This window comes from Bradyrhizobium zhanjiangense, from assembly GCF_004114935.1.
GTDB lineage: Bacteria > Pseudomonadota > Alphaproteobacteria > Rhizobiales > Xanthobacteraceae > Bradyrhizobium > Bradyrhizobium zhanjiangense.
In genome coordinates, this window is the sequence record NZ_CP022221.1 from 5,702,584 (window position 1) to 6,611,548 (window position 908,965).

The 908,965-nt window shown below is 64.1% G+C and carries 852 protein-coding genes, 1 tRNA gene, 15 pseudogenes and 3 riboswitches (2 of these 871 running past the window's edge); of the genes and pseudogenes, 328 read left to right on the forward strand and 540 right to left on the reverse strand.

Going from position 1 to position 908,965, the window contains the following annotated elements; all coding sequences use genetic code 11:
- The 5 genes from radA to XH85_RS27400 all read left to right on the forward strand — a co-directional run.
- On the forward strand, positions 1 to 690 hold the end of the coding sequence (radA, locus tag XH85_RS27380; protein ID WP_128934298.1) for a DNA repair protein RadA. Its footprint begins 756 nt before the window's first position; 690 of the gene's 1,446 nt are visible here — the last part of the coding sequence; its start codon lies off the left edge, out of view; its stop codon occupies positions 688 to 690.
- 167 nt (positions 691 to 857) lie between these two features.
- Entirely contained in the window at positions 858 to 1,487 is a 630-nt protein-coding gene (locus XH85_RS27385) for a CvpA family protein (RefSeq protein WP_091895012.1), read from the forward strand.
- Positions 1,488 to 1,514: 27 nt separating this feature from the next.
- The gene (purF, locus tag XH85_RS27390; protein WP_091895062.1) at positions 1,515 to 3,038 is read left to right on the forward strand and encodes an amidophosphoribosyltransferase; all 1,524 of its coding nucleotides are present in this window, start codon (positions 1,515 to 1,517) and stop codon (positions 3,036 to 3,038) included.
- A 142-nt stretch (positions 3,039 to 3,180) separates the two neighbouring features.
- Positions 3,181 to 3,921 carry an SDR family NAD(P)-dependent oxidoreductase gene (locus XH85_RS27395; RefSeq protein ID WP_128934299.1) on the forward strand — a complete coding sequence of 247 codons (741 nt, stop codon included), beginning with the start codon at positions 3,181 to 3,183 and terminating at the stop codon, positions 3,919 to 3,921.
- Positions 3,922 to 4,208: 287 nt separating this feature from the next.
- Positions 4,209 to 5,435 (forward strand): ABC transporter substrate-binding protein, encoded by a 1,227-nt coding sequence (locus XH85_RS27400; protein ID WP_128934300.1) that lies wholly within the window; start codon positions 4,209 to 4,211, stop codon positions 5,433 to 5,435.
- Positions 5,436 to 5,464: 29 nt separating this feature from the next.
- On the opposite strand, the gene XH85_RS27405 is transcribed toward XH85_RS27400, so the two are convergent.
- The 8 genes from XH85_RS27405 to XH85_RS27440 all read right to left on the reverse strand — a co-directional run bounded on the left by XH85_RS27405 (position 5,465) and on the right by XH85_RS27440 (position 14,226).
- Positions 5,465 to 6,640 carry a TCR/Tet family MFS transporter gene (locus XH85_RS27405; protein WP_245473485.1) on the reverse strand — a complete coding sequence of 392 codons (1,176 nt, stop codon included), beginning with the start codon at positions 6,638 to 6,640 and terminating at the stop codon, positions 5,465 to 5,467.
- Positions 6,637 to 8,019 carry a ribosome biogenesis GTPase Der gene (der, locus tag XH85_RS27410; RefSeq protein WP_128934301.1) on the reverse strand — a complete coding sequence of 461 codons (1,383 nt, stop codon included), beginning with the start codon at positions 8,017 to 8,019 and terminating at the stop codon, positions 6,637 to 6,639. Before der ends, XH85_RS27405 begins: the two co-directional genes overlap by 4 nt.
- A gap of 50 nt (positions 8,020 to 8,069) precedes the next feature.
- Positions 8,070 to 8,618, reverse strand: coding sequence for a hypothetical protein (locus XH85_RS27415; RefSeq protein WP_128934302.1), 549 nt, complete (start codon positions 8,616 to 8,618; stop codon positions 8,070 to 8,072).
- Between the two features lie 31 nt (positions 8,619 to 8,649).
- A complete protein-coding gene (locus XH85_RS27420) occupies positions 8,650 to 9,303 on the reverse strand; it encodes a tetratricopeptide repeat protein (RefSeq protein WP_128934303.1) in 654 nt (217 codons plus the stop codon).
- A gap of 165 nt (positions 9,304 to 9,468) precedes the next feature.
- Complete coding sequence (locus tag XH85_RS27425; RefSeq protein ID WP_128934304.1) at positions 9,469 to 11,061, reverse strand: class I adenylate-forming enzyme family protein; 1,593 nt, start codon at positions 11,059 to 11,061, stop codon at positions 9,469 to 9,471.
- Positions 11,062 to 11,132: 71 nt separating this feature from the next.
- Positions 11,133 to 11,717, reverse strand: coding sequence for an NnrU family protein (locus XH85_RS27430; protein WP_128934305.1), 585 nt, complete (start codon positions 11,715 to 11,717; stop codon positions 11,133 to 11,135).
- Positions 11,718 to 11,786: 69 nt separating this feature from the next.
- Positions 11,787 to 12,365: a hypothetical protein gene (locus tag XH85_RS27435; RefSeq protein ID WP_128934306.1), complete on the reverse strand. Its 579-nt coding sequence runs from the start codon at positions 12,363 to 12,365 to the stop codon at positions 11,787 to 11,789.
- A 238-nt stretch (positions 12,366 to 12,603) separates the two neighbouring features.
- Positions 12,604 to 14,226 carry a peptide chain release factor 3 gene (locus XH85_RS27440; RefSeq protein WP_128934307.1) on the reverse strand — a complete coding sequence of 541 codons (1,623 nt, stop codon included), beginning with the start codon at positions 14,224 to 14,226 and terminating at the stop codon, positions 12,604 to 12,606.
- Positions 14,227 to 14,384: 158 nt separating this feature from the next.
- Here XH85_RS27440 and sugE point away from each other — a divergent pair, with 158 nt between their 5' ends.
- Complete coding sequence (gene sugE / locus XH85_RS27445; protein WP_128934308.1) at positions 14,385 to 14,699, forward strand: quaternary ammonium compound efflux SMR transporter SugE; 315 nt, start codon at positions 14,385 to 14,387, stop codon at positions 14,697 to 14,699.
- Here sugE and XH85_RS27450 read toward each other — a convergent pair.
- From XH85_RS27450 to XH85_RS27480, 7 genes are all read right to left on the reverse strand, one after another.
- Complete coding sequence (locus XH85_RS27450) at positions 14,692 to 15,696, reverse strand: inorganic phosphate transporter (protein ID WP_128934309.1); 1,005 nt, start codon at positions 15,694 to 15,696, stop codon at positions 14,692 to 14,694. The two genes, sugE and XH85_RS27450, sit on opposite strands and share 8 nt — an antisense overlap.
- Positions 15,697 to 15,768: 72 nt before the next feature.
- Positions 15,769 to 16,413, reverse strand: coding sequence for a DUF47 domain-containing protein (locus XH85_RS27455; protein ID WP_091894987.1), 645 nt, complete (start codon positions 16,411 to 16,413; stop codon positions 15,769 to 15,771).
- 156 nt (positions 16,414 to 16,569) lie between these two features.
- Positions 16,570 to 17,538, reverse strand: coding sequence for a branched-chain amino acid ABC transporter permease (locus tag XH85_RS27460; protein ID WP_128934310.1), 969 nt, complete (start codon positions 17,536 to 17,538; stop codon positions 16,570 to 16,572).
- A 1-nt stretch (position 17,539) separates the two neighbouring features.
- The gene (locus XH85_RS27465; RefSeq protein WP_025035788.1) at positions 17,540 to 18,403 is read right to left on the reverse strand and encodes a branched-chain amino acid ABC transporter permease; all 864 of its coding nucleotides are present in this window, start codon (positions 18,401 to 18,403) and stop codon (positions 17,540 to 17,542) included.
- A gap of 64 nt (positions 18,404 to 18,467) precedes the next feature.
- Positions 18,468 to 19,691 carry an ABC transporter substrate-binding protein gene (locus tag XH85_RS27470; RefSeq protein WP_091894983.1) on the reverse strand — a complete coding sequence of 408 codons (1,224 nt, stop codon included), beginning with the start codon at positions 19,689 to 19,691 and terminating at the stop codon, positions 18,468 to 18,470.
- Positions 19,692 to 19,741: 50 nt separating this feature from the next.
- Positions 19,742 to 20,488 carry an ABC transporter ATP-binding protein gene (locus tag XH85_RS27475; protein WP_091894981.1) on the reverse strand — a complete coding sequence of 249 codons (747 nt, stop codon included), beginning with the start codon at positions 20,486 to 20,488 and terminating at the stop codon, positions 19,742 to 19,744.
- Positions 20,481 to 21,236, reverse strand: coding sequence for an ABC transporter ATP-binding protein (locus tag XH85_RS27480; RefSeq protein WP_008551999.1), 756 nt, complete (start codon positions 21,234 to 21,236; stop codon positions 20,481 to 20,483). The genes XH85_RS27475 and XH85_RS27480 overlap by 8 nt, the downstream gene beginning before the upstream one ends.
- Positions 21,237 to 21,588: 352 nt before the next feature.
- Between XH85_RS27480 and XH85_RS27485 the strand changes: the two genes are divergently transcribed.
- Positions 21,589 to 22,236, forward strand: a complete 648-nt coding sequence (locus tag XH85_RS27485) for a hypothetical protein (RefSeq protein WP_128934311.1) — start codon at positions 21,589 to 21,591, stop codon at positions 22,234 to 22,236.
- On the opposite strand, the gene XH85_RS27490 is transcribed toward XH85_RS27485, so the two are convergent.
- Positions 22,233 to 22,607, reverse strand: coding sequence for an ArsC family reductase (locus XH85_RS27490; RefSeq protein WP_128934312.1), 375 nt, complete (start codon positions 22,605 to 22,607; stop codon positions 22,233 to 22,235). The two genes, XH85_RS27485 and XH85_RS27490, sit on opposite strands and share 4 nt — an antisense overlap.
- A 102-nt stretch (positions 22,608 to 22,709) precedes the next feature.
- On the opposite strand from XH85_RS27490, the gene XH85_RS27495 reads away from it, so the two are divergent.
- The 3 genes from XH85_RS27495 to XH85_RS27505 all read left to right on the forward strand — a co-directional run bounded on the left by XH85_RS27495 (position 22,710) and on the right by XH85_RS27505 (position 24,716).
- Positions 22,710 to 23,081, forward strand: a complete 372-nt coding sequence (locus XH85_RS27495; protein WP_128934313.1) for a tRNA-binding protein — start codon at positions 22,710 to 22,712, stop codon at positions 23,079 to 23,081.
- Positions 23,082 to 23,297: 216 nt separating this feature from the next.
- The gene (locus XH85_RS27500; protein WP_128934314.1) at positions 23,298 to 23,930 is read left to right on the forward strand and encodes a TetR/AcrR family transcriptional regulator; all 633 of its coding nucleotides are present in this window, start codon (positions 23,298 to 23,300) and stop codon (positions 23,928 to 23,930) included.
- 3 nt (positions 23,931 to 23,933) lie between these two features.
- A complete protein-coding gene (locus XH85_RS27505; protein ID WP_128934315.1) occupies positions 23,934 to 24,716 on the forward strand; it encodes a sulfite exporter TauE/SafE family protein in 783 nt (260 codons plus the stop codon).
- Positions 24,717 to 24,718: 2 nt separating this feature from the next.
- Here XH85_RS27505 and XH85_RS27510 read toward each other — a convergent pair whose 3' ends face one another.
- Together XH85_RS27510 and XH85_RS45410 are read right to left on the reverse strand one after the other, a co-directional pair.
- Complete coding sequence (locus XH85_RS27510; protein ID WP_128934316.1) at positions 24,719 to 25,423, reverse strand: glutathione S-transferase family protein; 705 nt, start codon at positions 25,421 to 25,423, stop codon at positions 24,719 to 24,721.
- Between the two features lie 89 nt (positions 25,424 to 25,512).
- The gene (locus XH85_RS45410) at positions 25,513 to 25,659 is read right to left on the reverse strand and encodes a hypothetical protein (protein WP_164939681.1); all 147 of its coding nucleotides are present in this window, start codon (positions 25,657 to 25,659) and stop codon (positions 25,513 to 25,515) included.
- A 163-nt stretch (positions 25,660 to 25,822) separates the two neighbouring features.
- Here XH85_RS45410 and XH85_RS27515 point away from each other — a divergent pair, with 163 nt between their 5' ends.
- Positions 25,823 to 26,053, forward strand: a complete 231-nt coding sequence (locus XH85_RS27515) for a hypothetical protein (RefSeq protein WP_128934317.1) — start codon at positions 25,823 to 25,825, stop codon at positions 26,051 to 26,053.
- Here XH85_RS27515 and XH85_RS27520 read toward each other — a convergent pair.
- The gene (locus tag XH85_RS27520) at positions 26,043 to 26,708 is read right to left on the reverse strand and encodes a DUF429 domain-containing protein (RefSeq protein WP_128934318.1); all 666 of its coding nucleotides are present in this window, start codon (positions 26,706 to 26,708) and stop codon (positions 26,043 to 26,045) included. The two genes, XH85_RS27515 and XH85_RS27520, sit on opposite strands and share 11 nt — an antisense overlap.
- A gap of 507 nt (positions 26,709 to 27,215) precedes the next feature.
- Here XH85_RS27520 and XH85_RS27525 point away from each other — a divergent pair.
- The gene (locus tag XH85_RS27525; protein ID WP_128934319.1) at positions 27,216 to 28,556 is read left to right on the forward strand and encodes an RtcB family protein; all 1,341 of its coding nucleotides are present in this window, start codon (positions 27,216 to 27,218) and stop codon (positions 28,554 to 28,556) included.
- Positions 28,557 to 28,643: 87 nt separating this feature from the next.
- On the opposite strand, the gene XH85_RS27530 is transcribed toward XH85_RS27525, so the two are convergent.
- The 6 genes and pseudogenes from XH85_RS27530 to XH85_RS27555 form a co-directional block, all read right to left on the reverse strand.
- Positions 28,644 to 29,165, reverse strand: coding sequence for an RNA polymerase sigma factor (locus XH85_RS27530; RefSeq protein ID WP_128934320.1), 522 nt, complete (start codon positions 29,163 to 29,165; stop codon positions 28,644 to 28,646).
- Entirely contained in the window at positions 29,162 to 29,371 is a 210-nt protein-coding gene (locus tag XH85_RS27535) for a YgaP family membrane protein (RefSeq protein WP_164940275.1), read from the reverse strand. Before XH85_RS27535 ends, XH85_RS27530 begins: the two co-directional genes overlap by 4 nt.
- 94 nt (positions 29,372 to 29,465) lie before the next feature.
- Positions 29,466 to 30,650, reverse strand: a complete 1,185-nt coding sequence (locus tag XH85_RS27540; RefSeq protein ID WP_128934322.1) for a serine hydrolase domain-containing protein — start codon at positions 30,648 to 30,650, stop codon at positions 29,466 to 29,468.
- Between the two features lie 71 nt (positions 30,651 to 30,721).
- Positions 30,722 to 31,412, reverse strand: a pseudogene (locus XH85_RS27545) (GNAT family N-acetyltransferase).
- Between the two features lie 4 nt (positions 31,413 to 31,416).
- On the reverse strand, positions 31,417 to 31,764 hold the full coding sequence (locus XH85_RS27550) for a Lin0512 family protein (RefSeq protein ID WP_128934323.1): 348 nt from the start codon (positions 31,762 to 31,764) through the stop codon (positions 31,417 to 31,419).
- 202 nt (positions 31,765 to 31,966) lie between these two features.
- A complete protein-coding gene (locus XH85_RS27555; RefSeq protein WP_128934324.1) occupies positions 31,967 to 33,631 on the reverse strand; it encodes an acetolactate synthase large subunit in 1,665 nt (554 codons plus the stop codon).
- 565 nt (positions 33,632 to 34,196) lie between these two features.
- On the opposite strand from XH85_RS27555, the gene XH85_RS27560 reads away from it, so the two are divergent.
- The 6 genes from XH85_RS27560 (at position 34,197) to XH85_RS27585 (ending at position 40,033) form a co-directional block, all read left to right on the forward strand.
- Positions 34,197 to 34,499 (forward strand): hypothetical protein, encoded by a 303-nt coding sequence (locus XH85_RS27560; protein WP_128934325.1) that lies wholly within the window; start codon positions 34,197 to 34,199, stop codon positions 34,497 to 34,499.
- A 127-nt stretch (positions 34,500 to 34,626) separates the two neighbouring features.
- Positions 34,627 to 36,369: a type I secretion system permease/ATPase gene (locus tag XH85_RS27565; protein WP_128934326.1), complete on the forward strand. Its 1,743-nt coding sequence runs from the start codon at positions 34,627 to 34,629 to the stop codon at positions 36,367 to 36,369.
- On the forward strand, positions 36,366 to 37,691 hold the full coding sequence (locus XH85_RS27570) for an HlyD family type I secretion periplasmic adaptor subunit (protein WP_128934327.1): 1,326 nt from the start codon (positions 36,366 to 36,368) through the stop codon (positions 37,689 to 37,691). The genes XH85_RS27565 and XH85_RS27570 overlap by 4 nt, the downstream gene beginning before the upstream one ends.
- Positions 37,692 to 37,706: 15 nt before the next feature.
- Positions 37,707 to 38,648, forward strand: coding sequence for a hypothetical protein (locus XH85_RS27575; RefSeq protein WP_128934328.1), 942 nt, complete (start codon positions 37,707 to 37,709; stop codon positions 38,646 to 38,648).
- 69 nt (positions 38,649 to 38,717) lie between these two features.
- Positions 38,718 to 39,590, forward strand: coding sequence for a bifunctional helix-turn-helix transcriptional regulator/GNAT family N-acetyltransferase (locus XH85_RS27580; protein ID WP_128934329.1), 873 nt, complete (start codon positions 38,718 to 38,720; stop codon positions 39,588 to 39,590).
- Between the two features lie 56 nt (positions 39,591 to 39,646).
- Complete coding sequence (locus XH85_RS27585; protein WP_128934330.1) at positions 39,647 to 40,033, forward strand: ester cyclase; 387 nt, start codon at positions 39,647 to 39,649, stop codon at positions 40,031 to 40,033.
- A 21-nt stretch (positions 40,034 to 40,054) separates the two neighbouring features.
- Here XH85_RS27585 and XH85_RS27590 read toward each other — a convergent pair whose 3' ends face one another.
- The 3 genes from XH85_RS27590 to XH85_RS27600 all read right to left on the reverse strand — a co-directional run bounded on the left by XH85_RS27590 (position 40,055) and on the right by XH85_RS27600 (position 42,277).
- A complete protein-coding gene (locus tag XH85_RS27590) occupies positions 40,055 to 41,272 on the reverse strand; it encodes an MFS transporter (protein ID WP_128934331.1) in 1,218 nt (405 codons plus the stop codon).
- Positions 41,273 to 41,561: 289 nt separating this feature from the next.
- Positions 41,562 to 41,993, reverse strand: a complete 432-nt coding sequence (locus XH85_RS27595; protein ID WP_164935168.1) for a PIN domain-containing protein — start codon at positions 41,991 to 41,993, stop codon at positions 41,562 to 41,564.
- A complete protein-coding gene (locus tag XH85_RS27600) occupies positions 41,990 to 42,277 on the reverse strand; it encodes a hypothetical protein (RefSeq protein ID WP_128934333.1) in 288 nt (95 codons plus the stop codon). The genes XH85_RS27595 and XH85_RS27600 overlap by 4 nt, the downstream gene beginning before the upstream one ends.
- A gap of 92 nt (positions 42,278 to 42,369) precedes the next feature.
- Here XH85_RS27600 and XH85_RS27605 point away from each other — a divergent pair.
- Positions 42,370 to 42,827: pseudogene (locus tag XH85_RS27605) on the forward strand (cupin domain-containing protein).
- Positions 42,828 to 42,903: 76 nt separating this feature from the next.
- On the opposite strand, the gene XH85_RS27610 reads toward XH85_RS27605, so the two are convergent.
- The 3 genes from XH85_RS27610 to XH85_RS27620 form a co-directional block, all read right to left on the reverse strand.
- Entirely contained in the window at positions 42,904 to 43,938 is a 1,035-nt protein-coding gene (locus XH85_RS27610) for a D-alanine--D-alanine ligase family protein (protein ID WP_164935167.1), read from the reverse strand.
- On the reverse strand, positions 43,935 to 44,963 hold the full coding sequence (locus XH85_RS27615; protein ID WP_128937438.1) for a putative zinc-binding metallopeptidase: 1,029 nt from the start codon (positions 44,961 to 44,963) through the stop codon (positions 43,935 to 43,937). The genes XH85_RS27610 and XH85_RS27615 overlap by 4 nt, the downstream gene beginning before the upstream one ends.
- Before the next feature lie 202 nt (positions 44,964 to 45,165).
- Positions 45,166 to 46,182, reverse strand: coding sequence for an alpha/beta hydrolase (locus XH85_RS27620; protein WP_128934335.1), 1,017 nt, complete (start codon positions 46,180 to 46,182; stop codon positions 45,166 to 45,168).
- Positions 46,183 to 46,315: 133 nt separating this feature from the next.
- On the opposite strand from XH85_RS27620, the pseudogene XH85_RS27625 reads away from it, so the two are divergent.
- Positions 46,316 to 46,438, forward strand: a pseudogene (locus XH85_RS27625) (cupin domain-containing protein); the annotation flags it as partial.
- Positions 46,439 to 46,454: 16 nt separating this feature from the next.
- Here the strand turns inward: XH85_RS27625 and XH85_RS27630 are convergent.
- Together XH85_RS27630 and XH85_RS27635 are read right to left on the reverse strand one after the other, a co-directional pair.
- Positions 46,455 to 47,033 carry a DUF308 domain-containing protein gene (locus tag XH85_RS27630; protein WP_164940277.1) on the reverse strand — a complete coding sequence of 193 codons (579 nt, stop codon included), beginning with the start codon at positions 47,031 to 47,033 and terminating at the stop codon, positions 46,455 to 46,457.
- A 92-nt stretch (positions 47,034 to 47,125) separates the two neighbouring features.
- Positions 47,126 to 47,710, reverse strand: a complete 585-nt coding sequence (locus tag XH85_RS27635) for a TetR/AcrR family transcriptional regulator (RefSeq protein WP_128934336.1) — start codon at positions 47,708 to 47,710, stop codon at positions 47,126 to 47,128.
- A gap of 75 nt (positions 47,711 to 47,785) precedes the next feature.
- On the opposite strand from XH85_RS27635, the gene XH85_RS27640 reads away from it, so the two are divergent.
- Positions 47,786 to 48,283 carry a peptide deformylase gene (locus XH85_RS27640; RefSeq protein WP_128934337.1) on the forward strand — a complete coding sequence of 166 codons (498 nt, stop codon included), beginning with the start codon at positions 47,786 to 47,788 and terminating at the stop codon, positions 48,281 to 48,283.
- Positions 48,284 to 48,321: 38 nt separating this feature from the next.
- Here XH85_RS27640 and XH85_RS27645 read toward each other — a convergent pair whose 3' ends face one another.
- From XH85_RS27645 to guaA, 6 genes are all read right to left on the reverse strand, one after another.
- The gene (locus tag XH85_RS27645; protein WP_091894923.1) at positions 48,322 to 48,684 is read right to left on the reverse strand and encodes an ArsR/SmtB family transcription factor; all 363 of its coding nucleotides are present in this window, start codon (positions 48,682 to 48,684) and stop codon (positions 48,322 to 48,324) included.
- Positions 48,684 to 49,346: an SRPBCC family protein gene (locus XH85_RS27650; protein ID WP_128934338.1), complete on the reverse strand. Its 663-nt coding sequence runs from the start codon at positions 49,344 to 49,346 to the stop codon at positions 48,684 to 48,686. Before XH85_RS27650 ends, XH85_RS27645 begins: the two co-directional genes overlap by 1 nt.
- A 127-nt stretch (positions 49,347 to 49,473) precedes the next feature.
- On the reverse strand, positions 49,474 to 50,355 hold the full coding sequence (locus XH85_RS27655) for an AraC family transcriptional regulator (RefSeq protein WP_128934339.1): 882 nt from the start codon (positions 50,353 to 50,355) through the stop codon (positions 49,474 to 49,476).
- A 194-nt stretch (positions 50,356 to 50,549) separates the two neighbouring features.
- Entirely contained in the window at positions 50,550 to 51,815 is a 1,266-nt protein-coding gene (locus XH85_RS27660; protein WP_128934340.1) for a serine hydrolase domain-containing protein, read from the reverse strand.
- 111 nt (positions 51,816 to 51,926) lie between these two features.
- Positions 51,927 to 52,820 carry an HNH endonuclease gene (locus XH85_RS27665; RefSeq protein ID WP_128934341.1) on the reverse strand — a complete coding sequence of 298 codons (894 nt, stop codon included), beginning with the start codon at positions 52,818 to 52,820 and terminating at the stop codon, positions 51,927 to 51,929.
- A 78-nt stretch (positions 52,821 to 52,898) separates the two neighbouring features.
- Positions 52,899 to 54,497: a glutamine-hydrolyzing GMP synthase gene (gene guaA, locus XH85_RS27670; protein ID WP_128937440.1), complete on the reverse strand. Its 1,599-nt coding sequence runs from the start codon at positions 54,495 to 54,497 to the stop codon at positions 52,899 to 52,901.
- Between the two features lie 163 nt (positions 54,498 to 54,660).
- On the opposite strand from guaA, the gene XH85_RS27675 reads away from it, so the two are divergent.
- From XH85_RS27675 to XH85_RS27685, 3 genes are all read left to right on the forward strand, one after another.
- The gene (locus XH85_RS27675; RefSeq protein ID WP_128934342.1) at positions 54,661 to 55,032 is read left to right on the forward strand and encodes a nuclear transport factor 2 family protein; all 372 of its coding nucleotides are present in this window, start codon (positions 54,661 to 54,663) and stop codon (positions 55,030 to 55,032) included.
- Between the two features lie 325 nt (positions 55,033 to 55,357).
- Complete coding sequence (locus XH85_RS27680) at positions 55,358 to 55,690, forward strand: DHCW motif cupin fold protein (RefSeq protein WP_091895774.1); 333 nt, start codon at positions 55,358 to 55,360, stop codon at positions 55,688 to 55,690.
- A gap of 262 nt (positions 55,691 to 55,952) precedes the next feature.
- Complete coding sequence (locus tag XH85_RS27685) at positions 55,953 to 56,162, forward strand: cold-shock protein (RefSeq protein ID WP_008141931.1); 210 nt, start codon at positions 55,953 to 55,955, stop codon at positions 56,160 to 56,162.
- A 230-nt stretch (positions 56,163 to 56,392) separates the two neighbouring features.
- Here XH85_RS27685 and XH85_RS27690 read toward each other — a convergent pair whose 3' ends face one another.
- Together XH85_RS27690 and XH85_RS27695 are read right to left on the reverse strand one after the other, a co-directional pair.
- Complete coding sequence (locus XH85_RS27690) at positions 56,393 to 57,694, reverse strand: RsmB/NOP family class I SAM-dependent RNA methyltransferase (RefSeq protein ID WP_128934343.1); 1,302 nt, start codon at positions 57,692 to 57,694, stop codon at positions 56,393 to 56,395.
- A 56-nt stretch (positions 57,695 to 57,750) separates the two neighbouring features.
- A complete protein-coding gene (locus XH85_RS27695) occupies positions 57,751 to 58,173 on the reverse strand; it encodes an MAPEG family protein (RefSeq protein WP_164940278.1) in 423 nt (140 codons plus the stop codon).
- Positions 58,174 to 58,327: 154 nt separating this feature from the next.
- Here XH85_RS27695 and XH85_RS45415 point away from each other — a divergent pair, with 154 nt between their 5' ends.
- Together XH85_RS45415 and XH85_RS27705 are read left to right on the forward strand one after the other, a co-directional pair.
- Positions 58,328 to 58,942: an acriflavin resistance protein gene (locus XH85_RS45415; RefSeq protein WP_164940279.1), complete on the forward strand. Its 615-nt coding sequence runs from the start codon at positions 58,328 to 58,330 to the stop codon at positions 58,940 to 58,942.
- Positions 58,943 to 59,011: 69 nt separating this feature from the next.
- The gene (locus tag XH85_RS27705; RefSeq protein WP_128934345.1) at positions 59,012 to 59,854 is read left to right on the forward strand and encodes a metallophosphoesterase family protein; all 843 of its coding nucleotides are present in this window, start codon (positions 59,012 to 59,014) and stop codon (positions 59,852 to 59,854) included.
- 15 nt (positions 59,855 to 59,869) lie between these two features.
- Here XH85_RS27705 and XH85_RS27710 read toward each other — a convergent pair whose 3' ends face one another.
- The 3 genes from XH85_RS27710 to guaB all read right to left on the reverse strand — a co-directional run bounded on the left by XH85_RS27710 (position 59,870) and on the right by guaB (position 63,086).
- Positions 59,870 to 60,166 (reverse strand): hypothetical protein, encoded by a 297-nt coding sequence (locus XH85_RS27710; RefSeq protein ID WP_128934346.1) that lies wholly within the window; start codon positions 60,164 to 60,166, stop codon positions 59,870 to 59,872.
- 149 nt (positions 60,167 to 60,315) lie between these two features.
- Positions 60,316 to 61,338 carry an NADP-dependent oxidoreductase gene (locus tag XH85_RS27715; RefSeq protein ID WP_128934347.1) on the reverse strand — a complete coding sequence of 341 codons (1,023 nt, stop codon included), beginning with the start codon at positions 61,336 to 61,338 and terminating at the stop codon, positions 60,316 to 60,318.
- A gap of 254 nt (positions 61,339 to 61,592) precedes the next feature.
- Positions 61,593 to 63,086 carry an IMP dehydrogenase gene (guaB, locus tag XH85_RS27720; RefSeq protein ID WP_128934348.1) on the reverse strand — a complete coding sequence of 498 codons (1,494 nt, stop codon included), beginning with the start codon at positions 63,084 to 63,086 and terminating at the stop codon, positions 61,593 to 61,595.
- Positions 63,087 to 63,562: 476 nt separating this feature from the next.
- Here guaB and XH85_RS27725 point away from each other — a divergent pair, with 476 nt between their 5' ends.
- The 3 genes from XH85_RS27725 (at position 63,563) to XH85_RS27735 (ending at position 67,755) form a co-directional block, all read left to right on the forward strand.
- Positions 63,563 to 65,053 (forward strand): MFS transporter, encoded by a 1,491-nt coding sequence (locus XH85_RS27725; protein WP_128934349.1) that lies wholly within the window; start codon positions 63,563 to 63,565, stop codon positions 65,051 to 65,053.
- Positions 65,054 to 65,310: 257 nt separating this feature from the next.
- Positions 65,311 to 65,718: a hypothetical protein gene (locus XH85_RS27730; protein ID WP_128934350.1), complete on the forward strand. Its 408-nt coding sequence runs from the start codon at positions 65,311 to 65,313 to the stop codon at positions 65,716 to 65,718.
- Positions 65,719 to 65,904: 186 nt separating this feature from the next.
- The gene (locus XH85_RS27735; RefSeq protein WP_245473802.1) at positions 65,905 to 67,755 is read left to right on the forward strand and encodes a peptidoglycan-binding protein; all 1,851 of its coding nucleotides are present in this window, start codon (positions 65,905 to 65,907) and stop codon (positions 67,753 to 67,755) included.
- A 167-nt stretch (positions 67,756 to 67,922) separates the two neighbouring features.
- Here the strand turns inward: XH85_RS27735 and XH85_RS27740 are convergent, their stop codons facing one another.
- Both XH85_RS27740 and XH85_RS27745 read right to left on the reverse strand, forming a co-directional pair.
- Positions 67,923 to 68,609, reverse strand: a complete 687-nt coding sequence (locus XH85_RS27740; RefSeq protein WP_091895795.1) for an RlmE family RNA methyltransferase — start codon at positions 68,607 to 68,609, stop codon at positions 67,923 to 67,925.
- A 1-nt stretch (position 68,610) separates the two neighbouring features.
- Complete coding sequence (locus tag XH85_RS27745; RefSeq protein ID WP_128934352.1) at positions 68,611 to 69,681, reverse strand: Ppx/GppA phosphatase family protein; 1,071 nt, start codon at positions 69,679 to 69,681, stop codon at positions 68,611 to 68,613.
- A gap of 208 nt (positions 69,682 to 69,889) precedes the next feature.
- Between XH85_RS27745 and XH85_RS27750 the strand changes: the two genes are divergently transcribed.
- Positions 69,890 to 72,262, forward strand: coding sequence for a xanthine dehydrogenase family protein molybdopterin-binding subunit (locus XH85_RS27750; protein WP_128934353.1), 2,373 nt, complete (start codon positions 69,890 to 69,892; stop codon positions 72,260 to 72,262).
- A 125-nt stretch (positions 72,263 to 72,387) separates the two neighbouring features.
- On the opposite strand, the gene XH85_RS27755 is transcribed toward XH85_RS27750, so the two are convergent.
- Positions 72,388 to 73,188, reverse strand: coding sequence for a hypothetical protein (locus XH85_RS27755; RefSeq protein WP_128934354.1), 801 nt, complete (start codon positions 73,186 to 73,188; stop codon positions 72,388 to 72,390).
- 105 nt (positions 73,189 to 73,293) lie between these two features.
- On the opposite strand from XH85_RS27755, the gene XH85_RS27760 reads away from it, so the two are divergent.
- The 3 genes from XH85_RS27760 to XH85_RS27770 are packed head-to-tail and all read left to right on the forward strand — an operon-like array spanning position 73,294 to position 76,682.
- Positions 73,294 to 73,785, forward strand: coding sequence for a YaiI/YqxD family protein (locus XH85_RS27760; RefSeq protein ID WP_128934355.1), 492 nt, complete (start codon positions 73,294 to 73,296; stop codon positions 73,783 to 73,785).
- Positions 73,786 to 73,787: 2 nt separating this feature from the next.
- Positions 73,788 to 75,599, forward strand: coding sequence for an ABC-F family ATP-binding cassette domain-containing protein (locus tag XH85_RS27765; protein ID WP_128934356.1), 1,812 nt, complete (start codon positions 73,788 to 73,790; stop codon positions 75,597 to 75,599).
- Between the two features lie 3 nt (positions 75,600 to 75,602).
- Entirely contained in the window at positions 75,603 to 76,682 is a 1,080-nt protein-coding gene (locus tag XH85_RS27770; protein ID WP_128934357.1) for a D-TA family PLP-dependent enzyme, read from the forward strand.
- 88 nt (positions 76,683 to 76,770) lie between these two features.
- Here XH85_RS27770 and XH85_RS27775 read toward each other — a convergent pair whose 3' ends face one another.
- From XH85_RS27775 to XH85_RS27825, 10 genes are all read right to left on the reverse strand, one after another.
- Positions 76,771 to 78,021, reverse strand: coding sequence for a BaiN/RdsA family NAD(P)/FAD-dependent oxidoreductase (locus XH85_RS27775; protein ID WP_128934358.1), 1,251 nt, complete (start codon positions 78,019 to 78,021; stop codon positions 76,771 to 76,773).
- Positions 78,022 to 78,161: 140 nt separating this feature from the next.
- Positions 78,162 to 78,476 carry a hypothetical protein gene (locus tag XH85_RS27785; protein ID WP_128931407.1) on the reverse strand — a complete coding sequence of 105 codons (315 nt, stop codon included), beginning with the start codon at positions 78,474 to 78,476 and terminating at the stop codon, positions 78,162 to 78,164.
- On the reverse strand, positions 78,473 to 79,579 hold the full coding sequence (locus XH85_RS27790) for an IS5 family transposase (protein ID WP_128937143.1): 1,107 nt from the start codon (positions 79,577 to 79,579) through the stop codon (positions 78,473 to 78,475). Before XH85_RS27790 ends, XH85_RS27785 begins: the two co-directional genes overlap by 4 nt.
- Positions 79,580 to 79,652: 73 nt before the next feature.
- Positions 79,653 to 80,570, reverse strand: coding sequence for an SDR family NAD(P)-dependent oxidoreductase (locus tag XH85_RS27795; RefSeq protein WP_128934359.1), 918 nt, complete (start codon positions 80,568 to 80,570; stop codon positions 79,653 to 79,655).
- Between the two features lie 230 nt (positions 80,571 to 80,800).
- Positions 80,801 to 81,280: a MaoC family dehydratase gene (locus tag XH85_RS27800; protein WP_128934360.1), complete on the reverse strand. Its 480-nt coding sequence runs from the start codon at positions 81,278 to 81,280 to the stop codon at positions 80,801 to 80,803.
- Positions 81,281 to 82,999, reverse strand: a complete 1,719-nt coding sequence (locus XH85_RS27805; protein ID WP_128934361.1) for an AMP-binding protein — start codon at positions 82,997 to 82,999, stop codon at positions 81,281 to 81,283.
- 132 nt (positions 83,000 to 83,131) lie between these two features.
- Entirely contained in the window at positions 83,132 to 84,019 is an 888-nt protein-coding gene (mmsB, locus tag XH85_RS27810) for a 3-hydroxyisobutyrate dehydrogenase (RefSeq protein ID WP_128934362.1), read from the reverse strand.
- 26 nt (positions 84,020 to 84,045) lie between these two features.
- On the reverse strand, positions 84,046 to 85,113 hold the full coding sequence (locus tag XH85_RS27815) for an enoyl-CoA hydratase/isomerase family protein (RefSeq protein WP_128934363.1): 1,068 nt from the start codon (positions 85,111 to 85,113) through the stop codon (positions 84,046 to 84,048).
- On the reverse strand, positions 85,110 to 86,255 hold the full coding sequence (locus XH85_RS27820) for an isobutyryl-CoA dehydrogenase (protein WP_128934364.1): 1,146 nt from the start codon (positions 86,253 to 86,255) through the stop codon (positions 85,110 to 85,112). The genes XH85_RS27815 and XH85_RS27820 overlap by 4 nt, the downstream gene beginning before the upstream one ends.
- Before the next feature lie 156 nt (positions 86,256 to 86,411).
- Positions 86,412 to 87,908 (reverse strand): CoA-acylating methylmalonate-semialdehyde dehydrogenase, encoded by a 1,497-nt coding sequence (locus XH85_RS27825; RefSeq protein ID WP_128934365.1) that lies wholly within the window; start codon positions 87,906 to 87,908, stop codon positions 86,412 to 86,414.
- Positions 87,909 to 88,009: 101 nt separating this feature from the next.
- On the opposite strand from XH85_RS27825, the gene XH85_RS27830 reads away from it, so the two are divergent.
- The gene (locus XH85_RS27830) at positions 88,010 to 88,918 is read left to right on the forward strand and encodes a LysR family transcriptional regulator (protein WP_128934366.1); all 909 of its coding nucleotides are present in this window, start codon (positions 88,010 to 88,012) and stop codon (positions 88,916 to 88,918) included.
- A 140-nt stretch (positions 88,919 to 89,058) separates the two neighbouring features.
- Here the strand turns inward: XH85_RS27830 and XH85_RS27835 are convergent, their stop codons facing one another.
- Complete coding sequence (locus XH85_RS27835) at positions 89,059 to 89,676, reverse strand: TetR/AcrR family transcriptional regulator (RefSeq protein WP_128934367.1); 618 nt, start codon at positions 89,674 to 89,676, stop codon at positions 89,059 to 89,061.
- A gap of 59 nt (positions 89,677 to 89,735) precedes the next feature.
- Positions 89,736 to 90,275, reverse strand: a complete 540-nt coding sequence (locus tag XH85_RS27840; RefSeq protein WP_164939962.1) for a PaaI family thioesterase — start codon at positions 90,273 to 90,275, stop codon at positions 89,736 to 89,738.
- A gap of 151 nt (positions 90,276 to 90,426) precedes the next feature.
- Between XH85_RS27840 and XH85_RS27845 the strand changes: the two genes are divergently transcribed.
- The 3 genes from XH85_RS27845 (at position 90,427) to XH85_RS27855 (ending at position 94,138) form a co-directional block, all read left to right on the forward strand.
- Positions 90,427 to 91,197 carry an enoyl-CoA hydratase gene (locus XH85_RS27845; RefSeq protein ID WP_128937441.1) on the forward strand — a complete coding sequence of 257 codons (771 nt, stop codon included), beginning with the start codon at positions 90,427 to 90,429 and terminating at the stop codon, positions 91,195 to 91,197.
- A gap of 336 nt (positions 91,198 to 91,533) precedes the next feature.
- The gene (locus XH85_RS27850) at positions 91,534 to 92,730 is read left to right on the forward strand and encodes an acetyl-CoA C-acyltransferase (RefSeq protein WP_128934369.1); all 1,197 of its coding nucleotides are present in this window, start codon (positions 91,534 to 91,536) and stop codon (positions 92,728 to 92,730) included.
- A 112-nt stretch (positions 92,731 to 92,842) separates the two neighbouring features.
- Positions 92,843 to 94,138: an MFS transporter gene (locus tag XH85_RS27855; protein WP_128934370.1), complete on the forward strand. Its 1,296-nt coding sequence runs from the start codon at positions 92,843 to 92,845 to the stop codon at positions 94,136 to 94,138.
- Here the strand turns inward: XH85_RS27855 and XH85_RS27860 are convergent.
- Both XH85_RS27860 and XH85_RS27865 read right to left on the reverse strand, forming a co-directional pair.
- Positions 94,135 to 95,490: a carbohydrate porin gene (locus XH85_RS27860; RefSeq protein WP_420837917.1), complete on the reverse strand. Its 1,356-nt coding sequence runs from the start codon at positions 95,488 to 95,490 to the stop codon at positions 94,135 to 94,137. The two genes, XH85_RS27855 and XH85_RS27860, sit on opposite strands and share 4 nt — an antisense overlap.
- Before the next feature lie 69 nt (positions 95,491 to 95,559).
- Entirely contained in the window at positions 95,560 to 96,576 is a 1,017-nt protein-coding gene (locus XH85_RS27865) for a transporter (RefSeq protein WP_128934372.1), read from the reverse strand.
- A gap of 123 nt (positions 96,577 to 96,699) precedes the next feature.
- Here XH85_RS27865 and XH85_RS47690 point away from each other — a divergent pair.
- Positions 96,700 to 96,888 (forward strand): annotated as a pseudogene (locus XH85_RS47690) (DUF3734 domain-containing protein); the annotation flags it as partial.
- A gap of 154 nt (positions 96,889 to 97,042) precedes the next feature.
- Here XH85_RS47690 and XH85_RS27875 read toward each other — a convergent pair.
- Together XH85_RS27875 and XH85_RS27880 are read right to left on the reverse strand one after the other, a co-directional pair.
- Complete coding sequence (locus XH85_RS27875) at positions 97,043 to 97,261, reverse strand: hypothetical protein (RefSeq protein ID WP_245473227.1); 219 nt, start codon at positions 97,259 to 97,261, stop codon at positions 97,043 to 97,045.
- Complete coding sequence (locus XH85_RS27880; protein ID WP_128934373.1) at positions 97,254 to 98,024, reverse strand: IclR family transcriptional regulator; 771 nt, start codon at positions 98,022 to 98,024, stop codon at positions 97,254 to 97,256. Before XH85_RS27880 ends, XH85_RS27875 begins: the two co-directional genes overlap by 8 nt.
- A gap of 237 nt (positions 98,025 to 98,261) precedes the next feature.
- Between XH85_RS27880 and XH85_RS27885 the strand changes: the two genes are divergently transcribed.
- The 6 genes from XH85_RS27885 (at position 98,262) to XH85_RS27910 (ending at position 104,289) form a co-directional block, all read left to right on the forward strand.
- Positions 98,262 to 99,422 carry an aminotransferase class V-fold PLP-dependent enzyme gene (locus XH85_RS27885; RefSeq protein WP_206734792.1) on the forward strand — a complete coding sequence of 387 codons (1,161 nt, stop codon included), beginning with the start codon at positions 98,262 to 98,264 and terminating at the stop codon, positions 99,420 to 99,422.
- 29 nt (positions 99,423 to 99,451) lie between these two features.
- On the forward strand, positions 99,452 to 100,363 hold the full coding sequence (locus XH85_RS27890) for an amino acid ABC transporter substrate-binding protein (RefSeq protein ID WP_128934375.1): 912 nt from the start codon (positions 99,452 to 99,454) through the stop codon (positions 100,361 to 100,363).
- 62 nt (positions 100,364 to 100,425) lie between these two features.
- Positions 100,426 to 101,220: an amino acid ABC transporter permease gene (locus XH85_RS27895; protein ID WP_128934376.1), complete on the forward strand. Its 795-nt coding sequence runs from the start codon at positions 100,426 to 100,428 to the stop codon at positions 101,218 to 101,220.
- A complete protein-coding gene (locus tag XH85_RS27900) occupies positions 101,217 to 101,909 on the forward strand; it encodes an amino acid ABC transporter permease (protein WP_128934377.1) in 693 nt (230 codons plus the stop codon). The genes XH85_RS27895 and XH85_RS27900 overlap by 4 nt, the downstream gene beginning before the upstream one ends.
- A gap of 22 nt (positions 101,910 to 101,931) precedes the next feature.
- Complete coding sequence (locus XH85_RS27905) at positions 101,932 to 102,699, forward strand: amino acid ABC transporter ATP-binding protein (RefSeq protein ID WP_128934378.1); 768 nt, start codon at positions 101,932 to 101,934, stop codon at positions 102,697 to 102,699.
- A 114-nt stretch (positions 102,700 to 102,813) separates the two neighbouring features.
- Positions 102,814 to 104,289: an FAD-binding oxidoreductase gene (locus XH85_RS27910; RefSeq protein ID WP_128934379.1), complete on the forward strand. Its 1,476-nt coding sequence runs from the start codon at positions 102,814 to 102,816 to the stop codon at positions 104,287 to 104,289.
- 7 nt (positions 104,290 to 104,296) lie between these two features.
- Here XH85_RS27910 and XH85_RS27915 read toward each other — a convergent pair whose 3' ends face one another.
- From XH85_RS27915 to XH85_RS27945, 7 genes and pseudogenes are all read right to left on the reverse strand, one after another.
- On the reverse strand, positions 104,297 to 104,950 hold the full coding sequence (locus XH85_RS27915; protein ID WP_128934380.1) for a TadE/TadG family type IV pilus assembly protein: 654 nt from the start codon (positions 104,948 to 104,950) through the stop codon (positions 104,297 to 104,299).
- Positions 104,950 to 105,507: a TadE/TadG family type IV pilus assembly protein gene (locus XH85_RS27920; RefSeq protein ID WP_128934381.1), complete on the reverse strand. Its 558-nt coding sequence runs from the start codon at positions 105,505 to 105,507 to the stop codon at positions 104,950 to 104,952. The genes XH85_RS27915 and XH85_RS27920 overlap by 1 nt, the downstream gene beginning before the upstream one ends.
- A gap of 12 nt (positions 105,508 to 105,519) precedes the next feature.
- Positions 105,520 to 106,929: a TadE/TadG family type IV pilus assembly protein gene (locus XH85_RS27925; protein WP_164939961.1), complete on the reverse strand. Its 1,410-nt coding sequence runs from the start codon at positions 106,927 to 106,929 to the stop codon at positions 105,520 to 105,522.
- A gap of 432 nt (positions 106,930 to 107,361) precedes the next feature.
- A pseudogene (locus tag XH85_RS27930) lies at positions 107,362 to 107,505 on the reverse strand (GMC oxidoreductase); the annotation flags it as partial.
- Positions 107,506 to 107,560: 55 nt separating this feature from the next.
- A complete protein-coding gene (locus tag XH85_RS27935) occupies positions 107,561 to 108,094 on the reverse strand; it encodes a hypothetical protein (protein ID WP_164939960.1) in 534 nt (177 codons plus the stop codon).
- Between the two features lie 452 nt (positions 108,095 to 108,546).
- Positions 108,547 to 110,106, reverse strand: coding sequence for an acyl-CoA carboxylase subunit beta (locus XH85_RS27940; protein ID WP_128934383.1), 1,560 nt, complete (start codon positions 110,104 to 110,106; stop codon positions 108,547 to 108,549).
- A complete protein-coding gene (locus tag XH85_RS27945; RefSeq protein WP_164939959.1) occupies positions 110,036 to 111,010 on the reverse strand; it encodes an IclR family transcriptional regulator in 975 nt (324 codons plus the stop codon). Before XH85_RS27945 ends, XH85_RS27940 begins: the two co-directional genes overlap by 71 nt.
- A 95-nt stretch (positions 111,011 to 111,105) precedes the next feature.
- Here XH85_RS27945 and XH85_RS27950 point away from each other — a divergent pair, with 95 nt between their 5' ends.
- From XH85_RS27950 to glsA, 4 genes are all read left to right on the forward strand, one after another.
- The gene (locus XH85_RS27950) at positions 111,106 to 111,327 is read left to right on the forward strand and encodes a biotin/lipoyl-containing protein (protein WP_128934384.1); all 222 of its coding nucleotides are present in this window, start codon (positions 111,106 to 111,108) and stop codon (positions 111,325 to 111,327) included.
- A 144-nt stretch (positions 111,328 to 111,471) separates the two neighbouring features.
- Positions 111,472 to 112,638 (forward strand): TAXI family TRAP transporter solute-binding subunit, encoded by a 1,167-nt coding sequence (locus tag XH85_RS27955; protein ID WP_128934385.1) that lies wholly within the window; start codon positions 111,472 to 111,474, stop codon positions 112,636 to 112,638.
- Between the two features lie 247 nt (positions 112,639 to 112,885).
- The gene (locus XH85_RS27965) at positions 112,886 to 114,961 is read left to right on the forward strand and encodes a TRAP transporter permease (protein WP_128937443.1); all 2,076 of its coding nucleotides are present in this window, start codon (positions 112,886 to 112,888) and stop codon (positions 114,959 to 114,961) included.
- 21 nt (positions 114,962 to 114,982) lie between these two features.
- A complete protein-coding gene (glsA, locus tag XH85_RS27970) occupies positions 114,983 to 116,830 on the forward strand; it encodes a glutaminase A (RefSeq protein WP_128934386.1) in 1,848 nt (615 codons plus the stop codon).
- Positions 116,831 to 116,897: 67 nt separating this feature from the next.
- On the opposite strand, the gene XH85_RS27975 is transcribed toward glsA, so the two are convergent.
- The 14 genes from XH85_RS27975 to XH85_RS28040 all read right to left on the reverse strand — a co-directional run bounded on the left by XH85_RS27975 (position 116,898) and on the right by XH85_RS28040 (position 130,001).
- Entirely contained in the window at positions 116,898 to 117,200 is a 303-nt protein-coding gene (locus XH85_RS27975; RefSeq protein ID WP_164934466.1) for a nucleoside triphosphate pyrophosphohydrolase family protein, read from the reverse strand.
- A 27-nt stretch (positions 117,201 to 117,227) separates the two neighbouring features.
- Entirely contained in the window at positions 117,228 to 117,755 is a 528-nt protein-coding gene (locus XH85_RS27980; protein WP_128934388.1) for a carboxymuconolactone decarboxylase family protein, read from the reverse strand.
- A 617-nt stretch (positions 117,756 to 118,372) separates the two neighbouring features.
- A complete protein-coding gene (locus tag XH85_RS27985) occupies positions 118,373 to 118,732 on the reverse strand; it encodes a Zn-ribbon domain-containing OB-fold protein (protein WP_128934389.1) in 360 nt (119 codons plus the stop codon).
- Positions 118,729 to 119,865, reverse strand: a complete 1,137-nt coding sequence (locus XH85_RS27990; protein WP_128934390.1) for a thiolase family protein — start codon at positions 119,863 to 119,865, stop codon at positions 118,729 to 118,731. Before XH85_RS27990 ends, XH85_RS27985 begins: the two co-directional genes overlap by 4 nt.
- A 155-nt stretch (positions 119,866 to 120,020) precedes the next feature.
- Positions 120,021 to 121,220: a CaiB/BaiF CoA transferase family protein gene (locus XH85_RS27995; RefSeq protein WP_128934391.1), complete on the reverse strand. Its 1,200-nt coding sequence runs from the start codon at positions 121,218 to 121,220 to the stop codon at positions 120,021 to 120,023.
- Between the two features lie 123 nt (positions 121,221 to 121,343).
- Positions 121,344 to 121,550 carry a hypothetical protein gene (locus XH85_RS28000; protein ID WP_091888505.1) on the reverse strand — a complete coding sequence of 69 codons (207 nt, stop codon included), beginning with the start codon at positions 121,548 to 121,550 and terminating at the stop codon, positions 121,344 to 121,346.
- Between the two features lie 127 nt (positions 121,551 to 121,677).
- Entirely contained in the window at positions 121,678 to 122,847 is a 1,170-nt protein-coding gene (locus XH85_RS28005; protein ID WP_128934392.1) for an acetyl-CoA acetyltransferase, read from the reverse strand.
- A gap of 59 nt (positions 122,848 to 122,906) precedes the next feature.
- A complete protein-coding gene (gene eda / locus XH85_RS28010; protein WP_164939958.1) occupies positions 122,907 to 123,557 on the reverse strand; it encodes a bifunctional 4-hydroxy-2-oxoglutarate aldolase/2-dehydro-3-deoxy-phosphogluconate aldolase in 651 nt (216 codons plus the stop codon).
- Between the two features lie 16 nt (positions 123,558 to 123,573).
- Positions 123,574 to 124,560 carry a sugar kinase gene (locus XH85_RS28015; protein ID WP_128937444.1) on the reverse strand — a complete coding sequence of 329 codons (987 nt, stop codon included), beginning with the start codon at positions 124,558 to 124,560 and terminating at the stop codon, positions 123,574 to 123,576.
- A gap of 23 nt (positions 124,561 to 124,583) precedes the next feature.
- Positions 124,584 to 125,570 carry a D-erythronate dehydrogenase gene (gene denD / locus XH85_RS28020; protein WP_128934394.1) on the reverse strand — a complete coding sequence of 329 codons (987 nt, stop codon included), beginning with the start codon at positions 125,568 to 125,570 and terminating at the stop codon, positions 124,584 to 124,586.
- Positions 125,571 to 125,634: 64 nt separating this feature from the next.
- Positions 125,635 to 126,561, reverse strand: coding sequence for a carbohydrate ABC transporter permease (locus XH85_RS28025; RefSeq protein WP_128934395.1), 927 nt, complete (start codon positions 126,559 to 126,561; stop codon positions 125,635 to 125,637).
- A complete protein-coding gene (locus tag XH85_RS28030) occupies positions 126,554 to 127,471 on the reverse strand; it encodes a carbohydrate ABC transporter permease (RefSeq protein WP_206732736.1) in 918 nt (305 codons plus the stop codon). The genes XH85_RS28025 and XH85_RS28030 overlap by 8 nt, the downstream gene beginning before the upstream one ends.
- Before the next feature lie 100 nt (positions 127,472 to 127,571).
- Entirely contained in the window at positions 127,572 to 128,891 is a 1,320-nt protein-coding gene (locus XH85_RS28035; protein WP_091888517.1) for an ABC transporter substrate-binding protein, read from the reverse strand.
- A gap of 42 nt (positions 128,892 to 128,933) precedes the next feature.
- A complete protein-coding gene (locus tag XH85_RS28040; RefSeq protein ID WP_128934397.1) occupies positions 128,934 to 130,001 on the reverse strand; it encodes an ABC transporter ATP-binding protein in 1,068 nt (355 codons plus the stop codon).
- Positions 130,002 to 130,202: 201 nt separating this feature from the next.
- On the opposite strand from XH85_RS28040, the gene gntR reads away from it, so the two are divergent.
- The 7 genes from gntR (at position 130,203) to XH85_RS28075 (ending at position 136,708) form a co-directional block, all read left to right on the forward strand.
- The gene (gene gntR / locus XH85_RS28045) at positions 130,203 to 131,303 is read left to right on the forward strand and encodes an HTH-type transcriptional regulator GntR (protein WP_128934398.1); all 1,101 of its coding nucleotides are present in this window, start codon (positions 130,203 to 130,205) and stop codon (positions 131,301 to 131,303) included.
- Between the two features lie 122 nt (positions 131,304 to 131,425).
- Positions 131,426 to 133,252, forward strand: a complete 1,827-nt coding sequence (locus tag XH85_RS28050; protein ID WP_091888523.1) for an IlvD/Edd family dehydratase — start codon at positions 131,426 to 131,428, stop codon at positions 133,250 to 133,252.
- A gap of 139 nt (positions 133,253 to 133,391) precedes the next feature.
- Positions 133,392 to 134,123, forward strand: coding sequence for an SDR family oxidoreductase (locus XH85_RS28055; protein ID WP_128934399.1), 732 nt, complete (start codon positions 133,392 to 133,394; stop codon positions 134,121 to 134,123).
- A gap of 123 nt (positions 134,124 to 134,246) precedes the next feature.
- Positions 134,247 to 134,993 (forward strand): SDR family NAD(P)-dependent oxidoreductase, encoded by a 747-nt coding sequence (locus tag XH85_RS28060; RefSeq protein WP_128934400.1) that lies wholly within the window; start codon positions 134,247 to 134,249, stop codon positions 134,991 to 134,993.
- Between the two features lie 7 nt (positions 134,994 to 135,000).
- Complete coding sequence (locus XH85_RS28065; RefSeq protein WP_128934401.1) at positions 135,001 to 135,390, forward strand: GFA family protein; 390 nt, start codon at positions 135,001 to 135,003, stop codon at positions 135,388 to 135,390.
- A 150-nt stretch (positions 135,391 to 135,540) separates the two neighbouring features.
- Complete coding sequence (locus XH85_RS28070; protein WP_128934402.1) at positions 135,541 to 136,221, forward strand: site-2 protease family protein; 681 nt, start codon at positions 135,541 to 135,543, stop codon at positions 136,219 to 136,221.
- Between the two features lie 64 nt (positions 136,222 to 136,285).
- The gene (locus tag XH85_RS28075) at positions 136,286 to 136,708 is read left to right on the forward strand and encodes a hypothetical protein (RefSeq protein WP_128937445.1); all 423 of its coding nucleotides are present in this window, start codon (positions 136,286 to 136,288) and stop codon (positions 136,706 to 136,708) included.
- Here XH85_RS28075 and XH85_RS28080 read toward each other — a convergent pair.
- From XH85_RS28080 to XH85_RS28105, 6 genes are all read right to left on the reverse strand, one after another.
- Positions 136,696 to 137,511 carry an energy transducer TonB gene (locus tag XH85_RS28080; RefSeq protein WP_128934403.1) on the reverse strand — a complete coding sequence of 272 codons (816 nt, stop codon included), beginning with the start codon at positions 137,509 to 137,511 and terminating at the stop codon, positions 136,696 to 136,698. The genes XH85_RS28075 and XH85_RS28080 overlap by 13 nt on opposite strands.
- A gap of 9 nt (positions 137,512 to 137,520) precedes the next feature.
- Complete coding sequence (gene exbD, locus XH85_RS28085; RefSeq protein ID WP_128934404.1) at positions 137,521 to 137,979, reverse strand: TonB system transport protein ExbD; 459 nt, start codon at positions 137,977 to 137,979, stop codon at positions 137,521 to 137,523.
- Between the two features lie 3 nt (positions 137,980 to 137,982).
- Positions 137,983 to 138,948, reverse strand: a complete 966-nt coding sequence (gene exbB / locus XH85_RS28090; RefSeq protein ID WP_128934405.1) for a tonB-system energizer ExbB — start codon at positions 138,946 to 138,948, stop codon at positions 137,983 to 137,985.
- Positions 138,945 to 139,634, reverse strand: coding sequence for a Fe2+-dependent dioxygenase (locus XH85_RS28095; protein WP_128934406.1), 690 nt, complete (start codon positions 139,632 to 139,634; stop codon positions 138,945 to 138,947). The genes exbB and XH85_RS28095 overlap by 4 nt, the downstream gene beginning before the upstream one ends.
- 19 nt (positions 139,635 to 139,653) lie before the next feature.
- A complete protein-coding gene (locus XH85_RS28100; RefSeq protein WP_128937446.1) occupies positions 139,654 to 142,191 on the reverse strand; it encodes a TonB-dependent receptor in 2,538 nt (845 codons plus the stop codon).
- Positions 142,192 to 142,418: 227 nt separating this feature from the next.
- Complete coding sequence (locus XH85_RS28105) at positions 142,419 to 142,658, reverse strand: hypothetical protein (protein ID WP_027571757.1); 240 nt, start codon at positions 142,656 to 142,658, stop codon at positions 142,419 to 142,421.
- A gap of 379 nt (positions 142,659 to 143,037) precedes the next feature.
- Between XH85_RS28105 and XH85_RS28110 the strand changes: the two genes are divergently transcribed.
- The 3 genes from XH85_RS28110 (at position 143,038) to XH85_RS28120 (ending at position 147,986) form a co-directional block, all read left to right on the forward strand.
- A complete protein-coding gene (locus XH85_RS28110; protein WP_128934407.1) occupies positions 143,038 to 144,210 on the forward strand; it encodes an efflux RND transporter periplasmic adaptor subunit in 1,173 nt (390 codons plus the stop codon).
- The gene (locus XH85_RS28115) at positions 144,207 to 147,353 is read left to right on the forward strand and encodes a multidrug efflux RND transporter permease subunit (RefSeq protein ID WP_128934408.1); all 3,147 of its coding nucleotides are present in this window, start codon (positions 144,207 to 144,209) and stop codon (positions 147,351 to 147,353) included. The genes XH85_RS28110 and XH85_RS28115 overlap by 4 nt, the downstream gene beginning before the upstream one ends.
- 63 nt (positions 147,354 to 147,416) lie before the next feature.
- Positions 147,417 to 147,986, forward strand: a complete 570-nt coding sequence (locus tag XH85_RS28120; RefSeq protein ID WP_164940852.1) for an invasion associated locus B family protein — start codon at positions 147,417 to 147,419, stop codon at positions 147,984 to 147,986.
- 9 nt (positions 147,987 to 147,995) lie between these two features.
- On the opposite strand, the gene XH85_RS28125 is transcribed toward XH85_RS28120, so the two are convergent.
- From XH85_RS28125 to XH85_RS28145, 3 genes are all read right to left on the reverse strand, one after another.
- The gene (locus tag XH85_RS28125) at positions 147,996 to 148,358 is read right to left on the reverse strand and encodes a DUF1428 domain-containing protein (RefSeq protein WP_164939832.1); all 363 of its coding nucleotides are present in this window, start codon (positions 148,356 to 148,358) and stop codon (positions 147,996 to 147,998) included.
- Positions 148,359 to 148,529: 171 nt separating this feature from the next.
- Positions 148,530 to 148,603 (reverse strand) — tRNA-Gln (locus XH85_RS28130).
- 1,118 nt (positions 148,604 to 149,721) lie between these two features.
- Positions 149,722 to 150,039, reverse strand: a complete 318-nt coding sequence (locus tag XH85_RS28145; RefSeq protein ID WP_128934411.1) for a hypothetical protein — start codon at positions 150,037 to 150,039, stop codon at positions 149,722 to 149,724.
- 470 nt (positions 150,040 to 150,509) lie between these two features.
- Here XH85_RS28145 and XH85_RS46885 point away from each other — a divergent pair.
- Positions 150,510 to 150,735: pseudogene (locus XH85_RS46885) on the forward strand (hypothetical protein).
- Positions 150,736 to 150,884: 149 nt separating this feature from the next.
- Here XH85_RS46885 and XH85_RS28155 read toward each other — a convergent pair.
- The 6 genes from XH85_RS28155 to XH85_RS28180 all read right to left on the reverse strand — a co-directional run bounded on the left by XH85_RS28155 (position 150,885) and on the right by XH85_RS28180 (position 157,666).
- Positions 150,885 to 151,856: a Bug family tripartite tricarboxylate transporter substrate binding protein gene (locus tag XH85_RS28155; protein ID WP_164939956.1), complete on the reverse strand. Its 972-nt coding sequence runs from the start codon at positions 151,854 to 151,856 to the stop codon at positions 150,885 to 150,887.
- A 135-nt stretch (positions 151,857 to 151,991) separates the two neighbouring features.
- Entirely contained in the window at positions 151,992 to 153,122 is a 1,131-nt protein-coding gene (locus XH85_RS28160) for an iron-containing alcohol dehydrogenase (protein WP_245473224.1), read from the reverse strand.
- 13 nt (positions 153,123 to 153,135) lie between these two features.
- A complete protein-coding gene (gene pdxA, locus XH85_RS28165; protein ID WP_128934413.1) occupies positions 153,136 to 154,173 on the reverse strand; it encodes a 4-hydroxythreonine-4-phosphate dehydrogenase PdxA in 1,038 nt (345 codons plus the stop codon).
- Positions 154,170 to 155,276, reverse strand: a complete 1,107-nt coding sequence (locus XH85_RS28170; RefSeq protein ID WP_128934414.1) for a four-carbon acid sugar kinase family protein — start codon at positions 155,274 to 155,276, stop codon at positions 154,170 to 154,172. Before XH85_RS28170 ends, pdxA begins: the two co-directional genes overlap by 4 nt.
- Positions 155,273 to 156,718, reverse strand: a complete 1,446-nt coding sequence (locus XH85_RS28175; protein WP_128934415.1) for an FAD-binding oxidoreductase — start codon at positions 156,716 to 156,718, stop codon at positions 155,273 to 155,275. Before XH85_RS28175 ends, XH85_RS28170 begins: the two co-directional genes overlap by 4 nt.
- A 27-nt stretch (positions 156,719 to 156,745) precedes the next feature.
- On the reverse strand, positions 156,746 to 157,666 hold the full coding sequence (locus XH85_RS28180) for a dihydrodipicolinate synthase family protein (RefSeq protein WP_164939955.1): 921 nt from the start codon (positions 157,664 to 157,666) through the stop codon (positions 156,746 to 156,748).
- Between the two features lie 102 nt (positions 157,667 to 157,768).
- Between XH85_RS28180 and XH85_RS28185 the strand changes: the two genes are divergently transcribed.
- Positions 157,769 to 158,620, forward strand: a complete 852-nt coding sequence (locus XH85_RS28185; protein ID WP_164939954.1) for an IclR family transcriptional regulator — start codon at positions 157,769 to 157,771, stop codon at positions 158,618 to 158,620.
- A 14-nt stretch (positions 158,621 to 158,634) separates the two neighbouring features.
- Here the strand turns inward: XH85_RS28185 and rnz are convergent, their stop codons facing one another.
- The 4 genes from rnz to XH85_RS28205 are packed head-to-tail and all read right to left on the reverse strand — an operon-like array spanning position 158,635 to position 163,196.
- On the reverse strand, positions 158,635 to 159,537 hold the full coding sequence (gene rnz / locus XH85_RS28190; RefSeq protein ID WP_128934416.1) for a ribonuclease Z: 903 nt from the start codon (positions 159,535 to 159,537) through the stop codon (positions 158,635 to 158,637).
- A 29-nt stretch (positions 159,538 to 159,566) separates the two neighbouring features.
- Entirely contained in the window at positions 159,567 to 160,550 is a 984-nt protein-coding gene (locus XH85_RS28195; RefSeq protein WP_128934417.1) for an antibiotic biosynthesis monooxygenase, read from the reverse strand.
- A 15-nt stretch (positions 160,551 to 160,565) separates the two neighbouring features.
- A complete protein-coding gene (gene guaD, locus XH85_RS28200; RefSeq protein ID WP_128934418.1) occupies positions 160,566 to 161,963 on the reverse strand; it encodes a guanine deaminase in 1,398 nt (465 codons plus the stop codon).
- A gap of 15 nt (positions 161,964 to 161,978) precedes the next feature.
- Positions 161,979 to 163,196 (reverse strand): multidrug effflux MFS transporter, encoded by a 1,218-nt coding sequence (locus tag XH85_RS28205; RefSeq protein WP_128934419.1) that lies wholly within the window; start codon positions 163,194 to 163,196, stop codon positions 161,979 to 161,981.
- A gap of 520 nt (positions 163,197 to 163,716) precedes the next feature.
- Here XH85_RS28205 and XH85_RS28210 point away from each other — a divergent pair.
- On the forward strand, positions 163,717 to 165,225 hold the full coding sequence (locus tag XH85_RS28210; protein ID WP_245473220.1) for an amidase: 1,509 nt from the start codon (positions 163,717 to 163,719) through the stop codon (positions 165,223 to 165,225).
- Positions 165,226 to 165,233: 8 nt separating this feature from the next.
- Here the strand turns inward: XH85_RS28210 and XH85_RS28215 are convergent, their stop codons facing one another.
- Positions 165,234 to 165,839 (reverse strand): TetR/AcrR family transcriptional regulator, encoded by a 606-nt coding sequence (locus XH85_RS28215; protein ID WP_128934421.1) that lies wholly within the window; start codon positions 165,837 to 165,839, stop codon positions 165,234 to 165,236.
- Positions 165,840 to 166,040: 201 nt separating this feature from the next.
- On the opposite strand from XH85_RS28215, the gene XH85_RS28220 reads away from it, so the two are divergent.
- Positions 166,041 to 167,282 (forward strand): efflux RND transporter periplasmic adaptor subunit, encoded by a 1,242-nt coding sequence (locus tag XH85_RS28220; RefSeq protein WP_128934422.1) that lies wholly within the window; start codon positions 166,041 to 166,043, stop codon positions 167,280 to 167,282.
- 177 nt (positions 167,283 to 167,459) lie between these two features.
- Complete coding sequence (locus XH85_RS28225; RefSeq protein WP_128934423.1) at positions 167,460 to 170,648, forward strand: efflux RND transporter permease subunit; 3,189 nt, start codon at positions 167,460 to 167,462, stop codon at positions 170,646 to 170,648.
- Between the two features lie 492 nt (positions 170,649 to 171,140).
- Here XH85_RS28225 and XH85_RS28230 read toward each other — a convergent pair whose 3' ends face one another.
- From XH85_RS28230 to XH85_RS28245, 4 genes are all read right to left on the reverse strand, one after another.
- Positions 171,141 to 171,563, reverse strand: coding sequence for a hypothetical protein (locus tag XH85_RS28230; protein ID WP_128934424.1), 423 nt, complete (start codon positions 171,561 to 171,563; stop codon positions 171,141 to 171,143).
- A 12-nt stretch (positions 171,564 to 171,575) separates the two neighbouring features.
- The gene (locus XH85_RS28235) at positions 171,576 to 171,797 is read right to left on the reverse strand and encodes a hypothetical protein (RefSeq protein WP_091888574.1); all 222 of its coding nucleotides are present in this window, start codon (positions 171,795 to 171,797) and stop codon (positions 171,576 to 171,578) included.
- Positions 171,798 to 171,907: 110 nt separating this feature from the next.
- Positions 171,908 to 172,726, reverse strand: coding sequence for a lytic murein transglycosylase (locus XH85_RS28240; RefSeq protein ID WP_128934425.1), 819 nt, complete (start codon positions 172,724 to 172,726; stop codon positions 171,908 to 171,910).
- Between the two features lie 38 nt (positions 172,727 to 172,764).
- Positions 172,765 to 174,618: a flavin-containing monooxygenase gene (locus tag XH85_RS28245; protein ID WP_128934426.1), complete on the reverse strand. Its 1,854-nt coding sequence runs from the start codon at positions 174,616 to 174,618 to the stop codon at positions 172,765 to 172,767.
- 176 nt (positions 174,619 to 174,794) lie between these two features.
- Here XH85_RS28245 and XH85_RS28250 point away from each other — a divergent pair, with 176 nt between their 5' ends.
- From XH85_RS28250 to XH85_RS28260, 3 genes are all read left to right on the forward strand, one after another.
- A complete protein-coding gene (locus XH85_RS28250; protein ID WP_128934427.1) occupies positions 174,795 to 176,420 on the forward strand; it encodes a long-chain fatty acid--CoA ligase in 1,626 nt (541 codons plus the stop codon).
- Positions 176,421 to 176,523: 103 nt separating this feature from the next.
- Complete coding sequence (locus XH85_RS28255; protein ID WP_128934428.1) at positions 176,524 to 177,642, forward strand: glycoside hydrolase family 172 protein; 1,119 nt, start codon at positions 176,524 to 176,526, stop codon at positions 177,640 to 177,642.
- A gap of 34 nt (positions 177,643 to 177,676) precedes the next feature.
- The gene (locus XH85_RS28260; RefSeq protein ID WP_128934429.1) at positions 177,677 to 178,888 is read left to right on the forward strand and encodes an acyl-CoA dehydrogenase family protein; all 1,212 of its coding nucleotides are present in this window, start codon (positions 177,677 to 177,679) and stop codon (positions 178,886 to 178,888) included.
- Positions 178,889 to 179,675: 787 nt separating this feature from the next.
- On the opposite strand, the gene XH85_RS28265 is transcribed toward XH85_RS28260, so the two are convergent.
- Positions 179,676 to 180,584: an amino acid ABC transporter substrate-binding protein gene (locus XH85_RS28265; RefSeq protein WP_128934430.1), complete on the reverse strand. Its 909-nt coding sequence runs from the start codon at positions 180,582 to 180,584 to the stop codon at positions 179,676 to 179,678.
- A 176-nt stretch (positions 180,585 to 180,760) separates the two neighbouring features.
- Positions 180,761 to 181,180 carry a nuclear transport factor 2 family protein gene (locus XH85_RS28270; RefSeq protein WP_128934431.1) on the reverse strand — a complete coding sequence of 140 codons (420 nt, stop codon included), beginning with the start codon at positions 181,178 to 181,180 and terminating at the stop codon, positions 180,761 to 180,763.
- Positions 181,181 to 181,327: 147 nt separating this feature from the next.
- On the opposite strand from XH85_RS28270, the gene XH85_RS28275 reads away from it, so the two are divergent.
- Together XH85_RS28275 and XH85_RS28280 are read left to right on the forward strand one after the other, a co-directional pair.
- Positions 181,328 to 182,569 (forward strand): amidohydrolase family protein, encoded by a 1,242-nt coding sequence (locus XH85_RS28275; RefSeq protein WP_128934432.1) that lies wholly within the window; start codon positions 181,328 to 181,330, stop codon positions 182,567 to 182,569.
- A gap of 229 nt (positions 182,570 to 182,798) precedes the next feature.
- Positions 182,799 to 183,119, forward strand: a complete 321-nt coding sequence (locus XH85_RS28280) for a hypothetical protein (protein ID WP_164939953.1) — start codon at positions 182,799 to 182,801, stop codon at positions 183,117 to 183,119.
- Here the strand turns inward: XH85_RS28280 and XH85_RS28285 are convergent, their stop codons facing one another.
- The 8 genes and pseudogenes from XH85_RS28285 to XH85_RS28320 form a co-directional block, all read right to left on the reverse strand.
- Entirely contained in the window at positions 183,120 to 184,040 is a 921-nt protein-coding gene (locus tag XH85_RS28285) for a DUF1932 domain-containing protein (RefSeq protein ID WP_128934434.1), read from the reverse strand.
- Positions 184,040 to 184,909 (reverse strand): substrate-binding domain-containing protein, encoded by an 870-nt coding sequence (locus XH85_RS28290; protein WP_128934435.1) that lies wholly within the window; start codon positions 184,907 to 184,909, stop codon positions 184,040 to 184,042. Before XH85_RS28290 ends, XH85_RS28285 begins: the two co-directional genes overlap by 1 nt.
- A 21-nt stretch (positions 184,910 to 184,930) precedes the next feature.
- A complete protein-coding gene (locus XH85_RS28295; protein WP_128934436.1) occupies positions 184,931 to 185,614 on the reverse strand; it encodes a 4-carboxy-4-hydroxy-2-oxoadipate aldolase/oxaloacetate decarboxylase in 684 nt (227 codons plus the stop codon).
- Complete coding sequence (locus XH85_RS28300; protein WP_027517331.1) at positions 185,611 to 186,324, reverse strand: PIG-L deacetylase family protein; 714 nt, start codon at positions 186,322 to 186,324, stop codon at positions 185,611 to 185,613. The genes XH85_RS28295 and XH85_RS28300 overlap by 4 nt, the downstream gene beginning before the upstream one ends.
- Before the next feature lie 65 nt (positions 186,325 to 186,389).
- Positions 186,390 to 187,691: a C4-dicarboxylate transporter DctA gene (gene dctA, locus XH85_RS28305; protein ID WP_128934437.1), complete on the reverse strand. Its 1,302-nt coding sequence runs from the start codon at positions 187,689 to 187,691 to the stop codon at positions 186,390 to 186,392.
- Positions 187,688 to 188,566, reverse strand: coding sequence for an amidohydrolase family protein (locus XH85_RS28310; RefSeq protein ID WP_128934438.1), 879 nt, complete (start codon positions 188,564 to 188,566; stop codon positions 187,688 to 187,690). The genes dctA and XH85_RS28310 overlap by 4 nt, the downstream gene beginning before the upstream one ends.
- A 4-nt stretch (positions 188,567 to 188,570) precedes the next feature.
- A pseudogene (locus XH85_RS48120) lies at positions 188,571 to 188,834 on the reverse strand (amidohydrolase family protein); the annotation flags it as partial.
- A gap of 281 nt (positions 188,835 to 189,115) precedes the next feature.
- A complete protein-coding gene (locus XH85_RS28320) occupies positions 189,116 to 189,826 on the reverse strand; it encodes a TetR/AcrR family transcriptional regulator (RefSeq protein WP_128934440.1) in 711 nt (236 codons plus the stop codon).
- Between the two features lie 116 nt (positions 189,827 to 189,942).
- Here XH85_RS28320 and XH85_RS28325 point away from each other — a divergent pair, with 116 nt between their 5' ends.
- Positions 189,943 to 190,173 carry a hypothetical protein gene (locus XH85_RS28325; RefSeq protein WP_276339291.1) on the forward strand — a complete coding sequence of 77 codons (231 nt, stop codon included), beginning with the start codon at positions 189,943 to 189,945 and terminating at the stop codon, positions 190,171 to 190,173.
- A complete protein-coding gene (locus XH85_RS28330) occupies positions 190,110 to 190,346 on the forward strand; it encodes a hypothetical protein (RefSeq protein ID WP_420809133.1) in 237 nt (78 codons plus the stop codon). Before XH85_RS28325 ends, XH85_RS28330 begins: the two co-directional genes overlap by 64 nt.
- Positions 190,347 to 190,358: 12 nt before the next feature.
- On the opposite strand, the gene XH85_RS28335 is transcribed toward XH85_RS28330, so the two are convergent.
- The gene (locus tag XH85_RS28335; protein WP_128934441.1) at positions 190,359 to 191,501 is read right to left on the reverse strand and encodes a mechanosensitive ion channel family protein; all 1,143 of its coding nucleotides are present in this window, start codon (positions 191,499 to 191,501) and stop codon (positions 190,359 to 190,361) included.
- Positions 191,502 to 191,629: 128 nt separating this feature from the next.
- On the opposite strand from XH85_RS28335, the gene XH85_RS28340 reads away from it, so the two are divergent.
- A complete protein-coding gene (locus XH85_RS28340) occupies positions 191,630 to 192,874 on the forward strand; it encodes a DUF763 domain-containing protein (RefSeq protein ID WP_128934442.1) in 1,245 nt (414 codons plus the stop codon).
- Positions 192,875 to 192,912: 38 nt separating this feature from the next.
- Here XH85_RS28340 and XH85_RS28345 read toward each other — a convergent pair whose 3' ends face one another.
- The 8 genes from XH85_RS28345 to XH85_RS28380 form a co-directional block, all read right to left on the reverse strand.
- A complete protein-coding gene (locus XH85_RS28345) occupies positions 192,913 to 193,155 on the reverse strand; it encodes a hypothetical protein (protein WP_128934443.1) in 243 nt (80 codons plus the stop codon).
- Positions 193,156 to 193,193: 38 nt separating this feature from the next.
- Positions 193,194 to 193,454, reverse strand: a complete 261-nt coding sequence (locus XH85_RS28350) for a hypothetical protein (RefSeq protein WP_128934444.1) — start codon at positions 193,452 to 193,454, stop codon at positions 193,194 to 193,196.
- A gap of 15 nt (positions 193,455 to 193,469) precedes the next feature.
- A complete protein-coding gene (locus tag XH85_RS28355; RefSeq protein ID WP_245471220.1) occupies positions 193,470 to 193,652 on the reverse strand; it encodes a hypothetical protein in 183 nt (60 codons plus the stop codon).
- A 48-nt stretch (positions 193,653 to 193,700) separates the two neighbouring features.
- Positions 193,701 to 193,901: a hypothetical protein gene (locus tag XH85_RS46890; protein ID WP_091888628.1), complete on the reverse strand. Its 201-nt coding sequence runs from the start codon at positions 193,899 to 193,901 to the stop codon at positions 193,701 to 193,703.
- A 14-nt stretch (positions 193,902 to 193,915) separates the two neighbouring features.
- A complete protein-coding gene (locus tag XH85_RS28365) occupies positions 193,916 to 194,101 on the reverse strand; it encodes a hypothetical protein (protein ID WP_128934446.1) in 186 nt (61 codons plus the stop codon).
- 144 nt (positions 194,102 to 194,245) lie between these two features.
- Positions 194,246 to 195,514: a cytochrome P450 gene (locus tag XH85_RS28370; protein WP_128934447.1), complete on the reverse strand. Its 1,269-nt coding sequence runs from the start codon at positions 195,512 to 195,514 to the stop codon at positions 194,246 to 194,248.
- 102 nt (positions 195,515 to 195,616) lie between these two features.
- A complete protein-coding gene (locus XH85_RS28375; RefSeq protein ID WP_128934448.1) occupies positions 195,617 to 195,943 on the reverse strand; it encodes a hypothetical protein in 327 nt (108 codons plus the stop codon).
- 191 nt (positions 195,944 to 196,134) lie between these two features.
- Positions 196,135 to 196,908 carry a ferredoxin--NADP reductase gene (locus XH85_RS28380; protein WP_128934449.1) on the reverse strand — a complete coding sequence of 258 codons (774 nt, stop codon included), beginning with the start codon at positions 196,906 to 196,908 and terminating at the stop codon, positions 196,135 to 196,137.
- A gap of 157 nt (positions 196,909 to 197,065) precedes the next feature.
- On the opposite strand from XH85_RS28380, the gene XH85_RS28385 reads away from it, so the two are divergent.
- Positions 197,066 to 198,262 (forward strand): amidohydrolase family protein, encoded by a 1,197-nt coding sequence (locus XH85_RS28385; protein ID WP_128934450.1) that lies wholly within the window; start codon positions 197,066 to 197,068, stop codon positions 198,260 to 198,262.
- Positions 198,263 to 198,537: 275 nt separating this feature from the next.
- Here the strand turns inward: XH85_RS28385 and XH85_RS28390 are convergent, their stop codons facing one another.
- From XH85_RS28390 to XH85_RS28425, 8 genes are all read right to left on the reverse strand, one after another.
- Positions 198,538 to 198,993, reverse strand: a complete 456-nt coding sequence (locus XH85_RS28390) for a MarR family winged helix-turn-helix transcriptional regulator (RefSeq protein WP_128934451.1) — start codon at positions 198,991 to 198,993, stop codon at positions 198,538 to 198,540.
- 25 nt (positions 198,994 to 199,018) lie between these two features.
- Positions 199,019 to 199,723, reverse strand: coding sequence for an ABC transporter ATP-binding protein (locus XH85_RS28395; protein ID WP_128934452.1), 705 nt, complete (start codon positions 199,721 to 199,723; stop codon positions 199,019 to 199,021).
- Positions 199,720 to 200,511 carry an ABC transporter ATP-binding protein gene (locus XH85_RS28400; RefSeq protein WP_128934453.1) on the reverse strand — a complete coding sequence of 264 codons (792 nt, stop codon included), beginning with the start codon at positions 200,509 to 200,511 and terminating at the stop codon, positions 199,720 to 199,722. Before XH85_RS28400 ends, XH85_RS28395 begins: the two co-directional genes overlap by 4 nt.
- Positions 200,508 to 202,397 (reverse strand): ABC transporter permease, encoded by a 1,890-nt coding sequence (locus tag XH85_RS28405; RefSeq protein WP_128934454.1) that lies wholly within the window; start codon positions 202,395 to 202,397, stop codon positions 200,508 to 200,510. The genes XH85_RS28400 and XH85_RS28405 overlap by 4 nt, the downstream gene beginning before the upstream one ends.
- A 156-nt stretch (positions 202,398 to 202,553) precedes the next feature.
- Entirely contained in the window at positions 202,554 to 203,756 is a 1,203-nt protein-coding gene (locus tag XH85_RS28410; protein WP_128934455.1) for an ABC transporter substrate-binding protein, read from the reverse strand.
- A gap of 77 nt (positions 203,757 to 203,833) precedes the next feature.
- A complete protein-coding gene (locus XH85_RS28415) occupies positions 203,834 to 204,418 on the reverse strand; it encodes an amino acid synthesis family protein (protein WP_084803796.1) in 585 nt (194 codons plus the stop codon).
- Between the two features lie 26 nt (positions 204,419 to 204,444).
- On the reverse strand, positions 204,445 to 205,341 hold the full coding sequence (locus XH85_RS28420) for a UPF0280 family protein (RefSeq protein WP_128934456.1): 897 nt from the start codon (positions 205,339 to 205,341) through the stop codon (positions 204,445 to 204,447).
- Entirely contained in the window at positions 205,338 to 206,795 is a 1,458-nt protein-coding gene (locus tag XH85_RS28425; protein ID WP_206734791.1) for a 6-hydroxynicotinate reductase, read from the reverse strand. Before XH85_RS28425 ends, XH85_RS28420 begins: the two co-directional genes overlap by 4 nt.
- A 244-nt stretch (positions 206,796 to 207,039) precedes the next feature.
- Between XH85_RS28425 and XH85_RS28430 the strand changes: the two genes are divergently transcribed.
- Both XH85_RS28430 and XH85_RS28435 read left to right on the forward strand, forming a co-directional pair.
- Positions 207,040 to 207,522 (forward strand): (2Fe-2S)-binding protein, encoded by a 483-nt coding sequence (locus XH85_RS28430; RefSeq protein ID WP_128934457.1) that lies wholly within the window; start codon positions 207,040 to 207,042, stop codon positions 207,520 to 207,522.
- The gene (locus XH85_RS28435) at positions 207,522 to 211,055 is read left to right on the forward strand and encodes a molybdopterin cofactor-binding domain-containing protein (protein WP_128934458.1); all 3,534 of its coding nucleotides are present in this window, start codon (positions 207,522 to 207,524) and stop codon (positions 211,053 to 211,055) included. Before XH85_RS28430 ends, XH85_RS28435 begins: the two co-directional genes overlap by 1 nt.
- Here the strand turns inward: XH85_RS28435 and XH85_RS28440 are convergent.
- Positions 211,052 to 212,020, reverse strand: a complete 969-nt coding sequence (locus XH85_RS28440) for a catechol 2,3-dioxygenase (RefSeq protein WP_128934459.1) — start codon at positions 212,018 to 212,020, stop codon at positions 211,052 to 211,054. The genes XH85_RS28435 and XH85_RS28440 overlap by 4 nt on opposite strands.
- 403 nt (positions 212,021 to 212,423) lie before the next feature.
- Here XH85_RS28440 and XH85_RS28445 point away from each other — a divergent pair, with 403 nt between their 5' ends.
- Positions 212,424 to 214,163, forward strand: coding sequence for an ATP-binding protein (locus XH85_RS28445; protein ID WP_164939471.1), 1,740 nt, complete (start codon positions 212,424 to 212,426; stop codon positions 214,161 to 214,163).
- Between the two features lie 328 nt (positions 214,164 to 214,491).
- Complete coding sequence (locus XH85_RS28450) at positions 214,492 to 215,001, forward strand: MgtC/SapB family protein (protein ID WP_128934460.1); 510 nt, start codon at positions 214,492 to 214,494, stop codon at positions 214,999 to 215,001.
- Positions 215,002 to 215,021: 20 nt separating this feature from the next.
- On the opposite strand, the gene XH85_RS45420 is transcribed toward XH85_RS28450, so the two are convergent.
- The 3 genes from XH85_RS45420 to XH85_RS28455 all read right to left on the reverse strand — a co-directional run bounded on the left by XH85_RS45420 (position 215,022) and on the right by XH85_RS28455 (position 216,354).
- A complete protein-coding gene (locus XH85_RS45420) occupies positions 215,022 to 215,189 on the reverse strand; it encodes a hypothetical protein (RefSeq protein ID WP_164934456.1) in 168 nt (55 codons plus the stop codon).
- 254 nt (positions 215,190 to 215,443) lie between these two features.
- On the reverse strand, positions 215,444 to 215,587 hold the full coding sequence (locus tag XH85_RS45425; RefSeq protein ID WP_164934455.1) for a hypothetical protein: 144 nt from the start codon (positions 215,585 to 215,587) through the stop codon (positions 215,444 to 215,446).
- Between the two features lie 143 nt (positions 215,588 to 215,730).
- On the reverse strand, positions 215,731 to 216,354 hold the full coding sequence (locus XH85_RS28455) for a ParB-like protein (RefSeq protein WP_128934461.1): 624 nt from the start codon (positions 216,352 to 216,354) through the stop codon (positions 215,731 to 215,733).
- Between the two features lie 312 nt (positions 216,355 to 216,666).
- Between XH85_RS28455 and XH85_RS28460 the strand changes: the two genes are divergently transcribed.
- From XH85_RS28460 to XH85_RS28485, 6 genes are all read left to right on the forward strand, one after another.
- Positions 216,667 to 217,005 (forward strand): hypothetical protein, encoded by a 339-nt coding sequence (locus XH85_RS28460; RefSeq protein ID WP_091888663.1) that lies wholly within the window; start codon positions 216,667 to 216,669, stop codon positions 217,003 to 217,005.
- Positions 217,006 to 217,226: 221 nt separating this feature from the next.
- Positions 217,227 to 217,514: an acyl carrier protein gene (locus XH85_RS28465; protein WP_007592476.1), complete on the forward strand. Its 288-nt coding sequence runs from the start codon at positions 217,227 to 217,229 to the stop codon at positions 217,512 to 217,514.
- A 10-nt stretch (positions 217,515 to 217,524) separates the two neighbouring features.
- A complete protein-coding gene (locus tag XH85_RS28470) occupies positions 217,525 to 217,995 on the forward strand; it encodes a 3-hydroxyacyl-ACP dehydratase FabZ family protein (protein WP_091888665.1) in 471 nt (156 codons plus the stop codon).
- A complete protein-coding gene (locus XH85_RS28475) occupies positions 217,992 to 219,197 on the forward strand; it encodes a beta-ketoacyl-ACP synthase (protein WP_128934462.1) in 1,206 nt (401 codons plus the stop codon). Before XH85_RS28470 ends, XH85_RS28475 begins: the two co-directional genes overlap by 4 nt.
- A gap of 17 nt (positions 219,198 to 219,214) precedes the next feature.
- Positions 219,215 to 220,492 carry a beta-ketoacyl-ACP synthase gene (locus tag XH85_RS28480; protein ID WP_128934463.1) on the forward strand — a complete coding sequence of 426 codons (1,278 nt, stop codon included), beginning with the start codon at positions 219,215 to 219,217 and terminating at the stop codon, positions 220,490 to 220,492.
- Between the two features lie 8 nt (positions 220,493 to 220,500).
- Positions 220,501 to 221,433, forward strand: coding sequence for a lipid A biosynthesis lauroyl acyltransferase (locus XH85_RS28485; protein ID WP_128934464.1), 933 nt, complete (start codon positions 220,501 to 220,503; stop codon positions 221,431 to 221,433).
- Positions 221,434 to 221,535: 102 nt separating this feature from the next.
- Here XH85_RS28485 and XH85_RS28490 read toward each other — a convergent pair whose 3' ends face one another.
- The 8 genes from XH85_RS28490 to XH85_RS28525 form a co-directional block, all read right to left on the reverse strand.
- The gene (locus tag XH85_RS28490; protein ID WP_128934465.1) at positions 221,536 to 222,648 is read right to left on the reverse strand and encodes a polyamine ABC transporter substrate-binding protein; all 1,113 of its coding nucleotides are present in this window, start codon (positions 222,646 to 222,648) and stop codon (positions 221,536 to 221,538) included.
- Positions 222,649 to 222,655: 7 nt separating this feature from the next.
- A complete protein-coding gene (locus XH85_RS28495; RefSeq protein ID WP_128934466.1) occupies positions 222,656 to 223,834 on the reverse strand; it encodes an aminotransferase in 1,179 nt (392 codons plus the stop codon).
- Between the two features lie 8 nt (positions 223,835 to 223,842).
- On the reverse strand, positions 223,843 to 224,169 hold the full coding sequence (locus XH85_RS28500; protein WP_026202463.1) for a rhodanese-like domain-containing protein: 327 nt from the start codon (positions 224,167 to 224,169) through the stop codon (positions 223,843 to 223,845).
- Positions 224,170 to 224,516: 347 nt separating this feature from the next.
- Entirely contained in the window at positions 224,517 to 226,445 is a 1,929-nt protein-coding gene (locus tag XH85_RS28505; RefSeq protein WP_128934468.1) for a potassium transporter Kup, read from the reverse strand.
- Between the two features lie 139 nt (positions 226,446 to 226,584).
- Entirely contained in the window at positions 226,585 to 228,483 is a 1,899-nt protein-coding gene (locus tag XH85_RS28510) for a potassium transporter Kup (RefSeq protein ID WP_164934454.1), read from the reverse strand.
- 172 nt (positions 228,484 to 228,655) lie between these two features.
- Entirely contained in the window at positions 228,656 to 229,486 is an 831-nt protein-coding gene (locus tag XH85_RS28515; RefSeq protein WP_091888688.1) for an OmpA/MotB family protein, read from the reverse strand.
- 23 nt (positions 229,487 to 229,509) lie between these two features.
- Positions 229,510 to 230,283 carry a motility protein A gene (locus XH85_RS28520; protein ID WP_018645542.1) on the reverse strand — a complete coding sequence of 258 codons (774 nt, stop codon included), beginning with the start codon at positions 230,281 to 230,283 and terminating at the stop codon, positions 229,510 to 229,512.
- Between the two features lie 201 nt (positions 230,284 to 230,484).
- Positions 230,485 to 231,309, reverse strand: a complete 825-nt coding sequence (locus tag XH85_RS28525) for an SDR family NAD(P)-dependent oxidoreductase (RefSeq protein ID WP_128934470.1) — start codon at positions 231,307 to 231,309, stop codon at positions 230,485 to 230,487.
- Positions 231,310 to 231,409: 100 nt separating this feature from the next.
- Between XH85_RS28525 and XH85_RS28530 the strand changes: the two genes are divergently transcribed.
- Positions 231,410 to 231,703 (forward strand): hypothetical protein, encoded by a 294-nt coding sequence (locus XH85_RS28530; protein WP_091888691.1) that lies wholly within the window; start codon positions 231,410 to 231,412, stop codon positions 231,701 to 231,703.
- Positions 231,704 to 231,720: 17 nt separating this feature from the next.
- On the opposite strand, the gene XH85_RS28535 is transcribed toward XH85_RS28530, so the two are convergent.
- The 4 genes and pseudogenes from XH85_RS28535 to XH85_RS28550 form a co-directional block, all read right to left on the reverse strand.
- Positions 231,721 to 232,440, reverse strand: a complete 720-nt coding sequence (locus XH85_RS28535; RefSeq protein ID WP_128934471.1) for an RraA family protein — start codon at positions 232,438 to 232,440, stop codon at positions 231,721 to 231,723.
- Between the two features lie 122 nt (positions 232,441 to 232,562).
- A complete protein-coding gene (locus tag XH85_RS28540; protein ID WP_091888693.1) occupies positions 232,563 to 233,444 on the reverse strand; it encodes a CDP-alcohol phosphatidyltransferase family protein in 882 nt (293 codons plus the stop codon).
- Between the two features lie 86 nt (positions 233,445 to 233,530).
- A pseudogene (locus XH85_RS28545) lies at positions 233,531 to 234,244 on the reverse strand (phosphatidylserine decarboxylase); the annotation flags it as partial.
- A gap of 72 nt (positions 234,245 to 234,316) precedes the next feature.
- Positions 234,317 to 236,275, reverse strand: a complete 1,959-nt coding sequence (locus XH85_RS28550) for an ABCB family ABC transporter ATP-binding protein/permease (RefSeq protein WP_128937452.1) — start codon at positions 236,273 to 236,275, stop codon at positions 234,317 to 234,319.
- Between the two features lie 201 nt (positions 236,276 to 236,476).
- Here XH85_RS28550 and XH85_RS28555 point away from each other — a divergent pair, with 201 nt between their 5' ends.
- A complete protein-coding gene (locus tag XH85_RS28555; protein ID WP_164934453.1) occupies positions 236,477 to 237,082 on the forward strand; it encodes an LOG family protein in 606 nt (201 codons plus the stop codon).
- A 3-nt stretch (positions 237,083 to 237,085) separates the two neighbouring features.
- On the opposite strand, the gene XH85_RS28560 is transcribed toward XH85_RS28555, so the two are convergent.
- The 4 genes from XH85_RS28560 to cysS form a co-directional block, all read right to left on the reverse strand.
- Complete coding sequence (locus XH85_RS28560) at positions 237,086 to 237,463, reverse strand: VOC family protein (RefSeq protein WP_128934473.1); 378 nt, start codon at positions 237,461 to 237,463, stop codon at positions 237,086 to 237,088.
- 125 nt (positions 237,464 to 237,588) lie between these two features.
- Positions 237,589 to 239,187 (reverse strand): citramalate synthase, encoded by a 1,599-nt coding sequence (cimA, locus tag XH85_RS28565; RefSeq protein ID WP_128934474.1) that lies wholly within the window; start codon positions 239,185 to 239,187, stop codon positions 237,589 to 237,591.
- Entirely contained in the window at positions 239,184 to 239,675 is a 492-nt protein-coding gene (locus XH85_RS28570) for a GNAT family N-acetyltransferase (RefSeq protein ID WP_128934475.1), read from the reverse strand. Before XH85_RS28570 ends, cimA begins: the two co-directional genes overlap by 4 nt.
- A 116-nt stretch (positions 239,676 to 239,791) precedes the next feature.
- The gene (gene cysS / locus XH85_RS28575) at positions 239,792 to 241,174 is read right to left on the reverse strand and encodes a cysteine--tRNA ligase (RefSeq protein ID WP_128934476.1); all 1,383 of its coding nucleotides are present in this window, start codon (positions 241,172 to 241,174) and stop codon (positions 239,792 to 239,794) included.
- Between the two features lie 290 nt (positions 241,175 to 241,464).
- Here cysS and XH85_RS28580 point away from each other — a divergent pair, with 290 nt between their 5' ends.
- Both XH85_RS28580 and XH85_RS28585 read left to right on the forward strand, forming a co-directional pair.
- On the forward strand, positions 241,465 to 241,770 hold the full coding sequence (locus tag XH85_RS28580; RefSeq protein WP_164939951.1) for a hypothetical protein: 306 nt from the start codon (positions 241,465 to 241,467) through the stop codon (positions 241,768 to 241,770).
- Positions 241,771 to 241,913: 143 nt separating this feature from the next.
- Entirely contained in the window at positions 241,914 to 243,101 is a 1,188-nt protein-coding gene (locus tag XH85_RS28585) for a DUF2865 domain-containing protein (RefSeq protein WP_128934478.1), read from the forward strand.
- Between the two features lie 180 nt (positions 243,102 to 243,281).
- On the opposite strand, the gene XH85_RS28590 is transcribed toward XH85_RS28585, so the two are convergent.
- Positions 243,282 to 244,184 (reverse strand): DUF2189 domain-containing protein, encoded by a 903-nt coding sequence (locus XH85_RS28590; RefSeq protein ID WP_128934479.1) that lies wholly within the window; start codon positions 244,182 to 244,184, stop codon positions 243,282 to 243,284.
- Between the two features lie 541 nt (positions 244,185 to 244,725).
- On the opposite strand from XH85_RS28590, the gene XH85_RS28595 reads away from it, so the two are divergent.
- The 5 genes from XH85_RS28595 to XH85_RS28615 all read left to right on the forward strand — a co-directional run bounded on the left by XH85_RS28595 (position 244,726) and on the right by XH85_RS28615 (position 249,255).
- Positions 244,726 to 245,559 (forward strand): cytochrome c oxidase subunit II, encoded by an 834-nt coding sequence (locus XH85_RS28595; protein ID WP_128934480.1) that lies wholly within the window; start codon positions 244,726 to 244,728, stop codon positions 245,557 to 245,559.
- Between the two features lie 77 nt (positions 245,560 to 245,636).
- On the forward strand, positions 245,637 to 247,415 hold the full coding sequence (locus XH85_RS28600) for a cbb3-type cytochrome c oxidase subunit I (protein ID WP_128934481.1): 1,779 nt from the start codon (positions 245,637 to 245,639) through the stop codon (positions 247,413 to 247,415).
- Positions 247,412 to 248,116 (forward strand): cytochrome c oxidase subunit 3, encoded by a 705-nt coding sequence (locus tag XH85_RS28605; protein ID WP_128934482.1) that lies wholly within the window; start codon positions 247,412 to 247,414, stop codon positions 248,114 to 248,116. The genes XH85_RS28600 and XH85_RS28605 overlap by 4 nt, the downstream gene beginning before the upstream one ends.
- Before the next feature lie 14 nt (positions 248,117 to 248,130).
- On the forward strand, positions 248,131 to 248,853 hold the full coding sequence (locus XH85_RS28610; RefSeq protein WP_128934483.1) for a heme-copper oxidase subunit III family protein: 723 nt from the start codon (positions 248,131 to 248,133) through the stop codon (positions 248,851 to 248,853).
- A 9-nt stretch (positions 248,854 to 248,862) separates the two neighbouring features.
- Complete coding sequence (locus tag XH85_RS28615; protein ID WP_164934451.1) at positions 248,863 to 249,255, forward strand: cytochrome C oxidase subunit IV family protein; 393 nt, start codon at positions 248,863 to 248,865, stop codon at positions 249,253 to 249,255.
- 162 nt (positions 249,256 to 249,417) lie between these two features.
- Here the strand turns inward: XH85_RS28615 and XH85_RS28625 are convergent, their stop codons facing one another.
- From XH85_RS28625 to XH85_RS28635, 3 genes are read right to left on the reverse strand one after another with little or no spacing between them, the layout of a single operon-like run.
- Complete coding sequence (locus XH85_RS28625) at positions 249,418 to 251,175, reverse strand: NAD+ synthase (protein WP_128934484.1); 1,758 nt, start codon at positions 251,173 to 251,175, stop codon at positions 249,418 to 249,420.
- A gap of 22 nt (positions 251,176 to 251,197) precedes the next feature.
- The gene (locus XH85_RS28630) at positions 251,198 to 251,551 is read right to left on the reverse strand and encodes a diacylglycerol kinase (RefSeq protein ID WP_128934485.1); all 354 of its coding nucleotides are present in this window, start codon (positions 251,549 to 251,551) and stop codon (positions 251,198 to 251,200) included.
- Between the two features lie 4 nt (positions 251,552 to 251,555).
- Positions 251,556 to 252,944 carry a class II 3-deoxy-7-phosphoheptulonate synthase gene (locus XH85_RS28635; protein ID WP_128934486.1) on the reverse strand — a complete coding sequence of 463 codons (1,389 nt, stop codon included), beginning with the start codon at positions 252,942 to 252,944 and terminating at the stop codon, positions 251,556 to 251,558.
- 194 nt (positions 252,945 to 253,138) lie between these two features.
- On the opposite strand from XH85_RS28635, the gene XH85_RS28640 reads away from it, so the two are divergent.
- Positions 253,139 to 254,035: an alpha/beta hydrolase family protein gene (locus XH85_RS28640; protein WP_128934487.1), complete on the forward strand. Its 897-nt coding sequence runs from the start codon at positions 253,139 to 253,141 to the stop codon at positions 254,033 to 254,035.
- Positions 254,036 to 254,037: 2 nt separating this feature from the next.
- On the opposite strand, the gene XH85_RS28645 is transcribed toward XH85_RS28640, so the two are convergent.
- The 11 genes from XH85_RS28645 to rpiA form a co-directional block, all read right to left on the reverse strand.
- Positions 254,038 to 254,301, reverse strand: coding sequence for a hypothetical protein (locus XH85_RS28645; protein WP_128934488.1), 264 nt, complete (start codon positions 254,299 to 254,301; stop codon positions 254,038 to 254,040).
- A gap of 196 nt (positions 254,302 to 254,497) precedes the next feature.
- On the reverse strand, positions 254,498 to 255,082 hold the full coding sequence (locus XH85_RS28650) for a TIGR00645 family protein (protein ID WP_091888732.1): 585 nt from the start codon (positions 255,080 to 255,082) through the stop codon (positions 254,498 to 254,500).
- 32 nt (positions 255,083 to 255,114) lie between these two features.
- Entirely contained in the window at positions 255,115 to 255,753 is a 639-nt protein-coding gene (locus tag XH85_RS28655) for a TerC family protein (protein WP_128934489.1), read from the reverse strand.
- Positions 255,750 to 256,112, reverse strand: a complete 363-nt coding sequence (locus XH85_RS28660; RefSeq protein ID WP_208758058.1) for a hypothetical protein — start codon at positions 256,110 to 256,112, stop codon at positions 255,750 to 255,752. The genes XH85_RS28655 and XH85_RS28660 overlap by 4 nt, the downstream gene beginning before the upstream one ends.
- A 2-nt stretch (positions 256,113 to 256,114) precedes the next feature.
- Entirely contained in the window at positions 256,115 to 256,576 is a 462-nt protein-coding gene (locus tag XH85_RS28665; protein ID WP_128934491.1) for a TerB family tellurite resistance protein, read from the reverse strand.
- A 406-nt stretch (positions 256,577 to 256,982) separates the two neighbouring features.
- Entirely contained in the window at positions 256,983 to 257,465 is a 483-nt protein-coding gene (locus XH85_RS28670; protein ID WP_128934492.1) for a hypothetical protein, read from the reverse strand.
- Positions 257,462 to 258,061, reverse strand: coding sequence for a hypothetical protein (locus XH85_RS28675; RefSeq protein WP_245474276.1), 600 nt, complete (start codon positions 258,059 to 258,061; stop codon positions 257,462 to 257,464). Before XH85_RS28675 ends, XH85_RS28670 begins: the two co-directional genes overlap by 4 nt.
- Before the next feature lie 427 nt (positions 258,062 to 258,488).
- Positions 258,489 to 258,797 (reverse strand): hypothetical protein, encoded by a 309-nt coding sequence (locus tag XH85_RS28685; protein WP_245473803.1) that lies wholly within the window; start codon positions 258,795 to 258,797, stop codon positions 258,489 to 258,491.
- Between the two features lie 103 nt (positions 258,798 to 258,900).
- A complete protein-coding gene (gene gor / locus XH85_RS28690; protein WP_128934494.1) occupies positions 258,901 to 260,289 on the reverse strand; it encodes a glutathione-disulfide reductase in 1,389 nt (462 codons plus the stop codon).
- A 46-nt stretch (positions 260,290 to 260,335) separates the two neighbouring features.
- The gene (locus XH85_RS28695) at positions 260,336 to 260,875 is read right to left on the reverse strand and encodes a DUF2059 domain-containing protein (protein ID WP_091888746.1); all 540 of its coding nucleotides are present in this window, start codon (positions 260,873 to 260,875) and stop codon (positions 260,336 to 260,338) included.
- Positions 260,876 to 260,886: 11 nt separating this feature from the next.
- A complete protein-coding gene (gene rpiA, locus XH85_RS28700; protein WP_128934495.1) occupies positions 260,887 to 261,591 on the reverse strand; it encodes a ribose-5-phosphate isomerase RpiA in 705 nt (234 codons plus the stop codon).
- Between the two features lie 166 nt (positions 261,592 to 261,757).
- On the opposite strand from rpiA, the gene XH85_RS28705 reads away from it, so the two are divergent.
- The 6 genes from XH85_RS28705 (at position 261,758) to XH85_RS28730 (ending at position 268,044) form a co-directional block, all read left to right on the forward strand.
- Complete coding sequence (locus XH85_RS28705) at positions 261,758 to 262,450, forward strand: HAD family hydrolase (RefSeq protein WP_128934496.1); 693 nt, start codon at positions 261,758 to 261,760, stop codon at positions 262,448 to 262,450.
- Positions 262,451 to 262,584: 134 nt separating this feature from the next.
- The gene (locus tag XH85_RS28710) at positions 262,585 to 263,052 is read left to right on the forward strand and encodes a hypothetical protein (RefSeq protein WP_128934497.1); all 468 of its coding nucleotides are present in this window, start codon (positions 262,585 to 262,587) and stop codon (positions 263,050 to 263,052) included.
- 98 nt (positions 263,053 to 263,150) lie between these two features.
- Positions 263,151 to 264,203, forward strand: coding sequence for a GTP 3',8-cyclase MoaA (moaA, locus tag XH85_RS28715; RefSeq protein ID WP_128934498.1), 1,053 nt, complete (start codon positions 263,151 to 263,153; stop codon positions 264,201 to 264,203).
- 168 nt (positions 264,204 to 264,371) lie between these two features.
- Positions 264,372 to 264,953, forward strand: a complete 582-nt coding sequence (locus XH85_RS28720; RefSeq protein WP_128934499.1) for a TRAP transporter small permease subunit — start codon at positions 264,372 to 264,374, stop codon at positions 264,951 to 264,953.
- A gap of 26 nt (positions 264,954 to 264,979) precedes the next feature.
- The gene (locus tag XH85_RS28725; RefSeq protein ID WP_128934500.1) at positions 264,980 to 266,635 is read left to right on the forward strand and encodes a TRAP transporter large permease; all 1,656 of its coding nucleotides are present in this window, start codon (positions 264,980 to 264,982) and stop codon (positions 266,633 to 266,635) included.
- A gap of 119 nt (positions 266,636 to 266,754) precedes the next feature.
- Positions 266,755 to 268,044 carry a M20/M25/M40 family metallo-hydrolase gene (locus tag XH85_RS28730; protein ID WP_164939949.1) on the forward strand — a complete coding sequence of 430 codons (1,290 nt, stop codon included), beginning with the start codon at positions 266,755 to 266,757 and terminating at the stop codon, positions 268,042 to 268,044.
- Between the two features lie 94 nt (positions 268,045 to 268,138).
- Here XH85_RS28730 and XH85_RS28735 read toward each other — a convergent pair whose 3' ends face one another.
- The 3 genes from XH85_RS28735 to XH85_RS28745 all read right to left on the reverse strand — a co-directional run bounded on the left by XH85_RS28735 (position 268,139) and on the right by XH85_RS28745 (position 270,957).
- Complete coding sequence (locus XH85_RS28735) at positions 268,139 to 269,527, reverse strand: ATP-binding protein (RefSeq protein WP_128934502.1); 1,389 nt, start codon at positions 269,525 to 269,527, stop codon at positions 268,139 to 268,141.
- Between the two features lies 1 nt (position 269,528).
- Positions 269,529 to 270,203, reverse strand: a complete 675-nt coding sequence (locus tag XH85_RS28740; RefSeq protein WP_128934503.1) for a response regulator transcription factor — start codon at positions 270,201 to 270,203, stop codon at positions 269,529 to 269,531.
- A gap of 190 nt (positions 270,204 to 270,393) precedes the next feature.
- Positions 270,394 to 270,957 (reverse strand): MarR family winged helix-turn-helix transcriptional regulator, encoded by a 564-nt coding sequence (locus XH85_RS28745; RefSeq protein ID WP_128934504.1) that lies wholly within the window; start codon positions 270,955 to 270,957, stop codon positions 270,394 to 270,396.
- A 449-nt stretch (positions 270,958 to 271,406) separates the two neighbouring features.
- Between XH85_RS28745 and XH85_RS28750 the strand changes: the two genes are divergently transcribed.
- Positions 271,407 to 272,405, forward strand: a complete 999-nt coding sequence (locus XH85_RS28750) for an alpha/beta hydrolase family protein (RefSeq protein WP_128934505.1) — start codon at positions 271,407 to 271,409, stop codon at positions 272,403 to 272,405.
- Between the two features lie 375 nt (positions 272,406 to 272,780).
- Here XH85_RS28750 and XH85_RS28755 read toward each other — a convergent pair whose 3' ends face one another.
- From XH85_RS28755 to XH85_RS28770, 4 genes are all read right to left on the reverse strand, one after another.
- Entirely contained in the window at positions 272,781 to 273,869 is a 1,089-nt protein-coding gene (locus XH85_RS28755) for a TRAP transporter substrate-binding protein (RefSeq protein WP_128934506.1), read from the reverse strand.
- A gap of 164 nt (positions 273,870 to 274,033) precedes the next feature.
- Complete coding sequence (locus XH85_RS28760; RefSeq protein ID WP_091888831.1) at positions 274,034 to 275,122, reverse strand: TRAP transporter substrate-binding protein; 1,089 nt, start codon at positions 275,120 to 275,122, stop codon at positions 274,034 to 274,036.
- Between the two features lie 205 nt (positions 275,123 to 275,327).
- Entirely contained in the window at positions 275,328 to 276,464 is a 1,137-nt protein-coding gene (locus tag XH85_RS28765) for an Mrp/NBP35 family ATP-binding protein (RefSeq protein WP_164939948.1), read from the reverse strand.
- A 52-nt stretch (positions 276,465 to 276,516) separates the two neighbouring features.
- Positions 276,517 to 276,954, reverse strand: a complete 438-nt coding sequence (locus tag XH85_RS28770) for a VOC family protein (RefSeq protein ID WP_128937455.1) — start codon at positions 276,952 to 276,954, stop codon at positions 276,517 to 276,519.
- A 197-nt stretch (positions 276,955 to 277,151) separates the two neighbouring features.
- Here XH85_RS28770 and XH85_RS28775 point away from each other — a divergent pair, with 197 nt between their 5' ends.
- From XH85_RS28775 to XH85_RS28795, 5 genes are all read left to right on the forward strand, one after another.
- A complete protein-coding gene (locus XH85_RS28775) occupies positions 277,152 to 278,024 on the forward strand; it encodes an NAD(P)-dependent oxidoreductase (RefSeq protein WP_128934508.1) in 873 nt (290 codons plus the stop codon).
- 110 nt (positions 278,025 to 278,134) lie between these two features.
- Positions 278,135 to 279,415: a sodium:proton antiporter NhaD gene (nhaD, locus tag XH85_RS28780; RefSeq protein WP_128934509.1), complete on the forward strand. Its 1,281-nt coding sequence runs from the start codon at positions 278,135 to 278,137 to the stop codon at positions 279,413 to 279,415.
- A 167-nt stretch (positions 279,416 to 279,582) separates the two neighbouring features.
- On the forward strand, positions 279,583 to 281,178 hold the full coding sequence (locus XH85_RS28785; protein WP_164939947.1) for a sensor histidine kinase: 1,596 nt from the start codon (positions 279,583 to 279,585) through the stop codon (positions 281,176 to 281,178).
- 44 nt (positions 281,179 to 281,222) lie between these two features.
- Entirely contained in the window at positions 281,223 to 281,426 is a 204-nt protein-coding gene (locus XH85_RS28790) for a DUF1289 domain-containing protein (RefSeq protein ID WP_128934511.1), read from the forward strand.
- Between the two features lie 28 nt (positions 281,427 to 281,454).
- Positions 281,455 to 282,009 carry a TIGR02281 family clan AA aspartic protease gene (locus XH85_RS28795; RefSeq protein ID WP_128934512.1) on the forward strand — a complete coding sequence of 185 codons (555 nt, stop codon included), beginning with the start codon at positions 281,455 to 281,457 and terminating at the stop codon, positions 282,007 to 282,009.
- Positions 282,010 to 282,014: 5 nt separating this feature from the next.
- Here the strand turns inward: XH85_RS28795 and dusA are convergent, their stop codons facing one another.
- The 15 genes from dusA to XH85_RS28875 form a co-directional block, all read right to left on the reverse strand.
- Positions 282,015 to 283,031 carry a tRNA dihydrouridine(20/20a) synthase DusA gene (gene dusA, locus XH85_RS28800; protein ID WP_128934513.1) on the reverse strand — a complete coding sequence of 339 codons (1,017 nt, stop codon included), beginning with the start codon at positions 283,029 to 283,031 and terminating at the stop codon, positions 282,015 to 282,017.
- A 517-nt stretch (positions 283,032 to 283,548) separates the two neighbouring features.
- Complete coding sequence (dhaK, locus tag XH85_RS28805; RefSeq protein WP_128934514.1) at positions 283,549 to 284,532, reverse strand: dihydroxyacetone kinase subunit DhaK; 984 nt, start codon at positions 284,530 to 284,532, stop codon at positions 283,549 to 283,551.
- A gap of 37 nt (positions 284,533 to 284,569) precedes the next feature.
- Positions 284,570 to 284,992 (reverse strand): hypothetical protein, encoded by a 423-nt coding sequence (locus tag XH85_RS28810; protein ID WP_128934515.1) that lies wholly within the window; start codon positions 284,990 to 284,992, stop codon positions 284,570 to 284,572.
- The gene (gene ptsP / locus XH85_RS28815) at positions 284,985 to 286,616 is read right to left on the reverse strand and encodes a phosphoenolpyruvate--protein phosphotransferase (protein ID WP_128934516.1); all 1,632 of its coding nucleotides are present in this window, start codon (positions 286,614 to 286,616) and stop codon (positions 284,985 to 284,987) included. Before ptsP ends, XH85_RS28810 begins: the two co-directional genes overlap by 8 nt.
- Positions 286,617 to 286,919 carry an HPr family phosphocarrier protein gene (locus tag XH85_RS28820; protein WP_164934445.1) on the reverse strand — a complete coding sequence of 101 codons (303 nt, stop codon included), beginning with the start codon at positions 286,917 to 286,919 and terminating at the stop codon, positions 286,617 to 286,619. It abuts the gene before it with no gap.
- A 31-nt stretch (positions 286,920 to 286,950) separates the two neighbouring features.
- Positions 286,951 to 287,343, reverse strand: coding sequence for a dihydroxyacetone kinase phosphoryl donor subunit DhaM (dhaM, locus tag XH85_RS28825; protein WP_128934518.1), 393 nt, complete (start codon positions 287,341 to 287,343; stop codon positions 286,951 to 286,953).
- A complete protein-coding gene (dhaL, locus tag XH85_RS28830; protein ID WP_128934519.1) occupies positions 287,340 to 287,963 on the reverse strand; it encodes a dihydroxyacetone kinase subunit DhaL in 624 nt (207 codons plus the stop codon). Before dhaL ends, dhaM begins: the two co-directional genes overlap by 4 nt.
- Positions 287,964 to 287,975: 12 nt before the next feature.
- A complete protein-coding gene (locus XH85_RS28835; RefSeq protein ID WP_128934520.1) occupies positions 287,976 to 289,001 on the reverse strand; it encodes an ABC transporter ATP-binding protein in 1,026 nt (341 codons plus the stop codon).
- The gene (locus XH85_RS28840) at positions 288,994 to 290,091 is read right to left on the reverse strand and encodes an ABC transporter ATP-binding protein (protein WP_128934521.1); all 1,098 of its coding nucleotides are present in this window, start codon (positions 290,089 to 290,091) and stop codon (positions 288,994 to 288,996) included. The genes XH85_RS28835 and XH85_RS28840 overlap by 8 nt, the downstream gene beginning before the upstream one ends.
- Positions 290,092 to 290,101: 10 nt before the next feature.
- Positions 290,102 to 290,230, reverse strand: coding sequence for a hypothetical protein (locus XH85_RS47695; RefSeq protein ID WP_338025561.1), 129 nt, complete (start codon positions 290,228 to 290,230; stop codon positions 290,102 to 290,104).
- A 68-nt stretch (positions 290,231 to 290,298) separates the two neighbouring features.
- Entirely contained in the window at positions 290,299 to 291,261 is a 963-nt protein-coding gene (locus tag XH85_RS28850) for a carbohydrate ABC transporter permease (protein WP_128934523.1), read from the reverse strand.
- Positions 291,258 to 292,193 (reverse strand): carbohydrate ABC transporter permease, encoded by a 936-nt coding sequence (locus XH85_RS28855; protein WP_164934481.1) that lies wholly within the window; start codon positions 292,191 to 292,193, stop codon positions 291,258 to 291,260. Before XH85_RS28855 ends, XH85_RS28850 begins: the two co-directional genes overlap by 4 nt.
- 109 nt (positions 292,194 to 292,302) lie before the next feature.
- Positions 292,303 to 293,661, reverse strand: a complete 1,359-nt coding sequence (locus XH85_RS28860; protein WP_128934525.1) for an ABC transporter substrate-binding protein — start codon at positions 293,659 to 293,661, stop codon at positions 292,303 to 292,305.
- 468 nt (positions 293,662 to 294,129) lie between these two features.
- Positions 294,130 to 295,440, reverse strand: coding sequence for an alpha-amylase family protein (locus XH85_RS28870; RefSeq protein WP_128934526.1), 1,311 nt, complete (start codon positions 295,438 to 295,440; stop codon positions 294,130 to 294,132).
- Positions 295,437 to 296,711: an MFS transporter gene (locus XH85_RS28875; RefSeq protein ID WP_128934527.1), complete on the reverse strand. Its 1,275-nt coding sequence runs from the start codon at positions 296,709 to 296,711 to the stop codon at positions 295,437 to 295,439. Before XH85_RS28875 ends, XH85_RS28870 begins: the two co-directional genes overlap by 4 nt.
- Positions 296,712 to 297,229: 518 nt before the next feature.
- Between XH85_RS28875 and XH85_RS28880 the strand changes: the two are divergent.
- Positions 297,230 to 297,448, forward strand: a pseudogene (locus XH85_RS28880) (nitrilotriacetate monooxygenase); the annotation flags it as partial.
- Here the strand turns inward: XH85_RS28880 and XH85_RS28885 are convergent.
- From XH85_RS28885 to dapA, 11 genes are all read right to left on the reverse strand, one after another.
- Positions 297,445 to 298,374, reverse strand: coding sequence for a dihydrodipicolinate synthase family protein (locus XH85_RS28885; RefSeq protein ID WP_128934528.1), 930 nt, complete (start codon positions 298,372 to 298,374; stop codon positions 297,445 to 297,447). The pseudogene XH85_RS28880 and the gene XH85_RS28885 overlap by 4 nt on opposite strands.
- A gap of 9 nt (positions 298,375 to 298,383) precedes the next feature.
- Entirely contained in the window at positions 298,384 to 299,178 is a 795-nt protein-coding gene (locus XH85_RS28890) for an amino acid ABC transporter ATP-binding protein (RefSeq protein ID WP_128934529.1), read from the reverse strand.
- Positions 299,175 to 299,906 (reverse strand): amino acid ABC transporter permease, encoded by a 732-nt coding sequence (locus XH85_RS28895; RefSeq protein WP_128934530.1) that lies wholly within the window; start codon positions 299,904 to 299,906, stop codon positions 299,175 to 299,177. Before XH85_RS28895 ends, XH85_RS28890 begins: the two co-directional genes overlap by 4 nt.
- Positions 299,907 to 299,925: 19 nt before the next feature.
- On the reverse strand, positions 299,926 to 300,762 hold the full coding sequence (locus XH85_RS28900; protein WP_128934531.1) for an ABC transporter substrate-binding protein: 837 nt from the start codon (positions 300,760 to 300,762) through the stop codon (positions 299,926 to 299,928).
- A 121-nt stretch (positions 300,763 to 300,883) separates the two neighbouring features.
- Positions 300,884 to 301,186, reverse strand: coding sequence for a DUF4286 family protein (locus XH85_RS28905; protein WP_245473214.1), 303 nt, complete (start codon positions 301,184 to 301,186; stop codon positions 300,884 to 300,886).
- Between the two features lie 11 nt (positions 301,187 to 301,197).
- Positions 301,198 to 302,151, reverse strand: a complete 954-nt coding sequence (locus tag XH85_RS28910) for a dihydrodipicolinate synthase family protein (RefSeq protein ID WP_128934533.1) — start codon at positions 302,149 to 302,151, stop codon at positions 301,198 to 301,200.
- Positions 302,148 to 302,579, reverse strand: coding sequence for a MaoC family dehydratase (locus XH85_RS28915; RefSeq protein WP_128934534.1), 432 nt, complete (start codon positions 302,577 to 302,579; stop codon positions 302,148 to 302,150). Before XH85_RS28915 ends, XH85_RS28910 begins: the two co-directional genes overlap by 4 nt.
- Before the next feature lie 3 nt (positions 302,580 to 302,582).
- Complete coding sequence (locus XH85_RS28920) at positions 302,583 to 302,990, reverse strand: MaoC/PaaZ C-terminal domain-containing protein (RefSeq protein ID WP_128934535.1); 408 nt, start codon at positions 302,988 to 302,990, stop codon at positions 302,583 to 302,585.
- 11 nt (positions 302,991 to 303,001) lie between these two features.
- Positions 303,002 to 304,165, reverse strand: a complete 1,164-nt coding sequence (locus XH85_RS28925; RefSeq protein ID WP_128934536.1) for an acyl-CoA dehydrogenase family protein — start codon at positions 304,163 to 304,165, stop codon at positions 303,002 to 303,004.
- Entirely contained in the window at positions 304,162 to 305,352 is a 1,191-nt protein-coding gene (locus tag XH85_RS28930) for a CaiB/BaiF CoA transferase family protein (RefSeq protein WP_128934537.1), read from the reverse strand. Before XH85_RS28930 ends, XH85_RS28925 begins: the two co-directional genes overlap by 4 nt.
- Positions 305,353 to 305,368: 16 nt before the next feature.
- Positions 305,369 to 306,277 (reverse strand): 4-hydroxy-tetrahydrodipicolinate synthase, encoded by a 909-nt coding sequence (gene dapA / locus XH85_RS28935; protein WP_164939965.1) that lies wholly within the window; start codon positions 306,275 to 306,277, stop codon positions 305,369 to 305,371.
- Positions 306,278 to 306,461: 184 nt separating this feature from the next.
- Here dapA and XH85_RS28940 point away from each other — a divergent pair, with 184 nt between their 5' ends.
- The 7 genes from XH85_RS28940 to XH85_RS28970 all read left to right on the forward strand — a co-directional run bounded on the left by XH85_RS28940 (position 306,462) and on the right by XH85_RS28970 (position 312,827).
- Positions 306,462 to 307,547: a LacI family DNA-binding transcriptional regulator gene (locus XH85_RS28940; protein WP_128934539.1), complete on the forward strand. Its 1,086-nt coding sequence runs from the start codon at positions 306,462 to 306,464 to the stop codon at positions 307,545 to 307,547.
- A 3-nt stretch (positions 307,548 to 307,550) separates the two neighbouring features.
- Entirely contained in the window at positions 307,551 to 307,919 is a 369-nt protein-coding gene (locus tag XH85_RS28945) for a tautomerase family protein (protein WP_128934540.1), read from the forward strand.
- Between the two features lie 12 nt (positions 307,920 to 307,931).
- Positions 307,932 to 309,074 carry an acyl-CoA dehydrogenase family protein gene (locus XH85_RS28950; RefSeq protein WP_128934541.1) on the forward strand — a complete coding sequence of 381 codons (1,143 nt, stop codon included), beginning with the start codon at positions 307,932 to 307,934 and terminating at the stop codon, positions 309,072 to 309,074.
- 4 nt (positions 309,075 to 309,078) lie between these two features.
- On the forward strand, positions 309,079 to 310,662 hold the full coding sequence (locus XH85_RS28955) for an acyl CoA:acetate/3-ketoacid CoA transferase (protein WP_128934542.1): 1,584 nt from the start codon (positions 309,079 to 309,081) through the stop codon (positions 310,660 to 310,662).
- 9 nt (positions 310,663 to 310,671) lie between these two features.
- Positions 310,672 to 311,154, forward strand: a complete 483-nt coding sequence (locus XH85_RS28960) for a MaoC family dehydratase (protein ID WP_128934543.1) — start codon at positions 310,672 to 310,674, stop codon at positions 311,152 to 311,154.
- 70 nt (positions 311,155 to 311,224) lie between these two features.
- Positions 311,225 to 312,061 (forward strand): ABC transporter substrate-binding protein, encoded by an 837-nt coding sequence (locus XH85_RS28965; protein WP_128934544.1) that lies wholly within the window; start codon positions 311,225 to 311,227, stop codon positions 312,059 to 312,061.
- 220 nt (positions 312,062 to 312,281) lie between these two features.
- Positions 312,282 to 312,827, forward strand: a complete 546-nt coding sequence (locus XH85_RS28970; RefSeq protein WP_128934545.1) for a hypothetical protein — start codon at positions 312,282 to 312,284, stop codon at positions 312,825 to 312,827.
- Positions 312,828 to 313,145: 318 nt separating this feature from the next.
- On the opposite strand, the gene XH85_RS28980 is transcribed toward XH85_RS28970, so the two are convergent.
- The 16 genes from XH85_RS28980 to XH85_RS29055 form a co-directional block, all read right to left on the reverse strand.
- Entirely contained in the window at positions 313,146 to 313,907 is a 762-nt protein-coding gene (locus XH85_RS28980) for an SDR family NAD(P)-dependent oxidoreductase (protein WP_128934546.1), read from the reverse strand.
- Positions 313,908 to 313,928: 21 nt separating this feature from the next.
- The gene (locus XH85_RS28985; RefSeq protein ID WP_128934547.1) at positions 313,929 to 315,668 is read right to left on the reverse strand and encodes a nitrilase-related carbon-nitrogen hydrolase; all 1,740 of its coding nucleotides are present in this window, start codon (positions 315,666 to 315,668) and stop codon (positions 313,929 to 313,931) included.
- A 12-nt stretch (positions 315,669 to 315,680) separates the two neighbouring features.
- Positions 315,681 to 316,670 carry an acetamidase/formamidase family protein gene (locus tag XH85_RS28990; protein ID WP_128934548.1) on the reverse strand — a complete coding sequence of 330 codons (990 nt, stop codon included), beginning with the start codon at positions 316,668 to 316,670 and terminating at the stop codon, positions 315,681 to 315,683.
- Between the two features lie 31 nt (positions 316,671 to 316,701).
- Positions 316,702 to 317,430: an ABC transporter ATP-binding protein gene (locus tag XH85_RS28995; protein ID WP_035729925.1), complete on the reverse strand. Its 729-nt coding sequence runs from the start codon at positions 317,428 to 317,430 to the stop codon at positions 316,702 to 316,704.
- On the reverse strand, positions 317,423 to 318,139 hold the full coding sequence (locus tag XH85_RS29000; RefSeq protein ID WP_128934549.1) for an ABC transporter ATP-binding protein: 717 nt from the start codon (positions 318,137 to 318,139) through the stop codon (positions 317,423 to 317,425). The genes XH85_RS28995 and XH85_RS29000 overlap by 8 nt, the downstream gene beginning before the upstream one ends.
- The gene (locus XH85_RS29005; protein ID WP_420837918.1) at positions 318,139 to 319,185 is read right to left on the reverse strand and encodes a branched-chain amino acid ABC transporter permease; all 1,047 of its coding nucleotides are present in this window, start codon (positions 319,183 to 319,185) and stop codon (positions 318,139 to 318,141) included. The genes XH85_RS29000 and XH85_RS29005 overlap by 1 nt, the downstream gene beginning before the upstream one ends.
- Before the next feature lie 33 nt (positions 319,186 to 319,218).
- Complete coding sequence (locus tag XH85_RS29010; protein WP_128934551.1) at positions 319,219 to 320,091, reverse strand: ABC transporter permease subunit; 873 nt, start codon at positions 320,089 to 320,091, stop codon at positions 319,219 to 319,221.
- A gap of 116 nt (positions 320,092 to 320,207) precedes the next feature.
- Entirely contained in the window at positions 320,208 to 321,455 is a 1,248-nt protein-coding gene (locus XH85_RS29015) for an urea ABC transporter substrate-binding protein (RefSeq protein WP_128934552.1), read from the reverse strand.
- 10 nt (positions 321,456 to 321,465) lie between these two features.
- Positions 321,466 to 322,131 (reverse strand): ANTAR domain-containing response regulator, encoded by a 666-nt coding sequence (locus XH85_RS29020; protein ID WP_128934553.1) that lies wholly within the window; start codon positions 322,129 to 322,131, stop codon positions 321,466 to 321,468.
- Positions 322,128 to 323,288, reverse strand: coding sequence for a transporter substrate-binding domain-containing protein (locus XH85_RS29025; protein ID WP_128934554.1), 1,161 nt, complete (start codon positions 323,286 to 323,288; stop codon positions 322,128 to 322,130). Before XH85_RS29025 ends, XH85_RS29020 begins: the two co-directional genes overlap by 4 nt.
- 407 nt (positions 323,289 to 323,695) lie before the next feature.
- Positions 323,696 to 324,226 (reverse strand): flavin reductase, encoded by a 531-nt coding sequence (locus tag XH85_RS29030; protein WP_164939946.1) that lies wholly within the window; start codon positions 324,224 to 324,226, stop codon positions 323,696 to 323,698.
- Between the two features lie 8 nt (positions 324,227 to 324,234).
- Entirely contained in the window at positions 324,235 to 325,488 is a 1,254-nt protein-coding gene (locus XH85_RS29035; RefSeq protein WP_128934556.1) for a Zn-dependent hydrolase, read from the reverse strand.
- A gap of 3 nt (positions 325,489 to 325,491) precedes the next feature.
- Complete coding sequence (locus tag XH85_RS29040) at positions 325,492 to 326,373, reverse strand: alpha/beta fold hydrolase (protein WP_164939945.1); 882 nt, start codon at positions 326,371 to 326,373, stop codon at positions 325,492 to 325,494.
- A gap of 11 nt (positions 326,374 to 326,384) precedes the next feature.
- Positions 326,385 to 327,530 carry a pyridoxal phosphate-dependent aminotransferase gene (locus XH85_RS29045; protein ID WP_128934557.1) on the reverse strand — a complete coding sequence of 382 codons (1,146 nt, stop codon included), beginning with the start codon at positions 327,528 to 327,530 and terminating at the stop codon, positions 326,385 to 326,387.
- 7 nt (positions 327,531 to 327,537) lie between these two features.
- Positions 327,538 to 328,317 (reverse strand): SDR family oxidoreductase, encoded by a 780-nt coding sequence (locus XH85_RS29050; RefSeq protein ID WP_128934558.1) that lies wholly within the window; start codon positions 328,315 to 328,317, stop codon positions 327,538 to 327,540.
- 66 nt (positions 328,318 to 328,383) lie between these two features.
- Positions 328,384 to 329,061, reverse strand: coding sequence for a GntR family transcriptional regulator (locus XH85_RS29055; RefSeq protein WP_245473212.1), 678 nt, complete (start codon positions 329,059 to 329,061; stop codon positions 328,384 to 328,386).
- A gap of 263 nt (positions 329,062 to 329,324) precedes the next feature.
- Between XH85_RS29055 and XH85_RS29060 the strand changes: the two genes are divergently transcribed.
- The 7 genes from XH85_RS29060 (at position 329,325) to XH85_RS29090 (ending at position 335,862) form a co-directional block, all read left to right on the forward strand.
- Complete coding sequence (locus tag XH85_RS29060; protein ID WP_128934560.1) at positions 329,325 to 330,188, forward strand: ABC transporter ATP-binding protein; 864 nt, start codon at positions 329,325 to 329,327, stop codon at positions 330,186 to 330,188.
- On the forward strand, positions 330,185 to 330,970 hold the full coding sequence (locus XH85_RS29065) for a class II aldolase/adducin family protein (RefSeq protein WP_128934561.1): 786 nt from the start codon (positions 330,185 to 330,187) through the stop codon (positions 330,968 to 330,970). The genes XH85_RS29060 and XH85_RS29065 overlap by 4 nt, the downstream gene beginning before the upstream one ends.
- A gap of 23 nt (positions 330,971 to 330,993) precedes the next feature.
- Positions 330,994 to 332,010 carry an ABC transporter substrate-binding protein gene (locus XH85_RS29070; RefSeq protein ID WP_128934562.1) on the forward strand — a complete coding sequence of 339 codons (1,017 nt, stop codon included), beginning with the start codon at positions 330,994 to 330,996 and terminating at the stop codon, positions 332,008 to 332,010.
- Positions 332,007 to 332,822 (forward strand): ABC transporter permease, encoded by an 816-nt coding sequence (locus XH85_RS29075; protein ID WP_128934563.1) that lies wholly within the window; start codon positions 332,007 to 332,009, stop codon positions 332,820 to 332,822. Before XH85_RS29070 ends, XH85_RS29075 begins: the two co-directional genes overlap by 4 nt.
- Complete coding sequence (locus tag XH85_RS29080) at positions 332,819 to 333,577, forward strand: ABC transporter permease (protein ID WP_128934564.1); 759 nt, start codon at positions 332,819 to 332,821, stop codon at positions 333,575 to 333,577. Before XH85_RS29075 ends, XH85_RS29080 begins: the two co-directional genes overlap by 4 nt.
- Before the next feature lie 4 nt (positions 333,578 to 333,581).
- Complete coding sequence (locus XH85_RS29085; RefSeq protein WP_128934565.1) at positions 333,582 to 334,886, forward strand: LLM class flavin-dependent oxidoreductase; 1,305 nt, start codon at positions 333,582 to 333,584, stop codon at positions 334,884 to 334,886.
- A 115-nt stretch (positions 334,887 to 335,001) separates the two neighbouring features.
- Positions 335,002 to 335,862 (forward strand): alpha/beta hydrolase, encoded by an 861-nt coding sequence (locus tag XH85_RS29090; RefSeq protein ID WP_128934566.1) that lies wholly within the window; start codon positions 335,002 to 335,004, stop codon positions 335,860 to 335,862.
- A gap of 107 nt (positions 335,863 to 335,969) precedes the next feature.
- On the opposite strand, the gene XH85_RS29095 is transcribed toward XH85_RS29090, so the two are convergent.
- The 10 genes from XH85_RS29095 to XH85_RS29140 all read right to left on the reverse strand — a co-directional run bounded on the left by XH85_RS29095 (position 335,970) and on the right by XH85_RS29140 (position 346,756).
- Positions 335,970 to 336,302: a Rieske (2Fe-2S) protein gene (locus XH85_RS29095; RefSeq protein ID WP_338025673.1), complete on the reverse strand. Its 333-nt coding sequence runs from the start codon at positions 336,300 to 336,302 to the stop codon at positions 335,970 to 335,972.
- Positions 336,295 to 336,999, reverse strand: coding sequence for an ABC transporter ATP-binding protein (locus XH85_RS29100; RefSeq protein ID WP_164939944.1), 705 nt, complete (start codon positions 336,997 to 336,999; stop codon positions 336,295 to 336,297). The genes XH85_RS29095 and XH85_RS29100 overlap by 8 nt, the downstream gene beginning before the upstream one ends.
- Positions 336,992 to 337,774: an ABC transporter ATP-binding protein gene (locus tag XH85_RS29105; protein WP_164939943.1), complete on the reverse strand. Its 783-nt coding sequence runs from the start codon at positions 337,772 to 337,774 to the stop codon at positions 336,992 to 336,994. The genes XH85_RS29100 and XH85_RS29105 overlap by 8 nt, the downstream gene beginning before the upstream one ends.
- The gene (locus tag XH85_RS29110; RefSeq protein WP_128934569.1) at positions 337,774 to 338,820 is read right to left on the reverse strand and encodes a branched-chain amino acid ABC transporter permease; all 1,047 of its coding nucleotides are present in this window, start codon (positions 338,818 to 338,820) and stop codon (positions 337,774 to 337,776) included. Before XH85_RS29110 ends, XH85_RS29105 begins: the two co-directional genes overlap by 1 nt.
- Complete coding sequence (locus tag XH85_RS29115; protein ID WP_164939462.1) at positions 338,817 to 339,689, reverse strand: branched-chain amino acid ABC transporter permease; 873 nt, start codon at positions 339,687 to 339,689, stop codon at positions 338,817 to 338,819. Before XH85_RS29115 ends, XH85_RS29110 begins: the two co-directional genes overlap by 4 nt.
- Positions 339,690 to 339,814: 125 nt before the next feature.
- Positions 339,815 to 340,969 (reverse strand): ABC transporter substrate-binding protein, encoded by a 1,155-nt coding sequence (locus XH85_RS29120; RefSeq protein WP_092218533.1) that lies wholly within the window; start codon positions 340,967 to 340,969, stop codon positions 339,815 to 339,817.
- Positions 340,970 to 341,046: 77 nt separating this feature from the next.
- Positions 341,047 to 342,246, reverse strand: a complete 1,200-nt coding sequence (locus XH85_RS29125; protein WP_128934571.1) for a xanthine dehydrogenase family Fe-S subunit — start codon at positions 342,244 to 342,246, stop codon at positions 341,047 to 341,049.
- On the reverse strand, positions 342,243 to 343,079 hold the full coding sequence (locus XH85_RS29130) for an FAD binding domain-containing protein (protein WP_128934572.1): 837 nt from the start codon (positions 343,077 to 343,079) through the stop codon (positions 342,243 to 342,245). Before XH85_RS29130 ends, XH85_RS29125 begins: the two co-directional genes overlap by 4 nt.
- Positions 343,076 to 345,469, reverse strand: a complete 2,394-nt coding sequence (locus XH85_RS29135) for a xanthine dehydrogenase family protein molybdopterin-binding subunit (RefSeq protein WP_128937459.1) — start codon at positions 345,467 to 345,469, stop codon at positions 343,076 to 343,078. The genes XH85_RS29130 and XH85_RS29135 overlap by 4 nt, the downstream gene beginning before the upstream one ends.
- 9 nt (positions 345,470 to 345,478) lie before the next feature.
- The gene (locus XH85_RS29140; RefSeq protein ID WP_128934573.1) at positions 345,479 to 346,756 is read right to left on the reverse strand and encodes an amidohydrolase/deacetylase family metallohydrolase; all 1,278 of its coding nucleotides are present in this window, start codon (positions 346,754 to 346,756) and stop codon (positions 345,479 to 345,481) included.
- A gap of 158 nt (positions 346,757 to 346,914) precedes the next feature.
- On the opposite strand from XH85_RS29140, the gene XH85_RS29145 reads away from it, so the two are divergent.
- From XH85_RS29145 to XH85_RS29155, 3 genes are all read left to right on the forward strand, one after another.
- Positions 346,915 to 347,409 carry a MarR family winged helix-turn-helix transcriptional regulator gene (locus XH85_RS29145; protein WP_245473210.1) on the forward strand — a complete coding sequence of 165 codons (495 nt, stop codon included), beginning with the start codon at positions 346,915 to 346,917 and terminating at the stop codon, positions 347,407 to 347,409.
- A gap of 288 nt (positions 347,410 to 347,697) precedes the next feature.
- Entirely contained in the window at positions 347,698 to 349,116 is a 1,419-nt protein-coding gene (locus XH85_RS29150) for a cytosine permease (protein ID WP_164940853.1), read from the forward strand.
- A 22-nt stretch (positions 349,117 to 349,138) separates the two neighbouring features.
- Positions 349,139 to 350,062 (forward strand): acetamidase/formamidase family protein, encoded by a 924-nt coding sequence (locus XH85_RS29155; RefSeq protein ID WP_128934574.1) that lies wholly within the window; start codon positions 349,139 to 349,141, stop codon positions 350,060 to 350,062.
- 43 nt (positions 350,063 to 350,105) lie between these two features.
- Here the strand turns inward: XH85_RS29155 and hydA (XH85_RS29160) are convergent, their stop codons facing one another.
- The 5 genes from hydA (XH85_RS29160) to XH85_RS29180 are packed head-to-tail and all read right to left on the reverse strand — an operon-like array spanning position 350,106 to position 354,883.
- On the reverse strand, positions 350,106 to 351,527 hold the full coding sequence (gene hydA / locus XH85_RS29160) for a dihydropyrimidinase (RefSeq protein WP_208758153.1): 1,422 nt from the start codon (positions 351,525 to 351,527) through the stop codon (positions 350,106 to 350,108).
- On the reverse strand, positions 351,527 to 352,258 hold the full coding sequence (locus XH85_RS29165; protein WP_128934576.1) for a maleate cis-trans isomerase family protein: 732 nt from the start codon (positions 352,256 to 352,258) through the stop codon (positions 351,527 to 351,529). Before XH85_RS29165 ends, hydA (XH85_RS29160) begins: the two co-directional genes overlap by 1 nt.
- Before the next feature lie 9 nt (positions 352,259 to 352,267).
- Entirely contained in the window at positions 352,268 to 353,044 is a 777-nt protein-coding gene (locus tag XH85_RS29170; RefSeq protein WP_128934577.1) for an ABC transporter ATP-binding protein, read from the reverse strand.
- Complete coding sequence (locus XH85_RS29175) at positions 353,044 to 353,895, reverse strand: ABC transporter permease (RefSeq protein ID WP_128934578.1); 852 nt, start codon at positions 353,893 to 353,895, stop codon at positions 353,044 to 353,046. Before XH85_RS29175 ends, XH85_RS29170 begins: the two co-directional genes overlap by 1 nt.
- Positions 353,879 to 354,883 carry an ABC transporter substrate-binding protein gene (locus XH85_RS29180; protein WP_128934579.1) on the reverse strand — a complete coding sequence of 335 codons (1,005 nt, stop codon included), beginning with the start codon at positions 354,881 to 354,883 and terminating at the stop codon, positions 353,879 to 353,881. The genes XH85_RS29175 and XH85_RS29180 overlap by 17 nt, the downstream gene beginning before the upstream one ends.
- Positions 354,884 to 355,065: 182 nt before the next feature.
- Here XH85_RS29180 and XH85_RS29185 point away from each other — a divergent pair, with 182 nt between their 5' ends.
- Together XH85_RS29185 and XH85_RS29190 are read left to right on the forward strand one after the other, a co-directional pair.
- Complete coding sequence (locus XH85_RS29185; protein WP_164939940.1) at positions 355,066 to 355,794, forward strand: GntR family transcriptional regulator; 729 nt, start codon at positions 355,066 to 355,068, stop codon at positions 355,792 to 355,794.
- 2 nt (positions 355,795 to 355,796) lie between these two features.
- Positions 355,797 to 356,546, forward strand: coding sequence for an aspartate/glutamate racemase family protein (locus tag XH85_RS29190; RefSeq protein WP_128934581.1), 750 nt, complete (start codon positions 355,797 to 355,799; stop codon positions 356,544 to 356,546).
- Here XH85_RS29190 and XH85_RS29195 read toward each other — a convergent pair whose 3' ends face one another.
- Complete coding sequence (locus tag XH85_RS29195; protein WP_245473804.1) at positions 356,547 to 357,713, reverse strand: amidase; 1,167 nt, start codon at positions 357,711 to 357,713, stop codon at positions 356,547 to 356,549.
- 294 nt (positions 357,714 to 358,007) lie between these two features.
- Here XH85_RS29195 and XH85_RS29200 point away from each other — a divergent pair, with 294 nt between their 5' ends.
- From XH85_RS29200 to XH85_RS29215, 4 genes are read left to right on the forward strand one after another with little or no spacing between them, the layout of a single operon-like run.
- Complete coding sequence (locus tag XH85_RS29200; protein ID WP_128934582.1) at positions 358,008 to 359,102, forward strand: ABC transporter ATP-binding protein; 1,095 nt, start codon at positions 358,008 to 358,010, stop codon at positions 359,100 to 359,102.
- A gap of 27 nt (positions 359,103 to 359,129) precedes the next feature.
- A complete protein-coding gene (locus XH85_RS29205; RefSeq protein WP_128934583.1) occupies positions 359,130 to 360,176 on the forward strand; it encodes an ABC transporter substrate-binding protein in 1,047 nt (348 codons plus the stop codon).
- 3 nt (positions 360,177 to 360,179) lie between these two features.
- Positions 360,180 to 361,043 (forward strand): ABC transporter permease, encoded by an 864-nt coding sequence (locus tag XH85_RS29210; RefSeq protein WP_128934584.1) that lies wholly within the window; start codon positions 360,180 to 360,182, stop codon positions 361,041 to 361,043.
- Entirely contained in the window at positions 361,043 to 361,858 is an 816-nt protein-coding gene (locus XH85_RS29215; protein ID WP_164934434.1) for an ABC transporter permease, read from the forward strand. The genes XH85_RS29210 and XH85_RS29215 overlap by 1 nt, the downstream gene beginning before the upstream one ends.
- Here XH85_RS29215 and XH85_RS29220 read toward each other — a convergent pair whose 3' ends face one another.
- Positions 361,859 to 362,194, reverse strand: a complete 336-nt coding sequence (locus XH85_RS29220; RefSeq protein WP_164934476.1) for a hydroxyisourate hydrolase — start codon at positions 362,192 to 362,194, stop codon at positions 361,859 to 361,861.
- 214 nt (positions 362,195 to 362,408) lie between these two features.
- Here XH85_RS29220 and XH85_RS29225 point away from each other — a divergent pair, with 214 nt between their 5' ends.
- On the forward strand, positions 362,409 to 363,776 hold the full coding sequence (locus tag XH85_RS29225; RefSeq protein WP_128934586.1) for an amidase: 1,368 nt from the start codon (positions 362,409 to 362,411) through the stop codon (positions 363,774 to 363,776).
- Between the two features lie 161 nt (positions 363,777 to 363,937).
- On the opposite strand, the pseudogene XH85_RS29230 reads toward XH85_RS29225, so the two are convergent.
- Positions 363,938 to 364,561 (reverse strand): annotated as a pseudogene (locus tag XH85_RS29230) (SDR family NAD(P)-dependent oxidoreductase); the annotation flags it as partial.
- A gap of 41 nt (positions 364,562 to 364,602) precedes the next feature.
- Between XH85_RS29230 and XH85_RS46895 the strand changes: the two are divergent.
- Together XH85_RS46895 and XH85_RS46900 are read left to right on the forward strand one after the other, a co-directional pair.
- Positions 364,603 to 364,920 (forward strand): FAD-binding oxidoreductase, encoded by a 318-nt coding sequence (locus tag XH85_RS46895; protein WP_245473196.1) that lies wholly within the window; start codon positions 364,603 to 364,605, stop codon positions 364,918 to 364,920.
- Positions 364,921 to 365,243: 323 nt separating this feature from the next.
- A complete protein-coding gene (locus XH85_RS46900) occupies positions 365,244 to 365,678 on the forward strand; it encodes an FAD-binding oxidoreductase (protein ID WP_245473194.1) in 435 nt (144 codons plus the stop codon).
- 199 nt (positions 365,679 to 365,877) lie between these two features.
- On the opposite strand, the gene XH85_RS29240 is transcribed toward XH85_RS46900, so the two are convergent.
- The 15 genes from XH85_RS29240 to XH85_RS29310 all read right to left on the reverse strand — a co-directional run bounded on the left by XH85_RS29240 (position 365,878) and on the right by XH85_RS29310 (position 383,189).
- Positions 365,878 to 367,200 carry an NAD(P)/FAD-dependent oxidoreductase gene (locus tag XH85_RS29240; RefSeq protein ID WP_128934587.1) on the reverse strand — a complete coding sequence of 441 codons (1,323 nt, stop codon included), beginning with the start codon at positions 367,198 to 367,200 and terminating at the stop codon, positions 365,878 to 365,880.
- 46 nt (positions 367,201 to 367,246) lie between these two features.
- Positions 367,247 to 367,504: a hypothetical protein gene (locus tag XH85_RS29245; protein ID WP_128934588.1), complete on the reverse strand. Its 258-nt coding sequence runs from the start codon at positions 367,502 to 367,504 to the stop codon at positions 367,247 to 367,249.
- Positions 367,501 to 368,964 (reverse strand): aldehyde dehydrogenase family protein, encoded by a 1,464-nt coding sequence (locus tag XH85_RS29250; protein WP_128934589.1) that lies wholly within the window; start codon positions 368,962 to 368,964, stop codon positions 367,501 to 367,503. Before XH85_RS29250 ends, XH85_RS29245 begins: the two co-directional genes overlap by 4 nt.
- 22 nt (positions 368,965 to 368,986) lie before the next feature.
- Complete coding sequence (locus tag XH85_RS29255) at positions 368,987 to 370,180, reverse strand: alanine racemase (protein WP_245473192.1); 1,194 nt, start codon at positions 370,178 to 370,180, stop codon at positions 368,987 to 368,989.
- Between the two features lie 11 nt (positions 370,181 to 370,191).
- On the reverse strand, positions 370,192 to 371,061 hold the full coding sequence (locus XH85_RS29260; RefSeq protein ID WP_128934590.1) for a GNAT family N-acetyltransferase: 870 nt from the start codon (positions 371,059 to 371,061) through the stop codon (positions 370,192 to 370,194).
- Positions 371,062 to 371,275: 214 nt separating this feature from the next.
- Positions 371,276 to 372,304 (reverse strand): L-threonine 3-dehydrogenase, encoded by a 1,029-nt coding sequence (tdh, locus tag XH85_RS29265; protein WP_128934591.1) that lies wholly within the window; start codon positions 372,302 to 372,304, stop codon positions 371,276 to 371,278.
- A 19-nt stretch (positions 372,305 to 372,323) separates the two neighbouring features.
- Positions 372,324 to 373,526 carry a glycine C-acetyltransferase gene (locus tag XH85_RS29270; protein WP_128934592.1) on the reverse strand — a complete coding sequence of 401 codons (1,203 nt, stop codon included), beginning with the start codon at positions 373,524 to 373,526 and terminating at the stop codon, positions 372,324 to 372,326.
- 34 nt (positions 373,527 to 373,560) lie between these two features.
- Entirely contained in the window at positions 373,561 to 374,511 is a 951-nt protein-coding gene (locus XH85_RS29275) for a homoserine kinase (RefSeq protein WP_128934593.1), read from the reverse strand.
- Between the two features lie 26 nt (positions 374,512 to 374,537).
- Positions 374,538 to 375,956 (reverse strand): threonine synthase, encoded by a 1,419-nt coding sequence (gene thrC, locus XH85_RS29280; RefSeq protein WP_128934594.1) that lies wholly within the window; start codon positions 375,954 to 375,956, stop codon positions 374,538 to 374,540.
- Positions 375,957 to 376,029: 73 nt separating this feature from the next.
- The gene (locus tag XH85_RS29285; RefSeq protein WP_128934595.1) at positions 376,030 to 377,340 is read right to left on the reverse strand and encodes an NAD(P)/FAD-dependent oxidoreductase; all 1,311 of its coding nucleotides are present in this window, start codon (positions 377,338 to 377,340) and stop codon (positions 376,030 to 376,032) included.
- Positions 377,341 to 377,393: 53 nt separating this feature from the next.
- Entirely contained in the window at positions 377,394 to 378,272 is an 879-nt protein-coding gene (locus XH85_RS29290) for an ABC transporter permease (RefSeq protein WP_128934596.1), read from the reverse strand.
- Positions 378,273 to 378,310: 38 nt separating this feature from the next.
- Positions 378,311 to 379,261 carry an ABC transporter permease gene (locus XH85_RS29295; protein WP_128934597.1) on the reverse strand — a complete coding sequence of 317 codons (951 nt, stop codon included), beginning with the start codon at positions 379,259 to 379,261 and terminating at the stop codon, positions 378,311 to 378,313.
- Between the two features lie 55 nt (positions 379,262 to 379,316).
- Entirely contained in the window at positions 379,317 to 380,984 is a 1,668-nt protein-coding gene (locus XH85_RS29300) for a peptide ABC transporter substrate-binding protein (RefSeq protein WP_128934598.1), read from the reverse strand.
- Positions 380,981 to 382,672 carry a dipeptide ABC transporter ATP-binding protein gene (locus tag XH85_RS29305; RefSeq protein ID WP_245473242.1) on the reverse strand — a complete coding sequence of 564 codons (1,692 nt, stop codon included), beginning with the start codon at positions 382,670 to 382,672 and terminating at the stop codon, positions 380,981 to 380,983. The genes XH85_RS29300 and XH85_RS29305 overlap by 4 nt, the downstream gene beginning before the upstream one ends.
- A 298-nt stretch (positions 382,673 to 382,970) precedes the next feature.
- The gene (locus tag XH85_RS29310; RefSeq protein WP_128934599.1) at positions 382,971 to 383,189 is read right to left on the reverse strand and encodes a hypothetical protein; all 219 of its coding nucleotides are present in this window, start codon (positions 383,187 to 383,189) and stop codon (positions 382,971 to 382,973) included.
- 129 nt (positions 383,190 to 383,318) lie between these two features.
- Here XH85_RS29310 and XH85_RS29315 point away from each other — a divergent pair, with 129 nt between their 5' ends.
- Positions 383,319 to 384,644, forward strand: a complete 1,326-nt coding sequence (locus XH85_RS29315) for an NAD(P)/FAD-dependent oxidoreductase (RefSeq protein ID WP_128934600.1) — start codon at positions 383,319 to 383,321, stop codon at positions 384,642 to 384,644.
- Between the two features lie 114 nt (positions 384,645 to 384,758).
- The gene (locus XH85_RS29320) at positions 384,759 to 385,235 is read left to right on the forward strand and encodes an Lrp/AsnC family transcriptional regulator (protein WP_128934601.1); all 477 of its coding nucleotides are present in this window, start codon (positions 384,759 to 384,761) and stop codon (positions 385,233 to 385,235) included.
- Between the two features lie 16 nt (positions 385,236 to 385,251).
- Here XH85_RS29320 and XH85_RS29325 read toward each other — a convergent pair whose 3' ends face one another.
- Positions 385,252 to 386,628 carry an aspartate aminotransferase family protein gene (locus tag XH85_RS29325; protein ID WP_128934602.1) on the reverse strand — a complete coding sequence of 459 codons (1,377 nt, stop codon included), beginning with the start codon at positions 386,626 to 386,628 and terminating at the stop codon, positions 385,252 to 385,254.
- A gap of 345 nt (positions 386,629 to 386,973) precedes the next feature.
- Between XH85_RS29325 and XH85_RS29330 the strand changes: the two genes are divergently transcribed.
- Positions 386,974 to 387,663, forward strand: a complete 690-nt coding sequence (locus tag XH85_RS29330) for a haloacid dehalogenase type II (RefSeq protein WP_128934603.1) — start codon at positions 386,974 to 386,976, stop codon at positions 387,661 to 387,663.
- Positions 387,664 to 387,797: 134 nt separating this feature from the next.
- Here the strand turns inward: XH85_RS29330 and XH85_RS29335 are convergent, their stop codons facing one another.
- From XH85_RS29335 to XH85_RS29345, 3 genes are all read right to left on the reverse strand, one after another.
- Positions 387,798 to 389,255 (reverse strand): NAD-dependent succinate-semialdehyde dehydrogenase, encoded by a 1,458-nt coding sequence (locus XH85_RS29335; RefSeq protein ID WP_164939939.1) that lies wholly within the window; start codon positions 389,253 to 389,255, stop codon positions 387,798 to 387,800.
- A gap of 209 nt (positions 389,256 to 389,464) precedes the next feature.
- The gene (locus XH85_RS29340; protein ID WP_128934604.1) at positions 389,465 to 389,821 is read right to left on the reverse strand and encodes a cupin domain-containing protein; all 357 of its coding nucleotides are present in this window, start codon (positions 389,819 to 389,821) and stop codon (positions 389,465 to 389,467) included.
- 13 nt (positions 389,822 to 389,834) lie between these two features.
- A complete protein-coding gene (locus tag XH85_RS29345; protein WP_128934605.1) occupies positions 389,835 to 390,758 on the reverse strand; it encodes a 2-hydroxyacid dehydrogenase in 924 nt (307 codons plus the stop codon).
- A gap of 339 nt (positions 390,759 to 391,097) precedes the next feature.
- On the opposite strand from XH85_RS29345, the gene XH85_RS29350 reads away from it, so the two are divergent.
- Entirely contained in the window at positions 391,098 to 391,976 is an 879-nt protein-coding gene (locus XH85_RS29350) for a GNAT family N-acetyltransferase (protein ID WP_128934606.1), read from the forward strand.
- 5 nt (positions 391,977 to 391,981) lie between these two features.
- Here XH85_RS29350 and XH85_RS29355 read toward each other — a convergent pair.
- Positions 391,982 to 392,304: pseudogene (locus XH85_RS29355) on the reverse strand (integrase); the annotation flags it as partial.
- Positions 392,305 to 392,860: 556 nt separating this feature from the next.
- Between XH85_RS29355 and XH85_RS29360 the strand changes: the two are divergent.
- A complete protein-coding gene (locus XH85_RS29360; RefSeq protein WP_245473190.1) occupies positions 392,861 to 393,673 on the forward strand; it encodes a hypothetical protein in 813 nt (270 codons plus the stop codon).
- Positions 393,674 to 393,806: 133 nt separating this feature from the next.
- Here XH85_RS29360 and XH85_RS29365 read toward each other — a convergent pair whose 3' ends face one another.
- The 15 genes from XH85_RS29365 to XH85_RS29435 form a co-directional block, all read right to left on the reverse strand.
- Positions 393,807 to 394,343: a tetratricopeptide repeat protein gene (locus XH85_RS29365; RefSeq protein ID WP_164939938.1), complete on the reverse strand. Its 537-nt coding sequence runs from the start codon at positions 394,341 to 394,343 to the stop codon at positions 393,807 to 393,809.
- An 82-nt stretch (positions 394,344 to 394,425) separates the two neighbouring features.
- Complete coding sequence (locus tag XH85_RS29370; protein ID WP_420809132.1) at positions 394,426 to 394,824, reverse strand: hypothetical protein; 399 nt, start codon at positions 394,822 to 394,824, stop codon at positions 394,426 to 394,428.
- Positions 394,825 to 394,844: 20 nt separating this feature from the next.
- Entirely contained in the window at positions 394,845 to 396,491 is a 1,647-nt protein-coding gene (locus XH85_RS29375) for a type II and III secretion system protein family protein (protein WP_128934608.1), read from the reverse strand.
- Positions 396,492 to 396,666: 175 nt separating this feature from the next.
- Positions 396,667 to 396,876: a hypothetical protein gene (locus XH85_RS29380; protein WP_128934609.1), complete on the reverse strand. Its 210-nt coding sequence runs from the start codon at positions 396,874 to 396,876 to the stop codon at positions 396,667 to 396,669.
- Positions 396,877 to 397,053: 177 nt separating this feature from the next.
- Positions 397,054 to 397,470, reverse strand: coding sequence for a TadE/TadG family type IV pilus assembly protein (locus XH85_RS29385; RefSeq protein ID WP_245473188.1), 417 nt, complete (start codon positions 397,468 to 397,470; stop codon positions 397,054 to 397,056).
- Positions 397,470 to 398,843 carry a pilus assembly protein TadG-related protein gene (locus tag XH85_RS29390; RefSeq protein WP_128934611.1) on the reverse strand — a complete coding sequence of 458 codons (1,374 nt, stop codon included), beginning with the start codon at positions 398,841 to 398,843 and terminating at the stop codon, positions 397,470 to 397,472. Before XH85_RS29390 ends, XH85_RS29385 begins: the two co-directional genes overlap by 1 nt.
- Positions 398,844 to 398,851: 8 nt before the next feature.
- The gene (locus tag XH85_RS29395) at positions 398,852 to 399,223 is read right to left on the reverse strand and encodes a hypothetical protein (RefSeq protein WP_245473805.1); all 372 of its coding nucleotides are present in this window, start codon (positions 399,221 to 399,223) and stop codon (positions 398,852 to 398,854) included.
- Positions 399,224 to 399,376: 153 nt separating this feature from the next.
- Complete coding sequence (locus tag XH85_RS29400) at positions 399,377 to 400,024, reverse strand: methyltransferase (RefSeq protein WP_128934612.1); 648 nt, start codon at positions 400,022 to 400,024, stop codon at positions 399,377 to 399,379.
- A 2-nt stretch (positions 400,025 to 400,026) separates the two neighbouring features.
- Complete coding sequence (locus XH85_RS29405; RefSeq protein WP_128934613.1) at positions 400,027 to 400,935, reverse strand: type II secretion system F family protein; 909 nt, start codon at positions 400,933 to 400,935, stop codon at positions 400,027 to 400,029.
- Entirely contained in the window at positions 400,932 to 401,864 is a 933-nt protein-coding gene (locus tag XH85_RS29410; RefSeq protein WP_128934614.1) for a type II secretion system F family protein, read from the reverse strand. The genes XH85_RS29405 and XH85_RS29410 overlap by 4 nt, the downstream gene beginning before the upstream one ends.
- Positions 401,861 to 403,237, reverse strand: coding sequence for a TadA family conjugal transfer-associated ATPase (locus tag XH85_RS29415; protein ID WP_128934615.1), 1,377 nt, complete (start codon positions 403,235 to 403,237; stop codon positions 401,861 to 401,863). Before XH85_RS29415 ends, XH85_RS29410 begins: the two co-directional genes overlap by 4 nt.
- The gene (locus XH85_RS29420) at positions 403,234 to 404,436 is read right to left on the reverse strand and encodes a CpaE/TadZ family protein (protein ID WP_128934616.1); all 1,203 of its coding nucleotides are present in this window, start codon (positions 404,434 to 404,436) and stop codon (positions 403,234 to 403,236) included. The genes XH85_RS29415 and XH85_RS29420 overlap by 4 nt, the downstream gene beginning before the upstream one ends.
- A complete protein-coding gene (gene cpaB, locus XH85_RS29425; protein WP_128934617.1) occupies positions 404,436 to 405,392 on the reverse strand; it encodes a Flp pilus assembly protein CpaB in 957 nt (318 codons plus the stop codon). Before cpaB ends, XH85_RS29420 begins: the two co-directional genes overlap by 1 nt.
- 1 nt (position 405,393) lies before the next feature.
- Positions 405,394 to 405,900 (reverse strand): A24 family peptidase, encoded by a 507-nt coding sequence (locus XH85_RS29430; RefSeq protein WP_128934618.1) that lies wholly within the window; start codon positions 405,898 to 405,900, stop codon positions 405,394 to 405,396.
- Between the two features lie 104 nt (positions 405,901 to 406,004).
- Positions 406,005 to 406,310, reverse strand: coding sequence for a hypothetical protein (locus tag XH85_RS29435; protein ID WP_338025563.1), 306 nt, complete (start codon positions 406,308 to 406,310; stop codon positions 406,005 to 406,007).
- 246 nt (positions 406,311 to 406,556) lie between these two features.
- Here XH85_RS29435 and XH85_RS48125 point away from each other — a divergent pair, with 246 nt between their 5' ends.
- The 5 genes from XH85_RS48125 (at position 406,557) to XH85_RS29455 (ending at position 412,584) form a co-directional block, all read left to right on the forward strand.
- A complete protein-coding gene (locus XH85_RS48125; RefSeq protein WP_370986603.1) occupies positions 406,557 to 406,760 on the forward strand; it encodes a hypothetical protein in 204 nt (67 codons plus the stop codon).
- A 361-nt stretch (positions 406,761 to 407,121) separates the two neighbouring features.
- The gene (locus XH85_RS29440; RefSeq protein ID WP_245473806.1) at positions 407,122 to 408,528 is read left to right on the forward strand and encodes a hypothetical protein; all 1,407 of its coding nucleotides are present in this window, start codon (positions 407,122 to 407,124) and stop codon (positions 408,526 to 408,528) included.
- 250 nt (positions 408,529 to 408,778) lie between these two features.
- Positions 408,779 to 409,237, forward strand: a complete 459-nt coding sequence (locus XH85_RS29445) for a hypothetical protein (RefSeq protein ID WP_091883555.1) — start codon at positions 408,779 to 408,781, stop codon at positions 409,235 to 409,237.
- Between the two features lie 141 nt (positions 409,238 to 409,378).
- On the forward strand, positions 409,379 to 411,115 hold the full coding sequence (locus XH85_RS29450; RefSeq protein ID WP_128937468.1) for a type I secretion system permease/ATPase: 1,737 nt from the start codon (positions 409,379 to 409,381) through the stop codon (positions 411,113 to 411,115).
- Positions 411,112 to 412,584 (forward strand): HlyD family type I secretion periplasmic adaptor subunit, encoded by a 1,473-nt coding sequence (locus tag XH85_RS29455; RefSeq protein WP_128934620.1) that lies wholly within the window; start codon positions 411,112 to 411,114, stop codon positions 412,582 to 412,584. The genes XH85_RS29450 and XH85_RS29455 overlap by 4 nt, the downstream gene beginning before the upstream one ends.
- Before the next feature lie 15 nt (positions 412,585 to 412,599).
- Here XH85_RS29455 and XH85_RS29460 read toward each other — a convergent pair whose 3' ends face one another.
- The 4 genes from XH85_RS29460 to XH85_RS29475 form a co-directional block, all read right to left on the reverse strand.
- Positions 412,600 to 413,382, reverse strand: a complete 783-nt coding sequence (locus XH85_RS29460; protein WP_128934621.1) for a LuxR family transcriptional regulator — start codon at positions 413,380 to 413,382, stop codon at positions 412,600 to 412,602.
- A gap of 209 nt (positions 413,383 to 413,591) precedes the next feature.
- Positions 413,592 to 414,176 (reverse strand): hypothetical protein, encoded by a 585-nt coding sequence (locus XH85_RS46905; RefSeq protein WP_245473184.1) that lies wholly within the window; start codon positions 414,174 to 414,176, stop codon positions 413,592 to 413,594.
- A 326-nt stretch (positions 414,177 to 414,502) separates the two neighbouring features.
- Positions 414,503 to 417,832, reverse strand: coding sequence for an adenylate/guanylate cyclase domain-containing protein (locus XH85_RS29470; protein WP_128934622.1), 3,330 nt, complete (start codon positions 417,830 to 417,832; stop codon positions 414,503 to 414,505).
- 46 nt (positions 417,833 to 417,878) lie between these two features.
- Positions 417,879 to 419,321, reverse strand: coding sequence for an FAD-binding oxidoreductase (locus XH85_RS29475; RefSeq protein WP_128934623.1), 1,443 nt, complete (start codon positions 419,319 to 419,321; stop codon positions 417,879 to 417,881).
- Positions 419,322 to 420,228: 907 nt separating this feature from the next.
- Between XH85_RS29475 and XH85_RS29485 the strand changes: the two genes are divergently transcribed.
- The 4 genes from XH85_RS29485 (at position 420,229) to XH85_RS29500 (ending at position 424,844) form a co-directional block, all read left to right on the forward strand.
- Positions 420,229 to 420,684, forward strand: coding sequence for an RbsD/FucU family protein (locus XH85_RS29485; RefSeq protein WP_091883679.1), 456 nt, complete (start codon positions 420,229 to 420,231; stop codon positions 420,682 to 420,684).
- 369 nt (positions 420,685 to 421,053) lie between these two features.
- Complete coding sequence (locus tag XH85_RS29490) at positions 421,054 to 422,679, forward strand: type 2 periplasmic-binding domain-containing protein (RefSeq protein WP_128937470.1); 1,626 nt, start codon at positions 421,054 to 421,056, stop codon at positions 422,677 to 422,679.
- Between the two features lie 115 nt (positions 422,680 to 422,794).
- The gene (locus XH85_RS29495; protein WP_245473182.1) at positions 422,795 to 423,895 is read left to right on the forward strand and encodes a carbohydrate ABC transporter permease; all 1,101 of its coding nucleotides are present in this window, start codon (positions 422,795 to 422,797) and stop codon (positions 423,893 to 423,895) included.
- A gap of 43 nt (positions 423,896 to 423,938) precedes the next feature.
- Positions 423,939 to 424,844 carry a carbohydrate ABC transporter permease gene (locus XH85_RS29500; protein ID WP_245473235.1) on the forward strand — a complete coding sequence of 302 codons (906 nt, stop codon included), beginning with the start codon at positions 423,939 to 423,941 and terminating at the stop codon, positions 424,842 to 424,844.
- Between the two features lie 146 nt (positions 424,845 to 424,990).
- On the opposite strand, the gene nikE is transcribed toward XH85_RS29500, so the two are convergent.
- The 8 genes from nikE to hydA (XH85_RS29540) form a co-directional block, all read right to left on the reverse strand.
- A complete protein-coding gene (nikE, locus tag XH85_RS29505; RefSeq protein ID WP_128934625.1) occupies positions 424,991 to 426,652 on the reverse strand; it encodes a nickel ABC transporter ATP-binding protein NikE in 1,662 nt (553 codons plus the stop codon).
- Positions 426,649 to 427,509 carry an ABC transporter permease gene (locus XH85_RS29510; protein WP_128934626.1) on the reverse strand — a complete coding sequence of 287 codons (861 nt, stop codon included), beginning with the start codon at positions 427,507 to 427,509 and terminating at the stop codon, positions 426,649 to 426,651. The genes nikE and XH85_RS29510 overlap by 4 nt, the downstream gene beginning before the upstream one ends.
- On the reverse strand, positions 427,506 to 428,537 hold the full coding sequence (locus tag XH85_RS29515) for an ABC transporter permease (protein WP_128934627.1): 1,032 nt from the start codon (positions 428,535 to 428,537) through the stop codon (positions 427,506 to 427,508). Before XH85_RS29515 ends, XH85_RS29510 begins: the two co-directional genes overlap by 4 nt.
- A gap of 28 nt (positions 428,538 to 428,565) precedes the next feature.
- The gene (locus XH85_RS29520) at positions 428,566 to 430,185 is read right to left on the reverse strand and encodes an ABC transporter substrate-binding protein (RefSeq protein ID WP_128934628.1); all 1,620 of its coding nucleotides are present in this window, start codon (positions 430,183 to 430,185) and stop codon (positions 428,566 to 428,568) included.
- Positions 430,186 to 430,313: 128 nt separating this feature from the next.
- Positions 430,314 to 431,750 carry an NAD(P)-binding domain-containing protein gene (locus XH85_RS29525; protein WP_128934629.1) on the reverse strand — a complete coding sequence of 479 codons (1,437 nt, stop codon included), beginning with the start codon at positions 431,748 to 431,750 and terminating at the stop codon, positions 430,314 to 430,316.
- Positions 431,747 to 432,508: an SDR family oxidoreductase gene (locus XH85_RS29530; RefSeq protein WP_128937472.1), complete on the reverse strand. Its 762-nt coding sequence runs from the start codon at positions 432,506 to 432,508 to the stop codon at positions 431,747 to 431,749. The genes XH85_RS29525 and XH85_RS29530 overlap by 4 nt, the downstream gene beginning before the upstream one ends.
- 1 nt (position 432,509) lies before the next feature.
- Complete coding sequence (locus tag XH85_RS29535) at positions 432,510 to 433,487, reverse strand: NAD-dependent epimerase/dehydratase family protein (protein WP_128934630.1); 978 nt, start codon at positions 433,485 to 433,487, stop codon at positions 432,510 to 432,512.
- Positions 433,488 to 433,499: 12 nt separating this feature from the next.
- Entirely contained in the window at positions 433,500 to 434,969 is a 1,470-nt protein-coding gene (hydA, locus tag XH85_RS29540; RefSeq protein WP_128934631.1) for a dihydropyrimidinase, read from the reverse strand.
- A gap of 153 nt (positions 434,970 to 435,122) precedes the next feature.
- Here hydA (XH85_RS29540) and XH85_RS29545 point away from each other — a divergent pair, with 153 nt between their 5' ends.
- Positions 435,123 to 435,785 (forward strand): aspartate/glutamate racemase family protein, encoded by a 663-nt coding sequence (locus tag XH85_RS29545; protein WP_128934632.1) that lies wholly within the window; start codon positions 435,123 to 435,125, stop codon positions 435,783 to 435,785.
- 16 nt (positions 435,786 to 435,801) lie between these two features.
- Here the strand turns inward: XH85_RS29545 and XH85_RS29550 are convergent, their stop codons facing one another.
- The 10 genes from XH85_RS29550 to XH85_RS29595 are packed head-to-tail and all read right to left on the reverse strand — an operon-like array spanning position 435,802 to position 445,502.
- Positions 435,802 to 436,446, reverse strand: coding sequence for a flavin reductase family protein (locus tag XH85_RS29550; protein WP_128934633.1), 645 nt, complete (start codon positions 436,444 to 436,446; stop codon positions 435,802 to 435,804).
- 16 nt (positions 436,447 to 436,462) lie between these two features.
- Positions 436,463 to 437,389 (reverse strand): N-carbamoyl-D-amino-acid hydrolase, encoded by a 927-nt coding sequence (locus tag XH85_RS29555; protein ID WP_128934634.1) that lies wholly within the window; start codon positions 437,387 to 437,389, stop codon positions 436,463 to 436,465.
- A gap of 36 nt (positions 437,390 to 437,425) precedes the next feature.
- Positions 437,426 to 438,799 (reverse strand): amidohydrolase family protein, encoded by a 1,374-nt coding sequence (locus tag XH85_RS29560; RefSeq protein WP_128934635.1) that lies wholly within the window; start codon positions 438,797 to 438,799, stop codon positions 437,426 to 437,428.
- Positions 438,796 to 440,379, reverse strand: coding sequence for an ABC transporter substrate-binding protein (locus tag XH85_RS29565; RefSeq protein ID WP_128937473.1), 1,584 nt, complete (start codon positions 440,377 to 440,379; stop codon positions 438,796 to 438,798). The genes XH85_RS29560 and XH85_RS29565 overlap by 4 nt, the downstream gene beginning before the upstream one ends.
- A gap of 20 nt (positions 440,380 to 440,399) precedes the next feature.
- Positions 440,400 to 441,290, reverse strand: a complete 891-nt coding sequence (locus XH85_RS29570; RefSeq protein ID WP_128934636.1) for a polysaccharide deacetylase family protein — start codon at positions 441,288 to 441,290, stop codon at positions 440,400 to 440,402.
- Positions 441,277 to 442,092 (reverse strand): ABC transporter substrate-binding protein, encoded by an 816-nt coding sequence (locus tag XH85_RS29575; protein ID WP_128934637.1) that lies wholly within the window; start codon positions 442,090 to 442,092, stop codon positions 441,277 to 441,279. Before XH85_RS29575 ends, XH85_RS29570 begins: the two co-directional genes overlap by 14 nt.
- 14 nt (positions 442,093 to 442,106) lie before the next feature.
- Positions 442,107 to 442,871: an amino acid ABC transporter ATP-binding protein gene (locus XH85_RS29580; protein WP_128934638.1), complete on the reverse strand. Its 765-nt coding sequence runs from the start codon at positions 442,869 to 442,871 to the stop codon at positions 442,107 to 442,109.
- On the reverse strand, positions 442,868 to 443,725 hold the full coding sequence (locus tag XH85_RS29585) for an amino acid ABC transporter permease (RefSeq protein ID WP_128934639.1): 858 nt from the start codon (positions 443,723 to 443,725) through the stop codon (positions 442,868 to 442,870). The genes XH85_RS29580 and XH85_RS29585 overlap by 4 nt, the downstream gene beginning before the upstream one ends.
- On the reverse strand, positions 443,722 to 444,543 hold the full coding sequence (locus XH85_RS29590) for an ABC transporter substrate-binding protein (RefSeq protein ID WP_128934640.1): 822 nt from the start codon (positions 444,541 to 444,543) through the stop codon (positions 443,722 to 443,724). The genes XH85_RS29585 and XH85_RS29590 overlap by 4 nt, the downstream gene beginning before the upstream one ends.
- 35 nt (positions 444,544 to 444,578) lie before the next feature.
- On the reverse strand, positions 444,579 to 445,502 hold the full coding sequence (locus tag XH85_RS29595; RefSeq protein WP_245473234.1) for an N-carbamoyl-D-amino-acid hydrolase: 924 nt from the start codon (positions 445,500 to 445,502) through the stop codon (positions 444,579 to 444,581).
- Positions 445,503 to 445,689: 187 nt separating this feature from the next.
- Here XH85_RS29595 and XH85_RS29600 point away from each other — a divergent pair, with 187 nt between their 5' ends.
- The 3 genes from XH85_RS29600 (at position 445,690) to XH85_RS29610 (ending at position 448,077) form a co-directional block, all read left to right on the forward strand.
- A complete protein-coding gene (locus XH85_RS29600) occupies positions 445,690 to 446,577 on the forward strand; it encodes a LysR family transcriptional regulator (RefSeq protein WP_128934642.1) in 888 nt (295 codons plus the stop codon).
- Between the two features lie 77 nt (positions 446,578 to 446,654).
- Positions 446,655 to 446,789, forward strand: a complete 135-nt coding sequence (locus XH85_RS47450) for a hypothetical protein (RefSeq protein WP_276484624.1) — start codon at positions 446,655 to 446,657, stop codon at positions 446,787 to 446,789.
- 391 nt (positions 446,790 to 447,180) lie between these two features.
- The gene (locus XH85_RS29610; RefSeq protein WP_128934643.1) at positions 447,181 to 448,077 is read left to right on the forward strand and encodes a LysR family transcriptional regulator; all 897 of its coding nucleotides are present in this window, start codon (positions 447,181 to 447,183) and stop codon (positions 448,075 to 448,077) included.
- 8 nt (positions 448,078 to 448,085) lie between these two features.
- On the opposite strand, the gene XH85_RS29615 is transcribed toward XH85_RS29610, so the two are convergent.
- From XH85_RS29615 to XH85_RS29630, 4 genes and pseudogenes are all read right to left on the reverse strand, one after another.
- Entirely contained in the window at positions 448,086 to 449,165 is a 1,080-nt protein-coding gene (locus XH85_RS29615) for an isocitrate/isopropylmalate dehydrogenase family protein (protein WP_128934644.1), read from the reverse strand.
- A 139-nt stretch (positions 449,166 to 449,304) separates the two neighbouring features.
- Entirely contained in the window at positions 449,305 to 450,786 is a 1,482-nt protein-coding gene (locus XH85_RS29620; RefSeq protein WP_128934645.1) for an aldehyde dehydrogenase family protein, read from the reverse strand.
- A 91-nt stretch (positions 450,787 to 450,877) separates the two neighbouring features.
- Positions 450,878 to 451,762: an NAD(P)-dependent oxidoreductase gene (locus XH85_RS29625; protein ID WP_128934646.1), complete on the reverse strand. Its 885-nt coding sequence runs from the start codon at positions 451,760 to 451,762 to the stop codon at positions 450,878 to 450,880.
- An 83-nt stretch (positions 451,763 to 451,845) separates the two neighbouring features.
- Positions 451,846 to 452,130: pseudogene (locus tag XH85_RS29630) on the reverse strand (sugar ABC transporter ATP-binding protein); the annotation flags it as partial.
- 402 nt (positions 452,131 to 452,532) lie between these two features.
- On the opposite strand from XH85_RS29630, the gene XH85_RS29635 reads away from it, so the two are divergent.
- Entirely contained in the window at positions 452,533 to 453,042 is a 510-nt protein-coding gene (locus XH85_RS29635; protein ID WP_128934647.1) for a hypothetical protein, read from the forward strand.
- 152 nt (positions 453,043 to 453,194) lie between these two features.
- Here the strand turns inward: XH85_RS29635 and XH85_RS29640 are convergent, their stop codons facing one another.
- Positions 453,195 to 453,707 carry an Lrp/AsnC family transcriptional regulator gene (locus XH85_RS29640; RefSeq protein ID WP_091883780.1) on the reverse strand — a complete coding sequence of 171 codons (513 nt, stop codon included), beginning with the start codon at positions 453,705 to 453,707 and terminating at the stop codon, positions 453,195 to 453,197.
- A 166-nt stretch (positions 453,708 to 453,873) separates the two neighbouring features.
- Here XH85_RS29640 and XH85_RS29645 point away from each other — a divergent pair, with 166 nt between their 5' ends.
- Genes XH85_RS29645 through XH85_RS29670 form a run of 6 tightly spaced genes read left to right on the forward strand, consistent with a single transcriptional unit; the run spans position 453,874 to position 460,404 of the window.
- Positions 453,874 to 454,134 (forward strand): hypothetical protein, encoded by a 261-nt coding sequence (locus XH85_RS29645; protein ID WP_128934648.1) that lies wholly within the window; start codon positions 453,874 to 453,876, stop codon positions 454,132 to 454,134.
- The gene (locus XH85_RS29650; RefSeq protein ID WP_128934649.1) at positions 454,131 to 455,363 is read left to right on the forward strand and encodes a 3-methyl-2-oxobutanoate dehydrogenase (2-methylpropanoyl-transferring) subunit alpha; all 1,233 of its coding nucleotides are present in this window, start codon (positions 454,131 to 454,133) and stop codon (positions 455,361 to 455,363) included. Before XH85_RS29645 ends, XH85_RS29650 begins: the two co-directional genes overlap by 4 nt.
- Positions 455,364 to 455,366: 3 nt before the next feature.
- Positions 455,367 to 456,380: an alpha-ketoacid dehydrogenase subunit beta gene (locus XH85_RS29655; RefSeq protein ID WP_128934650.1), complete on the forward strand. Its 1,014-nt coding sequence runs from the start codon at positions 455,367 to 455,369 to the stop codon at positions 456,378 to 456,380.
- Position 456,381: 1 nt separating this feature from the next.
- Complete coding sequence (locus XH85_RS29660) at positions 456,382 to 457,653, forward strand: dihydrolipoamide acetyltransferase family protein (protein WP_128934651.1); 1,272 nt, start codon at positions 456,382 to 456,384, stop codon at positions 457,651 to 457,653.
- A 4-nt stretch (positions 457,654 to 457,657) separates the two neighbouring features.
- Positions 457,658 to 459,055 (forward strand): dihydrolipoyl dehydrogenase, encoded by a 1,398-nt coding sequence (gene lpdA / locus XH85_RS29665; protein ID WP_128937474.1) that lies wholly within the window; start codon positions 457,658 to 457,660, stop codon positions 459,053 to 459,055.
- A 17-nt stretch (positions 459,056 to 459,072) separates the two neighbouring features.
- Positions 459,073 to 460,404 (forward strand): MFS transporter, encoded by a 1,332-nt coding sequence (locus XH85_RS29670; RefSeq protein ID WP_128934652.1) that lies wholly within the window; start codon positions 459,073 to 459,075, stop codon positions 460,402 to 460,404.
- Positions 460,405 to 460,437: 33 nt separating this feature from the next.
- Here the strand turns inward: XH85_RS29670 and XH85_RS29675 are convergent, their stop codons facing one another.
- Together XH85_RS29675 and XH85_RS29680 are read right to left on the reverse strand one after the other, a co-directional pair.
- Positions 460,438 to 462,072 (reverse strand): flavin-containing monooxygenase, encoded by a 1,635-nt coding sequence (locus XH85_RS29675; RefSeq protein ID WP_128934653.1) that lies wholly within the window; start codon positions 462,070 to 462,072, stop codon positions 460,438 to 460,440.
- A gap of 43 nt (positions 462,073 to 462,115) precedes the next feature.
- Positions 462,116 to 462,646, reverse strand: coding sequence for a nuclear transport factor 2 family protein (locus tag XH85_RS29680; protein WP_128934654.1), 531 nt, complete (start codon positions 462,644 to 462,646; stop codon positions 462,116 to 462,118).
- 158 nt (positions 462,647 to 462,804) lie between these two features.
- Between XH85_RS29680 and XH85_RS29685 the strand changes: the two genes are divergently transcribed.
- A complete protein-coding gene (locus tag XH85_RS29685) occupies positions 462,805 to 463,605 on the forward strand; it encodes an IclR family transcriptional regulator (protein WP_208758059.1) in 801 nt (266 codons plus the stop codon).
- Between the two features lie 20 nt (positions 463,606 to 463,625).
- Here XH85_RS29685 and XH85_RS29690 read toward each other — a convergent pair whose 3' ends face one another.
- The 9 genes from XH85_RS29690 to XH85_RS29730 all read right to left on the reverse strand — a co-directional run bounded on the left by XH85_RS29690 (position 463,626) and on the right by XH85_RS29730 (position 473,734).
- Positions 463,626 to 465,125 (reverse strand): tripartite tricarboxylate transporter permease, encoded by a 1,500-nt coding sequence (locus XH85_RS29690; protein WP_128934655.1) that lies wholly within the window; start codon positions 465,123 to 465,125, stop codon positions 463,626 to 463,628.
- Positions 465,126 to 465,137: 12 nt separating this feature from the next.
- On the reverse strand, positions 465,138 to 465,605 hold the full coding sequence (locus XH85_RS29695) for a tripartite tricarboxylate transporter TctB family protein (protein WP_128934656.1): 468 nt from the start codon (positions 465,603 to 465,605) through the stop codon (positions 465,138 to 465,140).
- Between the two features lie 17 nt (positions 465,606 to 465,622).
- Positions 465,623 to 466,408 (reverse strand): carboxymuconolactone decarboxylase family protein, encoded by a 786-nt coding sequence (locus XH85_RS29700; RefSeq protein ID WP_128934657.1) that lies wholly within the window; start codon positions 466,406 to 466,408, stop codon positions 465,623 to 465,625.
- 31 nt (positions 466,409 to 466,439) lie between these two features.
- Entirely contained in the window at positions 466,440 to 467,213 is a 774-nt protein-coding gene (locus XH85_RS29705) for an SDR family NAD(P)-dependent oxidoreductase (protein WP_128934658.1), read from the reverse strand.
- A gap of 15 nt (positions 467,214 to 467,228) precedes the next feature.
- The gene (locus tag XH85_RS29710; RefSeq protein ID WP_128934659.1) at positions 467,229 to 468,266 is read right to left on the reverse strand and encodes an acyl-CoA dehydrogenase family protein; all 1,038 of its coding nucleotides are present in this window, start codon (positions 468,264 to 468,266) and stop codon (positions 467,229 to 467,231) included.
- Positions 468,266 to 469,477: an acyl-CoA dehydrogenase gene (locus XH85_RS29715; protein WP_128934660.1), complete on the reverse strand. Its 1,212-nt coding sequence runs from the start codon at positions 469,475 to 469,477 to the stop codon at positions 468,266 to 468,268. The genes XH85_RS29710 and XH85_RS29715 overlap by 1 nt, the downstream gene beginning before the upstream one ends.
- A 70-nt stretch (positions 469,478 to 469,547) precedes the next feature.
- Positions 469,548 to 470,774 (reverse strand): ABC transporter substrate-binding protein, encoded by a 1,227-nt coding sequence (locus XH85_RS29720; RefSeq protein WP_128934661.1) that lies wholly within the window; start codon positions 470,772 to 470,774, stop codon positions 469,548 to 469,550.
- A gap of 54 nt (positions 470,775 to 470,828) precedes the next feature.
- A complete protein-coding gene (locus XH85_RS29725) occupies positions 470,829 to 472,961 on the reverse strand; it encodes an acetate--CoA ligase family protein (protein WP_128934662.1) in 2,133 nt (710 codons plus the stop codon).
- A gap of 2 nt (positions 472,962 to 472,963) precedes the next feature.
- Positions 472,964 to 473,734 (reverse strand): enoyl-CoA hydratase/isomerase family protein, encoded by a 771-nt coding sequence (locus tag XH85_RS29730; RefSeq protein ID WP_128934663.1) that lies wholly within the window; start codon positions 473,732 to 473,734, stop codon positions 472,964 to 472,966.
- A gap of 195 nt (positions 473,735 to 473,929) precedes the next feature.
- Here XH85_RS29730 and XH85_RS29735 point away from each other — a divergent pair, with 195 nt between their 5' ends.
- Positions 473,930 to 474,910, forward strand: a complete 981-nt coding sequence (locus XH85_RS29735) for a tripartite tricarboxylate transporter substrate binding protein (RefSeq protein WP_164939937.1) — start codon at positions 473,930 to 473,932, stop codon at positions 474,908 to 474,910.
- 12 nt (positions 474,911 to 474,922) lie between these two features.
- Here the strand turns inward: XH85_RS29735 and XH85_RS29740 are convergent, their stop codons facing one another.
- Complete coding sequence (locus tag XH85_RS29740; RefSeq protein ID WP_128934664.1) at positions 474,923 to 475,597, reverse strand: TetR/AcrR family transcriptional regulator; 675 nt, start codon at positions 475,595 to 475,597, stop codon at positions 474,923 to 474,925.
- Positions 475,598 to 475,723: 126 nt separating this feature from the next.
- Here XH85_RS29740 and XH85_RS29745 point away from each other — a divergent pair, with 126 nt between their 5' ends.
- Positions 475,724 to 476,611 (forward strand): SMP-30/gluconolactonase/LRE family protein, encoded by an 888-nt coding sequence (locus XH85_RS29745; RefSeq protein WP_128934665.1) that lies wholly within the window; start codon positions 475,724 to 475,726, stop codon positions 476,609 to 476,611.
- Between the two features lie 15 nt (positions 476,612 to 476,626).
- On the opposite strand, the gene XH85_RS29750 is transcribed toward XH85_RS29745, so the two are convergent.
- Positions 476,627 to 477,541 carry a LysR family transcriptional regulator gene (locus tag XH85_RS29750; protein WP_128934666.1) on the reverse strand — a complete coding sequence of 305 codons (915 nt, stop codon included), beginning with the start codon at positions 477,539 to 477,541 and terminating at the stop codon, positions 476,627 to 476,629.
- Positions 477,542 to 477,665: 124 nt separating this feature from the next.
- On the opposite strand from XH85_RS29750, the gene XH85_RS29755 reads away from it, so the two are divergent.
- Genes XH85_RS29755 through XH85_RS29765 form a run of 3 tightly spaced genes read left to right on the forward strand, consistent with a single transcriptional unit; the run spans position 477,666 to position 479,628 of the window.
- The gene (locus XH85_RS29755; protein WP_128934667.1) at positions 477,666 to 478,754 is read left to right on the forward strand and encodes an LLM class flavin-dependent oxidoreductase; all 1,089 of its coding nucleotides are present in this window, start codon (positions 477,666 to 477,668) and stop codon (positions 478,752 to 478,754) included.
- Positions 478,755 to 478,780: 26 nt separating this feature from the next.
- On the forward strand, positions 478,781 to 479,305 hold the full coding sequence (locus tag XH85_RS29760) for a flavin reductase family protein (protein WP_128934668.1): 525 nt from the start codon (positions 478,781 to 478,783) through the stop codon (positions 479,303 to 479,305).
- Positions 479,306 to 479,331: 26 nt separating this feature from the next.
- Positions 479,332 to 479,628, forward strand: a complete 297-nt coding sequence (locus tag XH85_RS29765; RefSeq protein ID WP_128934669.1) for a hypothetical protein — start codon at positions 479,332 to 479,334, stop codon at positions 479,626 to 479,628.
- A 103-nt stretch (positions 479,629 to 479,731) separates the two neighbouring features.
- Here XH85_RS29765 and XH85_RS29770 read toward each other — a convergent pair whose 3' ends face one another.
- The 18 genes from XH85_RS29770 to XH85_RS29855 all read right to left on the reverse strand — a co-directional run bounded on the left by XH85_RS29770 (position 479,732) and on the right by XH85_RS29855 (position 499,650).
- A complete protein-coding gene (locus XH85_RS29770) occupies positions 479,732 to 480,121 on the reverse strand; it encodes an NUDIX hydrolase (RefSeq protein ID WP_128934670.1) in 390 nt (129 codons plus the stop codon).
- Between the two features lie 56 nt (positions 480,122 to 480,177).
- Complete coding sequence (locus XH85_RS29775; RefSeq protein ID WP_128934671.1) at positions 480,178 to 481,197, reverse strand: zinc-dependent alcohol dehydrogenase; 1,020 nt, start codon at positions 481,195 to 481,197, stop codon at positions 480,178 to 480,180.
- Positions 481,198 to 481,349: 152 nt separating this feature from the next.
- The gene (locus XH85_RS29780) at positions 481,350 to 482,297 is read right to left on the reverse strand and encodes a sugar-binding transcriptional regulator (protein WP_206732729.1); all 948 of its coding nucleotides are present in this window, start codon (positions 482,295 to 482,297) and stop codon (positions 481,350 to 481,352) included.
- A gap of 99 nt (positions 482,298 to 482,396) precedes the next feature.
- A complete protein-coding gene (locus XH85_RS29785) occupies positions 482,397 to 483,926 on the reverse strand; it encodes an alkaline phosphatase D family protein (protein ID WP_128934672.1) in 1,530 nt (509 codons plus the stop codon).
- Positions 483,923 to 484,684 carry a glycerophosphodiester phosphodiesterase family protein gene (locus tag XH85_RS29790; protein ID WP_128934673.1) on the reverse strand — a complete coding sequence of 254 codons (762 nt, stop codon included), beginning with the start codon at positions 484,682 to 484,684 and terminating at the stop codon, positions 483,923 to 483,925. Before XH85_RS29790 ends, XH85_RS29785 begins: the two co-directional genes overlap by 4 nt.
- A 9-nt stretch (positions 484,685 to 484,693) precedes the next feature.
- Positions 484,694 to 485,614, reverse strand: a complete 921-nt coding sequence (locus XH85_RS29795; RefSeq protein WP_128934674.1) for an ABC transporter permease subunit — start codon at positions 485,612 to 485,614, stop codon at positions 484,694 to 484,696.
- Positions 485,615 to 485,618: 4 nt separating this feature from the next.
- Complete coding sequence (locus XH85_RS29800) at positions 485,619 to 486,563, reverse strand: ABC transporter permease subunit (RefSeq protein ID WP_245473180.1); 945 nt, start codon at positions 486,561 to 486,563, stop codon at positions 485,619 to 485,621.
- 92 nt (positions 486,564 to 486,655) lie between these two features.
- Entirely contained in the window at positions 486,656 to 487,987 is a 1,332-nt protein-coding gene (locus XH85_RS29805; protein ID WP_128934676.1) for an extracellular solute-binding protein, read from the reverse strand.
- A gap of 134 nt (positions 487,988 to 488,121) precedes the next feature.
- Complete coding sequence (locus XH85_RS29810) at positions 488,122 to 489,630, reverse strand: glycerol-3-phosphate dehydrogenase (RefSeq protein WP_128934677.1); 1,509 nt, start codon at positions 489,628 to 489,630, stop codon at positions 488,122 to 488,124.
- Positions 489,627 to 490,379 (reverse strand): class II aldolase/adducin family protein, encoded by a 753-nt coding sequence (locus XH85_RS29815; RefSeq protein ID WP_128934678.1) that lies wholly within the window; start codon positions 490,377 to 490,379, stop codon positions 489,627 to 489,629. The genes XH85_RS29810 and XH85_RS29815 overlap by 4 nt, the downstream gene beginning before the upstream one ends.
- A gap of 19 nt (positions 490,380 to 490,398) precedes the next feature.
- Positions 490,399 to 491,439, reverse strand: a complete 1,041-nt coding sequence (locus tag XH85_RS29820) for a 2-hydroxyacid dehydrogenase (RefSeq protein WP_128934679.1) — start codon at positions 491,437 to 491,439, stop codon at positions 490,399 to 490,401.
- The gene (locus XH85_RS29825) at positions 491,432 to 493,012 is read right to left on the reverse strand and encodes an FGGY-family carbohydrate kinase (protein WP_128934680.1); all 1,581 of its coding nucleotides are present in this window, start codon (positions 493,010 to 493,012) and stop codon (positions 491,432 to 491,434) included. Before XH85_RS29825 ends, XH85_RS29820 begins: the two co-directional genes overlap by 8 nt.
- A gap of 2 nt (positions 493,013 to 493,014) precedes the next feature.
- Positions 493,015 to 494,130, reverse strand: a complete 1,116-nt coding sequence (locus XH85_RS29830; protein WP_206734789.1) for an ABC transporter ATP-binding protein — start codon at positions 494,128 to 494,130, stop codon at positions 493,015 to 493,017.
- A 16-nt stretch (positions 494,131 to 494,146) separates the two neighbouring features.
- Positions 494,147 to 495,253, reverse strand: coding sequence for an ABC transporter ATP-binding protein (locus XH85_RS29835; RefSeq protein ID WP_128934682.1), 1,107 nt, complete (start codon positions 495,251 to 495,253; stop codon positions 494,147 to 494,149).
- Between the two features lie 4 nt (positions 495,254 to 495,257).
- Positions 495,258 to 496,115, reverse strand: coding sequence for a carbohydrate ABC transporter permease (locus tag XH85_RS29840; protein ID WP_091887484.1), 858 nt, complete (start codon positions 496,113 to 496,115; stop codon positions 495,258 to 495,260).
- A gap of 17 nt (positions 496,116 to 496,132) precedes the next feature.
- The gene (locus tag XH85_RS29845) at positions 496,133 to 497,059 is read right to left on the reverse strand and encodes a carbohydrate ABC transporter permease (protein ID WP_206734794.1); all 927 of its coding nucleotides are present in this window, start codon (positions 497,057 to 497,059) and stop codon (positions 496,133 to 496,135) included.
- 129 nt (positions 497,060 to 497,188) lie between these two features.
- Positions 497,189 to 498,628: an extracellular solute-binding protein gene (locus tag XH85_RS29850; RefSeq protein WP_128934684.1), complete on the reverse strand. Its 1,440-nt coding sequence runs from the start codon at positions 498,626 to 498,628 to the stop codon at positions 497,189 to 497,191.
- Positions 498,629 to 498,651: 23 nt separating this feature from the next.
- A complete protein-coding gene (locus tag XH85_RS29855) occupies positions 498,652 to 499,650 on the reverse strand; it encodes a sugar-binding transcriptional regulator (RefSeq protein ID WP_128934685.1) in 999 nt (332 codons plus the stop codon).
- Positions 499,651 to 499,817: 167 nt separating this feature from the next.
- On the opposite strand from XH85_RS29855, the gene XH85_RS29860 reads away from it, so the two are divergent.
- The 4 genes from XH85_RS29860 to XH85_RS29875 all read left to right on the forward strand — a co-directional run bounded on the left by XH85_RS29860 (position 499,818) and on the right by XH85_RS29875 (position 503,381).
- Complete coding sequence (locus XH85_RS29860; RefSeq protein WP_128934686.1) at positions 499,818 to 501,098, forward strand: FGGY-family carbohydrate kinase; 1,281 nt, start codon at positions 499,818 to 499,820, stop codon at positions 501,096 to 501,098.
- Complete coding sequence (locus XH85_RS29865) at positions 501,095 to 501,949, forward strand: TIGR01459 family HAD-type hydrolase (RefSeq protein ID WP_128934687.1); 855 nt, start codon at positions 501,095 to 501,097, stop codon at positions 501,947 to 501,949. Before XH85_RS29860 ends, XH85_RS29865 begins: the two co-directional genes overlap by 4 nt.
- Before the next feature lie 10 nt (positions 501,950 to 501,959).
- Positions 501,960 to 502,991: a class II aldolase/adducin family protein gene (locus tag XH85_RS29870; RefSeq protein WP_128934688.1), complete on the forward strand. Its 1,032-nt coding sequence runs from the start codon at positions 501,960 to 501,962 to the stop codon at positions 502,989 to 502,991.
- 189 nt (positions 502,992 to 503,180) lie between these two features.
- Positions 503,181 to 503,381 carry a hypothetical protein gene (locus XH85_RS29875; RefSeq protein ID WP_245473177.1) on the forward strand — a complete coding sequence of 67 codons (201 nt, stop codon included), beginning with the start codon at positions 503,181 to 503,183 and terminating at the stop codon, positions 503,379 to 503,381.
- Between the two features lie 29 nt (positions 503,382 to 503,410).
- On the opposite strand, the gene XH85_RS29880 is transcribed toward XH85_RS29875, so the two are convergent.
- The 10 genes from XH85_RS29880 to XH85_RS29930 form a co-directional block, all read right to left on the reverse strand.
- On the reverse strand, positions 503,411 to 504,418 hold the full coding sequence (locus XH85_RS29880; RefSeq protein WP_128934689.1) for a formate dehydrogenase subunit gamma: 1,008 nt from the start codon (positions 504,416 to 504,418) through the stop codon (positions 503,411 to 503,413).
- 31 nt (positions 504,419 to 504,449) lie between these two features.
- Entirely contained in the window at positions 504,450 to 505,046 is a 597-nt protein-coding gene (gene fdh3B / locus XH85_RS29885; RefSeq protein WP_091887497.1) for a formate dehydrogenase FDH3 subunit beta, read from the reverse strand.
- 11 nt (positions 505,047 to 505,057) lie between these two features.
- Complete coding sequence (locus XH85_RS45430; protein ID WP_164940855.1) at positions 505,058 to 508,000, reverse strand: formate dehydrogenase subunit alpha; 2,943 nt, start codon at positions 507,998 to 508,000, stop codon at positions 505,058 to 505,060.
- 2 nt (positions 508,001 to 508,002) lie between these two features.
- Positions 508,003 to 508,221 (reverse strand): twin-arginine translocation signal domain-containing protein, encoded by a 219-nt coding sequence (locus tag XH85_RS29900; RefSeq protein WP_091887502.1) that lies wholly within the window; start codon positions 508,219 to 508,221, stop codon positions 508,003 to 508,005.
- A gap of 29 nt (positions 508,222 to 508,250) precedes the next feature.
- Complete coding sequence (locus XH85_RS29905; RefSeq protein WP_128934691.1) at positions 508,251 to 509,030, reverse strand: molecular chaperone TorD family protein; 780 nt, start codon at positions 509,028 to 509,030, stop codon at positions 508,251 to 508,253.
- Positions 509,031 to 509,151: 121 nt separating this feature from the next.
- On the reverse strand, positions 509,152 to 509,775 hold the full coding sequence (locus tag XH85_RS29910) for a DUF3306 domain-containing protein (RefSeq protein WP_128934692.1): 624 nt from the start codon (positions 509,773 to 509,775) through the stop codon (positions 509,152 to 509,154).
- The gene (locus XH85_RS29915; RefSeq protein WP_128934693.1) at positions 509,772 to 510,287 is read right to left on the reverse strand and encodes a DUF3305 domain-containing protein; all 516 of its coding nucleotides are present in this window, start codon (positions 510,285 to 510,287) and stop codon (positions 509,772 to 509,774) included. The genes XH85_RS29910 and XH85_RS29915 overlap by 4 nt, the downstream gene beginning before the upstream one ends.
- Positions 510,284 to 511,291: a DUF6352 family protein gene (locus tag XH85_RS29920; protein WP_128934694.1), complete on the reverse strand. Its 1,008-nt coding sequence runs from the start codon at positions 511,289 to 511,291 to the stop codon at positions 510,284 to 510,286. Before XH85_RS29920 ends, XH85_RS29915 begins: the two co-directional genes overlap by 4 nt.
- Positions 511,288 to 511,827 carry a DUF6505 family protein gene (locus XH85_RS29925; RefSeq protein WP_128934695.1) on the reverse strand — a complete coding sequence of 180 codons (540 nt, stop codon included), beginning with the start codon at positions 511,825 to 511,827 and terminating at the stop codon, positions 511,288 to 511,290. Before XH85_RS29925 ends, XH85_RS29920 begins: the two co-directional genes overlap by 4 nt.
- Positions 511,824 to 512,546 carry a biotin/lipoate--protein ligase family protein gene (locus tag XH85_RS29930; RefSeq protein ID WP_245473808.1) on the reverse strand — a complete coding sequence of 241 codons (723 nt, stop codon included), beginning with the start codon at positions 512,544 to 512,546 and terminating at the stop codon, positions 511,824 to 511,826. The genes XH85_RS29925 and XH85_RS29930 overlap by 4 nt, the downstream gene beginning before the upstream one ends.
- Before the next feature lie 183 nt (positions 512,547 to 512,729).
- Between XH85_RS29930 and XH85_RS29935 the strand changes: the two genes are divergently transcribed.
- Positions 512,730 to 514,700, forward strand: a complete 1,971-nt coding sequence (locus tag XH85_RS29935) for a 4Fe-4S binding protein (protein ID WP_128934696.1) — start codon at positions 512,730 to 512,732, stop codon at positions 514,698 to 514,700.
- A gap of 36 nt (positions 514,701 to 514,736) precedes the next feature.
- Here the strand turns inward: XH85_RS29935 and XH85_RS29940 are convergent, their stop codons facing one another.
- On the reverse strand, positions 514,737 to 516,026 hold the full coding sequence (locus tag XH85_RS29940; RefSeq protein WP_164940856.1) for a c-type cytochrome: 1,290 nt from the start codon (positions 516,024 to 516,026) through the stop codon (positions 514,737 to 514,739).
- 485 nt (positions 516,027 to 516,511) lie between these two features.
- Here XH85_RS29940 and XH85_RS29945 point away from each other — a divergent pair, with 485 nt between their 5' ends.
- The 3 genes from XH85_RS29945 (at position 516,512) to XH85_RS29950 (ending at position 517,452) form a co-directional block, all read left to right on the forward strand.
- Positions 516,512 to 516,748 (forward strand): hypothetical protein, encoded by a 237-nt coding sequence (locus tag XH85_RS29945; RefSeq protein WP_245473173.1) that lies wholly within the window; start codon positions 516,512 to 516,514, stop codon positions 516,746 to 516,748.
- 90 nt (positions 516,749 to 516,838) lie between these two features.
- Positions 516,839 to 516,961 carry a hypothetical protein gene (locus XH85_RS47455; RefSeq protein WP_256477661.1) on the forward strand — a complete coding sequence of 41 codons (123 nt, stop codon included), beginning with the start codon at positions 516,839 to 516,841 and terminating at the stop codon, positions 516,959 to 516,961.
- Positions 516,962 to 517,245: 284 nt separating this feature from the next.
- Complete coding sequence (locus tag XH85_RS29950) at positions 517,246 to 517,452, forward strand: hypothetical protein (protein WP_128934697.1); 207 nt, start codon at positions 517,246 to 517,248, stop codon at positions 517,450 to 517,452.
- Between the two features lie 53 nt (positions 517,453 to 517,505).
- On the opposite strand, the gene XH85_RS46910 is transcribed toward XH85_RS29950, so the two are convergent.
- Positions 517,506 to 517,928, reverse strand: a complete 423-nt coding sequence (locus tag XH85_RS46910) for a hypothetical protein (protein WP_245473168.1) — start codon at positions 517,926 to 517,928, stop codon at positions 517,506 to 517,508.
- Between the two features lie 2 nt (positions 517,929 to 517,930).
- Complete coding sequence (locus XH85_RS46915) at positions 517,931 to 518,206, reverse strand: hypothetical protein (protein WP_338025566.1); 276 nt, start codon at positions 518,204 to 518,206, stop codon at positions 517,931 to 517,933.
- A gap of 72 nt (positions 518,207 to 518,278) precedes the next feature.
- On the opposite strand from XH85_RS46915, the gene XH85_RS46920 reads away from it, so the two are divergent.
- A complete protein-coding gene (locus XH85_RS46920) occupies positions 518,279 to 518,548 on the forward strand; it encodes a hypothetical protein (RefSeq protein ID WP_245473809.1) in 270 nt (89 codons plus the stop codon).
- 37 nt (positions 518,549 to 518,585) lie between these two features.
- On the opposite strand, the gene XH85_RS29960 is transcribed toward XH85_RS46920, so the two are convergent.
- The gene (locus XH85_RS29960; protein WP_128934698.1) at positions 518,586 to 519,764 is read right to left on the reverse strand and encodes an acyl-CoA dehydrogenase family protein; all 1,179 of its coding nucleotides are present in this window, start codon (positions 519,762 to 519,764) and stop codon (positions 518,586 to 518,588) included.
- 332 nt (positions 519,765 to 520,096) lie between these two features.
- On the opposite strand from XH85_RS29960, the gene XH85_RS29965 reads away from it, so the two are divergent.
- Positions 520,097 to 520,612, forward strand: coding sequence for a MarR family winged helix-turn-helix transcriptional regulator (locus XH85_RS29965; protein WP_128934699.1), 516 nt, complete (start codon positions 520,097 to 520,099; stop codon positions 520,610 to 520,612).
- Positions 520,613 to 520,615: 3 nt separating this feature from the next.
- Here the strand turns inward: XH85_RS29965 and XH85_RS29970 are convergent, their stop codons facing one another.
- The 7 genes from XH85_RS29970 to XH85_RS30000 are packed head-to-tail and all read right to left on the reverse strand — an operon-like array spanning position 520,616 to position 527,996.
- Entirely contained in the window at positions 520,616 to 522,241 is a 1,626-nt protein-coding gene (locus XH85_RS29970) for an ATP-dependent acyl-CoA ligase (RefSeq protein ID WP_128934700.1), read from the reverse strand.
- A 42-nt stretch (positions 522,242 to 522,283) separates the two neighbouring features.
- Positions 522,284 to 523,441 (reverse strand): ABC transporter substrate-binding protein, encoded by a 1,158-nt coding sequence (locus XH85_RS29975; protein ID WP_128934701.1) that lies wholly within the window; start codon positions 523,439 to 523,441, stop codon positions 522,284 to 522,286.
- A 56-nt stretch (positions 523,442 to 523,497) separates the two neighbouring features.
- Positions 523,498 to 524,280 carry a cyclase family protein gene (locus XH85_RS29980; protein WP_128934702.1) on the reverse strand — a complete coding sequence of 261 codons (783 nt, stop codon included), beginning with the start codon at positions 524,278 to 524,280 and terminating at the stop codon, positions 523,498 to 523,500.
- A 33-nt stretch (positions 524,281 to 524,313) separates the two neighbouring features.
- Positions 524,314 to 525,555 (reverse strand): SDR family NAD(P)-dependent oxidoreductase, encoded by a 1,242-nt coding sequence (locus XH85_RS29985; RefSeq protein WP_128934703.1) that lies wholly within the window; start codon positions 525,553 to 525,555, stop codon positions 524,314 to 524,316.
- On the reverse strand, positions 525,552 to 526,730 hold the full coding sequence (locus XH85_RS29990; protein WP_128934704.1) for a thiolase family protein: 1,179 nt from the start codon (positions 526,728 to 526,730) through the stop codon (positions 525,552 to 525,554). Before XH85_RS29990 ends, XH85_RS29985 begins: the two co-directional genes overlap by 4 nt.
- A gap of 25 nt (positions 526,731 to 526,755) precedes the next feature.
- Positions 526,756 to 527,184 (reverse strand): organic hydroperoxide resistance protein, encoded by a 429-nt coding sequence (locus XH85_RS29995; RefSeq protein ID WP_128934705.1) that lies wholly within the window; start codon positions 527,182 to 527,184, stop codon positions 526,756 to 526,758.
- A gap of 29 nt (positions 527,185 to 527,213) precedes the next feature.
- Positions 527,214 to 527,996: an aspartate/glutamate racemase family protein gene (locus XH85_RS30000; protein WP_164940857.1), complete on the reverse strand. Its 783-nt coding sequence runs from the start codon at positions 527,994 to 527,996 to the stop codon at positions 527,214 to 527,216.
- A 556-nt stretch (positions 527,997 to 528,552) separates the two neighbouring features.
- Between XH85_RS30000 and XH85_RS30005 the strand changes: the two are divergent.
- From XH85_RS30005 to XH85_RS30020, 4 genes and pseudogenes are all read left to right on the forward strand, one after another.
- Positions 528,553 to 529,699 (forward strand): annotated as a pseudogene (locus tag XH85_RS30005) (ABC transporter substrate-binding protein).
- Positions 529,700 to 529,744: 45 nt separating this feature from the next.
- Entirely contained in the window at positions 529,745 to 530,788 is a 1,044-nt protein-coding gene (locus XH85_RS30010; protein WP_128934707.1) for a branched-chain amino acid ABC transporter permease, read from the forward strand.
- Positions 530,785 to 532,554: a branched-chain amino acid ABC transporter ATP-binding protein/permease gene (locus tag XH85_RS30015; protein ID WP_128934708.1), complete on the forward strand. Its 1,770-nt coding sequence runs from the start codon at positions 530,785 to 530,787 to the stop codon at positions 532,552 to 532,554. The genes XH85_RS30010 and XH85_RS30015 overlap by 4 nt, the downstream gene beginning before the upstream one ends.
- On the forward strand, positions 532,551 to 533,264 hold the full coding sequence (locus tag XH85_RS30020) for an ABC transporter ATP-binding protein (protein ID WP_128934709.1): 714 nt from the start codon (positions 532,551 to 532,553) through the stop codon (positions 533,262 to 533,264). The genes XH85_RS30015 and XH85_RS30020 overlap by 4 nt, the downstream gene beginning before the upstream one ends.
- Positions 533,265 to 533,769: 505 nt before the next feature.
- Here XH85_RS30020 and XH85_RS30025 read toward each other — a convergent pair.
- The 3 genes from XH85_RS30025 to XH85_RS30035 all read right to left on the reverse strand — a co-directional run bounded on the left by XH85_RS30025 (position 533,770) and on the right by XH85_RS30035 (position 537,035).
- Positions 533,770 to 534,201 carry a YybH family protein gene (locus tag XH85_RS30025; RefSeq protein ID WP_128934710.1) on the reverse strand — a complete coding sequence of 144 codons (432 nt, stop codon included), beginning with the start codon at positions 534,199 to 534,201 and terminating at the stop codon, positions 533,770 to 533,772.
- Positions 534,202 to 534,701: 500 nt separating this feature from the next.
- A complete protein-coding gene (locus tag XH85_RS30030; RefSeq protein ID WP_128934711.1) occupies positions 534,702 to 536,141 on the reverse strand; it encodes an IS1182 family transposase in 1,440 nt (479 codons plus the stop codon).
- A gap of 192 nt (positions 536,142 to 536,333) precedes the next feature.
- Positions 536,334 to 537,035, reverse strand: a complete 702-nt coding sequence (locus tag XH85_RS30035; protein WP_128934712.1) for a Crp/Fnr family transcriptional regulator — start codon at positions 537,033 to 537,035, stop codon at positions 536,334 to 536,336.
- A gap of 205 nt (positions 537,036 to 537,240) precedes the next feature.
- On the opposite strand from XH85_RS30035, the gene XH85_RS30040 reads away from it, so the two are divergent.
- Positions 537,241 to 537,453 carry a hypothetical protein gene (locus XH85_RS30040; protein ID WP_128934713.1) on the forward strand — a complete coding sequence of 71 codons (213 nt, stop codon included), beginning with the start codon at positions 537,241 to 537,243 and terminating at the stop codon, positions 537,451 to 537,453.
- A gap of 354 nt (positions 537,454 to 537,807) precedes the next feature.
- Positions 537,808 to 537,987: a hypothetical protein gene (locus tag XH85_RS30050; protein WP_128934714.1), complete on the forward strand. Its 180-nt coding sequence runs from the start codon at positions 537,808 to 537,810 to the stop codon at positions 537,985 to 537,987.
- Between the two features lie 438 nt (positions 537,988 to 538,425).
- Here the strand turns inward: XH85_RS30050 and XH85_RS30055 are convergent, their stop codons facing one another.
- The 3 genes from XH85_RS30055 to XH85_RS30065 all read right to left on the reverse strand — a co-directional run bounded on the left by XH85_RS30055 (position 538,426) and on the right by XH85_RS30065 (position 540,990).
- A complete protein-coding gene (locus XH85_RS30055) occupies positions 538,426 to 538,734 on the reverse strand; it encodes a hypothetical protein (protein WP_128934715.1) in 309 nt (102 codons plus the stop codon).
- A 48-nt stretch (positions 538,735 to 538,782) separates the two neighbouring features.
- The gene (locus tag XH85_RS30060) at positions 538,783 to 539,013 is read right to left on the reverse strand and encodes a ParB/Srx family N-terminal domain-containing protein (RefSeq protein ID WP_128934716.1); all 231 of its coding nucleotides are present in this window, start codon (positions 539,011 to 539,013) and stop codon (positions 538,783 to 538,785) included.
- A gap of 243 nt (positions 539,014 to 539,256) precedes the next feature.
- Positions 539,257 to 540,990 (reverse strand): adenylate/guanylate cyclase domain-containing protein, encoded by a 1,734-nt coding sequence (locus XH85_RS30065; protein ID WP_164935250.1) that lies wholly within the window; start codon positions 540,988 to 540,990, stop codon positions 539,257 to 539,259.
- 584 nt (positions 540,991 to 541,574) lie between these two features.
- Between XH85_RS30065 and XH85_RS30070 the strand changes: the two genes are divergently transcribed.
- On the forward strand, positions 541,575 to 542,900 hold the full coding sequence (locus XH85_RS30070; protein ID WP_164940858.1) for an ABC transporter substrate-binding protein: 1,326 nt from the start codon (positions 541,575 to 541,577) through the stop codon (positions 542,898 to 542,900).
- 148 nt (positions 542,901 to 543,048) lie between these two features.
- On the opposite strand, the gene XH85_RS30075 is transcribed toward XH85_RS30070, so the two are convergent.
- Positions 543,049 to 543,456 (reverse strand): RidA family protein, encoded by a 408-nt coding sequence (locus tag XH85_RS30075; RefSeq protein WP_245473464.1) that lies wholly within the window; start codon positions 543,454 to 543,456, stop codon positions 543,049 to 543,051.
- A gap of 283 nt (positions 543,457 to 543,739) precedes the next feature.
- On the opposite strand from XH85_RS30075, the gene XH85_RS30080 reads away from it, so the two are divergent.
- Positions 543,740 to 543,913 (forward strand): hypothetical protein, encoded by a 174-nt coding sequence (locus XH85_RS30080; RefSeq protein ID WP_245473465.1) that lies wholly within the window; start codon positions 543,740 to 543,742, stop codon positions 543,911 to 543,913.
- 39 nt (positions 543,914 to 543,952) lie between these two features.
- Here the strand turns inward: XH85_RS30080 and XH85_RS30085 are convergent, their stop codons facing one another.
- From XH85_RS30085 to XH85_RS30135, 11 genes are all read right to left on the reverse strand, one after another.
- Positions 543,953 to 545,077, reverse strand: a complete 1,125-nt coding sequence (locus XH85_RS30085) for an amidinotransferase (protein ID WP_208758060.1) — start codon at positions 545,075 to 545,077, stop codon at positions 543,953 to 543,955.
- 277 nt (positions 545,078 to 545,354) lie between these two features.
- Positions 545,355 to 545,573 (reverse strand): hypothetical protein, encoded by a 219-nt coding sequence (locus XH85_RS30090; protein ID WP_128934719.1) that lies wholly within the window; start codon positions 545,571 to 545,573, stop codon positions 545,355 to 545,357.
- Between the two features lie 278 nt (positions 545,574 to 545,851).
- Positions 545,852 to 546,676: an SDR family NAD(P)-dependent oxidoreductase gene (locus tag XH85_RS30095; protein ID WP_245473466.1), complete on the reverse strand. Its 825-nt coding sequence runs from the start codon at positions 546,674 to 546,676 to the stop codon at positions 545,852 to 545,854.
- 596 nt (positions 546,677 to 547,272) lie between these two features.
- Positions 547,273 to 548,697: a TRAP transporter large permease gene (locus XH85_RS30100; RefSeq protein ID WP_128934721.1), complete on the reverse strand. Its 1,425-nt coding sequence runs from the start codon at positions 548,695 to 548,697 to the stop codon at positions 547,273 to 547,275.
- Positions 548,694 to 549,257, reverse strand: coding sequence for a TRAP transporter small permease subunit (locus XH85_RS30105; RefSeq protein WP_091887550.1), 564 nt, complete (start codon positions 549,255 to 549,257; stop codon positions 548,694 to 548,696). Before XH85_RS30105 ends, XH85_RS30100 begins: the two co-directional genes overlap by 4 nt.
- Before the next feature lie 112 nt (positions 549,258 to 549,369).
- Positions 549,370 to 550,476 (reverse strand): TRAP transporter substrate-binding protein, encoded by a 1,107-nt coding sequence (locus XH85_RS30110; RefSeq protein WP_128934722.1) that lies wholly within the window; start codon positions 550,474 to 550,476, stop codon positions 549,370 to 549,372.
- Between the two features lie 328 nt (positions 550,477 to 550,804).
- Complete coding sequence (locus XH85_RS30115) at positions 550,805 to 551,512, reverse strand: hypothetical protein (protein WP_128934723.1); 708 nt, start codon at positions 551,510 to 551,512, stop codon at positions 550,805 to 550,807.
- Complete coding sequence (locus XH85_RS30120) at positions 551,509 to 551,946, reverse strand: acyl-CoA thioesterase (RefSeq protein WP_128934724.1); 438 nt, start codon at positions 551,944 to 551,946, stop codon at positions 551,509 to 551,511. Before XH85_RS30120 ends, XH85_RS30115 begins: the two co-directional genes overlap by 4 nt.
- A complete protein-coding gene (locus tag XH85_RS30125; protein ID WP_128934725.1) occupies positions 551,946 to 552,854 on the reverse strand; it encodes a fumarylacetoacetate hydrolase family protein in 909 nt (302 codons plus the stop codon). Before XH85_RS30125 ends, XH85_RS30120 begins: the two co-directional genes overlap by 1 nt.
- Positions 552,855 to 552,905: 51 nt before the next feature.
- Entirely contained in the window at positions 552,906 to 554,009 is a 1,104-nt protein-coding gene (locus tag XH85_RS30130; RefSeq protein ID WP_128934726.1) for a cupin domain-containing protein, read from the reverse strand.
- Positions 554,010 to 554,034: 25 nt separating this feature from the next.
- A complete protein-coding gene (locus XH85_RS30135) occupies positions 554,035 to 554,238 on the reverse strand; it encodes a hypothetical protein (RefSeq protein ID WP_128934727.1) in 204 nt (67 codons plus the stop codon).
- 112 nt (positions 554,239 to 554,350) lie between these two features.
- Between XH85_RS30135 and XH85_RS30140 the strand changes: the two genes are divergently transcribed.
- The 4 genes from XH85_RS30140 to XH85_RS30155 all read left to right on the forward strand — a co-directional run bounded on the left by XH85_RS30140 (position 554,351) and on the right by XH85_RS30155 (position 559,189).
- Entirely contained in the window at positions 554,351 to 556,510 is a 2,160-nt protein-coding gene (locus XH85_RS30140) for a thiamine pyrophosphate-dependent enzyme (RefSeq protein ID WP_128934728.1), read from the forward strand.
- Positions 556,507 to 558,075: an indolepyruvate oxidoreductase subunit beta family protein gene (locus XH85_RS30145; protein WP_128934729.1), complete on the forward strand. Its 1,569-nt coding sequence runs from the start codon at positions 556,507 to 556,509 to the stop codon at positions 558,073 to 558,075. Before XH85_RS30140 ends, XH85_RS30145 begins: the two co-directional genes overlap by 4 nt.
- A gap of 140 nt (positions 558,076 to 558,215) precedes the next feature.
- Positions 558,216 to 558,707 (forward strand): MarR family winged helix-turn-helix transcriptional regulator, encoded by a 492-nt coding sequence (locus XH85_RS30150; RefSeq protein WP_128934730.1) that lies wholly within the window; start codon positions 558,216 to 558,218, stop codon positions 558,705 to 558,707.
- Entirely contained in the window at positions 558,707 to 559,189 is a 483-nt protein-coding gene (locus XH85_RS30155) for a MarR family winged helix-turn-helix transcriptional regulator (protein WP_128934731.1), read from the forward strand. The genes XH85_RS30150 and XH85_RS30155 overlap by 1 nt, the downstream gene beginning before the upstream one ends.
- Positions 559,190 to 559,193: 4 nt before the next feature.
- Here XH85_RS30155 and XH85_RS30160 read toward each other — a convergent pair whose 3' ends face one another.
- From XH85_RS30160 to XH85_RS30230, 14 genes are all read right to left on the reverse strand, one after another.
- On the reverse strand, positions 559,194 to 559,922 hold the full coding sequence (locus XH85_RS30160; protein WP_128934732.1) for an SDR family NAD(P)-dependent oxidoreductase: 729 nt from the start codon (positions 559,920 to 559,922) through the stop codon (positions 559,194 to 559,196).
- Positions 559,923 to 559,948: 26 nt separating this feature from the next.
- Positions 559,949 to 561,565 carry an ATP-dependent acyl-CoA ligase gene (locus XH85_RS30165; protein ID WP_164940220.1) on the reverse strand — a complete coding sequence of 539 codons (1,617 nt, stop codon included), beginning with the start codon at positions 561,563 to 561,565 and terminating at the stop codon, positions 559,949 to 559,951.
- Positions 561,566 to 561,572: 7 nt separating this feature from the next.
- Positions 561,573 to 562,049, reverse strand: a complete 477-nt coding sequence (locus XH85_RS30170) for an aromatic-ring-hydroxylating dioxygenase subunit beta (RefSeq protein WP_091887573.1) — start codon at positions 562,047 to 562,049, stop codon at positions 561,573 to 561,575.
- Positions 562,046 to 563,386 carry an aromatic ring-hydroxylating dioxygenase subunit alpha gene (locus XH85_RS30175; protein WP_128934733.1) on the reverse strand — a complete coding sequence of 447 codons (1,341 nt, stop codon included), beginning with the start codon at positions 563,384 to 563,386 and terminating at the stop codon, positions 562,046 to 562,048. The genes XH85_RS30170 and XH85_RS30175 overlap by 4 nt, the downstream gene beginning before the upstream one ends.
- An 18-nt stretch (positions 563,387 to 563,404) precedes the next feature.
- Positions 563,405 to 564,355: a PDR/VanB family oxidoreductase gene (locus tag XH85_RS30180; RefSeq protein WP_128934734.1), complete on the reverse strand. Its 951-nt coding sequence runs from the start codon at positions 564,353 to 564,355 to the stop codon at positions 563,405 to 563,407.
- 120 nt (positions 564,356 to 564,475) lie between these two features.
- On the reverse strand, positions 564,476 to 565,093 hold the full coding sequence (locus XH85_RS30185; RefSeq protein ID WP_128934735.1) for a flavin reductase family protein: 618 nt from the start codon (positions 565,091 to 565,093) through the stop codon (positions 564,476 to 564,478).
- 228 nt (positions 565,094 to 565,321) lie between these two features.
- A complete protein-coding gene (locus tag XH85_RS30195) occupies positions 565,322 to 566,446 on the reverse strand; it encodes a mandelate racemase/muconate lactonizing enzyme family protein (RefSeq protein ID WP_128934736.1) in 1,125 nt (374 codons plus the stop codon).
- A 44-nt stretch (positions 566,447 to 566,490) separates the two neighbouring features.
- The gene (locus tag XH85_RS30200) at positions 566,491 to 567,528 is read right to left on the reverse strand and encodes a tagatose 1,6-diphosphate aldolase (protein WP_128934737.1); all 1,038 of its coding nucleotides are present in this window, start codon (positions 567,526 to 567,528) and stop codon (positions 566,491 to 566,493) included.
- Entirely contained in the window at positions 567,525 to 568,484 is a 960-nt protein-coding gene (locus tag XH85_RS30205) for a sugar kinase (protein WP_128934738.1), read from the reverse strand. Before XH85_RS30205 ends, XH85_RS30200 begins: the two co-directional genes overlap by 4 nt.
- On the reverse strand, positions 568,481 to 569,554 hold the full coding sequence (locus XH85_RS30210; protein WP_128934739.1) for an ABC transporter ATP-binding protein: 1,074 nt from the start codon (positions 569,552 to 569,554) through the stop codon (positions 568,481 to 568,483). Before XH85_RS30210 ends, XH85_RS30205 begins: the two co-directional genes overlap by 4 nt.
- A 6-nt stretch (positions 569,555 to 569,560) precedes the next feature.
- Positions 569,561 to 570,565, reverse strand: coding sequence for a zinc-dependent alcohol dehydrogenase family protein (locus tag XH85_RS30215; protein WP_128934740.1), 1,005 nt, complete (start codon positions 570,563 to 570,565; stop codon positions 569,561 to 569,563).
- A 9-nt stretch (positions 570,566 to 570,574) separates the two neighbouring features.
- Positions 570,575 to 571,402 (reverse strand): carbohydrate ABC transporter permease, encoded by an 828-nt coding sequence (locus XH85_RS30220; protein WP_128934741.1) that lies wholly within the window; start codon positions 571,400 to 571,402, stop codon positions 570,575 to 570,577.
- Between the two features lie 4 nt (positions 571,403 to 571,406).
- The gene (locus tag XH85_RS30225) at positions 571,407 to 572,294 is read right to left on the reverse strand and encodes a carbohydrate ABC transporter permease (RefSeq protein WP_128934742.1); all 888 of its coding nucleotides are present in this window, start codon (positions 572,292 to 572,294) and stop codon (positions 571,407 to 571,409) included.
- A gap of 59 nt (positions 572,295 to 572,353) precedes the next feature.
- Positions 572,354 to 573,655 (reverse strand): ABC transporter substrate-binding protein, encoded by a 1,302-nt coding sequence (locus XH85_RS30230; protein ID WP_128934743.1) that lies wholly within the window; start codon positions 573,653 to 573,655, stop codon positions 572,354 to 572,356.
- Between the two features lie 192 nt (positions 573,656 to 573,847).
- On the opposite strand from XH85_RS30230, the gene XH85_RS30235 reads away from it, so the two are divergent.
- The 22 genes from XH85_RS30235 (at position 573,848) to XH85_RS30340 (ending at position 597,898) form a co-directional block, all read left to right on the forward strand.
- Positions 573,848 to 574,888, forward strand: a complete 1,041-nt coding sequence (locus tag XH85_RS30235; protein ID WP_164934570.1) for a LacI family DNA-binding transcriptional regulator — start codon at positions 573,848 to 573,850, stop codon at positions 574,886 to 574,888.
- Positions 574,889 to 574,898: 10 nt separating this feature from the next.
- A complete protein-coding gene (locus XH85_RS30240; protein WP_128934745.1) occupies positions 574,899 to 575,633 on the forward strand; it encodes an SDR family NAD(P)-dependent oxidoreductase in 735 nt (244 codons plus the stop codon).
- A 204-nt stretch (positions 575,634 to 575,837) separates the two neighbouring features.
- Positions 575,838 to 577,088 (forward strand): ABC transporter substrate-binding protein, encoded by a 1,251-nt coding sequence (locus XH85_RS30245; protein WP_128934746.1) that lies wholly within the window; start codon positions 575,838 to 575,840, stop codon positions 577,086 to 577,088.
- A 119-nt stretch (positions 577,089 to 577,207) separates the two neighbouring features.
- Positions 577,208 to 578,035, forward strand: a complete 828-nt coding sequence (locus XH85_RS30250) for a helix-turn-helix domain-containing protein (RefSeq protein ID WP_128934747.1) — start codon at positions 577,208 to 577,210, stop codon at positions 578,033 to 578,035.
- Between the two features lie 195 nt (positions 578,036 to 578,230).
- On the forward strand, positions 578,231 to 579,241 hold the full coding sequence (locus tag XH85_RS30255) for a branched-chain amino acid ABC transporter permease (protein WP_128934748.1): 1,011 nt from the start codon (positions 578,231 to 578,233) through the stop codon (positions 579,239 to 579,241).
- Position 579,242: 1 nt separating this feature from the next.
- Complete coding sequence (locus tag XH85_RS30260) at positions 579,243 to 580,325, forward strand: branched-chain amino acid ABC transporter permease (protein ID WP_128934749.1); 1,083 nt, start codon at positions 579,243 to 579,245, stop codon at positions 580,323 to 580,325.
- Positions 580,318 to 581,100: an ABC transporter ATP-binding protein gene (locus XH85_RS30265; protein WP_091887608.1), complete on the forward strand. Its 783-nt coding sequence runs from the start codon at positions 580,318 to 580,320 to the stop codon at positions 581,098 to 581,100. The genes XH85_RS30260 and XH85_RS30265 overlap by 8 nt, the downstream gene beginning before the upstream one ends.
- Positions 581,093 to 583,303 carry an ABC transporter permease gene (locus tag XH85_RS30270; RefSeq protein ID WP_128934750.1) on the forward strand — a complete coding sequence of 737 codons (2,211 nt, stop codon included), beginning with the start codon at positions 581,093 to 581,095 and terminating at the stop codon, positions 583,301 to 583,303. Before XH85_RS30265 ends, XH85_RS30270 begins: the two co-directional genes overlap by 8 nt.
- 3 nt (positions 583,304 to 583,306) lie before the next feature.
- A complete protein-coding gene (locus XH85_RS30275; RefSeq protein ID WP_128934751.1) occupies positions 583,307 to 584,140 on the forward strand; it encodes a phosphoenolpyruvate hydrolase family protein in 834 nt (277 codons plus the stop codon).
- Positions 584,141 to 584,165: 25 nt separating this feature from the next.
- Positions 584,166 to 587,069, forward strand: a complete 2,904-nt coding sequence (locus XH85_RS30280; RefSeq protein WP_128934752.1) for a flotillin family protein — start codon at positions 584,166 to 584,168, stop codon at positions 587,067 to 587,069.
- A gap of 10 nt (positions 587,070 to 587,079) precedes the next feature.
- The gene (locus tag XH85_RS30285) at positions 587,080 to 587,517 is read left to right on the forward strand and encodes an SRPBCC family protein (protein WP_018318067.1); all 438 of its coding nucleotides are present in this window, start codon (positions 587,080 to 587,082) and stop codon (positions 587,515 to 587,517) included.
- Positions 587,518 to 587,519: 2 nt separating this feature from the next.
- On the forward strand, positions 587,520 to 587,963 hold the full coding sequence (locus XH85_RS30290) for an SRPBCC family protein (protein WP_128934753.1): 444 nt from the start codon (positions 587,520 to 587,522) through the stop codon (positions 587,961 to 587,963).
- A 2-nt stretch (positions 587,964 to 587,965) separates the two neighbouring features.
- Complete coding sequence (locus XH85_RS30295; protein WP_128934754.1) at positions 587,966 to 588,784, forward strand: FAD binding domain-containing protein; 819 nt, start codon at positions 587,966 to 587,968, stop codon at positions 588,782 to 588,784.
- Positions 588,785 to 588,796: 12 nt separating this feature from the next.
- Positions 588,797 to 589,273: a (2Fe-2S)-binding protein gene (locus tag XH85_RS30300; protein WP_128934755.1), complete on the forward strand. Its 477-nt coding sequence runs from the start codon at positions 588,797 to 588,799 to the stop codon at positions 589,271 to 589,273.
- A 9-nt stretch (positions 589,274 to 589,282) separates the two neighbouring features.
- Positions 589,283 to 590,875 carry a xanthine dehydrogenase family protein molybdopterin-binding subunit gene (locus XH85_RS30305; protein WP_128934756.1) on the forward strand — a complete coding sequence of 531 codons (1,593 nt, stop codon included), beginning with the start codon at positions 589,283 to 589,285 and terminating at the stop codon, positions 590,873 to 590,875.
- Positions 590,875 to 591,897, forward strand: coding sequence for a xanthine dehydrogenase family protein molybdopterin-binding subunit (locus XH85_RS30310; RefSeq protein ID WP_128934757.1), 1,023 nt, complete (start codon positions 590,875 to 590,877; stop codon positions 591,895 to 591,897). The genes XH85_RS30305 and XH85_RS30310 overlap by 1 nt, the downstream gene beginning before the upstream one ends.
- A gap of 10 nt (positions 591,898 to 591,907) precedes the next feature.
- Complete coding sequence (locus XH85_RS30315) at positions 591,908 to 592,789, forward strand: AAA family ATPase (RefSeq protein ID WP_128934758.1); 882 nt, start codon at positions 591,908 to 591,910, stop codon at positions 592,787 to 592,789.
- A complete protein-coding gene (locus XH85_RS30320; protein ID WP_128934759.1) occupies positions 592,786 to 593,907 on the forward strand; it encodes a vWA domain-containing protein in 1,122 nt (373 codons plus the stop codon). Before XH85_RS30315 ends, XH85_RS30320 begins: the two co-directional genes overlap by 4 nt.
- Positions 593,904 to 594,788, forward strand: coding sequence for an amidohydrolase family protein (locus tag XH85_RS30325; protein ID WP_128934760.1), 885 nt, complete (start codon positions 593,904 to 593,906; stop codon positions 594,786 to 594,788). Before XH85_RS30320 ends, XH85_RS30325 begins: the two co-directional genes overlap by 4 nt.
- A gap of 31 nt (positions 594,789 to 594,819) precedes the next feature.
- Positions 594,820 to 595,668, forward strand: a complete 849-nt coding sequence (locus XH85_RS30330) for an MBL fold metallo-hydrolase (protein WP_128934761.1) — start codon at positions 594,820 to 594,822, stop codon at positions 595,666 to 595,668.
- 22 nt (positions 595,669 to 595,690) lie between these two features.
- The gene (locus XH85_RS30335; protein ID WP_128934762.1) at positions 595,691 to 597,265 is read left to right on the forward strand and encodes an isochorismatase family protein; all 1,575 of its coding nucleotides are present in this window, start codon (positions 595,691 to 595,693) and stop codon (positions 597,263 to 597,265) included.
- 6 nt (positions 597,266 to 597,271) lie between these two features.
- Positions 597,272 to 597,898: an FMN-dependent NADH-azoreductase gene (locus tag XH85_RS30340; protein ID WP_128934763.1), complete on the forward strand. Its 627-nt coding sequence runs from the start codon at positions 597,272 to 597,274 to the stop codon at positions 597,896 to 597,898.
- A gap of 24 nt (positions 597,899 to 597,922) precedes the next feature.
- On the opposite strand, the gene XH85_RS30345 is transcribed toward XH85_RS30340, so the two are convergent.
- The gene (locus XH85_RS30345) at positions 597,923 to 598,948 is read right to left on the reverse strand and encodes a glycoside hydrolase family 5 protein (protein WP_128934764.1); all 1,026 of its coding nucleotides are present in this window, start codon (positions 598,946 to 598,948) and stop codon (positions 597,923 to 597,925) included.
- Positions 598,945 to 600,255, reverse strand: a complete 1,311-nt coding sequence (locus XH85_RS30350) for an O-antigen ligase family protein (RefSeq protein ID WP_128934765.1) — start codon at positions 600,253 to 600,255, stop codon at positions 598,945 to 598,947. Before XH85_RS30350 ends, XH85_RS30345 begins: the two co-directional genes overlap by 4 nt.
- A 228-nt stretch (positions 600,256 to 600,483) precedes the next feature.
- On the opposite strand from XH85_RS30350, the gene XH85_RS30355 reads away from it, so the two are divergent.
- On the forward strand, positions 600,484 to 601,620 hold the full coding sequence (locus XH85_RS30355; protein ID WP_128934766.1) for a GNAT family N-acetyltransferase: 1,137 nt from the start codon (positions 600,484 to 600,486) through the stop codon (positions 601,618 to 601,620).
- Between the two features lie 29 nt (positions 601,621 to 601,649).
- Here XH85_RS30355 and XH85_RS30360 read toward each other — a convergent pair whose 3' ends face one another.
- Together XH85_RS30360 and XH85_RS30365 are read right to left on the reverse strand one after the other, a co-directional pair.
- On the reverse strand, positions 601,650 to 602,873 hold the full coding sequence (locus XH85_RS30360; RefSeq protein ID WP_128934767.1) for an FAD-dependent oxidoreductase: 1,224 nt from the start codon (positions 602,871 to 602,873) through the stop codon (positions 601,650 to 601,652).
- Positions 602,874 to 602,948: 75 nt separating this feature from the next.
- Positions 602,949 to 603,254 carry a hypothetical protein gene (locus tag XH85_RS30365; RefSeq protein WP_128934768.1) on the reverse strand — a complete coding sequence of 102 codons (306 nt, stop codon included), beginning with the start codon at positions 603,252 to 603,254 and terminating at the stop codon, positions 602,949 to 602,951.
- Positions 603,255 to 603,337: 83 nt separating this feature from the next.
- Between XH85_RS30365 and XH85_RS30370 the strand changes: the two genes are divergently transcribed.
- On the forward strand, positions 603,338 to 604,684 hold the full coding sequence (locus XH85_RS30370; RefSeq protein ID WP_128934769.1) for a lipopolysaccharide biosynthesis protein: 1,347 nt from the start codon (positions 603,338 to 603,340) through the stop codon (positions 604,682 to 604,684).
- Positions 604,685 to 604,737: 53 nt separating this feature from the next.
- On the opposite strand, the gene XH85_RS30375 is transcribed toward XH85_RS30370, so the two are convergent.
- The gene (locus XH85_RS30375) at positions 604,738 to 606,831 is read right to left on the reverse strand and encodes a GumC family protein (RefSeq protein WP_128934770.1); all 2,094 of its coding nucleotides are present in this window, start codon (positions 606,829 to 606,831) and stop codon (positions 604,738 to 604,740) included.
- 284 nt (positions 606,832 to 607,115) lie between these two features.
- Here XH85_RS30375 and XH85_RS30380 point away from each other — a divergent pair, with 284 nt between their 5' ends.
- Entirely contained in the window at positions 607,116 to 608,291 is a 1,176-nt protein-coding gene (locus XH85_RS30380) for a glycosyltransferase family 4 protein (protein ID WP_128934771.1), read from the forward strand.
- A gap of 29 nt (positions 608,292 to 608,320) precedes the next feature.
- Positions 608,321 to 609,856 carry a glucosamine inositolphosphorylceramide transferase family protein gene (locus XH85_RS30385; RefSeq protein ID WP_128934772.1) on the forward strand — a complete coding sequence of 512 codons (1,536 nt, stop codon included), beginning with the start codon at positions 608,321 to 608,323 and terminating at the stop codon, positions 609,854 to 609,856.
- On the opposite strand, the gene XH85_RS30390 is transcribed toward XH85_RS30385, so the two are convergent.
- The 6 genes from XH85_RS30390 to XH85_RS30415 all read right to left on the reverse strand — a co-directional run bounded on the left by XH85_RS30390 (position 609,853) and on the right by XH85_RS30415 (position 616,352).
- Positions 609,853 to 610,029 carry a thiamine pyrophosphate-dependent enzyme gene (locus XH85_RS30390; protein WP_245473467.1) on the reverse strand — a complete coding sequence of 59 codons (177 nt, stop codon included), beginning with the start codon at positions 610,027 to 610,029 and terminating at the stop codon, positions 609,853 to 609,855. The genes XH85_RS30385 and XH85_RS30390 overlap by 4 nt on opposite strands.
- A 199-nt stretch (positions 610,030 to 610,228) precedes the next feature.
- Positions 610,229 to 611,176, reverse strand: a complete 948-nt coding sequence (locus tag XH85_RS30395) for an ABC transporter substrate-binding protein (protein ID WP_128934773.1) — start codon at positions 611,174 to 611,176, stop codon at positions 610,229 to 610,231.
- Between the two features lie 101 nt (positions 611,177 to 611,277).
- On the reverse strand, positions 611,278 to 612,315 hold the full coding sequence (locus tag XH85_RS30400; protein ID WP_128934774.1) for an ABC transporter permease subunit: 1,038 nt from the start codon (positions 612,313 to 612,315) through the stop codon (positions 611,278 to 611,280).
- The gene (locus XH85_RS30405; RefSeq protein WP_128934775.1) at positions 612,308 to 613,831 is read right to left on the reverse strand and encodes a sugar ABC transporter ATP-binding protein; all 1,524 of its coding nucleotides are present in this window, start codon (positions 613,829 to 613,831) and stop codon (positions 612,308 to 612,310) included. Before XH85_RS30405 ends, XH85_RS30400 begins: the two co-directional genes overlap by 8 nt.
- Positions 613,832 to 613,970: 139 nt before the next feature.
- On the reverse strand, positions 613,971 to 615,416 hold the full coding sequence (gene xylB / locus XH85_RS30410; RefSeq protein WP_128934776.1) for a xylulokinase: 1,446 nt from the start codon (positions 615,414 to 615,416) through the stop codon (positions 613,971 to 613,973).
- A gap of 12 nt (positions 615,417 to 615,428) precedes the next feature.
- Complete coding sequence (locus XH85_RS30415; RefSeq protein WP_128934777.1) at positions 615,429 to 616,352, reverse strand: LysR family transcriptional regulator; 924 nt, start codon at positions 616,350 to 616,352, stop codon at positions 615,429 to 615,431.
- 107 nt (positions 616,353 to 616,459) lie between these two features.
- Here XH85_RS30415 and XH85_RS30420 point away from each other — a divergent pair, with 107 nt between their 5' ends.
- The 11 genes and pseudogenes from XH85_RS30420 (at position 616,460) to XH85_RS30470 (ending at position 627,334) form a co-directional block, all read left to right on the forward strand.
- Complete coding sequence (locus tag XH85_RS30420; RefSeq protein ID WP_091887674.1) at positions 616,460 to 616,783, forward strand: Dabb family protein; 324 nt, start codon at positions 616,460 to 616,462, stop codon at positions 616,781 to 616,783.
- Positions 616,780 to 617,859, forward strand: a complete 1,080-nt coding sequence (locus XH85_RS30425; protein ID WP_128934778.1) for a maleylacetate reductase — start codon at positions 616,780 to 616,782, stop codon at positions 617,857 to 617,859. The genes XH85_RS30420 and XH85_RS30425 overlap by 4 nt, the downstream gene beginning before the upstream one ends.
- 4 nt (positions 617,860 to 617,863) lie before the next feature.
- Positions 617,864 to 619,231 (forward strand): amidohydrolase family protein, encoded by a 1,368-nt coding sequence (locus XH85_RS30430; protein ID WP_128934779.1) that lies wholly within the window; start codon positions 617,864 to 617,866, stop codon positions 619,229 to 619,231.
- A 21-nt stretch (positions 619,232 to 619,252) separates the two neighbouring features.
- Positions 619,253 to 620,155: an NAD(P)-dependent oxidoreductase gene (locus tag XH85_RS30435; RefSeq protein WP_128934780.1), complete on the forward strand. Its 903-nt coding sequence runs from the start codon at positions 619,253 to 619,255 to the stop codon at positions 620,153 to 620,155.
- A gap of 15 nt (positions 620,156 to 620,170) precedes the next feature.
- Positions 620,171 to 621,055, forward strand: coding sequence for an intradiol ring-cleavage dioxygenase (locus XH85_RS30440; protein ID WP_128934781.1), 885 nt, complete (start codon positions 620,171 to 620,173; stop codon positions 621,053 to 621,055).
- A 61-nt stretch (positions 621,056 to 621,116) separates the two neighbouring features.
- Positions 621,117 to 622,513 (forward strand): annotated as a pseudogene (locus XH85_RS30445) (FAD-linked oxidase C-terminal domain-containing protein).
- The gene (locus XH85_RS30450; RefSeq protein ID WP_128934782.1) at positions 622,510 to 624,036 is read left to right on the forward strand and encodes a sugar ABC transporter ATP-binding protein; all 1,527 of its coding nucleotides are present in this window, start codon (positions 622,510 to 622,512) and stop codon (positions 624,034 to 624,036) included. Before XH85_RS30445 ends, XH85_RS30450 begins: the two are co-directional and overlap by 4 nt.
- The gene (locus tag XH85_RS30455; RefSeq protein WP_091887688.1) at positions 624,029 to 624,979 is read left to right on the forward strand and encodes an ABC transporter permease; all 951 of its coding nucleotides are present in this window, start codon (positions 624,029 to 624,031) and stop codon (positions 624,977 to 624,979) included. The genes XH85_RS30450 and XH85_RS30455 overlap by 8 nt, the downstream gene beginning before the upstream one ends.
- Complete coding sequence (locus tag XH85_RS30460) at positions 624,976 to 625,953, forward strand: ABC transporter permease (protein ID WP_128934783.1); 978 nt, start codon at positions 624,976 to 624,978, stop codon at positions 625,951 to 625,953. The genes XH85_RS30455 and XH85_RS30460 overlap by 4 nt, the downstream gene beginning before the upstream one ends.
- Positions 625,954 to 625,995: 42 nt before the next feature.
- Positions 625,996 to 626,970, forward strand: coding sequence for a sugar ABC transporter substrate-binding protein (locus XH85_RS30465; RefSeq protein WP_164940221.1), 975 nt, complete (start codon positions 625,996 to 625,998; stop codon positions 626,968 to 626,970).
- Positions 626,971 to 627,046: 76 nt separating this feature from the next.
- A complete protein-coding gene (locus XH85_RS30470; RefSeq protein ID WP_128934785.1) occupies positions 627,047 to 627,334 on the forward strand; it encodes a YciI family protein in 288 nt (95 codons plus the stop codon).
- Between the two features lie 308 nt (positions 627,335 to 627,642).
- Here XH85_RS30470 and XH85_RS30480 read toward each other — a convergent pair whose 3' ends face one another.
- From XH85_RS30480 to XH85_RS45435, 8 genes are all read right to left on the reverse strand, one after another.
- Positions 627,643 to 628,635 carry an ABC transporter ATP-binding protein gene (locus XH85_RS30480; RefSeq protein ID WP_128934787.1) on the reverse strand — a complete coding sequence of 331 codons (993 nt, stop codon included), beginning with the start codon at positions 628,633 to 628,635 and terminating at the stop codon, positions 627,643 to 627,645.
- On the reverse strand, positions 628,632 to 629,621 hold the full coding sequence (locus XH85_RS30485; protein WP_164934568.1) for an ABC transporter ATP-binding protein: 990 nt from the start codon (positions 629,619 to 629,621) through the stop codon (positions 628,632 to 628,634). The genes XH85_RS30480 and XH85_RS30485 overlap by 4 nt, the downstream gene beginning before the upstream one ends.
- Positions 629,622 to 629,640: 19 nt before the next feature.
- Positions 629,641 to 630,564, reverse strand: a complete 924-nt coding sequence (locus XH85_RS30490; protein WP_128934788.1) for an ABC transporter permease — start codon at positions 630,562 to 630,564, stop codon at positions 629,641 to 629,643.
- Positions 630,561 to 631,502: an ABC transporter permease gene (locus XH85_RS30495; RefSeq protein ID WP_128934789.1), complete on the reverse strand. Its 942-nt coding sequence runs from the start codon at positions 631,500 to 631,502 to the stop codon at positions 630,561 to 630,563. Before XH85_RS30495 ends, XH85_RS30490 begins: the two co-directional genes overlap by 4 nt.
- Positions 631,503 to 631,519: 17 nt before the next feature.
- Positions 631,520 to 633,124, reverse strand: a complete 1,605-nt coding sequence (locus tag XH85_RS30500) for an ABC transporter substrate-binding protein (protein ID WP_128934790.1) — start codon at positions 633,122 to 633,124, stop codon at positions 631,520 to 631,522.
- A gap of 392 nt (positions 633,125 to 633,516) precedes the next feature.
- Positions 633,517 to 634,950 carry an NAD-dependent succinate-semialdehyde dehydrogenase gene (locus tag XH85_RS30505; RefSeq protein ID WP_128934791.1) on the reverse strand — a complete coding sequence of 478 codons (1,434 nt, stop codon included), beginning with the start codon at positions 634,948 to 634,950 and terminating at the stop codon, positions 633,517 to 633,519.
- 168 nt (positions 634,951 to 635,118) lie between these two features.
- On the reverse strand, positions 635,119 to 636,549 hold the full coding sequence (locus XH85_RS30510) for a PepSY domain-containing protein (RefSeq protein ID WP_128934792.1): 1,431 nt from the start codon (positions 636,547 to 636,549) through the stop codon (positions 635,119 to 635,121).
- Positions 636,550 to 636,564: 15 nt separating this feature from the next.
- Positions 636,565 to 638,922, reverse strand: coding sequence for a TonB-dependent receptor (locus XH85_RS45435; protein ID WP_164940859.1), 2,358 nt, complete (start codon positions 638,920 to 638,922; stop codon positions 636,565 to 636,567).
- Positions 638,923 to 639,036: 114 nt separating this feature from the next.
- A riboswitch (cobalamin riboswitch) is annotated at positions 639,037 to 639,238 on the reverse strand.
- A 72-nt stretch (positions 639,239 to 639,310) separates the two neighbouring features.
- On the opposite strand from XH85_RS45435, the gene XH85_RS30525 reads away from it, so the two are divergent.
- Positions 639,311 to 639,883 carry a histidine phosphatase family protein gene (locus tag XH85_RS30525; protein WP_164940860.1) on the forward strand — a complete coding sequence of 191 codons (573 nt, stop codon included), beginning with the start codon at positions 639,311 to 639,313 and terminating at the stop codon, positions 639,881 to 639,883.
- Between the two features lie 6 nt (positions 639,884 to 639,889).
- Here the strand turns inward: XH85_RS30525 and cobT are convergent, their stop codons facing one another.
- The 8 genes from cobT to cbiE all read right to left on the reverse strand — a co-directional run bounded on the left by cobT (position 639,890) and on the right by cbiE (position 647,092).
- Entirely contained in the window at positions 639,890 to 640,942 is a 1,053-nt protein-coding gene (gene cobT, locus XH85_RS30530) for a nicotinate-nucleotide--dimethylbenzimidazole phosphoribosyltransferase (protein WP_128934795.1), read from the reverse strand.
- Between the two features lie 10 nt (positions 640,943 to 640,952).
- Positions 640,953 to 641,702 carry a precorrin-6A synthase (deacetylating) gene (gene cobF, locus XH85_RS30535; protein WP_128934796.1) on the reverse strand — a complete coding sequence of 250 codons (750 nt, stop codon included), beginning with the start codon at positions 641,700 to 641,702 and terminating at the stop codon, positions 640,953 to 640,955.
- A 46-nt stretch (positions 641,703 to 641,748) separates the two neighbouring features.
- The gene (locus tag XH85_RS30540) at positions 641,749 to 642,426 is read right to left on the reverse strand and encodes an energy-coupling factor ABC transporter permease (RefSeq protein WP_128934797.1); all 678 of its coding nucleotides are present in this window, start codon (positions 642,424 to 642,426) and stop codon (positions 641,749 to 641,751) included.
- Positions 642,427 to 642,463: 37 nt separating this feature from the next.
- Positions 642,464 to 642,683, reverse strand: a riboswitch (cobalamin riboswitch).
- A 45-nt stretch (positions 642,684 to 642,728) separates the two neighbouring features.
- On the reverse strand, positions 642,729 to 643,460 hold the full coding sequence (gene cobA / locus XH85_RS30545; protein ID WP_091887719.1) for a uroporphyrinogen-III C-methyltransferase: 732 nt from the start codon (positions 643,458 to 643,460) through the stop codon (positions 642,729 to 642,731).
- Positions 643,457 to 644,767 (reverse strand): cobyrinic acid a,c-diamide synthase CobB, encoded by a 1,311-nt coding sequence (locus XH85_RS30550; RefSeq protein ID WP_128934798.1) that lies wholly within the window; start codon positions 644,765 to 644,767, stop codon positions 643,457 to 643,459. Before XH85_RS30550 ends, cobA begins: the two co-directional genes overlap by 4 nt.
- On the reverse strand, positions 644,767 to 645,549 hold the full coding sequence (gene cobM, locus XH85_RS30555; RefSeq protein ID WP_128934799.1) for a precorrin-4 C(11)-methyltransferase: 783 nt from the start codon (positions 645,547 to 645,549) through the stop codon (positions 644,767 to 644,769). The genes XH85_RS30550 and cobM overlap by 1 nt, the downstream gene beginning before the upstream one ends.
- Complete coding sequence (locus tag XH85_RS30560) at positions 645,546 to 645,914, reverse strand: cobalamin biosynthesis protein (RefSeq protein ID WP_164940861.1); 369 nt, start codon at positions 645,912 to 645,914, stop codon at positions 645,546 to 645,548. The genes cobM and XH85_RS30560 overlap by 4 nt, the downstream gene beginning before the upstream one ends.
- The gene (gene cbiE, locus XH85_RS30565) at positions 645,911 to 647,092 is read right to left on the reverse strand and encodes a precorrin-6y C5,15-methyltransferase (decarboxylating) subunit CbiE (RefSeq protein ID WP_128934801.1); all 1,182 of its coding nucleotides are present in this window, start codon (positions 647,090 to 647,092) and stop codon (positions 645,911 to 645,913) included. Before cbiE ends, XH85_RS30560 begins: the two co-directional genes overlap by 4 nt.
- On the opposite strand from cbiE, the gene XH85_RS30570 reads away from it, so the two are divergent.
- Positions 647,091 to 647,837, forward strand: a complete 747-nt coding sequence (locus XH85_RS30570) for a cobalt-precorrin-6A reductase (protein WP_128934802.1) — start codon at positions 647,091 to 647,093, stop codon at positions 647,835 to 647,837. The genes cbiE and XH85_RS30570 overlap by 2 nt on opposite strands.
- On the opposite strand, the gene cobJ is transcribed toward XH85_RS30570, so the two are convergent.
- Genes cobJ through XH85_RS30605 form a run of 7 tightly spaced genes read right to left on the reverse strand, consistent with a single transcriptional unit; the run spans position 647,813 to position 655,735 of the window.
- Entirely contained in the window at positions 647,813 to 648,547 is a 735-nt protein-coding gene (gene cobJ / locus XH85_RS30575; RefSeq protein WP_128934803.1) for a precorrin-3B C(17)-methyltransferase, read from the reverse strand. The two genes, XH85_RS30570 and cobJ, sit on opposite strands and share 25 nt — an antisense overlap.
- Complete coding sequence (locus tag XH85_RS30580; protein WP_128934804.1) at positions 648,544 to 649,275, reverse strand: precorrin-2 C(20)-methyltransferase; 732 nt, start codon at positions 649,273 to 649,275, stop codon at positions 648,544 to 648,546. The genes cobJ and XH85_RS30580 overlap by 4 nt, the downstream gene beginning before the upstream one ends.
- 2 nt (positions 649,276 to 649,277) lie before the next feature.
- Complete coding sequence (locus XH85_RS30585; RefSeq protein ID WP_128934805.1) at positions 649,278 to 649,907, reverse strand: precorrin-8X methylmutase; 630 nt, start codon at positions 649,905 to 649,907, stop codon at positions 649,278 to 649,280.
- Positions 649,907 to 651,070 (reverse strand): precorrin-3B synthase, encoded by a 1,164-nt coding sequence (gene cobG / locus XH85_RS30590; protein WP_128934806.1) that lies wholly within the window; start codon positions 651,068 to 651,070, stop codon positions 649,907 to 649,909. Before cobG ends, XH85_RS30585 begins: the two co-directional genes overlap by 1 nt.
- Complete coding sequence (gene cobN, locus XH85_RS30595) at positions 651,067 to 654,315, reverse strand: cobaltochelatase subunit CobN (RefSeq protein WP_128934807.1); 3,249 nt, start codon at positions 654,313 to 654,315, stop codon at positions 651,067 to 651,069. The genes cobG and cobN overlap by 4 nt, the downstream gene beginning before the upstream one ends.
- A complete protein-coding gene (gene cobW / locus XH85_RS30600; RefSeq protein WP_128934808.1) occupies positions 654,315 to 655,364 on the reverse strand; it encodes a cobalamin biosynthesis protein CobW in 1,050 nt (349 codons plus the stop codon). Before cobW ends, cobN begins: the two co-directional genes overlap by 1 nt.
- Positions 655,361 to 655,735: a DUF1636 family protein gene (locus XH85_RS30605; protein ID WP_128934809.1), complete on the reverse strand. Its 375-nt coding sequence runs from the start codon at positions 655,733 to 655,735 to the stop codon at positions 655,361 to 655,363. Before XH85_RS30605 ends, cobW begins: the two co-directional genes overlap by 4 nt.
- A 94-nt stretch (positions 655,736 to 655,829) precedes the next feature.
- Positions 655,830 to 656,049, reverse strand: a riboswitch (cobalamin riboswitch).
- Positions 656,050 to 656,088: 39 nt separating this feature from the next.
- On the opposite strand from XH85_RS30605, the gene cobO reads away from it, so the two are divergent.
- Together cobO and XH85_RS30615 are read left to right on the forward strand one after the other, a co-directional pair.
- Complete coding sequence (gene cobO, locus XH85_RS30610; RefSeq protein WP_128934810.1) at positions 656,089 to 656,724, forward strand: cob(I)yrinic acid a,c-diamide adenosyltransferase; 636 nt, start codon at positions 656,089 to 656,091, stop codon at positions 656,722 to 656,724.
- Positions 656,725 to 656,736: 12 nt separating this feature from the next.
- Positions 656,737 to 658,185: a cobyric acid synthase gene (locus XH85_RS30615; RefSeq protein ID WP_128934811.1), complete on the forward strand. Its 1,449-nt coding sequence runs from the start codon at positions 656,737 to 656,739 to the stop codon at positions 658,183 to 658,185.
- On the opposite strand, the gene cobD is transcribed toward XH85_RS30615, so the two are convergent.
- Both cobD and cbiB read right to left on the reverse strand, forming a co-directional pair.
- The gene (gene cobD, locus XH85_RS30620; protein ID WP_164940225.1) at positions 658,174 to 659,139 is read right to left on the reverse strand and encodes a threonine-phosphate decarboxylase CobD; all 966 of its coding nucleotides are present in this window, start codon (positions 659,137 to 659,139) and stop codon (positions 658,174 to 658,176) included. The two genes, XH85_RS30615 and cobD, sit on opposite strands and share 12 nt — an antisense overlap.
- Before the next feature lie 11 nt (positions 659,140 to 659,150).
- The gene (gene cbiB / locus XH85_RS30625; protein ID WP_164940226.1) at positions 659,151 to 660,092 is read right to left on the reverse strand and encodes an adenosylcobinamide-phosphate synthase CbiB; all 942 of its coding nucleotides are present in this window, start codon (positions 660,090 to 660,092) and stop codon (positions 659,151 to 659,153) included.
- 122 nt (positions 660,093 to 660,214) lie between these two features.
- Between cbiB and cobU the strand changes: the two genes are divergently transcribed.
- From cobU to XH85_RS30655, 6 genes and pseudogenes are all read left to right on the forward strand, one after another.
- Positions 660,215 to 660,718 carry a bifunctional adenosylcobinamide kinase/adenosylcobinamide-phosphate guanylyltransferase gene (gene cobU, locus XH85_RS30630; RefSeq protein ID WP_128934813.1) on the forward strand — a complete coding sequence of 168 codons (504 nt, stop codon included), beginning with the start codon at positions 660,215 to 660,217 and terminating at the stop codon, positions 660,716 to 660,718.
- The gene (cobS, locus tag XH85_RS30635) at positions 660,715 to 661,497 is read left to right on the forward strand and encodes an adenosylcobinamide-GDP ribazoletransferase (RefSeq protein ID WP_128934814.1); all 783 of its coding nucleotides are present in this window, start codon (positions 660,715 to 660,717) and stop codon (positions 661,495 to 661,497) included. The genes cobU and cobS overlap by 4 nt, the downstream gene beginning before the upstream one ends.
- A 4-nt stretch (positions 661,498 to 661,501) precedes the next feature.
- Entirely contained in the window at positions 661,502 to 662,134 is a 633-nt protein-coding gene (bluB, locus tag XH85_RS30640; protein WP_128934815.1) for a 5,6-dimethylbenzimidazole synthase, read from the forward strand.
- 293 nt (positions 662,135 to 662,427) lie between these two features.
- A pseudogene (locus tag XH85_RS47705) lies at positions 662,428 to 663,125 on the forward strand (response regulator); the annotation flags it as partial.
- 265 nt (positions 663,126 to 663,390) lie between these two features.
- Positions 663,391 to 663,558, forward strand: a complete 168-nt coding sequence (locus XH85_RS45440) for a hypothetical protein (protein WP_164934562.1) — start codon at positions 663,391 to 663,393, stop codon at positions 663,556 to 663,558.
- Positions 663,559 to 663,734: 176 nt separating this feature from the next.
- On the forward strand, positions 663,735 to 664,694 hold the full coding sequence (locus XH85_RS30655; RefSeq protein WP_128934816.1) for a c-type cytochrome: 960 nt from the start codon (positions 663,735 to 663,737) through the stop codon (positions 664,692 to 664,694).
- Between the two features lie 146 nt (positions 664,695 to 664,840).
- On the opposite strand, the gene XH85_RS30660 is transcribed toward XH85_RS30655, so the two are convergent.
- Complete coding sequence (locus XH85_RS30660) at positions 664,841 to 665,317, reverse strand: hypothetical protein (RefSeq protein ID WP_128934817.1); 477 nt, start codon at positions 665,315 to 665,317, stop codon at positions 664,841 to 664,843.
- Between the two features lie 214 nt (positions 665,318 to 665,531).
- The gene (locus XH85_RS30665; protein WP_164934561.1) at positions 665,532 to 666,458 is read right to left on the reverse strand and encodes a LysR family transcriptional regulator; all 927 of its coding nucleotides are present in this window, start codon (positions 666,456 to 666,458) and stop codon (positions 665,532 to 665,534) included.
- Positions 666,459 to 666,587: 129 nt separating this feature from the next.
- Between XH85_RS30665 and XH85_RS30670 the strand changes: the two genes are divergently transcribed.
- A complete protein-coding gene (locus XH85_RS30670) occupies positions 666,588 to 667,526 on the forward strand; it encodes a ring-cleaving dioxygenase (RefSeq protein WP_128934818.1) in 939 nt (312 codons plus the stop codon).
- Positions 667,523 to 668,164 (forward strand): alpha/beta hydrolase, encoded by a 642-nt coding sequence (locus tag XH85_RS30675; RefSeq protein WP_128934819.1) that lies wholly within the window; start codon positions 667,523 to 667,525, stop codon positions 668,162 to 668,164. Before XH85_RS30670 ends, XH85_RS30675 begins: the two co-directional genes overlap by 4 nt.
- Before the next feature lie 41 nt (positions 668,165 to 668,205).
- On the opposite strand, the gene XH85_RS30680 is transcribed toward XH85_RS30675, so the two are convergent.
- Both XH85_RS30680 and XH85_RS30685 read right to left on the reverse strand, forming a co-directional pair.
- On the reverse strand, positions 668,206 to 669,180 hold the full coding sequence (locus XH85_RS30680) for a magnesium transporter CorA family protein (RefSeq protein ID WP_128934820.1): 975 nt from the start codon (positions 669,178 to 669,180) through the stop codon (positions 668,206 to 668,208).
- 352 nt (positions 669,181 to 669,532) lie between these two features.
- Positions 669,533 to 669,832 carry a hypothetical protein gene (locus XH85_RS30685; protein ID WP_128934821.1) on the reverse strand — a complete coding sequence of 100 codons (300 nt, stop codon included), beginning with the start codon at positions 669,830 to 669,832 and terminating at the stop codon, positions 669,533 to 669,535.
- 393 nt (positions 669,833 to 670,225) lie between these two features.
- On the opposite strand from XH85_RS30685, the gene XH85_RS30690 reads away from it, so the two are divergent.
- Positions 670,226 to 671,035, forward strand: coding sequence for a phytanoyl-CoA dioxygenase family protein (locus tag XH85_RS30690; RefSeq protein WP_128934822.1), 810 nt, complete (start codon positions 670,226 to 670,228; stop codon positions 671,033 to 671,035).
- Between the two features lie 413 nt (positions 671,036 to 671,448).
- Here XH85_RS30690 and XH85_RS30695 read toward each other — a convergent pair whose 3' ends face one another.
- The gene (locus tag XH85_RS30695; RefSeq protein WP_245473470.1) at positions 671,449 to 671,760 is read right to left on the reverse strand and encodes a hypothetical protein; all 312 of its coding nucleotides are present in this window, start codon (positions 671,758 to 671,760) and stop codon (positions 671,449 to 671,451) included.
- A 169-nt stretch (positions 671,761 to 671,929) separates the two neighbouring features.
- Between XH85_RS30695 and XH85_RS30700 the strand changes: the two genes are divergently transcribed.
- Complete coding sequence (locus XH85_RS30700) at positions 671,930 to 672,688, forward strand: alcohol dehydrogenase catalytic domain-containing protein (protein ID WP_245473811.1); 759 nt, start codon at positions 671,930 to 671,932, stop codon at positions 672,686 to 672,688.
- The gene (locus tag XH85_RS48130; protein ID WP_245474284.1) at positions 672,688 to 672,972 is read left to right on the forward strand and encodes a zinc-binding dehydrogenase; all 285 of its coding nucleotides are present in this window, start codon (positions 672,688 to 672,690) and stop codon (positions 672,970 to 672,972) included. Before XH85_RS30700 ends, XH85_RS48130 begins: the two co-directional genes overlap by 1 nt.
- 284 nt (positions 672,973 to 673,256) lie before the next feature.
- On the opposite strand, the gene XH85_RS30705 is transcribed toward XH85_RS48130, so the two are convergent.
- From XH85_RS30705 to XH85_RS30720, 4 genes are all read right to left on the reverse strand, one after another.
- Positions 673,257 to 673,997, reverse strand: a complete 741-nt coding sequence (locus XH85_RS30705; protein WP_164940227.1) for a dienelactone hydrolase family protein — start codon at positions 673,995 to 673,997, stop codon at positions 673,257 to 673,259.
- Positions 673,998 to 674,353: 356 nt separating this feature from the next.
- Complete coding sequence (locus XH85_RS30710; RefSeq protein ID WP_128934825.1) at positions 674,354 to 675,208, reverse strand: hypothetical protein; 855 nt, start codon at positions 675,206 to 675,208, stop codon at positions 674,354 to 674,356.
- Between the two features lie 3 nt (positions 675,209 to 675,211).
- Positions 675,212 to 676,999 carry a lysozyme inhibitor LprI family protein gene (locus XH85_RS30715; RefSeq protein WP_128934826.1) on the reverse strand — a complete coding sequence of 596 codons (1,788 nt, stop codon included), beginning with the start codon at positions 676,997 to 676,999 and terminating at the stop codon, positions 675,212 to 675,214.
- A 445-nt stretch (positions 677,000 to 677,444) separates the two neighbouring features.
- Entirely contained in the window at positions 677,445 to 677,696 is a 252-nt protein-coding gene (locus XH85_RS30720) for a hypothetical protein (protein ID WP_128934827.1), read from the reverse strand.
- 361 nt (positions 677,697 to 678,057) lie between these two features.
- Between XH85_RS30720 and XH85_RS30725 the strand changes: the two genes are divergently transcribed.
- The gene (locus XH85_RS30725) at positions 678,058 to 678,969 is read left to right on the forward strand and encodes an SDR family NAD(P)-dependent oxidoreductase (RefSeq protein ID WP_128934828.1); all 912 of its coding nucleotides are present in this window, start codon (positions 678,058 to 678,060) and stop codon (positions 678,967 to 678,969) included.
- 265 nt (positions 678,970 to 679,234) lie between these two features.
- Here the strand turns inward: XH85_RS30725 and XH85_RS30730 are convergent, their stop codons facing one another.
- The 7 genes from XH85_RS30730 to XH85_RS30760 form a co-directional block, all read right to left on the reverse strand.
- Positions 679,235 to 680,878 carry an amidase family protein gene (locus tag XH85_RS30730; protein ID WP_128934829.1) on the reverse strand — a complete coding sequence of 548 codons (1,644 nt, stop codon included), beginning with the start codon at positions 680,876 to 680,878 and terminating at the stop codon, positions 679,235 to 679,237.
- A 261-nt stretch (positions 680,879 to 681,139) separates the two neighbouring features.
- On the reverse strand, positions 681,140 to 682,636 hold the full coding sequence (locus XH85_RS30735; protein ID WP_128934830.1) for an ABC transporter substrate-binding protein: 1,497 nt from the start codon (positions 682,634 to 682,636) through the stop codon (positions 681,140 to 681,142).
- Between the two features lie 54 nt (positions 682,637 to 682,690).
- Complete coding sequence (locus tag XH85_RS30740; RefSeq protein ID WP_128934831.1) at positions 682,691 to 683,701, reverse strand: ABC transporter ATP-binding protein; 1,011 nt, start codon at positions 683,699 to 683,701, stop codon at positions 682,691 to 682,693.
- Positions 683,698 to 684,711 (reverse strand): ABC transporter ATP-binding protein, encoded by a 1,014-nt coding sequence (locus tag XH85_RS30745; RefSeq protein WP_164940862.1) that lies wholly within the window; start codon positions 684,709 to 684,711, stop codon positions 683,698 to 683,700. The genes XH85_RS30740 and XH85_RS30745 overlap by 4 nt, the downstream gene beginning before the upstream one ends.
- A gap of 2 nt (positions 684,712 to 684,713) precedes the next feature.
- Positions 684,714 to 685,601, reverse strand: coding sequence for an ABC transporter permease (locus tag XH85_RS30750; RefSeq protein ID WP_128934833.1), 888 nt, complete (start codon positions 685,599 to 685,601; stop codon positions 684,714 to 684,716).
- Entirely contained in the window at positions 685,598 to 686,548 is a 951-nt protein-coding gene (locus tag XH85_RS30755; RefSeq protein WP_128934834.1) for an ABC transporter permease, read from the reverse strand. Before XH85_RS30755 ends, XH85_RS30750 begins: the two co-directional genes overlap by 4 nt.
- 84 nt (positions 686,549 to 686,632) lie before the next feature.
- Positions 686,633 to 688,054, reverse strand: coding sequence for an amidase (locus XH85_RS30760; protein WP_164940602.1), 1,422 nt, complete (start codon positions 688,052 to 688,054; stop codon positions 686,633 to 686,635).
- 125 nt (positions 688,055 to 688,179) lie between these two features.
- On the opposite strand from XH85_RS30760, the gene XH85_RS30765 reads away from it, so the two are divergent.
- Complete coding sequence (locus XH85_RS30765; RefSeq protein ID WP_128934836.1) at positions 688,180 to 689,067, forward strand: LysR family transcriptional regulator; 888 nt, start codon at positions 688,180 to 688,182, stop codon at positions 689,065 to 689,067.
- A gap of 7 nt (positions 689,068 to 689,074) precedes the next feature.
- Here XH85_RS30765 and XH85_RS30770 read toward each other — a convergent pair whose 3' ends face one another.
- From XH85_RS30770 to XH85_RS30840, 15 genes are all read right to left on the reverse strand, one after another.
- A complete protein-coding gene (locus XH85_RS30770) occupies positions 689,075 to 690,010 on the reverse strand; it encodes a carbohydrate kinase family protein (protein ID WP_128934837.1) in 936 nt (311 codons plus the stop codon).
- 5 nt (positions 690,011 to 690,015) lie between these two features.
- Complete coding sequence (locus XH85_RS30775) at positions 690,016 to 691,659, reverse strand: FGGY-family carbohydrate kinase (protein WP_128934838.1); 1,644 nt, start codon at positions 691,657 to 691,659, stop codon at positions 690,016 to 690,018.
- A 37-nt stretch (positions 691,660 to 691,696) separates the two neighbouring features.
- Positions 691,697 to 692,470, reverse strand: a complete 774-nt coding sequence (locus XH85_RS30780) for an SDR family NAD(P)-dependent oxidoreductase (protein ID WP_128934839.1) — start codon at positions 692,468 to 692,470, stop codon at positions 691,697 to 691,699.
- A 31-nt stretch (positions 692,471 to 692,501) separates the two neighbouring features.
- Complete coding sequence (locus XH85_RS30785; RefSeq protein ID WP_128934840.1) at positions 692,502 to 693,509, reverse strand: ABC transporter ATP-binding protein; 1,008 nt, start codon at positions 693,507 to 693,509, stop codon at positions 692,502 to 692,504.
- Positions 693,510 to 693,524: 15 nt separating this feature from the next.
- Entirely contained in the window at positions 693,525 to 694,355 is an 831-nt protein-coding gene (locus XH85_RS30790; RefSeq protein WP_128934841.1) for a carbohydrate ABC transporter permease, read from the reverse strand.
- A 1-nt stretch (position 694,356) separates the two neighbouring features.
- Positions 694,357 to 695,229, reverse strand: a complete 873-nt coding sequence (locus XH85_RS30795) for a carbohydrate ABC transporter permease (RefSeq protein WP_128934842.1) — start codon at positions 695,227 to 695,229, stop codon at positions 694,357 to 694,359.
- Between the two features lie 88 nt (positions 695,230 to 695,317).
- Positions 695,318 to 696,631 (reverse strand): ABC transporter substrate-binding protein, encoded by a 1,314-nt coding sequence (locus XH85_RS30800; protein WP_091892386.1) that lies wholly within the window; start codon positions 696,629 to 696,631, stop codon positions 695,318 to 695,320.
- Between the two features lie 322 nt (positions 696,632 to 696,953).
- Positions 696,954 to 697,904 carry a sugar-binding transcriptional regulator gene (locus XH85_RS30805; RefSeq protein WP_128934843.1) on the reverse strand — a complete coding sequence of 317 codons (951 nt, stop codon included), beginning with the start codon at positions 697,902 to 697,904 and terminating at the stop codon, positions 696,954 to 696,956.
- A 7-nt stretch (positions 697,905 to 697,911) separates the two neighbouring features.
- Entirely contained in the window at positions 697,912 to 698,577 is a 666-nt protein-coding gene (locus tag XH85_RS30810; protein WP_128934844.1) for an HAD family hydrolase, read from the reverse strand.
- Between the two features lie 74 nt (positions 698,578 to 698,651).
- Positions 698,652 to 700,568 carry a nitric oxide reductase activation protein NorD gene (locus tag XH85_RS30815; RefSeq protein WP_128934845.1) on the reverse strand — a complete coding sequence of 639 codons (1,917 nt, stop codon included), beginning with the start codon at positions 700,566 to 700,568 and terminating at the stop codon, positions 698,652 to 698,654.
- A gap of 10 nt (positions 700,569 to 700,578) precedes the next feature.
- Complete coding sequence (locus tag XH85_RS30820) at positions 700,579 to 701,388, reverse strand: CbbQ/NirQ/NorQ/GpvN family protein (protein WP_128934846.1); 810 nt, start codon at positions 701,386 to 701,388, stop codon at positions 700,579 to 700,581.
- Between the two features lie 62 nt (positions 701,389 to 701,450).
- Positions 701,451 to 702,797, reverse strand: a complete 1,347-nt coding sequence (locus XH85_RS30825; RefSeq protein WP_128934847.1) for a cbb3-type cytochrome c oxidase subunit I — start codon at positions 702,795 to 702,797, stop codon at positions 701,451 to 701,453.
- A 41-nt stretch (positions 702,798 to 702,838) separates the two neighbouring features.
- Complete coding sequence (locus XH85_RS30830; RefSeq protein ID WP_128934848.1) at positions 702,839 to 703,291, reverse strand: c-type cytochrome; 453 nt, start codon at positions 703,289 to 703,291, stop codon at positions 702,839 to 702,841.
- Positions 703,292 to 703,406: 115 nt separating this feature from the next.
- Entirely contained in the window at positions 703,407 to 703,667 is a 261-nt protein-coding gene (locus tag XH85_RS30835; RefSeq protein ID WP_164934577.1) for a cytochrome C oxidase subunit IV family protein, read from the reverse strand.
- The gene (locus XH85_RS30840) at positions 703,667 to 704,245 is read right to left on the reverse strand and encodes a cytochrome c oxidase subunit 3 family protein (protein ID WP_128934850.1); all 579 of its coding nucleotides are present in this window, start codon (positions 704,243 to 704,245) and stop codon (positions 703,667 to 703,669) included. Before XH85_RS30840 ends, XH85_RS30835 begins: the two co-directional genes overlap by 1 nt.
- Positions 704,246 to 704,416: 171 nt before the next feature.
- Here XH85_RS30840 and XH85_RS45445 point away from each other — a divergent pair, with 171 nt between their 5' ends.
- Both XH85_RS45445 and XH85_RS30845 read left to right on the forward strand, forming a co-directional pair.
- Complete coding sequence (locus XH85_RS45445) at positions 704,417 to 704,572, forward strand: hypothetical protein (protein WP_164934557.1); 156 nt, start codon at positions 704,417 to 704,419, stop codon at positions 704,570 to 704,572.
- 145 nt (positions 704,573 to 704,717) lie between these two features.
- Positions 704,718 to 705,143 carry a cupin domain-containing protein gene (locus tag XH85_RS30845; RefSeq protein ID WP_091892363.1) on the forward strand — a complete coding sequence of 142 codons (426 nt, stop codon included), beginning with the start codon at positions 704,718 to 704,720 and terminating at the stop codon, positions 705,141 to 705,143.
- Positions 705,144 to 705,253: 110 nt separating this feature from the next.
- Here the strand turns inward: XH85_RS30845 and mmsB (XH85_RS30850) are convergent, their stop codons facing one another.
- The 16 genes from mmsB (XH85_RS30850) to XH85_RS30925 form a co-directional block, all read right to left on the reverse strand.
- The gene (gene mmsB, locus XH85_RS30850) at positions 705,254 to 706,444 is read right to left on the reverse strand and encodes a multiple monosaccharide ABC transporter permease (RefSeq protein ID WP_128934851.1); all 1,191 of its coding nucleotides are present in this window, start codon (positions 706,442 to 706,444) and stop codon (positions 705,254 to 705,256) included.
- The gene (gene mmsA / locus XH85_RS30855) at positions 706,441 to 708,018 is read right to left on the reverse strand and encodes a multiple monosaccharide ABC transporter ATP-binding protein (RefSeq protein ID WP_128934852.1); all 1,578 of its coding nucleotides are present in this window, start codon (positions 708,016 to 708,018) and stop codon (positions 706,441 to 706,443) included. The genes mmsB (XH85_RS30850) and mmsA overlap by 4 nt, the downstream gene beginning before the upstream one ends.
- Before the next feature lie 182 nt (positions 708,019 to 708,200).
- Entirely contained in the window at positions 708,201 to 709,271 is a 1,071-nt protein-coding gene (chvE, locus tag XH85_RS30860; RefSeq protein ID WP_128934853.1) for a multiple monosaccharide ABC transporter substrate-binding protein, read from the reverse strand.
- A gap of 70 nt (positions 709,272 to 709,341) precedes the next feature.
- A complete protein-coding gene (locus XH85_RS30865) occupies positions 709,342 to 710,220 on the reverse strand; it encodes an SMP-30/gluconolactonase/LRE family protein (RefSeq protein ID WP_164940565.1) in 879 nt (292 codons plus the stop codon).
- Positions 710,220 to 711,296, reverse strand: coding sequence for an aldose epimerase family protein (locus XH85_RS30870; RefSeq protein WP_128934855.1), 1,077 nt, complete (start codon positions 711,294 to 711,296; stop codon positions 710,220 to 710,222). The genes XH85_RS30865 and XH85_RS30870 overlap by 1 nt, the downstream gene beginning before the upstream one ends.
- Before the next feature lie 2 nt (positions 711,297 to 711,298).
- Positions 711,299 to 712,225, reverse strand: coding sequence for a Gfo/Idh/MocA family protein (locus XH85_RS30875; RefSeq protein ID WP_128934856.1), 927 nt, complete (start codon positions 712,223 to 712,225; stop codon positions 711,299 to 711,301).
- A complete protein-coding gene (locus XH85_RS30880; RefSeq protein ID WP_091892349.1) occupies positions 712,222 to 712,998 on the reverse strand; it encodes a FadR/GntR family transcriptional regulator in 777 nt (258 codons plus the stop codon). The genes XH85_RS30875 and XH85_RS30880 overlap by 4 nt, the downstream gene beginning before the upstream one ends.
- Positions 712,995 to 713,975 (reverse strand): galactofuranose ABC transporter, permease protein YjfF, encoded by a 981-nt coding sequence (gene yjfF, locus XH85_RS30885; RefSeq protein ID WP_091892347.1) that lies wholly within the window; start codon positions 713,973 to 713,975, stop codon positions 712,995 to 712,997. The genes XH85_RS30880 and yjfF overlap by 4 nt, the downstream gene beginning before the upstream one ends.
- On the reverse strand, positions 713,972 to 714,964 hold the full coding sequence (locus tag XH85_RS30890) for an ABC transporter permease (protein WP_128934857.1): 993 nt from the start codon (positions 714,962 to 714,964) through the stop codon (positions 713,972 to 713,974). The genes yjfF and XH85_RS30890 overlap by 4 nt, the downstream gene beginning before the upstream one ends.
- Positions 714,961 to 716,505, reverse strand: a complete 1,545-nt coding sequence (locus XH85_RS30895) for a sugar ABC transporter ATP-binding protein (RefSeq protein WP_164940561.1) — start codon at positions 716,503 to 716,505, stop codon at positions 714,961 to 714,963. The genes XH85_RS30890 and XH85_RS30895 overlap by 4 nt, the downstream gene beginning before the upstream one ends.
- 123 nt (positions 716,506 to 716,628) lie before the next feature.
- Positions 716,629 to 717,594: a galactofuranose ABC transporter, galactofuranose-binding protein YtfQ gene (ytfQ, locus tag XH85_RS30900; protein WP_128934859.1), complete on the reverse strand. Its 966-nt coding sequence runs from the start codon at positions 717,592 to 717,594 to the stop codon at positions 716,629 to 716,631.
- Positions 717,595 to 718,143: 549 nt separating this feature from the next.
- Complete coding sequence (locus tag XH85_RS30905) at positions 718,144 to 719,316, reverse strand: fumarylacetoacetate hydrolase family protein (RefSeq protein WP_128934860.1); 1,173 nt, start codon at positions 719,314 to 719,316, stop codon at positions 718,144 to 718,146.
- Between the two features lie 101 nt (positions 719,317 to 719,417).
- Positions 719,418 to 720,395: a HEAT repeat domain-containing protein gene (locus tag XH85_RS30910; protein WP_128934861.1), complete on the reverse strand. Its 978-nt coding sequence runs from the start codon at positions 720,393 to 720,395 to the stop codon at positions 719,418 to 719,420.
- A 2-nt stretch (positions 720,396 to 720,397) separates the two neighbouring features.
- Positions 720,398 to 720,631: a 4Fe-4S dicluster domain-containing protein gene (locus XH85_RS30915; RefSeq protein WP_007593252.1), complete on the reverse strand. Its 234-nt coding sequence runs from the start codon at positions 720,629 to 720,631 to the stop codon at positions 720,398 to 720,400.
- Between the two features lie 32 nt (positions 720,632 to 720,663).
- Positions 720,664 to 722,406 carry a fumarate reductase/succinate dehydrogenase flavoprotein subunit gene (locus tag XH85_RS30920; RefSeq protein WP_128934862.1) on the reverse strand — a complete coding sequence of 581 codons (1,743 nt, stop codon included), beginning with the start codon at positions 722,404 to 722,406 and terminating at the stop codon, positions 720,664 to 720,666.
- A 102-nt stretch (positions 722,407 to 722,508) separates the two neighbouring features.
- On the reverse strand, positions 722,509 to 723,282 hold the full coding sequence (locus tag XH85_RS30925; protein WP_128934863.1) for a ferredoxin--NADP reductase: 774 nt from the start codon (positions 723,280 to 723,282) through the stop codon (positions 722,509 to 722,511).
- Between the two features lie 215 nt (positions 723,283 to 723,497).
- Between XH85_RS30925 and XH85_RS30930 the strand changes: the two genes are divergently transcribed.
- The 5 genes from XH85_RS30930 to XH85_RS30950 all read left to right on the forward strand — a co-directional run bounded on the left by XH85_RS30930 (position 723,498) and on the right by XH85_RS30950 (position 728,197).
- Positions 723,498 to 723,794 (forward strand): gamma-butyrobetaine hydroxylase-like domain-containing protein, encoded by a 297-nt coding sequence (locus tag XH85_RS30930; RefSeq protein WP_164940566.1) that lies wholly within the window; start codon positions 723,498 to 723,500, stop codon positions 723,792 to 723,794.
- Positions 723,795 to 724,043: 249 nt separating this feature from the next.
- On the forward strand, positions 724,044 to 724,820 hold the full coding sequence (locus XH85_RS30935; protein WP_128934865.1) for a Crp/Fnr family transcriptional regulator: 777 nt from the start codon (positions 724,044 to 724,046) through the stop codon (positions 724,818 to 724,820).
- Positions 724,821 to 725,001: 181 nt separating this feature from the next.
- Positions 725,002 to 726,423, forward strand: a complete 1,422-nt coding sequence (locus tag XH85_RS30940; RefSeq protein ID WP_164940863.1) for an ABC transporter substrate-binding protein — start codon at positions 725,002 to 725,004, stop codon at positions 726,421 to 726,423.
- On the forward strand, positions 726,420 to 727,328 hold the full coding sequence (locus tag XH85_RS30945) for an ABC transporter permease (protein ID WP_128934867.1): 909 nt from the start codon (positions 726,420 to 726,422) through the stop codon (positions 727,326 to 727,328). The genes XH85_RS30940 and XH85_RS30945 overlap by 4 nt, the downstream gene beginning before the upstream one ends.
- On the forward strand, positions 727,325 to 728,197 hold the full coding sequence (locus XH85_RS30950; RefSeq protein ID WP_164934553.1) for an ABC transporter ATP-binding protein: 873 nt from the start codon (positions 727,325 to 727,327) through the stop codon (positions 728,195 to 728,197). Before XH85_RS30945 ends, XH85_RS30950 begins: the two co-directional genes overlap by 4 nt.
- 168 nt (positions 728,198 to 728,365) lie before the next feature.
- On the opposite strand, the gene XH85_RS30955 is transcribed toward XH85_RS30950, so the two are convergent.
- From XH85_RS30955 to XH85_RS30985, 7 genes are all read right to left on the reverse strand, one after another.
- The gene (locus tag XH85_RS30955; RefSeq protein WP_128934869.1) at positions 728,366 to 729,424 is read right to left on the reverse strand and encodes a YeiH family protein; all 1,059 of its coding nucleotides are present in this window, start codon (positions 729,422 to 729,424) and stop codon (positions 728,366 to 728,368) included.
- A gap of 111 nt (positions 729,425 to 729,535) precedes the next feature.
- Positions 729,536 to 729,754 (reverse strand): hypothetical protein, encoded by a 219-nt coding sequence (locus XH85_RS30960; protein WP_091892324.1) that lies wholly within the window; start codon positions 729,752 to 729,754, stop codon positions 729,536 to 729,538.
- 166 nt (positions 729,755 to 729,920) lie between these two features.
- On the reverse strand, positions 729,921 to 730,634 hold the full coding sequence (locus XH85_RS30965) for an ABC transporter ATP-binding protein (protein ID WP_128934871.1): 714 nt from the start codon (positions 730,632 to 730,634) through the stop codon (positions 729,921 to 729,923).
- Positions 730,631 to 731,386 (reverse strand): ABC transporter ATP-binding protein, encoded by a 756-nt coding sequence (locus tag XH85_RS30970; protein WP_128934872.1) that lies wholly within the window; start codon positions 731,384 to 731,386, stop codon positions 730,631 to 730,633. Before XH85_RS30970 ends, XH85_RS30965 begins: the two co-directional genes overlap by 4 nt.
- Positions 731,387 to 731,388: 2 nt before the next feature.
- Entirely contained in the window at positions 731,389 to 732,408 is a 1,020-nt protein-coding gene (locus XH85_RS30975; protein WP_128934873.1) for a branched-chain amino acid ABC transporter permease, read from the reverse strand.
- On the reverse strand, positions 732,405 to 733,307 hold the full coding sequence (locus XH85_RS30980; RefSeq protein ID WP_128934874.1) for a branched-chain amino acid ABC transporter permease: 903 nt from the start codon (positions 733,305 to 733,307) through the stop codon (positions 732,405 to 732,407). Before XH85_RS30980 ends, XH85_RS30975 begins: the two co-directional genes overlap by 4 nt.
- 86 nt (positions 733,308 to 733,393) lie before the next feature.
- On the reverse strand, positions 733,394 to 734,653 hold the full coding sequence (locus tag XH85_RS30985) for an ABC transporter substrate-binding protein (protein ID WP_128934875.1): 1,260 nt from the start codon (positions 734,651 to 734,653) through the stop codon (positions 733,394 to 733,396).
- A 171-nt stretch (positions 734,654 to 734,824) separates the two neighbouring features.
- Between XH85_RS30985 and XH85_RS30990 the strand changes: the two genes are divergently transcribed.
- Genes XH85_RS30990 through XH85_RS31000 form a run of 3 tightly spaced genes read left to right on the forward strand, consistent with a single transcriptional unit; the run spans position 734,825 to position 738,851 of the window.
- Complete coding sequence (locus tag XH85_RS30990) at positions 734,825 to 736,318, forward strand: AMP-binding protein (RefSeq protein WP_128934876.1); 1,494 nt, start codon at positions 734,825 to 734,827, stop codon at positions 736,316 to 736,318.
- Positions 736,315 to 736,956, forward strand: a complete 642-nt coding sequence (locus XH85_RS30995) for a TetR/AcrR family transcriptional regulator (protein ID WP_128934877.1) — start codon at positions 736,315 to 736,317, stop codon at positions 736,954 to 736,956. The genes XH85_RS30990 and XH85_RS30995 overlap by 4 nt, the downstream gene beginning before the upstream one ends.
- Positions 736,953 to 738,851 carry a flavin-containing monooxygenase gene (locus XH85_RS31000; RefSeq protein WP_128934878.1) on the forward strand — a complete coding sequence of 633 codons (1,899 nt, stop codon included), beginning with the start codon at positions 736,953 to 736,955 and terminating at the stop codon, positions 738,849 to 738,851. Before XH85_RS30995 ends, XH85_RS31000 begins: the two co-directional genes overlap by 4 nt.
- Positions 738,852 to 739,043: 192 nt before the next feature.
- Here XH85_RS31000 and ald read toward each other — a convergent pair whose 3' ends face one another.
- Positions 739,044 to 740,159, reverse strand: a complete 1,116-nt coding sequence (ald, locus tag XH85_RS31005; protein WP_091892307.1) for an alanine dehydrogenase — start codon at positions 740,157 to 740,159, stop codon at positions 739,044 to 739,046.
- 144 nt (positions 740,160 to 740,303) lie between these two features.
- Here ald and XH85_RS31010 point away from each other — a divergent pair, with 144 nt between their 5' ends.
- The 6 genes from XH85_RS31010 to XH85_RS31035 all read left to right on the forward strand — a co-directional run bounded on the left by XH85_RS31010 (position 740,304) and on the right by XH85_RS31035 (position 747,891).
- Positions 740,304 to 740,783, forward strand: coding sequence for an Lrp/AsnC family transcriptional regulator (locus tag XH85_RS31010; protein WP_164934551.1), 480 nt, complete (start codon positions 740,304 to 740,306; stop codon positions 740,781 to 740,783).
- Positions 740,784 to 740,925: 142 nt separating this feature from the next.
- Complete coding sequence (locus tag XH85_RS31015; RefSeq protein WP_128934880.1) at positions 740,926 to 741,417, forward strand: (2Fe-2S)-binding protein; 492 nt, start codon at positions 740,926 to 740,928, stop codon at positions 741,415 to 741,417.
- On the forward strand, positions 741,414 to 742,430 hold the full coding sequence (locus XH85_RS31020; RefSeq protein WP_128934881.1) for an FAD binding domain-containing protein: 1,017 nt from the start codon (positions 741,414 to 741,416) through the stop codon (positions 742,428 to 742,430). Before XH85_RS31015 ends, XH85_RS31020 begins: the two co-directional genes overlap by 4 nt.
- Positions 742,431 to 742,437: 7 nt before the next feature.
- Complete coding sequence (locus XH85_RS31025; RefSeq protein WP_128934882.1) at positions 742,438 to 744,642, forward strand: xanthine dehydrogenase family protein molybdopterin-binding subunit; 2,205 nt, start codon at positions 742,438 to 742,440, stop codon at positions 744,640 to 744,642.
- A 306-nt stretch (positions 744,643 to 744,948) separates the two neighbouring features.
- Positions 744,949 to 747,306 carry an Orn/Lys/Arg family decarboxylase gene (locus tag XH85_RS31030; protein ID WP_128934883.1) on the forward strand — a complete coding sequence of 786 codons (2,358 nt, stop codon included), beginning with the start codon at positions 744,949 to 744,951 and terminating at the stop codon, positions 747,304 to 747,306.
- A 6-nt stretch (positions 747,307 to 747,312) separates the two neighbouring features.
- Complete coding sequence (locus XH85_RS31035; protein ID WP_164934550.1) at positions 747,313 to 747,891, forward strand: GNAT family N-acetyltransferase; 579 nt, start codon at positions 747,313 to 747,315, stop codon at positions 747,889 to 747,891.
- Between the two features lie 4 nt (positions 747,892 to 747,895).
- Here XH85_RS31035 and XH85_RS45450 read toward each other — a convergent pair whose 3' ends face one another.
- On the reverse strand, positions 747,896 to 748,108 hold the full coding sequence (locus XH85_RS45450) for a hypothetical protein (RefSeq protein ID WP_164934549.1): 213 nt from the start codon (positions 748,106 to 748,108) through the stop codon (positions 747,896 to 747,898).
- A gap of 174 nt (positions 748,109 to 748,282) precedes the next feature.
- On the reverse strand, positions 748,283 to 749,332 hold the full coding sequence (locus XH85_RS31045; RefSeq protein ID WP_128934885.1) for a hydroxyacid dehydrogenase: 1,050 nt from the start codon (positions 749,330 to 749,332) through the stop codon (positions 748,283 to 748,285).
- Between the two features lie 242 nt (positions 749,333 to 749,574).
- On the opposite strand from XH85_RS31045, the gene XH85_RS31050 reads away from it, so the two are divergent.
- The 3 genes from XH85_RS31050 (at position 749,575) to XH85_RS31060 (ending at position 751,214) form a co-directional block, all read left to right on the forward strand.
- Positions 749,575 to 750,141 carry a thiamine pyrophosphate-binding protein gene (locus XH85_RS31050; RefSeq protein ID WP_128934886.1) on the forward strand — a complete coding sequence of 189 codons (567 nt, stop codon included), beginning with the start codon at positions 749,575 to 749,577 and terminating at the stop codon, positions 750,139 to 750,141.
- A gap of 10 nt (positions 750,142 to 750,151) precedes the next feature.
- A complete protein-coding gene (locus XH85_RS31055; protein WP_128934887.1) occupies positions 750,152 to 750,760 on the forward strand; it encodes a thiamine pyrophosphate-dependent enzyme in 609 nt (202 codons plus the stop codon).
- A gap of 76 nt (positions 750,761 to 750,836) precedes the next feature.
- Complete coding sequence (locus tag XH85_RS31060) at positions 750,837 to 751,214, forward strand: VanZ family protein (protein WP_128934888.1); 378 nt, start codon at positions 750,837 to 750,839, stop codon at positions 751,212 to 751,214.
- Positions 751,215 to 751,256: 42 nt separating this feature from the next.
- Here the strand turns inward: XH85_RS31060 and XH85_RS31065 are convergent, their stop codons facing one another.
- From XH85_RS31065 to XH85_RS31085, 5 genes are all read right to left on the reverse strand, one after another.
- Complete coding sequence (locus XH85_RS31065; RefSeq protein ID WP_128934889.1) at positions 751,257 to 751,640, reverse strand: DUF1236 domain-containing protein; 384 nt, start codon at positions 751,638 to 751,640, stop codon at positions 751,257 to 751,259.
- A 114-nt stretch (positions 751,641 to 751,754) separates the two neighbouring features.
- Entirely contained in the window at positions 751,755 to 752,657 is a 903-nt protein-coding gene (locus XH85_RS31070; RefSeq protein ID WP_276486197.1) for a 2-hydroxy-3-oxopropionate reductase, read from the reverse strand.
- A 183-nt stretch (positions 752,658 to 752,840) separates the two neighbouring features.
- Positions 752,841 to 753,626, reverse strand: coding sequence for a hydroxypyruvate isomerase (gene hyi, locus XH85_RS31075; protein WP_128934891.1), 786 nt, complete (start codon positions 753,624 to 753,626; stop codon positions 752,841 to 752,843).
- Between the two features lie 12 nt (positions 753,627 to 753,638).
- A complete protein-coding gene (gene gcl, locus XH85_RS31080) occupies positions 753,639 to 755,429 on the reverse strand; it encodes a glyoxylate carboligase (protein WP_128934892.1) in 1,791 nt (596 codons plus the stop codon).
- Positions 755,430 to 755,580: 151 nt separating this feature from the next.
- The gene (locus XH85_RS31085; protein ID WP_128934893.1) at positions 755,581 to 757,383 is read right to left on the reverse strand and encodes an adenine deaminase C-terminal domain-containing protein; all 1,803 of its coding nucleotides are present in this window, start codon (positions 757,381 to 757,383) and stop codon (positions 755,581 to 755,583) included.
- Positions 757,384 to 757,863: 480 nt separating this feature from the next.
- On the opposite strand from XH85_RS31085, the gene XH85_RS31090 reads away from it, so the two are divergent.
- Positions 757,864 to 758,607, forward strand: a complete 744-nt coding sequence (locus XH85_RS31090) for a Crp/Fnr family transcriptional regulator (RefSeq protein ID WP_128937488.1) — start codon at positions 757,864 to 757,866, stop codon at positions 758,605 to 758,607.
- Between the two features lie 690 nt (positions 758,608 to 759,297).
- Positions 759,298 to 760,806 carry an amidohydrolase family protein gene (locus XH85_RS31095; RefSeq protein WP_128934894.1) on the forward strand — a complete coding sequence of 503 codons (1,509 nt, stop codon included), beginning with the start codon at positions 759,298 to 759,300 and terminating at the stop codon, positions 760,804 to 760,806.
- Between the two features lie 148 nt (positions 760,807 to 760,954).
- Here the strand turns inward: XH85_RS31095 and XH85_RS31100 are convergent, their stop codons facing one another.
- The 5 genes from XH85_RS31100 to XH85_RS31120 all read right to left on the reverse strand — a co-directional run bounded on the left by XH85_RS31100 (position 760,955) and on the right by XH85_RS31120 (position 767,179).
- Positions 760,955 to 762,454: a tripartite tricarboxylate transporter permease gene (locus tag XH85_RS31100; RefSeq protein ID WP_128934895.1), complete on the reverse strand. Its 1,500-nt coding sequence runs from the start codon at positions 762,452 to 762,454 to the stop codon at positions 760,955 to 760,957.
- On the reverse strand, positions 762,454 to 762,939 hold the full coding sequence (locus XH85_RS31105) for a tripartite tricarboxylate transporter TctB family protein (protein WP_128934896.1): 486 nt from the start codon (positions 762,937 to 762,939) through the stop codon (positions 762,454 to 762,456). Before XH85_RS31105 ends, XH85_RS31100 begins: the two co-directional genes overlap by 1 nt.
- On the reverse strand, positions 762,936 to 763,904 hold the full coding sequence (locus XH85_RS31110; RefSeq protein ID WP_128934897.1) for a Bug family tripartite tricarboxylate transporter substrate binding protein: 969 nt from the start codon (positions 763,902 to 763,904) through the stop codon (positions 762,936 to 762,938). The genes XH85_RS31105 and XH85_RS31110 overlap by 4 nt, the downstream gene beginning before the upstream one ends.
- A 104-nt stretch (positions 763,905 to 764,008) precedes the next feature.
- Complete coding sequence (locus XH85_RS31115) at positions 764,009 to 764,851, reverse strand: IclR family transcriptional regulator (RefSeq protein ID WP_164939991.1); 843 nt, start codon at positions 764,849 to 764,851, stop codon at positions 764,009 to 764,011.
- Between the two features lie 198 nt (positions 764,852 to 765,049).
- On the reverse strand, positions 765,050 to 767,179 hold the full coding sequence (locus tag XH85_RS31120) for an acetate--CoA ligase family protein (protein WP_128934898.1): 2,130 nt from the start codon (positions 767,177 to 767,179) through the stop codon (positions 765,050 to 765,052).
- A 351-nt stretch (positions 767,180 to 767,530) separates the two neighbouring features.
- Between XH85_RS31120 and XH85_RS31125 the strand changes: the two genes are divergently transcribed.
- From XH85_RS31125 to XH85_RS31140, 4 genes are all read left to right on the forward strand, one after another.
- Positions 767,531 to 768,226: a GntR family transcriptional regulator gene (locus tag XH85_RS31125; protein WP_162250091.1), complete on the forward strand. Its 696-nt coding sequence runs from the start codon at positions 767,531 to 767,533 to the stop codon at positions 768,224 to 768,226.
- 62 nt (positions 768,227 to 768,288) lie between these two features.
- The gene (oxc, locus tag XH85_RS31130; RefSeq protein WP_128934899.1) at positions 768,289 to 770,022 is read left to right on the forward strand and encodes an oxalyl-CoA decarboxylase; all 1,734 of its coding nucleotides are present in this window, start codon (positions 768,289 to 768,291) and stop codon (positions 770,020 to 770,022) included.
- 149 nt (positions 770,023 to 770,171) lie between these two features.
- On the forward strand, positions 770,172 to 771,449 hold the full coding sequence (gene frc / locus XH85_RS31135) for a formyl-CoA transferase (protein ID WP_128934900.1): 1,278 nt from the start codon (positions 770,172 to 770,174) through the stop codon (positions 771,447 to 771,449).
- Between the two features lie 600 nt (positions 771,450 to 772,049).
- Complete coding sequence (locus tag XH85_RS31140; protein ID WP_128937490.1) at positions 772,050 to 772,232, forward strand: hypothetical protein; 183 nt, start codon at positions 772,050 to 772,052, stop codon at positions 772,230 to 772,232.
- Between the two features lie 520 nt (positions 772,233 to 772,752).
- Here XH85_RS31140 and XH85_RS31145 read toward each other — a convergent pair.
- Both XH85_RS31145 and XH85_RS31150 read right to left on the reverse strand, forming a co-directional pair.
- Positions 772,753 to 773,814 (reverse strand): alpha/beta hydrolase family protein, encoded by a 1,062-nt coding sequence (locus tag XH85_RS31145; RefSeq protein ID WP_420837919.1) that lies wholly within the window; start codon positions 773,812 to 773,814, stop codon positions 772,753 to 772,755.
- 92 nt (positions 773,815 to 773,906) lie between these two features.
- Positions 773,907 to 774,881 carry an alpha/beta hydrolase family protein gene (locus XH85_RS31150; RefSeq protein ID WP_128934901.1) on the reverse strand — a complete coding sequence of 325 codons (975 nt, stop codon included), beginning with the start codon at positions 774,879 to 774,881 and terminating at the stop codon, positions 773,907 to 773,909.
- A gap of 500 nt (positions 774,882 to 775,381) precedes the next feature.
- Here XH85_RS31150 and XH85_RS31155 point away from each other — a divergent pair, with 500 nt between their 5' ends.
- Positions 775,382 to 775,825 (forward strand): SRPBCC family protein, encoded by a 444-nt coding sequence (locus XH85_RS31155; protein WP_128934902.1) that lies wholly within the window; start codon positions 775,382 to 775,384, stop codon positions 775,823 to 775,825.
- A 333-nt stretch (positions 775,826 to 776,158) separates the two neighbouring features.
- Here the strand turns inward: XH85_RS31155 and XH85_RS31160 are convergent, their stop codons facing one another.
- The gene (locus XH85_RS31160) at positions 776,159 to 777,487 is read right to left on the reverse strand and encodes an Hsp70 family protein (protein ID WP_128934903.1); all 1,329 of its coding nucleotides are present in this window, start codon (positions 777,485 to 777,487) and stop codon (positions 776,159 to 776,161) included.
- A 359-nt stretch (positions 777,488 to 777,846) separates the two neighbouring features.
- On the opposite strand from XH85_RS31160, the gene XH85_RS45455 reads away from it, so the two are divergent.
- From XH85_RS45455 to XH85_RS31180, 4 genes are all read left to right on the forward strand, one after another.
- The gene (locus XH85_RS45455) at positions 777,847 to 777,984 is read left to right on the forward strand and encodes a hypothetical protein (protein WP_164934547.1); all 138 of its coding nucleotides are present in this window, start codon (positions 777,847 to 777,849) and stop codon (positions 777,982 to 777,984) included.
- 462 nt (positions 777,985 to 778,446) lie between these two features.
- On the forward strand, positions 778,447 to 779,454 hold the full coding sequence (locus XH85_RS31170) for a Bug family tripartite tricarboxylate transporter substrate binding protein (protein ID WP_128934904.1): 1,008 nt from the start codon (positions 778,447 to 778,449) through the stop codon (positions 779,452 to 779,454).
- An 83-nt stretch (positions 779,455 to 779,537) separates the two neighbouring features.
- Complete coding sequence (locus XH85_RS31175; RefSeq protein WP_128934905.1) at positions 779,538 to 780,035, forward strand: tripartite tricarboxylate transporter TctB family protein; 498 nt, start codon at positions 779,538 to 779,540, stop codon at positions 780,033 to 780,035.
- Positions 780,036 to 780,076: 41 nt separating this feature from the next.
- A complete protein-coding gene (locus XH85_RS31180; protein ID WP_128934906.1) occupies positions 780,077 to 781,633 on the forward strand; it encodes a tripartite tricarboxylate transporter permease in 1,557 nt (518 codons plus the stop codon).
- Positions 781,634 to 781,796: 163 nt separating this feature from the next.
- Here the strand turns inward: XH85_RS31180 and XH85_RS31185 are convergent, their stop codons facing one another.
- Positions 781,797 to 782,012, reverse strand: coding sequence for a hypothetical protein (locus XH85_RS31185; protein WP_128934907.1), 216 nt, complete (start codon positions 782,010 to 782,012; stop codon positions 781,797 to 781,799).
- Between XH85_RS31185 and oxlT (XH85_RS31190) the strand changes: the two genes are divergently transcribed.
- From oxlT (XH85_RS31190) to XH85_RS31240, 11 genes are all read left to right on the forward strand, one after another.
- A complete protein-coding gene (oxlT, locus tag XH85_RS31190) occupies positions 782,002 to 783,291 on the forward strand; it encodes an oxalate/formate MFS antiporter (protein WP_128934908.1) in 1,290 nt (429 codons plus the stop codon). The two genes, XH85_RS31185 and oxlT (XH85_RS31190), sit on opposite strands and share 11 nt — an antisense overlap.
- 261 nt (positions 783,292 to 783,552) lie before the next feature.
- Positions 783,553 to 784,875, forward strand: coding sequence for an oxalate/formate MFS antiporter (gene oxlT / locus XH85_RS31195; protein ID WP_128934909.1), 1,323 nt, complete (start codon positions 783,553 to 783,555; stop codon positions 784,873 to 784,875).
- 179 nt (positions 784,876 to 785,054) lie between these two features.
- Positions 785,055 to 785,480 (forward strand): CBS domain-containing protein, encoded by a 426-nt coding sequence (locus XH85_RS31200; protein WP_128934910.1) that lies wholly within the window; start codon positions 785,055 to 785,057, stop codon positions 785,478 to 785,480.
- A gap of 105 nt (positions 785,481 to 785,585) precedes the next feature.
- Positions 785,586 to 786,605 carry a 2-dehydropantoate 2-reductase gene (locus tag XH85_RS31205; protein WP_091892230.1) on the forward strand — a complete coding sequence of 340 codons (1,020 nt, stop codon included), beginning with the start codon at positions 785,586 to 785,588 and terminating at the stop codon, positions 786,603 to 786,605.
- Positions 786,606 to 786,616: 11 nt separating this feature from the next.
- On the forward strand, positions 786,617 to 787,390 hold the full coding sequence (locus XH85_RS31210; protein WP_164939987.1) for a fumarylacetoacetate hydrolase family protein: 774 nt from the start codon (positions 786,617 to 786,619) through the stop codon (positions 787,388 to 787,390).
- A 269-nt stretch (positions 787,391 to 787,659) separates the two neighbouring features.
- Positions 787,660 to 787,857, forward strand: a complete 198-nt coding sequence (locus XH85_RS31215) for a hypothetical protein (protein ID WP_018315845.1) — start codon at positions 787,660 to 787,662, stop codon at positions 787,855 to 787,857.
- 55 nt (positions 787,858 to 787,912) lie between these two features.
- Positions 787,913 to 788,563, forward strand: coding sequence for a hypothetical protein (locus tag XH85_RS31220; RefSeq protein ID WP_128934912.1), 651 nt, complete (start codon positions 787,913 to 787,915; stop codon positions 788,561 to 788,563).
- 438 nt (positions 788,564 to 789,001) lie between these two features.
- The gene (locus tag XH85_RS31225; RefSeq protein WP_128934913.1) at positions 789,002 to 789,997 is read left to right on the forward strand and encodes an NAD(P)H-dependent flavin oxidoreductase; all 996 of its coding nucleotides are present in this window, start codon (positions 789,002 to 789,004) and stop codon (positions 789,995 to 789,997) included.
- Positions 789,998 to 790,123: 126 nt separating this feature from the next.
- The gene (locus XH85_RS31230; RefSeq protein WP_128934914.1) at positions 790,124 to 791,092 is read left to right on the forward strand and encodes a zinc-binding dehydrogenase; all 969 of its coding nucleotides are present in this window, start codon (positions 790,124 to 790,126) and stop codon (positions 791,090 to 791,092) included.
- A gap of 240 nt (positions 791,093 to 791,332) precedes the next feature.
- On the forward strand, positions 791,333 to 792,706 hold the full coding sequence (locus XH85_RS31235) for a cation-efflux pump (protein ID WP_128934915.1): 1,374 nt from the start codon (positions 791,333 to 791,335) through the stop codon (positions 792,704 to 792,706).
- 223 nt (positions 792,707 to 792,929) lie between these two features.
- The gene (locus XH85_RS31240) at positions 792,930 to 795,257 is read left to right on the forward strand and encodes a PAS domain-containing sensor histidine kinase (protein WP_128934916.1); all 2,328 of its coding nucleotides are present in this window, start codon (positions 792,930 to 792,932) and stop codon (positions 795,255 to 795,257) included.
- 224 nt (positions 795,258 to 795,481) lie between these two features.
- Here the strand turns inward: XH85_RS31240 and XH85_RS31250 are convergent, their stop codons facing one another.
- Positions 795,482 to 796,375 carry a LysR family transcriptional regulator gene (locus tag XH85_RS31250; RefSeq protein ID WP_128934918.1) on the reverse strand — a complete coding sequence of 298 codons (894 nt, stop codon included), beginning with the start codon at positions 796,373 to 796,375 and terminating at the stop codon, positions 795,482 to 795,484.
- A gap of 224 nt (positions 796,376 to 796,599) precedes the next feature.
- Between XH85_RS31250 and XH85_RS31255 the strand changes: the two genes are divergently transcribed.
- From XH85_RS31255 to XH85_RS31275, 5 genes are read left to right on the forward strand one after another with little or no spacing between them, the layout of a single operon-like run.
- Positions 796,600 to 797,073 carry a formate dehydrogenase subunit gamma gene (locus XH85_RS31255; RefSeq protein ID WP_128934919.1) on the forward strand — a complete coding sequence of 158 codons (474 nt, stop codon included), beginning with the start codon at positions 796,600 to 796,602 and terminating at the stop codon, positions 797,071 to 797,073.
- A complete protein-coding gene (locus XH85_RS31260; RefSeq protein ID WP_128934920.1) occupies positions 797,070 to 798,626 on the forward strand; it encodes a formate dehydrogenase beta subunit in 1,557 nt (518 codons plus the stop codon). The genes XH85_RS31255 and XH85_RS31260 overlap by 4 nt, the downstream gene beginning before the upstream one ends.
- A gap of 10 nt (positions 798,627 to 798,636) precedes the next feature.
- Complete coding sequence (gene fdhF, locus XH85_RS31265) at positions 798,637 to 801,510, forward strand: formate dehydrogenase subunit alpha (protein ID WP_128934921.1); 2,874 nt, start codon at positions 798,637 to 798,639, stop codon at positions 801,508 to 801,510.
- A gap of 4 nt (positions 801,511 to 801,514) precedes the next feature.
- A complete protein-coding gene (gene fdhD / locus XH85_RS31270) occupies positions 801,515 to 802,342 on the forward strand; it encodes a formate dehydrogenase accessory sulfurtransferase FdhD (RefSeq protein ID WP_128937492.1) in 828 nt (275 codons plus the stop codon).
- A complete protein-coding gene (locus XH85_RS31275) occupies positions 802,332 to 802,565 on the forward strand; it encodes a formate dehydrogenase subunit delta (RefSeq protein WP_164934545.1) in 234 nt (77 codons plus the stop codon). The genes fdhD and XH85_RS31275 overlap by 11 nt, the downstream gene beginning before the upstream one ends.
- On the opposite strand, the gene XH85_RS31280 is transcribed toward XH85_RS31275, so the two are convergent.
- The 14 genes from XH85_RS31280 to XH85_RS45460 all read right to left on the reverse strand — a co-directional run bounded on the left by XH85_RS31280 (position 802,540) and on the right by XH85_RS45460 (position 819,892).
- Positions 802,540 to 805,512, reverse strand: coding sequence for a bifunctional [glutamine synthetase] adenylyltransferase/[glutamine synthetase]-adenylyl-L-tyrosine phosphorylase (locus XH85_RS31280; protein ID WP_128934923.1), 2,973 nt, complete (start codon positions 805,510 to 805,512; stop codon positions 802,540 to 802,542). The two genes, XH85_RS31275 and XH85_RS31280, sit on opposite strands and share 26 nt — an antisense overlap.
- On the reverse strand, positions 805,509 to 806,969 hold the full coding sequence (locus XH85_RS31285) for a sensor histidine kinase (RefSeq protein WP_128934924.1): 1,461 nt from the start codon (positions 806,967 to 806,969) through the stop codon (positions 805,509 to 805,511). Before XH85_RS31285 ends, XH85_RS31280 begins: the two co-directional genes overlap by 4 nt.
- A complete protein-coding gene (locus XH85_RS31290; protein WP_091891039.1) occupies positions 806,953 to 807,633 on the reverse strand; it encodes a response regulator transcription factor in 681 nt (226 codons plus the stop codon). The genes XH85_RS31285 and XH85_RS31290 overlap by 17 nt, the downstream gene beginning before the upstream one ends.
- A 284-nt stretch (positions 807,634 to 807,917) precedes the next feature.
- Positions 807,918 to 809,495 carry a Do family serine endopeptidase gene (locus tag XH85_RS31295; protein ID WP_128934925.1) on the reverse strand — a complete coding sequence of 526 codons (1,578 nt, stop codon included), beginning with the start codon at positions 809,493 to 809,495 and terminating at the stop codon, positions 807,918 to 807,920.
- A 221-nt stretch (positions 809,496 to 809,716) separates the two neighbouring features.
- On the reverse strand, positions 809,717 to 811,060 hold the full coding sequence (locus tag XH85_RS31300) for a methyl-accepting chemotaxis protein (protein ID WP_128934926.1): 1,344 nt from the start codon (positions 811,058 to 811,060) through the stop codon (positions 809,717 to 809,719).
- 115 nt (positions 811,061 to 811,175) lie between these two features.
- On the reverse strand, positions 811,176 to 811,658 hold the full coding sequence (locus XH85_RS31305; RefSeq protein WP_091890976.1) for a cytochrome c-type biogenesis protein: 483 nt from the start codon (positions 811,656 to 811,658) through the stop codon (positions 811,176 to 811,178).
- Positions 811,659 to 811,662: 4 nt separating this feature from the next.
- On the reverse strand, positions 811,663 to 813,645 hold the full coding sequence (locus XH85_RS31310) for a heme lyase CcmF/NrfE family subunit (RefSeq protein WP_128934927.1): 1,983 nt from the start codon (positions 813,643 to 813,645) through the stop codon (positions 811,663 to 811,665).
- Positions 813,642 to 814,151, reverse strand: coding sequence for a cytochrome c maturation protein CcmE (ccmE, locus tag XH85_RS31315; RefSeq protein WP_128934928.1), 510 nt, complete (start codon positions 814,149 to 814,151; stop codon positions 813,642 to 813,644). Before ccmE ends, XH85_RS31310 begins: the two co-directional genes overlap by 4 nt.
- A 37-nt stretch (positions 814,152 to 814,188) precedes the next feature.
- Positions 814,189 to 815,298, reverse strand: a complete 1,110-nt coding sequence (gene ccmI, locus XH85_RS31320) for a c-type cytochrome biogenesis protein CcmI (RefSeq protein ID WP_128934929.1) — start codon at positions 815,296 to 815,298, stop codon at positions 814,189 to 814,191.
- Positions 815,299 to 815,429: 131 nt separating this feature from the next.
- Positions 815,430 to 815,699 (reverse strand): hypothetical protein, encoded by a 270-nt coding sequence (locus tag XH85_RS31325; protein WP_091890965.1) that lies wholly within the window; start codon positions 815,697 to 815,699, stop codon positions 815,430 to 815,432.
- 99 nt (positions 815,700 to 815,798) lie between these two features.
- On the reverse strand, positions 815,799 to 817,199 hold the full coding sequence (locus XH85_RS31330) for a hypothetical protein (RefSeq protein WP_128934930.1): 1,401 nt from the start codon (positions 817,197 to 817,199) through the stop codon (positions 815,799 to 815,801).
- A gap of 162 nt (positions 817,200 to 817,361) precedes the next feature.
- Entirely contained in the window at positions 817,362 to 818,738 is a 1,377-nt protein-coding gene (locus XH85_RS31335; RefSeq protein ID WP_128934931.1) for a sensor histidine kinase, read from the reverse strand.
- A gap of 84 nt (positions 818,739 to 818,822) precedes the next feature.
- On the reverse strand, positions 818,823 to 819,494 hold the full coding sequence (locus XH85_RS31340) for a response regulator transcription factor (RefSeq protein WP_128934932.1): 672 nt from the start codon (positions 819,492 to 819,494) through the stop codon (positions 818,823 to 818,825).
- A 242-nt stretch (positions 819,495 to 819,736) separates the two neighbouring features.
- Complete coding sequence (locus XH85_RS45460; protein ID WP_164934544.1) at positions 819,737 to 819,892, reverse strand: hypothetical protein; 156 nt, start codon at positions 819,890 to 819,892, stop codon at positions 819,737 to 819,739.
- A gap of 232 nt (positions 819,893 to 820,124) precedes the next feature.
- Here XH85_RS45460 and ku point away from each other — a divergent pair, with 232 nt between their 5' ends.
- From ku to XH85_RS31365, 5 genes are all read left to right on the forward strand, one after another.
- Positions 820,125 to 821,108: a non-homologous end joining protein Ku gene (gene ku / locus XH85_RS31345; RefSeq protein WP_128934933.1), complete on the forward strand. Its 984-nt coding sequence runs from the start codon at positions 820,125 to 820,127 to the stop codon at positions 821,106 to 821,108.
- Between the two features lie 59 nt (positions 821,109 to 821,167).
- Positions 821,168 to 821,404: a hypothetical protein gene (locus XH85_RS31350; protein ID WP_128934934.1), complete on the forward strand. Its 237-nt coding sequence runs from the start codon at positions 821,168 to 821,170 to the stop codon at positions 821,402 to 821,404.
- A 107-nt stretch (positions 821,405 to 821,511) separates the two neighbouring features.
- A complete protein-coding gene (locus XH85_RS31355) occupies positions 821,512 to 821,781 on the forward strand; it encodes a hypothetical protein (RefSeq protein ID WP_128934935.1) in 270 nt (89 codons plus the stop codon).
- Between the two features lie 207 nt (positions 821,782 to 821,988).
- The gene (locus XH85_RS31360; protein ID WP_091890949.1) at positions 821,989 to 822,153 is read left to right on the forward strand and encodes a Flp family type IVb pilin; all 165 of its coding nucleotides are present in this window, start codon (positions 821,989 to 821,991) and stop codon (positions 822,151 to 822,153) included.
- Positions 822,154 to 822,487: 334 nt separating this feature from the next.
- Positions 822,488 to 822,907, forward strand: a complete 420-nt coding sequence (locus XH85_RS31365) for a hypothetical protein (protein ID WP_128934936.1) — start codon at positions 822,488 to 822,490, stop codon at positions 822,905 to 822,907.
- 84 nt (positions 822,908 to 822,991) lie between these two features.
- Here the strand turns inward: XH85_RS31365 and XH85_RS31370 are convergent, their stop codons facing one another.
- Together XH85_RS31370 and XH85_RS31375 are read right to left on the reverse strand one after the other, a co-directional pair.
- Positions 822,992 to 825,502 (reverse strand): cation-translocating P-type ATPase, encoded by a 2,511-nt coding sequence (locus tag XH85_RS31370; protein ID WP_128934937.1) that lies wholly within the window; start codon positions 825,500 to 825,502, stop codon positions 822,992 to 822,994.
- A gap of 234 nt (positions 825,503 to 825,736) precedes the next feature.
- A complete protein-coding gene (locus XH85_RS31375; RefSeq protein ID WP_245473270.1) occupies positions 825,737 to 825,934 on the reverse strand; it encodes a hypothetical protein in 198 nt (65 codons plus the stop codon).
- A gap of 423 nt (positions 825,935 to 826,357) precedes the next feature.
- Between XH85_RS31375 and XH85_RS31380 the strand changes: the two genes are divergently transcribed.
- Positions 826,358 to 828,013, forward strand: coding sequence for a thiamine pyrophosphate-requiring protein (locus XH85_RS31380; RefSeq protein WP_276486199.1), 1,656 nt, complete (start codon positions 826,358 to 826,360; stop codon positions 828,011 to 828,013).
- Between the two features lie 88 nt (positions 828,014 to 828,101).
- Positions 828,102 to 830,600 carry a GAF domain-containing sensor histidine kinase gene (locus XH85_RS31385; RefSeq protein ID WP_164940864.1) on the forward strand — a complete coding sequence of 833 codons (2,499 nt, stop codon included), beginning with the start codon at positions 828,102 to 828,104 and terminating at the stop codon, positions 830,598 to 830,600.
- A 3-nt stretch (positions 830,601 to 830,603) separates the two neighbouring features.
- On the opposite strand, the gene XH85_RS31390 is transcribed toward XH85_RS31385, so the two are convergent.
- Complete coding sequence (locus tag XH85_RS31390) at positions 830,604 to 832,181, reverse strand: MDR family MFS transporter (RefSeq protein ID WP_128934940.1); 1,578 nt, start codon at positions 832,179 to 832,181, stop codon at positions 830,604 to 830,606.
- A gap of 156 nt (positions 832,182 to 832,337) precedes the next feature.
- On the reverse strand, positions 832,338 to 832,853 hold the full coding sequence (locus XH85_RS31395) for a YcgN family cysteine cluster protein (RefSeq protein WP_128934941.1): 516 nt from the start codon (positions 832,851 to 832,853) through the stop codon (positions 832,338 to 832,340).
- 295 nt (positions 832,854 to 833,148) lie between these two features.
- Between XH85_RS31395 and XH85_RS31400 the strand changes: the two genes are divergently transcribed.
- The 4 genes from XH85_RS31400 (at position 833,149) to XH85_RS31420 (ending at position 837,494) form a co-directional block, all read left to right on the forward strand.
- On the forward strand, positions 833,149 to 835,428 hold the full coding sequence (locus XH85_RS31400) for a transglycosylase domain-containing protein (protein WP_128934942.1): 2,280 nt from the start codon (positions 833,149 to 833,151) through the stop codon (positions 835,426 to 835,428).
- A 9-nt stretch (positions 835,429 to 835,437) separates the two neighbouring features.
- Positions 835,438 to 836,016, forward strand: a complete 579-nt coding sequence (locus XH85_RS31405) for a DUF1214 domain-containing protein (RefSeq protein ID WP_128934943.1) — start codon at positions 835,438 to 835,440, stop codon at positions 836,014 to 836,016.
- Positions 836,013 to 836,597 carry a DUF1254 domain-containing protein gene (locus XH85_RS31410; protein WP_128934944.1) on the forward strand — a complete coding sequence of 195 codons (585 nt, stop codon included), beginning with the start codon at positions 836,013 to 836,015 and terminating at the stop codon, positions 836,595 to 836,597. Before XH85_RS31405 ends, XH85_RS31410 begins: the two co-directional genes overlap by 4 nt.
- Before the next feature lie 492 nt (positions 836,598 to 837,089).
- A complete protein-coding gene (locus XH85_RS31420; protein WP_128934945.1) occupies positions 837,090 to 837,494 on the forward strand; it encodes a GFA family protein in 405 nt (134 codons plus the stop codon).
- Positions 837,495 to 837,531: 37 nt separating this feature from the next.
- Here the strand turns inward: XH85_RS31420 and XH85_RS31425 are convergent, their stop codons facing one another.
- From XH85_RS31425 to XH85_RS31445, 5 genes are all read right to left on the reverse strand, one after another.
- Entirely contained in the window at positions 837,532 to 839,424 is a 1,893-nt protein-coding gene (locus tag XH85_RS31425) for a TRAP transporter large permease (protein ID WP_128934946.1), read from the reverse strand.
- A complete protein-coding gene (locus XH85_RS31430; RefSeq protein WP_128934947.1) occupies positions 839,421 to 840,446 on the reverse strand; it encodes a TRAP transporter substrate-binding protein in 1,026 nt (341 codons plus the stop codon). The genes XH85_RS31425 and XH85_RS31430 overlap by 4 nt, the downstream gene beginning before the upstream one ends.
- Before the next feature lie 165 nt (positions 840,447 to 840,611).
- Entirely contained in the window at positions 840,612 to 841,622 is a 1,011-nt protein-coding gene (locus XH85_RS31435) for a transketolase family protein (protein WP_164939985.1), read from the reverse strand.
- On the reverse strand, positions 841,619 to 842,464 hold the full coding sequence (locus tag XH85_RS31440) for a transketolase (RefSeq protein ID WP_128934949.1): 846 nt from the start codon (positions 842,462 to 842,464) through the stop codon (positions 841,619 to 841,621). Before XH85_RS31440 ends, XH85_RS31435 begins: the two co-directional genes overlap by 4 nt.
- A gap of 22 nt (positions 842,465 to 842,486) precedes the next feature.
- The gene (locus tag XH85_RS31445; protein ID WP_128934950.1) at positions 842,487 to 843,248 is read right to left on the reverse strand and encodes an SDR family NAD(P)-dependent oxidoreductase; all 762 of its coding nucleotides are present in this window, start codon (positions 843,246 to 843,248) and stop codon (positions 842,487 to 842,489) included.
- Positions 843,249 to 843,384: 136 nt separating this feature from the next.
- On the opposite strand from XH85_RS31445, the gene XH85_RS31450 reads away from it, so the two are divergent.
- The gene (locus tag XH85_RS31450) at positions 843,385 to 844,272 is read left to right on the forward strand and encodes a LysR substrate-binding domain-containing protein (RefSeq protein ID WP_128937493.1); all 888 of its coding nucleotides are present in this window, start codon (positions 843,385 to 843,387) and stop codon (positions 844,270 to 844,272) included.
- A gap of 70 nt (positions 844,273 to 844,342) precedes the next feature.
- On the opposite strand, the gene XH85_RS31455 is transcribed toward XH85_RS31450, so the two are convergent.
- The 4 genes from XH85_RS31455 to XH85_RS31470 form a co-directional block, all read right to left on the reverse strand.
- Complete coding sequence (locus tag XH85_RS31455) at positions 844,343 to 845,227, reverse strand: DUF1259 domain-containing protein (RefSeq protein WP_128934951.1); 885 nt, start codon at positions 845,225 to 845,227, stop codon at positions 844,343 to 844,345.
- A 47-nt stretch (positions 845,228 to 845,274) separates the two neighbouring features.
- The gene (locus XH85_RS31460; RefSeq protein WP_128934952.1) at positions 845,275 to 845,508 is read right to left on the reverse strand and encodes a hypothetical protein; all 234 of its coding nucleotides are present in this window, start codon (positions 845,506 to 845,508) and stop codon (positions 845,275 to 845,277) included.
- Between the two features lie 452 nt (positions 845,509 to 845,960).
- Positions 845,961 to 846,722, reverse strand: coding sequence for a hypothetical protein (locus XH85_RS31465; protein WP_091890896.1), 762 nt, complete (start codon positions 846,720 to 846,722; stop codon positions 845,961 to 845,963).
- Positions 846,723 to 846,737: 15 nt separating this feature from the next.
- Positions 846,738 to 846,926 (reverse strand): hypothetical protein, encoded by a 189-nt coding sequence (locus tag XH85_RS31470; protein WP_128937494.1) that lies wholly within the window; start codon positions 846,924 to 846,926, stop codon positions 846,738 to 846,740.
- A 254-nt stretch (positions 846,927 to 847,180) separates the two neighbouring features.
- Between XH85_RS31470 and XH85_RS31475 the strand changes: the two genes are divergently transcribed.
- Positions 847,181 to 848,158, forward strand: coding sequence for a DUF2336 domain-containing protein (locus XH85_RS31475; RefSeq protein WP_128934953.1), 978 nt, complete (start codon positions 847,181 to 847,183; stop codon positions 848,156 to 848,158).
- A gap of 111 nt (positions 848,159 to 848,269) precedes the next feature.
- Here XH85_RS31475 and XH85_RS31480 read toward each other — a convergent pair whose 3' ends face one another.
- From XH85_RS31480 to XH85_RS31490, 3 genes are read right to left on the reverse strand one after another with little or no spacing between them, the layout of a single operon-like run.
- The gene (locus tag XH85_RS31480; protein WP_128934954.1) at positions 848,270 to 848,614 is read right to left on the reverse strand and encodes a DUF1491 family protein; all 345 of its coding nucleotides are present in this window, start codon (positions 848,612 to 848,614) and stop codon (positions 848,270 to 848,272) included.
- Positions 848,615 to 848,666: 52 nt separating this feature from the next.
- Positions 848,667 to 849,368, reverse strand: a complete 702-nt coding sequence (locus XH85_RS31485) for a peptidoglycan-binding domain-containing protein (protein ID WP_128934955.1) — start codon at positions 849,366 to 849,368, stop codon at positions 848,667 to 848,669.
- Positions 849,361 to 851,238, reverse strand: coding sequence for a PAS domain-containing sensor histidine kinase (locus tag XH85_RS31490; RefSeq protein ID WP_164939984.1), 1,878 nt, complete (start codon positions 851,236 to 851,238; stop codon positions 849,361 to 849,363). Before XH85_RS31490 ends, XH85_RS31485 begins: the two co-directional genes overlap by 8 nt.
- A gap of 408 nt (positions 851,239 to 851,646) precedes the next feature.
- Here XH85_RS31490 and XH85_RS31495 point away from each other — a divergent pair, with 408 nt between their 5' ends.
- Both XH85_RS31495 and XH85_RS31500 read left to right on the forward strand, forming a co-directional pair.
- Positions 851,647 to 852,090 carry a DUF5330 domain-containing protein gene (locus tag XH85_RS31495; protein ID WP_128934957.1) on the forward strand — a complete coding sequence of 148 codons (444 nt, stop codon included), beginning with the start codon at positions 851,647 to 851,649 and terminating at the stop codon, positions 852,088 to 852,090.
- Between the two features lie 66 nt (positions 852,091 to 852,156).
- On the forward strand, positions 852,157 to 852,585 hold the full coding sequence (locus XH85_RS31500) for a SufE family protein (protein WP_128934958.1): 429 nt from the start codon (positions 852,157 to 852,159) through the stop codon (positions 852,583 to 852,585).
- Positions 852,586 to 852,733: 148 nt separating this feature from the next.
- On the opposite strand, the gene XH85_RS31505 is transcribed toward XH85_RS31500, so the two are convergent.
- Positions 852,734 to 853,150, reverse strand: coding sequence for a Ros/MucR family transcriptional regulator (locus XH85_RS31505; protein ID WP_091890880.1), 417 nt, complete (start codon positions 853,148 to 853,150; stop codon positions 852,734 to 852,736).
- A 148-nt stretch (positions 853,151 to 853,298) separates the two neighbouring features.
- Positions 853,299 to 854,186 (reverse strand): DUF308 domain-containing protein, encoded by an 888-nt coding sequence (locus tag XH85_RS31510; RefSeq protein ID WP_164939983.1) that lies wholly within the window; start codon positions 854,184 to 854,186, stop codon positions 853,299 to 853,301.
- Between the two features lie 311 nt (positions 854,187 to 854,497).
- On the opposite strand from XH85_RS31510, the gene XH85_RS31515 reads away from it, so the two are divergent.
- Together XH85_RS31515 and XH85_RS31520 are read left to right on the forward strand one after the other, a co-directional pair.
- Complete coding sequence (locus tag XH85_RS31515; RefSeq protein ID WP_128934960.1) at positions 854,498 to 856,147, forward strand: glycosyltransferase family 39 protein; 1,650 nt, start codon at positions 854,498 to 854,500, stop codon at positions 856,145 to 856,147.
- A 206-nt stretch (positions 856,148 to 856,353) separates the two neighbouring features.
- Positions 856,354 to 857,133: a class II aldolase/adducin family protein gene (locus tag XH85_RS31520; protein ID WP_128934961.1), complete on the forward strand. Its 780-nt coding sequence runs from the start codon at positions 856,354 to 856,356 to the stop codon at positions 857,131 to 857,133.
- A gap of 345 nt (positions 857,134 to 857,478) precedes the next feature.
- Here the strand turns inward: XH85_RS31520 and XH85_RS31530 are convergent, their stop codons facing one another.
- The 3 genes from XH85_RS31530 to XH85_RS31540 all read right to left on the reverse strand — a co-directional run bounded on the left by XH85_RS31530 (position 857,479) and on the right by XH85_RS31540 (position 862,004).
- Positions 857,479 to 858,873: a M20/M25/M40 family metallo-hydrolase gene (locus XH85_RS31530; protein ID WP_128934962.1), complete on the reverse strand. Its 1,395-nt coding sequence runs from the start codon at positions 858,871 to 858,873 to the stop codon at positions 857,479 to 857,481.
- 39 nt (positions 858,874 to 858,912) lie between these two features.
- Positions 858,913 to 860,241, reverse strand: a complete 1,329-nt coding sequence (locus XH85_RS31535) for a glycosyltransferase family 87 protein (protein WP_164940865.1) — start codon at positions 860,239 to 860,241, stop codon at positions 858,913 to 858,915.
- A 140-nt stretch (positions 860,242 to 860,381) separates the two neighbouring features.
- A complete protein-coding gene (locus tag XH85_RS31540) occupies positions 860,382 to 862,004 on the reverse strand; it encodes a helicase HerA-like domain-containing protein (protein WP_128934963.1) in 1,623 nt (540 codons plus the stop codon).
- 335 nt (positions 862,005 to 862,339) lie between these two features.
- Here XH85_RS31540 and XH85_RS31545 point away from each other — a divergent pair, with 335 nt between their 5' ends.
- The 9 genes from XH85_RS31545 to XH85_RS31585 all read left to right on the forward strand — a co-directional run bounded on the left by XH85_RS31545 (position 862,340) and on the right by XH85_RS31585 (position 870,650).
- The gene (locus tag XH85_RS31545; protein ID WP_091890866.1) at positions 862,340 to 862,705 is read left to right on the forward strand and encodes a hypothetical protein; all 366 of its coding nucleotides are present in this window, start codon (positions 862,340 to 862,342) and stop codon (positions 862,703 to 862,705) included.
- 26 nt (positions 862,706 to 862,731) lie between these two features.
- Positions 862,732 to 863,139, forward strand: a complete 408-nt coding sequence (locus XH85_RS31550) for a DUF4332 domain-containing protein (protein WP_128934964.1) — start codon at positions 862,732 to 862,734, stop codon at positions 863,137 to 863,139.
- A 265-nt stretch (positions 863,140 to 863,404) separates the two neighbouring features.
- Positions 863,405 to 864,265: a dihydropteroate synthase gene (gene folP, locus XH85_RS31555; RefSeq protein WP_128934965.1), complete on the forward strand. Its 861-nt coding sequence runs from the start codon at positions 863,405 to 863,407 to the stop codon at positions 864,263 to 864,265.
- Positions 864,262 to 864,630 (forward strand): dihydroneopterin aldolase, encoded by a 369-nt coding sequence (gene folB, locus XH85_RS31560; protein WP_008553485.1) that lies wholly within the window; start codon positions 864,262 to 864,264, stop codon positions 864,628 to 864,630. Before folP ends, folB begins: the two co-directional genes overlap by 4 nt.
- Position 864,631: 1 nt before the next feature.
- Positions 864,632 to 865,123 (forward strand): 2-amino-4-hydroxy-6-hydroxymethyldihydropteridine diphosphokinase, encoded by a 492-nt coding sequence (gene folK, locus XH85_RS31565; RefSeq protein WP_128934966.1) that lies wholly within the window; start codon positions 864,632 to 864,634, stop codon positions 865,121 to 865,123.
- Between the two features lie 81 nt (positions 865,124 to 865,204).
- Complete coding sequence (locus tag XH85_RS31570; RefSeq protein ID WP_128934967.1) at positions 865,205 to 867,076, forward strand: methylmalonyl-CoA mutase family protein; 1,872 nt, start codon at positions 865,205 to 865,207, stop codon at positions 867,074 to 867,076.
- Positions 867,073 to 867,537 (forward strand): GFA family protein, encoded by a 465-nt coding sequence (locus XH85_RS31575; RefSeq protein ID WP_091890856.1) that lies wholly within the window; start codon positions 867,073 to 867,075, stop codon positions 867,535 to 867,537. The genes XH85_RS31570 and XH85_RS31575 overlap by 4 nt, the downstream gene beginning before the upstream one ends.
- A 23-nt stretch (positions 867,538 to 867,560) precedes the next feature.
- Positions 867,561 to 869,717 (forward strand): methylmalonyl-CoA mutase, encoded by a 2,157-nt coding sequence (scpA, locus tag XH85_RS31580; protein ID WP_128937496.1) that lies wholly within the window; start codon positions 867,561 to 867,563, stop codon positions 869,715 to 869,717.
- A gap of 198 nt (positions 869,718 to 869,915) precedes the next feature.
- The gene (locus XH85_RS31585) at positions 869,916 to 870,650 is read left to right on the forward strand and encodes a DUF3298 and DUF4163 domain-containing protein (RefSeq protein ID WP_164939990.1); all 735 of its coding nucleotides are present in this window, start codon (positions 869,916 to 869,918) and stop codon (positions 870,648 to 870,650) included.
- On the opposite strand, the gene XH85_RS31590 is transcribed toward XH85_RS31585, so the two are convergent.
- Positions 870,581 to 871,150, reverse strand: coding sequence for an SRPBCC family protein (locus XH85_RS31590; protein ID WP_245473813.1), 570 nt, complete (start codon positions 871,148 to 871,150; stop codon positions 870,581 to 870,583). The genes XH85_RS31585 and XH85_RS31590 overlap by 70 nt on opposite strands.
- Positions 871,151 to 871,368: 218 nt before the next feature.
- Here XH85_RS31590 and XH85_RS31595 point away from each other — a divergent pair, with 218 nt between their 5' ends.
- From XH85_RS31595 to XH85_RS31625, 7 genes are all read left to right on the forward strand, one after another.
- On the forward strand, positions 871,369 to 872,361 hold the full coding sequence (locus XH85_RS31595; RefSeq protein WP_091890852.1) for a tripartite tricarboxylate transporter substrate binding protein: 993 nt from the start codon (positions 871,369 to 871,371) through the stop codon (positions 872,359 to 872,361).
- A gap of 191 nt (positions 872,362 to 872,552) precedes the next feature.
- Entirely contained in the window at positions 872,553 to 873,044 is a 492-nt protein-coding gene (locus XH85_RS31600; RefSeq protein WP_128934969.1) for a tripartite tricarboxylate transporter TctB family protein, read from the forward strand.
- 4 nt (positions 873,045 to 873,048) lie between these two features.
- Complete coding sequence (locus XH85_RS31605) at positions 873,049 to 874,560, forward strand: tripartite tricarboxylate transporter permease (protein ID WP_128934970.1); 1,512 nt, start codon at positions 873,049 to 873,051, stop codon at positions 874,558 to 874,560.
- Positions 874,561 to 874,828: 268 nt separating this feature from the next.
- The gene (locus XH85_RS47710; protein WP_338025573.1) at positions 874,829 to 874,960 is read left to right on the forward strand and encodes a HepT-like ribonuclease domain-containing protein; all 132 of its coding nucleotides are present in this window, start codon (positions 874,829 to 874,831) and stop codon (positions 874,958 to 874,960) included.
- 28 nt (positions 874,961 to 874,988) lie between these two features.
- Positions 874,989 to 875,975: a methylmalonyl Co-A mutase-associated GTPase MeaB gene (gene meaB / locus XH85_RS31615; protein ID WP_128934971.1), complete on the forward strand. Its 987-nt coding sequence runs from the start codon at positions 874,989 to 874,991 to the stop codon at positions 875,973 to 875,975.
- Entirely contained in the window at positions 875,972 to 876,628 is a 657-nt protein-coding gene (locus XH85_RS31620) for a pyroglutamyl-peptidase I (protein WP_128934972.1), read from the forward strand. The genes meaB and XH85_RS31620 overlap by 4 nt, the downstream gene beginning before the upstream one ends.
- A 202-nt stretch (positions 876,629 to 876,830) precedes the next feature.
- A complete protein-coding gene (locus XH85_RS31625) occupies positions 876,831 to 878,201 on the forward strand; it encodes a TIGR03808 family TAT-translocated repetitive protein (protein ID WP_128934973.1) in 1,371 nt (456 codons plus the stop codon).
- Positions 878,202 to 878,323: 122 nt separating this feature from the next.
- On the opposite strand, the gene XH85_RS31630 is transcribed toward XH85_RS31625, so the two are convergent.
- From XH85_RS31630 to XH85_RS31645, 4 genes are all read right to left on the reverse strand, one after another.
- Entirely contained in the window at positions 878,324 to 878,932 is a 609-nt protein-coding gene (locus XH85_RS31630; RefSeq protein ID WP_128934974.1) for a TIGR03809 family protein, read from the reverse strand.
- 483 nt (positions 878,933 to 879,415) lie between these two features.
- Positions 879,416 to 881,128 (reverse strand): S8 family serine peptidase, encoded by a 1,713-nt coding sequence (locus tag XH85_RS31635; protein WP_128934975.1) that lies wholly within the window; start codon positions 881,126 to 881,128, stop codon positions 879,416 to 879,418.
- A 16-nt stretch (positions 881,129 to 881,144) separates the two neighbouring features.
- Entirely contained in the window at positions 881,145 to 881,840 is a 696-nt protein-coding gene (locus XH85_RS31640; RefSeq protein ID WP_128934976.1) for a hypothetical protein, read from the reverse strand.
- Positions 881,837 to 882,406, reverse strand: a complete 570-nt coding sequence (locus XH85_RS31645; RefSeq protein WP_164934538.1) for a sigma-70 family RNA polymerase sigma factor — start codon at positions 882,404 to 882,406, stop codon at positions 881,837 to 881,839. The genes XH85_RS31640 and XH85_RS31645 overlap by 4 nt, the downstream gene beginning before the upstream one ends.
- A 434-nt stretch (positions 882,407 to 882,840) precedes the next feature.
- Between XH85_RS31645 and XH85_RS31650 the strand changes: the two genes are divergently transcribed.
- Both XH85_RS31650 and XH85_RS31655 read left to right on the forward strand, forming a co-directional pair.
- Positions 882,841 to 883,998: a GGDEF domain-containing protein gene (locus tag XH85_RS31650; RefSeq protein ID WP_128934977.1), complete on the forward strand. Its 1,158-nt coding sequence runs from the start codon at positions 882,841 to 882,843 to the stop codon at positions 883,996 to 883,998.
- Between the two features lie 61 nt (positions 883,999 to 884,059).
- Positions 884,060 to 885,163 carry a DUF2336 domain-containing protein gene (locus XH85_RS31655; RefSeq protein WP_128934978.1) on the forward strand — a complete coding sequence of 368 codons (1,104 nt, stop codon included), beginning with the start codon at positions 884,060 to 884,062 and terminating at the stop codon, positions 885,161 to 885,163.
- Positions 885,164 to 885,173: 10 nt separating this feature from the next.
- Here XH85_RS31655 and XH85_RS31660 read toward each other — a convergent pair whose 3' ends face one another.
- Together XH85_RS31660 and XH85_RS31665 are read right to left on the reverse strand one after the other, a co-directional pair.
- A complete protein-coding gene (locus tag XH85_RS31660; RefSeq protein ID WP_091890811.1) occupies positions 885,174 to 885,812 on the reverse strand; it encodes an NrsF family protein in 639 nt (212 codons plus the stop codon).
- Between the two features lie 2 nt (positions 885,813 to 885,814).
- Positions 885,815 to 886,360, reverse strand: coding sequence for a sigma-70 family RNA polymerase sigma factor (locus XH85_RS31665; RefSeq protein WP_128934979.1), 546 nt, complete (start codon positions 886,358 to 886,360; stop codon positions 885,815 to 885,817).
- 291 nt (positions 886,361 to 886,651) lie between these two features.
- Here XH85_RS31665 and XH85_RS31670 point away from each other — a divergent pair, with 291 nt between their 5' ends.
- The 5 genes from XH85_RS31670 (at position 886,652) to XH85_RS31690 (ending at position 891,432) form a co-directional block, all read left to right on the forward strand.
- Positions 886,652 to 887,320 carry a hypothetical protein gene (locus XH85_RS31670; protein WP_128934980.1) on the forward strand — a complete coding sequence of 223 codons (669 nt, stop codon included), beginning with the start codon at positions 886,652 to 886,654 and terminating at the stop codon, positions 887,318 to 887,320.
- Positions 887,321 to 887,428: 108 nt separating this feature from the next.
- Entirely contained in the window at positions 887,429 to 888,208 is a 780-nt protein-coding gene (locus XH85_RS31675) for an enoyl-CoA hydratase (RefSeq protein WP_128934981.1), read from the forward strand.
- Between the two features lie 196 nt (positions 888,209 to 888,404).
- Positions 888,405 to 889,835, forward strand: a complete 1,431-nt coding sequence (locus XH85_RS31680; RefSeq protein WP_128934982.1) for a TolC family outer membrane protein — start codon at positions 888,405 to 888,407, stop codon at positions 889,833 to 889,835.
- 25 nt (positions 889,836 to 889,860) lie between these two features.
- Positions 889,861 to 890,418, forward strand: coding sequence for a P-loop NTPase family protein (locus XH85_RS31685; protein WP_128934983.1), 558 nt, complete (start codon positions 889,861 to 889,863; stop codon positions 890,416 to 890,418).
- A gap of 102 nt (positions 890,419 to 890,520) precedes the next feature.
- The gene (locus XH85_RS31690; RefSeq protein ID WP_128934984.1) at positions 890,521 to 891,432 is read left to right on the forward strand and encodes an amidohydrolase family protein; all 912 of its coding nucleotides are present in this window, start codon (positions 890,521 to 890,523) and stop codon (positions 891,430 to 891,432) included.
- A gap of 3 nt (positions 891,433 to 891,435) precedes the next feature.
- Here XH85_RS31690 and XH85_RS31695 read toward each other — a convergent pair whose 3' ends face one another.
- From XH85_RS31695 to XH85_RS31705, 3 genes are all read right to left on the reverse strand, one after another.
- Complete coding sequence (locus tag XH85_RS31695; protein ID WP_128934985.1) at positions 891,436 to 894,552, reverse strand: efflux RND transporter permease subunit; 3,117 nt, start codon at positions 894,550 to 894,552, stop codon at positions 891,436 to 891,438.
- Between the two features lie 28 nt (positions 894,553 to 894,580).
- Complete coding sequence (locus tag XH85_RS31700; RefSeq protein ID WP_128934986.1) at positions 894,581 to 895,825, reverse strand: efflux RND transporter periplasmic adaptor subunit; 1,245 nt, start codon at positions 895,823 to 895,825, stop codon at positions 894,581 to 894,583.
- 145 nt (positions 895,826 to 895,970) lie between these two features.
- Positions 895,971 to 897,383, reverse strand: a complete 1,413-nt coding sequence (locus tag XH85_RS31705) for a CoA transferase (RefSeq protein WP_128934987.1) — start codon at positions 897,381 to 897,383, stop codon at positions 895,971 to 895,973.
- A gap of 57 nt (positions 897,384 to 897,440) precedes the next feature.
- Between XH85_RS31705 and XH85_RS31710 the strand changes: the two genes are divergently transcribed.
- Positions 897,441 to 897,728, forward strand: a complete 288-nt coding sequence (locus XH85_RS31710; RefSeq protein ID WP_091890782.1) for a hypothetical protein — start codon at positions 897,441 to 897,443, stop codon at positions 897,726 to 897,728.
- A 164-nt stretch (positions 897,729 to 897,892) separates the two neighbouring features.
- On the forward strand, positions 897,893 to 898,663 hold the full coding sequence (locus tag XH85_RS31715; protein ID WP_128934988.1) for an SDR family NAD(P)-dependent oxidoreductase: 771 nt from the start codon (positions 897,893 to 897,895) through the stop codon (positions 898,661 to 898,663).
- Positions 898,664 to 898,844: 181 nt separating this feature from the next.
- Here the strand turns inward: XH85_RS31715 and XH85_RS31720 are convergent, their stop codons facing one another.
- From XH85_RS31720 to XH85_RS31730, 3 genes are read right to left on the reverse strand one after another with little or no spacing between them, the layout of a single operon-like run.
- Positions 898,845 to 902,363, reverse strand: coding sequence for an error-prone DNA polymerase (locus XH85_RS31720; protein WP_128934989.1), 3,519 nt, complete (start codon positions 902,361 to 902,363; stop codon positions 898,845 to 898,847).
- Positions 902,360 to 903,952 (reverse strand): Y-family DNA polymerase, encoded by a 1,593-nt coding sequence (locus XH85_RS31725; protein ID WP_164939981.1) that lies wholly within the window; start codon positions 903,950 to 903,952, stop codon positions 902,360 to 902,362. The genes XH85_RS31720 and XH85_RS31725 overlap by 4 nt, the downstream gene beginning before the upstream one ends.
- The gene (locus XH85_RS31730) at positions 903,849 to 904,637 is read right to left on the reverse strand and encodes an ImuA family protein (protein ID WP_128934990.1); all 789 of its coding nucleotides are present in this window, start codon (positions 904,635 to 904,637) and stop codon (positions 903,849 to 903,851) included. The genes XH85_RS31725 and XH85_RS31730 overlap by 104 nt, the downstream gene beginning before the upstream one ends.
- 165 nt (positions 904,638 to 904,802) lie before the next feature.
- Between XH85_RS31730 and XH85_RS31735 the strand changes: the two genes are divergently transcribed.
- Positions 904,803 to 906,200 (forward strand): UdgX family uracil-DNA binding protein, encoded by a 1,398-nt coding sequence (locus XH85_RS31735; RefSeq protein WP_128934991.1) that lies wholly within the window; start codon positions 904,803 to 904,805, stop codon positions 906,198 to 906,200.
- A 98-nt stretch (positions 906,201 to 906,298) separates the two neighbouring features.
- Entirely contained in the window at positions 906,299 to 907,927 is a 1,629-nt protein-coding gene (locus tag XH85_RS31740; protein ID WP_128934992.1) for an inorganic phosphate transporter, read from the forward strand.
- Positions 907,928 to 908,103: 176 nt separating this feature from the next.
- On the opposite strand, the gene XH85_RS31745 is transcribed toward XH85_RS31740, so the two are convergent.
- On the reverse strand, positions 908,104 to 908,965 hold the 3' portion of the coding sequence (locus tag XH85_RS31745; RefSeq protein ID WP_128934993.1) for a M20 aminoacylase family protein. The gene runs 311 nt beyond the window's last position; only the last 862 of its 1,173 coding nucleotides appear in the window; its start codon lies off the right edge, out of view; the stop codon is at positions 908,104 to 908,106.

Consider the following 908,965-nt stretch of genomic DNA (forward strand, 5'->3'; position numbering starts at 1 on the left):
AAGAACCGGTTCGGGCCGACCGACGAGATCGGCGTGTTCGAGATGACGGGCCTCGGCCTGCGCGAGGTCACCAACCCCTCCGAGCTGTTCCTGTCCGAGCGCGATCTCGGCACGCCAGGCACCGCCGTCTTCGCGGGGATCGAGGGCACAAGGCCCGTCCTGGTCGAATTGCAGGCGCTGGTGGCCCCGACCTCGCTCGGCACCCCGCGCCGCGCCGTGGTCGGCTGGGACCCGAGCCGGCTGTCGATGGTGCTGGCGGTGCTGGAAGCCCATTGCGGGGTCAAGCTGTCCGGGCACGACGTCTATCTGAACGTCGCGGGTGGCCTGCGCATCAACGAGCCGGCGGCGGATCTCGCCGCGGCGGCGGCGCTGGTGTCATCCCTGGTTAATGCGCAGTTACCGACCGATGCCGTCTATTTCGGCGAGATCTCGCTCTCCGGCGTGGTCCGCCCGGTGGCGCAGACCCCGGCCCGGCTGAAGGAAGCGGCAAAACTCGGCTTCCAGCGCGCCGTGCTGCCCGAATCGGCCCGCGGCGAGACCGGAGGAGACGCCGGACTGTCGCTGAACGCGGTCAACAGCCTGACGACACTGGTCGCCGAAATCGCCGCCCGCGGCTCGCGCCGGGGCGAATCGAACGGCCCGGCAGAGAAAAATGCCACACCAGCAAGATTCCGCCGCGGAGATGGTTAGCCGGAGGTGACGTCGGAGGCCCCCGCCGCTATACAGCCGTCACAAAAGCAGCACGGGATTGCGTGGTTGCGGCCTTGCCGGGAACGCCGTCTGCCCCTCTTTTAGGGCAGCGGCCAAGCACCGATTCGCTGAGCACCTTTGAGAGTACGAGCGGACCAGACCAGCCGATGCCAGTTACACTCCTCGACCTGATCCTGCTCGGTGTGATGCTGATCTCGGGCCTGCTCGCGATGGTCCGCGGCTTCATGCGCGAAATCCTGTCGATCGCTGCCTGGGGTGCGGCCGCGATCGTGACGCTGTATTCCTTCTCGAAGCTGCTGCCGACCGCCAAGGCCTATTTCAACAACGACACGGTCGCGAGCGTGGTCGTGGTCGCCGGCGTGTTCGTGGGCACCCTGATCGTGGTCTCCGTGATCACCGTGCGGATCTCCGACATGATCTTGGATTCGCGCATCGGCGCGCTGGACCGCACCCTCGGCTTCCTGTTTGGCCTTGCTCGCGGGCTTTTGATCGTCGTAGTCGCCTTCCTGTTCTTCACCTGGCTGGTTCCGGACAAGCAGCGTCCGGACTGGGTCACCGGAGCCAAGTCCCGCGTGGTGCTCCAGGGAACCGGGGATTGGCTGATGGCCCTCTTGCCCGACGACCCCGAGAACACCATCTTGAAGAGATTCAAGAAAAACAAACCAGATGATGATCAAGCTGAATCCGAGCAGCAGCCTTCGGGCAGTGGCGACGGATACAGTAAACCCGCTCGTGACAGCCTGAAAAAGCTGATCGAGAAACCTGCAGCGCGTTGATTGGCCCTAGAGAAAGGCGCGGACGAGATGCGACACCCTGACCAGGACGCCCAGCTTGATCTCGATCCAACGGCCGGTTTGGGCCCGGCCGCTCTGGAGGTCCAGGACGACCTGGAGGGGGATACGCTCCGCGAGGAATGCGGCGTCTTCGGCATCTACGGCCACCCGGACGCCGCCGCCATCACCGCGCTCGGTCTCCACGCCCTTCAGCACCGCGGCCAGGAAGCCGCCGGCATCGTCTCCTACGACGGCAACCGCTTTCACTCAGAACGCCGCCTCGGCCTCGTCGGCGACACCTTCTCCCGTCACGAGGTGATCGACCGCCTGCCCGGCAACATGGCGGTCGGCCATGTCCGCTACTCCACCACCGGCGCCACCATCCTGCGCAACGTACAGCCATTGTTCGCCGAGCTGAATGCCGGTGGCCTCGCGGTCGCGCATAACGGCAACCTCACCAACGGCCTGACGCTGCGCCGCGAGCTGGTGAAGAGCGGTGCGATGATGCAGTCGACCACCGACACCGAGGTGATCCTGCATCTGGTCGCGCGCTCCAAGCGCAGCCGCTTCATCGAGCGCTATGTCGACGCGCTGCGCGAGATCGAAGGCGCCTATGCGCTGGTCTCGCTCACCAACAAGAAGCTGGTCGGCGCGCGCGATCCGCGCGGCATCCGTCCGCTCGTGCTCGGCGAGCTCGACGGCTGCCCGATCCTGACCTCTGAGACCTGCGCCCTCGACATCATCGGCGCGCGCTTCGTGCGCGACATCGAGCCGGGCGAAGTCATCGTGTTCGACGAGAACGGCCAGGACATCCACAAGCCGTTCCCGCCGATGGCGCCGCGCCCCTGCATCTTCGAATACATCTACTTCTCCCGTCCGGATTCCATCGTCCACGGCCGCTCGGTCTACGAGGTGCGCAAGAATTTCGGCGCACAGCTCGCGCGCGAGAGTCACGTGCCGGTCGACGTCGTGGTGCCGGTGCCGGATTCCGGCGTGCCCGCCGCGGTCGGCTACAGCCAGTTCTCCGGCGTGCCGTTCGAGCTCGGCATCATCCGCAACCACTATGTCGGCCGCACCTTCATCCAGCCGACGCAGGCGATCCGCGAATCCGGCGTGCGCATGAAGCACTCGGCCAATCGCGCCGCGATCGAAGGCAAGCGCATCATCCTGATCGACGACTCGCTGGTGCGCGGCACCACCTCGAAGAAGATCGTGCGCATGATGCGCGATGCGGGTGCAACCGAAGTGCACTTCCGCCTCGCCTCGCCCCCGATCCTCTATCCCGATTATTACGGCATCGACCTGCCCGACCGCGGTGGCCTGCTCGCCGCGACGCATTCGCTGGAGGAGATGCGCGAGATCATCGGCGCCGACTCGCTCGCGTTCCTGTCCATCGACGGCATGTACCGCGCCATGGGCGAGCCCGGCCGCGACCCCGCCAATCCGAAATTCTCGGATCACTGCTTCACCGGGGCCTATCCGACCCACCTCACCGACCAGACCCAGACCGAGCCGCAGCCGCGGCAATTGTCGCTGCTGGCGGAGGCGAGCTGATCCTGTCGTCCTGGCGAAAGCCAGGACCCATTACCACAGGCTTCAATGGCTCGAAGAAGGTCTGACACCGCCTTCGGAAGCCAAACAAACCCGGCGTATGGGTCCTGGCTTTCGCCAGGACGACGATGAATAGAACTTTGCCATGACAAAACCCCTCGCCAACCGCATCGCTCTCGTCACCGGCGCCTCGCGCGGCATCGGCTATGCCACGGCACGCGCGCTGGCCAAGGCCGGCGCGCATATCGTTGCGGTGGCGCGCACGCAGGGCGGGCTGGAAGAGCTCGATGACGAGATCCGGAAGGACGGCGGCAGCGCCACCTTGGTGCCGCTCAACCTCACCGATTCCGACGGCATCGCGCGGCTGGGCGCCGGCCTGCACGAGCGCTATGGCAAGCTCGACATCCTGGTCGGCAATGCCGGCGTGCTCGGGCCCTCCTCGCCGATCGGCCATATCGAGCTGAAGGCCTTCAACGACGTGATGGCCGTGAATGTCTCCGCGAATTTCCAGCTGATCCGCTGCATGGAGCCACTGCTGAAGCAGTCCGATGCCGGCCGCGCCGTGTTCATCACCTCGGGTGCCGCCAACAAGGCCACCGCCTATGTCAGCCCCTACGCGGCGTCCAAGGCCGCGCTGGAAACGCTGGCCCGCGCCTGGGCGCAGGAAACCGCGAACACGAAGCTGCGCGTCAACCTGTTCAACCCCGGCCCGATCCGCACCCGCATGCGCGCCACCCTGATGCCGGGCGAGGATCCGGCGGCGCTCGACACGCCTGAGCAGGTCGCCGAATTCATCGTGCCGATGTGCGCGCCTGACTGGACCGAGACCGGCAAGTTCTACGATTACAAGACGCGCAGCCTGATGAGCTTCCGCGCGCCGGCTTGATTGACGCGGACCGACAACGCAATCTTGACGTTCACGCAAAACGGCAAGTTCGTGACCCGGATCGGCAAGATCGAAAGCGCATCCAGAAATTCAAGCTGACATCGGACGCTCTCAAATAGCGTCTCAACGCATTTTCCCCAAAAGTTAACCGATGGATGACGCTACGACACAGCGTCATCCGGCTTTAGGCGCATTGCCGCCGGCCGTGGGACAGGCTAGAGCCATCAGCCGGAAACAAGGCTTCGCAAGAGAGCCGTCCGCATATTTGACAATGGAGGAAACCTTTCATGACCACGACATTCGCACGCCGCTCCGCGGCCCTTCTGGCCTGTGCCGCTTTCGGTTTTGCCACATCCGTCTACGCGCAGGACAAGACCGTCAAGATCGGCGTGCTCAACGACATGTCGAGCCTCTATGCCGACATCGGCGGCCCGAACTCGGTCGCCGCGGTGAAGATGGCGGTCGAGGATTCCGGCTTGAAGGCCAAGGGCTGGACCATCGAGGTCCTCTCCGGTGACCACCAGAACAAGCCCGACATCGGCGTCAACATCGCCCGGCAATGGATCGACGCCGACAAGGTCGACGCCATCGCAGATACTCCGAGCTCGGGCGTGGCGCTTGCGGTGAGCAACCTCGTCAAGGAAAAGAACTCGGTGCTGCTCAATTCGGGTGCTGCCACTGCAGATCTCACCGGCAAGGCCTGCACGCCCAACACCATCTCCTTCACCTACGACACCTACATGCTCGCCAACGGCACCGGCAAGGCGCTGACCAAGGCGGGCGGGGACAGCTGGTTCTTCCTGACCGCGGACTACGCCTTCGGCCATGCGCTGGAGCGCGACACCAGCGCCGTTGTCACGGCAACCGGCGGCAAGGTGCTCGGCGGCGTCAAGCACCCGCTCAACACGGCCGACTTCTCCTCGTTCCTGCTGCAGGCGCAGTCCTCGAAGGCCAAGATCATCGGCCTTGCCAACGCCGGCGGCGACACCACGAACGCGATCAAGCAGGCCGCCGAGTTCGGCATCGTCTCCGGCGGTCAGAAGCTCGCGGCGCTCCTGCTGTTCATCAACGACGTGCACTCGCTCGGCCTGAAGACCGCGCAGGGCTTGACCTTCACCGAGTCCTTCTACTGGGATCTCAACGACCAGACGCGCGAATGGTCGAAGCGCTTCCAGAAGGTCTCGCCGAAGGGATCGATGCCCTCGATGACGGTCGCCGGCCTCTATGCCGAGATCTTGCATTACCTGAAGGCGATGGACGCGCTTGGCGGCAATCCGCATGACGGCGCCAAGGTCGTCGCCAAGATGAAGGAGCTCCCGACCGACGACCCGCTGTTCGGCAAGGGCCCGCTGCGCGCCGATGGCCGCCGCCTCATCCCGGCCTATCTGTTCGAGGTGAAGAAGCCGGAAGAGTCGAAGGGACCGTGGGACTATTACAAGCTGGTCGCCACCATCGCACCGGAAGACGCGGCCAAGCCGCTCAAGGATAGCGATTGCCCGCTGGTGAAGAAGTAAGCGAGATCCCGTAGGGTGGGCAAAGGCGCCTAAGCGCCGGGCAGATGCAGCGGCGCGCTGGCGCCGATGAAATAGGAAAACGTCAGCGTGAACAGGAACGGGCCGACGAGCTGCGACACGCTCTGCACGCTTGCGGTCGCGCCCTGCAACTGGCCCTGCTGATCGGGTGCGACCAGCCGCGTCATCAGCGATTGCGAGGCGGCACCGGAGATGCCCCATAGCGACAAAATGGGAATGCCGAGCCAGGATAGCGGACCGGTCGGCGCAGCGCCCAAGACCACGAAGCCGATCGCGCCACAGCACAAGCCCAGCAGCAGCGCCTTCCGCTCGCCGAGCGCGCGCACGATCGGGCCGATGGCGAGCCCCTGCACCACCATGGCGCAGATGCCGACCATGGCGAGCGTCAGTCCCACGATCTTGGAATCCCAGCCGTAGCGATAGGTCGCATAGAGCACGAAGGTCGATGGCAGCACGACATGCGCGACCTGCGCGATGAAATTGACGACCGACAAGGCGGCCAGCACCGCATTGGACCGCAGCAGGCGCAGCGCGCCGATCGGATTGGCACTTCTCCAGCGGAACGGCGCGCGCTTGTCGGGCGAAAGCGATTCCGGCAGGACGAAGAGCCCATAGAGCGCATTGACCAAGCTTAGGGCGGCCGAGGCCCAGAACGGCAGGCGCGGATCGATGTCGCCGAGCAGGCCGCCCAGCGCCGGGCCCAGGATGAAGCCGGCACCGAAGGCCGCACCAATCCTGCCGAAGATTGCCGCACGCCGTTCCGGCGGCGTGACATCCGAGATATAGGCGAAGGCGGTCGAGATACTCGCCGAGGTAATGCCGGAGATCACGCGGCCGATGAACAGCCAGACCAGCGACGGCGCCAGCGCCATCAGCACATAGTCGGCCGCCAGCCCGAAATTCGACAGCAGCACTACCGGCCTGCGCCCGAACCGATCCGACAGCGCGCCGAGCAGCGGCGAGAACACGAACTGCATCAGCGCCCAGGCGGTGCCGAACAGGCCGAAGATGCGGGCCGCGTGCGCGGTGTCGTTATCGACAAAGCTCTCGATCAGCTTCGGCAGGATCGGCATGATCACGCCGAGCGCGAGCATGTCGAGCAGGATGGTGACGAAGATGAAGGCGACCGCGCCGCGCCGGACCGGCGCCGCGCCTTGCGCCATCGCCTCGCCGGCCCCGTCGCTCACGACGGCCGCTTGCGCTTGTGCGCGAAGGGATTGGCCTTCTCGCGCAAGGTGATGCGCACCGGCGTGCCCGGCAGATCGAAGGTCTCGCGCATGGAATTGGTGAGGTAGCGCAAGTAGGACTGCGGCACCGCATCGGCACGCGAGCAGAACAGCACGAAGCTCGGCGGGCGCGCCTTGTTCTGGGTGATGTAGTTCAGCTTCAGCCTGCGGCCAGACACTGCGGGCGGCGGATTGGCCTGGATCGCCTGCTCGAACCAGCGATTGAGCGCCGACGTCGGCACGCGCCGGTTCCAGATCGCATAGGCATCCTGGATCGCCTGCATCAAGCGGTCGATGCCCTCGCCCATCAGGCCCGATACGGCGACGATTGGCACGCCCTTGAGCTGCGGCAGCCAATGGTCGGCGTCGCGGCGCAGGCTCGAGATCGCGCCGCCGCCCTTGGTCTCCATCAGGTCCCATTTATTGACGGCGAGCACGACCGCCCGGCCCTCGCGCTCGATCAAATCGGCGATGCGCAGATCCTGCTCCTCGAAGCGGTTCTGCGTATCCATCATCAGCACGACGACTTCGGCAAAGCGCACCGCGCGCAGCGCGTCGGCGACCGAGAGCTTTTCCAGCTTCTCCTCGATGCGGGAGCGCCGGCGCAGACCTGCGGTGTCGAACACCCGGAAATCGCGGCCCTTCCAGTTGATCTCGACCGCGATGGAATCGCGCGTGGTGCCGGCTTCCGGGCTCGTCAGCAGGCGCTCCTCGCCGAGCAGATAGTTGATCAGCGTCGACTTGCCGGCATTGGGCCGGCCGACGATGGCGACCCGGATCGGGCGCGTCGCCGCCTCTTCCTCCGAGAGCGGCGCGTCGTCCTCGGCCTCGTCTTCGTCGACGGGCTCCGGCATCAGCTTAGCTAGTGCGTCATAGAGTTCGCCCATGCCCTCGCCATGCTCGGCCGAGATCTGGATGGGATCGCCGAGTCCGAGGGCGAAGGCCTCCATTGCACCGGCATCGCCATGCTTGCCTTCGCTCTTGTTGGCGACCAGCAGCACCGGCTTGTTGGCCTTGCGAGCGAAATCGGCGAAGGCGCGATCGGTGGGCGTGAGGCCGATGCGGGCATCGATGACGAAGAACAGCGCGTCGGCCTGCGCGATCGCGGTCTCGGTCTGCTCCTGCATGCGCGCGGTGAGCGAGCCCTTGGCGCCCTCGTCGAGGCCGGCGGTGTCGATGATGATGAACTGGAGGTCGCCGAGCTTGGCCTCACCCTCGCGGCGGTCGCGGGTGACGCCCGGCAGGTCATCGACGAGCGCGAGCTTCTGTCCGACCAGGCGGTTGAACAGCGTCGATTTGCCGACATTGGGCCGGCCGATGATGGCGATCGTGAAGGACATCGGTCATTCGTGCGCTGCCGGGGCTGCGCCTGTCAATGCAATGGAGAATATCAGCGCGAGAAGCTGCCGCTTGGCAGTGGCGCAGGGAAAGCGCCTTGCGATTGCTGCTGCGTGGTCTGGGTCGGTTGCGCCTGCTGGACAGGCTGATCCGGCGGTGGCGCGGTGGTGCGCTTGCGGACAATCTTGTGCTTGGGCGGCGGAGCGTCCGTGGGCGGTGCAGCCTCCGGCTGGGCCTCGCCATCGACCTCGCCGGTAGCGGGCGCGGCCGCCGTGGCGGCTGGCTGTCGGGACTTCGTCGCCTTGGTCCCCTTCGCAGGCTTGGCCGGCTCGGGCGGTGGCTCCGCAGGCAGAGCCGCGACGGCAGGTGCGTTCGGGTCCGGCTGCTGCTGCGCGCCCTTGTACATCTCCTTCGGCACGCCCTGCTCGAGGCCCGGCACGCCCTCGGGGAATACCGGCTTGCGGTCACCCGGCAGCTTCTTCTTGGTGTCGAGGAAGTCGAGCATGTCGCTCGGATCGAATCCGCCGCTGGAGCAGCCGCCCAACAGGCCCGTGAAGGCGATCAGGACGGTGGCTGCGATCAAACGTGGCGTGCGGCGCATCTTGTGTCTCGTTTGCGTCAGAGGGCCGTCGTCAGCTTTTGGCGACGGGCGGCAGCAGAGCCTGGAGCGCCTCGGCGCGCGAGCGCAGGCTGGGCGGTGTTTCGCCGTCTTCGGTAATCGCGTCGAGCCATTTGCGAGCCGCGGTCATGTCGTTGTTGCGCCATGCCGACAACGCCAGCATCTCGCGGGCGCTGTGGCGGAAGGTCGATTTCGGCGCGGCGGAGGCCTCCAGCCGCTGCTGCATGTCGGCGTAGCTGGCGCTGTCGAGCAGCAAGCCGGCGGCCCGGATCTTGGCCAGATCCTGCCACTCGCCACCGACGCTGCGATCGGCGGCAATGTCGTCATACATCTTCGCGGCGGCCTTGGGATCGCGGCTGGCGGCCTCGGCCGCAGCGCGCAGCCGGGCCAGGGTCCGATAGCCGGACGGAGCCTTGGCGGCGAGCTCGGTGAAGGCCTTCTCGGCGTCCGCGTGCTTGTCCTGCTCGGACAGCTCGACGGCCTTCTCGAACGCCGCGCCGGCCTCGGCGGCCTTCTTGGACTCGAGATATTGGTAGCCGCGCCAGCCGCCGACGGCGGCCACGATCAGCACCATCAGGGCGATCAAGTAAATCGAATACTTGTCCCACAGCTTCTTGAGCTGTTCGCGACGTACTTCCTCGTCGACTTCGTCAAATAATTCAGACACTTATGCTAATCCCATGCCCGTCCGGGTACGCGCGCCAAAGCGTCCGCGTCAGGAATCCCGTCCCCTCGTGGCGGCGAGGTACCCTAACGATATGGCGGTGGCAAGGCAAAGCCAGCCCGATCAAGGCGTTAACCACCCGGGACAGCCCGGAGCCGCCTGCCCGGCTCAGCTTCCGAGCAGCTCCCGCAACTGCCGTTTCAGCACCTTGCCATTGGCGTTCCGTGGCAATGGCTCGGCGGTGATCGCCATGGTTTCGGGGACCTTATAGTCGGACAGCCGCTCCGCGCACCAGGCCCGCAGGGCCTCGCTGGCGACCGGGCTGCGCGTCACCACCACGGCGTGGACGCGCTCGCCCAGGACCGGGCAGGCCTTGGCGATGATCGCGCTCTCGATCACGGCGGGATGGCCGGCCAGCACGGATTCGACCTCGGCCGAATAGATCTTCAGCCCGCCGCGATTGATCATGTCCTTCTGCCGGTCGAACACCCGGACAAACCCCTTCGCATCGACCGAGCCGAGGTCGCCGGAGTGCCAGAAGCCGCCAGTGAAGCTCTCGGCCGTTGCCTTCGGGTTATTCCAATAGCCCTTGATCACGGAGGCGCCCTGGATCCAGAGCTCGCCGATTTCGCCATGCGGCAGCTCGCGCCCATCCCCTCCCATCGCGACGATGCGCGCGCCCGGGCACGGCAGGCCGACGCTGTCGATATGGCTCTCCGTCAGCTCGCCCGGCATGATGGTCGAGGGCGATGTCGTCTCGGTCGCGCCATAGCAGTTCATCAGCTTCAGGCGGGGGATCTTCGCCTTGAGCTTCTCGATGGTCGCGACCGGCATCGGCGCGCCGCCAAAGCCGCCGATGCGCCAGCTCGACAGGTCATAGCCATCGAAATCCGGCTGCAGCAGGCAGAGATTGTACATCGCCGGCACCATCACGGTGTAGGTGACGCGCTCGCGCGCGGCGAGCTTGAGATAATCGGCGGCCTTGAACTCCGGCATGATGATCAGCGCGCCGGCGCAGCGGATCATGGTCGTGATGTTGGCGACGATTCCGGTGACATGGCCGAGCGGCACCGCGGCGATCGAGCGATCCGCCGCCGTCAATTGCAGGCAGGACACGAACACCATCGAGGAATGGACGATGTTGCAATGGGCCAGCATCGCGCCCTTCGGCTTGCCCGTCGTGCCCGAGGTGTAGAGGATCATCGCGGTGTCCTCCTCATTGACCTCGACCGGCGCAGGCGCCGACGCGTTGTCGGCGAGCGCGGAGAAGCGCGACCGGGCCGGATCGTCGTCGATGGCGATGCGATGGATCACATCGGGCACATCGCCCGGATCGGGCAGTCGTTCGGCGAGCGCCGCCTCATGGATCAGGATATTGGCGCCGCAATCCGTGAGCACATAGGCGATCTCCGGCTTCTGCTGGCGCGTGCTGAGCAGCACCGTGACCAGCCCCTCATGTGCGGCGGCGAACAGTAGCAGCGGAAACTCGATGCGATTGCCAAGCAGAATCGCGACGCGGTCGCCGCGTTGCAAACCAAGCTTGCGAAAGCCGGTCGCAATCCGCGCGGTCTGCTCGACGGCTTGTCGCCAGCTCAGGCGGACGTCGCCGCAAATCAGCGCCTCACCATCGCCATTGCGCGCGCAGGCTTTCGCGATCATGGCCCACAGGCTCGACGGCCGATCGCAAAATGCCGGCACCACTCGATCGCCAAAGCGCGCCTCGAACCGCATCGGCGGGATCTGAGATTGCGACCAGTCCATCTGCGTGCCTCGGCTTGTTGCTCTTGTTATCTTCCGCGCATGGACACCGGGTGTCGTCTTGTGCTGACCGGCTAGACGCCGATCACGGGAACACCGATCACGACAGGGTGGAACGCAAAGGCCAGCGCAAGATAAGCGACAACACCGACTGCGATCGCGATCAAATCGTTGGTGACGCCGCCGACCGGGATCGGCGGGCCGCCGGCATCGGTGCGATGCTTCAGCGTGATGCGATCATACACCGCCCAACCCAGGAACGAGCCGAACAGGATGATGGAGCCGAGGTCGCCATTGGCGAGCAAATGCGAGGCTGCCCACAGTTTGATGCCGGCCAGCATCGGATGCTTCAGTGTCGCATAGATGCGGCCGCGCAGGTACGAGGCGACCACCAGGATGACGGCGGGCAGCATCAAGGCGAGCGTGATGTGCTTCAGCGCCTTCGGCGGATACCAGACGTCGATCCAGCCGGAACTGCGGTAATGGGCAAAGCCCCAGATGATCAGCACGAGCCCCGCGAGCGAAACCAGCGAATAGAGGATCTTGTAGGTCCCCTCACCTAGTCGTGCGATCGCCTCTGCGCGTGCCTTTCGTTTCGTCGTGAAAATATGGGCGGCAAAAAACAGCACCAGCCCCAGGATCATGACCACAAGACCCACGACATCCTCCCCTAAAGCAGCCCCCGCCTCTGAGGTATCATCGATTGGCCGCTGCTCGCAACTTATGCCCTACTTACCGATCTGCCGATTGTCGACGTACCGGATCGCGATTGGCCGTCCGGCCAGCGCGCCGCCGAGTCCGCCAGTGAATTTCAGCGGCAGGCAGGCCTTCAGCGATGCATTGATGGCGTTCAGATAGGTCGTGCGGGTATCGGCCGGCACGCCCGCGGTCGCGTATGTGAGGCGAGGCGGACCGATCAGGCCACCCGCCTTGTTGAAGCTGAAGCGCACCGACATCTGCATGCCGGTGCGCGCGTTGTCCGAGGGGGGCGACCAGCAGCTGCGCAGCTCGGCAAAGAGATCGCCGATCGTATCGAGATCGTGATCGGGTTTCCGGTATTTGGCGCGGTCCGGCTCGGACGGCACGCTCTCGATCGTGAGCTGGAGGTTCTGGCCGTAGGGGTAATCGATTTCGGGAATGCAGGGGCCGGGCTCGAGCGGGCTGCAATAGGACGGCGTACAGGGCGGGCCGTCGAGCACGCTGCACGGCTCGTGCGAGAACGGAATGGGGTTGATCTGGCGGGGCCGCGCGTCGGCGGCGCCCACGGCCAAGAAGGTCAGCAACAGAACCAAGATTGCGCGCAGCATTGAGAAGCACCGCGATGAGCGACCGCAATCATGTTGGGAGATTTTGGAGCGGCTTCAAGCCTACCTTGTGTTCACATGCGCGCGTTCAAGCGCGGTGTCGTCGCCCGGCTTGACCGGGCGACCCAGTACTCCGAGACGATTGTGATTGAGCCGAGAGGCTGCGGCGTACTGGATGCCCCGGTCAAGCCGGGGCATGACAGTGGAGGGTGTGGCTGCGGCAGCCGGGCGCGCGGCCGCCCTACCCCTTCTTCTTAACGTCCTTGACGTTGGTGAACTCGATGCCCTCGGCGCGTTCCCTGGTGTAGCCGAGATAGAACTCGTTTCGCGCCAGATACACGGGATCGCCGTCGACATCGTCGGCGATGCTCGAGGTGTTGGCGGCGATGAAGGTGTCGAGCTTCTTGCGATCCTCCGAGGAGACCCAGCGCGCGAGCTGGAACTCGCTCACCTCGAACTCGACCGGTAGCGAATATTCCGCCTCGAGCCGGGCCTTCAGCACGTCGAGCTGGAGCGCGCCGACGACGCCGACCAGCGCGGGCGCACCGTCGCGCGGACGGAACACCTGCACCACGCCCTCCTCCGACATCTGCTGGAGCGCTTCTTTCAGCTTCTTCGCCTTCATCGCGTCGGTGAGACGAACGCGGCGGACGATTTCCGGCGCAAAGCTCGGCACGCCGACGAAGTTGAAATCCTCGCCCTCGGTCAGCGTGTCGCCGATGCGCAGCGTGCCGTGATTGGGAATGCCGACTACGTCGCCGGCAAAGGCCTCATCCGCGACCGAACGATCCTGAGCGAAGAAGAATTGCGGGCTCGACAGCGGCATGCTCTTGCCGGTGCGCACGAGCTTCGCCTTCATGCCGCGGCTGAGCTTGCCCGAGCAGAGCCGCGCAAACGCGATGCGGTCGCGATGGTTCGGATCCATGTTGGCCTGGATCTTGAACACGAAGGCGCTCATGCGCGGATCGGTGGCCTCGACCTTGCGCTGGTCGCTGTCCTGCGCGCGCGGCTCGGGCGCGAACTTGCCGAGGCCTTCCAGCAGGTCGCCGACGCCGAAATTGCGCAGCGCGCTGCCGAAATAGACCGGGGTCAGATGACCCTCGCGGAATGCTTCGAGCTCGAACGGTTTTGACGCTTCGGTGACGAGCTCGAGCTCGTCCTTCACCACTGATACGTCGAGATTCGCATTGAGCTTGGCGAGCTCGGCGATCTCGATCTGCTGCGCCGCGCCGGTCTTGGCGCCGCCGCCTTCGAGCAGACGCACGCCGCCATTGACGACGTCATAGGTGCCGAGGAAGTCGCGGCCGCGGCCGACCGGCCAGGTCATCGGCGTGGTGTCGAGCGCCAGCGTCTTCTCGATCTCGTCGAGCAGCTCGAAGACGTCGCGGCTCTCGCGGTCCATCTTGTTGATGAAGGTGATGATCGGGATATCCCGAAGACGACACACCTCGAACAGCTTCCGGGTCCGCGCCTCGATGCCCTTGGCGGCGTCGATCACCATCACGGCGGAATCGACCGCCGTCAGCGTGCGGTAGGTGTCTTCCGAAAAGTCCTCGTGGCCCGGCGTGTCCAGCAGGTTGAAGACGAGGCCTTCGAACTCGAAGGTCATCACCGAGGTCACGACCGAGATGCCGCGCTCGCGCTCGATCTTCATCCAGTCCGATCGTGTGTTGCGCCGCTCGCCCTTGGCCTTGACCTGGCCGGCGAGGTTAATGGCGCCGCCGAACAGCAGCAGCTTCTCGGTCAGCGTGGTCTTGCCGGCGTCGGGGTGGGAGATGATCGCAAAGGTCCGCCGCCGCGACACTTCAGCGGCAAGCGGGGAACGGGCCGGCGATTCGGCTGCGGTGGTGGCGATGTCGGACATGGCGGGAGCGTTTGGCAGGGAAAATGAGCCTGATCAAGCCTCATTTGGTGATTGCGGAGCCTTCCGGCCAGCCCCATATCGCCGTTTGGGAGGGACGACCCTCCCTTTCATAGGTCATTGCCTTGCGGGGACGACCCTGCCTTGCACGGAGGGTCGTCATGGCCTGGAGCATCTTGTTCGTCGCCGGTCTTCTCGAGATCACCTGGGCGATCGGCCTGAAATATACCGAGGGCTTCAGCAAGTTTGTTCCGTCCGTCGTCACGCTCGCGGCCATGGCCGGCAGCATCATCCTGCTCGGGGTTGCTCTCAAATCACTGCCCGTCGGAACCGCCTACGCAGTCTGGACCGGAATCGGCGCGATCGGCACCGCGACGCTGGGCATCATCCTGTTCGGTGAGCCCGCGACCGCTTTCCGGCTCGCCAGCATCGCCTTGATCATCGCCGGAATTATCGGATTGAAGCTCGTTACTTGACCATCTGGACCGCCCACCAGCTCAGCGCGGCCACGAGGGCCGCGGCCGGGATCGTGATCACCCAGGCATAGACGATCGAGCTCGCGACATTCCAGCGCACCGCCGAGACACGGCGGGCTGCGCCGACGCCGACGATGGCGCCGGTGATGGTGTGGGTGGTCGAGACGGGAACGCCGAGGAAGGTCGCCATGAACAGGGTCGCAGCGCCGCCGGTCTCGGCGCAAAAGCCCTGCATCGGAGTCAATTTGGTGATGCGCAGGCCCATGGTGCGGACGATGCGCCAGCCACCCATCAGCGTGCCCAGTGCCATCGCGGCCTGGCAGGACAGCACCACCCAGAACGGTACGGAGAATTCGCTGCCGAGATGGCCCTGCGAATAGAGCAGCACCGCGATGATACCCATGGTCTTCTGCGCATCATTGCCGCCATGGCCGAGCGAATAGAGCGAGGCGGAGGCGAATTGCAGGATACGGAAGGCGCGGTCGACCGCGAACGGTGTCGAGCGCACCGAGGCCCAGGACACGATCGCCACCAGCATCATCGCGAGCAGGAAGCCGACCAGCGGCGACAGCACGATCGCCAGCACCGTCTTGGACAACCCGCTCCACACCGCCGCCGAAATGCCCGCCTTGGCCATGCCGCCACCGACGAGGCCGCCGATCAGCGCATGCGACGACGAGGACGGGATGCCGAGCGCCCAGGTCACGATGTTCCAGACGATGGCCCCGACCAAGGCCGCGAAGATCACCTGGGCGTCGACGATCGAGGGATCGATGATGCCGGTGCCGATGGTCTGGGCGACGTGCAGCCCGAACACCATGAAGGCGACGAAATTGAAGAATGCGGCCCAGAACACCGCGAATTGGGGCCGCAGCACGCGGGTCGAGACGATGGTCGCGATCGAATTGGCGGCGTCATGCAGGCCGTTCAGGAAATCGAACAGCAGCGCGACGGCGATCAAGCCGACCAGGACGGGAAAACCCAACGCAGCATCCACGGCGCGGCCCCTGCCTTAAAGCTTACGCATGATTTGAGCGGAAAACCGCTGCACACTTTTCCGCATCATGCGCTACACTTGCTCGATGACGATGCTGTTGATCTCGTTGGCGACGTCATCAAAGCGGTCGGCAACCTTTTCGAGATGGTCGTAGATCTCGACACCGACGATGAAGTCCATCGCGTTGCCGTTGCGATGCTTGAGGAACAGCTCCTTCAGGCCGATGTCGTGGAGGTCGTCGACGCGGCCCTCCAGCTTGCCCAGCTCCTCCGTGATCGCGCTCAGCATGGCGACGTTCGGGCCGATCGACTGCATCAGCGGCAGCGCGCGTCCCACCAGATTGGCGCATTCGATCAGAAGCCCGCCGATCTCGCGCATCGGCGGCTCGAAGGCGCGGACCTCGAACAGCATGACGGCCTTCGCCGTCTGCTGCATCTGGTCGATGGCGTCGTCCATCGAGGTGATCAGGTTCTTGATGTCGCCGCGGTCGAACGGGGTGATGAAGGTGCGGCGCACTGCCGTCAGCACCTCGCGGGTGATGTTGTCGGCGTCGTTCTCGAACTGATTGACGCGCTGGCAATAGACCGGCGTCTCCTCGCCCCCGTTGAGCATGCCCTGGAGCGCGATCGAGCCCTGGATCACGGTCTGGGCATGACGGTCGAACAGGTCGAAGAACCGTTCTTCCTTGGGCAGGAAAGCACGAAACCATCGCATCATAGGGACAGGCTACCGGTTGGAAATGGCCCGGCCCGGAAGGGCCGTCATGAAACTGTCATAGACCATTTTCGATCCACGCGCGTGTCATCTCGCGCCCGCGGAGCCGGGTCATCCACCGCTTTCAGGCGACCGACAAACCTATTTAAAATCAGCCGCTTAGAGCGATCGCCGGAAGTAATGCGCGATTTCACCGATGACGCCGCGGCGGAAGGTGAGCACGCAGATCACGAAGATTCCACCCTGGATCACCGTCACCCACTGGCCGAAGCCCGCCAGATATTGCTGCATGGCGATGATCACGAAAGCGCCGATCACGGGACCGAAAATGGTTCCGAGACCGCCGACCAGCGTCATCAGCACGACTTCGCCCGACATCGACCAGTGCACGTCGGTGAGCGAGGCGTTCTGCGCCACGAACACTTTCAGCGCCCCGGCAAAGCCGGCCAGCGTGCCCGACAGGATGAAGGCCAGGAACTTGTATTGGTCGGTTCGGTAGCCGAGCGAGATCGCCCGCTGCTCGTTCTCGCGGATCGACTTCAACACCTCGCCGAACGGCGAGTTGATGATGCGGAAGATCAAGAGGAAGCCGGCGAGGAAGCCGACCAGCACGACGTAATAAAGCACCGTCGGCTTGGACAGATCGAACACGCCGAACATGTGCCCTTGCGGGATGCCCTGGATGCCGTCCTCGCCGTGGGTGAACGGCGCCTGGAGGTAGATGAAGTACAGGAGCTGCGACAGCGCCAGCGTGATCATCGAGAAATAGATGCCCTGGCGGCGGATCGAGATGTAGCCAGTCACGATCGACAGCACGAACGCCGCGGCGACGCCGACGAGGATGCCGAGCTCGGGCGGCAGCGCCCAGACCTTCAGCGCATGCGCACTGCAATAGCCCGCGGTTCCCAGGAACATGGCGTGGCCGAACGACAGCAGCCCGCCATAGCCGACCAGCAGATTGAAGGCGCAGGCGAGCAGCGCAAAGCACAGCGCCTGCATCACGAAGAACGGATAGACTCCCGTGAACGGCACCGCCGCCAACAGCAGGGCCATCACCACGAAGACGAGCATCTCGTCGCGCATGGCGCGAGGGGTTGTAGGCAGCGTGTCGTCCGTCAGGGTCGTCATGTCAGGCTGCCCTTCCCGTCAATCCCGTTGGCTTCACCAAGAGCACCAGCACCATCAGCACGAACACGACGGTGTTGGAGGCTTCGGGGTAGAAATACTTGGTCAGGCCCTCGATCACGCCGAGCGCAAAGCCGGTGATGATGGAGCCCATGATCGATCCCATGCCGCCGATCACGACCACCGCGAACACGACGATGATGAGGTCGGCACCCATCAGCGGCCGCACCTGGTTGATCGGCGCCGAAAGCACGCCGGCGAGCGCGGCAAGGCCGACACCGAGACCGTAAGTCAGCGTGATCATGCGCGGTACGTTGATGCCGAAGGCGCGCACCAGCGTCGGGTTTTCAGTGGCGGCGCGCAGGTAAGCGCCGAGCTGGGTCTTCTCGATCAGGAACCAGGTCGCAAGGCACACCGCCAGCGAGAACACGACGACCCAGCCGCGATAGACAGGTAAGAACATGAAGCCGAGATTCATGCCGCCCCTGAGCTGGTCCGGAATGGCATAAGGCAGACCGGAGGAGCCAAAGTAGTTCTGGAACACGCCCTGCACGATCAGCGCGATGCCGAAGGTCAGGAGCAGGCCGTAGAGATGATCGAGCCCGGTCAGCCATTGCAGCATGGTCCGCTCCAGGATCATGCCGAAGATGCCGACGATGATGGGCGCCAGCAGCAACGCCCACCAATAGTTGATGCCGCCGAGGTTCAACAGGAAATAGGCGACGAACGCGCCCATCATGTAGAGGGCGCCATGGGCGAAATTGATGATGTTGAGCATGCCGAAGATCACGGCAAGCCCGAGACTGAGCAGCGCGTAGAACGAGCCGTTGATCAGTCCCACCAGTAGCTGAGCGTATAGAGCCTGCATCGATCGATCTCGTACCCAGTCCCGTTTTGTTGACGACGGTGCCCGCCAGCGAACGCTGTCGGTACTACTTCTTCACCAGCGGACAGGCGCTTTCCGAGAGCGGCCTGAAGGCCTGGTCTGCCGCCGTCGTGCCGATCAGCTTGTAGTAGTCCCACGGCCCCTTGGATTCCTCGGGCTTCTTGACCTCGAACAGATAGGCGGGATGGAGCTTGCGGCCGTCCGCGCGGATCGTGCCCTTGCCGAACAGTGGATCGTCCGTCGGCATTTCCTTCATCTTGGCGACCACCTTGGCGCCATCGTGCGGATTGCCACCCAACGCTTCCAGCGTCTTGAAATAATGGATCAGGCCCGAATAGACGCCAGCCTGCACCATCGAAGGCATCGCCTTGTTCTTCATCTTTTCGGAGAAACGCTTGGAGAAGGCCCGGGTGCCGTCGTTCAAATCCCAATAGAAGGTTTCGGTGAAGTTCAGCCCCTGCGCCACTTTCAATCCGAGCGCATGGACGTCGGTGATGAACAGCAGAAGCCCGGCGAGCTTCTGGCCGCCTGCGACGATGCCGAATTCCGCCGCCTGCTTGATCGTGTTGGTGGTGTCGCCACCGGCGTTCGCCATGCCGATGATCTTGGCTTTCGACGCCTGCGCCTGCAGGAGGAACGAGGAGAAGTCAGCGGTGTTGAGCGGATGCTTCACGCTGCCAATCACCTTGCCGCCTGATTTGACCACGACTGCGGCGGTGTCGCGCTCGAGCGCGTGACCAAAGGCGTAGTCGGCGGTCAGAAAGTACCAGGTGTCGCCGCCGGCCTTCACCAGCGCCTGTCCCGTGCTGTTGGCCAGCATGTAGGTGTCGTAGACCCAGTGGATGGTGTTCGGCGAGCACTGCGCGTTGGTCAGATCGGACGTCGCCGCACCCGTGTCGATCAGAATCGAATTCTTTTCCCTGACGACATTGTTCACCGCCAGCGCCACGCCGGAGTTCAGCACGTCCATGAAGACGTCGACCTTCTCGACATCGATCCACTGCCGCGCGATCGCGGTGCCGATATCGGGCTTGTTCTGATGGTCGGCGGAGATGAGATCGACCTTCCAACCCTTGGCTGCAAGCCCGGAATCCTCGATCGCCATCTGCGCGGCCAGCGTCGAGCCGGGACCTCCAAGGTCGGCGTAGAGCCCGGAGTTGTCGGTGAGCACGCCGATCTTGATGGTCTTGTCCTGCGCCATCGCGCCGCTTGTCGCGGCAAGCGCCAGCGCGGTGCCGAGCAGAAATGAAGCGATCGACCGGGTGTTCATGCGGCTTCCCTCTCTAAATATTCTCGTTGGTTCTAACTTGTTTGGCAGTTCTAGACGCCGAGATAGGTGTGGAGCTTGTCCATGTTCGCGGCAAGCTCGGCGTTGGAAAAACCGTCAATGATCTTGCCGTGCTCGACCACGTAGTAGCGGTCGGCGACGGTGGATGCGAAGCGGAAGTTCTGCTCGACCAGGAGGATCGTGAAACCCTCCTTCTTGAGCCGTGCAATGGTGTGGCCGATCTGCTGGATGATGACGGGCGCAAGGCCCTCGGTCGGCTCGTCCAGCATCAGGAAGCTCGCGCCGGTGCGCAGGATGCGCGCGATCGCGAGCATCTGCTGCTCGCCGCCCGACAGCTTGGTGCCCTGGCTGTTGAGCCGCTCCTTCAGGTTCGGGAACAGGTCGAAGATCTGATCGAGCGGCAGCCCGCCTTCGCGGACGACCGGCGGCAGCATCAGATTCTCCCGCACGTCGAGGCTGGAGAATATCCCCCGCTCCTCGGGGCAGAACGCGATGCCCATGCGCGCGATCTTGTCGGAGGTCGCGCGGATGATGTCCTGGTTGTTGAATTTCACCGAGCCCGAGCGCTTGCCGATGATGCCCATGATCGACTTCAACGTGGTCGTCTTGCCGGCGCCGTTGCGCCCGAGCAGGGTGACGACCTCGCCCGCATTCACGTCGAAGTTGATCCCGTGGAGGATGTGGGACTCGCCGTACCAGGCTTCGAGGTTGCGGACTTGAAGGATGTTTCCGCCGGTCGCAGCCTTTGCGGGAGCCTGGGCGATCGCAGTGTCAGGCATGACCGGCTCCCAGATAGGCTTCCTTGACGCGTTCGTCCTTGGTGAGCTCGGAGTAATGGCCTTGCGCCAGCACCTGCCCGCGCGTCAGCACGGTGATGATGTCGGAGAGATTGGCCACGACGCTCAAATTATGCTCGACCATCAGAATGGTATATTTCGCGGAGATGCGCTTGATCAGCGCCGCTATCTTGTCGATGTCCTCGTGACCCATGCCGGCCATTGGCTCGTCCAGCAGCATCATCTCGGGGTCGAGCGCGAGCGTGGTTGCGATCTCCAGTGCGCGCTTGCGCCCGTAGGGCATCTCGACCGCGGGCGTATTGGCAAACTCGCTGAGGCCGACATCGTTCAACAGCTCGCGCGCGCGATCGTTGAAGCGGTTGAGCACGGACTTGGAACGCCAGAAGTCGAACGAAGAGCCGTGCTGGCGCTGAAGTGCGACGCGGACGTTCTCCAGCGCCGTGAGATGCGGAAACACGGCCGAAATCTGGAAGGAGCGAACCAGGCCCATACGGGCCACATCCGCCGGCGCCATCGCAGTGATGTCCTGCCCCTTGTACAGGATCTTTCCGGCAGACGGTTTTAGGAACTTGGTCAAAAGATTGAAGCACGTCGTCTTGCCGGCGCCGTTCGGCCCGATCAACGCATGAATGCTCCCACGGCGAACCTTGAGCGCAACGTCGCGGACGGCGAAGAAGCCCGCGAACTCCTTGGTCAAGCCTTCCGTTTCGAGAATGAACTCATCGGCCAAACAGATTTCCCCCTCCCCGCGCGACGCGCTGGCCGCGCGTGGCTGTCCTTGTTGACTTCGGCTTTCCGGAGGCCTTGCAGCCCATCCGGAACGCCGCCTCCGGGCGCGGAATATGCCGGAGGTGACGGGGGTTAGGCAAGGCGGAAAGCTGAGCAGATCAGGCCTCCGGCTGGGATACAAATGCTCCCTTAGTCGGAGATGTTTTGATGTCGTGCCTGCCCGGCCTCCCGGTTCGCGAAGCACCGGTCATCAAGCCGTCGTTAACGGTCTTTCGTCTCCCGCGCCAGCCTTCATAGAAAATTTTCCCGCGGCGAGGATCATGTGCGGGTTTTGACATGCCGGGAATATTGTTTTGGATTTCGCAAGCGCCGCGCCCTCCGTCGTCAAGTCGATCAGGCAGCGTGATCTCCTGAACACATGGCTGCGACTTTATGCGCGCCAGCAGGTCGCACCGGCGATCTGGGAGTACCAGCCTGCGCGACTCGAGGAAGAGCTGCCCGATCTCATCTATTACACGGTGGACAAGTCGACGCCGACGCCGCACCTGACCATCCAGAGCGAAGGCACGCGCATCTCGCGCGCTTATGGAAATACCGGCAAGGGCACCCTGCTGCACGACTATGTCGGACCGCGGCTCGCGCCCTTCGTGATGCCGATCTATCACGAATGCGTCGCGCGCGGGCTTCCGATCTATAGCGTTGCCGACATCGATGACATCTACGGTCGCATCGTCGCCTATGAACGGCTGCTGCTGCCGTTCCTGACCGAGGACAAGGTCAGCCACGTCATCGCGTCGGTGAAGACCTTCTGCGAGGACGGCGGCTTCGAGATCAAGAATCTGATGCGCGGAAATGACGCGCCGCCGCGTCCGAGGCTGCGCGCCGTAATTGACCGCGACCTCTTTCATCGCGCGCCCGGCCGCATCGCAGCGGCCGATGTGGTCGAGCTCGCCGACCAATCCAGCCCAAGCGTCACCGCCGAGATCATCGAGCTGAATTAGCGCGCCTTGGCTCCAACGTTCTTGGCCCCGACTTCCTTTGCATAGATCTCCGGCTTGAAGCCGACCAGCAGCTTGCCGCCGATTTCCAGCACCGGCCGCTTGATCATCGATGGTTGCGCTAGCATCAACGCCAGCGCCTTCTTCTCACCAAGGCCTTCCTTGTCGGAATCGGAGAGCTTCTTGAAGGTCGTGCCGGCGCGATTGAGCAACATCTCCCAGCCGACCTTGTCGCTCCACTGCTTGAGCTTGTCCTTCTCGACTCCCGCCGTCTTGTAGTCGTGAAACGCGTAAGGCACGCCATGGCTGTCGAGCCAAGTGCGCGCCTTTTTCATGGTGTCGCAGTTCTTGATACCGTAGATGATGTTGGGCAAGTCGTTCCTCGCGCATGCGTCGTATCGTGACCGCCGCGTTGTACGAAACTCCGGTTCGCGCGACAATATTCCGAACGACGCCATTCCCCGATCGGATACACCATGCACGTCACCCACGATCCCGCGGCCGCCGCCTCGCCGACCATCGACTTCAACAGCTTCCTCGCGGTCGATATCCGCGTCGGCACCATCGTCGATGCCAAGCCGTTCCCGGAGGCGCGCAAGCCAGCCTGGCGGCTATGGATCGACTTCGGTCCTGCGATCGGCGTCCGCAAGAGCTCGGCACAGATCACCGAAAATCATCCGCTCGAGTCGCTGGTCGGGCTGCAGATCGCGGCCGTCGTCAATTTCCCGCCGCGCCAGATCGGCCCGGTCGTATCCGAGGTGCTGACGCTCGGTTTCCCCGATGCTGCCGGCAAGGTCGTGCTGGTGCAGCCAAGCAAGCCCGTGCCGAACGGCGGACGGCTGTTCTAGCGGCACACGATCGAGAGCCGGGCCGCCGCCTCTATCGGCGTCCCGCAACGGCTCAATCCGTTTTTTTCACGGCATCGGGAGGTCCGGACTTGACCGAAATTCCTTTTGGCAATAAAAATGACTGATTAGTCATTTTTTATTTTTATCGGCTTAGGACAGGCTCTGCCCTACCGATGGCTAAAAGGATCGATCGGTCAGTTATTTGAGGACCATCAAATGCCCAAGATCAGCGACAAGCAACGCGAAGGCCGGCGCCAGCAGATCCTCGAAGCTGCCCTCGCCTGCTTCGCTGAAGACGGTTTTCACCAGACCGGCATGGCCGACATCGTCAAGCGATCCGGACTGAGCCATGGCGCGGTCTATCTCTACTTCCAGAGCAAGGACGATCTGATCGAAGCGCTCGCCGATGACCGGCACCGCCGCGAAGCCGTGCTCAACTCGGTCGCGCAAGGATCGGGCGATCCGATCGAAGGACTTCACGCGCTGGTCCGCGTCTATGCGCAATGGCTCACCGATCCCGCCGGCGAAGCGCGGCGTCGCGTCGGCATCCATGGCTGGGCCGAAGCCCTGCGTAACCGCCGCGTCCGTACCAGCGTCGTCGAGGGCATCGACATGCCTCGCGCGCTGATCGTCGCGCTCATCGAGCGTGGCCAGCATGCCGGCCTCATCAAGCGCGACGTCAGTGCGGACGCGATCGCGCGCGTGCTGATCGCGATCTTCCAGGGATTTGTGCTGCAAAAGTGCTGGGGCGAGGATGTTGACGTCGAGGCCTGCATGGCAGCCGTGGCCGGTGTGATCGAGGGCTTTCGCGCCACCAAGTCTGACATGAAGCGACGAACCAGGGCGTGAGCGATGTCCTGGATTCACGACCTCCTCGCTGGCGCCGGTGTCGGCCTCGTGGGCGGGCTGACATCGGGCTTCATGGGCGTGAGCCCGGGTGGCGGCCTCGTGATCTTCTCCGTCCTGCTGCTCGGCGCCGAGCAGCACGTCGCGCAGGGCACATCGCTGATCGCGCAGGTGCCTCCGACGGGCCTTGCGGGCGTGCGCCGCTACTGGCAGAGCGGCAAGCGCAGCCGGTTGCCATGGATCGGCTGGATCGGCCTCGGATTCCTGATCGGTGGCGCCGGCGGCGGTTACGCCGCGGCCGCGGTCTCCGACTCGGTCCTACAATGGACTTACGTCGTCTACCTCGTCGCGCTGATCGCTCTGCTGATCCTGCGCCGCGAGCGTAAGGACGGGAGCAATGAGGCCGGCGACCGCAATGATCTGCCCTGGCTACCCCTGCTCCTGATCGGCATGCTTGCCGGATTTTCGTCCGGCTTCATGGGCATCGGCGGTGGCCTCGCGATCACCGTCGGCCTCGCCGCGGGTCTTCGCCTCCCGCAACATCAGGCGCAACTCATCAGCCTCAGCTTCTCGGTCATCCCGACCACCGTCTCTCCGGCCTGGATCTACTGGAGCAAGGGCTTGATGGTCGGCTGGCCCGCCATCATCGGTATTTTGGCCGGACTTTGGATCGGCACCGATCTCGGCGCACGCGCGGCCAATGGCGTCAGCAAATCGATGCTGCGCCGGATGATGATCGGCTTCGTCGCATTGATGGCGCTCTACATGAGCTACAAGGCTCTGTTCTAGCCTCACGGCCGCTTCGGAATGTTCAGCCCCCGCTGCACCGCCGGACGCGCAAGGCCCCGTTCGAGCCAAGCACCGACCGACTTGAACTGGCTGAATGCGACGAGATCGCCGGCGCCGTAGAAGCCGATGAGATTGCGCACCCAGCCGAGCATGGAGATGTCGGCAATGGTGTAGTCGTCATCCATGAACCATTGCCGACCGGCGAGATGCGCCTCCATCACGCCGAGCAGGCGCTTGGACTCGTCCACGTAGCGTTCGAGCGGCCGCTTGTCCTCAAACTCCCTGCCGGCGAATTTGTGGAAGAAGCCGACCTGGCCGAACATCGGCCCGATGCCGCCCATCTGGAAATGCACCCACTGGATGGCCTGGTAGCGGCGTGCGGCGTCCTCCGGCAGAAGCTTGCCGGTCTTCTCGGCGAGGTATTGCAGGATCGCCCCGGATTCGAACAGCGGCAGCGGCCTGCCGCCGGGGCCGTTGGGATCGAGGATCGCCGGGATCTTGCCGTTCGGATTGAGCGAGAGGAATTCGGTCGTCTTCTGGTCGTCCTTGCCGAAATCGACGAGATGGACTTCGTAAGGCAATCCGATCTCCTCCAGCATGATCGAGACCTTGACGCCGTTCGGCGTCGGCAGCGAATAGAGCTGAAGCAGTTCGGGATGTTTCGCCGGCCAACGTTTGGTGATGGGAAAAGCAGATAGAGCTGACATCGCGACCTTTGATGCAAGGACTGAGGCGTGCTCAATCTAGGCAGGACGCCGTGCGGCGCAAGTCACTATTCGTCCCTGCGAGCCCTCGCTTATGGCGGCAGCGTTGCCATCGCCACGATCGGAGTCCTTGCGTCATGTTGCAGTCGGTACTCGATGAACCGTTGACCCGTGATCAACAGCAGAGCCGTAAAGGCAATCGCCAGCATCGCGGTCGCCAATTGGCAGACGTCGTACATGGTGTTTTGTCCCTCAACAGTCATTGGCCAACGACCGTTCAAGGACCATGTTCCTCGCCCACTTGAAAATATTGCCGCAGTTTCCCACTCTCCGAGACAAGGGTATCGCACTGTTCCAGCCGCCCGCGCAGGGACCATTGAGCCTTCCAAGCGTTATCGCCGGATGAGCATCGAGAAGCGCGCCCTGCTCGACCATGCTGAGCGGTGTCGCCGTGTCGCCGGCGAACTCGCGCATCACGCGGCCGCGCGGCGGTTGCAGTCAATGGCCGAGGAGTACGAGGAGAGAGCAGCAAGACTGGACGACGATGGCATTGATGTGAAGCAGAGCCATGCCCGTCGCTGCCACGCGGGAGACGGAAGCGATCGCGAGGGCCACGGAGGCCTCAATAGTTGATCTCCATTCTCAGCCCCCGCGTGTCGATCTCGTCGTCGCCGACACGTTGCGTGCTATCGCGCGCCGCGACCGCGCAGGCGCAGGCATCGATGAGATCATCGCGGCCGATACCGGTGCGGTAGCGAAGCGCCAGCCATTTCGGCAGGCGCGTGAATCCGCGCCGCTCCAGGAGCGCGATGCGCTGTTCGCGGCCTTGCGCCGATGTCTTCTTCGCAAGATGGACTTGTCCTGCCAGATTCCAGAAAATCAATTCCGGATGGGCTTCGCCGATGCTGGCTTGCCGCGCCTGCGTCATGGCATCGTCGACCTCCTTGAGCTTGTCCCTGATGTTCCAGAGCTGCGCGGATATGCCCCTGCCCTCGCCCTCGCGCGCCCAATAATGGCGATTGGCCGCAGCCATATCCGGAAACGTCCAGAGGTCGCGGCGCGCGCCGAGAAATACGGCAGGCCCGATCAATTCGCGTGCACGCAGATCGCAAGCGCGATAGCCGCTCGGATTCAAACCGATCGGCATGTCGATCATTGCGCGCGCATGCGGCATCACGAGCAGGCGCGTCAGGCCCGGTGAATAATCGAAGCCGTGATCGCCGCGCTCATCGATCCAGGCCGCGACCCAGCCGAAGCGAAATCCATCAAGGCCGAGATAGGTTGGCACGTCGTGCGTCCGTCATTTCCAATTTCTCACGCGCGCCGCTTGACGCCCGCAAGTTGCGGGCGTATGTCCCGCGCCCTCGCGATCACTTCCGTTCGCGAAAACAGTGAACCCAGTGATGAAGCACAGCTACGAAAGATTTGCGCGACTGTCGAATGGCCTGCGGCCAATCGATTGCGCATGCCCGGCTCATGGGAGCGATCTTGCCTGACCGCAAGATCGACAGTCCGCTTCTCACGGACCCTCCCGAGCCTGCCGCTCCGGAGGGTTTTTTGTTGCCCGCCGCGCGGCCCATTCAGACATCCCGGCAATGGCCGGAACCGGAGACCCCGGATCCCGGGGCTCGCGCAAACGATGCGCGTGCCAAACCGCCTGGACTCGCGTCAACGGCTTCTCTGAGGCGCCACGGTTGCGTGGATCGCTGCGTCGGAGACGGCGTTTAATTGATGCGCAACGACAACGACCCCGGACGCGGGACTGCGCCCCGGGGGCCAAGCAGGACTCAAGACCATGCGACGATCCGATCCCTACATGGAACGCGCCCGCGAGCTCTGCCTCGCCGCCGGCATCGATCCCGACTCGCGCGTCGGCGAAGGACGCGGCCAGCCGGCCTGGTGCTCGTACCGGGACGCCGCGCGCAAGGAGCATCTCGCCCGCGAAGCCAACACCGCCGCGAGCGAGATCGCGAACCTGCGTCCGCAGGACGCGCGCTTCCGGAATGCGCCGCTGAAGATCTTCGGCCCGCATGAGGAGGCGACCGTGGCGCAGATGCGCAACTGCATGGCGGTCGGCAATGTCGTATCCGGCGTGATCTGCGCCGACGGCCATCTCGGCTATGCCCAGCCGGTCGGCGGGGTCATCGCCTACGAGAAGCAGATCAGCATCTCCGGCGTCGGCTTCGACATCGGCTGCGGCAACATGGCCGCAAAGCTCGACACGCGCTTCGACGACATCGCCAACATCGTGCCCACGATCATCCGCGACGTCGCCAAGACGATCTCGTTCGGTGTCGGCCGCGCCAATGCCGAGCGGGCCGAGCACGAGCTGTTCGACGACGGCGATGCCTGGCGCGAGAGCGACATGGAGGCCTACCGTCAGAAAGCGATGAGCCAGCTCGGCACGGTCGGATCGGGCAACCACTATGTCGACCTCATGCGCGACGAGGAAGGCTTTGTCTGGATCGGCGTCCATTTCGGAAGCCGCGGCCTCGGACACACCTCCGCGACGCGCTACCTCAAGGCCGCCGGCGGCAAGGATGGCATGAACGTCCCGCCCGCCGTGATCGACGAGGAGTCCGAGCTCGGCCGCCGCTACATCGCGGCGATGCATCTCGCCGGGCGTTACGCCTATGCGGGTCGCGAGTGGGTCGTCGAGCGGGTCCGCCAGATCATCGGCGGCAGCGTGATCGAGAGCGTGCACAACCACCACAATTACGCCTGGCGTGAGACCCACGAGGGCAAGGATCTGTGGGTGGTGCGCAAGGGCGCGACGCCGGCGTTTCCCGGCCAGAAGGGATTCGTCGGCGGCTCGATGGGCGACGATGCCGTCATCCTCGAAGGCGTCGACAGTCCGGAGGCCAAGGCTTCGCTGTACTCGACCGTGCACGGCGCCGGCCGCCTGTTCGGACGACGGGAGGCGAAGCGGCGCTTCTCGCGCGCGGAAATGGACCGATGGCTGAGCGAGCGCGGCGTCACCCTCGTTGGTGCCGACCTCGACGAGAGCCCGATGGCCTATCGCCGCCTGCCGGACGTGCTGGCGCAGCACGCCGGCACCGTGCGGGTGCTGCACACGCTGCGGCCGTTCGCCGTCGCCATGGCCGGCGAAGGCGAGTTCGATCCGTGGAAGGACTGACGCAAACAGCGAGTGGGAGGTAGGCCCCCCACTCGCAGCATTTTTGTGTCTTGTCCGGTGACGCGCGAACAGGCTTTGCGCCGTGTCTCATCTCGTCAGATATTCGCGCATCAGGGCGCGGGCGCGATGCAGACGGGCCTTCACGGTCTGCCTGGAGGCCCCGAGCGCGACGGCGATCTCGTCGATGGTCATCTCCTTGACGTCGCGCATCAGGGCGACGTCGCGATAGTGCGGCGGCAGCGCCTCGAAGGCGGCGGCCACATCGAGCCGCAGATCGGCTTCCGGGCGAGCCAGCAGTGCCGCCTCCGCCTCGCCGTCGTCGATCGCCGGCGCAAGGCCTGCCTTGCGCGCGAGCCGCAGGCATTCGCGGCGGACCACACTGAACAGCCAGGCCGAAAACGCCAGCAGCGAGCGGATCGTCCCGACATGCCGGAACAGGATCCACATCGCTTCCTGCGTCGCATCCTCGGCATCCGCCGAGCTGCGGCAGGTCGCCCGCGCATAGCGGCGGATGTCGGGCTGTGCCGTCTCCAGCAGAGACGCGATCGCCTGGGGGTCTCCGAGCCGCGCGGCCTCGAACAAATTTGGCGAGATCGCAGCCGCGCTCACGATGCACCTCCCTTGCCGATGCCGGCCACCGCGCACATCGGGCAATAGCCGACGAGGCCGGTCACTGCTAAGCCCGCTCCGCCGAGCGCGACCAGCCACGCCGCGGTGCCGACTAGATAGACGAACGCTGCGACCGCGACTGCGACACCCAAGACGATCCGCACCGCCTGATGCGGGCCGCCGATGTTTTTCCTGTAGAATCCCATCACATCCTCCGACATGGCCGAGACTGATCGTCTCGACCATCAAGAGGGCGCGATCCCCAAAAAGGATTCGCAGTGTCGGGAGATTTTTTCGCGGTCAGCCTCCGGCCGCCTGATAAGCCAGGCGCTTGAACTCGAAGAAGAACGGATTCCAGAAGCCCATGTAGCGCTGGGTCATCAGCACGCCGGCGGTGTTGGCCTCAGGGCAGATCCACCAATGTGTGCCGGCAAGCCCGCCCCACTGGAATTCACCAATCGAATTCGGGGGATCGAAAGGCGTCGGCGCGAAGGTGACGGCACCGCCGAGGCCAAAGCCCTTGCCGGGGATCGGCCCGAGATTGGCGAAGCGTATGGTCTGGCCGGCGGGCAGTTGGTTCGTCATCATCTGCCGCAGCGTCTCCGGCTTCAGCAGCGCATCCGAACCGGGCAGCAGCGCGCGCACCAGCGCCAGCATGTCGGCCAGGGTCGAGACCAGACCGCCGCCGCCGGACAACCGCGGCAACGGCCGCCGATAGGCCTGAGGATAAGGCAGATGATCGGCCCGCGTGAGGCCAGGCTCCATCGGATCGAGCACATCAGCGCCGCTATAGAGTGCGACCAGCCTGCCCTGCTGCGCTTCCGGCACGTGGAAGCCGGTATCGATCATCCCGAGCGGATCGAAGATGCGGGCCTTGAGCAAGGCGTCGAGCGGCTGGCCGGAGACGACCTCGACGACATGGCCGAGCACGTCGGTCGCCACCGAATATTCCCAGCCGGTGCCGGGATGATAGGACAACGGCAGATCGGCAAGCCGGTCGATCATGTCGGCGAGCGGCGTCAGCGGGTTGAGCACGCGCGCCTCGTTGTAGCCTTTGAACAGCACCGTGCCGGGATCGAAGATGCCGTAGCTGAGCCCGGACGTGTGGGTCAGCAGCTGGCGGATCGTGATCGCGCTCCTCGCCGGCTCGACATCGCCAAGGCTCGCAGCGCCCGGCTTCAACACCATGCGATGGCCGAGCTGCGGCAGGAATTTCTCGACGGCATCATCGAGCCCGACGCGGCCTTCCTCGACCAGCAGCATGATGGCGCAGGTGATGAAGATCTTGGTGTTGGAGAAGGCGCGGAAGATGTGGTCGGGCCGCAGCGCAGTGCTGCCCTCGCGATCGGCAAAGCCGACGCATTGCTGGTCGACGACATCGCGGCCCCGCAGCACGGCCCAGGATGCACCCGGGATGATCTCCTGATCGACATAACGCTGCATTGCCGTCCGCGCGGCGGAAAAATCAGGTGTCCTGGCGTCCATGTGTTTCCCCAACTATCGTTGGGTCGGATATAGCGGGAATTCGCAGGAAATAAAGACCTCCCCCGCGAGCGCTATCCTTCCTTCATGAACGCAGTGACGTGCAGGCGACGCCGAATCCGCATGCCCTGCCGCTCGTACAGCGCAATCGCAGACGTATTCTTGGTAAACACGTGCAGGAACGGAAATTCGCCGCGCGCCTCGATCTGCCGCGCGACCGCCGCGAGCAGCGCCTGCGCATAGCCACGGCCGCGATATTCCGGATGCACGCAGACGGCCGTCATCTCGACGAATTTTCCCGGCTTCATCCGCTCGCCGGCCATCGCGATCAGTTCGCCGCCGCCACGGATGCCGAAGAACGTGCCGAGTTCGTGCGTGCGCAGCGCGAATGGACCGGGCTTGGTCAGCTCGGTCAGCGCCATCATGGCAGGCACGTCGGTGGTCCCCAGTGTGACGATCTCGGCATCGCGAAGCGGACTGTCGGCCGGCGATCCGATCATCTGCTCGCCGCTCTCGGCGAGCACGATTTTGAAGCCGGCGGGGACGTCGACGGGCTCCGGCGTGAACAGCGGCGACTTGCGATCCCGACATGAGATCGCCGAGCGCGGCAAAGCTTGCGTCGGACATGTCGACCATGTCGGCAAACGGCGTCATGTCCACGGGATAGCGCAGCGCGCGCGGGCCGCCCTCGGCCAGATGCTTTTGGCTCGTTGTCAGCGCGCTCCAGATCGGACGATCCAGCAGCGCCACATCGCTGTCGGACACCGACCTAGTCCTTTTCGAAGCTGACGATCACCGCCGCATTGGCGATGAGGATGGGGTCGTTGGCCACTTCCGTGGCCGAGGGAACCTCCAGCCCGCCCTTGACCGCGGTGACGGTCACCGTCCCGTAAGGCAGCTCCTTGGCGACCGCCTCCTTGTCGACGGCCTCCGGATTCGGCACGCCGATCGTGACGTCGACGAACATGTCGTTCGCGGTCTTCCCGATCATCCGGAAAAAGCCGAGGCTCGAATGCCTGATCGCGTCCGACACCGCCCGCTTCGCCGCCTTGGTGGCGTCCCTGCCGTGGACGTCGACGCCCATGCCCATCTCGGTGACACAACGAACGCGAGTCATTTCCTGATTCCTGTCATTGGTTTGGTGATTTGCGAGTGTCGGCGATTAAGGAGCGTGACACAAGTGCAGTTGATTTATTGGGACGAGCTGCGACCACGAACTCGTCATTGCGAGCGCAGCGAAGCAATCCAGACTGTCACCGTGGAAAGATTCTGGATCGCTTCACTGCGCTCGCAATGACGAGGGTGGTGAGAGCATCGACTCACGCCTTCGATTTCTCATGCGCCCGTAGCTCGTCGACCAGCACCCGCACGTTCTCCGAATAATCGATCGGGATCGAGACCAGGTGCACGCCGCCCTCCTGGAAGGCCGCCTCCAGCGTCGGGCCGAAGCTGTCGATGCTCGCGATGCGATGCCCCTTGGCGCCGTAGGCCTTCGCATAGACGACGAAGTCCGGATTTCCAAAGGTCATGCCGTAATCGGCAAAATGATCGACCGCCTGCTTCCAGCGGATCATGCCATAGGCGTTGTCCTCGAGCACCAGCACGACGAGATTGAGCTTGAGGCGGACGGCAGTCTCCATCTCCTGGCTATTCATCATGAAGCCGCCGTCGCCGGCGACCGCGAGCACGCGGCGGTCCGGATGGAGCATCGCGGCCATCATCGCCGACGGCAGGCCGGCACCCATCGTCGCCAGCGCGTTGTCGAGCAGCAGCGTGTTGGCGACACGGGTGCGGTAATTCCGCGCGAACCAGATCTTGTACATGCCGTTGTCGAGCGCGACGATGCCGTTCTCCGGGATCACTTGGCGGATGTCATGCACGATCCGCTGCGGCGTCGGCGGCCAGCGCGCCTCGGTGGCGCGATCGGCGATGTGACTGAGGATCTCTTCGCGCAACGGCAAGAGCGCCGCTGCCTGCGGCAGCTTGCCTTCGAGTCGGTCAGCGAGCAGCTCCAGGCTCGGGCCGACGTCGCCGACGACCTCGGCGTCGGGAAAATAGACCAGCTCGACGCTCGCCGGCGTGTAGCTCACGTGAATCACCTTCGGCCCCGCCGGCCCCATGATGAAAGGCGGCTTCTCGACGGGGTCGTGGCCGATCGCGACAATCAGGTCGGCGGCATCGATCGCGTCATGGACGTAGTCGCGTTCGGATAGCGCGGCGGTCCCCATATAGAGATTGGTGCCGCCGGGCACGGTGCCCTTGCCCATCTGCGTGGTGAAGAAGGGAATGCCGGTCCGCCGCACGAAGCTTGCGATGCCATGCGTCGACCGCGGCCGGCTGGTCGCAGCGCCCATCATCACCAATGGGCGCTTTGCAGCCAGGATCATCTCGGCGGCACGGTCGAGCGCGGCACGATGGGCAACCGGAATTTCGATCGGATGGACCGGAATGACCGGGGCGGCGGCCACTTCATCGCTGGCGATATCCTCGGGCAATTCGAGATGCACCGGCCCCGGCCGCTCTTCCATCGCGACGCGAAAGGCGTCGCGCACCACGGTCGGGATGCTGGAGGCGCTGACAATCTGCCGTGACAGCTTCGTCAGCGGCTTCATGGTCGCGACCACGTCGACGATCTGAAAACGCGCCTGCCGGCTGCTCATGATCGGCTTCTGGCCGGTGATCAGGATCATCGGCATCGCGCCGAGATGCGCATAGGCCGCGCCGGTGGACAGATTGAGTGCGCCAGGTCCAAGTGTCGACAGACATACGCCGGGCTTGCCGGTCAACCGCCCATGCGTGGCGGCCATGAAGGCGGCGGCCTGCTCGTGGCGGGTCAGGACCAGCTCGATCCTGGAGGTGCGGAGCGATTCGACGAGATCGAGATTCTCCTCGCCGGGTACACCGAAGATGCGGTCGACGCCCTCGTTCTCCAGCGCCGCGACAAACAGGTCCGATCCTTTGACTTTGTGGTCCTGTCCGCTCATGTTTGTCCCCGCTTGCTGTGCTGACTCCTGCGTGTCACAGGAAGGGCCTATGGTAGCGGCTCGCGGCGCGGACACAACTCACAAAGCGGCGCGCGACCACTTCAACATCGTCATTGCGAGCGCAGCGAAGCATTCCAGACTTTTTCGGCGGATACATTTCTGGATTGCTTCGCTGCGCTCGCAATGACGGAGGGTCGAGTGGCGGCATACCGCCCTCTCGTGGCCCGGACGCGCTGCAACGCGCTTGGCGTTGCAGCTCAGAGCCGGGACCCAGCAGGCCGCGCACTCGCTGATGCATGGCCCCCGGCTCTGCAGCGCATCACTTCGTGCTGCGCAGCGTCCGGGGCAGGAGACCGTTGCGGCGCGGAGTGCAGTCCGAGGTTTTCCGATTTCGCTTCGCTCATCCGCGCTGCGAATCTCGCTGCCCTTCCCGGGCCGAAGTTCCTCACCCAACAAATCAGCACCAAATGGCCGCATATGAGTCCGCAACCTTTGGCAGCGCGAAGGATTCATGGTCAGCGACTCTTCTGTCGCGATCTCAACTGCCAACCTCAAAGGAGTTCACATGGCTCTTCTCGGAAACCTGCTCGGCACGGTCGATAGCCTGCTTGGAACAGCAACGGGTGCGCTGTCAGGCGTCGCCGATGCAGGTGGAAGTGCAACGGCCGGCGCCAGCGGCTCGGTCGATCTGTCCCACACGCTCGATGTGGGAGCACTGATCGAGACCAACCCCAGCATCGACGTGTCCGCGCCGGGGCTTGCGGGAACCGGCGGCATCGACGCATCGATCTCCGCGCCGACCGCGGTCGGCCTTAGTGCGGACGTCGGCCATCTCGATGTCGGTGGCCTCCTCCACGGTCTGGTCTGAATAGCAATTCCCCAATGACCGATAGTGACGTGGGGCCTCGGCCCCACGTCACGCCATGCGTAGCCGCCAGCGCCCCCGGCGCAGACACAGACCCTGCAGACTCTTTTGACACCTTAAGGACATTCAGATGGCGGCAGCGCTCTTGACGGTCGCGGACGAGGCGGCGGAGCAGCCCTATCGTCGCGGCGATGACGTGCGCGAGGCGCTCAAGAAACTCTGGCCGCACTTTCTTTGGGCCGGACTGTTCTCGAGCGCGATCAACCTGCTCTACCTCTCTTCACCGCTCTATCTGATGCAGGTCTATAACCGCGTCCTGCTCAACGAGAACATCTCCACGCTCGTTCTGCTCACCCTCATCCTCGCCATCGCGCTCCTGACCATGGCAGGCCTCGACGCCGTGCGCGCCTGGATCCTGATCCGCTGCGGCATACGGCTCGACATGGAGCTGTCGACGCGCGTGTTCGAAGCGCTGGTGGTACGATCGGCCGAGCGCGGCGCCTCGCGTGGCGCCCAGCAGCTGCGCGATCTCGACCAGTTCCGCACCTTCGTGACGGGCTCCGGCATTTATTTCGCGTTCGACCTGCCTTGGATTCCGATCTATCTGCTGCTGCTGTTCTTCATCCATCCCCTGCTCGGCGTCGTCGCCACCATCGGCGCGCTGTTGCTGCTGGGGCTCGCAGGCGTGAACGAGGTCCTGACCCGCAATCCGATGAAGCAGGCCGAGGCATCCGGCAACCAGTCCTACGTCTTCACCGAGAACGTTCTGCGCCACGCCGACGTGATCCGCGCCATGGGCATGCAGCCGGCGGTCGAACGCAACTGGCAGAGCCAGCGCTCCGCGATGCTGGTGCAGCAGGCGGTCGCCAGCGACAAGAATGCGGTGATGACCTCGTCGATCCGGTTCTTCCGCCTGTTGCTGCAATCCCTCATGCTCGGTGCCGGCGCCTGGCTCGCCATCGACCATGCCATCACCCCCGCGACCATTTTTGCGGCCAGCATCGTCATGGGCCGTGCACTGGTCCCGGTCGAGCAGGCGGTCGGTACCTGGAAGCAGTTCATCGGCGCGCGCGATGCTTATACGCAGGTGCGCGACCTGCTCGCCACCATCGACCTCTCCACCCCGCAGACCATCGTGCCGAAGCAGCGCAACACGGTCGAGGTGCGCGAGCTCGTCTGCGAATTGCCGTCACGGCCCGAACCGGTGCTGAAAGGCCTGTCCTTCGAGCTCGCCGGCGGGAAGGCGCTCGGCATCGTCGGCCCGAGCGGCTCGGGAAAGAGCACGCTGGCGCGCCTCCTGGTCGGCGCGATGGCACCCGCTGCCGGGCGGCTGCGCTTCGGCGGGCTCGACTACAATCACTGGGATCCCGTCGAATTCGGCCGTCATGTCGGCTATTTGCCGCAGGATGTCGGCCTGTTCGCCGGCACCGTACGCGAGAACATCGCGCGCTTCGGCGATGCTTCGACCGACGAGATCATCGACGCTGCCGTTCGCGCCGGCATTCACGACATGGTGCTCGACCTGCCCCGGCAGTACGACACGCGGCTCGGCGTCGGCGGCGTCGGTCTCTCCGGCGGCCAGCGGCAGCGGCTCGGCCTCGCGCGCGCCCTGCTCGGCCGCCCGCCACTGCTGGTGCTGGACGAGCCCAACGCCAATCTCGATGGGCCCGGCGAAGAGGCGCTGAAGGCCGCGCTGCTCAGCGCCAAGGCCGACGGCGCAGCCGTCATCGTCATCACTCACCGCACCACGATCCTCGACATCGTCGACGTCATGATGGTGCTGCGAAGCGGCATGCTCGACATGCTCGGCCCGCCCGGCGAGGTCTATCAGGCCTTGCAGCAGCAGGCTGCCGCACGGGCGGCCGCATCATGAGCGCGCTCGGTGCAACCTATATCGCCGACCGCGAGCGTGCCTATTACGCGCGGCCGGGACGGCCGGCCCTGGTCGGCGCGATCGTGGTCGGCGCATTCGCTTCGGCCATGATGTTGTGGGGCACACTCGCCCCGATCTCGGGCGCGGCGATCGCCAGCGGCAATCTCCAGGTCGAGGGACGACGCCAGAGCGTGCAGCATCCCTATGGCGGCGTGATCCGCCAGCTTCTGGTCCGCGACGGCGCTCACGTCGAAAAGGGGCAGCTGCTGCTCGTGCTCGACGACAGTGATCCCCGCGCCAAGCTGGACGTGCTGGTCGCCGACCGCGACGCCTCGCGCGCGGCGCAAGCGCGGCTGATGGCCGAGCGCGACGGCCAGGCCGCGCCGGAGTTCGGCGTCGATCCGAAGGATGCAAGGCCCGCGCTGCGGCAAGCGATGGCGAACGAGATTGCGATGATGGGCGCGCGAAAGCACCAGTTCGAAGCGGAGACCGCCGTGCTCCGGCGCAAGATCGCCGAGCTGAACGCGCAGATCGACGGCACTCAGGCGCAGCTCACCGGCACCGAGAAGCAACGCGAATTGCTCTCTGACGAGATGACCGGTGCGCAGCACCTGTATGAACAGGGCTACACGCCGAAGACGCGAATCCTAGCCTTGCAGCGCGAGGACGCCAAGCTCCAGGCCGACATCGGCGCGCAGCGCGCCAGCATCGCCGGCATGCAGCAGCAGATCGCGCAGAACGAGGCCGAGATCGCCAAGGCCGAGCGTGCCCGGATGAGCGAGATCACTGATCAGCTCCGCTCGACCGAAAACAAGCTCGCCGAGCTCGCCCCGAAGATCGACGCCGCGACCGACGTCGTCACCCGTACGCAAATCCGCGCGCCTGCGACCGGATCCGTGGTCGGGCTCGACGTGTTCACCGAAGGCGGCGTGATCCAGCCCGGCGCAAAGCTCATGGACATCGTGCCATCGGACAATCCGCTGATCGCGGATGCGCAACTCAAGCTGTCCGACATCAACGATGTCACGGTCGGCCGCCGCGCGGAGATCCGGCTGACCGGCGTCAACTATGTCGAGCGGCCCCGCCTTTACGGCACCGTGCGAACGGTCTCGGCCGACCGCGTTACCAACGACAAGTCCGGCGGCCCCGGCTATTACGCCGTCGAGGTCTCGCTGGAGCCGGAGGACGTCAAGAAGTCGCGCATCGAATTGCAATCGGGCATGCCGGCCGAGGTGATCGTGCCGACGCGGCCGCGCACGCTGTTCGAATATCTGTTCGGGCCGCTGCGTGACGAGCTGACCCGCGCCTTCCGCGAACGCTGACGAGGAGCAAGGCCGATGGCTGCATCCGAGCAGAACAACCGCCGCGCCGAAAAGGCCGAGATTGCCCGCAACATCACGACGGAAGAGACGGTCGCATTCATGACCGCTCTGGTCGCCTTCCTGAAGGAGGCCGAGGCCGCCGGACATCATGGCAGCAGCGAAGCTCAACCGGTGGATCTGCCGTCAACCCCCGCGCACCTTGGCGATCCGACGCCGGCGGAGACGATGCCGGGCGATCACCAACCGATGTCCGGCGATCAGCATGCCGATGCGAGCGCACCTCCGGCGGACGCAACGTCAACAGCGCTTCATATGGATGTCGCGGATGTCGCCGTGTCGCATGCCGATGGGGGCGTCGAAGTCGCCGCCACCCGGGACATCCCGGTCAGCGCGACGGCTCCCGCTGACAGTCACGCCGCGGCTCCCATCGCTCCCGTCGCATCCGATCATTCTGGAGGAATCAGCACCAGCTCCACGCACGCCGATGTCGCGACCTCCGTCTCCATCGATCCGGCGTCCTCACTGCACGAACTCGGCAGCACGATCACGAACCTCGTCGACACCTCGCTGGCCGCGGTGTCGCACACGCTGGACAGTCTGAGCACGACAGTGACGCAGTTGACGTCGGCCGTAACCGGAACGATTGGCCAGCTCACCGACAGCGTCACCGACCTCGTCGGCGGCTTGCTGCATTCGGTCGGTGGCGACACACATGACGCGTCCGCCCCCGACCTGTTCAACGCGCTGGTCACGGATATCGTGAGCACGCCGCCGGCCTCGCACCATGACGGCGCCACGACGCACCATGCCGATATCAGCGGTCTCGACACCGCCGGCGCGGTGCCGATGGCGGCGCTGCCACCGCTGACGATGCATCTCGGCTTTCTCGGGCAGCCGAGCGACAGCCACGATATCCACGACGGCGCGTTCTCGGCGCTCGGCGTGCATCATTTCTAGGGCATTCCAAATCGACGCCGGGGGCAGTTCGCGTTGACAGCGGGACATATCTGACTAAAGTCAGACATTATGCTCGACCCTGTCTCCCGCGTCCGCCGCTTCAACCGCGCCGTCACCTCTGCCGTCGGTGCGCTCGACACCTCGTTCCTGGGGCGTGGCCGGCCGCTCGGCGCGGCGCGGGTGCTCAACGCGATCGGGCACGGACGCTCGGACGTGGCGGAGATCCGCGACTATCTCGGCCTCGATTCCGGGCTGATGAGCCGGCTGCTCCGCAGCCTCGAGGACGAAGGGCTGATCGAGACCAACGCGCGCGAGGACGATGCGCGCCGGCGGATGGCGAAGCTCACGCGCGCGGGCCGGCGCGAGTTCGCGGCCTATGAGGCGCTGTCGAACGCGCAGGCCGATGGCATTCTGGCGCAACACTCGCAAGCCGAGGCGCTGCTGGCGGCGATGGACCTGATCGCCTCCGCGCTGACGCGCGAGCGTGTCACTCTGGACGAGATGGACCCGCAAAGCGCGGAGGCCCGCCATTGCCTCGGCGAGTACTATGCCGAGCTCGGACGCCGCTTCAAGCAGGGCTTTGACGTCTCGCGCTCGCGCGATCCCGATGCCAAGGACATGCGCCGGCCGCGCGGCACGTTCATCGTTGCGATCTCGGACACGCTGCCGATCGGCTGCGTCGGATTGAAGGGCATCGATCACGGCTATGCCGAGATCAAGCGGCTGTGGGTGGCGCCCGCCGCGCGCGGGTTGCGGCTCGGCCGCCGCCTGATGGACGCGACCGAGGATGCTGCGCGCGAGCTCGGCATCACGCTGCTGCGGCTCGACACCAACAGCGCGCTGCCCGAGGCCGGCCAGCTCTACCGCAGCACCGGCTGGCGCGAGATTCCGCGCTTCAATGACGATCCCTACCCCGATCTGTTCTTCGAAAAGCAACTGTGACGCCGCGAGGCGAATTCGCCTCTGCTGCGTCGTGCTTGCAGCATGGGAGCTTCACGATGAACAGCGCCGATCTCGCCGAGACCTATCGCAGCTACATCGCCTGCCTGAACCGGCAGGACTGGCCGGCCCTCGGCCGGTTCGTGCATGACAATGTCGTTCACAACGGTCGGCCGCTCGGGCTGTCCGGCTATCGCGCGATGCTGGAGCAGGATTTCCGCGAGATTCCGGACCTACGCTTCAACATCGCGCTGTTGACCTCGGATCCGCCCACCATAGCCTGCCGGCTGACATTCGACTGCACGCCGGCCGGACAATTCCTGGGCCTCGACGTGAACGGCAAGCGCGTGTCCTTTTGCGAGCACGTCTTCTATGCGTTTCACGATGGAAAGATCCGGCAGGTCTGGTCGGTGATCGACAAGGCGGCGATCGAGGCGCAGCTCTGACGCTGCGCCTCGATCTCGAACTTACGCCGGCGCTGGTGCGGCCTCGCCTTGCGGCTTTGCGAATGGGCGGAACGTCATCGCCATCAGGAAGGCGCCGAGGCCCATCGCCCAGGAGGCGATATAGAGCCAGGCATAACTCGAGAACGCGTCGTAGATCAGGCCGCCTGCGAGCGGGCCGGTTGCCATGCCGAGGCTGCCGGCCATCGCGGAGCCGCCGATCACCGTGCCCATCATCTTGAGCGGGAAGTTCTCGCGAATGAGAACGGCATAGAGCGGCATGGTCCCGGCATAGATGAAGCCGAAGACGGCGCCGACCGCGTAGAACGTCGCGAGCTGATGCGCGAAGACGTAGGCCAGCGCGCCGAACGCCTGGAGCAGGAGGCCCGAGACCAGCACCCGCTTGGCGCCGAAGCGGTCGCCGAGCACGCCGAAGGCGATGCGGCCGCCCAGGCCGGCAAAACCCTCGATGCTGTAGATCGTCACCGCCGCGACCAGCGGAATGCCGCAGCTCACCGCATAGCTGACGGTGTGGATGATCGGGCCGGAATGAGTGGCGCAGCAGAAGAAGTTGGTGGCGAGCAGGATCAAGAATTGCGGCGAGCGCAGCGCCTCGCCCATTGACAACTCGCCCTGCGCGCCCTCGCCCTTTGGTGCAGCGGCAGCATGCGCGAGCGCCGGCGGACGGCGCACCAGGAACGAGACCGGGATCATGATGGCGCCGACCACCAGCGCGACGATCTGCATCGAGGTGCGCCAATCGTGGCCGGAGACGAGCCAGGCCGCAAACGGTGCCATCGTCATCGGCGCCATGCCCATGCCGGCCGAGACCAGCGACACAGCGAGGCTGCGTTGGGTCTCGAACCAGCCGGTCACGGTCGCCATCATCGGCGCGAAGATCGCCGCGCAGGCCGCCCCGACCAGGAGGCCGAACACGAACTGGAATACGATCAGCGAGGCCGCATGGCTCGCGGCGAACAGGCTCAGCGCCAGCACCGTCGATCCCGTCAGCACCACCGGCCGCGGCCCGAATCTATCCGTCAGCGTGCCCCAGACCATGCTGGTGAAGGCCATGGCCAGAAAGCCGATGGTCATCGCGCTGGAGATGCCGGTCACCGACCAGCCGGTGTCCTTCGTGATCGGCTGCAAGAACACCGGCAGCGAAAACATGCCGCCGATCGCGACGCAGCCAAGCAGGCCGCCGGCGGCGACGATCACCCAGCGGTAGGGGGATTGAGTCATTTTGGTCTCCCGTCAGATCTGTCTGGGTGGAAGACGAACGGGAACAGCGCCGGCCGACAGCGCAACGTCGTTTTTGCCGCACGCTTTTGTGACCTGCCAATAAAATGTGCGAAAACAACCCCATGCACAGTAGCCGATCCCTGCCGGATCAATGACTTACGGCGTTGCGACCGCGATTTGACGCGTCGGGCAAAACACCGGCACAATGGCATCATCCCGCTGAACTTGATCTCATTGCGATCGAACTTCGCCATCCTCGGTGCGCCACGTATCCTGCCCGGTTCGATGCTCAGATCTCGCTTAGCGCTCGCATGAAATTGGGCGTCGACCATGTTGCGACGCCGGTTCCGGCGAAGTCGCGGTCGGTGGTCCAGACATCGGCCTCGACGCTCCACGCCAACGCGAGCACATGGGCATCGCGCACCGATCCATTGCGGCTCGGCACGGCATCGCGAAGGGCCTCCTCGCACCGGGCGATGACCGGCTCCAACGATGCAACGGGAACGATCGTCAACAACTCCGATAGAACATCCAGCACATCGAGCAGTTCGGGGCGCTGCAAGCCGAGCGCGATGCGCCGACGCGCCTCCTGAACGACACGATCCGTCGTCACGAGGATCACCTTTCCGGCGGCGGCCAAAAGCGCGCCCGAACTTCGGCCGCGAACCGCGGCGACCAGAATGGCCGCATCGATGACGACAGTCGTCGACGGCCGTCTCACGCTTTCCGCTTGCGCGTCAGGGCCTTCACCGCCGCAACCGACCAGTCGACCGGATCGACCTCGCCGAAGCCGGCGAGCGCCGCATCGTCCGCAGCCGCGTCGCGGCCTTTGGCCAGTCGTTCCGCACGCGCCAGAACGGCCGCCAAGCGCTCCGGATCGGTCGCCTTGAGCGGGATCAGAAGCCCGACCGTCCGCTCACCCGATTTCACGGCCGTCGGGCCGGGCAACGCACCGATGGCTTCACCGGAAATCTTCTGTAGATCGCGGATGCTGATATGAGCCATGATGCTGACTTACATACGCCCATAAGTAACAGACGGCAAGATGCTTTGCGCCGGACGCGCCCGTCCCGGCAACCAACGATCGGAATCTCGGCATGCCAAAGATCGACCTCGCCACAGTGCCGGCTCGCAAGGGCTCCGGCTACCCCGCGCCCTTCAGCGCCCCATGCGCCGACCGCATCCGGCAGCGGCTCGGCAATGCCGGAGGCCTGTCAGATTTCGGCATCAACCTGATGCGCCTGCCGCCGGGCAATTGGTCGAGCCAGCGCACTGGCATTCGCACGAGGACGAGTTCGTCTACATCCTCGAAGGCGAAGTGACGCTGATCGCGGAGGACGGCGAAACCGCGTTGCGCGCGGGCGACTGCGCGGCTTTCCCAAAGACAAGCGGCAACGGCCATCACATGATCAACAGGTCGAACACGACGGCCGTCTATCTCGAAGTCGGCTCGCGCTCGCAAGATGACCTCATCACCTGCTCCGACATCGACATGATGAGCCCGGCATCCGACGGCCGGTTCCTGCACAAGGACGGCACGCCGTATCCGGACTAGGTGGACTCATGAGCCCGCGCAGCGGGCCATCCGGGTCGGGAGATGCAACGACATGCTGCCTGTCTCGCGTTGCCTCTCAGCCTACGGATACGCCCGCCTTTGCCCGGCTAATTCCGAGAGCCAGAATGCGATGCAGCAGGTCCGTGTAGTTAAGTCCGTCATGCCGAGCCGCTGTAGCGAACTCTTGGCTCTTTGCGATCTCGGGATTGGGGTTCGCCTCGATGAAATACGGCGTGCCATCGGCCGTGAGGCGAAAATCGATGCGCGCGTATCCATCGAGCCCAAGCGCCCGGTAGATGCGCTTTGCGGCTCGCTGAATGCGAGCGGTGACTTCGGGTGCGAGGTCCGTCGCCGGTCCGTCGACTATCCCGACACGCTCCTGATAATCGGTATCGTGCTTGGCTTTTTCGGTGGCGATCTGCCGTGACCTGCGCCCGCCCATGCTGCCGAACTTTAGCTCCCAAATGGGCAGAACTCGCAGCCGATTATTGCCGAGCACGCCGACATAAAGCTCGCGCCCCTCGATAAACTGCTCGGCGATGGCGGCGGTTTCGCTCCGGTCGTGGATGAACGCGACCCGCTCTGCGAGCTTCTCGTCCGTATCGACGATGGATGCCTGCGAGATGCCGAAGGATCCATCCAGGTTCAGGCTCTTGACGATCAGCGGCAGCGCGAGATGTGCAGGTCGCTTGACCCTGCGGCGCATCGGGAAGACGGCGAAGGCCGGAACCGCGATCCGGCGATGATGCACCAGCGTCTTAGACAGGTCCTTGCCGCGCGCCAGCATCAGACCACGCGGGTTGCAGCCCGTATACGGGACCTTCATCAGCTCGAGATAGCTCGCGATGTGCTGGTCATAGGCAACGTTATAGTGGAACTCTTCCAGCAGCGTGAAGGCCACGTGCGGCTTGAAGCTCTCGATCTCGTCGCGCACCGGCCTGATTTCCTCCTGCGCGCCGAGGGGGCGAACCTCATGGCCGGCCGCGCGCAAGGTGCTCACCACGTCATATTCTGTTTTCCATTCGTTGATCTGTTGCGCGGTGTATCCGTCGGTCGAGTCCGGTGGCATGAAGTCCGGATGCATGAGCACCAGAATGCGAAGCCGTCTCATAGTGCGATCCATTTGCGGCGCGATGGGCCGAATAGCGCGTGCATGGTCTTGGCGGTCACGAGGACGGTGAAGTCGAGGACGAGCTTCTGCTCCGGTCCGACGGCACGCAGATCGAGCTCGCGGCAGCGGGAGATCATGTCGTCAAGCACAGCATCAAGCGTGAGCTGGTTCTCGCCCGTCCACCGCGCGACCAATTGCCTGATTTGGGCGCGGTGTCGCCTGATCAAGACCGAAGCCGGTTTTCCACGTTTATGTCGTGGGTCGGCGGAAAAGAGCCTGGAGAGGTCGCGGTCGTAGGTCTTCGGCGGCGTGAAGGCGTAGAACGCCTGCTTCTTCTTGTAATGGTCTTCGAGTGTTTCGCTGAGCTGGCGCAGCGGGTCGACACGCTCTCGCGTGGTGATCAGCGGTCGCTTTCCCGCAATCTCGCCCATCAGCTCGTCGACATATTCGAGTTTCTTCAGCGCTGGCCAACCGGCATATCGCGTCCGCCAGTTCGAACGCGGCCGCAGCCACACTGCAAAAGTTTCGGCGAAGTCTTCGTCGGGGTGGCTCTGCGCGTACCAGAGGCGCAGATGTTGGACATAGCGCCGGCTGGCCGGATTGGGCCGGTAGTAGCGCGGGTAGTGTTTCGATGACGGGCCGAACAGCTGCTGCCAGCGCCGGCGGCGCTGCAATTGGTAGCCGTGCTGCATGGCATGGCCCGCCTCGTGACGGAGGATGGCCATGCACTCGCGCCAAGTTCCACCCTCGACATCGAACATCATCTTCTTCTCGAGCTTCATCAAGCGGGGATGGGCGAGATAAAATGGGATGGCAATGCCGGGAACACCCGCCGGACTAAACCATTCGCTCGAGATCCATGTATGTGGCCGCAGCCGGATGCCCCGCTCTTCGAGCTCTTCGTGGAGAGCGCTGACACAATCCTCGAGCCAAGTGCCTTCGACCGCAACCCCCAGGCTGCTGAGCCGTTGCTTGAGCAACTGATCATCCGACAGCCGTTCCCAACGATATTTCCGGCGTGGCATAGCGGATCTGGAAGTCCTAACAACCCGGTAGCTAGATGATGTCATAGGATGCTGCTGACAACAACTCGACCCTTCGCAACGTGCCGGCAACGTGCCGTTGTTCAGCGGCCCGCATCGGCTTGGGGTCATCGGCCGCCGTTAACGTCCAGGCGGGACGAGTTCCGGGTTGGGCTCGGAAGCCCAACGCTTGTGAGCACATGCCTTAGTTGGCGAGGCCCTGCTTTCCGATCCAATCGTTGACCAGCCTGGCGATGTCGTCGGAGTTGCGGTCCATCATCATCATGTGGGTATTGCCCTTGATCCCCATCTTGGGCAGCTCGAACGTATCGACCTTCCCGCCGGTCGCCGCGATCGCCTGTCCCCATCTCGTCGGATTGACCACGAGCTTCGACCACACCGAGACCTTGTCCAGGAAATCGCCCCACACGATGAGATGCGGCACGCCCTTGAGTTTTGCGGCATCGGCCTTGGCGGGATCAGGCGCGCCTGACGGTTCGACGGCGATCAGCGCCTTGACTTTGTCGGGCGCATTGAGCGCGGCAGTAAAGCCGAAATTGCCGCCCTGGCTGTGCACTACGATGATGCAGGGGCACACCTTCTGCACCAGCGAGTCATAGGCTTTTTGCGTGGCAGCGTCGTTCGTGGCCCAGCGCGGAATACCCTGCTTGGCGAACTGGTCGAACGCCTCGATCGGGAACTGCTCGCCCTCGAACGCCTCGCGCTTGCCGCCGACTTCGTAGCTCGGCCCGATCCGGAACAGCTCCCATGCCTCCTTCTTCGGCCGGAAGAACGGCTCGCTCTTGAAGATTTCAGGATAGCGCGCCCAGGAAGCGCGGCCGCGCTCGACCGCATCCGAGACGTAGACGTCATAACCGGCATTGAGGAAGAACTGCTGCCAGCCCGGCTTACCGTCGGGCTTGGTCTCCCAGGTCGCGCCGGAGAGGCCGCCGCCATGCCAGAGCAGCAGCGGCAGTTTCGACTTCGGCTGCGCGAGCTTGACGAACTGGACATACATCTGCTCGACCTCGAACTCGCCGTTCGGATCGACCTTGATCGGCGGCGCGCCGGGCGAGAACACGATCTCCTTCGAGGCAAGCCCGCTCAGCGTCTCGGTGCGCCCACCGATGTGGAAGCTGCCGACCTCCTTGACGAGATAGTCGGCCGCGGCCGGCGTTGCTGATGCGATGGCTGTTGCCAGGGCGATCAGGGTCCTGCGCATGAGGTGCTTCCTCCATTCTCGATGTTTCTTGTTGGCAGCATTGTTATGCGAAGCGCCGATGCAGGGCAAATTCGCCGTGCCAACAAAAACTCGAAAATCCCCATGCGCGGTAGCCGCTCCTGCGTTCTCAAGGATCTACCTCGAAGTCGGCTCGCGTTCGCAAGAAGACCTCATCACCTGCTCCGATATCGACATGATGAGCCCGGCATCCGACGGCCGCTTCCTGCACAAGGACGGCACGCCGTATCCGGCGTGACGTCAGCAGCGTAGCTTCACATGGCTGCGCTGCCGCGCCACGTGCTGACGGTGAGCCAGACCGCCGAGACCAGAAAATAGAGCGCGCCGACCGCAGCATAGCCCGCGACGTTCGCGATCGACGGCACTGCAGGCATCGAGGCCTGGAAGATGAAGAAGCCGCCCGCCAGAGCCGACTGGCCACCGCTGAGCACCATGGCCCACTGCGCGCCGAAACGCTTCCAGCGCCGCACCGCCGTGCCGAGCTGAAGCAATCCGGACAGGATCGCCCAGGCCCCGAAGATTCCGAGCACCCAATTCATGCTCACCTGCAAGGCCAGGATGACCGCGATGGTGGTGGCCAGGCTGACCAGCACGTTCAGGACCTGCGTGCGGTTTTGCGCCAACCCGCCGCTGCAGAGCGCGTCGAGATAATTGGCCGCGGCATCCCATGCCGGATAGACCACGAGCAACGCTGCTGCGCTCACCGCAGACGACGGCGCGATCGCAAAGGCCGCGATGACCCAGGCGACGGAAAACGCCACACGCAGGAAATAATAGTGCTTCAGCCATTGCACATGGTCGGCCGTATCCAAAACCATCTCGCGATCACTCATTGTCCGCTCCTTACCTACTAGTTGGTAGATTTGCTATGAAGCCGAATCGCCGCGCCGCCGCGATGCTTTTGCAGCCTGTATCGACCTCGTCGTCAGTGCCTGAGGGAAAGCCGGTCCAGCAGTGGCCGGGTAATGGTCCCAAATATCTTGGGGTCGCCATAGGCGCGCGCCGACAGCATCGCGCCGTGAACGGTCGCCATGAATCCTTCCGCCTCGACCCGCGCGGTGCTGGAGAACTGGAGCCGCCCCTGCCGTTTGCCGCGCTCCATCACCGATGTCAGCCACGAGGCCAGTGCGCGGAAATGAGCCCGGACCTCGACTGCCACGTCCTCGGGCAGGATCGGAAACTCGCTGGCAAGGAGCGCACACACGCAGAACGGAGCCGTCGCGTCCTTGATGCACGTTTCCCAGTACGCGATGTAGCTTTTGAGCTGCTCGGCGGGGTCTGGAATATTGCGTTCGAGTGCCGACAGTCCCGCCTGGGCCTCCTCGCGATAGCGCGACACGAGGGTGCGGACCAGATCGACCTTGCTGGCGAAATGGTGGTGGATGCTGGGCTTGCGGATGCCGACGATTTCGGCGACGTCGGCGTAGCTGAAACCGTTGTAGCCGCCTGCAATGATCAGCGTACGTGCGCAGGCCAGAATGTCGTCGGCAGTCGATGAAGTATTGCTCATGTCGATTGTCTACCTTCCAGTTGGTAGACAATCAAGATGGCGTGCTTCAATGATCCGTGAGTGGTAGGAGCCTGCATGACCATCCGCCCGATCATCCGCTATCCCGACCGCCGGCTCGCGAGCCCTGCCCGCCCCGTGACCGTCTTCGACGACGGCTTGCGCGAACTCGCGCAGGACCTGCTCGACACGATGCGCGCCGCGCCCGGCATCGGCATCACCGGGCCGCATATCGGCGTGCCCCTGCGGGTGGTGGTGCTCGAGCTCGACTCGAAAGACGGCCCGCAGACCTATGTCAATCCGGAGATCACATGGGCCTCGCCCGAGATGATCCTGCACCGGGAGGGCAGCGTCTCGATGCCTGGAGTCAACGACGAGGTGCAGCGCCACGCCCGCGTGCGGATCAGCTATCAGGATCTTGACGGCAACACGCAGACCGAGGAGTCGGATGGCCTGCGCGCCGTGTGCCACCAGCACGAGATCGACCAACTCGACGGGATGTTCTGGCTGCAACGGCTGTCGCGGCTGAAGCGGGAGCGGCTGGTGAAGCGGTTCGAGAAGATGTCGCGGGGGTGAGCGTGACGTGATGGCGGCTTCCGCCCATCGCCACGTCCTCAAGCCCTCTTCCCGCTCCGCTTGGTCATTGGCGCGTTGCGCCGCTCGCGTTTGCCGCGCGCGATCTCGGTTGCCAGCGCGTCCAGCTTCGGCTCCCAGAAATTCCTGAACTGGCCGATCCACGCATCCACCGCGCGAAGCCCGGCAACGTCGACCGAATAGAGGCGCCTTTGCGCCTCCGCCCTAACGCTTGCAAAGCCGCTCTCGCGCAGCACCTTGAGGTGCTGCGAGACCGCCGCCTGCGTGATTCCGAATTCGGCCCCGATCACGTCGACGACCTCGCCGGACGCCATTTCCTGAAGCGCCAGCAGTTCGAGAATGCGACGGCGCACGGGATCGGCGAGGACCTCGAAGACGTGCATCAGCTTCCCGTGCCGGGATGCGCGATGTCGGGCGGCATCTCGCCGCGATAGAACGCAATGGTGCGGTCCGAGCGCTCCTTTGCGGAGGCAGGATCGACCCCGCTTGCGACATGCGCTGCGCGCCAAAACTCGCCGCTTGTCGTCATGAAGTCCTTGCCCTCAGGCGAGCCCATCCACGCCTCGGCCGTCTCGTGATCGACCGATGCCCCGGTCGCAAGATAGCGCTCAAGTCCCGCAAGAGCGAGATCCCAACCGATGCCCACCGCACCTGGGCCGAACTGATTCCAATGATCCTCGATGATCGCAGTGTGCTCGAGCGTCAAACGCGCCTGACTTCGTTCTGCTGCCAGCTTGACATCGATCCAGCTTACCGCGCCTGCAAATTCCCACGTCGCGGCGAAATGTGTCGGCGGCGTGCACGCCGTGATGGTACCGCCCGCATTGCCCCTGAGTTGGTACCGTCCGCCGAGCTCGAGGTCTCCCTCGACCGGCAGGAACCAGCGCGGAATGCGCCCGCTGCTGGTCACGGCGTCCCAGAGATCGTCGACGCTCGTGTCGTAAAGCCGCGTGAGAGTCACCGCGCTCGCCGATTTTCCGTCTTTCTCGAAATTGCGCACTGAACGCGTGACAAGCCCCAAGACCCTGGCGACGTCGATCTCCATTGCGTTCCTCCTTATCGCTTTGCGCAAAGAGGAATATCAATCCGCACTAATATAAGTCAAGGCTTATATTGCACTCGTAGATTGCGGCCTGCCCCGCCGCGACAGGACAGGCCGCCACCAACAGATCCTATTTCAGCGGCAGGAATAGTTCCGCGACCGTCTCATGCTCCGGCACCTCCGGGAAGAAGCTCAGCCGCTGGCAATAGATCGGGAAGTCGCGCGCTTCCTCGCTGCTGGCCGGGAGCCAGTCGCGATAGAGATAGAGCGCGGCGGGCTCCAGATCGTCGGTGTAGCCGACGACGCGCAGCACGGCGCAGCGTCCACCAGGGATCTCGCCGGCTTTGATGTCGTCGCCATTGGCGTCGACCGGCCGGTCGGTGCCGACGCAAAGGTCGATGCTGTAATCGGAAGGCGAGGCAGGCCGGCGCTCGGAGCGCCAGATATTGAAGGTCGGATTCGTCTTGGGGTGCAGGCCCGCTGCCTTGCGCCAAGCGATGAAGCGCTGGATGGTGGCAGGAAGCATCGCCGGGTCGCCCCGGTGCTCCATGATCGCCACCTTGGTGGTGGGCACATCGCGGATCGTCACGTCGTCATTGGTAAAAGTCGTCTGCATGAGCTTGCTCCTGGCGTTGTCGAGAGGCCCGAAGGCCGCAAGCCACGGCTCCCAGTCGGGAGATTTCCGGAACGACGACGGCGATTGCCCGAACCGTTGCCGAAAGGCGCGGGCGAAGGCATCCGGTGCGTCGTAGCCGGCATCCGTCGCGATGTCAGTGATATCAAGGGCGTCCATGTAGGCGAGCTGATGCGAAGCACGCTTCATGCGGGCCAGCTGGACATAGCGATGCACGGATAGACCGAAGGTCGCCGTGAACTGCCGGTGGAAATGAAATTTCGAGAAGGCCGCAACACCGCTCAGGGTTTCCAGGTCCAGATCATCGTCGAGATGCCGGTCGATATGGTCCAGCACCCGTCGCATCCGGTCCTGATAGTTTTGCAGCGCCGCCTTCATCGTCCCTCCTCCATGGCGGCTCCAGTTAGCGGCAGACGGCCGTGGCGTGCTCGACCGATCTTGCGGTTTGGCAAAGATCCGTAGCCCGGATGGAGCGCAGCGCAATCCGGGATTCTTGCCACAGAGGCAGCTGCGCGATGCGGCTGGCCAGTCCCGGATTAATCCAGGCTACGAGGACCGGCGTCCCGACGTACCTACCCGCCCGCCATCAGCGCCTTCGCCAGCGCCATGTAGGCCGGCAGCGTCACGGGGTCGTTGGCGGCGTTGCCCGCCATCGGATGCGAGGCGTAGCGCGCGATCACCATCTCGGCCCTGGGATCGATATAGATGCCCTGGCCATAGACGCCGCGCGCCATGTAGGCGCCGTGAGCATTGTGCGTGACCCACCATTGGTTACGGTAGGAGGCGCCCGGCAGCGTGGTGTAGCCGGCCGGCTTGAATTTTTCGGGGTCGCCGCCGCGCGCGATGTCCTCGACCACGGACGACGGCACGATCTGGCGGCCGTTGAAGCGGCCGTGATTGCGCATGGTCTCGCCGAAGCGGGCGAGATCGCGCAACGTGGTGGAGAGACCGCCGCCGCCGCTTTCGGTGCCGATGCGGTCGACGTGATAATGGGCGTCCTCCTCCGCACCCATCGGCTGCCAGATCCGCTCGGACAAAAGATCGGACAGCGTCATGCCGCTGGCGCGCCTGATGATCCAGGCCAGCACGTCGGTGTTGACCGTCTTGTAGGCGAAGGCCTTGCCGTGCTCGCCCTGCTTCTTCTGCGCGATGAGAAAATCGAAGATAGTGGTCGCGCCTTCATAGCCGGGCGGGATCGGCGCCATGCCGTTGGCGCGCCGCAGCCCCCACACATCCGAATTCTTGTCGGTATAGACCTCGGTGTAGGCGAGCCCCGTGGTCATATCCATGACCTCGTGCACGCGCGCGTCCCCAAACGCGCTTGCCTTCAGCTCCGGCACGTAGTCGGTCACGGGTGCCTGCGGATCGACCTTGCCCTCGGCGACCAGCATGCCCGCGAGCACGCCGGTGAACGACTTCGTCACCGACATCGCGATATGCGGCTTGTGCGGCTTCAACGCGCCAAAGTAGCGCTCATAGATCAGCTTGCCCCGATGCAGCACCGCGATGCCGTCGGTGTAGGTCTCCTCCAGCATCTTTGCGAACGTCATGGGCCGGCCGTCCATCGTGATCGAGCCGACCGCGCCGATGTCATGGTCCTCGCGCGAAAACACCGACGCCGGCCCTGCCCCGCGCCAGACGTTCACGGTGGGCACGAGCTGGCGGATGTTGCTCCAGGCCCAGCGCAGTTCGGGGAAATTGCGGAACGAGCCATCCTGGAAGGTGATGGTGCGGTCTGGGGATGGCGGGAAGCCGTGCATCCAGCCGAGGGTTTTGGGGTCGGTGGAGGTGGGGTTGGCGGTGCCGGGTAAGTTGCTGCTAGCGGTGGCGAGGGACATCAAGGCGAGCTCCCGAAAAAGTAATCCCGATGTCCTATCACGCGAAGGAATGGTGGACATCTGCCGTTTGTGCTGAGGTGATCGTCGGCGCGCGCGTTCCTAGGAACTCGTCTATTGCTTGAAGCAATGTTCGCGGTGCCATTTCAGGAAATGTGGATGTGGACGATCTGATGTCCGCCGCGGCTCAAGCGCGCGGCCTGTCTTGTTGATAATGGATCTTACGCTTTCCAGATCATTTGTGTGGCGTGAGATCAATATCTCCAAATCGTCCGCCAAACTAATGAGACCACGATCAAACATCCAATGCGCGGTGCCAGAAAGAGCGATCCCGTTGCTAACAATGTCCGGCCCGTGTGCCTCGACTGGCCGTATGTGGGCGGCCGCAACCTCGGCACGCCCCATTCCATTAATGAGCTTTAGCCCAGTGATAGCGCAGCGCTCGTCATAGGCGCGAAGCACGATGCGGCGGAAGACTCGATCGCGCAAAATTCTCGACACGGTAAGGCTAACACGATCGCGCTGCTGCTCGAAGCGGAACGGTGCTTGCTCCTCGTTAAGATCGAGCGGTCGGACGTCATCATCGCGCCGCGGCAGGAGCGGTGCACTCTCCGCCAACCCCAACTCGCATATCCGATTGAAATCGTCGGGAGAGATTGAACGAACTGCCGACTGAGCACGTCCTGAAATCCGTCCCTGTTCATTTAGGACGCCACGCTCCACGGGACCAGTCGGCCCGTTGAAAGGGACCGGATTGGCAAAATCGAGATAACTTCCGGGTTCGATCAGGGCGAGATACATCCCCGAAACACTGGGGTCGGGAATAACTTGCTGAACTCGAGCAATCGCAAAGTAGCCGCGCGTCTCGGCCACCTTGCTCGGTTCATAATAGATTATCCAATCACCAATGCAGGCTTCAACGCGGCGGAGATACTGCCTGGGAAATTGATATTGTTCAGCGGGGCTGTCTTCGTAAATCGAGTCCAGTCGATGGATGAATACCCCCAATCCATGACTTATGCAGCGCCGCGCCTCCGGCAAGTCACGCCTCGATGGACCGATACTGGATATCGAACAGGCACCGCCCTACTCCCACTCAATCGTCCCAGGCGGCTTGCTCGTCACGTCATACACCACCCTGTTCACGCCCTTCACCTCGTTGATGATGCGCGTGGCGGTCTCGCCCAGGAACTTCATGTCGAACTGGTAGAAGTCCGCGGTCATGCCGTCGGTGGAGGTGACGGCGCGCAGGCCAACCACATAGTCATACGTGCGGCCGTCGCCCATGACGCCGACGGTCTTGACGGGGAGCAGCACGGCGAAGGCCTGCCAGATCTCGTCGTAGAGGCCTGCTTTCCGGATCTGGTCGATGTAGACGGCGTCGGCCTTGCGCAGGATGTCGAGCTTGTCCCTGGTGATCTCGCCGGGGCAGCGGATGGCGAGGCCCGGGCCCGGGAACGGGTGGCGGCCGACGAAAATTTCGGGAAGACCCAGTTCGCGCCCGAGCTTGCGCACCTCGTCCTTGAACAGCTCGCGCAGGGGCTCGACGAGCTTCATGTTCATGCGCTCGGGCAAGCCGCCGACATTGTGGTGCGACTTGATGGTGACTGAAGGTCCGCCGGTGAATGAGACGCTCTCGATCACGTCGGGGTAGAGCGTGCCTTGCGCCAGGAAGTCGGCGCCGCCGATCTTCTTGGCTTCCTGCTCGAACACCTCGATGAAGAGGCGGCCGATGGTCTTGCGCTTCACTTCCGGGTCGGTGACGCCTTCGAGCTCGCCGAGGAATTGCTTGGAGGCATCCACGTGCACGAGCGGGATGTTGTAGTGGTGGCGGAACAGGTCGACCACGGTCTTGGCTTCGTCGAGGCGCAGCAGGCCATGGTCGACGAAGACGCAGGTAAGTTGGTCGCCGATGGCCTCATGGATCAGCACGGCCGCGACCGCTGAATCGACGCCGCCGGAAAGGCCGCAGATCACCTTGCGACTGCCAACCTGCTGGCGGATCTTCTGGATCTCCTCCTCGCGGAAGGCGCGCATGGTCCAGTCGCCGGTGAGGCCGGCGATCTTGCGGACGAAGTTGCGGATCAGCTTGGCGCCGTCGGGCGTGTGCACCACTTCGGGGTGGAACATCAGGCCGTAATATTTGCGCGTCTCGTCCTGAATGATCGCGAAGGGCGCGTTCGGCGAGGTGCCGGCGACGGAGAAGCCCGGCGGCATCTTGGTGATGCGGTCGCCATGGCTCATCCAGACCTGGTTCTTGCCGCCCAGCGACCAGACGTCCTCGAACAGCTTGCTGGGCGCCTTCACCTCGACATCGGCGCGGCCGAACTCGCGGTGATGGCCGCCCTCGACCTCGCCGCCCAGCTGCGCCGCCATGGTCATCTGGCCGTAGCAGATGCCCATCACCGGCACGCCGGAATCGAAGATCGATTGCGGGGCGCGGGGCGAGCCGGCCTCATGCACCGATTCCGGGCCGCCGGAGAGGATCACCGCCTTCGGTTTCATCTCGTCGAAGGCAGCTTCGGCCTTGTTGAACGGGACGATCTCGCAATAGACGCCGTCCTCGCGCACGCGACGTGCGATGAGCTGGGTCACCTGGCTGCCGAAGTCGACGATGAGAATCTTGTCGTGCGCCGAGGCCACCGAGGGCGTCGACGCGGAGCGGTCGTTTTGTGCTGCTGTCATGGCCAGCAGATACGCGACCGCGCGCCGGCCCGCAACCGCGCGGGCGGGCGCCCCACATTCTTCTTTGGGCATGGACAAATTTGGGCATGGACAAATCGATATAGGTAAGCAATATTGACCTATTATGCCTCCTCTCGAACAAGGGCTGATCAGGGAGAACGCCATGTCACAGCATCACCAGCCATCATCGCTTGCCGCGCTCGGCCGCACCTGGATCGAGGCCTGGAACGCGCGCGACCTCGAACGCGTGCTCAGGCTCTATGACGAGGGGGCGGTGATGACCTCGGACCGCATCCCCGTGATGGGGTTCGATGTCAGCGGCACCGTGCGCGGCAAGGACGCGCTTCGCGCCTATTGGGGCAAGGCGCTGGGGCTGCTGCCGGAGCTGCATTTCTCGCTGATCGATATGTTCGTCAGCCCCGATAGTGTCGTGGTGTTCTACGCGAACGAGCGTGGGAAGAAGATCTGCGAATATCTGCGGGTGAATGCGGCGGGGCTGATCGTGCAGGGGTCGGCGAACCATTTGGTGCAGTGAGCGCCCCACCCACCGCCGTCATTCCCTGCCACCGGATCTCGCCTTCGGCGAGCCCGATGACAGGCTCCAGCGGGGAATCCGGTATGCCGCGGTTTCGGCACGGGCCTCTGGAATACTGGATCGCCCGCCTTCGCGGGCGATGACAGCGAGATTGAGGCGCGAGCGTACCACAAGCGTCATTGCGAGGAGCTCTTGCGACGAAGCAATCCAGACTGCTGCCGCGGATGCATTTCTGGATTGCTTCGCTGCGCTCGCAATGACGGAGACTGGGGCGACAGCGTGCGCTAACAGACCCCTCTCCGGCCCAGAGACAGGATCCGAAACCATGAAACTCCCGACCTCCCCCTTCACCGTCACCGACTGGAGCCAAGTTGAGCCCACCACGCATCCCGGCGAGACCGGCCAGGCGCTCTGGCGCACGCTCAATATTGGCGATCTCCGGGTGCGGATGGTGGAGTATTCGCCGGGCTATCTCGCCGATCATTGGTGCGATCGCGGTCACGTGCTCTACGTGCTGAAGGGCGAGCTCGACAGCGAGCTGCGCGACGGGCGCAAATTCAAGCTGACGGCCGGGATGAGCTACCAGGTCTCGGATTTCGGTGATGCCGCGCACCGGTCCTCGACGGCGGTGGGCGCGACGCTCTTCATCGTCGACTGAGACGCGCGAGTGCGGCGAACTTGCACCGCAAAATAGCAAACCCGCGCGGTATCCCGAAGCGCGGGTGGTGCCTTGAAGAAGCCCCAAATCCTCGCTATATTGTGATCATCGATACTTGGCCGAACGACTGGGCCGCTTCGCTTCGTTGCTGACGGGCGCGCACGCTTCAGATGAATTCTCCAAACATCGACTCATCAGGACTATGGGCGCAATGCTGCGTACCGGTCTGCGTGCGTATCCTCTCTAACTAAAGGAAATTCCCATGGCTATGGGCACCGTGAAGTGGTTCAACACCCAAAAGGGTTATGGTTTCATCCAGCCGGATGACGGCCAGAAGGACGTGTTCGTGCACATCAGCGCCGTCGAGCGCGCTGGCCTCTCCTCCCTCAACGAGGGCCAGAAGGTCTCGTTCGACATCGTCGCCGATCGTCGCAGCGGCAAGTCCTCGGCTGACAATCTCCGCGTCGGCTAATCGCCAGCGCACCAGCGCTTCTGACCACGGACGTACCGGCAGAAGCGCTACGAATACAGGCCCCGCGACCGGATTCGGTTCGCGGGGCTTTCGTTTTGGGGTGGAACACCAAAGCCCGTCATTCCGGGGCGCCCGGAGGGCGAACCCGGAATCCATCGCACGGTGATCTCTGCGGCTCCATGGATTCCGGGTTCTCGCTTCGCGAGCCCCGGAATGACGGCGGAGTGCGATCAGCCCGCCTTCCGCAGCACCGACACGAAGAAACCGTCCGTTCCGGTCCGCCGCGGTGTCATCAGCCAGCCTTCATCTGACTGCAGCGCGGCCTCGCCGAAAGCCTCCGCCTTGTCCCAGAGCACGCTTGCGGTCTGCCCCGGCGGCACCACCGCAAACTCGGGATGGCGGGCGACGAACGCCCTCACCTGCTCGCCGTTCTCCTCCGACAGCACCGAGCAGGTGATGTAGGCGATGCGGCCCCCCGGCTTCATCAGCGGAACCGCGCGCTCCAGCACCTCGGCCTGGTCGCGCAGGCGAATCTCCAGCGCGCCCGGCCGCATGCGCCATTTGGCGTCGGGGTTGCGGCGCCAGGTGCCGGTTCCCGTGCATGGCGCGTCGATCACGACCAAATCAGCCGACGCACGGATGTCGGCAAGCGGATCGGCCTCGCCCTTGGGCGTGCGGACATCGGCATTGTGGACGCCGGCGCGCGACAGCCGCTCGTGGATCGGGGCGAGCTGGCGCTTGTCGCGATCGGTGGCGATCAGCCGGCCCTTGCCCTGCATCAGGGCGGCGAGCGCCAGCGTCTTGCCGCCGGCGCCGGCGCAGAGGTCGATCACCTGCTCGCCGGGTTTTGCCGCGGTGAATTGGGCTGCAAGCTGCGATCCCTCATCCTGCACTTCAATTGCGCCCTTGATGAAATCCTCCTCGGCCTGGATGCCGGGGTTGCGCGCATCGGCCGAAAGCTCGATGCGCAAGCCCGTTGCGGACCAAGGCGTCGGTTTCGCATGAAGATGAGCAAGCGCACGCAGCACCTTGTCCCGATTGGATTTTAGCGTGTTGACGCGCAGGTCGAGCGGGGCCCGGCTCGCCATCGCCGCAGCCTCGGCGGCGCGGTCCTCGCCGAACACTTTTGCAAAGTGCGGATCGAGCCAGTCCGGATAGTCGCCGGCGACCGCAGCCGGCGCACCACTCAGCGACCGCGAGGCGAGCGCGGCCCGCTCGGCCTCCGTCAGCGGCGCGGGGGCAAACCGGCTGCCGTCGAACAGCGCGGCCATGGTGGCCGTATCCATGTTGCGCTCGAGGCGCAGCATGCCGATCAGCCGCGCCCGCGCGGTATCGGCATCCATCAGGAACGCGCTCGAGGCATAGCGGCGCAGCACGTCCCAGACGAGGCCGGCGATGGCCGCGCGGTCGCCGGAACCGGCGAAGCGGTGCGCGGTGCCCCACTCCTTCAGCGCCTTGGCCGCGGGCACGCGGTCTCTCTCGATGGTGTCGATCAGTTCAATGGCTGCGGACAGCCGGGCAGCGGGCGTCATTTCAAATCTTTCAGATGAGAGTCTTCTGTTTTGCGCATGATGCGCCAACGCAAGCGTCAGATCAGCAGGAGCAGCTTCAGCGCGAAGTAGACCCACATCGCCAGCAGCACCAGCGCACTGGCGAGCCAGACCGTCGAGCGCCGGCCGAGATCGTTCGAGGAGACGAACACGCCGGCATGGGCAAAGCGCGTCACCACGAACACCCAGGACATCAGCACGATGAAGAGATCGGCCCGGCGCAGCGGCAATGCCAGCGCGATCAGGACGTAGAACAGCACCGGCAGCTCGAACTGGTTGCGGTAGCAATTGGCGATTTGTGTGGCGCCCTTGGGCCAGTTCGGCTCGCCCAGGGCGATGTCGCGGATCTGGGTCTCGCCCGAGACCAGCGTCTTGCGGCGCGCCACCACCATTCCGATCAAGAGCGCGAAGGTGAGAGCGACTTGCACGAAGATCGGCAGCAGGACCATTTGAACGGACATCGGAACTTTCCCGGGAGGCGAATTGCCGCCGATCGTCATTAGCCGCGTCTCTTGGCGCTGACAATGAACGACTTGAACCGGCGTTCCCGCTCTCGCGACCAAACGTCGATAGTTAAAGCGATTTCGCCCCCGTGGCCTGAGGCGAGAGACCGCCATGAATATCCTGTCCAGCCTTTTCGCCCAATCGGCCGACGGGCGGCACGGCATTCTGATGTCGGCGCTGTCCGGCATTGCTGCCGCGCTTGCGGTGGCGTTGGCGATGACGGTCTATTTCCGCCTGAGCTACTTGACCTGGCGCGACGCCGTCAGGCACGGCCTTGCGGCGCTCGCCGCGATCGTCCTGTTCGCCTTTGCCGCCTACGACATGCGCCATGCCGCCCTCGCCCATCTCGGCCTCAACCCGTCCAAGCCGGCGGTCGAGTTCGAGATCCGCATGCCCAGGGAGATGCTGGCGGCGGTCACCGACAGCCAGATCGAGCTGCACACCGACCGCAACCAGACACTGGCGCTGGTCGACGGCGTGCGCGACCTCTCGGACGGGCGCGCGCTGCTGCGTGGCGCGGTGGCGCTCAACCACCGCACCGCCGACCGCGTGCTGGTGGTGAGCCTGCCCGGAAAGGGCACGTTCGAATTCCGCCTCCGCCTGCCCGCAGAGCCGCATCGCTCCGAGCAGTTCGGCCCCTGGCACCTCGCCGACCGCATCGCCTCGCCGCTGGCCGGCCCCGTCGCGCCGCAGGACGGCTACACGATCCGCTATCGCGTGCTTTAAACTTTGTTCGTTGCGATGCATGCCCGCGCCGTCATCGTTCCGACGCGCGACGGTGGGTATGATGATCGCATGTCCGAATTTCGCCTCACGCAGATTTCCGACACCCATCTCGGCCGGCGCTTTCCCGGCCTGATCGCCAACTTCCAGCGCGTCAGCGAGCACATCGACGCCAACCGGCCCGATCTCGTCGTCAATACCGGCGATGTCTCGTTCGACGGCCCGACCGGGCGCGACGATGTCGTATTCGCGAAATACCTGCACGACGCCCTGCCCGTCGCCTGCCGTTACCTGCCCGGCAATCACGACATCGGCGACAATCCGACCATGATCGGACCGGCGCCGAAGCCGCCGGTCAGCGAGGCACAACGCCGGCAATTTTGCGACATCATCGGCGAAGATCACTGGGCGTTCGAGGCCGCGGGCTGGCGCTTCATCGGCCTCAATTCCCTTGTCATGAATTCAGGGCTCGCCTTCGAGGCCGAGCAGTTCGACTGGCTGGCACGGGAGCTCGCGCGCACCACTGGGAAGCCGGTCGCGCTGTTCCTGCACAAGCCGGTGTTTCTCAACCTGCCCGACGATGCCGAGACAGCGGAGACCGCGATCCGCTACGTGCCGCAGCCGGCCCGGGCGCGATTGATCGAGATGTTTGCGCATGTCGATCTGCGCCTCATCGCCAGCGGCCATGTGCACCAGCGGCGCGACTTCACCTATCGCCACACCCGCCACGTCTGGGCGCCATCGACGGGCTTCGTCATCAACGATGCGCGGCAGGACCGGATTGCAATCAAGGAAGTCGGGCTGGTCGAATACCGTTTCCAGCCTGACAGCCTCGAGGTTCGTCACGTCAGGGCCGCGGGCCAGATCGATGTCGATATCGAGGAGATCCTCGCCCAGATGGGCAGCGAGCACTAGCGCGAACTTGGCGGTTCAGGCGATGCTCTTGAGGTCCTGCTGGATCGCGGCCAGCAGGGATTGCAGCGCCGCACTGTTCACCGGCTTGGTCTCGGCGATCGCGGGCTGGACCATGGTTGGCTGCGCAGCCTTGACCGGACGCTTCGGGAATGGCGGCGGTGGCGTCGGCATCGCGGGACGAACGACATCGCCCTCCTCGTCGACATGCACGAACTTGCCATGGATGACGTCGTCGTGCCGGCCCATGACGAACATCGCCACCCAATAGCCGGCCGCCAGCACAATGACGCAGAAAACACTGATCTCTAACATCGCAACATCCAAAATATGCGCGATGATTCAATGCCTTCGCCTTGAGGTCAATGAACCGGCGGTCACACCTGCGGGTTTTACGAACAGGTGTGGCCGATCAGTGACTCCTTGTTAACCATTTCCGCCCCCTCGGGGCCGGAAGCGGCGGTTCAGGCCTTATCCGGCCCCACCCGCACCAGCTGCTTGCCGAAATTGGCGCCCTTCAGGAGCCCCATGAAGGCGCCGGGCGCGCTCTCGAGGCCCTCGGTGACGAACTCCTTGTATTTCACCTTGCCCTCGCGGACCCAGGCCGACATGTCGCGCAGGAAGTCACCATGGCGGGAGGCGAAGTCGGAGACGATGAAGCCACGGAAAGTCAGCCGCTTGGTCAGGGTCGCGCGCATCATGCTGGCGGCCCATTTCGGCGGCTTGGCCTCGGTATCGTTGTAGTGCGCGATCAGGCCGCAAACCGGCACGCGCGCGAATGGATTGAGCAGCGGGAACACCGCCTCGAATACCGCGCCGCCGACGTTCTCGAAATAGACGTCGATGCCCTTCGGGCAGGCGTCCTTCAGCTTGGCCGCGAGATCGGGGTTGCGGTGATCGATGCAGGCATCGAAGCCGAGCTCCTTGACGACATAATCGCACTTGTCCTTGCCGCTGGCGATCCCGACTGCGCGTGCGCCCTTAATCTTGGCGATCTGGCCCACGGCCGAGCCGACCGCACCGGAGGCGCCGGCGACGACGACGGTCTCGCCCGCTTGCGGCTTGCCGATGTCGAGCAGGCCTGTGTACGCCGTCATGCCGGGCATGCCGAGCACACCGATCGAGGTCGAGATCGGCCCGAGCTTTGGATCGACCTTGATCAGGCCCTTGCCGCTGGAGATGGCGTGGGTCTGCCAGCCGGAGCGGATGCGCACGATGTCGCCTACCGCGAAATCAGGATTGTTGGAGGCCGCGACCTCGCTGACCGCCTCGCCTTCCATCACGCCGCCGATCGGCACCGGTGCGGCATAGGACGGCCCCTCGCTCATGCGCCCGCGCATATAGGGATCGAGCGACAGCCAGATCGTGCGCAGCAGGACCTCGCCCGGCCCGGGCGTCGGAACAGCGAATTCCTCCAGGCGAAAATCGGACGACTTGGGCTCGCCGACGGGACGCGCGGCGAGAACGATGCGTTTGCCTTGGGACATGGCTTCCTCCACTTTTCTGTCATTGCGAGCCAAGCGAAGCAATCCAGTTGCGTCAACACAAAAGCTCTGGATTGCGTCGTCGCAAGAGCTCCTCGCAATGACGAGCTTGTGGCACGCGCACGCCACAAACTCGCTGTCATCGCCCGGCTTGACCGGGCGGTCCAGTATCCAGAGACCGTAGAGATTGAATTGATGGGCCGCGGCGTACTGGATGGCCCGGTCAAGCCGGGGCATGACAGCGGTATGCGGAGCGACTAGCCCCCGCCCGGATAGTTCGGGCTCTCGCGCGTGATCGTCACGTCGTGGACGTGGCTTTCGCGCAGGCCCGCGCCGGTGATGCGGACGAATTGGGCCTTCTGGTGCAGATCCTTCATGTCGCGCGCGCCGACATAGCCCATCGCGGCGCGCAAGCCGCCGGCGAGCTGGTGCATGACGTTGCCGACCGGGCCCTTGTACGGCACCTGGCCCTCGATGCCTTCGGGCACGAGCTTGAGCGCGTCCTTGATGTCCTGCTGGAAGTAGCGATCGGCCGAGCCGCGCGCCATCGCGCCGACCGAGCCCATGCCGCGATAGGCCTTGTAGGAACGGCCCTGCCACAAAAACACTTCGCCCGGTGTCTCGTCGGTGCCGGCCAGCAGCGAGCCAACCATGGCGATGTCGGCGCCGGCGGCGAGCGCCTTGGCGAGATCGCCGGAGAACTTGATGCCGCCGTCGGCGATGACGGGAATGTCGGACTTCTTCGCAGCTTCCACCGCGTCCATGATCGCGGTGAGCTGCGGCACGCCGACGCCGGCGACGATGCGGGTGGTGCAGATCGAGCCCGGGCCGATGCCGACCTTGATGCAATCCGCACCCGCGTCGATCAGTGCCTGCGCGCCTTCGGTGGTGGCAACGTTGCCGGCAACGACTTGCACGGAATTGGAGAGACGCTTGATGCGATTCACGGCGTGCAGCACGTGGCGGGAATGGCCGTGCGCGGTATCGACGACGACGAGGTCGACACCGGCATCGATCAGCCGCTCGGTGCGCTCGAAGCCGGTGTCGCCGACCGTGGTGGCGGCAGCAACGCGCAGGCGGCCCTGCGCATCCTTACAGGCGAGCGGATGGGCGACCGCCTTCTCCATGTCCTTCACGGTGATGAGGCCGACGCAGCGATATTGCTCGTCGACCACGAGCAGCTTCTCGATGCGATGCTGGTGCAGCATCCGCCGCGCCTCGTCCTGGCTGACGTTCTCGCGCACCGTGACGAGATTTTCGTGCGTCATCAGCTCGGAGATTTTCTGCTGCCGGTTCGTCGCAAACCGCACGTCGCGGTTGGTAAGGATGCCGACCAGCTTGCCGGGCGTGGACTTGCCGGCGCCGGTGACGACGGGAATGCCGGAGATGCCGTGATCGCTCATCAGCTTGAGCGCGTCATCGAGCGTGGCCTCGGGGCTGATGGTGAGCGGGTTCACCACCATGCCCGACTCGTAGCGCTTGACCTGCCGCACCTGGGCGGCCTGCCCTTCGGGATCGAAATTGCGGTGGATGACGCCAAGGCCACCGGCCTGCGCCATGGCGATCGCCATGCGCGCCTCGGTGACGGTGTCCATGGCGGAGGCCATGATCGGGATGTTGAGCGGAATGGCGCGGGTGACGCGGGACCGGATGTCGACCTCGCCCGGCATGACCTCGGACAGGCCCGGCTTCAGCAGCACGTCGTCGAACGTGAAGGCTTCGCGAATGCCTTGAAGTTGCACCGTGGCCATCTGCCAACTCCTTCCTGCGGCCCTGCCGCAAATGCTAATGGATGAGCGCCGCCCTCGGCGTACCTTGCGGCAACGCCGGAGAATCGGAGCCCATCGGTGGGGTTGACGCGGGTCGATAGCACGGCTGCGTGACGAATCAAAGCAATTCGGACCGCCGGCCAGCCATGCACAGACTTTTTAGGCAAATTCGGCTGGGACAGCCCGGCGGCGCCCCCACCCATCGTCATTCCGGGGCGCGACGACGTCGCGAGCCCGGAATCCATTCCCCAGCGATCCCTGCGGCCCAATGGATTCTCAGGTGCGCAATTGCGCACCATAGCTCGCGCCAGGGGCGCGCCCCGGAATGACGAGGGAGAGGGGCACACCGTTGTTGCGCGGGACTTAGGTGCTATGCGTTGATCCGCAATGGTCCCCGGAAGGAGGCGGTGATAAGCCGCAAGTCCGCCCCTCCTTCCGATTTTCATTACCAATCCGTCATGGTCGACAAGCAACGCGTCATTCCGCTGATCGTGGCCACCGCGCTCTTCATGGAGAACATGGACTCGACGGTGATCGCGACCTCGCTGCCGGCGATCGCGGCCGACATCGGCACCAGCCCCCTGACGCTGAAGCTCGCGATCACCTCCTATCTGCTGTCGCTGGCGGTGTTCATCCCGGCGAGCGGCTGGACCGCCGACCGCTTCGGCGCGCGCATGGTGTTCGCGATCGCGGTCGGCGTGTTCATGGTCGGCTCGGTCGGCTGCGCGCTTTCGACCTCGGTCACCGACTTCGTGTTCGCGCGCATCCTGCAAGGGATGGGCGGGGCGATGATGACGCCGGTCGGACGTCTCGTGCTGCTGCGCTCGGTCGACAAGAGCGCGCTGGTCAATGCGATGGCCTGGGTGACGGTCCCTGCCCTGATCGGCCCCGTGATCGGGCCGCCGCTCGGCGGCTTCATTACGACGTACGCCTCCTGGCACTGGATCTTCCTGATCAACATCCCGATCGGGCTGCTCGGCATCTTCATGGCGCTGCGTTTCATCGATCCCATCAAGAGCGAGACGCAGGAGCCGTTCGATCTCTACGGCATGGTGCTGGCGGGCATCGGGCTTGCCGGCATCGCGTTTGGTCTCTCCGTCGCCGGGCTCAACCTGCTGCCCTGGAGCACGGTTGCGGCCCTGGTCGTGGGCGGCGCGATCTCGATGACACTGTATGTCCTGCACGCGCGGCGGACGGGATCGCCGGTGCTGGACTTTTCGCTTCTGAAGCTGCCGACGCTACGCGCGGCCATTTTCGGCGGGTTCATGTTCCGGCTCGGCATCGGCGCGCTGCCGTTCCTGCTGCCGCTGTTGATGCAGATCGGCTTCGGGCTGTCGCCGTTCCACTCGGGCCTGGTCACTTTTGCCTCCTCGCTCGGCGCCATGGGCATGAAGACGCTGGCGGCGCGCCTCATCCGCACCTTCGGCTTCCGCAATCTGATGACGGTAAACGCGGTCGTCAGCGCGTTCTTCCTCGGCGTCTGTGCCCTGTTCACGGTGACGACACCACTGCTCATCATCATGGTGATCCTGGTGGTGGGTGGCTTCTTCCGTTCGCTGGAGTTCACCGCGATCAACACGGTCGCCTATGCCGACGTCGAGACCGCGCAGATGAGCCGCGCCACCACGCTGGTCAGCGTCAACCAGCAGCTCGCGGTCTCAGCCGGCGTCGCCGTCGGCGCGGCGTGCGTCGAGACGACGATGTGGTTCAGCCATGTCAGCGAGCTCAACGCCACCGTATTCGCGCCCGCCTTTATCGTGGTCGCACTGACCTCGGCAGCATCGAGCTGGTTCTTCTGGCAGATGCCCGTTGACGCCGGCCACGAGATCTCCGGCCGCAAGGCGGTGGAGATCGCGAGCCGCAAGGGTGCGGGCAAAGGCGCAGCCAAAGCGGCGGTCAAGGTGGCGACGGAGGATACGCAGGACGTGCGGGATCAGCGGCTGGGGTAGCGGAAAGCAGGATGCCGGCTCTCCCCCGGACAAGAGTCCAAAACAGCCCCGCGCATCAACCGATCATTTACATCTTTCCGAAATTAGCTTTGACCTGAATCTCGTGGACCACGCGGCGCCCCATCAGCGGGCGCGCGTTCACCGAGATGAACGCTCGTTTATGTTCGTGACTCCTGTTCCTCGCCAGCGCGCGCTTGCAACTTTTGCCCTTCGGCAATGTTGGCACGATGTCGAAACACCAATGAAGGAGGACGTGCATGAAAAAGACCGCACTTGTCCTGGCAACCGTCGGCGCGCTCGGCGTGAGCGCGGTGGCGGCACCGACGCCGGCGGAGGCCCACTGGCGCGGTGGTTTTGGGCCGGCGCTGGCAGGCGGATTGCTCGCAGGTGCCCTGATCGGCGGCCTCGCCTCGTCCGCGTACGCCTACGGACCGGGCTACGGCTACTACGGGTATCCAGGCTATTATGACGACTACTACGCACCGGCGTACTACGGCGGTTACTATCCGTGGGGCGGCTACACCAGGACCTACTACAGCACCAGTTACGCCCCGGCCTACTACGGCTACCGCTATCACCGTGTCGTGCGGCCGGCCTTCGCCTATTACGGCGGACCGTTCCCGCGGCGGCACTTCTATCACCATCGCTGGCACCCTTACTGGTGAAGCGACGCGGCAAGAGAAGGGCTGGCGCGAGGCGCTGAGCCTGCAAAGTGGATTTTTGGTCGATGTCTTTATCGCTTCGATCGAGAGAGTCCCGCGCGCAGTAGCACCGAGACGGAACCGCGCGACTCTCCCGCCTGATAGGAACGATGGCATCTGCGCATCGTTCACAGGCATCGGAAAACTCGAATGAGGGCTCGTTTTGTCGCGAGCCCGAGCTTCGAAGGTTCCCCATCAACGGATGCTGCAAAGCAAATGGAGGAGGTTCAGGTGAACACGAGAAAGAACAGGTTCCTATTGACCACAGCAGTGCTGCTCGCCGGCGTCAGCCTGGCATCGGCTCAAGGCATGCGTGAAGGCGCCGGCGGCGGGATGAGCGGAGGCGCGGCCGCTGGCGCGGAATCCGGCCGATCGGGCGGCGGAATGTCGCAAGGTGCAGGTGGTGCCTCTCACGGCGAAGGAATGACCCAGGGCCGCGCAGGTGGTCGGGCCGAGGGCCCCGCTGCGGCGCCGTCGCGTTCTGAGCGTAGCGAGGGAATGCGTGCTAGTGGCAAGGCCGATAGGGGCGAACGTCAGGCCGTCGATCAGGGCCGCGGCGCCCGCGACAACGCGCGTCAGTCCCAATCTGAAGGCGAGAAGCGTGGCAAGGACCAAACCGTTGGTCAGAGCCGAGGCGGCCCCGACCAAGCGCGTCAGTCCAGGTCCGAGCGCGACAAGAGCGGAATGAAGGACCAAACCACCGGTCAGAGCCGCAGCGACCGCGACGCTACGCGTCAGTCGCAAGGCGCAGAACAGGGTAAGAGCGCGACCACAGGCGCCAACACCAAGGACAATGTCCAAGGCAAGAAGGCGCAGGGTCAGAGCACGACGACGACCGGCGCGAACACCAAGGACAATGCCCAGGGCAAGAACGTGCAGGGTCAGAGCACGACGACTGGCGCCAAGGGCAACGCCCAAGGCCAGAACGCGCAGGGTCAGAGCGCGCCAACGACTGGCGCGAACACCAACGCGCAAGCCCCAAGTGCCCAGCAGGGCACGACGACTGGCGCCAACACTCAAGGACAGGTCAACACCCAGGCGCAAGCCCAGGGTGGGACTACCCAGAGCTTGTCCGGCCGCGTGCAAGTGAGCGCGCAGCAACAGACAACGCTGCAGCAGTCGGTGTTGAGCTCACGCAATGTGGATCGCGTGCGGGTCAACTTCAATTCCATCAACTTCCGGATCAATACCGGCGTGGTGGTGCCGCGGAACATCTCCGTGGTCGCTATCTCGACATTCCCGGTACTGATCGACATCTATCCGGCCTATCGGGACGACAGCTTCTTCGTCGTGGATGACGAGATCATCGTCGTCGACCGAAGCCGCAGGATTGTCGACTCCATTCCCGCCGGCCCAAGGACGCACTTCGCCCGGCGCGGCAGCGTGAGCGGTGGCGGCGGCAACATCGCCGCGCTGGATCTCAGCCCCGACGAGATCCGCATTGTTCAACGGGTGCTGATTGAACGCGGCCTGATGTCTGGCCAAGCAGACGGCATCCTCGGGCCCGCTACGCGCGAAGCGCTGATCACCTTCCAGAGACGGGAAGGTTTCCAGACCACCGGCTCGATCGATACCCGGACGGTCGCTGCACTAGGCGTCTCCAACCAGATCCGCGCCACGCAGGGCCAATCGACGACCACTGGTCAGGGGGCGACTGGCCAGTCGACGCAGCAGAACACGACCGGGCAAAGCACCGGTCAGACCAACGCGCCGGCGCAGCAGAACCAGACCAATGCGCCGGCACAGCAGAACCAGACCACCGGCCAGGCTGGGCAGAACCAGCCATCCACGACCGGCCAGGCTCAGCAGAACCAACCGGCGACGTCGGGCCAGGCAGGCACACAACCGCCTGCCGGTCAGACCACCGGACAGGCGCCGGCCCAAAGCAACAGTCAGTCCACCAACCAGCCCAGCAACACGCCGTCTGGGCAAACCAACCAAAATAATGCCCCGCCGCCATCGACGTCGGGTCAGCCGGCTCAGAATCAACCCAACCGGTAAGATGCCCCCAAAGCCCCGCCTCCGGCGGGGCTCTTTTTTACGGCCTGCACGGCGCCCTGGGGCGATGCGGAGCATCGAACCCGGAATCCACTTTGCCGCAGGAATACGCGGAGAAATGGATTCCGGGCTCGCCTCTTCGAGGCGCCTCGGAATGACAGAGCTTGTGGTTATGCCTTCGCCTCGCCCCGAAATCCCGTCGCGAGCACGTAACGCTCCGAGGAATCCTGCCGGCTCGCGGCGGGCTTGACGTGGCGCACGGTGGCAAAATCGCGCTTGAGCTGGGCCAGCAACTCGGCATCGGCGCCGCTCTGGAACGTCTTGGCGAGGAACGTGCCGCCGGGCTTGAGCACGTCGCAGGCAAAGGCGGCCGCGGTCTCGACCAGGCCGACGATGCGGAGCTGGTCGGTCTTGCGGTGGCCGGTGGTGTTGGCGGCCATGTCGGACATTACGACGTCGGCGCCGCCGCCCAGCATCGCGGTGAGCTTCTCGGGGGCGTCATTGTCCATGAAATCGAGCTGCGCGAAATCGACGCCGGGAATCTCCGGCATCTCGAGCAGATCGATCGCGACGACCTTGCCCTTGCCTTCCGTGGAGCCGACGCGCTTGGCCGCGATCTGGCTCCAGCCGCCGGGCGCCGCGCCGAGATCGACCACGGCCATGCCGGGCTTCAGAAGACGAAACTTGTCATCCATCTCCAGGAGCTTGAACGCCGCGCGCGAGCGATAGCCCGCTGCCTTGGCCTTGGCGACATAGGGATCGTTGAGCTGCCGCTCCAGCCACAGCTTGGACGAGAGCTTGCGCTTGCCGCCGGTCTTGACCTGGACGTGCAAGCGGCCGGTGGTGTCTTTCGCCATCTCACCAGCTCCTGAGCGCGCCGTCCTCGCGCATCATCTCGACCAGCATGCCCTCGCGCAGGCCGCGATCGGCGACGCGCAGGCGCGGCAGCGGGAAGGCGTGCCTGATCGCATCGAGGATGGCGCAGCCGGCCAGCACGAGGTCGGCGCGCTCGACGCTGATGCAATTGTTGCCGGCGCGCTCCTCGTAGCTCATGCCGAGCAGCTTGTTGACGGTCGCTGTAATGTCGGCATCGTTCATCCAGATGCTGTCGATGCGGCGGCGATCATAGCGCGCGAGGTTGAGATGGATGCCGGCAAGCGTCGTCACCGTGCCGGAGGTGCCGAGCAGATGCATGTCGCTGAGATCGCGGCCGTGCTCTGCCGCGAACGGCGCGACGTGATTGGCGACCTCGCGCTCCATCGCGGCATAGATTTCCGGCGTGACGTCGCGGCCGCCGAACTGCTCGGCAAGCGTGACCACGCCGAACGGGATCGACATCCAGGCCCGGATCCGCGGCTCCGGATTTGTGGGATCGCGCTCGATCCGCACCAGCTCGGTCGAGCCGCCGCCGATGTCGAACAGGATCGCGCCGCGCCCCCTGGGATCGACCAGCGGCGAACAGCCGAGCACGGCGAGCGCCGCCTCGGTCTCGCGGTCGATCACCTCGAGCTCGATGCCGGTCTCGGCCGCGACGCGGCTGCGGAACCCTTCCGCATTCGAGGCCGCGCGGCAGGCTTCTGTCGCGATCAGCCGCAGCCGCCGCGCCTTGCGCAGATTGATCTTGTCACGGCAAATGCTGAGCGCCGCGATGGCGCGCTCGATCGCGGCATCGCTGATGCAGCCCGTCGCCGAGACGCCCTCGCCGAGCCGGATGATCCGCGAGAAGGAATCGACCACGCGAAAGCCGTCGTGGGTCGGACAGGCGATCAGGAGCCGGCAATTGTTGGTACCGAGGTCCAGCGCCGCGTAGACGCCGGTTCCCGACTGTGCGGGGACGACCGGTCCAGTGGCCAATGCCACCGCCGCCATCGCCCCCTCCAGCTCACCGTGCAGCCCGTGGCCATCGCGGAGCCGCGTGTGGTCATTCATACAAACTGTCTTTCCGCGGCCCGATAGGCCGATCTGGAATTGCTTTTTCGCCTGAAACATTAGCAGCGCGGCAGGTCTGCGCAACATCGCATCACATGGGACCATGTCCATTCGTGCGTTGTCGTGAACGGGGTCGTGGGTTATCTGAGGGGGTCCGGTCCCCCGCTGCCGCGAAAATGCGCAAATACCGGCTTTTCAGGTCATTCCCATGCAAGAACACACCAAATCGTCCACGCTCGAAAACGCTATTGCACTGCAAAAATATGGCGTCGGGCAGCCCGTCCGCCGCAAGGAGGACGACACGCTGGTGCGCGGCAATGGCCGCTACACCGACGATTTCAACCTGCCCGGCCAGGCCTATGCCGTGATCGTCCGTTCCACTCACGCCCACGGCATCATCCGCGGCATCGGCATTGACGCCGCCAAGGCGATGCCAGGCGTACTGGGGGTGTGGACCGGTAGGGATCTCGATGCCGCCGGCTACGGCCCCTTCACCTGCGGCCTGCCGCTGAAGAGCCGCGACGGCTCGCCCCTGCTCCAGACCAACCGCCAGCCGCTGGCGACCGACAAGGTCCGCTTCGTCGGTGATCCCGTCGCCTTCGTGGTGGCAGAGACGCTGGCGCAGGCGCGCGATGCGGCCGAAGCCGTCGAGGTCGACGTCGAGCCGTTGCCGGCAGTGACCGACCCTGAGGAAGCGGCCAAGCCCGGCGCGCCGCAGCTCTATGACCATATCCCTGATAACGTCGCGCTCGACTATCACTATGGCGACATGGAGAAGGTCAACGCAGCCTTTGCCAGCGCCGCCCATGTCACCAAGATCGACATCGAGAACACCCGCGTCGCCGTGGTGTCGATGGAGCCGCGCGTGGGCCTTGCCTCCTACGACAAGAAGACCGAGCGGTACACGCTTCAGGTGCCGACGCAGGGCGTCGCCGGCAACCGCGCCAACCTCGCCAAGAACCTCAAAGTGCCGAACGAGAAGGTGCGCATCCTCACCGCCAATGTCGGCGGCTCCTTCGGCATGAAGAACATCAACTATCCTGAATACATGTGCATCCTGTACGGGGCGAAGGCGCTGGGTCGGCCGGTGAAATGGCTGGACGAGCGCTCCACCAGCTTCCTCTCCGACAGCCACGGCCGTGCGCAGAAAATCCACGCCGAGCTCGCGCTCGACGCCGAGGGGCATTTCCTCGCGGCGAAGCTGTCCGGCTACGGCAATCTCGGCGCTTACATCACCGGCGTTGCGCCGGGGCCGCTCTCGCTCAACACCGGCAAGAATTTTTCCAGCGTCTATCGCACGCCGCTGATGGCGGTCGACATCAAGACGGTGCTGACCAACACCACGCTGATGGGGGCCTATCGCGGCGCCGGCCGCCCCGAGGCGAACTACTACATGGAGCGGCTGATCGACCGCGCCGCCGACGAGATGGGCATCAACCGGCTGACCTTGCGCAAGCGCAACTTCATCAAGCCGAACCAGATGCCGTTCCCGGCCTCCTCCGGCGTCACCTATGACAGCGGTGACTTCCAGGCCGTGTTCAACAAGGCGCTCGAGATCTCCGACCACGAGAATTTCGCCAAGCGCAAGAAGGAGAGCAAGAAGGCCGGCAAGTTGCGCGGCATCGCGGTCGGCTCCTATCTCGAGGTCACCGCGCCGCCGAGCCCGGAGCTCGGCAAGATCGTGTTCGATGCTGACGGCAGCGTGCAGCTGATCACCGGCACGCTCGATTACGGCCAGGGCCACGCCACCCCGTTCGCGCAGGTGCTGTGCGATCAGCTCGGCGTTCCCTTCGAGCGCGTCAAGCTCATCCAGGGCGACAGCGACATCGTCCACACCGGCAGCGGCACCGGCGGTTCGCGTTCGATCACCGCGAGCGGCATGGCGATCGTGGGCGCCGCCAAGCTCGTGATCGAGAAGGGCAAGCGCGCGGCCGCACATATGCTGGAAGCATCCGAAGCCGACATCGAGTTCGCCGACGGCAGCTTCACCATTGCCGGCACCGACCGCAGCATCGACATCATGGAGCTCGCCAGGAAGCTGCATGACGGCAAGGTGCCGGAGGGCGTGCCCGACAGCCTCGACGTCGACCACACCAGCGAGCCGGTGCCCTCGGCGTTCCCGAACGGCTGCCATGTCGCCGAGGTCGAGATCGATCCGGAAACCGGCGTGGTGCAGATCGTGCGCTACAGCGCGGTCAACGATTTCGGCACCGTGATCAATCCGATGCTGGTCGCGGGCCAACTCCATGGCGGCGTCGTCCAGGGCATCGGCCAGGCGCTGATGGAGCACATCCGCTACGACGACAGCGGCCAGCCGATCACGGGCTCGCTGATGGACTACGCCCTGCCGCGCGCCGAGGACGTGCCGAACATGACGGTCGGCGATCACCCAGTACCCGCGACGACCAATCCGCTCGGCAGCAAGGGCTGCGGCGAAGCCGGCTGCGCCGGCAGCCTGTCGACGGTGGTGAATGCGGTGCTCGATGCGCTCTCAGACTACGGCATCAAGCACATCGACATGCCGCTGACCCCGGAGCGGGTATGGCGCGCGATCCAGGAGGCGAAGGCCAAAGCGGCGTAAGGGCTGCTTTCTCTTCGTAGACGGGCGGTGATTCACGGAAGGGCCGCGGCGTATTGGATGCCCCGGTCAAGCCGTGGCATGACACCGTCCTTGAAGTGCCGGGCCTGGCTTTTCCTGCCTCTTCCCTACGCCGCCGCCTGCTCACGCGGCTGGTAGATCGCGGTGTGCTGGCAATGCGCCAGCGGTGTCATGCCGTTGGCAACGACGAGCGCGTCGAACTCGACGAAGCGGTGGCCCTTCTTCTCGTAGTTCGCGGTGACTTTTGCCCGCGCGGTGATCTCGTCACCGATGCGTGCGGCTGACACGAGCTGCATGCGGCTGCCGACGTGGATCCACGGGCCGAGGATGGTGTTGTCGACCAGCACACGGTTCATCACCCGCTGGATCAGGCCGGGATGGCCGAGGCCCTCGCGCGCAAAGATCGGATCGGTCTCCCTGATGTCGGCGAGATAGTCGGCCGCAACCTGTCCCGCCCAGCGGCGCGGCGTCGTGCCGAACCACTTGCCGGTCTCGAACGTCGCCGGGCTGACCGGCTTGCGCTCGGTCACCGCGGGGACCTCGATGTAATCGCTCAATGAAACTACAGGCGCGGCCGCCGGCAGCGAGGCCGTCCCCGTCGCGCACAGCTCGGTGCGGCTGAACACCTCGATCGTGAGCAAGCCGTTGTGCTCGGTCGCGTCGACATTGGCGCTCTCGCCGTCATAGACCGGCTTGATGAAACGCGCCTCGATCAGCCCGCGCGACAAGAAATCGCGACCCCAGCGCGCCAGCGGCACGTGCATCATGTAGGCGAACACGTCGACGCCCGGCACCAGCCCGCCCTCGAAGCCGAAACGGCGCGCCACCGTGTCGTCATGCATCTTGTTCTCGGACTGTTTTGCGGTGTTGTAGGCCTCGACGCGATAGGTTTCGAGCCGGTTCGGCATGGGTCGCCTTCCCTGTGTTCTCATTGTTTCAGAGCGATCGTAGGCCCCAGGGAACACCGGTCAATCCCCTCGCCTTTGCGGCCCGAATGGGGTACCACGCGGCCAATGACTGACACCCCCACCCGCATCTATGTCGACGCCGACGCCTGTCCGGTGAAGGACGAAATCTACCGCATCGCGTTCCGCCACGGCGTGCCCGTGAGCGTCGTCGCCGGCAACTTTATTCGAGTGCCCCACGATCCCCTGATCGAGCGCATTGCTGCCGGCGCCGGCATGGACGCGGCCGATGACTGGATCGCGGAGCGAGCCAGGCCTGGCGACGTCGTGGTGACATCAGACATTCCGCTGGCCAGCCGCTGCGTCAAGGTGGGCGCCGACGTGATCGCGCCGAACGGTAAGCCGTTCACCGAGGAATCGATCGGCATGACGCTGGCTGTGCGCAACCTGATGACGGATCTGCGTTCGGCCGGCGAAGTCACCGGCGGCCCGCGCTCGTTCGCGCCGCGCGACCGTTCCGCATTCCTCTCGGCCCTCGACCAGACGCTGCGCCGGATCCAGCGCCGCCGCACTGACGCGGCCGCAACGAGCCAGAGCTGACCATGGCGCCGCCGCTGATCCAACTGAAAGACATCAGGCTGACTTTTGGCGGTACGCCGCTGCTCAGCGGCGTCGAACTCAATGTCGCGCCGAGCGAGCGCGTCTGTCTGATCGGCCGCAACGGCTCGGGCAAATCGACGCTGCTGAAGATCGCAGCGGGCCTCATCGAGCCCGATGGCGGCACGCGCTTCGTGCAGCCTGGCGCCACAGTCCGTTATCTGCCGCAGGAGCCGGATTTCGGCGAACTCAAGACCACGCTCGCCTATGTCGAGGCGGGGCTTTCGCCCGGCGACGACCAGCACCAGGCGCGTTATCTCTTGGAGCAGCTTGGCCTCACCGGCGAGGAGAATCCGCATAATCTCTCCGGCGGCGAGGCCCGCCGCGCCGCGCTCGCCCGTGTGCTGGCGCCCTCGCCCGACATCCTGCTGCTGGACGAGCCGACCAACCATCTCGATCTCTCCACCATCGAGTGGCTGGAACAGGAGCTCGACAGCCGGCGCAGCGCGCTCGTGCTGATCAGCCACGACCGCCGCTTTCTCACCAATCTATCGCGCTCCACCGCCTGGCTCGACCGCGGCAAGATCAAGCAGATCGACCGCGGCTTTGCCTCGTTCGAGAGCTGGCGCGACGAGGTGCTGGCGGAGGAAGAGCGCGACCAGCACAAGCTCGACCGCAAGATCGTCGACGAGGAGCACTGGCTGCGCCACGGCGTCTCCGGCCGGCGCAAGCGCAACGTCAAGCGGCTCGCCAATCTGCATGCGCTGCGCGACCAACGCCGTAATTATCGCGGCACGGCCGGCAGCGCCAATCTCGCGGCTGCGGAAGCCGAGCAATCCGGCAAGCTGGTGATCGAGGCCAAGGGCATCACCAAGGCCTATGGCGAGCGCAAGATCGTCGAGAATTTTTCGACCCGCATCCAGCGTGGCGACCGGCTCGGCGTCATCGGGCCGAACGGCGCCGGCAAGACCACGCTGGTCAATCTGCTCACCGGCGGCACGACGCCCGACACCGGCACCGTGCGGCTCGGGGCCAATCTGGAAATGGCCACGCTCGACCAGCACCGCGAGAGCCTCGATCCCAAATCGACGCTGGCCGAAGCGCTCACCGGCGGTCGCGGCGACCAAATCATGGTCGGCGGCAAGCCGAAGCATGTCATCGGTTACATGAAGGACTTCCTGTTCGCGCAGGAGCAGCGCGGCACGCCGCTGGAGGTGCTCTCCGGCGGTGAGCGCGGCCGACTGATGCTGGCCCGCGCGCTGGCAAAGCCCTCGAACCTCCTGGTGCTGGACGAACCGACCAACGATCTCGACCTCGATACGCTCGACGTGCTCGAGGAGATGCTCGGCGATTACGAGGGCACGGTGATCCTGATCAGCCATGACCGCGACTTCCTCGACCGCGTCGTCACCTCCGTGATCGCGCCTGAGGGTAACGGCAAATGGATCGAATATGCCGGCGGTTACAGCGACATGCTGGCGCAGCGCGGCGCGGACCTGAAGCGCGACACGGCGAAGGCGCAAGCACCGGCAGAGAAGAAGGAGGAGCGCGCAGCTGCTCCCGCTCCTGCACCAAAGCGGCGCCTGAGCTTCAACGAGAAGCACGCCCTGGAGACGCTGCCGAAGAAGATGGAGACGTTGCAGGCCGATATCGCAAGGCTGCAACGCGTCCTCGACGATCCCAATCTCTATGCGAAAGATCGCAAAAAATTCGACGACACCTCCGCCGCCATAGCCAAGGCGCATGACGAATTGTCCGTCGCCGAAGAGCGCTGGCTTGAACTTGAAATGCTGCGTGAAGAGATAGAGCAGGCTTGACCCATGACCACTCCCCTCGCCGCAAAAATCGCCCGTGAATACGGCACCCCCTGCGCCGTCATCGACATGGACAGGGTCGAGCGCAACATCGCGCGCATCCAGAAGGCCTGCGATGAGGCCGGCGTCGCCAACCGTCCGCACATCAAGACGCACAAGAATCCGACGATTGCCAAGATGCAGGTCGCGGCCGGAGCCAAGGGGATCACCTGCCAGAAGCTCGGCGAAGCCGAGATCATGGCCAATGCCGGCATCGACGACATCCTGATCAGCTACAATCTGCTGGGCGAAGAGAAGATGGCGCGGCTCGGCGCGCTGCAGGCGAAGGCGAATATGACGGTCGCTGCCGACAATTCGACCGTCGTCGCCGGTCTGCCCAAGGCCGCCGCCGCATCAGGCCGCCCTCTTTCGGTCGTCGTCGAATGCGACACCGGCCGCAAGCGCGCCGGTGTCGAGACCCCGGCCGAGGCGATCGCCCTCGCCCGCGAGATCGCCGCTTCCAAGGGACTGCAATTCGCCGGCTTCATGATGTATCCGACCGAAACAGGCTGGGCGGACGCGCAGAAATTTTACGACGAGGCGCTGGCCGGCGTGCGCGCGCATGGGCTGGAAGCAAAAATCGTCTCGACCGGCGGCACGCCGAACCTGAAGAACCTCGGCAAGCTCAAGGGTGGCACCGAACACCGCTTCGGCACCTACATCTACAACGACCGCATGCAGGTCGCTGCCGGCGTCGCCAGCTGGGACGATTGCGCGCTGCACATCTATTCGACCGTGGTGAGCCGTGCCGCGCCCGAACGCGGCATCCTCGATGCCGGCTCGAAGACGCTGACGACGGACACCGGCGGGCTCGACGGCCACGGCCTGATCCTGGAGCATCCAGAGGCGAAGATCGCGCGCTTTGCCGAGGAGCACGGCTTCCTCGACCTCTCCCGCAGCAACACGCGGCCCAACGTCGGCGACGTCGTCCGCATCGTGCCGAACCATGTCTGCGTCGTCGTCAACATGATGGACGAGGTGGTGATGGTGCGCGGCGAGGAGATCATCGGCACGCTGCCGGTCGCGGCCCGGGGGAAGCTGCGGTAGGGGCGCTGCTCCCACAGCCGTCATTGCGAGGAGCTCTTGCGACGAAGCAATCCAGAATCTTTCCGCGGCGACAGTCTGGATTGCTTCGCTACGCTCGCAATGACGGTGGTGAGCTAGCGAGCCATTTCAGCACGCCCCTGCCCACGGCAGCGCCGGTCGCAAACGACGCCTGCAGCAGATAGCCGCCGGTCGGTGCTTCCCAGTCCAGCATCTCGCCGGCGGCAAACACGCCGGGCAGCTTGCGGATCATGTAATCCGCTTCGAGTTCGTCGAAAGAGATGCCGCCAGCACTGGAGATCGCACGCGCGATTGGCGCCACGCCGGTGAGCCTGATCGGCACGGCGTTGATGAGCTCCGCCAATTGTTGGGGCGGCATCGCCGACAGCGATTGGCCGGCGCCAATAGCGGCCTCCTGCAACAAGCCAACGGCGACGGGCGAGAGCTGCGCAGCCTTGCGCAGGAAGTTAGAGAACGACTGCTTGCCGCGCGCGGCAGACAGGCGCTTGACGAGTTCGGCCTCATCGACATCCGGGCGCAAGGCGACGTTGAGCACCACCTCGCCGTTCGCCGCGATCGCCTCGCGCAATTCGGCCGACAGCGCATAGATCGCCCCGCCTTCGATGCCGGCTCGCGTGATGATCGCCTCGCCACGCAGGCCATGCGGGCCGAAGCTTAACGCAATCCCCTTGAGCGGCTGCCCTTCGAAGCGGGACCGAAAGACGTCGGACCAGGCGACGGTAAAACCGCAATTTGCGGGCTGTAGCGGCGATATCGCGATGCCTTTGTCCGCCAGAATTGTCGTCCAGCCGCCATCGGAGCCAAGCCGCGGCCAGCTTGCGCCGCCGAGCGCCAGCACTGTCGCTTTGGCAGCGATGACAGCCGTTCCATGGCGCGTTTGAAACCGGAGCCGCCCCTCGTCATCCCAACCGGTCCAGCGATGACGAAAGGCGAACCGCAACCCGGCAGCATCGAGCCGTCGCAACCAGGCGCGCAGCAAGGGCGAGGCCTTGAACGCCTTCGGAAACACTCGGCCGCTGCTGCCGACGAAAGTCGGCTCGCCCAGCGCCTCACTCCAGGCGCGCAGCGCGCCGGGCGGAAACGCGTCGATGGCAGCCTTCAACTTCTGCGCCGCCGCTCGGTAGCGCGCCATGAACTGCGGCAGCGGCTCGCTGTGGGTGAGATTGAGTCCACCGCGACCTGCCATCAGAAACTTGCGGCCCGCGGACGGCATCGCGTCATACACGGTGACGCGGGCACCGCCTTGCGCCAGCACCTCCGCCGCCATCAGCCCGGCGGGGCCGGCGCCGATGACGGCGATGTGGGATTCGGTTGCAGTCATGACTGGAGTTTAGGCCAGATTCTCGCGTCAGGCTCGTCATTCCGGGGCGCGCGTAGCGCGAGCCCGGAATCCATTGGGCGGCAGAGTCAGTGGCGCGATGGATTCCGGGCTCGCCCTTCGGGCGCCCCGGAACGACAGCCTTAGCAGGCTGTTGAAGAAGTAGCCAATCGGCGGGCGATAAAAGGAATGTCGTCGCCGCCTTCGAGGCATATCTTACCTTCGAGCGAGCCATCGGCGAGCTCTTCTGCCCAACCACGGCCTTTTGCGGGCTCCATCTCGTCGTTGCCATCCCATGTGAACTCGACGGCATCGCCTTCGCAACGGCCGTATATTGCCCCGGTGAGACAATCCAGGGCGAACTCGCCACCATCGTTTGTGAACAGGATGTAAGAGCCCGACCCGGCCATGTCGTGATCGGGCGTTTCCACGACGCGCCATTTGCCCCGCACGCTCATAGCTGCACCGCCAGCAGCTTGGGCAGGCGGATCAGATTGTAGGCGGCAAGCGCCAACGTAAAGACGGCGTCCACACGCTCGCGCCCTCGCAGCTTTACCTTGGCCAGACCGGCGGAACTCTTGATCCATCCGAACACTTCCTCAATCCGCTTGCGGCAGCGTTGGCTGATCTCGTAGCCGGCATGGCGGGTGGAGCGGGCATCGACCGCCGTCTTGCGCGGGACGCCTGTCTTGCTGAGGTGTCCGTCGATTGCGATGTGCGGCGTCACCGATCGTTCTCTCAAGTCGTGCACGAACTGCGTAACGTCATAAGCCTTGTCCGCGCCGAGCGTGACCCGCCGGCCTCTGGGATGGCAATTATCAATCAACGCCAGCGCTGTCTCTCGTTCGGCCGTACCGGTGGCCTGGCTGACAATGCCGCCGACCGCCAAACCATGGCGATTTTCCATCAGAGCATGCCCCATGTAGCAGAGCTTGGCCGGCTGCCCATCGCCCTTCTTGTACAGCCGAGCCTCCGGATCGGTGGTGCTTTGGTGCGTCTTGTTTGAACGCTTCTCCTTGTGGAAGCTGCGCTCAGCGTTACGTCCCGGCCCCCCACTGTCGTTGTCGCCTCCATCCCTTCTGCGGAAGCTCTTGATCGAAGCCCACGCCTCAATCAGCGTGCCGTCCACCGAGAAGTGGTCGCTCGACAATAGCCGCTTCACTTTCGGCTGAGCCATTACCGCGGAGAGGAACTTAGCGGCGATCTCACCCTCTAGCAGCCGGTCGCGGTTCTTGGAAAAGGTCGAGTGGTCCCACACCGGATCGTCCACGCCAAGACCGACAAACCAGCGGAACAACAGGTCGAACTCCAGCCGCTCCATCAATTGTCGTTCCGAGCGGATGCCATAGAACGCCTGCAACAACATCGCCCGAAGCAGCCTCTCCGGTGCAATCGAGGGTCGGCCAAAGTCCGTGTAAAGCCCCGCAAATGCCTTCGATAGATCGTCCAGCGCAGCGTTCACAATCTCCCGGATCTTCCGTAAGGCGTGATCCGGGCGAACCCGCGCTTCAAGATCCACGTAACTGAAGAGCGATCCAGACCGCTCGTCCGATCCCCGCATCATGGCCTCCCGATTCAACTATCGAGAGAATCACGTCCACTGCCATCCCGCCAGAGACTTCTTCAACAGCCTGTTAGAGCTTGATCCCCGCCCGCACTGCTGCCTGCGCGACGTATTTCTGCGTCTGCTCGAACGCCCCCGTCAGCGCCTTGGCCTTCGACATGTCGCTGATCTCGGCAAAATGCGCGGCGACCGCATCCGGCGTCCATTCGGACTCCGGCAGGTTGATGCCCTCGCTCTCCAGGATCTTGATCACGGCGAAGGAGCCGGCGCCGGCGCCCATGATGGTGCGGGTGGGCGCGTCCTCGCTCAGCATGTACTCGACCGCGGGCGTGATCGCGTTGGGCTTCATCAGTTGCAGCGCCTGCGGCGGCAGCAGCTCTTCGGTCATGCGGGTCGCCGCCGTCGGCGAGATGATGTTGACGCGAATGTCGTTCTTGCGGCCTTCCTCGGCCAGCACGTTCATCAGGCCGACCATGCCTGATTTCGCCGCGCCGTAATTGGCCTGGCCGAAATTGCCGTAGAGGCCGGAGGACGACGTCGTCAGCACGATGCGGCCGTAATTGCGGTCGCGCATGCCGGCCCAGGCCGCCTTGCAGCAATAGAAGGTGCCGACGAGATGCACGTCGAGCACCTTCTGGAAATCGGCCGCTTCCATCTTGCCAAACGACTTGTCGCGCAAGATGCCGGCATTGGCGCACAAGAGATCGACGCTGCCCCACTCCTTGGTGGCGCGCTCGACCATGGCGGTGACCTGCTCGAAATTCGAGACGTCGGCGCCGTCGGCCATCGCGGTGCCGCCGGCTTTGCGGATCTCCTCGACCACGGCTTCGGCCGGCGACAGCGAGCCGCCGGTGCCGTCACGCGCGCCGCCGAAATCGTTGACCACGACCTTGGCGCCGCGGCTGGCCAATCCCAACGCATGCGCGCGACCCAGACCATTGCCCGCGCCGGTGACGATGGCGACGCGTCCGTCGAACCTGATTGCCATGAGTAAGGGTCTCTATTCTTCTTCCCTTCTCCCCTTGTGGGAGAAGGTGGCGCGAAGCGCCGGATGAGGGGTCTCTCTCTACAGATGCGCTCGCGGAGAGAGACCCCTCACCCGCCTCGCGTTCCGCGAGGCACCCTCTCCCACAAGGGGAGAGGGTGAAACCCCGCTCTGGGTTTCCTTTTTGAGCAGCGATGAGTTGCCGGGTCAAGCCCGGCCGGGATCGCCCGGGCTTACTCGAAATAGATCAACCCGAGCCATTCCGCGACCAGCGCGGGCTTATCCTCACCCTCGATCTCCACCGTGACGTTGGTGCGGGACTGCAATTCGTTCGGCTTGCGCAGCTTGGCTTCCGCCAGCACGAAGCGGCCGCGGACGCGCTTGCCGGAGCGGACCGGCGAAATGAAGCGCAGCTTGTCGAAGCCGTAGTTCACGCCCATCGTGGTGCCCGCGATCACCGGCATCACCTCATAGGACATGATCGACATCAGCGACATCGTGAGAAAACCGTGCGCGATGGTGGTGCCGAACGCGGTTTCCTTCCTCGCCCTTTCAGGGTCGACATGGATGAACTGGTGATCCTCGATCACGTCGGCATAGGTGTCGATGCGGGGCTGATCGATCAGGTGCCACGACGACACGCCGATCTCCTTGCCGACCATGGACTGATAGGCGTCGAGCGTAATCGGCGGCTTCTTCCAGACTTCGTTCACTTAGGTCTCACTCCGTGTTTTCGCCAGCTCCGGAAAATCCTCCTCGCGGAATTCCCGGCCGCGCAGCGGATCGGTGCGATCGTCGTCGCGCTCCAGCCTGCGTAGCTGCACGCGGCGGATTTTTCCAGAGATCGTCTTCGGCAGCTCGGTGACGACTTCGAGGCGGCGGATGCGCTTGAACGGGGCAAGGCGCGTATGCAAGTGCCTGAAGATCGACAGCGCGGTCTCGGGCGAGCGCTCCGCGCCCGACGTCAGCAGCACGAAGGCCTTGGGGATCGCGAGCCGGATCGGATCCGGGCTCGGCACCACGGCCGCCTCGGCGACGAGCTCGTGCTCCAGCAGCACGCTCTCCAGTTCGAACGGGCTGATGCGGTAATCGGAGGATTTGAACACGTCGTCGGAGCGGCCGACGAAGGTGAGATAGCCATCCTCGTCCGCGAACACGACGTCGCCGCTGCGGTAGAGCTCGCCTTCGGCACCGGACAGCTTGCCGTCGTCACTCTGATAACCCTGCATCAGTCCGGCGGGACGGTTCACGCCGAGCACCAGGGTCACCTCGCCTTCCTTCGCCGGATTGCCGTCGGCATCGCTGATCTGCACGCGATAGCCCGGCAACGGCCGCCCCATCGAGCCGATCTTGATTGGCTGGCCCGGCGAATTGCCCGCGAGTGCAGTCGTCTCGGTCTGGCCGTAGCCGTCGCGGATGGTCAGGCCCCAGGCGGCCTGCACCTGGTCGATCACCTCAGGATTGAGCGGCTCGCCGGCGCCGCAGACCTCGCGAAGCAACACCTTGAACGAGGCGAGATTCTCCTGGATGAACAGCCGCCACACCGTCGGCGGCGCGCATAGCGTGGTGACGCCACAGCGGCCGATGGTAGCGAGCAGGCCTTTTGCGTCGAAGCGCGGCTGGTTGACCACGAACACGGTGGCGCCCGCATTCCACGGCGCGAAAAAACAGCTCCAGGCGTGCTTGGCCCAACCGGGCGACGAGATGTTGAGATGGACGTCGCCGGGCTTCAGCCCGATCCAGTACATGGTCGAGAGATGGCCGACCGGATAGCTGCGCTGGCTGTGCCGCACCAGTTTTGGTTTCGCGGTCGTGCCCGAGGTGAAATAGAGCAGCATCGGGTCGTCGGCCTTGGTCGGACCGTCAGGCGCAAAACTCTCCGAAGCGGTCGCCGCCTCGTCATAGGCCAGCCAGCCATCGGACGTCGTGCCGACCACGATGCGGACGATACTCTCGGTACCGAGGCTGGCGAATTTCGCGACCTGGTCCTCGGCAGCCACCACCGCCTTCGCCTTGCCGCGATCGAGCCGATCGCGCAGTTCTTCTGCGGTGAGCAGCGTGGTCGCGGGAATCACGACGACGCCGAGCTTCATCGCCGCCAGCATCGTCTCCCATAACGGAACCACATTGCCGAGCAGCAGCAGGAGATGATCGCCGCGCTTCAAGCCCTGCGCGCGGAGGAAGTTGGCGACCTGGTTGGAGCGCTTCGAGAGAGTCGCGAAAGAGAGCTTGGTCTGCCGGTCCTGTGCGGCATCGACGATCCAGAGCGCAGGCCTATCCCTGCTCTCCGCATTCGTCGCGAGGTCGGCGTCGAACCAGTCGAGCGCCCAGTTGAAGGGAACCGGATCGGGCCAGCGGAAGCCCTTGACCGCAGCCTCGTAGTCCGTGCGGTGCTTGAGCAGAAACGCGCGCGCTTCCTGAAATGTCGTCATGATCCGGGCCCGTCGAATTGACCTTCGACTGTAGCCCGGATGGCGCGAAGCGCAATCCGGGGACGGTCGCGCCAATTGAAAGAGCTGTCCCGGATTGCGCTTCGCTCCATCCGGGCTACGAGCAAAGCCTCGCTATTTTCCAGCGAGGCTGCGAACGTGCTTGATAATTCCGGAAAAATCCACCCCGCCGTGCCCGGCTGCGTCGAAAGACTGATAGATCTCCTGCGCATGCTTGCCGAGCGGCGTCGCCGCGCCCGCAGCCTTCGCGGCGTCCTGCGCCAGCGTCAGGTCTTTCACCATCAGCGCCGAGGCAAAGCCCGGCTTGTAATCGTTGTTGGCCGGCGAGGTCGGCACCGGGCCCGGCACCGGACAATAGGTCGTCAGCGACCAGCACTGGCCCGACGAGGTCGAGGCGACGTCGAACAACGCCTGATGCGAGAGCCCGAGCTTCTCCGCCAATGCAAACGCCTCGCTCACCGCGATCATGGAGATGCCGAGGATCATGTTGTTGCAGATCTTTGCGGCCTGACCCGCGCCGGCGCCGCCGCAATGCACGATCTTCTTGCCCATCTTCTCCAGTACGGGCTTTGCCGCCGCGAACGCGCTCTCCTCGCCGCCGCACATGAAGGTGAGCGTCGCGCCCTTGGCGCCACCCGTACCGCCGGAGACCGGCGCGTCGACCGAGAGCACGCCGTGCTTGGCGGCCAACGCATGCGCCTGCCGCGCGCTCTCGACGTCGATGGTGGAGCTGTCGATGATCAGCGCCCCCTTGGCCATGGCAGGAACGACCTCGTTCCAGACGGACAGCACATGCTTGCCGGCCGGCAGCATGGTGACGACGACGTCCGCGCCCTTCACTGCGCCCGCCGCACTCTCTGCGATGCTGGCGCCGTCGGCCTTGGCTTGCGCGCGCGAAGCCTCGACGAGGTCGAAGGCGACGACCTTGTGGCCAGCCTTGACCAGATTGGCGGCCATCGGGCCGCCCATATTGCCGAGACCGATGAATGCGATCGTGGCCATTGTCGTTTCCTCCGCTTCAATCGTTGTTAATTGAACTTCAGCTCGTCGGCGCCGATTTCGGCGAAATATGGCGCCAGCATCTGCGGCGTCACATCCTCGATCCGCGGCGGCGACCACGACGGATTGCGATCCTTGTCGATCACGGCCGCGCGCACGCCCTCGCGGAAATCGTCGCTACGGAAGACCTCCAGCGCGGCGCGATATTCGCGCACCAGGCACTCTTCAAGGCTCGATGATTTGCGCGCGAGCCGCAGCAGGTTCAGCGTCACCACCATGCCGCGCGGCGATTTCTCGTTGAGCGTCTTCAGTGTCGTCAGAGCGAATTCGGAGCCGTCGCGCTTGAGCGCTGTGAAGATGTCTTCCATGCGGTCGAAGCCAAACAATGCGTCGATAGTCGGCTCCTTTGCGGCGACCGGGCCTGCGGTTTCACCGGTCGAAAAACCGTTGATGAGCTTGCTGACGTCGACGGCGGTCGCGCGCGAGTGCAGCTTCGTCAGGGCTTCGCGCAGCTCCGGCAACCTCCCGCCCGGCACGACCCAGTCGGCGAACTTCGCATGGATCGCATCCGGCCCGTTCATGGTCTGGCCGGTCAGCCCGAAATAGGTGCCGATCTCGCCCGGCGAATGCGACAACAAAAAGGTGCCGCCAACATCCGGGAAGAAGCCGAGCCCAACCTCGGGCATCGCCAGCTTGGTGCGATCGGTGACGACACGGTGGCTGGCATGGGCTGACAAACCGACGCCGCCACCCATCACGATGCCGTCCATGAACGCCACATACGGCTTCGGAAACGTCTTGATCCGGGCGTTGAGGATGTATTCCTCGCGCCACAGGATCTTGCCGAGGTCCCCATTGACTTTGGAGCTTTCCCAGAGCGTGCGAATGTCGCCGCCGGCGCACAGGCCACGCTCGCCGGCACCTTCCAGCAGGATCACGGTGATGCCCGGATCGGCCTCGAAGCGGTCGAGCGCCTTGTCGATGTCGCGAAACATCTCCAGCGTCACGGCGTTGAGCGCCTTCGGGCGGTTGAGGCGGATCACGCCAGCTGCGCCCTCGACGCGGGCGATCAGGTCGCCCTCTTCCACGCCGCTCATCTCGCGCCCTCGATCAATTTGCGCGCCACGATGAGCCGCATGATTTCATTGGTGCCTTCGAGGATCTGGTGCACGCGCAAATCGCGCACGATCTTCTCGATGCCGTATTCGCTGAGGTAGCCGTAGCCGCCGTGAAGCTGCAGCGCCTGGTTGGCGACCTCGAAGCCGACGTCGGTGCCAAACCGCTTTGCCATGGCACACAGCATGGTGGCATCGGGGTCCTTGCGGTCGAGCGCTGCCGCTGCACGCCACAAGAAGGTGCGCGCGGCCTCGAGCTCGATCGCCATGTCGGCGAGACGGAATTGCAGCGACTGGAATTCGTCGAGGCGCTTTCCAAACGCCTTGCGCTCCTTCATGTATGCGCGCGCCTTGTCGAGCGCTATTTGCGCGCCACCAAGCGAGCACGCGGTGATGTTGAGGCGGCCTCCGTCGAGACCGGCCATCGCGATCTTGAAGCCGGCGCCCTCTTCGCTGAGGCGGTTGGCGACCGGCACGCGGGCGTTCTCGAACATCACCGCCCGGGTCGGCTGCGCGTTCCAGCCCATCTTGCGCTCATTGGCACCGAACGAGACGCCCGGCGTCTTGCCGTCGATGACGAGGGTCGAGATGCCGCCGGGACCATTGCCACCGGTCCTGACCATCGCGACCAGGATGTCGGTGCCGCCGGCGCCCGAGATGAACTGCTTCTGGCCGTTGAGAACGTAATGATCGCCATCGCGCACCGCGCGGGTGCGCAGCGCTGCTGCATCGGAGCCGGCGCCCGGCTCCGTCAGGCAGTAGCTCGCGATCAGCTCCATGGTGCAGAGCTTTGGCAGCCATGTGTGGCGCTGGGTATCACTGCCGAAAGCATCGATCATCCAGGACGCCATGTTGTGGATGGAGATGAAGGCCGAAGTGGTCGGGCAGCCCGTCGCCAGTGCCTCGAAGATCAGCGCCGCATCGAACCGCGTCATGGCGGAGCCGCCGACGTCATCGCGGATGTAGATGCCGCCCATGCCGAGCGTGGCGGCCTCGCGCATCACGTCGACCGGGAAATGCTTCTCCTCGTCCCAACGTAACGCGTGCGGCGCGATCTTTTCCGCTGCAAACGCCAAAGCCATGTCGCGAATTGCGACCTGATCCTCGTTCAGAGCGAACTGCATGCTGCCGCCTAACCTTTCACTCCATCGTCATTGCGAGCGCAGCGGAGCAATCCAGCATCCCTCGGCAGAGACAGTCTGGATTGCTTCGTCGCACCAGCGCAAAATTGCTTCGCAATTTTGTCGCGGGCTCCTCGCAATGACGACTGGGCTACAGCCCTACTTCATCAGCGGGATCGAGAACTCCGCACCTTCCTTGACGCCGGACGGCCAGCGCGAGGTCACCGTCTTGGTCTTGGTGTAGAAGCGAACCGAATCCGGACCGTGCTGATTGAGATCGCCGAAGCCCGACTTCTTCCAGCCGCCGAAGGTGTAATAGGCGATCGGCACCGGGATCGGCACGTTGATGCCGACCATGCCGACGTTCACCTTGGCCGCGAAGTCGCGTGCGGCGTCGCCATCGCGGGTGAAGATCGCGACGCCGTTGCCGTAATCATGATCCGACGGCAGCGCCAGCGCTTCCTTGTAGTCGTGCGCACGCACGACCGATAGCACCGGGCCAAAGATCTCTTCCTTGTAGATCCGCATGTCCTTGGTGACGTTGTCGAATAGCGAACCGCCGAGATAGAAGCCGTTCTCGTAGCCCTGCATCTTGAAGCCGCGGCCGTCGACGGCGAGCGTGGCGCCTTCCTTGATGCCGATGTCGATGTAGCTCTTGACCTTCTCGACTGCTTCGCGCGTCACCAGCGGGCCGTAATCCGCGGAAGGATCGATCGAGGTGCCGATCTTGAGCGACTCGACACGCGGGATCAGCTTTTCCATCAGACGGTCGGCGGCGGTCTTGCCGACGGGAACGGCGACGGAAATAGCCATGCAGCGCTCGCCGGCGGAGCCGTAGCCGGCGCCGATCAGCGCATCGACCGTCTGATCCATGTCGGCGTCGGGCATCACGATCGCGTGGTTCTTGGCGCCGCCGAAGCACTGGCAGCGCTTGCCGGTCTGCGCTGCGCGCTCGTAGATGTACTGCGCAATCGGCGTGGAGCCGACGAAGCCGATCGCCTTGATATCGGGATCGTCGAGGATCGCGTCGACCGCTTCCTTGTCGCCGTTGACGACGTTGAGGATGCCGGCCGGCAGGCCCGCCTCCATCATCAGCTCGGCGAGCTTCATCGGCACGCCGGGATCGCGCTCCGACGGCTTGAGGATGAAGGCATTGCCGCAGGCGATCGCAGGTGCAAACTTCCACATCGGAATCATCGCCGGGAAATTGAACGGCGTGATGCCGGCGACGACACCGAGCGGCTGGCGCATGGAATAGATGTCGATGCCGGGGCCGGCGCCCTCGGTGTATTCGCCCTTCATCAGGTGCGGAATACCGCAAGCGAACTCGGCAACTTCGAGGCCGCGCTGGATGTCGCCCTTGGCGTCAGGAACGGTCTTGCCATGCTCGCGCGCCAGCAGCTCGGCGAGCTTGTCGTAGTCGCGTTGCACCAGCTCCAGAAACTTCATCATGACGCGGGCGCGGCGCTGCGGATTGGTCGCAGCCCATTCCGGCTGCGCGGCGCGCGCGTTCTCGACCGCGGCGCGAACCTCGGCCTTGGATGCCAGCGCGACCTTGGCCTGGACGTCACCGGTCATCGGCTCGAAAACGTCGGCGGTGCGGCCCGAGGTGCCCTTGACTTCCTTGCCACCGATGAAATGCCCGATTGAACGCATGGAATGATCTCCTTGAGGCTCAGCTGATCGCTTTGACAAATCCTATTGACCTGCATTTTATAGGATTCAAGTCTGAGATAATGCACCATAGATGTGCGGAAATGCTGGATCAAGGCGCTATCGACTGGGACGACTTTCGCTTCGTGCTGGCCATCGTGCGGGGCGGCTCGGTCTCGGCTGCGGCAAAACAGCTCGGGGTCGACCATGCTACGGTGATCCGCCGCGTCGACCGGCTGGAGAAGCACCTCTCGGCCAAGCTGTTTGACCGGCGCAAGACCGGCTATCTCCTCACCGAAGCCGGCCAGCGCGTCGCCGACAGCGCGGAAGCCATCGAATCGACCATCGTCGCCAACCAGGAGCAAGTCGGCGGCTCGGTGGCACGGCTGACCGGCACGGTGCGGATCGGCGCACCCGACGGTTTCGGCACCGCCTTCCTGGCACCGCGCCTCGCCCCATTTGCCGACCGCTACCCCGATCTCGACCTGCAACTTGTGGCCACCGCGCGGCTGTTCAGCCTCTCCAAGCGCGAGGCCGACATCGCCATCAGCCTGACCATGCCCAAGGAAGGCCGCATCGTCGGCCGCAAGCTGCTCGACTACCGCCTCGGGCTCTATGCTGCGCCCGGCTATCTCGACCGATTCCCAGAGATCGCTTCTCGGCAGGACCTGCCGCAGCACCGCTTCGTCGGTTACATCGAGGAATTGCTGTTCACGCCGGAGCTCGACTATCTGCCTCAGGTGTCGCCGAAGATTTCCGCACGTTTCCGCAGTGCCAATCTGATCGCGCAGCTCAATGCCACGCTCTCGGGGTTCGGCATCGCGGTGCTGCCGCACTTCATGGCGACCGACTATCCGCAGCTCGTTCCGGTGCTGCCGGAGGAGATCTCGATCACGCGCACGTTCTGGATGCTGATGCACGCCGACAGCAAAGACCTCGCGCGGATCAGGGCCGTGGCGGATTACATCAGCGAGATCGTCGAGCGCGAGCGGGCGTTGTTTGCGGGACGGTGAGTTGATGATTTCGTAAGGGTGGGCAAAGCGACGAGACGCGCAAATGCGCGGCTCGTGGCGTACCCACCCCTTCTGCTGCAATCGTGGAGAGATGGTGGGCACGGCGCAAGGGCGCCTTTGCCCACCCTACGGCACCTCGCCTAGTTCTGCTTCACCTTCTTGACCGCAACCTTCGGCTCGCGCTTCGCGCCGTCGAGCGCGCTGTCTCGACCCGCCTTCAGCACCTCGTCCGACAGCTCGCTTGACCCCGCGATGCGCGCCAGCAGCATGGTGCCGGCCATCGTGGCGAGCGTCGCGATCGCCTGTTTTCGTGCGGCCTTGCGCGGCATGTTCGGGATATAGTCGGTCATCATCTCGATCATCTCGTCGAGCTTGCCGGCGAAGGCCTTGCGCGTCTTCGCGCTCTCGCGGGCGATCTCGGCGCCGAGCGAGGGGATCGAGCAGCCATGACCGGGATTGTCGCGATGCAGCGCGGAGAGATAGCTCTCCGCAATCAGCGCCAACCGCTTTTCAGGAGCTGCCTCGCCGGTGAGCTTGCGCCAATGCTCCATCGAGCGATCCATGGCGTAGGCAAAGGCCTCGATCACCAGCGCCTCGCGGGAATCGAAATGCGCGTAGAAGCCGCCATGGGTCAGGCCCGCCTCCTTCATGAGGTCGGCGACGCCGATGCCGTGGGCGCCCTTTTCGCGCAGCCGCACGGAGGCCTTCTTCACGATGCGGTCGTGGGTTTCCTGCTTGTGTTCCCGGGAATAGCGCATGCGCATCTCATTGAATGTCGTAGATCATCTCATAACACGCAAATGCCGCGAACGGCGCATTAATTCGCAGTTAGATTGTTGCCGATCATAGAAAAGGTTGCAGTTGCATGCACCGCCAGCGCGCCCTTCCCGTCGCGAACGAAGCCTTCGGTATAGCTGGTCTGGCGCCCCAGCTTGATCACCTTGCCTTCGGCCGAGATCAGCCCCGAACGGACCGAGAGCGGACGCAGGAAGGTCAGCTTCAAATCGAGGGTCACGGAGCCCTGCCCGGCCTCCAACCGGGTCGAGATCGCGCACCCCATGGCCGTATCCAACAACCCCGCGGCGGTCGCGCCGTGCAGGAGGCCGATGGTATTTTCGAGGTCTTCACGCGGCTCTAGTTCCATGACGATCCGGCCCGGCTCGACCACGGCCATCGTGAAGCCGATCAGTTTTGCGAAGGGCGGCGGCGGCAGGCGGCCGTCGCGAATGCCCAGCATGGCGTCCATGCCCGACAGGCCCATCACCACTTTCGCAACCGGCGCAGGCGCCTGCCAATCCACCACGCGCTCGCGCCGCTGGTCGGGCGAAAACAGGTCAAGTTGATCGGCTTGGGTCATGACGGCCTCGTTATATGACATATATCATGCTATGCTACGGACTTCCCGCTGGCAACTCCGTTCCCCGCCCGCTTGACAAGCCGGGCGTTTCGGCCCGGAAGTGGCTTCGACCCGGCGCCTTGCGCCTGCCACGAACCGTTCGGGATGCATGATGGAAATGCTCAATCACCACTGCGGCGTGACGCGTGACGCGCGCGGCGTCGTTCACGTCGCGATCTGCAAGGCCGGCCCACTCAACATTCTCGGCTCGCCCGTGACCGATGCCATGCGCGAAGGCTTGCAGCGGCTTGCCACCGACCGCAACATCCGCGTCGTGGTGCTGCGCGGCCAGAGCGAGAAGAGCATGATCGGCGGCGCCGACATCAAGGAGATGGCCAAGCTCGACCAGAAGTCGGCCGAAGCCTTCATCAGCCGCCTGCGCGATCTCTGTGAGGCCGTACGCGCCTTCCCGGCTCCGGTGATCGCGCGCATGCCCGGCTGGTGCCTCGGCGGCGGGCTCGAGGTCGCCGCCGCCTGCGACTTCCGCATCGCCGCGCATGATGCGCATTTCGGCATGCCGGAGGTGCGCGTCGGCATCCCCTCGGTGATCCATGCCGCGCTGCTGCCGCGCCTGATTGGCTGGGCCCGCGCGCGCTGGCTGGTGATGACGGCGGAGAACATCGACGCAGCCACCGCGCTGGCCTGGGGCCTGGTCGATAAAGTCGCGCCGGAAGGCGGGCTGGATGCCGAGATCGAGCACGTCGTGAAGGCGTTGCTCGAATGCGGCCCCGAGGCGCTGAGGTCGCAGAAGGCGCTGCTGCGGCAATGGGAGGAGTTGCCGCTGACGGAGTCGGTGAATTTGAGCGTGAAGGTGTTCGGCGAGTCGTTCCTGACGGACGAGCCGACGCGGCTCATGCAGGCGTTCGTGAACAGGAAGCGGTGAGGCGTGGTTCTGTAGTGAAGAGGCTCCCTCCAAGCCAAAGGTGTCATGCCCCGGCTTGACCGGGGCATCCAGTACGCCGCGGCGCCAGTTGCAAGAGCGAGTTCGCCAACACGGGCCTCTGGAATACTGGATTGCCCGCTTTCGCGGGCAATGACAGCGGAGTGTGGGGCGGTCACCGCCTACAACCGCAACTCCGTCACAACCACATCCTGCCTCACAATCGAACGACCAAATCTCATCCGAACCACGACATTTTCTCATCCCTGGCGCGGGTTGCATTTTTTGCGCCGCATCATATGATGATCATAATCTTACTTTCAGCACAGGGAGTTTGTCATGGCCGAAGCCGCCGATCCCGTCGTCATCGTCTCCGCCGTTCGCACCCCGCTCGGCCGCTTCATGGGCGAATTGTCGCCCTTCCCCGCGCACAAGCTCGGATCGCACGTGATCGGCGCGGCGCTGGAGCGCGCAAAACTTGTGCCCGAGAAGGTCGACGAGGTCTTCATGGGCTGCGTGCTGCCGGCCGGTCAAGGCCAGGCACCGGCACGCCAGGCCGCGCGCTCGGCCGGCCTGCCCGATGCCACTGGCGCCACCACCGTGAACAAGGTCTGCGGCTCCGGCATGAAAGCGACCATGCTGGCGCACGACATCATCCGCGCCGGCTCGGCCGACATCGTCGTCTCCGGCGGCATGGAGAGCATGAGCAATGCGCCGTATCTTTTGGCCAAGGCGCGCGGCGGCTACCGCGCCGGCCATGACCGCATCATCGACCATATGATGATGGACGGGCTGGAGGACGCCTACGAGACCGGCCGCTCCATGGGTGATTTCGGCGAGGCCACCGCGGAAGCCTACCAGTTCACCCGCAAGGACCAGGACGCCTACGCGATGGAGACACTCAGCCGCGCGCGCAAGGCCGTCGAGGGTGGCGCGTTCAAGGCCGAGATCGCGCCGATCACGCTCACCGAGAAAGCGGGTCCCCGCATCATCGCCAATGACGAGCATCCGCTGAAGGTCGATCCCGCAAAAATCCCCGGCTTGAAGCCGGCATTCCGCGCCAACGGCACGATCACGCCGGCGGCCTCCTCCGCCAATGCCGACGGCGCTGCCGCGCTGGTGCTGACCAAGCGCTCGCTCGCCGATCGGAGCGGCCTGCCGGTTCTGGCCGAGATCAAGGGCCACGCCACCCACAGCCAGGAGCCGCAATGGTTCACCACGGCGCCGATCCCGGCGATCCGCAAGCTGCTCGACAAGGTCGGCTGGAGCGCAAGCGAGGTCGATCTGTTCGAGATCAATGAGGCCTTCGCCGTGGTGGCGATGGCGGCGCAGCGCGATCTCGGCATTCCCCGCGACAAGCTCAACATCAACGGCGGCGCTTGCGCGCTCGGCCATCCCATCGGCGCGACCGGCGCGCGGCTGATCGTGACGCTGCTACATGCGCTGGAGGCGCAGAACCTCAAGCGCGGCGTCGCGGCGCTCTGCATCGGCGGCGGCGAAGCCACGGCGATTGCCGTGGAGCGGCTGGCGCATTGACGCGAGAAAGTCCGAAAACGAGGGAACTCTGTCATTTGCGACAGACGCGTCCCGTGCCATCCTGCAAGCTGACGCAGGTCTCTTGCGACCTGCCCATCAACGTTGAGGCCCAATGATCTCGAACTGGCTCGCGGCAGCACTTTCCCGCCGCAACATCCACTACGGCTGGGTGATGGTCGGCGTGACCTTCCTCGCCGCGCTGATCAGCGCCGGCACGGTCGGTGCGCCCGGCGTGTTCATCGTTCCCCTGCAACAGGAGTTCGGCTGGAGCACGGCGGAGATTTCCTCCGCGCTATCGATCCGCTTCATCCTGTTCGGGCTGATGGCCCCGTTCGCGGCCGCTCTGCTCAACCGCTACGGCCTGCGCAACGTCACGCTGGCCGCACAGCTGATCGTCGTGTCGGCGCTCGTGCTCTCGCTCGGCATGACCGAGGTCTGGCAGCTCATCGCGCTGTGGGGCGTGGTCATCGGGATCGGCACCGGCATGACTGCCTTGGTGCTGGGCGCAACCATTGCCACGCGCTGGTTCGCCGCAAGACGCGGCCTCGTCGTCGGCATCATGACGGCGAGCGTCGCCACGGGCCAGCTCGTGTTCCTGCCGCTGCTCGCAAGCCTCACCGAGCGCTTCGGCTGGCGTCTCGCGCTCGGCTTCGTCTGCATCATGCTCGGCGTCTCGGCCCTGGCAGTCCTGCTCGCGATGCGCGACCGGCCGAGCGATGTCGGCCTGCGCCCGTTCGGCGATGAAGGCACCGCGCCCCTGCCCGCTCCGCCCGTGAGCCAGGGCTCGATCACCGGCGTTGCGCTCGGCACGCTGCGCGACGCCTCGAAGTCGACTGCGTTCTGGATCCTGTTTGCGACCTTCTTCGTCTGCGGTGCCTCGACCAATGGTCTCGTCCAGGTGCACCTGATCCCGATGTGCCTCGATTTCGGCATCCCACAAGTGCAGGCGGCGAGCCTGTTAGCTGCGATGGGCATCTTCGATTTCTTCGGCACGATCATGTCGGGCTGGCTGTCGGACCGCTACGACAACCGCTGGCTCTTGTTCTGGTACTACGGCCTGCGCGGGCTCTCGCTGATCTTCCTGCCCTTCAGCGATTTCTCGTTCTACGGCCTGTCGGTGTTCGCGATGTTCTATGGACTCGACTGGATCGCCACGGTACCGCCGACCGTGCGCCTCACAGCTCAAAAATTCGGACCCGAGCGCGCCAATCTGGTGTTCGGCTGGATCTTTGCCGGCCATCAGCTCGGTGCCGGTACTGCCGCCTTCGGTGCCGGTTTTTCGCGGACGGTCTATCAGAGCTATTTGCCCGCCTTCTTCATCGCCGGCGCGCTGTGCGTGTTCGCTTCGCTGATCGTGCTGGCTCTGTCGCGGCAACCCAAGCCGAAGCCGCAAGCGGCAATGGCCTAGTACCTGATCGTGGTGGTGACGCCGAACACCGCGGCGTCACCGATCCGCGAGATGCCGGTCGGATCGTTCGGGTTCGGGACGCCGCCAGAGGGGCGGAACACGTACTGAAAGTAAGGCGCGATCAGCCAGCCCGGCTTGACGTGCGCCTCGTAGATCATCTCGATCAGGGTCTCGTTGCTGCGCACCGGACTCTGGATGCCCGTGAAGGCCTGCGTGTCGAGATCGAGATTGCGTGCGGTGTTCGAAATCCGCATGTAGGCCATCGCCACGCCGAATCGGTCGAGGGGACGGCCAGGCGTGAAGCCGACGAAGCCGATGCCGCCGTCCATGTACAGGTCGATCAGATTGCGGTCCGGCGGGCTGTAGGCGATACGGCCGAACGCCGTGATGCCAGGGAGCGAGGCTGAGGTGCTGTTGTCCCTCACCTCGGGCGGACGATAAAGCACCTGCTCGATCACCGCGAAGATTCCGTAGTTGCCGCGAAGTTTTGCAGCAATGCCGCTGCCGCTGGGATCGGCGATCGAGACGCCCTCGGCGGTAAAACGCTGGCTGTCGAACGAGCCATAATGCTTCCAGGCGCCCGGTGTGAAATTGCCCGCGAGCGGACGGCCGCCGACATCGATGTCGTAGGTGAAGCGGACCTGCCCGATCACCCAGGGCGGATCGTTGACACGAAACGCAAGGCCATGGTGGTCGCGCAATTGCGGATCGGCATCGCCCGGCCCTGAGGGATCACCATTGAAGACCGCGGCGTAGGCCGTGATCTTGTCCGTCAGCGCCGCCTTGATACGAATGCCGGGCACCGCGATCGGTGGCGCCGGGCCGCCGGCCGGAAGATTGGATGCCTTGATCGCCGGCCAGCCGAAGGTGCCGTTGATGAAGAGGTCGTCGGTCTGGCTGTCGAAGAACTCGACGTCCGCGGCCTGCTGGCCGGCCCTGATGTTCAGGCGATCATTGAAGAAGCTTTGCTCGAAATACGCATTGTAGAGCCGCTGGTCCGGCAGCGCCTCGATCTCGCTGATGGTGGCGAGGTTCATTACGTAGTTGCGCGACAGCCCGCGGCCGTAGATCACCAAGGCATTGGCGTAGAAGCGGCCGCCAGTCCAGCCGACCAGCTTGTCGAGATCGGCATCGACCGACAGATCGAGGCGGCCGAAATGGATGGCACCGCGCTTCACGCCGCCGGAGACGTTGGCGATGTTGTCGGCGATATAGGTGGCGCCGAAATTCAGGCCCTTGTTGGCGAGGCCGTCATGCCATTCGTTGAACCATCTTGGAAACAGCCCCTCAGCCGCGCTCTCGTCCTTGGCGCCGGCGAGCGCATTCGTGCTTATCGCCGTGCAGGCCAGCATAATGGCGGCCGCGCCTCGCAACACAGAGCTATGGGCAGTCACGATCACGGCTGATTCCGGCTGGCAGAGTTACTTGAATATGCCCGTCCGCCGCATGAAGAGATAGGCCGCACCAACTGAAGAAGCCATCAAAACGGCCGCCCAGAGAAATCCACTCTCGACCTCGGTGAGCGGCAGGCCCTTGGTGTTCATGCCGAAGATGCCGGTGATCAGCGTCGGCGGCAGCAGCAGCGAGGTCACGATGGAGAGCGTGTGGAGGTGGCGGTTGCTCTCCTCCTCGTTCTTGAAGCGCAGCTCCTCTTCGAGCAGGCGGCTGCGCTCGCGCAGCTCGACGATGTCGTGATCGAGCCCGTCCAGCCGCTGCGCCAGCTTGCCGGCGTGGATGCGCAAGGCTGGCGAGAGGTGGTCGGTGTTCTTCTGGTCGAGGCGGTGGAACAGCACGCGAAGGCCCGTGAGCTGACGATGCAGCCGCACGCAGGTCCGGCGCAGCCGGCCGAGATTGCGGCGCATCTCCGGCTTGCTATCGTCGGCGAGGATCCGCTCCTCGATGTCGTCGATCTCCTGCCCGAGCTTGTCGGCCATCCTGTCAAGCGTGTCGGCGACCTCATCGACGATCTTTTCGAGGAGATGGGCGACGTTGTCGACCCGGTAGCCGCCTTCGAGCACGCGGCGCGTCGCGTCCGCCGAGCACAGCGCCTGATGGCGTCCGCTGACCAGGAGATGCTCGGTCATGGCGAAGCGCAGGAACGCGGTCTCTTCCGTCGCGCAGTCGATCTCGCGCACGAGGTCGGAGAACACGCCGTAGACGCAGTGATCGATGACGTGAAGCTGCTGGAACGTGTCGTTCGACAGCAGCAGCTCGCGCGCGAGCGGCGGCAATGGCGATACCGCAATCCACGGCCGCACGCGCGCATCCGTCAGGTTGAAATGCAGCCAGAGCCGGCCGTCATGGCTGAACTCGATCGGCTGGTCGATCGGCAGCGCCTCAGTGCTGCCGTCGCTGTGCAGACGGAAGGCCCACACGAGACCGGCAATGGCGGGCTCGGCATTCGTTATCGCGCTGACAAGCTTTGCCGGCTCAGCCATGGCCAATCCCAACCGTCAACAATGCCTCGTATTCGGAAGATGGCTGACGGCATCTTCCGGACCCCGCGCGGCTACTCAATTACGGCTGTGTTACAGTTTGATGATGCAGAGCGATGGCCGCCCTACTCCGCGGCCAGCCGCGAGGGAGACGCCAAGGACCACAAGTTCTCGGGCACCTCGATGCGCGAACACTGGACAAGCGGCTACGAGGACACAAAGCGCACGCTGAAGCGCCGCGACTGGATCAGGATGCCGGACGAAGGCATGGGGCTCGTGGTGCACGACGTGCACCGAGAGACGGAGAGCGCGTGAGGCACCTTCCGGAGCGATCAAACAAAAAGTGCGAAAACAACCCCATGCACAGTAGCCCACGGCAGCCGGATCAATGACTTAGCCCAGTGCGCCTGTAACGCCGTTTGACACGTCGGGCAAAACAGGGCTATTATGCGATTATTCCGAATTAAAGTCACTTCGCTTCCTTGTTCAATTCGATCGCGACCTCCGACATCCAGGAGCCCGGTGCTTCCATCAGAAAGGATTGATGATTGCTCCTGGTCTGGATCGTCACCAGCGCAGCCACCGTGTTTCCCTCAATTCGCGCCTCGATCAGGCCGTCCTTGTTCGTGCCATAGACCTTCGCCCTGTCGGTATTCGCTCTCGAACCAGTTGTCGGCGCATCAATCAACCTGCAGAATGGTCTCCGACAGCAGAGCGGCAGCCTTTTGAAGCGGCGGTATGAACCGGTCCAGTTCGACGAAGCTCACGCGCGCCACCGGCACAGAGACACCCAAGCAAGCTATCAATTCTCGATCCGGTGACAGAATGGGGACGGCACACCCCACAACTCCCTTCACATACTCTTCGTTGGTTTTGGCCCAGCCTCGTTGCCGCGTGTCCTCCAGGACCTTCATCAGCCCGTGGACGTCGACGATCGTCGTTTCCGTGAATTTGGTCAAAGGTAGTGCGCGGCACAACTTCGCCCGGGTCCGCTCGGGCAGTCTGCTCATGTAGATTTTTCCGGTCGACGTGCAGTGTAACGGCGCGGCCTCTCCCGGATTGAACTGAAGGCCTTGCGGCTCCGAAACGCGAACGCTGTCGACATAGGCAACGACATTGTCGCGTACGACGCCGATCTCGCATTGTTCGCCGATTTCTCCCGCAACCGCCCGAAGCACCGCATGCCGCCGCGCAGTGCGGAAGGCCGCTCCGATGACAGTGGCGGATAGTGTGACGAGCTGGTTTCCCACAACGTAACGCTTGGTCCCCAACGCCTTCTGTAGCAGTCCGCGGTCCTCGAGATTTCCGATCAACCTGTGTGCCGTTGGAAGAGGCAGCGAGAGAGCCTTTGCGATCTCTGCCGCTGAGACGGCTTTGCGTTGGTCGGCAACGTGCCGAACGATCGCGAAGGCACGATCCAATGGCCCGTCCTTCTCAATGCGCGTCGTCATTTTCCCTCCGGCCAAATCGGCAGCAAAATCAAGGTCTACGCCACTTATTATCACTTTTCGGAATAAAATATATTGAAAATCGACAAATTCCTTTGTCGAAATCCTGAAAGCTCATATTCTTGGCGTTGCCGGTGATTGACCAGAAATTGTGCAACGCAGTCTCACCCGTTCCGAAAATCCCGCTCCGCCGCTTGGCCGAGGGCCAAGTCCCGACGGCGCGCCCAACAGGAGATGCGTATGTCTCGTCACTACGACGTGGACGCTGTGAGGAAGGAATTCCCCGCTGTCGAACGGATGGTCTATCTGGACTCCGGGTTTCAAACGCCGCTTGCGCGCCCGGTAAAGGCCGCGATCGAGCTCTTCCTTCGCGAGGGCTTCGAGACGGCCGGCCCGAAAAGCGTCTGGCTCGACCGGGTGGAGCAGACCCGCGCCAAGGTCGCTCGCTTTCTCGGCGTGGCCGCGGATGAAATCGCCTTCACGAAAAATACGTCGGAAAGCATGAACATCGCGGCAAACGCACTGCCGCTCCGGGCCGGCGACAATGTCCTGATGATCCACGGCGATCATCCGAACAACGTCTACGCGTTCCTCCATCTGCAACGGAAGGGCGTCGAGGTCCGCTTCATCCCGATGACCGATATCGTCGATGCCGACAGCTTTGCTCCTTTCATCGACGAAAACACGCGCGCAATTTCGATGTCGCATGTCACCTTCCACGCCGGTCACCGCTTCGACATCGAGAGCGTCGGCGCGATGTGCGCCAGGAAGAAACTCTACTTCGTCGTGGACGTGATGCAGTCGATCGGCGTCGTGCCTGTCAACGCGAAGGCGATTGGCGCGAGCTTCGTCGGCTCCGGAAGCCACAAGGGACTGCTGGTTCCGCAAGGGCTCGGGCTTCTCTATTGGGACAAGGCGCTCAAAGAGCTGGAGCCGGCCTATCTGGCTGCCGCGAGCCTCGCCGAGATCCCTGATGATCTCATCGCGCGCCCGGACAAGATGGCGCCCTCGCCCACCGCTGGGCGGTTCGAGCTGGGCAACTTCAATCTGCCCGCGGTCCATGCACTGGGTGCTTCCCTCGACATGATCGAGCAGATCGGGGGGCAGAACATCCAGAACCACTGCTTTGATCTCGGCGATCACCTCATCGCGCGCCTGGACGAGCTGGACATCCGCCTCGTTGGCCCGCGCGAGCGAAAGCATCGCGCTCCGCACATCTACGTCATCGCCCTGCCCCCATCGGACTGGCTCGGCCATTTCGAGGAGAACGATGTGCGCGTATCGCCCGAACGAGATGGCATTCGCGTCTCGCTCGGCATGTTCAACACCGCCAACGACATCGATCGCCTGATCGATGTCATCCGTCGGCGAGGGCTCGGACGCCCTTCCGCCGCAGCTTGAATTCGACAAACGAGGGAAAGGCAAAGACCATGAAGAAGCTTGTTCAGGTGCTCGGACTTCTCCCAGGACTCCTGGTTTCAGGACTCCTGGCCGTCAGCCCAAGCCCCTCCGCAGCAGCCGACAGCCCGACGCTTGATAAGATCAAATCCAGCGGCGCAATCACGATCGGCTACCGTGAGGCTTCGATACCGTTCTCGTACCTCGGGCCCGATCAGAAGCCCATCGGCTTCTCGCTCGATCTCTGCGCGGCGATCGTCGATCGCATCAAGGAGGAGCTGAAGTTGCCCGACCTCAAGGTCAACTACACGCCGGTGAACTCCTCGAACCGGATTCCGCTGATCCAGAGCGGGACGGTCGACATCGAATGCGGCGGCACTGCGAACGACAAGAAGCGGCAGGAACAGGTCTCGTTTTCCGTCGCGACGTTCGTCAGCCAGCCGCGATGGCTCGTCAAGGCCGCCAGTGGCGTAAAGGCCGCCGGCGATCTGAAAGGCAAGACGATTGTCGTCACGCAAGGCTCCAACGCGGTAGGTTTCGCGCAGAGCGTCAACGCCAAGGAGCAACTCGGCCTCAACATCGTCCAGGCCAAGGACCACGCGGAATCCTTCCTGATGCTGAACACCGGCCGTGCGGCCGCCTTCATGGAAGACGATATCCTCCTCGCCGGGCTCAAGGCTGCGGCGCCGAATCCGGATGCGCTCTTGTTCCTCCCCGAGGGTTACGCAAAGATCTATTATGGACTGATGTTCGCGAAGGGTGATGCCGGCTTCAAGCGCCTCGTCGACGACGTTCTTTCTAAACAAATGGCGTCCGGCCAATTCGACAAGACCTACGCGAAATGGTTCACCAAGCCGATCCCGCCCAAGGGTGAGAACCTCGCATTCCCGCTCACGGACGAATTGATGGCGCGGATCGCGCATCCCAGCGATGCCGTTGACTGATTGACGGAGCTGACCGCCTCGCAAGGAAATCCTCGTTCGCACCTGCAACCTGAGGGCTCGCGATGTTCGGAGTGCTTTTTGAACAAACGGCGGACGGCCAGCGCTATATCGACTGGCTTGTGTCGGGTCTCGGTTGGACGCTGGCTCTGGCCTTCTTCGGCTGGTGGATCGCCTTCGGCATCGGTGTGGTCGTCGGCGTGGGCCGCACAGTCCAGAATCGCTTCTTTTCGATCCTGGCCCGGCTCTATGTCGAGATATTCAGAAACATCCCGGTCCTGGTGCAGATGTTCCTCTGGTACTTCGTCTTCCCGGAGGTCGTGCCCACCGCGCTGGGCGATGCCATCAAGCAGATTCCGCCGCCCTGGGCATCGTTCTTCCCGGCACTCCTTTGCCTTGGACTCTACACGGCTTCCCGAATAGCCGAGCAGGTCCGGGCGGGTATCGAAGCACTCCCGAAGGGACAGATCGAGGCGGCCAATGCTCTCGGCCTCAGTGGTTACCTCACCTATCGATATGTTGTCGTGCCGCAGGCCTTGCGCCTCATCGTGCCGAGCCTCACCAGCGAGGTGATGGGCATATACAAGAACACCTCGGTCGCACTCACGATCGGCTTGATGGAGCTCACCGCGCAGGCGCGCCAGATCAGCGAGGCCACGTTCCAGACGTTCTCGGCATTTGGCGCGGCGACGATCATCTACCTCTGTCTGGCGCTCGTTGCGTATCAGGCCATGACGTTCATCGACAAAGCAGTCCGCATTCCGGGGAGCGCTCCCGTCAAGCTCACTGCTGGCCAGGATCTGGCCGCCCAGATGCAGCAAAGCGGCGCTCTGCCCGGTGCCATGGAGGTCGTGAAATGAACACCCTCGATTTCTCGATTCTAGCGCAATCCTGGCCCTATCTCTGGTCGGGCCTGCTCTTCTCGCTTGCGCTCACGGCCGCCGCATTCGCCATCGGCATGGTTCTCGGGACCTGCCTTGCGCTCGTACAGCATTTCGAGATTCCGCTGTTCGCCCAGATCATCCGCGGCTACGTTGCGGTCATCCGGTCGATCCCGCTGATCCTCGTTCTGTTTTGGTTTTTCTTCCTGGTGCCAATCGTGCTTGGGCATCTCAGTGGCAACGGCCGCCCGATCCCGATCGGCGCCACCTATACGGCCTTTATCACCTTTGGCTTGTTTGAGGCGGCCTACTACTCCGAGATCATCCGTGTCGGGCTGCGGGCCGTGAACAAGGGCCAGTTCGAGGCCTGCCAGGCACTCGCGTTGTCCACTTATGATACCTACCGCCATGTCGTCCTCCCGCAGGTCCTGCGCGTGGCCAGTCCGATCATCCTGAGCCAGACCATCATCCTGTTTCAGGACACTTCTCTGGTTTATGTCCTTTCGCTGACGGATCTTCTGGGCGCAGCTTCCAAGCTTGCGCAGCTCAACGGCCGCCTCGTCGAAATGTACTTGGTCGTGGCGGTGGCCTACCTCGCCATCAGTTCTGCAGCTTCCCAGTGTGTCGCTGCCCTTCGCAAACGATACGCTCTCGCCACATCGCGATAACGCCTCGAATTTGGGAGACAACATGCCTCGAGAGAATTTGAGCGATGCCACGCAGCCCGGCGCAATTGTCGTCGTCGAGAATGTCGTGAAACGGTTCGGCACGTTCACTGCGCTGAACGACGTCAATCTCGAGGTCGGCAAGGGCGAGAAAATCGTTCTGTGCGGCCCTTCCGGCTCCGGCAAGTCGACGCTCATCCGGTGCATCAACCATATCGAGAAGCACGACGAAGGCCGGATCATCGTCGACGGCGTCGAGTTGAGCAACCGCATCGCCGACATCAACAGTGTGCGCTGTGAAGTCGGCATGGTGTTTCAGAGCTTCAACCTCTTCCCGCATCTCACGGTAGCCGAGAACTGCATGCTGGCTCCGATGAAGGTTCGCGGCCTGTCGCAAGCAGAAGCGCGCGATCGCGCACTCGGCTTGCTGCGGAAGGTCCGTATTCAGGATCAGGCGGACAAGTATCCCGCACAATTGTCGGGTGGTCAGCAGCAACGCGTCGCGATCGCGCGGGCGCTGTGTATGCAGCCCAAGATCATGCTGTTCGACGAACCGACATCCGCTCTCGACCCTGAGATGGTCAAGGAAGTGCTGGACACCATGGTGGAGCTGGCGCGAGATGGCATGACGATGGTCTGCGTGACGCACGAGATGGGATTCGCCCGCGAAGTCGCCGACCGGGTGGTCTTCATGGATCGTGGAAGCATCGTTGAGGAGGCAAATCCGGAAACGTTCTTTCGGGCTCCGCGCACGGACCGGGCGAAGGGCTTCCTGAACCAGATCATCCACTAGGGCCCTGCCCGGCTGACATGAAGGTACGTCGCTAGACTCCCCGGCACAAACGTGGACAATACCCCTCAGCACGTCACGTGCGCAGTGCACACCAAGATGCGCCAGAGGAAAGAAATGCCGGCTGCCTTCCCGTCGTCCCCACCCACTATCCCGACCGCTCCCTTGACCGCCGAGATGCGCGATGCGTTGCGCGCGATCGTGGGCGAGAAGGGATTTATCGAGGACGAGCACGGCAAGCAGCCGTTCGTGACGGACTGGCGCGGATTGCTGGTCGGCGGCGCTGGCGCGGTCGTTCGTCCCGGTAGCACCGGGGAAGTGTCCAAAGTGGTCCGGCTTTGCCATGAGCAAGGCGTCGCGATCGTGCCGCAGGGCGGCAACACCGGCCTGATGGGTGGGGCAACGCCCTGGCCTGCGCACAACGGCATCGTGTTGTCGCTCGGCCGCATGAACCGCATTCTGGAGGTCGATCCCGTCGGCTATTCGATGACGGTCGAGGCCGGCTGCGTGCTGCAGACGCTGCAGGAGACCGCGGCCAGTCACGACAGGTTCCTGCCCCTCAGTCTTGGCGCGCAGGGCTCGTGCACGATCGGCGGCAATCTGTCGACGAACGCCGGCGGCGTGCAGGTGCTGCGCTATGGCAATGCCCGCAATCTCGTTCTGGGGCTCGAAGTCGTGTTGGCCAATGGCGATGTCTGGGACGGACTGCGTGCGCTCAAGAAGGACAACACGGGCTACGACCTCAAGCATCTGTTCATGGGCGCCGAAGGCACGCTCGGCATCATCACCAAGGCCGTCCTCAAGCTATGGCCAGCGCCGAAGGACGTCTGCACCGCGTGGCTGGCGATCCGCGATCCGCGCGCAGCCCTGGAGATCCTATCCGAAGCGCACGCAGCGTCCGAGGATAATGTCGGCTCTTGCGAGCTGATGAGCCGCAGCGCCATCGACATGGTGCTGCATCACATTCCCGGCACCCAGGATCCGCTCAAGGCGGATACGCCATGGTACCTCCTGCTCGAATGGTCGTCCGCGCGCCCACGCCGGGACGGGACCGAGGGCATGTCCGAGAAGATGGAGCAGTTTCTGGCCGATCAGCTCGAGGCCGGCCACGTGCTCGATGCGGCGATCGCACACACGGTCAGTCAATCGCGCAATATGTGGCGCATCCGAGAGGGCGTCGCCGAGGCCTCCAGGGCCGAGGGACCGGGGCTCAGCTACGATGTCTCAGTGGCGATCTCCAGGATTCCGGAGTTCATCGACAAGGGGCTCAAGGCCGTGCTCGGCATTCTCCCGACCATTCGCCCCTATCCGCTGGGGCACATTGGCGACGGCAATCTGCATTTTTCGTTCATGGGGCCCAAGGGCATGGATCAGCAGACGCTGACCCAATACAAGGGCGCCATCACGCGGGCCGTGAACGATCTCATCACCTCCATGGGCGGCTCGATCTCGGCGGAACACGGCATCGGCATCGACAAGCTCGACGAGCTCAGTCACTACCGCTCGAAGACCGAGCTCGACATCATGCGCACGATCAAGCGCGCGCTCGATCCGCAAAACATCATGAATCCCGGCAAGGTGCTGCGGCTGTGACCGGTGATCAACAGGTCTTCTGCTGCAAATGCTGGACGCAGGTGCAGGTCGACGTCGCCGGATATTTCACGTCGTAATAGGGAAAGCTCGAGGTGGCCGGGCTGTTGGTCGAACAACGCGGGAACAGATAGTAGCTGTCGGACAGCTTCACGGTGCCGGCGATGGTGAAGCCGAGGTTGGGCGCATAGTCGTAGGACACCTCACTCAGAATGAGCGAGATGTTGGCGTTGCTGGTACCGCTCGGCGCGGTAAACGATGACAAGGTCATCTGCTGACCGACGGTTCGCGCTCCCGAGGAACTCGTCGACTTGCTCCACTGCACCGTCGCCTTCCCCGTGCTGTCGGTCGACACTTCCGAGACCGTGATCGTCATCAAGGAGGTCGAGCCGTTCTTGGTAGGATATGGGGCCATGATGGCGGTCGCCGCCGCGAGAATACCGTCCATCTGAGACGACGTCACCGCCGTGTTCTGCGTGATCATGTCGGCGACACTGTGCGCGGTCGCGCTGACCTTGACGTTCATGGCGAGGCCGTTGCCGAGCTCGACACCGCCGACATAGAGCACCAGCATGAATGGCGCCACCATGGCGAACTCCGTCGCTGCAACGGCGCGGACATCGGTCAACAGGTGCCGAGCGCGAGACGACAGGGCGGAAATCATCAGGAAGCTCCTGGCTCGTTCTGGAACGCGGCGGACGACATGATCAGCCGGTTGCCGTTGCTGAGGTTCGAGAGATTGAAACCGAGCGGCCCGAGCACGACCGGCCACACATACATGACGCGGAGAACGACGATGTCGCCGGCGTCGCCCGGATCGTACTGCCAGGTATTGGTGACGTTGCCCGAGCCGTCGAAGGTCAGGGTCGGCATCGCCGTGTTCGCGGACGTCCATGAAGTCGCCACCTGCATGTCGACCATCAGGCCGCTGCAATTGAACAGGATAACGATCTGATCGCAGACCTTTTGCTTGAAAACCGCCTGCGTCATCTTCGCGGACTGAACCTGCCCGGTCATGACGAGGCGCGCCGACTGGCGCACGACGGATTCGAGCATCTGCTGGGCGAAGAAGACCAGAAACGTCTGGAGGAGCGCGATGATGAGCGCGAGGAACGGCGCAGCGACCAGCGCGAATTCGACGGCCGTGGCGCCCCTCCTATCCCGCGCGAACGCGGCGCAGCGATTGCGGCGGCTCTTGGTTGTTGCGGCGGGGCCAATCATGGCGCTTCTTCTCTACTGCACGAGGCTGGCTGTGCTGGACGCGACTTTGAGGAAAAGGTTGGTCAGCGCCGCGGAAATGTCGCCGCCGGTCTGAACGCTCGCGTACAGACCGGGCGAGGCGCATGATTCCAGCCGTTGCGCGATCGTACCCGTGGACGAGGACGGATTATTGAATTGCGCGATGCGCGTGTTGTACCAGTTGTCGGTCGGCAGCTGCAGATACTCGGTGTAGAGAACCGCGATGCGAATGCCGCGGTTCTTGATCGTCGTGCATGTCGCGGTATTGAGCGGCTGCTGGCAGCGCACTTGCGTGGTGCCGACGGTTGGAAGCGGATAGGTGGCATTCGGATCGCAGCTTGCAGTCTTCGGGATCAGCTTGTCTTCAACCCCGTCGGTCACGAGGAACACCACCTCCTGCGGCGTATCGCCGGCTTGGTTGGTGCCGCTGCCAGGGGCGGGCATGACGCCGTTGACGCCTGTCAGCCCACCTGAGATGTCCGAGCCGTAGTCGGTGGAGCAATTGCCGTAAATGACGCAGTTCTGGTGATCCACCGTCATGAGCTGAATGTTGCCGATCATCGTGCCCGCGGTCGTGGGGGTCGTCAGCGTCTGGATCGTGTTGAAATTGTAGTCGAAGGTGTAGATGGCGGCCTTGTAGGTGGTGTTGTTGAGCGCCGCCATGCACTGCATGACGCCGCCCGAAACACCCGATTGCGGGCACGACCAGGGCCCCACGAGCAATTGCTTGACGGCATTGGTCACGAGATCGATTCGCAATGTGATGTTCTTATTGCGTGCGACGGTGAGATTATCCTTGTTGGTCGAACTCGGGTTTTGGTTATTGGGATGGACTTCGTGACAGGCGAACGCGCAGTTTCTCGCGTATGAAGGCTGACTGCTCGTAGCAGCGATCATGTTGTTGATGTCGGTCTGCGTCGCTGCGATCGCCATCGACGGCGAGTCGTCCAGCACCAGGTAGAAATTCATATTGGGCGCGCTCGACGCCTTCGCCGTCGCCGAACCGGCCACCTGCCAGGTCTGCTTGCCGAGGACGCCGGGGAAATTATTGATGGACTCCGCGGTGTAGGACACCGTGATGGTCCGCGCGAGACCGGAATCGGTGACAGTGACCGTTGGCGTCGGGACCGCCGACAGGCCGGGAAGATTCGCCTTCGCTGCGAAGACGGCTTCCGCGGTCGCCCTGACCACGGACGTGTCGGTCTGCGTCAGCATCGCCGGCCGCACGGCTGCGATCGCGGCGGCGTCGGCGGCTGCGTTCAATTGCTCGCGCTTGCGCAAGGCCAGCGTGTAATCCAGCGTCATGCCCAGGAGAAAGATGGTCGGGACCATCATGAGCGCGAAGATAATGGCGACGTTGGCCTTCCGATCTCTGGCGAAACGGAGCACTACCCGGCGGAGCATGACCTTCATCCTGATTGCCGCGTAGCGGCAAAAATACTTCCTGAAATCCCGTGATGGAGGAGACGCAGCATTCCTGCCGGCGACCCCCGCGCATCGCAGGCCGGAATATGGATTTGGCCTCTTAATCAACACTTACGTGCAATCCACAAACATGGACTGCGACAAATTGAGATGTCTCATATTGAGAAAGCATCATTAACGCCGGATAAACGCGATCATGGAGATTGCGGGCAGGAGCATCCGGACGGTCGGATGGCGGCCTCGAGGCCGGCGCCAGGCTGCACCAATTCCTGTCGATTGAAGCGGATCGCAAGCGGCCGCAGGCCAGGATGACGGCATCCGGGCCTGGCCCGGCGCAGCTGCCCTGAGGCACGAAGGCCCGCGGTTGCTACGGCAAGCCGGCCGCGGATAACCCGGAAGAACGCTTGCAGCTCACTGGATCGCAGCAGCGATCTTTTCCGCCGACATCAGCACCGGGAAGTTGGTGTTGGCGCAGGGCACCACCGGGAAGATCGAGGCGTCGACGACCCGCAGGCCCTGCACGCCCTTGACGCGGCCCTAGTTGTCGACCACCGCGAATTTCGGCAAAGTGTGACGGCTCTAGTTGATGCCGGGCAATCCCGCCATCTTCTCAGCCGCGCGGGTTGACGACCGTGTAGCCCCGCAGCGAGCGCGCATGCATCCGCGTTGTGTGACCGCCCGAATTGGCGTCGTACGCCATCCACATGTCGCCTCCGAGGTGTTGCTCCAGGACGAAGACATGCCCGCGCCGGGCCGCGACCATTCCCGGTGCCGGCGACGTACGCGGAAAGCGCAGCCAGTTCGCAGCGAGATTCAATTCCGGCACCACACGCCCGAACACGCGCAGAGCCGCGCCGCAGCCGCAGAAGGATGAGGGGCAACCAGCCGGCCGCCCTCCGATGATGCGCGTGCCGGAGACACTCGCCGCCGTGGCGCCGCCTGCGTCGGCCACTGTCAGTTGCGTCGAGCGATAGGCTTGTAGTGAGGATCTGGGCGTCCGCTCACGGCGGGTTTGGGAATACGAGAAGTCGCAGGGCATCGTGACGTTGCATTCAGGTGCTTGATGAATGCGATAGGGCCGGGCTTCGGAGGCAACGGAGCTAAAGGCAACGAAAAGGCACGCAGAAAGAACTGACTTGAACATTGCAGGGCTCCAAATTGTGAAATCCCTGCCCCGCAGCGAGCAACCAATAACAGTTTGGCTGAAATCGGCCTAAAGAGCGGCTGAAAGTGGTTGCATTTGCGGGCTGGCCTCCGCAACCGTTGTAAACCAGACGTAGCGGCCGGAACGATTAACTCGCAGAGAACGAATGGCGTATCGTCGAAACTGAGACTTGACCAATTGTGCATCAGCGACGGCTATGTCGCTGCAAACCGCGGTCAAGTGTCCCCAGCTAGCGCGCAGGCGCGTGGGGAATTTCCCATCGCTCGAGACGATCGATTGACGCTTGCCGTTCGTGCTGGCCCAGCCAAATCATGAGGAGGACCAGCGCGCCGGCGAGAGCGCCGATGCCGAAATACAAGCTCCTCATGCGCGACGAATGCGGCACGCCCGGAAAGGTTCCTCGCCCGACCGCTGCAATCACGGCTTGAGCGCTACGGCCTGATCGAAAAATTCTCCGGCGGCCCGGGCTTACGCAGCGGCTCGGCGAGGCGCGCGAACTCGCACAGCAATGATCGCGTCTTCCTGGGATCGATGATCTCCTCGACCCAGAACTTTTCGGCCGAGCGGAACGGCGAGCGCAGCTTGTTGAGGCGCGCTTCGATCTCCTTCAGCTTCGCGACCTTGTCCTCGGCCGCGTCGATATCGGCGCGGTAGGCGGCTTCGATGCCGCCTTCGAGCGGCAGCGAACCCCAATAGGCGGACGGCCAGGCGTAGCGGATCGAGAAGCGATCGGCGGGCTGATGCACGACGCCGGCGACGCCGAAGGCGTTGCGCAGAATCACCGTGCACCAGGGCACGGTGGTCTGATTCACCGCGGCCATGGCGCGGACGCCGTGGCGGATGGTGGCGGCCTTCTCGGCATCGAGGCCGATCATGAAGCCGGGGCAGTCCATGAGATAGACGATCGGCAGGTGGAAGGTCTCGGCGAAGTCGACCCAGCGCACCACCTTCTGGCAGGCATCTGCGGTCCAGGAGCCGCCATAATGAAAACTGTCGCTGGCGAGCAGCAGCACCGCCCTGCCCTCGAGCCGCGCGAGACCGACGATAACAGGCTTCCCGAAATTCTTGGCGACCTCGAAGAACGAGCCCTTGTCGACGACGGCGTCGATGATCGGGCGCACCTTATAGACCTGCTTGCGGTTGCGCGGCACCGCGCTCAGCAGCGCTTCCTCGGTGCGCTCTGGATTGTCGGTGCAGGGCAAGGTCGGCGGCAGCTCGTATACCGAGGACGGCAGATAAGACAGGAAGCGCCGCGCGCAGGCAAACGCCTCCTCCTCGGTCTCGACCGCGTGATCGATTGCCCCGGCGCGGGTCTGGATGTCGGCGCCGCCGAGCTCCTCCTTCGAGAGGTCCTGCCCCAGCGCCTTCACCACCGGCGGGCCCGCCACGAACATCGCGGACTTCCGGGTCATGATGGAATAGTGGCTGGCGGCAAGACGCGCGGCACCTAAACCCGCTACCGAACCGAGGCCGAGTGCGACCACCGGCACGCGCGACAGATTCTCCGTCGTGAAGCGATACCAGCGCGTGCCGCCGATGCCGCCCGGCAGATTGGCCGCGCCCTTGGTCTCGATGGTCTTGACCGAGCCGCCGCCGCCGGAGCCCTCAACGATGCGGATGATGGGCAGGCGGAAGTCGTGCGCCATCTCCTCCGCCATCAGCGGCTTGGCCGAGATCGACGCGTCCGCCGAGCCGCCGCGCACCGTGAAATCGTCGCCGACCACGACCACGGTACGACCGTCGATGCGTGCGCGGCCGAACACGCAGTTCGCCGGCGTCACTTTCTGCAGCTCGCCGCTGGAATCGTACTCACCGATGCCGGAGACGGCACCGATCTCGTGAAAGCTGCCCTTGTCGATCAGTCCGTCGATGCGCTCCCGAACAGTCAGTCGGCCCTGGTCATGCTGTCGCTTGACCTTGTCAACGCCGCCCATCTCCCGCGCGAAGGCTTCGCGCCGGGTGAGCTCGTCGAGTTCCGGCTTCCAGTTCATTCACTCCCTCCGAGTTGATCGGCTTGTTATTGTTGCGCACGGCCATTGCGACCGGCTTACGCGAGAGACGGTTGTTGAAGGCATCGCCCTCGGCGCCTTCCATCAGGCTGCCGAGCGAGCGGCCGAGCGTGAGCATCAACGGGGCGACTTCGTTATGCAGCCGCTGCTCGTCATACATTGCAGCCAGCAGGCCGATCGTGATGACGACGAAGGTCTGGTACTGCGGCGACCAGATCGGCACCGCGAGCCCGTTGATGTGCGGACTCCACAGGCCGCAGGCCACGACATAACCGCGCTCGCGCAGCGACTGCCGGTTGGCCTCGATGCGGGGCCTCAAGATTTTTGCAGCCTCGGGGGCCTCCCGCTCCATGTCCGCAATGAAGGCATCGCCGACCTCGGGCGCCAGTGCCGCGGTGTAGGCTGCGCCTGCCGCGGTCGAAGCCATCGAGATGCGGCTGCCGGTGCCCTCGTGCAGGCCGAGCGCACTCGCCGAGCGTGCGAACTGGAGGTAAACGAGATGGAAGCGATCGGGAACGACGAAGCCGACCGTGCCCGGAAGCTGCTCGGCGACTTCCTGAAGCCGCTGGCGGATCATGCTGCGCAGCTGCGCGCCCTTCATCATCGAGGCGCTCATCGCCACCGCACTCGGGCCGATGCGATATTTTTGATCGCGCGGCAGGTAGACGAGCTGGCCCATCCGCGTCAGCGTGTGCGTGAGCCGCGACACCGTCGAGCGCGGCAGGCCGCAGCGATTTGAAATCTCGAGATTGCCGAGCCGCGCCTCGTGGCCCTCGAAGCATCGCAATACGTCGAACGCGCGCGACACCACCTGGATGACATCACCCTCACCGGCATCGCCAGCGAGGACACCTTGCCTACTTAACCGCTCCGATCGTCGTCCCATGTTCCCTACCAGCTTGTTTCGCTCTGCGGAATTAAATTCCACTTGCAGACGACGCTACCTCAGGCATTTTGCGACGACAACAAAAAGGCGATGGCATGCCAGAAATTAAGATCGTCACGGAGGTCGCGGGGCGCATCTGCGCAACTCCCGTGCAGGTTGGAGGAACCGTCGCAGATGGCGATGACGTTGTGGTCGTCGAAGCCATGAAGATGGAGATACCCGTGCAGTCGCCCGCGAGCGGCACGATCACGTCGCTTCTGGTGAAACTCGACGACGTCGTTGCCGAGGGACAAGCGATCGCGATCGTCGCAAACTGACTGCATAATCCCTGGATTCCGCGACATTCTGTCAGCCTGGTTTCTGCATTCGCGCTCCGGCGTTGCCATCGCGGATGCCCGGTGACATGATCCGATTCAAGCAAGAAGGTCTTCGCGCTTAAGCGAAGATGATGGAGGGAAAACATGCTTCGTGGGCTGCTCATGCTCGCGCCTGCCTTGGTGGCAGGCATTTCTTTTGCGTCTACACGCTATGCGTTCGCCGAGGATATCAAGCTGCCGGCGACATTGACGTTCACCGCCTATGACACCGGCACCGCCGGCTTCAACATCGCGGTCGGCGTCGGCAAGATGATGAAGGACAAATATGGCACCGACGTGCGCGTCCTCCCCGCAGGCAACGATGTCGCCCGCCTCGCGCCGCTGCGCGCCAAGCGCGCGGCTTCCGCGGCGATGGGATCGGGCACTTACTTCGCGCAGGAAGGCGTGTTCGAGTTCGGATCGAAGGAATGGGGGCCGCAGCCGCTCCAGATCCTGCTCTCGACGGTCGACTGCAATTGCGGCTCGCTCGGCGTCGCCGCCGACACCGGTGTGAAGGAGCTGAAGGACCTCAGAGGCAAGCGCGTCGGCTTCGTCGTCGGCTCGCCCGCGCTGAACCAGAATTCGCTCGCGGTGCTCGCCTTCGCAGGGCTGACGCAGAAGGATGTCAAGGCCGTCGAGTTCGCAAGCTACGGCGCGATGTGGAAGGGCCTGATCAACAACGATGTCGATGCCGCGTTCGGCACCACCATCACTGGCCCCGCCAAGGAGGCCGAGACCTCGCCGCGCGGCCTGATCTGGCCGCCGCTCCCCGCCAAGGACAAGGAAGGCTGGGCACGGATGCAGAAGGTCGGCTCGTTCTTCTTCCCGCAGCTTGCGACCTGCGGCGCCGGCATCTCGCCGGAGAAACCGGTTGAGCTCGGTAACTACCCCTACCCGATCTTCGTCGCCTACGCCTCGCAGCCGGCCGATCAGGTCTATGCGATCACCAAAGCGATGATCGTCAACTACGACGCCTACAAGGACTCTGCACCCGGCGCCGGTGGTCTTGCCGCCGACCGGCAGACCAAGAACTGGGTGGTGCCGGTGCATCCCGGTGCGGTGAAGGCGCTGAAAGAGGCCGGACAATGGAGCGATGCGCAGGAGGCGCACAACAACAAGCTGATCAAGCGGCAAGAGGTGCTTGGCGCGGCGTGGGCGGCGTACGGCACGTCCAATCCGCCATCGGATGACAAGGCATTCCTCGACGGCTGGATGAAGGCCCGCGCGGCAGCGCTCGCCAAGGCCGACATGCCGAATGGATTTGAGGAATAGAACGCGATGCTGTTGGGTTTGATCGTTGCCGCGCGGGAAGTGCGCTCCCTCTCCCGCTTGCGGGAGAGGGTTGGGGAGAGGGTGTCTCCACGGCGGGATTCCCCCAGAGGAGAAAACCCTCACCCGGCGCTGGCGCGCCGACCTCTCCCGCAAGCGGGAGAGGTTGAGCGAGCCCGCGACGCGATCGATGCAAAACAACACCCATTCGCATTAGCCAGCGTTCAATAGCCCACGCGCGGGATCGATGATGCCTTCTGCTTCCACCTCCACCGGCCCGCAGGACGAGGCCAAGCGGATCGTGTTCGACGATCCGCACGGCGCCGCCGCCAACATGCAGGAGGCGGAGGTCACGCGCGTGCGCACGCTGCGCGGCGCCTGGCGCTGGACGCTGGTGGTTGCGACCGCGGCGACGATCCTGCTCTGCATCAACCAGCAATTCTCGCTGCGCTTCTTCATCGGCTACACCCAGCTCAACACGGAGTATTTCTATCTCCTGATCGCGTTGATGCTGCCGTTCACCTTCCTGATCTTCCCAGGGACTGAACGCGCCCCGCTCGATCGAATTCCCTGGTACGATCTCGTCTTGTTCGTTGCGACCTTCGCGGCGGCGCTGATGCTGATGTCGAACGTACGCAAGGCGGCGGAGGCCGGCTGGGAGTTCGGCGGCGCGCCCAACAGCGTGATCGCGGCGGGCCTCGTGATGTGGGTGATGCTGATGGAAGCGCTGCGCCGCACCGGCGGCTGGAGCCTGCTGCTGAGCGTCTTGCCTTTCACCGTCTATCCGCTGTTCGCCGAATCCAGCTGGCTCGGACCGTTCCGCGGCACCCAATCGACGCTCGAGCAAGCAACCGCCTACCACGTGCTCTCAGGCGAGAGCCTGCTCGGCATTCCGATCCAGGCTTTTGCCGACACCGTGATCGGCTTCCTGGTGTTCGGCACCGCACTGATGATGACCGGGGCCGGAAAATTCTTCATCAACCTCGCCTTCGCGCTGTGCGGCACCTTCCGCGGCGGCGCGGCGAAGGTCTGCATCTTTGCCAGCGGCCTGCTCGGCATGATGTCGGGCTCGATCATCTCCAACGTGCTCACCGCCGGTACCATGACCATTCCCATCATGAAGAAGAGCGGCTTTCGCGCATCCTATGCCGGTGCGATCGAGGCCTGCGCCTCGACCGGCGCGGTGTTGGCGCCGCCGGTGATGGGTGCGACTGCTTTCGTGATCGCGCAATTCCTCAATGTCAGTTACGCCGATGTCGCGCTCGCCGCGATCATTCCGGCGGCCCTCTATTACGTCGGCCTGTTCATGCAGGTCGATGCCTATGCCGCGCGCCACGGGCTGAAGGGGATTCCGCGCGCCGAGCTGCCCCGCATCATGGATACGATCAAGGACGGCTGGTACTACGTCTTTGTCATCGCGCTCCTGATCGTGATGCTGCTCTACTTCAAGCGCGAGAGCCACGCGCCGTTCTACGCCACAGCGCTGCTGCTGGTCCTCAACCAGTTCTTCTCCAAGGACACGCGCTGGACGTTTGCGACCATCGGCAAGTTCCTGGAGGTCAACGGCCGCACCTTCGTCGAGCTGGTCGGCATCCTCGCCGGCTGCGGCCTGCTGATCGGCGCATTCTCGATGACCGGCGTGGTGTCGAGCCTTGCCAACGATCTCCTGCATATTGCCGGCGACAACGCCTTCCTGCTGCTCGGCATGTGCGCCCTCACCAGCCTGATCCTCGGCCTCGGCCTGACGACGACGGCCTGCTACATCTTCCTCGCCATCCTGGTCGCGCCCGCGCTGGAGAAGCTCGGGCTCAATCGCATGGCCGTGCACATGTTCATCTTCTACTGGGGCATGCTGTCGTCGATCACCCCGCCGGTCGCCATCGCCTCGTTCGCCGCCGCCGGAATCGCAGGCTCGCCGGCGATGAAGACCGGGTGGGAATCGATGTGGGTCGGCAGCATCATCTATTTCATCCCATTCTTCTTCGTGCTCAATCCGGCGCTGGTGCTGCAGGGGCCGAGCCCATACCTCGCCGGACTCGGCCTGATGGGGCTTGCCGCGTTCGGCACGCTGTTCATCTGCGGCGGTATCCAGGGCTACCAGCCCTTCGTCGGCGACTTGCGCGGCGCTGGCGCGCTGGAATGGCCGATCCGTGTGCTGCTGGTGATCGGCGGCTTCGTGGTCGCGACGCCCGGCGGCGGCATCATGCCGCTGTCGCAGATGCAGGTGACGCTGCTTGGCCTTGCGATCCTCGCACCCACGGCTCTGCTCGCCCTTGTCCTAGTCCGCCGGCAGACCATCGTGCCGGACGGGTTGCGCGCGCCCTGATTGCGTTGCACAAGTGAGGCGATGAAGCCGCTATCGCCCGCCGCCTCCGCCTGGACCCGCTCGAAACCGCCCTTGCTGCGGTTTCTGGACAATTGCCTCAACGAATTCTCGGCCGAGACCTCAGGCAGCGTAGCCGACTACATCCCCGAGCTGGGCAAGGCCGACCCTGCCCATTTCGGCATCGGCCTCGCGACGCTGGACGGGCATGTCTACGAAGTCGGCGACAGCCGGGTGCCCTTCACCATCCAGTCGATGTCCAAGCCGTTCGTGTTCGCGCTGGCGCTGGACCTTTTGGGAGCCGGCAAAGTCGAAAGCGCGATTGGCGTCGAACCTTCCGGCGACCCCTTCAACTCGATCCGGCTCAATGCCGAAAACCATCCGTTCAACCCGATGGTCAATGCCGGCGCGATCGCCTGCACCGGGCTGATCTACGACAGCAAGGGCGCGGACGCTTTCGAGCAGATCCGTCTTGCGCTCAGCCGTTTCGCCGGACGCGATCTCGCCGTCGATGAGGCGGTCCATGCTTCGGAAAGCCAGACCGGCGACCGCAACCGGGCCATCGGCTATCTCCTCAAGACCAACGCCGTGATCTCGGACAACGTCGCGGCCGTGCTCGACGTCTATTTCCGCCAATGCGCCGTGCTGGTCACGGCGCGCGACATCGCTGTGATGGCGGCGACGCTCGCCAATCGCGGCATCAATCCGGTGACGGGCGAACAGGTGCTGACGCCCTACGCGATCTCGCGCACGCTCTCGGTGATGACATCGTCGGGTATGTACGATTATGCCGGCGAATGGATCTACCGGATCGGCATCCCCGCCAAGAGCGGCGTCGGCGGCGGCATCCTCGCCGCACTCCCTGCCCGGCTCGGGCTCGGCAGCTATTCGCCCAAGCTCGACAAGCACGGCAACAGCGTGCGCGGCATCAAGGTCTGCGAGGCGCTGTCCTCGCATTACGATCTGCACATGCTCAACCGCAGCGACGACGCGCGCAACGCCGTCATCGCCGACTACGACATCGGCAAGAGCCCGTCGCGGCGCGTGCGCCGGCCGCAGGAGCGCGAGATTCTGGCGGCGCACGAGCAGGAGGTGCGGGTCATCGAGCTGGTCGGCACGCTGTCGCTGTCGGCCGTCGACTACATCTCGCGCCGGCTCGCAGGCCGGCCGCGGCCGCAATTCGTGATCTTCGATCTGCACCGCGTCACCTCCACCACGCGTGCCGGTGCGCGACTGATCGCCGAAGCCTTCGAAGAGCTCGCCGCACTCAACGTCACGGTGGTGCTGTCGGGAGTCAGGCGCGCCTCCAAGGAATGGGACAGCTTGCGGGAATGGACGGCGGAGCTGAAGAACGTCCGCGACTTCTACCTGCTCGACACCGCGATCGAATGGGCCGAAGACCAGATCGTCTACCGCTATGGCGGCTCGATCGACTTCCACGAGACCACCGAGCTTGCCGAGCAGCCGCTGCTCGCGGGACTGAGCGAGGACGAGCTGACCAATCTCGCCGCAATCTGCACCGTCAGGAACTATCCGTCCGGCGCAAAGATCGTCACGACCGGCGACCTCGCCGATGCCGTGTTCTTCCTGCGTAGCGGCGCGGTCCACGTCACGCTGCCCGATGGCGTCAGGCTGGCAACACTCACTGCCGGCATGGCCTTTGGCGAGATGGCGCTGCTGGAGGCAACGCGCTCTGCCGACGTATTCGCCGACATGGCAGCGACCGTTTTCGAAGTACCTTTGAAGGATTTCGAGCGCTTCCGCGAGCAGCACCCGCGCGCCAGCGAGCGCATCATGCGCAATCTGGCCCAGCTATTGGCCGACCGTCTGATCGTGGCGAACGCCAAAGTGGATATTCTGACGTCGACGTGAGCGGTGGCCGAGCTCTTCACCTCTCCCGACGGGGAGAGGTGGCCGGGGCCTCCAGCTCACGCTTGCCTCAGCGGCTCGCGGCCTCGCTCAGCCGCCGGTTGATCCTGGCTGCGCTGGTCTTGAGCACTTCGGACGGCTGCTGGCCGGTGGCCGCGCATAGGCACGCCCAGTAGTAGACGACGTCGCCGAGCTCATTGACGAGACCCGCCTGATCCAGCCAGCCGTCGCGGAGCAGCTTCTTGATGTGATCGGCGACCTCGCCGGCTTCGCCGGCAAGTCCGAGACCGAGATAGGACAGCCGCTCGTTGGACGGATGCTCTTCGACTTTCGCAATGCTCGCGGCCCAGGCCGCATATTCATCGATCGTCATCGGCATTCCTCGCCGCTTCTAATCTGATCAGCCCACCACTTCCGTCACCGGCTGCAGGTCGATCTCGAACGTCTCCAAGAATTTCGAGGTCATGATGTAGAAGCCGACCGAGAGCTGGAGCTCGATCAGCGCGGCCGGCGTCAGCTTCGATGCGATCGCCTTGAAGGTCGCATCCGTCGGCTTGTTCAGTTTCACGATCTCGTCGGTGAAGGCCAGCGCGGCGCGCTGCACCTCGTTGAAGCAGCTCGCCGCATGCCAGTTTGCGAGCGCCTCGTTCTGCTCGTCGGTGACACCGACATTCTTGCCGATCCGCTTGTGCGCGACGATCTCGTAAGGCGCCTCGCACAGGATGCCGGTGCGCGTGATCGCAAGCTCGCGTACCACTGGATCGAGCTCGCCCTTGTGGCGGATGGCGCCGCCAAGGCGGCAGTACTGCTCGAAATAGCTCGGCGAGTGCGCCATCATGCGGAAAATATTGGCATTGCGGTTCTTGTCGAGGATTTCGCGGGTGCGATCGGAGGCCTTGGACGGATCGCTGTACTGAATGCGGGCCATGATTTTCCTGAAGTTTTCCCGGAAGTTTGTCTCTAAAGTTTTCTTGGGCTTTTGATGCTTGTTGTCGTTGCCGGTGAGAGTTCCCCGAAACTCTATTCTTGCGCCGACGCAGGAGCAACATCATCGAGTCAAATTGCCGCCGCATTGCTGATCGACCCTGACACAGTCGATATTCGCCGCGTGGGGACAAATTGCGGTGGGTACTCGTGAGTGGGGTGTTTCGAGTAAAACAATTGGCCGTCTTTGCGCTCACCACGCAACGATGAGTCACGCCCAAGTCTAGGGAGAACAAGGCATGAAGGAAGCCACCAAGGGGGCGGCCTCGGGAGCGCTCGCGCATATGCTGGCGGTGACGGCGATGCTCGTCATCGCCAGCATCTTGTTCTACGGGCGTTGAGTTAAGCGTTTCAGAGTTTTCGTCATTCCGGGGTGGCCCTCGCACAGGCCAGGCCCAGAATCCCGTTCCAGGCTCGGTCCTTTGGACCGCCCCCGAATGACGAAACCCACTGCTCGTCCATGTAGCCCGGATGAAGCGAAGCGCAATCCGGGAAATCCACCCGCGAGGTGAGAACCCCGGATTTCGCGGCGCTCCATCCGGGCTACAGCATCCAATCCCACTATCTCTCTTTGGTGAAGAACGGCACGAGCTTGCCGGCAAAGGGTTTGAAGCTCGCGGTGACCGAATCGCCGATGGCAAGCCCGTTCTCGCCATGCGCCATCATGCGAAAACCCTCGGCGCAATCGACCAGCAGGATGTTGTAGGGCACGTGGGCGCGCGTCTCGGGCGTCGCGGCGCGGCAGACCAGCGAGGTCGCATGCACCCTGCCCTTGCCGCTGGCGCGCGCTTCCTGCGGATCGGATACGCCGCAGGCGGCGCAGAAGGCGCGGTGGAAATACTGCACATGGCCGCATGCGGCGCGGGTCTGGTAGGTGATGGCCTGTTCGCCCTTGGTCCAGTCGGCCAGACGCTCGCTCATCGCACCTGCTCCAGGAACATGCTGACATGGGACGACAGCACGCCGCCGTCGCCGTGCAGGAGCGCGACAGAGGCATCGCGCACCTGCCGATTCGCCGCCCGTCCCGTCATCTGCAAATGCGCCTCGACCAGATGTGCCATGGCGCCGCCGACGCCGCAATGGCCATAGCTGAGCAGGCCGCCATGGGTGTTCAGCGGCATCGCGCCGTCACGGCTGAAATGGCCTGATCGTACGCGGGCTGCAGCCTCGCCGCGGCCGGCGAGGCCGAGATCCTCCAGCAGCATCGCGAGCGTGATCGTGAAACTGTCGTAGATGGCGGCATAGCGCACGTCGGAGATCGCAAGGCCCGTGGCCTCCTTGGCGCGCGCGAAAGAGATTTCGGCGCCGAGTTCGCTGAGGCCGGGTGCGGCCGTAACATGCTGATGGGTATGGGCCTGCGCGCAGCCACGAATGCGCACGCCCGCCTCTCCGGTCCGCTCGCGGCTGACGATGAACGCAGCTCCGCCGTCGGACACTGGGCAGCAATCCAGCAGCTTCAGCGGCATCGCCACCGGCTTGGAGGCCATGACGTCGGCGACCGTGATGGGATCGTGGAATTGCGCGCCGGGATGGGTGCGGGCGTGTGCGCGCATCAGCACCGCGAACTCCGCGAGGTCCTCCTCGGTCACGCCGTATTCGTGCATGTAGCGGGTGGCGACAAGGCCGTAATAGGCGGGAATGGTCGGGCCGAGCGGCACCTCGTAGTCGGGATGGCCGACCTGCGCCAGCGCCTGGATCGAAGCGTCGCGGCTCTGGCCCGTCAGCCGGTTCTCGCCGGCGACGACGAGGACGTGGCGCGCGACGCCTGCCTCGACGAGATGATGGGCGAGCATCGTCATCGCGAGGCCCGTGGCGCCGCCGACCTGGACGGCGTGGGCGTAAGCAGGGCGGATGCCAAAGTGCTCGGCGAAGACGGTCGCCAGCATGATGTGCGGCGAGACGGTGGAGTAGCCGCAGAGGATGCCGTCGATTTCAGTGCGTTTCAGCCCGGCATCGTCGAGCGCGGCTTGCGCGCCCTTGCTCATCAGGTCGAGCGAGGATGAGCCTTCGTGCTTGCCGTAAGGCGTGAGGCCGATGCCGGTGATGAAGCTCATGAGCATACCCCTCCGTCGTCATTCCGGGGCGCGCCTTCTTGAGGCGCGAGCCCGGAATCCATCGTGCAACATGTTCCGAGGATAAATGGATTCCGGGCTCGCGCTCCAAGTGGAGTGCCCCCCGGAATGACGGTTGAGAGAGGCATCATCACCCCCTACTCCGGCGCGGGTCGCGTCACGCCATCGCGGATCATGGTTGCGATCTCGTCGGCAGAATAGCCGATCTCGCGCAGGATCTCCGCGCCATGCTCGTTGAGCCGCGGCGCGAGCCGCACCGGCTCGGCGTCCGTCTCCGACCAGCTCGCGGTCACCTTCATGCTGCGGATCGGGCCTTCCGTCGGATGCTCCACGACCGGGAAGAAATTCGTCGCCTCCAGATGCGGATCGTGCAGGATCGAGGCGAGGTCGTGCATCGGCATGACCGGTACGTCGGCCTTGGTCAAAAGCTCGATCCACTCGGCGGTGGTGCGCGTCTCAAAAATGCGCGCGAGCTCGGCATAGACGACGTCGATATGGGCAGCGCGGCCGGCGAAGGTTGCGAATTTGGGGTCGGCGCGCAGATCGTCGCGTCCCGTCGCCTCAACGAAATTCTCCCACTGCTTGTCGTTGTAGACGATGACGCTGAGATGGCCGTCCGAGGTCTTGTAGGGCCTGCGGTCGCGCGAGAGGTGGCGGGCGTAGCCGCCCTTGTCGAGCGGCGGCTCATAGGTGAGCCCGCCCATGTGGTCACCCATGACGAAGCCGGCCATGGTCTCGAACATCGGGATGTCGACGCGCTGGCCGCGGCCCGTGCGGTCGCGATGCACGAGGCTGGCGCAGATCGCACCGACCGCAGTGAGGCCGACGATGCGGTCGACCAGCGCGTTCGGCACATAGCGCGGCACGCCGTCGCCGGTCTGCGCCATCAACGCCGGCAGCGCGGTCGCCCCTTGGATCAGATCGTCATAAGCGGGTTTTGCGGCATAGGGCCCGTCCTGCCCGAAGCCGAACACGCCGGCATAGACGAGACGTGGATTGATCGCGGAAACGACGTCGTAGCCGAGCTGAAGCCGCGCCATCGCCTGCGGACGGACGTTGTAGACGAGCACGTCTGCGTCCCTCAGCAACCGTAGCACGGCCTCGCGCCCCGCAGGCTTCTTCAGGTCGAGGCAGATCGAGCGCTTGCTGCGGTTGGTGTTGAGGAATACCGGGCCCATGCCGGCGTGCCGGGTCGGGCCGATCAGCCGGGTGACGTCGCCGTCGAGCGATTCCACCTTGATGACGTCGGCGCCGTAATCGCCGAGCATCTGGGTCGCATAAGGCCCCATCAGCACGGTGGTCATGTCGATGACCTTGATGCCCTTCAGCGGCCCCATCGTTCGCTCCCGATTGCGCAGGGCTCAAGCGCCCAGCGATTTCGGTCCAGCTAACGGCAGTGTCGCCGCTCGCGCAAGGGCGACCGGCGTATGGCGGCATGCATCGCGCGGCGATATCGCCCGCTATTTCTTCTGGCGGGATTCGCGGATCTTGATGAGACGGTCGAGCTCGTCGTTCTGCTGATTGATGCGGTCGGCGATCCGCGACTCGTTCTGCTCACCCGAGGCGGCAGCGGCCTGCTCGATGAGCTGGCGGATGTTATCCTCGAGGATCGCGATGCGATCGTTGAGGGCATCCATCGACAGTGAAGTTTCGTAGTCCTTGCTCATGATGCTTTTCCCGCAAACCAACCAGGAGCCGTAGGGTGGGCAAAGCGAAGCGTGCTCACCATGATCTAGCGCAAGAAAGAAGGTGGGCACAGCGCATGGCGCCTTTGCCCACCCTACAGGACCGAGCTTACTTCAACGGCTCCAGCACGGAAACGTAATTGGCGACCGCCGCACCGCCCATGTTGAAGATGCCGCCGAGTTTTGCGTTCCTGAGCTGCATGCCCTCGGGCGCCTGTCCGGCGAGCTGCATCGCGGTCATCACATGCATGGAGACGCCGGTGGCGCCGATCGGATGGCCCTTGGCCTTCAGGCCGCCGGACGGATTGACCGGCAGCTTGCCGTCCTTGAGCGTCCAGCCCTCCTTGATGGCGCGGGCACCCTGCCCCCTCGGCGTCAGGCCCATGGCTTCGTACTCGATCAGCTCGGCGACGGTGAAGCAGTCATGGGTCTCGACGAAGGAGAGATCGGAGAGCGTCACGCCCGCCTGCTCCAGCGCGCGCTGCCAGGCGACTGTGCAGCCCTCGAACTGAAGGATGTCGCGCTTGCTCATGGGCAGGAAGTCCTGGGCGTGGGCGGTGGCGCGGAAGCCGATCGACTTGCTCATGCCCTTGGCGGTCTCGGCGTCGGCCAGCACCAGCGCGGCGGCACCGTCGGAGACCAGCGAGCAATCGGTCCGCTTCAAGGGACCGGCGACATACGGGTTCTTCTCGCTCTCGGCCCGGCAGAAGTCGAAGCCAAAATCCTTGCGCATCTGGGCGAAGGGGTTGGCGACGCCGTTCTTGTGGTTCTTGGCCGCGATCAGCGCCAGCGCATCGGACTGGTCGCCGTATTTCTGGAAATAGGAGCTGGCGATCTTGCCGAACACGCCGGCGAAGCCGCCGACGGTGTCGCCGTCCTCGGGCAGATAAGACGCCTTGAGCAGGTTCTTGCCGATCTCCGGGCCCGGCGTCCGCGTCATCTGCTCGACGCCGACGACCAGCACGATCTTGGCCGCGCCTGCGGCAATCGCGCGCAGGCCCTGGTGCACGGCGGCCGAGCCGGTGGCGCAGGCGTTCTCAACCCGGGTCGCCGGCTTGAAGCGCAGCTTCGGGTCGGCCTGGAGCACCAGAGAGGCGGTAAAATCCTGCGGCGAGAAGCCGGCGTTGAAATGGCCGAGCACGATCTCGTCGACATCGCCGGCCGATATGCCGGCATCCGCCAGCGCCTCATTGGCCACGCGGGTGACGAGGCTTTCGACGGTTTCGGTGTCGAACTTGCCGAACGGCGTATGCGCCCATCCGACGATGCTGGCGGTCATGGTCATTTCTCCCTGGGGTCTCTTCCTGAGTTAAGTCTTAGCCCAGGGATGGCAAGACTTCACGTGGCTTTCAGGACTTTGAGGGTGCGCTGGCAGATGGCAGTTATGCCGGCCCAGTTCCCGGCCCTGATCTCGGCCGTCGGGCACAGCCAGGAACCGCCGACGGCGACCACATTGGGCTCGGCGAGCCAGGTCGCCGCATTGGCCTCGCCGACCCCGCCGGTCGGGCAGAACCGCACGTTCGGGAACGGGCCGCCGAGGGCGCGGAGGCCCTTGATGCCACCAGCCTGCTCGGCTGGGAAGAATTTGGCGACGTCGAACCCCTGCGCCAGCGCCATCATCAGCTCGGAGGCGGTGGCGATGCCCGGCGCGAACGGCAAGGCGCTGTCGGCAGCGGCCTTGAGGAGATCGGGGGTCAAGCCCGGGCTGATGCCGAACTTGACGCCGAGCTTCTCGACGCGGGTGAAGTCGGCCGGACTGAGAATCGTGCCGATGCCGACGACCGCCTCGGGCACTTCGGCCATCATCGCCCTCGCCGCCTCGATCGCTACGGGGGTGCGCAGGGTCACCTCCAGCGTTCGGACGCCGCCGGCGACCAGCGCACGTGCCAGCGGCACCGCATCCTGGATACGCTCGATGGTGAGGACGGGAATGACGGTCGCCGCCTTGAACAGCGCGACGAGATGATTCTGTTGGGCACTCGTGGTCATCGTTGTTGTCGCTTCTTCACTTGGTCGCCTGGCGTGAGGTCGCCGGCCGATGCCGCTTCTTCGGCGGCATGGCATAGCCCGGAATGATGGCGCCGGGATAGCAGATCACGAGGCTGGCGAGGCGATGCCCGGCCTGGGCGGCCTCCACCGGCTCGGAGCCGGCGAGCCGGGCGGCGATGTAAGCCGCGGCAAAGCTGTCGCCGGCGGCCGTGGTGTCCACCACCGGCTTGGTCATGGGCTCGGCGCGGACCTCGTGGGTAGCCCCCGGAAAGCGCAACAGGCTCACCGGCTCGGCGAGCCGGAACACCAGCTCCGGAGACGGGATGCGGGCCATCAGCTGCTCGTGGCTCTCGCCGGGATAGAGCGCAAGCAGGTCCTCGGTCGAGGTCAGCACGATGTCGGCGGCCGCGAAGGCTGTGGCAAACACCTCGCGCGCGACATCACGGTCCGGCCAGCCGCGCGCGCGAAAATTGGTGTCGAACACGAAACGGGTGCCGAGCAGGCGCGCGCGCTTGATCGCCGCGAACAGGCGCTCGCGCCCGGGCGCGTCGTAGATCGAGAGCGTGATCGCGGAGAGATAGACGATGTCGTAGCTCATCAGCGAATTGAGGAGCTCGTCGGTCTCCGGCAGGCTCATCAGCTGGCGCGCCGCCGCGCTGTCGCGCCAGTGGAAGAACTGGCGCTCGCCTTTTGCATCGAGCTGGATCATGTAGAGGCCGGGCAGCTTGCCCGGCAGCCGCACGACGCGCCTCGTGCCGACGCCCTCGGCATTCCAGGCCGCCATCATCTCATCACTCAGGGCGTCATCACCGAGTGCGGTGAGATAGTCGACCTTGACCTCGAGCCGCGCCAGGTACACCGCCGTGTTGAGTGTGTCGCCGCCGAATCCGCGCGAGTACAGGCCGCCGCCCTGCCCTTGCGCCGCGGACGATCCGGTGGAATGTCCGCCCTGGGCCTGCCGGAGCTCGACCATGCATTCGCCGATGCAAGCAACGCTCGCCATCATGTGACCCGCTCAGTGCGCGATCAGGCGACGAAATTGCCGCCGAGCTCGTCTTCGATGTGAATGCGGATGATGTCGTCGAAATTCTTCTCGGCGGTGGTGAAGCCGAGCTCGCGCGAACGCTTCGCATCGAAATTGCGCGGCCAGCCGCCGACGATGCCGACGATGAAGGGATCCGGCTCGCGCTTGATGCGTGCGGCGACCTTCTCGCCCGCAACGCGCTTCAAGGCCGCAATCTGCTCGCCGACCGTGGCCGACAGGCCCGGCATGGTGAGGTTGCGGCGCGGACCGACAGTGGCAAGGTCCATGGTGCCGGCGTGGAGCAGGAAGCCGACCGCGGAACGTGGCGTCGCGTGCCAGTGGCGGACGTCCTCGGACACCGGGAGGATCGCCTCCTTACCGGCCAGCGGCTCGCGCAGGATGTTGGAGAAGAAGCCCGATGCTGCCTTGTTCGGCAGGCCCGGGCGGATGCAGATGGTCGGCAGGCGGATGCCGATGCCGTCGAGGAAACCGCGGCGCGAATAATCGGCGAGCAGGAGTTCGCCGATCGCCTTCTGGGTGCCGTAGCTGAGCAGCGGGGTGTGGAAGAACTCGTCGCCGATCGCATCGGGGAACGGCGCGCCGAACACCGCGATCGAGGACGTGAACACCACGCGCGGCTTGTAGCCACCGCCGACGAGCCTGATCGCATCCAGCAGCATCCGCGTGCCGTCGAGATTGATGCGGTAGCCCTTGTCGAAATCGAGCTCGGCTTCGCCGGAGACGATCGCAGCGAGATGGAAGATCACGTCAGGGCGGCCGGCGATCAGCTTTTCGGCCGCGCCGGGCACGGCGAAATCGCCCGAAACGGTCTCGACAGGGAAGCCGGCCTTTTCCGGCTTCTTCGGCTCGACCACGTCATGCATGGTCAGCCTGGTGATGTCGCTCTTGCCGAGCCGACCGTCGCGCAACAGCCGTTCACAGAGTTTGCGGCCGACCATGCCGGCGGCGCCCAGAACCAGAATGTGCAAGAGCCTACTCCTTCATATTGGCCGGAGCGCGCCGCTCCTGACGCATTCTCGGCAAGCCCCGCGATCACTCCTTCACGGCGCCGGTCATCGCCGACACATAATGCTCCACGAAGAAGGCGTAAAGGATGACGAGCGGCAGCGAGCCGGCCAGCGCTCCCGCCATCAGCGAACCCCAACGGTAGATGTCACCATCCACAAACTCGTTGACGATCGCGACCGGCACCGTCTTGTTGCTCGTCGACTGCAGGAAGGTCAGGGCGTAGATGAACTCATTCCAGCACAGCGTGAAACAGAAGATGAAGGCGGAGATCAGACCGGGGATTGCGAGCGGCACGACGATCTTGATCAGGATCTGCCAGCGGCTCGCTCCGTCGATCAGTGCGCATTCCTCGAGCTCGAACGGGATGGTCTTGAAATAGCCCATCAACAGCCAGGTCGAGAACGGGATCAGGATCGTCGGATAGGTCAGAATCAGCGCCAGCGGCGAGTCGAAAAGACCGTACTGATACACGACGGTGGCGAGCGGAATGAACAGGATCGAAGGCGGCACGAGATAGGCGAGGAAGATCAGCCCCCCGACGAGATTGGCGCCCTTGTAGCGCAACCGCACGATAGCGTAGGCCGCGAACACCGATGCGACGATCGAGAGCACCGTGGCGCAGATCGCCACGTACATCGTGTTCCAGAGCCAGTGCGGATAATAGCTCTCGAACAGCAGCTTGTGGAAATGCTTGAAAGTCGGATTCCAGGTCCAGAACGGATTGTACTTGTCAAGGTCGAGCAGCTGCTCGTCGGGCTTCACCGAGGTCAGCGCCATCCAATAGAACGGGAACAGCAGGATGAAGACGATGATCGCCAGCGGCAGATAGAGCGTCACGATCCTGCGTGGCACCGACTGCAGATAGCTCATGCCCTCGCTGTGATCGGCCGTAGGCGCCGAGCCCGACAGCACGTTCTTGAGATCGATGGATCTGGTGGGCAGGTCAGTCATTGCTCTCTCCCTGCTGCCATTTCCGGCGCTGCAGGCCGAACCAGGAAACCATGATCGCAGCGAGCAGGAATGGAATCATGGCGCTGGAGATCGCGGCCCCCTCGCCCAGTTGCCCGGCGATGATCGCGCGCTGGTAGGACAGGGTTGCCATCAGGTGGGTGGCGTTAACCGGGCCGCCACGGGTCATTGCCCAGATCAGCTGGAAGTCGGTGAAGGTGAAGAGTACTGAGAAGGTCATCACAACAGCGATGATCGGCGTCAGCAGCGGATAGGTGATGTACCGGAAATTCTGCCAACGCGTGGCGCCGTCGAGCGTTGCTGCTTCATAGAGCGACGGCGAGACGGTCTGCAGGCCTGCGAGCAGCGTGATCGCCACGAACGGCACGCCGCGCCAGATATTGGCGAAGATCACGCAAATGCGCGCCCAGGTCGTGTCGCCGAGAAAGTTGATGTTCTGGCTGATCAGGCCGAGATGCCTCAGCGACCAGGAGATGATCGAGAATTGCGAGTCGAAGATCCACCAGAAGGCGAGTGCCGAGAGCACGGTCGGAACGATGAAGGGGACGAGCACCATCGCGCGCAGCATCGCCTTGAAAGGCATGTGCTCGTTGAGCAGCAGCGCGAGATAGAGCCCGATCGCGAATTTGAGAGCGCTGGCGACAAAGGTGTAGAGCAGCGTATTGAACACCGACAGCCAGAAGATGGAATCGTCCCAGAGCCACTCGTAGTTCTCGGTGGCGATGAAGTGCCCGACCCTGCCGATGCGCGTGTCCGTGAAGGACAGCCAGATGCCGAGCCCGAGCGGATAGGCCAGGAAGAAGATCAGGAACGCCATGGCCGGCACCATGAACCAGAAGCCGAGCCAGTTACGATTGTGTTTGAGCTGGGTCCAGGCGCTCGCCTCGCTCATCTGAGGCTTGGCCCGGGGAATTGCGACATCAGCCATGCCCGATATCCCTGATCGAAATGTTGACGAGCGGGCGGCCGGACGGCCGCCCGCCCCGTGACCGTCAGCGATAGATGCGCTTCAGCTGGCGCTCGGCTTCGGCCATCGCGCCCTTCGCATCCTTGGCGCCGGTGCAGTAGTTGGCGAACATGTCGACGACGATAAAATCGGCGATTGCAGTTGCCGCCTTTTCGCCGACCGTGCCGATACCGGATGCCGGCAGAGTGCGCTTGGAGGCCTGCGAGAACACGGCATTCTTGGGATCAGCCGTCCAGATCGGTGCCGACTCATAGGCATTCAAGGTCTGCGTCAGATAGCCTTGCGCGCCATCCAGCCACTTCTCGTAGTTCTCCTTCTCCAGCATGAAGGCGACGAAGGCCTTCGCCGCGTTCGGATATTTGGTGAAGTTGAAGGCGAGGATCGGCAGCGCAAGCTGCAGCTCGGTCGGCTTGCCGACCGGACCAACCGGCCAGAGCGCGTGATAGGTGTCCGCGGTAAGCTCCTTCTTGGACGGATCGGTCTTGGCGGCCACGTAGATCGAGATGCCGTTCGCCGTGCAATACAGCTCGCCGGCGAGGAACGCCTTGTTGTTGGAGGAATCGTTCCAGGACGCGGTACCCGGGATGAAGCTCTCGTACAGCGCCTTGCAATATTCCAGCGCCTTCGCCGTCTCCGGCGAATTGATGATGATCTTGTCGTTCTGATCGACCGTGTAGGCGCCGTGCCCCCACAGCACCCAGTGCAGCCACGAATTGCCGTCGCCCGAGGCATGCCCGAGAGCGAAGCCGGCCGGCGTGTTGTTCGCCTTCAGCGCCTTGCACATTTCGAGGAAGCCGGGGAAGTCCTTCGGAAACTCCTTGAAACCCGCCTTGTCGAGCGCCGACTTGCGGTAGGTCATGTAACCGCCGTTCGTCGCCACGGGGATGCCCAGCCAGTCGTTGCCGAGCTTGCACGTCTTGGCGGCCGCATCGGTCCAGCCGCCATATTTCTTGCCGAGATAATCGGCGACGTCATTCATCTTCAGCACTTTGGTCGGGAACAGCTGCGGCAGCGTGTGCAGGCCCCAGGCGAGATCGAGGCCGGAGCCGGTATTGGCCGCGACCGATGCCTTCGGCTGCACGTCCTCGAAGGATTCGCTGAACACGTTCATCTCCGTGCCGGTCGCGGCCTTGAACGCCGCAACCATCGCGTTGAACGCATCGTCCTCCGCCGGCACGAACCGCTTCCACCGCATCACAGTCAGCTTGGCGCCGGGCTCTGCCTTCCAGGGCGCGCTCTGCGCCCAGGCCTTCGCAAACTCGAACAGCGCCGGCCCGGTCAGCATGCCGGTTGCAGCCAGAGCCGTTCCGCCCTGAAGCAGAGTCCGGCGGGTAAAGTCTTGCATATCGTCCTCCCTGTGATGCTTTTTCTTGTCTTACGTCTTGCGCTAGGCGTTGAGGCGTTTGCCTGTCGCCTCGTCGAACAAATGCACCAGCGACGGGTCGGGCTTCAGCCGCACCTTGTCGCCGGGATTGAACTGGTGGCGCTCGCGGAACACCGCGACGACCTGCTCGCCGCCGACATTGGCGAACACCTGCGTCTCCGAGCCCGTCGGCTCGACCACGATGATCTCGGCCTCGGCGCCGTCATCGGCGATGGTGAAATGCTCAGGCCGCACGCCGTAGACGGCAGGACGGCCGTCGGACGCCGTCGGCGCATTCTTGAGCGGCAGCTTGACGCCGTTCGGTCCCTCGAAGGTGGCAACGCCGTTGGCGCGCACATGGCCCTTCAGGAAGTTCATGGCGGGCGAGCCGATGAAGCCGGCGACGAACTGGTTGTCGGGCTTGTCGTAGAGTTCGAGCGGCGTGCCCATCTGCTCGACGATGCCATCATGCATGACGACGATCTTGTCGGCCATGGTCATGGCTTCGATCTGGTCGTGGGTGACGTAGACAGTCGTCGTCTTCAACCGCTGATGCAGCTCCTTGATCTCGGTGCGCATGGCGACGCGCAGCTTGGCATCCAGGTTCGACAAGGGCTCGTCGAACAGGAAGACCTGCGGATCGCGCACGATGGCGCGGCCCATGGCGACGCGCTGGCGCTGGCCACCCGAGAGCTGGCGCGGATAGCGATCGAGCAGCGGCGACAGCGCCAGGATCTCGGCGGCGCGCTTGACGCGCTTGTTGATCTCGTCGGAGCTGGCGTTCCGCAGCTTCAGCGAGAAGCCCATGTTGTCGGCCACCGTCATGTGCGGATAGAGCGCGTAATTCTGGAACACCATCGCAATGTCCCGCTCCTTGGGCTGGACATTGTTGACGACGCGGTCGCCGATCGAGATCGTGCCGGAGGTAATGTTCTCGAGACCGGCAAGCATGCGCAGAAGCGTCGACTTGCCGCAGCCGGAGGGGCCAACCAGAACGACGAACTGGCCGTCCTCGATCGGAATCGTCACGCCGTGCAGGACTTCAAAGTTGCCGAACGATTTCCGCACATCGCGGATTTGCACAGACGACATCTAGCTCCCTCCTCGTAGTCCACGGCGCCTCTCGCGCCGCGACCGTCTTGTTTTTCAGACTTCACCGAACGAAGCCCGATCAATAGCGGGCGACATTGTCGGCAGTTTGTGCGGTTTTGGCAATTTGTCTTTGGTTAGTCGTTGCTGGTAGCGCTGTCAACGTTCCTTTGTTTGCGACCGTGACTGTGTTAAGAGCAACAAATGGGTCGAAAACGCACCAAGTCAGGCAAAATCCGGCTGGCGGAAGTCGCCGAGCTTGCCGGCGTCAGCCCGATCACGGCGTCCCGCTTCTTCCGCAATCCGGAAGCGCTGTCGGTTGCCAAGCGGACGCGGGTCGAGAGCGCCGCCAAGGAGCTTGGCTATGTGCCGAACCTTGCGGCCCGCGCACTGGCCTCGCAACGCACCGAGGTGATCGGTGTATTGATCCCATCCCTCACCAATAACGTGTTCTCGGACGTGCTGCGCGGCATCTATGACGCCTCCGAAGGCGGCCGTTACTCAATTCAACTGTCCAACACGCGCTACAGCATCCTGCAGGAGGAGAAGCTGCTGCGCCTCTTTCTGGCGCAGAAGCCGGCCGGGCTGATCGTCACCGGCATCGACCAGACCGCGGAATCGCGCGCGATGCTGGAGGCCGCCGACTGCCCGATCGTGCAGATCATGGAGATCGGCCCCCATCCGATCGACATGATGATCGGCTTTTCGCACTATGATGCAGCGCGCGCGGCGGTTGCCCACCTGTTCGCGCAAGGTCACCGCAAGATCGGCTTCGTCGGCGCGCGGATGGACCCGCGGGTACAGCGGCGGCTGGACGGATATGTCTCGGCCATGAAGGACGCCGCGCTGTTCGAGCCGCGCCTCGTGGTCACGACGGCGACGCCGACATCGGTGACGCTCGGCGGCGCCCTGTTCACCGACCTCCTCGCGCGGGATCCCGACCTCGATGCGGTGTTCTGCGCCAATGACGACCTCGCGCTCGGCGTGCTGTTCGAATGCCGGCGCCGGGAGATCGCGGTCCCCGAGCAGATCGCGATCGTCGGATTCAACGACCTCGAATTCATGGCCTCCGCCGTCCCCACTCTCACCAGCGTGCGCACCAACCGCTACGAGATGGGAAAAACCGCCGCGACCATGCTGATCGACGCGATCGACGGACGGCGGCCGGAGCAGCCGGTGCTCGATCTCGGCTTCAAGGTGATCGAGCGGCAAAGCTCGTCGTCGCGGCGTTCGGACAATAGGTCGGCCGCTTCCGGCGCCGGCGCCGCGAACAAAATGGTAGCGTTACCAAGTAGCCATGACTAGTATCGCATTTGTGAGGAAATGACCCGCCAGCGGGCCTGCCGACCATCGCTCGCGCCGCTGGGCATCGCACCAGCCGACACATTGAGACGGACGCCAGTGCGTTTGCATTGCAGGAGAGACCAATGACAAAAAAGCCAACCAATGGGCATGCTGCCGGCAACGGCGCTCGCCGCCACCTTCGCTCGCAGGACTGGTTCAATAATCCGCATAATCCGGGCATGACCGCGCTCTATATGGAGCGCTATCTGAATTACGGTCTCACCCGCGCCGAGCTTCAATCCGGCAAGCCGATCATCGGCATCGCGCAAACCGGCAACGACCTCTCCCCCTGCAACCGCCACCATATCGAGCTCGCGCACCGCGTCCGCGAAGGCATCCGCGAAGCCGGCGGCATCGCGATGGAATTTCCGACCCATCCGATCCAGGAGACCGGCAAGCGCCCGACTGCGGCGCTCGACCGCAACCTCGCCTATCTCGGCCTGGTCGAAATCCTCTACGGCTATCCGCTCGACGGCGTGGTGCTGACCACCGGCTGTGACAAGACCACGCCGGCCTGCATGATGGCCGCGGCGACCGTCAACCTGCCCGCGATCGTGCTGTCGGGCGGCCCGATGTTGAACGGCTGGCATGCCGGCGAGCGTACCGGCTCCGGCACCATCGTCTGGAAGTCGCGCGAGCGGCTGGCCGCCGGCGAGATCGACTATGAAGAGTTCATGGAGATCGTGGCCTCCTCGGCGCCCTCGGTCGGCCATTGCAACACCATGGGCACTGCCTCGACCATGAACGGGCTCGCCGAAGCGCTCGGCTTCTCGCTGCCGGGCTGCGCGGCGATCCCCGCCCCCTACCGCGAGCGCGGCCAGATCGCCTATGAGACCGGCAAGCGCATCGTCGAGATGGTCTGGGAGGATCTGAAACCCTCGGACATCCTGACCCGCAAGGCGTTCGAGAACTGTATCGTGATCAATTCGGCGATCGGCGGCTCGACCAACGCGCCGATCCACATCAATGCCCTCGCCCGCCACATCGGGGTCGAGCTGTCGATCGACGACTGGCAGAAATTCGGCCACGACGTGCCGCTGCTCGTCAACATGCAGCCGGCCGGCTTCTATCTCGGCGAGGAATTCCACCGCGCCGGCGGCGTTCCGGCCGTGGTGCGCGAGTTGATGAAGCACAAGCGCATCCATGAGGATGCAGTCACCGTCAACGGCCGTGGCATCGGCGAGAACTGCAAGAATGCGCCCGCGCCCGACAACGACGTGATCTGGGCCTATGACAAGCCGCTGGTGAAGGACGCCGGCTTCCTGGTGCTGAAGGGCAATCTGTTCGATTCCGCGATCATGAAGACCAGCGTGATCTCCAAGGAGTTTCGCGATCGCTATCTCAGCAACCCGAAGGACCTCAATGCCTTCGAGGGCCGCGCCGTCGTGTTCGAGGGCCCCGAGGATTATCACGAGCGGATCGACGATCCCTCGCTCGATATCGATGAGCGCTGCGTGCTGTTCATCCGCGGCACCGGGCCGATCGGCTACCCCGGCGGCGCCGAGGTCGTGAACATGCAGCCGCCCGCGGCATTGATCAAACGCGGCATCCTGTCCCTGCCCTGCATCGGCGACGGCCGCCAGTCCGGCACCTCGGGTTCGCCCTCGATCCTGAACGCCTCGCCGGAAGCCGCCGCCAATGGCGGTCTTGCGATCCTGAAGACCGGCGACAAGGTGCGCATCGACCTCAACAAGGGCAGCGCCAACATCCTGATCTCGGACGAGGAGCTGAAAAAGCGCCATGCCGAGCTCAAGGCCAATGGCGGCTTCAAGCATCCGCCGAACCAGACGCCGTGGCAGGAGATCTACCGCAACACGGTCGGCCAGCAGTCGACCGGCGCCTGCATGGAGCTCGCCACGCGCTACCAGAACGTCGCCGGCACGTTTGGTGTGGCGCGGGATAATCACTGAGTAGGCACTGTCATTCCGGGGCGCGACGTAGTCGCGAGCCCGGAATCCATCTGGCCATAGAACTCGTCGCATAATGGATTCCGGGCTCGCGCCAAGAGGCGCGCCCCGGAATGACGAACTCACAAGGGAGAACAAGAAAATGGCAGACCGCCTCAAGGGAAAGCGCGCCGTCGTCACGGCTGCGGCAGCAGGCATCGGGCGTGCATGCGCCGTCGCATTTGCGCGTGAGGGCGCAACCGTCATCGCAACCGACATCAACGAGAGCGGCATCGCGAGCCTGACGAAGGAAGGCATCGCCGAAGTCGCAAAACTCGACGTCCGCAACACGGCCGACGTCAACGCCTTTGCCAAGCGCGTCGGCAAGATCGACATCCTGCTCAACGCGGCGGGCTTCGTGCATCACGGCACCATCCTGGAGTGCTCGGAAGAGGATTTCGACTTCTCGTTCGACCTCAACGTCAAGTCCATGCACCGGACCATCAGGGCCTTCCTGCCTGAGATGCTGGCAGGCGGCGGCGGCAGCATCGTCAACATCTCGTCCTGCGCGGCGCTGCGGCCGCCGGCCAACCGTTACGTCTACAGCGCGTCGAAGGCGGCGGTGTCGCTGCTGACGCGCGCGGTCGCGCTCGACTTCATCACCAAGGGCATCCGCTGCAACTCGATCTGCCCCGGCACCGTCGAGACGCCCTCAATGCTCGACCGCGCCGCCGCGCAGGGGCCTCAGGGCAAGGAGATGTTCATCTCCCGCCAGAAGATGGGCCGGCTCGGCACCGCCGACGAGATCGCAGCGATGGCGGTCTATCTCGGCAGTGACGAAAGCGCCTTCACCACCGGCGTCGACCTCGTCGTCGACGGCGGCTACATGCTCTGATCACTCCTCATCCCGAGGAGGCGCGGCAGCGCCGTCTCGAGGGATGGGCCACGGGCTCTATGGTTCGAGACGCGCGCCGCGTGCGCGCTCCTCACCATGAGGGATAGAGAGAGGGATTTCTCGATGAACAAGATCGATCTCAACGGCCGCGTCGCCGTCGTCACCGGCGGCGCGCAGGGCTTTGGCCGCGCGATCACCGAGCGCTTCGTCAGCTCCGGCGCCAAGGTCGCGATCTGGGATTTCGATGCCGTGCTGGCCGAGAAGACGGCGAAGGAGATCGGCGACAGCGTGCGCGTCTTCAAGGTCGACGTCACCGACACCGCGGCGGTCGAGCAGGCCCGCGATGCCACGCTCGGCGCCTTCGGCAAGATCGACATCCTCGTCAACAATGCCGGCATCGCCGGCGTCAACAAGCCGGTCTGGGAGACCGATCTCGAGGAATGGCGCAAGGTGCTGCGCATCAACCTCGACGGTCCCTTCATCTGCTGCAAGGCGATCGTGCCCGCCATGCTCAAGCAGAAATACGGGCGCATCGTGAACATCGCCTCGATCGCCGGCAAGGAAGGCAATCCCAACGCCTCGCACTATTCGGCGTCCAAGGCCGGCCTGATCGCCCTGACCAAGTCGCTCGGCAAGGAGCTCGCCGCGCACGACATTCTCGTCAACGCGGTGACGCCGGCGGCGGCGAAGACCGCGATCTTCGATCAGATGACGCAGCAGCATATCGACTTCATGCTGTCGAAGATCCCGAAAGCGCGCTTCGTGCAGGTCGAAGAGCTGGCCGCGATGGTGAGCTGGCTCGCATCCGAAGACTGCGCGTTCTCGACCGGCGCCGTCTTCGACATCTCGGGCGGACGCGCGACCTATTGAGGACATCATGATCCGGGAAGGGGGATGCCTGTGCGGCGCGGTGCGATTCAAGGCGGAGGGCGAGCCGCTCAATGTCCGCATCTGCCATTGCCGCACCTGCCAGAAGGCGATGGGCTCGCCCTACTTCGCCCGCGCTCAGTTCGACCAGCGCGCATTGACGGTCGAGGGCGAGACCGCCCGCTACGCCTCCTCCGAGAATATCGACCGCGTGTTCTGCAAGCGCTGCGGCACGCGGCTATTCGCCTGGCGGCGCAACGGTACGCTCGCCGGCGTCGCGCTGGCCACCTTCGATGATCGCAACGCCTTCGCGCCGACCGAGCACATCTGGGTCTCGGAAAAGCTCGCCTGGGTGAAGCTCGACGACGGCTTGACGCAGTATCAGACCACGATTCCATAAATTGCGCGATGGCACGGCGGCGTGCTGCTGGCAGACCGTTTGCAGCGTGGCATTTCGGAACCGGTCCCCCTATGTTGAGCTGAAGCGTTGCTGCACCACCACTCTAGCTGGATGGCTGCAAGGCAGCAGGCAAACCGGGACGGACGAGCCGTGAACATTTCCATTTATGACCTCTCCGTGTGGGTGCTCCCCCTCGTGCTTGCCATCACCTTCCATGAGGCTGCGCACGCCTTCGTCGCGGACCGGCTCGGGGACAACACGGCCTCGCAGCTTGGTCGCGTCAGCTTCAATCCTATCAGCCACATCGACCCGTTCGGGACCCTGATTCTGCCGGCGATGCTGCTGTTCGCGCATTCGCCGTTCCTGTTCGGCTACGCCAAGCCGGTGCCGGTGAACTTCCGCAAGCTCAATAACCCCCGGCTCGACATGGTCTGGGTGGCGCTGGCCGGGCCCGTCACCAACATCCTGCTGGCGCTCGCCGCCGCCCTCGCCTTCCATGCCCTGCCCCTGGTGCCTGCGACCTCGGCGAAATGGGTTGCGGACAACCTCAAGAATGCCCTCGTGATCAACGCGATCCTGGCGGTGTTCAACATGATGCCGATCCCGCCGCTCGATGGCGGGCGGGTCGCGGTCGGGCTGTTGCCGCGGCCGCTCGCCGTGCCGCTGGCCCGGCTCGAGCCGGTCGGAATGCTGATCCTGATCGGCCTCCTGATCCTGCTACCGCTGGCAGGTTCGCAGTTCGGTCTAAATCTTGATGTTATTTCAGCAATACTGCGAACGTTGACCGGTTATGTGATTCAGGCTGTTCTGTTCCTGACCGGCAATGTGTAGTTGAACAGCGACATCCGAACGTAGGCCTGAAGGGCCAGAGGCCGACTTGGTCAAAGCTGCCGATATGCTGATCGCGCGACGCGCCGACACCCGCGCCCGCGCCGATTTTGCCACCTGGAAGATGATGGCCAAGCTCAACGGGGCGTCCGCGCTGCCTCCGGAGGCCCAGGAGTTCCTCGCGAGCTACCAGAACCTGCTGGTGCAGATGAGCGAGGGCGAGGCCACCGAGGCCACCATCGGCGCGATCTACAAGGCCTATTATGCCGAAATGGGCGGCGCGGGAACCCCGCCCGACGTCCGCACCCGTCCGCCTGAAACGGCGACGGACAATGTTACCGCCTTCCGCCGCCCCGCCCCCAAGCCGAAGAAGTCCGCCTCCTTCGGGGCGGCGGCATTCGCCGGAACCCAGAAGCGGCCGCTGCCGGTGGCGCTGATCTTCGCCTGCCTGGTCGTGGTCTATGTCGGGATCCGGCTCTACTGGCGCTGAGCCGTCTTCTTCTTTTTCTTCGCGTCCGGCGGCGTGAAGATGATGTCGACGGTGCGCTCGAACCGGTCGTCAGTCAGCCCGGCCGGCGGCTGCGGAATGGGATCGGACTTGCGGACAATCGAGACCGCGGCCGCATCGTAAGCCGCATCCCCCGACGACTCCACGACGTCGACCGACAGCACGTTTCCCTTGCGGTTGATCGCAAAGCTCACTTTGACCTTCTGGTTATTGGGCTCTTTGCCCTCCGGATTGACCTTGTGGGCCGTCAGATGCGCGCTGATCTTGCGGTTCCAGTCCGCCGTAATCTTCAGGATGTCTTTGCCAAGCCCAAGCACCGGCGCCAGGGCCTTCTCGGCCTCGCGCGCGTCTTCGTCGAGCGTCTGCCGCGCAGTCGCAACCGATTTCGGTGATGCCTCGGCGGCAGGAGTCTCGACTGCCGCGATCTTCGGATCCTCGTCCTGCGGCTTCTTCGAGATGTTCTCGGTGACAACCCGATCGGGATCGTCGACCTGCTGCGACTGATCCTTTGGCAGCTCGGTTTCCTTGGTCTCGGCCTTTTGCTCGGGAAGCGCCTGCTGCTCCTGCATTGCTTCGCTGTCAGGCCCCGGCGGAAGGTCTGTTTCGGGCGCCTTTGGCGAGGCCATCTCGACCGCGAACTCGGCGCCCGCCGCCCCCAGACCATCGTCGCCGTCATCGGCGCGCAGGTGAGCCAGCGCGAGCGCAGCACCACCCAGATGGAGCACGAGCGCTGCCACTGCCGCCAAGATCCAGAGCTTCCGGGATGGTCTGAGTTCGTCCGACATAGCGGGCCTTTAAGGCTGAGCGGCGCCTGCCGCGGGCGCCCCCGGAGCGCCTTCCAGCGCGACCAGCTTGACCCGCGTATAGCCGCCTGAGCGCAAGAGCTCCATGATCCCCATCAACTCGCCATACGGCACCGAGCGATCGGCGCGCAGGAAGACATACTTGTCCTTGCTCATGTCGGACAGGCCGTCGAGGGTCCCGATCAACTCGGCCCGGTGGACCGGGTTCTCTCCGATCGCCAGCGTCAGATCGGGCTTGATGCTGAGATAGGTCGGCTTGTCCGGCTTCTTCTGCGGCGTCGCGCTCGACGTCGGCAGATCGATCGGCAGGTCGACGGTCGAGAGCGGCGCTGCGACCATGAAGATGATCAGCAGCACCAGGATGACGTCGATGAACGGCGTGACGTTGATGTCATGCGTTTCCGAGAAATCGTCGTCTTCGCCGTCGTTGTCTGCGAGCGAAACGCCCATGGTTCACTCCGCTGCGCGCGAATGCACGCTGCCGTGGCTGCGATCGAGATCGCGCGAGAGCAGCCGCCCCGCGGCGCCAGAGGCGCGGCTGACGAGCTCGAGATAGCCTTTCGTCACGCGTGCGAAATGGTTGTAGATGATGACGGCGGGGATGGCGGCGACGAGACCGATTGCGGTGGCGAGCAGCGCCTCGGCGATGCCGGGCGCGACCACGGCGAGGTTCGTGGTCTGCGACTTCGAGATGCCGATGAAGCTGTTCATGATGCCCCAGACCGTGCCGAACAGGCCGACGAAGGGCGACGTGGAGCCGATGGTCGCGAGCACGCCCATGCCGATGCGGATGCGGCGCTGTTCCGCGCGCACGATCTCGGCAAAGCTCGAGGCCGCGCGCTCCTTGATGCCGGCATCGCTGGACAGGCCGGCCGACATCCGCGCCTCACGCAGCGCCGCCACGAGGAAGGACGGCAGGATCCCTTCCTTGGCTCCGAGCGCCATCTGGGCTTCCGCGAGCGAACGTGCCTCTGCGATCTTCTTCAGCGCCGAACGCAGCTTGGTGGAGGCGACCGACAGTTCGATCGACTTGGCGATGAAGACGGTCCAGGTCACCAGCGAGGCGAAGGCGAGCCCGATCATCACCGCCTTCACGATGACGTCCGCCGACATGAACATCACCCAGGGCGACAATTCCTTCATGGCCGGTGCGACAGCGGTCGCCACATCGGGCTTGGGGGTGGTCGGACCGGCGGCCGCGGGGGGCGCCGTCGGAGCAGCGGGCGCGGCTGCCGTCGGGGCCGAAGGCGCCAGGGCGCTAGGCGCGGTGGCCGCTGGCGCCGGACCGGCCGGGGCCGGTTGAGCCACCGATTGCGCCGGGGCCGGCGGGGTTTGTGTCTGGGCGGAAACAGGAGATGCGAGCCAGGCGGCCGCCAGCATGGCGGCGGCAAGGCTGGCTTGGAAGGTCATGCTCTTCATACTTCGGCCCAGTAGCGAATGAGGTTGTGATAGATACCCGTCAATTTGACCGTTTCGGGATCGTCACGCCCGAGCCGTTCCACCAGCGCCTGAATCGCGGTGTCGAGGTCAAAGATCATGCTTCGGGCTTGATCGTCCCGTATCATGCTCTGAAGCCAGAAGAAAGACGCAACCCGCGTTCCCCTCGTCACCGGCGTGACCAGATGGAGGCTGGTCGAGGGATAGAGCACGCAGTCGCCGGCTGGCAACTTGACTTCGTGCGAACCGTAGGCGTCCTCGATCACAAGTTCGCCACCATCGTACTCATCCGGCTCGGCGAGGAACAGCGTGACCGACAGATCTGTGCGGATGCGAAGGCCGGTCAGGCGGTCGCCGCGGATCGCATTGTCGACATGCAGGCCGAAATGGTGGCCGCTGCTCGCCGCATAGCGGTTGAAGAGCGGCGGGAAGATCTGGAGCGGGATCGCCGCCGCGATGAAGCGCGGGTTCGACGTCAGCGCCGAGATGATGCGGTTGCCGAGCTTGCGCGCGACCTCGCTGTCCGGCGGCAATTGCTCGTTGCGCTTGACCATCGCCGACTGCGCGCCGGCGGTGGAGCGGCCGTCCTCCCAGTCGCTGGCGTCCATGATGCGGCGGAAATCCGCCACATCATCCTTGCTGAGAACGTTTTCTATGCATGTCAGCATGAAACTCGTTGTTGCTCCATCAGTAGCGCGCGGAGAGCACCACATAGGCGGCACGGCCCGGTGCTTCCAGCACGAACGGTGCTGCGCTTTGGTACAGCGCGTCGTAGTAGCGCTTGTCGAAGATGTTGTTCACGAACAGCTTGAGCTTCCAGTGCTGATCGAGCTTCGCCTCCGCGAACGCGTCAAAGCGCCAGTAGCTCGGCAGCGACGTGCCCTGATTGGCCGCAAGCAAAGTGCCGCCATAGATCTTGGAGCGATACACAGCCTGCCCGCCCAGTTCCCAGGTGTCGTTGAGCTGATATTTCGATAGCAGGCTGAACGACTCGTGCGCGATATTGGCGAGCGGACGCCCGACATTGGTCGGATACAACGTCTTATTGGCTGACGGCGCCAGCGACTGCGTCACTTCCGATTGCATCAGCACGAGGCCGCCGAACACGCTCCATTTGTCAGTGATGTTGCCACCGATACCAAGGTCGATGCCACGGATGCGATAGGCGGCACCTGCAGTGATGCAGGATATATTGCCGGTCGTTCCGGTCGGATACACACAGCCCAAGGGGGCGGCAGCAGCCGCACTACTAACGTTCTGCGATTCGCGCGCGTTCTCCTTTGTCGTCTGAAACAGCGCCGCGGTCAGCAGCAGATGACGATCGAACAGCTCCCATTTGGTGCCGATTTCGATCGCCTTGTTTTTCTCAGGGCCAAATATCTGCGTGTTGCCGCCGGGCAGGGTCGGATTGAGGCCGCCGTACGCTGTGCTTGTACCGTCGAACTCGGCACCGACCGGATTCGCTGAAGTCGCGTACGCCACATAGACGCTGCCGTTCGGCAACGGCTTGAGCGTAAGGCCGAGATTGAAGTTGGGGATCAGGAATTCCGCCGACTGCTGACCGAACGCGCCGTTCGCGGCATAGCCGGTGGACTTGATGCTGTAATCGTCGTAGCGGAAACCGCCATTGAGGATCAGCAGGTCATGGTAGTTCGCGCTATCCATGACGTAACCGCTGACGGTGTCGATGCTGATCTTGGTGGGCAAGCCCGAGAGCGACGGGATTCCGAAGGGCAGATACGTGTTCTGAGGAAAGAATACGCTTGTGTTGGTCGGCGAGCCTGATGGGGTGGAGGGGATGCCGGTGGCCTCCGAGGTCAGCCCAAGATACCTGTCGATCGAAGACCGTTCACGATCGACCTCGACACCCGCCAGCGCGGTGTGCTTGAACCCGACCCAATCCTGGAACTTGTAGGTCGCCTCGGTCTGGTTGGCGAGCACGTCGGTGATCTGAAAACGGCTCTGCGGATTGGAGGTCAGCGTCGAAGCCGAGAGCGGATTCTTCAGCGACGGCGCTTCCGGCAGCGTCCCGATGTAATTCTGCGTCGAGCGCGAAGCGCGGAATTTGTTGCTGATCATCAGATCGGGCGTGATCTGCACTTCCGCATTGATCGTACCGATGTCCTGGCCCGTCCGGAAGAAGTCGCGATTGACGAACCCGTACCAGTTCCTTCGGCTCGCTCCAAAATCCGGGAACGGACCGCCAGCGGTGGACGCGGTGCTCGGTCGATAATACGGCACGCCGAAGTCCGGAAGACCGGTCAGTTCGGTGTGGATGTAGTTGCCGGTGACCTTGATCGTGTCGGTCGGCGTCCACGTCGTCGCGACGAAAGCACCGTTCCGGTTATCCGTGACGTAGTCGCGACCCGCGACATTGGCGTCCTGGAACAAGCCGCCGACGCGGACTGCGAGCGTTGGGTCGATCACCTGGTTGACGTCGAGCGTGACACGCTTGGTCTGGTCGGTGCCAAACGTGCTGTCCATGTTGTAGAAGCTGCCCCCGGTCGTCGCCTGCTTGGTCACGATGTTGATCGCGCCGCCGGCGACACCGCGGCCGGCGAAGGTCGAACCGGGACCGCGCAGAATCTCAACCTGTTCAGTGAAGAAGTTTTCACGCACGCTGACACCGGCGTCACGCACGCCGTCGATGAAGATGTCGTTGCGGGCGTCGAAGCCGCGGATGAAGAAGCGGTCGCCGAACGCGTTGCCGCCCTCTCCCGAGCCAAGCGTCACGCCGGCCGTGCTGAGGATCGCCTGCTTCAGCGACGTGGCGTTCTTGTCCTCGAGCACTTCCTTGCTGAGAACTGTGATCGACTTCGGCGTATCGACCAGCTTCTCCGGAAATTTGCCGCCGGCCTGCACGTGATCGACCTTGTAGGGCGCGGCCGGGTCGGCATAGGGATTGGCGTCGGCGGGACCGGAGGGCGTTGTCGGAGCCGTCTGTACCGCCTGCTGCCGCTGCGCTGCGCGGCGAAGCGCGTTGCGCGCGCGGACCTGATCAGGTGTCGGCTTCGATGCCGTCGGACGCGGACGCTCGACCGGAGCATCGACCGTCACCGGCGGCAGGTTCGACTGCTGCGCCTGCGCGCCGCTCGACACCGATGCCACCGCGATCAAGCTCGCGACCGCTGAAACCTTTTTGCCGGAAACGCCCGCGGACCTCTCATCCATCGGATCGAATGCTGCCACCGAACGCAACGACTTCGGTGCGACCACCTGCCCCATTACAACACGCCCCATCTTCATGTTCGCTCACTCACTTCGACGAGCGATTGGGCTGTTGGTATCGGCGGCAAAATAGTGGGTCAATGCGCGCAAGCCGCGAGAACGCTTGAATAAGTCCAGATCAAAACGATTCTAAACTGAAGCTTGAAACGATTCTAAAGATAGATTGGACTCGTTCTAAAACGTACGCGAAGAATGCCGCGAAATCGGCGGTGATGCTCACGGATTCAGTCGCTGCTCGGCGGCTTCATCAGCGAGAACAATTCGTCGACGGTCTTCTGCGCGACGGCGCGCACGCGATCGGTACTGTCCATACCGGCGATGTTGACGCCGTTGACGACGGCTTTGATCTCGTCGCGGAAGTCGGTGAGGAAGCGCAAGGGATCGCGCTGCTCGTTGGCGACGCGCGCGATCAGCCCCGTGATCAGAATCTGACACGCGATCAGCTTGCCGTTCAATTCGTCCATCCCTGCGCTCCCGTTGTGGCGGCGCCGATATGACCGATGCTGATTTTCCTGACAACCGAAACAGCCTGCGCGCGATTTAGAACCGTTCTCGTGACGCACCGGCGTGGTGGGTCGTCCGCGCGGCGCCCCTCATCGCCGCACACACGGACTGCGCGCATTGTACAGAGTTCGCGCGCGCATCATCCGGGCTCCGGAAAATGCAGCCTTGCACACCGCCGCGCCAGCCTGCTGCATGCGGTGCAAAGCTTTCCAATTGTTTAGGATTCTCGACCGATAGTGCTGTTTACACTGGAACTTGGCGTGTATTATACAAGCGCGCTGGAACCCTATGATTGCCCCATAATTCGTAGCTTGGGGGCACGAGCGCCGCCGAGCCGATATGAAAAAAACACGGCCGATCCTCTGGATTCTGATCATCGCGGCCGTGGCCTCCGCGGGTTACTATGGCTGGCAGAAATACGGCTCGCCCGGGGCCGGAAAAACCCAGACGACACAAAAAGCAGCGCCTCGCCAGCAGGCCGTTCCCGTCAGCGTTGCGCCGGTTCAGAAGACCGACTTCCCAGTGTATCTGACCGGTCTCGGCACGGTGCAGGGCTTCAACACCGTCCAAGTCCGCAGCCGAGTGGATGGTCAGATCGACAAGCTCGCCTTCCGCGAAGGCCAGATCGTCCAGCAGGGCGACCTTCTGGTCTCGATCGATCCCCGCCCCTATCAAGCCGCGCTCGATCAGGCCAAAGCCAAGAAGGCGCAGGACGAGGCGAACCTCGCCAACGCCAATCTCGAGCTGCAGCGCGCCATGAGGCTCGGCGAATTCGCGACCGCGCAGCGGGTCGATACCCAGCGTTCCACTGTCGCCCAGCTCACCGCCCAGATCGCGGCCGACGAAGCGGCAATCGCCAACGCCCAGACCCAACTCGACTACACGCAGATCAAGGCGCCGATCACGGGCGTCGCAGGGCTGCGCCAAGTCGACATCGGCAACATCGTCAACGCCTCGACGCAGACCGGCATCGTCACGATCTCGCAGGTCGAGCCGATCGCCGTGATCTTCACGGCACCGGAAGACCAGCTCCCCTACATCACCGAAGGCCAGCAGGCCGGCGCGCTCAAGGTGATCGCCTTCACCACCGACGGCAAGAAGACGCTGGCCAAAGGCAAGCTCGCGGTCATCAACAATCAGGTCGACACGACAAGCGGGACTATTCGGCTCAAGGCGGTGTTCGACAACAAGGACCACACGCTGTGGCCGGGCCAGTCGGTTTCAACGCGTCTTCTGGTGCGGACGCTGAAGGATGCAACCGTGGTTCCCGATGATGCGGTCCAGCATTCGACCAACGGCCTGTACGCTTATACCGTCAATCAGGACAACAAGGCCGAAGTGCACAAGATCAAGGTCAGCTATGGCATCGATGGACGTTCGGTCATCGATGAAGGCCTCACGCCCGGGCAGCAGGTCATCACCGGCGGTCAGTTCAAGGTGCAGCCTGGAAGCCTCGTCTCGACAGCGGTGGCGAGCTCGGATCCGGCCCAGAACAAGGTGCGACACGAATGATCGCGGGCGGGATTTCGGCACCCTTCATCCGTTATCCCATCGGCACCTCGCTGCTGATGGCCGGCATTCTCTTCGTCGGCCTCGTCGCCTACCCCCTGCTGCCGGTCGCACCGCTGCCGCAGGTTGACTTCCCGACCATCCAGATCACCGCCAACCTGCCGGGCGGCAGCCCCGAGACGATGGCCTCGTCGGTGGCGCAGCCGCTCGAGCGGCAATTCGCCCAGATCCCCGGCATCGCCCAGATGACATCGACGAGCTATCTGGGTACGGCGTCGATCACCATCCAGTTCGACCTCAATCGCAGCATCGACGGCGCAGCCAACGACGTTCAGGGTGCCATCAACGCCGCCAGCGGCCAGCTGCCGAAGAACCTGCCCTCGCCGCCGACCTACCGCAAGGTCAACCCGGCGGACGCCCCGATCCTGCTGCTGTCGGCGACCTCCGATACACTGCCGCTGACCAGCGTCAGCGACGCCGTCGACGCCCAGCTCGCCCAGCAGATCAGCCAGCTCTCCGGCGTCGCGCAGGTCTTCATCGGCGGCCAGCAGAAGCCGTCCATCCGCGTTCAGATCGACCCGGCGAAACTCGTCGCCAAGGGCCTGTCGATGGAGGACGTCCGCAGCCAGATCGCCATCACCACGGTCGACAGCCCCAAGGGCAATATCGACGGGCCCAAGCGCGCCTACACGATCTACGCCAACGACCAGCTCACCCACGCCAAGGACTGGAACGACGTCATCATCGCCTATCGCAATGGTGGCCCCTTGCGAATCCGCGATATCGGCCAGGCGGTCAGCGGCGCTGAAGACGCCAAGCAGGCGGCCTGGGCCAACGGCAAGCGCGGCGTGTTCCTGGTGATCTTCAAGCAGCCCGGTGCCAACGTCATCGAGACTGTCGACCGGATCAAGGCCACCCTGCCCCGGCTGGTGGCCGCCATTCCGCCCGCAATCAAGATCGAGCTGATCAGCGACCGCACCACGACAATCCGTGCCGCGGTCGAGGACGTCCAGTTCACGCTGCTGCTGACCATCGCGCTCGTGGTCATGGTCATCTTCATCTTCCTGCGCAGCTTCTGGGCGACGGTCATCCCCACGGTCACGGTGCCATTGGCGCTATTGGGCGCTTGCGCCTTGATGTGGGTGGCCGGCTATTCGCTCGACAATTTGTCGCTGATGGCGCTCACCATTGCGGTCGGCTTCGTGGTCGACGATGCCATCGTGATGCTCGAGAACATCACCCGCTACATCGAGGAAGGGGAATCCCCGCTCGCGGCTGCCTTCAAGGGCTCCAAGGAAATCGGTTTCACCATCGTCTCGATCAGCATCTCGCTGGTGGCGGTGCTGATCCCCCTGCTCTTGATGGGGGGCATCATCGGACGCCTGTTCCGCGAATTCGCCGTGGTGCTGGCGATGACGATCTTCGTCTCGATGTTCGTGTCGCTGACGCTGACGCCGATGATGGCCTCGCGCTTCCTGCGCGCGCATGGCGAAGTGACCCACGGCAAGTTCTACCAATGGAGCGAGCGCGCCTTCGACGGGATGCTGCGCGGCTACGAATATGTGCTCGACCACGCCCTGGCCTGGCGCCGCACCACGCTCGCGATCTTCTTCGCCACGCTCGGACTGTCGATCTACCTGTTCGTCCTGATCCCGAAGGGCTTCTTCCCGCAACAGGACGTCGGCCTGATCACGGCCACGTCCGAAGCCTCGCAGGACATTTCGTTCAAGGAAATGGTCAGACGCCAGGAGCAGCTCGGCAAGATCATCCTGGCCGATCCCGATGTTGCCAGCGTTGCCATGGCGATCGGCGGCAGCGGACGCGCCGGCAATAACGGCGCCCTATACATCACGCTCAAGCCTCGCGACATGCGCGAGGCCTCGGCTCAGCAGATCATCGCGCGCCTGCGTCCGCAGTTCGACAAGGTCGAGGGCGCTCGCCTCTACATGCAGGCGGCCCAGGACGTCCGGCTCGGCGGCCGGCCGACCCGTACGCAGTTCGAGTTCACCCTGCAGGACGCCGATCTCGCCGAGCTCAATGACTGGGCGCCAAAGATCCTCGCCAAAATGCAGACGCTGCCGGAGCTGCGCGACGTCGCGACCGACCAGCAGACGCAGGGCACCACGGTGCAGCTCAAGATCAACCGCGACACCGCCTCGCGCTACGGCATCCAGCCGCAGATGATCGATGACACGCTGTATGACGCTTTCGGCCAACGGCAGGTCACGCAGTATTTTACCCAGCTCAACACCTACAAGGTGATCCTCGAGATCCTGCCGGAGATGCAGGGCGATCTCGATAGCCTGAACAAGCTCTACCTGAAGTCGCCGCTGACCGGCGAACAGGTGCCGCTGTCGACCTTCGCGACCTGGACCACCGATCCGGTCCGCCCGCTCTCGATCAGCCATCAGGGTCAGTTCCCGGCGATCACGATCAGCTTCAACCTCGCGCAAGGCGTCGCGCTCGGCCAGGCCACTGAGGCCGTGCAGCGGGCGATGGTGGAGCTCGGCGCGCCACCGACGCTGAATTCGAGCTTCCAGGGCACCGCGCAGGCGTTCCAGCAATCGCTCGGCACCGTGCCGCTGTTGATCCTCGCTGCGCTCGTCGTGGTCTACCTGATCCTCGGCATCCTCTACGAGAGCTACATCCATCCGATCACGATCCTGTCGACCCTGCCGTCGGCCGGCGTCGGCGCGCTCGCGATCCTGATGGCGGCCGGCTTCGACTTCAGCCTGATCGCGCTGATCGGCATCATCCTCCTGATCGGCATCGTGAAGAAGAACGGCATCATGATGGTCGACTTCGCGATCGTCGCCGAGCGCGACGAACACAAGACACCGGCGGAATCGATCCGCCAGGCCGCGCTGCTGCGCTTCCGCCCGATCATGATGACGACGATGGCCGCGCTGCTGGGCGGCGTGCCGCTGATGCTCGGCCACGGCACCGGCGCAGAGATCCGCCAACCGCTCGGCTACGCCATGGTCGGCGGCCTGATCGTCAGCCAGGCGCTGACGCTGTTCACCACGCCAGTGGTTTATCTCTATCTCGACGAGCTCAACAACTGGTTCTCGGGTTGGGGCCGTTCGGGTGACGGCGAAGGGGACGAGGCGGCCGAGCGCCGCAGCGTCAAGCAAGCCGCCGAGTAAGCTTGCGCCGCACCTTCCGCGACGCTACAGCGAGACCTCGATTCAAGCTAACGCGGTTTCGCCATGCTCATGCAATCCAGACTTGTCGCCCTCGCCACCACTGTCCTGTTGTCGACCAGCGCCGCACACGCCCAGCAAGGCGCCAAGAAGAACGCCGCTTCTCCTGCCCCGGCCACGCAGCCCGCGCCTGCCCCGACGCAAGCACAGGCGGACGGCGCTCCGGGGCAGCCCGGCTGGATCGTGCGCTGCACCAGCGCGAGCCGCGAGGCGCCGCTCGAATGCGCGATGGAGCAGAACGCGGTGCTCACCAAGACCGGCCAGACCGTCATCCTGATCAACATCCGCATCGCGCCCGACACCCGCACGCCGATTGCGCTGCTGCAATTGCCGCTCGGCCTCAACCTTCCCGTCGGCGCCAAGCTCCAGGTCGACGAGGGCAAGGCGTTCGATCTCCAGATCCAGACCTGCGAGAACCGCGGCTGCTACGCCTCGACGCCGGTCGCGCCGGACCTGCTGGCCGCCTTGAGGTCGGGCAAGCAGTTGAAGGTCTCCTTCCAGAACATGGCCAAGGAGACGATCGCGATCCCGATGCCACTCAACGATTTCGCCGCGGCCTACGACAAGATCAAGTAACGGACACCGTCAGGTCGCGATGTCGCCTGCCCGAAGCAGCGTCGTGAAGCCGCCATAGATCATGCGCTTGCCATCGAACGGCATGCCGTCCATTTTCAGCCGCGGGTCCGCCATCACCTTCTTGTTGACGGCATCGCGGGTCTCCCGGTCGCGGTAGACGATCCAGGAGAAAACCACGATCTCGTCCTCCTTCGCCATGACCGCGCGCGGAAACGAGGTGAGCTCGCCATAGGGGACGTCGTCGCCGATGCATTCGACATAGTCGAGCGCGCCGTGCTCCAGCCAGAGTGCGCAGGCAGTCGTTGCCAGCGTCTTGTAGGCCTCGATCTTGTCCTTCGGCACGGCCAGCACGAAACCATCGACATAGGACATCACGGATTCTCCTTGGGTTGTGTAACTCAAGGACGATGGAGTGCGCGGAGATCCGACCTGGAAACGCGATTTTTCAGATGAGGCAAACGGTCGCGAGCGGCGGTGCCGCCAACGAACCGCCCCTGCCGCGCAGATGCCGAGAGGTTACGACTAGAGAAAGAGCGCCGGAACTGGCTGGGGAACCTGGATTCGAACCAAGACAAACAGAGTCAGAGTCTGTTGTGCTACCGTTACACCATTCCCCACCGAAGTGCTTGATATCGCTAAGCTTTCTTCGGAAGTTTTGCAAGGCCGGCTGAAAGTTTTGCAAATCAGCGGCTCGCAGGCCGGTCATATAGCTGCGCCAGCGTTGGCGGTCTAGTCCTTCTGTGAACATCGGGGCTGTAAGTAGGAGCGCCTTAGTTGGCGGCCTTGTCCTGTTTAATTCCGCTCACGGATGCGACGAAAAGGCCTCAGCTCCAGGCAATGGGATGAGCTGAGGCCTCCAGAAAAATGGCCCCAGCTCGCGGGGATATTGGGGGGCATTGGAGCTGGGGCCAATCGGGGTCACCCTTTGGGAAGGGCATCGGGAAAACTTGGCAATCGCACCGGTTTTGCGAAAGGACAGCACGCAAGACTGATCATTGAACTGGCTGCGGGGGGCGCTCGTTCCTAAAAATCGAGAGCGCCACCCCCTCATCGACCCTCTATGGTTATCTGCTCGAACGCGACGGCTTCAACCAGGAGGCAACCGTCCACTGTGTGGGTTCTACACGGCAAGGCGTATGCTTAAAGCACGCTGGTTAGAAAAGGTGGGGAGTCGATACGCGCTGACTCCGGAGGCTCTGCGGCAATTGCGCTGATCAGCTCATAAGATCGGCGCGAGCTTGGAGCGATCGCGATGCGCCGTCTCATCTTGAGAGGAACGTCGAGGTCATTGACTGCATTGAGTCAAGCGCGGCTCAAGCAGCCGCCTCCACCTTTAGGAGCGAACGGTGTCGAGATCACCGGTTTCGAGGGACGAGCTTGAGCGAATTGCGCTGCAGGAGATCCGGAGTTTTCCAGGCACAGAAAAGGTCGTCTCCATCGAAGTTGAATTCGGGCCAGATTACCGACCCGGTACCTCGGACTGGAAGCTGCATGTCATCGCACAGGAAGGCTGCGATCTTGCACGCGTTCAATACGCAGCAAAGACTACAAGCGACCGGCTCAAACGTCGCTATGAGATCCGTTTAAACTAATTTCTGATCAAGCCGATTATCACCGATTATCAAGAGGACGGCCCCGGAGCTGCTGCTTCTTGCCGATCAGCGTCGCAAGATTCGACATCTCACGATTCCCAATCCGGCATTGAAGGGCCGCTTCGAAAGCGGCCCTTCGTCGTTCACCAACTGCGGGTGCCGAAGCTGAAGCCGATGCTCGGGCCGCCGCCATAGTAGCCGTAGCCGCGATCGTAATATCCTGGACCGCCGTAATAGCCATAGCTGCGGCGGACCACATAGCCGTCGTCACCGCCGTAGTAGCGCTGGACGTAACGAGGGCCGCGGGTCCGGTAGCAGCGGCCGTACTCGTTGCAAACTAGGCGCACCTGCTGGATGTCCGAGACCTCGGTCGAACCGACGGCGGTCGGATTGAGCGGGGCGGCCGCCGCGGCGGATCCCAAAAGGGTGGCTGCGAGGAATCCCAGTCCGATAGCTTTCATAGTCGTTTCTCCTATTTGGCAAGTTCAGTCGATCTCTTCGATGATGCGACGCTCACGGGGGGCGCGATGTAGGTCCGCTCTCCCGATCGATCTACCGATACTCCCGCAACGTCGGCGCAGACCTCCTCGGGAAGGCCTCGATCTCCATGCCTTCGAGCACGCTTTCGCCCGTGCGGCTTTCGGTACGCACCGTGCAGCCTGTGGTCCACTGCTCCCGAGACAGGGCGCGCCTGGACATCGCCGTGGAGCGGCCCGAGTACGGCAATCTGCAGACCTCCAGAATGCAAGTAGCCTACAACACCCGACAGGATCGCGGGTTCCTTTATCGGGAAAGTTCGGCACCTCGCGCACACTCTGCCAAGAGAATTAATCCCCTCTCGCAGCAGTCCGCCTCAGCACGACCGGGAACATTCGGAACTTTTACTACTCTCCAGTTGCGTGACTATTCTTGATTGAATGGAGGAGCGCTTATGAAAAAACTGATCGTGTGCGGAGCCCTTGCCGCTTTCGCTCTTGGCAATCAGGCAGCTGGCTGCCGAATTTTACATTGCGCGTGATGCTACGACTAAGAAGTGCACAGTCGTAGATACTAAGCCGACGACGACCACCACGACAGTCGTTGGTGACGGCGTCTACAAAACCAAGACGGAAGCCGAGGCCGCCGTGAAGACCGTCAAGGTCTGCACCGAGCAGTAAGGATTTGATCGACTTGTGACGTCAACGGCCCGCTTGGCGGGCCGTTTTCTTCACGACTGAGTGGCGGAGAATGACGTCCATCGTCGAACTCCTCTTCCTGAGGACGACAAACCGGGAGCTTCCATCGGCAAGCAGCGAGCCTTTGGCGCTTAGTCCAGCTTGATGTTCGCCGCCTCGATCACCTTCTTCCAGCGCGCCGTCTCAGCGGTGATGTAGGCCGCGAACGGCTCGGAATCGACCGCGACCGCAGTGGCGCCGAGCTCGGCCAATTTCTGCACCGTGTCCGGCTGCTGCATGAAGGCGCGGATCTCGGCGGAGAGCTTTTCGACGATCGGTTTCGGCGTTCCGGCCGGGACGAAGAAGCCGTGCCAGGCCACGGCCTCGAAGCCCGGCAGGAATTCGGCGACGGCGGGAGCTTCGGGATCGAAGGCGGCCCGCTTCGGCGTCGCGGTCGCGAGCAGTGCGAGCTGGCCGGTCTTCACCTGCGGCAGCAACAGCGGCACGTTGTCGAAGGCGAGATCGATCTGGCCGCTCAACAGGTCCGTCAGCATCTGGCTGGAGCCCTTGTAGGGTACGTGCACCATCTTGGTGCCGGTCATCTGCTGAAACAGCTCGGCGGCCAGATGCTGCGAGGTGCCGACGCCGGCCGAGCCGAACGAGACCTTGTCCGGATTCGCCTTCAGATAAGCGATCAGCTCCGGCACGGTGCGTGCCTTGATCTTGTTGGGGTTCACGACAAGCACGTTTGGCACGACGCTGATCTGGGCAACCGGCGCAAGATCCTTGTCCGGCTGGTAGCTGAGCTTCGGACCAAAGAGCGACGGGTTGATCGCGAGCGCGGACGTGCTCGCAAGCCCGAGCGTGATGCCGTCAGGCGCCGACTTCGCCAGCCGCGTCACGCCGAGGATCGAGCCGGCGCCACCGACATTCTCGACCACGAACGGCTTACCGAACTTCGCTTGCAAATGGTTGGAGACCATGCGGGCGAAGATATCGGCGGTACCGCCGGCGGCGAACGGAACGATCACCGTCACCTGCTTGGATGGATAACCGTCCTGGGCCTTTGCCGGCGAGGTCGCCAGCAGCATGAGTGAGGCAAGAACAAGCCACATCGATCTCATCGAAGTTTCCTCTGTTTTCAGTGTTGTTGATTGGTGCCGCGAACGAGCGGCGGAGATGGCTAAAGCGCGATGCATCGCGCCTTAGCTTATTGTTTGAGCATGATCTTTTCGGAAAACCACTATCCGGATCATGCTTTAGAACGCGACCTCGTACATGTTCAGGATCGCATCCCGGCTAAGGTCGCGCGGATTGTTGTCGAGCAGGCGGCGAATGGCGTGCGCCTCGTCGGCCATGACGCCGAGGTCGTCCCTGGGCACGCCGAGAGCCGACAGCCGCATCTCGATACCGAGATCGGCGCAGAACTTGTAGGTTGCGTCGAACGCCAGCTTTGCATCGCCCTGCTTCGGCAATCCAAGTGCCTGGAGCACCGCGACGGTCTTCGCCTCCACGGCCGGCATGTTGAAGGCCAGCGTGTGCGGGAAGATCACCGCGCAGGCGAGCCCATGCGCCACATGGTGACGCGTGCCGAGCGGATACGCGACCGCATGGCCGGCGGTCGTATTCACCGGCCCGAGGCAATAGCCGCCATAGAGCGAGGCCAGCGCCAGGCCGGCACGCGCCTCGCGATCGCTACCATCGACCACCGCCCGCTTGAGATACTGCCCAACCAGCCGCGCGCCTTCGCGCGCATAGAGGTCGATCGTGGGATGCGCCTTGCGGCTGGTGTAGGCCTCGACGCAATGCGCCAGCGCATCGACGCCGGTCGCTGCGGTGACCTCTTTCGGCACCGTCATTGTCAGATCCGGATCGACGATGGCGATGTCAGCCAGCATGAAGCGGCTCTGCACCGCCTGCTTGTTCTGGCTCACGGGGTCGGTGACGAGCGCTCGGGTGCCGGCTTCGCTGCCGGTGCCCGAGGTGGTGGGAATCTGCATCAGCGCCACGCTGCGACCGGCCACCTTCTCCGGCCCAACGATGTCGGCGAAGGCCACGTCGTTCGTGCACATCACCGCCACCAGCTTGGCCAGATCCATCGCGCTGCCGCCGCCGAAGCCGACCACGAGATCGGGCTTGACGTCGCGCGCTATCGCGACCGCCTTCTCAAGATTAGGCAGGTCCGGCTCGGGCTTCACATCGCCGAACACCTTCACGGCACCCGGCAGCGCCAGCGTGTCGACGCGACGCGCGTTGAACGGGTCCGAAATCACCAGCGGCCGTTTGGCGCCGATCCGTTCGGCGAAGCGTGCCGCGGCGGCGATCGTACCGCAGCCAAACTCCAGGATAGAGGGGCGAAGAATTTCAATGGGCGTGAAGGCGTTGGTCATCGTGCGTTCGATCTCATGACTTGGATGTAGAAGCGCCGACGGCCAGCCGCTCGGCATAGTCGATGGCCTCGATCAAGCTGTGCTCGTTGGCGATGCCCTTGCCGGCGATGTCGAAGGCGGTGCCGTGATCGACGGAGGTGCGAATGATCGGCAGGCCCAGCGTGATGTTGACGCCGGAGAGCTCCTGCCAGCGGCCGGTGGCGGGATCGACCTGGAAGCCGAGCAACTTGACGGGGATGTGGCCCTGGTCGTGATACATCGCGACCGCGGCATCATACTGGCCGGCGCGCAGCTTCACGAAGATGGTGTCGCCCGGCACCGGACCGACGACGTCGAGACCGTCAGCGACTGCCTTGGCGATCGTCGGCGCCGACACGTCGATGTCCTGCCGGCCGAACAGGCCGCCCTCGCCCGCATGCGGATTGAGCGCGGCGATGGCGATCTTCGGCCTTTCGATGCCGAGCCGGCGCAGCGCGTCGTTGGTGAGGTCGATCACCATGCGCAGGCGCTCCGGCGTCAGGCGCTTCGGCACGTCCTCCAGCGCCACATGAGTCGAGACGTGGCTGACGCGCATGTTGCCATGGGCAAGCAGCATCACCGAGCCGCGCACGCCGGTGAGATGCGCGAGCATCTCGGTATGTCCAGGGAAATGATAGCCGGCCTTGTTGAGGGCTTCCTTGTTGAGCGGTGCCGTGACGATGGCCGCGGTGCGGCCCGCCTGCGTCAGGCGCACGCCCTGCTCGATCGCCTTGTAGGCAAAGCGGCCGCCATCCGCGCTGAGCACGCCGGGCTTGATCGGTTCGCCCTCGGCGTCGGCCTGGAGGAAACACAGATTTGGCCAATCGCCATCCTTGTCGCTCACCTCGGGGATGGCAATGTCAGCGCCGAGCGAGGCCTTTGCGCCATCAAGCGCCGCGCCGCTGCCGATGATCAGCAGGCGCAGATCGCCCTTCGCGATCCGGTCCTTCAGTCCGACGCAAGCCTTGACGATGATCTCCGGTCCGATCCCGGCGGGATCACCCATGGTGATGGCAAGATGACGAGAGGTCATGTCGGACTCCTCATGTTGAGCAAATGATTGTCCCGAAGCAGATCGCGCCAGAGCTCGCTGGGGCCGAATGCACCGGACTTCGAGATGACGTCCACTCCGGCCCACCGGCCGCCCTGCAAGATCGAGCGCGGCAACCCCGGCACGATACGTCCCGTCACCTGGAGCGCATGCGCGCCTAGTGTAACGCACGCCGCCTTCAGGGTCTCGCCGCCAGCAGCGATCAGCGTGCCCGGAGGTTGGAGCGCCGCGATCAGCGCCGCCATTTCGCGCGCGATCCGCTGCGCCGCCTCCGCGCGCGTCAGGCCGTCGGCGAGAGAGAATTTAACCAGCGCCACGGCGTCATCGGCCAGCTTGCGCCGCACAGGCGCCGCGCCCTCGCCTTCCGCAAGCGCGATGGTTGCCTCGCCGCACGCAGCCAGCTGAGACGCAGTCGCGGGTTGATCCGAGCCGAACAGCCCCAGCACCGGCAGCTTCAATTGGCTCGGCGCATCGGCGCGATGGCTGCGGGCGAGCGCGCCGGCGAGCCCACCGCTGCCGCACCATAGCACGGGTCCCGGCATGCGCCGTCCCATCTCGACGACCCGATCGAGGTCGATGTCGCTTTCGGCGTCGAAGACCTGAACGCCGGCCTGCGACAGCGTGTCGGCCCCGCCCTGCCGGGCCTCGATGCCTTCCTGCCGCAGCTGGGCAAGCAGATTGTCGCCGACGCGGTGCCACTCGCCTTGCACCGTGCGCGCAAATTGCTGGCCACCCACGGTGCGCCGCCCCTGATAGTCGAAGGCGGGCGCGACCACGCAGGACGCCCAATCGCCACCGCGCAGGCAGGCGCTGAGCTCGGCCGCCCACGCGCCGCGAAGGAGGCTATCGACTTTCTTGTAGGCGATCGTCGCCCCGCGGAGCAGCGGCGCCAGTCGTCCAACGATCTCGATGCTCTCGGCTTTGGAACGTTCGCGTGTGCCGCTGTCGATCGCCAGGCTTTGAGAGCCCTGCGCCGCAGACGCTTCCGGCCAGGTGACGTCGAACGGCCCGCAGAGGCCGACGAACTCCGCCGCGGCGTCGAGCGCACCGGTGAGGTCGTCGGCAAGCAGGCGGACGCTGATCATCGTCGCGCGCCTCCGACAGTAAAGATCTTGCCCGGGTTCATCAGGCCATTCGGATCGAGCAGTTGCTTGATGTCACGCATCAGCTCGATGTCGAGAGGATCGGTGACGCGCGCAAGCCGGCCGCGATTCGTAATGCCAATGCCGTGCTCGGCACTGATGGCTCCGCCTTGCGCTGCGGTCTCGTCATCGACGATCTCGTTAATCTCAGCCACCAGCGCGGCCGTTGCAGCGGGGTCCTGACAATGCGCGCGGTCGATCAGCGCGATCACGTGGAGATTGCCATCGCCGATATGGCCGTGCATCACGACGCGCGCATGCGGCACGGCAGCCTTGATCCGGGCCTCGACGTTGGCGACGAAGGCCGCCTGACGCTCCAACGGCACCACGCTGTCATGCGACACGACATAGCCGCTGCGCTTGTTGCCTTCGGACACGCTGTGCCTGACCGCCCAGATCGCCTTGGCCTGCGCCAGGCTCGACGCCAGGATCACGTCGTCAGTGAGCCCGGCCTCCATCGCCTCCGCGAGCACCGTGGCGAGCGGCTCGTTGAGGTCAACGCCTGCAAGCGTATCGGTCAACTCGACGATCAGATACCACGGCGTCGTCAGCTCGAATGGGATCGTGACATGCGGCACGGTCTCCGCAATCGCCTCGATCTGCGAGCGCGACATGATCTCGAGGCTGCCGAGCCGGTCGCCAACCACACCGCGCAGGCGCTGCATGACCTCGAGCGCCTGCTCGACGCCTTGCAGTTTCAGCAGCGCCAGCGCTGAGCTGCGCGGCGGCGCAAACAGTTTCAGGACCGCCGCCGTGACGATGCCGAGCGTGCCCTCTGCGCCGATGAAGAGCTGCTTGAGCGCGTAACCGGTGTTGTCCTTGCGCAGCGCGCGCAGGCCGTTGAAGACGCGCCCGTCGGGCAGCACGACCTCCAACCCGAGCACGAGGTCGCGTGTCGGTCCGTAGCGAAGCACGGCCGTGCCGCCGGCATTGGTGGAAATGTTGCCGCCGATCTGGCAGGAACCCTCGGCACCCAGGCTCAAGGGAAAATAGCGATCGACGCTACGGGCCGCATTCTGCACCTCGGCGAGAATGCAGCCGGCTTCCACCGTGATCGTGTTGGCGAGCGGGCTGACGTCGCGCACGGCCCGCATACGGTCGAGCCGGATCACGACATTGCCCGCACGATCGTCCGGCGTCGCGGCCCCGCACATGCCGGTATTGCCGCCCTGCGGCACGATCGCAAGCTGCCTCGCCGCGCAGTATTTGACGACGGCGGCGACCTCGGCGGTCGAGCCGGGCTTCACCACCGCGACCGCGCGACCGTGATAGCGGCCGCGCCAGTCCACCACATAGGGCTCCTGGTCGGCTCCGGAGGCGATGACGTGCTTGTCGCCGACGATGTCGGCGAGCCCGGACAGCGCATCCTGGAAAGAGTCGGACATCGGATCGCCTCGCCGCCGGCCTCGCGGCTAAATGGCGGCTGCGAATGCAGTGGCATCCGCAAGCAGCTCTTTCACTTGAGCCGTTGGCAAGGATTCCAGCGGCGGACGCAACCGCTGCCATCCGGCATGGCTGGTGCGTGCGGCCACCAGCGCCTTCAGCGAGGCCATCTGCGGGAAGCGCGAGACCAATTCGCGCGCCCTGACGATGCGCGCCTGCGCGGCCTTGAGCGCTGCGTCGTCGTCGCTGTCGCCAAAGTGCTTGTAGACATAGGCAAGGTCGCGCGCCACGAGATTGGACGTCGCGGTGATGCAGCCGGCGCCGCCCTTGCGCAGCAGCGGCAGCAACAAAGGATCGGCGCCGACCAGGACCGAAAAGCCGGGAAAACGTTCGACCATCGCGGTCATGTTGGCGAAGTCGCCGGAGGAATCCTTGATGCCGGTGAACGTCGCTGGATAAGCCGCGCGCAGCCGCTCGATCAGCGCATGCGAGATCGGCTGCGCCGACATCTGCGGGATGTGATAGAGCACAATCTTGAGCCTGGCATCGCCGATGCGCTGCACGACCTGGCTGTACGACGCGAAAATGCCGTCGTCGCTGACGCCCTTGTAGTAGAACGGCGGCAGCATCACCACGGTATCGACGCCGACCGAGAGCGCATGACGCGTCAGGGCGATGGTCTCGTTGAGGGCGGTGACACCAGTGCCCGGCAGAAGCCGCTGCGGCGCGATGCCGGCGGCGACCACTGCTTCGAGCAGCGCGGTGCGCTCAGTGGCCGAGAACGAGTTCGCCTCACCGGTCGTGCCGAGCAGCGCGATGCCGTCACAGCCTTCGTCGAGCAGATAGCGGCAATGCGCGACGAAGCGCGCATGATCGGGGGCGAGCTCGGCATCGAGCGGTGTCAGCGCGGCGGAGAACACGCCATGAGGGTGCAGCGATGATGTCGACAAATTTCCTCCGATTGTCAAATCGATGTTGTTCGGAATGCGAACATTTGTTATTGGATTGTCCCGTCGTAAAATCAGCTTGCCGCCACGTCAAGGGGACATGTCATGGCGAGACATTCGAGCTTGGCCAAGGTCGAAAAGAAGGCCACGAAGCGCGTATCGGACACTGACGCGAAAAATCCAAAGAATTACGTCGCTTCCGTCGGCAAGGCCTTTGCTGTGCTCAAGAGTTTCACCAGCGAGGCCTTCGAGCTGACCCTGAGTGAGATTGCCGCACGGGCCGACCTCGATCGCGGAACGGCGTTCCGGCTGATCCAGACCTTGATCGAACTCGGCTACCTCCAGGCCGTTCCGCACAGCCGCCGGTTCCGCCTCGGCGTTGCCTGTCTCGATCTCGGCTACACCGTGCTGTCGCACGGGTCGCTGCGACCGATCGTCGAGCCGCTGCTGCGCGACCTCGTGCCTGATGTCGGCGATGCGGCTTCGCTCGGCATCCTCGACGGCGGCGACGTGGTCTATCTCGCGCGGGTCGGCGCTGGCCTCGACCGCCACAAGATGGATCGCCGGCCGGGCACGCGGATCCCCGCCTATAGCGCCGCGCTCGGCCATGTCATGCTGGCGCATCTGGCGCGGGACGAGCAGATCGCGCGGCTGGAGTCGCGACCGCGCGTCAAACTGTCGGAGCGAACGCTCACCGATCTCGACGCCTTGCTCGCCCGGCTCGATCAGGTGAAGAAGAAAGGGCACGCCGTCTCCGACGGCGAGAACGCCTATGGCCTGCGCACGCTGGCAGCGCCGATCTTCGACGCCCAGGGTCTCGTGATTGCCGGATTGAGCGTCACCATCGATGCGGTGCGCATGGAGATGCCGGCCTTTCGCGACCAGGCGCTGCCGCGCCTGATGCAGGTGACGCGCCAGGTGCAGGACCTCGCCATCAAGTCCGGATTGACGAGCTGAACGGCCTCTCGAGGCTAGATGGCAATGCGATCGAAGTCGGCAGCGATCCGGGTGTTCGGAAAAATCCTGGCTGCCTCTGCAAGGACTTCATCGTCCTCATAGCGGCCCGACTGATGCGTGAGCACGAGCTGGCCGACGTTGGTCGCGGCCGCAAACGCAGCCGCATCGCGCGCAGTGAGGTGCCCATAGTTCCGCGCGGTCGATACGTCGCGATCGAGGAACGTTGCCTCGATCACCAGCAGATCGGCGCCAGAAACGTATTTGGAGAGGTCTTCGGTGGTCTCGGTGTCGCCGATCACGACGAGCTTCCTGCCGCCGCTCAGCGGCCCCAGGACGTCTTCCGGATCGATCGTTCGATCGGCGATCACGACTGGTCGTCCCGCGGCCAACTCTCCGCGTATCGGCCCGTCTGGAACGCCCAGTTCGGCGAGGCGCTCCGGCCGAACATGGCGGCGTGCGGGGCTCTTGAAGGAAAAACCAAAACTGTCGGTGTCACGATGGCGAACCGGAAAGCAGTCGATGATGAAGTCGCCGGCGTCCATGACCTGCCCTTCGGTCAGGGCTGAGAACTCCACCGCAATCGGCGCCCTGCCAGCACCCCACAGGCCCGCAAGCATCCGGATGACGAGATCGAGCGTGCCCTGTCCGCCATGAATGGTCATCACGTCGGAGGTCTGCCGCAAACCGAGTGTCGAGAAGAGGCCGGGAATACCGAGCACGTGATCGAGATGGGCATGCGTCAGCAGGATGCGGTCGAGCCGCCGAAAGCCGGCACCGCTGCGCAGCAACTGGCGCTGCGTGCCTTCGCCGCAATCGACCAGAATGCGCTTGCCCGCCGCCTCCACCAGGAGCGCCGGATGGTTGCGCTCCGCCGACGGAACGCTGGCCGAGGTTCCGAGAAACGTCAGGGCGAACATGGTCGTCACGTGTCCAGTTGTGGACGGTCTCACCGTCCCCAATGCCACGCGAGCAGCAGCGCGTACAGGCCCATCGACGCGGCATAGAGCGCGGCAAGGAGTGCATAGCCTGCGATCTGGCGCCCGACCGTCGCCTTCGGCGAGATCCACCAATCGAGCATCTTGAAGGCGGCGGGCACCAGCCACCAGCCGAGCAGCTGGGTGCTGACGAGATTGCCGACAAAGAGCGACAGCCAGACCGGCACGCCGTGGTTGTCGATCAAGGGCACGCTGATGAAGTAGCCCCAGAGGTAGACCACGGGATAGAGCACCAGAAGGACGATGAGGTTGCTCTTCCAGATCAGGCCAGGCCCTTGCTCCGGAGCCTGCGCCTTGCCGGCCGGGAACCAGAAATTGAAGCCGTAGCTCGCCCGCCTCACATTCATGCCGGCGTTGAAGCGCTCGCCTTCCCGCAGCAGCGACTGCCGCAACGGCGAGTCCAGCCATGCATTGAGGTTGGCATCACTGTCGAACGACAGGATGATGATCCATTCGTCGTGCAGGCCCGGAATCGGCCGCTCGATCTTGTGGCGCAAAAATCCCTTGAACTCGGCTTCTGCGGCCTGGATGCGCTGCTGCCATCTGAGGAAAGCATCTTCGAGTCCGTCCGGGACTTTGAAGGAGATCACGGCGGAGACCGCGCTGTCGCGCTGCACGCCGCTGTCGGGCAGGATATGGACATCCTCCGAACCGACGAAGAAGCGCTGCACCTCTGCGATGAGCCGCGCCCGCACATCGCTCTGAAGCCAGGCGCGGGCCGCGGCCGGGCTCGCGAAGCGCAGGATCGTCACCCAGTCGACATGGGCCGGCGGCTGGGGCGGCACCAGCTCCTGGCTGAGGAAGCCGGGCCAGGCCTTGAGCGCCTCGCCGACCTCGCCGTTCCACCGCGCGAACGCGGCAAAGCCATCGTCGGCGATGCGACGTTGGATGACGAGAGCGACCGGCTGGCCGGCCGTGTCAGAAGATGCACTCATTGGCAGCGGTCCGCCTCAGTCCTTCTTGTAGAGACGCTTGCCCATCACCCAGGTCTCGTCGACGCAGCGATCGTCGCCGACCATCATGATGGCGAACAGCATGCTCGCGGCCTCGTCCATCGTACGCGGCCCGGCGCCGTCGGCGATCAGCGACTGGTGCCACGCTTGCGCGACTTGCCCGCCGTTCGGATCGAGCGCGACGAAATCGGCCTCCTTGCCGGGCTCGAAATTGCCGAGCTTGTCGTCGATGTAGAGGCCTTCGGCACCGCCGAGCGTGATCGACCAGAAGCCGCGATACGGCGAGAGCTTGTTGCGCTCGGCTTCGGCGAGATCCTTGCACGCCGGATCAATGCTGCCGTCGAGCAACGTGTTGTTGCACATGCCCACCTTGTAGGCATCGTCGAGCACGGAGATCATCGAGAAGCGGTTGCCGCCGCCAACGTCGGTGCCGAACGACATCTTCACGCGATGCTCGGGATCGGTGGCGCGGCCGAGCCGGAACAGGCCGCTGCCGAGGAACAGGTTCGAGCACGGGCAGAACACCACCGCCGCGCCCTTCTTCGACATGCGGCGGAACTCGTTGTTGGAGAGATAGACGCCGTGGCCGCCGGAGAATTTCGGTCCGACCAGGTCGAACTTCTCGTAGACGCCGAGATAGTCCTGGCAGTCCAGGTGCTCGACGAGCACGCCACTGCATTCGGCCGGGTTCTCGGAGATGTGGGTGTTGACCCAGCAGTCCGGATGCTCGTGCTTGAGGCGCTGACACGCCCTCAGCAGGTCCGGCGAGGCGCCGAAGGCGAAGCGCGGCGTGATGGCGTAGAGGTTGCGGCCCTTGTTATGGTACCGCGCGATCAGCCGCTTGCTATCGCGGTAGAAATTCTCCGGGGTATCGATGAAATCGGCCGGCGCGTTGCGATCGATGCCGGTGAGGCCCGCGATGACGCGCATGTTGCGACGGGCCGCTTCCTCGAACAGTTCCTCGGTCGACACTGGCGACGAGCTCGTGAACGCCTGGCAGGTGGTGGTGCCGGACGCCAGCAGCGCGTCGAGGAAACGCTTCACGCCCTCGCGTGCGTAGTTGCGATCCCGGTATTTGAGCTCTTCCGGATAGACCCACTTCTGGAGCCACGGCAGCAGTTGCTCGCCATAGGCCCCTAACACGCGGGTCTGCGGCAGATGGATGTGGCCGTCGATGAAGCCCGGGACGATGATGCGGTCCTTGATATGGGTGATCTCGACGCCGGGATGCGCGGCGGCGATCTTGTCATAAGGGCCGAACGTCTTGATGATGCCATCGGTGACGACCATGAGGCCGTCCTGGTGAAAGCGCGCGGCGGCCTGCTCGTCGCCGACGTGCTTCCAGGGATCGTCGACGAAGTCGAAGAACGTGCCGCGAATACCGACGGTGGTCATGATTTGGTTCCTTCCTTAATTCTGTGTGGCGTGGCGCGCCGAGGGCAGCGAGATCGCAAGCAGCGTGCCCGCGATGGCGCAGAGGCCGAGGTAGAGCCCTCCGATCGGTGCCTGGGTCGCCTCGGGCAACACCGCCGCGATTGCCATGGCGCCGCTCACCGCGAGGTAGCAGAGCGAGCTGATGAGGCCGCCGATCAGGCCGTGGTCGCGCTCGAACAGGCCGAGCGCCATGCCGTACATCATCGGGCACAGCACGCCGCAGCCGCCGAGCACCAGCGCGCCGCCGATCGTGATCGACGCAAAATCGAGACCAAAAACCATGCCGGTTGCCGTTAGGAGCGCGGCGCCGGCGAGAAACAGCGCGAAGGCGCCGAAGCCCAGCATGCGGGCCGGCATGAAGCGCGCGAAATGCGCGCAGCCGAGCTCGCCGGCGAGATTCACCCCGCCAAGTCCCAGCGCGACGAGGCCATAGATGGCGGCGGAATAACCGAGGCCGGTCTGGTAGAAGAACGGCGCGACGACGCCGAACGCCAACTGCGCGCTTGCTGCGGCAGCAAACACCAGCACGAAGGCGAGAAAGCCCGGGCGAACGAGAGCCTCGCGCAGGATGCCGGCGGTGCGGCGCGGATCGAACGGCGCTCGCCGCTCCGCCGGCAATGTTTCCGGCAGCAGCAGCATGACGGTTGCGGCGACGATTGCCGCGGCGATGGCAATGACGACGAAGACTCCGCGCCACGACGTCAGCTCGACGATGAAGCCGCCGGCTGCAGGCGCCAGCACGGGCGCGAGACCCCAGGCAGCGCCGAGCAGACCGGAAATCGCCGTGAGCTCGCGGCCACGAAAGCAATCAGCTCCGACCGCATAGGCAACGACGAGACAGGTGCAGCCGCCGATGCCTTGGAGGAAACGCAGCGCAAGCAGCAGCGAGGCGCTGGTGGCCAGCGCGCAGGCAACGCTCATCGCGATGAGCACCGACAGCCCTGCGAGTAGAACGTTGCGGCGACCGAGCGTATCGGAGGCGATGCCGACCGGCACCAGCGCGAGAGACATGCCGAGCATGTAGGCGGTGACGGTATTCTGCATCGAGGCCGCGTCAGTTGCGAGGTCCATCACCATCTGCGGCAGGCCCGGCGTATAGGCGTCGAGCGGAATCTGACTGAACGGCACGACGCACAGCAGGATCGGCACGATCCCCCGCTTCGCGCGATCGGCGTCCGACGCAACTGCAGTCATGGCTTACGCCCCTCGATCGCCGCGGGCCTGTCTTTTCGTGCGCGCAATGAGATGCGACGATGCAGGTGCGGTCTTGACGCGTGGAGCGTGCCAGAACTGTGTGTAAAAACTCTTAGGCGTTCCCCTATCGGTACCGATTTTGATTGGCCGACGTTGCGATCTTTGCTGCCAGCCGGGCGCTCAAACAAAAAACGCGAAAACAACCCCATGCACAGTACAAATCATTGAAGAATTTCGCTCCACGCGGCGCGAGCCCTGCGCGGGGGAACGTTTGACACGTCGGGCAAAACAGGCGCAGAATTGCATGATTGCCGATTGTGAATTCGCAAGTCGAGCCGGCGCCGTTAACCGCTCAGAAGGCATCGCGGATCGCGACCGCCTCCGCCCCGACCGGCGGGCAGATCTGGTTCCCACAACGGCCGCCTTCTCATCCCGTTCCCGAAATTGCATGTTCGATCCCCCGGACCCGTTCGCGGCCGGAAGAGCCTCGACGCGACGATCAGAGACAATGGAGACCGTGATGCAACGAGCGCCGGCCGCAGATGCCGCTGACTTGGACTACGGCTCAATCAGCGCACTGCTGAGCGCCCTGCACGCGCGCAAGATCTCTGCGTCAGAGTTGCTCGCGCATACGATTGCGCGCATCGAGGCGTTGGACGGGCAGATCAATGCCGTCATCGTCCGCGATTTCGAGCGCGCGCGAGACGCCGCACGCGCCGCCGACGCCGCACTTGGCCGCGGCGAGCGGTGGCCGCTCCTCGGCATTCCCGTGACCATGAAAGAACCGTTCAACGTCGCAGGCCTGCCGACGACATGGGGCTTTCCGCATTTCAGGGATTTTCAGCCAGCGGAGGACGCCCTGGTCGTCTCGCGACTGAAGGCGGCGGGCGCCGTCATCATAGGCAAGACCAACATCCCGATCGGCTTACGGGATTTCCAGAGCTACAACGATATCCATGGGACGACGAACAATCCGTGGGACCTCGGCCGGTCGCCCGGCGGCTCCTCAGGCGGATCGGGCGCGGCACTGGCCGCAGGATTCGGTCCGCTCTCGATCGGCTCGGATATCGGCGGCTCGATCCGGGTGCCCGCGCATTTCTGTGGTGTATTCGGACATAAGCCGAGTCTCGGTCTGGTCCCGCTGCGCGGATACAGCCTGCCGCCGGCACCGCCCGTCCCTAGCCAGGGGGACCTGGCTGTCATTGGGCCGATGACGCGCACTGCCGCGGATCTGGCGTTGGCGCTCGACGTGATTGCCGGCCCCGACGAAATGCGCGACGGGATCGGCTATCGCCTTGCGCTGCCTGCTCCGCGACATGACCAACTCAGGGATTTCAGGATCCTCGTGATTGATAGCCATCCGCTGATGCCGACGGGCGAGGCCGTGCGTTCAGCCATTGGACGATTGGCCGAGCGGATCGAACGATCAGGCGCGCGAGTCGCGCGTTCAAGTGCGTCGCTGCCCGATCTCGCCCAGTCCGCGCGGCTCTACATGAAGCTGCTGAATGCAGCGCGAAGTCCACGCCTGACACCGGCCGCCCTTGCAGAGGCGCAAGGCCTTGCCGCCGCATTGGCGCCCGACGACCGCAGCTTGGCGACAGAGCGCGCGCGCGGCTGGGCCATGATCCACCGCGAGTGGCTGGCGGCGGACGCGGCGCGGCTTCAGCTGCAGCAACGGTGGCACGAGCTGTTCCGCGACTTCGACGCAGTGATCTACCCGGCCGCCGCCGTGCCGGCGTTTCCACATGATCAGTCCGAGCCGTTCGACGCGCGGCTACTGGACATCGATGGGAAGCTCTATCCTTACGCCGATGCGTGCTTCATCTGGGCAGACCCCGCTTCGACCTGCGGACTGCCGGCAACCGCTATGCCGATCGAGCGCACGCCTGCGGGCTTGCCGATCGGCGTCCAGATCATCGGGCCTTATCTCGAGGACCGCACGACGATTGCTCTCGCCGAACTGCTCGAACGCGAGTTCGGCGGCTTTGTGCCGCCACCGGCGCTGGCTTCAATGCAATTTGCGAAATAACAAGGCCGTTACGTTTTGTCAGCCGACTGCGCTTCGACCGCCTGCACCGCGACGTTCGCCACCTGCCGCAGCGCCTCGCGATCCGCGCCTGAGGACGCCATCACGCCCATGCCGACTGCGACGGCCGAGACATAGCGCGCGAGTGCGGCGGGATCGGCGCCTTCCCTGAGATCGCCTTCGGCCTTGGCGCGAACAAAGCGGTCGCGGAGCTGGTCCTCGTTCTGGGCACGGCGGGCGGCGAGTTCGAACGGGACGTTCTCGGAGCCGGTGCCGCAGGCAATCCCGCCCTGCACGAGCAGGCAGCCGGGCGGATTGGCCGGATCGGTCTGCTTGTCGGCGATGCCCATCAGCATCCGCTCGGCGACGGCGCGGGCAGTCGGTGCTGCCACCACTTCGTCCATCCAGACGCCGCGCAGCTTGGTGTAGCGGTCGAGCGCGGCCTTCAGCAGGCCTTCCTTGTTGCCGAAGCAGGCATAGAGACTGGGTGGGTTGATGCCCATGGCCTCTGTGAGCTGAGAAATGGTGGCGCCCTCATAGCCATGGCGCCAAAACACTTCCATCGCCTGGTCCAACGCCGTTTCGGCGTCGAATTCGCGGGGGCGTCCCATGCCCATCTGCCTCTCTCCTCCGAATTCGCGTTCTGCTGGAAGCTTAACGCCAAATCCTATCTATTTGTTCTAGCTTTATTTTCTCTGCTGTCTTCCAATTCTTGCGGTATGCAGCTACAATTTTCTTAGCGAACGGTACATAAGTATCTTGCGCTGCGATATCCAGCTCCACATCTGTAGTGAACACTACATATCTGGAGCGCGCAAATGCCCCCCTCCCAAAATACCGCCCGCACCGGCCGCTTTCGCCGCCTTCTCGGTGGCGTCGCCATCGTGGGCGCCCTCGCCGTAGCCGGATCGATCGCGACCGGTCACTATTTTCGTACAGCCCAGGCGACTGCAACGGCGGCCGCGGCCGAGCAAGCCGTCTCCGTCACCGTCGCGATGATCGAGCCACGGCAGACCGTGCTGTGGGACGATTTCTCCGGCCGGCTCGAGGCGATCAACCGCGTTGAGCTGCGCCCGCGCGTGGCAGGAGCGATCCTGTCGACCAATTTCACCGAAGGCGCGCTGGTGAAGGCCGGCGACGTGCTGTTCAAGATTGATCCCGCGCCCTACGCGGCCGAGGTCGACAAGGCCGCAGCCCAGCTCGAGGCCGCCAAAGCGCGCGTCGTCTTCACCCAGAGCGAGCTCGAGCGCGGCGCGCAGCTGGTCGGCAACGCCGTGGTGACGCGGCGCGATTTCGACCAGCGCGAGAATGCCAATCGTGAAGCGATCGCCAACGTAAAGGCAGCCGAGGCAACGCTCCAGACTGCAAAGCTCAATCTCGACTACACCGAGGTGCGCGCGCCCGTGGACGGCCGCGTCGGCAAGATCGAGGTCACGGTCGGCAATCTCGTTGCCGCCGGCACCGCATCCCCGGTGCTGACTTCGTTGGTCTCCGTCAATCCGATCTACGCCTCGTTCGATGCGGACGAAGAGGTCGTGCTGCGCGCGCTGAATTCCATTGCAGATGGCTCCGGTCAGCGCGGCAAGCTCGACCAGATCCCGGTGGAGATGGGGACCTCCGGAGGCCTCTCGGCCAAGGGCCACATCCAGCTAATCGACAATCAGGTCAACGGCCAGAGCGGCACTATCCGCGTTCGCGCGGTCTTCCGCAACGAGGACGGGCGTCTCATCCCCGGCCAGTTCGCCCGCGTGCGCATGGGGCAACCGAAGCAGCAGACGCTGGTGATGATCGACGAGCGCGCAATCGGCACCGACCAGGACAAGAAGTTCGTGATGGCGGTCGGTGACGACAGCCGCGCCGTCTACCGGCCGGTCACGCTCGGCGGTGCCGTCGATGGGCTGCGCATCGTCACCGCGGGCCTGAAGTCCGGCGACCGCATCGTGGTCAATGGCTTACAGCGCGTGCGTCCCGGCGCCCTCCTCAAGACGGAGGTAGCGGCGATGGGAGCGCGAGGGCAGCAGGCATCCAACCACAGCAATCAGGACGTGGTGCAACGCTAGTTACGTCGTTCCGGTTCGCGCGGCTTGTCGAGCCGAAGCTCAAAGAGCGAAGGCGGAGCCGCGCGCCCGGAATGACGAAGTCATAACGACCAAGACATCGCATCTCGATTCCGGGTTCATGGGCGACACCTGCGTCCCGGACAACGGGAGAGTTGTCTCTCGCGCAGGGGCAAAGCCATGAATCTCTCAAAATTCTTCATCGATCGTCCGATTTTCGCCGGCGTTCTCTCTATCCTGATCTTCCTTGCCGGCCTGATCTCGCTGTTCGCGATGCCGATCTCGGAATATCCCGATGTCGTGCCGCCGTCCGTCGTGGTGCGCGCGACCTATCCCGGCGCCAATCCCAAGGTGATCGCGGAGACGGTGGCGACGCCGATCGAGGAGCAGATCAACGGCGTCGAGAACATGCTCTACATGTCGAGCCAGGCAACCACCGACGGCGCGATGACGCTGACGGTGACGTTCCGCCTCGGCACCGACCCCGACAAGGCGACGCAGCTGGTGCAGAACCGCGTGCAGCAGGCCGAGCCGCGCCTGCCCGCCGTGGTGCGCCAGCTCGGCATCATCACCAAGAAATCGTCGCCCGACCTCACCATGGTCGTGCACCTCTTGTCGCCGAACGGCCGCTACGACATGACGTATCTGCGCAACTACGCGGTGCTCAACGTCAAGGACCGGCTGGCGCGGATCGAGGGCGTCGGCGACGTGCAGCTTTATGGTGCGGGCGACTATTCGATGCGGGTCTGGGTCGATCCGCAGAAGGCCGCCGAGCACGGCCTGACCGCGAGCGATATCGTCAAAGCGATCCAGGCACAGAACGTCGAGGCCGCCGCCGGCGTGGTCGGCTCCTCCCCGAACGTCAGGGGTATCGACCTGCAACTGTCCGTCAATGCCGAAGGGCGGCTCGCGAACGAGGAGCAGTTCGGCGACATCGTGGTCAAGACCGGCGCGCACGGTGAAGTGGTGCGCTTGCGCGACGTCGCGCGCATCGAGCTTGGCGCGTCCGAATACGGCCTGCGCTCGCTGCTCGACAACAAGCAGGCGGTGGCAATCCCGATCTTCCAGGCGCCGGGCTCCAACGCGCTGCAGATTTCCGACAACGTCCGCGCCACCATGGCCGAGATCAAGAAGAACATGCCGGAGGGCGTGTCCTACCAGATCGTCTACGATCCCACCCAGTTCGTGCGCTCCTCGATCGAGGCTGTGATCCATACGCTGCTGGAAGCCATCGCGCTGGTGGTGCTGGTCGTGATCCTGTTCCTCCAGACCTGGCGCGCCTCGATCATTCCGCTTTTGGCCGTGCCGGTGTCGATCGTCGGCACCTTCGCCGTGATGCACGTGTTCGGCTTCTCCATCAACGCGCTCAGCCTGTTCGGTCTCGTGCTCGCGATCGGCATCGTCGTCGACGACGCCATCGTCGTGGTCGAGAACGTCGAGCGCAACATCGAGGCCGGGCTGTCGCCGCGCGATGCCACTTATCAGGCGATGCGTGAGGTCTCGGGGCCGATCATCGCGATCGCGATGGTGCTGATCGCGGTGTTCGTGCCGCTCGCCTTCATCTCTGGCCTCACCGGGCAGTTCTACAAGCAGTTCGCGCTGACGATCGCGATCTCGACCGTGATCTCGGCCGTCAACTCCCTGACGCTGTCCCCGGCGCTGTCGGCGCTGCTGCTCAAGGGCCACAACGAGCCGAAGGACCGGCTGACGCTCATCATGGAAAAGAGCCTTGGCTGGTTCTTCCGCGGCTTCAACAAGGCCTTCACACGCTCCTCGGAGAACTACAGCGGCAGCGTCACCAGGGTGATCTCGGGCAAGGCCGCGGTGATGGGCCTCTACGCGGTGCTGGTCGGCCTCACCGCCCTCTTGTTCCAGCAAGTGCCGAGCGGCTTCGTGCCGGGCCAGGACAAGCAATATCTGGTCGGCTTTGCCCGCCTGCCCGATGGCGCGACGCTCGATCGCACCGAAGAGGTGATCCGCAAGATGAGCGACATCGCGCTGACCCAGCCCGGTGTCGAGAGCTCGGTCGCCTTCCCCGGCCTGTCGATCTCCGGCTTCACCAACTCGTCCAACGCCGGCATCGTGTTCTCGACACTCAAGCCGTTCGACGAGCGCAAGGATCCCTCGCTCAGCGGGCCCGCGATCGCGGCCGAGTTGAACAAGAAATATGGCGGGATCCAGGAAGCCTTCATCGCCATGTTCCCGCCGCCGCCGGTCAACGGCCTCGGCACCATCGGCGGCTTCAAGCTGCAGATCGAGGACCGTGCCGGTCTCGGCTATGAGGCGCTGAACGAAGCGACCAAGGCATTCATGGCGGCGATGCAGAAGGCACCGGAGATCGCCGGCGTGTTCTCGAGCTTCCAGGTCAACGTGCCCCAGCTGTTCGCCGATATCGACCGCACCAAGGCGCTCCAATTGGGCGTGCCCGTGACGGAGGTGTTCAACACGCTCCAGATTTACCTCGGCTCCTACTACGTCAACGACTTCAACAAGTTCGGCCGCACCTATTCCGTCCGCGTGCAGGCCGACGCACCGTTCCGCGCTCGCGCCGACGACATCAGGCAGCTGAAGGTGCGCTCGTCCTCGGGCGACATGGTGCCATTGTCGGCGCTGCTCAAGATCCGCCAGAGCGCGGGGCCGGAGCGCGCGATCCGCTACAACGGCTTCCTGTCCTCCGACATCAACGCGGCGGCTGCGCCCGGTTTTTCATCGGGCCAGGCGCAGGAAGCGGCGACGCGGATCGCAGCGGAAGTGCTGCCGCCGGGCTTTGCCTTCGAATGGACCGACCTGACCTACCAGGAGTTCATCGCCGGCAATTCCGGCATCTGGGTGTTCCCGCTGGCGATCCTGCTGGTGTTCCTGGTGCTGGCCGCCCTCTATGAGAGCCTGACCTTGCCGCTCTCGATCATCATGATCGTGCCGATGGGCCTCTTGGCAGCGATGTTCGGCGTCTGGATCTCCAAGGGCGATAACAATGTCTTCACCCAGATCGGCTTGATTGTGCTCGTCGGCCTCTCCGCCAAGAACGCGATTCTGATCGTCGAATTCGCGCGCGAGCTCGAATTCGCCGGGCGTACGCCGATCCGCGCCGCGATCGAGGCCAGCCGGCTACGGCTGCGTCCGATCCTGATGACATCGATGGCGTTCATCATGGGCGTGCTGCCGCTGGTGCTCTCGACCGGCGCGGGCTCGGAGATGCGGCGCGCCATGGGTGTTGCCGTGTTCTCCGGCATGATCGGCGTCACCGTGTTCGGCCTGTTCCTGACGCCAGTGTTCTATGTGCTGCTGCGGACCGTCACCGGCATGAAACCGCTGACGCATCACGGCAGCGACACCAGCGCGGCGCCGGTCCAGTCTGTGGGTCACTAGATCAGGGAAATCCCCGAGAGCAGCAACAACACGGTCTCGACGCGATGAAAGGCGATCGCGCCGAGCGCGGACCCGGCGACCCGCGCCATGATTTTTGCTTCGCAACAGGATGCCACGCCACGGCGCACAAAACAGGCCACGGGGTTCCCGGCGAAACCCCTTTCCCGATGCGACGAAACACGCCTGAAACAGATGGCCGGTTAAGTGGTTGTCAAAATAAATACAGGGACGGCCACCATGCAATTCTTCCTCGACATCATCCTGGATTACGCCTGCTGCCAGACTCTCGTCGCCCACCCGCTGCGGGAGGACGCGCTATGATCGAATTGATCTCTGCACTGCTCGCCCTTTGCAGCATCGGTGTCTTCGCGGCGCATGCGCTGGATGCCTACCGCACCACACACTTCTGACAGACATCATTGCCGAGTTCGCTCCACCTCTCCCGAAGGAGAGGTGGAGCCTCGTAGCCGGCACGAATCCATCCTCCCGGCGCTAGAATGGCCGCCGGTAAAAGTGCTCGGAATGCGTTGCAGCAGGAAACCGATTGGCGAGCGCAAGCGCGCCCCTTTCGTCGGTCTCGAGCGCAATCTTCTGCGCCAGCATCACGTCGCCGGGCACAAGGAAGCCTGACGGGACGAAGCACCATCCCATCGTCGCTCGGCCTTCATCGTCGACTTCGTGGACGTTGGCTGCGGTACCGTAGTGAATGCGATAAGTCTTGCCGGTGTCGCAGCCGACGACGTCGAAATACCGGTGCTGTTCGAATTGCGCGCGTTGAGCGGGCGCGAGCCATTCGGCGAGCAGCCGGCGGCCACGGGCATCCGGCGTGTTCTCGCCGAAGAAGCGCCGATAGAGCTCGCGCAGCGCGTGCAGACGCGCACGCGCCGGGCCGCGGAGCCAAACTGCCGCGATCATGATCAGCTCAGATCAACCGCCGACCAGGCGCGGATAGAACAGCGTTTCCTCCGCGGTCGGATCGAACGATCTGATACGGGTGACCTCGCCGGGTCCGGTTCGCAGCGCAGCGGTGAAGCCGGCTCCGGTCAGCTCCCGAAAGCGCCGTTCGGCTCGCGCCAGCGCTTCGGCATTGCCAGGATCAAACTCGTGGCGTGTATCGCCGGTCTGGTCCATCACAATCTGGGTTGCCATGTTGAGTCTCCTCATGCCCACCCCTGAACCTGATCAAAGCAAACGTCGTGCCGTCAGTTCCCGATGGCAACAACTTTCTCGCGCCGGCGCATCACGCCTTGCTGAACGACTTAGCGCGAGGCCGCTGCCCCACCTCCTTCGTCGATCTGCCGACCCATCAGCGCAATCGCCTTCTGATAGACCCCGGCCGCATTCCAAGCCTCGATAGCGGCGAAATTCGGCTCGCCCGGCTGGTAACCGGCTCCTGCGCGCCAACCATGGGCTTTGAGGAAATTCGCCGTCGAATTCAGCGCGTTGGCAGCCACATCGAGATTGCCGGTGCCATAGGCCAGGATGTTCTTGGGCATGAACTGGGTCTGGCCGACCTCGCCATGCATGGAGCCGCGGGTCGATCCCGACAGCGTGCCGCGGTCGATCAGCTTCAAGGCGGCATAGAGCTGGTCGGTGAAGAACTCGGGACGGCGGCAGTCATAGGCAAGGGTCGCGATCGACGACAGCATGTTCTGGTTGCCGCGCTGGCTGCCGAAACCGGTCTCCATGCCCCAGATCGCGATCAGCGGCCCCGGCGGGACCCCGTAGCGCTGCTGGATCGAGGCGAACAAGGCGGCCTGCGACTGCTTGAGCTGCCGTCCCTTGGCGACGATGGTGGTGGCGCCGCGCTTGGCAAGGAACTGGTCGAGTGTCAGCGAAAAGCTGCGCTGGCCGCGATCGGCTGCGATGGTTGCGCTGGCATAATTGGCCTGCATCAGGGCCGACAGCGCGGTGGGGCCGATGCCCTTGCCCTGCGCCTCCGCACCGAATTCGCGCTTCCAGGCCTCGAAGCCGGCGGGCGAGCTGCCGCATTGCGCGGCCTCGGCGGCGGGGGCCAGGCAACCAAGCAGCGCCATCGCGCCAAAAACCGCCCCCGCAACGGCCCTGCCCCTGATCATACCCAACGTCTCCCGTCCTGACCGATCCGGGCGCGATCTTACCCGCTCGAAAGCGCCGACTCCATGGCGCGATCATAGGACAATTCGAGGCCTTCCAGGTTGCCCTCCTTCCGCCACGTGTCGAGCAGCCGCAGGAACGCCACCGGCCCGCGCCAATATTGGCTGTTTCTTGCCGCGATCGGATCGAGCACGCCTTCATTGTTGTAATAGCCGGGCGTGCATTCGGCGAGATAGGTCTGGCGACCGAGCGCGGCCTTGACGACCTCGTCGACCCAGGCCCTCTCGGCCGTGAGCGTCGGCTCCAGGGTCCGCGCTTTGCGCTTGCGCGCTTCTGCGATGACATAGGCAATGTGCTGCGACTGCTCGTCGATGATGTGCGGGAAGTTGGCGCTCTGGCCGGCCTGCACCGTGACGATCAGGAAGCAGTTCGGGAAACCGCGGCTGTAGAAGCCGTGCAGCGTCTTGACGCCGTCGCGCCAGCGCTCGGACAGGCTGGTGCCGTCGCGGCCATAGACCTCAAAGCCCATGCGGCGGGCGTAATCGGTGCCGACCTCGAAGCCGCTGGCATAGATCAGGCAATCGAGCTCATAGGCCTTGCCGTCGACCACGACCGCATTCTCGGTGATGCGCTCGACGCCCTGCCCTTTGCTGTCGACGAGATGCACGTTGGGACGATTGAACGTGTCGAGATATTCGTCGTGGAAGCACGGCCGCTTGCAGAACGCCTTGTACCAGGGTTTGAGCGCCGCCGCGGCCGCCTCGTCCTTAACGATCGCATCGACGCGGGCGCGGATCTCCTCCATCTTGCGGTAGTCGGCCTGCTCGATCACCCTGAGCGCCTCTTCCAGCGAGGTCACCGGCTGCGGCTGGCGACGCGGCGCCAGCAGGATCTCGCCGAGCAGACCGGTCCAGCCGTCCTGCACCAGATCCCGTTCGAACGGCTCGCCCGAGATCACGGCGGTGAAATTGTCCATGCGCTCGCGCTGCCAGCCTGGCCTGAGGCTTTGCGCCCAGGCTTGGTCCGTCGGACGATCGTCGCGCACGCCGATCGCGGATGGTGTGCGCTGGAAGACGTAAAGCGCCTTTGCCGAACGGCCGAGATGCGGCACGCATTGCACGGCGGTGGCACCGGTGCCGATGATGCCGACGCGCTTGTCGGCAAGACCCGTGAGACCGCCTTCAGCAGTGCCGCCGGTGTAGTCATAGTCCCAACGGCTGGTGTGAAAGCTGTGGCCTTTGAACGTCTCGATGCCGGGAATGCCCGGCAGCTTCGGCCGGCTCAGCGGTCCGCCGGCGAGAATGACGAAGCGCGCGCGAATGCGATCGCCGCGATCGGTCTCGACCAGCCAGCGCGCCTCCTGCTCCTGCCACTCCATCCGCGAGATGATGGTCTGAAACAGCGCACGCGCGTAGAGATCGAAATGACGGCCGATGCGGCGGGAGTGCTCGTAGATCTCCGGAGCCCGCGCGTATTTGCGCACCGGCATGTAGCCGGTCTCTTCCAACAGCGGCAGGTAGATGTAGCTCTCGGTGTCGCAGGCAGCTCCAGGGTAACGATTCCAGTACCAAGTGCCACCGAAATCGGCGGCCTTTTCCACGATCCGGAAATCGTCGATGCCGGCGGCGCGCAGGCGCGCGCCGCACAAGAGGCCGCCGAAGCCGCCACCGACGATGAGCACTTCGGTCTCTTCACTGACAGCTGCGCGTGTGAAGCCGGGATCAGCCCAGGGATCGTCGAGATAGCGAGCGAAATCGCCTGATACCTCGACATACTGTGCCTTGCCTTCGCTGCGCAAACGGCGGTCGCGCTCGTCGCGATAGCGCGCACGAAGGGCGGAGATATCGACCGTAGATTCGCCGGCAGCACTGGTCTTGTGTTTTTCCGCTGACATTCGTCTCCTCCACGGCAGACACCGCTGCGCCGGCCGTTCGCATGAAGTTAGCCCTGAAAAAGTGCGCCATGCAATCACGCGGCTTCTTTTTTGCGTGAACGTCGCGGGACGTTCCGTTAACCTCGCGCGCAATCACAAGCGTACGCCATGCAACGACGTGGCGTCTGGAGGAGACCATGCAGGGATTGATGATGGACATGCCGCTCCTGATCAGCGGCCTGATCCAGTATGCCGCCGACTACCACGGCGAGGCCGAGATCGTCGCGCGCGAGATCGAGGGCGATATCCATCGCTACACCTATGCTGACGCCCATCCGCGCATCAAGCGCATGGCGCTCGCCTTGAAGCGGCTCGGCATGAGATCCGGCGATCGCGTCGGCACGCTGGCCTGGAATACCCACCGCCATTTCGAGATGTTCTATGCCGCGCCGGGCATGGGCTATGTGCTGCACACCGTCAACCCGCGGTTGTTTCCCGAGCAGCTCGTCTACATCATCAATCATGCCGAAGACCGCTTGCTGTTCATCGACCGGGCCACGCTGCCGATCGTCGAGGCGATCGCGCCGCAACTATCGACGATCGAGGCCTACGTCGTGATGTCCTCGCGCGAGCGAATGCCGGAGACGAAGCTGGCGAACGTCCATTGCTACGAGGAGCTTCTGGACAAGGAGAACGAGGCCGGTTTTGCCTGGCCTGAGTTCGACGAAAAGTCCGCCTCCACCATCTGCTACACGTCCGGCACGACGGGCAATCCCAAGGGCGTGATCTATTCGCACCGCGCCGCGATCTTGCAGACCATGACCTGCTGCAATTTCGACTTCCTGCCGGGCCATGTCGAAGGCGTGCGCGAGGTGATGATGCCGATGGCGCCGCTGTTTCACGGCAACGGCTGGAACATGCCGTTCACTGCGCCCTATACCGGCTCCAAGCTGGTGCTGCCCGGCCGCAACTATGAGTCGGATAAGCTCTATGAGTTGCTCGAAGGCGAGAAGGTGACGCTGTCGGCGGGCGTGCCGAGCTTCTGGCTGATCCTGCTCGACTGGCTCGGGCGCACCGGCAACAAGTTCTCGACGCTGCGCGCAACGCTGTCGTCGGGCTCGGCCCCGCCGCGCGCGATGGTCGAGAAGCTCAAGCGCGATTACAACATCGACTACATCCAGGCCTGGGGCATGACCGAGGCGCTCGGCTGCTCGATGCCGGGCCTGCGGCCGGGCTCCGAGCACCTCAGCGACAAGGAGAAGTTCGACCGGCGCCAGGTGTCCGGCCGCGCTTGTTTCGGCACGGCTTTGCGGATCGTCGATGATGCCGGCAATGAATTGCCGCGGGACGGCAAGACCGTCGGCCACCTGCGCGCTCGCGGTCCGTGGGTCGCCTCCGGCTACATGAAGCTGGAGGAAGGCCTCGACCGCGACGGCTGGCTGATCACCGGCGACATGGCGGTGATCGACAGCCAAGGCCACGTCACGCTGACCGATCGCTCCAAGGACGTGATCAAGTCCGGCGGCGAATGGATCTCCTCGATCCAGCTCGAGGACGTCGCCTTGTCTCATCCCGATGTGCTTCAGGCCGCCGTGGTCGCAATCTCGCACGACAAATGGCAGGAGCGCCCCCTGCTCCTCGTCGTCCGCAAGAAGGGCGCGACCGTCGACGGCAAGGCTCTGCTCGACCACATGCGCCCGAAGATTGCGAGCTGGTGGCTGCCGGACGCCGTCGAATTCCTGGACGAATTCCCGATGACCGGGACCGGCAAGGTGCTCAAATCCGCGCTGCGCGAGAAGTTCAGGGAATACCGCGTCGCTTGAACCGATGGTCGATCACGCCTGGGTTCATTCCGTGCGGTCTTCACCTTTTGGTCAATTCGCGGGCGATATAGCGGGGTGTCGCTAACCCCTCATCGAGGATCCCATGGCGTTTTCCGGATTGGGCCTGCATCTCGGCAATCTCTCGCTTCTGTCGCAGGCGCAGACGCGCTCGATCAGCCCCGAGAACTTTACCGGCGAGAAGGGCAAGGGCGGCATGTCCGTCGACGGCCCGGCTGCCCGTCAGGCCCGCGATCTCGGACAGGGTTGGAAGGTCTCGCCCTATGTCGTTATCGAGCCCGGCGCGACCTTCACGCTGGCCGACATCGAGGGCCAGGGCGCGATCCAGCAGATCTGGATGACGCTGGCGCGCGGGCGCCTGCGTCACTCGATCCTGCGGGTCTATTGGGATGATCAAACGCAGCCCAGCGTCGAATGCCCGGCCGGCGATTTCTTCGCCTGCGGTTGGGAAGAATATGCGCAGGTGTCCTCGCTCGCCGTCTGCGTCAATCCCGGCCGCGCCTTCAACTGCTACTGGGAGATGCCGTTCCGCAAGCACGCGCGCTTCACGCTGGAGAACCGCAGCGAGGAGCAGCTCACCGTCTACTACCAGATCAACTACACTCTGACCGACGTGCCCGAAGATTGCGCCTATTTCCATGCGCAATTCCGCCGCACCAATCCGCTGCCCTACAAGGAGGTCTACACCATTCTCGATGCCGTCAGCGGCGCCGGCCATTACGTCGGTACCTACATGGCCTGGGGCGTCAACAACAATGGCTGGTGGGGCGAAGGCGAGATCAAGTTCTACATCGACGGCGACGGCGCATTCCCGACCATCTGCGGTACCGGCACCGAGGACTATTTTTGCGGCGCCTACAATTTCGATCCCTATGTCGCCCATTCCGGCCAGGGCCCGGCGCAGCAATCGCGTTACCAGGAGTTCACCACGCCCTATGCCGGCCTGCCGCAGGTGATCCGCCCCGACGGCGTCTACAAATCGCAACAGCGCTTCGGCCTATATCGCTGGCACATTCCCGATCCCGTGCGCTTCCGCTCCAATCTGCGCGTGACCATCCAGGCGCTGGGCTGGCTGCCCGGCGTCAAGGAGGCAAAATACCTGCCGTTGCAGGACGACATCGCCTCGGTCGCGTTCTGGTACCAGACGCTGCCGACCGCGCCCTTCCCGAAGCTTCCGGGGCCCGATTATCTCGAAATCGGCTGATCCAGCCGACGTCCACCGATCAAGGAGACGAAAGATGCTCTACCCGATGTCGCCAAAAGTCGTCGAGCTCAAGCGCAAGCTCGAGAGCTTCATGGACCGTCACGTCTATCCGAACGAGGACCGCTTCTATCGCGAGGCCGAAGAGCTCGGACCGTGGAAGGTCTATCCCGTCGTTGAGGAGCTGAAGCCGCTGGCACGGGCCGAGGGGCTCTGGAATCTGTTCCTGCCGGAGTCGAACCGCGGTGCGGGTCTCACCAATCTCGAATATGCCCCGCTCTGCGAAGTGATGGGCCGCTCGCATCTGGCGCCCGAAGTATTCAACTGTTCGGCGCCCGACACCGGCAACATGGAGGTGCTGGAACGCTACGGCACCGAGAAGGACAAGGAGCGCTGGCTGAAGCCGCTACTCGCGGGCGAAATCCGCTCCTGCTTCGCCATGACCGAGCCGGCGGTCGCATCATCCGATGCGACCAACATCGAAAGCTCGATCGTGCGCGACGGCGACCATTACGTCATCAACGGACGCAAATGGTACACGACCAACGCGACCGACCCGCGCTGCAAGATCTGCATCTTCATGGGCAAGACCGATCCTGACAATCCGGACCGGCACAAGCAGCAATCCATGATCCTGGTGCCGATGGACACACCGGGCATCGAGGTGAAGCGTCCCCTCCCCGTGTTCGGCTTCTACGGCGTGCCCGACCGCGCCTCCGAGGTGGTCTTCACCAATGTGCGGGTTCCGAAGGAAAACATGCTGCTCGGCGAAGGCCGCGGCTTCGAGATCGCGCAGGGCCGTCTCGGCCCCGGCCGCATCCACCACTGCATGCGCTTGATTGGGCTGTCCGAACGCACGCTGGAAAAGATGTGCCGCCGCGTGCGCAGTCGCGTCGCCTTCGGCAAGCCGGTCTCGGAGCAGACCGTGACGCAGGAACGCATCGCGGAAGCCCGCATCATGATCGAGCAGGCCCGACTGCTGACACTGAACGCGGCTTACGCGATGGACACGGTCGGCAACAAGGTGGCGAAGGCCGAGATCGCGATGATCAAGGTCGCCGTGCCGAACATGGCCTGCCAGATCATCGACTGGGCCATTCAGGCCCATGGCGGCGGCGGCACCTCGAACGATTTCGGGCTGACGCAAGCCTACGCCACCGCACGGTTGCTGCGGCTCGCGGACGGGCCGGACGAGGTGCACAGGAACCAGATTGCGCGGTTCGAGCTGAAGAAATACTCGAATGCCTAAGGAGGCGTTGGCTCATGGTGCTGGAGAATACGCATTGAGGATCGCAGTCTAATCGACGCTTGGCGGCTCCTGGATCGATGCAGACGCACGCGGCTTCGAAATTCCGTCGAGTATCGCTCCGAAGATTATGATCGGCAGATAGAATGCAAGCATGATCGTATTCCTCCTGCTGTGACAACCTTGACCTACAGGTCAAGTTCCTCAAATTGAAATTCGCCCGCCTCGGAACATTGTCGTCGTTTGCAATAGCTAGCGACCCGAACCGCAGCGAGTATCAGGAACGCATCGCATCAATCGCATGAGCGATCAGAACGACTGCGCTCGCGGCAATGAGAAACGCAAACAACCAACTCACGTCCGCCTCCAATCCCGGAAGTGAACGCGCTCATCCATGCACAGTCAAAAGCCATCGGCCTGGAACCGCTATTCAGCGGCTCGCTGATGCTTCGCAGCAACAAGTGCATCCGCTGTCGGCCCTATCGGCAGAATGCCAAAAGGAGCAACGTGCCGACGACGCAGGTTGCTAGGACTAAAAACCAAACGCCCATACAGCTTCCCCGACTCACATATGCCAGTCAGGATTAGCCCTACGATTTGGCATTGAAACGCTTGTTGCCGGTTTTTCCCCAAGCCAAGCGTGATTCATCTGCTCGCTGCGTTAGTCCAATACCTCTATCGTCGCCGAACGTCGCGAATATCAGCGCTCGCTGGCGAGCGGCGCGCTGATCCTCAGCCCGGCGCACTGTCCTCACCTCTCCCTACGGGAGAGGTGAGAGCCGCCCTCGCCTCAGTTCACCACATAGACATCAGGATCGGCGCTCGAGCTCGGTTTCTTGAAGGCGTTGCGCAAGGCCGGCGACATCGGGACGTTGTAGTTGAGGCCGTTCGGCGGGGTCGGCGATTGCAGCCATTTCTTGTAGAGCACCTCGATCTCGGCGCTTGCATAGAGCTCCGCGGTCGCGCGATCGGCGAGTGCCTTGAACGGCGCATCCTCCCGCCGCAGCATGATCCCGTAAGGCTCCGGCTTCGAGAACGCTTCCTCGCTGATCATGTAGAGCTGCGGCTCCTTCGATCGCGCGATCGCGACCGCGAGCTGGACATCGTCGAGCGCATAGGCCTGGGCCCGGTCGGTCTCGAGCAACAGGAAGGCCTCGGCCTGATCCTTGGCCGGCATCACATTGATGCCGAGATTGCGTTCGGTGTTGACCTTGGCGAGCTGCGTCAGGTTGACCGAGCCGGCCACCGCCGTGACGGCCTTGCCCTTGAGATCGTCGATGGTGTTGATCTTGGCGGCCTTCTTCGCGGCGAATCGCGTCGCGCTGAGGAAGTGCGTGTTGGTGAAGGCGACCTGCTTCTGACGATCGGCATTGTTGGTGGTCGCCGAGCAATGCAGATCGAGCGTGCCGTTGACCATCAGCGGAATCCGGTTCGACGACGTCACCGCGAGCGTGTCGATGGCGATGTCGGGCATGCCGAGCTGCTTCTTCACGGCGTCGACGATCTTGAGACAGATATCCATGGCAAAGCCGACCGGCTTCTGGTTGCCGTCGAGATAGCTGAACGGGACCGAGGCCTCCTGATAGCCGAGCGTGATCTTCTTCGTCTCCTTGATCTTCTGGAGCGTGCCCGACAGGTCTTCGGCTGACGCTGCGCCCGCAAGACATGTCAGGGCCAGGATAATTGTGGGTAGACGCATCGGGTGCTCCTCAAGGCGCTTGCGCCTCCATGCCGGGCGCAATCACGAGCGTTGATAGCGCAGGCACACGCCAGCCGCCAGACGGGCTTGCGACTATCAGCTATCGCGGCTTTCGATACGATGCGCGGCAGTTCGTCTCCGCGTAAAGCGGGATTCGCCTCGGCCCCGAGAAGGGCTTACGCGTCGATGCCGCGCTGGACCAGGATGCGCTCGGCGCTGTCGTTCCAGACATCCATCTTCGTGATCTTGCCGTTCCGCACCACGAAGCGGTCGACGTAGCGGTTGCCTTCGAAGACAGTCCCGTCCTTCCATTCGCCATACAGCGTTCCGACGCTGTACACGATGGTCTCGCCATGACCCGGACAGACGTCGAAGCGGTCCATCTTCTTCTTGACCCAGCGGTAGCGTTTGGCGTTGAAGGCGGTAGGCCCCCGGGGATGGTCGAACTCGCGGCCACCCGTGAACGTGATGATCGTGCCCGGCGCGACATAGGCTGCCGCGGCATCGGGATCGGGAATCATCGATGCCGTGAGATAGGCCTTCACGATCTCGGCGTCCGACAACGATCCGGTCTGGGCTTCGGCGGCTACGGACATGGCGCGTTCTCCTTACTTTGGCGGATACTATCGCCCACCTCTCGGAATGCATGCATATATTTTGAACATCTGCCCTGCTGCTCTGGGGCCCTCCGAGGCCTGTGTCGCGATTGACTGCGGCATTCTCCCGCCGCAAAAGTCGCTGCCATGAGCACGCAGACTGCCTTCGACCTGATCCTTCGCCGCGCGTTGTTGCGATCATCCGCCGCACCCGTCGATATCGGCGTGAAGGATGGCCGCATCGCCGCGATCGAACCGCGGCTCGTCTGCGACGCGGTCGAGGTTGATCTCGGCGGCCACCTGGCTTTGCCCGGCTTCGTCGATACTCACATCCATCTGGACAAGGCCTGCCTGCTCGGCCGCTGCGGGCATGACCACGGCAGCGTTTCGGACGCCATCCGCGCCGTTGCCGGGATGAAGCGCGAATTCACGGTCGAGGACATCTATTCCCGCGGTGCCCGGGTGCTCGAACGTGCGATCGTGCACGGCACGACGCGCATGCGCACCCATGTCGAGATCGATCCGCGCATCGCCTTGCGCGGCTTCGCGGCAGTCAAAGCGCTGAAGCGCGATTATGCCTGGGCGATCGATCTGTCGCTCTGCGTCTTCCCGCAGGAGGGCCTGACCAACGACCCCGGAGCCGAGGAGTTGCTGATCCAGGCGCTGCGCGACGGCGGCGAGGTGATCGGCGGCTGTCCCTATACGGACACCGACCCGATCGCCCATCTCGAACGCATCTTCGATCTCGCGCAGGAATTCGATATCGACGTCGACCTCCATCTCGATTTCGATCTCGATCCCTCCTGGTGGCATCTCGATGAGGTCTGCCGCCAGACCGAGCGGCGCAACTATGGGGGGCGTGTAGCGATCGGTCACGCCACGAAGCTCTCGGCACTACCGCCCGAGCGAATGAAGGCTGCCACCGCGCAGCTGGCGACGTCAGGCGTTGCCGTCACCGTGCTGCCCGCGACCGATCTCTATCTGATGGGGCGCGAGGCCACCCACAACGCGCCGCGCGGACTGACGCTCGCCCACAAGCTCGCAGGCGACGGCGTGTTGTGCTCGGTCGCCACCAACAACGTGCTCAATCCCTTCACGCCGTTCGGTGACGCCTCGCTGCTGCGGATGGCGAACTTCTACGCCAATGTCGCGCACGCCTCGGTGAGCGATTTCGACACCTGCCTCGATCTCGTGACCGAGCTGCCGGCCCGGCTGATGAACCTTGACGATTACGGCATCAAGGTCGGGAACCCCGCCGATCTCGTCGTGCTCGATACGCGAGACAGCCGCTTCGCCATCGCTGAGCTGCCTGACGTCCTGATGGGTTTCAAGGCTGGCCGACAGACATTTGAGCGGCAGCGGCCGAATCTGTTCCGCCCCCGGAGCTGACATCGCGACGCCGCACGCACCATTCACCGGCAAGGCCGGCTCGCCGCTTCCAGCGGTAAGATTGTCGGGCTGCGGGCCCGGCTATTGACCGCTTCCGTTCAATCATACCGCCGATCCAGCGAGTCCGGTAGAATCCCGGACCGTAGCCCCACGCGTTGCAAGGCGCACCGCGCTGACCATAACTACGACTTTGCACTGATCATTTGCGTGCGATCGGGAAAGTATGGATATGTTCAGCGCATTCAGCAGCGTCGACTATCATTCCATCCAGGCCAGAACGCCCACCGATCGCGCGGTGAAGCGGCTCGACGGCATCGGCCTTGTTCTGTCGGATCTCGATATCTCGGGAATCCAGACACAGGACGACGTCACCCGTATGCTCTGGACGCTCGACGCTGCCAACAAATGCGTTCGCGCGGTGCTGGCCGAATTCCGCACGCAACCGGCCACGGAGCAGCTCGCCCGCAAAGCACGAAATCTCATCGACCTGATCGAACGCGCCCGCGACCAGGTCGTGAGCTTCCAGGCCGGCGATGCGGTCGTAGGCTGATTATTTTGGGCGATTGATCTTCGCGAGGATCCGGTCCGCCTCGGTGCGCCAATCGGCGCTGCGGGCGAATTCCCTGGTGCTCCTCGCGCCGAACAGCCCTTCATCGGCGAGATCGGCCACCCAGGCCTGCCGCTCGGCCGTGCCCTGCGCCGACCACGGAGTCAGCCCCGCCTCGCGTACGGTCTCGGCGACCTCCCGCACCTCCTCGGCACGACGGCGGCCGTGCTCGATTACGCGCTGGAAGAAATAAGCACCCTGCTTCTCCCAATTGATGCCGGGAAAGGTTTCCGCGAGCGACGCCAGCACGGCATCTTCCACGCCATAGGCGCGCGCCGTGGTGAAGCTCTCAATGACGATGGCCTCCAGGCCCTTGATCATGATGCTGCGGCACATCTTCACCGCCGAGGACACACCGAGCTTGTCGCTGGCAACCTTCGCCGCAAAGCCGATCGCATTCAGAAGCGGCGCGAGCTCTTTCGCGCCGGGACCGCCGAGCAGCAGCGGCACCTTGATGCGGTACGGCGGCACCGACGTCATCACCGCGCCCTCGACATAGCGGCCAGCAGCGCCATCGATCAGCGCAGCAGCGCGCTGCTTGGCGCCCGGTGAGGCCGAATTGAAGTCCAGGAACCAAGTGCCCTGGTTGACCGCGGCCGCGCAGGCTTTTGCTACCGGAACAGCCTGGCTTGCCGTGACTGCCGAGACGATGAAATCGGATTTCGCGGTCAGCTCGGCATGAGAGGCTGCAAGCACCACACCGAATTTCGCCGCATGCTGCTTCAGCGAAGCGCCCTGCTCGCCTCCGAGCTTGATGTCGTAGGCGGCGACCTTGATGTCCTGCTGGCGCAAATCCTCGGCCAAGATCCTGCCGACCTCGCCATAGCCGACCAGCCCGATCTGCCATCGCCTCGGATCCGCCATCAGTTCAATCCTCGTGTCGTTTCGTCGAAGAGCTCCTCGACCGCGTAGCGGCGCGGGATCAGCGCCTGCTGGAACGCGTAGTCGACGATCAGCTCCAACGGCTTCTTGTTCGCTTCGATGCCAAACGGAATCAGGTCCGGCGAAGCCGCGGGCCCCGCCAGCTCCTTGTTCCGCTTGAGCAGATCATAGACGCCTGCGACCACGTCGGGGCGTGATTTGGCGAGCTGCTCGGTCACGACCACGAGATGATTGACCGGCACGACGCCGCGCCGGGCGTACCACTTGGCGGCTTCCGCGGCCGGATCAGGGAATAGCGGCTTCAGCTTGGGATCGTTGGAGGTCTCGCCGAGGACGGCATCGAGCTCGCCGTCGAGCAGCATCTGCAGGATCTTCTTGTCCTTCGGGGCGCGCTCGGTGGTGTCGACATATTCGGCGACGTGCGGATCCTCGAACGTCACCCAGCGGATATTGTCGAGATTGACGCCGTAGTCGTTGGCGAGGATGCCCCTGATCCAGGCGCCGGTCGTGGTCGTGAAGGAGCGGATGCCGACGCGCTTGCCTTCGAGGTCGGACGGGCCGAGCGTTCCTCGCGCGGGATTGTAGAGCGCGTAGGCATGCTGGAAACGGCCGAGCATGGTGGCCGGCAATAGCATCAGCGGCTTGCCGTGCGCCTTCGCCATCAGATAGGTGACGATTGCCATCTCGCAGACGTCGAAGGCCTGTTCGCGCACCATCGGCTTGAATGCCGTGTTGGTCGGCGCGTATTCGACGAAGTCGAGGTCGAAAAGGTCAGAGCGGAGCTCGCCGCTCTTCACCGCCCGGACATGAGGGTGACTGCCGAGCACGGCCTTCAGCTTGAGACGTTCCATCCGCCCGCTCCCGCCGTTGCCTCAGACGTCCTCGGGACTGTCGACATAGACGAGGCCGGCTTTCGCCAGAGCCTCGCGCATGCTGTACATGTCGAGGCCGAGCTCGCCCGAGGCGAGACGCGTGCGCTTGCCGCCTTCATCGGCATTGCGTTTCTTCGCCTTCTCGGCGACTTCGGCCGCGTACCGCTTCGGCACGACGACGACGCCGTCGTCGTCGGCCACGATGATGTCACCGGGATCAACATTGACGCCGGCGCAGACCACGGGGACATTGACCGAGCCGAGCGTGGCCTTCACCGTGCCCTTGGCTGAGACCGCGCGCGACCACACCGGAAACTTCATCTCGTGCAGCGCTTTGACGTCGCGGCAACCGGCATCGATGATCAATCCCTGCACGCCGCGGGCCTGGAGCGAGGTCGCCAGCAGCTCGCCGAACATTCCGTCAGTGTTGTCGGTGGTGCAGCCGACGACGAGGATATCGCCCTTTTTGCACTGCTCGACCGCGACATGGATCATCCAATTGTCGCCGGGCTGCGCCAGCACGGTGACCGCGGGGCCGGCAATCGCCGCGCCCGGCCAGACCGGCCGCAAATACGGCTTCATCAGGCCAATGCGGCCATAGGCCTCGTGCACGGTCGAGACGCCGTACTCCGCCATTCCGGCGGGATCGGCACGCGTGATGTTGCGAACGACGACCGGCTTCATGCGAGTTCCTCCGCAACGGTCGGAAACAGACGTTGATAGGCCTCGCCATAGGTCATGGGCACGCCGGTGTTGCGGCTGCCCTGGATGCCGCGGTTGAGCGCGACGCGCTCGTAATAGCCCCAGAGATGCTTCTGCGCGGCCAGGATCTGGAACGCCTCGTACTTCTCCTTCCAGACCTCGTCGATCTTGAGGAGCAGGTCCGGCTTGTAATTGCACTGCTCCGGCTGGTGCGGCTCGAACAGGAACACCGGCGGCGCCGAATATTTGTACTGCGCACCGGGCTTGTGGCCCATCGCCTGCGCGACCACCCGGGTCTCCTGCGCGAAATGCGCGGCATTCGGATGGTCGAAATTGTAAGGGTCCTCCAGCGCATGCGTCAGCACGAAGCTCGGATTGAGCTCGCGGTAGATGTCGACCATGCGGTCGAAATGCGCCTCGGTGAGTTTCAACGGATAGTCGCCGCAATCGAAGAACTCGATCTCGGCACCTAACAGCTTTGCGGCCCGCTCCGCCTCGTCCTTGCGACCGGCCTTGACCGATTCCAGCGTCGCCCCCTTCTCCTTCCAGGCGAACTGGCTCTCGCCGCGCTCGCCGAAGGACATGCACACGATCTTCATGCGATAGCCTTTCTTAGCATGCAGCGCGATGGCGCCGCCGGCGCGCCAGACGAAATCGCCGGGATGGGCGGTGATCACGAGACCGGTTTTCATGGGACAAACTCCCCTTTCGTTCGTAAGCATCATAGGCCGTCTGCCTCAGGCAGGAAGCCGGTTCGTCACGCCACGGCGGCCGCTTGTTCCTCGCCGTCGAGCACACGCCGGAGGCGATCGCCGTCGAGCGCGCCTTCCCATTTGGCAATTGCGATCGTCGCAACCGCGTTCCCGATCAGATTGGTCGGCGTCAGCCCCTGCGACATCAGGCGATGAATCCCGAGCACCAGCGCAACGCTCGTCACCGGAATGGTGCCGGTGGCCGATAGCGTCGCCGCCAGCACGACGAAGGCCGCGCCCGCGATTCCCGCCGCGCCCTTGGAGGTCACGAGCAGGATCAGCAGCAGCTCGATCTGCTCGGCAAGGCCGAACGGCGTGTTGGTCGCCTGTGCCAGGAACACCGAGGCCGCGGCGAGGTAGAGACAGGTGCCGTCGAGATTGAAGGAATAGCCGGTCGGGATCACGAGCCCCACGACGCTCTTCTCGCAGCCGGCCTTTTCCAACTTGGTCAGCATCCGCGGCAACACCGTCTCCGACGACGTCGTGGCGATGCAGATCAGCAGCTCTTCCCAGATGTAGCGGATCAGCTTGAGCAGCGAGAAGCCGCAGAGATGCGCGACGGGGCCGAGCGCGACAATGATGAAGACTACGCAGGTGAGATAGAAGCCACCCAAGAGCTTGCCGAGCGAGGCCAGCGAGCCCACGCCGAACTTGCCGACCGTAAAGGCGATGGCGCCGAACGCGCCGATCGGCGCCGCCCACATCACGAACCCGACGACGGCGAACACCATCTTGGCAGCGATGTCGATCAAATGGACCAGCGGCGCGGCACGCTCGCCCAGCTGTACCAGCGCGAAACCGCACAGTACGGAGATGAACAGCACCTGGAGAATGTTACCCTCGGCAAAGGCGCCGACGAACGTCGCGGGCACGATGTTCATCAGGAACGGCACGAAGCCGATCGCGCCCGTCTGCTTGACGTAAGGCTCGATGGCGCTGGCATTGATGCCGGCGGGATCGATGTTCATGCCGACGCCGGGCTTGAGCAGGTTCACCGCGACGAGGCCGATAATCAGCGCGATCGTCGTCATGACCTCGAAATAGACGATCGCCTTCACCGCAACGCGCCCGACGCGCGCCATGTCGGCGATGTGCGCGATGCCATGCACGACGGTGCAGAAGATGATCGGCGCGATCAGCATCCGGATCGCCTTGATGAAGGCATCACCCAGCGGCTGCATCTTGGCGCCCGCCTCGGGGCTGGCGATCCCAAGCGCGATGCCGGCCGCCATGGCGATGAGCACCTGGATCCAGAGCTCCTTCCGCCAGGCGCGGCCGCGCGGCTTGTCGATCGCGAGCGCCGTCATTGGTCGAACCCGAACAGGCGCGCCGGATTGTCGACCAGTATCTTCTGCTGGAATTCCGGCTCCGGTGCGAACAGCGGGATCAGATCGACGAGGTCACCGTCATTCGGCATCACCTTGACATTGGGATGCGGCCAGTCCGTGCCCCAGATGACGCGGTCGGGCGCGGTCTCGACGATCTTACGCGCGAACGGCACCGCGTCAGTGAAGGGCGGACCGCCCGAGGACACCCGCTCCGAGCCGCAGATCTTGACCCAGCATTTCTCGTCGCGCTGCATCAGCTCGATCAAGATCCTGAACGGAAGCTGGTCGAGCCCATCGGAGGCCTTCACCCGTCCCATGTGGTCGATAGTGTAGCTCAGCGGCAGCTTTGCCAGCATGTCGGCATAGTCAGGCAGGTCGATCGCGTCGAAATGCAGATCGATATGCCAGCCGAGCGGCGCGACCATGGCGATGACACGATCGAACACGCCCTTATCAGGGACGCCGCCGAGATGGCGGACGAAATTGAAGCGGCAGCCGCGGAAGCCGCCGTCATGCAGATCGCGCAGGCCCCGCTCGGTGATGGTGTCGTCGATATTGGCCACGGCGCGGTAGGCGCCGTTGCTCTGCGCGATAGCATCAAGCGCCACCGTGTTGTCCGTGCCGTGCACGCTGGCATTCACGATGACGGCACGCTCCACCCCGAGCTTGGCATGCAACGCCTTGAAATCCTCGAGCGGCGCATCGGGCGGCGTGTAGGAGCGGTCCGGCGCGTACGGATATTTCGCGCCGGGACCGAAGATGTGGCAATGCGCGTCACACGAAAGCTTCGGCAGCTTGAATTTCGGCGTGCGCGTGTTCGGATCGGGCGGCGGAATGGTCGGCGTGTACATCATCGTCTCAGGTGACCTTGAACAAGCGCGTGGGATTGTCGACCAGCAGCTTCTGCTGGAGCTTTGCGTCGGCCGCGTAGAGCGGGATCAGGTCGACGATCTCGCCGTCATTCGGCATGACCTTGACATTGGGATGCGGCCAATCGGTGCCCCACAGCACGCGATCGGGCGCGTTGTCGATCAGCGTTTTGGCGAACGGCACAGCGTCGTGGAACGGCTTGCCGGCGCTGGAGGCGCGCTCCAGGCCGGTGATCTTGACCCAGCACTTCTCGGAGAACGGATAGCGGGACGCCGGGCCGAAAATGTGGGTATGGCTGTCACAGGATTTTGCCGGCAGCTTGAACGACGGCGTTTTCGGACTTGGGTCCGGCGGTTCAATGATCGGAATCGATCTCTGCTCGCTGCCTTGCGCGCGCGCTTCGCTCGCGAGCGCTGCGCCGGCCAATCCGGTCAAGAGATGCAAGCACTCCCGCCTGTTCATATCCTCAACACCCCATCACATGGTCCGTTTGCGAGCGGAAGCGCGAGGCGCCTCCGCTCGGGCGGCTTCTTTCAAGTCTTGCTGCTGACGACCGGCCGCCGCCGCGCCGGCGCGGCTTGATCCAGCGCGGGTGCCTGGAACGCGGCAACGGTGGCCTGCACCAGTTGCTCGATGGCAATGGCGGCATCGCTGCCATCGGCTTCGCCACGCGATAGGCGCGAGACGCGCTCGGGCGTCACCAATGAATAATAGAGTGCACCGAGCAGGAAGTGGCTGCGCCAGACGATGTCGGTGCGCGGGATATGCGGCAGGCTCTCGTGGATCGCGTCGATGAAGGCGTGGCTGGTGTCGTCAAAGGTCTGCGCGATGATCTTGCGCGCGACCTCGTTGCCTTCCGCCGACATCACGGCGCGCAACCGCGTGAAGCGCGCCCCGCCGCCGGCGAGATCGCTGCCCGAGGTGAAGGCCGGCACCACATAAGCGCGCACGATCGCCTCCAGCCGGTCCTGGAGATCGCGCACGCGCTTGGCGGCCGCGAGCAGCTCCGATCGGCGCAAATTCATCGGCCCGCAATGGCGCCGGTAGATCTCCAGCAGCAGGCCGTCCTTGGTCTTGAAATGATAGGTCACGCTGCCGGGATTGGCCCCAGCAGCCTGCGCGATGTCGCGTACGGAGACGGCATTGAAGCCGTTGGTGGCGAACAGATCCTCGGCCGCGGCGAGGATCGCCTCGCGCATGTTCGGCTTGCGGACCGTTTCCTTGCTGGTGGGCTTGCGTACCATGTGATTTGTACTATCGTACAAAAGATCAGGTCTCGTCAACAAAAACCACGGACGGCGTTCGGGAACGGATGGAGACCGCCGGCAGGCGCGCGAATGCCCTTAAGGAGTGCTGGTAAATGCTGCGTTTGAACAAGAAGATCGGCGGGTTGATGCTGGGCGCTGGTCTGCTGCTGGCGGGCGGCGCCGCGCAGGCCGCCGAAAGTTACCCGAACAAGCCGGTCCACATTCTGGTCCCCTACGCCGCCGGCGGCGCGGTCGACGTGCTCGCACGCACGGCGGAGAGTTGCGCGCCTATGCCGTCACGTCGTCCGACGTCACACCGCTGCCGCGCAACTGGCCGCGCCTGATCCATGAGGGAAACTGGTCGGCGCTGATCGCCTCGCCGCTCAACGTCGTGACGTCGATCGCACTGCTCACGCTGCTCTCGACCGGCCTCCTGATCTGGGCGCGGCGGAAATTGCGTAAGCGGCGACCGCGCTCCGAGCGGCAAACCGACGCGGCCGTGGTTGGTGCCGGCTGATCGCGTCGGGAGTCAATTGCGCGCGCTCGCCCTCACCTTCTCCGGTGGTGCCACGCGTTGGAGAAGATCGCCGTCATCGCCGCCCGACGGAATCAAGATCGCACGCTCGCGCGGCAGTGCCTCCGGCATCTCGTCGCGGATGAACGCCACAAGCTTTTCCCTGATCTCGCAGCGCAGGTCCCAGGATTGCGGCGCATTGCGCGCGCTGACCAGCGCGCGAAGCTCGATGGTGCGCGAATCCGCGTCGACCACCTGGAGATTGACCACGGCGCCATCCCAGAGCTTGGACTGCTTCACCGCCTCCTCCAGCCAGCGTCGGATGCGCGCTACATCGGCACGGTAATCGACGTGGAGCGCGATGACGCCGATCAGGGAAGCGGTGTCACGGGTCCAGTTCTGGAACGGCTTTTCGATGAAATAGGACAGCGGCACCACCATGCGGCGCCAGTCCCATAGCCGGATCACGACATAGGTCGCGGCGATGTCCTCGACCCATCCCCACTCGTTCTCGATGATCACGGCATCCTCGATGCGGATCGGCTGGGTGATGGCGATCTGCAAGCCCGCGATCAGATTGCTCAGCAGCGGCCGCGCGGCAAGTCCGACGATGATACCGGCGGCGCCGGCGGAGGCGAACAGGCTGACGCCATATTGCTTCACCGAATCGAACGTCATCAACGCGGTGGACACCGAGATGATGACGATGATGGTGTCGGTGACGCGCTTGAACACGCGGACCTGCGTGACGTGCTTGCGCGCGATGAAGTTCTCGGTGACGTCGCGAAAGTTCTGGAGATAGCGCGCCGCACTCATGTCGACGATCCGGATCGAGATCCAGCCGATCAGCGCGATGACGGTCACGACGAACACCCGCATCAACGGCGTTCGGATCATATCGTCGAGTGGCGCAAGCGGCAGCACCAGCGCGACGGCGGCCAGGCAAAGGGCGAGTTGGGCCGGACCGGCGGTCCGGTCGATGAACACGCTCAGAAGCGGCAGGCGAGTTCCGAAGGCGCGCTTGAGCAGCCAGGCCGCGAACCGATAGAGGGAAAGGGCAAGCAGGATCGCGCCGGCAACCAGGTTGAGGCCGACAAACCAAGACGGTATCCAGCCGAACATCTCGTCGATGTCGGCCATGAGGGCCTGCCAGCTCATTGTTGTCCCCATCACTGCATTCGCGTAGCCCGCTCAACGCCTGCCGGTCAGCTTGGCTCCCCCATCCAGTGCAACGCATCATTCCGCTGATGCAACCGTTGACGAATTGCGCTAGATTTGAGGCACTCATGACTCGACGTACCGGCAGCGCCGATCTTCCTCTCCACACCGGGCGGGTTCCGCCGTGGCTTGCAAGCCGCATGGCTTCCCTCGGCGCGATCGTCACTGAGGCGATCGTTCATCACTACGGCCGTGATGCGTTTCTTCAGCGGCTGTCACATCCGTTCTGGTTTCAATCATTTGGCGCCGTGATGGGGATGGACTGGCACTCCTCGGGCATCACGACCTCCGTGATCGGCGCGCTGAAGCGTGGACTCGGACCGCTCCAGGACGAGCTCGGCATCTATGTCTGTGGCGGCCGCGGCCAGCATTCGCGCAAGACGCCGGACGAGCTGTTGCAGCTCGGCGAGCGCGTCGGCTTCGACGGCGTCAAGCTGACGCGTGCCAGCCGCCTGGTGGCGAAAGTCGACAGCGCGGCGGTGCAAGACGGCTTCGACCTCTATCTCCATGGATTCTTCGTCACCGCCGATGGCAAATGGACGGTGGTGCAGCAGGGCATGAACGGCGACAAGCGGCAGGCCCGCCGCTATCACTGGCATTCCGAGGCGCTGAAGAGTTTTGTCGATACGCCGCACAGTGCGATCGACGGTCCGCAGCAAGGCGAGATCGTCAATCTCACCGACCATCGCGCCGATGTCTCGCGCACCGCGCAGCTCGAGCTGTTGAGCAGCCTCGGCCCGGATCGCATCGTCTCCGAGTTCGAACGGCTCACCGGCCTTGAGCCGGCGCAAGCCATGCTGCCGCACCTGATCATGCCCGCGCATCACGACGTCCGCCCGAAGGACGTGTTCGCACGCCGCCTGCACGGCACCCTCGCTGCCGCGGCCGAGCGCGGCCCGGTCGATTTCCCGGAGCTGTTGCTGACGCCCGGCGTCGGTGCGCGCACAGTGCGCTCACTTGCGATGGTCGCCGAGGTCGTGCACGGCGCGCCCTATCGTTTCAAAGATCCCGCGCGCTTTTCGCTCGCCCATGGCGGCAAGGACCGGCATCCCTACCCCGTTCCGATCAAAGTCTATGACGAGACCATCCGCGTGTTGAAGGGCGCGATCCAGAACGCCAAGCTCGGACGCGAAGAAGAGATGCAGGCAATCAAGCGCCTCGACGACCAGGCGCGGCGGCTGGAGCGGACTGCACGAGGACCCTCGGTCGAAGCCTACATCGCCGGCGAGCGCGCCGCTTCGCCCGATCTCGACGGCCGCTCGGTGTTCGGCTGGGAGCGCGATCTCGCGCCGACAAAAAAGCGGACCGGCTGAACACCGGTCCGCCAGTTGATCGGGAGGAACGCCCCCTATCAGGTCTCGTCAGTCCCTGGCTCCTCGTCGAGCCGGTTGGCTGCGTGATCCTGATACTGCTCGGTCTGGATGAATTTGCCATCCATGCCGCGAATGTCCGAATGCTGCGTCTTGTCGCGATTGGACAGCACCATGTTGTCGCCGATCTTGTCCTTGGGGATATCGGCCATGGCGCCAGTGCCATCGCCCTTGCCATGCATGCCCGATCTGAAGTGCGTCTTACTGCCGTGCCCAGCTGGCATCGGTTTCTCCTCTTGCAGTGATCGCCCCCTTTGAACGCTCAGTGTTTCTGTTGTGCCGGCATTGGCTTCGGCGGCTTGTGGCCGCTCTGGCCGGGATCGTTGTGCTTGTTGTGGTCGCTCTCCTGATTGAGGCCGCCGCGACTTACCGCGTATTCGCTATGCCTCGCGTCCGGACGCGCGTGATGGACAGCGCCCCCGGACTTGCGACCGATCGCCTGATCGAGCTCGCGCGCGTTCGGAACATCGGGCTTGCGCTCGAGGATGCGAACCTGCTGCTCATGGGTCTTCTTGCCTTGCATGCTCGTTCTCCGAAGCTACCGACCTCTTCGGTGCGCGCCGCCATGTGCGACGTCCTTGTCGATGCCGCCGCCGATGCCCACATCGTTCTCGCGATCGCCTTCGATCGTGTTCTCGCCGAGAGCATCTTCGAGATCGTCGGGTGACACGCCCGCCATGGTGGCCCCCTTCGATCCTCCGATCAGAGGATTGTCACGCATGTCCTTTTCGCTCGGCGTGTACAATTTGGGTTGCTTGCTGCTCATGAACTACCTGCCTCCGCCCTTTCCGGCTTCATCATGACTGTGATGAGAATCGCGCTCGCCGCCTCCGCCGGAGATCCGGCTATGGCTGCGCTGCAAATCGTCCGCCGGCGGCTTCTTCACCTCCAACGGGGCCTTCGCATTCTCATGCGAAGCACCCGGTCCGCCCTGACGAATGCTGTTCGGTGTCTTGGTGGATGTCGACATGAATGTCGCCCTCCTCAGCGATCTTGCTGATAGCCTTGATTGGTCGTGTTCTGCTTGATGTTGCCCTGCTGTCCCTGCTGGTCCGGATTTTCCACGCGCTGTTGACCGTGCGGGGTCTGATTGGGCGACTCTTGTTTGGTATCGCCGGTTCCCTTCGGGCTCTGATTTTCCGGCGGAACAGGTGGCATCTTGCTGGCCATGATCTTGTCTCCCGTTAAGACGTCGATCTGCGACTTGCGGCCAAGGAACTTCCGTCGTCTCCGACGTCCTAATGACAACAGGACCAACGGCACACCGTTCCTGACTGATAACGCTCGAGCAAGATTTTCCGAAGGGAGCCGATCTCAGCCCGCCGCGGTGAGGGAACGATCAATCATCGTTTCCGCGCGCGCCGCCGGTGTTCCGCGACCCTCGGTCGAGACGGGAAGCTTCGCAATCGCGCGCAAACCCGGCCGCCTGCGCCAGCGGATCTCGGCGGGATCGACGGCCAAGCCAAGCTTCGGCCATCGCACGAACAGCGCTTCCAACGCGCACGCCGCCTCGATGCGCGCGAGCTGGTGGCCAAGGCAGAAATGGATTCCTGTTCCGAACGAGAGGTGGCGGTTAGGCTTGCGTTCGAGATCGAGCTTCTCGGGACGATCGTGCACCGTGGGATCCATGTTCGCCGCGGCGAGCATCACCATGACGCGATCGCCCTTCTTCAGGCGCACGCCTTCGACCTCGACATCCCGCCGCACATAGCGCGGCTTGGAGAATTGCACTGGCGAGACGAAGCGCAGGAATTCCTCGACGGCAAGGCCGACGCGGCTCCAGTCCTCTTCGAGCCAATCGCGCAGTCCGGAGTTCCTGAGCAGTTCGTAAGCCGAACCGCTGATGAGATGCGTGGTGGTCTCCGAGCCGGCCGCGAGCAGCAGAAAAACCATCGAGACCATTTCGTCCGGCGTGATCTGGCCACCCTCGCGCTCGACCTGGACCAGCTCCGCGATCAGGTCTTCGCCGCCCTGTACACGCGCGATCTGCAACTGCCGTTCGAGGTAAGCGCGCATCTTGCGGAACGCGAACAGCAGGCGGAAGAAGCTGACGGCATTGGTCAGCGAGGACATCGCGTTGGCCCAGGCGATGAATTGCGGACGGTCCGCCGGAGGCAGGCCCAGGAGCTCGGAGATCACCGCGAGCGGCAGGATACGCGCGTAGCGCTGGACGAGATCGGCCGGACTTCCGTTCGCAAAGAGTTCGTCGGCGAGATCGTCGGCGATGGCGCGGATGCGCGGCTCCATCGCGACGATGGCGCGCCGACGAAAAGCCTCGTCCACGATGCTGCGCAGCCTGGTGTGATCCGGCTCGTCCATCGTCAGCATGTTGTTGGCGATGGTCCTAACGTATCTCGGCATCCACCAGCGCAGACCGGCGACGTCGCCATCCTCCTTGCGCAGCGTGAAGGTGGTGCCGTCCTTCAGGACCTGCGCGGTGGCGTCATGGGTCGTGGTGATCCAGACCTCGCCGATGAGAGGAAATCGCGTCGCGACTACGGGGCCGGACATGCGCAGCGTCGCGATCGCCTTGGGCGGATCGCGAAAAAAGGCCTCGCTGGTGAAATCGAGGCGCGCTGTCATGGGTTCACCGGAGTGATTGCTGGCGTCTCAACCAGATGGTGCGCGGCGCGGCCGGTGCAAGGGCGGAACGTGCACCTGCTTCGGCCGCAGACGTCGAAAGACCTATCCGCGTCCCGGAGGTCGCTGCCCGGTCTTGCGCTGCTGCTGGCTGGTGTAGGCGTCCCAATGGCTCCAGCTGCCATTGCTGAGGCTTTGCAGGTCGGTCGCGAGCGGTCGGCGCGTGCGCTTGTCGTGATCGGCGATCACGCGCTCGGACTGCGCGATCTTGCGCTTGAGTTCCGCGATGATCTTCTGGGTGTCGCCGTTCCGCTTCGAAGAGGCGATCTCGCCCATCGTGAAGCGCGCAGTCTCGAGCGCCTTCAACTCGGCGCGGTTCTTCTTCAACTGGACCCGGTGCCAGGCGATGTTGCTGTCGCTGTCCGCAACCATGTGGGAACTCCGCTGATTCGCTCCCATATAGTATCGTGCGCCGAATCGGCGCCGCAACGGGCGCCCGGCGGCGAAAATGCGACCTTATTGGGCAGGAATTACGGGCCTATAGCGCGAAGTGGATACCGGTTCGCGTAAAGAGAACGCGTCAAATCCAAGCCCCCCGTTCCGACTCATCGGAAGGGAATGGCTCAGCGTTCGGCAAAGGCCTTTTCGACCACGAACTGGGCCGGCTCGCCGTGATTGCCCTCGATGAAGCCGCGTTCGCCCAGCAGCACGCGCGTGTCTGCGACCAGGGCCGGACTGCCGCAGATCATGACGCGGTCGTGGGCGGCTTCCAGGGCCGGCAGGCCGATGTCGGTGAACAGCTTACCTGACGTGATGAGGTCGGTAATGCGGCCGCGATTGCGGAAGGGATCGCGCGTCACGGTCGGGTAGTAGATCAGTTGATTGCGGATGTACTCGCCGATCAGCTCGTCCTTGGGCAGCGTCTCGGTGATCATCTCGCCATAGGCGAGCTCCCTGACGCGCCGGCAGCCGTGTAGCAGCACCACCTTCTCGAAGCGCTCGTAGGTCTCGGGGTCCTTGATCACGCTCAGGAACGGCGCGAGCCCCGTGCCGGTGCCGATGAGGTAGAGGTTGCGGCCCTCTTCCAGATTGTCGATCACCAGCGTGCCGGTGGCCTTGCGGCTGACGATGATCTCGTCGCCTTCCTTCAGGTGCTGAAGCCGTGAGGTCAGCGGACCATCCGGCACCTTGATCGAGAAGAACTCCAGCGTGTCCTCGTAATTGGCGCTGGCGACGCTATAGGCCCGCAGCAGCGGCTTCTCGCCCACCTTGAGCCCGATCATGGTGAATTCGCCGTTACGGAAGCGGAAGGTCGGGCTGCGGGTGGTCTTGAAGGAGAATAGCGTGTCGGTCCAGTGGTGGACGCTCAAAACGCTTTCCTGATTGAAATTGCTCATCTCACCTTCCCTGTCACTTCCAATGCGGGTTTCGAGGCGGCAGCTATGCGTCGTTAGTACACGATCATTCGTATACTAATGAATAATCCTGCTTGATCCCGCGGTCAAGGCTGCCCAAGATCGAAAGCCTTGCAGTTAGGAACAAGGAGCCCCCTCCATGGCGCATGACGCCCCCCAGGCCAGCGGACCCTCGAAGCTCGTGATCCGGAATATCGGCCTGATCCTGTCCGGCGCCCTGGAAAAGCCGATCCTGGACGGCGACACCATCGTTGCCGAGAACGGCAAGATCACCGCGATCGGCCGCTTCAAGGACGTCGACACCGAAGGCGCGACCACCATCGTCGACGCCCACGGCACCACGGTCGCGCCGGGCCTGATCGACAGCCACGTGCATCCCGTTGCCGGCGACTGGACGCCGCGGCAGAACCAGATCAACTGGATCGACAGCTACCTCCACGGCGGCGTCACCACCATGATCTCCGCCGGCGAAGTGCACATGCCCGGCCGCCCCCGCGACGTCGTCGGTCTCAAGGCCATGGCCGTATACGCCCAGCGCGCGTTCTGGACCTTGCGCCCCGGCGGCGTGAAGGTTCACGCCGGCGCGCCGGTGATCGAATGCGAGATGGTCGAGGAGGATTTCAAGGAGATGGCCGCCAACGGCGTCAAGCTGCTCGGCGAGGTCGGGCTCGGTGGCGTCAAGGATGGTCCGACCGCGCGGAAGATGGTCGGCTGGGCGCGTAAATACGGCATCCAGAGTACGATCCATACCGGCGGCCCGTCGATCCCCGGCTCAGGCCTGATCGACAAGGACGTGGTGCTGGAGGCCGATACCGACGTGGTCGGCCACATCAATGGCGGCCACACGGCGCTTCCCGACGACCAGATCCGCTGCATCTGCGAGGGCTGCAAGCGCGGCCTCGAGCTCGTGCACAACGGCAACGAGCGCTCGGCCCTGTTCACGCTGCGCACCGCGCGCGAGATGGGCGATCTGCACCGCGTCATCCTCGGTACCGACGCGCCGGCCGGCTCCGGCGTGCAGCCGCTCGGCATCCTGCGCATGGTCTCGATGCTGTCCTCGCTCGGCGAGCTGCCGGCCGAGATCGCCTTCTGCCTTGCCACCGGCAACACCGCCCGGATGCGCGAGCTCGATTGCGGCCTGATCGAAGTCGGCCGCTCCGCCGACTTCGTCATCATGGACAAGGCGCAACACTCGCCCGGCAAGAGCATTTTGGAGAGCGTTCAGCTCGGCGATCTCCCCGGCATCGGGATGACCATCATCGACGGCATCGTCCGGACCCAGCGCAGCCGCAACACGCCGCCGGCGGGCAAGGTACCGGAGGTGGTGGCGAAGTAGGCTCGCGAAAACACCAAACCCGTCATCCTGAGGTGCGAGTGCACGGCGCGAAGGCGCCGTGTGTGAGCCTCGAAGGATGAACGGCCGAGCTGACGCAGCGGGGCCGTCGCCCTTCGAGGGCCGCTGAAGAAGCGGCCACCTCAGGGTGACGGTGAGGCACCTTGCTCGGTATCGTAGGGTGGGCAAAGCGAAGCGTGCCCACCATTGCGCCTGCAAATGCGATGAAGATGATGGGCACGGCGCGTTGCGCCTTTGCCCACCCTACGGCACCTTCCTCACCGGAGCTTATTGAGCAGCGCCATCAGCGTTTCGCGCTCCTTCGCGTCGAGCGGCGCCAGGGTCTCGCGGGTGATCGCCAGCGCGTTCGGCGCCAGCTTCTCCGCGAGCTGCTGACCGGCGCGGGTCAGGGTGACCAGCAAGCGCCGCCCGTCCTCGGGATCCTGGCTCGTTTCCGTCAGGCCGCGCGCCGTCAGGCGGTCGATCACGCCCTTGATGGTCGCAACGTCCATCGCCGTGAGACGTCCGAGCTGGTTCTGCGAGCACGGCCCGGTCTCGGCGAGCTTCGACAGCGCCGCCCATTGGGTCGGCGTCAAATTGGTGCCGATGTCGCGGGAGAAGATCGAGCTGTGGCGCTGCCAGACCTGGCGCAGGATGAAGCCGACCTGCTCGTCGAGCACGTAAGGCGGTTTTGCTGGTTTGGCGTTCTTCTTTGCCGCGACGCTTCTCGCCATCCGTTCGCTGCCCTTCCCTTTGCCCTCACAACGACAGATGCGCGTCACGGATATCCGGACGTGCGTCGAGCTCGGCCATGGTGCCGCCGAAGCAGATGCGGCCGCGCTCGATGATGTAGGCGCGATCGGAAATCAGCCGCGCGAAATGCAGATTCTGCTCGGAGACGACGATGCTGACGCCTTCCTTCTTCATGGTCAGGATGGCATCGACCATCTGTTCCACGATCTTCGGCGACAGGCCCTCCGAAGGCTCGTCCAACAGGACCAGCGACGGATTGCCCATCAGCGTGCGCGCGATGGTGAGCATCTGCTGCTCGCCGCCGCTCATGCGCCCGCCCGGACGGTTTTTCATCTCACCCAGGTTTGGAAATAGCGTGAACAGTTTTTCGCGCGTCCAGTGCGGAGCGTTCGGACGCTTGGGCTGGCGGCCGACCTCGAGATTTTCCTCAACGGTCAGGTCCGTGAAGATGCGCCGCTCCTCCGGCACATAGCCGAGGCCCTCGCGCACGATCTCATGCGTCGGACGCACCGAGACGTCCTTGCCCTCGAACATGATGCGGCCGGTTCGCTGCGCGACGAGGCCAACGATGGAGCGAAAGGTCGTCGACTTGCCGGCGCCGTTGCGCCCGAGCAGCGCGACGACCTCGCCCGCGCCGACCTCGAAGCCGATGTCGAACAGGATATGCGCCGGACCATAATGGCTGTTGAGCGCTTCGACCGTCAGCTTCATGTCGAGGCTCCCTCGCGATGGCGGGCATCGTAGACGAGGCCCTCGCCGAGATAGACCGCCTGCACCTGCGGATTGCCGCGCACCTCGGCCGGCGAACCCTCGGCGATCAGCGTGCCGCGGTTGAGCACGATGATGCGGTCGGCATGTTCGAACACGACGTCCATGTCGTGCTCGGTGAAGAGCACGCCGATCGATTTCTCCCGCGCGATCTGCGCGGTCAGCCGCATCAGGTCGACACGCTCGCGCGGTGCCATGCCCGCGGTCGGCTCGTCCATCAAGAGCAGCTTTGGCTGGTTGGCGAGCGCGACGGCAAGCTCGAGCCGCTTGAGGTCGCCATAGGCGAGCTCGCCGCAGGGCCGATCCGCGTAGCCGCTCATGCCGACCAGCTCGAGCAGACGGCCGGCCTCGCCGCGGTCGAACTTCGGCGCCGAACCGAACAGATTGAACAGCTGCTTCCCGTGCGAGATCAGCGCGACTTGCACGTTCTCGCGCACAGTCATGGTAGCGAAGGTCGCAGTGATCTGAAACGTGCGCCCGACGCCGAGGCGCCAGACATCGCGCGGCTTCCTGCCGGTGATCTCTTCGCCGAGCAGACGGACATGGCCGGAATCCGGCTTGTTCTGGCCGTTGAGCATGTCGAAGCAAGTGCTCTTGCCGGCGCCGTTCGGCCCGATCAACGCCAGGATCTCGCCGGCGCGCAGCGAGAACGAGACGCCGCGCACGGCATGGATGCCGCCATAGGATTTGGTCAGGCCTTCGACCGCGAGAAGTGGAGGTGCGACGCTCATTCGGCAGACTCGATCGGCTTGGCAAGCAAGGGGGATCCCGGGGGCGATGCTTTCTTACGGCGCTGCGCCAGCAGCTCCAGCATGCCGACGATGCCCTTGGGGAAGACGACGACGATCAGCATGATGAAGCCGCCGAGCACAAGCTTCGACAGATCGGTCTGGCTGACCAGCCAGATGTTCAGAGCCTTGTAGACGATGGCGCCGATCACCGCGCCCGATACAGTTTCGACGCCGCCGAGCAGCACCATGACCAGCGCATCGACCGACAGCGAGATGCCGAGATTGTCAGGGAAGACGCTGCCCTTGAGGTAGGCGAACAGCGCGCCGCCGATACCGGCAGTGGTGCCTGCGATCACGAAGGCGGTCCACTGGATGCGCTTCGCGTCGATACCGATCGCTTCGCTGCGCAGCGCCGAGTCACGCGTCGCCCTGAGCGCATAGCCGAACGGCGAGAACACCATGGCTCGAAGCGCGATGGTCACCAGCGCCGCGACGCCGAGCGCGAGCCAATAGAAATGCGATGGGCTCGCGGCCCAGCTCGACGGCCAAAGGCCCAGAATGCCGTTGTCACCGCCCGTCACGTTCACCCACTGGAATGCGATCGACCACACGATCTGCGCGAAGGCGAGCGTCAGCATGGCGAAATAGACGCCGGACAGCTGCACCGCGAAGAAGCCGAACACGGCCGCGCCCATGCAGCCGAGCAGCGGGCCGAGCAACAGACACACGATCATCGGGAGCCCCGCCATCTTGGCGAGGAAGGCGATGCCGTAGGCACCAAGCCCGAAATAGGCGGCATGGCCGAACGATGCGAGCCCGCCGACCGACATCAGGAAGTGCAGGCTGACGGCGAAGATGACGAAGATCGCGATCTCCGAGCCGACCGTCAGCGCGTAATTGCCGGCAAACAGCGGCAGCGTCGCTGCGATGACGAGCGCGGCCAGCGCAGCCAGCCGTTCATTCGACGTCAGCGGTCGCCAGGGATTGACAGTCAGACCCGGCGTCTTGCGCGCGGCCGCCTCGGGCTTGCCGAACAGGCCCCAGGGCCGCACGATCAGCACCACCGCCATCACCAGAAAGACCAGGATGATGGAGATCTTCGGGAAGATCAGGATGCCGAAGGCGTTGAGCTCGGACACCAGCACCGCAGCAACGAAGGCGCCGACGATGCTGCCGAGGCCGCCGATCACGACCACAACGAACACTTCCACGATGATCCGAAGATCCATGGCGTGATGCACGGCATCGCGCGGGATCTGGAGCGCCCCGCCGAGGGCTGCAAGGAAGACGCCGACCGCGAACACGCTCGTGAACAGCCACTTCTGGTTCACGCCGAGCGCGGCGACCATGTCGCGGTCCTGCGTCGCGGCGCGCACCAAGACGCCCCAGCGCGTGCGCTGGAACAGCAGCCAGAGAATGCCGAGCACGACCGGTCCGAGCACGATCAGGAACAGATCATAGCTCGGAATGTTCTGGCCGAAGAAATCGATCGCGCCCTTGAAGCCGGGCGCGCGGCGGCCGACGAGGTCGTCAGGCCCCCAAATTAGCACGACGAGATCTTCGACCATCAGGGTCAGGCCGAAGGTCGCGAGCAGCTGGAACAGTTCGGGCGCGTGATAGATGCGCCGCAGCAGCACCATCTCGACGATGATTCCAATCAGCGCCACTGCCAGCGCCGCCAGCACGATCCCGCCCCAGAAGCCGAACGCACCCGACAGCCGCTCGGTGAGCGTGAAGGCGATGTAGGCGCCGATCATGTAGAAGGCGCCATGCGCGAAATTCACGATCCGCGTCACGCCGAAGATGATCGACAGGCCCGAGGCCACCAGGAACAGCGACGCTGCGCTGGCGAGACCGGTCAGAAACTGTACCACATAAAAGGCCATCGGCGGTCCGGGTTAGATGAATTCGTAGGGTGGGTTAGTCCAGCGACTACGCGGAGCGGAGTTCGCCGGGCGTAACCCACCATTTCTTGTGGCACCGAAGGTGGTGGGTTACGCCTTCGGCTAACCCACCCTACGGCAGCGGAGAGTGAAGCCAGATCAATCCTTCGGACGCAGCTTCTCAATTTCGGCGTCGCCAGGCAGGTAGTCCGCGCCCTTCTTGTAGGATGTATCCACCATCACACCCTTGCCGTCCTTCAGCGCAGTCTTGCCGACATAGGCACCGAGCGTCGACTGATGGTCGATCTTGCGGAAGGTGATCTCGCCGAAGGGCGACGGCATCGACAGGCCTTCAGCCGCGGTGATCAGCTTCTCTGGATCGGTCGAGCCGGCCTTCGCCAGGATTGCCGCCGCCGATTTGATGGTCTGGTAGCCGACGATCGAGCCAAGGCGCGGATAGTCGTTGTACTTGGCCTGGTAGGCCTTCAGGAACGCGTCATGCTCGGGCGTCTTGATCGAGTACCAGGGATAGCCGGTGACGATCCAACCCTCGGGCGTCTCGTCCTTGAGCGGATCGAGATATTCGGGCTCGCCGGTCAGGAAGGAGACGACCTCACGCCCCTTGAACAGGCCGCGGGTGTTGCCTTCGCGCACGAGCTTAACGAGATCGGCGCCGAAGGTGACGTTGAGGATCGCTTCCGGATTGGCGGCGGCCACCGCCTGCACCACCGGGCCCGCGTCGATTTTGCCCTGCGGCGGCCATTGCTCGTCGACCCACTGGATATCCGGGCGCTTCTCCGACATCAGTTTCTTGAACACCGCGACCGCCGATTGACCGTATTCGTAGTTCGGCGCGATCGTCGCCCAGCGTTTCGCAGGCAGCTTGCTGGCTGCCTCCACCAGCATCGCCGCCTGCATGTAGTTGGAGGGACGCAGGCGGAAGGTGTATTTGTTGCCCTTCGACCAGGTGATCGCGTCGGTGAGCGGCTCGGCCGCGAGGAAGAACACCTTCTTCTGGTTGGCGAAGTCGCTGACGGCGAGGCCGATGTTCGACAGGAACGTGCCCGTGAGCATCGCGACACCCTCGCTCGAGACGAGCTCATTGGCCGCGGTCTGCGCATCGGCCGGCTTGCCGCCATCGTCCTTGGAGATGACGACGAGCTTCTTGCCGTTGATGCCACCGGCCGCGTTGATCTGTTCGACCGCGAGCTGCCATCCCTTGCGATAGGGCTCGGTGAAGGCCGGCAGTAGCGAATAGCTGTTGATCTCGCCGATCTTGATGTCCTGCGCCAGGGCCGAATGGGCCATGCCGCCGGCCAGAAGCGCGAAGGCCGCGCCGACAAAAACGTTTCTTGCTCGCATCCCAACCTCCAGTTTTGAACTTCTCTCGTTCGCACACGATTTGATCGGAGAACCCGTGCCCGGCTCTCCGGATCGCGCTACCTCAATCCGTCTTCGCCCTTGATCTCCGCAACCGTCAGCCCGCCGACGCGCGGCAGCGGACGGCCGCTGTCGGTGACGGCAACCGCGACCATGATCTCGTTGGCGCGCGGCGCATCGTTGATCTGTACCTCCATGCCGTCAAAATGGCTGCGTACGAAGGCTGCGTCCTTGTGCCCCAGAGGGATATCCAGCGTCGTGCCGGGACCGCTGCGTTTTTTCGACGACGGGATCAGCGCCGCGCCCTTGCTCAGCACTTTGCGCACGGGCGCACCCATCTTCGGATGCAGGATCGCGGCGGCATGCTCCAGCTCGCCGTTCTCGCCGACGGCCGCGGCCTTGCCATAGCTCTGCGCCTTCGCGCCATCGATGCCGAGCGCCGCCACCGCGCGCTTCGACAGCAACTCGCCCAGTTCCTCGCCGATCGCAATCAGCGGGGAAAGGTCTTCGACATATTTCCCCGCAAAGGGATTCTCGATCACGGCGATCGCCGCGGCGCGCCGGGTCGGCGGCGACACCTGACGCCCCATCTCCATCTGGGTCTCTTCGACGACGGTGACGATCTTGCGGATGATCGCGCTCATGATTGCTTCCTCAGGCTCTTCCCTGTTCAGGCATGAACCGCGTTCTCCAGCATAGGCCGGCGCGATCGTTGCCGTTCAATATCTTTCGGTCCGATGACAAGCATATCACCACAAAGCTGCAACACGGCACCCTCGATCAATCCGCGATCGAATAATTGCCGTGCACATTCCGCGCCAGATTCCAGCGCGGCCGCGATCTCATTGTGCGACAATTCACCGACCTCGCGGGTGACAAGGCGCCCCCCGAGATCACTGTCGGGCTGAAGCGCGTTGGCGGGCTTGCGGATGATGGCCGGGTGTCCCGGCAGATCCACCGCGTTGGCGATGATGGTGGCCGCCGCATCGGCCCGCGATGCCGTTGCAGCCAATACGGTCACCGCGTCGGCGATCCCGAGCGAAAAACTGCGACCGTGGCGTCCACTGGTCGCGATCCCGCGTACGGGGTCGGCTGAATCGACCCTCAGCGTCCGCATCACGCCGGAGCGATCGGGCCGATCCATCAAACCAACAGAGAAATGCTCGCCTTCGCCGAGATGAAGCGCGATATCGCCGCCATTGTTGACGTAGGCTTGATTGAGGGTTGCGGCTCCGAGCATTGCGCCAAGGATCTCCTCCGCCACGCTGCCGGCTACCGCGGCCATCGGCGTGATGAAGCAATCGGCGGCATAGGGCGCGACAGCGGCGTGCATGCGCCGCGCCACCACGCCCCTCAGCGAAGTCAGCCCCTCAGCGGCCGTCCGCAGCTCCGGCAATTCCGCGCAAAGCTCGTCGAGCAGACCGGTGAACCGCCGCGCTGCCGCCTCGTAGGCGGCATGCACCTCGTCCGCGCGGCCCCTCGCCTCCACGATCAAATCAATCGGTCCATCCTGCAAATGCAGCCGCCGGCCATCAGACAGCAATGCGATCTGCGGGCGCCGGGTCATGCCCGACGTCCCGGAATCGGGTTCTGCCAGGGCAGCTGGCGGACATCGTCACCGCCCTTCACCTCCGAGAGCGGCTTCACATAATCCATGTGCCCGCCGAGCGCGGCATAGTCCGACAGCTTCATCGTGAACTCGATCGGCGCGACCAGCGCCGGCGTCGGCACATAGCCGAACGCGCCCGCCGGCATCTGCGTCACGTCGACCATGTAGGTGATGCCGCCGCCGGGCCAGACATAGACCGGCGCGCCGCCGCTGGTGACGCGCGTCAGCGCGTCCTTCACCGAGCGCGTCAGCCGCACCGGATTGTCGGTGACGCCCGCGCGCAGCGAGCCGCCGGCGCCCGCCATGAACAGCACCGTGCACAGCGCCGGCTCGCAGTTCTCCTGGATGCGCTCGACCGAAAACTTCAGGTCATCGGGCATCTCGGTCTCGACCGGCTTCAAGGCCTCGTCGAGCACATAATAGGACGAATGCTCGCCGGTGGTGGAGACCATCAGCATGGTCAGACCGGGCTTGGCTTCCTTGGCATCAAATGGGCCGAGAATCGAGAGCGGATCCGAGATGTTGGTGCCGCCCCAGCCCGTGCCGGGATCGGCGACCTGGAAATAGCGGCCGGGCGTCGAACGCCGGCCCTTCATCTTGATGCCGGTATCGGCGATATCGAGCAGCTTGCCGGCCTGATGTTCCGAGAGCACGCCGGTGATGTGGTCGTCGACCACGACGACCTCATCGACCTTGCCATGCCACTGCTTGGCGAACATGCCGATCGTCGCCGAGCCGCAGCCGACCCGCATGCGCTCTTCCTTCACGCCGTTGACGACCGGCGGCTGGCCGGCCTGCACCACCACGCTCGCACCACCGTCGATGGTGAGCTCGACCGCCTTGCAATTAGCGAGATCCATCAACGTGTCGCAGGTGACGCGCCCCTCTTTCTTGGAGCCGCCGGTGAGATGATGCACGCCGCCGAGCGAGAGCATCTGCGAGCCGTATTCGCTGGTGGTGACGTGGCCCACCGCCTCGCCCTGCGCGCGAACGGTCGCGGTCTCGGGCCCAAGATAGCGGTCGGTGTCGATCTTCACCTTGATGCCGCAATAGGAGAAGATTCCCTCGGTGACGACAGTCACCATGTCGACGCCATCGACCTCCGCGGAGACGATGAAGGGCGCCGGCTTGTAGTCGGGATAGGTCGTGCCCGCTCCGATCGCGGTGACAAAGGTTGAAGGCTCGTGGACGATCTTGCCGTCCCAGTCCTCTGTGCGGCTGAACGGGACGAGCTTGCCGCCGTGCGAGACGGTGCGCTCCAGGATAACGTGCGGATCGACGCGGACGAGCTTGCCGTCGTGATTGGCGTAACGGTCGCAGGCGCCCGCCGCGCCCGGCTTGATGTAGCACATCACCGGACAGGCATCGCAGCGGATCTTGTCGACGGCAGCGCTCGTTGTTTCCATCACCATGTCAGAGCCAGCGGAGACCGCGGTTATCATTCGTATACGAACGATGTTGCGCGCGGTCCCGATAGCTGTCAAGCGGCGGTGCATCGCAAAAGATGCGCCTGCCGCATAAAAGCTCAAATGCCTATCCGCTCTGTCCACAAAGAAGGCAGTCGCGCTGCAGTGCGGCATGACGGCTTGCACGTTTGTGTACAAACGGTATCGTCGCGACTTACAAATCGCGCGCTGACAGGGCTTGGGAACGAGGATGACGCAGACACCGATCCGCCTCACCGTGAACGGCAGGATCCAAGAGGTCACTGCGGCGCGGGACACGCCTCTGCTCTATGTGCTGCGCAACGACCTCGCACTCAACGGGCCGAAATATGGCTGCGGTCTCGGTGAATGCGGCACCTGTACTGTCCTGATCGATGGGGCCGCGGCGCGATCCTGCGTGATCCCCGTAGGCGGCTGCGCCGGCCGCGACATCGTGACGCTCGAAGGCCTCGGTACGCGCGACAAGCCTGATGTCGTGCAACAGGCCTTCATCGACGAGCAGGCCGCGCAATGCGGCTACTGCCTCAACGGCATGATCATGACCACCAAGGCGCTGCTCGCGATCAATCCGCAGCCGACCGAACAGGAGGCGCTGGCGGCGCTGCGCTACAATCTCTGCCGCTGCGGCACGCATGTCGAAATCCTGCGCGCCGTGATGCGCGCCTCCGACCAGCTCACCGAGGCCGTTGATTGATGGCCTCCCCGCATCCGAACGGAGCTGAGCGGCCATCCGGTTCGCTCGTCGTCATCAGCACCGTGGACGAGGTCACGACCGAGACCTATGTCCGCATCACCGCGGACGGCGCGGTCACGGCCTATAACGGCCATGTCGATCTCGGCACCGGCATCCGCACTGCGCTGGGCCAGATCGTCGCCGAGGAGCTGGATGTGTCCTTTGCGCGCGTCGTCGTCGTGCTCGGCGATACCGCATTGGTGCCGAACCAGGGCGCGACGATCGCGAGCGAGACGATCCAAATCACGGCCGTGCCGTTGCGCAAGGCCGCAGCCCAGGCGCGGCACTTCTTGATCGCACGCGCGGCCGAGCGGCTCGAGCTGCCGGCGGCCGACCTTAGGATCGACGACGGTCTCGTCCGCGGGCCCGACAATCGCAGCGTCAGCTATGGCGAGCTGATCGGCAATGAGACGATCAGCCTCGAGCTTGCCGACGACGTCACGGTCAAGGCGGCCAGCGATTATGCCATCGTCGGCCAGTCGATGCCGCGGGTCGACGTGCCGGCCAAGGCCACGGGCGAGCTGACTTTCGTGCACGACGTCCGCTTGCCCGGCATGCTGCATGGCCGCGTGGTGCGTCCGCCCTATGCCGGCGTCGATGCCGGTCCGTTCGTCGGCACCAGCCTGATCGCCGTCGATGAGACTTCGGTGCGCGACATTCCCGGCCTGGTGGCCGTGGTGCGCATCGGCGATTTCGTCGGAATCGTCGCCGAGCGCGAGGAGAATGCGATCCGTGCGGCAGAGCGGCTCAAGGTGAGCTGGAAGCCGACGCCTGCGCTGACCGATCTCGCCGATGTCGAGACCGCGTTGCGCGCCAATCCATCGACGCCGCGCACGCTGATCGACAAGGGCGACGTCGATGCGGCGATATCAGGCGCGGCCAAGCCGATGCAGCGCACTTATGTCTGGCCGTATCAGATGCACGCCTCGATCGGGCCGTCCTGTGCAGTCGCCGACTTCCAGGACGGCAACATCAGGGTCTGGTCCGGGACGCAGAATCCGCACGTGCTGCGCAGCGATCTGGCGCTGCTGATCGAACGTCCCGAGAGCGAGATCGAGGTCGTCAGGCTGGAGGCCGCCGGCTGCTACGGCCGCAACTGCGCCGATGACGTCACCGCGGACGCCCTGCTGCTGTCGCGCGCAGTCGGCCGGCCCGTGCGCGCGCAATTGACGCGCGAGCAGGAGCACGCCTGGGAGCCCAAGGGCACCGCGCAGCTCATTGACGTCAATGGCGGCCTCGACGCCGACGGCGACGTCGCTGCCTACGATCTCGCCACGCGCTATCCCTCGAACGCCGCGCCGACGCTGGCGCTGCTGCTGACGGGGCGGATCTCGCCCGAGCCTGCCGTGCTCCAGATGGGCGATCGCACTGCGATCCCGCCTTACGACTACGACAACATGCGTGTCGTCGCCCACGACATGCCGCCGATCGTGCGCGCGTCCTGGTTCCGCGGCGTGTCGGCGCTACCGAACACCTTTGCGCATGAATCCTACATCGACGAGGCCGCGACCGAGGCTGGCGTCGACCCGATCGAGTATCGCCTGCGCTACCTGAAGGACCAGCGCGCCATCGATCTCGTCAATGCGGTCGCGGAGCGCGCAGGCTGGACACCACGACCGGTCCGCGAGGAGAAAGACGGCGAGGTCGTGCATGGGCGTGGCTTTGCCTATGCGCTCTATGTCCACAGCAAGTTCCCCGGCTATGGCGCGGCGTGGTCGGCCTGGATCGCCGACGTCGCGGTGAACAAGACCACAGGCGACGTCAGCGTCACGCGCGTGATCGCCGGACAGGATTCCGGCTTGATGATCAATCCGGACGGCGTGCGCCACCAGATCCACGGCAACGTCATCCAGTCCACCAGCCGCGCGCTGATGGAGGAGGTCTCGTTCGAGCGCGGCGCGGTGGCGGCGCGCGAATGGGGCGCCTATCCGATCATCCCCTTCCCCGACATGCCCAAGATCGACGTGCTGATGCTGCCGCGTCAGAACCAGCCGCCGCTCGGCGTCGGCGAGTCCGCCTCGGTGCCGAGCGCGGCGGCGATCGCCAACGCGATCTTCGATGCCACCGGCGTGCGCTTTCGCGAGCCGCCATTCACGCCGGAGCGCATTCTCAGGGGATTGCACGGCGATGCAGCGGCCACGCCGCAGGCCCTGCCCGCGCCCGCCACCCCGCCGCCGCCATCACGCATCTGGCAGAATCCGTTCGCCAAACGCGCCGGCATCTTCGCGACAATCGCGGCCGTCTGCACCGCCGCAATCGGCGTCGGCGCAGCGCTGCTCCCGGCGCGCGCGATCGCGCCCATCGCGAGGCCCGACGCGTCGGTCTATTCCGCAGCGACGATCGCGCGCGGCCAGCAGCTTGCAGCGCTCGGCAACTGCGCGGAGTGCCATACCGCGGTTCGAGGTGCGCTCAATGCCGGCGGCCGTGCGCTGGAAACGCCGTTCGGCACGATCTACTCGACCAACATCACGCCCGACGTCGAGACCGGCATCGGCGCCTGGTCCTACCCCGCCTTCGAGCGCGCGATGCGCGATGGGCTGCATCGCGACGGACGGCAGCTCTATCCCGCCTTCCCCTACACGCATTTTTCGAGGACCAGCGAAGCCGACCTGCAGGCGCTCTATGCCTACCTGGTGGCACAGCCTGCGGTGCGCGCGACACAGCCTGCGAACACGCTCGCCTTCCCTTTCAATCTTCGGCCGCTGCTCGCGGGATGGAACGCGCTGTTTCATGAGGCGGATGAATTCAAGCCCGATCCCGCGAAGTCGGAGCTTTGGAATCGCGGCGCCTATCTGGTCGAAAGCCTCGGCCATTGCAGCGCCTGCCATTCGCCGCGCAATGCGCTCGGTGCCGAGCAGCGCGGGGCCTATCTCGCCGGCGGCTTTGCCGAGGGCTGGGAAGCGCCGGCCCTGACCTCGCTCTCCCGCGCACCGATCCCGTGGAGCGAGGACGAGCTGTTCGCGTATTTGCGCACCGGCCATTCCCGCTATCACGGCGTCGCGGCCGGTCCGATGGCGCCGATCGTTCGGGACCTGAAGGCCCTGCCCGACCAGGACCTCCGCGCGATGGCGGTCTATCTCAATTCGTTCAATGACACCGCGAGCGACCGACAAACCCAAGACGCGCTCGCAACGAAACTCGAGAACGCGACGCAAGTCACCGTCGCCGCGTCCACCGGCGCGCGGCTCTATCAGGGCGCCTGCGCCGTCTGCCATGAGGTCGGCGGCCTGCCGCTGTTCGGCAGCAGGCCCTCGCTCGCTCTCAACAGCAATCTGCACAGCGCGACCGCGGACAATTTGGTGCAGGTCATCCTGCACGGCATCACCGAGCCCGTCTCCAGCGACCTCGGCTACATGCCCGCCTTCAAGGGCAGCATGAGCGACGCGCAGGTCGAGGAGCTCGTCACCTTCCTGCGCAAGCAGTTCGCGCCGGACAAGCCGGCGTGGTCCGGCGTGCGCGAGACGATCGCGCGCGCACGCGCATCCGCAAATTAGCCGTGCTTCTTGATCTCCACCGGCGGCGTACCATGCGTATGGAAGGACTCGATCGTCTTCAGGCCCCAGGCCTGACCCTTCTTGCGCTCCTCCTCGGTCCACACGATCGGCTTCCAGTCCGGCGCGAGGATGAGACGCGCGCCGGCATTGGCGACCTCGACGCGGTTGCCACCGGGCTCGTAGACATAGAGGAAGAAGGTCTGCTGGATCGCGTGCTTGTGCGGGCCGGTCTCGATATGCACGCCGTTCTCCAGGAAGATATCTGCCGCGCGAAGAATCTCCTCGCGGCTGTCGAGCGCGTAGGTGACGTGGTGGAAACGGCCTGGCGTGCCTGAATGATCGAGTGAATAGGCGAAGTCGTAGCTCTTGTTCGACATTGTCAGCCACATCGCGGCTTCACGACCGTCGTTGAGCACGATCTGCTCGGTGAGACGGCAGCCGAGATAATTCTCGAAGAACTCGCGGTTGGCCTTGATATCGACCGCGAGGCAGTTGAGATGGTCGAGCCGGCGGACGTTGACGCCGCGCGCCGGAAAACGCTGGGCCTGGTTCTTCAGTGCGGGCTTCAGCTCCGGCGGCGCCTGATACCATTCGGTCTCGTAATAGAGCTCGACGATGTGGCCATCAGGATCGCGGCAGCGGAAAGTCGGCCCCTGTCCCATGTCGCCGTCGATCCAGCCGATGTCGAAGCCGGAGCCTTTCAATGCAGCGACGCGGCGTTCCAGCGCCTGCTGGCTGCGCGCGCGTAGCGCCATGTGCTCCATGCCCGACGTCTTCGACGCCGTCAGCTTGAGCGAATAGCGCTCGTAATCGTCCCAGCCGCGCAAGTAGACCGACTCGCGCTTCTGCCCGCTGACGGTCATGCCCATGACATCGACGAAGAACTTCAGGCTTTCGTCAGGCTTGGGCGTCAAGAGCTCCATGTGGCCGAGATGGGCGAGATCGAGGATCGGTTCGGGCTGCATGGTTTCCTCCAAACGTGGCCGCCAAGCGTGGCTGCGATCCGCGGCGCGCGGGACGCAAATGGCGTGCAGCCTATTTGGACTAATGTACAAATGATTAGGTCTCGTCAACAAATCTGAGTCGAACCGGATGACCCGACGTGCAGGATGACAATTGTTCCCCGCGCGTCGCGCCTGATGCCCGAATGGTAAAATATTCCCTAAGACCGCCGCGCCACCCCAACGGACTTAGAAATTGCAGCATTTTTCCCGACGATTCCGCCCATAACTATGTATTGGCGACACGGCTCCCGACCGAATTACGGCGGATTTAACGAAGCGGCCGCGCCTGCGGCTTAACCGTTTGTGCAGCGACGGCCACGCATAGTCCGGATCAAATCCCTTGCTCTTGCCAGGTTCATTGATCGTGACATCCTTTGGACGCGTGATTTCGGTTCGCGGATCGCTCGCCCGGGTCGGGCTTCTGGCGGAAGGCCGGATGCCGATCTCGGAGGTTCGGGCGACCGTCGGCCGTTTCGTCAGTATACGCTGCGCCAGTTCGGTCATCGTCGCGATGATCACCGAGGTCTCCTGCGAAAACCTATCGAGCACCGACAATTACATCGCGATCGCCTCGGTCGACCTGCTCGGCGAGATCCTCAATGCCGCCGACAAGGCCAAATTCCAGCGCGGCGTGACCAACTATCCGACCATCGGCGATGCCGTTGACCTCATCACGAGCCAGGAGCTGCGCACGATCTACGCGCCGACCGGGTCGGACCAAATCAATGTCGGCTTCCTCCAGCAGGACCGCTCGGTCGTCGCCTATGTCGACGTCGAGGAAATGCTGTCCAAGCACTTCGCGGTGCTTGGATCGACCGGCGTCGGCAAATCGACCGGCGTCTCGCTCCTGCTCAACGAGATCCTGAAGGCGCGCCCGAACCTGCGCATCTTCCTGCTCGACGTGCACAACGAATATGGCCGCTGCTTCGGCGATCGCGCGCTGGTGCTCAACCCACGAAACCTGAAGCTGCCGTTCTGGCTGTTCAACTTCGAGGAAATCGTCGACGTGCTGTTCGGCGGTCGCGCCGGCGTGCCCGAGGAGCTCGACATCCTCGCCGAGGTGATCCCGCTCGCCAAGGGCGTCTACACCCAGTACCAGAACGCCGACCGCATCGGTCTCAAGCGCATCGATCCCAAGCAGATCGGCTACACCGTCGACACGCCGGTGCCCTATCGCCTGGTCGACCTGCTGTCGCTGATCGACGAGCGCATGGGCAAGCTCGAGAACCGCTCGTCGCGCATCATCTATCATAAGCTGATCTCGCGCATCGAGGCCGTCCGCAACGACCCGCGCTACGCCTTCATGTTCGACAACGCCAATGTCGGCGGCGACACCATGGCGGAGGTGATCAGCCATTTGTTCCGCCTGCCGGCCAACGGCAAGCCGATGACGGTGATGCAGCTCGCCGGCTTCCCGGCCGAGGTCATCGACTCCGTCGTCTCGGTGCTGTGCCGGATGGCCTTTGATTTCGGCCTGTGGAGCGACGGCGTCTCGCCGCTGCTGTTCGTCTGCGAGGAAGCGCACCGCTACGCCTCCGCCGACCGCAACATCGGCTTCGGCCCGACCCGCAAGGCGGTGTCGCGCATCGCCAAGGAGGGCCGCAAATACGGCGTCTATCTCGGCCTCATCACGCAGCGCCCCGCAGAGCTCGACGCCACCATCATCTCCCAGTGCAACACGCTGTTCACGATGCGTCTTGCCAACGACCGCGACCAGGCGCTGCTCCGCGCCGCCGTGTCGGACGCGGCCGCGAACCTTTTGTCCTTCGTGCCCTCGCTCGGCACCCGCGAGGTGCTGGCGTTCGGCGAAGGCGTCGCGCTGCCGACGCGACTGCGCTTCAAGGAGGTGCCGCCGCATCAATTGCCGCGCGGCGAAGCCACCATCTCGAGCGTGCCCTCGGTCACCTCCGGTCACGACATGCATTTCGTCAGCGCCGTGCTCGAACGCTGGCGCGGCGCCACCTCGCAGCGCGACGTGCCGAACGATCCGGTGTTCGCGGCACCGCCTGCCAAGACGATGTCCAGCCTCGAAGCCCCGATGCTGCAACCCTCGATGGGCCTCGACCCCGACCGCTTCTCGCTATTGAAGAAGCCGTTGCGGTAAGGGCGCGCTCGCGCTTCAAGCACACTGTCATGCCCCGCGACCCGGCTACGCCAAGGCTTCGCCGAGGTTGTGGTCTAGGGGCGCCGAAGCTTTAGCGTAGGCGGCAGGCGGGCATCCAGTACGGCGCAGCTTCTCGGTTCAATCACGCCGGCCTCTGGAATACTGGATCGCCCGAGGTCGGGCGATGACAGCCAGGATGTGGCACGTTGAGACGGCCGCCCGCATCGATTATGTTTGCCGGCCCAAGCCGCGCTGTCGTACCGGCTGGCGAATTTCACGGGCATGCGACCGAACGGGGGACGACTGCCGAAGAAGTGATCGACAGGCTATGACCGAACTCGACTGGCTCGAAATCCTGCTGCGTCTCGGCAGCGCCACGCTCGCCGGCGGCGCGATCGGCCTGAACCGCGACCTGCAAGGTAAGCCGATCGGACTGAAGACACTCGGCATCGTCGGGCTCTCCACCGCGGCCGTCGTGCTGCTCGCCGTCGAGTTCGCCGAGCCCGGCAGGATCAACGATGCGGCAAGTCGGGTGATCCAGGGCATCCTGACGGGGATCGGCTTCCTCGGTGCTGGCGTCATTGTCCACGAGAGCAAAGGTTTTCGCGTGAGCGGCCTGACCAGTGCGGCCTGCACGTTCCTCGCCGCCTGCCTCGGCATTATCTGCGGCGCCGGACAATGGAAGATCGTCGCAGCCGCTCTGGCGCTCGCCTTCGTTCTGCTGACGGTCGGCCGCCGCGTAGAGAGCTGGCTGCACCGGATCCTCGGTGGCAAGGACGAGTCGCACGAAGCGGCCTCAGAGCAGGGGCCTGAGCAGCGCCTAGGCGGGTCCGGCTAACCTCGCGCTCTCCGCGCAGCTCAGGTCTTGCGCCGCAGGCTCCAGAGACTCCCGGCGAGAAGGACGGCGGTCACGAGCAGGATGGCGACGAAGGTCTGGATGATGGTGAAGTTCAGCGCATCCCGCGCGACGAATAGCGCGGTGATGGCTCCGGCGACAACAAACAGAATGCGAAGGATCAGGCTCATCGCCGCGTCTCCGGGTCGGCATGATCCGGAGCCCACTAGCCTTGCGCATTGGACACAATGCGTGTTCGCCCCTCATGCATCGTAACCCTAGCGGCCTGCGCCAGACAGGATTTGCGACATATCAAGGACCTGCGCGCCATCAGGACGCAGGACCTGAGAACCCACGGATGCAGCTCGCCGCCGCTCTCCGGCGCGCAAGGCCCGAACTGATCGCGCGACCGATGCGTTGCGTGCGGCTGCCAAGCGCTATGCCGCTAGTGCTTGGCCATCAACTCGAGTGCCGGAGCAAAGCGCTCGGCGAACGTCAATGTCTTGGCGTGGTGAACTGCGGCAAACGAGGCCGAAACCCCTGCTGACGCGAGGGCGAGCAAGGCAACAGCGAAAAACAGACGGCGCATTCCTGCCTCCTGTGTGAGCCCGATTGCCCCAAAAGATGGGACGGCTCTGTTTCAGGAGCGCTTCATGCGGACGGAAAATGATTTCGCTCAAGAGGCTGTGATGAGGTCCGGATTGCGGTACCGCATGTGGTACAGATGCGCGCCTAATCATCGTCCGCCGGCCCGCACCAGCCGGGCAAATAGATCGCATCCCTGCTTCTAGCCGAGGACAGGGCCTTCTCGAGCGCCTTGTCGAAATCGGCATCGATCACCTTGCGCGAGAGTTTTCGGCGCAGATAGTCGGCCCACAGGAATTCGGAGAACGGCGTCGTATCCTTGGCGAAGCCGCCGATGCGGCGGAGCTCGCCGGCGAGGCTGCGGAACGGGTCATCCTTGAGGTCGGCCACCGATTTCGGCAGGTCACGGAACGGCCGCCTTTCGCCCTTGGCGTCGTAGGGATAGACCCAGCGCTTGTTGTCCATGACGCCCCAGAAGGCCTCGCGCTCGACCATTCTGAGGTCGCCAACGATGGTCACCAGCACGTCCTTGACGCCCTCGTCATGCAGCGCGCGGCCGAGATGATGATGGTCGATCACGTAATAGCGCAGGTCCGGACCGTAGACGACGGGGATCATGTGCTTGCCGAGCAGGTCGGCCTGCTTCTTGCTGTCGCGCTGGCGCCAGCGCTTGCGCTTCTCCTTGACCTCGCGCATGCCGACCGTCATCTGCGTCGGCCGAAGCGACAGGATCGGGACCGGATGCACTCTCGGCTCGCGCGTATTGGTCATAGTCGAACGGTCCCTTCATGGTTGCAAATGGGTGGAAACAGGTTCCATGGACTATGCCATGGTCCGTGGGGAGGCAAAATGCGTCGGGCTGCAGGCGGAGATCACAAGCCGATGTGGACGCGGGCATGAGCTCCGCGGCCGTTGTTGCAACGCAATCCGCGCATTCCTGACCGCGTCGCGGCCGGCTTTTTGACAGCGCCTATGCAGAATAGTGCGAACAGGAAATGCAGCTACGCGTTGAGAAGATTTTCTGCAACAGGTTCGTCCTGTGTGCTATCTAAAAATCGCTGCTTCGGAGTGATCCCCCGCCCCATGACAACCCAGCGGCCCATAAGCTCAGATGACGAGCACCGGGTGCTCCAGTTCAGGCCGCGCACCTCGCCTTCCCCGGTGGTTCGCCGGGGCAACGGCACCGTGCAGCAATTGCGCGCACCCGAGCCACTCGACCTGACCCGCTACGAGCAGCCCCGCACCGAACCGGACGATTTCCGCCACCGCATGCTCGCCAATATCGCGGCGCTCGCCTTCACCATCGCGCTGACCGCGATCGGGATCTGGCTCGCCGTGAGCATCGCCGACCTGCGCCGGACCCAGGATTGCGTGCTGATGGGCCGCCGCGACTGCGTCAAGATCACGACGCCGCATATCTAGGCCCGGCTCGCCGCCCGTCCCTCGGCGGACGGGCTGTGGCGGGCATCCCCAGCCCTGTCTGCTCGCCTGCCCGGCTCCATTGAACTCAAGGCGGCGCTCCGATATACGGGCTTTCGACCCGGCCAGAGGGGGGTTTGAGGGCGTCATCAGGGGCGCGATGCCCACCCACCGCGCCACTCTGGAAATCTGACAAATACCTGCAATATATCAAAGGCTTAGTGATGTCTTCCACATTCGATCAGGTCGCCACGATCATCGCTGAAACCTGCGACATCCCGCGCGACACGATCACGCCGGATAGTCATGCCATCGATGATCTCGGCATCGACAGCCTCGATTTCCTTGATATCGCCTTCGCGATCGACAAGCAGTTCGGCATCAAGCTGCCGTTGGAAAAGTGGACCCAGGAGGTCAACGACGGCAAGGCGACCACTGAGCAGTATTTCGTGCTGAAGAACCTGTGCGCGCGCATCGACGAGCTCGTCGCGGCCAAGGGCGCGAGCGCCTAAGCGCGCGGCCATGCAACTCGAATACTTTCACATGATCGATCGGATCGTCGACCTCAAGGTCGACGAGAAGACGATCGTTGTCGAAGCCCAAGTCCCGAAGGAGAGCACCGTCTTCGAGGGGCACTTCCCGGGCTATCCCTTGATGCCCGGCGTGCTCCTGATCGAATCGATGGCGCAAGCCTCCGGCTGGCTTCAGCTCGGCGTGTTCAAGTTCGAGCGCATGCCGATCCTGGCCGCCGTGAAGGAGGCCAAGGTCCGCGGTTCGGTCTACCCGGGCGATCTCATGAGCATCGAAGCGAGCCTTACCCATGAAGGCTCGGGCTATGCCATGACCGAAGCCAAGATCAGGGTCGGCGGCAAGCTACGCGCAAACTCGGCACTCACCTTCACGCTGATCCCCTTCCCCAATGCGGATATGCGCGGCTACATGGACGCGTTCGCCAAGCGCATCGGCTTTCCGCAACAGACTGTATCGCCATGACTGAGACTGCTTCGAAGCCCGCCCAGACGGAAGTCTGGATCACCGGCATTGGCCTTGCCACCTCGCTCGGCGAAGGGCTCGACGCCAACTGGGCCGCGCTCCAGGAGAAGCGCATCAATGTCGACGAGAAGGGATTTGCGCCCTACATCGTGCATCCCTTGATGCCGGTCTCTTTCGACAGCCAGATTCCGAAGAAGGGCGACCAGCGGCAGATGGAAGCCTGGCAGCGTATCGGCACCTATGCCGCGGGCCTTGCGCTCGACTCCGCCGGGATCAAGGGCAACAAGGACATCCTGTCGAAGATCGACATGGTGATCGCCGCAGGCGGCGGCGAACGCGACCTCAACGTCGACACCGGCGTGCTTACGGCCGAGGCCAAGGGCGCCAACGCGTCCGGCTTCCTCAACGAGCGGCTGATGAGCGATCTGCGCCCCACCCTGTTCCTGGCCCAGCTTTCCAACCTGCTCGCCGGCAACATCGCCATCGTTCATGGCCTCGGCGGCACCTCGCGCACCTTCATGGGTGAAGAGGTCGCCGGCGCCGATGCCGCCCGCATTGCGCTCGCGCGCATTGCCTCGGGCGAGAGCGACATCGCGCTCGTCGGCGGCTCGCACAATGGCGAGCGCAAGGACCTGCTGGTTCTCTACGAATTCGGCGACTTCAACCTGAAGGACAAGTTCGCGCCCGTCTGGGCACGCAAGGAGCATCCCGGCTTCGCGCTCGGTTCGGCCGGCGCCTTTCTGGTGCTGGAATCGCGGGCGCATGCAGAGGCGCGCGGCGCCAAGCCGTTCGCGAAGCTGTCGAGCGTCGTTGCCGACCTCGCCCGGCGCAAGCAGGGTGGCGACATGACTGCGACGCTGGAGAAGCTTTGGGAAAAGCTGCCCAAGCGCGCGGGCAAGGGCGCGATCATATCGGGCGCGACCGGCGCCGAGCCCGCGACCTCGGAAGAGCGCAGCTTCCTGAAGAGCCATACCGATCTCCCGGTGCGCTCGACCGGCACGATGTTCGGCCACACCATGGAAACGCAATTCCCGCTCGGCATTGCCCTCGCCGCACTGTCAATCTCGCGCGGCGCGCTGTTCCCGCCGAATGATTCGACGGGGACCGAGATTGAAATGCTTGGCGCACCCACCCAGATCGTGGTGGTAGGGGCCGGACACTGGCGCGGCGAAGGCATGGCGCTGGTCGAGGCGGTGAGCTAGCTGAAGCGGGGAACGACATGACTGCACCACGCGACAAATTCGGGCGTCCCGTCGTCGTCGTCACCGGCATGGGCATCATGACCTCGCTCGGCGCCGGCAAGGCCGACAATTGGGCGAAGCTGGTCGCCGGCGAATCCGGTATTCGCACCATCACGCGCTTTCCGATCGACGGCCTCAGGACCACGATGGCCGGTACGGTGGATTTCGTCAGCGTCGATCCGTTCTCCTCCACCGCGCTCTCGGAGCGGATGGCCGAGCTGGTGACGGAGGAAGCGCTTGAGCAGGCCGGCATCGGCGCCAAGGCGGATTTCCCTGGTCCCCTCTTCCTCGCGGTTGCACCGGTCGAGGTCGAATGGCCGCAACGTCGCGAACTCGGTCGCGCCGTCGGCCAGCTCGACATCACCTATGACGATCTGCTGCGCATTTCCGGCGGCGGCAAGTACAGCGCCTACCATCATCGCTTCATGTTCGGGTCTGTCGCCGCGCATCTCGCCGAGACGTTCGGCACCAAGGGCTCGCCGATCTCGCTGTCGACGGCCTGCGCCTCGGGCGCGACCTCGATCCAGCTCGGCGTCGAGGCGATCCGCCGCGGCGAGACAGACGCCGCGCTGTGCGTCGCGACCGACGGCACCGTGAACCCGGAAGCGCTGGTGCGCTTCTCGCTGCTTTCGGCGCTGTCGACCCAGAACGATCCGCCGCAGGCGGCCTCCCGCCCCTTTTCCAAGAACCGCGATGGTTTTGTGATGGCGGAAGGGGCCGGCGCCCTGGTGCTCGAAAGCTACGAGGCGGCGACTGCGCGCGGCGCAAAGATCCTCGGCGTGATCGCCGGCTGCGGCGAGCTCACCGATTCCTTCCATCGCACCCGCTCCTCGCCCGACGGCAAGCCGATCATCGGCTGCATGAACAAGACGCTGGCCGATGCCGGCATGACGCCGGACCAGATCGACCACATCAACGCGCACGGCACCTCGACGCCTGAAAACGACAAGATGGAGTTCAACACGACATCGGCCGTGTTCGGCGAGCTCGCGCAGAAGATTCCGGTCACCTCCAACAAGTCGATGGTCGGCCACACCATCTCGGCCGCCGGCGCGGTGGAGGCGATCTTCTCGCTGCTCACGCTCGAGCATCAGCGCATTCCGCCGACGATCAACTACGAGACCCCGGATCCCACGATCCTGTTCAACGTCGTCGGCAACAAGGCGCGCGATGCCCGCGTCACTGCGGTGATGTCGAACTCGTTCGGCTTCGGCGGCCAGAACGCCTCGCTGATCCTGACCCGCGAACCGGCCTGACCGGACGCATGGCGCTGCTGACTGCGAGGACGAAAGCCCGCGCGCGGGAGGCTGCCAAATCGATCGGCGGCAGCCTGATCGGCGCCGCCACCGTCGGCCTGCTGCGCACCACGCGCTATTTCGATCCGGTCAAGACTTCGGACTTTTTCGCACGCGTCGTGAAGCTGATCGGGCCGCGCCTGCGCGAGCATCGCATCGGCCGCGCCAACCTCACTGCGGCATTTCCGGAGAAATCGCCGGAGGAGATCGAACAGATCCTGATGGGCGTCTGGGACAATCTCGGCCGCGTCGGCGCCGAGTTCGCCCATATCGACCAGGTCTGGGACTACGATCGCGACCATCCGGAAAAGAGTCGGATCGAGATTCCCCAACGCAGCATCGAGCTGTTCGACCAGATCAGGGACGACGGCAAGCCGGCGCTGATCTTTGCAGCGCATCTGGCCAATTGGGAATTGCCGGCGCTTGCCGCCGTCGCGCACGAGCTGGATACCGCGATCCTCTACCGCCGGCCGAACATTGCGTCTGCCGACCGCATCATCCAGGAGATGCGCCAGGTCAACATGGGCACGCTGATCCCGGCCGGCCGCGACGCGCCCTTGCGCCTTGCGCAGGCGCTGAAGGACGGCAAGCACGTCGCGATGCTGATCGACCAATATCTGACCGCCGGCGTCGAGGTCACCTTCTTCGGCCGCAAGACCCGCGCCAACCCGATGCTGGCCCGCCTGCTGCGCCAGATCGAATGCCCGATCCACGGCGTCCGCATCATACGCCTGCCCGGTGGCCGCTTTCGCGGCGAGCTGACCGAGGAGATCAAGCCGGTCCGCGACACTGAGGGCAAGATCGACATCCAGGGTACGACGCAGGCGATCACGAGCGTGGTGGAGAGCTGGGTGCGCGAGCATCCCGAGCAGTGGCTCTGGCTGCACCGGCGGTGGCGGTAGTTGCACCGTCATTGCGAGGAGCGAAGCGACGAAGCAATCCAGAGTGCCCCAGCGGAGAAATTCTGGATTGCTTCGCTTCGCTCGCAATGACGGACGTGCCGCTCAGCGCCCAGTCTTCACCCTGGTCCAGAGCCTATTGATGATCCGCTGGGTCGCCGGCTCGCGCGCCGTGATGACGAACAGTTTTGAGAGCGTCGCCTCGTCCGGATAGATGTTCTTGTCGTTCAGGATCTTCGGATCGACCAGCTTCTGGCTGGCGAGGTTACCGTTAGAGTAGGACAAAAAGTCCGAGTTCTTGGCGGCGACGTCGGGCCGGTAGAGATAGTTGATCAGCGCGTAGGCCTCATTGACGTTCTTGGCATCGGCGGGGATCGCAAGATTGTCGAAAAACATCTGCGCGCCCTCCTTCGGGATCGTGTAGCCGATCTCGATGCCGCTCTTGGCTTCCGCAGCGCGGGCGCGAGCCTGCATGATGTCGCCGGACCAGCCGACCACGAAGCAGATCTCGCCGGTGGCGAGCGCGCTTAAGTATTCGGACGAGTGAAACTTGCGCACGGACGGGCGGACTTTTGCGACGATTTCGGCGGCCTTCTCGAGGTCGGCCTGCTTGGTCGAGTTCGGATCGAGCCCGAGATAGTTCAGCGCCGCCGGAAAGATGTCGTCGGCGGAGTCGAGCATGTGCACACCGCAGTCTTTGAATTTGGCGAGGTTCTCCGGCTTGAAGACGATGTCCCAGCTGTCGATCTTCGCGTCCGGTCCCAGGATCTGCTTCACCTTGGCGACGTTGTAGCCGATGCCCGTTGTGCCCCACATGTAGTTGGCGGCGTAGACATTGCCGGGATCGTAGGTCGCAAGATGCTTGGTCACCATCGGCCAGGCATTGGCGAGGTTCGGCAGCTTCGACTTGTCGAGCTTCTGGAAGATGTTGGCCTTGATCTGGCGCTGCAGGAAATAGGCGGTGGGCACCACGACGTCGTAGCCGGACTTGCCGGCCATCAGGCGTGTTTCCAGTGTCTCGTTGGCATCGAACGTGTCGTAGACCACCTTGATGCCTGTCTCGTTGGTGAAGGCCTCAAGGACATCCGGCGCCATGTAGTTGGACCAGTTGTAGAAGTTGACGACCCGCTCCTCGGCCTTGGCGGGAGCGGAGAGCAACGTCAGCGCTGCGGCGACTGCGAGACCGAGGCAAAGCCTGGAGCGGCCGACGTTCGTCATCTCAAATCTACCTCTTGCGGCCGCGCACCGCGTCCGACAACCGCTCCAGTGCGGTGTCGAGCGTCTTGTCCTTCTTGGCAAAACAGAAGCGGACCACGGATGTCACCGGGTCCTGCTCGTAGAAGGCCGACACCGGGATCGCCGCGACCTTGTAATCCCTGACGATCCGCCAGCAGAACTCGGTGTCGCTCTCGTTGAGTCCGAGCGGCGACAGGTCGACGGTGAGGAAGTAGGTGCCTTGCGACTTCAGCACGGGGAAGCCGAGGCTTTCGAGGCCCCTTGTCAGACGGTCTCTGCTCCGCGTCAGATCCTTGCGCATCGACAGGAAGTAATCGTCGGATTTGCCGAGGCCGTAGGCGACGGCGGCCTGCAGGTTCGGCGCGGTGGTGAAGGTCAGGAACTGGTGCACCTTGGCGGCGACGCGCAAGAGCGGCGGCGCGGCGCAGACGAAGCCGATCTTCCAGCCCGTCAGCGAGAAGATCTTGCCGGCCGAGCCGACCTTGATGGTGCGCTCGCGCATGCCGGGGATGGTGATCAGCGGGATGTGCTTGTGCTCGTCGAAAGTGACGTGCTCCCAGACCTCGTCGCAGATCGCGATGACGTCGAACTCCTGGCAGTAGCGCGCCAGCAGCTCGAGGTCCTCGCGCGGATACACCACCGCGGAGGGATTCAAGGGGTTGTTGAACAGCACCGCCTTGGTCTTTGAATTGAAGACGCTTTTCAGCATGTCCTCATTCAGCCGCCAGTGCGGCGGCTCGAGTCGCACCAGGCGCGGAATGCCGCCGGCCTGGCGGATGATCGGCAAATAGGAATCATAGACCGGCTGGAAGCAGACCACCTCGTCCCCGGGCTGGACCACCGCGAGGATCGCCGAGGTCAGCGCCTCGGTGCCGCCGGAGGTCACCATCACCTCGCTCATCGGATCGAGCTTGAGCCCGTGCCAATGCCCGTAATGGGTTGCGATCGCCTGGCGCAGCTCCGGCAGGCCCATCATCGAGGGGTACTGGTTGTAGCCGTTCAGCGAGGCGTCGGCCGCGGCGCGGCGGATGTCCTCGGGGCCGGGATCGTCGGGAAAGCCCTGGCCGAGATTGATGGCCGCATTGTCGCGCGCAGCCTGCGACATCGCCTCGAAGATGGTGACGGGAAGGTCGGCGAAGACCTTGTTCAGCGAAGAGCTCTTGGTCATCGGGTGGGTCAGCCACCGACCTTGCTGGGAAGACCGGCCGCCTTCCAGCCCAGCATGCCGCCGGCCAGATGCTTGTCGTAAGGCAGGCCCGCCGCCTGTGCGGCCAACGAGGCCGTCACCGAGCGCTTGCCCGAGCGGCAGGCGAACACGACGTCCTTGCCTTGGGGATCGGGGATCGCCTTGGGATCGAAGGTCGAGAGCGGAACCACGACGCCGTAGGGATAGGCCTCGGCCTCGACCTCGTTCGGCTCACGGACGTCGACAAGCAGATAGCGCCCTTCCGCGACACCCTTGGAGACCTCGTCCGGGGTCAGATCCTGTACCTGATTTGCCACATCATCCTCCAACGTCGCAGGCATATGCCGGGGCGCCCCCGGCCGGCGGGCAACCTCGCCTCTCGGGACGCGAAAATCAAGCGCTACAAAGGCTTGAGCCACGCGGCGCAAGTTAAAGCTAAATCGCAGCGACTTGAAGTGCGGGTTTCGGAATGAAGCCCGGAGGTCCCGTCTTGGTCCTACCTAAGCTGTGACCTCTATCATCAAACTCGGTGTCATTCCCCGCGAAAGCGGGGAATCCAGTACGCCGCGGCCTCGCGGTATCTTCGCACTGTCTCTGGAATACTGGATCGCCCGCCTTCGCGGGCGATGACAGCCGTGGAGGCGGACGGAGCGCGGGCTTGACGCTAGATCGTCACCTGGGTGCCGACCTCGACTACGCGGCCTGAGGGGATCTGGAAATAGTCGGTGGCATCGTTCGCCGAGCGGCTCAGCGAGATGAACAGCCGGTCCTGCCAGCGCGGCATGCCGGAATGCGCCGCGGGCTTCAGCGCCCTCCGCGACAGGAAGAACGAGGTCGACATGATGTCGAACTGCCAGCCGAGCTTGCGCGCGATCGCCAGCGCCTTCGGCACGTTGGGCGATTCCATGAAGCCGAACTTCAGCGTCACCTTGGAGAAGGTCGGTGAGATCTGCTCCAGCCTCACCCGCTCGGCCGGGTCGATCCGCGGGGTCTGGGCGGTCTCGATGGTGAGAATGACGTTCTTCTCGTGCAGCACCTTGTAGTGTTTCAGACTATGCATCAGCGCGGTCGGCGCGCTGAGCGGGTCCGAGGTCAGGAACACCGCGGTGCCGGGCACGCGCTGGGGCGGCCGCTTCTCCAGCATTGCCACAAGGTCGGCAAGCGGGAACTCGAGCTTGCGCGACTTATCGAACAGGAGCCGGCTGCCGCGCCGCCACGTATACATCAGGAGGATCATGAGCGCGCCGAGCGCCAGGGGCACCCAGCCGCCTTCGAAGACCTTGAGCAAGTTCGCGGCGAGGAAGGTCAGGTCAAGGAACAGGAACGGCACAATCAGGGCGGCGGCCGCAACCGGCGACCACCGCCAGACCTTCCAGATCACGACAAAGCCCATCATCGCGGTGACCACCATGGTGCCGGTGACGGAGATGCCGTAGGCCGACGCCAGCGCGCTCGAGGAGCGGAACAGGAGCACAAGCAGCACCACCGCGACCAGCAGCAACTGGTTGATGCGCGGGATGAAGATCTGGCCGGAATGGGCTTCCGACGTATGGCGAATTTCGAAGCGTGGCAGCAGCCCGAGCTGGATCGCCTGGCGCGTCAGCGAATAGGCGCCGGTGATCACCGCCTGGCTCGCGATCACGGTCGCCATGGTGGCCAGCACGACCATGCTGCCGCGGAAAAAGCCTTGCGGAAACAGCTGGAAGAACGGGCTGACGATCGCGCCGGGATCGCCGAGCACGAGAGCGCCCTGCCCCAGATAATTCAGCGCCAGCGATGGCAGCACGATCGACAGCCAGGCGGTCTGGATCGGCCGCTTGCCGAAATGACCAAGGTCGGCATAGAGCGCCTCGGCGCCGGTCACAGCCAGAAACACCGCACCCAGCGTGATGAAGCCGATGATGCCATGGTGCAGCATGAATGACACGGCGTAGAGGGGGTTCAACGCGAGCAGCACTTGCGGCTGCTGGATAATCGGATGGATCGCCGCCGCCGCGAGGACTGCGAACCAGACGCACATGATCGGCCCGAAGAAGGCCGCAACGCGCGCCGTGCCGCGTGACTGCACGGCGAACAGACAAACCAGGATCACGACGGTCAGCGGAACGATGTAAGGCTCGAACGTCAAGGTGACGTCCTTCATGCCTTCGATCGCCGACAGCACCGAGAGCGCCGGTGTGATCACGGCATCGCCGTAGAACAGGGCGCCGGAGATGATGCCGAGCAGGACGATGGTCGCCCCGCCCGTGCCGACCGCGCGCTGGGCCAGTGCCATCAGCGCGAGCGTGCCGCCCTCGCCATTGTTGTCGGCGCGGAGCAGGATCACGACGTATTTGAGCGTCACCACCACGATGAGCGCCCACAGGATCAGCGAGAGCACGCCGAGCACCGCCGCAGGCGTCGGCACCCCCTCCACGCCCGAGGCGGCCATCACCGCCTCGCGGAATGCGTAGAGCGGGCTGGTGCCGATATCGCCATAGACGACGCCGATGCTGCCAAGCGTCAGCGCACCGAAGCCGGCTGTGGTGTGGGCGTCGCCATGCCCGTTGGCCGCCGCCGTCTCCGGGGCGGGAACTGCTACGTCACTGGTCATGGGAGAGCCCGATGGCCTCAAAATGCTTCACTGCACAACGGCGGAAGAGCGCGCGGGCTTATAGTCCTGCGCTGCTGGCATAGCCTAGCCCGATTCTGGGCCCTTACCATGCAAATTAGCATAGGTCCGCCAATCGCGGTCAAATGGTGACTTGGGTGCCGACTTCAACCACCCGCCCGGTGGGAATCTGGAAATAGTCGGTAGCGTCATTGGCGGACCGGCTCAGCGCAATGAAGAGATGGTCCTGCCAGAGCGGCATGCCAGATTGCGCCGAGGCCTTCAGCGACCTCCGCGACACGAAGAACGACGTCGACATGATGTCGAACTGCCAACCCTGCTTGCGCGCAATCGCGAGCGCCTTGGGCACGTTCGGCTGCTCCATGAAGCCGAAGCGCAGGCGGACCTTCGAGAATTTGTCGCTGATCTTCTCCATGCGGAACCGCTCCGACAGGTCGACCCGCGGCGTGTGCGCGGTCTCGATGGTCAGGATCACGTTGTGCTCGTGCAGCACCTTGTTGTGCTTGAGATTGTGCAACAGCGCGGTCGGGACGAACGAGGGATCGCTGGTCAGGAACACCGCGGTGCCCTTGACGATGTGCGGCGGCCGCTTCTCCAGGCTCCGGATCAGATCGTCCAGCGGCACCTCGATCCGGCGCGTCTTCTGGATCAGGATTCCCGAGCCGCGCCGCCAGGTCCAGATCGTCCCCGCCATGAGCACGCCGAACAGCAGCGGCACCCAGGCGCCTTCGAGCAGCTTGAGCAGGTTGGCGCTGAAGAAGCTCATATCGACGACGACGAAGGGCACGATGACGGCAGCGGCGGTGGCGGCGCGCCAGTTCCACAATTTCCAGATCACGACGAAGCCCATGATGCCGTCGGCGACCATGGTGGTGGAGACCGCGATGCCATAGGCCGAAGCCAGATTGCTGGGGGTGTGGAACAGCAGCACCAGCAGCATCACGCCGATCAGCAGCAACCGGTTCACGCGCGGCAGATAGATCTGGCCAGCGTGAGTCTCGGAGGTGTAGCGAACCTCGAAGCGTGGCAGCAGGCCAAGCTGCACCGCCTGATAGACCAGCGAATAGGCGCCGGTAATCACCGCCTGGCTCGCGATCACTGTGGCGGCGGTCGCAAGCCCGACCAGCGGCAGCACCAGACCTTCAGGCACCATGCGATAGAAGGAATGCTCGATCGCGCTGGGATCGGACAGCACCAGCGCGCCCTGCCCGAAATAGTTGATCAAGAGCGCGGGCAGCACGAAGAACATCCAGGCCGATTGGATCGGCTTGCGGCCGAAATGGCCGAGATCGGCATAGAGCGCCTCGCCGCCGGTGACCGCCAGGAACACGGCACCGAGCGTCACAAGGCCGATCGTGCCGTGCGACAGCAGGAATTGCAGCGCGTAGTAGGGATTGATCGCCGCAAGCACCGAGGGATCGTCGGCGATGTGGACGGCGCCCATCACCGCAAGACAGGTGAACCAGACCACCATCACCGGCCCGAAGGCGGAGGCCACCAGCGCCGTACCTTTGCTCTGGACCGCGAACAGCAGCGCCAGGATGAGAACCGTGAGCGGCACGACATAGTGCTCGAACGCGGGGGTTGCGAGCTTGAGGCCTTCCACCGCCGACAGCACCGAAATCGCCGGCGTGATCATGGAATCGCCGATGAACATGGAGGCGCCGACCACGCCGAGCGCGAGCAGGAACCAGCTCCGCCGCCCCAGCGCGCGCTGGCCGAGCGCCATCAGCGAGAGCGTGCCGCCCTCCCCGTTGTTGTCGGCGCGCAGCAGCAGCAGGACATATTTGGCAGTGACGACAATCAGCAGCGCCCACAGGATCAGCGAGAGTACGCCGAGCACCATGACCCGTGACACCGGCTCGCCATGGGCCGCGCCCCTGACGGCCTCGTGGAATGCGTAGAGCGGCGAGGTGCCGATGTCGCCGAAGACGACGCCGATGCTCCCGAGCGTGAGGGACCAAAAGCCCGCGGTGACCGGCCCTTCCTGGGTCTCAGTCGATGTGATGCTCGCCGTCATGAGGGTGGAAAACGCTTCGTCCCTGAATTTGATCCGGCGCCTTTTGACGCTTCCGGCGCGCCTGTCAATCGGCACCCCACCTTAGCAGGCGCCGAGGCGGATGCTGTGACGACGCGGCCACGCCGTTACCTGCGCGACGACATGCCTCAGGTAAGATGGTAGCGCAAGAGGCTTACGGCTTCAGATTCGGCGGCAGCGGCGGATCTTCGCGCATCAAGGTGATGGTCACCCGCCGGTTGGCTGCGAGCGAGGGATCGTCCGGAAACAGCGGCTGGGTGTCCGCCTTGCCGGAAACAGCAAAGATGTGGGACGGCGGCAGGCCCTCGCGTTCGAGGATCTGGCGCACGGCATTGGCGCGGTCGGCCGACAGATCGAAGGCGCCGTAGTCGCTGCGGACCGGCACGAATCCGGCGGCGGTGTGGCCGGCGATGGAAACGCGCAGCGGCGTCGCCTTGAGCGGGACAGCGAGCTTCTCGACCAGGCGGCGGGTGCGGTCATACGGCACCTTGGAGCCGTCGGCGAACATCGAGCGGCCGTCTTGGTCGACGATCTCCAGATTGAGGCCCTGCTTGGTCTCCTCGAACATGATGTGCTTGGACATCTCGGTCAGTTCCGGCATGTCCTGCAACGCCTGGCGCAGCGAGGCCGCAGCGAGCGCGAAATTGCGGTCGACCTTGATCTTCGCCCCCGAGGTGCGGTCGCGGTCCTCCTGGTCGGGCGTCGGCGTGTTGGAGGCGTCCTCGGGCTGGATGTGGTCGACGTTCTTCAGCCGCGGGCGGGTTGGCAGACCGTCGGACTCGACGATGCCGGCATAGCGCGCTTCGCTCTGCACGCCGAAGGCGTCCCGCATCGATCCGGCGACGATCTTCAGCTTGTTGGCATCCTGGGTCGAGAAAGCGACGAGCATCACGAAGAAGCTCATCATCAGGCCCATCAAGTCGGCGAAGGTCACGAACCAGCCGTGACCGCCGCCGTGGGCATCGCCGCGTTTCTTCTTGGCCATGGCCTAAATCCGGATGCGCGCGATCAGGCCGGCACCGGCTCACCCTCGGCGTGACGATGCTTCTCCGGCAGATAGGCCAGCAGCATTTCACGCACCAAGGTCGGGCTCTTGGAGTCGCGGATCATCAGGATGCCGTCGATGATCAGGGTGCGATTGGTCTCTTCATCGAGCAGCTTGCCGTGAAGCTTGTCGGCGATCGGCAGACAGAACAGGTTCGCGACCAGCGCGCCGTAGAGGGTGGCGAGCAGCGCGGTCGCCATGAACGGGCCGAGCTTGGAGGGATCGGTCATGTTCGCGAACATCTGCACCATGCCGATCAGCGTGCCGATCATGCCGAAGGCCGGGGCGCAGTCGCCGATGGCACGGTAGATCTTGCTGCCCTCGTCGAGGTGCATCAGGAAGTTGTCGCGGTCGCGCTCGAGATTGTCGCGGATGAAATCGAGGTCGTAGCCATCGGCGACGTAGCGGATGCCCTTGGCGAGGAAGGGCTCGTCGGTCTCGACCTTTTCCAGACCCACCGGGCCTTGCTTGCGGGCAATCTCGGCGATGCGGGCGAGCTCGTCGACGAGGTCGTGGGCCGACAGGCGGCTCATGGTGAAAGCGAACTTGGCGCCGAGCGGAAGGCCGTGCAGGAGCGCCGAGAGCGGGAAGCGGATCATGGTGGCGGAAATCGAGCCGCCGAAGATGATGATCATGGCATGTTCGGAGATGAACATGTGGAGATCGCCACCCATGAAGATCATCGCGGTGATGACGATGATGCCGGCCGTGAGCCCAACGCCCGTCATGATATCCATGGGAGACTCCAACGCGTACGCAACAACGGCCGTCCTGGCCGCTGGCGCGGCCCAACCCCGAACCGCAGCGGAAACCCTAGAACGCCGCCCTTAAAGCCGCGTAAAGGTTAAGTCCGGACAGTGTGGTACGCCGTGCTGCAGGCGCTGCGATGGCCGGCCGGCGGCGGAATCTCAACATTTCGCTAACCATAACCGGCCGCGCTAGGGCGATAGCCCCGTCAGCTCCAGGCTGAGCGCGCGCAGGCGCTTGCGTGCGTCGGCATCGTAGGCCTGCGGATTTGCGCGTGCCTCGTTCATGCCGTTGAAGAACAATCCGCTTCTATCAGCGACGTCGTCGCCCTCGACGAGGTGCAGGATCGCCGTGCCACCTTGCTCCACCGTAGACATCGGCGTGATGCCGCCGGCGCGCACCATCGTGGTGTTCATGTAGGTCGCGGGATGCAGCGCGTTCACGGTGATGCCGGTGCCCTCCAATTCCCGCGCCAGATCGATCGTGAACATGATCTGCGCGAGCTTGCTCTGCGCATAGGCGCGCGAGCCACTGTAGCTCCTGGTGATCATGACGTCGTCGAAATCGATCGGGTGCTGTCCGAGCGAGGCGACGTTGATGATGCGCGACGGCGCCGCCGTCTTCAACAATGGCAGCACCAGAGGGACGAGCAGGAAACCAGCGAGATAGTTCACGGCAAATCGCAGCTCGTGACCGTCGGCACTCACCTGCCGCTGCGGCCCGTCATTCTGCGAGCCAATGCCGGCATTGCTGACCAGGACATCGAGGCGCTGGTGGTCACGCGTCACGGCCTCCGCAAGCGCACGCGTGCCCGACATTGATGACAGGTCCGCCTGGTAGAAAGTCGGCGCGATACCGCCGGCCTTCACGATCTCGTCGCTCAGTATCTTTGCACGCGCCGCGTCGCGGCCATGGATCAGGACGCTCGCACCTTCTTCGGCCAGCCGGCGCGCAACGTAGCGGCCGACGCCGTCGGTCGAGCCGGTGATCAGAACCGTCTTGCCCTTCATCCTCATTGCGCCTCCTCCGGCTGCGGCCCTGCGTCACATCCGTGACGCGCCATCATGCGGTATTCTCTGGCTGTGCGGCATGCTCCATCGCAGGAGCCGATTTGCCATGTTGACCTTGTTCAGTCTTCTCACCGCGCTGCCCGCGGTGCTAGCGCTCCACCTGCTCGAGCCGGAACTGGTTCTGCCGGCATTCAGCGTCCTGCTTTTTGTCGAGGCCGGCTTCGCCGTGATCGCGGCGCGCTTGATTCATCTTCCGGACAATGCGGACAACATCACCCTGTGGGATCTTGCCGGCGGCTTCACCCTGATCGGATGCGCCGCCGCGGTGTTCGGCGAGCCGGATCAGGCCGCCCTGCTTCTGACGGAACAAGGCGACCCACGGCCGGCATCGCCGCCGTAGGCCGCTTCGTCACGTGTCTAGTGAATCTCCGCCGAGCGCTTCAGCGCGGCCTTGAGCTTCTCCAGCGAGAAGTCGGGACTGCGCGCGATCTCCAGGATCGGCGTCTCGCGGCGGCCGCAGAGCTCGGCGGCCTCGGGCAGCTTTGCCGCGACGTCGAGCGGAATCACGATGGCGCCGTGCTGGTCGGCATGGATCAGATCGTCCGACTTCACGGTCATGCCGGCGACGCGCACCTCGCCGCCAAAGCTCTCGGCATGCACCCAGGCATGCGAGGGACCGATCGAGCCAGCGAGCGCCTGGAAACCCGGGGCCCATTGTGGGATGTCGCGGATCGAGCCGTCGGTGATGACGCCGAGACAGCCGAGCGCCTTGTGCACATTGCTCTGCACCTCGCCCCAGAACGCGCCATAGCCGACATCAGGACCGTCGATATCCTGGATCACCGAGATGCGCGGGCCGTGACCGGTGCCGACATATTCGTAATATTCGATGCGGCGCTTGGATTGTTCTTCCGCCGGCAGCGAGGATTTCAGCACCGAGCGGATCGCAACCGTGCGGGCATAGCCGACGATCGGCGGCAAATCGGGGAACGGACAGACCAGTTGCTTGGTGGTGTAGCCGATCAACCGCCGCTCCGGCGCCACGATCTCCATGGCATTGCAGATCGTCGGAGTATCGTAGCGGCCCAGCGCTTCGAGGACGGAAGCGGGCAGCGGCCCGGTCGCGGAATTGGTCACAGCGTTCTCTCCCAGATTGGCGGCCGCTGTTGGCGCGGTGCCGCCGGCACAGGGCGATATAGCCGAGATCAGGCTTCAACCCAACTCGGCGCGCCTCATGGCAGATATCCGCGTGTGACCGCTCAGTGCAGCCGTCCGGGCCGGTCGTCGTCGTGCGGCGGCTCCGACAAATTCGCCAGCGTCGGCGCCGAAGGCGGTGATGCGACCTCGCCTCCCGCTGGCGCGGTGGTTTCCATCGCACGCGCCTGATCGCGGTAGGATTTGTAGCCGAGCGGCAGGCAGAGCAGATAAAGCACCGTGCCGATCGACAGCACGTGCCAGGGATAGGCGATCAAGATCGCAATAAAGACGATCACGGCGACGAACGCCGGCAGCACCAATTCGGGCGGCACGCGCATGCGCTTGGTCTTGCCGGAGAACACCGGCAGGCGCGACACCATCAGGAACGCGATTAGAAGCGTATAGGCCGCCGTTACCGCCGCCGGCCAGCGCCCGAGATCGAGGAACGCGACATAGATCGGCAGCAGCACGGTGATCGCGCCGGCCGGCGCCGGCACGCCGGTGAAGAAATTGGCGGCGAAGGCCGGCTTGTTGGGATCGTCCATGGTGGCGTTGAAACGCGCCAAGCGCAGGCCGCCGGAGATCGCGAACACCATCGCAGCGATCCAGCCGGCATTGCCGAGCTCGTGCAGCTGCCAGAAATACAGCATCAGGCCGGGCGCCACGCCGAAATTGACGAAATCGGCGAGGCTGTCGAGCTCGGCGCCGAATTTGGACTGGCCCTTGATCATGCGCGCGATGCGGCCGTCGATGCCGTCGAGCGCGGCCGCGAACACGATGGCGTAGACGGCGAGCGACATCCGCCCCTCGATCGACAGCCGGATTGAGGTCAGCCCGGCGCAGATGGCCAGCAGCGTGATGACGTTGGGCACCAGCATCCGCACCGGAATCGGACGGAACCTCCGCCGGCGCGTGTCAGGATCTCTCAAATCGTAGGGCGTCATGGCTCGTCCTCACCTCAGGGCGAGATATAGCAAGCCGCGCTCCCCTCCGCCATTGCGGCGGAAGGGCCACATGCACCGACTATTGGTTAATTGGCGCGATAGCTGCGGCTCGGGTCATCCCCGGCAAGATCGGCCAAAATCGTCTCGCCGGCGATCGCGGTCTGCCCCTCCGATACCAGCGCCTTGGTGCCAACAGGCAAATAGACGTCGAGGCGCGAGCCGAAGCGGATCAGGCCGAAGCGCTCACCGGCACCGATCGCCTGCCCTTCCTTGACGAAGCAGACGATGCGCTTGGCCACGAGGCCGGCGATCTGGATCACGCCGATCCGCGCGGTCGGTGTCGTGATCACCAGTGAGTTGCGCTCATTGTCCTCGCTCGCCTTGTCCAGCTCGGCATTGATGAACAGGCCGGGCCGGTAGGCGATACGGTCCACCCTGCCCGCGATCGGACTGCGGTTTACGTGACAATTGAATACGCTCATGAACACCGAGATGCGCGGCAGCGGCCGGTCGCCGAGCCCGAGCTCGGCCGGCGGCAGCGCCATGGTGATCATCGAGATGCGACCATCCGCCGGTGACACCACGAGCCCCTCGCGCACGGGCGTGATGCGGACAGGATCGCGGAAGAACAGCGCGCACCAGACGGTCAGGATCGTGCCGATCCACCCCAGAGGGGACCACAGCCAGAACAGGATCAGGCTTGCCAGCGCAAAGCCGCCGATGAAGGGATAGCCCTCCTTGTGGATCGGCGGGATCTGACGCTGGATCGAATCGAGAATGGACATCGCTCTCTGCCGCTGAAGGGTTGACGGCGCACGGGGCCGTCCCGCGCGGTGGAGTTGTTTAGGCCAGAGTTGGGACCGGAGACAAGGTCACTCCGCCGCCGCAGGCGCCGTTAGGACGTCATCGACCGGCGGCGGCTGCCGGTTGGGCGCCTCGCTGGCGTCGGCCATCTTGGCCAGTTTCTCCCGTGCCTCCTCGGCCTCGCGCTGCCTGTTCCACATGCTGGCATAGAGGCCGGCCTGTGCGAGCAGTTTTGCGTGGGTGCCGCGCTCGGCGATGCGGCCCTGGTCCAGCACGATGATCTCGTCGGCGCCGACGATGGTCGAGAGCCGGTGCGCGATCACCAGCGAGGTGCGGTTCTTGGCGACGCGGTCGAGCGCACCCTGGATCTCGTGCTCGGTGTGGGTGTCGAGCGCCGACGTTGCTTCGTCGAGCACCAGGATCGGCGGTGCCTTCAAGACGGTGCGCGCGATCGCAACGCGCTGCTTCTCGCCGCCGGACAGCTTCAGGCCACGCTCGCCGACTTGGGTCTCGTAGCCCATCGGCGCCAGACGGATGAAATGGTCGATCTGCGCCAGCCGCGCCGCCTCCTCAACCTCGGCATCGCTGGCGTCCCAGCGGCCATAGCGGATGTTGTAGCGGATGGTGTCATTGAACAGCACAGTGTCCTGCGGCACCATGCCGATCGAGGCGCGCAGCGAACCCTGCGTAACCTCGCGAATGTCCTGGCCGTCGATCAGGATCTTACCGCCGGAGACATCGTAGAGACGGAACAGCAGACGCGAGATCGTCGACTTGCCCGCGCCCGACGGTCCCACGATCGCAACCGTCTTGCCGGCCGGCACCTCGAAGCTGATGCCCTTCAGGATCGGCCGCGTCGGCTCATAGGCAAAGCGCACGTCCTCGAAGCGCACCGTGCCGGCGGAGACGACCAGCGGCTGCGCATCGGTCGCGTCCTTGATCTCGGCCTCGCGGCCCAGCACACCAAACATTTTCTCGATGTCGATGATCGCCTGCTTGATCTCGCGGTAGACCATGCCCATGAAGTTCAGGGGCTGATAGAGCTGGATCATCATGGCGTTGACCAGCACGAAATCGCCGACCGTGTTGGTGCCGTTGCGCACGCCGATCGCGCACATCAGCATGGTCGCGGTCAGACCGAGCGTGAAGATCACGGCCTGGCCGGTGTTGAGCACTGCGAGCGAAGTATAGGTGCGGACGCTCGCCTCCTCGTACCGCTCCACCGACTTGTCGTAGCGTCGTGCCTCGCGCGCCTCGGCGCCGAAATACTTCACCGTCTCGTAATTGAGCAGCGAGTCGATCGCCTTGGTGTTCGCCTCGGTGTCGGAATCGTTCATCTTGCGGCGGATGCCGATGCGCCACTCGGTCGCGATGTAGGTGTAGTACATGTAGAACGTGACCGTGATCAGGGTCGCGACCACGTAGCGCCAATCGAACTGCCAGAGCAGCACGGCCATCAGCAGCGAGACCTCGACGATGGTCGGGATCAGCTGCAGGATCACCATGCGCACGATGACCTCGATGCCCTCGCGGCCGCGCTCGAGCACGCGCGTCAGGCCGCCGGTCTTGCGCTCGAGGTGGAAGCGCAGCGACAGCTCGTGCATGTGAATGAAGGTGATGGTCGCAAGCTTGCGCACCGCATGCATGGCGACACGCGCGAAGATGCCGTCGCGCCATTGCGTCAGCACCGCCATCAGGATGCGCATCGCGCCGTAGCTCGCGGTGAGCAGCAGCGGCGGGGCGATCACCCAGAGATGCCAGTTGTCCGCCTGCACCGGCGCGGTGTTGGCGCCGGTCAGCGCATCCGTCGCCCATTTGAAGCTGAACGGCACGGCGAGCGTGATCAGCTTGGCGGCGAGCAGCAACACCAGCGACCAGACCACCCGCATCTTCAGATCGAAGCGGTCGCCCGGCCAGATATAGGGCCACAGATGCGCCAACGTGCCCATCAGCGTGGCCCGCTCCAGTGGTCCCCCCGCAGGAGGATCAGGAACGTCGGCGCCGTCGAACGATTGAGGTTGGTCCATCAAGAAGCCTGAAAGCCCGCCGGATGCGGGCGTCGCTACCATTAACGATTTTCGCTCGTCATATAGAGCCTTCCCGATGCCCGCGCACCCCACCAGATGGCGAATCTTTGATTGTTTGTCGCCATTTACCGGTAGATTTCCGGGTGATCCGAATCACCGATTGGGCTTGACGCCTCTTCGTTGCAATGCATCATGGCACCAATGAGCACAATCAAAACCGTCTGTGTCTATTGCGGCTCCGGCCCAGGAACCAATCCCCGCTTCACCGAAGGCGCCAAGGCATTCGGCAAGGCACTCGCCGAAAACAACATCCGCCTGGTCTATGGCGGCGGCTCGCTCGGCCTGATGGGCGCGGTCGCAACCTCCGTGCTCGATCACGGCGGCACCGTCACCGGCATCATCCCGGACTTCCTGCGGCTGCGCGAAAACGCGCTGACGCGCGTGCAAGAGATGATCGTCACCCCCGACATGCACGAGCGCAAGCGGCTGATGTTCGAACGCTCGGACGCCTTCGTGGCGTTGCCGGGCGGCGTCGGCACGCTGGAGGAGCTGGTCGAGCAAATGACCTGGAAGCAGCTCGGCCGTCACGCCAAGCCGGTGCTGCTCGCCAACATCGACAATTTCTGGGAGCCGCTGTTCTCGCTCTTGTCGCACATGCGCCAGACCGAGTTCATCCGCGCCGGCCTTTCGATCGACATCCTCAAGGCCGATCGGGTCGAAGAGATTCTGCCGAAGCTGAAGACGGCAGCCGCCCAGGTCGCCGAGGCAGAAAAGCAGCTCGCACCGGAAGTGGCACGCAGGCTTTAACGGCTACTTGCTCGGAAACGTCACCGCCTCGATCCGGTTACCGTCGGGGTCGGTGACGAAGGCCGCATAATAGCGCACGCGATCGTGCGGGCGGATGCCCGGCGCGCCGTCGGAGGCACCACCGGCCGACAGCGCGGCGGCGTGAAACGCGTCGACCTCTCCAGTCGTCTTCGCCCGCAGGCAGATGTGCACGCCGCTCTCCGGCGCGACGCGCGGCATGCCCTCACGCAAGTTGATCCAGAACTCCGGATAGGCCTTGCCGAAGCCGATAGTCCGCGGCCGCATCACAAGGCGCGCCAGGCCGAGCGCGGCAAGCGCGGCTTCATAGAATTTCGCGGCGCGATCGAGATCGCTGACGCCGACGGAGATGTGGTCGATCATTGGTCGCGCTCCCTCTCTCCTCCTCGTCATTGCGAGCGTAGCGAAGCAATCCAGCGTGTGTCCGCGGAGGGATTCTGGATTGCTTCGCTTCGCTCGCAATGACGGCGCTGTTGCGCCGCCGTCGCTTACGCCGGCGCGCCCGACTTCACGAGCTTGTAGATCACCGAATCCATCAGCGCCTGGAACGAGGCGTCGATGATGTTCGGGGACACGCCGACCGTGGTCCAGCTGTCGCCGTTCTCGTCCTCGCTCTCGATCAAGACGCGCGTGACCGCGCCGGTGCCGCCATTGAGGATACGCACACGATAGTCGATCAGTTTCAGGCCCTCGATGTACTTCTGGTACTTGCCGAGGTCCTTTCGCAAGGCGACGTCGAGGGCGTTGACGGGACCGTTGCCTTCGGCGGCCGAAATCAGGCGCTCGCCGGCGACGTCGACCTTGACCACGGCCAAAGCGACGGTGACGCGCTCGCCGTGCGAATTGTAGCGTTGCTCGACATTGACGTCGAACTGCTCGACCTCGAAATAATGCGGCACCTTGCCGAGCGTCCGGCGCGCCAGAAGCTCGAACGAGGCGTTTGCGGATTCATAGGCGTAACCCGCCGCCTCGCGTGCCTTCAATTCCTCGACGAGGCGCGTCAGCTTCGGATCGCTCTTCTCGTAAGGAATGCCGGCGCGATCGAGCTCGGCGATGACATTGGAGCGTCCGGCCTGGTCGGAGACCAGCACCTTGCGGTGATTGCCGACCAATTCCGGCAGGACGTGCTCGTAGGTCTGCGGATCCTTCAGCACGGCGGAGGCATGAATGCCGGTCTTGGTGACGAAGGCGCTCTCGCCGATATAGGCCGCATGCCGGTTCGGCACACGGTTGAGCATGTCGTCGAGCGTGCGCGAGACTTTGACCAGCGTTGCCAGCTTCTCGGCCGTGACGCCGATCTCGAAGGCGTCGGCAAAATTCTTCTTCAGCTTCAGAGTCGGGATAAGCGAGCAGAGATTGGCGTTGCCGCAGCGCTCGCCAAGGCCGTTCAGCGTGCCCTGGATCTGCCGCGCACCAGCGCGCACCGCGGCGAGCGAATTGGCCACCGCCTGCTCGGTGTCGTTATGGGCGTGGATGCCGACATGATCGCCGGGAATGTGCCTCGTCACCTCGGTGACGATGGCCTCGACCTCATCAGGCATGGTGCCGCCATTGGTGTCGCACAGCACGACCCAGCGTGCCCCGGCCTCATAAGCGGCCTTGGCGCAGGCGAGCGCGAACGCCGCATCTTCCTTGTAGCCGTCGAAAAAGTGCTCGCAGTCGAGCATGACCTCGCGGCCGGCGGCTTTCGCCGCCGCAACGCTGTCGCGGATCGAGGCGAGGTTTTCCTCCTTCGTCGTCTCCAGCGCGACGCGCACCTGATAGGCCGATGACTTCGCCACGAAGCAGATCGCGTCGGCCTTTGCTTCCAGCAGCCCGGCGACGCCGGGATCGTTGGAAACCGAGCGCCCGGCCCGACGCGTCATGCCGAAGGCGGTGAAGCGCGCATGGGCGAGCTTGGGCTTGGTCGCAAAGAATTCGCTGTCGAGCGGATTGGCGCCGGGATAGCCGCCCTCGACATAGTCGATGCCGAGGTCATCGAGCATCGCCGCGATAACCTGCTTGTCGGCCAGCGTGAAATCGACACCGTTGGTCTGCGCACCGTCGCGCAGCGTGGTGTCGAAGAGATAGAGACGCTCCTTTCTCATTGCCCCGCTCCGAGCGTCTTCTTCATGGTGGTGTTGGCGAGCCACTCGTCGTTGATGGTGACGCTGTTGCGCTGCTGGGCGATGTAGCCGCGCTTGGCGAAGAAGCCCTGCGCGGTGTCGCTGGCGTCGACCGAGAGGCTCGTGGCACCTCGGCCGCCGGCAAGCTTTTCCAGCGCATCGACCAGCATGGTCGCAACGCCCTGCCCGCTCACTCCCGGATGCACATAGAGCATGCGGATGTGATCGTTGCCGCGCAACGAGGCGAAACCGATGGGCGAGCCTTCCAGCGTCGCGACCAGGGTCAGGTCGGCGGCGAGCCGCTTGCCGAACTCTTCGCTTTCCGCCGTCTCCATCCAGGCCTGCTGCTGCGCCTCGCTATAGTCGTCACCGGTCAGCTCCTCGATGCTGGCGGCGAAGATCGCGGCGAGCACCGGCGCATCATCAGGCAGGAACGGCCGCAAGCCGGGTTTTGGCAAAGTCTGTCCCATCGGTCTTCACCACATCCCATAGAGTTTCAGCACCAGCGCTACGGCGCCAGCGAGCAGCGCGATTTTCAGTACGATGTAATAGAGCCAGTGCCGCGGGAAAGGCGTGTCGGGCCGCTTCATCGCGCAATCTCCCAGGTGGTTCCTTCCTTGGAGTCCTTGATCGCAACGCCCATCGCGGTGAGCAGATCGCGGATGCGGTCGGATTCCTTAAAGTCCTTGCGCGCACGCGCAGCCGTCCGCTCCGCGATCAGGCGCTCGACTTCCTTCGCATCGATGCCGCTCGCCTGCTGCTTGCGGCCTTCCCATTGCGCAGCGCTCTCGGAGAGGAAACCGAGTAGCCGCAATGATCCTGCCAAGGCGTTCACGTCGGTACCGCGGAGGCCGTGCAGCGCCGCGATCGCCAGGGACGTGTTGAGGTCGTCGAGCAGCGGCTCGACCACGGATGCCGCCGGCCTGCCGGGCTCGACGTCGGCCGCGACGCGATACCAATCGTCGAGCGTCTTGGCGCTCTCCTCCAGCGACTTCATGGTCCAGTCGATCGGCGAGCGGTAATGCGTCTTCAGCATGTTCAGACGCAACACCTCGCCCGGCCAATCCTGCAGCAGCTCATGGATGGTGATGAAGTTGCTGAGGCTCTTCGACATCTTCTCACTCTCGACCTGGAGGAAGCCGTTGTGCATCCAGTAGTTCGCCATGCGCTGCTGGTGGAAAGCGCAGCAGGTCTGCGCGACCTCGTTCTCGTGATGCGGAAACACGAGATCGATGCCGCCGCCATGGATGTCGAAATGCTCGCCGAGGTGCTTCCAGGCCATCGCCGAGCACTCGATGTGCCAGCCCGGGCGTCCCTGCGCGGCGATGCCGGACGGCGACGGCCATGACGGCTCGCCGGGCTTGGACGGCTTCCACAGCACGAAGTCGGTATTGCCCTTCTTGTAGGGCGCGACATCGACACGCGCACCGGCGACCATCTCGTCCAGCGAGCGATTGGACAGCGCGCCGTAGCGCGGCAGGCCTGCATTGGCCGCGTTCATCGCCTGCGGCGAGAACAGCACATGGTCTTCGGCGACATAGGCAAAGCCGCCGGCGACGAGCTTCTCGATGATCTCGCGCATCTCGCCGATATGCTCGGTCGCGCGCGGCTCCACGCTCGGCCGCAGCGCGCCCAGCGCATCAACGTCGGCATGAAACTGCCGGCCCGTCTCCTCCGTGACCTTGCGAATGGCCTCGTTCAGCGGCAGGCCGGGAAAATCGCGCGCGGCGCGGTCGTTGATCTTGTCGTCGACGTCGGTGATGTTGCGGACATATTTGACATGCGCCTCGCCATGGAGATGGCGCAGCAGCCGAAACAGCACGTCGAACACGATCACCGGCCGTGCATTGCCGATATGGGCGAAGTCATAGACGGTCGGTCCGCAGACATACATACGGACATTCTTCGCATCGAGCGGTACAAAAGTCCGCTTTTCCCGGCTCAACGTGTCGTAAAGGCGCAATTCCATCTGGATACCCGTCGGCTGTTGGCCGGGCGTCCAGGGCTCTCAATGTTTTTTGAGAAAAGACGGCTCCAGCCAGCGAATCGCTAGCTCGTAATCTCGCGGCAAATGGCGCAAATGGCGAGGAGACCGTTCATGCGGCCACATATGGGCTATGAGGCGGCCCCGCGTCAAGAGAGCCGCGAAAACGCCGTTTTATCTCCGCAAAGCGCCCGGCTCGTCCTGATGGTTCATGATCCTTAACCATTTGAGCCCATTCTGGAACTGGCGGTTCCTTTTTGCCCCCCGGTGTTTTCATGCGATCCTTGCTCGCGCTCATTTTCGGCGCCTCCATCATTGCGGCATTCAGCGCTTGTGCCGAGACCCGCGTCTTCATCATCGCCAACCAGGCGGACGGCTACGGCGTCGACCAGTGCCTGGCCAAGGGCGACAAATGCGGCGCCTCCGTCGCGCGCACCTATTGCCAGTCACGGGATTTTGCCCAGGCCTCGGCCTATCGCCGGGTCGATCCCGACGAAATTACCGGCTCCGTCCCCAAATCCGGCGCAAACTGCTCCCATGGCCGTTGCGACGAATATGTCGCAATCACCTGCCAGCGCTGAATTCGCTCGGAGCTGGCGGACCTTAGGCCCAATCTTTGGCCCTTGAAACGACGTGACGATGCCGCAGGAAGCGGCTATTGGAGGGCGCGCTTCGGCCCTCCAAAGTCACTTGGAAAGTCACATTGGGCCGTGACCTCGCTAGAATGGCGGATATGCCTGAATTGTTGTCCCTGCCTCGTGCCCGCTTCCTCCTTGCCTGCACCCTGCTCCTGAGCACGGTCGTGCTCGCCACCGCCGCTTTCGCGCAGGCGGGCCCGCCGGGGCCGCCGCCTCAGCCCGGCCAGAACGGGCTCGGCCCCAATCCGATGTGCGTGCGATTGGAAGGCCAGCTCGCCGCGCTCGACCGCGGCGGCGGTGGCGACCCCGCGCGCGAAGAACAGATCCGCCGCTATCAGGATTCCCAGAGCCGCCAGCAGGCCGAGCTCGACCGCGTCACCATGCAGGCCAAGCGCATGGGCTGCGATTCCTCCGGCTTCTTCTCGCTGTTCAACGGCCAGTCGGCGCAATGCGGCCCGGTCAACACCCAGATCCAGCAGATGCGCGCCAATCTGGACCAGATCACCGGCAATCTCGAGCGGCTGCGCGGCGGCGGCCCCGGCGGCTTCAGCCCCGAGCGCGACAACCAGCGCCGCTCGGTGCTGGCGGCGCTGGCGCAGAACAACTGCGGCCCCCAATATGCCAACGCTGCGCAATCACAAGGCGGCGGCAACTTCCTCAGCAATTTGTTCGGCGGCAATAGCGCGGGCAATCCGCAAGCCGTGCCGCCCGCCGATCTCGGCCCGCAATCCGGCACCTTCCGCACCGTGTGCGTGCGCACCTGCGACGGCGCCTATTTCCCGATCTCGTTTGCGACCGTGCCGGCACGCTTCCCCGACGACGAGAAGACCTGCAAGGCGCTGTGCCCGGCCGCGGAAGCCGTGCTCTACGCCCATCGCAATCCCGGCGAAGACATGAACTCGGCGGTCTCGATCGGCGGCCAGCCCTACACGGCGCTGCCGACCGCATTCAAGTTCCGCAGCGAGTTCAACCCGTCCTGCTCCTGTAAGGCCGCAGGCCAGACCTGGGCGGATGCGTTGAAATCGGCGGACGACAAGGCGGCGGCCGAGCAGCAGGGCGACATCATCGTCACCGAAGAGAGCGCCAGGAAGATGCAGCAGCAGCGGCTCAACAAGGGCACGCCTGCGAATGCCAAGAAGGGCCCAGCTCCGGCGCCGACGACCGCCACAGCGCCGGCCGCGCCGCCGCCGGCGGATACCGCCGCCACTGCCAACTCCGAGAACAAGCCGATCCGCTCGGTCGGCCCGACCTTCCTGCCGCAGCAGCAGAAGTAGGCAGCCCTGCTTTTACTGTCATGCCCCGCGAAGGCGGGGCATCCAGTACTCCGTGACACCAGTCGTGCACACAAGCAGCGCCGCAGGGTACTGGATCATCCGCTTTCGCGGATGATGACAGCAATCCAGGGGCACAATCGCCCGTCTCACGCGCAACCGTTATCCCTCAAACGCGCGCTACTACTCGCCCTCGCGGCTCCACGGGAAGAGATTGGCCGGGAAGTCTGCTGCGTAGCGCTTTCCCTTCGGGGGCGGCGGCGGTGCGTCCGGTGGGTTCGGATTCGGCTCGACCACCCGCCGATAGAGGTGCCAGGTGGCATGACCGAGCACTGGCAGAACGACAGCGAGGCCGACGAATAGCGGCAGCGAGCCGATCACGAGTAGCGCCGCCACGATGAGGCCCCATCCGGCCATCGCAACCGGATTCGCCGCGACCGCTCGAAGCGACGTGCGGATCGCGTCGATCGCAGTCGCATGCCGGTCCAGCATCAACGGAAATGACACGACGCTGACGCACAGCGCCACAACCGCAAACAGGAAGCCGACACCGCAACCGACGATGATGAGCGACCAGCCTTCCGGTGTCGTCAGCACGCGCGTTGTGAAGTCGGGAATGCTGGCGGCCGCCGCGTGACCGAAGATTGCGACATAGATTGCGTTCGCGACACCGATCCAGGCCCCAAACAGGACCAACAGGAGCACGCCGAGTTCTACCATGGCGCCGAACGAGGGTGCGCGCAGCACCTTGATCGCATCCCATGCATCGACCTCCTCACCGCGCTCGCGCCGACGGCTGAGCTCGTAGAGACCGATCGCGGCAAAAGGTCCGACCAAGGCAAAGCCGGCGGCCAGCGGAAACAGTAGCGGCAGCACCGAATAGCCGAGCACCATCCTGAACAGGACGAGACCGAGAACGGGGTAAATCACGCACACGACGATCGCGTGACTCGGCATCGCCTGGAAATCCTCCCAACCCAGGCGCAGGGCCTCGGACAGGTCGGACAAGCTGATCTTGCGAATGGGATAGGAGGCCGCTTCGCCGAATACGTGCCGCCTGATGTCGTGGGAGTACAGAGTGGCCATGAACGGACCTCCCGTGCTGAAAATCGCGGTTTCGATAACACGCGCTTTCCAGCCACGCGTGTCCGCCGGATAAGCAGGAAACGCGATGGGTCGAGTACGGCAACCCAGGTTCATCGAACGAGCCTGGCCGGACGGAACCCGTCGCGACCTGCCCCGCAAGCTTAGCGCGCGCGGAGCACGGCTGCACTCACGGTTGGGTGAATTGTGCGACCTGATTTGTGCGTTGCATCACCCCGGACGCTGAGCGCACCTGATGCTTTTGTCGACTTGCCGGGCGACGGCAACGCCCACGCCGCGCGTTGACACGCCGATATGCTCTATTGACGCCGGATTAGGCTGGGACCATTTTAGACACAGACGCCCTTAGCTCCGATGAGATTGATGGTCGCGAGCGTTCCCTTGATTTCGCGACCAGTGGAATGGGCGAAGCAAGAGGCCGGCGATGGCACGAATGCCGACCAAGAAAGGCCAGCCATCGCGACAGACATGAGCTCCGCCCTGGATTCGTATCCGTAGCCTTCAGTGGCAAGGATGGATCAGGATGGCTGTCGCACTGATATTGCTTCTGGTCGCGATCGGCTCCGTGCTGTTTCACCTCTACAGCCCGTGGTGGTGGACGCCGATCGCCACGAACTGGGCCTATATCGACCACACCATCAACATCACGTTCTGGATCACGGGCTTTGTTTTCGTCGCGGTCATCGCCTTCATGGCCTACTGCGTCTTCCGCTTTCACCACAAAGAGGGAAGACGGGCCGACTACAATCCGGAAAACAAAAAGCTCGAATGGTGGCTGAGCGTCGGAACCGGCGTCGGAGTCGCGGCCATGCTGGCGCCTGGCCTCGTGGTCTGGCATCAGTTCGTGACGGTGCCAGCGGGTGCCACCGAGGTCGAGGTCATGGGGCAGCAATGGCAATGGAGCTTCCGCCTTCCGGGCAAGGATGGGCAATTGGGCACATCCGATGTCCGCAACATCGCCTCCGACAATCCGATGGGACTCAATCATGACGACCAACACGCGCAGGACGACGTCGTGATCGAGAACGGCGAGCTACACCTTCAAGTAGGAAAGCCGGTCAAGGTTCTCCTCCGCTCGGTTGATGTCCTGCACGATTTCTACGTGCCCGAATTCCGGGCCAAGATGGACATGGTTCCAGGCATGGTGACCTATTTCTGGATAACGCCGATCCGAACCGGAACGTTCGATGTTCTCTGTGCGGAGCTTTGTGGCGCTGCTCACTATCAGATGCGCGCCAAGGTCATCGTCGACGAAGAGCGTGAATATCACGCTTGGCTGGAGCAACAAAAAACGTTTGCAGAATTGTCGCCGGCAAAAGCCGTCGTGAAGGCGACCTACCAATCCGGCGGCAAGTAGCAAGCTGCCGCCGCGAAAATAGATCGGGAGCATGAGGCCAACGCCTCGCCCCGATGGAAACGACCGAGGAGGTTTCTATGGTCGATATTCCATATGAAGGGATCCCCGGCATTCCGCCTGCCGAAGTGCCTGATGTCGAGCTCTATCATCCGCGGAGCTGGTGGACGCGATATGTCTTCTCGCAGGACGCCAAGGTGATCGCCATTCAGTATTCGCTGACGGCCACGGCCATCGGGCTGGTGGCCCTGGTGCTGTCGTGGCTGATGCGGCTGCAACTGGGATTTCCCGGCACCTTCTCCTTCATCGATGCCAACCAGTACCTCCAGTTCATCACCATGCACGGCATGATCATGGTGATCTATCTGCTCACGGCGTTGTTCCTGGGCGGTTTCGGCAACTACCTGATCCCGCTGATGGTCGGCGCCCGGGACATGGTCTTCCCTTATGTGAACATGCTGAGCTACTGGGTCTACCTGCTCGCAGTCCTGGTGCTGGCCTCGACTTTCTTCGTGCCCGGCGGCCCCACCGGCGCCGGCTGGACGCTATACCCGCCGCAAGCGATCCTCTCCGGAACGCCCGGGCAGGATTGGGGCATCATTCTCATGATGTCGTCCCTGATCCTGTTCATCATCGGCTTCACCATGGGCGGACTGAACTATGTGGTCACGGTGCTCCAGGCGCGCACCCGCGGCATGACGTTGATGCGCTTGCCGCTGACGGTGTGGGGCATTTTCACGGCGACCGTGATGGCGCTCTTGGCATTCCCTGCCCTGTTCGTTGCCTCGGTCATGCTGCTGCTCGACCGTCTGCTCGGAACCAGCTTCTTCATGCCTTCGCTCGTCGAGATGGGCACGCTGTCGAAATATGGCGGCGGCAGCCCGCTGCTCTTCCAGCACCTGTTCTGGTTCTTCGGCCACCCCGAAGTCTATATCGTCGCCCTGCCCGCCTTCGGCATCGTCTCCGATCTGATCAGCACGCATGCGCGCAAGAACATCTTTGGTTACCGCATGATGGTCTGGGCGATCGTGGCCATCGGCGCGCTCAGCTTCATCGTATGGGCGCACCACATGTATGTGAGCGGCATGTTCCCGCAATTCGGGTACTTCTTTGCCACCACGACGCTCATCATCGCAATCCCCACCGCGATTAAGGTCTACAACTGGGTGCTGACCCTGTGGCGCGGCGACATCCATCTCACGGTGCCGATGCTGTTCGCCCTCGGCTTCATCATCACCTTCGTGAACGGCGGGCTCACCGGCCTTTTCCTCGGCAACGTCGTCGTGGACGTGCCCCTCTCGGACACCATGTTCGTGGTCGCGCATTTCCACATGGTGATGGGCGTGGCGCCGATCATGGTCGTGCTCGGCGCGATCTATCATTGGTACCCCAAGATCACGGGGCGGATGCTGAACCAGGCTCTCGGCAAGTTTCACTTCTGGGTCACCTTCCTCGGCGCCTACCTGATCTTCTTCCCCATGCACTACCTTGGACTGCTCGGGGTTCCGCGCCGGTATTTCGAACTCGGGGATGCGGCCTTCATCCCGTCCTCGGCCCATTCGCTGAACGCCTTCATCTCCGTGGTGGCCTTGACCGTCGGCTTCAGCCAGATGGTGTTCCTGTTCAATCTGGCCTGGAGCTTGTTCAAAGGTGAGGCCTCGGGCGGCAACCCGTGGCGGGCGACGACGCTGGAGTGGCAGACGCCGGAGACGCCTCCAGGGCACGGCAATTGGGGCAAGGAGCTCCCGGTCGTGTACCGCTGGGCCTATGACTACAGTGTGCCCGGAGCCGCGGAGGACTTCATACCGCAGAACCAGCCGCCGCACGCGACGCAGCGCGTTCAGGGAGCTGCTTCGTGAGCGCCATCATCCTGTTCCTGGCTGTGCTTGCGGTGATCGCCGGATGGTGGCTGTCGCAGCAGCGGCTGACGGCCAAGCCATGGCTGGAGGAAGGCCCGATCGGTGACTTCCCGGGCGGCGATGCTATGACCTGGCCGGCAGCGAAGGTCGGACTTGGCGTGTTTCTCGCCGTCGCGAGCGCATTATTCGTCCTCTTCATCAGCGCCTACTCGATGCGCATGAGCGTGGTGGACTGGCGACCGCTGCCGATACCGCGACTGCTGTGGGTCAACACCGGCGTCCTGGTCCTGAGCAGCGTCGCGCTGCAATGGTCGTATGTGGCGGCACGCCGAGACGATGCTGAAGGCGTCATGATCGGCCTGCTCGCTGGCGGAGCATCTGCCGTGATCTTCCTTGCCGGACAGCTCCTGGCCTGGCAACGGCTCGGGGCTGCCGGATATTTCGTGGCGTCCAATCCGGCGAATTCCTTCTTCTACCTGTTGACCGCAGTGCACGGGCTGCATCTGACGGGCGGTCTGGTGGCCTTGGGCCGAACCTCAGCCAAGATGTGGCGCGGCGCCGAGATCGCCGACATGCGCTTGAGCGTGGAGCTGTGCGCCATCTACTGGCACTTCCTGCTGCTGGTCTGGCTCGTCCTGCTCGGTCTTCTCACGGGCTGGACGGACGATTTCGTCAACATCTGCCGCCAATTGCTGAGCTAGGGAGGCGAGACCAGATGGCTGCGACCATGCTGACAAATCCGGGCCAATCGCCTGCGCGGCTTGAAGGCTGGCGCGGCATCGCCGCCGACTGGGCGTCCGATCAGCGCGCCTTCAAGAACGTGTCCTGGGGCAAGGCCATGATGTGGATCTTCCTCCTCAGCGACACCTTCATCTTCAGTTGCTTCCTGCTCTCCTACATGACGGCGCGGATGTCGACGACCGTGCCCTGGCCCAATCCCAGCGAGGTCTTCGCCCTCAACATCGCCGGCAAGCACATTCCGCTGATCCTGATCGCCATCATGACGTTTATCCTGATCAGCAGCAGCGGCACCATGGCGATGGCCGTCAATTTCGGCTACCGCCGCGATCGCGTCAGAACCGCGGCCTTGATGCTGGCCACGGCAGCCTTCGGCGCAACCTTCGTCGGAATGCAGGCCTTCGAATGGACCAAGCTGATCATGGAGGGCGTTCGTCCCTGGGGCAATCCATGGGGTGCCCCGCAGTTTGGTGCGAGCTTCTTCATGATCACCGGCTTCCACGGCACCCATGTGACGATCGGCGTGATCTTCCTGATCGCCATTGCGCGGAAGGTCTTTCGCGGCGACTTCGACGTCGAGAGGCGCGGCTTCTTCACGAGCCGCAAGGGGTACTACGAGATCGTCGAGATCATGGGCCTGTACTGGCACTTCGTCGATCTCGTGTGGGTGTTCATCTTTGCATTCTTCTATCTTTGGTGAGGTCGGCGCATGACAAACGCGGCGGTACACATGGAAGGACAGCTTCACGCTCCGGTGCATAGCGCAATCGCAACGGGAGCCGTTCATGCCAAGGGTCAACAGCACCCGATCAAGCTCTACCTCGTGGTCTGGGGCTGGTTGTTCGTCCTCAGCACGTGCTCCTACCTCGTCGATTATTTTGGCCTACATGGCTATCTCAGATGGTCGCTGATCCTGCTGTTCATGGTGTTGAAGGCCGGCTTGATCGTCGCGGTCTTCATGCACATGGCCTGGGAGCGACTGGCCTTGGCCTATGCCATCCTGCTGCCGCCGATTGCGGTATTGGTATTTGTGTCGATCATGGTGCTCGAATCCGAATACACCCACTTCCTTCGGGTGCTCTTCTTCGCAACCCCGTCGTAGCGGCAATCCGAGTTCTCACTGTCATGCCCCGCGAAGGCGGGGCATCAAGTACTCCGCGGGAGAAGTCGGTTTCTACAATGTCCGCCGCGGAGTACTGGATCATCCGCCTTCGCGGATGATGACAGATGGACTTGTAGCGAGACTGCCCGTCTCTCTCCAGTGCTACCCCTCGAACGCGTCAATCGAAGCGCGGCTCCCACGTGACACCAGCGCCTCATCCGCCGCCGGCAACGGATCGCCCTTGTCACGAAAACGGTTGGTGATGGGATAGCGGCGATCGCGGCCGAAATTCTTAGGTGTCACCTTCACGCCGGGTGCGGCCTGGCGGCGCTTGTATTCGGCGACATTGAGGAGATGGTCGATGCGGGTGACGGTGTCGCGGTCGAAGCCGGCCGCGATGATTTGATCAAGCGGCTCCTCGCGTTCGACCAGGCGTTCCAGGATGGCATCGAGCACGTCGTAAGGCGGCAGCGAGTCCTCATCACGTTGGTTCTCGCGCAACTCCGCGGTCGGCGGCCGCGTGATGATATCGGGCGGAATGATCTCGCCGGCGGGCCCGAGCGCGCCTTCCGGCTTCCAGGAATTGCGCAGTGCCGCCAGCCGAAACACCTGCGTCTTATAGATGTCCTTGATCGGATTGAAGCCGCCGTTCATGTCGCCATAGAGCGTGGCGTAGCCGACCGACATTTCGGACTTGTTGCCTGTCGTCGCCACCATCAAGCCGGTCTTGTTGGAGATCGCCATCAAGAGCGTGCCGCGGGTGCGGGCCTGGAGATTCTCCTCGGTGATGTCAGGCGGCAGGTTCTTGAAGATGCCGGACAGGATGGTCTCGAACCCGTTGACGGCTTCGGCGATCGGCAAAACCTCGTAGCGGATGCCGAGATGGCCGGCGAGTTCGCCGGCATCCGCAACCGAGTGTGCTGCGGTGTAGCGATAAGGCAGCATCACGCCATGCACCTGATCCGCGCCGAGCGCATCGACCGCGATCGCGGCGCACAGCGCGGAATCGATGCCGCCGGAGATACCGAGCAGCACGCCCGGAAAGCCGTTCTTGGCGACGTAATCGCGCAGGCCCAGCACGCAGGCGGCGTAATCGGCCTTGTCACCTTCGGGTTGCTCGGCGATCGGACCCGTGCAGCGCCAGTCGTCGCCGTTTCTGGTGAAGCGCAGCGTGACGATGCTCTCTTCGAACGCCGGCAACTGTGCCGCGAGTGAGAGGTCGCCGTTGAGCACGAAGGAGGCGCCGTCGAACACCAACTCGTCCTGGCCGCAGACCTGATTGAGATAGACCAGCGGCAGCCCGCTTTCGGTGACCCGCGCCACCGCGACCGACAGGCGAACGTCGTTCTTGTCGCGGGCGTAAGGCGAGCCGTTCGGCACCAGGATGATCTCGGCGCCGGTTTCGGCCAGCGTCTCGACCACGTTCTCATAGTCCTCGGACTCCTCCAGCCAGATGTCCTCGCAGATTGGCACGCCGATGCGCACGCCTCGCACCGTCACAGGGCCGGCGGCAGGGCCCTGCGAAAACAGCCGCTTCTCGTCGAACACGCCGTAATTCGGCAGATTGCACTTGAAGCGCAGCGCGGAGATACGGCCGCCCTCGAGCAGCGCACAGGCATTGTAAACCCTGCCCTCCTCGACCCAGGGCGTGCCGACCAGCATCGCCGGACCACCGTCCGCGGTCTCGCGCGCCAGCGTCTCGATCGCGGCGCGGCAGGCGGCCTGGAACGCGGGCTTCTGCACCAGGTCCTCCGGCGGATAGCCGGCGATGAACAGTTCCGGAAACAGCACGAGATCGGCGCCGTCGGCGGCGGCTCGCGCGCGCGCCGAGCGCGCTTTGGCGGCGTTGCCCTCGATATCGCCCACGCTCGGATTGAGCTGGGCGAGCGTGACCGCGAATGCGTTGAGACGTTCGGTCATGGGCGCCCTTATTCGATCCTCGTTAGACGAAACCCAATCGCTCGACGAGCGCAAAGATCCAGAACGCGCCGGCCATCAGCAGCGCAACGCCGACCGCGGCCGAGCCCATGTCCTTGACCCGGCCGATCTGCTTGTCGTGGTCCATGGTGAGGCGGTCGGCGAGTTTTTCGATCGCGGTGTTGAGCAGCTCGACCACCAGCACGAACGCGACCGCACAAACCAGCTCGACCGCGCGCATCGCGGTCGCGCCGATGAACCAGGCCAGCGGCAGCGACAGCAGGAGCGCAAAGATCTCCTCGCGGACGGCCTGCTCCGATCGAAACGCAAAGGCCAGACCGTTCCGGGAATTGATCGTGGCCTTCCAGATCCGCAGCAAGATCTTAGAGCCCCGCTGCGGCCGGCATCGGCTTGGCCTTGCCGGCACGTTCCTGCTTCAGCAGCTCGGCGATCAGGAAAGCCATATCGATGGATTGCTCGGCATTGAGGCGGGGATCGCAGACCGTGTGGTAGCGGTCGTTGAGATCCTCGTCGGTGATGGCGCGGGCGCCACCGAGGCATTCGGTGACGTCCTGGCCGGTCATCTCCAGATGCACGCCGCCGGCATGGGTGCCTTCAGCGCCGTGAATCGCGAAGAACGATTTCACCTCGGACAGGATGCGGTCGAAGGGGCGCGTCTTATAGCCTGATGTCGAGGTGATGGTGTTGCCGTGCATGGGATCGCACGACCAGACCACCACCCTGCCCTCGCGCTGCACGGCGCGGATCATGTTGGGCAGATGCTCGCCGACCTTGTCGGCGCCGAAGCGGCCGATCAGCGTCAGCCGGCCGGGCTCGTTGTCGGGGTTGAGCACGTCGATCAGCTTGAGCAATTCGTCGGACTTGAGCGAGGGGCCGCATTTGAGTCCGATCGGGTTCTTGATGCCGCGGAAATATTCGATGTGGCCGTGATCGAGCTGGCGGGTGCGGTCGCCGATCCAGATCATGTGGCCCGAGGTCGCGTACCAGTCGCCGGTGGTGGAATCGACGCGGGTCAGGGCCTGCTCGTAGCCGAGCAGCAGCGCCTCATGGCTGGTGTAGAAGTCAGTGGCGCGCAACTCGGGATGGGCCTCGAGGTCGAGGCCGCAGGCGCGCATGAAGTTCAGCGCGTCCGAGATGCGGTCGGCCAATTCCTTGTAGCGGCGGGACTGCGGGCTATCCTTCAGGAAGCCGAGCATCCATTGGTGCACGCTGCCGAGATTGGCGTAGCCGCCGGTGGCGAAGGCGCGGAGCAGGTTCAGCGTCGCGGCCGACTGGCGATAGGCCATCAGCTGGCGCTGCGGATCCGGCACGCGCGCTTCCTTGGTGAAGGCGATGTCGTTGACGATGTCGCCGCGATAGCTCGGCAGCTCGACGCCGTTCACATTCTCGGTCGGCGACGACCGTGGCTTTGCGAACTGGCCGGCGATGCGGCCGACTTTCACCACGGGGACGGCGCCGGCGTAAGTGAGCACCACCGCCATCTGGAGCAGCACGCGGAAGAAGTCGCGGATGTTGTTGGCGCCGTGCTCGGCAAAGCTCTCGGCACAGTCGCCACCCTGGAGCAGGAAGGCCTCGCCGGCCGCAACCCGCGCTAAGGCCTTCTTCAGGTTGCGCGCTTCGCCCGCGAACACCAGCGGCGGAAAGGTCGCAAGCTGCGCCTCGACGTCGGCCAAAGCCTTGGCGTCAGGATAATCGGGCACCTGTAGCACCGGCTTGCTGCGCCAGGACTCGGGCGTCCACCGCTCGGACATCGCAATCTCTCCGTGAAGCAAAAAAGTGCAACCTGATCTGTGGGTTGCGAGGGCCGCCTTATACACAGGCTGGCCCCGCCCCGCCAGTTGTAAATCCATTCCGCATTGCAAACCCTTGCGAGGAAAGCCAAATTCGCATTTGCTGGGAAACGGCAAGGAAACCGGCAAGTAAACCGGCAGGACACCTTCTGCCCATGGACGCGGCACTGGACGACGTTTTCATCGACGAGATCAGCTTCCCGGCGACCGACGGGTATGCCTTGACCGGCACCCTGTTTCTGCCGCGCGGCGCCAAGCGCCATGCCGTGCTGATCAACTCCGCCACCGCCGTCCCGCGAAAAATCTACCGCGGCTTCGCCTCCTATCTCGCCCATCGCGGCTGCGCCGTCCTGACCTACGACTATCGCGGCATCGGCGATTCCCGGCTGCAGGCGATGGTCGGCCACAACCGGCCGAAATCGCTGGTCGGCTTCAAGGCCTCGATGTCCGACTGGGCCGCTCTCGACGTCACCGCCGCGGTAGGCTGGATGCGCGAGCGCTACCACACCCTGCCCCTTGCCTATGTCGGCCATTCGTTCGGCGGCCAGGCGCTCGGGCTGATCGCCAACAACACGGACATCTCGCGCGCCGCCTTCGTGGCTTCGCAGGCCGCGACCTGGCGGCTGATGACCTCGCCGGAGAAATATCGCGTCTTCGCCTTCATGAATTTTGTCGGCGTACCGCTGGTCCACGCGCTCGGCTACGCGCCCGGCTGGGCCGGCATTGGCGAGGATTTGCCCAAGGGCGTTTTCCTGCAATGGGCCCAGTGGGTCTCGAGCCCCCGCTACCTCTTCGATTCACAGCTGCCGGCACTGGAGAATTTTGCCAGGTTCAAGGGCCAATTGCGCGCGCTGTGCTTCTCCGACGATCCCTGGGCGACGCGCTCCGCGGTCGAGTTGCTCACCAGCGGGTTCACCGCGATCAAGCCGGAGGTGTTGACGGTCAAACCGTCCGATGTCGGCGCCAAGGCCATCGGCCATTTCGGCTTCTTCCGCCCCGATCATCGCGATACGCTGTGGCACGGCGTCGCGGAATGGATCCAGGGTGAGTGACGTCAGCGGATGATCGTCGTCAGCGACGAGTAACGCCTGTTCGGCCTCGCTTCGCCCGGCGCGAATTGCGCAAATGCCTCGCTGACACGCACCGCCGGCGGCGTATCGTTAGCAAAGCGAAACTCCTTCGGCCGCGGCGCGTAGAAGCTGGCGCGGAAATAGGCGTCGTCGAAGCGTGCCTCGCCGACCCCGAACAATGCGTCGCAGACGAACAGAAGCGCGTACACTCCCGCGACCGCGGCGACGATCTCCCTGAGAATAGACATGCGGATGCCCTGCCCTTTTGCCGGGAGGATGCACGCGCGTTCCAAAGTCAAGGTTTAAGGCCGCACGTTTCTTGTTCGCAGGGTTTGCCGCTGCTGTGCGGATTGCAGACAATTTTATCGATCCGGAAAAGAGAGCCCGCCTGATCGCGCGATCAGGCGGGCTGGCCGCTTGGGAGGTATCAAACGGCCAGGTTCGTCAGCCGTGGCGTGCCTCCTTGCGATGGCCGCTCTCGCTGAGGCGATCGACCCAGGCGATGCCGATCGCCGAGATGATGAAGGTCAGGTGGATCAGCACCTGCCACATCACGCCGCTCTCGGTGAAATTGCTGCGCGTCGTGCCGAGATTGCCCGCCTCGATGAAGGTCCTGAGCAGCGAGATCGAGGAAATGCCGATGATCGCCATCGCCAGCTTGATCTTGAGCACGCTGGCATTGACGTGGCTCAGCCATTCCGGCTCGTCGGGATGACCGGTCAGGTTCAGCCGGGAGACGAAGGTCTCGTAGCCGCCGACGATCACCATCACCAGCAGGTTCGAAATCATGACGACGTCGATCAGCCCGAGCACGACCAGCATGATCTGCTGCTCGCTGGCGTCGAACGAGTGCGCGACCAGGTGCCAGAGCTCTTTCAGGAACAGCAGCACATAAACGCCCTGCGCGATGATCAGGCCGACATAGAGCGGCACTTGCAGCCAGCGCGAGCCAAAGATGAGCTGCGCAAACGGACCGATCTGCGGCGCTGGCGCGGAATGCGCCGAAAGTGCTTTGGTTTCAGACGTCATTGATCACTCCGGAGTGAGACAGGAAACGCGCCTTAGAGACTCGCGATGACAGGCGCGAGCTCGAGCGAGCCGCGATAGATCATCTCGAAGGCGACGTAAACGATGATGGCGAGACCGACATAGGCGATCCAGCGCTGCTTCTGCAGCACGCGGCCGAGCAGGTCTGCGGCAACGCCCATCATCGCCACCGACAATAGCAGGCCGAACGCAAGGATGTAGGGATGCTCGCGCGCGGCGCCCGCGACCGCGAGCACGTTGTCGAGCGACATCGAGACGTCGGCGGCGACGATTTGCAAGGCCGCCTGCCCGAAAGTCTTATGCGGCACAGGTGCGTCGCTCGCGCCGCCGCCATGGCTGAATGCAAGCTGACGCGAATGCGCGGCCCGCTCGCGCAGCTCGCGCCACATCTTCCAGCAGACCCAGAGCAACAGCACGCCGCCGGCGAGCAGGAGGCCGATCACTTGCAGGAGCTGGGTCGCAACGCCGGCGAAGACGATGCGGAGCGCAGTAGCGGCGACGATGCCGACCACGATGGCGCGCCGGCGCTGCTCGGCCGGCAGCCCGGCCGCGGCAAGGCCGATGACGACGGCGTTGTCGCCGGCCAGCACAAGGTCGATCAGGACGACCTGAAGCAGCGCGGCCAGCGCCTCTGTGGTGATGAGTTCAGTCATGATCGATCATGCTTCGATGCGGACGGATCGAGCCATTGCGGCTTCTTCCGCTCGACCCAGTCCAGGACCTTCGAACGTGAGGAGCGCAACGCGGGCACGTCCTCCGCAAGCAGCGCGAGGCCGAGTGGCAGCATCCAGACACCCAGTATCGGCAGGAAGGAGAACACGCCGCCGACGACGAGCAGTGCGCCCGAGGGGATCCTGACCCAGCGGCTCGACGGCTTGAGCAGATAGGTGACGGTGTCGCCCACGCGCGGCGGCAGGCAATTGACGAGTTTGTCGAGGCGCGGATCGCCGCCGGCCATCTGGCTGGCAGCCCCCTCGGCTCCCGTCGCACGCTCGTCCGAGGCAGTAGTCATGCTCATTCCTCGGCGGCGGCGCGGTGCGCGGCCGGTACGACCCGCTTTGCACGCGGCAGCGCCAGCGTCAGCAGGCGCAACAGCTTGATTGCTTGCACCTCATGGGGATGGACGTCTTCGTCAGCGGCCGCGACACGCTCCGACAACTCCATCAGATGAGACGACAGCGGCATGTCCGAGACCGGCCGCAGCGTCTCGATCACGACGTTGGCAAAATCCGGCTCCTCGAGTCGTTCGGCGAGCGCGTCGAACATCGCAAGCAGCCTATCGTCGTCGATATGAGGTGCCAATCCGCGATCCCGGATGAAGCGGATCACTTCGTCGCGCTCGACCGGCGAAACGCGCCGGTCGGCCACGGCGACCAGTGCGCCGGCAATGACCAGCGCCGCCGCAGCCTGCTCGTTCAGGCTGGACGGATCCGCGATCTCGATCTCGTTCGGATTTGAATGCTTGGCGTCAGACATCGTTGCTCCTCGATCTTGCGAAATGGCCGCACGGAGCTGCGATGGAGCGACTGGTCGGAGAGAACCGAAGAAGGCCCGACGATCGGCCGATCCATCGCATTCGCGCGGGACAGGTCATCCGACATCACGAGGTTTGCCGACATCGTCGGCGTCCTCGCCAGAGGGGCCCGGATTCTTGTTCACGCAAGAAATAAAGACGGACCTGTCGGAATCAAGGCGACACGACTGCGACCAGCCGCCGCATCGGTTCCATGGGGCGGCGAGCAGGCCGAGTCGCGCGGCACCGTTACCGAACCGTCATCCTGAGGCGTGAGGTTTGCGATGCGAACGCATCGCAAGCCGAGCCTCGAAGGATGACGGCTCGTGCTTGTAATACAACGCAGGATGGGAGGCCGTTCCGCCGATTTCAGCTCGCGCAGGACCGAACCGTGACGCGCTCGCTCCTGACGACGGTTTCGACTGCCTTGCACGCTACGGCGCCAAAGTCCGACGGTTGCAGATAGCCTTGGGCATACGCTTCCTGCGTCAGGCGATCGATGCGCTTGTCCTCGCCGGTCGACCATTGCCGGGCGATGTAGTCCGCACCGGGTTTGCCAAAGGTTTCAGGATAACGTTCGGCGTCGTTCTGACGATGGTAGTAATATTCGCCGACCGAGCTGATGAACTGCTTCCGCCCCTCGCCGGCGCAGCGCGATCCATAGGGGCGCTCCAATGCCCGCGCCACCGCACGGCGTTTGCTTACTCTCCCTTCCACGAAGATCGCTTCGTTGGACCCGTAGCCCGGACCGTCGATTGGAGGTGCGGGCTGAGGTGACTTTTGCCGTGCGAATGCCCATGCGGCGACCTGATAGACGACGAGGGCCCAGAGGATGAACCAGGCACGGCTCATCTCGCGTTCGTCCCGCGTTGCTTCGGCAGGCATACAGGAGACGGATCGGACCATAGGCCGGGCCCGGCAAACTGGAGCACCGTGAGGCGGATCTCCTCCGGAAAATCCTCCTCGACGATACCTTTTTGTTCAAACGCCTCGGCGAGCTGCGCCTGGACGCGAACGTCCAGCGGCGTCGAGTACGCGGCGTTGGCCTGATCGTGCTTCTTTTCGCTACAGAACATCGCCAGTAGCGGATTTGGACAGTCAAGAATCTTCATGTAGCCCCGCGCATAGGCCGACGTTGCCGCGATGAGGTTCGCTTTCATCATCCTGTCGCACGGCGACATTGCGTAGGCGGCGCCTGCCTGCAGCGCGTCCATCCGCAGCGTATCGAGTTGCGGATCCTTGTCGCTTTGCAGGGTGTGCTTGGCCTCCCACGCCTTGCGTTCATGGGCCTTGGCACTCTCGTCGCCGAACGAGGCCGTGAGTGTCGGCTTCAACTGGCCGACCGGCGAAGAGGAAGAGACGGTCATGGGAAAGCCACGCATCGCCCAGGAGATGCCTACGAAGGTCGTGACGAACGCCATACATGTGAAAAGAACGAAGCGGCCCATGATCTGCACCCAAATATCGAGCGCAACCTAGCCGTGTCGAGTTAAGAGATGTAACTTATGTGTGGGTTCCAGCTCTGAAGGGTAAATGAACGTCTAAGGGGCGCGCTGGATCGCAGCCTCGACGATCTCAGGCACGAGTGCTCCTGCTCCGTCATAACGCCCACGCAAGCTTCGGCAACGAAATGTCGTCCCGAATTCGGGTATCGTGGAGAACCGCATGAATCATGAATCATGTCACGCCTTGCGCCGGCTGCGGCCACGGACTTGTCCCAATGCTTTCGGCAAAGGGCCGCGCGGAGCTCAGCTGCCTCTGGTGCGAAGGCATCGACGTGCGAACGATGGACATGGCGAAGTGGGCGGACAGTCCGTCCGGCAAACCTGAACGGGCCGCTCGCCAGTCGTTCGAATGACGGTCGTCCTGCTCCGATCAGATTCCCGCCGCCACGCGTTGCGGAGGCATATTACCCGACTCCGGGAGACGATCAGCCGATGACTTTCGGGGCGGCCGGCGCCGCCGCACGTAGAGGCAGTTGACGAGGATCGGCTCGTCATCGCCGAGCGTTATACGCTCCCTGACGAGCAGGCTCATGACCGAACGCATCTTGAGGATTTCCTGCGCGACGAAGCTGCAGTCCTCGTCCCGGTTGACCTGCTCACGCATGATGGCTTCGGCCTCGAGCATGCTGACACGAAGCGCTCGAATGGTTCTGCGGATTTCGTTGATGCGGTTGTCCATCGCTGCCTCCCAATCATGGTTGCAGCATAAGAACAAAACATGAACAACGCGTCAAGACCTCAAAACGTCAAGCCCTCAAAACCAAGGCCGCACGGGTGAAAGGCTACTCCGCCGCCTGACGCACGTAGCGTGCGGTCGGCGTGCGCATGGTGACGAGCTCTTCGGCCGCGGTCGGATGCAGCGCGATCGTGGCGTCGAAATCGGCCTTGGTCGCCTTCATCTTCACGGCGATCGCGACCGCCTGGGTGATCTCGGCGGCGGCATCGCCGACGATGTGGCAGCCCAGCACGCGGTCGGAGGCCCCGTCGACGACGAGCTTCATCAGCACACGCGTGTCGCGGCCCGACATCGTCGCCTTGATGGGGCGGAACGTCGTCTTATAGATGTCGACATGGCTGTACTGCGCCCGCGCCTCGGTCTCGGTGAGGCCGACGGTGCCGACCTCCGGCTGCGAGAACACGGCGGTCGGAATGTTGGCGTGATCGACCCTGACCTCGCGCTTGCCGAACACGGTGTCGGCGAAGGCATGGCCCTCGCGGATCGCGACCGGCGTCAGGTTGAAGCGGTGGGTGACGTCGCCGATCGCATAGATGCTGTCGACCGAGCTCTTCGAGAAATGATCGACCGCGATGCCGCCATTCCTCGGATTGATGACGACGCCGGCATTCTCCAGCCCGAGATTGGCGACGTTGGGATGGCGGCCGATCGCGAACATCACCTGCTCGGAGGCGAGGCTCGATCCGTTCGACAGATGGGTGGTGAATTCCTCGCCGTGGCGGTCGACCTTGGTCACGGTGCAGCCGGTGAGGATGGTGATGCCCTGCTTCTCCATCTCGGCACGAACATGGGTCCGAACATCCTCGTCAAAACCGCGAAGGATGTTGTCGCCGCGATAGATCACGGTGACGTCGGAGCCGAAGCCGGCGAAGATGCCGGCGAATTCGAGCGCGATGTAGCCGCCGCCCTGGATCACGATCCGCTTCGGCAGCCTCGCAAGGTGGAATGCCTCGTTGGAGGAGATCACGTGCTCGATGCCGGGAATTGCTGCGCCGTGGTTCGGCGCGCCGCCGGTGGCGATCAGGATGTATTTCGCCGTGATCTTCCTGTCGTTCTCGAGCAGGCGGATGGTGTGCGCGTCCTCGATCGCCGCGCGGCTTTTGACGATCTGCGCGCCCGACCTCTCGACGTTTGCGGTGTAGGCCGCCTCCAGCCGCGCGATCTCCTTGTCCTTGTTGGCGATCAGGGTCGGCCAGTCGAAGCTGGCGGGCGGAATGGTCCAGCCGAAGCCGGCGGCGTCCTCGAGCTCGTGGCGGACATGCGAGCCGATCACGAACAGCTTCTTCGGCACGCAGCCGCGGATCACGCAGGTGCCGCCCATGCGGTACTCTTCCGCGATCGTCACGCGGGCGCCGTGACCGGCCGCGATGCGGGCGGCACGCACGCCGCCCGAGCCGCCACCGATGACGAAGAGGTCGACGTCGAATTCAGCCATTGTCCACTCCGACCCCTTTCAGCGATCTCCGATCAGATAGTATCGATCAGATCTCCTTGCCACGCTTGCGCATCTCGGCGCGGAAGGCTCCCATCACGGTTTCGGAGAAGTTCTGGGCCCAGGAGTTCATGAAGGCCATGCTGAGGCCGATGGCGCGCGGCTCGGCCTCGATCAGCTTCTTACCCAGCGGCGACTTGTAGAAGGTGACGAGGTCCTTCAGCTCCTGCTCGGTGAACTCGCTGGCATAGATCTGCGCCATGCCTTCGCCGATCTCGTTCTGGCGGCCGGCGAGCTGCTGGGCCACGATCGGCGCGACCTCGTTGAGGTCCTTCTGGTAGTTGAGGTTCTGCTGCGTCAGCGCGATCTTGGTCTTCTCGACGAGGCCGGGCACGGCGCCTTGATACATCGCGGTGGCGTTCTTGATCTGCAGGATCTCCCTGGCCGCAGCAATCGCCGCCGGCGAGGCCTTCGGCTGGGCCGGCGCCGCAGCCTTGGGCGCGCCCTGCTGGGCCACAGCCGGGGCGACCGAGAGGGCCAGTCCCACAGCAAGGGTCGCGGCCGGCAACAATTTCAAAACGCTCTTCATTCCTAGTCTCCTTAGGGCTTTCGCCGTTCAATCACGCGGATTCCCTCGCCGCCCGCCAGAACGGCCGAGCTGGCCAGGCCGATGAACAGGCCATGCTCGACCACACCGGGGATAGCGCTCAACGCCTTGGCGAGACTGGGTGGATCCACAATACGTCCGAGCTGGGCATCGACGATCCAGTGGCCGCCGTCGGTGACGAAAACGTGGCCGTCCTTGGCCTTGCGGACCGCCATTTGCCCGGAAACGCCGCATTCGGCAAATGCCTTTTCGATCGCGCGGCGCGTCGCGCCAAGCCCGAACGGGATGACCTCGACCGGCAGCGGAAACTTGCCGAGTGCCGGCACCCATTTGCTGTCGTCGGCAATCACGATCATGCGATCCGAGGCGGCCGCCACGATCTTCTCGCGTAGCAGCGCGCCGCCACCGCCTTTGATGAGGTTGAGCTCGGGATCGATCTCGTCGGCGCCGTCGACGGTGATGTCGAGATGGTCGATCTCATCCAGCGTGGTCAGCGGCACGCCGCAACGCATTGCGTCCGCGCGCGTGGCCTCCGAGGTCGGCACGCCGATCACCTTGAGCCCGGCGGCAACGCGCTCGCCGAGCAGCTCGACGAAATGTTTTGCAGTCGAGCCGGTGCCGAGCCCGAGCTGCATGCCGTCGCGCACTTCCTCGAGGGCGCGCGCTGCAGCCTGCCGCTTCAACTGGTCCATGTTCACGTTTGCGCCCGCCTTTGGATCGAGAATGTGCCGCCGGTGTGGCCGGTTGCGGCGGCCTATGTAGCCTCGTTTTTCCCCGGAGAACAGGGTCTGGGAACAGGTCTATAAGCGGATATTATGGCCCCGCCCCTTGCTTCGACGCGACCGCGCCGGTAGCGCTTCGCCCATGACCTCCCCTCACACCATCGTCTTCGATCTCGACGGCACGCTTGTGGATACGGCGCCCGACCTGATCACCGCGCTGAATCACGTGCTCGACCGCGCAGGGCTGCCGCCCGTGCCGATGGCCTCGGCTCGCAACATGATCGGCGCCGGCGCCCGCAAGCTGATCGAACGGGGCCTGGAGGCCGAGGGTCGCACCGTCACCCCCGCAGACATGAACCGGATGACGGCCGATTTCATCGCCTATTATGCCGACCATATCGCGGTCGAATCCCGCCCCTTCGAGGGACTCGAAGCCGCGCTCGACCAGTTTGCCGCCCAGGGCCATCGCCTCGCGGTCTGCACCAACAAGCTGGAATGGCTGTCGAAGCGGCTTTTGGACCAGCTCGACCTCAGTCGCCGCTTTGCGGCGATCTGCGGCGCCGACACGTTCGGTGTCCAGAAGCCCGATCCGACCATTTTCCGCGAGACCGTGGCCCGCGCCGGCGGAGAGGTCAAAGCCAGTATCATGGTCGGTGACGCCGGAACCGACGTTGGCGTCGCCCGGCGGGCCGGCGTGCCCGTCATTGGGGTCAGCTTCGGCTATACGGACGTGCCGATCGCCGAGCTGAAGCCGGACCGGCTGATCCATCACATGCGCGACCTGCCCGCCGCAGCGCACAGCTTGATGAATACCCGGACTCCCGCAAGCCACTGATTAATCTATATTATTCCGCAGAACCCCGCATTAACCATCTATTATCTATGCGCAGCCCGCCGGTTGCCTGCCCCAAACGACACTCCTAAGGTCCGGCTGGGGTAGGTGGCGGTTCGTCGCAGAAATGGGTGGTCATGCGTCGTGTCATCGCGATTGCGTTAGCAGGAGCGAGCCTTGGTGGCTGCTCCTCAATGTCCTGGGACATGTTCAAATCGGCCCCGCCGACCGTCCAGGTCAGGCTCGAATCAAGTCCTCCGGGGGCTGACGCCACAACCTCGCTCGGTCCGGGCTGCAAGACCCCCTGCTCCGTCTCGGTTCCCGCCCCCGATGCTCCGTTTACGGTCGCTTTCGCGCTGGCCAAGTACCAGCCGGCGAACGTGCCGGTGAACATGATCAAGAATCCCGGCGATTTCACCACCCCCGCCTCGGTGACCATCGACCCGAATCCGGTGTTCGCGGAGCTCCAGCCGGCCACTCCGCCCAAGCCGGTCCGCAAGCCGCACCGGCCGAAGAAGCCGAAACCGGCCGCTGCCGCAGCGCCGGTGGATGCCACACAGACTGCGGCTTCGCCGTTCCCCGATCCGAACGCGGGCAAGCGCTGACAACCCGATTGTCCTCGGCCAGCCCGATGCTTAGATTGCTTCCCGAGCACCGCTAAAGCATCGGTGTGCGAGTCGCCCAAAGTGACAAGGCCTCCCGTATGAACGGATCTTCCGCGAGTCCCCTCGCCACAGCGAGTCCCCTCGCCGCGCTGTCGAGCCCCATGACCGATCCGTTCGGGCGGACCATCAGCTATTTGCGCGTCTCCGTCACCGACCGCTGCGACTTGCGCTGCTTCTATTGCATGTCGGAGGACATGACGTTCCTGCCCAAGGCGGACCTGCTGACACTTGAGGAACTCGACCGGCTCTGCTCGGCCTTCATCGCCAAAGGCGTGAAGAAGCTGCGGCTCACCGGCGGCGAGCCCTTGGTCCGCCGCAACGTGATGACGTTGGTGCGCTCGCTGTCGCGGCATCTTTCCAGCGGCGCCCTGAACGAGCTGACGCTGACCACCAACGGCACCCAGCTTGCGAAACATGCGAGCGAGCTTGCCGATTGCGGCGTCCGCCGCATCAACGTCTCGCTCGACACGCTCGATTCGCGGAAGTTTCGCGAGATCACCCGCTGGGGCGAGATCGACAAGGTCCTGGAAGGCATCGAAGCCGCACGAGCCGCAGGGCTCAGCGTGAAGATCAACGCGGTGGCGCTGAAGAACCTCAACGAGGACGAACTGCCCGAGCTGATGCGCTGGGCCCACGGCATGGGCATGGGCCTGACGTTGATCGAGGTGATGCCGATGGGCGAGATCGGATCGGGACGGATCGACCAATATCTGCCGCTGTCCCTGGTGCGCGCCCGCCTCGCCCAGCAATTCACGCTGACGGATCTGGCCGAGACCACGGGCGGACCGGCGCGCTATGTCAGCGTCGCCGAGACCGGCGGCAAGCTCGGCTTCATCACGCCGATGACCCATAATTTCTGCGAGTCCTGCAACCGGGTGCGCATCACCTGCACGGGAACGCTGCACACCTGCCTCGGCCACGAGGATGCCTCGGATTTACGCAAACCTCTGCGTGCATCGAATGAGGACGTGCTGCTTGCGGATGCGATCGACCGCGCCATCGGGCTGAAGCCCAAGGGCCACGATTTCATCATCGACCGCCGCCACAACCGTCCCAGCGTCTCCAGGCACATGAGCGTCACCGGCGGCTGACCCCGTGGGGTTACGGTCTTATTCCCCTTAACTATCAACAAACTTCCGATTGACTGGCGGCACGCCCGCTGGTTTGGTGCGGCTGCCTTATGCCTGCGCGGCGAGACAAGCCACGCGCCAACTCGGCGCAGTCAAGACGGCCGGGGCACAATCGGGGAGGACCTATCGTTGCAAGCGCTCCTAAAGCTGAGCCAAGGAATTGACGCGTTCACGCGCTGGACGGGCAAACGCCTGGCGTGGTTGATCGTGCTCGCCGTCATCATTTCGGCGGTCAATGCGATCGTCCGCAAGACGTTCGACACGTCGTCCAATTCGTGGCTCGAGCTGCAATGGGTGCTGTTCAGCATCGTCTTCCTGCTGTGCTCGCCCTGGACGCTGCTCGATAACGAGCACATCCGCATCGACATCGTGAACAATGCGCTGCCGAAGACGGCTCGCAATGTCATCGACGTGATCGGTCACCTGTTCTTCCTCATTCCGCTGTGCATCGTCATGATCATTACGGGCGTGCCGTTCTTCGAGCGCTCGTTCCAGATCAACGAGCAATCCGGCAACGCCGGCGGCCTGCCGCAATGGCCCGCCAAATCCCTGATCATGATCGGGTTCGCTTTGCTGCTCGTTCAAGGCATCTCCGAGCTGATCAAGCGAATTGCGGTCATGCGCGGAATGATGCCGGACCCGCATGAATCCCAAGTGTCGGCGCTGGAGGCGGAAGTCGAGCATCTCGTCGAAGCGATCGAGAAGAAATAGCCGTTGGCGACGGTTTAGGGGGAATTATGACCGCGTTTATCATCGCCAATATGGCGCCCATCATGTTCGCGTCGCTGGTCGTCATGCTGCTGCTCGGCTATCCCGCAGCATTCTCGCTCGGCGCCGTCGGCCTGTTCTACGCCGTGGTCGGCATCGAGCTCGGCGAGTTCCGCCCGGACTTCCTTCAGGCCCTTCCGGAGCGGGTCTATGGCGTGATGAACAACGACACGCTGCTCGCCATTCCGTTCTTCACCTTCATGGGATTGGTGCTGGAGCGGTCGGGCATGGCCGAGGACCTGCTCGACACCATCGGCCAACTGTTCGGTACCATCCGCGGCGGCCTTGCCTATGCCGTGATCTTCGTCGGCGCGCTGCTCGCCGCGACGACGGGCGTGGTCGCCGCCTCCGTGATCTCAATGGGTCTGATCTCGCTGCCGATCATGCTGCGCTATGGCTACGACCGCCGCGTGGCAGCCGGCGTCATCGCCGCGTCCGGCACGCTCGCGCAGATCATTCCGCCCTCGCTCGTTCTGATCGTGATGGCCGACCAACTCGGCAAATCCGTCGGTGACATGTACGAGGGCGCCTTCATCCCAGGCCTCGTGCTCGCCGGCCTCTACGCCGCCTACGCCTTCCTCGTCAGCATGATCTTCCCGAAGGCCACGCCGGGCCTGCCGAAGGAGGCCATCGGCTTCCGCGAGGAGAGTGGCAGCCGCGGCCTCGGTTCGCTCGGCGTGCTGTTCCTCGCCAGCGGCGTGTTCGGCTGGTTCATGATGCGCGATTCGAGCGTGCATGGCGCCGATTACGTCGTGCTCAGCATGTTCTACGGCATCATCTTCGCATTCGTCGTCGCTGTGGTGAACTGGGTCATCGACAAGCTCACCGGCTTCCGTTTTCTCTCGAAGATGGCGCAGCAGACCACTTTCGTCATGGTGCCGCCGCTGTTCCTGATCTTCCTGGTGCTGGGCACGATCTTCATCGGTATCGCGACCCCGACCGAAGGCGGCGCGATGGGTGCGGCCGGCGCCCTCATCCTCGGTGCCGCGAAGCGGCGGCTGAGCTGGGACTTGATCCGGCAGGCCACGGAATCGACCGCCAAGCTGTCGGCTTTCGTCGTGTTCATCCTGGTCGGCGCCCGCGTGTTCTCGCTCACCTTCTACGGCGTCAACGGGCACGTCTGGGTCGAGCACCTGCTGACCTCCCTGCCCGGCGGCCAGGTCGGCTTCCTGATCTTCGTCAACGCCTTCGTTTTCGTGCTGGCCTTCTTCCTCGACTTCTTCGAGCTGGCCTTCATCGTGATCCCGCTGCTCGGACCTGCCGCCGAGCATCTCGGCATCGACCTGATCTGGTTCGGCGTCATCCTCGGCGTCAACATGCAGACCTCCTTCATGCATCCGCCGTTCGGCTTCGCCCTGTTCTATCTGCGATCGGTCGCGCCGAAGGAGCGCTACACCGATCGCGTCACCGGCAAGCGGATGGACCCTGTCACCACGGGCCAGATCTATTGGGGTGCGGTCCCGTTCGTCGTCATCCAGATCATCATGGTCGGTCTGGTGATCGCGTTCCCCGCGATGGTGATGCACTACAAGGGCGTCCAGACCAACATCGACCCCAACACGATCAAGATCGAGGTGCCGCAGATCGAGCTGCCGCCGCTGGATTTGGGACCACCGCAGAAATAGCGGGGACGACACTCGCCGTCATGCTCCGCTCAAGCGGCGCATGACGCACAACGGCGTGCGTGACAAGCACCGGAAACGCAGGCATACCGGGCCATCCTCCACCCCATGGATGGCCGCTCATGTCCCGCTTGCCCCTTGCTACATCGCTCGTTGGCCCGTTGATCGCCTCGCTCTGGCTGGCATGTGCCGCCACGACGGCGCAGGCCGAGCCGATCGCCGATATCCATACGCTGGCGCAAAAGGAGCAGCAGCCGCTGCTCGACACCCTGCGCGATCTCGTCAACATCGAATCCGGCAGCAAGGACATCGAAGGCCTGAACCAGATCGCTGAGCGCGTTGCCGGCCAACTCAGGCAGCTCGGCGGCACGGTGGAGATCCTGCAACCCACCGACATCTATCGCCTCGACGACACGCCTGAGAAGGTCGGGCCTGCCGTGCACGCCGTGTTCAAGGGCACGGGCAGCAAGAAGATCATGCTGATCGCCCACATGGACACGGTGTACCTGAAGGGCATGCTGAAGGACCAGCCGTTCCGCATCGACGGCGACAAGGCCTACGGCCTCGGCATTGCCGACGACAAGCAGGGCGTCGCACTCATTCTCCATACCGTGGCCCTACTCCAGAAGCTGAACTTCAAAGACTACGGCACGCTCACGGTGCTCACGAATGGCGACGAGGAGATCTCCTCGCCCGGCTGGCGCAGCACCATCACCCGGTTCGCCGCGGATCAGGACGTGGTGTTCTCGTTCGAAGGCGGCGGGACCGACGGCACGCTGCGCCTCGCCACCAGCGGCATCGGTTCGGCCTATCTCACCGTGCATGGCAAGTCGTCACATGCCGGCGCAAGGCCTGAGGGCGGCGTGAATGCGCTGTACGAGCTCTCGCACCAGGTGCTCCAGATGAAGGACCTGTCCAAGCCCGAGCAAGGCCTGAAGCTGAACTGGACGGTCTCCAAATCCGGCACTAATCGCAATGTGATCCCTGCCGACGCCACGGCCCAGGCCGACGCGCGTGCGCTCAAGGTGGCCGACTTTGACGAGCTGGAGAAGGCGCTTCAGGACAAGATCAAGAATCGCCTGCTGCCCGACTCCAAGGTCGACCTGAAGTTCGAGGTGCGTCGTCCGCCGTTGGAGGCCAACGAGGCCTCGCGCCACGTGGCGGCCTACGGCAAGACGATCTATCAGGAGCTCGGAATGTCCCTCAAGGTCGACGAGAAGGCGACCGGCGGCGGCACCGACGCCGCGTTTGCTGCGCTCAAGACCAGAGGAGCCGTGGTGGAAGGCATGGGCCTGTCAGGCTTCGGTGCACACTCCAACGATGCCGAATATGTGCAGCTCAACAGCATTGTGCCGCGTTTGTATCTGGCCACACGCATGATCATGGATCTGTCCACCGGCAAGCTGAAATAGCGGTTGTTTTCTTCCTCCTCTCCTTGTGGGAGAGGGGTTGCTTCCGCGCACTTCATGGCTAAGGAAACTCGCGGAGCGAGCCCCTCACCCGCCGCTATCGCGGCGAGCCACCCTCTCCCACACGGGGAGAGGGAAAAGAGACTGTCTCGTCCGCCAGCCGAAACCGCAGCGTGAATTCTGCGCCGCCGCCGGGGAGATTCTCCACCGCGACCGTCGCCGCATGATCGTCCGCGACCCCGCGCACGATCGAGAGCCCCAGGCCGGCGCCGTCGCTGCGCTGGCGGTCACGGCGCCAGAAGCGCTGGAAGATCAGCTCGCGCTCGGCCTCGGCGATGCCCGGACCGCAATCGCGCACCCGCACTGAGCCGTCCTCGCCCACCTCGACCTCGACGGCGGTATCCCTGGCCGTGAACTTGATGGCGTTTTCGGCGAGGTTGAAGATTGCGCGCTGAAGCATCTCCGAATTGCCGTGGATCATGACCGGCGCGTCGCTGCCCCGCAGCGCGATCTCCTTGTGCTGCGCGATCGCGAGCGGGGCGATCGAACCGACCACATCGGCGCAGACCGCGCGCAGGTCAGCGGTCTCGCCGGGATCGAGCACCAGCGTATCGAGCTCGGCGATCTCCAGCAGCTGGGCGACGATCCGGCTCATGGCTTCGATGTCGGCATGCAGCGCCTGGCGTGCCGCGCCGTCGCCAAGCGTCTCGATCCGCGTGCGCAGGATCGTGAGCGGCGTGCGCAGTTGATGCGCGGCGTCGGCCGTGAACTGCCGCTGCACCCGAAAGCCGTCCTCGAGGCGGTCGAGCGCCTGGTTGACGGCGGTGACGAGCGGCATGATCTCGCGCGGGATCCGCTTGGTCGGCAGGCGGATGTCGGTGCGCGCCGGGCCGATATTGCTGGCCTCCTCCGAGGCCCTCCACAGCGGCGCGATTGCGCGGCGGAAGATGATGATGTCGGTTGCGAGCAGGACCAGAAGGATCGGGATGGTGATCCACCCGACCCGCCGGAAGAAATTCGAAATGATGTCGTCGATGATGACGTCGCGATGCGCGAGATCCTCGGCGACCCGAATGCGTACCATCTTGCCGTCGATGATCCGGGTGACGCCAGCGCCGGAAATCGTTTCGGACGGCCGAAGAGCTGCGGCGCCGGTCCGCCGGTGCGAGGAAAACAGCAGCCGGCCTTCGCCATCGCGAATGTCGTATTGATAGCGGCCGTAAGCGTCCGAATAGAGCCCGCGCAGGCTGTCGGGCAAGTTGAACGTCAGCGAGCCGTCCGGCTGGGCGACGATGCGCTCCGCCAGTACCTCGGCCTGGGCGCGCATGCCGTCACGGTGCAACTGGTCGATCTCGGAATTGAGCAGCCAGAACAGCACCAGCGGCAGGACGATCGCGACCATCGCGACCGCCACGATGTGCAGGAAGACGATCCGCCAGATCAGCGATTTGAACGTGAGCGATCTGACATGGCCGCCGGTAGCCACGCTATTTTTCCTCGGCCATGAGATAGCCGACGCCGCGGATGGTGTGGATCACCACCTTGGCACCGTGCTCGGTAAGCTGCTTGCGCAGCCGCGAGACGTAGACCTCGACCGCATTGGAGGCGACCTCGCCTTCGAGCCCGAAGATGTGATCCTCGACGTTCTTCTTCGGCACCACCCGCCCCTGCCGGCGCAGCAGGATCTCCAGCACCGAGGTCTCGCGCGCGGAGATGATCCGCGGCTGGTCGTCGACGAAGATCTGACGGCTCTCGGTGTCGTAGACGAGATTGGCAAGGCGCAGCGAGCGTCCGAGCAGCTGGCCCGGCCGGCGCAGGATCGCCTCCAGCCGCGCCACCAGTTCCTCCATCGCGAACGGCTTTGCGAGATAGTCGTCGGCGCCGCTGCGCAGGCCGCTGACGCGGTCCTGCAGGCCGCCGCGCGCGGTCAGCACCAGGACCGGCAGCGGCTCCATCTTTAGGCGCAGCTCGCGCAGCACCGACAGGCCGTCACCGTCGGGCAGGCCGAGGTCGAGGATCATCGCGGCATAGCTGACGCTGCTCACGGCCTCGCGCGCCTCGGCGGCGCTTCCGACGATGTCGCTCTCATAGCCGGCTGCCGCCAGCCCGCCGGCCACGAGCCGCGACAGCTCGACATTGTCCTCGACGATCAGAAGGCGCATCAAACTCCCGCCGGATGTTCCGGTGTGTCACCGCGCGGCTCGCGCCGCATCTGCGCCCTTTTCCAGCATTCGGGACGCCTCGGCCAGCAAAAAAGCACCCGGCGGAACTGGTCACCGGTCAGGTTCGTGTAAGCCAATCAGGTATGCGCTCGTAAGGCGGAACGGCGGACGTTCGTAGCAGCTGGCCCTTTTAGCCCCCCCCCTCGAAATAGGCGCAAAGCAGGGTCGTCTCATTTTGGGCTAAGGATTTCCGAAAGAGCCGGCACTTGAAACGGCGGTCCTTCCCCTCTCCGCTCTCGATCAGGAACATGCATTCACTGCAAACGTCACTTCGGTGGCGGCGCTGGGCAACATCGAGCCCATCCAGGACGCGGCGAAGCGTATCACGCAGCCGAGACTGATCGGGGAGCTCAAGGGCCACAAGTTGATCCCGCAGGGCGTTCATCGGATCGCGCTCCAGGAACCTCTCGCCTTCACTTGTAAGGCAGAGCGAAATCGAGCGCTTATCCTCTGCAGATGGCTTGCGGCCCATCAGCCCCTTACTCTGCAGTACGGCGGTAATCTGCGATGCGGCGCTGCGGGTCGTGCCCAAAAAGCTGGCGAGAGCAGTCGGCGTCCGCGAAAACCTGTTTGCGCGAGCGAGAAAGCGCAAAGCCATCCATTCGCGATCGCTAAGACCCGAACGACTACCTTCAAAAAGCCAACTGTCGGCAGATTGTATCAGGAGTTGTACGATCTCAATTGCCAGGCTCATCGATAAGTCCCCACGGGAAACGGCCGCCCTGGCATCTCGATCAAAGATCGAGAGCCGCCGTGTCGGGTGAAAGCTGAATTCCCGTCGGGACTGGTTGAGTCCGGTATACCGTACCGTGAAGTCGGAACGACGGTGAACGCACCGCCGCGACTTCAGCCCGATTGCCGGATTCCGATAGCCTGATCGTTCCACGAAAGGAACACCGAAGTACTACGCATCACGCTAGCGTTGAGATGACACCAAATCTCGCGCGTTCGATTGACGTCGACAGCCTCTGCTGCCGCATTGCTGATGAGCGGACATCGAAAGGTCAGAGCGCTCTTGTCAGGTTCGTGTAAGCCATGGCCGCGCATAGGTCGTAGGGATGGATAGAGCGCAGCCAAACCCCGTCCTGCATGACCGATCCGCTCCAAACAGAGACTCCGGCAAAACTAAAACGAGAGCAACGCATGCACCTGTTCAGATTCACACTCGCATCCGCCTTCTGCCTGATGACGACGTTCGCCCAGGCGGCCGGCTTTCGCTTCATCACGGTGCCGGCCGGGGCAGGTTTGCCAGCCTTCCAGGCGGCCGTGTGGTCGCCGTGCCAGGAGCAGGCGGGCGAGGTCAAACTTCGCGCGATCACTTTGATTGCGACGCGGGACTGCGCTGTCTCAGGTGACAAGCTGCCATTGATCGTGATCTCGCATGGCTATGGGGGATCCTTCATCGGCCATCATGACACGGCCGAGGTGCTCGCCGATGCCGGGTTCGTCGTCGTCGCGCTCGACCATCCAGTCGACGCCGGCGGCGGCGACATGAGCCGCGCGGACACGCTCGCCGCATTGACGGAGCGTCCGTCCGACGTCACGAGATTGATCGACCATATGCTCACCGCATGGTCCGATCATGCGAAACTCGACCGCGACCATGTTGGGTTCTTTGGTTTTTCGAGGGGCGGCTACACCGGCCTGGTGGTCGCGGGCGCCAATCCCGATTTGCGAAAGGCCATCGCCTTGTGCCCGGAAAATTCTCCGAAACCCAGCTGCGCCGAACTGCGACGAAGCGAGATCCCGGCACAAGCATTGGCGCATGTCCCGCGCGTCAAGGCCCTTGTCGTTGCCGACCCCGCCTTCGGTCCATTGTTCGACCGGGAGGCTCTGAAGGACGTAAAAATTCCGATCCAGCTTTGGGCGTCGGCGCTGAGTGGAGACGACAAGACCGGCGGCGAAGTCACGCTGGATTATGTTTCACTGATTGAGCGCGACCTGCCGGTCAGACCCGACTATCATCTCGTGCCGAATGCCGGTCACTACGCATTCCTTCCGCCCTGCACGCCGGATCTGGCGAAGAAGCGTCCCGACATCTGCACCGACAGACCGGGGTTCGACCGCGCCGCCTTTCACGAGCAGCTCAACGCCGCCGCCCTGGCCTTCTCCCGAACGCATCTGGTGAGAGGTGGTCCGTAGCTCGCGGGATGGGCCGAGGCGAAATTTCGGATTATGCGATTATCCCTTTTTGCCACTGTTTTGCCCGACGTGTCAAACGGCTTCGCAATTCGCAGCATCGGAGGAGCGAAACGAATCCGTCGCTCGGTGGTCCCTACCCCACTTGCGCTCTCAAAACGCAGCGCGGGCCGCGGCTGCGCGAGGATCGTAGCATCCCGGTGATTTACGTCGACGTATCAGTCTTTTAGCAACATCGACAGGAAGTACCGCCGTGCCCCCTCGTCTACTGTGCATGGGGTTGTTTTTGCATATTTTGAGTCTGGCACTCTCCAAACGCGGAGACGACAACGCCCCGGAGCCTTCGCTCCGGGGCGTTGCAGGCAACAGCTGGCGTGATCAGCTCTGCGAGCGCCGCGCCATGAAGATGTCGTAGCCGACCTCGGCGACCTGGAACCAGGCGTAGCCATCGCTCGTGAACTTGGCGAGGGAATCGTGCACCTTCTTGAAGCTGGCGTTGGTCGCGCCGACTTCGGCGTGCAGCTCCTTGGCGGCCTTGTGGCAGGCATCCATGATCGACGGCGAGAAGGCGTGCAGCTTGGTGCCGCTCGCAAGCAGCTTCTTCAGCGCCAGCGGATTGGCGTTGTCGTAGCGCGCCATCATGTAGTTGTTGGCGTAGTGGCCGGCCTGCTCCAGCACGCTCTGGTAATATTTCGGCAGCGCGTTCCACTTGTCGAGGTTGACGAAGGCCAGCAGCATCGGTCCGCCTTCCCACCAACCGGGATAGTAGTAGTGCGGCGCGATCTTGTAGAAGCCGAGCTTCTCGTCGTCATAGGGGCCGACCCATTCGGCGGCGTCGATGGTGCCCTTCTCCAGCGCCGGATAGATATCGCCGCCGGCGAGCTGCTGCGGCACCACGCCGAGCTTCTGGAGCACGCGGCCGGCAAAGCCGCCAATGCGGAATTTCATGCCCTTCATGTCGTCGGGCGTGTTGACCTCCTTCCTGAACCAGCCGCCCATCTGGCAGCCGGTGTTGCCCGCGAGCAGCGAGACGACGTTGTAGCCCTTGTAGAACTCGTTGAGCACGTCGCGCCCGCCGCCCAGCATGTACCAGGCCTGGTTGATGCGCATGTTGGGACCGAACGGCACGGCCGAGCCGAAGGTGAAGGTCGGGTCCTTGCCGAAATAGTAGTAGGACGCGGTGTGGCCGATCTCGCAGGTGCCGTTCTGCACGGCGTCGAGCACCTGGAGACCCGGCACGATTTCGCCGGCGGCGAAGATCTGGATCTGGAATTTGTTGTCGGTCGCTTCCGCGACCATCTTGCACATCATCTCGGCGCCGCCGAACAGCGTATCGAGCGATTTCGGCCAGCTCGTCGGCATGCGCCATTTGATTTCCGGCATCGACTGCGCGATCGCGGGCGCCGCGAGCGTGGCGGCGCCGGCCGCACCAAGTCCCGTGACCTTGATGAAGTCTCTTCTCTTCATGATTTCCTACCCTGATGGATCTGCTTGTTGGGCCTTCTTGCCGAGGCTTGGGGACAGCATGGATCATCGCTCCGCCGAATGCCATCCCGATCGCACTGCGGCAAAGAAAAAGCCCGGCCTCCTCGAGGAGGCCGGGCTACTCGTCTTACGACTTAAGCCGTAGATCAGCCGCGGGTGCGCGAGCGGATCATGAAGCTGTCGTAGGTATATTCGGCGACCTGCCACCACAGATATTCGTCGGAGCGGTAGGCCTGCATGGCGTCGATCGACTTCTTGAAATCGGCGTTCTTGCCCGAGATCTCAGCCCACAGCTCGTTGGTCGCCTTGAGGCATGCTTCCAGCACCTCGTTGGTGAAGGGACGCAGCTGGGTGCCGCCGGCGACCAGACGCTTCAGCGCCGCCGGGTTCTGCATGTCGTAACGCGCGGCCATCCAGCTGTTGGCGTTGGCCGTCGCGTTGGTGAGGATCGCCTGATAGTTCTTCGGCAGCGCATTCCACTTTTCCAGGTTGGCGAAGGCGTGGACGGTCGGACCGCCTTCCCAGAAGCCCGGATAATAGTAGTACTTGGCGACCTTGGCGAAGCCGAGCTTCTCGTCATCGTAGGGACCGACCCACTCGGCCGCGTCGATGGTGCCCTTCTCCAGTGCCGGATAGATGTCGCCGCCGGCGAGCTGCTGCGGCACCACGCCGACCTTCTGGAGCACCTGGCCGGCAATGCCGCCGATGCGCATCTTCAGGCCGGAGAGGTCGGCAACCGTCTTGATCTCCTTGCGGAACCAGCCGCCCATCTGGGTGCCGGTGTTGCCGCAGGGGAAGCCGATCACGTTCGACTTCTTGAAGAACTCGTTGGCGAGCTCGTTGCCGCCGCCCTGATAGAGCCACGAATTCTGCTGGCGCGCATTGAGGCCGAACGGCACCGAGGCGAAGATCGCGAAGGTCGGGTCCTTGCCGACATAATAGTAGGACACCGTGTGGCACATCTCGACCGTGCCGCTCGAGGTCGCATCGAGGGCCTGCAGGCCGGGGACGATTTCACCGGCGGCAAACACCTGGATCTGGAACTTGTTGTCGGTCATCTCGGCGACGTATTTCGCCACCTGCTCGGCGCCGCCATAGATGGTGTCGAGCGACTTCGGGAAGCTCGAAGTCAGGCGCCACTTCACCTCGGGCGAGGACTGCGCGATTGCCGGCGAGGCCACCGCGGTCGCCGCCGCGCCCGCTGCCGACACTTTGAGAAAATCACGACGCTTCATCTTCATCTCTCTCCTTGCTGGGGCGTTTCCCCTCAACTTCTCTTTTGCTGCCGCTCATTCCGGCGACGCGTGAAGGCCGCGTCGAACCGAAGGGGCTTGACTGCCGTGGGCCTTTAACACGGAAGCCCCGCTTGCGGAACGCGACAATGGCATGACGGGGCTCTACGAAAGTCGCATGTCCCCGCAGCTTGCCGCGGCGGCCAATTCAGGCCGCAGCGATGACACCCTTGAGCTGGTCCCGGACCTGGCCTGCAATGGCGCGGTAGATCGCCGCATGAGGTCCGTCCGGCTCGCTGTCGACCACGGGATTGCCGGCATCCGAGGTGGCGCGAATCGCCATGTGCAGCGGGATCTCGCCCAGGAACGGGACTCCAAGCTTCTCGGCCTCGTGCCGCGCCCCGCCATGGCCGAAAATGTCCGACTTGGTGCCGCAATGTGGGCACTGGAAGTAGCTCATGTTCTCGACGATGCCGAGCACGGGCACGTTGACCTTCTTGAACATGGCAAGCCCCCGTCTTGCGTCGATCAGGGACAGGTCCTGCGGAGTCGAGACGATCACGGCGCCCTTCAACGGCACGTTCTGCGCCAGCGTGAGCTGGGCATCGCCAGTGCCCGGCGGCATGTCGACGACCAGCACGTCGAGCTTGCCCCATTCGACGTCGCGCAGCATCTGCGTCACCGCCGACATCACCATGGGACCGCGCCAGATCATCGCGGTCTCCTCCTCCACCAAAAAGCCGATCGACATGATGGCGAGGCCGAAGCGCCGGAGGGGAATCATCTTGCGTTCGTCGTTCAGCTCCGGCTTGTCGCGCAGGCCGGTCAGCCGCGGCACCGAGGGGCCGTAGATGTCGGCGTCGAGCAGCCCGACCTTGAGGCCGAGGTCGCGCAGGCCGAGCGCCAGATTGAGCGCGGTGGTCGACTTGCCCACCCCGCCCTTACCGGAGGCGACCGCGATCACGGCGGCAACGCCCGGGATTTCCGATTGCCGCGCCATCGGCGATTGGCCGCCCTGCGGCGGTTTATGAGCATGGACCGGCTGCACGCCGGGCGTGCCACGGCTCGGCTGCGGGGGTGGCGGCGGCGCGGAGCCCGGCTTGCGCTCGGCGGTGAGCGCCACCATCGCGGTGGTGACGCCGGGAATGGCACGGACGGCGGCTTCCGCTTCGGCCCGGATGGACTCCCAGGCCCGTGCTTCGGCGGCATCGACATTGATCGAGAAGAACACCTTGCCGTCGGAGGCGCTGATCGCGCTCAGCACGTTGGCATTGGTGAGCGCGACCCCGCGCGGCGACTTGATCCGGGCAAGGCTGTCGAGAACCTGTTGCTGCGTCACGCTCAAAGCGCATCTCCTGATTTCAAGATGCCCCATTAGAGCGGAAACGCCCAAAAGGCTACTGCCTGCCGATATCGTCAGCCATCTCCGCGGGCGCCGCCCCCTGCTCCCTGGCCGCCTCGTAATTCAGCTCGATCATGACGCCGTTGGGGTCGTAGACGAAGATCTGCCAAAGCTCGCCGCCGGGCACCTGGCGGGACTCGAACTTCATCCCCTTGGACGCCAGCCGCTGCTTCATACCGTCGAAGCCGCGGCTGACGAAGGCGACATGGTGGACAACGCCGGAATCCGGCTTTTGTGGCTCGGCGGTCGGAGAAATATCGACGAGGTGCACCACCGGTTTCCCCTCGCTGTACATCCAGGCCCCCGGGAAGGCGAAATTGGGCCGGGCGCCATTTTCCAGGCCCAGCACGTCTTCGTAGAAGCGGACCGTCTCGGCCAATTTTCGGGTTCGGATGTTGAAATGATCGAGCACGCCCACGCTCACGCCGCCCAAACCGATGCCCATGCCTTCGCTCCCTTTTTTGAAGTCCTTGAGGTCCGCCATCCTAGCACGGGGGACCGCCAAACGAAGCCGTTGCCCTCTGGCCTCAAGGGTTTATGGTGCGCCCCAATCCGCCCTCACGGCGGAACCAGGCGCCCTGCTCGCCCGGCAAGAACCGTAAAACCCAAACTACGGACAAGGTACCATACATGGCAAAAGTCGCTTTCCTCGGTCTCGGTGTCATGGGCTTCCCCATGGCCGGACACCTCGTGAAAAAAGGGGGCCATGAGGTCACCGTCTATAACCGCACCGCGGCCAAGGCGAAGGAGTGGGCAGACAAGTTCGGCGGCAAGACCGCACCGACCCCGAAGGCCGCCGCCGAAGGCCAGGATTTCGTGATGTGCTGCGTCGGCAACGACAACGATCTGCGCGCGGTCACGATCGGCCCCGACGGCGCGTTTGCCGGCGTCAAGAAGGGCGCAACCTTCGTCGACCACACCACCGCTTCGGCCGAAGTCGCGCGCGAGCTCGATGCGGCCGCGACCAAGGCCGGCTTCAAGTTCATCGATGCCCCCGTCTCCGGCGGCCAGGCCGGCGCCGAGAACGGCGTGCTGACGGTGATGTGCGGCGGCGCGCAGGACGCCTATGCCGGCGCCGAGCCGATCATCACGGGCGCCTATGCGCGGATGTGCAAACTACTCGGCCCCGCCGGCTCCGGCCAGCTGACGAAAATGGTCAACCAGATCTGCATCGCCGGTCTGGTGCAGGGTCTTTCCGAAGGCATCCACTTCGCCAAGAAGAGTGGCCTCGACGTCGCCGCAGTGATCGAGACCATCTCAAAAGGGGCCGCGCAGTCCTGGCAGATGGAGAATCGCTACAAGACCATGAACGAGGGCAAGTACGATTTCGGCTTCGCGGTCGAATGGATGCGCAAGGACCTCTCGATCTCGCTGGCTGAAGCCCGCCGCAACGGCGCCAATCTGCCGGTGACTGCGCTGGTCGACCAGTTCTACGCCGAAGTCGAGAAGATGGGCGGCAAGCGCTGGGATACGTCCAGTTTGCTCGCACGCCTGCAACGCTGAGGAACGTGTCGACGGTCGCGGCCGGGCAGCTGCGACCGTCACCAGCCTCGACGCGGGCCTGCGCCGCGACGTGGGCCGCATTGAGAAGAACGAATTCCGGGGGACCTGACTTGCTGAGCGTGATCGCCGCCGTTTTCATCGTTGCGTATGCTGCCATCGCGCTCGAACACCCGCTCGGCATCAACAAGAGCGCTACGGCTCTCCTGGGAGCGGGCCTGCTCTGGACCATCTACGCGCTGTCCGTCGGCGACGCCTCGCTCGTCAACCACCAGCTCGACGAATCCGTCGCCTCGACTGCGCAGATCGTCTTCTTCCTGATCGGCGCCATGACGATCGTCGAGGTGATCGACGCCCACAATGGCTTCGAAGTCATCACCTCGGTCATCCGCACCACGAAGCAGACCACGCTGATGTGGATCATCGGCTTCGTGACGTTCTTCCTGAGCGCGATCCTCGACAACCTCACGACCACCATCGTGATGGTCTCGCTGGTTCAGAAGCTGATCGGCAATAGGAGCGACCGCCTGCTGTTCGCTTCCCTCATCGTTATCGCCGCCAATGCGGGAGGCGCCTGGACCGTCATCGGCGACGTCACGACGACGATGCTCTGGATCGGAGGGCAGATCTCGCCTGTCAGCATCATGGGAGCGGTATTCCTGCCGTCTCTGCTCAACCTGCTGATACCGCTGCTCGTCATTGGCTATTCCGTCAAGGGGAAGGACATCGTCCCGCCGCTGCAACGAGAAGCGCAGGCTCTCAAGGTCGAGCTGTTCGAGCGCAATCTGATGTTCTATCTCGGCCTCGGCACACTGGTCGCCGTCCCGGTTTTCAAGGCCGTGACGCACCTCGCGCCCTTCATGGGGATCCTGTTCGGGCTGGGCATCCTCTGGCTGGTCGGCGAGATCGTTCACCGCCACAAGGACGAGGATGCGCGTCGCCCCCTCACCCTCGTCCATGCGCTGACGCGCATCGACATGAGCTCCATCGTGTTCTTCGTCGGCATTCTCCTTGCCGTCGCCTGCCTGGAGCACGCCCGCGTGCTGGAGCTGTTGGCAAAATGGCTCGACACCACGGTCGGCCGTCTCGACATCATCGTCATCCTGCTCGGCCTCTTGAGCGCCATCATCGACAACGTGCCGCTCGTCGCGGCGACGATGGGCATGTACAATCTGGTGCAATATCCGGCCGACAGCTTCATCTGGGAATTCATCGCCTATTGCGCCGGCACCGGCGGCTCGATCCTGATCATCGGCTCGGCGGCCGGCGTCGCCGCGATGGGGCTCGAGAAGATCGAATTCTTCTGGTACGCCCGCCGGATCGCAGGTCCCGCGCTTGTGGGTTACCTCGCGGGTGCACTGGTCTACATTGCGCAGCACTCGCTGCTGCATTGATCCGTCGTGACCGGTCGTTCGGCACTGCCGGTTCCGGCACAGAGGCGTTTCTTAATCATCCGTTAACGTAATTCTTTAGTTCCTTAAGTCACCTCTTAAGGATTTCTTGCCAGAGATAGACAATGCAGAAGGCCCGCGTCCGGCGTGGGCAGGAATCGTGTTGCTTGATGAGTAACCCCGCTGAAAAGCCCGAGGTTGTGCAGCTTCCGGCCGAGCCGGTGAGCGCTCCATCGGCGAGCAGCCGCAGGGCTGCGGCGCAGCGGGTGCGCGAGGCGCGCGACAAGTTAACCTCGACCAGCGGAACCCGGCCGGCCTTCGACGCCGAGATGCTGCGCCAATATGCCCAGACGCGGCTGTCGGCTTCCTATGTCGTGATGCTGCTGGTAGTCGCCACCGGCGTGCTGTTCGGGCTCTGGATGCAGCCGATTCCGGCCGCGGCCTGGACCGCGGGCATGCTCTGCATCCACAGCGCGATGATCCGCAGCTGCCGGCGGTTCCTGACTGAGGCCGCCTCTCCGGCCGCAACGCGCGCATGGCGAACGCGTTTCGTCGTGCTCGACCTGCTCTATGGCCTGTGCTGGATGGCAATCCTGATCCACCCCGTGCTCGACATGGTCACGGAAACACTGATGATGTTCCTGATGCTGCTGGTGATCGCGGTATCGAGCATGCTGGCCGCCAATCTGCCGATCGCCGCCGTTGCCGCCACCGCGCCGGTCGCGGTCGCAATGGCCCTGAGCTTCGTGATGACCGGCTCACTGGACAATTACATCCTGGCGGCACTCGCGCTCGCGGCCGAAGGCTATTTCGTCCTGCTGGCCCACCGCCTGCACTCCTCGACCTTCGCCACGCTCGAGGCACGCGCCGAGAAGGACGCACTAATCGGCGAGCTCGAACAGGCCAAGGCAATCTCGGACGAAGCACGTCACCGCGCCGAATCCGCCAATGTCGCCAAGTCACGCTTCCTTGCGCAGATGAGCCACGAGCTGCGCACGCCGCTGAACGCTATCCTCGGTTTCTCCGAGGTGATGAAGAGCGAGATTTTTGGCGCACACGCGGTGCCGGTCTACAAGGAGTACTCGGCGGACATCCATAATTCCGGCGTGCACCTGCTCAACCTCATCAACGAGATTCTCGATTTGTCGCGGATCGAGGCCGGCCGCTACGAACTCAACGAGGAAGCAGTGTCGCTAGTCGGCATCGTCGCCGACTGCCATCATTTGATGAAGCTGCGCGCCTCGAGCCGCGGCATCACCATCCACGAAGTGTTCGAGCAGGCCATGCCGCGGCTCTGGGCCGACGAGCGTGCGATCCGCCAGGTCGTGCTCAACCTGCTTTCCAACTCCATCAAGTTCACGCCGCAGGGCGGCGAGATCTGGCTCAAGGCGGGATGGACCGCTTCGGGTGGACAATATCTCTCGGTGAAGGATTCCGGCTCCGGAATCCCCGAGGACGAGATCCCGGTCGTGCTCGCCTCGTTCGGCCAGGGCTCCAACTCGATCAAATCGGCCGAACAGGGCGCAGGCCTCGGCCTGCCCATCGCCAAGAATCTGATCGACCTGCATGGCGGCACGTTCACGCTGAAATCGAAGCTGCGCATCGGCACCGAGGTCATCGTCACCTTCCCGCCGGAGCGCGTGATGAGCGCGCTGGCGCCGCTGTCGGATGATTCTCCGCCGCTCCAGCCCGAGAGTTCGCTCGTTCCCGACGAGAAGCGCCGGCCGCGCCACAAGCCGATCATGAGCGCAGGCACGGGCTCTTAACGAGATGCTTGCAGACATGCCCGACGATCCCTCACAATGTCCGTATGAGCAAAGAAACGCCGTGCGTCGCCGTCTGCATGATCGATCCCAAGACCAAGCTTTGCTTCGGCTGCGGCCGGACTTTGCCGGAGATCGCGCGCTGGCACGCCATGGACAGCGCCGAGCGGCTGACGGTCATGGCGCTGTTGCCGGCGCGCATGGATCAGGCAGGACTCGCACCGATCGCGGCATCGCCGAAACGTACCTGATCGGCACGCGCGCATCTGGAGGCGCGCAATGATCCGCTTCTTGCTTGTACTCATCATGCTCGCCGGCACCGCAGGTGCGGTCGTCGCCTATGGCGATCCCGACCAGATCGCGCGCGCCAGCCACAGGGTCTCGCACATCTTCCGCGCGCAGACCGCCGCCCCGGCCCCCGCCGTGCATATCCCGCGCGGCCAGGGTGGTGAGTTCGCACTGCGTGCGAAGATCAACGGCGTCACCGCGCCGATGGTGATCGATACAGGTGCGACCTCCGTGGTGCTGACCTGGGAAACCGCGAAAGCGATCGGACTGCCGCTCGAGATGCTCGAATACGACGTCGACCTGGAGACCGCGGGCGGCCACACCAAGGCGGCGCGGCTCACGCTCGACCGTCTCGCGGTCGGCAAGCTGGTCGAGAAGTCGGTGCCGGCCCTGGTCGTGCAACGTGGCCAGATGAAGACCAATCTGCTCGGCATGAGCTTCCTCGACCGCCTGGAAAGCTGGGGCGTGCGCGCGGACACGCTGATGCTGACAGGTTATCCGGAGCTCCAGAAGGGCCCCCGCCGCTCGCGCATCGCGATCGACTAGACGAGCTACGCCGCCTCCGCTGGCGCAGGTGCACCGACACGCGCGATCGCCTCGCGCAGCACGTCGAGACCGGCGCCCGGCTTCACCCCCCGCTCGGCAAGATGGCGGCGGAAGGCGCGCGCGCCGGGAACGGCGTGGAATGCGCCGACGAAATGCCGCGTGATCGCGTGCAGCCGGGTGCCGCGCGCGAGCTGCTGTTCGATGTAGGGCATCATCGCCTCGAGCGCGTCCTGCATGGACGCGTGCGGCGCCGCCTCGCCGAAGATGTCGGTATCGACGCTGAGCAGCCGCCACGGCTCCTGATAGGCGGCGCGGCCGAGCATCACACCGTCGACATGGGCAAGATGCGCCTTCGCATCGTCGATGCCCGGGATGCCGCCATTGATGATGATGGGCACACCAGGCATTGCGCGTTTGAGCCGATAGACGCGATCATAGTCGAGCGGCGGGATGTCGCGGTTCTCCTTCGGCGAAAGGCCGTTGAGCCAGGCTTTGCGGGCGTGCACGATCAGCGCATCGCTGCCGGACGCCACCACCGCGCGCGCGAGCGTATCGAGCGCCACTTCAGGGTCCTGGTCGTCGATCCCGATACGGCACTTCACAGTGACGGGAACCGCGACCGCGCGCTTCATGGCGTCGACGCATCTCGCCACCAGTTCCGGCTCCGCCATGAGGCAGGCGCCGAACCGGCCATCCTTCACGCGATCGGACGGGCAGCCGACATTGAGATTGATCTCGTCATAACCGAACGCCTCACCGATCCGCGCAGCCAGCGCTAGCTCGTGCGGATCCGACCCGCCAAGCTGAAGCGCCACCGGATGCTCGCACGCGTCGAACCCAAGCAGCCGCTCCCGATCGCCATGAATAATGGCGCCCGTGGTCAGCATCTCCGTATAAAGCAGCGCCCGCCGCGTCAGTTGACGGTGGAACACCCGGCAATGCCGGTCCGTCCAATCCATCATCGGCGCCACGGAAAAGCGATAGTCATGCGATTTCAAGGCATTGACCTCTGTCCGTCCCATTCGATGAATATCAAGGTATTCCTTCGCGGCTGACCATTTGGAGATGACGCGCGCTCTTCCTTCGCCTGAACGTGCGTCCCATGCAAGTGGAATAAACATCGTGGGTGGGGGGCACGAGAGAGCAATGCCGATCACGTTTGCCGCAACGAGAAGCATCTGGATCCATCTTCGGCGCGGATGGTCCAACACTTCAATAGACGGTGAACGGCCCGCTCAAAATTAGACAAATCTTCAGATCGAGACGACCAACCACCAACGAGAGAACTGAATCGGGAGAACGCCCGCGCCGAACTTGCCAAGAATGGTGGGTTGGACTCAGTTCGACCTTGGCGGCTTTCATCGCGAAAGGCCCAACCTTTACATCGGCGCTTCGTAATCCAGCAAAAGAAATGCCATGTCCGAGAGACACGGCAAGTTCCAGGGAGGGAAGACTGGGAGAATTCGAAGCGGGAATGAGCCGTCGCCCAGTTGATCCTTCGCCGGCGCGAAAGCGATCACCTACCGCTCACGACCGCGATCACCATTTCAATGCCGCCGTGTGCACGGGATGGTCCCAGAGCGCGGTCGTCTCAGTGTCGAGCAGGCTGACGGTGAGCGAACACCCAGCCATGTCCAGCGAGGTAACGAAGCTGCCGACCAGCGAGCGAGCGATGCGCAAACCGCGCTTCTCGAGCATCCGACGCGCCGCGTTGTACATCAGGTAGAGTTCGATCATCGGCGTGCCGCCAAATCCGTTGACGAGCAGGAGGGCCTCGGCGCCGTCGCGCGCGTCGAGCTCCTGCGCGATAGCCGTCGTCATCTCGTCAGCGATCGCATCGGCCCGCTCCAGCTTGACGCGGCGACGTCCCGGCTCGCCGTGAATGCCGACCCCCACCTCCATCTCGTCCTCGCCGAGCGAGAAGGTCGGCGTGCCCGCGGCCGGGACCGTGCAACTCGTCAGCGCCACCCCCATCGAACGCGTGCGCGCGTTGACGCGCTCGCCGAGCGCGACGCAGCCTTTGAGGTCGGCGCCCTTCTCGGCAGCCGCGCCGACGATCTTCTCCACGATGAGCGTGCCAGCCACGCCGCGACGCCCGATGCTGTGGGTCGAGTTTTCGACCGCGACGTCATCGTCGGTCACGATGGTCGCCGTGCGGCCCTCGGCGATCTCGGCCGCCATCTCGAAATTCATGCGGTCACCCGCATAGTTCTTTACGATGAATAGCACGCCGGCCTCTCCCGCAACCGCCTGTGCCGCCTCGACGATCTGGTCCGGCGTCGGCGAGGTGAAAACCTGCCCCGGACATGCGGCATCCAACATGCCACAGCCGACGAAGCCCGCATGCAGCGGCTCGTGCCCGCTGCCGCCGCCCGATACGAGCGCAACCTTCCGCGGATTCAGCTCGCGGCGCCGCACAAATTTCCGCTCCGCGCCGAGCGCGAGGATATCGGCATGCGCGGCGGCAAGCCCGTCGAGGCTCTCCGCGAGCACGTCGTCGACCGAATTGATGAATTTTTTCATTGTCTTCTCCCCGCTTCATCACTTTGAGCCTTCGCGCTTATTTTTCGCGTATGATGGCACTCAAGCGCCGCGCGAATTCCTGGAGCAGCGCATCGAGCTCGGCGTTGCGCTTGGCACTGCCGAGGTCCGGCAAGTGCAGCGTCAGGGTCCGCTCATGCGCCCCTTCAGTCAGGCGGCCGATGCGGCGCGGATGTGCGCGTGCATAGGCGCGAAGAAAGGCAGTCTTCGCCTGCGGCGGAAAGTGACAGACATCGAAGATCGTATTGAGATGCTGCACCGGAATCGGCACCGGATATGCCGGATTGCTGATCTGGCTGACGAAACTGCGATTCTTGCCCATCGCATGTGCAAGGCGAAGCCGCATGCCTGACGGACGGCTCTCGAGCACCTCCTTGAAGATGCGCTTGTAGACCGCAACAGCACCGGCTTCCGCCGGTTCATCGATCGCCGTATCAGCCAAGGCCGCCTCCGCTGCTCAGCCGGTCGATCGTCTGCTTGATCTGCGCGAGCGCCGATGAATTCACGGATAGCTCGCGCAAGCCGCAGTTCAGCAATGCGGGAAGGCAGCGCGGATCGCTCGCCATGTCACCGCACAGGCTGACACTGATGCCGGCGCGCCGCCCGTGCTCCGCGGTCCGCGCGATCAGCTCGAGCACTGCCGGATGCAGCGGGTCCATCAAGGGGGCGAGAGCTCCATTGGAACGATCGCACGCAAGGACATATTGCGCGAGGTCGTTCGACCCGATTGAGAAGAAGGCGGCCCTGAAGCTCGTGACCGCCAGGGCCGCCGCCGGGACTTCAACCATTATTCCCAGCTCGGGGAGCATCGCGGCAATGCCGTCCGCCTGCAAGCGCTGCACGACGTCAGCGAACAGCTTCCGTCCTGCCTCGAGTTCGTCCGCCGATGTGACCATCGGAAACATGACCTTGAGGTTTCCACGCACGGCCGCACGCGCCAGCGCGCGAAGCTGAATGGCAAAGATCTCGGGCCGTGCCAGGCAAAGCCGCAAGCCGCGGACCCCGAGGAAGGGATTGGCTTCGCCGTCCTGCGTGAATCCAGGCACCGGCTTGTCGCCGCCCGCGTCAAAGGTTCGAATGGTGACCGGGCGCCGGTCGGCCCAGCGCAATACCGCATCGTAGGCCTGAAACTGTGTCTCCTCGTCGGGCAGGCCACCCCGCTCGGCGAGCAGAAACTCGGTGCGCATCAAGCCGATACCATCAGCATATTGCGCGTCGGCATGCTCGAGATCCTCGACGCGCTGGATATTGATGAACAGCTTGATCCGCTCGCCGCGCCAGGACGCCGTCGGTCGCTGGAGGATCGCGCGGGCAGACGCCCTGCTCTTGCGGTGGGTTTCGCGCCGCTTCTCGAACAAGCGGAGCTGCTCGGCGCTGGGATCGAGTTCAAGCGTGGCACCTTCGCCGTCGAGCAGCGCCATGGGTCCAACTTCGGCTGCGACTTCCGTGATCGTGCCAATCTGCACGACCATTGGAATGCCCCTTGCGCGCGCCAGCATCGCGACGTGGCTCGTGGGACTGCCGCGCAAGAGCGCCAGACCGCCGCCGCCGGACCAGTCGATCTCCAGAAAACGCGAGGGCGGCAGATCGTCGGCGCAGACGACGGCGCCGCTCGGAATTTTCAGGACCTGGCCCTCGCCTCCCCGCAGAATGGCGACCACGCGGTCGCGCAAATCAGCGAGATCGGAGGAGCGCGCCTTCAAATATTCGTCCTCAGCCGAATTGTAGTCCGCGATCTGCTCGTCAAGCGCCGAACGCCATGCGACATCCGCAGGACTCCCCTCGCCAATCGACGCGAAGATCGCCTCGATGAAATCCTCATCGTCTAGCAGGGCGACCTGGAATTCCAGAATCTGCGCGGCTTCACCTCCAGCGATCGCGGCAAGCTCCGCGATCTGCCCGCTTGCCACGTCGATCGCGCTGCGCAGCGCGAGCGCTTCCTCGACCAGCGAGCCTGCGACCCGCTCGCCGCTCGCGCCCGCATTGACACGGACGAACGGACCATGGGCAAAGCCGATCGAAGCGGTTCTGCCGCGGAAGGCCAGTCCTGTAGCGCCTCCCTGCATCTAGGAAACCTCGTCCGGAAAATCGGTTGTAATCAGATTGACCAGCGCCGCAACCGCGGCCTCCGCGTCACTGCCGGATGCCTTGATCTCGATCGTGCTGCCGTGCGCCGCACGCATGGCCATGATCTTGGCCACGCTCTTGGCGTTGATCCAATCGGTCGCGCCTGCGACCCGAACGGAAATCTGCGCCTGGAACTTCTTGGCAAGCTTGGTCAGCTTGACCGCCGGGCGCGCATGCATGCCTACCGCGTGCACCAACCGCACATTACCGGTGAAGATCTGTCCGTCCGCTTTGTCCAGCATATTCACATTCCGTCATCACCTCGCCGACATGTCAGTCGGCAGAAAGTTCCTCGGCCACGGCCTTCACCTGGGCCAGCGAGCTGCCGCCTGCCGCCTCGGTCGCCGCCATCACGGCGCCCTCCACGATCGGCGCGTTGCATACGACAACGAGATCGCGCCGTGCAGGCTCCAGCATTTCGACCGCCATCTCGCTGTTGGTTTCGGCGCCGCCAAGATCGACGAGGATCGCGACGCCCTTTGCGGACCAGGCATTATTGATGGCGTCGATGATCGAGGAAACACTGGTGCCCAGTCCACCGTCCGGATTGCCGCCACAGAAGGCCACCTTGACCTCGCTGCCGACCATCTGCCGCACCATGTCGGCGGTGCCCTTGGCGATATCCTTCGAATGCGAGACGATCACGATACCTACAGTGTCGGTCATTGCTGTCCCTCCAGGCTCGCGCAGACCGCCTGCACGAGTACGCAGCTCGAACGTGCGCCAGGATCGACATGTCCGACGCTGCGCGGTCCGAGGAACGACGCTCGCCCCTTGGTGGCCTGCATCGCTGCGGTCCGCTCGACCGCTTCGGCCGCGGTGGTGCGGACCTGCGCGATCAGATCCGGTTGGCCGGCCGCCGTCCTCAACGTTTCCAGGACTGGAACAAGCACGTCGAGCATTGTCTTCTCGCCGGCCTGGGAGCGCCCCCGCGCGCTCACCGCATTCACGCCGCTGCCAAAGACATCCGCAAGATCGTCCGGCAAGTGCCTGTCATGCGAGAGCGCTTCGCCCGCGGCAAGAAAGAAACTGCCGTAAAGCGGCCCGGAGGCGCCTCCTACGGTCATCACCAGGGTCTTGCCGATCATCTTCAGCGCCTCGTCCAGCGGTTGCGCCGAGATGGCATCAAGCTTGCCGAGCACGGCCTCGAAGCCGCGCTTCATATTTGTCCCATGGTCACCGTCGCCGATCGCCTGATCCAGGGTCGTGAGTTCTGGCGCGCTCGCGATGACCTGCTCTGCGGCCACCTTGACCAGCGTCTTGATCGTCTCGGGTTGTAGCGACATCGAGTTGATCCTCTAGTGAACCATCGCAGGGATGCGTTGCCCCGCGCGATCGAAACAGAGCGGATGCACCAGGCGCAGTTCGACCTCCTGGCCGGACTGAAGCGGCTGGCGCGGATCCGCAAGCGTCACCAGCATCTCGCCCTTATAATCCAGGTGAACATGATTCTGCTCACCGAGGTGCTCGATGCGGTGCACCCGGCCGACCATCCGTCCCCCATTGCGCGCAGTGATTTGCAGATGCTCGGTTCGGATGCCGACCGTCTCCGTTCCCGGCGGCACCGGCACATCGGACAACAGATGGGCCGGAAGGAAGTTGATCTGGGGCGTGCCGAGGCGCGAGGCGACATAGCTGCTCGACGGGCTTTCGTAGATCTCCCGCGGCGTGCCGCACTGAAGAAGCTGGCCGTCCCTGATCACGCCGATCCGGGAGGCCATGGTCATGGCCTCGACCTGATCGTGGGTCACGTAGAGAATGGTCGCGCCAAGCTCGAGCTGGATCCGCTTGAGCTCAAGACGAAGCTCCGCTCGGAGCTTCGCATCCAGCGAGGAGAGCGGCTCGTCCATCAGGTAGATCGAGGGATCGCGAACCAGCGCACGGCCGATCGCCACCCGCTGCATTTCGCCGCCGGACAGGCGGGTTGCACGGTTGTTCAACTTGCTTGCGATATGCAAAAGCTCCGCCGTCTGCTCGACGCGCTTGCGGATAATTGGCTCCGACACGCGCCGCGCGGGGGAGCGCAACGGAAACGCCAGATTGTCATAGACCGTGAGGTGCGGATACAGCGAATATTGCTGGAAGACAAAGGCTATATCGCGTGATCCCGGCGGATCGTGCGTCACGTCGCGGCCGTCGATCATGACCGAGCCGGCGTCGGGGGTCTCGAGCCCGGTGATCAGCCGCAACGTCGTGGTTTTGCCGGCACCGCTCGGCCCGAGCAGGACCAGGAATTCTCCATCATTCACCGCCAGCGAAAGCTCGCGTACTGCCTCGACCGCGTCGAAACGCTTGCTGATGTTGCGCAGGATGACGTCAGCCACGGCGCGCACTCCCCATATTGGCGGTTCGAACAGCGAGGCCGCTGGCGACATCGAACAGCGCCAGCCTCTCGGAGTGGAATTCAAGACCCACTGTCTCGCCGATCCGCACCGACGCGCTGGAGGGCAGCCGCGCCGCCAGGCGCCCGTGCGGCGTGTCGACGATTACGATCTGCGTGGTGCCGAGATATTCGGCGCCGAACACCTCACCGCGGACGGGTGCCGCGTCGGCAAAGCGAATGTGCTCAGGACGTATCCCGAGCGCCAGCGGTGCGCTCGCACGATCCTCGCGGATCTCCGGGACTTCGACGCTGACGCTATGAAAGGCGACAGCCCGATCCCCCGACCGCAGGCCGCTCTCAAACCGCAGGAAATTCATCGGCGGCGAGCCGATGAAATCGGCCACGAACATGCTGGCGGGCCGGTCATAGACCTCTTGCGGCGAGCCGATCTGCTCGACGCGCCCCTTGTTCATGACGGCGATCTGATCCGCCATCGACATCGCTTCGAGCTGGTCGTGCGTCACGTAGACCGTGGTCGCACTGATGCGATCGTGGAGATCACGAAGTTCGCCGCACATCAGATGACGAAACTCGGCGTCGAGCGCGCCCAGCGGCTCGTCCATCAGGAAGGCCTTCGGCCGCCTCACCATGGCGCGGCCAAGCGCGACGCGCTGCCGGTCACCGCCCGAGAGTTTCGACGTCTTGCTCGACAGGAGATGCTCGATCCGCAGCAGCCGCGCGGTTTCCTGCACCCGGTCGCGAATCTCGCGTCGCCCAATGCCCTGGCACTTCAGGGGAAAGCCGATATTGCCCGCCACATTCATGTGCGGATAGAGCGCAAAGAGCTGGAAGACGAAGGCGATATCGCGGGCAGCGGCACGGCGAACGGTCACGTCCTCGCCGTCGAGCAGGATCTTGCCCTCGGTCGGCAGCTCGAGGCCCGCGATCATGCGCAGCGTGGTGGTCTTGCCGCAGCCGGAGGGCCCGAGCATCGCGAAAAAGGTGCCGTCATCGATGGTGAAGTTCGAGCCTTCAACGGCTGTGAACTGATCGAACGACTTGCGCAGGTTTTCGACGCGGATTTGTGCCATGGCTGCTGCCCTATTCCGGAACATGGCTGACGACGACATAGCCAACCGTGCCGATGAGGATCGTCACGAAGGAATAGGTGTACAGATCGATCGACCACGGCTGCACCAGCATGACGATGCCGCCCCCGATCAGGGTCATCGCGCCGGCCTCCCAAGGCCCACGAACGAACCAGCGAGACATTCCGCTTTTGGCAACCGTAGAACCGTTCATTTGCGCACAGCTCCGAAGGTGATGCCGCGCAACAGGTGCTTGCGCAACAACACGGTGAACAGAACGATCGGCACGACGAACAGTGTGGTCGCGGCAGCAACTGCCGGCCAATCCTGCCCGCCCTCGCCGATGATGAACGGAATGAAGGGCGGCATGGTCTGCGCCTCACCGCTCGTCAGGAGAACCGCGAAGGCGTATTCGTTCCACGAAAAGATCAGACAGAAGATTGCGGTCGCCGCGATTCCAGTGACAGCTTGCGGCAATACCACCTTGCGCAGGGCCTGCAGCCGCGTGTAGCCGTCGACGAGGGCGGCCTCCTCATACTCGCGCGGGATCTCGTCGATGAAGCCCTTGAGCAGCCAGACCGCGAGCGAGACGTTCACGGCCGTATAGAGCAGGATCATCCCGAGCCTGGTGTCGGTCAAGTTGAGCTGCCGGTACATCAGATAGATCGGGATCGCCACGGCAACGGGCGGCATCATGCGCGTCGACAGGATGAAGAATAGAAGATCGTCTGCCAGGGGAATGCGGAAGCGCGAGAAGGCGTAGGCTGCGAGCGTGCCGAGAAAGACGGCCAGGAAGGTCGAGCCGAACCCGATGATCAGCGAGTTGACGAAGCGCGGCACGACCTTCGACGGTCCGGCAATGACCATGTCGCGCCGGCGCACGAGCTTGTCGTACCACGTCTCCGGCGGCGGCAGTTTGGCGATGAAATCCGGTGTCTGGCGGGTACGCACGGTAAAGAGGTTCACGTAACCCTCGAGGGTCGGCTGGAAGATCACCTTCGGCGGATAGGCGATGGCGTCACTCTGCGACTTGAATGCGGTGGCGACGATCCAGAGCAGCGGCAGGATCGTGATCACGGCGTAGAGGATCACGAGGCCGCCGGCCACGGCCTTCGCGCGCGGCGAAGCCTCCACGATGGAGTGAGCGGTGGACTTGGTGAGGACGGCGGTCATCGTTGCTTCACCTTGTTGAGCGCTTTGACGTAGATGTTGGCGGCACCGAACACTGTCACGAACAGGATGATGGCGAGTGCGGACGAATAGCCCGTGCGCCACTTCTCGAATGCGGCGCGCTTCAGCGTGATCGACACGAGCTCGGTGGTCGACCCCGGCCCTCCCGACGTCAGGAGATTGACCATGTCGAACATCTTGAAGTTCTCGATCGCGCGGAACAGAACGGCGAGCATCAGAAACGGCACCGTCATCGGCAGCGTGATCGACCAGAATTGTCGCCAGGGCGAGGCGCGATCTACTTCGGCCGCCTCATAGATGTAGTCGGGAATGGAGCGAAGCCCGGCGAGGCAGATCAGCATCACGTAGGGGGCCCACATCCAGGTGTCGACGAGCACGATGGTCCAGGGCGCGAGCGAAACCTGCCCGGTCATGCTGAACGAGCTCGGCGGCACACCCGTGAACAGGCTGATCAGGTAGTTGAACGGCCCGATCTGCGGTTGCAACAGCAGCGTCCAGAAGTTACCGACCACCGCCGGCGACAGCATCATCGGCAGTAAGATGATCGTGGTCCAGAAGCTGTGACCGCGAAACTGGCGGTTGATCAGGAGCGCCAAGCCGAAGCCGATGACCACCTGCAACGCCACCGACCAGATCACGAATTCCGCCGTGGTCTGGAGCCGGATCCAGACGTCCTCGTCGGTCAAGATGTCGGTGAAATTGTCGAGCCCGACGAACCGCAGCGGCAGATAGGACATGCTGAGGTTGAGGCTCGTGAAGGACAGCCGGATCATCCACACCAGCGGAAAGATGTTGATCGCCAGCAACAGCGCGATCGTCGGCGCAACGAACAGCCAGGCGATGGTCCGGTCCGACAGGCCGCGGACGCGCCGCGTGGCACGAGATTTGGCGGGCTCGCTCACGCCGGGGATCATAGCATCATCGGGTTGAAGGATCGTCGTCATCTTGTCCATCGGCTGGCTGGTTCGGTTTCCCCGAGGCACATCCCCGGGGAAACCAGTTCGGTTGACGCGAATACCGTGCCTATTGCGACGCGACCTGCTTACCCTGCTCCTTGAAAACCTTGGTCCAATCCTTGACCAGGAGATCGAGCGCCTGCTGCGCCGTGCCCTTGTCGGCAACGACGTAGTCATGCACCCGCTTCTGCATGTCGAGCAGCAGTTGCGCGTAGGACGGCTCGGCCCAGAAGTCCTTGACGATGCCCATCGACTCCAGGAATTGCGGTGCGAATGCCGCGCTCTTCGGGAAGTCGGGCGCGTCGACCACCGCCTTCAGGGCCGAATAGCCACCGAGCTGCCACCACTTCTGCTGCACGGCGGGCTGCGCGAACCACTTGATGTAGGCGAGCGCGTCGTCCTTGCGATCGGAGGTCGCTACGACCGAGATGCCCTGTCCGCCGAGCTGGGTGAAGTGTCCGTTCGGGCCGGCCGGATTGACGAAGAAGCCGATCTTGTCGCCGCCGACATTCGGATCCTTGTAGAGGCCGGGGAAGAAGGCGAACCAGTTCATCTGCATCGCCACTTGGCCGGACTTGAAGGCATCAAGTCCTTCCTGCATGTAGGCATTGGTCATGCCCGGCGCGGTGCAGCACTTGTAGAGCTCCTTGTAGAACTCGAGCCCCTTGGCCGCTTCCGGTGAATTGACGACGCCCTGCATCTGGTACGGCTTCTTGGGATTGTCGTAGCTGAAGCCGTAATTGTAGAGCACGTTGGTCACGCCCATGGTGATGCCTTCGGAGCCGCGCTCGGTGAAGATGTAGGCGCCATAGACCTTCTTGCCGTCGATCTCGCGGCCCTGGAAGAACTCAGCGATCTGCTTCAGCTCGTCATAGGTCTTCGGCGGCGCCAGGTCGCGGCCGTACTTGGCCTTGAACGCGGATTGAATTTCGGGCCGCGAGAACCAGTCCTTGCGATAAGTCCAGCCCACCGCATCGGCCATGGCCGGCAGCGCCCAATAGTTCGGCGAGTTCTTCGGCCACTGCGAATAGCCGACAACCGTCGCCGGGACGAAGTCGTTCATCGATATCTTCTCCTTGTCGAAGAAATCGTTGAGCTTGACGTACCACTTGTTCTCGGCGGCTCCGCCGATCCACTGGCTGTCGCCGATGATGAGGTCGCAGAGCTTGCCGTGGGAGTTGAGCTCGTTGAGGAAGCGATCGGCATAGCTCGTCCATGGGACGAACTCGTACTTCATCTCGATGCCGGATTGCTTGGTGAAGTCCTTGCCGAGTTCGACCAGCGCGTTGGCCGGGTCCCATGCCGCCCAGCACAGCGTGAGCTGCTTGCTCTGGGCTGCGGCTTCGCCTCCGTCAAATATCCCCAGCAGCGCCGCCCCGAGGACCGTGGTTGCCGTCGAGCTTCTTAGCCAATTGAATGTCCGCATATCCGTTTCCTCTCTCGTTGAAGCATCTAACCCGCTCGGCGCTCCCTGCCGGAACGACGCCAAGCCCCTGAAACCGAGTTTGAGGAGCGATGAGTGGAGAACGACACGGACCATTTCCGGAAACGGGTCCGGAAGGGCTTGGGCTCCTCCCACACATCGGCTCGATGCGTGATGTTTAGTTTTTTGTAGAACTAAACGTATTACTAAATTTTGGAGGTCGTCAAGCCGGTTTGTCGCGAGCCTGGCGAAAAGGTCTGCGACGTTCGCGCGCGCAAGCGGGATGTTCGCAATGCAGCGAAAATACTCGGATATTGTCGGGAGATTCGATTACCGATCTGGCGCGGCGGAGCAATCCAGCCTACCTGGATAACGGGCGAGTCAGAAAGTTGGCTATCGCCAAGCATGTTTAGCACATTGCTTTACTGAACCTTGCATTGTGCGGAGCCTGCCGCGCCCATCAGACTGTCGCTAACCCAGGATAGCCCAACCGTGCGGTGGCAACGTGAGCTCGGTCCTGCCGCCTGCTCTGTGCACCGTAGCTGCCCCTGCGAGCCTGTCGACGCCAGACTCGATGGTGCGTACGACCGCTGCGTCGGCCAGGTTCAGGGCAACCCATAGCCGATTGCCCTCGTCGAATGCTTCGAAGACAAGGTCGGTATTGCGAAGCTCGATTACACGGGATTTCGCCCGATAGAGCCATGGATGCTTGCGACGTAGTCCGATCAGTTCCTGATGTAGCCGGTAGATCGGCCAGCCGAACGGCGCCAGTTCAGCTGGCGTGACTGGAAAGGCCGGACGGATTGCGTCGTCACCTTCGGCACGGCGCTCCTTGATCCCGCGGACCGCCTGTTCATCCCCGGCATAGATCGAGGGCGTGCCGCCGCAGGTCATGAGGATGACTAGCGCGTGCGAGACATGTCGTTCGTCCAGAAGCTGGCTCGCGATCCGCGTGACGTCGTGATTGCCGATGAACGTCTGCGGCACGAACCGGTCGATCATCGCATTGTGCCGCCCGAGCGCCCATGCGAGCTCATGGAAGTTGCGATCGTTCAGGGCGCTCCAGATCGCCTTCCAAAGCTCGTATTGCGTGACCGCATCCACACCAGTCTCGTCGACGAAGCCGGCATAGTCGCCGTGGATCACCTCGCCGAAGATGAAGGCGTCGGTATGCCGCGCGCGAACCGCAGGCAAGACGCGCTGCCAGAACTGCCGCGGGACAGCATAGGCCGCGTCGAGGCGCCCATCGGCACCGCGATCAAGCCAGTGATTCATCACGCGGATGACATAGTCGACGACTGCGGGCTCGTCATGGTTGAGCGTCACAAGCTGGTGGTGACCTTCGAAGGTCACGCAATCAGGCTCCTTTCCGTCCGGCGGCCAGGTCAAGCGAAACCAGGCGGCTTCCGGGGATTGCGGGCCGGCGGCGACGGCACGCTGAAAGCGTGGAGATTCGCGGCCGAAGTGGTTGAACACGCCATCCAGGATAATGCGCAGGCCGCGGCAACGGGCTGCTGCGACCAATGCATCGAAATCCGCGTTGTCCCCAAGCCGCCTGTCGATCAGGAGGTGATCGGTGGTGTCGTATCCGTGGCTCGACGAGGCAAAGATCGGCCCCAGCAGGATACCAGATGCGCCGAACTCCACGGCGTAATCGAGCCACCGCACAAGATGGTCAAGGCGATGCACGATGCCGGCACACGCGCCGGCCTCCCGTTCGGCGCCGACGAAGCCGAGCGGATACACATGCCACCAGATGACGTGCTCGATCCAGTTGCTCATGCGACCCTCCAAGCGGCATTCACGAAGGTCATGCCGATCGCGCCGAGGGTCAATAGCAGGGCGATCGGAACGAGACCGACGGCCTGGGACTGAAAGCGCGCCGTCAGGGTACCAACCAGCATCGGGGCGATCCAGACTGTCGTGCTGGCGGTCAGGCCGAACAGCCCGAAATACGAGCCGACGCGCATCGGCGGCACGATCTGAATGATCATGGCGCGCCCCGACGCGATCGAGGCCACCGCGAATGCCGTCATCGATCCCGACAGCAGAATGAAGGCGATCTCAGGCAGGGTTCGAAAAACCGGGCCGCTCCACACTGGCTGCGCGGCCGGGTCATGGGGCCAGAAGAAGATCATCCTGTCCGGTGTCGTGCCGAGAACCATGACCAACAGCACGACCGTCATCGATATTTGAACGATGATGGCGCGGCGCGTGCCAAGTCGCGCGTTCAGGCCTGCCGCCAGCAAGCCGCCGAGAGCGGCGAATGCGATCTTGATGAGGGCAAAGCTCAGCAGCTTGAAGCCGTGCCATCCCATCACGCCCGAGGCATAGATACCTTCGAAGATGATAAGGGTGTGAAAGCCGTCAGCATAGAAGGTCCGGGCGATCAGGAATTTCAGCAGATTTGGCTGCTTTCGCAGACCAGCGATCAGAGCGAACACATCCCTTGAGCCGAGGCGGACCGCCCTCGCGAAGGTCTCGCCCGATGCCGGCGCGTCGATGGTGAAGCGAAGCAGCATGAACACGCCGGCGCAGGCGAGCGCTGCGATCAGAGGCCCGATCAAGCGCTCCATCTCGTGGCTTGCCTGCGAGAAGCCAAACAGCGGCTGGTCGGGGATCCCGAACCAATGCAACTGTCCGGGAAGCGCAAATCCCCACAACAGGAACGTCATGATGGCGACGGACACGAGATTTGCGACCCCCAGGCTGACACCCGAGTAGCGGCCGACCCGCGACATCCCGACCGCCGGTCCGAGCATCGCGTTATGCAGGATCTCGGAATAGACGAACAGCAGATTGAGCGCCATCATGATCACCAACACAGTATGGACCGAAAGTCCGCTGCGGTCCGGCTTCGCCCACCACAGGCTGACCAAGAGCGGCAGCGAGATCAGGATGCAGGCCGCGATCCAAGGCTTTCGCGGGCCCATCCGGTCGAGCGAGGCGCCGAGAAACGGCACTGTCACGGCTCCGACCAATCCTGCAGCAAAGCCGTATCGAGCAAACAGTGTCTGCCCGAGCACGGGATCGCCGATCATGATTTTGCTCACGCTAGTCGATCCAACAATGAATTGAACCTATGGGAAAGCCGAGCCTGAACGCGCATTGATATATTTTGCCTTTCTCCGGAATCATATCCCGTCTCGGAGGCCAAAACGCGAAATTTGGGCTCTCAATTCTATCGTGCACACGAAGCCCCGAGTGCACACGCTCGGCGCCCATCACTAAGTTCCTCTGCAAACTGACGCGTTGTCGCTGAAGCCGTTCCTTTCCCTTGCGACGCGAGCGACACGAAGAAGATGCCAAAGACGACGCACGTTCAACCGCGACCGGGCATGTGCTTCAGCAGTGAAGTGAGCATTGGTCCAACGCTTGAAAAGGTGATCACACGCGCAGCAAGTTAAGCGTGGTTGAGGAAACGCCTCAATAGAGCGTGAGAGACATGATGAAACTGGATCCCCCAGCCGGCCGATCCAGAATGGTCGGATAACCGGGCACATTGGGCGCGAGCCGGCGCGCTCCGGAATACTGACCACTTTGATCGCGCCGATTGCCCGATTGCGAGGCCGAGCGCATCGCCGACACGCTTCAGCTCTGGTTTGACGAGCATACCGCCGACGGCTTCAACGTGATGCCGGCTTATTTCCACGAGGGCTTCGAGGACTTTGTTGAGCTCGTCGTGCCGATCCTGCAGGAGCGCGGGCTGTTCCGTGCGGATCATGAGGGCACGACATTGCGCGATCATCTCGGCCTCGCGCGGCCGGCGAATCCGTTCTTCGCGGCTTAGAGCGCGCCGGCCAAGCGCAGTGCCCGCTCGAGCGCCTGCAACTCGCCGCGTGTCGCCGCCGGCTGTGGCGGCCGCGCCGCGTCGCATGACAGGCGTCCGAGCAGCTTCAGGCAGGCTTTGAGCCGCACGGTCGCGCGTCCTCCGGGCGCATCGCGATAGATCGCGACCGCCAGCGGATAGAGCTTCTCATGCGCGGCACGCGCCCGCTCCCAATCGCCGGCCTCCGCCGCATTCCAGAGGCTCACCACGAGCTCAGGCACGACGCAGGCGAGGCTCACCTGGCTGCCGGCCGAGCCGACGAGATAGCTCGTCAGCAGGTGCTCGTCGCCGGAGCCGAGCACGACGAAGTCCGGTCGCAGCTTGCGGATCAGCCTGAGATTCTGTTCGTAGGCCGCAACCTCCCAGCTGCCTTCCTTCACCGCAACGAAACGGGGATCGGCGACAAGCCGCGTAAGCAGCGGCGGCGCGTAGGCCATCGCGCCCGCGCCGACGGGTGCAACGTAGAGCATTAGCGGCGCGGTCGTGGCATCGCGGATGTAGCGGTGATGCTCGATCACGCAGTCATCGGCGTGGCCGAGCGCCCAGCTGTTGGGTGGAAACACCAGCAGCCCGTCGGCGCCGGCCTGTTGCAGCGCAGCCGCTTCGCGCGCGGACTCCAGGCTCGATTCATGATTGACCCCGGAGACGATCAGGCAGTCCTGCGGCGTGTGCTGGCGCGCCAGCTCCACCACGCGCCGCTTCTCGGCCAGCGACAGCACGAAATTCTCGCCGGCGTGGCCGTTGACGAGGAGCCCACTGATGCCGGGCGCGGACGCCACCGACGCGAGATGCGCTGCGAGCTGCGCCTCGTCGATCTCGAAATCGGGCGTCATCGGCACGATGGTGGCGGCGTGAATGCCGCGCAGGCGGTCGCTGAATGTCCGCATCTTGGCCGATCAATGAATGATCTGATCGAGGAACGTCCGCGCCCGCTCGGACTTCGGATGCTTGAAGAATTCCTCAGGCGCGGCCTGCTCGACCACCTTGCCCTCGTTCATGAATACGATGCGGTCGGCGACCTCGCGGGCAAAGCCCATCTCGTGGGTCACGCACAGCATGGTCATGCCCTCCTCCGCGAGCTTCTTCATGGTCTCCAGCACTTCCTTGACCATTTCCGGGTCGAGCGCGGAGGTCGGCTCGTCGAACAGCATGATCTTGGGCCGCATGCACAGCGCGCGTGCGATGGCGACGCGCTGCTGCTGGCCGCCGGAGAGCTGCCCGGGAAATTTCTCGGCCTGATCGGGAATCCGGACCTTGGTGAGGAAATGCATGGCGAGGTCCTTTGCCTCCGCCTCACTCACGCCGTTCACGGTCATCGGGGCCAGGATGCAGTTCTCCAGCACCGTCATGTGGGGAAACAGATTAAAGCTCTGGAACACCATGCCGGTATCGCGCCTGACGGCGTCGATGTTCTTACGCTGGCGATCGAGCTCGACGCCGTTGACGTAGATCAGGCCCTCGTCGTGCTTCTCGATGTGGTTGACGCAGCGAATGAGCGTCGACTTGCCCGAGCCGGAGGGACCGCAGACCACGATCTTCTCACCCTTGGCAACTCTGAGATCGACCTCGTTCAACGCCGTGAAGTCACCATAGTGCTTGTAGACCGCCTCCATGCGAACCGCGGGAACCTCGCGGAGCTGCGGCGGCTGCACTGTTGAACCTTCGGCCGTAGTCATCGATATCTCGCTCATGCGCGGGCCTCCACGCTCGCCTGTGCGACCGGCGCGCTCGCTGCGACCCGCCTCGTTTTCGCGGCATTCGATCGACCGAAATGCTTCTCCAGCCGGCGCTGTACCGCGTCCCAGACCGAGGTGAGGATCAGGTAATACGCCGTTGCCGCCGCATAGACTTCGAGGATCTGGAAATGCTCCTGCATCAGCATGTCGCTGCGGCGCATCAGCTCCTCGACCGAGATCACGGAGGCCAGCGAGGTCGCCTTCAAGAGCGAGTTGATGGAGTTGCCGAGCGGCGGGATCATCAGGCGGAACGCCTGCGGCAGGGTCACGCGGCGGAACGTAACCCAGGGCGACAGGCTGAGCGCCCAGGCGGCCTCGCGCTGCCCCGCCGACACCGCCATGAAGCCGCTGCGCACGATCTCGGCGAGATAGGCCGCCTCGTTGAGGATCAATCCGACGAGCGCGCAGGTGATCACGCTGAACTTGATCCCGAGCTGCGGCAAGCCGCTGTAAATCACCACCAGCTGGATCAGCAGCGGCGTGCCGCGGAAGAACCAGATGTAAAAGCGCGCGGCACCCGCGAGCACCGGATTGGACGACATGCGCAGCAACGCGATGCCCATGCCGAGGATCAAACCGCCGACGACCGCCGCCACCGTCAAGCCGATGGTGACGAGCACTCCCTTCATCAGGAAGTAATTGAAGAAGTAGCTGACGGCGGCCGTCGGACTGAAATGGCTCATCGGCTCGTCTCCGTAGGTCTCAGGCCGGACCGGGGCCGGCGATCGCAAGCGGCTGGTCGGCCGGCATGGCGGTCAGGCCGAACTTGTCGAACAGCGCCTGATAAAAGCCGTCGGCCCGCATCGCGTTCAGCGCCTTGACGACGGTATCGGCGACCGTCTTGTTGCGGAAACCAAGCGTGGTCCTGGCCGTGCCGAGCCCGCTCAGGACTTCCTTCACGCGACCACGGCCAACGAGATCGCGCGCCACGCTGTCGACCAGCAGCGCATTGTCAACCTGGCCCGCAAGCAGCGCGCTGACGACGTTGGTCGCGGTCGGGAACGTGCGCATCTCGACGGCTGCGCCGCCCTTTGCGACGCTCGCATCGCTGAGTTTCTTGAGCCAGTTCATCTGGTAGCTGCTGACCTCGACCGCGGATGATTTTCCGATCAGATCGTTTTCGGTAGCAATTTTTGTGCCGCTAACGGGGGCCACCACGACTGAGATCGCCTGAATGGCATACGGCACCATGTACATCAGCTTCGAGCGTTCCTCGGTCCAGAACATGCCGGTATTGACACCGTCGATGCGCGCTGCGCCCAAGGCAGGAATCATCGCCGGAAAATCCATCCGGACGAGTTCGACCGGAAGACACAACCGCTTGCCGAGCTCGGCGGCGAGCTCCACGTTGAGGCCCTGCAGCTGGCCGTCCTTGTCGACGAATTGCTGCGGCGGATTGGTCGGGTTGATGGAGAGCTGCAATTTGCCGGGCGCAATCAGATTGTCATCGGTGATTGCGGGCGTACAGGCGGCATGCACCGCCGTGGACGCGAGAACGAGTGCGGCGGCCGCACTCAAGCGAAACAGTGTCGAGACCATGGATACCTCCAGTAAGACGCCAATAACCGATGCAGTTCCTCGCCCGGGATTCCCCTCGACGTTTCTTGGATGCGGCCGGCCGGATCTCGCGACGCGGCAGGCAGCATCGTCTTCGATCTGCTCAAGCCGGTCCCGACATCGGCCTGAGCTGGATGCGCATGAAATTCTTCACCAGGGATTCGAACGGACCAAAACCCTTCACCTTCAGGAACTCCGGCGTCTCGAAGGCCCATCGCCCCGCGACCTCGTACATGGCGGCGTATTTCGGCCCGTCGCCGACCGAGACGAAGCGCTTGGCCGAGAGCCAGCCGGGACAGGCGAGCAGATCAGGGAAATGCTTCTGCTCGTACCAACCGTTGAACGCAGCCTCGTGCTCGGGATCGATGTCGACCAGCACGATGTGGATGAAGGCGTCGTCCAGCATCGGCTCGTTCCTCATGCCAGACGGATGTCGCCGGCCGCGCGCGCCGCACCCACCGTCGTTGCAATGGCATCGCACAGCGCAGGCAGAACCGGCAGCAGCGGCGGCCGCGGATCGGCATTGCGGATCAGGCCGAGCGCCTTCAGCCCGACCTTCATGCGGGTGTGCATGTCCATGATCGGGGCAGGCCCGTAGATCGCGCGGACGATCGGATAGAGCCGCTCGTTGACGGCGCGCATCGCCTTGAGGTCGTCGGCGAGCGAGGCCTGCCACAGCGCCACGAACAGATGCGGCGCGAGGCTGACGAGGCCGGAGAGAATGCCGTCGCCGCCGACGGCGAGCTGCGGCAGGAACCAGTTGAAGTTCGACGGCAGGATCGCGACTGAGGGATCAGCCTGCTTCACCGCCCGCCGGTTCTCGTCATAGGCCAGCATGGTGTCGCTGCCCTCCTTGATGGCGATGACGCTGTCGAGCGCTGCGATCTTGGCCAAGGTCTCCGGTGAGTAGCCAAATCCCGATGCGAGCGGATATTGGAAGATCGACACGGGAATTCCGATCGCGGAGCCGACCGCCTGCACGAAAGCTGCCGGCGCGTGCGAGGTCGCCGAGGCTCCGCCGCCGAGCGGTGCGGGCGGGAACAACACGGCGCAATCGGCGCCGGCAGCTTCCGCGAGCTGCGCCTGATGGATCGCTTCCGCCGTGGAATGCGCGATGATGCCGGCCAATAGCGGCTTGCCGCCGATCTGCCGGCGTGTCCGCTCGATCACGGCCTGACGTTCGTCGTCCGAGAGCGACCCGCCCTCGCCGGCATGTCCATTGACGAACACCGCCGCGATGCCGTCCGGGCAGGCGCAATAGTCGAGCACGCGGGCATAGCCGTCCCAGTCGATCGAGCTGGCGTCCCTGAAGGGCAGCACGGTCGCGACCGTGACGCCGCGCAAATCCGGTTTTTTCATCGCCTTGCTCATGACGGTTTTCGCCGCGGAAATTTCAGGCTCGCGCGCGCCTTCAGCACTTCGAGGCCGCCCTCGTTGCGCGCGCTCGCCTCCCAGATGATGGTGCGAGTCTCGTCGTGCTGCTCGGCGATCCAGACGTCGAAGGTGAGCGTGTCGCCGTAGAACACGGGACCGGTGAACCAGAAGCGGTCCTCCACCGACACGCCGATGGTGCCGACCAGCTCGCTGGTGAGGATGCTGGTGCAGAGGCCCGCGACCATGATCCCCGGCGCCAGCCTGCGGCCAAAGCGCGTCGCGCCAGCATAGACCTCGTCGACATGAACGGGGCCGAAATCGCCGGTCGCAGCGATATAGAGCGCGCCATCGGCCTCTGTGATGGTCTTGCTCAGGCTGACCCTGTCATTCACCCTGAGATCGTCGAAGGACTTTGGCTCGTACATGGCTCAGGCCTTGGCAAAGGGAACCAGCGTCGCGGTGCCGTCCACCACGGTCGCGCCTGAGGGCGACAGCGTGCAGGTGACGCGACAGGTCGCATCGTCGCCGTCAACCGAAACGATCTCGGCCCGGGCCTCGACGGACTCGCCGACGATCACGGGCGCAGCGAAATTCAGCGCGATGCTGCCGATCCGCCGTGTCGGCCCACCGAGCTGGCTGAGGCAGGTGGTGGCGAGACCACCCACGGCGAGCTCGAAGGCGACCATGTTGGAGGCGCCCGCCTTCCTGGCGCGGACGGCATCGACATAGAGACCGCCGAGATTGCCGCTGATGCCGGTGAACATGGCCTGCTCGGCCACTGTGATGGTCTTGCGGAACGCGAAGGCTGTGCCGGGCTTGAGAGGTGCGTAAGACATCGATCGCTTCCCTAGAGCTGCAGGCCGTTCTTGATGGTGCTGCGCGCAACCAGCATGCGGTGGATTTCGGAGGTGCCGTCATAGATGCGGGTGACGCGGGCGTCGCGATACATCCGCTCCAGGGGCAGGTCCTTACTGAACCCCATGCCGCCGAACACCTGGATGGCGCGGTCGACCACGCGGCCCTGCATCTCGGACGCCGCGACCTTGATCATCGAGACCTTGTCGCGTGCATCCTTGCCCTGATCGATGTCCCAGGCCGCATTCATCACCATCATCTTCACGCCAAAAATCTCGGTGGCGGAATCGGCGATCAGCTTCTGCACCATCTGGAAATCGCCGATCAGCTGGCCGAACTGGCGCCGCTCGCCGGCGTGCCTGCGCATCATCTCCAGCGCGCGCTGTGCCATGCCGACGGCGCGCGCACCGATATGGGCGAGCCGGATCTGGAGCACGCTCTGCATGATCAGCTTGAAGCCGCCGCCGACCTCGCCGAGCACGGCCGCCTTCGGAATGCGGCAGTCCTCAAAACTCAGCTCGGCATGGCCATAGCCGCGATGGCCCATCATCGGCTGGGTGCGCGCGACCTTGAAACCCGGCGTGCCGCGGTCGACCAGGAACAGCGTGATGCCGCCCCGCGCCCGCTTCTCCTTGTCGGTCAGCGCCATCAGGATGACGTAGTCGGCGATATCGCCATCGCTGATGAAATGCTTGGTGCCATTCAGCACCCAGGCGTCGCCGTCGAGATGCGCCGTCGTGCTGATCGACGCCGCGTCGGAACCGGCGCCCGGCTCGGTGATCGCCATGGCGCAGATCTTGTCGCCCTTCACCGTCGGCAGCAGATAGCGCTCGACCTGGTCGCCCTTGCAGGCCATCAGCATCGGATAGACCTGGCCAAACACGCGGCGGATCAGCGCATCGGAGGTCTTGCCGAACTCTTCTTCGACCAGGCAATGCTCGACGCAGGACAGCCCGCCGCCGCCGACATCCGCCGGCATGTTCATGGCGTAAAGGCCGAGCTTCTGTGCCTTGGCCTTGGTGACCGCAAGCGCGTCGGCCGGCACCTTGGCAGTCAGCTCCACCTCTTCTTCGAGCGGCTGCACCTCCGTCTCGACGAAACGGCGGACAGTATCGACCAGCAGGCGCGTCTCCTCAGGGAGTGAAAAATCGATCATCGTGCAACTCCGAGGGCTTTGCCCGCGACCATCGCGTCTATCTCCGTGGCGCCGTAACCGATCTCGCCGAGCACCTCCCGCGTCTGCGCACCGAGCCGCTGCGGCACCAGCCGCACCTCCGGCGTCCGGCCGTCATAGCGTGCGGGATGCGCGACCATGCGGATCGACGCGCCTCCTGCGCTCTCGGCGCTCTTGAACACGCCGAGATGGTTGAGCTGGGGATCGCTTTCGAGGTCGCGATAATCCTGCACCGGCGCGTGCCAGATGCGCGCGGCTTCAAGCGAGGGCAACCAATCGGCCGTCGACTTCTGTTTCAGCCTGATAGCAACGATCCGCGTGATCTCTTCGCGCTTCGAAAAACTGTCGGCGTCGCAGAACTGCTTCAGCTCCTCGCTGTCGAGCGCGACGCCCAGATCCTTAGGCGTGGCCATGGAGATCGCGAGATGGCCGTCGGCCGTCGCGTGAATGCCGTAAGGCCCGGGGCTGAACCAGGCCGCGATGCCGGCCGGACCGCGCGGCGTCGGCGACGGCGCGCCGTTCAGCCAGGCGGTCAGCGGCTCGACCTGGAGATCGAGTGCGGCCTGATAGAGGTTGACCTCAACGAGTTGGCCCTTCCCGGTCTTTGTCCGGGCGAACAGTGCCGCAAGGATGCTCATGGCATAGAGCGAGGCCGCATGCTGATCGACGATGACTGCGCCGACCGCGGTCGGTTCACCATCGGCGCGTCCCGTCCGCATCGCAAGACCCGACATCGCCTGGAGCAGGAGATCCTGCCCCGGACGATCCTTGTACGGCCCCTCCGACCCGAAGCCTGTTGCCACCGCATAGATCAAGCCGGGGTTGATCGCCTTCAGTGTGTCGTAGCCGAGGCCGAGCTTGGCCATGGTGCCCGGCCGAAAGTTCTCCATCACGACATCTGACGTCGCGACCAGCTTCTTCACCGCGGCGATACCGTCGGGATGCTTGAGATCGACCGCGAGGCTTCGCTTGTTGCGGCCGGTCGCCAGATGATTGACGCTGTCACCCGCAACGAAATGATTGGCGACCGCCCAGTTGCGCTGAAACGCGCCCTCGATCGGTTCGACCGCGATGACGTCGGCGCCGAGATCGGCCAGCGTCTGCGCAGCCAGCGGCCCCGCGAGATAGTGATTGAAGCTGAGGATCTTGACGCCGTCGAGCAGGTTCATCCGTTCATACCTCAGTTCAAGCAGCCGCAATTGGCGCGCCGCCCCACACGAGATCGAATGTCTTGACCAGGGCACGTGCGGCCGCGTCCTGCGCGGCCGGCAGCGGCAGCCGCGGCGGGCGCGGATTGCCGGCTGCAAAGCCCATATGGCCGAGCAGCGCCTTGCTGCCGGCGACGTAGGCCTGGCCGCCGACGAATTCGATCACCTGCAGGTATTTGAGATAGAGTTCGCGCGCTTCCTTGATCGCGCCGTGGTCGGCGACGAGGCTGAAGATGCGGGCCATTTCCGCAGGGACCACGTTGGAGGCCACGGCCACCCAGCCCTGCGCGCCCTCGACAAAGGATTCGAAGCCAAGGATGCCGCCGAACACGGTCATCTTGTCACCGCAGAGGCGGATGATGTCGCGCACGCGCGTCACCTCCAGCGTCGACTCCTTGATATAGAGACAGTTGTCGATCTCGGCGATGCGCGCCACTAGCTGCGGCTTGAGGTCGACGTTGGCGGTTGCCGGATTGTTGTAGACCATGATCGGCAGCGCGATGGCGCCGGCAACCGTCTTGTAATGATGGACGAGCTCGTCGTCGGTCGGCGTCGAATAGAACGGCGGGATGATCATCACGCCGTCGGCGCCCAGTTTTTCGGCACGGCGGCTGAGGCGCACCACTTCGCGCGTATCCTCCGCGCCGGTGCCGATCAGCACGGGGACGCGGCCCGCGGCCTGGCGAATGACGACCTCCGCAACCAGCGCCTTCTCGTCATCGTCCATGGACAGGAACTCACCGGTCGAGCCAAGCGGGATCAATCCATGAATACCCTGCGCGATCTGCCAGTCGACGAAGGCGCGCAAGGCCGCGACATCGACCTCGCCCGCTGCCGTGAACGGGGTGATCATGACGGTGTAGGTGCCGCGGAACGTCCTCATCAGGAAACTGCCGGGTGCAAGGGTGAGTTTAGGTGCTAGATGCCGCCTGCGGAATATCCGCACGCCTTATGCAATCGTTTGCATAAATGGCTCTGCATTGGGCAACACCATCCATTTTTTGAGCTTGATCCGCGTGGAATAAGCTCATAGCGTTTCTGCAATCGTTTGCAGTCTATCGGCGGGTTTGATGAGCGTCACGCTCAAAGATGTGGCACAGGCGGCCCGTGTTTCAGTCAGCACTGCTTCCCGGGCGCTGACGGGAACCGGCCTGACTAGCGAGCGCACGCAGCAGCGCCTGGTGCGCATCGCGCGCGAGCTCGGCTATCGGCCGAACCCGATCGCGCGCGGATTGAAGACCGGGCAGTCGCGGCTCGTTGCTCTTCTCGTCCACAATCTCACCAACGCCTCGTTCCAGGTGATGGCCGAAGTGGTGCAGGCGCGCCTGAAGGCGCTGGGTTATCAGATGCTTCTGTGCATCGGCGGCGACGATCCGCAGCAGGAGAGCGACACCCTCACCACGCTGGTCGATCACCGCATCGACGGGCTGATCGTGGTGCCGACAGGCAAGAACGGCGCGCAGCTCAAGGCACTCTCCAAGGACGTCCCCATCGTCTGCCTGGTGCGGCGCGATGACGCGACCGATCTCGAGACCGTGCTCGCCGACGATCCGCAAGGCGCTTATCTGGGCACGCGTCACCTGATCGAGCTCGGGCACAAGCGCATCGGGCTGATCGTCGGCCGCCAGGACACGACGTCGGGCCGCGAACGGTTGTCCGGCTATGTCCGCGCGCTGCGCGAGGCGGGTATCCCCAGGGACGACACATTGATTCATGCCGGCCACTACGTGCCCGAGACCGGCGCGACCTGCACCCGCAAACTGCTCGGCCTCCCTCGCCCGCCGAGCGCGATCTTCGTCGCCAATCACGAGGCGACGCTCGGGGTGCTGCGCGTCACCGCGGAACGGAACATCGCCATTCCCGAAGATCTCTCGCTGCTCTGCTACGAGGACATGCCCTGGTTCGAATGGCATCGCCCGGCCATCAGCATCGTCGACAACGGCGCGCGGGATCTTGCCAATCTCGCCGTCGACCGGCTGCTGCATCGCATGGACGCCAAGGGAAATGGCAATGACGGTGTCCGCGAATATCGCGTCGGTGCCCGGCTGATCAAGCGCGACTCCTGCCGCCAGATCGGCGCCCCGGCCCCTGCGAAATCCGGCAAGTCCAAATCGTCTTCATCCAAATCATCTGCGGCCAAATCCGCGAAGGTCTGATCGATGCCCTATGTCGAAGTGCTCGCCCCGCAAGCTCCATCCCAGCGCAAGGCCGCGCTGGCGCAGTCCGTGACCGACGGCCTGATGTCGGCGTTCGGCGTCACCGCTGATACGGTCACGCTCTATTTCCTGCCCATTGCGGCGGATGATTACGCCCACGCCGGCACGTTCGGCGCGCAGGCCACTGGCCAGCGCATCCTGCTCAAGGTCCACGCCTTCCGCCGCAGCGAGGCCGAGCGTCGCGCAGCCGCCATCGCGCTGACCCGCGGCGTGTGCAGTGCCTATGGCGTGCCGGGCGACGACGTCGCGGTCTATTTCCTCGACCGCGACCGCAGCGAGGTCTCCCACGATTCCAAGCTCGCCAGCGACTGACCGGAGCACGCCATGGACCGCTTCTACAGCCAAGACCAGAAGGCTCTCCGCGACACAGCCCGCCGCTTCGCCGAAGCGGAGATCCTGCCCCGCGCCGCCGCGATCGACCGCGAGGACCGCTTCGACCGCGCGCTCTACAAGGGCATGGCCGATCTCGGCCTGTTCGGCATCTGCCTGCGTGAAGGCGCCGGCGGCGCCGGGCTCGATGCAGTGGCAGCCTGCATTGCGATGGAGGAGCTGGCGCGCTGCTCCGGCGCGGTCGCCAACGCCTTCGCGATCCCCGTCGAGGCCGTGCTGTTCTTCGACCATCACGGCACCGAGGCGCACAAGGCGCTGATCCCGAAAATCCTGAGCGGCGACATCATTCCCGCCACCGCCGTCTCGGAACCCGACCACGGCTCCGACGTCGCGGGCATCCGCACAAATGCTGTGCGCGATGGCAATGGCTGGCGTCTGAATGGCACCAAGGCCTGGGTGACGCTCGGCGGCGTCGCCGACCGCATCATGGTGTTCGCGCGCACCGGCGCAGATGCGGGCCATCGCGCCATCTCCTGTCTTCTCGTGGACGGCGCCCTGCCCGGCATCGCCCGCGGCAAGAACGAGGAACTGCTCGGCATGCACGGCCTCGACGACTGCCAGATCACCTTCTCCGACGTGCGCCTGCCCACCGACAGCGTAATGGGGCCGGAGAACCAGGCCTTCAAGATGGCCATGAGCAATTTCAACTTCAGCCGGCTGATGATGGCCTCGATGGCGCTCGGCATGGCGCAGGCTGCGTTCGAGGATGCCACCAAGTACGCCCGCGACCGCAAGCAGTTCGGCCAGGCCATCATCGGCTTCCAGGCGGTGCAGTTCATGCTCGCGGATATGTCGACCGACATCGCCGCTGCGCGCCTCCTGATCCACCACGCCGCGCGCCTGCACGATGCCGGCGAGCCGATCGCCAAGGAGGCGGCGCAGGCAAAGCTGTTCACCACCGACATGGCGATGAAGCACGTCTCCAACGCGCTTCAGATCCACGGCGGCAACGGTTATTCGCGCGAATACCGCATCGAGCGGATCTTCCGCGACGTGCGCCTCGCCCAGATCTACGAGGGCACCAACCAGATCCAGCGGCTGATCATCGCCCGCCAGGTCGAGAAGGAGGCCGCGTGAGGGCATGCTGAGCATCATCACGGCGAACGAGGCCGCCGGCCTGATCCGCGACGCCGACACGCTGATCGTCGGCGGCAATGGCGGCACGGGCGCGGCCGAAGCTATTCTCGACGCGCTGGAGCAGCGCTTTCTCGGCGGCCAGGGCCCACACGATCTGACGCTGATCAACATCACCGGCGTCGGCGCCGTCACCGAGAAGGGCCTCTGCCATCTCGCCCATGAAGGGCTGATCGCGCGCGTGATCGGCGGCAATTTCGGGCTTCAGGTGCCGTTCATGCGGCTCGTCCGCGACGAGCTGATCGACGCCTACAATTTCCCGCAAGGCGTGATGAGCCAGCTCTGCCGCGCCATGGCGGCGAAACATCCCGGCGTGCTCACCCATGTCGGCCTCAACACCTACATGGACCCGCGGCAGGACGGCGGGCGCATGAACAAGCGCACCACCGCGCCGCTGGTCGACCTGCTCGAGCTGCACGGCCAGTCCTGGCTGCTCTACCGCGTCCCCGCCCCGCCCGACGTCGCCATCATCCGCGGCACTTCCGCGGACGAGGACGGCTATATCAGCATGGAGCACGAGGGCACGACGCGCGAGGATCTCTCGATCGCGCAGGCCGTGCACAATGCCGGCGGCACCGTGATCTGCCAGGTCAAGCGCATCGTGAAGCGCGGCTCGATCCATCCGCAGATGGTGAAGATCCCGGGCTTCCTGATCGACCACGTCGTGCTCGAGCCCGAGCAGATGCAGACCTACGGCACCGCCTATGACCCCGCACGCTGCGGCGAGACGCGCGTCCCGGTGGCGATGATTACGCCCGATCCGCTCACCGAGCGCCGGGTGATTGCCCGCCGCGCCGCCTTCGAGCTACGCCCGCGCGACGTCGTCAATCTCGGCGTCGGCATCTCCGCGATGATCCCCAATGTCGCGGCCGAGGAAGGCATCTCCGACCTAATCACGCTGACGGTGGAATCCGGCGTCGTCGGCGGCGTGCCCGGCCACGCCCGCGAGTTCGGCACCGCCATCAATCCGCGTGTCATTCTCGACCAGGCCTATCAGTTCGACTTCTACGACGGCGGCGGCCTCTCCTGCGCCTTCCTCTCCTTCGCGGAGGTGGACGAAGCCGGCAACGTCAACGTCACCCGCTTCGCCGAACGCCGCGACGGCTCCGGCGGCTTCATCGACATCACCCAGAACGCCAAGCGGCTGATCTTCAGCGGCACCATGACCGGCGGCAAGTTCGACATCGGCGTCGAGAACGGCCGCCTCGCGATCCGGCGGGACGGTGCCTTCCGCAAATTCGTGCCGCAAGTGGGCCAGATCAGCTTCAGCGCCTCTCTCGCTGCGCAGCGCGGCCAGCATGTCAGCTACGTCACCGAGCGCGCCGTGTTCGAGCTGGAGAACGGACACGTGACGTTGACCGAGATCGCGTCGGGCGTTCGCCTCGAGGAGGACATCCTCGCCCATATGGGTTTCAAGCCGCACATCAGCCCGCATTTGAAGGACATGGACCCGCGCATCTTCCGCTCCGGGCCGATGGGGATCGCGCAAACCTTCAATGCCCTGCCGGCGCGGCCACGCAAGGTTGCCTGAGGGATCAGCATGAACGCCAGCGGCCCGATCAATCTCCGTTACGAAGATATCGCGCTCGGCGCGGAGTTCGAGACCGCCGTGCACACCGTGACGGAAGCCGACATCGCGACCTTCGCCGACGTCACGCGCGACCATCATCCGCTCCATGTCGATGGCGCCTACGCGCGCTCCCGCGGCTTTCCCGCGGTGATCGGCCACGGGCTGTACGGCCTATCGCTGATGGAAGGGCTGAAGTCTGAGCTGAAGCTGTATGAGGAGACCTCGGTCGCCTCGCTCGGCTGGGACGAGGTGAAGTTCAAGGGTCCCATCGTCGCCGGCGATACCTTGCGTGTGCGCTTCCGCTTCGTCGAGAAGCGGCCGACCAAGAACCCCGCGCGCGGCATCGTCATCGAGACGCTCGACCTCATCAACCAGCGCGACGAGGTGGTGACCGCGGCGCGCCACATCTCGCTGATCCTGACCCGGCAAGCTGATGCTGCGGCGGCCACATGACGAGACAATGAAGAAGACGCGGACCGGAGAACGGCTCCTCTGCCACCCAAGATTTGATCGGAGTATTCAGATGCGATTTCCCAAAACCTTCTCCGCCCTCGTCCTTCTGGTCGGCCTGACGCAGGCGGCCGGCGCCCAGACCTGCACGCCGAAAGTGCCGGCGTCGAGCCTGATCGAGGCGCCGAAATGGCAGATGTCGATCAACCCGACGCTGCCGCCGCAGCAATTCGTCGACGACAAGGGTGAGTTGCAGGGCCTCAATGTCGAGCTCGCCCGCGAGATCGCCAAGCGCATCTGCGTCGAGGCGGTTTTCCTGCGCATGGACTTCCCGCCGATGATCCCGGCGCTGCGCTCCGGCCGGTTCGATGCCATCAACACCGGCCTGTTCTGGACCGAGGAGCGCTCCAAGATGCTCTACCTCGTGCCTTACGCGCAGCAGGCGATCAGCATCTACACCGATCCCTCCTCCAGCCTGAAGCTCGAAAAATTCGAGGATCTCGCCGGCCGCGTGGTGGGCGTGGAATCGGCGACCTACACCGAGCGCAAGGCGCGCGAGTTCAGCACCGCGATGGAGGCCAAGGGCCTCAAGCCGATCGAGCTGCGCACCTTCACCACCGTCACCGCGACCTCGGCGGCTCTGCGCGCCGGCCAGCTCGAGGCCGCGCTCAACATCAACGAGACCGCCAACTCGCTCGAGCAGAAGGGCTTCGCCAAGATCTGGGTCCGCGACATCGCCGGCACCGACATCACCTTCGCCTTCCGCGACAAGCAGCTCGCCCAGGCCGTCGCCGATGCGCTCACCGCGATCCGCGCCGACGGCACCTACGACAAGCTGTTCGACAAATTCGGCATGACCAAGCTGAAGGGGACGACGTTCGCGATCCGCGGCGACGGGCCGACGAATTGACAAGCTTGCGCTGCCTCATGTGCGGCAGCGCACATACGACCGACCCCATCAACAACTGCCGCTGATGGGAGAACAAGAGCATCGGCTTCTGGACCCAGGACGGAGACAACCCTCTCCCGATGCAGATGAAGCCGACCCACTGGTGCAATCTGCCGCCCGCCCCTGGCACCATTGGCGATGCAGCCAGTCGCACTCCGGCAGGATGCTCGGATCAGGATGCATGGCCCGCAGCTACGGCCGGTTCACGCACGAAGAAATTCTATCGACCATCGGCGAGACGGCCAAGGAAGCGCATCGGGTTGCTCGCGACGACGCGCTGATGGCTTATGCCCGTGTCGAGATCGCCTCGCGCCTGTCCGAACTCGGCTTTTTGCCTTGCACTTGCACCACTGAAGGCCGACTCGTCCGCTTCAGAAGGCTTGCTTCTCATTGGCTGTTGCAAGATTTTTCTTGCTCTCTCGGTGCACACGTCGTGCACACACCGCCCACTAAGTGGTTGAGTTACCGTAACTCTCGCTCCAATCCATCATGGCGGCCACGAAAAACCGATAGTCTTGCGAATTCAATTGGTTACTCTTTCATCGAACCGGAGCAGCACGGAAGGCCCTTCGCAGCCGAACAAGCACTTCACGTAGCGCGCGCATATCCTTCGCCTGAATGGGCGTCTCGTGCAACCACAACAACAACGTGTTCCGGACAAGCGAAGGCAATAGTGATCACGCATGGCATTGGGCCAAGCAGCTTGATCCAAGCTGGACACAGCTGATCCAGCACTTCAAGAGACGGTGAATAGCCGGCCCAAATTGGACGAGGGTTGCCATCCAGGGCCGCATCGGGAAGTTTGTGTTTGCCGCGATCGACGCTTCTGCATGTCCCTGACGATGCAGACCGATCAGGAGATCGCCGTAGACCGTTTCGTAGGCCAAGGCGCTGCGCGATATGATCGCGCTGATCCGCGAGAAGATGCGCAGGATGCCTATACGCTCTGCTCGATTGCGGCCGCGCTAGGGCGACGCAGATGGTCGACGGCAACAAGCGTTCACTGCGTCCTGGCAAATTCCCGCATGCCCTGATTGCGCCCTCGCTAGAACTGGACGCCGCGCGTCAATGCACCATCAACAACGAGGTTCGTCCCGGTGATGAAGCTCGCCGCGCGGCTCGCGAGAAACACCACGGCGTTAGCCATTTCCTGCGGTGTCCCCATCCGTCCCGTCGGATTAAGCGCCAGCGCGGTCTTGTAGAGCTCTGGATTGTTGTCCTTGATCATGTTCCAAACCCCACCCTCGAAATAGGTGTTGCCCGGCGAAACCGAATTGGCGCGGATGCCCTTCCCCGCGAGCTGATTGGCGAGCCCTTGCGTGTAATGGATGATCGCCGCCTTGAAGGTGCCGTAGGGGCCGGCGGCGAAATCGACCTCGCGCCCGGAGACGCTCGCTATGGTGACAATCGCGCCGGCGGCGCTCTTCTCCAGATACGGCATGGCCGCATTCACCAGCCGGACCGTGCCCATCATGTCCGTCGAAAATTCCTTCTGCCAGCTTTCGTCGTCCTGTCCGATCGCGAGCGCGCTGACATTGGCGACGACGACATCAATGCCGCCGAGCTTTGCAGCCATATCGCCGACCCAGGCCTTTAGAAGCGCCGCGTCGGCGACATCGAGCGCACCGCCAAAGGCCGCAATACCCTTCGCCTTGAGTGCGGCGACAGTACTCTCGACCTCGGCCAGATTACGGGAGCAAACGCCGATATCGGCGCCCTCGGCGGCAAATGTCTCGGCGATCGCGCGGCCGATTCCCTTGGTGCTTCCCGTGACGAGAACCTTGGCGCCCTTGAGTCCCAGATCCATGATCCGTTTCCTTTTCCTGATTCAGTAGTTGTGCGCAGCCACTTTGACCAATCCGCGATAGCTGTGCGGTATGCGCATCGACACCAGATCCTTTCGGCGCACGACATTGGTTGGATAGACGCTGTCGAGGTTGGTGGTGTCGACCAGCGCTGTGGCAAGCCCCGCGCCGTCGGCCGCGATCGTTTCCCGCCGCGGAAACGCGAAAGTGTCAGGGCCGAATACGCCGCTGAGCCCAGGATAGCCACGTTCTGGATCGACGACATTGGCGAAGGCGAAGAACAGATTATTTTCGCCGGCGCGAACGCGGAAATGATGCCAATGGTGCGGATCCGGGCCGGTTGGAATCGGCTTCGGCTGTTCGACCTCCGTGCCCGCATGCGACGAACTGAAGTGTCCCTTGATCGCGGCGGGACACGCGACGATATCGCAACCGCGAAGCGCCAGCACCCGGCCCGCCTCCGGGAACGAGGCGTCGTGACCGATCAACAGCCCGATGCGACCGATTGGCGTGTCGACAACGGTCCAGCCGTCACCGGCCGTCGCCCAGCTTCGCTCGTCGGCGGTGAGATGCGTCTTGCGATAGACTGAGATGTCCCCATCCGGCGTGACGAGGCAAGCGCTGTTGTAGACCAGATCGCCGTCGCGCTCGGCGAGGCCGTAGACAAGATAGAGGTCGAGCTCCTCTGCAAGCCTGCCAAGGCTGTCGGCCGCCGGCCCTGAAATCGCTTGCGCCCTTCGTGCGGGATCGGCAAGCCCCGTCAGGGCGAGTTCCGGGAAGACGACGAGCTCCGCGCCTTCTGCCCTAGCCTTGCGGGCGAGCACCGAGATTTTCTCGTGATTCTGGCTGATGTCGTCGCCGGGCGCAAATTGCGCGACGCTGACCCGTGACGTCTTGCCGGGCGGCCAGGGCTCGTGACCATAGAGACCGAAGAAGTCGCGCGGATTCCAGCTGAACGTACCGGTTAGCAGCTCCGGATAGAGCTCGGGCCGCCGCTGCGCGAAGACGGCTTCCCCAAGCACGCGGCGCGCGCGTGCGGCGTCGAGATCGATCTCCGACAGCACCATCCCGTCGCCCTTGTCGAGCACGGCCGTCACCCGCCCGTCCGGCGCGATCACGCAGCTGCCGCCACTGAACTGCACCGTGCGTTCAAGCCCCCATCGGTTGCTCTCGATGACGTAGCAGCCGTTCTCGAAGGCACGGCTGATCCAGTAAGGTGCCGGCGTGCGCTCCGCCAGCCAATTCGAGATGTGGCAGATGACATCCGCGCCGCCGAGCGCCATCAGCCGCGCGGTTTCAACGAAATGAATGTCCATGCAGATCAGGAGCGCGATCCGCCCGATTGGCGTCTCGAACACCTGATTGTGCAGGTCGCCCGCCGCAGCCCATTTCGGCTCCGAGATATAGGGGTGTGTCTTGCGGTGGCGGCCGACGAGTCCGTCAGGCCCGATCAGGACGGCCGTGTTGAAGTAGATGTTGTCCTCATCGACCTCGGGCATGCCGACCACGATGTAGCAGTCATGTTTGCGAGCCAGCGCCGCAAAGCGGCTCGTCGTCGGCCCCGGAATGGTCTCGACGAACGGCGCGACCTCGGCCCTGTCGAACCAGCAATATCCGGTCGTTCCCATCTCCGGCGTGACGATCAGCTTTGCACCGGCGATCGCCGCCCGCTCACAGAGCTCGAGCAGGCGAGCGACGTTGCGCGCCTTCTCGAACATGGTCGGCTCAAACTGGACCGCCGCGACCTTGTGAATGGTGGACATTCCGATCGGGCCTCAAGCGAGATAGGACTTCTTGATGCAGGCCCCCAATGTGTACTTGGGATCGACCATGTTGCCGAGCCTGATACGGCCGGCCTGGGTCAGCAGCATGTAGGCGTCGATCTCGTCGAAGCCATAGTCAGCCGCCATCCAGCGGCAGAGCTCGCGATAGGCGATGCGGGCTGCATCTTCCATCGGGCGCGCCGAGCCGATCGTCATGATGAAGTCCTTGGTCTCGAGCCGCGGCCAGGCGATGGTCCAGCCCTTGATCAGATCGACCTGCACCGTGGTCACCGTCGGATGCTCGATGGCAACGCCGCAGAGCTCGCCGTCACCCTGCGCTGCATGGCAATCGCCGAGATAGAGCAAGGCCCCCTTGGTGTTGACAGGAAGGTAGATGATCGCGCCGACGCCGACGTCGGGCAGATCCATGTTGCCGCCGTAATAATCCGGGACCAGCGAGGATATCGCCTCGATCTCCGGCGAGGTGCCGATGGTGCCGATGAACGGCTCATAGGGCAGCGTGATCTTGTCGTTCCATTTGGTTCCGGTCTTGGCGTCGATCTCGAGCTTCTTGACCCGTTCCGGCAGCGCCGGGTTGAGCAGCGCGGTCTGCCCGGTCGAGACCAGGCCGCCGAAATCAGGCATCACCACGGTCGTGCCGCAGGGCTGCGGCCCGCGCGGCACGATGCTCTCGATATAGACCGCGAGCGTGTCGCCCTTCTCGGCGCCGTTGACGTGGATCGGCCCGTTCTGCGGATTGAGGAACGGAAAATTGAGAATCTTCGACGGGCTGTCGGTCTCCTTCTTGATGGCGCCCTCGAACGCGTCGTGGGTTTCGGCAGCCACCACTGCACCGGGATCGACCGTCAGCACCGGATTCACGTAAGGGCCATAGACATAGTGGTACTTGCCCTGCTCGCGCTCCGTGATGCTGTATCGGGTTCCGCGGTCGCCCTTGGCGACGCCCTTGCGGGCCATGATGGAGTCTTTCTGCCAGGACATTTGCTTTTCTCCTTCTGTCGTTGGCTAGTCTTCAAACCGCAAGATGACGGCGCATCTCGGCCGCATCGTCGAGCGCCGCGCGATCGAGGTTCGCGACGATGCGTCCTTTGTCCATGACGTAGCAGCGCTGCGCCATGGCGCGGATCATGTCGAGATTCTGCTCGACCAGGATGATGGTCACCCCGGTCCTATGGTTGAGCTCGACCATGTTGCGCGCGATGTCCTGGACGATGTTGGGCTGGATGCCCTCCGAGGGCTCGTCAAGCAGGATGAGGTTGGGATCCGCGATCAGGACCCGTCCGATCGCGAGTTGTTGCTGTTGGCCTCCGGACATGGTGCCGGCGCGCTGGTTCCAGCGCTCGGCCAAGATCGGAAAGGCGTCAACGATCTTGCGCCGCCCCGCTTCGGGAATACCGCCGCCCTTGATCGCTGCGCCGACGGCGACGTTCTCGCCGACGGTCAGCCGCGGAAACACGTCGCGCCCCTGTGGCACATACCCCATGCCGAGGCGCGCCCGCTTGTGCGCGGGGAGAGATTCCACCGCCTCACCTCGATAGACGATCGAGCCGCTCATCGCCGGCACGAGCCCGATCAGGCTCTTCATCAATGTGGACTTGCCGACGCCGTTACGGCCGATGACGGCGACGATCTCCCCTTCCCGCACCTCGATCTCGAGGCCCTGGAGCACCGGCTTGCCGCCATAGCCGGCACGCAGACCCAGCGTGGCGAGGATCACTTCCTTGCGCGGCACGTCAAGCATGGGCCTGCCCCAGATAGATCGCCGCCACGCGTTCGTCGGCTACGATCTCGTCGATCGAACCCTGCGCGAAGACCTGGCCGAGATGCAGCACGGTGACGCGGTGCGCGACCTGCCGGACGAAGGCCATGTCGTGCTCGATGGCCAGCACCGTCATGCCGTCGGCATTGAGCCGCTGCACCATCTCGCCGGTCATGTGGGTTTCCTCGGGCGACATGCCGGCGGTCGGCTCGTCCAGCAGCAGAAGGCGCGGCTTCAGGCTGACCGCCATGCCGATCTCGAGCCATTGCTTCTGGCCATGGCTGAGGTTGCCGGCGATCTGCGCCTGCTCCGATTCCAGCCCGAGGAAGCTCAGCAGCCGGCCGATCTCGGATTCGAGCTCTGCCCCGCGATGCCGGCTCTGCAGGGCGATCTCGAGATTCTGGCGGACCGACAGGCCCTTGAAGACGCCGGGCACCTGGAACTTGACCGAGAGGCCGCGGTGAATCCGAGCAAAGGATTTCAGCGCCGTGATATTCTCTCCGGCGAAGAGAATGTCGCCGCTGCCGGGATGATGCTCGCCCAGGATCAGGCGGAACAACGTGCTCTTGCCGGCGCCGTTCGGGCCGATCAGGCAATGGATCTCGCCGGCTTGCAGCGTGAGATCGACGGAGTTGGTGACGTGCAGGCCACCGAAGTGCTTATTCAGCTTACGCAGCTCGAGCAGCGACATCAGCCGGCCCTCTGCGTGAAACGGGCCACGAGGCGGCCGAGCCAGTTCATCACGCCGAGCACGAGACCGTTCGGGGCGATCAGGACCGTGAGCACCAGCAGCACGCCCATGAAGACCAGCGCGTACTGGCTGCCGTAGATCGTGAGCGCCTGGAACGCGGCGAGCACTACCAGAGTGCCGATCACGGTCGACGTCAGGTCGCTGCGGCCGCCGACTGCGACCCATATCAGCGGCAGCGCCGCGGCCGTCATGCCCATGCTCGAGGGCGTGATGTACTGTCCCCACACCGTGTAGAGCACGCCGGACAGACCCGCGAGCGCGGCGCCGATGACGAAGGTGATGAGCTGGTACTTGCGCACGTCGTAGCCCAGCATCTCGGCTCTTTCAGGATTCTCGCGGATCGCGACGATGACGTTGCCAAACGACGAATTCATCAGGATCCGCAAGGCCAGATAGACAAAGACCAGAAGGCCCAGCACGAGGTAGTAGAGACCGACATCGGCGAACAGCACGATGGGCTCGCCCGGCCAGGGGATGGTCAGAGGCGGCATCGTGCTCATGCCGTTGAAGCCGTTGAGCCGCGCGACTCCGATGTGCCATTCCGGCCCCGCGGTCTGTGCCATGAAGCGTTCGAGCATCAAGGTGACGGCGAGCGTGACGATGCCGAGGAAAACGCCGGCGATGCGGCCGAAGAACATGAAGTAGCCGAGCAGGACCGCGAACAGCGCGGCGATTGCCACCGCCGCGACCAGCGCCACCAGCGTGAAGCCGTAGGCCGAGCCAAAATTGATGGTGAGGATGCCGTAGCCATAACCTGCGATCCCGAAGAAGGCGGTCTGGCCGAAGGAGAGCGAGCCGCCGTAGCCCCAGATCAGGCACAGGCTGAGCGCAATGAACACCCAGACGAAGAAGTAGACGGTGTTGCCGACCGTGTAGCCGTCGCTGAACAGCGGATAAGCGAGTGCGACGGCAAGCACGACGGCGAACAGGCCCCAGAAGGCCCGACCGCGACCGACGGTCTGCGGGCCTTCGAGACGGCGAAACATTGCGACGAGACCGGTCAAGGCGCCATCACTCCGTCAGGTGCGTTCGCGCAGGACGAAGCCAGAAATGCCTTTCGGCAGCACCCGGACGACGATGATGACGGCGACCAGCAGGCCGATCTGGCCGAACAGCTGTCCCTGCCAGGACGTTATCGCCGACTTCACCACAGCGAGCACGCCGCCGGCCGGCGCCGTGCCGAGGAAGACGTCGGCGCCGCCGATCACGACAGTGACGAAGGCCTCCATGATGAAGGTCGCGCCCATGGTCGGCACCAGCGTCATGGTCGGCGCATAGAGACCGCCGGCTAGGCCTGCGAGCCCTGCCCCGCAGGCGAAGGTGAGGCTGTAGATCAGGCGCGTATCGACACCGAGCGCGGCCGCCATATGCGGCACCTGGATAGTGGCGCGTGCCAGCACCCCGAAGCGGGTCAAGTTGAACAGCGCGTAGAGCGCTGCGAGCACGCCGAGCGCGGCACAGAACAGTACGATGCGATAGATCGAATAGGAGTAGTCGCCGACCTGAAAGCTGCCGAACGGCGTGCCGACGCCTGCCATGGTCGAGCCCACCATGATCAGCGTGCCCTGCGTCGCGATCAGGCTCAGCCCCCAGGTCGCCACGATGGTGTCGAGCGGCCGGTCGTAGAGATGACGGATGACCGCGAGCTCCACCACGACGCCCACCAGCGCCGACACGAGGGTGCCGGCCAGTATGCCCAGTGGCAGCGGCAGGCCGGCATGCACAGTCGCGGCGGTGACGTAGGCTCCGCACATGATGAACTCGCCATGCGCGAGATTGATCACGCCCATCATGCCGAAGATCACCGCAAGCCCGCAGGCCGAGAGCACCAGAAACGCGAAGGCGTCGCCGAATTGGTAGAGCGCCGAGAAGACGTGGGTCGCAATGTCCATGAATCAACCAGGATGTGGGAGGATGCGGCGTCGCCGCCGCAGGCAGTCCGTAATCGCCCCGGCGCGCCGACAACGCCGGAGGCGTGCCGGGAGCGCCGGAGCGATCAGCCGCCGGGTCAGGGTTTCGGCGGCGGATTCGACGGCGTGTACTGGGCCATCGGATCCTTCTTGGTGAGATCGCAGCCGGCTTCACCCAGCCAGTACGGCTTGATGTCCTCCCAGACCTTGGGGAAGGAGATCGCATGATCGGCACCGACCTTGGCGAGATAGATCGTGTGCGACATGTGCTGGCTCTTCGGGTCGATGCAGACCTTGCCCTCCGGCGTGTCCATGCAGACGTCGCCCAGCGCAATTACCTTGCGGATCTCCTCGCGTTTGGTCGACTTCGCGCGTTCCACCATTTGCTTGTAGAGATAGACCGCGAGATAGGAGTTCTCCGCCTCCTGGTTCACATAGGGCTCGTTCGGGAACTTCGCCTTGAACTTGGCGTACAATTCCTTGCTCTTGGGCGAGTCGATCTCCTCGATGTAGTTGGTGGTGACGAACATGTCCTTCAGGCTCGGCGGCTTGAAGCGCTTGTGCTCGTAGCCTTGCCCGACGTTCACCGACGACGCCATCGGCAGGTTGACGTTGGCAGAGGCCGCCTGCTCGTAATAAGAGGCCTGCGCGGTGCCGACCAGCAGCGTGACCACGAAGTCCGGCTTGGCCTTCTGGATGTTCTGGATGCTCTGGGAGAATTGCGATACGCCGAGCGGGATGAACTCCTCGCCGGCCATCTTGCCGCCGTTCTCCTTGACGATCTTGCGCACCCATTCCGCCGAGATTTGGCCGAAATTGTAATCGGCCGCGAGCGTGTAGACGTTCTTGCCGTACTTCTCCATCATGTAGGGAATGAGCGTCGAGAACTGCTGCTCCGGCACGGCACCGGTGACGATCATGTGGCCGTCGCAGACGCCGCCTTCGTACTGGTTGTTGTAGAAGGCGAAGCCGTTGAACTGGTCGACGATCGGGCGGTACGCCTCGCGCGAGGCCGAGGAGAAGCCCGCGAACACGACGTCGACCTTGTCGCGCTGGAGCACGCGCCGCATGAACTCCTGGTAGCGGGTATTGTCGGACTGGGTGTCGTAAGCGACGAGCTCCAGCGGCCGGCCCATGATGCCGCCGGCTTTGTTGATCTCGTCGGCGGCGAGTTGGATGGCGTGAACCTTGCCGATCGTGGCCGCGGCGAAATCGCCAGACTGATCCTCCAGCACACCGAGCTTGATCGGGTTTTCCGCCGCGAGCGCCGATTGTAGGGGCGATCCGAGGACAAGCGTCCCCGTGAGGGCTGCGGCGCGCAGCCCCCGCAATACAGACTTGCTCATTTTGCTTCTCCTAGATGGCCTGTTTCTTGCCGCCTTGCAGCGTGATGCCGGTCGTGCGGCTGGACGTATCGGGCGGCTTCGCCCGCTTGCTCAGAAACTCCTCGCAATAGAGTTCCATGTTCTGCCGCGCGCGCATGCTGTCGCGACGGAGCTGGGAATAGGCACCCTCCTCGTCGAGGCCATCCTGCTGCATCAGCAGAACGACCGCCCGGATCACCGCGCGCCGGCCGCGACGGCGCTCCTCGAGGACCTGCAGGCGCTCATACATCTCGGAGCGCAGCAGGAACTGGTTGATGCCCATGAACAGGGACGTATAGACCGCACCGCCATGCACCGGCTTGCGCAGGAACGAGGTGGCGCCGAGATTGACCAGCGCCTTCAGCCGGCTCGGAGCCTCGACGCCGACGAGACCGATCACCGGCACCGGCGGCAACAGCGAGGCCGGGCTGACCTCGATTGAGACCGCGCCTTCAAGATCGCCGTCGACGAACAGGATGTCGCGATCGGCCTGGAGGCCAATGACCTCGATCTGGGCGCGGCCGTCGATGATCTCCGGATATTCAGTAGAGACGCCGAGCTTGGCCAGCGTGGTTTCGAGCGTGCTCTCCCACCCCCCTCGCCGGGTGACTACGATGGCACGTCCGCCCTTGAAGTTCTGTAACAGTCGGGAGCTCATGATTGCACCACCTTCAACAGCGGAGAGCGCATCGCGCTGGCAAAGCGCGGCGACGACTGGACCAGATAGGGATCGGGCGCGATCGGCTCGCGCGATTCCAGCAGCACTTCGAACTGCCCGTCGGCCACCGAGCGGCCGATCCGCGGCGTGAGCCAGGCGTGAAAGGTCTGCCGGTCGATACGGACCTCTCCTTGCGGTGCGCGCAGCCGCTGGTCGGCGACCGCGGCCCGCACCGTGCGAGCGTCGTCGGTCCCGGCCTGCGATAAGGCCGATGCGAGCAGCTTGACGGCAACGTAGGAGGCCTCGGCATCTGCCGACGACACCGGCCCCTCCGGAAATGATCGGGTATAAGCTGCGATGAAGGCGGCATTTTCAGGGGAGTTCAGCGACGAGAAATAGACGCTCGACGATAGATGTCCATCGACCGCATCAGGGCCGATCTCTGGCAGCTCCGGCTCCGAAAGCGTGCAGCTGGCAACCGGGATTTCCGCGGCCTGATCGATGCCACGAGCGCGGCAGGCGGCGCGGAACGCTCGGAAGAAGGCATAGGCGCTGGTGCCGATAAGGTTATTGAAGACGAAGTCGGGCCGCTGGTCGATGATTGCCGCGATCACCTGGTCGACCTCGGTATCGCCGACCGAGAGATAGCGCTCAGCCAGCACGGTGCCGCCACGCGCGGCGAGCGCCTCGCGGAAGATGCGATTGTTTTCCCACGCCCAGATGTAATTGGAGCCGACGCAGAAGGCGCGCTTGCCGACGCGCGTAGCGAGATAGTCGACCAGCGGAAGGACGTGCTGATTTGGCGCGGCTCCCGTATAGACGACGTTGTCGGAGCTCTCGAAACCCTCGTAGTGCGAGGGATACCAGAGCATGCCGTCGAACTTCTCGAAGCAGGGAATAACTTCCTTGCGGCTTGAGGAGGTGTAGCAGCCGACGATGTGACGGATCCCGGACTTGAGCAGATCCCGGCTTAGCGAGCGGTATCGGGCGAGATCGCCGGTTGGATCGACCACGACCGGCTCCAGCGCGATCGTGTCGGAGCCGGCGTTCATCTCATTGAACGCGAGCAGCGCTCCGTTGAGCATCGAACGCGCGACGACGCTGTACGATCCCGTCGTCGAGAACATCACACCGATACGATATCGCATCCGCGCCATCACTCGATCCAAAACAAAAAAGCGCCCGCCGGCCGTTAAGCCGAGGGCGCCCTCGCCGCCAACCGAACACGCGAGATGCGCGTGGTGTTGGAAATGATTTGAACTCGTCGCGTTGACGGGCTGAGCTGCCCAACGCTTGGACGATACGGTCGTTGAGATCGAAACTGAAGTCAAGCGCGTTATTGCAGCGCAGGCTGCTGTAATTCATATCGCCATGCAGCAAATCTGTGCAGTGCTGTTGAGCTGATCCGATCACGCTCGACCTGCCGCAAGCCGAGAAAGTCGCTGTGCCCTTGTCCCACAGACCGATAACATTGGCGCAGCGTGCGCTAGCATGGATTTTGCTTAGATTCTGGGCGATCGCGCCCGTGGCCCTCAGGAACGGCTGGCGATAGCCGCCGGCCCCATCAGGATCGGTCAAGAGCGGATTCGGGTCCAGCCTCAGCCGGAATGATCACCCCGATCGTGTGGTAGGCGCGGCCGAAATAGATCAGATTGTCGGCGCAGCCAGATCTTTGCAGCGCGACGACCCGGCAGAACAGCACATCATGCGTGCCAACATTGACGACGTCCGCAATCCGGCAGTCGAACGCCGCGGCACAGTCGGCCAGCACGGGCGCGCCGGTTGCGAGTGTCGACCACGCCGCAGCGGCAAAGCGTTCCTCAGCGGGCACCTTGCCGCCGAACAGGCGGGATAGTCGCTCGTGACGCGCCGAGAGCACGTTGACGCATACCACCTTATTGCGGGTCACGCTGCCATAGGCGGAGGAGCCGCGGTTCATGCAGACCAGAAGCGTCGGCGGATCGTCAGTGACGCTGCAGATTGCAGATGCGGTGAATCCGGCGCGGCCCGCAGCCCCGTCGGTGGCGACGATAGTGACGGCCGCGCCGAGACAGGCCATCGCGTCGCGGTAGTCCCGAGGAGCCACATCTTGCATCGGTGTCCTCACGCCTCGATGGCAGGCGCGAAGGCGAGTTCGCGCAGCACCTGTGCCAGCACGGCGGTGCCGGCCGCGACATGATCGGGTTCAGCCCATTCATGCTCGACATGGCTCGCGCCGTCGCGGCACGGGATGAAGATCATCGCAGCCGGGCAGACCTTGGCCAGATGACGGGCATCGTGACCGGCGGCAGAGAGGATCGCCATGGCGGAATACCGCTGCTCACGCGCGGCCTCCGCGATGCTCGCACGCAGGCGCGGATCGAAGACGTTCGACGGCGCATCCACGAGCGGCGTCACCGTAACCGAGCACGGCGGGGCCTTCTCCTGGCAAAGAGTTTTGATGCGCGCACCCGCCGCGTCGAGCACGGCATTGTCAGGATGGCGCAGATCGATGCTGAAGCTGACGCGCGACGGCACCACGGACGGCGCGTTCGGCACGACGGCGACCCGGCCAATGGTGAACTTGATGTCGGCATCGATGGCGCCGATCTCGGCATGAAGTGCGCTCGCGACCTCCGCAAAGGCCGCGAGCGCATCGCGCCGCTCCTGCTGCGCCAGCGTGCCGGCATGGCCCTCGGCACCCTCGACGACCACCTGAAAGGTCTTCTTGCCCTGGATGCCGGTGACGACACCGATCATGCAGTCTGCCGCCTCCAGCACCGGTCCCTGCTCGATGTGCAATTCGAGATAGGCCCCGGCGGCAAAGCCGAGGGGCCTGTGCGGCATATCGGGGAAAGCCTGGTGGAGGCGGTCGAGCGCCTCGCCGACGCTGATGCCATCCGCATCGCGCGCGGCGCGGATCGCATCCATGCCACGCTCGCCGGTAAAGGCCTCCGAGCCCATCATGCCCGGGGCGAAGCGCGAGCCTTCCTCGTTCATCCAGGCGACGACGATGAGGTCGCGCGCAGGCTTCTCGCCTTGCTCGGCCAGCGAGACCGCAGCTTCGAGCGCCGCCATCACGCCGGCGGCGCCGTCGAATTTACCGCCGGTCGGCTGGCTGTCGAGATGACTGCCGAGCAGCAGTGGCGGCGCGGCGCGATCGCTGCCGGCCAGCGTCAGGAACAGGTTCCCCGCAGCATCCGTCGACGGCGTCAATCCCCCTTCGCGCGCCCAGCCGATGACGCGACGCCAGGCAGCGATCTCACCGTCGCTCAATGCCTGACGGTTGACACCGCCAGCCGGCGTCGCGCCGATCTCGGCGAGCGACATCAGGCGGGTCCAGAGCCGGTCGGTGTTGATCAGAGGCTCGCTCGTCATCGACTACTTCGTGCGCATGATCTGGTTCGGCAGCGCGCGCGGATCGCGCGGCAGCCAGCGCCCAGCCTCGACCTGGGCGATGAACTCGGCGAGCAGCGCATTGAATGCCGCCGGCTCTTCGAGATTGAGCGTGTGGCCGGTCTTGGGGAAGACCGAGAGGCCGCAGGCCGGAATGGTCTTCTTCAGGAAGATGCCGGGCTGGAGACAGTGGTCGTCCTCATCGCCGACGATAACCAGCGTCGGCACCATCATCTTTTTCAAGCCATCTTCGAGGTCATAGAACGATGGCCGCCGCGCCTGGACGCCGCGCATGGTGTTGGCGGCGCCGCGATCGGAGTGCGTGGCGAGGCGATCGGCGAATTCCTGCCAGCCGCGCGGATCTTTGTTCTGGAACTGCACCCGGCTCGCACCGAGCGCGTAGACCTTCGAGAATTCCTTCGCACCCTGCTTCTCGAAATTGTCGGCGACTTCGAGCGAGACGCCGCGAAAATACTCCTCGAACTCCTTCTCGCAGCCATAGCCGGCCCCCGCCACCGTGAGCGACAGGGCGCGCTCCGGCGTGCGCAGGCCGAAATGCACCGTGCAGAAGCCGCCCATGGAGAGGCCGAGGATATGCGCCTTGTCGATTCCGAGCGCGTCGAGAACGGCGACCGCATCGTCAGCTGCAATCGCCTGCGAATAGGCCTCCACGCTGTCGGGCACGTCCGACGGCGGATAGCCGCGCGCGGCGTAGCTGATGCAGCGGTGGCGCCGGCTGAAATAGCGCAACTGCGGCTCCCAGCTGTCGTGATTGCCGCCGAATTCATGGATGAACAGGATCGGCGTGCCCTCGCCTGCCTCTTCCACATGCAGCTTCACGCCGTCCTTCGTCGTGATCATCGTCATCGGCATCGTCCCTAGAATTGCGGCGGCAGGTCGTTGAGCGTGCGGGCCTGCGCAACCATGTCCGGCAGCAGCGTGCAGAGTTTTTCGACCCAGCCTTGCGGCACAGAGGTGCTGATCTTGACGAAGCGGTCGCCGAAGCGCTGGGTGTGATAGTTGCCCTGGCGGATCATGATGCCCTCGCGGCGATAGCATTCGACCAGCGCCTCCGGGCGGATGGCCGCCGCGATGGTTTCGAGCACCAGGAAATTGCCGTGCGAGGGCATGATCGGCAGCGCGAGGCCCTCGATCGCGGCCGCCGCCTCCTGGATCATCGCCTTGTTGGCCCGATCGGTGCTGCGGACCTTCTTCATCCATTCCGCCTTGACCGACAAGCCCGCCTGCGCCGCGCGCTGCGCGATGACGCTCGCGCCGAGCACGCTCGTGGAGGTCTGCGCCAGCTCCTCGAACAGGTCTGGCGCTGCGACGAGCGCCCCGATCCGCAGGCCGGCGAGCCCGAGCCATTTCGAGAAGCTGGTCGAGACCACCGAGCCTTTTGGGGCGACATGAAGCGCCGGCGTGTGGCCGTCGGCGAAATCGCGATAGGTGCAATCGTGCACCAGCAGCGCACCACAATCGCGCGCGATCGCGGCAAAGCTCTCGATCTCCTCGCGGGTGTAGCGAATGCCGAGCGGATTGTTGGGATCGACGAGATAGATGATCGCGGTCCGTTCATCGACATTCGCCTTCAGCGCCTCCGGCGTCAGGCGGTAATTGCAGGCGGGATCGTAGATCGGAATCTCGATCACCTCGGCGCCCTGCTGGCGCGCGAACAGGCACGGCCATTTCCAGGTCGGATCGGTGGTGACCAGCGTGGTGCCGGGCTTGCAGCGTGCACGGCAGATCATCGCCAGCGCGTTGACGCCGCCCTCGGTCACCAGCGCTTCCGCGCCAGGCGCGCCGAGATCGGCGACGATCGCCTCGCGCAGCGCCTCGAAGCCGAGCGGCGGCGCGTAGACGTTGAACTCGCCCGCCTCGATCGAGCGCAGCATCGCCTCGCGCACGGCGGGATGACTCTCGATATGGTTGGTGTTCTGGCCGAGCCAGTAGAGTCCTGGCGTCGCCGAGAGCTCGTCGAAATAACGGTTGCGGACCAGTGCCGCCGATTGCGCTCCAGACATCGACGCCTCAGATCACCGAGCCGCGCGCGGCGATGCCGCCGTCGATCGTCACGACGGTACCGGTGATGTAGCCGGACCGCGGCGAGGACAGGAAGGCGACGAGATCGGCGACCTCCTCCGACGTCGCCGGGCGCTTGCCCGGATATTTGTCGAACAGCTCCTCCCAGCGGCTTTCGTCGCCGAGCATGTCGATCGCCTTGCGCTTCATGATCTTGAGCATGCGGTCGGTCGCAACCGGGCCCGGATTGACCGCGACGACGCGCACACCGTGGTCGAGGCTGCGGCCGCCGAGCGCCTTGGTGAAGGACATCAGCGCGGCGTTGCCGGTCGAGCCCGCGATGTAGCTCGCGTCCCAGTTCTCGCCGGAATTGCCGATGATGTTGATGATGACGCCGTCCTTGCCCTTCATCCGCGGATAATAGAGACGCGACAGCGTGATGTAGCCGAACACCTTGAGATCGAAGCCGCGCCGCCAGGCCGCGTCATCGAGGATCTCAAGCGAGCCGGCCGGGATGTCGCCGGCATTGTTGATGAGGATGTCGATGTCGCCGACCTCGGCCGCGAGTTTATCCATCGCCGCCGTGCTCGACAGGTCGAGCGCGTGGATGGTGATCTTCACGCCATGGCGGGCTTCGAACTGCTTCTTGGCCTCGAGCATGGCTTCGCCGTTGCGGGCGGCGAGGTGCAGGTGACACCCTTCCGCGGCGAAGAGTTCGGCCACCGCCAGTCCAATTCCTTTCGACGCGCCGGTAATGAGCGCGGTCTTGTTCGTCAGCTTCAGGTCCACTCCGAGTCTCCGGATGCAAGCTAGATATACAAGGTCTAGCAATTTGCATACCAAGCGGCCGGAAGGTCATTCGAAGGCGGCGAGGAAGTCCAGTAGGTTGTCGCCGAGCAGGTTGACGTGGTCGCGCATGGCGCTGTGCGCCCGCTCCGGGTCGTGGGCCAGGATCGCCTGCATGATCGCCTCGTGCTCGCGGACGGTATCGGCGATCCGGTTCGGCATCCGCGTCACCCGGCGGCGATAGGCAGCGACCTGATTGCGCAGCTTGCGGGTCTGATCGGCGAGGAAGCTGTTGCGCGAAGCCTCATAGATCGCTTCGTGGAATTCCTGGTTGATGTCGTAGAAGACGTCGATGTCGCCGGTTTCGCCTGCTGCGACAAGCCTCTGGTGAATCTCGCCTATTTCCGCGCCCCAGGCTTGCGAGACGCGCCGGGCGGCAAGCCGCGCGCAGAGCCCTTCGAGCTCCGCCATAACCTGAAACATCTCGATCAGCGCCTGCGCCTTGATGCTGCGGACCGTTGCGCCCTGCCGCCCGCGCAGCTCGACCAGATTGTTGGCGGCCATCAGGCGGAACGCCTCCCGCACCGGCGTGCGCGAGACGCCGAAGCGCTGCGCGATCTCCTGCTCGTCGAGACGGCTGCCCGGCTCCAGATGGCCGGCCGCGATCGCCCCTTCGAGCTTCTGGCGCAGGCTCTCGGCGAGCGTCATGCCGGGACTGGCGCTCAGGGTTTCATGCCCATTTTTCACGCCCCTGCCTCCGCTATGTGCACCAATATCCGCCATCATGTTTCTCAGATACCAATATAAGTATACATATTGGCACTCATATCCTAGCGAAATGCCCTGCTCTCCTTGGGAGACGCACGTCTCTCCGACGTTTTCGCCGTCGATCTCGCAAGTCTTATGCCTGATTTGCCCAGAAATCGCACTGGCACACGAGTTGCTAAGAAATTTTAACGCGGTCCGCTTCCGTATGCGAATGACCGCCGCCATTATACAAGGACCTACTGGTGCAGGCCGCTCGCCTCCCCGATCCCGGACCGACCATCGAAGCCCCGCAGGCTCAGGCAAAGCCTGAGCCGCTGCTCGAGTTGCGCGCGATCAACAAGACCTTCGGCTCCGTTGCGGCGCTGTCCGGACTTCAGGCGAGCGTCGCCCCCGGCGAGTTCGTCACCGTCGTCGGCCCCAGCGGCTGCGGCAAGAGCACCCTCTTCAACATCGTCGCCGGCCTCGAGGAGCCCGATGCCGGCGGCATCCTGCGCTTCGAGGGCAAGAGCTGCCACGCCGCCGACCTGCTCGGCCGCATCTCCTTCATGCCGCAGCGCGACTTGCTGTTTCCGTGGCGCAACGTGGTCGACAACGCCATCCTCGCGCTCGAGGTCGAAGGCATGCCGCGCGATCAGGCGCGCGCCAAGGCGCTGAAGATGCTGCCCGAGTTCGGGCTCGCCGGCTTCGAGAAGCAATATCCCAATCAATTGTCCGGCGGCATGCGCCAGCGCGTCGCCCTGATGCGCACCTTCCTGTTCGAGCGCGACCTGATGCTGCTCGACGAGCCGTTCGGCGCGCTCGACGCGCTGACGCGGGCGATGATGCAGCGCTGGCTGCTCGATGTCTGGCAGAAATACCGCCGCACCATTCTCTTCATCACCCACGACGTCGACGAGGCGATCTTCCTCGGCGACCGCGTGCTGGTCATGACCGCGCGTCCGGGCTCGGTGAAGCTCGAACAGGTCGTCGACCTCCCCCGCCCGCGCCGCCCCGAGGTCGTCACCTCTCCCGAATTCGTCCGCCTCAAGCGCACCCTGCTCGATGCGATCGAGGAGGAAAGCATCAAATCGTTCCAGTCCTCCATCGCGCAGGAGAAGCCGCAGTGAACGCGATGTCAGCCAGAGAGCCCGCGCCGCGCGGCATCGAACCGGCCGAATGGGATGCCCGCGTCAAGCTCGCGGCCTGCTATCGCATGGTCGCCAAGCTCGGCATGGACGACCTGATCTACAATCACATCTCCTTGCGCGTGCCCGGCCACGAGGATCAGTTCCTGATCAATCCCTACGGGCTGCTGTTCGACGAGATCACCGCGTCGACCCTCGTGAAGATCGACACCAAGGGCAACAAGCTCGACGACACCCCTCATGCGGTCAACGTCGCGGCCTTCGTGATCCATGCCGCGATCCACACCTCGAACCATGATGCGGCCTGCGTGCTGCACACCCATTCCGACGCGAGCGTTGCGGTCTCCGGGCAAGAAAAGGGCCTGCTGCCGCTCAGCCAGTTCGCGATGCGCTTCTACGATCGCCAAGCCTTCCACGACTACGAAGGCGTCGCTATCGACCTCGACGAGCAGACACGCCTCGTACGCGACCTCGGCCCACACAAAGTGATGCTGATGCGTAACCACGGCATCCTCACCGTCGGCCGGACGCCGGGCGAAGCATTCATGCTGCTCTATTATTTCGAGCGCGCCGCGCGAATCCAGCTTCAGATGCAAGCGGCGGCCGCAGCCGGCGCCAAGCTCGTGATGCCGCCGCACCAGGTCTGCGAGAAGGCCGCGCGCCAGTTCTGGGAATTGCAGGGCGACATCCTCGTGCCCGGCGAACGCGAATGGCCCGCGCTGATGCGCCAGCTCGATCGCACCGATTCGTCCTACCGCAATTGATTTTCACCGCCTGGAGTATGACCATGTTGAGCCGACGCCACGCCTTCTCCGTCCTCTCCGCCATCGCACTGGCGACCGGCTCGCTTGTCACGGCTGCGCCCGCCGCCGAATTGCAGAAGGCGAGCCTGCGTCTGAAATGGCTGCCGCAGGCCCAGTTCGCCGGCTTCTACGTCGCGGCGGCCAAGGGCTACTACAAGGCCGAGGGCATCGACCTCACCATCAATCCCGGCGGGCCCAATCTGCTCACCGAGAACCTGGTCGCGACCGGCGCCGACACGTTCGGCCTGTCCGGCGGCACCGACAGCGTATTTGCGGCCCGCGACAAGGGACTGCCGATCGTCTGCATCGGCGTGTCGCACCAGATCACACCCTTCATCTTCGTCACCCGCAAGGACGGGCCGGTGAAGACGATCCAGGACTTCAAGGGCAAGACCGTCACCACCTGGTTCACCGGCGCCAACCATGTGCTGACTGGCATGCTGGCCAAGGAAGGCATCAAGCCGGACGAATTGAAGATCCAGCCGCAGCAGGTTTCGGTAACGCCGTTCGTCGACGGCAGCGTCGATGTCGTCACGGCGACCTATTACAACGAGTTCTACACCATCCAGTCCCGCATGCCGAAGGACAGTCTGAAGACCTTCGTCGCCGAAGATTACGGCATCACCTTCCCGCGCGACACGCTGATCGTGGCGGAAGCCACCGCCAAGGAGAAGCCGGAGCTGGTCAAGGCATTCCTACGCGCCTCGCTCAAGGGCTGGAAAGACGCCTTTTCCGATCCCAAGGGCGCCGTTGACACCGTGATGGCTGCAGCCCCGACGCTCGACCGCGCGCAGCAGGAGTTCATGCTCACCGAAGTGAAGCGCCTGATGACATCAGGCGCAGCGACGAAGAACGGCATGTTCTGGATCGATACTGACGCAGTCAAGACCGCCCACGACTTCTTCCTGAAGTACGGCGTGATCTCCAAGCCGCTCGATCTCGCCGCCGCCTACGATCCCAGCTTCATCCAGAGCGTCCCCGTGGCGGACCGGCTGCCGTGAGCAGCCCTGCGGCGACATCGCTTGGTGACGGCCGCGCGGCTGCTCGGTCGATCACGATGCCGGATTCGCTGCGCAAGCTGATCCGGCTGCTGCTCGGCCTTGCCGTTGCGGCGGCGATCTGGGAAGGCGCGGTGCTGCTGTTCGGCATCCGGCCGTACTATCTGCCACGCCTCAGCACGATCCAGCTGGCGATGGCGGCGACGCCGCGCGCCTATCTCGACGGCTTCCTGCGCACGCTTGCGGAGACGCTGATCGGCTTTGCGTCCGGCGGCGCGTTCGGCGTGCTCATGGGCATCCTGTTCTTCCGCGTCTGCGCACTGCGCGAGATGATCTTCCCGATCTTCGTGGTGTCGCAGACCATTCCGGTCATCGCCTTCGGCGCGCTGGTGGTGCTGTGGTTCGGCAATACCCTGCTCGCCAAGGCGATCATCGCGTTCTACCTGACCTTCTTTCCGGTCACAGTGAACACGCTGCTGGGCCTGGAGACCGTCGATCCCAAGCAGGTCGCATTGATGCGCAGTTTTGGCGCCTCCAACCGCCAGCTTCTGCTCCGTTTGCAACTGCCGACCGCGTTGCCGCAGATCTTCGTGGCGCTGCGGCTCGCAGCCTCATTGAGCCTCGTCGGCGCCATCGTCGGCGAATGGTTCGGCGACACCACCGGCCTCGGCGTGCTGCTGCTCCAGGCCATGTTCACCGAGAATGTCGTCGCGATCTGGGGTGCCCTGCTCGCCGCGGCCCTGCTCGGCACCGGCTTCTATGCGGTAGTCGCCGCTGTCGAGCGGCGGCTGGTGTTCTGGAGCGCCGAGCAATGAGCCGGGCGCTCGCCTCTCCCTCGCTCGCCGTCCAGCGCGGCATTCTGGGCGCCGTCCTCCTGATCGCGTGCTGGGAAGGCGTGGCGCGCGGACTGCATCTGCCGGCCTATGTACTCCCAGCGGTCAGCGACATCTTGCTGGGTCTCTGGTCCAAACGCGCAACACTGGCCGATGCCGCCGGCTACACGCTGCTCGAAGCGCTGGTCGGCTACGGGCTCGGTTGCCTGATCGGCATCGGCCTCGCCGTCGCCATTGTACTGGTGCCGGCGCTTCGCAGCGCGATCCTGCCGCTCGCAACCGCGATCAATTCGGTGCCCGTAGTCGGCTATTCGCCGCTGATCCTGCTCTGGTTCGGCATCGGCGTCAGCTCGAAGATCGTGATGGTGGCGATGGCGGTGAGCTTCACCATCCTGCTGTCGATGCTGGCCGGGCTCGACCGGGTCGACCGCCGCGCCGTCGACCTCATGAAGAGTTTTGGCGCGAGCCGCCTCAGCATGCTCTGGCGCCTGCGCCTGCCGACCGCGCTGCCGCTGCTGCTCGCCGGCATGCGCGTCTCCACCGTGCGCAGCGTAATCGTGGCGATCGTCACCGAAATGCTCGGCGCGCATGGCGGGCTCGGCTGGGTGATCTACCAGGCCGTGCTCCAGATCGATTTCGTCCAGGTCTGGTCGGCGATCTTCGTGGCCTCCGCCGCGAGCCTCGCCTTCTTCGGCCTGGTCGGCTTCCTCGAGCGAAAAATCCTGTTCTGGAGATGACGCCATGAAACGACAGATGCATCTCGGATTGTTCATCCTCGGCACCGGCAGCCACGTCGCAGGCTGGCGCTATCCCGGCGCGGTCGACAGTTTTCAGGACTTTGCGGCGATCCAGGAGATCGGCCGCACCGCCGAGCGCGGCAAGTTCGACCTGATCTTCATGGGCGACAATCTCTATGCCGATGCGGCAGCCCATCCCTCCTACACGCTGCGGCTCGAACCGCTGACGATGCTGGCGGCGCTTTCGACCTCGACCAGCCATATTGGCCTCGGCGCCACCGTCTCAACCACCTACAGCGATCCGTTTTCGGTCGCGCGCGTGTTCGCGTCACTGGATCACATCTCAAAGGGCCGCGCCGCGTGGAACGCCGTGACGACGGCCAATCCGGCCACGGCGGCGAATTTCGGCACGACGCATCCCGACCACGCCCGCCGCTACGAGATGGCGGGCGAATTCCTCGACGTCGTCAAGGGCCTCTGGGACGGTTGGGCGGATGAGGCCATCGTCGCTGACCGCGCCAGTGGGCTCTACATCGATCCGGCAAAACTGCGCCCGATCGACCATGACGGCGCATTCTTCAAGGTGAAGGGCCCGCTCAACATCGGCCGCAGCCCGCAGGGCCAGCCCGTCGTGCTCCAGGCCGGCGGCTCCGAAGCCGGCCAGGCACTCGCCGCGCGCACCGCCGACATCGTGTTCTCGGTGGTGCAGGATATCGAGGAAGCCAAGGCCGGCTACGCCTCGCTGAAGACGCGCCTGCCGGCGTTCGGACGCAGGCCCGAGGACGTCACGGTGCTGCCAGGCGTGATGCCGGTGGTCGGCCGCACCGACAAGGAGGCATTCGAGAAGCTCAACACGCTCCAGAGCTTCGTCAGCGGCAGCAACGCGCTCGCCATCCTGTCGGACCGCTTCGGGCGCGACATGTCGGCCTACGATCTCGACGGGCCGATCCCCGACATCGCGCCATCAGACAGCTATCACAGCTTCGCCAGCGTCATGCTCGCCAAGGGCCGCCGCGAGAACATGACGCTGCGCGATCTCTACAATCTCACCGCCGCCGCCCGCGGCCATTGGGTGCTGTGCGGCTCGGCCGAGCGCATCGCCGACACACTCCAGCTCTGGTTCGAGGAGCATGCCGCCGACGGCTTCAACGTCATGCCGCCTTACTTCCATGAGGGGCTCGAGGACTTCGTCCAGCTCGTCGTGCCGATCCTCCAGGAGCGCGGGCTGTTCCGTGCGGACTATGAAGGCACGACATTGCGCGATCATCTCGGCCTCGCACGGCCCGCAAATCCGTTCTTCGCGGCTTAGACCACGCGGGCGATCTGCAGCGCCACGGAAAACCGATAGTCTCGCGAATCAATCGCCGGTGAATAGCCGGCCCAAATTGGACAAGGGTGCCATCCAGCGCCGCATCGGAGTGATTATGATTGAGGATGCTCATTCGACAGGTCGACCGGTCGATCCCCGTTCCGCATGGTCCGTGCTATCCCAGGCAGAACGCGACGCCGCCTATGACAACAACGCGGCCGTCAAGAACAGCACGGCCCTGATTGCCGAACGGAACGAAGCCTCCAGCCGGCTGCGAGGCACGCTGAAATCCCATCTCGATCTGGCTTACGGTCAGCGGGCGAACAACAAGATCGATCTCTACCCGGCCGCCAAGCCTGAGTCGCCCTGCCTGGTGTTCCTGCATGGTGGCTATTGGCAGCGCAATTCGCGCGAATTGTTCGCCATGCTCGTCGAAGGCATCGCCGCCCATGGCTGGTCGGTTGCCATTCCCGGCTATTCGCTGGCGCCGGAGGTATCCCTCACCGACATCGTCGCCGAAGTCCCGCGCGCGCTCGACTGGCTTGCCGCAAACGGCGCGTCCTATGGCGTTACCGGACCGGTCGTCTTGTCGGGTTGGTCCGCCGGAGCCCATCTCGCCGCGATGGCGCTGAACCATCCGAGTGTCCATGCGGGACTGGCGATCTCAGGCGTGTACGAGCTTGCACCAATCCGCGATACCGGCCTCAACAACGCGCTGAAGCTGACGGATGAGGAAATCGCCGCGCTGTCGCCGTTGCGCCTGCCCGTCACACCGAAGCGGCTCGACATCGCCTATGGCAGCAACGAGCTGCCGGCGCTCGTGTGCGATTCCATCAATCTCCACGACAAGCGCGCGGCGGCCGGAGCGCCGGGCCAGCTCATTCCGATCGAGGGCGCCGACCATTTCACCATTCTCGAGGCGCTGCGTCGGCCGGATGGCGTGCTGGTGGAGGCCGCGCGCCGGCTGCTGGATTAAAAAAGTTCGAAAACAACCCCATGCACAGTAGAACGCCCTTGTTTTCAAAGGTGAATTCACGCCGCTCGTGGCTTTGACCCGTCGGGCAAAACAGGGGCATAATGCCATCATCGCCCCGCTTGCTGCTGCTGCACCTCAATCCAGATCTGCCCGCCCGTGATCCGCACCCGATGGAGGCGCAACGGCGGGCTCGGCCATCCCGCAGTCATCGCTCCATCGCGTAAATCGAATGATGCCGCATGACGCGGGCAATGAAGCCGGCCGGCCGTCACCTGCCCGAGCGCCAGATCGGCCTGTTCGTGCGGACACGCACGTGCGCAGGCGACAACATCGCCCGCGTTCCAGATCACGAGCAGGTCGCGCCCGGCAACGCGGACGATCGCCTCGAGCTTCAGCCGGTCGAGATCGCAGACGGCAATCCACCCGGCATCGTCATCCACCAAGATAGGCCTTCCGCACATGCTCGTTCTCGATCAGCTCGGAACCTGCGCCTGACAGCACGATGCGGCCATTCTCGAGCAGATAGGCGTGGTCGCACATCTCGAGCGCGGCGAACGCATTTTGCTCGACCAGCAGCACCGTGGTGCCGGCATCGCGGATACCGCGGATGATCGCAAAGGTGCGCTCGACGATGTTGGGCGCGAGCCCGAGCGACGGCTCGTCGAACATGATCAGCCGCGGCCGCGACATCAGCGCGCGCCCGATCGCCAGCATCTGCTGTTCGCCGCCCGACAGCGTGCCCGCCGCCTGCCGGCGCCGCTCGGCGAGCCGCGGAAATTCCGCGTAGATACGGTCGCGGTCGGCCGCGATCTCGCCCGAACCACGACGGAGGTAAGCCCCCATGTCGAGATTTTCCTCGACGCTCATGTGCGGAAATACGCGCCGGCCTTCCGGACAATGTGCGATCCCGCTGGCAAGGACGCGCGGCGGTCTCGCCCCGGTGATGTCGATGCCCTCGAACCGCATTTGCCCTGCGCGCGGCGGTACGAGGCCGGAAATCGCGCGCAGCGTCGTGCTCTTGCCGGCGCCGTTCGCGCCGATCAGGGCGACGAGCTGGCCGGCCTTCACGTCGAGCGAGATGCCGCGCAGCGCAGTGACGCCGCCATAGCCGCACACCATGTCGCGGAGCTCAAGCACGCCCCGCTCCGTGTCCGAGATAGGCCTCGATCACGGCCGGATCGTTGCGGATCACATCCGGGGTTCCCTCGGCGATGATACGGCCATAGTTCAGCACCACGATGCGGTCCGAGACGGTCATCACCATCGGCATGTCGTGCTCGACCAGCAGGATGGTGATGCCTCGGTCGCGGATGCTGCGGATCAGCTCGACGAAGCGGTGGGTTTCCGAGGCGTTCATGCCCGAGACGGGCTCGTCGAGCAGCAGCATCGAAGGCTCCGCCGCCAGCGCCAGCGCGACACCGACAAGGCGCTGCTCACCGTAGGACAGCGAGCCGGCCGCATCTTGGGCGCGGCGTTCGAGGCCGACCCATTCGATCAACTCGCTGGCGCGCTGCCGCAGCCTGCGTTCCGAGGCGCGCGCGCCCGGCAGCCCGAGGATGGCATCGAGCAGCCGGACCCGGCCCTGACGATGCAGGCCGATCAGGAGATTGTCGTAGACGGTGTCGTTGGGAAACACGCTAGTGCGCTGAAAGGTGCGTATCAGGCCGAGATCGGCGATCTCGTGCGGCTTCAATCCGGTCAGCGTCGTCCCCTGATAGGTGACCTGGCCTGCGCTCGGCGTCAGGAAACCAGTCATGACGTTGAAGGCGGTGGTCTTGCCGGCGCCATTCGGCCCGATCAGACTGACGATCTCGCCCTCACCGACCGTAAAACTCATGTCGGAGATCGCGACCAGCCCGCCGAAGCGGACGGCGACCTGCTCGATGGTCATGGCAATGCTGCGCGCGGTCATCACGCCGGCTCCTTGGCACCGGTTTCGGTGAGCGCAACCGATGCCAGCGCCGACGCGCCGCTGCGCCGTCGGATGAAGCGCTGCGCGAGCGACGGCACGATGCCGCGGGGCAGCACGAACAGGATGGCGATCAGCACGCCGCCATAGGCGATCCACTGCGCCTCCGGCGCCATGACCGGCCGCAACGCGACCGGCAGCAGCCCGAAGATCAGGCCGCCGACCACGGGACCGGCCAACGAGCCCTTGCCGCCGCTGATCACCATAATGACCATGGTAACGGTATTGATAAAGGCGAACACTTCGGGGTCGATGATCCGGATGTAGTGCGCATAGAGGCCGCCGGCCGCGCCCGCGATCGCGGCCGAGATCACGGCTGCCAGCGTCAGCGTTCTGGTGACGTCGATGCCGACAGAGACGGCGAGCGTCTCGTTCTCCATCAGCCCCCGCATCGCACGGCCGAAATGGGAATGAACCAGGCGGGCGATCAGGAGATAGGCGACCAGTGCCACCACCAGCACGAGATAGTAGTTCTGCATCTTGGTGCGCAGCGTCAGCTCACCAATCCCGGGCAAGGGCAGCGCGACGGATGGAATGTTGGTCAGTGCCAGCGGCCCCTGCGTCAGCTCGACCCAGTTCAGCGCGACCAGCCGGACGACCTCGGCAAAGGAGATGGTCACGATGACGAAATAGGCGCCGCGGACGCGGAAGGAGAGCAACCCGACGAAATAGCCGCACAATCCGGCGACCAGGATTGCCAGCAAGAAGCCTGCAATCGGTGGCCAAGGTGCGTGAACCAGGCGGACGTCTCCAGGCAGACCGACGTCGAAGCCGAGCGACGTCAGCGCGCTGACATAGGCACCGATGCCGAAGAAAGCGATGTGGCCGAGGCTGAGCTGGCCTGTGAAGCCTAGCAGCAGATTGAGGCTCATCGCGCCGATGATGAAGATTCCGGTCGTGATCAGCGCGTTCAGGAGATAGGGATCGCGCAGCCAAAGCGGCACCGAGGCAAAAGCTGCGACCGCAAGAAGGGTGATGGCTGTCCTCATCCGACGCGCTCCGAGCGCGCGAACAGGCCGGTTGGCCGGAAGATCAGGACCGCGATGATGATCAGAAAACCCATGGCGTCACGATAGCCGGACGAGACGTAGCCGGCGCCGAGTTCCTCGGCCAACGCCAGGATGAAGCCGCCGATGACCGCACCCGTAATGTTGCCGAGACCGCCGAGAATGACGATGGCGAATGCCTTGACGGCGGCGAGATCACCCATTTGCGGGAAGATCACATAGACCGGCCCGAGCAGAGCGCCCGCGGCGGCGGCAAGGCTGGAGCCGATCGCGAAGGTTGAGGTGTAGATCATGTCCACGTTGACACCCATTAGCGACGCCGTGTCGTGGTCCTGGAACGTCGCCCGCATCGCACGTCCCAGGCTGGTCTTGTTGATCAGGAGGTACGTCACCAGGATCAACATTGCCGCCGCGGCGAGCACAAACAGGCGCAACCAGGAGACAGACACCGGCCCGAGCACCAGCGGCGCCTCAGGGAATGGAGTTGCCACCGATTTGGCGACGCCTCCCCAGATCCACAGCGTGCACGACTGCATCGCGATCCAGGCGCCGATCATGACCAGCATCGTGGTGTCGATGTCGGAGCCGCGCAGCGGTCGCAGCAATGTCAGCTCGATGGCTGCCCCGAGCAGCCACCCGGCAAGCACCGCGACGGGCAATGCCAGGAAGAAATTCAGCCCGAGCTGCTGCACCACGATGAACATGATGTAGGCGCCGAACGTGTAGAGCACGCCGTGCGTGAAGTTCACGACGTTCATAATGCCGAAGATCAAGGTCAGCCCGATGCCCAGCAGCGCATAAGTGCCGCCGAGCACGAGCATGTTGACCAGATGCTGAAAGAATTCGCTCAATACCGTTCCCGAGTGACCCGTAGTTCGGCGAGAGCGGCGCTGTACCACCCTCGCCTTTGACGAAGCCGTTATTGTTTGAGCATGATCTTGCCGGAAAACCGCTTCACACTTTTCCCGATCATCCTCTAGAGCGTCTTCAACTCGACCTTGCCGTCGTTGATCTCGATGAGATAGACGTTCGGCTGGCTCTGCCCGCTCTCCTTGCCCTCCGGACCGGACTTGCGGAACACGATATCGCCGTTCAGTCCCTTGATATTGATGTCCCAGAGCGCCGCCTTGATTGCGGCTGGCTCGGCCTTGCCGGCCTTCTCGATCGCCGCCGCCGCAGTGCGGATGCCGTCATAGCCGCGAAAACTCTCGGTGCAGCCGGCGAACTCGAAACCGCGCTTCTTCCATTCCGTGATGAAATAGTTGGTGGCTTCCGGATTAGGCGTCTTGTCCGGGAACCACGGCAGGAAGGTGGTCAGATGCATGGTGCCGTTGGCGGCGGCACCGGCCTGGGCGATGATCTGGTCAGGGTTCTGCGAGCCGCCCGTGGTGATGATGCGCTTCTTCAGGCCCAGCGCGGCCGCCTGCTTGAAGATCAGGGTGAGCTGATCGACCGCTGTCGTGACGATCACCGTCTCGGAATCCGAGCTCTTGATCTTGGAGAGCTGCGCGCTCATGTCCTGCGCGCCCTGGTCCATGGTCTCGACGAGGCCGATGCTGATGCCCTTGTCCTTCATCATCTTGCTGAAGTCCTCGGCCGTGCCCCGGCCCCAGTCGTTGTTGATGACGAGGAAATCGACCTTCTTGAGCGCGAGCTTGTCGACGATGCCCTTGAACGCGGCGGCCTCGACCGCCGAGGGCGGCGAGATCCGGAAGATGAAGGGATTTCCCGTCGTCGTGATCTTGCCTGAGGACGAGGTTTCCACGACCATCGGGGTCTCGTATTCCATCAACTTGGGCATCACCGCGAGCGTCAGGCTCGAGCCCCAGGCGCCCATCAGCACCGGCACCTTGTCGCTGGTGATGAGTTTTTCGGCGACGGCGGCAGCTTCCGTCGGGTTGCTCTTGTTGTCCTCGATGACGAGCTCGATCTTCTTGCCCAAGATGCCGCCCTTGGCGTTGATCTCGTCGGCGGCGATCTTCGCGCCGTTGACGACATAGGTCCCGGAGGCCGCGAATGCGCCGGTGAGCGGCTCATTGACGCCGATCTTGATGGTCTGCGCCCCTGCCGTGCCGCCGAACAAGGCCGTCGCAAGTGCGATGGCCGGAACCAGCCCGAGTGCTCGTGTCATGTTGTCTCTCCAAATCCCACGCTGTTGATATCCAGGCTCGTACAAGGCTTCGTCACTCCGCGGCCCCAGCACGCCGATCATTCCGCGCCACCTTTTCCAGTGAAGACGCGACCAAACATGCGCGCCAGCCGGGCGCGCAATATGTCCGAGACAATCGACCAGCCACTGAGCTCTGCCGCGGCCACCTGCCCCGACGGCGCGCCGGACATGTGGCGGTCGAGATTGCCCGCGAACTCCGCAACGAGGCGCTTGGCAAGATCCCGCACCAGGCCGGGCCGGCCGACCTGCGCCAGCATTCCCGTGAGCGTGTAGCCGATCGAGAGTTCGACGGCGGTCGCCGCGCCGCCTTCAAGCGGAAGCAGGCGATAGCGGACCTCTCCTTGCGTCGCCGAATGGCTGCGCTGGTCGGTGCCGACGCCGACGATGCGTCCCGATCGTGTTGCGGGATCGCGTTCGACGCGCGCGGCGCCCTCGAACGACGCCGCGATCGGCCCGAGCCTGACGCTGATCATGCCCTCCACGCGCTCCGGCGTTGGCGGCGCCGTCAGAGATACCCCGGGCAGGCAGGATGCAATACCGGCGATATCATCGAACATCGCAAACACCTTTGTGGGTGCGTGCGGCAGCGTGAAGCTCTGATCGAGAACGGTCGCCGGAATGAAATCGGAAATTCTGGCCGGTGCGGCGCCGTCTGATGCCGGCACTGGGACCTGCCGCGCAGGCCTCGGCTCGTCACCGCTGAACGTGGCTCGCCCCGATCCGGCGGGGCCGAGACTGGTCCGGCCGCCATCGGCAAGCGGCGCTATGTTGCGCGCACGCCTTGCCTCGATGACGGACTGGACGGCCCGCACAATCCCCACATAGCCGGTACAGCGGCAGAGATTACCGCTGAGGCCGACACGGATGCGCCGCTCATCGGCATCGGGCAGACGCAACACCAGGTCGCGCGCCGAGACCAGCATCCCCGGGGTGCAATAGCCGCACTGAAGGGCATGCTCGCGGGTGAAGGCTGCGCGCAACTCGGTCGTGACCTCGTCCTCATCGAGCCCTTCGATGGTGGTGATGTCAGCGCCCGCGCAGGCCACGGCATAGGTGATGCAGGAGCGCGCCGGCACGCCGTCGAGCAGCACGGTGCAGGCGCCGCAGACGCCGTGCTCGCAACCGAGATGGGTGCCGGTCAAGTCCAGCTTATCGCGGACGAAATCGGCCAAGCTGGTCCGCGGCTCGGCCGAGAGTTCGACCGCACGGCGATTGACCTGAAGCGCAATCGTGGTCATGCCGCGGCCTCCAGGACGGCGCGCTTCAACACGCTGACATGGATGTGACGCTGCGCGGCGTCGTCGATGCCGGCTTTGGTCAGAAGGCCATCCGCGACGCGAGCGTCAAAGCGCTGCTTGTAGTCGGCCGCGATCCGCCCGCCGAACAGCTCGGCGGCATCGGTGACGACGATCGGCGTCGTGTCAATCGCACCGAGCACGACACGCGCCGAGGCAGCAACTGGATCGATCAGTACCGCGCCGATGGCGTGGGCGAACTCGCCGGTCTTGCGACAGCTCTTGGCATAGCCCCAATGGGCCGAGACCGCGCGTGACGGGACGTGAATCGCCTCGACGATTTCGCCCGCATGCAGCGCCGATTCCAGGGCGCCGACGACGAAGGCCTCGATCGCCATCGTGCGAGCGCCGGCAAGGCTGCGCAGCGTCAGGCGCGCACCCAGGGCGGCCAGCGACGAAATCCAGTCAGCGGCGGGATCGGCATGACTGAGCGAGCCGCCGATCGTGCCGCGGTTACGCACCGCGCGGTACGCAATGTTGGCGGCGACGCCACGCATGGCCCCGCGGGTCACGTCGGCCGTGCGCCCGTCCTCGATGTCGGCATGGGTGACCAAGGCGCCGAGCACGAGTTCGCCACGAGAAACCTCGGCCCGCTTGAGTTCAGCCAGACCGGAGATGTCCACGATCAGCTCCGGCTGCACCAGCCGCAGATTGAGCATCGGTCCGAGCGACTGGCCGCCGGCGATGATTTTTGCCGAACCGCTGCTTGCGGCCAGCATCGACAGCGCGGCGTCGAGATCGCGCGGACGCTCGTAACTGAAGGGCGCCGGTTTCATGCCACGCTCCTTTCGGCCGCGCGTGCAGCAAGCACGGCTTCGATGACGCGATGTGGCGTGATCGGCGACTGCATCAGCTCGACGCCGAGCGGACGCAGCGCGTCGTTGACGGCGTTGGCGATGGCGGCCGGCGGCGCAATCGCACCGCCCTCGCCGATGCCCTTCACGCCGAACTGCGTATAGGGCGACGGCGTTTCCATGTGATCGAGGCGCGCGGCCGGCACCTCGGTCGGGCCCGGCAGCAGATAGTCGGCGAGCGTCGTCGCGAGCGGCTGGCCGGAGGCATCGAACGGCATCTCCTCGTAGAGCGCGGTGCCGATGCCCTGCGCCAGACCGCCATAGATCTGGCCGTCAACGACGAGCGGATTGACCAGCACGCCGCCGTCTTCGACGATCACATAATCCAGAATTTCGACTTCGCCGAGATCAGGATCAACTGCGACGACGGCCGCATGCGCGGCATAGCTGAAGGTGCCGCTGTCGCGCACCGGCTTGTAGCCTTGCGTCACCTCCAGCCCGCCGGCATCGACGTCGGCCGGCAGGTCTTGCGGACGGCGATACCAGGTGTGGGCGATCGCCTTCAGGCTGACACTGCCGTTGACGCCGCGTACCTCGCCGTTCTGCAACACCACCGAGGCCGGGTCATGCTGCAACAGCTTCGCGCCGATGCGCCTTGCGCGTTCGCCAAGTTCGCGGCAAGCTGTCGCCACTGCGCCCCCGGCCATCACCATCGAGCGTGAGCCCCAGGTTCCGGTCGAATAGGGCGTCATCGCGGTGTCGCCGAGAATGATGCGGATCTTTGCAACGTCGACACCGAGGATCTCGTGCGCGACCTGGGCAAGCGTCGTTTCCATGCCCTGCCCGTGCGAATGCACACCGACGCGCAATTCGAGGCCGCCGTCCGGCGTCAAGCGTGCCGAGGCCTGCTCATGACCCGGCACCATGGGGATGCCCCAGCCGGAATAGACCGAGGTGCCGTGCGCCGCCTGCTCGCAATAGATGGAGACGCCGACGCCGATGCGGCGACCGTCAACCTCGCCCAGGCTCTGTTTGGCACGAATGGACTCGATGTCGATGGCGGCGAGCGCGCGCCGCATCGCTTCCGGGTAATCGCCGCTGTCAAAGTGCTTCCTGGTGATGTTGTCGAACGGCATCTGCTCCGGCCGCACCAGATTGCGCAACCGGACTTCGCCGGGCTCGAGACCGGCTTCGGCCGCCACGACATCAAGCATCAGCTCTAGCGCGAAGCAGACGCCGGTGCGCGCGACGCCGCGATACGGCAGGATCGGGCATTTGTTCGTAGCAACCGAGAAGGTGCGGCAGCGATAGGCCGGCATCTTGTAAGGGCCGGGCAAAATGCTCGCGATCTGCGCGGCCTCGAGACAGGCCGAGAACGGATAAGACGAGTAGGCCCCGGAATCCACGGTCGCCTCGCAATCGATGCCGCGCAGCGTGCCGTCACGGTCCGCATAGACCGTGATCCTGTAATGATGCTCGCGGCAATTGGAGCTGGCGACGAGATGCTCGCGGCGATCCTCGGTCCAGCGCACGGGATGGCCGGTACGCATGGTCAACCAGGACAGGCAGACCTCTTCGGGCAGCAAAATGCCCTTGTGACCGAAACCGCCGCCGACATCGGGCGAGACCACGCGGATCCTGCCCTCCTCCATGCCGAGGCATTCGGCAAGGCCGCTGCGGGTGATGTGCGGCATCTGTGCCGCGGAATGCAGCGTGAGCTGATCCAGCCGCCGGTCGAACGTCGCAACCACGCCGCGGCCTTCGAGCGGCGACATGCATTGCCGCGCCGTCGCGATCTCGCGCGTCACCTTGATCGGCGCATCGAGCGCGGCGGAGATGTCGACCTCGTAATTGGTCTCGAGGAAGATGTTGTCACCCCAATGCTCGTGCACCAGCGCCGAGCCGGGCTCGCGCGCCTTCAACATGTCGTAGACCGCGGGAAGCTCCTCCAGATCGAGCGTCACGGAGGCCGCGATGTCCTCGGCCTCGGCGCGCGTCGGCGCAAGGCACATCGCAACGAGCTCGCCGACCTGGCGCACCTTGCCGGTGGCCAGCACCGGTTGTTCGGATACCTTGAAGCCCGGCAGCCCTGATACCGCGCGGATCGGCTTGATCCCGACGAGATCGGCCGCCGCGAACACGCTGCCGCGATAACGCTCGGGCACGTGGATGCCGCAAATGCGCGCATGCGCCATCGGGCTGCGCACGAAGGCGACGTCCTGAAGGCCTGCCAGCCTGATGTCGGCGACGTATTGGCCGCGGCCGCGCATCAGGCGGTCATCCTCCTTCCGCGGCAGCCGTGCGCCAACGCCCTGACCGGACTTGCCAGAAGGAAACTCTAGCTCGTTGCGCACGCCGGCGTTCTCCCTCACCACGCGGCCCTATGCCGCGACGGCCTGCGGCAGGATCGGTGCGACCGAGTCGAAGCGCGTGCCGGCGCGCAGGCAGAAGGCCGGCTGCAGCAAGCGCTCGGCGATGACCTCGTTCTTCTCGTTGTCAGTGAGGACGAAGCGGCCGTTCTTCTCCGTGAGCACGGAGACGTCGGCACCCATGCCGACCTTGAGCGCGCCGATCTCCTCGCTGCGGCCGAGCATCTTTGCGGGATTGGAGGTGACCATCGGCACCACTTGCTCGAGCGACAGGCCGAGCGCCATCATCGAGCTCATCGCCTGGACCAGGCTGAACTTCGCCTGCCCTGCGAATGGGTGGTTCTCATCGTCCTCGTGCTGGTCCGGCGTGCCGGCCGGTGCCGGCACATGCGTATTGTAGCCGTGAATGTCGGCGCCCAGCGTGGTCGGGATGATGCCGGCGGCGATCGCCTTCCTCGCAAGCCGGTACGAGAAGTGGCTGCCGTGACCGACGTCGACCTTCAAACCGCGATCGAGCGCCGCCTGGATCACCGGATGCACCTCGCCCTCGCGGTTGACGAACCCGCCGGGATGGCGCGTGAACGGATGGGCGAGAATATCGCCTTCGCGCAAGAGCGGGATCACGCGCGTGAGGATGGTGTCCGCATCCTCGCCATTGGCGCCGCTCTCCGGCAGGCCCCAAAGCTGGCCGAAATGCACATAGACCGGGAGATCGGCGCGGCGGCCGATCTCCGCCGCCATCTCGATGACGCGAATTCCCCAGCGCGCGAAACCGCCGATCTCGGCATGGGCCTTGATGCCGCGCACGATGTCGAGATTGGCCGCCGCCGATTTGACGGTCGCATCGATGTCGACGCCGTCGGGACTGTAGAGTTGCGGATAATAGTGCCCCTCGAGTCCGCCGACGAGATAGGCCGACAGAAAGGCATAGACGCGCGACGTTGCGGGCTCGGCGATGAAGTGACGAAAGCCGGGCAGCGTCATGCAGGACGGGCCGCCCTGGTCGACCAGCGTCGTCACGCCCGACTGAACGCCGACCATGTCGGGATTCATGCCGAAGCGGCCAGAGACATATTGATAGACATGTGCATGGGTGTCGATCAGCCCGGGCAGCACCAGCTTGCCGCTGACGTCGACGACCTCCTTGGCGCTGGTCGGCAGAATGTCGGACGCGACGGCTGCAATCCTGCCGTTGCGGATGGCGACGTCCTTGATGCCATCAACGCCGGAGACCGGACAGATCACGCGACCGCCTCGCAGTAGAAGGTCGAAGCTGGCAGTAACGGACATGGGCGCTCTCCTCTCCTTGAACGAGCGACCGGCATCGCCCGAATTACGAAGCATGCTTCGCATTTTGACAAAAGCAAGCTTCGTGCCATGATCCAGCGGTGGCGAGCGGGTTCGAATCGAGCTAAGCGCGGCAGGGATTTGGATTGGGAGAGTGTGCATTGCGGCAGGCGAAGACACGTCGCGGCGGGAGCAGGCACCGCCCCTGGCCCTTGTCGCAACGACCCGGATATCTGATCCGCCGGCTGCACCAGATTCACGTCGCACTGTTTCAGGAGGCCTGCGGCGCGTTCGAGATCACGCCGCTGCAATACAGCCTCCTCTCGGCGCTGGCGGTGCGCGAAACCGCCGATCAGACCACTTTGGCGGCCGATATAGCCCTTGATCGCACCACCACGACCGGCGCATTGAAGCGTCTCGCGGCACGAAACTTGGTCGAGCGCGCGGTCAACAAGGACGATCGCCGGGCGCGCCTGTGCCGATTGACGCCGGCCGGCGCAGCCTTGCTGGTCAAGATCGAGGGCGCGGCGCGACGGGCGCATCGCGCGACACTGGGGGATCTCAGCGAGCGGGAACAGGCGCAGTTCATCGAAATGATGCAGCGCATCGTGGCCGGCCACCCCAGTCGCGACAGTGCCACTGCCTTATTCGACTAGACGCAGCTGCCGCGCTTTTGGGTTGGGCTGCTCAATTTATCATCGTACCGCTGCTCAGCCATGCAACGTCCCTTGCCTCTCGCCCACGGGCTCGCGCAGAGGATCGCCACCTCGTAGTTGCGGCGGCCAGTTCACACGCGAGGTCGAAGCGCGCTTGAGAATCCAACAGCAATCCGACGCAGCGACGCTGCATCCCGGCATCCATGCGGGCCCTGCTCCGGCCGGCCACAACCGATGGCACGATTTATGCTGCGATGATGCGAAGCGTGCTTCGTATTGGGGGATGTCATGACGGATTCCGAACTTCGCGCTGATCTTCACAGCATCGAGCCAATTCCCGACGCGGACCGGGACTCAACCGGGCCGCAGCAGATGTGGATCTGGGCCGGCGCCAACATCGCGCCGGTGAACTGGGCGCTCGGCGCGCTCGGCATCATCCTCAAGCTTGGCCTGATGGAGACGATTGCGGTCATCGTGCTCGGCAATATCGTCGGCTGCGCGATCTTCGCGACCTTCACGGTGATGGGGCACAAGACCGGCGTCAATCAGATGGTGCTGAGCCGGTCCGCGTTCGGGGTCCGCGGCGCCTACCTGCCGAGCATCCTGATGTTCCTGATGACGCTGGGCTGGATCGGGGTCAACACCTACTTCCCGGTCAAGATCTCGATGGGCATTCTCGGGCAGTTCGGCGTTCCCGACACATGGCCGGTCGAGATCGTCGTCATCACGCTGGTGATGGCCGTGCAGGTGCTGATCGGAATCTACGGCTTCTACGCGATCCGCACCTTCGAGAAGTACACCGTGCCGCCGACCATCGCCATCATGGTGCTGATGAGCGTTTTGGCATGGACGCGCCCGGGCGTCGTCAACTGGAACTTGACGACCTCGCTGCCTCCGGGTGCACATCTGGCGATGCTGACGCTGCTGACGACCGCGATCGGGGTCGGCTGGGGCATTTCCTGGGTGACCTGGGCCTCCGACTATTCGCGCTTCGTGCCGAAAAGCGTGCCGTCGAAATCCGTCTTCTGGTACAGCTACGTCGGCATGTTCGTGCCCACGGTCTGGCTCGGCATTCTCGGCGCGACCATCGCCTCGACGACGCTGGATACCGATCCCGCCAAGATGGTGAGCGCGGTGTTCGGCGGGCCGGTCAGCATCCTCGTGCTGCTGATGGTGTTGCACGGCCCGATCGCCACCAACATCCTCAACGTCTATTCGGCGACATTGGCAGCGCTGAGCGCGGGGCTGAAGTTCTCGCGCTTCTGGCTCACCGTCATCGTCGGCGTCGCCGGCTATCTGGTCACGCTGTATTTCATCTTCGCGCCGTCTTTCGCGAAAGCGTTCGACAACTGGATGATCAGCCTGTTGCTGTGGATGAGCCCGTGGGCCGGGGTGGTGCCGGCCGACTTCTTCATCAAGCGGAAGGGCAAGATCGACATCGCCGAGCTCTATCGCTCGCCGGAGACCAGCGCCTATGGCGACATCAACTGGGCCGGCATGACCGCGTTCTGCGCGGGCTTGGTCGCCGGATGGCTGGTGGAAGACGGCCTCGTCGGCGCGCTGCAGGGGCCAATCTCGATCAATCTGCTCGGCGGCGCCGATCTGAGTTGGCTGTTCGGCATCGGGGTTGCGGGCCTCGTCTATCTCGGGCTCGGCAAGTTCTCGACCTCACCCTCCTCCATCGTTGCGAGCGGCGCAGGCAGATAGCAGCGGCAGTGACGGTGGAGTCATGGACCACGTTCTGCGATCCATTCCCGAAAACGTCCAGTGGGGACTCTGGGACGGACGATTGAAGCCGGTGCTCCGGATCGCATCCGGAGACCGGGTGACCATCGAGACCCTCTCGGGCGAGCCGGACGATCTGCCTGATCCGTCGTTCGGCTTTGACATCGTTCCCGGGCATGCGGAGGTGCTGGCAAGCACCTTTCGCGGTCCGGGGCCGCACCTTCTCACCGGGCCGATCCACGTCGAGGGCGCCGAGCCCGGCGACGTGCTGGAAGTGCGCGTGCTGAGTATCGAACTACGCTGCAATTGGGGCTGGAACCTGCAGGTGCCGATGCTCGGCACGCTGCCCGAGGATTTTCTCCACATTCCGCTTGACCGCGCGCGTAACGTGGCGCGCCTGCCTTGGGGACAGGAGCTGCCGCTGTCCCCCTTCTTCGGCAATTTCGGCGTCGCGCCGCCGCCGGGCTGGGGCCGGCTGTCGTCGAAGGAGCCGCGGGCGTTCGGCGGCAACATGGACAACAAGGAGCTCGGCGCTGGCAGCACGCTTTATTTTCCTGTCTTCGTGCCGGGCGCGCTGTTCTCCGCCGGCGACGGCCATGCGCTCCAGGGCGATGGAGAGGTCTGCCTGACGGCGATCGAGGCCGCGCTCACCGGCACCTTCGAATTCCACGTCCGGCGCGATCTTCGCCTCGCCTCCCCGCGCGCGGAAACCGCGGTCGACTGGATCACGATGGGATTCGATGAAGACCTCGACGATGCGGCCAAGGCGGCGCTGCGCGACATGATCGCGCTGATTCGCGAGAGGAGCGGCCTCAGCGCGCAGGACGCCTATACGCTTTGCTCGATCGCCGCCGACCTCAGGGTTACGCAGATGGTCGACGGCAACAAGGGCGTCCACTGCGTCCTGGCAAAATCCCGCATGCCCTGAGCGCGTCCTTCGCCAGACCAGGCGCCGCGCGAGCTGCGCCTGGTCAGATCAGGCTCGACTTGCCGCGGCTCAGCACCTCACCCGAGCCTTTGTCGCCGACTATCTCGCCCTGGTCGTACACGACCCGGCCGCGTGCAATTGTGGTGACGGGCCAACCGGTGACATCAAAGCCTTCCCAGGGCGTATAGTCCGCGCCGTGGTGAAGATCGGCCTGCTGAATCTTCTTCCTCAGCTTAGGGTCCCACAGCACGATATCGGCATCAAAGCCGACGCCGATCGAGCCCTTGCGCGGATAGAGGCCGTAGATGCGGGCGTGGTTGGTCGCGGTCAGTTCGACGAACTTCTGCAGCGTGATGCGTCCCTTCGAGACGCCCTCGGAGAACAGTATCGGCAGCCGCGTCTCGACGCCGGGGATGCCGTTCGGCACCCAGCGGAACGAGGTGCGGGCGTTCGGCGTCAGCTTGCCCCTGGGATCGTCGTAGCGGAACGGGCAATGATCGGACGAGAACGTCTGGAACACGCCGGTCGTGATTCCTTCCCAGATCGCCTGCTGGCTTTCGACATCACGGGGCGGCGGCGAGCAGACATATTTCGCACCGGTGATGTCCATGTTCAGGCCCTTCATATCGTCGGCCGTGAGCGTGATGTATTGCGGGCAGGTCTCCGCATGCACGGGTAACCCGCGCTGTTGCGCCCAGCGCACCTGCTCCATCGCCTCGCGTCCGGAGACGTGAACGATCATGATGGGCACGCCGACTATCTCGGCGTGACTGATGGCGCGATGCGTCGCCTCGCGCTCGACAGCCTGCGGACGTGACACTCCATGATAATAGGGCGCGATCTGGCCGTCGCGTTCCAGCTTCGCGGTGAGGAAGCGGATGGCGTCGTAGCCCTCGCAATGGACCATGACCAGAGCTTTCTCGCGACGCGCCACATCGAACACCTCGAGCAGCTGCTTGTCGCTAAGCACGAGATCGTCATAAGTCATGAACACCTTGAACGAGGTGTAGCCGTCCTTGACGAGGGCCGGCAGCTCCTGGCCGAGCACGACGGCTGTCGGATCAGAGATGATCAGGTGAAACGCCGTGTCTATGTAGCACTCGCCCGCGGCGAGCTTGCGGTAGTCCTCGACGCAGGCGCGCAGCGAGGTGCCCTTCTCCTGGAGTGCAAAGGGCAGCACCATGGTGTTGCCGCCGGCCGCAGCAGCGCGCGTCGCCGACGCAAAGTCGTCGGCCATCACCACGTCAGGTCCCGACGGCTGCGAAATGTGAACGTGGCTGTCGATGCCGCCCGGCAGCGCGAGCAGCCCCGTCGCATCAATCTCGCGTGTCGCGCCATCGACGTTGTCGGCAATGCTGACGATACGGCCGTCCCGAATGCCGATATCAGCGCGAAACTCGTCGCTGGCCGTCACGATGGTGCCGCCGCGGATGGCAAGATCGAGCTGCGTCACTGCCGTCTCCATCACCTGATGACTGGGGCTGTCCGGAAGATCCGGCCCCACTCTGAAAGGGTGTTGATATCGCCGCCGGCGAGGCTGAGGGTCCGCCATAGCGTCACTGCGACCGAGTCCAGCACGGCGATATCCAATTCCCGTTCGAGCGAGGCCGCAAGCCCCGCGCCGTCGAGATTGGTGCAGAGGATGACGACGGCATCGGCGCCCTCGGCAGCGACGGCGTGGATCATGCCGGCGATCACCCTCGGCTCGACCTCGCCAAAGGAAAAATTGTCGCGCAGGCCGAGATGCCGCTCCGTGTGCGGAGCGATGCCCGCCTCGGCCCAGACGTGTCCGATCCGGCGCTGCACGTCGTCCGTGTAAGGCGAGACTAGGCCGACGCGTCTGGCTTGCAGCGCGCGCGCCGCGTCGATGCAGGCCAACGTCGACGTCGTCGCCGGCACGCCTGTGCGCGCCTTGATCGCTTCACACAGGCTCATGTCACGCTGGATGCCCAGCCAGCTCGCGGACGTGCCGTTCCAGGCGATGGCGTCGACCTTGGCGTCGGCGAGCAGATCCGCCGCCGGCAGCATCACCGAGGCGTCGAACTGGCTCAGCGCGGCGGCGTCGAGCGCGATCTCGGTGACACGGAAACGCGAGAAATGCGCCGTGACGCCGGAGGTGCCGGCCAGCACGGCGCTGGTGACGGGCTCGAGCACGGAGTTGGAGGACGGCGTGATCATGCCGAGGCGCTTGCGCATGGCGACACCTTACGACGCCTGCGCGAGGCGCGTCGACTCCTCGCGGATCAAAGCCAGGATATGGCGCTTGGCATCGTTGAACTCAGGACCCGTGATGTCGCGCGGGCGCGGCAAGTCAAAATTGACGGCCTCGCGGATCCGGCCCGGCCGCTTCGTCATCACCACGATCTTGTTGCCGAGCACTAGCGCCTCGTCGACGCTGTGGGTGACGAACACGATCGTGCAGCGCCGCTTCTGCCAGATCGCGACCAGTTCCTCCTGCATTTCGAGCTTGGTCTGGGCGTCCAGCGCCGCAAACGGCTCGTCCATCAGGATCACGCTCGGATTCATCAGCAGCGCGCGGGCGATGCCGACGCGCTGGTTCATGCCGCCGGACATTTCAGAGGGATGATGGTGCTCGAAGCCGCGCAGGCCGACGAGATCTATGAACTCCATGGCGCGGTCGTGCCGTTCGGCCTTGGCGACGCCCTTGAGCTTGAGGTGGAATGCGATGTTGTCGATCGCGGTCAGCCACGGCATCAGGGTCGGTTGCTGGAATACCACGCCGCGGTCCGAGCCGGGCCGCTTCACCTGCTTGCCGTCGACAAGCGTACGGCCGGAGGTCGCCTGTTCGAACCCGGCGATGATGTTCAGGAGGGTCGACTTGCCGCAGCCGGAGGGGCCAAGCAAGCAGACGAAGTCGTTGGCCTCGATGTCGAGATTGATGTTGTCCAGTGTCAAGAGATCGCGGCCGCGCCGCTTGTCGGAAAACACCTTGACGATGTTGCGAAGCTCGATTGCCGCCATCAGCCCGCCCTGCCCTGCACGGTGGTTGTCTGCTGCCAGCGCAGCGTGCGCGCCATGATCGCCTTGAGGCCGAGGTCGGAGAGATAGCCGAGCAGCCCGATCGAGATCATCGCGGCCAGCACGATATCGTAGCGCAGGAAGTAATAGGAATCCCACAGCACGTAGCCGAGGCCGCTCTTCACCGCGACCATCTCAGCCGTGACCGTCAGCATCCAGGCCGAGCCGACCGCGATGCGCAGGCCGGCAAAGATCGAGGGCAGCGCCGCCGGCAGCACGATGTCGGTCAGCATTTGGCGGCTATTGGCGCCCATCATCGCGCCGGCGCGGACGAGATTATGATCCACGGTCTTCACGCCGTGGATGCTGTTCATCAGCACGGGAAAGAAGGCGCCGAGGAAGACGAGGAAGATCGCCGGCTTGTCAGCGATGCCGAACCAGATGATAGCCAGCGGAATCCAGGACACCGGTGGGATCGGACGCAGCATCTGCAGCGTCGGCTCCAGTGTCTTCTCGAACAGGCGCGACCAGCCGATCGCGACGCCGGCGAGAATGCCGAGCAGGCTTGCCAGCGCAAAGCCGCCGAACACGCGCAAGGCGCTTGCGAGCGCATCGCGCAGCCAGTGCCCGGAATAGGTCTGCGTGGTCTCATCGAAGCCGAACACCCAGTCGCCGAGCGCATGCAGCACCGCGCTCGGCGCTGGCAGCAGCGCCGGCGGCAGCATGCCGCTGCGGGCGAAGGCTTCCCAGCCCGCAATCAGCAGCACGGGGACGATGAGGCGTTCGAGCCCCTGGAGCGCCCGCGTCAGCCGAAACGCCGGCCTTGCTGGCGAGACGTCAGTAACCGAGGTCATTCTTGGATTTTCCCGTCGCCTGCTCCAGGAACGAATAGTCCATGTTCTTCTCCGCTTCCGCGGCGACATCCTTCGAGATGTATTTGAGGTCGCGCATCATCGCGGCGATCGCCAGCGTCTGCGACCGATGGATCGCGGGATCGGGCGAGGCATTCTTCAGCGCCTCGGTCGCGACATTCTTGTCGAGGCCGGTGAGCTTGTTGATGACCTCGATCCACGGCGCCCTGTCAGCGATCAGCTTGTTGTCGAGCTCGACCACGGCGCTGACGACGCCCTGGACGCCGGCGCGCTGGCCCGCGATCACGTCGGACCGGGTGACGATCAAATTGGTCAGATTGCCCGCGGCCTGCTCATACGGCAGCACAAAATGCTTGCCGGCGCCGGCGAGCCGGATCTGCGAGGCGAACGGCTCGACCGAGCAGATCATGTCGACCTCGCCGCGCTGGAGCGCTGCAAGATGGTCGGAAGGGTTGGGGATGTTGATGAACTGGATGTCCTTGTTGGGATCGACGCCCTGCTTCAGGAACGCGCCGCGCATGTGGATGTCCTGCGCATTGCCGCGGGAGGCCGCAACCTTGAGCGGCTGACCGTCGCTCTTCGCCTTCGCAACGGTCGTCTTGAACGTGGCCCAGTCCTCAGGCAGAAGGCTCAGCTTCGCGGAGGACAGGCATTCCGAGCCACCATTGATCTGGCCCGATACGGCGACGACGTCAAAACCTTTGTCGAGCGCGGTGATGTAGTGGAGGTAGGTGACCTGCGCGACGTCGATGCTCTTCGACACCAGCGCGGTGAGCACGTCATTGCCCGAGTTGAAGCCGGTGGCCTCGACCTCGACGTTCCTGGCCAACCCGGGGACCAGCGACATCGGCAGGCAGTGCGCGCATTTGGCGTAGCCGAGCTTGATCTTCGGGACTTGCGCCGAGGCGATCTCGCTTCCGCCAAGCACCGCCGCCATCACCACGAGGCCCAGTCGCAAACTCGTCCGCATCGCTTACTCCGTTTCGAAGGCGCGCGGGATCTCGCGCGTCGGAAACGATCATCCGCCGCCCTTCGCCGCAGCGCAATCCGGTTTTTGCATGCTGCATACAATTTGCGCGCTATGCCATTGTTTTCAGCGAGATACGTCGATATTTTGGGCAAGCAAAAGGGCCGGAAACGGCTAGGATCAACATGAGAAGTGAGGCACGCGTGCAGCCAAAATCGGAAGCGCCGAAGGGACGAAAGTCGCCCAAACTCAAGCGGATGGGCCTGCATGAGCGCGCCGCTGCGCGGATGCGGACGATGATCATTCGCGGCGAGCTGCCCCCGGGATCGCAGACCCAGGAGACGAAGCTGTCGAAGGAGCTCGGGGTGTCGCGCACCCCCTTGCGCGAGGCGATGAAGGTGTTGGCGGCGGAAGGGTTGATCGAGCTGCGCCCGAACCGCAGCCCGCGCATCGCCGATATAGCGATCGACGGCATCTCTGAGCTGTTCGAAGCGCTGGCCGGCATCGAGCGGCTGGCCGCCGAGCTCGCCGCGGAGCGCGCGACCGAGCGTGATCTCGCCCGCCTCCGCACGCTTCAGACCCGGATGGAAGGTCATCACCGCAGCGGCAAGCTCGACGACTATTTCGCCATCAACGGCGAGATCCACAACATCATCGTCCGCATGGCCCGCAACACGCCGCTGCGCGAGGCGCACGAGACGCTGATCTCGCGCGCCGAACGTGCGCGTTATCTCGCGCTCGGCGCCGACAGGCGCTGGAGCAATTCGGTCGACGAGCACGCCGATATCCTGGCCGCCCTCGAGGCGCGCGACGGCGAAGCCGCCGGCCGCCTGCTCGGCGCCCACGTCGCGCGGACCGGCACGGCCCTGCTCGAAGTCCTCGCCGCCTCTCAGGCCAAGCGGACGGCGGCGTAATCATGAAGCTGCTGCTGCTCAACCCCAACACCAGCACCGCAGTCACCGAGCTGATGCTGGGTGTCGGGCAGCGCGCGGCCTTATCAGGCACCGAGCTGATCCCCTGCACCGCGACCCGCGGCGTGCCCTATATCGCAACGCGCACCGAGGCGCAGATCGGCGGCGCCATCGCGCTGGAGATGCTGGCGGAGCAGCACAAGAAGGTCGATGCCGCGATCATCGCGGCCTTCGGCGATCCCGGCCTGTTCGCGGCGCGCGAGACCTTCGACATCCCCGTGATCGGCATGGCGGAAGCGGCCATGCTGACCGCCTGCATGGCTGGACGGCGCTTCGCCATTGTCACTTTCGCACAAGCCTTGGGGCCCTGGTACGAGGAGTGCGTGCGCGCCCACGGATTGTGGGAGCGGTGCGCCGGCATCCGCATGCTCGATGCGCCGTTTCAGGTGATCTCCGAGGTCGGCACCGAGAAGGAAGACGTGCTGGTCGAGCTCGCCCAGCGCGCCATCGTCGAGGACGAGGCCGATGTACTGATCTTTGCGGGCGCGCCGCTGTCCGGCCTTGCCGAGCGCGTCGCCGACCGGATCCCTGTCCCCGTGGTCGATCAGGTCATCGCCTCCGTGAAGCAAGCCGAAGCGCTTCATGCGCTGCACCTGCGTAAGGCGAGCGCAGGCACGTTCCGCCGCCCCGCCGCCAAGCCGACCACCGGCCTTGCCGACGCGCTCGCCGCCCGGCTCGAGCATCGCGACAGCTGATCAGAGAGGCGGCCGGCGATGCGAAAAGCCCAGTTCGTTCTCGAGGATAGGGCCGAAGGCAAACAAGCGGGACTCGCATCCCGGTGGCGCGATGATCTGGATGCCGAAGGGCAGCTCATTCTCCCCTCGCGGCGCCGGCAAAGTCAGGACAGGGAAGCCGACCAGCGACACGATGAAGGTGACGGCGAGATAGTCGATGGGCGTCTCCAGCGCGGTCCCATCGATTGCGGTGACGTCGGCGATCTCATTCGGCCAGGGGAAGACGGATGCAGCCGGCGCGACGAGGAAATCAGCACGGGTGAACAGCTCGCAGAAGCTGCGATAGATCACGGTGCGGCGTCGTTCGGCCTTCAGGTAAGCCTCCGCGGACAGCTTCGCGCCGGCCTCGATGTTCCAGATCACCGTCGGAGTGAGTTCGGTGCGCCGCATCCTCAGCAACTCGCCATAGCTGCTCGCGATGTGCGCGCCGCGCAGCGTACGAAAAGTTTCGATCGCCCCGCCACAATCGGGCGAGGACAGCTCGACATCGCCAACACGCGCGAGCGCCTCGCAAGCCGCAGCGAAGCGCGCACGGACCTCGCGTGCAACCGGCGCCACGCCGAAATCGGGCGTGACGGCAATCCGGGGACGGCCAGCGATCGGACGATCATCACCCGCGCTTCCGAGCGAGAGGGGATCATTCGCATCGCTTCCGGCGCAGGCCGACAGCGCAAGCTCGAGATCGTCGACACTGCGGGCCAGGAAGCCATGGGTCGCCAGCATGTCCCAGCCGAGCGGCCGGCGCGGCGACGGGATGCGGCCAGGTGTCGGCCGGATCGAGGCGACGTCGCAGAAGCTGGCGGGCGTGCGCACCGAGCCACCGAAATCGGTGCCGTGCGCCAGCGGCGCCATACCGGTCGCGACGGCGACGGAAGAACCGCCGGACGATCCGCCGGAAGTCAGCGCGGGATCGAACGGATTGCGTGTCGGCCCGCGCAATTTGTTGGTGCAGACCGCACCAAAGCCGAACTCCGGCGTGTTGGTTTTGCCCAGAATGATCGCGCCGGCGCGCCGCAGCCGCGCCACGATGAGATCGTCCTCGGCCGGGACGTGATCGCGGAACAGCACCGAGCCGTAGGTGGTCGCAAGCCCCGCGGTGTCGGTGAGGTCCTTGATCGCGACGGGCACGCCATGCAGCGGCCCGACCGGTGCGGACGCACCATTTCCGCGGCGCGGCGGGCGCTTTCGGCATCAACGGTCACGAATGCCGCCAATTGCGGATCCCGGTCAGCGATCCTCGCCAGATGCGCCTCGACGGCGTCGCGCGAAGACAACTCGCCCTTCGCAATCGCGCGCGCAAGAGTTGTGGCCGAGAGCTCGCAAATCGATGTCATCGCCCCACAATGCCAAACCTCGCATCGAAAGGCGAGCATGACGGGCACGAGACTTGCTTTCTCTTCTGGGGCAACGGGAGGCAACACCATGGCTGATGCGCCAAGCGGCCGATCGCTCGTCGTCGACGCGGTCACCCACCGCTATCCGAGTGGAGCGCTTGCGGTCGAGAACATCAATCTCGACATCAAGGGTGGCGAGATCATCGCGCTGCTCGGCCCGTCCGGCTGCGGCAAGACCACGTTGCTGCGTATCATCGCCGGCTTCATGGCGCAGACGCAGGGGCGGATCATCATCGGCGACGACATCGTCGACGCGTTGCCGCCGAACAAGCGCGCCGTCGGCATCGTGTTCCAGAACTATGCGCTGTTCCCGCACCTCTCGATCAGCGAGAATGTCGCTTACGGGCTCGCCGCGCGCGGCGTCGACAAGACATCGCGCCAGCGCGAGGCGCAGCGCCTGCTCGAGCTGGTGCAATTGTCGACCATGGCGGAGCGTCTGCCACGACAGCTCTCCGGCGGCCAGCAGCAGCGTGTTGCCCTTGCCCGCGCGCTCGCGATCAGGCCGTCGATCCTGCTGCTGGACGAGCCCTTTGCCGCGCTCGACAAGAATTTGCGGCTGGACATGCAGATCGAGGTCAAGCGGCTGCAGCGTGTGTCGGGCATCACCACGCTCATCGTGACGCACGACCAGGAAGAGGCACTGTCGATGGCTGACCGTGTCGCCGTTCTCAGCCACGGCAAGCTCGAACAGTTCGGAACGCCATCTGACGTCTACGACCGCCCGCAGACGCTGTTCGTGAACACGTTCGTCGGCTCCACCAACCGGATGCCCGGAATTGTGGTCGCGGCGGACCGCACGGCGGCGAAGGTGCGGCTCGATGCGGGCGCGGAGATCATCGCGCGGCCTGCGGGCGGCGCCCTTGCCGAAGGCGGGCGCGTCACCGTTTGCATCCGCCCCGAGCATCTGCAATTCGTCAGCGACGACACCGGCTTTGCCGGCGTCGTCGGCATGTCGCTGCCGCTCGGCGCGACCGTCGTGCACGAAGTCACGACCGCCGACGGCTCCGGCGTCAAGGTTTCCCAGGCGCGCATCGGCGAGACGCGCGCGCTGGAGAATGGCGCCGCGGTACGCCTCGCTCCGCTCGCGCCCTCGCTCGCCAACGCCTTTCCCGCAACACTTTAGGTCCAGTCACCATCCAGGGAGCTCGACATGATCCTCAACCGCCGAAGCCTGCTGACCACCGCCCTCACACTCGGCGCCACGAAGGCGTTTCCCGGGATGAGCTTTGCCCAGGCTCGCCCGCTGGTGTTTGCGACTTTTACCGGAAGCTGGGAGGAGGCCCATAAGGCCGTGCTGGTGCCGGCGTTCCGGAAAGCGAATGCGGATGCCGCGATCGTGCTCGATCCGATGCTCTCGGTCGACCAGATCGCGAAGGTCAACGCCGCCAAGGCCAATCCGCCGATCGACGTCATGCTGCACGATCCCGGTCCCGCGCTCGTCGCCGTCGGCCAGGATCTGGTCGAGCCCTATCCTGTCGAGAAGAGCGCCTATTACAAGGACCTGATCGCCGAGGCGCAGGAGCCGATGGGCCCTGCCCCGTTCTTCCAGGTCGTCGGCCTCACCTACAATCCGGAAGCCGTCAAGACGCCGCCGACCTCGTGGGCCGATCTCTGGAAGCCGGAGTTCAAGGGCCGTGTCGGCATCACCAATCTCAACTCGACGCTCGGCACCGGCTGGCTGGTCGAGATCGCCAAGATGCGCGGCGGCTCGGAGACCAATGTCGATCCTGGCTTCAAGGCGCTGGAGGAGCTCAAGCCCAATCTCGCCGCGGTCGCCGCAAATCCCGGCGCACTCGCGACCCTGTTCCAGCAGGGCCAGATCGACATCTCGCCCGGCAATTTCAACGCCATCCAGATCTTGAAAGCGCGCGGCGTGCCGGTCGAGTTCGTGGCGCCGAAGGAAGGCGCCATCGCCTTCAAGACCACGATCCACATCGTCAAGAACTCGCCCAATCGCGAGCTTGCCTTCAAGCTGATCGAGGCGGCGATGACGCCGGAGGTGCAGACCACACTGATGAACCCGCCCTATCTGATCGTGCCGACCAACTCCAAGGTCACCATGGGCGGCGAGATCGCGCGCGTGCTTGCCAAGGACACCACTGAACTGAAGAAGAAATTCGTGTTCCAGGACTGGAAGAAGATCAACGAGCAGCGCTCGGCCTGGATCGAGCGCTTCAATCGCGAGATCAAGATCTAAGCTATGGGCGCAGCACCGGCATCACGGGACGTGACATCCTACGGAATGGGGTTGGCAGCGCCGCTGGCGCTGTTCTTCCTGGTCTTCTTCGTCGCACCGCTGCTGCAACTGTTCTGGCTCTCGCTGCACAACGACACCGCCGGGCTCCATTGGGGGCTCGGCCAGTACCTGCACTTCCTGACCGATCCCTTCAGCCTCGGCGTGCTGGGCTCGACGCTGTTGCTGGGCGCCGAGGTGACGGCCGTCTGCCTCCTGCTCGGCTTTCCCATCGCCTGGCTGTATCAGCGGGTCGGGCCAAAGCTTCAGACCATCATCATCCTGATCGTGCTGCTTCCGCTTTTGACCAGCGTCGTGGTGCGCACCTTCGCCTGGATCGTCATCCTCGGACGCCAGGGCATCATCAATGCGACGCTGCAATCGCTCGGCATCATCGATACACCCGTAAAGCTGCTGTACACCCAGTTCGGCGTGGTGATCGCGCTGGCGCAGGTGCAGATGCCGCTGATGACGCTGCCGCTGATCACCGCGCTCGGCCGCATCGATCCCAATCTCGACGATGCCTCCTGCTCGCTCGGTGCCGGAAGCTGGCGCACCTTCTTCCGCGTCGTATTGCCGCTGTCTCTGCCCGGCGTCATCGCCGGCTGCACGCTGACCTATGCCGCCGCGATCACTGCCTTCATCACCCAGTCGCTGATCGGCGGCGGGCAGATGCTGTTCATGCCGATGTATCTCTACCAGCAGGCCTCGACGTTGCAGAACTGGCCGTTCGCGGCCGCGATCTCGATCATTTTCCTGCTCGCCGTGCTCGCGGTGGTCTCGGTCTTCACCACGCTCGGCCGCATGTCGCGCGGTTATGGAGGCGCCTGATGAGCGGCCGCAAGCGCACCTGGGAGGCGATCAGCTTCGAGCTCGTCATGACCGTGATCGCCGTGATCGCGCTTGTTATCATCATCGCGCCTTCGCTCGTGGTGCTGATCGTCTCCTTCACCAGCGGCTTCTCGCTGCGCTTCCCGCCGCCGGGCTATTCGCTGCGCTGGTACGCCGAGCTGTGGAATGCCTGGCAGTTGCACTTCGCCGCGAAGAACAGCCTGATCGTGGCACTGTGGGCGACCGGCCTGTCCGTCGCCCTCGGCGTCGCCGCGGCGCTCGCGATCTCGCGATCGCGCACGCTGTCGGCGCGGCTGCTCGATTCCCTCTTCATGTCGCCGCTGGTGCTGCCCGCGCTTGCCTTCGGCCTCGCCGCCCTGATGCTGTTTTCGCTGGTCGGCCTGCCGGTGTCGCTGCTGACGCTGGTGATCGGCCACACCGTGGTTTGCGTCCCCTATGTCGTGCGCAACACGGTCGCAGCGCTCGCCCAGCTCGAGCCGACCCTGCTTGAAAGCTCGGCGGTGCTGGGCGCGAGCCGCCTCTACACCTTCCGCAGGATCGTGCTGCCGCTGATCCGGCCCGGCATCATCGCGGGCGCCTTCATCGCTTTCATGTCGTCCTTCGACAACGTGCCGGTGTCGCTGTTCCTGCGCGATGCCGCAACCGACATGCTGCCGATCCGGATGTGGCAGGACCTCGAAGGCAAGCTCGATGTCACCATCGCCGCGCTGTCGGGCGTGCTGATCATCGCCACCGTCGCGCTGGTAGCGGTCATGGAGCGCGTCACGGGCCTGTCGCGGCGGCTGACGAACTGATCAGGCCCCGCGGAACAGCGAATAGCCCCAGCGCGTGAATTTCAGCGGCAGATGGAAATGCTCGTCAACGTTCTTGATGCGGAAGCGGAACGGCGTCACGGTCAGGAAGGCGTCGCGCTCGCCAAAGAACTCGCCGAGATGAAACAGCACCTCATACTCGCCTGCCGTCACACCGGCACCTTGCGCAACGGAATGATCGAGCACGCCATTGGCGCCGAGCCGTCCGTCGGCGACGCGCACCGAATCCGGATCGATCCGCCAGATCTCGACGCGCAGCCCCTGCGCGGGCCGTCCGCTCGCCACATCGACCGCGTGAATGGAAATGCCGCCTGCCACCATGTTCCTCCCGTGAGCGCAACTCCATGGTAGACCCAAACACGGCCGTTCGCGAGCCTGTGCGCGGCGGCCATCGCCATCAGCATGGCGCTGGCTTCGCTGGGATCGACTGCCGCCCTGCTCGATCCTGGATGGTGTGGCTGGCCTCGGCGCGGCCTTCTTCGCCTTGGCGTGCCGCGCGCTAGGCGGCACATTGGCTCTGATCTGGGAGGTCATGACAAAGCCGGTCATTAGCGCGCGCGAGATTGCGGCCGACGTTACGGCCGGGCGGACGAGTGCGGTCGGAACCGCCAGGGCCGCCCTCGCTCGCATCGAGGCTGCGAAGAGCTTGAACGCTGTGGTCACGATAGATCCCTCGCGCACGCTTGCCGATGCCGCCGCCGTCGACGATCGGCTGCGCGCGGGCGAAGCGATGCCGCTTGCCGGCGTCCCCATTGTGGTCAAGGACAACATCTGGACCGGCGGCTGGCGCGTGACACAGGGCTCACGCCTGTTTGCCGATTTCGTCGCGCCGCAGGATGCGATCGCAATCGAGCGGTTGCGCAAGGCCGGAGCCGTCGTTGTCGGCATCGGGGCAACCTCCGAGTTCGCGAGCAAGGGCGTGACGACCTCACCGCTGTTCGGGCCGACGCGGCACCCGCTCGACCCCGCGTTGACTCCCGGTGGCTCATCGGGCGGTCCGGCTGTCGCCGTCGCAGCCGGCCTCGTGCCGCTCGCGATCGGCACCGATGCGGGCGGCTCCAGTCGCAGGCCGCCAGCCCATGTCGGTGTCGCCGGCTTCAAGCCGTCCTACGGCGCAATTCCTTATGGACCGGGCTTCGCCGAGCCGTTCTTCGGTCTCTCTGTCATCGCGCCGATCGCCACCGACGTCGCCGACATCGCGCTGGCGTTCAAGACCATGGCCGGCGCCGATCGGCGCGATCCGGATTCGGCGAGCATCGCGCAAGAGACCTCCGACGTCGCCGGTCTACGCATCGCATTCTCACCTCGCCTCGGCCTCGATGTCGTCGTTGATGATGCCGTCGCGAACGGGCTCGTTTCTGCCGTCGAGCGTCTCTCGGCCGCAGGATTGCACATCATGCGAGACGAACCCGTCTGGCCGGCGGGCGTGACGGAAGATGCCATCATGCCGCTCCAGCATGCGGGCCTTGCCGCGCTTTATGGCGAGCCGTTCCGCAAGGACCCGACCGTCTTCGATCCCGATATCGCCAAGCAGATCGAGCGGGGGCTGTCGTGGTCAGGCGCCGAGGTGGCCGGAGCGCTGCTCGCAAGCACTGCAATCGCCAAGACCTTTGCGGCGTTCTTTGGCGAGATCGACCTGCTGCTGACGCCGACCGTCCCATGCGTCGCGTGGCCACTGACGCAGTTCGGCCCTGACATGATCGGCGGAAAAGCCGCCAGCCCACGCGCCCACGCGGTGTTCACGCCTTTCGTCAATCATGCCCGCCTGCCGGCGATTTCGATTTCGTGCGAAGCCGATCGGTGCGGACTTCCATTCGGCCTTCAGATCATCGCCGCGCGCGGACAGGACCTTACGCTGCTCGAAGCAGCGCAAGAGATCGAAGCCATATTGCGAACGTAAATCCTGCCGTCACACATCTCTTCCCGAAGGCCTGCTCACATTGGCGATCATAGCCTTTTTTCTCGATCTCCCGGTGCACACGTTCCGCCCGTCCTTATCATGGATGAGCGAGACGCCGACGCGCGGCGCTCAAGCGGCCGGAAGGCACTCGTCTCTGCGGGTTACCAGGCCTCGCCAAACGGGCGCAGCTCGACGTTGAACGACCACGCGCTGCGATCCTGGTGAACGACGTGCCAGATCTCGTCGGCGATCGCCCGCGGCTTGATGAAGAAGTCGTCCGGCCGGTCCGGCCAGCGCTTCCTTGTCCACTCGAGGTCGATCACCGCGTCGACGACGACATAGGCGATGTGCACGCCCCGCGGCCCGAGCTCGCGCGCCATCGCCCTCGGCCAGGATCCGCTGCGCCGCCTTGGTTGGCGCGAAACCTGCGAAACCGGGCTAGCAGCGATGGCGCCCTTCCCAGCGTCGATCATCGCCGGTGCAAATCGTCTGGCGAGGTACAACAGCCCCATCGTGTTGACCTGAAAGTTGCGGTTCAAAATGGCTGGGTCGATCTCGCGGAATGTGCCGAATGCTCCGCCGACGGCGTTGTGAACGACGACGCCAGGCTTGCCGAGATCATGTTCAACGGCGGATGCGACCATCTCGACCTGAGCGGCATCGGATACATCGCATCGATATCCCCTGGCATTGGACAGCTCCTTTTCCAGCGCCGTAAGCCGTTCCTCATTCCGAGCCAGAAGGGCAACGCGATAGCCGCCCTCTGCAAATCGCCGGGCGAGTGCGGACCCCGTGCCGGGTCGACGCCGACGCCATTCTAAAAAATGTGCAGAACGCTCCGGCGGATGTCGGGTTTCTGTTGCCGCTCAGCCTCGGCGCGGAAGGCAGTTGCCGGATCGGCGGTAACATCGGCACGAACGCCGGCGGGCTGTCAGTCGTCAGGTACGGGATGACGCGCGATCTGCTGCTCGGGATCGAGGCGGTGCTGGCGGACGGCACGGTGGTCTCCGACATGCGCAAGCTGCGGAAGAACAACACCGGCTATGACGTCAAGCAGTGCTTCGTTTGGGGACTCTCGGCATTGTCACCGGCGCAGTGTTGCGTCTCGCGCCTTTGCCGGTCCACCGCGCGACTGCCTGGCTGAAGCTCGGCGAGCGGCGCGCCGCTCGCCGAGCCTCTCACGTTGGTGCGTCGCGAATCCGCAGACCTGCTGGCCACGTTCGAATTCATGGCGGCCCGATCCATCGCGCTCGCGACCGCAGCAATGACCGACCCGCCCCCTTGGAGTGAGCCCGGTAGGCGCCGTCCTCGTCGAGTTCGCCTTTTCCTCGCGCCATCTCGATCTCGACGATCTGATGGAAGCCGTTCTGGCCGAGGCGATCGAGGCCGGATGGATCGAGGACGCGCTCCTGGCACAGAGCGGATCGCAGCGGACCGCGATGTGGCGGCTCCGCGAGACCATCCCGGATGGGCGAGAAGCGCCGGAACGGATCGGTCAAGCACGACATCTCGGTACCGATTTCCTCCATTCAGCGCTTTCTCAATCTGGCCGGCTCGCAGGTGCGATCGTACGACGCCGACCTTGAACTGTCCGTCTACGGCCATGTCGGCGACGGCAATCTGCACTACAACGTGCTCGTTCCTCCCGATCTCGACCGGCTGGAGTTCACCAAGCGGATCGAAGGCAGCCTGTCGCTGCAACTCTACGACACGGCTGCGGCGCTCGGCGGCACGTTCAGCGCGGAGCACGGCGTCGGCCGTTTCAAGAAGCACCTTCTGGAACGGTACGGTGATGTCGGGCGTATCGCGGCGATGCGCCGGATCAAGACCGCCTTTGATCCGGCGGACATCATGAACGCCGGCGCGATCGTTTGCCCATTGGGAGAGAAGTCTGCCCGTTGAACCATCGGCCGGCGAGCTGGCGATGCTTACGTCGACGCCCAAACGATGCATCTTCGGCCGAGTCACCTCGATCAGCCGAATCGTTTGCCATAAAGAAAGAGCCACTCCCAAAGGAGTGGCTCAAGTTGGGGAGGAAACGCCCTTTAGGAACTGCTAAATCGCGATCAGGCCGCGACCTGTTCGATCGCCGGCTCGATCTTCAGATGGCGGCGATGTCCAGCTTCGAGCCGTCGACCAGACGCGACAGCCGGAACGGTGTGGGATCAACGCAAGGCGTGTCGTTGACGACGAGCTGTGCGGCCAGAAAGCCGAGCCCCGGGCCCAAACCGAAGCCGTGACCCGAGCAGCCCGCCGCGAGCACGAGGCCTTCCACCCCGTCCACCTGCGACACCACGGGCACTGCATCCGGCGTGCAATCGACGAAGCCGCCCCAGGCGCTATCGAGCTTGATTTCGCCGAGTTGTGGGAAGGTTTTCCGGACACTCTCCACCACTTGGCTCACCAGCCATTTCAAGGGCGCGGGATCCAGCACGCGATTCTGTTCGAAGATCCGGTCGTCGTTGGTCAGCAGCGCCGGCATTGAATCCGGCCCCGAGACGAACGATTGGCCGATGCCGAGCCTGACGTTCTTCAGGCGACGCAAGAACTGCGGCATGAATTCCCGGCTATACCGGATAGCCTGGGGCGTGATTTCGAGGTTCGCCTTGCCGCTGATCGCAAGCGTGTAGCTGCCATCCAGTCGGCGCGTAATCGTGCAGTATGGCGTCGAGACTGCCTCGCCGATGTTGATTGTCGGGGTAGAACGCAGCGCGGTCTGCCGGATGCTCGCTTGGGGGAAACTGACCCCAAGCGGCCGAAGGAAGCGCGAGGACCAGGCGCCGGCGGCGCACAGCACCGCGTTGGTTCTGATGTAGCCCTTTTCCGTGTGCACGCCCGCAATCTTGCCATTGGCCAGGTCGAGCGCCCGTGCGGCACATCCCTGGTGGATCGTGGCACCCAGAGTTCTGGCCGCATCGGCGATAGCCGGCGCAGCGAGCGCAGGTTCGGCCTTTCCGTCCCGCTCCGAATAGGTCCCGCCGACCCATTTGTCGCGCGCTTCGGGGACGCGCTCGGCCACCTCCGCCCGGCTCAGCACGCGGGTGTCGACGTCGTACTCCCTGGCGACCTCGCGCCACCTTTCCCAGCCGGCGAGCACAGCCTCGTCGTGGGTCGCATAGACGAGACCGCAGCGTCGAAATCCGAGGTCCCGATTGATATTCCGCGTGAGTTCGTCCCACAGCCGCATGGACAGCACCGAGAGCGGCAGTTCGCGCCGGTCGCGGTTCTGCTGGCGGCACCAACCCCAGTTTCGGCTCGATTGCTCACAGGCGACGTGGCCCTTCTCGAGGAGCGCCACAGAGAGGCCGCGCTTCGCCAAGTAATAGGCGGCCGTAGAGCCGAGGATGCCGCCGCCGACGATGACGACGTCGGCCTCGGCCGGGAGACGCTCATCGCTGTGAATGTGCTCGACGTGGGGCGACATGTTCCGACGAACCTCGGCTGCCAGGAATGCGAAAAGCAAGTTCCGATCAGCCCTTCATCGCACCATGCGCTCGATAGAATGTGCTGAAATCATCTCGGACTTCGCAAGATGCTCGGGTTTTTGGCCGCTTGATTGAACGAAGCTGCTCATGCCCGACCGAGTCCCAGTTCGGCGAAGGGCGGCGGGACCCCTCGAGGACCGCGCCGATTGCGTTCAAAACCAATTCGCCGCGTTCGATCCTTTCGGAAACATGCTGAAATTCCCCGATCTGAATCGATTGCTCCGGTAGATCGCTGGCGTTCACCGGTAAAATCCGAGAACGGCCTTGGTCTCCAGATACTCCTCCATGCCCTCGCGGCCGTATTCGCGACCGTTGCCGGAACGCTTGTAGCCGCCAAAGGGAGCTTTGGGGTCCCAGTCAGGATAATTGAGATGAACTTGACCCGACTGGATCTGTCCGGCGAGGATCCGCATCGTCTCCATATCAGTGCCCTGCACATGGGCGCCGAGGCCGTAGACGGTGTCGTTGGCGATCGCGATCGCCTCGTCGACCGACTCGTAGGGAATGATCGCCAGCACCGGGCCGAAGATCTCCTCCTGCGCGATCCGCATGTCGCGACGGACGTCCGAGAAGATGGTTGGACGCGCATAGAAGCCAATCTGAAGGTCGTCGGGCCGCCCCGGCCCGCCGATGACGAGCTTGGCGCCTTCGTTCAGACCCACATTGATCATGGTCTGCACGCGCTCGAACTGCGGCCGGTTGGCAATCGGGCCATGAGTCGTGCTTTCCACAAGGGGATCGCCGACAACCAGTTTTGAAGCGGCCGCGGCCGCCAAGGTCTCGACCTCTTCCATCTGTGCGCGAGACACGAGCATGCGCGTCGGTGCGCTGCAGGATTGGCCGAGATTGCGGAAGGCGGCACCGACGCCGAGCGGAACGGCACGGCTGAGATCGGCGTCCGGCAAGATGATATTCGGCGACTTGCCGCCGAGCTCCTGGGCAACGCGCTTGACGGTGGGCGCTGCCGCTTGCGCGACGAGAACGCCGGCGCGCGTCGAGCCGGTGATCGAGATCATGTCCACCTGCGGATGCGACGCCAGACGAGTGCCGACGATCGGACCTGTTCCATTAACGAGGTTGAAGACGCCGGGCGGACAACCGGCATCGTCCATGACCTCAGCGAATAGCAAGGCGCTCAGCGGCGACAATTCGCTCGGCTTCAACACCACCGTGCAACCGGCCGCGAGCGCGGGGCCGACCTTGGCCGTGATCTGGTAGAGAGGCCAGTTCCAGGGGGTGATGAGCCCGCAGACACCGATCGCCTCTCGCATGATCGCCGTGCTGCCGCGCGCGGCGATGAACGGATAATTCGCGAGATTGTCGCGGGCGACACGGATATGTTCGGCGGCCAGCGGCACCTGAGCGCGCCGGGCATAGGTGATGGCAGCTCCCATCTCGCACGTAAGCGCCTGCGCGAACAGCTCCAGCCGCTGGAGGAGCAAACCATGAACCCGGTCGAGCAGCGCCGCTCTGTCACCAGGCGGTGTCATGGACCAGCCCGGGAAGGCTCGTCTGGCAGCTGCAATGGCGCAGTCCACATCATCGTCATCGCCGAGCGTAACCTCGGCGATCGGCTGCTCCGTCGCCGGATTGACGACGGTTGCTGCTGCCGCGACTGATCCGATCGGCTTCCGCCATTCTCCGTCGATGTAGAATTTTCCGAGGAAGCCGGCTTCCGTCAGGTGTCGAAGGGGCGAGGTCATTGGAAGCGATCCTTTCGACAGCCTACCAGCCGCGCATCCGTGGCCATCGTGCTTCGATCGCGTCGCTGCCGGCGGAGACGACGTTGTACAGTTCGTGTTGCGACGCCGTTGCACAGGCGTGATTGGGCAAAATCCTGACCTTCGCGCCGATCGGAAGGTCGGGCAAAGCCTGACCCGAGCCGGGCCTGATGGCGAGGATGCCGTGCTCCTGGCTCGCATGCGAAACAATCAGGTCGGAATAGACCTTGCCGGCCACATCGCAGACCAGACCGTACCCCTGGTCGACCCGCTGCGCCGCGGTGCCGCGGTCGCGCGACAGCGCCATCCAGCCTGCATCGACCAAAATCCAACCCTTCTCGGGCTTCTCGCCGATCACGGTGGCGAGCACCGAGATGGCGATGTCGTCGGTGGTGCAGACGCCGATGCCGTGCATCACCAGATCGAAGAACATGTAGACGCCGGCCCGCATTTCCGTGACGCCGGTCAGGTCTTCGGCGAAATGCGCTGTCGGCGTCGAACCGACGCTGACGACGGGACACTCATGGCCGGCCGCGCGCAACGTCGTTGCGGCGGCGACGGCCACGGCGCGCTCGTTCTCCGCAGCGGCGACAAGGGCGGCGGGCGTGCTGAGGCCGTAGGATTCGCCGGCATGGGTGAGAATGCCGGCGATCTTGACGCCGGCCTCGGCGAGCGCCGCCGCGACGGCGATGAGCTTGGAATCGGTCGCCGTCAGCCCGCCGCGGTGACCATCGCAGTCGATCTCGACGAAGGCGGATGGTGTCACACCGGCTGCGCGACCGGCCGCGGCGAGCATGGCGGCCTGCTCAGGCGAATCCAGCAGCACCTTGATGTCGATGCCTGCTTTCCGCAGGCGCATTGCTCTGTCGGCGGTGTGAGGAGCAAGTCCTACGGCATAGGTCATGTCCCGGAAGCCGTGCTGCGCGAAATATTCCGCTTCCGCCAAGGTGGAGACGGTGATTGGTCCCGCCCCGGACCGATGGGCGCGTCGGGCAACGTCGATGGATTTTGCTGTCTTCAGATGGGGACGCAACACGACGCCTTGCCGAGCCATACGAGAGGACAGGCGCGCGAGATTGCGATCCAGCCGGTCCTTGTCGAGCAGGAGAGCCGGTGTTGCCAGCGCGCCGATCGTTGCGGCCATTTCGCCCGGACCGGCGTCCGGGGCATCTGCCCTGTCCATCTCCACCCGCAGCATCCCGATGTCCCCTAGCCGAATGACTGGTTGGCGAGACCGAATATGCGCGCCGGCCCAACCCATGGAGCCGGCGTTCCCAGCACCATTGTCGTGGCATCGCTGACGCGTTGAAGGCCGATGCTTTCGAGCCAGTCCCCGAGCTGCGAGGAGGCTGGAATATCGATCCGGACGAAGACAGGCCCGAGCCGCGCGATCGTGAATTCGATCAGCGCGCGCGCATCGGTCGGGCTTTCGGCCACGACGGGACCGATGACATGCCCACGCCCGAAAAGGCGAGAGATGGCGTAGCCGCAAAGCAAGCCGTCACGCACCAGGACATAGCCGTCACCGCTGTCAAACAGCCGATTCAGCAACTGCCGCCGCTCCAACCCTGTGGCCGCGCGGTCGAGCCGCGCGATCGCCTCGAACTCCGATGCGGCGATTGGTCTGAGGCCTGATCGCGGCGTTCCTTGGCTTTGGCGGGGAATTCCGTGATGCTGGTGGATGATCCCGATCGGGACGAAGCCACGGCGGCGATACAGCGTCATGCCTTCCGGCGTCGAATTCAGCGCGATGGTCCGCGGGCGCGCGGACGTCAGCAACGCATCCATCAGCCGGGCCCCATAGCCACGGCCCTGAGCGGCCTTTGCAACGATGATCATGCCGGCGGACGCATGAGTCTCGCCGTATGGCCACCACGCCGCGGTTCCGATCACCGTCCCGTCGCGCTGCAGAACAAAGCCATGGCCCAACTGCAGCGCGACATCCCAATCCTCGATGCGGTAGGGCCAGGACATCTCCTGCGAGAGCTTCAGGGCGCCTTCCAGATGCGCTCTGGCGAAAGGAAGCAGGGCCACGTCCTCATTGTCGCGCTGCCCGACTGGATAAGCTGCGGCTGTCATGATCGGTCAACGTCTCTTGCTCGGGTTGCAGGCCTGATGGCCAGCGCCTGACCGCGTGAGGCCATCTCATGATCCCCGCGCAGTTCGCAGCGTAACTTCGGTCCGACAGCATTACGCAGCCGGACTGGCGCAAAGTTCGGCATATAATTTCATTGATGATGCGGCAGCAGTTCAATCTGCTGTTCCGCGACAGGAGCCCTCTCGAAGGGCGTATTCACGCCTTCCAGTCCAGCACGATCTTGCCGCAGTTGCCGGTGCGCATGATCTCAAATCCGGTCTTGAACTCTGTGACCGGCAGGCGGTGCGTTATAATTTTGCGGATGTCGAGACCGCTCTCGAGCATTGCGAGCATCTTGTGCCAGGTCTCAAACATCTCTCGACCGTAGATTCCCTTGACGGTGAGCATCTTGAAGACAAGCTTGGTCCAGTCGACAGTCGCGGGTCGAGCAGGGATACCAAGCATGGCGATCTTGCCGCCCATCACCAGATTTTCAACCATTTGGTCGAACGCGGCCGGCGCACCGCTCATCTCCAGCCGGACATCGAACCCTTCCTTCATGCCGAGGCGCTGCGCTACAGACCGAAGATCTTCCTTGCTCACGTCGACGGGAACGACGTCAGCGACACCAGATGCCAATGCCAGACGATGCGGATTGACGTCGGTAATCACGACGTGCCGCGCACCGACATGCCTGGCAACGGCGGCGCTCATGATGCCAATGGGACCTGCCCCGGTGATGAGCACATCCTCGCCGACGAGGTCGAACGACAACGCGGTGTGGACGGCGTTGCCGAGCGGATCGAGGATGGCCCCGATCTCGTCATCGATCGCATCAGGGAGCGGCACGACATTGAAGGCGGGCAAACGCAGATATTCAGCAAAAGCTCCGGGAATATTGACGCCGATCCCCCTCGTTTCAGGATCCAGGTGAAACCGCCCTCCTCGCGCAGCGCGGCTGCTCATGCCGACAACATGGCCCTCACCCGAAACGCGCTGCCCAATCGCGAACTTCGTGACGTTCGCGCCCACTTCGGCGATCTCGCCTGCATATTCATGGCCGACGACCATCGGGACAGGGACGGTCCGCTGCGCCCACTCATCCCAGGCGTAGATATGGATATCCGTGCCGCAGATCCCGGTTTTGTTGATCTTGATGAGAACGTCATCCGGTCCGATCTGCGGAATCCCCCGTTCGTCGAGCCAGAGCCCGGGTTCGGCGGCTGCTTTGACAAGAGCTTTCATGAGAGCACCTTTGTAACCATCAAATCACGCCAAGCGCTTTGCCGGCGTCGGCGAAAGCGTCGACGGCCTGTTCAACGTCCTTTTCGCTCAGGGCGGCGGACATCTGTGTCCTGATCCGCGCCTTTCCTTTGGGGACGACGGGATAGAAGAACGCGGCGACGTAGATGCCGCGTTCATCCAGCGCGGCTGCCATATCCTGCGCCAGGCGCGCGTCGTGCAGCATGACCGGAATGATTGGCGTCTCTCCCGCGAGCAGTTCGAAGCCAGCCTTTTCCAAGCCCGACCGAAAGCGCCGTGTATGCGCAGCAAGAAGCTGCCGGCGGTCGTCGGCTGTTTCCGCGATCTGGATCGCCTTGATCGATCCCGCCGCCACTGCCGGGGCGAGGCTGTTGGAGAAGAGATATGGACGCGCTCGCTGTCGAAGCAGATCGACGAACGGTTGCGACGCCGCGACGAAGCCTCCCATCGCGCCGCCGAGGCTCTTACCGAGCGTCCCCGTGACAATCTCGACCTGCCTCCTTGTGCCCGTCAGCGTCGGCGTGCCGCGACCTGCTTCGCCGAGATGACCGGTGGCATGGCAATCATCGACCATAACGACAGCACCGTACCTCTCGGCCAAGGCGCAAATGGCGGGGAGCTTGGCCACGTATCCGTCCATCGAGAACACGCCGTCAGTGGCGATCAATTTGAACCGGGCTCCGTCCCTGTCCGCCTCCTTGAGCCGATCCTCGAGCTCGTTCATGTCGCCGTTGGCGAAGCGGTAGCGCTTCGCCTTGCAAAGACGCACTCCGTCGATAATTGAAGCGTGATTGAGAGAATCAGAAATGATGGCGTCGTCGGTCTCTAGAAGCGGTTCGAAGACCCCGCCATTGGCGTCGAAGCAGGCCGCGAACAGGATGGCGTCATCCTTGTCCAGATAGCGAGCGATCGTGCGCTCGAGTTCGCGGTGCAGGGTTTGCGTACCGCAGATGAAGCGCACGGATGCCATGCCAAACCCGAACTCATCCAGGCCTCGCTTTGCGGCTGCGATGACTTCGGGATGATCGGTAAGACCCAGATAGTTGTTCGCGCAAAGATTGACGAGTTCGCGCTCGGAGGACTTCGAAACGACGCGGATCCGGCCCGCTTGCGCGCCAGTGATCAGCCGCTCATGCTTGTAGAGGCCCTCCGCCTGGATCTGCGAAAGAAGCTCGCGAATTCGGCCTTCTAAGGTCGGCGCCATCGTACCCCCATCCTCGCTGCCGCAAATTGGACGATCATGATAATGCGAACTCTCCCCGGAGCATGAGCAAGATTCGCTCGAAGTGGCTGGGATCATGTCGCTTAAGGAGCGCAGCCTGCCGAGGCAGGTGCACATCCCACAGGCGCGACAGCAAAAACCGGAATGCCGCAGCGCGCTGCATCGCAGGAAGCAGCTTGTGTTCGGAGGAAGTCAGCCGCCGGACGCTCTCATAAGCACCCAGGAAAGCGGCGGCTCGCTCGACATTGGGGCGGCGGGTGAGGCCGTCGACGCACCAGTCATTGAGGCACACCGCTATATCGAACAGAAACGTGTCGCATCCGGCGAAATAGAAATCAATGACGCCGGACAGGCGCCCCCTCTCGAACAACACGTTGTCGCGGAAGAGATCGGCGTGTATCGGCCCCCTGGGAAGTTGCCTGTAAGTCGAGGACAAAGCGAGCTCTTTCTGAAAGTTCAGTTCAGCCGAGAGTAACGAGCGTTGTCCGGCGGATACGTAGCGGCCGAGCACCGGCACGACCTCGTTCCACCATTGAAGCCCCCGCGGATTGTCTTGTTGTCGTGGATAATCGCTCCCGGCCAAGTGCAGGCGCGCCAGGCACTCCCCGACGGAACTGCAATGGGCGGCCGTAGGTTCTGCCTCGCTCGCACCAGGAAGCCTATTGACGACCACCGCGGGCCGCTCCCTCAGCGAGAAAAGGATCACGCCATGCGCGTCAGCAACCGGATCCGGCATGGGCAAGCCGCGAGCCGCAAGATGCTTCATCAAGTGCAGGTAAAACGGCAATTGCCCGAATGTGAGACGCTCAAACAAGGTGAGCACATAGGCCTCGCCGTCCGTATCGACGAAGTAGTTCGTGTTCTCGATTCCTCCGGTAATCCCACGAAGTGAACGAGGCGTGGCGAGTCCCAGCGCTCGAAAGAACGCCGTCACCTCGTCGAATGACAATTCCGTAAATACGGCCATGATTGTCCTCGATCCCAAGCAGCCGTTCAGCTGGTCACAATCTCGGCGATGTAGTCCTTGACTGCCCGTGCGTCCGGGGGGAGGACTCTGACGCGCCTCGGCAGTTCTTCCAGGCCCTTGTACCGTTCTGGAAGATCCGGCTCTCGCCCCAACGCTTCCTTGATCGTCGCCGCGAATTTGATTGGCAGTGCAGTTTCGAGCACGATCATTGCCTCCTCGGCGGAGGCGTGTGTGCGCGCGACTGTGACACCATCCGCCGTGTGCGGGTCGATCACAGTGTGGTAACGCTCCCACGTATCGCGGATCGCCGCCACCCGATCAGCATGGCTGCTCTTGCCACTTCGAAAGCCAAACCTGGCGGCCGCCTCCGCGAATCGGGGATCTCCACTCAGGTCGAACCCACCCCGTTCCCTGAGCTGACCATCAAACAGCGCTTTCGTCCGACCGGCGTCGCGACCGACCAAGTCGAAGACGAACCGCTCGAGATTCGATGCCTTGGAAATGTCCATCGAGGGGCTCGACGTTTCGAGAGTGTCGGCCCGGCTCCGAGCGCGATACACGCCGGTGCGGAAAAACTCGTCCAGCACGTCGTTCTCGTTGGTCGCAACGACCAGGCGGGATATCGGAAGCCCCATCATGCGCGCAACATGGCCGGCGCAGATGTTTCCGAAGTTTCCTGAAGGCACTGCAAAGCTTACGCCTGCCGGTCCCCGTTCGAACGCCTGCAGATAACCGGAGAAGTAATAGACGACCTGCGCAAGCAGCCTCGCCCAGTTGATCGAATTCACCGCACCGATCTTGTATTGCTGCTTGAACTCCAGATCATTCGCCACCCGCTTGACGATGTCCTGGCAATCGTCGAAGACGCCATCTATCGCGATGTTGTGGATGTTGTGGTCCTGGAGGCTGAACATCTGAGCTCGTTGAAAGGCGCTCATTCGTCCGCGGGGCGAGAGCATGAACACCCGCACCCCTTTCTTGCCGCGCATGGCGTATTCTGCGGCGCTTCCAGTATCGCCACTGGTCGCACCAAGAATATTCAAGTTCTCCTGCCGGCGCGTCAGCTCGTACTCGAGCAGATTGCCGAGCAACTGCATGGCCATGTCCTTGAACGCCAGCGTGGGACCATTCGACAGCTCCTGGAGATAAAGTCCCCTCTCCAGCTTTCGCAGCGGCGCGATGTCAGGCTTTCCGAATATCTCCGGCGTGTAGGTCTTTGCACAGATGGCTTTCAGGTCGGCGGAGGGAATATCGCCGACATAGAGTGACAGGATCTCGAAAGCCAGGTTGGCGTAGGACAGCGTACGCCACGCATCCAGCGTGGCGTGGTCCACGCGAGGATAGGTCTCCGGGACGTACAGCCCGCCATCGGGGGCGAGGCCTTCAAGCAATGCCTCGCAGAATTGCTTGCGGCCTGAATGGCCGCGCGTGGACACGTACTGCATCGTCAATCTTCTTTCGAGAGGCGGAAGTGCCTCCGGAATTCACGCCCTGGGTTGTAAGCTGCGCTGCCGGCTATCAACGGCTGGCGCGCCACATCGCGATCCGGTCACGCATCCGGTAGCCATGAATGAAGGCAGGCATGAACCACGGATTGCCTCGATAGAACGGGATGAAGGCCGGAGGCCTGAAGTCGAACGCGGTGCGCGCCCGCTCTTCGTGTCCCATGAGCTTGTGCGCCGCATGCATACCGACCCATGGCGCCCAGACCACGCCCGACCCGCAGAAGCCGCTGGCATAGACGATACCTTCCTTCTCGAAGATGCGCGGAATCATGTCGCGGTTCATGGCCACATTGCCGAACCAACTGTGTGAGAGGCGAACGGCATCCAGCTCAGGGAACAGATTCACCAGGCCATTGCGCAGAAGCAGCTTCGGGGCGACGGGGTCGCCGACCCGAGAGCTGTCGCGGCCGCCGAGCAAGATGCGTTTGCCATCAGGCGAGGGCCGATAATAGAAGCCGACCTCCCGGTTCTCGGTGATCATCATGCGTTTCGGCATCAGCCGCGCCATGACCTCGGGCGCAAGCTCCTCCGTCGCAATGATCCGGCTGCGAACCGGGACCAGCCGACGGCGCAGGAAGGGCGCGGCGCCATCGGTGTAACCGTTGGTACACACCAGCACCTGACGCGCCTGCACCGGACCGGCCGCGGTGAAGACGCGGAAGCCGGAGCCATCTCTGTCGATCGAGATCACGGGCGTCCGCGCGTGGACTGTCAATCCGGAAGCGAGCGCGACCCGCAGCAGTTCGGCGTGGAATTTCGCCGGGTGCAGTCCGCCGATGTCCATCCGAACCGAACCGCCGCGATAGATATCGGTGCCGATGTACTTGCGCTGCTCGGCATAGGAAACTGCGTACGCTTCGATCCCAAGTTTCTTTGCGAGCCGCTCCGCGCTCCGCGCCATGGCTTCGTATTGTTCATAGCCGAAGGCGCCCTTGAACTGCCCCACCGGCTGGAAGTCGCAGGCGAGGCCTTCCGTCCTGATGAAATCGTACAGGAACTCGCGCGCGGCCTTGCCTTCCGCCTCGATCGCCAGCGCCTTCTCTTCTCCGAACCGGCGCGTGAGCGTCGCGTAGTCGGGCCGAATGGATCCGCTGGTGATACCGCCGTTGCGCGTCGAAGCTCCTTCCCCAGGGTCCATAGCATCATAGGCCGCAACTGAGCGGCCCTCGCGCGCCAGCACCAGACCGGCCGAGAGCCCTGCATAGCCCGCGCCCACGATCAACACGTCGAGCTTCTTGGCCATTGGCTGCTGAGGCGGCGGCTTAAGCGGCGCGGCTTCCCACCAATAGGGCGTGGCCTTCTCGGCAACTCTCGGCGCGTGCATGGCTTTTCTTCTCGTATGGTTGCTGGGTTCAGCCGCGACTCGGTTGAAATCGTTCAGATGTGGTCGTTTCGAACGTCGAGGGCATCTCGCAGACCGTCACCGATGAAATTGAAGCTCGTTACCGCCATCGTAATCGCGGCACCGGGAATGATGGCGAGCCAGGGAGCGCTCGCCAGATATTGCTGGGCGCCATTGAGCATGTTGCCCCAGCTGGGCAGCGGCGGCTGGATGCCGTAGCCGAGAAAGCTGATATAGGCCTCCAGAAGGATCGCGCGTGCGACGGCCAGACTTGCGGCGACGATGATTGGCCCCATGGCATTTGGCAGGATCTCGCGGAACATGATGTGCGCCCTGCTAAGCCCGACCATGCGCGCAGCCTGGACGAACTCGCGCTCGCGCAGCGAACGGACCTCGGCCTCGACAATTCGCGCCGTCTCCATCCAGCTCGTGACGGCAATGATCACCGTGATCATCACCGGGCTCGGGCGCAGCGTTGCGGCGAGCGCCAGCACGAGGAAGATCGAGGGATAGGATAGGAAGCCATCCACCATCCGCATCAGTGCGGCCCCGACCCAGCCCCCGCGATAGCCGGCCGTCACGCCGACGAGCGTACCGATCAACGTCGACAGCAACATCGCGGAGAATCCCACCGCCAGCGAGACGCGCCCGGCCATCAACAGCCGCACCGCGAGGTCACGCCCCAAAGGATCCGTGCCGAAGTAATGGTGGCCTGTCAGGGGCGGAGCAAAGCGGGCGCGCAGATCGATATGGAGCGAGTCGTAGGGCAAGGCATAGGGACCGATGGCGCACGCCAGCACGAGCAGGCTGATCATCGCGATTCCCAGGAGTGCCAGATGGTGACGCATGAAGCGGTTAACAGCGCGGCTGTTCCACCAGCGGGTCGGAGCTGCGTGCGCGACGATGGCGGTCATATCTACTCGCTCCTCTTATCTGGCGTGGGTCCGCAGGCTCAGGCCAGGCGAATGCGCGGATCGACGGTTGCGATCACGATGTCTGCGATCAGATTGCCCAACACGACCAGGATGGCCGAGAAGATCAACAGCCCCATCACGACCGGATAGTCGCTGTAGCCAAGGCTGTCGAGAAACAGCCGCCCCATGCCCGGCCAGGTGAACACGGTCTCCGTGACCAGCGCGCCGGTGAGAATGCTGGACAATTGCATCCCTGCCAGCGTGATCATCGGCAACAGCGCATTGCCGATGACATGTTTCAGCAAGATGCGGCGCTCGCTCACGCCCTTGGCCCGCGCCGTCTTGACGAAATCCTGACTCAACGCATCGAGCGTCGCCGTCCGCATGTAACGGCTCCAGATCGCGACATGAACGAGCGACAGCACCATGCTCGGCAAGATCAGGTGATGCAGATAGTCCAGGACGGAGCCGTCGCCGATCGTGTACATGTTGCCTGCGGGCACCCACCCCAGCTTCAGGGTGAAGATGTAGATGCCGATCAGGCCGAACCAGAACGTCGGAACGGACAGCGCCACCATGGCGCCGACAGTCGCGCAGTAGTCGAAGAGGGAATAGCGGTGGGTGGCACCGCGGATCCCGATCCACGTGCCGGCCGCGATCGCCAATGCGGTGGATGTGCCCATCAGCAGCAGCGTCGCCAGCAGATGGCGACCGATCACTGCAAGCACGGAAGAGCCGTCCCGGAAAGAGTGTCCCCAGTCGCCCTGCATCAGTCGCCAGGCCCAATCGAGATACTGAATCCACAGTGGGCGATTGAGGCCCAACTGTGCAGCGAGCCGCTCGACGTCCTTCTGGGTCATGCCGGGATCCAGCCCGAATTGGGCGAGGGGCCCGCCCGGCATGAGGTTGAGAACCGTGAAACCGATGATCGAGACGATCACCAGCAGCACGATGCTCTGGAAGAGACGATTCAGCAGGAAGGCGGACATTCGAGTCCTCCATTAGCGTGACAATGCCGTCCGCCGTGGTCCGTCCGGCAAGACATCAGCTCGCCCAATACCAGGCAAGCGCGTTCCAGGACTCGGTGCGGGTATTGCCATTCGGCACGAATCCGTTGATCCCCTTCTTGAGACCTTCGACCGAGTTGCTCTGATACAGCGGCAGGAAAGGCAGGTCGCGGCGCACGAGTTCCTGCACGCGAGAGTAGATCGCGCGGCGCGCTTCGGGATCGAAGGTGCGTGCGCCTTTGTCAAGGAGTGCATCGACCTCCGGATTTGCATACTGCGCGTTGTTCGAGCCGCGGCCGCCCTTCGCTCCGATCGAGCGCGAGTGCAAGCGATTGGTGACATCCGGATCGGCGCCAATTAGATACGAGCTGCCGACGATCACGGAATCGAACTGCGATTGCATCCAGAACTCGCCCCACATCACGGCGGCCGGCAGGTTCGATATCTTCATCTCGACGCCGACCTGCGCAAAGGTCTGCTGCAGGAACTGCTGCAGCTGCTCGCGAAGCGGATCGCCCGACGTGGTCGAATTGGAAAAGGACAGGCGAACGCCGTTCTTGGCACGAATGCCGTCCGCGCCCTTTGCCCAGCCGGCTTGATCGAGGATCTTGCCCGCGCGATTCAGGTCGAATTGGTGCAAGGTCAGGTTGGCGTTGAAGAAGAAGGACTGCCTCGGCATGAACGTCTCCGTCGGGGTCGGCACGCCGTAATAGAGCCCCTGAATGATCGCCTCCTTGTCGATCGCCGCGTAGAGTGCCTCGCGAACAGCAAGCTCCTTGAACTGCGGGCGCTCGAGGTTCAGGTAGAAGGATTCGAACGAGGTCCTCGGGAGGAGCGTCACAACCCGATTCGGCAGCGTCTTGGCTTCCACGTAATGATCGGGCGTGATGTAAGGCTGACCTACGAGATCAATGTCGCCGCTCTTGAACTGGGTGTAGAGGACCGTGAGATCGGGAATGTATTTGAAGACCAGCCTCTCGATGTGAGGGCCATCACCGAAGTATTCGGTGTTCGCAACGAGTTCGAGATGATCACCAGCAACCCTCTTGCCCCACTTGAAGGCGCCGGTGCCGACCGGGGCCTGGTTGAAGGCGGCGTTGTTCGGATTGGCCTCTTTCTCGAGGATGTGCTTGGGGACGATGAAGGTTTCGGTCAGGAACGACAGATAGGGCGCAAAGGCCTCCTCCATTCGCCACGAGATCTCCGTCGGCGAGAGCACCGTAATGTCGCGCACGAGAGCATGGCCAGCCGTGCGCCAACTCCGGAAGTTGGGACTCGTGATCAGTTCCAGTGTGAATTTGACGTCCTCGGCGCTGAAAGGCTTGCCGTCGTGCCACCGGACGTCATCACGCAAACGAATGCGCCATTTGAGACCGTCTTCCGAAATACCGCCGTTCTTTTGGTCCGGCACTTCCACGGCAAGATTGGGCTGAATGACGCCTTGAGGGTCGATGCGGAAGAGCGCGTCGAACACCGAGAAATGCACACCATCATCGACCTCAATGTGTGCCATCAGCGGATTGAAGACGGTCGGCTCTTGTCCAAGGCCGACGATCACGCGGCCAGTTGGCTTTGTCGGAGTGCGCGCGTGGGCCGGCTTGCCCAATAGATTGGGCGCGATCAGACCGGCAGCTCCACCGATCGCCATCATGCGCAGAGCATCACGCCGCGAGTAGCTCGATGTCGTCGCAGAACCCTTGGTCATAACGTCTCCCCTCCCTTGTGCTGTCCGCCGTAGTCTGCATGTTCGGGCATGGTCCGGGCTTGCTCGCCCGGGATCGCTGCCACCAGCTCTCGCGTGTAGGTGGATTTCGGATCGAGGAATATCTGGGACGGCGGTCCGCGTTCCACGATTTGCCCTCGATGCATGACGGCGATTTCATCGCAGATTTGGCTTGCGACGCGCAGATCATGCGTGATGAAGATCATCGAGACGCCGGTCTCCCGCTGGATCTGATCAAGCAGCTTCAAGATCTGGGCCTGGATCGATACGTCGAGCGCTGAGACCGCTTCGTCGGCAATCAGCAATTTTGGTTTGAACATCAGCGCTCGAGCGATGCCGACGCGCTGGCGCTGCCCGCCGGAGAACTCGTGCGGATAGCGCTCAAAGGCGCCTGCATCCAGGCCGACATGGGACAGGAGCTCCCGCGCGCGCCCGCAAGCTTCGTCATAAGGCATGCCATGCGCGACCGGGCCGACTGTGAGAATTTGCCCGACCGTCGATCGCGGATTGAGCGATGCGAAAGGATCCTGAAAGATCATCTGGATCTTCGGCCGTAGCGGCCGAAACTCGGCTTCGGAAAGCCCGGCGATGTCGCGGCCTTCGAACAGAATCGAGCCGCCGTCGCACTCCATGAGCTTGATCAGCAGCCGACCGAGCGACGACTTGCCCGAACCGCTTTCCCCGACGACGCCGAGCGTGCGACTCGACGTGAGGTCGAAGCTGACCCCATTGACCGCAGGCACGATGCGCTGCGTACGGAAAAGCGCGCTGCCGCTGCGATAAGTCTTTGCCAGGCATTCGACCTTCAGGATCGACGCTCGCTCCCCGGCTTCCGAGGGAACGCGGTCCTTGCCGGTCAGGTGGGGCACGGCTGCGATCAGACGGCGCGTATAGAGATGACCGGGCGACTTCAGCACCTGCGCGGCACTGCCCTGCTCCACGCAATGGCCCTTCTCCATCACCACAACGTGGTCGGCAATCTCCGCGACGACGCCGAAATCATGGGTGATGAACATGACGCTCATTCCCTTGCGGCGTTGAATGTCGCGGATCAATTGCAGGATCTGCGCCTGGGTCGTCACGTCGAGTGCGGTGGTCGGCTCGTCCGCGATCAGGATCGCAGGTTCGAGGGCCAGAGCCATGGCGATCATCACCCGCTGCCGCTGCCCGCCCGAAAGCCGGAAGGGATATTGGTGATACATGAGCTGCGGATCAGGCAGACCCACTTCAATCAACAAGTCTATGGCCCGGCTGCGACGGGAGGCCGGCATGCCAACGTCGTGCGAGGCCATCACCTCCTCGATCTGCGCGCCCACGGTCATCAGCGGATTGAGCGCTGAGAGAGGGTCTTGAAAGATCATCGAGACGACTCGGCCGCGCAGGCTGCGGAGCTTCTCAGGCGCAAGGCCCACGATGTTCGTCCCATTCAGGTGGATCGCCCCCGAGGTGACCCTGATCACCTTCGGCAGAAGCCCCATGATCGCATTGGCGGTGACCGACTTGCCCGATCCAGATTCCCCGATGATGCAGAGAATTTGTCCGCGCTTCAGATCAAAGGAGATGTTCTCGATGGCGTAGGCGCGCTCCATTCCTTGCGGCAGACTTACGCTCAGCTCCCGCACCGAGAGCGCGACATCGGCGGGGGCTGCAGCCGGCTTGCCAGAGGCCATCGGAACATCTTCCCTTTTTAGCTTCGTTCGGCCATCCTGCTGCGGGCCGCGCCTTCGGTTCTTTGCCTTGCCACGCTTCTTCGACAGGTCGATGATTTGACGCTCGACGTGCCATTCCTCTATTGGAGGCTGCGACATGATTCAGGCCTCCCCGCGCAAGAGGCAAGAACTCTTCTTCGGAGCGCGGCGCCGACCGAACGGGTCAGTTCGATCGAAGCGAAGCATGGATGGCGCCGACGTCATAGCTTGATCGCTTCCGCCAAGATCTGCTCCTGGATAAGGCTCATGCGGGTTGCCTCTATGGACTTCGATCCGTTCTGCCGATCTTGATGATTTCAATCACCGCGGAGTCGCCGAAAGGCAGCATCCGGGCAGCACGAACTTCTGAAAACGAAGTCCGATTTGGCATTTCAATCTGCGCCGCCAGGCCTGCCGTGGCCCCTGCCAGGAAGGGCGCGCGACGGATCGCAGGAGCACGTGCATCAGTCTCGCCGCCTGCAAGCTGCGACGCAAGCAAGGTATTTTCGCAATATTAGCCTGCGTCAAAGGCAGTAAACCGCAGGATATTCGGTCTCACGACGAAAGTCCGCGGGGGCTGCCGCAATTCCTCGGTTACGCTACGGCGACCACCGGAGATCCCCGTCGGATGAGCGCGCCGCTCCTGCATATCGAATCCAGTCCATCCTTTCCTCGTGAAGCGGACGTCGTCGTCATCGGCGGCGGCGTCGTAGGCGTGTTCACAAGCTACTATCTCGCGCGTCGCGGCCTCAAGGTTGCCTTGCTCGAGAAGGGCCGCGTCGCCGCCGAGCAGTCCAGCCGCAACTGGGGATGGTGCCGCCAACAGAACCGCGACGCACGCGAGCTGCCGCTTGCGACCAAGAGCCTCGATCTCTGGGAACGAGTTGCCCAGGAAACGGGTGAAGACACGGGCTTTCGCCGCTGCGGCCTATTGTATTTGTCGAACGACGAGAATGAGCTGGCAGGCTGGGCCAAGTGGCGCGACTTCGCCAGGACCGTTGGCGTCACGACGCATATGTTGAGCTCGGAAGAGGCGAGCGGTCGGGGCAAGGCGACGGGTCGCAAGTGGAAGGGCGGCGTCTTCTCGCCGACAGACGGGACGGCGGATACTTCAAAGGCCGTCCCCATCGCCGCGCGTGCGATCATGGCGGCGGGTGGCACGGTGCACCAGCTCTGCGCCGCGCGCGGCATCGAGCTCAGTGCCGGCCGGGTCAGCGGCGTGGTGACCGAGGCGGGCACGATCCGGACGAAGACGGTCGTCATGGCAGGAGGCGCGTGGGCATCTTCGTTCTGCAACCAGCTGGGAATTCGCTTCCCGCAGGCATCCGTGCGCTCTTCGATTCTCGCCCTGGCCCCGGGCGCGGCCGGCCTGCCTGATGCCCTTTACGCAGGGCTCGTGTCGGCCACGCGACGCGGCAATGGCGGATACACGCTGGCCATCAGCGGGCGCGCGCGAGTCGATCCGACGCCGCAGCAGGTCAGGTTCGGCCGCGAATTCCTCCCCATGTTCGCCCGCCGCTGGCGAAGCCTCAGCCCCGGGGCCTTCGAGGGCATGCGGCAAGGCCACGAATCCCTGGCGAAATGGAGGCTCGACGAGGTGACGCCAATGGAGCTGAACCGAACGCTCAATCCCCGCCCCGACATGAGGCAGATTCGGCTGACGCATCGGCGCGCGTGCAAGCTGGTGCCCGAGCTGCGGCACCTCGCCATCTCAAACGTCTGGGCCGGCTACATCGACAGCACACCGGACGGCATTCCGGCAATCGGCGAAGTTGAATCCGTTCCAGGCTTCATCCTTGCGGCGGGGTTCAGTGGCCACGGTTTTGGAATTGGCCCGGGCGCGGGGCATGTGATCGCCGACATCATCACGGGCAGTCCGCCGATTGTCGACCCGCGCCCTTACAGGCCGGAGCGGCTGAAAATGAGCGCCTGGGGCAAGGTCAGTGAGTTCTAAAGGCAGTTTCCACCGTCCGGTGGGAAAAGATGCTGGTTGATGTTATGACAATGTATATGACGCCGAAGTCTCAAATCCTTGACGCCGTTGTCGCCCCCATCTCATGGCATTGCTATGAAGCTTGATAAGATCGACATCAGGATTTTATGCGAACTGCAGAAGAACGGGCGGATCTCCAACGTCGAGCTCGCAGAGCTGATCAATCTTTCTCCGAGCCCATGCCTGATGCGCGTGAAGAGGCTCCAGACGGAAGGCTTCATCACCGGCTATTCCGCTCAGATTGACGTTTCCAAGCTCGGCCAAACTCTGACTGTCTTCGCCGAAATCACCCTCAAGAATCATCGTCAGATCGATTTCGCGCGCTTTCTCACGACGATCGAAAAGATCGATTCCGTGGTCGAGTGCCATCTCGTTTCGGGCGGGTACGACTATCTCGTCAAGTTCATCACGGCAGGGATCAGCGAATACCAGGCGATGATGGAGCGCCTGGTCGAGATGGATATCGGTATCGACAAATACTTCAGTTTCGTCGTGCTGAAGTCGCCGATCGTGAAATCTCATCTGCCTCTCGAAAGCATATTCAACGGCTAAAGGACAGGCTCGGTCCTTACCCTTTCATGGCCGCGCGGATGTCCTTGTCTTCGAGCGTCTGGTCGAGCGTCGTCCTGGTTCGCTCAATGGTGCCGTCGATGTCCGCATCCGTGCAGCAGAGCGGCGGCGCATAGCCCAGCACGCCCTGGGCAAAGGCGCGGATGACGAGGCCGTTGTCCCATGCGCGGTCGAAAATACGACGCGCCGCGTCGGCTTCCGCCGGCAGCGGCGTCTTGCGCTCCTTGTCAGTCACGAGCTCGATCGCAGCCAGCATGCCGCGCCCCCTGATATCGCCGACGAGCGGATGATCGGCAAGCGCGCGAAGACCTTCCATCAGACGATGCCCGGCCTTTCGGCCGTTTTCCAGCAGGCCGCTTTCGTAAAGGTCCAGGCACGCGAGCCCGACGGCTGCACTGACAGGATGTGCGGAATAGGTGTAGCCGTGGCCGACGGGCGCCTTGCCGGCGCCGTCGGCAATGGTGTTGTAGACGCGGTCGGACATCAGAACGGCCCCCATCGGCACATAGCCCGAGGTCAAGCCTTTTGCCGTGGTCATGAGATCCGGCACGACGTCGTCCTCCTCACAGGCAAACAGCGGGCCGGTTCGGCCAAAGCCGGTGATGACCTCATCGGCGACGAAAAGAACATCATGCTCCCTACAAACAGCGTGCATGGCCTTCAGCCAGGATGGCGGCGGAACGAGGACACCTCCTGACCCCTGTATCGGCTCGACATAGAAGGCGGCGACGCGGTCGGCGCCGAGCTCGGCGATCTTGGCCCGCAGAGCGGCGACCGATGCCGCAATGATAGCCTGGGGATGCGAACCGACAGGATTGCGATAGGCGTAGTGCGATGGAATTTTGTGCTGCCAGTTGTAAGGCACTCCGAAGCCCGCGTGAAAGGCCGGCAGCGCGGTCAAGCCGGCCCCTGCCGTCGACGATCCATGGTAGCCGGATTCGACGGAAATGAACTGATCCTTCTGCGGCCTCCCCTCGGCATGATAATAGTACCGGATGAAGCGGATCGTGCTGTCGACGGCGTCGGAGCCGCCCAAGGTGAAATAGACATGGTTCAGATCGCCAGGCGCGAGTTCAGCCAGCCTTGCGGCCAACCGGATGGCCGGGTCGGAGCCCAACCCGAAATAACCCGTCGCATAAGGCAGTTCGCGCAGCTGCCTCAAAGCCGCATTGACGATGCTGTCCTGCCCGTAGCCCGCATTGACACACCACAGGCCGGCGAAGCCGTCCAGCAATTGACGGCCCGAGACATCGGTCAGCGTCGCGCCTTTCCCTGACTTCAGCACACGGACGCCCGTCGCCTCGTGGCTGCGATAGGATGAGACCGGATGAATCAAATGCGCGCGATCGAGTTCAATCAGCGAGTTGCTCAACATGTCGTCCTCCAAATCGACCGCAATGCTTGTGCGGCACTCCCGATATCTTCGGAGCTCAACGTAAGACGCCCAGGACAGCAGTTGCTCCCGGGCTGAACATGGACGAAGGGCATTTTGACTATCATTGACGACCGGCGCCGCATCTTATGCGGGCATCGGGGTGCGCAAGACATTGGCGCACAAGTCGGAGGCGCCTTTTCACACAACTCTCTGCCACGGCGCCGATCCGATACGACACAATCTGCTCTCGGTCGCCGCGACAGCGGTGCTTTATCCGGTCGCCTGCCCGCTATGATCCCTGTCGTACCGGAACGCGGTGCGTGAGGACCGAAAAAGGATCGAGCCATGGCAACGTTTAGGCCCAAGTACATCACCTTCGACTGTTACGGCACGCTGACCAATTTCGACATGGCCGGCGCGGCAAGGAGAGTCTATGGCTCCGAACTCTCGTCGACGGCTATGGCAAAGCTGATCAAGGATTTTTCAGCCTATCGCCTCGACGAGGTTCTCGGCGCGTGGAAGCCGTACTTCGAGGTCGTGCACAATGCGCTGGAGCGCGCATGCAAGCGCAACGGCATCGCGTTTCGACCAGAACATGCCCAGCGCATCAATGAGGAGATCCACACATGGGGTCCGCATCCGGACGTCCCGGCGGGTCTGGCCAAAGTTGCCAGGGAGATTCCGCTGGTCATCCTGTCGAACTCCATGAAGAATCTCATCATGTCGAATGTGGAGAAGCTCGGCGCTCCGTTCCACATGGTCATCACGGCGCAGGAGACCGGCGCCTACAAGCCGCATATGAAGGGCTTCGAGTATATGCTGGACAAGCTGGGGTGCGGCCCGGAGGATATCACCCACGTCTCCTCTTCCTTCCGCTACGACCTGATGACCGCCTACGACCTCGGCATCAAGAGCAAGGTCTGGGTGAACCGCGGTCACGAGCCCGCAAACCCCTTCTATGAGTACACCGAGGTCACTGGCATCGACGGGCTTGCGGCGGCAGTCGGCCTGGAACCCCTGCGCAAGAGCGCGTGAGCGTATTCTTTTCAGGTTCACTCGCGGCGTTTCAGCTCTTGGAGAGCTCCAATAGAAATCGGAGCACTGTGAAGGAAAAGGGGGCGGTTCGACCGCCCCCTTTTCTTGTTTCAGATATTGATCTGATCGGCCGCTCAATCCAGCCCGCCGATATGGAGCGCCTTGGTCTCGATATATTCTTCGATCCCGAGCTGGGATCCCTCGCGTCCGAGGCCCGACTGTTTGACACCGCCGAAAGGCGCCACCTCGGTCGAGATCAGGCCGGTGTTCAGGCCGACCATGCCGAATTCCAGCGCTTCGGCAACACGCCATGAACGCTTGAGGTTTTCCGTGTAGAAATAGGCGGCAAGACCGAACGGCGTGCCGTTGGCGATCGCAATCGCCTCGTCCTCGGTCTCGAACCGGAACAGCGGCGCGACCGGCCCGAAGGTTTCTTCTGAAGCCAGGAGCATCTCGGTCGTCGCTCCGCCGAGCACGAGAGGGCGCGCATACTGCCGACCTTCCGGCACCGCCTCACTCTCCGAGATGATCTTTGCGCCCTTGTCCAGGGCATCCACGACGTGCCGCTTGATCTTCTCGATCGCCGCGCCGTTGATCATCGGCCCGATTGCGACCCCCTCTTCCGTGCCAGGACCGACCTTCATTTTCACGACTCGGCTGGCTAGCTTCTGGGCGAAGGCGTCGTAGATGCCAGCTTGCACCAGGATGCGATTGCAGCAGACGCACGTTTGCCCGCCATTGCGGAATTTTGACGCAATCGCCCCCTCGACCGCTCGGTCGATATCGGCATCGTCAAAGACGATGAACGGCGCGTTGCCACCGAGCTCGAGGCTGAGCCTCTTGATGTTGTCCGCCGCGCCCTTCATCAGCAAAGCGCCGACACGCGTCGATCCGGTGAACGAGATCTTGCGCACGGTTTCGTTGGCCATCAGCTCCGCGCCAATTTCCGCCGGCATGCCCGTCACGATGTTGATCACGCCCGCCGGGATTCCGGCCCGCTCAGCCAGAACAGCGATGGCGAGAGCTGAAAAAGGCGTAAACTCAGATGGCTTGATGACCACTGTGCAGCCCGCGGCAAGCGCTGGTGCCACCTTGCGCGTTATCATCGCGTTGGGGAAATTCCAGGGCGTGATGATCCCGCAGACGCCGACTGGTTCTTTCAGCACCAGAATGCGGCGATCGACAGTAGGTGCCGGGATTGTCGATCCGTTGATGCGGCGGGCCTCTTCGGCAAACCATTTGACGAAGGATGCCCCATAACGGATCTCACCGAGCGATTCAGCAAGCGGCTTGCCCTGTTCCAGCGTCAGCAGAAGGGCCAAATCCTGCTCATGGCGTCGCATGAGCTCATGCCAACGCTCCAGCAGCGCAGCACGCTCTGCATGAGCCTTGGTCTTCCAATGCTTGAACGCAGCCGCCGCTGCGTCGATTGCTACCCTGGTCTCGTCTCGGCCCATATCGGGGATGGTGCCAAGCACTTTCTGGCTGGCAGGATCGATGACATCGACCCTGGCTTTCGTGCTCGCATCCCGCCAGGTGCCGCCGATCAGCGCTTGCTGGCGAAACAGATCCTTGTCCTTCAATGCAATCATGAGTTTGCTCCTTGGCTTCGGGCCCGGCCTCACCACCACTGCCTGATTTGCGAGTGGCGAGACGAAGCCGTCTCATGCGAGCAGTACAGGACCGCACGCCGCTTTTTTCGTTGAGAATGAAGTGTCGGGCCGCGTTGAATCTGCTCGGACGCGGCCCCGGAGGTCGAATATTCTGAGGGCCGCTTGATCGTGCTGCCCTCAGCATTGTCTCAGTCGTAATGGCAAACGTAGATCTTTCGCACGGTCTCGATCGTGCGCCAAACGCCGACGAAGCCGGGTTTCATCACAAAGCTGTCGCCGGCGCGGTACCTTCTGGTCTCACCACCCTTTTCCTCGATTTCGATGAGGCCCGAGAGAATGTGGCAGAACTCGAAGGTGGTGCCCTTGATGGAATGGGTTTCGCCCAGCGTTGCTTCCCAAACGCCGGTCAGTACCTTCTCGCCTTTCGAGGCGTCCTGGGCCCAGGTCTTGAACGATGGATTGCCGGAGATGAGCCGTTCCGGAGCAGGCAAGGCGTTCTTCGGCGCGAAGTCCGGATTGGTGTCGATGGTGACCAGAAGTGACATGGCGCTTTTCCTGTTAGTAGCCGAGCGTTCGATCGACAAGGCCGATCGGATTTCGTCCAGCGCGGTGCCGCCGGATGTTCTCTATGACGGATTGTGCTGCCGTATGCGGTTGCGTCACGGACGCGATGTGCGGCGTGATGATCACCTTCGGATGGCACCAAAGTGGATGATTTTCCGGCAGCGGCTCGGGATCGGTGACGTCGAGCATCGCTGCTGCCAAATGCCCGCTATCCAGCGCCTCGATGAGCGCGCCCTGGTCAAGCTGCGGGCCGCGGCCGACATGCAGCAGCCTCGCTCCGACTGGCAAAAGCGAGAAAAGTCTTGCGTTCAGGATGCCGCTTGTTTGCTCCGTCAGGGGGAGAAGACAGACGAGGATATCCGTTCCTCGCAGGAAGTCGCCAAGCTGGTCGTCGCCATGAAAGCAGGCGACTCCCTCGACCGTTTTCTTCGTGCGGCTCCAGGCGGCAAGCGGAAATCGAAACGGCGTCAGGCGATCGATCGCAGCTTGCGCCAGGATCCCAAGCCCGAGGAAGCCCACGCGCCGATCGGTCGACTGTACACTTGCATGGGCTTGCCATAGGCCCCTTCCCTGCTGCTCCCGATAGGCCAGCATCTCCCGATGGAGCGTCAGAGCGCCGAGCACGACATATTCCTGCATCATGCGTATGATGCCGTCTTCAACCATGCGCACGAGTTTCACGCGGTCCGGCATGGTCTCAGGCTTGAATTGATCGACCCCCGCACCGATGGAAAAGAGCATTTCCAGATTTCGAAACCGCGCGACATCATTGGGTACGTTCCAGGTCAGCAGGTAGCGTACCTTTTCCGGTTCGACGCATTCACCGGAATGATAGAATTCCAGATCAGGGAGCTCGCGCGCAAAGGCCTGCCGGAAAATGGCCCCGCGAGCGGCATCGGAATTGAAAAGAAACGCCATCGACGTATTCCTCTCATGTCCTCGCCGGGGATGCTGGGCGTTGAGACCGGCTTGGCCGGCCACTGAGGTCTGGAAGGGCGGCGAGCCCTCCAGCGAAGCCTTCAATATTCACTGGGGCTCACCCTGCCTGCTGTTGCCGGATATCGATAGGCGGCAACCAGGAGCTTTCCCTGCTGAATCGAGTTGCGCTTGCGGCGGAACATTCCGAATACCGCCTGCCAAACAGGCGAAACCTGCTGGCCTTCCGCGTTATGCTGCTGCAAAACAGGCTTGTGCGGCGCGAAGCAGAAGGCCGGCGAGGCCCCAAGTTTGGGTGCCGCAAAGGAACGGATGAGCTGAATGGGACGAACGGTGCGCGTGAAGTCCTTTGAACTGGTGGCCAAGGACATCAACGACGTTGACGTGAAGCTGCTCCACGCGCTTTCGATCGGTGTCGGCTGGCCGCACCGCCCCAAGGATTGGGATTTCCTGCGCCGCGCCGGCCACGGCATCGTTGCCGTGGATGGCATAGGGCGCGTCTTCGGCAGCGCGATGTGGTTCCCTTATGGCCACGAATTCGCGACGATTGGCCTGGTGATCACATCGCCCCGAACCCAGGCACAAGGTACAGGCCGCTGGCTCATGGAGCAGGTCTTCGAGCGGTGTGGCGATCGGAATTTGGCCCTCAACTCAACCCATGCCGCCTATCATCTGTATCTGTCGCTGGGGTTCACGAAGGAAGCCACGGTGTATCTGTGGCAAGGAGAGGCCGTCTCACCACCTCCGCCGGTGCCGGCTCTGGCCGGTGAATTGAGCTCGCTGTCCACTGCAAACATCGGAGAGATCACGGCACTGGATGAACGCGCGTTCGGAGCTAACCGGCAGAAGCTGCTCGCATTGCTTTCTGAAGGTGCCTCAATCTCCGTCTTGCGCCGCCGCGGAGAGGCCGTCGGTTTTTCCATGAAGCGAGAATTCGGGCGCGGTCATGTGATCGGCCCGATCGTGGCCAGCAATGATTGGGACGCGGTCCATCTCACGGCTGTACATCTCAAAGACCTCGCGGGGCAATTCGTCCGCGTCGATACGCGGGAGCAGACGGGTCTGTTTGCGGACTTCCTTCAGCAGAGCCGCCTCGGGGTGAACGACACCGTCTCGACCATGTCCAAAGGAAAGCGATTTCTGAACCGGAAGGAAAACGAGCCGTGGGTCTACGGATTGGCCGGTCACGCCTTGAGCTGAAGCGCCGTCCATTTCAACTCGATCAACTCGCTGCGGCGGCAGCCGGTCAGCGCAAGCTGGCGAACGATGTCCACAATCGTGGTGTACTTCTCCTGCTTGGCAGCCTCGCTGAGCATCCGACCCAGTATTCGGTACTCCGCCTCCGATAGCCGACGCTTTCGCACCTGGTCCCTTGGCTTGCGGAGGCCATGGGCGAGGTTGCTTTCGACAGTGCGGCTTCGACCGCATAGGTCAGGATCCGGCCAAGGAGGCCAACGGTGCGGGTAGCCGTGCCAGCACCGCCCCGAACGATGGCCTTTCCGCGCAGCTTCTTGGTTTTGACCGACACATCAGGCGAACATCGCCCGGCCACCGCGCGCAGTTACGCCGCGCTACGCTATAGTGGGAGGACAGACGCTGGGGCGCGACAATGCTTGCTCGTCGAGCTCTGAACCGGCGGCAGTACTACATTTGGTACGACATGATCGATCGAGGTACGACTTAAGTGCTGCTGCTGCTTCGCTTTTCGAAATGTCCCGCTCCAATCCATCATGGGCCAATTTGAGCAACCTCCAGCCAAACGATGCAAGCTGGAGCATGCCGCCAGAGCTCCTCCCAATGCGGCGAGAAAGGCACCGAACAGAAGGCGGCGAAGTCGTTCGTCTGTAAGGTGAACCGTTGTGCGCCCCGCGCATACGAAACGATATCTGTGGTTCCGATGTCCTGGTCCAATGCTGCCGCCGTTGTCCTCAATTGACATAGGCTTTGCCTTTCGGCACGCTTTGCGCCCACGGAAATGGTGAATGATTTACAGACCCGGCGACGTCGGCACGCAAACGCAGCGTGCAAACGACCGTTTGGTGCCCTATTCGAAGCCGCGTCGGCGCACCCGCTAAAGTTGATAGATGGCTCTTTCGAGAAAAACTATCGGCCAGCCTGATCAGCCGATGGGGCGTGATCCGTTCCACACCGCCGCTCATCGGCCGGTGGAGCGTCACCTCGCCGAGAACCAAAAGCCGGAGCCACGCGCCGAGCAAAGCAACAAAGCGCCTATAGTTCATCCGGCCCAGGAGGCCTCTGCTGCGTCATCCGCACATTTCGGTTCTGTACGAGGTGTGTCCGCCAGTGTGACCGCCTATACAGATTGGATGAAGCGAGGACGCCAAATTTGGCGCGAGCATTTGCAGCGCGGTCAACTACCCGAGGGGCCCACAGGGTCGATGGGAAACATCGAGCGCTGGTTGCTCGGATTGCTGAGCGTTGTTGTTCTCGTGAGCTGCGTTTGCGCGACGATTGTCTTCACGCAGGTCAAGTCGCTCAAAGTGGAGATCGCCACGCTGCAACGCGAGATCATCGCGCTCAAGCTCCGCGCAGCCAGGCTTGATCAGATCGCAACCGCCAACGAGGCACGTGAGAAGCCAAGCAGTGAACCGCCTAAGCCGCCGCCAGAGACCCGGCCTGATCAGGCTTCGCTCATCCTGACGCGCGAAGAGATTCAGTTGATCCGCGACTATATCAAGCCTGCCCCGGTTGCGGGGTCCGTGACTGAGTCGATCAAGGTCGGCGATCCCGTCTCGGGAGAAACCATCCCCTTCCCTTCTCCGATCACGGAGAAGGTGCGGAAACTGCTTGGCGCGAGATTTACCATTCGCAACGGCGTCATTGTCATTACGAGAAATGGGAGCCACTACGCTGATGCTGTGATCGGGTCCAATTGACGAGCGGCGGCCCAACGCCCCTTGCAACGACTGTGAGCTTATAGAATGGCGCGCAAGGTTCGATGACCGATCTGCACGTTCAAGGGCGAGCGCCAAAGCCAGCCTGCAATAGCTTTGCAGGTAGTTATTCGACTTATGGCTGGTTGTTCGGCGGCCGTTCAATGAACCGTCGGCTGCCGTTCAGTAGCTCAAGGTTATTGGCGATAACCGGGTTGCCTGGATCGAGCGAATAGGCCTTCTCAAATTTCCGCCGCGCCGCACTCAGATTGCCACGCAGCATGTACGAATATCCCTGATCATTCAGGACTTGCACGGTTTCGCCTCCCAGCCGGATCGCCTGGGCATAGGCCTGGTCAGCCAGATCAAAACGACGTATCCGATCATAGCTCGCAGCCAACCCGATCCAAGCGGTCACGTCCTTGGGCGATTTCTCGACGCCGTCCTTGAAATAGCGCTGGGCAATCCCGTAATTGCCGCGGTTGAAATGCTCCAAGCCCAGCCGTACCGGTTCGTCCGAGGGATAATATTTGACGTCGGTCGGCTCCTGGACGGGATCCCCGCCAGGCGGCTCGACGGGAGCCACGACGGCAGCCTCCCTCAGCGTCTGATCGCACCCCGCAAGGCCTATCCCCAACCAGCAACAGGTCAGCATGAAGATGATACGCCGCATAACCCCTTCGTCCCCCGCACGTCGTAGCAAATTCACTGCGCCGTTCGCAAACAGCATCGCCAAAACCACACACTAAAAATCGTTACCTACCGCCTCCGCCTACCCCGCCGACCGGCACCGATATTCCAGCAGTCGATCCAGCCCCCAATCCTTCTATGTTGACGTTCTGGGTTGGGGCAGTCCGCACGCCCATTTGTTTCGTCGCATCGCCAATGTCGGGAAGCTGATCCACCGGCTGTTTCGTGTTGCCATAGCGTGTCACGGCGGCGCCCACGCGCCGGGCGTCGTATGCGATCCTGCGGTCACCGACGTTACGCGGCCAGGGATGGATGGTGTGGGTGACGGCGTTGACCTCCTTGGCATTGCCGGCACTCATCGTGATGGTGTCGGAACGCTGGAAGTAGCGGTCCACCTCGTCATGACCGGCGACCCCGTAACATCCCCCGAGCAGGAGCGGCGCGAACAGAGCCAGATACCTCATGGTCATCTCCTGCTTCCTTCTCAGTTGAGCGTTTTCACGACCGGCTGGTTCGCAGCAGCCGGTACCGGAATGGTCGCAGTGACCTCGGGAGCGATGATGTGCCCATAGGGTCCTTTAACGTCGCCTCCGGAGTTCACGTAGTCATTGTAACGCTTGCGGACTTCCATCTGGCCATTGAGGAAGAAATCGACGTCGTTGGCCGGAAGGCGGGAGTCGAGCGGCGACGCCAGTTGCTGACCGGGCGCGGCCGGTGCGACCAGGCGCGGCGTCACGATGATGACGAGATCGGTTTCCTCCTGCTGGTACGACTTGCTGCTGAACAAGGCTCCAAGCACGGGTACCGAGCCGATCCAGGGCAATTGCGAAACGTCCTGACGGTTCCGGGTTTGCAGCAAGCCGGCGATCGCAAAGCTCTGGCCATCCCGCAGCTCGACCGTCGTGCGCGCGTCGCGGCGGGTCAATGCTGGAACGGTCGTCCCCTGGATAGTTATCGCGTTGGCGAAGTCGAGTTCGCTGACGGACGGCTCAACCCGCAGATTGATTGTGCCGCGCGAGAGCACAGTGGGCACGAAGGCTAGCTCAACACCGAACTTCTTATAGTCGATGGTAATGGTGGGGAAGCCAGTCGCCGTCGTGTTCGGAATCGGAACTGGAAATTCACCACCAGCCAGGAAGCGCGCCGCATCTCCGGAAAGTGCGATCAGGTTTGGCTCTGCCAAACGGCGGAGGACGCCTTTGGTCTCAAGCGCGGTTATCAGGAGGTCCAACGTGTTGCCATTGTTGAACTTCAAAACACTTGTCAACAAGCTACCGAACGGCACGGCGTTTCCAGCCAACGTAGCGGCGGTACCGATCAGCGGAAGACCACCCGGAGTTGGCACGTAGCCGTTGGTCACGGGATCCTGCAAAGGCTTACCGGTAGCATCCGTCGCGATACGTCCGGCTGAGGTCACAGCACCGGCCGAACCCCCAGCACCAAGACCGGTATTGAAACCTCGCGATCCGCTTGCGTTGGCACCATAAAGATTAACTCCTAAGTCGCGACCCGCGGACCGACCGACCTCGAGAAAGCGCACCTCCAGCATCACCTGCTGCGGCGCCGCGACGCTCATCGCGTTGACGACGACACCGCCTTTCGCAACTGTGCTGGTGGCGATGGCCATAGCCCGCTCAGCCGCGACCGCGTCGTTGGCGGTTCCGCTGAGCACCACCTGTCCCTCGGAGGCCGAGACGCGAATGCCCTGCATGCCGGTGCTGGACCGGATGTTCTGCTGCAGATTCCCGGTGTCGATCACAACCTCGATGTCGAGGATTCCGATCTGCTTCATCGACGAGTCGAACAGGATGACGTTGGTGGTACCGGTCTGCTTACCCTGGATGTAGATCATGTGATCGCTCAGGGACTTCACGTCGATGATGTCGGACGAGCCCGCGACGATGGTCGAAAAAGCCGTGTCGACCTTGAAGGTGCGTGACTTGTTGACGACCACCCTGACCCGCTGGACGTCGCTCATTTCGCTGACGATTACGCCGCCGGAGGAGCCCCGCCGGTCTGCAGCCGCCGCGAGGTCTGCGGACCCAAGCAAGGCGAGCGCCGCGCCAAAACTCATCACGCTGAAGGCGAGAAGCCCCCCTACCGCCTTATCCGAAACGCGACCGCCACCCATTCGAGTCCCCCCGCCGCGATCCGCGGCATCCCCGCAAATCTACGTGCTCGCCGTCCCTCAACAGTTCCCCTCTGCGCACCACGTCGCAGAGCTTACAATCTGTCCCACTACAATTCGTTACTTCATGTTTCCAAGATCATCGCCCTTCATCCTGCCTCCTTGCAACAAGAGACACTTACCGCACAGCCACAAGCTGCAAAGAAAACTTTTCAATGTTGCCAGCGAGCATCATTTTCTCTGCAGCTCTGTTCAGAACTCTATCCTGCAGCACAACCACCTTGCGCAAAGTTCCGTCGTCGCCCCGCCATCGAACGGGGTCGACTCGCAGTCTTGAGATGCGCTTGGCCGGGCGCGAATTGCTCTGACGCAGTTCGATGCCAAGCATTTGGCCAGTTCCACCGGCGTCGCCGTGAAGCGCCGTCCGCCAATATGCGTCAGGTATATTGCCATATTCAGGCCTTACGGCAGGGTGGCACTTGCCATGGCATGTCTTGGCTTCGCGTCCGGCATCATCGCCATCGCCAGGGGGGCGGGTGTTCATCGGCCGATGCTCGGGGGTGCGCTAGAAGGGAATTTGCGTGGACGCGCTCGGCGCATTGAGCGCTGTGCCCCATATCGGCATCAGCATGGTGAAGCCGGCTTGAGAAGCTGTAACAGTCAAATTGTTGCCGCTGGACGCCACACTCAATGTCGGCGTGAGACCGCCGAAGTACAGGAACGGCGCCGCGTTCTGCTTGTCGGTCGTGGGCATGGGATCGCCGGTGCAGCCTGACGGCGACTGAGGCGGGCTCTGAAGCAAGGCAGGCGTATAGCAGTTGATCATGACCGCCCGGGCGCCGGCACTCGCGAGCTTCCGCAAGGACTGCATCGTGATGGCGTAGCGTCCGAGATCGAAGATGGCGAAGATCAACATGAAAAGCGGCACGAAGACGAGGATGAATTCGAACGCCGCGATACCCCGCTGATCGAGCTTTCTCATCACTGCACCAAGCGGACAACTTGGGTGTAAGGGACGGTGACCGGATTACATCCATCCGTGCTCAGGAAGCCGCCACCGCCCATGGTGAGTGTTTTGGCGATCACTTGTGAACAGGTCGTATTAGAACTTTGTGTCGCTCCGTTCCACGTAACGTCGACGTGCGGGAAATACATCGCACCACCCAATTTCACGTTACCACCGGTGATGTTGACCTGATTACTGCTCTTGCTCGGTGCCTGATCATCAATCAGAACGCCGTTCAGATCAGAAGAGAAGGTGTTGGTGTAAGGGGCGGACAGCTCAACGCTGGCGCCGCCAGAGATTGAAATGCTCGAATCCCCGAGCAATACAAGGGTTACGCCTAAACCCGTGCCCGCCGGTGGCCAACGTGTACAGCCACTGCAGGTGATGGTTCCCCCATTAAATTTTATTGTCCCATTGTAGAAGAAGTACGTGCCCGGAGTAAAATCTACCGTGTTCCCAGTCGTGCACGTTAGGTTGCGGTACAGGTTACTGCTGCTCGGCGGGGTATTGGGTCTCAACGTACCACTGCAGGTCAAATCGTTTGGCCTCCCGCTCGAGGTCAAGCTGTTGAACGTCTCGCTGTCCAATTTGCCAAGTGGATTGTTGGCGTATGGCATAAAATAGTTGTGTGTGACGCCGGGATTGGCGCAGGTGCTGGCTGGACTACAGCCAGTTGCACCCAAGACGGCCCATCCCGAACCGGTGAAAGAGGCAGTGCTGGCAAATTGAACACTGGCATCCGACATTATCGGGCAACCCGTGCCGTTGTTGCTGACGTTACCCGCAATTTTAAGCGCCCCTCCGCCGCCGTTCGGATCAGGTCCGAGCGCCAAGGCGCACACCTTGCTCGGTAGTTCGACCAGAGCGATGGCTTGGGCGGGGATGTTGACGGTCGTCAAACCCAGCACTGCCGACAAGTAGGCCGGCTGTTGCTGACTGACGAGGGCGCGAACGGCGTTACCGCCGCCTCCTGCGGGCGGCGTCGTGAACGCACCCGCACTGTAGCTGCCGATATCGACCTGCACGGCCCGCGAGATTCCTGTTGGAAGGCTGGTCGCACAGTTGGTGCCCGGATAGGCCGTATCGCCTGGGTTGCAGAACCCGTTCTGTGCTGCGAATTCCTTGGCGTGATAATCCACTGATGTATCGCAGAGCACACCGGCATTCGCGCATGCAAGTCGCAAGGCACCCGAGTAGGCCGCTGCATCGGCGGCATTCTGCGCGTGCTGCCTGGTGACGTACCACGATCCGGCCTCGGCCCCGAGTGCGACCACGCCGATGAGGGGCACGAGCGCGATGACTGTTGCGAATGCGGCGGAGCCTTGTCTGGAACGGAGCAGACTACGCATGGAAACACCTACTGGAAGCGTTCAGAGTAAGGCAGCGTGTAGGTACAACCGCTGGGACACAGAACCGACGTCAACACAATCGGGGCCAAAGTGACAGTTGTCGAAAACGTAAAGTACTTTGGAGTCGAACCAAGATTGCCGGAGTTGCAGGCAGTGCTTCCGCACATGACCTGGATGTTGCCGATCGTATGCCCTGCGACTGTTGTCTGCAGCGTTGACACCCAGGTCCCCGGGTTCGCCGGGTCGGGCGGATTCTTGTATTGGATATATTGCCCGAAGGAGCGCAACGCGGTCCACGCGGAGATAAAGCGGAAGCCCGCGGCGGCTACGTCGGCGAGCGGCATCAGCAGGAACGACACCAAGAATATGTAGACGAACACTGTCTCAAACGCGACGGCTCCGCGCTGATCTGCGATGAAGGACTCCCTACGGCACGCGCGCCTGACTTGACCGATACCTACGACTTCCGATCGCGGAGCCCGAGCCTTGGCGATTTGAACCATGTCCATGACAATCCGGCCACGCATAGCCGCTCACCAAACATACGGGATCACGCGCCAACGTGATGCTTCGTAGCTGGAATATTCAGGGCAATTGCGCCGAAGCAGGTCTTCTTCGTAAAGAATCCGGCATGCCTGGATGCCCATATGCAGGACCAGTACCATCACCGTAACCGGTGTCAGGTATTGCAGCACTACGCCCAGGACCACGATCTCTTCTGCGACATAGAGTGGGTGCTTGATCCATCGATACGGACCGGTCTGCACTACCGAACGCGCCTGCGGCACCAAACTGAACGACCGACCTAGATGTCGGATGGTGACAAGCATCATGACCGTGCCGACCAGCACGCAAGCTGTCGATGCCAGGTTTGGCAGCGTTTCGTCGGTTTTGCCCAGGAAGCTGATCGTCCATGGCAAATAGCTCCCGACGAACGCAGCTATTCTCGGGAGTAGGCCGTCTGCATGCGCCTTTGCTGGAGAGCGAGTGATGATCAACAGCGCCAGGAGCATGTAGAAAATGGCAAGGCAAAAACCCGACAGAAGCGATGGCCAGGGATCGGCAAGCGATGCCCCAATCTTGATGGCCACGCAAAGCGCCAGCAACAAGAACCACATGCTGCCGAACAGTCGCATGATCCGATCGTGCGAATAGTTTTTCGAAAGGGCGATTGTGCTCATGGCTACTTACCGAAGCTTGCGAACGAACGCACGAGGTGCAAAACGGGGCTTCCTCCCATGATGACAAACATGGCTGGAAGCAGGAAAAGCACCATAGGAATGGTCAGCTTGGCGCCCAATTTGTGTGCTCTTTCCTCGAGCTTGGTAATACGTTCTCGCCGCAGGTCGACCGCTATACTGCGTAGTGCTTGGCTCAAGGGCGTTCCGTATTGCAGGCTCTGGCTGATCATGGTGCCGAACCGGCGAAGCCCCTCTGAGGTATTTGCCAAATTCTCGAATGCATCGATGCGATTTGGCAATATCCGGAGATCATCAAGGAGACGGTGCAATACCCAAGCCATGGCAGGATTGGTCTGCTTCATTTCTTCCGCTACACGTCCCAGCGCGCTCTCCATGCCCATTCCCGCTTCACTGCACACGACCAGCAAGTCGATCATGTCCGGCGCGCCCAGCCGAATGGTCGCATCAAAACGGCGCTTCAGCACCGTCAGAATCAATCGTGGCCCCATAATTCCGATCACGACGCCCACCAGCGTGAAGACCAGCACGTCGGCAGGCCCCCTTCCCGAGAGTTGCGCAAGAAGAAGCGCAATCACCGGGAACAAGAACATGCTGACGACCTTGACGCCGATCCAGATCGGCAAGCTTCGATGATGATTGAAACCAGATGAGTGAAGGATCGTTCGCAGTTCTTCCAAATTCTCCTCAGCGTAGAAGCGCCGATACCGCATGCCGAGCCATGAAAACCAGCTGGTCACGTCTTGGAAGGTCGCTGACCGGTAAGGGATACCCATCACGGCGTTTGACACCCGCGTGTCCATCGCGCGGACGTGCATTTCGCGGATGATCAACAGGCAGGCCGCAGTTCCAGCTGCTACTGCGAGGGCCACCAGACTGAGACCAAACGTCATAGTTCTGTTTCCCGTCTGACCATCCAGCTTATCACTAGGTGTCCGATAAGCACCGAGGCTATTGCGTAAGCCAGAAGCTTGTTTCCCATCGGATCAGAGAACAACAGATCGACATTTTGCGGATTGGCGGCGTAGAGCAACGCTCCGGCAATCAGGGGCGAGACCGTAAGTGCCCGCGAGGAGAAAATCACCTCTCCTGCCAGCGCCTTGGCGCGAGCAGCTAGCGCAACACGCTGACTTACTGTGTCGCCTAGCGTCTGCAAGGTTTCACCCAAGCTGCCGCCTGACTTCAATTGGACTGCAAGTGTCACCGCGAACATCGCATACTCTGCCACCTGCGTTCGCCGATAGATGGCTTCGACGGCTTCCTCCGGCGGTCTACCCAGATTCACTTCGCTGCATACGATGGCAAACTGTCCAGCCGTTGGTTGCGGCATCTCGCGCGCGATGGTACGAAATGCTTCGTGCACCGGAAGACCCGATCGAACCGTACTTGTTACCAGCTGGATCGCGTCAGGCAGCTGTCGAAAAAGTTGACCGGCGAAGCGACGTTGCTGCCATCCAAACAGACCTCGCACGACCACTATGGCGGCAACTGCAGCCGCGACGGACACGTATAGAATGGAAAATCCCAGCAGGCTATTGGCGTAGAAGATTGCGGCTACCGTGATGGCGGAGGCCAGTAGTACATACGCCGGATGCCAGGCGTGAACCATCTCAGGCCTGTAATTGGCCAAACCGTGGAGAAGCAGAGATCGGGATCCGGTCTCCGCCCGGCGAATGGATGGCAGGCTGGCCGGATGGGAGGCCGGTAGAGCTACCGCCAGCCGGCGATGCATGCGTCGCTCCCGGCCGTCCAGCCACAACGCACTGGCTGCTGCGCACATCGCGAGCACCAGAACAGCGACGATCACGAACTCAGGTATCATATTTGCCTCATGGCCTCGGCCCAAGCGCGATCAAGGCCGAAATAGACAAGACGGCTTTTGAATTTCGGGACTGCGAGGGTAGACTTGTAAGTTCCCGATATCCGCCCATGCTCATCCTCCTCCTGGTACTCGAAGGCTGCGATGTCATTGGTGGTGACCACATCCCCTTCCAGCCCCATCACCTCGGTGATCTGGATAATGCGACGTTGTCCGTCGCGCATGCGTTCGACTTGTACGATGAGATCCAGCGCAGCGACGATCTGAGCTCGAATGGCCCGCGACGGCAGATTGACCTGTCCCATCTGCACCATGTTCTCGATGCGGGTCAGGGCATCGCGGGCACTATTGGCATGGACCGTGGAGATCGAACCATCATGGCCCGTGTTCATCGCCTGCAGCATGTCAAACGCTTCGGCGCCGCGCACCTCGCCCACGACGATCCGGTCAGGACGCATGCGCAGGGCATTCCACAACAGATCGCGTTGTGTCACCTGCCCAGTGCCTTCAAGACTGGGAGGCCGGGTCTCCAGGCTGATCACGTGCGGCTGCTGAAGCTGCAACTCTGCCGCATCCTCGATGGTGACGACGCGTTCACTGTGATCAATGAACTGGCTCATGGCATTGAGCAGCGTGGTCTTGCCGGAGCCGGTGCCGCCGGAGACCAGAACATTGAGCCGAGACCGAGCGGCAATCTCCAGTAATTGTCCGATGGCTGCGGTCATTGAGCCATTTTCGACCATTCCGGCGATGTCCAAACGGCGGCTTGGAAATTTTCGGATCGAAATACAGGGGCTGTGGATCGCTAGCGGCGGAAAAATGATGTTGACCCGGCTGCCGTCGGGCAAGCGGCAATCCACCATCGGACTGGATTCGTCAACGCGTCGCCCAACCTGACCGGCGATTTTCTGCGCCACCGACGCAATGTGATCATTGTCGCGGAATCGCACCGCGATCCGTTCCAGCCTGCCAGCTCGTTCCACGTAAACGTTACTCGGTCCATTGATCATGATATCGTTGATCGATTGATCGAGCAGAAGCGGACGCAGCGGCCCGTAGCCGGTCATATCGTCCGCAATCTCGTCAGCCAGCTGAAGCTGCTCGCGACCCGACAGTTCGAGCCTTTCCTCATTGGCGATTCCATGAATGATTTCCTCGATCTGCCGGCGAAGGACATCGCGCGAAACAGTCGCGGCCACCGACGGCTCAATCTGCTCAATGACCCGTTCGCGGAGCGATGCTGACATCAGGGGCCGCTGAGGCAATGGCTCGTGCCTGGGCGCAGTTGCAGGCAAGCTCGGCGTCGACGCGGGCCGTGGCGTCGATGCAGGCAAACGAGCTGGCGTGTCGTCGTCGCGCCGACCAAAGGTCTTCATAATCCGAGCAGCCTCCTCAGCCGTCCCTTCCGCTCGGCGCCGAGCCCTGTAATCTCGCGCACAATCGGGGCGAGGTGACGTCGCAGTCCTGATACGTGCTTCAGCGCTGGAATTCCGAGATTGACCGCCTGGGTCATCCCCTTGCCGAGATCGGGTACCACCATGTCTGGTTCTGCGCCCAAAGCCTTGACAATCGCAGCCCTGGGAAGGCCGCCGGGGCGATTGGCGCGGTTGAGCAAAGTAAAGACCCGATCTTTGCCGGCGATGTTCGTGACAGCGGTGCGCAGTGCGTGGGCATTGCGAAGTCCGGTTATCTCGGCTTCCAGCAGCACCAGCACGTGACGAGAATGAGTGATCACCGGATGGATAGATGGCGGAAACGGGACCGGTACATCGACAACGATGTAATTGAACCGTTGGCGGAGCAGACCCAGCACGTGTCTCACGCCCGCTTCAGTGATGTCGAGCTGCGCATCCAGTTCCTCATCGGCGGAGATCAGGCAAACCCGTTCATTGACCTCAATTGCCGCGCGCTCCAGGAACAGTGTGTCCGCCCGCATGGGATTTTCCAGAGCGATGCGCAGCCCTGGTCCGGGCTGAACACCCAGCATCACGGCCGTCTCGCCGGCTTGCAGGTGAAGGTCGAGCAGCGCGACCTTGGCCTTGGTGGTCTCGGCCAGCTGCAGCGCGAGATTGATTGCGATACTCGTTGCGCCGGCACCGCCCTGCGCACCGCAGATCGAGATCACATGTCCGCCCCGATCAATCGAACCGGCCGTCACGTCGCCAAGCAGCTTCGGACGCAGCTGGTCCAGCACCATGTCCCGCGTGAGCGGCCTGGGCAGGTACTCGGTCAAGCCGAGTTCCATAAGCTCGCGGTAGAAGGTGATCTCCCTGTTCTCACCGATCAGAGTCACCCGGACATCGGGTGGGCAGACGCCGGCCAGCCTCTCAAGTTCGGCAAATGGATCATCGATTCCACTGATGTCCGTCACCAACGCGAATAGTTCGGTGTCGGTTTCGAGCATCCGTATGGCATTACGGATCGTGCCACGTTTGATCGATATGTTACTGCCTTCGAGGCCCTTGCGCAGAGCCGCAGCACTAAGCTCGTCATTTACAAAACAGACGATCCGGTTGCGCGCTACGACAGATGTGGCTTCTTCAGGCGAACTGACGACTGCAATGTTAGCGCTCATCAACGTTTCTCCAGCAACTTGCCTGCCTGAACCATCATCGTCGTACCCCGGCGGGAAACTTCCGACCCATCGCAGTTGACCATCGTGTCGCCGTCGCCTGAATCCTGTTTCCTGACCGAGTATTGCTTGACCTGACCGCCAGCATGAACGACCACCGCCGCGGTGCGGCCGGCAATCGCATTCTGGCGAGCAATTTCCGGCGACACATCGCAGCTGGACATGGCGCCAGTGTCCGCCGTATCCCACTGCTCGACTGCTGCCCGTACGGCCAGAGAGAGCGTTCCGAGCTGCCTTGCGACAGTGATCTTTTTGACCTGGTCTGGCGCAAGCTCCAACGACACTGTTTGCGCTTGCTTGCCGGCCACCGAGCTTATGGTTCGCCCGCCTTGCACAATCTCCTGGTCAATCGCAATGACTCGAACGTTGCCTAGGACGGTTTCACTCAGGGCCCGACGCGCGGGTTCTGCCTTTTCGAACACCTGGGTCAATAAGACATCAACATAATCACCCGGCCTGATGAGCCCCGAGACGCCAGACTCCTCGTCCACCTTGATGCTGATTGCACGGCTATCCGGTGCCAAGACGCTGGCCAGGAAACCCCGATCCCGCGGCCGCAATACGTCCTGCAAGGTGATCGGACTGCCGGCGTCGACGAATTTGCGAACCAGAGAGCCGGGAAGTCCGACCTTGGAGTCTGGCGTTTCAAGAATCGCCCCTGCTGGAAGACGTTCAGGCGGCACCGAGCGTACTGCGAAATCTTCTTCGCGGGCCAATGTACCTTTCGACAGCGGACGTGCCGCAACAAAATAGCCGACGGTCGAAGGAGGCGCCTTCGCCGGCTCCGCGACCGCCACCGGAACCTGCTTCGGCAGGTTCATATTGTAGCCAATCAGCCCGAACGCAGCGGTTGCGAGCAATAGCACCAGGATAATTGAGAGACGCAACGCGGATGACATGTCACAATCCTTTGCTCAAGATGGCCCAGATGCCACCGCACGCTATGGCCACGCCGTAAGGGAGCGGCGCGTGTCGCACGTGGCGCCAGCGCTCGATCGCGTAGACTCGGCGTGCGAGCGATGATCCGACTGGCGCCAGCTTCGGATATGGCAGGACGCGCATCGTCAGATGCACCAGGGCCAGAACGCCCCCGGCCAGCGAGGTTACCGTCAGCAACTCGATCAAGCCCGTTGGCGGCAGGCCAATGGCCAAGGCTACCAGCAACTTGACGTCGCCCCCGCCAATCCACCTCCGCTGGAAAATCATGAAAAGCAACAAGAACAGGATCGTCGCGGCAATCAGGGATTCGATCAGTTGCATCGGGCTGGCAAATTGCCCAGCGATCCCGAGAAGCGCCAGCACCAGACAGACATCATTTCTGATCAAGCGGGTCGCGACATCGAGCGTTGCGACGTACAGCAACAACAGGATTTCCAGTATTGAGACTATATAAGAAACCCAGCCCATAAGAATGCATGCCTCAAGGAGGTGGTAGGCACACTAAAATCGAGGGAGCACATTCAGGAGGGGGGACACGTTCCAATGCCCCCCTCTGGTGTCAGATGGTGGAATCAAACCGCCGCAGTGAAAGCGGTGGTGATGGCGGTGATCCCGCCTGTCAGCGCCGTCCCGATCGCACCGCCAGCCCCAACACCGAACACCGCCGACACCGCGCCAATGATACAAACGGCGACGATGATGTACTCGAACGACACCACGCCATCCTGGTCCGTTCTCAGACGCTTCAACGCTTCCTTGGTCTCGATGTAATACTTCAACATAGGAGAAACCTCTTCTTTCAAGATGGATTTGTAGACGCCTCGGCAGCTTTCAGCGGCTGCGGGTTTAATTCCGGCCGCCACCGATAAACTCTTCATTAAATATCCACCCCAGTCAATATTTAAAATAAGATTGTCCTTAAATTAACCAATTTGAATTTTATCGCCAAAGCGAGTCATCGTTGGATCGCGCCTAGGACGAACAGAAACTCTTGTAATACAAATACGATAGCTACCCCCTCCCTTCCGATCAGACTGTTGGCAGAGAGCCGGAAGCGTTCTCCGGAATAATACGGGGCACGCCCGAGAGATAATAATCGGAATATTGGAGAAAGACCGCCTGTTGTGCGGCGGCATTTAATTTGCGTGCCACGCCGATGTGTCAGGCTCCCACAATCGCGAGGACGCTGCGAGGAAGTACTCGGCCGGCACGCCTGGAGCAGTTTCGCAAGGACGATCGACGTGCAAGGGCGCGAAGCGGTACACCTACCCACGAGGCTCAGGCGCGATCCTTCTGAAGGCCCTGATCGCTGCGTTGCAGCCACATGATTTCGCCAGTTGTACTAGGGTGACGCAATCATCGATTCGAGCTCGCTCATCGATATCCGCACCGTGAGCCAGCAGGAGCTCGACTACCTCGTCATCATCCCGCGCTTGCGGCATAGTGCAGCGGTGTCCGGTCGTTCAATCCGCGTTGCTGCACGTCAGCACCGCCCGCGCCACATCAAACTTAGTCCGCTCTGCGCCCCAAGAGCGGCCCACTCGAACGGATGTAGCCGATGTTACGGCTACCACCCGAAGCGCTATATCCGAACTGACGACTGGGCTTTCGATCTTCCCAGGATGACATTCCGTCCGGAGTGCAGAGCCCCTCCGATTGCGCGGAGCGATTGTGATGAGGGAGGTTACAATGGATTTTTCACGAGTGTCGGATGGAATCCGGCTGCATCACGCCTCCCATCGCCACCATGGCTACGATGGTGACGACGACTCCGGTCCGGCACCGCGTGCCCCGCACCTGATCGACAGTGGCGTCAAAGTCCATGGTCCAAGCCCGTTTGCGAGCCATGGAGCGCATCCCGCGAGCGCTCATGCCCTGTCCCATGACTCTGGCCCAATTCAATTCGAACATCTCACCACATCGGTGGGTCACTTCGGCCACCACACTGCGGCGGGCCAGAATCCTTCGGCCACCGAGTCGGCTTGCTGCGCATACCATTTCGGGATGGGCGCCGCCACGGTCGAGAGCGGAACGAACCCGGCTGGGAACGGCGGAGACGGCTACTTCTACGGCGGCATCGTTCACGCGTCTTTGCTGATCTATGAGCCGATCAACATCTCGGTGAGTTCAGGATACGGCTCGGTCGCCCTGGCCAACCAGTCCAACAATTTGAACGTCGATCAATCCGCTTTTCAGATCGCCGGCGTCGGCGGACATGGCGGCAGTGAAAATATTGCATCGGGAGGGAGCGTCAGTACTTCCTCTTGGACGAATGTGATCGCCAGCGGCGACAACAGTGCCGGTAACGGCGGCAGCGGCTATTTCTCCGGTGCGTTGGTGGACGCTCCCGTGGTGATCTATCATCCGATCAACATTGCGTTGGCGAGCTCGGGCGGCTCAGCTCATGCGAGTCAATCGAACACGGTCGACATCGATCAATCGGTCACGCAGATCGCGGGCGTCGGCGGAAATGGCGGACATGGCAATGTGGCCGCCGGCGGTAGCATCCTCACGCTCGACCCTAGCTGGGGATCAAGCAACGAAGTGAGCGCCTGGGACGTTCAAACCGGCGGGAGCCAGGCCGGCAATGGCGGGGACGGCGCGTTTTACGGGGAGCTCGTCCATACCTCGTTCGTGCTGTACAATCCGATCAACATCGCGATCGCGGGCTATGGCTCCAGCGCTTACGCGGTCCAGACAAATGATGCTTCCGTGGATCAATCCGCGGTTCAGATCGCCGGCATTGGCGGACACGGCGGCAACGACAACGCCGCAGCGGGCGGCAACGCAAACCTTCTCTCCCATAATCTGTGGGGCGGCTCCGACACGATCGCGACCGGCTCGAACAGCGCAGGCAATGGCGGCAACGGCTATTTTGCCGGCAGTCTGGTCGATGTCAGCGTCGCGATCTATGCGCCCATTAACATTGCCATCGCAGGTCCACATTCGACGGCCGTGGCCGATCAGGTCAACAACGTGCACATCGACCAGAGTGCGGTTCAGATCGCCGGAGTTGGCGGGGACGGCGGCTACGGCAATCTTGCGCTAGCTGGCGATGCCGCGCATCTCTTGTCAGATCTTCACCTGGTGGCATAGCGACACTTCGTACCGCTTGCATGATCGATCGCATGGCGGCACGTGCAGTTGCTACTCCTCGCCTGCAAAGCCCCGGGTAGAGGCACCCTCGCCGACGAACGGCGTACTTTCGTACGTAGGCCGACAAAGCCGGATTGTATCCGATTTGACATCTATCGCACTCGCGCACGGGCGGATCAGACTTGCCGCGCGCGTCCGCCTGATCGGGATGGATGTTGCACGACAGCCAACAGAACGACGGAGGCCTCAAATGATGCCAAAGGCAATCAACATCACGGATACGATCGACTTCAAATCGATCAACACCGGTGGTCAAAGTGCCGGAAATGGCGGCGACGGTACTTTCAAGGGAGCCATCATCAGCAAGCCGACTCTCAACTTCGATCCAACCAACAAAGCCGACGGTGCCGATGTGCATGTGAACACCGGCGATCACGTCAAACAGACGGCGGATTGGGACGCCGGGGGCGCAAACACCAAGGCCTCATGGTTTTCCAAGGCCCATGGCGGAGACGCCGAGTCGAATGGAAGCCAGAAATCCTACAGCGGCCACGATACCTCCAAGGTATACGCCAATACGGATGCCACCCAGATCAACAAGCTCATTGTGGACCAGCACCAGGAAGTCGTGGCTGGCATCGGCGGCGATGGTGGAGACGGCAACTTCGCGTGGGGTGGAGGAGTGACCTTCCATCTCGATACGCTCTAACCAGCGGCTCGTCCGACTGGCGAGACCGGCGGTCACCGCCGCCGGTCCTGGATTTCACGTCAATGCCCCCGTGATGCTGTTGCCAGATTGCATTGGCCGTCGGGCAAGTGCGCCGGACCTCGATTTCAGGCGGTGACGATCATGCTGGTGCCGCCCATGCGATTGCCCATCCTGCCGCCAATCCGTACGCCGCTGCACGCGGCCCTCTGGTCCTGCGCGGGGCCGCTTGGTCTCGTATTCGCATATAGTTGCAGCTACAATTTGCTTCTGTTTGCGCCCTCCATCTACCTTCTTCAGATCTACGACAGGGTTTTGTCGAGCCGGAGCGGCGACACACTGCTTCTGCTCACGCTCATTGTCGCGATCACGGTCGTAGTCGGCGGCGTGTTCGATGCATTGCGGCGTGCCGTCCTGGGCCGGCTTGGCTCCTGGCTCGACGATCGGCTTCGTGCTTGCGTACTTTCGGCCAGCCTCGAATCCGCGCTTCGCAGCGATTGGACGCGGGCCTCGGACGCATATCGGGATCTCACGATCCTGCGCCAGTTCGTGGAGTCCGGCGCATGTCCGATGCTGTTCGACGCGCTCTGGGCGCCCCTATTCCTCCTGGTCCTCTTTCTGATCCATCCCCTGCTTGGCGTGGTGGGCGCCTGCTGCGTGGCCTTCCTGTTCGCTCTCACGGTTGTCGGAGATCTGGTGACCGAGAACGTTCTGCTCAAATCCAGCGCTGCGCTGTCCAGAAGCTACGGTCGCCTTCAGGCTGCCGCCGGCAACGTCCACATGATCCGCGCCATGGGAATGTTCGATAGTGCAGCGCGAGCGATCTACCACGACGCGCAGGACGCCCGCAAAGAGCACGATGAGGCACTCCGCCGAGGCGAGATCGTGATGCTTGCCACCAAACCGGTCCGCGCGCTCTCGCAAGTCCTGATCATGGGAGCAGCCGCGTGGCTCGTCCTTGATCACGGGAAAAGTCCGGCGATCATCTTTGCCTCTACGCTGATGTTCAGCCGGGCGCTCGCGCCAGTCGAGAGTGCAATCGCAGGCTGGAAATCGCTCGTTACGGCCGTGAGTGCCTGTCAGCGGCTCGGCGCTCTTCTCGCCGCATTCCCCGCCACCGAGCAGCAGGATACGGAGATCTCGCCGCAACAAGCGCGGAGCGGTCTCCTCGTCGATAACGTTGGTGTAAAGCTACCGGGGCCCGACCACTTTCTGCTGAGAGATGTCTCGTTCAGCCTCGCGCCCGGAGAGTGCCTTGGCATTATCGGTCCGTCCGGTTCTGGCAAGTCCCTGCTTGGCCAAGTGATCGCCGGGCTGTCGATGCCAACGCATGGCGGTGTCCGGCTCGACAATACCGACGTCTCGCTGCTTCGCGAGCAACGAAGCGGCCAACATCTGGGATATCTGCCCCAGGACATCAATCTGCTCGGCGACACCATAAACGACATCATCGCGCGGCTTGATGCTGTCGATCGGCGGAAGGTCGTCGATGCGGCCAAGCTCGTCGGAATCCATGAGGCGATCATGCGCCTACCGCTCGGGTACGACACGGTGGTTCACAGTGAAAAATCATTCTCGCGCGGATATCGGCAGCGCCTCGGTCTGGCCCGAGCCTTTTTCGGCAGTCCGCGCCTCGTTGTTCTAGACGAGCCGAACGCCAGCCTCGACTACGGGGGCGAGCGAATGCTGCTGGATGCCATCGAGCGCATGAAGCGCGAAAATGTCGTCCTGGTCGTCGTCACTCACAGGACGGGTCTCCTCGCAGCCACGGACAAGATCGCCATCATGGAAGACGGTGCGGTCGTCGCGTTCGGCGACAGCGAGGAAATCTTTGAACGGCACCTGGCTCGGCCCCAGGTTACGTCGCAAGTTGCGCCATGATCTGGCATTTTCCCACAAGCTGGAAGCTTCCCGCGGTCTCGCAACTTCCCATGATCTGGGACCAGATCACGCGAACACCCGTACGCCCCCCGCTCGCCGGGCGACTTGGAGACGTTGTCACCGCAATCGACGATTTCGAGCCTCTCGAATTTCCATGGTGCTCGACCCCCACACCGGTCTCTCCGCGCGCCAGGCTTCGCGGGATCACCCTCGCGGGCAATCTGCTGGTGCTCGGCTTCATGCTTGGGCTTGGCACATGGGCGAGCTTCGCGCCACTTGAGAGCGCCGCAATCGCGTCTGGCGTCGTGGAATCGGAATCAGACCGCAAGACGATCCAGCATCTGGAAGGCGGTATCGTCAGGAGGATCCTGGTTTCGGACGGCGATGTCGTGCGAAGCGGACAAGCGTTGGTCACGCTGGACGACACCCGCGCCGATTCGGAGGTGCAAAGTCTGCAAGGCCAGTTGTGGGATGCAATTGCTCGTGCCGCGCGGCTTCAGGCCGAGCAGCAGAGATTTGAGAGGATCGCAGTCCCGAGCACGCTGGACCAGGACAGCCAACAGAATGGGGCGGCGGCCGCTGCGCTGTCGGCGCAGCAGTTCATTTTCCAGGCACGCCGGCAGGTTCACGAGTCGCAGCTTGCGGTCATTCGCGAGCGGAGGCATCAGGTCGAGAAGGAGATCGAAGGTCTCAAGGCTCAGGAGAGCGCCACCGGGCAGCGAAGCGACATCGTCCGGGAAGAACTCGATATGGTCACGACCCTCGTCAACAAGGGACTCGAACGGCGGCCACGGCTTCTGAATCTGCAGCGTGAACTGGCCGACGTTGAGGGACGTCGTGGTGAGATCGCGGCGCAGATTTCCCGCGCCGAGCAGGTCATCAACGAGTCGCAAGCAAATTTGTTCAAGCTCGAGAGCGAAAGGCAGAACGAGATCGCACAATCGCTTCGCGAAGCACAGAACCAGATATTCCAACTCCGCGAACGGTTGCTTGCGGCCAGGGACCAACTAACCCGAACGGAGGTCAAGGCGCCCGAGGACGGCGTGATAACTGACCTGCGGATTCATACGACCGGCGGCGTCATCGGGGCTGGCGCTCCGCTCATGGACCTGGTGCCCCGGCAAGACCGCCTCATCGTGACCGCCCGCCTGCGGCCGGAGGACATCGACGTAGTGCATCCCGGCCTCAATGCCGAGGTGCATCTCGTACCGTATAATCAGCGTCGCGTGCCGCGCCTGAAGGGAACCGTCGTGCACGTATCCGCGGACCGGCTCCTCGACAAGCGTACCGACCAGCCATACTACGCGACCAGGATTCGGATCGACGACGCACAGATGGCTGCAAATGGCATCCAGATCGTTCCCGGTATGCCCGTTCAAGTGTTCATCACCACGGGGCGCGGCACCGTTGCACTTTACGCGCTGAGCCCCCTGCTCGACAGCTTCCGCGGTGCATTCAGGGAGGATTGATTCAGCTCCCCGTGACTAGGTCTCCGGCGTTGAGGCTGCGCCCGGATCGTGATCGCGACTCTGCGCGGGCAACCGGCCGCGCCAGCGGAGGACCGCTTCCGTGCGATTGTGAGCGGCACATTTCCTCATGATATGCTGAATGTGCATTTTAACGGTGCTCTCCGAGAGGTTCATTTTGGCGGCGATCAGCTTGTTGGGCAGGCCGAGCTCCAGTTCCGCCAGAACCTGCTGCTCTCGAGGCGTGAAATCGGTCAAGCTCCTGTCGATAGCCGCCCTGGCTGCTTCGTTCGTCAGATATGCGGACGCGAACCGACGCGCATCCGGTGGCTCGAAACCCGGTATCCTGTTTATTCCAGCGATGGGCAACGGCCTGTAGCAGCCTCCGACAAGAACAAGGCGCAGGCCGGCGATGACGACCTCTATTGGCAGCGAGGTGGGGAGAAAACCGCGCACACCCCGCTGCATCGCGGCCTGCGCGGTCGGCTCGTCGTCATGGTTTGACAGGATTGCAATGGCCGCGTTGGGACAGCACTCCGCGACGAAGGCGAGATCGTCCTCAACCGAGGGATCGCCGATAGGCTTGTCCGCGATACTCAGCAACACCAGACGAACATCGCGAGCTGACACGCTGTCCAGGCTTTGGACCGTTGCCATGTCAAGGATGTCGAATTCGGCCAATTCCCGCCTGAAGACGTTCAGAATGCATGTGCGAGGCAATAGAAGGGGCTCGATGATCACCAGAACCGGCAAGTGAAGCGATCCATTGAGCCGTTTTGAGAAGTTGGTTAGGTCATCCATGATTTCCTCGGAATGAAAAGAATCTCTGCCACAGTCCCACTATCCGTGCTGTGTATTCCCGTTGCGGCATTCATCCTGAATGCATCGTCACGCGCAGTGCCAACATTAGGATCGTATCCACTGCGGGATAGTCTGACGCCCGGGTGGAAATTCTTTCCGCTCAAATCACATGGACGCGTGCCGCACCGTGGCGCGGTCGACGCACCCCCTCAATTGCAGATATTTCGATACGCGGTTGACGCCGCCGACCCCGACTTGCCGTCGACGACGTATGCTTCATCCTCCTTCACGAGATACAGAAATGGTTTCTCTCCAGTCTCGTCGCCTGACGCGTTTCTTCCTTTCACACGACCGCAAATCGTATCCACAGCGCGCCCAAACATGTTCAATCGCATTGCGCGCTTCATATCGCTGAACTCGGCCGATCCTGGATCGTCCATCTTCGATGCGATCGTGACCTTTGCCCTGTCCAGGACAGTATCTGACCTTGCCGCCGGGCGTTCGGGCGCCGGGTCGCTGATCCTCGTGCGCGGGGCAGCCGCCTTGGCGAGATCGGCCGATCCGCGTCTCTTCGGGGATGGCCTCTTGCCGGACTTTGCCGAGGTTGCAGAATTCGATTTGACAATCGCAGGAGTTGGCGCCAATGCCGCCGGCGTTGGCTCTGCGGGTCGGGCGACTGCAACCCTGTCGAAACAGGGTCGCGCCGCACACCCAAGGAAATATCCTCGGGACGGCGCGAACCAGCCAAAGCCGACCAGAATTCCTGCCAGCACTCCAACAAAAAGCAGTCCCATCCGATTCCCCTCCCTCGGGAGCTCGGCTCGCAATCGTAACTAGGACTAATTCCGCGCTGGTGATCTATCTGTTGCGCAAAAGCGTTAAGCGCTCATTAAGCGCGGAAGGTTGCCCGGCATCTGCCTGGGCGGGCCGGTCCGGCTCCAGGCCATGCGGAAAGCCCGTTTTGTCATCTCGCCGAGCGACAGCCGGGGGATGAAATCTTCCCCGATTGCTGCTCAACCCAGGTCAGCGCACAACCCTTACCGAACTGATCGCCGCATCGCAGAACGATGGCGCGGCGCGCTAGCGGATGGGAACATGGGGCGCTATTGCGGCAACTTCGTCACAGGTCTGCCAGCAACTTGCGCGCTTCCACGAGATCGCGTGTTTCCAAGCCCTCGCTGAACCAGCTGTAGATCGGCACAAGAGTGTCGCGCGCCTCTCGCCGCATGCCGCGTGCCGCCTGGAGTCTGGCGCGCGCAACGCTTGCGCGAAGCTCGGGCAGCCTTGCACCCTGGGCAAGGGCAATTTCACTTGCGGCCTCGAACTCCGCATCCGCTTGATTTTCGGCCTCCTCCCCGGCTGCCAGCAACAGCAGTTCACCGCGCTCCCGGTGAAGTTCGACGGCGCACCAGCTCTCGAGACTGGCGCCCGCAATTGCCACCGCTTCGTCGATGACCCGAAGCCCGGCCATGGCGTTTCCAGCCTTGCGATGAAGCGCCGCGAGCAAGCCAAGATGGTGCGGAATACGTAGCCCCGCACTTGTACGTCGGAAATCCTCAAGCCCCGCATCAAAGTCCGCAAGACCTTCCTCAAGCCTGCCGGATTCAGCGATCGCCCAGGCGCGAACGAGGCTGGCCCATGCGCCATAGTAGTCGAAGCGGTACTCGGTGCAGATGTCGCGTGACTCTGCAGCTGCTTTCAGTGCGGCATCGGGCTCTTGCCGGAATTGATATAGCATCGCCAGATAGTTGAGCGCGAGCGCGATGCTGAATGGATGTGAAATCTCACGCGCGACGGCGAGCCCTTTCTCAGCAATCCCAAGGCTACGAACGGGATAGCCGAGATGCCAATCGCAATGGCTCATGTAGGCGCGGCAGAATACGCTCATATCAATTCCGTAGACCTCGGAATAATAGCGGCCGCGGTATTCGCCGGCTTGCGCGCTTCTCTCGAATCGGTCGCGCGAGAATTGAAACTGGCCGAGGTGGAATGAGAGCACTCCCGCAAGATGATCGGCTTCGGCTTGACGCACGGGATCACCGCTTCGTTTCGCTAGCGCCTCCGTCTCCTCGACGAGGCTTGTGACCTCGCGCAGGTTGGCGCGCACGTGGTAGACGTGGCCGAGCCCCTTCAACGCGGCGGAGAGATCAGCCTCGCTCTGCAGCTCGCGGCTGAGCTCCTGTGCGCGCTGGAACGCCGCTTCTGCCTCGCGCGAAGCAAATCCTTTTGTTGCAATCAGCGGGCCGCCGAGCCCAAGCTGCAGGGCAAGCTCGAAGCGCGAGCGTGATGCTCCAGGAGGAAGTGCTTGGGCGCACTCGAGCCCCGATCTCAGATGGGCAATTGCCTCCATATTCGCCGATCGGGCGGCTGCGAGGCGGCCGGCCCTCAGCCAGTATGGAATGGCCTTCTCGGCCAATCCCGCCTCGCCAAAGTGACGAGCGACCAGCTCGGGCTGTGCTTCGACAAGTTGCGGAAAGAGCGCTTCGATCGATGTGGCAATCCGCGCGTGCAGCTCCTGGCGGCGCCGCTTGAGCAGGCTTTCGTAGGCGGCATCGCGCACGAGGGCGTGCTTGAAGACATAGGTCGCGGCAGGCGCGAGGCCACGCCGGAAAACGAGCTCTGCCGCTACCAGGCGGTCAAGCGCCGCGGCAAGCTCCCCGCCTGGCATCGACACGACCGCAGCAAGCAATTCGTGATCGAACTCACGGCCGATACAGGCTCCGATCTGGGCGACCTCCTTGACCGGAGCAAGACGGTCAAGCCGCGCCATCAACGAATCGTGCAGCGTCGCCGGGATCGCCAAGGACGGGAATGCGCCGGCGAGCACGTAGCGAGCGCCGGTGTAGCGGAGGATCCCGGCTTCAAGAACGGCCTTCGTGAGCTCCTCGGTAAAGAGCGGCACACCCTCGGTTCGCGCCAGAATCTGGTCGAGGACCTCGGCGGGAAGCGCTTTGCCTTCGGTGATCCGGTCGACAAGTGCAACCACCTGCGCCTGTGGCAGGCGGTTTAGCATGAGCAACGTGACGTGCGGAAACCCGATCCATGGTGGCGGGAGTTCCGGGCGGAACGTGGCCACGACCAGCACTGGCAGGTCCTGAAGACGATCCACGATCTGGTCGAACAGCTCGCGCGAGGTGGGATCGAGCCAGTGCGCATCTTCAAGCACCATCAGCACCGGGCCGCGAGCGGCAAGTCGATCGAGTCGGGCCAGGAAGGTGCGGAACAGGAGCGCCTTCCTTTGCTGCGGCGACATCTCCGGCTGGGTGCTCGGCCTCTCAGTTGGAATGCCGAGCAGATCGGCAACAAGCTGGATTGCATCGCTAGACAGCCCTTCGCCGTTTTCGCCAAGGAGCAATTCGAGGCGCTTGAGCCGTGTTTGCGCGGCATCCTCAGGTGCGAACCGCGCCTCCCTCTCAAGCTGCGAGATGAAGGGAAAGAGCGGGCTGTTTAGGTGATGCGGCGAACAGGCGTAGCTAACGAGCGCGATTTGTTCGGCCTGCAGCCGTTCTCGCAGCGCGAGCACCAATCGTGATTTTCCGATTCCTGGCTCGCCAAAAATCAAGACGACCTGTCCAGCCCCTCCTTTGGCAAGCTGCCACCGCGACAGCGTCAAATCGAGCTCCTCGCTGCGCCCGACGAGTGGCGTGACGTGGGCTCCATGCAAAGCCTCGAACCTACTCTCTGCCCGGCCTTCGCCGATGACCCGCCAAGCTTGCACCGGATCGGGAAAGCCCTTGAGCCGAAGGGAACCGAGCTCAATAAAGTCGAAGAGATCGCCGACCAGGCGGCGCGTGCTGTCGGCGATAACGACCGTACCGGGCTCCGCAACCTGTTGCAGACGGGCCGCGAGATTAGGCGTTTCCCCAGTGATTGCTTCCTCCTTCGCAGCACCTTCCCCGAGCAGATCACCCACCACGACAAGCCCGGTGGCGATGCCGACGCGTGCTGCCAGCAGGCCTCCTGCACCTGACGACATGCCGCTGACCGCTGTTGCGACCGCAAGTCCCGCCCGGACAGCTTGTTCTGCCGCATCTTCGCTTGCGCGCGGCCAGCCGAAATAGGCCTGCACGCCGTCTCCCAGAAACTTCGCGACGTGGCCCTCCAGTCGCGCAATCTCTCCCGCCACCGTGTTCGAGTAGGCCCGCATGACCTCGCGCAACTCCTCGGGATCGAGACGGTGGCTGAGGTCGGTCGAGCCGACGAGGTCGACGAACATGAGCGTGAGCTGACGGCGCTCCACCGACGCGGAGGGCCGCGCCGCCGCCAGGTCCGCTGGTAGCAGGTCGATTGCATCGAGGAGCTTCCGCCGGTGGCCGACAGCCAGGACTCCAATCTCCTTGAGATCTTCAACCGTCAGGTGGGGCAGGATCTCAAGGTCAATTCCGTTGTCGCGGAACGTCTGCTCATAGGATTGCAGGCCCAGGCTGCGCAGCCATTCTCCGATGTCCAACTTCGTCTCCGTAGCCCCCTCGATTACGGATCCCCTCCTCCTCTTGTCAGGCGGCCGGTCGCTGTGCAGCGGCCGGCCTGACGTTCTGGTTTAGCCGGAACAGGTTGCTGGGATCGTACTTGGCCTTCAGCGCGGCAAGACGAGCGTAGTTCGGGCCGTAGGCGCCGGCTACGCGATCGGTCTCGTCCTCCGGCATGAAGTTGACGTAGACGCCGCCGGTTGCGTGAGGCGCAGTCTCAGCAAAGAGCCTGCGCGCCCAGGCGACCGAACGTTGCTCATCCGCCGGATCGCGCCATCGCGTGTGAACGTTCATGACAAACTTCGCATCGCGGTGAGGGAACGCCGTGGCGTCGACGGCCACGCGACTGGTGGCGCCACCAAGCTGACCGATGAAAATCTCGCACTCCCCGGTCGGCAGGCTTGTCGTATGGCTCACCAGCGTATCGAGAAGACCGTCGTTGAGTTCAACGAAATTGTGCGACTTCCAGTAATTATAGGCGCCGGGCGCGAGAAGTGGGTCAAACGCGGTCTGCCAAGCCGCGAAGGGCTGCATGCCGATCACGTCTGCGATCGGCTCTCCGAGCGCGCGCAACGGCTCCAATGCACGCTTGCCCTCGTTCTCATCTCCCGCACAGCAGACGGCGAACGCGACGATCTCCTTGCCGTGAACCTCAGCGGGCAAGAACGGCAGCGGCGGTGCCTGCCTGAGCACCACCCACACCGTCAGTTCGTCGGGCGCCTTGGCGACGACGTCGCGATAGCCCGCGAGCAGCTCCTTCGCCCGCGCAAAAGGATGGACGATGAGTCCGGCCAGAACCATCGGACCAACAGGATGCAGGCGGAACTCGAACGAACTCACCACCCCGAAATTGGCTCCGCCTCCGCGCAGCGCCCAGAACAGGTCGGTCTTCTCGGCGATGTTTGCCCGGACGAGCTCGCCTTCGGCCGTCACCACGTCGGCCGAGATCAGGTTGTCGACGGCAAGCCCGAACTTGCGGCTAAGCCACCCGAAGCCGCCGCCCAGCGTCAATCCTGCAACGCCGGTCGTCGAGTTGATCCCGAGCGGGGTAGCAAGGCCGAAAGCTTGCGCCTCCCTGTCGAAGTCGCCAAGCGTTGCCCCCGGGTCCACGCGCGCGGTGCGGTGAAATGGATCAACCCGGACGGAGCGCATCAGCGAAAGATCGATCAGGAGCCCGCCGTCACAAACAGCATTGCCCGCGATGTTATGGCCGCCGCCGCGCACAGCGACCAAGAGGCCGTGCTCACGCGCAAGCCGTACGGCACGAATGATGTCTGCGGTCCCTCTGCAGCGCACGACCGCGCCTGGGTGGCGGTCGATCATCGCATTCCAGATCGTGCGCGCTTCGTCATAGCCCGGCTCCTCGGGCAGACAGACGTTGCCTCGCAAGGTTTGGCGAAGGGCAGCAATTGCATCGCTTTCAAGCGTAATCGCCCCGCCCTGCAGCGAGGCCAGCCGGATCTCCGTCATGGCATCCTCCGTGACTAGCGGTCAGAATTTCGGCAGTCAGCTCTCATGCTCTTGGACGGATCAGCAGAAGGGGCGCCCACGCCCACGGCTCTTGCAACCGACGCGGCGCAGAATCACCCCGCTGCACGCCGTTCGACATTGCGAACGGTAGATTTCCGCCTAGAGGTTAGTCCTCCGGCAAAACGAATGGTTCTGCGACAGAGTGTCTCGCGGATGAGGAGCGCGGACAAGCCCGCGCGGGTCGCGCTTTCCGTCACCTGCAAACCAAACCAAGAAAATCCGGTCCGCACGGGGAGCTCGGAGGTCCGCTCTTGATGCTGTGGACGGCTCCTCCACGGGCACGAGCCGCTTTCCAGTCGGAGTGCAGCGAAAGCTGTACGGTCCCCGGCATCTCTGTTAGGCGCGGTACAGAGCAACGATAATCAAGCTGGAGGCGAGATCCTGGAACTCCTTGAGCTCGAGCTGGGGGACCATTTGCCGTTTGGAGCCGGGGTCCAGCGACTCCCCCCGAGATCACATTCTTTTCCGTTACGCTGAACGACACCAACGCGGGTCCGCTCACCATGCCGACAAACGAGATCAGCTTCTCGGTCGCTGACGGCTGCACTGCTCGTCAATTCGATCGCGTCGAGCCTCGACTGCTCAAGCTCGCTATCACTAGATTTTTCTTGGTCTCCCGGTGCACACGTTGTGGTCGGGCAAGTCCGGCAACCCGAGGCAGGGACAAACAGCGATGAGGCGATGGCCATCATACTGCGCGTCAGCTCCTTGCTCGTCATCATGGCTCGGAACAGCGCGATCTGGTCGGCATTGAAGGCCATGCCGAGCGGTCGATATGGACGACAGCGCGGAGACGTCGGATATTGGGCCGATCAGAGAGGCCTGAACATTTCAAGGGAGGCGCGCCATGCTGAAGTCGATCGATCCTGTTCTGAATGCTGATGTGCTTTATGCGCTGCGGTCCATGGGGCATGGCGACGACCTCGTGCTCTGCGATACGAATTTCCCGGCCGACTCCGTCGCCCGCCAGACCGCCCTCGGAAAGCTACTCCGCATTGACAACGTCAGCGCGGGCCGCGCCGCGCGCGCGATCCTGTCGGTGCTACCGCTCGATTCTTTTGTCGACAAGCCGGCGTTGCGCATGGAGATCGTTGGGCAGCCGAACGAAATCCCGGCCGTGCAAGCCGAGGTGCAGAAGGAGATCGACGTCGCCGAAGGCCGCTCGCTTCCGCTGGCGTCGATCGAGCGGTTTGCCTTCTACGAGCTTGCGAAAAAGTCCTACTGCGTGGTCCAGACCGGCGAACGGCGCTTCTATGGCTGCTTCATCTTCAAGAAGGGCGTGATCCCGCCTGATGCGACTTAAGTCGCGCCAAGGCATTGGCGGCGGCACGGGCTGCGCGACGCATTCGGCGCAAATGTGACGGCGACGCGACATCCTTCGCCGGAGCCAGCTCACACATGATGGGCTACTGCAGCGCAAGATCGACAGCATCGTTTGCATCGCATGCGGTCGACCGCGTCCGCTTTGCGCGGATTCGTTGACATTGATCGGTGCCGTTGCATACTCGACGCGGCTTCCCGCACCGCCGCTGCGACATGAACTTCCGCGAGCGTCACTTCTCCACGGTGCTTCGGCAGCCCAATCTGACCTGACCAAGACTTTGACATAAGCAACGTCAAAAAACGGGAGGATTTCGTGGTGAAGCAGCAAGAGCATGATCAGCATCCCGCAATGCACCCCAGCAGGCGCACGGTGCTCAAGAGCGCGGCCGGAGCCGCCGCACTTGGCACGAGCGGCGCGCTTGGCGCCTTCTCCGAGCTTGCATTCGCGCAAGCCAATCTGCGCGCCGAGATCACGAAAATTCCAGGCGTCGGCAAGGGTGCTCCGACCGACGCCGACTGGCAAAAGGTCGGTGAGCTCTGCCTTGGCCCGACCAAGGCCAGCATCAAGGAGGGCGAGTTCAAAGGTGTCGAGCTCTCCTTCATGGGACTGAACAATCAGAATCTGCATAATCTGTTGTTCCGCGGCTTCCTGAAGCCGTGGGAGGCCTATACGGGCGCAAGGATATCCTGGATTGATCTGGCGCAGGCCGACTACAACCCACGCCTGCAACAGGCGATCGCGACCGGCACGGTCGACTTCGACATCCTCGAGATGGGAGCGCCGTTCGAGGGCGACGTCTGTGGCAAGGGACTGGCGTCGGAGATGCCGGACTGGGTCAAGAAGCAGATAGATGTTGACGATTATGTCGATTACCTGAAGCCGCCGGTTGGAACTTGGAACGGCAAGACTTATCGGGTCACCATCGACGGCGACTGCCACAACTTCAACTACCGCACCGACATCTTCTCCGACCCAACCCTTGCCAAGGCCTGGAAGGACGCTGGAAATTCGACCGACTGGGGCGTGCCAAAAACCTGGCAGCAGGTGCAGGCAGTGACGAAATTCCTCAAGGGCAAGAAGATCAAGAACCAGAACGCGTTCGGCTATCTCGACGCGCCAAAGCCCTGGGGCGGGTTCGGCTTCTATTTCCTCGGCAGCCGCGCCTCGGCCTATGCCAAGCATCCCGACGACAAGGCCTGGCTGTTCGACATCGACACGATGAAGCCGCGCATCAACAATCCGGCCTGGGTCCGCGCCATCCAAGACGTGATTGACGCGCTGCCGTTCGAACCTGCCGATCAGCTCAATGCCGATCCGAACACGACCGGCTTCCAGCAGTTCCTCGCCGGCATCGGCTCGATGATCCCCTGGTGGGGCGACATCGGCCAAGTCGCGAAGGCGAGCGACACCTCCGTCATCGGCGACGTCGTCGCCTTCGACATCCTGCCGGGCTCGGACGATGTCTACAACTCCAAGACCGGAAAGTGGGACAAGCTCTCGAGCGGCCCGAACCATGCGCCGAACTGCGCCTATCTCGGCTGGGGCGTTTACGTCATGGCGCGGGTCAATGGCGACGAGAAGAAGCATAAGGCGGCGTGGAGCGCGGCCGCGCATCTCGGCGGCAAGGATCTGTCGCTTTGGATGGTGATGTATCCTTCGGGCTTCCAGGCACACCGCACCAGCCACTTCCTGTACGACGAATGGGTGGCGGCGGGCTATGACCGCAAATACATCACCTCCTACCTGAACTCGCAGCTCGCCTCCTACAATCATCCAAACCGCGCCGTGGAGCCGCGCATCCCCGGCATTTTCCAGTACTACAGTATCGCGGAAGACGAGCTCACCAAGATCTTCGCCGGCAAGGTTGACGCGCAAACCGGCGCGAACAATATCGCCGCCGCCTGGGAGAAGCTGACCGACCAGATCGGCCGCGAGCGGCAGATCGGGCTCTACAAGGCCTCGCTCGGCGTATAGTGGCGCTTGCGCGAAGCCATCCCCTTCGGCTGGCGCATCCGGCGCCAGCCGAAGACTTGCCCGGCGACAGAGCCGGCACAGAATGCGGCTCATCTCGATGCAGAATTCCGTACCCGTGAGCGACGACCTGCACCACCAGCCCGCGGCGAAGCGCGCACGCGGCAGCAGGAAGATCGCCGGCCGCGCGCTCGTCCTGCTGGCGTCTCTCGGCTTCCTGCTTGTCCTCTTCATTCAGATCTTGCATACGACCGGCACGCCGACTGCCGGATTTTCCGATTGGCGGCCGATCCTCATCGCCTATCTCGTCTGGGCCGTTGCGTTTGGCATCGGACAAGTTCTGACCCGCGGCGAACGTGGCCAGCGCGCGCTGTTCCTGCTGCCGGCGGTGTTCTTCACCGTCGCCGTCGTGATCTTCCCGACGATCTTCGGGATCTATATCGCCTCTCTCGACTGGAATCTGAGCTCGATCGAAGGGCCGCGCTTCAGCGGCTTCGACAATGTCAGGGGCATGCTGAACGACACCTATTACTGGAATGCGCTCGGCAACATGGTCTTTTACACCGCCGCAGTGCTTGGCGAATACGCGATCGCGTTCGGACTGGCGCTCTTGCTCAGCGCCGAGATCCGTGCGCGAAAATTCTTCCGCGTGGTCTTCCTGCTGCCGATGATGCTCAGCCCCGTCGCCGTGAGCTGGATGATCGGCAAGTCGCTGATGGAATATCGCTTCGGACCGGCGGCGACGCTGGCGCGCTATCTCGGCTGGGACAACCCGGCCTTCTTCGCCTCGCCGTGGATGGCGCGCTTCAGCATCCAGGCGATGGACGCGTGGGTGTCGATCCCTTTCATCATGATCATTCTTCTCGCAGGCCTGCAGGCGATGCCGAAGGAGGTGCAGGAGGCGGCCAAGGTCGACGGCGCGAATGGCTGGCAGTCGTTCTGGCACGTCACGTTTCCGATCATGCTGCCGGTGAGCATCACCGTCCTCATTATCCGCATCATCTTCAAGCTGAAGCTCGCCGACCTCGTGATCAACGTCACCGCTGGCGGGCCGGGAGGCGCAACCGACACGGTGTCGAGCTTCATCTACCGCGTCTACCGCGACCGCTCGAACGTCGGATACGGCACAGCGCTCGCTATGGTTTACCTGCTTATGATCATCGTGCTCCTGACCGTCCTGTTGCGCCTGTCCAAGCGCTGGACGCAGAAGGTCGTCTAGCGCTTCAAACGGAGTTTCTCGATTGACTAGATCGACCTTGGCATTGAAGCCCGTTCAGAGGCGTCCGGCGGGCCCCCGCGCAAAGCGGACGCTAAGCCGCGTACTGATCTACGCAGCACTCCTGTTCTGGACGATTATCTGCCTGTTCCCGATCTACTGGACCGTCACGACGTCGTTCAAATCGGCGGTCGATGTGACACAAGCCCACTTGGTTCCCTGGGTCGATTTTCAGCCGGACTGGAAGGGATGGCGCTCGCTCGGCCTGTCGCCAGATACACTGTTCGGAACCTCGACGGCACGCTCCGAATTCGCGAATCGCTTTGTCAACAGCATCATCACCTCGGTCGGCGCATCCTTGCTGGCACTGATCCTTGGATCTCTGGCGGCCTACGGCCTGAGCCGCTTCCGCTACAAGTTCGCCTGGATGCGCAACGATGACATCCTGTTCTTCTTCATGTCCCAGCTGATCCTGCCGCCGGTCGTGCTCGCGCTGCCGTTCCTCGTCCTCTACAAGGCATTGGCCCTGCTCGACACGCGACTTGGCCTTGTCTTGCTCTACACGCTGACCGTGCTTCCGATCGTCATCTGGATCATGCGCGATCAGTTCAATGCGATTCCGATCGAGCTCGACGAAGCCGCCTTCGTGGACGGCCTGTCGACCTGGGGTGCCTTTCTGCGGATCATTCTGCCGCTCGCTGTCCCCGGAATGATGGCCGCATTCATTCTCTCGCTGGTGCTGTGCTGGAACGAATATTTCTTCGCGGCGCTGCTCACGAGCACCGATGCAAAGACGCTCCCCGTTATGGTGGCGAGCCAGACCGGCTCGCAAGGCATCAATTGGTGGTCGATGGCGGCGCTGTCGACGGCGGCGATCGCACCGCTCGTCCTGGTCGGCATTTTCCTTGAGCGCTACATCGTCAGCGGCTTGACTACAGGAGCCGGAAAGTAGCCGGAGGCCGAGCCGGGGACTAATCGCGTTGCGAACTCGGTCGGAGAGGCTGATCGAAGCGGGCGACCTCAGGGAACCGCGTACCATCGATGCGTGTCCCGGTTGCGTGAGCGCCGGCCCCATCAACGAAACACGAGATCACGAAATCAGGCGGGCAGAAGCGAAGCAGGCGAATCAATGTGTGGAATAGCTTCGATCAGTTCGCGCGTGTAATCAGTCTGCGGATTGGTAAACAGAGCGAGGCTCTCGCCCTGCTCGACGATGCCGCCGGCGCGCAGCACGATGGTACGGCTGCACATCATGCGCACCACGTTGAGGTCGTGACTAACGAACAGGAAGGCGAGATTGTCCTCGCGCCGAAGCCGGTCGAGCAGCTGCAGCACCACGGCCTGCACCGAGACGTCGAGCGCCGCAGTAGGCTCATCGAGCACCAGCAAACGCGGCCGGCACGCAATGGCGCGGGCAATGCCGATACGTGCCTTCTGGCCACCCGACAATTGATGCGGGAAGCGTGACAACAATTCTCGCGGCAGACCGACGCGGTCGGCGCACTCCTCGACCCGGGAACGCAGCGCGTCGCCTGGGCGCAGGCCCGCGAGCCGCAGCAGCGGATGGGCAATGCAGTCGAACGCGGTAAAGCGCGGATTGAGGCTCTCATGCGGATCCTGAAAGACGATCTGGATCTCCTTGCGCAGCGACGAGCGATGAAAATCGCGCGCCGGCAACTTTGCTATCGAATAGCCGTCGAACAGGATATCGCCCTCGCTCGGATCGATCAGCCGGCAGATCATGCGCGCGGTGGTGCTCTTGCCGGAGCCGGACTCACCGACCAGGCCGACGCTCTCGCCCGCCGCCATGGTCATCGAGAAATCCGCCACTGCGGCGGCGCCGTCGTCAAAACGCTTGACGATGTGCTGGACGTCGAGCAGCGGCGGTGTGCCCGGCGCGGGCGTCGGCCGCTCCTTCACCTCGAGAACCGACAGAGCTTCGTCAGCCGGCACGAGGTCGCCGACACGCGATGTCGCGGTCGGCGATGACGCAACCAGTCGCTTGGTATAGGCGTGCTGCGGCGCCCGAAACAATGTCTGTGGCGCGCCCTCTTCCACGAGCCGCCCCTGCTCCATCACCACTACGCGTCGGCAATAGTGTGCCGCGAGACCAAGGTCGTGGGTAATGAGGATTGTCGTCATGCCGCGTTCGGCGACGACGCGCGCCAAAAGGTCCATTACCACCTTCTGTGTCGTAACATCGAGGCCGGTGGTCGGCTCGTCGGCAATCAGAAGCGATGGATTGCAGGAAATCGCGATCGCGATCATCACGCGCTGGCACATGCCGCCGGAGAGCTCGTGCGGATAGGCGTCCAGCCGTCGCTCCGGATCGCGGATCTGCACCGCGTGCAACAGCTTCAGCGCCTCGGCCCGCGCCTCCTGTTTCGAGAGCCGCCGATGCGAAAGGATGGCATCGGAGATCTGGGCACCGACGGGACGGATCGGATTGAGCGCGGCGCGCGGATTCTGGAAGATCATCGCCATGTTGGCGCCGTGCAAGTTGCGGAGCTCCGCCCCCGACGCGCGCGTGATGTCCTGGCCCTTGAACTTGACACGACCGGCCGTGATGCGGCCCGCCTTGTCGAGCAGGCCCGTCACCGCGAATCCGGTCACGGATTTACCGGACCCGCTCTCGCCGACGAGGCCGAGCATTTCACCCGACTGCAGCGACAGCGAGACGCCCCGCAGCGCCTCGACGAGCCCGCGTCGGGTCGAGAACGTCACGCCGAGATTATCGATTTCGAGCAGTGGCGACATCATGTGCGCATGCGCGGATCGAGGATATCGCGCAACCCGTCGCCGAGAAGATTGAAGCAGAGCACGGCCAGCATCAGGGCCAGACCCGGAAACGACACCAGCCACCAGCGGCCCGTCGAGATGAAGCGCGCGCCCTCGGCGACCATGATGCCCCACTCCGGCGTCGGCGGCTTGACGCCCAGGCCGATGAAGGAGAGGCCCGCGGCATTGAGGATCGCCCAGCCGAGATTGAGCGACATCTGCACTGCCATCGCCGGCAGCACGTTGGGTAGCAAGAAGCGCAGCACGACGGAGACATGCCCGTCGCCGCAGGCACGCGCCGCCTCGACCCAACCGAGATTGCGGCGGACGTTTACCTCCGCGCGAGCGAAGCGGATGTAGAACGGCAGATTGATGATCGCGGTCGCGATGACGATATTTTCGACCCGATTGCCGAGCGCGGCGACCATGGCCATGGCGAGCACGAACAGCGGAAAGGCCATCAGCACGTCGACGAACCGGCCGATCGCACGATCGAGCTTGCCGCCGACATAGCCGCAGAGCGAGCCGATCACCGCGCCGATCACGAAGGACACACTGACGGCCGTCACGGCAATGGCGAGATCGAGCCGCGTGGCGACGATCAATCGGCTGAAGACATCGCGGCCGAGTTGGTCGGTGCCGGCCCAGTGTAGTGCGCTCGGCGGCTGCAGCGCGCGCGGCACGTCCGAAGCGACGGGATCATAGGGCACCAGCATGGGGCCGAAGATCGCGATCAGCGCCAGCAATATCGCCCCGGCGGCGGCGGTCGCGGTGACGAGATTGCCGCGCAGCACCCACACGGCGTGACGGAGCCCCGACGATGTTTCTGTCAGGCTCATGCGACCGTCGCCCTGGGATCGGCGATGCCGTAGAGCACATCGACCAGGAGATTGACCACGACGAAGATGCTGGCCATCAATAGCACAAAGCCCTGCACCGGCGCATAGTCGGAGACCAACAGCGCATCGAGCGCGTAGGACGCAACGCCCGGCCAGGAGAACACTTTCTCGACCAGCACGTTGGCACCGAGCATGGTCGAGAACACGATGCCGGCGATGGTGATCACGGGCAGGATTGCATTCCGCAGCGCATAGGTCACCACGATCTGCCAGCGCGACAGGCCGATCGAGCGCGCGGTACGCACGAAATCGCTGCCGAGCGACACCAGCATCGAGGCGCGGGTGATGCGGGCGAGCGGCGCGATCACGAACAGTGCCATCGTGAAGGCCGGCAGCATCAACTGACGTGCCGCGGCCCACCAGCCCTCGAAGTCACCCGCGAGCAGGAAATCCACCATCAGAAAGCCGGTGCGCGCCGGCGGCACCGGGGCGAAGACGTCGAGCCGTCCCGTCGGATCGGGGGCAAGGCCCAGCAGATAGTAGAACACATAGATCAGCAGCAGTCCGGAGACGAAGGTCGGCACGCAGACACCGAGCGAGCAGAACAGCCGTACGCCGTGATCGAGCAGCGAGTTCGGCCGCAGCGCGGCCAGCACGCCGAGCGGCACCGCCGCGATCAGCGCGATCACGAGCGCGGTCAGCGTGAGCTCGAGCGAGGCCGGCAGCCGCTGCCGCAGGTCCTTGGCGACCGGCTGCCCCGTCATCATGGACCGACCGAGATTGCCGCGGCCGACATCGTAGAGATAGATGCCGAGCTGCTCCGGCAACGACCGGTCCAGCCCGAGCTGCTTGCGGACGATCTCGATCTCCTCCTTGCCGGCACTGGGACCGGAGGCAAAGAACACGGCGGGATCGCCTGGCAACACCCGCATCAGGAGGAAGGTGAAGACCAGCACGCCGAACAGCGCCGGCAGCGACGAGAGAAACCGCCTCCCGGCCCGGATCAAAGTTGCACCGATCGTGCCCATGGTCTCCGCCGCGCTCCCAGCTCCGCTGCTATTTGCGGCTCAGATTACGATAATCCACCTGGCGGGTGAATTGGTAGACGTAGCCGTCGAGATTGGCGGCCATCACCGCGTCCTGCGCCGGCTGCCAGAGCGGGACCTGGAACATTTGCTCGAAATGGATGGCGTTGAGCTCCTTGCCTTCCGCCTCGTACTTCGCCTTGTCCGGCTCGAAGCGCGCCGCCTGCGCGATCTTCTCCAACTCGGCATTGTCCGTGGAGGAATAGTTCCAGCGCTGATTGCCGGTGTAGAAGTTGCGGTAGAAATAATCGGTCGACGGCAGCCAGGCGACGATGCCTTCGGTGAAGAAGGGCAGCTTCTTCTCATTGATCGCAGTGGACATCTGCGCATCTGGCAGCTTCTGGATATCGACCTTGATACCGATCTTCTCCAGCGATTCCTTAACCAGGGCGGCCATCGGCTCGGCAGTCGAGGCCTGGCCGACGTTGAAGCTGAAGGTCGTGGCAAAACCTTCGGGCACGCCAGCCTCCTTCAGATAAGCCCGCGCCTTCTCCAGATCGAGCTTGACCGGTTGCGGAATCGGATAGCCGCCGCTCGGTGGCTTGCCGTCGGTCCAGCTGGCACCGAACAGCGGCGCACCACGGCCGAACAGCGCCGCCTTGAACATGTCATCATAGGGTAGCGCCGCGGCGACTGCCCGGCGGACGTTGACGTTGTCGAACGGTGGGATCTTGTTGTTCATCGAGATGAAGGTCACCGCATTGTATTGCGGCGTCGAAATCACCTTCAGCTTGCCTTTGGCTTCCAGCGCCTGCACGTCGCTGGCCTGCAGGTCGATCACGAGGTCGGCGTCGCCGCGCTCGACCAGATTGGCGCGCGTCGCCGCCTCCGGTACCGACTGGATGATCAGCCGCTTGAAGGACGCCGGTTTGTCCGACGAGCCGCGATTCCAGGCCTCGTTGCGCTTTGCGATCGCCTGCTCGCCCGGCTTGAACGTTTCGACGATATAGGCGCCGCTGCCCGCCTCGTTCTCCTTCAGCCAGCTCAGCGCCCAGGGATCCTCAGGCGTCGCGTGCGACTTGGCGAGCTTGGAATTGAGGATGATGGGATAGACGGTCGCAAGGTTCGGCAGCGCCAGCTTGTCGGGCCGCGGCAATGTCACTTCAAAGGTCAGGGGATCGATCACCTTGAACTGGTCGGCGCTGGTCATCGAGCCCGTCAGCAATTGCGCCTTGCCGAGCACCGGCGCGGTGACGCAACGGTCGAGCGACCATTTCACGTCTTCTGCGGTGACCGGCGAGCCGTCATGGAACTTGGCGTCGGGACGGAGTTTGAAGGTGAGCTTCAAGCCATCGGGGCTGACGCTGAAGGACTCCGCGAGCTCGCCATTGATGGTATCGAGATCGAACACCCATTTGCCGTTGAGCTGCTTGCGGCCGAACGACACCAGCCGGTCATAGCTGCTCATGCTGAGCGCGAAGGCTTCGCGGGTCGAGCCGGGAATGTTGGGATCGAGCGTGTTGACCGTTGCCGCTGTCACGTAGCGCAAGGTCTCAGCGCGGCTCTGCGCGTAGGCCGCGGGCGCAATCAATGTCACCGAAAGAAGAACGGCGGACGCCGAAATCAGATGCCTGGAAATCACGGGGTACATCGCTTCTGTCCTTTGTTAGGCCGCGCACGCCCGAAATGGCAGCAAATCATGTGCCAGAAGCGGGCAGTTTGGCATGCTTCTTCGTCGCAGTGGAATGCATCGGCAGGATGCTCGTTTGCGTGCCGTCGTCACGCGTCCCCCGCCGCAGTCGCCGGCGTGCGCCGGATCACAGCCTGAGGTACATCATAGGCTTGGAATGCCGCCCAGTGCTTGTCGATATCGGCGCGGAACAGGCCGCGCGTGAGGCCGTGGACCAGCTTCGGCACCGCCGTCGTCATCGCATTGATCGAGGAGCCGGACGGACCAAAGCTCATGGTCGAGGCGATGGCGAACAGGTGAATGTCGGAGATCCACGGCGTTCGCCCAGCCGCTCGCTCGCGGAAGGCATAATCGTCCGTTAGATAAGGAAAGGCGCCAAGGCGCGGGCTCTGTTCCTGCGGCGGCGGCGTGTAGCAGTCGGCCCAGCGCGCGATGTTATCGGCGCACCGCTTCAGTTCGGGGCGACCGGCGAAATCCATCATGACGCCGGTGGCGCAGATAACGAAATCGACCGCGATCTCGCCACGTGGCGTGCGCAGCAGCAGGCCGTCAACGGTCTCCCGCGCTCCCTCGACAGCTGCGCCCTCGTGCAGATGGAATGTCGCATGTTGGGCGCAGCGATCATAGGTGGCTTGCGGAAATCCCTCGCGCAGCTCGAGGATCGCACGCATGAAGCGCCAGCGCCAGGAATCGTCGAGCTCGGAGAAATGCCTGAGGAAGCCGCGGAAGGTCAGCCATCGATAGGGCTGCACCAGCTGGATCGCAGCGCGCCGGCATAGCAAATGCACGGCGCCCGCACCTGCCTCGAGTGCCATTGCCGCGTTATCGAAGGCCGAGGCGCCTGCGCCAATCACCGCGACTCGCTTGCCGCGTAGCGCGGTGAAATCTGTCGGCGCCGCGCAGGTGACGCATCGCGACGCCGACAGATGCTGCAACGGTTCGGGAATGCCCCAATCGCCCATGCCTTCCTGTCCCGTCGCGAGCACGATCTTGCGGGCGTAAAGCATCTCCACGCCACGGGCAGTCCTCACTGTTGCCTGCAGCAGGCCGTTTACCCCGGGTGCGATATCGGTCACCTCGCAGCCATTGCGCACCGGCAAATCAAGCACCTTGCGATACCACAACAAATAGGCCGCCCAATATTCGCGCGGGATCAGACCAAGATCGCGCCAGCTCTCCGTTCCGAACTTGGCCTCATGCCAGGCCTGATAGGTCAGGCTCGGCAGGTCGAGATCCGGTCCGGTGTAATCCTTCGGACTGCGCAGGGTCGGCATCCGCGCATAGGTCAGCCAGGGGCCTTCGAAGTCCTCATCCGCCTTGTCGAGCACGAGGATGTTGGTGACCTGTGAGCGCTGCAGGCCGAAAGCCGTCGCAAGACCCGATTGACCGGCCCCAACAATGAGCACATCCAGAGCGCGGCCGCCATCGGGAGCAGTCATCGGCGTCAGCCAGGGCATGCACGGATGCGCCGTCTTGGCAAGATCGGCGCGGACCTGAACCGCGAGTGCTGCAAGACCATCACTCATGCCGCGAGCCACCCGCCATCGACTGCAAGCACCGTACCGGTGACGAAGGAGGAATCGTCACCGGCGAGAAAGAGCGCGGCGGCGGCCACTTCGTCGGCGCTGCCGAATCGCTTCATGGCGTGACGCTGCCGCGAGGCTTCGCGCACCGGCTCGGGATCGGCATGGCGTGCAAAACTGCGGCGTAGCAGCGGCGTGTCGATCGCGCCGGGCGCCAACGCGTTGACGCGGATGCCATCGGTGGCAAAATCGACCGCCATGGTGCGGGTCAGGCTGACGATGGCCCCCTTGGCAGCAATATAGGCGCTGTTGTCCTTGCCGCCGGCGATCGCCAGCTGCGACGCCAGCGTGACGATGGCGCCCTTGCCTTGCCGCTGCATGACCGGCACGGCCGCTCGCGCCCACAACCAGGTGCCGCCGACATTGGCGCGGAATACCGCGTCCCAATCCGTTGGTGAGGTCGTGATCACGGTGCCGCCGCAGGAGAAGCCGGCAGAGGTCATCAGCACGTCGAGCCTGCCGCGGCTTGTTGCGACACTTTCGACGGTGGGGCTTGCAAAATCGGCGTCACCGACATCACCGACATGGACGCTGCCGCTGCCACCCTGTTGGCGAATCATGGCCAGCGTTTCGGCCGCACCGTCGGCATCGCGATCGACCAGCGCAACGAAGGCGCCTTCGCGGGCGAACAGAACGGCGCTGGCCCGGCCGATCCCGGAGCCGCCGCCTGTAATGATGGCCACCCTGCCCGCCAGCTTCATCTCAGGCGCCTCCCCGATCATGATCATGCAACCAGCGCCGCATATGCTCCGCGGACTCCTCGCAGCCATATTTGGCGCGCCATCCGAATTCGTCGGCCATGCGCTGTACCGATAGCGGCGCCCGGGTCAGGCCGTGCACCGTCACGGTTGGTGTCTCACCGGAGACAGCCACGCGGCAAACGAAACCGCCGTCCGGGTCAGCAAAAGCCTTGCCCCAGGCTTCGGCGGTGAAGGTTACGCCGCTCGAGATATTGTAAAGCTTGTGGCGAGGCTGGACGGCATCGAGCAGCACGCCGACGGCATCGGCGACGTCGGCTGCATAGACCCAGTCCCGCGCGCCGGGCTCGCTGAGCAACGCCGGCGCGCCCCGCCGCGCGCAATCGACGATCAGCGCCTGCGGCGACGGCGTGTCGCGGACACCGCCGGCACGCTCGTGCGGGCCGAACACGCCCGAGAGCCGGACGCTGATCACATCGGCCTGCCAGAGGTCGGAGAGCCGCGCCACCACACGCTCGGAGGCGAATTTCGTGATCGCATACAGCGATTGCGGATCGCAGGGCGTCGTCTCTTCGAGCAGCGGATAATGCCGGCCGCTCGCGCCATAGCTTGCAGCGGACGACAGGTTGATCACCCGCCGCACGTTTGCTTTGCTCGCAGCGATCAGTATCGGCACCTGCGCCAGCAGATTGACGGCCAGGATACGCTCCGGCTCGGCGGCATCGCGCGCTGCGCCTGCCGTGATCGCGGCGCCCAGCACCACGGCATCGCATGCCGCCCCGACTGCGGCATCAACCGCGCTGCGGTCGGTCACGTCCCTTCGCAGCACACGCAAGCGTTCACCGTAAGGTGCAAAGACGCAGCGCGCCTCCGCCGGCAATTCGGCCTGATCGAACAGCGTGACCTCATTGCCGCGGGCAAGCAGCTGCTCCGCGATATTGAGCCCGACAAAACCTGCGCCGCCGAAGATCACGACGTTCATCGCGCTGACCGCTCACAATAGCTTGGCGCCAAAATTCTGCTCCGGGCTCATGTCCGCGACCAATCGACCGGTCGGCTTCGCCGCCTCGCCGCCGCTGCGGGCAAGGAAGCGGCCGGAGCCCGGCGACGCGTTCAGTTTGCCGCTCTCGACGATGACGCGGCCGCGGGAGAGCACCGTCACCGGCCAGCCCTGCAGCGAACGGCCGGCGAACGGCGTGTAGCCGGCCAGGTCATGCATCATCGCGTCGGTGACGGTAATACGGCGATCGGGATCCCAGATCGCGATATCGGCGTCAGCGCCAACGGCGATCGAGCCCTTGCGCGGATGCAGATTGTAGATCTTGGCCGGCGCGGTCGCGGTCAGCTCGACGAATTTCTCCAGGCCGAGCCGCCCCTTGGAAACCATCGCGTCGAACAGCAGCGGCAGCCGCATCTCGAGGCCCGGCAGGCCGTTGGCCACCTGCTTGAAGTTAGGGTTCGGCCCGGCGCGCAGCTTGCCGGTCTCGTCGAAGCGATACGGCGCATGGTCGGAGGAGATGGTTTGCAAGTCGCCGAGCGCCAACGCCTTCCACAGCGCCTCCTGGTCGTCCTTGCGGCGCGGTGGCGGGCTGCACATCCATTTGGCCCCCTCCGCGCCCGGCTTGTCGAGATCGTCGGCGGTGAGGAACAGATATTGCGGGCAGGTCTCGGCAAATACTTTCAACCCCTGCCCGCGGGCATCGCGGATCGTCTGCGCGCCCTCGGCGGTCGAGACATGGAAGATCATGATCGGCTGGTCGACCAGCGCCGCCATGCCGATCAGGCGGTTGAACGCCTCGGCCTCCGAAAAGCGCGCATGGCTGATAGCGTGATATTTCGGGTGAGAGTAGCCGCGCGCCAACAGCCGTTTCACCATCCAGGAGATGATGCCGTGGTTCTCGGCGTGGGCGCAGAGCATCGCGCCGCCCTCGCGCGCGGCAACGAGAATGTCGAGCAGCGGCTCGTCGTCGATCTTCAGTCGGTCATAGGTCATGAAGATTTTGATCGAGCCATGGCCCTGACGGATCAGCAGCGGAAGGTCGCGCTCCAGCGTTTCCTTGGTCGGATCGGCGATGATCATGTGAAACGCGTAGTCGATCACCGCGCCTCTGCGCGCCAGCGCGTGATAGTCCTCCAGCACCTGCCCCAATTGCATCCCGACATGCTGAGCGGCAAAGGAGATGACCGAGGTCGTGCCGCCGAAGGCCGCCGACGTCGTGGCACTCTCGAAGGTGTCGGCATTCATGATGCCGGCAGCAGACAACTGCTCGATATGACAATGACTGTCGACGCCGCCGGGCAGCACGAGCTTGCCGCGCGCGTCGATCTCGCGTTTGGCCGGACCGAGCCCGCGCCCGACCGCAACGATGGCCTCGCCTGCGATCGCCACGTCTGCCTCGAACACGTCGGTGGTCGTGGCGACGCGCCCACCGCGGATGATCAGGTCATAGGCGGGTTCGGTCATGACGGTGTCTCCTTGCGTAACCTTCGAAATTCATCGGTGCCTGTTTTCGTCGCGGCGCGCCCTTGCGCCCTGCGCATGACCGCTTCATGCTGTCCATGGCATAGTGATTGCCTCTGTTTCGCACCGTCAACACTGCCCAAACAGGAACCTCCCATGCCCCGACCGCGCATCATGGTCATCAATCCGAACTCCAACCGCGTGGTCACCGCCGGCCTTGCCGATGCGTTGAAGCCGCTGTCCTTTGCCGACGGTCCAGAGATCGTGTGCGAGACCTTGGCCGAAGGACCCTACGGCATCGAAAGCCAGGCCGATGCCGAAAGCGTGGTGATGCCGCTGCGGCGCGCCGTCGCCGGCGACAACGAGTCGGCAGCCTTCGTGATCGCCTGCTACAGCGATCCCGGCCTGCATGTTTGCCGCGAGGCGACCACGCGGCCGGTGCTGGGCATTGCCGAATGCGGCGTGCTGACCGCACTGGCCCGCGCCGAGACTTTTGGCGTGATTGCGATCGCGCAGCGCTCGATCCGCCGGCACATGCGCTATCTGCGCCAGATGGGCCTGATGGATCGGCTGGCCGGCGAGCGTCCGCTCGACATGAGCGTTGCGGAAACCGCATCGGGCGAAGGCACGCTCGCGAAGATGATCACGGTCGGCCGCGCCCTGAGAGAAGAAGATGGTGCTGGCGCCATCGTGATGGGCTGCGCGGGCATGGCGCGCCATCGCAAGCCGCTCGAGGACGCACTCGGCATTCCGGTGATCGATCCGACCCAGGCCGCCGTCACCATGGCGCTCGGCGCCGTGCAATTCGGCGCGTCGTGACGCAGTGATTGGCGGGCTAGCGTGCTTCACGCGCCCGCCTCGCCTGCCAATCGTCGTAGCTCTCGCGGTCCATCGCAAACACGTCGCGCTGGGTCGAATAGAGATTGCCGAACAGCCGTCCGATGGGCTGATAGGTCGCCATGTCGACATATATCCGCGCCGGATCGACCAGACCTTCGCGGGCATGCAGATGCAAGACCTCGCCGACCAGCAACTCGCGGCCTGGACCAAATGCGAGCGAGACCTGCCGCCGGCACTCCAGCGCAAAGGGTGCCGCAGCCAGCCGCGGCACCTTGACCTCGGTACTGGCCTCCGTCATCAGACCCACGGCCGCCACCTCGCTCTCGCCGGAGGGGAAATCCACCGCACAGTCGTTCATCGCTTTCGCCAGCGCCTCGTCCACCATATGCACGACGAATTCGCCGGTGCGGTGAATGTTGCGCGTGGTGTCCTTGAACCGGCCGTCAGGATGATGCTGCAGGCCGAGCACGATCAACGGCGGGTCCTCGGAGAACACGTTGAAGAAGCTGAACGGCGCCGCATTCAGCGCGCTGTTCTCGTCCATCGTGGTGACGAAGGCGATCGGTCGCGGTACCACCACGCCGCACAGCAGCTTGTAGCGGTCCCGAGGCGCAAGGTCGCGAAAGGAAAGGCTCGTCATCGCTAGACGTCCTTGCTCACGTCGGCGGGATCGCGCCGGTACGGCTGGCGATCAGGCCATAATGCTCGGTGCGACGATGGGCGGCGAAATTGAAGATCGTCTCTTTGCCGAACGCGGTGGCGTCGAGATCGCAGGGATGCACCAGCAGCTCGTCATCCTCCGTCTTGGCCTCGGTGACAATCTCGCCGTCCGGATTGACGATGATGCTGCCGCCGATCAAGCGATGGCCGTCCTCGTCACCGGCCTTGGCGACCGCAATCACCCAGCAGGAATTCTGGTAGGCACCGGCCTGCGCCGAGAGGCGGTTGTGGAACAGCCGCTTCTCCGGCCCTTCGTCACCCTTCTGCGCGTTGACCGACGGCGTGTTGTAGCCGATCAGCACCATCTCGACGCCCTGCAGGCCCATCACGCGATAGGTTTCCGGCCAACGGCGGTCGTTGCAGACGGCCATGCCCATGATGCCGCCGAGATTGCGCCAGACCGGAAAGCCGAGATCGCCCGGCTCGAAATAGCGTTTCTCCAAATGTTGGTGCGTACGTTCCGGATCAAACTCGGCATGGCCGGGCAAATGGATCTTGCGGTATTTGCCAACGATATTGCCGGTGCGGTCGGTGAGGATCGCGGTGTTGAAATGATGGCCGTCCGGCGTCAGTTCGGCATAGCCAAAGCTCATCGCTATCTCGTGGCGGGCCGCGCGATCGAACAGCGGCCGCACGGCGTCATTGGGCATCTCGCGCTCGAACCAGCCATCGGCGTCGGCGCGATTCTCCATGTACCAGCGCGGGAAGAAAGTGGTCAGCGCGAGCTCGGGATAGACGATCAGGTCCGCGCCTTTCGCCTTGGCCTCATCCATCAGCGCGAGCATGCGCCTGACCACGACATCGCGCCCCTCCGCGCGCTGGATCGGGCCCATCTGGGCCGCGGCAACGTTGATCATGCGCATGGTTGTTGTTCTCCTTGCAAATCGTGCAGCGGGACCTCAGCCATTGAACGCGGCCTGCGCTTCCGGCAGATCCCAGATCTTGCCGATCGCTGCAGCCCCCGCGGTGGTGATCGCAGCCTCGTCGCCGTGAACATAGCGTCCCGCATCGATCAGCAAGCGGCCGTCGACGATGACCTGATCGACATTGGCGCGGTTGCCGAGCGCGATCAGCGCGCGGCGCGGATCGAACAGCGGCTGCAGGTGCGGATGGGTCATGTCAATGACGGTCAGATCCGCCGTTGCGCCGGGCGCAATTGTCCCGAGATCCGGACGCTTCACCAGCGCAGCCGCGGTCGCAGTCACCGCTTCGATCAGGTCGGGCGCGCTCGCGACCTCGGCCCGCTGCAGCGCAAGCTTGGAGATCATCGAGGCCGCATTGAGCTCGCCAAGCAGGTCCATGTTGTAGCCGTCGGTGCCGACCACGGTGCGCACGCCATATTCGGCAAACCGGCCGAACGCCGCCGTGACGCCGGATCGGGCAAACACCCGCGGGCAATTCAACACCGCAGCGCCCCGCACCGCCATCAGCTTCAGATCGCTGTCGGAGCTTGCGATGCAATGCGCTGCGAGAAGATCAGGAGCCAGCAGGCCCAGCCAATCGAGATATTCGGCCGGCGTGCGGCCGTCATAACGCTTGCCAATCGTTTCCACCTCGGCACGGCTCTGCGCCAGATGGGTGGTGATGGGAACGCCGAGCTCGCGGGCCCGTGCCGCGCAAGCACGAAGCAGATCAGGTCCGCAGGTGTCGGTCGCATGCGGGCTCATCGCGAGACCAATCCGTCCGTCACCACACCCGTTCCAGCGCTGATAGAGCACGTTCCAGGTGGCGAGGTCGACCGCGCCGTCGTCACCGGCGTATCTGACCACACCGTCCGAGCCGGCCTTGGCGTCCGAGGTCGAGAACAGATATGGCGCGCCATAGAATCGGATTCCCATCTCCTCGGCGGCGTCGAACATCTCGGGAATTGTGTTGCGGAACGGCTCCATCACCGTGGTCGCCCCGCCCTTGAGTAACTGCAAGATGCCGAGCCGCGCGACCGCAAGGCGTTCCTCGGCCGAGAGCAGATCGGCGCCGCGTTTGGTCAGCGGCAACAGCACCGTGTAGACGATGCTCTGATTGTTGCGCCGGCCGTTGCCATCCTCGGTGTTGCTGCGCGCCACCGCCTCGCTGAAACAATGATTGTGCAAGTTCATCAGGCCGGGCAGGATGAAGCGGCCGGGACGATCATGTACCTCGGCGGCGGACGGCCTGTCCTTGGTGATAGCCGCGACCTTCTTGCCTTCGATCAGCACCCAATGATCGCGAAGCACATCCTGCGTATCGTCGCGGCGGGATAACACGTAGCTGCCGAAGATCGCGATGCTGCTCATGATGGACGCACATTCCAGAAGACCGCGGTGCCGTCGAGAATGCCGGTGATACTCTTGCGGTAGGTAGTCGGTTGCTTGTACAGGCCGATCGGAAAATACGGGATCTCTTCAAACGCCAGCGCCTGGATCTCGCGGCATATCCGCTGTTGCTCTTCGAGCGAGGAAGCCGCGAGCCACTGGCCGCGCAGGCCGCTCATCCTCTCGCTGCTGTACCATCCGGCGACTTTGCCTTCGCCGCGCAGATTGGTGTTACCGGCCGGGTTGAGCCAGTCGATGCCTTGCCAATTGCCGACGGCAGCGCTCCAACCGCCCTTGTCGATTGGATCCTTCTTGAGCTGGCGCTGCAGCACGACCGCGAAGTCGAGCGCCTGATGGTCGACGTTCATCCCGGCCCTCCGCAGCATGTCGGCGGCGATCTGGCCAAGCGGCTTTTGCGCGGCCGAATTGCTCGGCGACAGCAGCACGACCTTCCCGCCTTCGTAGCCGGCCGCCGCCAGATCGGCCTTCACCTTAGCCATATCGCGCGGGCCGCGGAAGACGCTGAGCCCGACGTCATTGGCCATCGGCGTTCCCGGTGCGAAATAGCCGATCGGCGAGAGCTGATACGCCGGATCTCCGCCCGCGACCGCGGTCATGAAGTCGGCCTGATCGATCGCGCCGAGCAGCGCACGGCGGATCGCCGGATCGTCGAACGGCGGCTGCAGGTGATTGACGCGGAGCATGCACGCATAGCCGCGGGGATCGAGCACACGCGTTTCGACCTCATCGGACTGCTTCAGCACGGGTAGCAAATCGTGTGGTGTGGTTTCCTGCCAATCCTGCTCGCCAGTCTGGAGGGCCGCCACGGCGGTCCCCGGGTCCGGCGTCGTGGTCCACACAACGCGGTCATAGTGCACGACCTTGGGACCGGCGGTCCAATCCGGCTTGCCGTCCTGGCGAGGTTGATAGCGCTCGAACCGGGCATAGGCGTTGCGTACGCCCGGCACGCGCTCATCCGCGATGAAGCGGAACGGCCCGCTGCCGATCACTTCGGTGATCGGCTTGAGTGGATCCTGGCTCGCAAACCGCTCGGGCATCATGAATGCGGCATGCACCGCGGCCTTGCCGAGCGCCTGCGGCAGCAGCGGGAACGGCCGCCGCAAGCGAAAGCGGATGGTACGGTCATCCGGCGCGGACAGCTCTTCGGTTGCCGCCATCAATTCGCCGCCGAACCCGTCGCGCGAGGCCCAGCGGCGGATACTGGCAACGCAGTCCCGCGCCAGCACCCGCTCGCCGTCATGCCAGAACAGCCCGTCGCGCAGCGTCAGGTCCCATTGCTTGCCGTCATTGGAGACGACGTGGCCCGAGACCATCTGCGGCGAGACTTCCAGCGCCGAGTTGATGCCATAGAGCGTGTCGTAGACCATGAAGCCATGGTTGCGCGACACCTGTGCGGTGGAATAAATCGGGTCCACGAACGCCAGATCGATCACGGGGATGAAGCGCAGCGTGGTCTGCGATTGCGCGCGCACGATACCCGGAAACGACAGCGCGGGCGCCACCGCCGCAGCGCGTAACAGGGACCGGCGAGAGAACTGCATCGACGACTTGCCCCTGCTCATCAGCGCGATTGACCCGCCGTTTCGTGGTGCTGGAAGTTTGTTGCGATCGCCTCCCCGGTCGTGATCCACACGTCCGGGCAGGATCTGGCGTAGGTCAGGAACTCGCGGAGCAAACGGAGTCGCATCGGACGGCCGCTGCATTGCGGATGCAGCACGGTGGTCACCATCGCGCCCCAGTCGCGGACCTCGTCAAGCTCGTCCTTCCAGATCGAGAGCACATGCTCCTTGGGAAAGATCGAGCGCGGGCTGAACCGCGCCGAGAGGCCGTGCATCCAGTCGTCATAGCTCGCGGTGACCGGCAGCTCGATCGTGCCGGGCTTGCCGTCCGCGAGGCGATGGCGATAGGGGCGGACGTCGTCGCGGAACGAAGAGGTGTAGACGATGCCGTGCCGGACCAGCGCCCGGCGCAGCTCCTCAGTGAACTCGCCATAGGGTGCGCGATAGCCGATCGGCTTCACGCCGAGCCGGCGCTTCAGCGCCTCAAACCCCCGCTCCAGCTCCTCCTCGATCCAGGGATCGCCGGGGTCGGGCAGCAGATGGTGGTAGCCATGATGGCCGATCTCATGGCCCGCCTTGAGGATGGATTCCGCCATTGCGGGATGCGCGTCAACCGACCATCCCGTAACGAAGAACGTCGCCTTCAGATCGAGCTGGTCGAGCAGCTCCAAAAGCTTCGGCGTGCCGACCCGCGCCTCATAGCCGCCATAGCTCATGGTGATCAGACGCTGCGCGTGGACGGCGTCCTTACTGGTCCAGGCGCTTTCCGCGTCGACGTCGAACGACAGGAACATGGCCGACGTCCACGGCTTCGGCCAGGGATAGTTCGGTGCCGGGTCCGCGGTGTTCGCCGGGACGAGCGGGATGCTCTGGAGTGCCTTACTGTCCAGCATTGATGGTCGCCTTCTCCACGCCGTTGTCGGTCAATTTCCACTTTGCAAGCAGGCTGCGGTAGGTGCCGTCGGCGATCAACGCATCGAGTGCCTCTACAAAGGCCTGCTGCAGTGCCTTCTCCTTGACCGGCAACGCGATCCCGGTGAACTGCGCCGCGATCGCCTGGCCAACCGGCGCATAGGCGCCGGGTTCCTGGTCCATGATGTAGGGCAGCGTCTCATTGCCCTGGACCGCCGCGTCGATCCGCCCCTGCTTCAGTTGCGTGCGCGCGTCGGCGGAGCCCTCCGTGCCGACGAATACGATCGCGTTGCTGCCGCAATGCGCCGTGCTCCACGCCGTGATCTGATCCGGAAACATGGTGCGGCGGCTGGCGCCGACCTTCTTGCCGCACAGCGCCGCCATGTCCTTGAACTCGGCCGCACGAGATTTCTGCACAAAGAACTGCGGGCCGCTGCGCAGATAATCGACGAAGGTTGCCGCCTCATGCCGCGTCGCATAGTCGGTAAAGCCGGACAGGATCGCATCCACCCGCCCGGACGAGATCGACGGCATGAACTGCGCGAAGCTGGTCTCTTCCCACTCCAGCTTGACGCCGAGCTTGCGGCCGAGCGCCTCACCGAGATCAATGTCGAATCCGGCCAGCGCATTGGTGGCGGGATCACGGAACTCCATCGGCGGATAGTTCGGCACGATTGCGACCTTGATGCTGCCGCGCTTCGCAATCTCCGCTGGCAGCTCGATCGCAAAGGCCGGCCCGGCCAGGACCAATCCAAGCACGCCTGCGACAATCAGTCTGATCATGAAATTTCCCCCCATCAAATCACTGCCGCCAGAAATGCCTGCGTGCGCGCCTCGCGCGGTGCCCCGAGAACATCAGCGGCGCGCCCGGACTCCAGGATGGCGCCATGGTCCATGTAGACGACGCGATCAGCGACCTCGCGGGCAAAACCAAGCTCATGTGTCACCACCATCATGGTCATGCCGCTCCGCGCGAGCTCCTTCATGACCGACAGCACCTCGCCCACGAGCTCGGGATCCAGCGCGCTGGTCGGCTCGTCGAACAGCATCAGCATCGGCTTCATCGCCAGTGCGCGCGCGATCGCCACGCGCTGCTGCTGACCGCCTGAGAGCTGCGACGGATAGGAGTCTGCTTTCGTCACAAGCTCGACCCGGCGCAGCAGCTCGATCGCCTCGGCGCGGACCTCATCCAGCGAGCGGCCCTGCACCTGCACCGGTCCTTCCGTGATGTTCTCCAGCGCCGTCTTGTGCGGAAATAGGTTGAATCGCTGGAACACCATCCCGGTTTTCAGCCGCTGGCGCGCGATCTGCCGTTCGGTCAGGCGGCGCAGCTTGCCACCCTCTTCGCGTACGCCGAGCAGTTCACCATCTAGCCAGATGCCGCCGCTGTCGATCATGGTGAGCTGGTTGATACAACGAAGCAGCGTCGTCTTGCCCGAGCCCGACGCACCGATCAGGCAAAGCACCTCGCCGGGCCACACGTCGAGCGAGACATCCTTGAGAGCCTGGAACTCTCCAAAGGCCTTGCTGACGGAGCGGATCGCAACGAGGGGTTTCGTCATCGGTTGATCCGTGCCGTTCCACGCGCAAAACGGCGCTCGAGCAGCATCTGCAGCGGGGTCAGGATCGATACCACCAGCAGATACCAGCAGCCGGCGACGATCAGGAGTTCGATGACGCGCGAATTGGCGTAGTAGATATTCTCGGCGTTATGCAGCACCTCGGGATACTGGATCACGCTGGCGAGCGAGGTCGCCTTCACCATGCCGATGAATTCATTGCCGAGCGGCGGTATCACCACGCGCATCGCCTGCGGCAGGATGATCCGCCGCAGCGCGCGGAGCCGCCCCATCCCGATCGCCTGCGCCGCCTCATACTGCCCGGCATCGACAGACAGCATGCCGGCGCGCATCACCTCCGACGTATAGGCGCCCTGGTTGATGCCGAGTCCGAGCAGCGCTGCGAGGAAGGGCGTCATGACGTCGACGGCGCGTGCCGTCCACAGGCCGGGAATGCCGATGGTCGGAAACACCAGTGCGAGATTGAACCAGAGCAGCAGTTGCAGGATCAGCGGTGTGCCACGGAACAGCCAGGTGTAGCCTGCAGCGACCGACTTCAGCACCGGATTGGGTGACAGCCGCATGATCGCCACGACCACGCCGAGGATGATGCCGAGCGCCATGGCGAGCACCGCCATCACCATGGTGTTGACGATACCCTCAAGGATCACCTTCGCGGTCAGGAAGCGGCTGACATAGGACCATTCGATCTGGCCGGCGGCAAAGGCACGGGCGATGGCCGCCAGCACCACGACGATCGCGGCCGCAGCCAGCCACCGCCGCCAGTGGATCTCCCGCGCGATCTGGATCTGCGAGAGATCGGGAAAGCCTTCCGCAAGCGTCGGGGCCGCCCTCATTGCGGCGCCGCATTCATCATCGGCTTGGCGACGGCATTCGCCCCCAAACCAAATTTGGCGAGGATCTTCTTGTAGGAGCCGTCAACGATCATCGCCGCGAGATGCTCCGTCACCACCTCGCGGAGCGCAGCATCGTCCTTGCGGAACATGATGCCCTGATAGCCGATTGCGAAGGGCTCGCCGACAACACGGTACTTGCCTGCTTCCTGCTGCTGGGCATAGGGCAGCGTCTCGCTGCCCTGCACGGCGGCGTCGATGCGGCCCTGCTTGAGCTGGTTGCGGACGTCGATCGAGTTCTCGCCCGGAACATACTGAATGGCCGCCTTGCCTGCAGCTTCGCAGTTCTGCTTGCTCCACTTCTCGATCTCGACCGGGAAGCTCGTGCTGCGCGTGGTGCCGACCTTCTTGCCGCAGAGATCGGCGGCGACCTTTGCCTCATGCCCGTCCAGAACGAAGAACTGCGGTCCGGTGGTCAGGTAGTCGATGAAGTCGGCGGTCTCGCGCCGTGAGCTACGGTCGGAAATGCCGCTGATGATGAAATCGGCGCGCTTGGTCTGCAGCGACGGGATGAGTTCGGCGAACGGCGTTTCGCTCCAGACGATTTTGACGCCGAGCCGCTTGGCAAGCTCATTGGCCAGATCGATGTCGAGGCCGACGAGTTCGTTCGTCGTGGGATCACGGTACTCCATCGGAGCATAGGTCGAATTGACCGTCAGCTTCAATGTCCCAGTCTGCTTGATCTCCGCCGGTAGTTCACCCGCCCGCACGGAGGCGGCAGCGAATGCGGCAAGGCCGAGGAAAAGCGAGAGGCGTGTCATGTCAGCTCCTTTGCCAACGCGCGACTGGCCGCATGTCAGTCCATGTCGAGAACGGCCGGCTCGACCACGCCGGCGCGTTCAGTGATCATCCTGTATTGCTCGGGCCGCCGGTGGGCGGCAAAATTGAACATCTTGTCCTTGCCCTGGCGGCAGAGATCGAGATCGATGTCGGCAACAACGACCTCGTCCGCCAGTGTCTTCGCTTGTGCGACGATCCTGCCGTTCGGATCGACAATGCATGAGCCTCCGATCAGGCCAGAGCCATCTTCCTCGCCGGCCTTCGCTACTGCAATCGCCCAGGTCGCGTTCATGTAGGCATTGGCCTGCGCGACCAGCGTCGAATGGAAGGTGCGCAGTGACGCGTCCTCGGTGACGCCGCCGTTCGGATCGTAGGCCGCCGAATTGTAGCCGATGCAGACCAGTTCGACTCCCTGCAGGCCCAGCACGCGCCAGGCTTCCGGCCAGCGGCGATCGTTGCAAATCATCATGCCCATGATGGCGTGGCTCCACGCCGATCCTGCGCGGAAGGCGGGAAAGCCGAGATCGCCATATTCGAAGTAGCGTTTTTCCAACTGCTGGTAGCGCGCGCCTGGCCGGGGTTCGACCGACCCGGGCAGATGCACCTTGCGATATCGGCCCATGATCTGGCCGCTGTCGCCAACCAGGATCGCACAATTGTAACGACGGCCATCGGGGGTAAGCTCGGCATAGCCGACATAGAAGCCGACGCGCAGTTCGCAGGCTCGATCGAATAGCGCCTGGACAGCCGGATTCGGCATGCCGCGCTCGAAATACTGATCGAGCCCATCGCCCTCGAGCAGCCAGCGCGGAAAGAATGTCGTGAAGGCGAGTTCGGGAAACACGACCAGCCGCGCCCCCTGCCCGGCCGCCTCTTCGAGTAACCGGAGCATGCGATCAAGTGTGTGCGCGCGGGCATCAGCTCTTTGCGTCGGCCCCATTTGGGCAGCGGCAGCACGAAGAACGCGAGTCAACATTGCCTCCAAATGATGCGGACTGCTGCCTCGATAGGCGGACCGATATTCCCTCGGCAGCGCTCATTCCGCACCGCATTACAAGAAATGAGAGCGGCGTTGGCAATCACTCGTGCTATGATATTTTCGGCCAGACTATAACAGGCACGAATAGATGAACCTGCGCCAACTTGAAATTTTGCGTGCGGTCGTTCGACACCGGACGACAGTCGCAGCAGCCGAGGAGCTGTCGCTGTCACAGCCGGCGATCAGCAACGCGTTGAAGGCGATGGAGACGCAGGCGGGCTTCGCCTTGTTCGAGCGCGTCAACAACCGCCTGTTTCCGACCGCCGAGGCGATGGCGCTCTACAAGGAAAGCGAGACGATTTTTGCGCTGCATGCCAAGCTGGAAAACCGCGTCCGTGATCTCAGGGAATGTCGCACGGGACATCTGTCGATCGTCGCAACGCCGCCGCTGGCCTACAGCATCATCCCGCCCGCATTGTCGGACTTCCTGCGCCGGCGGCCGCAGACGCGGATGTTCTTCGACGTCCGCCGCTATGAGGGCATCATCGACGGACTCCTGAGCCGGGTCGCCGAGCTCGGCTTCGCGCTCGGCTTCTCGCATCATCCGGGCATCGCGCATGAAGTGGTACACACCGGCGAGATGGTCTGCGTCATGCCGCCGCGGCATCCGCTGGCGGATCGCGCGGTGATCACCGCGTCCGATCTCGCCGATCGCCCCTTCATCGGGCTCGAGCGCGGAACGCAGTTGGGTGAAGCCGTGCGTGCGAGTTTTGCTTCGGCCGGCGCTCCATTCCAGCCAACCGTCGAGGTGCGATACTGCAACACCGCCTGCGTGCTCGCCGCAGCAGGCGTCGGCGCGGCGGTGGTGGATCCGTTCTCGCCGCACCAGGCTGGCAGTCAGGAGCTGGTCATACGCCCCTTCCTTCCCGTAACCCCTGCGCTAGCATACATGCTGTGGTCCGAAGCGGAGCCGCTCTCGCGTCTTGCTAGAGCGTTCCTCGACGAAGTCCGCCGAGCAAGCCGACAACTGGAATGATCAGGGCACCGTACTGCCGACTGCAGAAGCCGACGTCGTAGCTGGTCCGGCTACCACCCGGAAATATTTATCGCGAGTTGCAGCTCTACAAGTCGAGCGGCGCGACCTCGAAGGCCGCAAGCGCGCTGCACGACTATCTCGCGCACTATCTTCGTCTCGACAAAGAGCTCAGCGGCCGCGCCGCGCCGATCGAGCTTGGCTGGGCCAACTGAACATCGAAAACAACCCCATGCACAGTAGACATGGCATTGTCAGCAAAGGGGTTTTCCCGCGCCATTCTTCGGAGAACTGCTACGCACTCTTCCGGATCGTGGTCTGGAGATTTGACATGTCGGGCAAAACACCGGCATTATTCCATCATGCCCGCTTCACCCCTTGGCACGCCCCCCGGCCAGCCCACGTAACGCCAGCGACGGCCAGAACTCCGCCCAGGATTGCGCCGCCTCAAAGGCAGCAGCGATATGGAAGATCGTGGGTTCGTCGAGCCAGGCCGCGATGATCTGGTTTGATCAAGACTGCCGCCTTCTTGGCCAGATATACATGTCCATCCGCGTTGGGGTCATTCCGCATGGAGCGCATGAGCGCTGAACGAGGTATTCGGACTTGCCGAACATCAACCTGAAGCTTCTCCATACTTTCCTGCTCGCGGCCGAGCACGAAAGCTTCCGAAAGGCTGCGGAGGAATCGAACCGGTCGCCGTCTGCCATCAGCATGCAGGTTCGCGACCTGGAGGAGCAGATCGGCGTCCTGCTCTTTCGCAGGACACCGCAGAAGGTGTTGCTTACGCCTGAGGGTCGGATCCTGTTCGAACAGGCAAAGCGCGCCCTCCAGGAAGTTCAGTCCGGGTTGGATCTGCTGACCGAATCAGCGCAATCCCGCAGCCGTCACATTCGAATGGCTTGCGTTCCGACACTTGCGTCCGGATGGCTGCCCAACATCCTGGCGACATTCAAGGTCCGCTATCCGCGGAGCCAGGTCCAGCTCATGGAGCTCTCCACGACGCCGATGCTTGAACTGCTGAAGCGGCAAGATGTCGAGTTCGGCATTGGTCCGGAAGTCCCCGACATGGGGGATTATGAGTTCGAGCCTATCCTTGAAGATCCCCTTTTTGCCTGTGTACCGCCGGTATTCGACGAGGGACAATCAAGCATCGGATTCGCTGATCTCGTCGAAAAGCCGGTTATCCTGCTGTCGAAGACGACGGCGGTCCGAGGGCTGATCGACGAGACGCTGGAGACGCTCGCCGTCCGCCTCGATGTGCAATTCGAGGTCCAGGCCGCCACGACGGCGCTGGCCCTGGCAGCGTCCGGCCTCGGCATCGCAATCGTACCGCGGGTCGCTCTGGTGCAGGCCGGCGTGCAGCAGTTTCGTGTCGTCCCGATCTCCGACCACGTCAAGCTCCGCCAGATCGGCTTGATCACCCCGCGCGGCCCTGTCAGGCGCCCGAACACCGAGCAATTGATTTCATTGATCCGCTCGAGCCTGGCCCAGCTGCGCTGACGCCGCGCTTAGAGTAACTTCAGAAGCGCATCGACGACCTGACCTGTCGTCGCACTGCCGCCGATGTCACGGGTCCTCAGCGCTGCATCCTCCAGCCCAGCGCGGACCGCGGCCTCGATCCTGTCGGCACCAAGCCGCAGCCGATTGTCCCGATAGCGCTGATCCAGCCACCGCAGCATCAGGATCGCCGCCAAGATCGTCCCATAGGGATTGGCGAGCCCCTTACCTGCGATGTCAGGCGCCGAGCCATGCGAGGCCTGGAAGAAACCGATCCCGTCCCCAACCTCTTCCGATGGCGACATGCCCATGCCGCCGACCGTGGCCGCACCGAGATCGGAAATGATGTCGCCGAACATGTTCTCGGTGACGATCACGTCGAAATGCGAGGGCTTGTTGATCAGATGAACCGTCATCGCGTCGACGAGGACGTGCTCGGCTTCGATGTCGGGATAGTCTTTGGCGACCTCGTCGAAGACAGCGCGAAAGAATGCATATGTGCGCAACACATTGGCCTTGTCGCAGCAGGTCACCCGGCGCCGACCGTCCTTTGGTGAACCATTCCGTGTTCTCGCAAGCTCGAATGCGAACCGGACGATACGTTCGATACCCTTCCGGGTCTGGACGAGCGTGTCGACTGCGACTTCCTCCCTGAGCAGCGCGCCGGCGCCGCGCGCGGCGTAGAGGCCCTCGCTGTTCTCCCTGACGATGACGTAGTCGATCGATCCCGGCCGCCCGAGCGGGGACGGCACGCCCTTGTACAGCTTGATCGGCCGCACATTGGCGAACAGGTCGAGCTTGAAGCGAAGCGAGAGCGTGAAATCGAGTCCGGCTTCGGTTCCGTCACGGTGAACCACACCGGGAATGCCGGCCGCGCCATGGAGAATGGCATCGGCTGTGCGGCAGCCCTCGAACGAGGTGGACGGAAACGAATCCCCGGTTTCGAGAAAATGCGTGGCGCCCGCGGGATATTCCGCAAAATGAAGCGTCCCGGCCTGGACACCGGCTTGCAGCACCGCGACCGCCGCACCAGCGACTTCGGGCCCGATACCGTCTCCATGCACGACGGCGATCTTGTAACTATCCTTCATGATGCTCGCTCGACAAATTATCCTAACGGTGGTGATGTCACTTCGCCCGTGGCAGGACATGCACGATGTGGCATGGCCTCTCGCTGCTCTCGTCCGGCGGCGCGGCCACTGCCACGATCGGCCGCGCCGGGACGATCGATCAATCCAGCTTGATCCAGACGCCCTTCGTGTTCAGGTATTCGTCGAGCTGTTCGGTGCCACCTTCGCGGCCATATCCGCTCATCTTGTAGCCGCCGAACGGCAACGCAGGATCGATGGCGTGATAGGTGTTCACCCACACCGATCCGGCGCGGAGGCTCCTTGAGATGACGTGGGCCTTGCTCACGTCGCGCGTGAAGACACCCGCTGCAAGTCCGTATGGCGTCGCGTTGGCGCGCGTCACGGCCTCATCGAGCGTGTCGAACGGCAGCGCGGAGATGACCGGGCCAAAGATTTCATCACGGGCGATCTGCATGTTGTCGGAGACGCCGGCGAACACGGTCGGCGCGACGAAATTGCCCTTTGCGAGGGCACCTTCCCTCAGCCTGTTGCCGCCGGTCACGACCTTCGCACCCTCGTCGCGCCCGCTCCGCAGGAAGCCTTCGACCTTGTCGAGCTGCCGCTCGGAGACCAGCGGTCCAATCTCCGTCGTGGGATCAGCGCCATCACCGATCTTCAGGGCCGCGGCAAATTTCCCGAGCCGTTCGACCAGCTCGTCGTGGATCGTGCGCGCGACGAACAGGCGGGAGCCGGCGATGCAAATCTGGCCCGAATTGGCAAACGCCGCCATCGCGGCAATCGGGACAGCCTTGTCGAGGTCCGCGTCCGCGCAGACGATCACCGGTGACTTGCCGCCGAGTTCGAGCGACACCCGCTTGAGGTTGCCGGCCGAGGCGCGAACAATCGCCTGCCCGGTTGCGGTGGATCCGGTGAAGACGATCTTGTCGACACCGGAGTGCTCGGCCAGCGGCGCCCCGGCCTCCGGCCCGGTCCCGGTCACGACATTGACCACGCCCGGCGGCACCCCTGCCTCGTTCATCAAATCAGCGATCAGCAATGGCGTCAGCGGCGCCTCTTCGGAGGGCTTGAGCACGATGGTGCAGCCGGTCGCCAGCGCGGGCCCGATCTTCCAGACCGACGCAGCCGTCGGCGCATTCCAGGGAATGATGGCGCCAACGACGCCGACCGGCTCCTTGCGCGTGAACGAGACGATATCGCCCGGCAGCGAATTGTCGATCGTCTGCCCGTGGATCGCGGTTGCCATGCCGGCGTAGTATCTGAGCATGCCGAGCACGCGCAGCTTGTTCGCCCGCGTCCTGACGATCGGCATTCCCATGTCTGCTGTATCGGACTGGCTGATCTCCTCCCAGTGCTTCTCGAACAGGTCGGCGATCCGCAACAGCAGCGCCTGCCGCTCGAACGGCTTGAAGCGGCTCCACGGGCCTTCGAAGGCGCGGCGGGCCGCGGTGACGGCAAGACCGATGTCGGCCTCGTCTGCCCGCGGCACGCGTCCGATCACCTCACCGGTCGCGGGGTTGCGCGTCTCGAAGACTTTACCCGAGCGGGCTTCCACCCACGCGCCGTCCACGAACATCTTTCGGGTTCGGCCGTCGATGGGAAATCGGATCTCAGCTTTTGTCATCGGTCTACTCCTGTCTCGCAGAGGCGATTGTCGGATGTGCGCCTCGTTTGATGTCGTGCTTACCTTGCAGCGATCGTCTCGGGAATGGGTTCTATGCAGCGGGCTGCTGTTTGCGGAGTAAGCGTGCCAGTTCCGGAATATAGGCCTGCCCGTGCCCGCTCTCGACCACCGCTGCCATCGCGCCGGCAACACCGTCGGCGATCGTCCCGCACGCGCCGGATGTGCCCGCCATCGTCCTGTAGTAGTTGATGTCCTTCAACGCATTGGCGATGAAGAACGGGACCGTCTCGACGTCGCCAGCCACGATGGCCGGCGCCAACCGCTGCAGCGCCACGCCGGCGCCACCGCCTTTGGCGAGAACATCGACGAAAACCGCGGGATCGACGCCTGCATCTGCCGCCTGCGCGGCTGCTTCGCTGAGAAGCGCCATGAAGCCGATCGAAACGTAATTGTGGAGCAGCTTGAGCCGATGGCCGAAGCTCACGGGTCCGACCCGTTCGAGGCTCTCGGTGAAAGCGGCAAGGACGGCACGGACGCTTTGAAGGTCTGCTTCATCGCCGCCAACCAGAAGGTTCAACGTTCCCTCTTCCGCATGCCTGGCCGTGCGTGTCATCGGCGCATCCAGGAAGCTTCCGCCGGCGGCCCGGACCGCAGCGGCCATCCGCAACGTCGATTCCGGCAGCGCGGTCGAGCAATCGACGATGATTGTCCCCCTTCGCAGCCGGGGCAAGACGCCGGCATCGCCGGTAAGAATTGCTTCGACCTGCGGAGAGCCGGTCACGCAAAGGATGATGACATCGGATACGTCTGCCACGTCGCCCGGAGTCTTGCAGGCTGTAGCGCCGAGATCGACGAGATCGTCGACCGGCTGATTGCCCGGATGGTCGAGAAAGGCAAGGGGATAGCCGCCCCGCACCAGAACGTTCTTCGCAATTCCGTGCCCCATCAGGCCGACACCAATAATGCCCACCTTCATCGCGATACCTCGCTGATCATTCGCATCTCTGGTTGGACTTGACGGCGTTGCCTGCCGCACGATCGTGTTGGAAAATCCATCATTTAGTGGACGGCCGCGTACATGATCTGCTGCTCAGTCGCATCAGTCGCCTTGATTTCCTCGACGATCTTGCCGCGCGTGGCGACCAGGATGCGGTCTGAGAGCGCCAAGACTTCCGGCAGGTAGGATGAAATCACGACCACGGCCAAACCTTCGTCGGCCAGGCCGTTGATGAACTGGTGGATCTCGACGATAGCTCCGACATCGACGCCGCGGGTGGGTTCATCGAAGATGATGAGCTTCGGCTTCTGGATCAGCGATCTCGCGATGACCACCTTTTGCGAAGACGCGACCGCGCCGTACTGTTGCGCAAGATTGATCGCTCGCGACCATCGTTTCCTGCCTGCAATTGGTTGTTGTTTGTGCGGCAAGATGAGCGACGCTACCCCGTTTCTTGCAAGGCGCTTTTTCTGACCCCCTGTTTGGTTTTTCTGATGTACCGGTGTTTTGATACGAACCACCAAGGAAGCAAGAGACCACCCGCTTGGAGCGGCCGCCGCGCTTCGGCCCGCGCGAGCTCGAGTCACCTTCCGGCCTTCAGCGATTGAGAAAAACTGACGCCCCGTTCAGAAATACTGCGCTGCTTCGGCGTTGCCTCGTCGGTCTGTCCATCTAAGATCGGCCCTCGATCGACGTGTCTGTCAATCAAAACGAACCAAGCTGACTTGGTCGATTAGGGAGGTACCGGCATGAAAATTCGCAGGCTGCTGGCGCTTGCGGGCGTGTTCTTTGGCATGAGCACGGTTGCACTGGCTCAAAGTCAAGCCGACGACGAGTGCCAAAATCCGGGAAACGACGAGCTTCTGAAGCAAGGATGCGCTTATCTCGACGAGTTCATGAAGGCGTTCAACTCGCGAGATGCGGAAGCCTGGTCCAAGACGGTTCACTATCCGCATATAAGAATCGCTGGCGGGCAGGTGCAGGTCTGGAACACGCCGGAAGAATATGCGCAATCGAACGATGCGAAACAGTTGGCGCAGGCTTCGACATGGGCTCGCTCAGCGTGGACGTCTCGCAAATTGGTACAGAAATCCGACGACAAACTCCACTTTGTCACGAGATTCACGCGCTATGACGCCAATGACAAGCCGATACTATCCGCCGACTCTTTCTACGTGATCGTCAAGAGGGATGGCCGCTGGGGAGCTCTGGTACGATCGAGCTACGTCGGCATCATCGGCAAGAAGACCGCCTTCTGACGAACGACCTTTCGGAATGAACGCAAGGAGCAGACGTCAAACCGAGTGGCGTCTGCGTGTTCACATCGCCATCGGCGCGATTTGGCCTTCGCGACGGCGCCCGAGCCGAAGGGCGACCAGCCCGACACCCTCGCGCTGATGAGCCGCACACATTAGACCTGGACCGAGGTCAGCTTCTTCAGGCAGCGCAACGCGAAGGACGATCGGCTGTGGCGAATGCCGGGAATGCGATAGAGCTTTTCGCGCAGGAAGCGTTCGTATCCGGCGGTGCTTTCGACGGCCACCTTCACGACGTAATCGTAGTCGCCGGTCGTGAGATAGGCTTCGATCACCTCCGGCAGGTTCGTGAGCAGCTGGCCGAAACGTTCGAGCACCTCCTCGTCGTGGTGGTCGAGCGTCACTTCTATGATGACCGTTTCGGGCAGGCCGAGCTTCTCCTGATTGAGCAGTGCGACATAGCCATCGATATAGCCTTGGGTTTCGAGCCGCTTCAGCCTGTTCCAGCACGGCGTGGTGGAGAGCCCGATTTCGTCGGCAAGCTGCGCCGTCGTCAGTCGCGCATCCTGCTGCAGTGCGCGGAGGATTTTGCGGTCGATCTCGTCAAGGCGAAGCGAATCCTTGCGCGGAGCCTTAGCTGGCCGCGCCGCACGTCTGACCTTCGCCATATCCAGAACTCCATTCTATTTATCGGCACAATTGCCAGAATGATTCCACCTCGAATGACCGAATTACCCAGATAATTGGAACAAAAATCCAGTTATTGGCCAGTACAAACATACTACGTTTAGGGAGGAGCGGACGGTGTTTTTTCTCGAGCTCAGGAGCAGCGATATGCATGCCGCCCTCGGCCGGCTGCTCGATCAGGCGCGCGTCGCCGGCCTTAAGCTCGCGGCCGTCAGCGCCCAAGCCGAAGCGGACGTGTACCGGATATCAGCGTCCATCGACATCACGGATCGTGACGCTATTGACCGTCTCGCCCGCCGCGTTGGTACTGTGGTCTGCATTGGTGCCGTCGAGGTACGCGGCGAATGCGACGTCGCGCTGCCGAGCCCGGCGCCGCATCTCTCGCTCGAAATGAGGTCGCGCCCATGACCGACAACGCGCCACTTTCCCTTCACGTCCCCGAACCGGCCGTGCGCCCGGGCGACACGCCCGATTTCTCCAACATCCGCATCCCTCGCGCCGGCCAGGTCGCACGCCCCGAGGTCGACGTCGATGCCGAGGCGATCCGCGACCTCGCCTTCTCCGTCATCCGCGTGCTCAATCGCGACGGCGAAGCCGTCGGCCCCTGGGCGGGATTGCTCTCCGACGACGAATTGCTGGAAGGCCTGCGTCACATGATGACGTTGCGCGCCTTCGATGCGCGGATGCAGATGGCCCAGCGCCAGGGCAAGACGTCCTTCTACATGCAGCACATGGGCGAGGAAGCCGTGAGCTGCGCCTTCCGCAAGGCGCTGTCGCCGGGCGACATGAACTTTCCGACCTATCGCCAGGCGGGACTGCTGATCGCGGGCGGCTATTCGCTGGTGGACATGGCCTGCCAGATCTACTCCAACACCCATGATCCCCTGAAGGGACGCCAGCTGCCCGTGATGTATTCCTCGAGGGAGCACGGCTTCTTCTCGATCTCCGGCAATCTCGCCACCCAGTACATCCAGGCAGTCGGCTGGGCGATGGCGTCCGCGATCAAGAACGATACCAAGATCGCCGTCGGCTGGATCGGCGACGGCGCCACCGCCGAGTCCGACTTCCATGCCGCGCTAGTATTCGCCTCGACCTATCGCGCGCCGGTCGTGCTCAACATCGTCAACAATCAATGGGCCATCTCGACCTTCCAGGGCATCGCGCGCGGCGGCTCCGGCACCTTCGCGGCGCGCGGCCTCGGCTTCGGCATTCCGGCGCTGCGGGTCGACGGCAACGACTATCTCGCGGTCCATGCCGTGGCGAAATGGGCCTGCGAGCGCGCACGCCGCAATCTCGGCCCGACCCTCGTCGAACACGTGACCTACCGCGTCGGCGCGCATTCCACCTCGGATGATCCCGCGGGCTATCGGCCGAAGACGGAATCCGAGGCGTGGCCGCTGGGAGATCCCGTGATCAGGTTGAAGAACCATTTGATCGCACGCGGCGCCTGGTCGGAAGAGCGGCACAAGCAGACTGAGGCGGAAATCCTGGACACCGTGATCTCAGCGCAGAAGGAAGCCGAATCCTTCGGCACGCTTCATTCGGAGCAACGTCCGTCGGCGCGCGATATGTTCGAGGGCGTGTTTTCGCAGATGCCGCCGCACCTGCGCCGGCAGCGCCAGGAAGCAGGAGTTTAAGCCATGCCGCGGCGAACCATGATCGAGGCGATTCGCGAGGCCATGGACGTGATGATGTCGCGCGATGACGACGTCGTCGTGTTCGGCGAGGACGTCGGCTATTTTGGCGGCGTATTTCGCGCGAGCCAAGGGCTGCAGGCGAAATACGGCAAGAGCCGCTGCTTTGATACGCCGATCAGCGAGCTCGGCATCGTCGGCGCTGCAGTCGGCATGGCGGCCTACGGCCTAAAACCCTGCGTCGAGATCCAGTTCGCCGACTACATGTATCCGGCCTACGACCAGATCGTCTCCGAAGCCGCGAGGCTGCGCTATCGCTCGAACGGCCAGTTCACCTGTCCGGTTGTGGTGCGCATGCCGACAGGCGGCGGCATCTTCGGTGGACAGACACACAGCCAAAGCCCGGAAGCGCTGTTCACCCATGTCTGTGGCATCAAGACCGTGGTGCCCTCGAATCCAAGCGACGCCAAGGGCCTCCTGATCGCCGCGATCGAGGATCCAGACCCGGTCATCTTCCTTGAGCCGAAGCGGCTCTACAACGGCCCGTTCGATGGCCACCATGATCGTCCCGTGACGCCGTGGTCGAAGCACGATCTCGGCGAGGTCGCCGAGGGGTACTACACCGTGCCGCTCGGCCGCGCCGCGATCCGCCGGCAGGGCGAAGCCGTCACGATCCTGACCTATGGCACGATGGTCCATGTCGCCGAAAGCGCGGCAGCCGAGACCGGCATCGATGCCGAGATCATCGATCTCCGCACCCTTCTGCCGCTCGACCTCGACACCATTGAAGCCTCGGTCAAGAAGACCGGGCGCTGCGTGATCGTGCATGAGGCAACGTTGACGTCCGGCTTCGGCGCCGAGCTCTGCGCGCTGGTGCAGACGCGCTGCTTCTATCATCTGGAAGCGCCGATCGCGCGCGTCGCGGGTTGGGACACACCCTACCCGCACGCCCAGGAATGGGACTACTTCCCGGGCCCGGCGCGAGTCAGTCGCGCGCTGGCCGAAACGCTGGAGGCCTGAGATGACCGAGCGTGTCGTCAGGTTGCCCGACGTCGGCGAAGGCATCGCCGAAGCCGAGCTGGTGGAGTGGCAGGTACAAGTCGGCGATCTCGTGCGCGAGGATGCTGTGCTCGGCGCCGTCATGACCGACAAGGCCACGGTCGAGATTCCCTCTCCAGCCGAAGGACGTGTGGTCTGGCTCGCCGGCAAGGTTGGCGACATGCTTGCGATCGGCTCCGACTTCGTCCGGCTCGACGTGGACGGCAAGGGCGAAACGTCCACCACGACTGCGGCGCCGGCAGTGCAAACGACGAGCGCGCCAGCACGAAAAGCGGGTCATGCGGCGCGCGCCACGCCAGCGATCGCACCCGCGCATGTTGCACCCTCCCCGCAGCCTCTGGCGACACCGGCCCGTCGCGAAGGCGAACGGCCATTGGCAGCGCCCGCGGTCCGGCTCCGCGCGCGCGAGGCGGGAATCGACCTGCGTCAGTTGCACGGCTCCGGCCCGGCCGGTCGGATCACCCACGACGATCTCGACAGCTACATCGCACGTGGCTCCGACGACGCGCCCGCGCTGCGGAGCCGACCCAAGACGGCCGTCACGGATACCAAGGTCGTCGGCCTGCGCCGCAAGATCGCCGAGAGAATGTCGATCGCAAATGCGCGGATCCCGCACATTACCTATGTCGAGGAGGTCGACGTCACCGCGCTCGAAGATCTTCGCGCAAAGCTCAACGAGCAGAAGCGCACCGACAGGCCCAAGCTGACGCTGTTGCCGTTCCTGATGCAAGCTATCGTGCGTGCCGTCGCCGCACAGCCCGAGCTCAACGCCCATTTCGATGACGAGGCCGGCATCGTGCACCAGCACGCCGCCGTCCACATGGGGATTGCGACGCAAACCGGGGCTGGCCTTATGGTGCCGGTCGTCCGCCATACGGAGGCGCGCGATCTCTTCGACTGCGCGGCCGAGGTGATCCGTGTCACCGAGGCGGCGCGGAACGGCACGGCTACGCGCGACGAGCTCATCGGTTCGACCATCACGATCACTTCACTCGGCGCGTTAGGTGGGCTTGCGACGACGCCGATTATCAATCACCCCGAGGTCGCAATCGTCGGGGTCAATCGAATCGCAATACGTCCGCACTGGGACGGCGCAGGCTTCGTGCCGCGCAAGATGATGAATCTGTCGTCGAGCTTCGATCACCGCGTGATCGACGGTTTCAACGCCGCGCTGTTCGTGCAGCGGATCAAGACGCAACTCGAAACGCCCGCCATGATCTTCATTGACGTATAAGACTATGAACGACACCACCTGTAAGCTTCTCGTCATAGGCGCGGGCCCCGGCGGCTATACCTGTGCGATCCGGGCGGGCCAGCTCGGCATCGACACCGTGGTCGTCGAGTCCGAAAAGCCGGGAGGAACCTGCCTCAACATCGGCTGCATCCCCTCGAAGGCCCTGATCCACGCGGCCGACACTTACGAGACGGTCGCACGTGCCGCCGACGGCAAGGCTCAGCTCGGCATCTCCGCCCTAAAGCCGTCACTCGACTTCACCAAAACCATCGCCTGGAAGGACGATATCGTGCGGCGTCTCAATGGCGGCGTGAGCGGACTGTTGAAGCGCGCCGGCGTCAGATATGTGGCCGGACACGCGAGCTTTCACGACGGCAAGACCGTCGAGGTTCACACGACCAACGGCGTTCAGCTGATCCATGCCGAAACCATCGTGATCGCCACAGGTTCGGCGCCGATCGAGCTACCGTCCCTTCCTTTCGGCGGCCGCGTCATCTCATCGACAGATGCCCTGGCGCTTGCCGAGGTGCCCAAGCGGCTGATCGTCGTCGGTGGCGGCTACATCGGCCTCGAACTCGGCACGGCCTTTGCCAAACTCGGCGCCGACGTAACCGTGGTCGAGGCCACACCGCGCATTCTGCCGCAATATGACGGCGAGCTGAGCGACCCCGTTGCCAGGCGACTCCGTGCGCTGGGCGTTACAGTCCTGACAAGCGCGAAAGCCAAAGCGTTGGTCGCGGAAGGCACGGCGCTTCTGATCGAAACCGCCGACGGCGGACAGACAACGCTCGAAGCCGACAAGATCCTGGTCACGGTCGGCCGTAAGCCCGCGACGTCAGGCTTCGGCCTCGAGTTGCTCGATCTCGACATGGACGGCCCCTACATCCGCATCGACGATCGATGCCGAACCTCGATGCGCGGCGTATTCGCGATCGGCGACGTCACGGGCGAGCCGATGCTGGCGCACCGCGCCATGGCGCAAGGCGAGATGGTCGCCGAAATCGTCGCAGGCCACCGTCGCGCCTGGGACCGCGTCGCAATTCCCGCGATCTGCTTCACCGATCCCGAGATCGTCATGGTCGGCCTCTCACCAAGCGAGGCGCGGGACAAGGGTCTTGAGGTCAAGTCCGATCTGTTTCCTTTCAAGGCCAGCGGTCGTGCACTCACGCTGGATCGGGACGACGGCTTCATCCGCACCGTGGCGCGTGCCGACAATCATGTCCTGCTCGGGATTCAGGGCGTGGGCCCGGGCCTCGCCGAGTTGTCAGCGGCGTTCAGTCTGGCGCTGGAGATGGGCGCGCGCCTCGAGGACATCGCCCTGACCATCCATGCCCATCCGACTCTGAGCGAGGGCTTTCATGAGGCCGCGCTGAGATCACTAGGCCATGCAATTCATGTCTAAAACATAGGGGGGGAACCATGAGCCAGACCACGACTTTTGCCGACGCTGCGAGCGGTGCGAGAAGCAGCATCGAGACCTCGACCATCCGCGCCATCTCCTGGCGCCTGATTCCGTTCCTGGTGCTGGCCTATTTCTTCTCCTATCTCGACCGCGTCAATCTCGGCTTCGCCGCGCTGACCATGAATGCGGAGCTGAAGTTCACGCCGCTGATCTTCTCCTGGGGCGCCGGCATCTTCTTCATCGGCTATTTCATCTTCGAGGTGCCGAGCAACCTCGCGCTGGAGAAATTCGGCGCCAGCCGCTGGATCGCCCGCATCATGGTGACCTGGGGCATCATCTCGGCGCTGATGGCGCTGGTCAGCGATGTCACCAGCTTCTATGTCCTGCGCTTCCTGCTCGGCGTCGCCGAGGCCGGCTTCTTCCCGGGCATCATCCTGTATCTGACCTATTGGTACCCGGCCGAATACCGCGCCCGCTTCCTCGCCGCCTTCGCCATCGCCGTGCCGGTCTCGACCGTGATCGGCGCGCCGGTCTCGGGCCTCTTGCTCGGGCTCGACGGCATCATGGGGCTGAAGGGCTGGCAGTGGCTGTTCATCATCGAGGGCATCCCTTCCGTGCTGCTCGGCCTCATCACCTGGTTCTATCTCACCGACAGACCGGAGAAGGCGAATTGGCTCTCGACCGAGCAGAAAGCCTGGCTCAAGGCCAAGCTCGATTCCGAGATTGCCGCCAAGCAGGCGGTGAAGCATCCCTCGCTCGGCCAGGCGCTGTCGTCGCCGAAGGTGATCGCGCTCAGCCTGATCTATTTCGGCTTCGTCGGCGCGCTCTATGGCATGCAGTTCTGGCTGCCGCAGATCGTCAAGGCGTTCGGCCTCACCAACGCGCAGACCGGCTTCGTCACCGCGATCCCCTATCTGTTCGGCACCATCGCCATGATCCTGTGGGCGCGGCATTCGGATGCGAGCCGCGAGCGCGTGATGCATGTCGGCGCGCCGCTGCTGCTCACCGCCGTTGCGCTCGGCATCTCCTCCTATCTCACCGACCCCACCCTCACGATGGTGGTGCTGACGGTCGCCGCGATCGGGGTGTTCTGCTGCTTCGGCGTGTTCTGGACCCTGCCGACCGCCTGGCTGTCCGGCACGGCGGCGGCCGGCGCCATCGCGCTGATCAACTCGATCGGCAATCTCGCCGGCTTCGGCGGGCCGTATCTGATCGGCTGGGTCAAGGAAGCCACCGGCCAGACCTCGACCGGTCTGCTCGTCCTTGCCGTCCTGCCGCTGATCGCCGGCCTCCTGGTCTTCGCCGGCGGCCACGACAGCAAGCAGGAGTTTGCTGAACAGAAGCGGTAAGCAGCGTGCATGCGGTCTCCTCGGTTGCGGCTGTCAGGCCGCGACCATCGTTCGTCCGCGCTCGAACACGAAGTCGCGGTACCCGGCCTCGATCGCGGCGGCACAATACTCCCGGTATTTTGGAAAGCCGCCCGTGAACAGCGACAGCCCTTGCGCCTTGTCCTTGACATTGGTGCCGACGTACCAGGTCTTCGCCTTGGTCAGCAGCGAACGCTGGGCAAGCTTGAATACCAGCGCCATCCATTCGTCTTCCGCCTGCCTGGTTGGTTCGATGGTGTCGAGACCCTGGTCCGCCATATGCGTGATCGTGTGCGCGATCCAGACGACGTCGTTCTCGCTGATCCTGACGATGTTGGCGAGCGCGGCGGGGCCGTTGGGTCCGGTGGTCATGAAGAGGTTCGGAAACCCTTCCATCATGAGACCGAGATACGACCGTGCTCCTGCCTTCCATTTCTCATTGACTGTCCGGCCGTCGCGGCCGACGACGTCGAAGGCAGTCAACGCTCCCGTTAGCCCGTCATAGCCGGTCGCGAAGATCAGCATGTCGAGTGCGGTTTCACTCGATTGCGTCCGCACGCCTTGCGCCGTGATCTCCACGATCGGATCGGTGACGCAATCGATCAGGTGGACATTCGGCCGGTTGAAGGTCTCATAGTAGCCTGTATCCAGGCACGGACGACGGGCGAAGATCGGATAGCCGCGCGGCTTCAGCCTCTCCGCAGTGACGGGATCGGCGACGACGCCGTTGATCTTGCCGCGCACGAACTCCGCCACGTGCTCGTTGGCTTCCTCGTTGCTCAGAAGATCCGTGAAAGTGCCGAGCATGGCCAGCCCTCCGGCCTTCCAGGCGTCTTCGAGCAATTCGCGGCGGCGCGACGGCGTCACACTGAAGAAGGCCCGCGTCGTCCACGGGCGCACGCCGCCATTCGGGCTGTTACGGGCCGCCTCGCGAATGCCGGTATAGTTACGCTTGACCTCGGCCACGTAGTCGGGATCGAGCTTCTGGTTGCGCATCGGCATCGTGAAGCTCGGCGTGCGCTGGAACACGTAGAGCTCGCCGGCCTGCCGGCCCACCTCCTGCACGATCTGAATGCCGGTCGATCCGGTACCGATCACGCCGACGCGCTTGCCTTCATAGCTGACGGGATGATGCGGCCAGCGGCCGGCCCGCAACAACTCGCCCGCGTAGCGCGCGACGCCGGGGATCTCGGGATCCCTGGGCACCGAGAGCGGGCCGGTCGCCATCACGCAATAGGTCGCTTCGACCATCTCGCCGCGATCCGTCGTCACCGACCAGAGCTTTCGCGTCTCGTCCCAGACGGCGCTCACGATGCGCGTGTTGAACTGGTAGTGCTTGCGCAGGTCGAGGCGATCGGCGACGAAGTTGAAGTAGGCCAAGAGCTCCGGCTGCGAGGCGAATTCTTCCGACCAGGTCCATTCCTGCTCGATCTCGGGCGAGAACGAATAGCTGTAGTCGATGCTCGGCAGGTCGACGCGCGCGCCCGGATAGCGGTTCCAGTACCACACGCCGCCGACATCGCCGCCCGCTTCGTAGGCCGCGATGTTCAGACCCATCTCGCGTAGCTTATAGACGGCGTAGAGACCACCGAATCCCGCGCCGATGACGACCACGTCCAGGCGCCGTCCCTTCACATCTGCATGGCTCATATTGGCATTCCCTCAAGACTGGATCGTTCAAGTCGGTGTCCGCCTAGCTCCGGCGGAGCAGATCGTAGATGGGATCGTCGGGATATCGCGCCCCCAACGGCAACCGCAGGCCGAAGCGGACCGCCTCGGACTCGGTCGCCGCGACCTGCTCGTCCACCCAGTCGTAGGCGACGACACGGCGCGCAACGCGCCATTCGCTATCGCGCTTTTTGAAGACATCGCAGTACCGGCCGGCGATCAGAAACTGTCGAACGCCGCCGTCTGTTGCAGGCCCGCGCTGCAAGGCGAGGAAATAGGTCTCGACAACAGCTTCTTCGGGCGCGGTGAATTCGATCAGGATATTGCCGACCGTATGAACGTTGCGCGCGTCGGTCTTGAAGATGTCCTTGGCCCAGTCGAAGAAGCCTTCGACCGGCCCCGAATATGGTCCATGCTGATCGGTGGCATCCGGCCAGTAGGCGCTGCGGAGCGCGGCTCCATCGGCGCGATCAACTCCGCGACAATAGCGGAAGATGCAATCGCGGATGGCCTCCCTGTCGAGCAGCTCCGCGATCTTCTCGTGCGTTACGGTCATTTTCGAGCCTCGAAGCTCCGGCTCGATCCGCCACCGGCGGACCGGCCCTCCCTTGACGGCAGCGACCATCTCATGTGCAGTGGGAGGCCACCAACAAATGTTCATATGTGAAGCTGAATTTCACATCCGTGAATTTGCTAGGGCCGAGGGAGGGACGATTGCCATCGCAGCTGACGACCTCCGCTTCGATTTCCGCGGCCGGATCGACCGTGAAATCCGCGCTGCGCGCCATCGAAATTCTCGAATTCTTCATGCGGGAGCGGCAGCCGCGTGCGATGTCCGAAATCAGCGGGGCGCTGGGCTATCCGGCATCCAGCACAACAGTCCTGCTCAAGACCCTGGTAGGTCTCGGCTACCTGAATTTCGACCGCAGGACGAAACTCTATTTCCCAACCCCAAAAGTGACATCACTGGGCGACTGGATTCCCAAATCCCTGTTCGGCAACAGCCGCGTGCTGGAGGCGATGCGCGACGTGCACGCCGCAACGGGCGAAGCCGTTTCAATCGGCACGACCAACGACGTGTATCTGCAATACGTCAAGATCATCCAGTCGACCCACCCGCTACGCTTCCACGTCGACGAGGGAACGCTGCGGCCGCTGACGCAGTCCGCGCTCGGCTGGCTGTTGATGTCGACGATGTCCGACGAGAAGCTCGACACGATTGTGCGCCGCGCCAACATCGCGACGCCGAACGCAGCAGACAGGGTCAAGCCTCAGGACATGATCCGGCGGATTCGGGAGATCCGGGGCAAGGGACATTGCTCGGCGGAGAACGTCCCGATGCTGGGCGGCGCGACGATCTGCGTCCTGCTCCCAATCACAATTCAGAATCAACCCGTCGCTCTCGGGCTTGGCGGCGTCGCCGAGCGGATCAAGCAAAACGCCAGCCGCTACCTGAATGTTCTGCGGCAGGCCGCCAGATCGGTCAAAGCTGGCGACAGCGACACAGACGTTTGACGCCGGGCGGGCGACGGCACCTACTCCTGCAGCGCCTCCTCCCGCCGCGACCGGATCGTCGGCAGCATGATCATGACGATCGCGATTGCGGCTGCGGCCAGCAGCGTTGCCGACAATGGCGAGGTCACGAACACGCTGACATCGCCGCGCGATAGCACCATGGCGCGGCGGAAGTTCTCTTCGATCGCTGGCCCAAGCACCAGGCCCAGCAGCAGTGGCGCGGCCGGCAGCTGCAGCTTAATGAGGACATAGCCGAAGACGCAGAACACCGCCGCTTCATGCACCTCGAAGGTCCCGCTGTTGATCGAATAGACGCCGATCGAGCAGAACACCATGATCGCCGGGAACAGATAGCGATAGGGAATGGTGAGAAGTTTGACCCACAATCCAACCAGCGGCAGATTGAGAACGAGCAGCATCAGATTGCCGACCCACATCGAGGCGATCAGGCCCCAGAACAAGGTCGGGTTCTTGGTCACGACCTCCGGACCGGGCTGGATGTTGTGGATGTTCATCGCACCGACCATCAGCGCCATAACCACATTGGAGGGCACGCCAAGTGTCAGCAGCGGAATGAAGGAGGTCTGGGCGCCTGCGTTGTTGGCCGATTCCGGCCCGGCAACGCCTTCGATCGCACCCTTGCCGAACTGTTCGGGGTGCTTCGAGAGCTTCTTCTCCAGCGTGTAGGAGGCAAACGACGACAGCACCGCACCGCCGCCCGGCAGCACGCCGAGCAGCGTGCCGAGCGCGGTGCCGCGCAGCACCGCCGGGATCATGCGGCGGAAATCCTCACGCGTCGGAAACAGATTGGTGATCTTTTGCGTCACCAGCGACAGTTTGTCGTCTTGTTCGAGATTCTTCACGATCTCGGCAAAGCCAAAAATGCCCATCGCCAACGGCACGAAATCGAGGCCATCGAACAGCTGCGGGATGCCGAACGCGAAGCGCTGCGTGCCCGTGCTGAGATCGGTGCCGACGAGACTGAGCAGCATGCCGAGTACGACCATGCCGATGCCTTCAATGAAGGGTCCACTGGATAGCACCGAGGCGAGGATGAGGCCGAGGAGCATCAGCGCGAAAAACTCCTTCGGCCCGAACAGCAACGCTGCCGCGGTCAGCGGCCCGGCCAGCGCCGCCAGCGCCAGTGTCGCCACGCAGCCGGCGAAGAACGAACCGATCGCGGCTGTCGAGAGCGCGACACCCGCCCGGCCCTGCTTGGCCATCTGGTAGCCGTCTATCGTGGTGACGACAGAGGAGGATTCGCCGGGCAGATTGACCACGATGGCGGTGGTCGAGCCGCCATATTGCGCGCCGTAATAGATGCCGGCGAGCATGATCAGGGCCGAATCCGGCTGCAGCGCGTAGGTGATCGGGAGCAGCATCGCGATGGTGGCGAGCGGGCCCAGGCCCGGGAGGACGCCGATCAGCGTCCCCAACAGGCAGCCGAAGAAGGCGTAGAGCAGATTGGCCGGCTGGGCCGCGGTGGAGAATCCGATCGCCAGGTTATGAAACAGGTCCATCGTCACGGCCCGTCAATTGAGCAGCGCCGGCCACACCGGCAGCTGCAGCCCGAGGCCATAGACGAATACGAGGAGACACAGCGCGATCAGGATGGCTGCATTGGCCAACGCGCCCTTCCAGGCAAACTCGGGACTAGCCCTGCTCGACACCACGATCAGGACCAGCAGCGCACCGATCAGACCGATCGGAAACAGCAGAAGCGCAAACAGAATCACCGAGCCCGTGACCCAAGCAAGGCCCTTTACGTCCCAACTCCGCAACCTCTGCCGCTCTGCCGTCCTCAGCACGGCACCCAGCATCACCGCGAGCCCGATGGCCGCAAGCACGATCGCCAGCAGCCGCGGAAAATAGCCGGGCCCCATCCGCGCCGCTGTGCCGGCCGGATAATTCAGTGCCATCACGAAGAAGAAGATCGCAAAGGCAAGAAACAATGCGCCCGACGCAAAGGCACGCTGATTTCTGATGGTTGGCCTCGCCATCGTCGTCGACCTTCCTGCTATCCCGCTACGTCGACGGAAGACGACTTGCCTGCCGGCGGACCGATCGCTTCCATCAGAATCGGCACCCCGATTGCGCAGGCATGCACGCCCAGATGCGCCGTCATCTGCAGAACCTGAAGGATCTCCCGCTTGTCGATCCCGAGCCGCAACGCGCGCCTGATCTGCAGGCGAAGGCCGTGTGGATTGAGCGCTGTAAAACATCCGTTCAGGGCCAGCGAGATCAGGCTGCGCGAGCGCTGATCGAGACCGCCGGACTTGTCGCCCGCCGTCAGCAGGTCGAGCATCACCGCGAAATAGCCGGGATCGGCGCGCAGCCAGAGATCGCAGAAGTCCGGCCAATCGGCGAATTGTGCGACATAGGCGTCGCGAAGCGCCGTCTGCTCGCGCGACAGCGGAGCCTGGTCCGAATCCAGCCCCGCCAGCGCCAGTTCCTCGGCGAGAATGCCGATGCCGAGATTACAGCCGTCGAGCCCCTGCGCCGTGGCCAACCGCAGCACGTCGACGATCTCCTGCGTGGTCGCGCCGTGCTCGAGGGCCAGCTGCATGTGCAGCGCGAGCCCGGAGCGAAACAGATGCGTCGCCGATCCGTCCAGCGCCACATAGATCAATTCGCACATCTTGCGCGACAGCGGGCCGGTTTCAGCGGGATAGGCGCCATAGCGGGCATAGGTGGCAAGAAATGCCGGATCGAACCGCAGCAGCCCCTCCGTCCACGGCCGCCAGTAACCGCGGGCGCGAATGAATTGCTGCTTCAGCGCCTGCTCTTCTGCGGTGAGAATCATATGGCGTATCCTGCAGCGGCCTCGGTGGCCCTTAGGCGATGCTGGTGAAGACAATCCCGCCGTCGACCGTCAGCACCTGCGCCGATATGAAGCCGCTGTCGTCGCCGGCGAGGAAAGCGATTGCCTTGGCAATATCGTCCACTGTGCCGAGCCGTCCGAGCGGCGTGCGCGCGATCCGACGCGCGTCGAGTTCGGCGTTGCGGTTACGCATCGTCCCTTCAGTCGGAATGGCAGACGGTGCCACCGCGTTCACCCGGATCTTGCGCTCGCCAAGCTCGGCTGCCGCGGCGCGCGTAATCCCCATCACGCCGGCCTTGATGCCGCTATACACGATGCTGTTCTTCGCCGAGATCAATCCGGCGACGGAGGCGACATTGACGATTGCGCCACCGCGCTCGGCATCCATCACCTCAGCCGCGGCCTGAATGCCCCAGATGATCGCCTTGAAGCCGATATTGAGCATGCGGTCGACGGTCTCGGGCGCGATGTCGGCCACCGACTGGTAGCGAACCCAGGCCGCATTGTTGACGAGGATATCGAGCCGGCCCTGCCCTTCGGCAAAGCCGAGCACCGCCGTCCGCATGCCGTCGCGGCTCGCGACATCCTGCGTGATTGCGACGGCCTCGCCGCCGGCCGCCTTGATCGCATCGACGGTCCCGGCGACGAACTCGGGCTTGAGGTCGTTGACGCCGACGATCGCGCCGCGCGAGGCCAGCAGAAGAGCGGTCGCGCGTCCGATTCCGTTTCCGGCCCCGGTGACCAGCGCAGCACGGCCAGCGAGGGGCTTGTCCTTGGCATCAGTCATTGCGGTCTTCCTTTCTTATCCCGACACGGCGAGATCGGACGCCGGAGCTATTGCGGCAATGGTACGGCGGCCGAGCGCGGCCAGGCTTCCGCTGGCATCGCCTTGCGCCTGTAAGGCGCGGACGCGACGCAGATGTCGATGCACCGGCACATCCCACGTGAATCCCATGCCGCCGTGAACCTGCAGCGCACCTTCGCTGATTGCACAGCCATAGGCGGCTGCAGCGAGAAACACGGCGTCGCGTTCGAGCGGACCGGACTCGTCTTCGACGCTACGGGTGATCGCATGCCTGATGCCTTCGAGCGCCAGCTTCTGCCGCGCCAGCGAATGCCGCAGCGCCTGATTGTAGGATAGCGCGCGGCCGAACTGGCGGCGCGTCGAAACGTGCTCTTGTGCGAGTGCGAGGCACGTCTCGGCCGAGCCGAGAATGGCGGCGGCACGCAGCACGTTGGCATCGGAGCTTAAGAGAGCCCAAGTGCTGTCAGGCAAGACACTTGCGGCCGGTATGGTGACGCCCTGCAAGCGAACGGAGTGCTCGGGCACGGTCAAATCCAGCCCTGCCGCGCCCTCGACAACGACTCCTTCGCTGTCAGTCGGAACCAGCGCCGCCGCGGCCGTGCCAATCCGTACCAGGATGCAGTCGGCGTCGCGGGCGCAGGCCGCGCGCGCAACCCAGCCATTGAGCACCACAGATTCACCCTCGCGCTCGGCACTCAGGGTGCCCTGCCAAGCGATAGTCGCCAGCATCCCGCCGGACACGATCGCCTCCGCCACGCGCGGCAGCGCGTCCTGCAGGGCACGCGACAGCAGCAGTGCTTCCATCAGCGGAAAGCCGAGCAGGCCCGAGCCGGCGGCGGTCACTACCGGAACCGCAAAGGCCAGTGGCAGGTCGAGCCCGCCGACGTCCTGCGAGGCAAGCACCCCGAGCAATCCATCGTCGGCGAGGTGTTTCGCTTGGTCCCGCGGCCCCAACGCCGCGCAATCCGCCACGGCTCGTGCCGCGGTGACCGCGAACTCGCTCGGCTGCAATCCATCGCCGGTCAATGTCGTCATCACTTGCCTTTCGAGAGCTGCAGGATCCTGTCGGCAATGATGCCGAGCTGAATTTCCGTGGTGCCGGCGTAGATAGTCTCGGCGCGCGCCTGCAGATAGATCGCCTCGAAGCGACGCCGCGCGACCTGCACGGCCGGGAGCTGCGGCAACGAGGCCTGCGCCAACAGCTCGATCGCGAGCGCGGCAAAACGCTGGTGCGCCTCACTCCAGTGCAGTTTTGCCAAACTGCCGCGTGCGCCGATCCTGTCACCCTTGACGAGTGCCTCTACCGCAGTCTCGACATGCGCCTTCAGCACCTCGATATCCACGACGACCTCGCCAATCTTGGCCTCGTAACATCGGTTCGCAACCAGCTGCGCCAGCGCCGGATCACTCTTGCAGGCCGCAATCAGATGACGCAGCTCGTTCTCGAAGCGCCAGGCCCGGTACATGCGGTTGGTTGCGCGCTCGATCTCGAGCACGCGGATTGCCGCGTTCCAGCCTTCATCGGGCGCGCCGAGCGCATCGGATTGCAAGACCTCCACGTCGTCGAAGAAGACCTCGCAAAAGCTCTCGCGTCCGTCGATCGATCTGATCGGCCGCACGCGCACGCCCTTGGCATCGAGCCGTACCGCGAACATGGCGAGGCCGCGATGCCGGTCTTCCAGCTGGCCGGTACGCGCCAGCACCAAGCAGCGCTGGGCGCGATAGGCGCCGCTGGTCCAGATCTTCTGCCCGCTGATCCGCCAGATATTACCATCGCGCATGGCGCGCGTCCGCAGGCCCGCCAGATCGGAACCTGCTTCCGGCTCGGAAAAGCCCTGGCACCAGATGTCGCGCATCTCCAGGATTGCCGGCAGGAAGCGGTGCTTCTGCTCCTCAGTGCCGACCGCGAGGATGATCGGACCGGCAAGCTCCTTGCCGATCGAATTGACGCTCTCCGGCATCGCGAGCGCGCCGATTTCCTGGTTGGCGATCAGGTGCTCGCGCAAGGTGCGACCGTGCCCGCCATACGCTTTTGGCCAAGTGATGCCGGCCAGGCCGGCGCGATACATCGCCGCTTCCCAGGCGATCTGCTCTTGCAGGCCGGGCGCCGAGAACGCCGCGCTGTCACCGCGAAAGCTCGCCGGCAGATTGGCGCGCAGCCAGCGACGCATCGCCACCCGATAGGCCTCGCCGGATAATTCTCCGGCCGTGGCGGTTACCGGCGGCTCTGTTTCAATGACTGTCATCGTGGATGTCTCGCTTTGGCTACACCATCGGGCGCCAGCCATGCATCGGCCGGACGCCCATTCTTTCCGATCACTGCGACTTGAGCAGATCGCACGCGCTCTCCGAGGCCGGACGCCATGCGTCCTCGGGGGCAATCGTCCCCGTGATCTCGTAATAGTCGAAGGCGTATTTGGACTCGGGCGGCGTCTTGATGCGGGCCACATAGAGCGGACGCATCACCTGCCCGTCGGCGCGAATGCTGATATCCTTCATTTCGAAGTCGTTGATCGGCGTGTTCTTCATCTGCTTCATCACGGCTTCGCCATCATCCATTCCAGTCGCTGCGACGGCCTTCAGGTAATGCGTGATGGCGCTGTAGGTGGCGGACTTGGCCTCGTTCAAAATTTGCCCGCCGGACGCCTCGGTGAAACGCTTGGCGAAGGCCCGCGTCTCCGGCGTCACGTCCCAGTAGAACGGCGTGGTCAGGCGCACGTTCTGCAGGTCGCGCAGACCGATGCCGTGGGTCTGGCTGATCATAAGTCCAAGCGGCACCAGCAGCTGCTTCTGCGACAGGCCGAACTCCTGGGCCTGCTTGATGGCATTGCCGAAGTCAGAACCAGAATTGGCGAGCGCGATCGCCCTGGCGCCGCTCGCCTGCGCCGTCAGCAGGAACGAGGAGAAGTCCGACGAGTTCAGCGGATGCAGCACCGATCCCACGACCTTGCCGCCGCCGGCCTTGATGAAGTTGGTGGCGTCGGCCTGCCATCCTTTGCCGAAGGCGTAGTCGACGGTCAGGAAGAACCAGGTGTCGACGCCCTGGGACAGCAGCGCCTTCACGGTGGCCTTCGGCTGCGCATAGGTGTCGACCATCCATTGCGTGGTCATCGGCGAGCACTTGTCGTTGGTGAAGAACGAACCTGCTGTCCCCGCCAGCATGTAGGGCTTCTTCCGCGCCTTCATGATGTCCTGCACGCCGAGGGCAATCGACGAGGCCGAGCAGCCGACGATGGCATCGACACCCTCATTGTCGAGCCAGCGCAGTGCCACCGCAACGCCGATGTCCGGCTTGTTCTGGTCGTCGGCGACAACGAGCTCGATCTTCTTGCCGTTGACCGCACCACCGAAGTCGCTGACCGCGAGCTTTGCCGCGGCCACCGCACCGGGGCCGCAATTGTCGGCATACGGACCATTCTGGTCATTCATGATGCCGATCTTGATCACATCGCCGGACACGCCTTGGGCGCGCAGCGGCGTCGCCAGCATCAGCAAAGCTCCCAGCATCACGGCGATTTCGAGGAGACGGGTATTGAGCTTCATCACAAAATCCTCCCAGCAATCATTGAGCCGACTTCGCGGTTCTTCTTGTTGTGTTCAGTGGTGTTGCGTTGCCTTGCCCGCGTGTGGAATCAGCAGCGCATCGAGCGCGACGGCGCCCTCGCCGTCCGCTTTCAGCAGCAGCGGATTGATGTCGATTTCCGACACGGAATCGGCATGCGCGACGGCGAAACGCGAGAGCGCCGCGATCGTTTGCGCTGCGGCCTCGAGGTCGGTGCGACGCCGCCCGCGTGCGCCGTCGAGAACGGCGAACGCCTTCAGCGACCTCAGCATCGCCATTGCTTCCGTCTCGTTCACCGGCGCCATCTGCACGGCGGTGTCCTGTACGATCTCGGCAAAGATGCCCCCCAGGCCGACCATCACGACCGGCCCGAACACGGGATCGATCCGGCTACCGAGGATCAACTCGGACAGGCCATGCGCCATGGGAGCAACGATCGTGCCGTCGATCACCGCGCGTGGCGCCTTCTCCGCAACACGCGCCAGCATCCGGGCATGGGCCTGCCGCACCTCTTCCTCGGAGCGAAGACCCACGACAACGCCACCCACCTCCGTCTTGTGCGGCAGATCGGGCGAGGCGATTTTCAAGACGACCGGGAAACCGATCTCGCGCGCTGCACGCGCGGCTGCCTCGGCGTCAGATACCAGCTGCTCGGCCAGCACGGGGATGCCGGCCTCCGCCAGCGCGCGCTTGGCGCCGAGCTCATGGCGGAACGCATCAGCCGCGAGCGGTGCAGCCTTCGCGACGGCAGGCTGGCTCCCAGCCCTTGGTGCGGTCGCCAGCGCCTGCAATCGCGCCAGCGCCGCGACGATGGCGCAGCAGCCGTCAAAGCTCGCAATGGTGGGATAACCCATGGCATGCAGTTCGGCGAGCGCATCGGGCGGGCCCTCCACGCACAGAATGACGGGACGATTGGGATACTGCGCGCGGATGGCGCGCAATGTCTCCATGTAAGCGGAGCGTAGGCGCGGCATGTGCAGCGAGAACGGCAGCGGCAGCACGATCGCATCGGTGCGGTCGTCGGCCACGACAGCCGACAGAATCTTCTGCAGCATATCGGGCCGGCTGGACATCTGCGCGGTGGCATCGACCGGATTGCGCGCGGACGCAAATGGCACGAGATCGAGGATCGCGCGCTGGGTCGCCTCGCTCAGTTCCGGCAACGACAGGCCGACCGTCTGCGCGGCATCCGCCAGCAGCACGCCAAAACCGCCCGATGCCGTCACGACCGCAAGACGCCGCCCCTTTGGCAACCGATCCGGCAACAGGATGGAGGCGGCATGACCGAGATCAATCAGCTCCTCGATGCTCCGCACCCGTACGGCGCCGTAGCGCGCCAATAGCGCATCAAACACCGCATCCGATCCCGCCATGGCACCAGTATGGGAAGCCGCCGCGGCTTGCCCGGCCTCTGAGGTGCCGACTTTCAGCGCAATGACCGGCTTGCCGGCATCGCGCGCCTCGGTCAGTGCGGCGATGAGCCGGCCGGCATCACGGCAGGCCTCGAAGCAGCAAAGAATGACTTTGGTCGCGGGATCGCGGGCCAGCCAGGCAATACCGTCGGCGATATCGATGTCGCACTCATTGCCGGTGGTCATGAAACGGCTGATGCCGGCGCCGCGATCGCTCGCCATGCGCAAGGTGTAGCTGCCGAGATTGCCGCTCTGCGAAACGATGCCGAGCGAGCCGGCCGCCGGCATGCTGTGTTCGAGCACGATCGAGAATGTCGCGATGGCCTTTTCGGGAATACTGACCGCGCCGAGGCAATTCGGGCCGAGCAGCCGCATGCCGGTGCGTCGCGCAGCCGTGCGAAGCCGATCCTGCATCGCGCGCCCGTCTTCGCCAAGCTCGGCAAAACCGGAAGAGAACACGACGACGCTGCGGACACCGCGATCGGCGCACTGCTCGATCGCTTCGGGCGCCCGCTCGGCATCGACGGCGATGACGGCGAGATCGGGCGCCTCGGGTAGCGCGCCTACCGACGCATAGGCCTGCAGCCCCTGCACCATCGCGGCTTTTGGGTTGACCGGATAGATCTTGCCCGCGTAGCCGTAGCGGCGCAACAGGTCCACCGGTCGGCCGCCGATCTTGGTCGCATCCTGCGACGCGCCGATGATCGCGATCGAGCGCGGCGCCATCAGCGCGTCGAGACCCTCTCCCGGCCGCATCGTCAGCGCCCCTTGAACACCGGCGCGCGCTTCTCAAGGAACGCCATGCGCGCTTCCTTGGCATCCTCGGTCTTCGACAGCGCCATCGTGATGTTCTGCTCGAAGCGATAAGCATCGCGCGGCGGCATCAGCTCGACCATGTTGGCCGCATTCTTGGCGTACTCCATCGCAATCGGGCTCTTGGCTGCGATCTCACGCGCGATCTTCATTGCTTCGGGAATGAGATCTTCCTTGCTAGTACAGGCCTCGACGATGCCAAGGCGATAGAGCTCGGCCGCGGAAATCCGAACGCCGGTGAAGAACATCCGACGCATCAGCGAACGGCCGAACAAAGTGTTGAGCATCGCCGCACCGCCGGCGAGGCCAACATTGATCTCGGGCATGCCGAACACAGCCTCTTCGGACGCGTAGAAGATGTCGCACGATGCCATCAGACCGAGACCGGCGCCGAGCGCGACGCCGTTGATCGCTGCGATCACCGGCTTGGAGCACTCGCGAATGCAGTTGCCGGTCTCGCGGGTGATGCGGTTGTGATCATGGAATGCACCGACCTTGGCCGGGTCTGGACGGTCCTTGAGATCGGCGCCGCTGCAAAACACCTTGCCGTTGCCGGTGAGGATCGCCACGCGAACATCGCTGCGCTCCGAAATCTGGTCGAACACCGCGACGATGCGATCGCGCATCGCGCGGTTGAGCGCGTTCACCGGAGGACGGTTCAGCGTTACGATTGCGATGTGGTCGGATACTTCGAGCGTCACGATGTCATCGGACATGGCTTCCTCCTGGCGCTTGCTTGATCTTGTTTCCGCGACCTCGGACGGTAGCTTCAAGCCACCTGACCGATCGGTCAGTCGATGCGCTGATAGCACCAAGCTCACCGTCTTGCAACAGCTGAGACGTTTGACCTGTTGACTGACCGATCGGTCGGGCCGTAGATTTCGATCAAATCAAATGAAGGAGGAACCGCCGTGGCACCTATCAGCCGACGTCAGGCCGCAACGCTCATGGCCAGCGCTATCGTTGCGCCATTTGCTGCACCTGCGATCGTCAGCGCGCGCTCGTCACAGACCGTCTTCATCATCGTGCCCTACGCGAGCGGCGGCTCGATCGACAGCCTGATGCGCGCGATCGCCAAGGGCATGTCGGAGGCGCTCGATCAGCCCGTGCTGGTCGACAACAAGCCAGGTGCGAACGGCATCGTCGGATCGCAATATGTGGCGCGTGCGGCCAAGGATGGTTCGGTGCTCCTCGCCGGCGGCACTGGTCCGATCTCGCTCAACGTGCTGCTGCGCAAGAACTTGCCGTACAAGCTTGCGGATTTCGCATCCGTCGCCATGTTCTGCAATGGCCCGCTGTCGCTGACCGTGAACGCGAAGATGCCGGTCACCGATATGAAAAGTTTTGTCGGTTACGCCAAGGGTCGCGACAAGCCGATGTTCTATGCCACGCTGGGACCGGGCAGCGTGACGCACCTGTTTGGGATCATGATGGGGAAATCGATGGGCTTTGCAGTTACCGACGTCGCCTATCGCAACAATCCGGCCTCGGTGATGGAACTGCTGTCGGGCGAGTGCGACCTCAACTTTGCGACGCCGGCTGCCGTGATCGAGCACGTCAAGGCCGGCAAGCTCCGCTTGCTCGCCGTTTCCTCCGACCAGCGCATGCCAAACCTGCCTGATATCCCGACCTTTGCCGAGTCAGGCTATCCCGAGCTTTCGGCATCGTTCTGGACTGCGCTGCACGCGCCCGCTGGCACACCGCGCGAGGCGATCGACCGGCTGAACGCCGCCGCCAACGCGGCGATGCAAAAGCCGGAGATCGCCAGGCAGCTCGCCATCGACGGCCTGCAGGCCGATCTCGGGCCGCCTCAATTGCTCGACTCCCAGCTGAGCAAGGATGCCGCCCTGTGGGGACCGGTCATCACGGCGCAGCACATTGCGCTCGATTGAAGGCAGGCGCCTCTAGCGCGGCTTTCGCCGGGGCGACTTCGGCGGCTCGATGGTTGGCGGCCTCGCAGGACCGTCGGTCCGAAGGCCGTTGAATACCATGTCAAAAAAGATGTCGGCGATCTGCTCGGGTGTTGCCGATTTATTGGGATTGTACCAGCGATGCATCCAATTCAGCGACGACAGGATCAGCCGCCCCGTCATGGCAACATCGAGCTTGCGGATCTCGCCGGCGTCGATCGCTTCCTGGATCAATCCGCGCAGAAAGTGCTCGAACCGGTCGCGGCGCGTCATCCGCTCCTTCTGCCGGTGGCGATCGGGATCGTTCCAGAAGGCGGTCGTCGACGCGATCCAGGCCCAGCGATAGCGCCGGAAATATTCCGCCGTCGCAACCATGAAGGCTCGGATCTTCTGCGACGGCGGACCGTCGGGAATCCGGTCGCGCACGAACAGGTACAATTCGAGCGTGGAGCCGACAGCGACGCGCGCGTAGATCTCATCCTTGTTGGAGAAGTGATGATACAGCAGCGACTTCGAAATGCCGCAGGCCACCGCGATGTCGCGCATCGAGGTGCCGTCATAGCCCTTGGTGGCGAACAGACGCCCGGCCTCGCTCAGGATCTGCAGGACGCGATCGGACGCCTCCGCCTGGTTGGCGACCCCGTCCTTTGTCGTCGACAATTCAACCATCGAACCCGCAAATCTGGCCGGACATCTGGGTCGGCCGAACACTGATCTTCATGTGCAAACCAACGTAGTTTTTCGCCGACCGATCGGTCAAGCCCGCTCTGCAGAAGGGATCAACGAGGTGCTCCCATGAACGCGCTCCCGCGCATCACCCGTATCGGCAAGACCAGGGACCGGCTTGGCGAGAGCCCGGTCTGGGATGACAAGACCCAGTCGCTTTACTGGATCGATTCGCTCGCCGGACTGATCCGCAGGCTGTTGCCTGCGACCGGCGCGATCGATGAATTCTCGGTGCCCGCCCCGATCGGATCGCTCGCGCTCGCGCATGACGACCGCGCCGTGCTGGCGCTGCGCCACGGCTTTGCGCATTACAATTTCAGCACACGGGAATTGGCCGAGGACCCCTCGATCGGCCTCGATCATCCGATGCTCCGCCTGAACGACGGCAAGGCCGACCCGTTCGGGCGCTTCCTGGCGGGGACAATGCACGGCGGCCGCGCGGAGGATGAAAAGCCGCTCGGCGGTCTGTATCGCATCGATGCGGCGGGCGCGATCGAGCAGCTCGAATCCGATCTCGCCGTGACCAACGGCCCCTGCTTCAGTCCGGACGGCCGGATATTCTATCTCGCGGACACGGCGCGACGTGTGATCTGGGCTTACGGCTATCACCGCGACGGCCCGCTGAGGAACAAGCGCGTGTTCGCTGAGATGGACGCGCATGGCTCGGGCGGCGACGGTGCGACCGTCGATGCGGACGGCTATCTCTGGACCGTACTGGTGTGGATCGGCGCCATCGCACGGTTCGCACCCGACGGAACGATGGTGCGCAAGATCGAGATGCCCGTCCGGCATCCGACCAGCGTGACCTTCGGCGGCCCCGGTCTCGACGTGCTCTATGTGACCTCGATCTCGCGCAGCACCCATCTTTTCGATGACAGCCCGGACGCCGGCGGATTGTTCGCCATCGAGAATCTCGGTGTGACGGGACTGCCTGCCCACAGGTTTGGCACACGCTGAAGGCGGCGCGTGGTGCTAGCCGGATCGCTTGATCAGCCGCGGCACGCTCTCGGCCATGTAGTCGACGAACACCCTGATTTTTTCAGGCAGATAGCTGCTCTGCTGGAATGTCGCATAAATGCCTTCGTCAAAGGTCGAATTGGTCACGCGAAAGCCCGGCAACAGACGCACCAGATTCCCGCTCTTCACTTCGTCCGCGACCGTGTAGTCGTCGAGCAGCGCAATGCCATGCCCGCGCACCGCGAGGTCGCACAGGATGATGCCATTATTGCTGCTGAACGAAGACGGCACGACAATCTCGCGCAGCCTGCTCTTGCGCATGAACTTCCAGACCACATCGTCGGGTCCCATCCAGTAGGTCAGGCAATTGTGGCCGACGAGATCATCCGGTCCGCGCAACTTTGGCTTCCGCGCGACGTAGTCGGGTGACGCCACGAGGATGCGTTCGCTCCGCACCAGCCGGCGCTGCATCAGGCCTGGATCCTTGGGCGCGGCGATCTGGAAATCGATGTCGAACTCCTCCTCACGAAGCTGGACGCGCCGTTCCGAGAGCCGCAGTTCCACCTTCAGCTCCGGGTATAGCTCCTGGAACTGCGGGATCAATGGTGACAGCACCTTGATGCCGAACAGCGTCCGAGAATGAACGCGCAGCGTCCCCCGCGGCGCGGTCTGCAGCGCGAGCGCTGCAGCCTCCGCGTCTTCGATCCCGTGCAGTACCTGCTCGGTGCGCTGGAAGAAGATCTTGCCGGCATCGGTCAATCCGAGATGGCGCGTGCTGCGGTTGAGCAATTGCACGCCAAGCTGCGCCTCGAGCTCGCCGATATAGCGCGACACGGATGCCGGCGAGAGCCCCGCGCGGCGTCCGGCCGCGGAAAAGCTGCCCTCGCGGACGGCGGAAACGAACAATTCCATGGCCTGGAGGCGATTCATTGATCTTTCCAAATTCTGCAAAAGACATGATCAGATTACGCCAATTGTTCGAAAAACCTCAAGTCGGTAGCTTGATGAGAACAGGACGCAAAAGCGACTGGTCAGTTTGGCGGAGGATGCATCCATGGAATTCGGCGTATTCATTCTGGCTCAGCAGCGCGGCTATCATCAAAGCTCGCAGCAGGTCATCCACAACGCTGTCGAACAGACCGTGGCGGCTGAAGAGGCCGGCTTCGATACCGCATGGTACGCCGAGCACCACTTCAACAATTACAGCCTGTGTCCCTCGCCGCTGATGATGGTGGCGCACTGCGCCGGCCTCACCAAGCGCATCCGGCTCGGCACCGCGGTCTGCGTGCTGCCGCTGTATCATCCGGCGCGGCTGCTCGGCGAGATCGGCTTCGCCGATACCGTTTCGAACGGCCGCCTCGATCTCGGCATCGGCTCGGGCTATCAGCAATTCGAGTTCGACCGCTTCGGCGTCGACCTCAAGGATTCGCACTCGCTGTTTGCCGAGTTCTACGACGTGCTGCATGCCGGCATGCAGGAGCGGATCTTTTCCTACGGCGGCCAGCACCTGAAGATTCCGCCGACCTCGATTGCCGTGCGCACCGTGCAGACCCCGATGCCGCCGATCTGGGTCACGTCCGGCCATGCCGAGACCCTCGGCCGCGCCATCCGCGACAACCACAATCTGTTCGTGACCGCTCTCCTCAATGGCACCGATGCCATCAAGGCACTGCGCGAGCGGCTCGAAGGCATTGCGGCCCAGGAAGGCCGGTCGATTGACGCCACCCGCTTCGGCTTCCTGCGCTGCGCCTATGCCAGCGACAATGACAGCGAGGTCACCTCCTATCTCGACAATGCCCGCTTCCAGCGCCGGCTCTCCGAAAGCCTGAAATTCCGCCGCGCCCAGAGCGACGACGGCTATCTGATCAAGGAACAGGCCGGGCCCAACGATATGAGTCTGGAGACCATGCGCAACAACCTGCCCGTCGGCAGCGTCAACCAGGTGATCGACCGCATGCTGGAGGAGATCAGCATCCTCAAGCCGTCGCATATCGCGGTGCAGACCCAACTCGGCGACTTCCACCAGCGCACCATGCTGAAGCAGATCGAGCTGTGGGGGAGCAAGATCATCCCCGCGATCCGGAAGGAACTGCGCAGCGGCCGCAAGGATGCGAGGGTCGCCGGCGAAGCAGTGTCGGCTTGACGTCGGCAAGTCCGAAGGTGTTGGCCATGGCTCACCAGAAGTTTCCGCAAGGAGCCGATCGTCACTCGGTCGATGCCACGGAGTTTCGCCGTGCCATGGGAAATCTGGCCGGCGGCGTCGCCATCGTGGCGACCGGCGCGGATGCCGACCGGCGAGGGCTGACTGTCAGCTCGGTCACCTCGCTCTGCATGGATCCGCCCTGCCTGCTGGTCGGCATCAATGCGAGCTCCGAGACCCATGACGCGATCCTCGCCAATGGCAGCTTTGCCGTCAGCCTGCTCGGCAGCGACCAGCAGGATCTGGCGCTGCGCTTCGCCGGCCGCGACGGCGTCAAGGGTGCCCAGCGTTTTACGACCGCGCCCTGGGACCAAGGCTTGCTCGACGTTCCCGTGTTGCGGGGGGCGATTGGCGCGGTCGAATGCGAGCTCTACCAGCACCAGGCGGTCGGCACTCACGGCATCTTCATCGGCCGGATCGTGGCGACGCGCGGCGGAGACGGCGGCCCTCTGGTCAATTTCCAGGGCGCGCTGTGCACCCTGCTGCATTCGTGATTGAGACGGCGCGAAAGGACAGAACCATGATCATCGCATGCACGTCTAACGAAGTCCGGCTGGCCGAGCCGTCCGACTTCCGCAAATTCAAGCTGGTGCTGAAGGGCGAAGCCGCCGCGCGAGCCGCCACGACGAGAGGAATCACCTTCATCGATGACAACAACGTGCTTGTCCCCATCGATCTTGTCCCGACCCTGCCCGGACGCCCCGATGACAGGACGTGGGATGCGGCTTACGCCGACATGGTTGCGAAGGCTCGTGAGCACGGGTGGATCGAAACGACGACCAATGCAATCCGAGCACATGTCGAACGCGAGCCTTAACTTCGCGCCGTGATATTTTTCCCCTGGAGAACTTCACCAAGGAGGAAATCGGGGAACGGCCCGGCCTCACCGGGGGCACGCGCACTATCGCAGAACGGTCGCTTTAGCGACGCCCTCGCCTTGGAAACAGCCTATCGCGAATGTAGCGCGAGGTCGGAGTCAATCTGGCGCCATGCGGCTTACGCCAAACTGCTCTATCGATCTCCTTCTTGTCGCCAACCTTCAAGCGCCCTGACACTTTCTTTGCCAGGAAAATCGCATCACTCATGCGGCGACCGGACCGGCGATTCTTCGCCTTCACTTCCTTCCAGAGTTTCAGCGGCCCAAGCTTCAGCTTGGGGAGCTCCTCCTTGATCTCACGACGAAGGCAGCGCCTGTCGCTCTCGCCGGCTCGCCGGCGGCCGCCTGGAAACATCCAGAGCCCGTCGCGCCTGCGTCTTACCATCAGGACGCGGCCTTTCTTTGCGACGACCAGCTTCGACGATTTCGCCATCACGACCAGTCCTGCTGCACCTGCTCTGCCAAGCTCTAGGCAAGATAGCCCTCAATCTACGGGCAAATGATCGCCTTGATGATTCCATCTCGTCGCGCGACCTGTTGCTCGAACGCGGCAGGCGTCTGGTCAAGCGAGAAGTGGTGCGTCGCCAGCGGCGTGAGCTTGACCTGCCCTCCCCGCGCAAGCGCGATGGCCCGCGGATAAACCTCCGGCATGCGACGCGAAAACTTGATTGATAAGCCCTTTCGGCGCGACTCCGCACCGCTCAGGACGTACTGGTTGTTCTCGGGAATGCCGACGAGAACGAGCCGGCCGCCGATACGCGCACAGCGCGCCGCATGCTCGAAGCCGTGCGAGGAATCGGTCGCCTCGATCACCAGATCGACGCCGCGGCCTTCGGTGATGTCCCCGACCCCGGCGTAGCTACGGCACGCCACATCCGCACCGAGGTCGCACGCTAGCGTAGTACGCTGCTCGACCGGGTCGATCGCAATGATCTTTCCGGCACCGGCGAGCCGCGCGAGTTGCACCAACAACAACCCCACCGGCCCGCAGCCAAGCACCGCCACGGATTCAAGAAGTCGCGGACGCGCCAGGTCCATGGCATGGATCGCGACGCCGAGCGTCTCCAGGATTGCTGCGCCGGCCGGGTCGATGCTGTCAGGCACCAAATGCACGGCGGATCTGGGCACGCAGACAAATTCGGCCATGGCGCCATTGTGTGGCGCGTACCCGAGGAACTTCACATTGGGGCAAAGATTGGTATGGCCGCGGTGACACCATTCACAATGGCCGCATGGAATGGAAGGATCGACAGCCACCAACGCATCGGCCGAGAGTCCCGCCTTGCGTGCCGAGTCCGGCGTGAGGACGCCCGAGAATTCATGGCCGAGGACGAACGGCCTGACGCGCGTCGGGCCGGTCGTTCCGCCCTCGAGGTAGGAATGCAGATCGCTGCCGCAGACGCCGACCGCCTTGACGCGGACGATGAGATCGTCCTCCGCCACCGGCCTCGGTTCGGGAATATCGAGGACGCGGATATCGCGAATGTCCTGGAGCACCGCAGCGCGCATGTCGACGCCATCTCTCTTTGAGCAATTGTCTAGTGATATTACATATGTAATCATGACGTGACAAATGCTTTTGCGTCTCTCCTGGACAGCACGGTGCGATCGCGCCAGCATCGCGCCAGGGCACGGATTTGACACTCGTTACGAAAACAGGGCTATTTTTGCTTGTCGATCAGCTTCAGCGCGGCGACGGCGGCGTTCTCGTCCGTCACCAGGACCTTACCGATCCGACCGCGCAGCACCGCGGCGATGATCGGCGCCTTGTTGAGGCCCCCGGCAATCAGCATCGAGGTCGGCACGCGCGCCAACTTTTCGAGCGGCAGTGCGATGGCGCGGCTGTTGATGCCGTGATCGATCGGCCGGCCGGATTTGTCGAGAAACTGCGCGAGCACGTCGCCGACGGCGCCTGCGGCCCGCAAATGCTCGATACGTACGTCCGGCGGCAGACCGTGCCGCACCAGCAGCGATCGCGGAGTCAGATCTCCCATGCTCAACAGCGCAAGATCGATCTGCTCGACGCTGTTCAGCACCTCCTGATAGACCTCCTGGGCCAGGAAGGTGTCACGCGAGCGCCGGCTGCTGGCAAAAATCGGGGCGGCCAGATAGCTGCACTGGGCGTGCAGCCGGTGGGCGAGCTCGCCCGCGATTTCGAAGGTGTTGAGCTCGAGTCCGCGCGACAGGCCGCCCATCATGGAGACGATGGAGAGCTCGGGGTAGTCCGCCGGCGTGACGTAGCGGATGGTCTCGCGCAAGGTCGCGCCCCAGCCGATACCGATGATGCGCGGCCGCTTCTGCTCAAGGAATTTCGACAAATACGCTCCCGCCGCCATCCCGATCAGGCTTCCGACCTGCTCGGGGTTCTCCGGGGTCGGGATGACGACTGCATCCTCGAGGCCGCACTCGCGACGCAACCGGTGCTCCAGCTCCGTGCAGCTCGCAAAGGCGGAGTTGAGGCTGATGTTGACGATGCCGGTCTGCCGGGCATCCGACAACATGCGGTTGACGCGGGCACGCGTCAGCCCCAGCCGCTCGCCGATCTCGGCCTGGGTCAGGTTCTCCATGTAGTAGAGCCAGGCGACCCGCAGGATGGTTTGATCAGTCACGGCGCAGCCCCCCGCAGCGGCCTCAAGGCATAATCAGACGTCGGAGCATTTGAGGCGATCTTTCGGTGGTCGTCAAATGCGGGGCCATCCGGACGCTCGTCATGCGGCCTTCGCCCCCGGCACGCCGTCCTCGACCACAAAGGTCGTCAGCCGGCGCACGGCGCTCCTGACGTCCTTGACGTCGTCGAGCGCCTCGAATCCTACAGTGCAATGCCGGGTGTCGAGCTCGACGGTCGCATAGCCGCGCTTGTCGCCACGCGCATAGACAAGATGTTGATTTTCCGCCAGCGCCTTGCGCACACCGGTCTCGCTCGGTCCGTCCGAACTGATGGAGGTGCCGACGAACTCGGTCGCGATGCTCGGACCATCCGGCCGGGCAAAATCATGCTTCAGATCGGCGGTAAAGAAGGCGTGACGGTCGCCGCCGATCACGATCGAGTTGCGCCGGCGATGCGCGACAAGCGAATCAAGAAGACGACGCCGGGCGTTGGGATAGCCGTCCCAGCCGTCCATCCAGAAATGCGCGCCATCATCCCCTTCCCGCTTGTCCTGCGCCATCAATGTCTGCTGCGCGACGATCGTCCAGCGGCCGCGACAGTCGCGCAGGCGCGCATCAAGCCATTGTTCCTGTCGCTCGCCCAGCATCGTCCGCGCCTCGTCCGTCCGGCCTGCACAATCAGTCGCCCAAGTCGGACGCTTGCTTCCGACACAGGCCGATGCCGAGCGATATTGCCGGTCGTCGAGCAGCAGCACGTCGAGCATGTCGCCGAAGCGATAGTGCTCGTAGATCGTTGCATCCGCGCCCCGTGGGCGGGCCGAGGGCGGCAGTGGCATGTGCTCGTAATAGGCCTGATAGGCGGCCGCACGGATCTTGAGGAACTGGCCGGGATCGCGCACGGTGTAGGAGCGATCATTGGCATAGTCGTCCATCACTTCGTGGTCGTCCCAGACCGAAAGCCAGGGGAAGGCAGCGTGCGCCGCTTGCAGGTCAAGATCGCTCTTGTAGAGCGCGTAGCGGTTGCGGAATTCCTCGAGCGTCGTCGGGATTCCGACGCCGTGCTGGCGGACGTGGTGCGATCCCCAGGATTTCTCATAGATGTAGTCGCCGAGATGCACGACCAGGTCGAGATCGCGTGCGGCCATGTGGCGGTAGGCGGTAAAATAGCCCTGCTCGTATTGCTGGCACGATGCGAAGGCAAAGCGGAAAGGACGCCCGGACTCGGCCGGTGCGGTTCGGGTGCGACCGACCGGGCTAAGCGCCGGACCGGCGCGGAAGCGGTACCAGTAGACGCGATCGGGCCGCAATCCCGTCGCCTCGGCATGCACGGAATGTCCAAGCTCCGCTGCCGCACGCACGACGCCGCGGGAGGCGATGCGCGAGAAGGCCTCGTCCTCAGCAACCTGCCACTCGACGTCCACCGGAGCGTCCCGCATGCCGCCGCCTTCGAGAGGTTGTGGCGCAAGGCGGGTCCACAGGATGACGCCATCCTGTCGCGGGCATCCGGACGCAACACCGAGAGTGAACGGATCTGCACTGAAAGAGACCGGCACTCCCCGTACGAACCCGGCCGGCGCAGCGAAGGCGACGCTCGCCAGCGATCCCACGAGAAAGCGGCGGCGGGCAATCATGGACGCGCGGGCGCGGTTGCGAGCTTGCGGCGAATGCTCACGGCGAGATCGGGCCGGTCGGTCGTGATCTGCCGCACTGGTTGGGCAAGCCAGTAGGCGATATCTTCTGGCTCATTGGTCACCCACGCGCCGAGACGGTCGGATCCGAGCACCTTAAGGGCGAGCGGCAGCGTGAGCCCCAGAATCGATTTTTCAACCGCGACGATGCAGCCGGGAATGGCGGCGAATTGCGCCAGCGCGGATGCAATTCCGCCCATCATCTCCGCCGAACGGCGGTCGAGCGAGGCGAGTACCCGCGCCTCCGGCCATAGCCGGCGCACGGTCTCGATCACGCCCGGCACGAAGCAGGTGATGACGGCACGCCGTTCCAGACCCCGGCGCCTGATGTCGTCGATCAGCCGCGCCTCGAGACCCGAATAGGGATTGCCGAGCGCATCCGTCTTGATCTCGATGTGGAGCTCGAGCGTCGTTTCGACGAACACGTCGAGCACGTCGTCCAAAGTCGGAATGCACTCATCGCCGGCGTCGCGAAGACGCGTCGCCGTCAAGCGCCTCAGACTGCGCTCGCCAACGGGTCCGCTATCGAACGTGGTGCGGTCCAGCAGCGGATCATGGATCACGACCAGCCCGCCATCCGCGCTTTGATGGACGTCGAACTCGACCGCATCGACCCCCTCCCTGCATAGGTTGCGGAAGCCCGTCAGGCTGTTCTCCGGCCAAAGATTGCGCGCGCCGCGATGCCCGGCGATGAAAACCATGATCGATCCCTACTTGCTGCTGTCGATAAGACCCTTGATGAACCAGCGCTGCAACAGCAGGACGACCAGCGCCGGCGGCAACATCGTGAGGAGCGCGCCGCTCATGGCGATGTTCCAGGCCGGCTCGCTGTCGGAGCGCGGAATCAGACCCTTCAATGCAATGACAGCCGTAGCCATGTCCTTGTCGGTCGTGAACAGCAACGGCCAGAGATACTGATTCCAGCCGAACAGGAACAGGATGATGGCGAGGGCCACCATGTTCGGCACCGACAGCGGCAGCAGGATGCTCCAGAAGAAGTGCAGCGGCGACGCACCGTCCAGCCTCGCCGCCTCGCACAGCTCGTCTGGCACCGTCAGGAAGAATTGCCGAAACAGGAACGTGGCCGTGGCTGAGGCGATCAGCGGCAGGATCAGCCCGGGATAGGTGTTGACCATGTTCCATTCGAGCGCGATCGCGATGTCGTGACCGCTGATCCAACCCCACAGATCCGCCAAATGCAGGGTGTCGACGAGCCATTGCAGAGGCAGCGCTGCATTGGCCACGGCTTCGAAGGTCGGCACGATCCGAACCTCGATTGGCAGCATCAGCGAGACGAAGATGAGCCAGAATGCCAGCATTCGGTAGCGGAATCGAAAGTAGGTGATCGCGAAGGCCGACAGCAGCGATACCGCGATCTTTCCGGCGGTAATGCCGAGCGCCACGACGATAGAGTTGGTGAAGGTGCGGCTGAAATTGCCCTTGCTCCACGCCAATTGCAGGTTGTCGAAGAACTGGCTGCCCGGAAGCCACGGCAGCGGCACCTTCTGCACCTCGGCGACCGTGAGCGAACCCGCCACGAATGCGAAATACAGCGGAATGCAGACCGTCAGCGCCCCGGCGATCAGGATCGCGTGACAGATCATGCTAAGGACCGGTGAGCGCTCGACCATACGGCTAGACTCCGTAATTGACCTTACGGTCGAAGTAGCGGAACTGCAGCAGCGTGCAGATCAGCGCGAAGCTCATCAAAAGAACAGATTGCGCGGCCGAAGAGCCGAGGTCGAGATTGACGAAGCCGTCAACGAAGACTTTGTAGACCAAGATGTTGGTTGCGCCGGCCGGACCGCCTTTGGTGACGGCATCGATGATGGCGAAGGTTTCGAAGAAGCCATAGATGAAGTTCATCACGGTGAGAAAGAAGATGGTAGGCCCGAGCATCGGCAGCGCGATCGAGACGAAGCGCCGGATCGGACCGGCGCCGTCCACCGCGGCGGCCTCCATGAGCGATACCGGCACCGCGAGCAGACCCACGACCAGGAAGATGTAGTCGTAGCAGATGTGCTTCCATGACGCTGCGAGTGTCACCAGGATCAGCGCGTCGGTCGGATTGAGGTTGGGATCCCAGGCAATGCCGAACCCGTGCAGCACCTGCGCGAGCGGGCCAACCGCCGGATTGAACAGGAAGGCCCACAGGATACCGGCGATCGCGGGCGCAATTGCATAGGGCAACAGAATGATCGTGCGATAGATCGAACGACCGCGCACGATCCTGTCAGTGGCAAAGGCGAGCACCAGCGCGCTCCCCAGCGTGAGCACGTTCTGCGCCACCGTGAACCAGAACGTCACCGCGATCGACTGGCGATACTCGCTACTCGCAAACAGCATCTTGAAATTGTCGAACCACACGAACTGGACGTTGGTTCCAAAGGGATCACTGAGCAGGACGGATTGCATCAGCGCCCGCAGCGACGGGATGAAGAAGAAGAAGAGCAAGATCAGCAATTGCGGCAGCAATAGCAACGTCGGCAGGCCGGGGCCATCGCCGAAATTGGCTCGCTTCAGTCCTGCCTCTTGCTCACGGCGCCGCGCCTTTACGGGTGCTCGGAATCCACCAGCCACCGCACCCGTCCCGACCTTGGACTGGCCGCCCCCGTGCCTTCTCTGAAGCACGGGTGCGCGCCCATCACGCCAAGGAATGGATAGTCGTAAAGTCATGGACGCTCGGTTTCCGGAGTCTTCCCGGCGTTGAGCTTCTCGAATTGACGCAAGATCTCGTTGCCCCGCTTGACAGCGTCATCCATCGCCTGCTGCGGCTGCTTCTGACCGGCAAAGACAGCCTCCACCTCCTGGCGCTGGGCCAGCATCGTCTGCACGAAATTGCCGAAGCGGAAGCCGCGCGAGTTCTCATTCGGCGTACCACGCGAGAGCTGTAGCACGGCAATTTCTCTGGTCGGGTGATCCTTGTAGTAGCCACGTTCCCGCGCAAGCGCATAGGCCCGGTTCGTGGCGGGAACGTAGCCGGTTGCGCCATGCCACCACACCTGGGTTTCCGGCTGGGCGACAAAGTTCAGAAAGGCCGCGACGGCTTCGTATCGCTCCGGCGTGTGGCCCTTCAGGACCCAGATGGCGCCGCCGCCGATGGTGCTGTTGAGGGGCGGATTGACATCGCTCTCGTGCGGCAGGAAGGTCGCGCTCCAGTTGATGGTCGCGTTGCGCTCGATATTACCATGCGATGCGGTCGAATTGACGAACGTCGAGCACCGTCCCGACGTGAACAAATGCTCTGGGCTGAAGCCCTGGCCCGCGATCTGCATCACGCCGTCGTCGAGCCACTTCTTCAAGCGCGCGACTTGCGAGACCACCTTGGTTTTGTTGTAGACGAACTCGGTCCCAAGCCCGTCAAAGCCGTTTGCGAGCGTGCCGTAAGGCTGGTTGTTGATGGCGCTGTAGTTCTCAAGCAGGCTCCAGTAGAAATCGCCGGGCAGCACCGTGCCGCATTCGCTAATGCCCTTGGACTTGATGGTGTAGAGCTGCTTCTCCAACTCCTGCCAGGTGTCAGCCGGCTTGTCGAAACCGGCCTTCTGGAAGTGATCCTTGTTGTACCAGAAGATCGGCGTCGATGAGTTGAACGGCATCGCCGACATCCGACCCTTGTAGCTCCAGAAGCTTGCCACAGGCTTGATGAAGTCCGAGAAGTCGATCTTGTAACCCTTCTGGTCCATCAAGTCCTGAACGGGTACTACGGCCCCAGAGAGCAGCATCGTCATGTAACCGCGCTCGGCGATCTGCACCATTTCCGGTGGCCGCTTGGCGCGATAGGCGGCGATCACCCCGTTCGTCACCTCATCATAATTGCCCTTAGCGACGGCGACGACGGTGTATTTGTCCTGCGATGTGTTGAACTTCTCGACAAGCTCATTGAGCCGGTCGGCCAGGACGCCGCTCATGGCGTGCCACCATTGCACCTCGACCCGCGCCTGTACCGGACCGGCCAATGCCAACGCGCCGAACAAGGCCGCAATGAATGCGACTTTCCTACCCATGGGCAGCCCTCCCTGGCCAGGCAGGACGCCCGGCTTTTACATTTGTATTCCTATCATGACATATGTGTCGAGATGATGAAAGAGGGTCGGCTCGCGTCGGGCAGCTTTCGCCCGGCATCGCGGGCACGGGCGAATTAGATAAAGCTCGCAAAGGCGTCCTGTTGCGCCGCCGTCAGATGCAAGCCATGTTTGGTACGCCGATCCAGAAAGTCCTGAGGCTCCCTGGCCCACTCGCTCTCGCGTAAAAACGTGGCCTCACGTTCGTAAAAGTCTCCACCGAAATGCCGACCGAGATCGGCCGAGACACGGGCCGAACCAAGCAGTTCGCGCGCCCGCGTGCCATACAGGCGCGCATAATGGTGGATCAGCTTGCGCGGAAGGTCGGAATATTCGCCTGCCAGCTGGACGATGAAGGCATCGAAGTCACCACCGATGTCGCCGCCGGGCAGCGGCCTTCCCGCCGTCCAGCCCGGCGACATCTTCGGAAACCATGCCTCAAGTCGCTGCAACACATGCTCCGCAAGCCGACGGTAGGTCGTGATCTTGCCACCGAAGATCGAGAGCAGCGGCGGCACGCCCTGCTCGCCGTGAACCTCGAAAACATAGTCGCGCGTCACCGCAGACGGGTTTTCTGCATTGTCGTCATAGAGCGGCCGGACACCGGAAAATGCATGGACGATCTCCTGCTCCGACGGGGGGACACGAAAGTAACGGCGCAACACGCCGAGCAGGTAGGCGATCTCGGTGTCGTCGATCGCGACGTCCTCGGCGCGGCCATCATAGGAGATGTCGGTCGTGCCGATCAGTGCGAGGTCTTTCTCGTAAGGATTGACGAAGATGACGCGACGGTCCTCGTTCTGGAGCAGATAGGCCTGCGCTCCGCTCCAGAATTTCGGCACCACGATATGGCTGCCCTTGACCAGCCGCACATTGTGCGACGAATTCAGCCCGACGACATCTTGCACAACGTCCTGGACCCACGGCCCCGCCGCGTTGACCAGCGCGCGCGCCCGGACGGTGTGCCTGCCGCCGTCATCCCCCTGCATCTCCAGCTGCCATGCGTCCCCTTCCCGGCGCGCACTTAGGGCGCGGGTCCGGGGCAGGATGATGGCGCCGTTGCGCGCGGCATCAACCAGATTGAGGATCACGAGCCGTGCGTCATCGACCCAGCAGTCCGAATATTCAAAGCCACGCCTGAATTTGGAGCGCAGCGGCGCGCCCTCCGGCGCATGCGCAAGATCGAGACCCCTGCTCGACGGCAGCCGCTTGCGGCCACCGAGATGGTCGTAGAGAAACAAGCCGGTGCGGATCAGCCAGGCCGGCCGCTGCTCCGGCGAGTGCGGCAGCACGAAGCGCATCGGCCAGATGATGTGCGGCGCGGACGCGAGCAGCACCTCGCGCTCGATCAAGGCTTCGCGCACCAAGCGAAATTCATAATATTCGAGATAGCGCAAACCGCCGTGAACGAGCTTGCCCGAGCGCGACGAGGTGCCTTCGGCGAAGTCACCCTTCTCGCATAGCAGGACCTTCAGGCCGCGGCCCGCCGCATCGCGCGCGATGCCGGCTCCGTTGATGCCACCGCCGATAATCGCGATGTCGACCAGCCCATGATCCCTGCCCGCGTGCGGCGCAGTCTGCGTCATCGCGTCCTGCTGCGCTTCTTCTCGATCCGTTGTCGCGCGGCCGCCCTTGCCGATGCGCCTGCCTTACCCGGCTTTGCCTTCGACGCCTTGGATGTAGGTTGCTGGAGGCCATAGGTTGAGAAGCCCTTCGCCGTGTCGGCGATCTCCGCTTCGCTGAGAATGTGAGGCGATCCCAATGCCAGCGACAGGTAATATTGACGCGCGATGGTCTCGAGCTCGACCGCCAGCCACATCGCCTTGTCGAGGTTGGCGCCGACCGCGATCATGCCATGATTGGCCAGCAGGCAGCCGTTGCGGCCTTCGAGCGCGGCGAGCGCCAGCTCGGATAGTTCCGCCGTGCCGTAGCGCGCGTAGCCGGCGCAGCGGATGTCATTGCCTCCGAACGCGGCCATCATGTAGTGGCAGGCGGGGATCGGCTTGCGCGCGATCGCAAGCACCGTGGCGTAGGTGGAATGGGTATGAACGACGCTGCCGACGTCGGGACGGCCACGCATGATGTCGAGATGAAAGCGCCATTCGGTCGACGGCTGCAACGGCCCATCCCAGGAGCCGTAGTCACTTTCAAGCGGCATCGAGGCGATCATCTCCGGCTTCATCGCGTCATAGGGCGTCGCCGACGGCGTGATCAGCATCCGATCCTTGTAGCGGGCGGAGATGTTGCCTGACGTCCCCTGATTGAGCCCTGAAGCGTTCATCCATCGGCACTTGGCGATGATCGCCTCGCGCAACTGTCGCTCCTCACGGGTCATGGCAAGATACCTTTCGTCTTCAGCACGGATTGAGTGGCGGCTCGCCGGCGAGATAGCGGCGAACCTCTTCGGCTGCCTGATCGGCGGCAATGGTGACGGTGCGCAACGAGGCCCCCGCAATGTGGGGCGTGAGCGTGACGTTGGGCAGCTGCAGGAGCGGCCAGTCGGCCGGCACCGGCTCCACGGCAAAGGTGTCGAGCATGGCCCCGCCGAGCCGTCCGGCGGAGAGCGCCTCGTAAAGCGCCGTGTAGTCGACCAGTGGCCCCCGCGCCGTATTGATGAGGATGGCGCCCGGCTTGACCTGCGCGAACGCCGCGCGATCGATGAAGCCGGTAGTCTCGGCGGTCACCCGCGCATGCAGGCTGATCACGTCGGCGCGCGCCAAGAGCTCGCTCAAGCCGACGTGCTCGACGCCGTTATTGCGATCCTGCGCGCTGAGCTGGACGTATGGGTCCGTCACCAGGATCCTGCACCCGAATGCCTTGAGCAGTTTCACCACGCGGGTGCCAATCGCGCCATAGCCGACGATGCCGACGGTCATCTCGCCGAGCTCGCGCCCGGTGCGATCGGCGCGGTAGAGATCGCCGCGCCATTCGCCGCCGCGTAAGGATTCGTGCCCACTGCGGATCAGGCGCGTTTCGGCGAGAATGGCGCCGATGGTGAACTCGGCCACCGCACTGGCATTGCGGCCGGGCGTGTTGACCACGAGCACCTTGTGATCGCGCGCTGCCTGCATGTCGATGTTGACCGGGCCGCCGCGCGACACCGCAATGAACTTAAGCTTCGGCAGCCGCTGCAGCATCGACCGCGAGATCGGCGCGAGATGCGTGACCAGCAGCGCGGCATCGCCGATGAACTCCGCGACCTCATCCGGGTCGCCCATGAACTCCTTCAATCCGTCGAGCTTGGAGCCGGCATAGCCGTGCTCCATCGGCTCGTCCGGCCAGGGTTGCTCCAGGACGCGGATGTCGATGCCATTGCCGCAAGCCGCCGTGATCCGTTCGGCAAAGACGCTCGGCAGCATGAAGCGGTCACCGACGATGGCAATGGTCTTAGGCATGACCGGCTCCCGCACGCACGGCCGCGAGTTGCTTCCAGACCGGCCGCGCCGCGAGCCTGGCCTCGAGATAGGCCGGAAACAACCGCGCATAGCGCGACACCAAGGCCGCATCCGGCGTTTGCGGAGCAGCGAGATACGGCCGCACCCACACATCCGTACAGGCCGTCATGTCCGGATAGAGGCCGGTCGCCACTGCCGCGATCATGGCGGCGCCCGCAGCTCCCGCTTCGCCGCGACTACAGACACGAACGTTGCATTCCAGCGCAGCACCGAGGATCGCGCCGAGCGCCCGGCTTCGCGCCGCGCCACCGGTGATGCGCACGTCCCGCGGCAGCGCGCCCATCGCGGCGTAGCAATCACGGGCGGCGAAGGCGAGCCCTTCCATGACCGCGCGCATCAGATCCCAATAGCCGTGGCGTGTGCGCAAGCCCAGGAATTGCGCACAGGCTTCATGGGCGACGAATGGGCCGCGCTCGCCGGCATCGGAAATGAAGGGATGGAATAGGAGCTCGCCGGGCCGCGCCTCGAGCACGTGATCGTCGAGTCGACGGATCAGGTCGGCGCGCGAACGCGTAATGCCCTCGGCGGCGAGCAGGTCGCGCGCGAGGTCGAGGAGCCAGTCGATGTTCAGCGTCGCCGCCATGTTCGATTGCATCTGGGCATAGTGACCGGGGACCGGAAACGGCATGGTGTAGCCGGTCGCCTCGGCGTTGAGGACCACCGCATTGGCGCTTGGCGCCAGCCGCATATGCATGCCGGTCGAGCCGATGATGGTGCAGCCGACATCCGGCGCCGGATCGTAGAGCCCGGCCCCCAGCGCATTGCAGATGACATCGACATAGCCGAGCGAGACCGGAACGCCCTGCGGCAGTCCGATCTCGAGCGCTGCGCCGGCATTCAGCGGATGCGTGGTCACGACGCCGTCGACGACGTCCGGAAACAGGGCCATGCAATCGGCGATTCCGATCAGGCGCGCCGTTTCCGCGTCAAAGCGGCGCTTGCGGAAATCGCCGCAGGAGAAGGTCGCCTCCGACGGATCGGTTGCACGCTCGCCGGTGAGCAGGAAATAGAGCCAGTCCTTGCAATGAAAGGCCGTGCGGGCGCGCGACAGGCTGTCGGGCGCATGCGCCTGCAACCAGGCCAGTTGCGGCCCCTGCTGGCAGGCGTTCAGCCCCGAGCCGGTCCGCCAATAGAGCGCCGCATTGCGCTCGCTGGCGCGGATGTCCCCGACGAGACTGGCAGCGCGCGAGTCGAGCCAGAGCAGCGCCGGCGCGACGGGCCGTCCATCATCGTCGATCAGCCAGGTGCCATCGCCCTGCCCTGTCACCGCGATGGCGGCGAGCCGCGAGGCAAGATCGGGTATCGCCGCTCCCAGGCCGCGCAGTGCGGCGACGGTATCGTTCCAGGTCCGCGTCATGTCCTGCTCGACATGTCCGCCGGCCGACGTCGTGTAGCTGTTCGGAAGCGCGTATTCGCCGAGCTGCCGGCCATCGCGCGTGAACGCGACCGTCTTGATCAAGGAAGTGCCGGCATCAATGCCGATGATGACGTCGCGACCCAGCCCGGTGCTCATGATCAAGCTGCCTCCGCGTGGCGAATGCAGCTGCCGTCGGCGCCGAACACATGAAGGTGCCGCGTCTCCAGCGCGAAGGGAATAATGTCCCCGGGTCGCGCGGCGATCTTGTTCGGCGTCACCGCGATGAGGAGACGGCCCTCGCGTTCACCTGCGACATGCGACTGGTCGCCGAGCCACTGGTTGGAGACGACGCGCACGCGTACATCCCCGTTCCCGACGGAAATCTTCTGCGGCCTGATGCCGATCCGGACGCGCGGGCTCTGCTCGAGCGCGCGGCGCGCGGCCGGGTCGAGCGTCTGCCCGTCGAGCTGGAACGCGACATCCGGGCCGATCGAGAGACGGAAGCCGCCGTCGGCGCGGGCGACTTCGGTCTCTAGCAGGTTCATCGGTGGCTCGCCGATGAAGCTCGCAACGAACAGGTTCGCGGGATGATCCTTCAACTCCCGTTCGCTTGCGAACTGCTGAAGCACACCGTCTTCCATGACCGCGATTCGGTCGGCGAGCGCGCTGGCCTCGGTCTGGTCATGGGTGACGAATATCGCCGTCATCCCGCGCTCGGCAAGCAGCCCCTTGATCCGGCCGCGCAGCACCGCGCGGAGCTGCGGCTCGAGCTGGCCCATCGGCTCGTCCAGCAGATACAGATCGGCATCGCGCACCAAGGCGCGCGCCAGCGAGACCCGTTGCTGCTGCCCTCCGGAGATCGAGCGCGGATAGCTGTCGAGAATGTCCTCGATTTCCACCAGCCGCGCGATCGCATCGACGCGGCGGGAGACCTCGCCATGCGAGAGCTGCTGCGCCTTCAAGGCGAAGGCGATGTTTTCGCGAACCGTGAGCGGCGGGTAGAGCGAATAGCCTTCAAAGGCCATCGCCACCTTGCGCCTCGCAGGCGGCAATCCGTCGATCCGGCGCTGGCCGAGCGTGATCGTCCCCGAGGTGACGCTCTCGAAGCCCGCGATCATCCGCAGGGTCGAGGTCTTGCCGCAGCCCGACGACCCCAACAGAGCGACGATCTCCCCCTTGTCGACCTCCATATCCAGCGCGCGCACGGCGTGAACCGGGGGCTTGCCGCGGCTCTGGTAGACCTTGTCGACCTTCCTGATCTCCAGCACGCCCATCCTCACAGCGCTCCCATCATGCCGCCTGCCGCCGAGGCGACAGGTCCAAACGCAGGCCTGTCGTGCGGTCAAACAAGAGAGCCGCCTCGGGCGCGAAGCGAACGAAGACGCCATCCTCCGCACTTGCCATGGCGGAGTCCTGTGGCAGGGCGGCCAGCCATTCGGTCCCGTCGGAGAAGCGCAGAAGCAGCACGGCTTTTTCGTGCATCGGTGTGATGGCGACGATGCGCGCCGGAATGGCATTTTCGCTTGGTTGGCGGGTGATGACGAGATCATCTGGGCGCACGCCAAGCCAGCACCGACCATGATCGACGGCCGCACGGTCGGCGGCATCGAGGCGAACGAACGTCCCCGCCACCACCGCACCGAGACCGCCCTGCCCTGCGGCCGGCTCGACCTCTGCCAGATTGATGCTGGGATCGCCGAACAGGCGCGCGACGGCAACGGATGCCGGCCTGACATAGATCTCCTCGGGACGCGCGACCTGCACCAGATGCCCGTCGACCAGGACCGCGATCCGGTCGGCGATCGCCATCGCCTCCCGATAGTCCTGGGTGACATAGAGCACCGCAGCCGAGCTCCGCCGGAGCAAGCTCGGCAGTTCGAGCCGCATCTCGTAGCGGAGTTTAGCATCGACGTTGCGCAAGGGATCATCGAGCAGCAGCACATCGGGATTGCCGATCAGCGCGCGGGCAAGCGCGGTGCGTTGCTTCTGCCCGTTCGACAATTCGCGGGGCATATGGCCAAGCACATGCTCGATCTTCAGAAGCCGGCTGATCGATTTGACCCGGCTCGCGACTTCGGCCGCGCCCGCCCTGGCACGCAAGCCGCTTGCGATATTGGCCTGCGCACTCATGTGAGGAAACAGGGCGAAGTTCTGGAACGCCATGCCGATCCCGCGGTGCTCGGGCGGCGCCCCCACGATCGATTGACCGCCGACCAGAATGTCGCCTTCGTCCGGTTCGAACATGCCGGCGATCATGCGCAAGAGCACGGTCTTGCCGCTTCCGGACGGGCCGAACACAGCGACGATCTCGCCGGGCTCGACGGCCAGCGAAACATCCTCGGCGCAGCGGACCGGGCCGAATGACTTGCCGACAGCGTTGAGCTCAAGACGCGCCATGGCCTCAGCCTTTCACCGCACCGAGCGACAAGCCTTCCACAAGATAGCGCTGCGCATAGAGCGCGAGCAGCAGGGTCGGCGTGACGGAGAGCACGATCGCCGCTGCGATCTGGCCGTACTGAATGCCTGAGGCGGTGACGAAAGCCAGCGCACCAACAGTCACTGGCTGCTTGTCGGCCGAGGCCAGGATCAGCGCGAACACGAAATTGTTCCAGCAGAAGATGAAGGAGAGCAGACCGGCCGCCGCGATGCCGGGCCCGGCTAGCGGCACCGCGATCCGCGTGAACGCCTCGCGCCAGGTATGACCGGCAAGACGATAGGCGTGCTCGATGTCCGGACTAATGTCCTCGAAATAGCCGCGCACGATCCACAGGATCAGCGGCAGCGCGATGAGCTGGTAAACCCAGACGATGCCGAAATACGTGTCGTTGAGCCCGAGCTGCTGGTAGTAGAGCGACAGCGGCAGCAGCACCAGCAGCGGCGGGGCGAAGCGAAACGACAACAGCGTGAATGCGATGGTTTCGCCGAGCCGAAACTTGAACCGCGCAAAGGCGTAGGCCGCGGGCACGCCAAGCAGCAAGGCAAGGACCACGGCTGCGCTCGACAGCGCGAAACTGTTCACAAGGTTGCGCATGAACGATATTTCGAGATTGCCGGCGGCGGTCCGGAGCTGTCCTGAAATCAGCGCCTGGTAATTGGCGAGCGTCGGCTCGAAGAGGATGCGCGGCGGAATCCGCAGGATCTGCTCATTGGTCTGGAACGACATCAGGAAGATCCAGACGATCGGAAACATGAAGAAGACGAGCACAAGCGCGAGCGCGACGCCGCGGAAGATACGACCTGCGAGACTGGAATGATCCATCGCCGTCTTCCCGTCCCTCACGCGTGGCCGTGGGCGCGGGCCCGCAGCCGCAGCCAGTTCTTGATGAAGATGTTCGAGAGGATATTGGTGATCAGCCACAGGATCATCAGCAACGCCGCCGAACGTCCGACATTGGTATATTGGAAGAATTCGAGATAGGCCTGGACCTGGAACACCATCAGCCGATCGCCGGGGCCGCCTTGCGTCATCGCGTAGACGATGTCGAACTGCTGGATCGAATCCAGCAGGCGAAACAGCGAGGCGGTGATGATGTAGGGCGCAAGCATCGGCAGTGTGATGCGGAAGAAGACAAAGCTTGCCGGGACACCATCGAGCGCCGCTGCCTCGAACGGCTGGCGCGGCAACGAGCGCAAGCCCGCCAGGAGCAGGATCATGATGAAGGGCGTATAGACCCAGACATCCACCAGCACCACCGTGAACAATGCAGTCGAGGGATCGGATGCCCATTTGAAATCATGCACGCCGAACAGGCTCACGAGATAGGATAGGATGCCGAAGCTCGGGTTGGTCATCAGCTTCCACATCAGCGCGGCGATCGCGGGCGCCGTCATCAGCGGCAACAGCAGGACGATCGACACTGCGTTATGGAAGCGTGTGGGACGCCGCAGCAGCAAGGCGATGCCGAGGCCGAGCAGCAGTTCGAGCACCACCGTCAGTGCGGTATAGATGAGCGAGATGCGAAGCGTATTCCAGAAGGCGGGATCGGAGAGAAAATCGATGTAATTGTCGATCCCAATGAAGCCGCGCAGATATGGCAGGTTCAGCCGGTAGCGCTGGAGCGAATAAACTGCCGCCGTCACGAAGGGAACGAGGATGGCGATGCAGACGAGCAGAGCCGGCAGGCTCAGCACATAGGGCAGCATCCGCCCGCGCAGCCTCGTGGCGCGGCGCGGTAGCACATTCGTCTGGGACAATTGGACCATGCTCATGACGATACCGGATCACGCATTGGCTTCAACACCGCCGGCCCGGATCGGATAGGCGTTCCGAACCGGCGGGTTGGCGTGGCGCGGAGGAATCGGGCACCACGCGAGGCGTCGATGGCGGCAAAGTCAGCCAAGACCTGCCTGCTTGAGCTGACGATTGATGCTGTCGGCTAGCTTGTCGAGCCCCTCGTCTACGCTGACCTCCTTCGCCACCATCTTCTGGAGCGAGGCGGCCCATTCCGTCGTCAGGTCGAAGAACAACGGCTGGGCCGTGAAGTAGATCTTGGCGCCCGGCGAAGACAGATCATGCTGCTCGAGATAGCCCGGATAGGACTTCGCGATGCGGTCACGGAATTCGCTGTCTTTCCACACCGACGCGCGCACCGGATTGACGAAATCCATCTTGCGGGCTCCGAACAGATCGTGCTCGGTCGAGGCTGCCCATTGCATGAACAGCCAGGCCGCGTCCTTCTGCTTGGAGAAGCTAGAGAGCGCGAGCGACCAGATCCAGACGTTCGGCGTCGGCGCCTTGGCGGCCGGATTTGCCGCGAATGGCGCGTAGCCGAGATGACCCCTCTCCTTGTTCTCGCCGCCGTTCATAAAGTAGCCGAGAATGTCGGCATCGAAGATCATGCCGGAGGCGCCGGCGCCAAGGTCCGTGCCGACCTGGTACCAGGTGTAGGTCGACCAGTTCTTCGGGCCCGACGTCTGGATCATCTTGACCCATTTCTCGTGGAACTCCTTGGAGGCCTTGGTGTTCATGGCGGCCTTCAGCTTGCCGCCTTCCATCACGAAATCCTTCTGGCCGAAATTCGAGTAGGCGGACAGGAATCCGGGATGGATCGTGGCCCAGGAGCGTGAGCCGCGGACGCCGACGCCATAAGGCCCGCCTGCATCCTTGGTGATCTTGGCGGCGACATCGAGCATCTCGTCGAGATTCTTCGGCGGCTTGACACCAACCTTGTCGAAGATGTTGCGGTTGTAGGTGATATTGTTGAGCTCATAACCCCAGGGAATGCACCATTGCTTGGCCTTGCCCGAGCCGAGCTCGGAGCCGGCAACGCCGTCCCACGCCGTCGAGGAACGAAGGCCGGGGAGCACGTCGTCCCAGGCAAAGGCCGGGTTAGTCTTTGCGGGGTCCTTGATATAGGCGTTGAGATCCTCGATCCAGCCGGCCGGACCGTAGGTCCAGGTCATGTAGGCACCGGTCATGAAGGCGTCGTACTGGTCCGATTTCGAGGACAGCGCCGCGGTGACCTTGTCGAAATAGACATCCTCCGGGAAGATATCGTAGGCGACGTTCATCCCCGTAAGCGACTTGAAGGCTTCGATATCGCCAATCATCGCATCGACGTAGGGGTGCTTGTTCAACAGCAGCTTGACGGTCTTGCCGCTATAGGCCTTCCAGTTGAAGTCCGCCGCCATGGCCCGCGACATCGCGGCGACGTAGGCGGAGTTGGCGGCAACGCCGGCGATGCCGAGCTTTGCGGCACCATCCAGCAGATCACGCCGGCTGATGCGCTTGGCGGCGTAGGAATCGAATAGATTCTTCTCGCGATCGTGCATGAGTAACCTCCCGTTATGAGCGTTTACTTTCCCTTCCGACCTTTATTCCTGGTCTTGGTAGTCTTGCCGGATGTTGCCTCCGGCTTTTCCGTCGCGAGGGCCTGAGCGGTTGCCTCGTCGATGATGAGACCGTGCAGGAGACGGCTGCGCAGCACCGCGCGCAGAGCCGTGACCTTGGCCAGCCCGCCGCCGATGGCGACGATGCGATGCTTCCTGAGGTCTGCCGCTTCCATCGAAGTTGCGCGCGCCGACAGGTCGATGTCGAGCACTTCGCCATCGGCGTTGAAAAAATGCCCAAGCAGGTCGGCGCAAGCGCCGGCACGCTTCAATTCGACGACCTCGTCCGGCCTGATCATGCCGCTCGAAACCAGGAAGCCTTCGGCATGGATTTGTCCGATGCCGACGAACAGGAGCGAGGCCTTGCGCGCGAGCGCGAACACGTCGGCGATGCCATATTGCTTCATCAACACGGCACGATCGGCGACCGAATTGGCGAACACCGGCACCGGCAGAAGATAAGCCTCCGCCCCGGTGCGCTCCGCCAGCCGATGAATGACGTCGAACGGATTTGCGGCGAATTTCCGCGTCAATCCGCCGAGCAAAGAGACGAATTGCACGTCCCGCGCCGGCGTCTGCGGCAACTGCTCGACGACCGCGGCGAGCGTGCGGCCGTGACCGACGCCGATGATCTTGTCCTCGCCGCGCTCCAGGACCTGCCGCAGGAAGCTCGCGCCTTCGAGCGCCAGCGCCTTCAGCGGCAGGTCGCCCTCGCCGAGATCCGGCGCGACGCGGCAGAAAGAAAGGCCGTAGCGCTCGGCCAATGTGTTCTCCAGCGCGACGCATTCGGCCACGGGCCCCTCGACGAAGACGCGGATCATGCCCTCGCGGCTCGCGCGCGCGATCAGCCGGTGCGCCTTTGTGCTCTGGATGTTGAGGCGATCGGCGACCTCGGACTGGGTCAGCCCGGCGGCGAAATAGAGCCACGCCGCCCGCGTTGCGAGCGACGCCTCACCGTCAACCATCGGCAGTCTGTCGGAAGGTATCGCCACGCCGGAAAAGCCCGCTTGCAATTTTCTTCACGTCTTGCAAAAAATTGCAGAGGCGGATTGGAACGTCAATCCCCCAAACGTGCTGCGGTGCAATCGTGTCGCGCTATCAGCAATGGTTGCCATCACACTGTGGAGGTCGAATGGCAGGCGTGTTCCTCGGCATCGACGTCGGAACCGGCGGCGTTCGCGCCTGCGCCGTCGATGCGCGCGGCGCCAAGCTCGGAATGGAATCGGCGCCCCTTCCCCCGCCACGACAGAACGGCAACGCGATCGATCAGGATCCGGAACTCTGGTGGGATGCGACGGCTGTCGCGATCCGCAAGCTCGGCCGCATGATCGATCTCCAGACCGTCGAGCGCGTCAGCGTCGACGGCACGTCAGGCACGCTGCTGATGATCGACGCCGCGGGTCGGCCCTGCACGCCGGGGCTGATGTACAACGATGCGCGCGCGGCAGCGGAGGCCGCCCGCATTGCGGCCGTTGCCTCCGCGGACAGCGGTGCGCACGGCGCGAGCAGCGCGTTGGCGAAGCTGCTGTATCTGTCGGATCGCGCGGAAGCGGGCCGGGCGCGTTTTGCGGTGCATCAGGCCGATTGGATCGCAGGGCGGCTCGCCGGACGTCACGGCATCAGCGATGAGAACAACGTCCTGAAGCTCGGCTACGATCCCGTGACACGCACCTGGCCGGCCTGGCTCGACGAGCTCGGCGTATCCCGCGAGCTGCTGCCCAACGTCCTGGTGCCCGGAACTCCCTTTGCGGATATCGATCCCGAAATCGCAGCCACGCTGGGCCTGTCACCGGCAGTGCGCATCGCGGCCGGCACCACCGATGGTGTCGCCGCTTTCATTGCGACCCGCGCCGATACACCCGGCGATGCCGTCACTTCGCTCGGAACGACGCTGGTCGTGAAGCTGCTGGCGACACGACCGATCTTCGCCGCCAATCAGGGCGTCTACTCGCACCGGCTTGGCGAGCGCTGGCTCGCAGGCGGCGCCTCCAATTCCGGCGGCGGAGCGCTGCTCGCGCATTTCACCGCCGCCGATATGGACCGATTGACACCGCAATTGCAGCCGGAGACGCCGACCGGGCTCGACTACTACCCACTGCCCAAGCCCGGCGAGCGCTTTCCAATCGCCGATCCAGCGTTGCCGGCAAGGGTCGCACCGCGCCCAGCGGACGACCACCGCTTCTTCCAGGCGCTGCTCGAAGGCATCGCGGGGATCGAAGCGCTCGCCTATCGGCGTCTGGCCGAGCTCGGAGCGCCAAAGCTGCGACGCGTCATTAGCATCGGCGGCGGGGCGAAGAACGCGGCCTGGACCGAGATCAGACGCCGCGCTCTTGGCGTTCCCGTGAGCGTTGCCGAAGAGACGGAGGCAAGTTACGGCGCGGCGCTACTGGCACTGCGAGGCGGCCCGCCATGATCGCCGATCTCGTCGACATCGAAGGTCTCGGCACGATCGCTGACCGCTTCGATCACGTGCTGCTCGATCAATGGGGCACGCTGCACGAAGGCCAGGCCGTCTTTCCCCTAGCGCGCGACTGCGTTGTGCGGGTGCGCCAGGCCGGCAAGCGCGTCCTTGTGCTGTCGAACTCCGGCAAGCGCGCGAGCAGCAACGCCGCACGGCTTGCCTCGCTCGGCCTTCCAGCGGACGCCTATGACGGCATCCTGACGTCCGGTGAGGTCACCTGGCACGGTCTGAAGGCGCGTGTGCAGCAGCCCTTCATCGCGTTCGGCCGCACTTGCCTCCTGATCGCTCGCGGCGGCGATCATGCGATCGTCGATGGGCTCGACCTCAATCTCGTCGCAGACGTTGGCAAGGCCGACTTCATTCTGCTCGCAGGTCTCGACGACGCCGTCGCCGAGCCCGAGCACTGGCGCGCATGCCTGACTGAAGCCGCTGCACGCGGCTTGCCGATGCTGTGCGCCAATCCCGACCTCGCAATGTTCGGCGCCACTGGATTGATCCCCGCCCCCGGCGCATTGGCCCGCTTCTACGAGACGCTGGGCGGCCGTGTGACCTATGTCGGCAAGCCGCACGCGCCGATCTTTGCGGCAGCGCTCGAACGGTTGGGCCAACCGAATCCGGCGCGCGTGCTGATGATCGGTGACAGCCTTGAACACGATGTCGCCGGCGCCCGCCGCGCCGGCATGCTGACACTGCTGCTCAGGTCCGGCGTGCACCGCGATCAGACGCCGGGTGAATTGGTACGACAACCGCCCGGAGCGGATGCGCGGATGCCGCACTGGACGATGGACCATCTGGCCTGGTGAGAGGCGCGCGATGCAACAGCAACCTGCCCTGCTCCATGAGCTTCGCCGCATGTCGGCGCGCGTCGGCCGCAACATCCTCCTGGTCCAGGGCGCCGGCGGCAACTCGTCGATCAAGCATGACGACCTGCTGTGGGTAAAGGCCTCCGGCACCTGGCTTGCGGATGCCGAGCACAAGGACATCTTCGTGCCGGTCTCGCTCGGTGCGGCACGCGCGGCGCTGTCGCAAGGCGACGAACGGGTGCCCCTCGCGCCTGGCGCCGGCACGGCCTTGCGCGCCTCGATCGAGACCTCCCTCCATGCGCTCATGCCGCATCCGGTCGTGCTGCACGTCCATTCGGTCAACACCATCGCCTGGGCGGTGCGGACCGATGCGCGCGCCGAGTTCGCCGAGCGACTGGATGGACTGGCCTGGCGCTGGCTCGATTATCATCATCCGGGACTGCCACTGGCCAAGGCCGTAGACCATGCGCTGACGCAGGACAGAGTAGATGTACTGGTCCTCGGCAATCATGGCCTGGTGGTCGGCGCCAAGACCTGTGCCGGCGCAGAGGCGCTGGTCGACGAGGTCGAGAGCCGCCTCGCGCTTGCGCCGCGCTCCGCAATTGGCGCAGATGAAGACGCGCTTCGTTCAATCTGCGGCGGCACAGGGTATCGGCTGCCAAAGGATCCGCGATCCCATAGCATCGCAATCGACTCTTACAGCCGCGCCATTGCGACCGACGGGTCGCTCTATCCGGACCATGTGGTCTTTCTCGGTTCGGGCCTGCCAGTTCTGAAACAAGGCCAGGATCTTCGCGCCGAGGCATCGCGGATGCAGGCGGACGGGATGCCGCAGCCGGTCGCGCTGCTCGTACCGGGTCTCGGTTGCATCGTTCGCAAGGACGCGAGCGACGGCGCCGAGGCGATGCTGAGCTGTCTCGCCCTGGTGACCGGCCGCCTACCTCTGACCGCGCAGGTTCGCTATCTGACGCGGGAGAATGAGTGCGCGCTGCTGAATTGGGATGCCGAGCGATATCGTCAGCAACTGACCGCAAATCGCTGACCGGCAGAAACGGAACAATTCCGTAACTTTGGTCGCGAAGCTTCGCGCGGTCTCGGCCGGGCTCCTGCCCGCGCGGGCCTCGCGGCGCGCGGCCATACTATGGAACCGCTGGCTGTGAAGTGGCTCACACCGCGCAAGACGGTTGAGGTGTATCTCTCGTGTCGGGTGGAATGGCAGACGGAGATGCGCATGAAACGTCTCATGCCCTCGCTCATCGCAGCCTTGCTTCTTGCCGGTGCCGCCAGCAGCGTGCTCAGATCGCACGTACTGCATATCGGTCAGAGCAGCATGCCATCCATCAAGGAACTGCAGACCGGTCAGGCCAGCAAGCTGCCTGAGCTGGAGATGCAGGACCGCTCTGTCCTGTTTGCGAGAGAGCCGGCTCAGTAGAACGTATCTCGGCTTTCAGGCTGTCCGCCTTACTCGGCCGCCGCGGTCGCGGGTTGAGGCTGTCCGTCGTTCGGACCCGTTCGCGCCGTCTGCTCGTCGAGCCAGAGACGGTGGTGCTCGCGGGCCCAATTGACGTCGACGTCGCCCGAGCCCATGGCCTCGAACGCACCTTCCATTCCAATGGTGCCGATATAGATGTGCGCGATCATCGCCGCGACGAACAGCACAGCCACGATGGAGTGGACGATCTGGGCCAGCTGCATGCCTTCGATCCCCGTCGTGTAGAACGGGAACATGAGGACATAGCCGCTCGCAGCGACGAGACCGCCGCCGATCACGACGATCCAGTAGATCGCCTTCTGGCCGGCGTTGAAGCGGTAGGCCGGCGGATGATCATGCCCGACGATGCCGCCGCCTCGCTTCATCCACGCGACGTCCACCTTGTTCGGAATATTGCCGCCGATCCACATCAGAAAGATCAGAACGACCCCAATGGTGAACGGGAAGCTCAGATAGTTGTGGGCGTACTTTGCCCATTGCGACCATTCGGAGAAGGCCTCGAAGCCGATCAGCGGCAATAGCAGCGGTCGCCCAAAGGTGATGTTTAGTCCGGAGATCGCCAGAATGATGAAGCAGGTGGCGGTCATCCAATGCACGAAACGCTCATAGATGTTGAAGCGCACGATGGTGCGGCCGGACCGTCCGCTTTCGAGGCGCACCATGCCGCGGGTGAGATAGAAGATCACGATCACCGCCAGCATGCCGATGATCGCGATGCCGCCGATCCAGCGCAGGGTGACATTGTGGAACTCGCGCCATTCCCGCCCCTGCGGCTGCTCGAGAACGCCGGACCTCTGATCAGGGATGCTGACGCGGCCCTGGATCCGGTTCAGTTCCTGCAAGAGCTGCTGCTCCTTGACCGAGCTTGCGGTCGGATTGACCTGCTGGGCGCCTACCGGTGCCGGAGCTGCCACGATGAGGAGGAATAAAGCACCGGCCCCGACAGCCGCCCGAACGAGTTTTGCAAACGACACCATGAGCTCCTCCTCAATGTTCGCGCGACCTTCGTCAGGATTCGATCGTCTCGCGATAGGCCGTCTTCCACCCCCAGGCACCCGAACCGTAGCCGCGCTTCATCACACGCTCCTTGTAGATCTGCGCGATGATCTCGCCGTCGCCTGCGAGCAGCGATTTTGTCGAGCACATTTCGGCACACAGCGGCAGCTTGCCCTCGGCCAGCCGGTTCGCGCCGTATTTCTCGTATTCCTCCTTGCTGCCGTCCGCCTCCGGACCGCCGGCGCAATAGGTGCACTTGTCCATCTTGCCGCGGGAGCCGAAATTGCCGACCTTCGGATATTGCGGCGCGCCGAACGGACAGGCGTAGAAGCAATAGCCGCAGCCGATGCAGAGATCCTTGGAGTGCAGCACCACGCCGTCAGCGGTGGTGTAGAAGCAGTTCACCGGGCACACCGCAGCGCACGGCGCATCGGTGCAATGCATGCAGGCCATCGTGACCGAGCGTTCGCCCGGCTTGCCGTCATTGATGGTCACAACGCGACGCCGGTTGATGCCCCAGGGCACCTCGTGCTCGTTCTTGCAGGCGGTGACGCAAGCGTTGCACTCGATGCAGCGATCGGCGTCGCAGAGAAATTTCATACGTGCCATCGTCGTTACTCCTAAGCCGCCGCGATTTGGCAGAGAGTGACTTTGGGCTCCTGCATGCCCGTCGCGGGGTCGTATCCGTACGTGGTGATCGTGTTGGCGCTTTCGCCGAGCACGATCGGGTCGGTGCCCTTCGGGTAATTGCCGCGAAGATCCTTGCCCGCGAACCAGCCGCCGAAGTGGAATGGCATCCAGGCGACGCCCTTGCCAACGCGCTCGGTGACGAGCGCTTTCATCTTCGCCCTGGAATTGTTCTCTGCACCCGTGACCCACACCCAGCCACCGTCCTTGACACCGCGCTCGGCGGCATCGGCAGGATTGATCTCGATGAACATGTCTTGCTGCAATTCGGCAAGCCACGGGTTGGTGCGGGTCTCCTCGCCGCCGCCCTCATATTCGACCAGACGGCCGGACGACAGGATGAGCGGGAACTGTTTTGCAATTCCCTTCTCTACCGCTGCCTTCTGCACGGAGAACCCGATATTCGGCATCCGGAACTGCTTGGCGTCGGGCAGCGTCGGATACTTGGCGACGAGGTCGACGCGCGGCGTGTAGATCGGCTCGCGGTGAACAGGGATAGGATCGGGCAAGCCGAAGGCATTCATGCGCGCCTTGCCGTTGCCGTAGGGAACGCAGCCATGCGCCAGCGCCACACGCTGGATGCCTCCCGACAGGTCGAGCGCCCACGACACCGTGTCCGGATTGGCGGGATTGATCTTGTTGATCACGGCCATTTCCGCTTCGGTGAGCTCGGTGTCCCAGCCGAGCTTCTTCAGGCTTGCCAGCGTGAACTCCGGATAGCCGTCCTGAATTCCCGAACCCAACGAGTACGAGCCGTCCGCGAGCAAGCTCACCTTCCGCGTCGTGCCGTCCGGCAGCTTCTCCTCACGCTCGATGCCGAACCGCGGCCGGAACGTGCCGCCGCCGTCCATCACATTCAGATTGGTGTTGTAGAGCAGCGGCGTGCCGGGATGCTTGACCTCAGGTGATCCCCAGCACGGCCAGGGCAGACCATAATAGTCGCCGCCGACCTCGGGATCGTCCTTCGGTGCCCGCATGCTCAGCATGTCGAACTTTGCCTGGTTCTTCATGTGCGCCTTGAGGCGCTCGGGCGATTGCCCGCAATAGCCAGTCGACCAGCTGCCGCGGTTCATCTCGCGCAGCACATCCTCGGCTTCAGGAAGATTGTTTTCGACTTTGATTTTCTTGAACATCTGGTCGGCGAAGCCGAGCTTCTTCGCCATCAGATAGATGACCTCGAGATCATCCTTCGATTCAAAGATCGGCTTCACGATCTGCTCGCCCCATTGCAGCGAGCGGTTGGAGGCGACGCGCGACCCCTTGCATTCGAATTGCGTGGCGACCGGCAGAATGTAGACGCCATCCTTGCGGCCCGCCTCCACGGAAAGCGACGCCCAGGTCGTCGGATGCGGGTCGGCAATGACGAGCAGCTCGAGGGCCTTCAGACCCTTGAGGGACTCAGGAATGCGGGTGATGCTGTTGGAGGCGTGTCCCTGCACGAACACCGCCTTCACGTTGTCTTTCTGCGCGACCTGATCCTTGGGCAATGTCACTGCCTCGAACCAGCGGGTCAGCGGAATGCCGGGGGTTTCCATGATCTGCTTGGAGTCGAAGCGGGACTTCAGGAAGTCATAATCGACCTCCCAAACCCGCGACCAATGCTTCCAGGCGCCTTCGGCGAGGCCGTAGTAGAACGGCAGCGTGACGATATCGAGCCCGACATCGGTCGCGCCCTGCACGTTGTCATGACCACGGAAGATGTTGGCGCCTGCGCCGGCCTTCCCGACATTGCCGGTCATCAGGAGCGCAATGCAACTTGCGCGCACGTTGGCGGTGCCGACGGTCTTCTGGGTCTGGCCCATGGCCCAGATGAGGGTTGCCGGCTTCTCGGTGGCGAACATCTTGGCGACGCGCTTGAGCTGCTCGCCGGGAATGCCGGTGACTCGCTCGACTTCTTCCGGAGGCCATTTCTCAACCTCTTTCTTGATGTCGTCGAAACCGTAAACGCGCTGCCGGATGAACTCCTTGTCCTCCCAGCCATTCTGGAGAATGTGCCACATCATGCCGTAGAGCACCGGGATGTCGGTGCCAGGGCGCATCCGCACATATTCGGTCGCGTGGGCCGCCGTACGCGTCAGGCGCGGATCGATGACGATAAAGTTGGCCTTTTGCAGCTCCTTGCCCTCGAGCAGGTGTTGCAGCGAGACCGGGTGCGCTTCGGCCGGATTGCCGCCCAAGATGACCTGTGTCTTCGCATTGCGGATATCATTGTAGCTGTTGGTCATCGCGCCGTAGCCCCAGGTATTGGCGACGCCGGTCACGGTGGTCGAATGGCAGATGCGAGCCTGATGATCGGTGTTGTTGGTCCCCCAGAACGCACCGAGCTTGCGGAACAGGTAGGCGCCTTCGTTGGTCATCTTGGCCGAGCCGAGCCAATAGACGGAATCGGGGCCCGACTTCTCACGTACAGCTTGAAGCTTGTCTCCGATCTCGTTGATCGCGGAATCCCAGGAGACGCGGGTCCACTGCCCATTTACCAGCTTCATCGGATAGCGCAGCCGCCGCTCGCTGTGTACGAGTTCGCGCACCGAGGCGCCCTTGGCACAATGCGAGCCGCGATTGATCGGCGAATCCCAGCTCGGCTCCTGGCCGATCCAAACGCCGTTCAAGACTTCGGCCGTCACCGTGCAGCCAACGGCGCAATGCGTGCAGATGTTCTTGTGGATGGTCGCACCTGCGGTGAGCGGACCAGCCATTGCTGCTTCCGCTTTGCGCACGCTGCCGACCGGCAAGGTGCCGAGCGCGGCAAGCGCACCGCCGGCAAGACCGGATTTGCGCAAGAAGCTGCGGCGGTCGAGACCGCCGGCCTGCCCCGCAAGGGACTCGACAACGGAGCCGTGGCGCGGGGAATGCTGGTGTGTTCGCTTGATCAGCACGGTCAGCCTCCCTTGGCCGGATAACGATTGACGCGATAAAACGCCTTGACGTGGTCGGATTCCTTGTAGCGCGCCTTGCGCTTCTCATCGTTGGTCTCACTGTCGGCCTGCGCCGACCCGACCAACGGTGTCGCGAGTGTCGCACCGACACCGACCGTGCCGATGCTGACCTTGCGCAGGAAGTCGCGGCGTCCCACTGTGGCCTTCTTGTCTTCACTCATCGCATCTCTCCTGGACCTGCGCGTGCAGGTCAGTTGGCGAATGTGAATGCTTCCGTCTCGATCTCGATAAAGGCGCGACCGAGCGCGCCGACCGCCCGATAGAAATCCGCGTTCCCGGCGCTCTCGATGTCCGCGAACAGCCGCCCCATCCACGGCGACACATGTTTCTCGAAAAAATCGCGCTGTGCCTCTGGCGAGGCACCGAAGTGCCCGTCGGCAAGGCCCGACATGATCTCGCAAATGATCGCGGCGTGATCCTCGGGTTCGGAATTGTTGGTCAGCCGCTCGATGCCGAGCCTCGTCAAGTCTCCTCGCAGGCGCGACAGCGGCCGTTCGTTGAGGAAGCCGGTGAGATAGTACGAGGCATAAGGCAGCAATTCGCCGCGACCGAGCCCCACGAACAGATCAAAATATTCGCGCTCGACTTTCGCTGCGACCGCGCTTGAGGCGACGTCGGCGAGCGCTGCATGCGCGCGGCCGAGTGGCGTTGCGTCGCCACTCAATGCCGCAAGCTGCTCGAGCAATCGTTTCGACGGCGGCGCGGACAGCAACGTTGCTAGCAACGCGTATTCCTGCGCGCGCGCAGCATCGACGGAATCGACAAGCTCTGCTGATACGGCTTGTTCGCTGTAGAGATCGGGCCGCAAATCGTTGCGCGGAATACCGGTCGCGGTTTCGACTGCAACCACCCGTTGTGCAGGCACGCGGGTCCAATTCGAGACGGAGGGTTGGCTGATACCGATTTTGCGCGCAAGCTGGGCAATGCCGCCTGCGGCATCGATTGCGCGATCAAGCCCGTCATCACGCACGTGGACCTCCCATCCGAGTCCCGTCTGCTTGATTATTGCTTTTGTTACAAAGCGCTAAGGAAATCGTAACCCCGGTTCCGCGGACGGTCAATAATCCGTCCATAGCCTGAGCCTATAGCCTTTAGTCGTGCTGCTCGCGCGGCAGTGCACCACCGTGATTACGGCGCCTCACGGGCTCAGCGAAATCCGCAGATCTGTCCGCGACTGTCGGTTGCACCGCAACAGAGATTGCCGGCCGTTCCGTCGCGTCCGATGTCTCGACAACGTCGGATGCGGCCGTCGCGTCGGCTTGATGCAATTCCGCCGAAGGATTCGCTGTTTCAATTGAAGTCTCGGGGAGGGATTGGACCACCTCACGCACCCCACCGACGATGCGATCGACGAGTGCGGCCAGCTGTTCCGACGAGCAATCCAGCGGCCCAAAACCCGGCATCGCGGTCGGGTCGTTGAAGTCCCATGCATTCTCCGCAAGCCCGACGAAGTCGCGAATGGCGGGATCGGTCGCCCAGGCGCGGCGAAGAGCCGCACGGCTCAACTCCGGTGGAATACCCTTGCTCAGGAAGGCGGTGATGTCGGTCGCAGCATTGATCTCATCGATCGACGGCAGGCTCGAGAGATCGAACTCGCTATCATCGTCCTTGCGCTCGGGCGGCAGCGTGGGCTGCGCCGCGGCAGGCTTCGCCGGCTCCGCCCGCGCTTCGCGTTTGCGGCGGGACCAACGTGCAAGGAACTCCTCCTCACTCATTCCTGTCCGCCTTCATGGTCGCGGCGCGCCAGCGCCTCCGGATCAGCGCGGCCCCGCTTGCGTTTGACGAACTCCCGCTCGACATGGTGCTCGGCCACGAACCTTTCAATTGCTTCGCGCAACACCTCCGGCATCGGCACGGCCTCGACGAGATTGTCGGCGGCTTCGGTAAAGCCCTCGCCCTCAGCGGGGTCGGCGGTAACCGCAGTAAGGGTATAAGGCCAGGCGCCTTCCGAGGGCGACAGCACAGTCCAGATGCTCGGACTGCCGGAGGCGAGGTTGTCGCGATAGCGCGCCGTCTCGGACGGATAGAGATCCACGGTCGCGCTTCCCGCATAGAACAGGGTCGTGCCGTCCTGCTCGCGAAGCACGGTCCAGGGTTGTGCCGCCGGCTCGTCCGGCAGAACGGCAATTCCGCGCCAGATGAAGTCAACCCAGGGCGAGTCGGCCTTGCGCCGCTCGACGACGACGCCAACGGAGATGGACGCTAATGGCGATGCCGCCGGGCTCATGTCACCATCTCCAGGCGCTTCACCGGCAGGCCGGTCAGCAGATTTTGTGGCTTCATCCGGAGCTTCTGATCCTCCGTCATCGACAGGATCAGGTAGATAGGTTCGTCCCCGACATCGTCATGCGCGCGGCTTGAATCCGCAAAAGTCAGCCGGAACAGCGCGAGCACTCGGTCGGCGCTGCGCTGGTCGAGTTCCTCGCCGTGCCACAGACGGTCGCCGAGCCCAGTGGCGTCGGCATCGAGCCCGACATACCAGGTGAGCTTTGCCTCCTGCAACGCACGCAGCGGCTCGATCGTGACGTCGAGGCCAAGCAGGTGGGAGATCCATCGCGTCATCGCCTGCGCCAGCGCAGCTGGTCCACGTCCGCCGGCCGTGAGGTCAAGGGCCATGTCGAATTGGTCGCTGCGCTGCCAATAGGCCCCGGCATTCTCTTCGTTCAGCACATCGAGCACCGCATCGGTGGTGGCGCCCAGCATCGACATCAGGGAGAGCACCGGGGTCGGACTCCGGCCGCCGACTATCTCCTCGTCGCCAAGCAGCAGGGCCTGCTCATGCGGCAAAATCCGTTGGACCCGGAAGAACAGCTCGGCCGCGCGCAGCACGAACGGATCGTCGCAGCCGTCGAGCGCGTTGCGCAGGATGACATGTACGAGCTGGTTGACGAACAGTGGCGGCAGGCCGTTCGCGCCTGATCGCACCGATGCAAGATAGGCGGCTTCGAGCGTCGGATGCCGCAACAGGAGATCGCGGAATGCCAGCACGAATTGCCAGTTCTCCCGTGCGTCGGCATCGGAAATTGCGGCAATTTCGTCGGCGCCGACCGCCTGACGCGGATCGGCGAGCAGTTCGCGGTGCAACCGGCGTTCGATCGGACATGCATCGGCCGGCGGCATCAGTTCGGGACGGGCAAAATAGGCCTTGAGGAATTCGTCGGTGACGCACAGCCCACCGCCCTCGTCGCGATCGAGCAGATGATGGCCGCAGGCGATCCAGAAATCGTTCATCTGACGGTCGGCTCCCGGCCCAGATCCGCAAGCCTGAGATCGCCCTCAGGCTGGACGTCGTCGTCCAATTCCATGAACGAGAACGCCTTGCCGTGCCCCTGCCCTTCGCGGAGCTTTAGTCGGCGAAAGGACTCGCGCACCTCGCCATCGCTTGAAGCCCGGTGCACTGCAATAAGCGAGCTGACGGGATGGGTGCACAGCGACTGCGAGAACGCCACCTCCTCTTCCGCGGCGGTCATCGCTGTCGCCATGTCCGGCGCACCGAAACGATCGACGAGCTGCCTGGCAAGGAGATCGACCAGGCTGCGGCAATCATCCTCGGTCGCCGGAACGATCTGCGCCAGCGTCGACCAGCCCCAGGATTGCACGCCGAGGAACCCGCCGCGAAACGCCGCGCGCGCCTTGCCCTCGAGCTTCGCACTATCGCAATCCCAGAAGCGGAAAGCACCGGAGACGGCCCATTCACCCGGCTCCGCCGCCACATCGAACAGGAAGGTGTCGGAGGGATCGAGCGCGATAGTACGCAAGAGCTTCACAGCCGCGGCCCTCCGAGCGCCGGATCGAGCCAGGATGGAGCCAGAAGCGCCTGCACGAGGTCGCCACGTTCGATCTCGCCCGCCCCAATCCGGCGCGTGAGGAGATCGCCGCGATCGTCGATGCGCTGGACGGTCTGCCGTTCGCGGGGCACACGGGAAAGATATTCGCGCGCGACGCCATCAAAACCGCCCGCCTGCCAGTCATCGAATGCCAGCATCAGGTGCCGGGCAAAGCTCTCCGTGATCTGCGCCGCACCAGCCTCGCCAAAGCCTTCCTGGTCGAGCGCCGCGGCGAGCGGGTGAACACCCCGCTCGTCCTCGTTCATGGCAACCGTCCGGATCATCGCGCCGAACACCAGCCATGGCGGCGGCTCCTCCTCAATGGCCGCGAGAGGCCAACCCATGCGCCCGCCGCCGACCAGCCCTCCGTCGATCCTGACGGCATCCGGCCATCCGATCGTGATGGGCTTGCTCGGCGGTGCGTAGGCACGCAAGGCATCGGTGAGCGCGACCATGCCGGCGTAGAACGCGCGCCGCGCCGTACGGAAGGGCTCGGCTGGCTCCAGCACCACGGCGAACTCCGCCAGATCAAAGCGCCCGACATAGACGAGCGTTCCGGCGCCGCTCTCCGGTGCAATGCGGCATGCGTGGGCAAAAGCGTCGCCACTCTCGCGCAGCCGCACCAATGTGAACGGCGGCGGCAGGTGGATCGGTTCCACCAGGGAAACGTGGCTGACTGGGATCGACGGCAGGCCGTCCTCCGCTTTCCTTTTCTTCCCGATGGATAATGTTCTATACGAGGCGAAGGGCCGGCGCGAGTCCGTCGTCGGTACCGGATTGGCGGAGGGGTTAACCTGGAGCAGCCATCCAAGACCGTCCTGATCTGCTCGTGCGAAGACACGATGCGTCTCGACGCGGCCGCGATTCAGCGCGGATGTCCCAACTGCGAGATCAAAAGCTTTCGCCATCTCTGCGGCGCCGAGCTCGATCACTTCCGCAGCGCAGCGGCCGCCGGAGGCGCACTGACGGTCGCCTGCACGCAGCAGGCCGCGCAATTCACTGAGGAGGCCGGCGAACGGCCTGATGCGATCAGCTTCGTCAACATCCGCGAAACCGCCGGCTGGTCTCGCGACGGCGCGCGCGCCGGCGCGAAAATGGCTGCCCTGCTCGCATCCGCCTCCATCCCGGCCCCGGACTATCCGCTCGTCACCTTGTCGAGCGAGGGCGTGGTCCTGATCTACGGGCGCGATGAGGCCGCAATCGAAGCCGGCCGCCTGCTTGCCGATCACCTCGACGTCACGGTGATGCTGAAACAGCTCGACGAGATGATGCCGTCCGCTGCAACGGTCTTCCCGATCGTGAAGGGCACGATCCGCTCCGCAACGGGACATTTCGGCGCTTTCGAACTTGCGATCGACGATTATGCGCGTCCCCGCCCCTCCTCGCGCAATCGCTTCGTACTGGACGCGCCGCGAAGCGGGGTCACCTCGCGCTGCGATATCGTGCTCGATCTTTCCGGCGGGATGCCATTGTTTCCTGCCCACGAGCTACGCGACGGCTATCTGCGCGCAGATCCGAACGATCCCGCCGCCGTGCTCCGCGCCGTGCTGACCGCGCGAGACCTCGTCGGCAGCTTCGACAAGCCGAAATATGTCGACGTTACGCCCGCTCTTTGCGCCCATTCGCGCTCGAAGCGCACGGGCTGCCATCGCTGCCTCGATCTCTGCCCAACCGGGGCGATCACGCCCGTCGGCGATCATGTCGCAATTGATCCGAACATCTGCGCGGGATGCGGCCAATGCGCCGCTGCCTGCCCGACCGGCGCGGCATCTTATGCACTGCCGCCCGCCGATACGCAGCTTCAAAGAATTCGTGCCATGCTACTCACTTACCATGAGGCCGGTGGCACGAATGCGGTGTTGCTCTTTCATGACAGCCCGCACGGCACGCCCCTGATCGATGCCCTGGCGCGTCATGGCGACGGCTTGCCGGCGAACGTGCTTCCCTTCGCCGTCAACGAGATCACGCAGCTCGGGCTGGAGGCGGTCGTCGGCGCCTTTGCCTATGGCGTATCGGCGGTACGGTTCCTGCTGCGCGCAAAGCCGCGCCACGATGTGACCGGACTGTCGCAGACGATCGCCATGGCTGAAGCGATCCTTGGCGGCCTCGGCTTTGAGGGCCACCGCGTCACCACCATCGAAACGGATGATCCCGACGCGCTCGGCGAGCAGTTGGCTGCTATCGGCATGCTCGCGGCCGTCGCTGCGCCCGCGACCTTCAAGACCGTCGGCAAGCGGCGCGACCTTTTGCGGTTCGGGCTCAGCGAGTTGCATCGCCTGGCGCCGAAACCGGTCGACGTGATCGCCCTGCCGCAGGGTGCGCCTGTGGGCGCAATCAGCGTCGATACCAGCGGCTGTACCCTATGCCTCTCTTGCGTCTCGGCCTGCCCGACCGGCGCGCTTCGCGACGATCCCGAGCGGCCAGTGCTGAAGTTCGTCGAGGACGCCTGCGTGCAATGCGGCCTGTGCCAGAGCACCTGTCCGGAAAAAGTCATCAGCCTCAAGCCGCAGATCGATTTCCGCGCGGCCCGTGCCTCCGCCGTGATTATCAAGGAAGAGGAGCCCGCACTCTGCGTCCGCTGCGGCACGGCCTTCGGCGTCAAGAGCACGATCGACCGCATCGCCGCCAAGCTCGAAGGCCGGCATTGGATGTATCCGGCCGGCGACAAGCGGATCGCGGCACTCCGGATGTGCGCAGACTGCCGCGTCATCGTCATGAGCGAACAGCAATTCGATCCGTTCAAGGGCGTGCCGGAACGAACGCCACCGCGAACGACAGATGACTATCTCCGCCAGCGCGATGGCAAGAACTAGACGAAGCGGATATCTTCGCAGGATCGAAAGCGGCAATTATCGCGACGTTGCGCGGCCCAAGAAGTCGGTCAACGCACGGCGGTCCTCGGCCGAGCCGATGCGCTGCTCCGGCATCTTGGTGCAGGGGGTGTAGGCATTCGGCCCGATCTCGAACAGCTTTGCGACCGTCTCCGGCGTCCAGACGATGTCCATCGTCTTCAGCGCTTCGGAGAAACGATAGCCCGGCAGCGAAGCAATCTTGCGGCCGTATAATCCCGCAAGCGTCGGGCCCGCACGCTGAACCTCCTTGTCCGACAGCGTGTGACAGGCAACACATGCCCGAAATACATCGGCGCCAGGATCGCCGGCATAGGCGGCGAGCGGATCGGCCGGCGTTCCCGAGAGGTTCGAACCAATGGGATCGCCGGTGCGCGCATTCCAGCGCCTGATCTTGCCGTCCGCACCACCCGTCATCAGTGTCTCTCGATCCGGAAGGAAGGCGACCGACCATACCGGCAAGCCGGACACGACCAGCGTTCGTAGCAGGCTGCGCGACTTGCGATCGATGATCGCCACCGTGCCGCCGATGCCGGCCGCAGCAATCAACGTGCCGTCTCCCGATATCGTCAAGGCCACCACGGGTGTGGGACCGGCCGCGACTTCGCCGCTGACCTTGCCGTCGGTGGTCAGCATCCGCAGCATGCCATCGACCGCGCCCGTGACGATTTCACCATCCGGCGCAACAGCCACCGCGTTGAGCGGCGCCGGCAACTTTACGACTTCAGGCTGGCCATCCGGCAAACGCCAGATGCGCAACGTGAGATCATAACCGACGCTGAGGAGCGACCTGCCGTCCGGCGTGAAAGCGACGCCGTTGACGTTCTGCGAATGACCTTCGAGCACGCGCGACGCGCCGTCCGACAGCGACCAGAGCCGCACCGTCCGATCCCATGAACCGGATGCGAGAAGCGCACCATCGGGAGAAACCGCAAGCGCGACGATTGGACCTCCATGTCCCTCGAACACCCGATCCGGCCGCTGCCGGCCCGCCGTCCATACCGCAATCCGTGCATCGGCGCCGGCCGTGACCAAGCGGCCTCCGCTCAGAAAGGCGACAGCATTGACGGCGTCAGCATGATACCGCAGCACTTGCTCTGCCGTATCCGTCTTCAAAGACCAGCGAATGGCGGCAGTATCGAAGCTTCCGGACAGGAGGCCGTTCCCATCGGGGGAAATAGCGAGGGCTCGTACGGGGCCGCCATGCCCCACCATGTCAGCGTGCACGGATGATACCGCGAAAATGGCCCACAGGGCCGCGGCGCCACGCGCGCAGAAAGGTAGCCTCATTGACCCTCACCGGCCCTGGTCACGTTCACGCCCTCAAGATTGCCAGAAGAGCCACTGGAGATGAATATCCGAACCTATCTACTTGGCTGGTGCCCTCATGCTCTTGGACGAGCCTTCCGGCGCGGCCTGCATTCCAGGCGGACTCTGACCTTGGGGACTTTCGGCGGGCGCACCACCCGACCCCGTATTGATTGGACCCGTCCAACCTTGCGGCTGTGCTTGGCCCTTCTCCTCGGGACGGGTTTGCGCCCCAGATGAGTTGGTTTGTGCGGGTTGGGCAGAGGCACTCTCGAAGAGGCAAAGTGCTGCGAAGCACAAAATCGTTGTCAACAATCTCACGTCGGATCCTCCGATGCGCGTACTAAACGGGGTGACGCTGCATTCCGTTCCGGAGTGTGCGTCGCAACAGGCTAACCTTGCGCATCCTGCTTGAATGCCGGTGGTCCGGACACTAGTCTTTGTTTGGTCACGTCAAGGATGACGGCATGCAGGGGCGACCGCGGCCATTTCTGCAGATGCTGGCGCGACTGAGCGCTTTGCGCGCGCTTGGTGGATCGCAAGATCCCGATTCCCGAGACGCCTCGCCGTTCCTGATCCTCGTTGCCGTCGTACTTGCGCTTCTTCTTGCAATATTGGAAATCGACCTGAATCGCGCCGCACTTCAGTCTCTCGGCTTGATGGGTGATGCGTTTTCCGTCGATCCCATGTTCAAGAGCCCGTAGGCCGCCTGTGCCTTGATGCGATCAACGAGTTTGCTCGCGGCAAGCCGTGTCGTATAATTGGCTTGACGGTTCGATCGAGGGAGGCTGCGGATGAAGGCTTTTCTTCTTGGCTGCGTCGCGGCCGTGGTGATCGCGATTGCGGGGATGGAGATCTTGAATCAAGTTCAGGAGCCCGTCGCGCAAGCGTTTGCTACGACCGGGGTACGCCTCTGAGACCACCAAATCTCAGGGCGCGAATAGGTCCTGGATCGCGAGCGGCTCCGATGCGCTCTGACGCAAGGGCGACGCGACCTTCTTCCGCCCCGCCTGCCAATCCCGGCGCCTCAGTTCGGCGGTTTGGATGATCTCGGCCCGAGCATCGAAACTCCGACCTCGCGGCGCCTCTATGGGCCGCAGGTTCGTGTCAAAGATCTTGGCGGCTGTGAAGTATTTTACATCCCTTTGTCCGTGGTCGAGTCTAGAATGGCGAAGGCTTCTCACTTTGAAGGAGGCAGTCGATGTTCGCGACAATCAAATGGAACTCCCGAAATAAGGCTCGCGAATGGGTGATGATGGCTGGCACGCTTGTCGTCCAACTCAGCGCCCGCAACGCGACACGACGGAAGGCTGAAACCAAGCCAAGGCAGCCACTCTGGAAAGAATTCGACGACAGCCACCGTTGGGACTCAATCGCGGAAGAATGGGTCCCCAAGCGTGATCAGTGATCGCAGATTCATGCAACCTGCTGACTGAATTCCTACGCTCTCATTGGACAAGTTCATCGATGCCCAATGGTGGGGAGTACCGATTTCAGGCGCTTCTGAAAGAATGCGAGAATCTCGTCCCGGGCTGCGAGAGTGAGCTGACCCGCCTCATCGACAAGATGAACTGTGACGACGCTATGGGGTGTCTTGACGAACTGCTCGAAGAACGGTGGCTTGGGCCCGGTATTCGCGGCCGTGTCAGGCAAAACACGACCAATGAAGCGATCGCCGAGCGCGGACTGGTAGGCAGCAAACCGTTCGGCACGGCAGAATGAATCGCCCGCAAACCGGTAGGCAAGGACGGTCAGATCTTCGTGTTCCAGCCTTGAACGGACTTGCGCCAGTTCGTCAGCAGAGCTCTCGATGCCTGCGGGATTGTCCAACGGGAGCGACGGCTGGGACAAGACAGGAGCCAGCAGTGCCGGCTCCAGCATCATGTTCAGCGCGAAGTTGCCACGCCCGGCCCGCCACTCTCGCCATGGGCCAGCCTCGCGAGCGCCCGCAACCAGTTGGATACAGGGCTCGATGATCCGCCCCCGAGCGCTCGAAATTCAGCGCTGACGCACGCGCGCCGAAAAACGCCGGACGCAGTTTCGGCGTCGGGAACATCGCCATCCGTTCCGAAAAGCGACGGCATGTAGACGCGGAAGCCTGCGTCGCGCACCCAGCGAGCGAAACGCGCGACGTGCGGGCTAATGCCTGGCATCTCGGTCATGACGATGACAGCGGGTCCCTGGGTGCGCGCACCTTTGCGCGCCGATGCGAGCGCGCCGCCGGGCTTTCGCCGGTGAGATTTGTCCAGAGGTTGCGCGTCGATAAGGCAATGGAGCTTCTGGAAACCACTCGGCTCAGCCTCGATGACATCGCCGAGAAGGTTGAGTATGCCGACCCGTCTACGCTTCGCAAGCTCTTGCATCGGGAGAAGACACCCGGCGCGCGGGCCTCGCGTGCCGCGCGCAAGCGGGACAATGGCGCTGCGCCCTCCAGGACGCGTGGAGCCCGACGACCTGACCGACCGGCGGCGCCCAAACGCAAGCGAGCGCTGGATGTGTCGTAGTGACCGCTGCCGTCACGCTCTGCGCTGAGAGCCCCCGTCAGCGCGGCTTGAGGAGTTCGCGCGCGACGATCAGCTTCTGAACCTCGGTCGCCCCTTCGTAGATGCGAAGCGCGCGGACTTCGCGATACAGGCTCTCGACGATCTCGCCCTTGCGCACGCCGCGACCGCCGAACATCTGCACCGCGCGGTCGACGACCCGTTGGGCGGTTTCGGTGGCGGCCAGTTTTGCCATTGCCGCTTCACGCGTGGTGGGAAGCTTCTGAACGTCGCGGCGCCACGCGGCGCGATAGGTCAGCAGCGCCGCGGCATCCGTTTCAGTCGCCATGTCGCCGAGTGCGGCCTGGGTCAGCTGCAGGTCCGACAGCGTCGTTCCGAACATGCGCCGTGTCTGCGCGTGCAGCCGTGCCTCCTCCAGCGCGCGTCTGGCAAAACCCAGCGCGGCTGCGGCAACCGAGGACCGGAAGATGTCGAGGGTCTGCATCGCAATCTTGAATCCGCCGCCGGACGGACCGATGCGGCGGCTGATCGGGATGCGGCAGTTGACCAGACGCAGCGTCGCAAGCGGGTGCGGCGCGATGATGTCGATGCGCTCGGCCACGCTGAAGCCGGGATCATCGGGAAACACCACGAAGGCGGAGATGCCGCGCGCGCCAGGCGCCTCTCCGGTTCGCGCGAACAGCGTGTAGACGTCGGCGATCCCGCCATTCGAGATCCAGGTCTTCTCGCCTTCCAGAACGTAGCTGTCGCCGTCCTCGCGCGCCGTGCACGTCATGGCCGCCACATCCGAGCCCGCCGCCTGCTCCGAAAGCGCAAAGGCAGCCAGCCATTCGCCCGAACGGACTTTCGGCAGCACGGCGTTTCGCAGCTCCGCCGAGCCGGCAAGCGCGATGGCGCCGGATCCGAGGCCCTGCATTGCAAAGGCGAAATCGGCAAGACCATCGGCATAGGCCAGCGTCTCGCGCGACAGGCAGATCGAGCGGGAATCGATGCTCGCCACGTCACCGTCCGGCGCCGCAACGGCGCAGTCGAGCAGTCCCGCCGAGCCAAGCGCGCGAACGAGCTTGCGGCAGGTGCCATCGACGTCGCTGTGGTCGGCCGCCTGAAGACCACCCTGCGTGACGAAGCGGTCGAGCGCCTCGCAAATTGCGCGATGACGCGGCTCGAAGAACGGCCAATCCAGCCAGTCGCGGGAGATTGTCTTTGCCAGTGAGCTCATCTGTCGCTCCACAAGGTCGGTTGTCTGCCGGCGGCCGGCATGTTCTGTGGCGTGCCTGCGATCAAATCCGCCAATGCAGCCGGCCCTCGAATTGCTTTAAGCATAAACTATTTCCCTCCCTGAAGACCTTGTCAAGGCGCCGGCGCACAGACGATTTCCGGTGCTTGCCTGGCGGCGCTGACAGAAAACACGGACCAAATCCGCCCCGGATCAGGGGACGCCCTGCTCTTCCGGTCCCCGCCTTGAATTTAGTTTTGGCACGAACTATTCTGTTGCGCATCGAATGGAATTGCATTCGCCTTCAAATGCGCCACGAGGCTCAGGAGATCGATTTGGCACTCGCAAAGGAGTCCTCGCCGGCGTCCACCAGGAACGCGGCCGATGCGGAGACCGAGTACAGGGCTCAGACGCGGCTCTGGCTCCGGCTGCTGGCCTGCACGACCCTGATCGAGGGTGAGTTGCGGCGCCGATTTCGCGAGGAATACGATTTTACGATGCCGCGCTTCGATGTTCTCGCTCAACTCGATCGGGAGCCGAGCGGATTGGTACTGGGAGAACTGCCCAAGCGCCTGATGGTTTCGGCCGGCAACCTGACGCCGATCGTCGATCGCCTGGTCGAAGATGGATATATCACCCGGACGCCGTCAAATCTGGACCGGCGCGTGCAGATCGTCTGCATGACGGTCGAGGGCCGAAAGACCTTCAGGCGGATGGCGAAGAGTCACGGCGCCTGGCTCGCCGAATTGCTGGCCGAATTCCCGATGGACCGTCTCGACGGCCTCGTCGGCGCGCTCGACGATGTGAAGAGCGCCGTGAGGGACGCTCTGCAGCATCGCGAGCGGACGTGAGGCTCAGCGCCGGACTCGAATGCCGGCGGCTTCGCGGTCCCAGGTATCCGTCGTCACACCGGCCTGCTGCAGCGCGCCCTTCTTGATCTTGCCGTTCTCCGTTAGCGGCATCTCGCTCACGATGCGGACATAACGCGGAATTGCGAAATAGGCGATCTGCCCCTCGCAATGCCTGACGATGTCGGCGGGCTCCAGCGACTGCCCCTGCTCCAGCAAGATCGCCGCCGCAACCTCATCCTCGCCCAGTTCGGACGGCAGCGGGTAGATCGCGCACGCGGCGACCGCCGGATGGGCAAGGATGATCTGCTCGACCTCCCAGGAGGACACGTTCTCGCCGCGCCGGCGGATCGAATCCTTCATGCGATCAACGAAGCGATAATGTCCATCCGCGTCTCGGACGACGCGATCGCCGGAATGAAACCCGAGATTTCGCCACGCTTCGACCGTCTTCTCCGGCATGCCGAAATATCCGGTGGCGAACGCAAACGGCTCCTTGGCGCGCAGGACGAGTTCGCCAGCCTGTCCGTCAGGCAGCTCTGAATCATCTTCGTCGACGATCCGGGCCTCGAAGCCTCCGGCCGGATATCCCATGGTTCCCGGACGGTCGGAGGGAATGGCGCCTGCGAACACGAAATTCGTCTCCGTCGACCCATAGCCGTCAACCAGCGGCACGCCGAACCGCTCGAGAAACGGCCGATGATTCTGCGGCGGTACGCCCCCACCCAAAGCGACGCGAACGCGATGAGCGGTGTCATCCTCTTTCCGAGGCTGGGCCAGTAGCATGGATGCCATGGCACCGAGCAGGTAACCCACGCTCGCATTGTGGGCTCGCGCGGCCGCCCAGAAGCCTGAAGCGGAGAATTTTTGCTCGAGCACATAAGTGCATCCGTTCAGCACGGCCTGATAGAATGCATTGAGCGCGTTGGTGTGGAACAACGGCAAGGTCGTGAACAGCACGTCGCCCTCGCGAATGCCGAGTGCCCGCGCCGAGCAGATGCCCCACCAGAACAGCTGCGCTTGCGGACAGCACACGCCCTTGGCGGGCCCCGTGGTGCCGGAGGTGTAGAGGACGGCAACGGTATCCCCCGGCCGCACGGCAACAGCCAGCGCCATGGATGCGAGCGCGGGCAACGGCACCGCTGCGATCCGTGGCGCCTCCACGACCTGATCGATCGTCCATACGAGCGGCGGCAGAGCGGCCTCGGTGCCAACGGTCTCGAGTGCGGCGAGAAACCCGGCTTCGGCGACGAGGAGCGCAGGACGCGAGTTGCGGAAGATATGCGCGAGCTGCAGCCCCCGCAGCGCCGTGTTGATTGGCACCGTGATGGCCCCGAGCCAGGCGCAGCCGAGATAGACTTGAAGAAACTCCGGCCGGTTCGAGCACATCAACGCGACCCGGTCTCCCGGTTTGATGCCGGCCTCGATCAACGTCTGCGCCGATGCAGCCGCTATCGCCGCAGTCTGCGCATAGGTCCAGCGCGTCTGCCCAGCAACCAGCAGAACGCGATCGCCATAGCGCTCCGCCTGCCGGGCGAGGATGGTCGAGAGCACGCGGTCGCAAGGTGGAAACAGCTCGACCGCACGCGCCCAGGCCGGCGCTTCCTGCTGCCGCCCGGCGTCATCCCGCATGCAATGCTCCGTCAAATCCGGCTCGACCAGGCCCGCCCGACGTCAAGGCAGGAGCTTGTACTTCCCGTCCTCGATCTGAACGAGGACGCGCGAACGTGCATCGACGCCGTGCCGATCCGCCGGCGTGAAATTGTAGATTGCCTGCGTGCCGACGACCTCCTTGGTGGTGAACAAGGCTTGGCGCAGCGCGTTGCGGAATTCCGGCGAGCCCGGCTTGGCCCCTGTCGCCAACGCGCGCGTGGCTGCGTCGACGAAGACCACCCAGCCATCGAACGAGTAGGAGGAGAACCCGTCCGTCGGCTGCTCGCCGTTCGCCTTTTCGTAAGCCGTCCGGTAGGCCAAGGCGACCTTCTGAATAGGATTGCTCGACGGAAGCTGTTCGGCCGCGATCACCGGCCCCGTGGGGCAGATGATGCCATTGGCGGTCTTGCCGGCGAGGCGAAGGAAATCGGCGCTAATCATCCCGTTGTTGCCGTAGAGCGGCCCCTTGTATCCGCGCTCGGACAAGGCGATGGCGGGCAGCGCACCCGGCGTTCCGGTGCCGCCGAGCATGATGGCGTCGGGGCGGGCCGCAAGCGCGCGCAGCACCTGCGCGGTCACCGACGAGTCGGATCTGGCGTAGCGTTCGTTGGCAATGACCTTGATATCGGCCGCCTTGGCGCTCTGCGATAACGAGTCATACAGGAGATCGCCGAGCGCATCCGAAAACCCGATGAACGCGACTGTCTTCAAGCCGCGCGCCTTCATGTGATCAACGACGCCCTGGACCAGGAGCGGCATCGGCTGCGGGGTCTGCACGACCCAGGGGCCGCCCTCGCCGGCCGGAACCGCTGCGATCGGAGAGACAGCGATCATCGGCACTTTCATCTCGATCGCGGCGGTGGCCATCGCCAGCGTCTGCGGCGCCCCCGACGTCCCCATCAGGATGTCGACCTTCTCCTGCTCGACGAGCTTGCGCGCGTTGCGCGCCGAGGCGGTGGCATCGGAGGCGTCGTCGAGCTGGATGAGGCGCACCTTCTCGCCGCCGATCTCGCCGACATACGTCTCTCCCGCGGCAATCCCCTTCGCGTTCGGAATGCCGATCGAGGATACCGGCCCGCTGAGACCGGTGACGAAGCCGACAAGGATGTCGGCTCGCGCTCCCTGAGGAACGGCCAGAAGCAGCAGCGCGGAGCCGAGCAGTGATTTCATCGAGATCATGGCACCTGTCTTTCGTTTCGTGTCTATCAATGTCGGGCAAGCGCCATGCGCGCGTTTCACGTCGAGGAGACCAGCGCGATCACGCGTAGCGGACTGCCCGAACCGTTCTTGATCTTCAGCGGAGAGGCCACGATGATCGCCCCAGTGGCGGGGAGCTGATCCAGGTTGCACAGGCACTGCAAGCCATAGCGGCCCGCGCCATGGAGGAAGTGATGCGCGGGATAAGGCGGCTCGAAATGCCCAGCCTGCCCTGCATCGGTGCCGATCGTCTCGGTGCCGAATCCGATGATGCCGCGCTCCTCTACCAGCCATTTCATCACCGCCGGATTCGGGCCCGGCGTGTGAGCGCCGTCATCCCGGAGGTTGGAATAGTCGCGCCACCCCTTCTTCGACCAGTCGGTCCGCAGCAGCACCCAGTGCCGGGAAGGAATCCGTCCGTGCCGGGCCTCCCAGGCCTCGACGATCGGCACCGTGAGCACGAAGTCCGAATCCTGCGCCGCCTGCGCGGAGCAGTCGATGACGCAGGCGGGCGCGATCATGTCCTTGGCCGGCATGGTATCAACCGCATTGTTGGCGAGATCCTTGCCGGTGAACCAGTGAATCGGTGCGTCGAAATGCGTGCCGGTATGCTCGCCGAAGGTCACATTGTTCCAGTACCAGGCCGGACCACGCGCGTCATAACGTGAAATCTCCTGGATGCGCACCGGCGCCGCCTGGCCGAATTCGGGCGGCAACACGATCACCGGAAAGTCGGGGCTGAGCGTGAAGCTCAGATCAATGACACGCACCGCGTCCGAAGCGATCGCATCCGCCAGTTCCAGAAGAGCCCTGCCTTGCATCGTCGCGTCCTCCAGCTTGATCGAATTTGCTGCTCAGCGGTCGAGCTCGCGCTCGAGTGCTTTTGGATTGGCCGCAAGGCGCTGCCGGATCTCCTCGGCGACGTCTCCGACATACATCTCTTCAAGTCCGTCCCTGAGCCCGGCGACGACCGCCTGCGCGACGGCGCGCGGCGCCACCTTCGGCGGAGGCACGGTCTGAAACCACTCGGTGTCGACTGGCCCCGTGAAGACGTTCATCAACTTGATGCCGCCGGGCCGGAGTTCGGCGCGAAGACAATGCGAGAGCGACAGGCACGCGGCCTGCGAGGCCGAGTAAGCGCCGAAGGCGGGCCAGTTCGCCAACGCATGGACGGAGAGGATGTTGACCCAGGCGACGCTGTTATTGATGCCGTCCGCGCCCCGCATCCGCATGATGGGCCCGAAGGCCTGCGCGAGATTGATGAAGCCGAGATAGGCCTGGTCGATCTCGTCGCGTGCAATGCTGGTGCCCTTGCGGTCCAATAGGCCACCGGGCCTCACATACTCCGTCGTATTCACGAGGATGTCGACCTTGCCGCCGACGTCGGCGGCGAGATCGCCAACTGACTTTTCATCGGCGGCGTCGAGGGGCACGAGTTCGATGCCGTCCTGCCCTCGCAACAGCTCTTCGCCGGCAAACGGCCGCCACCGCTCCGCGATGCCGACGAACACCGTCTTGGTCCCCGCGGCCTTCAACGCCAAGGCAGCTTCCCGACCGATAGCGCTGCGGCCGTTGGTCACGAGCACGCGTCGAAACTTGGGATCGGCGGTCATTTCACGCCACTGCCGGTCGTCAGCCATGTCAGGGGTCTCCCCTTCGGGTCGGGCAAAGGCCACCGCCTGACCGCTCTTGTCGAGCTGGAACGACATGCGGACGGGGGCGCCTTCGATACAGTCGGCATGGAGATGCGCCACGATGGTCGGCCCGCAATCCATCTTGACGAGCCCGACGCGCCAGGGCGCCCGCTCGCGGAAATAGACGTCACTCGGCACGCGCGCCGTGGTCTCGGCAAGCAGCAAGCCGCGAGCCGGCGCATCGACGAAAGCGAGCGTGGCCGACAGGCATGAGGGACACGCCTCTCGCGCCGGATAGGTGAAGGTGCCGCAGCCCTCGCAGCGCTGCAGCATGAAGCGACCTTCCGCGGCGGCGCGCGTGAAGCCGTGCGACGTCCTGCTGCGCGCGCGCGACGGCGCAGTCGGCAGGCGTGTCCGCAGCAGCGGATTCTTGCGTCGTGGCGGTTCAATCGGATCGATCATCGCGAAGGCCCGGCAAAGATCGCGGCGCCGGAGGCAAGTCCGCGATCATAGTTGATCATACCGAAGCCCGAGGCCAGGCCGAGGCTTGCATCCCTGACCTGTGTCGGGCCCGCAACTCCCAGGACCTGCCGCAGCCCTTCGACGAGACCGAGATAGGCGCCGGCAGCCCCGGCCTGCCCGACCGAGAGTTGTCCGCCAGATGTGTTGTGCGGAAGGTCCCCGTCGATGGTGAGATCGTGCTGACGCACGAACTCGGCCCCCTCGCCCTTCCCGCAGAAGCCGAGATCCTCGAACTGCATCATCGAGATGACGGGATAATCGTCGTAGGTCTGGACAATGTCCAGATCGTCGGGCTTGACGCCGGCCATTGCATAGAGCTCATCGACATCCCTCGCCCAACCGCCACGAACCTGCATCGGATCATCGGCAAAGGCATTGTGCCGCTCGATCGTCGACAGCAGCCTTGCCGCCGGCAGCCGCAGCGAGGCGGCTGTATCCTCCCGCATCACGAGGAAGGCCTCGGCGCCGGCGCAAGGCATCACGCAGTCGAACAGATGAATGGGATCGGAGATGGGGCGCGCCGCCAAATATTGCTCGATCGACAATGGCGTCTTCATCAGCGCGTGCGGATTGCGCAAGGCGTTGGCGCGTTGGGCGACCGCGATCCTGCCGACGTCCTCACGCGTGACTCCGAAACTCCGCATGTAGTTGCGTGCGATGAGAGCGAAGCTCGAATTCGCGCCGCCCGCACCGTAAGGATAGACAGCGTCCTGATTGAAGCGGGAGAAATTCTCAAGCGTCAGGCGAAAGGAATCGACGTGGTTGGTGTCGCCGGCGATGCATGCCACGATATCGGCATCGCGCGCTTGAACCGCGCGCGCCGCCTTTCGCAGCGCCGCGATGGCGCTGGCGCCACCGAGCGGAATCGTATCAAGCCATCGCACGCAGAGTCCGAAATGCTGCGTCAGGCCGATGCCGCTGTCCGTGCCCATGGTGAAACTGGAGACGCACAGACCATCGATATCGGAGACCTTGATGCCGGACTCGGTGACGAGCGAGCGCAAAGCGCGACCGATCCACCACTGCGCGCTTTCGATGGAGTAGCGCACATAGGGTATCGTGACGGGAGCTGCCATCACGATGCCGTCATAGGGTATACGCAGCGAATTCGTCACCGGGCGCCTGTCCTGTCCATCCGCCTCAGACCACCGTCAGCTTCACATCGATATTGCCGCGCGTCGCGTTCGAATAGGGACAGCGTTCGTGCGCGCCCGCAACAATGGCTTCCGCCACTGACGTCTCGACACCGGGCAGCCTGACCTTCAGCTCGACGGCGAGCGCATAACCAACCGGCACGGACCCCATCGCGACCTGCGCCGTCACCGAAGGCTCCGCGACCGGCACGACCTTCCTGGTCCGCGCCACGAGCTTGACCGCACCAAGAAAGCACGCGGCATAGCCGGCCGCAAAGAGCTGCTCCGGGTTCGTGCCCTCGCCTCCGGGGCCACCCAGCGATTTCGGCAATGACAGCGACACCGATAGCAATCCGTCGGAGCTCACTGCCTGACCGTCACGGCCTCCGGTGGCCGTGACTTCGGTTTCGTACAGGATCTTCTCAGGCGTCATCATGTCGTCTTCTCCAAACGCTGCAGCGGGCCCTAAGGTCGGTTGCGCGCGAGCATCGCGCGGAAATCGTCACGAGCAAGCGCGCTGGCGCGCTTGAAGCTCGGCCCGCGGCTCGGCTCGGTACCATTGAGGCGCCTGAGCTGCACCCACATCTCGGCGCTCTTCAGCGCCACCGCGGCGCAGTTGACCACCGGGGCGTGCCCAACCTTGAGACCATGCTCCCGGCCGATCAGCAGGCCCGGCAGCACGCCGGCGGGAATCACGACATCGGCGCCGCGCTCGACGAGGGGCAGCGCGCAGGCAACGAAATCCTCGATCATGCGGGCGTGCGCGGCCTGATTGCCTGCGAAGGCGTCTGCGAAATCCTCGGGCTTGCAGTCGAGGCCCGTCACGTGAACGACGCGATCGCCGAGGCCATAACGCTCGGCCTGCTCGTAGTGCCAGACCTCGAAGACGGTATCGAGCGTGACGAGGCCGAGCCGCCGACCAAGCTGCGAGGCGGCAAGCAGCGTCGCCTCACCAGTCCCGATCACGGGAATATCGAGCGTCGCGCGAAGCTCGTACAGACCGGGATCCTGGAAGTGCCCCATGACGAATGCATCGAAGCCTTGCTCCTCCGCCGCGATGCCATTGTCGATCGCCTGGACGGCGCAACGCAGTTCGGCAAGTCGTCCAAACTCCCGATCCGGCGGCGAAACGCCCTCGACATGGACCGTCGTGCCTGGCGCAGCGATGTTGTTGAGATACTCGGACAGCAGCGCCATGTACGGCGCGTTCAGGCTCGCATCAACGAAGCTCTGCCAGAAGATGCGCATCGTCCTTCTCCTCGAGCGGGTATGGGAGGATCGGTCGCGGGACTGTCGATGCGAATATTTCAACCATAAACTAATTGGCACGTCAAATGTGTGCGGCGCATCGAAGATTGTGGTCCGAGGTGCCACCGCCGCCGCGCCCATTTCGGGCGAACAGGAGGCGCGAGTTTTGGCTGCCGGTGCCGGAATTGTATGCAACAGCATTTTTTTGAAGACAGCCGCCCCATGCTGTTGACGCCTCCGCGGAATATACTTTAGGCTTTAAGTAATACTTCGCCGACCGGCGCTGGGGCGGCGTAACAATAGTGTTGCAGGGCACCGTTCTTGAGAGACTCGATCGTGTGGACAGTCTTCGAACCTGAACGACGCGCGACAGAGCGCGGCTGCGCTAACCTGCAGCGGCAAGCCCGGGCATGATTGCGCCGCCCGCAAGGCAAGGTCTTTTCAGTCGCGCCGACATTCGGCGCTGCAGCATCGCTTTCGATCAATTCGTTCGAAGTTCGGGCTCGGGCCCGGCAGCATCCAGTCACTCACATCCCTATCGAAGCAGGAGAAGGCAATGCGCAAGACCGTGAGCTTACTTGCACTTGTGGCTGGAATTGTCGCTGCACCAGCCGCGCAGGCCGACATCACCATCGGCTTTGTCACCTCGCTGAGCGGCAACGGCTCCTCGATCGGGATCCCCTACGGGCGCGGTATCAACGCCGCCTACGAATACAGGAAGTCGGTCAATGGCGAGACCATTCGCCTGATCCAGCTCGACGACGGCTCCGATCCGTCGGCTGCGACGCGCAACGCGCGCAAGCTGGTGGAAGAAGAGGGTGGACCTGCTGATCGGCACCGCAACCGCACCATCGACGATCGCGATGGCGGCGGTGGCGAGCGAATTGAAAGTGCCGATGATCGCGGTCTCGCCGATCGTCAAGCTGCCCGACACGCCGGAGCAGTGGGTGGTCTCGGTACCGCAGCCGGCGTCGCTGCTCGTCAAGATCATCGCCGATCGCATGAAGCGCGATGGCAAGAAGAATATCGGCTATATCGGCTTCTCGGATGCATGGGGCGACCTCGTCTACAACGGCGCCAAGGCAGCCGAGGCGACTGACGATCTCAAGATCCAGACCAACGAGCGCTATGCCCGCACCGACACTTCGGTCACCGCGCAGATCCTCAAGGTGATGGCCGCACGGCCCGACGCCGTGCTAATTGGAGGCTCTGGCACGCAAGGTGCGCTGCCGCTCCTCAGCCTTGCCGAGCGCGGCTTCAAGGGCAACACCTACGGCACGGTGGCGCTGGTCAATCCGGACTTCGTCAACGTAGGCGGCAAGGCCGCGGACGGAATTCAAGTCTCGGCCGGGCCCGTGATCGTCGCCGAGCAGCTGCCCGACGAGCATTTCGCCAAGAAGATCGCGCTGGATTTCCGCAGCGTCTACCAGAAGACCCACAACATTCCGACCACGGACGGTTTCTCGGCCTATTCCTTCGACGCCTGGCTGATCTTCGCCAATGCCGCCGAGCGGGCGCTCAAGACCGCGAAACCCGGCACGGTCGAATTCCGCGCTGCCCTGCGCGATGCGATCCTCAGCACCAAGGAGCTTCCGGGCGTGCATGCCGTCTACAACTTCAAGCCGGGCGCTGTGACCGGTGTCGACGAGCGCTCCCTCGTCGTCGTTCGCCTCACCGGTGGCGCCTGGAAGTACGCGCCGTAAAGAAAGATCAAGGGGGCGGACAACTGGAAGGGAGATAGCGTCTCAATGACGAGCGATATCGCGGCCATACTCGCGATCGATGGTATCGCCACCGGCGCGGTCTATGCGCTCGTGGCGATCGGGACCGTGCTCATATTCACCGTGACGCGGGTCATCTTCGTCCCCTTCGGCGACATCGCGGCGTTCACTGCGCTGACGCTGGCCGCCCTTGATGCGAAGCGCTTTCCGGGGACGGGCGCGCTGGTCGTGGTGCTGGCCTGTCTCGCAACCCTGATCGAGATCGTTTCGTTGACGCGCTCTGGCGAGCTTCGTCTCGCTCCGCGCGCCCTGCTCTTCTATCTCGTACTCCCCTTGGCTGTGGTCGGTAGCGCCTGGCTTGCCATGCGCCTCGACCCGCCCCTCGCCGTCAGGCTCGTGCTCGCACTGATGCTGATCACGCCGATCTCGCCGCTGCTCGATCGCATCGTGTTCCGCCCGATCGCGGACGGCACGGTGCTGCTGCTGCTGACGGTGTCGGTGGCCCTGCATTTTGCGCTGGTGGGGCTGGGCCTTTTGTTTTTCGGCCCCGAAGGTGTCCGCACCGAGCCGCTGACCTCGCTCTCGATGGAGCTCGCCGGCGTGCTGATCTCAGGCCAGACCATGCTGATCGTCATCGCAGCGCTCGTGTTCAGCGGCCTGCTCTATCTGTTCTTCGACTTCTCGCTGGTCGGCAAATCCCTGCGTGCCACCGCCGTGAACCGGACCGGCTCGCGGCTGATGGGAATACGACCGGCGCGCGCCGGCACGATCGCCTATCTCCTCGGCTCTCTCATGGCCGGCGTATCGGGCATCCTGATCGCGCCCGTCAACACGGTGTTCTACGATTCCGGCTTCCTGATCGGCCTCAAGGCGTTCGTCGGCGCCATCATCGGCAGCATGACGAGCTATCCGGGCGCGGCGATCGGTGCCGTCGGCGTCGGCATCCTCGAAAGCTTCGCATCCTTCGAGAGCAGCGCACTGAAGGACGTCATCGTGTTCTCGCTGCTGATCCCGGTGCTGATCTGGCGATCCCTCGCATCGCTGCATTCCGAGGAGGAGATCGAGGAATGACGCGCCTTTACGTTCAGATCGCCGCTGGCGCCGCCGTCCTGTGCCTCGCTGCGGCTCCCATCGTCCTCGGCCCGTTCAGCATCATGCTGATGAACTACATCGGCATCTATTCGCTGGTCGCCATCGGGCTCGCGCTCCTCACCGGCGTCGGCGGCATTGTGTCGTTCGGACAGGCGGCCTTCGTCGGGGTCGCGGCCTATGCCACCGCCTGGGTCTCGGCATTGAATGGCCATTCGCCCTGGCTCGGCCTGCTGTTCGGCGTGGCCCTGACCTGCGGCGTTGCGACCATTCTCGGCCTCGTCACGCTGCGGCTCCAGGGCCACTTCCTCTCGCTCAGCACCATGGCCTGGGGTCTGGCGATCGGCTTCCTGTTCGGCAATGTCGAGGGGCTCGGCCGGTTCAACGGCATCTCGTCGATCCCGCCGATCAGCTTCGGATCGTTCGCCCTCGTCTCCAGCGCGCAGATCTATTTCCTGATCTGGGGCATCGTGACCGCCATCCTCTTGCTCGGCTACAACCTGCTGGACTCCCGGCTCGGCCGCGCCATGCGCGCGCTGCGCGGCGGCAACATGCTGGTCGAAAGCCTCGGCATCAACGCGTTCCGGATCAAGCTCGTGACTTTCGTGATCGCGGCCTTCCTGGCCTCGCTGTCGGGATGGCTGTACGCGCATATGAGCCGTTTCATCAGTCCCGGCCCGTTCGATGCCGGCATGGGCATCGAATATCTGATGATGTCGATGGTCGGAGGTGCCGGCAGCCTTCTCGGCGGCGTCGTCGGCGCCGCCATCGTGACGCTGCTGAAGAACAGCGTGCAGGACTATCTGCCCTTGATCGCCAAGGGCGCCTCCGGACAGCTCGAGATCGTCGCCTTCTCGGCTCTCTTCATCCTGTTCCTGCAATGGGCGCGACAGGGCATCGTGCCGTTCGTCGCGCGCTACCTGCCGAAACTGCGGCACGAGCGGCCGGGGCCGGCATCGCCGCTGCCCCGCCGTTCGCAACCGAAGCCCGGTGAGCTGCTCTTGAAGGTGGACGGCGCCGAGCGCCGGTTCGGCGGCCTGGTCGCCGTCAACAATGTCAGCTTCGAAGTGCGGTCGGGTGAAATCCTCGCCGTGATCGGTCCGAACGGAGCCGGCAAGAGCACGATGTTCAATTGCCTGACCGGCGCGCTGCGGGTCAACAAGGGCGAGATCGTCTTTGCCGGACGCCCGATCACACGTGACGAGCAGTCGCGTATCGCCCAGGCCGGAATCGCGCGCACGTTCCAGCACGTCAAGCTGCGGCCGCGCATGAGCCTTTTGGAGAACGTGATGCTCGGTACCTATGGCCGCACCAGTGCAGGTCTGTTCGCCGGCGCCTTCCGGCTCAACCGGCGCGAGGAAGCGAGCGCGCGTCATGAGGCGCTGATGCAGCTCGAACGCGTCGGTCTCGCCGAGAAGCCGTTCGAACTCGCCGGCAACCTGCCGCTCGGGAATCAGCGCATCCTGGAGATCGCGCGCGCGCTTGCCGCAGACCCGACCCTCCTGGTGCTGGACGAGCCCGCGGCAGGCCTGCGCCGCCAGGAGAAGCTCAGGCTGGCCGAGCTGCTGCGCTCGCTCCGGGCGGACCACCTGACCATCCTGATCGTCGAGCACGACATGGAGTTCGTGATGTCGCTGGTCGACCGCATCGTCGTGCTGGATTTCGGCTCGAAGCTCTGCGAGGGCGCGCCGGCTGCTATCCGCAGCGACGCAAGGGTGCAAGAGGCATATCTCGGAGGCGTCGCGTGAGCTCGATGTTTTCCCTGTCGGACGTCACGGTCTGCTATGACAATGTCGAAGCGGTCCGCAACGTCTCGCTGTCGGTCGAGGAAGGGCAAATCGTCACCGTCATCGGCCCGAACGGCGCCGGCAAGACCACGCTGCTGATGGCCGCAATCGGACTGCTCTCCTCGAGGGGACGCATGGTCTTTCAGGGCAGCGACATCGGCAGGATGTCGGTCGAGGATCGCGTCGAACGCAGATTGTGCCTGGTGCCCGAGAAGCGCGAGCTGTTCTCCGACATGTCGGTTGCCGACAATCTCCTGCTGGGCTCCTACAGCCTGCGCGACCGCACCAGTGTCCAGAAGACGCTCGATGAGGTTTATGACCGCTTCCCCCGGTTGAAGGAGCGGCAGCGCCAGGCCGCCGGCACGCTCTCCGGCGGCGAGCGCCAGATGCTCGCACTTGGACGCGCGCTGATGGCGAGGCCCAAGCTGCTCATGCTGGACGAGCCGAGCCTCGGCCTTGCGCCCCTGATCGTGCGCGAGATCTTCCGCACCATCGCATCGCTCCGCGATCTCGGCGTGTCGATCCTGCTGGTCGAGCAGAACGCCCGCGCCGCACTGGAGACGGCCGACTACGGCTACGTTCTGGAGACCGGCGAGATCGTGCAGTCAGGACCCGCCAAGGATCTCATCCACGATCCCCGACTGATCACGGCCTATCTCGGCGGACATTAGCGGCGGCCGCGAGCAGGCGCGGCGGAGCTCTTGGGGGCCGCACAACAAAAAGTCAAAAAACAACCCCATGCACAGTAGCCGGTGATCACGATATCAATGGCTTAGCAAACTGACGCAGCATATTCTGATTTTTCGAATACAAAGTTGACGCGTCGGGCAAAACAGTGGCATAGTGTCATCATCGCAGGGCCTTGCGACAGTCTTTCAACCGGCGTCCTGGAACACTCTCGGATCTCTCCGCAATCGTTAAGCGGATATGCCGCAGAAATGTCCAAGCCGATGCAACTGCGTCGAAGCAGACGTATCTTTCGGTGAAGGCGAGGTCGGCTTTAGACCGGTAGCAGAGCTATCGAATGCGGCTGGTCGAGGGCCGCTTTTGCCCCTTAGCGGAAACTACAAAGACGACTAGATAATTCGCGACTGTGGTTCCTCCATTGAGAATGAGCGACGGCAAGCAGATTGTTGTCGCCGAAGATGAGAAGGCCGAGGAATGATAACGCGTTTGCTATTGGCTGATCACAGACGCTGCTGGGCGTGGTGTCGTGATCGGGTCGGCATGCCGGTGGACAAGTTTCCAAACGTCGTGCTCCAAGCGAAAGAGGCTGGTCACACGCAAAGCCAGTGTGGCCGTTTGATCGCTCCCGCCAACCTTGGCATGCCCTCGCTCCACTTCGACGACACAGGCAAGCCCATCGGACACATATTTCGCTACAAGTTCCACGCCGGTGACGTCGCCATCGCGATAGTTCGAGGCGGCACGGGCAATCGTTTCTTCGACCTTTTTACGGCCGCGTGCATAGGGCCCAAAAGGGTTGCCCAAAGTGACGTCATCAATTTCTGAAAAAAGAGCCTTCGCCGGGCCCGGATCACCCCGGAATACCGCTGCCACGGCTCGATGACTTCGCTCGACTGCGCGATCAAGATCTTCCGCTGCCATGTGGACCTCCGATGATGAGGTTCTTCCCTCGCTTTGCCCGCGATGAGCTTGCGCACTGGATTGTTGCAAACTCGGAAAGTTGGAGGGCATTTTATTCCCCGGTCGGGCAGAGCACAATCTGCGGCCGCAACTCCCCCACCGCCGCTATTGGCCCCAAGCTGAACAAAGAACGAGCCACCGCCATGTCGGCTGTCTGCGGGAGACCGGACGTTGCACGGAGGTTGCGGTGACCGCCGCTCATGACCCCGTAGCTGACATGACAGCCCGCAAAACGCCGGCTATTCCCGTCGTGCCTGTGTCGTTGCCGTCTCAACCTCATCGGCCCGCCGAGTTAGGTGCAGATCAACACGGCCAGGGCTTCGGGTCGAAGGCCCGATCCGACAAGTACTAAATCCGCTAGACCAGAAACCGCATATCCGGCGACCCAGCGTCAGCAAGGGGTCTTGGCCGTGTAAAAACGGCCTTACAGGACCATCAGTCTTGCCAAAACTGGTCCGGTCTCAGGCCGCGATCGCGGCGATCAGCGGCCTGATCCCGAGGATATTCATTGCTCGGGTCAGATTGTAGGCCAGAACCGAGAGGGCCATCTCGGCGGCTACCTTTGGGAGGGTTTTGGTCAGGAAGTGCGTTGCTCCCATGCGTGCCTTCATCGTGCCGAACGGGTGCTCGACAGTCTCGCGACGAAGGCGCATAGCGAGCGGGTTCGCATCGAGCCGCTGCTGCACGGCGTCGAGCAGATCCTCGTGCTCCCATCGCGTGATCCGTCGCTCTGACCCGGGCGTACACTGGGGTTTGATCGAGCAATTCTTACAGGCGCTGGTCCAGTATCGCCGCAGCATCTTGTCGGCTTCTTCGTTTGTATAGCGATACGGCAATCGCTCCCCGGCCGGACAACGATAGGCGTCTTCCTCCGGCAAATAGACAAAGTCCTGCTTACCGAAGCGTCCGTCCGACTTGGCGCCCGAAGTCATCGGCTTAGGCAGAGTTACCGTGATGCCGGCCTCGTGGCAGGCGAGGATCTCCGGGCTGCTGAAGTAGCCGCGATCGGCAACGGCCTCGAGCGTCTCAGCCTTCAGAACAGCCTTCGCCTGCCTGGCCATATTGGCAAGTTGTGCCCGATCTGAGCCGCTGTTCGTCACCTCATGCGCGATGATCAGGTGATTGTCGGTATCGACGGCGACTTGGACATTGTAGCCGACAACGCCGGATCCGCGGCCACTGGTTGCCATCGAACGGCTATCCGGATCGGTCAGGGAGATTTGCTGATCCGGCGAAGCAAGCATCTGCTTCTCATAGGCAGCAAGCTTGCCCATCTCCCCCTTCAGCTTCGTCAGCTTCTCGGTAAGCCTCGTCACCTTCGCCGCCAGCGCCTCGCTCGGCTGCTGTCGGTCGGCCGTGTCAAGTTGGCTCAAATAGCGCGCGACGCTCTCCTCCAACTGAGCACGCCGCCGCTCCACCTTCGCGCGCGTGAAGTTCCTGTCCCGGTTGTTCACGGCCTTGAACTTGCTCCCATCGATGGCGACGCTCGCCGTCGTGAGAAGACCCATCCCGCGGCAGAGCTCGACAAAACGCACACAGACCTTACGCAGCCCGACGCTGTTGTCCTTGCGGAAGTCCGCGATCGTCTTGTGATCAGGAGCAAGCCGACCCAGCAGCCACATCACCTCGATGTTCCGTCCAGCCTCTCGTTCCAGCCGCCGGCTTGACTGTACCCGGTTCAGATAGCCGTAGATGTAAAGCTTCAGGAGAACCGAGGGGTGATACGACGGCCGGCCAGTCGCCGCCGGCGCAACTCCGCCGAAGCACATCTCGGCCAGATCAAGCGCATCGACAAACTCGTCGATCGCGCGAACAGGGTTGTTCTCGTCAATGAAATCATCGAGGCATTCAGGCAACAGCGTCCGCTGCCCACGATCCGCCTCTTCAACGAAGCGCCTCATCGATTCCCCCAAAGAATCACAGGAGAATCATAACAGCAGCCCAGCGTTTTCACACAGCCAGGGTCAAAGGCTGCCCTCCGCAGCCTGCATGACACTATTCTGCTCACCTCTCGGCCGACAGCGCGGAGGTCAGCTGGCGGCCAATAGCGGAAGTCAGAATTAACCAAAGGCTCGTTGTTCGTTGCCTCTTGCTTAGTCGCTTAGTGCCACGACTTCCGCGTACTGATCTTTCACCGCCTGATAGCACTCGCAAACTGCCTCGCGCATGCGATTTGCATCCTGAATGCGGATCTTGCCTCGCTTATATTCGATCAATCCAGCTTTTTGCAGCGTCTGAGCCGACAACGTTACACTCGTCCGTTGCGTACCAAGCATACCTGCCAGAAACTCTTGGGTGAAATCGAGGGTATCGCTACCGGCCAAGTCCCTTGCCCGCAGCAGCCAGCGGCAGAGCCTAGCCTCGACGGTGTGCGACGACATGCAGGCGGCTGATTGTTGTGCCTGCGCGAGCAAAGCCTGTTCATGGCGGATGAGGATCGAAAGCATACTCACACTTTGCATGGCTATCGAGCCAAGATCACCGACGTCACAAACCATGCTACTGCCAGCGAGTTGCACGACCGCTCGGCTCAGTGATTTTCTCCCATTCAGCGCGGCCGTTGCGCCAACCACACCATCGAGGCCCACCATTGCCGCCTCGACAGACGCGCCGGAGGTCAGTTCGACCACCAGCGAGATGACCGCACCTGTCGGAAAATACACAAGGGCGATGGGCCGACCCGCTTCGTAAAGAACTTGCTGTTGTCGGAGCCGCACGCTCCTCAGATGGGGCTGCAGCGCAGCCGCGTCAGAGGGCGACAAGGCTTTGAGCAAACAATTGGGAAGATCGGCCATGGTCGCGACTCCTGCTCAGGCGGGAGCGCGACCGGTCTCTCAGCCACCGACCCCCGCGGTAGCCGCTGCCGGTGATCGGAGCCAACGTGGTCGGCATAGCGTCGTTCCTAATGCTGCGCAGCAAAATGTCGGCTCCCTAACAGACAATTCCGGAATTGTGCGCGAAATGGGTCTTCGAGTGAGTAACAGTCAAGGAGCCCGTGCCGTGAGTGCTTACGATCCGGAAATGCTGAACATCATGCGCAATGCCTTGGACCAAGCTTGGGAGCTGCTGCCGCAAGCCAGCAAGGGCAATCTCCCGAAGATCGAAATGGCGGATCGCATTCTTAGGAAAGCAGCCACAGGCGAGCGTGACCTCGCGCGGCTTCGTGCTGCAGCCCTCGCCGGGACCGACATAAAACATCCGGCCCTTCCGTGAGGAGCGTTGTGCAATGCAACGACGACGCCGGTTCAAACAAACTGAGACGTTGGAACGACGTCTTTTGAAGGAAGCGCGGCGCTTGCGCGAGGAGGCGCGGCTACTGCCTCCGGGTTTCGCCCGCGAGGTCGCGCTCAGGAAGGCGCGGTAGACGGAAACGGCGGCGCAGCTGACCGACTGGCTTCACTCGCCGGGATTAAAAGCGCCCAAATAAAGAACTATAAAACCGCGCTGGAAAAGCTTCGCAGGAATGCGCCCAGATGCGCGATTTGGCTACCGACCCAGCCAAGCGTGACATGTTAGACCGTAGTAATTTAGAACGTGATCGGAACAAGACTGGTTGTGGAGGCGACCATGGCTAAGCATATGATCTATCGCGCGAATGACCCGCTGATTGATGAACACATCCGGCGGTCCCGCCAGAGCATCGCGGAGGCGATTGAGGTTTTGGAGACAAACGCGCCGCCGGATACGTTCTTGGGACGCCAGCATGCCGATTTGATGCCATCGCAATCGCAGGAGGTGATAGAGTGATTTATCACCGATATCGACCAGCGACGGGCGTCGGTGACTGAGAGACCAATCGTGCTCCCGCCTGCATCAATGGGCAAGGGAGCGACGAATGGATCGCGCCATGGAGCTTCGCCATTTGGCAGAAGCCGAGGAGCACATTTCACGGGCCGACCGACACCTTTCCGAGCAGGAGGTTCGAGTTGCGGACCTTGAGCTTTCGGGGCACGACACGAGCTTAGCCCGCGCTCTCTTGGAAACATTTCGGCTGGCGCTAGCCCAGCACGTCGCGCACCGCGAGCACATTCTGAGGGAGTTGGGACCCTAGTGTCATGGTCGACGCTTAGGTTCACATGCTAAACTTCCGGATTTGGCCCATCGCGCCATTTCGCTGTGTTGCCGTATTTTGTCGGTATCGGGGCATAGCGGAACGTCGAGTAAGCCGCACCGATCAATCTCGATTTATGAGACGCGCTCTAGATATTCGGCGCAGATCGCCGCGAGCGCATTGCCTTGCGGCGATCGGTTGGGATTGTTCGGCTCGCGCGGCTTGGTCGCCTTCGCTATCGCGCGCTCCACAGTGCCGAATTGCTCCCCGTACAGAATGAACGTCATGTCCCGATAGGGCGACCGATCGCCATCCGGCACCTCGGGCATCTGCTCTAGCTCGCCGACCCCTACGGACAGCCGCGATAGCTCGTCCTCGGTTATGCCGGTCAGCGCGATCTCGAAACCGTCCTCCACGAGGTCGGTCAATTCGAGCCGCAGCATCTCGTCATCCCAATCGCTGGCGTCGGTCAGCCGATTATCGGCGATAACCTAGGCGCGCTTCTGCTGATCGGTCCATCCGCGCGCCACGATGACCGGGACCTCGGTAAATCCCAACAGCTTGCCGGCGGCGAGGCGCCCATGACCGGCGAGAACCATGCCGTCGTCGGCCGCCAATATCGGCATCGTCCAGCCCCATTGCCGGATTGACGCGGCGATTTGCTCGATCTGCTCGGCCGAATGCCGGCGCGAATTGCGCTCATAGGGTCGTAGACGTTCAATCGGTCATGTTTCCACGGCCGGCTTGCTCGCCAGTGCATCCATGATTTGCCGCCTGTCGGGCCGTTTACGGGCCCGGTGTCCGAATGTCTGATGTTGGAAGCGAAGCAGAAATCATATGCTCCTTCCGAGCCTTACCGGTTTTGACCCGAATCGGACGTTTGGCAATCCGACAAGAGACGTCGTGCGGGAAACGTCGAACAACTCGCTGCAAACAGAAGGGATGGCCCGCAGTTCAATGCAGCCTCACCCCCTCCATCCGGCCTTACTCAGACCGTCGACGAGATGCGCATGGTCTTGTGGACGAAACCACGGGGCTCTGTTGCGGACATACATATCTAATGCCCCCGGTGCGCGCGAGACGGCCTTTTCCAGTTCTTCCTTCGCTTCCGCTGTGCGGCCAAGCTGGCCCAGCGCCGCCGCGGACCAGCGGTAGATCATCGGAAAATTCGGATACGACCGGATCAGGCGTTTTGCGGCCTCGATCGAAGCCTCGTATTCGCCGCAGAAATATAAACCGCACGCAATGTGCAACAAGCGGACTGCCAGATAGGGATCGCGGGGATCGAGCCTGATACACACGTTGAGAGACGTGACCCCCTCCTTGTGCCGTCCGGCAAAGATCAGCGTCGCGCCTCGATGGCCGTGCGCGATCGCCAGATTTGGACTCATAGAGAGGGCTCGCTCGATCTCCGCCAACGCATCGTCAGCCTCGCCGCGTGCTTGCAAGGCCCAGCCAAGGCACGAACGGGCTTCGGCATCGGCACCATCGAGCGCGACCGCCCGGCGGGCCAAGGCCTCCGCCGAGTGTTGCGCGTCTCGCAGGCCAATCTTCTGGTAGAGCGCGGCCGCTTGCAGCTGGTACAGAGCGAGCGCGCTGTAGCTGCCGCTGAAGGTCGGGTCGAGATCGATCGCCTGTCTGAAGAATTTCTCGGCGCTCTCATCGTCCTCTGCGGTCGCTTTGCTCAGATGCCACAGGCCGCGCTGATAGGCGGCCCAGGCATCAAGGCTGCCCGGCGGCCTGCGCATGGCGCGTCGGAGCTCGGCGTCTGCAATGGCGGGGGCGAGCGCAGTCGTCAGCGCTTCGGTAAGCTCATCCTGCACGGCGAAAATATCTGCGAGATCGCGGTCGTAGCGCTCGGCCCATACATGATTGCTGGTCGCCGCCTCTATGAGCTGCGCGGTCACGCGGATCCGGCTGCCGGCCTTGCGCACGCTACCTTCAAGCACGTAGCGGACGCCGAGCTCGCGCCCGACCTGTCTCACATCAACCGCTCGCCCTTTGTAAGTGAACGACGAGTTCCGTGCGATGACGAACAATGAGGGATAACGCGATAACGCCGTGATCACATCTTCGGCGATACCGTCCGAGACGAATTCCTGCTCGGGGTCGCCGCTCATATTGGTCAGCGGCAGCACGGCGACAGACGGCTTGTCAGGCAACGCGAGCGCCGGAATCTCGCGTTTGGGCGTCGCAGTCCGCGGGCCCGGGTCGATGATGATGCGGTAAACGTGGACGGGCCGGGCGATGTTCTTCAGAGTTTGCTCACCCGCTTCCTCAACGTCGAACGGCACCTTGTCGCGCGCGTGATTGAAGACAGTCTGAGAGATACAGATGCCGCCGGGTTCGGCGATGCTCTCGAGCCGGGCCGCAATGTTGACGCCGTCTCCAAAGATGTCATGGGCTTCGACGATGATATCACCGATATTGAGCCCCACACGGAAGAGAATGCGCCTGTCTTCCGCGTCGTCGCAGGTAAGTTCGTTGATGCGGGACTGAAACTGCATGGCAGCCCGCACCGCTTCGACCGCACTTGGAAACTCAGCCAAAAACCCGTCGCCGGTGTTCTTCACGATGCGGCCGCCGTGCTGCGCAATTGCGGGCTCGACACCTCCGGCGAGAAGGGCCGTCAGCTTGGCGTGTGTCGCCTCTTCGTCATTGTGCATGAGCCGAGAATAGCCGGCCACGTCGGCGGCCAAGATCGCTGATAATCTTCGCTCGACTCGGACCCGCTCTTGCACCATGGCCGCACCAGGCCCCACCAACCCACCATACTCTAAACGGATCAGAGCGCAGCGCCAAACGCGCTTTGACGTTTCGGTCATGCGCTAAGTTGAAACGTCAACTGTGCTGACCCGGGGTGCGCCTGAGCTGACCCGCGGTGCGCACCAAATAGAGATCGAGTCCGGGCCGCCAATGTCGCCTTCTGGCCCCGTAGCCGACATTGCGCGGCCCCTGAAGCAGTGATTTCGGCCCGGCCGAAGACCGGGGACAGTATGGCTGCAGCGTGGTATCATTCCCATTGGTAGGCAGCTCTCGGGGGCGAGGCACATGCCAGCCAGGGTCGGACGACGGGAATTGATAGCCGCGCTTGGGGCCATCACTTGGCCAGTGACCGCGCGGGTCAGCAACCTATGCCAGTGATCGGTGTGTGTAGCTCCAGGCGTGGGGAAAGCACGCCTTGCTTATCGGACGCGGAGACCATCCGTTGCAGCGACCTCAGAGGCGGGAAGGTCAAGGTGCTTCCTCAGTAACGTTTATTGCGCAGAGAGAGGAGAGCGTCGTGGCGGGCATCAGTCGGCGAGAACTATTCAAGATTTCCGGCGCGGGTCTTATGGAGGCAAGGTTCGGCGGCCTCGCAGCGCTCCTAGCTTCGGGAGGCGCGCCCGCCTACGCGCAGGAGAGGACCGTCCATTGGCTTCGCCCGTCCAGTTTCGTGCCGGCGGCGGACGTGCTCTTAAAAGGTGAAATCACGAGAGAATGTCAGAAGGCGCTTGGGATCAAGCTCACGGTCGAGACGATTAACGCGACTGACGTCCAGGCGCGCATCACTTCCTCGATCCAAACGGGATCGGGCCCCGACATCGTACTCGTAGTTAATAATTGGGCGCACTTGTACTCCGAGAGCCTAGCCGAAGTCGACGACGTGGCGGAGGAACTTGGCAAGTCTCAAGGCGGCTTTTACGAGACCTCTCGCTTAGCTGCATACGACGGTAAGCGCTGGCTCGCCGTTCCTTTCAACATCACTGGCATTCAAATAGCCTACCGGAAATCGTGGTTTGCCGAGGCCGGTTATGCGAAGTTCCCGGAGACGTGGGAGCGGTATCGCGAAGCTGGCAAGAAGCTCAAGGCTAACGGCCGTCCTATTGGTCAGACGCTCGGTCACGCCTTCGCAGACGCCCCGAATTTTGTCTATCCATACCTCTGGTCTTGGGGTGGCAAGGAGGTCGAGCCGGACGGCAAGACGGTCTCGCTCAATAGCAAGGAGACGCTCGAAGCTGTCAAGTTCATGGTGGCGTTCTGGAAGGACGCCCACGACGAGGGCGGACTTGCCTGGGACGACACGAGCAACAACCGCGCCTTCCTCGGTGGCACAATCTGCGCGACGAATAATGCCGCTTCCATTTACCTTGAAGCTTTACGCAAACCGGATGCGTATCAGACCGAGGCCGGCAGGCCGATCAAGGACGACATCCAGCACGCACCGCTGCCGGCAGGTCCAGCTGGGCAGTTCAGCTTCCATACCCCCGCCTCTAACATCGTACTGCGTTATTCGAGCAATCAGAAGCCGGCCAAGGAGTTCATGCGCTGGATGAGTTCCAAACCGATCTTTGAAAAGTACTTCATTACGCTACAGGGCTTCAGTGTCGGCCCCACGACTGATTGGGAGAAGCATCCGCTGTGGGACAAGGATCCGGTGATGCTTCCGTTCCGGTCGGCAGCACGAACTGGCCGGCTAATGGGCTATGCGGGGCCATCAAGCCGTCAGGCGGCGGAGGTGCTGAACAAGTACATTATTATCGATATGTTCGCGAAGGCCGTGCAAGGGATGCCAGCCGAAGATGCGGTGAAGTGGGCTGAAGCTGAATGCCTGAAGGCATATGCCTAGCCCTTGACTACACCGCTGACCTGAATGCCCGCTTCTGGCCCCAAGCTGAACAAAGAACGAGCCACCGCCATGTCGGCTGTCTGCGGAAGACCGGACGTTGCACGGAGGTTGCGGTGACCGCCGCTCATGACCCCGATTGTGCCTGTAGTCATACTGTTCGGGGCAGGAATACAACCGACGGCTCGATCTCGATAAGGAACTCGTCCCTGGCGAGGCTCGTTACTCCGATCCAAGTTGTGCACGGTGGATTGTCACCAAATACAGCCTTGAGCGCGCGAGATATGGTGTCACCTTGGTGCAGGTGGGTTTGCCTAATATAAATCCGCAGCGATCCCACATCATCAAGTCTGGCACCAACGGAAGCTAGGGCCACGCTGAGGTTTTCCAAACTCTTTTCTAATTGGCGTCCAATGTCGCCAGTACCGACGATGTTTCCATTCGAATCCCACGCGACTTGACCGGAAATGTGTATCGCGTACCCTAAGGGCGTGGAAGTAACGGCCACCTGAGCAAAACCGAATTTCCGACTGTCAAAAAGCTCGGTTGGAATTTTCATAGATCGGGTCATTACAGCTCCCTAGTTGGGTCCAGGTCACGGCGTTGTAGCCGACAATTCTAACCAACGGTTGCTCAGAGAGCACTTCCGTTTATGGCCCGTGGCTGACTTCCGCTCTCGGCCTCTCAGGGGCCGCTTCCGAGGGCTGAGCGGAAAGCCATCGTGGAGACGCCGAGGGCAGCCTTTGACCCGAAGCCGACTGTTCCTCAAATTTTAGCATTTCGCCGAGTGTACAGTTGACTTGACCAGCGTACGATAGGCTGCGGTTTGCAGCGAGTCACCGATGCCAGTTTGTACACTCGGCACACGTATCGCCGATGCAAAGACCAAGGACGCCATTGCCTTCGCGAAGTCCTTCGACCGACGTATCGAAGTGATTTTCGATGTGGTGGATTGCATCGTCTTCCCACCCGTACGGGTCATCGCGCAACGGGAGCTGCCGAAGGGTGTTCCCTAGGTTCACGACTGCACCGTCAACCGGACGGAAGGTCGGCGCTCAAAAATAACTTTGCAACGTGCCGCACCGCCGGATGTCGAGGGTGGCGCAATGGAAGGCTCCGCCAAATGCGGCATAGTGCAAGAACTCGCAGGGAATGGGCTCGAATCCCCAATTCTCCAACGCACGCATCGTTGCGGTATGATGCGGATCAACGATAACTCGCTTCTCGTCCACCATCAGCACGTTCATGTTGAGCCATTTCCCACATAACGAGGTAATCCTGAGCATAGGATCGGTTATCGGGTCGGGCTCCGGGGCCACGAGGATGTCCCATTTTTTCAAGATGGCCGGAAGTTGGTCGGCGTCAATGTATTCGGGATTGATCAGAATCTTGCCGGGGCCAAGCGGCAGAATGGTGGTATCGATGTGCATCGGAGTGGGACAGCGACTCTTGATTTCATGAATGCGATAGCCGTCGCCAAGATGCCGACGCAGCCATTCAATGCCGGACGCATTGGTTACGTTGCTGCGGGTCACGAACAGGTCGCGCCCGCAGCGAAAGAAATCGGCGGCGTCAAAGACCGGTTCAAATTCGGTGAGGATGTACGAGATCGGCTCGCCTTTCTCGGGCACGTGAAACTCTGGATCGAACAGCTCGTTCGTCAGCTGCGGCCTGGGCGCGGCGGTCCAGCGCGCGCCACGTCGGAAATAGTCCTTCAGGATCGGACGATAGGAGTGCGTTTCGAAGTAGCGACATGGCCAAACCATCGGCGTTTCAATGATCTCCCCGCCAATCACAAGCAGGCTGTCGCGCGGGCAGGAATTGCAGAAGCCCCACGAGGACCATTCCGGCGTGCCGAAGCGCTTCTTGTGGTCGACCGCTTCCGGCCGCTTTACCACGATGCCCAGCGATTGTAGCAGAGCGACAAAGTGGTCAAGCTCGCGCTGCGCGGGTTCAATCATGATCTTTGGATAATGGAAGCCTGCGAGCAGCGACTGGGCTCGCGCAGCCATGCCCGGAATGTTGCAGGTGACAACCGGATGGTCGGAGGGGATTGCCGCACCCTCGAGCCTTCCGACTCTCACTTCCTCCAGCGGGTCCCACTCGTTGTGTGAGTTCACCGGAGCAGCTCGGCTCGCTGGGTCGGCATCCGCACTGTCAACGCGCGTGACCATGTCCATGCATCAGGCCCTCGTGCGCTACAACAGCCGCTGGCCCCAGAGGTTCCGAAGGTCGGACCACCGTGTGCCGGTCAATGGCAGGATCCCGGATGTCGCCTATGGCGGCCCATAGCAGAGTTATTCCTTGCCTGAGCCAGGACCGCCTTTGAACCCGAGCCGAACAACGCTGTGATGTCAGCTGTCGACGGTAAACGGGACGCGGGGCCGCGGTTACCTCGACGGCCGCTCGTGACGCCACCAAGACTTCGGCGCGGAGCTTTTGTCTCGCATCTTGCGTTTAGGACCGCGGCGGCCCTTCGCTCGGCCCGGCTGCCTCGTCATGGATCGTGACACCCGCCGACCGCAACCCGGTCAGCAGTACAGTTCTTACAAAGGCAGGATCGAATCCAATATCCTTGGCGTTTGGTGGATGTGCCTCGCTGCCCTTCAATCGGAGCGCCAAGTGCAATTGCTCGCAAAGGTGCTGAACGACAAGATTGACCTGATCGTCAGTCATGATTTGCTTTTCCCGCTACCATTTTGCTACCCAACTAGATAGCACACATGGAAATAGAGCGGTACGCGATTGGACCGTCCCAAGGATCAACCCCACGAGACTGCCCATGGCCGGGCTCCAAAATCGTCCGCCGATCGGCGCAGACCGGAAGTGACTAGCGGGCAGCTAGGCGTGTACCCATAAACCCAGCGGCGTGGTGCGAAGGCAATGTCCGCTTTCCCCTATAGCGGCCGAAGTTGTGCGGCACCGCAAAATGTCGCGATGAGCAGATGCGAGAACTAGCGTCGCGGCGTTCGTCCGCGTATACGGTCGAAGCCCTGCTTGATCGCTGCGAAGCGCCTGTCGATGAACGGTTCGTGCTCAGTATCGGTGAAAATATAGGGCCAGTCGTTTTCGATGGCCTCGCGAACCAGTTCGCCCACATAGAGCGGATCAATGCCGTTGTTGATCCGTCCCTGCAATGCCCTGATGAACTCGGCGCGGGGTCCTTCTGTCGGCGGAGGATTGCCGACAGCTCCAGCAAATCGCTGCGGCACATTGCGCCGAGAATTCATGATCTGCGTGCGGATGACGCCCGGACACAGAACGGATACCCCAATCTTCCTCGGCGCGAGCACGTTACGCATCCCCTCGGACAGTGCCACCACTCCATATTTGCTCACATCGTACGCCGGACTTGGTCCCGTAATCAGTCCGGCGACGGACGCCGTGGAAACAACCTGCCCTCCTTCGCCGTGCGCTTCGATCAGCGGACCGAAAATCTCGAAGCCCCAGATCACCGACATCAGGTTGACGCCGAGGACCCAGTTCCAGCCAGCATCAGTCCACTCACCATAGGTGCCGCCGCCGCCCACGCCCGCATTGTTGACCAATATGTGGATTCTGCCATACCGCGCGACAGTCGCGTCCGCTGCCGCCTGAAGTTCGCCTTTGAGCGAGACGTCAGCTTTCACGCCATCGACATCGACGTTGGTCCGTGTCTTCAGGTCCGCGACCGCTTTTTTCAGCGCCTCTTCCTCGATATCGCAGAGCATGACCTTCACGCCCGCCTGTGACAGCGCGGTCGCGATCCCCAGTCCGATCCCCGAGGCAGCGCCTGTCACGAATGCGGTCCGTCCAGCCAAGTCTCTCATGCGCTTTCCACCTTGCGATGCTTTTGACCCAGAGCAGCCCTTTGAGAGAGCCCACCTTCTGCGGGTTACGGCACATGGTCCCAGCTGCGGCTCATGGCTCTCGAGCTTGCAGTCATCTTCGAGATCGACGCCGCACTGCTCCCACACGTGGGACTCTTGGACGTTTGCCGTTGGTCCTTTCCAACGCCTTCTGCACCCGAGCGCTAAGGGTTCGAAGCTCCGCAAGTTGAGAATTGAGCGACCAGACACGTTGGTGCAGAATGACCATGCGGTCGCAGACCCGATCACGACTACTCATTTACGAGCCCCCAGAACTACAATTGCCAAAAAAATGCTGACGTTGGGCCGGGAAATAAACGGGACTTTCAGGCCAACGGTAGCATCGTTTCGCGTACAAGATGTGAAACGGTACACACACGACAGAAAATGTATTCCACGCTCGGATACCGACCGATATGGCCCCTTTCTTCTGCCAAGTGTTCAATTCGCATGGGGATGAGATGGATCGACATCCCCCCGTCATAAATCCGTAATCCTCGAGCAGCGCAGCGCACGCAGACGTCCGGCTACTTCTTTTTTGGGGTCAACCAATCCTCGTCTTCCAGGGACGGTGCTTGCTTCTGCTGCTCCAGGATTTTCCTGTACTCCTCGGGGATGACCTGACTGCGCGACGTCTCGTGCAGCGTCTGCGGGAACCAGGTCGCAATGCCGGGGAAAGCGATCATAAGCCCAACGCATAACACCTGCAGGATCATGAACTGGAACATGCCGGCGTAAATCGTCGCGAGACTCCAGCCCTTGACCACCTGCTTGAGATAGTACGCCGACATGGCGACCGGCGGCGACAGAAAGGCGGTTTGCAGCACCACCGCAACCAACGCGCCGAACCATATGAGGTCGATGCCCATGCCCTTCACAACGGGATAGAAGATCGGCAGGAACACCAGGACGATGGCTGGCCACTCAAACGGCCAACCCAGCAGAAAAATGAGAAAGAGCACGACAATCAGCATGAAGCTCGGCGGCAACTGCAGGCCGAGCATCGTCTCGGTGATCCAGTTCGCCGAGCCGAGGCGAGCGAACACCGCACCGAAGATGTTCGATGTGACCGCCAGCAACAGGACCATGCTCGACGTCGCCATCGTCGAGGTCAGCGCGCGCTGCAGTCCGGCGAACGAGAACCTGCCATATGCGATGGCCAGGACCAGAGCGCCGACGCTGCCGATGCCAGCGGCCTCTGTCGGCGTCGCAAGGCCCCCGATGATCGAGCCGAGCGTCGCCGTGATGAGCCCGAGCAGCGGCAGCGTGCCGACGACCACCTCGCGCGCAATGTAGCCAACGGAGTAGATCCGCTCATCCTTTGGCACCGGCGGCCCTAGTTTGGGATTCAGGAAGGCGCGGCCCATCAGATAGACGATGTAGATGCCGGCCAGCAGGAAACCCGGCCCGAAGGCTGCAGCATAGAGATCGGCGACCGACACCCCGAGCACCGGGCCCATCACGATCAGCATGACCGACGGGGGAATGAGAATGCCGAGCGTGCCGCCCGCCGTGATGGTGCCCGCTGAAAGCTTGGCGTCATAACCCGCCTTGGTCATGATCGGCGAGGCCATGATGCCAAGAACGGTCACGGCTGCGCCGACGATGCCTGTCGCCATCGCGAACACGGTCGAGGTCAGGATGACGACGAGGAAGAGTGCGCCGCGCACCGGCGCAAGCATCATGCGGAACGCCGTAAAAAGGCGTTCCATGAGTCCCGCTTGCTCGGTGATGAAGCCCATGAAGATGAACAGCGGCACGGCGGCGAGGAGTTCTTCCTTCATCATGCCGATGGTCTGGAAGTAACCAAGCTCGAAGACCGTCGCTCCCATGCCCCAGTAGCCGAACGAAAAGGCGAGAAACAGCAACGTGAACGAGATCGGCACACCGATGAAGATCGCGCCGAGCAGCACCAGCAGCATGACGACGCCGATGAGCGCTTCTGCGGTCATATCTCGACCTTCTCCTTGTGCTCGAGCTCGACGCCGGTGCGCGCCATATAGATGCTCTTGATCAGTTCGGACACGCCCTGAATCAGCAGCAGGAGGCAGGCGAACGGCACGATGAACTTGAACGGCCACAGCACGGGCCGCCACGGCGTCTGGTCCGAAGTCTCGTTGATCAGCCAGGCGTAGTGAAATTCGTTCCAGCTGATCAGGAACAGCATGATCAGGCTCGGGAAGAAGAAGACGACATAGGAGATCGTATCGATCCAGCCCTTCCTGCGGATCGAGAACTTCTCCCAGAAGAAGTCGGTGCGGATATGAGCGCCCTTGTGCAGCGCGTAGGCGGCGCCAAGCATGAATAGCGAGCCGTACAGCATGTATGTTGCGTCGTAGACCCATATGGTCGGCGCGTTGAACAGGTAACGCGCCCCAACCTCGTAAGCGACGGCCAGGACCAGCGGCACCGACAGCCACGAGATGATCGTGCCGGTCCGGTCCGTGAAGCCGTCGATGATCCTGATTATGGCCAGCAATGCCGGCGGCTGCCTGCCTGTTATCTCAGCCATCCCTCGCCCCTTCCCTTGACCGTCCGGGCGGCGCATTTGCGGCGCGACGCAGAGCGGGCGCATGAGCCGCATCAATGGAGGGCGGCCTGAGCGGCCGCCCTCGGAGGAAGCCCTATTTCTCGAGAGGGAAGTAGTAGTTCGCCATGAAGGAGTACGGCGGGAAATAGGACCGCTTGTACGGCACCACGGCGCTGGCATAGGCCTTCTGCGAGTCGTGCACCTTCTTGAAGAACGGGTTCTTGGCGCTCTCGGCCGCCGCGATCTCGTCCCACTTCTTGATGAAGGCCAGCAGGATCTCCGTCGGCGTGCGCAGGATCTGCACGCCGTGCTTCTGCTGCATCTCGATCAGCGCATCGGCGTTCTGGCGCTGCCACTTGGTCCACCAGACCAGGAATGTCTCGTTGGCCGCCGACTTGATAATCTCCTGATGCTGCGGGCTGAGCTCCTTCCACACATCGCCGTTGATGACGATTTCGCCGATCGTCACGTTCTCATGCAAGCCAGGCGAATAATGGTACTTCCAGACGTTGTGGAAGCCGAGCTGCAGGTCCTCGATGCCGCCGACCCATTCTGCGCAATCGATCACGCCGCGTTGCGCAGAGGGAATGATTTCTCCGCCCGGCATGTTGACTACCGTGAAGCCGAGGGCCTGCCACACTTCGCCGGCCATGCCAGTCTGGCGGCATTTCATGCCCTTCATGTCCTCGACCGTCTGGATCGGCTTCTTGAACCAGCCGAACGCCTGCGGCCCCGCAGGCAGGATGGGGAACACGACGAGGTTGAGCTTGAGCTCCTTCTGATAGAACTCATTGTATAGGTCGAGGCCGCCACCGTGATAGAGCCAACCCATCACGTCCATGAAGTCCATGCCGAAGGTGCCGCCGGGACCGCCGGTGAACAGGATCGCGGCCTTGTTCTTGCCGGTCCAGTAGCCGGCCCACGCATGCGCTCCGTCGAGCACCCTCTTGTGGGTTGCGTCCAGCACCTCGAACGCCGGCACGACCTGGCCAGCGGGCATTGCCTCGATCTTCAGCGCGCCAGCCGACAGCTTGTTCACCCGGTCGGCGAAATAGGTGAAGTTGTCATAGAGCGTGAGCGACGCCGGCCATGTGGCCTGCATCTTCAACACTTTCGTCTGCGCGATGACTGCAGTGGTGGATACGACAAACGCCGAAGCGATCAGGGCAACGGCGACTAACCCCAGAAACATGCGTTTCATGAGCCATCTCCTCCCTTGGACGACGTGACCGGGGCGATCGCTTTTTCTTCGTTGTTCTTGGTCGCCTAACTTCAAACCACGTCTGCCACCATTCTGCCACCATGGCCGCAAGTTGTCATCTTGCTTTCTAGCCGCAGCAAGCGTCAGGTTACCGCAGCGTGGCGCCTTCTTGCGTCGGCCGCGCCGACGGACCTACCGCTGCTTGTTGCATCGCAGCCGATATCATGCCGACGAAGCCTTGAATGATGATCTCGGCGTCTCTCGGGCGGAGCTGCCTGCTCTATTTGTATGTTGTCCGCCGATGTCCGCTTTGCGTGCGCGCTCGGCTCTAAGATTTAGATGCAACCGTTCGCGTCAGCATCGGAAAATGCTTGTTGCCGCCTGCGAACGGCGGAAACTGAACGAAGTCCGCGCGCATGCGCTTGATCACGTCGGAGCTCAGCGCGCGCGAGAGGGCCGCCGGGCTGTCAAACACCAGCTCGTTTCGCTGCATGTGCTCGACCCGCCGCGACGGCAGCCGGTCGACCCAATCGATCCGGGTATAGATCTCGATCTGGCGGACGTCCGGGAAGGTCCGCATGATAGACGGGTGATGCTCGAGATAGTGCAGATGCCAGGCGTTGATGTCGTCCGCCGGCCCGGGATAGTGCACGAGGTAGCTGCACGGGGTGGTCGTGCCGGGGGGATGCGCGGCGACATCGACCGGAAAGGAGCGCGTCAGCATCACCTGGTGGGTGACGTCCAATCCGGTGAGGCTCGATAATCCGCCGCCGGTTGCGAGGCTGGCGAGCGCTCCGTCGCGCCCCAGCGCAGCTTCGCAAGCGAACAGATCCGGAAACCGCAATTGCAGCGCGAAGGTTGGCCCCGGACCGTCGGCCTTGTAGGGATGATCGACCGATTGCTGCAGCGGCATGAACAGCAGGCCCTCGGTCATCTCGGTGACTGCCCCGACCAGTACTGCGACGGCATCCAGTGCGTCTGATGCGACGCGCCGTCCGCCCGTCGGGTCGACGAATGTCATGAACAAGGAGATCATGATGGCGCTGCCTCAATTTCCTCATCGACATTCAGATGCGCGACAAGCGCAGCCCGAACATCGTCGGGCCACGGAATGGCGTGGTGATCCACGAGCGAGGTTGCGGCAAGGATCTGGCGTGCGCGCCAGCGCATGCCATCCGAGCCCGAGACGACATGAGCCAAATGCAGCGATGATCCGCCCACCCGGCCGATGCGCAGCTTGAACGTCAAGAGATCGCCGAACATCGACGGCCGGGAGAAATCGCAGGTCAGATGCACGGTGGGCGTGCCGATCTTGCGGAGCGTGATCAATCCGGGCCAGGGAAATCCGATCGCCTCCCAGAAGTCTTCGACGACTCCGTTGAGCATGTTCAGATAGGCCGGGAAGTAGGCGATTCCGGAGGGATCGCAGTCCGCGAACCGCAGCTTGCGGTCGAACGAGAACGCCGTCATCAGATCGCGACGACCGGGTGCCGGATGACACCGACGCCGTCGACCCCGGCCTCCACCACGTCGCCCGGCCACAGCCATTCCTGCGGAGTCATGCCTGCGCCCACCCCTTCCGGCGTTCCCGTCGCGATGATGTCGCCCGGCTCCAGCGTCATTCCGGACGAAATGTCGGCAATCAGGGCCGGAACATCGAAGATCATGTACTTGGTGTTGGAGTCCTGCTTCGTGACCCCGTTCTTGGTCAGCCACAGCCGCAGGTCATGTGGATCGGCAATCTCGTCCGCCGTCACGATGCAGGGGCCGAACGGCGCATAGGTGTCCATGCCCTTGGAAAAGATCCACTGCCCAGCCCGGCGATTGTCGCGCGCGGAAATGTCGATCATCACCGAATAGCCGAACACGTGGTCCATCGCCTTCTCGGCCGCGATGCGCGTCGCGGTCCTGCCGATGATGACGGCAAGCTCGACCTCCCAGTCGAGCTGCTGCGTCATCTTCGCATTGTGCTGGATTGCCGCGCCGGGACCGATCACGGAGGTCGGCGGCTTGGAGAAGACGACCGGCTGTTTCGGCAGATCCTTGTCCGTGTCCAGGCTCTTGGCGGATTCCGCGACATGCGCGCGATAATTCAGCCCGATGCCGAAGATGTTCTTGCGGGGCCGCGGGATTGGCGCCTGCAGCCTCACGTCCTCGAGGGGAACGGCAGCGCCGGCCGGCAAGCGCCCATTGGCGCTCTCGAGGCCGTCCTTGAGCGCCGGCAACAGCGTCGCGTTGTTGTCGATGAATGAGAGCATGTCGTTCGGCCATGCCAGACCGCACGATGCGCCGAGGCGCTCGACATCGACGACCAGCCCGTTGACGAGCACTCCAAGGCGGGTACCGGCGGAGCCGAAGGTATAGGTCACGAGACGCATGGAAGCTTGATCCGACTCTTTCCGTTGAAATTCGCACGGAGCAACGTGATGTCAGGCTGCCGGCTGATGGCCGGCATTGTCGCCATAGGCTTCTTCCCGATAGAGCCCGAGACCTTCGATCACAGGCAGGTCATTGAAGCAGAACAGGCAGGCGTCCTCGCTCGCGGAGGCATTGCCGTGCTCATGCCAGGCCCAGGACGGAACGCAGAAGATATCGCGCTCCTGCCATTCGAAGCGCTTGCCTGCGATGACGGAATAACCGCTGCCCTTGGCGACCTGGTAGATGAAGCTGCCGGTGTGCCGGTGCGATGTCGTCTTCTCGCCCGGCCGCAGCATTTGCATGCTCGCGCCGATCGTCTGCATCACGTGCCCGCCGGTGACCGGATTGACATAACTCATGAGGATGCCGTCGTAAGGCGAGCCGTCGGTCGCAGCCGCATATTTCTGCAGGGCTTCGTAGGTCGGCTCCCACTCATATTTGAACATCGGCGAATAGCCCTTCGACCACGGCGCGTTCACCGGGCGAAGCCCGAGGTTGCCCCAGGTCTTGGTCATGTCGTCGACGGGATAGCCGGACTCTTCCTGCTGGATGTTGGGATGCACCACGAAGAAATTGGCTTCGAGCGCGTTGACGAGCGGGATGTCGAGCCCGTCCTGCCAGATGCACACCGAGCCGCCGGCGTCGACCCCGTGCTCGTGCCAGGTGCCGTTTGGTGTGAGCACGAAATCGCGGGCCCCTAACGTCATCTTGTGGCCGTCGACGACGGTGTAGGCACCCGAGCCTTCCATGATGAAGCGCAGGGCCGAAGCCGAGTGCGCGTGGGCCGAGGCGACCTCGCCGGGATGCATGACCTGCAAGCCCGAATAGAGCCAGCCGACGGCTGCCGATACGTCGCGACGACCGGGATTGTTGAGATAGATCACCCGGCGCCCGGCTTTTTCGGGAGAGACCAGCTCGACCGAGCGCAGCACATGTTCGCGCAGATCGCCGTAGCGCCAGAGCACGGGAACGGACGCCGATTGCGGCTGCCATGGCTCGATCTTGTTGGCGACCGTCCACAAAGCACCGGCTTCGTATTTCTCGAGATCCTTGTAGTAGGCCTTGAGCTCCGGAGTGTCCTCGACATTGGCCCGGCCGATCACGTTGTCCCGCATCTCATCCTCCAAGTCCTGTGGCGTCTTAGGGCGTTCGTCGGATCGAAGCGTGCCATCCATTGATGGCCGTCGCCAGGGATCGACCATCCAGTTCCAAACGGAGATGGCCGGGAACATCGTCGTAGAAGGCCAACGAGATTTGCGCCGGCTTGTCGGCCATTGCGCTCGCGCTAAGATGCCGAGGTGAAGCCTGCATGGCGGCAGCCTTGACGCGAGGCAGCTTGAGCATCGGCCCTACCCTGTCACTGGTCACGACCGCGCCCGAACTGGGATGGCGGCATGTCCGGCGTTGACTTACTTCATATGTAAAATTATGGTAATGCATATTTCTGGAGGACGCAATGGCTGAACGGTCTTTCGCTCGCGAGGTCGAAGATCTCCGGCTCGGCGCGGGCGACATCTTCCGCGGCGAAGGCATCCTCGCCATCACCAAGGCGCTGCTGCAATCCGGTGTGGCCTATGTCGGCGGCTACCAGGGCTCGCCGATCTCGCATCTGATGGACGTGCTGGCCGACGCCAAGGACGTGCTCGACGATCTCGGCGTCGTGTTCCAGAGCTCGGCCAACGAAGCGGCCGCCGCGGCGATGCTCTCGGCATCGGTGATGTATCCGCTGCGGGGTGCGGTGGCCTGGAAGTCCACGGTCGGCACCAATGTCGCCTCCGATGCGCTCGCCAATCTCGCTTCCGGCGGCGTCACCGGCGGCACCATGATCATCGTGGGCGAAGATTACGGCGAAGGCTCCTCCATCATGCAGGAGCGCACCCACGCCTTCGCCATGAAATCGCAGATGTGGCTGCTCGATCCGCGGCCCGACCACGACTGCATCGTCAACCTGATCGAGAAGGGTTTCGAGCTCTCGGAATGCTCGAACACGCCGGTGATGCTGGAAGTCCGCGTTCGCGCCTGCCACATGCATGGAAGCTTTGCCTGCAAGGACAATGTCAGGCCGGCGTACACGATCAAGGACGCGCTCAATAATCCCAAGCGCGACGTCGGCCGCATCGTGCTGCCGCCGGCGGCCTATGAGCATGAGCAGGAGAAGATCAAGACGCGCATGCCCGCGGCGATCGGCTTCATCCGCGACAACAAGCTAAACGAATGGATGGGACCGAAGCGCGGCAAGGTCGGCATCATCATGCAGGGCGGCATGTACAACAATGTCATCCGCGCGCTGCAATATCTCGGGCTCTCGGATGCCTATGGCAATACGCAGATCCCGCTTTACGTCATGAACGTCACCTACCCCGTGATCGACACGGAAGTTGCGGAGTTCTGCCTCGACAAGGACGCCGTCCTGATCGTCGAGGAAGGCCAACCGGAATATCTGGAGCAGGCGATCAATACCGTGCTGCGGCGCAAGGACATCCAGGCGCGCGTCCACGGCAAGGACGTGCTGCCGATGGGCGGGGACTACACCGCGCAGGTCCTGCTCGGCGGTGTCAGGGAATTCCTCGAGAAGACGGAGCCGAGATTGCTCGGCAACAGGCCGCCGGCACCGGATGCCGTTCCCGTGCTCAATCATCCGGCGGTCGAGAAGCTCAAGCAGGTCGTGCCGGCCCGGCCGCCGGGCCTGTGCACCGGCTGCCCGGAACGGCCGATCTTCGCCGCGATGAAGCTGGTGGAAGAAGAACTCGGCGAGCACCACGTCTCGGCCGACATCGGCTGCCATCTGTTCTCGATCCTGCCGCCCTTCAACATCGGCGCGACGACGATGGGCTTCGGCCTCGGTCCGGCCTCGACCTCCGCATTCAACGTCAAGGCCGATAAGCGCTCGATCGCGGTCATGGGCGACGGCGGTTTCTGGCACAACGGGCTGACCAGCGGCATCGGCAACGCCGTCTTCAACAAGCATGACGGTGTATTCGTCATCGTCGACAATTTTTACACCTCGGCAACCGGCGGCCAGGACATCCTGTCGTCCCGCGCGGTCAACAAGCGGCGCAAGATCAACAATTCGATCGTGCAGGCCGTGAAAGGCATCGGTGCCCAATGGGTGCGGCAGATCGACCGCACCTATGACGTCGGCAGGATGCGCGACACGCTGAAGGAGGCGCTGACGACGAAGGATGAGGGTCCCAAGGTCATCGTCGCCTCGTCCGAATGCATGCTGAACAAACAGCGCCGCGTGAAGCCGCAGACGAGCAAGGCGATCAAGGACGGGCTGCGCATCGTCAAGGAGCGCTTCGGTGTCGATGAAGACGTCTGCACGGGCGACCACGCCTGCCTCCGCCTGTCGGGCTGCCCATCCCTCTCGGTGAAACAGCTCGACGATCCCCTGCGCGACGATCCGGTCGCCGCGATCGACAATTCCTGTGTCGGCTGCGGCAATTGCGGCGAGGTCGCCGAGGCCGCCGTGCTGTGTCCCTCGTTCTACCGCGCCAACGTCATTCACAATCCGACCCGCTGGGACAGGTTCAAGTCGAACATCGCGATGACGGTGATCGGCTGGCTGCAACGGCGGCGCGAGCGCCGCCGACCGGCGCTCGAGGCGCTGACATGAGAGACGAGACGGTTCGACTTGCGCTTCCCGCGGCCGGCGAAGCGACCGAGCGCCCGATCTCGATCGCGATCCTCGCCATGGGCGGCCAGGGTGGCGGCGTGCTGACCGACTGGATCGTCCAGCTCGCGGAGAACCACGGCTGGGTCGCGCAGTCGACCTCGGTGCCCGGCGTCGCGCAGCGGACCGGCGCCACGATCTACTACATCGAGGCGATGCCGCCGCTCGATGGGCGCAAGCCAATCTTGTCGCTGATGCCGACCCCCGGCGATGTCGACGTCGTGATGGCGGCCGAATTCATGGAAGCTGGACGCTCGATCCTGCGCGGGCTGGTAACGCCGGACCGCACCACCCTGATCGCCTCCAATCACCGGTCCTTTGCCATCGGCGAGAAGATCGCGCCGGGCGACGGCATCGCCGACGACGGGGCCGTGCGAGGGGCGATCGGTGTTGCCGCCAAGAGCGAAATCATCTTCGACATGAACGCCCTGGCCATCGCACATGGCAGCGTCATTTCCGCTGCGATGTTCGGCGCGCTCGCGGCCACCGGCGTGCTGCCGTTCGACCGCGACAGCTATCTCGCGGTAATTCGCGCCGGCGAGAAAGGGGCCAAGGCGAGCGTTGACACCTTCCAAGCCGCTTTTGATCGCGTCCGCATCGGGGCGCCCAATGTCGCCGTAGCCCCCCGGCCGGAGAAAAACAAACAAAGCCCCTCGCCTGCGCCCTTCGATCCCCGGCTGGCCAAACTGCTCGAACGGCTCAAACACGAGCTGCCGCAGCCCGCACGCGACCTGGCCCACGCCGGCCTGAAAAAGGTGGTCGACTTCCAGGACATCGCGTACGGCGCCGAATATCTCGACATTCTCAGTGGGCTGCACGCCGCCGATCGCAGCGCCGGTGGCGCGGACAGAGGCTTTGCCTTCACACGGATGGCTGCAAAGTACCTCGCCAATGCCATGACCTATGACGACGTCATCCGCGTTGCCGACCTGAAGACACGCTCGGCGCGCCGCGCGCGGATCGAGGGCGAGCTGGAACTGGCGCAAGGTCAGGTGCTGCAGACCACCGAATTCATGCACCCCCGCATGGAGGAGGTCATGGGAGCGTTGCCCGCGGGGTTTGGTCGCTGGCTCGAGACCAGGCCGCGCCTGATGGGATGGCTCGATCGCCGCGTCAACAAGGGACGCCGGGTGCGGACCTATTCGCTGCCCTGGTTTCTCGCGCTCTATGTCGTGGGCGGTCTCCGGGGCCTGCGCCGCCGCTCGCGCCGCCACGCCATCGAGACGGCGCATCGCGACGAATGGCTCAAGGCTGCCACCGAGTCGGTCCGCACCAATTACCAGCTCGGCGTCGAGATCCTGCAATGCCGCCGGCTGGTCAAGGGCTATTCCGATACCCACAGCCGCGGCCTGTCGAAGTTCGACAGGACGCTGGCCGCGATCACGCTGGTTGCACAGCGCGAGGATGCCGCCGACTGGGCGCGCCGCCTGCGGGAGGCGGCGCTGAAGGACGGCCCGGGCAAGCAGCTCGACGGCGTGATCCAGACCATCAAGAGCTTCGCCTCATGAGATTGACCTTAGCGCCGGATTGCCGTTCAAGCTGACGCGGGTCAGAATCGAGCTGCTTGACTGCGATTCCCGGTGCGCTAATCGGGGCTGACGATCTTCGGAATACCTCCGCCAGACGAACCCGGACCCCTGGTCACGCAATGCCGGCAGCACTGAAAGAGAACATCGTTCCCCTCGGGCAGATCGAGACCCGACTCTGGCTGCAGCTGCTGTCGCTGCACGGTGACATCTTCGCGTCGCTGAACGCGCTTCTGATCTCGGAGTTCGGCTTGTCACTGGCGAAGTTCGACGTGCTGGCCCAACTCGACCGCGACAGGAACGGCCTTGCGCTCGGGCAGTTGTCGCAGAACCTGAAGGTTTCCGGCGGAAACGTCTCGGGTTTGGTGCAGCGTCTCCTGGCCGACGATCTCATCAGCAAGGAAATGTCCAGCGAGGACCGCCGGTCCTTCATCGTCCGCCTCACGCCGAAGGGCGAAGCCCTGTTCCGGAAGGCCGCCGACATGCACAAGAGACATCTCAGCCAAAGGCTCGAGACCATTTCGGCCGGCGAACTGGACACCGCGCTGTCGGTGCTGCGGTCTCTTTCGGCAAAAATTCATACCCAGAGCAAGAAGCAAAGTCGCAAGAAATAATGGCGAGAGAATCCAAGAGCAGGTGGAAATCCGGCCCGCCGCGATCAAGGGACCAGCTGCAAGCCTACATCCCCTATCTGTTCAATCGGCTGGCAAATCGCTGGAACCTCGACCAGAACCGCGATCTCAGCGAGCACGGCATCAACAACGTCGTGTTTCGAACACTGTCGATCCTGTTCATCTACAAGACTCTCACCGTCAACGAAGTCGCCGTTCTCGCCGTGACCGAGCAATCGACCGCCAGCAGGATGGTCGAGTCGATGGTATCCTCGGGTCTCGTCAAGCGCGAGATCGCCGAGGACGACCAGCGCCGCCGGGTGGTGGCGTTGACGCCGGACGGCGAGGCGCTGTTGCGCAAGATCTGGCCCATCATGGAAAAGAACTATGAGCGGCTGACCGCCGGGATCGATCCGGACGAGATCGAGATCTGCGCGCGGGTGCTCGCCAGGATGGTCGAAAACATCAAGCAGAACCAGATCTGATCCGTCAGGGGCCGAGACCGACCAGGCTGGTGCCGCCGCAGACATACAGCACCTGCCCCGTCACGAAATCCGAGCGCTCGTCGAGGAAGAATTCGACCGCGTGCGCCACGTCCTCGCGCGCACCGAGCCGGCCGACCGGGACGTTGCGCGCCATTCGCTCCTGCCGCTCGGAATCCTTGGGGATGATGCCCCAGAAATTGTCGGTCAGGATCGGGCCCGGCGCGACGACGTTCACCGTGATGCCGCTGGACGCCAGCTCCAGCGCCCATGTCCGCGCCATGCCGTGCACGCCGGCCTTGGTGGCGGAATAGGCCGAGCGGGTCACGGCGCCCATCGCCGCGCGCGAGCTGACGAACACGATGCGGCCGAAACGGCGCGAGATCATGCCTCCCAGAGCGGCCTGAGTCAGGAGCATCGGTGCGCCGAGATGCAGCTGCGCAAGCTCCAGGATGTCCTCGGGCTTTGCATCCGGCAACAGGTTCGGCAGGATGATGCCGGCATTGTGCACGAGGCAATCAATCGCGTGGTTGGCGCCAATCTCCTGCGCGATGGCCCGCGCCTCCTCAAGGCTGGTCAGGTCCGCGCAATAGGCCGCGAGCAGATCGTGCGTCCAGCCCGGCTTCTCCAGCCCCACCGAGACCACGCGCTGTCCCTTGTCGACCAGCCTCTTCGCCAGCGCTTCGCCGATCCCGGAATTTCCGCCGGTGATGAGTGTGGTGCGTATTTGGCTCATGATCGGTGTCCTGCGGGCTTTCCGGGTCAGACCTGCCGCCGCTTCATCTCGCGGAGATCGAAGAACGCGCCATCCTGCATCAGCCTGGCGACGAGATCCTTCAAGCCGCCGCGCTGGATCTTCTCGGTTGCGGTCAGCGGCAGCCGCTCGACGAAGCAGATCCAGCCGGGCGCCTTGTAATAGGCCATCTGCTCCAGGCTCCAGCGCACGATGGCCTCGGCCAGCGCGCGGTCGGCGCCGGCCTGCTCGGCGATGATGACGGCCGCGACCTCGTCGCCGCGCAGCTGATCCGGGGTCGGCGCAATCGCGGCCTGCCGGATCGCGGGATGACGATTGAGGACGGATTCGACCTCGACCGCGGCGATGTTCTCGCCGGAGCGGCGGATGACGTTCTTCTTGCGGTCGACGAAATGCAGATCGCCATCCGCATCGCGCGAGACGATATCGCCGGTGTGCAGCCAGCCTCCGGCCCAGGCCTCCGCCGTGGCCTCGGGGTTCTTGAGGTATTCCCGGAAGAAGCCATAGCGCGGGTCCGCGCCTGCCCGCCGCACCAGCAGCTCGCCCGGCGTTTGCCCTGGCGTATCGACACCTCGATCATCGACGATGCGAGTCTCGATCTCCGGTGCCGGGCGGCCGAAGCAGCTGGTGCCGACCTTGCGCGGCTCAAGGTTGGCGGCGATCACGCCGCCACTGCCGGTCTCGGTCATCGCCCAGGCCTCGATCAGCGGGAAGCCGAAGCGCGCCTCGAAGGGGGCATGAAGCAGCTTGTCGACGCCGGCGCCGAACCCGAAGCGCACATTGTGCTGCCGGTCCTGTTCGGACGGCACGGCGCTCATCAGCATGGACGGCATGACGCCGAGATAGTGCAGGCACGTGGCGCGGCTCTCCCTGACCGAGGTCCACCAGCTGCGCGGGTGAAATCGATCGAGCATGGCCAGGCTGCCGCCGACCGAGACCATCGCCATCAGCGAGACCGCCATCGCGTTCATGTGGAACAGCGGCAGCGGCGTAATCATGCGCTCGCCATCTGGCTTCAGGCCGATCAGCCCGCCGGCGTCGCGATACCAGTTTCCGCTGTGCAGGAAATAATCGTTGGTGAGGACGCAGCCTTTCGGTTGCCCGGTCGTGCCGGACGTGTAGAGCAGCGCGCATTCGGTTGCGCTGCCCGCCGGCCGCAACGGCCGCGCACCGTCGTATGGCGCGGGAACGTCGCCGTCGTCGGTGACGACTGGGATCGGCCGGCCGGCCTGGCGCGCCGCCGTCGCCACCTCGGCGCAGCGCTCGGCGAGAACGAAGGCGGCATTCATCTCGGAATGGGAGATGATGTATTCGAGCTCGCTCATGCGCAGATCGGGGTTAATCGGCACCACGGAAACGCCAAGCGCGTTCAGCGCAAACCACAGCTCGATGAACACCGGCCGGTTCTGGAGCAGAAGCCCGACCCTGTGTCCTTCGCCATAGCCGCGGTCCGCGAACGCCTGCCGCCGGGCCTCGATCCGCGCGAGCATCGCGCGGTAGGAGATCTCGCCGGCTGCGATGCCGTAGATGCCGGCGGTCTCCGGCAACACGTTGAGGAAGCCGGCCTCGCCGCGGCGTAGCGCGGTGTCGCGAAAGCGGGCGTAGACTGTGGTCGCAGCGGTCAAGATACACTCACATGAAGAGCTGGATGTTGCCGAACGGCGCGTCGAAATTGACGAGATCGACGCGCTTGAGCTTGATCTTCAGGCCGTCGCCGACCTGCACGAGATCGTGCGATGCCCATCCCGAATAGCGCTCCAGCAGGTCGCCGCGCGTCTCGGTGTAGATGTAGGACGTGCGCGCCCTGAACACGCCGGCCGCAGCATCGCAGGCGATGATACGTGGCGCCTGAAGCAGATGGTGGCACCGGCTCTTCGGCTTCTGGCTGAAGGTGCGTTCCCCGGCGAGGCGTTCGACCCGCACCTTGAGCAGCAGCAGATCCTCGTACATCAGGGAGGGCTGGAGCACCGGGTCCTGCTGCTGCCATTCGAGCGGCATCCAATAGCGCCCTTCGGGATGAAACAGATCGAGCCAGCTCTGCCACTGCATGGTGTCGAGCAGCTCGGCCTCCCGATAGATGAAATCCGTGACGGCTTTCTCGTCGATCATTCCGCGACCTCGGCATGCTTGTCCATGCCCATGGTCATGAATTTGGCCCAGGCGTGAAACTGGTTGCGCATCTGCCGCTCGGAGGTGCCGTTGATGACGGCGGTGACATCAGGCTGTTCGTCGGGCTCGTAGAGGCGGCGCAGATTGATCCACTGATTGCCGTTGGACTTCAGGCCTTCCTGCGCGCGCTCGTACATCTCGAGGTCGTCGTGCCCGACGATCGAGGTCGGCGCGTTGATGAAGCGGTTGTACATCAGGGCACGCTCGTAGAGCTTGTCGGGCGCGCCGACCAGGCGATAGACCCAGCTCTCGACCAGCGTCCTGTCGACCGCGACCGGGATGAAATTGCGGAGGATCTGGACGGCGCCTTTGACCATGACGTTCGGGAAGTAGACGGTGTTGTGCCTGATATCGCCGAGGATCTCGTGAGCCCGCGTCTCGCCATAGGCCGCGACCATCTGCTCGAGATAGCCGTCGACGTCGGAATAGTTCGAATGGATCGAATTGGCGACGCCGGTGTGGCCATGGCCGTTGGGCCAGATCCGGATGCCGCTCTGCTCGTAGAATTCGTACGGGCTCATGAACGGGCCGTAGAGCTGCACCGCCATCGGCGTCTCCGTGGAATCGCCCTGCTCGCGTTTCCAGACCTTGACCGCGGTACCCGCCGAGCTCTCGTGCGCGACCATGGGATGGCAGGTGTCGGTCTGGTTCTCGACCAGCATCTTCCAATTGCAGGTGTGCATATAGCGGATCGGCGCGGCCACGACCTCGAGCTTGCCCTGTGGCGAGCGGTCGACCATGTTGTCGATGGTCGAAAGGCTCGGGCCGAAATAGTCCTCGAAGGACACGCCGGTCCCGCTCAGCCGCGCGAAGATGAAGTCGCGATAGATCGCGACGTTCTTGATTCTCGACAGGCCTTCATTCGCCTGGGTGTCGCCGAAACCGGTGCTCTCATAGCCCTTCTTCAAGGGGATCGCGAGCAGCGAGCCGTCGGTCCTAAACGACCATGCGTGATAGGGACAACGAAAGAACTTTCCGGCATTGCCGCAAGGCTCCGAGGCGATCTTGACGCCCTTGTGTGGACAACGGTTGTAGAAAACATGGATGGAACCGTCGGTATGGCGGCTCGCCATCACCGGCTGCCGGCCGATATTGGCGGTGATGAAATCGCCGGGCTTCGCCAACTGGCTCGCATGGCCGACATAGACCCAGCTGTTGGGAAACAGATGCGCCATCTCGAGCTCGAAGATTTCAGGATCGACGTAGACGTCGCGATGCACCTCCGCCTCGCGCACCAGCGCTGCGATCGACCGCGCATTTCCAGCGTATCCAGCCATGACGTTCCTGTCCTCGTCCTAGAGATCCAGCACCAGCCGTTCCGATTTTGCGCGCGACACACAGATCTGCATGACCTTGTTGGACGCCTTCTCGGCGTCGCTCAGGATGACATCGCGATGATCGGGAACGCCTGCGATCACGCCGCACTGGCAGATGCCGCAATCGCCGCGCCGACAGTCGGAGAGAACCTCGTGCCCCGCCGCTTCCAGCGCCTCGATGATGCTACGATCGGCTGCGACGGTGATGACCTCGCCCGTCGATCTGAGCTCCACCTCGAACGGACGGTTCGGCGCGCCCGGCAGCTCGGCCTTGAAGCGCTCGTCGTGGATGCGATCGGCGGCGATGCCCCTGGCGAGAGCTGCAGTCTTCACCGCTTCGATCATGCCTGCGGGACCGCAGACATAGACATGGGCGTTCGCAGGCGAGCCGTGCAGCGCGGCGGCGATGTCCAGGCACGAGGCGTCGTTGTCGTAGTGGATGGACAGAGTGCTCGCACACACCGTCTCCAGCTGCGGCAGGAATGCCAGCAGACCTGGCGCCCGTCCGGCGTAGTGAAGATGGTGGGCAACGCCCCTCGCCTTGAGCTCGGCCGCCATGGACAGGATCGGCGTGATGCCGATGCCGCCGGCGAACAGCAGCGCGGGCGCATCGTCCTCATGCAGCGGGAAATTGTTGACGGGCGCCGAAGCCGTCACGACATCGCCGATCTCGAGCGCATGCATGAAGGCCGAGCCGCCGGTCGACGTCCGCTCGCGCAGAACGCCGAGCGCAAGGACTCCCTCAGGCAGGCCCGGCAGGGCCATCAGCGAGTAAGGCCGGTCTCCCCCGCTTGGCAGCGACACGCGGATATGCGCTCCCGCCTGCCATCGCGGAACCGCACCGCCTTCCACGCCGAACAGAAGGCTTCGGATCGTCGGCGTCTCCGCCGCGACCGATTGCACCTTGAGCCTCAGCGGATGCGTGTCCATTGGCCGGGTCTTGCAATATATGAATTTGCATATTTTTAGACATATAATAATTTGGATGTCAATCGCTCGCTCGGGTCGACACGCGCTGGACCCAAACCCGAGGCCTGGCGCCGGCCGCCCCTATTCGATCGGCGCCGGCCGCACCAGCTGGAAGAGCTCGCGAGGCCTCGCATACCAGCCCGAGCCGTGCATGCGGGCAATGAGGTCGAGGTTGACCGTATCGATATGGCCTCGGCGCGCGTCGATCACGAACTGCTCGGCCACGTGAGCGCAGACGATCTCGCCGATCACGGCGATTTGCCGGGGCCCGGTCTCATGGACCGAGAGGGAGCGACATTCGAACGCAACCGGGCATCCCTTGATGAGCGGAGGCGAAATCATCTGCGCGGGAAGCGTCTCCAGCCCCGCAATCTCAATCTCGTCGATCCCGGAGGGAGCATCGACCGCCGTCGCGTTCATCGCTTCTGCCATCTGGTGCGGCACCAGGTGGACGGCGAACTCACCCATCTCGACGATATTCTGCGCCGTGTCCTTCAAACCTCGCTGCGGATGCCGCAGCAAGCCGAGCACCACCGTCGGCGGCTCATGCCCGAGAACGTTGAAGAAGCTGAAGGGCGCCGCATTGGCGATCCCATCGCGGGACCTCGTCGTCACCCACGCGATGGGTCGCGGCGTAACGGTGGCGGTAAGGATCTTGTAGCGGATATCCGCCGGAAGCTGACCCATATCGAAGAGCATCGGTCCCCCAATTGCGCGCGCGAACGGAGCTGACGGCTGAGAAGTTACGCCCCGCAGCCAAATGCGAGACGGTTTATTTGGTCATATACATATGACGAGGTCAAATAAGCGCGCAACGGCATCGGCCGCTGTCGTGATGCTCTGCTGCCGAACTTCACCGCCCTATCCGCACCGATCTTCGACCAGGCCGGATTCAAGATCGCGGCCATCACGATACGAGTCTCTTATCTAAATGGTGCGATGACGCTCGATAGATGAAAGATCAGGCGACACTCCGAGTCCCGGGTCTTGGTCCAATTCAATCATGCCTTCCGTCACGTTGAGGACTGGGCCGCAAAACAGATCGCGCAATGGATTGTCGTTGGCATCGACTTCCAGCCAGCCATCACCTCCGATACCGGCAAGGAGATGCGCCGAAGCAAGCAAGCCGAGGCCTCCACCGAGATAGTGCGGGCAAAACGTCTTGCCCACCTTCAGAATGTCGCGCGCCAGTGGGGCGCAGACACTGAGGCCGCCCCATTTCGCAATATCAGGCTGAACCACGCTGAGCACGTCTTCGGCCAAAACCTCCTTGAAGCCTTCGACGCTCGAAATGTTTTCGCCGGCGGCAATCGGCATCTTCGCTGCGGCGCGCAGCCTGCGCCATTCCTCACGCGGTCGATCGGCGCGAATCGGCTCTTCCAGCCAGCGCAGATCGAACTCGGCAAGCCGCGGCAGCATCTCCATCGCCTGCGTGACTGACCAGCCCTGATTGGCATCGGTGGCAAGCATGCCGGCACCGATGATCTGACGCAGCGTGACCAGATTGGCGAGATCGGTCTCGGCCCCGAAGCCAACCTTCAGCTTCAGCGCGCGATGGCCGCGCTTGAGCGCGGCCTCCGCCGTCTGCGCGGCTCCGCCGGGATTGATGCCGCTGGCATAGACCTTGATCTTGCGCGACTGACCGCCGAGAAGCCGCCACAAGGGCAAGCGCCGGCGGCGCGCCGAGAGGTCCCACAGCGCGAGATCGATGCCCGAAATCGCCTGCGCGAACGGACCGGGTTCACCGCATTGAAGCGCCAGAATTTCGGTGCCCTTGGTCAGCGCCTCGAAGGCCTGGCCAGGACCGTCGAACTTGCGTCCGACGAGGCCGGGGGCGAGCACCTCGTTGACGAGCCGGGCGCGATGCTCCGCGCCCGGAGCTGGAAAATTGGACCAGGCCTCACCCCATCCCTCAACGCCGTCCTCGTCGACAGCGCGAACGAAAACGGCGGGACGGTTGAGCATCTTGCCGAACGACGTCACCACCGGCGTCGCCAACGGATAGCGATAGCAGAACGCCTCGATCGAGCGGATGGTGAAGCTGTCAGTCATGTTGCGGATCCTGCGATCGGGATGAACCACGCAGAGCCACTATCTCAATAGGCGCGCGCGAAGTCACCTTCCTGCTTGATGTCAGTGAACACCGGAAAGCGCGCCTTCCACGGCGTGCCCTTGGCCGTGGTCAGCTTGTTGAGCCGTTCCAGCACGCCGAGGCCGTCCTTGCGCAGGCTCGCCGACACCGCCGCGCGGTCCGGAAAATTCTTCAGGACGGCATCGAGCCAGATGGTGCGGCCGGCGAGGAAGCCGCCCGCTCCCGCCGCATAGGCGAAGTCGAGGACGCGCTCGAACTTTTCCGGCGCAGCGCCGCCCGACAACAGCACCCAGGGGATGCTGCGCTCGCGGCAGATATCGCCGATCGCATCGAACTCCTTCTGTGCGGCCTTCGCTTCCGCGCTGCCGTCTCGGGCCGGCAGGCTGCCCGCCGCAAGCGGGCTCTCCAGCTTGAGGAGATCGACGCCGTATTCGGGCTTGGCAAACTCGCGCACGCTGTCGATGACAAGGCCCGGCAGCTTGCCCGGCGATTCCACATAGTCGGCGGTGTGATTGGCGCTGCCGAGGAATGGGTAGACCAGCAGCTCGAGGACATAGGGAATGTCGTGACGGGCGCAGTCCTCGCCGATCTCGCGCACGAAACGCTTCTGGTGCTCGTTCACCGCAGCGTCGGCATCCGGCCGGTACCAGGCCAGCACCTTGACGGCGTCGCCGCCCATGGCGCGGATCTTCTCCACGCTCCAATTGGTAATCGCGCGCGACTTGCGGCCGCCCGCCGTTTCCTCGACGCGGTGCTCCTCGAGCGTCATGATCAGGCCGCAGCGCGGCGGCAAGAGATCGATCGCGGCTGGCACGGCAAAGTTCGGGTCGAACAGCATCGAGCTGCAATGCGGCGCGAGGTTCTCGACGAGAAGACGCTTGGCCGCCGTGACATCGGAATATTCGACCTGATCCCGCGTGATGCCCTTTGCCTTGGCGATGGCGTCGAACAGTGGCGGCCGCTGGTCCAGCGCGACCATGCGAAAGTGGCCATCCGCGTCAGCCAGCCGTGCCAAGCCGCGGTTCTTTCCAATCGTTCTCATGGCTTCGTCCTCATGAATGCAAGACACTCGTTGATATCGGGGATTCCGTTGCGGCCACCGGCATGGCGGCATTTCATGGCGGCTGTCGCCGCCGAAAACGCCATGGCGGCGCGCACATCGAGGCCGCCGCCGATCGCAAGCGCATAGGCGCCGTGAAAGACGTCGCCGGCGCCCGTGGTGTCGACGACCTCGACGGCATAGGCCGCCTGCCGATGCGACTGGCCGTTCTCGTACCAGCTCACGCCTCCCTCGCCGCGCGTGACGGCGATGACCCGGCAGCCGAAGCGCGCGAGCGCCGCGAGAGAGTCATCCTTGGCCGAGCCGGCAAAAGATGTGAGCGCGGGCTCCGAGAAGATCGCGTGGTCGGTCAGCGGCAGCAGCCGCTCGAACACCTCGGCGTCGGTCATGTCGCCGTCGAGCACAGTCGGAATGCCGCGCGCGCGGGCCTCGCTAAACAGCGTCGCTGCGCCCTCGACCCAGCGCGGATCGGCCAGCACGGAGGATGCGCCCGCGACGGCTTCGAGCGGAAGCCAATCCGCGGCTTCCGGAAAGAGCCCGCGGAAATTGACGATCTGCCGCTCACCGGAACTGTCGACGATGATCCCGGAGACGGACGAGCGGCCGTCGGGAAACAGCCGAAAATTCTCGACATCGACGCCTTCGGCCGTGAAGGCCGATTTCATCTCATGGCCGGCGGCGTCATTCCCTGCCCGCCCCCAGAACGCGACGGACGCGCCGAGCCTTGCTATCGCGACCGACGCGTTGGCAGCCATGCCGCCGCCAAGCGTGCCGTAACCAGCAGCCTTGATCTTCTCGCTTTGACCCGCGAACAGGCGATCGACGCGCCAGACCTGGTCGAGCGCCGACAGACCCAGGCAGATCACGTGCACGGACCTCGCCTTTGACGCCACGTCCGCCAGCGCCTTGAGATCACCGATGTGCGCGGATGCACTCACCGCAGGACCTGTCCGTTGGCCGCATCGAACAAATGCGTCTTGCCCGCTTGCGGACGAAGGCTGAGACGATCGCCGACCTTCGGCCGCAGCGATGGATCGACCCGCGCGATCGCGGAGGCACCGGCGAGATCGAAATGGATCAGCGTATCCGAGCCGAGCGGTTCGACCAACTTGACATTGATGGCAAGACCGTCGGCGGCATCCGCGGCCACGGTGAAATGTTCAGGGCGGATGCCGAGAACGGCATTGCCGGCCTGACGCAGGCGGCCTGCGGCCGCGCCGTCGAGCGGCACTGCCGTTCCGCCTTGCGAAAGGAGCGCACGCTCCTGCCGCCACTCGACCGGAAAGAAATTCATGGCGGGCGAACCGATGAAGCCGGCGACGAACTGGTTGGCGGGCCGCTCGTAGACCGTCTCCGGCGTGTCGTATTGCTGGATCGTGCCGCTCTGGAGCACCACGATCCGGTCGGCCATGGTCATGGCTTCGATCTGGTCGTGCGTGACGAAGACCATGGTGGTCTTCAACTCCTGCGACAGCGCCTTGATCTCGGCCCGCACCTGCCCGCGCAGCTTCGCGTCGAGATTGGACAGCGGCTCGTCGAACAGGAACGCCTTGGGATTGCGCACGATGGCGCGGCCCATGGCGACGCGCTGACGCTGGCCGCCCGACAGCTCCTTCGGCTTGCGGTCGAGATAAGCCTCGATGTGCAACAGCGCCGCGGCGCGCTTGACGCGGGCGTCGATCTCCGCCTTCGGCACGCCACGCAACTCCAGCGCAAATGACATGTTGTCGTACACCTTCATGTGCGGATAGAGCGCGTAGTCCTGGAACACCATCGCGATGTCGCGCTGCGCGGCCTGCACGCCGTTGACGCGCTTGTCGCCGATATAGAGATCTCCCGACGAAATCGGCTCGAGCCCTGCGATGATGCGCAGCAAGGTCGATTTGCCGCAGCCGGACGGGCCGACGAAGACGACGAATTCGTGGTCCGCGATCTCCAGATTGAGATCGGGGATCACGGTGAAATTGCCGTAGCGCTTGACGAGATTGCGGATCGAGATCGAGGCCATGATCGCTTAGTCCAGCGCCAGAACCGGCTTGATCAGCTCGCCCTTGGCGAAGCGGGCGAAATTCTCGGGCAGAGCCGACAGGCCGAACTCGCCATCGACGAGGACGCGGTATTCGTCCTTGTACTTGCGCAGCAGCTCGATATTCGGCTCGAAATCCGAGACCGGGAAGTAGAAGGTCCGGATCATGTAGAAATCCTTGCGCCGAAACACCTTGCCTTCCTCGATGGTCCAGGGCGCGGCGTTCTCGCCGACCAGCACCAGGGCGCCGCGCGGCAGCACCAGCTCGATGCCGAGGTTGCGCGCCGCATGCGCGCCGGAGCATTCCATGATGAGGGCAAAGCGCTTGGCGGTATCGCCGACGGGGTGCGCCTTCGCGCCGAAGGATTGCGCGATCTTGAGGCGCGCGGCATTGGGATCAGCGACGTAGACGTTGTCGTAGCCGAGTGCGCGGAGCGCCAGCACAACGCCGAGGCCGACCGGCCCTGCCCCCATCACGAGAACCGGTCCGGCTTCGGCCGGCGGCACGACACGGCCGACGAAGCGCACGGCGTGGCCGGACGTGCCGATGGTGTCGAGCAGCAGCGGCGCAAGGCTGTCCTCGATATCGTCGGGCACCGGCAGCAGGCAGTTCTCCGGCACCGGCACATATTCGGCGTAGCCGCCCGGCCTGTTCCAGCCGATCAGGCTGGAGACTTCCAGGCACATCTGGGTGTCGCCGCGCTTGCAGGCGGCGCAGTGATCACAGTGCAAGGGGATATAGACGGCGCAGCGGCGGCCGTGCAGGCGATGACCGGGCTGCTCGACGACGCCAAAGATCTCGTGGCCCGCGGTGAACTCGGCGCCCTTGTGCCAGAGCTTGAAGTCCGAACCGCACAGCGCGGTACGCGAGACGCGCACGAGCACCTCGCCGGTGCCGACATCGGGCATCGCCACACGCTCGATGGTGATGCGGTCGTTGCCGTGAAAGACCGCGGCCTGCATGATCGAATTGGGACGAGGTGACAAGTTCATTTCAGATACCTAACCTTTCACCGCACCGAGCGTCAGCCCGGACACCAGCCAGCGCTGCACGAGGGCTGCCAGCACCAACGGCGGCAATGCGATCAACGTCGCCGCGGCCATCAGCGCGCCCCACTGCGTCGAGCCTTCGCCGATGAAGTTGAAGGCCGCCGCGATCAGCGTCTTGGTGTCGCCGTTGGAGAGCACCAGCGCAAACAGGAAGTAGTTCCACGAGAACACGAAGGCGAGGATCGCCGAGACGGCGACGCCGGATGCCACCAGCGGCAGCGCGATGCGCCAGAGGATGCGCGTGACGCTGCACCCATCCACCTGCGCGGCCTCGAACACGCTGCGCGGGATGCCGTCGAAGGACGGCAGCAGGACCCAAATCACGATCGGCAGCGTGATCACAGCGTGGCTGAGGATCAGCGCGGTGTAGGAGCCGATCATGCCGACCTGCCGGAACATGACGTACCACGGCAGCAGGAACAGCGTGCCCGGAGCCATGCGCGCCGCCAGCGTCAGGATCGCCGGCCACGAAATCCGGGTCCAGGAGACCGCGAAGGCGGCGGGGATTCCGAACAGCAGCCCAAGCGCGGTCGAGCCGACGGTGACGATGAGGCTGTTGAGCGCATAGCTCAGGAACGGCGTGGTCTTGGTCAGCTCGACATAGTTATCCAAGGTCGGCGTGAAGATCAGCGTCGGCGGATAGGCCGTCACCTCGAAGGACGGCTTGAATGAAGACAGCACCATCCAGACCGTCGGCGCCATGATGATGATCCCGGCGAGCACGAGCTGCACCAGGTTGAGCCAGCGGATCCAGCGGTCGGTATTGGCAGCGTCGGTCATGGCGTCACCATGCGACTGCGCCGCGCAGGCGGTTGAAGACGAGCACCGCGCCGAACACGATCGCCGTCAGCGTCAGCATCAAGGCGCTGGCATAGCCGATGTTGAAGAACTCGAAGCCGACCCGGAAGCCGTAGATATTGAGCGTATTCGACGCGTTCCCCGGACCGCCCTGGGTGGTGATGTAGATGATGTCGAAGAAGCGCAGGAGATCGACGCTGCGCAGGATCGCCGCGGTGACGATGGTGGGCAGCAGCAGCGGCAGCGTGATGCGCTGGAAGGTCCTGAAGGGGGATGCGCCGTCGATCTGCGCGGCCTCATAGACGCTCGGCGGGAGAGATTGCAGGCCCCCCAGCACGATCAAGGCGACGTAAGGCGTCCACTGCCAGCTGTCGATCAGAGCAACCGTCGGAATGACGAGTGACGGCGAGGCCAGCCACTCCGACGGCGGCAGGCCGAACGATTGCAGGATGTAGTTGGCCGCCCCCAGTGAGGGATCGAGGATCACCAGCCACATCATGCCCGCCACCACCGGCGGCATCATGAACGGCGAGATGAACAACGAGCGCACGATCCCCGGCAGGCGCTTGGCGTGAAACAACACCAGCGCGAGCCAGACACCGAAGACGAGCTGCAGCACCAGTGACAGCACATAGAGCGCGATCGTGACCCATAGCCCGTGCCAGAACTCGTAGTCGGAGACCAGCTTGGAATAGTTGGCAAGGCCCGCGAAGGACTGCTTGCCGGTCGAGGAGAAATTCTGGAAGCCGAGCCAGACCGTGTAGACGACGGGAAACGCGATCATCGCGACCGTGAAGATCACGGCCGGTGCCGAAAGCACCGACATTTCCAGCCTCTGCCGGTCCTGCGTGAGTGTCGCAGCCGCATCAGACATGCGTGCGTTTCCTTGAAAATGACGAGGTGCCGGCAGGCAAGCCTGCCGGCAGCAAGCGATTACTTCTGGGCGATCAGCGCATCCAACGCCTTGTCGGCATCTGCGCAGGCCTGATCGATCGGCTTCTGCTTCAGGATCAGATCCTGCACCGCCTGGCCGATGAACTCGCGCGATTCCGGGTTGGCTACGATGGGATAGCCGACCTCGGACGAGCCCTTGGTGGCGAGCACGTCGAGCGCGGCCTGCCATTCCTTGCGGACCGGCTCCTCGTCGATCCACTTGCGATAGTCGGGATCCTTGGCGACCGACGGACGCGGCGGGGCAATGCCCTGGAGCGCCATCTTCTTCTGCACCTCGGGGCTGGTCGCCCATTGCACGAAGTACCAGGCCGCCTCCGGCTGCTTGCTGTGCGAGGACACCGCCATGCCCCAGCCGATCGTGGTCGGCACCTGGCCGGCCTCGCCCGCCGGGAACGGCAACAGGCCGGTGTCCTTCAGGCGCGCACCGCCTTCCATCACCGTGCGCAATTCATTCGAGGATTCGAACGCCATCGCGGCGCGCCCGCCGCGATAGAGCGCGGAAATCTGCTGGAAGCTGTAATTGACGACGCCGGGCGGTCCGAACTCGCGCAGCAGCCGGCTATAGGTGTCGAGCGCCTCCTTGCCCTTGGCCGAGCAGAGGTTCGACTTGCCGCCGGCAATGTAGCTGCCGCCGATATTGTGCAGCATGTTGCTGAAGGTATAGGCGACCGCGGGCTTGAGACCGCGCGAGACGAACGGCGTCACCGCACTGTCGCAAGCCTTGATCTTCGCGGCGGCTGCTTCGACCTCCTTGATGGTCTTCGGCGCCTCGAGGCCGCACTTCTTGAAGATGTCGGTGCGGTAATAGAAGATCGGCCCCTCGATGTTCATCGGCATGCTGGTCAGCTTGCCACCGAACGTCGCGGCCTTCAGCAGCGCCTGGCTCAGCCCTGCCGGATCGTATTCCTTGGCCACCTCGTTCTTGGCCATCGCGGTGAGATCACCGTACCAGCCGGCGGCGGCGAACTGCTCGCCCTCGCGCGAGGGCAGCGTCATGAACACATCGACCTCGTCGCTGTTCGCGTTCATGACGGTGACCAGGCGCTGGCGCATCTGCTGCTCCTGATAGCCGTCGACCTTCAGGGTCATGCCGGTCAGCTTCTCGAAATCGGCCTTGTAGGTCAGCAGCGCCTGCGCGACCGGATTGTTGTTGGCGAGAAAGGTGACGGTCTTGCCCTTGAACTTCATCCAGTCGAAATCGGCCGCGTGCGCCTGCGCACTGGCCGCCGCAATCGCGAGAACGGGCAACGCGACATGGGTCGCGAGCATCCTAGCCTTCATCGAACTCTCCTCCCGGCTGGCCGCCTTAAGCTGGCGGACCTTTTTGAACACGTTTGAGCACCACTTGAAAACGGTTACAATCTAGACCTCACATCCACGGTGTCAAGCGATGGACAGGCGTCACAATCTGCGGCAGATTTGCATCATCTTCGTGACTTCACGGCTCACCACGCAGGATGTAACGTTACATTCATGAGACTGACCAACGCCAAGTCCGTGAAACAGGGCATCCGCGCCGTGGCGGCCCGCGCCGGCGTGTCGACGGCGTCGGTCTCGCGCGCTCTCAACAATCCCGATGCGGTGAGCCCATCCCTGCGTGCGCGCATTGAACAGGCCATCGACGCGCTGGGCTACATCCCGCATGCGCCGGCGCGCATCCTGTCGTCGCGGCGCTCGCGCACCCTCGGCGCGATCGTACCGACGATCGACAACACGATGTTCGCGCGCGGCATCGCCTCGCTCCAGCAGTATCTTTCCTCGGTCGGATACATGCTGTTTCTCACCACGAGCGGATATGATCTCGATGTCGAATTGCAGCAAGCGCGCAACCTGATCAGCCGCGGCGTCGACGGTCTCGTGCTGCGCGGCGATTGCCATCACGACGGATTGCGCAAGCTACTGGCCGACAACGCGGTGCCGTTCATTAATGTCGGCATCTACCAGCCCGACCGGCCCTACCCTTGCGTCGGCACCGACAATGAGGCAGCCGCCCATCGCGCCGCCGCTCACGTCATCGAGCTCGGCCATCGCCGCATCGGGATCGTCTCGGCCCTCCAGCGCAACAACGACCGCGCCAGCGCCCGCGTCGCCGGCTTTCGCCGTGCGCTGGCCGAGAACGGGCTCGAGCTGCCGCCACAATGGCATGTCGAGGTGCCCTATACGCTGGACGACGCACGCGAGGCGGCTCGCTATCTGCTCAACCTCAAAGACCGTCCGACGGCCGTGGTGTGCGGCAACGACGTCATCGCCTATGGCGTGTTGCTCGAGGCGGAGCGCGACGGGTTCTCCGTGCCGCGCGATCTTTCGGTGGTTGGCTTCGACGACCTCGACTGGAGTCGCCATTTGCGGCCGAGCCTGACCACGATCCACGTCCCGACCGCAGAAACCTGGCAGCGCGCCGGAGAATATCTGGTGCGCAGCCTCGCCGGCGAGCAGACCATCATGCATCGCGAAATCGACTTCTCGCTGGTGGTCCGCGAATCGACGGCTCCGCCTCCGAAATCGCTGAAGTGAGACAGTCCCGATGAATTCGAATTTCTCCCTCGCAACCGGCTTTCATGCCGTCGTGATCGGCGGCGCCGGCGACATTGGCGCGGCAATCAGCAACCAGTTTTGCGACCTCGGCGCGACGGTGACTGCAACCGGCGCGAACGAGGCCGATCTTGCCCGCACCCTGCTCAAGCCACGCACCGGGCTCACGCTCGCGACGCTGGATGTCACCGATGATGCCGCCGTCACGTCCTTCGCGCGGCAGCACACGCGCGTCGACGCGCTAGTCAACTGCGCCGGCATCCTCGCGCGCGACAAGGAATTCGAGATCGAGACCTTCATGAAGGTGCTCGACGTCAATCTCACCGGCACGTTCCGGAGCTGCATGGCGTTCCACCCGCGGCTCGTGGAGACGAAGGGCTCGATCGTCAACATCGCCTCGATGAACGCGACGTTGGCGCTGCCACGGATTCCCGCTTATTGCGCCAGCAAGGGCGGCGTCGTGATGCTGACCAAGGCGCTGGCTTTGAAGTGGGCCGACGAAGGCATCCGCGTCAATGCGGTGGCGCCCGGCTATATCGAAACGGCGATCAACGCCGCCGGCCGCACCGACCGTGCCCATTATCAGCGCATTGCCGACCGGACCGAGTTCAAGCGCTGGGGACAGCCGGAGGACATCGCCGGGGCAGTCGCCTTTCTGTGCATGCCGGCTTCGCAATATGCGACCGGCACCGTGGTCGCGGTCGACGGGGGATTCCTCGCGGGATGACCCCGCATCCCAGACCTGTTGCACCGCGAAACCATTTGCGCCGCAACATCCAAAATGAGACTGCCCGTCAAGCCGAACGAGGCGTCCACGCATGCACCGCATGCGACTTCGGCTAGCCTCCCCGTCAAATCCGCGAGCCCTTCGAGCTGCGGGCGCAGCGCCAGTCCGGCGCGGCGACAAATCGACGACACAGGGAGGAGCACAATGTCGAAATGCAGTGTGGGGCTGCTGGCGCTGAGCAGCCTGTTTCTTTCAGGCGCCGCGATCGCGCAGGAAAAGATCAAGGTGGGGGTGACCGCAACGCTCGAAGGCACCTACACGGTGCTCGGCGAGGACGGCATGCGCGGCCATCAGACCGCCCTCAACGTACTCGGCAAGAAGGTCGGCGACAAGGAACTTGAATTCATCGTGGCCTCGACCGATGCAACGCCGGACTCCGCCGTGCGCGCCGTGCGCAAGCTGATCGAGCAAGACAAGGTGCAGATCCTGCTTTCGCCGCTCTCCGGCGACGAGGGCATCGCGGTGAAGAACTTTGCGAAGACTCACCCAGAGCTGACCTTCATCAACGCGGCCTCCGGCGCCCAGGAAACGACTTATGTCGATCCGGCCCCGAACTTCTTCCGCTACAACATGGACGGCGCACAGTGGCAGGTCGGCCTCGGCAAATACGCCTATGAGGAAAAGAAGTATCGCAAGATCGCAACCGTCGGCGAGGACTACTCCTTTATCTACACCCAGGTGTTCGGGCTAGTGCTCGAGTTCTGCGGCATGGGCGGACAGGTGACCAACCGGCAATGGGTGCCGCTCGGAACGAAGGATTTCGCCTCCGTCATCGCCGCCCTGCCCGACGACGTCGACGCCATCTATCTCGGGCTTGGCGGCGCCGATGCCGTCAACTTCCTCAACCAGTATCAGCAAGCCGGCGGCAAGGCGCATCTGATGGGCGGTTCCATCATGATCGACCAGACCATCCTGTCGTCGAAGGGCAACGCCAAGAACGCGCTGATCGGCACCATCGCGGCGAGCGGTCAGGCCGATACCTGGGAGGATCCGGGCTGGCAGAAGTTCGTGAAGGCCTATCAGGACGCCTTCCCGCCCAACAAGCGCTTCCCAAGCCCGTCGCTGCTCGCGACCAACTACTATGGTTCAACCATGGCGCTGATCCTCGCACTGCGTCAGGTCAATGGCGACCTCTCCAACAACCAGGCGAAATTCAAGGAAGCACTGGCGAAGATCGAGCTCGATGCGCCGAACGGCAAGATCAAGCTCGACGCCAACCGCCAGGCGATCGGCACCAACTTCGTCACCGAAGTCGTCGATGACGGCAAGGGCGCGCTGTTCAGCAAGGTCGTGAAGGTGATCCCGAACGTGAACCAGACGCTCGGCTATGATCCGGCCGTGTTCTCCAAGATCGGGTTGCCGGGCCGCACGGTACCGGAATGTAAGAAGTACTGACGCATCACGCCTGCGGAGGCGGAGAGCGACTTGCTGACGCGGTCGCTCTCCGCTCTTGCAATCTCGTCGGCGTTATTGAACGCTGGCCGAAAAGACAAGAACATTCGGGAGGGGAAGGCATGAGCCGTGCGCTCGCCGTCTTCCACGGCCGCTTCGGCCGGGCGACGGTTTATCAGTTGAACCGCCCTTTCAATATTCACGCCCATCGTGAAGGTCATCTGATCTTCCATGTCGGCGGCATGCCGGCATGCATCGATGTCTCCAACGGGCATTATGATCTCACCGAATCCTCCGTGGTCGCCGTCAATCCATGGGAGCCGCATAACTTCCTGCCGGCCGATCTCGACGGCGGCGCGATCTTCTTCGTGCTGTACGTCAATGCCGAATGGTTTGCGCCGGATGCATCCGGCTCCGATCGCATGCGTTTCGGCCGCACCCAATTCAGGCGCACGCCGGCACTCGATAAGCACATCAGGCGGACCGCCGCGCTCGTGTGCGGCGCACCATCGCTTTCCAGCCTCGATTCCGAGCTGCGGCGGCTGATCGACATCTGCTACGACGAAAGCTGGCAGCAAGCTGAGATCGCGCGCGATCCGCGCGCCAATGGCGCCGTGACCGACTTCCGTGTGCGCAAATGCATCAGGCTGATGTCGGAGAGTCCCGGGGCCGAGATGGAGCTCGATACGATTGCGCGGGAATCCGGTCTGTCTCGGCCGCATTTCTACCGGCTGTTCCGGGTCCAGACGGGCGTCACGCCGAACCTCTATCTCAACACGCTGATCATGGAACAGGCGCTCGAAGCGCTGGTGGCGAGCGAGGCGCCGATAGCCGATATCGGCTTCGATCTCGGCTTCTCCTCGCAAAGCGGCTTCACCCGCTTCTTCGCCGCCAATGTCGGGATGGCTCCGACAGATTATCGTCGTGCGGCCAAAGTTTTGCGCGCCTGATCGCTGCGCGAAAAGATACTCACGATCAAATGTCCTCCTCGCAGCCCGGCTAGGATGTGGGCAACGCGATCCCGCTAGAGGATTGCGAGTCCAGGGAGGACGTTCGCCCATGGCGAGGTACGCAGCCGCTGCGAGGCTGTCTGACCTACACTCGATGAGCCTTCGGCGTGCCGCCTGGGCGAACGGGCGGCGCACATGAGCCGCTTTGTCGAACGCCATCCCGCCTGGGCGCTGATCGCAATCATTGCCATTGCCGTCGGGCTCTGGCTGATCTTCGCGGTCTGGCCGCCGGGCCTCGAAGAGGCCATCGGCCGCAAGCGTGTCTTCCTCAACGCCGTCTTCAACGGCATCACGCTCGGAGGGCTCTACTTCCTCGTCGCCAGCGGCTTCACGCTGATCTTCGGCCTGATGCGCAACGTCAATCTCGCGCACGGCTCGCTCTATCTGTTCGGCGGCTATGTCGGCTACGCCGTCAGCGCCTCGACCGGCTCCTGGATCCTCAGCTTCATCGTCGCTTTTATCCTGACTGCCCTGGTCGGCGTCCTGCTCCAGCTGATCGTATTCCGCCGGATGGAGGGACAGGATCTCCGGCAGACCATGGTGACGATCGGGCTTTCGATCGTATTTGCCGATCTGATGCTATGGGCCTGCGGCGGCGACTTCTATCAGATCCAGACGCCGAATTGGCTGATCGGCCCGGTGGAGCTGCCGCTGATCACCGCGATCAAATCTTCGGGCGAGCCGGTCTATCTCAGATATCCACTGGTGCGGCTCGTGATCTTCGCCGCTTCCGTGATCATCGGCGTGGCGATGTGGCTCGTGCTCAACCGCACCCGGATCGGCATGATCATCCGCGCCGGCGTCGATGATCGCGATATCCTTGCCGCGACCGGCGTGCGCATCCAGCTCGTCTTCGTGCTGGTGTTCGCCTTCGGCGCAGGACTTGCCGGCATCGCCGGCGTGGTCGGCGGCACCTTCCAGTCATTGTCGCCCGGCGAGGACATCCGCTTCCTGCTGGCTTCCCTCGTCGTCGTGATCGTCGGCGGCATGGGCTCGATCCCCGGCGCCGCGCTCGGCGCGCTGATCATCGGCCTCGCCGAACAGCTTGGCTCGGTCTACATCCCGACCTACGCCATCGTCGTGACCTTCCTGATCATGGTGCTGGTGCTGGCGATCCGGCCGCAAGGCCTATTGGCGAGGCGCTGAGATGTCGCTCGCCCACGATGCCCGCGTTGCCGTTCCTCCCGCCACAATGGCGCAGCGCCCGGCAGGGTCATGGCCGGAGGTCAACAATCCCGCCGCCTGGATCGTGGCAATCATTCTCCTGATCATGCCGCTGATCGCGAGCGGCTTCTTCCTGATCGAGATCTTCGCCTCCACCTTGATCCTCGGCACCATGGCGCTCAGCCTGATGTTCCTCGCCGGCTATGGCGGCATGGTCAGCCTGATGCAGCTCACCATCGCGGGCTTCGCGGCCTACATGGTCGCCGTGTTCGGCGTCAGCGGCAATGCCAATATCAGCCTGGGCTGGCCGTGGTGGCTCGCGGTCCCGATGGCGCTGGCGCTGGCGACCGCCTTCGGCACGCTCGGCGGCGCGCTCGCGGTCCGCACCGAGGGCATCTACACCATCATGATCACGCTCGCCATCGGCGCGGCGTTCTACTATTTCACCAACCAGAACTGGGCGATCTTCAACGGCCATACCGGCATCAACACCGTGGCCACCCCGCACTTCTGGGGCGTGAACTGGCGCGCCGATATTCCCTTCTATTACGTCGTGCTCGCGGTCGCCGCGCTCTGCTATTTCGCGGTCGAATATCTCTCCCGCGCTCCTTTCGGCCTTGCCCTTCAGGGCGTGCGTGACAATCCGCGGCGCATGGCTGCGCTCGGCTTCAACGTCAATGCGCACCGCGTCGCGGCCTACGCCTTCGCCTCCTTCGTGGCCGCGCTGGCCGGCGTGCTCCAGGTCTGGAACTACCGGCAGATCTCGCCGGGCTCGGTCAGCGTCGGCGCCTGCATCGATGTGCTGATCATCGCGGTCGTCGGCGGCATCACGCGCCCGATCGGGCCTTTCATCGGCGCTCTGATCTTCGTGCTGCTGCGCACCTTCGCACTCGACTTCTTGGTCAGGCTTGGGCTTGATGGCAATCGCTTCCGCCTGCTGATCGGGCTCGGTTTCCTCGCCATCGTGTTTTGGTCCTCGGACGGCGTCATCGGCCTATGGCAGCGCTGGCGCAACAGTCAGCGCCGCAGCGCCGACCGTTCCGGTGGAGGCCGCCGCCGTGGATAGCGTCGCCCAGCGCCTCTCCGCCGTCGGTGCCGGCGCCGCGCTGGAGCTGCGCGGCGTGACGCGCCTGTTCGGCGCGCTGGCAGCGCTGACCGACGTCACCATCACCGTGCGTCCGGGCGAGCGGCGCGCGGTGCTCGGTTCGAACGGCGCAGGCAAGACCACGCTGTTCAATTGCATCACCGGCGACTTCCCGCCCTCCTCCGGCACCATCCGCTTCTTCGGCGAGGACGTCACGCACTTCCCGCCCTATGAACGCATCCGGCGCGGGTTGCGGCGGACCTATCAGATCTCGGCACTGTTTCCCGGCCTCACCGTGCAGGACAATGTCTATCTCGCTTGCCGCGGCGTCTCGCGCGGACGCTTCTCGTTCCTGCGTCCGGGACAGAACGATGCCCTGATGCATGCGGCGGACAATCTCGTGCAGGCCGTCCATTTGGCCGCCGTGAAGGACCAGCGAGTGGCCGAGCTCGCGCACGGCCAGCAGCGCCAGCTCGAGATCGCGCTCGCGCTCGCGGGCGCCCCGCGCTTCGTCCTGTTCGACGAGCCGGCCGCCGGCCTGTCGCCGACCGAACGGGCCGAGCTGATCGAGATCCTGACCTCACTGCCGGCGCATATCGGCTACATCATCATCGAGCACGACATGGACGTCGCTTTACGCGTCGTCGAAAGCGTCACGATGATGCACAACGGCCGCATCTTCAAGGAAGGCCTGCCGCAGGAGATCCAATCCGATCCCGAGGTGCAGGAGCTCTATCTCGGAGGCGGCCATGAATGAGGTCCGCCGCAGCAAGGCCGCGCTCGAGGTCCGCGGCCTCGATGTCTACTATGGCCACTCGCACGCCCTGCAAGGCGTCGATCTCACCCTGGAGAGCGGCGTGTTCTCCGTCGTCGGCCGCAACGGCATGGGCAAGACCACGCTGTGCAAGGCGATCATGGGTCTGGTGGGCGTGAGCGGCGGCTCGATCCGCGTCCGCGGCGAGGACATCACGCGGCGGGCACCGGCGCAGATCGCCCGGCTCGGCGTCGGCTATGTGCCGCAAGGACGCCGTCTCTGGCGCTCGCTCAGCGTCGACGAGCATTTGCGGCTCGCCGGCGGCCTGCGGCCTGGCGCCTGGACCGTCGATCGCATCTACGAGACTTTCCCGCGTTTGGCCGAACGCAAGGATCACGGCGGCGGCCAGCTCTCCGGCGGCGAGCAGCAGATGCTGGCGATCTCACGCGCGCTGCTCACTAATCCGCATCTTCTCATCATGGACGAGCCGACCGAAGGCCTCGCGCCCGTCATCGTGGCGCAGGTCGAGGAGATGCTGCTGCGGCTTGGTGAGGACGGCGATATGTCCGTGCTCGTGATCGAGCAGAACATCGGCGTCGCCACCGCGATCTCGCGCAACGTCGCGATCATGGTCAATGGCCGCATCAACCGCATCATCGACTCCGCGCGCCTCGCCGCCGACCGCGAGCTCCAGCAGCGCCTGCTCGGCGTCGGGCTTCACGCCGAGCTCGAGCCGGATATCGACGTAGCCGCATCCGCTGACGACACGAAGCCGGCACCGCCGCCACGCCGCGACGGACCGATCCGCATCTACATCTCCAACCCGACGCTCCCGACTCGATGGTCGCAACCGGCGCCGATCGCCCGTATCGAGGCCGCAGCGCGCACGCTCTCGACGCAAATCGCGCGGCTTGACGAGACGACGCGGCGCAAGCGCGAGCCGCTGGCGGCGCAGGCCGCCGGCCCACCCGTCGTGCTGGTCGTCGGCACGCTCGACACCAAGGGCCAGGAGCTGCGCTTCATCCGCGACATCATCGCGGAAAGCGGCCTGAGGACGCGGCTGGTCGATGTTTCGACCAGTGGCAAGCATTCGTCGTGCGATGTCTCTGCGCAGGAGATCGCCCTCAACCACGGCCGCGGCGGCTCCGCTGTGTTCGGTCCCGATCGCGGGGCCGCCGTGACCGCGATGGCTGATGCATTTGCCAACTGGCTGCGGCGCCAGGGCAATGTCGCAGGCGTGATCTCGGCCGGCGGCTCGGGCGCGGCGTCGCTCGTCGCCCCGGGCATGCGCGCGCTTCCCGTCGGCGTGCCCAAGCTGATCATTTCCTCCGTCGCCTCGGGCGATGTCGGGCCCTATGTCGGCCCCGCCGACATCACGATGATGTACTCGGTCACCGACGTACAGGGGCTGAACTCGATCTCGCGCGCGGTGCTGGCCAACGGTGCCAATGCGCTCGCCGGCATGGTCAAGGCGCGGCTCGATGCGCGCGCCGCAACGGCGCGCGAGACCGGCGGCCTGCCCTCGGTCGGTATCACCATGTTCGGCGTCACCACGCCCGCGGTGCAGAGGATCGCAGCGGAGCTGCGCGACGATTTCGAATGTCTCGTCTTCCATGCCACCGGAGTCGGCGGTCGCTCCATGGAGAAGCTCGTCGACTCCGGGCAGCTCGCCGGGGTCATCGACCTCACAACCACCGAGATCTGCGATCTGCTCATGGGCGGCGTGTTTCCCGCGACGGAAGACCGCTTTGGCGCCATCATCCGCAGCCGCCTGCCCTATGTCGGCTCGGTCGGCGCGCTCGACATGGTCAATTTCGGCGCGCCCGAGACCATTCCCGAACGCTACCGCGGCCGCAAGTTTCACGTCCACAATCCGCAGGTGACGTTGATGCGGACCACTGCCGAAGAGAATGAGCGCATGGGCCGCTGGATCGGCGAACGGCTCAACCAGATGGACGGCCCCGTGCGCTTCTTCCTGCCCGAGGGCGGCGTGTCCGCACTCGATGCGCGCGGCCAGCCATTCTGGGATCCGGACGCCGATGCGGCGCTGTTCCGCACGCTGGAGCGCACTGTGCGGCAGACCGGCAACCGCCAGCTCATTCGCGCGCCGAAGAACATCAACGATCCCGAGTTCGCCGTCGCCATAGTCGGTGCGTTCCGGACCCTGTTCGGCCGCGCCGGGGCGCGCCGAAGAGTAGCGAGGTGACCGATGGCGAGGTTTGAACGCGCAGCGCTCCTGAAGACGTTTCGCGACATGGCAAGGCGCGGTGAGCCGATCGTCGGTGGCGGCGCCGGCACCGGTCTGTCAGCCAAGTGCGAGGAAGCCGGCGGCGTCGATCTCATCGTCATCTACAATTCCGGCCGCTACCGGATGGCCGGCCGCGGCTCGCTCGCGGGTCTGATGGCTTACGGCGATGCCAACGCCATCGTGCTGGAAATGGCAAACGAAGTGCTGCCGGTGGTGGCGAGAACGCCGGTGCTGGCGGGCGTCAACGGCACCGACCCATTCCGCGACATGGACGTGTTTCTCGACCAGTTGAAGGCGCTCGGGTTTGCCGGCGTCCAGAACTTTCCGACCGTCGGCCTGATCGACGGCACGTTCCGCGCCAATCTCGAAGAGACCGGCATGTCCTATGCGCTGGAGATCGACATGATCGCCAAGGCGCACGACAAGGACATGCTGACCACCCCCTATGTGTTCAGCGAGAAGGAGGCCGCCGCGATGGCGATCGCCGGCGCCGACATCATCGTCTGTCACATGGGCCTGACGACCGGCGGTACCATCGGTGCGCAGACCGCGCTGAAGCTCAAGGACTGTCCCGCGCAGATCGACACCTGGGCGTCCGCTGCGCTCAGCGTCAATCCGGACATCCTGGTGCTCGCTCATGGCGGCCCGATCGCGGATCCCGCCGATGCCAATTTCATCATGAAGAACACCCGCCATTGCCATGGCTTCTACGGCGCCTCCTCAATGGAGCGACTGCCCGTGGAGCGGGCGCTGACGGAGCAGGTGCGTCAATTCAAGGCGATCGGCGCGCGGTAACGCCGAAGGTACGAGGGAGGGAAAGATGTCGGGGATATTGGTCGGTGAATTGATCCTCTGGCTGATCGTCGCGATCGTCGTGATCGTGGTTGGCGTCTACATCGTGAACTGGCTTTACCATCGCTCCTCCAAGGAGATTTCGTTCGTCCGCACCGGCTTCCTCGGCGAACGCGTGGTGATCAACGGCGGCGCCTTCGTGCTGCCGTTCATCCACGATTACACGCCTGTCAACATGAACGTGCTGCCGATGGGCATCGTCCGCTCCAGGCAGGACGCCGTGATCACCCGCGACCGTATGCGCGTCGACATCGAGGCCGACTTCTACGTCCGGGTGCAGCCGACCCGCGAGGCGGTCTCGATTGCGGCCGCGACGCTCGGCCGCCGCACCATGGAGCCCGAGCAGCTCCATGCGCTGCTGGCCGGCAAGTTCATCTCCGCGATCCGCTCGGTCGCCTCCGAAATGACCATGGAGGAGATGCACGAGCGGCGCGGCGACTATGTCGCACGGGTCAAGACCAACGCGGCGGAGGCGCTGGCGCAGAACGGCCTCGAGCTGGAATCGGTCGCGATCACCGATCTCGACCAGACCGACCTGGAGTTCTTCAATCCCTCGAACCGGTTCGACGCCGAAGGCCTGACCCGCCTGATGGAGGATATCGAGGCCAAGCGAAAGCTGCGCAACGACATCGAGCAGGACTCGATGATCAAGATCCGCTCGCGCAATCTGGAGGCCGAACGGCAGGCGCTCGAGATCGAGCGCGAGAGCGAGACCGCACGCCTCGAGCAGGAGCGCGACATCGAGATGCGCCGCGCCCTTCAGCGCACCGAAGTTGCCCGCGTACGCGCGCTCCGCGAGACCGAGGCCGAACAGGCGCAGATTTCCGCCCGCGAGGCCATCGAGCGCGCCCGCATCGCCAATGACCAGGCGATCGCCGAGGCCCGCATCGCCTCCGAGCGCGAGACCCGCCAGAAGGAGATCGAACGGAGTCGCACCATCGAGGAGAAGGAGCTGCTGGCACGCGAAGAGATCGAGAAGACAAGGATCGCCAACCAGCGCTCGATCGACACCAGCCGCATCGCTTCGGAGCGCGAGGTGCGCCAGCGCGAGATCGAGCGGATGCGCACGGTCGAGGAAGCCGAGATCGCCGCGCGTGAGGCGATCGAGAAGGCGCGGATCCAGCAGGACCGCGTCGTCACCGATGCCCGCATCGCCAACGAGGAAGAGACCAGGCGCCGCGAGATCGAGCGCACGCGCGCCGTGGACGAGGCCGAGATCGCCGCGCGCGAGGCAACGGAGAAGGCCCGCATTGCCCAAACCATGACGGTCAATGTCGAGCGCATCTCCTCGGACGAACGCACTCGCGCGCTCGAGATCCAGCAGGTGCGAACCATCCAGGAGGCCGAGATCGAGGCTCAGCGCGCGGTCGAAGCCGCCCGCATCGCCCGCGAGCGGACGCTCGCCGCCGAGCGCATCGCCGCCGAGCAGAACACGCGGCAACTCGAGATCGAGCGCAACCAGGCGCTGGACGTCGCCGGCATCGCCGCGCGCGAGACGACCGAGGCCACGCGCATCGCGCAGGAGGAGCGCGTGCGCTCGCTGGAGATCGCCCGCAACCGCGCCGTCGAAGAAGCCGATATCGCCTCGCGCGAGGCGATCGAGGCGGCCCGCATCGCCCAGGAGAAGGCGGTTGCGGCCGAGCGGATCCAGGCCGAGCGCGACACCCGCGCGCTCGAGATCGAGCGGACCGGCGTGCTGGAGGCGGCCGAACTGAAGCGGCGCGACGCCATCGAGCGCCAACGCATCACGGTCGATCTGGCGCTCGAGGCCGAGCGCATCAACTCCTCGAAGAAGCGCGAAGTGCTCAACATCGAGCAGAAGAAGGCGATCGAGATCGCCGATGAGGACCGCGTCATCGCGCTGTCGACCAAGAAGTCCGAGCGGATCGACGCCGACCGCCAGGTCCGTCAGGCCGAGATCGTCGCGCGCAAGGAGGTCGAGACCACCGACGTCTCGCGCGAGCAGGCGCTGGAAGCCGCCCGTATCGAGCGGCGGCGCGCCATCGAGCAGCTCGAGGTCGCTCGCGTGCAATCCTTGCAGGAAGCCGAAATCGCCTCCCGCGAGGAAGTGGAGCGCGCCCGCATCGCGTCGGATCGCGGCCTCGACGAAGCCCGCATCGGCCGCGAGCGCGAGCTGCGCAAGCTCGAAGTCAATCGCGAAAAGGACGTCGAGACGGTGCTGATGGAGAAGGCCATCGCCATCCATCAGAAGTCGCTGGAGGAGTCGGCGGCTCGCGCTGCCGCCGAGGAAGCGCGCATGCGGGCGACTGAAGCCGCCGAGCGCGTGGTCACCGCGCGCGAGAGCGAGATTGCAAAACGCCGCAAGACCGTCGAGGTGCTGCTCGCCGAGAAACAGGCCGAGGAGACCCGCATCGCCGCGGAAGCCGAGCGCGTGCGCGCCGCGGTGGAGGCCGAGGCGCAGCGCATGCTCAACGAGGCCGAGAACGTGCTCACCGACCAGGCGCGCTACTCGCTGTTCCGCAGAAAACTGCTCGACCGCATCGAAGGCATCGTGCGTGAGAGCGTCAAGCCGATGGAGAAGATCGAGGGCATCCGCATCCTCCAGGTCGATGGCCTCAACGGCAACGGACACGGAAACGGCAATGGCGGCCGCAGCGCCACCGACGAGGTGATCGATTCGGCGCTGCGCTACCGCGTCCAGGCGCCGCTGATCGACTCGATCCTGTCGGACATCGGCGTCGAGGGCGGCAGTCTTGCAAAGATGCCGGGCCTGATCCGCGAGGCCCGCGACATGCAGGGGATCAAGGATTCCGCGCGCAAGAGCGGTGGCGGCGACAAGCCGGCGGCCTCCCCGCCTGCAGCCGAAGGCGGTGAGCCACCGGCCGAGCGCGGGCCGCGAAAGAAGAGCTGAGGTCTGACCCATGGCCCGCGTCTACGTCTCAACCGTCGTCAACGCCCGCAACGACCGCGTCTGGGCGCGGGTGCGCGATTTCAACGGTCTGCCGAACTGGCATCCGGCCATCGCCGAAAGCCGGATCGAGGGCGGCGAGCCCGCCGACAAGATCGGCTGCGTCAGGGATTTCCGCCTGCGCAACGGCGACCGCATCCGCGAGAAGCTGCTGGGCCTCTCCGACTACGACATGTTCTGCACCTACTCGATCCTGGAATCCCCGATGGGTGTCGAGAACTACGTCGCAACCTTGCGGCTGACACCCGTCACCGACGGCGACCAGACCTTCATGGAATGGACCGCTGAGTTCGACTGCGCGCCGGAGCGCGAGACCGAGCTCGTCAGTAACATCGGCGGCGGCGTGTTCCAGGGCGGCTTCGATGCCCTGAAGCGCGTGTTCGGAGGTTAGCCGTGCCGCATATCGTCAAAAGCACGATCCTGAGCGCACCGACCGATGCGGTGTGGAGCGTGCTGCGCGATTTCAACGGGCACGACCGCTGGCATCCGGCGGTTGCGACCTCCTCGATCGAGCGCGCTCATGCTTCCGACAAGATCGGCTGCGTCAGGCGCTTCAAGCTCAAGGACGGCTCCGAGCTGCGCGAACAGTTGCTGGCTCTTTCCGACCTCGAACAGACCTTCAGCTATTGCCTGCTCGATACCCCGATCCCGATGTTCAATTACGTCGCCCATGTCCGCCTGCTGCCGGTGACCGATGGCGACCGTACTTTCTGGCATTGGGAATCGCGCTTCACCACGAAGCCCGAGGACAAGGACCGCATCACCCACATGGTCGCGGAAGACATCTACCAGGCGGGATTCGAGGCGATCCGCCGCCATCTGAAGGAGGCCGCCTAGCCATGGCTGTGACCGTAAAAACCTTTGCCAGCGCCGGCGAAGCGGCCGGGGCAATATCCTCGGATCGCAGCGCGCGCTATCTCGGCGGCGGCACGCTGGTGATGCGGGCGCTCAACGAGGGCGACGTCTCGATTTCGACCGTCGTCCGCGCCAGCGACCAGACGCTGACCCGGATCGATGCGTCCGGACCGCGCATCACGCTGGGCGCCGGCGTCACGTTCGCGAGAATTCTCGGCGAGCGCGACCTCGCTTTCCTGCACGCGCCCGCCCGTTCGATCGGAGGCCCTGCCGTGCGCAACATGGGCACTGTCGGCGGCAATCTGTTCGCGCCAAACCCCTATGGCGATTTCACCGTGGCGCTGCTGGCGCTCGACGCCACGGTCGCAGTGCAAGGCGGCTTCGGCGCCCGCGACATCGCGATCGAGGAGTTCCTGCAATCGCGCGAGCGGCAATCCGGCGCGCTGGTGCTCTCGGTCTCATGCACCCGGCCGGCCAGCGCTGAGGCCTTTCGCTACCGCAAGATTGCCCGCATCAAGCCGAAAGGCGGCTCGGTCATCACGCTGGCCGCACACCTGCCGGTCAGTGGCGGGCGCATTGCCGGTGCTCGCATTGCGCTCGGTTCGATGGCGCCGACCCAGATCCGCGCCAAGGCGGCGGAGCGCGCTCTCGAAGGACGCACGCTCGATGCCGCAAACATCAATGCTGCCGCCTCTGCCGCCGTCGAGGGAACATCGCCCGCCGACAATGCGCTCGGCAGCGCCTGGTATCGCCGCGAGATCGTCGGCGTCCATCTCCGCCGTTTGCTGTCCGGCCAGGAATAGACTGGGATCACCATGTCCAAGACGCCTCTGCAATTTCGTCACAACGGCCGCGACGTCGCCATCTTCGTCGATGGCGGCACCAACTTGCTGGTCGCCCTGCGCGAGCTGATCGGCGACATGACCCCGAAATTCGGCTGCGGCCAAGGCGGCTGCGGCACCTGCAGCGTGCTGATCGACGGAGAACTCCACCTCTCCTGTCTGACGCTCGCCGAGACCGTCGCCGGCCGCTCCGTCGAAACGCTCGACGGCCTCAAGCAGGGCCCGAACCTGCATCCTCTCCAGCGTGCCTTCGCCGATAATTTTGCCGCCCAGTGCGGCTATTGCACGCCGGGCATGCTGATGGCCGCAAAGGCGCTGCTCGACCGCAATCCCTCCCCGAGCCGGGCCGACGTGATCGAGGCGATCTCCGGCAACATCTGCCGCTGCACCGGCTACGAGCCGATCATCAATGCCATCCTCGTCGCCGCAGGCGGCCGGGCCAGCGCCTGAGGTCAGACCATGCTGGAACTACGCAAGGACATCTTCGCCGACGAGCGCGACGACAATCTCAATGAGATCGGCAAGGGCACACAGCGCCAGGACATGCTCGGTCACATCACGGGCACGTCGAGCTATTTTGGCGATCATAAGCTCCAGGGCATGCTGCACCTCAAGGTCGTTCGCTCGACCCAGGCCCATGCGAGGCTGCGCCACATCGATACCACGGACGCAGAACGCTCGGCCGGCGTGCGCCGGATCATTCGCGGTGCGGACGTTCCGGTCAATCTCAACACGCTGCTGAGCCTGATCAATTTCGGCAAGGACGACGAGCCGTCGCTGGCTGTCGACAAGGTCCGCTACAAGGGCGAGCCGATCCTTGCCATCGTGGCCGACAGCGAGCGTGAGGCTTTTGAGGCCATCGCAAAGGTCAGGATCGACTACGAACCGCTGCCGACCGTGTTCGACGTCGAGGATGCGCTGAAGCCCGGCGCCCCCGTGGTCAACGAGACCTATCCGAAGAACGCCTTCATCTATCACGACGTCTACGATCACCAGCGTCTGCGGTTCGGCGATGCCGACGTGGCGCTCGCGAGTGCCGACCACGTCCTCGAACAGCGCTACCAGATGTCGCCGATCGAGCACGCGCCGACGGAGACCAATGGCGCGATTGCGGCGCCCGACACCAACGGCCGCTACGTCGTCTACACGTCGACGCAAGCGCTGTTCTTCTCGGTCGACACCTGCGCCAAGATTTTGGACGTGCCGTCCAACACCTTCCACTTCATCGGCGGCACCGTCGGCGGCGGCTTCGGCGGCAAGGTGGATACCTTGACCGAGCCACTCGCGATCCTCGGCGCCATGTTGACCGGGCGTCCCGTGCGCTACGTGTTCGGTCGCGAGGAAGAGATGCAATACGGCCCGCCCCGCGGCGCCGAGCGCATCTACATCAAGGATGGGGTGATGCGCGACGGCCGTATCGTTGCGCGCAAGATCCGTGCCTATTTCGACAGCGGCGCCTATACGCGCCTCTCAAGCTACGCCGCGGTGAAATGCGCGGCGCATCTGCCGGGCCCCTACACCATCCCGAACGTTTATGGCGACGTCTACTGCGTCTTCACCAACCGCACGCCGGCGACTGCTATGCGCGGCTTCGGCGTCACCGCGATGGACTTTGCCATCGAATGCCAGATGGACAAGCTCGCAAACCTCGTCAGCATGGATCCGATGGAGTTCCGGATTCTGAACGCCTATCGCGACGGCGACATGAAGGCGCACCGGCGCGAGGCCAAGAACACGGCGCTGATCGAATGCGTTCAGGTCGCCGCCGAAAAGGCCAAATGGCCGATCCGCGACGAGTTCAGGCGCGCCTCCTCCCGCAAGGATGGCGGCGGCAGCCGCGCCGCGATCCCGCCGACGCCGACGGAGCCGCGCGCGCGGCCGGCCGCGCCCGCGCAGCAGCGCACGACCTATGACCGCGCGCCGGTGACCGCGACAAGAGAGCCGCCGCGCGAACCACCTCCGCCGACACCGCCACCTCCTCCGCCGCGCCCGGCCGCGCCCTCGCACGGCGCCACCCGCTTCTCCTCCGTCCTCGGCACCAGGAGGCGCTAATGACCAGGCATCGCGGGCGCGGCATGGCATCGATCAACTATCCCATCGGCATGAACCTCGGCGGCGATCCCAGCCAGGCGCTGGTGCATTCCAATCCCAGCGGCAAGTTCACGGTGGCCTTGTCGTCGATCGACCTCGGCCAGGGCATGAAATCGGTGACGCGGCAGATTTGCGCCGAGACGCTCGGCGTGCCTGTCGAGGACGTCTATGTCGACACGGCGGACTCCGATACCGGCCCGCATTGCATGGGCTCGTTCGCCTCGCGCGGCACGCATCGCGTCGGCAACGCCGTGATGGCCGCCGCCCGCGAAGCGCGCGGCGTGATGATGGAGGCGGCGGCCGAGGAGTTGGAAGTCAATGCGGCCGATCTCGAGACTGACGGGCGCGGCAACATCCACGTCAAAGGCGCGCCGCATCGCTCGATCTCGACCAAGGATGTCGCGATCGCCGCGCAGTTCAAGCAGGGTAAGACCATTTCGGGTCGCGGCATCTTCCTGGTCCCGCTGTCCGACGTCGACCCCGAAACCGGAGAGATGTCACCGGCAACGTGTTACGCCCATGCCTGCCTCGTCGCCGAGGTCGAGGTCGACGACGAGACCGGCGAGGTCGCGATGGTCCGGATGGACTCCGCCTATGAGCTCGGCCGCGCGCTCAACCCGCGGCTCGTCGAGCAGCAGCTGGTCGGCGGCGCCTGGATGGGCGTCAGCCACGCACTCTACGAGACTCCCGAGCCTTACTATCCCGACCCCAGCCATGGGCCGCGCGACTTCGTCGAATATCTCATGCCAGGCCCCGGCGATATTTGCCCGCACGATATCGCGGTGCTGGAACGTCCTGCTCCCGATGGTCCCTTCGGCGCCAAGGGCCCCGGCGAGATGTGCGCCAACCCGGTACTGCCGGCCGTGGCGAATGCGATCTTCAACGCAGTCGGCGTGCGCATCGACGACCTGCCGATCACGCCCGAGAAGGTGCTGCGCGCGATCAAGGCCCAGGGCGGCGCACGGCCGCAGGCGCGGCGCTAGAGGTATCGTCGTGGCGGTTCGCAGCAACATCGTCGGCATCGACAGCCCCGAGGCGCTGGAGAAAGCGCTGCGGGCGGCCTATTACCTCGCCGACAAGGGACTGGCGACCGCCGCCTATCTCGGGCTCGCACTGGGCAAGCCGCTGTTGCTGGAGGGTGCGCCGGGCGTCGGCAAGACGGAGGCCGCAAAGGCGATCGCTGCCGTGCTCGGCCGCCGCCTCATCCGCCTGCAATGCTACGAGGGCATCGACGCGTCCGCCGCGCTCTACGAGTGGAACTACCCGCGCCAGATGCTGGCGATCCGCCAGGCCGGCGACGAGAGCATCGACATCTACGGCGAGACGTTCCTGATCGAGCGGCCGATGCTGGCGGCGCTCCGCGCGCCCGATTCCACCGTGCTGCTGATCGACGAAATCGACCGCGCCGATCAGGAGTTCGAGGCCTTCCTGCTCGAATTCCTCTCCGACTTTCAGATCTCGATTCCCGAGCGCGGCACGGTGCGCGCGGCGGAGCGCCCCGTGGTCGTTCTGACATCGAACCGGACGCGCGATCTGCATGAAGCCCTGCGCCGCCGCTGCGTCTATCACTGGATCGACTATCCGACCGCGGAGCGCGAAGCACGCATCATCATGATGCGTGCCTCCAGCGTTGCCGAGGCCACGGCGCGCGCCGTCGTTGCAGCCGTCGAAAGGCTGCGGCGCGAGCCGCTCAGCAAAGCCCCAGGGATCGCCGAAGCCGTGGACTGGGCCGAGGCCGCGACGTTACTTCACAAAGGCGGCGCACGATGGCCGGACGCGTTCAAGCGCTCGATCGGCGTCGCGCTGAAGGACGAAGAAGACCTGCATTTCATCTCGCCACGGCTCGACGCCATGCTCGCGGAGGCGACCGTATGAGTACCGATCTGCAGCTTCCGCGCGCCGCACGCGTCTTCGTCGCCTTCGTCCCGCTGCTGCGCGCGAACGGCTTTGCCGTGGCGCCAGAGCAGACCACGACGTTCCTGGCAGCTATCAAGCTGCTCGGCCCTGATAGCATCGAGGATATCCGACAAGCTGCACTGGCGACGCTGGCTCCGCCGCCCGAACGTCGTGCCACCTTCGACCGGCTGTTCGATCTGCACTTCCGCGGCAGCGAGACGATTGCGCGCGATGACGAGGGCGAGGACGATGAGACGGTCCGGCTCCAGGAAGAGGGCCGCGGCGACGAGGAGCCCCTGCTCTCCGACGAGGCGAGCGAGTCCGGCCTCACCGCGACCCGGACCGAGGCCCTGGTCGAGCGCCGCTTTGGAGTGACTCCGACCATGGACGCGCTACGCCGCCTGGCGCGCGAAGCACCGCGACGTCTGCCGCGACGACGTGGTCACCGGCGCATGCGCACTCGCCGCGGACCGTTTGCCGACCTTCGCCGCACGTTGCGCGATACTGTCCGCAGCGACGGCGAGATCTTGCGGCTCGGTCACCTCAAGCGGCGGCAGCGCCCACGCAAAATATTGCTGCTGATCGATGTGTCCGGCTCGATGAAGAGTCGCACCGAAGACAACATGAAGCTCGCACATGCGCTGGTGCAGGCGGCGCCCAATGTCGAGGTCTTCACCTTCGGCACGCGGCTGACGCGCGTCACCCGTCCGTTGCGGCTGAAGCGTCGCGAGCAGGCGTTGAACGCGGCCGCCCACCTCGTCAGCGATTGGGACGGCGGCACACGCATCGGCGACGCACTGCAAGCCTTCCTCGCCGTGCCACGGTTCGGCGGCTATGCGCGCGGCGCCGCCGTAGTGATCGTCTCCGACGGGCTCGAGCGCGGCGAAGGTGACGCACTTCGCGACGCCGTCGCTAAATTGTCGCGGCGGGCCTGGCGCTTGAGCTGGCTGACGCCGCTTGCCACGAGCCCGGCCTTCCGCCCGCAGACGGAAGCGCTCATGGCCATCGAGCGCTTCGTCGATGACCTCGTGGATGGCGGTTCGAGCGCGTCGATCGTCGCGCACATTCTGGCATTGGGACGAAGGAGAGCGGCGTGAGCGATATTGTCGACGGCCATCATCACATCTGGCGGCAGGCCGACCTGGCCTGGCTGATCGGCCCCATGCAGCCGCGCATCTTCGGCCCCTATGAACCGATCCGGCGCGACTATCCGATCCAGGAATATCTCGACGACCTCAAGGGCAGCGGTGTCACCCGCTCGGTCTATGTGCAGACCAACTGGGCCAACGAGCGCTTCGAGCACGAGGCCGCCTGGGTGCAGCAGACCGCCGACGACCACGGCTGGCCACACGCGATCATCGCCTATGCCAATTTTGCCGTCGAGGACGTCCGGCCCCAGCTAGATCGCCTCAAGCGCTATCCGCTCGTGCGCGGCGTGCGCATGCAGCTGCACTGGCACGAGAACCCCCCTTACCGCTTTGCGGCCCGCGCCGATCTCTGCGCCGATCCATTGGTCCGCCGCAACATCGCGCAGCTCGCCGACTATGGCTGGAGCTTTGATTTGCAGGTGTTCACGCCGCAGATGCCGGAGGCAGCGGAGCTGGCCGAATCCTGTCCAAAGGTGAGCTTCATCCTTCAGCATGCCGGCATGTTGGAGGATCTCTCGCCGGCAGGCCGCGCCGCCTGGCGCGCCGGCGTGGCGCGCCTTGCGGCCTGCCCGAATGTGGTTTCAAAGCTCTCCGGCCTCGGCACCTTCATCCATCGCAACGATCCCGCACACATTGCCGCCGTGCTCGCCGATACAGTTGCGATCTTCGGTGCCGAGCGCTGCCTGTTCGGCTCCAATTTCCCGATCGAGAAGTTGTGGACCAGCTATCGCGAGCTCGTCGATGCGTTTCGCGCGGCGGCCGCGCCGTTGAGCTCGGCGCAGCAGGACGCGATCTTCAGGACCACTGCGACGCGCGTTTATCGGCTTTGATAGACAAGAAACAGATGAGGGAGGGCAACGAATGGCGCTGGAGATCAAGATCCTGGACTATGGCGACATCGAGCTGGAATCGAGCTTCCTGGTGCTCGGCCGCGATTGCGGCCGCACGCGCCGCGTCCTCACCCTGGGCTTCCTGATCCTCGGCGGTCCCTATCCGGTCGTGGTCGACACCGGCTATCGCTCCAACCAGATCATGGAAACGCTGGGCATGCGCGGCCTGCAATATCATGAAAACATGATCGAGAACCAGCTTGCCCGCCACGGCGTACGCATGGGCGACGTCCGCTTCGTCTGCCATACGCATCTGCATATCGACCATGCCGGTAAGGACGATCTGTTCCCGATGAACACGACCGTCGTCCTCAACCGCAGGGAGCTCGAATATTCCGTCTCCGGCCTGATGCATCCGCAATATCCGGCACCCGACATCAAGCACCTGATCGACCGCCTACACACCAAGAGCGCGCTGCGCTTTCTGGATCTCGAGGTCACCGGCCCGATCGAGCTGATGCCCGGCGTCTATTGCGATGCCGCCAACGCCCATACCGAGGGCTCGATGAACATCATCGTTCACACCGCCGACGGCATCGCCACCATTTGTGGCGACGTGATCTACGACTTCAACGACCAGATCGTCACGCCCTTCAACGAGATCCACGATTGGGAACCGCGCACCACCGGCAACCACGGCACCAGCAAGCGCGCGGAGAAGGCGGCGATCAAGAAGCTGCTCAGCAATTCGCGCTATCTGCTGCCGGTGCACGATCGCCCCGCCAAGATCGAAGGCGGCAATGTCGTCGGGCGGCTGCACGACCAGGTCCCCGGACCGATCGTGCAGTCCCTGCCCCAACGCAACTGGTTCCCGGCTTGACGTGACCTGAGGATATCGACCGATGACGCACGTCACCTTGCGCTCCGAATTCGAGACCCTGATCGACCCGTACGCGCCCGTCGCGCAAGTCGGCACCGGCTTCGACTTCACGGAAGGACCGGTCTGGCATCCGGTCGATCACTACCTCCTGTTCTCGGATATGCCGGGCGACGTGCGGCGGCGCTGGGATGCGCGGCGTGGTGTCGTGGAGGTCAAGCGTCCCTCGAACAAGTGCAATGGCCTGACCTATGATGCCGAGCTCAATTTGATCGTCTGCGAGCATGCGACGTCGTCGCTGGTCCGCGAGCGGCCGGACGGGCGGCGGGAGGTGCTGGCTTCGCACTTTGGGGGACAGGAGCTCAATAGCCCGAACGATGTCTGCGTCCACTCTTCTGGCGCGATCTATTTCTCCGATCCCTGGTATGGCCGCATGCCGATCTATGGCGTCGAGCGGCCACGCCAGCTCGGCTTTCAGGGCGTCTATCGCGTCGTGCCCGGCGGCGAGCCGAAGCTCGTCGTCGACCGCAACCTGTTCGATCAGCCGAACGGACTGTGCTTCTCGCCGGACGAGAAGCTGCTCTATGTCAATGACACCGTGCAGGCGCTGATCCGCGTCTTTGACGTCGATAGTGACGGCTCACTGTCGAACGCACGCGCGTTCGCGAGCGGCATCCGCTCCGAGCTCGAGCCGGGCGTGCCCGACGGCATGAAGTGCGACCAGCACGGCAATGTCTGGGTCACCGCGCCCGGCGGCGTCTGGGTCTATTCGCCGCGCGGCGAGCTGCTCGGCAAGGTCCGCGTGCCGGAGCTCGTCGCCAACCTCGCCTGGGGCGGTCCGGACTTCCGCACGCTGTATCTGACCTCGACCCATTCGGTCTATGCGATCCCGACCAAGGTCGGCCCGCGGCATGAGCCCTATATGAGCGGCCGGCGAAGCGGCGGCGGCGCGGCGCCAAGCTCCGCGCCAGCGGCACCCATCCTCGCCGAGGGCGAGATGCGGCTCGATCCGCAGCGTTGCGCGATGATCATCCAGGACCTCCAGAACGACGTCATCATGGACGCCGGCGCCTTCGCCGAATCCGGCGCCCCCGGGCATGCGCGGCAACAGCACGTGGTTGACAACGTCCGCCGCCTCGCCGAGACCGCGCGTGCCCGCGGCGTCGCCATCATCCATGTCTGGTTCATCGTCGAACCCGGCGCGCCCGGCGTCACGTTGAATGCGCCGTTGTTCGAGGGCCTCGTCGACAGCAAGGCGATGGTGCGCGGAAGCTGGGGTGCGGCGCCGGTATCGGGCCTCGAGCCGCGGCCCGGCGACTTCGTCGTCGAGAAGATGCGCATGAGCGCGTGGGAGGGCACGCGGCTGGAGACGATCCTGAAAGCGACGGGGCGCGACATGATCATCAATACTGGTGCCTGGACCAACATGTCGGTCGAACACACCGCGCGCACCGGCGCCGACAAGGGCTATTTCATGATCGTGCCCGAGGATTGCTGCTCGACCATGAACGCCGACTGGCACAACGCCTCGATCAACTTTGCCATGCAGAACGTCGCGGTCGTGACCAGGGCGGATACGGTCATCAGGGCGCTGGGATGACGCGCGGTGCCGAAGCTCCTGCACCTCTCCTGCTCGCCCCGCCCCGACTCGGAATCGAGTGCCGGCGCGCTAGTCTTCATTGAGCACTTTCGTCAGGCGCATCCCGATTGGGACATCGACGTCATGGATCTCTGGCGCGAGCAGATGCCTGAGTTCGCTGGCCCCATCCTCGAAGCCAAATACGCACGCATGAACGGCCATCGCTTCAACGATCCTCAACGCGACAGGTTTGCCGAGGCCGAGCCCATGGCGCTGCGCTTTTCACTCGCCGATCGCGTGTTGATCTCGACGCCGATGTGGAACTTCGGCATCCCCTACAAGCTGAAGCAGTTCATCGACATCATCGTCCAGCCCGGGCTCACCTTTCGTTTCGATCCGTCGCAGGGATATATCCCGCTGCTGAAGGACCGGCCGACACTGGTGGTCCTCGCCAGCGGCAGCGACTTTTCCACCGGCATGAACCGCGGCCGTATCGACATGGCGACGCCCTACTTGCGCGAAATCCTGCGCTTCATTGGCATCAATGATGTCCGTTTCGTCGCGATCGGGCCGACCATCGGGCCGCGGCAATCGCTTGAAGCCGCCCGAGAACGGGCCTCTAAACGCCTCGCTGCAATGGCTGCGAATTTCTGATGCCGTTGCGAACGAACCGCCGCTTCAATGCGGCGGCGGGATCAAGGCGCGCAGGATGCCCGGCTTCCAGGCCTGACGCGCACTGTCGAAGGCCGCAAAATCATGGTCGAACTGCCAATAGGCCCATGACCAGCCAAGTCTGTCGGCGCTTCTCGCCATGAAGGAGAGGTATCGCAAGCGACTGTCGGACGGCGCGCGCTCATACACCCCGAATTCGCCGAGATAGATGGGGCGCTTCTCTCTATCCGCCCAGAGACTCATCTTCCTGAAATCGGCGGCGGCTTTCGCTTCGTCATCCGGAGTGCCCCAATCCAGGGGACCTATTTTCGAGAAAGTTGCAGACCATGGCGCACCTTGGTGCGTGAACCGTATGGGCGCGTAGTAGTGAAACGTGACAATGAGGTTCCTGTCCTCGGCCGGCAGAACCAGCTCGTCGACAGTAATATCATCCGTGTTGAGAACGGCGGCAATGACCGGCCGCTCTGGGTTGGTGCGGCGGATGATGCCGAGACACTCGTTGAGCAGTGAATTCCAGCTGGCGGACGTCATGTGCCCACCAGGCTCATTCAGGACCTCGAAGACGAGCGTGGGGTACTTCCCGGCATAGCGCTCGGATATCTGCCGCCAGAACGACTTGAGCTTCTCAGTGCATCCGGCAACGTCGCTTTGGCAAATGTGCGTGTCATGCTCGTCGACGACAGGAATGAGGCCCTTCGCGAGGACCTCCTCGATGACGGCATCGAGCCGCCTCAGGACGATCTCATCCAGGACATTCTCCGGGCTCATGAACTTGAAGCCGAAGAAATTGATCCTGACGTGCGAGAACCCGGCCTTCTTGATCGTCGTCAAATTGTCCAGACGGAACGGCGCGTTCTGGCCGCCTTCCCAGATTCCATCGTAGCCGAGAATATTGATACCGCGCCCCAGTCTCGGCACATCGCGGGAATTGGCCCGCTCGGCTCCGTGGACCTCGGAGAAGAGCGATGCAGCGAAGAGTGTCGTTGCCGCCAGCATGACGCTCCCCGGCCGCCGAGCGCGCATGACGGTCATCTTGCGTCCATTTGCAAGGACTGGAAGTCGGCCTGTGGCATCGACCTGCACGTCGCAAAGAAGAACGAGACGAGCAGCACCGACGTGAACATCGTCGAACGGAGGAATGTCGTCTCCGTAAAATTGGTCTGAAAGCTGAGCACGACAAATCCAATGATGAGAGCGCAGTGCGAACGATCGATGGATCTGGTCGAAATCAGATCGAGAATCTTGCTCGAGAACAGAACAACACTCGCAGCGAAAAGCACATATCCCAGAAACCCTGTTTCCATCAGGATCGCGATGTAGCCGCTGTGATAATTGTCCAGCACCCAGCCGTGGTTCTGTTCGAAATAATCGTAGATCGACGGGACCGTCCAAAAGCCGTTGATCCCGAAGCCGAACAACGGCGCATCGTCGAAATGGCTGATGGCGTAGTGCCAGATGAACGTTCGCTCGGTGAAATCGATGGTCGCATCGCCGACATGGATGGCGTCATAGCCCGTCACGTAAAAATAGAGAAACAGGATCCCGGCCAGGATGCACATGACGAACGGCAGGACCGCATAGACCCTCATGCAGCCGACCGACCACATCGAGGTCACGAGCAGTGCACAGGCCGCCAGGGCAACAGCGCCGGCACCGCGCGATTCCGACGCGAGGACGCAGGTTGAGGCCAGCAGAAACACGACGAGGAACGTCGGCCACCCCTGCCCCTTCATCTTAAGATAACAGGCAAAAAACATCAGATACGCGCCGACGAAGCCGAGCGTCTGCTTCGATTCATAGACGCCCTGCCATTGGCCGCTGTGCATCCAGGTTTGGTCTATCCCAATATCGGGCACGGCAAGCGCACAGAAGGCCGATGCGGCGACCAATATGAACAGGCCAAGGGCCGTGGCCTTCACAATCTCGTCCATCTCGAGGCGCGTGACGAGACAGAATGCGCCGAAGGTCGTCATGGCAAGCGCCGCACTCTTCATGAGCGCTGCCGCGCTCAGGCTCGACCAGAACACGGAGATGACGGCGAAGGTGTAGAATGCGAGCAGCGCGATCAAATCGGGATTGAACTGCAAGCGCAGGCGCGGGCGCACGAATGCGCTTGCGTAGATGAGGACGCCCCACATCAGGAGCGCCACGGCCTGTTGCACAAAGCTCAGCTCCGGCGGCAGGAGCGCGGCGTTGAAGATGCCCATTGACGCGACCACATTGACGGTGATCGAACTGCTGATTGCAATTCTGGCAATCTTCTCAACGCCAACACTGCGCGTCTCCCAGAACGCGCTCTCGAGTGCTCCGGAATCCACCTCGGTCTGCAGGCTGGCCATGAACCGACCTTCCTTAAGCGCGGTTAATAATTTGCTAGCGCGGGTCGATCTCCGGCGTTCCCAGCCCACACGATGCCGGAGTTTAAGAATTTGGTAACGATAAGAGACCGGGCGCGGCGCATTAATGCAAATCGCACCCCGCCGGTGTCTCGCCCGTAACGACCCTGCTATAAAGCGCGGATCGAGCTCGATCGAATTTCACGAATTATCTGGTTTCCTTGGTTGCGCATGAACAGATCCAGCAGCACGTTCGATATCGCCATCGAGCAGGCGTTCGACCTTCTCTCTCCGGAATACGCAGAACTGTTCGACAATTCCGCCGCCACCGCGTTCCAGCACCCACTCTGGCTGCACAGCCTCTACACCAGGCTGGCGTCTCATGCGGGGGCAACCCCTCTGATTGTCGTGGTCCGTCACCGCACGACGCGTGCCCTTGCAATGGTGCTGCCCCTGCTGCGGATCCGGCGTGGTCCGATACGGACCGTGGAATTCGCCGACCTCCGCGTCTCCGACTATCTGGCGCCGGTTTGCAGCCCGACAATATTCTCCCAACTGCTCGCGGACGAGAGCGCATGCGCGGAGCTTCGAGGCCTCCTCCACCCGTTCGACCTGCTCCGCATGACCAAGATTCCAGACGGACGGCTTCCGATCGAGAACCTGCTGGCTGCGCCCCGCCGCGTCTCGATGGACACCAATGCCTACGCGACCGTCCTCATCGCGCCGTTCGAGCAGTGGCGGGCCAGTGCGATGGATCGCTCCTATCAGAAGGAGCTCGCGAAGAAATATCGTCAGCTCCAGAAGAAGGGCGCTTTGAGCTTCTCGTGCTGCAACGACACCGCCTCCACGCTTGACGCGCTGGAGGTAATGAAGAAATTTCGCGGTCCCCGATTTCAGTCACAAGGCGACGGCGACCTGCTCCAGCGCCCCGAATATTTCGACTTCTATTCCGAGGTGGCGCTTCGCGGCCTCGGCTCCTTTGTGCGGCTCTATGCCATGAAGATGGACGGCGACGTGATCGCCGCCGTGCTGGGATTGTGCCACCGCGGCACCTACCATGTCATCATGAGCGCGTTCGACATTGCGGGATACAAGAGCCAGTCCCTGGGGGCGCTGATGTTCGAGCAGGTGGCGAGGGATTGCATCGAGCGCGGGGACCAGATGCTCGACTTCACCATAGGTGACGAGCCGTACAAGAAACTGTTCGGCGGGCAGCCATCGCCGATGTGGGCGGTCACGCAGGCCGGCAGCACCGCAGGCGCCGTCGCGTTGTTCGCACTGAAGCAGGCTCCCTGGCTCAAACTGGCCGTCAAGCGCATGTCGGAGTTCAGGCTCCTGCCGCCCCGCACCTCAACGCCGACGCGCTGACGAGCGCGAGGCGCCGACGGTCGCGGCAGTCACGCACGAAGTGCGCTGCGGACATGCGCGAGCCAGCCTGGCCGCATTTGATCGACCCGATGGGTGATACTGCGTCGCAGGAAGTGCAACCGCCGCCGTACATCCCAGCCGATATCGTCGCGCGAGGTCAGGGCCTGGCGGAATCGCGCCATCTTCAGTGACTGCTGGTCTGCCGCGATCTTGTCGCGATCGGCGTAGAATTCCGAGATCTTCTCCCGGCTCATGCCGGGAGTCATGAGCCACCGCGGCGCATATTCGGTGCAAAGACGCTCGACGTCCACCAGCAGGCGCGCGACGCCGGTGCCGGCGGCAGGACAGTTGGTCTGGAACGCGTCACCGATGAGCACGACACCAGGCTGAAGGTGCCCCTCGACGACGGAGAGGTCCATCACCCAGTTCCGTATCCGGTCGACCACGCGAAAATCGCCGAGATAAGTCTGCAATCCCGGCAGAAGGCGCAGAACCGTCGCTTCCGTCTCGCGACGCAGATCGCGCATGATCGGATCGGCCGGGTCGCGGAACATGAAGAGGTTCGCCCTCATGCCCGCGCGTATCGGAAACAGGCTGAGGTAGTCGACGCCATCAGCGGTGCGTTCGCCGTAACAGGTCAGCGCCTTGAAATCGAACGGCGCGCCATCACGGCGGGCGATCGTGAAGCCGAACGAGACCGAGTGACCCGCGGCCAGCACGCGCCGCCTGATGCCGAGTTTGTAGCCGAGAACTCCTGCCATGCCCGTGGCCAGAACGATGAGGCGCGCAGTGACGCGCCGTCCGGAGGCAAGCTCGAGATGCTGGACGTCGTCGCTACAGCTGATCGCAGTGACCTCGTCGACGATCAGGCTGGATGGATCAGGTAACTGGCTGCGCGCCATGGCAACGAGATCGGCATAGGGAAGGCCATAAGCCTGGCCGACGCTGACATCGACCACCTTGCCTTCCCTGATGTTGAGCACGCGATCGTATGGACAGGCGGCGCTTTCGAGACCACGGATGAAGCCCAGCCTGCGGAACGCCTCCAGCTGGTGGCCTCCGATCTTTTCGACCCGGAATTCGTCCGGATAGACCGCGCGCTTATCCACCAGAACAACGCGATGCCCTGCCCGCGCAAGAACGGCTGCCGCCAGCGATCCCGCAAGGCCGCCGCCGACGATCGCAATGTCCGTCGCGATCCTCACGCCCCCGGCAGCGGCGATCGGCTCGCTCACGGTTCTGTCCGTCGTCATATCCAGGCTCCCACGGTTAACGTGGCTCCATTTGCAATTTTCTCGCCTGATGTCGCATCGCAAGGCCAAACGCGATCATTTCCGCAGATCGAGGTTAATGAAGGGAGGACCGACCTGGAGCTGCGATGTCCCGGCACGAGCTTTGCTCAGGAGACTCTGCAAAGTCCGCGTTTTGGGCAGATCGGCGGCCATTCCGGCGAGCCATTCCGCATTCAAACGGCTGATCGTGCTGTCTTCGGCCGTCGATGCGGCCCTATGCCGCCATTCGGCCGAGCTGGGCTTTGCTCTATGTGGGACAATGGAGACGGCGATGTACCACCGTGAAGCAACTGACCTGGCCGCGACGTCGTCGTGGCCGGCAAGATCCTCGAGGCCGCTCATTAACACTCGCGGTTTTTCGGCATGCTAGGCTGGCGCCGGTATCGGCACGTAGCTCTTCCGGGGAGAGTTGCTCCTTAACGTTCATGATCGAATCCATCATCCAGTTCATGCGGCGCGACGTGACGCGCGGTGTCGTCGGAACCATCCTTCTCAAGGTTGGTAGCGGCGCACTTGCGTTTGCATTATTCTCGCTTGCGGCACGAACGATGTCGCCCGATGGCTTCGGCATCTTTGCGACCTGGCTTTCAGTCGCCCAGATCGCATCGGTCGTGGGCCTGGTCGGCCAGGAATCGCTCCTCGTACGCTTCCTGAATGAGTATCAGGTGGGAAATCGGCCCGACCTCACCAAGGGCGTGCTGCTGTCGAGCCTGAAGCTTTCCTCCGTCGCGATGCTGGTTGTGATCGGTGCAATCGCGATCGCGGCGAACGTGAAGGGCGACTGGTGGCTGCTGATCCTCGCCGTGTCCGCCTACACCGCCGTGAATGCAGGTGTGATGCTCGGCAGCCAGGTTGCGCGCTCGCTGGTCAGCATCCTCATGGGGGAGGGAAACAGGGAGTTCTTCTGGCGGGTCGGCGTCGTCCTGTTTCTGCTCGCAATCATGTTCGGCCATCGCCAACTCGACCCCGCCGAATTGTTCGCGGTGATGACGATCGCGATGTCGGTTGGCCTGGTCGCGCAGGTCGTTTCGATCGCGCGAGCTCTGCCGGATCTCCGCGGCACGGCGGCGCAGTCCGAGACGAGCCGCTGGAGATCGAGCGCGCTTCATTTCTGGATCGCCTCCGTCCTCGAAGCCGCAAACCAGTATTTCGACGTCATTCTGGTTTACTGGATGCTGGATCCCGCGACCGCCGGCATCTATTTCGCCGCCTCGCGCCTTGCCAACATCTTCGCCATGTTGTCGGCCGCGCTGTACAGTTTCGGGGCGCGCCGGCTTCCTTCGCTGCACTTCAGCAAGAACCTTCAGGAATTCGAGCGGACGTTGCAGCTGATGGCGGAAGTGACCGCGCTTTGCGTGGTCAGCGGGCTCTTCCTGGTCTGGATTGGCGGCCCCCATCTTCTCAACCTGTTCGGACCCCACTTCGCCGCACAGCATTGGGTCCTGATCGTGCTCGCGATCGGAACGGCGTTTCAGGCAGCGGGCGGTCCCTCTGCGGCGATATTGCAGCTCACCGGCCATGAGCGCATCTATGTCCCCGTCGTCGCGGCAAACGTGGCGTTGCGGCTGGTCGGATTTCTCGTGCTGATTCCCTGGCTCGGCGTGCTTGGCGCAGCGATATCGGCCACGGTGTCGCTGGCGCTTGCGACCATCGCGCTCAACGTTCTCTGTCGCAGGCGAACCGGGGTTGATCCTTCAATTCTCGTGCTCTTGCGCTTCGGTGGATCGAAACGCGGCACCTATGCAGTCGGCGGCGCCGACGCGGGCGACTAGGCTCCGGTTCAACCGCGGCAGGCACGGCTCGGCCGCGCGTCGCCGAACGACCGTCAACCAGCCAGGCCGAGCGCTTCAGCCCGACGTTGAGCCGACGACGGGTCTGCCGGCACACGATTCACGACGATCCCGGTCGGCACGCCGCCAAAGCGTGAGAGCGCGGCCGTCACCCTGCGCATTGCGGCTGAATCGATTGCGTCTTCGCGGGCGACCAGGATGACGAGATCAGCATGAGCGGCCAGAGCAGCCGCTTCCGGCTGCAAGGCCAGAGAGGTGGCATGGACGACGATCAGATCGAACTCCGAACGGATGTCGTCTGCGGGCGACGATTCGGGCCCCTTGCCGACGTTCAGAAGCTCGTCGATGCTGCGAAAATCCGCCGCGGTCGCGCCATCCGCCGGCGCCTTGGCGAGGCTGGTCCCGGCACCACCGAGATCCGGCTCGACCCGGATCAGGACGCTCAGCTTTCCCCCGTTCAGCGCCCACCGATTCAGCGACCGCGCGACCGTGTTGCCGCCGGCCCGTTTCCCGACCGACATCACAAGCGCAACCTTGCCCCGGCCTTCCGGCAATTTCTCCAGCATGTCGAGCAGCGGACGCAGATGCGGACCGAGATTTAGTTCACTCGTCGCAGACACCGGGCTTTGCCAGATGTTTCTCGGGACCTCGCCAGGTGGCAGGTCGGGAACGCGGGCCCACACGGGCGGACGTGACCACGCCCCGGGCTGGCGCGGAGCCGGATCGGGGGCGCGAACGTCCGGAGCGGATTTGTCCGATCTGCGTCCCGTTGCCGCCACGACCGCCGTCGATGTCAGCAGCGAACCGATCGCGAGCGCAGCGAGCAGCAAAGACAGCGGCGGAAGGGTCGAGCGAAGCGGCGGAATGGCGGGCGAGGCGACCTTGGTCTGAGAACTCTGCAACAGGCGCTGTTCATTCGTCGTCTTGGACCGCGAGAGGAACTGCTCGTAGATGTTTCTGTTGGCCTCAGCGTCGCGCTGCAACTCCTGGAGCCGGACCAGGGCCTGACCGTCGACCAGGAGCTGCGATTCAGCAGCCTTCATCTGACCTTCCAGAGCCTTCTGCTGATCGCGCTGCGCCTCATATTCCGACTTCGCGGTGTCGATACTCTTGGTCCGCTCGATCTCGATCTGCCTGTTCAGATCGTTCAGCTGGCCGTACGACATCACGAGATCGGGATGGCGATCACCGAGCACCGCCCGCTTCTGCGCGATTTGATCATTGAGGGCCGACCGCTGGGCTCGCAACGCGCTTAGGAGATCCTGCTTGACGGGGCCCTCGACCTTCGCCTTCACGTCGCGCTGCGCCTGCTCGTAACGGGCTTTGGCCTCCTCGGTCCGCGCGCGCGCAGCTGCCACCTGCTGCGACAGCTCGGTCACCCGCAATTGCTGGGTCGTGGCGTCCTTGCCGGCGTTGACGATCCTATGCTCGAGCTTGAATGTGGCAACGGCGTCCTCCGACGCCTTCAACCGGTCGCTCAGTGTTTTGAGCCGGCTGCCGAGCCAGTCGGCAGCCTCGTCGGTCGCCTCGGTGCGAATGCGGCTCTGTCTGGCGACGAACGCCTCGGCAATGGCGTTGGCATAGTAGGCAGCCCGCTCCGGCCGGTTCGAGGTGAAGCGGATGGCGATGACATAGGTCAGCCCGCGACGGGAAATGTCGAGACGGTTGCGGAAGCGCTCGAGCAGGCGCGCGGGGGCGGTGTAGCCGCCGGAAATGTCTTCGTCATCGCGGACCTTGAGCTGCTCGATCAACGGCTCGAGAAAGCCGTCGGACTTCGCCACTTCGACCAGGCTTTGCAGCGCGGCGCTATCCTGCCCTATGCCCGGCAAAACGTCCTGCTCCGTGGTCACGCGCTGCTCGCGGGGATCGACGACGACCAGCGCGGTCGCTGCGAACCGGACCGGAAGCACCAGGAGAACGACGGCGCCAAGCGCGAAGATCGCAAGCGCGAGCGTCAAGATCCGCCGAGCGTTTTCGCGAAGGAAGGAGAGCGCACCGGCGGCAGTGAACACACCGCCAAAGCGTGCAGCGGCACCGGCAGCCTCAGCGCTCGACGAATTCCGGCTCCACGACGCGGCAACGCCGGTCGATCCGGAACTTGTCGGGTCTGCGCGGCGACCGAACGTCATGGACTCTACTCGGATTCAACTGGCGAACACTGTTCAGTGGCCAGCTCCACCGTAAATATCTATGGTTAATCCGCGGTTACCCGACCCTCGCGCGACCATGGCCAATTGGTTAACGCGGTCGCTTCACTTCCTTTGGAAACTGCCAGAATTCTCTCGCGAAGGATGCCGTTCCGGCAGGCTGCGCATTAACTCCGTTTATTGCTAGTCGGTGTCCGCGCGATGCTCGCATGGTAGGTACGGGGTCAAGAAGGTGAAAACTTCGTTTCTTCAGTGGGTCGGGATCCGTGCTCCATTACCAGCCAAACAAGGAGTTGGGCGAGACGACTGCGACAGCACTCACGCCGTCCAACGGCAACGGACGGAAGCTGCACGTCCTTCTCGTCCAGACCCAGGCCGAAAACGCCGGCGCGCAGGAGATCTCCAGGCTGCTCGGTGCCGGCCTTACCGCGCGCGGCTATCGCGTCACCAATCTGTTCTTCTTCCGCAAGTCGGATTCGTTCGACGAGCCGCCCGATACGTTCTACTGCGCCTCGAGCCGGCCGGGCAATCCGCTGGCACTGCTGCGAATGCTGCGGACGCTCGGCCGCCATATCAGGACCAGCAAGCCCGACGCCGTTCTGACCTTTCAGCATTTTGGCAACGTGATCGGCGCCGGTGTGTCGCGCCTCGTCTGCCGCGCGCCTGTCATCGCCAACCAGGTTTCGTCCGCGCTGTCGATGAGCCGACCCGTCCGCACGGCCGACATCGTCATGGGCAGCCTCGGCTTCTTCGACCGCATCACGCTCAATTCGAAGGACATGCAGCGCGAATATTCGCGCTACCCCGCGGCGTATCGGTCACGCATGGTGCATGTCCCGCACGGCTTCGACGACAAGGCCCTCACCTTGTCGAAGGACGCGGCACGAGCGACATTCAACCTGCCGCCGGATCGCATCCTGCTCGGCTGCGCGGCGAGGCTGCATCCGCACAAGCGGCTTGATGTGGCGATACGCTTGTTGCCGGATCAACCATCCTGGCACCTTGCACTGGCCGGCCAAGGAGCCGACGAGGCCCGGCTGAGGCAGTTGGCCGACGAATTGAAAGTATCGGACAGGCTGTACCTGCTCGGCGAAATCCCGCCACGCCGGATGGCGGACTTCCTCGCCTGTCTGGACGTGTTCGTATTCCCGACACAGGCCGAAACCTTCGGTCTGGCCGCGGTCGAGGCTGCAAACGCCGGTGTTCCCTCCGTCGTCACCGATCTTCCCGTATTGCGCGAGGTGCTGTCCTTTGAGGGAAAACCGACCGCACTCTTCGTCGACGCCTCCGATCATGCGAAGCTGTCGGCAGCCGTTTCGACAATTCTGACGAATCAAACCCTGAGCGACGAACTGCGACAAAACGCCAAAGGCCTGCGGCTGCGTTATTCGGTAGATGCCATGGTGGAGGAATACGTTCGGCTTCTCAGCCAAGTCATTTGACGGGGCACGCTGGAATAGATGGGCTCGACATGATCATCGAGTTTCGCTGTGAACGTGAGCATGCGCGCCGGTGGATGGACCGCGAGACGCTGTCGATCGACGGCCGGGACGTGCCGCTTCAAATCGCCTGGACCGCAACGACGGAGTCGCGCCCCACAGGTCTCGACGCGCTATTCGAACTCGAACGCATGGTGTTGCACAGGGGCCAACACAGCGGCGCCGGCAAACTGAAGATCATCCCGGAACGGACGCAAGCTCGCGCCGGCACGGCCGACGTGATCGTCGATTTTACGGGCGCCGCGCGCGACCCCAACTGTTCTGCCCGGCTGTATCTGCGTCCTCTCTTCAACGGCGCCGCAGGCGAAAATGCAGCGCTCGCCGCCATTCTCGCCGGCGACCTGCCGGTGATCGACATCGTCAACGAGGTCGACAATACAGTGCTCGATCGCGGCCACCCATCCGGAGAAATCGCGGCCGGCCTAAGCGGCGCGCTCGAAACGGTGATGGCGCGAACCCTGACCATGGTGGCGGCAATCCTGTCGGGACGCCCGCGCATCGTGCCACAGCTGGCACGCCCCGCCGGAAATCGCATCGGCCGGCAGCCGGCGGCCTACGTTGCGCGCGGCCTCGCCGTATCGATCGCCAAGGAGATCTATCGGCTCTGTTGCTATGCCCCGCATTGGCATATCGGATGGCGCTTCAATGACGGCGCAGGTGTCTGGCAGACCGGAAATCTATCGGGACCAGGCTGGAATGTCCTTGCCGATCCCGGCCATCGTTTCTACGCCGATCCGTTTCCCATCACGTGGCAGGGACGGACATTCGTCTTCTTCGAAGATCTCGATCACCGGATTGGAAAGGGGATCATTTCCGCGATCGAGTTCAACGATGCGGGCCCGGTGGGAGACGTCGTGCCGGTGCTAGAGGAGCCCTGGCACCTCTCCTACCCGTTTCTGATCGAGAGCGACGGCGCGTTGTGGATGATCCCGGAGAGCTCGGTTCACGGCGACGTCGCGCTCTACAAATGCGTTCGTTTTCCGGACAAATGGGAGCGGCACGCGACGCTGCTTTCCGGCCTCGAACTCGCCGATGTCACGATCACGCAGCACAACGGCCTGCACTATCTGTTTGGAGCCTGGCGCGACGGAACGGGCGGCTATTCGGATTCGCTGGCGATCTACTACGCAGACCGCCTCTTTGGCCCGTGGTTGCCCCATGCCAGCAATCCGGTCCTGATCGATCGTGCGAGCACGCGACCGGCGGGGAATTTCGTCACCATCGATAACAAATTGTGGCGCCCGATTCAGGATTGTGCCGACGGTTACGGCGCAGCGCTCGCGCTAGCGGAAATCGTCGAACTGTCGCCGACGACGTTCAAGCAGAGCGTCCGGCATTCGCTCAAGCCCGGGCCGGCATGGCCCGGCCGGAAGTTACACACGCTGAACCGCTGCGGCCGGCTCGAGGTGATCGACGGATCGCGCGTTCAACCCAAGGCCCATGCCTTCGCGAGCAAATTTCCATCGACCGCGTTGGCTCCGCGAACCAATCCCTCCGCCGCCTGCTAGCGCGGATGATTGAACAGGTCCGTCGTGGCGTCGTCGACTGCGATCTCGACCAGCGCAGGACCGCTCGACGCCAACGCTTCTGCCAAGATGCGGTCGACATCGCCGGCATCGGTGACGCGCCACCCCACGCAACCCATTCCCTTGGCGAGCGCGACGAAGTCGAGCCCGGGCAAGTCGATTCCGGGAGGGCGATGCGCCTGCCTGACGATATCGTCAAGTAGCCTGACCAATCAGCGTCGAGCGTGTCGAACTCGGGCGGCCCGCGCGCTCGTACGGCCGATCAGCGCGTGTACGCGCTATGCATACGGGCGGCGTGGGTCAAGACGCCGCCCGTCGTTTCGTGTGTCGCGCGCACCCGGCAGGGACGGTGTTCTACTGAGAACGATCCGACGTCCAGCCCTTGTACTCGGCGACGTTGTCCCGGGTCACGAGCTTCGAAGGCAACAGCTCGACGGTCGAGGCCGGCTTCTGGCCATTGAGAATGCCGACACCGACCTGCACGGCCCGCCGCGCCATGAAGAACGGGTCCTGCGAAGCCGACGCCTGGATCTGCGGCGACTGCGGATCCTTCAGCGCGGCCTCGATATCCGGTGCGCCGTCGACCGCGGTGATGACAATGCCGCTGCGGTTCTGCTGGCGCGCGGCAAGATCAGTGCCGATCGCCTGCGGATCGTTGATGGCGAAGACGGCGTCGATCTTCGGGAAACGGGTCAGATAGCCCTGCGCGACGGTGAGGCCGCCTTCGCGCGAGCCCTTGCCGTCCTGGTCGCTGGATAACACCTTGATGCCGGCATTCTTTGAGAGGACGTTCTTGCAGCCGACGACACGGTCGATCACGGCGGAGACCTGCGGCCCGTTCTCGATGATGACGTCGCCCTTGCCGCCCAATTTGTCGACGATGTACTGGCAGGAGATCTCGCCGGCCTGCACGTTGTTGGTGGTCACGGTGGCGTCGGCGCCTTCGGCTGCGGTGTCGACTGCAACGACGACGATGCCTGCCGCCTGCGCCTTCTTGATCGCCGGCCCGATCGCCTTGGGATCGCCGGGGTTCAACAGAATCAGATCGACGCCGGCGGCAATGAAATTGTCGATCTGGGTGACCTGCTTGCCGAGGTCGTATTCGAAGCCGACCGTCGTGATCTTCACATTGGGATTGGTCTTCTTCGCCTCGAACTCGGCGCCCTTCGACAGCGCGACGAAGAACGGGTTACCCATCGACCCCAGTGAGACGCCGATCGACTTGAGCTCCTTGGCAAAGGATGGCGCGGTGCTTAAGGCAAGCGCCATCGCGGCGCCGGCGAGCATGATCGTCTTCAACATGGTTTCCTCCCTGGTCTGTCTTCGTCCCCGGCACGGCAGACCAGTTGCCGCAACGGAACCTCGCATCACGCCATGCGCACTCCAAGTGCGCGTCGAGCCCTTCAAGTCCTGGCAGACCCCTGCAGCCGGTAACGGTCCAGCGCCACGGCGCCGATGATCACCAGGCCCTTGATCACATATTGCCAGATGTCGGAGACACCGATGAGAATGAGGCCGTTCGACAGCACGGCGATGATCAGCGCGCCGACCAGCGTGCCCCAGATCGAGCCGATGCCGCCGACGAACGAGGTCCCGCCGAGGATCACGGCGGTGATCGCGTCGAGCTCGTAAGATTGGCCGAGCTGGAGGCCATTGGCCGCATAGAGCCGCGCCGCCTGCATGGCGCCGCCGAGTCCGGCGAAAAGTCCGGAAACGCCGTAGACGAAGATCAGCACGGCCCAGACCTTGATGCCGGCAAGCCGCGCCGCGCTCTCATTGCCGCCCACCGCATAGATGTGCACGCCGAGCACGGTCCGGCGCAGCACCAGCCAAGAGACGAAGATGACGAGCAAGGCGATCACCGAGAGCCACGGGATCGAGGCAACGCCGGGTACGAGCGTCAGCGAGCCATTGCCGATGAAGGCATAAGGAATGGAAGGATTGAACACGGTGGTATCGGCCCCGAGCAGTCGCGCCAGGCCGCGTACGGCGGTGAGAGAGCCGAGCGTGACGATGAAAGGCGGCAGGCGCAGGAGCGCGATCAGCGCGCCATTGATAACGCCGAAGCCAAGACCGGTGAGCAGCGCGGCCGGCAGCCACAGCATCCCGAGCTCCGGCAGCTTGGAGAGGGTCAACCCGGCCATCGCGGAGGCCGCCAGAATCGAGCCGACCGAGAGGTCGATGCCGCCGGTGAGGATGACGAAGGTCATGCCCGCGGCGAGCACGGTATTCACTGCGGCCTGCTGCAACACGATGCCGAGATTTTGTCCGGTGAAGAAGCGGCCCTCGGACAGAAAATGGAAACCGACGCACAGGATCAACAGCACTGGCAGCATGCCGAGTGCGCTGATCAGCACCCTTATGCGTTGACGCTTCGTCTCTTGCGCAGCCACAAGGCCGGCAGCTGTGGCAGTGTCCGCCTTCGGAGAGCCGTCATGCATCGAGTTGCTCCATCCCGGTGGCGAGCGTCATGATGTCTTCCTGGTTCAGGGGAGCCGCAGCTTCGCGCCTGATCTCACCGGCGATGTGTCCGGCGCGCATCACGATGACGCGGTCGCAGATGCCGATAATCTCGGGCAGGTCGGACGAGATGACGAGGATCGCGGTGCCGGCCTTGGCCAGATTGTCGATGATCGAATAGATCTCGGACTTGGCGCCGACGTCGACGCCACGCGTCGGCTCGTCGAGGATCAGAACCTTCGGCGCAATGGCGAGAAGCCGCGACAGCAGCACCTTCTGCTGGTTGCCGCCGGACAGGCCACCGGCGGGGACGGCGACATCGGCGGCGCGGATGCTGAGCCCCGCGAAAGCCCGGTCGGCGCGCTCGCGCGCCTTGTCGCGATCCAGAAACCAGCCGAGCTTCGCGTCGCGCGCGAGCACCGCGAGATTGATGTTGTCCAGACATGACATGTCGAGAAACAGGCCGAGCGCCTTACGGTCCTCGGTCAGATAGGCGATGCCGGCCTCGAGTGCCGCGCCGGGGCTACGGATGTCGATCGGACGTCCCTCGAGTTCGAGACGGCCCGATGTTCTCGGTGCGGCACCGATGATGAGATGCGCAAGCTCGGTGCGACCGGCACCGATCAGGCCGGCAAGCCCCACCACCTCACCTGCATGCACAGTCAGTGAGCAACCCTTGACGCGCTGGCCATCGGCCATGTCGATCGCCGCGAGCACGGGATGCCCCCGCCCCGCCTCCGGATCGTGATCCTTCTTGTAAAATGAGGAGACGTCACGCCCGACCATCAGCCGGACGATGGTGTCGGCGCGGATCTCAGGCTTGTCGAGCGACCCGACCAGCCTGCCGTCGCGGAGTACGGTGACGCGGTCGCCGAGCGCGTAGACCTCGTCCATGCGATGCGAGATGTAGATGATGGCAAGCCCCTCGGAACGAAGCTGGCGGATCAGCGCGAACAGCCGCTCGCTCTCGGCGGCCGACAACGAGGTGGTCGGCTCATCCATGATCAAGATTTTTGACCTCGCGTGCAGCGCACGCGCGATCTCGACGAGTTGCCGCTGGCCCATGGACAGATGCGCCACCAGCGTCGATGGCAGGAAGTCCGCACCCAGCCGTCTCAGGATCGGGCCGACGCCCTCGCGCATGGCGCCGCGCGCCAGCAAACCTGATCGCGAGATCTCCCGTCCCAGATAGATATTCTCGGCAACGCTGAGATTGGGAGCGAGCGACAGCTCCTGGTAGATGATGGAGATGCCCGCCGCGCGGCCGCCGAGCGGGCCTTCGATCCGCACTGGCCGGCCCTCGATGCGGATCTCGCCGCCCGGATCCGGCCGGTAGGCGCCGGACAGGATCTTCATCAGCGTCGACTTGCCGGCGCCGTTCTCGCCCATCAGGGCATGAATTTCGCCGGCATAGACGGTGAGATCGACGGCCCGCAGCGCCTTGATGCCAAAGAAGGATTTTGAGACCCCGCGCATCTCGAGGATCGGATCGTTCATCGTGCCTCCCGCGCACAATGCGTTTCCCACCCGCGTCTCGTTTCTTGCCCAGCGCGGTTTGGTCATTAAACAAAAGCGGGTGACGCAGGGCAATACCGAAGGCGAGTATACCGAAGTATGGAAATCCAGATTGGGTCAGCTAGTGGCGCGGCCGATACAGTTCGCGCCACGCGGGAAGCCGCCCGGCATAGGTATCGACAAGTTCAGCGTCGGGCTCGAACGTCTCGATGCGCTCTGGCCGCGTGCATACGGCAGCGATTGCCTCACCGGTGACAGCAAGCCGCCCCAATCTCGCCGCACCGAACGCGGCGCCGGTCTCACCTCCAACGAAGCGATGGACCGGAACATTCAGCACGTTTGCCAGCACCGAGAGCCAGAATGGGGACCGCGAACCACCGCCAATGACATCGGCTTCCGCAATCGCAATGCCGGCATCCGCGAGCGCGTCGCGACAATCGGCAAGCGCGAAGGCAACGCCCTCGAGCACCGCCTGCACGATCGTCCCGCGGTCGGTGCCATGGCTCAGACCATCCAGCATGCCGCGCACGGCGGGATCGTCGTGCGGCGTCCGCTCGCCTGCGAGATAAGGCAGGAAGCTCACAGGCGACGGCGCCTGCGGACGCGCTCCAAGCGGCGCCAGCAGCTCGGCCTCGCCGACGCCGAACAGGCGCGCGAGCCAAGCGAGGCAAGAGGCGGCCGAGAGGATCGCGCCGGCCTGAATCCACATGGCGGGAATGGCATGGCAGAATGTATGCACCGCGCGGTCGGGGTTAGCGGCGATTCTGCTGGTTGGTGCCATGAGGGCACCGGAGGTTCCCAGCGATATGAACGCGGTTCCCGGCCCGATCGCGCCGATGCCGACGGCGCCGGCCGGATTGTCGCCGGCTCCGCCCGCGATCACCGGCTGCCGGGTCATACCCCAGCGCCGCGCGAGCTCGGCACGCAGGGTCGTTGCGGGCGCGCATCCCTCGACCAGACGCGGCATGTGATCGCGCGACAGGCCGGTCGCTGCCAATGCTGCATCCGACCAGTCCCGACGCGCGGCGTCGAGCCACAGCGATCCCGATGCATCGGAGACATCCTCGATGGCCTCGCCGCTCAGCACCAGGCGCAAATAGGCCTTTGGAAGCAGAACGAGCTTGGTCGCCGCAAAGATGTCAGGCTCGTGGGTTGCGATCCAGAGCAGCTTCGGCGCGGTGAATCCCGGCATCGCTTTGTTGCCCGACGTCGCGCGCAAGGCGGGCCAGCGCTGCTCCAGGATAAGGCATTCGGCGGCCGAGCGCCCGTCGTTCCAGAGGATGCAGGGCCGCAAGGGCCTTAAGCTCGCATCGAGCAGCGTGGCACCGTGCATCTGGCCGGATAGTCCAATGCCTTCGACCGCCGACAGCTCGCCGGCATGCGATGCCTTCAGGGCATCCAGCGTGGCGAAGGTCGCATCGATCCACTGCGCGGGATCCTGCTCGTAATAGCCTGATTGCGGCGAGACGGTCGTGAGCGGCCGGCTCTCGCTTGCAATCACGCGCTGCGCACCGTCGACGAGAACGGTCTTGACTGCGGAGGTGCCGAGATCGATGCCGAGATACATGGATGCTCCCGCTCACTTCGCCGTGTCGATCCAGATCCCCGGCTCCGAATGCTCGCGGATGTGGCTGACCAGGAAGTCCGAGAACACCCGGATCTTGGCCGGCAGCCCGGCGCGGTTCTGATAGGCGATGTTCATGGTGAGCAGTGGCAGCTCCCAGTCCATCAGCACCGGAACGAGCCGGCCCGCTGCGATATCGCTTTGGACGATGTAGAGCGGCTGGATGAGGATACCGAGACCTGCCAATGCCGCGCCGCGGATGACCTGGCCGTCATTGCTGTCGAGCGTCGGCGTGATGCGCACCGTCTGCGCGCCATGGCCCTTGCGCAGGCGCAGCGAATAGGGATCGTTGGCGAGATTGTAGACCAGCATGTTGTGACGCGCGAGATCGGCGGGCTGTTCCGGCGCGCCGCAGCTTGCGAGATAGGAGGGTGCGGCCGCGAGCACGCGACGCATCTGGCCGATGCGGCGGACGATGATGTTCGAATCCGGCTCCTGCTCGCGCGTCCGGATCGCCACGTCGATGCCGGCCTCGATGAAATCCGGGTAGCGGTTGGCGGTGGTGATCTGCATGTTGAGCTTCGGATAGCGCGTGCGGAAGGCCGGCAGCATCGGCGCCAGATAGATCACCGCAAAGGATAGCGAGCTCGTGACACGCAGCGTGCCCTGCGGCGACAGCGCGCGATCGCTGACGATGTCCTCGGCCTCAGCCAGTTCGTTCAAGACCCGGCTGGAACGCTCCAGCAGCTCCTGCCCCGCCTCCGTCAGCCACAGGCGGCGGGTGTTGCGCTCGATCAGCCGGACGGCGAGCCGCTCCTCGAGCGCGCTGAGATGGCGGCTCGCGGCCGCGTTCGACATGCGCAGCGCTTCGGCGGCCTTGGACAGGCTGCCGAGCTCGGCCGTCTTGGAAAACACCTCCAATTGCGCCAGGCGATCCATTTTTCCACTTTTAGGAAAAGAGAGTTACGATTATTGCCTTTATTTCCGCCTCCCGCAAGTCAAAATGGCCTCAACACAAGCAAGATAGCAGGCGAGGAAACAGGGAAATGTCGGGCCCGATCAGGCACATCGTGATGTGGCGGCTGCGCGGGGAGACCCCGGCGGAGCGCTCCGCCGCCCGGATCAAGGTCAAGACCCTGTTCGAAGGCCTGCGCGGCCGGATCGACGGCCTCACCCATATCGAGGTCGGCATGGATGTCAGCGCGGTCGATTACGCCTGCGACGTCGTCCTGTTCTCCGAGTTCACCAACGAGGCCGCGCTCAGCGCCTACGCCAATCACCCCGAACATTTGCGCGTTCGCGAGGCGCTGGGCGACTTGCGGATCGGACGCTTCCAGGTCGATTATCCCATCAAAGAGACCGGCGCATGATCGGTTCGTTCACCTTTGAAAACCTACCCTGCCGTGTTGTGTTCGGCAGCGGAACGCTTGCCTCCGCCAAGGCTGAAGTCGAGCGGCTCGGCGGCAAGCGCGCGCTGGTGCTGACGACGCCGCAGCAGGAAACGCAGGGCAAGAGTCTCGGTGCGTCGCTCGGGGGGCTCTATGCGGGCCTGTTTTCCGGCGCCACCATGCATACCCCGGTCGAGGTCACGGAGCGCGCGCTCGCCGCCATGAAGGCATGCGAGGCCGACTGCGTCGTCTCGCTCGGCGGTGGATCGACCACGGGCCTTGGCAAGGCGCTCGCCTTGCGCACCGGCGTCAACCAGCTCTGCATCCCCACCACCTATGCCGGCTCCGAGATGACGCCGATCGTCGGCCAGACCGAGAACGGCCTGAAGACCACGGTGCGCGATGCCGCCGTGCTGCCGGAGACCGTGATCTACGATGTCGACCTGACCCTGACGCTGCCGGCGAGCTTAGCTGCGACTTCAGGCATCAATGCGATCGCACATGCGGTGGAAGCGCTCTACGCGCGCGATACCAATCCCGTGACATCGCTGATGGCGGAAGAAGGCATCCGCGCGCTGGCCCGTGCCCTGCCCGCCATTGCTGCGAGGAGCGACGACCGCGAGGCCCGCACCGAGGCGCTCTACGGCGCCTGGCTGTGCGGCGTCTGCCTCGGCACCGTCGGCATGGCACTGCATCACAAGCTCTGCCACACGCTCGGCGGCACCTTCGATCTGCCGCACGCTGAGACGCACACGATCGTGCTGCCGCATGCGCTCGCCTACAATGCACCGGCGGTGCCGGATGCGATGGCGCGCGTCTCGCGCGCGATTGGCGCGGCCGATGCCTCCCAAGGACTGTACGACCTTGCGAAGCGGCTGGATGCAAAGCTTGCGCTGCGCGACGTCGGCATGCCCGAGAGCGGCATCGACAAGGCGGCCGATCTCGCCGTCACCAACGCCTATTGGAATCCGCGTCCGCTCGAGCGGAGCGCCATCCGCGACCTGATCGCGCGCGCCTGGGCCGGCGAGCCGCCGGGCGCTATCAAACCGGCGGCGTGAAGCGATGCGGCGCACGCTGATCAAGTCGGCCACTGTCATCAGCATGGATGACGCGATCGGCGACCTCTCGACCGGCGACGTGCTGGTCGAGGGCAGCCGAATCGCCGATGTGCGGCCATCGATCGACGTCGGCAGCGGCGAGGCAGAGATCATTGACGGCACGGGACGCATCGTCATCCCCGGCCTGATCAACGCGCATATGCATACCTGGCAGACGGGCTTACGCGGCTATGCCGCGAACTGGACGCTGCTGGAATATTTCCGCCGCATGCATGCGGGCCTCGCGACTGTGTTCAGGTCCGACGACATCCACATCGCGACGCTGGTCGGCGCGCTGAACCAGATCAACTGCGGCACGACGACACTCGTCGACTGGTGCCACAACAATCCGACGCCAGATCACACCGACGCTGCGGTTCGCGGCCTGATCGAGAGCGGCATCCGCGCCGCCTTCTTTCATGGCTCGCCGAAACCGGAGCCGAAGCCCGGCGAGCCGCATTTCTCGGAGATCCCGCATCCGCGCCGCGAGGTGGAGCGGCTGCTGGCGGGCCCTCTCGCCGACCGCGACGGGCTCGTCACGCTCGGGCTCGCCATTCTCGGCCCGCATTACTCGATGCTCGACGTCGCCATGCATGATTTCCGCCTGGCACGGGAGCTCAAATTGATCGCCTCCATGCATCAGGGCGGCGGTCCCGCCAAGACGCCTGGTGGGTGGGAGAAGCTGATTGAGGCTGGCCTCGTCGGCGCCGGCATCAACATCGTCCATGGCAACGATCTGCCCGACGAGCTGCTGGACCGGATGGTCGATCTCGGCGTGTCCTTCTCGGTGACGCCGGAGAACGAGATGACCCAGGGCCATGGCTTTCCGATCACCGGACGGTTGCTGAAGCGCGGCGTGCGGCCGACGATCGGCATTGATCTCGAATCCGTGCTGGCCGGCGACCTCTTCTCCGCCGCCCGCGTCGCACTGTCGATGCAGCGGGCGCTCGACAATGCGGAAACGCGCAAGGCCAGCGGCATGATCCCGGCAACGACTACGATTCCGGTGCGCGAGGCGCTGCGCTGGATCACGACCGAAGGCGCCCGCATGCTCGGCCGCGAGAACCAGATCGGTTCGTTGACGCCGGGCAAGCTCGCCGACCTCGTCATCATCAACGCCTCCGATCTCAACCTCTTCCCGGTGCACGATCCCGTCGCGACAGTGGTGATGCAGACTAGCCTCGCCAATATCGAAGCTGTCATGATCGGCGGCGCCTGGAAGAAGCGAAACGGCCGGCTGCTGGTCGAAGCGCTCGAGAGCAAGAAAGAGCTGCTGGCGCAATCCGGCCGGCGGCTGGTGCAGGACATCGAACGACAGGGACGCGCCGCCTGAAGGCGCCAATGGACAAGAAAAATGAGTGATGCTTCAAGGAATGTCGCTTTCATCGGGATCGGCAAGATGGGCCTGCCGATGTCGGTGCTCGTCGCCAAGGCTGGTTACGCCGTCACCGCGTTCGATCAAAGCGCGGCGCGGATCAACGAGGCACGCGCGCAAGGTATTGCGATTGCCGCTTCGCCGGCCGAGGTCGTGAGCGGCAAGACCGCAGTCGTCACGTCCCTGCCCGACGATGCCGCCTTGCGCGGCGCGCTGCTCGGTCCTGCCGGCCTCATCGCCGCGATGGCGTCCGGAGCTGTTCTCATCGAGACCAGCACCGTGAGTGTCGAGGCTTCTACCGAGGTTGCGGCCGCCGCGCAGGCGCGCGGCATTGCCTATCTTCGCTCGCCGGTCTCCGGCAATGCCAGCATCGTGCACACGGGCGCGCTGACCTGCTTCGTTTCGGGGCCGAAGGATGCCTTTGACAAGGCAAAGCCGCTGTTCGCGGCCTTCACCCGTGCGCAGACCTATCTCGGGCCGGCCGAGGAAGCACGCTACGCAAAACTCTCGGTCAATTTGATGATCGCGGTCTCCGCGGCGATGATGGCGGAGAGCCTGGCGCTGGCGCGCAAGGGCGGCATCGCCTGGCAAGACATCTTGAAGGTGCTCGACGACAGCGCGATCGCCTCGCCGATGGTGAAGTACAAGACCGCGCCGCTGCGCAACCGCGATTTCGATTCCACTTTCTCCTGCAAGCAGATGGCCAAGGATCTCGACCTCATCCTCGGCGCCGGCCACGCCGTCGGCGTGCCGCTGCAGCTCGCGGCGCAAGTGCGCGAGACCTATGGCTCGTTGGTCGCGCAGGGCGACGGCGAGACCGACTTCATTGCGACCGTCAAGCATCTCGAACGGTTGTCCGGCCTCGGCGAGCCGAAGCTGTGATCAACGGAGGCACACATGCGTAACTTCAACGAGAACACGATCACGGACGCGGTGCTGGAGCGGATCGCGGGCGCGACCGATCCGCGCATCAAGCAAATCAGCGAGGCGCTGGTCCGTCACCTTCATGCCTTCGTCCGAGAGGTGCGGCCGACCCAGAAGGAATGGGAATACGGCATCGACTTCCTGACCCGCACCGGGCACATGTGCGACGACAAGCGTCAGGAGTTCATTCTGCTGTCGGATACGCTCGGCGTCTCCATGCTGGTCGACGCCATCAACCATCCGGTGCCGGAGGGCGCGACCGAGACAACGGTGCTCGGGCCGTTCTTCGTCCAGGCCGCGCCGGAGAAGGAAAGCGGCGCCGATATCTCGGGTCCGATGGAAGGCGATCCGATGCTGGTCACCGGCTCGGTCTCGACCGTGGACGGAAAGCCGCTTGCAGGCGCCGTGGTCGACGTCTGGCATTCCGACGACGACGGCTATTATGACGTGCAGCAGCTCGACGCCATCGGCGATCTCGCGATGCGTGCCCGCTTCCACACCGACCAGAACGGCCGCTTCCATTTCTGGTCGATCAAGCCGGCTGCCTATCCGATCCCGCATGACGGCCCGGTCGGCGAGATGCTGGAGGTCCAGGGCCGCCATCCCTGGCGTCCCGCCCATGTGCACTTCATGATCTCGTCGCCCGGCTTCGAGCAGCTCGTGACGCATGTGTTCGTCGCCGGCGACCAGTATCTCGACAGCGACGTGGTGTTCGGCGTCAAGGACAGCCTGATCCGCGAGTTCGTCCGCCACCCTGCCGGCCGTGCGCCGGATGGTCGCATGGTGGACAGCGCATATTTTCATCTCAACTATGATTTCGGCCTGAAGCAGGTTGCGAGCAACGCGCAAGCCGCCTAATCCGAACGACAACGCAGCGGACCGACAAAGAGTCCGCCACCGGGGCAGAGAGGGAGCAAGGATGGGACCGCGGGTCCGCACGGCAGTATTATTGGCCGATCGCCTCAATGGCATGATCGGCCCGCGCGCCAGCGTCGCGCGCGGCGTGCTCGATCAGCATGGGCAGAGCGAGTCACACTACCGTAATCTGCCGCCCGACATCGTCGTCTTCCCCGAAACGACGCAGGAAGTCGCCGAGATCGTGAAACTCTGCGCGAGCGCGGGGATGCCGATCGTCCCGTTCGGCGCCGGCACCTCACTCGAAGGCAACGCGGCCGCGGTCGCCGGTGGCGTCTGCTTCGATTTCGCGCGCATGAACAAGGTGCTTGCCGTGCACGACAGCGACATGGATGTCGTGGTGCAGCCCGGCATAACGCGAAAACAACTCAATGCGGAGCTGCGCGCGACCGGCCTGTTCTTTCCGATCGACCCGGGCGCGGACGCCTCGATCGGCGCATGACGTCGACGCGCGCTTCCGGCACCATGGCGGTGCGTTACGGCACCATGAAGGACAATGTCATGGCGCTGGAGGTGGTGCTCGCGGATGGGCGCGTGATCCGCACCGCCAAGCGCGCGCGGAAATCGGCGGCCGGCTATGATCTGACGCGCATGTTCGTCGGCGCCGAAGGCACGCTCGGCGTGATCACCGAGATCACGCTGAAGGTACATCCCGTGCCGCAGGCGATCTCGGCCGCGGTGTGCAGCTTCGATAGCCTGCACAACGCCGTCGATACCGCGATCTCCGTGATCCAGTCGGCAATCCCCGTCGCGCGCATCGAGTTGCTCGACGAAGTCATGATGCGCGGCATCAATGCCTACGCCAAGCTCGGCTATCGCGAGGCCCCGACCTTGTTTTTCGAATTCCATGGCTCCGAGGCCTCGGTCGCCGAGCAGGCCGAGGCCGCGCAGGCCATCGCGGCCGACCATGGCGGCCATGGCTTCGCCTGGGCCAAGGCACCGGAAGACCGCAGCCGGCTCTGGCACGCCCGCGACAACACGCTCTATGCGGGCCTGGGCCTACGACCCGGTGCACGCGCGGTGATCACCGATGTCTGCGTGCCGATCTCGCGGCTGGCCGAATGCCTGATAGAGACGCGGCGCGATGCGGACGAGCATGGGTTTACAGCCCCGATCGTCGGCCATGTCGGCGACGGCAATTTCCACATGCTGATCCTGATCGATCCGGCAAAGTCCGAAGAGACCGAAGGCGCCAAGGCGCTCCAGGCCCGCATGGTCGCGCGGGCCATCGCCATGGACGGCACCTGCACCGGCGAGCACGGCATCGGGCTCGGCAAGATCGATTATCTCACCAACGAGCTCGGCGAGGCCGTCGACGTGATGCGGCAAGTCAAGACCGCGCTCGACCCGAACGGTCTCATGAATCCCGGAAAGATCTTTGCCAGCGGAGCGCAGGCATGAGCAGCGCAGCATTGGCCGTTGAGCCCTCCTCGCCCACACCGCTCTTGGAGCTGCGCGGCATCAGCAAGGAATTTCCAGGTGTCAAGGCGCTGGATGACGTGTCCTTCGCTGTCTATCCCGGCGAGGTCCATATGCTGCTGGGCGAGAACGGCGCCGGCAAGTCGAGCCTGATGAAGGTGCTGTGCGGCGCCTACCGCGCCGATGCCGGCGAATTCTTCTACAAGGGCGAGAAGGTCGAGATCAGCTCGACCGCGGATGCGCAGAAGCTTGGCATTGCCGTCATCTTCCAGGAATTCTCGCTGGTCCCCTATCTCGATATCGCCCAGAACATCTTCCTCGGCCGCGAGCCGAAGGGCCGCATTCCCGGCACCATCGACCGCCGCAAGATCCTGGCAGACGCGCGTCGTGTCCTCGGCACCATCGGTTTCGACATCGATCCTTCCACCACCGTCGACAAGCTCGGCGTCGCGCAGCAGCAGATGGTCGAGATCGCCAAGGCGATCAGCCAGAACGCCCGCATCCTCGTGATGGACGAGCCGACCGCAGCGCTGTCGGACCGGGAGACCGAGCTGCTGTTTGCGCTGATCGCGCGGCTGAAGGCCGACGGTGTGTCGATCGTCTACATCTCGCACCGCATGGCCGAAGTGTTCGCGCTCGGCGACCGGATCACCGTGCTACGCGACGGCCGCCGCATCGATGGCGTCCGCCCCGCCGACGTAACGCCGGACCAGCTAGTCCGCATGATGGTCGGCCGCAATGTCGACATGACCTATCCGCGCAACTTTGCCGACAAGCCCGGCGAGGTGCTGCTCGAGGTCAAGGGCCTGACCGCGCCGACCGGCATCTCCGACATCAACATCGAGGTGCGCCGGGGCGAGATCGTCGGCCTGTGCGGCCTCGTCGGATCCGGCCGCAGCGAGGTCGCCCGCGCCATCTTTGGCGCCGATCCCGTAACATCCGGCGACATCGTCTTCGACGGCAAGACCATCTCCGGCGAGCCTGACCTTGCCGCCCGCCGCGGCATCGCGCTGATCCCCGAGAGCCGCAAGAGCGAGGGCCTCGCGCTGCTGCGATCAGTCAGCGACAATCTGGTGGTGTCGGCGCTGCGAAAGCTGTTCCCGAGCGGCCTGTTCGACCAGCGCAGTGCGCAGCGCACCTCCGACGGACTGATCCGGCAATTGAGGATCGCGACACCGAGTGCGCGCCAGACCGTCGGCCTGCTCTCGGGCGGCAACCAGCAGAAGGTCGTGATCGGCAAGTGGCTGGCGGCTGGCTCAAAGCTGTTCATCTTCGACGAGCCGACGCGCGGCATCGACATCGGCGCCAAGTCGGAGATTTTTGCGTTGATCGACCGACTGGTGGCCGAAGGCGCAGCGGCCCTCATGATTTCGTCCGAACAGGTCGAGATCTGCCATGTCTGCGACCGCGCCTATGTGATGCGCGAAGGGCGCATCGCCGGGCACCTGACACGCAACGAACTGACCGAGGAGAACATCGTGCGACTGGGGATGCATCATGCGTGAAGCCGCGGTCGTCTCGCAACCCAATCCGCTGCAACGCATTCCCGGCGTTGCCATGGTGCTGGTGCTGCTGATCGCGCTGTTCAGCGCAATCGCGCCCGGCTTTCTGTCGGTCGCCAATCTCTCCAACGTGCTGGTGCAGTCGACAATCCTGACCATGCTCGCGCTGCCGATGACACTGATCATCATGACCGAGGGGCTGGACCTGTCGATGGGCGCGGTGCTGACGCTGACCTCGCTCTGCGTCGCGATCGTGTCGCTCGCGACGAAATCGATGTTGCTGGGTTTAGGTGCCGGCCTGCTGGTCGGCGCCGGCTTCGGCATCGTCAACGGCTGGCTGGTTGCGATCCTGGGCATCCCGCCCTTCGTCGCGACGCTGGGCACGCTCGGCATGGCCCAAGGACTGTCGCTGATCGTCAGCGACGGTCAAAGCGTGGTCGGCATTCCCCACAGCGTGCGCGACATCTACTCGGCGACGCTTCTCGGCATTCCCGTGCCGATCGTGATGGCGCTGGTGACCTACGCTGCGTTTCACGGCCTGCTCTATCACACCCGCTTCGGCACCTACATCTTCGCACTCGGGGGTAACCGCGAGGCGCTGCGCTATGCCGGACTCTCGCCGAACAAGCTGCTGATCGCAGTCTATGCCATCGGCGGCGCCATGGCGGGAATCGCCGGCCTGTTGATGACCGCGCGGATGAATTCCGGCCATCCCACCGCCGGCCTTGGCCTCGAATTCGATGCCATCGCGGCCGTTGCCGTCGGCGGCACCTCGTTCGAGCGCGGCAATGGTTGGCTGCTCGGCACCGTGCTCGGCGTCATCGCGGTCGGCGTCTTGCGCAACGGGCTGAACCTGATCTCACTGCCGTCCTCGGTGCAGGTCGCAAGCGTCGGCGTGCTCGTCATCGTCGCGCTGTTCCTCGATGGCCTCAGGAGCCGCGCATGACCGACATCACCAAAGACGCCATCGCGCCGCCCCGCTCGTTCCTGTCGCAGGACGCGATCCAGGTGTTCTATCGCCTGCTCGCGGCACTGCTGATCTGTGCGGTACTGGCCGTGCTCAGCGATTCCTTCCTGAGCCTCGGCAACATCCTCAACGTGCTGAGGCAGGCGAGCCTGACCTTCTTCATCGCCTCCGGCCTGACGCTGGTGGTCTTGACCGCCGGCCTCGACCTCTCCGTCGGCGCCAATGTCGCGCTGTCGGCCTGTATCGCCGGCACGGTGATCCACAAGACCGGCTCGCCGGCGCTCGGCATCCTCACCGGGCTTGCCTGCGGCGGCATCGTTGGCCTCCTCAACGGCGTCATGGTCACCGCGCTCCGCATCCCCTCCTTCATCGCCACCTATGGCATGCTCTGGGTGCTGAACGGCCTCACCTATTGGTACATGGCGGGCGAGACCCTGCACGGCTTCCCGGCCGGCTTCCGCCAGATCGGCAGCGGCTATCTGTTCGGCTTGCCGATCCCGGTCTATCTGCTGCTGGTGTTCCTCGGAATCGGGACGCTGTTCGCGCAACGGACGATCTGGGGTCAGGAGATCTATGCCATCGGCGCCAATCCCATCGCAGCGCGGCTGTCGGGCATACCGGTCGCGCGCCGCCTGCTGCTGGTCTATGCCGTCTCCGGCACCATGGCGGGGCTCGCCTCGATCATCTTCCTGTCGCGGCTGAATTCGGCCGAGGCCGACATCGGCGAAAGCCTGACGCTGCCGGCGATTGCGGCGGTGCTGATCGGCGGCACCTCGCTGTTCGGCGGCGTCGGCACCGTGTTCGGCACCTTCATCGGCGCACTGATCCTGACCTTGGTGCTGAACGGCATGAACCTCTTGTCGGTCAGCGCCAACTGGCAGCCGCTGGTGACAGGCATCATCGTCATTCTCGCGGTCTGGCTCGACATGAAGACCCGCCGCCGCGCGCAATGAGCTTTTAGAAGTCTAACAAGCAAAATGAGGGATGGAGGCTACATGAAACTGAAACTTGGCTGTCTGACGCTGCCGCTGCTGATGGCGGCTGCGTTCACTACGGGGGCGCGCGCCGACGGCGAGACCATCGCCGTCTTCACCAAGAACCAGACCAACCCGTTTTTCCAGACGGTGCGGGTCGGCGCCGACAACATGGCGAAGACGCTGAACGCGAAGACGCTGCAGTACATCCCGACCAAGCCCGACAGCATCCCCGAGCAGCTCAGCCAGATCGAGGACGTCGTGGTGAAGAAGCCGAGCGCGATCGTCTTCACGCCGGTCGACTACAAGGCGATGGTGCCGGGGGTCGAGAAGATCAACGAGGCCAAAATCCCGGTCGTCAACATCACCGACCGCTCCGCCGGCGGCAAGTTCCTCTCCTTCGTCGGCGCCGACGATTACAGCCTTGGGCTCGAGACCGCGCGCTACCTGCTCAAGACGCTGGGCGGCAAGGGCAACATCGTCATCATCGAGGGCGTCAAGGGCTCGCTGACCAATGTCGACCGCGTCCGCGGCTTCAACGCTGCGCTGAAGGAGGCTCCGGGGGCCAAGCTGCTGGCCTCGCAGCCCGGCAATTACCAGCGGCTGCAGGCGCTCCAGGTGATGGAGAACCTGATGCAGTCGAACTCGCAGATCGACGGCGTGCTCGCCGCCAACGACGCCATGGCGGTCGGCGCGATCGAGGCGCTCGACGGCGCGAACCGCAAGGCCCAGGTGATCGGCATCAACGGCACCAAGGAAGCGATCGACGCGATCAAATCAGGCAAGCTGCTCGCGAGCGGCGACTATAACGGATTTGCGCAAGGGTGCCTCGGCACCATGATGGCGATCCGCTCCTTGCGCAACCAGCCGGTCATCAGCGAGATCGTGCTGAAGCCGACCGTCATCACCAAGGACAATTTTGGGCCGTTCGACGTGCCGCTGGAGCAGCGGACCTGCCCGACCTTCGAGGAAGCGGGCAAGCTCGGCGCCAAGTAGACTAACCGATCACGTCAAGCACGGACGGCCGCCGCCGCGGCCGTCCCAAGAACTGAAGCAAGAAACGGAGACCACCATGCTGTTCGCCATTCACGCCGTCGACCGCGCCGGCGCGCTGCCGACCCGGCTCGCCAATTACGACGCCCACAAGGCTTTCCTGAGCGACACATCGCGCTTCGGCGTCAAGATCGTGATGTCGGGGCCGCTCGTTTCCGACGACGGCGCGACCATGATCGGCAGCCTGTTCCTGATCGAGGCGCCCGGCCGTGGCGAAGTCGAGGCCTTCAACCGCGCCGATCCCTTTGCTGTCGCCGGCATCTGGGAAAAGGTCACGATCACGGGCTTCCTGCGCCGGCAGGGTTGAGGCCGGCCAAATCAAAAACGCAAAAACAACCCCATGCACAGTAGAACCGGGTTGTTTTTGCATACAAATTTCCGTCGCGTCGAGCGCGCTTTAGCTCGTCGATCGCAAAGCGCAATGGCTTCAGGTTGAATCGATTCCGGGGCGGCTCGTTCACCTCGCTCGCGGGAGAGGTCGGCGCAGCGCCGGGTGAGGGCTTTCTCCTCTAAGGGACTGTCCCATTGTGGAGACACCCTCTCCCCAACCCTCTCCCGCAAGCGGGAGAGGGAGCGCACCCTCGGTGCAGCAAACAAGCCTGATCTCATCACGCTTTAGCCGCCCGTCGCGGCAACGCCCTCTTCGAGATGACAGGCCACCCACTGCTCGGCTCCAATCGCGCGAAGCGCCGGCTCCTCGGTCCGGCAGCGATCGAAGACGAAGGGGCAGCGGGTGTGGAAGCGGCATCCGCGCGGCGGATTGATCGGGCTCGGCACGTCGCCCCTAAGAATGATCGGATTGCGCTGGGCACCAGGCTCGGGCAGCGGCACCGCGGAGAGCAGCGCCTTGGTGTAGGGATGTCTCGGTGCTGCAAAGATCTCGCGGCGCGGGGCGACCTCGACGATCTTGCCGAGATACATCACCGCGACGCGGTGCGTCATATGCTCGACGATCGCGAGATCATGGCTGATGAACAAGAGCGCGAGGCCGAACTCGCGCTGGAGATCTTGGAGCAGGTTGACGATCTGCGCCTTGACCGAGACGTCGAGCGCGGAGACCGCCTCGTCACACACGATCAGCTCCGGCTCGGCCGCCAACGCCCGCGCGATCCCGATGCGCTGGCGCTGGCCGCCGGAAAACTCGTGCGGCCGGCGGTTCAACGCCTCGCGCGGCAGGCGGACGGTATCCATCAGCGCGGTGACGCGCACCTCGAGGTCTTCCGCGGATTTGGCGAGACCGAAATTGCGGATCGGCTCGGCCAGGATGTCGCGCACGCGCATGCGCGGATTGAGGCTCGAGAACGGATCCTGGAACACGACCTGCACGCGGCGGCGCATCTGACGCATCGTGCTCGGCGCAGCATCGTCGATCCGCTGGCCGTCGAGGATGACCTGTCCCGCAGTGATGTCGAACAGCCGCAGGATGGCGCGGCCGACCGTCGACTTGCCGCAGCCGGACTCGCCGACCAGCGACAGTGTCTCGCCGCGCGCGATCTCGAACGACACGCCGTCGACTGCATAGACGAATTCGGACTTGCGGCCGAACAGGCCGGTCTTGACCGGAAAGTGCTTCTTGAGGTCGTTGACCTGGAGCAGCGGAGGACTCATGCCGCGACAGCTCCCTTGGCCGCATAGTGGCAGGCGGCGATGTGACGGGGTCCCTTCTCTTCGAGCCCCGGCGCATATTGCCGGCAGAGATCGGTCGCAAGCGCACAGCGCCCGGCAAAGACGCAGCCGGTGATGGGCTTGCGCAGATCAGGCACCTGCCCCGGGATCTCGGCGAGCCGCGTTGCCGTCCCGGCGAGCGAGGAGCCAAGCTTCGGCACCGCGCCGAGCAGCCCCTGCGTATAGGGATGGCGCGGCGAGCGAAACAGCTCAGCGACCGGCGCTTCCTCGACCTTGCGGCCGGCATACATCACCATGACGCGTTCGGCGATTTCGGCGACGACGCCGAGATCGTGGGTGATCAGGATGATGGCCGCGCCAACCCGGCGCTTGAGGTCCAGCATCAGCTTGAGGATCTGAGCCTGGATAGTCACGTCGAGCGCCGTGGTCGGCTCGTCCGCAATGAGGAGCTTCGGATTGCAGGCGAGCGCGATGGCGATCATGACGCGCTGGCGCATGCCGCCGGAGAGCTGGTGCGGATATTCGCGCACGCGGCGCTTCGGCTCGGGAATGCCGACCAGCGTCAGCATCTCGATCGCATGCGTCTCGGCAGCCTGCTTGTCGAGGCCCTGATGGATCATCAAGGTCTCGCGGATCTGGCGCCCGACGGTGAGCACCGGGTTGAGGCTCGTCATCGGCTCCTGGAAGATCATCGAGATGTCGTTGCCGCGGATGGCGCGCATCTCACGATCGGACAGCTTCAGGAGATCCTTGCCGGCAAAGCGGATGCTGCCTGCGATCCTGCCCGGCGGCTCCGGGACGAGCCGCATCAGTGACATCGAGGTCACCGACTTGCCGCAGCCGGATTCGCCGACGATGGCGAGCGTCTCGCCCTCGTTGACATGGAAGGACACACCGTCGACGGCGCGGTTGATGCCGCCGGGGGTGCGGAAATGGGTCTGGAGGTTCTCGACTTCGAGCAGCGCCATCGCGATCAGCCTCGATACATCAGAGGCTCTTGGCCATGCGCGGATCGAGCGCATCGCGAAGGCCATCGCCAAGCAGGTTCACGGCGAGCACGGTGACGGACAGGAACGCCGCCGGAAAGAACACGATGTAGGGCTTGACCTGCCACAGCGCGCGGCCCTCGGCCATGATGTTGCCCCAGGACGGAATGGTCGGCGGCGTGCCGGCGCCGATGAAGGACAGGATCGCCTCCGTGATCATGGCGCTGGCGCAGATATAGGTCGCCTGCACCAGCATCGGCGCCACCGTGTTGGGCAGGATGTGGCGCAAAATGATCATCGGCGTGCGCGTGCCGCAGGCGACGGCTGCGTCCACGTAAGGCTGCTCGCGCAGCGATAGCACCACGCTGCGGACGAGGCGTGACACGCGCGGGATTTCGGCAATGGTGATGGCCAAGATGACGTTGCCGACGCTGCCGCGCGTCAGTGCCATCAGCGCGATCGCCAGCAGGATCGGGGGGATCGACATCAGCCCGTCCATGAAGCGCATCAAAATGCCGTCGGCCCAGCGGAGGAAGCCGGAGACCATGCCGATGGCAAGGCCGGCCGCGGAGGCGAAGATTGCAACTGAAAGCCCGACCGTGAGCGAGACCCGCGCACCAAACAGCACGCGCGAATAGATGTCGCGGCCGAGCACGTCGGTGCCGAACCAGAAATCGGCCGACGGCGCCCGCGTGCGCTTGGCTGGCGCCAGCGCGGTCGGGTCGACCGTTCCGAGATGGGCTGCGAAAATCGCGATCAGGACCAGCGTCAGCAGCAGCGCGCCACCGATCGCGACGGTGGGATGGCCGCGCAAGAGCCCGATGAAGCCGCGCCGGATCGTGACCGGCCGCAGGATCTCGGGCAGTTGCGGCGCGACGACGAGGCCGGCGGGAAGCGATTGCGAATTGACGGTCGTATCGGTCAATAGCGGATCCTCGGGTCAACGAGCGTGTAGATGACGTCGATCATCAGATTGACGAGGACGTAGACGAAGCTGAACAGCAGCACGATGCCCTGAATGACGGGATAGTCGCGGCGCAGGATCGCATCGATGGTGAGACGGCCAAGGCCGGGGATCGCGAACACGCTTTCCGTGACCACCGCGCCGCCGATCAGGAGCGCGATGCCGATCCCGATCACGGTCACGATCGGCACCGCCGCGTTCTTCAGCGCGTGAATGAACAGGATGCCGCCCTGCCCGAGGCCCTTGGCGCGTGCGGTGCGGATATAGTCCTGCTGCAACACTTCGAGCATAGCCGCGCGGGTGATGCGCGCGACCAGCGCGATATAGACGCAGCCGAGCGCGATCGCCGGCAGGATCAGGTTCTCGAGCCATGGCCAGAAGCCCGCCGTGAGCGGCGTATAGCCCTGCACCGGAAGCCATTCCAATTCGAGCGCGAAGACGTAGGCGAGCATGTAGCCGACCACGAACACCGGCAGCGAAAAGCCGAACACGGCAAAGCCCATGATGGCGCGGTCGATCAGGCTGCCGGCCTTCCAAGCCGCGACCACCCCGAGCGGCACCGCGACCACGATCGTGAGCAGGAGCGTGACGATCATCAACGACAGCGTCGGTCCGAGGCGCTGGCCGATCATCGCCGACACCGGCAGATTGGTGAAGATCGAGGTGCCGAGATCGCCGTGCAGGATGCGCCAGACCCAGCTTCCGAACTGGACCAGGAAGGGACGGTCGAGGCCGAGGCTCTGGCGGATGCGCTCCACATCCTCCGGGCTCGCCTGGTCGCCCGCGATCACCACGGCCGGATCACCCGGCGCGATGTAGAGCAGGCTGAACACGAACAGCGCGACGATCGCCATCACGGGCAAGGTCGCGACGATGCGACGGAGGATGTAAGAGAGCATCTGGCTTCAGCGCACGATCATGCGGACTTCGACACGCCCCAGAAGAACGGCAGCGGCCCCTTGGTGATGCCGGAGACATTCTTGCGCCACGCCGTATAGGTCAAGAAGAAGCCTGTCGGCGCATAGACGACATCCTCGAGCGCCGCCTTATTGACTCGCCCGATCGCTGCCTTTTCTTCCTCGAGATTCTTGGCCTCGAACCAGGCCGTGATTTCCTTCTCGGTATTCGGGCTATTGGGCCAGCCGAACCAGGCCTTGTCGCCATTGGCGCGAATGGCGGTGTAGGCGGCGGGCGTGATGCAGTCGGCGCCGGCATGCCAGCTGTGGAACATGTTCCAGCCGCCCTGCCCCGGCGGCGTCTTCTGCGCTCGGCGAGAGCCAACCGTGCCCCAATCGGTCGCGACGAAGTCGACATTCATGCCAAGCCGTTTCAGGAGGTCCGCGGTGACGTCGCCTTGCGCCTTCGTGATCGGCTGGTCCTGCGCCACCAGACACGTCACCGGCTGGCCGGAATAGCCGCTCTCGGCGAGCAACTTCTTGGCCGCGTCGAAATCGCGCTTGCCCTTGAGAATCTCACCGCCCAGTTCGCTGTAGAGTGGCGTGTCCGGCGTGAAGAAGCCCGGCAGCGACTTCCAGAGCGCGTTGTCGTCGCCGACGATCGCGCGCATATAGTCTTCCTGGCTGAGCGCCATCAGCACCGCGCGCCGCGCTCGCACATCGTTGAAGGGCGCGAACAAATGGTTCATGCGGAACGAGCCGATATTGCCGAGGGGATCGCCGATGTCGACGCTGATGTTCTTGTTCTTCTTCAGCACGGGCACGAGATCGGCGATCGGGTTCTCCCACCAGTCGACCTCGCCGTTTTGCAACGCTGCGGCAGCGGTGGCCGGGTCCGGCATCACCACCCACTCCACGCGATCAATCAGGATCTGCTTGCCGCCAGCGAGCCAGGATGCCTTCTCCTGCCGCGGGACGTAGTCGGCGAATTTCTCGAACACGGCCTTGGCGCCCGGCACCCATTCGCCCTTGGCGAACTTCATCGGCCCGGAGCCGACATATTCCGTGATCTGCTTGAAAGGATCGGTCTTCGCGATACGCTCGGGCATGATGAAGGAGCACGGCGCGTTATTCTTGGCCAGCGCATAGAGCATTTTCGGGAAGGGCTGCTTCAAAACCCATTTGAACGTGCGGTCGTCGACAGCAGTCAATTCCTGCTGGATCGCAACGATCATCAACCCCATCGGATCGCGCGCGGCCCAGCGCGATAGGCTCGCAACGACGTCCTTGGCCAGCACCGGCTCGCCGTCATGGAACTTGAGGCCGGGTCTTAAACGGAATGTCCAGATTTTGCCATCGTCGGAGGTCTCCTCGGACTCGACCATCTGCCGCTGCGGCTGGAGCGAGGAATCGATGCCATAGAGCGTATCCCAGACCATCGCGGCGGCATTGCGCACGACGTATTGGGTGCCCCAGATCGGATCGAAATTGGCGAGGTTCGCTTGCGGCACGAAGCGCAACGTGCGCGCCGCTGCGCCTTGCGACAGCGCAGGGGCCGAGAGGCCACCCGTCAACGCCAGGCTGCCCGCGCCAGCCAGTCCCTTCAATACGGTCCTGCGATCCATGAAGTCCTCCCACTATTGCCGTGATGCCGGCCATCATTGGCCAAGGGCAGGTGAAACCTGCCCGTTGGCGTGCAAATGGTATGCCACTAACTGCGCCTTCGCCAGCGGCGATTGGGGGGGACTTCGCGCCTCCTTGCAGACGCTGCCGCGATCAAGCGCGGCGCATCGCTGTCACGGCATGTCTTGCCGGAGCTTTTCGTTTCCTTAAGCGCTCGCCAGAAGGATGCAGGCAACGCTATATGCATCCGTGAAGGGACTTGCGGTGGCGGCGGTCACGGCCACCGGCCGCGCTGATGTGCCCCGTCAAGCTGTCCGCGCGGGCACAGGATCGCAGGGGTTAGCCTTTGCAGACTGCGCCTCGCACAGTCGCAAGGCTAACCCGTACACCATTCTTACGCGCTCGCCTGGGTGACGAACTTCGTATTGAGGTAACCCTCGATCGCCTCGAGGCCGCCTTCGGAGCCGTAACCGGAATCCTTGATGCCGCCGAACGGCACTTCCGGCAGCGCGAGACCATGGTGGTTGATCGACACCATGCCGCTCTCGATGTCGGAGCCGATCGCCTGCATCGTCTTAGTCGAGGTGGTGTAGGCATAGGCTGCAAGGCCGTAAGGCAGACGGTTCGCTTCCGCCACGACCTCGTCATAGCTGCGGAACGAGGTGATCGGCGCCAGCGGGCCGAACGGCTCCTCGTTCATGATGCGCGCATCGCGCGGCACGTCGGTCAGCACGGTCGGCTCGAAGAAGAAGCCTTCATTGCCGATACGCTTGCCGCCGGCCTGCACCTTGGCGCCACGCTGGACCGCGTCGGAGACCAAGCCCTCCATGGCGTCGACGCGGCGCGGGTTGGCCAGTGGCCCCATACGGGTGTCCTTGTCGAGGCCATTGCCGACCTTGAGGCTCTTGGCGGCCGTCACGAACTTGTCGACGAAGGGCTGGTAGACGCTTTCATGCACGAGGAAACGCGTCGGCGAGACGCAGACCTGGCCCGCATTGCGGAATTTGTTGGCCGACAGGATTTTTGCAGCGTTGTCGAGATCGGCATCCGCGAACACGATCGCCGGCGCATGACCGCCGAGCTCCATGGTGACGCGCTTCATGTGCAGGCCGGCGAGCGCAGCCAGATGCTTGCCGACCGCAGTCGAGCCGGTGAAGCTGATCTTGCGGATGATCGGATGCGGAATGAGATATTCCGACACTTCCGCCGGGACGCCGAACACCAGTTGGACAACACCGGGGGGAATGCCCGCGTCGGCATAGGCGCGCACCAGCTCCATGCAGCTCGCCGGCGTCTCTTCCGGGCCCTTGACGATGATCGAGCAGCCGGCGGCGAGCGCGGCCGAGATCTTGCGCACGGCCTGGTTGATTGGGAAATTCCAGGGTGTGAACGCGGCGACCGGGCCGACCGGCTCCTTGGTCACGAGCTGGGAGACGTTGCCCATCCGCGGCGGCACGATGCGGCCATAGGCGCGGCGGGCCTCCTCTGAGAACCAGTCGATGAGGTCGCCGGCCAGCATGGTCTCGCCTTGCGCTTCGACCACCGGCTTGCCCTGCTCCATAGTCATTACCGGCGCGATCTCGGCGGCGCGCGACCGGATGATGTCGGCCGCTTTCCGCATCAGCTTGTAGCGGTCGAACGGCGAGGTCTTGCGCCAGACCTCGAAGCCGGCCTTGGCCGCCTCCAGCGCGCGGTCGAGATCGGCGCGCGAGGCGTGCGGGGTCTTGCCGATCGGCTGGCCGGTGGCGGGATTGAGGATGTCCTCCGACTTGCCGGACGTGCCGTCGGTCCACTCGCCGGCGATGAACATCTGAACTTTCGGGTACATCCTTGGGGTCTCCTGCATGATTTTCGGTCTCCGACGGGTTGGCGCCGCCGCTTCGAGCGAGCGCAGAGCTACACTGAAAGGCCGCCTGCGAAAAGGCGTCAATGATGATGGGGCAAGGCATTGCTGATCTGCTGACCCGACCGTATCGAGCCGCAGTTGCGCCTCAATTCAAGTTGCCAGCGAGGACCGCAAGCGCCGCCAGCCGATGACGATGCCGGTGACGGAGAAGGTCAGCCCGAGCGTACAGAGGCTGACGATCACGACATCACGCAGCCGCGGGTGGGCCAGCAAGATCGGGAAGTCGAGCGTGTGCAACGCGCTGTAAAGCCAGCGGTAGGCGCGCCGCGACGGATCCAGTCTTTGCAGCACGTTGCCATCGGCCCCGTCGATGTCGAACCAGAGGTCGCCATCACAGCGCGAGCGGTAGACCGGTGCACCCGGCATTGTGGATAGCGCGGGGTATTCGTCGCTATCAGGAAGCACGGACGGTGGGCCGCAGCCGACTGTAAGGCGCCCCGTCAGAGCCTGAATCTCGTGCACATCAAGGAATCCCGCCAGTCCATCGCGCAGCGCATCCCCTCTCCTGCTCAAGGTCTGACCACCGAGGGCAACCCGATCGCGCCGATAGACATGGCCGTTAAACGCGAACCATTCCGCCTCGCGAGCCGCGGCAGATATTGGCTGCAGATCGAGCGATGAGGCCTCCCGCCAATCCGGCGCGGCGTTCACCACGCCGGCCTCTGTCGGGGTCAATTGCCCGCGCGAGAACAGCCGGCCGTGATCCATCGAGAGCCAGCCGCTGAAGATCCAGATCAGCACGAAGACCGTCGCTGCGAGGCCAATCAGGTGATGCAGCGCATGCCAGCCACGGTAAGGCGAGATCTGCCTCTTGCCAATCCTGACCCGCACGATCCCGAGCACCGCACCCAGCACAGCCGCGATCAGCGCCAGCAGCGACAAGGTCCAGACCACGCGGTCCCACAGGGTCCAATTGCTGCGCAGGATGGTCGGATAGATCCAGTGCAGCACGCTGCCGACAAGACTCCAGCCGCGCTCGCTGCGCGTCGTATCCAAGGCGATCTCACCGGTTGACGACGAGACGTAGACTTCCGTCCCCGCAGCATCGCCGAGGGCCACGCGAAACAGCGGGCGATGGCGATCGAAGCCGTTCGGCACGCTCCACTGATCGTAGTCCGAACGCCCGACGATCGTCGCATGCGAGGCATCGATCTCGCGCTGGCGCGCATGAGCCTGCGCAATAGCCAGTGCGACATCAGCGGATTTCACCGACGCGTCGTTCCCGTCGGCCGCGCGGATCGCGCGCTGACGCGATGGACCCGAGACGATGTAGACCGCGTCGTCGCTCCGCTGGATCAGCCGAACGCGCGTGGCATCCACGATCCCGCTCGCAGCAACGGCGTCCGCGACCGAAATCCTCCTCTCTCCGCGATCCACCGGCATGAGTCCGGCAAATCGCTCCGCTTCCGTCAGCGACGGAAACGGAACGAAGTGCATCACGATTCCGCTCGCGAACCACATCGCGAACAGCAGGCAGAACGCGATCCCGAGCCAGCGGTGCGAGAGGACGATCGCGCTCATCTTATGCTCGCGGCCTCACCATTTGAACGCCGCCGAGATCTCATAGGTGCGCGGCGCGCCCAGGAGGATCTGATCGGGATAGAACGGATCACCCCAGATTGCGTAGCGCTTGTCGGTGATGTTGCGGACGCGAAAGGTCAAGCGAGCCTGGTCGACCGCATTGAACACCGTCTTGGGGATGTCGACGAAGGCATAGACGTCGGCGACGGTATAGGCCTTCATCGTCACCACGTTGGCATCGGTGTTGTAACGGTCGCCGACATGGCGGCCGGTGATGCCGAGCTCCACCGGCCAGGGCGTGAAGAAGCGCCAGGATGCGCCGGCGTTGGCCACGATGCGCGGCACGTTCGGCGGCGTATTGCCGGAGAACGAGCCACCGACAAAGTTGTAGTCGGCGTAGCGCGCATCGACATAGGCGATGTTACCCCAGAGACGCAGGGGGTCGATCGGGCGCACGGCCGCCGCGAGCTCCACGCCCTTCGACTCCTGCCGTCCGGCGATGTTGAGCTGCATGCCGCCAGCTGCGGCATAGACGTTCTTGCGCACGATGTCGTAGGCGGAAAACGACCACTCCGCCCTGTTGTCCCAGAACAGGTGCTTGACGCCGGTCTCATAGGTGCGCGCGGTTGTCAGGTCGAGCGGCTGGGTCGGCCCGAGCAGAAAGATGTTGTTGGCTGCGATGTCGGCGCCGGTGGCGTACTGGCTGAAGAAGGTCAGGCCAGGAACAGCCTCCCAGGTATAGCCGATGCGTCCCGTCACCGGCGCCCAGTCTTTGGTGAACGGGAAGCCAGCCTTCTCCAGGCCGTTCTTATCGGTCGAGTTACGGTCGAGCCCGATATGCTCGACGCGCAGGCCGCCGATCAGAGCGAAGGTACGTGTCAGCTTCAGCCGGTCCTCGAACGACAGCGCCTCGTTGTCGATGCGCGCGGTTTGCTGCTGGATCGTGAGCGGGCCGTAAAAGCCGCGGTTGGGATCGACGAGCGAAACGGAATCGCCAGGGAAGTTCGCCGCGCCCGGCCTGACGAAATCGAGATAGCTTGACGAGAGAGTCGTGACCAGCCGGTTGTCGAAGCCAGCGATGTTCGCATCCCAGAGCAGGTCGGTGACATTGCCCACCAGCCGCTGGCTGTGCGCGACATAGAAGCGTTCACGATCGACCATGTTCGTCGTGGAATTGAACGCCTCGATCTCGTTGTTGAACCAGGTGCGCTCTGCGCCGAAGCCATAGGCTTGGCTTTTCAGCGTCAGATCGGGCGCCAGCTTCAGCTCGAAACCGCCGCGCAGCCACACCTCTTGCGCGACGTTGCGGTTGTCGAGGACGTTGTAGTTGGTGTTGAAGGTACGATCATCGATGGTGACGGCACCGAGATTGGTTCCGTTGTAGTTCGAGACGTAATTGCCGGAGACGATGCCGCTCGTCGCGTGCGAGCCGCTGAAGGCGATCGGCACCAGCGGCGCGCCCCAATAGGCTTTGGAACGATCCTCCCGGTACTCGATCGCGCCCCAGATCTTGAGACTGTCGGAGATGCGGTAATTGAGCTGGCCGGACGTGTCGAACGTCTTGACATTGGTATCGTCGGCAAAGCCGTTGAGCGTGGAACGGCTGATGTCAAAGCGATAGTCCAGCCCCTGCACGTTGGTGCTGCCGCCGGAACCGTAATGGGCGCGGAACGAGTTCAGGGAATCCCAGGAGAAGTCAGCTTCATTCCGGATCGGTCCGGTATGCGGCTGCTTGGTGACGAAGTTGATGGCACCGCCGGCGGCGCCCTCGCCCGAGATCAGCGAGGCCGGACCTTTCAGGAATTCCACCGCCTCCAGATTGGCGGTATCTGCGATCCGCGAGGTCATGTTCTGCGGACCGATCTTAATGCCGTTGTAGAGCGTGTTGATTTGGCTGTTGGTGAAGCCGCGCATCGAGAAGGCCGAAGGTTCAGCCGGATTGTCGCCGGAGGTGACACCGACTGCGCCCTGCGCCACCTCGGAGACAGTGCGATAGCCCTGCTCGCGCATCGTCTCGGCCGAGATCACCTCAACGGTCGCCGGCGTCTCGCGCACGGTGAGGCCGAGCCGCGAAGCGCTTTCGGCGACCGCATTGCTGTTGAGCGGCGCTGCTGCCGCGGCGGCCGGCACGACAGGCTTGGGCGCTGCGGATGCGGCCGCCGGTCTGCGTGCAGCTGCACGGCGGGCGCTCTGCGCCTCCCGGCCCGCCGGCTTGGCCTGCTTGCGGGATTGCGCCGGCGACACCTCGACCGGCGGCAGGGGTTCGCGGGCCTGCTGCGCCAGCGCCACGGGCAGATCAAAAACGGCAAAGGATGTGAGCGCCGCGGAGGCAAGCAGGAAGCGGCGCGGTCGGACAATATGGATGAAAGACACGGTTCGAAACCTCGGTATGACGTCAGTGGCACGTCACAGCGAACGAGGTCTCACCCTGGCTAATCAGCCGTCCGATGAAGCCGAATGTCTGTACTCCCCGACCGACATCTTCGCGTGTGACCACGGCTGACGGCAGGTCTCCTGGCTCGCGGGTCGTGACCGCTTCGTCGCCTTCCCGGGACCGAGGACCCAGTGGCTTCTGACGAAGGATTCACCGCTTACAGTTGCGGGGGCAGCCGCGGCATTGGGGACAATTTCCCCGCACCGCATTCCCTTTTCATCCCCTCTCGGGGAAACCGTCGAAGCCATCTAGGATTACGATCAAGACAGAGTCAATGTGCAAGCTGCGGCGTTATTGCCACAGCAACCAACTTCCTCGGAGATGAGCATGGAAGGCGAGACCTTCCTCTGGCTGATACGGCATGCACCGGTCGACGGCGTCGCGGGGACGATCCATCCGGCTGACGCGCCGGCCAATCTCGGCGATCGCGCGCAATTGCAGGTACTGCGGCAGTGCCTGCCGCGAAGCGCCGCGAGCTATGCCAGCCCGTCGCGACGCACGGTCGAGACCGCGCAGGCGCTGGGACTCGCGCCCGAGTTGATGCCCGAATTCAGTGAACAGGATTTTGGCGCATGGACCGGCCGTCGGCATGACGAGATCGACGCGGCTGGCGACGAGGCCTATGCGCAATTCTGGAGCGATCCGGCGCGCGGACGTCCGCCGGGCGGCGAGAGCTTTGAGGATCAGGTCACGCGCGTCCGGCTTGGGCTCTCGCGGATCGGCGCGGGCTCCGCAGCGCTCGTCGTGCATTCCGGCACGATCCGCGCTGCGCTCTGCATCGCGCTGGATCTGACACCGCACGCCGCCTTGCGCTTCGTGATCGATCCGCTGTCGCTCACCCGGATCGACCGGCTCGCGACCGGGTGGCGCGTCGTTTCCGTCAATCAGCGGATGGCCTGAGCCGGATCAGGCCGGACGGTCCGGCACATTGGCCTGCGCAAATGTCGCCATGCCGTTGTGGAGCGCGCAAGCCGACCGCACCAGCGGCAGCGCGATCGCGGCGCCGGAGCCTTCGCCGAGCCGGAGATCGAGGCTGATCAGCGGCTGCACGTTCAGCGCACGCAGCACCAGCCGATGCCCCTGCTCTGCCGATTGATGCGACGGCAGCAGGAACGGCCGGCAGGACGGGTTGATCCGCACCGCCGCCAGCGCCGCCACCGACACGATGAAGCCGTCGATCAATACAGGGATGCGGCGCTGCGCAGCTGCAATGATCGCGCCTGAGATCGCCGCGATCTCGAGGCCGCCGACCGCGCATAGGATGTTTTCGGGCGAAGCCCCTGCAATGCCATGGCGCGCAATCGCGGCATCGATCACCCGCGCTTTGTGCGCACGGCCGGCCGCATCGATGCCGGTGCCGCTGCCGGCGATCTCCTCGGCACTGATGCCGAGCAGGCTCGCCGCGATCGCTGCCGAGGTCGTGGTATTGCCGATGCCCATCTCGCCGAAAATCAGCAGATCGGGCTGATTGGCTGCTGCGCGCGCAACCGCGCGCTGACCGGCCTCAAACGCGAATGCCAGTTCCGCAGGTTCGAGGGCAGCTTCCACGCTGAAGTCGCGCGTGCCAGAGCGCGGCTTGTCGGTGACGATGCCCGCCATCTCCTCCTGCGCCAGCGTGCCGGCGTCGACCACCTCCAGGCTGGAGCCAAGCTCACGCGCCAGCACCGAGATCGCGGCGCCGCCAGAGGCAAAATTCGCCATCATCGCGATGGTGACCGCTTGCGGATAGGCCGACACGCCCTGCGCGACGATGCCGTGATCACCGGCGAAGACGATGATCGGCACGCGCGCGGCGCGAGGAGATTCCGTCGCTTGCAGGCCCGCAAGCTCGATCGCGAGTTGCTCGAGCCGGCCAAGCGCGCCGGTCGGCTTTGTCAGTTGCGCCTGACGCGCGATGGCTGCCTCGCGATGATGCGCGGAGATCTCGGGACACTGTTGGTAGATCCATTCGGGGAGCATGCTGCCTCGCTTAACGCGTGCGCTTGAGAATGTAGCTGTCCATGATCCAGCCATGCCGCTCGCGCGCTTCCTGCCGCATTGCGACAATACGCGAGCCCACTTCGGCCAGCGCGCCGGACATGACGATCTGATCGGGCATGCCAAGATAGGCGCCCCACCAGATCTGAAGCCCAGCCGGATCGAGCGACTGGAACGCCGTGCCGCCGTCGAGCATCACCACCACGGTATCGACGCTCTGCGGCCAGCCGCCTTCGCGCAAGCGCCGCCCCGTCGTGACTAGGAACGGCTCGCCGATGTCGTTGAGCGGCAGCGCATGCACGGCGCACAGCGCCTGGATTGAGGTGATGCCGGGCACGACCTCGATATCAGGCAAGGGATCGAGCCGCCGCGCGATGCGTAGCGAGGAGTCGTAGAGCGAAGGATCGCCCCAGATCAGCAGCGCAACCTTGCCCTCGCCGGCGAGATGATTTGCGATCGTTTGCGACCAGGTCGCGGCAACCGCATCGTGCCAATCGTCCACGCCCTTGCGGTAGTCCGCCTCAGTCGCGTCACGCACTGGCAAGTCGAACTCGGCGATGCGCGTGCTCGCGCTGGTGAGCACGTCCGCGCAGATCGTCCGCCGCAGATCCGCAAGATCGGATTTCGCCGACCCCTTGCGCGGGATCAGGACGAGATCGGCGGCGTTGATGGCTTGGATCGCGGCGCGCGTGAGCTGCCCGGGATCGCCGCAACCGATGCCTATCAGGGAGAGCGTGAGCATCACGAGCGCGAAGGGCGACCGCGCCGGCCGCCCGTTCGCTTGTCTCTTAAGCGGCGTTATGCAGGCGCGGCGTGACGAGGCCGGGCGCGGTGACGCCACGCAGCGACTTCGCCAGCGCCAGCACGGCGAGATCGGCGAGCGGCTCGATCACGATGACCAGCGCATAGGATGCCGCAAACGTCGCGATGTTGGCGAGGTTGGTCGCGCCGAAGCCGGAGCCATAGAGGGCCCAGAACGCCACCCAGGCGACGATGCCGGACTGATAGGCGGTCGAGAGCGCCAGCGCCTGGCGGTATTGCAGATCGACGTAAGCCGTGTTGCGCGGAATGATCCGCGTCGCCAACGCCTGGATCGCGAACAGCGGCACCAGGAGCGTGGTGACGTTCATGCCATATTGCGGCAGGTCGGTCGGCACGAAGAAGACGCCCTGGAGCAGCAGGCCGAACGCAAGGCCGAAGGCGGCGGGCGCAGCACCGAACAGCAGGAACAAGGTCGAGCCCAGGATGAAGTGCACCTCGGAGACGCCGACCGGGAAGTGCGGCAGCACCTGGAAGAAAGTGAAGACGAGGCCGGTGGTGGCGAGCGTGCGCGTCGCGAGCGAGCCGATGCCCTGCTCGCGCACGGTCTCGACCGCGAGTTTCAAGGCAACACCACCTGCGGCGATGCCGGTTGCGTAACTCAACACGAGCTTGGCGCCCGTCACGATCCCTGGTTCGATATGCATGGTTCAGATCCTTCCTGCCGTCACACCCGACGGCCTTGGCCTCAAAACGTGCAGGGCCGGTCTCCTGGCTCGCGGTTCACTGGGGTTCTCCGGCCTTCCCGTGCCTTGCGGCTCAGTGGCTGATCGGAGCCCCTCACCGCTTACAGTCGCGGGGGCGGCTGGGGTTTTGGACGCCGCAACTGGGTCCGCCCATCCCCATTCCCGATTATGCTCCGGCGCTTTGCGCCGCGTCGAGCACCATGCCTCTCCTGTGTGCCCCTTTCGCGAGCCGGGCGTCAAGGGGCGAAGGACGACGGCGGCCATCATGACGGATCGTCTCCCGCCAGGGCGCCGAACAGGATGACGGCGGCCGTCGAGGCGGCGCCGCCCCGCGCAAGCTGCTCGGCGAGCTCGGCAATCGTGGTGCGGACCAGCCGCTCGTCGGAACGGCCGAGTGATTCCGCAAACAGCGCCGGCGTATCTGCGGCGAGGCCATGGTCGATCAATTTTGCGGCAAGCGCCGGAAAAGTGCGCCGGCCCATGTAGACCACGGTGGTTGCCTCGGGATCGGCGAGCGCCGCCCAATTCAGGTTTGGCGGCAGTTCGCCGGTGACGTCGGCCCCGGTCACGAACTGCACCCGCCGCGAGGTGTGGCGCCGGGTCAGGGGGATGCCGGCTTGCGCGGCGGCAACGCAGGCGGAGGTGACGCCGGGAATGATCTCGTAGCCGATGCCGGCCTCGCGCAGCGTCTCCAGCTCCTCCTCGAGCCGGCCGAAAATGCCGGCGTCGCCGGACTTCAGCCGCACCACCCGCGCGCCGGTTGCGGCATAATCGACGAGCAGGCGATTGACATGGTGCTGCTTGGTCGAGGGCCGCCCTGCCCGTTTCCCCACCGCGACGAGATTGGCGCCGGGACGAGCGAGATCGAGGATCGCGCCGGAGGCAAGATCGTCATAGAGCACGACGTCGGCCTCACGCAGCCGCGCAGTCCCCTTCACCGTGAGGAGTTCTGGGTCGCCGGGGCCGGCGGAGACGAAAGAAACAAAACCGCTCACCGATCCTCCGCGATCAGATGGAAGAACGTGCCGGTGGCTTGGCCCCGCCGCGAGCCGGTCTCGGCAATGACCGTGCCGGTTGCATCGTGAACCACGGCCAGCGGCGTGTCCGGCTGGGCGATGATTGTCGAATAATGGAACTCGTGGCCGCGCAGGCGTGCGCCGACCTGATGCCCCGGCATCGGTGCGGCCAGTTCGGCGAGACGATAGCCCAGATGCATGCGGCGCTTGGCAAAGCTGGTCTCCAGGCCGAGCAACCCCGCCATCTCATGGCGCACGCCGTCGGCGTCGGTCAAAGCGATTCCCAACACCATATAGCCTCCGCATTCGCCGTGCACGGGGCGCGTCTCAGCAAAGACGCGCAAGCCGTCGCGAAAGCGTGCACTAGCCGCAATCTTGCCGGCATGAAGCTCGGGATAGCCGCCTGGCAGCCAGCAGACATCGGCGCTTGCGTCAGGCGCTTCATCGGCCAACGGCGAGAATGTCGAGATCTCGGCGCCGGCCGCGCGCCAGGCTTCCAGCATATGCGGATACACGAAAGAGAACGCCGCATCGCGGGCCAGCGCGATGCGTTGGCCCGGCGGCGTCACGTTCAGGCCGTTCTCCCCGGATTGCGGCGACCAGCTGGCTGCCGCTCGCAGCACCGCCTCGAGATCGACATGCTCGGCGACGAAGCGCGCGGCCTCGTCGATCAGCTTGCCGATCTCGACCTGCTCCTCGGCCTGAACCAGGCCGAGATGGCGCTTCGGCAGGCTGATCTCGGCATGGCGCGGCAGCGCGCCGAACACGGCAATGCCGGCATCGTTGAGTGCGTGCCGCACGAGATCTTCATGGCGCGGGCTGGCGACGCGATTGAGCACGACGCCTGCGAGGCGCACCCCGGCGCGATAGTCACGAAGACCCGCGGCGATTGCCGCCGCGGTCTGCGCCTGTCCCGACGGATCGATCACTAGCACGACCGGCCAGCCCAGCATCTCCGCGATGTCGGCGGTCGCACCGGTGCCGGAGACGCCGCGTGCGGCGACACCGTCGAACAGGCCCATCGAACCCTCGGCGAGCACGACATCGGCATTCGCGCCGCGGCTGACGAGATGCGCGATTTCTGCGCGGTCCATCGCCCAGCTATCGATATTGACGGAGGCGCGTCCCGTGGCGGCGGCGTGGAAGGCGGGATCGATGTAGTCGGGCCCGCTCTTGAAGCACTGTACGTTCAATCCGCGATTGCGCCAGGCGCGCGCGAGCGCCAGCGTCAGCGTGGTCTTGCCGACGCCGGAGGCCGGCGCGGAGATGACGAGGCCTGCCGCCATCACGACCCCTCCGGAAAGCGTGGCTCGGCGCCGACCGGCCGATAGCGGCGATCATAATCGGCGGCATAGAGACGGCTCTCGTCAAAATCCGCGGCACCAAGCGTCTGGCCGACCAGGATCAGCGCGGTGCGTTCCATTTCGCCGCCCACAGCCGCATTGAGCGTTGCGAGCGTCGCGCGCACGATGCGCTGGTCCGGCCAGCTCGCGCGCCAGACGATGGCGACCGGACAGTCCGCGCCATAATGCGGCGTCAGCTCGGCGATGACCTTGTCGAGCAGATGGATCGACAGGTGGATCGCGAGCACCGCGCCGGTGGCAGCGAACGCAGCAAGCTTCTCGCCCTCAGGCATCGCGCTGGCACGGCCCGGCGTGCGCGTCAGCACCACGGTCTGAGCGAGACCAGGCAGCGTCAGCTCGGCCTCCAGTGCCGCTGCAGCAGCCGAGAACGACGGAACGCCCGGCGTCACCGAATAGGGAATGCCGAGCGCGCGCAGGCGGCGGAGCTGTTCGCCCATCGCCGACCAGATCGAGAGATCACCGGAATGCAGCCGCGCGACATCTTTGCCGTCCGCATGCGCAGCGGCGATCTCGGCGATGATCTCGTCGAGCGACAGCGGCGCGGTGTTGACGATCCGCGCACCGGCCGGGCAATGCGCCAGCACGCCCTCCGGCACCAGCGAGCCGGCATAGAGGCAGACCGGAGAAGCGGCGATCAGATCGCGTCCGCGCAACGTCAGGAGGTCGGCAGCGCCCGGCCCCGCGCCGATGAAATGCACCGTCATGCGCCGTCTCCTTCAGCGATCGCCGCGGTCGCTGTGCGATCCCGCGAGACCGCCCGCGTCGCAATCAGCCGCGCGCGAGGGCCGGCCGCTGCGAGCGCCGCCGCTTCAGCGACTGATCCCGTGCCGAACTTTTTGGCAACAAGCTTCGACTGCGTCGGCGTGTCGATGCCGGCCAGCAATTCGGCCGGGATAGCCCTGATCGGCACGCCGCATTCGCGCGCGAGCTGCTTCAGTGCTTCCGCCTCCGCCTTGTCGCTGACGGTCGCCACGGCAGAAAGGCCTTCAAAACCGCCGGCCGCCAGCAGCGCCTCACGCAGCGAAGCCAGCGTAGCGTCGCGCTTGAATCCGAGCCCGGCAACTTTCATCGGACCACACTCCACTGCACCACCGGACGTGTCGCCTCCCAGGAGCGGTAGCGGCCAAGCGGGCCGACATGCGCGATCTCGATGCGCATCAACTCGCCGCCGTGGTGCTGCTGCAATTCGCCGAGCAGCGCTTCCGTCTCCAGCGTGACTGAATGTGCAACAAGCCGCGTACCCGGCGCGAGCCGGGGCCAGATGGCATCGAATATCGCAGCGCCGAGACCGCCGCCGATGAAGACCGCATCGGGCGCTTCCAGCGCAGCCAGAGCTTCGGGCGCATTCCCCGTGACGACGGTGATCCGATGCGCCAGCCCGAACGCCGTCGCATTGCTGCGGATGTTCGCAGCGCGATCCTCGCGCGCTTCGATCGCGATCGCCGTCCCGCCGCACAGCGCCCACTCGATGGAGATCGAACCTGAGCCGGCGCCGACATCCCACAGCCGCTCACCGGGACGCGGCGCCATGGCCGACAGCGCCAGCGCGCGCACCGGCCGCTTGGTGATCTGGCCGTCATGAACAAAGAGATCGTCCGACAAGCCCGAACTGCGGGGAATGCCCTGCGTCCCCCTCGCCAGCACCGCCACCGCAACCAGATTTCCAGCAATATCATCAGCAAAGAGATCGGCGCGATGCTGGTCAATGTATTCCCGTGGGCCGCCAAGCGCAGCAAGAGTCCACAGGATTGAAGCGCCCCATCCGCGTTCCGTCAGCCATTTCGCGAGATCATCTGCCGCCTTCCCGTTGCGCACGAGGCAAATGATGCGCGCATCTCGTGCCAGATGCGGCACCAGACGCTCGAATGGTGCGGCATGAAGCCCAAGACACACAACCGACTCGAGCCGCCAGCCGAGCCGTGCGGCGGCGAGCGAGAAGGTCGATGGCGCGGGGTGCGCGATCCACTCGTCGCTACCGAGCTTCTCGACCAGGCCCGCCCCGGCGCCATGCCAGAACGGATCACCGGAGGCGAGCACCGCGGTCGGCCGGTCGCGGCAGCTCAGCACGATGTCCGCATCGAACGGCACCGGCCACGGACGGCCGCGGCTGCCAACTTCCGCGAGCGCAAGATGACGCTCGCCGCCGAAGACGGTTTCTGCCTTGGCGAGCGCCTTTCGGCTTGCCTCCGACAGGCCGGCAAGGCCATCTTCGCCGATACCGATGATGGTCAGCCAGGGATCAGCCATGACACGCGCCCTCATTCTGGGCGGAACGAGCGATGCGAGCCTGCTCGCCGCGGCGGTCGCGCGCGCCGGCATCCACGCCGTCTATTCCTATGGCGGCCGCACCCGCGCGCCCGCCGATCAGCCGCTGCCGATACGCATCGGCGGATTCGGCGGGGTGAGCGGGCTTGCCGACTACATACGTCGCGAGGCCATCACGCATGTGATCGACGCGACGCATCCCTTCGCCGCCGAGATGAGCCGCAACGCGGTCGAGGCATGCGCGGAGACCGGCACACCGTTGATTGCGCTGGAGCGCGCGCCCTGGAGCAAAGCGCCTGGCGACGACTGGATCGAGGTCGTCGACGTCAACGCCGCCGTCGCCGCGCTGCCCGAGACACCGACAAAAGTGTTCCTCGCCATCGGCCGCCAGCACATCGCGCCATTCGTGATGAAGCCGCAGCACACCTACACGCTGCGCTTCGTCGATCCACCCGAAACGACCCTGCCCTTTCCGGCCGACGTGATCGTGTCGCGCGGGCCGTTCACCCTCAACGGCGAGTTGGAGATGATGCGCATGCGCGGCATCATGTGCATTGTCGCCCGCAATTCCGGAGGCGACGGGGCGCGCGCCAAGATCGACGCGGCGCGCATGCTCGGCCTGCCCGTGATCATGATCTCGCGACCAGAGCTGCCCGAACGTCAGCGGGTCGAGAGCGCGGCTGAGATCATGCAGTGGCTCAGTCATCGCACCTGCCTCGGCGCATAGATCCAGCGGCCGACGCGCCGCGTCTGCGAATTGCCGACGATCACCAGCGTGCGCATGTCGGCCATCTCGGGCGCCACTTCGTTCAGCGTGACGGTTTCGATCTTTTCATCGGGCGTACTGATCGCGCGCGCGAAGATCACGAGCCGCTCGCCGCAGCCGGCCTCTCGAAGCGCCGCAAGCGCGCGGCCAAATCCTTCCGGCCGGCTGGCTGAGCGCGGATTGTACATAGCGATGGCAAAATCGGCTTCCGCGGCGAGCCGCAGGCGCTTCTCGATCACGGCCCAAGGCTTCAGATTGTCGGAGAGATTGATCGCGCAGAAATCATGGCCGAGCGGCGCGCCGGCGCGGGCAGCCGCCGCCAGCATCGCGGTGATGCCGGGCAGCACGCGGATCGGCAGGTCCCGCCATTGCGGTGCCTGCTCGAGCGCCTCGAACACGGCAGAGGCCATCGCGAAGACGCCGGGATCACCGGAGGAGACGACGACGACCTGGCCACCTTCGGCGGCAAGCCGCAGGGCTTCGCTCGCGCGATGCAGCTCTTCGCGATTGTCCGACGGGCGCAGGGTGAGCCCTGCTCGCGGCGACACGCGCGCGACATAGGGCGCGTAACCCAAAATGTCGGTCGCAGACGCAAGCGCGGCGGAGACTTCCGGCGTCACCAGCGCGTCGCTGCCAGGGCCAAGGCCTGCGATGGTCAGCGTGCCCATCATTCGGCGGCGTCCAGATGCCGGCCCTTGCCGTGCACCAGCACAATCGCGAAATAAGGGCAGTCGGCGGCATCGATCTCTGCGAGCCGCATAACGCGCTCACCCGGCATGGTGCCGCGCTCGACCAGCCAGGCATCATCCAGTCGGCCGGCCGACGCGAGCGCGCGGCGCACCTTTGCGAGATTGCGCCCGGTCTTCATGATGACGAGCGCATCGGAATCACGCATGCGCCGTTCGAGCTCGTCTTCGGCAAGCGTTCCCATCAGCACCGTCGTGACGTCGTCGCCGAGCGCGATCGGCTGGCCGACGCCATTCCAGCAGCCGACCATGCCGGGAATCCCCGCGATCACTTCGATCTCGACGCGGCCTTGCAGGCGCGTGTGCAGATGCATGAACGAGCCGTAGAAGTAAGGATCGCCCTCGCATAGCACGACGACGTCGACCGCGCGCGAAAGCCGCGCCAGGCGCTCGGCCCATTCGTCGTAGAAGCCGGCGAGCAGCTGCACGTATTCAGGGCTGTCGAAGGCGATCTCAGTCGTGACCGGATATTCCATGGGATATTCGGTGACGTCGGCAGCCAGCATGCCCTCGACAATGCGGCGCGCCTGGCCGGGGCGTCCCTTCTTGCGAAAATAGGCGACGTGCTTGGCGGCGCGCACCGTTCGATCGGCGCGCACGCTCATCAAATCAGGATCGCCGGGGCCGAGACCGCAGCAGATGATGCGCCCCATGACTATTCGCTCCGGCTCGCCAGCGCGTTGACGGCGGCCACCGTGATCGCGGAGCCGCCGAGGCGACCTTCAACCGTCAGCGCCGGTGCCGGCGGATCGGCCATCAGCGCGGCCTTGGATTCGGCGGCGCCGACGAAGCCGACGGGACAGCCGATGATCGCCGCGGGCCGCGGGCAGTCGCGGTCCTCCAGCATGTTGAGCAGATGAAACAGCGCGGTCGGCGCGTTGCCGATGGCGACGATCGCGCCGCCCAGATGCGGCCGCCACAGCTCCAGCGCTGCCGCCGAGCGGGTGTTGCGCATGGATCGCGCGAGTGCGGGAACGGCGGCATCGCCGAGCGTGCAGATCACGGCGTTGGCTGCGGGCAGTCTCGCGCGCGTAATGCCTTCGGAGACCATGCGCGCGTCGCACAGGATCGGCGCTCCCTTCTGCAATGCTGTGCGCGCAGCGGCCGCCATGCCGGGCGTGAAGCGGATATGCGCCTCCAGGCCGACCATGCCGGCGGCATGGATCATCCGCACCACGACCTGCTCCTCGTCCGGCGTGAAGCGCGCAAGATCGGCCTCGGCGCGGATGATCGCAAAGGATTGCCGGTAGATCGCCGCACCGTCGGTTTCGTAAGTGTAGGGCATCAGTGCCCTCCGACCAGGATGGAGGGATCGCTGACGATGTCATCACCGTTCAGGCCGCGCAGAGCGGGCTCATCGCGGGTCGATCCACCGCGGACGAGATCGAATCCGGTGCGGGTCGCAACCAGCGTCACAGCGGCGGCGCCGGAATGCGCGCAGCCCTTGGCGCAGCCGGAGACGTGAAGCCGCGTATCGGCTGCAATGCGTGGCGCGAGCGCAGCGGCGAGCGCGCGGGTATCGGCATGCGCCTCGCGGCAGCGCGGCGCACCGCTACAGGCGATGACGCGTAGCGCGGGATCGTACGGCTCCGTAATGAGACCCGCCCCCTTCGGCATCGCACGCTTGCCCTCGCTCAGAACCATCCGCCATGGCGTCATGCGCAGGGCATGTCCGCAACCCGCGAATTGATGCAGCGTTGAATGCAGCATCTGCCCGAACGCAACCCCGACCATGGCGCCCTGCGGATAATGTCCAGGCCGCAGCGCGGCCATCACAGGGGCCGGTTCGGTCTCGCCGCGCAAGGTCCCGGGCAATGCCGCACCGGAAGCGATGTGGGCCGCCATGCGCCCTCGCCCGCCGCTGACGCCGCCGGACGTTATGAACCAGTTTGCGATCGCCAGCGCCGTGCTCACGGCGCCTCCGCGCCCGACGGAGCGACCGAGCCTCGCACCATCCGCGCGGACCAGGAGCCGGCCGCTGCGATCGCGCTCGATGCGCACGTCGGCGGAATCACCGGCCAGCACGCGCGAGGTCCCGTCATCGATCGCGAAGCCGAACTTTGTGGGCAATTTGAGCGCGCTGTCGGCAAGCTCCTCCTCGAGCTCGGCGGCGAGTGCCTGCGTGTCGTCGCCCTCGTTCCAGAACGGCGTCACCAGGATGTTGCGCCGGGATTCGATATCGACGTCGGGATCGAGCAGCGCCAGTCGCGCAAGGCCATCGAGCAGCGGGCCGTGGCTTTCGTCGCTGACACCTCTGATCTGGAGATTGGCGCGGCTCGTCACGTCGATGAGACCACTGCCGAAGCGTTCGGCCAGCCCGGCAAGGCCGGAAATCTGTGCCGCTTCAAGGCGTCCACCGAACGGACGCACGCGCACCACGAGCCCGTCGCCCGATCGCATCGGCTGCAGCGCGCCGGGACACCAGCCCTTGATCGCGGAAGCGCTCATGACGCCTCCTTCAGCGCAGCGGCGATCGAATTACGGCGCGTCCGCCAGAGCGAGGCCTCATGCAACCGCGTGAAGCACGTCTCCATCGCGGTGAGCGCCATCGGATTCTCGCGTGCAATGAACGCGCGGACATCGTCATTGCCGAGCGTCGCATCGTAATAGAGATCGAACAGATGCGGCGGCACGGCGCCGGCAAGATGCGCGAAGGCGGCCATGTGCTCGAGCGTCGCGGTGATCTCGGCCGCGCCGCGAAAGCCGTGGCGCATCATGCCGGCGATCCAGGCCGGGTTGGCCGCGCGCGCGCGGACGACGCGCGAGATCTCTTCCGTCAGCGTGCGCGCATGCGGCTCCTCGGGGCGAGTCGTGTCAATGTGATAGAGCGATGGCCCGCTCGCACCGAGATGTGCGGCAGCTGCGGCGACGCCGGCTTCATGCGAGGCATAGTCGGCGGCGAGCAGAAGATCGGTCTCCGGCAGATCCTGGACGTGGACGAAGGCATCGGCCGACGCAAGCCGCGCCTCGATGCCGGCGCGATCCGGCTGCAGCGCGCCATCCGCCGAGAATGCCCAGGACGATGCCGACAGCCAGGCTTCGCCGGCGGCATCACGCGTCTCGGGCGTGAATGCATCCGGGATCGCCGAGAGGCCAACGCCGTATTGTCCGGGCCGCGGCGCAAATACGCGTGACGCTCGGTGGCGATAAGGATTCTCCTCGCCCTCCTCGTCGCGGCTTGCGAGTGCCTCGGACGCGGCCTCGAACAATTGCGCCAGCCCCGAAAACACATCGCGGAACAGGCCGGACACGCGCAGCGTCACGTCGATGCGGGGACGGCCAAGCTCGGCCGGCGCGATGATGTCGTAACCGGTGACGCGGCCGGAGGCGTGGTCCCAGCGCGGCGCGAGGCCGGCCAGATGCAGCGCCATTGCGAACTCCTCGCCCGCGGTGCGCATCGTCGCCGACCCCCAGAGATCGACCACGAGCCCCTTCGGCCAGTCGCCATGATCCTGCAAGTGACGGCGCAGCAGCTCTTCGGCGAGCTTGATGCCTTGCGCATGGGCCGACGGCGTCGGCACCGCGCGTGGATCGACGGCGAAGAGATTGCGCCCGGTGGGCAGCACGTCCTGGCGCCCACGATAGGGTGAGCCCGACGGCCCCGGCGCAACGCGCTTGCCTGCAAGCGCCGCCTGCAGCGCCTCCCGCTCCGCTCCGCCGCAGGCGCCGCGGCCGAACACGTGCAGGCCGTCGCCGAACTGGCTTTCCTTGAGATCGCAGACGAAGCGATCGATCCGCGGAATGGCTTCGGCTGGTGCGGCCGATGCATCGAGGCCGAGATCGTCTTCGAGACCCGCCGCGCGCGCCTCGTCGCGGATCGCTGAGATCAGACGCTGGCGGCGCGCGGGATCAAGACCATCGGCAGTCGAATATTCGTCGAGCAGACGTTCGAGCCGGCGCAGGCCTTCCGGCACGACGGATGCCGCAAGCGGTGGCGGCAGATGGCCGATCGTGACGGCAGCAATGCGCCGCTTGGCCTGCGCGGCCTCTCCGGGATCATTGACGATGAAGGGATAGATGACGGGGAGATCGCTGATCAGGGCTTCCGGCCAGCATGCCTGCGACAGCGCCACGGATTTGCCGGGCAGCCATTCCAGCGTGCCGTGCGCGCCCATGTGCACGACGGCATTGATGCCCTGCTCCCTGAGCCAGAGATAGAATGCGACATAGGCATGGCGCGGCGTGCGGGCGAGATCGTGATAGTCGGCATCGCGCGTCGTTGCATCGCCGCGCTCGGGCTGGACCGCGATGATCGACGCGCCGCAATGGATCGCCGCGAAGTGGAACGCGCCGTCGCGACAGCTTGGATCATCCTCCGGCGCGCCCCAGGCTTGTGCGAGATCATCCTGCAAGACTTGCGGCAGGCGCAAGAGCGCAGCACGGTACTCAGCGACGCTCCAGGTAAGCTGCTGCCTCAGCAGCGTCTCGCCGAGCGCATCGACCGGCGCAACATCGAAGCCGGCCTCCGCGAGATCAGACAGCAAGGCCTCGACCGAGGCCAGCGCATCGAGACCGACCGCATGCGCGATCTGGTGCGGACGTCCCGGATAGTTCGAGAGCACGATCGCCAGACGCTTCCTGGCGGCCGGCGTCTCCGCGAGCCGCCGCCAGGCGGCAACGCGCGCGGCGATGACCTGCACCCGCTCCTCATCCGCGCGATGGACAAGATGCGAGAATTGCAGATCGGGATCGCGCATCCCAGCGGATTTGAAGCTCACCACGCCCGCGAACAGGCGACCGTCGACCTCGGGCAGCACCACATGCATCGCGAGATCGCCGGGCGACAGACCACGGAGCGAGGTGGCCCAGTCCTCACGCCGCGCCGTCGAGAGCGCGACCTGGAACACCGGACATGATGCGGTATCGAACGGCGTCGTGCCGTCATCGCCCATTGCCGAGAACGCCGTCGCATTGACGATCGCGGCCGGAGAATCTTGCGCGAGATGCGCGCGCAGCCAATCGGCAACGCCCGCGGCCTTCAGCGAGGTGACGAAGACACCATAAGCGTCAAAGCCCTTCTCGCGCAGCGCGGCGATCAAGGCATCGACCGGGCCGGTGTCCGCAGCAGTGAGATAGGAGCGATAGAACGTCACCAGCGCGCGAGGCTTCCCCTCGCCGCCCACCGGCGCAGCAATGACGCCACGCGCGGGATCGTAGAACCCCATCTCAGGCACGGTCATCTCGCCGACAACTGGCCCGGCATAGAGGCCCGAGGCCAGCGCGAGCTGCGCGATCGCAGCTTGCGCCGCGACCGGGCCGCCGGTGTCGCAGAGCACCTTGAGCCGGCGCAGCGTCGACACCGGCAAGGTCGAATACGCGTCCAGCCGCGTATCGTCGCGGCCATCGGCCGGCAGCACGGCCAGCACGATGTTACGGTCCTTGGCAAGTTGCTGGAGCGCCGCGAGACCATACGGCCAGTAGGACTCACCGCCGATCAGCCGCACCAGGATGCCACGCACCTGCGACAGCGTGCGTTCGATATAGGTGTCGACCGAGAGCGGATGACGCAGCTCCGCAAGATTGGCGAGCCGCAGCGACGGCAAGCTGTCGCGGCCGCGCCGCCAGCCGGCCGCGAACGCGGCAAGGTCGGAATCCGAATACGAGAGCACCACGAGATCGGCCGGGTCCTGGCCGATGTCCCTTGGCGTCGCGGTCTCCTCGAGACCGCGGCTCTCGCGGAAAACGACGTGCATCAGATGCCAGATCCTGAAAGACCAAGTCCTGACCTGATCGCGGCCTCGTCGATGTCGCCATGCTCGCCGATCACGACGAGCTTCGACTGCCGTACGCCGGCAGCCCAGGGCTTGTCGAACTGGTGTCGCACGCGCTCGCCGACCGCTTGCAGCAACAGGCGCATCGGCTTGCCCGCGACCGCGATATAGCCCTTGGCACGCAGCACGTTCTGCTCGCGTGCCAGGCGCTGGATGGAGGCGACCAGCGCATCGACATTAGACACTTCCGGAAGATCGATCACGACCGAGGCAAAATCGTCGTGCTCATGCTCCTCCTCGCCGTCATGATGCGAGGGGCGCGCGGCAAGATCGTTTTCGGCGGCAGCGCCGAGACCGAGAATGACGCGCGCATCGATCGCGCCGTCGGTGACGGGCAACATCGGCACGCGGCGCGGCATCTCGGCCGTGATCGCCGCCTTGGCCGCTTCGATACCCGTGGCGCCCGCAAGATCGGCCTTGGTCAACAGCACGATGTCGGCACAGGCGATCTGGTCCTCGAACACTTCCGACAGCGGCGTCTCGTGATCGAGGTTTTCGTCGGCCGCGCGCTGCGCTTCGACCGCAGCGGGATCCGGCGCGAAGCGGCCAGCAGCGACGGCTTCGGCATCGGCCAGCGCGATCACACCGTCGACCGTGATGCGCGAGCGGATCTCCGGCCAATCGAACGCCTTCAGCAGCGGCTTTGGCAGCGCCAAGCCCGAGGTCTCGATCAGGATGTGATCGGGCCGCACTGGGCGCGCCAAGAGCTGCTCCATGGTCGGAATGAAATCGTCGGCGACGGTGCAGCAGATGCAGCCATTGGCGAGCTCGACGATGTTCTCCTCCGGGCAATTGGCGTCGGCGCACGACTTCAGGATCTCGCCATCGACACCCTCGCTGCCGAACTCGTTGACGAGCACGGCGAGCTTCTTCCCGCCCGCATTGGCAAGCAGATGCTGGATCAGTGTCGTCTTACCGGAGCCGAGGAAACCGGTGACCACCGTAACCGGGACTTTTGCGAGCGAATTCATTCGGCGGCCTCCGGCACGACGGCGATGGGGGGAATGCGCGCAAGCGATTGCTTGCGGAAGATTTCGGGACGGCTGCGCCAGGGCACGAGGCCGTCGGGCGCGGCCGCATAGGCCGCAGCGCCCGCGATCACGTCGCGCGCATTCGCATCCGACAGGCGGCCATAGACGTAGGACCAGCGGCCGGGCGCGCTGAGCGCGACTGAGCAGCCCTGGCTGCAGGCGGACAGGCATTCAACGGGAACCACGCTGACGCCATCGGGCACGCCGGCGTCCAGGATCGCGCCATGCAGCCGCTTGCCTGGCGTCGTCTCGCCCTGGCCAAGTGTCTCGCCGGCACGGCAGGTAATGCAGACGTGAAGTGTGACCGTCATCGCCTCTTCCAGAATAAACAGCGGGAGGCGAAGAGGCGCACGAACCACTTTTCAGGGGCCCGTTTCCCCGTCGCGGAACACCCCGTCCGCCGGTCCAAAATCGTCCGCGCTGGCAGGTCTCCCGGCTTGCGGAGCAGGGTCTTGCCCTTCGATCCCCGCCTTCCCGATCCCCTGGGGGATCAGTGGCTTCGGGCATCTCTCCGGTCACGGTCGCGGGGGCGGCTGCATTTTGGACCCAAATCTTGCCGATTCGGACCCTATCGCATTCCCTCTTCGCCTGTCATAGGACAGGAACCAACGCGGGCCCACCATTTGCCGCTGGCCGCCACTTGTCAAGCCGAAGGACTGGTACGATGACGCCTGAACCGGAGACCCAAACGGGCGAGGAAACCGACGCCCGGCACGCTGCGAAAATGGCGAAGAAGAAGGCCGCCCGCGACAAGATCATGGCGACCAAGAGCGGCGAAAAAGGCCTCATCATCGTCCACACCGGCGCCGGCAAGGGCAAGTCGTCCTCCGCCTTCGGCATGATCGTCCGCTGCGTCGCCCATGGCTTCCCCTGCGCGGTGGTGCAGTTCATCAAAGGCGCCTGGGACACCGGCGAGCGGCGCCTGCTCACCGGTCATTTCGGCGATCTCTGCCAGTTCCACGCCATGGGCGAAGGTTTCACCTGGGAGACGCAGGACCGCGCCCGCGACATCGCCGCCGCGCGCGCCGGCTGGGAGAAGGCCAAGGAGCTGATATCAGATTCCAATCTGCGCATGGTCGTGCTCGATGAGATCAACATCGCGCTGCGCTACGACTATCTCGATATCGCCGAGGTCGTCGAATTCCTCACCACGCAGAAGCCGCCGATGACGCATGTCGTGCTCACCGGACGCAACGCCAAGGACGAGCTGATCGAGATCGCCGACCTCGTCACCGAGATGACGCTGGTCAAGCATCCCTTCCGCTCCGGCATCAAGGCGCAGGCCGGCGTCGAATTCTGAGACGATCTCGCTATGGCGCGCGCGCTGATGATCCAAGGGGCCGGCTCGGACGTGGGCAAGTCGCTCATCGTTGCCGGCCTGGTGCGCGCCTTCACGCGCAGTGGCCTGCGCGTGCTGCCGTTCAAGCCGCAGAACATGTCGAACAATGCGGCCGTCACCGTCGATGGCGGCGAGATCGGCCGCGCCCAGGCGCTCCAAGCGCTCGCCGCCGGCGTCGAGCCGCACACCGACATGAACCCGGTGCTGCTGAAGCCGGAGACCGATGTCGGCGCGCAAGTTATCGTCCACGGCAAGCGCATCGCAACCGCCCGTGCACGTGACTATGCCGCGATGAAGCCCTCGCTGATGAGTGCCGTGCTGGAGAGCTTTGAGCGGCTGAAGGCACGCTCTGATCTGGTGCTGGTGGAAGGCGCCGGCAGCCCGGCCGAGGTGAACCTGCGCAAGGCCGACATCGCCAATATGGGCTTTGCGCGCAAGGCCGACGTGCCGGTGGTGCTGGTCGGCGACATCGACCGCGGCGGCGTCATCGCGCAGCTCGTCGGCATCAAGACGGTGATCGACCCCGATGATGCCGCGATGATCCAGGGTTTTGTCATCAACAAATTCCGCGGCGATCCCACGCTGTTCGATGACGGCTACAAGCTGATCGAAGCGAGGACTGCGTGGCGCGGTCTCGGCGTGCTGCCCTGGTTCGCACGCGCCGGCGAGCTGCCGGCAGAGGATGCGCTGGGCCTGCGCGATGCGCGAAAGCCGGGCCAATGCAAGATCGCCTGTCTCGCGTTATCGCGGATCGCCAATTTCGACGATCTCGATCCGCTCAAGCTCGAACCGGGCGTCGATCTCGTCATGGTGCGTCCGGGCGAAGCGATTCCTGGCGATGTCAGGCTCGTCATCATCCCCGGCTCAAAATCCACCCGCGGCGATCTCGCCTTTTTGCGGGCGCAGGGCTGGGACATCGATCTGCTCGCACATCACCGCCGCGGCGGCCATGTGCTCGGTCTCTGCGGCGGCTATCAGATGCTCGGACATAGAGTCGCTGATCCCGATGGCATCGAGGGCCCTGCGGGCGACACGCCGGGTCTCGGGCTGCTGGATGTAGAAACAGTGATGAGCCCGCAGAAGACGCTGACGCGTGTCGCGGCCGTGCATGCCGCCACCGACAAGCCGATCGAGGCCTACGAGATCCACATCGGCCGCACCGATGGGCCCGACCGCGCGCGGCCATTTGCGAAACTGAACGGCGAGCCGGAAGGCGCGATCTCGCGCGAAGGCCGCGTGCAGGGCAGCTATTTGCACGGCCTGTTCACGTCGGATGATTTCCGCAAGGCGTTCTTGGCAAAACTCGATATTCCCGCGGGCGACGAGCCCTATCACGCCAGGGTCGAGAGCGCGCTCGATGCCCTCGCCGATCACATCGAAAAGCATCTCGACGTCGAAGGATTGCTCGCGTTAGCGCGCTAGCACCTCGGCAAGGCGAGCCCATTCGGCTTCGCTGCCGGGAAGCCCGAGGCGCAGCCATGTCGGCTCTCTCGCGAAGACACGCGACCAGATTTGGCGACGCGCGAGTTTTTCCTGCGCGGCGCGCGCGTCAGGCGTTCCATAAAGACGAAACAAGGGCGTGCCGCCGACAAGCGTCCAGCCTTGCGACTGCACCATGGCGTCGAGGCGAGCACAGTCGCGTGCGAGCCGCGCTGACGTCGCCTCGGCCCAGGCATCATCGCGCAAGGCGCGGCAGCCAATCGCGATCGCTGCCCCCGAGACCGGCCATGGCCCCGACATCGATGCAAGCTTGCCGATATCGGCCGCATTGCCGAGCGCGAACCCAAGCCGCAGGCCGGCAAGGCCATAAAACTTTCCGAACGAGCGCAGGTTCAGCAGCCCCGGCCGATCCGCTTCCGAAGCAAGCGACAGCTGCGGAACGGCGTCGGCAAAGCTCTCGTCGATCACGAGACGGCCGACGCGCGGCAGCAATGCCAGCAAGTCCTTCGGCATATGGCGGCGTCCATCGGGATTGTTGGGATTGACGATGATCGCGAGGTCTGCGCCGGCTAGCGCGTCGAGCCCCGAGACCTCCTGGACATCCCAGCCCGCAGCCGACAGGACCCCGGCATATTCATTGTAGGTCGGCGCGAGGATGCGCGCGCGGCCGGATGGAGCCAGTTGCGGCAGCAATTGAATGGCGGCCTGTGCACCGCCCATCGCAGCAACAGGTGCGCTCGTGCGATAGGCGTGCTGCGCGGCTTGAAGCAAGGCATCGACCTCGGCGCGCGAGGGCAACGCGCTCCAGGCGCGCGGGCTCACCTCGCCCACGGGATAAGGCAGGCGGTTGATCCCTGTCGAGAGGTCGATCCAATCCTCAGCGCGTCCGCCAAAACGCTGCTGGGCCTGATCGAGATTTCCACCGTGCTCGCGCATGCCCCGTTGTTTCACGCGAAGGCCAGGATCGCAAGCACCCCCGCGAGAAGCAGCATGGACCTACGATAGACCGCCAATCCGTGATTGATGTCCGCAGCGAGCGGATCGCGCGCGCCTTCGTTGAGCCAGGGCTCGTTCGTGATGCTGCCGTGATAGATGCGGGGACCGCTGAGCCGCACACCGAGCGCCCCCGCCATGGCCGCTTCCGGCCAACCGGCGTTGGGCGAGCGATGGCGGCGCGCATCGCGGCTTATGCACGACAGCGCCTCCGATCGCCGCGGCGCCAGCAGCACGAAGAGGAAGCCGGTCAGGCGCGCCGGAATGAAATTGGCGACATCGTCGATGCGCGCTGCGGCCCAGCCGAAAGCTTCGTGTCGCTCGCTGCGATGCCCGATCATGGAGTCGAGCGTGTTGATGGCCTTGTAGCCGAGGATGCCGGGCAAGCCGAACAGCGCGCCCCAGAACACCGGCGCCACGATGCCGTCGGAGGCATTCTCGGCAAGGCTCTCGATCGCCGCGCGCGCGATGCCGGGCTCATCGAGCGCCGCGGGATCACGGCCGACGATACGCGAGACCGCGTCACGTGCAGCGGTGATGTCGCCGGCCTGCAAGGGATTTGCGACCGCCGCGACATGATCGTGCAGCGAGCGCAGCGCGACCAGGGGCCAGGCGAGGACGCCGACCAGCACGATCTGGGTCCAGCCCGACCAAAGCAAGGATTGAATCACCCAGCCGACCGCAACTGAGAGCGCGATCACGAGAAGTGCGCCGGCAATGCCCGCGCCGCGGCGAAGAGCCGACGGATCGGACACGCGATTCCAGGCCGTGTCGATGGCCGCAATCAGGCGGCCGAGCCAAGTCACGGGATGGCCGATCCGCGCGAACAGCCACGACGGCCAGCCCAAGAGGGCATCCACCGCCATCGCCACCACCATCGCGCCCGCAAAGCCCACGCCTGCCTCCTGTCCCGCCCCTGTTGCGCAAAGCGAAGGCAGAGCGCAAGCCCCTACAGGCCTGATTTCGGCTTTGTCTTTGGCCGTGTTTGGTGATTAGTCAGGGCTGATAGGAGACCTTCATGGCCGTCATCTTGATCACGGGCGGAGCGCGATCGGGCAAAAGCAAGCGTGCGGAAATGCGCACGCGCGCCTTTCCCGGCCAGCCCGTCTATGTCGCGACGGCTGAGGCGCTCGATGCTGAAATGGAGGCGCGCATCGCCAGGCATCGTGCGCGCCGCGGAACCGACTGGATCGAGCGCGAGGTACCGCTTGATCTCGTGCAGGTGCTGGTCGCAACCGATGGCGGCGGCGCACGGCTGGTGGACTGCCTAACACTCTGGCTCTCCAATCTGATGCATGCGGAGCGCGACTGGGAGAGCGAGGTAAACGAGCTTGCCGGCGCCCTGCCCCATCTCAAGAGCCCGGTCGTGCTCGTCACCAATGAGGTCGGCCTCGGTATCGTGCCCGACAACGCGCTGGCGCGCAGCTTCCGCGACGCCGCCGGGATCATGAATCAGACTATCGCGGCGGCTGCCGACGAGGTCGAGTTCATCGTTGCCGGCCTGCCGATGAAGTTGAAATGATGCCGCGCGCCGAACTTTTGAAAGACGTCATCGCCGATCTCAGGATGGCGGCATCGTTCGTCACGATCCTCCCCGTGGCATCGTCGAAGCCCGCAGGCGATGGCGCCATCGCGCGTGCAACCTGGGCCCTGCCCGTCGCGGGACTGCTGGTCGGCCTTGCCGGCGCGTTGGTCTATAAGGTCGCCAGCCGGCTCGGACTGACACCAAACCTTGCCGCCCTGCTCGCGCTGGCCGCGACCGCCCTCATCACCGGCGCGCTGCACGAGGACGGACTTGCTGATACCGCCGATGGGCTCGGCGGCGGCCGGACGCGCGAGCGCAAGCTCGAGATCATGCGCGACAGCCGGATCGGCACCTATGGCGTCTGCGCGTTGATCCTGTCGTTCGGCCTGCGCTGGAGTGCGCTCGCCACGATCGCCAATCCGTGGGCGGTCACGTTGGCGCTGTGCGCGGCGCAGATCGCTGCCCGCGCCGGCGTGCCGGCCTTCATGTCGCTGGTCCCTCCGGCGCGGCCGGATGGGCTTTCGGCGAGCGCGGGGCCGCCGCCGGGCCGCAGCGTCGCCATCGCCTTCGCGCTTGGGACGCTCGCTCTCGCCCTCGCGCTCGGGCCGGGCAAGGCGCTGGTCGGCCTAATCCTGCTGTCGCTCGCCGGTGTGCTCTTGGCACGGCTTGCCATCCGCCAGATCGGCGGACAGACCGGTGACATCCTCGGCGCGTTCGAGCAGCTCGGTGAGATCCTGATCCTGCTGGTCGCAGTAGCCTTCCAGATAGGACGCTGACCTCATGGTCGAGTTCGACGATACCTTCCGTCAGCATTTGCGCGAGCTGTTCGTGTGGCGCCGCGACGTGCGCCGCTTCCGCAGCGATCCGCTGCCGGAGGGTGCCATCACGCGACTGATCGAGACCGCCTGCCTGTCGCCGTCGGTTGGGCTCAGCCAGCCCTGGCGTTTCGTCACCGTCGACGATGCCGCACGGCGCCGTGCCGTAATCGACGATTTCAGGACATGCAATGCCGATGCGCTCAATTGCTACTCCGGTGAACGCGCAGCGCGCTATGCGACGCTGAAACTGTCGGGCCTCGAACAGGCGCCTGGCCATCTCGCGGTGTTCGCGGACAAGGCCAGCGATATCGGCCACGGCCTCGGCCGCGCCACCATGCCGGAGACGACGGAATATTCCGTGGTCGCCGCCATCACCGCGATGTGGTTCGCCGCGCGCGCCGAGGGCATCGGTATCGGCTGGGTTTCGATCCTGACCCCCGCGCGCATTCACGCCGCTCTCGACGTGCCTGAAACCTGGAAGTTCATCGCCTATCTCTGCATCGGCTATCCGGAAATCGAATGCGATCAACCGGAGCTTGAGCAGGCGAAATGGGAGCACCGGCGCAGTGCGGACGAGTTCACGTTGCGGCGTTAGTCAAGGCCTATGCCAAGTAGCGACATCTGAACTTCCGTGCTGGGCCGCCGAGGCTGCGAATGAACGTTCACATGCGCTCCTTTCGTCAATTGTGGGCACCCGGCTTTCGCGCTAAGCATCCGGATTGGGACAGGGCCATCATGCAAAGAATTTCATGACTGAACGGCCTTCCGCTTTCGCGGTCGACCGCCGCGGCTTCATTCGCCTTGCCGGCGCGACCGCCGCGGGATGGCTCGCGCTCGGCGCGACGTCGGATCGCATGCGGATCGTCGCTTCGCTGACCGCATTGCCGCTCCATGCTGAACCGGCTCGGCCATCGCTCCATGATCGCGACGAACGGCGCCTCGGCCGTCGCACTCGCCCGCGATCACGCCTTCGACGTCATCCTGATGGACCTGCACATGCCCGACATGGACGGCGTGGAGGCGGCGTCGCGGATCGGCAAGCTCGGTCTGCCGAAGATGCCGCGCATCATCGCGGTGACCGCAGACGTGTCCAGCAGCGCCCGCGAACGGCTCGCCGGCGCCGGCATCGCCAAGGTCGTCAGCAAGCCGATCCTGGTCAACGCGCTGCGCGAAGCGATCGAGGATGATCCGGCCAGGAGACGACCGCAACACAGCTTGCGGCCGGCGCGTTGATCGACCGGCATTTTCTCGACGACCAGAAAGAACTTTTGGGCCCGGCGCAAATCGAAAAGCTCCACCACTTGCTGGAAACGACGAGCGCAAAGCTGATCGAGGACATAGACAGAGCAGCGACGGCCGGCGATTCCAAGCGGCTGGCGCGATCTGCGCATCAACTCGGCAGTGCCGCCGGTGCACTCGGGCTTGTCCGCTTGTTCGATCGCAGCCGAGAGATCGAGCTGGCGGCACCCTCAATGTCCCTGCCCGAGTGCGAGGACGCTGCCCGCGAGCTCGCCGCGCTTCGAGAGGCGTCGATGCGCACGCTGAACGATCTGCTCCGGCCGGCCGAGCAGCATTCGGGGAGCTAGCCGACCCCCGGGTCGACTGATCCCGAGTCATCGATCTGACCCTACCTCAGTATGGTCACGTCATACCCGCGCACAATGGCGACAACCAACTACGTCGTGCTAGCTATGAACGCAGAGTGAAAAGCAACGGAACCGGCCCTGCGAGCCGGCAGTTGCAGGACAAGTCCGGCGGCGTAGCGCCCGCCGGCCTTTCTCCTGATCGAACGGCGCGATGCCGCTCCAGTACTTGATGTCTACTTTCACAGTTGGCTGCAGAGAGTACGCCGTGAGAAACATCGCCGATCTCCTTGTGCGGTTTTGGCAAGGGACCGAGCCCGCATCCGATACTCAGGTTGCGGCGGTGGCCGAAAACCGAGATCGATCCAGCATGGCCGATTTTGTCCGCATCCTGCAGGCCTACGATCAGGACCAGTGGGGCGACCACGTCCGTTGATCACGACAACTGAATTGCACGTTGACGTCTGCGAATCCGGGGCGTTGAATGGTGTTTTCGATGTGGCGGAGGAGCTGAGGCGTCCGTCGCCCGATGAGCGGTCGGTTAGCCGCTCCTGATACTCGCCTTCGGAAAGTACAGTCTGGCTTCACCGACACGCTGGGAGGTCGAGAGCCATGAGATTTCCGATCGCTCTATGGGCGTTCGCGATGGCATTGCTCACCGCGGCAGGGGCGCGTGCGCAAATCCAGGAGGGTCCGCCGGCATGGGCCTACCCGGTAAACCCGCCCAATTTTCAACGCACCCCTGACGATGGCACGATCAGGCGCGTTCCTGACAGCGCCGCCGGTTTTACACTCACCCAAGTGCGCGATCTGTTCGCCGCGCCCGACTGGCATCCGGACGATCATCCACCAATGCCGGAAATCGTGGCAAGGGGGAGAAAGCCAGAGGTGTTCGCGTGCGGCGTCTGTCATCGGGCAGACGGACCGGGCGGTCCTGAGAATGCCAGCCTATTTGGCCTCTCCGCGGAATACATCATTCAGCAAACGGCGGAGTTCAAGACGGGCCTGCGCACGAACTCGGCGCCTCGCGTCGCCACCGACCTGATGATCAAGCTGTCCAAAGCGGTGACCGATCAGGAACTCGGCGAGGCCGCTGCCTACTTCGCCTCCATCAAGCCGAGATCGAATATTGCCATCGTAGAGACCGAGCTGGTGCCAAGAACGCAGGTGCGAGACTTGTTCTTGGCTCCGCTGGACGGCACCGAGAAAGAACCCATCGGTCAGCGCATCATAGAGATACCGGAAAACGTTGAACACTTTGTCAGCCGGGACTCGCGCACTCGTTTCATCGCCTACGTTCCGCCAGGCAGCATTCAGAAAGGACGAACGCTGGCAGCGAACAGCGATCCGCGCGTCCGGTGCGCGGTCTGTCACGGTGCTGACCTCAACGGGACGGCCATCGCGCCAGGGATCGCGTCCCGTTCGCCCACCTACATGTTCCGGCAGCTCTATGACTTCAAATCGGGCGCGCGGAAGGGCGCCAATAGCGAACTCATGAAACTGGTTGTCGAGAATCTCAGCGTCGACGACATGATCGCGCTGGCCGCCTTTTCAGCGTCGCTCAAGCACTAACAGTCTTCGGGTGCTGTGCGGGACGAGCCAGCCGGCGCGCTTGGCGCGATGTCAGGTCGCCCGGCCGGCAACGTGCCGCCGGCCGGGCCAACACGCCGCACAAGGGATCAACCTCCTTCGTGCGGCGAGCTGTGAACATTGCGCGGTCATGAGCCGGGCGTTTTAACGACGAGCTTTATGTTGAGCAGGTTGACGCCTTTGAACGGGTTCGGCGCGCTTTCGATCGTGCCAGTACCCGTGGCGTTCGCATAAGCACCTGTGCCCGATAGGATCGTGTACTCGCCCGTTGATTTGCCGTCCTTGGCCGAACCGGTGTAGCGCGCCGTAATCGAGCCGTCCTCGAACGTGTAGGTGCTATAGCCGAAGAAGGGGCCCGACCCTTTGAGCAAGTCCGAAGTATTGATGAACTCCTTCACTCCGATACGGCCATCGCTAAAGACGGCGACTCCAAAGAATTTACCGGACACAACCGTCTGTCCTTCGACATTTGCGGCCTCTATGACCTTGAGGTCAATCGGCTTCGTGACCAGCTTGAACTCCAGCACCCGCTCGCCGGCTACGGCGGTTGACGCCGCGACGGTCAATGCCACGCCAGAAAGGAAAAAGGTGAGGGACTTCCGCATGGGCTCCTCCTGCGCTTGTTGAAATCAAGTCGAGAAGGCCGGCGAGCTACACATCATGCCGCCGCTATTCGCAGCGGCATGAAAGAGAGCCCTCGGCGACGCCCCGGCAGCGGCTGAAGCTCTCTGGTCCTAAGGCGCGAAGTCGGGACGCAAGTATGAGTCCCGAGAGATCGGAATAAAGTTCAGCTTTCCGTCACGGTATAATAGTATCCGGTCACCTAGCCTCCGCACGTCTGCGCCCGCCGGCTTCGTGCTCGTCGCGGCCAAAACGCTCGACCAGAAAATCGATGAACAGCCGCACCTTCACCGACAAATGCCGCGTCGGCGGATAGACCGCATAGAGCGCGAGTGGCGGCGCGAAATAATTGTCCAGCACCGTCCGCAGCTCACCCTTCCGCAAGGCATCGGCGGCGATGAACTCGGGCAGCAGCGCGAGCCCCCTGCCCTTGATCGCGACGTCGCGCAGCACCTCGGCGTTGTTGACGCAGAGCGACCAGGCCGGCTGGATCCAGTGATCGCCATCAGTGCCGGTCAGCTTCCACTGATTGCCGGTGAGCAGGAAGCCGTAGGTCAGCGAGACGTGCTCGCGCAGATCCTGCGGATGCTTTGGCGTGCCATGGCGCGCAAGATAATCCGGCGAAGCGCAGATCATGCGCGCCACCGGCATGATCTTGCGCGCGATCAGGCTGGAGGATTCCAGCTCGGCGATCCGCAACGTCACGTCAAAGCCGTCCTGGACGGGATCGAGCAGATCATCGCTGAGCACGATCTGGAGCTGAAGCTCGGGATAGCGCGCCATGAAATCGGCGAGCACGGGACCTAACCGCATCGTGCCGAACGACATCGGCGCGTTGACACGGAGCAGCCCCCGCGGCGCCGATTGCGCCTGCGTCACGGCCTGGTCGGCAGCCTCGATCTCCGAGAGGATCACCACCGCGCGCTCGAAATAGCGCTGGCCATTCTCGGTCGGGCTCGCGTGCCGCGTGGTCCGGTTCAGAAGCTGGACGCCGAGGCTCTCCTCGAGGTCGGCGATGTATTTGCTGATCGCCGAGCGCGACAGCCGCAACTGCCGGCCGGCTTCCGCAAAGCTGCCGCTCTCGACCACTTTCACGAAGGCCCGGAGGCTGCCGAGCTTATCCAAGAGTTGGCCTCGGCGATTGTTTCCAAATCGTAGACATAGCCGTCATATTTGCATGGATTGTCCCCAATCCAAAGCGGAACGATATTTCCGGCCAGAGCAAGACCGCTCCCCGAATTTTGGAGGACGACAATGTCTGGACTGCACCATGTCACCGCGATCGCCGGCGACCCCATCCGCAATTTTGGCTTTTACACCCGGGACCTCGGCCTGCGCTTCGTCAAGAAGACGGTCAATTTCGACGATCCCGGCACCTACCACTTCTATTATGGCGACGAGACCGGCCGGCCCGGCACCATCCTGACCTTCTTCCCGTGGGCGGGCGTTTCGGCCGGCCGCCGCGGCGTCGGCGAAACCCATCAGACCGCCTTCCGCGTGCCGCAGCGCTCGCTCGGTTATTGGACGCAGCGCTTCATCGAGAGGGGCATCGCTCACGAAGCCCTGGAGAAGCGCTTCGGCGAGTCCGTGCTGCCCTTCACCGACCCTGATGGCATGGCGCTCGCGCTCGTCGGCATTCCCGGTGCCGAGAACGAGCCCGGCTGGAGCAATGGCGAGGTGCCGGCCGAGCATGCGATCCGCGGCTTCCATGGCGTGACGCTGCTGCTCGACAGCGCGGCAAAGACGGCGGCCGTCCTCACCGACGTGCTCGGCTTCAAGGAGACCGGACGCGAGGGCTCGGTGATCCGCTTCAAGGCGCCGGGAGATGCCGAAGGCAGCGTCGTCGATATCTACGAAGCCAAGGGCTTTTTGCGCGGGCATCAGGGCGGCGGCTCTGTCCACCACATCGCCTTCCGTGCGGCCGATGACGCCGAGCAGGGCAAGATGGCCGAGAGGCTCGTGAACAATCACGGCCTGCACCCGACCGAGCAGAGGGACCGCAACTACTTCCGCTCCATCTACTTCCGCGAACCCGGCGGCGTGCTGTTCGAGATCGCGACCGACATCCCCGGCTTTGCCGTCGACGAACCCGTCGCGACCTTGGGACGCGACCTCAAGCTGCCGAGCTTCCTCGAACAACACCGCAAGCAGATCGAGGGCGTGCTGCCGAACCTGGAAGAGACCGCGTCATGACCGAGAGCGCATTCATCCATCGTTTCGAGCCCGCGGCCAACGCGGGCTCCCCTCCTCTGCTGCTGCTGCACGGCACTGGCGGCGACGAGAACGACCTGCTCGGCCTCGGCCGCATGATCTCGCCCGGCGCCGCCCTGCTCTCGCCGCGCGGCCGCGTGCTCGAACACGGCATGCCGCGCTTCTTCCGCCGCCTCGCCGAGGGCGTGTTCGACGAGGATGACGTGCGCCACCGCGCGCTCGAACTCGGCGACTTCGTCACGGAGGCGCGGCAACGTTACGGCCTTGCGGCGCCCGTCGCGGTCGGCTTCTCCAATGGCGCCAACATCGCCGCAGCGCTGTTGCTGCTGAAGCCGGAGGTGCTGGCGGGCGCGATCCTGCTGCGCGCCATGGTGCCACTGTCGGATCCGCCCAAGAATGATCCGATCAAGGCCGCGCTTGGCGGCAAACCCGTTCTGCTCCTCTCAGGACAGGCCGACCCGATCGTGCCGGCGAGCAATTCAGCCCGTCTCGCGGCTCTGCTCTCGCAAGCAGGTGCGAGCGTGACCCACAAGGTCCTGCCGGCGGGCCATCAATTGTCGCAAGCCGACGTGACGCTGGCCCGTGACTGGATCGGCAATGTCGACGCCAAGGCAGCGTGATCAAACGGCGGCGCATCGTTTTCAAATGGTGCGCCGCCGCTTCAATCGAACCAGCCGCGCCGCTTGAACCAGATCAGCGGCAGCACGCCACTGGCAATGACCGCGAGCCAGGCCAGCGGATAACCGAAGGTCCAGTCCAGCTCGGGTATGTGCCTGAAGTTCATGCCCCAGATGCCAACCAGGATGGTTGGCGGCACGCCGACGACGGACACGATCGTCAGGATCTTGAACAGCTCGTTCTGCTGGATGTTGACGAAGCCGAGCACCGCATCAAGCAGCAGCTGGATCTTGTCGGACAGTCGCGTCTCGTAGTCACTGAGCGAAACGACGTCCTTCGACACCGCCTCGAGGCGCTTCTTCGACGCGGCCTTGATCCATTCGCTGCCGACATCGCCGGCAAATGAGGCGATGCGGCCGACGCCGAGCAGAACGTCACGCGCCTTGGCCAGCCGATCGGCCAGCTCGCCGATGTTTTCCAGGGCCTCGCGCATCCTCCGGCTGGAGCGCACCGGCCGTTGCGTGCGAATCAGCCCGCCCTTGAACACGCCCCGCGAGAGCCTGTCGACCTTGGCGCCGAGATGCTCCAGAACATCGGCGCCACGCTCGATCATGGCTTCGAGCAGGCTGGTGAACACGCACATGCCGTTCTCCAGGCTGTCGTCGGAGCCGATGCGCTTGCCGACATCGTCGAAGATCGGCAGCTCGGCAAAGCGCACCGTCACCAGCACGCGCGGGCCGATGACGAATCCCACCGGCGTGATCTCGGCCTCGTTGTCCTCGGAGAGCCGGACCGCCGGCGAGCTGAGATAGAGCGTGCCGTGGTCGAGGATCAGCCGGCTCGACGCCTCGATCGCGCTGAGGGATTCCTTGGACGGAATACATATCCTGAGCAGCCGCTCGACGAACTGCTTTTCCTCTTCAGTCGCGTTCAAGAGATCAGCCCAGATGACCTCCGAGGGCATTTCCGCGCCGATGCTCTGCCAGTCGTCGGACGGCCATCTGTACAGCTTGAGCAAGAACCAAACTCCGTGGCCGCATCGTCATGCCGGATGGCGCATCCGGCCTTCATCCGCCCGGCTAACGCATGAGGGTTCCAAACGTTCAATGTCCTTGCGGCCAGCGCCCCCTCACGGGCCTGGACAGTCCGGCCTTTCGGTTTACTTCTTCATTTTGCCACACACGCTTAAGGCGGAGATCATCCGGCGGGCCTGGCAGGTCCGTTGCGGGCCAGAAGCGGACTAGTTTAATGCTCTGCATTTCGAGGTTGCGGCGCCAGCGGACGTTTAAGCCGATATGATCTAGCCGCAAAGGAAGACCGACTCGACTTGGCCACGCGCTTTCCAATAGGCTCCTGCTTTCCAACTACAACTAGCGGGCAGCGAAATGGCTGAAAGAATCGATGTCGAGGTTACCGGCAAATCGCAGTTTGAAGTCGCCTACGACATGGCGAGATTCATTCTCATCAATATGGAAGGTCGTCAGGTGAAAAGCATAAAGCGGCAAGAGTTCTTGCATTTGGTAGCTGATTGCATCGAGGCCTTGCGCGGCATCAAGGCCAAGGAGATCATCAGCTAAAGGCTTGCACTCCTGCAGCGACCGTCCACCCGCATTCTGCAAGGCCCGCCGCAAAATTTCGTGGGAGGTCTTGGAGAGCGCGCTTTCGACCAAGACAGCTATGGGTCAAAGGCTGCCCGATAGCTGCGCATGACGTTGATCGGTTCACTTCCCGGAAGCGGACCTTCCGACGCTCTGAGCGAAGTTTCGAGATGGGCCAGATGCGGACTCTTGTCTTTGAGTCTTGCACCGCTGGCCTCAAGCCGTTTGTTGATCCTTCAAACCTATCTGTGCTACGCTCAAACATCATGATGATCCGCACGTCCGATATCGTCTCGGTCTTCTTCCTCAGCCGTTAACAGCGGCGCCTGCTTCGAGCGGGTGGAACACAAGAGCGTGCTGGGCAACTGCCTGGCCGCCCATCCCACATTTCTGGACCAATGAGCCGCACCCAACGTCGCATCACGCGGCGACAGGTGACCAGCCTATAACGATATGAGGATATTCATGCCTGCTGATGAACATGAGTCGATGCGCGCACTCAGCGATGATCAGATACAGCAATTCATTCGCGACGGATTCGTTCGCATCGACCGGGCGTTTCCGCGCGAGCTTGCCGACGAAGCCCGCACCATCCTGTGGCGCGATACTGGCTGCGATCCTCACAATCAGGCGACCTGGACAAAACCGGTCATCCGGCTTTCCGGCTACAAGGACGCGCCGTTCCTGAAGGCGGAGCGTACGCCGGTGCTGCACGCCGCGTTCGATCAGATCGTCGGCGAGGGCCGCTGGCGCCTGGGCTCGCTGGGCTTCGGGGGCACGTTTGTCGTACGCTTCCCCCATCCGGATGAGCCCGGAGACGACGGTTGGCACATCGATACGAGCTTTTCCCCCGATGGCGGCGATCCGAATGAGCGGCGCGCGAATGTGAGGTCGCGCGGCCGCGCCCTGTTGATGCTGTTCCTGTTCTCCGACGTTGGCCCCCGCGACGCCCCAACGCGGATAAGGGTGGGATCGCACATCGACATGGCACGCTTCCTCGCGCCAGCAGGCGAGGCTGGGATGTCACAAACGGAAATAGCGCAGGGTTGGATGGGAGCCGAGCGGCCCGAGGCGCTGGCGACCGGTGAAGCCGGCACTGTCTACCTGTGCCATCCGTTCCTCGTGCACGCCGGGCAGCGCCACCAAGGGACGGCGCCGCGGTTCATGGCCCAGCCGCCGCTGCATCCCGCGGAACCCATTCGGCTCGAGCGGGTCGACGACAATTATTCACCAGTTGAGATCGCGATTCGGCAAGCTCTTCAAGGGGCGGCTTAGCGGAACAACTCCGACCGGTCCCGAGGCGTCGGCCAAGCGGCCAAAAATCCAATAGATCGTTGATAGGCGACTCGCCACTGGTACGAACTTCTTGAGGTTCGCACCAGTACGCGAGCAAAGGGCGAGGTCCGTTCTGGGTCACAATATGACCTTCCGCGGGCGGGCTGCGTGTCCGCATTGTCTGCAAAAGCAGGCATCCGATTTTGTCAGTGCATGCCGCCCGGAGCACCTGCGCGCTAACAAGCGCGCAAGCGGTGAAGTCTAAAGCGCACTCAACCCTGGCAGCTTGCGCGGTCTCCGGCAGGCAGCCGACATGGCGGCGGCCCTTTTCAGCTGAGGGCCCAACAGCCGACATCGACCACGTAGCAGGAGACCGCCCGAGGGCGGTCTCGCATTTGGCCGAAGGCGCTCCGTCAAAGATCGACTTGGACGGCAACATTGGAGCGCACCCAATCCGATTGCCCGGCCTTCAGCCGCTTGGCTTGAAATTCAACGAAGGCCGGATCGGCGCCCAGTGACGCCAAGGTACGCCCATAAGCTTCTACACTATCGAAGCGAGCGACGAAGGCATAGTTCCCGATCTCGCCGCCGATCACGGACCAATAGCTGACATCGGCCCCGTGTTTCCTCCAAAGTGACGCGCCGTCCTTTGCCAGCTGTAAGACGGTTGCAAGATCACTACCGGGTCTTGGATGCGAAACGAACTGCATAATGACTGCAGGCATTTTCCCCTCCGATGAGCAATGATGGCGCCAAACAACCGGGTTGGTCATTTGGCTAGAGGAGAATTCCAAAGAGTGCAGCCTCAAGCTTGATCTGGATCAATTCCATTGCTGCGGTCTGGCGGCAGCCTGACCGTTCTGCGCTGAAGGTCGGCATGCAAGGAGATCGGTCATGATGGTGCAGCGCAACCGAGTTGTTCAGGTCAGCCGCTTCGGTGATCCCGAGAGGTTGGAGGTGGTGGACGCTCCCCTGCCGACCGCCGGTCCGGGCGAGGTGCGCGTTCGCGTACTCGCGTCGAGCCTCAACTACACCGAGGTGTTGATCAGGCGCCATCTATATCCGCAAACGATGCGCCTCCGGCCGCCGTTCGTACTGGGCTACGACGTGGTGGGGGCAATCGATCAGCTCGGCAAAGGCGTGCACGACTTTCAGATTGGCGATCGCGTAGCCGACATGACGGTGGTCGGGTCAAACGCCGACTATCGCACGCTTCGGGCGAGCAACGTGGCCCGCGTGCCGGTGGATGTGGACGCGGCTGAAGCGGCTGCGCTGATCCTGAGCTGGACGACTGCACACCAGCTTCTGCACCGCGCAGCCAAGGTCCAGCGGGGCCAACGTGTGCTCGTGCACGGGGCTGCCGGCGCGGTTGGCCAGGCGCTGCTCGTGCTTGGGGGACTGGCCGGCCTCGAGCTATGGGGCACTGTACGCCGCGAGCACATGACGCTCGTCCAAGACCTCGGGGCAACGCCGATCGATTACCAGCATGAGGACTTCACGCGGGTTGTGCCGGGTGGGTTCGACGTCATCGTCGACGGCGTTGGCGAAGACGGCTATCGCCGCTCATACGCAGCGCTCAAACCGGGTGGCCTGCTCTGTGCCATCGGCTTTCCGCGAGCGTGCAGGCACAGCGTCGAATGCTGCCTATCTTGATGGAGATCGCGCGCCTCTACCTGTGGAGACTGTTGCCCGGCGGCAAGCGAGCCCGCTTTTACTCGGTAAATGCCATGCGGGCGCGACATCCTGCTTGGTTCAAGGAGGACTTGGAGCAACTGTTCGAGCTTCTGGCAACTGGCGCCATCCGGCCGCGCATCGCCGAGCGGATCTCGTTCAAGGAGGTCGCCGATGCTCACCGTCGCCTCGAGGCTGGCGGTCTTGAAGGCAAGCTCGTTCTTTGCCCGGATCTCTCCTCGCGACGCAGCCAGCGCGCTGCCTGAGGCGGCGCGCCGGCACGTTACATCCGCATTTGCGCTCATGAGACACGAAAGAAGGCCGCAGCGGTGCAAGGTCGATTTGCAGCCCTCTGGCTGCCGCAAATATTTTCGCTTCGGGTCATGAGCGGCGGTCACCGCAACTTTCGTGCAACGTCCGGTCTCCCGCAGACAGCCGACATGGCGGCGGCTCGTTCATTGTTCAGCTCAGGCCATTAGCGGAAGGCGTTTTCTCGACGTCCCAAACTCGGTCGTCAAAGCAATCCAATAGGCTGTGCATCTCTGTGTGATCAGTTCTGCGCCTTCTTGGCCTCGTTCAACACGCTGATGATCGCCTTGATGGTGCCTTCCGCAGCCGCGGCATTGTATCCGACATGGTAGCCATGGAATACGTGAATCGGCTCGTGGTCTTCGAAGCTGTGGTTCGCCTCCTTCCACAGCACCGACTTCACTGGGATTGAACGCTTGCTCTCGGCCATCTGACCGCAGAGGACGGGACTGGTGGCCTCGTCCTTCTCTGCCAGGAAGAGGTGCACCGGAGCGTAGAACTCGACGCTCTTCATCAAATAACAGGACGGCTGCATCGCGAAGCCGCCCGCGAACATGTGCTCATGGAGGTCGCCGATCGCACGGTTCATGATAATCAAAGTCGTGGTCGCGCCGTTGCTCCGGCCGAGGACGTAAACTTGCTTGGGATCGGCGATCTTCTGCCCGATGAGCCAATCCAGAGCCGCATACGCATCATCGGCCCGGCGCCGTGCCCAGGTCAGTTGGCTGGGATCCGCGCAGACGCCGTCGGGTCCCAAGCCCCGGCTGCCGAAGCTGTCAAGCAGCAGGACACCGTAACCCGCTCCGACCAATCTGCCGCCGTAGTCGCGTCCCCATTTCTTCTCGACCCGGCCGAACCCGTCGCAGCCGTGCAGCATGATCACGAAGGGGATCAGACCCTTGGCACCTTGCGGCCGCATCATGTCGGCCTGCAGTTCGCCCTCGGCCTTCACCTTGCGCTTCTCCTCGATGGTGCCGTCCATAAAATTCTTCGTCCAGCCGTCGATGTAGTCGTTGCCGGGAATCCAAGGGGAAGACTGCGCTGAGGTATGCCAAGGTATCTTGACCATCTCAGCATGTGCAGACGAGAACGACAAAACAACGACCATTGAGAAAATGATCTGCCTCATCGGAAAATTGCGCCTTTGCTTCCCTGATTCTAGTGAACACTATATCCGAGCTAGGGAGCGCTAGTATCGTTCGTTCGCGCCGCGCATGTCCGCATTGGGCCAAAAGCCGGAGATAGATTGGTGCCGCGACAATTTCTGCTACGGGGCAACGAGCCGGATGGCGATGCCGTCGAGGCCAAGCAGGACGGACTATTAATGCTGCAACTCGCCTAGGTCGTATCTTGAATGCCCGCGCGTGGGAGAGCGCCAGGTGCAGCTATTCCACTCGTCGCGAGCTGCCTGACGCTGGCTTCAATCGAGACTAGCAAGAATAGAAACATGATGAAGATGAAATAAGAGAAGGCTCCAGCAGCGACATAGAGCGCTATCGGGATTGTCAGCCTCAACGCCGCACGCTGCACTCTTTCGGCTTGCAAGTCTTGGCCGACCTGTTGAAGTTCGTTTTGAAGCTTGTTGAAGAACCACACAAGAAAATACGGCGCACGTGAGGGCGGTGTTGATGCCGTGAACCTATCGATACCGGCGGTATTCGCTTTGTCTTTGTTGGCGGCGGCTATTGAGGGCGCTCGATAATCAAGCCGTTTTGCGTAGTCGTAAAGCAGAGAAAGCCATAGGACGTTGATGTTGCTCTCATTGGACGCAGAACTTCGATCGAGATCGCGATTCCAACCAAACTGGATGCTGTTGCTTCCGTAGAGCCAGTCCGAAAACTGGTTTGAACTTTCAAAACTCGCGCCTAGCGATCGGGTCAGGAACGTATTGAATTGCTGGAATAGCTCGTTTTGTGAAGGTTTGCTCAGCTGGTACGCGACGTGATCAGGCGTCTCGGCTTCCTTGGCGATAGCCGAATCGGCCCCAAAGGCTTCCTTGATCAGCTTCGCCGGATCGACCGCATTGCGTAATCGCGCGATCGAACCCGGGATATTGGGTTGGGGCTCGGGCGCGAATTGGGCGTAAAGCGCATAGACAACAGCCAGCACCGCGGCCAGAAACGAAATAAAAGCGGTGGTGACAACGGTCCCTCTTAGCAAGCGAACAAAAAACGACTCTGTCGGCGTCAGCATGATTCACTTCTCATTCAAACGAATACCCGACCTGCCGAGCTTGGATTGGCGCTCCTTGAAGTCGTCGTAACTTTCGGCCGTGTCAAAGCCGTGCGCCCTCGCGTCAGCAAGCCGATCCAGCTTGTTTGCGTCGTAAATGCTGTTGAGCTGGCTCAAGGCCTGCTTGAGAGCCTTGACGTCGGCCTCCGCGAGCGCGTTATTAACGGAGCTCAGAGCTGCCTTGATATCGTGGACGAGCGGCGCGTCAAAGTTGATGGTGTCCAGCCGAGCTTTAATGATAGCGACCGCTCGCGTGGCAATCTCCGATGTCTGACGGAATTCGGCAGCTTCCGAGAAGACTGCGTCCTCGGCATCGCATTCACGCAAGAGTCCTTTGAGTGCATCGGCGTCCATTTGGTCGTTAACGGTTGCCAATCTCGCCGCGATTATATCGAGCCTGACCTTGAAGGCCTCGTTGGGAAGGCCTTTTCGCTGGCTCGTGATTCGATCGAGCCCGGCTTTGATGCGCAAACGCGTCTGTTCTGCCGTGATCGGCCCGTTGGCCGCGAGGGGAGCAGCGGGATGTGCCTCGGCCGTTGAAGGAATTGATGAAGGATCTCGGGGCGACACCGCGTCAGGCGTTACGTTTGTCGACGCAGCAGGCGCCGATACCGGCGGCCTGGGGCTCATGTCGGCCGGGACGGTAGCGTCCGGCTGCATGAAGCGAGACGCATCGATTGCGAGGAATTGGAGCGTGCCGATGCCATGGTCGTTCCAACTCGCCGCCCAAACATACCCGGCGCCGCCGAGCAACCGATAGATAGGCAGACCCATACCGGCCGAACGTTGCAGGTTCCCGATGTGGTCGATCATGAAGCCGACGCGCACGCTCCTTCCATCGGCAAGGGCCCTCGTGGTCGCCGCGTCAACCGGCTCAAGACTGACGTCGCCCCAGCTCACAATCATGCCATTAGGCACGTCCGATTTCGCTGGCATGGGTATGACGCGCGCTGGGTTACCGAACTTTTTGCTGCGGGTCTCGACATCGCTCTTGGCCTCATTGGCATCGAAAAAGGCGGGCTCCAGGAATCGGTTGATATAAACCGCCGTTCCGTCCGCCCCGTGCAGGATGGTATTTGAAGACGTATACGCGCCTCGCGCCTCCTGCATTTGGCGCCGCTTCTGACAGAAGAAAAACCCGCCGAACTGGTCGCTTGGCCGGCATTGATACTCCCGGTAGGCCGCGGATTCGAAAACTACCCTGTTACCCAAGGCAAGTCCGTCCACGACGTATTCGGGATGGGCCGCGGCTATCGCCGGTCCCACATTATTGGGCGCGCCTAGCCTCTGATAATCCTTTATGACCTCGATTTGCACTCGTTTGATGCACGCGATATCGGGACCGCACGATCGGCGCGCGCGGAGGGACCGGTCGCGGGTGGCACGCGCCGCTTGCTCGCCGCCATGGTCGCGCACGTAGCCATAGGCGGCAACAACGTGCCCATCCAGCTGCGACAGTTCGGGGTTCGAACAGATCGCAAATTCATCGGCATAGCTCGCTTTAGTGCAATCGAAACTTGGACCCGCCCTCACCATTTGCTGCGGTCCGCGGCTACGGCATCCCGATCGCGCATCCAACATCCGCGGATCGGCTGGACCGATGCCCTGCTGAATAGCGGAGTTCAGGGAAAAGCCTTCTTGCCTCAGATTTTTATCAACGCAGGCAATTTCATCGGCTGGGAGCTTCTGCCAGGCGGACAGTGTTGCCGACACGATGCCGGACCTGATGAGGCCGCCGAACAGATTGACCATATCGTTGGCGTTTTGGGCTGTCGCGCTTCCCCCGATCAGAAAGAAAACTACCGACGCCCAACGGACGCCCCTACCGCGAAACATAGACTCAGCCCGCTCCGATCAACTACACCGAGTGTAAGCCGGGCGATCGGTCAAAGGCAATTTTACATCAATTGCTGCAACGCAAAACATCAGACTATGCTTTCTCAGAAATTTGTCCCGGGGTAGCTGAATTTGGGTCCCCGAATGGGTAGCAGAGCAAGCAGGATCCTTTGCCGCAAAATCCTTCGAGTCGTTGATCCTGGCTTGCTGCAGCATCCGCGCACAGGGTCGATGTCTGCTCCAGCCCCGCGAGCGGACGGAATAGTCCCGAGTAGGCGTGTCGGCGATGGGCCATAAGCCGGCATAGTCGAAAAAGCCGCCAACTAAGTGGCGTCAAACCCCTCCGTGTCCCTGGCTCCTCCTACCGCCCGGAGTGTTGTTGGAGGTTTGCCTGAATCCTGGCAAGGCGTTCTTGTTCGGCTGCGCGGAATTGATCGAATGGGACAGGTTCGCGCGGCGCTAGCTGCTTCAGGATTGCGATCCAGATAGCGGCGATTAGCGGGGAAACAGCCAGCGCTAGCAGGAACCAGCCGAGACCCGACCGATCACGACTGACGTGCGCGAAAACCCCGACAGCGAGGCATAGCCCCAAATAAAGCAACACAAGCTCCATGGCGATACCTCCACCAAGGAAGGAGGCCACATCGTATTGCTCAAACGGCTAGCTGAACAGGGGCCAGTCTCGCACCTAGCCGCAATTTCCTTCCAAACCCACGACTTCGCCTTCGGGTCACGAGCGGAGATTTGGGCCCGTGCCGATCACGTCGGGATCACCTCTGACAGCCGACATCGAGCAAGTTTCGTGGGCGGTCGAGAAGAGCCATGAGCGGACATCAGCGAACTTCCCGAAAGCGGACGCATTGTCGATTGCGGGGGGACGTGGGTCTGGCTTTGCCAAGGGACATAGCGCCCCGGCAGTTGGTGTCACGGTTGCGCGCAGACGCATTCAATCTTGCCGGAAGGAGGGTAGCGAGATGACAGAACGAATTTCGTTGGAGGGAAAGGTCGCGGTTGTGACTGGCGCAGGTCGCGGGCTCGGGCGGGCATACGTCGAACTTCTCGCCGAGCGCGGCGCCCAGGTCGTTGTGAACGACCTGGGAACCGACGTATCGGGCTTCGGGAAGGATTCCACGATCGCGGAACAGGTGGCCGATTTCATTCGATCCCGTGGAGGCGAGGCAATCGCGAATGACAGCGATGTTTCAACCGCTGAAGGTGGCAGTGACCTGATCGCGACGACCATCGAGCATTTCGGGAGAATAGACCTCCTCGTGAACAACGCTGGTATCTGCGGAAGCCAGCTATTCGAGGCCGCCACCCTTGACGATTTCGATCACTATTGGCGGGTGCACCTCGGCGGGCCGGTTAACACGGTGAAGGCTGCCTGGCCGTATATGGTCGCACAGCGCTACGGGAAGATCATCCTTACGACGTCAGTCAGCGGCCTATTTGGAATACGTGGCCAAGCCACCTACGCTGCGGCCAAGTGCGCCGTAGTTGGATTGATGCGCATTCTTGCAATTGAAGGTGCTGAGCATGGGATTCTCGTGAACACCATTTCGCCAGCCGGGTACACGAGGATGCACCCGGCGGCGGTTGCGGATCCCGCTTGGCTGAAGCAGAGCGAAGCCACAATGCCGGTTGCGGTTGTTGCGCCAGCGATGGTCTGGCTTGCAAGCGATAGTTGTTCGGAGACGAACAGGATTTACAACGTGGAAGCTGGAGTAATCCAACGTATCGCTATCGTCATGGGACCTGGCTTCTACGATCCACATCTGACACCCGAGAGCATCGCCGAGAACTACGCAAAGGTCGAATCGATCGAGGGCTTTTTCGAGCCGGGTCCGTTCGAGCCCGGTCAGATACCCGCAACAGCGAAGTCTTGAGGAACGAGGTTACGCCATGGCGACGTTCGACTGTGGCAGACAGCGTTACTCTATGAACCTGTGCACAAGTCATCAGCGGCCGCGCCGCGGCGGAGCTACACTGGCCGCCGAAAAGCAGACCTGCTGAAGGTCCGCTAGGGATCACAAGATGACCTTCCGCGGGCGGGACCGCGTGTCCGCATTGCCTGCAAAAGCAGACATCCAATTTTGTCAGTGCATGCCGTCCGGAGCACCTGCGCGCGAACAAGCGCGCAAGGAGTGAAGTCTAAAGCGCACTCAACCCTGGCGGCGGCTTGCGCATATTGGAGGCCTGCTCGTAGGCGTAGGCCAGACGCAGCAGCTTGTGCTCGCTCCAGGCACGGCCTGCGAAGGTGACGCCGAGCGGATAGTCGGGCGTGTCCTTGCCGTCGGTCGCCCCCGAGATGAAGCCTCCGGGCACCATGACGCTGGGATAACCTGCCCTGGCGGCGATCGCGGCGCCTCCGCTGCCGGGGAACAGCACGGCATCGAGCTTGTGCTGGTTCATGTAAGCATCCATGCCGCGGGTCCTGGCGCTGAGCAGGTCCATGGCAAGTGCCGACTTGTACTCGCGTTCGCGTAAGTCGCCCCTGGTGAGGTCGGCGGCGAGGAACAGGTCCTGGCCGAAACGCAGCGCCTTGCCTGCATTCGCCTCGTTAAAGGCCACGATGTCGGTGATGGTCTTGATGGCGGTATTGGTCGCCCAATCCTTCAGGTAGAGGTTGAGATCGCGCTTCAGTTCGTAGAGGAAGACGATCCGCTGCGTGACTGGATTGCCCTTGTTACCGCTCAGCGGATTGCGGTTGAGCACGGCCATGATCGTACCTGGTCCGCTCATCCAGCCGGCCGTCGGCATGCTGGCGCGCACGATCACGGCGCCGAGATCCTCCAGCACCTTGATCGCCTCCGCCATCACCTCCGCCCCTTTGGGTGGCAGCTTGCCGTAGAAGGGATCGTTCAGCGGGTCGGCGGGGTCGCTCGGCACGCCGACGCGAGCGCCCTTCATCGCGTCGCGCGTGAGGTCGGCGGTGTAATCGGCTGACCGCCGTTGCAGCTCTGTCGCCGCATCGCGCAGGTCCTTCGCCGCCAGCACGTTAAGGAGCAGCGCCGCATCGCGTACCGTGCGCGTCATCGGCCCTGCGATGTCCAGGCTATGCGCGATCGGCACGATGCCGGCACGGCTGATCAGCCCGACCGTCGGCTTCACGGTGACGAGGCCATTCTGGCTGGCAGGAAACAGCAGCGAGCCCGAGGTCTCGGTGCCGATCGAGGCCGCACAAAGAGCGGCCGCCACCGCGACCGCCGAACCCGAGCTCGAGCCGCCCGGGGACACGACCGGGATGTCGTGATCGTCCACCAGCGCGGGCGCGTAGGGATTCTTCACCTGACCCCCCAGCGATGAATAGCCCGCAGGCATGTCGATCGCGAGCATGTTGGAAAACTCGGTCAGGTTCGCCTTGCCTAGGATCACCGCGCCGGCGTCCCGCAGCAGCTTGACGATTGTGGCATCGTTCCGGGCACGCGCGCCTTCCAGCGCCAGCGAGCCCGCCGTCGTCGGCTGTTCGTCGCCGGTCGCAATGTTGTCCTTCACCAGGATCGGGATGCCAGCCAGCGGCCGCTTGGCCGATGGCTTGGTGCCGTCGAGCTTGCCCGCGATCGCGAGCGCATCGGGATTGAGCGCGCGCACGGCGTTGAGCGCGGGCCCGTTGCGGTCGTAGGCCTCGATGCGCGCGAGGTAAGCTTTGGTCAGCGCCGTCGCAGTGACCTGCCCACTGGCCAAGGCCTGAGCGATATCGCTCAGCGGCGCATCGTCGAGCTTCAGAGGGATCGGCGCCTCGGCGCCAGGGGCCGCCGCGGCGATGCCAGCATCGCGGCAGGATGGCTTCTTCATGGCGTGCCTCGCCTGACGGCGTTCCGAACCATGAAGCCGCAATGATGGCATAATGCCGGTGTTTTGCCCGACGGGTCAATGTCTCGGCGCATCGCGTCGACCTTTGAGCCGCGCAAGGCGTAAACCATTGAAATGACTACCCCCGGCTACTGTGCATGGGGTTGTTTTTCAGGTTTTGTTTTGGACCTGCCAAACGATTGGCCTCTCCCCGATGGGGAGAGGCCAAAATTGAAGCGACAGCCTCGACTTGATCGAGCGATCCTACTCCCAGGCCCAGGTCGAAAAATCGTTCTCGTATTGCGGCACGTCCTTCCAGACACCCTTCAGCTTCTTGTTGGTGATGGTGATCAGCTGGGGCTGGTAGAGGTAGGCGGAGACGGCGTCGGTGGCCAACATGCGCTGGGCGTCGCCGAGCAGTTTTGCGCGGCCGGCCTCGTCGGGTGTCGCGACGATCTGCTTGTAGAGCGCGTTGAACTTCTCGTTGTTGTAGCCAAGGTAATAGTCCGGCTCGGTGATCTTGACGAGGTCGAACGGCTCGACATGGCTGACGATGGTGAGGTCGAAATTGTGCGGACCGTTACCGGCGAACACCTGCGACAGCCACTGCGCCCATTCGACGTTCTCGATCTTGGCGACGATGCCAACCTTGGCGAGCTGGGCTGCGACGATCTCGCCGCCCTGCCGCGCATAGGATGGCGGCGGCAGCTTGAGCGACAATTCGAACGGCGTGGTGACGCCGGCCTCGCTGAGCAGCTTCTTGGCCTTCTCGGGGTCGTAGGGGTTGATTCCGGTGGTGTCGACATAGCCGAGCGCGCCCGGCACGTAGAAGCTGCCGATCGGCGTGCCGAAGCCATCGACGGCGCCGTCGATCATCGCCTTGCGGTCGATCGCAGCGAGGATGGCGCGGCGAACGCGGACGTCGTCGAGCGGCTTCTTGCGGTGGTTGATCGCGACGATGGTCTTGGCCCTGGAGCCGCCGACCAGCACCGTGAAACGCGGGTCGGCCTTGAACTGGGCGATGGTGCGCTGGGCCGAGACGCGTGGGAAGGCGTCGACGTCGCCCGAGAGCAGCGCGGCGGTCTGCGCCGCCGGATCGGAGATGAAGCGGATCGTCACCTTCGACAGCTTGACCGCAGCGGCGTTGCGGTAGTCGGCCCATTTGGTCAGGGTGATCGAGGAGCCTTTGGCCCAGCCCCCTAACTGATAGGGCCCGGTGCCGATCGGCTGCGTGACATTGGTGGCTGCGCTCTTCGGCTCGACGATCGAGCCGCTCGCCTGCCCCAGCAGGAATGCCAGGTTCGGCTCCGAATTCTTCAAGGTGATCACGACCGTCTCGGCGTCGGGCGCGGCAACGGACTCGAAGCTCTGGTACAGGCTCTTGTCCTTGTTGGTGCTGGTGGGCACCGCGTTGCGCTCGAACGAGAACTTCACCGCGGCGGAATTGAACGGCTCGCCATTGTGGAATTTGACGCCCTTGCGCAGCTTGAACGTATAGGTCTTCAGGTCGGGCGAAGCAGTCCAGCTCTCCGCCAGCAGGGGCGAGGCAGTACCGTCCTCGTTGATCTTGGTCAGGGTCTCGTAGATGTTGTAGAGCGTGACCTCGGCGATCGCAGCGGCGGCGGCATTGGTGGGATCGAGCCCGGGGGGCTCCAGCGCCATCGCCATGACGACGCTGTCCTTCTTGCTCTGCGCCAGCACCGGCAGCGGCGCCGCGACGAGCGCGGCGGCAAAGGCGACGATCGATAGTTTCCTCAACATGCGTAACTCCCCGGCCATCTCTGTTTCCAGCCTACGCCAATCCTGCCCCGGACACTAACCTTCCATGGCCGCCCGCGGCAACGCCATCACGACTTCGGCCTTGTGGCAGGCGGCAAGGTGCCCCTCGCCTACCTTGCGTAGCTCAGGCGACACCTCGCGGCAATGCTGGTCGGCAAGCGGGCAGCGCGCCACATAGGGGCATCCGGCCGCGGCCGCCGCTTGCGAGGCGATCGCCTGGGCTCCGCGCCGCCGCCGGCCGCCGCCGGCGCGCGCCCGCGGCACGGCATCGAGCAGCGCCCGCGTGTAGGGATGGGCGCAGCGCTCGAACAGATCCTCCGGCCGCCCCTGCTCGACGATCCGGCCGAGATACATCACCGCGACCTCGTCGCAGAGATAGTCGACGACGGCGAGGTCATGGCTGATCAGGATGTAGCTGAGGCCGAACTGCTCCTGGAGGTCCTGCATCAGGTTCAGCACCTGCGCCTGCACGGAGACGTCGAGCGCGGAGACCGGCTCGTCCGCCACGATGAGCTTCGGCTGCGTGATCAGCGCACGCGCAATCGCGATGCGCTGGCGCTGACCGCCTGAGAACTCATGTGGATACTTGTCCACGTCCGCATCGCGCAAGCCGACCTGGCGCAGCACCGCGGCGACGCGTTCGCGGAATTTGGTGCGATCGGCCTCCTCCAGCACGGTGAGCGGCTCGGCGACGATGCGGGCAATGGTCTGGCGTGGATCGAGCGAGCCGTAAGGGTCCTGGAACACCATCTGGAAATCGCGCCGGGCGCGGCGCAGCTCGTCCGCAGAGATGCGGTTGAGATCGCGGCCGAGCAGCGCGACGTGGCCCGAGGTGGGCCGCTCCAACGCCATCACCAGCCGTGCGAAGGTCGACTTGCCCGATCCGGACTCGCCGACCACGCCAAGGCTCTTGCCGGCGGCGACCCGCACGTTCACGCCATTGAGCGCGCGCACCTGCCCCGGCGGCCGGAACAGGCTTTCACGCGGCAGCGTGTAACGCTGCACCAGATCCTTCACGTCGAGAAGCGGCTCGGCTGCGGTGATCATGCGGTCAGTGCTCCGACGCGTTCAGCCATCGACACGTCCGTCCTGATGCAGCGCACGAAATGGCCGGGTCCGACGTCCACCATCGGCGGCAGCGCGGCGCGGCACCGATCGATCACTAGCGGACACCGATCGGAGAAAGTGCAGCCGGACGGCAGATCGGCGAGCTCCGGCACCGTGCCCGAGATCGTCTTCAGCCGCGTCCCCTTGCGCGCGCCGAGCTTCGGCCGGGCGCGGAACAGGCCCTGCGTATAGGGATGCCCCATGCGCCGGAACACCTCGTCGGTCGGCCCGCTCTCGACGACGGTGCCGCCATACATCACCATCATGCGCTGCACGTTCTCGGCGATGACGCCGAGATCGTGCGAGATCAGGATCATCGACATGCCGCGCTCCTCGACGAGACCGGCGATGAGGTCGAGGATCTGGCCCTGGATGGTGACATCGAGCGCGGTGGTCGGCTCGTCTGCGATCAACAGGTCCGGCTCGCAGGCGAGCGCCATCGCGATGGTGATGCGCTGGCGCTGGCCGCCGGAGAACTGGTGCGGATAGGCGTCGACGCGCCGCGCCGGATCCGGCAGCCCGACGCGGTCGAGCAAGGCGATGGTCTCGCGCCGCGCCTGCGACGCGGAGTATTTCTTGTGACGCCGCAGCGGCTCGGCGACCTGATGACCAATCGTGTGCATCGGATTGAGCGCGGTCATCGGCTCCTGGAAGATCATGCTGATACGGTTGCCGCGCAGGCGGCAATAATCGGCATCCGAGAGCCCGACGAGCTCGTTGCCATCCAGCTTGATGCTGCCGCTGACGACCGCGCTGTCCGGCAGCAGCCCCATCAGGGAGAGTGCCGTGACCGACTTGCCGCAGCCGGACTCGCCGACGAGCCCGAGCGTCTCGCTGCGCTTGAGGGCAAAGCTGACGCCACGCACGGCCTGCGCCGGCCCGCGGCTGGTGTTGAGGCGCACGCCGAGATTGGCGACCTCGATCAGCGGCATGTTTGCGGGGTCAGCCATCGTCACCGCTCCCGCGCCAGTCTGGGATCGAGCAGGTCGCGCAGTCCGTCACCAAGCAGGTTGAGACCGAGCACCGCGATGGCGATCGCAGCGCCCGGATAGACCGCGAGCATCGGCGACTGGAACAGCAGCGTCTGCGCATCGTTCAGCATGCGGCCCCATGACGGCTGCGGCGGCTGCGTGCCGAGGCCGAGATAGGACAAAGCGGCTTCGGCGAGAATGGCGAGCGCGAACTGGATGGTGACCTGCACGATCAGGATCGAGAGGATGTTGGGCAGGACGTGCTCGATGGTGATGCGGAAGCGTCCCTTGCCGGCCGCGCGGGCGGCCAGCACGAATTCGCGCGCCCAGATCGCGTTGGCAGAGCCGCGGGTCAGCCGCGTCAGCGTCGGGATCTGGAAGATGCCGATCGCGACGATCGAGGTCACCATGCCCGGCCCGACCACCGCGGCGAGCATGATCGCAGAGAGCACGGCCGGAAAGGCGAAGCTGAAATCGGCGAAGCGCATGATGATCTCTTCGGTCCAGCCGCGCCTTGCCGAGGCGATCAGGCCGAGGCAGACGCCGAAGCTGAGACCGATGCTCACCGCGATGATGCCGACCATGATGGTCGAACGCGCGCCGGCAAGCAGCAGCGAGACGATATCGCGACCGAAGGAATCGGTGCCGAGCCAGTGCGATGCCGACGGCGGCCGGAGTTTCGAGGCGATGTCGATCTCATAGGGCGACCACGGCGTCCACACCAGTGACAGCAGCGCCGAGGCCAGCACCAGCAGGCTCAGTGCACCGCCGAGCACAAAGCTGCGATGGCGCAGTGCGCGGCGCCAGAACGTCCGGGCCGGCAGCGGCCGCGTTGCAACCGGCGCGTCAATGGTCAGGGGCGTGCTCACAGGTCGTGCACCTTGATGCGGGGATCGATGAAGGCATAGAGCACATCGACCACGAAATTGACGATGACGACCATGGCAGCGAGCAGCATCACGCAGTTGCGCACCACGATCAAGTCGCGGTTGGCGATCGACTGGAAGATCAGGCGGCCGAGGCCCGGCAGGTAGAACACGTTCTCGATCACGATGGTGCCGGCGAGCAGATTGGCGAATTGCAGCCCCATCACGGTCATCACGGGGATCATGGCGTTGCGCAGCACATGACGCCACAGCACCTCGCGCTTGCCGAGCCCTTTCGCACGCGCCGTGCGAACGAAGTCCTCACGCAGCACCTCGAGCACGGCCGAGCGGGTGACCCGCGCGAGGATCGCGGCCTGTACCACCGCAAGCGAGATCGCCGGCAGCAGCAGCGACTTGATGCCCGGCCAGACGCCATCGTCCCAGCCGGCAAAGCCGCCCGCCGAGAGCCATTGCAGCCGCACCGCGAACAACAGCACCAGAAGGATCGCGAACCAGAAGTTCGGCAGCGCGATGCCCACCTGCGTCAGCGACATCACGCCGACGTCGCCGAGCTTATTGTGGTTGGCGGCGGTGTAGATGCCGGCGGAGAGCGCCAGCGTCACCGTGACCGTCATGGCCATGATCGCGAGCGGAATGGTCAGCACCAACCGCTCCGCGATCAGGCTCGCGACCGGCGTGCCGTAGACATAGGAGTTGCCGAGATCGCCGACGAGGAGGCCTTTGATCCATTGCAGATAGCGAACCGCCAGCGGCTGATCGAGCCCGAGCTTGATAGTGAGCGCGCGGACCGCGTCCGGCGAGGCATCGGCACCCATCAGCATCTGCGCCGCGTTGCCGGGCAGCGCGTCGAGCACCAGGAAGATGATCAGCGAGGCGCCGACCAGCGTCGCCAGCAAGGTCAACAGACGTCGGAGGACAAAGACGCTCATGCGTGCTCGGCTTCAGGGCTCACCCGCGGCACGATCAACATGTCTGGACGCCGGAGGCAAGCTCTTTGCTGCATGTCCATCTCCTCAAGCCGGCCAGCGGGACAGAAGGTCGCTTGAGGCCTCGAACAGCGCGCTCACGCGCAGCAATTCGGCGTCGCCGCGGAAGCGGCCGACGAGCTGGAGCCCGATCGGCAGGCCGTCGCGGCCGAGGCCGCAGGGCAGGCTGACGGCGGGATGCCCGGTCATGTTGAACGGCATGGTCCAGGGGAACCAATGCGGGCGGACGCTGTCGAAATGCGCCCCGTCGATCTCGATGGTACCGAACAGGTCCTGGTCGATCGGCAGCGCGGTGCGCGTCAGTGTCGGCATCGCCAGCAGGTGCCCGCGCGCAAGCAACGATTGCACCCGGCGAAACAGCGCGGTGCGCGCGAACATCGCCTCCTGATAGTCGACGCCGCTGACCTCGGTGGCGAGCGCGAGCTGCTTGAGAAACGCCTCGCTCAACTCGTCCTTGTGCTCGGCCGCGAGCTTTGCAAAGCGCGTGCGCCAGACCGTGTGGTTGATGGCGCGCCAGATCGGCTCGATGTCGAAGCCGTCGCCGGAGAACTCTTCGAGCTCGGCACCGAGCCCCGCCAGCCGATCGAGGCTCGCCTTGAAGCTGGCCGCGACGTCCGATGACACCGGGCGCCCGGGCGGGGAAGCACAGAACAGGATCTTCTGCCCGCGCAGATCGCCGCGCGGGGCGGCGGTGCCGATGAAATCCGGTACCGGGACGCCGATCGACCAGGGATCGCAAGAATCCTCACCGGCCATCGCCTGCATCATCAACGCGGTGTCGGCGACGGTGCGGGTTGTCGGCGTGACATAGGTCTGGTTGCCGAACACGTCCAGCGCCTGGCTGTGCGGGACGACGCCGTTGCTCTGCTTCAGCCCGACCACGCCATTGCAGGCGGCCGGAATCCGCGTCGAGCCGCCGCCGTCGGTCGCGATTGCAAGTGGCGCGATACCGCTCGCCACCGCCACCGCCGCGCCGCCGCTGGAGCCGCCGGAGGAACGCTCCGCGCTCCACGCATTGCGGGTGCGGCCGAACAACGGCGAATCCGTCAGGCACTTGCTGCCGAATTCCGGCGTCGTGGTCTTGCCGATCAGGATCGCGCCCTCGGCGCGCAGCCGCGCAACGGCGATGGCATCCTCGGTCGGCACGTTGTCCTTGTAGGGAACGGCGCCGAAGGTGGTCTTGACGCCTTTGGTATTGACGATGTCCTTGACGCTGACGGGGATGCCGTGCAGCAGGCCGAGGGGCTCGCCGGCCATCACCTTGCGCTCGGCTTCGCGCGCTGCTGCGATCGCCTCGTCACCGCACAGCGTGATGAAGCAGTTCAATGCGGGCTGAAGCGCCTCGGCGCGCGCAAGCACCGCGCGGACGATCTCGACCGGCGAAATCCGCTTTCCGGCGACGAGGCCGCGCAGCTCGGTTGCGGACAAGAGACAAGGATCGCCGTTCATCGTCAAATCGCGCTCCGAAGCGGGGCCGCCGTTGGCCCAAAGACATTGACAGCGAGAATGACAGTTTTGTTAACTCGCCGTCCAATACGATTTTTGTCGCCAACCCATACGTTTTCAGTATGCCAATGGATCTTCGCCGGCTCCGTTATTTCGTCGCCGTTGCCGAGGCGCGCAGCATCGGCAAAGCCGCTGAGCGGCTCCGGATGGCGCAGCCGCCGCTCTCGGTCCAAATCCGCAAGCTCGAGGCCGAGATTGGCGCACCGCTGTTCCGCCGCGGCACCCGCGGCATGGACCTGACCGAGGCGGGTCAGGCGCTGCTGGCGCGCGCCAGCGAAGCGCTCGCCCTTGCGGCCGACGGGGCTGAAGCCGCGCGCGCGGTTGCTTCGGGACGGCGCGGGCGGCTGTCGGTGGGCTACATGTTCGTGTTGGCAAATGCGATGCTGCCGCGGCTCATCCCCGAGCTGCGCCGCGCAGTTCCTGGCGTCGACCTCGGCTTCGCCGAGCTCAGCGCCTCGACGCGCGAGGCCCGCGTGCTCGACCGCAGCGTCACGGTCGCCTTGTGCATGCCGGCAATCAATCATCCTGAGATTCAGGTGGCACGGATCGGTGCGCAGCCCTTCATGCTGGCCATGCCGATCCGCTCGCCACTCGCCCGTCTGAGCTCCGTGCCAATGGCCCGCCTGCAGGGCCGTCCGCTGATCGCGCTCCCGCATCCGGACCATGGGCCCGCCTCCTCTGCCGTCGTCCCCTTGTTGCGTCGGCACCAAGTCGTGATGCCGATCGCCAGCCGAGTGGAGACGGTGCATTCGGCGATGAGCCTGGTTCTGGCCGGCGAAGGTCTCGCCATCCTGCCGGCCTGCGCGCAGCTCGGCGCGCCACGTGGCATCGTGTTCAGACCCTTACGTGACGTCACCGACTCCCTCGATATCGCAGTCTGTTGGCGGCGGGATTCCCAGAGTCCGCTGATCGGAACCTTCCTCAAATGCGCCGAGAGGGCCGTCGCGCGGATGTGAGGCCGCGCTACAAGCTCCAACTCACCTCAAAGCTCCAAGGCGGATCGGCGCCCGGACGGGTGCAAGTGAGGCCGGCGCAATTGGCGGCGAAGGACAGCGCGCGGCGAAGCTCGTCGGCACTGATGTCCTTTAGGGTTTGCCGGGCAATGCGACCCTGCTTGTGCAAGGCGAACAGCAGCGCAGCCTGAAAGCTGTCGCCGGCCCCGATCGTGTCGGCCACCTCGACCTTTGGCGCAGCGACCTCAATCTGCCCTGCGCGCGCGTGCCAAGCGACCGCGCCGTCGTTGCCGCGGGTGATGACGACGAGGCTCGTATCCTGCCCCAGCAGCGCGCTCGCGCGTTGTTGATATGGCTCGTCCCCGAAGAGATAGGCAAAGTCGACGTCCGACATCTTGATGAGATCGGCGCTGGCAGCGAAGCCGGCCATGCGCGCGAGATAGGCCGGCTTGTCCTTGACCAGATTGGGGCGACAGTTCGGATCGAAGGAGATGGTCGACGACGCCCGCGCGTCCGCGATCAGGGCCTTCGTCTCGGCCGCGCCCTGGTCGTTGACCAGCGTGGTCGAACCGACATGAATGGCTTCGACCTTATCGAACGGAATCGATCCGCGCCGATAGCTCCAGTTCCGCGTCGCGGTCCCGGCATCATAGAACGCATAATGCGACTCGCCCGCGACGATGCGGACGAAGGCGAGCGTGGTCTGGTGATCGCTGCGGGTGGCGAAACTGAGCTCCACATGCGAGGCCGCGGCATGATCTGCGATCATGCTGCCGAACAGATCGGTCGAGATGCCACCGACGAAGCCGGTGGGTACGCCCAGCCGCGCCATGCCGATCGCGACGTTGAGGCAGGAGCCACCAACCGCCGGCATCACCGCCTCGCGCCCTTCCCCGTTCCGCGTCGGCACGAAATCGATCAGCGCATCGCCACAGGCAATCAGCATGTCTTTTAGCCTCTCGCGATGTCGCGCATCGCCGCGCGGCTGCTGCGATCGACCTCGCGCAGCAGCTTGTAGACCTCGCGCTTGCGGGCGTGAAACGCCGCCATGTCGGGCGCGGTCGGCTCGCTCTTGCGTCCCAGCGCCGACATCTTTGCCATGGTCTCGCCGATCGAGGCATAGGCGCCGCCGGCCACCGCGCCGAGCATCGCGGCGCCCAGCAGCACCGGCTCTTTCGTCTGCGGCAGAGCGACCGTGAGACCGGTTGTGTCGGCCATGATCTGCCGCACCAGCGGGCTGCGGCTGGCACCGCCGCCCATGATCATGATGCTGGAGCGCACGCCATGCGCGGCAAAGGCCTCGATCACCTCGGCAAGCCCGTAGGCGAGACCGCAGAGACCGGCGACGAACAGCCGCTCCATCGAACCGATATCGGTGTCGAGATCGAGGCCCGCGATCACCGCGCGCGTGTCAGGATCGGCGTAAGGCGAGCGATTGCCGATGAATTCAGGCAGCACATGGATGTCGCGGGCGAGCAGCGCGGCGCGGCTGGCATCGCCCGCGCGCGCGATGATGCGGCGCTCGAGGAAGTCGATGAGGTCGAGACCCTCGTTGCGCGCCGCCGCGCTGGCCTCGGCATGGCCCGGATGCGACTTGAGGAGATGGTCGATCGCAGCGCCCGCAGCCGACTGGCCGCCCTCGTTGAGCCAGAAGTCCGGCACCATGCCGGAGTAATAAGGCCCCCACACGCCGGGCACGAAGCACGGTTCCTTGGTGGTCGCCATGATACAGGCCGAAGTCCCCATGATGTAGGCGAGGCGATCGCACGCGTCGGTCGCCCCGCCCGAGCCGTCGCGGCCGCCGATCGCGCCGATGCCGCCGGCGTGGGCATCGATCAGCGACGCGCCGACCGGTATGCCCGGCGACAGACCGAGATCAGCCGCAGCAGCCGGGGTGAGACCTGCACCGAGCCGCGTGCCGGGGGCAACGATCTCGGTGCCGATGCGGGCATATGTCTCGGCCACGAAGTCCGACAGGCCAATGCGCTTAAAGAACGGCGCACTCCAGCCGCCGTCATGCGCGAGGTAGTTCCACTTGCAGGTGACGGTGCAAGTCGAGCGCTGGAGCGAGCCGGTCGCGCGCCAGGTCAGGTAATCCGCCAGATCGAAGAAGTGACCAGCAGCGTCGAAACTCGCGCGAAGATGCCGCTTCAGCCACAGCAGCTTCGGCATCTCCATCTCGGGCGAGATCGAACCGCCGACATAGCGCAGCACGGCATCCTCGGTCTCGTTGATCAGCCGCGCCTCAGCGGTGGCGCGATGGTCCATCCAGACGATGACGTTGCGCTGCTTGTCGCCGGAGCCGCTGACCGTGAGTGGCTCGCCTTGCCTATCGAGGACGACCAGCGAACAGGTGGCGTCGAAGCCGATACCGCCGACGCCGTCGGGCGTGATGCCAGCTTCCGTCATCGCCGCGCGTACCGATATCGCGCAGGCGTCCCAGATGTCCTGGGACGACTGCTCGACGATATCGCCGGCCTCGTGCCAGATCCGGATCGGGTGCCGCGCCACCGCGAGCAGCGTGCCCGCCTCGTCAAACACTCCTGCCCGCGTGCTCGTGGTCCCTACATCGACGCCGATATACGCTCGCGGCATTGTCGCTCCCGGTCGCTTCGTCAGTCTTGACGCAAGCCTACCAGCAAGTGTAGCCGCCATCTACCAGCACGATGCTGCCGGTCATCAGGCTTGCGGCCTCGGACGAGAGGAACAGCACGACGGAGGCGATCTCTTCGACCTGCCCCATCCGGGCCATCGGGGTTCCACCGATCCAGGCGTCGTACATTTTCGGGTTGCTCTTCACGAAGGCGTTCAGCGGCGTCTCGATATAGGTCGGCGCCACCGCGTTGACGCGGATGCCGCGTGCGCCCCATTCGGCGGCGAGCGACTTGGTGAGATGGTGCACACCAGCCTTGGAGGCGTTGTAGAAGCATTGCTCCTGCGGCTTGTTGACGATGAAGCCGGACATCGAGCCGACATTGACGATGGCACCGCTCTTGGCCTTCAGCATATGCTTGCCGAACTCGCGGCAGCACCAGAAAGTGCCGTTGAGGTTGACGTCGATGACGTTGAGCCAGTGCTCGTCGGTGACGGTCTCCGCCGGGGTCTCGCTGCGCGCGATGCCAGCATTGTTGACGAGGATGTCGACCTTGCCGTGGCGGGCGACGAGGTCGTTTGCGACCTCCGCCACGCGCCTGGTATCGGTGACGTCCATGATCGCGGTCTCGATGTCGTAGCCCTTAGCCTTCAGGCTGGCTTTCGCGCTGTCGGCGACCTTGCTGTCGCGATCGCCGATGATGACCTTGGCGCCGGCCTCAGCCAGCGCCTCGGCGCAGGCGAGCCCAATGCCCTGCCCGCCGCCGGTGATGAACGCGGTCTTGCCGTTCAGCTTGAATTTTTCCAGGTACATGGTGGTCTTTCCGTTTTCTTGCCGTTTCTTGTCAGCCTCGAAGCGCGTTGCCGCCCTGGTCGAAGCGATGGATGCGCGCGGGATCCGGCACCAGCGACACGCGGTCGCCGGCATGCAGGCTCAATTCGCCGATGTAGCGCGCCGTCAGCATGCCGAGCGGGCCGGCATCGACATAAAGGAAGGTGTCGCTGCCGAGATGCTCGGCCACCGCGATCGTGCCCTGCCAGCCGCCGGCACCGTCGCGCTCGATCTTGAGGTGCTCCGGCCGGACGCCGATCGTCGCGGCCCCCTTCTGCAAGGCCAGCTCGCCGGTGACGAAATTCATCTTGGGCGAGCCGATGAAGCCGGCGACGAACAGGTTGGCCGGCCGCTCGTAGAGCTCCAGTGGTGAGCCATATTGCTCGATCTTGCCGCCGTTGAGCACGACGATCTTGTCGGCCATGGTCATCGCCTCGACCTGGTCGTGGGTGACGTAGATCGCAGTGGTGCCGAGCTGCTTCTGCAGCCGCGTCACCTCGATGCGCATCTGCACGCGCAGCGCCGCGTCGAGATTGGACAAGGGCTCGTCGAACAGGAACGCCTTGGGCTCGCGCACGATGGCGCGGCCGATCGCGACGCGCTGGCGCTGGCCGCCGGAGAGTTCGCGCGGCTTGCGGTCGAGATAGGGCGTGAGGTTGAGCGTCGCGGCCGCCGCCTCCACCTTGCGGTTGATCTCGTCCTTGGCAAGGCCGGCCATCTTCAGGCCGAAACCGATATTGCCGCGCACGCTCATATGCGGATAGAGCGCGTAGGACTGGAACACCATCGAAAGCCCGCGCTTGGCCGGCGGGGTGTCGACCACGTTCTTGCCGTCGATCAGGATCTTGCCGCCGGAGACGTCCTCGAGCCCGGCGATCAGCCGCAGCAGCGTGGTCTTGCCGCAGCCGGAGGGACCGACGAACACCACGAAGGAGCCGTCGGCGATGTCCAAATCGGCGCCCTTGATGATGTGCACGGGGCCGAAGGATTTCTGCACGTCCTGAAGTGTGATCTGACCCATGATTCGGCAGCCCCTCTACTTCACCGCGCCGAAGGTGAGCCCGCGCACGAGCTGCTTCTGGCTGAACCAACCGAGGACGAGAATGGGCGCGATCGCCAGCGTCGAGGCCGCCGACAGCTTTGCCCAGAACAGCCCTTCCGGGCTCGAATAGGAAGCGATGAAGGTGGTGAGCGGCGCGGCGTTCGAGGTCGACAGGTTGAGCGTCCAGAACGCCTCGTTCCAGGCCAGGATCAAATTGAGCAGCAAGGTCGAGGCGAGCCCCGGGATCGCCATCGGCGTCAGCACGTAGACGAGCTCGCGGCCTATTGTTGCGCCGTCCATGCGCGCGGCCTCCAGGATGTCGCGCGGGATCTCCTTGAAATAGGTGAACAGCATCCAGATCACGATCGGCAAATTGCCGAGGCACAGGATGAAGACGAGGCCGATGCGGGAATCGAGCAGGCCGAAGAACTTGTAGATCAGGTAGATCGGCACCAACACACCGACCGGCGGCATCATCTTGGTCGAAAGCATCCAGAGCAGGATGTCCTTGGTGCGCTTGGTCGGCGAGAACGCCATCGACCAGGCCGCGGGAATGGCGATCAGGAGCGCAATCAGCGTCGAGCCGCCGGCGATGATGATCGAGTTCATCGCGTGGTGGAAATAGTCGCTGCGCTCCTGCACCGTCGCGTAGTTTTCCGTGGTCCAGTGGAAGAACAGGAAGGATGGCGGTACCGCGAATGCCTCGAGCTCGGTCTTGAAGCTCGCCAGGACCATCCACAGGATCGGGAAGAAGATCAGAAATCCGAACAGCCAGGCCGCCGCCGTCGATATCGCCACCCGCCGCGTCGTCGCCATCCGTGCCATTTCAGGCCTCCAAATTGCGGCCGACGATGCGGACCAGGAAGAAGGCGACGACGTTGGCGATCACCACCGCGACGAGGCCGCCTGCGGAGGCGCTGCCAACGTCGAACTGGATCAGTGCCTGCGAATAGATCAGGAAGGCGATGTTGGTGGTCTGCAAGCCCGGCCCGCCGCCGGTGGTGACGAAGATCTCGGCGAACACGGTGAGCAGGAAGATGGTCTCGATCAGGATCACTACCGTGATGGGACGTGCGAGGTGCGGCAGGGTGATGTAGATAAAGGTCGAGACCGCGCTGGCGCCATCCATCTCGGCGGCCTCCTTCTGCTCCTCGTCGAGCGATTGCAGCGCGGTGAGCAGGATCAGCGTCGCGAACGGTAGCCATTGCCACGTCACGATCAGGATCACCGCAAACAGCGGCATATCGTTGAACCAGTCGATCGGTGTCAGGCCGAAGAGCGAAGTGAGCCAGGCGAACAATCCCGACACCGGGTGCATCAACAGGTTCTTCCAGACCAGCGCGCTCACCGTCGGCATCACGAAGAACGGCGCGATCACCATCAGCCGGACGAAATTGCGGCCGATCACGGGCTGGTCCATCAGCAGCGCCAGGGGAATACCGAGCAGGATGGTCAGCGCCAGCACGGAGCCGACCAGCACCAGGGTGTTCTGGAGCGAGGCAAGGAAGGCCGGATCAGTGAGGAAGTAGCGGAAGTTTTCCAGACCTACGAACGATTCCGAGCCGGGATCGAGCAGGCTGTAATGCAGCGTCGCGAAATAGATCGTCAGCGCGAGCGGGACGATCATCCAGATGAACAGCAGCCCGACGGCCGGCGTCAGGAGCGAGCGCGCAAGGAACTGCGTCTGCCGGGTTGCCATCCCTGGCTTCTCCTTTCGGGGAAGAAGGCGGCCATCCATCCGTACGGCGGATGGCCGCCAGTTTGAGCTCAGGAGGGAGAGCTCGGGTTCACTTGATGTAACCGGCGCGCTTCATCTCGCGCTCGGTTGAGGATTGCGCGGCGGTCAGCGCGGCATCGACCGTCATTGATCCCGCAAGCGCGGCCGAGAACTGCTGGCCCACCTGCGTGCCGATGCCCTGGAATTCGGGGATCGCGGCGTATTGCACGCCGACGTAAGGCACCGGCTTCACCGTCGGCTTGTTCGGATCGGCGGCATCGATCGAGGCCAGCGTCAGCTTGGCGAAGGGGGCGACCTTCAGATAGTCCTGGTTCTGGTAGAGCGAGGTCCGCGTGCCCGGCGGCACGTTGGCCCAACCCTCCTTCGACGCGACGAGCTTGGTGTAGTCCTTGCTCGTGGCCCAGGCGATGAACTTCTCGGCGGCTTCCGTCTTCTTGGAGCCGGCGGGAATCGCGAGATTCCAGGCCCACAGCCAGTTGGCGTTCTTGCCGAGCCCGGTGTTGGGTGCGAGCGCGAAGCCGACCTTGTCGGCGACCTTGGAATCCTTCGGGTTGGTGACGAAGGACGCCGCAACCGTGGCGTCGATCCACATCGCGCACTTGCCGGCGTTGAACAGCGCCAGATTCTCGTTGAAGCCGTTGGAGCTCGCGCCGGGAGGACCGGCTTCCTTCATGAGATTGACGTAGGTGGTCAGCGTCGCCTTCCATTCCGGCGTATTGAACTGCGGCTCCCACTTCTCGTCGAACCAGCGCGCGCCGTAGGAATTGGCCATGGCCGAGAGGAACGCCATGTTCTCGCCCCAGCCGGCCTTGCCGCGGAGGCAAATGCCGTAGACGCCGGCACTCTTGTCCGTGAGCTTCTTGGCGGCGTCGATAACGAAATCCCAGGTCGGTTTCTCCGGCATCTTCAGGCCGGCCTTCTCGAATAAATCGGTGCGGTACATCACCATCGAGCTCTCGCCATAGAACGGCGCGGCGTAGAGCTTGCCGTCGACGGAGACCGCATCCTTGATCTTCGGCAAGAGGTCGGCGACGTCGTAATCGGCGCCGAGATTGGCGAGCGGCACCAGCCAGCCCTTCTTGGCCCAGATCGGCACCTCATAGGTGCCAATGGTCAGCACGTCGAATTGGCCGCCCTTGGTGGCGATGTCGGTGGTGACGCGCTGGCGCAGCACGTTCTCTTCCAGCGTCACCCATTTCACGGTGATATCGGGGTTCTTCTTGGTGAACTCACCCGTCAGCCCCTGCATGCGGATCATGTCGCCATTGTTGACGGTGGCGATGGTCAGGGTCGTTTCGGCCATCGCGGGGATGGCCAACAGCAGGCAAGACGCGCCGCAGACGGCGCCCAGGACGTGTTTCACGGTGACCTCCCTAAAGAGTCGCGTTTTGAGCATATGCCCACGCGTTGGGCGTATGTTCAGCTCAAGGAAGACGGTTGTCAAGCAGGCGCGCGAGCATTCAAGCAACTTATGAGTGCTGCGGTGCGGTAGGCTTTGTAATGTCGCGCACAGGGGTGGCGGCGTTCTCCACCCCGCTTGCGGGAGAGGTCGCATCGCATCGAAAGATGCGATGCGGGTAAGGGTTTTCTCCTCTTGGAGAGTCTTGCCAGTCGAGAGACCCTCTCCCCAGCCCTCTCCCGCAAGCGGGAGAGGGAATCGTCTCCCGCTGCCACGCGACCTCGCCCTACCGCTCCAGGATCGCCCTTGCCGTCGCCTCGTCCGTGATCAGCCCATTGATCAACCGCCCGTTCAGTGCCGCCGCGATCGCTGGCACCTTGGCGGCGCCCACCGCCGCACCGATCGTCGTGGTGTTGGCCGGGACCTCCGGCGGGATGCTGGTGAGGCGCTTGTTGGTGCCGGATTTGAGCAGGCGGCCCTTGGAATCATAGGCCCAGCCGGTGATCTCGCCGATGGCACCTAACCGCATCATCTCGAATAATTCATCACGCGTGACAAAGCCGTCGACATGCACCTGCGCCTTCTGGTCCATCTGGCCGATGCCGACGAGGCGAAGGTCCGCCTTGGCCGCGACCGCCTTCACCTTGGCGATCGGCTCGATGCGGACCATCTTGTTGCGCTCGTCCTCCGACGACATCAGGAACGGCAAGGGCATCGGATAGTGCCGCGCGCCGGTGCGGTCGGCGAGCCGGCCGACGGTGTCGTAGAAGCTCGCCGAGCCGTCGGCGGAGATGTTGCCGACCAGCGAGACGATCTGGTGGTTGGGCCGGTCGATCGACGTGACGCGCTCGACCGCGGCGCGCACCGCGCGGCCTGTGCCGAGCGCGACGATGACCGGCGTCTCCGAGCGCAGCGTGGAATCGAGCAGGTTGGCGCAACGTTCAGCGATGCCTGCGGTGGCCTGCGGTGCGGCAGGATCGGCCGGCACCACCTCGCAATGAACGAGATCAAAGCGCTGCTTCAGCCGCGCCGCCAGTTCCATGCAGGCGGCGATGGGATGCTCGAGCCGAAACGTGATCAGCCGCTCGGCGAGGCACAGCGAAACCAGCCGCTGCGCCGACGCGCGCGAGACCTGGAGCATCTTTGCGATCTCGTCCTGGGTATGACCGGCAATGAAATAGAGCCAGCCCGCGCGCGCGGCGTCGTCCAGCCTTGATTTCTCGTTCTCGGCGGCCATGCGGGCCTTACGCCCCCTTCCAGAAATCGCTCATGCGCCCGAAGACGCGATCGGCACCGGCGTCCGACAATATAGCGTGCCCGTCCCGGCCGCTGTAATGGCCTCCACCGACAAATCCCCAGACGGTCATGCCGGCCGCCTTGCCGGCCTGCACGCCGCTGACGCTGTCCTCGATCACGAGTGTGCGCGCGGGCGGTATGCGCATCTTCTCGGCCGCGTGGAGGAAAAGGTCGGGCGCCGGCTTGCCGTGCCTGACCATCTGCGCCGTGTAGATGCGGCCGTCGAATAGCGGCTTGAGGCCGGTGACATCGAGCGAGAGCGATACGCGGTCGATATCGCTCGACGAGGCCACGCAGAACGGCACCGTCAGGTCCGACACCACCGCCCCCACCCCGGGGATCGGTTCCAGCGAAGCGGCAAATGTCTCCAGCACGCGCGACTTCAAGCGCGGCAGGAAGCCGTCCGGCACGATTTGCCCGAGATCGCGATAATGCTGCTCGATCGCCTTGGTGCTACGCCCGAGAAAGAGCTCGAGCGCCTGCGCCTCGCTGAGCGCGAAGCCGAATTCGGCGAGCACTTCAGACAGGCAGCGGCAGCTCAACAGCTCGCTGTCGACGAGCACGCCGTCGCAGTCGAAGATGATCAGATCGGGTTTCGGCCGGTCCTGGTCCATCCGGCCATTCGATCATATACCCATCGTATGAGCAATAGCTCAGCCGGGCAGGCTTCGGTGGCACTTCCTGTGCCTCAATGCGCCACCTGCCGGTAAATCGCCGGCAGCGCCGCCGGCAAACGCTTGATGTTACCGACGATGGCGTAGCCGCCGCGGCCGAACAGGGTCGGGAAATAGGATTGCGCGGTCGCGTCCACGGTCACGCCGAATGCGGCGATGCCGAGCCGGCGCGCCTCCTGCACGGATTTCCGGGTGTCCTCGACCGCGAACCGGCCTTCATAGTGATCGACGTCGTTGGGCTTGCCGTCGGTAACGACGAGCAGCAGCTTCTTGCGCTGCGGCTGGCGCGCGAGTTCGGCCGCGGCGTGGCGCACCGCGGCGCCGATCCGCGTGTAATAACCGGGCTTGAGCGCGCCGATGCGGCGCTCCACCGCCCCGCTCATCGGCTCGCCGAAGGCCTTGACCGTCTCGAGCCGCACCCATGAGCGCCGGCGCGAGGTGAAGGTCAGGATGCTGTGGTGGTCGCCGCAAGCCGATAGCCCATGCGCGAGCACAAGCAGCGCCTCCTTTTCGACATCGAGCACGCGATAACCGTCGACCCAGGCGTCGGTGGAGAGCGAGACGTCGACGAGCAGCGTGACAGCGAGATCGTGCCCCTGCGGGCGCATTGCGACATGGATGCGATCGAGACGACTGCTGCTGCCGGCGCGAAGGTCGCAACGCGCGCGCACCAGCGCGTCGAGATCGAGGTCGTGGCCGTCGGCCTGGGCGCGCATCAATTCGTGACGCGGACGCAAGACTTCGAAGCGGCGACGCACCTGGCGGATATGCCGGCGCATGGCGTCATCCGCCGTCCTGCTCTCACCTTGTTCGGACGCCGCAGCCGCGAGTACGCGGCAATGATCCAGCAGATAGGAGCCGCTGCGATAGTCCCATTCGGGATAGCTCAGATCCGCGTTCAGGCGCGACGTATCGAGGGCTTCCGGCGGCAGGTCGAGATCGAATTTGAGCCGGCTCGCGGGCTTGCCACTGCGGCGGCTGAGCGTGATCTCCTCGAGATCGTCGGCCGCCTTCTGCGCATCCTCGTCCTCGCTGTCATCGGCAGGACGATCGACATTGACCATCTCGGCCATGGCGAGGATCTTCTCGAATCGATTGAGCACGAAGGGATCGCGACGATTGGCATTGTCCTCGCGCTCGCGCACCGCAAACCGTCTGCGATCGTCAGGCGGCGCAGATGCCGCGCCCGGCGCGCACTCGTCCTCGCCGGCATGCGCGGGCGAGAGCTCGCGGGTCCAGCAATCGCCCCAGAGTGGGCACGGCAGGATCGAACGATAGCCCGGCGGCGCCTTGTTCGGGAGCGGGCCCGTCCCCATCATCGCCGGCCACAGCTGGCCTGCGGGCGCCTTTCCGGTTCCAAGCAAGGCCAGGACGATCTGTTCCACCTCGCGCTCGACGCGCGGCCGAGGGCGCTGAGGCCGAACCTCGGCGGTGGCCGCAGCTAGCTGAGCGTAATCGGCGACAAGCCCCGGGAATTGCGCGAGCACCCAGACCGCCGTCTCGCTGGCGCGACGCAGCATTAGGAGATCGCGCCTGAGCGGATCCGCCTCCGCGATCGCTTCGACCGGCGCAGCTGCGAACCATGCCGCAAGCCAGCGATAGAGCGATGCATTCAGCGCACGATCGGAAAAGATCGCGATGCGGCCGGGAAGGAAGATGGTCGCAGCGTCGCGGCCCGGCTGCTCGAGGCGCTCATCGCCGAGGCCGATGCGCTGTCGCCAGCCGAGCCGATGGGCGGACTTTCGGGCTCCTGCGCTCGCGATCTGCACGCCGGTCTCGCCGCCGAGCGCGCGGAACATCACCGCGAGCCGGCCTTTCATCTCCGTCAGCGTGACAGCCTGATCCTCATGAACCGGATAGCTCGCGGTGCCACCGACCATTCTGTGCCAGGCCCGTCCGACCGTCTCCTCCAGTTCGAGGAAGTCGAGCATGGCAGTGGCCTCACCCGATCACGGCGCGCGCGACATCGAGCAATGCCACCTTGACGTCGGCGTCGTCGGTGAGCGGCTCGATCATGCCGGCGAGCACCGCATCGGCAGTCGGCGTGCCTGCGACAATCAGCGTCGCGCAATAGACGACGAGCCGGGTCGAGACGCCCTCCTCCAGGTCGTGGCCCCTCAGCGCGCGCAGCCGGCCAGCCAGCCCGACAAGCGGCCGCACGCGCTCCGGCGACAGTCCGCTTTCGGCGGACACGACGGCGATCTCCTGCTCGGGCGGCAGGAAGCTGAATTCGATGGCAATGAAGCGCTGCCGTGTCGACGGCTTCAACGCCTTCAGCAGCGTCTGGTATCCGGGATTATAGGAGACGACGAGCATGAAGCTGTTGGGCGCCGCGATCTCCTCGCCGGTGCGCTCCAGCGGCAGGATGCGGCGGTCGTCGGTGAGCGGATGCAGCACGACGGTGACGTCCTTGCGCGCTTCCACGACCTCGTCGAGATAGCAGATGCCGCCCTCGCGCACCGCGCGCGTCAGCGGACCGTCAGTCCACACGGTGTCGCCGCCCCTCAACAGATACCGACCGGTGAGATCTGCGGCGGTGAGATCGTCATGGCAGGCGACGGTGTGCAGCGGCAATCCCAGCCGCGCCGCCATGTGCGCGACGAAGCGCGTCTTGCCGCAGCCGGTCGGTCCCTTCAGCAGCACCGGAAGCTGATGCCGCCAGGCGTGCTCGAACAGCGCGCATTCGTTGGCGCTTGCGACATAGGCCGGCAGCGCGGGCGCCGAGGTCACGGTGTGAAGAGCGGGTTTCATGATGTCTCTCCGGACTTTCCAGGAAGCAGGCGGCCGCGGCGAACCGCGGCCGCCGTTTGCATTTACTCGGCCGGCTGCAGCGCGCCGGGGATGACCGGTTGCCTGGCGCGGCCCGGCACCAGCACGGCCCACACGAACATCAGCGCGGAGATCGCCACGAATACGCCGGAGCCGAGCCGGACCCAGTAGAACATCGCGAGCTGGTCCTGCACGTCCATGTAGCCCTGGCCGAGCACGCGCTGGAGATGGACCTGGACCACGCCGGCAAAAGTCAGCGCGAAGGTCATCACCATCATAGCGGTGCACATGATCCAGAAGCTCGCCATGGAGAGCCACTGGTTGTAGGGCGCACGTCCCCTGATCTGCGGGATGGCGTAGGCCATTACCGACAGGTTCAGCATCACATAGGCACCGAAGAAGGCGAGATGGCCGTGTGCGGCGGTGACCTGCGTGCCATGCGTGTAGTAGTTCACCGAGGACAGCGTGTGCAGGAAGCCCCAGACGCCGGCTCCGAGGAACGCCATCACCGAGCAGCCGACCGACCACAGCAGAGCTGCGCGGTTCGGATGCTTGCGACCGGCCTTCCAGGTCATCTGCACCGTGAAGATCACCATGGTGAAAAAGGGGGCGACCTCCAGCGTGGAGAACAGCGAGCCGATCCACTGCCAATAGCCGGGCGCGCCGATCCAGTAGAAGTGGTGGCCGGTGCCGAGGATGCCGGAGAACAGCGCCAGCCCAATGATGACGTAGAGCCACTTCTCGACCACCTCGCGGTCGATGCCGTTGAGCTTGATCATCAGATAGGCCAGCACGGAGGCCATGATCAGCTCCCAGACGCCTTCGACCCAGAGATGGACGATGTACCACCAGTACATCTTGTCGACCGCCAGATTGATTGGATTGTAGAAGGCGAACAGAAAGAAGATCGCAACGCCCCCCAGGCCGAACAAGAGGATATTCGTGACCGTGGTCTTGCGGCCCTTGAGCGCCGTCATCGTCACGTTGAACAGGAACATCAGACAGACGACGACGATGCCGACCTTGATGATGAAGGGCTGCTCGAGGAACTCGCGGCCCTCGTGGTAGTGGAAGAGATAGCCGACCACGGCCACACCTGCCGCGCCAAAAAACATCCAGAACTGGATTTTTGCCAGCAGCGGGCTGTAGAGCTCGGTCTCGGTCTCTTCCGGAAGTAGGAAGTAGGTCGCGCCCATGAAGCCGATCAACGACCACACGATCAGCGCGTTGGTGTGGATCATCCTGACGATGTTGAACGGCAGGAGTGTCGACAGCGTGTTGGGCAGGACGTAGATCGTCCCCGCGAGGAGGCCGAACAGGACCTGCGCGAGGAACAGAGTCAGCGCGCCGTAGAAATACAGCATCGCGACTTTCTGGGTCTGATATTTCATCTCAGGCTCTCTGTGTTTTAGGGATTCACGAGGCGATACGCTCAGCCGGCCTTGTTCGGCGGCCATTCCTGGCGCTTGATCGTAGAGGTCCATTGCAGGAAGTCGGCGAGATCGTTGAGCTCCTGGTCGGTGAGGTTGAACTGCGGCATCTGCCGCCGACCCGGCGCGCCCGAAGGCTGCGCCTGCATCCAGGCCTTCAGCGTCTCGCGCGCACTTGCCGGGTCCTCGTTGCCGCCCCAGCGATCCCAGACGTTGCCGACTTCGGGAGCGAAATAGGCGCCCTCGCCGAGCAGGGTGTGGCAGTTGATGCAGGAGTTCTTCTCCCAGACATGCTTGCCGCGGGCGACCGACGACGTCAGTGTCGTCGCATCCGTCGAGGTCGTGGCCATGTAGTAATGGCTGTGCGCCGTCAGCCCTATGAAGATGGCGAAGAAAAAGGCCGAGCCGCCGTAGAAGACGTTTCGAGCGGCCGACTTGGTCAGGCGTTCAGCCATTGCCAATCCTTTCCGTTTGATTCCTGCGAAGAAGCGATGCGGTGATTTATTGCCGAACGACGCGGATCACTCTTTGACGAAGCGCAAGCAGCGCGACGATACGCGAGGCGCCGCGTCAGATCAGGGTGACGACAGCGGATGCGAGCCAGGCGAACAGCACCACGGCGAGGACCCAGGCGCTCACGAGGCCGCGCCAGAGCGCCGGCGCGGCCCGAAGATCGAGGAAATCGAGCACGACACGGCGGCCCTTGACGGCCGCGAACGCCAGCAGCAGGGCATTTCCGAGCAGCGGATGCGCCACAAATGATGGGACCAGAATGGTCGCGAGCGCGAGACCGATCAGCGCGATCCAGGTGATGTCGAGACGATCCGGAATCACTGCTGCACCAGATAGATGATCGGGAACATGACGATCCACAGCAGATCGACCATGTGCCAGAAGGCGGTTCCCGTCTCGACCCCCGAGGCTTCGGCACTCCGGGAAACTACGGCCAGGATCACGATGCCGAGGCCGACATGCAGGAGATGAAAGCCGGTGAGGAGAAAGTAGAGGGTGAAGAACGGGCTGGTCTCCAGACCGTTTCCCTGACCGATCTCGCCGGCATATTCGAACAGCTTGACCGCGATGAAGAGAGCGCCAAGCGCCATGGCGCCGAAGAGCCAACCGCGCGCGGCCGGCCTGCGGCCCGCACGGGCGGCGGCCGTGCCGCGCGCCGCGGCCCATCCGCTGGTCACCAGAACGACGGTGTTGATCCCGGCGAGATGCGCATCGAGGGTGGCCTCGCCGGCCGCGAAGATCGCGGGATGAATCGCACGAGCGACAATGAAGGCGCCGAGGAACAGGCCGAAGGCGGCAAGCTCGCTGAAGATCAGTACCCAGATCATGGGATCGCCGGGGAGATCTTCGAGGATTCCCCAGCCAGTTTCTTGTTGCTCGCAGTCCGTCGCCGACATCTGATTTCCAAACCAAGACGTCCAGCCACTACCTCGACGGCGCTGCTCCGACTTTGACGCCGGACAAAGAAGCGGCAGGCCATAGGGTGCTTGCGCTACCGCAACATCCTGGCGGCCCTTCCGCCATAGGGTGGATCAACCCGGCGGTTCCACAAGACGGCAAACGACCAGATGAGCGATGCACAAATCGGCCTGATGACCGCGACCCCCATTATCATCGCGTTTGCCATCGCGCTCCGGCGAATGGGCGTGCTGTCGACCGTGGCGACCGTGTCAGCGATAAGCCTCTCCGTCGCGATCGCGGCGCTGCTGTTCACGACGCAGTAGCGGCAGGCGCCTCAGCGCGCCGTTGCGGCACTGCACAGCAAGGGGCGCCTGCTGCAGCTGGGTCCCGGGCAGTTTCGATTCCTCCGTCTTGGCTTCCTTGCGTCGTGCGCTAATATTGCGCTCCACACGACTGGATGAGTTCGCCATGCCTGAGATCATCAACCTTGGCGCGCTGCAGCTGACGTTCCTACAGAGCAAGGATGACACCGCCGGCGGCCTCGATCTGTTCGAGATGACGCTGCAGCCGAACGCGCGCATGCCGATTCCCCATTATCACGATGGCTGGGACGAAACGATCTATGGACTCAGCGGCATCTCGACCTGGCGGATCGACGCAAAGGACATCGACGTGGCGCCGGGCGAAAGCCTCTTCATCAAGCGCGGCGTGGTGCACGGTTTCATCAACCGTTCGCCCCGACCGGCGACCTGCCTGTGCATCCTCAGCCCCGGCGTACTCGGCCCGCAATACTTCAAGGAAATGGCGGCCCTGCTATTGGCCGGCAAGCCTGATCCGGCCAAAATGAAGGAAACGATGCTGCGCTACGGGCTGGTTCCGGTGATGCAATCCTGAGGATGAGTGCAGCGCGAGCGGTCGAGTCAGGTGGCCGCGCTCGCCATAGTCGTTGAAAAGGGTGGGCACCGCGCAAGAGCGCTTCTGCCCACCCTACGAAATCAGCGAAACTATCGCCGCTGATTATACACGTCGATGCAGACCGCCCCGAGCAGCACCAGGCCCTTGATGACCTGCTGGTAGTCGATACCGATGCCGAGGATCGACATGCCGTTGTTCATCACGCCCATGATCATGGCGCCGACCACGGCACCGCCGACGCGCCCCACCCCGCCATAGGCCGAAGCGCCGCCGATGAAGCAGGCGGCGATGACGTCGAGCTCGAAGCCGAGACCGGCCTTCGGGGTCGCAGTGTTGAGGCGCGCGGCGAAGACGAGGCCGGCGAGCGCGGCGAGCACGCCCATGTTGACGAAGGTGAGGAAGGTCAGCCGCTCAGTCTTGATGCCCGATAGGCTTGCCGCCTTGGCGTTGCCGCCGACGGCATAGATCTGCCGGCCGATCACGGTGCGCCGGGTGACGAAGCCGTAGAGCGCGATCAACGCCGTCATGATGACCAGCACGTTCGGCAGGCCGCGATGCGAGGCGATCAGATAGGTGAAATAGAGCACGGCGCAGGCCAAGAGAACGCTCTTGCCCAGGAAGAACGCATAAGGCTCGACCTCGATGCCGTGCAATTGCTCGCGCGAACGGCCCTTGGCGCTGGCATAGACCAGTCCGAGCGCGAGCACGGCACCGATCAGCATGGAGGTCGGATGCAGCGTGCCGGCCTCGGGCAACAGTTCAGGAATGAACCCGGACGACAATTTCTGGAAGGTCGCCGGAAACGGCCCGAGCGACTGACCCTGCAACACCGCGAGCGCGAGGCCCTTGAACACCAGCATGCCCGCCAAGGTGACGATGAAGGACGGGATCTTGAAATAGGCCACCCAATAGCCCTGCGCGGCGCCGATGGCGGCGCCGACCAGGAGGCAGGCGATGAACGCGAGTGTGTAGTCGATCTTGTAGGTCACCATGAGCACAGCGGCCACCGCGCCGATGAAGCCCGCGACCGAACCGACCGAAAGGTCGATATGACCGGTGACGATCACCAGCAGCATGCCCAGCGCCATGACGACGATGTAGCTGTTCTGCAGCACCAGATTGGTCAGGTTGAGTGGCTGCAGCAGCGTGCCGCCAGTGACGACCTGGAAGAACAGCATGATCGCGACCAGCGACATCAGCATGCCATAATTGCGCAAATTGTTCTTGATGAAGCTGCCGTGCCGGCGCTCCTCGGGCAGCGACACCGTCTTGTCGGTCATGGCTGCGTTCCTCCCATCTCGACGGCCGCGGGCGCGGCGTTCCCAATTTTTCTTTCGTTGCGCATGATGGCGCGCATGATCTTTTCCTGCGTCGCCTCGGATCCCCTGAACTCCCCGACAAAGGCGCCGTCATTCATGACGCAGATGCGGTCGCAGATGCCGAGCAACTCTGGCATTTCCGAGGAGATCACCACGACGCCGCGGCCGGCTTCCGCCAGCTCGTTGATGATACAGTAAATCTCGTACTTGGCACCGACGTCGATGCCCCGCGTCGGCTCGTCCAGGATCAGCACCTTCGGATCGGTCATCAGCCATTTCGACAGCACGACCTTCTGCTGGTTGCCGCCGGAGAGCTGTCCAGTCTCCTGGTAGACGTCGGAGCAGCGGATCCGCATCCGGTTGCGGTAGTCGCTGGCGACCTTCAGCTCGGCGATGTCGTCGATGACACGGCCGGGCGCGACCTGGTCGAGGCTCGCCAGCGTGATGTTCTTGCGGACGTCGTCGGCGAGAATGAGGCCGAGCTGCTTGCGATCCTCGGTGACATAGGCAAGGCCGGCATCGATCGCGGCCGCGACGCTCGGCAGCATCATCTCCCTGCCCTCGAGCCGGAGGCTGCCGCTGATGGTGGTGCCCCAGGAGCGGCCGAACAGGCTCATGGCGAATTCAGTGCGGCCGGCCCCCATCAGGCCGGCGATGCCCACGACCTCGCCTCGCTTGACACTGAAATTGACGTTCTTGATCACCTGCCGTTCGGGATGAATGGGGTGATAGACCGACCAGTTCTCGACGGTGAGCACGGGTTCGCCGATCTTCGCGCTGCGCTCCGGGAAGCGGTGAGCAAGATCGCGATTGACCATGCTGCGGATGATGCGGTCCTCCTGGATCGCCTCGGCATGGCAATCGATACTGTCGACCGTGCGGCCGTCGCGCAGCACGGTGATGTGGTCGGCGACCTTGGCGACCTCGTTCAGCTTATGCGAGATCAGGATTGAGCCGATACCCTGCTCGCGGAACGCCATGAGGCGTTCGAGCAGCGCGGCGCTGTCGGCCTCATTGAGGCTCGCGGTCGGCTCGTCCAGGATCAGCATCCGCACCCGCTTGGAGAGCGCCTTGGCGATCTCGACCAGCTGCTGCTTGCCGACGCCGAGATCGGTGATCAGCGTATCCGGCGATTCTCTCAGGCCGACTTGCGCGAGCAGTTCCCGCGTGCGCCGGTAGACCTCGTCGCGATCGATCACCCCTAACTTCGACGGCGGATGCGATAGGAAGATGTTCTCGGCGATCGACATCAGCGGGATCAGCGCCAGCTCCTGATGGATGATGATGATGCCGAGCGCCTCGGAATCGTTGATGTCGCGGAAGCGCCGCTCCTCGCCTTCGAAGACGATGGTGCCCTCGTAGCTGCCATGCGGATAGACCCCGCTCAGCACTTTCATCAGCGTCGACTTGCCGGCGCCGTTCTCGCCCACGAGCGCGTGGATCTGTCCGGCGTGAACCGAGAAATTGACGTCGCGCAGCGCCTGCACACCGGCAAAGCTCTTGCTGACGTTGCGCATCTCCAGCATGGCGGTCATGGCTTTGGTGTCCCTTGCGTTACTTCGCCTCTCCCCGCGTGCGGGGAGAGGCCGGAATTCGAGCGCAGCTTGAATTCCGGGTGAGGGGGAGTCTCCGCGAGGGCAACTCTCACCGCACCCGTGGAGAGCCCCCTCACCCTAACCCTCTCCCCGCACGCGGGGAGAGGAGGAAGAAAGAGTTCTTACTGGAACTGCGACTTCTTGTAGTAGCCGCTGTCGACCAGCACCTTCTCCCAATTGTCCTTGTAGACCACCACCGGCTTGAGCAGATAGGACGGCACCGTCTTGACGCCGTTCTCGTAGGTCTTGGTGTCGTTGACGGTGACCTGCTTGCCGGCGAGCGCCGCGTCGACCATGTCGGCCGTGACCTTGGCGAGGTCGCGGGTGTCCTTGAAGATGGTCGAATACTGGTCGCCGCGCAGCATCGCCTTGATCGAGGGCACCTCGGCGTCCTGGCCGGAGATGATCGGCATCGGCTGATCGGCGCTGCCGTAGCCGACGCCCTTCAGCGAGGAGATGATGCCGATCGAGATGCCGTCATAGGGCGACAGCACGGCATTGATCTTCTTGTTGCCGTAATAGGCGCTGAGCAGGTTGTCCATGCGGGCCTGCGCGGTGGCGCCGTCCCAGCGCAGCGTCGCCACCTTGTCCATGCCCATCTGGCCGGAGACGACGACGAGCTTGCCGCTGTCGATGTAGGGCTTCAGCACGCTCATCGCGCCGTTGTAGAAGAAGTAGGCGTTGTTGTCGTCGGGCGAGCCGCCAAACAGCTCGATGTTGAAGGGCCCCTTGCCTTCCTTGAGGCCGAGCCCCTGCTCGATCGACTGCGCCTGGAGCACGCCGACCTGGAAATTGTCGAACGTCGCGTAGTAGTCGACGCTCGGCGTGCCGCGGATCAGGCGGTCATAGGCGATCACGGTGATGCCCTTGGCCTTGGCCTGCTTGAGCACGTCGGACAGCGTGGTGCCGTCGATCGCCGCGATCACCAGCGCCTTCGCACCCTTGGTCACCATGTTCTCGACCTGCGAGAGCTGGTTCGGAATGTCGTCCTCGGCATATTGCAGGTCGGTGTTGTAGCCGCGCTCCTTCAGCACCTTGACCATGTTGTTGCCGTCGTCGATCCAGCGCGCCGAGGATTTGGTCGGCATGGCGATGCCGACTGTCGCCTTCTGGGCGGAGGCGGTCACGCCTGTGGCCATCGTGGCGGCGCCGGCCAGCGCCAGTGCGAGGAACGTCGTCTTCAGTTTCAGCATATTTCACTCCCTTTGGGTGTCAGACTGTTTCTTCGTGTCGTCGAGAACGTGGGTGGGCTGCTTCGATCTCCTATGCGAGCTTGACGTCGGGCTCCGCACGACCGCGCGCGGATGCATCCAACAGAAAGGTCTGGCCTGCTTGCGGATCGGCGGCGCGCGCAGCCGCGTCCATGTCCTGCCAGGCGGAGGTGACGAGGAGACGGGACAGATCGGGGCCAACGAAAGCCGGGCAGCTCGCCTGCTTCGCAGGAACGCTCAAGGAGCGCAGGCGCTCGCCCTGCGGAGAGTAGACATCGATACGGCCCGCGCCCCAACAGGCATTCCAGATCTGCCCCTCGGCGTCGCACACCGAGCCGTCGGGGCCGCCGATGCCGGTGTGGCGCAGCAGCACCTCCGGATCGCCGCGCGGCAGGCCCGTCGCCGGATTGAGCGGCACCGTGTAGAGCACGGCGCGCGCACTATCGGCGAAATAGCCGATCGCACCGTCCGGCGAGAAGCAGATCGAGTTGGGAATGCTGATGCGGGGGAACAGCAGCGAGATCTTGCCGCGATGAAACGCGTAGATCGCGCCCGCCCCTGCTTCCGCCTTGCGTCCCATGGTGCCGATCCAGAACGTGCCGGATTGATGCACGCGCGCGTCGTTGGAACGCGTGGCGGGATTGTCGGCTTCGAGCGGACAGAACAGCTTCATCGCGCCATCGCCAAGCTTGCGGATGTAAAGCCCATCCTCAGCGACGATCAACTGACGCTCGGCATCGATGCGTCCGAGCGCGCTCGCCATCCGGCCGAGCGCATGGATGCGGACCTCACCGCCGCTGAGCTGCGCCTCGAATAGCAGCCCTTCGCGGATGTCGAACCACCAGGCGGTGTCGGTGGTCGCATCATAGGTCGGTCCCTCGCCGAGATGGCAAGGATGGTCCGAGAGCACAGACGTCGGTACCTCTTCCATCATGTCGTCCTCACCGAAAAGCGATAGACCGTGTGATGGCGATAGACCTCGCCGGGTGAGAGCCGCGGGCTCGGGAAATCCGGCCGGTTCGGCGCGTCGGGCCAGATGTGGGGTTCCAGGCACATCGCATCCGACTGCCGGATGAGCTTGCCGCCCTTCCCGGAGATCGTGCCATCGAGATAATTGCCGGAATAGACCTGAAGTCCGGGCTGATCGGTGAACAGCTCCATGATGCGCCCCGAGCGCGGCGCCTCCAGCCGGGCCGCGAAAGCAAGCTTGCCATCACGCGCGAGGCAGTAGGTGTGATCGTAGCCCCTGCCGCTCTGCAATTGCTGATCGCTCTCGCGGATGCGCGCACCGACGGGCCGTGCTTCGCGGAAGTCGAACGGCGTGCCGGCAACGTGACGCGGCGGCTCCGGCAGCGGAATGGCGGTGGGATCGATCGCGAGAAAATGCTCGGCGGCGACCGTCAGTCTATGATCAAGGATGGGGGTACCCGACGTCGCACCTTCCAGATTGAAGAAGCTGTGGTTGGTGAGGTTGACGATCGTCGGCCGGTCCGTGCGGGCTTCCATGGTGAGCGACAGCTCAGTCGGCCCCGTGATGCGATAGGTCAGACGCACATCGAGCCGGCCGGGATAATTTTCTTCGCCATGCGGGCTGACATAGGTGAGCATCACGGCGGGCTCGGCGCCCTCGTCGATCTCCGCAATCTCCCAGAGTTTCCGATCGAAGCCATCGAGGCCGCCGTGCAGCGCATTCAGACCGTTGTTGACGGGAAGCTGCACCGTCTCGCCGTCGAGCGAAAACTGTCCCTTGGCGATGCGGTTGGCATAACGGCCGACGGTGGCGCCGAAGAACTTTCGCTCGGCGAGATAGCCCGCGAACGCATCGTGGCCGAGCACGACATCGTCGTAGCCGCCCTTCGCGTCCGGCGCGATCAGCGCCTGGATCACCGCACCATGGGTGATGATCCGCGCTTCGAACTTGCCCGCTCCGCGCAGCACGATGCGCTCGACGTTGCGGCCGTCCGGCAGTGTTCCGAAAACGTCTCTTGTTATTTTCGAGCCAGCCATTGTCAGTCCACAAATGCTTCGACGATCGTCCGCTTGCCGAGCAGGAAAGCATCGGCGACGAGACGCAATGGCGCCAGATCGACGTCGCTCGCGCAGGTCGCAGCGAGATCGACGAAGCGCCGGTAGAGCTCCCGATATTCCTCATCGGGCGCCTCGGCAACGGTCTTGCCGTCGATCGCCATGCGCCTGCCGCCACCGGACAGAGTCAGCTGGCCCTGATCGGTTTCCACGAGGATATCCCAGCTCTGCAGTCCGGTCTGGCGGAAATCGAACTCGGCGGTGACAGGCAGGCCGCCGATGTCCGTCAGCGTCAGCTTCGCGGCGATCGGCGCCTGGCAGTTGGCGGGAAAGGCCAGCTCGGCCGCCGTGACGAACACCGCCTGCGGCAGGATTTTGGTCAGGATCGACAGCGCGTTGATGCCGGGATCGAACACGCCAAGCCCGCCCGGTTCCCAGATCCAGCCTTGCCCGGGATGCCAGACGCGGACGTCTTCCTTCCAGCTGATGTGCACGGAGGTGATGCGGCGTTCGGCGAGCCATTGCCGCGCCGGCTCGACCGCCGGCGCGTAGCGCGAATGCCAGGTCGCAAACAGCGTCCGCTTCGCCTTCGCCGCCATCGCGATCAGCGGATCGAGCTCGGCAACGCCGGTGCCGGGCGGCTTCTCCAGCATGACATGCTTGCCGGCGGCGAGCGCCGCGGCCGCCTGGGCACGGCGCACCTGCGGCGGCGTGCAGAGCGACACCGCGTCGATCGGCGGCCCCTTCTCCAGCAATTCCTCGATGGTGGCGAAATGCGGCAGCCCCGGCAGCGAAGCGTTGCGACTGGCGACAGCCACGAGCGTCGCACCCGGTGTCGCCGCGATCGCACTAAGGTGCTGGTCGCGCGCGATCTTGCCGAAGCCGACGATGGCGATACGAAGTTCAGTCACGATCTCTCTCCGGATTTCGCAGATGACAGCGGCTCGGCCGGCGCGGTTTCGATCACCGCGTCCTCGTGGCGGCGCATGCCGTTGTGAATGACGTAGACCATCGCCTCCGACGCGGCGTCGACATCGCCCGCCGCAATGGCATCGACGATCTTCTGATGCCAGAGCAGCACGGTGTCGCGGTCCTCCGACTCGACCGGGGCGCTCAGCAGGAACGAGGCGCGGAGCGCAGCCTCGATGACATGCCCGATCGAGCGCATGAACAGATTGCCGGAGGCACGCGCCACCCCAACATGGAGCGCGAGGTCGGCATCGGCAAAGCCGACGGAGTCGGACGCTTCAAGCCGCATGCGATCCATGCAGCGACGGAGCTCAGCGACGTCCTCGTCGGACCGGTGCATAGCTGCGAGAGCGGCGGCGCGCGGCTCGACGGCCAGACGGATCTCAGCGAGGTCGTTGAGGAAACGCTTGTCGATGCCGGCGTCCAGATGCCAGGCCAGCACGTCGGCGTCGAACATGTTCCAGGCGCCGCGCTCGCGTACGACGGTACCGACCCGCGCCTTGGTGGTGAGCAGCCCCTTGGCGACCAGGGTCTTCACACTCTCCCTGAGCACCGGCCGCGACACGCCGAACATCGCGATCATCTCGGCATCACCGGGCAGCCGCGTCCCCTCCGCATAGCGGCCGGCGATGATGTCGACACCGATCGAGCGGGCCACCTCCGCATGGTTGGAGTGGGCCCGTCGCGTCGGGATGACGACGATGCGCGAGGTCATGAGATTGCTCCTGCACTCTTCCTCACCGGTCGTCGTGCAAGCGCGACCAGCCCCTGCTGCAAGGCGATGAAGGCGAACAGCAGCACGCCGGTCGCGATCTTAGTCCACCAGCTTGACAGCGTGCCATCGAAATTGATGTAGGTCTGGATCAGGCCCTGAATCAGCACGCCGAGGAAGGTGCCGATCACTGATCCCTGCCCGCCGGTGAGCAGCGTGCCGCCGATCACGACGGCCGCGATGGTGTCGAGCTCGACGCCGACCGCGGAGAGCGAATAGCCCGCACTGGTGTAGAAGGAGAAGACGATGCCGGCGATGCCCGCCAGCAGGCTCGACAGCATGTAGATCTTCACCGTCATCTTGCCGACTGCAACGCCCATCAGGCTCGCGGTCGCCCGGCTGCCGCCGAGCGCATAGACATTGGCGCCGAACCGGGTGAGATGCAGCAGCAGGGCGCCGCCGATCACGATCACCAGCATGATGATCGCGATCGCCGTCAGCCGTCCGCCGCCGGGCATCCGCAGCGCGAAGTCCGACACGGTGGAGTAGACCGGCGCGGTGATCGGCACCGATTCCGTCGAGAGCAGGAAGCTCGCACCGCGTGCCAAGAACATGCCGGCGAGCGTGACGATGAAGGGCGGCAGGTCGAAGACATGGATCACGGCGCCCATTGTAGCCCCGAACCCAGCCGAGAGCACCAGGATGGCGGCGAAAGCGACCAGCGGCGGCACGCCCCAGCGCTCGATGGCCAGCGCCACGAACACAGTGGTGAAACCGATCACCGAGCCGACCGAGAGATCGATGCCGCCGGAGATGATGACGAAGGTCATGCCGATCGCGACGATGCCGAGGAAAGCGTTGTCGGTGAGGAGATTGCCGACCACGCGGGTCGAGGCAATGTTGGGGAATTGCATCGCGCAGAGCGCAAAGCCGGCGACGAGCACGATGGCCGTGATGAGGACGGGCGGCAGGCCTTTCATGCTTTGGACCTCCGCACCCGCGCGGCGATTCCGGCAATGCCGGCGAATTTCGGCGATTGCAGCAACAGCACCGCGAGCACCACCACCGCCTTGACCAGCAAATTGAACTCCGGCGGATAGCCGGACAAGAGGATCCCGGTGTTCATGGTCTGGATGATCAGCGCGCCGAGCACGGCGAGCAACAGGCTGAAGCGGCCGCCGAACAGCGAGGTGCCGCCTATCACCACCGCAAGAATGGCGTCGAGCTCGAGCCAGAGGCCGGCATTGTTGGCATCCGCGCCCATGATGTCGGCGGCTGCGATCACGCCGGCGAGCGCCGCGCAGACGCCGCACCAGACATAGACCGACAAGATCATGGCCCGCGTGCCGACGCCGGCGAGCTCGCTTGCGCGCGCATTGCCGCCGGTCGCCTCGATCAGCAGCCCCAGCGCCGAGCCGCGCACCACCGCGCCGGTGAGGATCAGCATGCCCAAGGCAATCGCGACCGGCACCGGCAGGCCGAGAATGGCGCCATTGCCGAGCCAGACCAGATCCGGCGAAGAGAAGGTCACGATGCGCCCCTCGGTGATCAGCTGGGCGATGCCGCGTCCGGCCACCATCAGGATCAGCGTCGCCACAATCGGCTGCATGCCGAGCACGGCAACGAGGAAGCCGTTCCAGAGCCCACAGACGAGTCCGGCACCGAGCGCAGCCCCCAGCACGATCGGCAGACCGTGGCTGTCGGCGAGGCTCGCCGCGATCGCGCCCGAGATCGCCATGACGGCGCCGACCGACAGGTCGATGCCGCGCGTGGCGATTACCAGCACCATGCCGAGCGAAAGCAGCGCCACCGGCGTGCCACGGTTGAGCACGTCGATCAGGCTGCCAAACAGCCGGCCGTCCTGGAGACGCAGGTCGAAGAATTGCGGCGACACCACGCGATCGACCGCCAGGATGACGACCAGCGCAAGGATCTGGGCAAGGCCGCGGCGCGGCAACAGCGCTGTCATGCCCGGCCCTCATGCGCAACGCTGGCGCCGTCCGCGGCGATGGCCGCAAGAATGTTGCCGACGTCGATCGCCTCGCCTGCGAGCTCCTCGACATGGGCACGATCGCGTAACACCACGACGCGATCGGAATAGGTCACGATCTCATCCAGCTCGGAGGAGATCACGAGCAGTGCGAGGCCGTCGTCGCAGAGCTCGCGGATCAGACGGATGATCTCGGCATGCGCGCCGACATCGATGCCGCGGGTCGGCTCGTCCAACACCAGCAGGCGCGGCGATGTCGCGAGCCAGCGCGCCAGCAGCACTTTCTGCTGATTGCCGCCGGAGAGCAGGCCGACGGCGCGCTCCGGGTCCGCCGGCCGGATGTCGAGCATCTTGACGTAACGGCGCGCGATCTCGTCCTGCTCGCGGCGCGACAGCGGGCGATGCAGCCCGCGCTTGGCCTGGAGCGCGAGCACGATGTTCTCACGCACGCTGAGCTCGGCGACGATGCCGTCAGTCTTGCGCTCCTCCGGGCAATAGCCAAAACCGTGGCGGACGCCGTCGCGCGGCGACTGGAGCCGCACGGGGGTGCCTTCCACCCTCGCCTGCCCGCGATCGGCGCGTTCGGCGCCGAACACCAGCCGCGCCGTCTCGGTCCGGCCCGAGCCGAGCAGGCCGGCCAGACCGACGACCTCGCCATGGCGCAGCTCGAGATTGAACGGCGCGACATAGCCGGCCTTGCCGTAACCCTCGAAGCTCGCGCAGATCTCGCGCGCCTTGTGCTCGGTGGCAGAAGCCCGCGCGCTAGTGGTCTCGGCCAGCTCGCGACCGAGCATCATCCGGATCAATTCCAGCCGCGGCAGCGAAGCCGTCTCGCGCTCCCCGACCAGGCGGCCGTTGCGCAAGACCGTGATGCGGTCGGAGATCTCGTAGACCTGGTCCAGGAAGTGGCTGACGAAGACGATGCCGATGCCGCGCTTTGCGAGCTGGCGCATGATGCCGAAGAGAATCTCGACCTCGTGGCGGTCGAGGCTCGCGGTCGGCTCGTCCAGGATCAGCACGCGTGCGGAGAGATCGACGGCCCGCGCGATCGCGGTGACGTGCTGCACGGCGACCGAATAGCTGCCGAGCGGCGCGCCGACGTCGATGTCGAGGCCAAAGTCCGCGAGCAAGGCCTTGGCGCGGCGACGCATCTCGCCTTCGCGGACAATGCCGAAACGCATCGGCTGGCGGTCGAGAAACAGATTCTGTGCCACCGAGAGGTTCGGCAGCAGATTGACTTCCTGGTAGACGGTGGCAATGCCGGCCTGAAGCGCGGCCTTGGCCGAGCGCGGCGCGATGGCTTCGCCACTCATCCTGACGATGCCGGCATCGCGCGGGAACACGCCGGTGACCGCCTTGATCAGCGTGGACTTGCCGGCGCCGTTCTCCCCGAGCAGCGCATGGATCTCGCCGGCGCGCAGCGTGAAGTCGACCTCCTGCAACGCACGCACAGCACCGAAGCTTTTGCTGATCCCGCGCACCTCCAGAAGGGCCGGAGCAGGATCGGGGCTGTTCTCCATGACAACGTCACTCCCGCCAGTGCCCGCCGATGATGCGGTCACCCAGCCTATTCGTTCGCATAGCGATTTCGAAGGGGGTATCGCCGGACCACCGAAACATGGCGGTCCGGCGCAGCGCCCGCCTCAGTAACCGAGGCCCTTCTTGCTGTCGTAGATCTTCTGCGGATCGTCGGCAGCGGTATAGAGCTTGGACTCGGTCTGGATCCACTTCGGCGGAACCGTGCCCTTGCCCTTGAATGCCGCAATCGCATCGAGCGCCGGGCCGGCCATGTTCGGCGTCAGCTCGACGGTCGCATTGGCTTCGCCGGCGGCCATCGCCTTGAAGATATCGGGGACCGCATCGATGGAGACGGTGAGGATCTCCTTGCCGGGCTTGAGGCCGGCTTCCTTCATCGCCTGGATCGCACCGACCATCATGTCATCGTTGTGGGCGTAGACCGCGCAGATCGACTTGCCGCCGCCTTCGGCCTTGATGAAGCTCTCCATCACCTCCTTGCCCTTGGCGCGGGTGAAGTCGCCCGTCTGGCTGCGCACCACCTTCAGGTTCGCATGCTTGGCGATGGCGGTGTCGAAACCCTTCTTGCGGTTAGCCGCGACGCTCGCGCCGACCGTGCCCTGCAATTCGACGATGTTGCAGGCCTTAGCCCCGACGGTCTTGGCCAGCCAGTCGCCGGCGACCTCGCCTTCGTGCACGCTGTCGGAGGTGACAGCGGTGAGATAGAGCTCCTTGCCAGAGGGATCGATGTCGCGGTCGAGCAGCACGACCGGGATCTTGGCCTCCTTGGCTTCCTTCAGCACCGAATCCCAGCCGGTCGAGACGACTGGCGCAAGGAAGATCGCGTCGACATTCTGCGCGATGAAGGAGCGGATCGCCTTGATCTGGTTCTCCTGCTTCTGCTGCGCGTCTGCGATCTTGAGATTGACCTTTCGCTTGGCGGCTTCCTGCTTGGAGACCGAGGTCTCTGCCGCGCGCCAGCCGGATTCCGATCCGATCTGCGAGAAGCCGATGGTGAGCTCGGCGGCATTCGCCGGCAGGGCAAGCAGCAACGCGGCCGTGGCGCTGGCCGCAAAGAGGGCTTTGAAGGTCATCAGGCGTGTCTCCCAAGATGTTTGTCCGGGGCGCCGATGGTAGCATGGCACCCGCGGGCCGGCCTTCGAGGCGGCGGAAGTCACTATTTCACGGAAGAATGGTTCCGTATAGTCATATTATTTGACTATTTAGTGGAAGGTGAGCGGCGGAACCGGCTGGCCGCATAGATGACACGCACAGCGCGATTTTATTCCACAGATGCAACGCGGAGATGAAGGAGAAATTGTGGACAGCGACAGCGCGCTCCCTCGCCCCGTTCTTACGGGCCGCGACGAGCTTCGCTCGCGCTGAGAGGGTTGGGGTGAGGGGGATCTCCGCGAAAACAGTGAGAGACGGACTCGTAACCTCTCCTCCCCGTCATTGCGAGCGCAGCGAAGCAATCCAGAATCCCTCCGCGGAATGACTCTGGATTGCTTCGCTGCGCTCGCAATGACGATGTGGCGAGAGCTGTGCTTATGTCGGCCTAATCGACTCGTGGAGAGCCCACCTCACCCGGAATTTGCTTTCGCAAAATCCGGCCTCTCCCCGCAAGCGGGAGAGGCGAAGAGCTAGATCAGCTTTCGCTGCGCGAGATTCTTCATCAGTGCGCCGATGCCGAAGGTCCACGGCTCGCACTCGTCGCTGGTGCGCATGCGGTTGACGAGCTTGCCGAGCTGGGGCGCGGCGATCGTGACGATGTCGTCGCGCTTGTGGGTGAACCCCTGCCCCGGCGCATCGCGGTCCTCGACGGGCGCGAACATCGTGCCGAGGAACAGCACGAAACCATCTGGATATTGATGCACCTTGCCGATGGTCTGCGCGACGAGATCGGTCGGGTCGCGGCTGATCTTGCTGATCGAGGAATGGCCGTTGAGAACGAATCCGTCCGCGCCCTTCACGTTGAGGCTGATGTCCAGCCTGCGCGCGTCGTCCAGCGAGAACGTGTCGTCGAACAGGCGTAGCAGCGGGCCGATCGCGCAAGAGGCGTTGTTGTCCTTGGCCTTCGACAGCAGCAGCGCCGAGCGGCCCTCGAAGTCACGCAGGTTCACGTCGTTGCCAAGCGCGCCGCCGACGATCCTACCGCGGCTCGAGACGAACAGCACGAGCTCGGGCTCGGGGTTGTTCCAGGTCGATTTCGGATGCAGGCCGGCATCCATGCCGGTGCCGACCGACGACAATGTCGGCGCCTTGGTGAAGACCTCGGCATCGGGACCGATGCCGACCTCGAGATATTGGCTCCAGGCGTTCTGGTCGATCAGCACCTGCTTTAGATGCATCGCCTGGTCCGAGCCGGGCTTGAGCTTCGACAGATCGTCGCCGATCAGCCGCGTCACTTCTTTGCGGATCGCTTCAGCCGAGGCAGGGTTGCCCTTGGCGCGCTCCTCGATCACGCGCTCCAGCATCGAGATCGCGAAGGTGACGCCGGCGGCCTTCAGCGTCTGGAGATCGACGGGTGCAAGCAGCCATGGCTTCTGACGATCGCGCCCATCGGGTGCCGTGTTGGCGACGATGGCTTCGAGATCGCCGATGCGCTCGCCCTTGGTCGAGCTAAGCGCCTTGGCTGGATCGTCCTCTTCGCAGAGCGCGCTGATGGTGGGGAATTTCGCCGTGACGTCGAAGACGCCGTCGCCCCGCACGGCGACGACGGCGGGCCCATTCGCCTGCGGCAGCCAGACGCGGCCGGCCAGCGTTCCCTGCGTGCCGTCCTCGGGGAGAAGGTCTTTAACCGTCAATGTCGTCATGGCCGCGTCCTCGCTGTTTTTCGGACCGGCCGCATCATTCGACGGCCGGTCCCCTTGGCGAAGACCAATAAACGTCTGGCGAGGGAAGTCCAGAGCGGCGGCTATGCCCCCGCCCGCGCCTTCCCCGCCGCAATCTGCTGAAGCGCCCAGCGTGCGTTCTTGCGAACATCGGGATCGGGATCATCGGCGATCACGGCCAAGAATGCTTCGCCGTCGGGATGGGCGATCTCGCCGAGCGCTGCGGCGGCCTCCTTGCGCAGATTGGCCTGGTCGTGATTGACGCAATTGCCGATCGGGCGCACCGCGCGTTCGATCTTCATCTTGCCGAGGCTGCGGATCGCCTTCAGCCGCACCTGCCAGAACTCGTCGGCAAGGCAGGCGACGAGCTGATCGGCCGCGAGCGAACCGTTGACGTTGAGGCCCAGCGTTTCCGCAGCCATCTCCCGCACCATCCAGTCCGAGTCCTTCAACGCACGCGTGATCGTCTCCGCGGCAGGCTTCATCTGCGAGAATGCAAGCGCGCTCACGGCGGCGCGGCGCACATGGGCGTCGGGATCGTTGATCAGCGCCGTCAGCGCGGGGATGGATTCTTCCAGCTTCAGGAAGCCGATCACGCCGATCGCCTGCACGCGCACGGCGGCATCGGAATCCTGTAATGCTTCCAGCGCCGGCTTCAGCGTGTCCTTGCGACGCAGCTCCTTGAGCGCGCGCAGTGCGCCCATGCGGACGAAGGCGTGGGGATGCCTCACCAGCGGCAGGATCACATCGGCGCAAGCGGGATCCTTGAATTCGGCCATGCTGTCGGCCGCGGCGCCCGCGACGATTCTCTCGGGGTCGACCAGCAGCTTTACCAGCGCGCTCGCGGCCTCCGGCCCGTCGAACTCGCCGAGCGCCATCGCGACCTGCTGGCGCACGCCTGCGTCGGGATCGGCCACCATGTTGGCGAGATGAGCGACCGCGGCGGGATCGCCGGAATGGCCGAGTGCGATGATGGCGACACGGCGCTCGGCGGGATCGGCCGCCTGGAGCCGCTCATCAGCGTCGTCGAGATCGTCATAGGACTCGAACGGGCTCGACATGACTACCTCAACAAATACGGAATGTTGACGGTGACGGCGCCGGTCGGGCAATCCGCCTCGCAGGGCATGCAGTACCAGCACTCGTCATAGGCCATGTAGGCTTTGTTGGTCATGTCGCTGATGCGCAGCACGTCGAGCGGGCAGACGTCGACGCACACGGTGCAGCCCTTGTCGGCGATGCATTTGGCGTCGTCGACGACCACCGGAACCGATGTCTGATAGGACGCGAGAGGCATCGTTATCTCCTGTTGCTTGCTGTGATGAGGGCTCAGGCTGTGGCCCGGATGCGCTGCTTGTCGTAGAGGTCCTTCTCATCGTCGGCGATCGGGACGACATAGGGTTCCACCGCCCGCTTCTCGCTGGTCATCCTGCCGTCCCGCTTGGACAGCAGCGTGTGACAGAACCAGTTCTCATTGTCCTTCTCCGGAAAACCGGTGCGCCAGTGATAGAGGCCCCAACGGCTCTCCTCGCGGTAGAGCGAGGCATGCGCAGCCATGTCGGCGCAATCCATGATCGATTGCACCTCGAGCGCGCGGAGCAGCTCGTGCGCATTGCGCGCAATCATGCGCTCCTGCATGTCTTCCCTCGCCTCGGCGAGACGGCGCATGCCGAGCTCGTATTTGCGGGTGACCTTCGGCGGCTGGAGATAATCGTTGACGAGGCGGCGGGTCTTGTACTCGATCTGGTTCGGCGGAATCCCGTCCTCGCGCTTCGTCGGCGCCATCACACGGTCGCGTTCCCTGGCGACATCCGCGGCATCGAACTCCGCAAAGTCGTGGCTGTCGGCGAATTCCATGGCATCGATGCCGGCGACCGAGCCGTTGGTGAAGGCGCCCAGCATGTAGTTGTGCGGAACGCTCGCCATGTCGCCAGCGGCGTAAAGGCCAGGCACGGTGGTACGGGCATTGTCGTCTACGAACACGCCTGAAGCGCTGTGACCGGAGCAGAAGCCGATCTCGGAAATGTGCATCTCGATCGACTCGCTGCGATAGTCGACCCCGCGCCCCTGCTGGAACAGGCCGCGCGTCGGGCGCTCGACCTTGTGCAGCGTCGACTCGATCTCGGAAATGGTGTCGGGGTGGAGATGCTTGAGCTGGAGGAACACCGGACCCTTGCCGGACAAGAGTTCGTTGTAGAATTCCAGCATCATCTGGCCGGACCAATAGTCGCATTCGATGAAGCGCGAGCCTTCGTTATTCGCGGTGTAAGCGCCGAAGGGGCCCGCGACATAGGCACAGGCCGGACCGTTGTAGTCCTTGATCAGCGGGTTGATCTGGAAGCATTCGAGGTTCGCGAGCGCTGCGCCGGCGTGATAGGCCATGGCATAGCCGTCGCCGGAATTGGCGGCGTTCTCGTAGGTGCCAAACATGTAACCGGAGGTCGGCAGGCCGAGACGGCCGGCGGCGCCCATGCACAGGATCACCGCCTTGGCCTTGATCACCAGCATCTCGGCAGTGCGGGTATTGACGCTGACCGCACCGGCGATGCGGCCGTCGGCGGATTTCAAGAGCCGCGTCGCCATGTAGCGGTTGGAGATCAGGATGCGGGCGCGGCGGAGCTGGCGATACAGCGCCTTCTTCACGGTCTCGCCGTTCGGCATCGGCAGCACATAGGTGCCGATGTGGTGCACCTTCTTGACCGCGTAATCGCCGTTCTCGTTCTTGAGAAAGCGGATGCCGAAACTGTCGAGCTCTTCGATGACCTTGTAGCAGTTCTGCGCGTATTTATAGACCGCCTTCTGGTCGACAATGCCGTCATTGGCGATGGTGATTTCCTTGGTGTACTGCTCGGGCGTCGCGTAACCGGGGATGACGGCATTGTTCAGCCCGTCCATGCCCATCGAGATCGCGCCGGAGCGCTTGACGTTGGCCTTTTCGAGCAGGACGACGTTGGCCTTCGGGTTTTTCAGCTTCGCCTTCAGCGCCGCCATCGGGCCGGCTGTGCCGCCGCCGATCACCAACACATCACAGGAAACCTCCGAAAGTCCGTCGACGATCTGATCTAGTGCCATCGCTTGCTCCTGGTTGGCCGATGGTCGGCGCCTTTGCGTCAGATTTGTTCAGGTGACGTCCCGGCGATAGCAATTAGTTGTCGACGGGGTGCGATTTGCGCTTCAGCGCTCGACAAAGGCCTTTTCGATCACGAAATGGCCGGGCTGGCTGTGATTGCCCTCAACGAAGCCGCGCGCCGAGAACATTGCGTGGAGTTCCTCCAGCATCGCCGGGCTGCCGCAGAGCATGATGCGGTCGGTCCGGATATCGAGGCCTGGTAGCCCGATATCGTCGAACAATTGGTTCGATGCGATCAGGTCAGTGATGCGGCCGCGATTCCTGAACGGCTCGCGGGTCACGGTCGGGTAATAAATGAGCTTGTCGCGGATCAGCGGTCCGAAAAATTCGTGATTGCGCAGGCCTTCGACGACGTGCTCGCCATAGGCAAGTTCCGAAACCTGGCGGCAGCCATGGGCAAGCACGATGGTCTCGTAGTTCTCGTAGACGTCGGGGTCCTTGATGAGGCTGGCGAACGGCGCGAGCCCCGTGCCGGTCGAGAGCAGCAAGAGGCGTTTTCCCGGAATGAGGTTGCCGGTGATCAGCGTGCCCGTCGCCTTGCGACCGACCAGAATGATGTCGCCTTGCCTGATCTTCTGAAGGCGCGAGGTGAGCGGGCCGTCCTGCACCTTGATCGAGAAGAATTCGAGCGCCTCCTCGTGATTGGCGCTGGCCATGCTGTAGGCCCGCATCAAGGGCTTGCCCTCGACCTCGAGGCCGATCATCGCGAACTGGCCGTTCTGAAAGCGGAAGCCGGGATCGCGCGTCGCAGTGAAGCTGAACAGAGACTCGGTCCAGTGCCTGACCGACAAAACCGTTTCCTTTTGAAATGCGCTCATCCGCCGTCTCTCCTTGGCTCGATTGCGCACAAGGTTTCGGAGAGCGGGGACTACGGCAACGCGGAAGTGAAATTCCCGGTCGATTAGTTTCACATTTGGGGGCGACGCTTGAAGTGCAGGCATCGAAGATAGGCGCCCCGCGCCTGCGCCGGCAATTAGTTGCTATCGCAGCGGCGCTGCGAAACGTAGAGCAAGGTCGGAGATACGTCATGACCATGACCTTGGTGGCACCGACCGTGGCCGACTATGAAGCCAGCGCCGATCTCGCCTCGCTCCTCGTCCGCACCACGCAGGACGAGACGATCAGCCTGCCCGCGGAAACGCTCCGCCTCTCCTGCAAATGCGCCCACTGCACCCGCGCCCGGTTCGACGACCGCTTTCCTAAGGCATTTCCGGGCATTGCGATCACCGAGATCGGCGATCTCGGCTATGGGCTGAATATCTCGTTTTCGGACGGCCATAACAGGGGGATCTACCCGAAGCCTTATTTGCTGAGTTTGGTGGGGCGTTAAGCCGACGCAGTCTTGAGATAGGCGGGACAGTGGCCACAAACTCCGCTGTCATTCCCCGCGAAGGCGGGGAATCCAGTACGCCGCGGCCTCTCCGTAACTCATTGCTGTCTCTGGAATATTGGGTCGCCCGGTCGAGCCGGGCGATGACACCTGAATGTGTGGCGCGCGTAGGCTCCGACAGCAGCATTCCCTCCCCATCTGGCACGGACATTGCTCCTCTTTAGAACGATTTGAGCGTTCCGGAGGCAGATGATGTTGCAGGCGGCGAATGCAGTTCGTGGGACTGTTCCCCCGGCAGTCCGGCCTGCCGGTAGCTCCTCGCTGCTGCTCACCGAGAACCAGCAATGGATCGGCGGCCCGCCACCGCTGATGGACAAGCTGTCGCCGCGCGAGCGTGAGCTGGTCTTGAAACAAGGCCGCCGAAAAGTGCTCAACCGCGGCCAGACGCTGTTCAGCCAGGGCGGCAAGCATGACGGCATCTGGCTGATCGAGAGCGGCCGCATTCGCGTCTTCTACACCTCCCCGCTCGGGCGGGAGATCACGCTGGCCTACTGGCATGTCGGCAATTTCGTCGGCGGGCCCGAAGTGTTCGAAGGCACCGTTCACCAATGGTCCGGTGTCGCATCCAGCAATTGCAGCGTGGTGCACCTGCCCGGAAAGGAGCTGCGATCCCTTGCCGTGGAGATCCCCAACCTTGCGATCGGCCTGATCGAGGGACTGACCTTCAAGGGCAAATGCTATTCGGCGCTGGCCCAGATGCTGGGAACGCGCTCTATCACGCAGCGCCTCGCGCACCTGCTGCTGCACCTCGTCGAGCTCTATGGCGTCGAGGATGCCGATGGCCGAGTGATTGCAGCCGCCTTCACCCATGCCGACATCGCGCACATGGTCGGCGCCACCCGGCAATGGGTCACGATCAGCCTGAAGCGCATGCAGGAAAAGGGAATCGTGCTGACGAAGCGCTCGCAGATCGTGGTCTGCCGGCCCGACGTGCTGGAGGAGATGCGTGGACACGCGTCTGACTGAATGAGCTTGCGACCAGGGCCGGTGCACAGGCAAGCGGCTTTATAGTGCAGGACTGCCCAAGGAGTATGCAATCAGTTTTTCCCGGCAACTAATCGACTGCGGGTGTCATTCCGGATTTGCCCTGTCCGGGCCCTCACCCAATCATGGCAACCACAGCACATCCAACCGAATGAGGATGAGAATGGTCCGCCATCTTCCCACGCTCTCGATCGCGATGTCGATGACTTCGCTGGCGCTTTTGCTCGCGCAGCCGGCCTCGGCGGAAACCGTCACGCTCGGCATCGGAACGCAGGACACCACGACCAACACGGTGACCGCCGGCGTCGTCATCCGGCAGCTGCATCTGCTCGAAAAATACCTGCCGAAGGACGGCAAATACGCCAACATCAAATTCGAGCTGGAGTGGCAGAATTTCACGTCCGGCCCACCCGTCACGAACGCGATGATGGCGAACAAGCTCCAGATCGGCATGATGGGCGACTATCCGCTGATCGTGAACGGCTTCACCTTCGAGAGCAATCCCGAGAGCAAGAGCCGACTGATCGGCATCGCTGCCTACAGCCTGTCAGGCTCCGGCAACGGCATCGTCGTTCACAAGGATTCGCCCTACTACGATCTCGCCGATCTCAAGGGCAAGCTCGTCAGCGTTCCCTTCGGCTCGGCCGCGCACGGCATGGTGCTGAAGGCGATGCAGGACCGTGGCTATCCCACTGACTTCTTCCAGCTGGTCAGCCAGAGCCCCGAAGTCGGCTCGACCAACCTCCAGGAGAAGAAGATCGACGCGCATGCCGACTTCGTTCCATTCGCAGAGCTGCTGCCCTTCCGCGGCTTCGCGCGAAAGATTTTTGACGGCGTCGAGACCAATCTGCCGACCTTCCACGGCATTGTCGTCCGCACCGATTTCGCGGAGAAATATCCGGAAGTCGTCGTCGCCTACTTCAAGGCGGTGATCGCCGCCAACCAGTGGCTGCGCGACGATCCCAAGCTCGCCGCCGAAAAGATCCAGGAATGGACAGGCATCAGCAAGGAAGTCGTCTATATCTTCCTCGGCCCGAGCGGCAACATGACCACCGACCCAACGATCAAGCCGGCGCTGATCGATGCCGCCACGGCCGACGTCAAGGTGCTGCAAAACCTCGGTCGCATGAAGGAGTTCGATCCGAAGAAGTGGGTCGACGACAGCTACATCCGCAAGGCCTACGCCGAGATGAAGCTCGACTATAACCCGCAGCTTGCGAGCACCAAGAACTACGAGATTTCCGGCGAAGATTCTTTCTGCAAGAAGCCGATCGCCGATCCGCGCAAGGCGGGCGAGGTCTGGGTGGATGATGCCGGCATCATGCCCTTCTCATCCGCAGCCTGCACCCTCGGCGCCTATGCCGACTACAAGACCAAGGGCAAGAAGATCAATGTCGCCTATGTCTTCGACACCACGCGCGGCATCAAGCTGTTCGCCGACCAGGCTTTCTTCGCGGTCGGCAATGGCGACGTGGCGCCCTTCCTGCTCAAGAAAGATGCCGAAGCCTACGCCGCCAAGATCAGCGGCAAGGTGCTCGGCTTCGATGACGCGGTGAAGGCGGCGGTCGGCGGAGGCAAGACGTGAGCAGTCCCGCCCTCCGCAAACATTCCGAGGACAGCATGTCGGCAACAGCCATTGCAGAGACGGCTCCCGTGTCCGCCGTCACTCCGCCCGCAACACCCCCTTCGTTCGGCACGCTCGCGCGGCGCTGGTACCGGCTGAATCAGGGCCGGCTTCGCGCAACCGCGATCGGCGTGATTTCGCTGCTCGCCTTCCTGCTGGTCTGGCACCTGCTCACGACCTATCGCGTGGTGTTCTTCGTACGTTTCACCAACGTGCCATCGCCGCTCGCGGTCTATGCGAGCTTCACCAAGGCGATCCACGATCCCAAATTCCTGCTGCACATCCTGCTCAGTTGCCGGCGCATCTTCATCGGCTTCTCGCTCGCGGCGATCGTGGGCGTGCCGCTCGGTCTGATCATGGGTCGTTTCAAGCTGGTGCATGAGGTGATCTTCCCGGTCGCCGAAGTGCTGCGCCCGATACCGGCGATCGCCTGGGTACCGATGGCAATCATGCTGTGGCCGACCAACGAGCAGAGCATCGTCTACATCACCTTCCTCGGCTCGTTCTTCCCGATCCTCGTCAATACGCTGCACGGCATGTCGCTGGTCGATCCAGTGCTGGTCCGCGCCGCGCAATGTCTCGGTGCACGCGAGCGCTCGATCTTCCGCGAGGTGTATTTTCCGGCTTCGCTGCCGCACATCTTCACCGGCCTCACGGTCGGCATGGGTGTCGCCTGGGTATCGCTGATCGCTGCCGAGATGATCTCGGGGCAATACGGGATCGGCTACTTCACCTGGGAGGCCTATTCGCTGGTCCAGTATGCCGACATCGCGCTCGGCATGATCGCGATCGGCGTTCTCGGCCTTGGATCGAGCCTGCTCATCAGAGGCGCGGGGCAATTGGTGATGCCGTGGAGGTCAACATGAGCGAGGTGCTTGCGAGCGAGCCGAAGGGCCATATCGAGGTCAAGAACTTCTCCCTCGCCTACGAGACCATCGAGGGAGCGGTGCAGGCCGTGACCGACACGCAGATCCATGTGAAGCCCGGCGAGTTCGTCTCGATCGTCGGGCCCTCCGGATGCGGAAAGTCGACCCTGCTCAATGCGGTCGCCGGCTTCCTCAAGCCGACCACCGGAATCGTCACCGTCGACGGCGAGCCCGTGAACGGCCCCAGCGCCGAGCGCGGCATGGTGTTCCAGCAATATTCGCTGTTTCCTTGGAAGACGGTGCGGGAAAATGTCGAATTCGGCCTGAAGATGCGCGGCATGCCGCGCTCGCAGCGCGAGCGTGCGGCACGCACGCTGCTCGGACTCGCGGGGTTGGAGGCGTTCGAGAAGCACTATCCGGAAAAGCTGTCCGGCGGCATGAAGCAGCGCGTCGGCATCGTCCGCGCGCTCGCCACGGGGCCGAAAGTGCTGCTGCTTGACGAGCCCTTCGGCGCGCTTGATGCGCAGACGCGCGTCATCATGCAGCAGATCCTCACCAACATGTGGCAGCGGCTGAAGATCTCGGTGCTGTTCGTCACCCACGACATCGACGAGGCGATCTTCCTCTCCGACCGCGTCTACTGCATGACAGCGCGCCCCGGCTCGATCAAGGCGGAGATTCCGATCCCGCTGGAGCGGCCGCGGCAGCAATCGATGATGATGTCGTCGGAGTTTCTGGCTCTGCGCCGCGGGCTGATGTCGCTGATCCGCGAGGAAAGCCTCAAGGCAATGGGCGGCGAGATCAACGACATGGGCATGCAGGGCTTGAACATCGAGCTGCACGGCCACTCGCTGGCGGATGTGATTTAGGCGCAGTGAGCGCGCTCAGTCTCGTAGGGTGGGCAAAGCGGCTTGTCCGCCGTAGCTCGTAGAGCGAAGGCGGAAGCGTGCCAACCATCTTACTTAGTTGCACGCCGAACCGAGTGGTGGGCACGGCGCTTTCGCGCCTTTGCCCACCCTACGGCAGTTTTGCTCTAATTATTTGAACCAATGCACCAGCGCGATGCTGATGCCGAGCAGCAGCATCAAGGACAGCGTCACGGCGGCCGTCACGCGACCGCCGACATTCGCCAGCACGCGCACGTCGACGCCGAGGCCGAGGGCGGCCATGGAGACCACCGTGAGAAAGCCGGTGATCTTCGTCACTGGCCCGACCACCGTGGCCGGCACGATCTCCAGGGAGCGCAGGGTCGCCAGCGCGAGGAAGCCGAGGATGAACCACGGCACCAGGCGAAAGAAGCCGACATTGGTCTTCTTGGCATCACTGTGCCAGCGCGAGGCAACCAGCGAGAGGCCGACGACGACCGGCCCGAGCATCAATACGCGCATCAATTTCACGAGCGTGCCGATCTGCGTGGAGACGAGTCCGGCCGGTACCGTCGCCGCCAACACCTGGGGCACCGCATAGACGGTCAGGCCGGCGAGAATGCCATATTGCGTCGCCGACAACTGCAACAGTGGAATCAACAGCGGCAGGCCCAGCACCATCATCACGCCGAGGATCGCGGTGAAGGAGATCGAGGATGCGATCTCGTCGTTGTTGGCGCCGATGATCGGCGCCACGGCCGCAATCGCCGAATTGCCGCAGATCGAGTTGCCGCAGGCGATCAGGATCGACAAACGCGTCGACAGACCGAGCATGCGGCTGAGGCCGAAGGAGACGCAGAGTGCGATCACGACGACGGCCGCGATCGACGCGAGCAGCGCGATGCCCGAGGCGGCAATGGCGGCGAAACTGATGGAGGCCCCCAACAGCATGACCGCGACTTCGAGAAGCTGTTTGGCGCTGAAAGCGATGCCGGCCTGCCAGCGCGGCGCGGGCTTCCAGAAGCTGCGCAAGGCCATCCCGAGCAGGATCGCCATCACCAGCGCCTCGACATAGGGATGCTCGAACACGCCAAGTTCCGCCCGCTCGAGCAGAGCCGAGACACCGGCGACGAGAACGCAGAGGAGAATGCCGGGAATCAGTGCCGCAATACGGCTCGCGGCGGAGGCCGGCTTGGTCTCGGCCGGGCTGGATGCTTGATTCTGCGACACAAATCTCTCCCTGAGGAGAAAGATTTATACGCAGTGCGCTTCCGTAGGGAAATAAGTTTTCGACATATCAGGCCCGAGGGAAGTTCTATCCTCAGGCCGGAATAATCGGCCTTAGAAGATCAGGCTCTTGGCCAGCGAAGCGACGCGGCTGAAGCCGTCATAGATGCCGGGCTCGAAGAAGGCGGCACGGGCAAGCACGATACCCGCAACCAGCGACCAGAACAGGCCGGTGCCGGCCCGCAGCAGGAGCTTTGACGTACGCGAGCGCGGCTGGGTGTCCGTCGCGGACACCAATTGCTCGCCGAAGGGTTCAAATCCGGTACGTTCCATGGCTCTGGCCAACCCATCAAATCCTGATAGGAATGTCGTCTTTTCGGCCTCAAACGGCAATGGAAGCGATTGGCGTTTTTGCCCTCCCGAGAGAAAACTCCTTCCGTCTGGCAACCTCAGGACAATAGTTTTCTTCTTCGGCCTATTTGGACACCGGCGGCCCGGCTTACAGGGCCAGATACCTGCGCCGGATCGCGTCGTTGGCCTTCAGCTCGTCGATTCCGGCGGCATAGACGATCTGGCCCTTGTCGATGACGGTGGCGTGGCTCGCCAGCCCCAGGCAGAAATGCATGTTCTGCTCAGCGATCAGCACCGTCGATCCGAGTTGGCGGAGTTGCCGCAACAGCTCCCCGATCCGCTGCACGATGATCGGCGCGAGGCCCTCGCTCGGCTCGTCGAGCAGCAGGAGCGCCGGATTGCCCATCAGCGTGCGCGCGATCGCGAGCATCTGCTGCTCACCGCCCGAGAGGCGCCCGGCGATACGATGGCGCAGCGGCTCCAGAAGCGGGAAGACCTCGTAAATGCGCTTGATCGGCCACTCGTCCTGGCCGTCCGGTCCCTTCTTCTTCCCGATGACGAGATTGTCCTCGACCGTGTGCTCCGGAAAAATCTGACGATCCTCCGGCACGAAGCCGAGGCCGGCGCGCGCGATGGTGTGCGGCTTCAGGCCTGAGATCACCGCGCCGCGCAGGCTGATCCTGCCCCTCCGCGGCGGCGCCAGCCCCATGATCGCCTTCATGGTCGTCGATTTGCCGGCGCCATTGCGGCCCAAGAGCGCCATGGTCTCGCCCTGCCGCACCGACAGGCCGACGCCGAACAGGATCTGGCTGGTGCCATAATAGACATCGAGATCGGCGACTTCGATGACGGCTGCGCTCATGCGGCAGCTCCCGCATGTTCGGTGCCGAGATAGGCGTCGATCACGGCGCTGTTGTTGCGGATCTCGTCCGGCGTGCCGGTTGCCAGGATGCGGCCGTAGCAAAGCACCACGATTTTTGGCGCGATCTTGAACACGATGTCCATGTCGTGCTCGATGAAGACAACCGTGATCTTCTGCGTCTCCCAGAGCTCGCGCACCTTGTCGATCATGCGCCAGCGCTCGTCCGGGCCCATGCCGGCGGTGGGTTCGTCCAGCAGCAGCACCTTGGGTTCGAGCACCAGCGCGAGCGCGATATCGAGCAGCTTCTGATCGCCATGCGACAGGGTCGCGGCGGTACGATGACGTTTGCCGGCGAGCCCCAGCAGCTCCATCACGTGCTCGGCGCGTTCGCGCGTCTCCGGCAGCGGAAAGCGCTTGTGCAGCACCGCCGAGGTCCGCTGGTCGGCGCTGACGGCGGCAAGCATGGTCTCCTGCACCGTGAGCGACTTGAAGATGCTGGCCACTTGGAAGGCGCGGCCGATGCCATGGCGCACGATCTCGGGCGGCGATCGGCCGGCGAGATCGACGCCGTCGAGCAGCACCTGGCCGGAATCCGGCCTCAAGGCACCGGTGATCAGGTTGAAGAAGGTGCTCTTGCCGGCGCCGTTCGGGCCGATGACCGCGGTGAGCGAGCCGTCGGGGAAGTCGAGCGAGACATCGTTGGTCGCCTTCACGCCGCCAAAGGATTTTGCGAGGTTGCGGATCTCAAGCATCGCTAGCGCCCCTCGCCTGCATCGCGCCGCTGCGCAAACCATTCGGCGACGAAATCCAAGAGGCCCTTGCGCAGGCCCAGCGCGAAGAACAGGATGACCACACCGAGCACGATGCCGTGATACTCGGTGAAACGCGTGACAGTGTCGTTGAGCAGAAGCAGCAGCACGGTGCCGACCATCGGGCCGAGGAAGGTCGAGACGCCGCCAAGCATGTTGATGAAGATGCCTTCGCCCGAGATCGTCCAATAGGCGAACTCCGGATAGGCGCCGGAGACGAACAGCGCCATCACCATGCCTCCCATTGACGCGAACAGAGCCGCCAGCACGAAGACGGTCAGCTTGGCACGCCAGACGTCGATGCCGAGAAAGCTGGCGCGCGCGGCGTTGTCGCGGATCATGCGCAGCGTGTAGCCGAACGATGATTGCGCGATCTGGCGCATCGCGAGCAGGCCGAGGATGAGCAGCGCGCAGCTCGCGACATAGAGATGGACGTGGTTGGCAAGGTCAATGCCGAGGAACGGCGGCCGCGGAATGCCGCCGCGCAAACCCTGGTCGCCGCCGGTGAAGGAGGCCCAGGACAAAATGGTCGAGTGAATCAGCATCTGGAAGGCGAGCGTCACGAAGGCGAAGTAGATCTCCTTCAGTCGCACGCAGATCGCGCCGATGATCGCGGCAAACATTGCGGTGATCGCCAGCGTCGCGACGAAGGCGACGGGAATCGGCACGCCGAGCTTCTGCATGATCAAGCCGTAGCTGTACGCGCCAAGGCCGAAGAACATGCCATGACCGAACGAGGTCAGGCCGGTGTAGCCGACCAGTAAATTCAGCGACGTCGCAAACAGGCCGTAGGCCGAGCAGCGGATGACGAAGTCGAGCAGCGCTTTGCTGCCGGTAAAGAGCGGCAGGCTCGCCAGCACGATGAAGGCGATCAGCGCGATCAGGACGTCACGGTAGCGTTGGACCGCCGCGCCGCTGCGCACTGGCGCCAGCGTTTCGGCGCGTCCGGCCTCCAGCTCGGTCATGCTGCCTCCTTGCCGAACAGGCCGGTAGGCTTGGAGACCAGCACGATCACCATGAAGAGGTACATCAAGCCTTCCGTGAACAAGGGAAAGCCGAGCGAGCCGAACGAGCGGATCAGCCCGAGCAGCAGCGCACCGATCAGCGCGCCCAGGATCGAGCCCATGCCGCCGATCACGGTGACGATGAAGGATTCGATCAGCACCGAAAATCCCATCCCCGGCGTCAGCGACCGCACTGGCGCGGCCAGCGCGCCGGCAAGGCCCGCCAGCATGCCGCCGAGCGCGAACACGCCGCCATAGATCAGGCCGGTGTTGATGCCGAGCGCGGACACCATGCCAGGGTTATGTGCGGCGGCGCGGATCACCTTGCCGATGCGGCTGCGCGACAATCCGATGCCGAGCACGATGGCCGCGACGAGCGCGACGCCGATCAGCAACAGATAGTAAGGCGGCACCACGCCACCGGCGATGAACAACGGCATCACCTGGAACGCGGACGGCATGCCCATCGACTTGAACTCCGGTCCCCAGATGATGCGCACGACATCATCGAAGATCAGCACGAAGGCATAACAGACGAGGAGCTGCATCAAGACATCCGCGCCGTAGACCCGGCTCATGAAGACGCGCTCGAAGATCAGGCCGAGGATCGCGGTGCCGGCCGCGCCCGCCAGCATGGCGAGCGCAAAACTGGCGGTGAGCTGATAGGCCGTCATCGCAAAGTAGGCGCCGAACATGTAGAACGCGCCGTGGCTGAAATTGACCACCTTGAGCACGCCGAAGATCAGCGTCAGCCCAACCGCAACGAGAAACAGCAGCATGCCAATGATGAGGCCGCTGGTGGTTTGCGTCACCAGGCAGGCGGAGCTGGAGAGGCAGCCGGCGAGCGCGTCGAGATCCACAGAAGCACTTTCATTGCAGCGCGCGGTATGGCGCGGAAAACGAAACGAACGGCGGAGGCGATCGCCCGTCTCCGCCGCGCGTCAGATCAGGTGTAACCCTTGCTCTTCTTCCACTCGGCCTCTAACTCGAAGATGGTCTTCCAGTCGCCGGCCTTGACCTCGGGAACATAAGGCTCCTGCGGGATGGTGGTGCCCCAGCCGATGGCGTAGCCGACGAGGGTGTGGTCGTCGCCGCGCATCGTCACCGTGCCGTCGGCGCCGAACGGGCACTTGATGGTGAGGCCCTTCAGCACCTCCGCGATCTTCTTGCCGTCGGCCAAGTTCGCCTTCTTGGCGGCTTCCGCCATCAGCATGATGGCGGTGGCGTTTTCCCACGACCAGTTGGTCGGATATTCATTGTACTTGGCCTTGTAGGCATCGCCCCAGGCGGCATTCTCCGGCGTCGACGGGAATGTCTTGATGTAGCGGTTGCCGGAGTGAATGCCCTTGGGCAGGTTCTTCACCACGGTGAGCGCGGTGTAGTCGGCCATGTTGACCGCGAACACCTCCATCTGGCTGAACATCGCGTAGATGTTGGCCTGGTCGATATAGGAGGTGAGATCGCCGCCCCACAGGCAGGAGTACAGCGCCTGCGGTTTGGCCTGCAGGATCTTGGTGACCACCTCGGTGTAATCGGGCTGGAACAGCTTTGGCCAGGACTCGCTGATGATTTCGACCTCGGGCGCAAAGCGTTTCAGGTAGAGCGTGAATTCCGCCGTGGTGTCGCGGCCATAGGCATAGTCGGGCGAGCAGGTCGCCCACTTCTTCAGGCCTTTTGCCTTGGCGATCGCTGCGGCATAGCTGCCGCCGACGATGGAGTCGTGCACGCCCTGCCGCGCGGTGCGGAAGGCATTGGGAATGTGCTGCTTCGGATCCGCGGTCAGTGCCGAGGTCTCGGAATTGGTGTGGATGCAGAACACGCCGAGATCGCGCGCGACCTCGTGCACCGCGAACGCGCCGGAGGAGGCCTCGGCGTCGATCATCAGCTCGCAGCCGTCGGTGTTGACGAGCTCGCGCGCGACGCGGGCAGCTTCCTGCGGCTGGCCCTTGGAGTCGCGGATCACCATCTCGATCTGCCGGCCGGCAAGGCCGCCGGCGGCGTTGACCTTCTCGACCTCGAGCATCACCGCATTGCGCGAAGACGTGCCGAGCTGCGCGACGCGCCCCGATAAAATCGTCGGCATGCCGATCTTGATGGTCTTGGCCTGCGCACGCGCCACCCAGGGCGCGGCAAACGTCATCGCACCGGCGCCCATCAGCGCCAGCGTGGAACGGCGGCTGATGCCCGGCGTGCGGGTTCTCGTCATTTTCCCCTCCCTCTTTCGGGTCGGCGTGTCCTGGTCCCTGCCGGAGATCGTCTCGTCTCCGTGATCCCAAGGATTTCAGAGGGTGGGGGGTGACGTCAAGCCAAAGATGAATTACGAGTCAGAATTCATCGAGGGAGGAAATAAGGCCGGCAACGGCCCAAAACCCGGCAAATGATCAACCTTTCGAGCTTCATCGCCTTTCATGCCCGGCGCACGCCGGACCGGCCCGCGCTGAAATACCGCGGCGAGGAGATCTCCTACGCGGCTTTCGGCGCGCGCATCGGGACGGTCGCCGGCTGGCTCGCCGCGCAGGGCATCCGTGTCGGCGATGTCGTGGCCGTGCTGATGAAGAACAGCGCGGCGTTCCTGGAGCTCGTCTTCGCCACCAGCCATCTCGGCGCGGTGTTCTTGCCGATCAATTTTCGTCTGTCCCGCGACGAGGTCGGCTACATCACCGGCAATGCCGGCGCGCGCCTTCTGGTCGTCGATCAGGAATTGGCTGCGAATGCAGCGGGCACGAACATCGTCGTGCTCGACGAGACCGCACAGCAGAGCATAACCCATCTCGCAGGCAACACGACGGCAGCACCGATGCATGTGCGCCAGCCCTCCGACCTGATGCGGCTGATGTACACCTCGGGCACGACCGACCGCCCCAAGGGTGTGATGCTCACCTACGATAATTTCTACTGGAAGTCCGCCGACCAGACGATCGCGCTTGGCCTCAGCGCCGACACACGCCTTCTCGTCGTCGGCCCGCTCTATCACGTCGGCGCGCTCGACCTGCCCGGCATCGCAGCGCTCTGGCATGGCGGGTTCATTCGCATCGAGCGCAATTTCGAGCCCGAGGCGGCGCTGGCGGCTATCGCAGAAGACAAGCTCAACGCGGCCTGGTTCGCGCCTGTCATGACCACCGCGATACTCACCTGCCCCACCCGCGACCGCTACGATGTCTCCAGCCTGCAATGGGCGATCGGCGGTGGCGAGAAGACGCCGGAGGCGCGCATCCGCGCCTTCTCCGAATATTTCCGCAATGCGCGCTACATCGACGCCTACGGTCTCACCGAAACCGTCGGCGGCGACACCTTCATGGAGAAGGGCCGCGAGATCGAGAAGATCGGCTCGACCGGGCGCGCCATTGCCCATGTCGAGATCGAAATCCGCGACGAGGACGGCAACACGCTGCCGGCAAACGTGAATGGCGAAATCTGCCTGCGCGGCCCGAAGATCACGCGCGGCTATTGGAGGGATCCAGACAAGACGGCGTCCGCCTTCTTCGGCGACTGGTTCCGCAGCGGCGACGTCGGCTATCTCGACGACGAGGGCTTTCTGTACCTGACCGACCGCAAGAAGGACATGATCATCTCCGGCGGCGAGAACATCGCCTCCTCCGAGGTCGAGCGCGTCATCTACGATCTGCCCGAAGTGCGCGAGGTCGCGGTGATCGGCCTGCGCGATGCGCGCTGGGGCGAGCGGCCGGTCGCGATCGTCGTGCTGACTGCGGGCGCGAGCCTCGACCTCCCCGCCCTTACCGAGCATTGCCGCGCGCGGCTGGCGAGCTTCAAGGTGCCGAAACAGCTCGTCCTCCGTGACAGCCTGCCGCGCAACCCGTCAGGCAAGATCCTCAAGCGCGTGCTGCGCGCCGAGCTGGAGACCTCCGAATGACTCAAGCGACCGCAAAAATAACCAAGCTGAACCGGGTCGAGCGCAACGCCTGGACCAAGCAGAAGATTTTTGAGGCTGCCACTAAGGTGGTCGGCAAGCATGGCTATGCCGAGGCCTCGGTCGCGCGCATCACCGAGGAAGCCGGTGTCGCGCAGGGCACGTTCTACAATCATTTCGAGAACCGCCAGGAGCTGCTGAACCAGCTGCTGCCCAAGATCGGCCTCGACATGGTCGAGTTCATCCGTGCCCGCACCGGCACGGCGCATGCAGCACGGCAGGAGATCGAGCGCTTCGCGGCGTTCTTCGATTTCATCCGCGAGGTGCCGGAGTTCTTGCGTATTCTCAACGAGGCCGAATTCTTCGCACCGACCGGCTACCAGAAGCATCTCGACAACATCTCGACGGCCTATGTCCGCATTTTGCGTCGCGCGCGGCTTGCCGGCGCGATCGAGGACTACAGCGACGAGGAATTCGAAGCGATCGTCCATATGCTGATGGGCGCGCGCGGCTATCTCAGCCGGCGCTACTCCTATTCGGAAGCCGGCGTCACCGCCGTGCCCGAGCACGTCATCTCCGCCTATCGCAAGCTGATGACGCGCGGCCTCTTCACTGCCTCCGGAGATCAGGACACGCCATGAACATCTCGTCTCCGCACAAGCCGCTCGACCTCGCCTCGGCCATCGCCGAGGGCGACATCCGCTGCCTTCTGATGGTGCTGGTGCACATGACCGGCGACGAGAAGTGGCTCGAACCGCCCTATTTGCCCAAGCGCGACATCCGCCTCATTCCTGATCCGGAGGCCGGCGTGCCCCGGGACATCCAGGACGAGATCCGCGCCGCCGTCGTCAGGCTCTTCGCCAATGGCACGCCGAAACCCGTGATCACCGATCCGGGCGAGGAGCTGCTGCTGAAGATGATGCGCGCCTGCCTCGGCGAGAATGTCGCGCCGGAATATGCGCCTTTGATGCGCGAGGAGATGGGTTTTGTGCCGCGCGAGGCGCGCTGGACGAAGCGCCCCTCCGACGAAACGCTTGCCGATCAGCATGTGCTGATCGTCGGCGCCGGCGTCTGCGCCATCGCGCTCGGCGTGGCGCTCGGCCACCTCGGCATCCCCTACACCATCGTCGAGAAGAACGCCGAGCTCGGCGGCACCTGGTGGATCAACCGCTATCCCGGCTGCGGCGTCGACACGCCGAACCATTCCTATTCCTACTCTTTCGGCTCGCGCAACGCATGGACGCGCTATTTCTGCCCGCGTGAGGAGCTGCTCGGCTATCTGCTGAAGGTCGCGGACGAATACGGCATCCGCAAGCATCTGCGCGTCAACACCGAGCTGACCTCATCACGCTGGGATGAAGGAAGGCAACGCTGGATTTCGACACTCAAGACGAAGGATGGCGAGGAGACTTTCGAATCCACCACGCTGGTCTCGGCCATCGGCCAGCTCAACGATCCCTCGCGCGCCCGCTTCAAGGGCGAGGAGAACTTCAAGGGCACGATCCTGCACTCGGCACTATGGTCCGACGATATCGATCTCGACGGCAAGCATGTCGCCGTGATCGGCACCGGCGCGACATCGATGCAGCTCGTGCCGTCAATCGCCAGCCGTGTGGCCTCCGTCACCGTCTACCAGCGCAGCGCGCAATGGGCGCGGCCGGTGAAGGGCTATGCCGATCCGATCAGCGAGAGCGCACGCTGGCTGCTCGCGCACCTGCCGTTCTATGTGCAGTGGTACCGCTTCAATATGTTCTGGCGCTATGGCGACGGTCTCTTACCCTTCCTGCGCAAGGACCCGGCCTGGCCGCATCCGGAGCGCGCCGTCAACAAAGGCAATGACCGGCACCGCCAGGAGCTGACCGACTTCATCCTGTCGGAACTACAGGGCCGGCCCGACCTGATCGAAAAATGCGTGCCGACCTATCCGCCCTACGGCAAGCGCATCCTGCTCGACAACAACTGGTTCAAGACTTTGACGCGCTCCAACGTGGAACTCGTCACGGACACCATCGACCATTTCGACCAGATCGGCATCGTCACCGCCGATGGCAAGCACCGTCCCGCCGACATCATTGTCGTTGCGACAGGCTTCAAGGTCACGGAGATGGCGGCGCGCCTCAACATCAGCGGCCGCGCCGGCAAGGATTTACGTGAAGCCTGGGCCAACGACAATCCGACCGCGTTCCTCGGCCTCACCGTGCCGGGCTTCCCGAATTTCTTCTGCATGCTCGGGCCGAACTCCGGCCCCGCCCACGGCGGCAGCGTCATCTTCCAGTCGGAATGCCAGAGCCGCTACATCTCGGCGTGTCTGGTCGACATGATCGAGCACGACGTCGCCGCCATCGACGTCCGCCAGGACGTGCTCGACGACTACGTCCGCAAGGTCGACGTCGAGCACGAGGCGATGATCTGGACCCATCCGGGCATGAGCACTTATTACCGCAATGCGAGCGGCCGCGTGTTTTCGGCGATGCCGTGGCGGTTCGTGGACTACTGGCGCATGACCCACGATCCGGATTTGGGCCAGTACAGTTGACGAGGGTGTGACTCTTCTGCCAACGCGGATCGGCTGTAGGGTCAGCGCACCCTCTCACCAATCGTCATTGCGAGCGCAGCGAAGCAATCCAGAGTCTTTCCGAGGCGGGATTCTGGATTGCTTCGCGCAGCCTGTCGTCGGGCCGCGCTTCGCGCGGACCCGTTGGCTCGCAATGACGGGGGTTGCGGCTGCTCAGGCCGCCAGCCCGCTCTCCACCGGCGCGAATTCCAAACCTAAGCTTTCCGCCACCGCCTTGTTGGTAATTCGGCCGCGATGCACGTTGAGCCCGTTGCGCAAGTGCGGATTCTCTAGCACCGCGGCAAAGCCCTTGTTCGCGAGCATCAATCCGAACGGCAATGTCGCGTTGTTCAGCGCCTGGCTCGAGGTCACCGGCACCGCGCCCGGCATGTTGGCGACGCAGTAATGCACGACGCCGTCGACCTCATAGGTCGGCTCGGTGTGGGTGGTCGGATGCGAGGTCTCGAAACAGCCACCCTGGTCGATCGCGACGTCGACCAGCACCGCGCCCGGCCGCATCGATGTCAGCATCGCGCGCGTGACAAGCTTCGGTGCGCTGGCGCCCGGCACCAGCACCGCGCCGATCACGACGTCGGCAGCGAACACCTCCTCCTCGACCGACTCGATGGTGGAGAAGCGGGTGCGCACGCGGCCGATAAAGAGATCATCCAGCTGACGCAACCGCGGAATCGAGCGATCGATCACCGTGACTTCGGCGCCAAGCCCTGCGGCCATCCGTGCCGCCTGCGTTCCCACCACGCCGCCGCCGAGCACGACGACCCGCGCCGGCTGCACGCCCGGCACGCCGCCGAGCAGCAGCCCGCGGCCGCCGGCCGACCGCCTGAGCGCGGCGCCGGCGGCCTCGATGGCGAGGCGGCCGGCGACTTCGCTCATCGGCGCGAGCAGCGGGAGGTGACCGTTCGCGTCCGTGACGGTCTCATAGGCGATTGCAGTGCAGCCGGAGGCAAGCAAGCCCTTGGCCTGCTCCGGGTCCGGCGCAAGATGGAGATAAGTGAACAGGATCTGGCCTTCGCGGAGCTGGGCCCATTCGCTTTTCTGCGGCTCCTTCACCTTCACGATCATGTCGGATTTGGCGAAGATTTCGCGGGCGCTTTCGGCGATTGCGGCCCCTGCCCGCCGATACACGTCGTCGGAGGCGCCGATGCCGCTGCCAGCGCCGGTCTCGACCGTCACCTGGTGGCCGGCCGCGACATACTCACGGACCGCGCCTGGGGTGAGCCCGACGCGATATTCCTGCACCTTGATCTCCTTGGGAACACCGACGCGCATCTTTGAACCCCTCCTCCAAAGCATTGATTCCGTTCATCATCGTAGCGATGGCGGCGGTTTGGTTTCGTGCAAATATCCGCTAGGTTCGCGCCTGGCGCGCCGGTTTCGGGCGCGGAAATGTCCTTTCACGCTGGAAACAAAACCTTGGCCCTCGACCGGAAAGACCTCGCCATCCTCGCGGAACTCACAACCAATGCGCGGGCCAGCCACACCGAGCTTGCCAACAAGATCGGCTTGTCGAGCACAGCGATGGCGCGGCGGCAGAAGGCGCTGGAGGACGATGGCTACATCCAGGCCTATCAAGCCACGCTCGATCTGGCGCAGTTTGGCCTCACGACAACAGTGCTGGTCCGGATCGCGCTGGAGAGCCAGAGCGACGACGCGCTGAAGGCGTTCGAGGCGGAGGTGGTGAAGTGCCCCTCCGTCGTGCGCTGCTTCCTGATGTCGGGCACAGACGACTACATCCTGATCGTGCTGGCCCGCGACATCCAGGATTTCGAGCGCATCCACCGTACCGAGCTGTCGCGCCTGCCGCGCGTCGCACGGGTGCAATCAAGCTTCGCGCTGCGCGAGATCGTCAACCGCGCCGTGCCGACCGTGGTGTTCGGCGAGGCGAAGCGCTGACCGCTGCGCCGCGGGCGCACCCAATTCCCGTCAAGGAACCAAGCGGCCGCTTGTCCGTTGCACGCCATTGGCCAGCGGAAGCGACGTGCCCCCGCGTCAGCACGGCTGACGTCTCGGCTCGATCGCCTGCAGGGAGCAGGACATGGGCGATGTCACGCATGAAATTCCCGAACGCACTCCGATTCATCTCATCGTCAATGGTGTAAGTCGCACCCTCGATCTTCTGCCCTGGACCACGCTGCTGGACGCTTTGCGTGATCATCTTGCGCTCACGGGTACGAAGAAAGGCTGCGATCACGGCCAATGCGGCGCCTGCACCGTGCTCGTCGACGGTCGGCGCGTTAATTCGTGCCTGACGCTCGCCATCATGAAGGATGGCGCCGAGATCACCACGATCGAAGGCTTGGCCAAGAATGGCGCGCTGCATCCCCTGCAACAGGCCTTCATAGATCACGACGCATTCCAATGCGGCTATTGCACGCCAGGACAGATCTGCTCGGCAGCCGGCCTCATGGCCGAAGGCCACGCCAGGGACGCCGACGAGATCCGTGAACTGATGAGCGGAAATCTCTGCCGCTGCGGCGCCTATCCCAACATCGTGGCTGCGATCGAGCAGGCAATGGGCCGATCATGAACAACTTCCAGTATTCCCGCGCAACCGATGTCGCCGACGCCATTCGCCTGCTGGCCGCCGATCCGAGCGCGAAGCTGATTGCCGGCGGCACCAACCTGATCGACCTGATGAAGCAGAATGTCGAGCGGCCCTCCCGGCTGATCGACATTTCCCGCCTGCCGCTCCGCGACATCGAGGAAACGCCCGACGGTGGGCTGCGCATCGGCGCATTGGTGCCGAATTCGGATCTCGCCTACCATCCGTTGATCGAGCAACGCTATCCCCTGCTCGCCAGCGCCATCCTGGCCGGCGCCTCCGCGCAATTGCGCAACATGGCCTCGGTCGGCGGCAATCTGATGCAGCGAACGCGCTGCGCCTACTTCTATGACATGGCGACGCCTTGCAACAAGCGAAGCCCCGGCTCCGGCTGCTCGGCACTCGATGGCCTCAACCGCAACCACGCAATCCTCGGCATCAGCACGTCCTGCATCGCGACCAATCCATCCGACATGAGCGTGGCGCTGGCCGCGCTCGGCGCGCTCGTGCACATCGCAGGCCCCACCGGTCAGCGCACCATCGCGCTGACGGATTTCCATCGGCTTCCGGACGACAAGCCTCATGTCGATACCAATCTCGGCAGCGGCGAGATCATCACCGCAATCGAGCTGCCGCCGCGCGGCTTTGCCCAGAACTACAGCTATCTGAAGATCCGCGACCGGCTGTCCTACGCCTTTGCGTTGGTCTCGGTCGCGGCCGCGCTCGAACTGGAAGGAAACGCAATCAGCGAAGCGCGCCTGGCGCTCGGCGGCGTGGCCCACAAGCCCTGGCGAAGCCTCGAGGCCGAAGCGGCTCTGCGCGGCCAGGCGGCAACGCCGGACCATTTTGGGCACGCCGCAGATCTGTTGCTGCAGGGAGCAACCGCTCGCTCACATAACGGCTTCAAGATCGAGCTCGCGCGCCGAGCCGTCGTGCGTACGCTGATGCAGGCCGCAAGCGCCACACCGCAATCACAAGCTCACAAGAAGATCGCGTGAGGGCCCGATGAACGCCTATGTCGGAACACCAACCTCCCGCGTCGATGGCCGGGCCAAGGTCACCGGCGCCGCCAAATATGCCGGCGAATTCGCAGCAGACCATCTCCTGCATGGCTTCGTCGTCGAGGCCACCATTCCGCGCGGGCGCATCGCTCGGCTTGACCCCAGCGCGGCGCTGAAGGTGAAGGGCGTGGTCGACGTGCTCACCCATGCTCATCGCCCGCCCCTCGCCGACAAGGACGAAGCCTGGAAGGACGAGGTGGCACCGGAGAAGGGCTCGCCCTTCCGGCCGCTCTATGACGACAGGATCAAGTTCAACGGCCAGCCGATCGCGCTGGTCGTGGCGGAGGATTGGGAAACCGCCAAATTCGCCGCAACCCGCGTTCGCGTTGAATACAAGCAGGAGGCGTTTGCGACCGATCTCGAATCCGAACGCGGCAAGGCTGCCAAAGTGGATCAGCCGCACAAGCCACGCGGTGACGCGGCAGCAGCGCTGACGCGGGCGGCCGTCCATCACGAGGCGGACTATGTCATTCCGAGCGAGCATCACAACCCAATGGAGCTGTATGCGACGACGGCCATCTGGGACGGCAACGGCAGGCTTACAGTTTATGACAAGACCCAAGGCGTCCAGAACGTCCAGAAGTTTCTCTGCAGCGTTTTCGGAAAGAAGCCGGACGACATCCGCGTGCTCTCGCCCTATGTCGGCGGTGCCTTCGGCTCCGGTCTGCGGCCGCAATACCAGGTGGTCTTGGCAACGCTTGGCGCGCTTGCACTGAAACGATCTGTCCGTGTCGTCCTGACACGGCAGCAGATGTACGGCTTGGGCTACCGTCCCATGACCATCGAGCACGTTGCGCTCGGCGCAAAGCCTGACGGCACGCTCGATGCCGTCACCCACGAAGCCATTGCCGTCACCTCGCGGTTTGAGGATTTCTCGCGCAACGATACCGGCTGGGGGGAGCAGCTCTACAAGAGCCACAACAGCCGCCTCTCCCATAAGCTCGTCAACCTCGACGTCGCCACCCCCTGCGACATGCGCGCGCCGGGCGCGGCATCAGGCGTCTGCGCGCTCGAATGCGCCATGGACGAATTGGCCGTCGCGCTCAAGCTCGACCCGATCGAGCTGCGGCTGAAGTGCTACTCGGATCTCGACCAGAGCGGGGATCTGCCCTACACCAGCAAGCAGTTGCGCGCATGCTACGCCAGGGGTGCAGAAGCCTTCGGCTGGGCCCGGCGCAATCCCGCGCCGCGCTCCATGCGCGACGGCAACGACCTTGTCGGCTGGGGCATGGCGACAGGCGTCTGGGAGGCGCTGCAGATGCCGGTCGCCGTCCGCATCGTTCTGACGTCGAACGGCCATGCCGAGGTCTCCTGTGCCGCATCTGATATCGGCACCGGCACCTACACCATCGTGTCGCAAGTAGCGGCCGATGCGCTCGGCCTGCCGATCGAGAACATCAGCGTCAAGCTCGCGGACTCGACCCTGCCGCAGGCGCCGGTGGAAGGCGGCTCGTGGATGGCCGCCTCGAGCGCGCACGCCGTGTTAGGAGCGGCCGAGGAGATTCGCCGGGAGCTCGCGCGTCACGCCAAGGCGATGCCTGCCTCGCCACTCGGCGGCGTCGATGCGCCGGACCTCATTCTCGTCGACGGAACTATCGCCAAGGCCGGCGACAGGAGCCGCGCCATCTCGATCGCTGATGCAATGCACCATGGCAAGCTCGAGCGGATCGAGAAGCAGAAGCTCAACGAGTTCGCCGAGGACAAGTCGCATGCCCGCAACACGCATTCGGCGGTTTTCGCCGAGGTGAAGATCGACGAGCAGCTCGGCGTCATCCGCGTCGCGCGGGTCGTGAGCGCGGTCGCCGCCGGGCGCATCCTGAACACCAAGACGGGCCGCAGCCAGATCATGGGCGGCGTGGTCTGGGGAATCGGAATGGCGCTGCACGAGGAGACGGTGATGGATCACCGCTTCGGCCGCATCATGAACGCGAATATCGCCGAGTACCACATTCCCGTGAATGCCGACATTCACGACATCGACGTCATTTTCGTCGACGAGCCCGACGACCGGATCAACAGGCTCGGCGTCAAGGGCCTCGGCGAGATCGGCATCGTCGGCGTGCCTGCGGCGATTGCGAACGCCGTCTATCATGCCACCGGCAAGCGCATCCGGCGCTTCCCGATCACGCTGGACAAGCTGATCGACTGAGCGGGCGCGTCGTCGTGCTGTTTGCGACGAGTATCTCCACACGAGCCCGAATAGATGATCGTCACCCTGAGGTGCCGATATGCGGTGCGGACGCACCGCATATCGGCCTCGAAGGGCGACAACAGCCCAGCCGCTGCATCCCGGCCGTTCATCCTTCGAGGCTTCCCGATGGGACGCTCCGCGCCCCATCACTCGCGCCTCAGGATGACGGATCGAGTTTAGGCGCCGCAGGCCGGTCTCGCTCCTGTCATCCAGCTGTCATCGAATGTGCCGAGAGCTGTATCTCTCGCACATTCGGGACCCGACATGGACTATTTCAAGCGCTTCAACTTCCTGTTCGCCGCACCTGTATTCGACGCCGACGATCTCGAAGGCGTCCGTTTCAATCAGATCATAGAGGAGATCCAGCGCTCCGGCTTCGAGGTGGTCCGAGCCCGCAAGCTGGAGGATGCCGAGATGGCGGTGCAGACCGATGCCGCGATCGGCTGCATGGTGGTGGACTGGGGCAAGAAGGGCCTCGAGGGCAGGACCTCGGCGCTGATCAATCTGATGCGGCGCCGGGGCCTCGATTTCCCCATCATCCTCTTGATCCGTCGCAAGCGGTTCGAGGATTTGCCGGTCGAAGTGCTCGATTTCATCGACGGTTATGTCTTCCTGTCGGAGGAGACGCCGACCTTCATCGCCAAGAACCTGATCAGCCGGCTGAAGCAATATGCCGAGACGCTGAAGACGCCGTTCTTCGGTGCGCTGGTCGACTATGCCGAGGAAGGCAACCAGCTCTGGACCTGTCCGGGGCACAATGGCGGTGTGTTCTACAACCGCAGCCCGATCGGGCGCGTCTTCGTCGAGCATCTCGGCGAGTCCGTGTTCCGCGACGACCTCGACAATTCCGTGCTCGATCTCGGCGACCTCCTCACCCATGAAGGGCCCGCGCTGAAGGCGCAGAAGGAAGCCGCCCAGATCTTCGGCGCGGAGAAGACTTATTTCGTGCTCAACGGCACCTCGACCTCGAACAAGGTCGCGCTCGGCGCGCTCGTCACTGACGGCGACCTCGTGCTGTTCGATCGCAACAACCACAAGGCCGCCCATCACGGCGCACTGATGATCAATGGCGGTGTCCCGGTCTACGTGCCGACCATCCGCAACGCCTGGGGCCTGATCGGACCGATGCGCTGGGACATGCTCGATGAGAAGGCCTTGCGCGAGACGATCCGCAATCACCCGCTGGTCACCGACAAGGACGCCTGGCGCAAGGAGCGGCCGTTCCGCGTCGCCGTGGTCGAGCAGTGCACCTATGACGGCTCGATCCACAGCGCCGACATGATCCTGAAACGGATCGGCCATCTCTGCGAGTACATCCTGTTCGACGAGGCCTGGGCCGGCTTCATGAAATTCCACCCGCTCTATGCAGGCCGCTTCGCCATGGGCCTGGCCAACCTTCCGCCCGAGGCGCCCGGCATCATCGCGACGCAGTCGACCCACAAGCAGCTCGCAAGCTTTTCGCAGGCATCCCAAATCCACATCAAGGACCGCCATATCCGCGGCCAGAAGCGGCGCGTCGAGCACCGCCGCTTCAACGAGAGCTTCATGCAGCACGCGTCCACGTCACCGTTCTATCCGCTGTTCGCCTCGCTCGACGTCGGCGCACAGATGATGAAGGGCCGCTCCGGCGAAGTGCTGTGGGACGACACGATCCGCCTCGGCATCGAGCTGCGCAAGAAGATCCGCGCGATGCGCCGGGAGTTCGAGGAGAAGGAGCAGAATCCGGACCGACGCTGGTTCTTCGAGCCGTTCGTCCCGGATCGCGTCGCCATTCCCGATGTCAGCCGCCCTGGCGCTGCGCACAACGTCGCGTGGGAAACGCTCTCGACCGACGAGCTCGCCACCAATCCCGCGCTGTGGCAGCTCTCCCCCGACAGCACCTGGCATGGTTTCCCCGGCCTCACCGAAGGCTTTGCCATGACCGACCCGAACAAGCTGACGCTGCTGACGCCTGGTTTCGACCGCAGCACCGGCGCCTATGCCGAGCACGGCATCCCCGCACCGGTCGTCGCGCAATATCTGCGCGAGAACCGCATCGTCCCCGAGAAGAACGACCTCAACTCCCTGCTCTTCCTGCTCACGCCCGGCGTCGAGGCCAGCAAGGCCGGCACGTTGATCTCCGGCCTCGTCGCGTTCAAGAAGCTGCACGACGACAACGCGCTTCTGGCCGACGTCATCCCCGAGTTCAACCAGCGGCGGCAGGCGCGCTATGCCGGCGTGCGACTGCGCGACCTCTGTGGCGAGATGCACCGCTTCTTCCGCGCCGCCGATGTCAGCGCGCTCCAGGCGCGGCAGTTCATGCCCGAGCACATGCCTGAGATAGCGATGCCGCCCCGCGAAGCCGCGCGCTATCTGTTCCGCAACGACGTCGATTATCTGCCGATCGAAGCGATCGCGGGCCGCATCGCCACCACGCCCTTCGTGGTCTATCCGCCCGGCATCGCCACCATCGTTCCGGGCGAAAGGCTTACGGAACGAGCCAAGCCCATGATCGACTATCTCAGGATGTTCGAGACCTGCTTCAACACGTTCCCAGGATTCGATGTCGAAATCCAAGGCGTCTACAAGGAGATCGATGCGAACGGCCGCATCGGGCTCTATACTTATGTCGTTGCCGAGTAGGTGCCGATGAACGAAACAGCGATCGCGCACACAGGTGACGAACAGGTCCGGATCCGCGCCTCACGCGAAAGCGATGTCGAGGCGATGCTGGCGATCTACCGCGATCACGTCCGCAATGGCGTGCCGCGCGATGTCGAGGGAACCGGCGCGCCCGAGCCGGACGATCTGCGCGACCGACGCAAGAACCTGAAGCAGACCCGCCTGCCGCATCTGGTCGCGACCTCTCGCGGCGAAGTGGTCGGCTATGCCTATGCCGTGCTGTTCCGCAAACGGCCGGCCTATCGCTACACCGCCAAGCATTCCATCTACGTCCACCACAGGCATCTCGCCCGCGGGATCGGACGGCTGCTGCTCCAGGAACTGATCGATGCCTGTGCGGCGGCCGGATTCCGCCAGATGATCGGCTATATCGATGCCGACAACGCGCCCTCGCTGGCGCTGCACGAGAAGTTCGGCTTCGCGCGCGCCGGCCTGCTCTGCGGCGTCGCCTATCGCCACGGCCGCTGGTCCGATACCGTGATGGTGCAGCGGTCGCTCGGCGCAGGCACGACAGCACCTCCGCCCATCACGGCGCCCGGCCGGTAGGCTTTCACGACGGAAAATCGGCCGGTCTGACCTGGATGCGGTCGGCATGCAGGGACCAATGATGCAAGGCTTGATCCTTGCAGAACTTCGCCTTGGCCCGCTCCTTGGCCTCGTCCTCGTCAGCGGCGTCGATCTCGAGCGTCCCCTGGCAGACCTCGATCTGCCGGCCGTACTGACCGAGCACGTCCTTCATGAACCTGACGACATAAGTTGACATGGGACCTCCTGGTGCCCCCGGTCAGCCCCGGCGGCACTCTAATCCCATTTAGGCCGGACAGGGAAAGGAGATTTTGACGCGGATCAAGGTCGGGACGCTGTTTTCTTCGCTCCGTCATTCCGGGGCGGCTCGCAGGGCCGAGCCCGGAATGACGAGGAAGAGAGGGTAGCTGTCCTATCCCGGCGTCACGCCGAACGCCTGCTTGAAGCGCTCCGCATAGTGCGGCCAGACCTCGGGATTGATGATGCGCGGCGGGCGCTTGCCGTCCAGGACATCCAGCACCTGCTCGGCGGCGATGCGGCCCATGTTCTGGCGCGCCTCGATCGTCACGCCGGCGGTATGGGGGCTCGCCAGCACGTTGTCGAGCTGGAGCAGCGGATGCTCCGGCGGCGGCGGTTCCTTGGACCAGACGTCGAGACCAGCGCCGGCGATGCGCTTGTCGCGCAACGCCTGGAGCAGCGCGTCCTCGTCGTGGATGAAGCCGCGCGCCGTGGTGATGAAATAGGCATGCGGCTGCATCAGCGCGAATTCACGCACGCTGATCATGTTGCGGCTGCCCTTGTTGAGCGGACAGGAGATCGAGACGAAATCGGCGCGGCGCAGGAGCTCGTCGAGTTCGACCTTCTCCCCGCCCCGCTCGGCCATCACCTCGGCCGACAGATAGGGATCATAGGCCAGCACTTTCATGCCGAGCAGGCCCTTGCACAGCGCGGCGATGCGGCGGCCGACATTGCCGAGCCCGATGATGCCGACGGTCTTGTGCTCGACCTCGTTGCCCACGAGCTCGTTGCGGTTGACGTCGCGCTCGCGGCGCAGCCTGCGGTCCGACTGGATGATGCGCTTGGACAGCGTCAACATCATCGCCAGCGCATGCTCGGCGACCGAATGGGCGTTGCCGCCGGACTGATTGACGACCACGACGCCGGCGGCTGTGCAGGCCTCGACGTCGACCGGGTCGAAGCCGGCGCCGTTGCTGGAGACGAGCAGCAAATTCGGCGCGCACTTCAGGAAAGCGGCATCGACATGGAAATGCGGGGCGAGCTCGTCGCGGGCGGCGCCGACCTGGTAGACATGGGTAGCGCCGAGGAGCGGCGCATAGACCTCTTCGGAGCTGCCGTTCTCGATGCGATCGAGCCGGACGTCGGACCGCGCCTTGAGGATGTCGATATAGATCGGATTGGCCAAATAATTGGAGTAGACGACACGCTTGCTGTTGACCGACATCAGGACCCTTCCGGCTCTCCGGGATCAGCAAGGCCAGCGCGGCGCGCGCCCCCTCCGTGCTTCCTCCCACTTTTTCGTTGCCGCACTTATGACATGGCGGTGCCGGCCACGGCAGGCCGTCTGGCGCAGATCACGGTGCCGGCTTGGACATGTTGACAATCCCGCCCGCTGCGTCAAGTTCAGCGGAGCGCCGCGACGGCCGAAGACCAATAAGCATACAACGCGGCTCAAGGGAGAACGCAATGGCGATTGCGGAGCAGCAGACCTCGCCGCAGGCGACGCACGGGGCCGGCGAAAGAAGCTGGCATGACATCGTCCTGCAAACCCTGAAGCGGAACGAGATCAGCCTCATCCCTTACGTGCCCGATCGGGTGCTGACACCGCTGATCCGGAACCTGCACGCCGATCCCTTCTTCACCACCTTTGCCACCGCCCGCGAGGAGGAGGCGGTCGGCATCGTCTCGGGCGCCTGGATGGGCGGCCGCCGCGGCGCGGTGCTGATGCAGACCTCGGGTTTTGCGACGCTCGCCAACGTATTGGCCTCGCTCGCAGTGCCCTACCAGATTCCACTGATCATGTTCGTGTCCGAGCGCGGCACGCTCGGCGAGTTCAACTACGGCCAGTCGCTGGTCTGCCGCACCATGCGCCCGGTCCTGGACTCGCTGGCGCTGGAGCATCACACCATCACCCGGCTCGACGAGCTCGAATTCATCACGGACCGCTCGATCAAGCAGGCCGTCACCACGCAGGCGCCGGTGGCGCTGATCCTGAGCCCGCTGCTCACCGGGGGCAAGGTGTTCGACAAGTGAGGCCGGCCAAATGAGCTCAAATCTGAATGCGCGCAACACCAAGGTGATGAACCGTTTCGACGTCACTTCGCGCCTGATCGCCAAGCTTGGGAACGAGGAAGCGGTGATCGGCGGCATCGGCAACACCAATTTCGATCTCTGGGCCGCCGGCCACCGCCCGCAGAATTTTTACATGCTGGGCAGCATGGGCCTCGCCTTCCCGATCGGGCTCGGGGTGGCGCTGGCGCAGCCCGACCGCCGCGTCTTCGCGCTGGAAGGCGACGGCTCGCTGCTGATGCAGCTCGGCGCACTCTCGACGATTGCAGCCCTGAAGCCGAAGAACCTCACGATGATCGTGATGGACAATGGCATCTACCAAATTACCGGCGCGCAACCGACACCGGCCGCTGATGTCGCCGACATCGTCGCCATCGCCGTCGGGTCCGGCCTCGCCAACAGCGCCTGGGCCGCGGACGAGGAGGATTTCGAGCGCCTGGTCGAGAATGCGATGGCGGCTGCCGAGCCGAGCCTGATCGCGGTCCGGATCGACGACAAGCCGGGCGTCGGCACCACCCGGCGCGACCCCGTGCAGATACGGGAACGCTTCATGCACGGCCTCGGCGTGCGCGAGCCACTTTAATATTTCGTCATTAACTACACGTCGATCTGATAGCGGGACTATACGGCCCGGTGCAAATCTGTGCTAAGCGAGCCGGATGTCCCTTTTGGTTCGTTCATTTGCCTGGCTGCTCGCGGCCGCCGTCACATTCGCAACCCTTGGTCCCCCCGGCCTGCGGCCGCATTCCGACTTCGGCCAGGACGGCGAACATGCGCTCGCCTTCATCCTGGTGGGACTGGCCTTCGGCCTTGCCTATCGGCAGCGACGCCTACTGACCGCAGCGGCCGCGGTCGTACTGATCGGCGTCCTCGAACTGATGCAATTTTGGGCACCCGGGCGCCATGCACGGCTGGAGGATTTTCTGGTCGACGCGCTCACGGCTTGCCTCGGCTTTGCGCTCGCGGCCGCCGCCGATTGGGCCACCGCCCGGCTTCGCGCAAATTCGATCCTGACGAGCGAAGGCCCCGCGGAGTGACGCTCCGCAGGGCCCATTTTATCAGCGCGCAGCTTGCGCAGATCAGTCGATGATCTTGACGACACGGCGCGTGCGCGGCTCGACGATCACGCGGCGATCGTTCACGACCGCGTAGCGATACTCCGTGTAATTCGGCACAGGACGCAGCACCACGGTCGGCGGCAGCGGCTCGCCAACCACGACGCGCTCGCGGATCACCACTGAATCATCGCGCGGGATTCCGCCCAAAACCGCATTCGGAATTTCCAAACCTGCGCCAACGGCCGCACCGACGGTGCCGCCGACTATCGCGCCGACCGGCCCGCCGATGTCGCCACCCGCACGCGCGCCTTCCGCAGCGCCTTGGGCGGTCGTCGACTGAGCAAAGGCTGCGCTCGACGCCAGCAGCGACGCAGCAGCCAACGTAATCGCAAGACGGGTTTTCATGTCCTTACGTCTCCAGTGATTGTTATGCGCCTTCAACCGCGGGGCCGGAGCATTGTTCCGGTTCCCCGACGGCCAAGGACGCGTCAATTCTGGACACTGTTAGCCGGTAACAGACTAGGCCACGGCGATCTCGTGCCCCGCCATTAGTTCCAGCGCCCGCACCATCGCCGAATGATCCCAGGCCTTGCCGCCATGAGCTGTGCAGGACGAGAACAATTGCTGCGCCACCGCCGTGCTCGGCAGCGAGAGACCGAGGGCACGCGCGCCTTCGAGCGCGAGGTTGAGATCCTTCTGGTGCAGCTCGATGCGGAAGCCGGGATCGAAATTGCGCTTCACCATGCGCTCGCCATGCACTTCGAGAATCCGCGATGATGCAAAACCGCCCATCAGCGCCTGCCGCACCAGCGCCGGATCCGCGCCGGCTTTCGACGCAAACAACAGCGCCTCGCTCACCGCCTCGATCGTCAGCGCGACGATGATCTGGTTGGCGACCTTCGTCGTCTGCCCGTCGCCATTGGCCCCGACCCTGGTGACGTTCTTGCCCATCTTGTCGAACACCGGCTTCATGGTGTTGAAGGCCCGCTCGGGCCCGCCGACCATGATGGTGAGGCTCGCCGCCTTGGCGCCGACCTCGCCACCTGACACTGGCGCGTCCAAATAATCCGCACCGAGCGCCTCGATCTTCTTGGCGAACTCCTTCGTTGCCAGCGGCGAGATCGAGCTCATGTCGACAACGATCTTGCCCTTGGAGATGCCGCTCGCCACACCGTCCTTGCCGAACAACACGGCTTCCACATGCGGCGTGTCCGGCACCATGATGATGACCGCCTCCGCCTCTTCGGCGACCTGCTTGCTGGATTTGCACGCGACGCCACCGGCCGCGATCAGATCGGGCGCGACCGGCGCGGCATCATGCAGGAAAACGCGATGGCCCGCCGCCAGGAGATGGCCGGCCATCGGCCGTCCCATGGTGCCAAGTCCGATGAAGCCGATGTTGGTCATATCCATCTCTCTCAGTTGAATTAGCGAAATATCATCTCTGCGGTCGGTGCTTGCGGAAGAGGTCGGCGCGGAGCGCCGGGTGAGGGTTCTATCCGCTTGGGGATTCTCGATGCACGAACCCCATCGCGGGGAGAACCCCTCACCCCGGCCCTCTCCCGCAAGCGGGAGAGGGAGTGCACCGTCGCTGTGGCTACGCTCTCACGTCTCGAACGTCTGCGCCGCGTGCCACGAGAGTCCTTCCAGCGTCGTGGTGCGCGGCTTGTATTCGCAGCCGATCCAGCCGCGATAGCCGATCGCGTCGAGGTGGCGGAACAGGAAGGGATAGTTGATCTCGCCGGTGCCGGGCTCGTGGCGGCCGGGATTGTCGGCAAGCTGGATGTGGGCGATCTGGGGCAGATATTCCTGCATGGTGCGGGCGAGATCGCCCTCCATGATCTGCATGTGATAGATGTCGTACTGGATGAACAGATTGTTCGACCGCACTTCGGAGATCAGCTGCACCGCCTGCTCGGTGCCGTTGAGGTAGAAGCCGGGAATGTCGAGCGAGTTGATCGGCTCGACCAGCAGCTTGATGTTCTCCCGCGCCAGCGTCGAGGCCGCAAAGCGCAAGTTTCCAACCAGCGTCTCATTGAGCTGGCGACGGTCGGCATCGGCCGGCGCGATGCCGACGAGGCAATTGAGCTGCTCGCAATCGAGCGCCTTGGCGTAGTCGATGGCGCGGAACACGCCGTCGCGGAATTCGGCGGTGCGTTCGGGCAGGATCGCGATGCCGCGCTCGCCCGCCGCCCAGTTGCCGGCCGGCAAATTGTGCAGCACCTGCGTGAGGCCGTGCGCCTCGAGCTGCTCACGCAGCTGCGCCTTGTCGAAATCATAGGGAAAGAGATACTCGACCCCGGAAAAGCCCGCCGCCTTCGCAGCAGTGAAGCGGTCGAGAAACGGCATCTCGTTGAAGAGCATGGTGAGATTGGCGGCGAATTTCGGCATGATGCTTTTCCCTTATTCTGCCGGCTGCAACACGCCAGGTCGAGCGCTTCCGACCTCGTCGAGCGGCAGATCGAGCACTTCCTCGAACTCGACGATGTTGTCGATCTCCGTGCCCATGGCGATGTTGGTGACGCGTTCGAGAATGAATTCGACCACGACGGGCACGCGATGCTTTGCCATCAGTTCACGCGCCGTCGCGAACGCAGCCTGCGTGTCCTTCGGGTCGGTGACGCGGATCGCCTTGCAGCCGAGGCCTTCGGCGATCGCAACATGGTCGACGCCATAGACGCCGATCTCGGGCGCGTTGATGTTCTCGAAAGAGAGCTGGACGTGATAGTCCATGTCGAAGCCGCGCTGCGCCTGGCGGATCAGGCCGAGATAGGAATTGTTCACGACGACGTGGATGTAGGGCAGATTGAACTGCGCGCCGACCGCAAGCTCCTCGATCAGGAACTGGAAGTCGTAATCGCCCGACAGTGCGACGATCTCACGCTCCGGACACGCCGCACGCACCCCGAGCGCTGCCGGCAGCGTCCAGCCGAGCGGCCCGGCCTGCCCGGCATTGATCCAGTTGCGCGGCTTGTAAACGCCGAGGAATTGCGCGCCGGCGATCTGCGACAAGCCGATCACGGTGACATAAGTGGTGTCGCGGCCGAAGGCCTTGTTCATCTCTTCATAGACGCGCTGCGGCTTGATCGGGACATTGTCGAAATGGCTCTTGCGCAGCATCGTCTTCTTGCGATCGCGGCAGGACGCGGGCCACGCCTGGCGCTCGCGGAGCCTGCCTGACCGGCGCCACTCCCTGGCGACGGTGACGAACAATTCGAGCGCAGCCTTCGCGTCCGAGACGATGCCGAGGTCGGGATTGAACACGCGCCCGATCTGCGTCGGCTCGATATCCACGTGAACGAATTTACGACCCTTGGTGTAGGTCTCGACCGAGCCGGTGTGGCGATTGGCCCAGCGGTTGCCGATGCCGAGCACGAAATCGGATTCCAGCAGCGTGGCGTTGCCGTAGCGGTGGCTGGTCTGAAGCCCGACCATGCCGGCCATCAGCACGTGATCGTCGGGGATCGCCCCCCACCCCATCAGCGTCGGCACCACAGGCACGTTGGCGATCTCGGCGAATTCCACCAGCAGATCCGAGGCATCGGCGTTGATGATGCCGCCGCCCGCGACGATCAGCGGACGCTCGGCAGCATTGAGCATCTCCAGCGCCTTCTCGACCTGCTTGCGCGTCGCAGCCGGCTTGTAGACCGGCAGCGGCTCATAGGTTTCGTCGTCGAACTCGATCTCGGCGAGCTGCACATCGAGCGGCATGTCGATCAGCACCGGACCCGGGCGGCCGGAGCGCATGACATGGAAGGCCTGGCTGAACACGCGCGGCACCAGCGCGGGCTCGCGCACCGTCACTGCCCATTTGGTCACCGGCTTTGCGATCGACTCGATGTCGACCGCCTGGAAGTCTTCCTTGTAGAGCCGTGCCCGAGGCGCCTGTCCGGTGATGCAGAGGATCGGAATGGAATCGGCGATGGCCGAATAGAGCCCGGTGATCATGTCGGTGCCGGCCGGCCCCGAAGTGCCGATGCAGACGCCGATATTTCCGGCCTTGGCCCGCGTATACCCTTCCGCCATGTGCGAAGCGCCCTCGACATGGCGCGCCAGGATGTGGCGGATCGAGCCGCGCTTCTTCAGCGCCGAGTAAAGCGGATTGATTGCAGCGCCGGGAACCCCGAAGGCAGTGGAGATGCCTTCCTTCTCCAGAATACGCACGGCTGCATCGACGGCTCGCATCTTCGCCATATCGGACCTCGCTTGGTTGCGTCAGCGAGCGAGATGATCGGGCGCGCAAGATGCGATCTCAACGAGATCGATTTTATTTTCCACGATGTGGCAGCCGCGGAAAAATCGCGGCGGTCTCAACTGGTTAGATGAAGAAATGCGTGAAAGCGCCTCACTCGAACAGCGGCGCCAGCTCCATCTGCGGCACCAGCACGAGGCCCTTGTCGGTGATACGAATTTCCGGAATGACCGATAGCGGAATCAAATTGAAGCCCATGTAAGGGATGGTGCAGCCGGCCTCGGCCCATTCCTTCTTGAGCGCCTTGACCTCTTCGGCCACTTCCGTGACGCGCTTATCCGAGAGCAGGCCCGCAATCGGCAGCGGGACCAGTGCCCTCACCTTGCCGTCGGCCACCACACAGACGCCACCCTGGCGCTCCCTGATCGCTGATATCGCGACCTGCATATCGCCCTCGTTGGTTCCAGCGACGATGATGTTGTGGCTGTCGTGCCCAACGCTTGAGGCGACCGCGCCGCGCTTGAGGCCAAAATCCTTCAACAGGCCGTACGCGACGTTGCCGGCGGACTTGCCGTGGCGCTCGACCACGGTAACGAAACACAGGCCGTAGCGCGCGAACAGCGAGGGCCAGTCCTTGGCGGGCTCGATCGCGACCTTCTCGTGGATCAGCGTGATGCCGGGCAGCGCAGTCTTGATCGCATTGACGGTGCAAGCCTTTGCCGGCAGTTCCGGGGTCAGCTTGACCTTCTCGGGCAGTTTCACGGTGGCATAAGCAGTCTTCGGATACTGATAGCGCTCCGACAGCGCCTGATCGAGCCGAGAGGTGATCTTGCCGTGCTCGACCACGAGCTCGCCGCCATACCAGGTGCATTGCGGCTTGAGCTGATCGTCCATCAGCACGAGATCGGCGCGGCGGCCACCACCGAGCCCGCCGATATCGCCGTCCATGGCGAAGCGCGTGGCACCATGCAGCGAGCCCATCGACCAGGCCTGCTCCGGCGACATGCCCGCCTTCACCGCTTCGCGCACCACCCAATCGAGGCCGAACAGCAGCAGGTCGTCGGCATCGCGGTCGTCGGTGCAGACCGCCGCGCGCTTGTGCGAGGCCCCGAGCTCGGTGATGGTCCGGATCGCCTGCGGCAGCGAATGCCAGGGCGTCGTCGGCGGCCCCCCGCGCAGAAATACCCAGACGCCGGCGTCGAGCAGGTCGTCGGCGATGTCGCGGTCGATCGCCTCGTGCGTGTCGGTGACGCCGCTCGCCGCATACGCCGCGACGAATTCGCGGCCATAGACGTGACCGGACACCGGCCGTCCCCGCTTCAACGCTGCCGCCAGGATGGCGTGGCTGCGCTCGTCGCCCATCGTCACCGGGACAAAGTCCATCTTCTCGCCGAGCGCGACCGCTTCGGGCCAGCGGTCGAACAGGCCGGCGATCTTCTCCGGCGTGAGATCGCCGCCCGCGGTCTCCAACTCCGCCGACGTTGCCGGCACCGTGCTCGGCACTGTCAAAAAGATCGAGAGCGGCGCCTGGCGCGCATCTTCCAGCATCGCCTCGACACCGGCGACGTCCATGACGTTGCCGATCTCGTGGCTGTCGCAGAAGATCGTGGTAGTGCCGTTGAGCAGCGCGGCCTCCGCATAGGCGCAAGCCGTCACCATCGAGGATTCGATGTGGATGTGGGGATCGACGAGGCCGGGCGCGATGATGCCGCCGGCCGCGTCATAGAGCGGCATGCCACTCCACACCTTCTTCGCTGCACCGGCCGGCTTCACCGCGGCGATGCGGCCGCCTGTGATCCAGACCTCCCGTCCCGGATGGATGCGCTCCGAATAAGTCGAGAGCGCCCGCGCGCCCGATATGACGAGATCAGGCGCGACGCGGGCCGAGGCGACGTCGGCGAGGCGCCGTGTCATGCTGTGCAGCGGCGCGACGGAGAAACGGGTGAGTTTGGTCATGTGGGCTCTCGCGGAGATTGGACAGCCCAGCGATGGTTGCCTCCGGCGGAGGCAGGAGCAACTCAAATAAAACGGCACCCGTGCTTACGCGTTGGGCAGACGGAGGGTTCTTTCGTCCAGTGGCTTGGTATTTCGGCGAGGGCTTGAGACTGGGAACCAGCTTGCGGCGTAATCGTACCGATTTACGCATCACCCATTGTCGCGTTTGCCACGCCCCGAAATTGGAACCCCTTATGATGTTACCCATACCCATTTTGCAATTGTATGCGCGTGGCGCTCGGATCTAATTGAATGATCCTGCAACAGCAGAATTCGCCCCGCGTCGCATGTGCTTGGAGTTTCATTTTTGCGGTTAAGAGCTTTCGCATCTGAATTGGATTTCGAGGCGAAAAGCATATGCCAATTCAAACAAAGTTTGAGGTTGTCGCCATATGCCGCTCGAAATGCGATGGGGCGGATGGTTCGCATCGGGCTGCAGCGATGCTTGTAAGCGGAGTTGGTAACCGGCTTCTGGCAGCACTGCCGACCGCGGACCTCGATCTTCTGTCACCCGACCTGCAGACGGTTACTCTCGATCGGGAAGAAGTCGTCTCGCGGATGGGGGACCACACCGAGCACGTTCTCTTCCCTCATAGTGGCGCCGTTTCGGTGATGGTCGATATGGCGAATGGGCAGACGGTCGCCAGCGCCGCAATAGGGTGCGAGGGGGCAGTGGGCACTCTTTCCGTTCTGGGGCCGTCCCCTGCGGCCGTTACGGCTATCGTTCGTGCCGAGGGGACGGCCTCGCGGATCCCGGCAGCGCGTTTCCATGCCGCTTTCAGCCGGAGTCCTGCGATCCGGCACGTAGTCCAGCTTCACTTCAAGGCGATGCTGATACAGTTTCAATTGGGCGGGGCTTGCAATGCACTGCATCCGGTCCAAGCCCGCATGGCACGCTGGCTGCTTCAACTTCACGACCGCATCAACCACGACGTCCTGCCTCTCACCCAGGACGCGCTTTCGCAGATGTTGGGTGTGCGACGAACGACGGTGACGCTCCTGATGCGCAATCTGCGCGCTTCCGGAGCGATCAGATCTGAGCGGCGAGGTGAAATCGAGATCGACTCATCGCGGCTCGCTGCGGTGGCGTGCGAATGCCGCGACACCATGCGGCTCGAACTCGAGAACATCTTCTCTGTGGGTGCAGCGGCATCTACTCGCGTTTTCGATCTGCCGATCCAGTAAATGAAACGGGCGATGCTAGCCGTTTCGGCGCGTCCGGGTAAAGCCGGCGAGCACGATGCGCGAATAGCATCGCCGGATGCGCATCCTTCTGACCGGGCTGCGGCCCAATGCGGTGAGGATCTCCCACCCCAACGTCCGTAACGGGTCAAAAGCGCTGGTCAATGACCCGCCGGCCCAGCAATTCAAGCGCTGAAGCGGTCCATATCGGATGCGCTATTCGAACACTGCGCGTTGAGGTCGGCTATGGGTCCAAAAGCAGCAGTTAACGCAGCTACCGTATGAGGATCTCCGGCAGAGAGTCGAGATGGCAGCCGCTGCTGCGGCGTTCGGCTCGGGGGCATGAGCCGACGCAGTCCATTTGAGCAACGAGCCTTTCACTTCGGCTGAAATCGATCAGATGAAAGAATGATGCGGCGTTGGGACAGCGTGACTGTCGGATCACATCGCTTGCGCGAATAGAAGTTTGAGCATTGAATCAGCGCGGATACCAAGTGATTTCTCGTATGCCTGCCGCTCTCGCAAGATGAAGCGATGCAGAGATTCGCCTAGGCTTCGGGCGCGTGATGGCTTCATGCGTAGCTGAACCGGAGAGGTGTACGCCTAGTCGGTCCTGCCAACTGATTGGGAGTAGCCACACGCGTCTCATGCGCGCCTAGCACGGTCGACGGCCAACAAACGGGGAGGAGAACAATGAGCACCTGGCTTAGTGAGCGAGAACAGCGTCTCGTCGCGGGCGCGGAGGCGGCATCGGCGGCAACGCCTATCCCGACCCAGATTGTCTCCAATGGCGAGTATCTCCCGCCCCCGCAGAGCGATACGCAAAAGAAGGTCGAGGCACGGATCAACGAGCTTGCTGATGTTAACGGCAGGCACCTCGGCTTGAGCCGCAGGCAGTTCTTGCACACGGGCTGCGGCATGGCGGCAGCGTTCCTCGCCATGAACGACATCTACGGCAATGTTTTCCAGGTTGCGCCCGCTGAAGCCCGCGAGCCCGAGCTGATGCTGGCCCGCGCGCAGAGCCTTGCAGGCCAATTCATCTTCGACGTCCAGACTCATTTCGTGCGGGACGACTTCGACCATAAGGAGCTGTTGGGGCTGGCGGACTTTGCGAGCCAGCACTGGAATCCGAAGATGAAGGAGGAAGGCGTCTCTTCGCTCGCCCGCTACAAGTTCCAGAACTATGTGAAAGAGATCTACTACGACAGCGACACCAACATGGCGCTCCTGAGCGGCGCGCCCTTCGACGACCCGAGTTGGTGGCTGCTGTCCAATGAGCAGATCGTCAAGGCGCGAGAACTGATCAACGACTTCGCCGGTTCACGCCGCCTGCTGGCGCATAGCGTCATCACCCCCAAGCAACCCGGCTGGATGGACGAGGTGGACAAGGCAATCGAGGTCTACAAACCGGATTCCTGGAAGTCCTACACGATTGGCGATCCGCTGGCGCCCTCGAAGTTCCCATGGCGGCTTGACGACGAGCAGGTGATGTATCCGTTCTACGAGAAAGCAGTGAAGGCCGGCATCAACACGCTGTGTATCCACAAGGGGTTGCTGCCGCCCGATTATGAGAAATCGTTCGCCGGCGTCTGGGAATACGCAACGGCGTGGGACATCGGAAAAGCCGCGAAGGATTGGCCGCAGATGAACTTCGTGATCTATCACTCGGCGCTGCGGCCGTTCCTCGAGCTACCCGATCACGCGTGGGCGGATTTCGAGCAGACCGGCCGTATCCAGTGGGCCACCGATCTCGCGGAAGTCCCGCAGAAGTTCGGTGTCGCCAACGTCTATGCCGAGCTCGGCACGTCCTTTGCCAACTCGGCGGTGGCGCATCCGAAGTTCTGCGCCGCGCTGATCGGCACGCTGATAAAGGGGATGGGTGTTGACCACGTCATGTGGGGCACCGACTCGGTCTGGTACGGCTCACCACAGTGGCAGATCGAGGCGCTCCGCCGGCTCGAAATCCCCGAGGATATGCAAAAGAAGTACGGCTTTGCGGCGCTTGGCGATGCCAACAGCGCTACCAAGCAGCTGATCTTCGCGGGCAACGCAACCAGATTCTACAAGATCAAGCTGAAATCGGCCGAGAATACCAGGATGCCGGCCTTTTCCGAGGACCGCCTCGCGGCGCTCAAGAACGAGTACACGCAAGCTTCGAAGCAACCGTCGAACCTGCGCTACGGCTACGTTCGCGCCGCCTAGGACCGATGCCAACAGCGTGGGCAAGCTCCGCCGGCAATGGATGCGCGGCCAAATCCGACTTCGGCTCAGGGTCACCAATGCTTTGGCCGATCAGAGATTTCCGCTCGGCCCTCAGGAGCCGACATTACTTTATGAGGACACGCCCTAACTAATCCTCATTCGCCTTGAATCGCCCGAGCCCCTTCAACACGAAGGGCGCCAGCAGCGCGATCAGCGCCACACCAAGCAGGGTCGCCGAGATCGGGCTCTGAACCAGCGCCATGGGATCGCCGAGACTGATCGCGAGCGCCCTGCGCAATTGGCTCTCGGCGATCGGGCCGAGGATCAGGCCGACGACGACGGGCGCGATCGGAAAATCGAACCGGCGCATCAGGAAGCCCAGCACGCCGAAGCCGGCCAGCATCGACAATTCGACCACCGACGGCTTTGCCGCGATGGTGCCCATGGTCGCGAACACGAGGATGCCGGCATAGAGCCACGGCTGCGGGATCGCGAGCAGCCGCACCCACAGGCCGACCAGCGGCAGATTCAGCACAAGCAGCATCGCGTTGGCGATGAACAGGCTGGCAATCAGGCCCCACACCAGGTCCGGCCGCTCCGCGAACAGCAGCGGCCCCGGGTTGAGGCCGTATTGCTGGAAACCCGCCAGCATCATCGCGGCCGTCGCAGACGTCGGCAGCCCGAGCGTGAGCAGCGGCACCAGCGTGCCGGCGGCGGAGGCATTGTTCGCGGCTTCCGGTCCCGCGACGCCTTCGATCGCGCCCTTACCGAACTCTTCCGGATGTTTCGTGAGCCGCTTCTCAGTCGAATAGGACAGGAAGGTCGGAATTTCCGCGCCGCCTGCGGGCAGCGCGCCGATCGGGAAGCCGAACATGGTGCCGCGCAGCCACGCTTTCCACGAGCGCTTCCAATCCTGCTTCGTCATCCACAGCGAGCCGCGCACCGGCTCGAGCTTCTCCTCGGTGTGGTGGCGGCGCGATGCGACGTAGAGCGCCTCGCCCACCGCGAACAGGCCGACCGCAAGCGTCGTCACCTCGACGCCATCGAGCAATTCAGGCACGCCGAACGCAAGCCGCGCCTGCCCGGTCAGCTTGTCGATGCCGACCAGACCGAGCGTCAGGCCGATGAACAGGCTGGTCAGGCCTCGGACCGGGGAATCGCCGAAGGTCGCCGACACCGTGACGAAGGCGACGCACATCAGCGCGAAGTAATCCTCCGGGCCAAAACGCACGGCGAAATCGACCAGCCACGGCGCGAGGAACGCCAGCCCGATGGTGGCGATGGTGCCGGCGACGAAAGAGCCGATCGCGGAGGTCGCAAGCGCCGGCCCGCCGCGGCCGGCCTTGGCCATCTTGTTGCCTTCGAGCGCGGTCGCCATCGAGGCGCTCTCGCCGGGTGTGTTGATGAGGATCGCGGTGGTCGAGCCGCCATACATGCCGCCATAGTAGATGCCGGCGAACATGATCAGCGAGCCGCCGGGGTCGAGCTTGTAGGTCACCGGCAGCAGCAGCGCGACCGTCAGCGCCGGGCCGATGCCGGGCAGCACGCCCACGGCCGTGCCGAGGAAGACGCCGATCAGCGCATAAAGCAAATTCATCGGCTGGACGGCAACCGCCATGCCATGCGCCAGCGCGGCGAAGGTATCCATCACAGCAGTCGCTCCAGGGGGCCGGCAGGAAGGCTCAGCGTCAGCAGCCGGTCGAACGCGAGATAAATGAGGGTCGACATCACGAGAGCGATGATGGAATCGACGAGGATGGCACGGCGTCCAAACGCCGCCGAGGTCGTCACGAACAGCGCCGAGGTCGCCAGGATGAAGCCGCCGCCGAAGCCGATGATGGCGATCAGAAGCGCAAGGCCAATGAGGATCAAGACCACCGGCACGGGATCGGAGCTCTCGCGCGCCGGCAAATTACCGCGCAGCGCGTCGATGAAATTGCCGATCGCAAGCAGCCCAAGGCCGGAGGCGACCACAACCGGCATCGCCTCGGGCCCCATCCCGTACATCGCGGCGGATTGCAGGCCGCGCGCATCCCAGACCAGGACAGCGGCGAGCACCGCAAGCAATGCAGCGATGACGAGGCCGGCGCGGTCGACGCGCCGCGGCGGCTGGACGGGATCGCCTGAGGTCATGACTTGACGAGGCCGACCGATTTCAGCACGTCGGTGACGCGCACCGTTTCCTTTTTCAGGAAGTCGGCAAAGGCATCACCGCCGAGATAGGCATCCTCCCAGCCCTTCTGCTTGAGGATCTCCTTCCAGGCGTCCGACTTCACCATCTTCTCGACCGCATCGCTCAAGGTCTTGCGCTGCTCCGGCGTGATGCCGGGAGGTGCGACCACCGAGCGCCAGTTTGCGATCACGAGGTCGATGCCCTGCTCCTTGAAGGTCGGGATGTCGCTGCCGGCGATGCGCTTCTCCGAGGTCACGCCGATCGCGCGCAGCTTGCCGGATTTGATCTGCCCTTCATATTCGCTCAGCCCCGAAATGCCCGCGGTGACCTTGCCGCCGAGAATGGCGGCGAGCGACTCGCCACCGCCGGAGAACGGGATGTAGTTGATCTTCTTCGCGTCGGCGCCGACGGCGCCAGCGAACAGCGCCGCCATGACATGGTCGACGCCGCCGGCCGAGCCGCCGGCAAAGGTCACCTTGGCGATATCGGCCTTCACCGCAGCGGCCAGATCCTGCCCGGTCTTGATCGGCGAATTCGCGGGCACCACGATCACCTGGATCTCCTCGGTGAGGCGCGCGATCGGCGTCACCTGGTCCAGTGTGACCGGCGACTTGTTCATGGCGAGCGCGCCTACCATGACGAAGCCGTTGACCATCATTTGGTTGCCGTCGCCCTTGGCCCCGTTGACGAACTGCGCGATGCCGACGCTGCCGCCCGCGCCGGGAACGTTGGTGACCTGCACGCTGCGGGCGACGCCCGAGGCCACCAGCGCCTGCTGCATCGAGCGCGCGGTCTGGTCCCAGCCCCCGCCCGGTGCCGCCGGCGCCATCAGCTTGAGCTCGAGCTGTTGCGCAAAAGCCGGATTGGCTGCCGCCAGGGTCAGCGCGACGGCTGCGCCGACAAGGCGCGCGGGGAATTGAAACATGGGGGCATCTCCAGGCTCGTGCGGACGTTTGCCGCATTGTGTCGTTTGGTCGCATATCAGCCAAAACGGCCGATGCTGTCCAGTGACATCCCCCGGTAGTCCCGTTATCGGGGCGTCGGCACCACCCCGCCGAGCGCAGCCGTCAGTTCGGCGGCGACATCCCGCACGATTTGCCCGATTTCCGGCAACCTCTGGTCGGTCAACCGGCTGGTCATGCCGGAGACCGAAATCGCTGCGAGCGGCTCGGTGCAGTCATTGTAGACGACCGCGGCAACACAGCGCAGGCCCATGGACGCCTCTTCGTCGTCGAGCGCGTAGCCCTGTTTGCGGATCTTTTCGAGCTCTTTGAACAGGTCGCTCGGCCGCACGATCGATTTTTCGGTCAGGCGGGGCATGCCGTGGTGGCGGATGACGGCGCCGACGTCCTCGTCGGAATAGGTCGCGAGTACCGCCTTGCCGACGCCGGAGGTCACCATGGGGACGCGGCCGCCGACCTGGGTCAGCGAGCGCATGATCTCGCGGCTCTCCATGCGGGTCAGCACGATGATGAATTCGTCGTCGACGACGGCGAGATTGGCGGTCTCGCGGGTGAGATCGCGCAGCCTGCGCAAGTAAGGGATCGCTTGCGTGGAGAAATTACGCCGCCGCGCGAAGCTCGCGCCGACCGTGAAACTGCGCACGCCGACATGCCATTTAGACTCGGCGCGGTCGAACTGCACGAAACGTCGGCTTTCCAGCGTCGCCAGCAGGCGGTGCACGGTGGAGGCCGACAGACCGGTACGGATCGCGAGATCGCTGAGGCGATAGCCTTCGTCGTCCTCGGCCAGCGTTTCAAGGATCGACAGCGCGCGGTTGACGGACTGCACGCCACCGTCGCGGCCCTCATGATCGACCTCTGCGGTCGATTTGGGCTCGAGTGATTTGCGCCGGATCACGTTCTTGCTCATCGCGACCTGCATTTGCCAATCAGACAAGACGCGAGCCGCCTCTTCTCCCTCGCCCCGTTCTTACGGGGAGAGGGTCGGGGTGAGGGGCTATCTCCGCAAATTCGGTGAGAGATGGACTCGCGGAAGCTCCCCCTCACCCAATTCGAGCCTTGCTCGAATTCGGCCTCTCCCCGCAGGCGGGGAGAGGCGAAGACAGCGTTAGAGCAGCCCTGCCCCGCGCGCCCACTTGTACTTGGCGCCCAGCACCTCGACCGGCAGCTCGGTCGAATAGGCGTAGGCCGGGATGCCGTGCTGGTAGAGATATTCGGCGGCTTCCTCGACTTCGACGTCGCCGGCGAGCGAGGCGACCATGGGCTTCACAAAACCCTTGGCCTCCATCTCCTTCTTTACCTCGACCATGTTGCGGGCGAACACCATCGGCGGGGTGACGATGGTGTGCCAATAGCCGAGGATCAGCGCGTGGATGCGCTCATCCGACAGGCCGAGCTTGACCGTGTTGACATAGGTGATCGGCGGCTCGCCGCCGGTGATATCCACAGGATTTCCGGCCGCGCCGAACGGCGGGATGAACTTGCGGAAGGCCGCATCGAGGTCCGGCGGCATCGACATCAGCGACAGGCCGTTGTCGACGCAGGAGTCCGACAGCAGCACGCCCGAGCCGCCCGCGCCGGTGATAATGAGCACGTTCTCACCCTTCGGCGTCGGCAGCACCGGCACGCCGCGGGCGAATTCGAGCAGCTGGCGCAGCGAGCGGGCGCGGATCACACCGGACTGCTTGAACACGTCCTCGTAGATCCGGTCGTTACCGGCGAGCGCGCCGGTGTGCGAGGAGGCCGCCTTCGCGCCGGCCGAGGTGCGGCCGGCCTTGAGCACGACGACCGGCTTCTTCTTGGAGACGCGTTTGGCGGCTTCCGCGAAGGCGCGGCCGTCCTTGAGGTCTTCGCAGTGCTGCGCGATCAAATTGGTGTTCGGATCCTGCTCGAAGAAGGCGAGCAGATCATCCTCGTCGATATCCGACTTGTTGCCGAGGCCGACGATCGCCGAGACGCCCATCTTGGCCGAGCGCGAGAAGCCGATGATCGCCATGCCGATGCCGCCCGACTGCGACGACAGCGCCGCGTGCCCCTTGACGTCATAGGCGGTGCAGAAGGTCGCGCAGAGATTGGCCGGCGTATAATAGAAGCCGTAGATGTTCGGCCCCATCAGGCGGATGTCGTACTTCTTGCCGACTTCGACGATCTCGGCCTGGAGCTCGGGCGCGCCGGCCTCCGCAAAGCCCGACGGGATCAGCACCGCGCCCGGGATTTTCTTCTCGCCGCATTCGGTCAGTGCAGCGGCGACGAATTTCGCGGGGATCGCGAACACCGCGACGTCGATCACGCCCGGCACGTCCTTGACGCTCTTGTAGGCCTTGTAGCCGAGGATCTCGGCGGCCTTGGGATGGATCGGAATGATCTCGCCCTTGTAGCCGCCATTGATGAGGTTCTTCATCACGGAGTTGCCGATCTTGCCGTCCTCGGCGGAGGCGCCGATCACGGCGACCGCCTTCGGCTGCATGATGCGGTTCATCGCCGCGACGATCTCTTCGGTCGGGCGCGGCTTCGGCTTGGGCACATAAGCGAAGTCGACGACGATGCGGACGTCAGCGGCGGTTGCGCCCTTCGGGGTCGCGAACACCGGGTTGAGGTCGAGCTCGACGATTTCAGGGAAGTCGGTGACGAGCTGCGAGACCTTGACGATGACGTCGGCGAGCGCCGTGCGGTTCACCGGCTCGCTGCCGCGGACACCCTTCAGGATCTCATGCGCCTGGATGCCGTCGAGCATCGACAGCGCGTCTTCCTTGGTCGCGGGCGCGAGGCGGAAGGTGATGTCCTTCAAGACTTCGACCAGCACGCCGCCGAGGCCGAAGGCGACCAGCTTGCCGAACGAGCCGTCAGTGATCGAGCCAACGATGACTTCGGTCCCGCCGGCCAGCATCTGCTGCACCTGGACGCCTTCGATCTTGGCGTCCGACTTGTATTTCTTGGCGTTGCCGAGAATGGTCTCGTAGGCCTTTTCGGCCTCCTCGGCCGTCTTGAGGCCGACGATGACGCCGCCGGCTTCCGTCTTGTGGAGAATGTCCGGCGAGACGATCTTCATCACGACTGGGAAGCCCATCGCGGCAGCCATCTTGCCGGCTTCGCCCGCCGACTTGGCCACGCCCTCCTTCGGCACCGGAATGCCGTAGGCATCGCAGACCAGCTTGCCTTCCGGCGCCGTCAGGCTGGTGCGGTTGTCCGCCTTGACCTGGTCAAGCACCTTGCGGACGGCATCTTTGGAATTGGACATGTGGGTTCTCCCTTGACCTCAGTTCGTTCTTTGCAAAGCGCGCGCGTGGTTAGCGGCTGCCCGTGATGCTTGCCATTCGCCGCGCTCTGTTCCATGCGGCGGAACGGAGTGGCATAAGCCCTGAGACTACTCCGCCGGCTTGGATCAAAAATGGCTGGCGATGGCATTTGGTATGCCAGAAGCCAACTTGTCAAGCCAGTGCACAGCTTAGAACGCCGCAAAAAATAGCCAGCTTGACATTCTGGCATGTGGTATGCCAAAAACTTTCCCGTAAATATTCCTGTAAAAGACGACTCCCACTGGAGGAGATTCGTCGTGTCACAACGGAAACCAACCAAGGCGTTGCCGAACATGGCCGAGGCAGACATCGCAATCGTTCGTATTGCCCCGGAGAGCAGCTTCAAGAACAAGGCGTATGACGCCTTGAAGGAAGCCATCCTCAAGATGGACATCTACTCGACGCCCGAGCCGGTGATGCTCGACGAGCGCGCGTTGTCCGAACGGCTGGGCGTCAGCCGCACCCCGATCCGCGAAGCGATCGCGATGCTTGAGCAGGACGGATTCGTGAAGACGGTGCCGCGCCGCGGCATCATGGTGGTGCGCAGGACCAAGAGCGAGATCGTCGACATGATCCGCGCCTGGGCGGCGCTGGAGAGCATGGCCGCACGCCTCATCACCACCACCGCGCGCAAGAAAGACATCACGGCGCTGCGCGACTTCTTCAAGGACTTCGGCAAGGACCGCCTGCCCGAGGATCACGTCGAGGAATATTCGCGCGCCAACATCGCCTTCCACCAGGCGCTGATCTCGCTGTCGGAATCCCCCGTGCTGGTCGATCTCACCAACGACCTGTTGCTGCACGTGCGCGGCTACCGGCAGTTGACCATCGGCCGCAAGGACCGCACCGCGACCTCCCTGCCCGAGCATCTCGGCATCATCGAAGCGCTGGAAGCGCGCGACACCGAGCTCGCCGAGAAGCGCGCCCGCGACCACACCCTTGGCCTTGCCGCTTATGTCGAAGCGCATGGCCAGGAACTATTCACTTAGCAACCTTCACCAGAAGGGCGAACAACTCGCCCCACTACCTTGAGACCAGGGAGACAAGGCCCATGCTGAATACCGCGACCAAGTCCGAAGCACCGGGCACCGAGCAGGAACTGACGGATGGCTTCCATCTCGTCATCGACGCGCTCAAGCTGAACGGCATCAACACGATCTACAATGTGCCGGGCATCCCGATCACGGATTTGGGCCGCATGGCGCAGGCCGCCGGTATTCGCGTGATCTCCTTCCGCCACGAGCAGAACGCCGGTTACGCCGCAGGCATCGCCGGCTACCTCACCAAGAAGCCCGGCGTCTGCCTTACCGTCTCCGCGCCGGGCTTCCTCAACGGTCTCACCGCGCTCGCGCACGCCACCACCAACTGCTACCCGATGATCCTGATCTCGGGCTCCTCCGAGCGCGAGATCGTCGACCTCCAGCAGGGCGACTACGAGGAGATGGACCAGCTCGCGATCGCAAAGCCGTTGTGCAAGGCGGCCTATCGCGTGCTGCACGCCCAGGACATCGGCATCGGCTTTGCCCGAGCCATCCGCGCCGCAGTCTCGGGCCGTCCGGGCGGCGTCTATCTCGATCTGCCGGCAAAGCTGTTCGGACAGGTGATGAACGCCGATGCCGGCCAGAAGTCGCTGGTCAAGGTGATCGACGCGGCGCCCGCGCAGATCCCCTCGCCCGCTTCGGTCAAGCGCGCGCTCGACGTGCTGAAGAGCGCCAAGCGTCCGCTCATCATCCTCGGCAAGGGCGCGGCCTACGCGCAGGCCGATGAAGAAATCAAAAACTTCGTCGAGAAGAGCGGCGTGCCCTTCCTGCCCATGAGCATGGCCAAGGGCCTCCTCCCCGACACGCATCCGCAATGCGCCGGCGCGGCCCGATCGACGGTGCTGAAGGAGTCCGATGTCGTCATGCTGATCGGCGCGCGGCTGAATTGGCTGCTCTCGCACGGCAAGGGCAAGAGCTGGGGCGAAGCGCCGAAGAAGTTCATCCAGGTCGACATCGAGCCGAAGGAAATGGACTCCAACGTCGAGATCGTCGCACCCGTCGTCGGCGACATTGGCTCGGTCGTCTCCGCCTTCAATCAGGCGATGGGCTCGAGCTGGACCGCTCCGCCCGCCGAATGGACCAAGGCGATTACGTCCAAGCGCGAAGAGAACGTCGCCAAGATGGCGCCGAAGCTCATGAACAACAAGTCGCCGATGGACTATCACGGCGCGCTCGGCGTGCTGAAGAACGTCATCAAGGATCACCCCGAGGCGATCCTCGTCAACGAGGGCGCCAACACGCTCGACCTCGCCCGCGGCGTTATCGACATGTACCGCCCGCGCAAGCGTCTCGACGTCGGCACCTGGGGCGTGATGGGCATCGGCATGGGCCAGGCGATCGCGGCCGCACTCGAGACCGGTCATCCCGTGCTCGCAGTGGAAGGCGACAGCGCGTTCGGCTTCTCCGGCATGGAGATCGAGACCATCTGCCGCTACAACCTGCCGATCTGCGTCGTCATCTTCAACAATGACGGCATCTATCGCGGCACCGACGTCAACGGCGCCAACTCGGACCCGGCGACGACGGTATTCGTCAAGGGCGCGCGCTACGACAAGATGATGGAAGCCTTCGGCGGCGTCGGCGTCAACGCGACCTCGCCGGATGAACTGAAGCGCGCGGTCAACGAGGCGATGACCTCCGGCAAGCCGACGCTCATCAACGCCGTGATCGATCCGGCCGCAGGCTCGGAGAGCGGCCGCATCGGCAACCTCAATCCGCAGAGCGTTCTGCAGAAGAAGAAGTAACTCCGGGTCAATCCCCGCCCAGGCGGGGAATCCAGTATTCGCCGGACCACCCATTGTGGCGAGCACTGAGCCGAACCGAAACGACAGCGAATACTGGATGCCCGCCTTCGCGGGCATGACGGAAACAGAGTGGTAACAGGAGCAATACGATGACTAAAGCGCTCAAGGGCGTTCGCATTCTCGACTTCACCCACGTCCAGTCCGGACCGACCTGCACGCAGCTGCTGGCCTGGTTCGGCGCCGACGTGATCAAGGTGGAACGTCCGGGCGTCGGTGACATCACCCGCGGTCAGCTGCAGGACATCCCGAACGTGGACAGCCTGTATTTCACCATGCTCAACCACAACAAGCGCTCGATCACGCTCGACACCAAGAACCCCAAGGGCAAGGAAGTCCTCACCGAGCTGATCAAGAAGTGCGACGTGCTGGTGGAAAACTTCGGCCCCGGCGTGCTCGACCGCATGGGCTTCCCCTGGGAGAAGATCCAGGCGATCAACCCCAAGATGATCGTTGCCTCGATCAAGGGCTTCGGCCCCGGCCCCTACGAAGACTGCAAGGTCTATGAGAACGTCGCCCAGTGCACCGGCGGCGCCGCCTCCACCACCGGCTTCCGCGACGGTCTGCCGCTCGTCACCGGCGCGCAGATCGGCGACAGCGGCACCGGCCTGCACCTGGCGCTCGGCATCGTCACCGCGCTCTACCAGCGCACGCATTCCGGCAAGGGCCAGAAGGTCACCGCCGCGATGCAGGACGGCGTGCTCAACCTCGCCCGCGTCAAGCTGCGCGACCAGCAGCGCCTCGCCCACGGCCCGCTCAAGGAATACAGCCAGTTCGGCGAAGGCATTCCGTTCGGCGATGCCGTGCCGCGCGCCGGCAACGATTCCGGCGGTGGCCAGCCCGGCCGCATCCTGAAGTGCAAGGGCTGGGAGACCGATCCCAACGCCTACATCTACTTCATCACCCAGGCCCCGGTCTGGGAGAAGATCTGCGACGTGATCGGCGAACCCACCTGGAAGACCGATCCGAACTACGCCAAGCCCCCGGCCCGCCTGCCGCGCCTCAACGAGATCTTCGCGCGCATCGAACAGTGGACGATGACCAAGACCAAGTTCGAGGCGATGGAAATCCTCAACAAGGACGACATCCCCTGCGGCCCGATCCTGTCGATGAAGGAGATCGCCGAGGACCAGTCGCTGCGCGCGACCGGCACCGTTGTCGAGGTCGATCACCCGACCCGCGGCAAGTACATCTCGGTCGGCAACCCGATCAAGCTGTCGGATAGCCCGAGCGACGTGCAGCGCTCCCCGCTGCTCGGCGAGCACACCGACGAGATCCTGCGCTCGGTGCTCGGCTTCAGCGACCACCAGGTCGCCGAGATCCACAAGTCCGGCGCACTCGATCCGCCGCAGAAGCAGGCCGCGGAGTAAGTGAAAGCACTCTGACGCGAGAGGGCCGCCCGAAGGGGCGGCTCTTTTTGCATGAGAACACCTGCCGTCAGAGGGCCCCAACTAAAAAGTCGAAAAACAACCCCATGCACAGTAGCTAACTCCTTGGGCTAAAAGGGATTACTGATTTTACGAAATTCTCTTTGACGCGTCGGGCAAAACAGGGGTATTGTGCCAAGGTCCAAAGATACGGATGCCAGGCTCGGCAACGAGCTTGTGCCCTTTACCCGCCCTTTGCTATCGTCTGAAGCGACACTGCGAATGTCCAGAACGACTGCGCCGAGCAGCTGCAGCGTCTTGGCGTTGGCCCCGGGGAATGTTCGACCAGCCGACGTTGAATTAACATTGGTCTGGAGGAACCGATACGATGACCCACGGTTATTCTCCTGACCGGTGCGCTCTCGGAAGTGCGGGCGCGCCTCCTTCCGGCGAGTGACTGAGCGCCTCGCAAGAGATCTGTCCAACGCTGAAGACTTGGCCGCCGTCTCGCCCGGAGGGTATCAATCCCGTCAGCGTAGGCGCCGGAGGCAATTGCATTCGGCAGTCGTCCGGACCACGCTCGTTGATCAAATCGAGGTCGAAATGTTGAGAGATCAATCGTCTGATCGCGCCAGGCGCGAAGCCAACAAGGCGTTCAAGCCCGTCAAAACCCAAAAACCGATGAGTGACTATGCGAAGGACCAGCAATCCTTCCACGAGAATCGCGAACGACTGAAAGCGGAGCGATTAGCCCGCGAGGCCAAGCTCAAGAGCCACTCCAAATAGCAGCGTTGTGGACCAGCTCTCCACTGGGCGAGTTGCATCGAAACGGCAGCCCCTCCGCGACGCGCGACGTGCCAGAACCGTCCCCGACAGCCGTAGGGCTATCGCATATGCATTTCGCGGGGACCACCCGCGAGTTTGCTCCGCCTCTCCCGCTTGCGGGAGAGGCCGACGCGTCCGGGCGATGCGAAGCATCGTCCCGAGCGCGGCGGGTGAGGGCTCTCACCGCACCGGCATCGCCTCCGCAATTCTCGACAATCCCGACGCGGAGGCACCCCCATCCCAGCCCTCCCCCGCAAGCGGGAGAGGGAGCCCACTGCCGATGCCGAAGCATTATTCACGCCATATGCGATAGCCCTACCGACAGCCGGGAGGCGCCGAACTGCGATCGCCAGAACTGGAAAGGCGCCTTGACGACGGCGAGGTGTTCCCGTCAGGACGGCCTGCCGCAGAAGCAGGCCGCGGAGTAGGCGGTTCACATCGATCAAGGGCCGCCGTTTCGGCGGCACTTTCTTTTTGAATGCTAACCGGGCGCCAGCGTCTGTCCGACCGCATAGAGCGAGCATTCTTTCCATGCGGCCACGCATTGGCGCATCGCCTCGGTCTTCGCATCGTCGACCGTTCGCTGGGTGGAGGTAATTGACGAACAATGACCTTCCCGATTCCAGGCATATGCCTTGATGTCGGTCCACGCCTTCACATAAGCATCGAAATACATCGTGCACGCAGCGTTGAGGGGCGTCGGCGCCGGAATCGCGGCGGGTGGAGGCAATTCGACAACCAGCGAGGTCGGCAGCCGCAACCGGGTCAGGAAGTTCTCCACCGCAGGCCACCAGATGTCGGCGGGACCCATCGGCAGCATGGCATGTCCGTCGACACCGAAGGGCGGAAGAACCTGCAACTGAGCTGACGCGCCGGAGGCCACGTAGGCAGCGAACATGCGACGAGCCAGAGCTGGTGGAGCGCTCTGATCATTTTCCGAATAAATCCACAACGCCGGAATTCGCGCAGTGCGGCCAAAGATGCCGGCGTCCGCCACGAGATGATCCGGGCTGCAAGCGCGACCCGGGACCGAGCTGTGAGCACCCTCGAAATTGAGGACGCCGATGACGCCGGCAGGATTGCTTGCCGCCGCGGCCGTCACCGCAAAGCCCCCCGTCGAATGTCCCATTAGCAGGACCCGATCGGGCTCGACCCAGGGCTCACCACGAAGCGTGGCAACAGCGCCGGTAACGTCTTCAGCCGCGATCCGCCCAACGGCTAGATAGTCCCGATCATCGCATGGTCCGGAAAGTGCCTCGGCAAACGGTCCCTCTGAACGACCGAAACCCCGACGCATGATCGATGCGACGACATAACCATGCTGTGCAAACGCGACGGCAGGATTGAGAAGATCGACTGGCGATTGTCGCGCTGCGGCCGCGCGAAACGCTTGCCCGGTGGCAGGATTTGTACCGTGAATCAGCAGAACCAGCGGAAAGCGCCCGGGCCGGTCCGGGCGAACGATCATGGTCTCCAGCTTGACCTCGCTGCCATCGGAGCGCGTGACCGAGATCAGCCGATCTTCGCGAACGAGGCCCGGCAGCGCGGGATCGGCCGCAGCCGGAGACAGCAGAAGCCCAAGCACGCCCATCACACAGCCAAGTCGTCTCACCCTCGCCTCCCCGAACTCAATGCTCAGTGACCTCCGCCAGCGAGCTGCTCACGGAAGAACTTCACTACAGCCGCGTCGAACTCGCGGTGAAAGGCCGCCCGATCAAAGCCTTCAGGATCCGAGCACACCTGCGGCCTCAATGCTGCGAGCTCCGTCGTGCAGGGTGGCAGAAATGCGTAGTGACCGGCCCCAGCCACGTGAATATCAGGCTTGCCTGGCAGACTACGGGTTACGTATGCGACGCCGGTCGCATTGACGCCTCCTCCCCCCAGTTCGGATCGCCAGACCTGCAGCGGGATTCCGATGCCCGCCAGATTTTCGGGTGTGAATGAAAAACTCACAGCAGGATCGACGATCACTGCGGCCTTGATCCGGGCATCGTGTGGCGGGTCGGGAGGAATCTCGCCAGCGCGCAGTTGCTCGCAGACCGTCGATTTGTTCTCTTGCTTACAATTGGGGGTAAACCTGCGAAAATCGGGCTGACCGCCGACCAGAACCAGTCCGGTAAAGCCGCCCAGAGAGAAGCCGAACAAGCCAACCTTGACGGGATCGATAGCGGCCCTGTCCTTCCATTCGTGCAGCATGAAATCCAGCAGGCGGACCATATGTGCTGGACGCGATGCCCAGACCGACATCCCGCGCTCCGACATGTCGTTGGTGTTGTTGCCTGGATGGTTGATCGCCGCGACGACAAAGCCGGCGTTTGCCAGCGCTTCTATGATGTCGAGGTGAAGGGCGAAGTAGCCGCTATTTCCATGGGAGACGATAACCAGTGGCAGTTTGGTCCCCGTGACGGGACAGTCCTTCGCTCCCTCCAGCCAATCGACCGTGGGCACTGAAAGCCTGCCAAGCGCCACATGCGTCGGCTCTGCCGCGCACGGATACCAGATCGCGCCCGACAGCGCCGGATCGGTCTCGAGGAGCTGAATGCCTGCGGCCTGTGCGGGCGAGCCAAGACAACAGAGCGTGACGACGAAAGCCCAAAGCGTGCTGCGCAACGGAAGCCCCGTGATTTCGCGCAGGAGTTGAACGAGGAACGATAGCGGAATTGTGGCTCAGCTTGTCACGCGGGCACACCTTCGCCGCTATTGGCGTTGAGGCAAACTGTCCGCAAAAAGGGAGGGCTATCGCATATGGTGCGAATGATGCTTCGGCGTCGGGACTCGGCTCCCTCTCCCGCTTGCGGGGGACGGCTGGGTGGGGATATCTCCGCAGCGGGATTGTCGAGAAATGCGGAGGCTGTCCCTGGGTGGCAAGAGCCCTCACCCGCCGCGCTCTGCGAGCGCGTCGGCCTCTCCCGCAAGCGGGAGAGGCGAAGCACCTCCGTCGCGGCGGCGATCAAGCCTCATCCCATCATGCTTAGCAATCCGGCCGAACAAGACTCGACCAAAAAAAATCCGAGTTCCCCTGTCGGATCGGCAGCTTCCCCGTCGTCCTCGTGACATGAATGGGCCATAGACGCCAAACTCGGGCCCATCAATTACTGAGGATAACAACCATGCCCAGCACGATCCGCCTGCACCGCGTCCTGGCCACCAGCCCGGAGAAAGTCTATCGCGCCTTCCTGGAGGCCGATGCAATGGCGAAATGGCTTCCGCCGAACGGCTTCACCTGCACCGTGCATCATTTCGAGCCCAAGGTCGGGGGCACGTTCAAGATGTCGTTCCGGAATTTCACCACAGGCAACGGCCATTCGTTCGGCGGTGAATATGTCGAGCTCGTGCCCGGCCAACGCATCCGCTACACCGACAAGTTCGACGATCCCAACTTGCCGGGCCTGATCGAGGTGACCGTGACGCTGAAGAAGGTCTCGGTCGGCACCGAACTCGACATCACGCAGGCCGGCATCCCCGACGTCATCCCGCCGGAGGCCTGTTATCTCGGCTGGCAGGAATCGCTACGCAACCTGGCCCGGCTCGTCGAGCCGGAGATCAATCAATAGCGACGACATGAGTATTGTAGGGTGGGCAAAGCGCAGCGTGCCCACCAATGCTCTCTCAACCCGGAAAAATGGTGGGCACGGCGCTCCGCGCCTTTGCGCACCCTACGGCACTGTTCGACCAAATGCGCAGAATTCCCCGCATCGTCATTGCGAGCGCAGCGAAGCAATCCAGAGTCCCTCCGCAGAACGATTCTGGATTGCTTCGCTGCGCTCGCAATGACGGAGAATGGGGAACTCTCCGAGAGAACAACCCACATCGAGTCTGCAGATATCTACACAGCCCCATTGAACTGCGGCTGCCAGCGAAGCAGATTCGACCATTGCGAACGATCGTTAGGCGCCCTCCTTCGCGAGCCCGCCGCCTGCCGTCCATCGGTCCGGGTCAGGACTATGTCCGATCAGCGCGAGCCCGTACGCGATCGACTCGAACTGGTCGCCCGACATCAGCCGTTCGTTGCCGAACCGCTCGGCGAACAGCTTTCGGACGGCGGGCACGAAGGACGTGCCGCCGGTCAAGAACACCTTCTCCACCTCGCGCGCGGTGATGCGGGCCTCGCCCAGCACCTTGTCGACGGTGGCTCCCAACCGGGCGATGTCGTCGGCGATCCAGGATTCGAAATTCTTCCGTGTGATGGTCGCGCCGATGTCGACGCCGCCGCCTTTGAAGCGGAAGTCCACCTGGTCCTGCGCCGACAGCGCGACCTTGGCGTCGGACACCGCGCGGTAGAGCGCAAAGCCGAGGTCGAGATCGACGATGGTGATGAAATCCTCGAGTAGTTCCGGCTTCAGCGCGGTGCGCGCAAGCTCGCGGAGCTCGCGCAAATCGCCGTTGCTCTTCATCATTGCGAGTTGATGCCAGCGCGCGAGGTTGGTGTAGTGACCGCTGGGGACCGGCAGCACCTTATCGAACGAGCGGAAGCTGGAGCCCTTGCCGAGGCGCGGCGAGACGACATGGTCGACGATACGGTAATCGAACGTGTCGCCGGCGATGCCGATGCCGGCGTGTCCCAGCGGCTCGGCGCGAAGGCTGCCGCCCGCGCGCGAGAAACGCATCACGGAGAAATCGCTGGTGCCGCCGCCGAAATCGGCGACCAGCACGGTGGCATCGCGCTCCAGCCGGCGGGCGAAGGAGAACGCCGCGCCCACGGGCTCGTAGACATAGCGGGCGTGGCCGGCGCCGAGGCGCTCGAACGCGGCCCGATAGCGCTGCATTGCCAGCGCCTCGTCGGGATTGCCGCCAGCAAAGCGCACCGGGCGGCCGACCGTGATGTTTGCGGCCTCGAAGCCGAACCGGTCCCCACCACGGCGCGCCAGCGTCCGCAGGAACGCCGCCAAGATATCCTCGAACTTGTAGCGCTGCCGGAACACCTGGGTGGTGTTGAAGCTGCTGCTCGCCGCAAACGTCTTGAACGACTGGAGGAAGCGGTAGACGTGGCGTCCTTCGAGAAATTGCTCGATCGCCCACGGCCCTCCCTCGGCCTGAGCGCCGGCTCCCGGGCGGTCCTCCCAGAAGCACAGCGCCGACACGAAGACGCTGTGGCGCTGACCGCCGTGATCGAAGCGGATGGCCTCGACCCGGCGGTCGTCCGCCGCGAGCGCGACGACCGTATTGCTGGTCCCAAAATCGATGCCGATCGAGACGGCGGGCGAGGCGCTCGACATGAACCACTCTGACAGTTGATTGGGATAAGGGGGCGGACCACTAGCCGCTTTGCATGGCCGTGCCAAGGGCTTGCCTGTTGCAGTGCGGCCGGAACCCGGCGTCGATTGTTTGCGAGATTTCCGCTTCCAGCCGGAGTTTCAGCCCGCTTTTCTCACGTTTCAGCGATGAAACGACCCAACTTCCCGCCGCGCCGGCAACTTTATGTCCGAAATGCCCCCGTTAACCCGGCATTATGCTGCAATGCGAGAGGTTGCGTGCTGCTATGCAAACAAGAGCATGGACACTGGCATCTGGTATACATAGATTGCCCCTCGAAATGAGACAGCAAGATTGACTGTTCTCAAGAAAGGGATTTCCGATGTCCAAGACCGCTTCCGTTGCTCTCGCCCCCTCCTCCTCGCTGTTCGCCCGCCTGATGGCCGCGATCGACAGCCTCCTGATGGCGAGCGCCGAGATTTCGAATCACAACGGCGACCTGCCGCGTTTCGGCCTGTAAACAAGGCCTTGCCCGCCCCGCCGAACGGCGGGCTGGCAAACCCGCAAAAGCTGCGTTTGATCAAATGGCCCCGCATGTCGGGGCCATTTTCTTTTGCGGCCTCGCCCCCGCTCGCGACCGCATCTGCGACGATTGGTCCGCCGACGTGACCCGCCCATCCAATTGTTTGCCCGCTGGCATCTCGCATACCATTCGGGAACCAAGAACGGTTTCACAATCAAAGGTGTAAGACGGGGAAACATAACGCGGAACGGGAACGGCCGAGGGGAGACGCGTGCCGCGAACTTGGCGGAGCCTTAGCCGAAAGGAGCGGATGCCGCGCGTTGTCCCTGCTCATAGAGTTTCTATCGGGACTGCCATGGGAGATCGACCGCAAGGGTGACCCCAGGGCATGTGAATCAAGATGGGCTGACGCAAGCCGACAAAGAGCGGCTGCGTTCGAGGTTCGACAGGGAGAGAAACATGAAGCCATTCGTTCTGAATGTCGCTTTGGCGGCAATCGCGATGTCGTGCGCCAACAGCACCACAAGCCGTGCTGCCTGGGAGCCGGTCCGTCCGGTCGAGTTCATCGTGCCCGCGGGCACCGGCGGCGGCGCCGATCAGATGGCGCGCACCATCCAGGGCATCGTCACCAAGCACAATCTGATGAAGCAGCCGCTGGTCGTCATCAACAAGGCCGGCGGCGCAGGGGGCGAAGGCTTCCTGGATGTGAAGACGTCGTCGGGCAATCCTCACAAGATCATCATCACGCTGTCGAACCTGTTTACGACACCGCTGGCAACGGGGATTCCGTTCAACTGGAAGGATTTGAGCCCGGTGGCGATGCTGGCGCTCGATGAATTCGTGCTCTGGGTGAATGCAGAGAAGCCGTACAACACCGTCAAGGACTACGTCGACGCCGTGAAGAAAGCGCCGCCCGGCTCATTCAAGATGGGCGGCACCGGCTCCAAGCAGGAAGACCAGATCATCACGGTCGGCATCGAGAAGGCGATCGACTCGAAGTTCACCTACATTCCGTACAAGGGCGGTGGCGAAGTTGCCGTTCAGCTCGTCGGCAATCACGTCGATTCGACCGTCAACAATCCGATCGAAGCGGTCGCGCAATGGCGCGGCGGCAAGCTCCGTCCGCTCTGCGTCTTCGACGCCCAGCCGATGGCCTATGACGAGCCGATCGCCGAGGGCAAGGCCTGGAAGGATATTCCGACCTGCAAGTCGCAGGGCCTGGCGATGGAATATCTGATGTTGCGCGGCATCTTCATGTCGCCCAAGGCCACGAAGGATCAGATCGAATACTACGTCGAGCTGTTCAAGAAGGTCCGCGCCACGCCGGAATGGCAGGATTTCATGAAGAACGGCGCCTTCAACACGACATTCCTGACCGGAGCCGAATACGCGAAGTGGGTCGAGGCCGAGGAGAAGCGCCACCAAGGCTTGATGAAGGAAGCCGGCTTCCTCGCATCGGGAAACTGACCCGCGACATCGACGACGGCTAGGACGCTGGTCGTCCTCCCGTCTGCCGCGACCGCGAAAGACTGCGTCCGCCTGGAGGTCACATGACTGAACAATCCGGATCCGAATCCGGCCCCGCACACAAGACGCTGGAAATCGGCATGGCGCTATTGATCGGCGCCTTCGGCCTGGTCGTGATCTTCGGCAGCCTGAAGGCCGGCATCAACTGGGGCGCGGAAGGCCCGCGTGCCGGCTTCTTCCCCTTCTATGTCGGCGCCATCATCGTCGGCGCAAGCGTCATCAACCTCTGGAGCGCGCGACGCGACGGCGACGGCCGGCTGTTCGCAACATGGGGACAGCTTCGCCAGGTCATGAGCGTCGTCGTGCCCACCGCGATCTATGTCGGCTCGATGCCGTTCATCGGCCTCTACGTCGCCTCGATGGTCTTCATTGGCTGGTTCATGCGCTGGCTCGGCGGCTATCGCTGGCTGACGACCATCGCAGTGGCGATCGGCATGCCGGTTCTGACCTATCTTGTTTTCGAGCGCTGGTTCCTGGTCCCGCTGCCCAAGGGTCCATTCGAGGAATGGCTCGGCCTGTAAGAGCCGCGCCGCCATCCGTTATTGCTGCAGGACATACCGATATGGAAGAGTTGGCCAATTTGTTTCACGGCTTCGCGGTCGCCCTGCAGCCCTACAACATCATGCTGATGATCATCGGCATCACGCTCGGTGTCATCATCGGCGTGCTTCCGGGACTCGGCGGCGCCAACGGCGTGGCGATCCTCCTTCCCCTGACCTTCAGCATGCCGCCGACATCGGCGATCATCATGTTGTCCTGCATCTATTGGGGCGCATTGTTCGGCGGCGCCATCACCTCGATCCTGTTCAACATACCCGGCGAGCCCTGGTCCGTGGCGACCACGTTCGACGGCTATCCGATGGCGCAACAGGGCAAACCCGGCGAAGCCCTGACCGCCGCCTTCACCTCCTCCTTCGTGGGCGCATTGTTTGCCGTCATCATGATCACGCTCGTCGCGCCCCTCGTCGCGGGCTTTGCGCTGCGATTTGGTCCGGCGGAGAAGTTCGCGGTGTACTTCCTCGCCTTCTGCAGCTTCGTCGGCCTCAGCAAGGAGCCGCCGTTCAAGACCATCGCGGCGATGATGATGGGCTTTGCGCTCGCGGCGGTCGGCCTCGACTCGATCACGGGACAGTTGCGGCTGACCTTCGGCGTCACCGAGTTGCTCAACGGATTCGACTTCCTGATCGCCGTGATCGGCCTGTTCGGCATCGGCGAGATCCTGCTGACCATGGAGGAAGGGCTGGCTTTCCGCGGCGGCAACGCCACCATCAACCTTCGGGTCGTGCTTCAGACCTGGCGAGAATTACCCTCCTACTGGATGACCTCGCTGCGCTCCTGCCTGATCGGGTGCTGGATGGGCGTCACGCCCGCTGGCGCTACGCCCGCATCCTTCATGAGCTACGGCATCGCCAAGCGCCTGGCGCGACGCGGCAACAATTTCGGCAGGGGCGAGATCGAAGGCGTGATCGCGCCGGAGACGGCCGCACATGCCGCCGGCACCTCGGCGCTGCTGCCGATGCTGTCGCTCGGAGTGCCGGGCTCCCCGACTGCCGCCGTCCTGCTTGGCGGCTTGTTGATCTGGGGCCTGCAGCCCGGCCCCATGCTGTTCGTCGAGCAGAAGGAGTTCGTCTGGGGCCTGATCGCGTCGATGTATCTCGGCAATCTCGCCGGCCTCGTCGTCGTGCTCACCTGCGTGCCGATCTTCGCCGCGATCCTCCGCGTGCCCTTCGGCATCATCGCGCCGCTCATCCTGGTGCTCTGTGCGATCGGCGCCTATTCGGTGCACAACAGCACCTTCGACGTGATGCTGATGTTGGTGTTCGGCGTGCTCGGCTATCTCCTGAAGAAGTGCAACTACCCGCTCGCGCCGCTGGTGCTCGCCATCGTGCTCGGCGACAAGGCGGAGGAAGCCTTCCGCCAGTCGCTGCTGGGATCGCAGGGCTCGCTCGGCGTGTTCTTCTCCAACGGCCTCGTCAGCACCATCATGGCGCTCGGTCTGGTCGCCCTGTTCTGGTCCGCGATCCAGCAAGGCTACAGCCGCCTGCGCACGTCGATGGCGCGAGGCGCGCCGCCGGCGCAATCCGCGCCAAAAAGCGAAGGCCGAATCTCTCCGCACTAGGCTTCTGGAATAAAGAATTCCAGGAAATAGGCGGTCCCCGAACGCCCGTGCCTCGGGCCGTGCGGGCAGCGCACGCCCCCATAGGCAGCCTAAAAGCCCGAGCGGAGCGGGTTTGCGGGCAGTTCTTTGCGGCTTTGCGCAAATACGAAAATCTCTCACGGAATCAATCTGTTGAATTGACCCGGTCGCCGCCGTCGCGGTTACGCCGCAGCGTTTTGGGCTTTACAATTCCTCCGCCATCGCGCATGTGAACGACTCCCGCGATATTTCGCCGCACCTCCAGTCCTTCGCTTGAATCTTGGCATAATGAATACCAGGATGCGGGCAGCGCATGCATAAAAATGATTGGCGCGTTCGGGAGGGTTTTTATGACGGACATGGTGCAGTCAACAGCGGCCCCAAGTGCCGCGCGCGTCAGCGATGCTTATCGCTGGGCGCAATTGGCCATCGGCGTAGGCGCGATGGTGATGATTGCCAACTATCAATACGGCTGGACGTTCTTCGTCCCCGACATCCAGAAGAAGTTCGGCTGGGATCGCGCCTCGATTCAATGGGCCTTCACCCTGTTCGTTTTGTTCGAGACCTGGCTCGTGCCGGTCGAAGGTTGGTTCGTCGACAAATACGGCCCGCGTATCGTGGTGCTGGTCGGCGGCGTGCTCTGTGCCATCGGCTGGGCGATCAACGCGCAGGCGACAACGCTCAACGGCTACTATCTCGGCATGATCATCGCGGGCATCGGCGCCGGCGGCGTCTACGGCACCTGCGTCGGCAACGCGCTGAAGTGGTTTCCGGACAAGCGCGGTCTTGCCGCGGGCATCACGGCCGCAGGCTTCGGTGCAGGCTCTGCGCTGACCGTCGCGCCGATCCAGGCCATGATCAAGGACAGTGGCTTCCAGACCACCTTCCTCTATTTCGGCCTCGGGCAAGGCATCATCATCTGCCTGCTCGCCTTCTTCCTGCTGGCGCCGAAATCGGGCCAGGTGCCGAACGTAGTGGTCAATGCCGCGCTGCTCCAGTCCCGGCGCAACTACCAGCCGACCGAGGTGCTGCGTCAGCCGATCTTCTGGCTGATGTACTTCATGTTCGTGATCGTCGGCGCCGGCGGCCTCATGGTGACGGCAAACCTGAAGCCGATCGCGGCCGACTGGAAGGTCGACAACGTGCCGGTCACGCTGATGGCGGTGACGATGACGGCGGTGACCTTCGCGGCGACGATCGACCGCGTGCTCAACGGCCTGACGCGTCCGTTCTTCGGCTGGATCTCCGACATGATCGGCCGCGAGAACACGATGTTCATCGCCTTCGGCATGGAAGGGATCGGCATCTGGTTTCTTTACCTCTGGGGCCACGATCCGATCTGGTTCGTGCTGCTCTCGGGCTTCGTGTTCTTCGCCTGGGGTGAGATCTACTCGCTGTTCCCCTCGACCTGCACCGACACGTTCGGCGCCAAGTTCGCGACCACCAATGCCGGCCTGCTCTACACCGCGAAGGGCACCGCCGCGCTGCTGGTGCCGATCGCCAATTACATGCAGCAGTCGTCGGGCACCTGGGACAGCGTGTTCATCATCGCGGCAGGCGCCAACATCCTGGCCTCGCTGCTGGCGATCGTGCTGCTCAAGCCCTGGCGCAAGGTCGTGGTCGCAAAATCGACCGTCTGACCCGCTCCACCACAGTTCGCTGAGCATGACGCCCGGCCTCACGGCCGGGCGTTTTCGTTTGATGCGAAGACACTGTGGATCCCTGGAGAGCGGCTGGAACCCGCGCATTTTGTTGAACGGGGAGCCAAGATAAGGCTTGCAATCTGGAATATGGTATACCAAGCTCCGCGCCGCGCTTGCGACGATAAGCCACAACATTTGCGACACTGGGTCATCTTGCAATCCCACGTCGCGGTCAATCAGCGCGTTGGGAGGTTCTTGATGATTTCCAGCTTGGACGGCGCCGTCACGGCCGCGCCTCTTCGCACCGGTTTCCGCTGGCTCCAGCTCGTGATGGGCATCGTCTGCATGGCGATGATCGCCAATCTACAATACGGCTGGACGCTCTTCGTCGATCCGATCGATGCGGCCCATCATTGGGGGCGCGCCGCGATCCAGCTCGCTTTCACCATCTTCGTGGTCACCGAGACCTGGCTGGTGCCGGTCGAAGCCTGGTTCGTCGACAAATACGGCCCACGCATCGTGGTCATGTTCGGCGGCGCGATGATCGCGCTCTCGTGGATTCTCAACTCCTACGCCGATAGCCTCACCCTGCTCTACGCCGCCGCGATCATTGGCGGCATGGGCGCGGGCGCGGTGTACGGCACCTGCGTCGGCAACGCGCTGAAATGGTTTCCCGATCGCCGCGGCCTCGCAGCGGGTGCGACCGCCGCCGGCTTCGGCGCCGGCGCCGCGCTCACCATCGTGCCGATCGCGAGCATGATCGTTTCGAGCGGCTATCAGCACGCGTTCCTCACCTTCGGCATCGGCCAGGGCCTGATCGTGTTCGTGCTCGCCTTCTTCATCCAGCCGCCGCGGATCTCGATCCCGCCGAAGAAGAAGCAGCTCAATTTGCCGCAGACCAAGATCGACTTCACCCCGCCGCAGGTGCTGCGGACCCCTATTTTCTGGGTGATGTATCTCGTTTTCGTCATGGTCGCTTCCGGCGGCCTGATGACCGCGGCGCAGATCGCCCCGATCGCGCACGACTTCAAGATCGCCGACACGCCGGTCACCCTCGCCGGCTTCCAGATGGCGGCACTGACCTTCGCGATCTCGCTCGACCGCATCTTCGACGGGTTCGGACGTCCGTTCTTCGGCTGGGTCTCCGACACGATCGGCCGCGAGCCCACCATGTTCATCGCCTTCGGCACGGCGGCGGTGATGCTGCTGGCGCTGTCGGCCTATGGTCACGTACCCGTCGTCTTCGTGCTCGCCACCGCGATCTATTTCGGCGTGTTCGGCGAGATCTACTCGCTATTCCCCGCGACCTGCGGCGACACCTTCGGCTCGAAGTTCGCGACCACCAACAACGGCATGCTCTACACCGCCAAGGGTACGGCATCCCTGCTGGTCCCGCTCGCGAGCGTGATCTCGACTGCTTATGGCTGGAAGGCCGTGTTCGTGGTCGCAGTGGCGCTGAACGCGACGGCGGCGCTGATGGCGCTGTTCGTGATCAAGCCGCTGCGCCGCTCCTTCATCCTCGGCAAGGAAGCCGAGAGCGCTGACACCGCACCCGGCAATGCCAAGACCGAGACGGCGTAAAGCCACCAACACGTTTTGCAGGGCTTGAGAAGGGGCGCAGCGGTGCGCCCCTTTCTTTTTGGCCCGCGGCAAACGTCAGCATTACTGCCGCAAGATTTTTCGGATCAGACAAATCCAGCGCTTGACGGTTGGCATTATGTATACCACACTTCTCCTGTCATTCACCGAGGGAGGTTGCAATGCTGGTCGGAGACATTCTGCGCAAGAAGACGCCGCGCGTTGTCACGGTTCGAATGAACGAAACGGTGGGTATCGCCGCCAAGCTGATGCGCGCCAACAACATCAGCGCGCTGGTGGTGAAGGACGTGGTCCGCTCGGAAGGCAACACCGCGGTCGGCATGTTCACCGAGCGTGACGTGGTGCGCGCCATCGCCGAGCACGGTGCGGCTGCCGTCAACGTCAAGGTCTCGCAGCTGGTCTCGGTACAGCAGCTCGTCTCCTGCACCTCGAGCGATACGATCGAGCACGTTCGTCATCTGATGAACCGTCATCACATCCGCCATTTGCCCGTGATCGACGATTACAGCCTCGTCTCGGTCATCAGCATGCGCGACATCGCCGCTGCCGTTGACGAGGCCACCAACTCGACGCCGCAAGCCGCCTAAAGCGGCAAGCCTTCCCCTGCGACTACCGGCCCCGGCTCGGATGCTTCCGAGCCGGACCGGATCTTTCGTCCCAAATTCCGGCTTCTGCTCCTTCGCGAGGACTTCATGAAGATCTGCATCTACGGCGCCGGCGCGATCGGCGGTTATCTCGGGGTTCAGCTCGCGCGCGCGGGCGCCGATATCAGCCTGGTGGCACGCGGCGCGCACCTTGCCGCGATGCGCGAGCGCGGCCTCACGCTGCTCGCGGGCGAGGAGAAGCACACCGTACATCCGCGCTGCACCGACGATCCCGCCGAGCTCGGCGTGCAGGATTACATCATCATCACGCTGAAGGCGCATTCGATCACCGGCGTGATCGAGAAGATGCAGCCGCTCTTGGGACCGCACACCCGCATCGTCACCGCGGTCAACGGCATCCCCTATTGGTACTTCTACAAGCATGGCGGCCAATACGAGAATTCGACGCTGGAGAGCATCGATCCCGGCGGCCGGCAGTGGCGCGAAATCGGCGCCGAGCGCGCCATCGGCTGCATCGTCTATCCCGCCACCGAGATCGAGGCGCCCGGCGTGATCCGCCACGTCTACGGCAACAATTTCCCGCTCGGCGAGCCCTCGGGCGAGATCACGCCGGACGTGCAGCGCCTCGCCGATCTCTTCGTCGCAGCCGGGCTGAAAGCCCCGGTGCTCGACCGCATCCGTGACGAGATTTGGCTGAAGCTGTGGGGCAATGTCTGCTTCAATCCGATCAGCGCGCTGACCCATGCAACGCTCGACGTGATCTGCACCGATCCGGCCACGCGCGCGCTGTCGCGCGCGATCATGGTGGAGACGCAGGCCATCGCCGAGACCTTCGGGGTCAAATTCCGCGTCGATGTCGAGCGCCGCATCGAGGGCGCCCGCAAGGTCGGCGCGCACAAGACCTCGATGCTGCAGGATCTCGAGCGCGGCCGCCCGATGGAGATCGACCCGCTCGTCACCGTGGTGCAGGAGATGGGCCGCCTCACCGGCATCGCCACGCCCGCGCTCGACTCGGTGCTCGCGATGGTGACCCAGCGCGCTCGCATCGCCGGCCTCTATGACGGCGTCTCGACACCATCAGATCCTCGCGCACTGGCGGTGGCGTGATGGCGGGCGAGATGAAACAGTGGCTGCGCTTCCGCCACGCCGGTGCGACCGGCTTCGGCACGCTGACGTCGTCAGGCATCAGCGTGCACGAGGGCGAGATGTTCGGCCGCAGTGCTGCCACCGGCCAGAGGCTGGCGCTGTCCGAGGTCGAGCTGCTCGCGCCCTGCGTGCCCAGCAAGATCGTCGCGCTCTGGAATAATTTCCACGCGCTCGCGGCCAAGCTGAACCAGCCCGAGCCGCCGGAGCCGCTCTATCTGCTGAAAGCCACCACCAGCATCACGACGCCCGGTGCCGTGATCCGCCGTCCCTCTTATTACGACGGCAAGACCACCTATGAGGGCGAGCTCGGCATCGTCATCGGCAGGACCTGCGCCCGCGTCTCCCCTGGCGAAGCGGACAGCTTCATCTTCGGCTACACCTGCGTCAACGACATCACCGCCAACGACATCCTGACCAGCGACCCCACCTTCCCGCAATGGGCCCGCGCCAAGGGCATCGACGATTACGGCCCGTTCGGCCCCGTTATCGCCACCGGCCTCGATCCGGCCAAGCTCGTGGTCCGCACCATCCTCAATGGCGCGGAGCGGCAGAACTATCCGATCTCGGACATGATCTTCAGCGCGCAGGAGCTGGTCAGCAAGATCTCGCATGACATGACCCTGCTCCCCGGCGACCTCATCGCCGTCGGCACCTCGGTCGGCGTCGGCGTGATGAAAGAGCCGGTGAACACCGTGACCGTTGCGATCGACGGCATCGGCGAGCTGACCAACGAGTTTCGGCTGTAGCGGCAGGCACCGTCCCGTAGCCCGGATGAGCGACGCGACATCCGGGATCACGCTCTCCCCTCGCTTCGCTCTACCCATCCTTACGGGCTACGGACAGCCGTCACGCAGCTCCGAAACATCCATACACATCACATCTCCGCGCGCCCGACATATGCCGCCAACATGTCCCGCGCTTGCCGCAACTTGGACGCATTCGGCCGCCCTTCTGTGAGGCGTGTCTGGGGGCACGGCATCGCCGTGTTTGGACCAAACCTGCTAGGGGTATAACTGTGAAGAAGATTGTAATTGCTCTGGGTGCAACGCTTGCTCTGGTGACGGCTGCGAACGCTGCGGATCTGCCGCGCCGCCAGCCCGTGCCGGTCTATCCGGCTGAGCAGGCTCCGATCGGCAAGATGCCGATCGGCAAGAGCCCGGTTGGAAAGGCCCCGATCGGCAAGGCGCCCGGCCCGGTCGCAGCGCGTTACTGACGCGCAATACGATACGCATCTCGCGTAGAGCGGCTGAGAGTCGAGGGGCAACAGCGTGACGTACAAACCTGATCGATCCGGATCCTGCATCCTCGCGGGCTTCGCGCTCGCGGCCATGATCGCATGCACGATGCCCTCGGCCTCGGCCCATGAAGCGAACAAGCGCGTTGCCGATGCGAACGCGCTTGCTACGACCGACACCGCATCACGACCGGCGCCGCAAGCAACGCGGCGTCCCGTCGCACGTGCGGAGAAAGGTCCGTACTACGTCGATTTCCGGGCGCGAACCGCCGCGAGCTGGGGCCACGCCTTCGTCTGGTACGGCAAGACCAGCGAGCGTGCGGTCGAGGTGGCGGGCCTCACGCCCGCCGGCGACACGCTTGCTTACGTGCTCGGCCACCTCACCTTTGTGCCCTCCGAGACCGGCGCGAGCTACGGCGATCTCGATCCGGAATATCTGACCGCGAGCTATCGCGTGTACCTCAACGAGGCCGACGCCAAGCGCGTATTCGCGTATATCAAGAAATTGCAGGCGAACTCGCCGGTGTGGAACGCCGAGACCACCAACTGCACCGGCTTCATCGGCGACATCGCCGAATTCATGGGACTGCAGGTCCCCAACCGCTGGCAGCGCCCGGAAAACTTCGTCAACCGCCTCAAGGAAATGAACGGCGGCCGCCTGATGGTGCGGCTGTCGGCGGAGTAGCTCTCCAGTCTCGTAGCACTGTCATTGCGAGCGCAGCGAAGCAATCCAGAATCCCTCCGCAAAGGCGGCCTGGATTGCTTCGCTGCGCTCGCAATGACGATGTTGAAGCAGCGAGCACTCATCTATTGACCGTCACCCTGAGGTGCGCGCTCTGCGGCGCATCGCGGCGCTGAGCAAGCCTCGAAGGGCGACAGCCCGGCTCTCGCAGCGTGGCCGCTCATCCTTCGAGGCTCCCCATGGGACGCGTTGCATCCCATGCCTCGCACCTCAGGACGACGGATCTAAAACCCCAATTATCCGCCCGGCGGAATCCCCTCACCTGTCGCATGATCGCCCCGCCTGCACCGCACGGCGCGACAATAGACATTTCCCGGCCCGGGCGGCATCCTGACGCCAACACGCGATAACGGAGCGCCACACCGGCGGGGGAAACAGATCATGTTGCAGACACGGTTCACCAAACTCGTCGGCGTCGAGCATCCGATCGTCCAGGGCGGCATGCAATGGGTCGGGCGGGCCGAGCTGGTCGCCGCGGTCGCGAACGCAGGGGCGCTCGGCTTCATCACCGCGCTGACCCAGCCGACGCCGGAAGACCTGACCAAGGAGATCGCGCGCTGCCGCGACCTCACCGACAAGCCGTTCGGCGTCAATCTCACCATCCTGCCGGCGATCAAGCCGCCGCCTTATGCCGAATACCGCGCCGCCATCATTGAGAGCGGGATCAAGGTGGTCGAGACCGCCGGCAACAAGCCGCAGGAGCATGTCGACGAGTTCAAAAGGCACGGCGTCAAGGTCGTGCACAAATGCACCAGCGTCCGCCACGCGCTCTCGGCCGAACGCATGGGCGTCGACGCCATCTCGATCGACGGCTTCGAATGCGCCGGCCACCCCGGTGAGGACGACACGCCCGGCCTGATCCTGATCCCGGCCGCCGCCAACAAGGTCAAGATCCCGATGATCGCCTCCGGCGGCTTTGCCGATGCCCGCGGCCTCGTCGCCGCGCTGGCGCTCGGTGCCGACGGCATCAACATGGGCACGCGCTTCATGGCCACCAAGGAAAGCCCGATCCACCAGCTCATCAAGGAGAAGATCGTCGCCAATGACGAGCGCGAGACCCAGCTGATCTTCCGCACCATGCGCAACACCTCGCGCGTCGCGAAAAACGAGATCTCGACCAAGGTCGTCGCGATGGAGAAGGAAGGCGCCAAGTTCGAGGACATCCGCGAGCTCGTTGCCGGTGCCCGCGGCAAGATGGTCTACGCGACGGGGAATTCGGACGAAGGGATCTGGTCGGCCGGCCAGGTGCAGGGCCTGATCCAGGACATCCCGAGCTGCGCCGAGCTGGTCTCCCGCATCGTTCGCGAGGCAGAGGCGATCATCCGCGGCCGGCTGGAGGGAATGATTGCAGGCGCAGCGGCGCAGGCTGCGGAGTGATCGCCGATGTGATTTGAACACGGCGCCCGCCACCGCGAAGGTATGCTCCCCTCGCGCCGCAAGCGGGGAGAGGCGAAGAGCACCGCCTCCGGTTAAACCAGTTCGTCAAATGCCAGAAAGCAACTTATGAAGGCTTACGTCTACGGCCCTGATGGCGCTACGATTTCCGACGTCGTTCAACCAAAACCTAAAGGCACGCAGGTGCTGGTCCGCGTCCGCGCCTGCGCCCTTAACCGCGCCGACACCGGCATGCGCAAGGGTCACGCCCACGGCGCGGCCGGCGGCGTCGGCACTGTGCTCGGCATGGAATGGGCCGGCGAAGTCGCCGAGCTCGGGCCGGATGCGAAGGGCGTGAAGGTCGGTGACCGCATCATGGGATCGGGCGGCGCCGCGTTTGCCGAATATACGCTGGCCGATCACGGCCGCCTGTTCCACGCGCCCTCGAACATGAATTTCGAGGAGGCGGCCACCCTGCCCGTCGCGCTCGCGACCATGCACAACGCCATCGTCACCGTCGGCGGCGTGCAGGCGGGCCAGACCGTGCTGATCCAGGGCGCGAGCTCCGGCGTCGGCTTGATGGCGATGCAGATCGCCAGGCTCAAGGGCGCAAAGCTCGTGATCGGCTCGTCGACCGACGCCACCCGCCGCGGCCGGCTGAAGGAGTACGGCGCCGATCTCGCCGTCGATAGCTCCGATCCGAAATGGGTCGACGACGTCCTGAAGGCAACGAACGGCGAAGGCGTCGATCTCATCATCGACCAGGTCTCGGGCAAGGTCGCCAACCAGAACCTCGCTGCAGCGAAGGTCAAGGGCCGCATCGTCAATGTCGGCCGGCTCGGCGGCACCCATGCCGACTTCAATTTCGACCTGCACGCCGCCCGCCGCATCGACTATGTCGGCGTCACCTTCCGCACCCGCACCATCGAGGAGGTCCGCGAGATTTTTGAGGAGGTTCGGAAGGATATCTGGAGTGCGGTGGAAGCGCGAAAACTGCAACTGCCGATCGACAAGGTGTTCGCGTTCGACGACATCGACAAGGCCTTCGAGCACATGGAGGCGAACAAGCATTTGGGGAAGATCGTCGTGACAGTGTGAGGCATCGGCGGTCTCGTAGGGTGGCAAAGCGAAGCGTGCCCACCACAAGCGTTTGATTAGGAGACACTTGTCGGTGGGCACGGCGCTTTGCGCCTTTGCCCACCCTACGAGACTGAGCTTGTGGCATGAGCGAGCATTCAATTCGGAAGCATTCGCAACGACTTCGCTCCTGCAAGTCACTTGCGACTACAGCTGTGGATCGTGGCTTGATGTTCACCCGCGGACTGCTAAATCCCCGCCATGACCTCCCAGCCCAACAAGACCACGGTCGCCGCGATCTCGATCTTCGCCAGCGGCGGCATGGCGGCGGCCAAGTTCGTGGTCGGGATCGCGATCGGCTCGCTGGCGCTAATCTCCGAAGCCCTGCATTCCTCGATCGACCTGGTCGCGACCATCATCACCTGGGCGGTGGTGCGGGTGTCCGACAAGCCGGCGGACGAGGAGCACCATTATGGCCATGGCAAGCTGGAGAGCATCTCGGCGCTCGGCGTTACCGCCCTGCTCTACGTGCTCGCCGGCGGCATCCTGGTCGAGGCCTATAGCCGGCTGCGTGAGGGAACCCCGCCGCCGACCATTTCGGCCGTGCCCTTCGTCGTGCTGGTGATCGACATCGCCGTCAATCTCTGGCGCGCCCGCGCGCTGCACCGCGCTGCGCAGGAGACCAGGAGCCAGGCGCTGGCCGCTGACGCGCTGCATTTCGCCTCCGACGTCATGGGCTCGTCCGCCGTGATCGTGGGGCTGGTTCTCGCCGGGCTCGGCTTCTGGTGGGGCGACGCGGCCGCCGCCGCCGCCGTCGCCGTGCTGATCGCGGCTCTCGGCCTGCGCATGGCGGGCTCGACCGTGCAGACGCTGGTCGACCGCGCGCCCGAGGGCGCCCAGGAGAAGGCCACGGCCGCGATCCGCAGCGTGCCCGGCGTGATCGATGTCGAGCGGCTGCGCCTGCGCATGGTCGGGGCGACCATGTTCATCGACACCATCGCAAAGGTGCCGCGGACCTATCCGATCGACCGCGTCGAGGACATCAAGCACAACGCGCAGGCCGCCGTCACAAGAGCGTTCGGCGACGCCGACCTCACCTTCACCGCCGTCCCCGTCGCACGCAACAACGAGACCGTGCGCGACCGTATCATGGTGATCGCGCGCAATTCCGGCCTCGCCGTCCACCACGTCACGGTGCACGACCTCGGCACCAAGCTGATCGTCGGCATCGACCTCGAGGTCGACGGCGAGATGCAGCTCGAGGCCGCCCATGAGGTCGCCAACACGCTGGAACGCAACATCCAGGAAGAATTCGGCGAGGACGTCGAGGTCGACGTCCATATCGAGCCGCTGGAACCGGAGTTGCCGTTCGGCGTCGACGCCCCGCCGGAACGGGTGCAGACAATTGCCGCCGCGCTGGCCGAGTTTGCCGGCGAGGGCGAGATCCACGACATCCACAATGTGCGCGTCCGCAACACCGACGCCGGCGAGATCGTCAACTTCCACTGCCGCGCCGCGCCATCGATGAGCGTGATCAGGGTGCACGAGCATGTCGACGCGATCGAGCGCGCATTGCGGCGCGCGTTCCCGAGCGTGAAGCGCGTCATCAGCCACGCCGAGCCGCCGCGTGCGTGACTTAGTGCGCGAGGAGTCACACGTTCTCGTTTCGGACTCGTTGCGCACGTCCATTTACGGACACGCAGTGTGCAAACTGCGCGTTGGATAAGAATAATTTCGCGTTAACGATTCGTTGACTCTCGACAGCCCGCGAAAACTGGATTCAAATCGGTGTGATTCGAAAGCGACGTGGGGCTGCTTTCGAGCCTAGTTGCAAGCAGGTTTTCAGGGGGCCGAAGGCATGTCGCGTGCAGACGCCGCGAACGCGTGCGTCCAATCCGATTCGATCAAGGGATTGGCGCAATCGATCGCGAAACCTGCCTATCACCGGCTACTAATCGCGGAGCCAGCGCTGCGCCGCGCCGTGCCGACGCTCATCATCGCCTTCCTGATCACGATCTGCCTCGGCGCGTTCGTGCAGGTCGTCGACCAGACGCGCCAGAAGCGACTGGTGATCCGTCACGACATCTCGGCGCTCGCCGATTTGCTGGCCGAACGCATCGACCGCCTCACCTCCGTGCGGCAGGAGCGGCTCAAGAACATCGAGAGCCTGCCGACGCTGCTGCCTGACCTCATTCCATCCTGGGGCACGGCCTCGGGCCGCCACGTCATCGTCACCTCGGCCGGCATCGACCGCCGTATCCTCGCCCGCATCCCGGTCGAGAGCGATCCCTCCGGCAACGACCGCCTGCTCGATGCGATCACGACGGCGCAACTTATCGCGGCGGCGCCGCGCGACGGCAACATCGCCGACATGACGCTGCCGAACGGCAACGCCGCGATGGCGACCTCGCGGCAGATCAAGTCGCTGCCCGGCTTCGTCACCGTGATCCAGGAACGCAACGAGCCGATCTGGGGCTCGGACGCCGCGCTCTCGGTGACGCTGTCGGCGACCACCGGCTTCGTCGTCCTGATCCTCGGCTTTGCCTTCCACTGGCAGTCGACCCGCGCCCGCGAAGGCGACCTCATCAACGACGCCGTGCGCGGCCGCATTGACACCGCGCTCAACCGCGGCCGCTGCGGCCTGTGGGACTGGGATCTGTCGCGCGGCCGGATCTTCTGGTCGCAGTCGATGTTCTCGATGCTCGGCCTCGACGGCCGCAACGAGCTACTCACATTCGGCGAGGTCAACGCGCTGGTGAAGTCCGACGACATCGATCTGTTCGAGATCGCCGATCGGCTCATCTCCGAGAAGATCGACCACATCGACCAGACCTTCCGCATGCAGCATGTCGACGGCCACTGGATCTGGCTCCGCGTCCGCTGCGAGAAGACGCGCGGGGCGACCGATTCCAGCGTCCACCTGATCGGGATCGCCGTCGACATCACCGAGCAGAAGAGCCTCGCCGAGAAGACGGTGGAAGCCGACCTTCGCCTGCGCGACGCGATCGAGACCATTCCGGAAGCCTTCGTGCTGTGGGACGCGAGCGACCGCCTGGTGCTCTGCAATTCGCACTTCCAGCGCTTGCACAAGCTGCCCGACACCGCCGTGATCCCCGGCACCTCCTACGAGACCGTGCTCGAGGTCGGTCGCATGCCGGAGGTGCGCACCCGCCACAACGAGACCGCTGCCCAAGGCCCTGGCGCGCGTACCTTCGAGGCGCAACTCGACGACGGCAGCTGGCTGCACATCAGCGAGCGCCGCACCAAGGACGGCGGCTATGTCTCGGTCGGCACCGACATTACCCGCATCAAGGAGCACGAGCAGAAGCTGGTCGACAACGATTTGCGCCTGCGCGCCACCGTCATCGACCTCAAGCGCTCGCAGGCCGCGCTCGAACGCCAGGCGGTCGAGCTCGCCGATCTCGCCGAAAAGTACCAGCGCGAGAAGACCCGCGCCGAGGAAGCCAACCAAACCAAGTCGAAATTCCTCGCCAATATGAGCCACGAGCTGCGCACGCCGCTCAACGCCATCATCGGCTTCTCCGAGATCATGGGCTCCGGCATGTTCGGTGAGCTCGGCTCGGAGAAGTACCAGGAATACTGCGAGGACATCCTGACCAGCGGCCATTATCTGCTCGAGGTCATCAACGACATTCTCGACATGTCCAAGATCGAGGCCGGCCGCATGAAGCTAGACATGGAAGAGCTGGACCTGTCGCGGACGCTGGCGGAATCCCTGCGGGTCGTCACCGGCCGAGCGCAGGACAAGCACCTGACGCTCGACGCCGACATCGCCAAATCCATCTCCGTCGTCGCCGATCGCCGCGCCACCAAGCAGATCATCGTCAACCTGCTGTCCAACGCGGTGAAGTTCACGCCCGACGGCGGACGCGTCGTGGTGCGCAGCCGGCAGCTCGACGACCGGATCGTGCTGATGATCGCCGACACCGGCATCGGGATCGCGCCGCATTCGCTGGCGCGGCTCGGCCGCCCGTTCGAGCAGGTCGAGAGCCAGCTCACCAAGACCTATCACGGCTCGGGACTGGGCCTCGCCATCGCCCGCTCGCTGGCGCAGCTCCACGGCGGCTCGATGCGGCTGCGCTCCAAGATCGATGTCGGCACGGTGGTGCGCGTGACGCTGCCGCGCGACGCGATCAAGGCCTCCGGGATATCGGCCGCGGCTTAGAGCTTCATGTAGATCCGGCTGGCTTTAGGTTGAATCGATTGCCGCGGCTCGTTCACCTCTCCCGCTTGCGGGAGAGGTCGGCGCAAAGCGCCGGGTGAGGGCTGTCTCCTCTAGGGGATTGTCCCATTGCGGAAACACCCTCTCCCCAACCCTCTCCCGCAAGCGGGAGAGGGAGTGCACCTCCGTTGTGGCAATCAAACGTGATCTCATTGCGCTCGAGATATCTACAATTGCAGCGTCGGCGCGACCTCGCGCGCGACATTGACCAGTGCCGCGATCAGCGGCGTCATCGGATCGCGCTGCGGGATCACCATGCCGATGCTGTAATTGACGTCGGGATCGACGATCGGGATCGAGCGCACCGTGTCGGACAGGCCGAGCGTCTCGGCGAGCTTGGCCGGCATCACGCTCGCCCAGCGTCCCGTCTTGACGTGCGTGAACAGCACCAGCAGCGAGTTCGAGGTCAGCGTCGGCGTCGCCTCGGCACCGACCGAGCGCAGCGCGCGGTCGATGATGCGGCGGTTCTGCATGTCGGGCGTGAGCAGGCACAGCGGCACCTGCCCGACCTCGGTCCAAGTCACCGTCTCGCGGTCACCGAACATCGCATCGGGCGCGGTGAGGAGGCGATAGCTCTCGTTGTAGAGCGGGATGGTGCGCACCTTGCCGATCGGCTCGTTCTCGATATAGGTCAGCCCCGCATCGACCTCGAGATTTTCAAGCAGTCCCAGCACCTCGGATGACGTGGTGGACTGGATGCGGAAGCGCACCTCGGGATGCTTGGCGCGGAACGGCGTCGTCAGCGCGGCGACCATGCCGAGCACGGTCGGGATAGCCGCGATGCGGATCTCGCCGGAGAGCTGATGTTTCAGCCCATTGATCTCGTCGCGCATGGCGCGGGCATCGCCCACGATCCGCCGCGCCCAGTCCAGCGCCCGCTCGCCTTCCGGCGTAAAGCCCTGGAAGCGCGACCCGCGCTGGACCAGCATCACGCCGAGGATCTCCTCGAGCTGCTTGAGCCCGGTCGACATCGTCGGTTGCGTCACGCCGCAGACCTCCGCCGCGCGTCCGAAATGCCGCTCCTTCGCCAGCGCCAGCAATAGTTCAAGCTTGTCGATCAACCGGTCGTCCCCTCGAGTTCTGTCGTGGCATGCAAGCTAGCACGCTCGCCCCCCTCCCAACACGCAAAAACACCGGGCAGAACACCCATAATTGCATTTTCAGATCGACCGATCGTCCTTGCCAATCGATCGGAGTTCGCAATCGCAGCACGGGACAGCTTTATTGATCTTCGAATGATTCCAAATAGTTTGGGCGGAAGAAACGCTCAGGTTGAGAACGAAGAATGACAGCGGTTTATGATTGGGACGAGACGCGCGGCGCCGAGATCATCGCCGAACATGCTCAGCAGGAAGGCGCGACGCTCGTCATCCTGCATGCTCTTCAAGAGGCGTTCGGCTACGTGCCGGAGGCCGCCATTCCCATGGTGGCGCAGGCGCTGAATCTGTCACGCGCCGAAGTGCACGGCGTGTTCACGTTCTACCATGATTTCCGCCACAAGCCGGCCGGTCGCCATGTGCTGAAGCTCTGCCGCGCTGAAGCCTGCCAGGCCGCCGGCGGCGATGCGCTGGCGGCGCGCGCCGAGGCGAAGCTCGGCGTGGCGCTCGGCAACACCACGGCCGACGATCGCGTCACGTTGGAGCCGATCTACTGTCTCGGCCTGTGCGCCACCGCCCCGTCCGCGATGCTCGATGGCCGCCTCATTGGCCGGCTCGATCAGAAGCGCCTCGATGCGCTGGTTGCGGAGGCGCAGCGATGAGCATGCGTCTCTACGTCTCACGTGATGCCGGTGCGGTAGCCGTCGGCGCTGACGAAGTCGCGCTGGCGCTGGAGCAGGCTGCGGCCAAGCGCGGCATTGCGATCGAGATTATCAGGACCGGCTCGCGCGGCCTGTACTGGCTGGAGCCGCTGGTCGAGGTCGCGACGTCACAGGGCCGCATCGCCTTCGGCCCGGTCAGCGAGACCGATGTGTCCTCCCTGCTCGATGCGCTCGCCAGCAACACGCCGCATCTGCTGCGACTGGGGGCCACTGACGAGATCCCCTGGCTGAAGCGCCAGACCCGCCTCACCTTCGCCCGCTGCGGCGTGATCGATCCGCGCTCGCTCGACGACTACCGCGCCCATGGCGGCTACAAGGGCCTGGAGCACGCCCTGTCGCTCGGCACGGATGCGATCCTCAACGAGGTCACCGCGTCCGGCCTCCGCGGTCGCGGCGGCGCCGGCTTTCCGACCGGCATCAAATGGAAGACGGTCGCGCAGGCCAAGGCCGATCGCAAATTCATCGTCTGCAACGCCGACGAAGGCGACAGCGGCACCTTCGCCGACCGCATGATCATGGAAGGCGATCCGTTCCTCGTGATCGAGGGCATGACGATCGCCGGCATCACCGTCGGCGCGACCAAGGGCTATATCTACATCCGCAGCGAATATCCGCACGCGGTCGAGGCGATGAATGCCGCCATCGCAGCGGCGAAGCGTGGCGGCTATCTCGGCGCGAACATCGGCGGCTCGAAGCAAGCCTTCGATCTCGAGGTGCGCGTCGGCGCCGGCGCCTATGTCTGCGGCGAGGAGACCTCGCTGCTGGAAAGCCTCGAAGGCCGCCGCGGCATCGTGCGCGCCAAGCCGCCGCTGCCGGCGCACCACGGCCTGTTCGGCAAGCCGACGGTTATCAACAACGTGCTGTCGTTCGCCGCCATCCCCTTCATCCTCGCCGAGGGCGCCAAGGCCTATGCGGATTTCGGCATGGGCCGCTCCCGCGGCACGATGCCGATCCAGCTCGCCGGCAACATCCGCCATGGCGGACTGTTCGAGACCGCGTTCGGCGTGACGCTCGGCGAGCTCGTCGACGACATCGGCGGCGGCACGTTCACGGGCCGTCCGGTCCGTGCCGTGCAGGTCGGCGGCCCGCTCGGCGCGTATTTTCCCCGCGCGCTGTTCGACACGCCGTTCGACTACGAGGCCTTCGCCGCGCGCGACGGCCTGATCGGCCATGGCGGCATCGTCGTGTTCGACGACAGTGTCGACATGCGCAGGCAGGCACGCTTCGCCATGGAGTTCTGCGCCATCGAATCCTGCGGCAAGTGCACGCCCTGCCGGATCGGCTCGACCCGAGGCGTCGAGACCGTCGAGAAGATCATCAACGGCGAGCGGGTGAGCGAGAACCTCGCGCTCGTCGAAGACCTCTGCAACACCATGAAATTCGGCTCGCTCTGCGCGCTCGGCGGCTTCACGCCCTACCCCGTGCTCAGCGCATTGAAGCACTTCCGGGAGGATTTCGTCCCGGCGCCGACCACGCTTCAAGCCGCGGAATAGGAGAACGACAATGTCTCTGATCGAAGAAATCGACTTCGGCACGCCGCGCTCGAAATCGGAAACAATGGTGACGCTGACCATCGACGGCAACCAGGTCACGGTGCCCGAGGGCACCTCGATCATGCGCGCGGCGATGGAAGCCGGCCACCAGATTCCCAAACTCTGCGCCACCGACATGGTCGACGCGTTCGGCTCCTGCCGTCTCTGCCTGGTCGAGATCGAGGGGCGGGCCGGCACGCCGGCCTCCTGCACCACGCCCGTGATGAACGGCCTCGTCGTGCACACCCAGACCGAGCGGCTGAAGCAGCTGCGCAAGGGCGTGATGGAGCTCTACATCTCCGACCATCCGCTCGACTGCCTCACCTGCGGCGCCAACGGCGATTGCGAGTTGCAGGACATGGCCGGCGCCGTCGGCCTGCGCGACGTGCGCTACGGCTACGAAGGCGAGAACCACGTCTTCGCCAAGACGGATGGCTGCACCAACGACCACTGGATGCCGAAGGACGAGTCCAACCCGTACTTCACCTACGATCCCTCCAAGTGCATCGTCTGCTCGCGCTGCGTCCGCGCCTGCGAGGAGGTGCAAGGCACCTTCGCGCTGACGATCTCGGGTCGCGGCTTCGACAGCCGCGTTTCGCCGGGCATGAGCGAGAGCTTCCTCGGTTCCGAATGCGTCTCCTGCGGCGCCTGCGTGCAAGCCTGCCCGACCGCGACGCTGACCGAGAAGTCGGTGATCGAGATCGGCCAGCCCGAGCACTCCGTCGTCACCACCTGCGCCTATTGCGGTGTCGGCTGCGCCTTCAAGGCCGAGATGCGCGGCGAGGAAGTCGTACGCATGGTGCCGTACAAGGACGGCAAGGCCAATCGCGGCCATTCCTGCGTCAAGGGCCGCTTCGCCTGGGGCTACACCAACCACAAGGAGCGCATTCTCAAGCCCATGATCCGCGAGCGGATCGAGGATCCCTGGCGCGAAGTGTCGTGGGACGAGGCATTCTCGTTCGCCGCCGCGAAGATGCGCGGCATCCAGAAGAAGTACGGCCGCGACGCTATCGGCGGCATTACTTCTTCGCGCTGCACCAACGAGGAAACCTATCTGGTGCAGAAGCTGATCCGCGCCGGCTTCGGCAACAACAATGTCGATACCTGCGCCCGCGTCTGTCACTCCCCGACCGGCTACGGCCTCGCCACCACCTTCGGCACCTCCGCCGGCACGCAAGACTTCGACTCCGTGGAAGACACCGATGTCGTGCTCATCATCGGCGCCAACCCCGCCTCGGCGCACCCGGTGTTCGCCTCGCGGCTGAAGAAGCGGCTGCGCCAGGGCGCCAAGCTGATCGTGATCGATCCGCGCCGCACCGAGATGGTGGAATCGCCGCATGTGAAGGCGCTGCACCTGTCCTTGATGCCAGGCACCAACGTCGCCGTCATGACCGCGCTGGCGCATGTCATCGTCAGCGAAGGCCTCGTCAATGAAGCCTTCGTGCGCGAGCGCTGCGACTGGAGCGAGTTCGAGGAATGGGCCGCCTTCGTCGCGCAGCCCAAGAACAGCCCGGAGGCGACCGCGATCCTCACCGGTGTCGATCCCAAGGCGCTGCGCGAGGCTGCCCGCATCTACGCCACCGGCGGCAACGGCGCGATCTATTACGGGCTCGGGGTCACCGAGCACAGCCAGGGCTCGACCACCGTGATCGCGATCGCCAACCTCGCGATGGCGACAGGCAATATTGGCCGTCCCGGCGTCGGCGTGAACCCGCTGCGCGGCCAGAACAACGTGCAAGGCTCCTGCGACATGGGCTCGTTCCCGCACGAGCTGCCCGGTTACCGCCACATCTCCGGCGATGCCGTGCGCGACCAGTTCGAGGCGCTGTGGAACGTCAAGCTCAACCCGGAGCCGGGCCTGCGCATCCCCAACATGTTCGATGCCGCAGTCGAAGGCACGTTCATGGGGATCTACGTGCAGGGCGAGGACATCCTCCAATCCGATCCCAACACCTCGCACGTGGTGGCGGCACTGTCAGCGATGGAATGCGTCATCGTCCATGATCTCTTCCTGAATGAGACCGCGAACTACGCGCACGTCTTCCTGCCCGGCTCGAGCTTCCTGGAGAAGGACGGCACCTTCACCAACGCCGAGCGCCGCATCCAGCGCGTGCGCAAGGTGATGACCCCGAAGAACGGCATGGCCGATTGGGAGGTCACCATCGGCCTTGCCAGGGCGATGGGTTTCGAGATGAGCTACAGCCATCCCTCCGAGATCATGGACGAGATCGCGGCGCTGACCCCGACCTTCGCCGGTGTCTCCTACGCCAAGCTCGACGAGCTCGGTTCGGTGCAGTGGCCCTGCAACGAGAAGGCGCCGGAGGGCACGCCGGTGATGCATATCGACGGCTTCGTCCGCGGCAAGGGCAAGTTCGTCGTCACCGAATATGTCGCGACCGACGAGCGCACCGGCCCGCGCTATCCGCTGCTGCTCACCACGGGCCGCATCCTCAGCCAGTACAATGTCGGCGCGCAGACCCGGCGCACCGACAACGTGGTCTGGCATGCCGAGGATCGCCTCGAGATCCATCCGCACGATGCCGAGCAGCGCGGCGTGCGCGACGGCGACTGGGTACGGCTGAAGAGCCGCGCCGGCGAGACCACGCTGCGCGCGGAGATCACCGACCGCGTCGCACCCGGCGTCGTCTACACTACGTTCCACCACCCGGACACGCAGGCCAACGTCATCACCACCGACTATTCGGACTGGGCCACCAACTGTCCCGAATACAAGGTCACGGCGGTGCAGGTCTCGCCCTCGAACGGCCCGTCGGACTGGCAGAAAGCTTATGACGCGCAGGCGCGGCAATCCCGCCGCATCGTGCCGGCCGAGGCTGCGGAGTAGCGGGATGCACGTGCCGGTCCAGGCCATCGACCGCAACAGCTGGCGCGACGGTGCCGCGTCCGACGGCGCGCGGCTGATCCCGGAGGAGACGCCGCTGGCGTTGACCTACAACGGCGGCACCTACGCCGTCATGATGGGGACACCGCAGAATCTGGAAGATTTTGCGGTCGGCTTCAGCGTGAGCGAAGGCATCGTCGGATCGGTCGACGACATTCGCTCGCTCGAAGTGGTCCGCCTCGACGACGGCATTGAGCTGCGCATGTGGCTGGCCTCGGAAGATGCTGCGCGCATCAGCGAGCGTCGGCGCCACATCGCAGGCCCGACCGGCTGCGGCATCTGCGGCATCGAGTCCATTGCCGAGGCGGTGCGGCCGGCGGCCGCGGTGCCGCAGGGACAGAGCTTCACGCCGGACGAAATCATGGCGGCGATGCAGGCCATCGCGCCGTTGCAATCGATCAATCTGCAAACCCGTGCTGTTCACGCCGCCGCGTTCTGGTCCCCTGCCGGCAACATCGTCGCGCTGCGCGAGGATGTCGGCCGCCACAACGCACTCGACAAGCTCGCCGGGGCGCTAGCGCGCAGCCGCACGGATGCGCGCGGCGGCATGGTGCTGCTGACGAGCCGCGTCTCGGTGGAGATGGTGCAGAAGACGGCCGCGATCGGCGCCCCCGTGATGGTCGCCGTGTCCGCGCCGACCGCGCTCGCGGTACGCACGGCAGAAGCCGCCGGCATCACACTGATTGCCATTGCCCGCCAGGACGGGTTCGAAGTGTTTTCGCATGGTGACCGGGTCGTCGCCCGCCATGCCACGGAGGTTGCCGATGTCGCCTGACCGCTTGATCTACATGGCCAACCAGATCGGCAAGTTCTTCCAGAGCCAGGGCCATGACAAGGCCGTGCCTGGCATTGCCGAACACATCAAGAAGTTCTGGGATCCCCGCATGAAGCGCGCGATCTTCGTCCATCTCGATGCGGGTGGAGTGGGGCTCGAGCCAAACGTGCGCGAGGCCCTCACCTCGCTGAAGCAAACTACAACCCTTCCAGCAGCGCCCTGAATACGCGCCGCACCTCGCTCTGCGTTTCCTTCACACGCGCCTCCAGCGACGAGAAGTCCGGCGCGTCGCCAGCGCGCGCCATCACGCGCAGGAGATCGGTGCCGGCGGTTTCCGGCTTGAAGCGCTCGCTGACGCAAAGCCGCAAGATCTGCGTCAGGTCGTGATAGAGCCGCGCCGCGGCACGCAATATCTCCGTCTCCGATTGCGCGAGCACGCCGAGCCTGCATGCATTTTCCAGTACCTGCAGGGTGCTGACGTCGAGGATCTCCGGCTTGTCGTGGGCATGCACGAGCTGGAGGTATTGTGCAATGAAATCGATGTCGACCATGCCGCCGGCGGCATGTTTGAGATCCCAGCAATCGGCCTCGCCCTTCTCCTGGGCAATCGCGCGCCGCATGTCGGCAACGTCGTGGGTGGTGATTGCGGGATCGCGGCGGCGGGTCAGAACATCGCGTATGACGCGTTCGATCCGTTCGCGGAATTCGGGCGACGCCGACACCACGCGGGCGCGCGTCAGCGCCATGTGCTCCCAGGTCCAGGCCTCGTTGGCCTGGTAGTCCGCGAACGAAGTGAGGCTCGAGGCCACGGGACCGGCACGCCCGGACGGACGCAGCCGCATGTCGATCTCATAGAGCACGCCGTAATTGGTGCGGGTCGTGAAGGCGCTGATGAGGCGCTGGGTGAAGCGGGCGAAATAGTGGGCACCCTGCAGCGATTTCGCACCGTCAGAGTCCGGATTGTCGCTGTCGAAATCGTAGAGCAGGATCAGGTCGAGATCGGAGGAGGCGGTCATCTCGCGGCTGCCGAGCCGGCCCATCGCGATGATCGCGGTCTGCTGATCCCTGATGCGGCCGTGCTGGGCGGTAAAGCGATCGGCGACGAGGCCATGCACGGTGTGGACGATGCCTTCGGCGACGTCGGCAAAAGCGGTGCTCGCTTGCTGCGCCGAGACCGTGCCTGAGAGGATGCGCGTGCCGATCAGGAACAGGCTCTCCTGCCCGAACAGGCGCAGGCGATCGAGGAACTCCTCGTATGAGCCCGCGTCCTGCACGGTCGTCGCAAGCCGTCCCGACAATTCCAGCCTGTCGGGCATGGCGCCGAAGAAGCGCGGATCGATCAGACCGTCCATGAGCTGCGGCTGCCGCGCCAGCATCTCGCCGAGCCGGGGCGCCGCGCCCAGCACCAGCGCCACCAGCGCGACGAGCTCACGGTTCTGGCCGAGCAGCGTGATCAGCCGGCCACCTCGTTGGAGCGCCCCCAGGAACTGATCGAACGCCACCACCGCGCGATCCGATTCCTCGGCATGCGCGAGACCGTCGATTAGGGCCGGCACGAATTCGATGAAGGCGCTGCGCGTCGCCTCATTGCGAAACACGCGATAATCGCCGGTGATCCAGTCGCGCACCGTCTGCGCGACGGCGGCCGGCTTCTTGAAGCCGAGCGTCACCAGGTGCTGAAGCAGGCGCGGATCGTCGGGACCGGCACTGTAGTCGAGCATCGGCAGCAGTTTGTCTGTCCCAGTCGGATCGTCGCCCTCGAACAGTTTTTCGTAATGGCCCTGCACGATCTCGAGCTGGCGCAGCAGATCACGGGCAAACGCCTCCCGATCCGGATAGCCGAAGAACCAGGCGAAACGCTCGACGGCTTCCTTGTCCTCGGGCAGCGTATGGGTCTGCTCGTCGGCGATCATCTGGAGACGATGCTCGACCCGGCGCAGGAATTCGTAAGCCGCGGTAAGCTCGTCGCGCGCCGCAAAGGTGATCCAGTTGCTGGAGGCGAGCACATCGAGCGCTTTGAGTGTCGGCCGCACCCGCAATTCCGGATGGCGGCCGCCGGCGATCAACTGCTGCGTCTGCGCGAAGAACTCGATCTCGCGGATGCCGCCGCGCCCGACCTTGACGTTGTGACCTTCGACGGCGACCTCGCTCTGGCCGCGATAGGTCTGCATCTGCCGCTTCATGTCGTGCACGTCGGCGAGCGCGGCGAAGTCGAGATGCTTGCGCCAGACAAAGGGCGCGATCTCGGCCAGCAAAGCCTCGCCTGCCTTGGGATCGCCGGCGCAGGCGCGCGCTTTGATCATCGCGGCGCGTTCCCAGGTGCGCCCTTCCCGCTCGTAATAGTTCAGCGCAGCGTCGCGGGAGATCGCCACCTGCGTCGAGGACGGATCTGGCCGCAGGCGCAGATCGACGCGGAACACGTAACCGTCATAGGTGCGCTGCTGGAGGATGCGCGCCATGCCTTGCGTCACGCGGACGAAGAACGGCTGCGGCTCGATATCGGGCGCAAGCGTCGTCGCATCGGGATCGAAGAACACGATGAGATCGATGTCGCTGGAATAGTTCAGCTCGCCCGCGCCCATCTTGCCCATCGCGAGTACGATCAGCCCGCAGCCTTGTTCGGGCGCCTCGGGATCGGCCGGTGAGAGCTTGCCGCGTGCGGCTTCCTGTCGCAGCAGGTACTGGAGCGCCGCCTGGACCGAGAACACCGCGACATCAGTCAGCGCCGCCGTCACCCGCATCACCGGCCAGACGCCGCCGATATCGCATAGCGCGGTCAGCAGCGCTGCCTCCGCCTTCATGCGGCGAAGGAGGCGCATCACCTTGGGCTCATCCGGCGCCGCGAGCACCGCGCCCCTTGCCTCCGCCATCAGCGCCGCCAGATGCACATCCGGATCGCATTCGAGCAACCGGATCAGGCGCAGGGGATCGGCGCGCACCAGATCGAACAGATAGGGCGAGAATTCCGCGATGCCGGTCAAAATATCCCGGGCGAAGGGATGAACCAGCAGGGATTCGAGACGGGCCGATTGCGCCGGCTCGAGCTCGGCCAGCCAATTCCCAAAACGTCTTTCGTCGGTTGTGGAAGCGGCAACATAGGGAGCCTCCACGAAGCGTGCCGCGAGGCTCTTACCATGCTTGTCCGCGTTTCCCGGCGCGGAGTGGTTCATGCCACCTTCTGTGGCACATCCTGTATTGGCGGAGCAACCCTGTCGCCGGCGCCCGCGCGCGCCGGCAGCACCAGCGTGGCGACGAGACCGGGATGGGCATCGCCCAAGCGCAATTCGCCGCCGTGCAATGTCGCAACCGCCGAGGCGAGGCTGAGGCCGAGGCCGGAGCCGGGCAGCGTGCGGCTGGCCTCCAGCCGCACGAATCGCTCGACGACGTGCTTGCGATCCGCTTCGGGTATCCCCGGACCACGGTCGGTGACGCTGAGGAGCACCTGGTCGCCTTCGCGCCTCGCCTCGATCGTGATTTGCCTGGCGTCCATGCTGACCACGGTTCCCGCGGCCTGAGCCGCCGGCTTGCCGTATTTGATCGCGTTCTCGACGAGATTGGCGAGCGCCTGGCTGATCAGTTCGCGATTGGCGTGAACCGGCGTCGGCTCGGCCTTGACCTTGAGGGTCATGCCGTCATCTTCGGCAAGCGGCTCATAGAGCTCATGGATGCCACCCGCGACCTCGGCGGCGTCGAAATCGTCCATGTTGCCGCGCGCCTGCCCGGACTCGGCACGCGCGATCATCAAGAGCGCGTTGAAGGTGCGGATCAGCCCGTCGGACTCCTCGATGGTGCGCTCCAGCGCGGCGCGGTAATCGGCCTCGCAGCCCGATTTCGCCAGGGCTTCCTCAGCGCGGTTGCGCAAGCGCGTCAGCGGCGTCTTGAGGTCGTGTGCGATATTGTCGGAGACTTCCTTCAGCCCCGCCATCAGCGCCTCGATCCGCTCCAGCATGGCGTTGAGGTTTTCGGCGAGGCGGTCGAGCTCGTCGCCGCTGCGCCCTACCGGCAGGCGCTCACTGAGATCGCCGATCATGATGCGATGCGCCGTACCGCTCATCGCGTCGATGCGCGTCAAGACACGTCGCGCTACGAAGATGCCGCCGCCGAGGCCGAGCACCACGACGATCAGGATCGACCATTGCGCGGCCTTGGCGACGATGCCGAACAGCCGCCGCCGCTCGTCGAGGTCGCGGCCGATCAGGAGACGGAAGCCGTTCTCCAATTCGGTGACGCGAACGAGCGCGCGATGATCGCGCTCGTCGGCATCCTCGATCCGCCGATAGGCGGTCTCCGACCAGCCGCGCGTCGCCATCACGCCGGGCGCGAGCGAGCCGACATTGCCGGCGATCGCCTGCCCTGTCGGCGTCGTCACGAGATAGAGGTTGGCGCCCGGCCGCAGCGCCCGATACTCGATCGTGCGCACGAGGATGAACATACCGCGGCGCCCGTAGATCTCGTTGATCTCCGAGGTCTCGGAATTGACCGTCTCCGTGATCTCTTCGGTGATGAGCCGGCGCGTATTCCAGGCGAAATAGCCGAGCAGCGAAGCCGCGAACATCGCGAACAGCAGCAGATAGACCAGCGTCAGCCGGAACGCCGTGGTGCGGACGAGTTTACCGAATGCCGTCACGGATCATGTATCCGGCGCCGCGGATGGTGTGCAGCAGCGGGCGCTCGAAACCCTTATCGATCTTGGAGCGGAGCCGCGAAATGTGCACGTCGATCACGTTGGTCTGCGGATCGAAATGATAATCCCAGACGTTCTCGAGCAGCATGGTGCGCGTCACCACCTGGCCGGCGTGCTTCATGAGGTATTCGAGCAGGCGGAATTCGCGCGGTTGGAGCGTCAGCTCGTCCTTGCCGCGGGCAACGCGATGGGACAGCCTATCGAGCTCGAGATCGCCGACGCGGTAGAGCGTGTCCTCGGCCGGGCCGCCGCGGCGGCGCGACAGCACCTCGACGCGGGCCAGCAGTTCGGCGAAGGAATAGGGCTTTGGCAGATAATCGTCGCCGCCGGCGCGGAGGCCCTTGATGCGGTCGTCGACCTGCCCCAGCGCGGAGAGAATCAGCACCGGCGTGGTGGTGCCCTTCTCGCGCAGTCCGCCGATCAGCGACAGGCCGTCGCGCTTGGGCAGCATGCGGTCGACCACCAGCACATCGTAATCGCCGTTCTCGGCCATGGCGAGGCCTTCCTCGCCGTCGGCGGCGTGATCGGCAATGTGTCCGACTTCGCGAAACGCCTTCACGAGATAGTCGGCGGATTCGCGGTCGTCTTCGATGATGAGGAGGCGCATCGTGCGTTCGGCGGCGGTCAAGGGTGTGAACCTTCTCTAAACATGGCGCGAGCGGCAATCGCATGCAAGCCGAAGCGGAACGATCTCGGATCGGGAAAAGGCGGGCGGTGAAGCTGGGGGGACTTCACCGCCCTAGGCCTTCCGACGGAGGGGGGCGTAATTCCACCGGAAGGTAGATGAGGGAAGCAAACGTTGCGCTGCTCCCCCGAAGGGCGCCGGCGGCGGGGGCGACTGATGCCGGCGACACCCTTCATCTCATTGGCCTCCTGAGGCTTCAGCCCTTGTTAGCCCTTGGCGATGGGCACGGCGACGAAGCGCGACTGGCCGCCGCTCTTCACGCGCATCAGGACGCTGTTCTTGTTGTCGGTCCGCGCCGTGTTGATGGCGTCGCGGACTTCGCCGGCGGTGCTCACGCTCTTGCCGCCGACTTCGAGAATCACGTCGCCTTCCTTGAAGCCGCGTTCGGCCGCGGCGCTCTTGGGATCGACTTCGGTGACCACGACGCCTTCCTTGCCGGCACCGGCCACGGAATTGGCGGGCGCAACCGTCATGCCGAGCTTGGGAACATCGGTGCCGCGGCTCGCACCCTTGCCCTTGTCATTGTCGGCGTCGGCCTTGGCCTCGATCGTGTTCGGCAGCTGGCCGAGGGTGAGGTTCACCACCTTGTCCTGGCCCTTGTGCAGCACGTTGAGCTTCACGGTCGCGCCGGGTGCCATGCCGCCGATGGTGCGGGCGAGCTCGCGGGCGTCCTTGACGGATTCGCCGTTGACCGAGGTGATCACGTCACCGGACTCGATGCCGGCCTTCGCCGCCGGACCGTTCGCCTGCGGCTCCGCCACCAGCGCGCCTTCGGCCTTCTTCATGCCGAGGCTGTCGGCGATGTCAGACGTCACCGGCTGGATCTGCACGCCGATCCAACCGCGGCTGACCGAGCCCTTGTCCTTGAGCTGGGCCACCACGCTCTTGACGGTGTTGGCGGGAATCGAGAACGCGATGCCGACGCTGCCGCCCGAGGGCGAGTAGATCGCGGTGTTGACGCCCATCACCTCACCGTTGGTGTCGAAAGCCGGACCGCCCGAATTGCCCTTGTTCACGGGCGCATCGATCTGGATGAAATCATCATAGGGACCGTTGCCGATGTCACGGCCGCTGGCCGAGACGATGCCCGCGGTCACGGTGCCGCCGAGACCGAAGGGATTGCCGACTGCGAGCACCCAGTCGCCGATCCGCGGCTTGCTATCCGCGAGCTTGGCGAATGAGAAGTTCGAGCTGCCCTCGACCTTGATCAGGGCGAGGTCGGTGCGCTGGTCGGTGCCGATCACCTTGGCGGTATAAGTCTTGCCGTCGTCGGTGGTGACCTCGACCTTGTCGGCGCCGTCGACCACGTGGTTGTTGGTCACGGCATAGCCGTCGGGCGAGATGAAGAAGCCGGAGCCCTGGCCCTGCACGACACGGCCACGGCCGCCCTTCAGGCCCGGGAAACCGTCCGGACCGCCGAAGCGGCGGAAGAAGCGCTCCATCGGCGAGCCCGGCTGGAACGGCGAGGAGGAATCATCGCCGTCATCGTTGCTCGCGGTCTTCTCCTTGATGTTGACCTTCACCGAGATCACCGACGGCTTCACGCGCTCGACGATGTCGGCGAAGCCGATCGGACGCTCGACCTTCCGAACCTCTTGGTTGACCTGCGCATGCGCCGGGCTGGAGAACAGGTCCGCCGGCGAGGTCGACGGGCTGAAGCCATAGACGGCCGCGCCGAGACCGGCGACGACCGAGGCCATCAGCGCGATCTTGCGCGCGGAGAACACCGACCGGCGCGGCTGCCGGTAGGACGGAAGATTCGAGAGGTCGGGACGGTCGGTCATGCAGAGATCTCCAGGGCCTTGAAATTCATTTGGCGCCGGATAGCGGCACCTTACGGTCCTGAACATGGGGGCTCCCGCCTTACCGTGCGCTGGCGGCGGGGTTAAACTTTCGTAATGAAGCGGCGGCGTGGATGCGGCAGTTTAGCGCAGCCCGAAAATCGTGGTTCTACAGGAACTTAATCGAGTTCCCGCGATGAGCGTGGAACCCTGCTTGGACGATTTTAGCTTGCCCTGACACTGACGATGAACTCGTCGACCTCGCGTTTCAAGGTCTCGGCCTGCCGCGACAGATCGACCGCGGAATCGCGCGCCTCGGCGGCCATGCGCCCGGTCTCGGCCGAGGTCGAGGTGATCTGGACGATGTGATTGGAGACGTCGAGTGTGCCGTGCGCGGCATCCTGGGCGCTGCGCGTGATTTCCTGCGTGGCATTGCGTTGCTGGGCGGTGTCGACCTCAATACCGGACATGATCGACGAGATCTCCGACAGCGTCTTGGAAATGCCGTCGATCGCGCCGCGCGTCTGTGCGGTGATGCCCTGGATGCTGGCGACATGCGAGGTGATCTCCTCCGTAGCCTTGCTGGTCTGGTGCGCCAAACTCTTCACCTCGGACGCGACCACCGCAAATCCCTTGCCGGCCTCCCCCGCCCGCGCCGCCTCGATTGTGGCATTGAGCGCCAGCAGATTGGTCTGCGAGGCGATCGCCTGCACGAGCTGCACGACCTCGCCGATCTTGTCGGCCGCATCGGACAGCGTGTGGATGGTGTCGCGGCTCTTCTCGGCCTCGGACGCTGCGCCCTCGGCGCGCTGGGTCGCATCGGTGACGCGGCGGCTGATCGTGCCGATCGAATTGGTCATCTCCTCGGCCGAGCCCGCAACGGTCTGGACGCTGGCGCTGGCCTGGCTCGCGGCGCTTGCCACCACATTGGCCTTGGTGCTGGTGTCGTTGGCGGTCCGCGACAGCGTCTCGGCGTTGCTCTTCAGGTGCACAGCCGAGGACGCCACGCTGTCGACGACGCTGGCGACGAGATCGTTGAAGCGCTTGATCCGTGCGTCCAAAAATGTCGACCGCTCGGCCTGGTGCTGCGCCTCATGCAACTGCCGCTCGGTGAGGCGGCGCCGCTCGAGGCCATTGGTCTTGAAAACCTCCAGCGCACCGGCGAGCAGGCCGATCTCGTTGGTGCCGCCGAGCCCCGGAACCGGCGTCTCGAATTTCTGATCGGCGACCTCGCGCATGGCATGCACGATCGCTGCCAAGGGATTGAGGATGCCGTTGCGCACGGCAAACCAGGTGGTGAGGCAGATCGCGACGGCGACGACCGCGATCACGCCGCAGGCGATCAGGAAATAGGAGAAGGCGGTCTGCGCCTGCTGGTAGATCTGCATCGCATGATCGCGTGCCGGACCGCTCAGCGCGGCGAAGTCCGACGACAGGCTGGTGATCTCGTTGTCGAGGTAGAGCACCGCGACGAATCCGGTGCCGCCGCCGATGCCCAGCAGGAACAATAATGCAGCGACGACAGCGCCGACCAGGAAGCGGATCGTCAGATTGCTATTCGTGAACATCGGGGACTCAGAATCTGGAATCAAATCTCGCGACAAGTTTCCAGACAAAGGTCAACATAGCATGAAACACGAGGGCCGGCACCGGCGGCCTCCGCATCATGGCGCAGCCAGGACGCTAGGACGATTTGGCATCATCCGACATCAACGCGGCGAGCCGCGCCTCCTCGTCGGGCGAAAGCGGCGGCGCCGGTAGGTCTGCACCGCTTCGCGCGCGGCGCCGGATTTGCAGCCATAGCGCCAGGCCGCCGCCAACCAGCAGAAGCGGCGCGAGCAGCCATAGCAGCATGGTCTGGCGCTCGAAGCGCGGCTTCAGCAGCACAAACTCGCCATAGCGCGCGACCAGGAAGTCGAGCACCTGCGAATTGCTGTCGCCAGCGGCGATGCGCTCGCGCACCAGCAGGCGCAAATCGCGCGCGAGCGGCGCGTCGGAATCATCGATCGACTGGTTCTGGCAGACCATGCAACGCAGCTCGCGCGACAAGTCGCGGGCGCGCGCCTCCTTGGCGGGATCCGACATGATCTCGTCAGGCTGCACCGCGTGCGCCGCAGGCCAGGCCAGCAGCATCAGCGCGACGATCACGAACCACATCCGGCGCATCGGATCACTCCGCCGGCTGGAGGCGCTGCTTGGCCCGCGCCGGCTTCGGCGCACCGACCCGCAAGCGGCGGTCGGACAGCGACAGTACGCCGCCGAATGCCATCAGCACCGGCCCCCACCAGATCAGCAGCACCAGCGGCTTGTCATAGATGCGCACCGCGATGGCGCCCTCGGCGGTGGCGTCACCGAGCGAGATGTAGAGCTGGCTCGCGCCGCGCGTTAGCAGCGCCGCCTCGGTGGTCGAGGAGCCGCGGGTGGTGAAGCTGCGCTTGGACGGCGTCATGACGCTGAGCGTCTCGCCGTCGCGGCTGACGTTGAACTCGGCGATCATCTCGCGGTAGTTCGGGCCCTGGCGCTGAAACAGCCCGTCGAGCTTCACGTCGTAGCCGGCGACGTGAGCGACGTCGCTTTGCTTCATCGTCGCGATATATTCGCTGTTCCAGGTGGTCTCGCAGACGATTCCGATCAGCGCGACGCCGAGGCCGGCATGCGCGAGCGCGGTGCCCCAGGCCGAGCGCGGCAGGCCGCGCGCCCGGTGCAGCACTGTTGCGAACGGCAGGCGAACCAGGCCCGTCCGCTCGACGATGTCGGTGACCGCGCCAGCGACGACGAAGACACCGAGCCCGATCGCGAGCGGCGCCAGCGCGCTGCCGCCCCGCGCCCAGGCCCAGGTGATGGCGACGACGACGAGGCTGGCAACGCCCGCCGCGAGCAGGCGCTGCGTCACGCCGAGCAGATCGCCGCGCTTCCACGCCAGCATCGGGCCGAACGGAACGGCGAGCAGCAACAGGGCAAACAGCGGAGCGAAGGTGAGATTGTAGAAGGGCGCGCCGACCGACATCTTGAAGTCGGCCAGCATCTCCATCGCCAACGGATAGAGAGTGCCGAACAGCACGACTGCGCAGGCGACCGTGAGCAGCAGGTTGTTCAGCACCAAGGCGCCCTCGCGCGAGATCGGCGCGAACAGACCGCCCTGCTTCAACGAGGTGGCGCGGCCCACGAACAACGACAGGCTGCCGCCGATGAACAGGCAGAGGATCAGCAGGATGAATACGCCGCGGGTCGGATCGGTGGCGAAGGCGTGCACCGAGGTGATGACGCCCGAGCGCACCAGGAAGGTGCCGAGCAGCGACAGCGAGAAGGTCAGGATCGACAACAGGATGGTCCAGACCTTCAGCGCGTCGCGCTTCTCCATCACCAGCGCCGAATGCAGCAGCGCGGTGCCGGCAAGCCACGGCATCAGCGAGGCGTTCTCGACGGGATCCCAGAACCACCAGCCGCCCCAGCCGAGCTCGTAATAGGCCCAGTACGAGCCCATGGCGATGCCGAGCGTCAGGAAGATCCAGGCGACCAACGTCCACGGCCGCACCCAACGCGCCCAGGCCGCGTCGATCCGCCCCTCCATCAGCGCCGCGATGGCGAAGGAGAACGAGATCGAGAAGCCGACATAGCCGAGATAGAGCATCGGCGGATGCACGGCGAGACCGATGTCCTGGAGCACCGGATTGAGATCGCGCCCCTCGATCGGCGGATTGGCGATGCGCAGAAACGGGTTCGAGGTCACCAGGATGAAGAGATAGAAGGCGCTGGCGATCCAGGCCTGCACGGCCAGCACGTGCGCGCGCAGCGACAGCGGCAGATTGTTGCCGAAAGCCGCGACCAGCCCACCGAACAGCGCGAGAATCGACACCCACAGCAGCATCGAGCCTTCATGGTTTCCCCACACGCCGGTGATCTTGTAGAGTAGCGGCTTCATCGAGTGGGAATTCTCGTAGACGTTGGCGACAGAGAAATCCGAGTTCACGTGCAGCATCACCAGCGCCGTGAACGAGGCGCCGACGAACAGCAGCTGCGCCAGCGCGGTGGAGCGCGCCACGTTCATCAATGCAACGTCGCGCAGGCGCGCGCCGATCAACGGCACGACGGACTGGATCAGTGCGAGCCCGAGCGCCAGCACCAGCGCGTAGTGTCCGGATTCTGCGATCACCGCACCGCTCCCTGCGGATTGCCCTGCGCGGTCGTGGCCGCAGGTTTGCTGCCGCCCGAAGCTGTGCCGCCGTAATCGTCCTTCCAGTGCCCCTGCTTCCTCAGGGCATCGGCGACGTCCTTGGGCATGTAGGTTTCGTCGTGCTTGGCAAGCACGGTGTCGGCCTTGAACACGCCGTTTGCGTCGAGCGCGCCTTCGGCGACGACGCCCTGCCCTTCACGGAACAGGTCGGGCAGGATGCCCTTATAGGCGACCGGCAGCTTGGCGTTGCCGTCGGCGACCTCGAAGGTCACCGCGAGATTGTCGCCGCGCTGGAGCGAGCCGGGCTGCACCAGCCCGCCGAGGCGAAACCGCTTGCCGGGCCCTACGTGCTTCTCGGCGACCATGGTCGGAGTCGAGAAGAACACGATGGAATCGCGCAATGCGTTGAGCACCAGCGCGGCGGCGAGCGCGAGCACGGCGAGCGAGCCGCCGATGATGGTCATACGTCGCTGCTTGCGCGTCATGGCGTATCCGTTCTCCGCTCGTCCCGTCCCGACATCGTCATCCGCCGAGCCCGAGGGTCCTGAGCCCTTCGTTGAGCTGGCGCAGCCGCTCGGCGTCGCCGGCGACGGCCTGCCGGGCATCGGCCGATGCCCCCACCGCCTTGCCACGGTCGCCCATCACGAGATAGGCGCGCACCAGGCGCAGCCACCCCTCGACGTCATCGCCGTTCTGCTTGAGCCGCGTGGCGAGGCGTTCGACCATGCCGCGCACCATCGCGTTGCGATCGCCCTCGGCCATGTCCTTGGACGCTGCGATCGTCTCATCCGACAGCGCCGGCATCGTGCCGCCGCCGACCCGCGCCAACGAAGATTGCACCAAAGGACGCCACGGCGCATCCGCCGGCGCCTTCGCCAGCAGCGTGCGCCAGATATTGGCGGCATCGTCCTTGCGGCCGTCCTGCTCGGCGGCGAGCCCCAGGAAGTAGTTCGCCTTGGGATCGTCGGCATTGAGCGCGTGCGCACGCTCGAATTCCACCTTGGCCTCGGCGGTCACGACGCCGCCGGCAGCGGCCGAGAGCGCCTCGCCGAGATCGGAGCGGCGCTCGGGGCTCTCGCCATTGTAGGTGAGCGAGTTGCGATAGGCGCGCACCGCATCGTCGAAGCGGCCGAGCCGCTCCAGCACCGGCGCGAGCACGTTCCAGCCGCGACCGTCGGTCGGATTCTTTTCCAGATGTTGCTCGACTTGCACGACGAGGTTCTCGAGCGATTGCGCCATGCCGGACCCGGATCCGCGCTCGCGCTGCGCCAAGGGAAAGTCCTGAAGCTTGGGCGAGCCGAGCGGCATGTAGACGCCGATCGCAACCAGCGGCAGACCGGCGAGCGCCAGCACGGCCGCGGCGCGGCGCCATTTCAGGCTCGATTTCGGCGCAGTTGCGGGGTCGCTGGCAGCGGCGGCGAGCAGCCGGCGGCTGATCTCGACGCGCGCAGCCTCGGCTTCAGGAGCTGCGATCAGTCCCGTGCCGAGATCACGCTCGATCTCGGCCAGTTGGTCCTTGTAGACCGCGACCTCGCTGCCTTGATTTTGCGCGCGTCCGCTGCGGCCGAGCGGCAGAAGCACGGCGAAAATCGCCGCGACCGTCATCAGCGCGAACACGAACCATAGCGTCATCTGGCAAGCTTCCGGCGGCGCACGATCCGCGCCCACAGGTGGCTTTACACCACGGCCGGACGAGGCGGCAATTGACAATTGTCAATTCGGCGCGACCGCGCGCGGTCCCGAAACGATGAAACTCCAACGGCTTAGCCGATCTCGAAGTCCGCACTTTGCGCGGCATCCTCGCCGTGCCCGTTGAAGGCCTTCAGGAAGTATGTTCCGGGCCGGATTGCAGCGGGCATTCTGATGCGCAACGCCCCTACCGGAACCGGCGAGGCGACCCTGGTGACTGTCTCCGGCAGTTGCCGACCGCTTGCCTTCTCGACCAGCACCACCTTCGCGCCGACCATCAGTCGTTGATATTTGGCAGTGATGACGCGGTTCTCGATTTCGATGGAGCTGATAATGGGTTTCATGCGCCCACAAATAGAAATTCCCCGGACTTGCACGGGACCGTAGGGCTCGCTACCGGCAGCGTCAACCTCAAATTGTGATCACGAAAATATGCGCTTATATCAGCTTGCGCGCGACGATTTGCGCTCGCCCGTGAGCGCGTTTTCTGCCGCACGACTCATCAGCGAGGCGTAATCGTCGCCGAACAGCACCTGGCAGAAGCGGATCGCGGCCTGCACCTGCTGCTGTCGATAGGTGCGGACCTTGTGATCGGCGGCGCGCAGCGACTGCACCAGCTGTTCGGTCGAGCGTTCGACATATTGCTGGAGGTCGGAATAGGTGCGCAGCGTCACCTCGTTGATCGCAAGCTCGCTCGCATAGTTGCGGCAGGTCGCGACGAAATCGATCAGCGCCACGGTTTCCTCGACCTCGGTGCTGTCGATTCGCGCCCCCGGCGGAATGTCCTTCTCGGCGCGCTGCCGCAGGATGCGGCGAACGCGGCCGGGAACGCTGTCGATCTCGGATTGCAGCGCATTGGAGATGTCGGCCCGGATCGAGACCAACTGCTTGCCCCAGGCGGAATCGTTGCGCAGGTCCAGCTCGGTGCGCAGGCCGCGCACGCCGTCATGCAGCGCCTTGAGATTGCCGGCGACATTGTCGAAATGGCCGCGCTTGATGTCCATGCGCAGGATCGCGGCAACACAGGACAAATCATGCAGGGCGATCGTGACGGCGACACCGTAGGGCGTTGCGGCGACGCGGATCTCGTCGTCCGATGCGGCAATCTTGATGGCAAGGCGGATGATCTGCCACGGCGCGGTCATCCGCTGCACCACCATCGACAGCGCGAAGGGCAGCATCTGCGGGGTCTGGAGAACGGGAATGTTGAGCGCTGACGTCACCGAGGCGATCTGGGAATCGCCGAAGGCGCGCAGGAAGCGCGGCAGCTTCTCGTTCAGAGCGGCGATGGCTTCCCGGACCTGGAGCACCGCACCGATCGAATAGAGATCATCGATCACGTTGGGCGGGCCGACACGGGCCAGCGCGCGCGACTTGTCGCCGCCGCCGGGCCCCGTCAGCGCGAAGATCGCGTCCGCAGCCACCGCCTGGAGCTTTGAGGCCAGCGCCTCGACCTGGCCGGCACTGTCTGCCGGCATGCGGGCCAGCGCCGCCTCGAATTCATTCACCTTGTCCGGGGCGCCGTCACGGCCGAGCCATTGCCAGATCGGGTGCAGCGAGGAGCGGCGGATTTGTCCGACCCGGATCGGGGCGCCCGCCTCGACCAGGAACGGTTCCAACACTTGGAACAGCAGGCGCGACAGATCGTCCGTACGCGGCGGCGGGGCCTCGTCGGCTTCGCTCTTGCGGACGATCTTGCGCAACTGCTCGAGCACGAGGGTCGCGACAGCCGTGTCCTGGCCACGCTCCAGCGCGCGCTCGAACTCCCGCATCAGCAGCGCCTGCGACTGCGGCGGGAGCTGCGCGAGATATTCCCTCAGCCGCTCGATCGATGTCTGGCTCATGCGCCCGGGTCATGCACGGTAAAATGGCGGACATGGGATGCGTCCGGGCGCGATCTTAAGAGGTCCCCACTTAAGAAGCCGTTTAGGAAGTCGCCTCGAATGCCTCCGGTTTTCTCCTGCAGGGGCATCGGCCGCAACGAAAAATCCAGTGAGAACAATGGACTATAGACCGGGAAGGACCAGTTCGGCCCGCAGGCCCCCGATCGGCGCCCCGCCGAGCGAGAGGCTGCCGCCATAAAGCGCGGCGAGATCGGTCACGATCGACAGCCCCAGCCCCGAGCCGGGCTTGGATTCGTCGAGCCGCTGGCCGCGCCGGGAGACCTTGGCGCGCTCGGTCTCCGACAGGCCGCGACCGTCGTCATCGACGATGATCCGCAGGCGCGGGCCGGCGCCGGTCTGGTGCGGCATCTCGACCAGAACCTCGATGAAGACGCGCGAGGCCGCCCATTTGCAGGCATTGTCGACGAGATTGCCGACCATCTCCTCCAGATCCTGCCGCTCGCCCCGGAACTTCGCAGACGGATCGGCCTTGGCCTCGACCACGATGCCACGGTCGCGATGGATCTTCTCCATGGTCCGCCGCAGCGCCTCGATGGCGGGCGCCACCTCCGTCACGGTCGCGACCACCGAGACCCGCGCCGCAATGCGGGCGCGCTCCAGATGATGGGCGACCTGATCGCGCATCACGTCCGCCTGCTCCATCACCTTGGACGCGAACGGATCGGCCGCGTGGGCGCCGGCCTCGTTGACGATGACCGAGAGCGGCGTCTTGATCGCATGGGCGAGATTGCCGACATGGGTGCGCGCCCGCTCGACGATCTCGCGATTGGCGTCGATCAACGCATTGGTCTCGCGCGCCAAAGGCGCGATCTCGACGGGAAATTCGCCCTCGAGCCGCTCCGCCCGCCCGGAGCGGATGTCGGCGATGGATTCCGAGATGCGCTTGAGCGGCGCCAGGCCAAAGCGGACCTGGAACACGGTGGTCAGCAGCAGCACGATGCCGAGCGCCGTAAACGTGCCGCCGAGATAGTAGTCGAAGCTCCGCGTCTCGTCGAAAATCTCGGTGTCGTCGCCGGCGACGCTGACGAGAAACTTGCCGTCGGCACCGAGATCGACCGGCCGCTCCACCATGCGCAGGTTCTGCCCTTCCGGACCATCGACATAGGCGAGTCGGATGCCGGCGGCGGTGAGCTCGGCCCCCTGCTCTTCCAGCTTCGGCAGTTTCTTGTCCCAGAGCGAGCGCGACGAGCGCACCTCCGGCTTCTCGGTGTCGGTCCGCGTGATCTGCCAGTACCAGCCCGACAGCGGCAGTTCGAACAAGGGCTCGCCGAGCGACTGGAACTGGCGGTCGGGCGGCTCGTCGGGGGTCGCGACCTCGGCGATCAACGTGCGGAGATAGAGATTGAGACGACGGTCGAAGGCGCGCTCGGTGGCGTTCTTGTAGACCGACGACAACACCACGCCGGTGATGGCCAGGATCACCACGAGCCAGGCGGTCGCCGACAGGAACAGGCGGTTCGCAAGCGAGCTAGCGGGCATCGGGACGATCCCGGGAGGCGCAGGATGGCAGGGCGTCGGTCATGACCGGACCAAGGCCCCTGTCGAGCCGCCCGTCAAGACGCTTCAAGCGCCGGGGGATGGCGGGGTCAGGAGATAGCCGAGGCCACGGACGGTCTGGATGATGTCGACGTCGAGCTTCTTGCGGATGCGGCCGACGAAGACCTCGATGGTGTTGGAGTCGCGGTCAAAATCCTGGTCGTAGAGATGCTCGACCAGCTCGGTGCGGGAGACCACGCGCCCGGAATGGTGCATCAGATAGGCCAGAAGCCGATATTCGTGCGAGGTCATCTTCACGGGATTGCCTGACACGCTGACCCGGCCGGTCCTGGTATCGAGCGTGACCGGGCCGCAGCTGAGTTCGCTCTGGGCATGACCGGTCGAGCGGCGCAGCAGCGCGCGGATGCGCGCCAGCACCTCCTCCAGGTGGAACGGCTTTGCGACATAGTCGTCGGCGCCAGCGTCGAACCCCTGCACCTTGTCGCTCCAGCGGTCGCGCGCGGTGAGGATCAGGACCGGCATGGTGCGGCCGTTGCGGCGCCAGGCCTCCAGCACCGAGATGCCGTCCTTCTTCGGCAGGCCGATGTCGAGCACCACGGCGTCATACGGCTCGTTGTCGCCGAGATAGTGCCCCTCCTCCCCGTCGAAAGCGCGGTCGACGACATAACCAGCGTCGGTCAGCGCCTTGGTGAGCTGGCGATTGAGATCGGGGTCGTCCTCAACAACGAGCAGGCGCACGCTTCTCTCCAAAGATTGGCTGCAAGAACAGGCTGCATGACCACGGCCAGAGATGAGCAATTCCGGCGTGAACTGAATATGAACGCGGGGAACCGGCACGTTACTTTTTGGTCATATACGACCTCCCACGCGCCGACGCGACTGCGCCCGCCAGGCAACCGGACGAGCCGACGGCATGGCGGGCGCAATGTGCCGCGTCACGCGGCGAATAGGAAGGGTCCGAGGCGTTCGGACCCGGCCGATCAGGTCCGGAAGAACACGAACCAGATGACGGCGAGGATCAGGATCGCAAGGCCGGTCGAGATGGCAAGCAGCGCCGCCACCGACGGCCCGGGCTCGCCCTGACGGGCCTCGGTCGGAGTTTCCACGATCTGATGCCGCTCTCGCGTGGTTGCCATGATGCCCTCAATCTTTGGATGTCGCTTCAGATAGCCACGACCTCCTCGCAGCCGATATCCGGAGCCAACGCGTGATTGGATATGATGTTCCGGCCTTTGCCCGCGGATCGGCAGCAACCTCAGGCCCAGCGGCCGGTTAACGCAGTTGCAAGATTGAGCAGCCCGTCTTGCTATGATTCGTTGTTCCCCGATGGTATCCTTGTCACTGTCCCCGTTGCGTTTGGAGTAGCCCATGGCCCCCCGCGCCAATTGGAAGGGTTTTCTGCGTCTGTCGCTCGTGACCTGTCCGGTCGCGCTCTATCCGGCCACTTCGGATACCGAGAAGGTCTCCTTCAACCAGATCAACCGCAAGACCGGCCACAGGATCAAGTACCTCAAGGTCGACGCCGAGACCGGTGACGAGGTCACGTCCGAGGACATCGTCAAGGGCTACAAGGTCGACACCGACACCTATATCGAGGTCACCAAGGACGAGCTCGACGACATCGCGCTGGACTCCACGCACACGATCGAGATCGACGAGTTCGTGCCGAAGGCCGATATCGACAACCGCTATCTGATCCGTCCCTATTACCTCGTGCCCGACGGCAAGGTCGGCCACGACGCCTATGCGGTGATCCGCGAAACCATCCGCAGCATGGACAAGGTCGCAATCGGCCGCGTGGTGCTGACCAACCGCGAGCACATCATCGCGCTCGAGCCGCTCGAGAGCGGGTTGATGGGCACACTGCTGCGCTATCCCTACGAAGTGCGGAGCGAAACCGAGTATTTCGACGACATCCAGGACGTGAAGCTGACCAAGGACATGCTCGACCTCGCAAAACACATCGTCGAGAAGAAGTCCGGCGCGTTCGAGCCCGGGCTGTTCGAGGATCATTACGAGACCGCGCTGATCGATCTCATCAACAAGAAGCGCAGCGGCATGCCGATCACCGCCAAGGCGGCGCCGAAGACCGGCGGCAATGTCATCAACCTGATGGATGCGCTGAAGAAGAGTCTCGCGAGCGAGAAGGAGGCGGTGCCCGCGGCAAAGGTCGTCAAGGAGCCTGTCAAGGGCAAGAAGCCGAAGAAGCGCGTCGAGGGCCAGCGCGAAATGCTGCTGCCGATCGCCGGCAAGGGCGGCAAGGACGCCGCGGCGAAGACTGCGCCCAAGGAGGCTTCGAAGAAGGCCGACAAGCCGGTGCGCGCGCCGGCGCGGGCGAAGAAGGCCAGCTAGACGCATCGCACCTAACAATCGCACCGTGATGTCCCCCCTCGCCGGTCGGCCGGACTGACATGCCCTGGTCGGCGGAGTTCGACGATCCGGTTCGCGTGAGCAACAAACGCAAGCTGCTCACGCTTCAAGAGGCGGCGGACTACGTCATGCGGCTGCCTGAGGATGCCCAGCACGAGGCGCACTGGCAGACCGCGATCGAGACCTTGATCAATGCGGCCGAGACCGGCGGGGGCTGGATGATGTTCGCCCGCATCGCCATGTTGCGGGCGCTGAATGCGGACGGACGGCGCGAATGAGGGCGATAGTCGGCCCCTTCAGCAGCATGCTTGCCGGGCCGTTGACGAATAGGCTCAATAATCCGTTAAGCGCGACCGTCGTTTACCGATACGGCGGAGCTCTGCGCATGAACCAGGGTATTCCTACGGGAGACAAAATTAAGCACCGGTTGTCCTTGCGCACAGCATGGTGCCAGCCCCGATCGAGCCAAGGTACGCGTACCGTGCAGCAGCAGGACGTCAGAAAGAGCTACATCAGCATCGTGAACGACGCACGCGAGAGCGAGCGGACCGCGGGCACGGGGGCGCGCTCGCAGCGGGGCGCGGTAAAGGACTTCGTTGGCCGCCTCACCGCCATGTTGAAACGCCGCCTTCCCGGCGCCGCGATCACGTCCTAGCGGACGCTGCGGCTGTCGCAGAGAGCGCGCCGATTTGCATCCATTTGGATGGGATGAGGGAACCTTAATTTAATGAATGTCACCGTATGAAACAGAGGCGCGTTCGCCCGGATTTGATTCTTTTAGCGCGCAGAAAATCTATTCGATCGATTTACGGGTTCGAAAACGACGCGGCCATACATTGGTTCGGATGAAGAGGAGTTGGCAATGAGTTTGCTTAGGTCTTTCCTTGCCGATGAGACTGGCGCCACCGCCATCGAATACGGCCTGATCGCCGCCGGCATTGCACTGGCCATCGTAACCGTCGTGAACAACACGGGCAGCCAGCTCCTCAACAACAAGTTCAACTCGATCAGTTCGTCGCTGAAGTAACGGCCGCCCTGGCCTGAGGCGACGTCCCTATGCGTTGACTTCAGCATGGCTCGCGGCGGCCTTGCCGGAGCATGCCACCTCCCCAATTCCGTCATTGAGGGCCACCGGGTCCGCGCAAAGCGCGGTCCGATGACAGGCTCCGCGAAGCAATCCAGAATCCCTCGGCGGGAAAGACTCTGGATTGCTTCGCTGCGCTCGCAATGACAGAGTGCGGAGCGACGCCGCGGTTCCATTGACTCGAATGTCTGCTTACGGGATTCTCGCTCTGCAACCGCGGCTTGGCTCGACGAGCCATGCTGTCTAACGATGAACCAGAGCTGCTTGAAGGATGCAGATGAGAAGCGTGACGCTGTTGGCGCTCAGCCTCATGTTCGTCGGCGTCTGGTCGGGCGACGGCGCGAGAGGACAGACCTCGGCCGCGCCGCCGGTTTCGCTTGCCCCGCCCAATGCATTGCCGCCACGCGGGAGCGCCACAAATTCAAGAATTCCGCCGGCGACATCCGGCAGAGAGGCTTCGCCACCTGTGGTCGGCGGGCTTCCGCAGGGGCCGAATCCGGCCGCCGACTACGATGGCTTCAGCGTCGGCACCGACGACAATGACACCCCAAGTCGGGTGACGCCGCCCGTGAGGTCACGCGCAGCAAAGGGCTCCAGGTCCAATCCGGATACGAACGGCCTCGCCGGACAATCGTCGATCGATCAGGAAGACGAGGCGTTGCAACGAAAGCTGACGATTTGCAAGAACTGCAAATAGCAGGTTTGTCAGCCGCTGGTGAAACCGACCTGCGGCATGCGGCTGGCAAGCTCGTGGCCCGAATGGAGCGCAGCGAAATCCGGGCTACGGGACTGAGACAGGCCAGCGATGACGCAACGGGTATTTCGATAGCTCCAGCAACACCAGGGACACAAGCGCTGCCACCACCGTAACGGCGAGATCGTCGGAATGCAGCGGGCCAAAGCGGAATAGGTCGGCGGCGGCCGGCCACGCAAGGCTTAGGGAGAGCACGGTGGTCACGAACACGACAATGATGACCAGTGTCCGGTTCGGCCGGGTAAAGGCTTCGATAAGCGACGTCGAGAACGAGCGGTTGACGAAGATCAGGCTCACGATCACCAACACCAGCGAGAAGAACGTCAGGGCACGCACCTCGTTCGCCGGCATGCCGTAGGCATTCGCCGTCACCATCACGCCCCCGGTCAGGGCCAGCGCGAGCGCACCCTGCAGCGCCGACCAGACCAGCAGGGACCTTGGCAGCAGCGGCTCGTCCGGCGAGCGCGGCGGCCTCTGCATCACGTCGCGCTCTTCGGTCTCTGCCTCGAATACCAGGGAGCAGACGGGATCGATGATCATTTCGAGGAATGCGATGTGGACTGGCCCGAACAGGAGCGGCAGCCCGGTCACCAACGGCAGCAGCGCAAGCCCGGCAATCGGAACGTGGACCGCAAGGATGAAGCTCATCGCCTTGCGAAGATTGTCATAGATCCGGCGGCCGAGGCGGATCGCCTTCACGATGGAGCCGAAATCGTCGTCAAGCAGAACGATCGAGGACGCCTCGCGCGCCACGTCGGTGCCGCGCCCGCCCATGGCGACGCCAATATGGGCAGCCTGCAGCGACGGCGCGTCGTTAACGCCGTCGCCGGTCATGGCAACGATTTCGCCGGCACCCTTGAGCGCATTGACGATGCGCAGTTTCTGGGCCGGCGCAATTCGCGCGAAGACGGCTTGTCCCCGCGCCGCCTGGGCAAGTTCGGCATCGGCCATGCCTTCGGCGTCCGCCCCCGTCAGGATGCGTTCGGGATCGAGGCCCGCTCGCGTCGCGATCGCAGATGCAGTCGCGGGATAGTCGCCAGTGATCATGACCACACGGATGCCAGCGGACCGGCATTCGGCGACGGCGCCCTTCACTTCAGGCCGCAGCGGATCGGCAAAGCCGGTCAGGCCGCAGAAGCCAAGGGAAAAGCCGCGTTGCGTCTCGGGAAGATCGGTCTCCGCGCAAGTCGCCCGCGCCACGCCGAGCACGCGAAGCCCTTCCCGCGCGAGGGCGTCCACACGTGCCCGCAATTCAGCCAGCTCTTCCGCGCTCATCCCGCAAAGCATGCCGATCGTCTCGGGCGCGCCCTTTGCCGCGACGACGCATTCACCGTCGCCTCCGCGCCACACGTTCGACATGGCGAGCAGGTCGGGACGCAAGCCGTAGCTTTGCACAAGTCGTCGGCCGGTGCCGGTCCCCGGCCTGAGCGAATGCAGCGCCTTCTCCATGGGATCGAACGGCTCCGGGACGCAGGCCAGGACGCCAGTCTCAATCAATGAATCGAACGTATGCTCCGCGCGCGCCGCGATGTCAGGCGTGTATTGTGAACCATCGGGCAGCACCAGACGCGCAACAGTCATGCGGTTTTCGGTCAGCGTGCCCGTCTTGTCCGTGCAGAGCACGGTTGCCGCTCCGAGCGATTCGATGGCCGAGGCCCGCCGCGTCAGCACGCGAGCCTGCGAGATGCGCCAAGCGCCCATGGCGAGAAACACCGTCAGAACGACCGGAAACTCCTCGGGAAGCATCGACATGCCGAGCGCAATGCCGGCAAGCACGCCCTCGAGCCAGCCGCCGCGATAGAGTCCATACAGGAGCACGGTCAACGCGATCACGAAGGCGCTGGCGATCGCAAACATTGCCACCAGGCGCGTCGTTTGCTGTTTCAGGCGGGGCGCCTCCGTCGACAGTGAATGTAGCGATTGTCCGATCTTGCCGATCTCGCTTCGGACTCCGGTCGACGTGACTTCAGCCACGCCGCTTCCGCGCACTACCAGCGTCCCGGAGAACACGAATGGATGGTCATCGCCACCAGCATGCGGCGCCACCGGCTGATCGAGCGCGGAATGCGCCAGCTTGCGGACCGGGACGGATTCCCCCGTCAGCAGCGATTCATCCAGCAGGAGATCGTCGCATCGAACGATCGTAGCATCCGCCGCCACGCGGTCTCCCTCGGAGAGCATGATCAGGTCACCGCGAACGACCTCGCGGCCTGGAATGCGGATGTGTTCGCCGCCGCGGATCACGAGTGCGCGGGGGCTGGTCAGGTCGCGCAATGACTCGAGCACGCGCTCGGTGCGCGCCTCCTGCACGATGGTGATGACAATCGAGATCGATGCAAACACCAGGAGCAACAGCGCTTCGCCGAGATCGCCCAGGACGAAGTAGATCAGCCCGCCCGCCAGCAGCAACAGCAGCATGGGCTCGCGCAGCACCTCAAGGATGAGTTGCACGATCGTTCGCCGCTCCGTGCGAGGCAGCTCATTGAAGCCTTCGGCCTTCAGCCGTGCCTGCGCTTCGGGCGCGGTCAGCCCCTGCATCGCCGGCCATCGGTGTGAGAAGGGCACGGCGGCTTATCATTGTGTTTCCCGTTGGCAACGGGGCTGTCAGGATAGCTCGCGAGGCTCAAGTCCATGGGTCCCTAGGAGCAATTGAACGATGAGGGCCGTCATCTCGCCCCTCAACGCCATCATGGCATGCCGCAACCGGCTGCCGGCTTGACCTGGGTCAAGCGTCTGCGCTCCCACGGGGCCTTGCTGGGGCTGGCGAACGCGTCAGTTCGGACAGGGTTGTCCGGCGGCGCCCCACACGGCCATGTCCTTGACGTGATCTTCGAAAGTGCCCGGCGGCGTCGCGCGGCCGGCTCCGGGGGCCCAGCCCCGCGGAATGAAGCCGCTCAGCGACGCATCGTGCCGCAAGTGCTCGACGAGACCGGCAGCGTCACGACCGCCATTGCGCTTGGGATCCTTCATCTGCGCGCAAATCTCGGCGCCGCTCTTGCCGAACCAGATGAAATCGACCGGTGAGCTCGATCATGTCGACTTGTCCCTTCGCAACGTTGGAATTAGCGTTCCTACGAAGCTTCAACACTGTCAAACCGAATCCCCACCGCATCTGCGCTTACTTTCAAATTCGCACGATAACCGCGGGAGTTTGAATTCGGTGGCAAGCTGCATGCGTTGAGCTGCCTCTTTCGACAGCAGCGCATCGCGTGAGTGCGCCTTCTCGTCGCGCGGCAGCTTGATCGATTTGGCGACGACACTGCGAACCGCAGAGTTGCGATGACGGTCCGTACACCTCCTGCATAGCTGACCTACCTGCAGGCGCGATCAACTGCGCTTTACGCCTCTCCAATTTCCTGATCCTCTCTCCTCCAATCAGCCGGACCAACCGGCCTGCCCAGGGAGAGAGACGCCATGAAGCTCGGCACCGCCATTGCAGAAATCATGCGGCGTGAGGGGATCGAGATCCTCTGCGGTTATCCAGTCAACCATCTGATCGAGCATGCGGCGAAAGCCGAGATCCGACCCGTGATGGTGCGGCAGGAGCGTGTCGGCATCCACATAGCGGATGCGATCTCGCGGGTGACGTCGGGCCGCAGCATCGGCGCGTTCTGCATGCAGCATGGGCCGGGCGCGGAGAACGCGATGGGCGGCGTTGCGCAGTGCTTTGGCGAATCCGTTCCCGTGCTAGTGCTGCCGATGGGCTATCAGCGCCGGCTTGCGCATATCGAGCCGAACTTCAATTCCAGCGCGGCGATGAAGCCGTTCGCGAAATCCTCCGAGCCAATCATTCTCGCCGCCGAAGTCGCCAATATCTTTCGCCGCGCCTTCACCAAGCTGAAGAACGGCCGCGGCGGGCCTGTCATCGTCGAGATCCCCTCCGATATGTGGAACGAGGAGGTGCCGGAGCCGCTGAACTACACGCCGGTGCTGCGCACCCGCTACGGCGCCGACCCTGTTCACGTAAAGGAAGCAGCCGACCTGCTCGTGAACGCAAAACGGCCGGTGATCTATGCCGGCCAAGGCGTGCATTACGCGCAGGCGTGGCCGCAACTGAAGCGGCTCGCCGAACGGCTGGCGATTCCCGTCACGACCAGCCTCGGCGGCAAATCATCGTTTCCGGAAACGCATCCGCTCTCGCTCGGCTCGGGCGGGCTCGCGGTGCCGCGCGCGGTGCCGAAGTTTCTCTCCGAGGCCGACGTCATCTTCGGCATCGGCTGCTCCTTCACCGAGACCAATTTCGGCATCGCGATGCCGAAGGGCAAGACCATCATCCACTCCACGCTCGACCCGAACCATCTCAACAAGGATGTGGAAGCCAAGATCGGCCTCGTCGGCGATGCCGGTCTTGTGCTCGATGCACTGCTGGAGGAAATCGGCAAGTCGGTGACATCCGATCGCGACGCCTCGGCGGTCGCGGCCGAGATTGCGGCCTCGCACAAAGAGTGGCTGGCAAAATGGATGCCGAAACTCACCAGCAATGACGCGCCGCTCAACCCCTATCGCGTGCTGTGGGATCTTCAGCACACCGTCGACATCCACAACACCATCATCACGCATGATGCCGGCAGCCCGCGCGACCAGCTCTCGCCGTTCTGGAAATCGGTCGAGCCCCTCAGCTATCTCGGCTGGGGCAAGACCACGCAGCTCGGCTATGGCCTTGGGCTCACGATGGGCGCCAAGCTCGCAAAGCCCGACAAGCTCTGCATCAATGTCTGGGGCGATGCGGCCATTGGTTTTACCGGCATGGATTTCGAGACCGCGGTGCGCGAGCGCATCCCGATCATGTCGATCCTGCTCAACAACTTCTCGATGGCGATCGAACTGAAGGTGATGCCGGTCTCGACCGCGAAATATCGCTCGACCGACATCTCCGGCGACTATGCCGCGATGGCGCGCGCCTTCGGCGGCCATGGCGAGCGGGTGACGAGGCCGGAGGAGATCGTGCCCGCGATCAAGCGCGGCATCCAGAAAACGCAGGAAGGCGTGCCGGTGCTGCTGGAGTTCATCACCAGCAAGGAGACCGAGGTGTCCCGGCCCGGCACGTGAACGGGGCCGCAGGCGCTGGCTCCGGCCGCACAAGATGTGATAATCCGGCCCAGTGCCGCGCAAGCCGCGGCATCAAGCCGGATTAGGAATGACCACCCCTTCCAACGAAATCGAGGAACTCGAGCGCCGATTGCAGTCGGCCGCAGCCGAGAATGCACGGCTGCGCGGCGAGCTTGCGGTTGCGCGTGATCGCCAGAGCGCCAGCGCCGAGATCCTGCGCACCATCGCGGCCTCGCCCTCCGATGCCCGGCCGGTCTTCGCGGCGATCGCGTCCAGTTCAAAGCGCCTGCTCGGCGGCTTCTCCGCCACCGTGCTTCAGTTCATCGGCGATGAGCTGCACCTCGTGGCGTTCACGCCGACCAGCCCGGAGGCGGACGAAGGACTCAAGGCGTCGTTCCCGCGCAAGATCGCGGACTTCCCGACTTTTGCGCTCGTGCGCGACGGCGAGACGATCCAGTTTCCCGACAGCGAGGCCGCCGACGTCCCGGAGCTGAACCGGGAGCTGGCGCGGCTGCGCGGCTTCCGCAGCGTGCTGTTCATGCCGCTGATGAACCGGGGCGCGCCGGTCGGCATGATCAGCGTTACGCGCGCCGAGCCCGGCGCGTTCGCGCCCGATCTCGTGCAGTTGCTCCAGACCTTTGCCGACCAGGCCGTGATCGCGATCGAGAATGCGAACCTGTTCAACGAGACGCGCGAGGCGCTGGAGCGGCAGACCGCAACCGCCGACATCCTCAAGGTGATGGCCGCTTCGCCCTCGGACGTGCAGCCGGTGTTCGCGGCCATCGCTGCCAACGCCAATCGCCTGATCGGCGGCTTCTCCACGGCAGTGCTGCGCTATGTCGACGGCGGCGCGCATCTTGCGGCATTCACGCCGACTGATCCCGCGGGCGATCGCGTGCTCCAGGCCTCGTTTCCAGTGCCGTTTGCGCAATTCCCGCCTTACCAGCTCGTGGCCAACGGCGCCGCGGCGCAATTGCCCGACACCGAGCTCGAGCCGGCCGCGCGCGACATCGCGCGCGCCCGGGGCTATCGCAGCATGCTGTTCACGCCGCTGATGAGCGAGGGCGAAGCCATCGGCATCATGATCGCCACGCGCCGCGCGACCGGCTGCTTCGCCGAGCATCACGTGCGGCTGCTGCAGACCTTCGCCGACCAGGCAGTGATCGCGATCAAGAATGTCAGCCTGTTCAACGCCACCAGGGAAGCGCTGGAACGTCAGACCGCGACCGCCGACATTCTCAAGGTGATCGCGGCTTCGCCTGCCGACGTCACGCCGGTGTTCCAGGCCATCTCCGACAGCGCCAAGGCGCTGATCGGCGGGCACTCCTCCACCGTCACCCGCGTCATCGACGGCATGCTGCATCTGGCGGCCTTCACCACCGACAACGAGGCCGGCAATGCGGACCTGCTCAGCTCGTTCCCGACACCGCTGTCGGCCTCAGGCATTCACAGCCGGGTGGCAAGGAGCGGCCAATATGCGTTCCGCAGCGACATGCAGAGCGAACCTGATCTCACCGAGGCCATGAAGGAGCTGGCGCGGACGCGAGGCTATCGCAGCATCCTCGTGGTGCCGATGCTGCGCGACGGCGTTGCGATCGGCACCATCGCCGTCACGCGGCCGGAGCCCGGTCATTTCCCCGACAAGGCGATCAACCTGCTCAAGACCTTTGCCGACCAGGCCGTGATCGCGGTCGAGAACACGCGCCTGTTCAACGAGGTGCAGGACCGCACGCAGGACCTCGCCAAATCGCTCGACGATCTGCGCGCCGCGCAGGACCGGCTGATCCAGACCGAGAAGCTTGCCTCGCTCGGCCAGCTCACCGCCGGCATCGCGCATGAGATCAAGAACCCGCTCAACTTCGTGAATAATTTTGCCTCGCTCTCCGCCGAACTGACCGACGAGCTGAACGAGGTACTTGGGCCGGTTAAGCTCGCAGACGAGGTCCGCGCGGAGGTCGACGAGCTGACGGGGCTTCTGAAGGACAATCTGCAGAAGGTCGTGCAGCACGGACGCCGCGCCGATTCCATTGTCAAGAACATGCTGCTGCATTCGCGCGAAGGCGGCGGCGAGCATGGGCTGAGCGACATCAACGCGCTGGTGGAAGAGAGCCTCAACCTCGCCTATCACGGCGCACGCGCCGAGAAGCCGGGTTTCGACGTGACGCTGAAACGCGAGCTCGATCCCGCGGCAGGGCAAGCCGAAGTGTTTCCGCAGGAGATCACCCGGGTGCTATTGAACCTGATCTCGAACGGCTTCCACGCGGTCACCAAGCGCAAGGCGGAGGGCGCCGCCGACTACGAGCCGATCGTGATCGCCGCGACGCGCGACCGCGGCGACAGCATCGAGATCCGCATCCGTGACAACGGCATCGGCATCGCCGACGAGGTCAGGGAGAAGATGTTCAATCCGTTCTTCACCACCAAGCCGGCCGGCGAAGGCACGGGCCTCGGGCTATCGATGAGCCACGATATCGTGGTGAAGCAGCACGGCGGCACGATCGACGTCGCGACGGAGCCCGGCGCGTCCACGGAGTTCACGATCCGGCTGCCACGGAAGAGCAGTTTTGCGGATGCAGGCAGCGGCTAAGCCCTACTCCGCCATCTCGACGGGTTGCTTCGCCGAGGGACCGGCCAGCGGCCGCTCCTCCATTGCGATCAGACAGAGCGCAGCTCCGGTCATCAGCGCCGTGGCGGCGCCGAAGACGTAGCGGAACGCATGCCGCATGTCGTCGGCGGGAATCGTGCTGACGGCGGCGTGATGCTCGCCGAGCGGGATGTCGGCACCGAGCGCGATCAGCAGGATGGCCGCGAACGCGGCGACCGTGAAGGACGACATCAGCGAGCGGAAGAAGTTCAACGCACCGGTGATGGTGCCGATCTGCGGTCGCGCGACCGAATTCTGCACCGAGACCACGCAGACCGGAAAGGTGGTGCCGAGGCCGAGCGCAAACGCGGCCATCAGCGTCAGCAGGCCCCATAGCGGCAGCGTCGTCAACGTGAGCCCGAGGCCGCACAGCGCGGCCCAGGATGTGCCGATGATGGCGACGCGCTTGTAGTGCTTGGCCCGCGCCATCGTCCGCCCGGCGATAGCCGCGCCGCAGGTCGACACCGCCGCGAGCGGAATCAGCGCAAGGCCCGCCTCGCTGGCGCTGAGATGATAGACGGATTCATAGTAGAGCGGGAGCTGGACCGTGAGGCCCGTGATCGCACCGAGCGCACAGCCGCCGGCCATCAGCCCAAACGGTACGACACTTCCGCCGAGCAGCGGCAGCGGCAGGAACGGCTCGTCCGCCCGCCGCGCGTGCCACACGAAGGTGACGACGAGCGCGACCGCGCCGCCGACCATCGCAAGCACGGTCGGCGACAGCCAGGGATAGCGCGTGCCGCCCCAGGTCAGCACCAGCATGAAGACGACGGCGGAGGCCATCAGCAACACGCCGCCGAGCCAGTCGACCTTGCGCTTGCGGTGGAAAACCGGGATCTTCTTCATCCTCGGCAGCAGCAGCGCGATCGCGGCGGCCGCGAGCGGCAGGTTGATCCAGAAGATCATCGACCAGTGCAGATGCTCGGCGAACACGCCGCCGATAACCGGGCCGAGGATGCCGCCGACCATCCAGACGCTGGAGAAATAGGCCTGGTACTGGCCACGCTCGCGCGGTGAAACGACGTCCGAGATCACGGTCTGCACCACCGGCATGATGCCGCCGCCGCCGAGGCCCTGAAGGCCGCGCGCCAGAATCAGCATCGGCATGTTCGGCGCGATCGCGCACAGCACCGAGCCCGCGACGAACAGGCTGAGCGAGGTGATGATCATGGCCTTGCGGCCGTAGATGTCGCTGAGCGTGCCGAACACCGGCGCGACCGCGGTCGAGGCGAGCAGATAGGCCGTGATCACCCAGGACAAGCTGGAGACGTCCTGGAACTGGCGTCCGATGGTCGGCAGCGCGGTCGCCACGATGGTCTGGTCGAGCGCTGCCAGGAACATCGTCAGCATCAGGCTGATGACGATGGTGCGGACCTCGTCCTGCGACAGCGGCACCGGCGGAGCGATGGACGGCGCGTCATCGACGCTGATGACCTCGCTCGGAAGGCGGGATAGCTCTTCGGCAATGTCGTCAGGCAACGCCTGCATGTCGGCAGAACTGCTCTGCCGGTCGAACTTGTTCATCTCGATCGGACGTCGTGGGGCGGCACAACGCCGCGAAGGATTCGTTCTATGCAGTCCAATGTAGACAGCAAAATCCTTCCCGGGCAGACGCCGCGGCGCATGGGTGCATCCCACCGCAGGGTCATCCCGAACACGTGATCCGAGGCGCGCGGCGGATCAGTCCTTCGGACGTCGCTTCAGACGGGCCCGTTTCGGCAGCACGGCCGGCCATTGCACGATGTGATCCTCGAGATCCTCGTCGGGGATCTCCTCCTCGCTGCCCTCGACCCGGCCGCGCACGGAGACGCCGGCCTCATGCACGGTATTGGGATCGCCCGACACCAGCGGGTGCCACCAATAAAGGTCGCGGCCTTCGGCGACGAGCTTGTAGCCGCAGCTCGGCGGCAGCCAGTTCAGGGTGCGGACATTGGCCGGGGTCAGGCGGACGCAGTCCGGAACCTTGTCGGAACGATTCGGGTAGTCCTTGCAGGCGCAACTCGCCCCATCCAGCAGCTTGCAGCCGATATGGGTGAAATAGATCTGCCCGGTGTCCTCGTCCTCGAGCTTGTTCAGGCAGCAGCGGCCGCAGCCGTCGCACAGGCTCTCCCATTCGGCCGCCGACAGCTGTTCCAACGTCTTGGTTTTCCAGAAGAATCCTTCCTGGCCTGAAGGTCGTTTGGGAGCTGCGGTCATGCGCCTCAACAAAGGTTCGAAAGAGCTACGGCGAAGTCATCTAGAGCGAGCGGCCGTGACGGTGCAAGCAACGCCCTCGGAAGGCCCGTAATGTCCCGGGGTCAATTAGGCCTGTTGTTCAAAATCGCGAGCGTGGCCATTGGTTTATGGGCCCTGCTCGGCTAGAAGGAACAGCAAGTCCCCGAAGGACGCGAACCGGGCGCCTTGGGTTTGCCGCAACATTCCCGCAAGACGTTCCGATGCCGCCCCCGGCCGGGTGCTTGAACGCTTTCGAAGCAAGCCGCAAGGGTTCTAGGTGCGCCAGATCATACCACCGCATTGGAAGCAGAAGGTCCGGAATTTCTTCCTGGATCTCGATGCGCGCATCGATTCCTCGCTGTTCTCCTCGGCCAAGGGCATCCGCGAGCTCTATGAGCGCTACTCGACCTTCATGGACCGGTTCTATGTCGGGCGGTGGAAGCGCTGGGTGTTCATCGAGCCGCTGTCGGAGGCCGCGACCCTCGGCCTCGGCGGCCTGGTCGTGATGCTGACGCTCGCCATCCCCGCCTTCCGCGAGACCGCGGACGAGGACTGGCTGAAGAAGTCCGACCTCGCGGTGACCTTCCTCGACCGCTACGGCAACCCGATCGGCAGCCGCGGCATCAAGCACAACGACTCGATCCCGCTGGAAGATTTTCCTGACGTGCTGATCAAGGCGACGCTGGCGACCGAGGACCGCCGCTTCTACGACCATTTCGGCATCGACATCGCCGGCACGGCGCGTGCCCTCGTCACCAATGCCCAGGCCGGCGGCGTCCGCCAGGGCGGCTCCTCGATCACCCAGCAGCTCGCCAAGAACCTGTTCTTGAGCAACGAGCGCACCATCGAGCGCAAGGTCAACGAAGCCTTCCTCGCGGTCTGGCTGGAATGGCGCCTGACCAAGAACGAGATCCTCAAGCTCTATCTCGACCGCGCCTATATGGGCGGCGGCACCTTCGGCGTCGATGGCGCCGCGCATTTCTACTTCAACAAATCGGCGCGCGACGTGACGCTGGCGGAAGCGGCGATGCTCGCCGGCCTGTTCAAGGCGCCGACGAAATACGCCCCGCACATCAACCTGCCGGCCGCCCGCGCGCGCGCCAACGTCGTGCTCGACAACCTCGTCGATGCCGGCTTCATGACCGAGGGCCAGGTGTTCGGCGCCCGCCGCAACCCGGCCTTCGCGGTCGACCGCCGCGACGAGGCTTCGCCGAACTATTATCTCGACTACGCCTTCGACGAGATGCGCAAGCTGGTCGACACTTTCCCGAAGTCGTACACCGAACGCGTCTTCGTGGTGCGGCTTGCGATCGACACCAATGTGCAGAAGGCCGCCGAAGACGCGATCGAGAACCAGCTGCGCCAGTTCGGCCGCGATTATCACGCGACGCAAGCGGCGACCGTGGTCGCCGATCTCGACGGCGGCATCCGCGCCATGGTCGGCGGTCGCGACTACGGCGCCAGCCAGTTCAACCGCGCCACCGACGCCTATCGCCAGCCCGGCTCCTCGTTCAAGCCTTACGTCTACACCACTGCGCTCCTGAACGGCTTCACGCCGAACTCGATCGTGGTCGACGGCCCTGTCTGCATCGGCAATTGGTGTCCGCAGAACTATGGTCACTCCTATTCCGGCTCGGTGACGCTGACGCAAGCGATCACGCGCTCGATCAACGTGGTGCCCGTAAAACTGTCGATCGCGATCGGCCAGAAGGAGCAGCCGAAGGCGCCGAACCCGGCCAAGATCGGCCGTGCCAAGATCGTCGAAGTCGCTCGCCGCTTCGGCCTCAAGGCGCCGCTGCCCGACACGCCGTCGCTGCCGATCGGCTCGGACGAAGTCACCGTGCTGGAGCACGCCGTCGCCTACGCGACCTTCCCGAACCGCGGCAAAGCGGTGACGCCGCATTCGGTGCTGGAGGTGCGCACCGGCGCCGGTGACCTCGTCTGGCGCTGGGATCGCGACGGGCCGAAGCCGAAGCAGGCCATTCCGCCGAACATCGCCGCCGACATGGCGGGCATGATGAGTCACGTCGTCAGCGAAGGCACCGCACGCCGCGCCGCGCTGGACGGCATTCCGACCGCGGGCAAGACCGGCACCACCAATGCGTATCGCGACGCCTGGTTCGTCGGTTACACCGGCAATTTCACCTGCGCGGTGTGGTACGGCAACGACGATTACTCGCCGACCAACCGCATGACCGGCGGCTCGCTGCCGGCGCAGACCTGGCACGACATCATGGTCGCGGCGCATCAGGGCGTCGAGGTCCGGGAGATCCCCGGCATCGGCATGGGCCAGAAGCTGCCGCCGCAGCAGATCGCCAACGCGCAGGCCAATGCGGCGCCGAAGGTGCTGGAGACCAAGCCCGGTCCGCCGCCAGTGCTGACCAAGCGCGGCGCCGACATTCTGGTGCGCGTCGAGAAGCTGCTTGATGATGCGGCCAAGACTGCGAACAAATCGGCGGCCGCCGATACCAAGCCGGCCTCGTCGACGAATGCGCTCGCCTTCCCGCAGAATTATGCGGAAGAGAACGCCAACACCTCCGCCCCACGCAAGAACTGATCGAAACCCGTGCGGCTGATCCTGATCACATTGACGGCCCTTCTGCTCGCCACCGTCGTCGGCGTCGGCGCGACCTGGATGACGACGACGCGCGGCACCGAGATCGGCGCGCTGACCATCGGCCCCTGGACCGCCCGCCCGCGCACCGGCACCGCCGACGTCGATCCCTATTCGCGCGCCACCATCGTGCGCAACGGCGAGCTGCCGATCGGTACCGGCGATGGCGTCGCCTTCACCGCGACCACCGACGACAAGAAGAAGGCGCTCGACGGCCGCTGCGACGTGATCGTCTCCGGCGTCACGCCGCCGGCGCGGTTCTGGACGCTGACGCTGTACGACCGCAAGGGCCATCTCGTCGCCAATTCGCTTGCCCGCTACGGCTTCACCAGCCAGGAGATCGTGCGTTCCTCCGACGGCTCGTTCGAGATCCGCATTGCCTCGCGCTCACGCGCCGGCAACTGGCTGCCGACCGGCGGCATCGAGCGCTACGCACTTATGCTGCGCCTCTACGACACGCCGGTTGGCGTTGCGACGCGCACCCAGCGCGATGCGCCGATGCCGAGCATCACAACGGTGGGCTGCTCATGATCAGGCTCGCATTCACCGTCATTGCCGGCGTGGTGCTGGGCCTCGTGGTCCATCTCGTCAGCGTGCTGGCGCTGCCGCGGATCGCGACCCAGGATGCCTATTCGCGGCTGACGCCGATGACGACGGTGAACGCCGTCACCCAGCTGCCCCTCGCCGATCCGCAGACCTCGCCGATGCCGTTCATGGACCCGGCCTTTGCGCTCGCGATCTGCCGCTACGATCTGTCGGGCGGTCCGATCAAGCTGGCCGTGCCGGTGAGCCAGGCCTACACCTCGGTGTCGTTCTACACCCGCAACGAGATCGCCTATTACGCCATCAACGACCGCTCGGCGGGCCGCAAGGTGATCGAGCTCGACCTGATGACGGAAGCGCAGCACAACGAGCTGCCCGAGGACGAGGAGGTCACCGCGGCCGACCGGCTGATCATCGATTCCCCTGCTACCACTGGCCTGATCGTGATGAAGGCGCTCGCCCCCGAGCCCGGCCTGATGCAGCAGGCGCAGGCGACGCTTCAGGCTGCGACCTGCGCCCCGCAGACCGAGCCGCCCGCCAAGGCCGAAGCGCCGCGCGGCCGGCGTTGAAGCGGGCCGCTTCGGCGGTGCAACAACAAAAACTGCGAAAACAACCCCATGCACAGTAGCGGGGGCATTGAAATCATTGCGCTATCCGACCACCCAAAAAACCGACGTGGCCGCGCATCAAGAATTCGGAAATTTGACACGTCGGGCAAAACACCGGCATACTGGCATCATAGAGAGTTCGTCACACCCGCGCGGAGCAGTCCGTCGCGGGTGCTTTCATGTGGGAGCAGAGGTTGAACGAGCCGGACCGGACACCGCTTAGCCATACTCGGCAGGTCTTTTCAGACTGCTGACACCGCGCTCATTCCGATGGCCCATGGCGAGCCGACCGCTCCTGACGCGATCGTCGGCATATGGGAAGCGGACGACGGCACCGTAAAGCTCGACATGGCTGTCAGGCGACAGTAGGACGCAATCGCAAATCGATTGCGCCGTTGAAGCAGCAAGCCTCGAGAGCTATCGATCGGCGAAGCCTTCAATCGGGAGGAACGCATGAGCACCATCACCGGCGGCTGTCACTGCGGCGCAATCCGTTATCAGATCGAAGGCGAGATGATCGTGCACGCACTGTGCCACTGTCGCGATTGCAGGCTTCACGCCGGCGCGCCGGTGGTCGGCTGGACGATGTACGCGGAGAATGCCGTCAAGGTGACCAAGGGTGAGCCCAAGGCGTACCGGTCTTCGGAACATGTGCGGCGGCACTTCTGCGCTGACTGCGGAACCGGCCTGTTCTATGTCAATGCCAGCATGCCTGGGATTATCGACGTCCAGAGCGCGACCTATGATGATCCCGATTCCGTCCCGCCGACGATGCAGATCCAGGTCGCCGAGCGGCTTCGCTGGATGGAGCATGCGCACGAACTGCCGGCGTTCGACCGCTTCCCCCCGCAGCCGTAGCGGCAGGCAGTGACACGCGCCGACAAGATCTCCCGCATCACAGGAACCCGGTCGAAATCCACGGGATCGCGGCAACCACCAGCGTGCCGATCAGCAAGGCCACGATATAGCCGACGATCGGCTTGATGCCTTCGTCGGGACTGATGCGGCTGATCGCGCATGCTGCGTAATAGCCGACCCCGAATGGCGGGGCGAACAGGCCGATGCCCATCGCGAGAACGACGACCATCGCATAGTGCACCTCGTGCACGCCGACCTGGCGGGCGATCGGAAACAACAGCGGCCCGAACAGCACGATGGCCGGGATGCCTTCGAGCACGCTGCCGAGAATGACGAAGGCCACGATCGTGACGCCAAGGAAGACCGGCGTTCCGCCCGGCAGCGCGGTCATGAACTTGGCGAGCGATGCGGAGAAGCCCGATTGCGTCAGGGCCCACGCCATCCCGGTCGCGGCGCCGATGATCAGCAGGATCGCGCCGGACAGCGACGCGGTCTCCACCAGCATCGGATAAAGCCGGCGCCAGGAGAACTGGCGATAGATCAGGAGCCCGGTGAGCGCCGCGTAGACGATGCCGATGGTCGACACTTCGGTCGCGGTCGCGACGCCCTCGACCACCGCGGCGCGGATGACGAAGGGCAGCGCCATGGCCGGAATTGCGATGATGAAGGCGCGGCCGATCTCCCTCCCCGTCGCGCGCTTCACATGCGACAGATCTTCGCCGCGATATCGCCACCAGACGACGGAGCAGAGTCCGATCGCCAGCACGATGCCAGGCAGCAGGCCGCCGGTGAACAGCGCCGCGATCGACACGCCGGTGACCGAGCCGATCGTGATCAGCACCAGCGACGGCGGAATGGTCTCGGTTTGGGCTCCGGTTGCCGCAAGAAGCGCGACGAGATCGCCGGGCTTGGCGCCGCGCTTGGTCATCTCGGGAAACAAGACCGGCGCCACTGCCGCCATGTCGGCCGCCTTCGACCCCGAGATGCCCGACACCAGGTACATCGCCCCGACCAGGACATAATGCAGGCCGCCGCGCACGTGGCCGAGCAGGCTGGCGAGAAAGCCGACCATGGCCCGCGCCATGCCGGTCATTTCGATCAGCAGGCCGAGGAACACGAACAGAGGCACGGCCAGCAGGATCAGATGGCTCATGCCTTCGTCCATCCGTCCGATGATGACCACATCAGGCGTGCTCGTCGTCAACGTCAGATAGCCGACGGTGGCGAGGCCAAAGGCGAACGCGATCGGCACCGCCGCCAGCACCATGGCGCCGACGATGACCACGAAGAAGATGAGCAGGTTCAGATTGCCGAGCGGTTTCAGCAGCGGCGCCGCGAGCACAAGCGCAGCGATGACGCTGGCGACGAGCGCCACGGCCGCGAGCAAGCTTCGCAGTCCCGCGATGCGAACGAGCCGCAGCACCGCCGCGACCAGCATCAATCCGATGCCGACGGGCAATGCCGCGGCACGCCAGCTGTTGACGATCTCGAGCGCCGGCGTCGTGACGAACACCTCGTCGGCCGCAAATTCGTAGGCGGGATGGATCACCAGCAGCAAGAATGCCAGTGACGCCGCGGCGGCAACGACATCCAGGAACGCGCGCGCATCAGGGCGGAGCATGCCGATGATGGCCGTCATCCGCATGTGCTCGCCGCGCTGGAAGGCGATCACGGATCCCAGCATGGCGAGCCACAGGAACAGGATGCCGGCCAGCTCGTCGGCCCAGATGATCGGGGCGTGAAACACGTATCGGCCGACAATGCCGGCTGACAGCACGACGATCTCGGCCAGCACCAGCAGTGCGGCCGGGATCGCGACCACATGACCAAGCAGCTTGTTGGCCCTGACGGCCCACAGGCGCACACCAGATTGAGGTGCCGCGACAGTGGCACCTTCGTCGATGTTGGGCGTATGGTTGACGGCCGTCATGACAGCTTGCCCGCCGCTTTCTCGAGCTGCGCCCAGGCCTCTTCGCCAAACTTGCCCTTCCAGTCGGCGTAGAAGCTCGTCTTCGCGAGCGCCTGCCGGAACGCGCCGCGGTCGACCTCGATGAACTGCATGCCCTTGGCGGTCAGATCCGCGCGCAGCGAGTCGCTCAGCTTCGCGATATCGACGCGCTCGTCCTTGGCCGAACGATCGAACTCGCGCGTCACGATCGCCTGCACGTCCTTCGGCAATTTCGCGAAGGCGCGTTTGTTGCCGAGGATCCAATAATTGTCCCAGACATGACCGGTCAGGGAGCAGGTCTTCTGCACCTCGTAGAGACGGGCGGTCGCGATGATCGGCAGCGGGTTCTCCTGCCCGTCGACCACCTTGGTCTGGAGCGCGGAGTACACTTCATTGAAATTGATCGGCGCAGGTCCCGCGCCGAGCGCCTGGAACAGCGAGGTCAGATTGGGAGCGGCCGGCACGCGCAACTTGAAATTCTTCAGGTCCTCCGGTGTCCTGATCTCACGGCCGGACGAGGTGACGTGGCGGAAGCCGTTGTCCCATGGGCTCGACACCGCCATGATCGGCGTCTTGGCGATTTGTGCGCGAATATAGGCGCCGAGCTCGCCATCCATCGCCTTCCAGACCGCGTCATAGCTCGTGAAGAGAAAGCCGAGATTGACGATGCCTGCGGCCGGGACCAGGGTCGCGAGAATCAGGGACGACAGGTTGAAGAACTCGACGCCGCCGTTGCGCACCTGCGTCAGAAGATCGGTGTCTGAACCGAGCTGGTTGGCCGGAAACAGGTTGATCTCGAGCCGGCCGCCCGTCGCCTCGCGAATGCGGTCGATCGCCTCTTTTGCGCGAACGTTGACCGGATGGGTCGGGTCCTGTCCCGTCGCGAGCTTGTAGGTGAACTCCGCCGCCGACGCCGGGCGCGTGAGAACGGCACATAGCGGCACGGCGGCGCCTGCCATCAGCAATCTGCGACGGCTGAGGGTGGTCGGCTTGCGCAAGGTCATCGTTTCCTCCTGTTGAGCATGGATTGATGTGCAGCGACGGCTTTCGCCACCAGCTGTTGCTGCCGGCCGGCTCTCGATGCGCCGGCATTGGACAGCAGCTCTCGTTCTCCACAGCGTTGCCGCGAAGCATGTCGATCTGGTCAGTTACGAAAGGTGGCCGCGGCGTTAGCGCAGCCACTCCTTGATCTGCCGCGTCACTTCCGCGGTCGAGACGCCGTAGCGGTCGTGCAGGGTCGGAAGCGCGCCGGCAGCCAGAAACTCATCGGGGAGCCCAATCTGCCGGAACGCCGGATGCACGCCCGCGCGCATCAGCAGCGCCGCGACGGCTTCGCCGAGGCCGCCGATCACGGTGTGGTTCTCGGCGACGACGACCAGACGGCCGGGCTTGCCCGCTTCGCGCAGAATCGTCTCGGTGTCGAGCGGCTTGATCGTGGGCACGTGCAGGACGGCCGCATTGACACGATCGTCCTGGAGGGACTGGGCCGCCTCCAGTGCACGCATGGTCATGATGCCCGAAGAGATGATCAAAATGTCGGCGCCATCGCGTAGCAGCGCCGCCTTGCCGAGCTCGAAACGGTAGTTGTACCCGTCGAGCACCAGCGGCACCTGGCCGCGCAACAGGCGCATATAAACGGGCCCTCGATGCGCGGCGATGGCCGGGACGATCTGCTCGATCTCATGCGCATCGCAGGGATCGATCACCGTCATGTTGGGCATCGCGCGGAACAGCGCGAGGTCCTCGGCGGCCTGATGGCTCGGCCCGTAGCCCGAGGTCAGGCCAGGCAGCGCGCAGGCGATCTTCACATTGCGGTCTTCTTCCGCGATGGTCTGATGGATGAAGTCGTAGGCGCGGCGCGAGGCGAACACCGCATAGGTGGTGGCGAACGGCATGAAACCTTCGGCGGCGAGACCCGAGGCTGCGCCGAACAGAAGCTGCTCGGCCATGCCCATCTGATAGTAGCGATCCGGAAAGGCCTGCGCGAAGATGTGCAGGTCGGTGTATTTGCCGAGATCGGCTGTCATGCCCAAGACGTCCTCGCGGCTGCGGGCAAGCTCGACCAGCGCATGCCCGAACGGCGCCGGCCTGGTGCGCTGCCCTTCCGCCGCGATCGAGGCGATCATGGCCGACGTCGTCAGCCGCGGCTTTCCGGACGGTGTCGATCCCACGGACTTCATGGCTGCTCTCCCACGTTCAGCGCCGACAGCGCCAGCTGCCATTCATGCGGCTCGACGCGAATGAAGTGGTTCTTCTCGCGCTGCTCCAGGAAAGGAACGCCCTTGCCCATCAACGTGTCGGCGACGATCATGCGGGGCTTTGGCTCGGGATGCGCCATCGCGGCATCGAAGGCGCCCACCACCGCGTCGAGATCGTTGCCGTCGATACGCCGCACGAACCAGCCGAACGCCTCGAGCTTGTCGACCAGCGGCTCGAAGCCCAGCATCTGCTTCGATGGACCATCGGCCTGCTGATTGTTGACGTCGATGATCGCGATCAGATTGTCGAGCTGGTGATGGGCCGCCGACATGATGGCTTCCCATTTGGAGCCCTCGTCCAGCTCGCCGTCGGAGAACAGCGTGAAGATGCGCGACGCCGACCGCTTGCGCTTCAGCCCGAGCGCCATGCCGACGGCGATGCCAAGACCAAGGCCGAGCGAGCCACCCGACATCTCCATGCCCGGCGTATAGGACGCCATGCCGGACATCGGCAGTCGGCTCTCGTCGAAACCATAGGTTTCGAGTTCGGCCTCGGGAATGATCCCGGCCTCGATCAAGGCTGCATAGAGCGCGATCGCATAGTGCCCGTTCGACAGCAGGAAACGGTCGCGGCCTTCCCAGGCGGGATCTTCGGCGCGAAAACGCATGGCGTGAAAATAGGCCACAGCCAAGACGTCGGCGATGTCGAGCGCTTGGGCGATATACCCCTGGCCCTGGACCTCGCCCATCAGCAGGGCGTTGCGGCGGATGTTGCGGGCGCGCTGTGCGAGCGTTGGCGCGTTTGCGAGCGTTGGTGTTCCCATGATCGTCTCTCCCCTCCTCCGCTCAGTGGATCAGCATGCCGCCGTTGACGTCGATGACGGCGCCGGTCACGTAGGCCGAGAGGTCGGAAGCGAGGAAGGTGTAGATGCCGGCGACGTCGGTGGCCTCGCCGAGCCGGCCGAGCGGAATGCCCTCGAGGATCTTCGCTCGCATCTCGTCCGTGAGCTTGCCCGCGGTGATGTCGGTGCCGATCAGGCCGGGCGTCACGCAGTTGACGCGGATGCCGTCGGGCCCGAATTCGCGCGCCATCGCCTTGGCGAGACCGAGCACGCCGGCCTTCGCCGCCGAATAATGCGGTCCGCCGAAGATGCCGCCGCCGCGCTGGGCGGAGACCGACGACATGCACGCGATCGAACCGCTTCTGCGCTTCTGCATGTGCGGGATCACGGCCTGCGACAGGAACAGGATGCCCTTGAGGTTGACGTCCTGGATGCGCTCCCAATCTTCCGGCTTGATGTCGAGAAGTTTTACGGGCTGGGTCACGCCTGCATTGTTGATGAGGATGTCGATCCGGCCGAATCTCGCGATCACCGCTTCGACTGCCTTGATGCAGGCCTGCTTGTCGGCGACGTTGCAGGCAACGCCGAGATGCGGCTCGCCAGCGACCGGTTCGAGGCCGCGCGCGGCGTCTTCCGCGGCCGCACCGTCGATGTCGAGAATGGCGACCCGGGCTCCCTCGGCCGCAAAGCGGCGGGCGGTTGCAAGGCCAATGCCTCGCGGAGAGGCCGCTCCGGTGATGATGGCTGTCTTGCCGCGTAGCAGCATTGTGGTCCTCCCTGATTGGCTGTTGCCTGGCACCCGACGGCGCCGCCGTTCTTGACCCGTTTGATTATGCGGCAGCGCGCTTTCGGACAAACGCGCTGTTGTCTTGCATGGGTGAATTTGTTTCACTTGTCGGATGCTGCTGTCCAGTATCCCGATATCGTCCATCCGCGCCTTCGAGGCGGCCGCCCGCACCGGCTCGTTCCGGGACGCGGCGAACGAGCTGCATCTCACTCCGAGCGCGGTCAGCCACGCCATTCGCAAGCTCGAAAGCGCGATGAGCACCGTCCTGTTCGAGCGCAGCGCCCGGGCGGTGCGGCTGACGCCGGCGGGCGAGAACCTGATGCGTCATGCCGGCGCCGCTTTCGACAATCTGCGCCGAGGTATCGAGGAGGTCGCAGGCCGCGGCCCACAATTGCTGCGGGTGCACTGCGCACCGAGCTTCGCCGCCCAGTGGCTCGCCCCGCGGCTCGCCCGCTTCATGGCCGCCGAGCCCAAGCTCGAGGTTCGGCTCGCCGCCAACACGGAATATGCCCGGTTCAGCAACGACGATTTCGACATCGACATCGTCTACGGCCAGCCGAGGGCCGAAGGAGTCGAGATCATTCCGCTGGGCGAAGAGACCGTGACGCCGCTCTGCACGCCCGAGCTCGCGAAGAAAATCCGCAAGCCGAAAGACCTGCTCGACCAGGTATTGATCCGCTCGGACGTCAAGCAGGTGCAGTGGCATCAATGGTTCACGGCCAACGGTCTCGAAGCGCCGGCCATCCACGGCATGCGCTTCGATCGCAGCTTCCTGGCGATCGCGATGGCGTCGAGCGGACTTGGCGTGACGCTGGAATCAACGCGGCTCGCCGAACGCGAGATTGCGGCCAAGCTGTTGGTGGCGCCACTTGCCAGACGTTCCACCGACATTCGCTATGTCGGCCATCATCTGGTCTTTCCCCGCGCAGGCCAGCAGCGTCGGGCGATCCGCGCCTTTACCGAGTGGATCACGCGCGAGCTTGCGGCCGGCCGCTCGGCTTGAGCGATAGGCGCGGCCACGATGGCGGCAGTCGTCACGCGCGGCGAGCGATAATCACGAGCTCGGCTTCGCGTCAGCTTTTCGTGCTGGCGGTCTTGTCCAGCGCCGCCCGCAAGCCCTCAGCAAGCTTGACGGCATCGTCGTTTGCCCAGAAATGCATGAAGAAGAGCCGTGGCTGCTCGTCCAGCATGTGACTATGCAGCGCCGTCACCTCGATGCCGTGCGTGCGCAGCGCCACGATGACCGGGTTCACCTCGTCGCTGGTGAGGACGAAGTCGCCGGTGATGGCCGCCTTGCCGCCGCCGGTCGGCTGGAAGTTGATGGCGATCGCAACACCCATCGGGCCGACGGGGGTCAGCGGCATGCCGTCTTCCGTGATCGGGTCGCGCCGCTTGACGTTGAACTGGTAGACGCCGCCATTGCCCTGCCCTTTGACGCCGATGATCTGGTCGAGCTTCGCCGTATCGAGGTCGATCGCAGGCGGGTTGCCCGCCGCCGCGACCGTCAGGGGGGTTTTGCTTTCGGCGAGGGCATCGTGGATTGCCGAGGCCAGCTTGACGGCATCGCCATGTCCGGCGACGTGCATGTAGAAGGTCGCCGGGCTCGCGCGCAGGAGATGATTGTGCACGGCGGTGATCTCGATACCGCTCGCGATCATCTTCGCCATCACAGGATTGATCTCGGTCTCGAGGAGCACAAGGTCACCCATGACCATGGCGCCGCCATGCGCAGGCTTGAACGCGAGCCAGCCGCCAAGCGCGAGCGCCGGCTTGATCGTGACTCCGTCCAACGTCACCGTGAGATCGCTACGAGGGAAGCCGTAGCGGTGGACATCGTCCGCAACACTGGGCTTCCGGCCCAGCGTCTCGTCGACCTTCTTCCAGTCAACATCCTGCGCATGAGCGCTCGCGATGAAGCAGGCACTGACGCCGATCAGCGCCGAGATCGTCTTTCGCATTGATCTACTCCTTGAGCTTGGTTTCAGGCTCTCGCGCCCCCAAGGGTTCACTTCTGCTCCTTGATCTGTCCGCTACTGTCCACGACGAGCCGCACGTCCTTGCCGTTCTTCACGGCCTTTGCGGTCGTGCCCTCGGCGGTCGACTTGATGTCGCTGACCTGCGAATAGCCGGCGGCCTGGAGTTTGGCGACGAACTCCTCCTGTGTCAGCGCATGTGCGCTCGAGAGCCCGCCTGCAGTCGCCAGAAGCAGGACTGCTTGAAAGATCGCTGGTGTACGCATGATCGTTCTCCCGGTGGTATTCCCCGCCCCAGGTGAAGCCCGCTCAGTGACATCGTCTCCGGACAAAGGCCACGACGCGCAACAGGGTACCAGCACGCGATGCCCTCGCCTATCGCGTGTCGGCGCGGCGCGCTGATCAGTCGGGACAATTTGTGGGATGGCCTGGAGGTTGAAGATGGTTTGGAGGTTGAAAATGACATGCTGCGTCCCTGGTGAAGATCAGGACGCGATTCTTCGGCATGTCGCCTCGCGGGGGGATCGCAAAACCCCCGTCACCGCAAATAGAAACCGTGATGGCAGAGCTGTCAATCCGAGCTTTACCCTCAAATCGCCACCGCGCGTCACGAAGAGTTCACCGTCGAACGGAACCGCCAACCACCAGTTCGAAACGACCGGAGGATCTCACATACATTGCCCGCGTTGAGGCGTGTCATTCGAGCGGGCTTGCGCGCTCAGCCCTTCGAGACCACCGCGCGGCCGTAAGGCGGCTGCGCTGCGACCGGCGGGTTGGCGGTCTGGGCTGCGAGCTCGCCGATCAGGCGGTCGGCGTCGGCGGCCATGCCGTCGGGAGCCTGGATCACCAGCCGCTCCAGCGCCCAGCGATAGGACGAGACGCGCTGCTCCAGGCACTGCTGCACCCACTGCACGATCAGCGAGTTCTCCTGCATACGCGCGACCGCATCGTCCCTCTCTCTTGGCGAGAGCGCGGAGACGCGCGCCATGCTGGCATCGCGCTTCCTGTCGAGATCGATGACGCGGATTGCGCTGGCGAAGAACGGCTCGAACCGGGTGATGTCGTTGCGCACGTCCTCGATTAGCTGCGCATAGCGCGAGGAATGCGAGCGGTGCGGCTCGTCGATCAGCGTGCGTCCATACATGGTGCGGTCGAACACGATCTTCTGCCGCCAGGGCGAGGGCAGCGGCTTGTAGTCGCCGAACACGCTCTTCCAGGCCGGGCGCGACAGCGGCGGCTCGATCATGGGATAGGCGAGATCGCGGAGCTGGCGTTCTTCGTCGGTGAGCTGGAATTGCGAGGGCTTCAGGCCGACGCTGGAGGTAACCTCCGCCCCTAACCAGCGATGCATGTCGTCGCTGCGCATGTCGGCGCGGGTGCGGCCGAAATCACCGCCGCTACAGGCGCCGAGCGCAGCGCCAAGCAGCGCGAGCAGGACGGCCGATACGAAAGGCCGGATCTGGCGGATGGTGTCCGGCATTGCAAAAGCCTGAAGTCATCGGCGGCGACGACGGCGGCCCGGCGCTGTGCCCTGCTCCGGCCCGCGATCGCCGCTGGTTTCGTCCGCCTCGCGCTCGATACGGATCACCGGGAGGATCAGAACCGTTCCCGTTTCCGTGCGCGGTGCGGCATCCCCCGACGAGCCTGCCCGGCGAGCGGCCGGAAATTCGATGATCGTCCCCATATCCAGCTCTCTATCAATTGCCGTGCGACCAAACGCTTCATGCAACATGCATTCATTAAGATCAGTTATGGTTAACGGGATGTAAACGCCCTTTCCGGACCGTAACCGCACGGAGCGTGCCGCGCCGTCCCGTTGCGGCACGACAACGCCTTAAATTGCCGGACCGGCTTCACGCCTCATTTTCCTTAACGAGGCTTTAAAAGAACCTGCGATAGGCTCGCGACAAGGATCTCTCCCGAGTTGCGTACGCCTCCATGACCAAGTCGCTGTTCCCCGGATTCGACGGGCTGATGACCCTCTCTCGTCGCGAAGGCGTCGACATCCGCCCGACGCTGCTGCGCGTGCTGACCGATCTCTATGTGCAGACGCGCGTCCACAGCGACGACGAACAGCGGCAGTTCGTCGAGCTCGCCACGCGATTGATCGACCAGGTCGACGACGCGACGCGCGCGGCCGTCAAGGCGCGGCTTGCGGTCTATCCGACGACGCCGGTCCCGATCCTCCAGAAGCTCGGACTGGTCGCCGCCCAGGAAGGCCGCAGGGTTCCGCTGGCGCGAGAGATTCCCACCTCGCCGCCGGCACCCGTCCCGGCCCGCACGCCCACCGAGGCCGAGCAGCGGCTGGCTTCGAACATGGCGATGCAGCCGAAGGATGCCGCCGAGATCCACGACATGTTCTTCCGCGCCGGCGCCTCCGAGCGCGCGCTGATCCTGCACAATCTGGCGCAGACGCCGCTCAAGGCCGCGCCGCGGATTCCGACCGTGCGCGCCAAGCGCGCGATCCAGATCCTGGAGATGGCGGCGATCGCGGGCGACATCGAGAACTTCACCTTCGAGCTCGGCGACAGCCTGATCCTGCCCTCACGCGTCGCGGCCCAGATCGTCGACGATGCCGGCGGCGAGGCGCTCGCGGTCGCCGCGCGCGCTCTCGACATGCCGAGCCCGGTGTTCCAGCGCATCCTCTTGTTCTTCAAGCCGGAGATCGGGACCTCCGTGAACGACGTGTACCGGCTGTCGCGGCTCTATGACCGCCTCAGCGACCGCTCCGCGCTGGTGATGCTGGCGGCCTGGCGCGGCTCGACGCTCGCGGTGACCCGCGCAAAGTACCAGGCCTCGCTACATGACGGCGAACGCCAGCGTGCACGTGCCGGTGCGAGCCAGACCCGGCCGGGCGTGCAGCCGGGCACGAGCCCGACAGTGCGCAGGGGCACCGGCGGATCGTCGGATCGGTAGAAGATTTAGATTGGTTTGTCGCTGAGAAGGCGGTGCGCTCCCTCTCCCGCAAGCGGGAGAGGTTAAGAGCCTGCGGGCTGATCGTGGCAAACAACGGCTATCGCGCCCGCATCACGCCCGCGCCAGCTCGAGAAAATGCCGGCCCGCGCGGTCCTCGGTCTCGACGATCCAGGCGTCCGGATCGAAGCGGATTTCCTTGGTCAGCCGCTCCTCGATGGTGTGCTCCGGCAGAGGCTGCGGCGCGACCGGCACGAAGAAGCGATCGACCGGACGGCCGTCGTCATAGACCGCCTGCGGCGCCGGCGTATACAGCATCGCATTGCCGTCGAGCAGCGAGACCTTCACGAACACCGCGCCCGCCTCCTCGGCGCCGCGGCGGCGCACCGCGCCGAACACGCCCTCGGTCTGGCAGCGACGCAAATAGGCCGCCACCCATATGTTGGATTTCAAACGCATGAATCCGACGATAGGCCAGCGCGCGGTCTCACGCCAGCCTCAGCTCGTGCGGCTATTCGACGGGATGACCGATCGCGGCCGCGAGCTCGCGCAGCAGGCGGTCTGAGACCTGGCCGGTGACCTGCATCTTGTGCTCGCGCTCGAATTTCTGGATCGCGGACTGGGTCTCGCCGCTCATCGTGCCCGTGATCTTCAAATTCCCGTAGCCATATTCGGACAGCGCGCGCTGCACGCCGGTGATACGTCGCGCGGCCGGGCTCTGCACCGGGATCGGCGCCGGCGGACGCAGGGCCGAGGGCGGCGTCGAGGTCGTCGCCTTGACCAGATTGGTCATCGGATCGTTCGAGCGCGTCGAGGCGGTCGCCTCGACCGGCCTTTCGGGCGGCTTCTCGGCGGCGCGCTCGGCAGGTTTGGGCTCGGTGCGAAACTCCGTCGCGCGCGGCTCGAGCGGCGACGTCTCGGCGCCAACGGGACGCGGACGCGGCAAGGGGTTCGCCAGCGGCACGGACGACGGCGCGGGTAGATTGATCACCGTGCCGAACATCGGCGCGGGATGCCGGCCGGTCTGCAGGAACAGCGCATTGGCAACGATCGCACCGATCGCGGCGACGGCGACGAGGCCGGCCAGCGTATCCTTGGGGCTATGCAGCAGCACGCGCATGACGAGGTTGCGCTCGGTCTCGACGTCGATGACCGCCGCCTTGGCACCACGACGGCGCGGAGCGGCTTCGCCCTTTGCAGACTTCTTAGGCACTTTTCTTCACCAGCGCAGGTTGGTCGTGAGATTCTTCGTAAAGTTGGTCGTGAGATTCTTCGTGAGATTGGTTGTGAGATTCCTGGCGCAGCACCGGCGTCAGCGTCGCGATCTTGCTCTCCGCCGGCTTGGCCTGCGGCGGCGTGTAGACGAGCGGCAGCTTGACGGTGACGGCGGTGCCCTCCCCTAACCTGCTTTGTACCGTCAATTCGCCGAGATGCAACGCTATGAGGCTCTTCACGATCGAAAGCCCGAGGCCGGTGCCTTCGTGACGGCGCTGATAGGTCTTGCCGGCCTGGAAGAACGGCGCGCCGATGCGCTTGAGATCGTCGGGCGCGATGCCGACGCCGGTGTCGCTGATGCGCAGCGCAAGCTGCGAACCCGACACCGCCGCCGTCACGATGACCTGGCCGCCGCGCTCGGTGAACTTGATCGCGTTGGCGACGAGATTGAGCACGATCTGCTTGAAGGCCCTGGGATCGCCGGTCATGACAGGCAGATCCTGCGGCGCATCGGTGATGAGGTCGATGCCGTTCTCCCGCGCCTTCAGTGCCAGCAAATTGCAGCAATGCATCAGCGAGGCGCGCGGCGCGAACGGCTCCGAGGCAATCTCGAAATTGCCAGATTCCATCTTGGACATGTCCAGGATGCCGTTGACGACCGACAGCAGATGCTGGCCGGACTCGTTGATGAGCTGGGCATATTCCTTGCGCTGGGCCGCTCCCAGCATCAAGGTCTGCTCCTGCGCGATCATCTCGGAGAAGCCGATGATGGCATTGAGTGGCGTGCGCAGCTCGTGGCTCATGGTGGCGAGGAAGCGCGTCTTGGCGGCGTCGGCCGCCTCGGCGGCGCTGCGGGCCTGATCGAGCGCCTGCTCGGCAAGCTTGCGGTCGGTGACGTCGCGCATCACGGCGACGACTTCGGCCCCGCCGGCGACGTCGCGAACCCTGTCTGGGTCAAGCGGGCGGCAACGCATCCCGACCCAGATGAAGTCGATCTGGCCGCGCTCGGAGCCGGCAGGTTCCCGCCGCAGCCGGAACTCGACGCTGCACACGTCGCCGCGCGCCGCGTCCGATAAAGCCGTGAGATAGGCCGGGCGATCGGCGACGTGCACGCGATCGAACAGGCCGTGACCAAGCAGTTGCGTGACGGGCATGCCGAGCATGGTCTCCGCCGCCGGCGAGATGAACTGCACCGCGCCGTTGCGCTGATGCCGCGAGATGACGTCGCTCATGTTGCGCGCGAGCAGGCGATAGCGCTCTTCCTCGCGCGACAGCAGCGCAACGCTGGTGCACGCGAGCGATTCCGCGCCGAAGGCGAGGCCCGCGGCGTAGAGCGTCGCCGAGGCGACGCCGAGCGCCATCAGCACGCCGCGTTCCGTGGCGCTCGGCAGGTCGATCGGCAGCCAGCCGAGCTGGCTGACGAGGATCAGGATCCCGGCACAAGACAGCGCGAGCAGCGAGGCGAAGGCCGCGACGCGGCGCGAGGCCGACAGCGCGGCTTCGAGCGGAACCACGACCAGCCAGATCGCGGCAAAGGATTCGATGCCGCCGGTGGTGGCCGCCACCGCCATGATCAGGCCGGCAAGCGCCAACGACGACAGCACATGCGCGCGTTCATAGCGACCGGTGCGCGACAGGAACCAGGACAATAGGATCGGCGCGATCAGCCAGGCGAAGGCGGCGACCTCGATCGCGCTCGGCGCGCCGCGCAGGACGAGATAGATCGGGAATGCGGCGAAGGCGGCCAGGCTGCCAAGCAGCCGCGGCGCCATGAAGGCACGATGGCGCGCTCGCGTCAGCGCATCGTAACGCGCGGAGGGATGCAGCAGCGCATCGAGACAATCGCGGATGATACTCAAAACGGTCACGGGTCTCGCGCTTCGGCTCAATCGTCTTTAGAAGACGCGCCGGAACGCCTCCTTATCGTTGAGCCACCGTGTCAGAGCGACCTTAAACGAGTGCTAAGGCGGCGCGGCGTGCGGCCGGACACCGCGGCATCGCGGGGCTTTTTAGACGATTTGGCGACGTCTTCGCTGCGGATGGTGAACACAGAGTTTCACTCTCGTCGGCATGGTTTCGAATTGGTGGATCCGGAGCGCCAGCAGAATCACGGGCGCGGGCGTCAATCGAAAATTTACGAGACCGTCGATCCCGAAGATTTTTGCGTAAATTTTCCGCGAATTAAGCTCAAGGCAATCACTTGCGATTTATCGAGGGTTGCTAGGTCCGACATCCGCGGAGATCGCCGCGGCGGGATCGAACGTACAGGTCGCAAGATGCGCTTTCTGCTCCGCATCACATTCTGGCTCGGGCTGGTGCTGGTGCTGCTGCCGCGGGACAAGACGCCCGAATCGGAGAAGCTGCCGCAGATCGGCGCCGCCGATGCGGTGCAGGCTGCGACCGCAGCCGTCTCCGACGTGACCCAGTTCTGCAAGCGCCAGCCGGCGGCCTGCGAGGTCGGCGGACAGGCCGCGACCATCATCGGCCAGCGCGCCCAGGACGGCGCGCGCAAGATCTACCAGATCATCAACGACAAGAAAGAGCAGATCACCAACGAGAAGAACGACAAGAACGACAAGACGGACAAGAAGGCGCCCGACCATACCGGCTCGATCGCGCTGGCCGGCGAAGGCGATGCCGTTGCGAGCGAGGCGCCGCGCGACACCCTGACCCAGGACGACCTCGCGCTGGAATGGCGCGGACCTGCGGCCGCAAATTAGCCCCAAACCCTATCGATTTCGCGGCTTCGCGTCCCTATATTGGCCTGAAAGGGAACATGGGCCAGCATGACGACGATCGACGAAATCAGGGACAATTTCGAACTTCTCGACGAGTGGGACGACCGCTACCGGTACGTCATCGAGCTCGGCCGCACCCTGGAACCGATGCCGGAGGCGGAGCATTCTGCCGCGAACAAGGTGCAAGGCTGCGTCAGCCAGGTTTGGCTCCAGAAGCTGGTCGAGCGCGGCAATGGCGCGCCGATCCTGAAGTATCGCGGCGACAGTGATGCGCATATCGTGCGCGGACTGGTTGCGATCGTGTTCGCGCTCTATTCCGGCCGCACGCCGCAGGAGATCCTCGACACCGACGCGATCGCCGTGTTCAACGAGTTCGGCTTTCGCGATCATCTGACGCCGCAGCGTTCCAATGGCCTGCGCTCGATGGTCGAGCGCATCAAGACCGACGCCAAAGAGGCGCTCGCGGAAGCGTCGTAACACCCTCATGGTGAGGAGCGCAGGTCTCGAACCACGCAGCAAAAAGCCGTAGGGTGGGCAAAGCGACGCGTGCCCACCATTTCGCGTGCAATCGAAGAAAGATGGTGGGCACGGCGCAAGAGCGCCTTTGCCCACCCTCCGAAAATCTTTATTTCCGCTTCCGCTGCTGCTGTCCGAGGCCCATCTGCTTCGCCAGCTGCGAGCGCGCCACCGCGTAGTTCGGCGCGACCATGGGATAGTCGGCCGGCAAGCCCCATTTCTCGCGATATTGCTCCGGCGTCATGTTGTACTGGGTGCGCAGATGGCGCTTCAGCGACTTGAAGCGCTTGCCGTCTTCCAGGCACACCAGATAATCCGGCGCGATCGACTTCTTCAGCGAGACCGCTGGCTTGGCCGGCTCGAGCGGCGCGGTCTCGGTACGACCCGACGAGACCCGCAGGAGCGCGCCATGCACCTGGCTGATCAGGTTCGGAATCTCCGCCGACGGCGTCGGATTGTTGCTGAGATAGGCCGACACGATACTCGCCGTCAGCTCGATGAAATTCTTGTTCCCTGCATCCGACATGCGCCCCCCTTTCTCCGCCATCCTTCTCACGGGATTGACGACGCCAGAGTATTCCCTGTCAACAATACGTTCGGCGGAACCACGACGACTGTCGAGGAAGAGCTGATTACTGGCGAACGGCGGCGCTTTACTTTCTGCGCGGCGGCGCTCAGCCCCGCTGGTCGAGATGTGCGCGGAGCTCGTCGATCGAGGCAAAGCGCATCATGCCCTCCGGCATCTGTGCTTCGATCGAACCGTCGGAATAGAGCGAATAGGCCATGCCATCGACGACGCCGGACTTGAGCACGGTGACGGGCGCCTGCTCGGCCGCAGCCGCCGGCTCAGGTGCGCGCGGCGGCTCAGGTGCAGGCGGCGGCGTGGGAGCGGCTTCCGCAAAGGTCGAGGGCGAGTGCGGCGGCGGCCGGCGCGAGGTGACCGGCGGCTCCGGCGGGCGCATGCGTTCCGGTTTCGGCCAGGCGTCCTCGAAACTGGCAGGCGGAACGTTCGCGGCGGCGGGTGCTGCTGGTTCCTCATGAGGCGGCGGTGGGCCCTCGGTGGCCTTCGCCTCCGCGCGCTCACGCTCCTTGCGCGAGGTCGAGGCGAATAGCAGGTTGCGGCGGCGCGGCGCTTCCGGAGCCGCAGGAGGCGTTGGAGCTTCCGGCGCCTCGACGCGCGGACGCTCGCGCGCGGCGGCATCGCTCTGCCACGGCGGAGGAGCCGCGGCTGGTGGTGGCGGCGGTGGCACCGGTTCGATCTTCGCAGGCTGGGCGAGCGCCGGCTCGGGCGCAGGCGCCCCGGGCATCGCCAGCCCCGGCAGCACGGGCCTGACCCGAACCTCTGATGCGGCTGTTCCGGCGACCAGCCGGCGGGCGATGCCCTTCAGCTCGAGCAGCAGGAGATGCAGGCCGACCAGTAGCATTCCGGTGCAGACGCCGATGGTTCCGGAGATTATGAGGGTGCTGCCGACACTGAATTCCCTGACTGTGTAGCCAAATAGGATCGCAAGGAGGCCCGCCAGAACGGCGAAAATCCCCACGATCAACAATGCCAAGGTCATCGAACTCACCCCCGGCCGCGCATCCACACGCGACACTCGCCACGCCACGATACCGTCATACGGCGTTCCACGCCAACGGCCAATTGTGGGCACTGTTCCTAAAGGGAAAGAAATCAGGGACTTATTCACATTCCCTTCAGCTGCGGCTCGCTACTGCTACAGTGCTCCAAGTTTCTGGTTTTGCTGCGTCGCATCAGGAATTTAGCCATAATGCCCAATTACTTGGTAATGGAACTGCGCTATAGGGATTCCGGGGAGCAGGCCCGCGCGCACCAGCAGGGCCGAGAGGGGATTCCGGGTCACCAATAGCCATGACATCCATCACGACTTCGGCGATCGACACGCCTCTGCGGCGCTCGGTCGAACGGACTTGCGACGATCTCGCCATGCTGGTGCTGGCTGCGGTCGCCGTCATTGCAGGCTTGACCTTCCGCGACTACGGGCTCGGCTGGGACGATTACACCCACGCTGAATATGCCGATCTGTTGCTGCGCATGTTCGGTTCCGGCTTCAGGGACACGGCGGCGCTCTCCTTCGCCAATCTCTACATGTATGGCGGCGGCTTCGACATGGTCGCCGCTCTCCTGCACAAGACCATTCCGCTCGAACTGTTCGAGACGCGACGTCTGGTCGGCGCCATCGTCGGTGTGATCGGGCTTGCGGTGACGTGGCGGCTCGGCCGCCGCATCGGCGGCCCCCTTGCCGGTCTTGCGGCACTCTTGCTGCTCGCGCTCTGCCCGATCTTCTACGGCCACATGTTCATGAACCCGAAGGATGCGCCCTTCGCGGTGGCCATGATCATCCTGATGCTGGGCCTCGTCCGCCTCGCGGAGGAATATCCGCAGCCTTCGCCACGCACGGTTCTGATCGTCGGCTTGGGTGCCGGACTTTCGCTGGGCTGCCGCGTTCTCGGCGGTCTCGCACTGGTCTACGCCGTGCTCGGCTTCCTGCCGCTGTTCCTGGAGGAGCTGCGCAGCGAGGGCCCGCGCGAGTCGATCCGCCGCTTCGCCCATGTCGTCTACGTGCTGCTGCCCGGCCTCGTGCTCGGCTACCTCGTGATGGGGCTGATCTGGCCGTGGTCGATCATGCAGCCCGGCAACCCCTTTGAGGCGCTGACCTACTTCTCGCACTTCTTCGAGAAGCCCTGGAAGGAGATGTTCGACGGCGCGATCGTGTCCGTGCCCGACATGCCCTGGTCCTATCTGCCGACGCTGTTCGCGCTGCAGCTGCCCGAGGTGATGCTGGTGCTGATGGCTGGCGCCGTGATCGGCACCTTCGTACTGCTGCCGCGCCGCGAGGTTCCCGCGCGCCGTAAGACGATCCTCTTGATGCTGACGCTGGCCGCGACCCTGCCGCTCGCGATCGCAATGGTGAAGCGGCCGGCGCTCTACAATGGGATCCGCCATTTCGTCTTCGTGATCCCGCCGATGGCGGTGCTCGGCGGCGTCGCGTTTGCCTGGGCCATGGAGCGCCTGCGCGCCAATCACCGCACCTGGCAGCCGGTCGTGCTCGCCACCTTCTGCTTCGGCCTCGCGCTGTCGCTCGCCGAGATGATCCGGCTGCATCCCTATCAATACACCCACTTCAACCACATCGCCGGCACCGTGCGCGGCGCCGACGACCGCTTCATGCTGGACTATTGGGGCCTGGCGCTGAAGCAGGCTTCCGATGAATTGCGCGAGCAGTTGATCGAGCGCCAGGAAGTGCCGCCCGTCAATCGCAAATGGAAGGTCGCGGTGTGCGGTCCGCAGCGTCCGGCCCAGGTCGCGCTCGGACCCGACTTCACCATCGGCTGGGATTCCAATGCGGCCGATTTCGCGATGACGCTGGGCGAGTTCTACTGCAAGGGCCTCACCGCGCCCGTCATGGTCGAGATCAAGCGCGACGACGTGGTGTTCGCCCGCGTCTACGATATCCGCGGCCGCAGCATTTCCAGCCTGCTGTCGATCCCGGCGCCGTAATAATTTTCTTTCGACCGTAGCCCGGATGGAGCGCAAGCGAAATCCGGGATCAGGCGTCCCGCATTGCGCTTCCGCCTTCGCTCTTCGAGCTACGGCGGAAGCTCCATGCAGGCTGCGCGCGACAGCCACGCTCCTTGCGCCTTGCCGTCAACCCGGCCCAAGACTACGCTCCCTCCCCGCAACAACGATGTTCGGAGAGATCAGCCATGTCGCCAGCGGAAGCGCGCCTGAAGGAAGTGCCGTCGAACATGACGGAGGCCGAGTGGCAACAACGGGTCAATCTCGCCGCCTGCTATCGCCTGGTCGCGCTGTACGGCTGGGACGATCTGGTCGACACCCACATCTCCGCGCGCGTGCCCGGCCCCGACCATCACTTCCTCATCAATCCCTACGGACTGATGTTCGACGAGATCACGGCGTCGAGCCTCGTCAAGGTCGATTTGCACGGCAATCAGCTCTCCGAGAGCGAATACAGCATCAACCCGGCCGGCTTCACCATCCATTCGGCGATCCACGAGGTGCGCGAGGACGCGATCTGCGTGCTGCATCTCCACACGCTCGACGGCACCGCTGTGTCGAGCAGCGCGGAAGGCCTGTTGCCGCTGAACCAGACCGCCCAGCTCGTTACCCACGACCTTGCCTATCACGACTATGAAGGCATCGCGCTCGACCACGACGAGCGGCCGCGGCTTCAGAAGGACCTCGGCGACCACAACCACATGCTCCTGCGCAACCATGGCACGCTGACGGTCGGCCGCTCGGTCGCCTCCGCCTTCGAGCGCATGTATCACCTCGAGCGCGCCTGCTCGATGCAGGTGCGCACGCGCGCGCTGGGCACGCCGGTCTATCCGGTCGACCACGTCGCGATCGACAAGAACACCGAGCTGCTGTCAAACCGCGACCGCGCCGAGCTGCGCGCCACCAACCTCGTGTGGCCGCCGCTGCTGCGCAAGCTCGACCGCGAGCTTCCCGGCTACCGCTCTTGAGATTCTCGAGGTTTGGTGTAGGGTAGCGATCAACGAACCTCTACGCCTTTTGGAATGAAACGCCGCCCAATTCCGGGCGGCGTTTTTATTTGGGGCGGCGTTCGCAATCACAATCACCGTCACCCTGAGGTGCTCGCCTCTTCGGCGAGCCTCGAAGGGCGACGGCCCGGCTGCATCGGGGCCGTGCATCCTTCGAGGCTCACCGTGAAGCGCGTTGCGCTCCACGGCTCGCACCTCAGGATAACGGAAGGCGCTCTCGTAGGGTGGGCAAAGGCGCATAGCGCCGTGCCCACCATCTCACAGCTCGCCTCGGAAGTGGTGGGCGCCCACCCTACGACACCGCCTTTATTTCACCTCGGCCAACGCGGCGAGGATGCGGGCCCAGGAGCGGATGCCCTTCTGGAAGCTGCGGAGGTCGTACTTCTCGTTCGGCGAATGGATGTTGTCATCATCGAGGCCGAAGCCGACCAGCAGCGAGTCGAGGCCAAGCGTGCGCTTGAAATCGGCGACGATGGGGATCGAGGCGCCCGAGCCCATCAGCACGGTCTCCTTGCCCCATTCCTCGGTCAGCGCCTTGCTGGCGGCGGCAAGCGGCTTCATGTTCCAGTCGAGCGCGACCGCAGGCGCGGCGGAATGGTCACCGAACTCGACCTTGCAGTCGCCGGGAATGCGCGCCGTCACATAGTCGCGGAAAGCCTTGCGGATCTTTGCGGGATCCTGCCCCTCGACCAGACGGAACGAGACCTTGGCAGACGCCTGCGACGGGATAACCGTCTTGGAGCCCTCGCCGATATAGCCGCCCCAGATGCCGTTGACGTCGCAGGTCGGACGCGAAGAGGCCTGCTCGATCAGCAGCCGGCCCTTCTCGCCCGCCGGGATCGACAGGCCGATCGGCTTCAAAAACATCTCCGGCGTGAGATTGAGCTTCTTCCACTGCTCGAGGATATCGGGCGGCAGGTCCTTCACGCCGTCATAGAAGCCGGGGATCGTGATGCGGTTGTCGTCATCGAACAGGCCGCCGAGAATTTTCGTCAGCACCCGGATCGGGTTCATCGCGCTGCCGCCGAACACGCCGGAATGCAGATCGCGATTGGCGGCGGTGATCTTCAGCTCCTCATAGAGCAGGCCGCGCAACGACGTCGTGATCGCCGGCGTGTTGCGGTCCCACATGCCGGTGTCGCAGACCAGCACGTAGTCGGCTTTGAACTCGTTCTTGTTGGCCTCGATGAAGGGCACGAAATTCTTCGAGCCAACCTCCTCCTCGCCTTCGATCAGGAAGGTGATGTCGATCGGCAGCGAGCCCGTCACCCTTTTCCAGGCGCGGCAGGCCTCGACGAAGGTCATGACCTGGCCCTTGTCGTCCTCGGCACCGCGCGCGACGATGATCTTGCGGCCGTCGGCATGGTCGGTGACGACAGGCTCGAACGGCGGACGGTGCCAGAGATCGAGCGGATCGACCGGCTGCACGTCGTAATGGCCGTAGAACAGCACGTGCGGCCGTCCGCCTGCCCCGGTCTTGCCGACGATGGCGGGATGGCCCGCGGTCGGCCTCACTTCAGTGGCGACACCGAGGCTCGCGATGTCCTTGGCGAGGTGCTCGGCCGCCGCCTTGCAATCGGCGGCGAAGGCCGGATCCGCGGAGATCGACTTGATCCGCAACAACGAGAACAGGCGCTCCAGGCTGTTGTCGAAATCCTTGTCGATGTGGTCGAGCACGGATTGAAGCTGCGCATTGGCCATGGTCGTGATCCTGACTTTCGAGTCTCAAGAAATCGGGGCTCAAGGTGTCTGCGCTTTTAGCGCCGGCGCGGCCTCGGGGCCAGCCGCAACCGGCGGGTGCCGGATGTGCCATGCGAGGCTGCCGGCAAGGATGGCGGTCGCAACGAGATTATTGCCCCAGGCCTGGATGATATTGGGAAACCACTGCAGCGACAGCAGCATGAGGATGCCGGCCGCGCCCAAAGCGAGCCAGGTTCCAAGCCGCACATTCGCCCGTGCGTCGAAGGCAGCCCGATGCATCAGCACCGTCATCGGGAAGAACAACCACATGAAATAGTATTGTCGCGCCAGAGGCGAGGCAATCGTCATCAGGCAGAACAGGATGCCGAGCTCCTCGGCATCGGAGCGCGCCGTGCGCTGCGCTTGCCGAGGCATGATCGCGATGAAGCCGAGCCCGAGCAATGCCGATAGCGCGAGCACGATCCAGTTCGCCGTGCGGTAGTCGACGTCGATGACGTTCATCGTACGCGGCGGCTTGTTGGGATCTTCCAGATTGTAATTGATCGGCCGGACCAGGCGATGCGTGACGGCAATGAGGGACTGGTTGACCCACGACCAGTTCTGCTCGCCGCGCTGACCAAAGCCTTTTTCCGAGCTGCTCCCGACCATGGCCTGGTACCAGGTCGCAAGTTCGGCCGCGTTGCGCTCGAAGCCGCGGATCGGCGCCGGCACGACGTAAAGAAGAATGCCGATGAAGGCGACGGTCGCGACCACGGCCGCCCACTTCCGCCGCCAGATCAGATAGGGCAGCACCGCGATCGGAAACACCTTGATGGCCGTCGCGAGCGCGAACATGAAGCCGGCAAGCCAGGGGCGCTGATGCCGCAAGCTCCAGAAGCCGTAGAGCATCATCGCGAGCAGGACGAGGTTCGGCTGGCCGAGGTCGAACATGTCGAACACGAAGGTGACGGTGACGAAGGCGGGCAGCGCTTCCAGCCACGGACCGGCCCTGCGGTCCGATCCGGCCATCACCTGGGAGAACGTCCCGGTGCACCACCATGCCACCGCATTCAGGATCGACAGCACGACATAGAGCGGGATCTTGCCGAACCAGCTCGGGATCGCCAGCAGGACCGCCGGCAGCGGTGGATAGATGAACTCGAAATAGTCGCTGATGTCACCGGGATAGAGCGGCCGCCCCTGCAAGACCTGCTGCCCGGCCCAGAACCACAGCCCATAATCCTTGGTCTTGCCGTGGCCGAAGATCTCGGGAATGAGCACGTCGGCAGTCAGGAGGAGACAGCAGAACAGGAAAAGCAGGTCCAGCGGCGCACGCAACGACAGGCGTCTCGGCGCTGCGGGTTTGGCTAACGGGGCGGTGGAGATCACGGTGGGGTCCAGTCGGCGGCGGACTACCACGTAGCAGACGGACGGATGTTTGGAGAGTCCCTCACCGGAATTTGTGCCGGCGGTGATGGCCTCCCCGATGGCCGCTAGACCTTCCGCAGCGTCACGGCCGGACCTGCTGCCTACCGCCGCAGCAATCCGCCGAGCGCGCCGCGAACCAGGGTCCGGCCGATCGAGCCGCCGAGCTGGCCGGCGACCGACTTGCCGATATTTGCGGCCATCCCCCCGATCACCTGGTTAGTCACCGATCGCGTCACGTCGCGCGCAATGACCTGGCCGGTCGACAGCCGGCCACGCTTGACGTTGGTGCCGAAGATGGTGCCGACGATCGAGCCGATCTGGCCGAGGACGCCGCCACCGCTTCCGCCTGCCGAACCGTCGGCCGTTGCCGCCGTGCCGGCGAGGCGCTTCTGAAGGATCTCATAGGCGGACTCGGAATCGACGGCGGTGTCGTATTTGCCCATGACCGGGCTCGCCGCCATGATCGCCTTGCGCTCCTCCGGCGTGATCGGTCCGATCCGGGCCGATGGCGGCCGGATCATCACCCGCTCCACCATCGAAGGGGTGCCGTTGCCTTCGAGGAAGGATACCAGCGCCTCGCCCTTGCCGAGCTCCGTGATCACCTTGGCGGTGTCGAGCTTCGGGTTGGGCCGGAAGGTCTGGGCTGCGGCGGTGACCGCCTTCTGGTCGCGCGGGGTGAAGGCGCGCAGCGCATGCTGGACCCGGTTGCCCAGTTGCCCGAGCACGCGGTCGGGCACGTCGACCGGGTTCTGCGTCACGAAGTAGACGCCAACGCCCTTGGAGCGGATCAGACGCACCACCTGCTCGATCTTGTCCATCAGCGCTTTGGGCGCGTCGTTGAACAACAGATGCGCCTCGTCGAAGAAGAACACGAGCTTCGGCTTAGGCAGGTCGCCGGCCTCGGGCAGCTCCTCGAACAGCTCCGACAGCATCCACAACAGGAATGTCGCATAAAGTCGCGGGCTCTGAAGCAGCTTGTCGGCGACCAGGATGTTGACCATGCCGCGGCCGTCGCGGTCGGTCTTCATGAAGTCCTTCAGCGTCAGCGCCGGCTCGCCGAAGAATTTGGTGCCGCCCTGGTTCTCCAGCACCAGGAGCTGGCGCTGGATGGTGCCGACGGTCGCCTTGGTGACATTGCCGAAGCCCTGGGCGGCTTTGCGGATGACGGCGAACGGATCCTCCTCCGCGTCCGCTGCCTTCTTCCCGCTATCGGGCACGATGGCGTCGAGCAGCGCGCGAAGGTCCTTCATGTCGATCAAGGCAAGACCGTTGTCGTCGGCGACGCGGAAGGCGACGTTGAGCACGCCTTCCTGCACGTCGTTCAGATCGAGCATGCGCGCGAGCAGAAGCGGCCCCATTTCCGTGACGGTCGCCCGCACCGGGTGGCCCTGCTCGCCGAACACGTCCCAGAACACCGTCGAGAACTGGTCGGGCTGGAAGGTCAGCCCCATCTCGGTGGCGCGCTTGACGATGAAATCTTTGGCTTCGCCGACCTCGGAGATGCCGGAGAGGTCGCCCTTGATGTCTGCGGCGAAGACCGGAACACCGGCGCGCGCAAATCCTTCCGCCATCACTTGCAGCGACACCGTCTTGCCGGTTCCGGTTGCACCGGTGACGAGGCCGTGGCGATTGGCGAGCGCCAGCGTCAGCCAGGCCTGCTCGTCTCCCTTGCCGACGAAAATCTTGGCGTCGGTGTCACCGAGCTTGCTGTCCTGTGCGGTCATAATTCTCACTGATCTCTGCAGGTTTCGCGTATCGAAACCCGAATGCATTAGTTCCGTAGTTTAACGCATGTTGTGCGTCGATTAAAACCATTCAACGCGTCCCAAACATGCGACATTGGCGGAAATATCAGCCGAAAGTCGGAATGGAGCGTTCGCACCGCGGTATTTTTTTGCTGATTCCATCTCCGCTCTTGCACCGCTGCAACACTGTTTACGCGTTCGAAGATGAATCGCGGCGAGGCGTGCGTTCATCGCTTGAATTTCACATCGCACCGGCTCAAGATCGTTTTCGAAAGCAATACTCCGGCATGTGAACCGGCTGAGGGGCAGGCCATATGGACGAGCTGATCGGACGGCTGGCGACAAACGCCAGCATAGATAGTGCTGTCGCGGAAAAGACCGTCGGCATTATCCTGGGCTTCCTCCGCAGCGAGGGTCCTTCCGACAGCGTTCAGGCCCTGATTGATCAAATCCCCGGAGCAGAAGCCGCGATCGAGGCGTGCAAGAGCGGCGGCGGACTGTCGCGGCTGATGGGCGGCGGCCTGATGGCCGTCGGCTCGCGCCTGATGGGCCTTGGACTGGGCATGTCGGAGATTCAAAACGTCGCCCGTGAACTTTTCCGCTTCGGCCGAGACAAAATCGGAGCGGATCAGATGGGCAAGATCATCGCGGGGACGCCGGGCCTCAGCCAGTTCGCCTGAAGCCACGCATTTCATATTCGAGTATCATGACATATCCGATCTCCGAGATTGACGGCCTGTCGGCCTTCGCCGCCAACAAATTGAAGGCGCAAGGAATCCGCACCACCGACGCACTGCTCGAGGCTGCCTCCACCGTGAAGGGCCGCAAGGCGCTGTCTGCCAAGACCGGCATCAGCGAGCAGCTGCTGCTGGAATGGGCCAACGTCTCGGACTACATGCGCATCCCCGGCATGGGCCGGGCCAAGGTCGGCCTCGTCCGCGCCGCCGGCGTCACCACGGTGCGCGAGCTCGCCTATCGGAATCCGGCGAGGCTCGCCCAGAGCATGCGGGACGCCAACGAGAAGAAGAAGCTCCTCCGCATCCTGCCTTCCGAGAAGTCGGTCGGCGACATCATCGCCAAAGCGAAGAAGCTGCCGCCGAAGATTACGTATTGAGCGAGGACGAAGCTGGAGAGATAGGGTACCACTGCTCCCAGATCGTCATTGCGAGCGTAGCGAAGCAATCCAGAATCTTTCCGCGGTGATAGTCTGGATTGCTTCGCCAAGCCTGTCATCGGGCCGCGCTTCGCGCGGACCCGTTGGCTCGCAATGACGGAGTGCGGGCAAGAACCTCCTCCCTCTCGTGCCCCTGAGCGCGTCGGAACGGCCGGATGCCCCCTTCCGCCTTGACTCCCCCTCCACGACCGCTAAAGCCACCCGCATGAGTGCCTCGCCCTCTCCATCCGTCCCGCCGGCCGGCTCGGCCGGGGCCGACGTGCTGCGGACGCTGCTGGAACGGCCGCTTCCGGCTGTGATGGGGGTGCTCAACGTCACCCCGGATTCCTTCTCCGATGGCGGCGAGTTCATCGCGCCCGAGCAGGCCTTCGCGCGAGCCCGGGCGATGATCGCCGATGGCGTCGACATCATCGATATCGGCGCCGAGTCCACCCGACCCTACAAGGGCGCCCAGCCGGTCACGGCGGAATACGAGCTTGCCCGGCTGAAGCCGGTGCTGGCTGGTGTCGTGGCGCTTGGGGTGCCCGTCTCGATCGACAGCATGAAGGCGGAGGTGGTGGCCTTCGCACTCGACCAGGGCGCGGCCATCGTCAACGATGTCTGGGGTCTGCAACGCGACGCCGGCATGGCACCGCTGGTCGCTGCGAAAGGCGTTCCGGTCATCGTCATGCACAACCGCGACAATGCCGACCCCACCATCGACATCGTCACGGACATGAAGACCTTCTTCCTGCGCTCGCTGGATATTGCGGCCAAGGCCGGCATCGCGCGGGAAAAAATCGTGCTCGATCCCGGAATCGGTTTCGGCAAGACGGCCGAGCAGAGCATGATCGCGCTGGCGCGGCTGCGTGAACTCGACATGTTCGGCCTGCCGATCCTGGTCGGCGCCTCGCGCAAGCGCTTCATCGCTTCGGTGTCGCCGTCGGAGCCGAAAGAGCGGCTCGCCGGCTCGATCGCCGCGCACCTCATCGCCGCGCAGCGCGGCGCAAAGATCATCCGGACCCATGACGTCGCCGAAACCTTGCAGGCCCTGCGGGTGGCGCACGCAATCGAGAGCAAGCCATGACCGATACGATCTTCGTGACCGGCCTGTCGATCCATGCCCGCCACGGCGTCATGGATCACGAAACCGAAGTCGGCCAGCGCTTCGTCATCGATCTCGAACTCTATACCGACCTGTCGGAGCCTTCGCGCAGCGACCGGCTCGCCGACACCGTCTCGTACGCCGAGGTCGTGGCGACCACCACGGCGGCGTTCAAGAACACCAACTACAAGCTCTTGGAGCGCGCGGCCGGCGCGGTCGCCGATGCCATCCTGTCGCATTTCCCGCGCATCCGCGCCGTGAAGATCACCGTGCACAAGCCGCATGCGCCGATCGCCGCGATCTTCGATGACGTCGGCATCATGCTGACGCGCTCGCGGCATCCATAAGATGGCAAGCGTGCTGATCGCACTCGGTGGCAATGTCGGCGATGTCCGCGCGACATTCGGCAAGGCGATCGCCCATATCTGCGGCATGGCGCAAGCCGCACTAATTGCGCGGTCCTCGGACTACACGACGCCGCCTTGGGGCGACGAGGACCAGGAGCCCTTCATCAATGCCTGCATCGAGATCGAGACCAGCCTCGATCCGCATGCGCTGCTGTTCGTGCTGCAGAAGGTCGAGCAAAAATTCGGCCGCACGCGGGACAAGGAGCGGCGCTGGGGACCGCGCACGCTCGATCTCGACATGATCGCCTATGACGATGTCAACTTGCAGAAACCCGATCTGACCCTGCCGCATCCGCGCCTGTTCGAGCGCGCCTTCGTGCTGGTGCCGCTGGCCGAAATCGCGCCCGACCGCGTGATATCAGGCATTCGTGTGCGTGACGGGCTCGCCAGCGTCTCGACGCAAGGCATTGAGCGGCTTCCGGATACCGGTTAACCAAAAACAACCGTTTGCAGGGACGGTCCGCCGTGGCAATTTCGCCTGCGAATAACAAGATTGTCGGGAGCCCCTCGCCGCATGACCTCCGTGACTGACGACCTGCCGCTGGCGGCGGAATTCCCCAAGGCCACGATCGAAGACTGGCGCAAGCTGGTCGACGGCGTGCTGAAAGGCGCGCCGTTCGAGAAGCTGGTCGGCAAGACCTATGATGGCCTGAAGATCGAACCGCTCTACCCGCGCGCCAAGGGCGTTGCGCCCGTGGCGGGCCGGCCGCTGGCTGCGCCCTGGCAGATCATGCAGCGGATCGATCATCCCGATGCGGCCGCCGCGAACGCACAGGCGCTGACCGATCTCGAGAATGGCGCGACGGGGCTCGCGCTGGTGTTCGCCGGCGGCAGCGGCGCCCACGGTTTCGGCCTGGAACCGTCGGCCGATGCGGTCGCAAAAGTCTTGAAGGACATTCATCTCGATGCCGGCATCGGCCTCGAGCTCCAGATCGGTCCGCAATCGCGGATGGCCGCGATCCATGTCGCGGAATATGTGAAGAGCGCTGGCCTCGATCCCGCCGCCTGCAACATCCGTTTCGGGCTCGACCCGCTCGCGGCTGGCGCCGTGTGGGGTCACAGCCCTTATACGTGGGAGGAAATTGTTCCCGCCGTCGCCGGCGCCATCAAGGGCCTGGCGGCGCTCGGCTTCAAGGGACCGTTCGCGTCGGCCGACGGGCGCGTGATCCACGATGCCGGTGGCTCCGAGGTGCAGGAGCTCGCCTTCGTGCTCGCCTGCGGCGTTGCCTATCTGCGCGCGATCGAAGGCGCCGGCATAGCGCTGGAGCAGGCGCAGGGCATGGTCTATGCGCGGCTGTCCGCCGATGCCGACCAGTTCCTGACCATGGCCAAATTCCGCGCGCTGCGGCTGCTCTGGGAGCGCATCGAGACGGCGTGCGGGCTCACGCCAAAACCGCTGTTCATCGCCGCCGATACGGCCTGGCGCATGCTGACGCAGCGCGACCCTTACGTGAACATGCTGCGCGCGACCATCGCGACCTTTGCAGCGGGGCTTGCCGGCGCCAATGCGATCACCGTGCTGCCGCATACGCTGGCGCTCGGGCTACCCGATCCGTTCGCGCGGCGCGTGGCGCGCAACACGCAGCTTTTGCTGCTGGAAGAGAGCAACCTCGCCAAGGTCAGCGATCCCGCCGCCGGCGCCGGCGGCATCGAGACGCTGACGGCGCAGCTCTGCGACGCCGCCTGGGCGCTGTTCCAGGAGAGCGAGAAAGCGGGCGGCGCCTTCGCAGCGCTTCAGCAGGGTCTGTTCCAGGGCAAGGTCGCGGCGACGCGAAAAGCGCGCGACGCCAACATCGCAAAGCGCCGCGACGTGCTGACCGGCGCCAGCGAGTTTCCAAACCTGCACGAGAGCGAGACGGTCGTGCTGAAGGCGACGCCGATCGCGCTTCCGCCTTACGGTGAGCAAAAATACAAATTCGAGGCGCTACCGCCGAACCGGTTGGCGGAACCGTTCGAAGCGTTGCGCGACAAATCCGATGCAACGCTGAAGGCGCGCGGAGCGCGGCCAAAGGTGTTCTTGGCCAATCTCGGCACGCCCGCCGATTTCACGGCGCGCGCGACCTTTGCGAAAAGCTTCTTCGAGGCTGGCGGAATCCAGGCCGTCGACAACGAGGGTTTTGCCGATCCGGCCAGGCTTGCTGCTGCCTTCAAGGCCTCTGGCGCCGAACTCGCCTGCCTTTGTTCCAGCGACAAGGTCTATGCGGAACACGCCGAAGCCGCGGCACGGGCCCTGCAAACGGCAGGCAGCCGCCATATCTATCTGGCAGGCCGCCCGACCGATACTGAGGCGGCGCTGCGCGCGGCCGGCGTCACCGGTTTCGTCTTCGCCGGCGGCGATGCGCTTGCGACGCTGCAAGACGCCTATCGACGGATGGAACAGGCATGACCGAAACCAGCAAACCCGTTCTCACCGGCGGCTGCCAATGCGGCGCCGTGCGCTTTGGAGTCATGACTGCGCCGACCAGGATCTCGATCTGCCACTGCCGGATGTGCCAGAAGGCGGCTGGCGCGCCATTCGCCTCCTTCGCCGACATCAACAAGACGGACTTTGCCTGGACCAAGGGGCAACCCTCATTCTTCCGCTCCTCTTCGATCGCCGAGCGCGGCTTTTGCGCCGCCTGCGGCACCCCGCTGAGCTTTGGCCGCATCGACGGCGACCGGATCGAGATCATGACCGGCGCTTTCGACCATCCCGACCGGGTGATACCGACGCGGCAGTTCGGCACCGAGTCCCGCCTCGGCTGGGTGGTCGGCATCGCCAACCTGCCGAGCCAGACCACGCAACAGAATTACGGACCGGAGAAGATGGCGACCATCGTCAGCCATCAGCATCCGGATCATGATTGAGCGTCTATGATATGGTTGAGACCATGAGCCGCATTCCCAATTTCGCAGACGTGGCCTTCGCGCGGACAACCCCCGCCGCACCGACCGGCAGCGCCGAGCCGTGGCTGACGCCCGAGGGCATTCTGGTGAAGCCCGCCTATGGCGAGGCCGATGTCGCCGGACTCGATTTCCTCGACACCTATCCGGGCATCGCGCCCTATCTGCGTGGTCCCTACCCGACCATGTATGTGAACCAGCCATGGACCGTCAGGCAATATGCCGGCTTCTCCACGGCCGAGGATTCCAACGCGTTCTACCGTCGCAACTTGGCTGCCGGACAGAAAGGCCTCTCGGTCGCCTTCGACCTCGCTACACATCGCGGCTATGACAGCGACCATCCGCGCGTCGGCGGCGACGTCGGCATGGCCGGCGTGGCCATCGATTCCATCTACGACATGCGCACGCTGTTCGCAGGGATTCCGCTCGACCAGATGAGCGTGTCCATGACCATGAACGGCGCGGTGCTGCCGATCCTCGCGCTCTATGTCGCGGCCGCCGAGGAACAGGGCGTGCCGCCGGAGAAACTCTCAGGCACCATTCAGAACGACATTCTGAAAGAGTTCATGGTGCGCAACACCTACATCTATCCGCCCGCGCCCTCGATGCGGATCATCTCGGACATCTTCGCCTACACCTCCACGAGGATGCCGAAATACAACTCTATTTCCATCTCCGGCTATCACATGCAGGAGGCTGGCGCGACGCAGGACCTCGAGCTCGCCTATACGCTCGCCGACGGCGTCGAATATCTGCGCGCTGGCCTTGCCGCCGGCCTCGACGTCGACCGCTTCGCGCCGCGCCTGTCGTTCTTCTGGGCGATTGGCATGAACTTCTTCATGGAAGTCGCCAAACTGCGCACCGCGCGCCTACTCTGGGCCAAGCTGCTGAAACCGTTCAACCCGAAAGACCCGCGCTCGCTGTCGCTGCGCACGCATTCGCAGACCTCGGGCTGGTCGCTAACGGCGCAGGACGTCTTCAACAACGTGATGCGCACCACGGTTGAGGCGATGGCGGCCACCCAAGGCCACACTCAGTCGCTGCACACCAATGCGCTGGACGAGGCCTTGGCGCTGCCGACCGATTTCTCGGCGCGTATCGCCCGCAACACCCAGCTGTTCCTCCAGCAAGAGAGCGGCACCACCCGCATCATCGATCCCTGGGGCGGTTCGTATTACGTCGAGCGCCTGACGCGCGACCTCGCGGCGAAGGCCTGGAGCCATATCCAGGAGGTCGAGGAGCTCGGCGGCATGGCCAAGGCCATCGAGGCCGGCGTGCCCAAGCTGCGCATCGAGGAAGCCTCGGCCAAGACGCAGGCCCGGATCGATGCCGGCAAGCAGGCAGTGATCGGCGTCAACAAATACAAGCCGACTGACGAAGCTCCCATCGACATCCTCAAGGTCGACAACACCAATGTCCGCCGCTTGCAGATCGACAAGCTGACGCGGCTGAAATCCGAGCGCAACCAGAAGGACGTCGATGCCGCCCTTGCCGCGCTGACGCGCTCGGCCGGCGAAGGCAACGGCAATCTGCTCGCACTCGCCATCGACGCGGCGCGGGCCAAGGCGACCGTCGGCGAGATTTCGGAGGCGATGGAAAAGGTGTTCGGCCGGCACCGCGCCGAGATCAAATCCATCACCGGCGTCTACAAGCGGGAGGCGTCCAGCATGGGTAACCAGGTCGAGAAGGTTCAGGCGCTGATCGACGCCTTCGAAGAGGCGGAGGGCCGCCGGCCGCGCATCCTGGTCGCCAAGATCGGCCAGGACGGCCACGATCGCGGCCAGAAGGTGATTGCGTCAGCCTTCGCCGACATCGGCTTCGACGTTGACATCGGGCCGCTGTTCGCCACGGCGGATGAAGCCGCGCGGCAAGCGGTCGAGAACGACGTGCATATCCTCGGCGTCTCCTCACTCGCCGCCGCCCATCTTACCGCCGTGCCCGAGCTGAAGGCGGCGCTGAAGAAGCAGGGCCGCGACGACATCATGATCATCGTAGGCGGCGTGGTGCCGCCGCAGGACTACGACGCGCTCTATGCCGCCGGCGCCGAAGCCATCTTCCCGCCCGGCACCGTGATTGCGGACGCAGCCGAGGAGCTGATCCGCAAGCTGAACGCCCGGCTCGGGCATAGCGAGGCGGCGGAGTAAGTCAGCCCTCGATAAACGCATCCGGATTGAACCGGAAGCACGGAGGTGCGACCAACCGCATACCGGTTGATGACGCTGCCGATGGCGCGCGACCAACGCTTGAGGACTCATAAATTGGCTAAGTTGCAGGATGGCGCGTACGCGCAGAGGAAAAGCTTGGTGCGATGCGCCGCTATCGCCACGACCGTTGTGGCGACGATGCTGCTGTGCTCGCCGACGCTCGCCGCCGGTCCCAAGCCCGATGCCGTCCTCAAGAACAAGGACATCGAGGCACGTGTCCTGCTCGACGACACGATCAGAGCCGATGCCGTCCTCACCGCCGATTGCCTCACTGAGGCGAGAAAGTGGCTCGACAAGAGCGCGGCGGAAGCGGCCGCCACACGCAAGACCGATCCCGTGCTCTTCAGGGATGGTGCGTGGGAGTTCGAGCGCAATTATGCCATTCGTTCGGTGGTGGGCGATCGCTATATCAGCATCGTCAGATCCGACTATACGGACACTCACGGCGCACATCCCAATTCCGACGTCGACACGATTCTGTGGGACAAAACCGAGACCAAGCGCATCTCGATCCGACCGTTCTTCATCGAAACGGCCGACAACGGCCCCACCATGAAAGCGATGTTGAAAGCCGTGATCGCCTCGCTCACGATCGAGAAGAAGAAGCGCGATGTGGCCGACACGAGCGACGAGTGGATCAAAAATCTCAAACCAAGTCTCTTGAAGATCGGCGCAGTGACGCTCGCGCCGTCAACTGAGATCGGAAAGAGCCCCGGTCTCACCTTCCACTATCCCCCCTACGCCGTCGGCCCCTATGCCGAAGGCGCATACGTCGCCTTTGTGCCGTGGGAAACGCTGAAGCCCTATCTCACGCCGGAAGGTCTGCGGATTATCGGCGGCGCACGGCCGAAAGGCGACGCGGATGAGCAGTGAGTGCTCGCTAACGCGATCGCGGACTGACGCGAGCCAATGTCCGCGCAAGTGAGTCCGTCCAATCGGGAATCCAGGAGCCAAACAGCGCTTGCCAGCGATCGGCGTCCGCAGGTTCCGTATCGAGGGCGACCGACCATTTCGATGAGCGTGCGGTCGCCTTCGATGGTCGGGCGCAGATGCATGGTGCCCTGGTAGCGCGTCGGCGCTGGCGCTTGACGCCCCGCTTGGCTGCCGTCATCTTGCGGATATGGCAGCGCTTCGAGACCGGCATAGGTCAGGGTGTGCTGCCGGTCCGAGTGATCGACCAAGCGCTGGCGGATCCAGTTTCCGAGATAGCAGAAGCGCCTGATGGCGCCGACTTCGTCGCCGCACTTGTCGTCTTCGATCACGCTCTCGCTCACCCCGTCGATGTAAGCGGGATAGTTGTTGAAATCGCGGATCAGCGACCAGACTTCGTCCATCGGGTGGTCCAACACGGCGCTGTAATAGGCTTGGGTCATCGGAAGCGTGCCTTTGGCTTTCGTTACGCGCTGAGGTTGGCGACTTGCGCGAGCAAAACCCACCCGATTTCCGACTGCCTTTTCCGATGGGCCTCCAGCTTTCACACAACACTGCGATCTCATTGGTAGCGCTACCTTGCAGCGGCGCAGCAAAGCCGACTAGAATGCCGCCGTTGACAAGAGCGCCCGACGTCACGGGCGCCGCTGGGAGGCATTCAATGTCCAAGATTTCGCGCCGCACCTTTGCGGCTTCATCCGCCGCCGTTGCGGCATCCGCCGCTTTCGGGTTCAAGCCCGCCCGCGCGCAAACCTATCCGGCGCGTCCGGTCACCGTGATCGTGCCCTGGGGCGCAGGCGGTGGCACCGACGCGACCGCGCGCATCGTCGCGGCGCTGCTGGAGAAGGATCTCGGCCAGCCCTTCAACGTGGTCAACCGCACCGGCGGCTCCGGCGTCGTCGGCCATAGCGCAATCGCGACTGCGCAGCCCGATGGCTACACCATCGGCATGCTCACGGTCGAAATCTCGATGATGCACTGGCAGGGCCTCACCGACCTGACGCCGAAGAGCTACACGCCGCTGGCGCTGATGAACGAGGATCCCCCCGGCATTCAGGTCTCCTCCTCCTCGCCGTACAAGACGGTCAAGGAGCTCGCCGAGGCGATCAAGGCGGCGCCCCCAGGCAAGTTCAAGGCTTCGGGTACCGGCCAGGGCGGCATCTGGCATCTGGCGCTGGTCGGCTGGATGCAGGCGATGGGCCTGCCCGCCAACCAGGTCGCCTGGGTGCCCTCGAACGGCGCGGCGCCAGCCATGCAGGATCTCGCCGCCGGCGGCCTCGACCTCACCACCTGCTCGGTGCCGGAAGCGCGCGCCATTATCGAGGCCGGCAAGGCTAGGAGCCTCGCCATCATGGCACCGGCGCGCAATCCGATCTTTAAGGACGTGCCGACGCTGAAGGAGGCGATGGGCATCGATTACGCGACCGGCGCCTGGCGCGGCATCGGCGCACCCAAGAACCTGCCGCCGGAGATCGCAACAAAACTCACCGCGGCCCTGAAGAAGGTCTACGACTCCGCCGAGTTCAAGGACTTCATGAGCAATCGCGGCTTTGGCACCGTGTGGGGCGATGGTGCCCATTTCGCCGGCTTCATGGACAAGGGCGACGCCCAGATGGGCGAGGCAATGAAGGCGGCCGGCCTGAGCAAGGCGTGACCTGGTGCTGCGACGCTCTGATCACCTCTCCCCGCCTGCGGGGAGAGGCCGGAATTCGCGCAAAGCGCGGATTCCGGGTGAGTGGGACTCTCCACGAATCCAACTCTCACCGTCCTCGCGGAGGACCCCCCTCACCCCAACCCTCTCCCCGCGCGCGGGGAGCGGGAGAACACTCTTTGTAGGACTCCCCCATGCGTCTTCCCGACTCCGTCACGGGATCGTTTCTCGTCGCACTCGGCGCGGCCGCCGCCTATGGCGGTTGGATCTTGCCGCCGGTGCCGGGGCAGCCGGTCGGCCCCAATGTGTTTCCGCTGGTGATTGGCACGGGGCTCGCGCTGTGCGGGCTCGCGATCGTATTCGGCATCGGCCATTCCTTCGAGGAGGAGGAAGAGCTCATCCCGTTCGAGGACGGCCAGGCAGCTACCCCGCCGCCGCAGGGCAAGCTCTACGGCCTGCGCGCGCTGCTGCCGCCAGCGCTGCTGCTGTTCTACGTCTTTGCCGCCGACCGGCTCGGCTTCATCATCACCGCGGCGATCATGGTCTACGTGACCTCGGCCGCGTTAGGGGCGAAGTGGAAGCTGGCGCTGCCGCTCGCGGCGCTCTCGCCGTTCGCGATTCACCTCATCTTCGGCAAGCTGCTCCGCGTGCCGTTGCCCGCCGGCCTGCTGCCGACGCCCTGGTAGTCCCATGCTGAAAACCCTGATTGATGCGTTCGCACTGATCTCCACCTGGGAGGTCATCATCGCGATGTTCGCGGCCTCCGTGTACGGGCTCGTGATCGGCTCGCTGCCGGGCTTGTCGGCGACGATGGCGACCGCCCTGCTCGTCCCCGTCACCTTCTACCTGTCGCCGATCGCGGCGATCGCGACCATCGTTGCGGCCTCCTCGATGGCGATCTTCTCCGGTGACATTCCCGGCGCGCTGCTGCGCATTCCCGGCACGCCGGCTTCCGCCGCCTATGCCGACGAAGCCTATGCCATGACCCGCAAGGGCCAGGCCGAGCTCGCGCTCGGGGCCGGCGTCTGGTTCTCCGCGGTCGGCGGCATCGCCGGCGTGCTGTCGCTGATGATCCTGGCGCCGCCGCTCGCCGAGATCGCGCTGTCGTTCTCGACCTTCGAATATTTCTGGCTGGCGTTGCTCGGCCTGATGTGCGCCACTTTGGTCGCGCGCTCCTCGCCGGTGAAGGCGATCGCGGGCATGTTCATCGGCCTCTTGGTCTCCTGCATCGGCATCGAGAACCCTGGCGGCATCCCGCGCTTCACCTTTGGGATCACCGATCTGTTCGGTGGCATCGAGCCGATTCCGGCGCTGGTCGGCGTGTTCGCGGTGGCGCAGGTGATGCGCGCGATGCTGACGCCCGAGCCGCCACCACTGCCGCGGCGAAAATTCGGGAGCATCATGGCCGGCCAGTGGAAGCTGACGAAGCTTTATCACTGGCAGATGACGCGCGGGAACATCGTCGGCATCATCATTGGCGTGCTGCCCGGCGCCGGTGCCGACATGGCCGCCTGGGTCTCCTACGCGATGTCGAAGCGGTTCTCCAAGGAGCCGGAAAAGTTCGGCACCGGTCACGTCGAAGGCCTGGTCGAGGCCGGCGCCAGCAACAATGCCAGCATCGCCTCCGGCTGGGTGCCTTCGCTGCTGTTCGGCATCCCCGGTGACACCATCGCCGCGATCGCGATCGGCGTGCTCTACATGAAGGGCCTCAATCCGGGCCCGACGCTGTTCACCGAGAAGGCGTCGAGCATGTATGCGATCTATCTGATGTTCATCATCGCGAACATTTTGATGATCCCGCTCGGCATCGCCATGATCCGCGTTGCCGCCTACATCCTGCTGGCGCCGCGCTCCACCGTGATGCCGATCATCATGCTGTGCTGCGCGGTCGGCTCGTTCGCGATCGGCAACAACATGTTCGGCGTCGTCACCGTCGCCGCCTTCGGCGTGATCGGCTATGTAATGGAGGCCAACGGCTACCCCGTCGCAGCCATGGTGCTCGGCATCGTCATGGGCACCATGGTCGAGCAGGCTTTCGTCACGTCGTTGATCAAGTCGGACGGAAGCATCCTGCCGTTCTTCGAGCGCCCGGTCGCGGCAATCCTCGCCGCGATGGCGATCGGCGCCCTGCTGTGGCCGGTGATGGTATGGATCTGGCGCAAGATGAAACCGCTCCAGACGGCCACGGCAACATCCCGGTGATTCCAGGCGAGCGGCCCTCGCCTGCCCATCGAGACGCCCCTAAGTCCGGCGCTGGGCCGCTTGGCGGCTTTGTGCTAGTATCCAGCCATGACCGAGGTCGCCGACATTCCGCTTCAGACAATTATTCTGAAGCTCAAGAAGATTGCTCCCGCCTTGATGCCGCCGACCGCGGAAGACCGGTTGCGAGACATTCTCGAAGCCATCGTTGAGATCGAGGCATTGCTTGCAGGCTACAACCTCGACCTGTTCACTGCAGACAAGACGGAGAATGGTCGATTTCGGCAACCACTTGCGCCACGCGTACCATGCAACAGACGTAGGGATTGTGTGGGACATCGTTCAAGATCACCTTCCGCCGTTGAAATCTTTCGTTGAACGGTGCATTCGGGCATCCAACTGATGATGCATCCACCCGCTCGCCTGCAACGATGACCAGCCCCAAGACGCTCGACATCAAATCTCTCGCCCGCGACCTCCGCGCCGGCAGCCGCGCGGCGCTGGCGCGGGCCATCACGCTGGTGGAGAGCCGGCGCGGTGACCATCAGGCGCTGGCGCGCCAGCTGGTGCAGACGCTGCTGCCCGACACCGGCCAGGCATTTCGCGTCGGCATCACCGGATCGCCAGGCGTCGGCAAATCAACCACGATCGACGTGCTCGGGACGTATCTGATTGAACAGGGCCACAAGGTCGCCGTGCTCGCGGTCGATCCGTCCTCGGCGCGCAGCGGCGGCTCGATCCTCGGCGACAAGACGCGGATGGCGCGGCTGGCGGCCTCCACTGATGCTTTCATCCGCCCCTCGCCGTCTTCGGGCACCCTCGGCGGCGTCGCCGCCAAGACGCGCGAGGCGATGCTGCTCTGCGAAGCCGCCGGCTTCGACGTCGTGCTGGTCGAGACCGTCGGCATCGGCCAGTCCGAGACCGCGGTCTGCGACATGACCGATTTCTTCCTCGCCCTGATGCTGCCGGGCGGCGGCGATGAGCTACAAGGCATCAAGAAGGGTCTGGTCGAGCTCGCCGACATGATCGCCATCAACAAGGCCGATGGCGACAACCTCAAGCGCGCCAAGATCACCGCGGCCGACTATCGCGGCGCGCTGCACATTCTCAGCCCCAGGTCCGAGCATTGGCACCCACCGGTCGAGACCTATTCGGCGCTCACCGGCACCGGCATCGCCGAGCTCTGGCAGAAGGTTCTGGATCACCGCAAGGCGATGAGCGCATCCGGCGAGTTTGCCGCGCGTCGGCGCGATCAGCAGGTGAAATGGATGTGGTCGATGCTGGAGCAGCGGATGCTGGCGCGGCTGCGCAGCGAGGCATCGGTGCGGACCAAGGTCCGGAAGATCGAGGCGGAGGTGGCCGACGGCCATCTCACGCCGGCGCTCGCCGCCGAGCAGATCTTGGAGTTGCTGCAATGAGCGAAAAGCTCCGCGTTCTCCTGACCGGCTTCGGGCCGTTTCCCGGCGCGCCCTATAACCCGACCCAGCCGCTGGTGGCGCGACTGGTGCAGCTGCGCCGCCCGGCACTCGACGATGTCACGATTGCAAGTCACATCTTCCCGGTCACCTATGCTGCGGTCGACCGGCAATTGCCTGACGTGCTCACGAAGGTCAAGCCGGATGCGCTTCTGATGTTCGGCCTCGCCGCACGCACGTCTTACTTGCGCATCGAGACCCGCGCCCGCAATGCCGTCACCATGCTCTGGCCGGATGCCGCCAACACCCGTTCGAGCAAGCGCGGCATCGCTGGCCATGCGGACGCGATGACGTTCGGTCCGCACACCGCACGGCTGCTGCGCGCCGCACGTCTCACCGGCATCGATGCGCGCTCTTCGCGCGATGCCGGCGCCTATCTCTGCAACTATCTGAGCTGGCGCGCGATCGAGAATGTGAGAGCGGGCGGGCCGAGCCTTGCGGCGTTCATCCACATTCCCCTGCTCGCGCGCAGCGGCGCCGTGCGCCGCAAGGGCGCGCCGCGGATCACATTGGACGAGTTGGTGGATGCTGGCGAAGCAATGCTGATGGAGATGGTGCGGTTGGCAAGGAAAGAGCGGAACACGCCGGGTTCGTAGGGTGGGCAAAGGCGCACTTGCGCCGTGCCCACCATGCATCCGCATCCATGGTGACAATGGTGGGCACGCTTGCGCTTTGCCCACCCTACGGCACCTCTTCTGCGTAAACGTTTAACCCTACCGGGAATAATCCTCACGCCACCCGCCGCGCTGCGCTACCTAGTCGGCGCGGACACCTCCCGCGTCCGCCGGAGGACGCATCATGGACCTCAATCGCCGTCATCTCATCGGAGCTTCGACCGCCGGCATCGCCGGCGCGCTTGCCATGCCGGCTGACGCTGCGCGCGCGGCGCCCCTGACGTCCCTGCTCGGCCGCGACGCCACGCAATACGGCGTGCGGCCCGGCAGCAGCGAGGACCAGACGCGAGCGCTTCAGCGCGCGATCGATGAGAGCGCGCGGGCGCAGATGCCGCTCGCCTTGCCGCCGGGCATCTACCGGACCGGTCTGTTGCGGCTCCCGAACGGCGCGCAACTGATCGGCGTGCGCGGTGCGACGAAACTCGTCTTCACCGGCGGCGCCTCGGCGATCCAGAGCGATGGTTCCGATGCGATTGGCCTCACCGGCATCACCTTCGACGGCGGCAACATTCCGCTGCCGACGCGGCGCGGCCTGATCCACGTCCTCGGCGGCCGCGACATCCGCATCACCGATTGCGCGATCACCGGATCCGGCAGCAGCGGCATCTGGCTCGAGCAGGTCTCGGGCGATATCTCCGGCAACATCTTCACAAATATCGCGGTGACGGCGGTGGTCTCGTTCGACGCCAGGGACCTCAGCGTTTGCCGCAACACCATCACCGGCACCAATGATAACGGCATCGAGATCCTGCGCACGGCGATCGGCGATGACGGCACGCTGGTCACCGATAACCGCATCGAGGACATCAAGGCCGGCCCCGGCGGCTCCGGCCAGTACGGCAACGCCATCAACGCCTTTCGCGCCGGCAATGTGATCGTGCGCGGCAACCGCATCAGGAACTGCGATTACTCCGCGGTGCGCGGCAACTCCGCCTCCAACATCCACATCACCGATAACAGTGTCAGCGACGTGCGCGAGGTCGCGCTCTATTCCGAGTTCGCGTTCGAAGCCGCGGTGATTGCCAACAACACCGTCGACGGCGCCGCCGTCGGCGTCTCCGTCTGCAATTTCAACGAGGGCGGCCGCATTGCCGTTGTCCAGGGCAATATTATCCGCAATCTGCTCCCGAAGCGTCCGATCGGCACCGCACCCGACGACGATGCCGGCGTCGGCATCTACATCGAAGCGGATTCTGCGGTGACCGGCAACGTGATCGAGAACGCGCCATCCTACGGCATCGTCGCCGGCTGGGGCAAATATCTGCGCGACGTCGCGATCACAGGCAACGTGATCCGCAAGGCGCTGGCCGGCGTCGGCGTCTCCGTGGTGCCGGGCGCCGGCTCTGCGCTCGTCAACAACAACATGATCTCCGAGACCCCGCGCGGCGCCGTGGTCGGCCTCGATCACGCGCGCGCGGTGACATCGGACCTGTCGGCCGACGGTGCGCAGCGGTTCGCGCAGGTGGTGGTCGGGGGGAATGCAGTGCGGCGGTAACTGTGCGGCCGGCAGACGGGCCGCACATCCTTCGAGGCTCGCCCTTGCGGTGCTCTGCACCGCAAGGCTCACGCCTCAGGATGACGGGGTTGGAGAAGTTCGGCTGCCCTCTTGAACATCCCTTAGAACGCGTTCCGCAGCAGCGGGTATTTTGCCTGCAGGCCGTCGAGGCTGAAGGTGAATTCGACGACGCGCTCGGGGGCGGCGACGATTTCGGCCGCGGGCGGGGAGAACTGCGGCAGAAGCATTGCCATCGTGGCCGGCGCCGTCGGCGGTGCCATCACGGCAGGTGCCGTGATCGGTGCCATCGCGGGCGGCGCGGAGAGCGGGGCGTCGGTGATATCGGCGAGAACGTCCGGCTCGGGATCGAGCCTGACCGGCACGGCGGTCTCGGGCGCGATGTGGACGGCCTTCGGCTGCACGGTCTGCGCCTGTTGCTCACGCGGAAACACGCGCGGCATCGTCGCCGGCGACCAGCCGAAGGCGGGCGTCACGCTCGCGGCTGCCGCAGCGACGTCCGCGCCCGTTGCAAGTGCGCGCCAGGTCTGGACCGCGCGCTTGGCCTCCTGGATGTTTTCGAGGAATGCGATCTCGGAGTGGTAGCGGCGCCAGCGTCCGGTCTCGAACATTTCGGAGAGATGTTGCAGCCGCTGCTCGGCGAGAACGCACCAGCGTGCCGCGATGTCGCGGCTAACAGCGCCGTCGCGAACGACTTCTTGGCGATGTGTCATGAACCAGCCCGTCAGGAGAAAACACGGACGCGGGGACGCAACGCACACGAATCAATTTAGACGCGACATGAATATTTTGTGGAAAAGTTTTGACTTGTCCAGCAACGACGCCGCACCCGTCATCAAACACCGTAGTCGTGCGGAGATTTCCTGTGTTTTCGAGTCAAGCTTCGCACAAGCATGACGGGCTTGCGGCGTGCCGAGTCGACGATCGGCACGAACGCGGGCGCGATCCTTCAACCGGAAGCTGAACGAGCGCCAAGCTTCGAAAGATCAGATGCCTAAAAAGAAAAGACCCGTCCGGGGGGACAACCGGACGGGTCGAGCCATATGGGCGCTTGGGGTGGATGGGCGCTCGCGCCTGATATGACTGATGGGGAGGGATGACCGCTCCCACATAATTTGGTCGTGGCAGCTGGCTGAACGTTCAACGCGGGGTTTGCTTTTTTGACCTTCGCGGTGCGCGCATCTTTGTCGCCGCGGCTATCGCGTCGCCGGCCTATCCGCCTGAGAAATCGCGGATTTCTCGTCTGTGCTCGACAGCGAGGGTTGCTCGATCGCGCGGCTGCCCGGCTCGTCGCGACGCTTGCCGGCGTCTTCACGTTTTGTTGTACGGGATGTCGCCGCAACCGGCGTCGCGCTGTCGGGGGGAACGGCCATGACCGCGGCAAATGCATCGGCCTCGCCGTCGCCGAACAGATCATCACGCCCGGGTGAACCGAGGTCGCGCGCAGTCTTCGCAAGCGTCATGCGCAGCGCTTCCGGCTTCAAGGCGTGGTTGCGCTCGAGCAGCAGCGCCGCGACGCCGGAAACATAGGCGGCCGAGAACGAAGTGCCCGACGTCATCTGATATTTGCCGTCGGGCGCCGGCAGGAAGATGTCGACGCCGGGGGCTGCGACCGCGATGTAGTTGCCACGGTTGGAGGCGGTGAACAGCCGGTCCTGCTGATCGGTGGCGCTGACCGCGATCACGTTGGGATTGGCGGCGGGATAGAGCGGCGGCGATTTCGCGCCGGCATTGCCGGCGGCCGCAATCAGCACCAGCCCGCGCGCAGCGGTCGCCGCAATGGCCCGCTCGATCACCGCGTCCTTCGGACCGGCGAAGCTCATGTTGACGATCTGCGCGCCGTGCTCGGCGGCATGGTTCAGCGAGCGCAGGATGATGTAGGACGAGCTCTCGGCGCCACCGGCGGTGCCGCCGAAAGCGCGGATCGCGATGATACGCGCCTCGGGCGCGCTACCCATCAGCCGCGCATGCGCCACGATGGCGCCGGCGATGCCGGTGCCGTGAACGTGCGGCCCCTCGGCGCTGCCGAGCGCATCGAAATTGTCGGCGATGGAATTGGCAAGTTCGGGATGGCTGGCATCGATGCCGGAGTCGATCACGGCAATCGTGACGTTGGCGCCGTGCGCCAGCGTATGGGCCTGCGGCAGGCGGAGCTTTGTCAGTGCATATTGCGCAGGATCGCCCTCGGTCGACCTCGACGATGTCTGGTCCTGGAGCACATAGCGGAAGTTCGGCTGAAGCGAGCGCACACTGCCGTCGGCCGCGAATTCGCGCCGCACCGTCTCGTACGGCCGGCCGTCGGTGATGCGGAACAGGCCGAAAGTGGCGCCGATCAGCGGAAAATTCTCGGAGGCGACGCGCGTCAGGCCGTGGCGACGCGCAAGCTCGTCGGCCTCGGCCGGCGACAGCGCGCCGTCGATCTCGGCGACGAATTCGTTGGCGAAGCTGCGCAGGTTCACCGCGGCCGGCGTGCTGTTGCCACGCCCCTTGCCGGCGCTCTTCTTGCCTGATTTTCCACCGCCCTCGCCGCCCGCGTTCGACTGCGCCAGGCATTCGCCGCCGGCATCGCGATAGGGTGCGGTGCAGGCCGGATAGAGGTTCGGCGAATAGCGCGCATAGGGCAGCACCGGCGTCGTCCGCATGCGCAACGGTGTGGTGCGGGGGATGGCCGCGATCGTCCGCGGGCCGCGGCCGACGCTGACCGCACGTGCGGCAACACCGGGGCTGACACGCGGGGCAATGCTCGAAGAGATGGTCGGCGTGCGCGAGGGAACGCTGATCGTGGGCGTACGCATGATCGCCTGCGCCTGCGCAACCTCGGCGCCGAGACAGGCTGTGAGCAGCAGCACGGCTCCAACCGACGAAACGTAGGCCCCGGCGCGTACCCAGCTCTCGGACTTGCGCGTCATCGGTTCAGTGGCACGTTCAGGGCGTCGCGACGGCCAGATTGACGAACTTCTCGCGCTGCATCTTGCCGAGCAGCGAGGCGAGCTCGTCCTGGCTCATCGCCTTGTTGAATTGGAGGCGGAACATGCCGCCCTTGGCTCCGTCGATGATCGACGCCTGATAGCTGTCGAGCAACGCGGTGATGTCTGCGATGCGCGCCTCGGGGGTGAAGCGCACCAGCGCGCGCGCCGGCGCGGCCGTGCTACCAAGTTCGCGTGTGATCGGCGCACTGGTCGAGAGCGAAGCCGTCTGGAAGGTCGCAGGCTGGTTCTTCATCAGCACGGCGCCGATAATTCCGGCTTGCAGTACGAGCGCGACGGCGCCGAGGCTCGCCGACCAGGCCAGCGTCCGCGGCGACAGGCTCGCGAAGAAGGTCGCGATGCGCGCCGACAGCGGCAGCGAACCGGTCGCCCGCGCCGGCTCGGCGTCGATCGCGGCGAACAGCTTCTGCATCGCGCGCGCCGACGGAGCCCCCAGGCTCTCGTTCAGATGAATGGTCTCTTCGTACTCGCCGCGGATCGCGGCATATTGCTTCGCAAGCTCCGGATCGCGCGCCAGCGCTTCCTCGACGCGGCGGGCATCGCGCGCGTTCAGCGTGCCGGCGGCGTGCCAGGGCAGCAGCAGTTCAATTTCACTGGGCTCTTGCTCCAGCATCTTCTTGCTCAAAGCCATCATGGCCAGCCTCGCTCAACGCCGGCTGCCTTCAGCAGTTCGGCCAGTTTCTTGCGCGCATAGAACAAGCGCGTCTTCACAGTGTTCTCCGGTATCCCGACGATTTCGGCCACTTCTTCCACGGATTTCTCGTGGTAGTAGACGAGATCGACGATTTCCCGGTGTTCCGGCGAAAGGCCCGTCAGACACTCCCGCAACGCCTCACTGGTATCCTTCTTCTGCACCACCGTTTCCGGATCGTCGGACGTATCCTCGATCGCGTTGGCGGCCTCTTCGTCCAACTCGAAATCCTTCCTGCGCCGAAGCGCAGACAGGGCCTTGAATCGGGTGATTGCCAGCAGCCAGGTGGAAACGGCGGATCGGCCCTCGAATTTGCCGGCTTGACGCCAGACGTCGAGAAACACCTCGCTGATGAGGTCTTCCGCCGCCTGCTCGTCCCGCACGAGCCTGAGCCCGAACCTGTAAACCCTGACATGGTGCCGCCCGTACAACACCTGCATGGCGAGCCGGTCGCCTTGAGCGATCCTGGCGATCAGGACCTCGTCCGAAGCCGCCTGTGTCACGCTCAAAGGCCGTCTCGCAAAGTTGGTCGGGTCGGTGCGGCGGAGGGTTCGACCAAAGCGGCGAAATTCTTCAAGCTACCGCACGCATACGGGGGCTTATGTGATCCACCCCACATACGCGCATTTTTCTTGTTCCACCGGCGGCGACCCGCCTCGATCCAGATCGGTAACATAATACTGAAATATTTCCCTGCGGAAGGACTGTCCGGCACAGGCAGCCCGGTCAACCTGGATCCATAGCAGCCCTGCACGGTGTATGTCTCACGAACCCCTGCTTTGGCTCGACCGCATCGCAAACCAATGCTTAACCGCCGGCAAATTTCGCTGCCGGCCGACATTCCCTGTTCCGCGCTGCACGGTTCGGATTCGATTTCGAAGGATACCAAACCTAAAGGCTTGCCACGTAGATTTTTGAGCTGACATCCACCATTGGCAGGACAATGAACACGGCCGCGCCGTCCTTTCCGCAGAGGAGTGCCGCTGAAGTCGCGGATCTCGTCCTCGCGCCCGAGGCGGCGGCTCCGGAAGTCCTGGCGCGCCGGGCCCGCCAGCGCCGCCAGATGTATATCGGCCAGGTCGCGAGCTACTCGCTCGGCGCCTCCGTCCTGCTGCTGTACGCCTATGACGGTGCGATCTCCATGGGTGTGCCGTCGCTGTTCTGGCTCGGCGGGCTCCTGATCATCGGTACGTTCACCGTGCTGTCGGAAGCCGGCTTCGGCGATCGGTTCGAAGATCATTACCTCACCGTCTTCCAGATCTCGGCGCATATGGCGCTGCAACTGGTATTCCTGCTCGCAGTGCCGACGGTCGGGGTCGCGTTCCTCGCCGTGCTGTTTCTGATCTTCGCGTTCGGTACGCTGCGGATGACATCGAGCCAGGCGATGCTCACCTGGGGTCTTGCCACCTGCGGGCTCGCCTTTGTCTTCCTGGGTTCGGATCTGCCGATTGGCCTGCCGGTTACGACCCGGTTGCAGCGGACCGCCTCCATGCTGTGCTTCGTGCTGGTGATCGGCCAGTGCGCTTTCCTCGGCCTGTTCGGCGCCACGCTGCGCAAGATCCTGTACCGGCGCAGCATCGAGCTGAAGGCCGCCTATCAGCGCATCGAGGAACTGGCCGAGCTCGACGAGCTCACCGGCTCCTACAATCGCCGCTGCATCATGCGGCTTCTCGACGCCGCGATCGAAAAGTCGCGGCAGGCGTCAACGCCTTGCGCAATCGCGCTGATCGATCTCGACTGGTTCAAGCGCGTCAACGACGCCCACGGCCATCCCATCGGCGACGAGGTGCTGCGCACCTTCGCGATCACCATTTTCGCCAACATCCGCCAAGCCGACTGCTTCGGCCGCTACGGCGGCGAGGAATTTCTGCTGCTGCTGCCCGGAATCGATGGCGAAGCGGCATCGCGCATGCTCGAGCGCTTGCGCCAAATCATCGCCGATCTCGACTGGAGCGCATTTTCCCCCGGCCTGCGCGTGACCATTTCCGCGGGCGTCGTGACGCTGCGCGACAACGATACTGCCGACACGTTTCTAGCACGCGCCGACCACGCGCTCTATTCCGCCAAGGCACAAGGGCGCAACCGCATTGCAACGGGCTGACCAATTCATTTTTCCGGCGCGTGAGAAGACGCCGCCGGGCCAAACGCTCCAGGACAGGGCAATGAGATCGAAATCGGCAACACCATCCGAGAACCTGCTCGAGGAATTGCAGGCCGCGCTCTCGCACGGCACCGTGGCTCGCCGGGTCGAGACGCTGCGCCGCGTCACCGATCTCTTCGTGGGCAACGCGGTGGATTATTCCGACGACCACGTCCGGGTGTTCGACGACGTGTTCCAGTGCCTGGTCGAGCAGATCGAGATTTCGGCCAAGGCACTGCTCGCCGAACGCCTCGCACCGATCGCCTCCGCGCCGCCGAAGATCATCCGCACGCTCGCGCTCGACGAGGTGATCGAGGTCTCCAGCCCGGTACTGTCGAAATCGGAACGGCTGGACGAGGCGACCCTGATCGAGATCGCGCGCACCAGGGGCCAGGCGCATCTCAAGGCGATCTCGCTGCGGCGAGTGCTGTCGGAGGCATTGACCGATTTGCTGGTGACGCGCGGCAACGAGGACGTGGTGCAGTCGACCGTCAGCAATCCGGGCGCGCGCCTCTCCGAGGGAAGTCTCACCGACCTCGTCACCCGCGCCGAACGCGACGACGACCTCGCCACCTGCATCGGCCTGCGGCCCGACCTGCCGCGTCATCATTATTTGAAGCTGGTCGCGAAGGCCTCCTTGAGCGTGCGCAGGAAGTTGGAGGCCGCACACCCCGAGCTCGCGGACGAAGTATCGAGCGTGGTCCAGGAAGCGGCCCAGCGGGTCCGTGCCGCCGCCACGACCCGGCAGACCGAGATGGCGCGTGCGCTGGTGAAGTCGCTGCACGCGGACGGTCGCCTCAACGAATTCCAGGTCAGCACCTTCGCCGAGCAAGGCAAGTTCGACGAGACCAATGCGGGGCTGGCTGCGCTCGCAGGCGTCGCGGTCGAGACCGCCGAGACCATGATGATCGACAGCCGGACCGAGGGTGTGATGATCCTCGCCAAGGTCGCGGGGATGTCGTGGTCGAGCGTGCGCGCGATCATCGCCATGCGCGAGAAGCTCTCCGGCGGCTCGCAGACCGACATGCTGGCGCTGCGAGACACCTACGAAGCCCTGCGCTCTTCGACCGCGCAGCAGGTGCTGCGCTTCCACCGCATGCAGCGGGGCACGACGCCGGCGGCGTGAAGCTGGCTCCTTAATACCGCAGGACTTTGGAGCCCACCGCCGCGCCGATCGCGGTCACGACCGCGGTCGCGATCGTGTACCAGGTCGCGACGAACAGCGGGGAATCGTCGGTGCAGTGCGAGGCGTAGAGCGTCGCGGCCAATCCCGCCGCGACCAGGCCGGCGAGCGCGCCGGCGAGCGCGGGGCGCGAGGGCGCGCCGTGGCGCAGGCCGAACAGCGCCCCCGCAAGCAGCGGCAGCGACATCGCGGGGATCGCAAGCAGGCACACCCTGGAGTTCTTGCCCATCAAGCGCATGGTCATCGGCATGGCCGGCGCCATCATCGCCTCACTGCCGATCGCCACGGCAAGCAGTCCGACGGGAAGCAGCAAGAGCCAGCCCCAGCCGCGCAGCAGGGCTTCGGGACGCGACAGATGCAGGCTGACGATGATCGCGGGGATCGCGAGCGACAGCGTCACCGCGAACTTCATGTCGAAAAACGGGTTGCGCATCGCGCTCATCACGTCCGGGCGCACGCCGAGGAACGTCGCGAAGATCAGGATCGACAGCGGCGCGGCCACCAGCAGCGCCATGGTCAGCACGGCGCCGACGCGCGGCGCGCGATGGACGTTGTCGGCCGCGAGCGAGCGAATCAGTTGATCGGTATCCATGCCTAGTGGTCCCGCAGTTTGGCAGTCAGCGCAGCAAGTCCGCGATGCAGCGCGACCCGCACCGCACCTTCGCTCATCGCAAACTTTGCCGCCGTATCCTTGATCGAGGCGGCCTCGACCGCGATCGACTGCAACACGTCGCGCTGGCGCTGCGGCAGAGTGCTCAGTTGCGCGGCGACCTCGCCCGCCGAAGCCGTCTCTTGCGGCGACTCGCCCGGCAGCGTCTCGACGAAATCATCGATGTTGACGAAGACGCGCCTGCCGCGCCGCCGCAGCGTATCGATCAGCTTGTTGCGGGCGATCGCGAACAGCCAGGGCGCGAAGGGAGCTTCGCTGTCCCAGGTGTGTCGCTTCAGATGCACCGCCAACAAGATCTCCTGCACGATATCCTCGGCCTGGTCGGGAGACTGGCCGGCCCGCGCCAGCCCACGCCTCGCAGCAGCACGCAGCACCGGCGTGACCGCCTTCAACAGGCGATGATACGCCGCATCGTCGCCAGCCATGGCCGACCGCATCAGGCCGGTCCATTCGTCCTCACGTCCGCGCACGCGCGCCCCTCACCATGCAATTCGGCCGCTCTTTCAATTTGTTACCCCTGCACCCGAGCTATCACGAATTCGTGATCGCCGCCGAGCCTCCGCATCCGGTGCGGCCGTAAGAGCCCGCGACGGCTCATAACACCGATCAGTCCGGCCCGCATCCGGCGGCCGGCCGCGAGGGGCGGTTTGCCCCGCTTTTGCCCGGTGTAGCCAGAAGATTCCCATTTTCTGCCCCGCTGTGGTCACGCCCCAGGGTCTCTGTTCGTTCCTGGGACGGGCGGAATTGGGGAGATCGTCAACATGATCAAAGCCATCGGGCGCGCGGCCCTGATCGTTCTGGCCGGACTTTTCTTGCTGTTTGGGGGCATTGCACAGGCGGCGCCGAGCTCAGCCGCAAGCAGCAACTCCGACAGCGCAGGCAAGCAAGCCGACGCGGCCAAGCCGAGCAAGCACCGGCGCCATGAGTCTCGCCGCACCAGCAGCAGCAAGACGGCGCAGAAACCCGACGACAAGGCCGACAAGAACGATGCTGCGGCAAATACCGCCGAGGCCAAGGCCGACAACGGCGTGCCGGCCTCGAGCCAGATGCCGCCGGAAGTCGCCAACGCCAATGCGCAGGTCGCCGCCGATACGCCGACCGCGGCTGCGGCCTCCGCGATGACGGGCCGCGCCAACGACAACGTCCAGGCGGCGGCCGATGATAGCGCCAATAACACCGCACCGAACGCCGACACCCAAGTGGTGGCCCCCGATCAGCTCAACGACATCGACCGCGCCCTGCAACAGGACAGCCCACCGGCGCAGAAGGCTGTGATCGCCGCAACCGAAGCACAGCCGCGCCCCTCACCGGTGATGGCAAGCACCCAGCAGAGCTCGGCCTGGGACCAGAGCTCCCTGATCGGCAAGATCTTCATCGGCGTCGGCACGCTGCTGACGCTGGCCTCGGCCGCGCGCATGTTCATGGCCTGACCGTCAGTTCCGCCAGGACGCGCGGCCCGCGCGTCCTGCGTCCGGCCCTCTTGAAGCCCACCGCGCCAGCGGGCACATTGCCCGCCCAATCAAAAGCGTGGGTGGAACATGAGCACGTTCGAACACATCATCGTCGAGAGCAAAGGCGCGGTCGGCATCATCAAGCTGAATCGGCCGAAGATGCTCAACGCGCTCTCCTTCGGCGTCTTCCGCGAGATTGCGGCCGCCGTCGACGATCTCGAGGCCGATGAGGCCATCGGCTGCATCGTCGTGACCGGCAGCGAGAAAGCCTTTGCCGCCGGCGCCGACATCAAGGAGATGCAGCCGAAAGGCTTCATCGACATGTTCTCCGAGGATTTTGCCGCGATCGGCGGCGACCGCGTCGCGCGCTGCCGCAAGCCGACCATCGCCGCGGTCGCGGGTTACGCCCTCGGTGGCGGCTGCGAGCTCGCCATGATGTGCGACGTCATCATCGCAGCCGACACCGCGAAGTTCGGCCAGCCCGAGATCACGCTCGGCACCATTCCGGGCATCGGCGGCACCCAGCGCCTGACCCGCGCGATCGGCAAGTCGAAGGCGATGGACCTCTGCCTCACCGGCCGCATGATGGATGCGGCAGAGGCCGAGCGCAGCGGCCTCGTCAGCCGCATCGTGCCCGCCGACAAGCTCATGGACGAGGTGATGGCGGCAGCCGAGAAGATCGCCGCGATGTCGCGCCCTGCCGCTGCGATGGCCAAGGAAGCGGTGAACCGCGCGTTCGAGACCACGCTCGCCGAAGGCATGAGCGTCGAGCGCAACCTATTCCACTCGACCTTCGCGCTAGAAGACCGCTCCGAGGGCATGGCGGCGTTCATCGAGAAGCGCAAGCCGGTGAACAAGAACCGGTAAAGCCAAACCCCGGCAAGGCTTGCAAGGCTGGTGTAAGACTCTCTCGCTCCCCTAAGGACCCCTGTGACGTAGCTGCAACAAGCACGCATTTCATGGGGGTTTTCCCCGCGGCAGTTTGCCTGCGGGACCTGCGCTGGTTAAACAGTTAAGAGGGCCGCCGTCGGCGGGGGCGGACAGCCAGGGTTTGCGGGATTACATGATTGGGCGTGCCGCCAGAGCTGGTCGCGTGATGACGCGGCATCGATCGGGCGTGGCTCCTGTGCTTACGACATGGACCACGCTGGCGCTCTGTTGCGCCCTGCCCTCGGCCGCATCGGCGGAAGCCCTGCCCGAGGCGCTGGCCAAGGCCTACCAGACCAACCCCCAGCTCAATGCCGAGCGCGCGCGGCAGCGCGCCACCGACGAGAACGTGCCGCAGGCGCTTGCCGGCTATCGGCCGCAGATCGTGGCCAGCCTCAGCGCCGGCCTGCAATCGGTGCGCAATTTGCTGCCCGACAACACCATCCAGACCGCCAATCTGAAACCCTGGATCATCGGCGTCACCGTGACGCAGACCCTGTTCAACGGCTTCCGCACCGCCAACAGCGTGCGGGCCGCCGAACTCCAGGTGCAGTCGGGCCGCGAGGCGCTGCGCAACGTCGGCCAGGGTGTGCTGCTCGATGCGGTCACCGCCTACACCAACGTGCTCGCCAACCAGTCGCTGGTCGAAGCGCAGCGCTCCAACGTCGCCTTCCTGCGCGAAACACTCGCCGTCACCCAGCGCCGGCTCAACGCCGGCGATGTCACGCCGACCGATACCGCCCAGGCCGAGGCGCGCCTCAACCGCGGTCTTGCCGATCTCAACGCCGCCGAAGTCGCGCTCGCCGTCAGCCAGGCAACCTATGCGCAGGTGATCGGCAATGCGCCGTCGCAGCTTCGGCCCGCCGAGGTCGTCGACCGCTATCTGCCGAAGAGTCGCGAGGACGCGATGACGATGGCGATCCGCCAGCATCCGGCGGTGATGGCCGCAAGCTTCGACGTCGACGTCGCCTCCACCAACATCCGCATCGCCGAAGGCACGCTGCTGCCGAGCGCCAGCATCCAGGGCAGCGCCAGCAAGAGCCGGAACAACGACCCGACGCTCGGCACCTTCGCCGAGGACCAGGCCTCGATCGTCGCCAACGTCACAGCCCCGATTTACGACGGCGGCCAGGCCGCGGCGCAGACCCGGCAGGCCAAGGAGATCACGGCGCAGAGCCGGCTCGTGCTCGACCAGGTGCGCAACCAGACGCGCACGGCCGCGGTCAGCGCCTGGGTTGCCAATGAAGGCGCCAAGATCACGGTTTCGGCCTCGGAGTCCGAGGTGAAGGCGGCGACCGTCGCGCTCCAGGGCGTGCAACGCGAGGCCGCCGGCGGACAACGCACGACGGTCGACGTGCTGAACTCGCAGGCCGACCTGATCCAGGCCAAGGCCCGCCTGATCGGCGCATTGCGCGATCGCGTCATCGCCTCCTACACGCTGCTCAGCGCCGTCGGCCATCTCGACGTCAAGACGCTCAATCTGAACACGCCGGACTATCTGCCCGAGGTGCACTACCAGCAGGTCCGCGACGCCTGGCACGGCCTGCGCACGCCGTCGGGGCAGTAGTTTCAAGTCTCTTGGCGGAGTACCGATGAAAAGCCGCCGCATCCATCTGATGGGAGCTTCGGGATCCGGCGTGACGACGCTCGGTCGCGCGCTCGCCGCTCGGTTTGCGCTGCCGCATCACGACAGCGATGACTATTTCTGGCTGCCGACCGTGCCGCCCTACCAGACGACGCGCCCCACCTCCGAACGTCTACGCTTGATGCGCGAGATGTTTCTGCCGCGTATAGACTGGGTGCTGAGCGGATCTGTCACCGGCTGGGGCGACGAGCTCGTTCCATTCTTTGATCTCGTCGTCTTCGTGACCGCGCCGCGCGAAATGCGCTTGAAGCGATTGCGCGCTCGCGAGGCCGCCCATTTCGGCACCGACGCCGTCGCGCCCGGCGGCTGGCGTCATGATGAGACCGAAGACTTCATCGAATGGGCTTCCCATTATGAAGCCGGTGATCGCGAAGGCCGCAATCTTGCAAAGCATGAAATGTGGCTCGCGGGCTTGTCTTGCCCGGTCGTACGCGTTGACGGCTCACGCCCGCTTGCCGAGCTTGTCGAGCAGGTATGCAGCGAAGCGGAACGGTTGCCGGGCTGATGTGATATTCTCACGGAGCTTGCCTCTAAAAAATAAACAGGGAGAAAAACCGTGCTCAACTGACGCAGTGTCCTGCTTGCCTCCCTTGCCGCCGGAGTAGCCATGACCAGCAAAGCCCACGCCCGTGCGGCGCAGCCTGCGACCCCGATCAATTTCGACGTCCCGGCGCATGCCTGTGACTGCCACACCCACATCCATGGCGACGTCGAAAAGTTTCCGTTCTTCGCGGGACGCGTCTACACGCCGGAGCCGGCGAGTCCCGAAGAAATGGCCGCGCTGCACAAGGCGCTGCATATCAAGCGCGTGGTGATCGTGACGCCGAGCGTCTACGGCACCGACAATTCCTCCACTTTGTTCGGCATGAAGGCGCGCGGCGCGACCGCGCGCGGGGTGGCCGTGATCGACGATAAGACACCGGAGAGCGCGCTCGACACGATGCATCAGGACGGCTTCCGCGGCATCCGCCTCAATCTGGCGACCGGCGGCGTGAACGATCCCAATGTCGGCCGACCGCGCTTCACTGCCGCAGTCGAGCGCATGAAGGCGCGCGGCTGGCACGTGCAACTCTACACCACGCTTGCCATGATCTCGGCGATCAAGGACCTCGTCGAGACGGCGCCGGTGCCCGTCGTGTTCGACCATTTTGGCGGCCTTGAAGCCTCGCAGGGCCTGGAGCAGCCGGGCTTCTCCGATCTCGTCGCGCTGGTGAAATCCGGCAAGGCCTATGTCAAGATTTCGGGCGCCTACCGCTCATCAAAGCTCGCTCCCGACTATCAGGACATGGTGCCGTTCGCGAAGGCGCTGATCGCGGCGAACCCGGACCGCATCGTCTGGGGCACGGACTGGCCGCATCCGGATTCCAGCCGCGTCGAGGGACGCAAGCCCACCGACATCGCGCCGCTCTATCAGATCGACGACGGCCGGCTGCTTAATCAGCTGCCGGTGTGGGCGCCGGATGCGGACGTGCGCAAGAAGATCCTGGTCGACAATCCGGCGCGGCTCTACGGGTTCTGACTGTCAGCGCGCGCGGCGGGAGAAGAAGGAGATCAGGACCGGCAAGGTCACGAGGATCACCACGGGCGCCAGCATCATGCCGGTCACGACCACGACCGCGAGCGGCTTCTGCACCTGCGAGCCGATGCCTTCCGACAGCGCCGCCGGCAGCAGGCCGACGCCAGCGACGACGCAGGTCATCAGCACCGGACGAAGCTGCAATTCACCCGTGCGCACCACCGCGCTCATGCGGTCCATGCCCTCCTCGATGAGCTGGTTGAACTGCGACAGGATGATGATGCCGTCCATCACGGCGATGCCGAACAGCGCGATGAATCCGATCGCCGCGGAGACGCTGAATGCCGTGCCGGAAATCAAGAGACCCAGCACCCCGCCGAAGATCGCCATCGGGATCACGCTCATCGCGAGCAACGTGTCGGTCATCGAGCCGAAATTGAACCAGAGCAGAACACCGATCAGCGCCAGCGAGATCGGCACCACGATCGACAGCCGCCGGATCGCGTCCTGGAGATTGCCGAACTCGCCGACCCAGTCCATGTGCGAACCCGGCGGCAGCTGCACCTGCTCGGCGATCTTCTGCTGCGCCTCGCGGATGGCGCTGCCGAGATCGCGCTCGCGCACCGAGAACTTGATCGGCAGATAGCGCTCCTGCTGCTCGCGATAGATGTAGGCGGCGCCGGAGACGAGGCTGATATTGGCGACTTCGCTCAGGGGGATTTGCGTGACGGTGCCGTTCGGCCCCGGCGCGCCGATCCGCAAATTCTGGATCGCCTCCGCGCTTCTGCGGTATTCCGGCGCGAGGCGGACGATGATCGGGAAGTGGCGGTCGCTGCCCGGCTCATAGAGATCGCCCGCAGTGTCGCCGCCGATCGCGACCTTGATCGTGGCGTTGATGTCGCCGGGGGCGAGGCCATAGCGCGCGGCCTTGGCACGGTCGATGTCGATCTGGATGGTCGGCTGGCCGAGCGAGGTGAACACCGCGAGGTCGGTGACGCCCTGCACGGTGGCGAGCACCGATTTGATCTTGTTGGCGGTGTCGGTCAGCGCCTGGAGGTCGCTGCCGAACAGCTTGATCGAGTTCTCGCCCTTCACGCCGGAGACGGCTTCGGAGACGTTGTCCTGGAGATATTGCGAGAAGTTGAACTCGACACCGGGGAAGCGGTCGTCGAGCTGCTTGAGCAGCTCGGCAGTCAGCTCTTCCTTGTCGCGCGTGCCGGGCCATTGGCTCGCAGGCTTGAGCGGCGCGAAGAACTCGGCGTTGAAGAAGCCGGCCGCGTCGGTGCCGTCGTCGGGACGGCCGTGCTGCGACACCACGGACTCGACCTCAGGCCGGGCGCGGATGACCTTGCGCATCTCGTTGACGTAGGTGTTGCCTTCCTGGAGCGAGATGGTCGGCGGCAGCGTGGCGCGGATCCAGAGATTGCCCTCTTCCAGCTTTGGCAGAAATTCGAGACCGAGCAGCCGGCCGAGCGCCACCGTCATCAGCACGAGGCCGACGGCGCCGCCGAGCACGATGTTTCGATTGGCGACTGCCCAATGCAGCAGCGGCGAATACAACCGATGCAGGATCAGCATCACCTTCGTCTCGGTCTCCTCGACATGGGCGGGCAGGATGATCGCGGATAGCGCCGGGGTGACGGTGAAGGTCGCAAGCAGCCCGCCGGCCAGCGCATAGGCGTAGGTGCGCGCCATCGGCCCGAAGATGTTGCCCTCGACGCCCGATAGCGTGAACAGCGGCAGGAAGGCCGCGATGATGATTGCCGCTGCAAAGAAGATTGAGCGCGAAACGTCCGCCGCGGCGCTGAGGATGGCATGGCTCTTCATGCCGAACAGCGTCTCATTCGACATCTGCTCGGTTTCCGACATCGGCGTCGTCTGGGTCAGGCGGCGGAAGATCGCCTCCACCATGATGACGGTGGCGTCGACGATCAAGCCAAAGTCGATGGCGCCGACCGACAGCAGGTTCGCCGATTCTCCGCGGAGCACCAGGATGATAACGGCGAAGAACAGCGCGAACGGAATGGTGGCGCCGACGATCAGCGCGCTGCGCAAATCACCGAGGAAGATCCACTGCAACAGCACGATGAGCAGAATGCCGACCACCATGTTGTGCAGCACGGTGTGGGTGGTGAGCTCAATCAGGTCCCCGCGGTCGTAGATGCGCTCGATGCGCACGCCGGGCGGCAGGATGCTGGAGTTGTTGATGGTTTGAACGAGTTGGTGGACGCGCTTGATGGTCGGCGAGCTCTGCTCGCCGCGCCGCATCAGGACGATGCCCTGCACGATGTCGTCGGACTCGTCGAGGCCGGCAATGCCGAGACGGGGCTTCTGACCGACGGTTACGGTGGCGACGTCCTTGACCAGCACCGGATTGCCGCCGGACTGCGCCACCATGGTGTTGGCGAGGTCGTCGATCGACCGGATCAGGCCGACGCCGCGCACCACGGCCGATTGCTGGCCGATATTGACGGTATTGCCGCCGACATTGACGTTGGAATTGCCGACCGCCTGGAGCAATTGCGGCAGCGTCAGGCCGTTGGCAACCAGCTTGTTGAAATCGACCTGGAGCTCGTAGGTCTTGCTCCTGCCGCCCCAGCCGGTGACGTCGATGACGCCGGGTACGGCGCGGAAGCGGCGCTGCAGGATCCAGTCCTGGATGGTCTTGAGGTCGAGCACGCTGTAGTTCGGCGGACCCACCAGACGATACCTGAAGATTTCGCCGATCGGGCTGAGCGGCGAGATCTGCGGCTGCACGTTGCCGGGCAGCGGCGCGAGCTGCGCCAGCCGGTTCAGCACCTGCTGCAGCGCCTCGTCATAGGTGTAGGCGAAGGAGAACTGGAGTTTGATGTCGGAGAGGCCGTAGAGCGAGATGGTGCGGATGGTCGTGAGGTTCTTCAGGCCGGCGACCTGGGTCTCGATCGGGATCGTGATGTAGCGCTCGATCTCCTCGGCCGACAGGCCCGGGCTCTGCGTCACGATGTCGACCATCGGCGGGGTCGGATCGGGATAGGCTTCGATGTTGAGCTGGTTGAACGCGATCAGGCCGCCGATCAGGACGGCGACGAACATGCCGACCATTAGGAAGCGCCGGTTGACGGCAAGAGCAACGAGACGATCCATCAGGTCTTCAGTTTTCTTGGGTCGTCGATCAGCTGCCGGACGCCGCGCGGTCGATGAACAGGCTGCCCTTGGTGACGATCTGCTCGCCGGGTTTCAGATTGCTGGTCACCTCGACGAGGTTGCCGTTGATGAGGCCGATCTTGATCTGGCGCAGCTCGACCGATTTATCTTCGCGCGCGACCCAGATGCGGACCTTGTCGGCCTCGTAGATCAAAGCCTGTTTCGGCACCGCCGGTGCGGCACGGTCGCCGGCCGAGTAGATCGTGACGTTGGCGAACATCTCCGGCTTGAGCAGGCCGTCCTTGTTATCGATGGTGGCGCGGACCAGGAGGCGGCGTGTGCTGGGATCGATCGCGGCGGCGACGTAGTTGATCCTGGCGGTCAGCGGCCGCCCCGGCAGCGCCATCACGTTGACGGTGATGTCCTGACCGATGCACACCGCGGCCGCATCGCTCTCGCGCACGAACGCGGTGAGCCAGACCGTGGAGAGGTCGCCGATCACGAAGACCGGATCACTGGCACCGGAACTGACGTACTGGCCGGGGCCGATCTTGCGCTGCACGACGGTGCCTGCGATCGGCGAATAGATCGTGATTTCCGGATTGATCGCGCCCTTCTCCTGGAACGCCTTGATGGTCTCGTCGGTGAAACCGAGGATGCGCAGCTTGTTGCGCGCGGCTTCCAGCGCCGTCCCCGAGGAACGCATGTCGTTCTGCGCCTGGACCTGGGTCGCTTCCGCCTGCTGATAGTCCTTCAGCGGAATGGCATGCCCCTCATAGAGATCCTTGGCGCGCTTGAATTGGATGTCGGAGAGCTCGAGCGCCGACCTCGCCTTGTTCTGCGACGTCATCGCCGCAACGAAATCGTTCTGAGCCTGCACGGTGTCGGCGGCTTCGATCGTGAACAGCGGTTGGCCTTGCTTCAGGGTCTCGCCCGGCTTGGCGAGCAGCTTGGTGACCCGGCCCGCATAGGGCGAGAACACCGGCGTCGAGCGGTCCTCGTCGACCGCGACCTTGCCCTCGGTGACATACTCGGCCCGGAAGCTCTTGGCCTTGACCGGCTCGATCGTCAGCGTTGCCCATTCGGACGGCGTCGGCGTGAAGGTCTGCGCATTCCTGCGCGATTGGCTGGAGATGTCGGAGTGCTTCTTTTCCTTGGGCCCCGCCTGGAGGAAGCCGTAGGCCCCGGCACCGACGAGAGCTAGTAAAACTACGGAGGTGATCACCCGCGGTTTTGTAAGCACCTGCAATCGCTTGGTATTTTCAACTACCATTGAGCCCGGTCATGTCTGCGACGATCTCGGCAAATGACTGCCTCATCGGTCGCGCTAATAGTGCTGAATTCAGATTTCAGACAACCTAAAAAACGCTGGGCGCCTCTCGGTTGGCGTTAAAAATTTGCGACGTGTCAGCTTCATGTCAGCTTCGCGCCGGCCACTGTGCCGGATGACTGCCGAGCGGCATCGCCGGACGGCTCCATTGTGCCGGCGTTGTCGATAGCACCGCCGAATGACGCACCGCCTTCAACGTGCCGAAGCCAGATGGCATGCTTTCGATGAACGCTGCATGTACAGCGTCCCCCGTAAGATCCGGGGTGTTCAGTCCGCCGTCAAGGCGGCCGAGATTCCATAGCCAGCGTCCGGTCTGCGCCAGCGATACGCGCACGTGCCAGCTGCCGCCTTGGCGGGCCTGGCGCGCCTTGGCCACCATGGCGCCGAACGCCATCAGATAACCGGTGGCATGGTCGAGCATCTGCGCCGGCAATTCCTTGGGACCGTCGATGCCGGCGGCCAGCCCTTCCGCCTGGTTGAAGCCGATCGTGGTCTGCACCAGTGAATCGAAGCCGCGCCGCTCCGCCCAGGGGCCGGCATGGCCATAGGCCGACAGCGTGACATAGACGATGCCGGGACTAATTTGCGCCGCGTCCTCCGGTGCGAAACCGAGAGCGGCGAGCGCGCGCGGACGATAGCCTTGCGAGAAGACGTCGGCGTCTTTCAACAGCGCGCGCAATTGCGCCCTGCCCGCTTCGCTCTTCAGTTCGATGAAGGTGGTGAGCTTGCCGCGGCCGGTGTCGATGGTGAGCCAGGGGATGGCGGGTAATTCAGGCCCCGAGACGAGCAGCACGTCCGCGCCGTGCGCAGCGAGCGTGCGGCCCGCGACAGGGCCTGCGATGACGCGGGAGAGATCGAGCACGCGGAGGCCCGCGAGCGGACGATCGCTGTTCGACAATCCTTGGGGCCACGGTTTCGCCGGGGCCTCGCCGATCTTCTCGATCGAGACCAGCTGCAGTTCGGCGAGCGCGCGCGCCTGCGGCAGCGCCGACCATTCGTCATAGCTGCGCATCAGGGCGACGACGCCGCCCGCAGCGTAAGCCGCAGTTTCGAAATCCTCGCCTTTCCATTGCATCAGCGCCGCCTGCACCTTCTCGCGCTCGGGCACGCAGCCGAGCACGTTGCAGACAGCGTCGCGGTGATGCGGGAAATTGGTGTGGCAGCGGACGAAGCGGCCATCGCCGGTCCTGTAGACGCCGGCGATGGCGTCCCAGGCCGGGGGCGGCGGCTTGTCGTCGACGCGCAAATAGCGCTCGGATCGGCATTCGACGACCGCATGACGCATGTCGACGGAGACGTCCTGCGCCTCGCCGTTGCGCAGTCGCCAGATTTCGGTGGCGGCGAGGCCGGCGGCAGCGATCGTTGTCTGGCCGGCGACGGCGACGCGAAACGAGGATGGGATCTGCGGCTCCTCGCCCGTCAGCTGCACGCGGCCGAGGGCAGCCGGATCGCCGCCTGCGGAGGTCCAGATATCCCTGAGAACGTCGGCGGAGCTTTGCATGGCCGCTTCTCTCCCTTTAGTTTTCGCGACCATCCCACGTTCAGAGAAAGGATTGCAATGGCCGCCATCGATCCCCTCACCGCGGGCGCCGTGTTCGTCGCAACGGCGGCCACCGACGCGGTCTATGTGATGTTCACCTCGGCCGTGGTCGCTCGCAAGCGCGTACCGGCCGCGACCTGGAGCGCGATCTGGTACCTGCTCTCCTCCTACGCCGTGATCAGCTACACCGAGAACGCCTTCTATGTCGCCTTCGCCGCGATCGGCTCCTGGGCCGGTGCCTACGTCTCGCTGACCTTCCTGCATCGCCCACCCGGCGGCCCGCCGGTGGGCGCGGCGCCGGAGTGAGGATCGTCATTGCGAGCGCAGCGAAGCAATCCAGAATCTTTCCGCGGCGGCAGTCTGGATTGCTTCGTCGCAAGAGCTCCTCGCAATGACGATGTGGAGGCTTCAGCGTATCCACTCAAGCAGCTACACTTCCTGCGACCAAGAAACAAACAAGGAGCCAAACAATGGATCTCGGTCTCAAAGGCAAGAACGCCATCGTGCTCGGCGGCACGCGCGGCATCGGGCGGGCGATTGCGGCGACACTCGCCGGTGAAGGCGCCAATGTCGCGGTATGCGCGCGCAACGCCGATCAGGTTGCGGCCACCGTCACTGAACTGAAGGCAAGCGGTGTCAGCGCCATCGGCAGCCCCGTCGACGTCACCGACGGCGCGGCGCTGAAAGGCTGGATCGAGAATGTCGCGAAAGAACTCGGCGGCATCGATTTGCTGTTCTCCAATGCCGGCGCGATGGCGCAGGGCCAGGATGCCGCGTCCTGGGAGCAGAATTTTCGGCTCGACGTGCTCGGCGCCGTGCATGCGTTCGATGCCGCGCGGCCATTCCTCGAAGCCAGCGGCGAGAGAAGCGGCGATGCGGCCTTCGTCATCATCTCCTCGATCTCGGCCGCACAGGCTGACCTCGCCAGCTCCTATGGCCCGATCAAGGCGGCGCTGATCCACATGGCCAAGGGACTGGCGCGGCAATATGCGAAGAAGAAGATCCGCGTCAACGTGGTGTCGCCCGGCACCGTCTATTTCAAGGGCGGCGTCTGGAACATGATCGAGCAGAACATGCCCGAGCGCTACAAGGATGCGATGAGCCGCAATCCGACCGGCCGCATGGCCACGCCGCAGGAAATCGCGAGCGCGGCGGTGTTCTTGGCGAGCCCGGTGTCATCGTTCACGACCGGGTCTAATCTCGTCGTGGACGGCGCGATTTCGAACCGGGTGAATTTTTAGGGGCGACAAGGTTCGTAACCGCCCCGTCATCCTGAGGTGCGAAGCTTGCGATGCAAAGCATCGCAGGCTGAGCCTCGAAGGATGAACGGCCACGATGCAGCCGGGCCGTCGCCCTTCGAGGGCCGCTGAAGAAGCGGCCGCCTCAGGGTGACGGCGAGAGATTGCGCGAGCTGAGCAAACCTCAATGAAAATCTCGCGACGGCGGCAGGATGCGGACGTTGCGGGGATGGCGGATTTTTTGCGCGGGGGTATCGGCGTGAGCGCGGGGGTCGTCGTTGAGGGGCTCGATCAGGTCGGCGCCTGACGGCACCGGATGCTTGCAGCTTAAGGCATCGTTGGCGAGACCGATCAGATCGTGCGAGCGATCGATCATGCGCTGGGCGATGAGATGCGTCACCTTTTCGGGGCTGCTCTGGATATAGCCTTCGACCAGGATGAGGCGCGCGCCCATCACCTCTTTGCGGTATTGCTCCATGATCTTGGGCCACACCACGACATTGGCGATGCCGGTTTCGTCCTCCAGCGTCATGAACACGACGCCGCTGGCGCTACCCGGCCGCTGCCGCACCAGCACGACGCCGGCGCAGCGAACGCGGCGCCGCTCGTTCTCATGGCTGACATCCTTGCAAGCGATGACGCGCTCGCGCGAGAACATCTCGCGGAGGAACTCCATCGGATGTCCCTTCAGCGACAACCGGATGGTCTGATAGTCGGCGACCACCTGCTCGGCGCGCGGCATCACCGGCAATGGTTTTGCGTGCTCGTCCGGCTGCTCGCGCGCGGTGGCTGCCTCGAACAATGGCAGCGGCACGTCGTCGGGCAGCCGACGCACCTGCCATAGCGCCTCACGACGGTCGAGCCCGAGCGAGCGGAACGCGTCGGCATCCGCCAGCAGGATCAGCGCGCGCTTGGGCAGGCCGGTGTCGCGCGCAAAATCTTCCAGCGAGGTGAAGGGACGGCGGTTGCGGGCGGCGATAATGCGGTCGGCCCAGTCCTGGGCTCTCTCCGTATTGTTCTGAGCTACCTCCCCATCGTCATTCCGGCGCGCGCTACTTGGCGCGAGCCCGGAATCCATTCCTCCTCTACGCGGCCTCATGGATTCCGGGTTCGCGCTTCCGCCTTCGCTCTCAGAGCTTCGGCGGACAAGCCGCGCCCCTCGGAATGACAGCTGGGAGCGCTTCAGGCGTTCCTCATCCTCATCCAGCCAGTGGAAGCCGTCGATTTGGCGGAAACCGAGGCGCACGGCGCAATATTTGTCTCTCCCCTGCTCCAGCGTGTTCTGCGCAAAGCTGTAGGACACGTCGATGTCGCGCACCTCGACGCCGTTCTTGCGGGCATCGCCGACGATCTGTGCCGGGGCATAAAAGCCCATCGGCTGCGAGTTCAAGAGGCCGCAGCAGAAGGCGTCGGGATGGTAATGCTTCAGCCATGAAGAGATATAGACGAGCTGCGCGAAGCTCGCGGCGTGGCTCTCGGGGAAACCGTAGGAGCCGAAGCCTTTGATCTGGTCGAAGCAGCTTCTGGCGAAGTCGGCATCATAGCCGCGCGCGACCATGTTGCCGATCAGCTTGTCCTCATATTTGCCGATGGTGCCGACATTGCGGAAGGTCGCCATCGAGCGGCGCAGGCCATTGGCCTCCTCGGAGGTGAATTTTGCCGCCTCGATCGCGATCCGCATCGCCTGCTCCTGGAACAGAGGCACGCCCTTGGTCTTATGCAGCACCTTGTAGAGCTCGTCCGCAGGACCATGCTCGGGCGACGGCGAGGGATAACGCACCTCCTCCTGACCGTTCCGCCGCCGTAAGTAAGGATGCACCATATCGCCCTGGATCGGCCCCGGACGTACGATCGCGACTTCGATGACGAGATCGTAGAAGGTGCGCGGCTTCAGGCGCGGCAGCATGTTCATCTGCGCGCGGCTCTCGACCTGGAACACGCCGAGCGATTCCCCGTCGCAAAGCATGTCATAGACTTTGGGATCGTCCTGCGGGACGCTCGCCAGCACCCAGCGCTCGCCCTTGTGCTCCGCGATCAAATCGAAACATTTGCGGATACAGGTCAGCATGCCCAGCGCCAGCACGTCGACCTTCATCATGCTGAGCGCATCGACGTCATCCTTGTCCCATTCGATGAAAGTACGATCGTCCATTGCGGCGTTGCCGATCGGCACATAGGTGTCGAGCCGGTCCTGCGTCAGCACATAGCCGCCGACATGCTGGGAGAGATGGCGCGGGAATTCGATCAGCTCGGTTGCGAGCTCGACCGCGAGGTTGATCATGGGATTGTTGGGATCGAGCCCGGCCTGCCTGACCTGCATGTCGTTGAGGCCCTTGCCCCAGCTTCCCCAGACGGTATCGGCGAGCGCGGCAGTGACGTCCTCGGTCAGGCCCAGCGCCTTGCCGACGTCGCGGATGGCGCTGCGCGGGCGGTAATGGATGACGGTAGCGATGATCGCGGCGCGGTGGCGGCCGTAGCGGCGATAGACATATTGCATCACCTCCTCGCGCCGCGAATGCTCGAAATCGACGTCGATGTCAGGCGGCTCCAGCCGCTCCTTGGAGATGAAGCGCTCGAACAACAGATCGACCTTGGTCGGATCGACCGAGGTGATGCCGAGCACATAACACACGGCCGAGTTCGCCGCCGATCCCCGCCCCTGGCATAGGATATTCTGGCTGCGCGCGTAGCGCACGATGTCGTGCACGGTGAGGAAGTAATGTGCGTATTTCAACTCGGCGATCAGCGCGAGCTCTTTCTTCAACGTCGCATACAGTTTCTCGTCGATTTTGGTGATGCCGCCGAAATATTTGTCGACGCCGGCCCATGTCAGGTCCTCCAGATGCCCTTGCGCGGTCTTGCCCGGCGGCACCGGCTCGTCCGGATATTGGTATTTGAGCTGATCGAGCGAGAAGTCGATTGCGTCTGCAAAGCGCATGGTCTCCGCGACAGCCTCGGGGAAATCGCGGAACAGCCGCGACATCTCCCTGGGCGTCTTCAAGAATCGCTCGGCATTGGCTTCCAGCTTCCGTCCGACCGCCTCGATCGTGGTCTTTTCTCGGATGCAGGTCAGCACGTCCTGCAAGGGACGGCGCGCCGGATGATGATAGAGCACCTCGTTGGTCGCGAGCAGCGGCACTCGTGCTTCTGCCGCGAGATCATCGAGCCGCGCCAGCCGGCGCCGGTCGTCGCCGCGATAGATCAGGCTCGCCGCCAGCCACACGCCCTCGGCGCGGCTGTCCTTGAGTTTCGCAAGAACATCCAGCGCCTGCGCGGGTTCGAAACGATGCGGCAGCGTCAGGACCAGGAGCTGACCTTCCGAAAACGCGAGGAGATCGGCGAAGGTGAGACGGCATTCCCCCTTCTCGATCCGCGTGATGTCGTCGCCGCGCTTGCCCTTGGTGAGAAGCTGGCACAGCCGGCCATAGGCCGCGCGGTCGCGCGGATAGACGAGGATGTCCGGCGTGCCGTCGATGAAGACGATGCGCGCCCCGATCAGGAGTTTCGGCTTGTGCAGCACCTCGGCATTGTCGAGCTCCTTGTAGGCGCGCACCACGCCGGCCAGCGTGTTGTGATCGGCGATGCCGATCGCGGGGATGCCGAGGATGCTGGCCTGATGCACATAGGCGCGCGGATCCGAGCCGCCACGCAGGAAGGAAAAATTGGTGGTGATGCCAATCTCGGCATAGGCAGGCGTGTTCATGCGAAGAGACCGTGCACATACCAGCTGGGAGGAACGGGCTTGCCGTCGTGATCGAAGCACTCCCCCTCATAAAGACCGTCGCGAAAAATCCAGAAGCGCAGGCCTTCGGCATCCTCGATACGGAAATAATCCCGCGTGAGCTGCTTGCCGTCCTGCCGCCACCATTCCATGGCGATGCGCTCGGGTCCCTCCACCCGCACCACCGCATGTAGCGCGCGGCGCCAGGTGAACTGATGTGGCGGACCGTCTGGCACGGTCGCGAACGGCACCTTGATTGGCTCTGGCTTGTCGAACAGCCGCAAGGGGCGCAGCGGCGGCTCGCTCTCGGCACGTGCCGGCCATTCGGCCTGCATGGCAGCGGCGAGATGATGCTGCGCCGGCGCGGTCAGCACCGCGCATTCAGGGATATGGGTGTCCTGCGGCAGGTGCACGACGACACGCTTGCCGCCGATGCGTGCGGCAATGCGGTCGATCAGTGCGGCGAGCTCGTCATTGTCGTGGACATGAGCGTCGAGATCGCGCTGCTCCTGCACCACGATCTCGGTGCGGCTCGTCGACAGCCGCACCATGTCGAAGCCGAAGCCGGGATCGAGCGGATCGGCGAGTGCGTCGAGGCGCTCGCGGAACAGGCGGTCAATGACCGCGCTTCGCGTCACCGGACGTCCGGTCTCGACCGTGATCGCGCGCACCACGCCGTCGGTGCGGAAAAAGGCGGCTTCCAGGCGCCGCGCGCCCTTGCCTTGCTTCTCCATGGACGCGATCAACGTGTCGGCGAGCCGCGACAGCGTCATCGCAATCATGGTGTCGGTCGCGATCGGCTCGGCAAAACGCTTTTCCACGATGTAGTCGGGCAGCGGCTTGCGCGGGTTGATCGGCGCATCGCCCTGCCCCAGCGCATGCGCCAACAGCGTGGAGAATCGCGCGCCGAACCGCGCCGTGATCTCGCTCGGCGTGCGCGCGGCGACATCGCCGATGGTCTTCAGCCCGGCACGGCGCAGGCCAGTGGTGATGGTCTCGCCTGCGCCCAGCGCGGATATCGGCAACCGGCTGATCGCCTCCGCCTCCTCGCCATCGGCCACGATGGTGCCCGTGGCCTGCCGCGTCAGCGTGCGCGCGCAGACCGAGGTGCCGGCGATCGCCGCGCTGACGGCAAACCCCTGCCGGGCCAATGCGCGGACCAACGTCCGCAACAACGCGGCCTCACCACCGAACAGATGCGCGCAGCCGGTGATGTCGAGGAACAGCCCGTGCGGCGAATCGAGCGCCACCAGCGGCGTGAAGCGGTCGCACCAGTCCGCGACATCGCTGAGCGTCTTCGCATCGGCCACGACATCGGCGTCGAATACACGCAGGTCCGGGCACATCGCCCGCGCATTCGCCAGCGGCTGACCGATATACAGGCCGAGGCGCTCGGCGGCCTCGTCCAGCGCATGAATCACCAGCGCATTGTTGTCCTTGATGACGACGATGCTTGGATCATTGCTCTTATGCAGTCCGACGTTGCCAAAGAACCGCTGAATCCGATCGATTGGCAGGCGCGGCAGCCACAGGCTGAGGACACGTCGACGGCTCACTGAACTGGCACTCATCACATTTCCATTCCATGATCCACCGGCCACATGGGCCATGACGATTGCGCAAGAGCTCGGCATCGAAGCGCGGCGCCCCCCAGGCACTCCACACCGGGCCCGGCGGTGAATGCGCCGCGCGCAGCATCCATCGTGTTTCCGCGGTCGAGGGCATCGGTTGCGCGGCCATGCGCAGCAAGAGCCCGGTGACGCCGGAAGATTGCGCGGCCAGCGTCAGCTTGCGGCTCGCCACGAGATCGAACTGCCTGATCTCGCCCCAGAGCTCGAGCACCACGGCCCCCAGCGCATCGCAGGCGAGCGCGTCGGCTGAGGTGCGCAGTGCGCTCTCGACATCGGCGGCGCGCACCATCACCACGCGGCGCGGGTCGAGACCGAGTTCGGCAAGCCCGCTCATCGACAGCGCGCCGGTTTCGATTTCCGAAAAATCCTGCCGCACCCACAGCAGCGGCTTGCGTGCCATCACGCGGCCCGCAAGCCCCATGACGAAGCCCGTCGCGGCCGTTCCCTGCCGGCCCTCGCAAAACACCTCATGGATCGCCGCGCGTGCAAGCCCGCCCTTCAGCGCGGTATCCGCCTCGCTGTGGCCGAGCGCGACGCGATCGCGATGATGCACGACCTCCGCCGTCTCGATGCGCTCGATCTGGCTGCGCAAGGTCGCAAGCGCGCTGATGCGTGCGCCGCTCATGCTCGCCGCTCCTTCAGAGATTGATGCCGTGGTCCTCAAAAGAAGAACCAACGGCTGGCTCATTTGTTCATGATATGTTCTAATATAAAGCTAACGGCGCCCCGAGAGTCAATCGAATTGGCGCTCAGTCGGATTCATGAGCAGAATCAAGAGGATTCAAGTACCATGTACCTCATCACTCTCGACAGCCAGACCGATTTCGAGAGCTGGCGCAAAACCGCCCGCGCGCTCGCACTGCATCAGATCGCGCCGGCCGACGTGACCTGGAGCGTGCAGGGCCGCGCGAAAGAGGCGGTGCCGGCCGGTCTATGCGAAGCGCCAGGCATTCCGCTGATCGAAACCGACGGCACCTTCAGCGTGCCGGCCAATTTCATCGAGCTCGCCCGCATCGCGGCCCTGCACCGCGACGGTGAACGCTTTGCGCTGCTCTATCGCCTGCTGTGGCGGTTACGGACCGACCACGATCTGCTCGAGACCAGGGCCGATCCGGACGTCGCGCAGGCGACAGCGATGGCCGTCAGCGTGCATCGCGACATGCAGCGGATGCGCGATGTCATTCGCTTCCGCGAGATCGGACGCGAGCACAACGCACATTACGCGGCCTGGTTCGTGCCGGAGCATCACATCGTCGAATTCACCGCCCCCTTCTTCGCGCGCCGCTACGCCGACATGCCCTGGTCGATCCTCACGCCCGACATTTGCGCCCATTGGGACGGCCACGCGATCTCCTTCACCCCGGGCATCAGCCAGACGGAGATGCCCGGCCCAAACCGGTTGGAGGAAACCTGGCGCCGCCACTTTCGGCCAGACCACCCGATCACGCCGGAAGCACCGAAGAAGAGTCACAGGAACCTGTCGAAAGCCTCGATACTTGAACCCCTGCTCGTCGATGCCGAACGCTGGACCGGCGGGTGGATCACCCCGCGGCCGGAGGCTCCGATGAAACGCAAGCTAGCTGCCGATGATCTCGACGCGCTCCGTAAGGAGGCCGCGCATTGCCGCGCCTGCCATCTCTACAAAGACGCAACCCAGACCGTGTTCGGCGAAGGCCCGAAGTCCGCCAACATCATGCTGGTCGGCGAGCAGCCCGGCGACAAGGAAGACCTCGCCGGCCATCCCTTCGTCGGCCCGGCCGGCCAGATGCTCGACCGCGCGCTGGAGGAGGCCGGCGTCGATCGCAAGAAGGTCTATGTCACCAACGCGGTCAAACACTTCAAATTCGTGCCACGCGGAAAGGTCCGCCTGCACCAGAAGCCGACTACGCCGGAGATCCGGGCGTGCCGGCAATGGTATGAGCGGGAAGTTTCGGCAATCCAGCCCGATCTCATCGTGGCGATGGGCGCCACCGCCGCGCAAAGCGTGTTCGGCAAGATCACCCCAATCGGCAAAAACCGAGGCCGGCTCATCGACCTACCCGACGGCCGCAAGGCTTTGGTGACAGTGCATCCGTCTTATCTGCTGCGGCTGCCAGATCCCGAGACCAAGGTGCTGGAATATCAGCGCTTTGTCGACGATTTGAAGATCGCGGCCGGCTTGCAGAAGAAGGCTGCACGGGCAGCCTAATACTGGCAGCAAAAACGGCCTTCACGCCTTAGTTGTCATCCGGCCTTCAAATCCATCGCGGACAATACCCTTACTTGAAAGTTAAGGGGCGTCCAGACATGACCGATGTTGCATTTGACCGCGCGGTAACAGATCCCGCGCCCGTCCAGCCGGCCTCGCGGCCAAATCTCGACAAGGGCTTCAATCCGCTGACGTTGATCCTGTTCTTCGGCATCCTCGCCGCCGGCCTGCTGTTCGTCGCCTACAGCATCTATGTCGACGTCAACGCCACCGGCACGCGGGTGACGACCTACCTGCCCTACATCCTCCTGTTCGTCGCGCTCCTGATCGCGCTCGGCTTCGAATTCGTCAACGGCTTCCACGACACCGCCAATGCGGTGGCGACCGTGATCTACACCCATTCGCTGCCAGCCGAAGTCGCGGTGATGTGGTCGGGCTTCTTCAACTTCCTCGGCGTGCTCTTGTCCTCCGGCGCGGTCGCCTTCGGCATCGTCTCGCTGCTGCCGGTCGAACTGATCCTCCAGGTCGGCTCCAGCGCCGGCTTCGCCATGGTGTTCGCGCTCCTGATCGCCGCGATCCTGTGGAATCTCGGCACCTGGTTCTTCGGCCTGCCGGCCTCCTCCTCGCACACGCTGATCGGCTCGATCATCGGCGTCGGCGTCGCCAACGCCGTCATGCGCGGCCGCGACGGCACCTCGGGCGTGGATTGGAGCAAGGCGATCGAGATCGGCTACGCGCTGCTGTTGTCGCCGCTGTTCGGCTTCATCTGCGCCGCCGTGCTGTTGCTGCTGCTCAAGTTCATCGTGCGTAACCCGGCGCTCTATGCCGCGCCCGAAGGCAACAAGGCGCCGCCGCTGTGGATCCGCGGCCTTCTGATCGCAACCTGCACCGGCGTCAGCTTCGCGCACGGCTCGAACGACGGCCAGAAGGGCATGGGCCTGATCATGCTGATCCTGATCGGCACCGTGCCGACGGCTTACGCCCTCAACCGCGCGCTGCCGGAATCCCAGGTCGCCCAGTTCCAGAAGACCTCCGAGGCTGCCTCCAAGGTGATCTCGGCGAAAGGCGCGGGCCACAGCATCATCGGCGATCCTCGTCCGGCGGTGACGCAGTACATCGCCCTGCACGAGCTCAACGACGGTACCTATCCCTCGCTCGCCGTGCTGGTGAAGGACGTCGGCGATCAGGTTGCCCGATACGGCACGCTGAGCAAGGTACCCGCCGAAGCCGTCGGCAATACCCGCAACGACATGTACCTGACGTCGGAAGCGATCCGTTTCCTGATGAAGGACAAGGCGAACGATCTCAACAAGGATGAGATCGCGGTGCTCAACACCTACAAGGGCTCGCTCGATGCCGCCACGAAGTTCATCCCGAACTGGGTGAAGATCGCAGTCGCCATCGCGCTCGGCCTCGGCACCATGATCGGCTGGAAGCGCATCGTCATCACCGTGGGCGAGAAGATCGGCAAGAGCCATCTCACCTACGCGCAGGGCGCCTCGGCCGAGCTCGTGGCCGCCGCCACGATCGGCGCCGCCGACGTGTTCGGCCTGCCGGTCTCGACCACCCACGTGCTGTCGTCCGGCGTCGCCGGTACCATGGCGGCGAACGGTTCGGGCCTGCAATGGTCGACGATCCGCAACCTGCTGATGGCCTGGGTGCTGACCCTGCCCTGCGCGATCATGCTGTCGGCCACGCTCTACGTGATCTTCTCGCGGATGTTCTGAACTTCTTTCCCTCTCCCCGTTCTTACGGGGAGAGGGTTAGGGTGAGGGGCTGCATCCACAATCACGGTGATAGATGGACTCGCGGAGAGTCCCCCTCACCCGATCGCTTACGCGATCGACCTCTCCCCGCATCCGCCTTCGCCGAGGCTTCGGCGGACAAGAGCGGGCGAGGTGAACTACGACGCAGCCAGCGATTCCTCGACCAGCTTGACCCAGTAGGACGTGCCGTAGACGATCGCCTCGTCGTTGAAATTATAGGCGGGATGATGCAGGCCGGCGCTGTCGCCATTGCCGCAGAAGATGAAGGCGCCGGGGCGCGCTTCCAGCATGTAGGCGAAATCCTCGCCGCCCATCAGCGGTGGCATCTCGTGCACGTTGGCGTCCCCTGCGACCTGCTTGGCGATGCGCCTTGCCACCTCGGTCTCCGCAGCGTGGTTGTTCACCACCGGATAGTTGCGCTTGTAGCGCAGATCGATCTTGGCACCCGTGATCTGCGCCACGCCTGCCACAACCTCGTGCACGCGCTTCTCGACCAGCTTGCGCACCTCCGGCGACAACGTACGGATGGTGCCCCTCAGCGTCGCCGTCTGCGGAATGACATTGCGGGCATTGCCGGCGTGGAATTCGCAGATCGAGATCACCGCCGATTCCAAGGGATCGACGCTGCGCGCGACGATCGATTGCAAGGCGGTTATCACCTGCGCACCGACCAGCACGGAGTCCACGCATTTGTGCGGACGCGCGGCATGGCCGCCGACGCCCTCGATCATGATGTCGACCTCGTCGGTCGCCGCCATGATCGGACCCGGCCGGATCGCGAACGAGCCGATGGGGATGCCCGGGCCGTTATGCATGCCGTAGACCTGCTCAATGCCGAAGCGCTCCATCAGGCCGTCCTTGACCATGGCCGCACCGCCCGCGCCGCCCTCCTCGGCCGGCTGGAAGATCACCACGGCATCGCCGGCGAAATTGCGGGTCTCGGCGAGGTAGCGCGCCGCGCCCAGCAGCATCGCGGTGTGGCCGTCATGGCCGCAGGCG

Excerpts from the sequence above, each read along its gene's own strand:
- XH85_RS27385 (WP_091895012.1), top strand. The coding sequence starts at position 858 with ATGCCAGTTACACTCCTCGACCTGATCCTGCTCGGTGTGATGCTGATC.
- purF (WP_091895062.1), top strand. The coding sequence starts at position 1,515 with ATGCGACACCCTGACCAGGACGCCCAGCTTGATCTCGATCCAACGGCC.
- XH85_RS27395 (WP_128934299.1), top strand. The coding sequence starts at position 3,181 with ATGACAAAACCCCTCGCCAACCGCATCGCTCTCGTCACCGGCGCCTCG.
- XH85_RS27400 (WP_128934300.1), top strand. The coding sequence starts at position 4,209 with ATGACCACGACATTCGCACGCCGCTCCGCGGCCCTTCTGGCCTGTGCC.
- der (WP_128934301.1), bottom strand. The coding sequence starts at position 8,019 with ATGTCCTTCACGATCGCCATCATCGGCCGGCCCAATGTCGGCAAATCG.
- XH85_RS27415 (WP_128934302.1), bottom strand. The coding sequence starts at position 8,618 with ATGCGCCGCACGCCACGTTTGATCGCAGCCACCGTCCTGATCGCCTTC.
- XH85_RS27425 (WP_128934304.1), bottom strand. The coding sequence starts at position 11,061 with ATGGACTGGTCGCAATCTCAGATCCCGCCGATGCGGTTCGAGGCGCGC.
- XH85_RS27435 (WP_128934306.1), bottom strand. The coding sequence starts at position 12,365 with ATGCTGCGCGCAATCTTGGTTCTGTTGCTGACCTTCTTGGCCGTGGGC.
- XH85_RS27440 (WP_128934307.1), bottom strand. The coding sequence starts at position 14,226 with ATGTCCGACATCGCCACCACCGCAGCCGAATCGCCGGCCCGTTCCCCG.
- sugE (WP_128934308.1), top strand. The coding sequence starts at position 14,385 with ATGGCCTGGAGCATCTTGTTCGTCGCCGGTCTTCTCGAGATCACCTGG.
- XH85_RS27455 (WP_091894987.1), bottom strand. The coding sequence starts at position 16,413 with ATGATGCGATGGTTTCGTGCTTTCCTGCCCAAGGAAGAACGGTTCTTC.
- XH85_RS27460 (WP_128934310.1), bottom strand. The coding sequence starts at position 17,538 with ATGACGACCCTGACGGACGACACGCTGCCTACAACCCCTCGCGCCATG.
- XH85_RS27465 (WP_025035788.1), bottom strand. The coding sequence starts at position 18,403 with ATGCAGGCTCTATACGCTCAGCTACTGGTGGGACTGATCAACGGCTCG.
- XH85_RS27470 (WP_091894983.1), bottom strand. The coding sequence starts at position 19,691 with ATGAACACCCGGTCGATCGCTTCATTTCTGCTCGGCACCGCGCTGGCG.
- XH85_RS27475 (WP_091894981.1), bottom strand. The coding sequence starts at position 20,488 with ATGCCTGACACTGCGATCGCCCAGGCTCCCGCAAAGGCTGCGACCGGC.
- XH85_RS27495 (WP_128934313.1), top strand. The coding sequence starts at position 22,710 with ATGCACGTCACCCACGATCCCGCGGCCGCCGCCTCGCCGACCATCGAC.
- XH85_RS27500 (WP_128934314.1), top strand. The coding sequence starts at position 23,298 with ATGCCCAAGATCAGCGACAAGCAACGCGAAGGCCGGCGCCAGCAGATC.
- XH85_RS27505 (WP_128934315.1), top strand. The coding sequence starts at position 23,934 with ATGTCCTGGATTCACGACCTCCTCGCTGGCGCCGGTGTCGGCCTCGTG.
- XH85_RS27510 (WP_128934316.1), bottom strand. The coding sequence starts at position 25,423 with ATGTCAGCTCTATCTGCTTTTCCCATCACCAAACGTTGGCCGGCGAAA.
- XH85_RS45410 (WP_164939681.1), bottom strand. The coding sequence starts at position 25,659 with ATGTACGACGTCTGCCAATTGGCGACCGCGATGCTGGCGATTGCCTTT.
- XH85_RS27515 (WP_128934317.1), top strand. The coding sequence starts at position 25,823 with ATGAGCATCGAGAAGCGCGCCCTGCTCGACCATGCTGAGCGGTGTCGC.
- XH85_RS27525 (WP_128934319.1), top strand. The coding sequence starts at position 27,216 with ATGCGACGATCCGATCCCTACATGGAACGCGCCCGCGAGCTCTGCCTC.
- XH85_RS27535 (WP_164940275.1), bottom strand. The coding sequence starts at position 29,371 with ATGGGATTCTACAGGAAAAACATCGGCGGCCCGCATCAGGCGGTGCGG.
- XH85_RS27540 (WP_128934322.1), bottom strand. The coding sequence starts at position 30,650 with ATGGACGCCAGGACACCTGATTTTTCCGCCGCGCGGACGGCAATGCAG.
- XH85_RS27550 (WP_128934323.1), bottom strand. The coding sequence starts at position 31,764 with ATGACTCGCGTTCGTTGTGTCACCGAGATGGGCATGGGCGTCGACGTC.
- XH85_RS27555 (WP_128934324.1), bottom strand. The coding sequence starts at position 33,631 with ATGAGCGGACAGGACCACAAAGTCAAAGGATCGGACCTGTTTGTCGCG.
- XH85_RS27560 (WP_128934325.1), top strand. The coding sequence starts at position 34,197 with ATGGCTCTTCTCGGAAACCTGCTCGGCACGGTCGATAGCCTGCTTGGA.
- XH85_RS27565 (WP_128934326.1), top strand. The coding sequence starts at position 34,627 with ATGGCGGCAGCGCTCTTGACGGTCGCGGACGAGGCGGCGGAGCAGCCC.
- XH85_RS27570 (WP_128934327.1), top strand. The coding sequence starts at position 36,366 with ATGAGCGCGCTCGGTGCAACCTATATCGCCGACCGCGAGCGTGCCTAT.
- XH85_RS27575 (WP_128934328.1), top strand. The coding sequence starts at position 37,707 with ATGGCTGCATCCGAGCAGAACAACCGCCGCGCCGAAAAGGCCGAGATT.
- XH85_RS27580 (WP_128934329.1), top strand. The coding sequence starts at position 38,718 with ATGCTCGACCCTGTCTCCCGCGTCCGCCGCTTCAACCGCGCCGTCACC.
- XH85_RS27585 (WP_128934330.1), top strand. The coding sequence starts at position 39,647 with ATGAACAGCGCCGATCTCGCCGAGACCTATCGCAGCTACATCGCCTGC.
- XH85_RS27590 (WP_128934331.1), bottom strand. The coding sequence starts at position 41,272 with ATGACTCAATCCCCCTACCGCTGGGTGATCGTCGCCGCCGGCGGCCTG.
- XH85_RS27600 (WP_128934333.1), bottom strand. The coding sequence starts at position 42,277 with ATGGCTCATATCAGCATCCGCGATCTACAGAAGATTTCCGGTGAAGCC.
- XH85_RS27610 (WP_164935167.1), bottom strand. The coding sequence starts at position 43,938 with ATGAGACGGCTTCGCATTCTGGTGCTCATGCATCCGGACTTCATGCCA.
- XH85_RS27615 (WP_128937438.1), bottom strand. The coding sequence starts at position 44,963 with ATGCCACGCCGGAAATATCGTTGGGAACGGCTGTCGGATGATCAGTTG.
- XH85_RS27620 (WP_128934335.1), bottom strand. The coding sequence starts at position 46,182 with ATGCGCAGGACCCTGATCGCCCTGGCAACAGCCATCGCATCAGCAACG.
- XH85_RS27630 (WP_164940277.1), bottom strand. The coding sequence starts at position 47,033 with ATGAGTGATCGCGAGATGGTTTTGGATACGGCCGACCATGTGCAATGG.
- XH85_RS27635 (WP_128934336.1), bottom strand. The coding sequence starts at position 47,710 with ATGAGCAATACTTCATCGACTGCCGACGACATTCTGGCCTGCGCACGT.
- XH85_RS27640 (WP_128934337.1), top strand. The coding sequence starts at position 47,786 with ATGACCATCCGCCCGATCATCCGCTATCCCGACCGCCGGCTCGCGAGC.
- XH85_RS27645 (WP_091894923.1), bottom strand. The coding sequence starts at position 48,684 with ATGCACGTCTTCGAGGTCCTCGCCGATCCCGTGCGCCGTCGCATTCTC.
- XH85_RS27650 (WP_128934338.1), bottom strand. The coding sequence starts at position 49,346 with ATGGAGATCGACGTCGCCAGGGTCTTGGGGCTTGTCACGCGTTCAGTG.
- XH85_RS27655 (WP_128934339.1), bottom strand. The coding sequence starts at position 50,355 with ATGAAGGCGGCGCTGCAAAACTATCAGGACCGGATGCGACGGGTGCTG.
- XH85_RS27660 (WP_128934340.1), bottom strand. The coding sequence starts at position 51,815 with ATGTCCCTCGCCACCGCTAGCAGCAACTTACCCGGCACCGCCAACCCC.
- guaA (WP_128937440.1), bottom strand. The coding sequence starts at position 54,497 with ATGACAGCAGCACAAAACGACCGCTCCGCGTCGACGCCCTCGGTGGCC.
- XH85_RS27675 (WP_128934342.1), top strand. The coding sequence starts at position 54,661 with ATGTCACAGCATCACCAGCCATCATCGCTTGCCGCGCTCGGCCGCACC.
- XH85_RS27680 (WP_091895774.1), top strand. The coding sequence starts at position 55,358 with ATGAAACTCCCGACCTCCCCCTTCACCGTCACCGACTGGAGCCAAGTT.
- XH85_RS27685 (WP_008141931.1), top strand. The coding sequence starts at position 55,953 with ATGGCTATGGGCACCGTGAAGTGGTTCAACACCCAAAAGGGTTATGGT.
- XH85_RS27690 (WP_128934343.1), bottom strand. The coding sequence starts at position 57,694 with ATGACGCCCGCTGCCCGGCTGTCCGCAGCCATTGAACTGATCGACACC.
- XH85_RS27695 (WP_164940278.1), bottom strand. The coding sequence starts at position 58,173 with ATGTCCGTTCAAATGGTCCTGCTGCCGATCTTCGTGCAAGTCGCTCTC.
- XH85_RS45415 (WP_164940279.1), top strand. The coding sequence starts at position 58,328 with ATGAATATCCTGTCCAGCCTTTTCGCCCAATCGGCCGACGGGCGGCAC.
- XH85_RS27705 (WP_128934345.1), top strand. The coding sequence starts at position 59,012 with ATGTCCGAATTTCGCCTCACGCAGATTTCCGACACCCATCTCGGCCGG.
- XH85_RS27710 (WP_128934346.1), bottom strand. The coding sequence starts at position 60,166 with ATGTTAGAGATCAGTGTTTTCTGCGTCATTGTGCTGGCGGCCGGCTAT.
- XH85_RS27715 (WP_128934347.1), bottom strand. The coding sequence starts at position 61,338 with ATGTCCCAAGGCAAACGCATCGTTCTCGCCGCGCGTCCCGTCGGCGAG.
- guaB (WP_128934348.1), bottom strand. The coding sequence starts at position 63,086 with ATGGCCACGGTGCAACTTCAAGGCATTCGCGAAGCCTTCACGTTCGAC.
- XH85_RS27725 (WP_128934349.1), top strand. The coding sequence starts at position 63,563 with ATGGTCGACAAGCAACGCGTCATTCCGCTGATCGTGGCCACCGCGCTC.
- XH85_RS27730 (WP_128934350.1), top strand. The coding sequence starts at position 65,311 with ATGAAAAAGACCGCACTTGTCCTGGCAACCGTCGGCGCGCTCGGCGTG.
- XH85_RS27735 (WP_245473802.1), top strand. The coding sequence starts at position 65,905 with ATGAGGGCTCGTTTTGTCGCGAGCCCGAGCTTCGAAGGTTCCCCATCA.
- XH85_RS27740 (WP_091895795.1), bottom strand. The coding sequence starts at position 68,609 with ATGGCGAAAGACACCACCGGCCGCTTGCACGTCCAGGTCAAGACCGGC.
- XH85_RS27745 (WP_128934352.1), bottom strand. The coding sequence starts at position 69,681 with ATGAATGACCACACGCGGCTCCGCGATGGCCACGGGCTGCACGGTGAG.
- XH85_RS27750 (WP_128934353.1), top strand. The coding sequence starts at position 69,890 with ATGCAAGAACACACCAAATCGTCCACGCTCGAAAACGCTATTGCACTG.
- XH85_RS27755 (WP_128934354.1), bottom strand. The coding sequence starts at position 73,188 with ATGCCGAACCGGCTCGAAACCTATCGCGTCGAGGCCTACAACACCGCA.
- XH85_RS27760 (WP_128934355.1), top strand. The coding sequence starts at position 73,294 with ATGACTGACACCCCCACCCGCATCTATGTCGACGCCGACGCCTGTCCG.
- XH85_RS27765 (WP_128934356.1), top strand. The coding sequence starts at position 73,788 with ATGGCGCCGCCGCTGATCCAACTGAAAGACATCAGGCTGACTTTTGGC.
- XH85_RS27770 (WP_128934357.1), top strand. The coding sequence starts at position 75,603 with ATGACCACTCCCCTCGCCGCAAAAATCGCCCGTGAATACGGCACCCCC.
- XH85_RS27775 (WP_128934358.1), bottom strand. The coding sequence starts at position 78,021 with ATGACTGCAACCGAATCCCACATCGCCGTCATCGGCGCCGGCCCCGCC.
- XH85_RS27785 (WP_128931407.1), bottom strand. The coding sequence starts at position 78,476 with ATGAGCGTGCGGGGCAAATGGCGCGTCGTGGAAACGCCCGATCACGAC.
- XH85_RS27790 (WP_128937143.1), bottom strand. The coding sequence starts at position 79,579 with ATGCGGGGATCGGACGAGCGGTCTGGATCGCTCTTCAGTTACGTGGAT.
- XH85_RS27795 (WP_128934359.1), bottom strand. The coding sequence starts at position 80,570 with ATGGCAATCAGGTTCGACGGACGCGTCGCCATCGTCACCGGCGCGGGC.
- XH85_RS27805 (WP_128934361.1), bottom strand. The coding sequence starts at position 82,999 with ATGACGACATTTCAGGAAGCGCGCGCGTTTCTGCTCAAGCACCGCACG.
- mmsB (WP_128934362.1), bottom strand. The coding sequence starts at position 84,019 with ATGGCCACGATCGCATTCATCGGTCTCGGCAATATGGGCGGCCCGATG.
- XH85_RS27815 (WP_128934363.1), bottom strand. The coding sequence starts at position 85,113 with ATGAGCGGCGTGGAAGAGGGCGACCTGATCGCCCGCGTCGAGGGCGCA.
- XH85_RS27820 (WP_128934364.1), bottom strand. The coding sequence starts at position 86,255 with ATGCAGTTCGCTCTGAACGAGGATCAGGTCGCAATTCGCGACATGGCT.
- XH85_RS27825 (WP_128934365.1), bottom strand. The coding sequence starts at position 87,908 with ATGCGTTCAATCGGGCATTTCATCGGTGGCAAGGAAGTCAAGGGCACC.
- XH85_RS27830 (WP_128934366.1), top strand. The coding sequence starts at position 88,010 with ATGCTGGATCAAGGCGCTATCGACTGGGACGACTTTCGCTTCGTGCTG.
- XH85_RS27835 (WP_128934367.1), bottom strand. The coding sequence starts at position 89,676 with ATGCGCTATTCCCGGGAACACAAGCAGGAAACCCACGACCGCATCGTG.
- XH85_RS27840 (WP_164939962.1), bottom strand. The coding sequence starts at position 90,275 with ATGACCCAAGCCGATCAACTTGACCTGTTTTCGCCCGACCAGCGGCGC.
- XH85_RS27845 (WP_128937441.1), top strand. The coding sequence starts at position 90,427 with ATGGAAATGCTCAATCACCACTGCGGCGTGACGCGTGACGCGCGCGGC.
- XH85_RS27850 (WP_128934369.1), top strand. The coding sequence starts at position 91,534 with ATGGCCGAAGCCGCCGATCCCGTCGTCATCGTCTCCGCCGTTCGCACC.
- XH85_RS27855 (WP_128934370.1), top strand. The coding sequence starts at position 92,843 with ATGATCTCGAACTGGCTCGCGGCAGCACTTTCCCGCCGCAACATCCAC.
- XH85_RS27860 (WP_420837917.1), bottom strand. The coding sequence starts at position 95,490 with ATGCTGGCCTGCACGGCGATAAGCACGAATGCGCTCGCCGGCGCCAAG.
- XH85_RS27865 (WP_128934372.1), bottom strand. The coding sequence starts at position 96,576 with ATGGCTGAGCCGGCAAAGCTTGTCAGCGCGATAACGAATGCCGAGCCC.
- XH85_RS27880 (WP_128934373.1), bottom strand. The coding sequence starts at position 98,024 with ATGACGACGCGCATTGAGAAGGACGGGCCATTGGATCGTGCCTTCGCG.
- XH85_RS27885 (WP_206734792.1), top strand. The coding sequence starts at position 98,262 with ATGTCTCGTCACTACGACGTGGACGCTGTGAGGAAGGAATTCCCCGCT.
- XH85_RS27890 (WP_128934375.1), top strand. The coding sequence starts at position 99,452 with ATGAAGAAGCTTGTTCAGGTGCTCGGACTTCTCCCAGGACTCCTGGTT.
- XH85_RS27895 (WP_128934376.1), top strand. The coding sequence starts at position 100,426 with ATGTTCGGAGTGCTTTTTGAACAAACGGCGGACGGCCAGCGCTATATC.
- XH85_RS27900 (WP_128934377.1), top strand. The coding sequence starts at position 101,217 with ATGAACACCCTCGATTTCTCGATTCTAGCGCAATCCTGGCCCTATCTC.
- XH85_RS27905 (WP_128934378.1), top strand. The coding sequence starts at position 101,932 with ATGCCTCGAGAGAATTTGAGCGATGCCACGCAGCCCGGCGCAATTGTC.
- XH85_RS27910 (WP_128934379.1), top strand. The coding sequence starts at position 102,814 with ATGCCGGCTGCCTTCCCGTCGTCCCCACCCACTATCCCGACCGCTCCC.
- XH85_RS27915 (WP_128934380.1), bottom strand. The coding sequence starts at position 104,950 with ATGATTTCCGCCCTGTCGTCTCGCGCTCGGCACCTGTTGACCGATGTC.
- XH85_RS27920 (WP_128934381.1), bottom strand. The coding sequence starts at position 105,507 with ATGATTGGCCCCGCCGCAACAACCAAGAGCCGCCGCAATCGCTGCGCC.
- XH85_RS27925 (WP_164939961.1), bottom strand. The coding sequence starts at position 106,929 with ATGCTCCGCCGGGTAGTGCTCCGTTTCGCCAGAGATCGGAAGGCCAAC.
- XH85_RS27935 (WP_164939960.1), bottom strand. The coding sequence starts at position 108,094 with ATGTTCAAGTCAGTTCTTTCTGCGTGCCTTTTCGTTGCCTTTAGCTCC.
- XH85_RS27940 (WP_128934383.1), bottom strand. The coding sequence starts at position 110,106 with ATGAACTGGAAGCCGGAACTCGACGAGCTCACCCGGCGCGAAGCCTTC.
- XH85_RS27945 (WP_164939959.1), bottom strand. The coding sequence starts at position 111,010 with ATGGGACGACGATCGGAGCGGTTAAGTAGGCAAGGTGTCCTCGCTGGC.
- XH85_RS27950 (WP_128934384.1), top strand. The coding sequence starts at position 111,106 with ATGCCAGAAATTAAGATCGTCACGGAGGTCGCGGGGCGCATCTGCGCA.
- XH85_RS27955 (WP_128934385.1), top strand. The coding sequence starts at position 111,472 with ATGCTTCGTGGGCTGCTCATGCTCGCGCCTGCCTTGGTGGCAGGCATT.
- XH85_RS27965 (WP_128937443.1), top strand. The coding sequence starts at position 112,886 with ATGCCTTCTGCTTCCACCTCCACCGGCCCGCAGGACGAGGCCAAGCGG.
- glsA (WP_128934386.1), top strand. The coding sequence starts at position 114,983 with ATGAAGCCGCTATCGCCCGCCGCCTCCGCCTGGACCCGCTCGAAACCG.
- XH85_RS27975 (WP_164934466.1), bottom strand. The coding sequence starts at position 117,200 with ATGACGATCGATGAATATGCGGCCTGGGCCGCGAGCATTGCGAAAGTC.
- XH85_RS27980 (WP_128934388.1), bottom strand. The coding sequence starts at position 117,755 with ATGGCCCGCATTCAGTACAGCGATCCGTCCAAGGCCTCCGATCGCACC.
- XH85_RS27985 (WP_128934389.1), bottom strand. The coding sequence starts at position 118,732 with ATGAGCGAGCGTCTGGCCGACTGGACCAAGGGCGAACAGGCCATCACC.
- XH85_RS27990 (WP_128934390.1), bottom strand. The coding sequence starts at position 119,865 with ATGAGCTTCATCACCGGCATCGGCCTCACGCCTTACGGCAAGCACGAA.
- XH85_RS27995 (WP_128934391.1), bottom strand. The coding sequence starts at position 121,220 with ATGGGGCCGCTGAAGGGCATCAAGGTCATCGACATGACCACCGTGCTG.
- XH85_RS28000 (WP_091888505.1), bottom strand. The coding sequence starts at position 121,550 with ATGAGCAAGGACTACGAAACTTCACTGTCGATGGATGCCCTCAACGAT.
- XH85_RS28005 (WP_128934392.1), bottom strand. The coding sequence starts at position 122,847 with ATGACCGCCAGCATCGTCGGATGGGCGCATACGCCGTTCGGCAAGTTC.
- eda (WP_164939958.1), bottom strand. The coding sequence starts at position 123,557 with ATGACCACGAGTGCCCAACAGAATCATCTCGTCGCGCTGTTCAAGGCG.
- XH85_RS28015 (WP_128937444.1), bottom strand. The coding sequence starts at position 124,560 with ATGGCGAGCGTTGCTTGCATCGGCGAATGCATGGTCGAGCTCCGGCAG.
- XH85_RS28025 (WP_128934395.1), bottom strand. The coding sequence starts at position 126,561 with ATGACTGACCTGCCCACCAGATCCATCGATCTCAAGAACGTGCTGTCG.
- XH85_RS28030 (WP_206732736.1), bottom strand. The coding sequence starts at position 127,471 with ATGAGCGAGGCGAGCGCCTGGACCCAGCTCAAACACAATCGTAACTGG.
- XH85_RS28035 (WP_091888517.1), bottom strand. The coding sequence starts at position 128,891 with ATGCAAGACTTTACCCGCCGGACTCTGCTTCAGGGCGGAACGGCTCTG.
- XH85_RS28040 (WP_128934397.1), bottom strand. The coding sequence starts at position 130,001 with ATGTCGTCTGTGCAAATCCGCGATGTGCGGAAATCGTTCGGCAACTTT.
- gntR (WP_128934398.1), top strand. The coding sequence starts at position 130,203 with ATGGGTCGAAAACGCACCAAGTCAGGCAAAATCCGGCTGGCGGAAGTC.
- XH85_RS28050 (WP_091888523.1), top strand. The coding sequence starts at position 131,426 with ATGACAAAAAAGCCAACCAATGGGCATGCTGCCGGCAACGGCGCTCGC.
- XH85_RS28055 (WP_128934399.1), top strand. The coding sequence starts at position 133,392 with ATGGCAGACCGCCTCAAGGGAAAGCGCGCCGTCGTCACGGCTGCGGCA.
- XH85_RS28060 (WP_128934400.1), top strand. The coding sequence starts at position 134,247 with ATGAACAAGATCGATCTCAACGGCCGCGTCGCCGTCGTCACCGGCGGC.
- XH85_RS28065 (WP_128934401.1), top strand. The coding sequence starts at position 135,001 with ATGATCCGGGAAGGGGGATGCCTGTGCGGCGCGGTGCGATTCAAGGCG.
- XH85_RS28075 (WP_128937445.1), top strand. The coding sequence starts at position 136,286 with ATGCTGATCGCGCGACGCGCCGACACCCGCGCCCGCGCCGATTTTGCC.
- XH85_RS28080 (WP_128934403.1), bottom strand. The coding sequence starts at position 137,511 with ATGTCGGACGAACTCAGACCATCCCGGAAGCTCTGGATCTTGGCGGCA.
- exbD (WP_128934404.1), bottom strand. The coding sequence starts at position 137,979 with ATGGGCGTTTCGCTCGCAGACAACGACGGCGAAGACGACGATTTCTCG.
- exbB (WP_128934405.1), bottom strand. The coding sequence starts at position 138,948 with ATGAAGAGCATGACCTTCCAAGCCAGCCTTGCCGCCGCCATGCTGGCG.
- XH85_RS28095 (WP_128934406.1), bottom strand. The coding sequence starts at position 139,634 with ATGCTGACATGCATAGAAAACGTTCTCAGCAAGGATGATGTGGCGGAT.
- XH85_RS28100 (WP_128937446.1), bottom strand. The coding sequence starts at position 142,191 with ATGGGGCAGGTGGTCGCACCGAAGTCGTTGCGTTCGGTGGCAGCATTC.
- XH85_RS28105 (WP_027571757.1), bottom strand. The coding sequence starts at position 142,658 with ATGGACGAATTGAACGGCAAGCTGATCGCGTGTCAGATTCTGATCACG.
- XH85_RS28110 (WP_128934407.1), top strand. The coding sequence starts at position 143,038 with ATGAAAAAAACACGGCCGATCCTCTGGATTCTGATCATCGCGGCCGTG.
- XH85_RS28115 (WP_128934408.1), top strand. The coding sequence starts at position 144,207 with ATGATCGCGGGCGGGATTTCGGCACCCTTCATCCGTTATCCCATCGGC.
- XH85_RS28120 (WP_164940852.1), top strand. The coding sequence starts at position 147,417 with ATGCTCATGCAATCCAGACTTGTCGCCCTCGCCACCACTGTCCTGTTG.
- XH85_RS28125 (WP_164939832.1), bottom strand. The coding sequence starts at position 148,358 with ATGTCCTATGTCGATGGTTTCGTGCTGGCCGTGCCGAAGGACAAGATC.
- XH85_RS28145 (WP_128934411.1), bottom strand. The coding sequence starts at position 150,039 with ATGAAAGCTATCGGACTGGGATTCCTCGCAGCCACCCTTTTGGGATCC.
- XH85_RS28155 (WP_164939956.1), bottom strand. The coding sequence starts at position 151,856 with ATGAGATCGATGTGGCTTGTTCTTGCCTCACTCATGCTGCTGGCGACC.
- XH85_RS28160 (WP_245473224.1), bottom strand. The coding sequence starts at position 153,122 with ATGACCAACGCCTTCACGCCCATTGAAATTCTTCGCCCCTCTATCCTG.
- pdxA (WP_128934413.1), bottom strand. The coding sequence starts at position 154,173 with ATGACCTCTCGTCATCTTGCCATCACCATGGGTGATCCCGCCGGGATC.
- XH85_RS28170 (WP_128934414.1), bottom strand. The coding sequence starts at position 155,276 with ATGATCAGCGTCCGCCTGCTTGCCGACGACCTCACCGGTGCGCTCGAC.
- XH85_RS28175 (WP_128934415.1), bottom strand. The coding sequence starts at position 156,718 with ATGTCCGACTCTTTCCAGGATGCGCTGTCCGGGCTCGCCGACATCGTC.
- XH85_RS28185 (WP_164939954.1), top strand. The coding sequence starts at position 157,769 with ATGGCGAGACATTCGAGCTTGGCCAAGGTCGAAAAGAAGGCCACGAAG.
- rnz (WP_128934416.1), bottom strand. The coding sequence starts at position 159,537 with ATGTTCGCCCTGACGTTTCTCGGAACCTCGGCCAGCGTTCCGTCGGCG.
- XH85_RS28195 (WP_128934417.1), bottom strand. The coding sequence starts at position 160,550 with ATGAGTGCATCTTCTGACACGGCCGGCCAGCCGGTCGCTCTCGTCATC.
- guaD (WP_128934418.1), bottom strand. The coding sequence starts at position 161,963 with ATGACCACCGTCGGTATTCGCGGCACGTTCTTCGACTTCGTCGACGAT.
- XH85_RS28205 (WP_128934419.1), bottom strand. The coding sequence starts at position 163,196 with ATGACTGCAGTTGCGTCGGACGCCGATCGCGCGAAGCGGGGGATCGTG.
- XH85_RS28210 (WP_245473220.1), top strand. The coding sequence starts at position 163,717 with ATGCAACGAGCGCCGGCCGCAGATGCCGCTGACTTGGACTACGGCTCA.
- XH85_RS28215 (WP_128934421.1), bottom strand. The coding sequence starts at position 165,839 with ATGGGCATGGGACGCCCCCGCGAATTCGACGCCGAAACGGCGTTGGAC.
- XH85_RS28220 (WP_128934422.1), top strand. The coding sequence starts at position 166,041 with ATGCCCCCCTCCCAAAATACCGCCCGCACCGGCCGCTTTCGCCGCCTT.
- XH85_RS28225 (WP_128934423.1), top strand. The coding sequence starts at position 167,460 with ATGAATCTCTCAAAATTCTTCATCGATCGTCCGATTTTCGCCGGCGTT.
- XH85_RS28230 (WP_128934424.1), bottom strand. The coding sequence starts at position 171,563 with ATGATCGCGGCAGTTTGGCTCCGCGGCCCGGCGCGTGCGCGTCTGCAC.
- XH85_RS28235 (WP_091888574.1), bottom strand. The coding sequence starts at position 171,797 with ATGGCAACCCAGATTGTGATGGACCAGACCGGCGATACACGCCACGAG.
- XH85_RS28240 (WP_128934425.1), bottom strand. The coding sequence starts at position 172,726 with ATGATCAGGGGCAGGGCCGTTGCGGGGGCGGTTTTTGGCGCGATGGCG.
- XH85_RS28245 (WP_128934426.1), bottom strand. The coding sequence starts at position 174,618 with ATGTCAGCGGAAAAACACAAGACCAGTGCTGCCGGCGAATCTACGGTC.
- XH85_RS28250 (WP_128934427.1), top strand. The coding sequence starts at position 174,795 with ATGCAGGGATTGATGATGGACATGCCGCTCCTGATCAGCGGCCTGATC.
- XH85_RS28255 (WP_128934428.1), top strand. The coding sequence starts at position 176,524 with ATGGCGTTTTCCGGATTGGGCCTGCATCTCGGCAATCTCTCGCTTCTG.
- XH85_RS28260 (WP_128934429.1), top strand. The coding sequence starts at position 177,677 with ATGCTCTACCCGATGTCGCCAAAAGTCGTCGAGCTCAAGCGCAAGCTC.
- XH85_RS28265 (WP_128934430.1), bottom strand. The coding sequence starts at position 180,584 with ATGCGTCTACCCACAATTATCCTGGCCCTGACATGTCTTGCGGGCGCA.
- XH85_RS28270 (WP_128934431.1), bottom strand. The coding sequence starts at position 181,180 with ATGTCCGTAGCCGCCGAAGCCCAGACCGGATCGTTGTCGGACGCCGAG.
- XH85_RS28275 (WP_128934432.1), top strand. The coding sequence starts at position 181,328 with ATGAGCACGCAGACTGCCTTCGACCTGATCCTTCGCCGCGCGTTGTTG.
- XH85_RS28280 (WP_164939953.1), top strand. The coding sequence starts at position 182,799 with ATGTTCAGCGCATTCAGCAGCGTCGACTATCATTCCATCCAGGCCAGA.
- XH85_RS28285 (WP_128934434.1), bottom strand. The coding sequence starts at position 184,040 with ATGGCGGATCCGAGGCGATGGCAGATCGGGCTGGTCGGCTATGGCGAG.
- XH85_RS28290 (WP_128934435.1), bottom strand. The coding sequence starts at position 184,909 with ATGGAACGTCTCAAGCTGAAGGCCGTGCTCGGCAGTCACCCTCATGTC.
- XH85_RS28295 (WP_128934436.1), bottom strand. The coding sequence starts at position 185,614 with ATGAAGCCGGTCGTCGTTCGCAACATCACGCGTGCCGATCCCGCCGGA.
- XH85_RS28300 (WP_027517331.1), bottom strand. The coding sequence starts at position 186,324 with ATGAAAACCGGTCTCGTGATCACCGCCCATCCCGGCGATTTCGTCTGG.
- dctA (WP_128934437.1), bottom strand. The coding sequence starts at position 187,691 with ATGACGGCGCTCGCGATCGACAAGCCGCGCGGCCGCGCCTGGCGGAAG.
- XH85_RS28310 (WP_128934438.1), bottom strand. The coding sequence starts at position 188,566 with ATGATGTACACGCCGACCATTCCGCCGCCCGATCCGAACACGCGCACG.
- XH85_RS28320 (WP_128934440.1), bottom strand. The coding sequence starts at position 189,826 with ATGGTACGCAAGCCCACCAGCAAGGAAACGGTCCGCAAGCCGAACATG.
- XH85_RS28325 (WP_276339291.1), top strand. The coding sequence starts at position 189,943 with ATGCTGCGTTTGAACAAGAAGATCGGCGGGTTGATGCTGGGCGCTGGT.
- XH85_RS28335 (WP_128934441.1), bottom strand. The coding sequence starts at position 191,501 with ATGAGCTGGCAGGCCCTCATGGCCGACATCGACGAGATGTTCGGCTGG.
- XH85_RS28340 (WP_128934442.1), top strand. The coding sequence starts at position 191,630 with ATGACTCGACGTACCGGCAGCGCCGATCTTCCTCTCCACACCGGGCGG.
- XH85_RS28345 (WP_128934443.1), bottom strand. The coding sequence starts at position 193,155 with ATGCCAGCTGGGCACGGCAGTAAGACGCACTTCAGATCGGGCATGCAT.
- XH85_RS28350 (WP_128934444.1), bottom strand. The coding sequence starts at position 193,454 with ATGCAAGGCAAGAAGACCCATGAGCAGCAGGTTCGCATCCTCGAGCGC.
- XH85_RS28355 (WP_245471220.1), bottom strand. The coding sequence starts at position 193,652 with ATGCGTGACAATCCTCTGATCGGAGGATCGAAGGGGGCCACCATGGCG.
- XH85_RS46890 (WP_091888628.1), bottom strand. The coding sequence starts at position 193,901 with ATGTCGACATCCACCAAGACACCGAACAGCATTCGTCAGGGCGGACCG.
- XH85_RS28365 (WP_128934446.1), bottom strand. The coding sequence starts at position 194,101 with ATGGCCAGCAAGATGCCACCTGTTCCGCCGGAAAATCAGAGCCCGAAG.
- XH85_RS28370 (WP_128934447.1), bottom strand. The coding sequence starts at position 195,514 with ATGACAGCGCGCCTCGATTTCACCAGCGAGGCCTTTTTTCGCGATCCG.
- XH85_RS28375 (WP_128934448.1), bottom strand. The coding sequence starts at position 195,943 with ATGGTTGCGGACAGCGACAGCAACATCGCCTGGCACCGGGTCCAGTTG.
- XH85_RS28380 (WP_128934449.1), bottom strand. The coding sequence starts at position 196,908 with ATGAGCAATTTCAATCAGGAAAGCGTTTTGAGCGTCCACCACTGGACC.
- XH85_RS28385 (WP_128934450.1), top strand. The coding sequence starts at position 197,066 with ATGGCGCATGACGCCCCCCAGGCCAGCGGACCCTCGAAGCTCGTGATC.
- XH85_RS28390 (WP_128934451.1), bottom strand. The coding sequence starts at position 198,993 with ATGGCGAGAAGCGTCGCGGCAAAGAAGAACGCCAAACCAGCAAAACCG.
- XH85_RS28395 (WP_128934452.1), bottom strand. The coding sequence starts at position 199,723 with ATGAAGCTGACGGTCGAAGCGCTCAACAGCCATTATGGTCCGGCGCAT.
- XH85_RS28400 (WP_128934453.1), bottom strand. The coding sequence starts at position 200,511 with ATGAGCGTCGCACCTCCACTTCTCGCGGTCGAAGGCCTGACCAAATCC.
- XH85_RS28405 (WP_128934454.1), bottom strand. The coding sequence starts at position 202,397 with ATGGCCTTTTATGTGGTACAGTTTCTGACCGGTCTCGCCAGCGCAGCG.
- XH85_RS28410 (WP_128934455.1), bottom strand. The coding sequence starts at position 203,756 with ATGCGAGCAAGAAACGTTTTTGTCGGCGCGGCCTTCGCGCTTCTGGCC.
- XH85_RS28415 (WP_084803796.1), bottom strand. The coding sequence starts at position 204,418 with ATGAGCGCGATCATCCGCAAGATCGTCACCGTCGTCGAAGAGACCCAG.
- XH85_RS28420 (WP_128934456.1), bottom strand. The coding sequence starts at position 205,341 with ATGACCCGGCGCCCGCAGATCGCATTGCTGTCTGATGGCCGGCGGCTG.
- XH85_RS28425 (WP_206734791.1), bottom strand. The coding sequence starts at position 206,795 with ATGGTGATGGAAACAACGAGCGCTGCCGTCGACAAGATCCGCTGCGAT.
- XH85_RS28430 (WP_128934457.1), top strand. The coding sequence starts at position 207,040 with ATGACGCAGACACCGATCCGCCTCACCGTGAACGGCAGGATCCAAGAG.
- XH85_RS28435 (WP_128934458.1), top strand. The coding sequence starts at position 207,522 with ATGGCCTCCCCGCATCCGAACGGAGCTGAGCGGCCATCCGGTTCGCTC.
- XH85_RS28440 (WP_128934459.1), bottom strand. The coding sequence starts at position 212,020 with ATGCAGCCCGAACCGATCCTCGATCTCGCCCATCTCGGCCACATGGAG.
- XH85_RS28450 (WP_128934460.1), top strand. The coding sequence starts at position 214,492 with ATGACCGAACTCGACTGGCTCGAAATCCTGCTGCGTCTCGGCAGCGCC.
- XH85_RS45420 (WP_164934456.1), bottom strand. The coding sequence starts at position 215,189 with ATGAGCCTGATCCTTCGCATTCTGTTTGTTGTCGCCGGAGCCATCACC.
- XH85_RS45425 (WP_164934455.1), bottom strand. The coding sequence starts at position 215,587 with ATGCGCCGTCTGTTTTTCGCTGTTGCCTTGCTCGCCCTCGCGTCAGCA.
- XH85_RS28455 (WP_128934461.1), bottom strand. The coding sequence starts at position 216,354 with ATGACCAATACGCGCGAGCCGAGAGTGCATCCGGTCCCGATCCTGTCG.
- XH85_RS28460 (WP_091888663.1), top strand. The coding sequence starts at position 216,667 with ATGACAACCCAGCGGCCCATAAGCTCAGATGACGAGCACCGGGTGCTC.
- XH85_RS28465 (WP_007592476.1), top strand. The coding sequence starts at position 217,227 with ATGTCTTCCACATTCGATCAGGTCGCCACGATCATCGCTGAAACCTGC.
- XH85_RS28470 (WP_091888665.1), top strand. The coding sequence starts at position 217,525 with ATGCAACTCGAATACTTTCACATGATCGATCGGATCGTCGACCTCAAG.
- XH85_RS28475 (WP_128934462.1), top strand. The coding sequence starts at position 217,992 with ATGACTGAGACTGCTTCGAAGCCCGCCCAGACGGAAGTCTGGATCACC.
- XH85_RS28480 (WP_128934463.1), top strand. The coding sequence starts at position 219,215 with ATGACTGCACCACGCGACAAATTCGGGCGTCCCGTCGTCGTCGTCACC.
- XH85_RS28485 (WP_128934464.1), top strand. The coding sequence starts at position 220,501 with ATGGCGCTGCTGACTGCGAGGACGAAAGCCCGCGCGCGGGAGGCTGCC.
- XH85_RS28490 (WP_128934465.1), bottom strand. The coding sequence starts at position 222,648 with ATGACGAACGTCGGCCGCTCCAGGCTTTGCCTCGGTCTCGCAGTCGCC.
- XH85_RS28495 (WP_128934466.1), bottom strand. The coding sequence starts at position 223,834 with ATGACCAAGAGCTCTTCGCTGAACAAGGTCTTCGCCGACCTTCCCGTC.
- XH85_RS28505 (WP_128934468.1), bottom strand. The coding sequence starts at position 226,445 with ATGACCAGTGACGTAGCAGTTCCCGCCCCGGAGACGGCGGCGGCCAAC.
- XH85_RS28510 (WP_164934454.1), bottom strand. The coding sequence starts at position 228,483 with ATGACGGCGAGCATCACATCGACTGAGACCCAGGAAGGGCCGGTCACC.
- XH85_RS28515 (WP_091888688.1), bottom strand. The coding sequence starts at position 229,486 with ATGGCCAAGAAGAAACGCGGCGATGCCCACGGCGGCGGTCACGGCTGG.
- XH85_RS28520 (WP_018645542.1), bottom strand. The coding sequence starts at position 230,283 with ATGGATATCATGACGGGCGTTGGGCTCACGGCCGGCATCATCGTCATC.
- XH85_RS28525 (WP_128934470.1), bottom strand. The coding sequence starts at position 231,309 with ATGAGGATGAAGGGCAAGACGGTTCTGATCACCGGCTCGACCGACGGC.
- XH85_RS28530 (WP_091888691.1), top strand. The coding sequence starts at position 231,410 with ATGTTGACCTTGTTCAGTCTTCTCACCGCGCTGCCCGCGGTGCTAGCG.
- XH85_RS28540 (WP_091888693.1), bottom strand. The coding sequence starts at position 233,444 with ATGACGCCCTACGATTTGAGAGATCCTGACACGCGCCGGCGGAGGTTC.
- XH85_RS28550 (WP_128937452.1), bottom strand. The coding sequence starts at position 236,275 with ATGGACCAACCTCAATCGTTCGACGGCGCCGACGTTCCTGATCCTCCT.
- XH85_RS28555 (WP_164934453.1), top strand. The coding sequence starts at position 236,477 with ATGAGCACAATCAAAACCGTCTGTGTCTATTGCGGCTCCGGCCCAGGA.
- XH85_RS28560 (WP_128934473.1), bottom strand. The coding sequence starts at position 237,463 with ATGATCGACCACATCTCCGTCGGCGTCAGCGATCTCGATCGCGCCGCG.
- cimA (WP_128934474.1), bottom strand. The coding sequence starts at position 239,187 with ATGAGAAAGGAGCGTCTCTATCTCTTCGACACCACGCTGCGCGACGGT.
- XH85_RS28570 (WP_128934475.1), bottom strand. The coding sequence starts at position 239,675 with ATGGGACAGACTTTGCCAAAACCCGGCTTGCGGCCGTTCCTGCCTGAT.
- cysS (WP_128934476.1), bottom strand. The coding sequence starts at position 241,174 with ATGGAATTGCGCCTTTACGACACGTTGAGCCGGGAAAAGCGGACTTTT.
- XH85_RS28580 (WP_164939951.1), top strand. The coding sequence starts at position 241,465 with ATGCGATCCTTGCTCGCGCTCATTTTCGGCGCCTCCATCATTGCGGCA.
- XH85_RS28585 (WP_128934478.1), top strand. The coding sequence starts at position 241,914 with ATGGCGGATATGCCTGAATTGTTGTCCCTGCCTCGTGCCCGCTTCCTC.
- XH85_RS28590 (WP_128934479.1), bottom strand. The coding sequence starts at position 244,184 with ATGGCCACTCTGTACTCCCACGACATCAGGCGGCACGTATTCGGCGAA.
- XH85_RS28595 (WP_128934480.1), top strand. The coding sequence starts at position 244,726 with ATGGCTGTCGCACTGATATTGCTTCTGGTCGCGATCGGCTCCGTGCTG.
- XH85_RS28600 (WP_128934481.1), top strand. The coding sequence starts at position 245,637 with ATGGTCGATATTCCATATGAAGGGATCCCCGGCATTCCGCCTGCCGAA.
- XH85_RS28610 (WP_128934483.1), top strand. The coding sequence starts at position 248,131 with ATGGCTGCGACCATGCTGACAAATCCGGGCCAATCGCCTGCGCGGCTT.
- XH85_RS28615 (WP_164934451.1), top strand. The coding sequence starts at position 248,863 with ATGACAAACGCGGCGGTACACATGGAAGGACAGCTTCACGCTCCGGTG.
- XH85_RS28625 (WP_128934484.1), bottom strand. The coding sequence starts at position 251,175 with ATGACCGAACGTCTCAACGCATTCGCGGTCACGCTCGCCCAGCTCAAT.
- XH85_RS28635 (WP_128934486.1), bottom strand. The coding sequence starts at position 252,944 with ATGTCCGAGCGGTGGACGCCCGAGTCCTGGCGCAGCAAGCCGGTGCTA.
- XH85_RS28640 (WP_128934487.1), top strand. The coding sequence starts at position 253,139 with ATGGACGCGGCACTGGACGACGTTTTCATCGACGAGATCAGCTTCCCG.
- XH85_RS28645 (WP_128934488.1), bottom strand. The coding sequence starts at position 254,301 with ATGTCTATTCTCAGGGAGATCGTCGCCGCGGTCGCGGGAGTGTACGCG.
- XH85_RS28650 (WP_091888732.1), bottom strand. The coding sequence starts at position 255,082 with ATGACGTCTGAAACCAAAGCACTTTCGGCGCATTCCGCGCCAGCGCCG.
- XH85_RS28655 (WP_128934489.1), bottom strand. The coding sequence starts at position 255,753 with ATGACTGAACTCATCACCACAGAGGCGCTGGCCGCGCTGCTTCAGGTC.
- XH85_RS28660 (WP_208758058.1), bottom strand. The coding sequence starts at position 256,112 with ATGACTACTGCCTCGGACGAGCGTGCGACGGGAGCCGAGGGGGCTGCC.
- XH85_RS28665 (WP_128934491.1), bottom strand. The coding sequence starts at position 256,576 with ATGTCTGACGCCAAGCATTCAAATCCGAACGAGATCGAGATCGCGGAT.
- XH85_RS28670 (WP_128934492.1), bottom strand. The coding sequence starts at position 257,465 with ATGAGCCGTGCCTGGTTCATCCTCTGGGCCCTCGTCGTCTATCAGGTC.
- XH85_RS28675 (WP_245474276.1), bottom strand. The coding sequence starts at position 258,061 with ATGGGCCGCTTCGTTCTTTTCACATGTATGGCGTTCGTCACGACCTTC.
- XH85_RS28685 (WP_245473803.1), bottom strand. The coding sequence starts at position 258,797 with ATGGACAACCGCATCAACGAAATCCGCAGAACCATTCGAGCGCTTCGT.
- gor (WP_128934494.1), bottom strand. The coding sequence starts at position 260,289 with ATGGCTGAATTCGACGTCGACCTCTTCGTCATCGGTGGCGGCTCGGGC.
- XH85_RS28695 (WP_091888746.1), bottom strand. The coding sequence starts at position 260,875 with ATGAAGAGCGTTTTGAAATTGTTGCCGGCCGCGACCCTTGCTGTGGGA.
- XH85_RS28705 (WP_128934496.1), top strand. The coding sequence starts at position 261,758 with ATGACCTCCCCTCACACCATCGTCTTCGATCTCGACGGCACGCTTGTG.
- XH85_RS28710 (WP_128934497.1), top strand. The coding sequence starts at position 262,585 with ATGCGTCGTGTCATCGCGATTGCGTTAGCAGGAGCGAGCCTTGGTGGC.
- moaA (WP_128934498.1), top strand. The coding sequence starts at position 263,151 with ATGAACGGATCTTCCGCGAGTCCCCTCGCCACAGCGAGTCCCCTCGCC.
- XH85_RS28725 (WP_128934500.1), top strand. The coding sequence starts at position 264,980 with ATGACCGCGTTTATCATCGCCAATATGGCGCCCATCATGTTCGCGTCG.
- XH85_RS28730 (WP_164939949.1), top strand. The coding sequence starts at position 266,755 with ATGTCCCGCTTGCCCCTTGCTACATCGCTCGTTGGCCCGTTGATCGCC.
- XH85_RS28740 (WP_128934503.1), bottom strand. The coding sequence starts at position 270,203 with ATGCGCCTTCTGATCGTCGAGGACAATGTCGAGCTGTCGCGGCTCGTG.
- XH85_RS28745 (WP_128934504.1), bottom strand. The coding sequence starts at position 270,957 with ATGAGCCTGGCAATTGAGATCGTACAACTCCTGATACAATCTGCCGAC.
- XH85_RS28750 (WP_128934505.1), top strand. The coding sequence starts at position 271,407 with ATGCACCTGTTCAGATTCACACTCGCATCCGCCTTCTGCCTGATGACG.
- XH85_RS28755 (WP_128934506.1), bottom strand. The coding sequence starts at position 273,869 with ATGAAGAGAAGAGACTTCATCAAGGTCACGGGACTTGGTGCGGCCGGC.
- XH85_RS28760 (WP_091888831.1), bottom strand. The coding sequence starts at position 275,122 with ATGAAGCGTCGTGATTTTCTCAAAGTGTCGGCAGCGGGCGCGGCGGCG.
- XH85_RS28775 (WP_128934508.1), top strand. The coding sequence starts at position 277,152 with ATGGCAAAAGTCGCTTTCCTCGGTCTCGGTGTCATGGGCTTCCCCATG.
- XH85_RS28785 (WP_164939947.1), top strand. The coding sequence starts at position 279,583 with ATGAGTAACCCCGCTGAAAAGCCCGAGGTTGTGCAGCTTCCGGCCGAG.
- XH85_RS28790 (WP_128934511.1), top strand. The coding sequence starts at position 281,223 with ATGAGCAAAGAAACGCCGTGCGTCGCCGTCTGCATGATCGATCCCAAG.
- XH85_RS28795 (WP_128934512.1), top strand. The coding sequence starts at position 281,455 with ATGATCCGCTTCTTGCTTGTACTCATCATGCTCGCCGGCACCGCAGGT.
- dusA (WP_128934513.1), bottom strand. The coding sequence starts at position 283,031 with ATGGGACGGACAGAGGTCAATGCCTTGAAATCGCATGACTATCGCTTT.
- dhaK (WP_128934514.1), bottom strand. The coding sequence starts at position 284,532 with ATGAAAAAATTCATCAATTCGGTCGACGACGTGCTCGCGGAGAGCCTC.
- ptsP (WP_128934516.1), bottom strand. The coding sequence starts at position 286,616 with ATGCAGGGAGGCGCTACAGGACTGGCCTTCCGCGGCAGAACCGCTTCG.
- XH85_RS28820 (WP_164934445.1), bottom strand. The coding sequence starts at position 286,919 with ATGCTGGACAAAGCGGACGGACAGATCTTCACCGGTAATGTGCGGTTG.
- dhaM (WP_128934518.1), bottom strand. The coding sequence starts at position 287,343 with ATGACCGACACTGTAGGTATCGTGATCGTCTCGCATTCGAAGGATATC.
- dhaL (WP_128934519.1), bottom strand. The coding sequence starts at position 287,963 with ATGTCGCTACAACCCGAGACGATCAAGACGCTGGTCAAGGTGGCCGCA.
- XH85_RS28840 (WP_128934521.1), bottom strand. The coding sequence starts at position 290,091 with ATGGCACAAATCCGCGTCGAAAACCTGCGCAAGTCGTTCGATCAGTTC.
- XH85_RS47695 (WP_338025561.1), bottom strand. The coding sequence starts at position 290,230 with ATGACCCTGATCGGGGGCGGCATCGTCATGCTGGTGCAGCCGTGGTCG.
- XH85_RS28850 (WP_128934523.1), bottom strand. The coding sequence starts at position 291,261 with ATGACCGCCGTCCTCACCAAGTCCACCGCTCACTCCATCGTGGAGGCT.
- XH85_RS28855 (WP_164934481.1), bottom strand. The coding sequence starts at position 292,193 with ATGATCCCCGGCGTGAGCGAGCCCGCCAAATCTCGTGCCACGCGGCGC.
- XH85_RS28860 (WP_128934525.1), bottom strand. The coding sequence starts at position 293,661 with ATGCGGACATTCAATTGGCTAAGAAGCTCGACGGCAACCACGGTCCTC.
- XH85_RS28870 (WP_128934526.1), bottom strand. The coding sequence starts at position 295,440 with ATGAGCAACTGGATCGAGCACGTCATCTGGTGGCATGTGTATCCGCTC.
- XH85_RS28885 (WP_128934528.1), bottom strand. The coding sequence starts at position 298,374 with ATGCGGACATTCAGCGACCGCCTGCGCGGCATTCACGCCGCCACCATC.
- XH85_RS28890 (WP_128934529.1), bottom strand. The coding sequence starts at position 299,178 with ATGAGCGAGATATCGATGACTACGGCCGAAGGTTCAACAGTGCAGCCG.
- XH85_RS28895 (WP_128934530.1), bottom strand. The coding sequence starts at position 299,906 with ATGAGCCATTTCAGTCCGACGGCCGCCGTCAGCTACTTCTTCAATTAC.
- XH85_RS28900 (WP_128934531.1), bottom strand. The coding sequence starts at position 300,762 with ATGGTCTCGACACTGTTTCGCTTGAGTGCGGCCGCCGCACTCGTTCTC.
- XH85_RS28905 (WP_245473214.1), bottom strand. The coding sequence starts at position 301,186 with ATGCTGGACGACGCCTTCATCCACATCGTGCTGGTCGACATCGATCCC.
- XH85_RS28910 (WP_128934533.1), bottom strand. The coding sequence starts at position 302,151 with ATGAGCAAGGCGATGAAAAAACCGGATTTGCGCGGCGTCACGGTCGCG.
- XH85_RS28915 (WP_128934534.1), bottom strand. The coding sequence starts at position 302,579 with ATGTACGAGCCAAAGTCCTTCGACGATCTCAGGGTGAATGACAGGGTC.
- XH85_RS28920 (WP_128934535.1), bottom strand. The coding sequence starts at position 302,990 with ATGTCTTACGCACCTCTCAAGCCCGGCACAGCCTTCGCGTTCCGCAAG.
- XH85_RS28925 (WP_128934536.1), bottom strand. The coding sequence starts at position 304,165 with ATGATCGATTTTTCACTCCCTGAGGAGACGCGCCTGCTGGTCGATACT.
- XH85_RS28930 (WP_128934537.1), bottom strand. The coding sequence starts at position 305,352 with ATGAACCTGCTCGACGGCGTCAAGATCCTCAGCTTCAATCACTATCTC.
- XH85_RS28940 (WP_128934539.1), top strand. The coding sequence starts at position 306,462 with ATGAGCGTCACGCTCAAAGATGTGGCACAGGCGGCCCGTGTTTCAGTC.
- XH85_RS28945 (WP_128934540.1), top strand. The coding sequence starts at position 307,551 with ATGCCCTATGTCGAAGTGCTCGCCCCGCAAGCTCCATCCCAGCGCAAG.
- XH85_RS28950 (WP_128934541.1), top strand. The coding sequence starts at position 307,932 with ATGGACCGCTTCTACAGCCAAGACCAGAAGGCTCTCCGCGACACAGCC.
- XH85_RS28955 (WP_128934542.1), top strand. The coding sequence starts at position 309,079 with ATGCTGAGCATCATCACGGCGAACGAGGCCGCCGGCCTGATCCGCGAC.
- XH85_RS28960 (WP_128934543.1), top strand. The coding sequence starts at position 310,672 with ATGAACGCCAGCGGCCCGATCAATCTCCGTTACGAAGATATCGCGCTC.
- XH85_RS28965 (WP_128934544.1), top strand. The coding sequence starts at position 311,225 with ATGCGATTTCCCAAAACCTTCTCCGCCCTCGTCCTTCTGGTCGGCCTG.
- XH85_RS28970 (WP_128934545.1), top strand. The coding sequence starts at position 312,282 with ATGGCCCGCAGCTACGGCCGGTTCACGCACGAAGAAATTCTATCGACC.
- XH85_RS28980 (WP_128934546.1), bottom strand. The coding sequence starts at position 313,907 with ATGGATCTGGGACTCAAGGGCGCCAAGGTTCTCGTCACGGGAAGCACC.
- XH85_RS28985 (WP_128934547.1), bottom strand. The coding sequence starts at position 315,668 with ATGTCCACCATTCACAAGGTCGCGGCGGTCCAGTTTGAGCCGACCATG.
- XH85_RS28990 (WP_128934548.1), bottom strand. The coding sequence starts at position 316,670 with ATGTCCTGGCAGAAAGACTCCATCATGGCCCGCAAGGGCGTCGCCAAG.
- XH85_RS28995 (WP_035729925.1), bottom strand. The coding sequence starts at position 317,430 with ATGCTTGACGTGCCGCGCAAGGAAGTGATCCTCGCCACGCTGGGTCTG.
- XH85_RS29000 (WP_128934549.1), bottom strand. The coding sequence starts at position 318,139 with ATGTCGCTGCTCGAGCTGCGTAAGCTGAATAAGCACTTCGGTGGCCTG.
- XH85_RS29005 (WP_420837918.1), bottom strand. The coding sequence starts at position 319,185 with ATGTTTCGCCGTCTCGAAGGCCCGCAGACCGTCGGTCGCGGTCGGGCC.
- XH85_RS29010 (WP_128934551.1), bottom strand. The coding sequence starts at position 320,091 with ATGGACATTGCGACCCACGTCTTCTCGGCGCTCTACCAATTCGGCGAC.
- XH85_RS29015 (WP_128934552.1), bottom strand. The coding sequence starts at position 321,455 with ATGAGCAAGTCTGTATTGCGGGGGCTGCGCGCCGCAGCCCTCACGGGG.
- XH85_RS29020 (WP_128934553.1), bottom strand. The coding sequence starts at position 322,131 with ATGAGCTCCCGACTGTTACAGAACTTCAAGGGCGGACGTGCCATCGTA.
- XH85_RS29025 (WP_128934554.1), bottom strand. The coding sequence starts at position 323,288 with ATGGCGCGGATGCGATATCGTATCGGTGTGATGTTCTCGACGACGGGA.
- XH85_RS29030 (WP_164939946.1), bottom strand. The coding sequence starts at position 324,226 with ATGCAAGATGTGGCTCCTCGGGACTACCGCGACGCGATGGCCTGTCTC.
- XH85_RS29035 (WP_128934556.1), bottom strand. The coding sequence starts at position 325,488 with ATGACGAGCGAGCCTCTGATCAACACCGACCGGCTCTGGACCCGCCTG.
- XH85_RS29040 (WP_164939945.1), bottom strand. The coding sequence starts at position 326,373 with ATGACGATGATCACGACGAAGGACGGCGTGAAGCTGCATGTGGAAGAG.
- XH85_RS29045 (WP_128934557.1), bottom strand. The coding sequence starts at position 327,530 with ATGTCTGGAGCGCAATCGGCGGCACTGGTCCGCAACCGTTATTTCGAC.
- XH85_RS29070 (WP_128934562.1), top strand. The coding sequence starts at position 330,994 with ATGTTGAGCCGACGCCACGCCTTCTCCGTCCTCTCCGCCATCGCACTG.
- XH85_RS29080 (WP_128934564.1), top strand. The coding sequence starts at position 332,819 with ATGAGCCGGGCGCTCGCCTCTCCCTCGCTCGCCGTCCAGCGCGGCATT.
- XH85_RS29085 (WP_128934565.1), top strand. The coding sequence starts at position 333,582 with ATGAAACGACAGATGCATCTCGGATTGTTCATCCTCGGCACCGGCAGC.
- XH85_RS29090 (WP_128934566.1), top strand. The coding sequence starts at position 335,002 with ATGATTGAGGATGCTCATTCGACAGGTCGACCGGTCGATCCCCGTTCC.
- XH85_RS29105 (WP_164939943.1), bottom strand. The coding sequence starts at position 337,774 with ATGACCGCGCGCAGCATTGCCATGACCATCGAGCAGGTCGCCGTCCGC.
- XH85_RS29110 (WP_128934569.1), bottom strand. The coding sequence starts at position 338,820 with ATGAGGACAGCCATCACCCTTCTTGCGGTCGCAGCTTTTGCCTCGGTG.
- XH85_RS29120 (WP_092218533.1), bottom strand. The coding sequence starts at position 340,969 with ATGACACGAGCACTCGGGCTGGTTCCGGCCATCGCACTTGCGACGGCC.
- XH85_RS29125 (WP_128934571.1), bottom strand. The coding sequence starts at position 342,246 with ATGACCACGATTGCGCTTCAGGTCAATCGCCGTGCGGTCGAACTCTCG.
- XH85_RS29130 (WP_128934572.1), bottom strand. The coding sequence starts at position 343,079 with ATGAAACCGGCGCCCTTCAGTTACGAGCGTCCGCGCGATCTCGACGCC.
- XH85_RS29140 (WP_128934573.1), bottom strand. The coding sequence starts at position 346,756 with ATGTCCGTTACTGCCAGCTTCGACCTTCTACTGCGAGGCGGTCGCGTG.
- XH85_RS29150 (WP_164940853.1), top strand. The coding sequence starts at position 347,698 with ATGACGGATTCCGAACTTCGCGCTGATCTTCACAGCATCGAGCCAATT.
- XH85_RS29155 (WP_128934574.1), top strand. The coding sequence starts at position 349,139 with ATGGACCACGTTCTGCGATCCATTCCCGAAAACGTCCAGTGGGGACTC.
- hydA (WP_208758153.1), bottom strand. The coding sequence starts at position 351,527 with ATGGAGACGGCAGTGACGCAGCTCGATCTTGCCATCCGCGGCGGCACC.
- XH85_RS29165 (WP_128934576.1), bottom strand. The coding sequence starts at position 352,258 with ATGCGCAAGCGCCTCGGCATGATCACGCCGTCCTCCAACTCCGTGCTC.
- XH85_RS29170 (WP_128934577.1), bottom strand. The coding sequence starts at position 353,044 with ATGGCGGCAATCGAGCTTCGCAACATCGTCAAGGTGTTTTCCGACAAG.
- XH85_RS29175 (WP_128934578.1), bottom strand. The coding sequence starts at position 353,895 with ATGACCTCGGTTACTGACGTCTCGCCAGCAAGGCCGGCGTTTCGGCTG.
- XH85_RS29180 (WP_128934579.1), bottom strand. The coding sequence starts at position 354,883 with ATGCGGACGAGTTTGCGACTGGGCCTCGTGGTGATGGCGGCGGTGCTT.
- XH85_RS29185 (WP_164939940.1), top strand. The coding sequence starts at position 355,066 with ATGAGAAGTGAGGCACGCGTGCAGCCAAAATCGGAAGCGCCGAAGGGA.
- XH85_RS29190 (WP_128934581.1), top strand. The coding sequence starts at position 355,797 with ATGAAGCTGCTGCTGCTCAACCCCAACACCAGCACCGCAGTCACCGAG.
- XH85_RS29200 (WP_128934582.1), top strand. The coding sequence starts at position 358,008 with ATGGCTGATGCGCCAAGCGGCCGATCGCTCGTCGTCGACGCGGTCACC.
- XH85_RS29205 (WP_128934583.1), top strand. The coding sequence starts at position 359,130 with ATGATCCTCAACCGCCGAAGCCTGCTGACCACCGCCCTCACACTCGGC.
- XH85_RS29210 (WP_128934584.1), top strand. The coding sequence starts at position 360,180 with ATGGGCGCAGCACCGGCATCACGGGACGTGACATCCTACGGAATGGGG.
- XH85_RS29215 (WP_164934434.1), top strand. The coding sequence starts at position 361,043 with ATGAGCGGCCGCAAGCGCACCTGGGAGGCGATCAGCTTCGAGCTCGTC.
- XH85_RS29225 (WP_128934586.1), top strand. The coding sequence starts at position 362,409 with ATGACAAAGCCGGTCATTAGCGCGCGCGAGATTGCGGCCGACGTTACG.
- XH85_RS46900 (WP_245473194.1), top strand. The coding sequence starts at position 365,244 with ATGGGCGAGAAGCGCCGGAACGGATCGGTCAAGCACGACATCTCGGTA.
- XH85_RS29240 (WP_128934587.1), bottom strand. The coding sequence starts at position 367,200 with ATGTCGCCCCACGTCGAGCACATTCACAGCGATGAGCGTCTCCCGGCC.
- XH85_RS29250 (WP_128934589.1), bottom strand. The coding sequence starts at position 368,964 with ATGACCTCGCCCCTTCGACACCTGACGGAAGCCGGCTTCCTCGGAAAA.
- XH85_RS29255 (WP_245473192.1), bottom strand. The coding sequence starts at position 370,180 with ATGCTGCGGGTGGAGATGGACAGGGCAGATGCCCCGGACGCCGGTCCG.
- XH85_RS29260 (WP_128934590.1), bottom strand. The coding sequence starts at position 371,061 with ATGACAGCCGCAGCTTATCCAGTCGGGCAGCGCGACAATGAGGACGTG.
- tdh (WP_128934591.1), bottom strand. The coding sequence starts at position 372,304 with ATGAAAGCTCTTGTCAAAGCAGCCGCCGAACCCGGGCTCTGGCTCGAC.
- XH85_RS29270 (WP_128934592.1), bottom strand. The coding sequence starts at position 373,526 with ATGGCGCCGACCTTAGAAGGCCGAATTCGCGAGCTTCTTTCGCAGATC.
- XH85_RS29275 (WP_128934593.1), bottom strand. The coding sequence starts at position 374,511 with ATGGCCGTATTTACGGAATTGTCATTCGACGAGGTGACGGCGTTCTTT.
- thrC (WP_128934594.1), bottom strand. The coding sequence starts at position 375,956 with ATGCAGTACGTGTCCACGCGCGGCCATTCAGGCCGCAAGCAATTCTGC.
- XH85_RS29285 (WP_128934595.1), bottom strand. The coding sequence starts at position 377,340 with ATGCACGCGCCGAGAGTTGCCGAGAAGGCCACGCCCTATTGGTGGGAA.
- XH85_RS29290 (WP_128934596.1), bottom strand. The coding sequence starts at position 378,272 with ATGACCGCCATCGTCGCGCACGCAGCTCCGACCCGCTGGTGGAACAGC.
- XH85_RS29295 (WP_128934597.1), bottom strand. The coding sequence starts at position 379,261 with ATGTCCGCCTTCCTGCTGAATCGTCTCTTCCAGAGCATCGTGCTGCTG.
- XH85_RS29300 (WP_128934598.1), bottom strand. The coding sequence starts at position 380,984 with ATGACCAAGGGTTCTGCGACGACATCGAGCTACTCGCGGCGTGATGCT.
- XH85_RS29305 (WP_245473242.1), bottom strand. The coding sequence starts at position 382,672 with ATGGCCTCTGGCAAGCCGGCTGCAGCCCCCGCCGATGTCGCGCTCTCG.
- XH85_RS29315 (WP_128934600.1), top strand. The coding sequence starts at position 383,319 with ATGAGCGCGCCGCTCCTGCATATCGAATCCAGTCCATCCTTTCCTCGT.
- XH85_RS29320 (WP_128934601.1), top strand. The coding sequence starts at position 384,759 with ATGAAGCTTGATAAGATCGACATCAGGATTTTATGCGAACTGCAGAAG.
- XH85_RS29325 (WP_128934602.1), bottom strand. The coding sequence starts at position 386,628 with ATGTTGAGCAACTCGCTGATTGAACTCGATCGCGCGCATTTGATTCAT.
- XH85_RS29330 (WP_128934603.1), top strand. The coding sequence starts at position 386,974 with ATGGCAACGTTTAGGCCCAAGTACATCACCTTCGACTGTTACGGCACG.
- XH85_RS29335 (WP_164939939.1), bottom strand. The coding sequence starts at position 389,255 with ATGATTGCATTGAAGGACAAGGATCTGTTTCGCCAGCAAGCGCTGATC.
- XH85_RS29340 (WP_128934604.1), bottom strand. The coding sequence starts at position 389,821 with ATGTCACTTCTGGTCACCATCGACACCAATCCGGACTTCGCGCCGAAG.
- XH85_RS29345 (WP_128934605.1), bottom strand. The coding sequence starts at position 390,758 with ATGGCGTTTCTTTTCAATTCCGATGCCGCTCGCGGGGCCATTTTCCGG.
- XH85_RS29350 (WP_128934606.1), top strand. The coding sequence starts at position 391,098 with ATGGGACGAACGGTGCGCGTGAAGTCCTTTGAACTGGTGGCCAAGGAC.
- XH85_RS29360 (WP_245473190.1), top strand. The coding sequence starts at position 392,861 with ATGGCTCTTTCGAGAAAAACTATCGGCCAGCCTGATCAGCCGATGGGG.
- XH85_RS29365 (WP_164939938.1), bottom strand. The coding sequence starts at position 394,343 with ATGCGGCGTATCATCTTCATGCTGACCTGTTGCTGGTTGGGGATAGGC.
- XH85_RS29370 (WP_420809132.1), bottom strand. The coding sequence starts at position 394,824 with ATGAGGTATCTGGCTCTGTTCGCGCCGCTCCTGCTCGGGGGATGTTAC.
- XH85_RS29375 (WP_128934608.1), bottom strand. The coding sequence starts at position 396,491 with ATGGGTGGCGGTCGCGTTTCGGATAAGGCGGTAGGGGGGCTTCTCGCC.
- XH85_RS29380 (WP_128934609.1), bottom strand. The coding sequence starts at position 396,876 with ATGCTTGGCATCGAACTGCGTCAGAGCAATTCGCGCCCGGCCAAGCGC.
- XH85_RS29385 (WP_245473188.1), bottom strand. The coding sequence starts at position 397,470 with ATGAGAAAGCTCGATCAGCGGGGTATCGCGGCGTTCGAATTCATCCTC.
- XH85_RS29390 (WP_128934611.1), bottom strand. The coding sequence starts at position 398,843 with ATGCGTAGTCTGCTCCGTTCCAGACAAGGCTCCGCCGCATTCGCAACA.
- XH85_RS29400 (WP_128934612.1), bottom strand. The coding sequence starts at position 400,024 with ATGAGCACAATCGCCCTTTCGAAAAACTATTCGCACGATCGGATCATG.
- XH85_RS29405 (WP_128934613.1), bottom strand. The coding sequence starts at position 400,935 with ATGACGTTTGGTCTCAGTCTGGTGGCCCTCGCAGTAGCAGCTGGAACT.
- XH85_RS29410 (WP_128934614.1), bottom strand. The coding sequence starts at position 401,864 with ATGATACCTGAGTTCGTGATCGTCGCTGTTCTGGTGCTCGCGATGTGC.
- XH85_RS29415 (WP_128934615.1), bottom strand. The coding sequence starts at position 403,237 with ATGAAGACCTTTGGTCGGCGCGACGACGACACGCCAGCTCGTTTGCCT.
- XH85_RS29420 (WP_128934616.1), bottom strand. The coding sequence starts at position 404,436 with ATGAGCGCTAACATTGCAGTCGTCAGTTCGCCTGAAGAAGCCACATCT.
- cpaB (WP_128934617.1), bottom strand. The coding sequence starts at position 405,392 with ATGTCATCCGCGTTGCGTCTCTCAATTATCCTGGTGCTATTGCTCGCA.
- XH85_RS29430 (WP_128934618.1), bottom strand. The coding sequence starts at position 405,900 with ATGGGCTGGGTTTCTTATATAGTCTCAATACTGGAAATCCTGTTGTTG.
- XH85_RS29435 (WP_338025563.1), bottom strand. The coding sequence starts at position 406,310 with ATGAAGAGTTTATCGGTGGCGGCCGGAATTAAACCCGCAGCCGCTGAA.
- XH85_RS29440 (WP_245473806.1), top strand. The coding sequence starts at position 407,122 with ATGGATTTTTCACGAGTGTCGGATGGAATCCGGCTGCATCACGCCTCC.
- XH85_RS29445 (WP_091883555.1), top strand. The coding sequence starts at position 408,779 with ATGATGCCAAAGGCAATCAACATCACGGATACGATCGACTTCAAATCG.
- XH85_RS29450 (WP_128937468.1), top strand. The coding sequence starts at position 409,379 with ATGCTGGTGCCGCCCATGCGATTGCCCATCCTGCCGCCAATCCGTACG.
- XH85_RS29455 (WP_128934620.1), top strand. The coding sequence starts at position 411,112 with ATGATCTGGCATTTTCCCACAAGCTGGAAGCTTCCCGCGGTCTCGCAA.
- XH85_RS29460 (WP_128934621.1), bottom strand. The coding sequence starts at position 413,382 with ATGGATGACCTAACCAACTTCTCAAAACGGCTCAATGGATCGCTTCAC.
- XH85_RS46905 (WP_245473184.1), bottom strand. The coding sequence starts at position 414,176 with ATGGGACTGCTTTTTGTTGGAGTGCTGGCAGGAATTCTGGTCGGCTTT.
- XH85_RS29475 (WP_128934623.1), bottom strand. The coding sequence starts at position 419,321 with ATGACGGAGATCCGGCTGGCCTCGCTGCAGGGCGGGGCGATTACGCTT.
- XH85_RS29485 (WP_091883679.1), top strand. The coding sequence starts at position 420,229 with ATGCTGAAGTCGATCGATCCTGTTCTGAATGCTGATGTGCTTTATGCG.
- XH85_RS29490 (WP_128937470.1), top strand. The coding sequence starts at position 421,054 with ATGCACCCCAGCAGGCGCACGGTGCTCAAGAGCGCGGCCGGAGCCGCC.
- nikE (WP_128934625.1), bottom strand. The coding sequence starts at position 426,652 with ATGATGTCGCCACTGCTCGAAATCGATAATCTCGGCGTGACGTTCTCG.
- XH85_RS29510 (WP_128934626.1), bottom strand. The coding sequence starts at position 427,509 with ATGAGCCTGACAGAAACATCGTCGGGGCTCCGTCACGCCGTGTGGGTG.
- XH85_RS29515 (WP_128934627.1), bottom strand. The coding sequence starts at position 428,537 with ATGGGCACGATCGGTGCAACTTTGATCCGGGCCGGGAGGCGGTTTCTC.
- XH85_RS29520 (WP_128934628.1), bottom strand. The coding sequence starts at position 430,185 with ATGTACCCCGTGATTTCCAGGCATCTGATTTCGGCGTCCGCCGTTCTT.
- XH85_RS29525 (WP_128934629.1), bottom strand. The coding sequence starts at position 431,750 with ATGAGTGATGGTCTTGCAGCACTCGCGGTTCAGGTCCGCGCCGATCTT.
- XH85_RS29530 (WP_128937472.1), bottom strand. The coding sequence starts at position 432,508 with ATGAAGCTGGCGGGCAGGGTGGCCATCATTACAGGCGGCGGCTCCGGG.
- XH85_RS29535 (WP_128934630.1), bottom strand. The coding sequence starts at position 433,487 with ATGAACGTCGTGATCTTCGGCGGCGCAGGTTTTGTCGGGCTCAATATC.
- hydA (WP_128934631.1), bottom strand. The coding sequence starts at position 434,969 with ATGACCGAACCCGCCTATGACCTGATCATCCGCGGTGGGCGCGTCGCC.
- XH85_RS29545 (WP_128934632.1), top strand. The coding sequence starts at position 435,123 with ATGCCCCGACCGCGCATCATGGTCATCAATCCGAACTCCAACCGCGTG.
- XH85_RS29550 (WP_128934633.1), bottom strand. The coding sequence starts at position 436,446 with ATGACGAGCCTTTCCTTTCGCGACCTTGCGCCTCGGGACCGCTACAAG.
- XH85_RS29555 (WP_128934634.1), bottom strand. The coding sequence starts at position 437,389 with ATGCGCATGATCAACGTTGCCGCGGCCCAGATGGGCCCGATCCAGCGC.
- XH85_RS29560 (WP_128934635.1), bottom strand. The coding sequence starts at position 438,799 with ATGAGCAGCATCGCGATCTTCGGCAGCTACGTGTTATCCCGCCGCGAC.
- XH85_RS29565 (WP_128937473.1), bottom strand. The coding sequence starts at position 440,379 with ATGCAGTTCTCTCGCCGGTCCCTGTTACGCGCTGCGGCGGTGGCGCCC.
- XH85_RS29570 (WP_128934636.1), bottom strand. The coding sequence starts at position 441,290 with ATGCTGGACAGTAAGGCACTCCAGAGCATCCCGCTCGTCCCGGCGAAC.
- XH85_RS29575 (WP_128934637.1), bottom strand. The coding sequence starts at position 442,092 with ATGATCAGACTGATTGTCGCAGGCGTGCTTGGATTGGTCCTGGCCGGG.
- XH85_RS29580 (WP_128934638.1), bottom strand. The coding sequence starts at position 442,871 with ATGACGAAACCCCTCGTTGCGATCCGCTCCGTCAGCAAGGCCTTTGGA.
- XH85_RS29585 (WP_128934639.1), bottom strand. The coding sequence starts at position 443,725 with ATGAGGGCGGCCCCGACGCTTGCGGAAGGCTTTCCCGATCTCTCGCAG.
- XH85_RS29590 (WP_128934640.1), bottom strand. The coding sequence starts at position 444,543 with ATGACACGCCTCTCGCTTTTCCTCGGCCTTGCCGCATTCGCTGCCGCC.
- XH85_RS29595 (WP_245473234.1), bottom strand. The coding sequence starts at position 445,502 with ATGGGGCCGACGCAAAGAGCTGATGCCCGCGCGCACACACTTGATCGC.
- XH85_RS29600 (WP_128934642.1), top strand. The coding sequence starts at position 445,690 with ATGAACCTGCGCCAACTTGAAATTTTGCGTGCGGTCGTTCGACACCGG.
- XH85_RS29615 (WP_128934644.1), bottom strand. The coding sequence starts at position 449,165 with ATGAAGGATAGTTACAAGATCGCCGTCGTGCATGGAGACGGTATCGGG.
- XH85_RS29620 (WP_128934645.1), bottom strand. The coding sequence starts at position 450,786 with ATGACAAAAGCTGAGATCCGATTTCCCATCGACGGCCGAACCCGAAAG.
- XH85_RS29625 (WP_128934646.1), bottom strand. The coding sequence starts at position 451,762 with ATGAAGGTGGGCATTATTGGTGTCGGCCTGATGGGGCACGGAATTGCG.
- XH85_RS29635 (WP_128934647.1), top strand. The coding sequence starts at position 452,533 with ATGAAAATTCGCAGGCTGCTGGCGCTTGCGGGCGTGTTCTTTGGCATG.
- XH85_RS29640 (WP_091883780.1), bottom strand. The coding sequence starts at position 453,707 with ATGGCGAAGGTCAGACGTGCGGCGCGGCCAGCTAAGGCTCCGCGCAAG.
- XH85_RS29645 (WP_128934648.1), top strand. The coding sequence starts at position 453,874 with ATGCATGCCGCCCTCGGCCGGCTGCTCGATCAGGCGCGCGTCGCCGGC.
- XH85_RS29650 (WP_128934649.1), top strand. The coding sequence starts at position 454,131 with ATGACCGACAACGCGCCACTTTCCCTTCACGTCCCCGAACCGGCCGTG.
- XH85_RS29655 (WP_128934650.1), top strand. The coding sequence starts at position 455,367 with ATGCCGCGGCGAACCATGATCGAGGCGATTCGCGAGGCCATGGACGTG.
- XH85_RS29660 (WP_128934651.1), top strand. The coding sequence starts at position 456,382 with ATGACCGAGCGTGTCGTCAGGTTGCCCGACGTCGGCGAAGGCATCGCC.
- lpdA (WP_128937474.1), top strand. The coding sequence starts at position 457,658 with ATGAACGACACCACCTGTAAGCTTCTCGTCATAGGCGCGGGCCCCGGC.
- XH85_RS29670 (WP_128934652.1), top strand. The coding sequence starts at position 459,073 with ATGAGCCAGACCACGACTTTTGCCGACGCTGCGAGCGGTGCGAGAAGC.
- XH85_RS29675 (WP_128934653.1), bottom strand. The coding sequence starts at position 462,072 with ATGAGCCATGCAGATGTGAAGGGACGGCGCCTGGACGTGGTCGTCATC.
- XH85_RS29680 (WP_128934654.1), bottom strand. The coding sequence starts at position 462,646 with ATGACCGTAACGCACGAGAAGATCGCGGAGCTGCTCGACAGGGAGGCC.
- XH85_RS29690 (WP_128934655.1), bottom strand. The coding sequence starts at position 465,125 with ATGGACCTGTTTCATAACCTGGCGATCGGATTCTCCACCGCGGCCCAG.
- XH85_RS29695 (WP_128934656.1), bottom strand. The coding sequence starts at position 465,605 with ATGGCGAGGCCAACCATCAGAAATCAGCGTGCCTTTGCGTCGGGCGCA.
- XH85_RS29700 (WP_128934657.1), bottom strand. The coding sequence starts at position 466,408 with ATGATTCTCACCGCAGAAGAGCAGGCGCTGAAGCAGCAATTCATTCGC.
- XH85_RS29705 (WP_128934658.1), bottom strand. The coding sequence starts at position 467,213 with ATGACTGATGCCAAGGACAAGCCCCTCGCTGGCCGTGCTGCGCTGGTC.
- XH85_RS29710 (WP_128934659.1), bottom strand. The coding sequence starts at position 468,266 with ATGACGACATTGACCGGCGATGGATTGCAGCCGAGCGAGTTCGCGGTC.
- XH85_RS29715 (WP_128934660.1), bottom strand. The coding sequence starts at position 469,477 with ATGACAGTCATTGAAACAGAGCCGCCGGTAACCGCCACGGCCGGAGAA.
- XH85_RS29720 (WP_128934661.1), bottom strand. The coding sequence starts at position 470,774 with ATGAAGCTCAATACCCGTCTCCTCGAAATCGCCGTGATGCTGGGAGCT.
- XH85_RS29725 (WP_128934662.1), bottom strand. The coding sequence starts at position 472,961 with ATGCGGCCGGGAGAGGGTCTCGACGCGCTGATGGCGCCGCGCTCGATC.
- XH85_RS29730 (WP_128934663.1), bottom strand. The coding sequence starts at position 473,734 with ATGTCCGATGACATCGTGACGCTCGAAGTATCCGACCACATCGCAATC.
- XH85_RS29740 (WP_128934664.1), bottom strand. The coding sequence starts at position 475,597 with ATGGTTGAATTGTCGACGACAAAGGACGGGGTCGCCAACCAGGCGGAG.
- XH85_RS29745 (WP_128934665.1), top strand. The coding sequence starts at position 475,724 with ATGAACGCGCTCCCGCGCATCACCCGTATCGGCAAGACCAGGGACCGG.
- XH85_RS29750 (WP_128934666.1), bottom strand. The coding sequence starts at position 477,541 with ATGAATCGCCTCCAGGCCATGGAATTGTTCGTTTCCGCCGTCCGCGAG.
- XH85_RS29755 (WP_128934667.1), top strand. The coding sequence starts at position 477,666 with ATGGAATTCGGCGTATTCATTCTGGCTCAGCAGCGCGGCTATCATCAA.
- XH85_RS29760 (WP_128934668.1), top strand. The coding sequence starts at position 478,781 with ATGGCTCACCAGAAGTTTCCGCAAGGAGCCGATCGTCACTCGGTCGAT.
- XH85_RS29765 (WP_128934669.1), top strand. The coding sequence starts at position 479,332 with ATGATCATCGCATGCACGTCTAACGAAGTCCGGCTGGCCGAGCCGTCC.
- XH85_RS29770 (WP_128934670.1), bottom strand. The coding sequence starts at position 480,121 with ATGGCGAAATCGTCGAAGCTGGTCGTCGCAAAGAAAGGCCGCGTCCTG.
- XH85_RS29775 (WP_128934671.1), bottom strand. The coding sequence starts at position 481,197 with ATGCGCGCTGCGGTGCTCCAGGACATTCGCGATATCCGCGTCCTCGAT.
- XH85_RS29785 (WP_128934672.1), bottom strand. The coding sequence starts at position 483,926 with ATGATTGCCCGCCGCCGCTTTCTCGTGGGATCGCTGGCGAGCGTCGCC.
- XH85_RS29790 (WP_128934673.1), bottom strand. The coding sequence starts at position 484,684 with ATGGTTTTCATCGCCGGGCATCGCGGCGCGCGCAATCTTTGGCCGGAG.
- XH85_RS29795 (WP_128934674.1), bottom strand. The coding sequence starts at position 485,614 with ATGGTCGAGCGCTCACCGGTCCTTAGCATGATCTGTCACGCGATCCTG.
- XH85_RS29805 (WP_128934676.1), bottom strand. The coding sequence starts at position 487,987 with ATGGGTAGGAAAGTCGCATTCATTGCGGCCTTGTTCGGCGCGTTGGCA.
- XH85_RS29810 (WP_128934677.1), bottom strand. The coding sequence starts at position 489,630 with ATGACGCAGACTGCGCCGCACGCGGGCAGGGATCATGGGCTGGTCGAC.
- XH85_RS29815 (WP_128934678.1), bottom strand. The coding sequence starts at position 490,379 with ATGACCCGTGAGGAGCGACAGTTGCGCGAGGCGATCATCGCCAAGTGC.
- XH85_RS29820 (WP_128934679.1), bottom strand. The coding sequence starts at position 491,439 with ATGCCTAAGACCATTGCCATCGTCGGTGACCGCTTCATGCTGCCGAGC.
- XH85_RS29825 (WP_128934680.1), bottom strand. The coding sequence starts at position 493,012 with ATGAGCACCGGGCTGGGTCGCGACGTCATCATCGGCATTGATGCCGGC.
- XH85_RS29830 (WP_206734789.1), bottom strand. The coding sequence starts at position 494,130 with ATGGGCGTGCTGGAGATCAGGAAGGTCGACAAGGTCTACCAGAGCCGC.
- XH85_RS29835 (WP_128934682.1), bottom strand. The coding sequence starts at position 495,253 with ATGGCGCGTCTTGAGCTCAACGCTGTCGGCAAGTCATTCGGCCCGGTC.
- XH85_RS29840 (WP_091887484.1), bottom strand. The coding sequence starts at position 496,115 with ATGGATCATTCCAGTCTCGCAGGTCGTATCTTCCGCGGCGTCGCGCTC.
- XH85_RS29845 (WP_206734794.1), bottom strand. The coding sequence starts at position 497,059 with ATGGTCCAATTGTCCCAGACGAATGTGCTACCGCGCCGCGCCACGAGG.
- XH85_RS29850 (WP_128934684.1), bottom strand. The coding sequence starts at position 498,628 with ATGCACGATCGCGAGAAGAATCTATTCGATTCCTACGCCGCCAAGCGC.
- XH85_RS29855 (WP_128934685.1), bottom strand. The coding sequence starts at position 499,650 with ATGGTTGACGGTGAGGCGTCGCTCGCAACGCGGGCGGCGTGGCTCTAT.
- XH85_RS29860 (WP_128934686.1), top strand. The coding sequence starts at position 499,818 with ATGGCAGGCGTGTTCCTCGGCATCGACGTCGGAACCGGCGGCGTTCGC.
- XH85_RS29865 (WP_128934687.1), top strand. The coding sequence starts at position 501,095 with ATGATCGCCGATCTCGTCGACATCGAAGGTCTCGGCACGATCGCTGAC.
- XH85_RS29870 (WP_128934688.1), top strand. The coding sequence starts at position 501,960 with ATGCAACAGCAACCTGCCCTGCTCCATGAGCTTCGCCGCATGTCGGCG.
- XH85_RS29875 (WP_245473177.1), top strand. The coding sequence starts at position 503,181 with ATGAAACGTCTCATGCCCTCGCTCATCGCAGCCTTGCTTCTTGCCGGT.
- XH85_RS29880 (WP_128934689.1), bottom strand. The coding sequence starts at position 504,418 with ATGGTGTCGTTTGCAAAACTCGTTCGGGCGGCTGTCGGGGCCGGTGCT.
- fdh3B (WP_091887497.1), bottom strand. The coding sequence starts at position 505,046 with ATGGCACGTATGAAATTTCTCTGCGACGCCGATCGCTGCATCGAGTGC.
- XH85_RS29900 (WP_091887502.1), bottom strand. The coding sequence starts at position 508,221 with ATGAGTGAAGACAAGAAGGCCACAGTGGGACGCCGCGACTTCCTGCGC.
- XH85_RS29910 (WP_128934692.1), bottom strand. The coding sequence starts at position 509,775 with ATGAGTGAGGAGGAGTTCCTTGCACGTTGGTCCCGCCGCAAACGCGAA.
- XH85_RS29915 (WP_128934693.1), bottom strand. The coding sequence starts at position 510,287 with ATGAGCCCGGCGGCATCGCCATTAGCGTCCATCTCCGTTGGCGTCGTC.
- XH85_RS29920 (WP_128934694.1), bottom strand. The coding sequence starts at position 511,291 with ATGAACGATTTCTGGATCGCCTGCGGCCATCATCTGCTCGATCGCGAC.
- XH85_RS29935 (WP_128934696.1), top strand. The coding sequence starts at position 512,730 with ATGCGTCTCGACGCGGCCGCGATTCAGCGCGGATGTCCCAACTGCGAG.
- XH85_RS29940 (WP_164940856.1), bottom strand. The coding sequence starts at position 516,026 with ATGAGGCTACCTTTCTGCGCGCGTGGCGCCGCGGCCCTGTGGGCCATT.
- XH85_RS29945 (WP_245473173.1), top strand. The coding sequence starts at position 516,512 with ATGCAGGGGCGACCGCGGCCATTTCTGCAGATGCTGGCGCGACTGAGC.
- XH85_RS47455 (WP_256477661.1), top strand. The coding sequence starts at position 516,839 with ATGAAGGCTTTTCTTCTTGGCTGCGTCGCGGCCGTGGTGATCGCGATT.
- XH85_RS29950 (WP_128934697.1), top strand. The coding sequence starts at position 517,246 with ATGTTCGCGACAATCAAATGGAACTCCCGAAATAAGGCTCGCGAATGG.
- XH85_RS46910 (WP_245473168.1), bottom strand. The coding sequence starts at position 517,928 with ATGATGCTGGAGCCGGCACTGCTGGCTCCTGTCTTGTCCCAGCCGTCG.
- XH85_RS46915 (WP_338025566.1), bottom strand. The coding sequence starts at position 518,206 with ATGACCGAGATGCCAGGCATTAGCCCGCACGTCGCGCGTTTCGCTCGC.
- XH85_RS29960 (WP_128934698.1), bottom strand. The coding sequence starts at position 519,764 with ATGAGCTCACTGGCAAAGACAATCTCCCGCGACTGGCTGGATTGGCCG.
- XH85_RS29970 (WP_128934700.1), bottom strand. The coding sequence starts at position 522,241 with ATGCGGGATGACGCCGGGCGGCAGCAGGAAGCGCCGGCCTGGGCGCGT.
- XH85_RS29975 (WP_128934701.1), bottom strand. The coding sequence starts at position 523,441 with ATGATCTCGATGAAATCACTGCTCGGCTCCGCGCTGCTGCTTCTGGCC.
- XH85_RS29980 (WP_128934702.1), bottom strand. The coding sequence starts at position 524,280 with ATGCAAGGCAGGGCTCTTCTGGAACTGGCGGATGCGATCGCTTCGGAC.
- XH85_RS29985 (WP_128934703.1), bottom strand. The coding sequence starts at position 525,555 with ATGATCGATCCGATTGAACCGCCACGACGCAAGAATCCGCTGCTGCGG.
- XH85_RS29995 (WP_128934705.1), bottom strand. The coding sequence starts at position 527,184 with ATGATGACGCCTGAGAAGATCCTGTACGAAACCGAAGTCACGGCCACC.
- XH85_RS30000 (WP_164940857.1), bottom strand. The coding sequence starts at position 527,996 with ATGCGCATCTTCTGGCAGAGCTTCGTTGATGCGAGCCTGAACGCGCCG.
- XH85_RS30010 (WP_128934707.1), top strand. The coding sequence starts at position 529,745 with ATGACGAGCGATATCGCGGCCATACTCGCGATCGATGGTATCGCCACC.
- XH85_RS30015 (WP_128934708.1), top strand. The coding sequence starts at position 530,785 with ATGACGCGCCTTTACGTTCAGATCGCCGCTGGCGCCGCCGTCCTGTGC.
- XH85_RS30025 (WP_128934710.1), bottom strand. The coding sequence starts at position 534,201 with ATGGCAGCGGAAGATCTTGATCGCGCAGTCGAGCGAAGTCATCGAGCC.
- XH85_RS30030 (WP_128934711.1), bottom strand. The coding sequence starts at position 536,141 with ATGAGGCGCTTCGTTGAAGAGGCGGATCGTGGGCAGCGGACGCTGTTG.
- XH85_RS30035 (WP_128934712.1), bottom strand. The coding sequence starts at position 537,035 with ATGGCCGATCTTCCCAATTGTTTGCTCAAAGCCTTGTCGCCCTCTGAC.
- XH85_RS30050 (WP_128934714.1), top strand. The coding sequence starts at position 537,808 with ATGGCTAAGCATATGATCTATCGCGCGAATGACCCGCTGATTGATGAA.
- XH85_RS30055 (WP_128934715.1), bottom strand. The coding sequence starts at position 538,734 with ATGCTGCGGCTCGAATTGACCGACCTCGTGGAGGACGGTTTCGAGATC.
- XH85_RS30075 (WP_245473464.1), bottom strand. The coding sequence starts at position 543,456 with ATGAAAATTCCAACCGAGCTTTTTGACAGTCGGAAATTCGGTTTTGCT.
- XH85_RS30080 (WP_245473465.1), top strand. The coding sequence starts at position 543,740 with ATGCCAGTTTGTACACTCGGCACACGTATCGCCGATGCAAAGACCAAG.
- XH85_RS30085 (WP_208758060.1), bottom strand. The coding sequence starts at position 545,077 with ATGGACATGGTCACGCGCGTTGACAGTGCGGATGCCGACCCAGCGAGC.
- XH85_RS30090 (WP_128934719.1), bottom strand. The coding sequence starts at position 545,573 with ATGACTGACGATCAGGTCAATCTTGTCGTTCAGCACCTTTGCGAGCAA.
- XH85_RS30100 (WP_128934721.1), bottom strand. The coding sequence starts at position 548,697 with ATGACCGCAGAAGCGCTCATCGGCGTCGTCATGCTGCTGGTGCTGCTC.
- XH85_RS30105 (WP_091887550.1), bottom strand. The coding sequence starts at position 549,257 with ATGGCTGAGATAACAGGCAGGCAGCCGCCGGCATTGCTGGCCATAATC.
- XH85_RS30110 (WP_128934722.1), bottom strand. The coding sequence starts at position 550,476 with ATGAAACGCATGTTTCTGGGGTTAGTCGCCGTTGCCCTGATCGCTTCG.
- XH85_RS30115 (WP_128934723.1), bottom strand. The coding sequence starts at position 551,512 with ATGATCTCCTTGTTCATGACATTCGTCGACCCGACGGGCGGACGGCGC.
- XH85_RS30120 (WP_128934724.1), bottom strand. The coding sequence starts at position 551,946 with ATGACGGCGTTCTCGTTCGACCGCAAGCTGCGGTTCGCGGACTGCGAT.
- XH85_RS30125 (WP_128934725.1), bottom strand. The coding sequence starts at position 552,854 with ATGCGTCTCGTGACCTATACCTTCGGCTCCGCCGGTACCCGCCTTGGA.
- XH85_RS30130 (WP_128934726.1), bottom strand. The coding sequence starts at position 554,009 with ATGCGGGACAACGTGATCGGCCGGGCCAATGTCGAGGACACTCCGGAG.
- XH85_RS30135 (WP_128934727.1), bottom strand. The coding sequence starts at position 554,238 with ATGCTCAAGCTGCCTCGCGTCAAGGCTGCCGCCATGCAGGCTTCACCT.
- XH85_RS30140 (WP_128934728.1), top strand. The coding sequence starts at position 554,351 with ATGGCTGAACGGTCTTTCGCTCGCGAGGTCGAAGATCTCCGGCTCGGC.
- XH85_RS30145 (WP_128934729.1), top strand. The coding sequence starts at position 556,507 with ATGAGAGACGAGACGGTTCGACTTGCGCTTCCCGCGGCCGGCGAAGCG.
- XH85_RS30150 (WP_128934730.1), top strand. The coding sequence starts at position 558,216 with ATGCCGGCAGCACTGAAAGAGAACATCGTTCCCCTCGGGCAGATCGAG.
- XH85_RS30155 (WP_128934731.1), top strand. The coding sequence starts at position 558,707 with ATGGCGAGAGAATCCAAGAGCAGGTGGAAATCCGGCCCGCCGCGATCA.
- XH85_RS30160 (WP_128934732.1), bottom strand. The coding sequence starts at position 559,922 with ATGAGCCAAATACGCACCACACTCATCACCGGCGGAAATTCCGGGATC.
- XH85_RS30170 (WP_091887573.1), bottom strand. The coding sequence starts at position 562,049 with ATGATCGACGAGAAAGCCGTCACGGATTTCATCTATCGGGAGGCCGAG.
- XH85_RS30175 (WP_128934733.1), bottom strand. The coding sequence starts at position 563,386 with ATGGCTGGATACGCTGGAAATGCGCGGTCGATCGCAGCGCTGGTGCGC.
- XH85_RS30180 (WP_128934734.1), bottom strand. The coding sequence starts at position 564,355 with ATGGACACGCATCCGCTGAGGCTCAAGGTGCAATCGGTCGCGGCGGAG.
- XH85_RS30185 (WP_128934735.1), bottom strand. The coding sequence starts at position 565,093 with ATGCTCTTCGATATGGGTCAGCTTCCGGCGGATATCCGCTACAAGATC.
- XH85_RS30195 (WP_128934736.1), bottom strand. The coding sequence starts at position 566,446 with ATGACTGACAGCTTCACCATCCGCTCGATCGAGGCGTTCTGCTATCGC.
- XH85_RS30200 (WP_128934737.1), bottom strand. The coding sequence starts at position 567,528 with ATGAGAACGATTGGAAAGAACCGCGGCTTGGCACGGCTGGCTGACGCG.
- XH85_RS30210 (WP_128934739.1), bottom strand. The coding sequence starts at position 569,554 with ATGGCCTCGATCTCGATCCGCAATCTCGTCAAGCGCTACGGCAATTTC.
- XH85_RS30215 (WP_128934740.1), bottom strand. The coding sequence starts at position 570,565 with ATGAACTTGTCACCTCGTCCCAATTCGATCATGCAGGCCGCGGTCTTT.
- XH85_RS30220 (WP_128934741.1), bottom strand. The coding sequence starts at position 571,402 with ATGACCGACGCTGCCAATACCGACCGCTGGATCCGCTGGCTCAACCTG.
- XH85_RS30225 (WP_128934742.1), bottom strand. The coding sequence starts at position 572,294 with ATGTCTGATGCGGCTGCGACACTCACGCAGGACCGGCAGAGGCTGGAA.
- XH85_RS30230 (WP_128934743.1), bottom strand. The coding sequence starts at position 573,655 with ATGAAGGCTAGGATGCTCGCGACCCATGTCGCGTTGCCCGTTCTCGCG.
- XH85_RS30235 (WP_164934570.1), top strand. The coding sequence starts at position 573,848 with ATGAGACTGACCAACGCCAAGTCCGTGAAACAGGGCATCCGCGCCGTG.
- XH85_RS30240 (WP_128934745.1), top strand. The coding sequence starts at position 574,899 with ATGAATTCGAATTTCTCCCTCGCAACCGGCTTTCATGCCGTCGTGATC.
- XH85_RS30245 (WP_128934746.1), top strand. The coding sequence starts at position 575,838 with ATGTCGAAATGCAGTGTGGGGCTGCTGGCGCTGAGCAGCCTGTTTCTT.
- XH85_RS30250 (WP_128934747.1), top strand. The coding sequence starts at position 577,208 with ATGAGCCGTGCGCTCGCCGTCTTCCACGGCCGCTTCGGCCGGGCGACG.
- XH85_RS30255 (WP_128934748.1), top strand. The coding sequence starts at position 578,231 with ATGAGCCGCTTTGTCGAACGCCATCCCGCCTGGGCGCTGATCGCAATC.
- XH85_RS30260 (WP_128934749.1), top strand. The coding sequence starts at position 579,243 with ATGTCGCTCGCCCACGATGCCCGCGTTGCCGTTCCTCCCGCCACAATG.
- XH85_RS30270 (WP_128934750.1), top strand. The coding sequence starts at position 581,093 with ATGAATGAGGTCCGCCGCAGCAAGGCCGCGCTCGAGGTCCGCGGCCTC.
- XH85_RS30275 (WP_128934751.1), top strand. The coding sequence starts at position 583,307 with ATGGCGAGGTTTGAACGCGCAGCGCTCCTGAAGACGTTTCGCGACATG.
- XH85_RS30280 (WP_128934752.1), top strand. The coding sequence starts at position 584,166 with ATGTCGGGGATATTGGTCGGTGAATTGATCCTCTGGCTGATCGTCGCG.
- XH85_RS30285 (WP_018318067.1), top strand. The coding sequence starts at position 587,080 with ATGGCCCGCGTCTACGTCTCAACCGTCGTCAACGCCCGCAACGACCGC.
- XH85_RS30295 (WP_128934754.1), top strand. The coding sequence starts at position 587,966 with ATGGCTGTGACCGTAAAAACCTTTGCCAGCGCCGGCGAAGCGGCCGGG.
- XH85_RS30300 (WP_128934755.1), top strand. The coding sequence starts at position 588,797 with ATGTCCAAGACGCCTCTGCAATTTCGTCACAACGGCCGCGACGTCGCC.
- XH85_RS30305 (WP_128934756.1), top strand. The coding sequence starts at position 589,283 with ATGCTGGAACTACGCAAGGACATCTTCGCCGACGAGCGCGACGACAAT.
- XH85_RS30310 (WP_128934757.1), top strand. The coding sequence starts at position 590,875 with ATGACCAGGCATCGCGGGCGCGGCATGGCATCGATCAACTATCCCATC.
- XH85_RS30320 (WP_128934759.1), top strand. The coding sequence starts at position 592,786 with ATGAGTACCGATCTGCAGCTTCCGCGCGCCGCACGCGTCTTCGTCGCC.
- XH85_RS30330 (WP_128934761.1), top strand. The coding sequence starts at position 594,820 with ATGGCGCTGGAGATCAAGATCCTGGACTATGGCGACATCGAGCTGGAA.
- XH85_RS30335 (WP_128934762.1), top strand. The coding sequence starts at position 595,691 with ATGACGCACGTCACCTTGCGCTCCGAATTCGAGACCCTGATCGACCCG.
- XH85_RS30345 (WP_128934764.1), bottom strand. The coding sequence starts at position 598,948 with ATGACCGTCATGCGCGCTCGGCGGCCGGGGAGCGTCATGCTGGCGGCA.
- XH85_RS30350 (WP_128934765.1), bottom strand. The coding sequence starts at position 600,255 with ATGGCCAGCCTGCAGACCGAGGTGGATTCCGGAGCACTCGAGAGCGCG.
- XH85_RS30355 (WP_128934766.1), top strand. The coding sequence starts at position 600,484 with ATGAACAGATCCAGCAGCACGTTCGATATCGCCATCGAGCAGGCGTTC.
- XH85_RS30360 (WP_128934767.1), bottom strand. The coding sequence starts at position 602,873 with ATGACGACGGACAGAACCGTGAGCGAGCCGATCGCCGCTGCCGGGGGC.
- XH85_RS30365 (WP_128934768.1), bottom strand. The coding sequence starts at position 603,254 with ATGAGCGGCCTCGAGGATCTTGCCGGCCACGACGACGTCGCGGCCAGG.
- XH85_RS30370 (WP_128934769.1), top strand. The coding sequence starts at position 603,338 with ATGATCGAATCCATCATCCAGTTCATGCGGCGCGACGTGACGCGCGGT.
- XH85_RS30375 (WP_128934770.1), bottom strand. The coding sequence starts at position 606,831 with ATGACGTTCGGTCGCCGCGCAGACCCGACAAGTTCCGGATCGACCGGC.
- XH85_RS30385 (WP_128934772.1), top strand. The coding sequence starts at position 608,321 with ATGATCATCGAGTTTCGCTGTGAACGTGAGCATGCGCGCCGGTGGATG.
- XH85_RS30395 (WP_128934773.1), bottom strand. The coding sequence starts at position 611,176 with ATGTTGAAGACGATCATGCTCGCCGGCGCCGCGATGGCGCTTGCCTTA.
- XH85_RS30400 (WP_128934774.1), bottom strand. The coding sequence starts at position 612,315 with ATGCATGACGGCTCTCCGAAGGCGGACACTGCCACAGCTGCCGGCCTT.
- XH85_RS30405 (WP_128934775.1), bottom strand. The coding sequence starts at position 613,831 with ATGAACGATCCGATCCTCGAGATGCGCGGGGTCTCAAAATCCTTCTTT.
- xylB (WP_128934776.1), bottom strand. The coding sequence starts at position 615,416 with ATGTATCTCGGCATCGATCTCGGCACCTCCGCAGTCAAGACCGTTCTC.
- XH85_RS30415 (WP_128934777.1), bottom strand. The coding sequence starts at position 616,352 with ATGGATCGCCTGGCGCAATTGGAGGTGTTTTCCAAGACGGCCGAGCTC.
- XH85_RS30420 (WP_091887674.1), top strand. The coding sequence starts at position 616,460 with ATGTCGGGCCCGATCAGGCACATCGTGATGTGGCGGCTGCGCGGGGAG.
- XH85_RS30425 (WP_128934778.1), top strand. The coding sequence starts at position 616,780 with ATGATCGGTTCGTTCACCTTTGAAAACCTACCCTGCCGTGTTGTGTTC.
- XH85_RS30430 (WP_128934779.1), top strand. The coding sequence starts at position 617,864 with ATGCGGCGCACGCTGATCAAGTCGGCCACTGTCATCAGCATGGATGAC.
- XH85_RS30435 (WP_128934780.1), top strand. The coding sequence starts at position 619,253 with ATGAGTGATGCTTCAAGGAATGTCGCTTTCATCGGGATCGGCAAGATG.
- XH85_RS30440 (WP_128934781.1), top strand. The coding sequence starts at position 620,171 with ATGCGTAACTTCAACGAGAACACGATCACGGACGCGGTGCTGGAGCGG.
- XH85_RS30450 (WP_128934782.1), top strand. The coding sequence starts at position 622,510 with ATGAGCAGCGCAGCATTGGCCGTTGAGCCCTCCTCGCCCACACCGCTC.
- XH85_RS30455 (WP_091887688.1), top strand. The coding sequence starts at position 624,029 with ATGCGTGAAGCCGCGGTCGTCTCGCAACCCAATCCGCTGCAACGCATT.
- XH85_RS30460 (WP_128934783.1), top strand. The coding sequence starts at position 624,976 with ATGACCGACATCACCAAAGACGCCATCGCGCCGCCCCGCTCGTTCCTG.
- XH85_RS30465 (WP_164940221.1), top strand. The coding sequence starts at position 625,996 with ATGAAACTGAAACTTGGCTGTCTGACGCTGCCGCTGCTGATGGCGGCT.
- XH85_RS30470 (WP_128934785.1), top strand. The coding sequence starts at position 627,047 with ATGCTGTTCGCCATTCACGCCGTCGACCGCGCCGGCGCGCTGCCGACC.
- XH85_RS30480 (WP_128934787.1), bottom strand. The coding sequence starts at position 628,635 with ATGAGTCCTCCGCTGCTCCAGGTCAACGACCTCAAGAAGCACTTTCCG.
- XH85_RS30485 (WP_164934568.1), bottom strand. The coding sequence starts at position 629,621 with ATGGCGCTGCTCGAAGTCGAGAACCTCCAGACCCATTTCCGCACCCCC.
- XH85_RS30495 (WP_128934789.1), bottom strand. The coding sequence starts at position 631,502 with ATGCTCTCTTACATCCTCCGTCGCATCGTCGCGACCTTGCCCGTGATG.
- XH85_RS30500 (WP_128934790.1), bottom strand. The coding sequence starts at position 633,124 with ATGGATCGCAGGACCGTATTGAAGGGACTGGCTGGCGCGGGCAGCCTG.
- XH85_RS30505 (WP_128934791.1), bottom strand. The coding sequence starts at position 634,950 with ATGTACCCGAAAGTTCAGATGTTCATCGCCGGCGAGTGGACCGACGGC.
- XH85_RS30510 (WP_128934792.1), bottom strand. The coding sequence starts at position 636,549 with ATGAGCGCGATCGTCCTCTCGCACCGCTGGCTCGGGATCGCGTTCTGC.
- XH85_RS30525 (WP_164940860.1), top strand. The coding sequence starts at position 639,311 with ATGGAAGGCGAGACCTTCCTCTGGCTGATACGGCATGCACCGGTCGAC.
- cobT (WP_128934795.1), bottom strand. The coding sequence starts at position 640,942 with ATGCTCCCCGAATGGATCTACCAACAGTGTCCCGAGATCTCCGCGCAT.
- cobF (WP_128934796.1), bottom strand. The coding sequence starts at position 641,702 with ATGCTCACGCTCTCCCTGATAGGCATCGGTTGCGGCGATCCCGGGCAG.
- XH85_RS30540 (WP_128934797.1), bottom strand. The coding sequence starts at position 642,426 with ATGCATATCGAACCAGGGATCGTGACGGGCGCCAAGCTCGTGTTGAGT.
- XH85_RS30550 (WP_128934798.1), bottom strand. The coding sequence starts at position 644,767 with ATGGCGGCAGGCCTCGTCATCTCCGCGCCGGCCTCCGGCGTCGGCAAG.
- cobM (WP_128934799.1), bottom strand. The coding sequence starts at position 645,549 with ATGACGGTGCATTTCATCGGCGCGGGGCCGGGCGCTGCCGACCTCCTG.
- XH85_RS30560 (WP_164940861.1), bottom strand. The coding sequence starts at position 645,914 with ATGAAAGTTGCCGGGCTCGGATTCAAGCGCGACGCTACGCTGGCTTCG.
- XH85_RS30570 (WP_128934802.1), top strand. The coding sequence starts at position 647,091 with ATGACACGCGCCCTCATTCTGGGCGGAACGAGCGATGCGAGCCTGCTC.
- cbiE (WP_128934801.1), bottom strand. The coding sequence starts at position 647,092 with ATGGCTGATCCCTGGCTGACCATCATCGGTATCGGCGAAGATGGCCTT.
- cobJ (WP_128934803.1), bottom strand. The coding sequence starts at position 648,547 with ATGATGGGCACGCTGACCATCGCAGGCCTTGGCCCTGGCAGCGACGCG.
- XH85_RS30580 (WP_128934804.1), bottom strand. The coding sequence starts at position 649,275 with ATGGGGCGCATCATCTGCTGCGGTCTCGGCCCCGGCGATCCTGATTTG.
- XH85_RS30585 (WP_128934805.1), bottom strand. The coding sequence starts at position 649,907 with ATGCCCTACACTTACGAAACCGACGGTGCGGCGATCTACCGGCAATCC.
- cobG (WP_128934806.1), bottom strand. The coding sequence starts at position 651,070 with ATGAGCGCTTCCGCGATCAAGGGCTGGTGTCCCGGCGCGCTGCAGCCG.
- cobN (WP_128934807.1), bottom strand. The coding sequence starts at position 654,315 with ATGCACGTCGTTTTCCGCGAGAGCCGCGGTCTCGAGGAGACCGCGACG.
- cobW (WP_128934808.1), bottom strand. The coding sequence starts at position 655,364 with ATGAATTCGCTCGCAAAAGTCCCGGTTACGGTGGTCACCGGTTTCCTC.
- XH85_RS30605 (WP_128934809.1), bottom strand. The coding sequence starts at position 655,735 with ATGACGGTCACACTTCACGTCTGCATTACCTGCCGTGCCGGCGAGACA.
- cobO (WP_128934810.1), top strand. The coding sequence starts at position 656,089 with ATGACGCCTGAACCGGAGACCCAAACGGGCGAGGAAACCGACGCCCGG.
- XH85_RS30615 (WP_128934811.1), top strand. The coding sequence starts at position 656,737 with ATGGCGCGCGCGCTGATGATCCAAGGGGCCGGCTCGGACGTGGGCAAG.
- cobD (WP_164940225.1), bottom strand. The coding sequence starts at position 659,139 with ATGCGCGAGCACGGTGGAAATCTCGATCAGGCCCAGCAGCGTTTTGGC.
- cobU (WP_128934813.1), top strand. The coding sequence starts at position 660,215 with ATGGCCGTCATCTTGATCACGGGCGGAGCGCGATCGGGCAAAAGCAAG.
- cobS (WP_128934814.1), top strand. The coding sequence starts at position 660,715 with ATGATGCCGCGCGCCGAACTTTTGAAAGACGTCATCGCCGATCTCAGG.
- bluB (WP_128934815.1), top strand. The coding sequence starts at position 661,502 with ATGGTCGAGTTCGACGATACCTTCCGTCAGCATTTGCGCGAGCTGTTC.
- XH85_RS30655 (WP_128934816.1), top strand. The coding sequence starts at position 663,735 with ATGAGATTTCCGATCGCTCTATGGGCGTTCGCGATGGCATTGCTCACC.
- XH85_RS30660 (WP_128934817.1), bottom strand. The coding sequence starts at position 665,317 with ATGCGGAAGTCCCTCACCTTTTTCCTTTCTGGCGTGGCATTGACCGTC.
- XH85_RS30670 (WP_128934818.1), top strand. The coding sequence starts at position 666,588 with ATGTCTGGACTGCACCATGTCACCGCGATCGCCGGCGACCCCATCCGC.
- XH85_RS30675 (WP_128934819.1), top strand. The coding sequence starts at position 667,523 with ATGACCGAGAGCGCATTCATCCATCGTTTCGAGCCCGCGGCCAACGCG.
- XH85_RS30690 (WP_128934822.1), top strand. The coding sequence starts at position 670,226 with ATGCCTGCTGATGAACATGAGTCGATGCGCGCACTCAGCGATGATCAG.
- XH85_RS30695 (WP_245473470.1), bottom strand. The coding sequence starts at position 671,760 with ATGCCTGCAGTCATTATGCAGTTCGTTTCGCATCCAAGACCCGGTAGT.
- XH85_RS30700 (WP_245473811.1), top strand. The coding sequence starts at position 671,930 with ATGATGGTGCAGCGCAACCGAGTTGTTCAGGTCAGCCGCTTCGGTGAT.
- XH85_RS48130 (WP_245474284.1), top strand. The coding sequence starts at position 672,688 with ATGGAGATCGCGCGCCTCTACCTGTGGAGACTGTTGCCCGGCGGCAAG.
- XH85_RS30705 (WP_164940227.1), bottom strand. The coding sequence starts at position 673,997 with ATGGACGGCACCATCGAGGAGAAGCGCAAGGTGAAGGCCGAGGGCGAA.
- XH85_RS30710 (WP_128934825.1), bottom strand. The coding sequence starts at position 675,208 with ATGCTGACGCCGACAGAGTCGTTTTTTGTTCGCTTGCTAAGAGGGACC.
- XH85_RS30715 (WP_128934826.1), bottom strand. The coding sequence starts at position 676,999 with ATGGTCAATCTGTTCGGCGGCCTCATCAGGTCCGGCATCGTGTCGGCA.
- XH85_RS30720 (WP_128934827.1), bottom strand. The coding sequence starts at position 677,696 with ATGGAGCTTGTGTTGCTTTATTTGGGGCTATGCCTCGCTGTCGGGGTT.
- XH85_RS30725 (WP_128934828.1), top strand. The coding sequence starts at position 678,058 with ATGACAGAACGAATTTCGTTGGAGGGAAAGGTCGCGGTTGTGACTGGC.
- XH85_RS30730 (WP_128934829.1), bottom strand. The coding sequence starts at position 680,878 with ATGAAGAAGCCATCCTGCCGCGATGCTGGCATCGCCGCGGCGGCCCCT.
- XH85_RS30735 (WP_128934830.1), bottom strand. The coding sequence starts at position 682,636 with ATGTTGAGGAAACTATCGATCGTCGCCTTTGCCGCCGCGCTCGTCGCG.
- XH85_RS30740 (WP_128934831.1), bottom strand. The coding sequence starts at position 683,701 with ATGATCACCGCAGCCGAGCCGCTTCTCGACGTGAAGGATCTGGTGCAG.
- XH85_RS30745 (WP_164940862.1), bottom strand. The coding sequence starts at position 684,711 with ATGGCTGACCCCGCAAACATGCCGCTGATCGAGGTCGCCAATCTCGGC.
- XH85_RS30755 (WP_128934834.1), bottom strand. The coding sequence starts at position 686,548 with ATGAGCGTCTTTGTCCTCCGACGTCTGTTGACCTTGCTGGCGACGCTG.
- XH85_RS30760 (WP_164940602.1), bottom strand. The coding sequence starts at position 688,054 with ATGAACGGCGATCCTTGTCTCTTGTCCGCAACCGAGCTGCGCGGCCTC.
- XH85_RS30765 (WP_128934836.1), top strand. The coding sequence starts at position 688,180 with ATGGATCTTCGCCGGCTCCGTTATTTCGTCGCCGTTGCCGAGGCGCGC.
- XH85_RS30770 (WP_128934837.1), bottom strand. The coding sequence starts at position 690,010 with ATGCTGATTGCCTGTGGCGATGCGCTGATCGATTTCGTGCCGACGCGG.
- XH85_RS30775 (WP_128934838.1), bottom strand. The coding sequence starts at position 691,659 with ATGCCGCGAGCGTATATCGGCGTCGATGTAGGGACCACGAGCACGCGG.
- XH85_RS30780 (WP_128934839.1), bottom strand. The coding sequence starts at position 692,470 with ATGTACCTGGAAAAATTCAAGCTGAACGGCAAGACCGCGTTCATCACC.
- XH85_RS30785 (WP_128934840.1), bottom strand. The coding sequence starts at position 693,509 with ATGGGTCAGATCACACTTCAGGACGTGCAGAAATCCTTCGGCCCCGTG.
- XH85_RS30790 (WP_128934841.1), bottom strand. The coding sequence starts at position 694,355 with ATGGCACGGATGGCGACGACGCGGCGGGTGGCGATATCGACGGCGGCG.
- XH85_RS30795 (WP_128934842.1), bottom strand. The coding sequence starts at position 695,229 with ATGGCAACCCGGCAGACGCAGTTCCTTGCGCGCTCGCTCCTGACGCCG.
- XH85_RS30805 (WP_128934843.1), bottom strand. The coding sequence starts at position 697,904 with ATGGCCGCCGAGAACGAGAAATCAAGGCTGGACGACGCCGCGCGCGCG.
- XH85_RS30810 (WP_128934844.1), bottom strand. The coding sequence starts at position 698,577 with ATGGACCAGGACCGGCCGAAACCCGATCTGATCATCTTCGACTGCGAC.
- XH85_RS30815 (WP_128934845.1), bottom strand. The coding sequence starts at position 700,568 with ATGCTCGACTTCCTCGAACTGGAGGAGACGGTCGGACGGGCCTGGCAC.
- XH85_RS30820 (WP_128934846.1), bottom strand. The coding sequence starts at position 701,388 with ATGAAACCCGCTCTTCACACCGTGACCTCGGCGCCCGCGCTGCCGGCC.
- XH85_RS30825 (WP_128934847.1), bottom strand. The coding sequence starts at position 702,797 with ATGAAATATCAGACCCAGAAAGTCGCGATGCTGTATTTCTACGGCGCG.
- XH85_RS30830 (WP_128934848.1), bottom strand. The coding sequence starts at position 703,291 with ATGGCTGAACGCCTGACCAAGTCGGCCGCTCGAAACGTCTTCTACGGC.
- XH85_RS30840 (WP_128934850.1), bottom strand. The coding sequence starts at position 704,245 with ATGTCGGCGACGGACTGCGAGCAACAAGAAACTGGCTGGGGAATCCTC.
- XH85_RS45445 (WP_164934557.1), top strand. The coding sequence starts at position 704,417 with ATGAGCGATGCACAAATCGGCCTGATGACCGCGACCCCCATTATCATC.
- XH85_RS30845 (WP_091892363.1), top strand. The coding sequence starts at position 704,718 with ATGCCTGAGATCATCAACCTTGGCGCGCTGCAGCTGACGTTCCTACAG.
- mmsB (WP_128934851.1), bottom strand. The coding sequence starts at position 706,444 with ATGACCGACAAGACGGTGTCGCTGCCCGAGGAGCGCCGGCACGGCAGC.
- mmsA (WP_128934852.1), bottom strand. The coding sequence starts at position 708,018 with ATGACCGCCATGCTGGAGATGCGCAACGTCAGCAAGAGCTTTGCCGGT.
- chvE (WP_128934853.1), bottom strand. The coding sequence starts at position 709,271 with ATGCTGAAACTGAAGACGACGTTCCTCGCACTGGCGCTGGCCGGCGCC.
- XH85_RS30865 (WP_164940565.1), bottom strand. The coding sequence starts at position 710,220 with ATGGAAGAGGTACCGACGTCTGTGCTCTCGGACCATCCTTGCCATCTC.
- XH85_RS30870 (WP_128934855.1), bottom strand. The coding sequence starts at position 711,296 with ATGGCTGGCTCGAAAATAACAAGAGACGTTTTCGGAACACTGCCGGAC.
- XH85_RS30880 (WP_091892349.1), bottom strand. The coding sequence starts at position 712,998 with ATGACCTCGCGCATCGTCGTCATCCCGACGCGACGGGCCCACTCCAAC.
- yjfF (WP_091892347.1), bottom strand. The coding sequence starts at position 713,975 with ATGAAAGGCCTGCCGCCCGTCCTCATCACGGCCATCGTGCTCGTCGCC.
- XH85_RS30890 (WP_128934857.1), bottom strand. The coding sequence starts at position 714,964 with ATGACAGCGCTGTTGCCGCGCCGCGGCCTTGCCCAGATCCTTGCGCTG.
- XH85_RS30895 (WP_164940561.1), bottom strand. The coding sequence starts at position 716,505 with ATGGAGAACAGCCCCGATCCTGCTCCGGCCCTTCTGGAGGTGCGCGGG.
- ytfQ (WP_128934859.1), bottom strand. The coding sequence starts at position 717,594 with ATGACCTTCAAAGCCCTCTTTGCGGCCAGCGCCACGGCCGCGTTGCTG.
- XH85_RS30905 (WP_128934860.1), bottom strand. The coding sequence starts at position 719,316 with ATGACGACATTGACGGTTAAAGACCTTCTCCCCGAGGACGGCACGCAG.
- XH85_RS30910 (WP_128934861.1), bottom strand. The coding sequence starts at position 720,395 with ATGTCGAGCCCGTTCGAGTCCTATGACGATCTCGACGACGCTGATGAG.
- XH85_RS30915 (WP_007593252.1), bottom strand. The coding sequence starts at position 720,631 with ATGCCTCTCGCGTCCTATCAGACATCGGTTCCGGTGGTCGTCGACGAC.
- XH85_RS30920 (WP_128934862.1), bottom strand. The coding sequence starts at position 722,406 with ATGGCACTAGATCAGATCGTCGACGGACTTTCGGAGGTTTCCTGTGAT.
- XH85_RS30925 (WP_128934863.1), bottom strand. The coding sequence starts at position 723,282 with ATGAGCGCATTTCAAAAGGAAACGGTTTTGTCGGTCAGGCACTGGACC.
- XH85_RS30930 (WP_164940566.1), top strand. The coding sequence starts at position 723,498 with ATGACCTTGGTGGCACCGACCGTGGCCGACTATGAAGCCAGCGCCGAT.
- XH85_RS30935 (WP_128934865.1), top strand. The coding sequence starts at position 724,044 with ATGATGTTGCAGGCGGCGAATGCAGTTCGTGGGACTGTTCCCCCGGCA.
- XH85_RS30940 (WP_164940863.1), top strand. The coding sequence starts at position 725,002 with ATGGTCCGCCATCTTCCCACGCTCTCGATCGCGATGTCGATGACTTCG.
- XH85_RS30950 (WP_164934553.1), top strand. The coding sequence starts at position 727,325 with ATGAGCGAGGTGCTTGCGAGCGAGCCGAAGGGCCATATCGAGGTCAAG.
- XH85_RS30960 (WP_091892324.1), bottom strand. The coding sequence starts at position 729,754 with ATGGAACGTACCGGATTTGAACCCTTCGGCGAGCAATTGGTGTCCGCG.
- XH85_RS30965 (WP_128934871.1), bottom strand. The coding sequence starts at position 730,634 with ATGAGCGCAGCCGTCATCGAAGTCGCCGATCTCGATGTCTATTATGGC.
- XH85_RS30970 (WP_128934872.1), bottom strand. The coding sequence starts at position 731,386 with ATGCTTGAGATCCGCAACCTCGCAAAATCCTTTGGCGGCGTGAAGGCG.
- XH85_RS30975 (WP_128934873.1), bottom strand. The coding sequence starts at position 732,408 with ATGACCGAGCTGGAGGCCGGACGCGCCGAAACGCTGGCGCCAGTGCGC.
- XH85_RS30985 (WP_128934875.1), bottom strand. The coding sequence starts at position 734,653 with ATGACGAGAACCCGCACGCCGGGCATCAGCCGCCGTTCCACGCTGGCG.
- XH85_RS30990 (WP_128934876.1), top strand. The coding sequence starts at position 734,825 with ATGATCAACCTTTCGAGCTTCATCGCCTTTCATGCCCGGCGCACGCCG.
- XH85_RS30995 (WP_128934877.1), top strand. The coding sequence starts at position 736,315 with ATGACTCAAGCGACCGCAAAAATAACCAAGCTGAACCGGGTCGAGCGC.
- XH85_RS31000 (WP_128934878.1), top strand. The coding sequence starts at position 736,953 with ATGAACATCTCGTCTCCGCACAAGCCGCTCGACCTCGCCTCGGCCATC.
- ald (WP_091892307.1), bottom strand. The coding sequence starts at position 740,159 with ATGCGCGTCGGTGTTCCCAAGGAGATCAAGGTGCAGGAATATCGCGTC.
- XH85_RS31015 (WP_128934880.1), top strand. The coding sequence starts at position 740,926 with ATGGGCGATGTCACGCATGAAATTCCCGAACGCACTCCGATTCATCTC.
- XH85_RS31020 (WP_128934881.1), top strand. The coding sequence starts at position 741,414 with ATGAACAACTTCCAGTATTCCCGCGCAACCGATGTCGCCGACGCCATT.
- XH85_RS31025 (WP_128934882.1), top strand. The coding sequence starts at position 742,438 with ATGAACGCCTATGTCGGAACACCAACCTCCCGCGTCGATGGCCGGGCC.
- XH85_RS31030 (WP_128934883.1), top strand. The coding sequence starts at position 744,949 with ATGGACTATTTCAAGCGCTTCAACTTCCTGTTCGCCGCACCTGTATTC.
- XH85_RS31035 (WP_164934550.1), top strand. The coding sequence starts at position 747,313 with ATGAACGAAACAGCGATCGCGCACACAGGTGACGAACAGGTCCGGATC.
- XH85_RS45450 (WP_164934549.1), bottom strand. The coding sequence starts at position 748,108 with ATGTCAACTTATGTCGTCAGGTTCATGAAGGACGTGCTCGGTCAGTAC.
- XH85_RS31045 (WP_128934885.1), bottom strand. The coding sequence starts at position 749,332 with ATGTCGGTCAACAGCAAGCGTGTCGTCTACTCCAATTATTTGGCCAAT.
- XH85_RS31050 (WP_128934886.1), top strand. The coding sequence starts at position 749,575 with ATGGCGATTGCGGAGCAGCAGACCTCGCCGCAGGCGACGCACGGGGCC.
- XH85_RS31055 (WP_128934887.1), top strand. The coding sequence starts at position 750,152 with ATGAGCTCAAATCTGAATGCGCGCAACACCAAGGTGATGAACCGTTTC.
- XH85_RS31060 (WP_128934888.1), top strand. The coding sequence starts at position 750,837 with ATGTCCCTTTTGGTTCGTTCATTTGCCTGGCTGCTCGCGGCCGCCGTC.
- XH85_RS31065 (WP_128934889.1), bottom strand. The coding sequence starts at position 751,640 with ATGAAAACCCGTCTTGCGATTACGTTGGCTGCTGCGTCGCTGCTGGCG.
- hyi (WP_128934891.1), bottom strand. The coding sequence starts at position 753,626 with ATGCCGAAATTCGCCGCCAATCTCACCATGCTCTTCAACGAGATGCCG.
- gcl (WP_128934892.1), bottom strand. The coding sequence starts at position 755,429 with ATGGCGAAGATGCGAGCCGTCGATGCAGCCGTGCGTATTCTGGAGAAG.
- XH85_RS31085 (WP_128934893.1), bottom strand. The coding sequence starts at position 757,383 with ATGACCAAACTCACCCGTTTCTCCGTCGCGCCGCTGCACAGCATGACA.
- XH85_RS31090 (WP_128937488.1), top strand. The coding sequence starts at position 757,864 with ATGCTTGTAAGCGGAGTTGGTAACCGGCTTCTGGCAGCACTGCCGACC.
- XH85_RS31095 (WP_128934894.1), top strand. The coding sequence starts at position 759,298 with ATGAGCACCTGGCTTAGTGAGCGAGAACAGCGTCTCGTCGCGGGCGCG.
- XH85_RS31100 (WP_128934895.1), bottom strand. The coding sequence starts at position 762,454 with ATGGATACCTTCGCCGCGCTGGCGCATGGCATGGCGGTTGCCGTCCAG.
- XH85_RS31105 (WP_128934896.1), bottom strand. The coding sequence starts at position 762,939 with ATGACCTCAGGCGATCCCGTCCAGCCGCCGCGGCGCGTCGACCGCGCC.
- XH85_RS31110 (WP_128934897.1), bottom strand. The coding sequence starts at position 763,904 with ATGTTTCAATTCCCCGCGCGCCTTGTCGGCGCAGCCGTCGCGCTGACC.
- XH85_RS31115 (WP_164939991.1), bottom strand. The coding sequence starts at position 764,851 with ATGAGCAAGAACGTGATCCGGCGCAAATCACTCGAGCCCAAATCGACC.
- XH85_RS31120 (WP_128934898.1), bottom strand. The coding sequence starts at position 767,179 with ATGTCCAATTCCAAAGATGCCGTCCGCAAGGTGCTTGACCAGGTCAAG.
- XH85_RS31125 (WP_162250091.1), top strand. The coding sequence starts at position 767,531 with ATGGCCGAGGCAGACATCGCAATCGTTCGTATTGCCCCGGAGAGCAGC.
- oxc (WP_128934899.1), top strand. The coding sequence starts at position 768,289 with ATGCTGAATACCGCGACCAAGTCCGAAGCACCGGGCACCGAGCAGGAA.
- frc (WP_128934900.1), top strand. The coding sequence starts at position 770,172 with ATGACTAAAGCGCTCAAGGGCGTTCGCATTCTCGACTTCACCCACGTC.
- XH85_RS31140 (WP_128937490.1), top strand. The coding sequence starts at position 772,050 with ATGTTGAGAGATCAATCGTCTGATCGCGCCAGGCGCGAAGCCAACAAG.
- XH85_RS31155 (WP_128934902.1), top strand. The coding sequence starts at position 775,382 with ATGCCCAGCACGATCCGCCTGCACCGCGTCCTGGCCACCAGCCCGGAG.
- XH85_RS31160 (WP_128934903.1), bottom strand. The coding sequence starts at position 777,487 with ATGTCGAGCGCCTCGCCCGCCGTCTCGATCGGCATCGATTTTGGGACC.
- XH85_RS45455 (WP_164934547.1), top strand. The coding sequence starts at position 777,847 with ATGTCCAAGACCGCTTCCGTTGCTCTCGCCCCCTCCTCCTCGCTGTTC.
- XH85_RS31170 (WP_128934904.1), top strand. The coding sequence starts at position 778,447 with ATGAAGCCATTCGTTCTGAATGTCGCTTTGGCGGCAATCGCGATGTCG.
- XH85_RS31175 (WP_128934905.1), top strand. The coding sequence starts at position 779,538 with ATGACTGAACAATCCGGATCCGAATCCGGCCCCGCACACAAGACGCTG.
- XH85_RS31180 (WP_128934906.1), top strand. The coding sequence starts at position 780,077 with ATGGAAGAGTTGGCCAATTTGTTTCACGGCTTCGCGGTCGCCCTGCAG.
- oxlT (WP_128934908.1), top strand. The coding sequence starts at position 782,002 with ATGACGGACATGGTGCAGTCAACAGCGGCCCCAAGTGCCGCGCGCGTC.
- XH85_RS31185 (WP_128934907.1), bottom strand. The coding sequence starts at position 782,012 with ATGTCCGTCATAAAAACCCTCCCGAACGCGCCAATCATTTTTATGCAT.
- oxlT (WP_128934909.1), top strand. The coding sequence starts at position 783,553 with ATGATTTCCAGCTTGGACGGCGCCGTCACGGCCGCGCCTCTTCGCACC.
- XH85_RS31200 (WP_128934910.1), top strand. The coding sequence starts at position 785,055 with ATGCTGGTCGGAGACATTCTGCGCAAGAAGACGCCGCGCGTTGTCACG.
- XH85_RS31205 (WP_091892230.1), top strand. The coding sequence starts at position 785,586 with ATGAAGATCTGCATCTACGGCGCCGGCGCGATCGGCGGTTATCTCGGG.
- XH85_RS31210 (WP_164939987.1), top strand. The coding sequence starts at position 786,617 with ATGAAACAGTGGCTGCGCTTCCGCCACGCCGGTGCGACCGGCTTCGGC.
- XH85_RS31225 (WP_128934913.1), top strand. The coding sequence starts at position 789,002 with ATGTTGCAGACACGGTTCACCAAACTCGTCGGCGTCGAGCATCCGATC.
- XH85_RS31230 (WP_128934914.1), top strand. The coding sequence starts at position 790,124 with ATGAAGGCTTACGTCTACGGCCCTGATGGCGCTACGATTTCCGACGTC.
- XH85_RS31235 (WP_128934915.1), top strand. The coding sequence starts at position 791,333 with ATGACCTCCCAGCCCAACAAGACCACGGTCGCCGCGATCTCGATCTTC.
- XH85_RS31240 (WP_128934916.1), top strand. The coding sequence starts at position 792,930 with ATGTCGCGTGCAGACGCCGCGAACGCGTGCGTCCAATCCGATTCGATC.
- XH85_RS31255 (WP_128934919.1), top strand. The coding sequence starts at position 796,600 with ATGACAGCGGTTTATGATTGGGACGAGACGCGCGGCGCCGAGATCATC.
- XH85_RS31260 (WP_128934920.1), top strand. The coding sequence starts at position 797,070 with ATGAGCATGCGTCTCTACGTCTCACGTGATGCCGGTGCGGTAGCCGTC.
- fdhF (WP_128934921.1), top strand. The coding sequence starts at position 798,637 with ATGTCTCTGATCGAAGAAATCGACTTCGGCACGCCGCGCTCGAAATCG.
- fdhD (WP_128937492.1), top strand. The coding sequence starts at position 801,515 with ATGCACGTGCCGGTCCAGGCCATCGACCGCAACAGCTGGCGCGACGGT.
- XH85_RS31275 (WP_164934545.1), top strand. The coding sequence starts at position 802,332 with ATGTCGCCTGACCGCTTGATCTACATGGCCAACCAGATCGGCAAGTTC.
- XH85_RS31280 (WP_128934923.1), bottom strand. The coding sequence starts at position 805,512 with ATGAACCACTCCGCGCCGGGAAACGCGGACAAGCATGGTAAGAGCCTC.
- XH85_RS31290 (WP_091891039.1), bottom strand. The coding sequence starts at position 807,633 with ATGCGCCTCCTCATCATCGAAGACGACCGCGAATCCGCCGACTATCTC.
- XH85_RS31295 (WP_128934925.1), bottom strand. The coding sequence starts at position 809,495 with ATGACCGACCGTCCCGACCTCTCGAATCTTCCGTCCTACCGGCAGCCG.
- XH85_RS31300 (WP_128934926.1), bottom strand. The coding sequence starts at position 811,060 with ATGTTCACGAATAGCAATCTGACGATCCGCTTCCTGGTCGGCGCTGTC.
- XH85_RS31305 (WP_091890976.1), bottom strand. The coding sequence starts at position 811,658 with ATGCGCCGGATGTGGTTCGTGATCGTCGCGCTGATGCTGCTGGCCTGG.
- ccmE (WP_128934928.1), bottom strand. The coding sequence starts at position 814,151 with ATGACGCGCAAGCAGCGACGTATGACCATCATCGGCGGCTCGCTCGCC.
- ccmI (WP_128934929.1), bottom strand. The coding sequence starts at position 815,298 with ATGACGCTATGGTTCGTGTTCGCGCTGATGACGGTCGCGGCGATTTTC.
- XH85_RS31325 (WP_091890965.1), bottom strand. The coding sequence starts at position 815,699 with ATGAAACCCATTATCAGCTCCATCGAAATCGAGAACCGCGTCATCACT.
- XH85_RS31330 (WP_128934930.1), bottom strand. The coding sequence starts at position 817,199 with ATGAGCCAGACATCGATCGAGCGGCTGAGGGAATATCTCGCGCAGCTC.
- XH85_RS31335 (WP_128934931.1), bottom strand. The coding sequence starts at position 818,738 with ATGCCCGCTAGCTCGCTTGCGAACCGCCTGTTCCTGTCGGCGACCGCC.
- XH85_RS45460 (WP_164934544.1), bottom strand. The coding sequence starts at position 819,892 with ATGGCAACCACGCGAGAGCGGCATCAGATCGTGGAAACTCCGACCGAG.
- ku (WP_128934933.1), top strand. The coding sequence starts at position 820,125 with ATGGCCCCCCGCGCCAATTGGAAGGGTTTTCTGCGTCTGTCGCTCGTG.
- XH85_RS31350 (WP_128934934.1), top strand. The coding sequence starts at position 821,168 with ATGCCCTGGTCGGCGGAGTTCGACGATCCGGTTCGCGTGAGCAACAAA.
- XH85_RS31355 (WP_128934935.1), top strand. The coding sequence starts at position 821,512 with ATGAACCAGGGTATTCCTACGGGAGACAAAATTAAGCACCGGTTGTCC.
- XH85_RS31360 (WP_091890949.1), top strand. The coding sequence starts at position 821,989 with ATGAGTTTGCTTAGGTCTTTCCTTGCCGATGAGACTGGCGCCACCGCC.
- XH85_RS31365 (WP_128934936.1), top strand. The coding sequence starts at position 822,488 with ATGAGAAGCGTGACGCTGTTGGCGCTCAGCCTCATGTTCGTCGGCGTC.
- XH85_RS31370 (WP_128934937.1), bottom strand. The coding sequence starts at position 825,502 with ATGCAGGGGCTGACCGCGCCCGAAGCGCAGGCACGGCTGAAGGCCGAA.
- XH85_RS31375 (WP_245473270.1), bottom strand. The coding sequence starts at position 825,934 with ATGAAGGATCCCAAGCGCAATGGCGGTCGTGACGCTGCCGGTCTCGTC.
- XH85_RS31385 (WP_164940864.1), top strand. The coding sequence starts at position 828,102 with ATGACCACCCCTTCCAACGAAATCGAGGAACTCGAGCGCCGATTGCAG.
- XH85_RS31390 (WP_128934940.1), bottom strand. The coding sequence starts at position 832,181 with ATGAACAAGTTCGACCGGCAGAGCAGTTCTGCCGACATGCAGGCGTTG.
- XH85_RS31395 (WP_128934941.1), bottom strand. The coding sequence starts at position 832,853 with ATGACCGCAGCTCCCAAACGACCTTCAGGCCAGGAAGGATTCTTCTGG.
- XH85_RS31410 (WP_128934944.1), top strand. The coding sequence starts at position 836,013 with ATGATCAGGCTCGCATTCACCGTCATTGCCGGCGTGGTGCTGGGCCTC.
- XH85_RS31420 (WP_128934945.1), top strand. The coding sequence starts at position 837,090 with ATGAGCACCATCACCGGCGGCTGTCACTGCGGCGCAATCCGTTATCAG.
- XH85_RS31425 (WP_128934946.1), bottom strand. The coding sequence starts at position 839,424 with ATGACGGCCGTCAACCATACGCCCAACATCGACGAAGGTGCCACTGTC.
- XH85_RS31430 (WP_128934947.1), bottom strand. The coding sequence starts at position 840,446 with ATGACCTTGCGCAAGCCGACCACCCTCAGCCGTCGCAGATTGCTGATG.
- XH85_RS31435 (WP_164939985.1), bottom strand. The coding sequence starts at position 841,622 with ATGAAGTCCGTGGGATCGACACCGTCCGGAAAGCCGCGGCTGACGACG.
- XH85_RS31440 (WP_128934949.1), bottom strand. The coding sequence starts at position 842,464 with ATGGGAACACCAACGCTCGCAAACGCGCCAACGCTCGCACAGCGCGCC.
- XH85_RS31445 (WP_128934950.1), bottom strand. The coding sequence starts at position 843,248 with ATGCTGCTACGCGGCAAGACAGCCATCATCACCGGAGCGGCCTCTCCG.
- XH85_RS31455 (WP_128934951.1), bottom strand. The coding sequence starts at position 845,227 with ATGCGAAAGACGATCTCGGCGCTGATCGGCGTCAGTGCCTGCTTCATC.
- XH85_RS31460 (WP_128934952.1), bottom strand. The coding sequence starts at position 845,508 with ATGCGTACACCAGCGATCTTTCAAGCAGTCCTGCTTCTGGCGACTGCA.
- XH85_RS31465 (WP_091890896.1), bottom strand. The coding sequence starts at position 846,722 with ATGCCGGACACCATCCGCCAGATCCGGCCTTTCGTATCGGCCGTCCTG.
- XH85_RS31470 (WP_128937494.1), bottom strand. The coding sequence starts at position 846,926 with ATGGGGACGATCATCGAATTTCCGGCCGCTCGCCGGGCAGGCTCGTCG.
- XH85_RS31475 (WP_128934953.1), top strand. The coding sequence starts at position 847,181 with ATGACCAAGTCGCTGTTCCCCGGATTCGACGGGCTGATGACCCTCTCT.
- XH85_RS31480 (WP_128934954.1), bottom strand. The coding sequence starts at position 848,614 with ATGCGTTTGAAATCCAACATATGGGTGGCGGCCTATTTGCGTCGCTGC.
- XH85_RS31495 (WP_128934957.1), top strand. The coding sequence starts at position 851,647 with ATGCGCTTTCTGCTCCGCATCACATTCTGGCTCGGGCTGGTGCTGGTG.
- XH85_RS31500 (WP_128934958.1), top strand. The coding sequence starts at position 852,157 with ATGACGACGATCGACGAAATCAGGGACAATTTCGAACTTCTCGACGAG.
- XH85_RS31505 (WP_091890880.1), bottom strand. The coding sequence starts at position 853,150 with ATGTCGGATGCAGGGAACAAGAATTTCATCGAGCTGACGGCGAGTATC.
- XH85_RS31510 (WP_164939983.1), bottom strand. The coding sequence starts at position 854,186 with ATGACCTTGGCATTGTTGATCGTGGGGATTTTCGCCGTTCTGGCGGGC.
- XH85_RS31515 (WP_128934960.1), top strand. The coding sequence starts at position 854,498 with ATGACATCCATCACGACTTCGGCGATCGACACGCCTCTGCGGCGCTCG.
- XH85_RS31520 (WP_128934961.1), top strand. The coding sequence starts at position 856,354 with ATGTCGCCAGCGGAAGCGCGCCTGAAGGAAGTGCCGTCGAACATGACG.
- XH85_RS31530 (WP_128934962.1), bottom strand. The coding sequence starts at position 858,873 with ATGGCCAATGCGCAGCTTCAATCCGTGCTCGACCACATCGACAAGGAT.
- XH85_RS31540 (WP_128934963.1), bottom strand. The coding sequence starts at position 862,004 with ATGACCGCACAGGACAGCAAGCTCGGTGACACCGACGCCAAGATTTTC.
- XH85_RS31545 (WP_091890866.1), top strand. The coding sequence starts at position 862,340 with ATGGACGAGCTGATCGGACGGCTGGCGACAAACGCCAGCATAGATAGT.
- XH85_RS31550 (WP_128934964.1), top strand. The coding sequence starts at position 862,732 with ATGACATATCCGATCTCCGAGATTGACGGCCTGTCGGCCTTCGCCGCC.
- folP (WP_128934965.1), top strand. The coding sequence starts at position 863,405 with ATGAGTGCCTCGCCCTCTCCATCCGTCCCGCCGGCCGGCTCGGCCGGG.
- folB (WP_008553485.1), top strand. The coding sequence starts at position 864,262 with ATGACCGATACGATCTTCGTGACCGGCCTGTCGATCCATGCCCGCCAC.
- folK (WP_128934966.1), top strand. The coding sequence starts at position 864,632 with ATGGCAAGCGTGCTGATCGCACTCGGTGGCAATGTCGGCGATGTCCGC.
- XH85_RS31570 (WP_128934967.1), top strand. The coding sequence starts at position 865,205 with ATGACCTCCGTGACTGACGACCTGCCGCTGGCGGCGGAATTCCCCAAG.
- XH85_RS31575 (WP_091890856.1), top strand. The coding sequence starts at position 867,073 with ATGACCGAAACCAGCAAACCCGTTCTCACCGGCGGCTGCCAATGCGGC.
- scpA (WP_128937496.1), top strand. The coding sequence starts at position 867,561 with ATGAGCCGCATTCCCAATTTCGCAGACGTGGCCTTCGCGCGGACAACC.
- XH85_RS31585 (WP_164939990.1), top strand. The coding sequence starts at position 869,916 with ATGCTGCTGTGCTCGCCGACGCTCGCCGCCGGTCCCAAGCCCGATGCC.
- XH85_RS31590 (WP_245473813.1), bottom strand. The coding sequence starts at position 871,150 with ATGACCCAAGCCTATTACAGCGCCGTGTTGGACCACCCGATGGACGAA.
- XH85_RS31595 (WP_091890852.1), top strand. The coding sequence starts at position 871,369 with ATGTCCAAGATTTCGCGCCGCACCTTTGCGGCTTCATCCGCCGCCGTT.
- XH85_RS31600 (WP_128934969.1), top strand. The coding sequence starts at position 872,553 with ATGCGTCTTCCCGACTCCGTCACGGGATCGTTTCTCGTCGCACTCGGC.
- XH85_RS31605 (WP_128934970.1), top strand. The coding sequence starts at position 873,049 with ATGCTGAAAACCCTGATTGATGCGTTCGCACTGATCTCCACCTGGGAG.
- XH85_RS47710 (WP_338025573.1), top strand. The coding sequence starts at position 874,829 with ATGGTCGATTTCGGCAACCACTTGCGCCACGCGTACCATGCAACAGAC.
- meaB (WP_128934971.1), top strand. The coding sequence starts at position 874,989 with ATGACCAGCCCCAAGACGCTCGACATCAAATCTCTCGCCCGCGACCTC.
- XH85_RS31620 (WP_128934972.1), top strand. The coding sequence starts at position 875,972 with ATGAGCGAAAAGCTCCGCGTTCTCCTGACCGGCTTCGGGCCGTTTCCC.
- XH85_RS31625 (WP_128934973.1), top strand. The coding sequence starts at position 876,831 with ATGGACCTCAATCGCCGTCATCTCATCGGAGCTTCGACCGCCGGCATC.
- XH85_RS31630 (WP_128934974.1), bottom strand. The coding sequence starts at position 878,932 with ATGACACATCGCCAAGAAGTCGTTCGCGACGGCGCTGTTAGCCGCGAC.
- XH85_RS31635 (WP_128934975.1), bottom strand. The coding sequence starts at position 881,128 with ATGACGCGCAAGTCCGAGAGCTGGGTACGCGCCGGGGCCTACGTTTCG.
- XH85_RS31640 (WP_128934976.1), bottom strand. The coding sequence starts at position 881,840 with ATGATGGCTTTGAGCAAGAAGATGCTGGAGCAAGAGCCCAGTGAAATT.
- XH85_RS31650 (WP_128934977.1), top strand. The coding sequence starts at position 882,841 with ATGAACACGGCCGCGCCGTCCTTTCCGCAGAGGAGTGCCGCTGAAGTC.
- XH85_RS31655 (WP_128934978.1), top strand. The coding sequence starts at position 884,060 with ATGAGATCGAAATCGGCAACACCATCCGAGAACCTGCTCGAGGAATTG.
- XH85_RS31660 (WP_091890811.1), bottom strand. The coding sequence starts at position 885,812 with ATGGATACCGATCAACTGATTCGCTCGCTCGCGGCCGACAACGTCCAT.
- XH85_RS31670 (WP_128934980.1), top strand. The coding sequence starts at position 886,652 with ATGATCAAAGCCATCGGGCGCGCGGCCCTGATCGTTCTGGCCGGACTT.
- XH85_RS31675 (WP_128934981.1), top strand. The coding sequence starts at position 887,429 with ATGAGCACGTTCGAACACATCATCGTCGAGAGCAAAGGCGCGGTCGGC.
- XH85_RS31680 (WP_128934982.1), top strand. The coding sequence starts at position 888,405 with ATGATTGGGCGTGCCGCCAGAGCTGGTCGCGTGATGACGCGGCATCGA.
- XH85_RS31685 (WP_128934983.1), top strand. The coding sequence starts at position 889,861 with ATGAAAAGCCGCCGCATCCATCTGATGGGAGCTTCGGGATCCGGCGTG.
- XH85_RS31690 (WP_128934984.1), top strand. The coding sequence starts at position 890,521 with ATGACCAGCAAAGCCCACGCCCGTGCGGCGCAGCCTGCGACCCCGATC.
- XH85_RS31695 (WP_128934985.1), bottom strand. The coding sequence starts at position 894,552 with ATGGATCGTCTCGTTGCTCTTGCCGTCAACCGGCGCTTCCTAATGGTC.
- XH85_RS31700 (WP_128934986.1), bottom strand. The coding sequence starts at position 895,825 with ATGGTAGTTGAAAATACCAAGCGATTGCAGGTGCTTACAAAACCGCGG.
- XH85_RS31705 (WP_128934987.1), bottom strand. The coding sequence starts at position 897,383 with ATGCAAAGCTCCGCCGACGTTCTCAGGGATATCTGGACCTCCGCAGGC.
- XH85_RS31710 (WP_091890782.1), top strand. The coding sequence starts at position 897,441 with ATGGCCGCCATCGATCCCCTCACCGCGGGCGCCGTGTTCGTCGCAACG.
- XH85_RS31715 (WP_128934988.1), top strand. The coding sequence starts at position 897,893 with ATGGATCTCGGTCTCAAAGGCAAGAACGCCATCGTGCTCGGCGGCACG.
- XH85_RS31720 (WP_128934989.1), bottom strand. The coding sequence starts at position 902,363 with ATGAACACGCCTGCCTATGCCGAGATTGGCATCACCACCAATTTTTCC.
- XH85_RS31725 (WP_164939981.1), bottom strand. The coding sequence starts at position 903,952 with ATGAGTGCCAGTTCAGTGAGCCGTCGACGTGTCCTCAGCCTGTGGCTG.
- XH85_RS31730 (WP_128934990.1), bottom strand. The coding sequence starts at position 904,637 with ATGAGCGGCGCACGCATCAGCGCGCTTGCGACCTTGCGCAGCCAGATC.
- XH85_RS31735 (WP_128934991.1), top strand. The coding sequence starts at position 904,803 with ATGTACCTCATCACTCTCGACAGCCAGACCGATTTCGAGAGCTGGCGC.
- XH85_RS31740 (WP_128934992.1), top strand. The coding sequence starts at position 906,299 with ATGACCGATGTTGCATTTGACCGCGCGGTAACAGATCCCGCGCCCGTC.